This is a genomic window from Sphingopyxis sp. 113P3 (assembly GCF_001278035.1).
Classification (GTDB): Bacteria; Pseudomonadota; Alphaproteobacteria; order Sphingomonadales; family Sphingomonadaceae; genus Sphingopyxis.
Map to the genome: position 1 here is coordinate 3,306,929 of NZ_CP009452.1, position 905,472 is coordinate 4,212,400.

Annotated in this window: 858 protein-coding genes, 7 tRNA genes, 7 pseudogenes, 1 riboswitch and 1 other annotated feature (2 of these 874 only partly in view); of the genes and pseudogenes, 436 read left to right on the forward strand and 436 right to left on the reverse strand. The window is 64.5% G+C overall.

Annotated elements, in window-relative coordinates; translation table 11 throughout:
* Nucleotides 1-1,183, forward strand: partial view of a TonB-dependent receptor plug domain-containing protein gene (locus tag LH20_RS16010; RefSeq protein WP_053555087.1) — the 3' portion only. 917 nt of this gene lie to the left of the window's left edge; only the last 1,183 of its 2,100 coding nucleotides appear in the window; its start codon lies beyond the left edge, outside the window; the stop codon is at nt 1,181-1,183.
* A 148-nt stretch (nt 1,184-1,331) separates the two neighbouring features.
* Nucleotides 1,332-2,372, forward strand: coding sequence for a rod shape-determining protein (locus LH20_RS16015; RefSeq protein ID WP_053555088.1), 1,041 nt, complete (start codon nt 1,332-1,334; stop codon nt 2,370-2,372).
* Nucleotides 2,373-2,382: 10 nt separating this feature from the next.
* Here LH20_RS16015 and LH20_RS16020 read toward each other — a convergent pair whose 3' ends face one another.
* From LH20_RS16020 to LH20_RS16030, 3 genes are read right to left on the reverse strand one after another with little or no spacing between them, the layout of a single operon-like run.
* Entirely contained in the window at nt 2,383-3,408 is a 1,026-nt protein-coding gene (locus tag LH20_RS16020) for an adenosine deaminase (RefSeq protein WP_053555089.1), read from the reverse strand.
* A complete protein-coding gene (locus LH20_RS16025; RefSeq protein WP_053555090.1) occupies nt 3,401-3,979 on the reverse strand; it encodes a phosphoribosyltransferase in 579 nt (192 codons plus the stop codon). Before LH20_RS16025 ends, LH20_RS16020 begins: the two co-directional genes overlap by 8 nt.
* Before the next feature lie 46 nt (nt 3,980-4,025).
* Complete coding sequence (locus LH20_RS16030; protein WP_083455458.1) at nt 4,026-5,024, reverse strand: NAD(P)H-quinone oxidoreductase; 999 nt, start codon at nt 5,022-5,024, stop codon at nt 4,026-4,028.
* A gap of 117 nt (nt 5,025-5,141) precedes the next feature.
* Between LH20_RS16030 and LH20_RS16035 the strand changes: the two genes are divergently transcribed.
* Complete coding sequence (locus LH20_RS16035) at nt 5,142-5,339, forward strand: DUF1192 domain-containing protein (RefSeq protein ID WP_053555092.1); 198 nt, start codon at nt 5,142-5,144, stop codon at nt 5,337-5,339.
* Here the strand turns inward: LH20_RS16035 and LH20_RS16040 are convergent, their stop codons facing one another.
* Nucleotides 5,340-5,882 (reverse strand): cytochrome b, encoded by a 543-nt coding sequence (locus tag LH20_RS16040; RefSeq protein ID WP_053555093.1) that lies wholly within the window; start codon nt 5,880-5,882, stop codon nt 5,340-5,342.
* 258 nt (nt 5,883-6,140) lie between these two features.
* On the opposite strand from LH20_RS16040, the gene clpA reads away from it, so the two are divergent.
* The 9 genes from clpA (at nt 6,141) to argJ (ending at nt 19,224) form a co-directional block, all read left to right on the forward strand.
* Nucleotides 6,141-8,477 (forward strand): ATP-dependent Clp protease ATP-binding subunit ClpA, encoded by a 2,337-nt coding sequence (clpA, locus tag LH20_RS16045; protein WP_053555094.1) that lies wholly within the window; start codon nt 6,141-6,143, stop codon nt 8,475-8,477.
* Nucleotides 8,478-8,728: 251 nt separating this feature from the next.
* Nucleotides 8,729-9,568 carry a type I methionyl aminopeptidase gene (gene map, locus LH20_RS16050; RefSeq protein ID WP_053555095.1) on the forward strand — a complete coding sequence of 280 codons (840 nt, stop codon included), beginning with the start codon at nt 8,729-8,731 and terminating at the stop codon, nt 9,566-9,568.
* Nucleotides 9,569-9,696: 128 nt separating this feature from the next.
* On the forward strand, nt 9,697-11,883 hold the full coding sequence (locus LH20_RS16055; protein WP_053555096.1) for a PQQ-dependent dehydrogenase, methanol/ethanol family: 2,187 nt from the start codon (nt 9,697-9,699) through the stop codon (nt 11,881-11,883).
* A gap of 356 nt (nt 11,884-12,239) precedes the next feature.
* Nucleotides 12,240-12,578 carry a P-II family nitrogen regulator gene (locus tag LH20_RS16060; RefSeq protein ID WP_053555097.1) on the forward strand — a complete coding sequence of 113 codons (339 nt, stop codon included), beginning with the start codon at nt 12,240-12,242 and terminating at the stop codon, nt 12,576-12,578.
* Between the two features lie 72 nt (nt 12,579-12,650).
* Complete coding sequence (gene glnA, locus LH20_RS16065; protein ID WP_053555098.1) at nt 12,651-14,063, forward strand: type I glutamate--ammonia ligase; 1,413 nt, start codon at nt 12,651-12,653, stop codon at nt 14,061-14,063.
* A gap of 158 nt (nt 14,064-14,221) precedes the next feature.
* On the forward strand, nt 14,222-14,833 hold the full coding sequence (locus LH20_RS16070) for a flavodoxin family protein (protein ID WP_053555099.1): 612 nt from the start codon (nt 14,222-14,224) through the stop codon (nt 14,831-14,833).
* Between the two features lie 54 nt (nt 14,834-14,887).
* The gene (locus LH20_RS16075; protein ID WP_053555100.1) at nt 14,888-16,192 is read left to right on the forward strand and encodes a M20/M25/M40 family metallo-hydrolase; all 1,305 of its coding nucleotides are present in this window, start codon (nt 14,888-14,890) and stop codon (nt 16,190-16,192) included.
* A gap of 251 nt (nt 16,193-16,443) precedes the next feature.
* Nucleotides 16,444-17,877 carry an aldehyde dehydrogenase family protein gene (locus tag LH20_RS16080; protein WP_053555101.1) on the forward strand — a complete coding sequence of 478 codons (1,434 nt, stop codon included), beginning with the start codon at nt 16,444-16,446 and terminating at the stop codon, nt 17,875-17,877.
* A gap of 120 nt (nt 17,878-17,997) precedes the next feature.
* A complete protein-coding gene (gene argJ / locus LH20_RS16085; RefSeq protein ID WP_053555102.1) occupies nt 17,998-19,224 on the forward strand; it encodes a bifunctional glutamate N-acetyltransferase/amino-acid acetyltransferase ArgJ in 1,227 nt (408 codons plus the stop codon).
* Nucleotides 19,225-19,577: 353 nt separating this feature from the next.
* Here the strand turns inward: argJ and trxA are convergent, their stop codons facing one another.
* From trxA to LH20_RS16120, 7 genes are all read right to left on the reverse strand, one after another.
* Complete coding sequence (trxA, locus tag LH20_RS16090; RefSeq protein ID WP_053555103.1) at nt 19,578-19,898, reverse strand: thioredoxin TrxA; 321 nt, start codon at nt 19,896-19,898, stop codon at nt 19,578-19,580.
* Nucleotides 19,899-19,932: 34 nt separating this feature from the next.
* The gene (gene addA, locus LH20_RS16095; RefSeq protein WP_053555104.1) at nt 19,933-23,406 is read right to left on the reverse strand and encodes a double-strand break repair helicase AddA; all 3,474 of its coding nucleotides are present in this window, start codon (nt 23,404-23,406) and stop codon (nt 19,933-19,935) included.
* A complete protein-coding gene (gene addB, locus LH20_RS16100) occupies nt 23,403-26,381 on the reverse strand; it encodes a double-strand break repair protein AddB (RefSeq protein ID WP_053555105.1) in 2,979 nt (992 codons plus the stop codon). The genes addA and addB overlap by 4 nt, the downstream gene beginning before the upstream one ends.
* Nucleotides 26,382-26,469: 88 nt before the next feature.
* On the reverse strand, nt 26,470-27,189 hold the full coding sequence (locus LH20_RS16105) for a nucleotidyltransferase family protein (RefSeq protein ID WP_235527003.1): 720 nt from the start codon (nt 27,187-27,189) through the stop codon (nt 26,470-26,472).
* Nucleotides 27,186-28,175, reverse strand: coding sequence for an aminoglycoside phosphotransferase family protein (locus LH20_RS16110; RefSeq protein WP_053556329.1), 990 nt, complete (start codon nt 28,173-28,175; stop codon nt 27,186-27,188). The genes LH20_RS16105 and LH20_RS16110 overlap by 4 nt, the downstream gene beginning before the upstream one ends.
* Entirely contained in the window at nt 28,175-28,624 is a 450-nt protein-coding gene (gene tsaE / locus LH20_RS16115) for a tRNA (adenosine(37)-N6)-threonylcarbamoyltransferase complex ATPase subunit type 1 TsaE (protein ID WP_053555107.1), read from the reverse strand. Before tsaE ends, LH20_RS16110 begins: the two co-directional genes overlap by 1 nt.
* Nucleotides 28,621-30,978 carry a PAS domain-containing sensor histidine kinase gene (locus tag LH20_RS16120; RefSeq protein WP_053555108.1) on the reverse strand — a complete coding sequence of 786 codons (2,358 nt, stop codon included), beginning with the start codon at nt 30,976-30,978 and terminating at the stop codon, nt 28,621-28,623. Before LH20_RS16120 ends, tsaE begins: the two co-directional genes overlap by 4 nt.
* A gap of 337 nt (nt 30,979-31,315) precedes the next feature.
* Between LH20_RS16120 and LH20_RS16125 the strand changes: the two genes are divergently transcribed.
* The 4 genes from LH20_RS16125 to LH20_RS16140 all read left to right on the forward strand — a co-directional run bounded on the left by LH20_RS16125 (nt 31,316) and on the right by LH20_RS16140 (nt 36,976).
* Complete coding sequence (locus LH20_RS16125; protein ID WP_053555109.1) at nt 31,316-33,286, forward strand: TonB-dependent receptor plug domain-containing protein; 1,971 nt, start codon at nt 31,316-31,318, stop codon at nt 33,284-33,286.
* Nucleotides 33,178-34,476: a TonB-dependent receptor domain-containing protein gene (locus tag LH20_RS16130; RefSeq protein ID WP_083455459.1), complete on the forward strand. Its 1,299-nt coding sequence runs from the start codon at nt 33,178-33,180 to the stop codon at nt 34,474-34,476. The genes LH20_RS16125 and LH20_RS16130 overlap by 109 nt, the downstream gene beginning before the upstream one ends.
* A gap of 73 nt (nt 34,477-34,549) precedes the next feature.
* Nucleotides 34,550-35,335: a hypothetical protein gene (locus tag LH20_RS16135; RefSeq protein WP_053555111.1), complete on the forward strand. Its 786-nt coding sequence runs from the start codon at nt 34,550-34,552 to the stop codon at nt 35,333-35,335.
* A gap of 15 nt (nt 35,336-35,350) precedes the next feature.
* Nucleotides 35,351-36,976, forward strand: a complete 1,626-nt coding sequence (locus tag LH20_RS16140) for a tetratricopeptide repeat-containing sulfotransferase family protein (protein WP_053555112.1) — start codon at nt 35,351-35,353, stop codon at nt 36,974-36,976.
* A gap of 27 nt (nt 36,977-37,003) precedes the next feature.
* Here the strand turns inward: LH20_RS16140 and ahcY are convergent, their stop codons facing one another.
* The 5 genes from ahcY to purC all read right to left on the reverse strand — a co-directional run bounded on the left by ahcY (nt 37,004) and on the right by purC (nt 44,201).
* Complete coding sequence (gene ahcY / locus LH20_RS16145; RefSeq protein ID WP_053555113.1) at nt 37,004-38,410, reverse strand: adenosylhomocysteinase; 1,407 nt, start codon at nt 38,408-38,410, stop codon at nt 37,004-37,006.
* Nucleotides 38,411-38,547: 137 nt separating this feature from the next.
* Nucleotides 38,548-39,675, reverse strand: a complete 1,128-nt coding sequence (locus LH20_RS16150; RefSeq protein WP_053555114.1) for an ISAs1 family transposase — start codon at nt 39,673-39,675, stop codon at nt 38,548-38,550.
* Between the two features lie 107 nt (nt 39,676-39,782).
* A complete protein-coding gene (locus LH20_RS16155) occupies nt 39,783-40,346 on the reverse strand; it encodes a YqgE/AlgH family protein (protein WP_053555115.1) in 564 nt (187 codons plus the stop codon).
* A 69-nt stretch (nt 40,347-40,415) separates the two neighbouring features.
* On the reverse strand, nt 40,416-43,307 hold the full coding sequence (locus LH20_RS16160; protein ID WP_053555116.1) for a M16 family metallopeptidase: 2,892 nt from the start codon (nt 43,305-43,307) through the stop codon (nt 40,416-40,418).
* Between the two features lie 114 nt (nt 43,308-43,421).
* On the reverse strand, nt 43,422-44,201 hold the full coding sequence (gene purC / locus LH20_RS16165) for a phosphoribosylaminoimidazolesuccinocarboxamide synthase (RefSeq protein ID WP_053555117.1): 780 nt from the start codon (nt 44,199-44,201) through the stop codon (nt 43,422-43,424).
* 231 nt (nt 44,202-44,432) lie between these two features.
* Between purC and LH20_RS16170 the strand changes: the two genes are divergently transcribed.
* From LH20_RS16170 to LH20_RS16190, 5 genes are all read left to right on the forward strand, one after another.
* On the forward strand, nt 44,433-45,356 hold the full coding sequence (locus tag LH20_RS16170; protein ID WP_053555118.1) for a crotonase/enoyl-CoA hydratase family protein: 924 nt from the start codon (nt 44,433-44,435) through the stop codon (nt 45,354-45,356).
* A gap of 80 nt (nt 45,357-45,436) precedes the next feature.
* Nucleotides 45,437-45,916, forward strand: coding sequence for a peroxiredoxin (locus tag LH20_RS16175; protein WP_053555119.1), 480 nt, complete (start codon nt 45,437-45,439; stop codon nt 45,914-45,916).
* 186 nt (nt 45,917-46,102) lie between these two features.
* The gene (locus LH20_RS16180; protein WP_053556330.1) at nt 46,103-47,587 is read left to right on the forward strand and encodes an AMP nucleosidase; all 1,485 of its coding nucleotides are present in this window, start codon (nt 46,103-46,105) and stop codon (nt 47,585-47,587) included.
* Nucleotides 47,584-48,357 (forward strand): SDR family NAD(P)-dependent oxidoreductase, encoded by a 774-nt coding sequence (locus LH20_RS16185; RefSeq protein WP_053555120.1) that lies wholly within the window; start codon nt 47,584-47,586, stop codon nt 48,355-48,357. Before LH20_RS16180 ends, LH20_RS16185 begins: the two co-directional genes overlap by 4 nt.
* A gap of 186 nt (nt 48,358-48,543) precedes the next feature.
* Nucleotides 48,544-49,419: an OmpA family protein gene (locus LH20_RS16190; RefSeq protein WP_053555121.1), complete on the forward strand. Its 876-nt coding sequence runs from the start codon at nt 48,544-48,546 to the stop codon at nt 49,417-49,419.
* A 66-nt stretch (nt 49,420-49,485) separates the two neighbouring features.
* Here LH20_RS16190 and LH20_RS16195 read toward each other — a convergent pair whose 3' ends face one another.
* Nucleotides 49,486-49,968 (reverse strand): SRPBCC family protein, encoded by a 483-nt coding sequence (locus LH20_RS16195; RefSeq protein WP_053555122.1) that lies wholly within the window; start codon nt 49,966-49,968, stop codon nt 49,486-49,488.
* Nucleotides 49,969-50,016: 48 nt separating this feature from the next.
* On the opposite strand from LH20_RS16195, the gene LH20_RS16200 reads away from it, so the two are divergent.
* The gene (locus LH20_RS16200; RefSeq protein WP_053556331.1) at nt 50,017-50,343 is read left to right on the forward strand and encodes an ArsR/SmtB family transcription factor; all 327 of its coding nucleotides are present in this window, start codon (nt 50,017-50,019) and stop codon (nt 50,341-50,343) included.
* Between the two features lie 84 nt (nt 50,344-50,427).
* Here LH20_RS16200 and LH20_RS16205 read toward each other — a convergent pair whose 3' ends face one another.
* The 3 genes from LH20_RS16205 to LH20_RS16215 all read right to left on the reverse strand — a co-directional run bounded on the left by LH20_RS16205 (nt 50,428) and on the right by LH20_RS16215 (nt 53,800).
* Nucleotides 50,428-52,272 carry a M2 family metallopeptidase gene (locus LH20_RS16205; RefSeq protein WP_053555123.1) on the reverse strand — a complete coding sequence of 615 codons (1,845 nt, stop codon included), beginning with the start codon at nt 52,270-52,272 and terminating at the stop codon, nt 50,428-50,430.
* Nucleotides 52,273-52,346: 74 nt separating this feature from the next.
* A complete protein-coding gene (locus tag LH20_RS16210; protein WP_053555124.1) occupies nt 52,347-53,102 on the reverse strand; it encodes an alpha/beta fold hydrolase in 756 nt (251 codons plus the stop codon).
* Between the two features lie 44 nt (nt 53,103-53,146).
* A complete protein-coding gene (locus tag LH20_RS16215) occupies nt 53,147-53,800 on the reverse strand; it encodes a 2-hydroxychromene-2-carboxylate isomerase (RefSeq protein ID WP_053555125.1) in 654 nt (217 codons plus the stop codon).
* Nucleotides 53,801-53,932: 132 nt separating this feature from the next.
* Here LH20_RS16215 and LH20_RS16220 point away from each other — a divergent pair, with 132 nt between their 5' ends.
* The 3 genes from LH20_RS16220 to LH20_RS16230 are packed head-to-tail and all read left to right on the forward strand — an operon-like array spanning nt 53,933 to nt 57,106.
* Nucleotides 53,933-54,388 (forward strand): MarR family winged helix-turn-helix transcriptional regulator, encoded by a 456-nt coding sequence (locus tag LH20_RS16220; RefSeq protein WP_053555126.1) that lies wholly within the window; start codon nt 53,933-53,935, stop codon nt 54,386-54,388.
* Nucleotides 54,385-55,503: an HlyD family secretion protein gene (locus LH20_RS16225; RefSeq protein ID WP_053555127.1), complete on the forward strand. Its 1,119-nt coding sequence runs from the start codon at nt 54,385-54,387 to the stop codon at nt 55,501-55,503. Before LH20_RS16220 ends, LH20_RS16225 begins: the two co-directional genes overlap by 4 nt.
* Before the next feature lie 13 nt (nt 55,504-55,516).
* Entirely contained in the window at nt 55,517-57,106 is a 1,590-nt protein-coding gene (locus LH20_RS16230; RefSeq protein ID WP_053555128.1) for a DHA2 family efflux MFS transporter permease subunit, read from the forward strand.
* A gap of 295 nt (nt 57,107-57,401) precedes the next feature.
* Here LH20_RS16230 and LH20_RS16235 read toward each other — a convergent pair whose 3' ends face one another.
* From LH20_RS16235 to LH20_RS16260, 5 genes are all read right to left on the reverse strand, one after another.
* Entirely contained in the window at nt 57,402-58,070 is a 669-nt protein-coding gene (locus LH20_RS16235; RefSeq protein WP_053555129.1) for a DUF2238 domain-containing protein, read from the reverse strand.
* Between the two features lie 105 nt (nt 58,071-58,175).
* Nucleotides 58,176-59,201 carry an aspartate-semialdehyde dehydrogenase gene (locus LH20_RS16240; protein ID WP_053555130.1) on the reverse strand — a complete coding sequence of 342 codons (1,026 nt, stop codon included), beginning with the start codon at nt 59,199-59,201 and terminating at the stop codon, nt 58,176-58,178.
* A gap of 110 nt (nt 59,202-59,311) precedes the next feature.
* Nucleotides 59,312-59,689, reverse strand: coding sequence for a 50S ribosomal protein L19 (gene rplS, locus LH20_RS16245; RefSeq protein ID WP_053555131.1), 378 nt, complete (start codon nt 59,687-59,689; stop codon nt 59,312-59,314).
* A complete protein-coding gene (gene trmD / locus LH20_RS16250; RefSeq protein WP_053555132.1) occupies nt 59,686-60,432 on the reverse strand; it encodes a tRNA (guanosine(37)-N1)-methyltransferase TrmD in 747 nt (248 codons plus the stop codon). The genes rplS and trmD overlap by 4 nt, the downstream gene beginning before the upstream one ends.
* 373 nt (nt 60,433-60,805) lie before the next feature.
* The gene (locus tag LH20_RS16260) at nt 60,806-61,729 is read right to left on the reverse strand and encodes a LysR substrate-binding domain-containing protein (RefSeq protein ID WP_053555134.1); all 924 of its coding nucleotides are present in this window, start codon (nt 61,727-61,729) and stop codon (nt 60,806-60,808) included.
* A 103-nt stretch (nt 61,730-61,832) separates the two neighbouring features.
* On the opposite strand from LH20_RS16260, the gene LH20_RS23570 reads away from it, so the two are divergent.
* Complete coding sequence (locus tag LH20_RS23570) at nt 61,833-61,994, forward strand: hypothetical protein (RefSeq protein ID WP_158501156.1); 162 nt, start codon at nt 61,833-61,835, stop codon at nt 61,992-61,994.
* Between the two features lie 99 nt (nt 61,995-62,093).
* Here LH20_RS23570 and rimM read toward each other — a convergent pair whose 3' ends face one another.
* From rimM to ffh, 3 genes are read right to left on the reverse strand one after another with little or no spacing between them, the layout of a single operon-like run.
* Nucleotides 62,094-62,603: a ribosome maturation factor RimM gene (gene rimM / locus LH20_RS16265; RefSeq protein WP_053555135.1), complete on the reverse strand. Its 510-nt coding sequence runs from the start codon at nt 62,601-62,603 to the stop codon at nt 62,094-62,096.
* A 3-nt stretch (nt 62,604-62,606) separates the two neighbouring features.
* Nucleotides 62,607-63,203 carry a 30S ribosomal protein S16 gene (gene rpsP, locus LH20_RS16270; protein ID WP_053555136.1) on the reverse strand — a complete coding sequence of 199 codons (597 nt, stop codon included), beginning with the start codon at nt 63,201-63,203 and terminating at the stop codon, nt 62,607-62,609.
* Nucleotides 63,204-63,239: 36 nt separating this feature from the next.
* A complete protein-coding gene (ffh, locus tag LH20_RS16275; RefSeq protein ID WP_053555137.1) occupies nt 63,240-64,691 on the reverse strand; it encodes a signal recognition particle protein in 1,452 nt (483 codons plus the stop codon).
* 272 nt (nt 64,692-64,963) lie between these two features.
* Between ffh and LH20_RS16280 the strand changes: the two genes are divergently transcribed.
* The 5 genes from LH20_RS16280 to LH20_RS16300 all read left to right on the forward strand — a co-directional run bounded on the left by LH20_RS16280 (nt 64,964) and on the right by LH20_RS16300 (nt 70,351).
* The gene (locus LH20_RS16280) at nt 64,964-66,601 is read left to right on the forward strand and encodes a putative bifunctional diguanylate cyclase/phosphodiesterase (RefSeq protein WP_053555138.1); all 1,638 of its coding nucleotides are present in this window, start codon (nt 64,964-64,966) and stop codon (nt 66,599-66,601) included.
* A 90-nt stretch (nt 66,602-66,691) separates the two neighbouring features.
* The gene (dapF, locus tag LH20_RS16285; protein WP_053555139.1) at nt 66,692-67,498 is read left to right on the forward strand and encodes a diaminopimelate epimerase; all 807 of its coding nucleotides are present in this window, start codon (nt 66,692-66,694) and stop codon (nt 67,496-67,498) included.
* Complete coding sequence (locus tag LH20_RS16290; protein WP_053555140.1) at nt 67,495-68,760, forward strand: MiaB/RimO family radical SAM methylthiotransferase; 1,266 nt, start codon at nt 67,495-67,497, stop codon at nt 68,758-68,760. Before dapF ends, LH20_RS16290 begins: the two co-directional genes overlap by 4 nt.
* Nucleotides 68,757-69,683 carry a signal recognition particle-docking protein FtsY gene (ftsY, locus tag LH20_RS16295; protein WP_053555141.1) on the forward strand — a complete coding sequence of 309 codons (927 nt, stop codon included), beginning with the start codon at nt 68,757-68,759 and terminating at the stop codon, nt 69,681-69,683. The genes LH20_RS16290 and ftsY overlap by 4 nt, the downstream gene beginning before the upstream one ends.
* A complete protein-coding gene (locus LH20_RS16300) occupies nt 69,680-70,351 on the forward strand; it encodes an inner membrane-spanning protein YciB (RefSeq protein ID WP_079638261.1) in 672 nt (223 codons plus the stop codon). Before ftsY ends, LH20_RS16300 begins: the two co-directional genes overlap by 4 nt.
* 25 nt (nt 70,352-70,376) lie before the next feature.
* Here LH20_RS16300 and LH20_RS16305 read toward each other — a convergent pair whose 3' ends face one another.
* The 5 genes from LH20_RS16305 to LH20_RS24255 all read right to left on the reverse strand — a co-directional run bounded on the left by LH20_RS16305 (nt 70,377) and on the right by LH20_RS24255 (nt 75,970).
* Complete coding sequence (locus LH20_RS16305) at nt 70,377-70,934, reverse strand: gamma carbonic anhydrase family protein (RefSeq protein ID WP_053555142.1); 558 nt, start codon at nt 70,932-70,934, stop codon at nt 70,377-70,379.
* A complete protein-coding gene (locus LH20_RS16310; RefSeq protein ID WP_053555143.1) occupies nt 70,931-73,174 on the reverse strand; it encodes a spermidine synthase in 2,244 nt (747 codons plus the stop codon). The genes LH20_RS16305 and LH20_RS16310 overlap by 4 nt, the downstream gene beginning before the upstream one ends.
* A complete protein-coding gene (locus LH20_RS16315) occupies nt 73,171-73,350 on the reverse strand; it encodes a hypothetical protein (RefSeq protein WP_053555144.1) in 180 nt (59 codons plus the stop codon). Before LH20_RS16315 ends, LH20_RS16310 begins: the two co-directional genes overlap by 4 nt.
* Nucleotides 73,347-74,345, reverse strand: coding sequence for a porphobilinogen synthase (hemB, locus tag LH20_RS16320; protein WP_053555145.1), 999 nt, complete (start codon nt 74,343-74,345; stop codon nt 73,347-73,349). The genes LH20_RS16315 and hemB overlap by 4 nt, the downstream gene beginning before the upstream one ends.
* A gap of 83 nt (nt 74,346-74,428) precedes the next feature.
* On the reverse strand, nt 74,429-75,970 hold the full coding sequence (locus LH20_RS24255; RefSeq protein ID WP_053556333.1) for a peptidoglycan DD-metalloendopeptidase family protein: 1,542 nt from the start codon (nt 75,968-75,970) through the stop codon (nt 74,429-74,431).
* Between the two features lie 285 nt (nt 75,971-76,255).
* Between LH20_RS24255 and LH20_RS16330 the strand changes: the two genes are divergently transcribed.
* From LH20_RS16330 to LH20_RS16365, 8 genes and pseudogenes are all read left to right on the forward strand, one after another.
* Nucleotides 76,256-79,015, forward strand: coding sequence for a helicase-related protein (locus tag LH20_RS16330; protein WP_053555146.1), 2,760 nt, complete (start codon nt 76,256-76,258; stop codon nt 79,013-79,015).
* Nucleotides 79,015-79,374: an RNA-binding S4 domain-containing protein gene (locus LH20_RS16335; RefSeq protein WP_053555147.1), complete on the forward strand. Its 360-nt coding sequence runs from the start codon at nt 79,015-79,017 to the stop codon at nt 79,372-79,374. The genes LH20_RS16330 and LH20_RS16335 overlap by 1 nt, the downstream gene beginning before the upstream one ends.
* 113 nt (nt 79,375-79,487) lie before the next feature.
* Entirely contained in the window at nt 79,488-79,826 is a 339-nt protein-coding gene (fdxA, locus tag LH20_RS16340) for a ferredoxin FdxA (RefSeq protein WP_053555148.1), read from the forward strand.
* A gap of 178 nt (nt 79,827-80,004) precedes the next feature.
* Nucleotides 80,005-80,655, forward strand: a complete 651-nt coding sequence (clpP, locus tag LH20_RS16345) for an ATP-dependent Clp endopeptidase proteolytic subunit ClpP (RefSeq protein WP_053555149.1) — start codon at nt 80,005-80,007, stop codon at nt 80,653-80,655.
* A 184-nt stretch (nt 80,656-80,839) separates the two neighbouring features.
* Nucleotides 80,840-82,108 (forward strand): ATP-dependent Clp protease ATP-binding subunit ClpX, encoded by a 1,269-nt coding sequence (gene clpX / locus LH20_RS16350; RefSeq protein WP_053555150.1) that lies wholly within the window; start codon nt 80,840-80,842, stop codon nt 82,106-82,108.
* A gap of 318 nt (nt 82,109-82,426) precedes the next feature.
* Nucleotides 82,427-82,807: pseudogene (locus tag LH20_RS16355) on the forward strand (TonB-dependent receptor plug domain-containing protein); the annotation flags it as partial.
* A gap of 87 nt (nt 82,808-82,894) precedes the next feature.
* Complete coding sequence (locus tag LH20_RS16360) at nt 82,895-84,199, forward strand: IS701 family transposase (RefSeq protein WP_053552719.1); 1,305 nt, start codon at nt 82,895-82,897, stop codon at nt 84,197-84,199.
* Nucleotides 84,200-84,290: 91 nt separating this feature from the next.
* The gene (locus LH20_RS16365; RefSeq protein ID WP_053555152.1) at nt 84,291-86,408 is read left to right on the forward strand and encodes a TonB-dependent receptor; all 2,118 of its coding nucleotides are present in this window, start codon (nt 84,291-84,293) and stop codon (nt 86,406-86,408) included.
* A 109-nt stretch (nt 86,409-86,517) separates the two neighbouring features.
* Here LH20_RS16365 and LH20_RS16370 read toward each other — a convergent pair whose 3' ends face one another.
* The 4 genes from LH20_RS16370 to LH20_RS16385 all read right to left on the reverse strand — a co-directional run bounded on the left by LH20_RS16370 (nt 86,518) and on the right by LH20_RS16385 (nt 90,603).
* Complete coding sequence (locus tag LH20_RS16370) at nt 86,518-88,332, reverse strand: ABCB family ABC transporter ATP-binding protein/permease (protein WP_053555153.1); 1,815 nt, start codon at nt 88,330-88,332, stop codon at nt 86,518-86,520.
* Between the two features lie 404 nt (nt 88,333-88,736).
* Nucleotides 88,737-89,330: an LptA/OstA family protein gene (locus tag LH20_RS16375; RefSeq protein WP_083455461.1), complete on the reverse strand. Its 594-nt coding sequence runs from the start codon at nt 89,328-89,330 to the stop codon at nt 88,737-88,739.
* The gene (gene lptC / locus LH20_RS16380; RefSeq protein ID WP_053555154.1) at nt 89,327-89,965 is read right to left on the reverse strand and encodes an LPS export ABC transporter periplasmic protein LptC; all 639 of its coding nucleotides are present in this window, start codon (nt 89,963-89,965) and stop codon (nt 89,327-89,329) included. The genes LH20_RS16375 and lptC overlap by 4 nt, the downstream gene beginning before the upstream one ends.
* Before the next feature lie 20 nt (nt 89,966-89,985).
* Complete coding sequence (locus LH20_RS16385; RefSeq protein WP_053555155.1) at nt 89,986-90,603, reverse strand: ribonuclease D; 618 nt, start codon at nt 90,601-90,603, stop codon at nt 89,986-89,988.
* A gap of 261 nt (nt 90,604-90,864) precedes the next feature.
* Here LH20_RS16385 and LH20_RS24260 point away from each other — a divergent pair, with 261 nt between their 5' ends.
* A complete protein-coding gene (locus LH20_RS24260; RefSeq protein WP_053555156.1) occupies nt 90,865-91,620 on the forward strand; it encodes a cold-shock protein in 756 nt (251 codons plus the stop codon).
* Nucleotides 91,621-91,713: 93 nt separating this feature from the next.
* On the opposite strand, the gene LH20_RS16395 is transcribed toward LH20_RS24260, so the two are convergent.
* The 10 genes from LH20_RS16395 to LH20_RS23575 all read right to left on the reverse strand — a co-directional run bounded on the left by LH20_RS16395 (nt 91,714) and on the right by LH20_RS23575 (nt 95,394).
* Entirely contained in the window at nt 91,714-92,121 is a 408-nt protein-coding gene (locus LH20_RS16395; protein WP_053555157.1) for a SufE family protein, read from the reverse strand.
* A 144-nt stretch (nt 92,122-92,265) separates the two neighbouring features.
* Entirely contained in the window at nt 92,266-92,520 is a 255-nt protein-coding gene (locus LH20_RS16400) for a hypothetical protein (protein WP_053555158.1), read from the reverse strand.
* A gap of 23 nt (nt 92,521-92,543) precedes the next feature.
* Nucleotides 92,544-92,807, reverse strand: coding sequence for a hypothetical protein (locus LH20_RS16405; RefSeq protein ID WP_053555159.1), 264 nt, complete (start codon nt 92,805-92,807; stop codon nt 92,544-92,546).
* A 34-nt stretch (nt 92,808-92,841) separates the two neighbouring features.
* The gene (locus tag LH20_RS16410; RefSeq protein WP_235527209.1) at nt 92,842-93,039 is read right to left on the reverse strand and encodes a hypothetical protein; all 198 of its coding nucleotides are present in this window, start codon (nt 93,037-93,039) and stop codon (nt 92,842-92,844) included.
* 86 nt (nt 93,040-93,125) lie between these two features.
* Nucleotides 93,126-93,446 carry a hypothetical protein gene (locus LH20_RS16415; protein WP_053555161.1) on the reverse strand — a complete coding sequence of 107 codons (321 nt, stop codon included), beginning with the start codon at nt 93,444-93,446 and terminating at the stop codon, nt 93,126-93,128.
* Between the two features lie 23 nt (nt 93,447-93,469).
* On the reverse strand, nt 93,470-93,769 hold the full coding sequence (locus LH20_RS16420) for a hypothetical protein (RefSeq protein ID WP_053555162.1): 300 nt from the start codon (nt 93,767-93,769) through the stop codon (nt 93,470-93,472).
* 30 nt (nt 93,770-93,799) lie between these two features.
* A complete protein-coding gene (gene pspC / locus LH20_RS16425) occupies nt 93,800-94,180 on the reverse strand; it encodes an envelope stress response membrane protein PspC (protein ID WP_053555163.1) in 381 nt (126 codons plus the stop codon).
* 1 nt (nt 94,181) lies between these two features.
* On the reverse strand, nt 94,182-94,457 hold the full coding sequence (gene pspB / locus LH20_RS16430; RefSeq protein WP_053555164.1) for an envelope stress response membrane protein PspB: 276 nt from the start codon (nt 94,455-94,457) through the stop codon (nt 94,182-94,184).
* Nucleotides 94,458-94,469: 12 nt separating this feature from the next.
* Nucleotides 94,470-95,132, reverse strand: coding sequence for a phage shock protein PspA (pspA, locus tag LH20_RS16435; protein ID WP_053555165.1), 663 nt, complete (start codon nt 95,130-95,132; stop codon nt 94,470-94,472).
* Between the two features lie 91 nt (nt 95,133-95,223).
* Entirely contained in the window at nt 95,224-95,394 is a 171-nt protein-coding gene (locus LH20_RS23575; protein ID WP_158501157.1) for a hypothetical protein, read from the reverse strand.
* A 176-nt stretch (nt 95,395-95,570) separates the two neighbouring features.
* Here LH20_RS23575 and pspF point away from each other — a divergent pair, with 176 nt between their 5' ends.
* On the forward strand, nt 95,571-96,593 hold the full coding sequence (gene pspF, locus LH20_RS16440) for a phage shock protein operon transcriptional activator (RefSeq protein WP_053555166.1): 1,023 nt from the start codon (nt 95,571-95,573) through the stop codon (nt 96,591-96,593).
* A gap of 89 nt (nt 96,594-96,682) precedes the next feature.
* Here the strand turns inward: pspF and LH20_RS16445 are convergent, their stop codons facing one another.
* A complete protein-coding gene (locus LH20_RS16445) occupies nt 96,683-97,204 on the reverse strand; it encodes a hypothetical protein (protein WP_053555167.1) in 522 nt (173 codons plus the stop codon).
* 228 nt (nt 97,205-97,432) lie between these two features.
* Here LH20_RS16445 and rplU point away from each other — a divergent pair, with 228 nt between their 5' ends.
* The 3 genes from rplU (at nt 97,433) to LH20_RS16460 (ending at nt 99,097) form a co-directional block, all read left to right on the forward strand.
* A complete protein-coding gene (gene rplU, locus LH20_RS16450) occupies nt 97,433-97,927 on the forward strand; it encodes a 50S ribosomal protein L21 (RefSeq protein WP_053555168.1) in 495 nt (164 codons plus the stop codon).
* Nucleotides 97,928-97,972: 45 nt separating this feature from the next.
* The gene (rpmA, locus tag LH20_RS16455) at nt 97,973-98,242 is read left to right on the forward strand and encodes a 50S ribosomal protein L27 (protein WP_053555169.1); all 270 of its coding nucleotides are present in this window, start codon (nt 97,973-97,975) and stop codon (nt 98,240-98,242) included.
* Between the two features lie 240 nt (nt 98,243-98,482).
* On the forward strand, nt 98,483-99,097 hold the full coding sequence (locus LH20_RS16460) for a GNAT family N-acetyltransferase (protein ID WP_053555170.1): 615 nt from the start codon (nt 98,483-98,485) through the stop codon (nt 99,095-99,097).
* A gap of 41 nt (nt 99,098-99,138) precedes the next feature.
* Here the strand turns inward: LH20_RS16460 and LH20_RS16465 are convergent, their stop codons facing one another.
* Nucleotides 99,139-99,729 (reverse strand): DUF937 domain-containing protein, encoded by a 591-nt coding sequence (locus LH20_RS16465; RefSeq protein ID WP_053555171.1) that lies wholly within the window; start codon nt 99,727-99,729, stop codon nt 99,139-99,141.
* 157 nt (nt 99,730-99,886) lie between these two features.
* Between LH20_RS16465 and LH20_RS16470 the strand changes: the two genes are divergently transcribed.
* Nucleotides 99,887-100,279, forward strand: coding sequence for a DUF3597 domain-containing protein (locus LH20_RS16470; protein WP_053555172.1), 393 nt, complete (start codon nt 99,887-99,889; stop codon nt 100,277-100,279).
* Nucleotides 100,280-100,494: 215 nt separating this feature from the next.
* Nucleotides 100,495-102,339 (forward strand): DUF885 domain-containing protein, encoded by a 1,845-nt coding sequence (locus tag LH20_RS16475; RefSeq protein ID WP_053555173.1) that lies wholly within the window; start codon nt 100,495-100,497, stop codon nt 102,337-102,339.
* A gap of 40 nt (nt 102,340-102,379) precedes the next feature.
* Here the strand turns inward: LH20_RS16475 and LH20_RS16480 are convergent, their stop codons facing one another.
* Entirely contained in the window at nt 102,380-102,832 is a 453-nt protein-coding gene (locus tag LH20_RS16480) for a hypothetical protein (RefSeq protein WP_053555174.1), read from the reverse strand.
* 48 nt (nt 102,833-102,880) lie between these two features.
* Complete coding sequence (locus LH20_RS16485; RefSeq protein WP_053555175.1) at nt 102,881-104,482, reverse strand: phosphoenolpyruvate carboxykinase; 1,602 nt, start codon at nt 104,480-104,482, stop codon at nt 102,881-102,883.
* Nucleotides 104,483-104,763: 281 nt separating this feature from the next.
* Between LH20_RS16485 and LH20_RS16490 the strand changes: the two genes are divergently transcribed.
* The 8 genes from LH20_RS16490 (at nt 104,764) to LH20_RS16525 (ending at nt 110,807) form a co-directional block, all read left to right on the forward strand.
* A complete protein-coding gene (locus tag LH20_RS16490) occupies nt 104,764-105,474 on the forward strand; it encodes a response regulator transcription factor (protein ID WP_053556335.1) in 711 nt (236 codons plus the stop codon).
* Nucleotides 105,440-107,056 carry a sensor histidine kinase gene (locus tag LH20_RS16495; protein WP_053555176.1) on the forward strand — a complete coding sequence of 539 codons (1,617 nt, stop codon included), beginning with the start codon at nt 105,440-105,442 and terminating at the stop codon, nt 107,054-107,056. The genes LH20_RS16490 and LH20_RS16495 overlap by 35 nt, the downstream gene beginning before the upstream one ends.
* Nucleotides 107,057-107,101: 45 nt before the next feature.
* On the forward strand, nt 107,102-107,545 hold the full coding sequence (locus tag LH20_RS16500) for an HPr kinase/phosphorylase (protein ID WP_053556336.1): 444 nt from the start codon (nt 107,102-107,104) through the stop codon (nt 107,543-107,545).
* Nucleotides 107,542-108,480, forward strand: a complete 939-nt coding sequence (rapZ, locus tag LH20_RS16505; protein WP_053555177.1) for an RNase adapter RapZ — start codon at nt 107,542-107,544, stop codon at nt 108,478-108,480. Before LH20_RS16500 ends, rapZ begins: the two co-directional genes overlap by 4 nt.
* Before the next feature lie 14 nt (nt 108,481-108,494).
* On the forward strand, nt 108,495-108,923 hold the full coding sequence (locus LH20_RS16510; RefSeq protein ID WP_053555178.1) for a PTS sugar transporter subunit IIA: 429 nt from the start codon (nt 108,495-108,497) through the stop codon (nt 108,921-108,923).
* A complete protein-coding gene (locus LH20_RS16515; RefSeq protein WP_053555179.1) occupies nt 108,920-109,198 on the forward strand; it encodes an HPr family phosphocarrier protein in 279 nt (92 codons plus the stop codon). The genes LH20_RS16510 and LH20_RS16515 overlap by 4 nt, the downstream gene beginning before the upstream one ends.
* 3 nt (nt 109,199-109,201) lie before the next feature.
* The gene (locus LH20_RS16520; RefSeq protein ID WP_053555180.1) at nt 109,202-110,020 is read left to right on the forward strand and encodes a TrmH family RNA methyltransferase; all 819 of its coding nucleotides are present in this window, start codon (nt 109,202-109,204) and stop codon (nt 110,018-110,020) included.
* Between the two features lie 61 nt (nt 110,021-110,081).
* Nucleotides 110,082-110,807, forward strand: a complete 726-nt coding sequence (locus tag LH20_RS16525) for an META domain-containing protein (protein WP_235527004.1) — start codon at nt 110,082-110,084, stop codon at nt 110,805-110,807.
* Between the two features lie 7 nt (nt 110,808-110,814).
* On the opposite strand, the gene LH20_RS16530 is transcribed toward LH20_RS16525, so the two are convergent.
* Entirely contained in the window at nt 110,815-112,167 is a 1,353-nt protein-coding gene (locus tag LH20_RS16530; RefSeq protein WP_053556337.1) for a DNA recombination protein RmuC, read from the reverse strand.
* Nucleotides 112,168-112,363: 196 nt separating this feature from the next.
* Here LH20_RS16530 and LH20_RS16535 point away from each other — a divergent pair, with 196 nt between their 5' ends.
* The 5 genes from LH20_RS16535 (at nt 112,364) to LH20_RS16555 (ending at nt 121,539) form a co-directional block, all read left to right on the forward strand.
* Complete coding sequence (locus tag LH20_RS16535) at nt 112,364-114,568, forward strand: TonB-dependent receptor (RefSeq protein WP_200905388.1); 2,205 nt, start codon at nt 112,364-112,366, stop codon at nt 114,566-114,568.
* A gap of 3 nt (nt 114,569-114,571) precedes the next feature.
* The gene (locus LH20_RS16540; RefSeq protein WP_053556338.1) at nt 114,572-115,666 is read left to right on the forward strand and encodes a PepSY-associated TM helix domain-containing protein; all 1,095 of its coding nucleotides are present in this window, start codon (nt 114,572-114,574) and stop codon (nt 115,664-115,666) included.
* A gap of 399 nt (nt 115,667-116,065) precedes the next feature.
* The gene (locus LH20_RS16545) at nt 116,066-118,234 is read left to right on the forward strand and encodes a primosomal protein N' (RefSeq protein WP_053555183.1); all 2,169 of its coding nucleotides are present in this window, start codon (nt 116,066-116,068) and stop codon (nt 118,232-118,234) included.
* Nucleotides 118,235-118,304: 70 nt separating this feature from the next.
* Nucleotides 118,305-119,885, forward strand: coding sequence for a tetratricopeptide repeat protein (locus tag LH20_RS16550; RefSeq protein WP_144423598.1), 1,581 nt, complete (start codon nt 118,305-118,307; stop codon nt 119,883-119,885).
* A 55-nt stretch (nt 119,886-119,940) separates the two neighbouring features.
* On the forward strand, nt 119,941-121,539 hold the full coding sequence (locus tag LH20_RS16555) for an alpha/beta hydrolase-fold protein (RefSeq protein WP_053555185.1): 1,599 nt from the start codon (nt 119,941-119,943) through the stop codon (nt 121,537-121,539).
* A gap of 114 nt (nt 121,540-121,653) precedes the next feature.
* Here the strand turns inward: LH20_RS16555 and LH20_RS16560 are convergent, their stop codons facing one another.
* The 3 genes from LH20_RS16560 to LH20_RS16570 are packed head-to-tail and all read right to left on the reverse strand — an operon-like array spanning nt 121,654 to nt 123,910.
* Complete coding sequence (locus tag LH20_RS16560; RefSeq protein ID WP_053555186.1) at nt 121,654-122,412, reverse strand: isocitrate lyase/PEP mutase family protein; 759 nt, start codon at nt 122,410-122,412, stop codon at nt 121,654-121,656.
* The gene (gene ada, locus LH20_RS16565; protein WP_053555187.1) at nt 122,409-123,443 is read right to left on the reverse strand and encodes a bifunctional DNA-binding transcriptional regulator/O6-methylguanine-DNA methyltransferase Ada; all 1,035 of its coding nucleotides are present in this window, start codon (nt 123,441-123,443) and stop codon (nt 122,409-122,411) included. The genes LH20_RS16560 and ada overlap by 4 nt, the downstream gene beginning before the upstream one ends.
* Nucleotides 123,440-123,910 (reverse strand): DUF1203 domain-containing protein, encoded by a 471-nt coding sequence (locus LH20_RS16570; RefSeq protein ID WP_053555188.1) that lies wholly within the window; start codon nt 123,908-123,910, stop codon nt 123,440-123,442. Before LH20_RS16570 ends, ada begins: the two co-directional genes overlap by 4 nt.
* A gap of 102 nt (nt 123,911-124,012) precedes the next feature.
* On the opposite strand from LH20_RS16570, the gene LH20_RS16575 reads away from it, so the two are divergent.
* The gene (locus LH20_RS16575) at nt 124,013-125,563 is read left to right on the forward strand and encodes a S1C family serine protease (RefSeq protein WP_053555189.1); all 1,551 of its coding nucleotides are present in this window, start codon (nt 124,013-124,015) and stop codon (nt 125,561-125,563) included.
* 9 nt (nt 125,564-125,572) lie between these two features.
* Here the strand turns inward: LH20_RS16575 and LH20_RS16580 are convergent, their stop codons facing one another.
* Nucleotides 125,573-126,250 (reverse strand): dienelactone hydrolase family protein, encoded by a 678-nt coding sequence (locus LH20_RS16580; protein ID WP_053555190.1) that lies wholly within the window; start codon nt 126,248-126,250, stop codon nt 125,573-125,575.
* Between the two features lie 276 nt (nt 126,251-126,526).
* Between LH20_RS16580 and LH20_RS16585 the strand changes: the two genes are divergently transcribed.
* The 5 genes from LH20_RS16585 to LH20_RS16605 are packed head-to-tail and all read left to right on the forward strand — an operon-like array spanning nt 126,527 to nt 131,427.
* Complete coding sequence (locus LH20_RS16585) at nt 126,527-127,093, forward strand: F0F1 ATP synthase subunit delta (RefSeq protein ID WP_053556339.1); 567 nt, start codon at nt 126,527-126,529, stop codon at nt 127,091-127,093.
* A gap of 3 nt (nt 127,094-127,096) precedes the next feature.
* On the forward strand, nt 127,097-128,626 hold the full coding sequence (gene atpA / locus LH20_RS16590; RefSeq protein ID WP_053555191.1) for a F0F1 ATP synthase subunit alpha: 1,530 nt from the start codon (nt 127,097-127,099) through the stop codon (nt 128,624-128,626).
* 59 nt (nt 128,627-128,685) lie between these two features.
* Nucleotides 128,686-129,561, forward strand: coding sequence for a F0F1 ATP synthase subunit gamma (locus tag LH20_RS16595; RefSeq protein WP_053555192.1), 876 nt, complete (start codon nt 128,686-128,688; stop codon nt 129,559-129,561).
* Between the two features lie 24 nt (nt 129,562-129,585).
* Complete coding sequence (gene atpD, locus LH20_RS16600; RefSeq protein ID WP_083455462.1) at nt 129,586-131,127, forward strand: F0F1 ATP synthase subunit beta; 1,542 nt, start codon at nt 129,586-129,588, stop codon at nt 131,125-131,127.
* A 42-nt stretch (nt 131,128-131,169) separates the two neighbouring features.
* Entirely contained in the window at nt 131,170-131,427 is a 258-nt protein-coding gene (locus LH20_RS16605) for an ATP synthase F1 subunit epsilon (RefSeq protein WP_053555193.1), read from the forward strand.
* Between the two features lie 125 nt (nt 131,428-131,552).
* On the opposite strand, the gene LH20_RS16610 is transcribed toward LH20_RS16605, so the two are convergent.
* A complete protein-coding gene (locus LH20_RS16610; RefSeq protein WP_235527005.1) occupies nt 131,553-132,035 on the reverse strand; it encodes a DUF6265 family protein in 483 nt (160 codons plus the stop codon).
* A gap of 147 nt (nt 132,036-132,182) precedes the next feature.
* Between LH20_RS16610 and LH20_RS16615 the strand changes: the two genes are divergently transcribed.
* Nucleotides 132,183-133,667 (forward strand): CpaF family protein, encoded by a 1,485-nt coding sequence (locus tag LH20_RS16615; RefSeq protein ID WP_053555194.1) that lies wholly within the window; start codon nt 132,183-132,185, stop codon nt 133,665-133,667.
* Between the two features lie 36 nt (nt 133,668-133,703).
* On the opposite strand, the gene LH20_RS16620 is transcribed toward LH20_RS16615, so the two are convergent.
* Nucleotides 133,704-133,892, reverse strand: a complete 189-nt coding sequence (locus tag LH20_RS16620; protein WP_053555195.1) for a hypothetical protein — start codon at nt 133,890-133,892, stop codon at nt 133,704-133,706.
* A 79-nt stretch (nt 133,893-133,971) separates the two neighbouring features.
* On the opposite strand from LH20_RS16620, the gene LH20_RS16625 reads away from it, so the two are divergent.
* Nucleotides 133,972-134,799, forward strand: a complete 828-nt coding sequence (locus tag LH20_RS16625; protein WP_053555196.1) for a class I SAM-dependent methyltransferase — start codon at nt 133,972-133,974, stop codon at nt 134,797-134,799.
* On the forward strand, nt 134,796-135,563 hold the full coding sequence (aat, locus tag LH20_RS16630; protein WP_053555197.1) for a leucyl/phenylalanyl-tRNA--protein transferase: 768 nt from the start codon (nt 134,796-134,798) through the stop codon (nt 135,561-135,563). The genes LH20_RS16625 and aat overlap by 4 nt, the downstream gene beginning before the upstream one ends.
* A 44-nt stretch (nt 135,564-135,607) precedes the next feature.
* Here aat and LH20_RS24265 read toward each other — a convergent pair.
* The 4 genes and pseudogenes from LH20_RS24265 to LH20_RS16650 form a co-directional block, all read right to left on the reverse strand.
* Nucleotides 135,608-136,009, reverse strand: a pseudogene (locus LH20_RS24265) (DUF2155 domain-containing protein); the annotation flags it as partial.
* An 8-nt stretch (nt 136,010-136,017) separates the two neighbouring features.
* A complete protein-coding gene (locus LH20_RS16640; RefSeq protein WP_053555199.1) occupies nt 136,018-136,404 on the reverse strand; it encodes an NADH:ubiquinone oxidoreductase subunit NDUFA12 in 387 nt (128 codons plus the stop codon).
* Between the two features lie 76 nt (nt 136,405-136,480).
* On the reverse strand, nt 136,481-136,942 hold the full coding sequence (locus LH20_RS16645; protein ID WP_053555200.1) for a DUF192 domain-containing protein: 462 nt from the start codon (nt 136,940-136,942) through the stop codon (nt 136,481-136,483).
* 33 nt (nt 136,943-136,975) lie between these two features.
* Nucleotides 136,976-137,548, reverse strand: a complete 573-nt coding sequence (locus tag LH20_RS16650) for a RecX family transcriptional regulator (RefSeq protein WP_053555201.1) — start codon at nt 137,546-137,548, stop codon at nt 136,976-136,978.
* A gap of 178 nt (nt 137,549-137,726) precedes the next feature.
* On the opposite strand from LH20_RS16650, the gene LH20_RS16655 reads away from it, so the two are divergent.
* The 3 genes from LH20_RS16655 to LH20_RS16665 all read left to right on the forward strand — a co-directional run bounded on the left by LH20_RS16655 (nt 137,727) and on the right by LH20_RS16665 (nt 142,796).
* Nucleotides 137,727-139,478, forward strand: a complete 1,752-nt coding sequence (locus LH20_RS16655; protein WP_053555202.1) for a fatty acyl-AMP ligase — start codon at nt 137,727-137,729, stop codon at nt 139,476-139,478.
* A gap of 198 nt (nt 139,479-139,676) precedes the next feature.
* Nucleotides 139,677-142,043, forward strand: coding sequence for a putative bifunctional diguanylate cyclase/phosphodiesterase (locus tag LH20_RS16660; protein WP_053555203.1), 2,367 nt, complete (start codon nt 139,677-139,679; stop codon nt 142,041-142,043).
* 177 nt (nt 142,044-142,220) lie between these two features.
* The gene (locus LH20_RS16665) at nt 142,221-142,796 is read left to right on the forward strand and encodes a CHAP domain-containing protein (protein ID WP_053555204.1); all 576 of its coding nucleotides are present in this window, start codon (nt 142,221-142,223) and stop codon (nt 142,794-142,796) included.
* Between the two features lie 43 nt (nt 142,797-142,839).
* Here the strand turns inward: LH20_RS16665 and LH20_RS16670 are convergent, their stop codons facing one another.
* Together LH20_RS16670 and LH20_RS16675 are read right to left on the reverse strand one after the other, a co-directional pair.
* Entirely contained in the window at nt 142,840-143,103 is a 264-nt protein-coding gene (locus tag LH20_RS16670; RefSeq protein ID WP_053555205.1) for a DUF3297 family protein, read from the reverse strand.
* A 98-nt stretch (nt 143,104-143,201) separates the two neighbouring features.
* Complete coding sequence (locus tag LH20_RS16675; protein ID WP_053555206.1) at nt 143,202-143,648, reverse strand: hemerythrin domain-containing protein; 447 nt, start codon at nt 143,646-143,648, stop codon at nt 143,202-143,204.
* Nucleotides 143,649-143,783: 135 nt separating this feature from the next.
* Between LH20_RS16675 and ku the strand changes: the two genes are divergently transcribed.
* From ku to LH20_RS16690, 3 genes are all read left to right on the forward strand, one after another.
* Complete coding sequence (ku, locus tag LH20_RS16680; protein WP_053555207.1) at nt 143,784-144,659, forward strand: non-homologous end joining protein Ku; 876 nt, start codon at nt 143,784-143,786, stop codon at nt 144,657-144,659.
* 1 nt (nt 144,660) lies between these two features.
* Nucleotides 144,661-147,174, forward strand: a complete 2,514-nt coding sequence (gene ligD / locus LH20_RS16685) for a DNA ligase D (protein WP_053555208.1) — start codon at nt 144,661-144,663, stop codon at nt 147,172-147,174.
* A 219-nt stretch (nt 147,175-147,393) separates the two neighbouring features.
* The gene (locus LH20_RS16690) at nt 147,394-150,414 is read left to right on the forward strand and encodes a TonB-dependent receptor (RefSeq protein WP_053555209.1); all 3,021 of its coding nucleotides are present in this window, start codon (nt 147,394-147,396) and stop codon (nt 150,412-150,414) included.
* 32 nt (nt 150,415-150,446) lie between these two features.
* Here the strand turns inward: LH20_RS16690 and LH20_RS16695 are convergent, their stop codons facing one another.
* Nucleotides 150,447-151,370 carry a tetratricopeptide repeat protein gene (locus tag LH20_RS16695; RefSeq protein ID WP_053556342.1) on the reverse strand — a complete coding sequence of 308 codons (924 nt, stop codon included), beginning with the start codon at nt 151,368-151,370 and terminating at the stop codon, nt 150,447-150,449.
* Between the two features lie 170 nt (nt 151,371-151,540).
* Here LH20_RS16695 and gdhA point away from each other — a divergent pair, with 170 nt between their 5' ends.
* The 5 genes from gdhA to LH20_RS16720 are packed head-to-tail and all read left to right on the forward strand — an operon-like array spanning nt 151,541 to nt 162,583.
* Nucleotides 151,541-152,896, forward strand: coding sequence for an NADP-specific glutamate dehydrogenase (gene gdhA, locus LH20_RS16700; RefSeq protein WP_053555210.1), 1,356 nt, complete (start codon nt 151,541-151,543; stop codon nt 152,894-152,896).
* A 52-nt stretch (nt 152,897-152,948) separates the two neighbouring features.
* Entirely contained in the window at nt 152,949-154,388 is a 1,440-nt protein-coding gene (locus tag LH20_RS16705) for a multiheme c-type cytochrome (protein WP_053555211.1), read from the forward strand.
* A 5-nt stretch (nt 154,389-154,393) separates the two neighbouring features.
* Complete coding sequence (locus tag LH20_RS16710) at nt 154,394-156,373, forward strand: heme-binding protein (protein ID WP_053556343.1); 1,980 nt, start codon at nt 154,394-154,396, stop codon at nt 156,371-156,373.
* 3 nt (nt 156,374-156,376) lie between these two features.
* Complete coding sequence (locus LH20_RS16715) at nt 156,377-158,293, forward strand: hypothetical protein (protein WP_144423599.1); 1,917 nt, start codon at nt 156,377-156,379, stop codon at nt 158,291-158,293.
* Nucleotides 158,294-158,296: 3 nt separating this feature from the next.
* Nucleotides 158,297-162,583 carry a hypothetical protein gene (locus LH20_RS16720; protein WP_053555212.1) on the forward strand — a complete coding sequence of 1,429 codons (4,287 nt, stop codon included), beginning with the start codon at nt 158,297-158,299 and terminating at the stop codon, nt 162,581-162,583.
* A 96-nt stretch (nt 162,584-162,679) separates the two neighbouring features.
* Here the strand turns inward: LH20_RS16720 and LH20_RS16725 are convergent, their stop codons facing one another.
* Complete coding sequence (locus tag LH20_RS16725) at nt 162,680-164,773, reverse strand: RelA/SpoT family protein (protein WP_053555213.1); 2,094 nt, start codon at nt 164,771-164,773, stop codon at nt 162,680-162,682.
* 176 nt (nt 164,774-164,949) lie between these two features.
* Here LH20_RS16725 and LH20_RS16730 point away from each other — a divergent pair, with 176 nt between their 5' ends.
* The 3 genes from LH20_RS16730 (at nt 164,950) to LH20_RS16740 (ending at nt 167,458) form a co-directional block, all read left to right on the forward strand.
* Entirely contained in the window at nt 164,950-165,468 is a 519-nt protein-coding gene (locus LH20_RS16730; protein ID WP_053555214.1) for a winged helix-turn-helix transcriptional regulator, read from the forward strand.
* Nucleotides 165,469-165,530: 62 nt separating this feature from the next.
* The gene (locus tag LH20_RS16735; protein WP_053555215.1) at nt 165,531-166,655 is read left to right on the forward strand and encodes a sensor histidine kinase; all 1,125 of its coding nucleotides are present in this window, start codon (nt 165,531-165,533) and stop codon (nt 166,653-166,655) included.
* A complete protein-coding gene (locus tag LH20_RS16740) occupies nt 166,652-167,458 on the forward strand; it encodes a LytR/AlgR family response regulator transcription factor (RefSeq protein ID WP_053555216.1) in 807 nt (268 codons plus the stop codon). The genes LH20_RS16735 and LH20_RS16740 overlap by 4 nt, the downstream gene beginning before the upstream one ends.
* 87 nt (nt 167,459-167,545) lie before the next feature.
* Here the strand turns inward: LH20_RS16740 and ribA are convergent, their stop codons facing one another.
* The 4 genes from ribA to LH20_RS16760 form a co-directional block, all read right to left on the reverse strand.
* On the reverse strand, nt 167,546-168,610 hold the full coding sequence (gene ribA / locus LH20_RS16745; protein ID WP_053555217.1) for a GTP cyclohydrolase II: 1,065 nt from the start codon (nt 168,608-168,610) through the stop codon (nt 167,546-167,548).
* Complete coding sequence (locus tag LH20_RS16750; protein WP_053555218.1) at nt 168,607-169,395, reverse strand: exodeoxyribonuclease III; 789 nt, start codon at nt 169,393-169,395, stop codon at nt 168,607-168,609. Before LH20_RS16750 ends, ribA begins: the two co-directional genes overlap by 4 nt.
* Before the next feature lie 360 nt (nt 169,396-169,755).
* On the reverse strand, nt 169,756-170,409 hold the full coding sequence (locus LH20_RS16755; protein ID WP_053555219.1) for a LolA family protein: 654 nt from the start codon (nt 170,407-170,409) through the stop codon (nt 169,756-169,758).
* A gap of 119 nt (nt 170,410-170,528) precedes the next feature.
* Entirely contained in the window at nt 170,529-172,841 is a 2,313-nt protein-coding gene (locus LH20_RS16760) for an FtsK/SpoIIIE family DNA translocase (RefSeq protein ID WP_053555220.1), read from the reverse strand.
* 123 nt (nt 172,842-172,964) lie between these two features.
* Between LH20_RS16760 and LH20_RS16765 the strand changes: the two genes are divergently transcribed.
* The gene (locus LH20_RS16765; protein WP_053555221.1) at nt 172,965-174,194 is read left to right on the forward strand and encodes an FAD-dependent monooxygenase; all 1,230 of its coding nucleotides are present in this window, start codon (nt 172,965-172,967) and stop codon (nt 174,192-174,194) included.
* A 34-nt stretch (nt 174,195-174,228) separates the two neighbouring features.
* On the opposite strand, the gene LH20_RS16770 is transcribed toward LH20_RS16765, so the two are convergent.
* Both LH20_RS16770 and LH20_RS16775 read right to left on the reverse strand, forming a co-directional pair.
* Entirely contained in the window at nt 174,229-174,879 is a 651-nt protein-coding gene (locus tag LH20_RS16770) for an LON peptidase substrate-binding domain-containing protein (RefSeq protein WP_053555222.1), read from the reverse strand.
* Nucleotides 174,879-175,790 carry a tetratricopeptide repeat protein gene (locus LH20_RS16775; protein WP_053555223.1) on the reverse strand — a complete coding sequence of 304 codons (912 nt, stop codon included), beginning with the start codon at nt 175,788-175,790 and terminating at the stop codon, nt 174,879-174,881. The genes LH20_RS16770 and LH20_RS16775 overlap by 1 nt, the downstream gene beginning before the upstream one ends.
* 175 nt (nt 175,791-175,965) lie before the next feature.
* Between LH20_RS16775 and LH20_RS16780 the strand changes: the two genes are divergently transcribed.
* Nucleotides 175,966-176,040 (forward strand) — tRNA-Gly (locus tag LH20_RS16780).
* A 152-nt stretch (nt 176,041-176,192) separates the two neighbouring features.
* On the opposite strand, the gene LH20_RS16785 is transcribed toward LH20_RS16780, so the two are convergent.
* Nucleotides 176,193-176,561, reverse strand: coding sequence for a hypothetical protein (locus tag LH20_RS16785; RefSeq protein ID WP_053555224.1), 369 nt, complete (start codon nt 176,559-176,561; stop codon nt 176,193-176,195).
* Nucleotides 176,562-176,762: 201 nt separating this feature from the next.
* Between LH20_RS16785 and LH20_RS16790 the strand changes: the two genes are divergently transcribed.
* The gene (locus tag LH20_RS16790) at nt 176,763-177,863 is read left to right on the forward strand and encodes a DNA-methyltransferase (protein WP_083455465.1); all 1,101 of its coding nucleotides are present in this window, start codon (nt 176,763-176,765) and stop codon (nt 177,861-177,863) included.
* A gap of 62 nt (nt 177,864-177,925) precedes the next feature.
* Here the strand turns inward: LH20_RS16790 and LH20_RS23045 are convergent.
* From LH20_RS23045 to LH20_RS16870, 14 genes are all read right to left on the reverse strand, one after another.
* A protein-coding gene (locus tag LH20_RS23045) for an IS5 family transposase (protein WP_144423492.1) occupies nt 177,926-178,695 on the reverse strand; the annotation gives its coding sequence in 2 pieces (ribosomal slippage) (nt 177,926-178,380 and nt 178,380-178,695; 771 coding nt in all).
* Between the two features lie 52 nt (nt 178,696-178,747).
* The gene (locus tag LH20_RS16805; RefSeq protein WP_053555225.1) at nt 178,748-179,296 is read right to left on the reverse strand and encodes a hypothetical protein; all 549 of its coding nucleotides are present in this window, start codon (nt 179,294-179,296) and stop codon (nt 178,748-178,750) included.
* Nucleotides 179,297-179,359: 63 nt separating this feature from the next.
* Complete coding sequence (locus LH20_RS16810; RefSeq protein WP_053555226.1) at nt 179,360-179,704, reverse strand: hypothetical protein; 345 nt, start codon at nt 179,702-179,704, stop codon at nt 179,360-179,362.
* 130 nt (nt 179,705-179,834) lie between these two features.
* Nucleotides 179,835-180,149 (reverse strand): hypothetical protein, encoded by a 315-nt coding sequence (locus LH20_RS16815; protein ID WP_053555227.1) that lies wholly within the window; start codon nt 180,147-180,149, stop codon nt 179,835-179,837.
* On the reverse strand, nt 180,146-180,973 hold the full coding sequence (locus LH20_RS16820; RefSeq protein ID WP_053555228.1) for a hypothetical protein: 828 nt from the start codon (nt 180,971-180,973) through the stop codon (nt 180,146-180,148). The genes LH20_RS16815 and LH20_RS16820 overlap by 4 nt, the downstream gene beginning before the upstream one ends.
* A gap of 14 nt (nt 180,974-180,987) precedes the next feature.
* Nucleotides 180,988-182,337, reverse strand: a complete 1,350-nt coding sequence (locus tag LH20_RS16825) for an AAA family ATPase (protein WP_053555229.1) — start codon at nt 182,335-182,337, stop codon at nt 180,988-180,990.
* The gene (locus tag LH20_RS16830; protein WP_053555230.1) at nt 182,334-182,534 is read right to left on the reverse strand and encodes a hypothetical protein; all 201 of its coding nucleotides are present in this window, start codon (nt 182,532-182,534) and stop codon (nt 182,334-182,336) included. Before LH20_RS16830 ends, LH20_RS16825 begins: the two co-directional genes overlap by 4 nt.
* The gene (locus LH20_RS16835; RefSeq protein ID WP_144423600.1) at nt 182,527-182,979 is read right to left on the reverse strand and encodes a hypothetical protein; all 453 of its coding nucleotides are present in this window, start codon (nt 182,977-182,979) and stop codon (nt 182,527-182,529) included. Before LH20_RS16835 ends, LH20_RS16830 begins: the two co-directional genes overlap by 8 nt.
* 509 nt (nt 182,980-183,488) lie before the next feature.
* Nucleotides 183,489-185,159, reverse strand: a complete 1,671-nt coding sequence (locus LH20_RS16840) for a DUF5906 domain-containing protein (RefSeq protein WP_053555232.1) — start codon at nt 185,157-185,159, stop codon at nt 183,489-183,491.
* Nucleotides 185,160-185,553: 394 nt separating this feature from the next.
* Nucleotides 185,554-185,814, reverse strand: coding sequence for a helix-turn-helix transcriptional regulator (locus LH20_RS16850; RefSeq protein ID WP_083455466.1), 261 nt, complete (start codon nt 185,812-185,814; stop codon nt 185,554-185,556).
* A 62-nt stretch (nt 185,815-185,876) separates the two neighbouring features.
* Nucleotides 185,877-186,560, reverse strand: a complete 684-nt coding sequence (locus tag LH20_RS16855; protein ID WP_053555234.1) for a hypothetical protein — start codon at nt 186,558-186,560, stop codon at nt 185,877-185,879.
* Nucleotides 186,557-187,837, reverse strand: coding sequence for a tyrosine-type recombinase/integrase (locus LH20_RS16860; protein ID WP_053555235.1), 1,281 nt, complete (start codon nt 187,835-187,837; stop codon nt 186,557-186,559). The genes LH20_RS16855 and LH20_RS16860 overlap by 4 nt, the downstream gene beginning before the upstream one ends.
* A 254-nt stretch (nt 187,838-188,091) precedes the next feature.
* Nucleotides 188,092-189,297 carry an ISL3 family transposase gene (locus LH20_RS16865; protein ID WP_083455467.1) on the reverse strand — a complete coding sequence of 402 codons (1,206 nt, stop codon included), beginning with the start codon at nt 189,295-189,297 and terminating at the stop codon, nt 188,092-188,094.
* Between the two features lie 40 nt (nt 189,298-189,337).
* The gene (locus LH20_RS16870; RefSeq protein WP_083455468.1) at nt 189,338-190,456 is read right to left on the reverse strand and encodes an ISL3 family transposase; all 1,119 of its coding nucleotides are present in this window, start codon (nt 190,454-190,456) and stop codon (nt 189,338-189,340) included.
* A 527-nt stretch (nt 190,457-190,983) separates the two neighbouring features.
* Here LH20_RS16870 and LH20_RS16875 point away from each other — a divergent pair.
* Nucleotides 190,984-191,328: a DUF2958 domain-containing protein gene (locus LH20_RS16875; protein ID WP_016745822.1), complete on the forward strand. Its 345-nt coding sequence runs from the start codon at nt 190,984-190,986 to the stop codon at nt 191,326-191,328.
* 457 nt (nt 191,329-191,785) lie between these two features.
* Entirely contained in the window at nt 191,786-193,075 is a 1,290-nt protein-coding gene (locus LH20_RS16880; protein WP_016745823.1) for a hypothetical protein, read from the forward strand.
* Here LH20_RS16880 and LH20_RS16885 read toward each other — a convergent pair.
* From LH20_RS16885 to LH20_RS23050, 4 genes are all read right to left on the reverse strand, one after another.
* On the reverse strand, nt 193,066-195,621 hold the full coding sequence (locus LH20_RS16885) for a S8 family peptidase (protein ID WP_012049855.1): 2,556 nt from the start codon (nt 195,619-195,621) through the stop codon (nt 193,066-193,068). The two genes, LH20_RS16880 and LH20_RS16885, sit on opposite strands and share 10 nt — an antisense overlap.
* A 68-nt stretch (nt 195,622-195,689) precedes the next feature.
* Entirely contained in the window at nt 195,690-196,682 is a 993-nt protein-coding gene (locus LH20_RS16890; protein ID WP_012049856.1) for an AAA family ATPase, read from the reverse strand.
* Nucleotides 196,683-197,043: 361 nt separating this feature from the next.
* Nucleotides 197,044-198,348, reverse strand: a complete 1,305-nt coding sequence (locus tag LH20_RS16895; RefSeq protein ID WP_053552719.1) for an IS701 family transposase — start codon at nt 198,346-198,348, stop codon at nt 197,044-197,046.
* Between the two features lie 87 nt (nt 198,349-198,435).
* A protein-coding gene (locus tag LH20_RS23050) for an IS5 family transposase (protein ID WP_144423601.1) occupies nt 198,436-199,205 on the reverse strand; the annotation gives its coding sequence in 2 pieces (ribosomal slippage) (nt 198,436-198,890 and nt 198,890-199,205; 771 coding nt in all).
* Between the two features lie 612 nt (nt 199,206-199,817).
* On the opposite strand from LH20_RS23050, the pseudogene LH20_RS16910 reads away from it, so the two are divergent.
* Nucleotides 199,818-200,993, forward strand: a pseudogene (locus tag LH20_RS16910) (ParB/RepB/Spo0J family partition protein); the annotation flags it as partial.
* 135 nt (nt 200,994-201,128) lie between these two features.
* Here the strand turns inward: LH20_RS16910 and LH20_RS16915 are convergent.
* The 5 genes from LH20_RS16915 to LH20_RS16935 are packed head-to-tail and all read right to left on the reverse strand — an operon-like array spanning nt 201,129 to nt 205,272.
* A complete protein-coding gene (locus LH20_RS16915; protein WP_053555237.1) occupies nt 201,129-202,076 on the reverse strand; it encodes a LysR family transcriptional regulator in 948 nt (315 codons plus the stop codon).
* A gap of 55 nt (nt 202,077-202,131) precedes the next feature.
* Nucleotides 202,132-202,461 (reverse strand): carboxymuconolactone decarboxylase family protein, encoded by a 330-nt coding sequence (locus LH20_RS16920; protein WP_235527007.1) that lies wholly within the window; start codon nt 202,459-202,461, stop codon nt 202,132-202,134.
* 41 nt (nt 202,462-202,502) lie between these two features.
* A complete protein-coding gene (locus LH20_RS16925; protein WP_053555239.1) occupies nt 202,503-203,768 on the reverse strand; it encodes a TolC family outer membrane protein in 1,266 nt (421 codons plus the stop codon).
* Complete coding sequence (locus tag LH20_RS16930) at nt 203,765-203,968, reverse strand: YgaP family membrane protein (RefSeq protein WP_012049905.1); 204 nt, start codon at nt 203,966-203,968, stop codon at nt 203,765-203,767. The genes LH20_RS16925 and LH20_RS16930 overlap by 4 nt, the downstream gene beginning before the upstream one ends.
* A gap of 26 nt (nt 203,969-203,994) precedes the next feature.
* Nucleotides 203,995-205,272 carry an NAD(P)/FAD-dependent oxidoreductase gene (locus LH20_RS16935; RefSeq protein ID WP_053555240.1) on the reverse strand — a complete coding sequence of 426 codons (1,278 nt, stop codon included), beginning with the start codon at nt 205,270-205,272 and terminating at the stop codon, nt 203,995-203,997.
* An 82-nt stretch (nt 205,273-205,354) separates the two neighbouring features.
* On the opposite strand from LH20_RS16935, the gene LH20_RS16940 reads away from it, so the two are divergent.
* From LH20_RS16940 to LH20_RS16970, 7 genes are all read left to right on the forward strand, one after another.
* Complete coding sequence (locus LH20_RS16940) at nt 205,355-205,693, forward strand: rhodanese-like domain-containing protein (RefSeq protein ID WP_007405942.1); 339 nt, start codon at nt 205,355-205,357, stop codon at nt 205,691-205,693.
* Nucleotides 205,694-205,717: 24 nt separating this feature from the next.
* Entirely contained in the window at nt 205,718-206,782 is a 1,065-nt protein-coding gene (locus LH20_RS16945; protein ID WP_053556346.1) for an efflux RND transporter periplasmic adaptor subunit, read from the forward strand.
* Nucleotides 206,779-209,997 (forward strand): efflux RND transporter permease subunit, encoded by a 3,219-nt coding sequence (locus LH20_RS16950; protein WP_053555241.1) that lies wholly within the window; start codon nt 206,779-206,781, stop codon nt 209,995-209,997. Before LH20_RS16945 ends, LH20_RS16950 begins: the two co-directional genes overlap by 4 nt.
* On the forward strand, nt 209,994-210,317 hold the full coding sequence (locus tag LH20_RS16955; RefSeq protein ID WP_012049910.1) for an ArsR/SmtB family transcription factor: 324 nt from the start codon (nt 209,994-209,996) through the stop codon (nt 210,315-210,317). The genes LH20_RS16950 and LH20_RS16955 overlap by 4 nt, the downstream gene beginning before the upstream one ends.
* A 9-nt stretch (nt 210,318-210,326) precedes the next feature.
* Nucleotides 210,327-210,938 carry a Tll0287-like domain-containing protein gene (locus tag LH20_RS16960; RefSeq protein WP_053555242.1) on the forward strand — a complete coding sequence of 204 codons (612 nt, stop codon included), beginning with the start codon at nt 210,327-210,329 and terminating at the stop codon, nt 210,936-210,938.
* Nucleotides 210,935-211,699, forward strand: a complete 765-nt coding sequence (locus tag LH20_RS16965; RefSeq protein ID WP_053555243.1) for a hypothetical protein — start codon at nt 210,935-210,937, stop codon at nt 211,697-211,699. Before LH20_RS16960 ends, LH20_RS16965 begins: the two co-directional genes overlap by 4 nt.
* Nucleotides 211,700-211,962: 263 nt before the next feature.
* Entirely contained in the window at nt 211,963-212,994 is a 1,032-nt protein-coding gene (locus tag LH20_RS16970; RefSeq protein ID WP_053555244.1) for an IS110 family transposase, read from the forward strand.
* A 176-nt stretch (nt 212,995-213,170) separates the two neighbouring features.
* Here the strand turns inward: LH20_RS16970 and LH20_RS16975 are convergent, their stop codons facing one another.
* Together LH20_RS16975 and LH20_RS16980 are read right to left on the reverse strand one after the other, a co-directional pair.
* Complete coding sequence (locus LH20_RS16975; protein WP_053555245.1) at nt 213,171-213,425, reverse strand: hypothetical protein; 255 nt, start codon at nt 213,423-213,425, stop codon at nt 213,171-213,173.
* Nucleotides 213,426-213,476: 51 nt separating this feature from the next.
* Nucleotides 213,477-213,896, reverse strand: coding sequence for a ferritin-like domain-containing protein (locus LH20_RS16980; protein WP_053555246.1), 420 nt, complete (start codon nt 213,894-213,896; stop codon nt 213,477-213,479).
* Between the two features lie 154 nt (nt 213,897-214,050).
* On the opposite strand from LH20_RS16980, the gene LH20_RS16985 reads away from it, so the two are divergent.
* Entirely contained in the window at nt 214,051-215,571 is a 1,521-nt protein-coding gene (locus LH20_RS16985) for a catalase (RefSeq protein WP_053555247.1), read from the forward strand.
* A gap of 71 nt (nt 215,572-215,642) precedes the next feature.
* Here LH20_RS16985 and LH20_RS16990 read toward each other — a convergent pair whose 3' ends face one another.
* The 6 genes from LH20_RS16990 to LH20_RS17010 form a co-directional block, all read right to left on the reverse strand.
* Nucleotides 215,643-215,831: a YgaP family membrane protein gene (locus tag LH20_RS16990; RefSeq protein WP_007406004.1), complete on the reverse strand. Its 189-nt coding sequence runs from the start codon at nt 215,829-215,831 to the stop codon at nt 215,643-215,645.
* 78 nt (nt 215,832-215,909) lie between these two features.
* The gene (locus tag LH20_RS16995; protein WP_050794208.1) at nt 215,910-216,389 is read right to left on the reverse strand and encodes a Dps family protein; all 480 of its coding nucleotides are present in this window, start codon (nt 216,387-216,389) and stop codon (nt 215,910-215,912) included.
* A 20-nt stretch (nt 216,390-216,409) separates the two neighbouring features.
* The gene (locus tag LH20_RS17000) at nt 216,410-217,198 is read right to left on the reverse strand and encodes a TlpA disulfide reductase family protein (RefSeq protein ID WP_007405971.1); all 789 of its coding nucleotides are present in this window, start codon (nt 217,196-217,198) and stop codon (nt 216,410-216,412) included.
* 11 nt (nt 217,199-217,209) lie between these two features.
* Nucleotides 217,210-217,320 (reverse strand): cytochrome bd-I oxidase subunit CydX, encoded by a 111-nt coding sequence (cydX, locus tag LH20_RS23065; RefSeq protein ID WP_012049918.1) that lies wholly within the window; start codon nt 217,318-217,320, stop codon nt 217,210-217,212.
* Nucleotides 217,321-217,334: 14 nt separating this feature from the next.
* Nucleotides 217,335-218,483: a cytochrome d ubiquinol oxidase subunit II gene (gene cydB / locus LH20_RS17005; RefSeq protein ID WP_053555248.1), complete on the reverse strand. Its 1,149-nt coding sequence runs from the start codon at nt 218,481-218,483 to the stop codon at nt 217,335-217,337.
* 12 nt (nt 218,484-218,495) lie between these two features.
* Nucleotides 218,496-220,082, reverse strand: a complete 1,587-nt coding sequence (locus LH20_RS17010; RefSeq protein WP_007405998.1) for a cytochrome ubiquinol oxidase subunit I — start codon at nt 220,080-220,082, stop codon at nt 218,496-218,498.
* Nucleotides 220,083-220,173: 91 nt separating this feature from the next.
* Here LH20_RS17010 and cydD point away from each other — a divergent pair, with 91 nt between their 5' ends.
* Nucleotides 220,174-221,754 (forward strand): thiol reductant ABC exporter subunit CydD, encoded by a 1,581-nt coding sequence (gene cydD / locus LH20_RS17015; protein WP_053555249.1) that lies wholly within the window; start codon nt 220,174-220,176, stop codon nt 221,752-221,754.
* Nucleotides 221,751-223,385, forward strand: a complete 1,635-nt coding sequence (locus tag LH20_RS17020; RefSeq protein WP_053555250.1) for an amino acid ABC transporter ATP-binding/permease protein — start codon at nt 221,751-221,753, stop codon at nt 223,383-223,385. The genes cydD and LH20_RS17020 overlap by 4 nt, the downstream gene beginning before the upstream one ends.
* On the opposite strand, the gene LH20_RS17025 is transcribed toward LH20_RS17020, so the two are convergent.
* From LH20_RS17025 to LH20_RS17040, 4 genes are all read right to left on the reverse strand, one after another.
* A complete protein-coding gene (locus tag LH20_RS17025) occupies nt 223,370-225,118 on the reverse strand; it encodes a chloride channel protein (RefSeq protein ID WP_053555251.1) in 1,749 nt (582 codons plus the stop codon). The genes LH20_RS17020 and LH20_RS17025 overlap by 16 nt on opposite strands.
* A gap of 3 nt (nt 225,119-225,121) precedes the next feature.
* Nucleotides 225,122-225,316, reverse strand: coding sequence for a hypothetical protein (locus LH20_RS17030; protein ID WP_053555252.1), 195 nt, complete (start codon nt 225,314-225,316; stop codon nt 225,122-225,124).
* A gap of 78 nt (nt 225,317-225,394) precedes the next feature.
* A complete protein-coding gene (locus LH20_RS17035) occupies nt 225,395-225,769 on the reverse strand; it encodes an ArsR/SmtB family transcription factor (RefSeq protein WP_012049924.1) in 375 nt (124 codons plus the stop codon).
* On the reverse strand, nt 225,766-226,431 hold the full coding sequence (locus LH20_RS17040; RefSeq protein ID WP_012049925.1) for a peroxiredoxin: 666 nt from the start codon (nt 226,429-226,431) through the stop codon (nt 225,766-225,768). Before LH20_RS17040 ends, LH20_RS17035 begins: the two co-directional genes overlap by 4 nt.
* Before the next feature lie 106 nt (nt 226,432-226,537).
* On the opposite strand from LH20_RS17040, the gene trxC reads away from it, so the two are divergent.
* The 6 genes from trxC to LH20_RS17070 all read left to right on the forward strand — a co-directional run bounded on the left by trxC (nt 226,538) and on the right by LH20_RS17070 (nt 230,795).
* Nucleotides 226,538-226,981 (forward strand): thioredoxin TrxC, encoded by a 444-nt coding sequence (gene trxC / locus LH20_RS17045; RefSeq protein ID WP_012049926.1) that lies wholly within the window; start codon nt 226,538-226,540, stop codon nt 226,979-226,981.
* 209 nt (nt 226,982-227,190) lie between these two features.
* A complete protein-coding gene (locus LH20_RS17050) occupies nt 227,191-227,835 on the forward strand; it encodes a peroxiredoxin (RefSeq protein ID WP_012049927.1) in 645 nt (214 codons plus the stop codon).
* An 80-nt stretch (nt 227,836-227,915) separates the two neighbouring features.
* A complete protein-coding gene (locus LH20_RS17055; protein ID WP_053555253.1) occupies nt 227,916-228,836 on the forward strand; it encodes an MBL fold metallo-hydrolase in 921 nt (306 codons plus the stop codon).
* Nucleotides 228,837-228,840: 4 nt separating this feature from the next.
* Entirely contained in the window at nt 228,841-229,629 is a 789-nt protein-coding gene (locus LH20_RS17060) for a sulfite exporter TauE/SafE family protein (RefSeq protein ID WP_053555254.1), read from the forward strand.
* Nucleotides 229,630-229,658: 29 nt separating this feature from the next.
* Nucleotides 229,659-230,519 carry a class I SAM-dependent methyltransferase gene (locus tag LH20_RS17065; protein ID WP_053555255.1) on the forward strand — a complete coding sequence of 287 codons (861 nt, stop codon included), beginning with the start codon at nt 229,659-229,661 and terminating at the stop codon, nt 230,517-230,519.
* A gap of 27 nt (nt 230,520-230,546) precedes the next feature.
* On the forward strand, nt 230,547-230,795 hold the full coding sequence (locus tag LH20_RS17070; protein ID WP_053555256.1) for a hypothetical protein: 249 nt from the start codon (nt 230,547-230,549) through the stop codon (nt 230,793-230,795).
* Here LH20_RS17070 and LH20_RS24060 read toward each other — a convergent pair.
* The 4 genes from LH20_RS24060 to LH20_RS17090 form a co-directional block, all read right to left on the reverse strand.
* Nucleotides 230,789-231,442, reverse strand: a complete 654-nt coding sequence (locus LH20_RS24060; protein WP_152523616.1) for an energy transducer TonB family protein — start codon at nt 231,440-231,442, stop codon at nt 230,789-230,791. The two genes, LH20_RS17070 and LH20_RS24060, sit on opposite strands and share 7 nt — an antisense overlap.
* Nucleotides 231,443-231,510: 68 nt before the next feature.
* Nucleotides 231,511-233,736, reverse strand: a complete 2,226-nt coding sequence (locus LH20_RS17080) for a TonB-dependent receptor (protein ID WP_053555257.1) — start codon at nt 233,734-233,736, stop codon at nt 231,511-231,513.
* A 65-nt stretch (nt 233,737-233,801) separates the two neighbouring features.
* Nucleotides 233,802-234,200, reverse strand: a complete 399-nt coding sequence (locus LH20_RS17085; RefSeq protein ID WP_235527008.1) for a hypothetical protein — start codon at nt 234,198-234,200, stop codon at nt 233,802-233,804.
* 145 nt (nt 234,201-234,345) lie between these two features.
* Nucleotides 234,346-235,542, reverse strand: coding sequence for a tyrosine-type recombinase/integrase (locus LH20_RS17090; protein ID WP_235527009.1), 1,197 nt, complete (start codon nt 235,540-235,542; stop codon nt 234,346-234,348).
* 219 nt (nt 235,543-235,761) lie between these two features.
* Here LH20_RS17090 and LH20_RS17095 point away from each other — a divergent pair, with 219 nt between their 5' ends.
* Nucleotides 235,762-236,703, forward strand: coding sequence for an IS110 family transposase (locus LH20_RS17095; protein ID WP_053552601.1), 942 nt, complete (start codon nt 235,762-235,764; stop codon nt 236,701-236,703).
* A gap of 259 nt (nt 236,704-236,962) precedes the next feature.
* On the opposite strand, the gene LH20_RS17100 is transcribed toward LH20_RS17095, so the two are convergent.
* Together LH20_RS17100 and LH20_RS17105 are read right to left on the reverse strand one after the other, a co-directional pair.
* Entirely contained in the window at nt 236,963-237,988 is a 1,026-nt protein-coding gene (locus LH20_RS17100; protein WP_053554139.1) for an IS110 family transposase, read from the reverse strand.
* A 119-nt stretch (nt 237,989-238,107) separates the two neighbouring features.
* Nucleotides 238,108-239,253, reverse strand: a complete 1,146-nt coding sequence (locus LH20_RS17105; RefSeq protein WP_200905389.1) for an integrase core domain-containing protein — start codon at nt 239,251-239,253, stop codon at nt 238,108-238,110.
* A gap of 181 nt (nt 239,254-239,434) precedes the next feature.
* Here LH20_RS17105 and LH20_RS17110 point away from each other — a divergent pair, with 181 nt between their 5' ends.
* Nucleotides 239,435-240,460, forward strand: coding sequence for an IS110 family transposase (locus tag LH20_RS17110; protein WP_053553431.1), 1,026 nt, complete (start codon nt 239,435-239,437; stop codon nt 240,458-240,460).
* A gap of 260 nt (nt 240,461-240,720) precedes the next feature.
* On the opposite strand, the gene LH20_RS17115 is transcribed toward LH20_RS17110, so the two are convergent.
* The 4 genes from LH20_RS17115 to istA (LH20_RS17135) form a co-directional block, all read right to left on the reverse strand.
* Nucleotides 240,721-241,662 (reverse strand): IS110 family transposase, encoded by a 942-nt coding sequence (locus LH20_RS17115; RefSeq protein WP_053552601.1) that lies wholly within the window; start codon nt 241,660-241,662, stop codon nt 240,721-240,723.
* A 469-nt stretch (nt 241,663-242,131) separates the two neighbouring features.
* Nucleotides 242,132-243,985: a HipA domain-containing protein gene (locus LH20_RS17120; protein WP_053555259.1), complete on the reverse strand. Its 1,854-nt coding sequence runs from the start codon at nt 243,983-243,985 to the stop codon at nt 242,132-242,134.
* A gap of 787 nt (nt 243,986-244,772) precedes the next feature.
* Nucleotides 244,773-245,513 (reverse strand): IS21-like element helper ATPase IstB, encoded by a 741-nt coding sequence (gene istB, locus LH20_RS17130; RefSeq protein WP_053552564.1) that lies wholly within the window; start codon nt 245,511-245,513, stop codon nt 244,773-244,775.
* A gap of 10 nt (nt 245,514-245,523) precedes the next feature.
* Nucleotides 245,524-247,047: an IS21 family transposase gene (istA, locus tag LH20_RS17135; RefSeq protein WP_083455470.1), complete on the reverse strand. Its 1,524-nt coding sequence runs from the start codon at nt 247,045-247,047 to the stop codon at nt 245,524-245,526.
* Nucleotides 247,048-247,597: 550 nt separating this feature from the next.
* Here istA (LH20_RS17135) and LH20_RS17140 point away from each other — a divergent pair.
* Nucleotides 247,598-247,870: a hypothetical protein gene (locus tag LH20_RS17140; RefSeq protein ID WP_053555262.1), complete on the forward strand. Its 273-nt coding sequence runs from the start codon at nt 247,598-247,600 to the stop codon at nt 247,868-247,870.
* Nucleotides 247,871-248,283: 413 nt separating this feature from the next.
* Here LH20_RS17140 and LH20_RS17145 read toward each other — a convergent pair whose 3' ends face one another.
* The 3 genes from LH20_RS17145 to LH20_RS17155 all read right to left on the reverse strand — a co-directional run bounded on the left by LH20_RS17145 (nt 248,284) and on the right by LH20_RS17155 (nt 251,260).
* On the reverse strand, nt 248,284-249,012 hold the full coding sequence (locus tag LH20_RS17145; protein WP_235527010.1) for a hypothetical protein: 729 nt from the start codon (nt 249,010-249,012) through the stop codon (nt 248,284-248,286).
* Nucleotides 249,013-249,025: 13 nt separating this feature from the next.
* Entirely contained in the window at nt 249,026-250,237 is a 1,212-nt protein-coding gene (locus LH20_RS17150) for a toxic anion resistance protein (protein ID WP_053555263.1), read from the reverse strand.
* Nucleotides 250,238-250,300: 63 nt separating this feature from the next.
* Complete coding sequence (locus LH20_RS17155; protein ID WP_053555264.1) at nt 250,301-251,260, reverse strand: bile acid:sodium symporter family protein; 960 nt, start codon at nt 251,258-251,260, stop codon at nt 250,301-250,303.
* Here LH20_RS17155 and LH20_RS17160 point away from each other — a divergent pair.
* From LH20_RS17160 to LH20_RS17215, 11 genes are all read left to right on the forward strand, one after another.
* Entirely contained in the window at nt 251,247-252,014 is a 768-nt protein-coding gene (locus LH20_RS17160) for a 5'-methylthioadenosine/S-adenosylhomocysteine nucleosidase family protein (RefSeq protein ID WP_083455606.1), read from the forward strand. The genes LH20_RS17155 and LH20_RS17160 overlap by 14 nt on opposite strands.
* Nucleotides 252,011-252,631: a D-Ala-D-Ala carboxypeptidase family metallohydrolase gene (locus LH20_RS17165; protein ID WP_053555265.1), complete on the forward strand. Its 621-nt coding sequence runs from the start codon at nt 252,011-252,013 to the stop codon at nt 252,629-252,631. Before LH20_RS17160 ends, LH20_RS17165 begins: the two co-directional genes overlap by 4 nt.
* A 99-nt stretch (nt 252,632-252,730) precedes the next feature.
* Nucleotides 252,731-254,563: a translational GTPase TypA gene (gene typA, locus LH20_RS17170; RefSeq protein WP_053555266.1), complete on the forward strand. Its 1,833-nt coding sequence runs from the start codon at nt 252,731-252,733 to the stop codon at nt 254,561-254,563.
* A gap of 108 nt (nt 254,564-254,671) precedes the next feature.
* Entirely contained in the window at nt 254,672-255,220 is a 549-nt protein-coding gene (locus LH20_RS17175; protein ID WP_053555267.1) for a pseudouridine synthase, read from the forward strand.
* Between the two features lie 374 nt (nt 255,221-255,594).
* Nucleotides 255,595-256,500, forward strand: a complete 906-nt coding sequence (locus LH20_RS17180) for a HEPN domain-containing protein (protein ID WP_053555268.1) — start codon at nt 255,595-255,597, stop codon at nt 256,498-256,500.
* Between the two features lie 364 nt (nt 256,501-256,864).
* The gene (locus tag LH20_RS17185) at nt 256,865-257,272 is read left to right on the forward strand and encodes an MbcA/ParS/Xre antitoxin family protein (RefSeq protein ID WP_235527011.1); all 408 of its coding nucleotides are present in this window, start codon (nt 256,865-256,867) and stop codon (nt 257,270-257,272) included.
* The gene (locus LH20_RS23790; protein WP_083455471.1) at nt 257,272-257,604 is read left to right on the forward strand and encodes a hypothetical protein; all 333 of its coding nucleotides are present in this window, start codon (nt 257,272-257,274) and stop codon (nt 257,602-257,604) included. The genes LH20_RS17185 and LH20_RS23790 overlap by 1 nt, the downstream gene beginning before the upstream one ends.
* Nucleotides 257,595-257,668 (forward strand) — tRNA-Gly (locus tag LH20_RS17195). Before LH20_RS23790 ends, LH20_RS17195 begins: the two co-directional genes overlap by 10 nt.
* 323 nt (nt 257,669-257,991) lie before the next feature.
* Nucleotides 257,992-258,855: a type IV toxin-antitoxin system AbiEi family antitoxin domain-containing protein gene (locus LH20_RS17200; protein WP_235527012.1), complete on the forward strand. Its 864-nt coding sequence runs from the start codon at nt 257,992-257,994 to the stop codon at nt 258,853-258,855.
* The gene (locus tag LH20_RS17205; protein ID WP_053555271.1) at nt 258,848-259,270 is read left to right on the forward strand and encodes a nucleotidyl transferase AbiEii/AbiGii toxin family protein; all 423 of its coding nucleotides are present in this window, start codon (nt 258,848-258,850) and stop codon (nt 259,268-259,270) included. Before LH20_RS17200 ends, LH20_RS17205 begins: the two co-directional genes overlap by 8 nt.
* Nucleotides 259,271-259,309: 39 nt before the next feature.
* Nucleotides 259,310-260,678, forward strand: a protein-coding gene (locus LH20_RS17215; RefSeq protein ID WP_148650901.1) for an IS3 family transposase whose coding sequence is annotated in 2 segments (ribosomal slippage) — nt 259,310-259,657 and nt 259,659-260,678 — 1,368 coding nt in all. Because the reading frame shifts where the segments join, the coding sequence is not laid out codon by codon here.
* A gap of 539 nt (nt 260,679-261,217) precedes the next feature.
* Here LH20_RS17215 and LH20_RS17220 read toward each other — a convergent pair.
* Entirely contained in the window at nt 261,218-261,997 is a 780-nt protein-coding gene (locus tag LH20_RS17220) for a transglutaminase-like domain-containing protein (protein WP_053556350.1), read from the reverse strand.
* Nucleotides 261,998-262,141: 144 nt separating this feature from the next.
* Here LH20_RS17220 and LH20_RS17225 point away from each other — a divergent pair, with 144 nt between their 5' ends.
* On the forward strand, nt 262,142-263,395 hold the full coding sequence (locus LH20_RS17225) for an MFS transporter (RefSeq protein ID WP_053556351.1): 1,254 nt from the start codon (nt 262,142-262,144) through the stop codon (nt 263,393-263,395).
* On the opposite strand, the gene LH20_RS17230 is transcribed toward LH20_RS17225, so the two are convergent.
* Entirely contained in the window at nt 263,368-264,129 is a 762-nt protein-coding gene (locus LH20_RS17230; protein ID WP_053555272.1) for a competence/damage-inducible protein A, read from the reverse strand. The genes LH20_RS17225 and LH20_RS17230 overlap by 28 nt on opposite strands.
* Before the next feature lie 95 nt (nt 264,130-264,224).
* Between LH20_RS17230 and LH20_RS17235 the strand changes: the two genes are divergently transcribed.
* Nucleotides 264,225-264,860, forward strand: a complete 636-nt coding sequence (locus tag LH20_RS17235) for a glutathione S-transferase family protein (RefSeq protein WP_053555273.1) — start codon at nt 264,225-264,227, stop codon at nt 264,858-264,860.
* A gap of 52 nt (nt 264,861-264,912) precedes the next feature.
* Here the strand turns inward: LH20_RS17235 and LH20_RS17240 are convergent, their stop codons facing one another.
* Both LH20_RS17240 and LH20_RS17245 read right to left on the reverse strand, forming a co-directional pair.
* Nucleotides 264,913-265,803 (reverse strand): DUF2785 domain-containing protein, encoded by an 891-nt coding sequence (locus tag LH20_RS17240; protein ID WP_053555274.1) that lies wholly within the window; start codon nt 265,801-265,803, stop codon nt 264,913-264,915.
* Between the two features lie 74 nt (nt 265,804-265,877).
* Nucleotides 265,878-266,606 carry a Bax inhibitor-1/YccA family protein gene (locus LH20_RS17245; protein WP_053555275.1) on the reverse strand — a complete coding sequence of 243 codons (729 nt, stop codon included), beginning with the start codon at nt 266,604-266,606 and terminating at the stop codon, nt 265,878-265,880.
* Nucleotides 266,607-266,755: 149 nt separating this feature from the next.
* Between LH20_RS17245 and thpR the strand changes: the two genes are divergently transcribed.
* Entirely contained in the window at nt 266,756-267,367 is a 612-nt protein-coding gene (gene thpR, locus LH20_RS17250; protein WP_083455607.1) for an RNA 2',3'-cyclic phosphodiesterase, read from the forward strand.
* Here thpR and LH20_RS17255 read toward each other — a convergent pair.
* Nucleotides 267,280-267,762, reverse strand: a complete 483-nt coding sequence (locus tag LH20_RS17255) for a low molecular weight protein-tyrosine-phosphatase (protein WP_053555277.1) — start codon at nt 267,760-267,762, stop codon at nt 267,280-267,282. The genes thpR and LH20_RS17255 overlap by 88 nt on opposite strands.
* A 107-nt stretch (nt 267,763-267,869) precedes the next feature.
* Between LH20_RS17255 and LH20_RS17260 the strand changes: the two genes are divergently transcribed.
* On the forward strand, nt 267,870-269,477 hold the full coding sequence (locus LH20_RS17260) for a spinster family MFS transporter (RefSeq protein WP_053555278.1): 1,608 nt from the start codon (nt 267,870-267,872) through the stop codon (nt 269,475-269,477).
* A 41-nt stretch (nt 269,478-269,518) separates the two neighbouring features.
* On the opposite strand, the gene LH20_RS17265 is transcribed toward LH20_RS17260, so the two are convergent.
* From LH20_RS17265 to LH20_RS17290, 6 genes are all read right to left on the reverse strand, one after another.
* A complete protein-coding gene (locus tag LH20_RS17265) occupies nt 269,519-270,082 on the reverse strand; it encodes a superoxide dismutase family protein (protein ID WP_053556352.1) in 564 nt (187 codons plus the stop codon).
* A 68-nt stretch (nt 270,083-270,150) separates the two neighbouring features.
* Nucleotides 270,151-271,461, reverse strand: a complete 1,311-nt coding sequence (locus LH20_RS17270) for a UDP-glucose dehydrogenase family protein (protein WP_053555279.1) — start codon at nt 271,459-271,461, stop codon at nt 270,151-270,153.
* A gap of 121 nt (nt 271,462-271,582) precedes the next feature.
* Nucleotides 271,583-272,008 carry an ExbD/TolR family protein gene (locus LH20_RS17275; RefSeq protein WP_053555280.1) on the reverse strand — a complete coding sequence of 142 codons (426 nt, stop codon included), beginning with the start codon at nt 272,006-272,008 and terminating at the stop codon, nt 271,583-271,585.
* Between the two features lie 32 nt (nt 272,009-272,040).
* Complete coding sequence (locus LH20_RS17280) at nt 272,041-272,559, reverse strand: ExbD/TolR family protein (protein WP_053555281.1); 519 nt, start codon at nt 272,557-272,559, stop codon at nt 272,041-272,043.
* Nucleotides 272,560-272,677: 118 nt separating this feature from the next.
* Nucleotides 272,678-273,484, reverse strand: a complete 807-nt coding sequence (locus LH20_RS17285; RefSeq protein ID WP_235527013.1) for a MotA/TolQ/ExbB proton channel family protein — start codon at nt 273,482-273,484, stop codon at nt 272,678-272,680.
* Between the two features lie 59 nt (nt 273,485-273,543).
* On the reverse strand, nt 273,544-274,197 hold the full coding sequence (locus LH20_RS17290; RefSeq protein WP_053555282.1) for an energy transducer TonB: 654 nt from the start codon (nt 274,195-274,197) through the stop codon (nt 273,544-273,546).
* 265 nt (nt 274,198-274,462) lie between these two features.
* Here LH20_RS17290 and LH20_RS17295 point away from each other — a divergent pair, with 265 nt between their 5' ends.
* The gene (locus tag LH20_RS17295; protein WP_053555283.1) at nt 274,463-275,350 is read left to right on the forward strand and encodes a hypothetical protein; all 888 of its coding nucleotides are present in this window, start codon (nt 274,463-274,465) and stop codon (nt 275,348-275,350) included.
* Between the two features lie 110 nt (nt 275,351-275,460).
* Nucleotides 275,461-276,789, forward strand: a complete 1,329-nt coding sequence (locus tag LH20_RS17300) for a homoserine dehydrogenase (RefSeq protein WP_053555284.1) — start codon at nt 275,461-275,463, stop codon at nt 276,787-276,789.
* 200 nt (nt 276,790-276,989) lie between these two features.
* On the opposite strand, the gene LH20_RS17305 is transcribed toward LH20_RS17300, so the two are convergent.
* A complete protein-coding gene (locus LH20_RS17305) occupies nt 276,990-277,427 on the reverse strand; it encodes a hypothetical protein (RefSeq protein ID WP_053555285.1) in 438 nt (145 codons plus the stop codon).
* Nucleotides 277,428-277,510: 83 nt separating this feature from the next.
* Between LH20_RS17305 and glpX the strand changes: the two genes are divergently transcribed.
* Entirely contained in the window at nt 277,511-278,482 is a 972-nt protein-coding gene (gene glpX / locus LH20_RS17310; RefSeq protein WP_053555286.1) for a class II fructose-bisphosphatase, read from the forward strand.
* A gap of 36 nt (nt 278,483-278,518) precedes the next feature.
* On the opposite strand, the gene LH20_RS17315 is transcribed toward glpX, so the two are convergent.
* Nucleotides 278,519-279,007 carry a flavodoxin family protein gene (locus LH20_RS17315; protein ID WP_053555287.1) on the reverse strand — a complete coding sequence of 163 codons (489 nt, stop codon included), beginning with the start codon at nt 279,005-279,007 and terminating at the stop codon, nt 278,519-278,521.
* Between the two features lie 74 nt (nt 279,008-279,081).
* Between LH20_RS17315 and LH20_RS17320 the strand changes: the two genes are divergently transcribed.
* The 5 genes from LH20_RS17320 to LH20_RS17340 all read left to right on the forward strand — a co-directional run bounded on the left by LH20_RS17320 (nt 279,082) and on the right by LH20_RS17340 (nt 285,088).
* Nucleotides 279,082-281,049: an alkyl/aryl-sulfatase gene (locus tag LH20_RS17320; RefSeq protein ID WP_053555288.1), complete on the forward strand. Its 1,968-nt coding sequence runs from the start codon at nt 279,082-279,084 to the stop codon at nt 281,047-281,049.
* A 25-nt stretch (nt 281,050-281,074) separates the two neighbouring features.
* Nucleotides 281,075-281,605, forward strand: a complete 531-nt coding sequence (locus LH20_RS17325; RefSeq protein WP_053555289.1) for a PH domain-containing protein — start codon at nt 281,075-281,077, stop codon at nt 281,603-281,605.
* Nucleotides 281,602-283,143 (forward strand): PH domain-containing protein, encoded by a 1,542-nt coding sequence (locus LH20_RS17330; RefSeq protein ID WP_053555290.1) that lies wholly within the window; start codon nt 281,602-281,604, stop codon nt 283,141-283,143. Before LH20_RS17325 ends, LH20_RS17330 begins: the two co-directional genes overlap by 4 nt.
* Entirely contained in the window at nt 283,140-284,921 is a 1,782-nt protein-coding gene (gene recJ, locus LH20_RS17335; RefSeq protein ID WP_053555291.1) for a single-stranded-DNA-specific exonuclease RecJ, read from the forward strand. The genes LH20_RS17330 and recJ overlap by 4 nt, the downstream gene beginning before the upstream one ends.
* A 91-nt stretch (nt 284,922-285,012) precedes the next feature.
* A tRNA-Glu gene (locus LH20_RS17340) sits at nt 285,013-285,088 on the forward strand.
* Between the two features lie 273 nt (nt 285,089-285,361).
* Here the strand turns inward: LH20_RS17340 and LH20_RS17345 are convergent.
* The 27 genes from LH20_RS17345 to LH20_RS17465 form a co-directional block, all read right to left on the reverse strand.
* Entirely contained in the window at nt 285,362-285,778 is a 417-nt protein-coding gene (locus LH20_RS17345; RefSeq protein WP_053555292.1) for a hypothetical protein, read from the reverse strand.
* 19 nt (nt 285,779-285,797) lie between these two features.
* The gene (locus LH20_RS17350) at nt 285,798-286,955 is read right to left on the reverse strand and encodes a tyrosine-type recombinase/integrase (RefSeq protein WP_083455473.1); all 1,158 of its coding nucleotides are present in this window, start codon (nt 286,953-286,955) and stop codon (nt 285,798-285,800) included.
* The gene (locus LH20_RS17355; protein ID WP_053555293.1) at nt 286,943-287,176 is read right to left on the reverse strand and encodes a hypothetical protein; all 234 of its coding nucleotides are present in this window, start codon (nt 287,174-287,176) and stop codon (nt 286,943-286,945) included. The genes LH20_RS17350 and LH20_RS17355 overlap by 13 nt, the downstream gene beginning before the upstream one ends.
* Nucleotides 287,169-287,648 (reverse strand): hypothetical protein, encoded by a 480-nt coding sequence (locus LH20_RS17360; protein ID WP_053555294.1) that lies wholly within the window; start codon nt 287,646-287,648, stop codon nt 287,169-287,171. The genes LH20_RS17355 and LH20_RS17360 overlap by 8 nt, the downstream gene beginning before the upstream one ends.
* On the reverse strand, nt 287,641-288,024 hold the full coding sequence (locus LH20_RS17365) for a hypothetical protein (RefSeq protein WP_235527014.1): 384 nt from the start codon (nt 288,022-288,024) through the stop codon (nt 287,641-287,643). The genes LH20_RS17360 and LH20_RS17365 overlap by 8 nt, the downstream gene beginning before the upstream one ends.
* A 41-nt stretch (nt 288,025-288,065) precedes the next feature.
* A complete protein-coding gene (locus LH20_RS17370; protein ID WP_053555296.1) occupies nt 288,066-288,608 on the reverse strand; it encodes a hypothetical protein in 543 nt (180 codons plus the stop codon).
* On the reverse strand, nt 288,608-289,108 hold the full coding sequence (locus LH20_RS17375; protein ID WP_053555297.1) for a hypothetical protein: 501 nt from the start codon (nt 289,106-289,108) through the stop codon (nt 288,608-288,610). The genes LH20_RS17370 and LH20_RS17375 overlap by 1 nt, the downstream gene beginning before the upstream one ends.
* Nucleotides 289,105-289,890 (reverse strand): hypothetical protein, encoded by a 786-nt coding sequence (locus LH20_RS17380; RefSeq protein ID WP_053555298.1) that lies wholly within the window; start codon nt 289,888-289,890, stop codon nt 289,105-289,107. Before LH20_RS17380 ends, LH20_RS17375 begins: the two co-directional genes overlap by 4 nt.
* Nucleotides 289,887-290,102, reverse strand: coding sequence for a hypothetical protein (locus LH20_RS17385; RefSeq protein ID WP_053555299.1), 216 nt, complete (start codon nt 290,100-290,102; stop codon nt 289,887-289,889). Before LH20_RS17385 ends, LH20_RS17380 begins: the two co-directional genes overlap by 4 nt.
* Nucleotides 290,099-290,620, reverse strand: a complete 522-nt coding sequence (locus LH20_RS17390; protein WP_053555300.1) for a DUF1643 domain-containing protein — start codon at nt 290,618-290,620, stop codon at nt 290,099-290,101. Before LH20_RS17390 ends, LH20_RS17385 begins: the two co-directional genes overlap by 4 nt.
* Nucleotides 290,613-291,308, reverse strand: a complete 696-nt coding sequence (locus tag LH20_RS17395) for a hypothetical protein (protein WP_158501159.1) — start codon at nt 291,306-291,308, stop codon at nt 290,613-290,615. The genes LH20_RS17390 and LH20_RS17395 overlap by 8 nt, the downstream gene beginning before the upstream one ends.
* A 17-nt stretch (nt 291,309-291,325) precedes the next feature.
* The gene (locus tag LH20_RS17400; protein WP_053555302.1) at nt 291,326-291,916 is read right to left on the reverse strand and encodes a hypothetical protein; all 591 of its coding nucleotides are present in this window, start codon (nt 291,914-291,916) and stop codon (nt 291,326-291,328) included.
* Nucleotides 291,909-292,049 (reverse strand): hypothetical protein, encoded by a 141-nt coding sequence (locus LH20_RS23585; RefSeq protein ID WP_158501160.1) that lies wholly within the window; start codon nt 292,047-292,049, stop codon nt 291,909-291,911. The genes LH20_RS17400 and LH20_RS23585 overlap by 8 nt, the downstream gene beginning before the upstream one ends.
* Entirely contained in the window at nt 292,046-292,474 is a 429-nt protein-coding gene (locus LH20_RS17405; RefSeq protein WP_053555303.1) for a hypothetical protein, read from the reverse strand. Before LH20_RS17405 ends, LH20_RS23585 begins: the two co-directional genes overlap by 4 nt.
* Nucleotides 292,471-293,010: a hypothetical protein gene (locus LH20_RS17410; RefSeq protein ID WP_053555304.1), complete on the reverse strand. Its 540-nt coding sequence runs from the start codon at nt 293,008-293,010 to the stop codon at nt 292,471-292,473. The genes LH20_RS17405 and LH20_RS17410 overlap by 4 nt, the downstream gene beginning before the upstream one ends.
* The gene (locus LH20_RS17415; protein WP_053555305.1) at nt 293,007-293,450 is read right to left on the reverse strand and encodes a hypothetical protein; all 444 of its coding nucleotides are present in this window, start codon (nt 293,448-293,450) and stop codon (nt 293,007-293,009) included. Before LH20_RS17415 ends, LH20_RS17410 begins: the two co-directional genes overlap by 4 nt.
* The gene (locus LH20_RS17420) at nt 293,447-294,331 is read right to left on the reverse strand and encodes a hypothetical protein (RefSeq protein ID WP_053555306.1); all 885 of its coding nucleotides are present in this window, start codon (nt 294,329-294,331) and stop codon (nt 293,447-293,449) included. Before LH20_RS17420 ends, LH20_RS17415 begins: the two co-directional genes overlap by 4 nt.
* Complete coding sequence (locus LH20_RS17425; protein ID WP_053555307.1) at nt 294,331-294,762, reverse strand: DUF7694 domain-containing protein; 432 nt, start codon at nt 294,760-294,762, stop codon at nt 294,331-294,333. Before LH20_RS17425 ends, LH20_RS17420 begins: the two co-directional genes overlap by 1 nt.
* A complete protein-coding gene (locus tag LH20_RS17430) occupies nt 294,759-295,019 on the reverse strand; it encodes a hypothetical protein (RefSeq protein WP_053555308.1) in 261 nt (86 codons plus the stop codon). Before LH20_RS17430 ends, LH20_RS17425 begins: the two co-directional genes overlap by 4 nt.
* Nucleotides 295,019-295,351: an IST1 family protein gene (locus LH20_RS17435; RefSeq protein WP_144423608.1), complete on the reverse strand. Its 333-nt coding sequence runs from the start codon at nt 295,349-295,351 to the stop codon at nt 295,019-295,021. Before LH20_RS17435 ends, LH20_RS17430 begins: the two co-directional genes overlap by 1 nt.
* A 2-nt stretch (nt 295,352-295,353) precedes the next feature.
* Nucleotides 295,354-295,662, reverse strand: coding sequence for a hypothetical protein (locus LH20_RS17440; protein ID WP_053555310.1), 309 nt, complete (start codon nt 295,660-295,662; stop codon nt 295,354-295,356).
* A complete protein-coding gene (locus LH20_RS17445; RefSeq protein WP_053555311.1) occupies nt 295,659-295,928 on the reverse strand; it encodes a hypothetical protein in 270 nt (89 codons plus the stop codon). The genes LH20_RS17440 and LH20_RS17445 overlap by 4 nt, the downstream gene beginning before the upstream one ends.
* On the reverse strand, nt 295,925-296,254 hold the full coding sequence (locus tag LH20_RS17450; protein WP_053555312.1) for a hypothetical protein: 330 nt from the start codon (nt 296,252-296,254) through the stop codon (nt 295,925-295,927). Before LH20_RS17450 ends, LH20_RS17445 begins: the two co-directional genes overlap by 4 nt.
* Nucleotides 296,251-296,376, reverse strand: a complete 126-nt coding sequence (locus LH20_RS24220; protein WP_268796081.1) for a hypothetical protein — start codon at nt 296,374-296,376, stop codon at nt 296,251-296,253. Before LH20_RS24220 ends, LH20_RS17450 begins: the two co-directional genes overlap by 4 nt.
* A gap of 107 nt (nt 296,377-296,483) precedes the next feature.
* Nucleotides 296,484-296,882 (reverse strand): HIRAN domain-containing protein, encoded by a 399-nt coding sequence (locus LH20_RS17455; protein ID WP_053555313.1) that lies wholly within the window; start codon nt 296,880-296,882, stop codon nt 296,484-296,486.
* Between the two features lie 9 nt (nt 296,883-296,891).
* The gene (locus LH20_RS17460) at nt 296,892-297,101 is read right to left on the reverse strand and encodes a hypothetical protein (protein ID WP_053555314.1); all 210 of its coding nucleotides are present in this window, start codon (nt 297,099-297,101) and stop codon (nt 296,892-296,894) included.
* Nucleotides 297,101-297,808: an XRE family transcriptional regulator gene (locus LH20_RS17465; protein ID WP_053555315.1), complete on the reverse strand. Its 708-nt coding sequence runs from the start codon at nt 297,806-297,808 to the stop codon at nt 297,101-297,103. Before LH20_RS17465 ends, LH20_RS17460 begins: the two co-directional genes overlap by 1 nt.
* Nucleotides 297,809-297,904: 96 nt before the next feature.
* On the opposite strand from LH20_RS17465, the gene LH20_RS17470 reads away from it, so the two are divergent.
* From LH20_RS17470 to LH20_RS23600, 36 genes are all read left to right on the forward strand, one after another.
* Nucleotides 297,905-298,120, forward strand: a complete 216-nt coding sequence (locus LH20_RS17470; RefSeq protein ID WP_235527015.1) for a helix-turn-helix transcriptional regulator — start codon at nt 297,905-297,907, stop codon at nt 298,118-298,120.
* A gap of 18 nt (nt 298,121-298,138) precedes the next feature.
* Nucleotides 298,139-298,210 (forward strand) — tRNA-Met (locus LH20_RS17475).
* Between the two features lie 152 nt (nt 298,211-298,362).
* Nucleotides 298,363-298,827, forward strand: a complete 465-nt coding sequence (locus LH20_RS17480; protein ID WP_053555317.1) for a hypothetical protein — start codon at nt 298,363-298,365, stop codon at nt 298,825-298,827.
* A gap of 68 nt (nt 298,828-298,895) precedes the next feature.
* The gene (locus LH20_RS17485) at nt 298,896-299,165 is read left to right on the forward strand and encodes a DUF2312 domain-containing protein (RefSeq protein WP_053555318.1); all 270 of its coding nucleotides are present in this window, start codon (nt 298,896-298,898) and stop codon (nt 299,163-299,165) included.
* Between the two features lie 2 nt (nt 299,166-299,167).
* The gene (locus LH20_RS17490; protein WP_053555319.1) at nt 299,168-299,824 is read left to right on the forward strand and encodes a hypothetical protein; all 657 of its coding nucleotides are present in this window, start codon (nt 299,168-299,170) and stop codon (nt 299,822-299,824) included.
* The gene (locus LH20_RS17495; protein WP_053555320.1) at nt 299,821-300,351 is read left to right on the forward strand and encodes a hypothetical protein; all 531 of its coding nucleotides are present in this window, start codon (nt 299,821-299,823) and stop codon (nt 300,349-300,351) included. The genes LH20_RS17490 and LH20_RS17495 overlap by 4 nt, the downstream gene beginning before the upstream one ends.
* Nucleotides 300,352-300,502: 151 nt before the next feature.
* Nucleotides 300,503-302,332, forward strand: a complete 1,830-nt coding sequence (locus LH20_RS17500; protein WP_053555321.1) for a DNA cytosine methyltransferase — start codon at nt 300,503-300,505, stop codon at nt 302,330-302,332.
* On the forward strand, nt 302,329-302,496 hold the full coding sequence (locus tag LH20_RS23590; RefSeq protein WP_158501161.1) for a hypothetical protein: 168 nt from the start codon (nt 302,329-302,331) through the stop codon (nt 302,494-302,496). Before LH20_RS17500 ends, LH20_RS23590 begins: the two co-directional genes overlap by 4 nt.
* Nucleotides 302,493-303,605: a hypothetical protein gene (locus tag LH20_RS17505; RefSeq protein ID WP_053555322.1), complete on the forward strand. Its 1,113-nt coding sequence runs from the start codon at nt 302,493-302,495 to the stop codon at nt 303,603-303,605. Before LH20_RS23590 ends, LH20_RS17505 begins: the two co-directional genes overlap by 4 nt.
* Nucleotides 303,598-303,858, forward strand: coding sequence for a hypothetical protein (locus tag LH20_RS17510; RefSeq protein WP_053555323.1), 261 nt, complete (start codon nt 303,598-303,600; stop codon nt 303,856-303,858). Before LH20_RS17505 ends, LH20_RS17510 begins: the two co-directional genes overlap by 8 nt.
* Nucleotides 303,855-304,310, forward strand: coding sequence for a hypothetical protein (locus tag LH20_RS17515; protein ID WP_053555324.1), 456 nt, complete (start codon nt 303,855-303,857; stop codon nt 304,308-304,310). Before LH20_RS17510 ends, LH20_RS17515 begins: the two co-directional genes overlap by 4 nt.
* Nucleotides 304,303-305,118 carry a terminase small subunit gene (locus LH20_RS17520; RefSeq protein WP_235527016.1) on the forward strand — a complete coding sequence of 272 codons (816 nt, stop codon included), beginning with the start codon at nt 304,303-304,305 and terminating at the stop codon, nt 305,116-305,118. Before LH20_RS17515 ends, LH20_RS17520 begins: the two co-directional genes overlap by 8 nt.
* The gene (locus LH20_RS17525) at nt 305,105-306,613 is read left to right on the forward strand and encodes a hypothetical protein (protein WP_053555325.1); all 1,509 of its coding nucleotides are present in this window, start codon (nt 305,105-305,107) and stop codon (nt 306,611-306,613) included. Before LH20_RS17520 ends, LH20_RS17525 begins: the two co-directional genes overlap by 14 nt.
* Nucleotides 306,597-306,785: a hypothetical protein gene (locus LH20_RS17530; RefSeq protein ID WP_053555326.1), complete on the forward strand. Its 189-nt coding sequence runs from the start codon at nt 306,597-306,599 to the stop codon at nt 306,783-306,785. The genes LH20_RS17525 and LH20_RS17530 overlap by 17 nt, the downstream gene beginning before the upstream one ends.
* 61 nt (nt 306,786-306,846) lie before the next feature.
* Nucleotides 306,847-307,032 (forward strand): hypothetical protein, encoded by a 186-nt coding sequence (locus LH20_RS17535; RefSeq protein WP_053555327.1) that lies wholly within the window; start codon nt 306,847-306,849, stop codon nt 307,030-307,032.
* A gap of 4 nt (nt 307,033-307,036) precedes the next feature.
* On the forward strand, nt 307,037-308,662 hold the full coding sequence (locus LH20_RS17540) for a portal protein (protein WP_235527017.1): 1,626 nt from the start codon (nt 307,037-307,039) through the stop codon (nt 308,660-308,662).
* Nucleotides 308,662-308,970, forward strand: a complete 309-nt coding sequence (locus LH20_RS17545) for a hypothetical protein (protein ID WP_053555329.1) — start codon at nt 308,662-308,664, stop codon at nt 308,968-308,970. The genes LH20_RS17540 and LH20_RS17545 overlap by 1 nt, the downstream gene beginning before the upstream one ends.
* The gene (locus tag LH20_RS17550) at nt 308,939-309,826 is read left to right on the forward strand and encodes a hypothetical protein (protein WP_144423611.1); all 888 of its coding nucleotides are present in this window, start codon (nt 308,939-308,941) and stop codon (nt 309,824-309,826) included. Before LH20_RS17545 ends, LH20_RS17550 begins: the two co-directional genes overlap by 32 nt.
* A 15-nt stretch (nt 309,827-309,841) precedes the next feature.
* Entirely contained in the window at nt 309,842-310,858 is a 1,017-nt protein-coding gene (locus LH20_RS17555; RefSeq protein WP_053555331.1) for a major capsid protein, read from the forward strand.
* 61 nt (nt 310,859-310,919) lie between these two features.
* On the forward strand, nt 310,920-311,366 hold the full coding sequence (locus LH20_RS17560; RefSeq protein WP_053555332.1) for a Bbp16 family capsid cement protein: 447 nt from the start codon (nt 310,920-310,922) through the stop codon (nt 311,364-311,366).
* Between the two features lies 1 nt (nt 311,367).
* Nucleotides 311,368-311,847 (forward strand): hypothetical protein, encoded by a 480-nt coding sequence (locus LH20_RS17565; protein ID WP_053555333.1) that lies wholly within the window; start codon nt 311,368-311,370, stop codon nt 311,845-311,847.
* A 104-nt stretch (nt 311,848-311,951) separates the two neighbouring features.
* Nucleotides 311,952-312,584, forward strand: a complete 633-nt coding sequence (locus LH20_RS17570; RefSeq protein WP_053555334.1) for a hypothetical protein — start codon at nt 311,952-311,954, stop codon at nt 312,582-312,584.
* Nucleotides 312,584-313,615, forward strand: a complete 1,032-nt coding sequence (locus LH20_RS23795) for a hypothetical protein (RefSeq protein WP_200905392.1) — start codon at nt 312,584-312,586, stop codon at nt 313,613-313,615. Before LH20_RS17570 ends, LH20_RS23795 begins: the two co-directional genes overlap by 1 nt.
* Nucleotides 313,615-315,432: a hypothetical protein gene (locus LH20_RS17580; protein WP_053555335.1), complete on the forward strand. Its 1,818-nt coding sequence runs from the start codon at nt 313,615-313,617 to the stop codon at nt 315,430-315,432. The genes LH20_RS23795 and LH20_RS17580 overlap by 1 nt, the downstream gene beginning before the upstream one ends.
* A complete protein-coding gene (locus LH20_RS17585) occupies nt 315,425-315,889 on the forward strand; it encodes a hypothetical protein (RefSeq protein ID WP_053555336.1) in 465 nt (154 codons plus the stop codon). The genes LH20_RS17580 and LH20_RS17585 overlap by 8 nt, the downstream gene beginning before the upstream one ends.
* The gene (locus LH20_RS17590) at nt 315,882-316,376 is read left to right on the forward strand and encodes a hypothetical protein (protein ID WP_053555337.1); all 495 of its coding nucleotides are present in this window, start codon (nt 315,882-315,884) and stop codon (nt 316,374-316,376) included. The genes LH20_RS17585 and LH20_RS17590 overlap by 8 nt, the downstream gene beginning before the upstream one ends.
* On the forward strand, nt 316,376-318,463 hold the full coding sequence (locus LH20_RS17595) for a transglycosylase SLT domain-containing protein (protein ID WP_053555338.1): 2,088 nt from the start codon (nt 316,376-316,378) through the stop codon (nt 318,461-318,463). Before LH20_RS17590 ends, LH20_RS17595 begins: the two co-directional genes overlap by 1 nt.
* Before the next feature lie 3 nt (nt 318,464-318,466).
* Complete coding sequence (locus LH20_RS17600; protein ID WP_053555339.1) at nt 318,467-325,147, forward strand: MuF-C-terminal domain-containing protein; 6,681 nt, start codon at nt 318,467-318,469, stop codon at nt 325,145-325,147.
* Between the two features lie 92 nt (nt 325,148-325,239).
* On the forward strand, nt 325,240-325,464 hold the full coding sequence (locus tag LH20_RS24065) for a hypothetical protein (protein WP_053555340.1): 225 nt from the start codon (nt 325,240-325,242) through the stop codon (nt 325,462-325,464).
* Between the two features lie 193 nt (nt 325,465-325,657).
* The gene (locus LH20_RS17610) at nt 325,658-328,273 is read left to right on the forward strand and encodes a hypothetical protein (RefSeq protein ID WP_144423612.1); all 2,616 of its coding nucleotides are present in this window, start codon (nt 325,658-325,660) and stop codon (nt 328,271-328,273) included.
* A gap of 30 nt (nt 328,274-328,303) precedes the next feature.
* Nucleotides 328,304-328,663: a hypothetical protein gene (locus LH20_RS17615; protein ID WP_053555342.1), complete on the forward strand. Its 360-nt coding sequence runs from the start codon at nt 328,304-328,306 to the stop codon at nt 328,661-328,663.
* Entirely contained in the window at nt 328,660-329,199 is a 540-nt protein-coding gene (locus tag LH20_RS17620) for a glycoside hydrolase family 108 protein (protein WP_053555343.1), read from the forward strand. The genes LH20_RS17615 and LH20_RS17620 overlap by 4 nt, the downstream gene beginning before the upstream one ends.
* The gene (locus tag LH20_RS17625) at nt 329,196-329,408 is read left to right on the forward strand and encodes a hypothetical protein (protein ID WP_053555344.1); all 213 of its coding nucleotides are present in this window, start codon (nt 329,196-329,198) and stop codon (nt 329,406-329,408) included. The genes LH20_RS17620 and LH20_RS17625 overlap by 4 nt, the downstream gene beginning before the upstream one ends.
* On the forward strand, nt 329,408-329,782 hold the full coding sequence (locus tag LH20_RS17630; protein ID WP_053555345.1) for a hypothetical protein: 375 nt from the start codon (nt 329,408-329,410) through the stop codon (nt 329,780-329,782). Before LH20_RS17625 ends, LH20_RS17630 begins: the two co-directional genes overlap by 1 nt.
* On the forward strand, nt 329,779-330,111 hold the full coding sequence (locus LH20_RS17635) for a hypothetical protein (protein WP_053555346.1): 333 nt from the start codon (nt 329,779-329,781) through the stop codon (nt 330,109-330,111). The genes LH20_RS17630 and LH20_RS17635 overlap by 4 nt, the downstream gene beginning before the upstream one ends.
* The gene (locus tag LH20_RS23600; protein ID WP_158501163.1) at nt 330,089-330,247 is read left to right on the forward strand and encodes a hypothetical protein; all 159 of its coding nucleotides are present in this window, start codon (nt 330,089-330,091) and stop codon (nt 330,245-330,247) included. Before LH20_RS17635 ends, LH20_RS23600 begins: the two co-directional genes overlap by 23 nt.
* 27 nt (nt 330,248-330,274) lie before the next feature.
* On the opposite strand, the gene LH20_RS17640 is transcribed toward LH20_RS23600, so the two are convergent.
* Together LH20_RS17640 and LH20_RS17645 are read right to left on the reverse strand one after the other, a co-directional pair.
* Nucleotides 330,275-330,478, reverse strand: coding sequence for a hypothetical protein (locus LH20_RS17640; RefSeq protein WP_053555347.1), 204 nt, complete (start codon nt 330,476-330,478; stop codon nt 330,275-330,277).
* 439 nt (nt 330,479-330,917) lie between these two features.
* The gene (locus LH20_RS17645; RefSeq protein WP_053555348.1) at nt 330,918-331,124 is read right to left on the reverse strand and encodes a hypothetical protein; all 207 of its coding nucleotides are present in this window, start codon (nt 331,122-331,124) and stop codon (nt 330,918-330,920) included.
* Between the two features lie 91 nt (nt 331,125-331,215).
* On the opposite strand from LH20_RS17645, the gene LH20_RS23425 reads away from it, so the two are divergent.
* Nucleotides 331,216-331,350, forward strand: a tRNA-OTHER gene (locus LH20_RS23425).
* A 17-nt stretch (nt 331,351-331,367) separates the two neighbouring features.
* Nucleotides 331,368-331,443: transfer RNA gene (locus LH20_RS17650), tRNA-Glu, on the forward strand.
* Between the two features lie 67 nt (nt 331,444-331,510).
* On the opposite strand, the gene LH20_RS17655 is transcribed toward LH20_RS17650, so the two are convergent.
* Nucleotides 331,511-332,716: an ISL3 family transposase gene (locus LH20_RS17655; RefSeq protein WP_083455476.1), complete on the reverse strand. Its 1,206-nt coding sequence runs from the start codon at nt 332,714-332,716 to the stop codon at nt 331,511-331,513.
* Nucleotides 332,717-333,528: 812 nt separating this feature from the next.
* Between LH20_RS17655 and LH20_RS23080 the strand changes: the two genes are divergently transcribed.
* Nucleotides 333,529-334,286, forward strand: a protein-coding gene (locus LH20_RS23080; RefSeq protein ID WP_144423485.1) for an IS5 family transposase whose coding sequence is annotated in 2 segments (ribosomal slippage) — nt 333,529-333,862 and nt 333,862-334,286 — 759 coding nt in all. Because the reading frame shifts where the segments join, the coding sequence is not laid out codon by codon here.
* 637 nt (nt 334,287-334,923) lie between these two features.
* Here LH20_RS23080 and LH20_RS17675 read toward each other — a convergent pair.
* The gene (locus LH20_RS17675; RefSeq protein WP_158501164.1) at nt 334,924-336,453 is read right to left on the reverse strand and encodes a class I SAM-dependent methyltransferase; all 1,530 of its coding nucleotides are present in this window, start codon (nt 336,451-336,453) and stop codon (nt 334,924-334,926) included.
* An 89-nt stretch (nt 336,454-336,542) separates the two neighbouring features.
* Entirely contained in the window at nt 336,543-342,716 is a 6,174-nt protein-coding gene (locus LH20_RS17680) for an autotransporter domain-containing protein (RefSeq protein WP_053555351.1), read from the reverse strand.
* A 323-nt stretch (nt 342,717-343,039) separates the two neighbouring features.
* On the opposite strand from LH20_RS17680, the gene LH20_RS17685 reads away from it, so the two are divergent.
* Complete coding sequence (locus tag LH20_RS17685) at nt 343,040-343,522, forward strand: AfsR/SARP family transcriptional regulator (protein ID WP_053555352.1); 483 nt, start codon at nt 343,040-343,042, stop codon at nt 343,520-343,522.
* Nucleotides 343,523-343,858: 336 nt separating this feature from the next.
* Here the strand turns inward: LH20_RS17685 and LH20_RS17690 are convergent, their stop codons facing one another.
* Nucleotides 343,859-345,232: a M20/M25/M40 family metallo-hydrolase gene (locus tag LH20_RS17690; RefSeq protein ID WP_053556356.1), complete on the reverse strand. Its 1,374-nt coding sequence runs from the start codon at nt 345,230-345,232 to the stop codon at nt 343,859-343,861.
* A 59-nt stretch (nt 345,233-345,291) separates the two neighbouring features.
* A complete protein-coding gene (locus LH20_RS17695) occupies nt 345,292-345,882 on the reverse strand; it encodes a TetR/AcrR family transcriptional regulator (RefSeq protein WP_053555353.1) in 591 nt (196 codons plus the stop codon).
* Between the two features lie 77 nt (nt 345,883-345,959).
* Here LH20_RS17695 and bdcA point away from each other — a divergent pair, with 77 nt between their 5' ends.
* The gene (gene bdcA, locus LH20_RS17700) at nt 345,960-346,673 is read left to right on the forward strand and encodes an SDR family oxidoreductase (protein WP_053555354.1); all 714 of its coding nucleotides are present in this window, start codon (nt 345,960-345,962) and stop codon (nt 346,671-346,673) included.
* A gap of 109 nt (nt 346,674-346,782) precedes the next feature.
* Here the strand turns inward: bdcA and nth are convergent, their stop codons facing one another.
* Both nth and dapB read right to left on the reverse strand, forming a co-directional pair.
* Nucleotides 346,783-347,436 carry an endonuclease III gene (gene nth, locus LH20_RS17705; RefSeq protein WP_053555355.1) on the reverse strand — a complete coding sequence of 218 codons (654 nt, stop codon included), beginning with the start codon at nt 347,434-347,436 and terminating at the stop codon, nt 346,783-346,785.
* 5 nt (nt 347,437-347,441) lie between these two features.
* On the reverse strand, nt 347,442-348,170 hold the full coding sequence (dapB, locus tag LH20_RS17710; protein ID WP_053555356.1) for a 4-hydroxy-tetrahydrodipicolinate reductase: 729 nt from the start codon (nt 348,168-348,170) through the stop codon (nt 347,442-347,444).
* Between the two features lie 146 nt (nt 348,171-348,316).
* Between dapB and LH20_RS17715 the strand changes: the two genes are divergently transcribed.
* On the forward strand, nt 348,317-349,030 hold the full coding sequence (locus LH20_RS17715) for an NAD-dependent deacylase (protein ID WP_053555357.1): 714 nt from the start codon (nt 348,317-348,319) through the stop codon (nt 349,028-349,030).
* A gap of 78 nt (nt 349,031-349,108) precedes the next feature.
* On the opposite strand, the gene tadA is transcribed toward LH20_RS17715, so the two are convergent.
* On the reverse strand, nt 349,109-349,564 hold the full coding sequence (gene tadA / locus LH20_RS17720) for a tRNA adenosine(34) deaminase TadA (protein ID WP_053555358.1): 456 nt from the start codon (nt 349,562-349,564) through the stop codon (nt 349,109-349,111).
* A 140-nt stretch (nt 349,565-349,704) separates the two neighbouring features.
* On the opposite strand from tadA, the gene rpmB reads away from it, so the two are divergent.
* On the forward strand, nt 349,705-349,998 hold the full coding sequence (gene rpmB / locus LH20_RS17725; protein WP_053556357.1) for a 50S ribosomal protein L28: 294 nt from the start codon (nt 349,705-349,707) through the stop codon (nt 349,996-349,998).
* Nucleotides 349,999-350,034: 36 nt separating this feature from the next.
* Here the strand turns inward: rpmB and LH20_RS17730 are convergent, their stop codons facing one another.
* A complete protein-coding gene (locus LH20_RS17730; protein WP_053555359.1) occupies nt 350,035-351,021 on the reverse strand; it encodes an esterase-like activity of phytase family protein in 987 nt (328 codons plus the stop codon).
* Nucleotides 351,022-351,214: 193 nt separating this feature from the next.
* On the opposite strand from LH20_RS17730, the gene LH20_RS17735 reads away from it, so the two are divergent.
* The 8 genes from LH20_RS17735 to LH20_RS23085 all read left to right on the forward strand — a co-directional run bounded on the left by LH20_RS17735 (nt 351,215) and on the right by LH20_RS23085 (nt 358,508).
* Complete coding sequence (locus LH20_RS17735; RefSeq protein ID WP_053555360.1) at nt 351,215-351,601, forward strand: glycine zipper 2TM domain-containing protein; 387 nt, start codon at nt 351,215-351,217, stop codon at nt 351,599-351,601.
* Nucleotides 351,602-351,789: 188 nt separating this feature from the next.
* Nucleotides 351,790-352,884, forward strand: coding sequence for a Ppx/GppA phosphatase family protein (locus tag LH20_RS17740; protein WP_053555361.1), 1,095 nt, complete (start codon nt 351,790-351,792; stop codon nt 352,882-352,884).
* Nucleotides 352,881-353,609 (forward strand): RlmE family RNA methyltransferase, encoded by a 729-nt coding sequence (locus LH20_RS17745; protein ID WP_053555362.1) that lies wholly within the window; start codon nt 352,881-352,883, stop codon nt 353,607-353,609. Before LH20_RS17740 ends, LH20_RS17745 begins: the two co-directional genes overlap by 4 nt.
* Nucleotides 353,610-353,648: 39 nt before the next feature.
* Nucleotides 353,649-355,115 carry a S41 family peptidase gene (locus tag LH20_RS17750; RefSeq protein ID WP_053555363.1) on the forward strand — a complete coding sequence of 489 codons (1,467 nt, stop codon included), beginning with the start codon at nt 353,649-353,651 and terminating at the stop codon, nt 355,113-355,115.
* A 208-nt stretch (nt 355,116-355,323) separates the two neighbouring features.
* Nucleotides 355,324-355,995, forward strand: coding sequence for an OmpW/AlkL family protein (locus LH20_RS17755; RefSeq protein ID WP_053555364.1), 672 nt, complete (start codon nt 355,324-355,326; stop codon nt 355,993-355,995).
* A 283-nt stretch (nt 355,996-356,278) separates the two neighbouring features.
* Nucleotides 356,279-356,473 (forward strand): hypothetical protein, encoded by a 195-nt coding sequence (locus tag LH20_RS23380; RefSeq protein ID WP_053555365.1) that lies wholly within the window; start codon nt 356,279-356,281, stop codon nt 356,471-356,473.
* Between the two features lie 16 nt (nt 356,474-356,489).
* Nucleotides 356,490-357,236 (forward strand): sensor histidine kinase, encoded by a 747-nt coding sequence (locus tag LH20_RS17765; RefSeq protein WP_053555366.1) that lies wholly within the window; start codon nt 356,490-356,492, stop codon nt 357,234-357,236.
* Between the two features lie 314 nt (nt 357,237-357,550).
* A protein-coding gene (locus LH20_RS23085; RefSeq protein WP_425441547.1) for an IS630 family transposase occupies nt 357,551-358,508 on the forward strand; the annotation gives its coding sequence in 2 pieces (ribosomal slippage) (nt 357,551-357,879 and nt 357,878-358,508; 960 coding nt in all).
* Between the two features lie 136 nt (nt 358,509-358,644).
* Here the strand turns inward: LH20_RS23085 and LH20_RS17780 are convergent.
* Together LH20_RS17780 and LH20_RS17785 are read right to left on the reverse strand one after the other, a co-directional pair.
* Entirely contained in the window at nt 358,645-360,015 is a 1,371-nt protein-coding gene (locus LH20_RS17780; protein ID WP_053555367.1) for an IS1182 family transposase, read from the reverse strand.
* A 183-nt stretch (nt 360,016-360,198) separates the two neighbouring features.
* Nucleotides 360,199-360,272: transfer RNA gene (locus tag LH20_RS17785), tRNA-Gln, on the reverse strand.
* Between the two features lie 155 nt (nt 360,273-360,427).
* Between LH20_RS17785 and LH20_RS17790 the strand changes: the two genes are divergently transcribed.
* Nucleotides 360,428-361,720: an FAD-dependent oxidoreductase gene (locus LH20_RS17790; protein ID WP_053555368.1), complete on the forward strand. Its 1,293-nt coding sequence runs from the start codon at nt 360,428-360,430 to the stop codon at nt 361,718-361,720.
* Between the two features lie 62 nt (nt 361,721-361,782).
* On the forward strand, nt 361,783-362,169 hold the full coding sequence (locus tag LH20_RS17795; protein WP_235527018.1) for a DoxX family protein: 387 nt from the start codon (nt 361,783-361,785) through the stop codon (nt 362,167-362,169).
* Between the two features lie 8 nt (nt 362,170-362,177).
* Here LH20_RS17795 and LH20_RS17800 read toward each other — a convergent pair whose 3' ends face one another.
* Nucleotides 362,178-363,449: a dipeptidase gene (locus LH20_RS17800; protein WP_053555369.1), complete on the reverse strand. Its 1,272-nt coding sequence runs from the start codon at nt 363,447-363,449 to the stop codon at nt 362,178-362,180.
* 139 nt (nt 363,450-363,588) lie between these two features.
* Here LH20_RS17800 and LH20_RS17805 point away from each other — a divergent pair, with 139 nt between their 5' ends.
* Nucleotides 363,589-364,761, forward strand: a complete 1,173-nt coding sequence (locus LH20_RS17805; RefSeq protein ID WP_053556359.1) for an acyl-CoA dehydrogenase family protein — start codon at nt 363,589-363,591, stop codon at nt 364,759-364,761.
* A 162-nt stretch (nt 364,762-364,923) separates the two neighbouring features.
* Entirely contained in the window at nt 364,924-366,126 is a 1,203-nt protein-coding gene (locus LH20_RS17810; protein WP_053555370.1) for a M20 metallopeptidase family protein, read from the forward strand.
* 14 nt (nt 366,127-366,140) lie between these two features.
* Here LH20_RS17810 and nadB read toward each other — a convergent pair whose 3' ends face one another.
* Nucleotides 366,141-367,727, reverse strand: coding sequence for an L-aspartate oxidase (gene nadB / locus LH20_RS17815; RefSeq protein ID WP_053555371.1), 1,587 nt, complete (start codon nt 367,725-367,727; stop codon nt 366,141-366,143).
* 98 nt (nt 367,728-367,825) lie between these two features.
* Nucleotides 367,826-368,749 carry an ABC transporter ATP-binding protein gene (locus LH20_RS17820; RefSeq protein ID WP_053555372.1) on the reverse strand — a complete coding sequence of 308 codons (924 nt, stop codon included), beginning with the start codon at nt 368,747-368,749 and terminating at the stop codon, nt 367,826-367,828.
* 94 nt (nt 368,750-368,843) lie between these two features.
* Here LH20_RS17820 and LH20_RS17825 point away from each other — a divergent pair, with 94 nt between their 5' ends.
* The 10 genes from LH20_RS17825 to LH20_RS17870 all read left to right on the forward strand — a co-directional run bounded on the left by LH20_RS17825 (nt 368,844) and on the right by LH20_RS17870 (nt 376,469).
* Entirely contained in the window at nt 368,844-369,053 is a 210-nt protein-coding gene (locus LH20_RS17825; RefSeq protein WP_053555373.1) for a zinc-finger domain-containing protein, read from the forward strand.
* Between the two features lie 66 nt (nt 369,054-369,119).
* Nucleotides 369,120-370,562, forward strand: coding sequence for a metalloprotease TldD (gene tldD, locus LH20_RS17830; RefSeq protein WP_053555374.1), 1,443 nt, complete (start codon nt 369,120-369,122; stop codon nt 370,560-370,562).
* 129 nt (nt 370,563-370,691) lie between these two features.
* Nucleotides 370,692-371,903 carry a hypothetical protein gene (locus LH20_RS17835; RefSeq protein WP_053555375.1) on the forward strand — a complete coding sequence of 404 codons (1,212 nt, stop codon included), beginning with the start codon at nt 370,692-370,694 and terminating at the stop codon, nt 371,901-371,903.
* Nucleotides 371,904-372,068: 165 nt separating this feature from the next.
* A complete protein-coding gene (locus tag LH20_RS17840; protein ID WP_053555376.1) occupies nt 372,069-372,473 on the forward strand; it encodes a hypothetical protein in 405 nt (134 codons plus the stop codon).
* 4 nt (nt 372,474-372,477) lie between these two features.
* Nucleotides 372,478-373,053, forward strand: coding sequence for a DUF924 family protein (locus tag LH20_RS17845; RefSeq protein WP_053555377.1), 576 nt, complete (start codon nt 372,478-372,480; stop codon nt 373,051-373,053).
* 44 nt (nt 373,054-373,097) lie between these two features.
* The gene (locus tag LH20_RS17850) at nt 373,098-373,661 is read left to right on the forward strand and encodes a pyridoxamine 5'-phosphate oxidase family protein (protein WP_053555378.1); all 564 of its coding nucleotides are present in this window, start codon (nt 373,098-373,100) and stop codon (nt 373,659-373,661) included.
* On the forward strand, nt 373,661-373,873 hold the full coding sequence (locus LH20_RS17855; protein ID WP_053555379.1) for a putative signal transducing protein: 213 nt from the start codon (nt 373,661-373,663) through the stop codon (nt 373,871-373,873). The genes LH20_RS17850 and LH20_RS17855 overlap by 1 nt, the downstream gene beginning before the upstream one ends.
* 67 nt (nt 373,874-373,940) lie before the next feature.
* The gene (locus LH20_RS17860; RefSeq protein WP_053555380.1) at nt 373,941-374,639 is read left to right on the forward strand and encodes an endonuclease/exonuclease/phosphatase family protein; all 699 of its coding nucleotides are present in this window, start codon (nt 373,941-373,943) and stop codon (nt 374,637-374,639) included.
* A 166-nt stretch (nt 374,640-374,805) separates the two neighbouring features.
* Nucleotides 374,806-375,144 carry a P-II family nitrogen regulator gene (locus LH20_RS17865; protein ID WP_003043080.1) on the forward strand — a complete coding sequence of 113 codons (339 nt, stop codon included), beginning with the start codon at nt 374,806-374,808 and terminating at the stop codon, nt 375,142-375,144.
* A gap of 14 nt (nt 375,145-375,158) precedes the next feature.
* Complete coding sequence (locus LH20_RS17870) at nt 375,159-376,469, forward strand: ammonium transporter (RefSeq protein WP_053556360.1); 1,311 nt, start codon at nt 375,159-375,161, stop codon at nt 376,467-376,469.
* Nucleotides 376,470-377,015: 546 nt separating this feature from the next.
* Here LH20_RS17870 and LH20_RS17875 read toward each other — a convergent pair.
* Entirely contained in the window at nt 377,016-377,390 is a 375-nt protein-coding gene (locus tag LH20_RS17875; protein ID WP_053555381.1) for a VOC family protein, read from the reverse strand.
* A 155-nt stretch (nt 377,391-377,545) separates the two neighbouring features.
* Between LH20_RS17875 and LH20_RS23605 the strand changes: the two genes are divergently transcribed.
* Nucleotides 377,546-378,073: a winged helix-turn-helix transcriptional regulator gene (locus LH20_RS23605; protein WP_053555382.1), complete on the forward strand. Its 528-nt coding sequence runs from the start codon at nt 377,546-377,548 to the stop codon at nt 378,071-378,073.
* Between the two features lie 29 nt (nt 378,074-378,102).
* Here the strand turns inward: LH20_RS23605 and LH20_RS17885 are convergent, their stop codons facing one another.
* The 6 genes from LH20_RS17885 to ybaL form a co-directional block, all read right to left on the reverse strand.
* Entirely contained in the window at nt 378,103-379,689 is a 1,587-nt protein-coding gene (locus LH20_RS17885) for a GMC family oxidoreductase (RefSeq protein ID WP_053555383.1), read from the reverse strand.
* A 223-nt stretch (nt 379,690-379,912) separates the two neighbouring features.
* Nucleotides 379,913-380,818, reverse strand: coding sequence for a sterol desaturase family protein (locus LH20_RS17890; protein ID WP_053556361.1), 906 nt, complete (start codon nt 380,816-380,818; stop codon nt 379,913-379,915).
* A gap of 1 nt (nt 380,819) precedes the next feature.
* Nucleotides 380,820-381,227, reverse strand: a complete 408-nt coding sequence (locus tag LH20_RS17895) for a hypothetical protein (protein ID WP_053555384.1) — start codon at nt 381,225-381,227, stop codon at nt 380,820-380,822.
* Nucleotides 381,224-381,658, reverse strand: coding sequence for a TIGR01244 family sulfur transferase (locus LH20_RS17900; protein WP_053555385.1), 435 nt, complete (start codon nt 381,656-381,658; stop codon nt 381,224-381,226). Before LH20_RS17900 ends, LH20_RS17895 begins: the two co-directional genes overlap by 4 nt.
* A 92-nt stretch (nt 381,659-381,750) precedes the next feature.
* On the reverse strand, nt 381,751-383,523 hold the full coding sequence (recQ, locus tag LH20_RS17905; protein WP_053555386.1) for a DNA helicase RecQ: 1,773 nt from the start codon (nt 383,521-383,523) through the stop codon (nt 381,751-381,753).
* Between the two features lie 133 nt (nt 383,524-383,656).
* Nucleotides 383,657-385,300, reverse strand: coding sequence for a YbaL family putative K(+) efflux transporter (ybaL, locus tag LH20_RS17910; protein ID WP_053555387.1), 1,644 nt, complete (start codon nt 385,298-385,300; stop codon nt 383,657-383,659).
* Between the two features lie 122 nt (nt 385,301-385,422).
* On the opposite strand from ybaL, the gene LH20_RS17915 reads away from it, so the two are divergent.
* A complete protein-coding gene (locus LH20_RS17915; RefSeq protein ID WP_053555388.1) occupies nt 385,423-386,463 on the forward strand; it encodes a phytase in 1,041 nt (346 codons plus the stop codon).
* 15 nt (nt 386,464-386,478) lie between these two features.
* Here LH20_RS17915 and LH20_RS17920 read toward each other — a convergent pair whose 3' ends face one another.
* The 3 genes from LH20_RS17920 to LH20_RS17930 all read right to left on the reverse strand — a co-directional run bounded on the left by LH20_RS17920 (nt 386,479) and on the right by LH20_RS17930 (nt 388,304).
* Nucleotides 386,479-386,937, reverse strand: a complete 459-nt coding sequence (locus tag LH20_RS17920) for a Dps family protein (RefSeq protein WP_053555389.1) — start codon at nt 386,935-386,937, stop codon at nt 386,479-386,481.
* Nucleotides 386,938-387,039: 102 nt separating this feature from the next.
* On the reverse strand, nt 387,040-387,603 hold the full coding sequence (locus tag LH20_RS17925) for a TMEM165/GDT1 family protein (RefSeq protein WP_053555390.1): 564 nt from the start codon (nt 387,601-387,603) through the stop codon (nt 387,040-387,042).
* A 56-nt stretch (nt 387,604-387,659) separates the two neighbouring features.
* Nucleotides 387,660-388,304: a GGDEF domain-containing protein gene (locus LH20_RS17930; protein ID WP_053555391.1), complete on the reverse strand. Its 645-nt coding sequence runs from the start codon at nt 388,302-388,304 to the stop codon at nt 387,660-387,662.
* A 187-nt stretch (nt 388,305-388,491) separates the two neighbouring features.
* On the opposite strand from LH20_RS17930, the gene purE reads away from it, so the two are divergent.
* The 9 genes from purE to LH20_RS17975 all read left to right on the forward strand — a co-directional run bounded on the left by purE (nt 388,492) and on the right by LH20_RS17975 (nt 397,748).
* On the forward strand, nt 388,492-388,989 hold the full coding sequence (gene purE, locus LH20_RS17935; protein ID WP_053555392.1) for a 5-(carboxyamino)imidazole ribonucleotide mutase: 498 nt from the start codon (nt 388,492-388,494) through the stop codon (nt 388,987-388,989).
* A 6-nt stretch (nt 388,990-388,995) separates the two neighbouring features.
* Nucleotides 388,996-390,078 (forward strand): 5-(carboxyamino)imidazole ribonucleotide synthase, encoded by a 1,083-nt coding sequence (locus tag LH20_RS17940; RefSeq protein WP_083455479.1) that lies wholly within the window; start codon nt 388,996-388,998, stop codon nt 390,076-390,078.
* A complete protein-coding gene (locus tag LH20_RS17945) occupies nt 390,075-390,584 on the forward strand; it encodes a dihydrofolate reductase (RefSeq protein ID WP_053555393.1) in 510 nt (169 codons plus the stop codon). The genes LH20_RS17940 and LH20_RS17945 overlap by 4 nt, the downstream gene beginning before the upstream one ends.
* On the forward strand, nt 390,584-391,777 hold the full coding sequence (locus tag LH20_RS17950) for a dipeptidase (protein ID WP_053555394.1): 1,194 nt from the start codon (nt 390,584-390,586) through the stop codon (nt 391,775-391,777). Before LH20_RS17945 ends, LH20_RS17950 begins: the two co-directional genes overlap by 1 nt.
* Nucleotides 391,774-392,709: a bifunctional riboflavin kinase/FAD synthetase gene (locus tag LH20_RS17955; RefSeq protein ID WP_053555395.1), complete on the forward strand. Its 936-nt coding sequence runs from the start codon at nt 391,774-391,776 to the stop codon at nt 392,707-392,709. The genes LH20_RS17950 and LH20_RS17955 overlap by 4 nt, the downstream gene beginning before the upstream one ends.
* A gap of 41 nt (nt 392,710-392,750) precedes the next feature.
* The gene (locus tag LH20_RS17960; protein WP_053555396.1) at nt 392,751-393,797 is read left to right on the forward strand and encodes a glycerophosphodiester phosphodiesterase family protein; all 1,047 of its coding nucleotides are present in this window, start codon (nt 392,751-392,753) and stop codon (nt 393,795-393,797) included.
* Nucleotides 393,798-393,917: 120 nt separating this feature from the next.
* Nucleotides 393,918-396,773: an isoleucine--tRNA ligase gene (gene ileS, locus LH20_RS17965; RefSeq protein ID WP_053555397.1), complete on the forward strand. Its 2,856-nt coding sequence runs from the start codon at nt 393,918-393,920 to the stop codon at nt 396,771-396,773.
* Nucleotides 396,770-397,303 carry a signal peptidase II gene (lspA, locus tag LH20_RS17970; RefSeq protein WP_053555398.1) on the forward strand — a complete coding sequence of 178 codons (534 nt, stop codon included), beginning with the start codon at nt 396,770-396,772 and terminating at the stop codon, nt 397,301-397,303. The genes ileS and lspA overlap by 4 nt, the downstream gene beginning before the upstream one ends.
* A gap of 25 nt (nt 397,304-397,328) precedes the next feature.
* Nucleotides 397,329-397,748 carry a DUF3035 domain-containing protein gene (locus tag LH20_RS17975; protein ID WP_053555399.1) on the forward strand — a complete coding sequence of 140 codons (420 nt, stop codon included), beginning with the start codon at nt 397,329-397,331 and terminating at the stop codon, nt 397,746-397,748.
* 476 nt (nt 397,749-398,224) lie between these two features.
* Here LH20_RS17975 and dxs read toward each other — a convergent pair whose 3' ends face one another.
* The gene (gene dxs, locus LH20_RS17980; protein ID WP_053556363.1) at nt 398,225-400,153 is read right to left on the reverse strand and encodes a 1-deoxy-D-xylulose-5-phosphate synthase; all 1,929 of its coding nucleotides are present in this window, start codon (nt 400,151-400,153) and stop codon (nt 398,225-398,227) included.
* Nucleotides 400,154-400,229: 76 nt separating this feature from the next.
* Nucleotides 400,230-400,475, reverse strand: coding sequence for a hypothetical protein (locus tag LH20_RS17985; RefSeq protein WP_053555400.1), 246 nt, complete (start codon nt 400,473-400,475; stop codon nt 400,230-400,232).
* Nucleotides 400,476-400,644: 169 nt separating this feature from the next.
* Between LH20_RS17985 and LH20_RS17990 the strand changes: the two genes are divergently transcribed.
* On the forward strand, nt 400,645-401,676 hold the full coding sequence (locus LH20_RS17990) for a MipA/OmpV family protein (RefSeq protein WP_053555401.1): 1,032 nt from the start codon (nt 400,645-400,647) through the stop codon (nt 401,674-401,676).
* Nucleotides 401,677-401,782: 106 nt separating this feature from the next.
* A complete protein-coding gene (locus tag LH20_RS17995; protein WP_053555402.1) occupies nt 401,783-402,235 on the forward strand; it encodes a DMT family transporter in 453 nt (150 codons plus the stop codon).
* Between the two features lie 27 nt (nt 402,236-402,262).
* Here LH20_RS17995 and LH20_RS18000 read toward each other — a convergent pair whose 3' ends face one another.
* Nucleotides 402,263-402,649: a winged helix-turn-helix transcriptional regulator gene (locus LH20_RS18000; protein ID WP_053555403.1), complete on the reverse strand. Its 387-nt coding sequence runs from the start codon at nt 402,647-402,649 to the stop codon at nt 402,263-402,265.
* 103 nt (nt 402,650-402,752) lie between these two features.
* On the opposite strand from LH20_RS18000, the gene LH20_RS18005 reads away from it, so the two are divergent.
* Together LH20_RS18005 and thiC are read left to right on the forward strand one after the other, a co-directional pair.
* Nucleotides 402,753-403,352, forward strand: coding sequence for a flavodoxin family protein (locus tag LH20_RS18005; protein ID WP_053555404.1), 600 nt, complete (start codon nt 402,753-402,755; stop codon nt 403,350-403,352).
* A 141-nt stretch (nt 403,353-403,493) separates the two neighbouring features.
* Nucleotides 403,494-403,604, forward strand: a riboswitch (TPP riboswitch).
* Between the two features lie 41 nt (nt 403,605-403,645).
* Entirely contained in the window at nt 403,646-405,532 is a 1,887-nt protein-coding gene (gene thiC / locus LH20_RS18010; RefSeq protein ID WP_053555405.1) for a phosphomethylpyrimidine synthase ThiC, read from the forward strand.
* A 163-nt stretch (nt 405,533-405,695) separates the two neighbouring features.
* On the opposite strand, the gene LH20_RS18015 is transcribed toward thiC, so the two are convergent.
* The gene (locus LH20_RS18015; RefSeq protein WP_053555406.1) at nt 405,696-405,938 is read right to left on the reverse strand and encodes a DUF2061 domain-containing protein; all 243 of its coding nucleotides are present in this window, start codon (nt 405,936-405,938) and stop codon (nt 405,696-405,698) included.
* A 226-nt stretch (nt 405,939-406,164) separates the two neighbouring features.
* Between LH20_RS18015 and arr the strand changes: the two genes are divergently transcribed.
* Nucleotides 406,165-406,599 carry an NAD(+)--rifampin ADP-ribosyltransferase gene (gene arr, locus LH20_RS18020; protein WP_053555407.1) on the forward strand — a complete coding sequence of 145 codons (435 nt, stop codon included), beginning with the start codon at nt 406,165-406,167 and terminating at the stop codon, nt 406,597-406,599.
* A 53-nt stretch (nt 406,600-406,652) separates the two neighbouring features.
* On the opposite strand, the gene LH20_RS18025 is transcribed toward arr, so the two are convergent.
* Complete coding sequence (locus tag LH20_RS18025; protein WP_083455482.1) at nt 406,653-407,522, reverse strand: arylamine N-acetyltransferase family protein; 870 nt, start codon at nt 407,520-407,522, stop codon at nt 406,653-406,655.
* 191 nt (nt 407,523-407,713) lie between these two features.
* Here LH20_RS18025 and LH20_RS18030 point away from each other — a divergent pair, with 191 nt between their 5' ends.
* The 3 genes from LH20_RS18030 to LH20_RS18040 are packed head-to-tail and all read left to right on the forward strand — an operon-like array spanning nt 407,714 to nt 409,062.
* Nucleotides 407,714-408,163: a glycine zipper 2TM domain-containing protein gene (locus tag LH20_RS18030; RefSeq protein WP_053555408.1), complete on the forward strand. Its 450-nt coding sequence runs from the start codon at nt 407,714-407,716 to the stop codon at nt 408,161-408,163.
* A gap of 54 nt (nt 408,164-408,217) precedes the next feature.
* The gene (locus LH20_RS18035; RefSeq protein WP_144423613.1) at nt 408,218-408,724 is read left to right on the forward strand and encodes a hypothetical protein; all 507 of its coding nucleotides are present in this window, start codon (nt 408,218-408,220) and stop codon (nt 408,722-408,724) included.
* Nucleotides 408,724-409,062 carry an antibiotic biosynthesis monooxygenase family protein gene (locus tag LH20_RS18040; RefSeq protein ID WP_053555410.1) on the forward strand — a complete coding sequence of 113 codons (339 nt, stop codon included), beginning with the start codon at nt 408,724-408,726 and terminating at the stop codon, nt 409,060-409,062. Before LH20_RS18035 ends, LH20_RS18040 begins: the two co-directional genes overlap by 1 nt.
* Here the strand turns inward: LH20_RS18040 and LH20_RS18045 are convergent.
* The 7 genes from LH20_RS18045 to ung all read right to left on the reverse strand — a co-directional run bounded on the left by LH20_RS18045 (nt 409,056) and on the right by ung (nt 412,978).
* Nucleotides 409,056-409,601, reverse strand: coding sequence for a hypothetical protein (locus LH20_RS18045; protein WP_200905393.1), 546 nt, complete (start codon nt 409,599-409,601; stop codon nt 409,056-409,058). The two genes, LH20_RS18040 and LH20_RS18045, sit on opposite strands and share 7 nt — an antisense overlap.
* Before the next feature lie 152 nt (nt 409,602-409,753).
* Entirely contained in the window at nt 409,754-410,182 is a 429-nt protein-coding gene (locus LH20_RS18050; protein WP_053555411.1) for an OsmC family protein, read from the reverse strand.
* Nucleotides 410,183-410,208: 26 nt separating this feature from the next.
* Nucleotides 410,209-410,550, reverse strand: a complete 342-nt coding sequence (locus LH20_RS18055; RefSeq protein ID WP_053555412.1) for a DUF962 domain-containing protein — start codon at nt 410,548-410,550, stop codon at nt 410,209-410,211.
* 162 nt (nt 410,551-410,712) lie between these two features.
* On the reverse strand, nt 410,713-410,895 hold the full coding sequence (locus tag LH20_RS18060) for a hypothetical protein (protein ID WP_053555413.1): 183 nt from the start codon (nt 410,893-410,895) through the stop codon (nt 410,713-410,715).
* A 156-nt stretch (nt 410,896-411,051) separates the two neighbouring features.
* Nucleotides 411,052-411,513 carry a YaiI/YqxD family protein gene (locus tag LH20_RS18065; protein WP_053555414.1) on the reverse strand — a complete coding sequence of 154 codons (462 nt, stop codon included), beginning with the start codon at nt 411,511-411,513 and terminating at the stop codon, nt 411,052-411,054.
* Nucleotides 411,510-412,268, reverse strand: coding sequence for a sulfite exporter TauE/SafE family protein (locus tag LH20_RS18070; protein ID WP_053555415.1), 759 nt, complete (start codon nt 412,266-412,268; stop codon nt 411,510-411,512). The genes LH20_RS18065 and LH20_RS18070 overlap by 4 nt, the downstream gene beginning before the upstream one ends.
* Nucleotides 412,265-412,978: a uracil-DNA glycosylase gene (ung, locus tag LH20_RS18075; protein WP_053555416.1), complete on the reverse strand. Its 714-nt coding sequence runs from the start codon at nt 412,976-412,978 to the stop codon at nt 412,265-412,267. The genes LH20_RS18070 and ung overlap by 4 nt, the downstream gene beginning before the upstream one ends.
* 152 nt (nt 412,979-413,130) lie before the next feature.
* Between ung and LH20_RS18080 the strand changes: the two genes are divergently transcribed.
* The 5 genes from LH20_RS18080 to LH20_RS18100 all read left to right on the forward strand — a co-directional run bounded on the left by LH20_RS18080 (nt 413,131) and on the right by LH20_RS18100 (nt 423,786).
* Complete coding sequence (locus tag LH20_RS18080; protein WP_053555417.1) at nt 413,131-413,463, forward strand: phosphoribosyl-ATP diphosphatase; 333 nt, start codon at nt 413,131-413,133, stop codon at nt 413,461-413,463.
* Between the two features lie 8 nt (nt 413,464-413,471).
* Complete coding sequence (locus LH20_RS18085; protein ID WP_053555418.1) at nt 413,472-413,849, forward strand: histidine triad nucleotide-binding protein; 378 nt, start codon at nt 413,472-413,474, stop codon at nt 413,847-413,849.
* A gap of 135 nt (nt 413,850-413,984) precedes the next feature.
* Nucleotides 413,985-419,822 (forward strand): alpha-2-macroglobulin family protein, encoded by a 5,838-nt coding sequence (locus LH20_RS18090; protein WP_053555419.1) that lies wholly within the window; start codon nt 413,985-413,987, stop codon nt 419,820-419,822.
* A gap of 94 nt (nt 419,823-419,916) precedes the next feature.
* Entirely contained in the window at nt 419,917-422,067 is a 2,151-nt protein-coding gene (pbpC, locus tag LH20_RS18095; RefSeq protein WP_053555420.1) for a penicillin-binding protein 1C, read from the forward strand.
* A gap of 129 nt (nt 422,068-422,196) precedes the next feature.
* Nucleotides 422,197-423,786 carry an amino acid permease gene (locus LH20_RS18100; protein ID WP_053555421.1) on the forward strand — a complete coding sequence of 530 codons (1,590 nt, stop codon included), beginning with the start codon at nt 422,197-422,199 and terminating at the stop codon, nt 423,784-423,786.
* A 41-nt stretch (nt 423,787-423,827) separates the two neighbouring features.
* Here LH20_RS18100 and LH20_RS18105 read toward each other — a convergent pair whose 3' ends face one another.
* Together LH20_RS18105 and LH20_RS18110 are read right to left on the reverse strand one after the other, a co-directional pair.
* Nucleotides 423,828-425,021, reverse strand: coding sequence for a multidrug effflux MFS transporter (locus LH20_RS18105; RefSeq protein WP_235527019.1), 1,194 nt, complete (start codon nt 425,019-425,021; stop codon nt 423,828-423,830).
* A gap of 137 nt (nt 425,022-425,158) precedes the next feature.
* On the reverse strand, nt 425,159-428,044 hold the full coding sequence (locus tag LH20_RS18110; RefSeq protein ID WP_053555423.1) for a M16 family metallopeptidase: 2,886 nt from the start codon (nt 428,042-428,044) through the stop codon (nt 425,159-425,161).
* Between LH20_RS18110 and LH20_RS18115 the strand changes: the two genes are divergently transcribed.
* The gene (locus LH20_RS18115; protein ID WP_053555424.1) at nt 428,043-428,273 is read left to right on the forward strand and encodes a hypothetical protein; all 231 of its coding nucleotides are present in this window, start codon (nt 428,043-428,045) and stop codon (nt 428,271-428,273) included. The genes LH20_RS18110 and LH20_RS18115 overlap by 2 nt on opposite strands.
* Here LH20_RS18115 and LH20_RS18120 read toward each other — a convergent pair.
* The 3 genes from LH20_RS18120 to LH20_RS18130 all read right to left on the reverse strand — a co-directional run bounded on the left by LH20_RS18120 (nt 428,264) and on the right by LH20_RS18130 (nt 433,716).
* A complete protein-coding gene (locus LH20_RS18120; protein ID WP_053555425.1) occupies nt 428,264-428,566 on the reverse strand; it encodes a hypothetical protein in 303 nt (100 codons plus the stop codon). The genes LH20_RS18115 and LH20_RS18120 overlap by 10 nt on opposite strands.
* Nucleotides 428,567-428,591: 25 nt before the next feature.
* Entirely contained in the window at nt 428,592-431,477 is a 2,886-nt protein-coding gene (locus tag LH20_RS18125) for a M16 family metallopeptidase (RefSeq protein ID WP_053555426.1), read from the reverse strand.
* A gap of 85 nt (nt 431,478-431,562) precedes the next feature.
* Nucleotides 431,563-433,716: an acylase gene (locus tag LH20_RS18130; RefSeq protein WP_053555427.1), complete on the reverse strand. Its 2,154-nt coding sequence runs from the start codon at nt 433,714-433,716 to the stop codon at nt 431,563-431,565.
* A gap of 131 nt (nt 433,717-433,847) precedes the next feature.
* Here LH20_RS18130 and clpB point away from each other — a divergent pair, with 131 nt between their 5' ends.
* Nucleotides 433,848-436,427 carry an ATP-dependent chaperone ClpB gene (clpB, locus tag LH20_RS18135; RefSeq protein ID WP_053555428.1) on the forward strand — a complete coding sequence of 860 codons (2,580 nt, stop codon included), beginning with the start codon at nt 433,848-433,850 and terminating at the stop codon, nt 436,425-436,427.
* Between the two features lie 52 nt (nt 436,428-436,479).
* Here clpB and LH20_RS18140 read toward each other — a convergent pair whose 3' ends face one another.
* The 5 genes from LH20_RS18140 to xseA form a co-directional block, all read right to left on the reverse strand.
* Nucleotides 436,480-436,761 (reverse strand): hypothetical protein, encoded by a 282-nt coding sequence (locus LH20_RS18140; protein WP_053555429.1) that lies wholly within the window; start codon nt 436,759-436,761, stop codon nt 436,480-436,482.
* A gap of 81 nt (nt 436,762-436,842) precedes the next feature.
* Entirely contained in the window at nt 436,843-439,899 is a 3,057-nt protein-coding gene (locus LH20_RS18145; protein ID WP_158501165.1) for a TonB-dependent receptor plug domain-containing protein, read from the reverse strand.
* Between the two features lie 321 nt (nt 439,900-440,220).
* A complete protein-coding gene (locus LH20_RS18150) occupies nt 440,221-441,147 on the reverse strand; it encodes a M23 family metallopeptidase (RefSeq protein ID WP_053555431.1) in 927 nt (308 codons plus the stop codon).
* On the reverse strand, nt 441,144-441,353 hold the full coding sequence (locus tag LH20_RS18155) for a DUF2093 domain-containing protein (RefSeq protein ID WP_053555432.1): 210 nt from the start codon (nt 441,351-441,353) through the stop codon (nt 441,144-441,146). The genes LH20_RS18150 and LH20_RS18155 overlap by 4 nt, the downstream gene beginning before the upstream one ends.
* A gap of 79 nt (nt 441,354-441,432) precedes the next feature.
* The gene (gene xseA, locus LH20_RS18160) at nt 441,433-442,869 is read right to left on the reverse strand and encodes an exodeoxyribonuclease VII large subunit (protein ID WP_053555433.1); all 1,437 of its coding nucleotides are present in this window, start codon (nt 442,867-442,869) and stop codon (nt 441,433-441,435) included.
* Between xseA and purD the strand changes: the two genes are divergently transcribed.
* Entirely contained in the window at nt 442,868-444,145 is a 1,278-nt protein-coding gene (gene purD / locus LH20_RS18165) for a phosphoribosylamine--glycine ligase (protein ID WP_053555434.1), read from the forward strand. The two genes, xseA and purD, sit on opposite strands and share 2 nt — an antisense overlap.
* 105 nt (nt 444,146-444,250) lie before the next feature.
* Nucleotides 444,251-444,796, forward strand: a complete 546-nt coding sequence (locus tag LH20_RS18170) for a hypothetical protein (protein ID WP_053555435.1) — start codon at nt 444,251-444,253, stop codon at nt 444,794-444,796.
* Between the two features lie 75 nt (nt 444,797-444,871).
* Here the strand turns inward: LH20_RS18170 and LH20_RS18175 are convergent, their stop codons facing one another.
* The gene (locus LH20_RS18175) at nt 444,872-446,197 is read right to left on the reverse strand and encodes a hemolysin family protein (protein ID WP_053555436.1); all 1,326 of its coding nucleotides are present in this window, start codon (nt 446,195-446,197) and stop codon (nt 444,872-444,874) included.
* A 214-nt stretch (nt 446,198-446,411) separates the two neighbouring features.
* Between LH20_RS18175 and LH20_RS18180 the strand changes: the two genes are divergently transcribed.
* Nucleotides 446,412-447,101, forward strand: coding sequence for an OmpA family protein (locus tag LH20_RS18180; protein ID WP_053555437.1), 690 nt, complete (start codon nt 446,412-446,414; stop codon nt 447,099-447,101).
* Between the two features lie 31 nt (nt 447,102-447,132).
* Here the strand turns inward: LH20_RS18180 and LH20_RS18185 are convergent, their stop codons facing one another.
* Genes LH20_RS18185 through LH20_RS18210 form a run of 6 tightly spaced genes read right to left on the reverse strand, consistent with a single transcriptional unit; the run spans nt 447,133 to nt 451,235 of the window.
* Entirely contained in the window at nt 447,133-447,762 is a 630-nt protein-coding gene (locus tag LH20_RS18185; RefSeq protein ID WP_053555438.1) for a MarC family protein, read from the reverse strand.
* A complete protein-coding gene (locus LH20_RS18190; protein ID WP_053555439.1) occupies nt 447,759-448,427 on the reverse strand; it encodes a hypothetical protein in 669 nt (222 codons plus the stop codon). The genes LH20_RS18185 and LH20_RS18190 overlap by 4 nt, the downstream gene beginning before the upstream one ends.
* Complete coding sequence (folD, locus tag LH20_RS18195; RefSeq protein ID WP_053555440.1) at nt 448,427-449,320, reverse strand: bifunctional methylenetetrahydrofolate dehydrogenase/methenyltetrahydrofolate cyclohydrolase FolD; 894 nt, start codon at nt 449,318-449,320, stop codon at nt 448,427-448,429. Before folD ends, LH20_RS18190 begins: the two co-directional genes overlap by 1 nt.
* Complete coding sequence (locus LH20_RS18200; protein ID WP_053555441.1) at nt 449,320-449,628, reverse strand: YggT family protein; 309 nt, start codon at nt 449,626-449,628, stop codon at nt 449,320-449,322. The genes folD and LH20_RS18200 overlap by 1 nt, the downstream gene beginning before the upstream one ends.
* A gap of 36 nt (nt 449,629-449,664) precedes the next feature.
* Nucleotides 449,665-450,573, reverse strand: coding sequence for an acetylglutamate kinase (argB, locus tag LH20_RS18205; RefSeq protein ID WP_053555442.1), 909 nt, complete (start codon nt 450,571-450,573; stop codon nt 449,665-449,667).
* Nucleotides 450,570-451,235, reverse strand: a complete 666-nt coding sequence (locus LH20_RS18210) for a queuosine precursor transporter (RefSeq protein WP_053555443.1) — start codon at nt 451,233-451,235, stop codon at nt 450,570-450,572. Before LH20_RS18210 ends, argB begins: the two co-directional genes overlap by 4 nt.
* A 478-nt stretch (nt 451,236-451,713) precedes the next feature.
* Here LH20_RS18210 and LH20_RS18215 point away from each other — a divergent pair, with 478 nt between their 5' ends.
* Complete coding sequence (locus tag LH20_RS18215) at nt 451,714-452,955, forward strand: NupC/NupG family nucleoside CNT transporter (RefSeq protein WP_053555444.1); 1,242 nt, start codon at nt 451,714-451,716, stop codon at nt 452,953-452,955.
* Here the strand turns inward: LH20_RS18215 and LH20_RS18220 are convergent.
* The 3 genes from LH20_RS18220 to gntA are packed head-to-tail and all read right to left on the reverse strand — an operon-like array spanning nt 452,941 to nt 455,097.
* Nucleotides 452,941-453,831 (reverse strand): ATP-grasp fold amidoligase family protein, encoded by an 891-nt coding sequence (locus LH20_RS18220; RefSeq protein ID WP_083455483.1) that lies wholly within the window; start codon nt 453,829-453,831, stop codon nt 452,941-452,943. The two genes, LH20_RS18215 and LH20_RS18220, sit on opposite strands and share 15 nt — an antisense overlap.
* Entirely contained in the window at nt 453,828-454,409 is a 582-nt protein-coding gene (locus tag LH20_RS18225) for a DUF1989 domain-containing protein (RefSeq protein ID WP_053556366.1), read from the reverse strand. Before LH20_RS18225 ends, LH20_RS18220 begins: the two co-directional genes overlap by 4 nt.
* Nucleotides 454,402-455,097: a guanitoxin biosynthesis heme-dependent pre-guanitoxin N-hydroxylase GntA gene (gene gntA / locus LH20_RS18230; protein WP_053555445.1), complete on the reverse strand. Its 696-nt coding sequence runs from the start codon at nt 455,095-455,097 to the stop codon at nt 454,402-454,404. The genes LH20_RS18225 and gntA overlap by 8 nt, the downstream gene beginning before the upstream one ends.
* A gap of 186 nt (nt 455,098-455,283) precedes the next feature.
* Between gntA and LH20_RS18235 the strand changes: the two genes are divergently transcribed.
* Nucleotides 455,284-455,859, forward strand: coding sequence for a beta/gamma crystallin-related protein (locus tag LH20_RS18235; protein WP_053555446.1), 576 nt, complete (start codon nt 455,284-455,286; stop codon nt 455,857-455,859).
* A gap of 14 nt (nt 455,860-455,873) precedes the next feature.
* On the forward strand, nt 455,874-456,182 hold the full coding sequence (locus LH20_RS18240; protein ID WP_053555447.1) for an MliC family protein: 309 nt from the start codon (nt 455,874-455,876) through the stop codon (nt 456,180-456,182).
* 5 nt (nt 456,183-456,187) lie between these two features.
* On the opposite strand, the gene LH20_RS18245 is transcribed toward LH20_RS18240, so the two are convergent.
* The 7 genes from LH20_RS18245 to gluQRS all read right to left on the reverse strand — a co-directional run bounded on the left by LH20_RS18245 (nt 456,188) and on the right by gluQRS (nt 462,379).
* Complete coding sequence (locus tag LH20_RS18245; protein ID WP_053555448.1) at nt 456,188-457,330, reverse strand: epoxide hydrolase family protein; 1,143 nt, start codon at nt 457,328-457,330, stop codon at nt 456,188-456,190.
* A 16-nt stretch (nt 457,331-457,346) separates the two neighbouring features.
* Nucleotides 457,347-458,213, reverse strand: a complete 867-nt coding sequence (locus LH20_RS18250; RefSeq protein ID WP_053555449.1) for a 3-hydroxyacyl-CoA dehydrogenase NAD-binding domain-containing protein — start codon at nt 458,211-458,213, stop codon at nt 457,347-457,349.
* A 55-nt stretch (nt 458,214-458,268) separates the two neighbouring features.
* The gene (gene egtD / locus LH20_RS18255) at nt 458,269-459,255 is read right to left on the reverse strand and encodes an L-histidine N(alpha)-methyltransferase (RefSeq protein ID WP_053555450.1); all 987 of its coding nucleotides are present in this window, start codon (nt 459,253-459,255) and stop codon (nt 458,269-458,271) included.
* 1 nt (nt 459,256) lies between these two features.
* Entirely contained in the window at nt 459,257-460,561 is a 1,305-nt protein-coding gene (gene egtB / locus LH20_RS18260) for an ergothioneine biosynthesis protein EgtB (RefSeq protein WP_053555451.1), read from the reverse strand.
* A 130-nt stretch (nt 460,562-460,691) separates the two neighbouring features.
* The gene (locus LH20_RS18265; protein ID WP_053555452.1) at nt 460,692-461,273 is read right to left on the reverse strand and encodes a cob(I)yrinic acid a,c-diamide adenosyltransferase; all 582 of its coding nucleotides are present in this window, start codon (nt 461,271-461,273) and stop codon (nt 460,692-460,694) included.
* Between the two features lie 20 nt (nt 461,274-461,293).
* A complete protein-coding gene (locus LH20_RS18270; RefSeq protein ID WP_053555453.1) occupies nt 461,294-461,518 on the reverse strand; it encodes an HIG1 domain-containing protein in 225 nt (74 codons plus the stop codon).
* A 9-nt stretch (nt 461,519-461,527) separates the two neighbouring features.
* A complete protein-coding gene (gene gluQRS, locus LH20_RS18275; protein ID WP_053555454.1) occupies nt 461,528-462,379 on the reverse strand; it encodes a tRNA glutamyl-Q(34) synthetase GluQRS in 852 nt (283 codons plus the stop codon).
* Nucleotides 462,380-462,549: 170 nt separating this feature from the next.
* On the opposite strand from gluQRS, the gene LH20_RS18280 reads away from it, so the two are divergent.
* The gene (locus tag LH20_RS18280; RefSeq protein ID WP_053555455.1) at nt 462,550-463,116 is read left to right on the forward strand and encodes an HNH endonuclease; all 567 of its coding nucleotides are present in this window, start codon (nt 462,550-462,552) and stop codon (nt 463,114-463,116) included.
* A 114-nt stretch (nt 463,117-463,230) separates the two neighbouring features.
* A complete protein-coding gene (ppc, locus tag LH20_RS18285) occupies nt 463,231-465,909 on the forward strand; it encodes a phosphoenolpyruvate carboxylase (protein ID WP_053555456.1) in 2,679 nt (892 codons plus the stop codon).
* A 65-nt stretch (nt 465,910-465,974) separates the two neighbouring features.
* Here the strand turns inward: ppc and LH20_RS18290 are convergent, their stop codons facing one another.
* The 4 genes from LH20_RS18290 to LH20_RS18305 form a co-directional block, all read right to left on the reverse strand.
* Nucleotides 465,975-466,493 carry a hypothetical protein gene (locus LH20_RS18290; RefSeq protein ID WP_053555457.1) on the reverse strand — a complete coding sequence of 173 codons (519 nt, stop codon included), beginning with the start codon at nt 466,491-466,493 and terminating at the stop codon, nt 465,975-465,977.
* Nucleotides 466,494-466,582: 89 nt separating this feature from the next.
* Nucleotides 466,583-467,386, reverse strand: coding sequence for an SDR family oxidoreductase (locus tag LH20_RS18295; RefSeq protein ID WP_053555458.1), 804 nt, complete (start codon nt 467,384-467,386; stop codon nt 466,583-466,585).
* Between the two features lie 35 nt (nt 467,387-467,421).
* On the reverse strand, nt 467,422-468,540 hold the full coding sequence (locus LH20_RS18300; RefSeq protein ID WP_053555459.1) for an acyl-CoA dehydrogenase family protein: 1,119 nt from the start codon (nt 468,538-468,540) through the stop codon (nt 467,422-467,424).
* Nucleotides 468,541-468,543: 3 nt separating this feature from the next.
* Nucleotides 468,544-469,725 carry an acyl-CoA dehydrogenase family protein gene (locus tag LH20_RS18305; RefSeq protein ID WP_053555460.1) on the reverse strand — a complete coding sequence of 394 codons (1,182 nt, stop codon included), beginning with the start codon at nt 469,723-469,725 and terminating at the stop codon, nt 468,544-468,546.
* Nucleotides 469,726-469,897: 172 nt separating this feature from the next.
* On the opposite strand from LH20_RS18305, the gene LH20_RS18310 reads away from it, so the two are divergent.
* From LH20_RS18310 to LH20_RS18360, 11 genes are all read left to right on the forward strand, one after another.
* On the forward strand, nt 469,898-470,755 hold the full coding sequence (locus tag LH20_RS18310) for an SDR family NAD(P)-dependent oxidoreductase (RefSeq protein WP_053556367.1): 858 nt from the start codon (nt 469,898-469,900) through the stop codon (nt 470,753-470,755).
* Nucleotides 470,752-472,170 carry an MFS transporter gene (locus LH20_RS18315; RefSeq protein ID WP_053555461.1) on the forward strand — a complete coding sequence of 473 codons (1,419 nt, stop codon included), beginning with the start codon at nt 470,752-470,754 and terminating at the stop codon, nt 472,168-472,170. Before LH20_RS18310 ends, LH20_RS18315 begins: the two co-directional genes overlap by 4 nt.
* Complete coding sequence (locus LH20_RS18320; RefSeq protein WP_053555462.1) at nt 472,167-473,621, forward strand: MFS transporter; 1,455 nt, start codon at nt 472,167-472,169, stop codon at nt 473,619-473,621. Before LH20_RS18315 ends, LH20_RS18320 begins: the two co-directional genes overlap by 4 nt.
* 113 nt (nt 473,622-473,734) lie before the next feature.
* Nucleotides 473,735-475,024, forward strand: coding sequence for an acyl-CoA dehydrogenase family protein (locus LH20_RS18325; RefSeq protein WP_053555463.1), 1,290 nt, complete (start codon nt 473,735-473,737; stop codon nt 475,022-475,024).
* A 107-nt stretch (nt 475,025-475,131) separates the two neighbouring features.
* Entirely contained in the window at nt 475,132-476,223 is a 1,092-nt protein-coding gene (locus LH20_RS18330; protein ID WP_053555464.1) for a Zn-dependent alcohol dehydrogenase, read from the forward strand.
* Nucleotides 476,220-477,293: a phosphotransferase family protein gene (locus LH20_RS18335; protein WP_053555465.1), complete on the forward strand. Its 1,074-nt coding sequence runs from the start codon at nt 476,220-476,222 to the stop codon at nt 477,291-477,293. Before LH20_RS18330 ends, LH20_RS18335 begins: the two co-directional genes overlap by 4 nt.
* A complete protein-coding gene (locus LH20_RS18340; RefSeq protein WP_053555466.1) occupies nt 477,290-478,063 on the forward strand; it encodes an SDR family NAD(P)-dependent oxidoreductase in 774 nt (257 codons plus the stop codon). Before LH20_RS18335 ends, LH20_RS18340 begins: the two co-directional genes overlap by 4 nt.
* A gap of 2 nt (nt 478,064-478,065) precedes the next feature.
* Nucleotides 478,066-478,869 carry an SDR family NAD(P)-dependent oxidoreductase gene (locus tag LH20_RS18345; RefSeq protein WP_053555467.1) on the forward strand — a complete coding sequence of 268 codons (804 nt, stop codon included), beginning with the start codon at nt 478,066-478,068 and terminating at the stop codon, nt 478,867-478,869.
* Between the two features lie 11 nt (nt 478,870-478,880).
* Entirely contained in the window at nt 478,881-479,828 is a 948-nt protein-coding gene (locus LH20_RS18350) for an aldo/keto reductase family protein (protein ID WP_053555468.1), read from the forward strand.
* A complete protein-coding gene (locus LH20_RS18355; protein WP_235527020.1) occupies nt 479,825-481,027 on the forward strand; it encodes a serine hydrolase domain-containing protein in 1,203 nt (400 codons plus the stop codon). The genes LH20_RS18350 and LH20_RS18355 overlap by 4 nt, the downstream gene beginning before the upstream one ends.
* A 37-nt stretch (nt 481,028-481,064) precedes the next feature.
* A complete protein-coding gene (locus LH20_RS18360; RefSeq protein ID WP_053555470.1) occupies nt 481,065-483,098 on the forward strand; it encodes a 3-hydroxyacyl-CoA dehydrogenase NAD-binding domain-containing protein in 2,034 nt (677 codons plus the stop codon).
* A 105-nt stretch (nt 483,099-483,203) separates the two neighbouring features.
* Here the strand turns inward: LH20_RS18360 and mmsB are convergent, their stop codons facing one another.
* From mmsB to LH20_RS18405, 9 genes are all read right to left on the reverse strand, one after another.
* On the reverse strand, nt 483,204-484,079 hold the full coding sequence (mmsB, locus tag LH20_RS18365; RefSeq protein ID WP_053555471.1) for a 3-hydroxyisobutyrate dehydrogenase: 876 nt from the start codon (nt 484,077-484,079) through the stop codon (nt 483,204-483,206).
* On the reverse strand, nt 484,076-484,333 hold the full coding sequence (locus LH20_RS18370; RefSeq protein WP_053555472.1) for a hypothetical protein: 258 nt from the start codon (nt 484,331-484,333) through the stop codon (nt 484,076-484,078). The genes mmsB and LH20_RS18370 overlap by 4 nt, the downstream gene beginning before the upstream one ends.
* Nucleotides 484,330-485,112: an enoyl-CoA hydratase-related protein gene (locus LH20_RS18375; RefSeq protein WP_053556368.1), complete on the reverse strand. Its 783-nt coding sequence runs from the start codon at nt 485,110-485,112 to the stop codon at nt 484,330-484,332. The genes LH20_RS18370 and LH20_RS18375 overlap by 4 nt, the downstream gene beginning before the upstream one ends.
* 17 nt (nt 485,113-485,129) lie before the next feature.
* Nucleotides 485,130-486,176 (reverse strand): enoyl-CoA hydratase/isomerase family protein, encoded by a 1,047-nt coding sequence (locus LH20_RS18380; protein WP_053555473.1) that lies wholly within the window; start codon nt 486,174-486,176, stop codon nt 485,130-485,132.
* The gene (locus LH20_RS18385; RefSeq protein WP_053555474.1) at nt 486,173-487,318 is read right to left on the reverse strand and encodes an acyl-CoA dehydrogenase family protein; all 1,146 of its coding nucleotides are present in this window, start codon (nt 487,316-487,318) and stop codon (nt 486,173-486,175) included. Before LH20_RS18385 ends, LH20_RS18380 begins: the two co-directional genes overlap by 4 nt.
* Nucleotides 487,315-487,716 (reverse strand): RidA family protein, encoded by a 402-nt coding sequence (locus tag LH20_RS18390; RefSeq protein ID WP_235527021.1) that lies wholly within the window; start codon nt 487,714-487,716, stop codon nt 487,315-487,317. Before LH20_RS18390 ends, LH20_RS18385 begins: the two co-directional genes overlap by 4 nt.
* Nucleotides 487,709-488,014 (reverse strand): I78 family peptidase inhibitor, encoded by a 306-nt coding sequence (locus LH20_RS18395; protein WP_053555476.1) that lies wholly within the window; start codon nt 488,012-488,014, stop codon nt 487,709-487,711. The genes LH20_RS18390 and LH20_RS18395 overlap by 8 nt, the downstream gene beginning before the upstream one ends.
* A gap of 29 nt (nt 488,015-488,043) precedes the next feature.
* Nucleotides 488,044-488,583, reverse strand: coding sequence for a hypothetical protein (locus LH20_RS18400; protein ID WP_053555477.1), 540 nt, complete (start codon nt 488,581-488,583; stop codon nt 488,044-488,046).
* 65 nt (nt 488,584-488,648) lie between these two features.
* A complete protein-coding gene (locus LH20_RS18405; RefSeq protein ID WP_053555478.1) occupies nt 488,649-490,142 on the reverse strand; it encodes a CoA-acylating methylmalonate-semialdehyde dehydrogenase in 1,494 nt (497 codons plus the stop codon).
* Nucleotides 490,143-490,240: 98 nt separating this feature from the next.
* On the opposite strand from LH20_RS18405, the gene LH20_RS18410 reads away from it, so the two are divergent.
* On the forward strand, nt 490,241-491,125 hold the full coding sequence (locus tag LH20_RS18410) for a LysR family transcriptional regulator (RefSeq protein ID WP_053556369.1): 885 nt from the start codon (nt 490,241-490,243) through the stop codon (nt 491,123-491,125).
* Nucleotides 491,126-491,134: 9 nt separating this feature from the next.
* Here LH20_RS18410 and LH20_RS18415 read toward each other — a convergent pair whose 3' ends face one another.
* Together LH20_RS18415 and LH20_RS18420 are read right to left on the reverse strand one after the other, a co-directional pair.
* The gene (locus LH20_RS18415) at nt 491,135-492,451 is read right to left on the reverse strand and encodes an MFS transporter (protein ID WP_053555479.1); all 1,317 of its coding nucleotides are present in this window, start codon (nt 492,449-492,451) and stop codon (nt 491,135-491,137) included.
* A 30-nt stretch (nt 492,452-492,481) separates the two neighbouring features.
* A complete protein-coding gene (locus LH20_RS18420; protein ID WP_053555480.1) occupies nt 492,482-493,270 on the reverse strand; it encodes a 2-keto-4-pentenoate hydratase in 789 nt (262 codons plus the stop codon).
* Nucleotides 493,271-493,440: 170 nt separating this feature from the next.
* Here LH20_RS18420 and LH20_RS18425 point away from each other — a divergent pair, with 170 nt between their 5' ends.
* A complete protein-coding gene (locus tag LH20_RS18425; RefSeq protein WP_053555481.1) occupies nt 493,441-494,499 on the forward strand; it encodes a LacI family DNA-binding transcriptional regulator in 1,059 nt (352 codons plus the stop codon).
* 21 nt (nt 494,500-494,520) lie between these two features.
* Here LH20_RS18425 and LH20_RS18430 read toward each other — a convergent pair whose 3' ends face one another.
* Together LH20_RS18430 and LH20_RS18435 are read right to left on the reverse strand one after the other, a co-directional pair.
* A complete protein-coding gene (locus LH20_RS18430) occupies nt 494,521-496,116 on the reverse strand; it encodes a family 43 glycosylhydrolase (protein WP_053555482.1) in 1,596 nt (531 codons plus the stop codon).
* Between the two features lie 94 nt (nt 496,117-496,210).
* The gene (locus LH20_RS18435) at nt 496,211-498,991 is read right to left on the reverse strand and encodes a TonB-dependent receptor (protein ID WP_053556370.1); all 2,781 of its coding nucleotides are present in this window, start codon (nt 498,989-498,991) and stop codon (nt 496,211-496,213) included.
* A gap of 275 nt (nt 498,992-499,266) precedes the next feature.
* Here LH20_RS18435 and LH20_RS18440 point away from each other — a divergent pair, with 275 nt between their 5' ends.
* From LH20_RS18440 to LH20_RS18450, 3 genes are read left to right on the forward strand one after another with little or no spacing between them, the layout of a single operon-like run.
* Entirely contained in the window at nt 499,267-500,646 is a 1,380-nt protein-coding gene (locus LH20_RS18440) for a pectate lyase family protein (protein WP_053555483.1), read from the forward strand.
* Nucleotides 500,643-501,062: a cupin domain-containing protein gene (locus LH20_RS18445; RefSeq protein WP_053555484.1), complete on the forward strand. Its 420-nt coding sequence runs from the start codon at nt 500,643-500,645 to the stop codon at nt 501,060-501,062. Before LH20_RS18440 ends, LH20_RS18445 begins: the two co-directional genes overlap by 4 nt.
* Nucleotides 501,059-502,039 (forward strand): alpha/beta hydrolase, encoded by a 981-nt coding sequence (locus LH20_RS18450; protein ID WP_053555485.1) that lies wholly within the window; start codon nt 501,059-501,061, stop codon nt 502,037-502,039. Before LH20_RS18445 ends, LH20_RS18450 begins: the two co-directional genes overlap by 4 nt.
* 45 nt (nt 502,040-502,084) lie before the next feature.
* Here LH20_RS18450 and LH20_RS18455 read toward each other — a convergent pair whose 3' ends face one another.
* The 4 genes from LH20_RS18455 to kduI form a co-directional block, all read right to left on the reverse strand.
* Nucleotides 502,085-503,596, reverse strand: a complete 1,512-nt coding sequence (locus tag LH20_RS18455; protein ID WP_053555486.1) for a carboxylesterase/lipase family protein — start codon at nt 503,594-503,596, stop codon at nt 502,085-502,087.
* The gene (locus LH20_RS18460) at nt 503,583-504,590 is read right to left on the reverse strand and encodes a sugar kinase (protein ID WP_053555487.1); all 1,008 of its coding nucleotides are present in this window, start codon (nt 504,588-504,590) and stop codon (nt 503,583-503,585) included. The genes LH20_RS18455 and LH20_RS18460 overlap by 14 nt, the downstream gene beginning before the upstream one ends.
* A 101-nt stretch (nt 504,591-504,691) precedes the next feature.
* Entirely contained in the window at nt 504,692-505,447 is a 756-nt protein-coding gene (kduD, locus tag LH20_RS18465; RefSeq protein ID WP_053555488.1) for a 2-dehydro-3-deoxy-D-gluconate 5-dehydrogenase KduD, read from the reverse strand.
* Nucleotides 505,447-506,283, reverse strand: a complete 837-nt coding sequence (kduI, locus tag LH20_RS18470) for a 5-dehydro-4-deoxy-D-glucuronate isomerase (RefSeq protein WP_053555489.1) — start codon at nt 506,281-506,283, stop codon at nt 505,447-505,449. The genes kduD and kduI overlap by 1 nt, the downstream gene beginning before the upstream one ends.
* A gap of 215 nt (nt 506,284-506,498) precedes the next feature.
* Here kduI and LH20_RS18475 point away from each other — a divergent pair, with 215 nt between their 5' ends.
* The 6 genes from LH20_RS18475 (at nt 506,499) to LH20_RS18500 (ending at nt 517,894) form a co-directional block, all read left to right on the forward strand.
* Nucleotides 506,499-507,677, forward strand: a complete 1,179-nt coding sequence (locus LH20_RS18475; protein WP_053556371.1) for an efflux RND transporter periplasmic adaptor subunit — start codon at nt 506,499-506,501, stop codon at nt 507,675-507,677.
* A 5-nt stretch (nt 507,678-507,682) separates the two neighbouring features.
* Nucleotides 507,683-510,874, forward strand: coding sequence for an efflux RND transporter permease subunit (locus LH20_RS18480; RefSeq protein WP_053555490.1), 3,192 nt, complete (start codon nt 507,683-507,685; stop codon nt 510,872-510,874).
* Nucleotides 510,871-512,265 (forward strand): efflux transporter outer membrane subunit, encoded by a 1,395-nt coding sequence (locus tag LH20_RS18485; RefSeq protein ID WP_053555491.1) that lies wholly within the window; start codon nt 510,871-510,873, stop codon nt 512,263-512,265. The genes LH20_RS18480 and LH20_RS18485 overlap by 4 nt, the downstream gene beginning before the upstream one ends.
* 139 nt (nt 512,266-512,404) lie before the next feature.
* Complete coding sequence (locus LH20_RS23610; protein ID WP_053555492.1) at nt 512,405-513,187, forward strand: ImuA family protein; 783 nt, start codon at nt 512,405-512,407, stop codon at nt 513,185-513,187.
* Complete coding sequence (locus LH20_RS18495; protein ID WP_083455611.1) at nt 513,087-514,628, forward strand: Y-family DNA polymerase; 1,542 nt, start codon at nt 513,087-513,089, stop codon at nt 514,626-514,628. The genes LH20_RS23610 and LH20_RS18495 overlap by 101 nt, the downstream gene beginning before the upstream one ends.
* Nucleotides 514,625-517,894 (forward strand): error-prone DNA polymerase, encoded by a 3,270-nt coding sequence (locus tag LH20_RS18500; RefSeq protein ID WP_053555494.1) that lies wholly within the window; start codon nt 514,625-514,627, stop codon nt 517,892-517,894. The genes LH20_RS18495 and LH20_RS18500 overlap by 4 nt, the downstream gene beginning before the upstream one ends.
* Nucleotides 517,895-518,016: 122 nt before the next feature.
* Here the strand turns inward: LH20_RS18500 and LH20_RS18505 are convergent, their stop codons facing one another.
* Both LH20_RS18505 and LH20_RS18510 read right to left on the reverse strand, forming a co-directional pair.
* On the reverse strand, nt 518,017-518,859 hold the full coding sequence (locus tag LH20_RS18505) for a flagellin N-terminal helical domain-containing protein (protein ID WP_053555495.1): 843 nt from the start codon (nt 518,857-518,859) through the stop codon (nt 518,017-518,019).
* 228 nt (nt 518,860-519,087) lie between these two features.
* Nucleotides 519,088-519,960 (reverse strand): flagellin N-terminal helical domain-containing protein, encoded by an 873-nt coding sequence (locus LH20_RS18510; protein ID WP_053555496.1) that lies wholly within the window; start codon nt 519,958-519,960, stop codon nt 519,088-519,090.
* A gap of 250 nt (nt 519,961-520,210) precedes the next feature.
* On the opposite strand from LH20_RS18510, the gene fliE reads away from it, so the two are divergent.
* From fliE to LH20_RS18595, 17 genes are read left to right on the forward strand one after another with little or no spacing between them, the layout of a single operon-like run.
* Nucleotides 520,211-520,555: a flagellar hook-basal body complex protein FliE gene (gene fliE, locus LH20_RS18515; protein ID WP_053555497.1), complete on the forward strand. Its 345-nt coding sequence runs from the start codon at nt 520,211-520,213 to the stop codon at nt 520,553-520,555.
* Between the two features lie 3 nt (nt 520,556-520,558).
* Entirely contained in the window at nt 520,559-522,205 is a 1,647-nt protein-coding gene (gene fliF / locus LH20_RS18520) for a flagellar basal-body MS-ring/collar protein FliF (protein ID WP_053555498.1), read from the forward strand.
* Nucleotides 522,198-523,229 (forward strand): flagellar motor switch protein FliG, encoded by a 1,032-nt coding sequence (fliG, locus tag LH20_RS18525; protein WP_053555499.1) that lies wholly within the window; start codon nt 522,198-522,200, stop codon nt 523,227-523,229. Before fliF ends, fliG begins: the two co-directional genes overlap by 8 nt.
* Nucleotides 523,222-523,833 carry a FliH/SctL family protein gene (locus LH20_RS18530; RefSeq protein ID WP_053555500.1) on the forward strand — a complete coding sequence of 204 codons (612 nt, stop codon included), beginning with the start codon at nt 523,222-523,224 and terminating at the stop codon, nt 523,831-523,833. Before fliG ends, LH20_RS18530 begins: the two co-directional genes overlap by 8 nt.
* On the forward strand, nt 523,830-525,161 hold the full coding sequence (locus LH20_RS18535) for a FliI/YscN family ATPase (protein WP_053555501.1): 1,332 nt from the start codon (nt 523,830-523,832) through the stop codon (nt 525,159-525,161). Before LH20_RS18530 ends, LH20_RS18535 begins: the two co-directional genes overlap by 4 nt.
* Nucleotides 525,158-525,604: a hypothetical protein gene (locus LH20_RS18540; RefSeq protein WP_053555502.1), complete on the forward strand. Its 447-nt coding sequence runs from the start codon at nt 525,158-525,160 to the stop codon at nt 525,602-525,604. The genes LH20_RS18535 and LH20_RS18540 overlap by 4 nt, the downstream gene beginning before the upstream one ends.
* Nucleotides 525,604-526,695, forward strand: coding sequence for a flagellar hook-length control protein FliK (locus tag LH20_RS18545; RefSeq protein ID WP_158501166.1), 1,092 nt, complete (start codon nt 525,604-525,606; stop codon nt 526,693-526,695). Before LH20_RS18540 ends, LH20_RS18545 begins: the two co-directional genes overlap by 1 nt.
* 17 nt (nt 526,696-526,712) lie before the next feature.
* Complete coding sequence (locus LH20_RS18550) at nt 526,713-527,321, forward strand: flagellar basal body-associated FliL family protein (RefSeq protein WP_053555504.1); 609 nt, start codon at nt 526,713-526,715, stop codon at nt 527,319-527,321.
* Entirely contained in the window at nt 527,318-528,220 is a 903-nt protein-coding gene (locus tag LH20_RS18555; protein ID WP_053555505.1) for a flagellar motor switch protein FliM, read from the forward strand. Before LH20_RS18550 ends, LH20_RS18555 begins: the two co-directional genes overlap by 4 nt.
* Complete coding sequence (gene fliN, locus LH20_RS18560; RefSeq protein WP_053555506.1) at nt 528,213-528,548, forward strand: flagellar motor switch protein FliN; 336 nt, start codon at nt 528,213-528,215, stop codon at nt 528,546-528,548. The genes LH20_RS18555 and fliN overlap by 8 nt, the downstream gene beginning before the upstream one ends.
* A complete protein-coding gene (locus LH20_RS18565; RefSeq protein ID WP_053555507.1) occupies nt 528,548-528,823 on the forward strand; it encodes a flagellar biosynthetic protein FliO in 276 nt (91 codons plus the stop codon). The genes fliN and LH20_RS18565 overlap by 1 nt, the downstream gene beginning before the upstream one ends.
* Complete coding sequence (fliP, locus tag LH20_RS18570; RefSeq protein WP_053555508.1) at nt 528,813-529,586, forward strand: flagellar type III secretion system pore protein FliP; 774 nt, start codon at nt 528,813-528,815, stop codon at nt 529,584-529,586. Before LH20_RS18565 ends, fliP begins: the two co-directional genes overlap by 11 nt.
* A gap of 5 nt (nt 529,587-529,591) precedes the next feature.
* Nucleotides 529,592-529,861, forward strand: coding sequence for a flagellar biosynthetic protein FliQ (locus tag LH20_RS18575; RefSeq protein WP_053555509.1), 270 nt, complete (start codon nt 529,592-529,594; stop codon nt 529,859-529,861).
* Between the two features lie 10 nt (nt 529,862-529,871).
* Nucleotides 529,872-530,651: a flagellar biosynthetic protein FliR gene (gene fliR, locus LH20_RS18580; protein ID WP_053555510.1), complete on the forward strand. Its 780-nt coding sequence runs from the start codon at nt 529,872-529,874 to the stop codon at nt 530,649-530,651.
* Nucleotides 530,652-530,655: 4 nt separating this feature from the next.
* Nucleotides 530,656-531,801, forward strand: a complete 1,146-nt coding sequence (flhB, locus tag LH20_RS18585; protein WP_053555511.1) for a flagellar type III secretion system protein FlhB — start codon at nt 530,656-530,658, stop codon at nt 531,799-531,801.
* Between the two features lie 42 nt (nt 531,802-531,843).
* Entirely contained in the window at nt 531,844-533,220 is a 1,377-nt protein-coding gene (gene fliD / locus LH20_RS18590) for a flagellar filament capping protein FliD (protein WP_053555512.1), read from the forward strand.
* A gap of 12 nt (nt 533,221-533,232) precedes the next feature.
* Nucleotides 533,233-533,622 carry a flagellar export chaperone FliS gene (locus tag LH20_RS18595; RefSeq protein ID WP_053555513.1) on the forward strand — a complete coding sequence of 130 codons (390 nt, stop codon included), beginning with the start codon at nt 533,233-533,235 and terminating at the stop codon, nt 533,620-533,622.
* A gap of 145 nt (nt 533,623-533,767) precedes the next feature.
* On the opposite strand, the gene LH20_RS18600 is transcribed toward LH20_RS18595, so the two are convergent.
* The 14 genes from LH20_RS18600 to LH20_RS18665 all read right to left on the reverse strand — a co-directional run bounded on the left by LH20_RS18600 (nt 533,768) and on the right by LH20_RS18665 (nt 544,543).
* The gene (locus LH20_RS18600) at nt 533,768-534,814 is read right to left on the reverse strand and encodes a sigma-54 interaction domain-containing protein (RefSeq protein WP_235527023.1); all 1,047 of its coding nucleotides are present in this window, start codon (nt 534,812-534,814) and stop codon (nt 533,768-533,770) included.
* 176 nt (nt 534,815-534,990) lie between these two features.
* Nucleotides 534,991-535,848 carry a flagellar motor protein MotB gene (locus LH20_RS18605; RefSeq protein ID WP_053555515.1) on the reverse strand — a complete coding sequence of 286 codons (858 nt, stop codon included), beginning with the start codon at nt 535,846-535,848 and terminating at the stop codon, nt 534,991-534,993.
* Complete coding sequence (gene motA / locus LH20_RS18610; RefSeq protein ID WP_053555516.1) at nt 535,848-536,711, reverse strand: flagellar motor stator protein MotA; 864 nt, start codon at nt 536,709-536,711, stop codon at nt 535,848-535,850. Before motA ends, LH20_RS18605 begins: the two co-directional genes overlap by 1 nt.
* A gap of 90 nt (nt 536,712-536,801) precedes the next feature.
* Nucleotides 536,802-537,632, reverse strand: coding sequence for a flagellin N-terminal helical domain-containing protein (locus LH20_RS18615; protein WP_053555517.1), 831 nt, complete (start codon nt 537,630-537,632; stop codon nt 536,802-536,804).
* 16 nt (nt 537,633-537,648) lie between these two features.
* Nucleotides 537,649-538,980: a flagellar hook-associated protein FlgK gene (flgK, locus tag LH20_RS18620; RefSeq protein WP_053555518.1), complete on the reverse strand. Its 1,332-nt coding sequence runs from the start codon at nt 538,978-538,980 to the stop codon at nt 537,649-537,651.
* Entirely contained in the window at nt 538,977-539,312 is a 336-nt protein-coding gene (locus LH20_RS18625; RefSeq protein ID WP_083455613.1) for a rod-binding protein, read from the reverse strand. Before LH20_RS18625 ends, flgK begins: the two co-directional genes overlap by 4 nt.
* Nucleotides 539,312-540,424 (reverse strand): flagellar basal body P-ring protein FlgI, encoded by a 1,113-nt coding sequence (locus tag LH20_RS18630; RefSeq protein WP_053556373.1) that lies wholly within the window; start codon nt 540,422-540,424, stop codon nt 539,312-539,314. Before LH20_RS18630 ends, LH20_RS18625 begins: the two co-directional genes overlap by 1 nt.
* A gap of 20 nt (nt 540,425-540,444) precedes the next feature.
* Nucleotides 540,445-541,104 carry a flagellar basal body L-ring protein FlgH gene (locus LH20_RS18635; protein WP_053555519.1) on the reverse strand — a complete coding sequence of 220 codons (660 nt, stop codon included), beginning with the start codon at nt 541,102-541,104 and terminating at the stop codon, nt 540,445-540,447.
* Entirely contained in the window at nt 541,085-541,873 is a 789-nt protein-coding gene (gene flgG / locus LH20_RS18640) for a flagellar basal-body rod protein FlgG (protein WP_053555520.1), read from the reverse strand. Before flgG ends, LH20_RS18635 begins: the two co-directional genes overlap by 20 nt.
* 11 nt (nt 541,874-541,884) lie before the next feature.
* Nucleotides 541,885-542,628 carry a flagellar basal body rod protein FlgF gene (locus LH20_RS18645; protein WP_053555521.1) on the reverse strand — a complete coding sequence of 248 codons (744 nt, stop codon included), beginning with the start codon at nt 542,626-542,628 and terminating at the stop codon, nt 541,885-541,887.
* A gap of 32 nt (nt 542,629-542,660) precedes the next feature.
* Complete coding sequence (locus LH20_RS18650; protein WP_053555522.1) at nt 542,661-543,488, reverse strand: flagellar hook-basal body complex protein; 828 nt, start codon at nt 543,486-543,488, stop codon at nt 542,661-542,663.
* Nucleotides 543,489-543,492: 4 nt separating this feature from the next.
* Nucleotides 543,493-543,798, reverse strand: coding sequence for a flagellar hook assembly protein FlgD (locus LH20_RS18655; protein WP_053555523.1), 306 nt, complete (start codon nt 543,796-543,798; stop codon nt 543,493-543,495).
* A gap of 2 nt (nt 543,799-543,800) precedes the next feature.
* Nucleotides 543,801-544,202: a flagellar basal body rod protein FlgC gene (flgC, locus tag LH20_RS18660; protein ID WP_053555524.1), complete on the reverse strand. Its 402-nt coding sequence runs from the start codon at nt 544,200-544,202 to the stop codon at nt 543,801-543,803.
* A 2-nt stretch (nt 544,203-544,204) separates the two neighbouring features.
* Complete coding sequence (locus LH20_RS18665) at nt 544,205-544,543, reverse strand: flagellar basal body rod protein FlgB (RefSeq protein ID WP_053555525.1); 339 nt, start codon at nt 544,541-544,543, stop codon at nt 544,205-544,207.
* Between the two features lie 284 nt (nt 544,544-544,827).
* Between LH20_RS18665 and LH20_RS18670 the strand changes: the two genes are divergently transcribed.
* From LH20_RS18670 to LH20_RS18695, 6 genes are all read left to right on the forward strand, one after another.
* Nucleotides 544,828-545,331: a flagella basal body P-ring formation protein FlgA gene (locus tag LH20_RS18670; RefSeq protein WP_053555526.1), complete on the forward strand. Its 504-nt coding sequence runs from the start codon at nt 544,828-544,830 to the stop codon at nt 545,329-545,331.
* Nucleotides 545,332-545,593: 262 nt separating this feature from the next.
* Nucleotides 545,594-545,899, forward strand: coding sequence for a flagellar biosynthesis anti-sigma factor FlgM (gene flgM, locus LH20_RS18675; protein WP_053555527.1), 306 nt, complete (start codon nt 545,594-545,596; stop codon nt 545,897-545,899).
* Nucleotides 545,899-546,198 (forward strand): hypothetical protein, encoded by a 300-nt coding sequence (locus LH20_RS18680; RefSeq protein ID WP_235527024.1) that lies wholly within the window; start codon nt 545,899-545,901, stop codon nt 546,196-546,198. The genes flgM and LH20_RS18680 overlap by 1 nt, the downstream gene beginning before the upstream one ends.
* 72 nt (nt 546,199-546,270) lie before the next feature.
* Nucleotides 546,271-547,104 carry a transglycosylase SLT domain-containing protein gene (locus LH20_RS18685; RefSeq protein ID WP_053556374.1) on the forward strand — a complete coding sequence of 278 codons (834 nt, stop codon included), beginning with the start codon at nt 546,271-546,273 and terminating at the stop codon, nt 547,102-547,104.
* On the forward strand, nt 547,101-549,224 hold the full coding sequence (flhA, locus tag LH20_RS18690) for a flagellar biosynthesis protein FlhA (RefSeq protein WP_053555529.1): 2,124 nt from the start codon (nt 547,101-547,103) through the stop codon (nt 549,222-549,224). The genes LH20_RS18685 and flhA overlap by 4 nt, the downstream gene beginning before the upstream one ends.
* Nucleotides 549,214-549,972: a sigma-70 family RNA polymerase sigma factor gene (locus LH20_RS18695; RefSeq protein WP_053555530.1), complete on the forward strand. Its 759-nt coding sequence runs from the start codon at nt 549,214-549,216 to the stop codon at nt 549,970-549,972. The genes flhA and LH20_RS18695 overlap by 11 nt, the downstream gene beginning before the upstream one ends.
* Before the next feature lie 10 nt (nt 549,973-549,982).
* On the opposite strand, the gene LH20_RS18700 is transcribed toward LH20_RS18695, so the two are convergent.
* Nucleotides 549,983-550,465 carry a winged helix DNA-binding protein gene (locus LH20_RS18700; protein ID WP_053555531.1) on the reverse strand — a complete coding sequence of 161 codons (483 nt, stop codon included), beginning with the start codon at nt 550,463-550,465 and terminating at the stop codon, nt 549,983-549,985.
* 475 nt (nt 550,466-550,940) lie between these two features.
* Between LH20_RS18700 and mobA the strand changes: the two genes are divergently transcribed.
* Nucleotides 550,941-551,471, forward strand: a complete 531-nt coding sequence (gene mobA, locus LH20_RS18705) for a molybdenum cofactor guanylyltransferase (protein ID WP_053556375.1) — start codon at nt 550,941-550,943, stop codon at nt 551,469-551,471.
* 6 nt (nt 551,472-551,477) lie between these two features.
* On the opposite strand, the gene LH20_RS18710 is transcribed toward mobA, so the two are convergent.
* Nucleotides 551,478-552,116 carry a TetR/AcrR family transcriptional regulator C-terminal domain-containing protein gene (locus tag LH20_RS18710; RefSeq protein WP_235527026.1) on the reverse strand — a complete coding sequence of 213 codons (639 nt, stop codon included), beginning with the start codon at nt 552,114-552,116 and terminating at the stop codon, nt 551,478-551,480.
* A 65-nt stretch (nt 552,117-552,181) separates the two neighbouring features.
* Between LH20_RS18710 and LH20_RS18715 the strand changes: the two genes are divergently transcribed.
* Genes LH20_RS18715 through LH20_RS18725 form a run of 3 tightly spaced genes read left to right on the forward strand, consistent with a single transcriptional unit; the run spans nt 552,182 to nt 556,323 of the window.
* A complete protein-coding gene (locus LH20_RS18715) occupies nt 552,182-553,603 on the forward strand; it encodes an efflux transporter outer membrane subunit (RefSeq protein WP_053555533.1) in 1,422 nt (473 codons plus the stop codon).
* Between the two features lie 2 nt (nt 553,604-553,605).
* Complete coding sequence (locus LH20_RS18720; protein ID WP_053555534.1) at nt 553,606-554,772, forward strand: HlyD family secretion protein; 1,167 nt, start codon at nt 553,606-553,608, stop codon at nt 554,770-554,772.
* A gap of 6 nt (nt 554,773-554,778) precedes the next feature.
* Entirely contained in the window at nt 554,779-556,323 is a 1,545-nt protein-coding gene (locus LH20_RS18725) for a DHA2 family efflux MFS transporter permease subunit (protein ID WP_053555535.1), read from the forward strand.
* A 38-nt stretch (nt 556,324-556,361) separates the two neighbouring features.
* Here the strand turns inward: LH20_RS18725 and LH20_RS18730 are convergent, their stop codons facing one another.
* Nucleotides 556,362-558,821, reverse strand: coding sequence for a TonB-dependent receptor (locus LH20_RS18730; RefSeq protein ID WP_053556376.1), 2,460 nt, complete (start codon nt 558,819-558,821; stop codon nt 556,362-556,364).
* A gap of 122 nt (nt 558,822-558,943) precedes the next feature.
* Here LH20_RS18730 and LH20_RS18735 point away from each other — a divergent pair, with 122 nt between their 5' ends.
* Both LH20_RS18735 and LH20_RS18740 read left to right on the forward strand, forming a co-directional pair.
* A complete protein-coding gene (locus LH20_RS18735; protein WP_053555536.1) occupies nt 558,944-559,591 on the forward strand; it encodes a TetR family transcriptional regulator in 648 nt (215 codons plus the stop codon).
* A gap of 31 nt (nt 559,592-559,622) precedes the next feature.
* The gene (locus LH20_RS18740) at nt 559,623-560,720 is read left to right on the forward strand and encodes an acyl-CoA dehydrogenase family protein (protein WP_053555537.1); all 1,098 of its coding nucleotides are present in this window, start codon (nt 559,623-559,625) and stop codon (nt 560,718-560,720) included.
* A gap of 137 nt (nt 560,721-560,857) precedes the next feature.
* Here LH20_RS18740 and LH20_RS18745 read toward each other — a convergent pair whose 3' ends face one another.
* Complete coding sequence (locus tag LH20_RS18745) at nt 560,858-562,087, reverse strand: acyl-CoA dehydrogenase family protein (RefSeq protein ID WP_053556377.1); 1,230 nt, start codon at nt 562,085-562,087, stop codon at nt 560,858-560,860.
* A 77-nt stretch (nt 562,088-562,164) separates the two neighbouring features.
* Between LH20_RS18745 and LH20_RS18750 the strand changes: the two genes are divergently transcribed.
* A complete protein-coding gene (locus LH20_RS18750) occupies nt 562,165-563,022 on the forward strand; it encodes an oxygenase MpaB family protein (protein WP_235527027.1) in 858 nt (285 codons plus the stop codon).
* A gap of 59 nt (nt 563,023-563,081) precedes the next feature.
* Nucleotides 563,082-563,465: an OsmC family protein gene (locus tag LH20_RS18755; RefSeq protein ID WP_053555538.1), complete on the forward strand. Its 384-nt coding sequence runs from the start codon at nt 563,082-563,084 to the stop codon at nt 563,463-563,465.
* A gap of 122 nt (nt 563,466-563,587) precedes the next feature.
* On the opposite strand, the gene LH20_RS18760 is transcribed toward LH20_RS18755, so the two are convergent.
* The 3 genes from LH20_RS18760 to LH20_RS18770 form a co-directional block, all read right to left on the reverse strand.
* Nucleotides 563,588-563,848: a hypothetical protein gene (locus tag LH20_RS18760; RefSeq protein ID WP_053555539.1), complete on the reverse strand. Its 261-nt coding sequence runs from the start codon at nt 563,846-563,848 to the stop codon at nt 563,588-563,590.
* 154 nt (nt 563,849-564,002) lie between these two features.
* A complete protein-coding gene (locus LH20_RS18765) occupies nt 564,003-564,563 on the reverse strand; it encodes a hypothetical protein (RefSeq protein WP_053555540.1) in 561 nt (186 codons plus the stop codon).
* 223 nt (nt 564,564-564,786) lie between these two features.
* Nucleotides 564,787-565,125, reverse strand: coding sequence for a hypothetical protein (locus LH20_RS18770; protein WP_053555541.1), 339 nt, complete (start codon nt 565,123-565,125; stop codon nt 564,787-564,789).
* Between the two features lie 484 nt (nt 565,126-565,609).
* Between LH20_RS18770 and LH20_RS18780 the strand changes: the two genes are divergently transcribed.
* From LH20_RS18780 to mnhG, 7 genes are all read left to right on the forward strand, one after another.
* Nucleotides 565,610-566,473, forward strand: coding sequence for a universal stress protein (locus tag LH20_RS18780; RefSeq protein ID WP_158501167.1), 864 nt, complete (start codon nt 565,610-565,612; stop codon nt 566,471-566,473).
* A gap of 109 nt (nt 566,474-566,582) precedes the next feature.
* Entirely contained in the window at nt 566,583-569,510 is a 2,928-nt protein-coding gene (locus LH20_RS18785; RefSeq protein ID WP_053555544.1) for a monovalent cation/H+ antiporter subunit A, read from the forward strand.
* A complete protein-coding gene (locus LH20_RS18790; protein WP_053555545.1) occupies nt 569,510-569,851 on the forward strand; it encodes a Na+/H+ antiporter subunit C in 342 nt (113 codons plus the stop codon). Before LH20_RS18785 ends, LH20_RS18790 begins: the two co-directional genes overlap by 1 nt.
* Nucleotides 569,848-571,446 carry a monovalent cation/H+ antiporter subunit D gene (locus tag LH20_RS18795; RefSeq protein ID WP_053555546.1) on the forward strand — a complete coding sequence of 533 codons (1,599 nt, stop codon included), beginning with the start codon at nt 569,848-569,850 and terminating at the stop codon, nt 571,444-571,446. Before LH20_RS18790 ends, LH20_RS18795 begins: the two co-directional genes overlap by 4 nt.
* Nucleotides 571,443-571,925, forward strand: a complete 483-nt coding sequence (locus LH20_RS18800; protein WP_053555547.1) for a Na+/H+ antiporter subunit E — start codon at nt 571,443-571,445, stop codon at nt 571,923-571,925. The genes LH20_RS18795 and LH20_RS18800 overlap by 4 nt, the downstream gene beginning before the upstream one ends.
* On the forward strand, nt 571,922-572,203 hold the full coding sequence (locus LH20_RS18805) for a K+/H+ antiporter subunit F (RefSeq protein WP_053555548.1): 282 nt from the start codon (nt 571,922-571,924) through the stop codon (nt 572,201-572,203). Before LH20_RS18800 ends, LH20_RS18805 begins: the two co-directional genes overlap by 4 nt.
* On the forward strand, nt 572,200-572,565 hold the full coding sequence (gene mnhG / locus LH20_RS18810; protein ID WP_053555549.1) for a monovalent cation/H(+) antiporter subunit G: 366 nt from the start codon (nt 572,200-572,202) through the stop codon (nt 572,563-572,565). The genes LH20_RS18805 and mnhG overlap by 4 nt, the downstream gene beginning before the upstream one ends.
* Nucleotides 572,566-572,743: 178 nt before the next feature.
* Here the strand turns inward: mnhG and LH20_RS24430 are convergent, their stop codons facing one another.
* The 6 genes and pseudogenes from LH20_RS24430 to LH20_RS24070 form a co-directional block, all read right to left on the reverse strand.
* Nucleotides 572,744-572,950 carry a transposase gene (locus LH20_RS24430; protein ID WP_442800466.1) on the reverse strand — a complete coding sequence of 69 codons (207 nt, stop codon included), beginning with the start codon at nt 572,948-572,950 and terminating at the stop codon, nt 572,744-572,746.
* 35 nt (nt 572,951-572,985) lie between these two features.
* Nucleotides 572,986-573,726, reverse strand: a complete 741-nt coding sequence (istB, locus tag LH20_RS18815; RefSeq protein ID WP_053552564.1) for an IS21-like element helper ATPase IstB — start codon at nt 573,724-573,726, stop codon at nt 572,986-572,988.
* Nucleotides 573,727-573,736: 10 nt separating this feature from the next.
* Nucleotides 573,737-575,260 (reverse strand): IS21 family transposase, encoded by a 1,524-nt coding sequence (gene istA, locus LH20_RS18820; RefSeq protein ID WP_083455489.1) that lies wholly within the window; start codon nt 575,258-575,260, stop codon nt 573,737-573,739.
* Between the two features lie 245 nt (nt 575,261-575,505).
* Nucleotides 575,506-576,234: an HpcH/HpaI aldolase family protein gene (locus tag LH20_RS18825; protein WP_235527028.1), complete on the reverse strand. Its 729-nt coding sequence runs from the start codon at nt 576,232-576,234 to the stop codon at nt 575,506-575,508.
* Nucleotides 576,235-576,357: 123 nt separating this feature from the next.
* Complete coding sequence (locus LH20_RS18830; protein ID WP_053555552.1) at nt 576,358-577,557, reverse strand: AMP-binding protein; 1,200 nt, start codon at nt 577,555-577,557, stop codon at nt 576,358-576,360.
* Nucleotides 577,558-577,705: 148 nt separating this feature from the next.
* A pseudogene (locus LH20_RS24070) lies at nt 577,706-577,849 on the reverse strand (AMP-binding protein); the annotation flags it as partial.
* Between the two features lie 109 nt (nt 577,850-577,958).
* On the opposite strand from LH20_RS24070, the gene tnpA reads away from it, so the two are divergent.
* From tnpA to LH20_RS18855, 4 genes are all read left to right on the forward strand, one after another.
* The gene (gene tnpA / locus LH20_RS18840; RefSeq protein ID WP_053553102.1) at nt 577,959-578,375 is read left to right on the forward strand and encodes an IS66-like element accessory protein TnpA; all 417 of its coding nucleotides are present in this window, start codon (nt 577,959-577,961) and stop codon (nt 578,373-578,375) included.
* On the forward strand, nt 578,372-578,719 hold the full coding sequence (gene tnpB / locus LH20_RS18845; protein ID WP_053553103.1) for an IS66 family insertion sequence element accessory protein TnpB: 348 nt from the start codon (nt 578,372-578,374) through the stop codon (nt 578,717-578,719). The genes tnpA and tnpB overlap by 4 nt, the downstream gene beginning before the upstream one ends.
* Nucleotides 578,720-578,782: 63 nt before the next feature.
* Complete coding sequence (gene tnpC, locus LH20_RS18850) at nt 578,783-580,411, forward strand: IS66 family transposase (RefSeq protein WP_053555554.1); 1,629 nt, start codon at nt 578,783-578,785, stop codon at nt 580,409-580,411.
* On the forward strand, nt 580,411-580,704 hold the full coding sequence (locus tag LH20_RS18855) for a hypothetical protein (protein ID WP_053553105.1): 294 nt from the start codon (nt 580,411-580,413) through the stop codon (nt 580,702-580,704). The genes tnpC and LH20_RS18855 overlap by 1 nt, the downstream gene beginning before the upstream one ends.
* 827 nt (nt 580,705-581,531) lie before the next feature.
* Here LH20_RS18855 and LH20_RS18860 read toward each other — a convergent pair.
* The 4 genes from LH20_RS18860 to LH20_RS18875 are packed head-to-tail and all read right to left on the reverse strand — an operon-like array spanning nt 581,532 to nt 585,988.
* Nucleotides 581,532-582,854, reverse strand: coding sequence for an MFS transporter (locus LH20_RS18860; RefSeq protein ID WP_053555555.1), 1,323 nt, complete (start codon nt 582,852-582,854; stop codon nt 581,532-581,534).
* Nucleotides 582,855-582,911: 57 nt separating this feature from the next.
* Nucleotides 582,912-583,691, reverse strand: coding sequence for an IclR family transcriptional regulator (locus tag LH20_RS18865; protein WP_200905395.1), 780 nt, complete (start codon nt 583,689-583,691; stop codon nt 582,912-582,914).
* A gap of 39 nt (nt 583,692-583,730) precedes the next feature.
* On the reverse strand, nt 583,731-584,495 hold the full coding sequence (locus LH20_RS18870) for an SDR family NAD(P)-dependent oxidoreductase (RefSeq protein WP_053555557.1): 765 nt from the start codon (nt 584,493-584,495) through the stop codon (nt 583,731-583,733).
* An 11-nt stretch (nt 584,496-584,506) separates the two neighbouring features.
* Complete coding sequence (locus tag LH20_RS18875) at nt 584,507-585,988, reverse strand: aldehyde dehydrogenase (protein WP_053555558.1); 1,482 nt, start codon at nt 585,986-585,988, stop codon at nt 584,507-584,509.
* 79 nt (nt 585,989-586,067) lie between these two features.
* Between LH20_RS18875 and LH20_RS18880 the strand changes: the two genes are divergently transcribed.
* Complete coding sequence (locus LH20_RS18880) at nt 586,068-587,270, forward strand: CaiB/BaiF CoA transferase family protein (RefSeq protein WP_158501168.1); 1,203 nt, start codon at nt 586,068-586,070, stop codon at nt 587,268-587,270.
* Between the two features lie 70 nt (nt 587,271-587,340).
* On the opposite strand, the gene LH20_RS18885 is transcribed toward LH20_RS18880, so the two are convergent.
* Both LH20_RS18885 and LH20_RS18890 read right to left on the reverse strand, forming a co-directional pair.
* On the reverse strand, nt 587,341-589,065 hold the full coding sequence (locus LH20_RS18885) for a carboxylesterase/lipase family protein (protein ID WP_158501169.1): 1,725 nt from the start codon (nt 589,063-589,065) through the stop codon (nt 587,341-587,343).
* Nucleotides 589,066-589,131: 66 nt separating this feature from the next.
* A complete protein-coding gene (locus tag LH20_RS18890) occupies nt 589,132-591,393 on the reverse strand; it encodes a TonB-dependent receptor (protein WP_053555561.1) in 2,262 nt (753 codons plus the stop codon).
* A 356-nt stretch (nt 591,394-591,749) separates the two neighbouring features.
* On the opposite strand from LH20_RS18890, the gene LH20_RS23090 reads away from it, so the two are divergent.
* Nucleotides 591,750-592,519 (forward strand): IS5 family transposase gene (locus tag LH20_RS23090; RefSeq protein ID WP_144423492.1). Its coding sequence is split into 2 segments (ribosomal slippage): nt 591,750-592,065 and nt 592,065-592,519, totalling 771 coding nucleotides; the frame shifts between segments, so codons are not numbered across the junction.
* 175 nt (nt 592,520-592,694) lie between these two features.
* On the opposite strand, the gene LH20_RS18905 is transcribed toward LH20_RS23090, so the two are convergent.
* Together LH20_RS18905 and LH20_RS18910 are read right to left on the reverse strand one after the other, a co-directional pair.
* Nucleotides 592,695-593,909: an IS701 family transposase gene (locus LH20_RS18905; RefSeq protein ID WP_200905396.1), complete on the reverse strand. Its 1,215-nt coding sequence runs from the start codon at nt 593,907-593,909 to the stop codon at nt 592,695-592,697.
* 64 nt (nt 593,910-593,973) lie between these two features.
* The gene (locus tag LH20_RS18910) at nt 593,974-594,882 is read right to left on the reverse strand and encodes an endonuclease/exonuclease/phosphatase (protein WP_053555562.1); all 909 of its coding nucleotides are present in this window, start codon (nt 594,880-594,882) and stop codon (nt 593,974-593,976) included.
* 635 nt (nt 594,883-595,517) lie between these two features.
* Between LH20_RS18910 and LH20_RS24435 the strand changes: the two genes are divergently transcribed.
* From LH20_RS24435 to LH20_RS18935, 5 genes are all read left to right on the forward strand, one after another.
* Nucleotides 595,518-595,616: an excalibur calcium-binding domain-containing protein gene (locus LH20_RS24435; RefSeq protein WP_083455615.1), complete on the forward strand. Its 99-nt coding sequence runs from the start codon at nt 595,518-595,520 to the stop codon at nt 595,614-595,616.
* A 466-nt stretch (nt 595,617-596,082) separates the two neighbouring features.
* On the forward strand, nt 596,083-596,961 hold the full coding sequence (locus LH20_RS18915) for an acyl-CoA thioesterase (protein WP_053555563.1): 879 nt from the start codon (nt 596,083-596,085) through the stop codon (nt 596,959-596,961).
* 526 nt (nt 596,962-597,487) lie between these two features.
* Nucleotides 597,488-598,780 carry an aromatic ring-hydroxylating oxygenase subunit alpha gene (locus tag LH20_RS18925; RefSeq protein ID WP_053555565.1) on the forward strand — a complete coding sequence of 431 codons (1,293 nt, stop codon included), beginning with the start codon at nt 597,488-597,490 and terminating at the stop codon, nt 598,778-598,780.
* Nucleotides 598,773-599,258, forward strand: coding sequence for an aromatic-ring-hydroxylating dioxygenase subunit beta (locus LH20_RS18930; protein WP_053555566.1), 486 nt, complete (start codon nt 598,773-598,775; stop codon nt 599,256-599,258). Before LH20_RS18925 ends, LH20_RS18930 begins: the two co-directional genes overlap by 8 nt.
* A 17-nt stretch (nt 599,259-599,275) precedes the next feature.
* Complete coding sequence (locus tag LH20_RS18935; RefSeq protein ID WP_053555567.1) at nt 599,276-600,307, forward strand: alcohol dehydrogenase catalytic domain-containing protein; 1,032 nt, start codon at nt 599,276-599,278, stop codon at nt 600,305-600,307.
* A gap of 17 nt (nt 600,308-600,324) precedes the next feature.
* Here LH20_RS18935 and LH20_RS18940 read toward each other — a convergent pair whose 3' ends face one another.
* Nucleotides 600,325-601,260, reverse strand: coding sequence for a LysR family transcriptional regulator (locus LH20_RS18940; RefSeq protein ID WP_083455494.1), 936 nt, complete (start codon nt 601,258-601,260; stop codon nt 600,325-600,327).
* 392 nt (nt 601,261-601,652) lie between these two features.
* Between LH20_RS18940 and LH20_RS18945 the strand changes: the two genes are divergently transcribed.
* Nucleotides 601,653-603,884, forward strand: coding sequence for a TonB-dependent receptor (locus tag LH20_RS18945; RefSeq protein WP_053555569.1), 2,232 nt, complete (start codon nt 601,653-601,655; stop codon nt 603,882-603,884).
* Nucleotides 603,885-603,981: 97 nt separating this feature from the next.
* On the opposite strand, the gene LH20_RS18950 is transcribed toward LH20_RS18945, so the two are convergent.
* From LH20_RS18950 to LH20_RS18965, 4 genes are all read right to left on the reverse strand, one after another.
* Nucleotides 603,982-605,406, reverse strand: a complete 1,425-nt coding sequence (locus tag LH20_RS18950) for an amidase (protein ID WP_158501170.1) — start codon at nt 605,404-605,406, stop codon at nt 603,982-603,984.
* 225 nt (nt 605,407-605,631) lie between these two features.
* Nucleotides 605,632-607,185, reverse strand: coding sequence for an AMP-binding protein (locus LH20_RS18955; RefSeq protein ID WP_053555571.1), 1,554 nt, complete (start codon nt 607,183-607,185; stop codon nt 605,632-605,634).
* Between the two features lie 160 nt (nt 607,186-607,345).
* Nucleotides 607,346-608,653: a spinster family MFS transporter gene (locus LH20_RS18960; protein WP_053555572.1), complete on the reverse strand. Its 1,308-nt coding sequence runs from the start codon at nt 608,651-608,653 to the stop codon at nt 607,346-607,348.
* A gap of 68 nt (nt 608,654-608,721) precedes the next feature.
* On the reverse strand, nt 608,722-610,902 hold the full coding sequence (locus LH20_RS18965; protein ID WP_053555573.1) for a TonB-dependent receptor: 2,181 nt from the start codon (nt 610,900-610,902) through the stop codon (nt 608,722-608,724).
* 407 nt (nt 610,903-611,309) lie between these two features.
* Between LH20_RS18965 and LH20_RS18970 the strand changes: the two genes are divergently transcribed.
* The 4 genes from LH20_RS18970 to prpB all read left to right on the forward strand — a co-directional run bounded on the left by LH20_RS18970 (nt 611,310) and on the right by prpB (nt 614,858).
* Complete coding sequence (locus LH20_RS18970) at nt 611,310-611,912, forward strand: VOC family protein (RefSeq protein WP_235527030.1); 603 nt, start codon at nt 611,310-611,312, stop codon at nt 611,910-611,912.
* 98 nt (nt 611,913-612,010) lie between these two features.
* Nucleotides 612,011-612,883, forward strand: a complete 873-nt coding sequence (locus LH20_RS18975) for an IclR family transcriptional regulator (protein ID WP_053555574.1) — start codon at nt 612,011-612,013, stop codon at nt 612,881-612,883.
* Nucleotides 612,884-612,990: 107 nt separating this feature from the next.
* On the forward strand, nt 612,991-613,956 hold the full coding sequence (locus LH20_RS18980; RefSeq protein ID WP_321164219.1) for an MDR family oxidoreductase: 966 nt from the start codon (nt 612,991-612,993) through the stop codon (nt 613,954-613,956).
* Nucleotides 613,956-614,858 (forward strand): methylisocitrate lyase, encoded by a 903-nt coding sequence (gene prpB, locus LH20_RS18985; RefSeq protein WP_053555576.1) that lies wholly within the window; start codon nt 613,956-613,958, stop codon nt 614,856-614,858. The genes LH20_RS18980 and prpB overlap by 1 nt, the downstream gene beginning before the upstream one ends.
* On the opposite strand, the gene LH20_RS18990 is transcribed toward prpB, so the two are convergent.
* Complete coding sequence (locus LH20_RS18990; protein WP_053555577.1) at nt 614,810-615,709, reverse strand: enoyl-CoA hydratase/isomerase family protein; 900 nt, start codon at nt 615,707-615,709, stop codon at nt 614,810-614,812. The two genes, prpB and LH20_RS18990, sit on opposite strands and share 49 nt — an antisense overlap.
* A gap of 109 nt (nt 615,710-615,818) precedes the next feature.
* On the opposite strand from LH20_RS18990, the gene LH20_RS18995 reads away from it, so the two are divergent.
* From LH20_RS18995 to LH20_RS19050, 12 genes are all read left to right on the forward strand, one after another.
* The gene (locus LH20_RS18995) at nt 615,819-616,997 is read left to right on the forward strand and encodes an alpha/beta hydrolase (protein WP_144423615.1); all 1,179 of its coding nucleotides are present in this window, start codon (nt 615,819-615,821) and stop codon (nt 616,995-616,997) included.
* Nucleotides 616,994-617,536, forward strand: coding sequence for a VOC family protein (locus LH20_RS19000; RefSeq protein WP_053555579.1), 543 nt, complete (start codon nt 616,994-616,996; stop codon nt 617,534-617,536). Before LH20_RS18995 ends, LH20_RS19000 begins: the two co-directional genes overlap by 4 nt.
* 4 nt (nt 617,537-617,540) lie before the next feature.
* Nucleotides 617,541-618,716, forward strand: coding sequence for a 2-methylaconitate cis-trans isomerase PrpF family protein (locus LH20_RS19005; protein ID WP_053555580.1), 1,176 nt, complete (start codon nt 617,541-617,543; stop codon nt 618,714-618,716).
* Nucleotides 618,713-619,945 (forward strand): CaiB/BaiF CoA transferase family protein, encoded by a 1,233-nt coding sequence (locus LH20_RS19010; RefSeq protein ID WP_053555581.1) that lies wholly within the window; start codon nt 618,713-618,715, stop codon nt 619,943-619,945. The genes LH20_RS19005 and LH20_RS19010 overlap by 4 nt, the downstream gene beginning before the upstream one ends.
* A 37-nt stretch (nt 619,946-619,982) precedes the next feature.
* Complete coding sequence (locus LH20_RS19015) at nt 619,983-621,104, forward strand: alpha/beta hydrolase family protein (RefSeq protein ID WP_053555582.1); 1,122 nt, start codon at nt 619,983-619,985, stop codon at nt 621,102-621,104.
* Nucleotides 621,105-621,169: 65 nt separating this feature from the next.
* Nucleotides 621,170-622,120 carry an alcohol dehydrogenase catalytic domain-containing protein gene (locus LH20_RS19020; protein WP_144423616.1) on the forward strand — a complete coding sequence of 317 codons (951 nt, stop codon included), beginning with the start codon at nt 621,170-621,172 and terminating at the stop codon, nt 622,118-622,120.
* A complete protein-coding gene (locus LH20_RS19025; RefSeq protein WP_053555584.1) occupies nt 622,120-623,466 on the forward strand; it encodes an MFS transporter in 1,347 nt (448 codons plus the stop codon). The genes LH20_RS19020 and LH20_RS19025 overlap by 1 nt, the downstream gene beginning before the upstream one ends.
* A gap of 250 nt (nt 623,467-623,716) precedes the next feature.
* Nucleotides 623,717-625,879 (forward strand): TonB-dependent receptor, encoded by a 2,163-nt coding sequence (locus LH20_RS19030; RefSeq protein ID WP_053555585.1) that lies wholly within the window; start codon nt 623,717-623,719, stop codon nt 625,877-625,879.
* On the forward strand, nt 625,879-626,664 hold the full coding sequence (locus tag LH20_RS19035; RefSeq protein ID WP_053555586.1) for an enoyl-CoA hydratase-related protein: 786 nt from the start codon (nt 625,879-625,881) through the stop codon (nt 626,662-626,664). Before LH20_RS19030 ends, LH20_RS19035 begins: the two co-directional genes overlap by 1 nt.
* A gap of 13 nt (nt 626,665-626,677) precedes the next feature.
* Nucleotides 626,678-628,246 (forward strand): class I adenylate-forming enzyme family protein, encoded by a 1,569-nt coding sequence (locus LH20_RS19040; RefSeq protein WP_200905397.1) that lies wholly within the window; start codon nt 626,678-626,680, stop codon nt 628,244-628,246.
* A 16-nt stretch (nt 628,247-628,262) separates the two neighbouring features.
* A complete protein-coding gene (locus tag LH20_RS19045; protein ID WP_053555587.1) occupies nt 628,263-629,582 on the forward strand; it encodes an MFS transporter in 1,320 nt (439 codons plus the stop codon).
* A 34-nt stretch (nt 629,583-629,616) separates the two neighbouring features.
* Entirely contained in the window at nt 629,617-630,924 is a 1,308-nt protein-coding gene (locus LH20_RS19050; protein ID WP_053555588.1) for an MFS transporter, read from the forward strand.
* Here LH20_RS19050 and LH20_RS19055 read toward each other — a convergent pair.
* Nucleotides 630,918-631,706 carry an aldolase/citrate lyase family protein gene (locus LH20_RS19055; RefSeq protein WP_053555589.1) on the reverse strand — a complete coding sequence of 263 codons (789 nt, stop codon included), beginning with the start codon at nt 631,704-631,706 and terminating at the stop codon, nt 630,918-630,920. The two genes, LH20_RS19050 and LH20_RS19055, sit on opposite strands and share 7 nt — an antisense overlap.
* Before the next feature lie 238 nt (nt 631,707-631,944).
* Here LH20_RS19055 and LH20_RS19060 point away from each other — a divergent pair, with 238 nt between their 5' ends.
* Genes LH20_RS19060 through LH20_RS19085 form a run of 6 tightly spaced genes read left to right on the forward strand, consistent with a single transcriptional unit; the run spans nt 631,945 to nt 637,296 of the window.
* Complete coding sequence (locus LH20_RS19060) at nt 631,945-633,513, forward strand: class I adenylate-forming enzyme family protein (RefSeq protein ID WP_053555590.1); 1,569 nt, start codon at nt 631,945-631,947, stop codon at nt 633,511-633,513.
* The gene (locus LH20_RS19065; RefSeq protein ID WP_053555591.1) at nt 633,513-634,808 is read left to right on the forward strand and encodes an aromatic ring-hydroxylating oxygenase subunit alpha; all 1,296 of its coding nucleotides are present in this window, start codon (nt 633,513-633,515) and stop codon (nt 634,806-634,808) included. The genes LH20_RS19060 and LH20_RS19065 overlap by 1 nt, the downstream gene beginning before the upstream one ends.
* On the forward strand, nt 634,805-635,308 hold the full coding sequence (locus LH20_RS19070; protein WP_053555592.1) for an aromatic-ring-hydroxylating dioxygenase subunit beta: 504 nt from the start codon (nt 634,805-634,807) through the stop codon (nt 635,306-635,308). The genes LH20_RS19065 and LH20_RS19070 overlap by 4 nt, the downstream gene beginning before the upstream one ends.
* A gap of 4 nt (nt 635,309-635,312) precedes the next feature.
* Nucleotides 635,313-636,494: a thiolase family protein gene (locus tag LH20_RS19075; RefSeq protein ID WP_053555593.1), complete on the forward strand. Its 1,182-nt coding sequence runs from the start codon at nt 635,313-635,315 to the stop codon at nt 636,492-636,494.
* Nucleotides 636,491-636,895 carry a Zn-ribbon domain-containing OB-fold protein gene (locus LH20_RS19080; RefSeq protein WP_053555594.1) on the forward strand — a complete coding sequence of 135 codons (405 nt, stop codon included), beginning with the start codon at nt 636,491-636,493 and terminating at the stop codon, nt 636,893-636,895. The genes LH20_RS19075 and LH20_RS19080 overlap by 4 nt, the downstream gene beginning before the upstream one ends.
* Entirely contained in the window at nt 636,892-637,296 is a 405-nt protein-coding gene (locus tag LH20_RS19085) for a VOC family protein (RefSeq protein WP_053555595.1), read from the forward strand. Before LH20_RS19080 ends, LH20_RS19085 begins: the two co-directional genes overlap by 4 nt.
* Here the strand turns inward: LH20_RS19085 and LH20_RS19090 are convergent.
* Genes LH20_RS19090 through LH20_RS19100 form a run of 3 tightly spaced genes read right to left on the reverse strand, consistent with a single transcriptional unit; the run spans nt 637,256 to nt 640,296 of the window.
* On the reverse strand, nt 637,256-638,368 hold the full coding sequence (locus tag LH20_RS19090; protein ID WP_158501172.1) for a phosphotransferase family protein: 1,113 nt from the start codon (nt 638,366-638,368) through the stop codon (nt 637,256-637,258). The genes LH20_RS19085 and LH20_RS19090 overlap by 41 nt on opposite strands.
* A gap of 13 nt (nt 638,369-638,381) precedes the next feature.
* A complete protein-coding gene (locus LH20_RS19095) occupies nt 638,382-639,332 on the reverse strand; it encodes a quinone oxidoreductase family protein (RefSeq protein WP_053555597.1) in 951 nt (316 codons plus the stop codon).
* A 34-nt stretch (nt 639,333-639,366) separates the two neighbouring features.
* Nucleotides 639,367-640,296: an NAD-dependent epimerase/dehydratase family protein gene (locus LH20_RS19100; protein WP_200905398.1), complete on the reverse strand. Its 930-nt coding sequence runs from the start codon at nt 640,294-640,296 to the stop codon at nt 639,367-639,369.
* An 83-nt stretch (nt 640,297-640,379) separates the two neighbouring features.
* On the opposite strand from LH20_RS19100, the gene LH20_RS19105 reads away from it, so the two are divergent.
* From LH20_RS19105 to LH20_RS19125, 5 genes are all read left to right on the forward strand, one after another.
* Nucleotides 640,380-641,723: a spinster family MFS transporter gene (locus LH20_RS19105; protein WP_053555599.1), complete on the forward strand. Its 1,344-nt coding sequence runs from the start codon at nt 640,380-640,382 to the stop codon at nt 641,721-641,723.
* Nucleotides 641,724-641,820: 97 nt separating this feature from the next.
* Nucleotides 641,821-643,476: an AMP-binding protein gene (locus LH20_RS19110; RefSeq protein ID WP_053555600.1), complete on the forward strand. Its 1,656-nt coding sequence runs from the start codon at nt 641,821-641,823 to the stop codon at nt 643,474-643,476.
* Complete coding sequence (locus LH20_RS19115) at nt 643,473-645,653, forward strand: acyl-CoA dehydrogenase family protein (RefSeq protein ID WP_053555601.1); 2,181 nt, start codon at nt 643,473-643,475, stop codon at nt 645,651-645,653. Before LH20_RS19110 ends, LH20_RS19115 begins: the two co-directional genes overlap by 4 nt.
* 2 nt (nt 645,654-645,655) lie before the next feature.
* Nucleotides 645,656-646,441 carry an enoyl-CoA hydratase/isomerase family protein gene (locus LH20_RS19120; RefSeq protein ID WP_053555602.1) on the forward strand — a complete coding sequence of 262 codons (786 nt, stop codon included), beginning with the start codon at nt 645,656-645,658 and terminating at the stop codon, nt 646,439-646,441.
* A 233-nt stretch (nt 646,442-646,674) separates the two neighbouring features.
* Nucleotides 646,675-648,636, forward strand: a complete 1,962-nt coding sequence (locus LH20_RS19125) for a flavin-containing monooxygenase (protein WP_053555603.1) — start codon at nt 646,675-646,677, stop codon at nt 648,634-648,636.
* On the opposite strand, the gene LH20_RS19130 is transcribed toward LH20_RS19125, so the two are convergent.
* The gene (locus tag LH20_RS19130) at nt 648,609-649,373 is read right to left on the reverse strand and encodes an IclR family transcriptional regulator (protein WP_053555604.1); all 765 of its coding nucleotides are present in this window, start codon (nt 649,371-649,373) and stop codon (nt 648,609-648,611) included. The two genes, LH20_RS19125 and LH20_RS19130, sit on opposite strands and share 28 nt — an antisense overlap.
* 251 nt (nt 649,374-649,624) lie before the next feature.
* Here LH20_RS19130 and LH20_RS19135 point away from each other — a divergent pair, with 251 nt between their 5' ends.
* The 3 genes from LH20_RS19135 to LH20_RS19145 all read left to right on the forward strand — a co-directional run bounded on the left by LH20_RS19135 (nt 649,625) and on the right by LH20_RS19145 (nt 652,722).
* Nucleotides 649,625-650,398 (forward strand): alpha/beta hydrolase, encoded by a 774-nt coding sequence (locus tag LH20_RS19135; protein WP_053555605.1) that lies wholly within the window; start codon nt 649,625-649,627, stop codon nt 650,396-650,398.
* A 38-nt stretch (nt 650,399-650,436) separates the two neighbouring features.
* Complete coding sequence (locus LH20_RS19140) at nt 650,437-651,255, forward strand: SDR family NAD(P)-dependent oxidoreductase (RefSeq protein ID WP_053555606.1); 819 nt, start codon at nt 650,437-650,439, stop codon at nt 651,253-651,255.
* A 96-nt stretch (nt 651,256-651,351) separates the two neighbouring features.
* Entirely contained in the window at nt 651,352-652,722 is a 1,371-nt protein-coding gene (locus LH20_RS19145) for an IS1182 family transposase (RefSeq protein WP_053555607.1), read from the forward strand.
* Between the two features lie 148 nt (nt 652,723-652,870).
* Here LH20_RS19145 and LH20_RS19150 read toward each other — a convergent pair whose 3' ends face one another.
* On the reverse strand, nt 652,871-655,255 hold the full coding sequence (locus tag LH20_RS19150; RefSeq protein WP_053555608.1) for a TonB-dependent receptor: 2,385 nt from the start codon (nt 655,253-655,255) through the stop codon (nt 652,871-652,873).
* Nucleotides 655,256-655,469: 214 nt separating this feature from the next.
* On the opposite strand from LH20_RS19150, the gene LH20_RS19155 reads away from it, so the two are divergent.
* A complete protein-coding gene (locus LH20_RS19155; RefSeq protein WP_053555609.1) occupies nt 655,470-656,729 on the forward strand; it encodes a Rieske 2Fe-2S domain-containing protein in 1,260 nt (419 codons plus the stop codon).
* 94 nt (nt 656,730-656,823) lie between these two features.
* On the opposite strand, the gene LH20_RS19160 is transcribed toward LH20_RS19155, so the two are convergent.
* Genes LH20_RS19160 through LH20_RS19175 form a run of 4 tightly spaced genes read right to left on the reverse strand, consistent with a single transcriptional unit; the run spans nt 656,824 to nt 659,438 of the window.
* Nucleotides 656,824-657,276, reverse strand: a complete 453-nt coding sequence (locus tag LH20_RS19160) for a MaoC family dehydratase (protein WP_053555610.1) — start codon at nt 657,274-657,276, stop codon at nt 656,824-656,826.
* Between the two features lie 3 nt (nt 657,277-657,279).
* Nucleotides 657,280-658,200 (reverse strand): SDR family NAD(P)-dependent oxidoreductase, encoded by a 921-nt coding sequence (locus tag LH20_RS19165; protein WP_053555611.1) that lies wholly within the window; start codon nt 658,198-658,200, stop codon nt 657,280-657,282.
* Between the two features lie 6 nt (nt 658,201-658,206).
* Nucleotides 658,207-658,626, reverse strand: coding sequence for a Zn-ribbon domain-containing OB-fold protein (locus LH20_RS19170; RefSeq protein WP_053555612.1), 420 nt, complete (start codon nt 658,624-658,626; stop codon nt 658,207-658,209).
* Nucleotides 658,626-659,438: an enoyl-CoA hydratase/isomerase family protein gene (locus tag LH20_RS19175; RefSeq protein ID WP_053555613.1), complete on the reverse strand. Its 813-nt coding sequence runs from the start codon at nt 659,436-659,438 to the stop codon at nt 658,626-658,628. Before LH20_RS19175 ends, LH20_RS19170 begins: the two co-directional genes overlap by 1 nt.
* 253 nt (nt 659,439-659,691) lie before the next feature.
* Here LH20_RS19175 and LH20_RS19180 point away from each other — a divergent pair, with 253 nt between their 5' ends.
* From LH20_RS19180 to LH20_RS19190, 3 genes are all read left to right on the forward strand, one after another.
* Nucleotides 659,692-660,720, forward strand: coding sequence for a thiolase C-terminal domain-containing protein (locus tag LH20_RS19180; RefSeq protein WP_200905399.1), 1,029 nt, complete (start codon nt 659,692-659,694; stop codon nt 660,718-660,720).
* A gap of 252 nt (nt 660,721-660,972) precedes the next feature.
* A complete protein-coding gene (locus LH20_RS19185) occupies nt 660,973-661,758 on the forward strand; it encodes a helix-turn-helix transcriptional regulator (protein ID WP_235527032.1) in 786 nt (261 codons plus the stop codon).
* A 37-nt stretch (nt 661,759-661,795) separates the two neighbouring features.
* Complete coding sequence (locus LH20_RS19190; protein ID WP_053555616.1) at nt 661,796-662,779, forward strand: LysR family transcriptional regulator; 984 nt, start codon at nt 661,796-661,798, stop codon at nt 662,777-662,779.
* On the opposite strand, the gene LH20_RS19195 is transcribed toward LH20_RS19190, so the two are convergent.
* The 8 genes from LH20_RS19195 to LH20_RS19230 all read right to left on the reverse strand — a co-directional run bounded on the left by LH20_RS19195 (nt 662,745) and on the right by LH20_RS19230 (nt 671,718).
* The gene (locus tag LH20_RS19195) at nt 662,745-664,355 is read right to left on the reverse strand and encodes a bifunctional 3-(3-hydroxy-phenyl)propionate/3-hydroxycinnamic acid hydroxylase (protein WP_200905400.1); all 1,611 of its coding nucleotides are present in this window, start codon (nt 664,353-664,355) and stop codon (nt 662,745-662,747) included. The two genes, LH20_RS19190 and LH20_RS19195, sit on opposite strands and share 35 nt — an antisense overlap.
* Nucleotides 664,356-664,386: 31 nt before the next feature.
* Nucleotides 664,387-665,847 (reverse strand): aldehyde dehydrogenase family protein, encoded by a 1,461-nt coding sequence (locus tag LH20_RS19200; protein ID WP_053555618.1) that lies wholly within the window; start codon nt 665,845-665,847, stop codon nt 664,387-664,389.
* A gap of 25 nt (nt 665,848-665,872) precedes the next feature.
* On the reverse strand, nt 665,873-666,757 hold the full coding sequence (locus LH20_RS19205; RefSeq protein ID WP_053555619.1) for an alpha/beta fold hydrolase: 885 nt from the start codon (nt 666,755-666,757) through the stop codon (nt 665,873-665,875).
* Entirely contained in the window at nt 666,754-667,686 is a 933-nt protein-coding gene (locus LH20_RS19210; RefSeq protein WP_053555620.1) for a hypothetical protein, read from the reverse strand. Before LH20_RS19210 ends, LH20_RS19205 begins: the two co-directional genes overlap by 4 nt.
* A gap of 114 nt (nt 667,687-667,800) precedes the next feature.
* A complete protein-coding gene (locus LH20_RS19215) occupies nt 667,801-668,586 on the reverse strand; it encodes an HpcH/HpaI aldolase/citrate lyase family protein (protein WP_083455617.1) in 786 nt (261 codons plus the stop codon).
* Nucleotides 668,586-669,437 (reverse strand): FAS1-like dehydratase domain-containing protein, encoded by an 852-nt coding sequence (locus LH20_RS19220; RefSeq protein WP_053555621.1) that lies wholly within the window; start codon nt 669,435-669,437, stop codon nt 668,586-668,588. Before LH20_RS19220 ends, LH20_RS19215 begins: the two co-directional genes overlap by 1 nt.
* The gene (locus LH20_RS19225) at nt 669,434-670,546 is read right to left on the reverse strand and encodes a CaiB/BaiF CoA transferase family protein (protein ID WP_053555622.1); all 1,113 of its coding nucleotides are present in this window, start codon (nt 670,544-670,546) and stop codon (nt 669,434-669,436) included. Before LH20_RS19225 ends, LH20_RS19220 begins: the two co-directional genes overlap by 4 nt.
* The gene (locus LH20_RS19230; protein ID WP_053555623.1) at nt 670,546-671,718 is read right to left on the reverse strand and encodes an acyl-CoA dehydrogenase family protein; all 1,173 of its coding nucleotides are present in this window, start codon (nt 671,716-671,718) and stop codon (nt 670,546-670,548) included. Before LH20_RS19230 ends, LH20_RS19225 begins: the two co-directional genes overlap by 1 nt.
* Before the next feature lie 131 nt (nt 671,719-671,849).
* Here LH20_RS19230 and LH20_RS19235 point away from each other — a divergent pair, with 131 nt between their 5' ends.
* A complete protein-coding gene (locus LH20_RS19235; protein ID WP_053556382.1) occupies nt 671,850-672,779 on the forward strand; it encodes a LysR family transcriptional regulator in 930 nt (309 codons plus the stop codon).
* 21 nt (nt 672,780-672,800) lie between these two features.
* On the opposite strand, the gene LH20_RS19240 is transcribed toward LH20_RS19235, so the two are convergent.
* Nucleotides 672,801-674,402: a flavin-containing monooxygenase gene (locus LH20_RS19240; RefSeq protein WP_053555624.1), complete on the reverse strand. Its 1,602-nt coding sequence runs from the start codon at nt 674,400-674,402 to the stop codon at nt 672,801-672,803.
* A gap of 294 nt (nt 674,403-674,696) precedes the next feature.
* Here LH20_RS19240 and LH20_RS19245 point away from each other — a divergent pair, with 294 nt between their 5' ends.
* The 3 genes from LH20_RS19245 to LH20_RS19255 all read left to right on the forward strand — a co-directional run bounded on the left by LH20_RS19245 (nt 674,697) and on the right by LH20_RS19255 (nt 678,655).
* A complete protein-coding gene (locus tag LH20_RS19245; RefSeq protein ID WP_053555625.1) occupies nt 674,697-675,917 on the forward strand; it encodes an MFS transporter in 1,221 nt (406 codons plus the stop codon).
* Between the two features lie 144 nt (nt 675,918-676,061).
* Nucleotides 676,062-677,669: an FAD-dependent monooxygenase gene (locus LH20_RS19250; RefSeq protein ID WP_053555626.1), complete on the forward strand. Its 1,608-nt coding sequence runs from the start codon at nt 676,062-676,064 to the stop codon at nt 677,667-677,669.
* Nucleotides 677,670-677,695: 26 nt separating this feature from the next.
* A complete protein-coding gene (locus tag LH20_RS19255) occupies nt 677,696-678,655 on the forward strand; it encodes an NAD(P)H-dependent flavin oxidoreductase (RefSeq protein WP_053555627.1) in 960 nt (319 codons plus the stop codon).
* A gap of 5 nt (nt 678,656-678,660) precedes the next feature.
* Here the strand turns inward: LH20_RS19255 and LH20_RS19260 are convergent, their stop codons facing one another.
* From LH20_RS19260 to LH20_RS19270, 3 genes are all read right to left on the reverse strand, one after another.
* Nucleotides 678,661-679,389, reverse strand: coding sequence for an SDR family oxidoreductase (locus tag LH20_RS19260; protein ID WP_053555628.1), 729 nt, complete (start codon nt 679,387-679,389; stop codon nt 678,661-678,663).
* A gap of 4 nt (nt 679,390-679,393) precedes the next feature.
* Nucleotides 679,394-680,695 (reverse strand): cytochrome P450, encoded by a 1,302-nt coding sequence (locus tag LH20_RS19265; protein WP_083455618.1) that lies wholly within the window; start codon nt 680,693-680,695, stop codon nt 679,394-679,396.
* A 191-nt stretch (nt 680,696-680,886) separates the two neighbouring features.
* Nucleotides 680,887-681,837, reverse strand: coding sequence for a LysR family transcriptional regulator (locus LH20_RS19270; RefSeq protein ID WP_053555630.1), 951 nt, complete (start codon nt 681,835-681,837; stop codon nt 680,887-680,889).
* A 183-nt stretch (nt 681,838-682,020) separates the two neighbouring features.
* On the opposite strand from LH20_RS19270, the gene hpaH reads away from it, so the two are divergent.
* Both hpaH and LH20_RS19280 read left to right on the forward strand, forming a co-directional pair.
* A complete protein-coding gene (gene hpaH, locus LH20_RS19275; protein WP_053555631.1) occupies nt 682,021-682,854 on the forward strand; it encodes a 2-oxo-hept-4-ene-1,7-dioate hydratase in 834 nt (277 codons plus the stop codon).
* Complete coding sequence (locus tag LH20_RS19280; protein WP_053555632.1) at nt 682,854-684,023, forward strand: acyl-CoA dehydrogenase family protein; 1,170 nt, start codon at nt 682,854-682,856, stop codon at nt 684,021-684,023. Before hpaH ends, LH20_RS19280 begins: the two co-directional genes overlap by 1 nt.
* A 60-nt stretch (nt 684,024-684,083) precedes the next feature.
* On the opposite strand, the gene LH20_RS19285 is transcribed toward LH20_RS19280, so the two are convergent.
* The 4 genes from LH20_RS19285 to LH20_RS19300 form a co-directional block, all read right to left on the reverse strand.
* The gene (locus tag LH20_RS19285) at nt 684,084-685,562 is read right to left on the reverse strand and encodes an aldehyde dehydrogenase family protein (RefSeq protein WP_053555633.1); all 1,479 of its coding nucleotides are present in this window, start codon (nt 685,560-685,562) and stop codon (nt 684,084-684,086) included.
* A 9-nt stretch (nt 685,563-685,571) separates the two neighbouring features.
* The gene (locus LH20_RS19290; RefSeq protein ID WP_053555634.1) at nt 685,572-687,167 is read right to left on the reverse strand and encodes a GMC family oxidoreductase; all 1,596 of its coding nucleotides are present in this window, start codon (nt 687,165-687,167) and stop codon (nt 685,572-685,574) included.
* Nucleotides 687,154-688,278: a CaiB/BaiF CoA transferase family protein gene (locus LH20_RS19295; RefSeq protein ID WP_053555635.1), complete on the reverse strand. Its 1,125-nt coding sequence runs from the start codon at nt 688,276-688,278 to the stop codon at nt 687,154-687,156. The genes LH20_RS19290 and LH20_RS19295 overlap by 14 nt, the downstream gene beginning before the upstream one ends.
* Before the next feature lie 515 nt (nt 688,279-688,793).
* Nucleotides 688,794-689,831 carry an IS110 family transposase gene (locus LH20_RS19300; protein WP_053553249.1) on the reverse strand — a complete coding sequence of 346 codons (1,038 nt, stop codon included), beginning with the start codon at nt 689,829-689,831 and terminating at the stop codon, nt 688,794-688,796.
* Nucleotides 689,832-689,851: 20 nt separating this feature from the next.
* Here LH20_RS19300 and LH20_RS19305 point away from each other — a divergent pair, with 20 nt between their 5' ends.
* Together LH20_RS19305 and LH20_RS19310 are read left to right on the forward strand one after the other, a co-directional pair.
* Entirely contained in the window at nt 689,852-691,336 is a 1,485-nt protein-coding gene (locus LH20_RS19305) for a recombinase family protein (protein WP_235527034.1), read from the forward strand.
* Nucleotides 691,337-691,589: 253 nt separating this feature from the next.
* A complete protein-coding gene (locus LH20_RS19310; protein ID WP_053552601.1) occupies nt 691,590-692,531 on the forward strand; it encodes an IS110 family transposase in 942 nt (313 codons plus the stop codon).
* Between the two features lie 259 nt (nt 692,532-692,790).
* Here the strand turns inward: LH20_RS19310 and LH20_RS19315 are convergent, their stop codons facing one another.
* Nucleotides 692,791-693,816, reverse strand: coding sequence for an IS110 family transposase (locus LH20_RS19315; RefSeq protein ID WP_053554139.1), 1,026 nt, complete (start codon nt 693,814-693,816; stop codon nt 692,791-692,793).
* Between the two features lie 181 nt (nt 693,817-693,997).
* Between LH20_RS19315 and LH20_RS23805 the strand changes: the two genes are divergently transcribed.
* The 4 genes from LH20_RS23805 to LH20_RS19335 all read left to right on the forward strand — a co-directional run bounded on the left by LH20_RS23805 (nt 693,998) and on the right by LH20_RS19335 (nt 697,606).
* Nucleotides 693,998-694,123 carry a helix-turn-helix domain-containing protein gene (locus tag LH20_RS23805; RefSeq protein ID WP_200905401.1) on the forward strand — a complete coding sequence of 42 codons (126 nt, stop codon included), beginning with the start codon at nt 693,998-694,000 and terminating at the stop codon, nt 694,121-694,123.
* An 11-nt stretch (nt 694,124-694,134) separates the two neighbouring features.
* Nucleotides 694,135-695,378, forward strand: a protein-coding gene (locus LH20_RS19325) for an IS3 family transposase (RefSeq protein ID WP_235527035.1) whose coding sequence is annotated in 2 segments (ribosomal slippage) — nt 694,135-694,476 and nt 694,479-695,378 — 1,242 coding nt in all. Because the reading frame shifts where the segments join, the coding sequence is not laid out codon by codon here.
* A gap of 12 nt (nt 695,379-695,390) precedes the next feature.
* Entirely contained in the window at nt 695,391-696,461 is a 1,071-nt protein-coding gene (locus LH20_RS19330; protein ID WP_268796119.1) for an integrase core domain-containing protein, read from the forward strand.
* A 119-nt stretch (nt 696,462-696,580) separates the two neighbouring features.
* A complete protein-coding gene (locus LH20_RS19335) occupies nt 696,581-697,606 on the forward strand; it encodes an IS110 family transposase (RefSeq protein ID WP_053554139.1) in 1,026 nt (341 codons plus the stop codon).
* A 259-nt stretch (nt 697,607-697,865) separates the two neighbouring features.
* Here LH20_RS19335 and LH20_RS19340 read toward each other — a convergent pair whose 3' ends face one another.
* Nucleotides 697,866-698,807, reverse strand: coding sequence for an IS110 family transposase (locus LH20_RS19340; RefSeq protein WP_053552601.1), 942 nt, complete (start codon nt 698,805-698,807; stop codon nt 697,866-697,868).
* Nucleotides 698,808-699,083: 276 nt separating this feature from the next.
* Between LH20_RS19340 and LH20_RS19345 the strand changes: the two genes are divergently transcribed.
* Complete coding sequence (locus LH20_RS19345; protein WP_083455375.1) at nt 699,084-700,289, forward strand: ISL3 family transposase; 1,206 nt, start codon at nt 699,084-699,086, stop codon at nt 700,287-700,289.
* Between the two features lie 324 nt (nt 700,290-700,613).
* Nucleotides 700,614-701,951, forward strand: coding sequence for a tyrosine-type recombinase/integrase (locus LH20_RS19350; RefSeq protein ID WP_053555637.1), 1,338 nt, complete (start codon nt 700,614-700,616; stop codon nt 701,949-701,951).
* Nucleotides 701,952-702,034: 83 nt separating this feature from the next.
* On the opposite strand, the gene LH20_RS24440 is transcribed toward LH20_RS19350, so the two are convergent.
* Nucleotides 702,035-702,298 carry a helix-turn-helix domain-containing protein gene (locus tag LH20_RS24440; RefSeq protein WP_053555638.1) on the reverse strand — a complete coding sequence of 88 codons (264 nt, stop codon included), beginning with the start codon at nt 702,296-702,298 and terminating at the stop codon, nt 702,035-702,037.
* 58 nt (nt 702,299-702,356) lie between these two features.
* On the opposite strand from LH20_RS24440, the pseudogene LH20_RS19365 reads away from it, so the two are divergent.
* Nucleotides 702,357-703,585, forward strand: a pseudogene (locus LH20_RS19365) (IS3 family transposase).
* Nucleotides 702,638-702,752: a sequence feature (AL1L pseudoknot), on the forward strand. (Overlaps the previous pseudogene by 115 nt.)
* A 1-nt stretch (nt 703,586) precedes the next feature.
* Here the strand turns inward: LH20_RS19365 and LH20_RS19370 are convergent.
* A complete protein-coding gene (locus tag LH20_RS19370; RefSeq protein WP_053555640.1) occupies nt 703,587-704,114 on the reverse strand; it encodes an AraC family ligand binding domain-containing protein in 528 nt (175 codons plus the stop codon).
* 91 nt (nt 704,115-704,205) lie between these two features.
* Between LH20_RS19370 and LH20_RS19375 the strand changes: the two genes are divergently transcribed.
* The 3 genes from LH20_RS19375 (at nt 704,206) to hutC (ending at nt 706,780) form a co-directional block, all read left to right on the forward strand.
* Nucleotides 704,206-704,934, forward strand: coding sequence for a class I SAM-dependent methyltransferase (locus LH20_RS19375; protein ID WP_053555641.1), 729 nt, complete (start codon nt 704,206-704,208; stop codon nt 704,932-704,934).
* A gap of 1 nt (nt 704,935) precedes the next feature.
* Nucleotides 704,936-705,790, forward strand: coding sequence for an alpha/beta fold hydrolase (locus LH20_RS19380; protein ID WP_053555642.1), 855 nt, complete (start codon nt 704,936-704,938; stop codon nt 705,788-705,790).
* Nucleotides 705,791-706,009: 219 nt separating this feature from the next.
* Nucleotides 706,010-706,780, forward strand: coding sequence for a histidine utilization repressor (gene hutC, locus LH20_RS19385; RefSeq protein ID WP_235527037.1), 771 nt, complete (start codon nt 706,010-706,012; stop codon nt 706,778-706,780).
* A gap of 4 nt (nt 706,781-706,784) precedes the next feature.
* Here the strand turns inward: hutC and LH20_RS19390 are convergent, their stop codons facing one another.
* The 7 genes from LH20_RS19390 to LH20_RS19420 all read right to left on the reverse strand — a co-directional run bounded on the left by LH20_RS19390 (nt 706,785) and on the right by LH20_RS19420 (nt 716,468).
* Nucleotides 706,785-707,519, reverse strand: a complete 735-nt coding sequence (locus LH20_RS19390; protein WP_053555643.1) for a PepSY domain-containing protein — start codon at nt 707,517-707,519, stop codon at nt 706,785-706,787.
* Entirely contained in the window at nt 707,516-708,220 is a 705-nt protein-coding gene (locus tag LH20_RS19395; RefSeq protein WP_053555644.1) for a PepSY domain-containing protein, read from the reverse strand. Before LH20_RS19395 ends, LH20_RS19390 begins: the two co-directional genes overlap by 4 nt.
* Before the next feature lie 11 nt (nt 708,221-708,231).
* Complete coding sequence (locus LH20_RS19400; RefSeq protein WP_053555645.1) at nt 708,232-710,937, reverse strand: TonB-dependent receptor domain-containing protein; 2,706 nt, start codon at nt 710,935-710,937, stop codon at nt 708,232-708,234.
* Nucleotides 710,938-711,222: 285 nt separating this feature from the next.
* The gene (locus LH20_RS19405) at nt 711,223-711,975 is read right to left on the reverse strand and encodes an amino acid ABC transporter ATP-binding protein (RefSeq protein WP_053555646.1); all 753 of its coding nucleotides are present in this window, start codon (nt 711,973-711,975) and stop codon (nt 711,223-711,225) included.
* Entirely contained in the window at nt 711,972-713,219 is a 1,248-nt protein-coding gene (gene metC / locus LH20_RS19410) for a cystathionine beta-lyase (RefSeq protein WP_053555647.1), read from the reverse strand. The genes LH20_RS19405 and metC (LH20_RS19410) overlap by 4 nt, the downstream gene beginning before the upstream one ends.
* Nucleotides 713,209-715,401 carry an ABC transporter permease subunit gene (locus tag LH20_RS19415; protein WP_223181174.1) on the reverse strand — a complete coding sequence of 731 codons (2,193 nt, stop codon included), beginning with the start codon at nt 715,399-715,401 and terminating at the stop codon, nt 713,209-713,211. The genes metC (LH20_RS19410) and LH20_RS19415 overlap by 11 nt, the downstream gene beginning before the upstream one ends.
* The gene (locus LH20_RS19420) at nt 715,398-716,468 is read right to left on the reverse strand and encodes an amino acid ABC transporter substrate-binding protein (RefSeq protein WP_003046368.1); all 1,071 of its coding nucleotides are present in this window, start codon (nt 716,466-716,468) and stop codon (nt 715,398-715,400) included. The genes LH20_RS19415 and LH20_RS19420 overlap by 4 nt, the downstream gene beginning before the upstream one ends.
* A gap of 55 nt (nt 716,469-716,523) precedes the next feature.
* Here LH20_RS19420 and LH20_RS19425 point away from each other — a divergent pair, with 55 nt between their 5' ends.
* Entirely contained in the window at nt 716,524-717,429 is a 906-nt protein-coding gene (locus tag LH20_RS19425) for a LysR substrate-binding domain-containing protein (RefSeq protein WP_053555648.1), read from the forward strand.
* Between the two features lie 36 nt (nt 717,430-717,465).
* Here the strand turns inward: LH20_RS19425 and LH20_RS19430 are convergent, their stop codons facing one another.
* The 10 genes from LH20_RS19430 to LH20_RS19470 all read right to left on the reverse strand — a co-directional run bounded on the left by LH20_RS19430 (nt 717,466) and on the right by LH20_RS19470 (nt 726,011).
* Nucleotides 717,466-719,937: a TonB-dependent receptor plug domain-containing protein gene (locus tag LH20_RS19430; protein ID WP_003046379.1), complete on the reverse strand. Its 2,472-nt coding sequence runs from the start codon at nt 719,935-719,937 to the stop codon at nt 717,466-717,468.
* A 75-nt stretch (nt 719,938-720,012) separates the two neighbouring features.
* Nucleotides 720,013-720,171 carry a hypothetical protein gene (locus LH20_RS23395; RefSeq protein WP_231292907.1) on the reverse strand — a complete coding sequence of 53 codons (159 nt, stop codon included), beginning with the start codon at nt 720,169-720,171 and terminating at the stop codon, nt 720,013-720,015.
* A 7-nt stretch (nt 720,172-720,178) separates the two neighbouring features.
* A complete protein-coding gene (locus LH20_RS19435; protein WP_003046382.1) occupies nt 720,179-720,526 on the reverse strand; it encodes a hypothetical protein in 348 nt (115 codons plus the stop codon).
* Nucleotides 720,527-720,552: 26 nt separating this feature from the next.
* Entirely contained in the window at nt 720,553-721,077 is a 525-nt protein-coding gene (locus LH20_RS19440; RefSeq protein WP_003046385.1) for a DUF411 domain-containing protein, read from the reverse strand.
* Between the two features lies 1 nt (nt 721,078).
* Nucleotides 721,079-721,468: a DUF305 domain-containing protein gene (locus LH20_RS19445; protein ID WP_223181178.1), complete on the reverse strand. Its 390-nt coding sequence runs from the start codon at nt 721,466-721,468 to the stop codon at nt 721,079-721,081.
* 92 nt (nt 721,469-721,560) lie between these two features.
* Nucleotides 721,561-722,772: a copper resistance protein B gene (locus tag LH20_RS19450; RefSeq protein WP_003046391.1), complete on the reverse strand. Its 1,212-nt coding sequence runs from the start codon at nt 722,770-722,772 to the stop codon at nt 721,561-721,563.
* The gene (locus LH20_RS19455; protein WP_442800439.1) at nt 722,769-724,604 is read right to left on the reverse strand and encodes a copper resistance system multicopper oxidase; all 1,836 of its coding nucleotides are present in this window, start codon (nt 724,602-724,604) and stop codon (nt 722,769-722,771) included. Before LH20_RS19455 ends, LH20_RS19450 begins: the two co-directional genes overlap by 4 nt.
* A gap of 119 nt (nt 724,605-724,723) precedes the next feature.
* Nucleotides 724,724-725,308: an RNA polymerase sigma factor gene (locus LH20_RS19460; RefSeq protein WP_053555650.1), complete on the reverse strand. Its 585-nt coding sequence runs from the start codon at nt 725,306-725,308 to the stop codon at nt 724,724-724,726.
* Nucleotides 725,305-725,742: a periplasmic heavy metal sensor gene (locus LH20_RS19465; protein ID WP_053555651.1), complete on the reverse strand. Its 438-nt coding sequence runs from the start codon at nt 725,740-725,742 to the stop codon at nt 725,305-725,307. Before LH20_RS19465 ends, LH20_RS19460 begins: the two co-directional genes overlap by 4 nt.
* A 2-nt stretch (nt 725,743-725,744) precedes the next feature.
* Nucleotides 725,745-726,011, reverse strand: coding sequence for a hypothetical protein (locus LH20_RS19470; RefSeq protein ID WP_003046403.1), 267 nt, complete (start codon nt 726,009-726,011; stop codon nt 725,745-725,747).
* A 143-nt stretch (nt 726,012-726,154) separates the two neighbouring features.
* Here LH20_RS19470 and copC point away from each other — a divergent pair, with 143 nt between their 5' ends.
* The 7 genes from copC (at nt 726,155) to LH20_RS19505 (ending at nt 732,945) form a co-directional block, all read left to right on the forward strand.
* Nucleotides 726,155-726,538, forward strand: a complete 384-nt coding sequence (gene copC / locus LH20_RS19475; protein WP_011542702.1) for a copper homeostasis periplasmic binding protein CopC — start codon at nt 726,155-726,157, stop codon at nt 726,536-726,538.
* Nucleotides 726,539-726,544: 6 nt separating this feature from the next.
* Nucleotides 726,545-727,513 carry a copper homeostasis membrane protein CopD gene (gene copD / locus LH20_RS19480; protein ID WP_053555652.1) on the forward strand — a complete coding sequence of 323 codons (969 nt, stop codon included), beginning with the start codon at nt 726,545-726,547 and terminating at the stop codon, nt 727,511-727,513.
* Nucleotides 727,510-728,235: a helix-turn-helix domain-containing protein gene (locus tag LH20_RS19485; protein ID WP_235527039.1), complete on the forward strand. Its 726-nt coding sequence runs from the start codon at nt 727,510-727,512 to the stop codon at nt 728,233-728,235. Before copD ends, LH20_RS19485 begins: the two co-directional genes overlap by 4 nt.
* A gap of 137 nt (nt 728,236-728,372) precedes the next feature.
* Complete coding sequence (locus LH20_RS19490; protein ID WP_053555653.1) at nt 728,373-729,050, forward strand: class I SAM-dependent methyltransferase; 678 nt, start codon at nt 728,373-728,375, stop codon at nt 729,048-729,050.
* Between the two features lie 166 nt (nt 729,051-729,216).
* Nucleotides 729,217-731,538, forward strand: coding sequence for a heavy metal translocating P-type ATPase (locus LH20_RS19495; RefSeq protein WP_053555654.1), 2,322 nt, complete (start codon nt 729,217-729,219; stop codon nt 731,536-731,538).
* A 43-nt stretch (nt 731,539-731,581) separates the two neighbouring features.
* Nucleotides 731,582-732,058 carry a YybH family protein gene (locus LH20_RS19500; protein ID WP_053555655.1) on the forward strand — a complete coding sequence of 159 codons (477 nt, stop codon included), beginning with the start codon at nt 731,582-731,584 and terminating at the stop codon, nt 732,056-732,058.
* 257 nt (nt 732,059-732,315) lie between these two features.
* Nucleotides 732,316-732,945: a c-type cytochrome gene (locus LH20_RS19505; protein WP_053555656.1), complete on the forward strand. Its 630-nt coding sequence runs from the start codon at nt 732,316-732,318 to the stop codon at nt 732,943-732,945.
* Nucleotides 732,946-733,133: 188 nt separating this feature from the next.
* Here LH20_RS19505 and LH20_RS19510 read toward each other — a convergent pair whose 3' ends face one another.
* A complete protein-coding gene (locus tag LH20_RS19510; RefSeq protein WP_053555657.1) occupies nt 733,134-735,209 on the reverse strand; it encodes a TonB-dependent receptor in 2,076 nt (691 codons plus the stop codon).
* A 313-nt stretch (nt 735,210-735,522) separates the two neighbouring features.
* On the opposite strand from LH20_RS19510, the gene LH20_RS19515 reads away from it, so the two are divergent.
* The 6 genes from LH20_RS19515 (at nt 735,523) to LH20_RS19540 (ending at nt 742,230) form a co-directional block, all read left to right on the forward strand.
* A complete protein-coding gene (locus tag LH20_RS19515) occupies nt 735,523-735,882 on the forward strand; it encodes a hypothetical protein (protein WP_053556385.1) in 360 nt (119 codons plus the stop codon).
* 63 nt (nt 735,883-735,945) lie between these two features.
* A complete protein-coding gene (locus LH20_RS19520; protein WP_053555658.1) occupies nt 735,946-736,212 on the forward strand; it encodes a hypothetical protein in 267 nt (88 codons plus the stop codon).
* Nucleotides 736,213-736,275: 63 nt separating this feature from the next.
* On the forward strand, nt 736,276-737,502 hold the full coding sequence (locus LH20_RS19525; protein WP_053555659.1) for a TolC family protein: 1,227 nt from the start codon (nt 736,276-736,278) through the stop codon (nt 737,500-737,502).
* Nucleotides 737,499-738,731, forward strand: coding sequence for an efflux RND transporter periplasmic adaptor subunit (locus LH20_RS19530; RefSeq protein WP_053555660.1), 1,233 nt, complete (start codon nt 737,499-737,501; stop codon nt 738,729-738,731). The genes LH20_RS19525 and LH20_RS19530 overlap by 4 nt, the downstream gene beginning before the upstream one ends.
* Complete coding sequence (locus tag LH20_RS19535) at nt 738,728-741,862, forward strand: efflux RND transporter permease subunit (protein ID WP_053555661.1); 3,135 nt, start codon at nt 738,728-738,730, stop codon at nt 741,860-741,862. The genes LH20_RS19530 and LH20_RS19535 overlap by 4 nt, the downstream gene beginning before the upstream one ends.
* Nucleotides 741,859-742,230 carry a copper-binding protein gene (locus tag LH20_RS19540; protein WP_053555662.1) on the forward strand — a complete coding sequence of 124 codons (372 nt, stop codon included), beginning with the start codon at nt 741,859-741,861 and terminating at the stop codon, nt 742,228-742,230. Before LH20_RS19535 ends, LH20_RS19540 begins: the two co-directional genes overlap by 4 nt.
* Before the next feature lie 25 nt (nt 742,231-742,255).
* Here LH20_RS19540 and LH20_RS19545 read toward each other — a convergent pair whose 3' ends face one another.
* The 4 genes from LH20_RS19545 to LH20_RS19560 all read right to left on the reverse strand — a co-directional run bounded on the left by LH20_RS19545 (nt 742,256) and on the right by LH20_RS19560 (nt 747,595).
* The gene (locus LH20_RS19545; RefSeq protein ID WP_053556386.1) at nt 742,256-743,053 is read right to left on the reverse strand and encodes a sulfite exporter TauE/SafE family protein; all 798 of its coding nucleotides are present in this window, start codon (nt 743,051-743,053) and stop codon (nt 742,256-742,258) included.
* The gene (locus tag LH20_RS19550; protein WP_053555663.1) at nt 743,050-744,630 is read right to left on the reverse strand and encodes a bifunctional protein tyrosine phosphatase family protein/NAD(P)/FAD-dependent oxidoreductase; all 1,581 of its coding nucleotides are present in this window, start codon (nt 744,628-744,630) and stop codon (nt 743,050-743,052) included. Before LH20_RS19550 ends, LH20_RS19545 begins: the two co-directional genes overlap by 4 nt.
* A 31-nt stretch (nt 744,631-744,661) precedes the next feature.
* Nucleotides 744,662-745,540, reverse strand: a complete 879-nt coding sequence (locus LH20_RS19555; RefSeq protein WP_083455621.1) for an MBL fold metallo-hydrolase — start codon at nt 745,538-745,540, stop codon at nt 744,662-744,664.
* A gap of 255 nt (nt 745,541-745,795) precedes the next feature.
* On the reverse strand, nt 745,796-747,595 hold the full coding sequence (locus LH20_RS19560; RefSeq protein WP_200905403.1) for an amidohydrolase family protein: 1,800 nt from the start codon (nt 747,593-747,595) through the stop codon (nt 745,796-745,798).
* Nucleotides 747,596-747,798: 203 nt separating this feature from the next.
* On the opposite strand from LH20_RS19560, the gene LH20_RS19565 reads away from it, so the two are divergent.
* The 5 genes from LH20_RS19565 (at nt 747,799) to LH20_RS19585 (ending at nt 755,625) form a co-directional block, all read left to right on the forward strand.
* Nucleotides 747,799-749,085, forward strand: a complete 1,287-nt coding sequence (locus tag LH20_RS19565) for a dicarboxylate/amino acid:cation symporter (RefSeq protein WP_053555666.1) — start codon at nt 747,799-747,801, stop codon at nt 749,083-749,085.
* A gap of 2 nt (nt 749,086-749,087) precedes the next feature.
* A complete protein-coding gene (locus LH20_RS19570) occupies nt 749,088-749,549 on the forward strand; it encodes a RidA family protein (protein WP_053555667.1) in 462 nt (153 codons plus the stop codon).
* Between the two features lie 178 nt (nt 749,550-749,727).
* On the forward strand, nt 749,728-752,823 hold the full coding sequence (locus LH20_RS19575) for a TonB-dependent receptor plug domain-containing protein (protein WP_053555668.1): 3,096 nt from the start codon (nt 749,728-749,730) through the stop codon (nt 752,821-752,823).
* A gap of 137 nt (nt 752,824-752,960) precedes the next feature.
* Complete coding sequence (locus LH20_RS19580; RefSeq protein ID WP_053555669.1) at nt 752,961-754,376, forward strand: amidohydrolase; 1,416 nt, start codon at nt 752,961-752,963, stop codon at nt 754,374-754,376.
* Between the two features lies 1 nt (nt 754,377).
* A complete protein-coding gene (locus LH20_RS19585; RefSeq protein ID WP_083455507.1) occupies nt 754,378-755,625 on the forward strand; it encodes an amidohydrolase family protein in 1,248 nt (415 codons plus the stop codon).
* Between the two features lie 22 nt (nt 755,626-755,647).
* Here LH20_RS19585 and LH20_RS19590 read toward each other — a convergent pair whose 3' ends face one another.
* Together LH20_RS19590 and LH20_RS19595 are read right to left on the reverse strand one after the other, a co-directional pair.
* Nucleotides 755,648-756,127: an Lrp/AsnC family transcriptional regulator gene (locus LH20_RS19590; RefSeq protein WP_037512420.1), complete on the reverse strand. Its 480-nt coding sequence runs from the start codon at nt 756,125-756,127 to the stop codon at nt 755,648-755,650.
* A 12-nt stretch (nt 756,128-756,139) separates the two neighbouring features.
* Nucleotides 756,140-757,465: a dicarboxylate/amino acid:cation symporter gene (locus LH20_RS19595; RefSeq protein ID WP_083455508.1), complete on the reverse strand. Its 1,326-nt coding sequence runs from the start codon at nt 757,463-757,465 to the stop codon at nt 756,140-756,142.
* A 314-nt stretch (nt 757,466-757,779) separates the two neighbouring features.
* On the opposite strand from LH20_RS19595, the gene LH20_RS19600 reads away from it, so the two are divergent.
* From LH20_RS19600 to LH20_RS19615, 4 genes are all read left to right on the forward strand, one after another.
* Complete coding sequence (locus LH20_RS19600) at nt 757,780-758,469, forward strand: RNA polymerase sigma factor (RefSeq protein ID WP_053555670.1); 690 nt, start codon at nt 757,780-757,782, stop codon at nt 758,467-758,469.
* Nucleotides 758,470-758,483: 14 nt separating this feature from the next.
* Nucleotides 758,484-759,689, forward strand: coding sequence for a cystathionine beta-lyase (metC, locus tag LH20_RS19605; protein WP_083455509.1), 1,206 nt, complete (start codon nt 758,484-758,486; stop codon nt 759,687-759,689).
* Nucleotides 759,690-759,762: 73 nt separating this feature from the next.
* Nucleotides 759,763-762,237 (forward strand): TonB-dependent receptor plug domain-containing protein, encoded by a 2,475-nt coding sequence (locus LH20_RS19610; protein WP_053555671.1) that lies wholly within the window; start codon nt 759,763-759,765, stop codon nt 762,235-762,237.
* Nucleotides 762,238-762,264: 27 nt separating this feature from the next.
* Entirely contained in the window at nt 762,265-763,755 is a 1,491-nt protein-coding gene (locus tag LH20_RS19615; protein ID WP_053555672.1) for an FG-GAP repeat domain-containing protein, read from the forward strand.
* Between the two features lie 255 nt (nt 763,756-764,010).
* Here the strand turns inward: LH20_RS19615 and LH20_RS19620 are convergent, their stop codons facing one another.
* From LH20_RS19620 to LH20_RS19675, 12 genes are all read right to left on the reverse strand, one after another.
* Nucleotides 764,011-764,316, reverse strand: a complete 306-nt coding sequence (locus LH20_RS19620) for a hypothetical protein (RefSeq protein ID WP_137890099.1) — start codon at nt 764,314-764,316, stop codon at nt 764,011-764,013.
* Between the two features lie 162 nt (nt 764,317-764,478).
* The gene (locus LH20_RS19625) at nt 764,479-765,123 is read right to left on the reverse strand and encodes a DsbA family protein (protein ID WP_053555674.1); all 645 of its coding nucleotides are present in this window, start codon (nt 765,121-765,123) and stop codon (nt 764,479-764,481) included.
* Complete coding sequence (locus LH20_RS19630; RefSeq protein ID WP_200905404.1) at nt 765,120-765,554, reverse strand: disulfide bond formation protein B; 435 nt, start codon at nt 765,552-765,554, stop codon at nt 765,120-765,122. Before LH20_RS19630 ends, LH20_RS19625 begins: the two co-directional genes overlap by 4 nt.
* Complete coding sequence (locus tag LH20_RS19635; RefSeq protein WP_053555675.1) at nt 765,551-766,036, reverse strand: SRPBCC family protein; 486 nt, start codon at nt 766,034-766,036, stop codon at nt 765,551-765,553. Before LH20_RS19635 ends, LH20_RS19630 begins: the two co-directional genes overlap by 4 nt.
* A 13-nt stretch (nt 766,037-766,049) precedes the next feature.
* Complete coding sequence (locus LH20_RS19640) at nt 766,050-769,229, reverse strand: efflux RND transporter permease subunit (RefSeq protein ID WP_053555676.1); 3,180 nt, start codon at nt 769,227-769,229, stop codon at nt 766,050-766,052.
* 44 nt (nt 769,230-769,273) lie between these two features.
* Nucleotides 769,274-771,814 (reverse strand): heavy metal translocating P-type ATPase, encoded by a 2,541-nt coding sequence (locus LH20_RS19645; protein WP_053555677.1) that lies wholly within the window; start codon nt 771,812-771,814, stop codon nt 769,274-769,276.
* 190 nt (nt 771,815-772,004) lie between these two features.
* On the reverse strand, nt 772,005-772,475 hold the full coding sequence (locus LH20_RS19650; protein ID WP_053555678.1) for an SRPBCC family protein: 471 nt from the start codon (nt 772,473-772,475) through the stop codon (nt 772,005-772,007).
* An 81-nt stretch (nt 772,476-772,556) separates the two neighbouring features.
* On the reverse strand, nt 772,557-772,901 hold the full coding sequence (locus LH20_RS19655; protein ID WP_053555679.1) for a DUF190 domain-containing protein: 345 nt from the start codon (nt 772,899-772,901) through the stop codon (nt 772,557-772,559).
* A 9-nt stretch (nt 772,902-772,910) separates the two neighbouring features.
* On the reverse strand, nt 772,911-776,153 hold the full coding sequence (locus LH20_RS19660; RefSeq protein ID WP_053555680.1) for an efflux RND transporter permease subunit: 3,243 nt from the start codon (nt 776,151-776,153) through the stop codon (nt 772,911-772,913).
* Between the two features lie 3 nt (nt 776,154-776,156).
* Nucleotides 776,157-777,326 carry an efflux RND transporter periplasmic adaptor subunit gene (locus tag LH20_RS19665; RefSeq protein ID WP_053555681.1) on the reverse strand — a complete coding sequence of 390 codons (1,170 nt, stop codon included), beginning with the start codon at nt 777,324-777,326 and terminating at the stop codon, nt 776,157-776,159.
* A 109-nt stretch (nt 777,327-777,435) separates the two neighbouring features.
* Nucleotides 777,436-778,743 carry a TolC family protein gene (locus tag LH20_RS19670; RefSeq protein ID WP_144423619.1) on the reverse strand — a complete coding sequence of 436 codons (1,308 nt, stop codon included), beginning with the start codon at nt 778,741-778,743 and terminating at the stop codon, nt 777,436-777,438.
* 65 nt (nt 778,744-778,808) lie between these two features.
* Nucleotides 778,809-779,171 carry a hypothetical protein gene (locus tag LH20_RS19675; protein ID WP_053555682.1) on the reverse strand — a complete coding sequence of 121 codons (363 nt, stop codon included), beginning with the start codon at nt 779,169-779,171 and terminating at the stop codon, nt 778,809-778,811.
* Nucleotides 779,172-779,589: 418 nt separating this feature from the next.
* Between LH20_RS19675 and LH20_RS19680 the strand changes: the two genes are divergently transcribed.
* From LH20_RS19680 to LH20_RS19705, 6 genes are all read left to right on the forward strand, one after another.
* On the forward strand, nt 779,590-779,991 hold the full coding sequence (locus LH20_RS19680; RefSeq protein WP_053556391.1) for a DUF3703 domain-containing protein: 402 nt from the start codon (nt 779,590-779,592) through the stop codon (nt 779,989-779,991).
* A gap of 49 nt (nt 779,992-780,040) precedes the next feature.
* Nucleotides 780,041-780,379 carry a hypothetical protein gene (locus tag LH20_RS19685; protein ID WP_053555683.1) on the forward strand — a complete coding sequence of 113 codons (339 nt, stop codon included), beginning with the start codon at nt 780,041-780,043 and terminating at the stop codon, nt 780,377-780,379.
* A 64-nt stretch (nt 780,380-780,443) separates the two neighbouring features.
* Nucleotides 780,444-781,679: a TolC family protein gene (locus LH20_RS19690; protein WP_053555684.1), complete on the forward strand. Its 1,236-nt coding sequence runs from the start codon at nt 780,444-780,446 to the stop codon at nt 781,677-781,679.
* Nucleotides 781,676-782,938, forward strand: a complete 1,263-nt coding sequence (locus LH20_RS19695; protein ID WP_053555685.1) for an efflux RND transporter periplasmic adaptor subunit — start codon at nt 781,676-781,678, stop codon at nt 782,936-782,938. Before LH20_RS19690 ends, LH20_RS19695 begins: the two co-directional genes overlap by 4 nt.
* Nucleotides 782,939-782,955: 17 nt before the next feature.
* Nucleotides 782,956-786,117 (forward strand): efflux RND transporter permease subunit, encoded by a 3,162-nt coding sequence (locus LH20_RS19700; RefSeq protein WP_053556392.1) that lies wholly within the window; start codon nt 782,956-782,958, stop codon nt 786,115-786,117.
* A gap of 117 nt (nt 786,118-786,234) precedes the next feature.
* Nucleotides 786,235-786,840 (forward strand): cation transporter, encoded by a 606-nt coding sequence (locus LH20_RS19705; RefSeq protein ID WP_053555686.1) that lies wholly within the window; start codon nt 786,235-786,237, stop codon nt 786,838-786,840.
* Between the two features lie 52 nt (nt 786,841-786,892).
* Here LH20_RS19705 and LH20_RS19710 read toward each other — a convergent pair whose 3' ends face one another.
* Nucleotides 786,893-787,315, reverse strand: a complete 423-nt coding sequence (locus LH20_RS19710) for a MerR family transcriptional regulator (RefSeq protein WP_053555687.1) — start codon at nt 787,313-787,315, stop codon at nt 786,893-786,895.
* A 55-nt stretch (nt 787,316-787,370) separates the two neighbouring features.
* Here LH20_RS19710 and LH20_RS19715 point away from each other — a divergent pair, with 55 nt between their 5' ends.
* The 7 genes from LH20_RS19715 (at nt 787,371) to arsH (ending at nt 793,243) form a co-directional block, all read left to right on the forward strand.
* Nucleotides 787,371-788,006 (forward strand): cation diffusion facilitator family transporter, encoded by a 636-nt coding sequence (locus LH20_RS19715; RefSeq protein ID WP_053555688.1) that lies wholly within the window; start codon nt 787,371-787,373, stop codon nt 788,004-788,006.
* Nucleotides 788,007-788,010: 4 nt separating this feature from the next.
* Nucleotides 788,011-789,963 (forward strand): cytochrome c/FTR1 family iron permease, encoded by a 1,953-nt coding sequence (locus tag LH20_RS19720; RefSeq protein WP_053555689.1) that lies wholly within the window; start codon nt 788,011-788,013, stop codon nt 789,961-789,963.
* Between the two features lie 133 nt (nt 789,964-790,096).
* A complete protein-coding gene (locus LH20_RS19725) occupies nt 790,097-790,426 on the forward strand; it encodes an ArsR/SmtB family transcription factor (RefSeq protein WP_053555690.1) in 330 nt (109 codons plus the stop codon).
* Between the two features lie 31 nt (nt 790,427-790,457).
* Nucleotides 790,458-790,979 (forward strand): arsenate reductase ArsC, encoded by a 522-nt coding sequence (locus LH20_RS19730; RefSeq protein WP_053555691.1) that lies wholly within the window; start codon nt 790,458-790,460, stop codon nt 790,977-790,979.
* A complete protein-coding gene (gene arsC / locus LH20_RS19735) occupies nt 790,976-791,407 on the forward strand; it encodes an arsenate reductase (glutaredoxin) (RefSeq protein ID WP_053555692.1) in 432 nt (143 codons plus the stop codon). The genes LH20_RS19730 and arsC overlap by 4 nt, the downstream gene beginning before the upstream one ends.
* A 7-nt stretch (nt 791,408-791,414) precedes the next feature.
* The gene (gene arsB / locus LH20_RS19740) at nt 791,415-792,482 is read left to right on the forward strand and encodes an ACR3 family arsenite efflux transporter (RefSeq protein WP_053556393.1); all 1,068 of its coding nucleotides are present in this window, start codon (nt 791,415-791,417) and stop codon (nt 792,480-792,482) included.
* Between the two features lie 5 nt (nt 792,483-792,487).
* On the forward strand, nt 792,488-793,243 hold the full coding sequence (arsH, locus tag LH20_RS19745; protein WP_053555693.1) for an arsenical resistance protein ArsH: 756 nt from the start codon (nt 792,488-792,490) through the stop codon (nt 793,241-793,243).
* A gap of 27 nt (nt 793,244-793,270) precedes the next feature.
* On the opposite strand, the gene LH20_RS19750 is transcribed toward arsH, so the two are convergent.
* Genes LH20_RS19750 through trbB (LH20_RS19800) form a run of 11 tightly spaced genes read right to left on the reverse strand, consistent with a single transcriptional unit; the run spans nt 793,271 to nt 802,499 of the window.
* Complete coding sequence (locus tag LH20_RS19750; protein WP_053555694.1) at nt 793,271-793,492, reverse strand: DUF2274 domain-containing protein; 222 nt, start codon at nt 793,490-793,492, stop codon at nt 793,271-793,273.
* Nucleotides 793,489-794,718, reverse strand: coding sequence for a TrbI/VirB10 family protein (locus tag LH20_RS19755; RefSeq protein WP_053555695.1), 1,230 nt, complete (start codon nt 794,716-794,718; stop codon nt 793,489-793,491). Before LH20_RS19755 ends, LH20_RS19750 begins: the two co-directional genes overlap by 4 nt.
* On the reverse strand, nt 794,715-795,530 hold the full coding sequence (gene trbG / locus LH20_RS19760) for a P-type conjugative transfer protein TrbG (RefSeq protein WP_442800467.1): 816 nt from the start codon (nt 795,528-795,530) through the stop codon (nt 794,715-794,717). Before trbG (LH20_RS19760) ends, LH20_RS19755 begins: the two co-directional genes overlap by 4 nt.
* A gap of 17 nt (nt 795,531-795,547) precedes the next feature.
* Entirely contained in the window at nt 795,548-796,231 is a 684-nt protein-coding gene (gene trbF, locus LH20_RS19765) for a conjugal transfer protein TrbF (RefSeq protein WP_053556394.1), read from the reverse strand.
* 4 nt (nt 796,232-796,235) lie between these two features.
* Nucleotides 796,236-797,516 (reverse strand): P-type conjugative transfer protein TrbL, encoded by a 1,281-nt coding sequence (gene trbL / locus LH20_RS19770; protein WP_053555696.1) that lies wholly within the window; start codon nt 797,514-797,516, stop codon nt 796,236-796,238.
* The gene (gene trbK-alt / locus LH20_RS24275; protein WP_082737024.1) at nt 797,513-797,836 is read right to left on the reverse strand and encodes a putative entry exclusion protein TrbK-alt; all 324 of its coding nucleotides are present in this window, start codon (nt 797,834-797,836) and stop codon (nt 797,513-797,515) included. The genes trbL (LH20_RS19770) and trbK-alt (LH20_RS24275) overlap by 4 nt, the downstream gene beginning before the upstream one ends.
* Nucleotides 797,766-798,482 (reverse strand): P-type conjugative transfer protein TrbJ, encoded by a 717-nt coding sequence (trbJ, locus tag LH20_RS19780; RefSeq protein ID WP_053556395.1) that lies wholly within the window; start codon nt 798,480-798,482, stop codon nt 797,766-797,768. Before trbJ (LH20_RS19780) ends, trbK-alt (LH20_RS24275) begins: the two co-directional genes overlap by 71 nt.
* A 6-nt stretch (nt 798,483-798,488) precedes the next feature.
* Nucleotides 798,489-800,924 (reverse strand): conjugal transfer protein TrbE, encoded by a 2,436-nt coding sequence (trbE, locus tag LH20_RS19785; protein WP_053555698.1) that lies wholly within the window; start codon nt 800,922-800,924, stop codon nt 798,489-798,491.
* Nucleotides 800,921-801,190 carry a VirB3 family type IV secretion system protein gene (locus tag LH20_RS19790; RefSeq protein ID WP_053555699.1) on the reverse strand — a complete coding sequence of 90 codons (270 nt, stop codon included), beginning with the start codon at nt 801,188-801,190 and terminating at the stop codon, nt 800,921-800,923. The genes trbE (LH20_RS19785) and LH20_RS19790 overlap by 4 nt, the downstream gene beginning before the upstream one ends.
* On the reverse strand, nt 801,190-801,522 hold the full coding sequence (locus LH20_RS19795) for a TrbC/VirB2 family protein (protein WP_053555700.1): 333 nt from the start codon (nt 801,520-801,522) through the stop codon (nt 801,190-801,192). Before LH20_RS19795 ends, LH20_RS19790 begins: the two co-directional genes overlap by 1 nt.
* On the reverse strand, nt 801,519-802,499 hold the full coding sequence (gene trbB, locus LH20_RS19800; RefSeq protein ID WP_053555701.1) for a P-type conjugative transfer ATPase TrbB: 981 nt from the start codon (nt 802,497-802,499) through the stop codon (nt 801,519-801,521). Before trbB (LH20_RS19800) ends, LH20_RS19795 begins: the two co-directional genes overlap by 4 nt.
* 220 nt (nt 802,500-802,719) lie before the next feature.
* Between trbB (LH20_RS19800) and LH20_RS19805 the strand changes: the two genes are divergently transcribed.
* From LH20_RS19805 to LH20_RS23620, 4 genes are all read left to right on the forward strand, one after another.
* Nucleotides 802,720-803,238 carry a LuxR C-terminal-related transcriptional regulator gene (locus LH20_RS19805; protein ID WP_053555702.1) on the forward strand — a complete coding sequence of 173 codons (519 nt, stop codon included), beginning with the start codon at nt 802,720-802,722 and terminating at the stop codon, nt 803,236-803,238.
* A 61-nt stretch (nt 803,239-803,299) separates the two neighbouring features.
* Entirely contained in the window at nt 803,300-803,632 is a 333-nt protein-coding gene (locus LH20_RS19810) for a hypothetical protein (RefSeq protein ID WP_053555703.1), read from the forward strand.
* Between the two features lie 41 nt (nt 803,633-803,673).
* Nucleotides 803,674-804,147, forward strand: a complete 474-nt coding sequence (locus LH20_RS23615; RefSeq protein ID WP_053555704.1) for a hypothetical protein — start codon at nt 803,674-803,676, stop codon at nt 804,145-804,147.
* A gap of 137 nt (nt 804,148-804,284) precedes the next feature.
* A complete protein-coding gene (locus LH20_RS23620; RefSeq protein ID WP_235527042.1) occupies nt 804,285-805,085 on the forward strand; it encodes a JAB domain-containing protein in 801 nt (266 codons plus the stop codon).
* On the opposite strand, the gene LH20_RS19825 is transcribed toward LH20_RS23620, so the two are convergent.
* From LH20_RS19825 to LH20_RS23810, 13 genes and pseudogenes are all read right to left on the reverse strand, one after another.
* Nucleotides 805,061-805,501: a ribbon-helix-helix protein, CopG family gene (locus LH20_RS19825; protein WP_053555705.1), complete on the reverse strand. Its 441-nt coding sequence runs from the start codon at nt 805,499-805,501 to the stop codon at nt 805,061-805,063. The genes LH20_RS23620 and LH20_RS19825 overlap by 25 nt on opposite strands.
* Complete coding sequence (locus LH20_RS19830) at nt 805,498-807,546, reverse strand: conjugal transfer protein TraG (protein WP_053555706.1); 2,049 nt, start codon at nt 807,544-807,546, stop codon at nt 805,498-805,500. Before LH20_RS19830 ends, LH20_RS19825 begins: the two co-directional genes overlap by 4 nt.
* Before the next feature lie 28 nt (nt 807,547-807,574).
* Nucleotides 807,575-809,320 carry a relaxase/mobilization nuclease domain-containing protein gene (locus LH20_RS19835; protein ID WP_053555707.1) on the reverse strand — a complete coding sequence of 582 codons (1,746 nt, stop codon included), beginning with the start codon at nt 809,318-809,320 and terminating at the stop codon, nt 807,575-807,577.
* 231 nt (nt 809,321-809,551) lie between these two features.
* The gene (locus tag LH20_RS19840; protein ID WP_083455511.1) at nt 809,552-810,301 is read right to left on the reverse strand and encodes a lytic transglycosylase domain-containing protein; all 750 of its coding nucleotides are present in this window, start codon (nt 810,299-810,301) and stop codon (nt 809,552-809,554) included.
* 3 nt (nt 810,302-810,304) lie between these two features.
* Complete coding sequence (locus LH20_RS19845; RefSeq protein ID WP_053555708.1) at nt 810,305-810,637, reverse strand: DUF736 domain-containing protein; 333 nt, start codon at nt 810,635-810,637, stop codon at nt 810,305-810,307.
* A gap of 5 nt (nt 810,638-810,642) precedes the next feature.
* Entirely contained in the window at nt 810,643-811,212 is a 570-nt protein-coding gene (locus LH20_RS19850; protein ID WP_053555709.1) for a S26 family signal peptidase, read from the reverse strand.
* Nucleotides 811,209-811,715: a DUF2840 domain-containing protein gene (locus tag LH20_RS19855; RefSeq protein WP_053555710.1), complete on the reverse strand. Its 507-nt coding sequence runs from the start codon at nt 811,713-811,715 to the stop codon at nt 811,209-811,211. Before LH20_RS19855 ends, LH20_RS19850 begins: the two co-directional genes overlap by 4 nt.
* Nucleotides 811,715-811,966 (reverse strand): helix-turn-helix transcriptional regulator, encoded by a 252-nt coding sequence (locus LH20_RS19860; protein ID WP_053555711.1) that lies wholly within the window; start codon nt 811,964-811,966, stop codon nt 811,715-811,717. Before LH20_RS19860 ends, LH20_RS19855 begins: the two co-directional genes overlap by 1 nt.
* Nucleotides 811,967-812,063: 97 nt before the next feature.
* Nucleotides 812,064-812,642, reverse strand: a complete 579-nt coding sequence (locus tag LH20_RS24075) for a DUF2285 domain-containing protein (RefSeq protein ID WP_235527043.1) — start codon at nt 812,640-812,642, stop codon at nt 812,064-812,066.
* Nucleotides 812,643-812,688: 46 nt separating this feature from the next.
* A pseudogene (locus LH20_RS24280) lies at nt 812,689-813,021 on the reverse strand (transcriptional regulator domain-containing protein); the annotation flags it as partial.
* Nucleotides 812,988-813,305 carry a DUF736 domain-containing protein gene (locus LH20_RS19870; RefSeq protein WP_053555712.1) on the reverse strand — a complete coding sequence of 106 codons (318 nt, stop codon included), beginning with the start codon at nt 813,303-813,305 and terminating at the stop codon, nt 812,988-812,990. The gene LH20_RS19870 and the pseudogene LH20_RS24280, both read right to left, overlap by 34 nt.
* A 321-nt stretch (nt 813,306-813,626) precedes the next feature.
* A complete protein-coding gene (locus LH20_RS19875) occupies nt 813,627-814,067 on the reverse strand; it encodes a hypothetical protein (protein WP_053555713.1) in 441 nt (146 codons plus the stop codon).
* Nucleotides 814,068-814,190: 123 nt separating this feature from the next.
* On the reverse strand, nt 814,191-814,355 hold the full coding sequence (locus tag LH20_RS23810) for a hypothetical protein (RefSeq protein WP_172709593.1): 165 nt from the start codon (nt 814,353-814,355) through the stop codon (nt 814,191-814,193).
* 339 nt (nt 814,356-814,694) lie between these two features.
* Between LH20_RS23810 and LH20_RS19880 the strand changes: the two genes are divergently transcribed.
* Complete coding sequence (locus LH20_RS19880; protein WP_053555714.1) at nt 814,695-815,045, forward strand: helix-turn-helix domain-containing protein; 351 nt, start codon at nt 814,695-814,697, stop codon at nt 815,043-815,045.
* On the forward strand, nt 815,035-816,309 hold the full coding sequence (locus LH20_RS19885) for a type II toxin-antitoxin system HipA family toxin (RefSeq protein WP_053555715.1): 1,275 nt from the start codon (nt 815,035-815,037) through the stop codon (nt 816,307-816,309). Before LH20_RS19880 ends, LH20_RS19885 begins: the two co-directional genes overlap by 11 nt.
* A 73-nt stretch (nt 816,310-816,382) precedes the next feature.
* Here the strand turns inward: LH20_RS19885 and LH20_RS19890 are convergent, their stop codons facing one another.
* Nucleotides 816,383-816,703 carry a DUF736 domain-containing protein gene (locus LH20_RS19890; protein WP_053555716.1) on the reverse strand — a complete coding sequence of 107 codons (321 nt, stop codon included), beginning with the start codon at nt 816,701-816,703 and terminating at the stop codon, nt 816,383-816,385.
* A gap of 346 nt (nt 816,704-817,049) precedes the next feature.
* Between LH20_RS19890 and LH20_RS19895 the strand changes: the two genes are divergently transcribed.
* From LH20_RS19895 to dmeF, 3 genes are all read left to right on the forward strand, one after another.
* Nucleotides 817,050-817,301 (forward strand): DUF7662 domain-containing protein, encoded by a 252-nt coding sequence (locus tag LH20_RS19895; protein WP_053555717.1) that lies wholly within the window; start codon nt 817,050-817,052, stop codon nt 817,299-817,301.
* A gap of 119 nt (nt 817,302-817,420) precedes the next feature.
* Nucleotides 817,421-817,693 carry a metal/formaldehyde-sensitive transcriptional repressor gene (locus tag LH20_RS19900; RefSeq protein ID WP_053555718.1) on the forward strand — a complete coding sequence of 91 codons (273 nt, stop codon included), beginning with the start codon at nt 817,421-817,423 and terminating at the stop codon, nt 817,691-817,693.
* Nucleotides 817,694-817,703: 10 nt separating this feature from the next.
* Complete coding sequence (gene dmeF / locus LH20_RS19905; RefSeq protein WP_053555719.1) at nt 817,704-818,681, forward strand: CDF family Co(II)/Ni(II) efflux transporter DmeF; 978 nt, start codon at nt 817,704-817,706, stop codon at nt 818,679-818,681.
* Between the two features lie 125 nt (nt 818,682-818,806).
* Here the strand turns inward: dmeF and LH20_RS19910 are convergent, their stop codons facing one another.
* Entirely contained in the window at nt 818,807-819,070 is a 264-nt protein-coding gene (locus LH20_RS19910; protein ID WP_053555720.1) for a hypothetical protein, read from the reverse strand.
* Nucleotides 819,071-819,316: 246 nt separating this feature from the next.
* Nucleotides 819,317-819,961, reverse strand: a complete 645-nt coding sequence (locus LH20_RS19915) for an alpha/beta hydrolase (RefSeq protein WP_235527215.1) — start codon at nt 819,959-819,961, stop codon at nt 819,317-819,319.
* Nucleotides 819,962-820,070: 109 nt separating this feature from the next.
* Between LH20_RS19915 and LH20_RS19920 the strand changes: the two genes are divergently transcribed.
* From LH20_RS19920 to LH20_RS19930, 3 genes are all read left to right on the forward strand, one after another.
* Entirely contained in the window at nt 820,071-820,400 is a 330-nt protein-coding gene (locus tag LH20_RS19920; protein WP_053555721.1) for a hypothetical protein, read from the forward strand.
* A gap of 95 nt (nt 820,401-820,495) precedes the next feature.
* Nucleotides 820,496-821,404 carry a site-specific integrase gene (locus LH20_RS19925; protein WP_053555722.1) on the forward strand — a complete coding sequence of 303 codons (909 nt, stop codon included), beginning with the start codon at nt 820,496-820,498 and terminating at the stop codon, nt 821,402-821,404.
* Between the two features lie 5 nt (nt 821,405-821,409).
* Nucleotides 821,410-822,600, forward strand: coding sequence for an IS91 family transposase (locus tag LH20_RS19930; protein WP_053555723.1), 1,191 nt, complete (start codon nt 821,410-821,412; stop codon nt 822,598-822,600).
* Nucleotides 822,601-822,992: 392 nt separating this feature from the next.
* Here the strand turns inward: LH20_RS19930 and dcd are convergent, their stop codons facing one another.
* The 6 genes from dcd to LH20_RS19960 form a co-directional block, all read right to left on the reverse strand.
* Nucleotides 822,993-823,619: a dCTP deaminase gene (gene dcd / locus LH20_RS19935; protein WP_053555724.1), complete on the reverse strand. Its 627-nt coding sequence runs from the start codon at nt 823,617-823,619 to the stop codon at nt 822,993-822,995.
* Nucleotides 823,612-824,763, reverse strand: a complete 1,152-nt coding sequence (locus LH20_RS19940; RefSeq protein WP_144423620.1) for a hypothetical protein — start codon at nt 824,761-824,763, stop codon at nt 823,612-823,614. The genes dcd and LH20_RS19940 overlap by 8 nt, the downstream gene beginning before the upstream one ends.
* Nucleotides 824,764-824,794: 31 nt before the next feature.
* Nucleotides 824,795-825,253, reverse strand: coding sequence for a hypothetical protein (locus tag LH20_RS19945; protein ID WP_053555726.1), 459 nt, complete (start codon nt 825,251-825,253; stop codon nt 824,795-824,797).
* Nucleotides 825,254-825,334: 81 nt separating this feature from the next.
* Nucleotides 825,335-825,685: a hypothetical protein gene (locus LH20_RS19950; protein WP_053555727.1), complete on the reverse strand. Its 351-nt coding sequence runs from the start codon at nt 825,683-825,685 to the stop codon at nt 825,335-825,337.
* A gap of 3 nt (nt 825,686-825,688) precedes the next feature.
* Nucleotides 825,689-826,612, reverse strand: coding sequence for an ImmA/IrrE family metallo-endopeptidase (locus LH20_RS19955; protein WP_053555728.1), 924 nt, complete (start codon nt 826,610-826,612; stop codon nt 825,689-825,691).
* Nucleotides 826,612-826,974 carry a helix-turn-helix domain-containing protein gene (locus LH20_RS19960; protein WP_053555729.1) on the reverse strand — a complete coding sequence of 121 codons (363 nt, stop codon included), beginning with the start codon at nt 826,972-826,974 and terminating at the stop codon, nt 826,612-826,614. Before LH20_RS19960 ends, LH20_RS19955 begins: the two co-directional genes overlap by 1 nt.
* 152 nt (nt 826,975-827,126) lie before the next feature.
* Between LH20_RS19960 and LH20_RS19965 the strand changes: the two genes are divergently transcribed.
* From LH20_RS19965 to LH20_RS19980, 4 genes are read left to right on the forward strand one after another with little or no spacing between them, the layout of a single operon-like run.
* Nucleotides 827,127-827,540, forward strand: a complete 414-nt coding sequence (locus LH20_RS19965) for a multiubiquitin domain-containing protein (protein ID WP_053555730.1) — start codon at nt 827,127-827,129, stop codon at nt 827,538-827,540.
* Between the two features lie 5 nt (nt 827,541-827,545).
* Nucleotides 827,546-827,929, forward strand: a complete 384-nt coding sequence (locus LH20_RS19970; protein ID WP_053555731.1) for an E2/UBC family protein — start codon at nt 827,546-827,548, stop codon at nt 827,927-827,929.
* A 14-nt stretch (nt 827,930-827,943) separates the two neighbouring features.
* Entirely contained in the window at nt 827,944-829,320 is a 1,377-nt protein-coding gene (locus LH20_RS19975) for a ThiF family adenylyltransferase (RefSeq protein WP_053555732.1), read from the forward strand.
* Nucleotides 829,317-829,703 (forward strand): DUF6527 family protein, encoded by a 387-nt coding sequence (locus tag LH20_RS19980; RefSeq protein ID WP_053555733.1) that lies wholly within the window; start codon nt 829,317-829,319, stop codon nt 829,701-829,703. Before LH20_RS19975 ends, LH20_RS19980 begins: the two co-directional genes overlap by 4 nt.
* Before the next feature lie 134 nt (nt 829,704-829,837).
* Here the strand turns inward: LH20_RS19980 and LH20_RS19985 are convergent, their stop codons facing one another.
* The 5 genes and pseudogenes from LH20_RS19985 to LH20_RS20005 form a co-directional block, all read right to left on the reverse strand.
* Nucleotides 829,838-831,283, reverse strand: coding sequence for an efflux transporter outer membrane subunit (locus LH20_RS19985; protein ID WP_053555734.1), 1,446 nt, complete (start codon nt 831,281-831,283; stop codon nt 829,838-829,840).
* A pseudogene (locus tag LH20_RS24445) lies at nt 831,280-834,458 on the reverse strand (efflux RND transporter permease subunit). Before LH20_RS24445 ends, LH20_RS19985 begins: the two are co-directional and overlap by 4 nt.
* Entirely contained in the window at nt 834,455-835,621 is a 1,167-nt protein-coding gene (locus tag LH20_RS19995; RefSeq protein WP_053555735.1) for an efflux RND transporter periplasmic adaptor subunit, read from the reverse strand. The pseudogene LH20_RS24445 and the gene LH20_RS19995 overlap by 4 nt, the downstream one beginning before the upstream one ends.
* A gap of 271 nt (nt 835,622-835,892) precedes the next feature.
* Nucleotides 835,893-836,387, reverse strand: coding sequence for a Cu(I)-responsive transcriptional regulator (gene cueR / locus LH20_RS20000; protein ID WP_053555736.1), 495 nt, complete (start codon nt 836,385-836,387; stop codon nt 835,893-835,895).
* Nucleotides 836,384-838,918 carry a heavy metal translocating P-type ATPase gene (locus LH20_RS20005; protein WP_053555737.1) on the reverse strand — a complete coding sequence of 845 codons (2,535 nt, stop codon included), beginning with the start codon at nt 838,916-838,918 and terminating at the stop codon, nt 836,384-836,386. The genes cueR and LH20_RS20005 overlap by 4 nt, the downstream gene beginning before the upstream one ends.
* Nucleotides 838,919-839,066: 148 nt before the next feature.
* Between LH20_RS20005 and LH20_RS20010 the strand changes: the two genes are divergently transcribed.
* From LH20_RS20010 to LH20_RS23815, 3 genes are all read left to right on the forward strand, one after another.
* Entirely contained in the window at nt 839,067-839,267 is a 201-nt protein-coding gene (locus LH20_RS20010) for a heavy-metal-associated domain-containing protein (protein ID WP_053555738.1), read from the forward strand.
* 122 nt (nt 839,268-839,389) lie between these two features.
* Complete coding sequence (locus LH20_RS20015; protein ID WP_235527044.1) at nt 839,390-839,614, forward strand: EexN family lipoprotein; 225 nt, start codon at nt 839,390-839,392, stop codon at nt 839,612-839,614.
* Nucleotides 839,615-839,683: 69 nt separating this feature from the next.
* Nucleotides 839,684-839,851, forward strand: a complete 168-nt coding sequence (locus LH20_RS23815; RefSeq protein WP_172709592.1) for a DUF6771 family protein — start codon at nt 839,684-839,686, stop codon at nt 839,849-839,851.
* A 9-nt stretch (nt 839,852-839,860) separates the two neighbouring features.
* Here LH20_RS23815 and LH20_RS20020 read toward each other — a convergent pair whose 3' ends face one another.
* Both LH20_RS20020 and LH20_RS20025 read right to left on the reverse strand, forming a co-directional pair.
* Nucleotides 839,861-840,787, reverse strand: a complete 927-nt coding sequence (locus LH20_RS20020; protein ID WP_053555740.1) for a HEPN domain-containing protein — start codon at nt 840,785-840,787, stop codon at nt 839,861-839,863.
* A 63-nt stretch (nt 840,788-840,850) separates the two neighbouring features.
* Nucleotides 840,851-841,792, reverse strand: coding sequence for a DUF2493 domain-containing protein (locus tag LH20_RS20025; protein WP_053555741.1), 942 nt, complete (start codon nt 841,790-841,792; stop codon nt 840,851-840,853).
* A 392-nt stretch (nt 841,793-842,184) separates the two neighbouring features.
* Between LH20_RS20025 and LH20_RS20030 the strand changes: the two genes are divergently transcribed.
* Together LH20_RS20030 and LH20_RS20035 are read left to right on the forward strand one after the other, a co-directional pair.
* A complete protein-coding gene (locus LH20_RS20030; RefSeq protein WP_144423622.1) occupies nt 842,185-842,568 on the forward strand; it encodes an antitoxin Xre-like helix-turn-helix domain-containing protein in 384 nt (127 codons plus the stop codon).
* A 4-nt stretch (nt 842,569-842,572) separates the two neighbouring features.
* On the forward strand, nt 842,573-843,262 hold the full coding sequence (locus LH20_RS20035; RefSeq protein WP_053555743.1) for an RES family NAD+ phosphorylase: 690 nt from the start codon (nt 842,573-842,575) through the stop codon (nt 843,260-843,262).
* Nucleotides 843,263-843,311: 49 nt separating this feature from the next.
* On the opposite strand, the gene LH20_RS20040 is transcribed toward LH20_RS20035, so the two are convergent.
* From LH20_RS20040 to LH20_RS20065, 6 genes are all read right to left on the reverse strand, one after another.
* Entirely contained in the window at nt 843,312-844,349 is a 1,038-nt protein-coding gene (locus LH20_RS20040; protein WP_053555744.1) for a DUF7146 domain-containing protein, read from the reverse strand.
* Between the two features lie 11 nt (nt 844,350-844,360).
* Complete coding sequence (locus LH20_RS24225) at nt 844,361-844,495, reverse strand: hypothetical protein (protein ID WP_268796083.1); 135 nt, start codon at nt 844,493-844,495, stop codon at nt 844,361-844,363.
* Nucleotides 844,496-844,602: 107 nt separating this feature from the next.
* The gene (locus LH20_RS20050) at nt 844,603-845,568 is read right to left on the reverse strand and encodes a M28 family peptidase (protein ID WP_053555746.1); all 966 of its coding nucleotides are present in this window, start codon (nt 845,566-845,568) and stop codon (nt 844,603-844,605) included.
* A 4-nt stretch (nt 845,569-845,572) separates the two neighbouring features.
* Nucleotides 845,573-847,171 (reverse strand): hypothetical protein, encoded by a 1,599-nt coding sequence (locus LH20_RS20055; protein WP_053555747.1) that lies wholly within the window; start codon nt 847,169-847,171, stop codon nt 845,573-845,575.
* A gap of 215 nt (nt 847,172-847,386) precedes the next feature.
* Complete coding sequence (locus tag LH20_RS20060; RefSeq protein WP_053555748.1) at nt 847,387-849,441, reverse strand: ParB/RepB/Spo0J family partition protein; 2,055 nt, start codon at nt 849,439-849,441, stop codon at nt 847,387-847,389.
* 101 nt (nt 849,442-849,542) lie between these two features.
* On the reverse strand, nt 849,543-849,965 hold the full coding sequence (locus LH20_RS20065) for a DUF2958 domain-containing protein (RefSeq protein WP_053555749.1): 423 nt from the start codon (nt 849,963-849,965) through the stop codon (nt 849,543-849,545).
* A gap of 336 nt (nt 849,966-850,301) precedes the next feature.
* On the opposite strand from LH20_RS20065, the gene LH20_RS20070 reads away from it, so the two are divergent.
* Both LH20_RS20070 and LH20_RS20075 read left to right on the forward strand, forming a co-directional pair.
* Nucleotides 850,302-851,429, forward strand: a complete 1,128-nt coding sequence (locus tag LH20_RS20070) for an ISAs1 family transposase (protein WP_053553474.1) — start codon at nt 850,302-850,304, stop codon at nt 851,427-851,429.
* Between the two features lie 233 nt (nt 851,430-851,662).
* Nucleotides 851,663-852,415: a LuxR family transcriptional regulator gene (locus LH20_RS20075; protein ID WP_235527045.1), complete on the forward strand. Its 753-nt coding sequence runs from the start codon at nt 851,663-851,665 to the stop codon at nt 852,413-852,415.
* A gap of 81 nt (nt 852,416-852,496) precedes the next feature.
* On the opposite strand, the gene LH20_RS20080 is transcribed toward LH20_RS20075, so the two are convergent.
* Nucleotides 852,497-852,721, reverse strand: coding sequence for a GDCCVxC domain-containing (seleno)protein (locus tag LH20_RS20080; RefSeq protein ID WP_053555751.1), 225 nt, complete (start codon nt 852,719-852,721; stop codon nt 852,497-852,499).
* A complete protein-coding gene (locus LH20_RS20085) occupies nt 852,714-853,106 on the reverse strand; it encodes a mercuric transporter MerT family protein (protein WP_082660505.1) in 393 nt (130 codons plus the stop codon). The genes LH20_RS20080 and LH20_RS20085 overlap by 8 nt, the downstream gene beginning before the upstream one ends.
* Nucleotides 853,107-853,141: 35 nt before the next feature.
* Here LH20_RS20085 and LH20_RS20090 point away from each other — a divergent pair, with 35 nt between their 5' ends.
* From LH20_RS20090 to LH20_RS20125, 8 genes are all read left to right on the forward strand, one after another.
* On the forward strand, nt 853,142-853,558 hold the full coding sequence (locus LH20_RS20090) for a MerR family transcriptional regulator (RefSeq protein WP_053555753.1): 417 nt from the start codon (nt 853,142-853,144) through the stop codon (nt 853,556-853,558).
* Between the two features lie 146 nt (nt 853,559-853,704).
* The gene (locus tag LH20_RS20095) at nt 853,705-854,331 is read left to right on the forward strand and encodes an acyl-homoserine-lactone synthase (RefSeq protein ID WP_053556400.1); all 627 of its coding nucleotides are present in this window, start codon (nt 853,705-853,707) and stop codon (nt 854,329-854,331) included.
* Nucleotides 854,328-855,194, forward strand: a complete 867-nt coding sequence (locus LH20_RS20100) for a phytanoyl-CoA dioxygenase family protein (RefSeq protein WP_053555754.1) — start codon at nt 854,328-854,330, stop codon at nt 855,192-855,194. The genes LH20_RS20095 and LH20_RS20100 overlap by 4 nt, the downstream gene beginning before the upstream one ends.
* Entirely contained in the window at nt 855,191-855,787 is a 597-nt protein-coding gene (locus LH20_RS20105) for a GntR family transcriptional regulator (protein WP_053555755.1), read from the forward strand. The genes LH20_RS20100 and LH20_RS20105 overlap by 4 nt, the downstream gene beginning before the upstream one ends.
* Before the next feature lie 65 nt (nt 855,788-855,852).
* Nucleotides 855,853-856,647: an RNA polymerase sigma factor gene (locus tag LH20_RS24085; RefSeq protein WP_083455513.1), complete on the forward strand. Its 795-nt coding sequence runs from the start codon at nt 855,853-855,855 to the stop codon at nt 856,645-856,647.
* Nucleotides 856,644-857,645 (forward strand): FecR family protein, encoded by a 1,002-nt coding sequence (locus LH20_RS20115; RefSeq protein ID WP_053555756.1) that lies wholly within the window; start codon nt 856,644-856,646, stop codon nt 857,643-857,645. The genes LH20_RS24085 and LH20_RS20115 overlap by 4 nt, the downstream gene beginning before the upstream one ends.
* Before the next feature lie 101 nt (nt 857,646-857,746).
* Nucleotides 857,747-860,272 carry a TonB-dependent receptor gene (locus LH20_RS20120; protein ID WP_053556402.1) on the forward strand — a complete coding sequence of 842 codons (2,526 nt, stop codon included), beginning with the start codon at nt 857,747-857,749 and terminating at the stop codon, nt 860,270-860,272.
* Between the two features lie 10 nt (nt 860,273-860,282).
* The gene (locus LH20_RS20125; protein ID WP_053555757.1) at nt 860,283-862,469 is read left to right on the forward strand and encodes a prolyl oligopeptidase family serine peptidase; all 2,187 of its coding nucleotides are present in this window, start codon (nt 860,283-860,285) and stop codon (nt 862,467-862,469) included.
* Here the strand turns inward: LH20_RS20125 and LH20_RS20130 are convergent.
* Nucleotides 862,459-863,595, reverse strand: a complete 1,137-nt coding sequence (locus tag LH20_RS20130; RefSeq protein ID WP_158501177.1) for an asparagine synthase-related protein — start codon at nt 863,593-863,595, stop codon at nt 862,459-862,461. The genes LH20_RS20125 and LH20_RS20130 overlap by 11 nt on opposite strands.
* Nucleotides 863,596-863,649: 54 nt before the next feature.
* Between LH20_RS20130 and LH20_RS23625 the strand changes: the two genes are divergently transcribed.
* On the forward strand, nt 863,650-863,964 hold the full coding sequence (locus tag LH20_RS23625; RefSeq protein WP_158501178.1) for a hypothetical protein: 315 nt from the start codon (nt 863,650-863,652) through the stop codon (nt 863,962-863,964).
* A 63-nt stretch (nt 863,965-864,027) separates the two neighbouring features.
* Nucleotides 864,028-864,192 carry a hypothetical protein gene (locus LH20_RS23630; protein WP_158501179.1) on the forward strand — a complete coding sequence of 55 codons (165 nt, stop codon included), beginning with the start codon at nt 864,028-864,030 and terminating at the stop codon, nt 864,190-864,192.
* Here the strand turns inward: LH20_RS23630 and LH20_RS20135 are convergent.
* The 3 genes from LH20_RS20135 to LH20_RS20140 all read right to left on the reverse strand — a co-directional run bounded on the left by LH20_RS20135 (nt 864,189) and on the right by LH20_RS20140 (nt 866,408).
* Nucleotides 864,189-864,830, reverse strand: coding sequence for a lasso peptide biosynthesis B2 protein (locus LH20_RS20135; RefSeq protein WP_053555759.1), 642 nt, complete (start codon nt 864,828-864,830; stop codon nt 864,189-864,191). The two genes, LH20_RS23630 and LH20_RS20135, sit on opposite strands and share 4 nt — an antisense overlap.
* 65 nt (nt 864,831-864,895) lie before the next feature.
* The gene (locus tag LH20_RS23405; RefSeq protein ID WP_137893519.1) at nt 864,896-865,039 is read right to left on the reverse strand and encodes a benenodin family lasso peptide; all 144 of its coding nucleotides are present in this window, start codon (nt 865,037-865,039) and stop codon (nt 864,896-864,898) included.
* Nucleotides 865,040-865,607: 568 nt separating this feature from the next.
* A complete protein-coding gene (locus LH20_RS20140) occupies nt 865,608-866,408 on the reverse strand; it encodes a hypothetical protein (RefSeq protein WP_053555760.1) in 801 nt (266 codons plus the stop codon).
* 350 nt (nt 866,409-866,758) lie between these two features.
* Here LH20_RS20140 and LH20_RS20145 point away from each other — a divergent pair, with 350 nt between their 5' ends.
* The 12 genes from LH20_RS20145 to LH20_RS20200 all read left to right on the forward strand — a co-directional run bounded on the left by LH20_RS20145 (nt 866,759) and on the right by LH20_RS20200 (nt 879,884).
* On the forward strand, nt 866,759-867,643 hold the full coding sequence (locus LH20_RS20145; RefSeq protein WP_053555761.1) for a tetratricopeptide repeat protein: 885 nt from the start codon (nt 866,759-866,761) through the stop codon (nt 867,641-867,643).
* A 107-nt stretch (nt 867,644-867,750) separates the two neighbouring features.
* Complete coding sequence (locus LH20_RS20150; RefSeq protein WP_053555762.1) at nt 867,751-868,212, forward strand: hypothetical protein; 462 nt, start codon at nt 867,751-867,753, stop codon at nt 868,210-868,212.
* Between the two features lie 57 nt (nt 868,213-868,269).
* Nucleotides 868,270-869,538, forward strand: coding sequence for a TolC family protein (locus tag LH20_RS20155; RefSeq protein WP_053555763.1), 1,269 nt, complete (start codon nt 868,270-868,272; stop codon nt 869,536-869,538).
* Nucleotides 869,535-870,707: an efflux RND transporter periplasmic adaptor subunit gene (locus LH20_RS20160; RefSeq protein WP_053555764.1), complete on the forward strand. Its 1,173-nt coding sequence runs from the start codon at nt 869,535-869,537 to the stop codon at nt 870,705-870,707. Before LH20_RS20155 ends, LH20_RS20160 begins: the two co-directional genes overlap by 4 nt.
* A gap of 5 nt (nt 870,708-870,712) precedes the next feature.
* Nucleotides 870,713-873,949, forward strand: coding sequence for an efflux RND transporter permease subunit (locus LH20_RS20165; RefSeq protein WP_053555765.1), 3,237 nt, complete (start codon nt 870,713-870,715; stop codon nt 873,947-873,949).
* Nucleotides 873,950-874,046: 97 nt separating this feature from the next.
* Nucleotides 874,047-874,547 (forward strand): SRPBCC family protein, encoded by a 501-nt coding sequence (locus LH20_RS20170; RefSeq protein ID WP_053555766.1) that lies wholly within the window; start codon nt 874,047-874,049, stop codon nt 874,545-874,547.
* On the forward strand, nt 874,540-875,148 hold the full coding sequence (locus LH20_RS20175) for a cation transporter (RefSeq protein WP_053555767.1): 609 nt from the start codon (nt 874,540-874,542) through the stop codon (nt 875,146-875,148). Before LH20_RS20170 ends, LH20_RS20175 begins: the two co-directional genes overlap by 8 nt.
* 109 nt (nt 875,149-875,257) lie before the next feature.
* The gene (locus tag LH20_RS20180; RefSeq protein ID WP_053555768.1) at nt 875,258-875,500 is read left to right on the forward strand and encodes a TFIIB-type zinc ribbon-containing protein; all 243 of its coding nucleotides are present in this window, start codon (nt 875,258-875,260) and stop codon (nt 875,498-875,500) included.
* A 145-nt stretch (nt 875,501-875,645) separates the two neighbouring features.
* Nucleotides 875,646-876,014, forward strand: coding sequence for a hypothetical protein (locus LH20_RS20185; protein WP_235527046.1), 369 nt, complete (start codon nt 875,646-875,648; stop codon nt 876,012-876,014).
* 54 nt (nt 876,015-876,068) lie between these two features.
* Nucleotides 876,069-878,600 (forward strand): heavy metal translocating P-type ATPase, encoded by a 2,532-nt coding sequence (locus LH20_RS20190; protein ID WP_053555769.1) that lies wholly within the window; start codon nt 876,069-876,071, stop codon nt 878,598-878,600.
* A 20-nt stretch (nt 878,601-878,620) separates the two neighbouring features.
* A complete protein-coding gene (locus tag LH20_RS20195) occupies nt 878,621-879,544 on the forward strand; it encodes a LysR family transcriptional regulator (RefSeq protein ID WP_083455517.1) in 924 nt (307 codons plus the stop codon).
* Between the two features lie 31 nt (nt 879,545-879,575).
* On the forward strand, nt 879,576-879,884 hold the full coding sequence (locus LH20_RS20200; protein ID WP_053556405.1) for a hypothetical protein: 309 nt from the start codon (nt 879,576-879,578) through the stop codon (nt 879,882-879,884).
* A gap of 15 nt (nt 879,885-879,899) precedes the next feature.
* Here LH20_RS20200 and LH20_RS20205 read toward each other — a convergent pair whose 3' ends face one another.
* From LH20_RS20205 to LH20_RS20310, 22 genes are all read right to left on the reverse strand, one after another.
* Nucleotides 879,900-880,124 carry a DUF2274 domain-containing protein gene (locus LH20_RS20205; RefSeq protein ID WP_053555770.1) on the reverse strand — a complete coding sequence of 75 codons (225 nt, stop codon included), beginning with the start codon at nt 880,122-880,124 and terminating at the stop codon, nt 879,900-879,902.
* Nucleotides 880,121-881,329, reverse strand: a complete 1,209-nt coding sequence (locus tag LH20_RS20210) for a TrbI/VirB10 family protein (RefSeq protein ID WP_053556406.1) — start codon at nt 881,327-881,329, stop codon at nt 880,121-880,123. The genes LH20_RS20205 and LH20_RS20210 overlap by 4 nt, the downstream gene beginning before the upstream one ends.
* Nucleotides 881,330-881,343: 14 nt before the next feature.
* Nucleotides 881,344-882,360 carry a P-type conjugative transfer protein TrbG gene (trbG, locus tag LH20_RS20215; protein ID WP_053555771.1) on the reverse strand — a complete coding sequence of 339 codons (1,017 nt, stop codon included), beginning with the start codon at nt 882,358-882,360 and terminating at the stop codon, nt 881,344-881,346.
* On the reverse strand, nt 882,357-883,040 hold the full coding sequence (gene trbF / locus LH20_RS20220) for a conjugal transfer protein TrbF (protein WP_053555772.1): 684 nt from the start codon (nt 883,038-883,040) through the stop codon (nt 882,357-882,359). The genes trbG (LH20_RS20215) and trbF (LH20_RS20220) overlap by 4 nt, the downstream gene beginning before the upstream one ends.
* 6 nt (nt 883,041-883,046) lie before the next feature.
* Nucleotides 883,047-884,354: a P-type conjugative transfer protein TrbL gene (trbL, locus tag LH20_RS20225; protein WP_053555773.1), complete on the reverse strand. Its 1,308-nt coding sequence runs from the start codon at nt 884,352-884,354 to the stop codon at nt 883,047-883,049.
* A gap of 1 nt (nt 884,355) precedes the next feature.
* Entirely contained in the window at nt 884,356-884,658 is a 303-nt protein-coding gene (trbK-alt, locus tag LH20_RS20230) for a putative entry exclusion protein TrbK-alt (RefSeq protein ID WP_053555774.1), read from the reverse strand.
* Nucleotides 884,659-884,663: 5 nt separating this feature from the next.
* Nucleotides 884,664-885,422, reverse strand: a complete 759-nt coding sequence (gene trbJ / locus LH20_RS20235; protein WP_053555775.1) for a P-type conjugative transfer protein TrbJ — start codon at nt 885,420-885,422, stop codon at nt 884,664-884,666.
* Nucleotides 885,419-887,854 (reverse strand): conjugal transfer protein TrbE, encoded by a 2,436-nt coding sequence (gene trbE, locus LH20_RS20240; RefSeq protein ID WP_053555776.1) that lies wholly within the window; start codon nt 887,852-887,854, stop codon nt 885,419-885,421. The genes trbJ (LH20_RS20235) and trbE (LH20_RS20240) overlap by 4 nt, the downstream gene beginning before the upstream one ends.
* A complete protein-coding gene (locus tag LH20_RS20245; protein ID WP_053555777.1) occupies nt 887,851-888,132 on the reverse strand; it encodes a VirB3 family type IV secretion system protein in 282 nt (93 codons plus the stop codon). The genes trbE (LH20_RS20240) and LH20_RS20245 overlap by 4 nt, the downstream gene beginning before the upstream one ends.
* Nucleotides 888,129-888,464, reverse strand: a complete 336-nt coding sequence (locus LH20_RS20250) for a TrbC/VirB2 family protein (RefSeq protein WP_053555778.1) — start codon at nt 888,462-888,464, stop codon at nt 888,129-888,131. Before LH20_RS20250 ends, LH20_RS20245 begins: the two co-directional genes overlap by 4 nt.
* Nucleotides 888,461-889,447: a P-type conjugative transfer ATPase TrbB gene (gene trbB / locus LH20_RS20255; RefSeq protein WP_053555779.1), complete on the reverse strand. Its 987-nt coding sequence runs from the start codon at nt 889,445-889,447 to the stop codon at nt 888,461-888,463. Before trbB (LH20_RS20255) ends, LH20_RS20250 begins: the two co-directional genes overlap by 4 nt.
* 171 nt (nt 889,448-889,618) lie before the next feature.
* Nucleotides 889,619-890,044: a CopG family transcriptional regulator gene (locus tag LH20_RS20260; RefSeq protein ID WP_053555780.1), complete on the reverse strand. Its 426-nt coding sequence runs from the start codon at nt 890,042-890,044 to the stop codon at nt 889,619-889,621.
* Nucleotides 890,045-890,053: 9 nt separating this feature from the next.
* Complete coding sequence (locus LH20_RS20265) at nt 890,054-892,027, reverse strand: conjugal transfer protein TraG (protein ID WP_053555781.1); 1,974 nt, start codon at nt 892,025-892,027, stop codon at nt 890,054-890,056.
* A 19-nt stretch (nt 892,028-892,046) separates the two neighbouring features.
* Complete coding sequence (locus tag LH20_RS20270; protein WP_053555782.1) at nt 892,047-893,804, reverse strand: relaxase/mobilization nuclease domain-containing protein; 1,758 nt, start codon at nt 893,802-893,804, stop codon at nt 892,047-892,049.
* 237 nt (nt 893,805-894,041) lie between these two features.
* Nucleotides 894,042-894,953 (reverse strand): lytic transglycosylase domain-containing protein, encoded by a 912-nt coding sequence (locus tag LH20_RS20275; RefSeq protein ID WP_053555783.1) that lies wholly within the window; start codon nt 894,951-894,953, stop codon nt 894,042-894,044.
* A 4-nt stretch (nt 894,954-894,957) separates the two neighbouring features.
* On the reverse strand, nt 894,958-895,293 hold the full coding sequence (locus tag LH20_RS20280; RefSeq protein ID WP_053555784.1) for a DUF736 domain-containing protein: 336 nt from the start codon (nt 895,291-895,293) through the stop codon (nt 894,958-894,960).
* 41 nt (nt 895,294-895,334) lie between these two features.
* A complete protein-coding gene (locus LH20_RS20285; RefSeq protein ID WP_053555785.1) occupies nt 895,335-895,874 on the reverse strand; it encodes a S26 family signal peptidase in 540 nt (179 codons plus the stop codon).
* A complete protein-coding gene (locus LH20_RS20290; protein ID WP_053555786.1) occupies nt 895,871-896,377 on the reverse strand; it encodes a DUF2840 domain-containing protein in 507 nt (168 codons plus the stop codon). Before LH20_RS20290 ends, LH20_RS20285 begins: the two co-directional genes overlap by 4 nt.
* Nucleotides 896,374-896,640, reverse strand: coding sequence for a helix-turn-helix transcriptional regulator (locus tag LH20_RS20295; RefSeq protein WP_053555787.1), 267 nt, complete (start codon nt 896,638-896,640; stop codon nt 896,374-896,376). The genes LH20_RS20290 and LH20_RS20295 overlap by 4 nt, the downstream gene beginning before the upstream one ends.
* Nucleotides 896,641-896,768: 128 nt before the next feature.
* The gene (locus LH20_RS20300; RefSeq protein WP_442800468.1) at nt 896,769-897,437 is read right to left on the reverse strand and encodes a DUF2285 domain-containing protein; all 669 of its coding nucleotides are present in this window, start codon (nt 897,435-897,437) and stop codon (nt 896,769-896,771) included.
* A complete protein-coding gene (locus LH20_RS20305; RefSeq protein WP_053556408.1) occupies nt 897,331-897,552 on the reverse strand; it encodes a transcriptional regulator domain-containing protein in 222 nt (73 codons plus the stop codon). Before LH20_RS20305 ends, LH20_RS20300 begins: the two co-directional genes overlap by 107 nt.
* A gap of 146 nt (nt 897,553-897,698) precedes the next feature.
* Nucleotides 897,699-897,971, reverse strand: a complete 273-nt coding sequence (locus LH20_RS20310; protein WP_053555788.1) for a DNA -binding domain-containing protein — start codon at nt 897,969-897,971, stop codon at nt 897,699-897,701.
* Between the two features lie 170 nt (nt 897,972-898,141).
* On the opposite strand from LH20_RS20310, the gene LH20_RS20315 reads away from it, so the two are divergent.
* A complete protein-coding gene (locus LH20_RS20315) occupies nt 898,142-898,369 on the forward strand; it encodes a helix-turn-helix domain-containing protein (protein ID WP_053555789.1) in 228 nt (75 codons plus the stop codon).
* A gap of 158 nt (nt 898,370-898,527) precedes the next feature.
* Here LH20_RS20315 and LH20_RS20320 read toward each other — a convergent pair whose 3' ends face one another.
* Entirely contained in the window at nt 898,528-899,370 is an 843-nt protein-coding gene (locus LH20_RS20320) for a DUF932 domain-containing protein (protein ID WP_053555790.1), read from the reverse strand.
* Nucleotides 899,371-899,635: 265 nt separating this feature from the next.
* Between LH20_RS20320 and LH20_RS20325 the strand changes: the two genes are divergently transcribed.
* Nucleotides 899,636-899,965 (forward strand): hypothetical protein, encoded by a 330-nt coding sequence (locus LH20_RS20325; RefSeq protein WP_053555791.1) that lies wholly within the window; start codon nt 899,636-899,638, stop codon nt 899,963-899,965.
* 59 nt (nt 899,966-900,024) lie between these two features.
* Here LH20_RS20325 and LH20_RS20330 read toward each other — a convergent pair whose 3' ends face one another.
* The 4 genes from LH20_RS20330 to LH20_RS20345 form a co-directional block, all read right to left on the reverse strand.
* A complete protein-coding gene (locus LH20_RS20330) occupies nt 900,025-900,465 on the reverse strand; it encodes a DUF736 domain-containing protein (RefSeq protein ID WP_442800440.1) in 441 nt (146 codons plus the stop codon).
* Between the two features lie 207 nt (nt 900,466-900,672).
* Nucleotides 900,673-902,970 (reverse strand): AAA family ATPase, encoded by a 2,298-nt coding sequence (locus LH20_RS20335; protein WP_053556410.1) that lies wholly within the window; start codon nt 902,968-902,970, stop codon nt 900,673-900,675.
* A gap of 77 nt (nt 902,971-903,047) precedes the next feature.
* The gene (locus LH20_RS20340; RefSeq protein WP_053556411.1) at nt 903,048-903,791 is read right to left on the reverse strand and encodes a DUF3223 domain-containing protein; all 744 of its coding nucleotides are present in this window, start codon (nt 903,789-903,791) and stop codon (nt 903,048-903,050) included.
* Between the two features lie 159 nt (nt 903,792-903,950).
* Nucleotides 903,951-905,472, reverse strand: the 3' portion of a protein-coding gene (locus LH20_RS20345) for a ParB/RepB/Spo0J family partition protein (protein WP_053555792.1). 524 nt of this gene lie beyond the right edge of the window; only the last 1,522 of its 2,046 coding nucleotides appear in the window; the start codon falls outside the window, past its right edge; the stop codon is at nt 903,951-903,953.

Consider the following 905,472-nt stretch of genomic DNA (forward strand, 5'->3'; position numbering starts at 1 on the left):
GCCGGTGTCCCAGGAGGTGGTCCTACGCCCCACCGACGGCTCGCCCGCGAGCGGCGATCGCTTCACCCAGACAGGCGACGTCGGCGAAACAATCGCCCGGGGAGAATATGACTGGAAGATGCTCGGCGGCGACTGGCAGCTATCGGGCGAGGCGGCCTTCAACACACTGCGGAGCGTTGCACGGCTCTACACGCTTGACCCGGCCAACGACGATTTCGCCGAACTGCCCTTCCCGCAAGGCACGGGCGGGGTGAGCGAAGACCGCTATGAGGCTCTCCTCAGCTTCGGCCGCAAACTCACGGACAAGCTATCCTTCCAGCTCGTCGCGGGGGCCGAGCACTCGACCTTGACCCAGGACGGTGCAAACGGGCTCGAACGCAGCTTCTTCCGGCCCAAGGGATCGCTGACCCTTGCCTGGATCCCCACCGCGGGTCTCGATCTGTCGCTCAAGGCACAGCGACAGATCGAGCAGCTCGATTTCTACGACTTTCTGGCGCGCGCTTTCCTCAATGACGACAACAACAACGTCGGAAACGCCGACCTGCGCCCGCAGCAGAACTGGCGCTTCGAGTTCGAGGCGAACAAATCGCTCGGCCGGTGGGGGTCGACCAAGCTTCAACTCGTCTATGTCGATGCGGAGGATTTCGTCGATGTCGTTCCGGTCGACGGGGGCGAGTCGGTCGGCAATATCGCCAAGGCATGGGCGGCAGCGGTCGCGTGGTCGGCGACGATCAATCTCGACCCTGCAGGACTGAAGGGCGTGAAGATCGACCTGAGCGTCGACATCGAGAAATCGGGGCTGCGCGACCCCTTTACCGGCGAGACGCGCCAATGGAGCGGGTTTCAGGATCGCTCGGCGGAGTTCTCGCTTCGCCATGACATTCCCGCGAGCAACTGGGCCTGGGGTGCCACGGCCGTCTACGGTCGCTACCAGCCCAATTACCGGCGCAATGAGGTCAACCGCACGTGGGAGGGCCCGGTGTTCGCTTCGCTGTTCGTCGAGAACAAGGATGTCATGGGAATGACCGTGCGCGCCGAGCTCTCCAATGCGATCGACGCGCGGTCCCGGCGCGAGAGGACGGTATACGAAGGTCTGCGGGGGGAAAGTCCGATTGCCTTCCACGAAAGCCGCGACCGACTGATCGGGCCGATCTTCAAATTCTCGGTGCGCGGGAAATTCTAGCGGTGATCGGCCCGCCCTGAGAAACCAACGTCCTGCCCCCTCGCGCAGTTGACGCGCGGTTGGGCGCAGTCACAAGCGGACTCGAGGCGGTCGCCCGGATCAAATGGCCCGGAACGCCCAATTTTCCAGACAGGGCGTTTATTCGGATATGAGTTTCTTCCATCGCTTCGGGGCGGCGTCGCACGGCATGGCCATCGACCTCGGCACGGTCAACACGGTCGTTTATGTCCGGGACAAGGGGATTGTGCTCAACGAGCCTTCGGTCGTCGCGCTCGAAACGCGCGACGGGGTGCGGCGGGTCAAGGTCGTCGGCAATGAAGCCAAGCTCATGATGGGCAAGACTCCGGCCAATATCCAGGCGATCCGCCCGCTGCGCGACGGCGTCATCGCCGATATCGATGTCGCCGAACAGATGATCAAGCATTTCATCACCAAGGTGATGGACGGGCAGAGCCGCTTTCGGCAGCGTAGCCAGGTTGTGATCTGCGTGCCCTCGGGATCGACGATGGTCGAGCGCCGCGCGATCCGGGACGCAGCTTCCAATGCGGGCGCGCTCACTGTCCAGCTTATCGAGGAATCGCTCGCCGCCGCGATCGGCGCCGGGCTGCAAGTCGCGGAGCCGATGGGCGAGATGGTCGTCGACATCGGCGGCGGGACGACCGAGGTCGCGGTGCTCTCGCTGGGCGGCATCGCCTACAGCAATTCGGTACGGGTCGGGGGCGACAAGATGGATGACATGATTTCCTCCTACATTCGCCGCAAACATAATCTGATGGTCGGCGAGATGACCGCCGAGCGGGTCAAGCTCACCATCGGCTGCGCCGTAGCGCCCGAGGGCAGCGGGCTGGTCATGGGCGTGAAGGGCCGCGACCTTGTGAACGGTCGTCCCGCCGAGGTCCGGGTGTCCGAGGCCGAAGTGGCCGAAGCTCTTGCCGAGCCGGTGGGCCAGATCGTCAGCGCCGTGCGTGCGGCGCTCGAACAGACCCCGCCTGAACTCGCAGCCGACATCATCGACGCCGGCATCACGCTGACGGGCGGGGGCGCACTGCTCCGCCGGATTGACGAGGCGATCGCCAAGGCGACGGGTCTCGACGTCCGGGTTGCCGACGATGCGCTGATGTGCGTGGCAAAGGGCGCAGGGCATGCCCTTGAGAACAGCACCTATCGCAATGTTCTGATCGCAGCCTGACCTTCAAAGCCTAGGTGTACGCATCGATTGCGGCGAGGTGGCGAGCACGCTCATCCTCCTCGAGAAACGATCCTGAAAAGCTGTTGCGCGCCAGCGTGACAAGTTCGGCGCGTGACAGGTCGAGCGCATCGGCGACAGCCTGATAATTGGCGTTCACATACCCCCCGAAATAGGAAGGATCGTCCGAATTGACCGTCGCGGCGAGTCCGGCTTCAAGCATCCGCCGGAGCGGGTGCGCCGCCATGTCATCGACGACGCGGAGCTTGAGATTTGAAAGCGGGCAGACGGTGAGGCACACCCCTGCGTCGGCGAGGCGGCGAACAAGCGCGGGATCCTCGAGGCTACGGTTGCCATGGTCGATCCGGTCGACCTTGAGAAAGTCGAGTGCTTCTTCCACATAGGCAGGTGGACCTTCTTCGCCGGCATGCGCGACAAGCTTCAATCCCAAAGAGCGCGCGAGGGCGAAGACCCGCGCGAACTTCGAGGGCGGATGGCCGACCTCCGACGAATCGAGCCCGACGCCGTCGATGCGCGCGATAAAGGGCAGCGCAGCATCGAGCGTCGCCTCGGCGTCCGCCTCGCTGAGATGACGAAGAAAGCAGAGGATCAGTTTCGAGGTCAGACCGTGCTGCTCGCGCGCCTCATCGAGCGCGCGGGCAATGCCTGCGATCACGGTCTCGAAGGCGACCCCGCGCTCGGTATGCCCCTGCGGATCGAAAAAAATCTCGACGTGGCGGACATTGTCTGCACGCGCGCGGGCGAGATACGCGGCCGTGAGTTCGTAGAAATCCTCTTCGGTGACGAGAACGCTCATTCCCTGGTAATAGATGTCGAGAAAATCCTGGAGGTTCGAAAAGGCATAGGCCTCGCGTACTTCCTCGACGCTCGCGAAGGGAATGGCGACGCCGTTGCGCTGCGCGAGCCTGAACATGAGCGCGGGTTCGAGCGAGCCTTCGATATGGAGATGCAGCTCCGCCTTAGGGAGCTCTGCGATGAACGCCGCCCGCTCGGCGGCCGAGGCAAAGCCGTCAGCCATGGGATGCCTTCTCCTCACGAAGAATAATCGCTGCCTCAGGCTTGTGGCGGCGGATTTCGTCGACCGACAGGCCGTGGAATTCGTGCGGAAAGATCAGCCAGCGGTCGGTCTCGTGAACGAAAAAGTCGGGAGCGAGGTCGGTGACGTTGCGGCGCGGCTTGTACCAGACGGTCGCAATGCGGATGTCGCGCGGCATATTATGGCGGCAGCGCGCCCGTAGTTCGCCCAGAAAGGCTCGGATGCTCCGCCCCGAATCGAACACGTCGTCGATGATGAGAAGGCGGTCGTCGGGGTTGAGCGTGTCGATCAGATAACCGAGCGCAAACACCTTCACTTCAGAGTCCTGCCGGTCGATATCATGGTAGGAAGAGGTACGGATCGCGATATGGTCGCAAGGCCGCCCGTGATAGTCGAGCAGTTCCTGGACCGCGATTCCGACCGGCGCGCCGCCGCGCCAGATGCCGACAAGATGGGTCGGCGCAAAGCCGCTTTCGAGGATCTGCATGCCGAGGCGCAGCGAATCGGCGAGCAGGCTGTTCGCGTCGATGTAGATTTTCCTGTCGTCGCTCATGACCCGCGGTTTAGGCCTGCCCCGCTCCGCTCGCAAGCTGAGCCCGTCAAACGGTCAGCACGATCTTTCCGACATGCGCGCCGGCCTGCATCCGCATATGGGCAGCGGCAGCTTCGGCGAGCGGGAAAACCTCGTCCATCGCGGGCTTCCACGCGCCTTCGCAGAGCAGCGGCCAGACGGCGCGGTGGATCTCGTCGGCGAGCGCAGCCTTGAACTCGGCGCTGCGCGCGCGCAGCGTCGAACCGGTCAGCGTCAGACGCCGCCGCATCACGTCCGACATGTCGATTTCCGCCTTCGCGCCGCGCTGAAAGGCGATGCTGACGTGGCGGCCATCCTCTGCGAGCGCTGCAAGGTTGCGCGGCACATAATCGCCGCCGACCATGTCGAGCACAGCATCGACCCCGCGTCCGCGGGTAAAGGCCTTCGCCGCGGCGACATAATCCTCGTTCGAATAATCGACGGCGAGGTCGGCGCCGAGCGCGCGCGCCGCCTCGCACTTTTCCGCACTGCCGCAGGTCACGACAGTTCGGATGTCGAACAGGCGGCAGAGCCCGATCGCGGTGGTGCCGATGCCGCTGGTACCGCCATGGACGAGCACCGTGTCCCCTTCCTTCACCCAGGCGCGCTCGAAGAGGTTGTGCCAGACCGTAAACATCGTCTCGGGCAGCGCCGCAGCCTCGGCCATCGAAAAGCCCTTGGGCACCGGCAGGCAGCTTCCTGCCGGCGCGACGCAATATTCGGCATAGCCGCCGCCAGCGACGAGCGCGCACACGGCTTGCCCCATGAGTTCCGGGTCGCCCCCCGGGCCGATCGCGGCGACGGTGCCTGCAACCTCAAGCCCTGGCAGGTCGGACGCGCCCGGCGGCGGCGGATAATATCCCATGCGCTGCAGCACGTCGGGGCGATTGACCCCGGCGGCCGAAACGCGAATCAGCACCTCGCCGGGACCGGGGCGCGGCACGGCGCGCGTCTCGGACAAGAGAACCTCTGGCCCGCCCGGTTCGCTGATGGCGACGGCGGTCATCCGTTCGGGCAGGCTGGTCACCCTATTTCCCCCACTTTGCATATATTTCTCGATTGGCGCGCCTTATTGACAGGCGAGGCGCGCGGGTCAACAGTCGCGCGCTTTCGAAATGCAGGGACCAGCGAGAAAGGACACGCCATGGACGATGACGACCTTCCCCGCCGCCAGGGCGACGCGCTCGCGGCCCTGACCCGCCAGCCGCTGGACCCGCTGTCCCTCGACGAACTCGACGAGCGTATTGCCGTGCTCCAGGCGGAAATCGAGCGCGTCCGGGCGCACAAGGCCGCCGCGGGAAGTTTCAAGGCGAGCGCGGAGGCGCTGTTCAGGAAGGGGTAGTTACCCCGCCGGACGCATCCGCACGAGAAGCTTGTCCTTGAGGACATAGTGGTGGAAGAGCGCGGCGGCGGCATGGAGGCCGATCAGCCAATATCCGATCGTGCCACCCAATTCGTGGAGCGCCTCGATCGTCTCGGCGAGACCCTCGTTCGGGGCGATGAGCGGCGGCAGCTCAATACCGAAAAACGGGATGGGTTTTCCATCGGCGCTCAGGATGAGCCAGCCGGCGAGCGGCATGCCGATCATGAGCAGATAAAGAGCAGAATGGGTCAGACCCGCGGTCCACCGCCGCCAGGCAGGTTCCGCCAGGGGTGCCGGTGCCGGCCAGACCAGCCGCGCCCCTATCCGGATCCACACGAGCGCGAAGACCAGGAGGCCGAGCATGAAATGCCATTGCTTGAACTCCTCGCGGATGTCGCTGCCTTTTGGCCAGAACTCCCTGAACTCGATCGCCGCATAGACGGCGGTTATGACGAGCAGCATCAGCCAGTGAAGCAGGATCGATGCCTGGGCATAATGTCCGGAGTGGTTGGCAGCTTTCATGGAATTTTCTCCCTCGCGCCACGCACCACAATATTGCCCTTCGGGCATTGATCCTGATCAACGCTGGCGGCGATCGAGGCGCCGGACCTCCGCCTTCGCCCAGCGGTCAATTTCCCAACGAAGCGTTAACCATAGTGCAAGCCTGATATCCTATTTTAGCTCCTGCCTCCGCTTTTCCCTTGCGGCGGGGCGGCGGCATCGCCACCTTAGCGTCCTAGGGGCGGCCTCTCCCCGGCTCGTCCCGCAAGGAGAACGACCATGCCGTCCTTTTCGGAGTCCCTCGAAAAGACCCTGCACAACGCGCTGAAAGCCGCGTCCGAGCGTCACCACGAATATGCGACGCTCGAGCATCTGCTCTATGCGCTGATCGACGATGATCACGCAGCAGAGGTCATGCGCGCCTGCGGTGTCACGCTCGACGATCTCCAGTCGGCGGTGGTCCATTATCTCGACACCGAACTCGATAGCCTGAAGGTGGAAGGACACAGCGACCCCAGCCCCACCAGCGGTTTCCAGCGCGTCGTCCAGCGTGCCATTCTGCACGTCCAGTCCTCGGGCAAGGATGAGGTGACGGGCGCCAACGTCCTCGTTGCGCTTTTTTCCGAACGCGAAAGCTATGCGGTCTATTTCCTCCAGCAGCAGGATCTGACCCGCCTCGACGCCGTCTCCTATCTCAGCCACGGCGTCGGCAAGGGCGGCAAGCCCGCCGCGCAGGCGGAACCTGAAGAAAAGGAAGAAGCGAAAGACAAGGAGGGTGCGAAGAACAAGAAGGAAACCGCGCTCGACCAGTTCACCGTCAACCTCAACGAGAAGGCGAAGGGCGGCAAGGTCGATCCGCTGATCGGCCGCAGCGCCGAGGTCGACCGCACGATCCAGATCCTCTGCCGCCGCAGCAAGAACAACCCGCTTTATGTGGGCGACCCGGGCGTTGGCAAGACCGCGATCGCCGAGGGACTCGCGCGCAAGATCGTCGAGGGCGACGTGCCCGAGGTTCTGAAGGAAGCGGTAATCTATTCGCTCGATATGGGCGCGCTCCTCGCCGGTACGCGTTACCGCGGCGATTTCGAGGAGCGGCTGAAACAGGTCGTGTCCGAACTCGAAGGTCTGCCGCACGCGATCCTCTTCATCGACGAGATCCACACGGTCATTGGTGCCGGGGCCACCAGCGGCGGCGCGATGGACGCCTCGAACCTGTTGAAACCCGCGCTATCGGGGGGCGTCATCCGCTGCATCGGGTCGACGACCTACAAGGAGTTTCGCAATCACTTCGAGAAGGACCGCGCGCTGCTGCGCCGTTTCCAGAAGATCGACGTCATCGAACCGAGCCTTGAAGACACGAAGAAGATTCTCGCCGGGCTGCGCGAAGCGTTCGAGAGGCATCACAACGTCAAATATACGAACGACGCCATCAACGCCGCGGTCGACCTCTCGGCGCGCTACATCAACGACCGAAAGCTCCCCGACAAGGCGATCGACGTGATCGACGAAGTCGGCGCGATGCAGATGCTGGTGCCGCCTTCGAAGCGGCGCAAGACGATCACGGCCAAGGAGATTGAGGCCGTGATCGCGACCATGGCGCGCATCCCGCCCAAATCGGTGTCGAGCGACGACAAGCGGGTGCTCGAAACGCTCGAAACCGACCTCAAGCGCGTAGTGTTCGGCCAGAATGTCGCAATCGAGGTCCTGTCTTCGGCGATCAAGCTGAGCCGCGCAGGCCTGCGCGATCCCGAAAAGCCGATCGGCAACTATCTCTTCTCGGGTCCCACCGGCGTCGGCAAGACCGAGGTTGCAAAGCAGCTGGCGCACCTGCTCGGCATTCCGCTCCAGCGCTTTGACATGTCGGAATATATGGAGCGGCACAGCGTGTCGCGTCTGATCGGCGCGCCTCCGGGCTATGTCGGCTACGACCAGGGCGGACTCCTGACTGATGCGATCGACCAGAATCCGCATTGCGTACTGCTGCTCGACGAGATCGAGAAGGCACACCCCGACCTGTTCAATATCCTCTTGCAGGTGATGGATCACGGCCGGCTGACCGACCATCACGGCAAGACGGTCGATTTTCGCAACGTCATCCTCATCATGACGACCAACGCGGGCGCGAGCGACATGGCGCGCGAGTCGATCGGGTTTGGCCAGGCGACGCGCGAGGATGCGCAGGAGGAAGCGGTGAAGAACCTCTTCACCCCGGAGTTCCGCAACCGCCTCGATGCGATCGTGCCGTTCGGCTATCTGCCGCCCGAGGTCGTTGCGCGTGTGGTCGACAAGTTCATCCTCGAACTTGAGCTCCAGCTCGCCGATCGCAACGTCCACATCCAGCTCGACGAGGCGGCGCGCGGGTGGCTGACCACGAAAGGCTATGACAAGCTCTATGGTGCGCGCCCGATGGGCCGCCTGATCCAGGAAAAGATCAAGCAGCCGCTCGCCGAGGAACTGCTCTTCGGCAAGCTCGTCCACGGCGGCGAGGTCAAGGTGAAGATGAAGGAGGGCGAGGACGCCAAGGTCGGCAACCCCCTCACCTTCGAAATTACCCCCGCGCCGCCCAAGGGCGGCAAGGGCAAGGCGAAGGGCAAGGCCGAAAAAGTAGCAGAATGACGGAGAGCCATTGGCGCGTCAGATGGGGCTGCTGAGAACATCATGGTCGATGAGCGGGATATTCTGCACGCCTTGGCGTCTGTCCAATGAGATGCCGATATGGAGGTTGCTCGCACGCGTATGGAGCGCTGAAAGTCGGAGCCTGAGACGCGCGCCAGGTGGATGGCCCGCCAAACCCCTCCCCTTCCGGGGGAGGGGCTTCGGCGCTTGCAGAGCTAGCTTTTTGACCCTCTGGCGCCTATATCATCCCCATGTACGATTATGTATCTGTAACGACCGCCGATGCTGCGGCCCCGACCCCCGTGCGCGACGGCACGATCAAGCTGCACGATGAGGCGGGTTTTGCCGGTATGCGCAAGGCGGGCCGGCTGTCCGCCGAGATTCTCGACGCGCTCGTCCCCTTCATACGGCCCGGCGTGACGACCGCGGCGATCGACGAGCTTGTCCGCACAATGATGCTGGCGGGCGGCGGGATCCCCGCCACGCTCGGCTATCGCGGCTTTACCCACAGCTGTTGCACCAGCATCAACCATGTTGTCTGTCACGGAATTCCTGACGACAAGCCGCTGCGCGAGGGCGACATCATCAATGTCGACGTCACCAGCATCGTTGACGGATGGCACGGCGACACCAGCCGCATGTATCTCGTCGGCGAGGTGCCAATCAAGGCGCGGCGACTCGTCGAAGTGACCTATGAATGCCTGATGCTGGGCATCGAGCAGGCAAAGCCCGGCAACAGGATGGGCGATGTCGCACATGCGATCCAGAGCCATGCCGAGCGTCACCGCTATTCGGTGGTCCGCGATTTTTGCGGCCACGGGCTCGGCCAGATGTTCCACGACGCGCCCGAGGTCGTCCACGCCGGGCGCCCCGGCACGGGCCCTGAACTGAGGCCCGGCATGTTCTTCACCATCGAGCCGATGATCAATACCGGCAAATATGCGGTGAAGATGCTGCCCGACGGATGGACTGCGGTCACGCGTGACCGCTCGCTCTCCGCGCAGTTCGAGCACAGCATCGGCATCACCGAAGACGGGTGCGAGATTTTCACCGCAAGTCCGCAGGGGCTGAACGCGCCGCCCTGGCAATAATGGGGGGCCCACGGGGTCGGATACCGGGTTCACCCCTCGCCTTCTGCTTTTCCCCCTTGCACCCCGCCCCCTTCCGGCGCAGACTTGACGTAAACGTCAAGTATAGGCGTCGAATGGGAGAGCATTAAATGGCGAAGAAGGTCTTTTCGGCAGCGCTGCTGGGCGGCGCGATGCTGGCGCTGGCGGCGTGCAACGCGTCGAAGAACGACAGTATCTCGGGCGGCGGTTCGCTCGATGAGGCCGAAAAGGCGAGCGAAACCTTGCTCAAGACCGGCGGCACCGGCGACGATTGGGGCGGCATCGGCTATAGCTATGATGAACAGCGCTTCAGCCCGCTGACCGACATCAACGACAAGAATGTCGGCGACCTCGGAATCGCCTGGTACGCCGATCTCGAGGATGCGCGCGGGCAGGAGGCGACCCCCGTCGTCGTCGATGGCGTGCTCTACGTCAGCCACGCCTGGTCAAAGGTCGATGCGTGGGACGCCGCGACCGGCAGGAAGCTGTGGAGCTTTGACCCCGAGGTCCCTGGCGAGCGCGCAGTCAGTGCGTGCTGCGACGTCGTCAATCGCGGCGTCGCTGTGTGGGGCGACAAGGTCTTTGTCGGAACGCTCGATGGCCGCCTCATCGCCCTCGACCGCAAGACGGGTCAGCAAATCTGGTCGACGCAGACCTTTGACAAGCGCAAGCCCTATACGATCACCGGGGCCCCGCGCGTCGTGAAGGACATGGTGCTGATCGGCAATGGCGGCGCCGAATTCGGGGTACGCGGCTATGTCACCGCCTATGACGCCGATACGGGCAAGCAGCGCTGGCGCTTCTACACCGTGCCCAATCCCGACAAGCGCGCCGACAACGCCGCGAGCGACGCCATCTTTGCTTCGAAAGCCAATGCCACCTGGTCCGACGAGGGGGAGTGGAAAGTCTCGGGCGGCGGCGGCACGGTCTGGGACGCGATTGTCTATGACAAGGATCTCGACCAGATCTATCTGGGCGTCGGTAACGGCAACCCCTGGAACCACGGAACGCGCTCCAACGGCGAGGGCGATAACTGGTTCCTGTCCTCGGTCGTCGCTCTCGACGCTGTGACCGGTGCCTATAAATGGCATTATCAGGAAACCCCGGCCGAAACGTGGGACTATACCGCGACCCAGCCGATCATCCTTGCCGAGCAGATGATCGACGGCAGGCCGGTGAAGGTCTTGTACCATGCACCCAAGAACGGCTTCTTCTTCACGATCGACCGCGCGACGGGCACGCTGATCGACGCCAAGCCCTTCGTCGACGGGATCAACTGGGCAACGGGCTATGACCTTGCGACGGGCCGTCCGATCGAAAATCCCGAATCGCGCTTCTACAAGACGGGCAAGCCCTTCATCGCCGTTCCGGGCGCGCTCGGCGCGCACAATTGGCATCCGATGAGCTTCAATCCGAAGACGGGCCTTGTCTATATCCCGGCGCAGCAGATCCCGCAGGGCTATCTTCAGGACATGGACGAGCTCGACAAGCGAAAGGTGCTCGGATTCAACGTCGGCACCTCGCTCAACAAGACGATGCTGCCTGACGACGTCGCCGCTTTCAAGGCCGCGGTCGCCGCAACGACAGGACGCCTCGTCGCCTTCGACCCGCGCACCGGAAAGGTCGCCTGGGGCGTCGACTATCCAGCCGCCTGGAACGGCGGCACGATGACAACGGCAGGCAACCTCGTCTTCCAGGGCACGAGCACCGGCCGCTTTCGCGCCTATTCGGCCGACAGCGGCAAGCAGCTCCTCGACCTCGACATGCAGTCGGGCATCGTCAGCGCGCCGTCGACCTTCCGCGTGGGCGGCGTTCAGCATATCGCCTTCCAGACCGGCAAGGGCGGCGCCTTTCCGCTCGTCGCAGGCGTAGCGGGCGGGGTAACGCGCAAGGTGCCGAACCTGCCGCGCCTCGTCGTGCTCAAGCTCGGCGGTACCGTGCAGCTCCCCGCGCCCCCGGCGACCACGACGCTCGCGTGGAACCCGCCGCCGCAATTCGGCAGTGCGGCCCAGGTCGCGGCGGGCAAGGCACACTATGGTCGCTATTGCCAAGTCTGCCATGGAGACAGCGCGATCGGCAATGGCTTCACGCCAGACCTTCGCGTCTCCGGCACCCTCTCCAGCGCCGATGCGTGGAAGAGCGTGATCCTCGACGGCGCGCTCCAGGATCGGGGCATGGTCAGCTTCGCCCGTGTCCTCACCGCCGCCGATGCCGAGGCGATCCGTTCCTACGTCATCGACCGCTCGAACTGGACCAAGGCCAATCTGCCAGACGCATCGGCGCCGGTCGGGCGGTAAGCGGCGGGCGTATCGCGCTCTGACTTGCGCCGCAAAAGCGGCGCCGGTGATCCCTTGGTGACGAGACGTTCCTTCTCTCGTGCGGCACGACATTCGGGCAACCCCGATCGACCGCCCGGCGCCCGCAATGCCGCTTTTTTAGGCACCGCCGACGCCTGAGTGCCCACCCCTTGGGCAATGCCGCGATCGATCGCCGGAAATCTCCGCAAAAGGCCGCGATTCGCCAATTGGCACGGCTCTTGATTGGTGCAAGATGGCGGGACACCGCACCGACTCGACCGGCCAAACCGGACCAGGCGCGCCTGATCCGGCATTGACTGCGAGCCGTGGCGGATAGTCCAAAGGGGATCATAAGCGTGAAGAAGATCGAGGCGATAATCAAACCGTTCAAGCTGGACGAGGTGAAGGAAGCGCTGCACGAAGTCGGGGTCAGTGGCATCACCGTTACCGAGGCCAAGGGCTTCGGGCGCCAGAAGGGTCACACCGAACTTTATCGCGGCGCTGAATATGTCGTCGATTTCCTGCCCAAGGTGAAGCTTGAGGTTGTCGTCGACGACAATATGGCGGAGCGCGTTGTCGAGGCGATCGCGGCCGCCGCGCAGACCGGCCGCATTGGCGATGGCAAGATATTCGTGATCCCCATCGAGACCGCGCTTCGTATCCGCACCGGCGAGCGCAACGAGGACGCCCTCTAGGGTCCGCCTCCGCCCATCCAGTTCAACACCCCCGGACGACCGGGACATCATCGCAAGAAGGACGTTCAGACCATGGCCACCAAGCCCAAGGATATCATTGCGCGGATCAAGGAAAACGACATCGAGTGGGTCGACCTGCGTTTCACCGACCCCAAGGGCAAATGGCAGCATCTCACGATGTGCGCCGGCGTGATCGATGAGGATGCACTCGAAGATGGGCTCATGTTCGACGGTTCGTCGATCGCCGGCTGGAAGGCGATCAACGAAAGCGACATGATCCTGAAGCCCGACCTCGAGGCGGTTTATGACGACCCCTTCTCGGCGACCCCGATGCTCGTCATCTTCTGCGACATCGTCGAGCCCTCGACCGGCGAAGGCTATGCGCGCGACCCGCGCACGACCGCGAAGCGCGCCGAGGCGTATCTCGGCTCAACGGGCATCGGCGACACCGTCTATGTCGGTCCCGAGGCGGAATTCTTCATGTTTGACGATGTGCGGTTCGAAACCGGCTACAACAAGTCGGGTTTCGAGATCGACGATGTCGAGCTGCCGACCAACACCGGCCGCAGCTATGAAGGCGGCAATCTTGCGCACCGTCCGCGCGCCAAGGGCGGCTATTTCCCCGTCGCGCCGGTCGACAGCGCGGTCGACATCCGCGCCGAGATGGTCTCGACGATGCTCGAACTCGGCCTGCCGTGCGACAAGCATCATCACGAAGTCGCCGCAGCGCAGCACGAACTCGGCCTGACCTTCGGGACGCTGACCCAGACCGCCGACCGCATGCAGATCTACAAATATGTCGTGCACCAGGTCGCGCACGCCTACGGCAAGACGGCGACCTTCATGCCCAAGCCGATCAAGGACGACAACGGCAGCGGCATGCACACGCACTTCTCGATCTGGGAAAAGGGCAAGCCGCTTTTTGCCGGAAACGGCTATGCGGGCCTCAGCGACATGTGCCTTTACTTCATCGGCGGCGTCATCAAGCACGCCAAGGCCCTCAACGCCTTCACCAACCCGACGACGAACAGCTACAAGCGTCTTGTTCCGGGCTTTGAGGCGCCGGTGCTGCTTGCCTATTCGAGCCGCAACCGTTCGGCATCGTGCCGCATCCCCTATGGCGCGGGCGCCAAGGCGAAGCGCGTCGAGTTCCGCTTCCCCGACGCGATGGCGAACCCCTATTTGTGCTATGCGGCGCTGCTGATGGCGGGTCTCGACGGCATTCAGAACAAGATCCATCCCGGCGAGGCAATGGACAAGAATCTCTATGACCTGCCGCCCGAGGAACTGAAGGAAGTGCCGACCGTGTGCGGCAGCTTGCGCGAAGCGCTGGAATCGCTGACGGCCGACCACGACTTCCTGCTGAAGGGCGACGTGTTCTCGAAGGATCAGATCGAGGCCTATATCGAACTGAAGTGGGACGAGGTCTATCGCTTCGAGCAGACCCCGAGCCCGGTCGAATTCGACATGTACTACAGCGCCTGATCCTTCGCGATTGGCGGGGTAAGACGGGGGGCGTCCGGCTCGAGGGGAGCCGGGCGCCCCTTTTTGCTGGAGAAAGGAGCCCCCGATGGCGGGCCGGGAACTTCCTGCCTCCGCCACCCATTTCATCTTCGCGAGGGGAAAGCCGCGAAGGAAAGATCATGGTCGCCCCTCTCACCGCCACTGCCATCAACTGTTCGCTCTCGACCGGCGGCCGCGAAAGTTCGACCGATGCAATGCTGGCGGTACTCACCGAGCATTTCGAGGCGGAGGGGGTGAGCGTCGAAGGCCCGATCCCGATCGCAGCGCACGACGTCAAATGGGGCGTCACATCGGATGAAGGCGAAGGCGACGACTGGCCGCAAATCCGCGAGCGCATCCTCGCGGCTGACATCCTCATATTCGGCACTCCGATCTGGATGGGACAAGCCTCGAGCGTCGCGAAGCTGGTCATGGAGCGGATGGACGCCTTCCTCTCCGAAACCGACGACAAGGGCCGCATGCCGAGCTATTCGAAAGTCGCAGTCGCTGCGATCGTCGGCAATGAGGATGGGGCCCACAATGTCTCCTCGCAGATCTTCCAGGCGTTGAACGACGTCGGCTGGACGATCCCCGCGGTCGCCGCCTGTTACTGGGTCGGCGAAGCGATGGGATCGGTCGACTTCAAGGATCTGAAGGAGCGCCCCGCGAAGGTCAGCGAGACCGCGAAGATGGTCGCGGCCAACGCCGCGCATCTGGCGCGGATCCTGAAAGCCTCGCCCTATCCGGGGTGACGCCTTGCTCGCAGCACATGCAGCGGCCACAAGGGGGCAAGGGAGACTCCTTGAATGAAATCGCTTGCTGCGCTTATTGCCCCTTCGCTCCTCTTGGCCGCACCCGCGAGCGCACAGCTATCGCTCGCGGAGCAAAGGATCGCAGCGACGGTTGAAGCCGAACAACACCGCTCGATCGCGCTGCTCGAGCGGCTGGTCAACCAGAACAGCGGCTCGCTCAATCTTGAGGGCGTTGAAAAGGTCGGCGCGATGATGCGCGCCGAGCTTGAGGCACTCGGCTTTGCGGTGACGTGGAAGCCGATGCTCGAGACGGGGCGCGCGGGTCACCTGATCGCGGTCCACAAGGGTCGCCCGGACACAAAGCGACTGCTGCTGATCGGGCATCTCGACACGGTGTTCGAACCCGATTCGCCCTTTCAGACCTTCAGCCGCAAGGGCGACATCGCCACGGGACCCGGGGTGGGCGACGACAAGGGCGGCATGGTGGTCATGCTCGCCGCGCTGCGTGCCATGCAGGCGGCGGGAACGCTGAAGGGCGCCAGTATCGAGATTCACCTGACCGGCGACGAGGAGGATGCGGGCGACCCGATCTCGAGGTCTCGCGCCGACCTCATCGCCGCGGGCAAGCGAAGTGACGTCGCGCTTGATTTCGAAGGACTGGTGCGCGACCGCGGCGCCGACATGGGATCAGTCGCGCGCCGTTCCTCCGAAAGCTGGACGGTGACGACGACGGGCAAGGCAAACCACAGCTCGGGCATCTTCAGCACCGAATCAGGCGACGGCGCCATCTATGAACTTGCGCGCATCATCCACCGCTTTCGCACCGAGCTTCCTGAGCCCAACCTGACCTTCAGCGTCGGATTGATTGCCGGCGGACAGGAAGCGTCACTGGACGACGGCGGCATCCGGGCGAGCGCGAGCGGCAAGACCAATATCATCGCAGCGACCGCGGTGGCGCGCGGCGACCTTCGCACGCTGTCGGCCGAGCAGGCAGCGCGGGTGAAAGCGAAGATGGCGGCGATTGTTGCCGAACATGCGCCAGGAACCGGCGCGAGACTTGCCTTCGATCCGGGCGGCTACCCCGCGATGGCGCCGACCGAGGGGAACCTGGCGCTTCTCGCCAGGCTCAACGGGGTCAACCGCGATCTTGGTCTTGCCGAAATGGCCGCACTCGATCCGCTAAAACGCGGTGCAGGCGATATCAGCTTCGTTGCCGCCGACGTCGACAGCCTTGCAGGCCTCGGCCCCTACAGCACCGGCGACCATGCACCAGGCGAGACGCTTGAGCTTCCCTCGATTGCCCGCCAGGCCACGCGTGCTGCGATCCTGATGTCGCGCCTCGCGGCGGAAAGGCGCTAAAGGCTGGCAGCCTCCGCTCCTTTCGCGACCCGATCGGCATTTGGGCCACAGGACAAAATGACAGTTGATCCTCACAGCGGTCCGGGGTTCTCGTGCGCTCCCGAAAGCGATAGGCGTCGCCATGACAGGCCCTTGCCCTGCGTCTCGGCCAATGGCCAGGCATGACGAAATCAGGCAGGGCGCTTGATTCATTCGCGCCAGCGCTTAGGTAGCAAAGCGAGACGTATTTTCACGCCGATGGGAGACAGAGGATGAGCACCGAACAGCATTTCAAGCAGAATTTCATCGGCGGCCAATGGGTCGACAGCAAGGGCGGCAAGGAACATCAGGTCATCAACCCGGCGACCGAAGAGCCCGCCTCCACTATCGTCCTAGGCACCGCAGCCGATGTTGACGATGCGGTCGCCGCAGCGAAGGAGGCGTTCAAGAGCTGGTCGCAGACGACGCGCGAAGAGCGGCTGGCCATCCTCAACCGGATCGTGGAAGAATATAAGAAGCGCGGCGCCGATCTCGCCAAATCGATGGCGGCGGAAATGGGCGCACCGGTCAGCTTCGCGGCCACAGCGCAGGTCGGCGCAGGTATCGGGGGCTTTCTGGGCACGATCGCTGCACTCCAGGATTTCAGCTTCAGCGAGCAGCATGGCGCGAACAAGGTCGTCTACGAACCGATCGGCGTCGTTGGCATGATCACGCCATGGAACTGGCCGCTCAACCAGATCGCGCTCAAGGTCGCCCCCGCGCTTGCTGCGGGCAACACGATGGTCCTGAAGCCATCCGAGGAATGCCCGGGAAATGCGACGATCTTCGCCGAGATTCTCGAAGCCGCTGGCGTGCCGCCGGGGGTTTTCAACCTCGTTCAAGGCGATGGCCCGACAGTCGGCAATGCGATCGCGGCGCATCCGGGGATCGAGATGGTGAGCTTCACCGGATCGACCCGCGCGGGCATTCTCGTCGCAAAGGCGGCCGCCGACACGGTCAAGCGCGTCCATCAGGAGCTCGGCGGCAAGTCGCCGAACATCGTCCTGCCCGATGCCGATCTTGAAGCCGTGCTGCCCCCGACGGTCCAGGGCGTTCTCGTCAACACCGGGCAGAGCTGCATCGCCCCGACCCGCATCCTCGTCCACAAGGACCGCGAGAGCGAGGCGGTCGGCGTGATCAAGGCGATGTTCGACGGCACGCAGGTCGGCGATCCGATGACCGAAGGCGCCCATATCGGCCCGGTCGTCAACAAGGCGCAGTTTGACAAGATTCAGGGCCTGATCCAGTCGGCGATCGACGAAGGCGCGAAGCTGGAAACGGGCGGCACCGGTCTGCCCTCCAACGTCAATCGCGGCTTTTATGTGAAGCCGACGGTCTTCTCGGGCGTCACGCCGAATATGCGAATCGCCAAGGAGGAAATCTTTGGTCCCGTCGCAACGGTGATCGCCTATGATGACCTCGACGAGGCCGTCGAAATCGCCAACGACACCGAATATGGCCTGTCTGCCGTCGTATCGGGCGATCCCGCCAAGGCAGCCGAGGTTGCGCCGAAACTGCGCGCCGGCATGGTCGCGGTGAACGCCTGGGGCCCCGGGCCAGGAGCCCCCTTCGGCGGCTACAAGGCGTCGGGCAACGGCCGTGAAGGCGGATTGTTCGGACTCAAGGATTTCATGGAAGTCAAAGCGATCAGCGGCATCCCGGCCTGATCGCCGGAAAATCTCGTCCTCCCGGTCCAGTCCGGGGGGACGGGTCGAGGGACGCAAGCACTTCCCTCCCCGCGTGCGGGAGGGGTTTTGCGTTGGACAATCTGCGGCTAAACGCCCGCCATGACCAACCGCTCGCCGCTCGCCCCTGCATCCTTCCCCGCGCTTCCCGAGATTGCCGGGGTTACGCTCCGCGTGGCGCGTGCGCGCTACAAGGACTGGGACCGCTGCGACCTCACCTATGTCGAACTCGCCCCCGGCACCACGGTCGCGGGCGTGTTCACGCGTAACGTCTGTTGCTCGTCCGAAGTCGAACTGGGCCGCGAGCAGGTGAAGGACGGCAGCGGCCGTGCGCTGATTGTCAACGCCGGCAACAGCAACGCCTTTACCGGCTATCGCGGGCGCGAGGCGGTCGAGCAGATCATGGCGCAGGTCGCCGCGCACCTGGGCTGCGAAGCGCGCGAAGTCTTCGTCAGTTCAACGGGCGTGATCGGCGTACCGCTGCCCAAGGACAAGGCCCGCGAGGGCGTTGCCGCGGCGCTGACCGCCGCGCCCTGTTCGTGGGAAGTCGCGGCAGAAACGATCGGCACCACTGACACCTTTGCCAAGGGCGCGGCGTCAAGTGCCATCGTCGGCGACCGGACGGTCCACGTCGCCGGGATCGTCAAGGGATCGGGGATGATCGCGCCCGACATGGCGACGATGCTCGGCTATATCTTCACCGACGCCGCAGTCGCGCCCGCGCTGTTGCAGGCGATGCTGACCAAGGCGACCGGCGGCAGCTTCAACAGCATCACCGTCGACAGCGACACGTCGACCAGTGACACGGTGCTGTTGTTTGCAACGGGACAGGCGGGAAACCCCACCCTCGCCTCGTGGGACGATGGCGGCGCTGACGCGCTTTACGCTGCGATCCGCGAGGTTGCCCTCGACCTTGCCCATCAGGTCGTGCGCGATGGCGAGGGGGCGTCGAAGTTCATCGAGGTCGAAGTGACGGGCGCGGTCAGCGACGACAGCGCCAAACGCGTTGCGCTCGCCATCGCCAACTCGCCGCTCGTCAAGACCGCGGTCGCGGGCGAGGACGCCAATTGGGGCCGCGTCGTGATGGCCGTGGGCAAGGCGGGCGAGCCCGCGGACCGGGACCGGCTCGCGATCCGTTTCGGCGATCATTGGGTCGCAAAGGAGGGCTTGCCCGTGGATGGCTATGACGAGGCGCCGGTTGCGGCGCATCTCAAGGGCCAGGATATCCGTATCGGCGCCGACCTGGGGCTGGGCGAGGGACGCGCGACCGTTTGGACGTGCGACCTCACGCACGGATATATCAGCATCAACGCGGACTATCGCAGCTGAGCCTGATTTGCCAGGGCGCCGCGGCGTGCAAACCTGCGCGCCGACCAGAGGAGGCTGTCATGGCAAGCCACGAAGACTTCGCCGATCTGCCCTGCTTTCGAGATCAGCTCGAAACGGTGTAAAGGCTATCCATCCGAAACGTGGGTCAAGCGTGGGCTCCGCCCGTCCACGGCGAGAAGGGACTGATCGAAAAATTTGGTCGCATGGATCCGTGCCCCTGTGGCTCGGGGCAATGGTTTCCGCAATTGCTGCCTTAAATCGGGTCGGTTTCGACGGATCAGAGCGGCATGACTATGGGCGCGAGTAAGGCAGACGTGCCCCGGCGTCGGCGATCCGGCGCCGGGGATTTCGCTTTACAGTGCGCCTTCCAGCCAGCCCTTGAGGGCGCTTTTCGGGGCAGCGCCGACCTTGGTCTCGGCGATCTCGCCATTCTTGAAAAGGATCATCGTCGGGATGCCGCGCACGCCATATTTGGCGGGGGCATTGGGGTGATCGTCGATGTTGAGCTTGGCGATCACGACCTTGCCGTCCAGTTCATCCGAGATTTCCTCAAGGGCAGGGCCGATCATCTTGCACGGACCGCACCATTCGGCCCAGAAATCGACGAGAACCGGCGTTTCGCTGTCCAGCACATCGGCCTGAAAGCTGTCGTCGGTGATCGCTTTGGTACCCATCATCTTACTCCTGAATTCCCTCTTGGCATCCAAGCTAGGCAGTCGGTGGTCCCGGCTCAAGCCCCGCGGGGGACAAATTCGACTTGGCGGCCGGCAAGGCGGGCTTGTGCGCGTCGAGGATCGCGTCGCCGAGATCGATCAGCTTGGGCGCCGCGGTATAGAGCAACGCCGCCCCAACCCGCCGCCCGGGGAAGATGACGCGAAGCGCATCGCGGTAGGCCGCCATCTGGCGAAGGTAGGCGGGCGCGACATCGGCCGCGCTTTCGGGCACCTGCCGCCCGGTCTTGTAATCGATCACGGTCACCGTCTCTTCGGTGACGAGGAGCCGGTCGACGATCCCGGTGACGACCAGCCCGCCATCGACCACGGCCGACAGGGGGACTTCGGCAAGGCTCCCGGGCCCGAACAGCGCGGCGTGTGCAGGATCGCCCAGCACCGCAAGCACCTCATCGGCCATCGCTTCCCGCTCCGCGGCGCCAAGCTCCGGCGCCTGCCGAGCGAGCCAGCGCAGCGCCGCGGCGCGGCGCTTGGCTTGGACAATCGGGGGCAGCCGTTCGAACAAGGCGTGGAAGAGCAGCCCTCGCGTCACGGCATCGGCGCGCACCGTCCCCTGCGGCGGCAGCGCGACATCGTCTTCGCCAAGGGCCGAAGGTGCGAGCGGGCGGGGCGGGCGCGCCTCCTCGGGCGCCGGGGCGTGCGCCCATGCAGGGAAGATGAGCGGCGGCAAAGCCGCCTTTGCAGCCTTCTCGCGCCGCGCCCATTTACCCGGGTTGGCACGGTGGACACGGCGCTTGCCCCAGTGCTGTCCTGCCTCTTCCCAATCGCATCCCATGTTTATGAGAATATTCTCAAGGGCGGCGTGCCAGCTCGTCTCCGGCACGCTATGGTCGGGCTTCTTCGTGACCCCCGCGACGACCAATATTTCCTCAGCGCGCGTCATGGCCACGTAGAAAAGACGCCAATGTTCCTCGGCCGCGGCCTCCGCTTCCTTCTGATAGGCCTCGGCGAGCGCGCCATGCCGCTCGTCGGCAGGGAGCGCGAAGACGGGCAGCTTTTCCCATCCGGCGACGTCGACGTGGAACGGCCGGTGGCCGATCGCCGCGTCGTCGGTCGCATCGGCGAGGATAACGATGGGGGCCTGCAGCCCCTTCGAACCGTGCACCGTCATCACGCGCACGACGTCGCTGCGCGCCTCGGTCTGGCGCTTGATGTCGGCGCCGCTCCCCGACACCGCGGTCAGAAAGCCGAGCAAGGAAATAGTCTCGCGCGTCTCGAACTTGAGCGCCTGGTTCAAAAGCTCGTCGATCGGATCACGCGCCTCGCGCCCCAGCCGCCCATAAAGCTTGCGCCGTCCGTCGATCGGCCCCGACAGCACCGTTTCCAGAAAGCGGAAGGGCGTCGTGAAATCGGCCATGCGCAGGAGGTGGCGCAGCGCTTCCATCGTGGCGGCGGGAACGTCGCCCTCGACCTTTCGCAGATGCTCCCAGATCGCCGCGCGGCCGCGGTTGCGGGTCCGCTGGTAAAGCTCGTCCTGCGTCCAGCCGATCAAGGGCGAAACAAGCAGCGCGGCGAGGTTGAGATCGTCGAGCGGCTGCACCGCAAAGCGCATCGCCGCCATCAGATCCTGCACTGCAAGGGGCTGGGTGAGCGCGAAGCGATCGACGCCCGCCACGGGTACGTGAAGCGCCTGCAGCCGCGCGACAATTCGCGCCGCAAGATCGCGCCGCCGCCGCACGAGGATCATGACGTCGCCCGGCACGACCGGCCGGCCGTCCTTGCCGTGCTGGATCCACCCCTGGACCTCGTCGGCGATCGCCCGCGCAAGCCGCATCGAGGCAGGATCCGACGCGGGAGCGGTGCCTTCGCCGCTCTCGTCCTCGCCAGGCTCCTCCGCGTCGGCGCCGAGCGCCTTGCCGACAGCGAGCGGCGCCCAAAGCTCCACCTGCCCTGCCTGGGCCTCGCGATTGGGGCGGTGAGGCGGCTCCTCGCCGACGAGGCCCATCATTTTCGCGCCCCCTGCCGCGAGCCAGGCATCGGCGACCGCGAGCACGGCGGGGGTCGAGCGATAGTTGGAGACAAGATCGACTTGCCGGAACGCCTGCCCTGCCCGCTCTCCGAGCGCGTGAAACAGGGTGCGCGCCTTCTCAAAGGCGCTTGGGTCAGTGCCCTGAAAGCCGAAGATCGCCTGCTTGCGGTCGCCGACGGTGAACAGCGTGCGGACGCGCTCTTCCTTCGCGCCGCTCCCGGCGAAAAATTCCTCGGCGAGCGACAGGACAATCCCCCACTGGCGCATATTGGTGTCCTGCGCCTCGTCGACCAATATGTGATCGGTGCGCTGATCGAGCTTGAAGCGCACCCATTCGCCAAATTCGCTGACGCGCAGCAACGCGCCGGCCAGACTGATCAGATCGTCGAAATCGGCAAGCCCCGCCTCGCGCTTGGCGCGCGCATAGGCTCCGGCGAAACGGCTCCCGAGCCTCCACGCCGTCGCAAGCTCGTCAGCAACGCGCATTGCCGTGGCCGTGCCGAGCAGCCCCTTTCCTCCCTCAACGATGCGCAGTGCCGCATCGAGGCAATCCTTCATCTTGCCCTTGTCGCCCACGAAGTCGACGCGCAGTTCGCCCTTGCCGGTCAGGAAGCAGGATATAAGCTCGCCGAGCATCGCGGCGCGGGTGTCAGCGTCGCCCATCAGCCAGCTGCGCATCAGGTCGGCGCAGGCGAGCCCCTTGCTGCTTCCCCAGGCCGCGCCGCTCGAAGCGACGGCCTGGATATCCGCATCCGAGATCAGGTTTCCTGCCAGCTGTTCGCGAAGCCACGCATCAGGATCGCCCGTCGGAAGAGCAAAGGCCGCTCGGAGGTCGTGCGCCGCTGGGGGCGTGAGCGTCCGCGGCCCGCCAAAGGCCGCGGCGCAGCGCGAAAGAAAGGCCAGCGCCGCATCGGGGCCCAGCCGCCGCGACAGCATCGCCGCTGCGTGCCGAAGCGCGGCCCCATCCTCGTCGCCCTCGAGGAGCTCGGCGAGGACCTGCCGCTTCAGCGTCCCTGCCTCATCCTCCTCGATCGCGCGGAAGCCGGGAAGCAATCTGGCCTCGAGCGGAAAGCTCGCGAGGAGGGTCTGGCAGAAGCTGTGAATTGTCTGCACCCGGATCGCGCCGGCAGGACTGTCGATCACCGTCGCGAACAGCGACCGCGCGCGCTCGATCAGCCCCGGCTGGCTCCAGTCGAGCCCCAGCGCATGAAGATCGAGCCGCAGGTCACCGTCTTCCATGCGTACCCACGTCGCGAGCCGTTCGTGGATACGGTGCGCCATTTCAGCGGCGCCGGCCTTGGTGAAGGTGATGCACAGGATCGCCTCGGGCGAGACACCCTCGAGCATCAGCCGCAGGACGCGCGCCGAGAGCACCTGGGTCTTGCCCGTACCTGCCGACGCGCCGAGCCAGACATGGCTTTCGGGGTCGGCGGCCGCGCCCTGCCGCGGGTCGAGTCTTGCGAGGCCGATGGGCTTGCTCATAGCTCGCTCTCCCCGCGCCCGAACCATTCATCGCGGCGCATCAGCTGGTCATAATCGCCATAACCCGCTGTCTCGCCCGGCATGAAAGGCGCATCGCCGAGCAGGAAGCGACCGGCAAGCTCGGCCAGAGCGTCGGCCGCGTGGCGGACCGCGTCCTCGGCGCTTTTCAGACCGCTGCGCGGTCCATAGCTACAGGAAATTTTCCCCGCGCCTTCGGCGCGTCGATCGGGGCGCAAGCTCCAATATTCAAGCGCCGCCACTCGCGCTGCGGGCACGCCCTCAAACCCGCCCCGTTCGGCGATCAGACCGAGCAGACCCAGCTGATTATCGAGCTTCTCGAACGCGGCCTTGGCGCTCGGCGCGCCGCCGGACTTATAGTCGACAATGGCAAGCTGCCCTTCAGCGTCGCGGTCGATGCGATCGGCCTTCCCGTGGAGCACGATGCCATCCGCCGCGACCTCGCCGCGCGCTTCGACCCCGACGGGCACCCGCCCGTCGGGGTCCGTGATCCGGGCAGCTGCCCAGCGCAGCGCCGGCTCGATCCGCGGCAGCCAGAAAGCCCGATCGAGCGCGTCGAGCGCCGGGTCGGCGGCGAGCGCGGCGAGTTCGGCCTCGAACCCCTCCGCCGTCGCACCGCCGCGCACCCAATCTTCGAAAAACTTGTGCACGCGCGTCCCGCGCCAGCGCGGGTCGGGCGCGGCGCTCAACGGATCGAGCACGGACAGGCCGAGCATCGCATTCGCATAGTAAGCGAAAGGATCGCGCGCGAGCCGGTCCACCGCGGTGACACTGATCCGGCGCGGTCGATCGGCTGCAGCCGGCCGCGGGGCGGGACGCGGTACCGGCTGCGGATCGCCGGGCGGCGTGTCGAGCTCGGCTGCGAGCCGGGTGAGCGGCACTCCGCCGGGTCTGGGTTCGGGGATTTCGCCCGCGAGTGCGAGCAGTCGCAACCAGAAGCGCGAGGCGACCGCTGGATCGCCGCCGCTGCGCTCGGCCCGGGTCACCACGATATTGCCTGCGCCAAGGGCGCCCGCGAAATCATGGGCCGCCATCCCCTGTTGCCGCTCGGGAGCCGGGAGGCCAAGCAGGCGGCGAATACCCGGCGCGAGCCATGGGTCGGGCTGGGTCGCCGCGGGCCAGCGCCCTTCGTCGAGCCCGCCGAGAATCATGAGATCCGCGCGCTGCAGCCGCGCTTCGAGCAGTCCCCAGATAAATAGCCGCGGATGCCCGCCATAGGGGGGCCGCACGCTGGTCTGCCCGAGCAATTGCCCGAGCATCGCCGGGAAATCACCCGGGTCGACGAACGCGGGCCCGTCGCCGCGCGCGAGCGCCCACTCGTCGAACAGCCCTGCGAGCATCCGCCCTGCGGGGCCCGTCCAGACAGCATCTCCGGCGAGCGTTTCAAGCGCGATCTGGAGCGCAGCGAGCAGCGTTGCGGGCGGCGTCGGCCCCGACGCGAAGGGCGCGAGCGCGGCCCCCAGCGCCGCCCCGACCTTCTCCCACCAGGGTTGGAGCTGCACCGCGTGCCCGTGGCCGCGCGCCGCGGGGTCGGCAAAGCGCTCTGCGATACGCTGGCTCACGCCGGCCCAGCCCGGCTGCAGCCCGGGCTCGCGCAGCGTGAGATCGAGCCGCCGGACCTGATCAAGCCATTCGCTCCGCCCCTCGCTCGCTTTCACCAGCGGGTGACCAAGCAGCGAGACGAGGGCGACAGGATCGAATGCCGCCGCGAGGTCGGCGAGCAGCAAGAGCAGCGCCCCAGGCGGGGTGCGCGACAAGGGCTGGCCCGCGCTATCGTCGACCGCGATGCCCCAGCGGGCGAGCGCCGATGCAACGCGCTCGGCGAGGCCACGGTCGGGAGTGACCAGCGCCGCGGTGCGCCCCGGCGTTTCCAGCGCCTCGCGCATCAGCAGGGCGATACCCTGCGCCTCCTGCCCGTCATCGGCAAATACGGCGCCTGAAATCCCGACGATAGCGTCCGACAGGTCTCCCGCGGCCTGCCACTGCGCCGTGTAATCGGCGGGCGCGAAGAGTAGCGAGACAAAGGGCGAGCGGGCGGACGGGCCATCGAACGGCGAGCTGGCCTCCCACAGCATGACCTCCTCGCGGCTTGCCCCCATACGGTCGAGAAGAAGTTTGAGATGATATTGGGGGTGGGTCTCGAGCGGCCGCGCCTTTCCGCCGGGATCTGCCCGCGTCGGTCCGAGCGCCTCCCACTCCTCCGCCGCCATCCCCTGGTCGAGGCCCGGCAGGATGACCATGCCGCGATCGAGCTCGGAGACCGTCCGCAGGAGGCGCGCGATGGCAGGCGCCGCGGTCGTGATTCCCGCCGCGACCGTAAAGCGGGCAGGCGGTGCGGCGCGCCACTCGGCCGCGACCCTGTCGAGCAGCCGGTTGCGGCGATCGGCCCGGTCGATGCTGCCCGTTCGCGCGAGCACCGCGGGCCAATGGTCGACAAGCAAGCGAAGCCGCTCGAGCGAGGTCTGCCAATGTTCGGCCAATGCACCAAGGTCGAGATCGACCAGGGCAGCGGGTGAGACCTCCTCATAGCAAAGCTGGTCGATGACCCGCGCAAGACCATCGGCGAGCTGGAAAGCGGCAGCGCCCGTGATCGCGCTTTCGCCGGAGGGCGTGTGGCGCTCGATCAGCTCTGCAAGCAGCAAGCGGCGGCGCAGCGGGTCGATCGCCGGCGGGATCGGATCTTCGTCCATCCCGTCGAGCGCGAGCCCGACCGACTCGTCGAGATCTGCATCGCCTATCACCGCGAGCCGCGGCATCAGGAGCCCCTGCCCGCCCGCGCGGACAAACGCCGCCTGCACGGCGCTGCGCGCGCGGTTGCTCGGCAGGAGGATCAGCCCGTCGGCGAGCCCCAGCGCTCCGTCGGCGAAGCGCGCGAGCAGCCCGGCGGCGAGCGCATCGGCGAAGGCACGGTGGACCGGGATGGAATAGATTGTGGGTTTAGATTTTGCCAACGTCATCGCGAGCGCAGCGAAGCAATCCGCAGCGGTTTACGCAAGCGTTGCTTTGCAGCCGAGCCGCGCCGCGCACAATGGCGAAGACGGGATATCACACCTCGCTCAGCGCCGCTTCGGTCGGCCCGATGCTCGCAGGCGTGCCAACGTCGAACCATTGCCCCATGTGCGAAACGCCGAAAAGGCGCCCCGCCGCAATCGCGCGGTCCCACAGAATATTGGTCGAAAAGGGACCCTCGGGCGCGCCGTCCAGCAGCCGGGGCGAAATCAGCTGGATGCCGGTATAGACGAAGGGCGCGACGCGTCCGGCCTTCCGGCGCGTCAGCCGTCCGGCACCGTCCATGTGAAAATCGCCCTTGCCGCTGTGCCCGCTCGCGCTCGCCTGGCGGATCAGCAGCAACAGCGCGTCCATCCTCGCGCCATCCCAATGATGCGCAAGGTGGCGGATGCTATCCACCGGCCCGTCGGTCCAGATATTGTCGCTGTTGACGATCAGGATGGGATCCCCGCTGAGCAATGGCCGTGCCTTCACCAGTCCGCCGCCCGTCTCGAGGAGCTGACTGCGCTCGTCAGAGATGGCGATGGTGAACGGCCGCTTTTGGGCGGCCAGATGCGCCTCGAGTGCGTCGGCGAGATAGTGGACATTGACGACGACGTGAGGAATTCCCGCGGCCTCGATCCGGTCGAGGCTGTGGTCGATCAACGCTTTGCCCGCGACGCGTACCAGGGGTTTTGGCCGCGTCGCCGTCAGCGGCCGCATCCGCTTGCCGAGCCCCGCCGCCATCACCATCGCGCTTTCGATCTTCACGCTCACGCTTGGGGCTCCAGCCACGCACTTGCCCGCTTTTCAAGCGGTATATTGGCGTCGAACCATTGCCGCACGGGAGCAAGGGCCGGGGCCGCGAGGTCGCGCTCGAGCAACGCCCACATGCGCGGCTGAAACTGGCGGTAGCCAGCTTTGCCGTCACGCTTCCACAGGCGGACAAAAACGCCAAGGATGCGCGTGTTGCGCTGCGCGGCAAGCGCCCAATATGCGCGCCGATAAGCCTCGCCCCCTCCCGCTGCCGCGACATAGCGATCGAGCATGGCCGCCTCGACGGCCGGCGACACATCGCGCCGCGCATCCTCGAGCACCGAGGCGAGATCGTAAGCGGGGTGGCCAAGCAGCGCGTCCTGAAAATCGAGCAGTCCAAAATGCGCGATCCCGTCGCGGCCCTCGATCAGCATGATATTCTCGGCGTGAAAATCGCGCAGGACCGTAACGCGGGGAAGGCCATCCCTTTCGAGCGGCGCCAGCACGGCCTTCCACGCGGCGCGAAAACCGTCACGATCCACCTCGAGATCGAGCGCAGGGCAGTACCAGTCGGTGAACAGCATGACCTCGTCGAGCCACTGCTCAAGCCCGTGCACCGGCAATCCGTCCATCGGCGGGCACGCGTGGAGGTGGACGAGCAGATCGGTCACTCCGGCGTAATATTCCGCTTCCCCGCCGATCTCGTGATCGACGGTTTCGCGCAGACGCACGTCGCCGAAATCCTCGATCAACAACAAGCCCTTGTCGAGATCGCGCGCGAGGATCGTCGGCGCGCTCAGACCAAGACCGCACAGATATTCGGCGACCGCGATGAATGGCCGGGGGTCCTCGTGCGGCGGCGGCGCGTCCATCAGCACCGCCTGCCGGTCCTTGTCGACGACCCTGAAATAACGGCGGAAAGAGGCATCGCCGGCGAGCGGCAGAATCCGGGCATCGCCCCAGCCATGCGCGGCCAGAAAGGCGGGCGCATGGGCGGGCGGAATCATCAAAGCGGCCATCGCGCCTCCCAAGCGGGCGGTACATCGGCTGTCAAGACGCGCGCGTCGCCGCTGCCTGAAATCGTCAGCACGAGCGCGCCCGGCCACCCCGCCGCTCCCAGTCGTTCGGGCCATTCGATCAGAAGCGCACCGTCGTAGAGATATTCGTCGAGCCCGAGCTCGATGAGCTCGCTCGCTTCCTCGATCCGGTAGAGGTCGACGTGCGCGATCGCGAGGTCGACCTCGGGCGGGGCATAGGGCTGAACGATGGCGAAGGTGGGGCTCGGCGCCTCACCCGCCAACCCTCGCGCCTTCAGCATCGCGCGCGCGAGCGTCGTCTTGCCCGCGCCGAGATCGCCCGACAGCAGCACGACATCGCCAGGAATCAGCGCCGCGCCGATCGCCTCGCCAAGGCGCTCGGCGTCGGACAGATCATAGCGGCACGAAAAATCGCTCATGCCCCGCGCGGCAGGCTGACGCGCACAAGCGTCCCCTGGCCCTTTTCGCTCAGAACTTCCATGGTGCCGCCGTGCGCGGCGACGAGCTGGCGCGCGAGCGCAAGGCCGATGCCGCCGCTCGGTGTTCCCGCCCGCTCGCCGCGCGTCACCGCCGCGACCGCCTCGGGCAGGCCCGGGCCATTGTCGGACACAACGATGTCGACCCCGCGTGGATCCCCCTCGGCATGGAGCAGCACGCGCCCGCCCGTCCGGCGCGTGGGCGCGGTGAAGCGCACGGCATTGTCGAGCAGTCCGGCGACAAGCCGCGAGAGGCGCGGGGCATCACCCTCGATCGTACCGAGTTCTGCGGAGATATTTTCGACCAGCTCGATGCCCTCGGCGTCGGCGAACGGCTTCACGTCGGCGAGTGCCTGAATGAGGAGCCCCCGCACGTCGACCGGCGCGCGCTCGATCGCGAGGGTTCCTGCCTCGCCCTGCGCGAGGTCGAGCACATTATCGATCTGGCGCCCGAGCACGGCAACCGAATCCATGATCGCGTCGACATAGCTTTGTTGCTGTGGGTCAAGCTTGCCGGCATAGCCTGCCTGCAACATCTCGCCATAACCGCCGATCGAGGTCAGCGGCGTGCGCAGTTCATAGCTCATGCGCGACAAAAAGGCGGTCTTGACCTTGTCGGCAGCTTCCAGTGCCTCGTTGCGTTCGCGCAGCGCGCTTTCGATCCGCCGGCTGTCCGTGACATCGAGCATGATGAGAAGCGCATTGCCGTCGGGCAGCGGGATCGAGGCAAAGTCGAAATGACGTCCGTCGCCGAAGCGGATTTGCCCAGCGCGCTGCGTGCGTTCGAGCGTTGCGGCGCGGATCACTTCCTGGACGATGCTGATCTGGTTGGGTTTCGCCAGCCGGTCGGCAAGCCCGCTCATCAGCACATCGACGCGCGGATGCGCCGCGAGCGTCGCCTCGTCGACGCCCCACAGCCGGCGGAAGCGCTGGTTCCAAAGGTGGAGGCGGCCATCGGGGGCAAAGACGGCGATTGCCTCGAAAAGATTGTCGAAGGTCGCGGTGCGGACGCGAAGCAGCGTATCGCGCGCACCGGCAAGCTGCACCTGTTCGGTGCGATCCTCGGCAATGAGCAGAAGCCCGCCGTCGGGGGTCGGCTGCGCGACCACACGCAAATGTGTCCCGTCGCGCAGCAACCACTCTTCCTCGCTCGCCTCGGCGCGCGCAAACCAGCCGACATGGCCTTCGCGCCATTCGGGATAGTCACGCACTTCGGGGACGCGCCCCTTGTCGCGCCAGGCATCGAGCAGCCGCGCAAAGGGCGTCGCCTCGGCGACCGCATCGGCATCGACGTCGAACAGCCTGCGGAAGGGCTGATTGGCAAAGACGAGCCCCTGATCGGGACCGAACTGCGCGACCGCTGCGGACAAACGGTCGAGCAGCTCGCGCTGCGCGTCTGCAAAGCGGCGGTGCGCGCCGCGCTCGCTTTCAAGCTCCTGCACGTCGATCGCATAGCCCGCCACTCCGATCGGAGGACCGCCCTCGGGCGCGAGAGGTACGTCGACGACACGCATGATCCGCCGCTCGCCCTCGATCGTAACCGGCACCGTGCGCGTCTGCGCCGTGCCGGCGGCCCGCGCCTGGTCCGCGGCATCGGCCGCGGAGACCCCGGCGACGGGCTCGCATAGCTCGACGCCGCCCTCGATCACGGCGGCCGCGCTCCCCGCCTCGACCGCGCGCACATAGGCGCGGTTGACCAGCGCGAGGCGCAAATCGGTATCGCGGAACCACATCGGAAAGGGCGCTGCCTCGATCAGCCCCGACAGCGCTTCGAAAGCCGCCATCGCTTCGTTTCTCTCGCGGCGCATGTCGGCGAGCGCCTGCTCCCCCTCGGTCGCATCGCTCAGCCACAGGAGAACGCAGCCCGGCCCGCCGATCGCGACAGGGGCTGCCGAGCCCTGGATGACGAGCGTGCGGCTGCCGCCCTGCGGCCGGAGGCTCAGCGTGAAGACGCGCGCGCCGCGCTGCGCGCCGAGAATTGCCTGGCGCAGCGCCTCGAGTCCGTCTCGATCAAGGCCCTGCTCGATTCCCGAAAGCTCGTCGAAGTTGCGCGGGTCGCGGTCGAGACCCAGCCAGCGCCCGAGCCGCTCGCTCGCCTCGACCCGCCAGTCGGCGCGCACGACGACGGGCAGATAGGGCGAGGCTTCGACGAGGCTCGCCAGCCGCTCGGTCTGCGCGGCGACGAAGGCCGAGCGGCGCTGCATCGCAATACCGCGGCCGACGGCCCACAGCCCCGCGAGCAACCACAATGCCGCGAACAGGCCCAGCGCGAACACCGCCCCCGGGGTCTGCGTCATCGGCGCCGCGCCCGGGCCGGGGGGAAGACAGGCTGTCGTGCAATGGACATGTGCTCGCCCTATCGACTGTCTGAGGGCGATTCAATCATTCGCCGCAGCGAGCCAGAAGCGACCGGTCGCAACCGGGCGCCGCTTGGCCGACTGCGGCAGTTCTGCCACAGGCGCCGGGGAAAGGGCGAACCGCAGCCTTATCGCGCTTGACTTGCCGCAAAAGCTTTGGAACGCTCGCGCTTATGGCAAATTCCAGGGCGCAAAAGACGCCCGGCGGATTTGACGATTTGGTAAGGCCGAATTGGCAAGAATGCGGCCTTGAAGAAAAAACCGGGGAAACATCAATATGAATAACGTGAAGAGCGCCGCGCCGCGTTTGCGGCGGAATCTGGGTTTGGCAAGCGTGTCGGCGATGGCCGTGATGCTCGCGACGCCGGCCTTTGCACAGTCCGAGGACGCCGCGCCTGCTCCGGCCAGTCCCGAGGATTCGATCGTCGTAACGGGCTCGCGCATCTCCACCGTGACGCCGTTCAACAGCCCCGACCCGATCACCGTCATCGATCCGGGCCTCGCGCAGAAGGAAGGCAAGTTCGACCTTGCCTCGACGCTGCAAAGCTCGCCGGTCGCCGCTGGGTCCACGCAGATCACCGCTGCGATCTCCTCGAACTTCGTCACCAATGGCGGCCCCGGCGCGCAGACGATCGACCTTCGCGGTCTCGGTGCCAACCGCACCCTCGTACTCCTCAACGGCCGCCGCGCCGGCCCCGCGGGCACCCGCGGCGGCGTGTCGTCGTTCGACCTCAACGTCCTTCCCGCCTCGATCGCGGGTAGCGTCGAAATCCTGAAGACTGGCGCTTCGTCGGTTTATGGCTCGGATGCTGTTGCGGGCGTGGTCAACATCAAGACCAAGACCGACGTCGACGGGCTGGAGCTCAACCTCAACACCTCGGTTCCGTTTGACGGCGGCGGCGAAGAATATCGCCTCAATGCCGTATGGGGCAAAAAGTTCAGCCGCGGCCACATCCTGGCGGCGGTCGACTATACCCATGTCAAGGAACTCAGCCGGGGCGACCGCAGCTATCTTGCCTGCCCCGAAGCCTATACCTTCCGCGAAGACGGGAGCCGCGCCGATCTGATCGATCCGCGCACCGGCAAGTATAAGTGCGAGGACCTGCCGTGGGGGCATGTCTGGACCTATAATCTGATCGACAACATGCAGCTCGATGGCCCCGGCGGCCCCAATACCGGGCTCAACGTCTCGCCCAACGGGCAGACCGTCCTGATGCAATATCAGTATCCAGGCGAAAGACTCGGCATTCCCGCCTTTGGCGCGCCATCATATGGATATGCCGGCTACCTCGATGAGGATGGCAACTTCATTCCGGGCATGTCTGACTTTGGCGCGCCTGCAGGCTGGTTCCCTGTAGGATATAACACTGCCACACAGTCGGTGCTCAATGCCTATCACCCGTTCGTCGAAGAGCAGACGATCATCCCGAAGACATCGCTGATCACGGGCTACCTTGAAGGCTCCTATGAGCTGAGCGACGAGGTCGAGGCATTCGGCGAATTCCTGTTCAATCGCCGCAAGACCTATCAGAACGGCTGGCGCCAGTTCTGGAACTTCGGTTTTACCGGTGACCCTTATGGCACGGGCAACCTCTATGGCACGGGCACAATCTGGGCCCCGGGCTGGCAAGGCGTGAACTATGTCAGCCCGACCGCCATCACCAACCATGCCGACAGCAGCCAGAAGGTCGATTATTATCGCGGTGTCTTCGGCCTGCGCGGCCAGGCACCCGAGGGCGAAGGCTTCTTCGGAGGCTGGCGCTGGGAAATCTACGGCCAGTACAGCAAGAGCATCGGCCGCTACCGCAGCGAACAGATTCTGCAGGACGTCTACGACGCCGGCTATTTCCAGTCGAGCTCATGCGTCGGACAGGTCCTGCCCGTCTCGGGCAAGCAGTGCATGGACCTGCCGTGGATGGACCCTTACTTCCTGCGCGGGGAACTGACGCCCGAACAGGTCGCCTATATTTTCGACTGGGAAGAGGGCAAGACCGTCTACACCCAGCTCACGGGTGAAGCGACGGTCTCGGGCAAGCTCTTCGAATTGCCTGCCGGTCCCGTCTCGGTCGCGCTCGGTATCACGGCACGGCAGGACAAGATCAACGACGTGCCGGGTGAGATAACCCGCGCCGGCAACGCGTGGGGTTCCTCGGCATCGGGCATCACCGCCGGCAAGAGCGTGACCACCGAAGCCTTCGGCGAAATCAACGTCCCGCTTCTGCGAACAAGCCCTTCTTTGAAGAGCTGACGCTGTCGGCCGCAGCCCGCGTCACCAGCGTCAAATCGACGCGCGCATCGGACGGCGTGTCGGCGAGCGACAATGGCAACTGGACCTACAAGCTGGGTGCCAACTGGGCGCTCAACGACTGGCTGCGCTTCCGCGGCAGCTACGGCACCTCGTTCCGTGCTCCGGCCCTGTTCGAGCAGTTCCTCGCCAATGAAACCAGCTTCCCGAACGCGCGGAACATCGACCCGTGCGTCAACTGGCAGCTCGGGCTCGACCGGGGCACGACCACGCAGCGCGTGGCGGACAACTGCGCCTCGCAGGGAATCCCCGGCAACTATGCCGGCGGCGCGATCACGGCGACCTCCTATGCGCAGGGTGGTCTCGGCCAGCTGCGCTCGGAAACCTCGCGCGCATGGGTCGTGGGCGGCATCCTCACGCCCAAGTTCGACTTCCTGCCCGACACGACCATCAACCTTGCGGTCGATTATTTCGATATCAGGGTGAAGGGCGAGATCACGCAGCTTGGAGCGTCCAACATCGTCTTTGGCTGCTATGATTCGGACAATTTCCCGAACGAGCCCTTGTGCGACCTGTTCACGCGCGGCCAGGCGGCCGATCCGCTGGCGATTGCCGAAGTCTATGACCAGTTCGTCAACATCGCGAGCCAGCGTAACAGCGGCGTCGATGTCGAACTCAATCTGCGTCACGATCTTGGCAAGCTTGGTCGGCTCTCTTTCACGGCGGGGATGACCTGGCAGACCAAGGATTCGTTCCGTCTGCTGCCGAACTCGCCCGCAACCTCGGATAATGGCGAAGCGGGTTCCCCGCAGTGGGTCGGCGATTTCCGCGCTTCGTGGGAGACCAACGGCGGCTTCACGCTCTTCTATGGCATGAACGTCATTGGCGGCACGTCGGATGTCGCGGACTTTTTGGACCGCAACGGCGACCTGTGCATCAATTCGGCACTGCGCGGCCGCTATTGTCCGAAGCTCACGGCGCCGGCGACCTTCTACCACAACGTCTCGGTCTCGCAGGAGATCGCCGAGCGGTTCGAGGTCACCTTCGGTATCGCCAATCTGTTCGACACCCGCCCGCCGCGCGTGTCGGTGCTGAACGGCGGACAGATTGCAACGCTCGGTCCCGTGATCGTCGCGTCGCAATATCCGTTCACGGGGCGCCGCGCCTTCCTGAACATCAAGAGCAAATTCTGATCGATTTGACAGATGAGGCGGCGGGGCGGCATGGCAACATGCCGCCCCGTTTCATTTAAGGAGCATCGCGGTCATGCCGACCGTCCTCGTGAAGGCTGACACGCTCGACGAAGCCAATCGCCGCTTCGCGCAAGCGCCGCTACGTCAGCCCATATTCCTCAACAGCGTTCCCAAGAGCGGCAGCCACCTGCTGCGCAACATCATGCGCATGTTCGTTCCCGTCGAGCAGCAATATGGGCGCGACTTCATCCAATGGGCCAATCTGCAGCAGCACCGCAGCGCGTTCGACCCCGCGCGTCCCATGCTGAGCTGGGGCCACCTCTTTCTCGCCGACGCGTCGGCGATCGAGACGGCAAGCGCCCGGCGGATCCTTCTTTATCGCGACCCATATGACTGGGTGATCGCGCGAGCGCGCTTCTTCGTCTCCGAACAATTTGCGAGCAATATGGATCATCTGAAATCGGGGGCGCTGACCGCCGATGAATTGCTGACGATGATGATCTTCGGTCTGCCCGGGAAGGCGCCCTCGCTGCGCGACATTTACGAGATGAACGCCGCTGCATGGCTTGGCGCCCGGGTCCACGCGGTGAAATTCGAAGATATGGTGCGGCATATCGCCGCGCTCGATTCGCCCGAAGCCGATCAATTCTTTGCCTCCTTGTTCGATGCGTGCGGTATCGAGCGGCCGAGCGACTGGAAGGAGCGCGTGCGCCTCGGCGCCGACCGCAAGCAAAGCGGCACGGCGCGGGAAAATCTGACCGGCGTGACGTTCGAATTCCCTGACGCGCTTGGCCCGCGCCATCGGGCGCTGGTCGACTATCACGTCCCAGGGCTTCGCGCCCTGCTGGGCTATGCGTAGATCGGGAGCGATGCAGTGAGTGCGACCAACGGGCGCGGAACGGTGACCACCTACCCGGCGCTAACCCAAGCCGACGAGCTCGCTGCGGCCGGAAAGCTGGATGCGGCCGCGCAGCGTATCATCGAACATCTGCGCCGGCATCCGGACGAGCCCCAGGGCCTTGCCAAGCTGGGCGAGTTCGCGATGCTCCTCGGCGGGCTCGTTCAAGCGGAGCAATTTCTTCGCCGCGCGATCCTGCGCGGAGCCAACCAGTTCGAGGTGCGCCGCAACCTCGCCTCGGTCCTCAACCAGCAGGAGCGGCTCGACGAAGCGCGCGCGATGTTCGAGGCGCTGGCCAGCGAAGGCGACGATCCAACGATCTCCGCCTTGCATGGACTGACCCTCGACAAGCTCGGCCGCAACGACGAGGCACGCGAAATCCTTGAAAACCTGGTCACCCTCTATCCTGACCGCCCCCATTTCTGGATTTCCTACGGGCACAATCTGCGCGCCGCAGGACGCGTCGACGATGCGATCGCAGCTTATCGCAAGGCCACCGAGATCGATTATGAATGCGGCGAAGCCTGGTGGGGGCTTGCGAGCATCAAGAGCCGCGTCTTCACTGAGGCCGACATCGAGATGATGCAAAAGGGCCTGAAGGTCGCGATCGACGAACGCAACAGCTCGCCCCTCCATTTTGCGCTTGCCCGCGCCTTTCACGACCGGAAGCGCCACGCCGAAGCGTTCGAACATTATCGCGAGGCCAACCGCCAGCGCGCCGAAAGCATCGGCTATGATGCAAAGGAGCTGACCGAAGAAATCGCCGAGCTCGAACGCGTTGTGACGCGCGATTTCATCGCCGCGCTGCCCGACGTGCCGGCGGGCGACAGCGTGCCGGTTTTCATCGTCAGCCTTCCGCGATCAGGCTCGACCTTGCTCGAACAGATGCTTGGCAGTCACGCCGACATCGAACCCGTGGGCGAACTTCCCTATGCGCCTGCAATCCTGCGCAGCGTCATGGAAATGGCGACGCGGCGCGGTCCCGTCACCGTACCGCAGCTGATCGCGGCGCTGGACCCCAGTCGGGCGGCAGCGATGGGGGAGGATTATCTCCACCGCGCCGCGTTTCATCGCAAGACCGGCAAACGCTATTTCATCGACAAGCTCCCGCACAACTGGAGCAACATCATGTTCCTGCGCAAGATATTGCCGCAGGCAAAATTCCTCGACATCCGCCGCCCGGCGATGGACTGCTGCTTTTCCAACTTCACCCAGAGCTTCTCGCGCGCGCACGCCTCCTCCTTCGCGCTCGGCGACATCGGCCAATGCTATGTCGATTATGTGCGGCTGATGACGCACCTCGGCCGCGTTGCGCCGGGGCTCGTCCACCATATCGATTACGCCGCGCTCGTCGCAGATCCCGAAGCGCAGCTGCGGCCAGCGCTCGCGCATCTGGGGCTTGAATGGGATCCCGCGATCCTCGAGTTCCACAAGCTCGACCGCGTCGTGCGCACGCCATCGAGCGAGCAGGTACGCCGCCCGCTCAACCGCGACGGGATGGAGGTCTGGCGTCCTTATGCCGAATGGCTGGGACCGCTCCGCGATGCGCTGGGAGATCTGGCCGAACAGGAAGGGCGCCGGAAAACCCCGGCGCCCTCTTAACCCGTCGGTTTCGCGCGAAGCGCTCTATCAATAGCGGTAATGATCGGGCTTGAAGGGCCCCTCGACCGGCACGCCAATATAGTCGGCCTGCTTTTGTGTGAGCTTGCTCAGCTTCACCCCGAGCTTTTCAAGGTGGAGCGCCGCGACCTTTTCATCGAGATGCTTGGGCAGGACATAGACTTCGTTCTTGTACTGGTCGCCCTTGGTGAACAGCTCGATCTGCGCGAGCACCTGATTGGTGAAGCTCGACGACATGACGAACGACGGGTGGCCGGTGGCGCATCCGAGATTCACGAGGCGCCCCTTGGCAAGCACGATGATCTGCTTGCCGTCGGGGAATTCGACGAGGTCGGTGCCCGGCTTGACCTCAGTCCACTTGTAGTTGGCGAGCGCTGCAATCTGGATCTCGCTGTCGAAATGGCCGATGTTGCACACGATGCTCATCGGTTTCATCGCCGCCATATGCTCGGCGGTGATGACGTCGGCATTGCCGGTCGCTGTGACGAATATGTCGGCGCGCTCGACGGCTTCGTCCATCGTCACCACCTCATAACCCTCCATCGCCGCCTGCAGGGCGCAGATCGGGTCGATTTCGGTGACGAGCACGCGCGCGCCGCCGTTGCGCAGCGAGGCGGCCGAACCCTTGCCCACATCGCCAAATCCCGCGACCGCGGCGACCTTGCCCGCCAGCATCACGTCGGTGGCACGGCGGATCGCGTCGACCAGCGATTCCTTGCAGCCGTAAAGATTGTCGAACTTGGACTTGGTGACGCTGTCGTTGACGTTGATCGCCGGGAAGGGCAGCTCGCCCTTCTTCGCAATCTCGTAGAGACGGTGAACGCCAGTCGTGGTCTCTTCCGAAACACCCTTCAGCGCCTTCACGGTCCTGGTCAGATAGCCGGGGTTCGCCGCGACAAATGCCTTGAGCGCACGCTGGAACTCGACCTCTTCCTCATTCTCCGGCGCGGGGAGCGTCGCGCCCGCCTCGATCTTCGCGCCCCAAAGCGCGAACATGGTGGCGTCGCCGCCATCGTCGAGGATGATGTTCGCGGTTTCGTCGCCCCAGTCGAAGATGCGGCCGACATAATCCCAATAGTCGGCGAGGCTTTCGCCCTTTACCGCGAACACCGGCGTTCCGCCCGCAGCGATCGCAGCGGCGGCATGGTCCTGCGTCGAAAAGATATTGCACGTGGCCCAGCGTACCTCGGCGCCGAGCGCCTTCAGCGTCTCGATGAGCACCGCTGTCTGGATCGTCATATGAAGCGACCCGGTAATCCGCGCGCCCTTCAGCGGCTGCGCCGCGCCATATTCGGCGCGCAGCGCCATCAGGCCGGGCATTTCGGTTTCGGCGATCGCGATTTCCTTGCGTCCAAAGTCGGCAAGGCCGATGTCGGCAATCACATAGTCACGGGTGTCGGCGGCGAGAGTAGCCACGTCGTTTCTCCTGTCAGGCGGGCGCGGACGCGCGGACGCGGCGGCGCAATTATGTTGCGCGCCCTAACCCAAAGCGCTCCTGCGATCAAATATAAACTTTTCTTTATATCGCAAGAGCCGCGCGCCTTGCCGCAGGGCTATCGCATTTGACCGAGGATGGTTTTGGCGAAGGCGTTGGACCATCCGGAGCGTTTGCGTTTTCTCCTGATGGAGATATCGGGTCTGGCGGTTCGCAGGACATTGAGGGCGAGCTTGCGCAAGGTTGCGAGATTTTCGGGGGCATGGTCCTTTCGGCTGCGGGCGCGATCTTCATCGAATGTCATGTCGAGCACCCAGTGGAGACCATTTTCGATCGACCAGTGGGATCTGGCGGCGGCAAGATATTCTTCCGGGCTCAGCGTCCGGGATGAGAGATGATAATGGCGGGTCGTTGTGGTCTTTCCATTGCGGGTGACCGTGGCCTCGATCATGCCGAGACAGGCAAGAGCGGGCATGTCCACCGGTTCGGTGCAGGCGCGCTTGGGACCGTGCAGCCAGCCAAGGTCATGGCTGACAAAAGCCCGCCGCTCTTCGAGACGTCCATGATCGGCATCGCTTGTCTCAGTCGTGGCGAGACCGGCAAGGATATCCGGTGCAGCGAAGTAGCTGGCCACCGCCTCATGCAGGGCCGGTCTGTTCGCCTTGAGACGTAAGAGATAATCGCCGCCACGATCGAGGACCAGCTGCGCAGTCTCGGTCTGGCAGTGCAGGGCATCGGCGGTGACAAGCTGGCCCGTGAGGTCCAGGCATTCGAGGAGCGCTCTTGCGGCAAGGATTTCGCTGTCGCCTTCCCCCGGACGGAAGCTTTCCTGGCCGATGACGGTGCGTGTCGACGAGGCAAAGGCCGTCACCACCGCCAGCGGCGATCGGCCGGCTGCCGTGTCGAACGAGCGCCGCAATGTCTTGCCGTCGATGGCGACAACACCGGCACCCGCTTCGCCAAGAGCGGTCAGAAATTGCTCGAAGCAGCGTGCAAAGGCTGCCGGATCCAGCAGCCGGAAAATCCGGGAGAAGGTGTCATGGCTGGGAACCCCATTCTCAAGGCGCAGAAACTCCCGGAACAGATCCTCGCGATCCACCGCGAAATCCGCAAAATCCGAACAACTCTCCGCCCCGCAGATCGACGCCGTCAGCGCCATCGTCAGCACTTCCAGCAGATCGTGACGGCGCGCGTTGCCCGTTCGCGGATCGCGAAGATCATCAAACGCCGCGGCAAACCAGGACATGGATATCCTCCTTACTATGAAGGACACCCAAAGAGGCCATATCAACTCATCGCGCTACTATATTTTTCAAATGCGATTCCCCTGGCCTTGCCGGCCCCGACGCGGCGTTACGCCTCCCCGCCTTCCGTGGTCAGCAGGCGGGCATCGACCCCCGCCTCTGCAAAAGCTTCCTGCCAACGCCGGTCAGGCGGCGTGTCAAAGAGGAGTGCATCGCTCCCCGGCGTGACGTGCCAGCCGTGACGTACCAGTTCCTCCTCGAGCTGGCCGGGCGACCATCCCGCATAACCCAGCGCGACGAGCCAGCGCGCGGGTCCGCGCCCGTCGCCAATCGCGCGCAAGATGTCGTGCGAGCTTGAAATCATCCAGCGGTCCGAGACCTGCACCGCGCCTTCGCCGCCCCAGTCGCGGCTGTGCAGCACAAAGCCGCGCGACGGCTCGACCGGCCCGCCCAGAAACACCGGCGCGTCGAGCGGATCCTCATGCGCGATCTCGAGCTGGTCGAGCACCGCACCGACCGTCATTCCGCCGATCGGGTCGGCGACGCCGATGCCCATTGCTCCTTCTTCGTCATGACTGATCATAGCAATCACCGAATGCTCGAAGCGGGGATCGCCGATGCCCGGCAGCGCGAGGAGCAGCTGGCCGGTGAACCAGGTCGGGGCAGTATCCATTCGCCCATCATGAACGTGCGCAGGGACCGGGTCCAGCGTCTTTGAGACCGATTGAAGCGGCCCGGGCCGTCAGGTCCCCGCCTTGTCGCTCACCGCCTTGATCACCAGCGCCGTCTCGTCGACCAGATAGCGCCGGGCGAGCGCCTGAAGCTCCGCGGCGCTCGCAGCCTCGATCTCGGCGATCGCCTGGCGGCTGCGCTCGAGCCGTTCGGGCTGGCTCGTCGCTTCGGCGACATAATTCAGCCAGTAGCTGTTCTCGCGCCGTGCCTTGGTCATCGCCTCGACGAGCGGCCGCCGCGCGCGGTCGAGAAGGTCGGCATCGACGGGCGATTCGCGCAGTTCCCTGGCGATCGCAAAGATCGCAGCGCGGGTCGTCGCGAGATCCTTATAATCGACATTGCTCGACGCGAAGAGATGGCCGTAGCCGGGAAATTCATCGGACAGCGAAGCACCCGCGCCGGGGCTGTAGGTCTCGCCGAGCCGTTCGCGAAGCTCTTCGGTAAGCTTGAGCTGCATCACCCGCGCGAGCAGGTTGAGCCGCATCGCCTCGGCAAGGTCGCTGTCGTCGCGTGCAGTCCAATAGACACGCAGCTCAGCCTGGTCGGCGGGTCCCTTGTGAATCAGCGTGCGCTCGCTGCGATCGGCCGCGAAGTGCCGCTCGCGCGCGCTCTCGCGCGGATCGAACGCCGCGCGGCGTTCGGGAAGCGCACCGAAGGTCGCCGCAATTGCTTCGATTGCCGCCTCCTCCTCGATGTCGCCGACGACGCCGATCTCGACCGCGCCGTGCGCCAGGCTATCGGCAATGACGGGCTTCAGCTGCGCCCAGTCCCGCGCCATCAGCACATCGAGTGGCGGTGTTTGGGCGCGCGGATCGCCGTCTGCCAGAATCCCCCCGACATCGCGTCCCATCACCGCGGCAGGCGTCGCATCGTTCGCGGCATATTGCTGCGGCAGTACCCGGCGGATCAGCGCGAGGCCGTCGGCCCGGTAGCCAGGGTGGGTGACATAAGCCGCCATCAACTGTGCCTGCGCGCGAAAATCGGTGGGCGAGGTCAGCGCCTTGCCGCCGAACGCGTCGATGTCCGCCCCGAAACTCGGCGCGACGGTCTTTCCCGCAAAGATCTTGCGCAGCTCATCAAAACTGTGCGCTTCGAGCCCGCCGATGCTGAGCGATCCCGCGAGCGCCACTTTCGTCGGGTCGTCCCGCGTCGCGAGCAGTGTCCCGCCGTCGACGCGTAGTGACATCCACACCTTGTCCTTCTGGAAGTCGGTCGTCTTGATGTTCAGCATCACATTATTGGCGAAGCGAATCCGGCGGATGCCGAGATCATCGATCCGCTCATCCGACACGATCCGGCCCGGTGTTCCGAAATCGGTATAGGCGAAGACAAGGCTCTCGGCGGCCGCCGGCGCAGAAACAGCGACATCTTGGGAAGCCTTGAGTTCGGCAAGGATCGCATCCGGCCCGCCCTCGATCGGCGCTTTGCTCGTCACACGCACGAGCGGAGCGCTGAGCCCCTCGACGCGCTTGCGGAATGCGGCGGTGACTGCAGCGGCGTCGAGTGAGGGCACGGCTGCCTCGAACAATGCCTGCGTGGCTTCGGGGCGCACGACGACGAAATCCCCGTCCGCCGCGGCGACAAGAAGGTCCGCCAAACTCTCGCTGCGCCGGGTATCTACCCCCGCGACAGCGTTGCGCAGCGAAGTGCGCCGGATCGCAATCTGTTCGTCGACCTCGGCCTGGGAAAAACCATGTTCGACGGCGCGGCGATATTCCTGCTCGATGAGCGCGAGAGCTTCCTTCCACGCGCCTTGCTTGGCAACCGCACCAACGGTCACGAGGTCGAAGCGTTTCCATCCCTCAGTATCGCTGAAATAGCCGCTGAGAATCGGCGAATCCTCGCGCAGCGCAATCTTGGCGAGACGACGGCTGACAATCGCCTCGCCGATATCCTCGGCAAATTTGCGCGTACGCTTCGCCTTGCTGTCAGGTTCGTCGACCCAGGGCTTGAACGCCCCGATCGTCACCGCATCCGCAATCGCCGGGTCGACGAAATCGTCGGCGGCCGAGGGACGCGCAAAATCGATGGTCCCGATATCGGGATCCGGGCCGGCGGGGCCGCGCCCCTGCCAGTCAGCAAAGCGCGCCTTGATCTTCGCCTCCACCGCGGCGGGGTCGAAATCGCCGACCATGACGAGCGTTGCGCGCTCGGGCCGATAATAGCGATCGTAAAGATCGCGAAGGCGCTCGGCGGGCGCCGTCCGGATCACGTCTTCGGTGCCAATCGGAATGCGCTGCGCAACTGTCATTGCTGGCATGGCGAAAGCGAACTGGTCGACCAGGCTTCTTAGCTGATAGGTGTCGCGCGCGCGGCGTTCAGACAGGATGACGCCGCGTTCGCGGTTGACCGCCTCGGGATCAATCGTCAGCTCACTCGCGGTCTCGCGCATGAGCATCAGCCCGGTGTCGATGAGATCATCCGAGGCGCCCGGCAGGTCGAGCTTGTAGATCGTCTGGTCAAAGCCGGTGGAAGCATTGGTGTCGGCGCCGAACGCTAGTCCCTTGCGCTCGAGCAGCTTGATCATCTCGCCTTCGGGCACATGGGTCGAGCCATTGAAGGCCATATGCTCGATGAAATGGGCGAGTCCGCGCTGGTCGTCGGCTTCCGCAAAACTGCCAACGTTGAAACGCATCCGAATGATAACGCTGTTCTTGGGCGTGCCATTCTTGAGCAGCGCATATTTCATTCCGTTGGGCAGAACGCCGAAGATGATGTTGGGGTCAACCGCCAAGTCGCTTGCGGCAAAGTTCCAGGCCCGAGCGGCATCGGTCTGGGGATTGACTGGAGCCGTGGCAGCAGCGGAATCGCGGGCGAGGACAGTTGCCGAGTCGCCCGCGGCCGCGATCAGAAGGATCGGGAGCAGCGCGGCCGCAGTGCGGCGCAGGAAAAAAGACGTCATGCGGAAGGATCTGGCGACGTCAGCACTTGGGGTCAAGCCGGTCGGCTGCCACTTTCGACGGACGACTTACCCGATCGATCGGTGCCGACGCTTGAGGCCCGCCCACCCGCGGCGTCAGCTTCCCTTTTTCTTGCGGTGCGTCTCGAGGTCGAGCACGGCATTGTCGCCGCCCTCGGGCAGCAGGCCGAGCCGGCGCGCAACCTCCTGATAGGCTTCGACTTCGCCGCCAAGGTCACGGCGGAAGCGATCCTTGTCGAGCTTTTCGTTCGTGGTCATGTCCCACAGGCGGCAGCCGTCGGGGCTGATTTCGTCGGCGAGGATAATGCGGCTATAATCCCCATCCCACAGGCGCCCGAATTCGAGCTTGAAGTCGATGAGGCGAATGCCGACCGCGGCGAACATGCCGCTCATGAAGTCATTGATGCGGATCGCCATGTCCTGAATGTCGTGAAGCTCGTCCTGGCTGCACCAGTTGAAGCAGGCGATATGCTCCTCGGCGACCAGCGGATCGCCGAGCGCGTCGTCCTTGTAACAATATTCGATCAGCGTGCGGGGAAGCTGGGTCCCCTCTTCGATCCCGAGCCGTTTCGACAATGTGCCAGCGGCAACATTGCGCACGATCACCTCGATCGGCACGATTTCGACCTGGCGGATCAATTGTTCGCGCATGTTGAGGCGGCGGATGAAGTGCGTCGGCACGCCGATGTTGCCGAGAAGCGTGAAGACATGCTCCGAAATCCGGTTGTTGAGCACGCCCTTGCCATTGATTGTCCCGCGCTTCTGCGCGTTGAACGCGGTCGCATCATCCTTGAAATACTGGATCAGCGTGCCCGGTTCAGGACCTTCGTAGAGGATCTTGGCTTTGCCTTCGTAGATCTGGCGGCGACGGGCCATGGCTTGGAACTTTCTGTCGGAACCAAATGAATGACCCCGGCGGAAGCGACTCAGGATGAACCGCGGCGCCGGGGCGATGCGGGGCGCTATAGCGGCAAAGTCACGGCACGTCATCCCCGGCGTCGTCAACGATCCGAACCATCGCGGCGGCGTGCCCTTACGTTTACGTCAACTAGAGCTTGCCTTCGTCTTTCGCCGCTTGCAACCTTGTGCGCAGTCAAGGAGAGAAGAATGAGCTACGACCAGATTCGCCTCGATCGCCACGAGGGCATCGCAGTGCTGACGCTGCACCGGCCGGACCGGATGAACGCCTTTACCACCCAGATGATGCAGGAAATCGTCGCCGCGCTCGACGAGTGCGACGCCGACGACGCGGTGCGCGCGGTGATTTTCACCGGTTCGGGCGAAAAGGCCTATTGCGCGGGCGCTGACCTCGGCGAAGGCGCCGCCACCTTCGATTACGACAAGCGCACCGACAAGGCGGCAACCCTGCCCGACGGCATACCGGCGAGCCCCGTTGCCGAGGATGGCACGATCGACTGGTCGCATCCGCTGATCCGCGATTCGGGCGGGCGCGTATCGATGCGGATCTTCGATGCGAAAAAGCCGGTGCTCGGCGCGATCAACGGGGCAGCGGTCGGCATCGGTGCAACGATGACCCTGTCGATGGACGCGCGGCTCGCCAGCGATACCGCGCGCTACGGCTTTGTTTTCGCGCGCCGCGGCATCGTCCCTGAAGCCGCCTCGAGCTGGTTCCTGCCGCGCCTCGTCGGCATCCAGACCGCGGTTGACTGGTGCTTCTCGGGCCGCCTGATCCCGGCTGCAGAGGCGCATGAGAAAGGCCTTGTCCAGTCAGTCCACGCGCCCGGCGAACTCATCGACGCTGCGATCGCAAAAGCCCATGAAATGACCGCAGACAGCGCCCCCGTCTCGGTCGCGCTCACCCGCCACATGTTGTGGCGCATGCTTGGTGCCCCACACCCGATGAGCGCTCACCGCTGGGACAGCCGCGCCATCTTCGCCCGTGGTCGCAGCCCGGATGCCGCGGAAGGCGTTACCAGCTTTCTTGAAAAGCGCGCGCCCCGCTTCACCGCGAGCGTCGCCAAGGATTACCCCTGGTTCGAAGAGTTCGAGGAGGCACCGCCCTATCGCTAATTAACCCGGCCCGCTTGACTCCGCACCGCCGCGCCCCAATCTCTCGGCCTCCCATATTCCCTCGATGAAAGGATGCCGAGATGACGATCGCGACCGGAGACAAGCTCCCCGAAGCCACGCTGGTGAAGGTGACCGAAAATGGTCCCGAGCAGGTGAACGCTGCGGAGTATTTCAAGGGCCGCAAGGTCGCGCTCTTTTCGGTACCGGGTGCCTTTACGCCCACCTGTTCGGCCAAACATCTGCCGGGCTTTGTCGAGAAGGCCGAGGAATTGAAGGCAAAGGGCATCGACGAAATCGCCTGCACCGCGGTCAACGACGCCTTCGTCCTTGGCGCATGGGGCAAGGCCGGCGGAGCCGACCAGATCACCATGCTCGCCGACGGCAACGGCGATTTCGCCAAGGCAGTAGGCCTCACGATGGACGGCAAGGCGTTCGGCATGGGGACCCGCGGCCAGCGCTATTCGATGGTCGTCAACGACGGTGTGGTCGAGCAGCTCAATGTCGAAGCGCCGGGCGAATTCAAGGTGTCGAGCGCGGACCACATGCTCGAGCAGCTCTAAGGCCTGATCTCCTGTGCGCAGGGCACGGGGGATTAGCCTCAAGTTTTGGGACGGGGCTTGCGGCGCAGCGCCGCAAGCCCCTTTCCGCCGGGCCCCCTGCGTCCCTTTCCCCCGGTCTTTGCGATGCCGGGAGGATCCTTTCCCCGCCCCTTCCCTTTTGTCACAATTTCGTGCAACAGCGTCGCGATGACATCCTCATCGCAAACCCCTGAAACCGCCGATCCCACCGCCCGTGTCGAGGAAATTCTCAACGAGCTCGAGAGCCGCTTCAAGGCGTCGGTCTCCGCACTCAAATCGGCGATCGCTGCCTATGTTCGCGATGGGACGCTCCCCCCAGCCGACGCTGCCTCGACGGGCCTGTTCGACTATCCGGCGCTGCGCCTGACCACGACGGGAGAGCAGCGTGCCGGACAAAAGGCCCATAACCTTGCCTTCGGTCAGTTCGAGCGTGCCGGCACCTATGTCACCACGGTGACGCGGCCCGACCTCTTTGCCGACTATCTGCGCGACCAGCTCACCCTGCTCGCGCGCCACTACGACCTCACCCTTGAAGTCACGCGCACCGGCCAGCAGATCCCCTTTCCCTACGTGCTCGATGCGAGCGACGGGTCGGACATGGGGAGCGTCACGCCGCTTGAGCTCGCGCGCCACTTCCCGACGACCGAACTTGCCGACATCGGCGACGAACTCGCTGACGGCCTGTTTGGCCAGGACCCCGCTGCGGACCAGCCGCTTGCACTCTTCGATGCGCTGCGCACCGACTTCAGCCTCGCGCGCCTCCGCCACTATACCGGTACCGCGCCCGAGCATTTCCAGCGCTATATCCTCTTCACCAACTATCACCGCTATGTCGACGAGTTCGTCGCATGGGCCGGAGCGCAGGTCGGACAGGGGCGCTACACCGCGCTCGCGGGAGCGGCGGGGCTCTATGTCGACCAGCCGGGCGTCAACGCGAGCGCGCTCGTCGCCGACAGTGCATGGCGGCGGCACCAGATGCCGGCCTATCACCTCATCGCGCCGGACGGCGGCGGCATCACGCTCGTCAACATCGGCGTCGGCCCGTCGAACGCCAAGACAATCTGCGACCATCTCGCTGTCCTTCGGCCCGAAGCATGGCTGATGATCGGCCACTGCGGCGGACTGCGCCCCAGCCAGCGCATTGGCGACTATGTTCTCGCCCACGCCTATCTGCGCGACGACCATATCCTCGACAGCGTTCTTCCCCCTGAAATCCCCATCCCCCCGATCGCCGAGGTGCAGCAAGCGCTTGCAAGCGCGGCAGGCGTGGTGTCGGGCGCGAGCGGCGCCGACCTCAAGAAGCGCATGCGCACCGGGACCGTTGTCACGACCGACGACCGCAATTGGGAACTGCGCTACACCGACAGCGCATTGCGCTTCTCGCAATCGCGCGCGATCGGCATCGACATGGAATCGGCGACGATCGCCGCGCAGGGCTACCGCTTCCGCGTCCCTTACGGCACCTTGCTGTGCGTCAGCGACAAGCCGCTTCACGGCGAACTCAAACTCCCCGGTCAGGCTAACCGCTTCTACGAGGAAGCGATCGCAGCGCATTTGCAGATCGGCATCCGCGCATGCGAAATGATGCGCGACGAAGGCGCGAAGCTCCACAGCCGCAAACTGCGTGCCTTCAACGAGCCGCCGTTCCGGTGACGAACGCGCCCGCCCTTTCGCGCTCGGTCGCAGGGCGTGTCGCGATCGTCACGGGCGCTGCGGGCGGGATGGGCCGCGCGACCGCGCTGCTGCTCGCGAGCGAGGGCGCAATGGTCGCGGTCACAGACCTCGATCTCGCCGCGTGCGAAGCCGTCGCAGCCGAGGCCGGACCCGATGCGCGCGCCTTCGCACTTGACGTCGCGGACGGCGCTGCGATCCAGCGCGTCGTCGGCGAGGTGGCGGCGCATTTCGGCCGCATTGACATCTTGATCAACAATGCCGGGGTCTCGAGCTTTGCCTCGCTCGAGGCTGGCGAGGAATATGAGGCGGTCTGGCACCGCGCGATCGCGGTGATGCTCACCGCGCATCAGCGCATGGTTCGGGCCGCGCTGCCGTTCCTGCGGCAAAGCGACGCCGCGCGCATCGTCAATATCGCCTCGACCGAGGGGCTCGGTGCAACGCCCGGAGACACGCCTTATGTTGCCGCGAAAACCGGCGTCACGGGGCTGACCCGCGGGCTCGCGGTCGACCTCGGCAGGGAGGGGATCACGGTCAACTGCATCTGCCCCGGTCCGATCCGCACCGGCATGACCGACGCCGTTCCAGAGGCAGACAAGGCGGTCTTCGCGAGGCGCCGCACGGCGCTTCGCCGCTATGGCGAGCCCGAAGAAGTGGCCCATGTGACGCTCAGCCTTGTGCTTCCCGCCTCCAGTTACATCACAGGTGCAATCATACCGGTCGACGGTGGACTGACGGCGCGTAACGCCTGAATATTGCCCGATTAATCTGCTGAATCCCCCGGATTCGCGCGATTTTCTGCCATTGGCGTCGATTAGCCAAGCCGTGCAAGGCGGTCGACGATCTGCGCAACCTCCACCCCTTCTGCGCGTAATTCTGTGCCGGAAGGGGCCATGTCGACTGCGGGACCCTGCCTAACGCATTTGAAGGAGTAGTGTATGGGAGCGGTTTCCAAGAGTTCAAGGCTGATGCTGCTGGCGATGCTGGCAGGGACGGCCTCGATGAGCCTCGCGGCGCAGGAGCAGGATGCGCCCGCCAGCGACAATGTGATCGTCAACGGACAGCTCATGCCCGATCTGTCACAAATGGCCAAAGGCCCCGAGATCGAAGGGATCATCTCGGCGCGCAGCGACGGCGCGATGCAGGTTACGGGCGCTGATGGGACAAATACGACAATCGCGCTTGCCGAGGGCACGAAAATCAAGAGTAGCGGCGGTTTCCTTGGCCTCGACAGCGACAAGCTTGCCGCCGATGCGCTGCTCAACGGTTTGCCGGTAAGCGTCGAAACGCTCCAGTGGGAAGGTGGGCTCGTGGCGAGCAAGATCGCTCTTAAGAGCAAGGATCTTCGCACCGCGTCAATGATCCACACTGGGACCAATCAGCGTTTCACCGCCCAGGAGGCCGCGACCGAGGCGCTGCGCGGCCGGGTGGGCGACATTGACCAGTATAATGTGAAGGGCACGACAAATGTGAACTTCGACACCGGGAAGGCTCTCCTCTCGGAACAGGCCAAGGCCGACCTTTGCGCTGCCGCGAGCCAGGCCGAGGCGATGGACAATGCGCTGCTGCTCGTTGTCGGCTACACCGACTCGACAGGGAGCCAGGAATTCAACCAGGTGCTCAGCGAAAAGCGGGCGGCGCGCGTCGTCAATCACCTCCAGCAGGCCTGCGGCTGGAAACCCTACCGGATGCTGACCCCGACCGGCATGGCCGAGGCCGATCCGGCGGCGGATAACAGCACGCCTGAAGGAAAGGCGCAGAACCGCCGCGTCGCGGTAAATATTCTCGTCAGCAAGGCTGTGGACGGCATTTAAAGCCGCCAATATCCAAATATTCCCCAGTTAACCTTGGCCCTTCCCGCCCATCGCGGGGAGGGCCATTTATATGTACATGCCCTCGCGCAAATTGATGCCATGCTCAATCCACACCTTGAGCGCACAGAGCATTTGCGACCAGCCTTGGCAATTGCCGTATGAGGCGCTGAGCGCCCCTTGGTTCTCGCGCCAGCCTTCCTCCGTGATCTCGACGAGGGTACGGCCATCGTCGAGCCCCTTGAAGCGCATCGTGACGCGCGTGCGGTAATTGGCCTCGACAAGCTCGCCGCCTTCGACATTGGGCGCTTCGCCTTCGTTCGCCTGCCATTCGAGAATGATTTTCTCGTCGGGAACGACCTCGATCACATGGACGGGGAAGGCACCGGGGTAGTCATGAAAGTCCCACTCGACCGTGGCGCCGGTCTCCAGCCGCCCTTTTGCGCCGCCGGTCGTGAAATAGTGCGAAAGCTGGCCGGGATCGGCCACCGCCTCGAACACCTCGTGCACCGGCTTCGCGATCCGGGCCGCAACTCGGAATTTCAGCTCCATCATCACTCTCCACTTGAGTCGGCTTCGATTATGTTATATATTTATAACATGTCAATCCATGATGACTATGACCGCGTCTTCAAGGCGCTCGCCCACGCGGTGCGGCGCCAGATTCTCGACGACCTCAAGGATCAGCCGCTCACCACCGGCACCTTGTGCGCGCATTTTCCGGACATCGACCGCTGCACCGTCATGCAGCATGTCAAGGTGCTCGAAGAGGCAGGACTCGTGATCGCCGAGCGCCGCGGCCGCGAGCGCTGGAACCACCTCAACGCGATGCCGATCCACGACATCCACGATCGCTGGATCGGCCCCCACGCCGCCGCGGCTGCATCGCGCCTGGCGCGGTTCAAGCGGGCAGTGGAAGCCAGGTAACGCGGAAGATGGCCCCTCGCCATTGCCAAGAAAAAGGGGCCGGAGAGTCGCCCCTCCAGCCCCATTCTTGACGGGCTTTCCCGATTACCAGCCGGACGGCTTGCCCTTATTCTGTTCGTCGAGCCACGTCTTGAGCGGTGCGAAATAGGCGGCCATCGCCTTGCCCGACATCTCGCGGCTTCCGGTAAATGCCTCGAGCGCGTCGGGCCAGGGCTTCGACGCGCCCATCTCGAGCATGGCATTGAGCTTCGCGCCCACTTTCTTGTTGCCGTAGAAGGAGCAGCGGTGGAGCGGCCCCTTCCACCCTGCTTGCTTGCATGCCGCCTCATAAAATTGGAACTGCAGGATGCGCGCGAGAAAATAGCGGGAATAAGGGGTATTGCCAGGGATATGATATTTGGCGCCCGGGTCGAAGGCGTCGGCCGGCCGCTCGCCGGGCGGGATGATGCCCTGGTACTGCTGGCGCAGGTCGGTCCAGGCCTTGTTGTAATCGGCCGGCTGGATCGTCCCGTCGAACACGCCCCAACGCCAACGGTCGACGAGCAAGCCAAAGGGCAGGAAGGCAACCTTGTCCATCGCCTGCCGCAGCAAAAGGCCAATATCCTTGTCGGCGCCCGGCACCTGCGCCTTGTCGAGCAGGCCGATGTCGACCAGATATTGCGGGGTGATCGACAGCGCGACGAAATCTCCGATCGCCTCGTGGAAGCCATCATTGGCGCCGTTCAAATAGAGGAACGGCTGCTTGTTGTACGCGCGCTGGTAATAATTGTGTCCAAGCTCGTGGTGGATTGTGACGAAATCGTCCGAATTCACCTTGGTGCACATCTTGATGCGGACGTCGTCCTTGTTGTCGATGTTCCAGGCCGAGGCGTGGCACACGACCTCGCGGTCGGCGGGCTTGACGAAAAGGCTGCGCTTCCAGAAGGTCTCGGGCAGCGGCGCGAAACCGAGCGAGGAATAAAAATTCTCGCCGGCCTTCACCATGTCGAGCGGCGTCTTGCCCTGGGCTTTCAGCAGATCGCCGATGTCATAGCCAAGGTCCCCGGAGCCCGCAGGCGCAACGAGCGGATAAATATTGCCCCATTCCTGCGCCCACATGTTGCCGAGCAGGTCAGCGCGGATCGGGCCCGTCTTGGGCTGTACCGCGTCGCCATATTTCTCGTTCAGTTTCCAGCGGACATAGGTGTGGAGCGCCAGGTAGAGCGGCTTCACTTCCTCCCAGAGCCGCTCGGTCGTCCTCGCAAATTCCTCCGGAGGCATGTCATAGCCCGAGCGCCACATCGCGCCGACGTCGCTGAAGCCCAGTTCCTTGGCGCCCTCGTTGGCGATGCCGACCATCTTGGCGTAATCGCGCTTCATCGGCGCACCGACATTGTCATGCCAGCTCGTCCACATCTCCGCGAACTGGGCGGGTGTGTGCTCGAGATTGCCCATCTCGGCCTCGATGTCGGAGCCCGCGATCGGCTTGCCGTCGAGCGTGCCCTTGCCCTTGCCATATTGCGACGAAAGATCGGTGGCGATCCGATTCAGTTCAGCCGCGGCCCCTTCCGTCGTGGGAGCTGGCAGCACGATGCCATTGCGCAATATGTCGAGCTTGCGCTTCGTATCCGCGCTCAGCCCCGGCACATCCCGGTACCTGGCGGCTTCGAGCGCATATTTCACCGCCTTCTCGGTCCCGATGGCGTTGATCCGCGCAGCCATTGCATCGGTGTCTTCGGTGATGAAATTATAATTGACCCAGTTCACCTGGCTCGCCTCGACCGTATAGTCGAACAGGTCCTTTTCGGCCGCGGCGATGAAGGCCTCGGCGTCGGCGGCCGTGGGAGCAGCCGCGGCTGCCGTCTCGGCGGGGGCGGTCTGGGCCATCACCGGGCTCGCGGCAAAGGCGAGCGATATCGCAAGCGACAGGGTCGAAATCATGGCTTTCATGGGGTGCGTCCTCTGGATGATCGTGGCGCTCTCTGGCGCGATGGCCACCAGTCTGGACCGCACGGCCAGTCCGGTCAAGCGGTGGCCAGGAAGTCCGCGATCGCCTCGCCGAGCGCGGGCTCGGTCACGCTCGACATGTGCGTGCCGGGGATCGTCGCGAGCCTGGCATCGGCCAGCGCCGCGACCAGCTCCTCGGCCGAGCCATTGTCATCGTCCTTGTCGCCGCAAACGACGAGCACCGGCATCGTCAGCGCCGCGAGCGCATCGGGGGCGGTGTCGGTAAAGCTGCCGAGCAGATGCCCGGCGGCGATGCGGTCGACCTTCATCGTCTTCATGAACTGGATCGAGAGCCAGGTATCGTCCCCGCGCTTTGCGCTTTCATATTCGGCGATGACGCGTTTGAAGAACGCCCCGCGACGCTGCCACCCGGCGAGCCCGGCAAGTCCCATGCCGCCGAGAATCAGCCGCCTGGGCGCCATCCCGGCAAGGACGGCGCGCACGCTGGTCCGGGCGCCGAGCGAAAAGCCTCCGAGGTCGAAATCGGAAAGACCAAGATGGGAGACCAGGTCTTCAAGGTCGTTGACGAGCACGTCGGGCGGATAATGCCCGACATCGTGCGGCGCGGCGCTTGACCCATGGACGCGAAGGTCGGGCATGATCACCCGAAAGCCCTCGGCCGCAATGCGTTCGGCGGTTCCGAACTTGATCCAGTTGACCTCCGCGCTCGAAAAAAGGCCGTGGAGCAGCACCACCGGCGCGCCCTCACCGGTCTCGCGCCACGCCAGCTGCACGCCGTCGCGCGCCTCGAAAAATTGTGCTGCTATCGTCATGGAGCGTTACTAGGCGCCGACACGGAGGCGGTGCAAGGCGCGAGTCAGCCTGGGCGAGCCTGCAGCCCCTTCTGCTCCATGCGCCAGCGCGCCATTTCGATCCGATCCTGCCCGAAGAAGGGCTCACCGTCGAAAACGAGCGTCGGCACCCCCCAGTGGCCCGCAATTTCAAGCGCGACCTGGTTGGCGGCGATTTCCGTATCGAGCGCCTCAGCGTCGTGTTCCGCCTCTGCATCGAGTTCGGCAAGGTCGAGCCCTGCACGTTTCGCGGCGCCGGCGAGATGGTCGCCAAGATGCCAGTCTTGCACTCCGCCCCAGATGAGCTGCGCCGCCTCATCACAAAAGGCGAGACTCTTGCCGCGGCGCGAAGCTGCCTGGCCAAGGCGAGTGAGGCGGTAGATATAGGGCTGCTCGGCAGCAATTTCCCGCGTCTTCACATTCTGGACAATCGGGTCCGGCCGCGGCGGCCCGAAGGGGATGCCGTGGAACTGCGCGACGCGGATCATGTCGCGCATCGTGTAGCTCAGCCAGTTGGGATGATTGCGCTCGAAAAAATCCGGCTGGCGGATCGCGAGCGGATAGACAGGGCGCAGGTTGATATCGAGCGCATGGCTCGCGGCGAGCGCGCGGTATCGACCGATCGCGAGATAGGAATAGGGCGATCGGAAAGACCAGAAGAGGTCGGCGGTGAGAGTCATAAAGGCCATCCTGCCCATATTGCGGCGGGGTGCAAGAGGCGTTGGTCCGCGCGCGCGGACCGTGGGGGCAAGCTTTATCTCAGAGCAGAGCTTGGTATTGATTATATAGCAATTGCTATTATATGCCACGCCATGAACGAGACCATCGGATTCCTGATGAACGATACCGCGCGGCTGTTCCGCCGCGCATTCAACGCGCGCACCAAAAGTAGCGGAGTGACCGCGCTTCAGTGGCGGCTCATCAGCTATCTGAAGCGGCACGAGGGCATCCGGCAGGGCCCGCTCGCCGAATTGATCGAAGTCGAGCCGATCACCCTCTCGCGCATGGTCGATCGGCTGGCCGAGGCGGGGCTGGTCGAGCGCCGCGCTGATCCCGCCGACCGCCGCGCGTGGCAGCTCCACCTGACGCCCCGCGCGCGCGACCTTCTCGAGGTCATGCGACAGACGACCGACCGGCTGAACGAAGAAGCCACGGAAGGACTGAGCGATGCCGAGCGGACGCAGCTGATCGCGCTTGTCGGGCGCATCCGGTGCAATCTGTCACGTCGCGACGCGACCAACGAGACTGAAGCAAAGGCCCCAGCATGACCGAGCTCTCCCCTCCCCGTCCCAAGGCCGAAGAAGCCAAGCCGCCACGCGCTGTCCCCAAGGCAGACCCGGTGCCGCCCGCGCCCGCCGCATCTGCGCGCCCCCAAGACGACGCCAAACCCAGCTGGCGCACCCGCGCCCTCATGTTCGGCGTTCCAGCAGCGCTCGCGGTCGCCGGCGGCGTCTGGTGGCTTACGAGCGGCGGGTCGGTTTCGACCGACAACGCCTATGTCCAGATGGACAAGGTTTCGGTCGCGGCCGAAGTCGGCGGACTGATCACCGAGGTCGCCGTGCGCGAGGGTCAGGAAGTTAAGGCAGGAGACCTGCTCTTCCGCATCGACGGGCAGCCCTATAAATTGACGGTCGCGCAGGCGGGCGCGGCAATCGACGCTGCCAAGGTCGATGTCGGCAATCTCTCGGCCAGCCTCGCCGCAACACAGGTCAGCATCAAGGCGGCCCAGGAAGACATTGCCTTTGCAGAGGCGAATTTCCAGCGGCAGGCTGCGCTCATGGACAAGGGATTCACGACAAAGGCCGCCTATGACGCCGCGAAACACGCGGTCGAACAGGCGCGAGCGCGCCTCGCGCAGGCCAGAGCCGACGCGGCCGAAGCCCGCGCAAAGCTCGCGACAGGCGCGAGCGGCACCAATCCGCAGGTCGCGGCCGCGCGCGTCCAGCGCGCGCAGGCCGAGGTCGATCTGGGCCGCACGGAGGTCCGCGCGCCGAGCGCGGGCCGGGTTGCCGAATCGGACCGGTTGCAGGTCGGCCAGATGATGGTCGCGGGGTTGCCCGCGGTCACCTTGGTCGACACAGCGCACCCATGGGTCGAGGCCAATTTCAAGGAAACCGACCTTGCTGACATGTGCGTCGGCCAGCCGGCCGAAATGCGCTTCGACGCCTATCCGGGGCTCGTCGTGCGCGGCCACGTCCAGACGATCGGCGCCGGAACCGGGAGCGAATTTTCGGTGCTGCCCGCCCAGAATGCGACGGGCAACTGGGTCAAGGTAACCCAGCGCGTCCCCGTTCGCATCGCGTTCGACGAAGTACCAAGGCGTGCGATGATTGCCGGCCTGTCGACCGAGGTAAAGGTGATCACGTCGGGCGGCTGCAAGTAGACGGCGGCCGACCATGGCCAGCCGCGCCTTTTCCCGCCACAGCGCGCCCGCCGCGACCCGCGTCCAAGCCGATCGGCCGCTCCACGAGCAGGTCCGTTACCGCGGCCTGCTGACCGTTGCGGTCATGGGCGCCTCGGTCATGCAGATCCTCGACACGACGATCGCCAATGTCGCCATTCCGCATATGCAGTCGAGTCTCGGCGCAACAAGCGAGACGGTGAACTGGGTTCTGACGAGCTATATCATTGCCTCGGCCGTCGCGATGCCGATCACCGGCTGGCTTGCCGACCGCATTGGGCGCCGCACCCTCTTCCTTGCCTCGGTCATCGGTTTCATCATCACGTCGATGGCCTGCGGCGCAGCCCAGAACCTCGAGGAAATGGTGGCCTTCCGCTTCCTCCAGGGAGTCAGCGCCGCCTTCATTGGCCCGCTGTCGCAATCGGTGATGCTCGATATCAATCCGCCCGAGCGCCATGCCCGCGCGATGTCGATCTGGGGCATGGGGATCATGGTTGGTCCGATCATGGGGCCGATCCTGGGCGGCTGGCTGACCGAATCGGCTAGCTGGCGCTGGGTCTTTTACGTCAATCTGCCGGTGGGGCTCGCGACGCTTGCGCTCATGTGGGCGCTGCTGCCCGCGACGCCGCGTCTCGGCCGCAAGTTCGACCTGTTCGGTTTTTCGATGCTCGCCCTCGGGCTCGCTGCGCTGCAGCTGATGCTCGACCGCGGGGCGCAGAAAGACTGGTTCGACAGCGCCGAGATATGGATCGAAACCGGGTTCGCCGCCGCCTGTTTGTGGATGTTCTTCGTTCACCTCCTGACCGGGCGCAACACGCTGTTCGACCGCAAGATGCTCGCCGACCGCAACCTGCTCACCGCGCTCGGCTTCATGGTGGTGATCGGCATCGTCATGTTCTCATCGATGGCACTGCTCCCGCCGATGCTCCAGCGGTTGTTCGGCTGGCCGGTGATCGACACCGGCTGGGTGCTCGCGGTGCGCGGCATCGGTATCTTTGTCAGCATGTCGATTGCCGGGCAGTTGCTGGGGCGGATCGACGCACGCTGGCTGGTCGGCTCGGGGCTGCTGATCGCCGCCTACTCGCTTTACCAGATGAGCCAATGGTCGTTGATGATGGGCGCCTGGCCGGTCGTGATCAGCGGTCTGGTTCAGGGGCTCGGCATGGGGCTGATCTTCATCCCGCTCAACACAATGGCCTTTGCAACACTGAGAGCCGCATACCGCACCGATGGTGCAAGCTTGCTCAACCTCGTGCGCAGTGTCGGCGCGTCGGTGGGGATTTCGGTGGTAACAACGCTGCTCGGCGCGAACACCCAGCGCAGCCATGAGGATTTGGCCGCGCATATCACGAGCAGCGCAGTCCCGCTGATCGACCCCTCGACTTCCGACCGCCTGGGCGCACTCGGCGCGAGCGCGATGGCCATGGTGAACGCGGAGATCAACCGGCAGGCGGCGATGGTCGCCTATATCGACGACTTCTGGGCCATGATGTGGGTGACATTGCTCTCGGTGCCGCTCGTCATGCTGCTGCGCCCGCCTGCGCGCGGCGCCCCGAAGGCGTCGGCAGCGGATCTGGGGCATTAACCGCGGCACCTTGCTGCCACCTCCCCATCGCTACGCGCGACAGAGGATAGGAACGCTTCGGCTTCGAATGCGATTGCATTTCTGGCGCGCCGGCTAGCAAAAATAAATCCGCGCAAGATTTGCGAAAGCGACCAACGTGAAAAGGCCCCCGATCCAACGCAGCGCTATTACGCCTCTGTCACTCATCCGCGACTGTCCCAGGCCCAGGACGAGGATCATTCCGCGGGGAAAATTGCGATAAGCGCAAACCAGAGGATCGCGCCCGCGTAAAAAACCTTATCGGGAAGCGGAAGCATCACTCAGACCTCGCCGGTCTTGAGGCGAGGCCTTCTCCTCCATGGCGCCGGAGGGCGCGCGGGAGAGCCCCGATCAGAAGAGCCCCGAGCGCAGCGAGGGCCATATCCTTTTGCGCGTCCCAGATGTCGCCCTGCTGGCCGTTGTAGCGATCCGCCGTCTCACCCGCCGCGACGATCGTCAGCAGCCATTCGAAAATCTCGTACAGACACGACAGCGAAAGTACCCAGCCGGCCGCCGCGAGCACCGCGCCGCGCCGCGACAGGCCCCCGTAGCGCCGCGCGATCTCCGTCACTGGGCTCATCGAGAGAAGGCCGAAGCTGAAATGGACGAAGCGGTCGTAATGATTGCGTGTCCAGCCGAACGTCTCCGATAATCCGCGACCGGTCAACGCGCGCGACCATTCGTCATAGGGGACATTGCTGTAGACATAACGCCCGCCAAGCGTGTGCAGCGCAAAAAACAGGATGATGCATGCAAACGCCGGCGTTGAGAGCGGCCACCGCCTGAGCAGCCAGGGCGCAGCGATAAGCAGCAGCGCGGTCGGAAGGTGCTGAAGCGGCGCGATGGCGGGATAGGGCTGATCGAACTGGGCTAGAAGGAGAAGCGCAAGGAGCAGGCCGAGAAAAAGGCCCTGGCTGGGCGGAATGGGACGGAGACGCGAAAACACCTCCGTGTTTAACCGTTCGCATCGAGCGAAGTCGAGGTGGCTTGAAAGCCGCGACGACGCACGTCTCGACCTCGCTCGGCACGAACGGACCCTGTGTCCGCAGGCTTACCCCTTCTTGAGATGCCGGCGGCCGAGGAGTTCGGCGATCTGCACGGCATTGAGCGCCGCACCCTTGCGGAGATTGTCGCTGACGCACCAGAGGTTGAGGCCGTTTTCGATCGTCGGGTCTTCACGGACGCGGCTGATGAAGGTCGCAAAGTCGCCGACACATTCGACGGGAGTGGTGTAACCGCCATCCTCGCGCTTGTCGTGAAGCACGACGCCGGGAGCCTCGCGCAGGATGCGCTGCGCCTCCTCAGCCGACAGCTCGTCCTCGAGTTCGATATTGATCGCCTCGGAGTGACCGACGAACACCGGTACACGCACGCAGGTCGCGGTGACCTTGATCTTGGGGTCGAGGATCTTCTTCGTTTCGACGACCATCTTCCACTCTTCCTTCGTCGAGCCGTCGTCGAGGAACTTGTCGATGTGGGGGATGACGTTGAAGGCGATCTGCTTGGTGAACTTCTGCACGTCCTTTTCATCGCCGACGAAGATCTGGCGCGTCTGGTTCCAAAGTTCGTCCATGCCGGCCTTGCCCGCGCCCGACACCGACTGATAGGTCGCAACGACGACGCGCTTGATCGTCGCGGCGTCGTGGAGCGGCTTCAGCGCGACGACCATCTGCGCGGTCGAGCAATTGGGGTTCGCGATAATGTTGCGCGCCTTGTAGCCGTCGATCGCATCGGGATTCACCTCGGGCACGATCAGCGGCACATCGGGGTCCATCCGGTAAAGCGACGAATTGTCGATGACGACGCAGCCCGCCGCCGCTGCCTTGGGCGCATGGATGGCGGTCGCGTCGCTGCCGATGGCGAAGATCGCCATGTCCCAGCCGCTCCAATCGAAGTTCTCGATATTCTGGCATTTCACGGTACGACCGGTGTCGCCGATCTCGACCGCTTCGCCCTGGCTGCGCGACGAGGCGACAGCGGCGAGTTCGGCGATCGGAAATTCACGCTCGGCGAGGATGGCGAGGACTTCGCGTCCGACGTTGCCCGTCGCACCCGCGACGACGATCCGGTAACCCATGAATTTGTCCTTTGATGCTGATGTCTGAAATGAAAAACGACCGGTTTCGCGCTTTGGCGGAACCGGTCGTTTTGGAAAGCTGTTTCGGCTTTGTAGGGAGAAAGCTCTCCTTAGCCTTCGCCGGCTTCCGACCGGTAATCGCGGCGCTCCGCAATACGCGCCGATTTACCGGTGCGGCCCCGCAGATAGTAGAGCTTCGCACGGCGGACGGCGCCCTTGCGGACGACGGTAATGCTGTCGATGTTCGGCGAGTAGAGCGGGAAAACACGCTCGACGCCCTCACCGAACGACAGTTTGCGCACGGTGAAATTCGAGCCCATTCCCTTGTTCGAGCGAGCGATGCACACGCCCTCGAAATTCTGAACGCGGGTGCGTTCGCCTTCAACGACGCGCACGCCGACACGCAGCGTGTCGCCGGGACGGAAGGTCGGAATGTCTTTGCCAGCCTTGGCGATTTCTTCGGCTTCGATCGTCTGGATGAGGTTCATGGCCCCTGGTCCTTCTTCTGTTGCCGCGCGCCAGAGGCAGGTCGGTCCCGAGCGCCCTCATGGCGCTCCCAAAGGTCCGGCCTGCGTAACCGTGTGTCCTCTTCCGCCCTTTGTTTCCGCCAGGCGGCGATCTTCGCATGATCCCCCGATCGCAGCACTTCGGGGATCGTGCGCCCTTCCCATGTGACAGGTCGGGTATAATGCGGATACTCGATCAAACCATTCTCGAACGATTCGTCGTCTCCGCTAGAAGCCGCGCCCATTACGCCGGGAAGCAGCCGAATGCAAGCGTCGAGAAGCAACAGCGCCGCCATCTCTCCGCCCGATAGAACGAGGTCGCCCATCGACAATTGTTCGATCGGCCGCGCCTCGAAAATGCGTTCGTCGAATCCTTCGAAGCGGCCGCAGAGAATGATCGCGCCGGGACCCTCCGCAAGCCCGCGCACCCGCGCCTGGGTGATGGGCGCCCCGCGCGGCGTCATCGCAAGCAAGGGCAGCCCCGGATAGGCGGCGACCGCATGATCGATGGCCCGGCCCAGCACATCGGCCTTCAGTACCATCCCCGCGCCCCCGCCAGCGGGCGTGTCGTCAACGGTGCGGTGCCGGTCGATCGCAAAATCGCGGATCTGCACCGGCGCACAGGCCCATGTCCCGCTCTCCAGCGCGCGTCCCGCCATGCTGTGTCCCAGCGGCCCCGGGAACATGTCGGGATAAAGCGTGAGGGGGACAGCGGTGAAGGTCATCGGTGCCTGCTCCCAACACTGAGCGAAGCAACAAAGGCGGCCGCGCCAAACGATAACAGCGCGGCCGCAAGTCCTATCATCGAGGCCATCATCACCATGCTGCAAGCGTCGACCCCGCATCTCTCTGGCGCCGTCAAGCCCGTGATGAGGGAATGAAGGAAAGCAAAGACAAGGAGTGCAGCCAGGGGTCCTGGAACAAATGAGGCAGACAGAAACACAATGCGCCTTCTAGACCAGCGCGGACGGAATCTGGCGAGACCATAGCCCAATATTCCGGACGAGATCGTGGATCCCAGCAGCAGCAGGATGAAAACCCGGCCATCTGACATCGCTTGCAGTCCTTTCTTGGCTCCGCTGCCGACGCGTCGTCGCCTCATGGCAGCGGCCGCCATAGCGCCTCGGGCAGGATGTGGCGATCCTTCTCGATCTCGGCGTGCAGCCATTCGCGGAAGCGTTCGATCTTCCTCACCCCGACCCGGTTTTCGCGATGAACAAGCCACATGCCCGATGCCTCCGAGACGTAGAGCGTATCGAAGGGCTGGACGAGGCGCCCGCTCGCCAGTTCGGCCCGCCAATAGAGCGGCGTCATCATCGCGACGCCGAAACCCGCCTGCACGGCGCTCGCTTCCTGCAACTGACTGTCGAGCTCGATCCCGCGCCGCGACGGAGCCGGCGGCGTTGCGACGCCAGCGGCGGCGAACCAGTCCGCCCACCAGCTGTCGTTTGGAGCGAGCCGCTGGACGCGCAGGAGGTCAGCGGGCTCGCGGATTCCGTGCTCCTCGATGAAGGCGGGCGAAGCGATAGGCGCCAGATACTGGCGCATCAGGAAATCGGCGCGCAGCCCCGGCCAATGCCCCCGCCCGATGCGGATTGCGACATCGACATTCGACGCATCGAAATCCACAAGCACGTTGCTCATCGCCATGCGCACCGCAAGATCGGGATATTGAAGCTGGAAACTGCCGATCCGCGCGCTGAGCCACGTCCCCCCGAAACTGGTGGCGGCATTGATGGTCAGCACCTCAGCCTCATCGCTGTCGAGCGATGCGAAAGCATCGTCCATCGAGGCGAACGCGGCGCGGATTGCGGGAAGCAGTCGCTCTCCCGTTTCAGAAAGCCGCACGCGGCCTTTCTCCCGAACGAACAGCGCATGTCCGAGCCGGTTTTCCAATTGGCGAACCTGATAGCTGACCGCGGCCTGCGTCATCCCGAGCTCCTCGGCAGCGCGCGAGAAATTCTCCAGCCTTCCAGCGGCTTCGAAGGCTCTGATGGCGGCAAGGGGCGGTAGTCTGGACACGAGCTCCCTATAAGCTGCGCTTATGATCTTCGGCAAAGCTTTTGTTGGCCCGATCGCCGCGCGAGGCGCATTGAGGGGGCACCCCACGAGCAGGAGGCGATCGATGATGGACGAAATGTGGATGCGCGGCTGGACCGAGAATCACGGGCGCTTCAGCGCCGATCTCGATCGCGGCATTTCCCAGGTTGCGCAGGCGTGGCGGAACTGGCGTGCACGCGGCGCGCGTCCTGCCGCCCCCTCCAAGCCCCGTGCCGGGGCGCACTGAGACGGACGGAAATCGTGTCGACCGTGCCGCTGCGCGCAAGCTGCGCGCCGGCCGCTCACCCTTGCGGCGCGATTTCCGTCCAACCTCTGCCGGATGACTTTATTCGGCGAAAGCCGCCGTCACGATGATCCCCCCATCGCTCCATTCGGGCACCGCTTGCGGGGTCATCGGCACCATGAAGCGCGTCGCCCGCCGGCCCGGTTCGGAGGGTCGCTCGATCTCGAGAATGTCTCCCGCACCGAAATTCTCGACGGCAACGACGGTGCCGAGCGCCTCGCCTTCGGTGGAGGTGCAGGAAAGGCCGATAAGATCGTGATGATAATATTCGCCAGGGCCAAGCGGCGGGAGCGCCGAGCGGGGCACGGTGAGCAGCGTCCCGCGCAGCGCCTCGGCCGCCGCGCGGTCAGTCACTTCGGCGAAGCGCGCGACGGCGCCCTGGTTCGCGGGGCGAACCGATAGCAGCGTCAGCTTGCGGGTGCCGGCGTCGAAGGTGGAAAAGGCGCGCAAGGCGTCCGCGCCTTCCCCGAACAATTTGAGGCGGACCTCGCCCCGCACCCCGTGCGCGCCAGCAATGGCGGCAAGGGTGACAGGGCGGTCGGCGTGCGCCAAGGCTTAGCCTTCGGCCTTTTCTTCGCCAGCCTCTTCGGCCACCGGGCCGCCTTCGGCGACTTCTTCGGCGATCGCAGCGGCGTCCTCGGCGGTCGCTTCGGCCGGAACCTCTTCTGCCACGGCGTCGGCGACGGCTTCGGCAGTCTCTTCGCTCTTCACCGAGCCGGTCGCGTCGGACTCGGCAGCTTCGGGAGCTGCCGGCTCTTCGGCGGGAGCTTCTTCAGCCGGAGCAGCGGCAGCTTCCTTCGCGGCCTCTTCGGCCTCGGCCAGCTTTGCAGCCTTTTCTTCGGCGCGTTCCTTGGCCTTCTCGCCCGGCTCGCCCTTCTTGGGATTGCTGCGCGCGGCGCGTTCCTTGAGGCCCGCGGCATCGAGGAAGCGGGCAACACGGTCGGTCGGCTGGGCGCCGACCGAGAGCCAGTGTGCGGCACGCTCGGTGTCAAGCTTGACGCGCTCCGGATTGTCCTTGGCGAGCAGCGGGTTGTAGCTGCCGATGCGCTCGATGAAGCGGCCGTCGCGCGGGCTGCGCGAGTCGGCGACGACAATCTTGTAATAGGGGCGCTTTTTCGAACCGCCGCGCGAAAGGCGAATTGAGGTAGCCATGATAATATCCTTCTAGTCTGAACTGGTTGTCTTGGGTTATTTCTTCTTATTCAACATATTAGCGAGATCGGGCGGTATCGCTCCACCGCCGAGCCCGGGAAGACCGCCCATGCCGCCGCCCCCAAGGCCGGGCACGCCGGGAATTCCGCCGCCCTTGCCGAACAGCGCGCCGAGCCCCTTCAGTCCGCCCATCTTGCGGATGCGCTTCATCGCGGTCGACATTTCCTGGTGCATTTTCAGCACCTTGTTTACCTGCTGCACACTGGTTCCCGAGCCATTGGCGATGCGGATCTTGCGCTTGGCGTTGATGATTTCGGGCCTCGCGCGCTCCTTCGGGGTCATCGAGCTCATGATCGCATCGAAGTGGACGAGCATCTTGTCGTCGGCACCGCTCTGCGCCATCGCGGCCTGCGCCTTCTTCAGGCCGGGAATCATGCCGGCGAGCGCACCAATTCCGCCCATGCGGCGCATCTGGTTCAATTGCGTGCGAAGATCGTCGAGGTCGAACTGACCTTTCGCCATCTTCTTCGCCATCGCCTCGGCCTCTTCGGCCTGGATCGTCTCGGCAGCGCGCTCCACGAGGCTGACAACGTCCCCCATACCGAGGATGCGGCCTGCGATGCGCGAGGGCTGGAAAAGTTCAAGACCGTCGAGTTTCTCACCGGTACCGGCAAATTTGATCGGTCTTCCCGTAACGGCGCGCATCGACAGCGCGGCACCGCCGCGCGCATCGCCGTCCATGCGGGTAAGCACCACGCCGGTGAGCGGGACCTGGTCGGTGAAGCGCTGCGCGACCTGAACCGCGTCCTGGCCTGTCAGGCTATCGACGACGAGCAAGGTCTCGGCGGGATTCGCTGCGCGCGACACCGCCTGCATCTCGTCCATCAGCTGCTGGTCGACGTGGAGGCGGCCCGCGGTGTCGAGCATCAGCACGTCAAAGCCCTGAAGCTTCGCGGCCTGCATTGCGCGCTGCGCGATTTCGACCGGCTGCTGTCCGGCAATGATCGGGAGCGTCGCGACATCGATCTGCTGACCGAGAACCGCAAGTTGCTCCTGCGCGGCAGGGCGATGGACGTCGAGCGACGCCATCAGCACCTTCTTGCGCTCCTTATCCTTCAGGCGCTTCGCGATCTTCGCGGTGGTGGTCGTCTTACCCGAACCCTGAAGACCGACCATCATGATGACCGCGGGCGGCGTGACGTTGAGATCAAGCTCGGCGGTTTCGGAGCCGAGCATCTCGGTCAGCGCGTCGCTGACGATCTTGACCACCTGCTGACCCGGCGTGACCGAGCGCAGGACATTCTGCCCGACCGCAAGTTCGGTCACCTGATCGACGAAACTGCGTACGACGGGCAGCGCCACATCGGCTTCGAGAAGCGCGATTCGAACTTCGCGCATCGCGGCGCGCACATCGGCCTCAGTCAGCGCGCCGCGGCCGCGGAGCTTCCCGAAAACATCGCCAAGCCGATTGCTCAGACTGTCGAACATGTGGCCCAAAATCCCTTCTGACAGGCCGCAACGCAAAAGACGCCGGTGAGCGAAACCTCGCCAACCAGCGGCTATCCGTGGACAGATTTTCCGTCGCGGATGTCGATATGCCCGCCCGCAAGATGCGGCCGAACGGGGCGCCCTTACGGGAAAGCGGGCAAGAAGGCAAGTCTGCGCAATCCCGCATGTCGCAAGGTCATGGGCACCGGTTCTCACTTAACGCAAATTTCACGCCTTCGGGTGCAAGGAGGGACGACTGTGGGGACATAGCAATGAGAGCCGAAACGATCGTGCCGAAGGAATGGGATCGCAGCGAGGGGGCCAAACGCGACATCGTTGCAGGCGGCATCGTCATCGCCGCCATTCTTCTGTTCGTCGGCACGGGCAGCAGTGTGATGCAATCGGTGGTGCGCACGCTCGCGGGAGTGAGTGGCGGCACCGATCGGGTGCTCGCGGCAACCCTGATCCTCAATATCGCGCTGATCCTGTTTGGCTGGCGGCGTTACGACGACCTCAACCGCGAGATTCGTGAGCGCACCCTTGCCGAGAAGCGGGCGCGTTTCCTTGCCGATACCGACCCCCTCACAGGCTATCTCAACCGGCGTGCCCTGCTCGCCGCCGGCCCCTCGCTGGTCGCAGCAGCGGCGGCCGAAAAGCGCCATGTCGCATTGCTGCTCCTCGACCTTGATCATTTCAAGACGGTGAACGACATCCATGGTCATGTCGCAGGCGATCATGTGCTGCAGGTTGCAGCTGAGCGGATCACTGCTATCCTGCCCCCGAACGCAACCAAGGCGCGGCTTGGCGGCGACGAGTTCGTCGCGATGATCGCGTTCGAACCCGCCGCGCGGCACCAGATCGACGCATTGGCCGCAGCGCTTGTTGCCGCGCTCGAAGAGCCGGTCGAATATGAAGGCCAGCAGATCCGGATCGGCAGTTCGCTCGGCATCGCTCTTGCAACGGGGCAAAATGCGACAATGGAAATGCTCGTGCGCCAGGCCGACATCGCCATGTATCACGGCAAGGAGAAGGGCCGGAACCGCCATATCTGGTTCGAACCCGGCATGGAAATGGCCATGCAGGCCCGCAATCAGATTGAGACAGGCATCCGCAACGGCATGCCGCGCGGCGAATTTGTTCCGCATTTCGAACCGCAGGTCGACATCGCGAGCGGACGGCTCGTCGGCTTCGAGATGCTGATGCGATGGGATTCGCCCGAGCACGGCATGATCCCGCCCGAACGCTTCATCCCGGTTGCCGAAGAAAGCGGGTTGATCGGCGAGTTGTCGCTGCGCGTCATTCGCGACGCCATGGAGATTGCCAGGGGCTGGGACCCATCGATCTTCCTGGCGGTCAACATCTCGCCCCAGCAACTGAAAGACCCCTGGTTCAGCCAGAAGCTGACCAAGCTCCTGGTCGAAACGGGATTTCCTGCAAGCCAGCTCGAAGTCGAGATCACCGAAAGCTCCTTGTTTGAAAATCTCCCGCTGGTGCGTTCGATTGTCACCAGCCTCAAGAATCAGGGCGTTTCGCTTGCGCTTGACGATTTTGGTACCGGCTATAGTTCGCTTTCGCACCTGCGCGCATTGCCGTTCGACCGGATCAAGATCGACAAGAGCTTCGTCGCGGCGATGCGCGGAAGCGCCGATGCGCAGGCGATTGTCGTTGCAATCGTACGGCTTGGCGAAAGCCTTGGCATGCCGATCACAGCCGAGGGGGTCGAGGATGCCGCAACCGCGACCGAGCTCACACGGCTCGGCTGCGCGAAGGGTCAAGGCTGGCATTATGGCCGCGCGATGTCGGCTGCGGATACCGCCCATATGCTCGCCGAGCGCGGTCTCCTGCGGACACCGCTGACGGCCCCGAAGGCTCCCGGAGACGAAAGCGCCGAGTTGCGCAAATCGGCATAGGCGCGTCGCGCCCGGTGTCGGAAAAGAAGAGCTGGCGAGCCAGCCCCGCCTCGCTAGACTTCCCGCCTGCGCGCCCTTACATGCGCGAACATGGCGGATCGCTTCACCAAGATGCATGGCCTCGGCAACGACTTTGTCGTCATTGATGCGCGGACACGCGCCGTCGAGATGACGGCAGCGCGCGCGCATGCGATCGCCGACCGGCGGCACGGCATCGGCTGCGACCAGCTGATCCTGCTCGAGCCATCCGAGAAGGTCGATCTCAAGATGCGTATCTTCAACGCCGACGGCGGCGAGGTAGAGGCCTGCGGCAACGCGACGCGCTGCGTCGCGACGCTGATCGGAAAGGCTGCCGTGATCGAGACGCTGGGCGGCATGCTGCGTGTCAGCCCGGCCGATGGCGGCGCCGAGGTGACGCTGGGCAAACCCGCCTTCGATTGGGAGCAGATCCCGCTCGCAATGCCGATGGATACGCGTGACATGCCCGTTGCTTGGGACGAGCTTGAGCATGGCGCGGCGGTCAATGTCGGCAATCCGCACGTGATCTTCTTTGTCCCGGAAGCCGATGCGGTTCCGCTCGCCGACCTTGGACCCAGGATCGAGACGGATCCGCTTTTTCCCGAACGCGTCAATGTCAATGTCGCGAGCCTCGATGGCGAAAATCAGCTGCAGCTGCGCGTCTGGGAGCGCGGGGTGGGGCTGACCCAGGCATGCGGGACCGGCGCCTGCGCCACCGCGGTCGCGGCGATCCGCGCAGGCCTCGTCCAGTCCCCGGTCACCATTTCGCTGCCCGGCGGCGACCTCGTGATCCGCTGGGCCGAAGGTGAGCCGATCGTGATGAGCGGCGCCGCGACGCGCGTGTTCGAGGGCGAAACCGACTGGGCGCGCTTCGGATGAGCGCTCCAGGAGGCGTCGAAGTCGTCAATTTCGGGTGCCGGCTCAACATCGCCGAGGGTGAGGCGGTGCGTGCCGCGGCGACGCGCGCCGGTGCGGGCAACATGATTGTCTTCAACAGCTGCGCTGTGACCGATGAAGCGCTGCGACAGGCACGGCAGGCCGTGCGCCGCGCCCTGCGCGAGCGGCCAGGCGCGAGCGTCGTGGTCACCGGGTGCGCCGCCGAGCTCGAGGGGCAGCGCTTTGCGGACATGGGCGCAAGGGTGGTTGCCAACGACGCCAAGAACCTCGCCGCGAGCTATCGTGCCGCCAGCGCGCCCCAACCGGGCGTGAAAGCCGACACTCTTCATCAGCCTCTTGCCCTCGACCAGACAAAGAACGGGTACACCCCAGCCCTCTCTGGCGCCGATCACGCCCGCGCCTTCCTGGGCGTGCAGACCGGCTGCTCGCACAGCTGTACCTTTTGCGCCACCGTGCTCGCCCGCGGCACCGCGCGCTCCTCGTCGGTCGAAGCCGTAGTCGATGCCGCCCGCACTGCGCTCGAGCGCGGCCAGCGCGAGATCGTGCTGACGGGGGTGGATCTTGCAAGCTATGGCGACGATATTGGCACCAGCCTCGCTGCGCTGGTCGCGGCACTGCTGGAGCTGCCCGTCGAGCGCCTGCGCCTCTCGTCGCTTGATCCTCACCGCCTCGACGACGCTCTTTTCGCGCTGATCACCGAGGAAAGGCGGGTGATGCCTCACGTCCATCTGTCGCTGCAGGCCGGCGACGATATGGTGCTCACGCGAATGAAGCGCCGCCACCGCCGCGCCGATGCAGTGCGTCTGGTCGAACGCCTCAAGACCGCGCGGCCCGACATTGCGATTGGCGCCGACCTGATCGCCGGATTTCCCACCGAGGATGACGAGATGTTCGCCAACAGCCTGGCCCTGATCGACGAGGCCGACATCGTCTTTGGCCATATTTTTCCTTACAGCCCGCGTGCCGGAACCCCCGCCGCGCGCATGCCGCAAGTTCCCCGCGCCGTGGCGCGCGAGCGCGCAGCGATCCTGCGCGAAGCCAATGCGCGGCGGCGTCATGCGTGGATGGATGCTCAAAAAGGCCTCCGGGCATCGATGCTCGTCGAGCGCGATGGTCTAACCGGACATGGCGAGACATTCGCCGCGCTCGCCCTCGTCGCCCCTGCGGCGCCGGGAAGCATCGTTCCGGTGCGCCTCTCCGCGCGAGACGGCGAGCGGATGATCGCCGAAAGGATCGCGGCATGAGCGGCGCAAGCTGGAGCGAGCGGCTATTCGGCGGTCTCAAGCGGACGTCGGAGCGGCTCGGCGAGAATCTCGCTGGTCTCACCGGCAAGTCGCGGCTCGACGACGAGGATCTCGACCGGATCGAGGAGGCGTTGATCACCGCCGACCTTGGGCCCGGGATGGCGGCGCGTATCCGCGACCGCCTTGCCGAGCGGCGCGACGCGGGCGAGGGCGATGTCGAACAATTGAGGAAGATCGTCGCCGGTGAGATTGCTGCCGTGCTCCGCCCGGTCGCCGAACCGCTGGAGATCGACGCCTTTCCGCGCCCGCAGGTCATATTGGTGATCGGCGTCAACGGCTCGGGCAAGACCACGACGATCGCCAAGCTTGCGCATCTCTTTCAGGAGCAGGATTATGGGGTCATGCTCGTCGCGGGCGACACCTTCCGCGCCGCCGCGATCGGGCAGCTGAGAGTCTGGGCCGAGCGGCTTGGGGTGCCGATCATGGCGGGAGCTGAGGGCGGTGACGCCGCGGGCATCGTTTTCGACGCCGTCAAGCAGGCAACAGCGACCGGCATCGACGTGCTCATCGTCGATACCGCGGGAAGGCTTCAGAACAAGCGCGAGCTCATGGACGAGCTTGCCAAGATCAAGCGCGTCTTGGGCCGCCTCAATCCGGCGGCGCCGCACGACGTCGTTCTGGTGCTCGACGCGACGACGGGACAGAATGCGCTTTCGCAGATCGACGTGTTCCGCGAGGTGGCAGGCGTAACGGGTCTTGTGATGACCAAGCTCGATGGCACGGCGCGCGGCGGCGTGCTCGTCGCCGCGGCCGAGCGCCACGGCCTGCCGATCCACGCGATCGGGATCGGCGAGACGATTGACGACCTCCGGCCCTTCGATGCCGATGAGATCGCGGGCATTATTGCAGGAAATATCCGATGAGCGAGACTTTCGACCAACTGCCCGCCGGCCCGGAGACGGTGCCCGCACCGCCGCCTGCCAAGCATGGCTGGCTCAACTTCGCGATCGATTTCGGGCCGCTGCTCATCTTCTTCATCACCTATAAATTCACCTCGGGCGGCGAGGGCGCCTTCGCGGCGACGGCGGGCGCGATCAAGGGCACGCTCGCCTTCATGGTCGCGATCGTCATCGCGATGGCGGTGTCGAAATGGAAACTCGGCAAAATTTCGCCGATGCTGTGGATGTCAGGCATCCTCGTTCTCGGCTTCGGGGCGCTGACCGTCTGGTTTCACGACGAGCGCTTCATCGTGATGAAGCCGACGATCATCTACGCCGGTTTCGCCGCCTTGCTCCTCGGCGGATGGTTCTTCAAGAAGCCGATGCTCAAATATCTGCTGCAGTCGGCGCTCGAGGGCGTGACCGAAAAGGGTTGGCTTGCGCTTTCGCGAAACTGGGGCCTCTTCTTTGCAGCGCTCGGCATCGCCAATCACGTCATGTACGAATTGATCCAGGCGGGCGAGATGAGCTTCGACCTCTGGCTGACGATCAAGGTCTGGGGCGTCACCGCGCTATCCTTCCTCTTCACGCTGACCCAATTACCGGTGATGATGAAGAACGGCCTTGCGGTGTCCGAAAGCGAAGCAAAATAACTCTCGCCGCTGGAAGGGCGGCGTTTCAACGCTCTTCGATCGCGGCCTTGTGCATCCGTCCGTTAAGCACATAATGCGCAACGCCGGCTTGCATCCCTGCGGCCTGCGCGTCGTCGATCTCGCGTACCCGGCGCGCGGGCGCTCCTGCCCATAGCTCGCGCGAGGGGATTTCCTTATGCTCGGTCAAGAGCGCGCCCGCTGCAAGCATCGCGTCACTTCCGATGCGGCAGCCGTTCATCACCGTCGCCTTCAATCCGACGAATGCTCGGTCGGCGAGTGTGCAGCCGTGCACCATCGCGAGATGACCGATGAGCACATCTTCGCCGATGATCGTCGGATAGCCGTCCGGGCGATGGGGCATCGGGCCGTCGCAGTGGACAATGCTGCCATCCTGGATATTGCTCCGCGCTCCCACGCGGATGTGGCTGACATCGGCGCGCAGCACGCAATTGTACCAGATGCTGACATCTGGCCCGATTTCTACATCGCCAATGATGCGGCACCCGGGGGCAATGAAGGCGCTGGGATCGATCCGCGGCGTCTTGCCATTCACGCTGATGATAGAAATGTCGCTGCGGGTCATTCGCGGCCTCCGATAAGATGTTTCCAGAGCAGGACGGGCAGCGTCGAGGCATAATCGTCGGTCCAGCGATCGAAATGCGCCCGCCCCTCCAGAGGCACCCAGGCGCCGTCTTCCTGCGCTTCGTCGCGCGGTCTGAGACCGCCGGTCAACTGATCCATACGCTCTTTCCTCGCGGTGAGCGCGACCCAGTTCGAAGCAGTGAGCGCGCTGTAGCTATCGTCGTGCCCCGCCGGGTCCATGCGAATCGCCGCCGCCCACCCACGCGCCTTTGCCTCCGTCGCGAGCACGGGTTCAAGATCAAAGAAGCGGTTCGAGATATGAATGACGAGAATGCCGTCGGGTTTGAGCGCGCGGGCGTAGATGCCGATCGCTTCCTTCGTCAGCAGGTGAAGCGGGATCGCATCGGACGAGAAGGCGTCGATCACGAGGATATCGAAGCGTCCGGAGGGTTGCTTGGCAATTTCCAGGCGCGCATCACCGATGATGATCGGCGTGTCTCCCGCACAGCGGGACAGGAAGGTGAATTTGGCGGGATCGCGGGCGATGCTGACCATCACCGGGTCGATCTCGAAAATCGTCCAGCGCTGCCCCGCCCGGCGATAGCAGGATAAGGTTCCCGCGCCGAGACCGACGATGCCGACCGACGCATTGGGTCCGGCGAGCCGGGCAGCGGCCCCCAGCGCCAAGCCGACCCCTGATTGGGGGCCGTAGTAGGTTGTCGGTTCGAGCCGATGCTCCGGGTCGGTGCGCTGGAGTCCGTGGAGGGTCGTGCCATGCGCAAGGCGGCGCTGCTGGTGCACGCGATCGTCGGTAACGGTGTACACACCAAAATAGCTGCGCACGCGCATGCCATGCCGGCCTTTTTCCAGCGTGTCGAAGCCGCCGATCCCGAGCATGAGCAGGATCAGGACCGGAATATAAGCCCAGCGCCATGCGATCACGAGCAGGCCGATCGCCAGGAGCAGCCCCGCCCACACCCAGCTCATTCCGCCAAGGGTGCCGTCCCAGGCAGACGCGAGCTGCCAGGAGGCGAAGACGGCAAGAAGCAGGAGCGCTGCGACATAGGGGGTGGGCCGCGCAATCTTCAGCCAATGATCCCACGGCAGCAGTGCAGGCAGCGGAAGCAATGCGGCGGCGGCGAGGACCAGAACCGGATGCTCGTACACCCAGTTGAAGAGCAGCGGCGCAGCGAGCGCGGCAAAGGCACCGCCGAGCACGCCGCCGGCCGACATGACCAGATAGAAGAGCGTCAGATGCTCGGGCGCGGGGCGCAGATGGTGGAGATAGCCATGCAGTGCAGTCGCGACGACGAAGAGCATGACAAGGCTCATCAGCGCGAGCAGCATCGTCCCGCCGCCGGTGCTGAGGAGCGCCTGTCCGCCCGTAATCAGAAGAAGCGCCGGGGCAATTGTCGCGAAGATCTGTTTGACCCCGTCGAGAGTGGAAAAGGCGATGACGAAGCTCAGAAGGTAAAGGCCTAGCGGGAGAACCCAGAGCAGCGGCATCGCGACGATATCCGTCGTGAGGTGCGTCGTCGTCGACAGCATCAGCCCCGAGGGAACCGCAGCGATCAGCAGCCAATGGATCTGCCGCCTGAGTGCAGGGCGCGGTTCGCGAGGCGCTTCCACGCCATGAAAGGTGGCTGCAGCGCCGCGCCAGCGTGCCGCGGCACTCCCGGCGACAAGCAGGAAAAGCAACGCATATCCGGCCGCCCAGCCGAGGCTTTGCGCGTCGAGCGGCATCGCCGGCTCCACCAGCGCGGGATAGGAAATCAGACCGGCAAAGCTGCCGAGGTTGGAGGCGGCGTAGAGAATGTAGGGATCGCCCGAGCGGCTATCGAGTGCGAACCAGCGTTGCATCAACGGCGCCTGCGCCGCGACAACGAAGAAGACGGGGCCGATCGACGCGGTGAGCAGCAACGGCACCCAAAGCACCTCCTGCCCCGGCGCGGGCGGTGCGATCTGGGCGATTCCGATCGGCAACCAGAGGGATGCAACGAGCAGCAGCGCAATGTGAATCGCGGCTTGCCGCCGCACCGCGAAGCGCCCAAGCCAGTGCGCATAGGCATAGCCGCCGAGCAGCAGCGCCTGATAGACCAGCATTGCGCTGTTCCACACCATCGGCGCGCCGCCGAGCCGCGGCAGTACCATGCGCGCCACCATCGGCTGGACGAGAAAAAGCAGAAAGCTGCCGACGAGAATCGTCAGCACGAACAGCCAACGGTGCGGCGAAGCGGTCACGCCGCCTCCCGCGCGGCGCGGTGTCGAAAATAATGGACATGCGCACGCGAGCGATGCGTGCGGGCTCGCTTGAGCCCCAAGGTCGCGGTGCCGCCAGGGTCGATGCAGATTTGCTGGATGGGCGCGATGCCTTTGCGACGCGCCGCCCGCATGGTCAGCCCCTGGATCTCGATCATGCGCCGAGCAGCCGCGCCGCGTGGAGCGCGTGATAGCTGAGCACAGCCGAAGCGCCGGCGCGGCGGAACGCAAGCAGGGTTTCAAGAACGAGCGCGTCGCGTTCCCCGGCTCCCGCGGCCACCGCGGCCTCGATCATCGCATATTCGCCCGATACCTGGTAGGCGTAGACCGGAACCGCGAAATGCTCCTTCACCAGCCGGACGATGTCGAGATAGGGAAGCCCCGGCTTGACCATCACGCTGTCAGCGCCCTCGGCGAGGTCCTGGGCCACTTCACGCAGCGCCTCCTCGGCATTGGCAGGGTCCATCTGATAGGTCTTCTTGTCGCCCTTCAAGAGCCCGCGCGAGCCGACGGCGTCGCGAAACGGACCATAGAAGGCCGAGGCATATTTGGCGGCGTAGCTCATGATCTGGATATTGCCGAAGCCCTCCGCTTCGAGCGCTCTGCGGATCGCGCCGACGCGGCCGTCCATCATGTCGCTGGGTGCGATGATGTCGGCGCCTGCGCGCGCCTGGTTGAGGGCCTGCCCAACCAGCACTTCGACCGTCGGGTCGTTGACCACATAGCCCGCGTCATCGAGCAGCCCGTCCTGTCCGTGGCTGGTATAGGGGTCGAGCGCGACGTCGGTAAGGACGCCGATCGCGTCGCCCAGCGCATCCTTGATCGCCGCGGTCGCGCGGCACATCAGATTGTCGGGGTTCAGCGCCTCGGCGCCGTTCTCGCTGCGGCGATCCGCCTCGGTATAGGGAAAAAGTGCAAGACAGGGGATGCCGGCATCTACCGCATCCCGCGCGCGCTCGACGAGCAGATCGACCGACCAGCGCGACACGCCGGGAAGGCTCGCGACCGGCTCTTCGGTGCGCTCACCTGCGCAGACAAAGAGCGGCCAGATGAGATTGGCGGGCGAAAGCTGCGTCTCGCGCACCATGGCGCGGCTCCAGCCCGTGCGGCGGATGCGGCGAAGGCGCAGGTCGGGGAATGCGGCGTGAGTCATCGCGCGTGCATAGCCGCGCTTTGCCGGCAGTGAAAAGGGATATTGGTCGCCGGATCCTCCGCGCTTGCGGGGGCGATGATCGACTAAATCCCCCCGCCGGCCCGTTTCGACGCCACGTCGGCGAGGCTCCCGAGCTTGGGCCCTTCGATCTGCCTCGGCGCGATCGGCGTCAGCGCCGCGCCAGGGGCTACGTCGGTGAGCTGGCGGATGCGCGCGCGGAAATCGGCGAGCTCCTTGCCTTCGAGCTGCGCCCTGGTGACGAAGCTTACCGATGCGGGATTCACCGCATGACCGTTGCGGTAGAGCTCATAGTGAAGGTGCGGCCCCGTCGACAGGCCAGTACTGCCAATATAACCGATCACCTGTCCGCGGCGGACATGTTGGCCCGCGCGCACCGCGATACGGCTCATGTGGCCATAGCCGGTGCCAAGGCCGCCGCCGTGATTGAGCTTCACATAATTGCCGTAACCCCGGTTACGGCCCGCCGTGGTGACGACGCCGTCACTCACGGCATAGATGGGCGCGCCGTATCCGCCGCCGAAATCGATGCCGCTGTGCATGCGGCGGTATCCGAGGATCGGGTGCCGGCGCATGCCGAACGTCGAGGTTACGCGGCCGTGCGTCGGGCGCACCATGCCGCCACGCTGCTGCCCGACGCCCGAGGCCTCGAACCACTGCCTTCGCCCGTCCTTGGTCCATTCGAGCATCGACAATTTCGGCTTCCCGCCGCGCACAAGACCTGCGTAAAGCAGCTTGCCGCTCTCGCTCTCCCCGGTCTCGGCACGCCGATGCTCGACAATGATGTCATATTCGTCGGAGGCGCGGATCGCCGTAACCGGCATCTCGCGGCTGATGACGCGCAAATAGGATTGAATAGCCTCGGGCGGCGCGCCCGCGGCGCGAGCCGAACGATAGAGGCTGTCCCCCACCCGGCCGCGGATGCGCAGCGGCGTCGCGTCGACCGCGATCGGAATGCGGCGCATCACCAGCCGGTCGCCCTCCCGTTCCATCTCGATCCGCAAATCGAAGCGCGCGCGCATCGCAAGGGCCTCGACAGGGCGGGGCATGGTCCGCATCGCGCGGCGGCCGAGGATCAGGTCAATGCGTGTTCCAGGCGCGATATCGGCGAGCGGTACCGCACTCGACACCTGGTTTGCCAGCACCTGCGCCTCGGTCCTGCCGACGCCTGAACGTTCAAGCAGACGGGCAAAGCTGTCTCCTCTGCCCAGCGTGGCGGTAAGCTCGATTTGCGGCCGTTCGGGGGTCTGGGCAAGCGGACGTACCGCATCGGTCGCGGCCATGTGGCGGCCGGTGTCGGCGCCAAGCGCGAGCGGGACGATCATCTGCGCGCGCGCTTCGTTGAAATCGGCGGCATCGAGGACAGGCGCTCCGCCGACGCCGAGCGGCTGAATCCCTGGAAAGGTCGCGATCGCGCTGCCACACAGCAGCGCCAGCGTGGCGAGCCCTCGCCACCATTCAGCCGATCCGATATCGGCGCCGAGGTCCGGGACGAGATCGAGCTGGGCGAGGCGCTCGCGCCACGTCAGCGGCGGCTCGGCGGCGCCATGTCCCTTTTGCAGGGGGATCGCCTGCGACAACGCGAGCGCGGCAGCGTTGCCGGACATCCCCGCGATGGGTTCATGGCGCTGAAACAAGATATTACCCCCGCTCGACGGCGCTGCCCTTTCGCAGCGGCCATCGATGAAAATTCTGCGCCGGTTTTTGTAAATAAAGGCCGTTAAAGTCAATTTAACGGGGGTTATGGCGCCTGCCGCTGCGGCGAACCGTGGCGCGGGCACGTTGATGCGCAGGAGCGCGACTTCTGGGCTCATGTTCGGAAAAAGGCTGCCCTCCGTGCGATCGACGGTTGCGCCGCCGGGCCGCCCATGCCAGCATCACGCGACAAGAATATGCCATCTCCCTCGTCCCATCCGGTCAAGGCCGTCCTTGGCCCCACCAACACCGGCAAAACCCATTTGGCGGTCGAGCGCCTGACCGCCCATGCGAGCGGCATGATGGGCTTCCCGTTGCGCCTGCTTGCACGCGAGGTTTATGACCGCGTTGTCGCGATCAAGGGCGCTGGCCAGGTCGGACTTGTCACGGGGGAAGAGCGAATCATACCGCCCGACGCGCGCTATCTGCTCGGGACGATGGAAGCGCTGCCTGTCGAACGCGACGTCGCCTTCGTCGGCATCGACGAGGCGCAACTGGGCGCCGACCCCGAGCGCGGACATGTTTTCACCGACCGGATGCTGCGGGCTCGAGGGCGCGAGGAAACGATGATCCTGGGATCGGCGAGCATTACCGGGCTCGTTCGCGATCTGGTGCCCGAGGCCGAGATCATCACCCGCCCCCGCTTCTCGACGCTCAGCTACGCCGGGCCGATGAAGCTTTCGCGGCTACCCAAGCGATCGGCGATCGTCGCCTTTTCTGCCGATGAAGTCTATGCGATCGCCGAGATGCTGCGCCGCTTTGCAGGGGGCGCGGCGGTGGTGATGGGCGCGCTCAGTCCCCGAACGCGCAACGCCCAGGTCGCAATGTTCGAGGCGGGCGAGGTCGACTATCTCGTCGCGACCGATGCGATCGGCATGGGCCTCAACCTCGATGTCACTCACGTCGCCTTTGCGAGCCTGCAGAAATTCGACGGCCGCCGCGTCCGCCGGCTGACGATCGCCGAGATGGCCCAGATCGCGGGCCGCGCGGGGCGGCACCAGCAGGACGGGAGCTTCGGCACCATCGGCCTGCCGCAGGGCGGCATGATGCCCGAGGAAATCGCCGCGATCGAGGGACATCATTTCCCACCGCTGGCGAGCCTGTTCTGGCGCGAGCCCAGCCCTCGCTTCGACTCGCTCGACCGGCTGATAGCGGACCTCGGCCGCCCGCCAGCCCATCCGGCGCTGCGCGCGGCACCCGAGGCGGTCGACCTTGCGGTGCTGAAGCACCTTGCGGGCGACATCGAAGTTATCGCGCGCGCCAACGATACGGAGGCAGTCGCACGGCTATGGGATGCATGCGGCCTCCCCGATTTTGAACAGTTGGGCCCGGAGCACCACAGCCGCACGGTGTTGAAGCTCTGGCAGTGGCGGACAAGCGGCAACGGGATGATTAACCCCGACTGGTTCGCGCGGCGGCTGGCACGGCTCGACGATGTGGAGGGTGATATCGATCAGCTTGCGAGCCGCATTGCCGCAGTACGCACGCTCTGCTTCATCGCGCAGCGCGGCGACTGGATCGCGGACGCGGCAGGCTGGACAGCGCAGACGCAGGATCTCGAGACGCGCCTGTCCGACGCGCTGCATGCCGCGCTGGCGCAGCGCTTTGTCGACCGCCGGCTTGCGCTTCTCATTCGCGATGCCGGGCAGCGTCACACCGCGCTGCCGGTCGCGGTTGGCGCCGACGGCACAGTTGCAGTCGACGGGGAGCCGATCGGGACCCTCGCCGGATTCCAGTTCAAGGTCGATGCGCAGGCGCGGGCGAGCGATCACCGGTTGCTGCTCGCGGCCGCGGAGAAACATCTGCGGGGCGAACTCGCGCGGCGCGCGGCCGCGCTTGCCGAAGGCGATGGGAGCGCGCTGACGCTGATCAGCGAAGCGGGCGCCCCGCCACGGATTGCGTGGCATGGCGACGTCATCGCGACGCTCGCCAAGGGCACAACGCTCGTTCAGCCCGCGATTCTCCTGGAACCGGCGCTACGCCGGCTCGAGCCGCCCCAGGTGCAGGCGATCGCCGAGCGACTGCAGACCTTCGTCGCTGAACAGCTCGCGCGCCACGCGGCACCGCTCGCCGCCATGGGCGCGGCGGCGAGCGACCTGTTCACGCCGCCGCGCGTCCGCGCCTTGCTGGCGGCCATGGCTGACGGCAGCGGACTCGTCGAACGCGCCGTCGTCGATGAACAGCTCACCGCGATGAGCGCCGAGGAGCGGCCTCAACTTCGCAAGCTCGGCCTGACCATCGGCTCGCTCGACATCTTTCATCCGCAGCTCCTGAAACCCGAAGCGGTGCGTTGGCGCGCCGCGCTTGCGGCCGCGCAGCATGGCAGCGCGATGCCCGAACTTCCTCCCCATGGCGCAGTCATCCAGAAGCACGGCAGCCCCGAGGGCTTGCGCCTCGCCGGCTTTCGGCGCTGCGCGACGGGATGGCTGCGCATCGACATGGCCGAAAAGCTCGCGCGCCAGGCCCATGCCGCGCGGATGCAGGCCGCCGCGCCGCCGACCGCGCCCATTGCCGGCGGCGAGCCGCACCACGACAACGACGCGCCCGAGGAAAGCGAAGCCCAGGCCGAAGCGCTACCGGGCTTCGCGATCGACCCCGCGCTCGCCACCTCGCTTGGTCTTGATGCCGACGCGCGGCGTGCGCTGCTCGGCAGCTTCGGATTCCGCAGCGTCGGCGATCCTGCGCTCGAGCGCTGGCGCTGGCTCGGGCGGCGCAGCGGCGAAAAGCGGCGCAGTCCCCGTCATCGTCGCAAGGGCGCCGAGCCGCGCCCGGGCGCGCCCAAAACGCAGGTGCCGCGCTCCGAGAAGGCTCCCCGCGCGAAAAAAGGCAAAAGCGGCAAGGCTCCCCACACGGGCTCGCGGGCCGCGCGCGGCGACCGCACAGCGCGGCGGGGCCCCTCGCCCCACAGTCCCTTCGCGGGACTGGCAGACCTGCTTGCAGGCGCCCGGGAGGATTGATGGCGAGCCCTGGCGCGGCAGGAAGCATAAGGCTCGACAAGCTGCTGTGGTATTTGCGCTTTGCGCGCTCGCGCAGCCTTGCCCAGGCTCTGATAGCAGCGGGACATATCCGCCTTGATGGCCGGCGCGTCACGCGCGCGTCGTGCGCTGTGCACGCAGGCCAGACGCTCGTCCTTCCGGTTGGTGAACGGATCGAGGTGCTGCGCCTCCTCTCGCTTCCCGGACGGCGGGGCCCCGCGAGCGAAGCGCAGGCGCATTATCTGCGACTTGGCCCCGAGGCCCCTTCGCCCCCCAGCGCGGCTATCAGCGGCGAAGGAAAAGCTGTTAGCCGCGACGCCTCCGACGAGCCTATGGAGTGAAAGTGATTCGCAACTGCCCGAAAGCGTTGACGCGCCGCCGCCACGCGGCATAGAGGCGGGGAATCAGTACAGTCGAACGGCGCCGGCGCGCCGCGATAAGGGAGCCGTTACCCATGACCTACGTCGTCACCGACGCCTGCATCCGCTGCAAATATATGGACTGCGTCGAGGTCTGTCCGGTCGACTGTTTCTATGAGGGCGAGAATATGCTCGTCATCAACCCCAACGAGTGCATCGACTGCGGCGTCTGCGAACCCGAATGCCCGGCCGAGGCAATCTTGCCCGACACCGAAAGCGGGCTCGAGAAATGGCTCGAGGTCAACAGCAAGTTCAGCGCCGAATGGCCGAACATCACGACCAAGAAGGACAGCCCCGCCGACGCCGATGAATATAAGGGCGTCGATGGGAAATTTGAAAAATTCTTCTCTCCCGAGCCTGGCGAGGGCGATTGATTCTCAGCCGATGTGAAAAGGTGGATCGGGGCGGGTGCTTCCCGCCCTTTTCTGTTTGGGGCAGCCGCGGCGATTTTGCCCCCTTGAAACGCTGGGCATTGCCGCCGATGTAAAGCGTGGAAGGGCCACCCGCCGGTTTTGGACCGGACAGCCCGGCAAATATAAGGACAGAATTCCAATGATCGATCCGCTCGCCGCCCTTGTTCCCGTTGTCGTCGAACAGACGAGCCGCGGCGAACGCAGCTTTGACATCTTTTCCCGTCTGCTGCGCGAGAGGATCGTCTTCGTGACCGGCGAGGTGGAAGACCAGATGGCCTCGCTGATCGTCGCCCAGCTTTTGTTCCTCGAATCGGAAAATCCGAAAAAGGACATTTATATGTACATCAACTCGCCGGGCGGCGTCGTCACGGCGGGCATGGCGATCCACGATACGATGCAATATATCCGCCCGCGCGTCGGTACGGTATGTATCGGCCAAGCAGCGTCGATGGGCAGCTTCCTGCTTGCAGCCGGCGAGCCCGGCATGCGCGTTGCGCTGGCGAACGCGCGTGTGATGGTGCACCAGCCCTCGGGCGGCGCGCGCGGCATGGCATCGGACATCGAGATTCAGGCCAAGGAAATTCTGCGCATTCGCAAGCGGATGAACGATCTCTATGTGAAATATACCGGCAAGTCTCTGAAAGAGATCGAGAAAGCGATGGATCGCGACACTTTCCTCGAGGCTGACGAGGCCAAGGAATTCGGCATCGTCGACCAGGTATTCGACCGCCGTCCCGGCATGCCCGACGCGGAGACTCCGAGCGAGCTGAGCGAAGGCCCCACGCCCTGATCGGTGGACGCGACAAGATTGCGGTAACCGCGTTTCTTGACGCGTCTTTCGCCGCCCTGCCCCATGATGGGATCCGGGTCGGAACATTGTCTGCAAGTCAGCCAATTGCCATATTGTAATTGGATGGACGGGGGCTAGGATATAGGCGCTGGCGCTCATTTCGGCGTCGGCCAAAGGAAGTTTTATGACGAAATTGAGCGGCTCGGACAGCAAGAGCACTCTCTACTGCTCCTTCTGCGGCAAGTCGCAGCACGAAGTCCGCAAGCTGATTGCCGGGCCGACCGTGTTCATCTGCGACGAATGCGTCGAGCTGTGCAACGACATCATCCGCGAAGAGATCAAGGGCGCAGTCGCCGCGCGCAAGGATGGCGCGGTGCCGACGCCGCTGGAAATCTGCCAGCATCTCGACGCCTATGTGATCGGACAGAACACGGCCAAGCGCGTCCTGTCGGTCGCGGTGCACAACCATTACAAGCGGCTCGCCAACTCGGGGCGCGGCGATGATGTCGAGCTTGCCAAATCCAACATTCTGCTCGTCGGCCCGACGGGCAGCGGCAAGACGCTGCTCGCGCAGACGCTCGCGCGCTTTCTCGACGTGCCCTTCACCATGGCCGACGCGACGACGCTCACCGAAGCGGGCTATGTCGGCGAAGATGTCGAGAATATCATCCTCAAGCTGCTCCAGGCCTCTGACTATAATGTCGAAAAGGCGCAGCGCGGCATCGTCTATATCGACGAGATCGACAAGATCAGCCGCAAGGCCGAAAATCCCTCGATAACCCGCGACGTGTCGGGCGAGGGCGTGCAGCAGGCGCTTTTGAAGCTGATGGAAGGCACGACCGCGAGCGTTCCCCCGCAGGGCGGCCGCAAGCATCCGCAACAGGAATTTCTGCAGGTCGACACGACGAACATCCTCTTCATCGCGGGCGGCGCCTTTGCCGGCCTCGAAAAGATCATCGGCGACCGCCTGCAGGGCAAGTCGATCGGCTTCGGCGCGCATGTCGCGGGGCCTGATGAGCGCCGCGCGGGCGAAGTGCTGAAGCAGATCGAGCCTGAGGATCTTCTCAAATTCGGTCTGATCCCCGAATTCGTCGGGCGCTTGCCCGTCATCGCGACGCTCGAGGATCTCGACGTTGACGCGCTGGTCAAGATTCTGGGCGAGCCCAAGAATGCGCTGGTGAAGCAGTACAAGAAGCTTTTCGACCTCGAGGAGGTCGCGCTGACCTTTACCGACGACGCGCTGGTCGCGGTCGCCAAGAAGGCGATCGAACGCAAAACGGGTGCGCGCGGTCTTCGCTCGATCGTCGAGGCGATCCTGCTCGACACCATGTTCGATCTTCCCGACCTCACCGACGTGGTCGAGATCGTCGTCGACAAGGATGTCGTCGAGGGCCGCAAGCAGCCGGTGCGCGTCTATGCCGACAAGGCGAAGGAAGCCGGCGACGCCGCCTGAACGGGACGGCGCGCTGAGGAAGAGCTGCCTCACCCGCTTATCTGACCCTCGAACGAGGGAATGGGGGGTTAGGCCGAGTCGCCCTGGCGCAATGTTGCATTGCAGCAACAGTTGCCGAAAAAACGCCCCCTTCGACGGATAGCTTCCCCGTCATTGTAACGGAAAAACCGCGCTTTTCTGCCGCGTCCTGTTCGCGGGAGGCCAGCGGCGGGGTTGCACTGTCACAATCATGCCATAGAGGGGCGTCAGGGGCCCGGCCAGGTTATCGCGTGCCTGTTGCACGCTACAGCCAGCCATCCACCAAGGGGACATTCTGACATGAAATTTCGTCATTCGCTCGCCGCTAGCTGCGCGCTGCTTCCCGTCGCGTTGCTTTCCTCGCCCGCCTTTGCACAGTCGACGGGTTCGCAGGACTTCGAAAACGAGATCGTCGTCACCGGTTCGCGTGCGAACCAGGGCGTGGCGGGCGTTGTCGCGCCCGACACGACCAAGGCGAAGGCCGTTCTGACGCAGGAATTCATCGCGCATCAGGCGCCGGGCCAGACCGTCAACGACATCATCAATCAGCTTCCTGGCGTCAGCTTCCAGAACAACGACCCGTTTGGATCGGCCGGCGGCAAGATGACGATCCGCGGCTTCGACAATACCCGCATCAACCAGACGTTCGACGGTATTCCGCTCAACGACTCGGGTAACTATCACTACTTTGGCAGAAATGTGATTTTTGGGATTCCCAAAAGGAGATTTCCCTGATTCATGGGGAGCCAGCTTTTATGGAGGCTGGCGATGTCAGAGGATTGGCGCAATGATCTTGAGGTTTGGCTGACGCCATTTTTGTCGGCGTTGCGGCACAAGGCGCGGAAGCGTGTGTGCCCGGCCTATATCGCGGGATTGATCGGCCCCGGTGACCGCAAGAGCGTGCAGCCGATGGCGGCTCGTGATGGTGAGTTTGGCTACGACCAACTGCATCATTTCGTCGCGGACGGGGTGTGGGATAGTGCGCCGCTCGAGGCTGTTCTTCTGAAGGAAGCCGATCGTCTGGTTGGAGACGAAGCGGGATATCTGGTCATTGACGATACTGCCTTGCCGAAGAAGGGCCGTCATTCGGTCGGCGTGGCTGCGCAATACGCCTCCTCCCTTGGCAAGACCTCGAACTGCCAATCCCTCGTTTCGGTGACGCTAGCGTCCGGGGAGGTTCCGGTGATGGTGGGCCTGCGGCTCTTTTTGCCTGAAAGCTGGACGGACGACGCCCCCCGCATGGAGCGCGCCCGTGTCCCCCAGGAGCGACAAGTCGCTCGCACAAAGCCGGAGATCGCTATCGAGGAGATCGATCGGGTCATTGCCTCGGGCACTCGGTTCGGCTGCGTTCTAGCCGACGCCGGCTACGGGGCGAGCGGCCCCTTCCGCCAGGCTCTGAGCGAGCGTGGTTTGCGGTGGGCGGTGGGCATGTCACGGCGTCAGAATGTCTATCCGGCAGACACCGGGCTGATCTTTCCCGAGGCAGCAACAGGCAGGCGCCGCAAATATCACGTCCCCGACCGCACCGCCGTTTCTGCCGAAAAGATGCTGGGAGAAGAAAAATGGAAGAAAATCAGCTGGCGACGCGGGACCAAAGGCAAGCTGACCTGTAAATTTGCGGCATGCCGCGTCCGGGTGGCCGATGGCCACAGGCACCGCATGAGTGACGGGCGGGTCCAGGCCATGCCCAGCGAGGAGGAAGTCTGGCTGGTGGGGGAACGGCGCGAAAGCGGAGAGCAAAAATACTATCTCTCGAACTTGCCAGCCGACACGCCGATCAAGGCGCTCGCCGGTGCCATCAAGGCGCGGTGGATCTGCGAGCAGGCGCATCAGCAGCTGAAGGAGGAACTCGGTCTCGACCACTTTGAGGGCCGATCATGGACCGGACTACACCGACACGCGCTGATGACGATGATCGCCTATGCCTTTCTTCAGTCCCGCCGTCTAAGCGCAGCGGGGCGGAAAAAAAAGAAACTCGGGACCGCCGCCGCAACCGACCATGCCTGCCGTCAGGCAGGCGATAATCAACCTCTTCGCAAGACCGCCACCGACGATCTGCCCTCACTGCAATAAACTGGTTACAGCGACCGATCCGAATAATCTGCCAAAGTAGTGCTATGCGCTCTACTCGAACCAGCAGCTCGACCCCGAGCTGATCGAACAGGTGAACGTCAACCTGGGTTCGACCGACGTCGACAGCCCGACCGCCGCGGCTTCGGGTTCCACCGTCAACTACCGCACCCGCAACCCGGGCGAGGAGTTTGGCGTCAAGCTGGTCGGTTCGGCCGGCGACTTCAGCTTCTTCCGCGTCTTCGGAATGGTGGACACCGGCGTCTTCACCCCCTGGGGTACGCGCGCCTTTTTCTCCGCCAGCAGCGCGACCAACGATACGGTATTCGGCAATGTCGATCTGCCCGGTGTCCCGTCGCACAAGGGGCAGATTAACAAGCAGCAGTATAATGCCAAAATCTATCAGCCGATCGGCGACAATGGCGACTTCGTCGCGATCTCGGGCCATTACAACCAGAACCGCAACAACTTCTTCGGTTCGGTCGCGCTGCGCAATGACCGCGACGTTCCGGCTGGCTTCCCGCAGACGAAAGACGAACGCGATTACGGGATCGCGCGCTGCCAGATCAACACGGTAGCGACTCCGGGCGTTCGTGACACGGCTAACAGCTGCGGTTCGACCTTCGACGAACGCTTCAACCCGTCGAACACCGGCAACATCCGCATCAACTCGCGCTTCACCCTGTCGGACGGCCTCGTGCTGACGATTGACCCGAGCTATCAATATGTGAAGGCGAACGGTGGCGGCACCGCGACCGGAAACGAAGGTTTCCGCGACGTCGATCCTGGAGCGGGCGTCTCGCTGCAGACCGGCTACATGTCGGGCTCGCCCTATTATGGCCGCGATCTCAATGGCGATGGCGACATTCTCGACACCGTCCGCGTCCTGGCGCCCAGCCAAACGCAGACCGACCGCATTGGCGTCATCGCCGGCCTCCGTTACGAGCTCGATGACAGCAATACCTTCCGCGTCTTCTATAGCTTCGATCGCGCCAGCCACCGCCAGACCGGTCAGACGGGCTTCCTCAAGCTCGATGGCTCGCCGATCGACGTCTTCCCGGTCAACGATCCGCTGACCGATGTCGACGGCCATGTCCTGCAAAAGCGCGACCGCAAGTCGATCGCCATGCTGAACATGTTCGGCGGTGAATATCGCGGCGAGTTCGGCGCGCTGACCATTCAGGTCGGCGGTGCATACAAGATGTTCAAGCGCGACCTGACAAATTATTGCGCCACCTCAAGCGTGACCGGCTTTGTCGAATGCTTCGGCACCAACACCGACGGCCTCGAAGCCTGGCTCGCAGCCAACCCGACCCAGACGGTCGCGGGTGTGACCTTTGATACGCAGGGCCCGCAGCGCCGCGTTCGCAAATACAACAAGTTCACGCCGAACGTCGGCCTGACCTATGACCTGACCGATGCTTTCAGCATCTTTGCCAACTATTCGAAGGGCGTTCAGGTCCCCGGCACCGACAACCTCTACAACGCCTTCTACTTCCCGGCGAACACGCCGTCGGCGAATCCGGCCCCGGAAACGACCGACAATTTCGACGCGGGTGTGCGCTACAGCAGCAGTCAGGTGCAGGCGCAGGTCGGGCTGTGGTACACGATCTTCAACGATCGTCTCGCCTCGTCGTTCGACCCTGAGACTGAGCGCAACGTCTATCGCAACCTCGGTCGCGTGGACAAATACGGCATCGACGGCAGCATCTCCTATCGTCCGATCCCCGAGTTCTCGATCTATGCTTTCGGTTCGTACCTGAAGTCGAAGATCAAGGACGACGTGCTGAACGGCATCGACGGCAACGGCGACCCGATCTATGCGCCGACCGCCGGCAAGCGTGAATCGGGTGCGCCGGTGTACACCTTCGGTGGCCGCGTCCAGGGCGAGCTGGGCCCGATCCAGCTCGGCGCGCAAGTCAAGCGGACCGGTCCGCGCTATGTGAACGACCAGAATCTCCCGCTGACGGTCGGCGGAGTTGAGGTCTATGGCGCGAAGACGCCAGCTTATACGCTGGTCGATCTTGATGCTCGCGTCGGGCTCGAATGGGCGGGTCTCGGCGACAAGACCTACTTCCAGTTCAACGTCTCCAACCTGTTCGACAAGCTCTATGTCGGCGGTTTCGACGGCCAGCTGGCGACCAACTCGGCGCCCTTCGTGCAGATCGGCGCGCCGCGCACCTTCATCGGCTCGATCATCGTGGGCTTCTAAGCCGCGGCATCACCGAAAAGATCAGGGCGCGGGAGGCAACTCCCGCGCCCTTTTTCTTGCGCGACACGGTTCGGCGGGATTGCGTTGCTTCGCTCCCCGCGACTTCCCCCTACACCGTCCCCTCTTCCTTCTCCGCCTGCTGACGCGCCCACATGTCGGCATAGAGGCCGCGCATCGCGAGCAGTTGCTCGTGCGTCCCGGTCTCCGCAACGCGGCCCCTTTCCAGCACGATGATGCGGTCGGCGTTGACCACCGTCGACAGGCGATGCGCGATCACCAGCGTCGTGCGCCGCTCCGCGATGCGGTCGAGCGTCGCCTGGATCGCCGCCTCGGTGCGGCTGTCGAGCGCGCTCGTTGCTTCATCGAGGATCAGGATCGGCGGGTTTTTGAGCAGCGTACGCGCAATCGCAACGCGCTGCTTCTCACCGCCCGACAGCTTGAGCCCGCGCTCGCCGACCTCGGTCTCATAGCCTTGCGGCAGGAGCGCGATGAAGCCGTCGATAGCAGCACCCTTTGCCGCCGCCGCGATCTCGTCGGCGCTCGCATCGGCGCGGCCATAGGCGATGTTATAGCCGATTGAATCGTTGAACAGCACCGTATCCTGCGGAACGATTCCGATCCCCGCTCGCAAACTGGCCTGCGTCACCGCCTTGATGTCCTGCCCGTCGACCAGGATCCGCCCGCCCTGCGGGTCATAAAAGCGAAAGAGCAACCGCGCGATCGTCGACTTGCCTGCCCCCGAGGGTCCGACGATTGCCAGCGTCTCGCCCGCGCCCACCGCAAAGCTCACGCCGTTCAGGATCGTCCGGTCGCTCTCATAGCCAAAGACCACATTCTCGAATGTCACCGCGCCGCCATTGACGGCCAGCGGCGGAGCGTCCTCGGCATCACGGATTTCGGGCGGGGTGTCGATCAGGCGGAACATCGCCTCCATATCGATCAGCCCCTGGCGGATGATCCGGTACACCATGCCGAGCATATCGAGCGGGCGGAAAAGCTGGGCGAGCAGCGTGTTCACCAGCACGACGTCACCGACCGCGAACTGCCCCGTCGACCAGCCCCACACTGTATAGGCCATAGCCCCCGCCATCGCGGCGTTGGTGATCAGGCTCTGCCCGATGTTGAGCCAGGCAAGACTGTTCTCGCTCTTTATGGCGGCGCGTGCATATTGGTCGGCCACGTCGCGATAACGCGCCGCCTCGCGTTCCTCGGCACCGAAATATTTGACTGTCTCATAGTTGAGCAGGCTATCGACGCTGCGCCCGACGGTGAGTGTGTCGAGGTCGTTCATCCGGGTGCGTAGCGCGTTGCGCCAGTCGGTTACCCGCCGCGTGAAGCCGATATAGACGACGACCATCAGCGCGGTGGCGCCCGCCAGCCCCAGGCTGAACTTGCTCCAGAAGATGACCAATACCGCGACCAGTTCGATCAGCGTCGGTGCGATGTTGAACAGGAGAAAATAGAGCATCGTGTCGATGCTCTTGGTCCCCCGCTCGATCACCTTCGTGACCTCGCCCGTCCGGCGCGCGAGGTGAAAGCGCAGGCTCAGGGCATGGAGGTGCGTGAAGGTCGCGATCGCCAACTCGCGCGTCGCGTCCTGTCCGACACGCTCGAATACCACGTTGCGCAGGTTATCGAACAACACCCCGGCAAAGCGCGCGCCGGCATAGGCAAGCACGAGGCCGATCGCGAGCGCGACACCTTCCTCCATTCCGGGCGCCATGCGGTCGATCGCAGCGCCGTAGAGAAAGCCCATTGAAAGCTGCACGCCCTTCGAGGCGAGCACGATCGTTGCGGCGAGGACGATGCGGATCTTGTGCTCGCGGTGCCCGGCCGGCCACAAATAGGGCAGGAAGCGCTTCAGCGTCGCGAGAACTGGCGGTTCGCGTGCCGCATCGGCGGAAGTGGAGGTGTCGGGCGGCATGAAGACGCCATGTAGGCGCTGCAGTGCCGAACGCCAACCCGGCACCGATAAACGGGGACCGCGCTTCGCTCTTGGGGAAGCGCAAACGCCCAAGGCGATGCGGGGACGCCGGCCGCCGGTCGCCTACCGCCCCTCCCGTTTACCCGCGTGGCGCAGGATGCGATCGATCAGCCGCCGCGCCTCCGCATCGGGCCCGGCAATGGCAGGCGATTCGGGAACGGAAGTCTGGCGACGGCCGAAGCTCGGACGGCGGGGCGGGAAAACGGGAGCGAACAAGCGCATGGGGGGCATACCTCTCCAGGCGGCGTCGCCCCCGGCCGCCGCGGTCGATCTGGTCCCTGCCCCGATCTTTGCCGCGCATGGTTTCGCCGCGGTAAAACGCGATGGTTACCGCTCTGTTGGCGTTATTGAGTCGTGCGCTGCGGTACGGTGAACGTACCGGTCACCCGCCCGCCGGTGCCACCTTGCACGGGGTTGCCGTCGGGCCCACGGGCGGCGCCGCGCCCGTCGACGGTTGCCCGCCCCGAATTGAGGTCGATCACCATCCGTCCGCCCGACAGGCGGTTCGCTCCCTGGCGCAGCTCGACGTTGCCGACCATGGTTATCAGCCGCCGCTCCAGATCATAAATCGCGACATTGCCCTTCGCAGTCTCGTCACCCTTGGTCACGGTTACCCCGCCCGAGGCGTCGAGCCGATTGACGTCGGTGCCGCCCGAACGGGTGTAGGCCACGGTCATCCGCTGCGCGGTCAGGGTCATCCCGGCCTGCGTCACCCGAACATTGCCCGAGATGACGACGCGGTCGGACCGGTCCTGCACCTCGATAACATTGGCGGCAAAATCCACGGGCGCATTACTGTTGTGATTGGCGAGCGCCTGGGCATGGGCCGGCGCGCCGCCGCCCGTGGCGAGGATCGCGAGGCTGGTCGCCGCGAAGCTGGCGCCGGCAAGCGCCAGGCTCTTCCAGCCAAAGGCGCGCGGCGCGGTTGGGCGGTTCATTTGATCACTCCCTGGTTGATCCGCAGCCGCGCATTGCCCGACAGGCGCACAATCCGCGTATCGAGGTCGGCATAAAGCTGGTTGGCCGAAAATTGCCCGATGTTCAACGTGCCTTGGACCCCGCTATTGCCCGCGAGGCTGCGATTCTTGAGGTCGAACGCCACACCGTCGGCAACGATGCGATAGCCGTCGGCGCTTTTCACAAGTACTTCGCCCGGGACGAGGACCTTTTCGGTGTCCATGTTGTAGAGGCTCTGCTTGGCAGCGATCGTCGCCGGGCCATCCTCGAGCCGGATCGCACCCGACAGGTCGGTCATCCGCACGATTGGCTCGGCGCTCGATTTCTGCACCGCGCTTCCCGCGATCAGCGCGAAGGGCTGCCCCTTGCCGTCCTGGCCCCGGTATTCGGCGCGGGTGACGCGCATCCGCTCCTTCGCGACCTCGACCTTGTCCTTCGCGAGCAGAAAGCTCACCTCGCTGCGCTGCGTAAAAGGTGAAAAGACGAGCACCGCGGCCACCACCCCGATGACGAGCGGCAAGCCCACGCGCAGAATACGCACGACCCTGTCGTGGCTCGACCCCTTGGCCGCCCACAATTGCCGCATCGTCCGGTCGAGTTCAGCGCGTTCGGACATCGTCGCTTTCCGCTTCGCTCCTAGCTGTGCGAGAAAATATCGACCTCGGGCCAGCCCGCAAGGTCGAGCGCGGCGCGCGTCGGGAGGAAATCGAAGCAGGCTTGTGCCAGATGCGTGCGGCCTTCGCGCGCGAGCCGGGCATCAAGCACCTCCTTCATCGCGTGGAGGAAGCGCACGTCGCTCGCGGCATAGTCGCGCTGCGCCTCGCTCAGGATCGCAGCGCCCCAGTCGCTCGACTGCTGCTGCTTCGATACTTCCTGACCGAGCAGTTCGCGTACGAGTTCCTTGAGCCCGTGGCGGTCGGTATAGGTGCGCACCAGCTTCGAGGCGATCTTCGTGCAATAAACGGGTGCGGTGACGACCCCGAGCGCATGCTGGAGCGCAGCGATGTCGAATCGCGCGAAATGAAAAAGCTTCAGACGGTCGGGATCGGTCAGGATCGCTTTGAGCACGGGGGCGTCGTAGGCGCTGCCGGGACCGAAGCGGACGAGATGCTCGTCGCCCGTCCCGTCACTGATCTGGACGAGACACAGCCGGTCGCGCAGCGGGTTCAAACCCATTGTCTCGGTGTCGATCGCGACGGGGCCCGGCCCCAATACGCCTTCGGGCAGGTCTTCTTCGTGAAAATATACGCTCATCGCCTCGCCTTAGAGCCTGTTGCCCCGCCGCTCAATGACTGGTTTTCCCCAATAGCAAGCGACGGCTTCGCACGACGTCCAAGCGTGGCAAAGACGCCACAGTATCCTTGAATTTTCTGTTCGCAGAAGCCGCTTTTATAGGTTATATATTGCGCCCTTCGTGGCACGGGGCGAGTCTGTGCCTGTGGTGAACTGCGTCCCCGTCCGGCGCAAGGAGCCGGTTCAATAGGGCGTGGACGAACCGAAAGCGACTACTAAGCAATGAGTTTCAACAAGGATCGCCGTGGCCATCGGGGACGCGGTAAGCGCGATGATTTCGGAAATTTCGACAGCTTCGAACCGTCGCCTTACGGCGGCGACAGCTTTGGCGGCCCGCGTGGCGGTTATGGCGAGCGCAGCGGTGGTTATAACGATCGCGGAGGCTTTGGCGGTGATCGCGGCGGCTTTGGCGGCGGCGATCGCGGCGGCTTCGGCGGCGGGCGCGGCGGCGGCATGCCGGCGCAGGTTGTCGGCGAGGGCCAGGGCACGGTCAAATTCTTCAACCCGTCGAAGGGCTTCGGCTTCGTCGCCCGCGACGATGGCGGCGAAGACGTGTTCGTGCACATCAGCGCGGTCGAGCAGGCCGGCCTTCAGGGTCTCGCCTCGGGGCAACCGCTCGCCTTCACCCTCGTCGAACGCAACGGCAAGGTGTCGGCGATCGACCTCAAGATCGAGGGCGAACCGCTACCGGTCGAGGAATTCTCGCCGCGCCAGCGCGAGGATCGCCCCGGCGGCGCGCGCGGCCGGCGCCAGCTGACCGGCGAGCGCACCTCGGGCACGGTCAAATTCTTCAACACGACGAAGGGCTTCGGCTTCATTGCGCGCGACGATGGACAGGCGGACGCCTTTGTCCACATCAGCGCGGTGCAGCGCGCTGGCATGGCAGGCCTTGAAGAGGGCGACCGCGTTGCCTTTGACATCGAGGTCGACGACCGCGGCAAGTTCGCGGCGGTGAACCTCCAGCCCGCGAGCGACTGAGCTCGCGCGGAACAAGCGGCACGATGAAGGGCGGTCCTGAAGGATCGCCCTTTTTCGTCGAGGCGAGTGTGCCGGCTCCGGAGTTTTGAAAGGTCAGTCTGCGAGGCGGCGAGCCGTGTCCTGGACGAGCGCGATCATGTTGGGCACACCTTGGGTGCGGTTCGACGAAAGCTGGCGCGTCAGCTCGAAGGGGGCGAGCGCGGCGGCGATATCCATGCCAGCGACCTCGGCGGCGGGCTTGTCCTGCACGGCGGCGAGGACCAGCGCGACAATGCCCTTGGTGATCGCGGCATTGCTGTCGGCGAGGAAGTGGAGCCGGCCGTCGTCGCGCGGCACGGGATAAACCCACACGCTGGCCGAGCAGCCGCGCACAAGCGTCGCTTCGGTCTTGAGCGCATCGGGCATCGGTTCGAGCTCGCGCCCCAGTTCGATCAGGAGCCGGTAGCGATCGTCGCCGTCGAGGAAATCATATTCGTCGAAAATGTCGGTGAGGCTGCGCATGGGCGCGGCAGTGGCAGATTTGACGCCCGGTGGGAAGAGAGCCCGTGTATTGCCGTGCCGGCCGCGTGAAGGCGAGAGGGGCGGGTCCCGAAGACCGCCTGCGGCCCTGTCGCCTTCTCCAGCTGCGGACGATCCGCCGAGCGCCTAGAGATCAACGCCAGCGGCGATGGCCTCGAGCTTGCGCAGCCGCTCCTTGAGGTCGGCGATCTCGATTCGCGACCCGGTGTGCTGGGTGCTCGCCTCGTGCGCCGGAGCATGGCCTGCGGCGAGCTCTTCGCGCTTGAGCTGGATCCAGTCGCGCCAGCCGCGCAGCGCGACGAGACTGATGATGGTCAGCGCGCTCAGCGCAATGGCGGCGGTGATGAGATTGGTGCTGATGTCGGACGTAATGGCGGCCATGCTTCGGCTCCTTCTTCGTCGCGTTACGGGAGGGACCGGTCGCGCAGCCTCTCGATCTCTTCGTCGAGGGCGGCGGCACGGTTGTGATCGGTGGCGATGCGTTCGAGCACCTGGATGCGCTCCTTGAGCGCGCGGATTTCGGCCTGCAGGGCCTTGGTCTCGGCATTGTCCTGGCCGGAGATATATTCGCCGCCACGATGGTAGCGCCGTACGCCATATTTCGCACGGATGATGCTGCCGATCGTCACGATGAGGACGATGCCGATGACCATTTCAAAGGGGTTCATGGGGAAGGATCCTTTCGCCTGAGTCTCGTTGTTTTCAGTTGAGCGGCGCGCCGCGCAGCTTTTCGATTTCGTCGGCCACCGCCATGCCCTTGTCGGTCACGATGCGCTCGAGGACGCGGACACGCTCCTCGAGCCGCTGCGTCTGAGCCGCATATTGCGCCGCCTTTTCCGCGGTTTCATGGGTGATCGCCGCCAGCTGCCGTTCCTTGAACTTCAGGTGTCTCCTGTACATGTCGGCGGCGATGCCGAAGATCACCGGGATGCCGACGACGATGAAGAAAAAGCCAAGGACAAAGGGGCCGTTCATCGTCTATCTCCTCAGTTCGCCGGGCGCCGCAGCGCCTCGATCTCGCTGGCCACACGGTGACTCTCATCGGTGACGATGCGCTCGACCACGGCCAGCCGGTCCTTGACCGAGCCGAGCTCGGCGCGAAGCTGGGCATTTTCCTGGCTGAGCAGCTTGACGCGCTCGACCGTCTCGTCGCTTGTCTTGGGGTAGACCGCCTGCCCCCAGGCGCCATCGAGCGGATAGCCGTTCTTGATGCGAAGCCAGGTGGTGAAGACCCAGCCACCGATCGCCACCACCGTGATGATGGTCACGATCGGGGCGATGGCGCCGATGACCGTCAATGCGTTCATGTCCAATCCTCTCTAAGCAAGTCTTAGCGCAGCCGTTCGATCTGGTCGGCGAGCTGGGCCGCGCCGCCGTTCGTTTCGGTTGCGATCCGCTCGAGCACCGAAATCCGGTCTTCGAGCCGCGTTATCTGGTCGGCGAGCTTGGCATTATCGCTTTCAAGAAGCGTGATTTTTCGATCAGTGTCGGGGGCGGTTCGATGAACCGTGCCGCCCCATTCATTCTCGACCGGATAGCCGTGTTTCGCGCGCATCCACGTCGTCGCCATCCATCCGACCATCGACATGGCGACGATTGCGAGGATGAAGGCGGGGCCACCGATGCTCATGTCTCTTCTCCCTGCTGCCTGCGTTTGCGCTCAGCGCAGCGCATCGATCTCGTCGGCGAGGCGGCGGTTGTGGCTGGTGTAGTATAGTTCGATGTCGGCAAGCCGGCGGTCGATGTCGCGGAAGCGTGAGCGGATGTCGCGTGTCGAGGCGCTGGGGTTCGAGCGCACGCCCTGCCAGAATTTCGCTTCTTCGTTCGAGCCATAGAGAGCGAAGGGTTTGGGCGTTCCCATCCAGGCGACCATCCAATAGGCGATGAGCGTCCAGGGGAAGCCACCCATCAGCGTCAGGAGCACCGCGCCGACGCGAACCCAGAGGACGTCGACGCCGCTATAGTCCGCGATCCCTGCGCACACGCCGCTCCATTTGGCGTTCTGCTTGTCGAGATAGAATTTTGTGCGGCTGGCAGACATCTCAGTTCCTCCTGCTTGTATTTTCGAGCTGCGCCAGGTCCTCATCGCTGCGCACCGCAGGGCGGAAGTCGGGATGGTCGGCGCTGATGATGCGTTCGACGGTATGAAGGCGATTCTCGAGCCTCCGGGCCGTGTCGTAGAGTTCGTCGAGCAGTTGCTCGTCCTCACCGGTCAGCGTCTTGGCCTGTTTCCACTTGGTGATGTAGTGGAGGATCAGCCAAGGCAGACCGAGGAAGAGCGTGCCGATGACGATCGGGACGATGATGATGTCTTCCATCGGTCGGAATCCTTACTTCTTGCCCTGCGCCGCTTTGAGCGCGGCGAGCTCGTCGGCGACCTTGTCCGCTGCCTGCAGTTCGGCGATTTCTTCATCGAGCGACTTCTTGTAGCCCATGCCCAGTGCCTCTGCACGGCCTTCGGCCTCGTCGACGCGGCGTTCGAGCAATTCGAAGCGCGAGAAGGCATCCTCGACGCGGTCGCCATTGGTCATTTCGCGCAGCTTGTAGCGGTTCTCCGCGCTTTCGAGGCGGTTCACGACGCTCGCCTGGCGCGCCCGCGCCTCCGAAAGCTTCTTCTGAAGCTTGGCAATGTCGGCCTCATAACCCTTCAGCGACTCATCGAGGACCGCAATCTCGGCCTTCAACCGCTCGGCCATGTCGCCGGCCTTCTGCTTCTCGATCAGCGCCGCGGTCGCGAGGTCTTCGCGGTCCTTCGACAGCGCGAGCTCCGCCTTTTCCTTCCAGCTGTCCTGGAGGTTCTCGAGCTTGGCGATATGACGGCGCATCTCCTTCTGGTCCGCGATCGTGCGCGCGGCCGAGGCGCGAACTTCGACCAGCGTCTCGTTCATCTCGAAGATGATCTGGCGGATCATCTTTTCGGGATCCTCCGCGCGGTCGAGCAGATCGGTGACGTTGGCGGCAATGATATCGCGGGTCCGTGAGAAAATACCCATTTTACTAACTCCTGTCGAAATTCTTGAGACCTTGAAGAATGCTGGTGCCGGGGCGGGGCAAGGGGGGAGAGTGCCCCGGCACCAGAGCCGGTCAGGCCAAAGGACTGACCGCCGGGGACGCTGCAGCGGTCACCGCCAGGACGCCGACGGGATGTCCGGCGCTGAAGGCGATTTGCGGCTGGTCGATCACGCCGACGAGGATGGCCAACGCTCCGACCGCGCTGAGCGCGAAAGTAGCGGCTTGGGCAAACGTCGTTTTCATGGGTCAACCTTCCTGTTCTCGCTGCTCCGGCACACCATCGTGCCAGTTCGTCAAAAGCTATGCAGGGGCTGTGCCAATTGGCCACAAGCGCGGAAAAGCCGCTCATTATGCCCCAATGTCGGCGCCCGCGTCGATTTGCCTTGCCAATGAGCGGGAAATTTTGCCAATGATTGGGAATGGAGCGGGAAACGCAGTTTATCGGCCAGTCGGCGGCCTTTCAGGACGCGGTCGAGCGCGCAAGCCAGGCCGCCGCGCTGGACCGCCCGGTGCTCGTCATCGGCGAGCGCGGTACCGGCAAGGAACTGATCGCCGAACGCCTCCACCGCCTGTCGGCGCGCTGGGACAAGCCCTATCTGATCATGAACTGCGCCGCGATGCCCGAGACGCTGATCGAATCGGAACTGTTCGGGCACGAGGCGGGTGCTTTCACGGGCGCAACGCGCAGCCGCGCCGGGCGCTTCGAGGAGGCGGACGGCGGGACATTGTTCCTCGACGAGCTTGCGACCATGTCGATGGCAGCGCAGGAGCGGCTGCTGCGCGCGGTCGAATATGGCGAGGTGACGCGCGTCGGTTCGTCGCGGCCGATCCGCGTTGATGTACGCATTGTCGCGGCGACCAATGAGCATCTTCCCGCGCTGGTCGAGGAAAACCGCTTCCGCGCAGATCTGCTCGACCGGCTGTCGTTCGAGGTCATCACATTGCCCCCCTTGCGCGCCCGGGAGGGCGATATCGAGGTGCTTGCGACCTATTTTGGGCAGCGCATGGCCGCGGTGCTCGGGTGGGAGGAATGGCCCGGCTTCGGCCCGCGGGCTCTCGCGCAGATGGAGGGTCACGACTGGCCGGGCAATGTCCGCGAGCTTCGAAACGTGATCGAACGCGCCATCTATCGCTGGCCCGATCCTGCAAGGCCCGTCGACGCGCTCAGTTTCGACCCCTTCGCAAGCCCCTGGCAGCCGGTTCACCGCCCCAGGGGAAAAGATGGCGCGGCGCCCGCGTCCGCCCCCTCACCCGCAGCCCCCGCCGCACCGCCCACCGGGTCCGTCAGCGACCTTCGCGCAGCGGTCGACAGCTATGAGCGGCAGATCCTCGCCGATACGATGGCGCGCTGCCGCTACAATCAGAAGGTAGCGGCCGAGGCGCTAGGGCTCAGTTACGACCAGATCCGCCACGCCCTGAAGAAGCATGGTCTCAATCAGTAGCGCGCCGCGGCACCCATGGCGGCGGGGCACGATCCGGGGCAAGCCCATCCACGGCTCCGCCCAGCCGCTTGCTGCGGCGCGCGATGCGCCTATTGCTCGGGCAGCTGGGCCTCAAGCGCCTCGATCACCGCGTCCTGCGCCGAAACCATGTCGGTAAGCCGCTCGCGTAGCGCATAGATATCGGGCAGGCCGTCAATCGCCTCCTCGACGCTGCGGTCGATATAGAGACGGTCGATCTCGGCAAGCGCGCCGGTGAGCGGGGCGCGCGCTGCAATAAGGCGAGAGACCGCCTGCTGTGCGACCACCCACGCCTCGCTCGAGACCCCCGAACCGGCGGCCGCGGAGACGAGGGGCGCAGCGACGCCGCGCTCCGCGGCAAACGCCCGCTGCGCCTCGACGGCATCCGATTCCCAGCGAGCGAGCCGTCCTGCAAGATCGTTGGGCAGCGGCCCCGGAGGCGCCACGACGACCGCGGGCGGCGCGACATCGAATCGCCCTTCGACCGGCCGCTTGGCGAGCGAGGGCGCCTGACTTTCCTGCGCGGTGGCGCAGGCCGACAGCGACAGCGAGGCGGCGATCGCCGCGGGAAGCAGATGGGGGATGCGCGTCATTGCCGCTCCTGATATGGGCCGCGGGCGCGGGCGGCAAGCCGAATCGCGGGACGGACGCGCAGCGCGGGAAAAGGGACGGTCGAAACCCCGAAAAACGCGGAAATATGCGGTTGACAGCAAGGGGCTTGGCCGTTAGTGGCGCTGACTTTCCCGCATGCCGGAAAAATCGCCTGCTTCGGCGGGCAACTGGCAGCGCGGGTGTTTTAGTTTCTGATTGGATGGAAGACCATGTTCGCAATCGTGCGCACGGGCGGCAAGCAGTATCGCGTCGCCGCTGGAGACAAGATCGCCGTCGAGAAGATCGAAGGTGAAGCCGGTGACACCGTGTCGCTGGGCGACGTCCTGCTGGCCGGCGACGGCGGCGAAGTGAAGGACGCCAAGGGCCTGACCGTCTCGGCTGAGATCATCGCGCAGACGCGCGGCGAAAAGGTCATCGTGTTCAAGAAGCGCCGTCGGCACAATTACCGCCGGCGCAACGGTCACCGCCAGTCGCTGACTCTGCTCCGCATCCTCGCCGTGGGCGACGCCAAGAAGGCGGCTCCGAAGAAGGAAGCGGCGCCCAAGAAGGAAGAGGCCGCCCCGGCAACCGAAGCCAAGGCTGCGCCTGCGAAGGAAGCCGCGCCGAAGAAGGCGGCGGCTCCCAAGAAGGAAGCCGCGACCGAGAAAGCCGCGCCGGCCAAGAAACCCGCTGCCAAGAAGGCAGCCCCCAAGAAGGAAGCCTGAGCGCGGTCCCCGCGGCTCGGCCCCAGAGATTAAGGAGCATCAGTCATGGCACATAAGAAAGCAGGCGGTTCCTCGCGCAACGGTCGCGACTCAGCCGGCCGTCGCCTTGGCGTGAAGAAGTTCGGCGGTCAGGAAGTGATCGGCGGCAACATTATCGTGCGTCAGCGCGGCACCAAGGTCTATCCGGGCGTCAACGTCGGGATGGGCAAGGACCACACGCTGTTTGCCACCGCTGACGGCCGCGTCCGATTCCACGACGGCAAGCTTGGCCGCAAATATGTGTCGGTCGACTGTATGGCAGACGCCGCCGAATAAGGGACGACTTTCACCGAGGTCGTCCACCAGGGACGACCCGGAGCCGCCCTTTCCGCCGCCAAGCGGAAACCAGGTTCGAAAAGAGGGAGACGGGTCGCCCCCGGCCTCCCTTTTTTCTTGCCCGCTAGCCGCCGCTCGGCGCGGGACGCAAAAAAGGAACCGATCATCTCCCTCGCATATCGGCTGTCGTCAAAGCGTCACCATCCGACGCCAGAGCGACCGCCAATGGGAGTGACGAACATGTTTGCACGCACCGACAGGCTCCTGCTGCGGCCCGGCTGGCACGAGGATGCCCCTGCGCTTGCGCGCGCGATCGGCGAAGAGGCGATCGTGCGGAACCTCGCGCGCGCGCCCTGGCCCTATCACGAGAAGGATGCCCGCGCCTTTCTGGCGGGCTGGACCGACGGCCACCCGAGCCGCTTCCTGATGCTCCAGCGCACCGCAAGTGCGCCGCGCCTGATCGGCGGTGTCGGGTTGGACCGGACCGAAAGCGGCGAGTTCGAACTCGGCTATTGGGTCGCGCGTCCCTATTGGGGCCTTGGCTATGCGACCGAAGCGGGGCGGCACATGATCGACCTCGCGCACACGCTCGGCATAGGCCGGCTCGTCGCCTCCCACTTTGCGGACAATCCTGCCTCGGGCGCGGTGCTGCGCAAGCTCGGCTTCCGGCCAAGCGGGCGTTGCCCGCTGCGCACGAGCCTTGCCCGCAGCGAGGCCGCTCCGACGATCGAATATGTCCGGGACATCGCGGCGCCGGGCACCGATGGCGACGGTGACGAAGAGGCCGTTGCCATGCCGCGCGGCGCGCGGTGGCCCGATAGGCTTCGCAGCGATTGGCGACTGGAGGCGGCCTAACCCCCTCTTCCCTTCCGGCGGAAGAGGGCGCGCCCCGCGCCCTAGCCGCGCATCTTCCCCGCCATGCCCAAGATGTCGTCGAGGGGATTGCCATCGCCGTTCATGTCGATGAGCTTTCCGAGGCCTCCGAGGCTGCCCGCGAGCCCGCCTGCCGCGGGCGCGCTGCTGCCTCCTCCAACGAGTCCCCCGAGGACATTGCCGAGCATGCCGCCCAGTCCGCCGCCGGGAGATTGTCCGCCCTGCTTCGCCATATAGCCGGCGACCATCATCGCGAGCATCGGGAGCATCTTCTTGAGAAGGCCGGCGTCGAGGCCGGTCTTTGCCGCTGCGTCACCCGCGACGGTGCGACTGACGTCCTTGGACCCGAAGATCTGGCCAAGCACCTCATTGCCCTGCCCGACCGGGGTCGGCTGCGATCCGAGCACCGAGTCGAGCAGCCCCCCACCGCCGAGCTGGCCGATCAGGCCGCCAAGCCCTTCAAGCCCCCCGCCCTGCGCTTGCTTCTTGAACCCGCCGAGGATTGCGGGAAGGAGTGCATCGGCACCCTGCTGCGCGACGCCGGGCGAGACGCCGAGCTCCTTCGCCATCGATTCAAGGCCGCCGGCCTGCTCAAAAATGTCGGTGAGGTTCATGAATTTTCTCCGTCTGGGGCGCGGATCGAAATGCGCCGACAAGGGTTGGTATAGCAGTGCACGGACGGGCGGGGAGCCGTTCATTCTCCTTTTGTCTGTCGGTGCCGATCTGCACGCAAGCGGCCTTTGCGGTCGCATGAGGAGAGGGAGTTCCACCATGAGCATTTTCGGCAAGATCAAGGACGCAATTTTCGGCAAGAAGGCTGCGGCCGCCGAGCCCGCGGCTGCTCCCGATGCGGCGGCCGCCCCCGCTGCCCCGCAGCCCGTTCCCGCCGCACCCGCCCCGATCAGCGAGATCGACGTCGAAGCGATCCTGACCGCACAGAACGCCTATGCGACCCAGCCGCTCAACTGGCGCACGTCGATCGTCGATCTGATGAAATTGCTCGAGATCGACTCGAGCCTGCAGAACCGCAAGGAATTGGCGCAGGAGCTCGGCTACACCGGCGAACTCAACGGCAGCGCCGAGATGAATATCTGGCTGCACAAGGCGGTGATGCGCGAGCTCGCGGCCAATGGCGGCAAGGTGCCGGCCGATTTGATTGATTGACCATCCCCCCTCCTCTTCAGAGGAGGGGGCAGCGAGACCAGCCGGCTTGCCGGCCTGGTCGCAGCGGGGGTGCTGCTGCTGCCCTGCGCGCTGCCGCGCGCCACCACCCCGGCCTCTCCTGACGAGGAGGGGCTTTATGCGTTTCAACGCCATTGACCGCGCCGACTTGCTCCCTAGACAGGTTTCAGAAGAAACAAGGTCGCAGGGAGCCGCCAGTGCAACATCCGCTTTCCACCCCCGTCAGCCGCCGCCAGACGCTCGCTGCGCTCGGCGCCGGGGCCGCGACGCTCACCGTCGCCCGCCCCGCCGCTGCGCTGCAGGAGGCGCCGAAGAGCGATGCCGAGCAGCTTCTCGATTCGGTCGCGGACAATCTCCTTGCTCACGCGCCCGAGGGCGCGACCGCGCTGGGCATCGACACCGGCGAGCGTGCCCCGATGCGCGGACAATTGTCCGACCGCTCGCCCGCGGGGGTGGCGGCGCTCGCTGCGACGCTGAAGGCCGATCTGGCGCGCGTACGCGCCGCCGATACGAGCGGGCTCGACCATAAGGCGCGCACCAGCCTCGCGGTGGTCGACAGCGCTTACAGTGTTGCGCTCGAAGGCTTTGCGCTTCCCTATGGCGATGTCGCGGTCGGGGGCTGGCGCAACACGCCCTATGTCGTGATCCAGAATGTCGGCGCCTATCTCGACATCCCCCGCTTTCTGGGCAGCGACCATCCGCTCAGAAACGCTGCCGACGCCGAGGCCTATCTTGCGCGGCTCAACGCCTACCCCGCCGCGCTTGACGGCGAGACCGAGCGGCTGAAGGCGGCCGGCGCGCAGGGGCTGATCGCGCCTGCCTTCCTTATCGACGCCGCGCTGACGCAGATGGACGCGAGTCTTGCCGACGCGCAGGCGGGGGGCGAACTGGTCGGCAGCCTTGCCAAGCGCACAGCGGCGCTGAAAATCGCGGGCGACTGGGGCTCGCGCGCCGAGCGTATCGTCAAGGGCGCAGTCGTACCTGCGCTCGAGCGGCAAATTGCCGAGATGCGCTCTCAGCGACCGAAGGCAACCATGGATGCGGGGCTCTGGGCGCGGCCCGGCGGCGAGGAATGGTATGCGTGGGGGCTGCGTGCCTCGACCACCACCCGCATGACCCCCGATGAGGTGCACCAGATGGGTCTCGATCAGCTTGCCGAACTTCATGGGCGGATGGACCCGATCCTCAGGAAGCTCGGCTATAGCGACGGCCCGGTCGGCGCGCGGATGAACGCGCTGGCGCAGGATCCCCGCTATAAATTCCCTGAAGGCGACAAGGGGCGGGAGGAGATCAAGGCCTATATCCAGACCTGGCTCGGCAAGATCCGCGCCGAACTGCCGCGTGCCTTCCGGACCTTGGTGAAAGGAAATGTCGAGGTGAAGCGGCTGCCTCTCGCCGAGGAGCCCGGCGCGCCCGCCGCCTATGGCGGCGCGGGATCGATCGACGGCAGCATTCCTGGCAAATTCTGGATCAATCTGCGCACGACCGACCTTCACAGCAAATATTCACTGCCGGATCTTGCGATGCATGAGGCGATTCCGGGGCATGTCTGGCAGGGCGAATATGCCAATCAGATGCCGTTGATCCGCTCGATGCTCGCGTTCAACGCCTATTCCGAAGGCTGGGCGCTCTACGCCGAACAGCTCGCCGACGAGCTTGGGCTCTACGATGATTTCGAGGTCGGGCGGCTCGGCTATCTCCAGTCGCTGGCGTTCCGGGCATGCCGCCTCGTCGTCGACACGGGGCTCCACGCAAAACGCTGGACACGCGAGGAAGGCGTCCGCTTCTTCGTCGAGCGCAACGGATCGAACCCGCTCGAAGTTGCAAGCGAGGTCGACCGCTATTGCAGCTGGGCGGGCCAGGCGTGCGGATACAAGGTCGGCCACAGCGAAATCGTCCGCCAGCGCGGGCGCGCGCAGACAGCACTCGGCACGAAATATGATCTGCGCGATTTCAACAATGTCGTCGTCGAGGGCGGCAACGTCCCGCTCGACGTGCTGGCAAAGAATGTCGATGAATATATCGCGGGCGGGAGGAGCTGATCGTCCCGTCGGCGCGAGTGCCGCCGCGCGATGCTGAGGTTCAAACCGAGGGCAGCGGCGCCAGATCGGGCTCAATGAACCCGCGCCGCGCCTCAACCGAAAACAGGCGTTCGGGGCTGTAGAAACGCAGCGGCCAGTCGCGCTGCCCCACGTCTGACAGCAGCAGCGCGTTGACGCGCGCGGACAGTCCGGTTTCGGCGGTCCGGGACAGGAAGAGCCGCACCCCCGTGACAAAGGCGCGGGTGATGCTGTCGTGATAGCCATTATGATCGTCGTTCACGCCGCCGAGGCTCTCGTTGAAGCGGCAGATCAGCCCCGCGATCTCGGCATCGACATCGATGTCGGGCCGCTCTGTCAGCAGCCACAGGCAGGCGGCGAGATGCGCCTCGTGGGTCCACGCCTCGCGCGGGAGCGCGCAGGCGAGCAGCCCCTCGCCGAGCATGCGAATGTCATGGTCGCGCTCGAACAGGCGCGGCGAAAATCGGGTCGTCATCGTCCGGCTCCTTCCGAGTGATGGACCACCCGGAAGAACCGGGCGGGATCAGGCTGCGACGGCGGCCCGCGGTGCGGCCTGGCGGACGCCCTCGTCGACATGGTCCGCAAATTGCGCGAAATTGTCGATGAATTGCTGCACCAGCGCCTCGGCCGTGCGGTCATAGGCCGCCTTGTCGGTCCAGGCCTCGCGTGGATCGAGCAGCGCGGAATCGACGCCCGGTACCGCGACGGGCACGAGGAAGCCAAAATTCGGGTCCTTGCGGAATTCGGCGTCGTTGAGGCTGCCGTCGAGCGCCGCGTTGAGCAGCGCACGCGTCGCCTTGATTGGCATGCGCGCAATGCCGTCCATCGTCGCCATGCCCCCGGTCCAGCCCGTGTTGACAAGCCAGCACTGGACGCCGCCTTTTGCAATGCGCTCCTTCAGCAGATTTCCGTAGACCGAAGGATGGCGCGGCATGAAGGGGGCGCCGAAACAGGTCGAGAAGGTCGCCTCGGGCTCGGTCACGCCGATCTCGGTGCCGGCAACGCGCGCAGTATAGCCTGAGAGGAAGTGATACATCGCCTGGTCGGGGGTGAGCTTTGCGATCGGCGGCAGCACGCCGTAGGCATCGGCGGTGAGCATGATGATGTTCTGCGGCACCGGCCCCATATTTTCCGCCGACGCATTCGGGATGAAATCGATGGGGTAGGAGCCGCGGCTGTTCTCGGCCAGGCTCGCATCATCGAAATCGAGTTCGCGCGTCTCGGGGTCGATCACGACGTTCTCGAGCACGGTGCCGAAACGCTTGGTGGTCGCGAAGATTTCAGGCTCTGCCTCCGGGGAGAGGCGGATCATCTTGGCGTAGCAGCCGCCTTCAAAATTGAAGACGGCCGTGTCCGACCAGCCATGCTCGTCGTCGCCGATCAGCGTGCGCGAAGCGTCGGCCGACAGCGTCGTCTTGCCCGTCCCGCTCAGGCCGAAGAATACGGCCGTATCGCCCTTCGGACCGATGTTCGCCGAGCAGTGCATCGGCATCACGCCCTTCACAGGCAGCAGATAATTGAGGATGCCGAACACCGACTTCTTCATCTCGCCGGCGTACGCCGTTCCGCCAATCAGCACGAGCTTCTCGGTGAAATTGACCGCGACGACGGTTTCCGTCCGCGTGCCATGCTTCGCAGGGTCAGCACGGAAGCTCGGCAGGTCGATAATCGTATATTCAGCCGCAAACGCCGCGAGCTCAGCTGCGGTCGGTCGGCAAAGCAGGGTGCGGATGAACTGGCTGTGCCAGGCAAGCTCGGTAATGACCTGCACGCCCACGCGATGCTCGGGCTGCGAGCCGCCGAACAGCTGCTGGCGATAGAGGCGCGGACGGTCGGCAAGATAGGCGAGGAAATCGGCCTTGAGAGCGGCAAAATGGTCGGGGGTCATCGCAACATTGGTCTTGCCCCACCAGATGGTGTCGCGCGTCTCTTCGTCCTGAACAATGAACTTGTCCTTGGCGCTGCGACCCGTGTGCTTGCCGGTCGCGACAACGAGCGGACCGTCCTTGGCGAGGAGCCCTTCGCCATGACGCACTGCTTCCTCGACAAGCTGCGCTGTGCCCCAGTTTTCGGCCACGTCCGCGCGCGTCTCGACGGCTTCGCTACCGATCACCACCTTGGTCATGTCCTGGCCTTTCCCTTCTTCGCCGGACCCTTGCATACCTATGCAACGCCCGCCGCGCAAAAGGGCAGGCCCGCATCGTGATGGGTGCCGACGGTGACGCCGATTCCGAAAATTCCCGGTCGCGTTAGCGGTGATGGCCCATGAGGTCAAAGATTAAAGCAGGACCCGTGCCGGAGGCACGACGAGTGCGCCGTAAGGGAACCGGTAAGGCGCGGGCGCAGTTGTCGGTGGGTGCGGGATCGGCTAATCGAGCACGCGGGTCCCGCCCCAATGGAAAGAGCATGACGGCAACCATCGCGCTGGTCGACGACGACCGCAACATTCTTCAGTCCCTGTCGATCGCGTTGCAGGCCGAAGGCTTTGTGACGCGCGTCTATTCGGACGGCGAGGCGGCGCTGAAGCCGCTGATCGACAACCCGCCCGACCTTGCGGTGTTCGACATCAAGATGCCGCGGATGGACGGACTCGAACTTTTACGCCGCCTGCGCGAGAAGAGTCAGCTTCCCGTTATCTTCCTCACCAGCAAGGATGATGAGATAGATGAGGCGCTCGGGCTTGCGATGGGGGCAGACGATTATATCGCCAAGCCCTTTTCCCAGCGCCTCGTGATCGCACGCATTCGGGCCATCCTTCGCCGCGTCGAGCTCAACCGAAGCGCGCCGAGCGAAGAGGACGAGCCCGTCGCCGAGCCGATTACGCGCGGGCGGCTGACGATGGACCCGGCGCGGCACAAGGTGGCGTGGGACGGCAAGGATGTAACGCTCACCGTCACCGAATTCCTGATCCTCGAAACGCTTGCCAGCCGTCCCGGAATCGTACGCAGTCGCAACCAGCTGATGGACGCGGCCTATCAGGACGATGTCTATATCGACGATCGCACCATCGACAGCCATATCAAGCGTCTGCGCCGCAAATTTCGCGAGGTCGACCCCGATTTCGATGCGATCGCGACCCTTTATGGTGCCGGATACCGTTTTGCTGACGAGGGCTGACAACCGCGATGCCGCGGCCGAGGACCTGCCGCTCGTCTGGTCGGCGCGCTGGTCGCTGACGACGCGCATCCTGGTGGTCAACATCCTCGCGGTCGCGCTGCTCGCCGGCGGTTTCTTCTATCTCGACACCTATCGCAGCCGCCTCGTCGACACGCGGATAGCCGTGATGGAGGATCAGCTCGCGCTGCTCGACAGCGCCCTCGAGGCCGCGCGTCCCGACCAGCGCGAGAGACTGATCGGCGAATTCACGCGCGCGACGGAATCGCGGCTGCGCTTTTATGCGCCAGATGGGCGCAAGCTTTACGACAGCTTCGCGCATGGCCCGCCGACCTATGCGCTGCGCGACCCCGACCTGCAGCCCTGGAAGCGCGATGCGGCGCGCGCGATGGACCGCGGCATAGACTGGATCGTGGGCGCCCCCGCATATCCCGAGTTCGAGGAGCCCGCGATCGATCGCGGCGCCGCCTGGCCTGAAGTCAAGGAAACGCAGCGAAGCGGCGAGGGCACGAGCCGCTTCCGCTACGCCCCCGAGCGCACTCCATTGCTCAGCGCGACGCGCGTGGTCGATCTTGAGACCCCCGAAGTGATGCTGATGACGGTCAATGCCCGCGACATCACGCGAACGGTGCGCGCCGAGCGTTTCCGCCTCGCGGTGGTGCTCGCGATGGTGCTGATCGCCTCGGTGCTTCTATCGCTGTTTCTTGCCCGCACGATCGTCCGCCCGCTGCGCCGCCTCGCGCGCGCCGCGGTGCGGGTCCGTCTCGGCCGCGCGCGCGAAGTGGTCGTCCCGCGTCTCCCGAGCCGCCGCGACGAGATCGGCACGCTGGCCCGCGCGCTCAGCGACATGACGCAGGCGCTGCGCGAACGTATCGACGCGGGCGAGCATTTTGCCGCCGACGTGACGCATGAGCTGAAGAACCCGATCGCCTCGGTGCGTTCGGCGATCGAGGGTCTTGGCCGGGTCAAGACCGACGAGCAGCGCGCGCAACTGCTCGCAATCGCGGACGAGGATGTGCGCCGGCTTGACCGTCTGGTCAGCGATATAAGCGACGCGAGCCGGATCGACGCACAGCTCTCGCGCACCCTTTTTGAACCAATCGACGTCGGGCTGATGATCGAATCGATGTTGGCGGCGCGCGCCGCACGCGCGGAGCAGGGAGGGCCCCCTCAGCCGCGCATCGCGTTCGCCCGACCGCGCAAGGGCACCGCGACCGTGATGGGCGACGGCCACCGGCTCGAGCGTGCGATCGACAATATTATCGACAATGCGATCAGCTTCTCCCCCCCGGGCGGCCTCGTCTGCGTGCGCGCGACGCGGCTGGGACAAGAGGTGCATATCGGCGTCGATGATGACGGCCCAGGCATCGAGCCCGCACAGCGCGAGGCGATTTTCCGCCGGTTTCACAGCGAACGCCCCAATGGCGAAGCCTTCGGCCGTCACAGCGGGCTTGGCCTCGCAATCGCCCGAACAATCGTCGAGGGACATGGCGGAACGATCACCGCGGGCGACCGCGATGACGGCAAGCCCGGGGCGAGCCTGCTCATCACCCTTCCCGCGGCGGAAGAAGGCGGGGCGGCCTAGCCATCCGCCTTGCGGCGCCGCGCGCGCGCCGGTAAGCCTCGCTGCATGCTTTCGAGCCGGACCGCCCCTGTCATCACCAATATCCACGCAAGCTGCGTTGCGGCTGGCAGCCGGGGAATTCTGCTGCTCGGCCCCTCAGGGCGCGGCAAGTCCGATCTCGCGCTGCGGCTGATCGATCGCGGAGCGCGGCTGGTCGCCGACGACCGCTGCGACGTCTGGTTCGACCGCGGCCGGCTCTGGTGCCGCCCGCCTGCCGAACTCGCCGGCAAGATGGAAGTGCGCGGCCTCGGCATCGTCGAGCAGCCCTGGACAGCGCCGGTGCCGCTGGCGCTCGCGGTGCGGCTCGCCGAACGCTATGAACGCATGCCCGCGGCTAACGAGATCGAGACTGTGGCGGGCAATCCTCTGCCCGCGGTGACGCTCTCGGCCTTTGAAGCTTCGGCACCGGTCAAGGTCCTCCTCGCGCTCGACCGGCTGGAGGCGGCATGACCGGTACCGTTCCTGCCGCCGAGCCGCGCCTCCTTCTCGTTACCGGCCTGTCGGGCGCAGGCAAGTCGACCGTTCTCAGGGTGCTTGAGGATCTGGGGTGGGAGGTTGTCGACAATCTGCCGCTGTCGCTGCTCGAGCCGTTGATCGAAGCTCCCGTCAAACCCAGCGAGGCAGCGCGGCCGATCGCGGTTGGTATCGACAGCCGGAGCCGCGGCTTCAAGCCTGCGCGACTCGTCAAACGGATCAAGGAATTGCGCGAGGCGGGCGGGCGCGACATCCAGACGCTGTTTCTCGACTGCGCCGGCGCCGAACTCGAACGCCGCTTCTCCGAGACGCGGCGCCGCCATCCGCTCGCCGAAGACCGTCCCGCTGCCGACGGCATCGCGCGCGAGCGCGAGATGATGGAATCCCTCCGCCGCTGGGCCGAGCATGTCGTCGACACGACCAATTACAGCAGCAATGATCTGCAGCAGGAAATCCGCCAGCGCTTCGCCGATACAGGCGGCGACGAGCCGTCGCTGACCGTGATGAGCTTCGGTTTCGCCCGCGGACTTCCGCGCAATGCCGACCTAGTGTTCGACATGCGCTATCTGCGCAATCCGCACTGGGATCCGAAGTTGCGGCCCGGCACCGGTCTCGATGCCGACGTCTCCGCCTATGTCGCTGCCGACCCCGCCTATGAGACCACGGTTGCCCAGATCGAGACCTTGTTGCTCACCTTGCTGCCGCGCTATCGTGCCGAAGGGAAAAGCTATGTCACGATTGCTTTTGGCTGCACCGGCGGGCGGCACCGGTCCGTGCATGTCGCCGAGCGCGTCGCCGGGACGCTGCGCGCTGCCGGCCACGCTCCAAATCTCCTCCATCGCAACCTTGACTCGGCCCCGCAAGATGGGCTTGAGGGCAAGCCCCCGCCCGCGTCCGGCGGTAAAGCATAAGGGTCCCCGACTGCATGCCCAGCGATAAAGCATTGCCGCTCATCGGAATGGTTCTCGTCACGCACGGCCGCCTCGCCGAAGAGATGGTCACCGCGATGGAGCATGTCGTCGGTCCGCAGCGCGCTGTGGCGACCGTGTGCATCGGCCCCAACGACAATATGGAGATGCGCCGCCAGGAGATTGCCGAGGCGATCCGCGCGGTCGACGGCGGCCGCGGCGTCATCATGCTGACCGACCTGTTCGGCGGCACCCCGTCCAACCTCGCGATCAGTCTGCTCGAGGCCGGACGGACCGAAGTGATCGCGGGTGTCAACCTGCCGATGTTGATCCGGCTCGAGAGTGCGCGCAAGACAATGGATCTGCGCCCTGCGGTCATCGCGGCGCGCGAGGCCGGACAGAAATATATATCGGTCGCGTCGGAAATGCTGGGAGTGGGCCTTTGAGCGAATTGTCGGAGACCGTCGAAATCACCAATCAGCGCGGTCTTCATGCGCGCGCCAGCGCCAAATTCGTCACCTTCGTCAGCCGCTTGCCCGAAAGCGTGACCGTGGAGGTCGAAAAGGGCGGCAACCGCGTCAACGGCACCTCGATCATGGGGCTCATGATGCTGGGCGCGGCAAAAGGCGATTCCATCACCATCCACACGAAAGGGGATGGCGCCGACGCGGCGCTGCTCAAGCTCGTCGGGCTGGTCAAGGACAGCTTCGGCGAGGATTGACCCATGGCGACCGGTCGCCGTTCCCGGATCGAAAGCCTTTCGAACCCGCTCGTCAAGCGGATGCGGCTGCTGCGCGAGAAGCGCCACCGCCGCGCTGAGGGACTGTTCCTCGCCGAAGGGCTGCGCATTGCGACCGAGGCGCGCGAGGCGGGGGTGCTGCCGCAGTGGCTGTTCCTTGCGGACGAGGGCGCGGGGGGGCATCCGCTCGCCAAAGCGCTTGTCGAGGCCACCTTGGAAGGCGGCGGAGAGGTGATCGACACGACGCCGGCCATTCTCTCCAAATTGTCGGGCAAGGACAATCCGCAGACGGTCGTGGGCATTTACGCGGAGCCGAAAACGCACCTCGCCGATCTTGACCGGGCCGCAGCGCCGATCTGGCTCGTTGCTGAACGGCTGCGGGATCCGGGTAATCTCGGCACGATGCTGCGCACCGGCGATGCGGTCGGCGCCGGCGGGCTGATCCTGCTCGACGAATCGACCGATCCTTATGCGGTCGAGGCGGTGCGCGCGAGCATGGGGGCGATCTTCACCCAGCGGCTCGTGCAGACGCACTGGGACGAATTTCTCGCCTGGCTGCGCGCGGGTCCCGGCGAACTGGTCGCGACATGGCTGGGCGAGGACACCAAGGATTATCAGGCGGTGCGCTATGCAGAACCGACCTTCATCCTGATCGGCAATGAGTCCCAGGGGCTGCCCGAAGCTTATGCTGCCGCGGCCGACGTGCGCGTGAAGATGCCGATGATGGGCAAGGCCGACAGCCTCAACGCCGCGGTCGCAGGCGCGGTGATGGCCTATGAGGTTCTGAACCAGCGGCGACGATGACATTCAGGATTGGGACATTCGGCGCCTTCCAGGAACCTCGCTCGGCTGAAGCTGTTTCAGGGTGACGAAAAAGAAAGGCCGTTCGATGATACGTTTCCTGTCCCTGCTCGCCCTGCCCCTCGGGCTCGCGGCATGCACCGCGATTCCGCCCCAGTCGCCGGGCGCCCGGCCCGAGGCCTATATGGCGCTCGGCACCGAGCCCGGATGGACGCTCGAGATCACGCCGGGCCTCCTCAACTATACCGGCGACTATGGCGACACCAGGATATTGGAGCCGAATCCCGGCGCACGGCCGAGCTTCAATGGCGAACGCTATGCCGGCAAGCGCCTCGCGGTCGACATCACCCATGTCGAATGCAGCGACGGAATGAGCGACCGCCGCTACCGCGACACGGTAACAGTCACCGCCGACGCGAAGACGGTAAAAGGCTGCGGCGGCGGCATCCTTGCGCCCGAGACGCTCGCGGGAACCAACTGGTCCTTCGTCTCGATCGGCGGAGTTTCCGTGGCGGGCGACCGGGTGGCCACGCTCGCCTTCGAGGAGACGAAGCTCAGCGGCAGCGCGGGCTGCAACCGCTTTTCAGGAAGCTATACGAGCGACGGCACGACGCTGCGCGCCGGTCCGCTGATGGCGACCAAGATGGCCTGTCCCGGCGCAGCGATGACGCAGGAGAGCAGCTTCCTTGCGCTGCTGGCAGGACCGGTGCGGCTCGAGTTTCCCTCCGACGGGACGCTGATCCTGACCGGCACCGATGGACAGAGTGCGGTGCTCAAGCGGGCGATTTGACGAAGCTCTACTCGCCGTCGTTGACCGCGCTCGGTGCTGCCGAAAGCTTGGCGAGCGGCCGCGCCGCCTGTTCGGCGACGGGCAGCGCCGCAATCTCCTTGCCGCCGGTTTCGATATCGAGCGCCTCGAAGCGCTTTGCCTGTGTGAGTACCTGCGATTCGAAGCTGCCGACGAAGGCATTATAAGCGCCCGTCGCCTGATCGAGATTCTTGCCGACGCGCGCGATATGGGCGCCCATTGTTGCCATCCGCGCGTAAAGCTCCTTGCCGAGCGCCGCGATCTCGCGCGCCTGTCCCGCGAGCTTTTCCTGCCGCCATACCGCTGCCACGGTGCGCGCAATCGCGATGAGGTTGGTCGGCGTTGCGAGCAGGACCTTGCGCTCGAACGCATAGTCCCAGAGGTCGGCATCATGGTCGAGCGCCGCGGCAAGGAAATGCTCGCCGGGTACGAACATCACCACATAATCGGGGGTGTCGTCGAACTGGTTCCAATAGGCCTTGGCACCCAGCGTGTTGACATGCGCCTTCATCGCGGCGGCATGGGCGGCAAGATGCGCCGCCTTTTCGCTCTCGTCGACCGCGCCGAACGCATCCTGATACGCGTTGAGCGATACCTTCGCGTCGATGACAAGGCTCTGCCCGCCGGGCACCTTGACCACGACATCGGGACGCAGCCGGCCGCCATCGCCGCCGGTCACGCTGACCTCGGTCTGGAAATCGGCATGTTCGGACAGGCCGCAGCTTTCGAGCACATTGCGCAGCTGCTGCTCGCCCCAGCGCCCGCGCGCCTTGGGAGCGTTACGCAGCGCGTTGACGAGCTTCGCCGCCTCGCTCGATACGCGTTCAGTGCCCTCGCGCATCGCCGCGATCTGCCCCTGAAGCAAACCAAAGGCATCGCGCCGGTCTGCCTCGACCTTGTTCACGGTCTCCTCATAGCGCGCAAGCCGCTCGTGAACCGGCTGGAGCAGCGACTTCAGCGTCTGGCCCGCGCTTTCCTCGCTCTGCCGGAAGCGCTGGTCAGCGCGTTCGAGAAACGCCTTTTGGGCCTCGCTTAGCATCACCTGCCCGACTTCGCGAAACTGCGCGGTCAGCGCCGCTTGCGCATCCTTGAGCTGGGCGATCTGCGCCTCATGTGCAGCATCGCGTGCCTTCTGCTCAGCGAGAAGCGCCGAAAGCTGGATGTCTGCAGCCTTGCGCGCCTCGGCCTCTGCCGCAAGGTCGGTGACCGCGGCCTTGAAGCGCTCGGCAAGTCCGTCACGCTCGGCCTTGAGCCCTCCCGACTGGCGCGCCGCGAAGAGCCATCCAATGAGTGTGCCGACCGCGAGAGCGACGAGGGAAGCGAGCAGCGAGACAAGGGTCATGCGAAGGAACATAGAATGAACGCCGTGGGCTTGGCTAGGATTAATTGGAAAAAGCCAGGGCAGCGACCTTCGCGCCTATCGCCCCTTGGCCTCAAGACGCAGGGGCGAGCGCCGCTGCGATGCACCCCGCGCCCACGCGAAAACTCTTGCATATGCAAATCGCTCGCATTAGCGGCCACGCGGACAGGAGATGATAATGAATCGCAAATTGGCCCTTGCGGCGCTCGCGTGCACCGCGCTGTCCTCCCCCGCCTATGCGCAGGAGGGCGCGGCTGCTGTAGCGGGCAGCGACGCAGACAGCATCGTCGTTACCGCGGCGCGCTCGATCCTGCCGGCCAATGCGCTCCCGCTCACCGTCGATGTCATCGACAAGGAGGCGCTCGACCAGCAGATCGCCATCTCGGGGTCGGTTACCGATGCGGTCGCGACGCTGGTCCCCAGCTTTTCCCCGACCCGGCAGAAATTGTCGGGCGCGGGCGAGACGCTGCGCGGGCGCTCGCCGCTCTATGCGATCAACGGCATCCCGCAGTCGACCCCGCTGCGCGACGGGAGCCGCGACGGCTTTACGATCGACGGCTTCTTTATCGACCGGGTCGAGGTCATCTTCGGGTCGAATGCGCTGCAGGGAATCGGCGGGACCGGCGGCATCGTCAATCAGGTCACCGTCGGCGCCCCGACCGAGGAAGGCGTATCGGGCCGCGCCCTCCTGCAGGGAACGGCGGACAATGAGTTTTCGGATGCCGGCATGGGCGGCAAGATTGCCGGCCTCGTCCAGTACAAGGCGGGTCGCTTCGACGCCTCGGCCGGCGCGGCTTACGAACTGCGCGGGCTGTTTCGCGACGGCGAAGGCCGTCCGGTCGGCATCAACCTGACGCAGGGCGAGACGATGGATTCAAAAGCGCTCTCGCTCTTCGGGCGCTTCGGTTATGCCGTGACCGATACGATGCGGCTCGATCTCATTGCGAGCCGTTTCGAGCTCGAAGGCGACGGCGATTACGCTCCTGTTGCAGGCAACAAGCTTGGCGGACTGCCGACGAGCGCGCAGCCCGGCGTCCCGCCCGGCATCCCGGCGACCAATCGCACCGAAAGCGTCGCGCTGTCACTGACAGATACCGACCTTGCAGGGGGCAATTTCGTCAGCCAGATCTTCTGGAATCGCAGCCGCGACACCTTTGGCGGAGAGCCCGAGCCGATCGCGAGTTTTCAGGACCCCTCGATCGCGCCGGTCGGCACACTTTTCGACCAGTCGCAGAACCGCAGCCGCAAGATTGGCGGCAAGCTGAGCTACGAGCGCGCGGTGCCGGGCCTTGAGGCGCTGACGCTGATCGCGGGTTTCGACGCCCTGTGGGACACGACCGAGCAAAGACTGATCGCGACTGGCCGCACCTGGGTTCCGCCGAGCGAATTTCGAAGCTTTGCGCCCTTCGGTCAGGCCAATCTCAAGCTGCTGGACGGCGCGCTGCGGCTCGCCGGCGGGGCGCGCTATGAGAATGTGAAGATCAAGATCGGCGATTATCACACGCTCGCCGCCAACACCTTTGTCGCCTGCCCGGCGCCGCCTGCGGTGCCGAGCGGACCGTGCGGTCTTCCGACCTATGGCGGCGTGGATGTCGCGGGCGGCAGCCCGAGCTTTGACGACGTACTGCTCAACGGCGGCGTCATCGTCGAGCCGCTCGCGGGCATCCGCGCGTACGCGAGCTACGCCGAGGGCTATACGGTCCCCGACATCGGCCGCATCACCCGGGCGGTGAAGGTCGACGGGGTCGATATCGACAATTATCTCGACATTGCGCCGATCGTTTCGAACAATCGCGAGATCGGGGTCGAGGTGAAGCGCGGGCCGCTCGACGCCAGCGCGACCTATTTCTGGTCGACCAGCACCAAGGGGCAGCTGCTGATCGCCCGGCCCGACGGCATTTTCGACGTCGTTCGCCAGCGCGTCGAGATCGAGGGGCTTGAGCTCAACCTTGCGGTCAAGCTGCCGATCGACGGGCTCACCGTCTCGGGAGGCTATGCCCATATCCAGGGCCGCTTCGATGAGGATCAGGACGGCGCAGTCGATACCGACCTCGACGGCGCGAACATCTCGCCCGACCGGCTGAACCTCGCCGCAGCCTATGCGAAGGGGCCGCTGTCGGCGCGTGTCCAGACCCAATTCTATCTCTCGCGCAGCTTTGGAGGACCAAAGCGCGACCCGCGCAATGACTTCGAGGGCTATACGCTCACCGACGCCTTCGTTCGCTATCAGACGCGTTTCGGCGGCATCAGCCTCGCGGTGCAGAATCTGTTCGACAAGCAATATATCAGCTACGCGAGCGATACCCAGCGCCCCACCGACAATTTCTTCAATTTTGCAGGGCGCGGGCGCACCTTCACCCTCGGTTGGGATACCCGCTTCTAGATGATGAAGCTGCTCGACACGCTGCACCGCTGGACAGGGGGGCTGATTGGCCTCGTGCTGGCGCTGCTCGGCCTGTCGGGCACAATCCTGCTTCACAAGGATGCGTGGATCGGTGTCGCGCATGCTGGCGATCCGCTGCGCAGCGACCTTGCCAGCGTTACCGCGGCGACCGAGGCGATCATGGCGCTGCCCGGGGCGCCGCAGGGCATTATCTATGCCCGCGACGGTTTCGGGCTCCACCAGGGGCGCTTCAGCTTCGGCGAAGGCGCAGGTTTCTACGCCGATCAGTCGGGCGAGGTCATCGCGCGATGGGCGAGCCAGTGGGAGCGGCCCGAACTGTGGATTTTCGATTTCCATCACCATCTCTTCGCGGGCGACAGAGGCGAATGGGTGATCGGAACGGCTGGTCTGTGCGGTCTCTTCTTCGTGGTCTCGGGGCTGATCCTCTGGTGGCGCACGCGCAAGACCTTCCGCTTTCGGCTGTGGCCCAAGCGGATGAGCCGCGCAGCGATCGTCACCCACCACCGCGACCTCGGCGCTGTCTTCGCGCCGCTCCTCCTGCTCTCGATCATCACCGGCACGATGATGATCTTCCGCCCCTTCGCGATGGCGATGGTCGCGCCCTTCGGCTCCGTCGCCGAAACGGTAAAATCGATGGAGGTGCCCCAATATGAAAGCGGGCCGCTCGCCGCGAAGCCCGATTATGCTTCGATGCTTGCAGAGGCGCAGCGGCGCTTTCCGAGCGCCGAGTTTCGCATCCTCAGCCTGCCCCGCAAGGCGGGCGAACCGATCAGCCTGCGGATGCGGCAGCCTGCCGAATGGCTGCCCAACGGACGCACGACCTTGTGGTTTGACGCGGCGACCGGCCAGGTCCTCGGAGCCCGCGACGCGCTGGCCATGGCGCCCGGCGCGCAAGCATTCAACAAGGCCTATCCGCTCCACGCCGGCAAGGTTGGCGGACTTTTCTGGCGGCTGGTGCTCACAGTCTCGGGCCTCTCGCTGACGATGCTTGGCAGCTTCGCGGTCTGGAGCTTCTGGTTCAGGCGGCCGAAACCCGCGAAGCGGATGGTGGAAACGGCGGCGCTCGCGTCGACATAGCGGCCTTGGGCTGTGAGGCCGCCAACTATCCCTGGGAGTTCAAGCGCCGAGCGGCTGCAAGGCCGCTGTAAAATTTTCGGCGCCCAGCCGCGAGCGGGACGACGGGCCTGGCCTCGATAGCTGCCATCCGGCTTGGTCGCGTAAGCCAGACGATGAGCGGCAGGCTCAGGGAATCCGGCAAAGGACGCCAGCCCGCACAGCCCCTTCGCCACCCTTCCAGGTGCTCCGACAGCAAGAAGGGCAAAATCCGTCAAAACCGCGAACATAGGACAATATCCGAAATTTTCTCGCGCGGGCGTCGCAGCGTTTGGGCCGGTCAGGTCTCGACCCGTGCAACCTCTCGCCGTTTCCCCTCACGGCTTTCCTATTTTCCCCGCGGGCCTATATCCTCCCCAGCCCATGACCCGCGCCCGCGTTCTCCTTCTCACCGCCGCCCTCGGGCCGCTTGACTATCGCGTCCCCGAAGGGAGCGATGTGCCGCTCGGCAGCGTCGTCGTCGCGCCGCTCGGGCCGCGGCGGATGGGAGGCGTGGTCTGGGAAGATGAAAGCTTCGGCGCGCCCGAACCGGTCGGCGACAATCGTCTGCGCAACCTCTACGAGATTGTGTCCGTCCCCCCGGTGCCCGCGCCCCTGCGGCGGCTCGTTGAATGGACGAGCGACTATTATCTCGCCCCGCCCGGGTCGGTCCTGCGCATGGTCTTGCCCGGCGCCGCCTTTGCCGACGCGCGGCGCCCGATCGTCGAGTATCGCGCGACCGGCGAGCTGCCTGCGCGCATGACGCCGCAGCGCACTGTTGCGCTCGAAAAGATCGGCACGCGGCAAGGGCTCGTGCGCGAACTCGCAGCGCTTGCCGACGTCAGCGAGGCCGTGATCCGCGGGCTGGTACAGGCGGGCGCGCTCGAAGCGGTTAGCGTGTCAGCCGACGCGCCCTATCCCGAGCCCGACCCCGGCTTTGGGCCGCCCGACCTTTCCGCCGAACAGGCCGCGGCTGCGGGCCAGCTTCGCGACGCCGTGGCCGCTGCGGCCTTCGAGACCCTGCTTCTCGATGGGGTCACCGGGTCTGGCAAGACCGAGGTCTATATGGAAGCGATCGCCGCCGCGGTCGAAGCGGGCAAGCAGGCGCTCGTCCTTCTCCCCGAGATTGCCCTGACCGAGCCGATGCTGACGCGATTTGCCGCGCGATTCGGCTGCGAGCCTGTCGCCTGGCACTCCGGACTGCGCTCGACCGAACGCCGCCGCGCGTGGCACGCCATATCTCGCGGCGAGGCGAAAATCGTGGTCGGGGCCCGCTCGGCACTCTTCCTTCCCTACGCCCGCCTCGGCCTGATCGTCGTCGACGAGGCGCATGAGACGAGCTTCAAGCAGGAGGATGGCGTTCATTATCATGCGCGCGACGTCGCCGTGATGCGCGGACATTTTGAGGCGCTGCCGGTGATCCTTGCGAGCGCCACCCCCGCGCTCGAGAGCCTCGCGCAGGTCGAGGCGGGGCGCTATCGCCACATCATCCTGCCCGCGCGCTACGGCGGCGCGACGCTGCCCGACCTTGCGGCCATCGACATGCGGCAAGACCCGCCCGACCGCGGCAACTGGCTCGCTCCGCCGCTCGTCGAGGCTCTCGCCGACCGGCTCCACAAGGGCGAACAAAGCCTCCTGTTTCTCAATCGCCGCGGCTTTGCGCCGCTCACACTTTGCCGGACCTGCGGGCACCGCATCCAGTGCCCGAACTGCACCGCCTGGATGGTCGAGCATCGCCTCGTTCACCGCCTCGCCTGCCACCACTGCGGACATGTGATGCCGCCCCCGCGGCTGTGTCCCGAGTGTGAGGACGAGGACAGTCTGGTCGCCTGCGGCCCCGGGGTCGAGCGCGTCGCCGACGAGGTGGCGCTGCGCTTTCCCGAGGCGCGCACCGCGATCGTCACGTCGGACACGCTCTGGTCGCCCGCCAAGGCTGCAGAGTTTGTGGCCAATGTCGAGGGCGGACTGGTCGACATCATCATCGGCACGCAGCTTGTCACCAAGGGCTATCATTTCCCCAATCTGACGCTCGTCGGGGTGGTCGATGCCGACCTGGGGCTCGACGGCGGCGACCTTCGCGCCTCCGAGCGAACCTTTCAGCAGATCGCGCAGGTCGCGGGGCGCGCTGGGCGCGGGGTCAAGCCCGGCGAGGTGCTGATCCAGACCCGCGTGCCCGACGCGCCCGTCATGGCAGCGCTCGTCGCCAACGATCGCGAAGGTTTCTATGCCGCCGAGGCAGCCTCCCGCCGGCAGGCAGGAGCGCCGCCCTATGGCCGTTTTGCTGCGCTCGTCATCTCTTCGGAAGATATCGATGTCGCGCGCGGCGTCGCGCAGCGTCTCGGGCAGAAAGCGCCGGTCGCCGACGGTCTCGCCATCTATGGCCCAGCCCCCGCCCCGCTCGCCATGCTCCGCGGGCGCCACCGCTTCCGCCTCCTGCTCCACGCCCCGCGCAGCTTCGACCTGCAAGGGGCGATCCGCGACTGGGTAGCGCGCATCGACTGGCCCGCAAAGGCGCGGCTGGCAATCGACGTCGACCCTTACAGCTTCGTTTGAACCCAAGGGCTTGAAGGCGCCGAGGCGCCCGCTATGCTGGGCCTTTGAGAAACCATAAGGGGTAAAAAGGGTGACGGGGACAGCGTGGATGCGGGGAGCTGCGCGGCTTCTCGGCGCGGTGGCGGCGATGCTGGCGATGCTTGCGAGCCCGGCGACGCGAGCAGAATGGTGGGAAGCGACGACCTCCCACTTTGTCGTCTACTCAGAAAGCAGTCAGCGCGATGCCGAGAAGTTCGCGGTTCTGCTCGAACGCTTCGACAATGCGCTGCGCACCCTCCAGGGCATGCCGGTTCCCGGCCCCGAAATCGGCGTGGCAAACCGGGTGAAGGTGTACCGAACCGGTGACACCGACAATATTGCGGTCTTTGCCCGGGCGCCAGGATCGGGCATCGCTGGCTTCTATATCCCGCGCGCAGGCAATCCGGTTGCCTTCGTCCCCGCCCGCGAACGCATCGCGACGAGCAAGGGTATCGAACAGGGACCCCGCCTCGACATCAAGACGGTGCTGCTCCACGAATATACGCACCATTTCATGCTCTCGAATTTCAGCACCGCCTATCCGCAGTGGTACACGGAGGGCGTCGCCGAACTCTACAGCACGATCCGCTTCATGGACGACGGCAGCTTTCACGTCGGCGACGTCCCGCAGGCTCGCGGCGCCGCGCTCGACTATCTGCCCGACGTCCCGCTCACCCGTCTGTTCGACACCAAGGCGACGCTGAGCGGCATGCAGCAGTACCAGTCCTACACCTTCGGCTGGCTCCTCTCGCACTATCTGAACTTTGCGCCCGAGCGGAAGGGACAGCTTGTCGCTTATCTCAAGGCGCTCAACGGCGGCGAGGACAGCCTGACTGCCGCGAAGCGCATCTTCGGCGACCTTGAGGCGCTGCAAAAAGAGGTGCGCCGTTACAAGCGCGGCCCCTTCCTCGGCTATGATGTGAAGCCAGGCGATTACGTCGAACCCAAGGTGGCGATCCGCCGGCTGACCTCGGCCGAAGAAGCACTGATCCGTCATCATATGCGCTCGCAGCGCGGGGTCGACCGCAAGGAAGCGCGCGACGTCGCGGGCGACATGGGGGGCAAGGACGCGCTCTATTCCGACAGTCTGCCGGCGCAGCTCTGGGTCGGCGAGGCGCAGATCGACGCGCGCAACTGGGACGCTGCCGAGGCAGCGGCAGACCGGGCGCTCAAGATCGACCCTGAATCGTCGGCCGCTCATCTCCTCAAGGCCGAGGTCTTCATGGGCAGAGGCAAGACCGACAAGAAGGCTTATGCCGAGGCGCGGCCCTATTACATCAAGGCACGTCACCTTGACCAACTCGATCCGCGCCCGGCGATCGGCTATTTTATGTCGTTCCGCCAAGCCGGAGAGCCGATCCCCGCACCGGCCATCACGGCGCTCGAACAAGTCTATCCGGAGGCATCTTTCGATCCGCAATATCGCCTGCTCATGACCCGCCAACTCCTCGACGACGGTAAGGGCGACCTCGCGCGCACGGTCATCGCGCCGATCGCCTTTCGGGGTCATGAAGGTGAAAAAGAGAATTTGCCGCTCGAAGTGGTGAAGGCCATCGACGACGGAAAGCTCGATGACGCGCGGGCCAAGATGGCCCAGATCTTCAAGAAAGCGGAAGACGAGGACGAAAAGTAGGGCTCGCCTGGCAGACCAAGCTTTACAGCGCTCGCGCGGCGGTTAGACCTCGGGCATGATCCGCTTTGTCTCGCGCCGCGCGCTTTCGCTCCTTGCCCCCGTCATCGCCCTGACACTTGCCGCGCCGGGTCCTGCGCAAGCCGACCCTGCCCCCCTTGCGGTGCCTGTCGTGACAGCGTGGGATCTCGGCAGCGATGCAGGCGGCCGGCTGCTCGTCTTTGCGCAGCGGATCGAGCCCGGTGCCAAGCCGCAGGAAAAGGTCGATACCTCGCCTTTCGATCCGACTGGCACCGCGGTCGCCGCGCTCGAGGTCCGGCGACTGGCCCCTGGTGCGGCCGCCCTCGTCGGCACCGAAGTCGACGCCTTTCCCACCGCCTGGTCGAAGCTTCCGCCTGGAACCTACCGGTTGCAGGCGGTGCTAGACCGCAACCACGACTATAATTACGCGGGGCGCGGTCCCGGCGACCTTGTCTCGGCCGTGGTCGAGACGGCGCTTCCAGGCCCAGTTCCGGTGCTGACGCTTGTCACCGAAATCCCCGAGCGCGATTTTGCCGCACGGCTCGCATCATTGCCGCCCGAAACGCGCGCCGAGGTCGAGGTCGGATTGAAGAGCGTCGAGGCTCTCGACATTCCCTCGAAGCTGATGACCGATTTTTCGGGCCGTGCGACGTCGATCAAGGGCTGGGTTGCCCTTCCCCCCGGCTATGGGGAGGGACAGGCGCGCTATCCCACCGCCTATTCGGATGGCGGCTTCGGTAGCACCCTCGACAGCGCGAAAATGAACGCCGCGGGCGTCGCGGCGGCGATGGCGAAGGGTGAGATGCCCCCGATGATCTGGGTCATCCTCGACCATCATATTGCAACCGGCACGCATGAGTTCGCCGATTCTGCAAACAACGGCCCGTGGGGCGCCGCGCTGACGAGCGAGGCGATTCCTGCGCTCGAGGCGAAATACCGGATGGACGCGCGCGCGTCTGGCCGGTTCCTCAATGGCCATAGCTCGGGCGGCTGGTCGACGCTCTGGCTGCAGGTCGCCTATCCCCAGGTCTTCGGCGGCACCTGGCCGACCGCGCCTGACGCCAGCGACATCCACGACTTTACCAACATCGACATCTACGCCGCGAATGCCAACGCCTATGTCGGCGCTAAGGGCAAGGATTTTCCCCTGATCCGCGACAAGGGCAAGGTGATCGCGACGCTCAAGCAGTTTGCCCAGCTCGAAGCCGTGCTCGGCGCGTACGGCGGCCAGTTCGCAAGCTTTGACTGGGTTTTCTCGCCGCGCTGCCCCGACGGACGCCCCTGCCCGCTGTTCGACCGCGCGACCGGCGTGATCGATCCTGCCGTCGCGGCTTATTGGCGCGAGAATTATGACATCGCGCATATCGTCGAACGCGATTGGGCGCAGCTCCAGCCCGACCTCGACGGGAAAATCCACCTGATCGTGGGCGACGCCGACACCTTCTATCTCGACGGCCCCGCCCGCCGCCTCAAGGCCGTGCTCGACCGGCTCGGCGCGAAATCATCGTTCCGCTTCGTCCCAGGCCGCACCCATTTCGACCTCTATACCGAGGGCGAGGACCGGATGGCGCTTTTGAAGACTATCGCGAAGGAAATGTATGCAGTGGCACGGCCTGCGGGGGCAAGAGCGAATTGACCCCGACAGGTTCGTATGGAACTTGCCAACATTCCCTTCACCGTTTCGGAGAATGAAAAGGGGCCCTTCGCCACGCTCAGAGCAAGCGGCGTTTGCGGCGCGCACACGCCATGATCAATAATCCGGCTCGCCGCCGCCCAGTACCATTTCCGCCTGCCCGGCCAGCCATGTCATTGCCGCCGCCCAGGGCTGATGCCCGTGGCTGATCCGCGCAACGCCGAGCCCGGCAAGTTCCTTGTGCGTCGGGCCGGCCTTGCTGCGCAGGATGTTCACCGGAAGCGGTGAGCCTTCGCAGATCGCGCCGATGCACTTCGCATCGGCGAGGAAGGGGACGAATAGACCGCTCGCCCCGGCATCGGCATAGGCGCGTGCGCGCTCGAGCGTCGCGGCAATCAGCGCCTCCCCCTCCTTCGCCGCATCAGCCCCGCGGAACATGTCGCAGCGCGCATTGACGAACAGACCGGTATCGGCCGCCGCCCGGTAGCGCGCGGCCGCCTCGCCGAGCGGGAGCAGCTCGTTCGTGCCAGGCAGCCGGTCTTCCATGTTGATCCCCGCCGCGCCCGCAGCGCGCGCACGGCCGATCGAGACGCCGACCGCGGCCGGGTCGGCGCCGTAGCCCGACTCCATGTCGATGGTGACGGGCAGGTCGGTAACCGACAATATGCGCGCGAGATTCTCGAACACATCCTCGATCGGGAAGTCCTCCCCGTCCGCGCGCCCCTGCGCGCCCGCGACGCCAAAGCTGCCGGTCGCAATGGCTTTCGCGCCCGCGGCCGCAACCGCCTTTGCGCTTCCCGCGTCCCAGATGTTGACAAGAATCAGCGGGTCGCCGGGCACGTGCAGCGCGCGGAATTGAGCAATGCTGTCGGTCATTTCACTTCCCTTCTCAAAAGCTCTTCCTTGATTTCGAGCCCATAGGCGTAGCCGCCTAGCGACCCATCGCTGCGCACGACGCGGTGACAGGGGATGAGCACTGCAACATTGTTCGCGCCATTGGCGCTCCCCGCCGCGCGCACGGCACCGGGCTTGCCGACCGCCGCGGCGATCTCGGCATAGCTGCGCGTCTCGCCCGCCGGGATCTTCCGAAGCTCGCGCCATACCGCTTCCTGAAAGGCGGTGCCCTTTACGTCGATGGGGATATGATCGAAGCCTTGCGCGGGGGTTTCGACCGCATCGACGACTTCTTTCAGTAGCGCCTCGAATTCAGCGCCCCCCTCGACCAGCGTTGCCGCGGGAAAGCGGTGCTCGAGCGCGTCGCGCCCCTCGGCGAACGACAGGCGGCACACACCCTTGTCGGTTGCAGCAACGAGCATGTCGCCAAGGCTCGTCGGCACGACCGCCCAATGGATCGTCGTGTCCTTGCCGCCGTTCACCCAGGCCGATGCCGTCATTCCCATCCGTCCTTCCATCTGTCCGTAAAAGCGCGACGGACCCGAAAAGCCCGCGTCATAGATGGCGTCGGTCACCCGAGCCGTGTCGCTGAGCGCCGCGCGTGCGCGCTCCTCGCGCAGCGCCCGGGCGTAGGCCGCGGGCGACAGGCCTGTCTGGCGGGTAAAGACACGCTGGAAATGCGTCGCCGAATAGCCGGTGCGCTGCGCAAGATCGGCGAGCGCAAGCGGCTCCTCGCTGTCCTTGATCGCTTCGATCGCTGCGAGCACAGCTGCCTCGTCCCGCCCGACATCGTCGGGCAGGCAGCGCTTGCAGGGGCGAAGCCCCGCGCCGCGCGCGCTGGCGCCGTCGGCGAAGAACCGGACATTTGCCCGCAAGGGCTGACGCGCGCCGCAGCTTGGCCGGCAATAGATGCCGGTGGTGAGGACCCCGACGATGAAGCGCCCGTCATAGGCCTTGTCCCGGCGCCGCATGGCGGCCCAGCACTCGTCCTCGGTCATCGCGGCGAAGCTCATGGCTCGTCCCTTTCGATCCGCGCGGCGAAGCAGCCATAGGCGGCGTTATGCGCATCGATATAGGCGGTGGCGGGGTCGGCGAACAGGACGCGGATTGCGTCATCGGCATCGCCCGGCGGGGCGAGCCGCGCTGTCCGCAGCATCCCCTCGCGGTCGAAGGCGCGGAGCGAAAGCGTTCGGCCTTCGAAGACCGGCGGCGGCGCATCGCGCCAGCGCGTCGCCGCCGCACCCTGCCGCACATAAATGGCATAGGCGCTGCGATAGGGCGTTGCGACATCGTGGTGGACATGGTGGAGCAGAAGCAGCGCCTCGCCCGCACGGGCATCCTCGAGGCTGACCCGGCAGGGAAAGCCTCGATCGCTGTCCGCGATGACCCGGCGCGCGCCGCGTGCCGCAAGGTCGGCGCCATTCATGGCGAACAGCGGTGCAAAGCGTTCAGGGGCGAGACCGGTAATGATGTAGGTCATGGCATTCTCCTCTCGTTGTGCTGGTGCCTGTCTGCCATGATGGACCGTCTCCGCGCGTCCCGATGCTTGCGTTCAAAGCGCGCGTCTCTAATCTGCCCCGCCATGACCCGCCTCATCGCGCTCTTCCTCGCCCTTTTCGCCCTCACCCTGCCGGCGCGTGCTGCCGACGACATCAGCGCGGTTTCGCGCAGCGTCGTACGCGTCGTCACCGTGGCTATGGTTGACGGAGAGGTGGTCGGCTTTGGTCATGGGAGCGGCATCGCCATCACCCCGACGCGGATCCTGACCAATGCGCATGTCGTCGAATCGGCCGCCAAATATCCCCAGAATGTCGCGCTCGGCATCGTCCCGTCGGAGGGGCAAAAAAGCTATGCCGGCAAGCTCATCGCCATCGATACCAAACGCGACCTCGCGCTGATCCAGATGACCGAGGGGCGCGTGCCCTCGGCTGCGATCTACACCGGCCCGCTCGATTCGGGCACCGACGTCGTCGCCCTGGGTTATCCTGGCAATGTCGACCTTGCGACCGCGCGCAGCGCCGCCGACTATATAACACCCCGCACCCCGGTGCGCAGCGAGGGGAATCTGTCGAATACCCAGAGCGTCGACGGCATCGCAACGCTCGTCCACACGGCGAAAATCTCGCGCGGCAATTCAGGCGGACCGCTTGTCGACCAGTGCGGCCGCGTCGTGGGCATCAACACCTTCATCACCCGGGCCGACGACGGCGATTCGCCCTTCGCTTTTGCGATATCGGTGCGCGAGATCGCGCGCTTCCTCGCCGACGCGCAGCAGGATTATGCGAGCGTGGGCACCTCCTGTCTTTCGTTGGCCGAAGCCTCCGAGCGCGATCGCGCCGCCATGGAAGCGGAGGCCCGCGCAGCGGCGGAAGCCAATGCCGCGAAGGCGGCGGCAGCCCAGCTTGAGCGCCAACTCCGCCTGCAGCGTGCGAACGAAGACGCGCTCGCCGCGCGCGAAAATCGTATCGCCCTTGCCGGCGTACTATTCGTCCTCGGCGCGCTCGGCGCGGGCGCCGGGCTGCTCCTGTACAGCCAGCAGAAACGGCGCGAGGCAAAGATTGCGGGCGGCGGCGGCGCAGCGCTGATCGTCCTTGCGGCAATCCTGTTCGTAACCCGCCCTGACGCCCACGCGGATATTCCGGACGATCGAGCGGCAGACGAGACGCTAACGGCTGCAGCGCCCGCGCTCGCGGAGGGCAGTTTTCTCTGCACGATCGAACCCAACCGCAGCCGGATCACCGTGTCATCGACCGACGACGTGCCGGTCAGGCTCGGCGAGAGCGGCTGCGTCAACGAGCGGACCCAATATACCCAAGGTGCCGACGGGCGCTGGCAGCGCATCCTCGTCCCGAATGAAGAAGCGACGGTCACCATCGCCTCGATCGACACCGCCGGGCAGGACTATCGCGTCGAGCGCTATCTGCTCGACGCCGAAACCATGGCCAAGGCACGCGAAATTCGCTCGGGTGCGACGATCAAGGGCTGCACCGCCGACCCGGACGCGCTCGCCGCCTTCGCCACCCAGCAGGAAGCGATCAAGAGTACGCTGCCCCCGACCCCGAACGAGCGGCTGGTCTATGGCTGCCAGAGACTTGCTGGACCCGCGGCCAAGCAGGCAGCGGCCGGAAAATAGCTCGCGTCTCTAACCTCCGCACGCCTTGAACAGCATGAGCGTGCGCTCGCGCGCCAGCTCTGCGCTCGGCTCGTGATAATCCTTGCGGCGGTCGCTGTTGAAGCCGTGCCCTGCTTCATAGACGAAAACCTGCGCGGTCGGGTGGTCCCTTGCGATCAGGGCCTCGACCCCCTCCATGGGGATTCCTGCATCGTACCGGCCGAAATGCGCGATCGCTGCACATCGCGGCGCCTCGCTGGCAAATTGCGTCGGCACGAGGCTGCCATAATAGGCCGATGCGGCAGCGAGGTCGGGGCTGATCTGTGCCATCCTCCACGCGACCGACCCGCCATAGCAATAGCCGGTGATGAAGACCGGGCCTTTCCCTTTGAGCGCGTCGATGCAGCTTTGGGCATCCTTCAGGCTCTGCTCGAAGGGATGAAGCTGACGCGCAAGTTCCACCGCTCTTTCAAACTGCGGCCCCGAATAGTCGCTTTCGAACCCCGGATGCTCGCGGTCGAAGAGCGCGGGGGAGAGGACCTCATAGCCGTCGGCGGCATATTCGTCGCACAGCTCGCGAATATGGTCGGTGACCCCGAAGATTTCCTGGATCAGCACCAGGCCTGCGCGGCGGTCGCCTTCGGGCCGGGCGTGATAGACGGCAATATCCGCCCCATCGTCCATCGTCATGCGGATAGTCTCGCCCATCACTCTTTCCTCTTCGCGCTGTTCCTCGGGAGCCAAGGCTGTTCTTTCTCCGCCTTTGTGGAGAAAGCTGTGCCCTTCGACAAGCGCGCAGGGCGCAGCCGCACAGGCCGGAAAGAAGCGGGCCGGGAAAGCCGGTGTGATTCCTTCCTCCCCCACCTTGCATTGCAACAAAATCGTTGCTACGCGCGCCGCGACTGTGCAGCGGGGGGCCTCTTCGGAGACCATGTAAATCCGCGCAGCCATCCCCCTCGGGATCGTAGAGAAGGACTTTTGCGCGTGGAGAATTCCGGCGGCATTCAGGGCAACATCACGGCGGGCCTTACGGGTCGCTATGCCAGCGCGCTGTTCGATCTGGCGCGCGAATCCAACGCCATCGACAGCGTTCAGAAGAGCCTCGCGGCGCTGCGCCAGGGCCTCGCCGATTCGGCCGATCTTGCCGCGCTTGCTGCAAGCCCGGTCGTCAGCCGCAGCGACGCCGCGAAGGCCGTCGCCGCTGTCGCAAAGGCGATGCAGCTCGATTCGCTGACGACCAATTTCCTCGGCGTGCTCGCGCAGAATCGCCGCCTCGCCGATCTTTCCGGCATGATCGACGCCTTCGACGCGATCGTTGCAGCGCACCGCGGTGAGGTGACGGCCAAGGTCACCAGTGCGCATCCGCTGAGCGCAGAGCAAGTCAAGGCGCTCGCCGCCAATCTCAAGACCCGTGTCGGCCGCGATGTCAGCATCGCAACGACCGTCGACCCCGCCATTCTCGGCGGTCTCGTCGTCCAGCTGGGCAGCCAGCTGATCGACGGCAGCATCCGTACCCGTCTCAATAGCTTCGCGACTGCGATGAAAGGCTGAATAATGGAAATCCGCGCCGCTGAAATCAGCAAGGTCATCAAGGACCAGATCGCCAATTTCGGGACCGACGCCACGGTCAGCGAAATCGGTTCGGTGCTCTCGGTCGGCGACGGCATCGCCCGCGTCCACGGCCTCGACAATGTCCAGGCCGGTGAAATGGTCGAGTTCGCCAATGGTGTGAAGGGCATGGCCCTGAACCTTGAAGCCGACAACGTCGGCATCGTGATCTTCGGCTCGGACGCCGAGATCAAGGAAGGCGACACCGTCAAGCGCACCGGCACCATCGTCGACGTTCCCGTCGGCAAGGGCCTGCTCGGCCGCGTCGTCGATGGCCTTGGCAATCCGATCGACGGCAAGGGCCCGATCGTCGCCGAAAAGCGCATGCGCGTCGAAGTGAAGGCTCCCGGCATCATCCCGCGTACGTCGGTCCACGAACCCGTCCAGACCGGCCTCAAGGCCCTCGACGCCCTCGTCCCCGTCGGTCGCGGCCAGCGTGAGCTGATCATCGGCGACCGCCAGACCGGCAAGACCGCCGTTGCGATCGACACCTTCATCAACCAGAAGGAAGCCAACAAGGGCGACGATGAGAGCAAGAAGCTCTACTGCATCTACGTCGCCGTCGGCCAGAAGCGCTCGACCGTCGCGCAGATCGTCCGCCAGCTCGAAGAGAATGGTGCGATGGAATATTCGATCGTGGTCGCCGCGACCGCGTCGGAACCCGCACCCCTCCAGTTCCTCGCGCCTTACACCGGCTGCACGATGGGCGAATATTTCCGCGACAACGGCATGCATGCCGTGATCGTCTATGACGACCTGTCGAAGCAGGCGGTTGCCTATCGCCAGATGTCGCTTCTGCTCCGCCGTCCGCCGGGCCGCGAAGCCTATCCCGGCGACGTCTTCTATCTCCACAGCCGCCTCCTTGAGCGCGCTGCGAAGATGAACGCGGACAATGGCTCGGGTTCGCTGACCGCGCTGCCGATCATCGAGACGCAGGCGGGCGACGTTTCGGCCTATATTCCGACCAACGTGATTTCGATCACCGACGGCCAGATCTTCCTTGAGACCAACCTCTTCAACGCGGGCATCCGCCCGGCGATCAACGTCGGCTTGTCGGTGAGCCGCGTCGGCTCGGCCGCGCAGACCAAGGCCATGAAGAAGGTGTCGGGCTCGATCAAGCTCGAGCTCGCCCAATATCGCGAAATGGAAGCCTTCGCGCAGTTCGGGTCTGATCTCGACGCGTCGACGCAGAAGCTGCTCAATCGCGGCGCGCGTCTGACGCAGCTGCTGAAGCAGCCGCAGTTTCAGCCGATGCCGTTCGAGGAGCAGACCGCGTCGATCTTCGCCGGCACCAATGGCTATCTCGACAATGTCGCCACCGGCGACGTGTCGCGCTATGAACAGGCAATGCTCGCCTATCTGCGCAGCGACCATCCGCAGGTGCTGAAGGCCATCCGCGACAGCAAGGATCTTGGCGACGATGCCAAGAAGGGTCTCGTCGAAGCGCTCGACGCGTTCGCCAAGATTTTCGCGTAAGCCAAGTGTGACCGTGAGCCCGGCCGGTTGCGCCGGGCTGACGAACAAGAGGGGCCGTAATGGCATCGCTTAAGGAACTCAAAGGGCGCATCGTCTCGGTCAAGTCGACCCAGAAGATCACCAAGGCCAAGAAAATGGTCGCCGCAGCAAAGCTGCGCAAGGCGCAGGCCGCGGCCGAGGCCGCGCGCCCCTATGCCGAGCGCCTCGAAGGCGTTGTCGCGAGCCTCGCATCGAAGGTCGGCGCGTCGGATTCGGCGCCGAAGCTGCTCGCGGGCACCGGCAAGAGCGACACCCACCTGCTCGTCGTGCTCAACAGCGACCGCGGCCTGGCCGGCGCGTTCAACTCGAACATCGTCAAGGCCGCGCGCGACAAGGCCCTCGAACTGCAGGCCGAGGGCAAGAAGGTGCTGTTCTACCTCGTCGGCCGCAAGGGCCGCCCGGTGATCGCGCGCCTTTTCCCCGGCCAGATCATTGAGCAATATGAGACGACGGGCATCCGCGACATCGGCTTTGAACAGGCGAGCGAAATCTCGGCGAAGGTGATGGAGCTTTATGAAGCCGGTGCCTTCGACGTGGCGCACCTTTTCTATTCGAAGTTCCGCTCCGCGCTGCTTCAGGTCGCCACCGGGCAGCAGATGATCCCGGTCCCGCCGCCCGCCGAAGCGCCGGTGGCAAGCGGCGCTGCGGTCGAATATGAGCCCGACGAGGAAGCGATCCTCGCCGACCTCCTGCCGCGCAACGTCACGATCCAGATCTTCAAGGGCCTCCTTGAAAACGCTGCCTCCGAGCAGGGGGCGTCGATGACCGCTATGGACAATGCGACGCGCAACGCAGGCGAACTGATCAACAAGCTGACGATCGTTTACAACCGCACCCGTCAGGCGGCGATCACCACCGAACTCATCGAAATCATCGCGGGCGCCGAAGCGCTCTAACCGATCAACCCAAGGAAGAAGACCATGGCAACCGCACCTGCCCCCGAGAAGAAGGCTCCCGCCAAGAAGGCGGCCGCGCCCAAGGCCGCCGCGCCGAAGAAGGCCGCAGCAGCGAAGACGGCTGCGCCCGCCGGCACTGCGACGGGCCGCGTCGCGCAGGTTATCGGCGCCGTCGTCGACGTTCAGTTCACCGGTCCGCTGCCGGCCATTTTGAACGCGCTCGAAACCGACAACAACGGCAGCCGCCTTGTCCTTGAAGTCGCGCAGCACCTCGGCGAGAACACCGTTCGCACCATTGCGATGGACGCCACCGACGGCCTGACCCGCGGGCAGCCGGTGATCGACACCGGCGCGCAGATTTCGGTCCCCGTCGGTCCGCAGACGCTTGGTCGCATCCTCAACGTCATTGGCGACCCGATCGACGAGCGCGGCCCCGTCACCAGCGACATGAAGGCGCCGATCCACGCCAAGGCCCCCGAGTTCGTCGACCAGTCGACCGAAGCCTCGATCCTCGTTACGGGCATCAAGGTGATCGACCTGATCGCTCCCTATGCCAAGGGCGGCAAGATCGGCCTCTTCGGCGGTGCCGGCGTCGGCAAGACCGTTCTCATCCAGGAGCTGATCAACAATATCGCCAAGGGTCACGGCGGCGTTTCGGTGTTCGCGGGCGTCGGTGAACGCACCCGTGAAGGCAACGACCTCTACCATGAGTTCCTCGACGCCGGCGTTATTGCCAAGGACGCCGACGGCAATCCGACCCCCGACGGGTCGAAGGTGGCGCTGGTGTTCGGCCAGATGAACGAACCCCCGGGTGCGCGCGCCCGCGTCGCATTGTCGGGCCTCACCATGGCGGAATATTTCCGCGACCAGGAAGGGCAGGACGTGCTCTTCTTCGTCGACAACATCTTCCGCTTCACCCAGGCGGGTTCGGAAGTGTCGGCGCTGCTCGGCCGTATCCCCTCGGCGGTGGGCTATCAGCCGACCCTGTCGACCGACATGGGCGCGCTGCAGGAGCGCATTACCTCGACCACCAAGGGCTCGATCACCTCGGTGCAGGCCATTTACGTTCCCGCGGACGACTTGACCGACCCCGCGCCTGCAACCTCCTTCGCGCACCTCGACGCGACGACGACGCTGAGCCGTGCGATTTCGGAGCTTGGCATCTATCCGGCCGTCGACCCGCTCGACTCGACCTCGCGCGTGCTGACGCCCGCCGTCGTCGGCCAGGAGCATTATGAGACCGCCCGCCGCGTTCAGGAAACGCTGCAGAAGTACAAGTCGCTCCAGGACATCATCGCGATCCTCGGCATGGACGAGCTTTCGGAAGAAGATAAGCTTGTCGTCGCCCGCGCGCGCAAGATCCAGCGCTTCCTGTCGCAGCCGTTCCACGTTGCCGAAGTCTTCACCGGCATCCCCGGCAAGTTCGTTGCGATCGAGGACACGGTGAAGTCGTTCAAGGCGGTTGTCGACGGCGAATATGACCATCTGCCCGAAGCAGCCTTCTACATGGTCGGCGGGATCGACGAAGCGGTCGCCAAGGCTGCAAAGCTCGCCGAAGAAGCGTAATCATTGCCCCCTCCCCCCTCGGGAGGGGTCGAAGGACAGATCATGGCCCTGAAGTTCGAACTCGTCACCCCCGCCCGCCTCGAGCGGTCGAGCAACGTCTATATGGTTACCGTGCCGGGCAGCGAGGGCGATTTCTCGGTGCTCGAAGGCCACGCGCCCTTCATGGCGACACTGCGCAACGGCCCGCTGACCATCTATGCCACCAATGGCGCCGAGCCCGAGACGATCGAGGTCGAAGGTGGCTTCGCCGAAGTCAACGAGACCGGGCTGACTGTGCTCGCCGAGCATATCGCGGCCTGACGCCGCTCGGCATTATCAGAATTAAAGGGGACTTCTTGGGTCCCCTTTTCTTTGGCCGAGTGAAAAATCCGCGTTCCGTCGTCGTCCCTGGGGCACACTTGCGGATTGATCGGATGCCTGCCGCACTAGCGGGGCCTAGCCTGCGCCGGGGTCGCGCCGCCCATCGGGCCATAGTCCCATTCCTCCGCCTGGCTGCCGTCCATTCGCGAGATGCGCGCCTTTAACCGGTCGCCCTCGCGCCAATAGCGGATGCGCTGCGGATAATCATGCGCGGGGTTTGCAAACTCGATCATCGTACTCCCCGCGTCGACCGTGGGGAATTCCACCGCCGGACGCCCGAAAGGCTGGGCAAGGAAGACGAGGGTGCCATCATCCCTCCGGATGATCCGCATATGTTCGAAGACCACCGCCTTATCGCCCTTGCCGATGCGCGCCGCGCCGATCATGAGACCGCCGCGGGGCGGGGTCCAATATTCGTCCGCCCATTGCCCTTCGGGGCGGTTTTGCTCCCACGCCCCCGTCATCCAGCGCGGCGATTCGGGCGAATCGGCGGCGGCAAGAGGTGACGCAGAAAGCAAGCCCGCGAGCCCCAAGATGATGATTCGCATCCTTATTCCCCTTCTTCGCCCGCTGTGTCCCCGAACGGCATTAGGAGAATATCAAAGTTTCCCTCTTATTCACCCTGGCCGATGAGGGTTCGCTTGCGAAAACCGCGGCTATCCCCGCTTGAGACCAAAGCGAAGCAAGGTGAAACGATGAGTGCATTCGGACGCCGACCGGGAACAGCAGGCCGCCCCGCCTTTGGCGTAGCCAAGCCGATGCAGGGGGGTGCCGTCGGCGGTGGCCAGTTCCCCGCGCTCGACACCGCGCCGATCGCCGAGCCCCTGTCGAGTCCGCTCAGCCCCGAACTCGAGGCGATGGACCGGCTGAACCAGCGCTCGAGCGCCGAGGCGATGGAGCCCGAAAAGCTGCAGGGCTTCGAAGCGTCGGTTCACAAGATCAAGGAGCAGGTGCTTCCGCGCCTGCTTGAACGCGTGGATCCTGAAGCGGCGGCGACGCTGAGCAAGGATGAGCTCACCGAGGAATTCCGCCCGATCATCCTCGAAGTGCTCGCTGAGCTTCGCATCACGCTCAACCGGCGCGAGCAGTTCGCCCTCGAAAAGGTGCTCGTCGACGAGCTGCTCGGCTTCGGCCCGCTGGAAGAATTGCTCGCCGATCCGGACATCAGCGACATCATGGTCAACGGACCTTACCAGACCTATGTCGAGCGCAAGGGTCAGCTCGTTCTTGCACCTATCCAGTTCCGCGACGAGCAGCATCTCTTCCAGATCGCGCAGCGCATCTGCAACCAGGTCGGCCGCCGCGTCGACCAGACCACCCCGCTCGCCGACGCGCGCCTCAAGGACGGCAGCCGTGTCAACGTCATCGTCCCGCCGCTCAGCTTGCGCGGCACGGCCATCTCGATCCGTAAATTCTCGGCCAAACCGATTACGCTCGACATGCTATGCCAATGGGGCGCGATGAGCCAGAAGATGTGCACCGCGCTGAAGATTGCAGGCGCCAGCCGTTTCAACATCGTGATCTCGGGCGGCACGGGCTCGGGCAAGACGACGATGCTCAATGCCCTTTCCAAGATGATCGACCCCGGCGAACGCGTCCTGACGATAGAGGACGCCGCCGAACTTCGCCTGCAGCAGCCGCACTGGCTGCCGCTCGAAACGCGCCCCGCGAACCTCGAGGGCAATGGCGCGATCCACATGGGCGACCTTGTCAAGAACGCGCTGCGTATGCGCCCCGACCGCATCATCATGGGCGAGGTTCGCGGCGCCGAGTGTTTCGACCTCCTCGCCGCGATGAACACCGGTCACGACGGGTCGATGTGTACGCTCCACTCGAACAGCCCGCGCGAATGCCTCGGCCGTATGGAAAATATGGTGCTGATGGGCGACATCAAGATTCCAAAGGAAGCGATCTCGAAGCAGATCGCCGATTCGGTCGACCTGATCATCCAGATCAAGCGTCTGCGCGATGGCTCGCGCCGCGTCACCAACGTGACCGAGGTGATCGGCATGGAAGGCGATGTCATCGTCACCCAGGAATTGTTCAAGTTCGAGTATCTGGACGAAGACAAGGACGGGAAGATCGTCGGCGAATATCGCTCGATGGGCCTGCGTCCCTATACGCTGGAAAAGGCGCGCCAGTTCGGCTTTGACCAGCCATTCCTCGAGGCGTGCCTCTGACCTGGCAAGGACCGGGCATGCACGCAGGCCGGCGGGTTATCCCTGGTGCAGCCACACCGCAGCGCTCAAGAGCGCGACCGCGACCGAAGCGAGCGCGATTCCGCGCCACGGCATGAAGCCGACATTGTCGACGTCGCGGCGATTGCGGCGGCGCCAATCTGCGATTTCAGCAAAACCGAACAGCGCAGCAGCGCCGATGCTGACCGACAGCATGGACACTTGCATTGACCCCGCTCCCTTCGCACTATGGCCGCTCCCAAGCGGAGCCGGCCCGGCCGGTCCACCCCAGCCGAGAGGTGCGGATATGCGTCATTTACCTTCTGTTGCAAGTGCCCTTCTGATCGCCGCCTGCGCCGCCTTTGCGGGGTTCGCGGGAAGCGCGGCGGCGCAGGAAGCGACTGAAAAGGGCGAAGATGCGATCGCGGCGGCTGTCGCGGCGCCGAGCCGCACGCCCGCAAACACCGCGCGCGATGCCTACCGCCACCCTGCCGAAACGCTTGGCTTTTTCGGTGTGAAACCGGGCGACACGATCGTCGAACTGTGGCCAGGCGGCGGCTGGTATACCGAAATACTCGCTCCATTCGTCAACGCTGGCGGCGGCCGGCTCTATGCCGCAGCTCCCGCAGGGCGGCTCAAGACAATCGAGACGTGGCAGGCCGAAAAACCCGAGATCTATGGCGCAATCCAGCCAGCCGAATTTCCGCACCTCGAGGGCGCCAAGGTTCCCGACGAAAGCGCCGACGCCGTGCTGACCTTCCGCAATGTCCACAACTGGCGCTTTTCGGGAAGCGACAAGGCCGCCGAGGCGTTCCGGCAGATCTTTGCAATGCTGAAGCCCGGCGGCACGCTTGGCATCGTCGAGCATCGCCTGCCCGAGACGATGGATTCAGCGCTCGAGGAAAAAAGCGGCTATATGAAACGCTCCTCGATTATAGGCTTCGCCGAAGCGGCGGGCTTCAAGCTCGCGGGCGAGAGCGAGGTCAATGCCAACCCTAAGGATACGCATGATTATCCGGGCGGGGTCTGGACGCTGCCTCCGACGCTGAACCAGAAGGAGGACGGACGCGACACCTATCTCGCGATTGGCGAATCCGACCGCATGACCCTCAAGTTCGTGAAGCCTGCAAACTGACACGGCACCAGGAGACGATCGACCCCGCGCTGCTGCTCAGTGCCTATGCGCAGGGGCTGTTCCCGATGGCGGACGGGGCCGACGACCCGTCGGTGCATTGGGTCGAGCCGCGTATGCGCGCGATCCTGCCGCTCGACGGCTTTCGCCTGTCGCGCAGCCTCAGGAAGGTGATCTGCGCCGACCGTTTCCGTGTCACTACCGACAGGGTCTTCAGCGAAATGCTCGCGCTCTGCGCCGAGCCCGCACCTGACCGGCCGACGACGTGGATCAATCCGGTGATCAAGGCGAGCTACGAGCGATTGTTCCGCCTCGGTCATGCGCATAGCGTCGAGTGCTGGCTGGATGGCGAACTTGCAGGCGGGCTCTATGGCGTCTCCCTGGGGCGCGCCTTTTTCGGCGAATCGATGGTCAGCCGGGCCCGCGATGCTTCGAAGGTCGCGCTCGCGCATCTTGTCGCCCGGCTGCGCGCCGGCGGCTGGCAATTGCTCGACTGCCAGTTCATCACCCCGCATCTTGCAAGTCTCGGCGCGATCGAAATCCCGCAGGCCGACTATCTCGCGCGGCTCTATTCGGTGCTGTCGGGCGCGGACGGAGCAGGAGCGGCCGGCGCAGCTGCCTCCGGGGCTGAGCTTCCCTCACCGCCATTCGTCGCGGGCGACTGGGGAGCGCTCGACGCCTTGGGCGCGGCCGGCGATGCGGCTTTGGATGCCGAGCGTGCGACAGGCTCGCCGCCGGGATATGTCATCGCGCAGCTTTTGACATAAACGTCGAATATGGGGTGCTGGATGATGTTGCGTTCCGGCCGCTCCCTGAAGATCCAGCCCGAAAAGACACGATACCATTTGTCGTCGCGCTGATCCTGCACGCTCAGCTGCACGAAGGCGCCGGTTTCCGGCGGGTCTTCCCAAGGGGCAGTCTGTTCGCAGGCCCGCAGACGCACGATCGCGCGGCCGACGCGCGCCGTATCGCCAGGTTTCATCTCAAGCTCGCGCACCAGCCCGTTTCGCTTGTTGAGCAGGCCCAGCACCGCGGTGCGCTCGGCCATCGGGGTCGCGCCTTCGATGCCGCCGACTTCCTGCGGCACCTCTTCGGAGCGCACAATCTCGCCGGTCTTGGCCTCGCTGCCACGCTTGTCGCTCGTGCGGTCGCACCCCGCGAGCGCCGGAATCGTCAGCGCCAGCAAGAGCGCGGGAACGAGCGGGCGCGGCATCGCGGCTCTCACTCGGCGCCGGGCCGCCAGGCCTCATAATCGCCGGTCGCGGCTGCGCGGCGTCCCCCGCGCTCGAGCGCACCCTGGGGACGATAGGCGCCGGGGCTTCCGGTCAGGTTTGGCGTCGGCTCCTTCTGCCACGCGCGCGGCGCGGGCAACACTTCAGCCGGCAGTTCGTCGAACGTGCGATGCAGCCAGCCGTGCCATTCGGGCGGCACGCGGCTCGCGTCGTTGGACCCCTTGTAGATGACCCAGCGCCGCTTGCCGTCGCGCGAGCGGTAATAACGGTTGCCGAGCGCGTCCTCGCCAACTTTCTCGCCGGTACGCCAGCTATTCCATAATGTGCCGACGGTCGCGCCGTCCCACCAGGTGAAAATCTTGCCCAAGATGCTCATGGCTGCGGCGTTTACAGGCAAGGCCGTGCGCTTCGCAAGCGCGAAAGGGTGCGAAGGGGACGTTTATGCGCCGACCTCAGCGATCCTTCCAGCTGACCCTTGCCTCCTCGTCGAGGCCGAGTTTCGCCGCGGTTCCCCCCGCAAGCTCGAGCACGGCCGCGACCTCCCCTCCGCTCACAACCGGGTCGAGCGATTCGGGAATCGTATTTTCGGCGATCCGGTCGATGCTGCCGTCAGAGCGGATGAAGATCATGTCGAGCGGGATCAGCGTGTTCTTCATCCAGAAGCTCGCGATGCGAGGCCTCGGGAAGGGAAAGATCATGCCTCCGTCGGCGGGAAGGCTGGTGCGGAACATCAGCCCGCGCGCCTGCTCCTCGCTGGTGCGCGCGACCTCGACGTTGAACCTGTGGGTCTTGCCGTCCGCCTCGATCGTCAGCGGGATCGTCGCCGCGCTTTCGGACTGGGCGTCGCTGTCGCGGGCGCACGCCGCCATCGGCATCGCCATCGTCAGGGCTAGAGCGGTCAAGATCACGCGCATCGGCACATCCTTTTGCCAGCAGGGGCGCAAGTCCTAATCGAGCGCCGCGGCCTCGTCCAGCGCTGCCAGCGCCGCCTCGTCGCCCGGACCGATCGCGAGGATACGCCGCGCGAGGCTGGGCGAATGACCGGCGCGGACAAAAGCCGCGACCTGGCGCTCGCGCAGCGCGGGGTCGGTCGCGCTGGCGGCGGCATAGGGCCCCAGCCTTCGCCGCCGCGCAAAGCCCAGCGCCGCCGTGAGCGCCGCCTTTCTTGCGTTTTCGATCGCCTCCCCGGCGTCGCCCTCGCCGATCCCGTCGATCCGCAGCTGCGCCCTCACCCGCCGCTCGCCGAGACCGCGCCGCGTCATCGCCGCGCCGCGCATTGCAGCATATTGCTGATCGTCGACGAAGCCCAGCCGCTCCATCTTCGCGACCGCAGCCTCGCATGACGTCATGGCGTCTGCTCCGTCGCGCCAGTCGGATTCGCGTATCTTTCGAGCGAGATAGCGCGCAAGCTTTGCCCGGCTGGTTGCGAATCGCGCGACATAGGCGAGCGCGAGTTCGTCGAGCCGGGCGGCGTCGAGGGGTTTTGGGTGTCGGACGGATCGAGCGTGGCCATGGCCCATGCCATGTTTATGCCACAGTCAAGCCCGATTGAGAACGACCAGCGCCGCCATATCGGATCATCATGGTCCGAAAAGGGCCGATTTGTTCCACTTGCAAGGGATCGCCGAGCGCGTCATGGGTCCGAAAGATGAGATGCTTGTTGCCCCGCGCCCCGCTTCCCGGGACTGTGCACCCCCTATGACCGAAAAAAACAATGTCGCCGCGGACGAACTCGTCCCTACGCCCACCGAATGCGCACAGCCGCGCCGTTTCTCGGACTTTTCGACCGTGGGCGAAGCACTTGATTACGCTGCCGCGGGCACGCGCGGACTGAATTTTCATGATCCGCGCGGCAAGCTCGTTCGCGCTTACAGCTATCGCGAGCTCAGGGAGGATGCGAAGCGCGCCGCCTATCGGCTCATTGCCGCGGGCATCAAGCCGGGCGACCGCATCGCGCTGATCGCGGAAACCGGCCCCGAATTCGCTGCGCTCTTCTTTGGCACAATCTACGCAGGAGCATGGCCGGTCCCGCTGCCGCTGCCGACCAGCTTTGGCGGCCGCGAATCCTATGTCGGCCAGCTCACCGTGCAGCTTTCAAGCTGCGACCCGGCGATGCTCTTCTTCCCGCCCGAGATTGCGGCGATGGCGACCGAGGCGGCCGAGGCGAAGGGGGTCACCCCCGTCGACTGGAGCGAGTTCGAGAACCGCGCTGCCCCGATCGCGGATCTGCCGCAGCAGAATCCCGATGCAACCTGCTATCTTCAGTACAGCAGCGGCTCGACGCGCTTTCCGCACGGCGTTGCAGTCACCCATGCCGCGCTCCTCAACAATCTGTCGGCGCACGCGCACGGCATGAAGTTGCAGGACAGCGACCGATGCGTGTCATGGCTCCCCTGGTATCATGATATGGGCCTCGTCGGCTGCTTCCTGTCGCCGGTCGCCAATCAGGTGTCGGTCGACTATCTCAAGACCGAAGACTTCGCGCGGCGGCCGCTCGCCTGGCTCGATCTGATCAGCCGGAACCAGGGCACGACCCTCAGCTATTCGCCGACCTTCGGCTATGACATCTGCGCGCGGCGCATTTCCAGCCAGACCAATGTCGCCGAGCGTTTCGACCTTTCGCGCTGGCGCGTCGCCGGCAATGGCGCCGACATGATCCGCCCCGACGTGATGCAGAGCTTCGTCGACGCCTTTGGCGAAGCGGGCTTCAAGGCGAGTGCCTTCCTCCCGAGCTATGGCCTCGCCGAGGCAACACTCGCGGTCAGCATCATGCCGCCGGGTGAAGGCATTGTGGTGGAACTGGTCGAGGAGACCGAGCTTTCGGGCGGCACCGGCGACGCCGGGCGGCCGACCCGCTACCGCGCGATCGTCAACTGCGGCAAGGCCGTCAAGGATATGGTGATCGAGGTACGCGACGAGGCCGGAAACGTTCTTCCGGACCAGACGGTCGGCAAGATCTGGTGCACAGGCCCGTCGCTGATGACGGGCTATTACCGCGACCCCGAGGCGACCGCCGCCTGCATGTCGGACGGATGGCTCGACACAGGCGACATGGGCTATCTGTCGGACGGCTATGTCTATGTCGTGGGCCGCGCCAAGGACATGATCATCATCAACGGCAAGAATCACTGGCCGCAGGATATCGAGTGGGCGGTCGAGCAGCTTCCCGGCTTCAAGTCGGGTGACATTGCCGCCTTCGCGATTACCGCGCCGGGAGGCGAGGAGACCCCCGCGGTACTCGTCCAGTGCCGCACCAGCGACGAGGCCGAGCGCCTCGCGCTGCGCGAGACGATTCGCGAGCGCGTCCGGGCGATCACCGGCATGAACTGCCTTGTCGAACTCATCCCGCCGCGCACGCTGCCGCGCACGAGTTCGGGCAAGCTCAGCCGGTCGAAGGCGCGGGCGCAATATCTGGCCGGCGAAATCCAGCCCTTCGCGATCGCGGCGTAGACGCCACCTCCCGATCATTCGATCGGCAGGGGGCGGCCTCGCCTCCTGGCCATAGGCATACCCCCTCCGCCGATGGCCGAGCTCCGCCCGGCAGGAGGTTTGCCTCCATCGGCGCGCCCTCGCCTTTTCGTCCCGCAGCGGCACAAATGGCCCCCGAAGAGCGCGGCCGCGGTTACCATCGGGTAACCCTGCGCCGCTATGACGGGCTTTGTGAAGAGCCTGCTAACCGACCATGTACCGGCCGACGATGTTTCCGCCCGCGCCCTGATGGGACTGGGACCGAGAAGCGAGGATAGCGGTGACCTGCGTCAGCTTCAGCTTGCCCCGCTCCGCGGCAAGGGGAAGCTGCGGCTATGGATGGGTATCGGCATGGCGCTCGTCGCGGCCTTCACCATGGTGACCCGCCTGCCCTGGGGACTTGCGGGCGGCTGGCTGACGACCGCGCTGCTGTTCAGCCTCTGGTCCAGTCGCTCCTTTGCCGTTCTGCCGCTCGGAGATCCAAAACTTTCGAGCGCCTCGATCTTCCGGCTCTGCCACCGCCACGCCCTCTATTCGGCGCTCCTCTGGTCGGCTCCCTTCTGGTTCGAGGGTGTATCGCCAACGCTCGGGCATGTCCTGTCGCTCTGGCCGATCGCATTGCTGATGATGCTGACTCTCGCGATGGTCGCGCACAGCCTTCCGCTCGCCTGCGCGCTCTTCATCCTGCCCGTGAGCGTGTCGGCCGGGGCGGCGCTGGTCCTCGCCGGAGCGCCGCAACTCGCCGTGATCGCGCTCGTGGCGGGGCTCCTTCTTTGCGGCTTCTGCATTCGTTTCGCGCAAAATCATATCCGCTTTCGCCGGGCAGAAGAAACGCTGCACGAGAAGACCGAGACGGTCAGTCTGCTGCTGCGCGAGTTCGAGGAAACATCGGCCGACTGGCTGTGGCAGACCGACAACAGCCGCCGCCTCGTTCACGTCTCCCCGCGCCTCGCCTTTGCATTCGGTGCATCGCCCGACGCTCTTGAAGGCATGCCGCTGCTTCAGGCGCTTGCGGGCGATGCCTGGGAAACCGGCGACTTTCCCAAGAGCCTTCACGATCTCGCCGAGCGCATGAAAAGGCGCGAAAGCTTTTCCAACCTGATCGTCCCGGTGACGATCGGCGGCAAGTCGCACTGGTGGGAACTCTCCGCGTCGCCGAGGCTCGATGATCAGGGCAAGTTTCTCGGTTTCCGCGGGGTCGGTTCCGACGTTACCGAACAGCGCGCATCGGCCGAGCAGATCGCCCGCATGGCGCGTTTCGACAACCTCACGGGCCTTCCCAACCGGCTGAGCCTGCACGAAGACCTCGGCCGCGCGCTCGCGCATGCCCAGGGCATGAAAGCGCGCTGCGCGCTCATGATGATCGACCTCGACCGCTTCAAGGCTGTCAATGATACGCTCGGCCACCCGACCGGCGATCAGCTGCTCGCGCAGGTCGCGACCCGGCTCAAGAGCCTGATGGGCAGTGACATGACCTGCGGCCGGCTCGGCGGAGACGAGTTTGCGGTGGTGCTCCACGACGTCAGCTCCGCATCGGAGGCCGAAGCGATCGCGCACCGGATCATCGCGGTTCTGAGCCGTCCCTATGTCGTCGACAATCATCAGCTCTTCGTCGGCGCGAGCATCGGTTATGCGATGGGGCCGCAGGACGGCGCGACGGTCGAAACCCTCACTCGCAACGCCGATCTTGCGCTCTACAAGTCGAAGGACAAGGGCGGCAATGTCGTCGCCCCCTATGTGGCTTCGCTCCACGCGCAGGCGGAGGAGCGGCGCGTGATGGAGCAGGAACTGCGCGGTGCGCTCGAGCGCCGCGAGTTCGAGCTTTACTATCAGCCGGTGGTCACTGCGGAAGATGGCACGCTCAACGGCTTCGAGGCGCTCATCCGCTGGAACAACCAGACGCTCGGAAATGTCTCGCCTGCCCGCTTCATCCCGCTCGCCGAGGACAGCCGGCTGATCGCGCCGATCGGTGAATGGGTGCTGCGAAATGCCTGCGCCGAAGCGATGCGCTGGCCCTCGAACCTCAAGGTCGCGATCAACGTTTCGGCCGAACAGCTCACCGACCCCAAATTTGCCTCGCTCGTCGTCTCCGCGCTCGCCCAGAGCGGTCTCCCGCCCCAAAGGCTCGAGATCGAGGTGACCGAAAGCGTGTTCCTGCGCGACGGCGGGGGTGCGGCCCAATTGCTCGACCAGCTCATCGCGCTCGGCATCCGTCTCAGCCTCGACGATTTCGGTACCGGCTATTCGTCGCTCGGCTATCTTCGCAAGACGCAGTTCTCGACAATCAAGGTCGATCGGACCTTCGTTGTCGGCGCCGCCAAGGGGCACACCGAGTCGATCGCGATCATCCGCGCCGTCGTCGCGCTCGCGGACAGCCTCGGCATGGCGACCACCGCAGAAGGCGCCGAGACCGAGCGCGAGGTCGAAACGATCCGCAGCCTGGGCTGCAGCAATATCCAGGGCTATTATTACGGACGCCCGATGCCCGCGAGCGACGTGCTTACCCTCTTCCGGCCCCCCGAATCGCGCTCCATCGCCGCGGCCTGAAAAGGCGCAGCCAAGCGACAGGCTGCAGGCCCCGCGCGGCGGATGGAGAGCTTACCGAAAGGTTCCGCAGCTTGCCGCAGCCACACCGCATTTCATCGCTGCACACTGGTCCCAATGCACGGCTTCGCGCACACCGGCCTCAACGCTTGAAGACAAGCCAATGGGGGGTCGCATTTCATGATCGTTCGCCGCTTTTTCGGTGCCGCCGCTGCATCGGTGATGGTACTCACCGGTCTGATGACGAGCGTTCCGAGCGCGGCGCGCGAATATCTGCAGTGCGTTGCCTTCGCCCGCGCCGAATCGGGCGTCGAAATTCGCGGCAATGCGAAAACCTGGTGGGCGCAAGCTGCTGGCGATTATGATCGCGGCCAGGAACCCCGCAAGGGCGCCGTCATGGCGTTCGCCGGCACGCGCAGCATGCCCATGGGACATGTCGCGGTGGTCGAGAAGGTCTTGAACGAGCGCGAAATCCTCATCAGCCATGCAAATTGGTCGCCGATCAACGGCCGGCGCGGCCAGATCGAGCGCAATGTCCGCGTCGTCGACGTCAGCGATGCGGGCGACTGGAGCATGGTACGCGTCTGGTACGCGCCGATCGGGGACCTTGGCCTGCGCGCCAACCCGGTGCAGGGTTTCATCTATCCCAGCGGCCGTTCGGGTGAAGACGGCAGCTTTAGCGCTCCGGTGTGGGCGAAGAATGACTGGAAGCCTGGCAACGGGCTCGACCTGGTCGCCGCTTCGCTGAGCAACTGATACGGTATCACCTTGCAGGCGACTGCCTGCGACAGAGGGCTCTTCAGCCCTCGTCGCCCTTTTCCGCAGCCCCGTCCTCGAACCAGGCTTCGACCTCGCCCGAGAGCTTGATCGTCATCGGCTGACCGAAACGATCCTTCGACTTGCCCGCAGCGACGCGAATCCATCCTTCCGAGATCGAATATTCCTCGACGTCGGTGCGTTCCTTGCCCTTGAATCGGATGCCGATGCCACGCTGGAGCACCTCCATGTCGAAATGGGGCGACCTGGGATTGGTCGACAGGCGGTCGGGCGGGGTATCGGTCATCTCAAAAAATCTCCGGCTTGCCCGGCGCGGCTAGGCGAGCGGAGAGTGCAAATCAAGGGGGCCTTGCGCCGCGGCGGGAAGCGCACACCGCGGCGTCTTCATCGCGACGCCGAAAGCGTCGCGCCGGCGAGCTGGTCGACCACCGGATAAAGCTCGCGATTCTCGCGTTCGATGCGCGCGGTGATCGCTTCCAATATCGCGGTGCTTTCCGCGCAGAACCGGTCCCATTCGGCCGCGACCCGAGAAGGCGGCCAGCGCCGCTCGTAATCGTCGTAATCGTCCGCGGCATGGCCCATCGCGCCTGCAAATTCGCGCGCAAGATCGGCTGCTGCCGCCTCGCCAGTCGCCCGCAGCCGCGGATAGAGTGCCCAGTCTTCGCATTTCAGATGCCGCCGCAACGTGCCGCGCAGCTCTTCGCGTACCGGCTCGATCACAGCCGATGGCGGTGCAGCGGATGCACCCAGAAGTTCGGTGAGCGCGCGCGCGAGCCGCAAGAGCTCGGCATGCTCGGCGCGCAATCGGCGGAGCTCGTGGACGAACGACATAGATTTTCCCGCGATGCGAAGAGCTCCCATCCTCGCATGCCCGCATGAAAAGAGCGTTAAGTCGGCGCAGCGCATGAGCTGCGGAACCCGCGGGCGCGCCGATCATTTGAGATGCAAGCAGCGAAAGGACTCTCGATGGCCGCACGCGCCTATTGGAAGGGGCAAATCCGGCTCGCGCTGGTGTCGATCCCCGTCGAAATCTACCCCGCGACCAAGTCGGGCGCGGGCATCAGCTTCCGCCAGATTCACGAACCGAGCGGCAAACCGATCCGCTATGAGAAAATCGTGCCCGGCATTGGCGCGATCGACACCGATGACATCATCAAGGGCTATGAGACCTCGAAGGGAAATTATGTCCTTCTTGAGGATGAGGAGATCGAGGCGGTCAAGCTCGAGAGCAAGCGCACCCTCGAACTCGTCCAGTTCGTCGACGCGAGCGACATCGACATCCTCTATTACGCCAAACCCTATTATGTGGTGCCCGCCGATGAATTGGCCGAAGAAGCCTATATCGTCCTTCGCGAGGCGCTGCGGCGCACGAAGAAGGTGGGGCTCGGCCAGCTCTCGGTGCGCGGGCAGGAACAGCTTGTAGGCCTGCGCCCCTGCGGGCGCGGGCTGGTGCTCGAGGTGCTGCGCTACGCGGACGAGGTGAACAAGGCCGCCAATTATTTTCGCGACGTCGGCAATGGAAAGCCTGACGCAGACCTCCTCGACCTTGCCGAAACGCTGATCGACAAGAAGAGCGGCAAGTTCGATGCATCGGATTATCACAATCATTATGTCGACGCGCTGAAACGCGTGATCGCCAAGAAGGCGAAGGCCAAGGGCAAGAAAGTTCTGGAGGACGTCGAGGAACCGGCGGGCATCGACCGCGGGTCGAATGTCATCGACCTGATGGCCGCCCTCAAGGCCTCGGTCGAGGGCAAGAAGAAAGCGCCCGAAAAGGACGCCGGGAAGGAACCGGCGAAGAAGGCGCCCGCGCGAAAGGCCCCCGCAAGGAAGCGGGCGTAAGATGGCACGCGCAGACCCCCTCGCCCCTTACAACGCCAAGCGCGACTTCGCGCTGACCCCCGAACCTGCGGGGAAGATCGAAAAAGGTGCAGGTCACCGCTTCATCGTCCAGAAGCATGATGCGACGCGCCTCCATTATGACTTTCGCCTCGAAGCCGACGGCGTGCTCAAGAGCTGGGCGGTGACCAAGGGGCCGAGCGCCAACCCCGACGACAAGCGCCTTGCCGTGCGTACCGAGGATCATCCGATGGCCTATGCCGAATTCGAGGGCGTGATTCCGAAGGGCGAATATGGCGGCGGCACGGTGATGCTGTGGGACAGTGGCAGCTGGGCGCCGGTCGAGGGAAAAAGCGCGAAGGACATCGAAAAGGGCCACCTCCACTTCATCCTCGACGGGCAGCGGATGAAGGGCGAGTGGCTGCTCGTCCGCATGAAACCGCGTCCGGGCGAGAAGCGTGAGAATTGGCTCCTTCGCAAGGTAAAGGATGCCGAGGCCGGCGGGAGCGACGATCTGACCGGCCGCCACCTCACCAGCGTGCTCACGGGACGCACGATGGCCGAGATCGCGGGCGACGAGGGCGGCGAGCAATCGCTCGAAGGCGCAAAGGGCGCGGCCTTCACGAAGAAGATGAAGGCGGCCGCGGCGCATAACAGGAAGGTCGCCAGGCCAAGGGCGAACGCCAGGCGCGCGAGGCCCCCCGGATTTCGTCCGCTGCAGCTTGCAACGCTGGTCGATGCAGTGCCGGCGGGAAACGGCTGGATGCACGAGATCAAATTCGATGGCTATAGAGCCGAGATCGCAGCGGCCGGCCGCGACGTGCACGTCTACACGCGAAGCGGGCTCGACTGGACCGAAAAATTCGCGCCGCTCGTGCGTCACATTGCCGCGCTCGACCTGCCGCCGTGCCTGATCGACGGCGAGATCGTTGCCTATGGCAAGGATGGCAACCCCGACTTCTCATCGCTGCAGGCCGTGCTGAAGCGCGGTCACGGGGCGCAGGACGAGCAGACCGAGCTGCGATTCTTCGCGTTCGATCTGCTCGAAGAAGGCGGAAAGTCGCTCGCGAACCTTGGCAATCTGGAACGCAAGGAACGGCTGGAAGCGCTGCTGCGCGATGCGAGCCCCCCAATCGCGGTCGCGGACCATGTGATCGGCGCGGGCGAAACCCTTTACGGCGCAATGTGCAAGGCAGGACAGGAAGGCATTATTTCAAAGCGCGCCGACGCGGCCTATTCCGGCCGCCGCACGAAAAACTGGGTCAAGGTGAAATGCACCCGGCGGCAGGAATTCATCATCGTCGGCTGGAAGCCCTCGTCGACGAAGCAGCGCCCCTTCTCCTCGCTGCTGCTCGCGCAGTGCGAGGGCGACGAACTTGTCTACAAGGGCAATGTCGGAACGGGCTTCGACACGAAGGTCATGGCCGAGCTTGCGAAGCAGTTTGCGCGGCGCGAGCGCAAGAGCGCGCCGCTCGAGGTTGACAAGGCTGCGGCGCGCCATGTCCGATGGCTGAGGCCCGACCTCGTCGCCGAAATCGCCTTTGCTGAATTCACCGCAAGCGGATCGGTGCGCCATGCAAGTTTTCTGGGCTTGCGCCACGACAAGGAGGCAAAGGACGTGACCCCCGAAACGCCGCAGCCCGCTCCCGCGCCCGACAGCGACATCGTGATCACCAACCGCGAGCGGGTGATCTTTCCCGAGGCCAAGGCGACCAAGGGAGATCTCGCCGACTATTATGCAGCCGTCGCGCCCGTCATGCTCCCGCACATGGCTCGGCGTCCCGTCAGCCTCGTACGCTGTCCGCAGGGGCGGGCGAAAAAATGCTTCTTCCAAAAGCATGACGCGGGAAGCTTCGGCGGCCATGTCCATCATGTCCCGATCCGCGAGAAGGACGGAGGACACGAGGATTATCTTTACGTCGAGGATGCGGAAGGCATCCTCGCCTGCGTCCAGATGGGAACGATCGAGTTTCACGGCTGGGACAGCCACGTCGACGCGCTCGAGACACCCGATCGCATGGTCTTTGACCTCGATCCCGATGAGGGGCTCGGCTTTGCCGAGGTCAAGAAGGCGGCGGTCGACCTTCGCCGCCAGCTCGCCGACATCGGCCTTGTCAGCTTCGCCATGCTCTCGGGCGGAAAGGGCATCCACGTCGTGGTGCCGCTCGAGCCTGGGCATAGCTGGGAGAAGCACAAGGATTTCTCGAAGCGTTTCGCCGAAGCGCTGAGCCTCGCCGAGCCCGATCGCTATGTCGCCACGATGAGCAAGGCAAAGCGCAAGGGAAAGATCTTCATCGATTATCTGCGCAACCAGCGCGGCAGCACTGCGATCATGCCCTACTCGGCGCGCGCGCGCGAAGGCGCGCCCGTCGCCGCCCCGATCGGGTGGGACGCGCTTGCGGGCATCGAAAGCCCGGCCCGCTGGACCATCGGCGACGCCGAGGAGCTTCTGACCCGCGCCGCGAGCGCCGAGCTCAAGGGCTGGGGCTTTGCCCAGCAGAAGCTGCCCGATTTCTGACAGCTCCCCGGGCCGGCCTCCCCCGGCGCCGCCCTCGATTTCAAGCCCGTACCGCTAAATGTTCAAACCCCCGGGCTGCTCGCGCTCGAATTGGTATGACACAATGTCCTACCACTTATCGCCTGCTATAATATTTCTTGGTATGCATCATTGGTTGACATTTAATGCAGACCAATCCAGCGTCTCTGCCATAACCAGAAGTGGTGAGGGAGAGAGTCGATGAAACGGGTGGGGACAGGGGTAGCCGCAAGGCGTTCGCACGTGCTTGGAACGCTGCTCGCGAGCACGGCACTGGTCATGACGGCAGCGCCGCTCAAGGCGCAGGAGGCAGCGGCCGACGAGAGCGAAGGCGACGCGATCATCGTCACCGGGATCCGCAGCTCGCTTCAGAACGCCCTCGTCGAAAAGCGCGACGCAAACAATCTGGTCGAGGTGATCCAGGCTGAGGATATCGGCAAGCTGCCCGACCAGAATCTCGCCGAAGTGCTCGAAAACGTCACCGGGGTTCAGATCACCCGCCAGGCGGGCGTCGGCAATGCGGTGCAGATCCGCGGCACCGACGCCAACCGCGTCGAGATCAACGGCGTGTCGACCGTCGGGTCGGGCGCGGGGCGGTCGGGGATCAGCTTCGAGGATCTGCCTGCATCGCTGATCGCTTCGGTCGAGGTGGTCAAGGTGCCGACCGCGCAGACGATCGAAGGATCGGTGGGCGGCACGATCAACCTTCGCACGATCCGCCCGCTCGACTTGCAGGGACCGCTGATCGCGGCGCGCGCGCAAATGGAGAACAGCGACCTTGCAAAATCCACCCTGCCGCGGCTCTCCGCGACCGTCGGCAACAATTGGGAGACCGGAATAGGCGAGATCGGCATCGTCTTGAGCGGCAGCTACGCGCGCCAGGACGTCGCCGCGTTCAAGCCGCGCGTCGACCGCGACGCAGTCGTTCTCCCGGGATCGGGGCCGAGCGCGGAGGCCTTTCCTTTCCTGCGTATCCAGTTCCTTCAGCAGGGGCTCGAGAATTACGAATATGAAACCTACAACGGCACCGCTGCGCTCGAGTGGAAGCCGGACGACAATCTGAAGCTTTATTTCGACGCAACGCTCAACAACCAGAGGCGCGCGCAGGAAAGCCACCGGGTCCAGATTTCGGGCACCGCGACCCCCTCGGTCGTCGATGCGATGAACAACACCGCCTTCGAGACGGTCGACTTCGGCAGCCTCAACGGCCCCGACGGCCCGGTCAATCTCGGCACGGTCGAGGCCGCGGTCGCGGGCACGATCGGCATCGGGGGCTCGACGGGCACCTTGATCGATCCCAACATGCGCATGTCGAGCGACACAGGGGCGCGCGTGACCAAGAGCCGCGTTTTCGATCTGGGCACCCAGTGGGACGCGACCGACAAGCTCAGCGTGCGCGCCGAGGTCTCGCTGTCGACCTCGAAGTCGCGATTCCCGAACTTCTCGACCACGCTCGATTTCATCAACCCGAACGGCCCCCAGCCCGTCATCGGGCAAAGCCTCGACAACGGCGTACCGCTGGCATTCGACCTGCGGGGCGGCACGCTGCAATTCGGCATCGATCAGTCGAGCCCCTTCGCGCCGACGACCGCGCAGTTGCTCGACCCCGCCAATTACCGGTTGCAGCAGGTGGCGCAGGGGGCAAATACCACCGACAATCAGGAGCGCGCCGGCCGGCTCGACGTCCATTATGACACGAGCGACCTCAACCCCTTCGTGACCTCGATCGACATCGGCTATCGATGGAACCGCACCTCGGCCGAGAATGTTGAATTCTCCCGCAACGTCAGTCTCACGCACACCACCAATGCGTGGAACCGGCCATCGGGCGATCTGTTCTCGGACATCCTCATTCCCGGGCCCAGCAATTTCAACGCGGCCGACGGGCGCGATCTTTATTTCGGCGACTTTCTCCTCATCGATGGCGGGCTCGCATTCCGCGACCCGGGGCGGGTGCTCGACGCACTCAACGAAGCGATCGCGGCGAGCAATGCAGCGGCCACCCAGGGCCCGCCGGTCGCGACGCTCGAAACGCCGACCGAATCCTTTTCCGGCTTCTTCAAGATCAAGGAAACAACGAGCGCAGCCTATTTCCAGGCCAATATGGAAGGCGACATCGCGGGCATGCCGCTGCGCGGCAATGTCGGCGTCCGGTGGCTGCGCACCAGCCTCGCCTCGATCGGCAACAATATCGCAAACGGCGAGGTCACCGGGCAAATCGTCGCGAAGAGCCACTACACTTTCCTGCTCCCGCGGCTCAGCCTCGTCCTTGAGCCCGCTGACAAGTTCCTCGTGCGCGCCGGCATCTCGCGCGACATCCGGCGCCCGAACTTCGACACGCTGTCGACCTCCTATTCGTTCGGCACCGGCCCCAACACGCCGGTTGCGGTCGGCAATCCGGACCTCGTTCCCGAAGCGGTTTGGTCGTTTGACTTGTCGGGCGAATATTATTTCGCCCCCTCAAGCCTGATCAGCGTCGGCCTCTTTCACAAGAGCCGCACCAATCTGTTCGCGCAGCGGCACGAGGACCCGGCTCCCAATCTCGACGCCGATGGCAATCTCAACATCTCGATCGATCCCTCCTGCCCCGGCGGCGGCATCTACAACCCGATTGCCAACCGCAACATCAACAATCCCATTCAGGGTGTCGGCATCTGCGTCCCGCGCAGCTCGACCTTCAATGTTCCCGGCACCACGACGCAGACCGGCATCGAAATCGCCCTTCAGCATGACCTGTCGGCGTGGGAGGATGTGCTGGGCTTCGCCTCGGGCTTCGGCTTCATCGGCAACTTCACCTATCAGAAGACCGGCGGCTCGGCGCGCGAGTATCGCGAGGCGGACGGCCCGCGCACCGTCTTCACCCAGCTCGGGCACCCCGGCGCGCAGGACCTGATCAGCCTCGCGAACCTGTCGAAATATGCGTATAACGCGACGCTCTTCTACGACAAATACGGCCTCAACGCCCGGCTGCGCTATACGTGGCGATCGAGCTATGTCTCGACCGACCCCTTCTTCTTCGGCCTGCCGCTGATCAATGGCGCCCGCGGCCAGCTCAACGCCAGCATCAATTACGACATCAACGACCACATCAATGTCGGGGTCGAGGGGATCAACCTCCTGCGCGGCGACCAGAACCAATATTGCGTCAACAACAAGGCGCTGCTCTGCTTCCAGGGCCTCACCGACCGCCGCATCACGGCAGGGGTGAGCGTCAAGTTCTAGAAGGGGCGCGGGGGTGCGGGGGCGCAGCGCGCCTACGCCCCCGGCACCCCGAGCAAACCGGCCTGCGCCTTGAGCCGCGCAGCCGCGTCCGGATTGGCGGCGACCGCGTCCTTGAGCGCCTGCGCAGCCTTGGCGGTCTCGCCCAGCGTCATGCGGCTGCGCATCAGCATGATCCAGCGGTCGACATCGCCAGGGTTCGCCTTCAGCTTCGCCTCGAGCCCGTCGACCATGCCCGCGATCATCGCATCCTGCTGGCCCTTGGGAAGCTGCGCGGCGGCCTCCATTTCGGCGCGGCTCGGGCCGGGGATCGCGCGCGCAGCGACGGGAAGCTCGTCAGGCGTCAAGGGCCGCGCCTGCGTCCGTGCGAGCCGGTCTGCGACCTCGATCTTGTGGATTGCTCCGACCTGCTCGATCGTGCGGCGAAGATCCGCCTCCCACGGCGCGCCCTGCGGCGTGTCGGCAAGCAGCGCGAACCAGTCGTCGATTGCGCCCTTGTGATCGCCCGCAATATCCTTTTTCACCGCCATGAAATAGCGCGCGCGCGGATCCTTCGCATCGAGCGCGATGGCCTTGTCGAAGGCCTCGCGCGCCGCGGCCGGCAAGGGGTCCCGCTCGCTCGCCATCACCCGCGCCTCGCCGAGCGCCGACCAGATGGGCGCGCTTTCCGGGGCGAGCGCCACCGCCTTTTCATAGGCCGCGACCGCCCCTTTAAAATCGCCCATATCGAAGCGCGCCGCGCCCAGCATCGTCCACGCCTCGATGCTCCGGGGCTCGCGCCGGGTGCGGTCCTCCAGCGCGCCGATTGCATCGGCGGGCGCTGCGCCGCCAGCCTCGGCACGGGGCGGCGGCGCGCCTGCATCGCGCCACATCGCATAGCCGACGGCCGCCGCGAGCAGCACGAAGGCAGCGATCAATATCGCGCGGTTGGCACCCGACAGGCCCTTGGTCTCACTCATTTTTGCCCCTTCCGCATCGCGCATGAAAAAGCTGCCGGCAGCGCTGCTGCCATCTTGCCATTGCGCGGTGATGGTGTAGCCTTTATCGGGCAAGGTCGGTCAACGACAATTTCGTAAAACAATGGGGTCGCACCAATTTTCCCGGTTTGAGCAAGAAGGGGGAGGGGTGCATGGCAGTTTCGGATCACGTCGATTTTCCGACGTTCATGGAGGGCGTGAAGAAGCGCAATCCGGGGCAGAGCGAGTTCGTCCAGGCGGTGCAGGAAGTCGCCGAGGATATTTTCGACTTCATCGCCGACAAGGAAGAATATCATTCGCAGCAGATATTGCGCCGCATCGCCGAACCCGACCGGGTCGTGTCGTTTCGCGTCTGCTGGGAAGACGACAATGGCAATATCCGTGTCCAGCGTGGCTGGCGTGTCCAGAACAACAATGCGATCGGCCCCTATAAGGGGGGTATCCGCTTCCACCCGAGCGTCACCGAAAGCGTGCTCAAGTTCCTCGCGTTCGAGCAAACCTTCAAGAATGCGCTGACCGGACTGCCCATGGGGGGCGGCAAGGGCGGGTCGAACTTCAACCCCAAGGGCAAGAGCGTTCGCGAGATCATGCGCTTCTGCCAGAGCTTCATGACCGAGCTTTATCGCCACATCGGCGCCGACATCGACGTGCCCGCGGGGGATATCGGGGTCGGCGGACGCGAGATCGGCTTCATGTTCGGCCAGTATAAGCGGATCACCAACGAATTTACCGGGGTACTCACCGGCAAGGGGCTCGAATGGGGCGGTTCGCTGATCCGGACCGAGGCGACGGGCTATGGCGCGGTTTATTTCCTCGCCAACATGCTGGCGGCCAAGGACCAGGACCTCGTTGGCAAGAGTGCCGTCATTTCAGGTTCGGGCAATGTCGCGACGCACGCGGCCGAGAAGGTCGTCCAATTGGGCGGCAAGGTGCTCACCCTCTCCGATTCGGGCGGCTTCATCCATGATCCTGACGGTATCACGCAGGAGAAGATCGACTGGGTGAAGGCGCACAAGACCCACCGTCGCGGCCGGATCGAGGAATATGTCAGCGAGTTCAGATCGGCGACATTCGTGCCCGGAAAGACGCCGTGGGGCGTGCCTTGCGACGTTGCCCTGCCCTGCGCGACGCAGAACGAGCTCAATGGCGAGGACGCCAAAACGCTCGTCCAGAACGGCTGCATCGCCGTCAGCGAGGGCGCGAACATGCCAACCGACCTTGCAGGCGTTCACATTTTCCGCGATGCGAAGCTCATGTACGCGCCGGGCAAGGCGGCGAATGCGGGGGGCGTTGCGGTGTCGGGTCTTGAAATGAGCCAGAACAGCGCGCGGCGCAGCTGGAGCGAAGACGAGCTGCAACAGATGCTGAAAGACATCATGGCCGGCATTCATTCGCGCTGTCTGACCTATGGCGACCAGGGCAATGGCTATGTCGATTATGTAAAGGGCGCCAATATCGCAGGCTTCAAGAAGGTGGCCGACGCGATGCTGGCGTTCGGGGTGGTGTAAGAGGCCGCTCGAGGGCAAAAGCGCCGGGCGAGAAAAAAGGGGACGGTTGCGGATGACGACGCACGCTGGACAGGGGCGCGGCGATCGGCCTTGGGCGGCATTGGCGGGCTTTGCGCTGATGCTCGCGGCCCTGGCGCTCGCGGCTCTCATCGCGGCGCCGCCGGCGCGCTCGCAGGGAGATGGCGGCGGGCGTTTCCTTGGCGTTGCCTCGTGCGCGGGCTCGACCTGTCACGGCCGGATGGAGGGCGACGGTACCGTCGTGCGCCAGGACGAGTTGATGAAATGGCAGGAGCCCTCGACCCCGGGGGGCGCACACAGCCGCGCCTGGGCTGTGCTCTCGAACAGCCGCAGCCAGTTCATCGCGCGCAATCTCGGCATCGGCGACCCGAGCCGCGCTGCGATGTGCCTGGGCTGCCACAGCGATGCCGCGGCAAGCCGCGGCACTGCGCCGCTTGCCGATGGGGTGAGCTGCGAGACGTGCCATGGCCCCGCGGGCAGCTGGATCGCCACCCACTATGCCGGGGTGGGACCCAACCCCGATCCCGGTGCGGAAATGCGCGAGAAGCATCTTGCGAACCTTCGTGCAGGCCTTCGCAAGCTCGAGGACCCCGTGGTGCGCGCGGGCGTCTGCGTCGACTGCCATTTCGGATCGGCGGGCGAGGGACAGTTTGTCACCCACCGTATCATGGCGGCGGGGCATCCGCGCATTTCGTTCGAGCTCGATCTCTTCTCGGCGCTCCAGGCGCACCATGATGAGGACAGCGACTATGGCTGGCGCAAATTCGGGGCGCAAGGCGGGCACACGGACCATGTCCAGATGTGGGCGGTGGGACAGGCGACCGCGCTTGAACGCAGCCTCACCCTCTTCCAGTCGAAGCGCGGAACCGAGGGTGTCTTCCCCGAATTCTACTTTCTCGACTGCCATAGCTGTCACCGCCGCATCTACGACCAGGCAAAGCCCGTGAAGACGAGCCTCGCCAACCCGGGGCGCCCCGGCCTTCCCGAGGGCATGCCGCCCTATAATGACGAGAATCTGATCATGCTGTCGGCGGCAGCGCGCCTCGCGGCGCCCGGACTTGCCGAGCAGCTCGGCGCGCGCAGCGCCGCCTTCCACCGCGCGCTTGCCACCGACCGGCCGAGCGCTGTCGCCGCGGCCGGTGCCCTTGCGCAGACGGTCGCAGCGCTCAAGGCAGCCTTTGCGTCGCGCAGCTTTTCGGGCACCGACGCCTTCGCGCTCGTCGATGCCATCGCGGCAAAGACGATAAACGACCGCTTCACCGACTATGCAGGTTCATCGCAAGCGGTGATGGGGGTCGACACCCTGCTTGGGTCGATGGTGTCGTCGGGACGGGTGACGGTGGGCGCTGCGGCGGGAATCCGGGCCGATCTCGACCGCGCCTATGCGGCGGTCAAGGACCCTAACGCCTACAAGCCCAATGATTTCCAGGCCGCACTCGGCCGCGCGGTGCGCGCGATCCAGGCCCTGCGGTGACGCTCATGCCCACGCGCTCTTCCCTCTTTCGCTCGACCGCTTTTGCCGCGCTTGGCGCGCTTCTCCTCGCCTCGTGCGGAGGCGGGGGCGGCGGCGGCAGTACCCCGACGCCGAGTCCCGCGCCGACGCCCACCCCGGCGCCCTCCGGCGGGCTCTATACGCCGCCTGCTGCCGCAGCGCTGAGCGTCGCCGAGGTGCAACAGATCCTCGCAAATGCCATCGCCGAGGCCCAGGCGCGAAGCCTCCCCTCGATGATCGCGGTCACCGACCGCGTAGGGAATGTCCTTGCCGTTTTCCGCATGAATGGTGCGCGCGCGACCGCAACCACCTCGGCGGCCCCTAATGGCGCGAATATCGACGCGCAGAACGTGACTTTCCCTGCCGAGGCGGGTGCGATCGCAAAGGCGATAACGGGCGCCTATCTGTCGAGCGGCGGCAACGCCTTTTCGACGCGGACCGCGAGCCAGATCGTTCAGGAGCATTTTCCGCCTGCGCCCACGACGGTCGGCCTTGAAAGCGGGCCGCTGTTCGGGGTGCAGTTCAGCCAGCTTCCGTGCAGTGATTTCTCGTCGCGTTTCGGCGCCGCGGGCGCTGCCGCGCTGATCGGCCCGAAGCGCTCGCCGCTCGGTCTCGCCGCGGACCCCGGGGGGCTGCCGCTCTACAAGAACGGCGTGCTTGTCGGCGGCATCGGCGTGATGGGCGACGGCGATTACGGGAGCGATCCCAATATCCTCGACATCGACAATGATGCCGAGGAGTTTATCGCGCTCGCCGGCACGCGCGGCTTCGAGGCGCCGGCGAGCATTACGGCCGACAAGATCACTGTCGACGGGACGAGCCTGCGCTTTTCGGATGCGACCTATGCGGGGCTGATGACGGGCGGCGGCGCGAGCTTTGCGAGCCTCAACGGGAGCGCGGGAAGCCTGATCGCGGTTACCGGCTATGCCAACGCCGCGGTGATCGCGGGGACCGCCTATGGTAGCGAGGCGTCGGGCGTGCGCCCCTCGATGCCAGGCGAATTTTCGAACCGCGACGCGTTCGTCCTGACCAATGGCAGCGGCGCCAACCGCTTCCCGATCCGCAGCGGCACCGACGGCGCGTCGAACAGCGCGCCGCTGACCGCTGCCGAGGTGCGCGCGCTGCTCGAGGAAGCCTTTGCGGTGATGAGCCGCGCCCGCGCGCAGATCCGCCGCCCGCTCGACAGCCGCGCGCAGGTCACGATCAGCATCGTCGACACCCACGGCGAGATTCTCGGCATCGTCAGGTCGCCCGATGCGCCGATATTCGGCGCCGACGTCAGCCTGCAAAAGGCGCGAACCGCGACCTTCTTCTCGGCGGCGCAGGCGGGCGCCGAGCTTTCGGCGAACGCCAGCGCCGATGTGCGCCAGTTCGTCCCCGCGCTGCGCAGCTTCCTCAGCGATCCATCGGCGCTGACGGGCAAGGTTGCTTTCGCCGACCGCTCGGGCGGCAATTTGTCGCGCCCCTATTTTCCCGATGGCGAAGTCGGGCGCCCGCACGGCCCGCTGTCGCGCCCGATTGCGCAGTTCAACCCCTTCTCGACTGGGCTGCAGTCGGCGCTGATCATCGGCAATCTCGGCCAGCATCTCGCCTATGTGTCGGGCGCCAGCGCGACGGACACGCCGCAGCGCTGCACGACGCTTCCCGACGTCGCGCCGGGACACAACCGGTTGCAGAACGGCATCCAGATCTTCCCCGGGTCGGTCCCCATCTACCGCGGCAACCGCCTCGTCGGGGGCATCGGCGTCTCGGGCGACGGCATCGACCAGGACGACATGATCAGCTTCCTTGGCGCTCATAACGGCGGGGGAAGGACGGGCGGCATCGGCAACGCGCCGGTGGATCTGCGCGCGGACCGCATCGTCGTCAGGCTCCAGGATGGGGCGACGGTTCGGCTGCGTTACATCAGCTGTCCCTTCGCGCCCTTCCTCGACACGGGCCAGCAAAATGTCTGCGATGGGCTCTAGGCGATGATGGGGGGGAGCAGCCTTTGGCCACTAATCGCGAGCCTTGCGGCACAGGGCGCTCCGGGCGAGGCACCCGCGCCTGCGCCGCTTCCCGCTGCCGAGCAGCCGGCCGCTGGCGAACCTTCGCTCGACGAGCTTGCTCCCCCGCCTCCGCCGGCCGACTGGCAGGAGGCGATCGGCGATGACCTCGCCACCCAGATCCTCGATGGCCGCCGCCGGCCGGGCTATAACCCCATTCTTCCCGACCGGCTGACACAGGACAATGAAGGGGCGCTTCGCCCGCCCCCGCCCGAAGCCTTTCCCGGAATCGAGGACCAGCTCCCCATCCCTGACCGCTGGCGGCTGATCGAGACGCTGGGCGTGGTCAAGGAACGCTGGTTCGACCCTTATCACCAGAACACATTGAAGGGCGATCGGCCCATCGACCGCAGCAAGGTGAAGTGGCTGCCGATCAAGGGCGACGACTGGTTCTTCGTCGCCAATCTCATATCGGACAGCGTGTTCGAACCACGGACCTTTCCGATCCCCAACGGTGTCCAGACGACGGCGCGCCCCGGCAGCCTCGACGTGTTCGGAAAGAACCGCAGCTTCGTCGCGGCGCAGACCTTCATCGGCGGCTTCGCGCTGATCAAGGGCTCGACCGCCTTCAAGCCCCCCGACGTCGAATATCGCCTGACGCTGGCCTATAATATCAACTATGTCGACGTGCCCGAACGGCGCGTGCTCGACGTGCGTCCATCGAAGAAGAGCCACCGCTTCGACCATTTCGTCGGGGTGCAGGAAGCCTTTATCGACAAGCATCTGGGCAACGACAGCGACCGCTACGACTTCCACTCGATCCGCGTCGGCATCCAGCCCTTTCAGAGCGATTTTCGCGGGTTCCTGTTCAACGACAGTCAGCTCGGGATCCGCTATTTCGGCAATCGCGACAACAATCGCTTCCAGTATAATCTGGCGGCCTTCTGGCGGCTCGAAAAGGATACCAACAGCGGCCTCAACGATATCGCCCAGACGCCGCGTGACGATTTCATCCTGACCGCCAATGTCTATCGGCAGGACTTTCCTTTCGTCGGCTTGACCAGCCAGCTCAGCGCCACGTGGAACATCAACCGCGAAAAGAACGACGTCCAGATCGACCATAATGGTTTTCCCGTGCGCCCGGCGCTCCTCGGCGATTTGCGTGGGCGCAATTATGATGTCGTCTATCTTGGCTACAGCGCCGACGGCCGGATCGGCCGGCTCAATTTGACCACCAGCCTCTATGCTGCACTCGGAAAGGACCGGAACAGCTTCTTCACGAGCGAGCCGGCGAAGATCCGCGCCGGGTTCGGGGCAGCCGAGCTCAGCTACGACCGGGACTGGATGCGCTTTCGCCTGTCGGGACTTTACGCAACCGGCGACGGCGATCCCTACAATCGTACCGAGGGCGGGTTCGACGCGATCTTCGAAAATCCGATCTTCGCAGGCGCCGACACCAGCTACTGGATCCGCCAGACCATCCCCTTTGCAGGCGGCGGGCGCGTGATTTCGATCAACGGCCGCAACGGCATATTGAACTCGCTGCGCTCCTCGAAGGAAGAAGGCCAGTCGAACTTCAACAATCCGGGCACGATCCTCGTCGGCGCCGGCGGCGATTTCGACCTGTCGCCGCAAGTGCGTGTCAGCGCCAACCTCAATCATCTCTGGTTCGAAAATACATCGAGCCTCCAGGTGCTGCGCAGCGAGGGCTCGATCCCCAGGGATATCGGCTGGGACCTGTCGCTCGCCGGCATCTGGCGGCCCAAGGCCACGCAGAACATCGTCGGGCGGCTGAGCGCGGCCGTCCTCGTCCCCGGCGCGGGGTTCAAGGATCTGTTCGATAACAAGCAGCGGGACGACATTTACGTGTCGATCCTCGCCAACATGATTTTGAGTTTCTAGGCCATGCACCGCAAGCTCTTCGCCATTGCCGCCTTCCTGCTGATGTCGCTGGCCTTTGCCGCGCAGATGGTCAGCGCATCCGAAGAGGAAAAGCCGGTCAAGGTCGAGTATCGCTTTACGCCGCCTGCACCGCGCGAGCAGAGCGAGGCCGAGATGATGGCGAAGTCGGAAGGCTGTTACAGCTGTCATGTCCGGACCGATCGGCCCACGATGCACGCGACCCCCGCGGTCCGGCTCGGCTGCACCGACTGCCATGGCGGGGATGCGCGCGAATTTGGCGACCCGAAGCTCGGTTATGAGGATCCCTCGAACAAGGCGGTGATGAAGCGCGCGCATCCGCAGCCAACGCTCCCCGGCGCGTGGGGGGAGACGTCGGCGAACCCGAAGCGGAGCTATACGCTGCTCAACAAGGAAGCGCCCGAATATATCCGCTTCGTCAATCCGAGCGACTACCGGGTCGCGCGCGAGGCCTGCGGCGCGTGTCACCTCGAGATCATCGAGGCCGCCGAGCGCTCCTTGATGTCGACCGCGGCGATGTTCTGGGCGGGCGGCGCCTATAATAATGGCATCGTTCCCTTCAAGAAGTCGATCTTCGGCGAAGCCTATACGCGGACCGGCGAGCCGGCGTGCGTCCTCTCCCCCTCGTCCTTGCTGAGCGCAGAAGAGTATAAAGAGGCGTGCAAGCCGAGTTTTGCGTCAGAAAAGATCCTCTCCGACAGCGAGACGAAGCGCGGCGCGCTCGCGCGGCTCTATCCGCTGCCGCGCTGGAGCGTGATGCCGCCGAGCGACGTGTTTCGCGTCTTCGAACGCGGCGGACGCAACATCAACACGCAGTTCCCCGAGATTGGCCTGCCCAATCCGACCGGAAGCATCCAGCGGCTCGAGGAGCCCGGACGCCCCGACCTCAAGCAGTCGAACCGCGGTCCGGGCACCGGGCTGCGCATCGCGATCGCGGTGCTCAACATCCACAAGACGCGCCTCAACGACCCCTATATGTGGTTCATGGGGACCAACGACCAGCCCGGCGACTATCGCCAGTCGGGCTGCGCGGGCTGCCATGTCATCTACGCCAACGACCGCGAGCCGCGGCACAGCCTGACCTATGCCGCCTTTGGCCGCGACGGCGAGACCGCAACGGTCGATCCGACCATCGCAGGCAAGACATGGAAGCCGGACGACGGCGGCCACGGCGGCGGCCACGCTAAAGCGGCCGCGCATGCGCCCGGCGCAGAAGGGCACGGCGCCCTCATTGATCCTGCGGATGCCGCGGCCGGGGCGCCGGTGAAGCCGCGCGGCGAATCGGGGCATCCGATCACCCACGCCTTCACCCGCGCGATTCCGACCGCCCAGTGCATGAACTGCCACATGCACCAGCCGAACATCTTCTTAAACTCCTACCTCGGATACACGATGTGGGATTATGAATCGGACGCGCCGCAGCTCTGGCCGGGACCCGAGAACAGCGCGCCGCGCCCGGCTGGGATGAGCGAGGCGGAGTATCGCAAGACCTACAAGCAGCAGCGCTATCCGTCCGCGGCCGAAGTGCACCGGACGCTGGAGCGCAATCCCGAAGGCGCAAGCCCGCGCGGCCTGTGGTCCGACGTCGAGTTCCTTCGCGACGTCTATGACGTCAACGCGAGCAACAAGGACACGCAGTTCGCGGACTATCACGGCCACGGCTGGAACTTCCGCGGCGTCTTCAAGCGCGACCGCAGCGGCAACCTGCTCGATGCCGAGGGGAATATGGCGACCTACGGCACCGACAGCGCGCATATCATCGACCCCAGGGACCCCGAGAAATGGCGCAAGAGCTGCGCGCATTACGGGGACGCGAAGCAGCGCGATCTCTGCCTTGCGAGCGCCGATCCGGAAAGGCCGGGCATCGAGGGCAAGTTCGTTCCGCCGGGTCTCAATCCCGGCAAGGCCGTCCATATGATGGACATCCACGCCGAAAAAGGGATGCAGTGCGCCGACTGCCACTTCGCGCAGGACAGCCACGGCAATGGCTATATTCAGGGCGAGGTCGCAAACGCGATCGAGATCGGCTGCAAGGACTGCCACGGCACCGCGGATGCGCTGCCCAACCTCTTGACCTCGAACGTCGCGGCGCGCCCGCAGGGAACCAACCTTGCCTTGCTGCGCAACCCCGACGGGCGGCGGCGCTTCGAGTTCCAATATGGCGATGACGGCGAGGTTACCGGGCTCATTCAACGTTCGATCGTCGACCCCAAGCTCGAATGGCAGGTCAGCCTCGTCAAGCAGGCGGTGACGCCGGGGCCGCATTTCAATGCCAAGGCGGCGCGCGCAAAGCTGATGTCGCGCTCGGGCGCCGAGGACGGCAGTTTTGCCTGGGGACCGGGCATCGCGCGCGAGGACCGCGCCCACGGCGACGAGCGCATGGCCTGCTTCACCTGCCACCTGTCATGGACCACGAGCTGCGGCGGCTGCCATTTGCCCATCGAGGCGAACTGGAAGACCAAGATGCACCATTTCGAGGGGGAGGAGACGCGCAATTTCGCAACCTACAACCCGCAGGTGGCGCGCGACGAAATGTTCCAGCTCGGCCGGCACATGCTCACCAAGCCCGGCGAGCCCGACGCCGATGGCAATCCGCGCGGCATCATCGCGCCGATCCGCTCGTCTTCGGCGCTTGTCCTGTCGTCGACGAACATCAACCGCGAGCGCATCTATGTGCAGCAGGCGCCCATTTCCGCTGCGGGCTTTTCAAGCCAGGCTTTCGCGCCGCACTTCCCGCACACGGTGCGGCGGAGCGAAACCAAGCAATGTACCGACTGCCACCTGTCGGCGGCCGACGACAATAATGCGATCATGTCCCAGCTCCTCCTTCTGGGCACCAATTTCGTCAACTTCGTCGGCCTCAACGTCTGGTCGGGGCTCGAGGATGGCTTCCAGGCGACGCGCGTCACCGAATGGGACGAGCCGCAGGCCGTTATCGGCAGCTATCTCCAGCGCTATGCCTATCCCGATTACTGGAAATTGCATGTCGAGCAGAATGGCCGTGAGCTCAAGAACTGGGTGCGCGGCAAGACCTTCGACAAGAAGGGGTCGGGCGAAAGCCGGTCGCTCGAGGAGTTTCACAATTTCGTCCAGGGGACGAGCGGGCGGGTGAACTGCCTCCAGCAGCGCGGGGAATATATGTTCGTCGCCGAGGGCAAGGGCGGCTTTCGCGTCTACGACGTCGCCTCGATCGGCAACAAGGGCTTCTCCGAACGCATCGTTCGCGCCCCATTCTCGCCGCTGGGGCACGACACGCATGTCAGGACGAAGAATGCAACCTGCATGGCGATCGGCACAAATCAGCCGATCAGCATGGCGCGCAACGAGTTCATCCGGAAGAATTTCCCGGAAAATGAGGAGCAGGCGCTGCATCCCATCTATCGCTATGCGGTGATCACCGACAGCGTCGAAGGGCTGATCCTCGTCGATGTCGACACGCTCGCTGACGGCGAATTCCGCAACAACCGCCTCACCCGCGCGCTGACCTGGAACCCCGACAATATGCTCGCCGGCGCGCGGCACATCACGCTCGCGGGCAACTATGCCTATATCACCGCCGAGACCGGGCTCGTCGTGGTCGATCTCTCGGTCCCGCTTGAACCGAAGATCACCGCGCGGCTGCCGCTCACCGACGCGCGGGCGAGCGCGGTGCAGTTCCGCTATCTCTGGGTCACCGATGCCGAGGGCGTGAAGCTGTTCGACATCACCCATATGGACCAGCCGGTGCCGGTGCCCTCGGGGACGGTGCGGCTCGCGGATGCACGCAAACTCTATCTTGCGCGCACCTTCCTGTATGTTGCGGCGAAAGCCGACGGGCTGGTCATCGTCGACGTCACGCGCCCCGCCGCGCCCATCGCGGGGCCCCCGCTGACCTTCGGCGGCACGATGACCGATGCCGAGGATGTGATCGTCGCGACCACCAATGCCTCGCTCTTCGCCTATGTCGCCGACGGGCGGAACGGCATCAAGGTGCTCCAGCTCACCAGCCCCGACAATCCGGGTCTCTACGGTTTCTCGCCCAAGCCCGCGCCAGAGCTGATCGCCTGGGCGAAAACGCCCGCGCCGGCGCTGTCGCTCTCGAAGGGGCTCGACCGCGACCGCGCGGTCGACGAGACAGGCGGGCAGCTCGCGATCTTCGGCCGCATCGGCTCGCGGCCCTTCACCCGGCCCGAGATGGAGAAGCTGTTCCTCAACAGCAAGGGCCTGGTCTACAAGGTCAGCGATGCGGTCGATCAAGGCGGCTGGCGACCCCCGCTCAAATATCCCGATTGACCCTTGTCCTCATCGGCGAAGCGCCGCACCGCGCTCGCCGAGCGCGGCCGCGCCCCGGGCTCGCAGACGTGATGATCGATGAAGGCAGCGGAAGGGTCAGAGCCGTTCCGCCTGCACGACCTGATCCGAGGCGCGCAGCGCCGAGAGGATGCGCATGACATGGTGAACGTCGCGGACCTCGACGACAATGTCATAGGTATGAAAATCGCCTTCGCGATTCGAGAGGCGCAAATTGGTGATATTCGCCGAGTTGGCGGCAAGAATGCCCGACATTTCCGCGAGCGTTCCCGGCTCGTTGAGGATGACGACGCACAGCCGCGCATTGCCGCCCTCGCTGTCTTCCTGCCAGCGCAGGTCGATCCAGTCGGCGTCGATCCCGTCGGCAAGGCTCGGGCAGTCGATGACATGCACCTCGATCCCCTCGTCCGGACGCGCGAGACCGACGATGCGGTCGCCGGGCACCGGGTGGCAGCAATCGGCGAGCTTGTAGGCGACGCCGGGGGTCAGACCCTCGATCGACACCGCCGCCCCCTGCTTGAGCTTGCCGGGCTTGGACTTCATCTCGGCGGTAATGCCGGGCATCAGCGCCTCGAGCACCGCATTGTCGCTGAGCTGCCGCTTGCCGATGGCGACATAGAGCGCGGTGTCGTCCTCAAGCTTCAGCCGTTCGATCGCGGCCGCGCGCGCCTTGTCGCCGATCTTGCCGGGAAGGCGGCGGGCGATCTCGTCGTACATCTTGCGCCCGAGGGCGGCGAGCTCGACCTTTTCCTTTGAGCGCACATGGCGCCGGATCGCGGCGCGCGCCTTGCCGGTGACCGCAAAGCCGAGCCAGGCGGGCTGGGGCACCTGCTTGTCCGACGAGAGGATCTCGACCGTGTCGCCGTTGGCGAGCTGCGTGCGGAGCGGCACGAGCCTTCCGTTGACCTTGGCGCCGACGGTGCGATCGCCAAGGCCGGTGTGCACGGCATAGGCAAAGTCGACGGGCGTTGCGCCCTTGGGAAGCTGGTGCAGCACGCCCTTCGGGGTGAAGGCGAAGATCCGGTCCTGGTACATCGCGATGCGCGTGTTTTCCAAAACCTCGTCGGGATCGTGCGTCTGTTCGAGAATTTCGAGCAGGTCGCGTATCCACCCCGCCTGTCCATCGGGCGCCGCGCCCCCCTGCTTGTACGCCCAATGCGCCGCCAGCCCGAACTCGGACTGCTGGTGCATGTCGACGCTGCGGATCTGGATCTCGATCCGCATATTCTGCTGATGCATGATCGTCGTGTGGAGCGACTTGTAGCCGTTGCGCTTCGGCGTCGAGATATAATCCTTGAAGCGCCCGGGGACCATCTTCCACTTGCGATGAATGAGGCCGAGCGCCGCATAGCAATCGGCATCGGTTGGGGTCACGATGCGAAAGGCGATAATGTCGGTGACCTGCTCGAAGCTGACGTGGCGCTCCTGCATCTTGCGCCAGATCGAATAGGGGTGCTTCTCGCGCCCCGAAACGTCGGCGTCGATGCCGTTCTTCGCGAGCAGCTCCTTGAATTCGCGGCTGATCGCCGCGACCTTGTCCTTGCCGCCCGCGGTCAGCTTGGCAAGGCGGCCGGTGATCGTCGCATAGGCTTCGGGCTCGAGCTCGCGAAAGGCGAGAAGCTGCATCTCGCGCATATATTCGTACATGCCGATCCGCTCGGCGAGCGGGGCATAGATATCCATCGTTTCCTTGGCGATGCGGCGGCGCTTTTCCGGATTCTTGATGAAATGCAGCGTGCGCATATTGTGCAGCCGGTCGGCGAGCTTGACCAGCAACACGCGAATGTCGTCCGACATGGCGAGCAGGAATTTGCGCAGATTTTCCGCCGCCCGCTCATTCTCGGTCTGCGCCTCGATCTTGCTGAGCTTGGTCACCCCGTCGACAAGGCGCCCGACGTCGCCGCCGAAGAGCCGCTCGATCTCCTCGGGCGTTGTCAGCGTATCCTCGAGCGTATCGTGAAGCAGCGCTGTCACGATCGTTTCGCTGTCGAGGTGAAGGTCGGTCAAAATTCCCGCAACTTCGACAGGATGGCTGAAATAGGGGTCACCCGAGGCACGCTTCTGGCTGCCGTGCTTCTGGACGGTGAAGACATAGGCACGGTTGAGCAACGCCTCGTCGACGTCGGGATCATAAGCGCGAACGCGCTCGACAAGTTCATACTGCCTGAGCATCGTCTCCAATGTCGTCGCTCGCGCTCCAAATGCAATGCGAAACTTATGAGGATCGTCCACCCCGATGGGCCGCTATTCCGGGCGAAGGTCGCAGGCCGAGGAGGACGCCCGCGCGCCGTAGCGGCCGATGACAAAATTTTTGGCGTTGACGCCGATAATGGGTTAGGGCTTGGCCCATGGCAAAATTACGCGAACCGTTGAATGATCTCGATGGCGGCAAATGTGCACTGCCGCTCGCGCTCGAGGCGATGGGCGAGCGTTGGTCATTCATGATCCTTCGCGCCGCCTTCAATGGCGTCCATCATTTCGAGGAGTTCCAGCAGGAACTCGGCATTGCGCGCAACATCCTCTCGAATCGGCTGTCGCGGCTGGTCGACCATGGCATCATGGCGCGCGAGGTAATGGCCGAGGATCGGCGCAAGGTGCACTATCAGCTTACCGAAAAGGGCATCGAGCTGCTGCCGGCGATGATCGCGCTGCGCCAGTGGGGCGAAAAATGGGGCGCGGGCGTGCCGTCCACACCGGTTCTTGTCGACGTACGCGACGAGCAGCCGATCGGCCCCGTCACGATCACCGCGCACGACGGGCGCCCGCTTGGCTACAAGGAACTTGTCTGGAAGCACCGCTCGGAACTGCAGCCCCTCGGTCAGGCGCGGGTGCGCACCGACCGCATGACGCCGGTCGCGGCGGAATGATCGCGGCCATCGTCCGGCGGTCCGCGCCGGGCCGCTGAAGCAGGGTAACGCGAGCCGTCTCCATGCCATTCTTCGGATTGACCTCGCCGGGCCCTTTTTTCGGCAACAAGGTCCGCGCCTTCTGGAACCTGCAGATTCTGGGCTGGATCGCCTGGCTCTGCCTGCGCGGCGTCTCGGGGCTCACCGGGGGTCAGTCCCTCTCCTTCCTCGTCCCCGTGATTGTGTCCGCGATCACGGGCTTTTCGCTGACGCTGCTCCTGTCGGTCTGTTATCGCGCCCTGTTCAACCGCCCGCCGATTTTGATGTGGAGCGCAAGCTTCGGATTGATGGCGGTCGCAGCGGCGCTCTGGGCCTTTATCGATGCCTGGGTGCTGCAGGTCGTCAATCCCAAGAGCGAGTCGGGCCTGACGGGGCTCTTGCTCGCCCTCGTCTATGTCGATGCGACATCGCTTGCTGCCTGGTCGGCGCTCTATTTTGCGATCAACTATTTCCTCCAGCTCGAGGAACAGAATGACCGCGTGCTCCGTCTCGAGACGCAGGCGGCTTCAGCCCAGCTTGCGATGCTGCGCTATCAGCTCAACCCGCATTTCCTGTTCAACACGCTCAACAGCATCTCGACGCTCGTGCTCCTGAAACAGGCGGAGCCTGCGAACGCGATGCTCTCGCGCCTTTCCGCCTTCTTGCGCTATACGCTCGCCAACGAGCCGACCGCGCAGGTGACGCTGGCGCAGGAGATCGAGACGCTGAAGCTTTATCTCGACATCGAGAAGATGCGTTTCGAGGACCGGCTGCGCCCGCATTTTGAGATCGATCCCGCGGTCGCGCGCGCGCGATTGCCCTCGCTTTTGCTCCAGCCGCTCATCGAAAATGCGATCAAATATGCCGTAACGCCGCAGGAAGAAGGCGCCGATATCACCATTTCGGCGCAGCTTGCCGGTGAAAACGTCCGGATTACCGTGTCCGACACGGGCGCGGGATTGTCAGCGGGGGGTGGGGACCCCACCACAGGCTATGCAACGGAATCGACGGGTGTGGGTTTAGCCAATATCAGGGACCGACTCGCGCAGGCTTTTGGTGACCAGCAGCGGTTCGAGGCGCAATCCGGCGCCGATGGCGGCTTCACCGTCCGTATCGAGTTTCCGTTTCAGCCCGATGGACAAGCGACGATTGGAACCGGACAGACATGACGATTAGAACCATCCTCGTGGATGATGAAAAATTGGCGACCCAGGGCCTGCAGCTGCGGCTCGAAGCGCATCCGGATGTCGAGGTGGTCGACACCGCCCAGAATGGCCGCGAGGCCATCCGCAAGATCAAGACACATAAACCCGACCTCGTATTCCTCGACATTCAGATGCCGGGGTTTGACGGTTTTTCCGTGATCCAGGGCCTGATGGAGGTCGAGCCTCCGCTCGTTGTGTTCGTGACCGCCTATTCGGACCATGCGATCCGTGCCTTCGAGGCGCAGGCGGTCGATTATCTGGTGAAGCCCGTCGAGCCCGAACGGCTTGCCGATGCCCTCGACCGCGTGCGCCAGCGGCTTGCCGAAAAGCGCGGCGTGGCCGAAGTCGAGCGGCTGAAGAGCGTTCTCGCCGAGGTTGCACCCGAGGCAGCGGAAGAATTCGAAGGCGAAGCAGCACCCGATGCGCACGCCGCCGACCGCTATGAGAAGATGATCAACATCAAGGATCGCGGGCAGATTTTTCGCGTCGATGTCGACAGCATCGAACGGATCGACGCTGCCGGCGACTATATGTGCATCTATACCGCGGACAACAGCCTCATCCTTCGCGAGACGATGAAGGATCTCGAAAAGAGGCTCGACCCGCGTAACTTCCAGCGCGTTCACCGCTCGACGATCGTCAATCTGAGCCAGGTCAAGCAGGTCAAGCCGCACACCAATGGCGAATGCTTCCTCATCCTGGGGTCGGGCGCGCAGGTGAAGGTCAGCCGCAGCTATCGCGACGTGGTTGCACGGTTCGTCCACTAAGCCGGCAAGCCGAGCCCCGTTTCTCCCGCCAGGGTGCGCCGTAGCGGGCAGCGGGGCGCTTGCTCGCGATCGCGCGCGCGCCATTTTCTAGAGTTGATGCCCCGTCCGATCGCGCTTCGTCGCGAGATATTGCTCGTTATGCGGATTTGTCGGCAGGGCGAGCGGAATCCGCTCGACGACCGCGATGCCTTCTCGCTCGAGCCGCGCGACCTTTTCCGGGTTATTCGTCATCAAGCGGATGCGCGGAATGTTGAGGAGTTCGAGCATCCGCGCCGCGATCGCGAAATCGCGCGCCTCCACGGGAAAGCCGAGGCGAAGATTGGCGTCGACCGTATCATGCCCCTGGTCCTGCAGGGCGTAGGCGCGCAGCTTGTTGACGAGACCAATCCCCCGCCCTTCCTGCCTCAGATAGAGGAGCACGCCCCAGGGCGCATCGGCCATCGCGTGGAGCGCGGCGTGAAGCTGGGGTCCGCAATCGCATTTGAGACTGCCAAGGACGTCGCCGGTGAGGCACTCGCTGTGGAGCCGCACAACGGGAGGCTGGCCATCGCGCTGGCCGATCACGAGCGCGACATGATCCGAAGCTTCTTCCGGACTGCGGAAGGCGACAATCTCGCCCGCCTCGCTCGCTTCGACGGGCAGCCGTGCGCGCGCCGCAATCTCGAGCCGCGCGGGATCGAGCAGCGCCGCCACATCCTCTGATGTACACTCGGTTTCGGCCGCGCCCACCGCTTCGCGGACGAAGAAGGCAGGAAGAAGTCCCGCATGGCGCGCCATCGTCATCGCGGCCGCGGCGGCGGCCTCGCCGCCGGTCGCCATGGTGCGGAACGGACCCTTGAAGGGATGCGCAAGATCGAGCGCCGGGTCGGCGATCGCGAGCGCTTCGGCGACGCTCGTCGCCGCGCCTGCGAGCCGCACCGGCCCGGGCGTTGCCGCCGCGCGCTGGTTGGTGAGCTTCAGGGTCACGGCGCGCTCGCCCGAAAGCAGCACGTCGCTGCTGGCGAACTGTGCAAGCGCTGCATCGCGCGCGCTCTCGACCGCCAGCAAATCGAGCGTGCCGTCCTCGGCCGCGACGCGCAGCGGCCAGCCGCGGCGCAGCGCGTCGATCGCGCGCGCCGCCCGGCGGGCGCCCTCGCCGGCCGCATCGCTCAAAAGGAAAACTCCGTCACCAGCGGAATATGGTCCGAGGGTCGCTCCCAGCTTCGCGCAGGCTGGACAACGCGGTGCGCGATGGCCTCGTCCTTGAGGGCAGGCGTCACCCACATATGATCAAGGCGGCGACCGCGGTTCGACGCCTCCCAATCTTTCGCCCGGTAGCTCCACCAGGTAAAAAGCGGGGCCGGCGGCGCAATGAAGTGGCGCCCGAGATCGACCCAGTCGGCGGCTGCCTGGAGGCGGGCCAGCGTCTCGACCTCGATCGGCGTATGGCTGACGACGTCGAGCAGCGCCTTGTGGTTCCACACATCGCTTTCGAGCGGCGCGACGTTGAAATCGCCGGTGAGCACGGTCGGCGCCCCCGCAAGCGTCCCCGCCCACTCGGTCATGCGGCCGAAAAAGTCGAGTTTCTGCCCGAATTTGGGATTGAGATTGCGGTCGGGAATGTCGCCGCCCGCGGGAATATAGACATTGTCGAGCCGCACGCCCGACGGGAGCGTCACCCCGATATGGCGCGCCTCGCCATTCGCCTGCCAGTCATATTGGCGCACATCGGCAAGGGGCACCCGGCTGACGATTGCGACGCCGTGGTGCATGCGCTGGCCGTTGGTGACGATGTGGGTGTAGCCGAGCGCCTCGAACATCGCCTTGGGAAACAGGCCGCATTCGACCTTGGTTTCCTGAAGGCAGAGGATGTCGGGAGTTTCCTCGCGCAGGAATTTCTCGACGATGCCGAGACGGGCGCGGACGCTGTTGATGTTCCAGGACGCGATACTTGTCATGCCGTCGGCTCTATCGGCGCGGATCGGCCTTCGCAATGGCGCTGCAGCGCGAGGGAGACGAATCATAAACCCCCGTCCCAGGGGCGGTGGAACGGGGGTTCAAGGTCAGCGTTCGTCACGCTCTTGAATGAAGACACCTGGCCGTCCGGGTGGGGCAACAGGGGGAAACCCAAAGCCGGGGGCCGTGTCGGCGCCTTCGAGAGTTTCGATAGCGCGCCTTGCCTGTCGCCAAGCTGAACGAGAGCCGCCCGAAGGCTGTGTGGCGACCGTTCGTCGGCTTCAGCCTACCATTCGTCGAACGCCGGCCCCCTCTTTTTTCGGGGGACCGGCGTCGGTGCAAAGCTCGCAGAGCCGAAGCGGTTAGCGCCCGCGGGTCTTCGGCCGCGGGTCGGTCCAGCGGAAGGTGGAATCGGCAACCGCGACGTTGAACTTCTGATTGCTGAGATCGATCCGGGTGCGGTTGTTCTGCGAGTCGAGCGCGACCCAGCCGCGCAAGCGCAGCCCGCCTGGCGCGCTTCCATCGCGCAGGAACACCATCGTGATCGTTCCATATTCGGGGCGCTTGGGGTCCTTGACCTCGACGCTGATCACCCCGTCACTCCCGGTGGGCAGGACCTTGGCATATTTGCTGAGATCGCGATCGGGATCGAGCAGCGCGCCAAGCGGCGAATTCTTCACCGGCCAGCTTTGCACCTGCTTCACCTCATAATCGATCATCGTCAGCCGGCTGCCGTCGCCGACGATGAGCAAGGGCACGCCCTTTTGATATTGGAAGCGGATCTTGCCCGGACGCTTCAAAGTCAACGTACCGCTGAGCCGCTGGCCCTTGCGGTCTGTCTGGACGAAATCGGCGGTCATCGAACTGGTGTTCTTGAGGTGCGCCTGCACCGCGGAAAGCGCGCTCGGCGTCTCAGCAAGAACGGGGGCGGCAAAGACGAGCCCCGCGGCGGCGGCGGGCGCAAGCGTCCAGGCGGCGATGCGGGTCAGGCTCTTGCGGGTAGGGGTCAGGTTCATAGGACTCTCATTTTCATGGCTCTGTTGCGCCGGAGATGCGCTCGCGGCATTGAATGCGCGCTGAACCCGGCGTTGGGAGAGGTTCAAGCCGCGAAACCGCTCTTGGTTCCCCTTCCCCGTCAGCGCGGCTGCCCATATTGGTCGGTCAGCACGTCGCGCCGCCCGACATGATTGGGCGGGCTCACGAGACCCTCGTCTTCCATCCGCTCGATGAGCCGCGCCGCGCTGTTGTAGCCGATGCGCAACTGGCGCTGGAGCCAGCTCGTCGAGGCCTTCTGACTGTCGACGACGATCTGGCATGCCTTTGCATACATGCGGTCCTCGGCGCTATCGCCGCCGGCAGGCGCGCCCTCCATCGCGAAACCGCCGTCCTCGGGATCCTCGGTCACGCTTTCGACATAGTCGGGCTGGCCCTGTCCGCGCCAGTGATCGGCGACCGCGCGCACCTCGTCGTCGGAGACAAAGGGGCCGTGGATGCGCGTGATCTGCTTGCCGCCGGGCACATAAAGCATGTCGCCCTTGCCGAGCAGCTGTTCGGCGCCCGCTTCGCCGAGGATGGTGCGGCTGTCGATCTTCGAGGTAACGTTGAAGCTGATGCGGGTCGGCAGGTTCGCCTTGATGACGCCGGTGATGACGTCGACCGACGGACGCTGCGTTGCGAGAATGAGGTGGATGCCCGCGGCGCGCGCCTTCTGCGCAAGCCGCTGGATCAGGAATTCGACCTCCTTGCCTGCGGTCATCATGAGGTCGGCAAGCTCGTCGACGACGACAACAATCTGCGGCAGCGGCTGATAGTCGAGCGTCTCTTCCTCATAGACCGGCTGGCCGGTGTCGGGGTCATAGCCGGTCTGGACGCGGCGTCCGAGCGACTTACCCTTGGCGAGCGCGGCGCGCACCTTGTCGTTGTAGCCTGCAAGGTTGCGCACCGACAGCGACGACATCATCCGGTAGCGGTCCTCCATCTGCTCGACCGCCCATTTGAGCGCACGGATCGCCTTCTTGGGCTCGGTGACCACGGGGGCGAGGAGATGCGGGATGCCGTCATAGACGCTGAGTTCCAGCATCTTGGGGTCGATCATGATCATCTTCACCTGGTCGGGGCCGAGGCGATAGAGAAGCGAGAGGATCATCGCGTTGAGACCGACCGACTTGCCCGATCCGGTCGTACCCGCGATCAAGAGGTGCGGCATTGGTGCAAGATCGGCGATCACGGGATCGCCGCTGATATTCTTGCCAAGGATGATCGGAAGCGCCCCCGTCTGATCCTGGAAGAGCTGGCTGCCGATCATTTCCTGGAGCACGACCGCCTCGCGGTGCGCGTTGGGCAATTCGATACCGATGACGGTGCGGCCCGGGATCGGCGCGATGCGCGCCGACAGCGCCGACATGTTGCGCGCGATGTCGTCGGCAAGGTTCGACACGCGGCTCGCCTTCGTACCCGGCGCGGGTTCAAGCTCGTACATGGTGACGACCGGTCCCGGGCGAACCGCGGTGATGACGCCCTTGACCTGGAAATCCTCGAGCACCGATTCGAGCAGCCGCGCATTGCGTTCAAGGCCCGCCTTGTCGATCTGCCCCGAGGGACCCTCGGGAGGCGCGGCGAGGAGGTCGATCGACGGCAGGTGATAGTGGGTGAAAAGTTCGGTCTGGGGCTTGGCCTTGGGCTTGGAGGGCTGCGAGCGCTGCACGGGCTCTGCGATCTCGGGCGGCGCGCGGTCGCTCGGCTCGGCGCGCGGACGCGGACGCACGACGCGGTCCATGAGGTTTGTTGCGCGTTCGGCAGGCGAGGCAGCGGCCGCCGGCGCGGCGGTGCGGCTGCTTTCGGCCGCGGGAAGGCGGAAACGGCTCGCCCATCCCTTTTCGAGCCGCAAGGCGCGCGAGGCAAGCCATAGCCCGGCGACGAGGAGCAGCAATATAGTGGCAATCCGAAGGAGCGCGGCGGCAGGCTCGCCCGCGCGATCGAACAGCGGTGACACCGCGTTTCCAAGAACAAGCGGTACAATGCCGCCCCAGCCCGCGGGCAGCGGCGCGTCGCTGTCGGGTGCCCAAAGCTGCGCGCCCAGCCCGACGAGCGAAATGGCAACGAGCATGAAGACCAGCTGGCGCTTCCAATAGGGCTGGGGCGTCTGGGCCCAAAGCCGCCATGCCATGATCCCCAAAAGCGGCAACAGCAGCACGACAGGAACGCCGCCGACGAACAGCAGGAGATCGGCAAACCAGGCCCCCGCGCTTCCCATCCAGTTCGACGGATTGCCGCCCGCCGCCGTGTGAATCGCGGCATCGGTGCTGTCGTGGGTGATGAGCGCGAGAGTGAGAAAGAGAGTGAACAGAGCGAGCGCCGCCGCCGCCCCGATGACCATCGAGCGAGCGATGCTCGCGCGGAAAACGGTGCGCCAATCGGCCTTTGCGGTCGCGGCCTTGCGGCTTGCCATGCGAAATCGGTCCCCAATGCAGTTGGTCCCGGCGATATGCGCATGCGCCGGACTCGGCGTCAAGCGCGGCTCGGCCCGCCTGCCCGCTTCCCAAGGGCGTCCTGGCGGGCTAGGGCGGCATGCATGACCGAAGCGCAGCGCAGCGATGTCCTGATCTCGGGCGGCGGCCTTGTCGGCCAAACGCTCGCCCTTGCGCTTGCGCATCACGGTCTCTCCTCGCAGGTCGTCGATCCTGCCGACCCGGTCGCCACCATCGCTCCCGGCTTTGACGGCCGTGCCTCGGCGATCGCGAGCGCGACATGGCAGATGTTTCAGGTACTGGGGCTCGCCGACCGGCTTCAGGGTCATGGCTGCGCAATCCGCGCGATCAAGGTCAGCGACGGCGGGCAGGCGGGCGAGCTTGATTTCGTGACCCAGAGCGACGACCCGGCGCTGGGCGTGATGATCGAGAATCGCCAGCTCCGCTTAGCGCTCGCCGCCGCGATTGCCGATGCGCCGCTCGTCCGGCTCAACATGCCGGCGAATGTCACGGCGCGCACGGTCGATGCCCACGGCGTCACACTGACGCTCGCGGACGGCAAGCGGCTCGCCGCACCGCTCCTCATCGTTGCCGAGGGGCGCCGCTCGCCGACACGCGACGAGGCCGGGTTCAGCATCGCGAGCTGGTCCTATCATCATCACGCGATGATCGGCGCGGTCGCGCACGCCCGCCCGCACGATCATGTCGCGCATGAAATCTTCTTCCCCTCAGGCCCCTTTGCCCTGCTCCCGCTCGTCGATGATGCCGAGGGACGGCACCGCTCGGCCTTTGTCTGGACGGTTTCGGAGAAAGACGGACCCGCCTTTGCCAAGCTCGGCGACAGGGGGTTCATCGCCGAGCTCGAAAAGCGCGCCGGCGGCCTGCTTGGCCAGATGGAGCTGGTGGCGCCGCGGATGACCTACCCGCTCGGTTTTCACCACAGCGCAAAGATTGTGACCGACCGGATCGCGCTCGTCGGCGACGCGGCGCACGGCATCCATCCGATTGCGGGGCAAGGGCTCAACCTTGGCCTTCGCGACGTCGCAGCGCTTGCCGAGGTGCTCGTCGACGGCGCGCGGCTCGGGCTCGACCTCGGCGACGCGGCTCTCCTCGCGCGCTACCAGCGCTGGCGCGGGCTCGACAATCTGATGGTCAGTCTTGCGACCGACGGTCTGACCCGCCTCTTCGGTATCCCCGGGCGTGCCGCCTCGGCGGTCCGCCGCGCGGGGCTTGGTGCGGTGCAGCGGCTGCCCACACTCAAGCGCTTCTTCATGGACGAAGCGCGCGGCGAATCAGGCGACCTTCCCCGATTGCTCGCGGGGGCGGAAATTTAGGGTAGGGGACGGGGTCGCGGGCAATGCCGCCCCACTATTGAAGCGTCGCGCGCCCGTCGTCGCCGTCGAAACGGCCGAAAAACTGCATGAGCTGGATAACGAGCTCGGCCCGCGCCTCGATCGGTGTCGCTTCGAGCAGCGCCTGTTTCGCCGCCGCATCGAAAGGGGCGACCTGAGCGATGCCGTTGACCAGCGTCGCATCGTCGAGCTGGCCGACCGAATCCCAGTCGACAACATAGCCCTGCCGCGCCGCAAAGCGCTTCGCTTCGCGTTCGAGGCTGGCGCGTTCGATGCTCGACAGGACGGCATCGGTTTCAACCTCGGTTTCAATCTCGGCCTCGACCTGGCGAAAGGGCGTGGTGACGTCGAGCTCGCGGCGCACGCGGAACCGCGCGACGCCCTCGAGAATCAGGTTGAAACGCCCCTCTTCGAGCGCCTCGACATCGACGATGCGTCCGACGCACCCGACCTCGTAGAGGGCGGGCGGCTCGCGGCTTTCCTCGCCCGCGATCTGCCGCGGCTGGATCATTCCGATCTGACGGTCGCGTGCCAGCACTTCCTGCACCATCGCCTTGTAGCGCGGCTCGAAGATATGGAGCGGCAGGTGCAGCCCCGGAAACAGCACTGCACCGGGCAGCGGAAAGATCGCAATCCGCTGGATGGTCAGGGGCGCCGCCTCGCTCATCAGCCGAACAGGATGAGCGACAAGCGGCGGCGCTGCGCCGCAACCCAGGGGTCTTCAAGCCCCACGGCCTCAAACAGTTCAAGGAGCTTCGCACGCGCGGCGCCTTCCTGCCACTCGCGGTCGGCTTCGACGATGCGAAGCAGATTGTCAGCGGCTGCGTCGCGCTGCCCGGCGCCAATCTGGGCGACGGCAAGGTCAAAGCGCGCCTGGTGATCCTCGCCATTCGCCGCCACCGCGGCTTCGAGCGCCGCGAGCTCGCTTGCATCGGGCGCATCGGCAGCGAGCGCGACTGCACTTTTCGCCTGCGCGATCGCGGGGTCGCCAGCGACCTCATCGGGCACGGCGTCGAGGGCGGCCTGCGCGGCCTCGATCTCGCCCGCTGCGAGCAGCGCGCGGATGAGGCCCCCATGCGCTGCGGCATTGTCGGGTGCCATGTCGAGGATTTGCGTAAAGATGCTCGCCGCGCGCGGTCCGTCGCCCTCGGCGAGCACATTTTCGCCCATTTCGATCAAGGGCGCGATCTCGACCGCGCGGGCGCTCGCATCGCTCTCGATGGGAAGCTGCGCGAGAAGCTGGTCGAGCACGGACTTCAGCTGGCTTTCGGTCCGGGCATTAGTGAGATTTGCGACCGGCTGGCCCTGGAATATGGCATAGACGGTCGGAATCGACTGGACCTGAAACTGGCCTGCGATGAAGCGATTCGCATCGACATCGACCTTTGCCAGCACGACGCCCTTGTCGGCATAGTCGGCGGCGACCTTTTCGAGAACGGGAGCGAGCTGTTTGCACGGGCCGCACCATTCCGCCCAGAAATCGAGGATGACGAGCTTCGTCATCGACGGCTCGACGACGTCGCGGCGGAACGCTTCGACCGCTTCCTTTTCCTGCGGGTTCAGACCCAGAGTGGCCACGATGTGATTGCTCCCTTGCTATGCGGTTCGCTCGCTTATGTGGGAATTACGCCGCCAATGCCAACCCTTCGCGCCTTCGAGACACGAAAAGCGCAATGAGGGCTTGCCGACTCCAAAAGCCGGTGCTAATCGCGCGCCTCACCCGCTGGCACCTACCCGGTCGCCAGCCGCCAGAGCGGGCGTAGCTCAGGGGTAGAGCACAACCTTGCCAAGGTTGGGGTCGAGGGTTCGAATCCCTTCGCCCGCTCCAGTTTTCCAACGACTTAGCAGCGATTTGAGCCCTCCGGGCTCCCCTCGGGGGAGCGCTCCGGGGAGCAGATTTGCGCGGCAATTTCCCCGACGTAGGGCAAGAAAAAGACCGCCCGGTTGCCCAGGCGGCCGTTATCGAGCGGGTCGGGCCGGTCAGTTGGGACGGCTGTCGGGCTTGCGCGCGCCGCGCACGTAAAGCTCCCGCATCACCTCGTCGGTCTCGCGTACCGTGCAATTCCAGTCGCTGAACGCATCCTCGACCCGGTCGAGAAAGTCGCGGGTGTCCTGTGGCAGGCGCTCCCCGTGCTTGTCGTTTGCATGGACCGCCAGGTAGCCGATCATCGGCACGATCTGGTCCCACGCCCGCACAGGGTTGACGGCCTTGAGCGCGTACAGGGCACAGTCGAGCAAGCGGGCGACCTCGGGTGCGCAGTGCGCCTCATCAGTTTCGAGCTGCTGGATGGCGGCTGGGATTTCACGGAACAGGGCGGCCCAATCGGTCATGTGGATTTCGTCAGTCATGCGGTTCTCCTTTGCACCGGCCGTCTGTGCCGGGGAGCTGGACGTTGGCACGTCCCCGCAGCCGAATGTTGTGGGCTTATCCAGCGCACTCGCGCCATGAGTTGACAGGCGGCTGCGTATAGAACAAAACAGGAACATAAATTCCTTGACAGATTGACGTCGGGACGTCAAAGATGCGGAAACACAGTCGAGGGAGCCGACATGTCCGCAGCACCGGGGAAGATCAGGGACGCCATCATTGGCTACATGGAGGCGCTTGGGGGCGACGCTTCGATCAAACAGATCAGTGAAGCCATCAGCGTTCACCTGGGCCCGGTGCGTCCGTCGTCGGTTCGCTCCTATCTGAACCTGAACGTCGGCCGGGTGTTCGAGCGAACCGCGCGCGGCCGCTATCGGCTCGTGGGCGACGCAGAGAACGTCCACCGGGTCGGGCTTGAACCGGCCGTCGAGCATGAGAAGGCCGTGCTGTACCATGCCGACTGTTTCGATTGGCTGGCTGCCCGAGAGGAGGCGTCCATTCACGCGGTCGTCACGGACCCGCCCTACGGGCTGACGGAGTATAGCCCAAGGGAGCTGAGCAAGCTCCGAAATGGGCAGGGGGGTGTTTGGCGCATTCCCCCGTCGTTCGACGGCCACCGTCGCTCCCCGCTCCCCCGGTTCACCATCATGTCGGACGAAGACCGCAAGGAGCTCCACGCCTTCTTTCGTCGGTTCGGTGCCCTCGTCGCTCGCGCGATCGTGCCAGGCGGCAACGTGCTCGTCGCGACCAACCCGCTCTTGCAGCACGTCGTGGCCTCAGCAATGACGGAGGGCGGCCTTGAGCTGCGCGGCAGCATCGCCCGGCTCACCATGACCATGCGTGGCGGTGATCGCCCGAAGAACGCGCACGAGGAGTTTGCTGAGGTGAGCGTTATGCCGCGCTCGCAATGGGAGCCTTGGGTGGTGCTGCGCCGCCCCCTTGAAGGGCGGGTCCAGGACAATCTTCGCAAATGGAAGACGGGCGGCTTTCGGCGACCGTCGGACGACCGGCCCTTTGGCGACGTTATCAAGTCGAGCCCCACCTCGGCAGCGGAGCGCGCCATCGCGCCCCACCCGTCGCTCAAGCCGCAGGACTTCATGCGGCAAGTCGTGCGCGGCTCGCTCCCCCTTGGTGAGGGAGTAGTCGTGGACCCGTTCGCCGGATCAGGATCGACCCTCGCCGCCGCGAATGCGGTGGGCTATGCAAGTATCGGTGTTGAGGCAGACCCAAAGTTTGTCAGGCTGGCGGCAGAGGCCATCCCGAAGCTGGGCTCACTGCGCTAGATAGACCCAACTGTCCCGCAGCTTCTGCACTCCCTCGCGATGGAGGGTGGCTGTGCGAGTTCCTAGGCCGTGGACTCATAAGCGTTGATCCAGAGGCGTGCTGAGAAGAGCTTGATGGCGGCGAGGAAGTTGTCGGCTCGCTTGTCGTATCGGGTGGCCAAGCCTCTGGCGTGTTTGAGTTTTCCGAAGAAGCGTTCGATCAGGTTGCGATATCGGTAGAGGAAGGTGCTGAACACAAAGCCCTGCCTGCGATTGCGCTTGGCGGGAATGTTGGCGAAGCCGCCTTGTGCTGTGATCCGCGCGCGGATGGCGTCGCTGTCATAGGCCTTGTCGGCGAGGAAGGTGCTGCCTTCCGGCACGGCGCCGAGCAGCGGATCAGCTTGTTTGCAATCGCTCGCCTGTCCTTCGGACAAGTGCAGCTGGATCGGCAGGCCTCGTCCATCAACCAGTGCGTGGATCTTGGTCGTCAAACCGCCGCGGGAACGTCCCATGCAGCGATTTGGGTCCCCCTTTTTAAGGTCGCACCGTGCTGGTGGACCCGGATGGAGGAACTGTCGATCATCACCAACTCGCCGTCGAAGGCATGGGAAACTGCCGTCAGCAGCCGATCCCACACACCGGCTTTGCGCCAGCGCACGAAGCGATTGTAGCAGGTGGTGTGTGGACCATAGCGTTCCGGAATATCCGCCCAGGGGCTGCCTGTGCGGAACCGCCACAATATCCCGTTGATCACCCGGCGATCATCCACACGTGGCACGCCCCGCGGCTTGTTCGGAAGCAGCGGCTCGATCACAGACCATTCGAAATCTGTCAGCTCAAAACGGCGACGCATCTCCAAGACTCCTTTCCCGAGCCTTGAATCAATCACTGCCGCCTCGCGCAACTCAGTTTATGAGTTTACCGCCTAGCTCACCGCGCGCGTTCCGCCGGAAGTCGTCAACAGTGACGTGCGCCAGATAGACCTCGCTGAACCGGGTAGCCCGGCGCTCTGCCGCTGGCTCGGTCACCTGGTCGATCTCGTATACGAAGACGCAAAGCCACTGATCGCGCGCGCCGTGCGTGTCGACCGCGCCGCCGCGCTTCCGGGTGGTCTTGATCTCAACCCCATGCTCCCCGGCCTGAATGCTGTCGAGCTGGTAGCGCCCTCGCACGATCAAGTCTGGATGGCCGTTATGGAAGTTGTTCTGGCAGAGCGAACGGGAGTGTCGTGCCATGCTTGCGGTCATCATGTCGGAGATGGTGCCTGACATATTCGCAGGCCGAAGCACTTCCTCTAGTCGAGGCAGACCGCGATCATGGAACAGCGTGTTCACATCAAAGAAGAAGTCGTACACGTCCTGCATCGCAAGCGCGAAGTCATCCAGCCGTAGTTGATACGGAAGCTGGATATTCGGATTGAACCACTCGCGATTAACAGTTTCCCTGACCGGCACTCAGCCCCTCCGCCCCTTTGCTCGGACGGTGACACTGCAACATTGGCGAGAGAGTGTCGAGAGTTACAGCGCGTAGGGGCTCACATTCAGGTGCCGACAGACGTTGCACATGCGATGGCCCGGCCCCTCGCTCTTGAAGGGCTGGCGGCACCGTAAGCACGGCCGCTCTTGGGCCGCTGACCTGACTTGTTTGACGCCCGTTCCCGGCTCGTCCGCCGCGACAATGCCGTTCTCCCGGCGCGGGCCTAGGTCGAACTCGATGTCGCCCTTGCGGATGCGGTAATTCAGCTCCCCGGCGAGAAAGCCCAGGGAGCGGGCCTCTCCCCATGTCATGCCAACCCGGAGCTGGGCCCAGCGGGAGCCGGGGCGGGCGGTGTAATTCAGCGCGGCAATTTTGCGGTCGTTCACCGCTTCTTGCTCCCCCTGGGCGGTTTGCAGTCTGGCCTGCCAGGGGAGCGGGGCGGCTGGGCCGGGTACGGGCTCTGTTGCGCCGGGCGATGGGGATGTGGCGAGTGGCGGGGGCCGCCAGGTGGGCGCATCACTGTTCGTCCCCCTCATCGTCGGGGTCCGGCTCGTCGCGCTGCCACTCAAGATCGCCGCCGTGCAGCGCAAGGGCCTCGTCCCGCGCGTCATGGTAGCGAAGGTTCATGGTCGGCTCGCCATTGAACACATCGAGGTCCGACTGCCGGGGCTCCCGACCGTTCCGCAGGTCCGCAAGGGCGCGGTCCAGCGCCTCGGTGCGCGCTTCCCGAACGAGCCGGGCAGCCAGCTCGTCGGCCGTCTCCTGCTTGGACTGGCTGCCGTACCGCTCCACCCAGCCATCGGCCAACATTGCCGAGATGGGGTCGCTCACCGACCCGCCTCCCCGAGTGACTTGAGGCTCTTGGCCGCCTTGGCGGCCGGGGCGTCCCGCATCGCCAGAATATCGCCGTAACGCTTCACCAGGGCAGAGCTCGACGCGGTAAGGCGCTGCAAGGCCGCGTCGGTGGCGGCGAGCTGGGCATTGTCCACCGGGGCGAATTGCGCGGCTGCACGGGCCCGGAGGGTGGCATGGGTTTCGGGGGTGAGCCCAGAGAGGAACGGCTGAGCATGGATGACCGCTGCCACGGTCGCCACGTCGCCCCCGTCCACTGCTTGCGCGACGAACTGCATCCGCTGCTCGGGCTTCTTCATCGCCTTGATGTGCGCGCGAACCTCGGCTGCCAGGGCGAGCCCTTCGGCCGTCTTGCGCGTCGGGTGGTCAAGCGCGGTCGCCACGCGGGTTTCCAGCGTCTGCCGGTAGCCGTTCAGCTCCTTCACGCGGCGGTCGATGGCCGGGCTAACGCGGGCGAACGCCTGCTCGGCGGCCGCGATGAACTCGGTCGCATCCACAACGCGCGTCGGCTTGCCCTTCACCATCCGCACATCACCGCTAATCTCGGTACGGCCACCGCGCTCGACGGGGTGCTGGCGACGGCGGGCCGGGGCGGCGATGGCCTGCAAGTCGCGTTCGGCGTCGTTCATCCGGCCGAACAGGTCGTAGCAGAGGCGCAGCCCCTCCCGCGCCGCCGACAGGACGGTGACGCCCAGGGTGTCGGGCTGGTTGAGCGCGGCCCCGATGCCCAAGAGGCTGTCGGGGTGCAGGGACATGGGCACGTCCCCACGAACGGGCACGGAATCATCGAACGGGGTGGGCATGGTTGGCTCCTTTCTCAGTAGTTGCCCGCCGAGACCCGGCCGGTTCCCCAGCGGACGTTGGCGTGCATGACGGCGTAGCGAGCAGCGTCGGCGGCATGGTCGGGGCCGTCGGTCATCACGTCCTCGGGCCGGGACGAGTCACGTTCGAGGAAGGGGACGGTCTGCCAGAAGTACCGGCACCGGGCGGTGATCCACATGCCCGGAAGGCCGTTCCGCTCCTTTGCGTTGTAGAGGCGCTCGCGCATTGCGGCCCAGCCAGCCACGCGCTCCTTGCGCGGGCGTTGTAGGGCAATGCCGTGGCGTTGCAGGACGTTGAGCAGCGTGTCTTCGAGCCCGTAGGCGTCGTCGCCAACGCCATGCGGATGCACACCCCACCGGCCGCACATTTCCTTGATCGCTTCGGCCAGCTTGCCGGGCGGCCAGTTGAGCCCAAGGTTGGGATCGTTGGGGTGAACGGTGGCAAGCTCGTCGAGCAAGATCAGGCTGTCTTTTGGGAACGGGCCCACGTCGCCCGGAGCCTTGAGGCAGACATAGGTGACGGACGGCGCAGAGCTGCCCCAATCCATCGCGAGGAACGGCCGCCATGCCTTGCGAACGACGGGATACGGCCATGCCACTGGGAGCCGGTGAATGCGCTCGTCCAGCGCCCCGCCGAAATAGGCCCCGCGCGCAATGTTCCAGTCGCCGTTCACCCAGGCGCGGAACAGCTCTTCGTCGTTACCGCAGGCGGCCTTCAACCGGCGCTCGTAATCCTCATGGTCGAGGTGCGGATTGTCGGTGAGCGTCGAGGGGCAATTCACCCAGGTCTCGCCATCGACCTGATACGGGTGCCAGGCGAGCGACTTGGCGATGAAATTCTGGTGAATGAGCGCGTGAAGCGGCCCACCGGGGTTGGCAGTACGAACCTCTCGCAAGGGGATGCCTTCGGGCGCGCGCAGGTTGGACTTGAGAAGGTCAACCCAGCGGCGATCACGCACCAGGCCGAACTCGTCGATCACGAGCAACGTGAACGAGCGGCCCTGGAATTTCTTGTAGGCGTTGGGCCCGTCGAGCTGCCCGCACTCCACGATGGCCCCATTGGGCAGCCGGAAGGTGTGTTCGGCGCGGTTGTGGCGGACGCCCTTGCCGTAGGCGGTCGAGAGGAGCTGATCGAGCTGTTCTTCAAGCTCGGTCACGGCCTTGTGCGTCTCGCGAACGACAAGGGGCCGGGCCTGTGCGCCGTATTTCTCAACGTGGCGCAGGATCAGCAGCAGGGCAGCGGTGGACTTGCCGCCACCACGGCCACCGGCCAGCAGCAGGTTCCATTTCTCAGGGACCGCAAGGACGGTGGACTGGTAGGGTGTGGGCGAGATGGCCTCGATCATCGCGGCGGGCTCCACGGCCGGGCGCGGGTCGGGCTGCCGTCAGCGTTCCGGCCGCCAGTATAGGTGGCAGGCTTCACCTGGCGTCGGCCGTACACGGGCGCACCGCCAGCGGTCACACCGACCTGCACGTGCTCGAACTCGCCCATGTCGCCAGGCTCGAACATATAGGGCATGGGGTCGGGGATGGGCTCAGCCATCGGCGCTCTCCGGGGCGGGCAGGCGGCCTGGCTCCTGCACGACGCGGATGGCGCGCAGATAGGCTTCGGGCGTCTGGCTATCGGGCAGGTTGATGGTGATGTTCGGCCGGGCTTCGGGCGTGTCGCCCTCACGCCAGCCCAGCCGGGCCTTGGTAAGGTAGATCATCGCTACGATGTTGCCGTTCCGGGCAGCGTTCAGCAGGTGGTGGGTGAGCTCGTCGCCCAGGGCAGCGAGCCCTCGGCCGAACGCTTCATCCACCTCGGCATTGGCCTTGCGGATCACGTCGAGCGTCTTGACGTGAATGCCGAGCTGTTTGGCTATGGTGCGCTGGTCCTGCCCTTCGGCAGCCATGGCCTCGATCGCCGCCAACCCAGCAGGCGTGATCGTGACCGGGGCGGTCTTGCCGCGACCAGCGCGGGTTATGAGTGCGGTTTTGCTGCTCATGCCCCGGAGCATACCCTTAGGTAGGGCGGGGGCTTGGGGGCTTACCCTCTGGAAATGCTGGCATTTGCGGCGCGGCTTGCCATGCAGGGGGAGCACTCGGGGAGCTGCGAGGTGCCCAGGGGGTGAGCGGGGAATCTTGGACTTGAGAAGGGCTCTCTTTTTAGCGTCGGAAGAGGTGGTTGCGTTAGCCCAGAGCCCAGGGGGCGGGGCCTCTCTCTAAGTCGCCAGCCTCGACCCGGCTCAGAGCCGACTTGCCAACCCGACTTACCCTAAGCCTCACTACTCCCTAGTAATTCTTATTCTCTAAGTCGGGTAAGTCGGTAAGTCGGGTAAGAACTAGGTTTGCTGGCAGCGGCAGCCGTCGCTAGAAGCGCTCCCCACTGGGCTCCCCCCGGTTTACCCGCCTCCCCGACTTAAACCTGCCTAACCCTCAGTATACATGGGCGATTTCGTAAGGCGGGCCCCGCCTCGACCCGCCTCACGTGAGCCGGGTAGCAGCGCCTTCCGCCTCAGAACGGCAAGTCGTCGTCCGGCTCGGGCGGCTGGCCCTCGAAGCCCCAGGTCGTGATGCCAGCAGGCCATTCCACCTTGCGCCCCAGGTGCGCCTCCCAGCGGCGGCGGCATTCGTCCAGCGGCGGAAGCCAGTAACCGCGCCACTGGCGGCGGGCATGGCCTTCGCCCAGGTAGGCACGGACGCTCGACGCCCCTGCACCGGCAAGCACACATAGGGCCTCGCCCAGCCCGCGCTCGTGCTCCTCACCAAGGCGGCCTGCCTCCTGCAATGCCCGCGTGGCGACGAACACGAAGCCGCGCTTCTCGTCGGCCCCGTACAGGCCCGGCACCTCGCCATCGCGCAACATGTTGTGCACCAACCGCGTGGCGGGAGACAGGCTCATATCCTTCTGTGCTTGCAGCGCGGCCGTCTTCGGCCGGTCCCGCACGTCCCACGCGCCGCTTTCCAGCATCTTGCGCCAATAGGCACCGCGCAGCCACTGGAACAGCGCGGCTCGGCCGCCTTCGCGCCACTCGTCCACGATGGCCCCGAAGTAGGCGGCGCTCTGGTTGTGCTCCCCTGCGTCCACGGTCAGCACAAGGTAGCGCCGGTCGTCGCCCTCGGCCCGGATCACGTGCTCGTCGTTGCTGGCGATGATGAGGCGAAAGAGCTTCTTCGCCATGAAGCCGTCCACGCCCTTGGGATGCACGAATATCTCATCGCCAGTGATGAGTGTCTTGAGCGTGGCGGCATGCTGCCGGTTGCCGGCAAAGAAGGCCTCATCCGCGAAGATGATGCTCTTGTCCTGCAGGTGTTTGTTGAAGCTGCCGGTCAGGTGGTCGGGCTTGTCGAGGGTTAGCGTGTGCGGGGCGAACAGCTCCATAAACAGCTTGGCCCAGAGCGTCTTGCCAGAGCCTTGCGGCCCCCGGAGCACAACGGCCACCTCGGAAGTGCGGTGCGGGTTTTGCAGAGCATCGGCCATCCAGCCGAGCAGGTACCAGTACGTTTCGTGGTCGCCCCCGCACACGTTCTCCCGCATGTGCGCGAGGAACCGCTGGCACCACACGGGCTCGCCCTCACTGTCGTCGGTCACGTCATCGCGGCAGGGCCAGCCGCGCCAGAGGTTGAGCACTCCGGGCGGCGGGTCGGTGTCGCCGGGCAGGAACTCCACTCGGTCATAGCGCGGGGTGTTCGGGTGGGTCAGCCAGGCGGTGGCGAGCGGGGCGCGGACGAGCTGCCCCGTCTTCGGGTCCACGGCGGGCATGAAGCGGTCGATATGCGAATTCTTGAAGTCGCCTATGGCCTGGTGAACGAGCTCCCCGCCCGCCGACCAATGCACCACCACCGGCTTGTTGCCGTAGTGGCGGACGAAGGCGTGGTCGTTCAGCTCTTCGGGCATCGCGCCGTGGGCCCACGTCTCTCGATGCCAGGCAGCCAGCCGGACAAGGCGCGTCACCTCCCGGTCGCGGGCCTCTCCGGGCTCAAGGGTAACGCACAGGCCGGGGAAGGCGCGGTCGGTGAGGATCGGTCGCAGCTCCTCACCGGACAGGTGCGCGATGTAGGGTATGAGCGCGTCGGGCTCGTTCGAGCCGTGGCAGATGCGGGACTGCACGGCGGGGTGCAGGTCGGCCAGCCAGGTGAGCGCAGGGGCCGGGGCCGCCTCAGCGGCGGGAGATGAAGCGGGCATATCGGTTTCCGTTCGTGGGGGAGCTGGTCACGAGGAGAGGCGGCATAGGTGGAGGGCGGCGCTGCATTCTGGGTCGAGGGGCGCGGGCGGGGACAGCCTAGGCGGGCCCATGAGCGGATTGACCAAGCCCCGGCCGTCGGCAGTCGGGAGCCAACCGAACGCGGCAAGGACTGGCCGCCAACCTGCCCGGTGCCGGGCGGCGGTGGCGAGCATGCCGTTCACGTCCGTTCGCTTGAGCCCCTGCCGCTTGATGTCGTCCAGTGCTGCCCAGGTGGGCGCGCTGATGGCGCGCACGGCGGCGACGAACTTGATGAGAGCGGCGGGTGGTTCGCTGGGCGATATAGACAACGGGACCCGGTGGAGCTGGCCCGCGTCATGTCGCTGTGGCGCGGGCCTATCCATTTGCCCGATCCGGCCGGGCGCTCACCGCGTCCCGCCCCTGCTGCGACCGCCGTTCCGCTCCCTCGCCCTCGGCACGGGCGCGAAGCCGGTCGTCCATCCACGCGGTCACCTCGCTCTCCACGAAGGCGACCTTCTGCGTGCCCAGGGGGACCGGCTTGGGAAACGCCCCGGCCTTGATCTTGCGGTATATCTCAGTCTTGGACAGGGCCACGCGGCCCCGCACCTGCTCCATTGTCATGAATCGCTCGGCCATCGCAGCCCTCCAGCTTGGTACTGGTGGGCATCATGGCCAGTCGCGAGAGACGGAGTTGGGGGCTAACTCTTGCGCGCTGCATTCGCCCGGTGCCGCAGCACTTGCTTGTGCAAGTCGCTCAGGTTCTCAGGCGTGTAATGCAGGTCCAGCCGTTCAGCGATCAGCCAGAGCAACCGGGCGGGTGGATTGCTGTAGCGCAGGTCGTAGGGCCGGTCCTTGTCGAAGAAGTCGCGCCCGAAGCGGGGGCTGAACCGTTGTCCATGCTTGTCCCCGACCTTGGCTTTCCACCACCGTTCGAGCGCGACCACGACGGGATAGAGCGGAGGGACGGGCGGCGGTTGCGGCAGCCAGGGCTTTGTGTCCGTGCGTTGATGGGTCTGCCGGTTCCGGCCGGGATTGCCGTCCGCGCGGCCATAGAAGGCATCGAAGAAGGCCGCCCAATCGGTCGGCTCGGCATCGCCATAGTCGAAGCCGGGCTCGGGCTCGTCGGGGTCGAGATTGCGCTCCAAGTCGCGGTTGGGCGGCGCGACGTTGCGGGCCTCCCAGTCGTCGCGGGCTACTTCATACCACTCGGCCACGTCCGCCATGAGCGCGGCCAAGGCGTCGAGGTGCGGGCCCAGGTCAATGCCCGGCCGGGGGCTCTTGCCGCCAAGGACCGGCTGCCGCGCCGCCTCCACGATGTGCGCTGCCAGCGGCCGGAATGCTTCCGGCTGATACATCGGCTCGGGCTGTGGCTCGTCGCTCATTTCAACACGCCCATGATGTGCGCCCCGTAGGCTTCGAGCGCCGCCCGCTTCTCGTCCAGATAATCATGCTTGTTGTAGGTGCGTTGCAATCCCGGCTTGGCGTGGCCCAGCACCGCGTCGCGCACTTCCTGATTGAAGCCCAGCCGCGCCAGCCGGGTTTCGCAGGTGCGCCGGAAGTCGTGGACGACGAACGGGGGTAACGTCGCCTCGGGGTCCTTCCGGGCCTTCCGCAGGTGCTTCAAGGCGAGCTCATCCAGCCGGGTCTTCGCCTTCGACCAGCCCGACACCGGCCGCTTGCCCGCCGTGGTCGAGAACAGGAACAGCTCGCCATCGGGCGTGGCATCGTCGTCATCGTCGCTCACCCAGGTCGGCAGGCCAGCGGCGAAGTCCCACGCGGGCCCGGTGAGGGGGACGATATGGCCGCGACGGCTCTTGAACCGCTCCATTGGGATAGCCAGCCACCGCTCTGTCGCGTCGAGCTCGCGCCGCTGGGCATCGCCCCAATCGCTCTTGCGCTGTCCGGTGAGGATGAGGAGCTGGAACAGCCGCCCGAAGGGATAGGCCATCTCGTCGGCGGCCGCCCATACGGCGCGCAGCTCCTCGTCGGTCAGGGCCCGCTCACTCACCTGCAATGTCAGGTCGCGGCGCTTCATGCCCGCCATGGGAGAGGCGGCGACGAGCGACTTTTCGGCCGCGTAATTCATCAGCCGGGACATCATCTTGCGGACCTCGCGCGCAGTGCCGTGGCGGTCGGTCGCAACAAGGTCGTCCAGCAGCTTGTGAATGTCGGCCTGGCTCACGTCAGCGATCGGACGGTTGCCCAAGGTGGGCCAGACGTAATCGCGCAGCACCTGCTCCATCCGGGGCCACGTCTCCACCTGCTTCTTCGCCAGCTCCACCATGCGCTTCGACACGGCTTCGACGCTGTTGGTGTGGCGCAGCAGGTTGGCCTCCCGGCGCTCCGGGCGCGGGTCCTTGCCTTCCAGCGCCTGCCGGATGATGCGCCCGGCTTCCTCGCGCGCCGCTGCCACGCCAATCGCCGGGTACTGCCCAATGGTGATGCGTTTCTGGCTACCCTTGAGCGGGCGGCCGGTCGGGCTCACCCCGCGCTCCCCTGGCACCTTGTAGATGACCGACCACGACTTCACGCCCGTCTCGCCGATGCGGAGTACGAGCCCACGCTGGACCGCGTCACCAATCTCGCGACGGCCGCCGCGCGGTGCAGACAGCCGCGCCACGCCCTCCTCGGTGAATGCCTTTTTGACCCCTCGTGCCATAGTCGTCTCCTAGCCGGGGGAGCATCGGGGGAGCAGAATTGGACAGGTTTCCCCGGAACCGGCTGGAACGACTAGTGCCTCTAAAATGCAGCATGAGCAAGCACTTGGCTTCTCACAAAGTTTCCGCATGGAACTCGTCGGGGCCCTTGGGCATGGCCTTGCCAAGGTTGGGGTCGAGGGTTCGAATCCCTTCGCCCGCTCCAGTTTTCGGCTTGGGCTCTGGCTCTTCCCCGTGAACGGGGGATGAGGGTGGATCAGACCCGATTGATGACGCCATTCCAACCGCAAAGAGCGAGCACGCGCAAGCGGTAGTTGTGAAAGTTGCGGAAGCCGAACGCGCGGCGCGAGATCATCTCCATCTTTGTGTGAAAGCCCTCGGTGATTCCATTGTTCCTGGAAAAGCGCCACATGCGGGCGACGGGCTCGAGCCAGCTGGTCAGGGTATCGGCGAGGGACTTGAGGGGGCTGGCGGCGAACTGATCGATCAGCCTGAGCAGGTCGGGGATAAGCTGGCTGGCCTTTTTGGCATTGAGGGATTTTTGCGTCAGCAGGAGGGCCATGTCCTGCTTGGCAGTGTAGAGGGCTTCGAGCACCGGATTGGCTTTCAGGTAGACGGCCAGCCTTTTGCGCTGTTCTTCGCTTAGCTTCCATCGATGGCGCCGCATCAAACTGAGCAGCCCGCGATTCTTTCGGCCCTCGGGATCGAAGCGCTTCCATCCTTCGAGGAAATGCTGGTTGAGCAGCCGAATGACATGGAAGCGATCGGCGACGATCTTCGCGTTCGGAAAATATTTGCGGGCGATTGCGCGATAGGTTTCCGACAGGTCCATCACGATGACCTTGACCTTGTCGCGCCCTGGCAACCTTCGCAAATAGCTTCGTAAACTGTCTTCCGAGCGTCCCGGGACGACATCGTGGACCTTGTGATTCTTCAGATCGACAAATGTCGTCGCATAGCCTCTCTTGCGCGAGAAAAAATGCTCGTCGATCCCCAGGACCTGCGGGCAGGGCCGACCGGACAGCTCCGAGACGCGCTGTTCGATGAAATGATGATACCAGCGCTCGATGGTTGCACTGCCGATCGCATGGGTGCTCGTCAACTGGCTTTGGCTGATGCCTCCGTGGTGACCGTCGAAGACCTCAAGACGGTACGTCTCCGTCGCGCGATAGCGCGGACGGATGCCCGAAAAGCGATGACGGAAATAGCGGCCGCAACCGGCACAATGATATTTGGGCACCGCAAGGTGCACGATCAGGATCTGGTTGCCTTGACGCGTGTGCTTGAGATCGCGCTCATAAGTCGCCTTGATCCGCAGCCCCCCGTGGCCGCAATAAAGGCAAACAGGCCGCTTCGTTGGCCGCGCCCACACACGAATGTCGCGTCGCCGCTCGACACGGACAATCTCAACATCCGACAGCCCTAATATGCCGTCGATTCCCTGATCAGCCTTCTTCTTCATCAGACTTGTCCTTCCTATGACAAGTCTAACCCAATTTCCCTCATCCCCCGTTCACGAGGAAGAGCCGAAAGCCCTCGGTGATTCCATTGTTCCTGGAAAAGCGCCACATGCGGGCGACGGGCTCGAGCCAGCTGGTCAGGGTATCGGCGAGGGACTTGAGGGGGCTGGCGGCGAACTGATCGATCATCCTGAGCAGGTCGGGGATAAGCTGGCTGGCCTTTTTGGCATTGAGGGATTTTTGCGTCAGCAGGAGGGCCATGTCCTGCTTGGCAGTGTAGAGGGCTTCGAGCACCGGATTGGCTTTCAGGTAGACGGCCAGCCTTTTGCGCTGTTCTTCGCTTAGCTTCCATCGATGGCGCCGCATCAAACTGAGCAGCCCGCGATTCTTTCGGCCCTCGGGATCGAAGCGCTTCCATCCTTCGAGGAAATGCTGGTTGAGCAGCCGAATGACATGGAAGCGATCGGCGACGATCTTCGCGTTCGGAAAATATTTGCGGGCGATTGCGCGATAGGTTTCCGACAGGTCCATCACGATGACCTTGACCTTGTCGCGCCCTGGCAACCTTCGCAAATAGCTTCGTAAACTGTCTTCCGAGCGTCCCGGGACGACATCGTAGACCTTGTGATTCTTCAGATCGACAAATGTCGTCGCATAGCCTCTCTTGCGCGAGAAAAAATGCTCGTCGATCCCCAGGACCTGCGGGCAGGGCCGACCGGACAGCTCCGAGACGCGCTGTTCGATGAAATGATGATACCAGCGCTCGATGGTTGCACTGCCGATCGCATGGGTGCTCGTCAACTGGCTTTGGCTGATGCCTCCGTGGTGACCGTCGAAGACCTCAAGACGGTACGTCTCCGTCGCGCGATAGCGCGGACGGATGCCCGAAAAGCGATGACGGAAATAGCGGCCGCAACCGGCACAATGATATTTGGGCACCGCAAGGTGCACGATCAGGATCTGGTTGCCTTGACGCGTGTGCTTGAGCTCGCGCTCATAAGTCGCCTTGATCCGCAGCCCCCCGTGGCCGCAATAAAGGCAAACAGGCCGCTTCGTTGGCCGCGCCCACACACGAATGTCGCGTCGCCGCTCGACACGGACAATCTCAACATCCGACAGCCCTAATATGCCGTCGATTCCCTGATCAGCCTTCTTCTTCATCAGACTTGTCCTTCCTATGACAAGTCTAACCCAATTTCCCTCATCCCCCGTTCACGAGGAAGAGCCGACAGCGCCCTCTGTAAAGCCCGTTGTCTCCATAATGTCTCCAGAAAATCGCCAAGAATGGGCCGCCCCTGGCGTTGGCTGGCGCAGGTTGCGCCCGATCTTTTGCGCCCCCGCGCGGCCATTTCGCCCCTTCCACGCGACCCGGTGGCTGGAGACAATGGCTCCGCCGGCTGGAGACAATCGGGCCGAAGCTGGAGACAGCGCGCTTATCCGCGATCATGCGCTCGGACCCAGGAAGCCTCGCGGCTGTTGTCGCCGCCGCTTCACGCGCACCTCGGACCAAGCCGATCGACGCTCCCATTCGGCCTCCCCGGCGAGGCAGTTACGGACGCCTGACCGGCGCCGCGTCGGGGTCAAGCCCGGCCCGCACCAGACCGAGTAGGGCCTGACCCCGCCGCTCGCTTGCGCCGGTCGAACGCCTCCACGCCCTCGATCGGAGGGCTTCCCGAATGGAGACAGTCATGCAGCTCATCACCGACACCATCCGCGCGCAGCTCATCGCCAACGGCCGCTTGAGCATCGAGCATCCCGAGTTCGATCCCAAGCCCGTCGTCAAGCTGTTCACACCCGACGCTGGCGCCACCTGGCTCATCAGCGAGTGCGATCCCCAGGAGCCCGACATCCTTTACGGCCTCTGCGATCCCGGCCTCGGCGAACCCGAACTGGGCACGGTCAGCCTTGCGGAGATCGAGGCGCTGCGCGGCCCGCTGGGGCTCCCGGTCGAACGCGACCTCTATTTCGAGGCGAAGTATCCGCTGAGTCGATACGCCCGCATGGCTATCGCGGCCGGCGTCGTCATCACCTAGCGACTGCTCATGTGCCCCGCCCGCGCGGGCGGGGCGCTCAATCCGGCAGAAACGGAACGACCACTGGCGCACCGTGAGTTTGCCGCTCGCCGCATTGAGCATGAGGATCAGCACGGCCGGATAGAGCGCGGGCCAAGTCGAATAGCTGATGATCCACGCCGCTGCGCTCGGCAACAGCCAGCCGGTCAGCGTTGTGATGCTGGCATAACGTGACGCTTGCCTCCATTGCGGCTATTGCGGTGATGCCACTCCGGGGGAAGTTGTGCGGAAGTCGAAAGGATATCGAGTCGATGTGGAGTTTGACTGTCCTGTAGTGGATGCAACTCGGCTGGAGCAGGTTCTACGGCATCATTTTGGGGCCACTGAAGTGCGGGTTGCCGTGCGTGCGGTAACGTCCGACAAATTACTTTCCGGGCCGCCCCGATGGGAACCCAATCCAGGGACTGGGGCGCACACCATGCTTGAAATCGTCCGGGAGCGCGGCGTGGTGCGCTGGCGTGACATCAAGCATGTGCGCAATTCGCGCGCCGCGCTCGAACTGCTGCTGATGGACGGGCACCTTGTGCGCGTCAGTCACGGCCTGTTTCGAGATGGGAGCCGACCGCTCGATGCGGAGATCGCGGTGAAGCAACGCGAACCCTATTTTCGGGGACAGCTCGGGACGCGGCAACAAACCATTTATGATGCTCTAGCAAAGCCAGCCACGGCCGCAGAACTTCGCCAGCGAGAGGGTGTCAGCCGTCAAGCGGTGGACCAGATTCTCAAGAAGCTGATGAAATCCGGCCTTATCCGCCGTCTGCCTACACCCGGTGAGTCCTCCGAATGGGTCTATGCACAAAGCGGGAAAAGGACGCTCGACGTCCTGGTGGATCGCGAACCTAAGATCGGCTCGCTCGAAAAGGCGACGTTGAGGCTCATTCCGCCAGTCGGCGGCGCGCGCCGAGCAGCACTCGTCGAGCGGCTCGGCCAGTCGACCCACAGCGCACTCAAGCGTCTTGTCGCCAAGGGGCTTGTCGAGAAGGCTGGGACTCCCAAACGCCAGCTTATCCGGCTCACTCAGAAGGGATTGACGCACAGCGCCTATGATCTCGAAGGTGAGCACCTACCAGGCAACGACGTCTCCGCAGCGCTGAAACCCGAACAGGTGCGTCTCCTACTCGCTCTCGATGCGCTCGGACCAGCCCGCGCACTCGACATCAGCGCCGCAGCGGGTGTCCGGTCAAAGCGGGCTCCAAGCGCGGGTCAGTATCTCCAGCGATTGCGGATGTCGGGTTACATCGTTCAGGAAAGGCCGATGCCGGGACGCGCGCCGATCTACCGGCTCACCAAACAAGGCACGACCGCAATCGCGGCCGCGAAGCTCGCCGGCAAGGCGATGAGTCCCAACAAAGCGCGCCGTGCAGTCGAACGCGATGCTGCGGATCGCGCCCAGCAGGCTGCGTCCAGGCACTATTCATCGCCGGGCCAGGGGCGCACGCCGGAAATCCTCGCGCTCCTCGAATCCGGCCCGCTTACCAGTCGCGAGATTCAGGATCAGCTCAGCAATCCGTTCAAATTCTACCGATCCGTTGGTCTCGCGGCTTCCGATTTACAGAAGCGCGGATGGGTTCGCTGCATTGGGTCGGGCGATCACGCAGCGAAGCGCTGGGAGTTGACGAGCGCTGGCCTGGACTGGCTGGAGGCCCGACGGGCTCAGCACGAGGTGCAGCAAATCGACCTGGCTCCGAGCGAGGCTCATCACCCTTGATCCGGCCCGGCTGCCACCGCCACTTCGGCGGCAATCCGCGCCTCGATCGCCGCCGCGATCTCGGCATAAAGGTCGACGTCCTGATCCGGCGCCGAGATGGAGATCGCGAGCGCATAGCGGCCCTTGTCGTTCATGCGGTTCTGTCCGATGTGCGATTTCCACCAGCCGCCAACCGGATAGATCGCGATCTGGTCGTGCGCGGCAAGGTCGATTGCCGGACCTCGCCACAGGTCGCAATGAAGCGACCCAGCCTGAACGGCCTGCGGCCCGAGCAACCAATAGTCGGTCTCCTGACCGGCCTTTTCCGCCTTCTCCTCGGTCTTGCTCAATCGTGTCCGAAAATCATTGGCCGTCTCGCGCCGTTTCTTCAAGGCGAAGCGCAGGCCGTAGGAGCGATAGGTGTCGGGTCGGGTGCTGGCCCGGCCTGAAAGGTTGGGCTCGATGAAATAGGAGAGCGTCACCTTCATCATCACCGAAGCGTTTTCCAGCGCTTCTAGCGCTGCCTTCGGCCAAGGGAGGGCGTAGAAATGCACCTCGTTGAATACGGCCGAGCGCCCGTCGGCTGAAGCGGCATAAGGTTGAATCTCGGCCTCGGCGAGCAAGGTCACATCATTGCGCGCCGACGCGGCCGCGCGAACCAGGTTGGGCACGCCAAAGCCCATGCTGCGTAGGATTTGCTGCTTCGTGCCCTTGCTGCCCGTCTTCCAGCTACGGCCGGTGCCGATCAGCAGCTTACGAATTGGCCCAGGCCATTCGGCGGAATGGACGGTGAGAGCGCGGTAGGTTTCCGGCCACCGGCCGGGTAGATCGGCCTTGAGTCGCCCAATGAAATTGCCGGCCACGCCCGTCGCGGCGCTGGTCGCCCAGAAGGGCACCAGCGGCTCCGTAGCCACATCCCTGCCTGCCGAGAGCAGCGAGACCGCCGGGTGCCAGCCGCAAAACTGGGCATTGTCCATCATCATGTTGCCGGCCTCGAACAGCACGTCGGGCTTGATCGGCGTCAGGTCAGCCGGAAGGGTCTGCGATCCCCGGCTGAATGGGCTGCGCTCGTTCGGCGCGACCAGCGGAATCAACTCGGGTTCGTCTTGCGCCTGGTCAGCCTTCGCCGTGTATCCGCCGATAGTGAGCGCATTCCAGCTCTGCGCGGGGTCTTCGAGTGCATGATGCTGCTCGACCACGGCCTTGAGCCCGCCGTCCATATTGCCGGTGGCGATCAGCACGAGACGCTTGGGGTGATCCTTGGCGGCGAGCCCCGCCTGCTGCTCACCCGGCATTGAGCCGGCGCAAATCTGATCGACCGCGCCGCTCCAGCTTGATGGCGCCTCCGAAGAAAGATCGGGCGAGGAGGTGGCGATGCAGAAGCTGCGCGGGATATTGGCCCGTTCGATTTCGGCCACGGCCACGGCTGCTTGCGTGATAATGCCATAGCGCGCCGGCTCGGTCGCCGGAAAGCCGCCGGGCGGAAGGAACTTCACGGATTCGACGGCATGGCCGAGCACGACCTGGCGTTGGTCGCTCATAGGCCCAAGCAGGTCGCCATGCAGGACAAGGCTCGCCATGCCCGTTCCATGCCCGCCGGCGCCGGCGTGATCGTCGGTGCCCCAGGCATCGTTCACAGTCCACGCACCGGCCAGCGCGGGAGCGATCAGCGGGTGCGCTGCCGCAACGCCCGTGTCGATCACGCAAACCACCGGCGCATCCGCTGGCGGAGGCGTCACCCGCCCGCAATATTCGGCCACAAGCGCGTGCTGCCCCAAGCTCTTGTCGCCTTGGTCAAGGAACGGCTCGATGCTCTGGCTGGCGCGCCGCACTTCGCTGATCGCGCCGTTGAGGCGGCCGACGAGCCCAAGGGTCGCCTCGGCTGTTCCGAGCACGAATATGACCGAGGTTTCAGGAAATTGCAGCCGGTCGGGATACACGTCGAGCCCCGCCTGCTGCGCGGCCGCCACCACCGCCTCCACGATCGCATCGGGGCGACGCAGCCAAAGCTCCCACCACTGCGGCGCTGGCGATGCCAAGTCCGGCGTGCCGACGACGAGCGTGCGCGCCGCACCGGCGCGGATCGCCTCGATCACCTCGAATTTGTCGATGTCGGGACGCTCGTGATTGCCGAGATCTTCGGAGCCATAGGCCGCGATCCGGCCGGTCAGGAATGCGCGAGCGTCATCGGGAACGAACACTACCGCCCGCTCTGTGCGATCCTCGCTACGCTCGGAACGGAGGACGACGATCTCCTGCGCCGGGAAATCCAGCGCCGGTATCTTCGTGGCCTTGGCGCGCTCGCTCGGCACCATCGTCTCGACCTCGACGAGAACGCCGCGTTTCAGCCCGTCGACCGGGATGCGGACGTCCTCTTGGGGCGGCGGGAGGTTGCCTAGAGCTTCCCCCAGCTGTCCGAGCAGGGCTGCGGCATGGGCATGGTAGTCTTCACGCCGCTCGCGTCGTTCGCGCCGAAGTCGGGGATAGACATACTGCGCTGCCTCGCGCCATCGCGTGATCGAGATATGCGGCTGGCGTGGCGCCGCACCGGCTTCATTTTCGGGCATACCCCCCTCAAGTCATTCCCACCGCTTCCCCACGCGGTCTCTTCTCGCCGACGGACGATGCCGGCGCTTCAATGTCCAAAGCTCTGTCGAAAGATTTGGCGGTCTTGGAGCGCGATGCGCAAATGGTCGGCCGAGATCGACTTCGCCCCTTCGAGGATAGCGTCCTTCACGACGGCATCGGCCGCGCGCACCAGCTCCCCCTGGCTCAAGCCTTCCGTGATGGGAGCGATCGACGCCCAAGCCTTGGCGGTCAGGCGGTAGCGTCCCAGCCGGCGTGAGAGGATCGCGCGCGCGGACTCGGGATCGGGCAGCCGATATTCGATGACTTCATCAAACCTGCGTGCCAGCGCCTTGTCGAGTATCTCGACATGGTTGGTCGCCGCGATGACGATACTGTCGGTTGAGTTAGGCTCCTCCATGAAGGAGAGCACCGAGTTAAGAACCCGTCGAATCTCGCCGACGTCATTGGGATCGCCACGACGCGAACCGATCGCGTCGAACTCGTCGAGCAAATAGACGCCGCGGGTCTGCGCAATCTGATCAAACAGCAAGCGCAGCTTGCCGGCCGTCTCCCCAAAGAAGCGGCTGAACAACGAGTCCAGCCGTGCCGTGAACAGCGGCAAGCGCAGCTCTCCCGCGAGTGCCGAGGCCGTCATGGTCTTGCCCGTGCCCGGAGGCCCGACAAGCAGCAGGTGCGTCGCCGGAACCTGCCCATGATCGCGCAAGGTCGCCCGCTCGCTTTGCTGCCGGACAACGCGCTGCAACCGCGAGCGAATGGCCTCGCCAAGCACCATGTTGTCGAGCTTGGTCTTCGGATAGCTGCTCTCGACCAGCCCTTGCAACTCGCCGCGCGGCCGCGCCAGAGGGATTGGCGCTTGGCCGGTAGGCGCGTTGCCAAGCCGTTCGCGCGCCTTTTGGACGAGGCGCTTCAACTGGTTCGCCTCTTCGGCATTGCCTTGGCGCGCTTGCTGTGCCGCAACCTGGAGCGCTATCGACAGAAATTGCTCTTCGTCCCCAGCAACGTGCGAATTGAGCAGCGCGACGATCTGCTTGGTTGACATCAGCGCTCCTCCTTTCCTGCAAACTGACGGGTATAGGCACCGAGCCGTCATGACAACCGCGCAAACGGTGCGGCGCTCTCATAGTGTAACAAGTCACCGAATATCCGGGAGAAATTTGTTCAGCTCAGGCCGCGATATTGAGCGAACTGGTAGCATGGGCTCGCAAAGCGCCGGTGGAGACGGGACGCTGTAGAACCGCCTGGCAGATGAACGTAGGCGCGCAGCGGTGATCCTTGGCTTTTCCTCCCCGATCATCCATATGGAGCCGGTATCCCCCGGTGGTCCCTGCCTCGCATACCGCCGGGGCACTTAATTCTAGCACTACTTTGGCAGATTATTCGGATCGGTCGCTGTAACCAGTTTATTGCAGTGAGGGCAGATCGTCGGTGGCGGTCTTGCGAAGAGGTTGATTATCGCCTGCCTGACGGCAGGCATGGTCGGTTGCGGCGGCGGTCCCGAGTTTCTTTTTTTTCCGCCCCGCTGCGCTTAGACGGCGGGACTGAAGAAAGGCATAGGCGATCATCGTCATCAGCGCGTGTCGGTGTAGTCCGGTCCATGATCGGCCCTCAAAGTGGTCGAGACCGAGTTCCTCCTTCAGCTGCTGATGCGCCTGCTCGCAGATCCACCGCGCCTTGATGGCACCGGCGAGCGCCTTGATCGGCGTGTCGGCTGGCAAGTTCGAGAGATAGTATTTTTGCTCTCCGCTTTCGCGCCGTTCCCCCACCAGCCAGACTTCCTCCTCGCTGGGCATGGCCTGGACCCGCCCGTCACTCATGCGGTGCCTGTGGCCATCGGCCACCCGGACGCGGCATGCCGCAAATTTACAGGTCAGCTTGCCTTTGGTCCCGCGTCGCCAGCTGATTTTCTTCCATTTTTCTTCTCCCAGCATCTTTTCGGCAGAAACGGCGGTGCGGTCGGGGACGTGATATTTGCGGCGCCTGCCTGTTGCTGCCTCGGGAAAGATCAGCCCGGTGTCTGCCGGATAGACATTCTGACGCCGTGACATGCCCACCGCCCACCGCAAACCACGCTCGCTCAGAGCCTGGCGGAAGGGGCCGCTCGCCCCGTAGCCGGCGTCGGCTAGAACGCAGCCGAACCGAGTGCCCGAGGCAATGACCCGATCGATCTCCTCGATAGCGATCTCCGGCTTTGTGCGAGCGACTTGTCGCTCCTGGGGGACACGGGCGCGCTCCATGCGGGGGGCGTCGTCCGTCCAGCTTTCAGGCAAAAAGAGCCGCAGGCCCACCATCACCGGAACCTCCCCGGACGCTAGCGTCACCGAAACGAGGGATTGGCAGTTCGAGGTCTTGCCAAGGGAGGAGGCGTATTGCGCAGCCACGCCGACCGAATGACGGCCCTTCTTCGGCAAGGCAGTATCGTCAATGACCAGATATCCCGCTTCGTCTCCAACCAGACGATCGGCTTCCTTCAGAAGAACAGCCTCGAGCGGCGCACTATCCCACACCCCGTCCGCGACGAAATGATGCAGTTGGTCGTAGCCAAACTCACCATCACGAGCCGCCATCGGCTGCACGCTCTTGCGGTCACCGGGGCCGATCAATCCCGCGATATAGGCCGGGCACACACGCTTCCGCGCCTTGTGCCGCAACGCCGACAAAAATGGCGTCAGCCAAACCTCAAGATCATTGCGCCAATCCTCTGACATCGCCAGCCTCCATAAAAGCTGGCTCCCCATGAATCAGGGAAATCTCCTTTTGGGAATCCCAAAAATCACATTTCTGCCAAAGTAGTGCTAGGCCGTAGACTCATAAGCGTTGATCCAGAGGCGTGCTGAGAAGAGCTTGATGGCAGCGAGGAAGTTGTCGGCACGCTTGTCGTATCGTGTGGCCAAGCCTCTGGCGTGTTTGAGTTTTCCGAAGAAGCGTTCGATCAGGTTGCGATATCGGTAGAGGAATGGGCTGAAGGCGAAGCCCTGTCTGCGGTTTCGCTTGGCGGGGATGTTGGCGAAGCCTCCTTGTGCCGTGATTTGCGCGCGAATGGCGTCGCTGTCATAGGCCTTGTCGGCGAGGAAGGTGCTGCCTTCCGGCACGGCGCCGAGCAGCGGATCGGCCTCTCTGCAATCGCTCGCCTGCCCTTCGGACAAGTGCAGCTGGATCGGCAGACCCCGTCCATCGACCAGAGCGTGGATCTTGCTCGTCAAGCCGCCGCGGGAACGTCCCATGCAGCGATTTGGGTCCCCCTTTTTAGGGTCGCACCATGCTGATGGACCCGGATGGAGGAACTGTCGATCATCACCAGTTCGCCGTCGAAAGCCTGCGAGACCGCCGCCAAAAGCCGATCCCACACACCCGCTTTGCGCCAGCGGACGAAGCGGTTGTAGCAGGTGGTGTGCGGACCATAGCGCTCGGGAATGTCAGCCCAGGGGCTGCCGGTGCGAAACCGCCACAATATCCCGTTGATCACCCGGCGATAATCCACCCGCGGTACGCCGCGTGGCTTGTTGGGAAGCAGCGGCTCGATCACCGACCACTCGAAATCGGTCAGCTCAAAACGACGACGCATCTGCAAGGCTCCTTTCCCGAGCCTTGAATCAATCACTGCCGCCTCGCGCAACTCAGTTTATGAGTTTACCGCCTAGCCACAGCCGATAGTCTTCTTAACGCGCTTCCAGCGTGCGGAATATGCTGTTGTTGTCCTCATCCTATACGGTTTGAGGGGGAAAGCCTTCCCCTGCTGACAAGCCCCTGCGGGTCTCGCCAGACCCCTTCGAGCGGGGACACCCCGCAACGCCCCGATAGTGAGCGCGGGGATCTAGGGAGCGCACTCTGGCGGCTGGCGCCGCGCAGGGGTCGCGCGTCATTTTCCCCAGCGCAGCACTCTCGCTCTGGCCGGAGGGCACGGCGACGGCTGGCCCACAGGCCCACAGGCCCGCGCGCACGCCGCCGCGCCGGCCGTCCGCCGCAAGGGTGCGTCGTTTGTGGCGCCGCGAGCGGCGCGGTGCTTGGGGCTCCGCCCCCGGCGCACTTCGGAACGTCTTCCGCCCAGCTTCCTCCGCTGCGCTCCGTGCAGCAGGTTCCCCGCGAAGCCGTCCCTCCGTTTGCACCCCCGGTCTCGCCGACGGGCAGGGTTTCAGCGCGGCGCTTCCCGCTGCGCGGAAACCCAAGGAGTAGGAAGATGACCAAGACCGTTCAAATCGAAACCACCGCTGCCGAGCCTGTGTCGGGCATCGAGATTTTCGTGCCGCTGAACAAGCTCAAGAAGTCCCCCAAGAACGCCCGCAAGGTGCCGCATGGCGAGGCCGCCATCGAGGCGCTGGCCGCTTCCATCGAGCATAAGGGTCTGATCCAGAACCTTGTGATCGAGCCGGAAATGAAGGACGAGAAGCCGACCGGCGCCTATTTCGTCACCGCTGGCGAAGGTCGCAGGCTGGCCTATCTGTTGCGCGCCAAGCGCAGGCAGATCAGGAAGAACCACCCGGTTCGCTGCCGTCTCGACACCGAGAACGACCCGTCCGAGATCAGTCTGGACGAGAATGTGACCCGGACCCCGATGCACCCCGCCGATCAGTTCGAGCGGTTCCGCGAGCTTGCGGACGGCAACGGATGGGGCGCGGAGGAAATCGGCGCGCGGTTCGGCGTGTCGGGCGGCGTGGTGAAGCAGCGGCTTCGCCTTGGCGCTGTCAGTCCGAAGCTGTTGCAGGTCTATCGCGAGGACGGGCTGACCTTGGATCAGCTTATGGCATTCGCCATCACCGAAGACCACGCCCGGCAAGAGCAGGTGTTCGAGAACCTGCATCACAACCGGGAGCCGTGGATCATTCGGCGCGACATGACCGCCAACAACGTGCCCGCCGATGATCGCCGTGCGGTGTTCGTCGGGGCCGATGCCTATATCGAGGCGGGCGGCAACATCATCCGCGACCTGTTCAGTGAGGATCGAGGCGGTTTCTTCGAGGATGCGGGCTTGCTCGACATGCTTGCCGTCGAGAAGCTGCGCGAGATCGCGGACGGGGTGCAGGCCGAGGGGTGGAAGTGGGTTGAGGCCCATATCGACTATCCCCATGCTCACGGTATGCGGCGCTTCTATCCGCAGGCCGTGGACCTGTCCGACGAGGACGAGGCCCGGCTTGAGGCCCTGTCCACCGAGCATGACGAGCTTGCCGAAGGCTATTCGTCCTATGACGAAATGCCCGAGGACGTGGCGAAGAAGCTGGAAGCGGTGTCCGATGAGATCGACGCCATTTCGGCCAAGCGTTACGCCTACGATGCCAACGTGATCGCGCATGGCGGAGCGTTCGTGGTGCTTCATCGAGATGCGCCGCGAAATACTGCATCCCGCGCGGCGCGGCCGGTGTCGGCGCGGCGGCAGGCGGGCCGGCGACGATCGCCCCCCGTTCGACGGGCACGATCACCGGGCGCAGCACGAAGCCCGCCCCGAACCCGATGATGAGCGTGACCAGCACGATGATGAGTGTCTTTCCTTGCGTCATGACGGCTCCTTTCCCGGTTGCTGAAACAGTGGTTGCGGCCCAGGCACGGACGGCATCGAATAGCGGGCGGTGACGAACTCAAGAAAACGGCGCAGCACCGGATTTTCATTGTCCTCGCGCCAATAGCCCGAGAAGCCGATCCGCGTGTGCCCGTTGGTCTCGTGGACCTCGCGGAAGACCACGCCGGGGACGTGGATGCCGAGCGCCGATTCCGCGACGATCGAGATGTGCCCGCCGAGCGCGATGACGCTCAGCACGGTATCCCGCCTGATGTCGTCCATGTCGATCTCCGGCGAGTAGCCCGGCATCCCGAGCTTGCCCAGGAGCATGTTGCGCGTCTCGGGACCGGGATCTTGCTCGGTGAGCAAGAACCGCTCGCCGGTCAGGTCCGTCCAGTGGATGCGTTCGCGCGTCGCGAGCGCGTGCGTTTCCGGCATCGCCACCAGGATGCGCTCGCTCCAGAAGGAGCGGCTCATCAGCCCTGGATGCGGCGCCTCGCCGATCATGATGGCGATGTTGAGCAGCCCGTTCTCGATCCCGGCCAGCAGCATCTCGCGGTCGCGCTCGAACCCGCGCAGCTTCACCTCGGGATGGCGCGCGCCGAACTCGCTCAGGGTCGCGCGCAGGTTGCCGGCCGAGAAGGACGTATAGAAGCCCACCGCCAGCTTGCCGGCATGGCCGTTGGTCGTGGCGCTGACCCAGGCGTCCAGCTCGTCCCACTCCTTCATGATCCGCTTGGCGACCCGCAGATAGGTCGCCCCGTCTGCCGTCAGGGTGGCGCCGCGCGTCTTGCGGTCGAACAGCGCCATCCCCAGCCGCTTCTCGGTTTCGAGGATGTAGCGGCTCAGCGTCGGCTGCTTGATGTTGAGGTTGCGCGCCGCTCGACTGAAGCTACCCGCCTCAGCCGCCGCAATCAGGTAGCGGAGTTGGCGCAGCTCGATCATAGACGGCATCCGCTGCTAGACATCGTAAGCGGGCTGTAGGTTCCATCTATCGATCTCAGGTTCGATCCCCATCGAATTGGTCGAAGGCTTCGACGGTCTGCGCGGCATACATGAGGCTGGGACCGGCGCCCATGTAGAGGGCCATCCCCATCGTCTCCATGACCTCGTTGCGGGTTGCGCCTTTCTTGACGGCCGCTTTGGCATGGAAGGCCACGCAGCCATCGCAGCGGATCGCCACCGAGATGGCAAGCGCGATCAGCTCCTTGGTCTTCACATCGAGCGCGCCGGCGTTGGTCGCCGCCTCTGCCAGCGCGGAAAAGGCCGTCATCACTTCGGGGGTGCCGAGCCGCACTTCCTTGATGGCGCCGTTCAGTTCGGCGGCCATCTGGGGCCAATCCTTGTGCATAGTGTCTCCCGTGTGAAAATTCAGCGCCCGAGGAGGGCGAGCAGCCGGTAGGCTGCAACGATGCGATCGCCTTGCGCCCGTGCCTCGCTCACGGCGGCCGCGGTGGCTTCGCGTTCGGCATCGAGCAGATCGAGTTGAGGCTTCATGCCAACGCGGACCTCGTGGCGAACGCTGTCCCGTGCCTGCGCAGCGGCAAGGGCTTGTTGCCTAGCGGCGGTTTCGACCCGCACCGCGGATCGAACGCCCTGAAAGGCGCTGATAGTCTGTTCATCGACGGCGGACCGCGCCGCGCGCACGCGGGCATCGGCAGCTCTAACTGCGCTGTCGGTTTCGGTGATCTTGGCCGAGACGCGCCCACCGGAGAATAATTGCCAGCGCGCGCGCACGCCGATCGTGGCGCCGTCGGCACGATAGTCGGGGAAGAACTGGTCGCGGATCGTGGAGCCTTCCGCGAATGCCCCGACCGTGGGCAAGCGTTCCGCTCGCGCGCCCCTCGCGCCAGCGCGGGCGGCCTCCAATGCGGCTTCCGCCTGGGCGAGAGCAGGGTTGTGTGCCCGCGCAATGTCTAGCGCTTCATCGAGCGATCCCGGCATGGCCGGGTTTGCCGGAAGGGGCTGCAAATCCTGCGGCGCAAGGCCGGTCAGATTGGTGAACCGCGCATCGGCCGAGACGGCAACGCCGCGCGCCGCTTCAAGCGCGGCCTGGGCTTCGGCAAGACGGGCCGCGGCCTGGGCGACATCGGTGCTGGGGCTTTCCCCGGCCTTGAAGCGAAGTCGAGCCTGGCGCTGGATCTCCTCCATCTGGCCGACCATCTGTTCGTAGAGCGCGACCATGCGGTGCGTGGTCAGCACGTCGCCATAGGCCTGGACCGTCGCGACGACGATTTGGCTGCGCGTCATGCTTTCGCCCGCGTGCGCGGCCTCGCTCCCGGCTTTCGCCTGCGCGATCCCGGCGCTGATCCTGCCGCCCATGAACAAAGGTTGCTCGATGGTGAGCTGCGCGGCGCGGGGAGTGACGTTCGCAGCCGGAAGCCCGAAATAGCCCTGCGGATCGAGGCGGCCATAGCCGATCGTCCCGCTCAGCGTGGCGCTGGGGAGGCCCTGGCCTCTGGCTTCCTTGATCCGGGCATCGGCGGCATCGGCGTCCGCGCGCGCCGCTTCGATTTCGGGCGCATGGATCATAGCGGCCGCGATCGCCTCTTCCAGCGTCGTCGCCTGCGCCGGCATGGCGACGCTCGCGAGCAGGCAGGCCAAGAGGGGGAGGGGGATCGACCGCTTGCGGATCATTTGAAGGCGGTCCCCGGACGGACGCCCAGCGCCTTGAATACCATCGCGGCGGGGCAGAAGCCGGTGAAGCTGGCCTGGATCATGTTGAGGCCGGCGAAAGCCGTCAGCGCTATCCACCACGGATGCACGGTGAGCGACAGGACCACGCCCAGCAACACGACACATCCGGCGAACGCCATCACGGCACGATCGAGAGTCATCTTTGCACTCCTTCGCTAAATGACGATCAGAAACGCAGCTTGCGGATGCCCATGACGTGCATCGCCAGCTTCTCGTAGAAAGGCTCGCTCTCGCCCTTGCGGACTTTGCGCAGGAAATATTTCTCGAAGCCGATCTTAGCCAAATGGACCCACTTGCCGCTGGATGCCCAATTGACGTTGCGCGGCGGAATCTGGGGCTGGGCGACGAAAGCCACGCCGCCATCGCCGAAGTCGGCAAGGCAAACCGCGTTCCATGTCGCTTCGGCGGTCGGCTCCCTGCCTTCGAGGATCAAAGCAAGGTTGGCGGCGATCGCCGTCACCATGGATTCGATCATGAAGCCGGTCTTGGGCACGCCCACCGGCACCGGGGTCGGTCCGGTCGGCGGAATGGCGACGCAAACACCGAGCGCGAAGATTTCCGGAAAGGCCGGATTGCGCTGGTGCTTGTCGATGATGATGAAGCCGCGGGGATTGGTCAGCCCCTCGATATTGCTGACCGCCGGAACACCGCGGAAGGCCGGGAGCATCATCGAATAGCCGAACGGCAGGTCATACGCCTTCTTGACCGAGCCGTCATCGTTCACTTCCTCGACGTGCATGACGCCGGCGTCGACCTTGGCGACGCGCGCATTGGTGATCCATTTGATATGACGGTCGCGCAGCTCGCTCTCGAGCAGCGACTTGGTGTCGCCGACGCCATCGAGGCCGAGATGTCCGATATAGGGTTCGGCGGTGACGAAGGTCATCGGCACCTTGTCGCGGATCTTGCGGCGGCGCAGTTCGGTGTCGAGGATCAGCGCGAATTCATAGGCGGGGCCGTAGCAGGACGCGCCCTGGACCGCGCCGACGACGATCGGGCCGGGATTTTCAACGAAGGCGTCGAAGGCATCGGCCGCGTCGGCGGCATGGGCGGTCTGGCAGACCGAGACGGTATGGCCTTGTGGTCCCAGGCCTTCGATCTCGTCGAACGCCAGATCGGGGCCGGTCGCGATTACAAGATAATCGTAAGTGATTGATGTTCCGTCATTGAGTTCGAGTCGCTTTTCGCTCGCATGGAGTCGCTTGGCGCCGACCGAGGTAAAGCCGATCTTCTTTTTCGCGAACACCGGGGGAAGGTGGACCTGGATCGCTTCCGGCTCGCGCCAGCGCACCGCGACCCACGGGTTGGAGGGGATGAAGCTATAGGTATCCGTGTCGGATACGGTCATCACGTCCGCGCGGCCTTTGACGGCGGCCTTGATCTCATAGGAGGCGATCGTGCCTCCCAGACCTGCGCCCAATACCACAATCAACGGCTTGTCCATCTGCGATCCTTCCTCATTCAATGACATTGACTAATATAATCATTACACGTTATATGCAATCTACAAACTGAAAGAGGCAACCATGTTCGGATTCAAGAAACGTGATGCTCACCGCGAGATCGGCCCCGCCGAGCTGGACGCCATGCTGAAGGACGGCAAAGCGCTGCTGATCGACGTGCGCGAGGCCGGCGAGTTTGCGACCGGCCACATCGCAGGCGCAGTAAACATGCCGCTGTCGGGCTTTTCACCTCGTAACATCCCTGATCCCGAAGGCCGGACGGTCGTGCTGCAATGCGCGGGCGGGCGGCGTTCCGGACAAGCGCTTGACCAGTGCGTGCAGGCCCAGAGCGCGATCGACACGCATCTCGCTGGCGGCATCGGCGCATGGAAAGACGCCGGTTTGCCGGTGGTTGGCGGCTAAGCGCGGAAGAGGGGAATGAGCGGCATGATGAGCGGCAGGGGCAAGTGGCTCTGGTTGGCAAGCGCCGCGCTGGCGCTGTCGGCGTGCGGTAGCAAGCCGGAGCAGGAACAGGCGTCGGCGACATTGCCCGCAGGCGACATGGTGCGACTCGTCCCCAAGGAGATCGCGGACATGAAGGCGGTTGGCGCGGAGATCGCCACCCGCGACCAGGCCGAAGTCCTCGCCCGCATCCCCGGCATATTGACCTCCCTTTCGGTGCGCGCCGGAGACACGGTGCAGAAGGGCCAGCGCATCGGCATGATCGTCGACTCGCGGCTTGGCTACCAGACGAGCGCCTACGGTGCGCAGGCCGCCGCTGCTCAGGCCGAAGCCGCGCGAGCCAATGCGGACCTCGCGCGCATCCGCGACCTCTACAACAACGGCGTTTATGCCAAAGCGCGTCTGGATCAGGCCGTCGCCGCCGCACGCGCGGCCGACGCGCAGGTTGCCGCCGCGCGCGCGCAGCAGGGCGCGAGCGCCAGCGTCGCGGGGCAAGGGGCGGTGATCGCCCCGGCAAGCGGGAGGGTCTTGCGCGCGGATATTCCCGCAGGCGCGCCGGTCGCGCCGGGCATGTCGATCGCGACCGTCACCGCAGGCCCCCCGGTCCTGCGCCTGATGCTGCCGGAATCGGTCGCGGGGCAGGTTCGCCCCGGCGCGCGCGTGATCGTCAACGACACAGCCTTGGATAGTGCAGGGGTGCCTTCTGGGTCGCACCAGGGCAGCGTGACGCAGGTCTATCCTGCGATCACCGGGGGCCAGGTTCGCGTCGATGCGACGCTGCCTGGCCTCTCAACCCAATTTGTCGGCCGCCGCGTGAGCGCGTCGGTCGAGATCGGCACGCGCAAGGCGCTGGTGGTGCCGCGCACGTTCGTCACGACAAGCTACGGGATAGATCAGGTCCAGGTGGTGAGCGAAGGCAAGCGGCTCAGCATGGTGCCGGTGCAGATCGCGCCGACCGCTGACCCCGCCATGGTCGAGATTTTGAGCGGCGTGTCTGCCGGCGACACGCTGTTTGCCCCCGGTAAGCCTGCCAAGGCTGCGCGCCCATGAATCTCGGCATTTCCGGTCGCCTCACCAGGGCCACCATTGCCTCGCCCTTGACGCCGCTGTTCCTTCTCGCGGCGATCGCCGTTGGTCTGCTGGCCCTTCTTTCCATCCCCCGGGAAGAGGAGCCGCAGATCAGCGTGCCGATGGTGGACATTCAGGTGATGGCCCCCGGCCTCTCCGCCGCCGACGCGACCGAGCTGGTGGGTATCCCGCTCGAGACGATCGTCAAGAGCGTCGACGGCGTGGAGCATGTCTATACGCAGGCGCAGGACGACGGCGTGATGGTGACGGCGCGCTTCCTCGTCGGATCGAACCCCGAAGACGCAGCGATCCGCATCGAGGAGAAGCTGCGCGCCAATTGGGACAGGAAACCCGTCGGCATCCCCGATCCCAAGGTGACGGTGCGCGGTATCAACGATGTTCCCACGGTAGTCTTGACCCTCACGCCCAAGCCGGGAGCCGCAGGCCAGTGGAACGACGCGAGCCTCTACGAGCTGGCCTCGAAGCTGCGCACCGAGATCGCCAAAGTCGATAATGTCGGCATCAGCTTCCTCGTTGGCGGACGCCCCGAGGAAATCCGCATCGCACCCGATCCTGCGAAGCTGCGCCAATATGGCGTGCCGCTAGGCAGCGTGATCGAGGCGGCGAGCCAGGCCAATCGCAGCTTCCCGCTGGGCAATATCCGCGAGGACGGCAAGGCGGTGGGCGTGACCGCGGGCCGCACGCTGTCGTCGGCGCAGGAAGTGGGATTGCTTACCGTGCGGTCCGGCGCTGGCGCCCCTGTCTATCTGCGCGACGTTGCCAGCGTCACGCAGGGGCCGCGCGAGGATCAGGCCCGCGCGTGGCGCTGGTCGAAGTCGGACAATGGGGCCGAGAACGGCAAATGGCATTCTGCGCCTGCCGTCAGCATCGCTTTCGCCAAGCGGGCCGGGGCCAATGCCGTTGTCGTTTCCGACGCCATCCTTGAGCGCGTCGACAGCCTGAAAGGCAAGCTGATCCCCGATGACGTCACGGTCGCGGTCACGCGCAACTATGGCGAGACGGCGAACGAGAAGGCAAACGAGCTGCTGTTCCATCTGGCGCTGGCGACCGTTTCGATCGTGGTGCTGATCGGCTTCGCGATCGGGTGGCGCGAGGCCGGTGTGACCGCCGTGGTCATCCCGACGGCGATCCTGCTCACCATGTTCGCGTCGAACTTGATGGGCTACACGATCAACCGCGTCAGCCTGTTCGCGCTCATCTTCTCCATCGGCATCCTCGTGGACGACGCGATCGTCATGATCGAGAATATCGCCCGCCATTGGGCGATGGACGATGACCGCAGCCGCGCCCAGGCGGCGATCGAGGCGGTGGCCGAAGTCGGCAATCCGACCGTGGTCGCCACCTTGACCGTGGTCGCGGCGCTGCTTCCGATGCTGTTCGTGTCGGGATTGATGGGGCCGTATATGGCGCCGATCCCGGTCAACGCTTCGGCCGCGATGATCTTCTCGTTCTTCGTCGCGGTCGTGATCGCGCCGTGGCTGATGATCCGCTTTGCCCGCAAGACGCTGGCAGCGGGCCACGGCCACGATGAAAGCGGCGGCAAGCTGGGGCAGCTCTATGCCCGCGTCGCGCATCGCGTGATCGACACACGCACGTCCGCGCGCAACTTCCTGATCGGCGTCGGTGTGGCGACGCTGGTCGCCTGTTCGATGTTCTACTTCAAGGCTGTGACCGTGAAGCTGCTTCCCTTCGACAACAAGTCGGAGGTTCAGGTGGTGGTCGACATGCCGGAAGGCACCGCGCTCGAAAATACGGGCCGCGTGCTGGAAGACGTTGCCGGCATCGTGCGCGGCCTGCCCGAAGCAACGTCTATGGAGGCCTATGTCGGCACATCGGCGCCGTTCAACTTCAACGGCCTTGTCCGGCACTATTTCCTGCGCTCGCAGCCCGAACAGGGCGACGTCATGGTGACGCTGCTGCCCAAGGGCGAGCGCAGCCGGTCGAGCCACCAGATCGCGCTTGACCTGCGCCAGCGGTTGAAGGCGCTGAAGCTCCCTGAAACCGCGTCGATCAAGGTGGTCGAGACGCCTCCGGGGCCGCCCGTGCTCGCGACCTTGCTCGCCGAGGTCTATGGCCCCGATGCGGCCACGCGCGAAAAAACGGCGACGGAGCTTGAGAAAATTTTCAAATCCGTCCCCTTCATCGTCGACGTCGACAACAGTTTTGGAACGCCGCGGCCCAAGTTGCGTCTCGACATCCAGCGCGACCGCATCGACTATTATGGCCTCTCGCAGCGCCAGATCGCCGACAGCATCGGAATGCTCATGGGGAGCCAGACGGTCGGCTATGCGCCGCGCGGCGATGGCCGCACGCCGCTTCCGATCACCATCGCGCTCGAACAGAAGGACCGGAGCTGGACGCAGGCCTTGTCGAGCACACCCGTCGCGCAAACGCCGGGCGGCCAGCTCATCGACCTGGGCGCGGTCGTCGATGCTCGCACCGAGACGGGAAGCCCCGCCATCTTCCGCCGCGATGGTCGCTATGCCGACATGGTGACGGCCGAGCTTGCCGGGGCCTATGAAGCGCCGATCTACGGCATGTTGGCCGTCGATCGCGCCGTGGACGACCATGATTGGGCGGCCCAGGGGCTGGTGAAGCCGCAAATCCGCCTCAATGGGCAACCCGAGGATGAAAGCGTGCCGTCGATGCTCTGGGACGGCGAATGGGAGATCACCTGGGTCACATTCCGCGACATGGGCGGGGCCTTCATGGTCGCCTTGCTGGGGATCTACATACTCGTCGTCGCGCAGTTCAGGAGCTTCCGCCTGCCGCTGGTCATCCTGACTCCGGTGCCGCTGACCCTTGTCGGCATCGTCATCGGGCATATGCTGTTCCGCGCGCCGTTCACCGCGACGTCGATGATCGGCTTCATCGCGCTCGCCGGCATCATCGTGCGAAACTCTATCCTGCTGGTCGACTTCATCAGGCATTCGGCAACGCCCGACAAATCCCTGCGCGATGTCCTGCTCGAAGCGGGAACGATCCGGTTCAAGCCGATCGTCCTCACCGCCGCCGCGGCAATGATCGGCGCGGCCGTCATCCTGACCGACCCGATCTTTCAGGGGCTCGCTATTTCGCTGCTGTTCGGCCTTGCGTCCTCGACGCTGCTGACCGTGCTGGTTATTCCGGCCATTTACATTGTGCTCCGAGATGATGGGAAGCCTGCAACCAGATGATGCCGCTCGATACGCCCTTCGCGCTCCTCGCTCAGCACGCCGCCCAAGCGGCGAGCGTGCTGAAGCTGCTCGCCAATGAACAGCGCTTGCTGATTCTGTGCCGGTTGACGCAGGGTGAATTTGCCGTTGGGCAGATGGTGGAGCTGTGCGAGCAATCGCAGTCCAGCGTTTCGCAGCACCTTGGAAAGCTGCGTGAAGGTGGCCTAGTCAAGACCCGCCGAGACGGCACGACCATCTACTACAGCCTTGCCGACGAGGACGTTCGCAAGCTGATCGACATGCTGTGCGACCGCTTCGGGCCGGCTGCTGGGCAGTCCTGAGAAATCCCGATGCGCCGCGTGGTCCTTCCGTTGCTCTCTGGTCTGGCGTTATCGGCCTGTGCGCCGCACGAGCTGGGTGACGATCGGGCAAGGATGGCCGAGGAAGCGCAAGCACGATCCGAGATCCTGGCCGATCGTTTCCAGAAGGAATTGCTGAGCGCGCTTACGGCCGCGATGGCGGCCGAGGGGCCGCAAGGTGCTATCGGCGTCTGTTCGAGCATCGCCCCGGCACTTGCGGCGCAGCTCTTGGAGGAAAGTGGAGCGAGTGTGCGACGCACCGCGCTCAAGACCCGCAACCCCGCCGCCAAGGCCGATGCGACGGAGCAGCGCGTCATGGCGAGCTGGACCGCCGCGCCGATCGACGATGAAGGTCGACCCAAGCGCTGGACGGCACGGGAGGGCGGCGAATATCGTTATATGCGCGCCATACCCACCATGCCGATGTGCCTTGCCTGTCATGGCGAAAACATCGCGCCCGAAGTGACGGCGGCGATCCGCGCGCATTATCCCGAAGATCAGGCGACGGGCTTTGCACCGGGCCAGCTTCGCGGAGCCTTTTCGATTCGGTGGGAGGATGCCGCCCTGGCGCGCGCGATCAGGAACGGGGGTGGAGGCCAATGAGGTCAGGCGCTCTTGTCCGTCTGTCGGCGCTTATCCTTGCCGGCCTTCCCGTGACGGCCGCGGCCGAACCGACCGATCTTGTCATTCGCGTCATCAGCGAAGGCGGCAAATTCGTCGGCACGTCGATGGGCGGGGCCGAGATCATCCTCCGCGACGTGCGAAGCGGCGAAGTGCTCGCACACGGCCGCACGGCGGGATCGACCGGCGACACGGCCCGGATCATGACGGGAGGCCCGCGCGGCACGCCGCTTGCCGACGAGGCATCGGCCGCCTTCAGGACGCGGATCGACATCGACGAACCGAGGTTGGTCGAAGTCGAGGCTTATGGCCCGCTCGCACAGCCACAGGCAGCGGTGCGCGTCACCGCCCAGCGCTGGATCGTGCCGGGACGACCCGCGACGCAGGGCGATGGCTGGGTTCTCGAACTGCCCGGCCTCGTGGTCGATCTTGTCGAACCGGCTGCGCACCAGCGCGGCGGCGTAGGCGCGGGCGTGCGGCTCGCGGCCAACGTCGCCTTGATGTGCGGTTGTCCGATCGAGCCTGGCGGTATCTGGGATGCGGCGCGCTATGACGTGCGGGCCACGATCCTACGCGACGGTCGGCCCGCCGGCGAGGTCCGCCTGTCCTATGGCGGCCGAACCGGCTATTTCACCGGCGCATTCCCTGCTGACATGGCTGGCGCCTATGCCGTTACCGTGACGGCCATCGACACCAAGACCGGCGCGACCGGCGTCGACGCGAGCAGTATCCTCGTTCCCTGATCCCGCCGATCCGACGCCACCACCGGCCAGTGAGGCTCACTTCCAGTCGGTAAGTGCTTCGAGCCTGTCAAAGTCGATCCCGCCATGCCAGTCCCCTCGGGTCTGACGCCAGCAGCAGTATCCAAGGAAAAACTCTTCGCGCGTCTCGAATAGAAAATGTGCCCAACTGATACTCAGAACGTCGTCTGATGGGGTGGACGCCCCCCGACGGCATCTATGTGCCAAGGTAGGTGTTGCAGAACACCTATGAGAAGGAGGCGTCCATGGCAGAGGTTATCACGATCGGGTTGGATATCGCAAAGAATGTCTTTCAGGCTCACGGCGCGGATGCTGGGGGCCACCAGGTTTTTAGCCGACGGATTGCACGCGGAAAGGTGCTGGAGTTTTTCGCTGGACAGCCAAAGTGCCTTGTGGCGCTGGAGGCCTGCGGCGGGGCACATCATTGGGCCCGCGAGTTGATACGCATGGGCCACGAAGTGAGGCTGATCCCACCGGCCTATGTGAAGCCTTTCGTAAAGCGCCAGAAGAACGATGCAGCCGATGCTGAGGCGATCTGCGAGGCAGTGCAGCGGCCAAGCATGCGGTTTGTAGCGGTGAAGAGTGAGGAGCAGCAGGCCTCAGCGCTGGTATTCCGCACACGGGATCTGCTGGTTCGTCAGCGTACGCAAACTATCAACGCGATCCGCGGGCACATGACAGAATACGGGTGGGTGGCTCCGAAAGGGCCTTCCTGGGTGACAGTGCTTGGCGAGCTGATTGATGACGAGGGCGGGGCATCACTGCCGGATGCGGCGCGGGAGATGTTCCGGATTATGCTCGACCTGCTCGAGAAACTCGATGATCAGATCGCTGACCTCGACAAGGAAATTACTCGGCGCGCCCGTGAAGATGAAGTTGCGCGCCGACTGATGACCATTCCAGGCATCGGACCGATTGCGGCGACTGCGATCGCGGCATTGGCACCAGCAGCACAAACGTTCAAACGTGGTCGTGACTTTGCTGCCTGGCTTGGGCTCACACCTCTGCAGAAATCAACGGGTGGAAAGACGAAGCTGGGTCGAACATCCAAGATGGGCGAACGTACGCTGCGGCGATTGCTGATCATCGGCAGCAGTTCGGTGATCCTGCATGCGAGCAGGCGCGGGGCGCCCGAAGGATCATGGCTCGACGGGATGCTGGCGCGCAAACCGCGCATGTTGGTCACAGTCGCACAGGCGAACAAGACGGCGCGCATCGTCTGGGCGCTGCTCATGAAGAACGAGGATTACAGGGCTCCGGTGGCGGCAGCGGCATAAGCCAGGCAGCCATCAGAGGTCGTCGGAGGACGACAAGCGGTCGAAGGAGGGTATGGCGCAACAGTCGGCAAGACGGGGTCGGAAAACCAGGAAATGTTCTTGTGCCTTGAGCACGCTCGTCTGATCTGGATCCGATCCGCGAACTCCCATACGGGCCCGCAGCTAATGTCGCTGCACTACGAGGCCGGACAGATGGCAGCATCCGATCTACGCGCAATCATACCCAAATTACCGCTTGCGTTCGTCGGGGCGTCCACAGATGACATTTCGCCAAACGCACCGCCAAGGGCCAGGTCGCCCCAATGCGCCAGTTCCGGATATAGGACACGGAGCTTCGCGATTTCGGCGCGGGTTTCGTCGGAATACTCGCCGGGGTCTGTTTCATGCCCGGGCCGCACAAAGATCGACGCATCAAAAACAAACTTGGTCATACTTCATTCCTTCAGGCCCTCGCTTTCGACGCTACGAGGAGCTTCCTTGTATCACACGCGGCCTCGATCTTGTTCGCGTTCCAGGCATCGCTTGAACGCCGGAAGGTGGCGCTCGCGCGAGGCGGCTTGCAGATTTTCCATGACCTGTCGCGCGGCAGGATCGTCGATCATTGGAATCAGCCGATCGTAGAGCGCTATATTTTCGATCTCGCCTTCGACGGCGCTTTCGCAAGCCTCTTTCAACGTCGCCGGCGCCGATACCTTTCCGGTCCACGGATTTGGCGGAACGGTCAGCCCAAGGCGCCGGAGCTGGCGTTCGAGCGCCGAAGCGTGGCGTTGTTCGGCCTCGATTATGTTGGAGAAGGGCCGGACCGGGCCGAACTTGGCGATCACGGCCGCATAGGTCGCCTCCGCCTTCCGCTCGTCGTCGAGCGCGTCGAGCAGGATCTTCGCCAGCTCTATCGAAGCCATCGCCTTGTCCTTACGCCGTTGGAGATTCGGACGGCAGTCTAGCATGCTTACAGAATTACCCTATCTTTGTATTGAGGCTTAGCCAGTTCAGCGTATGATTGGCTGTTCGCAGGGAGTCGGCGGACTGCCGCCCTGCCGGAGAGGGAGAGCAGCCATGCCAGATACCAATAATGCTACCGGATCGACGATGAGCACTGGCGCGCCGGCGCCGAGCGACCGCAATTCGCTAACCATCGGGGCCGATGGCCCTATCCTGCTGCACGATGTTCATTTCCTCGAGCAGATGGCGCACTTCAATCGCGAGAAGGTTCCCGAGCGCCAGCCCCACGCGAAGGGATCGGGCGCTTTCGGTGTGTTCGAGACGACCGAGGACGTTTCCGCCTACACGCGCGCGGCCTTGTTCCAGAAGGGCGCTTCGACCGAAATGCTCGCGCGTTTTTCGACCGTCGCGGGCGAGGCGGGCAGTCCCGACACCTGGCGCGACGTGCGCGGCTTCAGCCTCAAATTCTACACCAGCGAGGGCAATTACGATCTCGTCGGCAACAACACGCCGGTCTTCTTCATTCGCGACACGATGAAGTTTCCGCATTTCATTCGCAGCCAGAAGCGGCTCCCCGATTGCGGCCTTCGCGACAATCATATGCAATGGGACTTCTGGACGCTGAACCCGGAATCGGCCCATCAAGTCACTTATCTCATGGGCGATCGCGGCTTGCCGCGGACTTGGCGCAACATGAACGGCTACGGCTCGCACACCTATATGTGGATCAACACCCAGGGCGAGAAATTCTGGGTCAAATATCACTTCCACAGCAATCAGGGCACGGCCGAGTTCACCAATGCCGAAGCGGCGGCGATGGCGGGAGCCGATGCCGATTATCACCGCCGCGACTTGTTCGAGGCGATCGCGCGCGGCGACCATCCGAGCTGGACGCTGTTCGTGCAGATCATGCCCTATGTGGAAGCGAAGACCTACCGTATCAATCCGTTCGATCTCACCAAGACCTGGCCGCACAAGGACTATCCGCTCATCAAGGTCGGCACGATGACCCTGAACCGGAATCCCGAAAATTTCTTCGCGCAGATCGAGCAGGCGGCCTTCTCGCCGGGGAACACGGTGCCGGGCATTGGCCTCTCGCCCGACAAGATGCTGCTGGGCCGCGCGTTCGCCTACAATGACGCGCAGCGCAACCGGATCGGGACGAACTTCCACCAGCTCCCCGTCAACCAGCCCAAGGTGCCGGTGAACAGCTATATGTTCGACGGACAGATGGCCTATCAGCACAGCGGCAATGCCCCGGTCTATGCGCCCAATAGCGGCGGACGGAGCTGGGCCGACGAAACCGGGCCGGTGGCCGATGGCTGGGAAACCGATGGCGACATGGTGCGGCAGGCCTACACGCTTCGGGCCGATGATGACGATTTCACGCAGCCCGGCATCTTAGTGCGTGAAGTCTTCAATGACGCGCAGCGCGATCGGCTCGTGGATACGGTCGCCGGCAGCTTGCTTGGCGGTGTCCGCTCGCCGGTGCTGGAACGCGCCATCGACTATTGGAAAAGCGTCGACGCCGATGTGGGCCGCCGCATCGAGGAATGCGTGCGCGCTGGCGCGGCTCCTGCGCCAGCTCAGGGAATGGGCGAAGGCTCCGAGCAACACGCCGCCCCGGTTTCCTGATCCAGCGACCGCCCTGGCCGCTCGCATCGCGGCGGCCAGGGCTTCATTTCAATGCAATCCGACCGATTTCGTCAGCGTCTCGGGCAAGTGTTGATGCCGAGCAACGAATAGATGGGGCACATACCGACAAGCCCGGTCAGCAACGGAACGACGCCGATCCACCCCCACGCAGAGCGCGGACCGACGAAGACCAGTGCGATCAGAACAAGGCCGACGATCACCCTCAACAGTCGGTCTATGGTGCCTTCATTTCGGAACATTCCAATTCCTCCTTATCATTGCGGGTGATCCGGCGCGGCCGCGATTGGGCGCGGTCATGCCCTGTCGCCCATTCCGCCTCAGTCTTCGAGTAGGGCGCGTAGCATCCAGGCGGTTTGCTCATGCTGCGCGATTCTCTGGGTAAGTAGATCCGCGGTCGGCTCGTCACTCGCCTTCTCGACCAGTGGGAACAGCGCGCGCGCCGTGCGGGCCGCCGCTTCGTGGCCCTTGGCGAGAATGTCCACCATGTCGAGCGCCTTGGGCGGCGATTCGGGCGCGTCAGGCAGGGAGCTGAGCTTGGCGAACTGCGCATAGGAACCCGGTGCGGGCTGACCCAGCGAGCGGATACGTTCAGCGATCGGGTCGATCGCGTTCCACAGCTCGGTATATTGCGTCATGAACATCGTGTGGAGGCTGTTGAACATCGTCCCCGTCACGTTCCAGTGGAAATTGTGCGAGGTCAGATAGAGGGTGTAGGTGTCCGCCAGAAGGCGGCTCAGGCCTTCGGAGATCGCAACCCGATCTTCCTCGCCGATCCCGATATTCACTTGTCTGGTCATGGGTTTCTCCTTGGTCAAAATTAATCCAGTTCCCGCAATCCCGCGAGCAGCGCGGCGCGGGAGATTTCGCCGACATGCGCCGAGCGGATGACGCCCTTGCTGTCGATGAACAGCGTCGCGGGAAGACCCGCGGACCCGATCGCGGCGGCGGTGCTTTGATCGCGATCCAGGAGGATATGCGTCGAGGTCAGGCGTTGGCCGTCCAGCCAAGTCCGCACCTTCGCCGCGTCCTCGCCCTGGTTGGCGAGCAGGATCGGCACGGGCGAGCGCGCGGCCTCTTCGATCAGCATCGGCATCTCGCGCCGGCAGGGCGGGCACCAGCTCGCCCAGAGATTGATGACGAACGGCTTGCCCTTCCGATCGTCGAGCGCGCTTGCTTCACCTGCAAGCGAGTGGAGGACCAGGCCTTGCGGCAATGGAAGCTGTGCCGAGGCGAGGAACAGCGCCGTGGCGGTGAGCGCGGCGGCGGCGCTGCCGGCGAAGGCCGCGCCCATCGGTAGCCGCGCGGGCGACCGACGCAGCGAAAGCACCAGCGAGATCGCGGCGGCCAGCAGGCCGATCAGCGGCGAGAAGCCGCCTTGCCAGACATAGAGAATGCTTAAAGGTTCAAGCGCGAAGGCGGACCAGTTTTCCGCGACGAATCCCAAGCGCGCGGCGATGAGGCCGACGAGGAGAGCGCGCCATGCGGCTTTGTCACTGTCCTTGCCGTGGCGACGGGCAATCCAGTTCGCGGCCGCCATGAAGACGATGATTCCGAGGACCGCGAACAGCCGCTCCAACGCCAGCGCGAGAGGGCCGACGCTAATCATCAGATCGGCCTTCAGGCGGCCGCGTCGTCATCGGGGTCGGAATGAAATTCGTGCCACATGCCGTTGAGGATGCCGAAACCGACGGCGAGGCCGACACCCAATACCCAACTGAAATACCACATCGAAGTCGTTCCTTTCAGTAATAGTCGGGGTTGGTGTCGACGTCCCGCAGCGTGATGCGGCCGAACAGCACCTTATAGACCCAGGCCGTGTAGATGAGCACGATCGGCAGGAAGACGACCGTCACCGCCAGCATGATGAACAGCGTCACATGGCTGGACGAGGCGTTCCACACCGTCAGGCTCGAGGCCGGATCGATCGAGCTGGGCAGGATGAAGGGGAACATCGAGAGGCCCACCGTCGAGATGATACCCACGGCGCCGATCGACGAGCCGCCGAACGCCAGCGCCTCGCGGCCCTTGCGGATGCCGATCCATGCCAGCAGCGGCCCCACGAAGCCGATAATGGGCGCGATCAGCATCCACGGATATGCCCGGTAATTGTCGAGCCAGGCCCCCGGTGCCGCGACCGTTCCCGACAGCAGCGGGTTAGAGGGGCCGAACGGATCGGCGCCGTGCGTCAGGCGAAAGCCATAGCCCATGGTGGCGATCATCACTCCGCCGAGCGCGAACAGCAGGATCGAGGCGATCGCCGCGACCTGTCCGAAGGTGCGGGCGCGATCGTGGACCGCGCCGCGCTCGATCTTGATCGCGAGCCAGCTCGCGCCGTGCAGCACGATCATCGCGACCGAGAGCAGGCCGGCGACCAGCGAAAAGGGGTGGAACAAGCCGAGCAGGCTCCCCTCATAGAAGGAGCGCAGATCGGTATCGAGGCGGAAGGGAATGCCGGTCAGCACATTGCCGACCGCGACGCCGAACACCAGCGCGGGCACGAACCCGCCGATGAACAGCGCCCAATCCCAGCGCGAGCGCCATGCGGCATCGGGTTTCTTCGAGCGATATTTGAACCCCACGGGCCGCAGGATGAGCGCCGCGAGGACGAGGAACATCGCGAGGTAGAAGCCCGAGAAGCTGACCGCATAGACGAACGGCCATGCCGCGAAGATCGCGCCGCCTCCGAGGATGAACCAGACCTGGTTCCCCTCCCACGTCGCGCCGATCGAGTTGATGACCATTCGGCGTTCGGCATCGGTCTTCGCGACGAACGGCAAAAGGGCGGCAGTGCCAAGATCGAAGCCGTCCGTCAGGGTGAAGCCGATCAGGAGGACGCCCATCAGGAGCCACCAGATCAGCCGGAGCGTTTCATAGTCGATGGGAGGTGCCATGACCTGTTCTCCTTATTCGGCAGGAATGGGAGCGTAGCCGTTCGGCGACGCTAGTGCCGGCGCAGGCGCGCGATGCTCGTCAGGCCCCTTGCGGATAGCCGCCAGCATCAGGCGCACTTCGATCACCGCGAGAGCGCCGTAGAGCAGCGTGAAGCCGACGATCGTCGTCCAGAGCTGCGCGACGGTCAGGCTCGAGGCGGCAAGGAATGTTGGCAGCACGCCTTCGATCGCCCAGGGCTGGCGGCCGATTTCAGCGAGCAGCCAGCCAAATTCAATCGCGATCCACGGCAAGGGAATGATCCAGACCGCTGCGCGCATGAAGGTGCGGCAAAAGCCGTTGTCGCAGCCGAAACGCCGCACCGACGCCATCCAGAAGGCGGCAGCGAAGAAGGCGATGAAGAAGAAGCCGAGGCCCGCCATGACGCGGAAGACCCAGAACATGACGGGCACGTTCGGCACAGTCGACCATGCCGCCTTCTCGATGTCCTGGGGCGTCGCCTGGCGCGGATCTGCAACGAAGCGCTTGAGCAGCATCGCATAGCCGAGATCGGCCTTGGCTTCCTCGAACTCAGCGCGGGCGGCCATGTCGTTCTGATTGACCTTCAGCCGCTCAACCGCGTCATAGGCCTTGATCCCATGTTCGATGCGATCCTGCGCCTTGGCGACCAGCTCGAAAATGCCCGAGACTTCGCCGGTCAGGCTGCGCGTGGAGATCAGGCCCAGCACATAGGGGATCTTCACTTCATAGCGGGTTTCGCGCCCTTCCAGGCTTGGGATGCCGAAGATAGCGATACCCGCAGGAGCCGGCTCGGTGTGCCACATGGCTTCGAGCGAGGCGAGTTTCATCTTCTGGTTGTCGGTCAGCGCATAACCGCTCTCGTCGCCCAGCACGACGACCGATAGCGAGGAGGCTAGGCCGAAGGCCGCCGCTACGGTGAAGCTGCGCTTTGCGACGGCAACCCACTTGCCCTTGAGCAGATACCAGGCCGAGATGCCGAGCACGAAGACCGAGGCGCAGACATAGCCGGCGCTTACCGTATGCACGAATTTCGCCTGCGCGACGGGGTTGAACAGCACCGCCATGAAGTCCGAAACTTCCATCCGCATCGTCGCGGGATTGAAGCGGGCGCCGGTCGGATGTTGCATCCAGCCATTGGCGATCAGAATCCACAGCGCCGAGAGGTTCGATCCCAATGCGACCATGAAGGTGGTGAAGAGGTGGGCCTGCTTGGACAATTTGTCCCACCCGAAGAACATGAGGCCGACGAAGGTCGCCTCGAGGAAGAAGGCCATCAACCCTTCGATGGCGAGCGGCGCGCCGAAGATGTCGCCGACATAGTGGGAATAGTATGACCAGTTGGTGCCGAACTGGAATTCCATGGTGATGCCGGTGGCGACGCCGAGCACGAAGTTGATACCGAACAGCTTTCCCCAGAAGCGCGTGACGGTGCGCCAGATCTCGCGGCCCGTCATCACATAGATGCTCTCCATGATGACGAGCATGAAGGAGAGGCCGAGGGTCAAGGGGACGAAAAGAAAGTGGTAGAGTGCCGTCAGCGCGAATTGCAGCCGGGAGAGTTCGATCACGGCCATGTCCATGGCAAGACTCCTTGCATTCCGGCCCGGCTTGTCATGCTTGCCTTGAGTCGGTTGAAAAGATTATGATTAGCCATTACTCGTAACTGAGTATATGAGCAACCGATTTGATCGACGGGGCGCGGCCCTTTTCTGGACCGCCGATAGCGGCGCGGCAATCCTTGTGGCGGGCGCGCTTGCTGCCGGCGTGGCGGCGGCGGCGCGTGGAGATCATGACGCTTTGCTGCTCGACGTCAGCGGATTGATTGTGGCCGCTGTGCTGCGCGCGGCGATACAGATCGGTGCGACCGACGCCGGCGAGGCCGCGGCGGTCCGTGCCAAGACAAGCTGGCGGAATCGGGTCTATCCCCGCATCCTCGTCGCGGCGCCGGGAGATCGCCGGATGCTGGGTGAGGCGGTGGCCGATGCTGTCGACCGGATCGAAGACCTGGGCGGCTTCCATGCCCGCTTCCAGCCTCTCCGCCGCGCGGCGGTCCTGTCGCCCCTCGTCATTGCGGTTGCCGCCGCCTTCGGAAGCTGGGTGGCCGGTGCGATCATGCTTGCGACGCTCGTGCCGTTCGCGCTTGGCATGGCGCTCGCCGGCACCGCCGCCGCGCGCGCCGCTGCCCGCCAGCTCGACGCATTGAGCCGCCTGTCCGGCCTGTTCGTCGACCGCGTGCGTGCGCTCCCCGTGATCGTCGGTTTCGGCGCGCAGGACCGCATCGGCCGCCATCTTGCCGACGCCACCGGCGAGGTCGCGACCCGCACGGTCGACGTGCTGAAGATCGCTTTCGTCTCGAGCGCCATCATCGAATTCTTTGCCGCGCTCTCGGTGGCGCTGGTCGCGCTCTATTGCGGCTTCAACCTGCTGGGCATCCTCCCTTTCCCCGCGCCTGAGACGCTGACCCTGGGCCAAGCCCTGTTCGTTCTCATCCTCGCGCCCGAATTCTACCTCCCCATGCGCCGCCTCGCAGCCGCCTATCATGACAAGCAGGTCGGAAAGGCCGCGGTCGAACGCCTGGAAAAGATCGCTCCCCCGTCCCCGGCTTCCTCCCCTCGCGCGATCGAGGCTCCGCCCGCGCTGCGCTTCGACGGCGTGGTCATCGACTATGGCGAGACGGCTATCGGTCCGTTCACGCTGGACGTCGCGGCAGGCACCACTTTCGCGCTGCGCGGAGCTACCGGCATCGGCAAGTCCAGCCTGCTGCACGCGCTGCTAGGGCTTGCGCCCATCGGCAGGGGACGGATTCTCATCGACGGCCGAGACGCGGCAACCGTCGCGCTTCCCGGCCATATAGGCTGGGCGGGACAATCGGTCGCGTTCATCCCCGGAACGCTCGCCGACAACATCCGCCTTGCGCGCCCGGAAGCCGACGACTCCGAAGTTGAAGCTGCTGCCCGTTCTGCCGGGCTTGGACCGATGATCGAGGCGCGCGGGCAAGGCATGTCCCTGCCGCTCGACCACCGTGGATCGGGTCTGTCGGGAGGCGAGCGCCGCCGCGTCGGCGTCGCAAGAGTGCTTCTGAAAGACGCGCCGCTCTGGCTGCTCGACGAACCGACGGCGGATCTCGATGCGAGGTCGGCGGCTGACATTGCCGGGATATTGGCTTCGGCCGCCACGGGCCGCACGGTCCTCATGGTGACGCACAGCGCCGAGCTGGCCGCGATCGCCGATAGCGAAATGGTGCTGGCATGAGCCGCGCGGATATGGACCGGCTACTGGCCGAAGCCATCGCCCCCGAGCGCCGCGCTTTCCGCATCGCCGGCGCGCTCGCCGCCGCCGCGACGATCGCCGCGGTCCTGCTGCTGGGCCTGTCGGGATGGTTCATCACCGGCGCCGCGCTTGCCGGCCTTGGCGGGGTGCTGGCTGCGCAGGGCTTCAACTATCTCGTGCCGAGCGCGATGATCCGGCTGCTCGCGATCGTCCGGACGACGGCGCGCTATGGCGAACGCCTTTATGGCCATCGCGCAGCCTTGATGGCGCTCGCCACGGTCCGCGCGCGCCTGTTCGACCGCATCCTGTCGGTACGCGATGTGCGGGCCGTATCAGCGGGCGATACCGTGACCCGGCTCGTGCAGGACATCGGCGCGCTCGAAGACAGCCTGGTCCGCAGGCCCGCGCTTCCCGCCGCCCTTGCCGGCGCGGTGATCGGCCTCGTCCTCGCATGGCTTGCCAGTCCCTGGGCCAGCCTTGCCTTGCTGGCGCTGATCGCCGGCCTCGCCTTGTGGGCGAATCTGGCGACGCCCCGTTTGCTCACGATCGCCGCCACTGACATTGCGGCGGCGCTGGCGCGATTGAAGGCTGGCATGGTCGATTATGCGTCGGCCTCGCCCGAAATCCTGGCCTATGACCTGGCCCCGGCGATCGAGCGGAGCCTTGCCGTCGAGACGGCCGAACTGGACCGGGCACGGCGCCGTTTCGCGCGCGGCGAAGCGGTCATCGACGCCGGGCTGACCCTTTGCGGGGGTATCGCGATGGGCGCGGTCCTCGCGATCTCCAACGCCCCTTTGCCCATGACGGTGCTCGCCGTGCTGGCATCGGCGGGCGCGATCGAGGCCTTGTCAGGCTATATTCGGGGTGTGTCGCGGGGCGCGCTGGTGACGGCCGCCCTCGCGCGATTGGAGGACATGGCGGGGCCGCATAGTGCTCCCATCCCGGCGAAGAGTGCATCCGGGCCGATCGGGCAGAGCATCGCCCTGGATCGAGGTGGTGTGCATGTGCGGCTCGAATCTGGCGAGCGCCTGGGGATTGCTGGACAATCCGGCAGCGGCAAGACCAGCCTGCTCGAAACGCTGGCAGGCATTCGTCCGCCGGATCGGAATTCAGGCATTTGCCTTGATGGTCAGCCTATCGAGGCGCTGCCGCCTGAGACGGTGCGAGCGGCCTTCGCGCTCTCGCCGCAGGATGCGCAGCTCCTGTCGGGAACAGTGCGTGACAATCTGCGTGTCGCCCGCTCTGGCCTCAGCGATGAACAGCTTTGGGCAGCGCTGGAAGTGGCCTGCCTCGCGGTTGACGTCCGCACCATGCCGCACGGGCTTGACCAATGGGTCGGCGATGGCGGCGCGCGCCTGTCGGGCGGGCAACGCAAACGATTGTCGATCGCGCGCGCGGTCCTCGCGGCGAAGCCGTGGCTGTTACTCGACGAGCCGAGCGAAGGCCTCGACATGGTGACGGAAGCGCGGCTTGCACGCCGGCTCGACACCTGGCTTCGCGATACCGGAACCGGCCTTGTCGTCGTGAGCCACAGGGGAGCGTTGCTGGCGCTTGCCGGCAAGGATGACGGGTCGATCCTTGAGATCGGCGGCTCAAGTCAATCCTCGCCGTAGAGTTCGCGCTGCGCCCGATCCAGCTCGTCGGCATAGCGTTTGCGGACATAGCGTTCAGTCAGCATTCCCACGATCCGGCCCTGAGCATCGACCACGGCAAGATCGTCGGCCGCGCTGCTGTCGAACAGCTCCATGATCGGCACGATCGACATATCCGGCGAAAGCGTGACATCCTTGAGGATTGCGAAGTCGGACACCGGCCTTTCGGTCTGCGCCGGATCGGCGAAGGCCGCCGCCGTGGGAACGAGGCCCGCATAGTGACCCTGTTCGTCCTGAAGCAGCACGCGGCTTGTCGAACCGAGCGGGAAATGCTCGCGAAATGCCTTGACCGGCATCGCCGGCGACGCGGTGGCGGGCGCGGTCCGCATCATGCGCCGCGCGGTGAGCGTTCGCATCCAGCCAATATCGCGCGCGCTGCGAACCACCTCGCCACGCAGATGCAGGCGCCAGGTGGAGAAGGAATAGCCGAACCGCTCGCGGACTAGCGTGCTCGAACAGAGCGCGGCCGTCAGCACGACCGCCGTGATCTCGAAATCATGCGTGGCTTCGAGAACGAGGAAGGACATGGTCATCGGGCCACCGACGACCGCGGCCGCCAGCGCGGCCATGCCGACCAGCGAAGCATCCATCGGCGACAGGGGAATGCCATCGGGGACGAACGCCCACAGGCGCGCGAATATCTGTCCCAGCACCGCGCCGAGAAATAGCGAGGCGAAGAACAGACCGCCCCTAAAGCCGAAGCCGAGGGAGACGATCGACGCGAGCGACTTGAGCGCGAAGATCAGGATCAAGGCGCCCAGCGCGATATTGCCGGCGATGGTCAGGTGCAACGCGCCGTGACCTGCCGACAAGACATGCGGTGTCGTGAGCGCGAGCGGGATCAGGATAGCGCCGCCCAGAGCGGGCCGCAGCCATTCGGGAATCGCGGTGCGCCGAACCCCCGCTTCCGCGAGCGAGACGAGCCGCATGATGGCGATGCCGAGCAGGGCCGCGATCAGCCCCAGCCCTGCGTAGAGGATATAGTTCGCGGCCGAGAGATGCTGGCTGCTTTGCGCCGCGATCAGATAGGGGGTTGCGCCCAGCGTCCTGGCGGTGATGACCGCGGAAATCGTCGCAGCCACGACAGGGGCGATGCTTGCCGGGGTATAGGCGCCGATAACGATCTCGAAAGCATAGAAGGCGCCGGTCAGCGGCGCGCCGAAGGCGGCCCCGATCGCTGCGCCCGATCCGGCGCCGACCAGCACACGCAGATCGCCGCGCCTCAGATTGAGCCATTGTCCGATCAGCGAGGCGATGCCGCCCCCGGCCTGCGCATAGGCGGCTTCGAGGCCGACCGATGCACCAAAGCCGTTCGAGATCAGCGTTTGTCCGCAGACCATCGTGGTATCGCGCAGGGGAATCCGCCCGCCATGAAGCGCGTTGGCTTCCACGACGTCGATCGAGGTGCGTTTCTTGCGGCGTGTGAACAGCACTAGCGCACCCAGCACCAGGCCGCCGATCGGCAGCGCCAGCAAGCGAGCGGGCGAAATCGAGACGAGGCCGCTCAACCGGAGGTCCGTGCCGAGGCCGTAGAGCAGCGATTGCATGATCCAGGCGGCTTTGCCCAGAAGCGAGGCCAACAAGCCGGCAAGGATACCGACGCCGACCGAAAGCAGGATCAGGCTGGCTTCGCTGGACCGGAACAGCCGCCGCGCCGCCGATACGAGGGCGGTCGCCCGTATCAGACCAGCCACGGATCAGGGCGTCCAGCTTGGAGCGTCGCTCGCCGGGAAAGACTCTATGCCCGCTTCCTCGACCGGATCGAGCGGTGCGGCTTCCTTGGGCTTGCCGCTCTTCCCGGTGTTGCCCGCACCGGGCTTCTTGCGGCCCGCTTTGGGCGGTTTCTCTTTTGGATCGTCAGGCTTTGCGCCCTTGCCGGAATCCTGCGTCATCCTGCGTCTCCTATGATGGCCGGTGTCCGGGGACGAAGCGGCCGATCCGATGTCCCCCAGCCTATCAATGACGCGCGATCACAAGATCCGGGCGAAGGTTGCAGCCGATCCCCGTGCGCGCGACCCCGCGCCTTTCACGCCGGGCTGCACGTCCTTCGCGGAAATGCCCGACAAGGCGCAGAGCAGCTTTGCCGTGCTTTCCAGCGCATCCGGCGCGAGGCTGTAGAAGACCAGCTTAGCATCGCGGCGCGTCTGCACCAGCTCCGCTTTGCGCAGGATGGCAAGCTGTTGCGACAGGCCCGGTTGGCCGATGCCGGTCATGGTTTCGAGTTCACCGACTGACTTCTCGCCATTCTCGAGCAGCGTCCGCATGAGCTTTAGCCGCACGTCATGTCCGAGCGCCTTCAGAATGTCGGTGATCGCATCGAGTTCGCTATCGGTGAATGTCGTCACTTGCCTGCCTTTTTGTGCTTGTCGGGCCGCGTCCGGTGGAACCAGCAGGCATCGCCTGCCGCATCGAGCGCGGAATCCTGATCCTGATAGGGCGGGAGCAGCACGTCATCGCCAGGGCGCCAGCCTTCGGGCGTGACCACATTGTCGCTGTCGACCATTTGTAGCGCGGCGACGACGCGCAGCAGCTCCTCTACCGAGCGGCCAATAGTGGCGGGATAGCAGAGCTTGGCGCGAACGATGCCGTCGGGGTCGATGAAGAAGGTCGCACGGAGCGTCGCCGCGTCGGGCGCATCGTCGGCGATCATTCCGTAAGCACGGCCGATGACCATCGAGGGATCTTCGACTATCGGAAAACCAACCGTGACACCGAAATGCTCATGGATCGCCCGTATCCATCCGAGGTGCGAATAGAGGCTGTCGACCGAGATCGCGACAAGCGCGCAGTTGAGCGCTTTGAACCGCTCCCCGGCGCGCGAGAGCGCGACGAATTCACTGGTGCAGACGGGCGTGAAGTCCGCAGGGTGGGAGAACAGCAACACCCAGCGGCCGCGATAGTCGGACAGGCTCATTTCGCCCAGGGTCGTGCGCGCCTGAAAATTGGGCGCGGCATCGCCGATCTGGACCGGCGAACAGACGCCACTCTCATTTGCGCTGGGATTCAAATTTCCTACTCCTGAAGGGAGGCAAGTCTTGAACCCCCTTTCTTACACGGTTACATCATGCGGGTAAACGATTAAGCAGCGATAGCGTTCCATAGGAGATGTCCGCATGTCCGAGTCCCAGCTTGTGGTTTGCCCGGTCTGTGCGAGCATCAACCGGGTTCCGGCTGCGAAGATCGGCGCTGCGCCCAATTGCGGGCGATGCTCGATGCCGCTGTTCCAGGGCCAGCCTGTCGATGTCGACGCCACCGCCTTCGACCGCCATGTGGGGCGCGGAAGTCTGCCTGTTCTCGTGGATTTCTGGGCAAGCTGGTGCGGGCCGTGCCGCGCGATGGCCCCGGCGTTCAAGGCGGCCGCCGCCGAACTGGAACCGCATGTCCGTCTGCTGAAGGTCGATACCGAGGCCGAGCAGGGCATATCGGGGCGCTACCGCATCCAGTCGATCCCGACGCTGATACTCTTCAAGGGCGGCCGCGAGATCGCACGTCAGGCCGGGGCGATGGACCGCGCGCGACTCGTCGCATGGGTAAGACAGGCTCTCGCCGCCGCCTGATTCGGGCCGCGATCACCCTATAAATTAGATTAAATGATGCTTTGAAGCGTTTGCGCGCCCGCTTTTGCGCGCCGCGAATCCGGCCTTTGCCGCCGCTTTCGGAAAAGATTGAAAAATCCGATCAGAGGAATTAGGTTTATCGTGTTCTCACGATTAATAGAAATGTGTATCTAATGTCTGTCACCCGCTCACTCACAGGAGACGATAAAATGACAGACGTGGCCGCCCCCTCCATGCCCCGGATCAACGAACCGGCGCCGGCCTTCAAGGCAAAGACCACCCACGGCGAACGCTCGCTCGACGATTACAAGGGCAAGTGGCTGGTCCTCTTCTCCCACCCCGCGGACTTCACCCCGGTCTGCACGACCGAGTTCATGGGCTTCGCAAAGGCGGCCGATCGCTTCAAGGCGCTCAATTGCGAGCTGCTGGGCCTCTCCATCGACTCCGTGCATTCGCACATCGCCTGGATGCGCAGCATCGAGGAGAAGTTCGGCGTCGAGATCACCTTCCCGATCATCGACGACCTGTCGATGAACGTCGCCAGGGCCTTCGGCATGATCCATCCCGGCGCGTCGGACACCTCCGCCGTGCGGGCGACCTTCCTGATCGACCCCGAAGGCGTCATCCGGGCAATGGTCTATTACCCGATGTCGAACGGCCGCTCGGTCGACGAGTTCGTCCGCCTGCTGACCGCGCTTCAGACGTCCGACGCGAACAAGGTCGCGACGCCCGAAAACTGGCAGCCCGGTGAACCCGTGATCGTGCCGCCGCCCGCGACCGCCGAGGCCGCCAAGGCGCGCAAGGACGAGGGCTACGACTACACCGACTGGTATTTCAGCAAGAAGACACTCTGAGCCGGTCGGGCCGGCTTCGCGCGCCCCTCCCCCTTAGCGCGAAGCCGGCACACCCGCTTATCGAATGAAAGGACAAGGCCATGACCGATCCGCAAATCCGTGAAGCCGCCCGCATTGTCGAGGCCGCGAGCAATGCGCGGCCCGCGGTCATCCGCAGCTTCTTCGACGAGAACACGTTCACCGTGACCCACGTCATCTCCGATCCCGCGACCGCCAAGGCTGCGATCATCGACAGCGTGCTCGATTTCGAGCCGGCTTCGGGGCGCACGTCCTTCGCGTCGGCTGACAAGGTGATCGACTATATCCATAGCGAAGGTCTTGAGGTCGAATGGCTGCTCGAGACGCACGCTCATGCCGACCATCTCTCAGCCGCGCCCTATCTTCAGGAGAAGTTGGGAGGCACGCTCGCGATCGGCCGTCATATCCTCACAGTGCAGGAGGTGTTCGGCAAGATCTTCAACGAGGGCACGCGTTTCGCCCGCGACGGCTCGCAGTTCGACCGCCTGTTCGATGACGGCGACCGCTTCAAGGTCGGGTCGATCGAGGCGATCGCGTTGCATGTTCCCGGCCACACCCCCGCCGACATGACCTATGTGATCGGCGATGCGGCGTTCATCGGCGACACGCTGTTCATGCCCGACTATGGCACGGCCCGCGCGGACTTCCCCGGTGGAGACGCCCGCACGCTTTTCCGGTCCATCCGGCGCCTGCTCTCGCTGCCCGATCAGACGGGCTTGCATCTCTGCCACGACTACAAGGCCCCTGGGCGCGACACCTATGCCTGGGAGACGTCGGTGGGAGAGGAGCGCGAACATAATGTCCATGTCCGCGATGGAGTGAGCGAGGACCAGTTCGTGGCCATGCGCGAGACGCGGGACGCGACGCTCGGAATGCCCCGGCTGATCCTGCCGTCCATTCAGGTCAACATGCGCGGCGGTCACATGCCGGAGCCGGAAGACAACGGCACCAGCTATCTGAAGCTCCCGGTCAACACGCTGTAAGGCCATGACGCTCGAACCTGTCCAATATCTGCTCGGAGCCGGATCGGGTTCGCTCGTCGGCTTCACGCTCGGCCTCGTGGGGGGCGGCGGGTCGATCCTCGCCGTCCCCCTCATGGTCTATCTCGTCGGCGTCGCCTCGCCCCATGTCGCGATCGGCACCAGCGCGCTCGCGGTTGCCGCCAATGCCGGCGCCAATCTCGTTCCCCATGCCCGTCAGCGCACGATCAAGTGGCGCTGCGCGGGCATGTTCGCCGCCGCCGGCGTCGCGGGGGCCTATGCCGGATCGACGCTCGGCAAGGCCTTCGACGGCCAGAAGCTGCTGTTCCTGTTCGCGCTGTTGATGATCCTGGTCGGCGCACTCATGCTGAAGAAGCGCGGCGATCCCGGCAATCCCGATGTCCAGTGCCGCCGTGAGAACGCGCCCAAGGTGATTGGCTATGGCAGCGCCACCGGCCTGTTCTCCGGTTTCTTCGGCATCGGCGGGGGCTTCCTGATCGTTCCGGGGCTGATGGCTTCGACGGGGATGCCGATGCGCAATGCCGTCGGATCGTCGTTGGTCGCGGTAACGGCCTTCGGTCTTACGGCCGCGCTCAACTATGCCTTTTCCGGGCTGGTCGATTGGGGACTTGCCGCGGTGTTCATCGGCGGCGGCATCGTCGGCGGTATCACCGGCGCAGCACTTTCGCACCGGCTGTCGGGTCACAAGGGCGCGCTCAATACGATCTTCGCCCTGCTGATCTTCGTGGTCGCCGCCTACATGCTGTGGCGCAGCGCGGCCGCAATCTGGAATTGATTTTTCGCAACTATGATGGGAGGACTTTGATGGACGATGCTGGCGAGAATCTGGACAGCCTTGCCGCGCATGATTGGGCAGGCCAGGCAGGCACGCGCTGGCTCGCCCAGCTCGACCGTTTCGAGAGCATGATCGAGCCGATCGGCAAGGCGCTGCTCGCCCAGGCCGCCTATACCGCCAGCGAAACGGTGGTCGACGTTGGGTGCGGCGGAGGCTGGACGACCCGGCAGATCGCCGCGGCCGTCGGGAATACCGGATTTGCGCTGGGCCTCGACATATCGGCCGATCTCGTGGCGGCCGCGAGCGAACGGGCAACGCGCGCAGGCCTCGCCAATATCCGCTTCGAGCAAGGCGATGCGGCGATAGCCATGCCGGAGGAAGCGCCGTTCGATCGGCTGTTCTCGCGCTTCGGCTCGATGTTCTTCGCCCAGCCATACCCTGCCTTCGCCAATCTGCGCCGGATGCTCCGCGAAGGCGGGCGGCTCGACATTGCGGTCTGGGCGCCGGTCGCCGAGAATCCCTGGCAGCGCAGCATCATGGGAGTCTTCAGCGAGCAAATCGACTTGCCGACGCCTCAGCCGCGTGCGCCGGGGCCATTCGCGCTGGCCGAACAGGACTATGCGATCGACCTTCTGCAAAGCGCGGGATTCTCCGACATCAAGTTCGATGTCTGGACCGGCGATCAGCGCATTGGCGGACCCGGCAGCGATGCCGAGAGCGCCGCGCGTTTCGTGCTGGACGGAATGCACATCGGCGATCTCGTTCGGCCGAGCGGCGCAGAGGTGCGTGAGGCCATTCAGCGGGATCTTGCCGCGCTGTTCGAGCGCAACCGCGACGATGACGGCGTTCGCATGGGCGCCAAGGCCTGGCTGGTAAGCGCCAGCGCGTGATCGGCATATCTGGGGGAGGACGACATAATGGATAGAAAGAAACTGTCGCTGCGACTGAAAGCGGGCGACGCGGGCAATGAGGCAATCCTGACCGATGAAATCATGACCGCGCAGGCGCTTCTCGAAGAACATGGGCCGCGAGCCGGACAAGTGCTTGTCGACGAAGCACAGGCCGCCATCAAGGCCGGGGACGACAGCCGCGTATCCTATCTGGAAAGGGTGCGTGTCGCCACGTTGACGATCGAGGACGTGCCGCCCGCTCAGCGCCCTCAATGAAAGCTGAAGGGGATCGTGAAGACGAGCTGGTCCCCTTCCACCGTCGCGGGAGGCGGTGGAAAGGGACCAGCATTGCGGACCGTCCGGAGCGCTAAACGATCCAGCGCCGCGTTTCCGCTGGATGCCGCAAGCTCGACGGAAATCAGTTCGCCGGCACGACCGACGGCAAAGCGCACCATGGCGACGCCGGACAGGTTTAGCCCCCTGGGCTTGCGCGCTGAAATTCGTGCCCAGAGCTGACCCTGATAGGACGCGAGCACGCTTTCGGCCTTGCTGTCAGGGGCCGGCGCAGGATCGACGGCAAAATTGGTCCGCGAAGGCCCGTCGATTGAAGGCATCAAGGGCGTCGGTGGCGACGTCGATGACAGCGGGGCACCCACCGGCGAAGGCGCTGGGGCGGCCGCCTGCTTCCTCGTTTGCGCTGAAGCGATTGCCATTCCAGATTGCGGATCGGGCGGCCGCTTGATCTCACGCGGCCGAGAAGGCGGCACAGTGGGAGGCGGCGGCGTTGGCGTGAACAGTGTGAAGCTGCTCACTTCCCGGCGCGACACCGACGACACCAAGCCTGAAAGATTGGCGTCCAGAGCTACCAGCAAAGCCAGGCAGCACGTTGCAGCAGCCAGACCCGCGCCCAAACGCTGCGACAAGGCGGGGGACAGGCCATCGCCTGTCCCCCGCCCCTGCACCAAGGATTTTCGTTCCGAACGCATTGTCGTCAGAACGAGATCGTGACGCCTGCGTTGACCGACCGCCCCCGGCCCGGGACCGGGCGAAGAACGCCGGTCGCCTTCAGATCCCCGAGCGACATCCCGCCGAGCGGAGCATAATAGGCCGCGTCGAACAGATTGTCCGCGCCGAGCGTCAATCGCACATTGTCGATGCGATAGGCCAACTGGACGTCAAGCAGCGCATAGCTTCCCGTTCGCGGTTCATTGCGGGTCGGATCGACACGATCCTTCTCGCCGACGACGGTCAGGTCAATCCGGGTTTCCAGTCCGCCGATCCTATGTTCCAGCCCCAGCGCCGCGTTGAACGGCATCTGGTGATAGAGCGGTCCATGGTCCGCCAGGTTCTCGCCATGCAACCAGCTCGCGCGCGCGGTCAGTCGTGCGCTTCCTGCCGATGAGGACGACCAGAGCGGGACGGCGGCCGACAGGTCGATGCCATAAATCTCCGCCTTCTGGTTGGCGAATTGCAATTGATCGAAAGCGGTCGGTCTGCCCGCCGTGTCGGTAAAGTCCGCCAGCTTCACGGCGTCGATATAGTCGTCAACATGAGTGAAATAAGGCGCGATCTTCAGCGACCAGCCATCCTTGCCGCCGCCATGAACCGACAGAGCGGCGCTCAGCGTATCCGCCTTTTCCGGGCGAAGCGCGAGGTTGCCGACATAGCCATTCCCGTCCCCGAACCACCCGATCATCCGGCTCGCCATGCCGCCGCGGCCCCAGCTATACCGTTCGTAGATATTCGGCGAACGCACCTTCCGGGCATAGCCGAACTCGATTTCCGCATGAGGCGACAGCGCATATCGAGCAAGCAACGTGCCGCTCCAATTGCTATCGTGCCGCTTGCGGTCGGCTGCATTGAACGCGGCGGCCGCCATCACGTCGGCCATCTGCATCATTCCGGTGCCGTAGGGCGCGACCGTCCCCGTATTCATCCAGACCTGATCGTTGCGGATGCCGGCGACCAGCGTGAACCCGCGATCCCAGCTCTTTTCCCATTCGAGGAATGTGCCGAGACGATCGCGCTTCCCCCCGTTGACGTTGATGAAAGCATTCGGCCCCATCATCATGTTTCCCGCGACGGGCGGCCAGAAATCGTTGAGCCACTGGTGTTGGAATTCATTGCCGAGACGCAGCGTTCCGGCACCGCCCAGCAGGATTTCGGCCTGGACCGCGTATCCGGCGCTATGGACTTCGGTGTTCATCGGCATTCCGCCAGTAGCCGTCCCACCCTTATCGGCGAGAAAGTTCATGGCATGGTCGGTGTCGCGCCAACTCGCCCGCACATCGAGATTGCCCCAATCGAAGACGCCTGCATAGTGCCCGTTCAGGAACCAGGACTTGTTGGACGTCATGTCCATATATTGGTTGGGAAACCCCTCGTAGGGCGCGAAATGATAGCCGCCCTTCAGCTCGACCAAGCCGCTGCCGACCTGCGCGACCAGGCTCAGGCTGTGATCGGTCTTTGCATATTCGCTCGATCGCACGATGCCCAGCGATCCACCGCCCTTGAAATTGTCGGCCTGGGTATAGGAGCCATTATAGGTCAGGCTCATCTTGTCGCTCGCGGCCGTCATTGAAAGCGAACCGCCGAAGCCATCGCCATTGCTGCGATAGAAGGCCGAGATTTCACCTGTCAGCAGCGTATCGCCCTGTTTCGCGAAGCGGGGCGGAGCGCTCTCGACGCGGATGATCCCGCCGATGCTGTCGCCGCCATAGCTGACCGGCGAGACGCCCGTAATGACGTCGATCGCACCCACGGTCTGCGGATCGGTATAGGACAGGGGCGGATTCATATCGTTCGGGCAGGCCGAGGCGATCGCCACGCCGTCGACGAGCACGGTCAGGCGCTGCGCCTCCAAGCCGCGGATCACCGGCAGGGTCGAAAAGCCCCCGGCGCCGAAGCCGCTGACACCTGGCACGCTTTGAAGAATGGCGGCAGTATCACTCGAGCCGGCCTGAAGGTTGCGGAGGCGAGATGAGGAGATCCTTTCGCCCGATCCCGTCGACGGCGCTTCGCTGGCCGAGTCCACATCGACCTCCGGCAGCACAATGCCATCCTGTGCAAAGGCCGGCGAGAGCGGGCAGCAGGCCAGCGCTGCGACGAAGGCGGGGGCAGCAATATCGCGTGCCAGGCGGGTCTTGAAAGCGGTAGCGCCGGCAGAAGCACGCGCCACAGGTGCCGCGCGCCGCGCGGCAAAATGCAAATTCGTCATGTCGGAATCCTGATTCACATGGGACGCCCGATTGGGCGCCGTTCAACGCGGAAATGTTGAGTGAATCAGGCGGAGGGTGGCCCAATCGCGGGCGGGCGAAGATAGATACCGCGCCAGAGGACTATACGCGGCGGAAGGCGGAAACCCGTCGCGATGATGAAAGCGATCGCGATCGCCAGCAGAAGCGCGTCGGTCGCCGCGAGTGTGGGCGAGGACAGTCCGGAGAAGGCGCAGGGCGCTTCCGCCTTTTTGTGCTCCCCATGGTCATGTTCGCCGGTCTTGCCCGGCAGCTCCAAGACGATCGTCTGCGGCCCTTGACCCGAGCAGAGCTGGACGAGGATCACACCATTCGAGGCGACCGGCATGAAACCCGCGGGCACCAGGGCTTTTACGATCAGCGTGGCGCCCAGAAGCAACGCGCACAGCCAATGATGCCGGCCAAGGAAATTGCGGGTCTCAGTCACGTCGCGTCGTCTATGCTGATATTGCCACTATGTCGAGAATACGACACGCTGAAAAGTTTAACGGCCATGTTCGTCGGATTGCAGCGGCTGTCATTTGATGGCATCGACACATGCCCTTTGCCCGGGTCGAGCGGCTCACCGAAGTTCATGCCGCAAGCTGGAGTTGTGTCGATTTAGCCGCGCCCTCCGCAAGCAGCCGTTCGATCTCGTCGGACGTTCGCCGCACGGCGAGCTTGAGCGCCTCGTCGATGTGGATGTAGTCTTGGGTGACGTTCTGCGAGGCATGGCCAAGCATGGCGCGGATCGTCAGCTCCGAGAAACCGAGATCGCCCGCCACGCTGCCGAAGGTGTGGCGCAGCGTGTGCGGCGTAATGCCCTCTATCCCCGCCAGCTTGGCAACGCGCTGGAGGCAGGCGCTGACTGCGGTGAATGGCCCCCGCCCGACTTCCGAGGGGAAAGCGTGCGGATTGCCCACGATCACCGGCTGGCTCTCGACGGCCTTGACGGCCGCAGGGCCGATCGCACGAATCTGCGCGCCGCCCTTGGTGTCGGGGAATGCCACATAGCCGCCGGCTCCATTGACCCAGGCTCGGTGCATCGCTTGGCCTTCCTCACGGCGGTATCCGGTCAGCAAGAGCGTGCGCAGCACGCCGAGGGCGACAGGGTTTTCGCCATTGCGCTCCGCATAGGCCATCGCCTTGCCCATCAACACTATCTCGGCGACGTTCAGGCGCCGGGTCTTCTTCTTACCGGCCAGCTTCTTCGCTCCCTGCGTCGGGTGAGCGTCCAGCAGGCCCTTATGCTTTGCATGCCCGATGATGGCCTGGAGCGTGCCGACGCAGCGCGCCGCCACACCGGCGCCGCCGGTCGCCATGCCGCCCCGGCCGCCGCTGCGCGGCTTCGCCGTCTTCCCGTCCTTCACATCGGTCTGCATCTGCTCGACATCAGCGATCGTCAGATGCTTGACGATCCGCTTGCCCAGGAGCGGCTTGATATGCGTCTTGATGCGGCTCTCATCCATGTCGAGCGACGATTTCTTGATCGGCAGGTTCTTGCGGCCGAGGATGTTGCCCGCCCGAGCCTCGGTCAGATACCAGTCGCACATCTCCTCGACCGTCATTCCCTTGCGCGCCTGGCGAACCTCATCGGCGGGGTCTTCGCCGCCGATCACGGCCGCCAGCTTGAGCTTGGCCTGGTCGCGTGCCTGATCGACCGTCAGCACGCCATAGCGCGCGATATTGATGCGGCGCTTGATGCCCTCGGCGTTGCGATACTGGACGATGAACGTCTTGAGGCCGGACGGCAGCACGCGCACGCCGAAGCCTGTCCAGCCCGGACACATGGGTAACGTCGTCTTGTCTTATGACTTTTCTGGCGGTTGTGGGCATTAAGGGCTGCCCGATCCGGGGTGGCCACCCCGGATCGGGCGGAAGGGGATGGATCGAAGTTGTCTCGGTCGTGGAGGACCGTCGATTAGTGTGATCACCCCTTTCTTTTCCACCAGACCTGGACGGAAACCAGGGCTTCGGGCCCGGATGACAAGAGTAGGACAGCGGAAAAGATGGACAATCCCATACCCCAAACCATCGGCATCGACATCTCAAAAGCGACCCTTGATGTATATGCCCATCCTGCAGGCTGCGAGCGGCAATTCACCAATACCGCCAAAGGCCACAGGGAGCTGATAGATTGGCTCGGGCAATGGCAGATCGATCGGATCGCCTATGAGGCTACTGGCGCATACCACCGACAGCTCGAGCAGGCTTTATCGGACCTGCCATGCGTCAAGCTCAACCCGGCTCGCGCACGGCGGTTCGCCCAAGCGATAGGCACTCTCGCCAAGACGGATAAGATTGATGCGGTGATTCTGGCCCGTATGGCGACGACGCTCCAGCCTCCCGTACGCCCGGCAAATACGCCCAAGCAAGCCAAGCTCGCCGAATTGATCAGCGCTCGCGATGGCTTGGTCCGTGATAAGATCGCGCTTCAAAATCAAGCGAAGAACCTGACGCTACCTCTCCTCAAGCGTCAGCACAAAAAGCGCCTGGATCAGATTGAGCAGCATATCAAACAGGTCGATGTCGAGCTTGCGACGATCATTGCTGCTGACGCAGAGTTGGCGCGGCGGCACGAAATCATCTCCAGTATTGCCGGGGTAGGCACACGTACCGCCGACCAGTTGGTCGCAACCATGCCAGAGCTAGGAGCACTGGATCCTAAACAAGTCGCTTCCCTTGCAGGCCTGGCTCCCGTCGCCCGTCAATCGGGGCAATGGAAAGGGCGCAGTTTTATTCAAGGGGGACGGGCCAATGTAAGACGTGCGCTTTACATGCCGGCCCTCGTTGCCGCCCGCTACAATCCAGATCTCAAAGCAAAATATCAAAGCCTCATCGCGTCCGGAAAACCGGCAAAGGTCGCTGTGGTCACACTTATGCGCAAGCTCATCGTCATGGTCAACGCGCTGATTAAAGCCGACCGCCTATGGGTTGAAAAACGGGCTTGATCACAACGGAAACTAATTGCGGACACCTTTCGCGGTCTCTTTTTCCATTTTCGAAGCCTAATGCCTGCCTTGCCGGTTGCAGGGTCGTCTTCGCGGTCGACATGAGTCGCCGCATGATGGAGCTTCGCGGGGTGAGCCTTCCAATGTTACACGCGCACTCGGCTGAGCCAGCGGTGCATCCCATGTCTCGGAATGGCTCTGCCCACGCCCCGGCAGGGAGGCGCCCAGGCGACCCAAGGAGCGAGCGCCCGGGACGACTTTACTGCGCGGCTGGTGCACTCCTTTCGAAAAGCGTTCCTGACTTGAGCATCGCATGCATGGTGACGGCGAGCTTGCGCGCCAGCGCGACGGCGGCTCGCTTGAAGCCGATCCGTTCCTTGAGCTGAAGTCCCCAAGTTCGCAGCCGGTTGTCGGCGGTGCTTCGCGTCAGCATCACGGTTGCCGCCTCATAGAGCAGCCCGCGCACATAGCTGTCGCCCCGCCGCGAGATGTGCCCGTCATAGTCGACCTCGCCCGACTGGTAGCGCCGCGTCGTCAGCCCCAGCCAGGCGCCGACGGATCGTGATTTCCTGAAGTTCCCGGGGTCCTCGATCGCCGTGGCAAACGCCGTCGCAGTCACGGCGCCCACCCCTGGAATCGACATCAGGATCTGGCACGCCTCGCTCTTGCGCGCGGCCGTGACGAGCTGCTCGCCCAGCTCTGCTGCGCGCTGGCGGGCCGCACGCCAGACCTCGAGCAGCGGCCGCACGATCGACGCTACCTCCTGTTGATCGATGAGACGCTCCTGGACATGTCTCTCGAACCGGCTGCCCTTGCCGGCTGGGACAACGAGACCGAAGGTCTTCATCAGCCCGCGGATCTGGTTGGAGAGTTCGGTCGTGATCCTGAGCAGTCGCATGCGCGCGGCGATCAGCGTTCGCGTTTGCATACTGTCAAAGCCCTTTACGCGCACTTCGCGGAAAAAGCCCACTTCGGCGAGCTGCGCCAGGCCATCGGCGTCGTTGGCGTCGGTCTTGTTGGCTGCCATATCCAGTGCCGCCTTGGCATGACGCGCATCGACGCAGATCGCCGGCAGACCCTCCTGCCTCAGCGCATGATAGAACCACACCGACAAAGGTCCGGTCTCGAACACGACCCGCTTTGCGCCAGGCGCATGCTTGCGGATCAACTCGGCGATCAGCTTCGGGTCTGAAGGGCACTTTCCGCGCCAGATCCGCTCCCCCGCCCGGCGAATGGAAACGGCAGTGTCTTTCATCGAAACGTCAAGGCCAATATACTCGTCCATGGCTGTTCTCCGTTGATGTTGGGCCCGGCGTCTGATCGTGAGCCCGTACTTCCATCATACTGGGGAACAGCCACTCCTGGCATCACCGCGCGAACCACTAAACCCGCAATTACACCATGTTACAACCTCGCGCCGAACGGGTTGTCGAGGGTTTGCAGGGTTTTCTGCTCCAAGTCGATATATCCCAAGTCGTAATGCATGAAGCTGACGAGCCAGATGCCCTCGTCGATTTCCTTGATGCCGAGGCGCTGTCCGGCGAGGACGGTCGATATGTTGATCTTCTTTCTGTGCATGCAGATGCGTCCACAGGAGGTGACGATGACATCCTTGTCGTGGAGCGGATAGGTCAGCTCTGGGAGGCCGTGATAATCGCGCGCTGAGGGCTGATAGGTATCGGCAGGGACCTTCATTCCGAGCGCCTCGTGCGGTCGCTCTTTGTTGAACTCGGCAGTGAAGGCGTCGAACTTCGCCTGCTGCTGGAGGAAGTTGGCTCCTGCCGGTCTGGTTGCCTCCTTTTTCAACGTCAGGTGCATTCGCTCATGACGGCCATTTTGCTGTGGTCGCCCCGGCTTGATGCGTTCGATCTCAATACCGAGCCTGAGCCACCAGACGGCGAGTCTGGAGAGGTTGTAGAGCCCGTTGGGGCTGGCGAAGGGCACGCCGTTGTCGGAACGGATGGCGCCTGGCAGGCCACGCTCCTTGAACAGCTGCTCGAAGGCCGGAAAGGCCAGGTCTTCGCGGACCGATTCGAGTGCCTCGCACAAGAGCAGATAGCGTGAGGCATGGTCGGTGACGGTGAGGGGATAGCAATATCGGCCATTGCCGAGCTTGAACTCGCCCTTGAAGTCAACGCACCAAAGATCGTTGGGCTTGGCGCCTTGGGAGAGCGGCGTTCCGGTTGCGCGCTTGCGCCTTCGCATCCGCTGGACGAGGCCGTGCCGATCGAGCACCGCATGGATCGTGCTCTTCGCGGGTATGCGCACGTCGCCGGCGAGGCGCCTGACCAGCAGCTCACGGATCTTACGCGCACCCCAATGGGGTTTATCCTGCTTGGCCCGGACGATCATTCGTTCAACTGGCTCTGGCAGCTGGTTGGCGTAACGGACGGGCCGTCTCGATCGATCGGTCAGCGCATCCAGGCCATGGTGCTGATAGCGATTGAATATCTTGTAGCCCGTCTTGCGAGAAATGCCGAACTCGCGACACAGCTCGCTCATCGGTTCACCGTCCAGCAGGCGGACAACGAAGCGCATACGCTCTTCCATTACCGAACACTCCTTCCACGGCATCGACACCTCCCGCATGCGATCGCATGCGGGAGGTGTAACATGGTGTAATTGCGGGTTTAGTGGTTCGCGCGGTGATGCCAGGAGTGGCTGTTCCCCAGTATGATGGAAGTACGGGCTCACGATCAGACGCCGGGCCCAACATCAACGGAGAACAGCCATGGACGAGTATATTGGCCTTGACGTTTCGATGAAAGACACTGCCGTTTCCATTCGCCGGGCGGGGGAGCGGATCTGGCGCGGAAAGTGTCCTTCAGACCCGAAGCTGATCGCCGAGTTGATCCGCAAGCATGCGCCTGGCGCAAAGCGGGTCGTGTTCGAGACCGGACCTTTGTCGGTGTGGTTCTATCATGCGCTGAGGCAGGAGGGTCTGCCGGCGATCTGCGTCGATGCGCGTCATGCGAAGGCAGCACTGGATATGGCAGCCAACAAGACCGACGCCAACGACGCCGATGGCCTGGCGCAGCTCGCCGAAGTGGGCTTCTTCCGCGAAGTGCGCGTAAAGGGCTTTGACAGTATGCAAACGCGGACGCTGATCGCCGCGCGCATGCGACTGCTCAGGATCACGACCGAACTCTCCAACCAGATCCGCGGGCTGATGAAGACCTTCGGTCTCGTTGTCCCAGCCGGCAAGGGCAGCCGGTTCGAGAGACATGTCCAGGAGCGTCTCATCGACCAGCAGGAAGTAGCGTCGATCGTGCGGCCGCTGCTCGAGGTCTGGCGTGCGGCCCGCCAGCGCGCAGCAGAGCTGGGCGAGCAGCTCGTTACGGCCGCGCGCAAGAGCGAGGCGTGCCAGATCCTGATGTCGATTCCAGGGGTGGGCGCCGTGACTGCGACGGCGTTTGCCACGGCGATCGAGGACCCCGGGAACTTCAGGAAATCACGATCCGTCGGCGCCTGGCTAGGGCTGACGACGCGGCGCTACCAGTCGGGCGAGGTCGACTATGACGGGCACATCTCGAGGCGGGGCGACAGCTATATGCGCGGGCTGCTCTATGAGGCGGCAACCGTGATGCTGACGCGCAGCACCGCCGACAACCGGCTGCGAACTTGGGGACTTCAGCTCAAGGAACGGATCGGCTTCAAGCGAGCCGCCGTCGCGCTGGCGCGCAAGCTCGCCGTCACCATGCATGCGATGCTCAAGTCAGGAACGCTTTTTGAAAGGAGTGCACCAGCCGCGCAGTAAAGTCGTCCCGGGCGCTCGCCCCTTCGACTGCCTGGGTCGCCTCCCTGCCGGGGCGTGGGCAGAGCCATTCCGACACATAGGATGCACCGCTGGCTCAGCCGAGTGCGCCTGTTACATTGGAAGGCTCACCCCGCGAAGCTCCATCATGCGGCGACTCATGTCGACCGCGAAGACGACCCTGCAACCGGCAAGGCAGGCATTAGGCTTCGAAACTGGAAAAAGAGACCGCGAAAGGTGTCCGCAATTAGTTTCCGTTGTGATCAAGCCCGTTTTTCAACCCATAGGCGGTCGGCTTTAATCAGCGCGTTGACCATGACGATGAGCTTGCGCATAAGTGTGACCACAGCGACCTTTGCCGGTTTTCCGGACGCGATGAGGCTTTGATATTTTGCTTTGAGATCTGGATTGTAGCGGGCGGCAACGAGGGCCGGCATGTAAAGCGCACGTCTTACATTGGCCCGTCCCCCTTGAATAAAACTGCGCCCTTTCCATTGCCCCGATTGACGGGCGACGGGAGCCAGGCCTGCAAGGGAAGCGACTTGTTTAGGATCCAGTGCTCCTAGCTCTGGCATGGTTGCGACCAACTGGTCGGCGGTACGTGTGCCTACCCCGGCAATACTGGAGATGATTTCGTGCCGCCGCGCCAACTCTGCGTCAGCAGCAATGATCGTCGCAAGCTCGACATCGACCTGTTTGATATGCTGCTCAATCTGATCCAGGCGCTTTTTGTGCTGACGCTTGAGGAGAGGTAGCGTCAGGTTCTTCGCTTGATTTTGAAGCGCGATCTTATCACGGACCAAGCCATCGCGAGCGCTGATCAATTCGGCGAGCTTGGCTTGCTTGGGCGTATTTGCCGGGCGTACGGGAGGCTGGAGCGTCGTCGCCATACGGGCCAGAATCACCGCATCAATCTTATCCGTCTTGGCGAGAGTGCCTATCGCTTGGGCGAACCGCCGTGCGCGAGCCGGGTTGAGCTTGACGCATGGCAGGTCCGATAAAGCCTGCTCGAGCTGTCGGTGGTATGCGCCAGTAGCCTCATAGGCGATCCGATCGATCTGCCATTGCCCGAGCCAATCTATCAGCTCCCTGTGGCCTTTGGCGGTATTGGTGAATTGCCGCTCGCAGCCTGCAGGATGGGCATATACATCAAGGGTCGCTTTTGAGATGTCGATGCCGATGGTTTGGGGTATGGGATTGTCCATCTTTTCCGCTGTCCTACTCTTGTCATCCGGGCCCGAAGCCCTGGTTTCCGTCCAGGTCTGGTGGAAAAGAAAGGGGTGATCACACTAATCGACGGTCCTCCACGACCGAGACAACTTCGATCCATCCCCTTCCGCCCGATCCGGGGTGGCCACCCCGGATCGGGCAGCCCTTAATGCCCACAACCGCCAGAAAAGTCATAAGACAAGACGACCCATGTCTCCGGTACGGAGTGTCACCCATGTCTCGGGCCGCTCACACAGAAAATCAACGGCTTACCGCCTTGCGCGGCCCTGTTCTGGCAAGGTCGACTTCCAAAACAAGGCCGGCCAAGGGCGCGGCGGGAGAAGGACAATGCCCGCAGTTGGGGCATATTCCTATTACCAATCGTCGCGTCGTGACCCGGTTTGAACGCACTGTGCGACCGTTGCCGCCGATGGGACGAATGCAGTTTCCGCCCCTCGCCATGAGTTAACCCCAATCGTCGGCGAGCGCATTGCAGCGCTCGCCCGCAATGGCCAATACCTGGTCCTGGATTATAGCAGCGGCCTCGGCTTCGGCCGCAAAAGCGGGTAGGCGGACGGTTTCCACGGCTTGTGCGAGGCTGTCCGTCAATCGAGTAATCGCCGCCTCCGCATCGCTTTGGGGCAGACCGATCGTTCGCGCCAGCATCATGAAATCTCGGCGCGTCAGCCGATCATCCTTGCCGTTGAGCTTAAGCGCCATGCGATCGCCGCCAAGGCCCGGAAATACCCGCGTCGTGACTGCATCATAAAGCGGGGCGAAACGAACCGAGGTGAAGGTCTTGGCATCCGGTTCAGCGATTTTGAGCAGCGCGAGGTTTTTGAGGTGCATATCGCCATCGGCGATCAGCCAGGCGAAAACCGCGCGGCGAAAGAGAATGTCGAGATCGGCCGCAGGGTCGGTCGACAGCGGCCGCAGTCCGCGCGCCATCCGCTCTATCGTCCCATCATATTTCGCCGAGGCGGGAAGATCCAGGACCGAACAGAAATCCTCCAGCGCGATCCGCCTTTGATCGTCCGGTCCCTGGCGGATATCGAACCGCTCTACGACGAGGGCTGGGGCCATGCCATCGGGCATCGCCGTCAGGGCGAGGTCCGGCGCTGTAAAGCCGGCGGCTCGGCCAAGTTCAAGGCAGAGCCATTCCACGATCGGCAGCATCTCGAAGCCGGCGGTGCCTGCCGGCTTGAGGATATGGGTGAATGGCAGATCGATGGCCGGGACGAGCGCGCCATCGGACGCCAGATGCATCGGCGCCTTGATCTGGACACCCGACAGGCGCGGCGTTTCCGCGCGAGCGAATATGCGCGCGAGGTTCTGCTCGAAACTCTCCTCGATCGCGCCGCGCGCCGGGCCATCGTAGCGACCGGTGAAGCGGCCTGCGTCGATAAAGCCGTCGAGCATCGTCGTGAGGACGTCCGCCGGCAGCTCCGCCATCTCTTCGCGAGCCTCGACCACGGTGATGTTCGACATATAACGCCGCCCACGCTTCAACGCCTCACGCTCGTCGCGCTCGTGAAGCACCTGGGCGAGCCAGCCTTCGGGCAAGAGGGAGTCGATAAACGCGGGAAGTTTCCCGGGCGTTGTCTGCCGGACGAGCACCGGCCCCGGTTGCCGGGCGGGCTTCCAGCGCCACTCCAAGCCGTCATGAGTGAGGCGGCCGAGCGGCTCGCCGTGCCAAGCGACCATCAGATCCAGCGCCGCCTTGTTGACGGGCGCTTTGGCTGTGCCGGGCCGCGCCAGAAGGAAGCGCTCGGCGCCTTCGCCTTCACGATACCAGCCATTTTCGCGCGCTAGCGCCCAGACTGCATCGGCAGCATCCTTGGGCGTGCCATACTCCTCAACGAGGCGCGCGGCCATCTGTTCGCGCATCTCAGCGGTAAGGGCGCTGGCATGCTCGCTGCGCAGGCGAAAGGCTTCCAGAAAACGCTGCCGGGGTGAGGATACGTCGATGCGTAGCTCGCCCAGATCGTCGCCAATCACGGCTGAAGCGGTCGAAGGTTGCGGCGGCGCTTCGTTCTGAACAATCTCCAAGCTGCGCAGCCTCGTGCGCTGGTTGCGCTTGCCGCTGATAAAGAGCCGGCCATCGCGCGTCGGTGCAAGCAGCACGGCGCTTGCCGAGGACAAATAGGCATGGGGATAGAGATAATGAGCGATGCGGATTGCATGGTTCATGATCGTGGCGTCGGCATCGACATCTTGATCGACATATATGCCTCGCACGAGCTGCACGAGGTCGCCGGCTTGCACGCGCTGGTGCGCGCGCTTGGCATCGATCGTCTCGCCAACCAGATGGATCGTCATGGAATTATCTCGCATTTTACATGCGCGATAATTCCACATAGCGATGCGAGGCACAAGAATTATCTCTCATCTCACATGCGCGATAATTCCAAATGTCATTGGAGAACGAGCGAGGCCAAGCCGCCCCAGGCGGGCTCCTCGAAATCCGCCGCGGCCACTTCTGTGGGGGTAAACAATAGCTCGTGAGGCTCGGCGACCGCGCAATCTGGTGGGCGGAAATAGCCGGCCATTATAGTGATAGAAGAAATCTGGAGGCCTTTTCCCTTAAGCGGGGGCTCCTAATGCTGGATCGGAAACATTCGCAAATTTTTTTCGGAAGGGGGCCGTCTTCACCAATAATAGGTGAAAACGATCCCGACTTTCGCCAAATGGTTAATAAAATTTAGCAGTTACCGGGGACACCATCGGCACACTCACCAACCGATTCTACGTCCCGACCAGCGCCTTCAACTGTATTGCAGGCAGACACGAGAAGCAGCGAACCACTCATGGCGAATATTGTCAGAAACTTTTTCATTTTCTCTCTCCCAATGGGGAAGGCAACGACCCTCCCTTTAGGCATTTCGACAACGAGCGATCCGACCAATTGTTCCGTCGCCGCGTGCCTCGGTCCGCTCCCAATGATGATGAATCGCGCGATACACGCGGTCAGCCGCTGATTCGCCATGCGGATTCCGACGATCGCGCGCATGTATTCCGATCTGATGCCGCGCAGCGTTCCGATTTGATCGCGCGCAGTTGGAGCACCTGATCGTCGGGTAAAGATGTCATGTTGCTAGTGGCCGGGTCAAGCTGCTGCGACGGCGAGTTGCCTGCGCATGGATTCTCCGGTGAGTTCGAGGCGGTGAGCGTTGTGAACGAGGCGGTCCAGGATGGCGTCGGCGTAGGTTGGATCGCCGATCAGGTCGAACCAGCTGGCCACCGGGAGCTGACTGGTCACGAGCGTTGACCGGCGGCCGTATCGGTCTTCGAGGATCTCGAGCAGATGGTGGCGGGCATTGCCGTCGAGCGGTTGCAGGCCCCAGTCGTCGAGGATGAGCAGGTCGACGCGGGCGAGGCTCTTCATGCGGCTGGCGATCCGGCCATCGCCTTTGGCGAGCGACAGGTCGTCGATCAGGCGGGGCAGCCGGGTGTAGAGCACGGAGCGATTGTCGCGGCACGCCTTGTGGCCCATGGCGCAGGCGAGCCAGCTTTTGCCGACGCCTGCAGGCCCGATGATGGCGCAGTTCTCGTGGGCGGTGATCCAGTCGCCCCTGAGCAGCCTCTCGAACAGCCGGCGATCGAGCCCGCGCTGCGCACGGTAATCGACGTCTTCGGGAACAGCATGATGGCGCAGCTTCGCGTGGCGCAGGCGAAGGGCGAGACGCCGATCGTTGCGGTATGTTGCTTCATGATCGAGTAGCAGCCCGAGCCATTCGGCATGGCTGAGGCTCGTCGCATCGCCATTATGTTCGAGCTCGCAAAACGCGTGCGCCATGCCGGAAAGGCCGAGTTGGTTCAGCTGATCAAGTGTCGGATGTTTGAGCATTGTCGTCCTCTCAGTGGTAATAGCCAGAGCCCCGGATGTTGGTGTGCAGGATCGGCGCGCGCTCCGGGGACTGGCGCACGGGAACCTGGTCGAGCCCCTTTTCGAGGATCGATTTGACCGAAGGATAATTGCGCGCCTGGATCTCCAGCGCGCGCAGCGCGGCCGCCTCGAGGCGCTCAGGCCCGAAGCGCCGGGCAAGGCCAATACTCCCGACGCACGAGCGATAGCCCTGCTCGGGGTGCGGGCGATCCTCGATGATCTTCTCGATCAGAAGCGACAGCATCGGCCCGATCCGCGCCGCCTCCTCGCGGATTTTCGCCGGCGTCAACTCGCCGTATCGCCGGTGGCTCGAGGGCATGTGGTCGGCAACCGTCGTATGCCGCCCGTTGCCCGAAGCGCGCATATGGACGGCGATGCGCTCGCCACCGAGGAAGATCTCGACCGTGCGCGCGGTGACGCGGACGTCGACCTCGCGCCGCGCGAAGCGATACGGCACCGAGTAATGATGGCGCTCGATGGCAATGTGATAATCGAGCCCGACCCGGCAGCGCTTCCATTGCGCACAGACCCATGGCTCGGCCGGGAGCGGCTTCAGGTTCGGCGCATCGATTTCCTCGAACAGCTCCCGGCGTGTCTTGCCGAACTGGCGCAGTACCCGCTTGTCGTTGAGCTCAGCCAGGCATTCGGCGATCGCCGCATTCACCTCGGCCAGACTGTAGAAAATCCGGTTGCGCAGCCGGCCCAGAAGCCAGCGTTCGACGATCCTGACGCAGGCCTCCACTTTCGCCTTATCCCGCGGTTTTCTCGGCCGCGCCGGGAGCACCGCCGTGCCGTAATGGCGTGCCATATCGGTATAGCCACGGTTGACCATCGGATCGAAGTGACAGGCCTTGATCACCGCGACTTTCGCATTGTCGGGGACCAGCAGTTGCGGCACGCCGCCGAAGAAAGCGAAGGCGGCATTGTGCGCCTCGATCCAGTCGGCAAACTGCTCGCTCCATGAGGCGCAGGCAAAGGACAGGCTCGAACCGCCGAGCACCGCGACGAACAAATGGGCCGCACGCTCCTCGCCGGTTCGGCGGTTCACCACCACCGGCACCTTGTCTCCTGCATAATCGACGAACATCTTTTCGCCGCCCGCATGGGCTTGCCGCATCACAAGCGGCAACCGGCCCTCCCAGCGCCGGAACAGATCGCACCACCGGCTGTACCGGTAACCGTCCGGGTTCGCCGCGATATACTCCTCCCACAGAATCTGCAGCGTCACGTGCTTGCGCTTCAGCTCGCGCGCCACCACAGACCAGTCCGGCTCCGGCTGCTTGCGCCGACCAGGCTTCACACCGCAGACGCCATAGAGCCGCGCCTCAAGATCCGCGTCGGTCATCGCTTCCGGAACCGGCCATGCCAGCCCCGAGCGCGCGAACCGCTTCAACGTATCGCGAACCGTCGTCGGACTAACCCCGACCCGCTCACTGACTAACCGCGTCGACAGCCCTGCCAGGCTCAGACGCAAAATCTCGCGCACATGGCGCATCGCAATCCTCCTCGTCGGCATCCATTCCTCCAGTCGCTAAACAACCGGAAAAATGGTCCTACGATCAGGATTCTCCATCTCGAAAACTGCGCGCGATCACATCGGAACGCTGCGCGGATAATTCTCGGAACGCCGCGCGCCATCATCTCGGAACGCTGCGCGCGATCAAATCGGAACGCTGCGCGCGATCACATCGGAATCCGCAATTCGCCACGACCGGGCCTCATCAGGACTGGATCGGGGGGGTGCCCTTCCGCCCCTCGCCCTCCAACCTCTAGCGCCCTGCCCCGCCCCAAATATCTACGGATTTCAAGGTCGGGTTGGCGGGCGAGGATCGAAAGTCGGCCTGCGGCGGGGCGATGGGATGGTGGCGAACACTGCCGATTAGGTTCCCGGACTTTTTCATGCTATGCTCGCAAGACGACTACGGGCCTACCCTAGATCGGCTTATCGTGGTTCCGGCCTGTGCCGTAGTCGACCCGTTACATGCCAGCCGATCGATTGATGCCGAGAGCCCGGTGGCGCTAGCTCTTGTCAGAATGGAGCTATAATGCGTACCTATCATTTGTTGCTGCTCGACGATGCGTCGGGCCCCCCTCGCCGCGTGGAATTCAAGGCGGCCAGCCCGGATCAAGCTTTTCAGGTCGCCCGAAACGAGCGCGATGGCATCCATGTCGAACTTTGGGAATCCGACCGTTTGCTGGTGCGGATGAGCAAGGACGGGGCAGTCTGGAAGCTGCTGCCGACACCTGGCTTTGTCGCATCATCCAGCGGCGTCTCCGAGACGCGGGGCGGCGGGGACGCCGCCCCCGCGGCGATGTAATTCAGGGTCAAGCCCCCGCGCTCGCGAGAATAAGGCCGCAAGGCAATTCGCGCGGCCGGGGGGCGCCCTCGCCTAGGCTCTGCCCCTCCTCCCTTTTTTTTCGGCAAGGTCGCCCAAGGCGACGGCATCAGGCTTAAAGTGAAGCAGCCGCAGTAAAGAGCCTGCGGCCGGAATGGCACCTTGCAAGGGCGCCGCCCTAGGCCGCTTAGGGAGGTGCAGCGCCGCTTCTGGCGAAGTTTCGCCTTTGAAGCGCTCGCCCTGGAGGCGCTGCTTGCGGCGCTGTGGCTGCTCTCGGCCACCCCGCTTATCGCGCCTTTCGCGGATCGTGCGCAATGGAAGCGTGCGTTTCCCTTGCCCCTCGTCCTGCTCGGGTTCGCGGCGCAGCGCTGGCGCCAGGCTTCAGGGAGAAGGGATCAGGCGATCTTGCCCGGTCCGTCTTCGGCCTCCAGTCCCTCATATTTGAGCTGGAGATAGCGTTCGCGCGTCGCAAGCTTGTCGAGTTCACCCGCGGCAAGATTGCGCGCCGCCTCGCCGATCTCGCGTTCGAGCATCTTTAGCCCTCCCACCAGCGTCTCGTCGGGCGTGCGTCCGGCGTGCGCCTCGCCGCGCAGGCCGGCGGGGATGCGCTGATAGCCCGCGACGAGTTCGGGCAAATCCTCGCCCACCAGCTTGCGGATGTTCGCCGCGGCGGGTTCGGAAGGGTCGAGCGTCTGGAGCTGCGGCGCGAGCAGGTCAAGCTGAACGCCAATTCCGTCGACGAGCTGGCGCGCCGGGGCGGGGAGCGCCGGACGCTGCGCCTCGAGCCAGATTTCGGTGCGCCCCGCGAGCTGCTTGAGATCGGTTTTGGGCAGATCCTGCTGGCGCGGCTCGGGAAAGGGCGGCCATTTGCCGAAGAGCACCGCAACGCCGATCAGCAGCAGCGTCACCGCCATGATGCCGGTGAACCCGAGGGGCCGGATCAGCGCACCGAAAAGCGCGGCCGCGATCAGGACCGCGCCAGAGCCTATCGCGATACGGCCGATCTTCTTGAAGAGATGCTGACGGCGAAGCGCCAGGCTCTTGGTGCCGACCGGGCGGCGCCTCTCGCGCGAGCGCTCGATCGCGGCCTGTCCCGCAAGGATGGTACGGTCGACCTCGCTCATCGTCATTGCGCCCTCAGGCTTCGAGCGCGGCGAGCGGGCTGTCCGCACCGCCGACACTCGCCTGCGCCTGGCTCGCGCCCTCGGCGCGCGCGATATAGCCCTTCGACTTGGCGACTTCGCCCTCGAGCGCGTTCACGGTGGTCTTCATCGTGTCGAGCGCCTTCAGCTTGAAGGTATCGATCGCATCCATCGTGTCGTAGATGTTCTGAAAGGCGCGGCTCAGCGTTTCCATCGGAATGGTACTCGACGCCGCCTGCTCGTGGATGCGCGCGGTATTGTCCTTGAGCATCTTCGACGTGCCATCGATGATATTCGCGGTCGTGGTGTTGAGCGCGGTGATCTGTTCGAGCACCAGCTTCTGGTTTGTCATCGCCTGCGCGACAGTGATCGCCGTCTTGAGCGCGCCGACGGTGGTGGTCGAGGCGCGGTCGACGCCCTTCACCAGTTCGACATTGTTCTTCTTGACGAGGTCGAGCGCGAGATAGCCCTGCACCGTCACCGCCATCTGCGTCAAAAGGTCCTGCGTGCGCTGGCGCGCGTAGAAAAGCGCATTTTCGCGAAGGATCTTCGCCTTTGCAGGGTCGGTTCCGTCGAGCTCGGCGGCCTTTGCCTCGAGCCGCTGGTCAAGCGTGTTGGCGATGTGGATCATCTGCTCGAGCTTGCCCATCGACTCCCACATCTTGCGGCGCTCGACGTCGATCGCGGCATTGTCCATCAACAGCTCGTCCTTGCCGTTGGCGAGCGCGGTCAGGATCCCCGAGATATGCGTTTGGGCGCTGCGGTACTGGGCGAAATAATTGGTGATCTTGCTCCCGAAAATCTTGTCGAGAAAGCCGCGCTTCGTCAGCAATCTACCGTTCGCCGAGGGGTCGAGCCGTTCGACCGTGGTGCGCAGCTCGATCAGATTCTGGCCGATGTCGGTGTCGCGGTCCATCGCCTTGATCGGGCGGTCGAGAAAGCGGTTCGAGTGGTTCGCCGCCTCGAGCATTTCCTTGCGGCCCATATTGGTAATCTGGTCGATCCGCTTGCCGAATTCGGGAGAATTCTCGTCCTGCGCGACGAGATCGTCGATGAAACTGTCGACGCGTTCTTCCAGCTTCGACTTCTGTTCGGTCGAGAGCGGCACAAGCCCCGCCGCCTTTTCAGGCGCCAGCGGAGGCAGCGGTTCGGGCGGGGTCAGTTTCAGCTCGTCGGTCGCGGTCGCCGTTGCGGTGTTCTCGCTCATTCCTTTTCCTTCCACCCCGATGCCGTCTGCCTATATGGCATGCGGACCTGTGTTATTCAAGCACTACACCTTCTCCGCGCGGTTGAGCCAGGGCGCAATCCACGCGGAGAGGATCAGCTGCGCCATATGATAGACGAGGATCGGCACCAGCACCATGCCGGCGGTTGCCGAGGGGAAGAGCGTCGCTGCGAGCGGAGCGCCGACCGCAATGCTCTTTTGCGCTCCGGCAAAAAGCAGCGTGATGCGGTCGCTCCTCGTCAGTCCGAGGAAGCGGCCGAGCTGCCACGCGCCGTTGAACGACAAGGCGAGCAGCGCCGCGACGGCCCCAAAGGCAATGCCGATCTCACGCGCGTCGAGGAGGCTCCAGATGCCCCCGACGACCGCAGCGGAGAAAGCCACATAGACCGCGATGGCGATTGAGCTGCGGTCCATGAAGGTCGCCGCACCGCGGTGCGCGAGCACCCACGGGCGCAGCCAGCGCTGGGCTGCCTGGCCCGCGAGGAAGGGGAGGAGAAGGATAAGCGCGATACGCAGCACCGCCGCGCCGTGGATCTGGGCAGCGCTGCCGGCGAGAGCGGCGAACAAGAGCGGGGCGGCGATCACCCCGGTGAGGTTGAGCAGCGCGGCTGCGACGACGCTCGCCGCGACATTGCCGCCCGCAAGGCTGCTCGCGGCCGTCGCTGACTGGACCGTCGAGGGCAGGACCCCGAGAAACAGAAAGCCGAGCGCAAGCGTCGCGGGCACCAGCGGCGCGGTCGCGGCCTGTGCAAGAAGGCCGAGGAGCGGCATCGCCGCGAAGCAGAAAGCAAGGTTGGCGCCCTGCAGCTTCCAGTTGCGGATGCCGTGCAGCACCTCGTCGCGCGGCAGGCGCACGCCGTTGAGAAAGAAAAGCAGCACAATGGCCGCCGTCGACACGCCTTCAGCGAGCGGAACCGCCTCGCCGCGAACGGGCAGCAGGCTCGCAAGGCAAATCGTTGCGAGCAGCACGGGCACGAAGCGGTCGGGGAAGATGCGCGATAGCATGGGCGCGAGCGATGGCGCGATGCACGGCACTTGGCAAGCGCAGCCGGACGGCCGCACGCGAATCCTTGCAGCTTGGACCGCGCTGCCGCTAGGTGGGGCGATGCACATCCTTCTCCTCGCAGCGCTGAGCGAAGAAGCCGATGCGTGTTTCCCCCGCGAAGGGACGCGCGATGGCGATATGTTTGCCGTCCGCCGTCTCGCTGCGCACGGCCACCGGCTGACCATTGCCACCACCGGGCTTGGCAAGGTCAACGCCGCGCTCGCGGCGGGCGCGCTCGGCGCAGAGGCGGACCTGCTGCTGATAATCGGCACCTGCGGCGCGCTTGGGGCTAAGGCGGGACGCGCCTATTGGATCGCCGAGGCCGTTCAGCACGATTATGGCGCGGCGCATCCGCGTGCGTTCCGCCGATACCGCGCCGGAGAGTGGCCGATCGGCGAGCCGGGAGAGACGCATTTTTCGGCGATGGCCGACCCGGGACTTGGCCTCGCTCACGCGCGGATCGCGAGCGGCGACAGCTTCATCGCCTGCCCCGATGCCGCCGCTTCCCTCGGGGCAACCCTCAGGGCATCGCTCGTCGACATGGAGGTCGGCGCCGTCGCGCAGGCGGCAGCCCGGCTTGGCCTCCCCTGGGCCGCGATCAAGGCGGTCACCGACGAGGCGAATGAAGGCAGCGGCGCCGACTTTCACGCCAATCTGGCCCTCGCGGCAGGTCTTGCTGCGCGAGAGGCCGAGCGGCTTGTCGCGATGCTGTGAAAGGCAAGGTGGCGCTCGCACTGATCGCGCTGGCGATCGTGATAGCGCTCGGTCTTCCCATTCGAGAGCGGACCGAGCGGGCCGAGGCCGACCTGTTTGAAACATGGCGCGGCGGCCCGGCCCAGGCCAAGGTTGCGGCGATCGAAGCCTATTTCGCTCGCGATAAAGTCGGCGACGTGCTGCCCCTCGCCGACATCCTGCGCAGCGACGCGCGCTGGCGAACCTGCCCATCGGCCGCGCCCTTCGCGGTTCCGCCGTCAGCGCACTGGCCCGCGATGGCGAAAACCCTCCGCTATTTGCGCGAGCATCTCGTTCCCGCCTTCGGGCCGGTGCGCGTTGTTTCGGGCTACCGAGAGCCTGCCGCCAACCTCTGTTTCAAGGGCGCGAAAGCAAGCCGCCACCTGCGCTTCGCCGCGCTCGACCTCATTCCGGTGCGGCCGATGCCGCGCTCCGAGCTGATCGAAAATCTCTGCGCCCTCCATGCGCGGACGGGGCAACGCCATGCCGTCGGTCTCGGTATCTACAGCGCAGCGCGCTTTTACATCGACACCGCCGGTTACCGCCGATGGGACGGGGATTATCGCGCCGCGTCCTCGCCATGCGGAGCCTCCCGCTGATCCCCGGCAATTTTGTTGCGCCGCAGCAGCGCTTCTGTTAGGGGCGCGGCGTTTCGCGGCGCTCCGGGCGCTGCCCCTTTCCATCAAGGCTTATCCCGCATGTCTTTGCGCAATATCGCCATCATCGCGCACGTCGATCATGGCAAAACCACTCTCGTGGACCAGCTTTTCCGCCAGTCGGGGACGTTTCGTGACAATCAGCGCGTCGAGGAACGCGCGATGGATTCGAACGACCTCGAAAAGGAACGCGGGATCACCATCCTCGCCAAATGCACCTCGGTCGAATGGGGTGAAGGCGAGAATGCGACGCGGATCAACATCGTCGACACTCCGGGTCACGCCGATTTTGGCGGCGAGGTCGAGCGGATCCTCAGCATGGTCGACGGGGTCATCCTGCTCGTCGATGCTGCCGAAGGACCGATGCCGCAGACCAAGTTCGTGACCGGCAAGGCGCTCGCGCTCGGCCTCAAGCCCATCGTGGTCGTCAACAAGATCGACCGCAGCGACGCGCGCGCCGCCGAAGTCCTTGACGAGGTATTCGAGCTCTTCCTGACGCTCGAGGCCAATGACGAGCAGCTCGATTTCCCGATCCTCTATGCCTCGGGCCGCGGCGGCTATGCCTCGCCCGACCCCGAAGCGCGCGAGGGCACGCTTGAGCCCCTGTTCCAGACGATCGTGAACCACGTTCCCGCGCCGGGGCTCGATGAAGATGGTCCCTTCACCTTTCTCGCGACATTGCTCGACCGCGACAATTTCATCGGGCGCATCCTCACCGGGCGCGTCCAGTCGGGCACGGTCAAGGTCAACCAGCCGATCCATGCCTTGGACGCCGACGGCAAGGTCATCGAAACCGGCCGCGCGTCGAAGCTCCTCGCCTTCCGCGGGCTCGACCGCGTTCCCGTCGAAGAGGCGCGCGCGGGCGATATCGTCGCGATCGCGGGGCTGACCAACGCGACCGTCGCGAACACCATCGCCGACACGAGCGTGACGACGCCGATCGCCGCGCAGCCGATCGATCCCCCGACGCTGTCGATGCGCTTTGCGGTCAACGACAGCCCGATGGCGGGCCGCGAGGGCAGCAAGGTGACGAGCCGCATGATCCGCGATCGCCTGCTCCGCGAAGCCGAAACCAACGTCGCGATCCGCATCACCGAGAGCGCCGACAAGGACAGTTTCGAAGTCGCGGGCCGCGGCGAGCTTCAGCTCGGCGTTCTGATTGAAACGATGCGCCGCGAAGGCTTTGAGCTCGGCATCAGCCGGCCGCGCGTTCTCTACCAGACCGATGAGAACGGCCAGCGCACCGAGCCTTATGAAACCGTCGTCATCGATGTCGACGACGAGCATTCGGGCACGGTCGTCGAGAAGATGCAGATCCGCAAGGCAGAGCTTACCGACATGCGCCCCTCGGGCGGCGGCAAGACGCGTATCACCTTCAGCGGCCCGAGCCGCGGCCTCATCGGCTATCACGGCGAGTTTCTGTCGGACACCCGCGGCACCGGCATCATGAACCGGTTGTTCGAGAAATACGGCCCCTACAAGGGCGCAATCGAGGGCCGCAAGAACGGCGTCCTCATCTCGAATGGCGCGGGCGAGGCGGTCGCCTACGCACTCGGGCCCCTCGAGGAGCGAGGCATTCTCTTCGTCTCGCCGGGCGAGGCGCTCTATGAAGGGATGATCATCGGCGAGAATGCAAAGCCCGAGGACCTCGAGGTCAACCCGATGAAGTCGAAGCAGCTCACCAACTTCCGCTCGACGGGCAAGGACGATGCGATCCGTCTGACGCCCCCGCGGCGGATGACGCTCGAGCAGGCGATCGCCTATATCGACGAGGATGAAATGGTCGAGGTGACCCCGGCGAATATCCGTTTGCGCAAAGCAATCCTCGATCCGCACGAGCGCAAGAAAGCGAGCCGCAAGAAGGAAGCGGCATAAGGTTCTGACCGGCGGCCGAGCGGCCGCCGGTTTTCTTTTGGGCTCTTTCTTGACGCGCTCCCTTCGCCCTTCGGTATTTTCGCCTTTCCGCAACGAGAGGGGCCGCCCGTGAGCCGTCTCATCCTCTTCAACAAGCCCTACGGCGTCCTGTCCCAGTTCACGGACCGCGGCAGCGAGACTACGCGCGCAACGCTGTCCGACTATATTGACGTCGCGGGCGTCTATCCCGCCGGGCGGCTCGATCGCGACAGCGAGGGGCTCTTGATCCTGACCGACGACGGCGCGCTCCAGGCCCGCATTTCGTCTCCGCGGCACAAGATGCCAAAGACCTATCTTGCGCAGGTCGAGGGCGAGCCCGATGATACCGCGCTCGCTGCGCTTCGCGCAGGGATTATGCTCAACGACGGTCCGACCCGTCCCGCGGCTGTCCGGCGCATCGATCCGCCGCCGCTTTGGGACCGCGACCCGCCGGTGCGATATCGCAAGAGCGTAGCCGATTCATGGATCGAGCTCACCATCACCGAAGGCAGAAACCGCCAGATACGCCGCATGACCGCCGCCGTGGGATTTCCAACACTGCGGCTGGTACGGTGGCGTATAGGGGGATGGGAGATTGGTGATCTCACGCTAGGAGAATGGCGCGAGGTCACGCGCTAGTTGCCTCTTCCAGACGAGTTCGCATCTAGCGAATCCCCTTCGGCCGAGAGAAGTAAGGATAAAGGGATTTCGCCTCACTCGGCGACGCGCTCGGAGCTACCCAGTGCTGCGGGATGATCGCGGCAAATTGTCTCGACCAGGCCTTCAAGGGCAGCAACGCGCTCGCCGATCCAACTCAACTCCTCGTCACTGATTTTGAATTGAGGCGATAATGCCGAGCGCTCAACTATGCCGAGTGGGCGTTGGGCAGGCCCCGCTCCCTCTAACTTTGCGGTGATCGGCTCGGCATGGTTTTGACCTCCGATCTTGGCCCATCGATGTGGTTTTGACGCGTTGGGCCTTGCCACGGGCCGTGAATGTGCGAGACTCCTCGAATGAAGATTGACGTCGATCATCTGCCCGCGGTGCATCAGGAGGAACTCGCCCTGGCAACGCGGATTTTGATGGACGAATTTGCCGTTGCGACCTCGCGCTCTACGCAGCCGTGGAAGAAGAACGGCAAGATCCGAAAGATCGTTTTGTTCGGCAGCTATGCGCGGGGCGACTGGGTCGACGAGCCCGAGAAGGGCTATCAGTCGGACTATGACCTGCTGATCATCGTCAGCCACGAAGACCTCACCGAGATCGCGGATTATTGGTATGTCGCGGAGGACAAGATCCTGCGCGATACCGCAATCGCGCGACCGGTGAACATCATCGTCCACACCCTCGAAGAGGTGAACCGCGGACTGAAGCGCGGCGAATATTTTTGGGTCGACATCGCGCGTGACGGGGTCGTTCTGTACGATCTTCCCGGCAGTGAGCTGGCCACCCCGATGCCGCTGACGGCGGCCGACGCTTATGAAATGGCGAGCGGATATTTTGCGGACTGGCTGGCAAAGGTTGATAGTGCGATCAAGCTGGCGAACTTTGCTATCCAGGAGGACGAAAGCAATGATGCCGCTTTCCTGCTCCACCAAGCGGGCGAGCGAGCCTACACCTGCTATCTGCTGGTTCGCAGCCAGTACGTTCCGCGTTCGCATAATTTGAAGTTCTTGCGTTCGCTGGCCGAGGACCGGGAGCCACGGCTTGTAGAGGCCTGGCCGAGGTCGACGAAGCTCGACCGCCGGCGCTTCGAGTTAACGAAACGCGCCTATGTCGAGGCTCGTTACTCGGCTGCATATGCCATCGAAAACGAGGATCTGCAGGCGATCAAGGCAGCAGTGACAAGCTTGCGCGACATAGTCGAGACAGTGTCGCGCGAATGGCTCGACGGACTCCGCCAGAAAGCGGACCTCTAATCACTGCGGCGCCGGCTACAGCCGCCGAGAAACACCAGCCGCCGATCTTTCGGTTGAAACCGCCGAGTCGCCTCACATCATACGGCTGGAGCTTGGCGAGCGTGGCGGTCTTGAGCACGACAACGTCTACTCGGCATACTTGAACGCTTGGCATACGCGAGGCGCAACAGTTCGACGCTACGGCGGCTGAACTTGTTCTCGCGCGGTCATGCCCTAGCCAGTGTGGGCGCGATCTGTGATACTGCGAGCGCAGGAAATTGAGGCGGCCTGCCGAAATTCATGCACCGTCGCGCAAGCGTTGGGCGTCACATTGACAATTGCCGTGAACTAAACCCATTCACGACAATTTTTGCGGGAGGCATTAATGGAACTCGTTCCGATTGAGCCTGCCCCGCCGCCACCAGCGGCGAACTTTTCGGACGCGGAGGTGCAGGCCATGCAGCGGGTCGTAACCCGTCTCTTCGATAATTGGGGCATCACCGATGCCCAGGCTGCCTGCCTGCTCGGCGACATGCCGATCCGCACCTATCAGCGGTGGAAGCAAGGTGTATTTGGCCGTTGGAATGTCGATCTGGCCGCGCGCCTGTCGAACCTGATCGGAATCCACATGGCGCTTCGCCTGCTCTACACCGAGAGGAAGCGGGGTTATCGCTGGATTAAGGCACCCAACCGTGCCTTTGGCGGACGTTCGGCGCTCGAGGTCATGCTAGGTGGCCAGCTTACCGATCTGATGCGCGTCCGGCGTTATCTCGACAGCTATCGCGGCGCTTAGTGATTTTCTATGCCCGATGTACCGCTGGCTCCAGTTGGCTGACCGTCGGCAGTCCGGCTGATCGAAACAAATATCCGCCCATCGACCTGTTTGAGGATCTCGTTGACCCCGAAGACTGGGCGTTGCTGGCGGCGGCCGAGGCCAGGGCCAATCCGCGGGTTGCCGAAACCATCGAGAATTTCGAAGAATTTATCGGCCGAACCCTTGTCGGCATCAATCCCATTGACCGAGACAGCGGATGGCGGCAAAGGCGATGTCTTCGATCGGCTCCTGCGAGAACCATTTTCGAAATGGCGTTGAAAATCAGGCAAGTCGTTGAAATGCGGGTGTAGCTCAATGGTAGAGCAGAAGCTTCCCAAGCTTACGACGAGGGTTCGATTCCCTTCACCCGCTCCATCTTGCTGCCCGCGCGCAGTCGCCGATGGTTGAAGCGATTAGGAGCGAACAGCCACTCTGCCAACGGAAGCTATCTCCGATTCACATTCTGAAGCAGACGGCATCCTGCCGGCCAAAGCCGGCTGCGAATTTGGCTACAGAGGTGGGTGCGATGGGTTTCAATAGAGCCCTTCGCCGATCTTCTCACTTCGCTTTTGGGCAAAGGTTTACCTCAGTGGTGTTTATCCTATGTCCTTAGGACATATGGTATAGGGTAGGAGGTAAAAATAGAAGCGGTTCGACCCTTCCAATTACGCAAGCGGATGACCAATCTTGCCGAATCGTTGGCGCGTCGTTTGGACGCTCAGGATAGGCCGATCCTCTCGAACTACGAGATTTTCGCTATCCTGACACAAATTTACAAGGACGGCGACGCGCGTTATCTGCGGGGCGACCAGCCAAACCACGATATTTTCCGCCGTACCCGCGCGTTGCTCGTGGCCGAGGGAATCATCCGAAGCGATAATGACTATCATCCGCTCTACCGCGTGATGAGCAAGTCCGACGCCGCAGCCGAGGATATCGCCTGCTCGGTCGATCCCTATTGCTATATCTCACATATGTCGGCGATGCAGCGCTACGGTCTCACCAATCGTCGCCCCGAAGCCCTGTTCCTGACCGAGCCCACCGCGGCGCTGAAGCGGCAGCTCGTCAAGGCGGAGGCGCCAAGCGGAAATATCCGGTTCGACAATGATCTCGATCGGTTCAATGGCCCCGCAGAGCGGCCCACGGCGGTGCGCCATCCGGCGAGCGTTCGCGGCCGTCGCCTCGAGATACTTTCGACCAAGCATGTGGGGGAGCATGTTGCGATCAAGGGCACCCTCGCGCGGATCGCGACGATCGGCCAGACCTTCCTCGATATGTTGGACGAGCCTGCGCGCTGCGGGGGCATGGCGCATATTTTGGAGATCTGGTCAGAGCATGTCCGCACCTATCTGGACGATGTCCTGACAACGATCGACCGAGCGCCTAAGCCGATCCTCAAGGTCCGCGCCGGTTATATCCTCGACGAACGTTTGGGCGTTACCGATTCCCGCATCGCGGCGTGGTCGGCGCTTGCGCAGCGCGGGTCGAGCCGCGTGCTCGTCGCCGGCGAACCCTTCGCCAGCGAGTTTTCAGAGAAGTGGATGCTGTCGCTCAATGTCTGATCCGGTCGAAATCGAAAGCTGTACCGTCGACATCGACCAATGGATCGAAAAGGCGAAAGCTGACCCTGAAGCCTATCTCGAGCGGCAGGTCACTGAGATATTCCTCGCCGCGCTCGGGATGACGACGCCCTTCGCGCACGAAATCTTTCTCAAGGGCGGCATCCTTATGGGAGTCGTCTATGAGAGCCCGCGCCAGACGGGCGATGTCGATCTCACCGCGATCAGCGCTCCGACGAGCGAAACCGTCGACGCGCTCAAGGCCGCGCTGAGCGAAGCTCTCCCCCGCGCCGCCGTGCGCCTCGGCTATCCTGACATCCTGTGCGCGGTGCAAAGCTCGCGCTTTATGCCGTCGGAACAGATGTTCGAGAATGTCCGCCGTCAGCACCAATGGCACAGATTTGAGGTTGTGATTTAAGGAGGATTTGGGCTTCGTCGTAGTGACGAAGGAACGAAGATGAAGCCCAAATCCTCCTATTCAAAATCGCCGTCGAAGGCCCCTGCGGAGCAGGTGGTGAAGGATATCCGGCGGCAGACCCGGCGGCACTTCTCTGCCGAGGACAAGATCCGCATCGTGCTTGAAGGCCTTCGCGGCGAGGACAGCATTGCCGAGCTGTGCCGCAAGGAAGGCATCGCGCAAAGCCTGTACTACACCTGGTCGAAGGAGTTCATGGAAGCGGGCAAGCGCCGCCTGGCGGGCGACACTGCCCGTGCCGCGACCACCGGCGAGGTGCAGGATCTGCGCCGCGAAGCGCGTGCCCTGAAGGAATGCGTGGCCGACCTGACACTCGAAAACCGTCTGCTGAAAAAAGCATGATCGCGGATGGGGGCGACGACGAATGAGGTATCCCGCATCCGAAAAGCTCGAGATCATCCGGATCGTCGAGCAGTCGCACCTGCCCGCCAAACGCACGCTGGACAAGCTCGGCATCGCCCGCCGGACGTTCTACCGTTGGTATGACCGTTATCTTGGGGGCGGGCCGGAAGCGTTACAGGATCGGCCATCGGCGCCGAGCCGCGTGTGGAACCGCATCGGTGACGACATCCAGAACCAGATCATCGAAATGGCGCTGGAAGCCGACGCGACCAATCTCAGCCCCCGCGAACTGGCGGTGCGCTTCACCGACGAGAAGCGCTACTTCGTATCGGAATCCACGGTTTACCGCCTGCTCAAGGCGCACGATCTGATCACCAGTCCGGCCTATGTCGTGATAAAGGCCGCCGATCAGTTCCACACCAAGACTACCCGCCCGAACGAGATGTGGCAGACCGACTTCACCTACTTCAAGATCATCGGGTGGGGCTGGATGTACCTCTCGACCGTGCTCGACGACTTCTCGCGCTATATCATTGCCTGGAAGTTGTGCACCAACATGCGTGCCGAGGATGTAACCGAAACGCTGGACCTCGCCTTGGCGGCTTCCGGCTGTGACAGCGCCACGGTGCTGCACAAGCCCCGGCTGCTCAGCGATAACGGCCCCAGCTACATCGCCGGCGAACTGGCCGAATATATCGAGGCCAACAAAATGAGCCATGTCCGCGGCGCTCCCATGCACCCGCAAACCCAGGGCAAGATCGAGCGCTGGCACCAGACCCTGAAAAACCGCATCCTGCTGGAGAACTACTTCCTGCCCGGCGACCTCGAAGCCCAGATCGAGGCCTTCGTCGAACATTACAATCACCAGCGCTATCACGAGAGCCTAAATAACGTGACGCCCGCCGACGCCTACTTCGGCAGGGCCCCGGCCATCATCGAACGACGAGAAAGGATCAAGCGACAGACCATCGAATATCGGCGCTTGCAGCACCGCAAGCTCGCCGCCTAACATCAACCCCCAGACGAGGCCCGCACTCCGCTAATCTACGCCGCGAGTTGTGCCGAATGTTCTGACGACGAACAAATAGATTATTTTAGTTAAGCCCAAAAGTTGCATGTTTCAGGGTGAGACGCCCCGCCCAGTATATATGAATTTGCAGGGGCGCGGAACGCGGCTCTTGGCCATATCTCTTTAAAATTGTGTCATTTTTAAAAAGCGCACCTTGGACGCTGCGGGAGATTTCCGGCGCCGTGCGCACGCTGTTGGCAGCGGGGTAGGGTTGCATTTGATGAAACCGGTTCTCGCCAAAGCCAACGAGGGTTTACAGCGCGCTCAAGACCAGTTTGCCGACGCCTTTCCCAGGGAAGGATCGCTGTACTCCTTCTCCCCATGCCCCGCGTCCGCGAGGCAAATCCTGGCGCTAGGACCGGACGGCGTAGACCTTCGCGCGGGGGGAGCACGGGCTGGACGGCATTAAGAGGACAAAAAGGCGCGGGGGGAGCGGGTCCGGCCAGCCGCTCCCCCGCTTCCGACGCTTTCGGCTGCGCCTAGGCGGTCTTCACGCTCACCCGCTGGTCGACAAGCTGCGCCTCGCCATAGGCGGTGAGAAAGGAGATGTCGGCGGCATCGCGGCCGGCCGCGATCTTGATGAGATCTCCCGCGCCTGCCATTCCGGTCGCATCGATCAGATGCCAGTCACCGCCGACAAACACCTCGGCGACCGCATGGAAATCCTGCGGCTCGACATGGGGCGCATAGGCGCTGACGACGCGCGCTGGGAAATCGGCGGCACGGGCGAGGGCGACGAGGACATGCGCATAATCCCGGCACACGCCGCGCCGCGCGAGGAAGCTGTCGATCGCGGTCGTTCCAGTATCGCTCGTGCCCGCAGCATAAGTGAAGCTCCGCGCGATCCAATCGCGCATCGCCGCGATCTTTGCGCCGCCCGCGATGTGGCCGAACTCGGCCTCGACAAAGGGGACGAGCTGGTTCGAGGGGCAATAGCGCGATTCGTTGAGATATTGCACCACGCCCGGGGGCAGGCGGTGAAGCGGCACCTGCGCAAGCGGTTCGAGCGGCCGGTCGCGGCGCTCGACTTCGACGATTGCGGAATAACGCGCCTGCAGCCGCCCGCCGCAGCGAACCCAGATCCGCTCGCCAATCCCGTCGGGGGCGGCGATACGGGCAAAATGTTCAGGCGTGCCCGCGTCGAAACGCGAGCGCGCGACATGCTGCTCGCCCGGTAGCGCTGAGGCCTCGACCTGAAGCATCAGATAGATGGGCTGGGGGAGACGATAATCGAGGAGGACGGAGATCTGGAACTTCATCGAGAGATAACGCACGGAGGGTCATTCGGTGGCGCGCCCCAAGCGAATATGGCGGGCCGCACGCAAATGCAAGGATGCGCAAAGCGCCTTGAGACGATATGGGGGCGCCCGCGCGCCCAGCGCCGTCCATTCCAAAGGTTCAGCATGACCGCCTCGCGCACTATCCCCTTCATTGTCGCCACCATCTTCATGGACGCGGTGGGTTTCGGCATCATCATGCCGGTGCTGCCGCAGCTGGTGATGGAGGTCGGGCGCATCGACCTGCCGGACGCGATCGAGGTCGGCGCGTGGATCGGCCTCGTCATGGCGGTTGCGACCTTTTTCGGCTCGCCGCTGCTTGGCAATCTCTCGGACCGCTTCGGGCGGCGGCGCGTGCTCCTGCTCGCGCTCGCCGGGCTCGCCGCCGACTATATTCTGCTGACTGTCGTCGACACCCTGCCCTGGCTGTTCATCGCCCGCGCCTTGTCGGGCTTCTTCGGGGGGAGCTACGCGACCGCGCAGGCCGCGATTGCCGACGTCACGCGCCCTGAAGAACGTGCGCGCAACTTCGGGTTCGTGGGCGCGGCCTTCGGGATCGGCTTCGTTGCGGGGCCGGTCATCGGCGGTTTCCTCGGGGAAATTGGGCCGCGCACGCCGTTCGTGGCCGCAGCGGTGCTTGCGGCGGCGAACATGCTCTATGGCCTCTTCATCTTTCCCGAAACGCTGCCAGCCGAGCGGCGCCGCGCCTTCGACTGGCGGCGCGCCAATCCGCTCGGCGCCTGGCGGGCGATGCGCGCGCTCGCCGGCATGGAGAGCGCCGCGCTGGTCCTGCTGCTCTGGCAGATTGCGAGCCTCGTATATCCGATGACGTGGAGCTTTTACTGCATCGCGCAGCTCGGCTGGACCCCGGGGATGATCGGCGCCAGCCTCGCCGCGGTCGGGGTGATGATCGCGATCGGCCAGACCTTCGTCGTCGGTCCCGCGGTCGCACGCTTCGGCGAGCGCGATGCGGCCACCTTCGGTCTGCTCGTCGCGGTCGCGATCTTTGTCGGCTTCGCCTTCGTCAGAACGACGTGGGGCGCCTTCCTGCTACTCGTCCCGACCGCGCTGCAAGCGCCGGTGCAGCCGGCGCTGATGGCGATGATGTCGCGCCGCGCATCGGCCGATACGCAAGGCGAGGTCCAGGGGATTTCGGCGATGGTCATGGGCTTCGGCCAACTCGTGGCGCCCCTCCTCCTCACCGGGACGATGGCATGGTTCACGGGACGAAGCGCGCCCGTCCATTTCCCCGGCGCGGCCTTTCTGGTGGCGGCCTTCTTCGGACTGCTCGCGGCCGCAATGCTGCGCCGCCTGCCGCGCGCCGCGCGAACCGAAGATTCAGAGATGCCGGCTCAGATACCTCCGTCGGTCACCGTATAGCCGGCGGCCTCTATGCCCGCAGTCACCGCCGCAACGCAGGCGGCGACGGCATCGGCGTCGGTCGAGCGGATCACGAAATTGGCGCCGGTTCGCCCTTCGCGGAAGAAAGGATAGCTGCCGATCGCGACGCCCGCATGAGCGATCTCGGCCGCACGCAAAATGTCGGCAACTTCGCTTTCGGGCGCCCAGGCGCCGATCGTGCGGGCAACGAGCGGGGCGCCGCCCTCGAGCTCGCCGGTGAGCGCGTCGAGCATGCCCGCGGTGATATGGGGAACCCCCGCCATCACGAAGAGATTGCCGATGCGGATGCCCGGCGCGCCCGACATGCGGTTCGGGATCAGCTCGGCGCCGGCTGGAACACGCGCCATGCGCAGCCGCGCCTCGGTGAGTTCGCCCCCGCGCGCCGAATAATAGCGCTCGAGGATCGCGCGGGCCTGCGGGTGGATCACCACCTCCACGCCCAAGGCCTTTGCCACCGCATCGACGGTGATGTCGTCGTGGGTCGGACCAATGCCCCCGGTTGTGAAAACATAATCATAGCGTGCGCGCAGCGCCGTCAGCGCGTCGACAATCTCTTCCTCGACGTCGGGAACGATCCGCACTTCGCGCAGGCGAATCCCCTGCACGTCGAGCCAGGTCGCGATCTGCGCGACATTCTTGTCCTGGGTGCGGCCCGAGAGAATCTCGTTACCGATCACCAGCACGGCGGCGGTCCAGATGCGTTCGTCGCTCATCCCTTTGCCTTAACCCGCTGCCGTGACAAAACAAGCCCACTGGAAGCCTGAGCATGTTCCTGATATGTTCCAGCCGAATCGACGGGAGATGATGGATGGCCGACAATCTCATATTCTACACCAACCCCATGTCGCGCGGGCAGATCGTGCGCTGGATGCTCGAAGAGGTGGGCGCCCCCTACGAAACGCGCTTGCTTGATTTTGGTACGACGATGAAAGCGGACGATTATCTGGCCATCAATCCGATGGGTAAGGTGCCCGCGGTCATCCATGCGGGCAAGGTGGTAACCGAATGCGCCGCGATCTGCGCCTATCTCGCCGACGCCTTCCCTGCCGCGGCCCTCGCCCCCTCCCCCGCCGATCGGGCCGATTATTATCGCTGGCTCTTTTTCACCGCCGGCCCCGTCGAGCAGGCGATCACCGCCAAGTTTTTCGGGATCGAGCCCGACGCCGACCAGCAACGCTCTGCGGGGTTCGGGACGCTCGAGCTCGCGCTCGGCGCGCTCGAGCGCGCGGTTGCGGGCAAGACCTATGTCGCCGGCGAGCGCTTCACCGCCGCCGACGTCTATGTCGGGAGCCAGATCGACTGGGGTATGGAGTTCGGCACCATCCCTGCGCGTCCCGCATTCGAGGCCTATGTCGCACCGCTGCGCGAGCGCGCGGCTTACAAGCGGGCCAAAGAGATCGACAACGGCCTCATTGCCGAGATGCAGGCGGCGAACCCCGCGTAGGAGGCGTCTCGCCATTCAGGATCAGCCCTTCATCGCCGCTGAGGCCGCGCCCTCAGGGCAGCGCGCGAAGGAGGCCAGCGGCGAGCGGCGCGAGCCGCGCAATTTGCGGGTCCTGCGATTCGGCTGCACTGACGTAGACCGCCTGGGCAAAGGCGGTGCTGTTGTGGACCGCGGCGAGCTTGGCATCGCTGTCAAGGGGCGGCTGAAGACGCTTGGCTCCGCCAGCGGCGAGCGCCTCGAACCAGGCGCTCCACGCCGATAGGTCGATGTCGGCGCGGCGGGCAAGGAAGAGTAGGGGCCGCGCAAGCCGGCCGGGCTCGCCATAATGATAAAAGACGGGTTCGCCGGGCACCACCTGCGACGCGATTGCACTGAGGAGCAAATCGGCATCAGCGCGCGTGAGCCGCGGGTTGAGCGCGAGCTGCAGCATGAGGTCGGCGCCGTGCGCAACGCCATGCCGCCACCCCTCGCCTTCTTCAAAGCCGCGATAATCGGTCACGCCGCTCAAATAGGCGCTCCCCGCTTCGGCGAGCACGTGAAGCTCCGCGTCGGTAAGCCAGGGAGCGATCCGGTCGGTGCGCGCGATCTCGGACAGCGCCAGCGCCGCAAATGGCCGGCGGAAGCCCAGCTCATCCTCCTGCGCCGCCAACGCGGCCGTCAGCTGCCGCAGCGCCTGGCGCATTTGGGGGGCGGTCAGCTGCCTTGCCCGCAGGCCCTCGGACCAGAGCATGTAGGCGAAATCGTCGCGCACCGCAGGATCGGGGTCGCCGAGACAATTGGCGAGGGCATCGAGATCAGCCTCGCCCGCCTTGGGAAAAAATGTGGCCGCATAGCTTTTAAGATCGCCATCGGCAGGCGGCGCGATCGAACAGACCGCCTCATTTGCGGCCGCCGCCGAGGGCGAGGCGATGACCAGCGCGGCCAGCAGACTCAATTGTTTCACCTGCCCCCTCCCTCAATGAAAAAAGCCCGGCGAGTGTTTCGCCGGGCTTTCGTGCCGTGTCTCTGCCGGTGCGCTTATTCGCGGCTGCCGAGCAGGTTGAGCAAAAAGGTGAACATGTTGACGAAGTCGAGGTAGAGGCTCAGCGCTCCCATTACCACCGACTTGCCCACGAAATCGGTGCCGCGGACATAGAAATACATGCTCTTGATCTTCTGCGTGTCATAGGCGGTGAGGCCCGCGAAAACGAGCACGCCGATGACGCTGATCGCAAGGCTGAGCGCCCCCGACTGGAAGATGAACGCGTTGAGCAGCATGGCAACGAGAATGCCGAACACGCCCATGATCAGGAAGGTGCCGAAGCCCGACAAATCCCTCTTGGTCGTATAGCCATAAAGGCTAAGGCCGAGGAATGCGGCGGCAGTCGCGAAGAAAGTCTGCGCGATCGACGTCTGGGTGAAGGCGAGGAAGATCGTCGACATCGACAGACCCATCACCGCAGCATAGACCCAGAAGATCGCCTGCGCCGCGGTCGTCGACAGCTTGTTGATGCCAAAGCTCAGCACCATCACGAAGGCCAGCGGTGCAAGCATCACCACCCACATCAGCGGGCTGCCGATCATCGAGGCCGTGAAGCCCGAATTATAGGCCAGCATTGCGACGATGCCCGTCAGCAACACCCCTGAACCCATATAGTTGTAAACCGACAACATGTACGACCGCAGACCGGCATCAACGGCTCCGTCTGCCGTACGGACGGCGCCAAAACCGGACGCCGCCACATTGGGGTCGTTCCAATTCGCCATTATCAAATCTCCATCACTGGCCAGACCATACCGGCCGTACGGGCAATATCGGCATTTTATCCGCGGCTTTCAAGCGAAACCGGTAAAAACGGGAAATGGGGCCGAGCAAGCGTGACCCAGCGCGGCGGGGCGCCTATGTTCGCCGCGCCATGCCCAAGCACCGCCTGTTCGTCGCCCTCCGCCCGCCGCGCGCCATTCGCGCCGAGCTCCTTGGCGCGATGCATGGACTGGCGGCGGCGCGCTGGCAGAGCGACGAACAGCTCCATCTCACGCTGCGCTTCATCGGCGAGGTCGACCGCCACCGCGCAGAAGATATCGCCGCAGCGCTCGGCGTCCTCCACGCCCCCGCGGTCACGGCGCGCATTTCCGGGGTCGGGATATTCGAGCGGCAGGGCCGCCCGCACACGCTCTGGGCGGGGGTCGAACCGCACGCACCGCTCGCTGCGCTCCACCGCAAGGTCGACCAATGCCTCATGCGCGTCGGTATTGCCCCCGAGACGCGCGCCTTCACGCCGCACATCACGCTCGCGCGGCTCAACCGCTCGGCAGGGCCAGTCGCGCCCTTTCTCGCGCTTCACGGCGATCTTGCAAGCGCGCCCTTTCTCTTCGGCCATGTCATTCTCTTCGAAAGCGAGCTCGCGCGCGGAGGCTCGCGCTATCACCCAGTCGCGCGCTACCCGCTTGAGAATTTGGACACGAGCGCCGAGGCGACTGCGCTGACGTCGGCCCAGGTCGCCGCGAAGCCCCCCTCGTCGCCATAATAGGGATCGGCGACGCTTTCACCCGCGCGCCCCGGCACAAGATCGAGCATCAGCATGAGCTGCGCCGTCGCATCGGAAGGCCGGATCGCTTGCGCATCGCGCAAATTCTGGGTGTCGGCAGCAAGGATGAGGTCAAAGCGCCGAAAATCCGCCACGACAAGCTGGCGTGCGCAAAGAGCGCCGATGTCGGTTCCGCGCCGCCGCGCCTCGGCCTGGGCGCGGGGATCGGGGGCCTTGCCAACATGCCAGTCGCCGGTGCCAGCCGAATCGAGCCTCCCTGCAATCCCCGCTTCGGCGAATGCCGCACGCGCGGCGCCCTCTGCGAGCGGAGAGCGACAGATATTGCCAAGACACAGGAACAGGATGGCCGGGACATCGGATCGGTCGTGATTCATGGGTCCTATCGCTCTAAAAAAAGTTGAACCGACTTTCAACTTGCGCTGCTTCGCGGCTCTGCTAGCCATGTCGGCCAACGATAATGGGCGAGGGAGCGCGGTGCCAGATGGCTGACACGATAAATGAGGCAAGGGCGGGAGCCGAAAGCGCAGAGGCAGAGCCGCGCGCAACGGGCTACAGCTGGTATGTCCTCGGCGTCCTCGTCATCGTCTACATCCTCAATTTCATCGACCGCCAGATCATCAGCATCCTTGCCGTCGACATCAAGGCCGACCTCGGGCTCAAGGATGGCGACATGGGCTTCCTCGGCGGCGCCGCCTTTGCGGTCTTCTATGCCTTGTTCGGCATCCCGCTCGGGCGCCTTGCCGACAATTGGAGCCGCGTCCGGCTGCTGTCGATCGGTCTGACCTTGTGGTCGGCCATGACCGCCCTGTCGGGCTTTGCCTATGACAAGATCAGCCTCACCTTCGCACGCATGGGGGTCGGGGTCGGCGAGGCGACCGCAAGTCCCACCGCCTATTCGCTGATCTCGGACTATTTCCCGAAGCGGCAAAAGGCCACCGCCCTCGCCATCTATTCCTCCGGGCTCTATCTCGGCGGCGGTGTGTCGCTGTTCATCGGCGCGCTGATCGTCGAGGCGTGGAACAAGGCGTGGCCGGCGGGCGGGCCGATGGGACTTGTCGGCTGGCAGGCCGCCTTCCTGGCGGTCGGCATTCCCGGCCTCATTCTCGCGCTGTGGGTCGCGAGCCTGCGCGAACCCGTCCGCGGCGCAATGGACGGCGCTCCCAGCGAGGGTTCACCGACGCCATTTCGCGAATTCGGCAAGGATCTCTCGATGATCGTCCCGCCGCTGACGCTGTGGGGCGCGGCAAAGCGGGGACCGAGGGCGCTCGCGGTCAACATCGGCTTTGCAGCAGCCGTCGCCGCCTTCGCCTTGTGGATGATCCGCCTGACGGGCAATGTCCCGCAATGGAGTGCGGTCGCGCTTGGCTATTATGCGGTTTTTTCGTGGGCGAGCGCGCTTCGTGCCAATGACCCTGCGACCTTCCGCCTGATCTGGGGTACGCCGGCGTTCATCTGCACCACGCTCGGCTACGGCCTCGTCAGTCTCGCCGCTTATGCGCTGGCTTTCTGGTCGGCGCCCTACGCCGAAATCGTGCTCGGTCTTCCCAAGCAGGAGCTCGCCATCATCCTCGGAGGCAATGGCGCGCTCAGCGGCTTCGTGGGCGTGATCCTTGGCGGATGGGCGGCCGATCAGCTGCGCAAACGCAATCCGGCTGGCCGCATCTGGATGATCATCTTTGGCGTCGTCGCGCCGATCATTCCGATCTGGATCGGCTACACGACCGCAGACCCGACGCTCTTCTATGTCATGAATTTCCTTGCAGGACTTTTCGGTGCCGCAGCGCTCGGCGCTGCGGCGGCGACGACGCAGGATCTCGTGCTGCCCCGGATGCGCGGAACGGCAACCGCCGCCTTCTTCCTCGGCACGACGCTCGTGGGCCTCTCCTTCGGCCCCTATATGGTCGGGCAGATTTCAGATCTCGCGGGCACCCTTGTCGACGGCAAGCTCATCGGCGACCTGCGCACCGGCATTTTGTCGCTGATCGGCGTTGCGCCGATCGCGCTGGGCCTTCTTCTTTATGCCTATCGCGCCGTGCCGCAGGCCGAGGCGACGATCGCCGACCGAGCGGCGCAGGCGGCCGATGCCTGAACCCACGCCGGTCGCAGTGCCGAGGCGTCGCGACCAGCCCGTCAGTTCGCCTGCGGGGTGACGATCACGCCGCAGGCGATGCGATCGCCGCTGTTGCCACTCGGGTCGCTCCGGTAATCGTCGGGCCCCGCATGAATGACGAAGGCCGCGCCGTCGGCGTCAAGAAGCGCATTCTCCCCCGCTAGGCGCGTGCCGACAAGGTGGAGCGACGCGCGGCCGATCGTGTCGGGCTCGATCACCAGATTGGGAAGGTCGCCGTGATGCGCGCCCATCGGGTTGTCGCGGCCATGCTGCGCACCCGTCGGGTTCCAGTGCGGTCCCGCGCTGGTGAACCCCGGCGGCGTGCACTGCCCCACCGCGTGAAGGTGCATCCCATAGGTGCCCGCTTCGAACCCGCGCGCGATGACCTCGATCCGAAGACCGCTGTCGTCCCTGAAGATGTCGACGCGGCCGCGATCCGCGCCGCGGGCGTCATGGAGCTGTGCGGTCGCGTCGGGCACCGGCAGCTTTTCCGTGTCGCCTCCCGTCGTCGCGCACGCTCCAAGTCCCAGCGCCGCGAGCGTGACCGCGGCGATGCCCGCCAGCCGTTTTGAACCGATCGTCATCATCGAGCTCCCCATTTTATGCTGGGCTCGCTGCCTCTCGCCGCGAATCCACGAAGGGGATGATGCCCCTAATCGCTGCGGGTTCCAATAGCTATGTGTCTGAAACCGTGGCGTGCGACTTCATCGCGGCGGTAGATGTTGCGCAGGTCGACGAGAAGCCTGTCGGTCATCGTGGCGCCGAGGCGCGCGAGGTCGAGAGCCCTGAAGGCGTCCCATTCGGTGACGATGGCGACCGCGTCGGCGCCTTCGGCCGCAGCATAGGCGCTGTCCTTCATCTCGACCTCGGGCATCATCGGCGCTGCGATCGCCATGCCCTCAGGATCATAGGCAGTGACGCGTGCGCCGGCGTCGAGCAGGGTCTGGACGATCGCAAGGCTCGGCGAATCGCGCATGTCGTCGGTGTTCGGCTTGAAGGTAAGGCCGAGGAGCGCGACCGTCTTGCCGCGCGCATTGCCGCCCATCGCGGCGATGATCTTGCGTCCCATGGCGCGCTTGCGAAGATCATTGGCCTGCACGGTCGCCTCGACGAGCCGCAGCGGCACGTCATTGTCCTGCGCGGTCTTGAGCAGCGCGAGCGTGTCCTTGGGAAAGCAGCTGCCGCCATAGCCGGGACCGGCGTGAAGGAATTTGGCGCCGATCCGGTTGTCGAGCCCGATGCCGCGCGCCACGTCCTGGACGTCCGCGCCCACCGCTTCGCACAGGTCCGCAACCTCGTTGATGAAGGTGATCTTGGTCGCGAGAAACGCATTGGCCGCATATTTGATCATCTCCGCGGTGCGGCGGCGGGTGACGAGGATCGGTGCTTCGTTGAGGAAGAGCGGGCGATAGATTTCGCGCAGCACGGCCTCCCCGCGCGCATCCTCGGCCCCGATGACGATCCGGTCGGGGCGTTTGAAATCACCGATCGCGGCGCCTTCGCGCAGAAACTCGGGGTTCGAGGCGACGCTGTGCGTCCGCCCCGGCGCCTGACCCCGCAGAATGCGCTCGACCTCGTCCCCCGTGCCAACGGGCACGGTCGACTTGGTGACGATCACGCAGTCGTGGTTGAGCGTCGCGGCGAGCTCCTCGGCAGCGCCGAAGACGTAGGACAGATCGGCATGGCCATCGCCGCGGCGCGAGGGCGTGCCGACCGCGATGAAGACGGCGTCGGCCTCTGCCACCGCCGGCGCAAGGTCCGTGGTGAAGGAGAGCCGTCCTGCCGCGACGTTCGCCGCGACGAGCGCGTCGAGCCCCGGCTCGTAGATCGGCATCCGTCCCGCATCGAGCGCCTCGATCTTCCCCGCGTCCTTGTCGACACAGACGACATCGTGCCCGAAATCGGAGAAGCAGGCCCCCGACACCAGGCCCACGTAACCGGTTCCGATCATGGCGATTTTCATGGCGCACCTTCTGCTTGCGCCGCGCACGGCGGCGATGCGTCCTTAAGGACAAAAGACCCAATGGAAAAGGGCCGCGAATTGCTTCGCGGCCCTTTCCGACAATCGCGTTAAGGATCGATGATCAGAAAACGCGGGCGTATTGTTCGTTCCCGACGAAGCCGAGCTTGCCGACCCCGCTGCGCTTGATCACCGCCATGACATTGTCGACGATGTAATAGCGAGCAAAGGGATCGGGCTGCACCTGCAATTCGGGTTCGACCGGCAGTGCCTTGGTCTCTTCCAGATATTGCGCAAGCTGCGCCAGGTCGATTGCGGTGCCGTTCCAGCTGATCGTGCCGGCGGCGTCGATCATCACCTTGTTCTTTTGCGGATCGACATTGTTCTGATTATCCGACGGAACGGGCAGATCGATCTTCACCGCGTGAGTCTGGACCGGAATGGTAATGATGAACATGATGAGGAGCACGAGCATGACGTCGATCAACGGCGTCGTGTTCATGTCCATCATCGGTTCATTTTCGTCCCGATCGCCAACGGCCATGGCCATAGGATTATTCCTTCAATCTAGCGGGCGATGCCCTAGAGGCGGCCCAGCGTGCCCGAACCAGGCGCAGGCTCCGAAATGAACCCGATCTTCTGGAAGCCGGCATATTGCATCGTATAGATCACCCCGCCGATGCACTGGTACGGCGTGTTGATGTCGCCGCGGATGTGCACTTCGGGGAAATTATCTTCGGTGATATTCTGCGGACCGCCGATCTGCGCGAGAAGATCCTCAAGTTTCTTCTGGCCCTTTTCGAGCAGCTGCCGCGAATCGACCGGCGTCTGGCCCCAAAAGACTTCGCACGCCGTGCTATCAGCATTGGGTTCGCCGTCCCCGTCCGTGTCCGCCGAACGCACCGAGAGGTTCACATTCTCCGGCTTGGTCGTCGTCGGCTCGAAGACCACTGCAGGCAGCTTGAGGTTCACCGTCTCCAGCACCACGGGAACCGTGATGAGGAAGATGATGAGCAGCACCAGCATAATGTCCACGAGCGGAGTCGTGTTGATGTCGGACATCGGGGCATCTTCGCCCTTGTCGCCTACACTCATCGCCATAGGATTAGCATCCTGTCACAAAATTTTCATCATGGCCCGGCGGGGCGCCAACGGGCAGCCGCGCCGTCCTGGAAATCCGCCCCGGCCGACTTAGGCCGGAGCGGCTTTCCCGGAAAAATCAGGCCTTCTTCGGCGCCGCGGCCGGAGCAGCCGGCTTCGCAGCGGCAGCGGCCGGTTTCACCTGGCCGTTCGACATGATCGAGCCGAGAACGTCGTTCGAGAAGGTCGAGAGGCGGCGGGCGATCGACTTGTTGCGGCTCTGGAGCCAGTTGAACGCGAGCACCGCGGGAACCGCCACGATCAGACCGATGGCGGTCATGATGAGCGCTTCACCGACCGGACCGGCGACGGTGTCGATCGAGGCCTGACCCGACGCACCGATCTTCACGAGAGCGCGAAGAATACCGATAACCGTACCGAACAGACCTACGAACGGAGCGGTCGAACCCACGGTCGCGAGGAAGGCGAGGCCCGAATTCAGCTTCGAGTTGATGTGGTTCTGCGAACGCTCGAGCGTGCCGTGCATCCAGTCATGCGCTTCGACGGGGTCGGTCAGCTTGTTATGCTCTTCGCTTGCGCGAAGACCGTCTTCGACGACCTGGCGATAGGCACTGTTCTTCTCCAGCTTCGCAGCGCCATCAGCAAGGCTGGGCGCGCGCCAGAAATTGGCGTCGACCGCCTTGGCCTGGCTCATGACCTTGTTCTGCTCGAACAGCTTGGTGAACAGGATGTAGAGCGTTCCGACAAACATGATCAGCAGCACCAGGAAGGTGATCTGCGAGACAATGCCGCCTTCGCACAGCGCGGGGATGAGGCCGTAGGGGTTTTCGCCTTCGGTCTTCACACACATCGAAGCGGGCATGAGGGACAGCCCCGCATCGTGGCTGCCCGCCGCAGCAGCGGCATTTGCGATCAGATTAAACATATAGGTTATTCCCTCTCAAAAAAGTCAAAGTCTTGAAATGGCAGGGCCCGCAAAGAACCCTAGTTGTTGAGTTTCCAGGTGAACCGGCTCGACCAGGTACCCGTCGTGGGGTTGCCATCGCTATCGAGCGGCGGCGAGAAACGTGCGCGGCGCATCATCAGACGGCACGCCGCTTCGTCGAGGTCGGAATGTCCGCTGGAAGACGTGACGTCACAGCCCGTCGGACGGCCATTGGCGCCGACCGTCAGGCGAAAACCGGTGGTTCCCGCGCGTTCCTCGCGCTTTGCGCGCGCCGGATAGTCGTCGTCGGTCACCCAGCGACCGGGCGAGCCCTTGGGCTTCGCAGGCGCTGATTTATTGACGGCGGGAGGCGCCGGCGGAGCCGGCGGAATGTAGACGGGCGGCGGCGGCGCCGGGGGGGGCGTCGGAACCGACTGCACCGTATTGGTCGTCACCGGGGGGGGAATCGGCGAGGGCGGCGTCACCACAGGCGGCGGAGGCGGCAGCTTGTTATCCGGCGGCGGCGGCGGCGGCGGCTCCTCCGGCGGCGGCGGCTCTTCGACGTCTACGACGTCCAATTTTTCGGCAATTTTCTTGACGATACTGATATTCAGACCGTTAACCAGACCATAGCCCAGCACAGCAGTAAACAGACCGACCAAGACAATCGCCACTACCCTGTTTTTAGGGTCGACATTATCACCATAAGCCATTCAGGGACGACGCTCCTTGCTAGATCATCCTGACACCAATCCATACCGCGCGGTTCGGTTGCCAAAACATGCCCGGATGATTTCCGATGCGTTCCGCGAGACCCGGCGGTCAGCTTCCGGCTGTTATATTGTTCCGGGCGCTTCGCCGCACGTCCTATCGCGGTGGCGGCAAGTTCGCAAACCCTTTATCAGCGGTTAATGTGCCCTGTCCCATGATGGGGTTTCGGCGCTCAACGGCGCCTTTGCAATGACGGAAAGTGACCCGATGACACGCCTGATCCTCCCCGCCGCGCTCGCAAGTCTTAGTGTCCTAACCATCGGGAATTCGGCGGTTTCAGCCATGCAGGCCGCCGCGCCGGCCAGCGCGGCGTCCGCGAGCCCCTATACTTACGCCGACCTTGCCGACCTCGCATCGATCGCCCCCATCGTCCTGCACGCGCACATCGCCGACAGTACGGTCCTGAAGCCCGAACGGGCGCCGGGACTCGCAGCCGGCCGTGCGCGATTCTATGTCGAAGCCGAGGTTGTGAGCCTGATTCGCGGCTCTGGACCGCTTGCCAAACGTATCTCCTATCTCGTCGATCTGCCGCTCGGGGCCAACGGGAAGCCAGTGAAGCTCAAGCGCAAGCAACCCGTCCTGCTCTTCGCTCGCCCTGTCGCAGCCGGCGCGGCGGGTGCCACAAGCACGAGCAGCGTACAGCTCGTCGCCCCCGATTCCCAGATCGCCTGGGATCCCGCGACGGAGGCGCAGCTTCGCGCGATCCTGACCGAGCTCGTAAAACCCGGAGCACCGCCCAAGGTGACCGGCATCGCCAGCGGCTTCCACGTTCCCGGGACGCTTCCCGGTGAGGGGGAGACCCAATTGTTCCTCGAAACCGCAACCGGCGAGCCGGTTTCGCTCGTGATTACCACCCGCGCGGATGGGTCGCGGACCTGGGCCGCGGCCTTTGGTGAAATCGTCGAGGGCGCCGGGGTGCCCAGACGCAATACGCTTGCCTGGTATCGCCTCGCCTGCGGCCTGCCGCGCAGCCTGCCGCTCTCCAAGCTCGCCGGCACGCCCGCCGAGGACCGACGAAAGGCGGCTGCCGATTATGCGGTCGTACTCGGCGCGCTCGGCGACTGCACCCGGACGCGCACGCCCCCCAAGGGATAAAGCCTGGCTTGGCCCCGCCGAAGCCCCGCCGGGCTTGTATCCGTCCAAAAAGCCGATAGGTGCGCTCGCACCCGCGGGCGACGCCCGCATTGCCGAACCGGAGTGCCAGCATGTCGCCATCGCCCGCCCCCACCGCTTCCCGCCCGCCGCTGCGTGTCGCGCTCGCCGGGATCGGCGTCGTCGGCGGCGGCGTGGTACGGCTGCTTGAGGCGAATCGCGAGCTGATCGCGCGCCGCGCCGGCCGGCCGATCGAAATAGTTGCCCTCTCCGCGCGTGACCGTCACAAGGATCGCGGCGTCGATCTGTCGGCCTATCGCTGGGAAGACGACATGGGCGCGCTGGTCGCGGCCGAGGATGTCGATGTCGTCGTCGAGATGGTCGGCGGCGCCGACGGCCCCGCACTGACCCTTGCGCGGCAGGCGCTTGGCGCAGGCAAGGCGCTGGTCACGGCGAACAAGGCGATGATCGCACATCATGGACTCGATCTCGCCCGTCTCGCCGAGGAAAAGGACACGCCGCTCAAATATGAAGCCGCGGTCGCCGGCGGCATCCCGGTCATCAAGGCGATCCGCGAGGGCGCCTCGGCGAACGAGATCGCACGCGTCTATGGGATCCTCAACGGCACCTGCAATTATATCCTCACACTGATGGAGCGGGAGGGAGCAGGTTTCGCCGACGCACTCGCCGCCGCGCAGGCCGAGGGCTATGCCGAGGCCGACCCGACTTTCGACGTCGACGGCATCGACGCTGCACACAAGCTGTCGATTCTCGCCGCGCTCTGCTTCGGTACCCAGCTCGACATCGGCGCCGTCGCCGCGACGGGCATCCGCGGCCTCATCGCCGCTGACATCCGCGAAGCCGAGGCCTTGGGTCACCGCGTCCGCCTGATCGGCATGGCCGAACGCGATCCTGCGAACGGGGGCGCTCTCTATCAGCATGTCCAACCCTGCCTCGTTCCCGCCGACCATCCGCTCGCTTACGTGCCGGGCGCGCTCAACGCCGTCGTCGCCGAGGGCAATTTCGTCGGCCGCCTCTTTTTCGAGGGCGCAGGTGCGGGCGCGGGACCGACGGCCTCGGCCATCGTCGCCGACATCATCGACATCGCCCGCGACGAATATGGCCCCGCCTTTGCGATGCCGGTCGACGCGCTCGACCAGGCTCCTGCTGCGGATGCGGGGGCGCGCGTCGGCAAACATTATGTCCGCCTGATCGTCGAAGACCGCATCGGCGTACTCGCCGAAATCGCGACAGCGATGCGCGACGCCGGCGTGTCGATCGAAAGCTTCATCCAGCGCGGCGACGAGGCGGGCGGCGGCGTCTTGATCGCGCTCGTCACCCACGAAGGTCCCGCGCGCGCGATCCACGCGGCGCTCGCCGCGCTCGCCGCGTCGGACCATGTCGTGGGCGAGCCGATGCATATGCCAATCCTCGCGCTCTGAGGAGCTTGTTGTCGTCCCCGCCCCTGCTACCCCTTGACCGGGGAACGAGGGCGGAAGTCGCATTATCGCCATGCGGACAAGGCCTACCGCTTTCTCATTTCGCTTATCGGCTGCTGGGCAGGAATGCGCCTGTGCCTTGCTGGGGCCAGCATGGGGAAACGCGGCACCCTCAACCCCTTTTGGCTTACGCCGAAGTCGGCCTAGGGCTCCCCCTCCCCGGGCGGCGCAGACCCTTGCGTTTCGGGGTCGGTGCGGCGCTTCGCCAGTTCATAAAGGGCATTATATTCAGGGCCGGGCGGATAGCGCCCGCCAATGGGGATCCAGTTATAAGGCAGCCTGTCGAGGCTCATCGCCTTCGCTTCGGCGCGCGGCAGTTTGGGCGGGGCTTCGCGGCCCTTGTTGGCGATCGCCCGCAACTCGGGGGGCAGCCGATAGCGCTCGGTGTCGCTGCCGCAAACGACAATCTCATCACCCTCGGCGGGCTTGCAGCGCCGGATCGGGTCGACGAGTGCCTGCGTATTGGCGATTGCGGTATCGGCGTTGGCTACCGGCTCCTCACCCGTCTGAGCGCCTCCCCACGGCGCCGTCACGCTCGCGACGCACAGCGCAGCCAAAGCCGTGCCCAATCGGCGATGCATTCTCGACAAGCGCGGCGGGGGGCCATATGGCGCGCACCATGCCCGAAGGGCGCGGCAAGACAACAGGGAATTGGAGATCAGCGATGACGAAAAGCGGCAGCAACCTCGACCGGGTGCTCGTGCTCGAAATGGTGCGCGTCACCGAAGCCGCGGCGATCGCTGCTGCTAAACTGATCGGACGCGGGGACGAGAAAGCGGCCGACGCCGCTGCCGTCGAGGCGATGCGCGCTGCCTTCAACGACCTTTACATGGATGGAACCGTCGTCATCGGCGAGGGCGAGCGCGACGAGGCGCCGATGCTCTACATTGGCGAGAAGGTCGGCAATGCGCCCGGCAAAGGCCCCAAGATCGACATTGCGCTCGATCCGCTCGAAGGCACGACGATCACCGCCAAGGCCGGCCCGAACGCGCTCGCAGTGCTCGCGATCGCCGAGGAGGGCTGCCTGCTCAACGCGCCCGATGTCTATATGGACAAGCTGGCGGTCGGGCCGGGCTATTCGCCCGACATCGTGAATTTCGACAAGAGCGTGCGCGAGAATGTCGAGGCGGTCGCGCGGGAGAAAGGCGTGTCGCCGCAGGATATCATCGTCTGCGTGCTCGATCGCCCGCGCCACGAGGGCATCATCGCCGAGCTGCGCGCAATCGGGTGCGGCGTCGCGCTGATTCCCGACGGCGACGTTGCGGGCGTGATCGCGACGACCAACCCTGAAACCAATATTGACATCTATATGGGATCAGGCGGCGCACCCGAAGGTGTGCTCGCCGCGGCAGCGCTGCGCTGCGTCGGCGGCCAGTTCAAGGGCCGCCTGATCTTCCGCAACGATGATGAACGGCTGCGCGCGAAGAAATGGGGCATCGAGGATCTCGACCGCGTCTATGACCTTGAGGACCTCGCCAAAGGCGACGTCATCTTCGCCGCGACCGGGGTCACTGACGGATCGTTGCTGCGCGGGGTCAAGCATCGCCGCGGCGGCATCCTCACCACCGAAAGCGTGGTCATGCGCGCCTCGTCGGGGACCGTGCGCTGGGTCAGGGGCGAGCACCGGGTCGGCTGAGCCCTACCCCGCGCAAGAGGCGTCTGAGCGCGCCGCTTAAAAAATTCCCGCATCGAGCCCCTCGGCCAGCGCCGCGCCCAGCGCGCGCGCTTCGGCGAGGCGGCCTGGGGAAATCGTCTTGGCGGCGAGGATCGCCTCGGGTGTCTGCGCGGCGGTGTTCACGATTACAGGCTCGGCGACGCGCCTCAGCCGCCAGCCCGTCGCGATGCGGTCGAGCTGGCGCTGAGCGCTCTCCCCGTCCGACCCCGCGCATATGATCGTCGCATAGGGGCGGCCCTCGATCCGGCCAAGACAGGGATAATAGCAGCGGTCGAACATCTCCTTCATCGCGCCTGACAGCGCGGCAAGATTTTCAGGGCCGACGAAGAGATAGCCCGCGGCCGCGAACAGGTCGGCGGGTTCGGCGGCGCCCGCCGCCATCAACACGCCCGCATCGCCCGCGCCTTCCGCCGCCGCACGGGCGAGCGCTTCGCTGCCCCCGGTACGGCTGTGCCAAATGATAAGAAGTTTGCAGTCTGCCGCCATCTCAATCCCTATGCTGCCCGCTTGCCAAGCCCCGGCGCGGGGCGCAAGCCGTTCGGTAAGAGGGAGGGAATGCGATGAAAAAGGCGTGGATGGCGATGGCGCTTCCGGTGCTGCTGGCGGCTCCTGACGTCAGGGCGCAAGATGCGGCGTCCGCTGCGACGCGCTCGGCGCAGGCCGAGCTTGCCAAGCGGCTGCCGCTGGACGACCCTCAGGATTTCAAGAACGCTGAGCGCGGCAAGCTCGCCGAGATCGCGGGCGGGCTCATCACCGGCAAGGATGGCAAGATCATCTGGGACCGCCGGGCCTATGCTTTCTTGGACGCCGAAGAAGCCCCCGATACGGTCAATCCGTCGCTGTGGCGGCAGGCGCGGCTCAACGCGGTCCATGGACTCTTTGAGGTGGTGCCAGGCAAGATCTGGCAGGTCCGCGGCTATGATATTTCGGTGATGACGATAATCCGCGGCAAAAGCGGCTGGATCATCGTCGACCCCCTCTTGTCCGAAGAGACCGCGGCAGCAGGTTGGAAGCTCTTCGCCGACACGGTCGAGGCGAAGTCGGGCAAGCGGCCGATCAAGGCGGTGATCTTCAGCCACAGCCACAGCGACCATTTCGGAGGCGTCGGCGGCATAGTCTCCAAGGAAGAGGTCGCGAGGGAGAAGATCCGCATCATCGCCCCGCACGGTTTTTCAGATGAAGCCACCGCGGAGAATGTCCTCGCCGGCGGCGCGATGGGGCGGCGGGCGCTGTACATGTTCGGTGCGATCCTCGCCCCGGGGCCGACGGGGCAGGTTGACACTGGGCTCGGCCCGAAGCTCTCGTCGGGAACGATCGGCTATATGGAGCCGACCGAAACGGTGCCAGCCACGGGCGCGAGCCTGACTATCGACGCGCTCGCCTTTGAATTTCTCGACGCGGGCGGGACCGAAGCGCCCGCCGAATTCGTCTTCTACATCCCCGCCTACAAGGCGCTGCACACGACCGAAGTGGTCACCCATAATCTGCACAATATCCTGACCTTGCGCGGCGCGCAGGTGCGCGATGCGCTCCACTGGTCGAAGGTCATCGACGCGATGCTGCTGAAATGGGGCGGATCGGCCGAGGTTGCTATGGCATCGCATCATTGGCCGACCTGGGGTGCGAGCGCGGTAAGCCGCCTCCTCTCAAACCAGCGCGGCGCCTATCGCTATGTCCATGATCGCACCCTGTTTCTCGCCAACCAGGGGGCCACGCTGCATGAGCTTGCTGACCAGACGGCCGAAGCTCCGGTGCAGGGCGCGGATTTCTCGACCCGTAGCTATTACGGCACGCTCAATCACGGCATGAAGGCAACCTATCAGCGCTATTTCGGCTGGTGGGATGGCAACCCGGCCAATTTCAACCCGCTCCCGCCTGAACAATCGGCACCCAAATATGTCGCGCTTGCAGGCGGCGCCGACAAGCTGCTCGCCGCGGGCGAGGCGGCGATCGCTTCGGGAGATTATCGCTGGGCAGCCGAGCTTTTGAACAAGCTCGTTTTCGCCGAGCCTGCCAATTTTGCGGCGCGCAGTGCGCTCGCCTCGGCCTATGATCAGCTCGGCTATCAGGCAGAATCGGGAGCGTGGCGCAACTATTATCTCGCCGCCGCCGCCAGTCTGCGCGGCGCCGAGATCGCCGCCTCGGCGAGCAACGGTCAGAGCCGCAGCTTCGTGAGCGCGATCCCCACCTCGGTCTTCTTCGATGCGCTTGCAACGCGCTTCGACGCCGCGAGCGGCTCGGGTCTGAAGGGCGTGTTCCAGTTCCTGCTCCCAGATAGCAAGGAGGCGGTCGCCGTGGTCGTGGAGGGCGGGGTCGAATTCCCGCGCTACGGCGTCACCGATGCAGCGCCGACCGCGACGATCACGATCGATCGAAGGACGCTCGACGACGTCATGATGGGGCTGGCGCAATTTCCCGCGCTGATGCAGTCGGGCGCTATTCGCATCGAAGGCGACCGCACAGCATTCCTCTCATGGTTCGCGCTCCACCCGCGCGCCGACCCACGCTTCAATATAGTTGTGCCCTAGGGGTCAGCCGGACTATCGAGGAGGAATGACCGACACCGTTGCCGCTCGCCCCGTCGATCCCTTCGATGCGCATGCACTGAACGCGGCCCAGGGGCTCGATCCGGTCGATCCTGCCTTCCGCCACGTGCTGCGTATTTCAGCGCTGCTCAACATGCTGCCGATCGCGATTGGCGCAACCTTGCTCGACATGTTCGTGGTGCGCGAGGTAGGCGGACCCTACGGATTGCTGAGCGTGCTCGCCTGGCTGTTTGCGCTGTTCGCCATCATCGCTTTCCCAGCCCGGCGCGCGCAGCGCTGGGGTTTCAAGATCGGCGAGGGACAACTGCGCGTCGCACGCGGCTGGCTCTTTCGTACCGACACGATCGTTCCCTTCGTGCGCGTCCAGCACATCGACGTCGGCCAGGGGCCCATCGAGCGCTGGTTCGGCCTGTCGCACCTCGTCGTCCATACCTCGGGCACGCACAACAGCACAGTGACGTTGCCCGGCCTGCGCGCTGACCTCGCCGCTGCAATGCGCGAGGAGATCCGCCGCCACATCCAGACCGACTTCGCATGACAGGGAGCGCCGACGCTCGTCCTGCCGACGCCGCGCCCCAGATCGCTGAGTGGCAGCGACTGCATCCCGCGACGCTTGCGCTCGCGGTCGTCAGGCTCGGCCCGCGCACGCTCAATTTCCTTCCCGCGCTCGCGGCGATCGGTATTGCTGGAAAATGGGTTTATGTGCTCCCGGCATTCGGCGCCTTCCTGCTGATCTCGCTCGTCACGGCTTGGATCGCATGGGCGCGCTTCCGCTTTCTCGTGGGCGCGAACGAGATTGTGATCGAAAGCGGCATATTGTCGCGCCAACACCGCACCATCCCGTTCGACCGCATCCAGGACGTGAGCATCGAACAGGGGCTGATCGCGCGCGCGCTCGGCATTGCGAAGGTCGGGTTCGAGACCGGTGCGGGCGGCGACAAGAAGGATGAGGCGCGGCTTGACGCGATCGGGCTCGACGCGGCGCAGGCGCTCCGAACGACGATCCGCGCACATCGCGGCGACGCAGTCCCCGCCGCTGCAGAGCCGCTCGGCCGCGAAGACGATGCGAAGACCAAAACGCCTGCGACCGAGGACCGGGTTCTTTTTGTCATGTCGCCGGGCCGGCTGCTTATCGCCGGGCTGTTCAACTTCTCACTCGCCGCGCTCGCCGTGGTCGCCGCCGGCATGCAGCTTTTCGATGACCTGCTGCCCTTCGACTTCAACATCTTCAATCCGCTCGACTGGTTCGACCTCGCCGAGCGCTACGGGTTTGAGCAATGGATCGTCGCGCATCGTTGGGTTGCCGGCGTCGGCGCACTTCTTTCGCTGCTCTTCATCGGCTTTGCGAGCGGGGTGCTGACGATGGTGCTTGCCAATTGGGATTTTCGTCTGACCCGCGAACCCCGCGCTCTGCGCCGCACGCGCGGACTGACGACGCGTACCGACGTTGCCCTGCCGGTGCGCCGGGTGCAGGCGGCGATACTCGTCACCGGATGGCTGAAAAAGCGGTTCGACTGGCACGAACTGCGCCTCCAGAGCCTTGCAAGCGACGGCGAGAAGGAGAAGGACCATCAGGTCGTACCCTTCGGCCACCTCTTCGAGATCGACCCGGTGCTCGCCGAAATCGCAATCCATCGCCCCGACGCCAGCCAGCCTTGGGAGCATAGCCACCGGATTATCGCCGTCGGCGGCCTCTTTGGCGCCCTTTGCGCCGCGGCTGGGGGGGCAATCGCGATGATGCTCGGCCAACCGCTCGGCGGACTCGGCATCGCTGCCGCCGCACTGATCGCCGCCGCCTCGCTCTTCAGCGCGCGCTTTCACAGCTGGACGGACCTGCCTGGCATGGTCGCGATCCGCCGCGGCTGGCTCAAGCCCAAGACGACCTTGCTGCCTCATGCTTCGGTTCAGAGCATCGACCTTAAGACCGACTTCATTCTCCGTCCCCTCGGGCTTGCGACACTCGTTTTCGGGGTCCCCGGGGGCAGTTCGCTCGGCAGTCATGAGATCCCCGCGATCCCGCTCGCCACCGCGCAAGCGCTGCGCGCCCGCATTCTTGCCGCTGGGACCCGCGCATGAACGAGACCGCAAGCAGCCTTGCTCTCGGCATCGACCGCTCGATCCTCGGTCAGCCGTGGCAGTGGCGCCGCGCGAGCGCCGATATGGGGAGCGAGGGTCTTGCCCCCGATGACCTCGTCACCCAATTGCTGCTCGCGCGAGGGGTTGCCCGCGACGATGTCGAGCGCCAGCGGCTTCCGACCCTGCGCAGCTTCATGCCCGACCCGTCCCTGTTCCGCGATATGGAGGCGGCGGCGGCCCGCCTGGCCGATGCGGTCGAAACACGCGAGGCGGTGACGATCTTTGGCGACTATGATGTCGACGGGGCGACCTCGGCGGCGCTCCTGGTGCGGCTGCTCCGCGCGCTCGACGTTCCGGTCGGCGCCTATATCCCCGACCGGCTGATGGAGGGCTACGGACCCTCGGGCGCAGCGCTGGTCCGTATCGGCGAGGCGGGGTCGCGGCTCGTTGTCACCGTCGATTGCGGGGCGCAGGCCTTCGACGCCATCGCTGAGGCCAAGGCCGCCGGCGTCGAGGTGATTGTCGTCGACCATCACCAGTGCGCGACCTCGCTGCCCGACGCCTTCGCGGTCGTGAATCCCAACCGGCTCGATGAAGCGGAAGAAGCCGCGGCCCACGGCAATCTGGCCGCGGTCGGGGTCGCCTTCCTGCTCGGCGCGGCGCTGCTGCGTACGCTGCGCGCACGCGGATTTTTCGGCCAGCGGCCCGAGCCCGCTCTCATCGAGCTGCTCGACCTTGTCGCGCTGGGCACGGTCGCTGATGTCGCCCGGTTGACCGGCTTCAATCGCGCGCTGGTGACGCAGGGCCTGAAGGTGATGGCGCGGCGCGGCAATATCGGCCTTGCAGCGCTGATGGACGCTGCGCGACTCACCAAGCCGCCGAGCGCGAGCGATATGGGCTTTGCCCTTGGGCCGCGGATCAATGCAGGTGGCCGCGTCGGCAAGTCCGACCTCGGCGTCCGGCTCCTCACCACGACCGACCCGAACGAGGCGGCCGAGATTGCGCAGGAGCTGAATCGGCTCAACGAAGAGCGTCGCGCGATCGAGGCCGCGGTGCTCGACGAGGCGATAGCGGCTAGCACCGCGTGCGCCAATGCGCCGGTCGCGATCGTCGCGGGCGCGGGCTGGCACCCCGGCGTCATCGGAATCGTCGCCGGGCGCCTGAAGGAAAAACTCTACCGTCCCGCGATCGTCATTGCGCTCGGCGAGGATGGCATCGGCAAGGGCTCGGGCCGCTCGATCTCGGGCGTCGACCTCGGCGCTGCGATCCTCGCTGCAAAGGAGACGGGACTGCTGGTCGCGGGCGGCGGCCATGCGATGGCGGCGGGGCTGACGGTGGCCCCCGGCAAGCTCGACGCACTCGGCGCCTTTCTCAACGAGCGTCTTGCTGCCGATGTCGAACGCGCGAGCGGCGGCAAATCGCTGCTGATCGATGCGGTGCTCGCCCCTAGAGGCATCAGCCCGCTGTGGTGCGACGCGATCGAGAGCGCGGGTCCCTATGGTGCCGGTTGGCCCGCGCCGCGCGTCGCGACCGGACCGGTGCGGATCGTCGAATCGGGCATCGTTGGCACCGACCATGTGCGGCTCATTGTGTCGGGCGACGACGGCGCGCGCTTCAAGGCGATCGCGTTTCGCAGTGCCCAGACCGAACTTGGCCAGGCGCTGCTCCACGCGCGCGGTGGGCGCAAATTGTGGCTCGCGGGGCGCGCCAAGCGGGATGATTGGGGGAGCCGCCCGGCGGCCGAGCTCCACCTTGAGGACGCGGCCTGGGCCGATTGAAACGCCTCGCTACAATATTTTTGCCTCAAGGGCAGACCCCGCGCTTGACCACGGGTGCGCGCCCGTCTAAGGCGCCGCTTCACCGATCGACGGCCCCTTCGTCTAGCGGTCTAGGACGCGGCCCTTTCACGGCTGAAACACGGGTTCGAGTCCCGTAGGGGTCACCATCGACGGTATTCTGCGGCTCTCCGCAACTCGGGAATTAACCTATTCGGGAAGTTCCCCCAGCGGTTCCCCCACCCGTTCCCCCAGTCGCTATTCTAGGCATCCTTTTTCACCCGGCGAGCATGGTGAGAATTCCCTCTTCATCGAACTCGGGTTGTGCTAACACAGCGGGGCGCGACGGCGAGTTAGGACAGGGAGAACCCGGTCGGCTCGCCGCCACTGCTGCCAGCATGGCGCTGGTAGAGGGATGGGGTGCATGATCCCGCGATCCCGCATCATTCCCCCTTCAGGTTCGCAAGGACGGCGCGCCCTTTGCCGGTCAAACGCGACGCCGCGACAAGGCCGAGGTCGAACAGTCGGTAGCGCGTTCGCCGGTCCCAGCGCACCCCTGCGAATAGACCCCAGCCATTGCCCGCACCGACATGAGCGAGTGCCCGCCTCTGCGCCTCTGTCAGCCCCTTGGCAATCGTCTCAGCCTCCGAGGGCGGCCCATCATCCAGCGTCCGCACCCGATGTGCGTGGAGAAATCGCATATCAAGAAAGTGGGCAAGGCGCTCGCCGTCTGTGCCGTAGTGCATCATCTCATCGACGCGGATCGTCTCGTTCGTGCCCTCATGCTCCCCGGTGCCGCGCAGGACATAACCTTGGGGTCGAGACGTGCCGCAGCGGAATTCAAGTATTTGATAGCCCATCCTCATTCCTCCGCGACGATCACCGCCCCATCTTCGAGAACGGCACGGCCGTCATCTTCTCGGCCGCGCCCTGCGCGATCGTGAACGCGCGGGCACGCTTGCCATAGTGGCGCACCGTCTCGGGCGTCATGCCCAGGATCGCGCCGACGTCGGTGTCGCTGAGGCCGGTCTCGAGCAGATAGCAGCATGCGTTCTTGCGCAGTCCGTGGAAGGTGTAGAGCGCCTGCCCCTTCGCGTCGACGTGGCCCAGGCTCTTCATCAAGACGCGGATGCGCTCCTGGATCGCTTCCTCGCGGCCGAACGGCCGGCCGAAGCGGTCATAGAGCACGGTCACTGCCTTCTTTGGCAGCTTGTCGATTTCCTCGCGCCACCATGGGTGCACCGGTACCGCGACGTCGACGTCCGTCTTGAACTGCGACAGCTGCATGATGCCGTTCTTCAGCCAGCTGTGATGGATGCGGATAACGTCGCTAATGCGCTGGCCGCTGCAAAGGCCGGTGACGATCGCCAGCCATAGCATCGGCGACGCCTCGGTCCGGGCCTGCTCGAGCACCTCGGCCGGCCAGGGTTCATGCTCGCCGATCGGCAGCGGCGTGATAGCGGTCGCGGGATTGTCGCCGCGCCAGTCGCGCTCGACCGCGAAGGCGAGCATGAGCTTCAGGACGTTGAGCCAATTGTTCGCCTTGCCGGGCTTGTCGGCGAGGGTGTCGCGGAGCTCGTGGATATGGACCGGCCGGATCCCCTTGACGTCCAGGTCGCGCACGGGGGTGCGCTTCTTCGTCTTCGGGTTCTCATAGACGAAGTCCGGATCCTCAAACATCGCGACGTAGCGCAGATAATTGTCGATCGTGTTTGGCGAGTAGGGCTTGATCCCCTTCTCTGGTTGTCCATCGCGCTGCTTGCGCTTGCGCTTCTTCTTCGTCCAGCCGGACGCGAGCGCGGTGCGGAACGCCTGCGCCAGCGCCCAGAAGCTGCCGGGCTCGGGTGCGTTGCGTGCCTCGGGCGCCGCGGCATATTCCGCGTTGACGCGCGCGAGCTCGCCCGCGAATCGCGGATCGGTCGGCGCCGGCAATTTGACGTAGATATCCTTCCGCTTCCCCGCCTCGTCATAGTAGCGGAAGCGACGATAGAAGTTGCCCTTCTTCTGGCAGACGCCGGGGATTCTCACCTGTCCCATCCCGATGAGGTGTCACCGAAACCGCTGCGCCCGTCAATATAGTGGTCGAGCAGCCGGATATCCCATAGTTTCACATTGCCGTTCTGGTCGCTGTGAGCGGGCAGTAGGCGCTTCGCGACCTCTTCGCGGAACTTGGTCCGGCCGCGGCCGAGATAGGCCGCAGCGGTTTCCTCGTCGACCAGGCGGGGCATAACGGGGGCGATGATGGTGTGTTTACCCATCGGCCGGACGCTCCTTCGCACGGTTGCGGCGCGCGCGGTCCCATTCCTTCGACACCATCCCCATCCGTGCGGCATCCTCGGGCCAAATACCCGCGTTACAATGGGGGCAGGTCGGCACATGCTTTCGGCTGCGCCACAATTTATCGATGGTCTTCGCTGCAATCGAGATGATCGAAAAGGCGCGAGCTTCCTTTGCCTCGTTGAGCATCCGCTCTGCGTGCTTCGCGGCGGCATCGAATTGCTCCACGATCTGCTTGAAGGCATCGAAAGCTTCCACATCCGTTTCGCAATCACTGCACCAGATGCGCCGCTCTTGGCCGTCATAGACCAGCTGGCGGTGACGGCACGCCGAAACCGGCCGACGCGTCATACCTCGCGCGACGCGAAGATCGCCGATGTCTACGACCTTGGGGCCAAACAGATACTCTTGCGGCACGATCGGCGGCGTGCGGGGCGGCCCGTCATCAATCATCGCAGGTATCCAGCGAGGCCCGCATGTCGTCGAGCAAATAGTCGGGCGCGAGAAACCCCGCGGCGATGAGCGCTTCGACCTTAGCGATCGCGTCGCTCATCTCCGGGAATTCGAAGGTCTTGCCGGCGTCGGGGTGGTCGATCGTCTCGTACCTCTCGTCCAACCAGGCCAACCAATCAGGATTGGCGCGCCCGAGGCGCGTCTTCGGATCGACGTCGATGACCTTCTCGCCGACGAACGGCCGGGTCGGCCGGTGGCGATTCGCAGCCACGTTCACAGAAACAAAGCCATCGACGTGATCGTAAATGTAGAAGTCCGACGTCTGGATCTGCCAGAAGCGGTCACCCCTATCGAAATAGTAATCGGTCGCCGTCACGCCCTCCGGCAGGGCGATCGGCGTGCTCCATCGAACATAGCTCATTGATCCCACCCCATGACGCGATTAATCTCGGCGACGTCGATGTCGCCGGCCGCGGCGCTCTGAGCGGCGCGAACTGTGCGCTCCCACAAGCGACAGAAGCGATTGATGATCGGCCGGGGCCAATTCGCCTTGACCCCTATGCGACGGACGCGGGCGACGGCGTCGCGCATATGCTTCGGCGCTAGGCGCCAGTGCTTGCCGCAGACGACGCGCGACGAATAGCTATCGCCGAGCTCGAGCTTGTACGTCCGCCGGCACCCCTCGATCGCGCACGGGATGCGCTCGACGTGCTTCTCGCACCGGTAGTGGCGCGCCGCTGCATCGATGCGGCCGTCATAGACGGCTGTGAGGCCCTGGTCGGTGCCGCAACAGCCGCAGGTCGGGACCTTCTCGATACCGTACAGACTGGCGTCGAGCTCGTGATCCGGATGCTCGGCGCGCAACCGAATCCACTCGCGGACGCGCTCGAGCGTGTCCACCGGGCCGGGGAATTTCAAGTCGGGGTGCGTGACGCGCCAGAGGGAGCGGGTGTCGACCATTACGCGCTCCCGTTCGGCTTCTCATAGGCGCGCAAGTGCTCGGCCAGCGGCCCGCCCTTCGTTTCGTCGGTGTCACCGAAATAATCGGCAAGGCGCCGATCGAGGCGCTCGGCCTCTTCGCGGAACCGTTCCGCTGCGGCGGGCGTGCGGAGTGACCCGTACCAACAATGCTCCGGGTTGAAAGGCCGGCCCACAAGGCCCGAGATGACGTTGTAAAGGTCAGCCTCGTTGTAGAGGTAGCGGACATGCAGGAAGCGGCCGTAGCGGTGCGCGGCGTCGCTCCGTATCCAGCAATGGTATCCCTTGTCCAGAGCGCGCGAGACCTCGATGCCGATGTCGGTGAAGCATATTGTCGGCTCGCCCATTGCGTCTCCGAGCCAGAGAACCCAGTGCTTGTGCGGCTGCCGGTCCATCTGGTGCCATTTGAAGCCGATCGACGCGAGCCAATCGTCGGTGATGGGGAGCGAGATCGGCAGGCTGGGGGTGACAGCTTTTGTCATGCCGCCTCCTCATTGTCGGAGATGGCGGCCATGAAAGTATCGATCGAATCGGCGAGCGGCCGGACCTTCTTCGCCAAGTCAGCGAGGCCGTTATAGGTCTGCGCTACGCCGAGCCTGTGAACCATGGCGACGGCGCGCGCAAAGTTATCTGCGCCGAACATGCGGGTGACTTCACTCGGCTCCAGCCCGCACGCGTCATAGATTGCCTGAAGTTTCTGCTCAGCTTCCTTGGCGCGCTCTTCGCCGCGACGGGTGCGCCACGCGACCTCGTTCTCGATCTGCCTTTTCGTTGCCTCAGCGTCGCGTGCGATCGCCTTCTCGATCGCTTCGTGCTCGATCTTACGGTCGAGCTCACTGGCGCGCCGGAGCAGCGCGGCCAGGAATTCTCGCGTTATGGGTTCCGCTTCGGTGAGCGGCGCGGGCTTGATGACGCGCAACCCGTTCGGATGGAGCTCGAAGTGCCCCCAAAGTTCTGGCAATTCCCCTTCCCGGATAATGCCTGGCGACGTGACCATCCACCATTGCGAACAATACCGGGCGATTGCCTCGGCCTTTGCCGGCGCTCGCATCTCTTTGACCCAATCGTTGCGCGCGACCTTGATCTCGAACCCCGAAAGGCTGAGCCCCCGCGAAGGCCAAAGGCCCATGGCGACAGCGTCGGCCCACCGGCGCGCACGTCCGCCAGTCGCGTCGCCTACCTCGAAGAAGAGGGCATATTCGGGCGCGCAAAACTTCTTCTTGAGCGCGGCGCGGATATCGGAAGCCCTGAGCTTATCAATCATGACGCGATGCTCCTGACGATCTCGAGGGGCGCCCGCTCGCATGCGAGCCACAGCGCGCGGCGGGCGCGTTCCCGGTCCCGCTCGGCAATCGCCTCGCGCTGCCGGTCTCGGGTATAGTCGGGGGCACGATCGTGCCTGGCGCGCACTGGCGCGGTGCCGTGGCAGACGAACGGCGGCGTCCCGATGATGCTGCTCCGGTGGCCGCGCTTCATTGCGCATCTCCTTCGGGGGCGAGGGCGGCGGGCGGCCATGGCTGCAATTCGCTGGTGTAAGGCAGCATCAGTGGATGGCAGGGCTGTAAATCCTTGGCGGGCGAGCCGATGGACATGGGGTGGCAGTGCATCTTGCGGGCGATGGCATCGACCTCGCGCCACCGCTCGCGCAGACGCTTCGGCAACTTGGATCGCGGCCCCCATGCGAAGATGACCTGTTGGGCATCGAGAAATATTTCGCACAGCCGATAATCGTTATCGGGGCCGACCGGATCGCTCGCCGTCGCAAGCTCGCGAACATCGGTCGCGCGGTATGCGAATAGATTGCCGACGATGAGATTGCCCCACGCCTTGCGGTCGCGAAACCCGATCAACTTTCGGATCGTGGCATCGTCATTGGTCGCATCGGCGGTCGACGGATTGACCATAATGACTGCCGTGTTGAAGTCGCCGAACACATCGGGCCGGTCAAGGCGATAGCGGTAGGTTCCGCACGGTGAGATGATTGCGTCACCCACGGCTCGCCTCCCCCTTATCAGTGGAGAGGGCGAGGGCTGCGCGCATTTGGCGCTCGCGTTCGTGGACCTTCGCGAACACAGCCTTAAGCTCGGGGATCGCATCGACGATTTGATCGACCTTGTTGGCGGCCTGCTCGATGGCTTCCAAATGTCCGGTATTGGAGCGAAGGGCGTCGTCGTGTTCGGTGCGCAGCCGCGACAGTTTGCAAACCAGCCCGAAAAGCTCGGCCATCTCGACCGACATTTTTGAGGGATCGACGTCCACGCTGCTTGCCGTGCTGCTCTCCCCATCCTGCGAGGGGTTGAGGGAGGCGATGATCTGACGCGCGGTGTCCATTGACGCCTTGTGCTGATACTGGTCAGCAGGCCATCCTATATTCTCGCCCTTGTATTTGCGGAGCATTCGGGCTTTCTCGGCGTCGAACACAGCCCATGCGCTCGGAGCGATGATGCGCGCGACGCGTTCAACCGTATCTTCGTCCGCCCCCTCCCCGTTGAATGCTGCGCGTGTGTTCCATGCCATGATGGCATTCTTGGCGGCGGTGAGCGCCTGATGTGCATCGTGGGCGCGGAAATTCTCTGCGCCGTTGCCTGCCTCCGAACTGGACTTCATCAGTCCTTTCGCCAGCATCAAGTTGTGGTTGATCCATTTTAACGCACGGTCGGCTTCCGCCTGCGTCACCTGCACAGGCCCAGCAGCGTCGGTCATTGCCCCGCCTCCCCAGTTGCCAGCGCGGCATTGATCGCGACCGTCGCGAGATCCGTGAGCCATGCGCGACGCATATTTTCGTCCATGTCCTCGCTGACGAGCGGCGTCATCGCCTCGATCGCGCGACCGATCGCCTCGGCCGATAAGGCATAGCTGCGGGCGCATGCCGCCTGGACGCGGGCCTTCCGGCGAGCATCGGGCCAATCCTGCCATTTCTCCGCGACGACGGTCGGATCCTCGGTCGCGATAAAGTTTGCCGCGAAGAGGGCGCGGGGAAGTCCGCCCTCGGGGGCAGGAGCGGGCGGCCAGGGCCCGCGGTCCCAGACCTTGCCGTAATCGACCACGACGCTCCTCACGACGCTCTCGGCGCCGACGAAGGCGGGATAGAACTGGAGGCCGCTCATCACCGACAGGAAGACGCGGCCGGTGCGATTGACCTCGTCGAGCTCTTCGGGGCGCAGCTGCCAACAGCTGACATTGCACGGGCCGCCCGGCTGGCGGAAGGTGTGCAGGTCCCGCACGTCATCGCGCTCGGGCGGCGCCGTGAAAGTGAAGTTGCTGCCAGGAAATTTGATCGCGTCAGCCATCGACGAAGATCCCCTTCACCATGGCGAGCAGTCCGGTCAGCACCGACAGCCACATTATGAGGCGCAAAATCCAGCGCTCCCAAGGGCGGAATTCGCCCTCGCCGAATCCGGGTTTGTCAGAATGCATGCTCATCTTTGGTCAGCCTCCGGGTGCGTGATGCTCCGGACCCACTCGGCGAACTCACCGGTGTCCCGGCAGGCGCGCTCGTAGATCTGGTCGAAATTCTGGTGATGGATCGCGATCGTCGACGATTGCCGCTCGCCCTGCGCCCTCAGGTCCTCGATCTCTTTGCGCAGCGCCGCGAGCTCGTCGGTGTCATCATCCCAATGCTTTTCCAGGATGGCGGCGACCTTGTCGGCGATGGCGTGCTGCTCCTTGAGATAGAAGGCGAGAATCAGCATGGGGAACCGTAGCGAGATGCTCGTGCCGGTTTCTGTCTTGCGCGGCGGATCCTGATAATGGACCGCGAGGGTTTCAGACCGGAGATCCTCGCGCGACAAGTTGCGCAGATAGCTCGTCGACGAGACGGTGAAGCGCTGGTGCGGTGTGTCTGTCATTGGGGGGCGCTCCCACAGCGGACGCGGAGGCCGTGCAGTGGACACGTCACGATGCCCTCGGCGTCGGGTTCGAACGAAGACAGGTCGACCTTGCGGTGCGGGCAGAGCAGGCGCCCATCGGCAAGACGCCGCGGCTCAGCGACCTCACCAAAGCGTCGATCGAAGGCGTCCAGCCATAAGGGCCGGCCCGGTGGCGAGTACGCCCATCCTGGCACTCTGCAGCGTCGCTTCGCGAGATAGGGCTTCTTCGGCACATCCCGTCCGCGATAATTCAGGGGAGCAGCCGAAACGGTCGCCTCAGCCGTGCCCGGCGAATACCAACGTCGGATCTGCTTCGTCTGCCGGGCAGTGAGAAATCGCAGGTCGACATGGAAATGAAGCGGGTCGAAGCCTATCTCTTCGCGATCGTGGTGCAGCGGTCCGAGCGTCGGCCATTGACCCTCGCGGTTGCAGTAAATGAAGTCGATGACCGGGACCATGTAATAGCGGCCGGGAACAGGGGGCTGGCGGAGCTCGGATAGGAGTGGGATGGTCATGCGGCCCTCGATTGGTAGGGAAAGGCGACGCCCTCGAGCAGCGGGCCGAGCGGGGTGGCCGGATCATATTGGCGCAGATACTTGGCGCGCTCCTGAAGCCAGGCCTGGTACGGCCAATAGCGGCGCTCGCCGAAGGGATAGCCGCGCTTCAGCGCGCTCACGCGCATGGAATAGGTCGCGTCGGCCGGCAGCGCGGCATGGATCTCGGCGATCTTCGCCCGCGCGCGCGCCGGATAGTCCATGTCGATCGCGCCGCCCGCGGGCTTGCCCTCCTTCAACGCCTGGTTGTCGGCGTGGAGCAGCGCGTTGGCGCGGCGGCTCGCGCGGTAGGTCGCGGCGAGGGCGCGGATGATCTCGGCGTCGCGGTGGCGTCCCTCGGCGATGAGCCGCGCGCGGAGCTCCTCGGCCTCGCGCAGCTTCTGGTCGGCGCGATCCGTCATAGCGGCACGCGAAAACCAGCCGCGTTGCGGTGGCCGCCGCCCCCATATTTCTTGGCGATGACAGAAACGTCGGGCCGATCGTCGCGGCTGCGCAGTGACCAGTGGCGATACCCGCCGCTATCCGAGTAGACCGCCCCTATCCCCTTCTCCGTCTTGTCGATCAGCGCATTGCCAACGTCGCTTGCGAGGAAAGAAGGGCAGTTCACGCGCGCGTGCAGCACGTCATCGATGAAGCCGATCTCGAACTTGCCAGCGATCTCCGCGACAATGCTCTCGTGATAGGCGAGCATCGCCCGGCCTTCTTCCGCCAGGGTCTCGAAATTCTGCGTGAGTAGCGCGGCCCAGCTGACCAGGTCGTTGGGAACCGTGCGCAGGCGCGCGGCAATTGCCTTGCTCTCGGGCATCGCGAAGCGCCACAGGTCGCGGTCTTCGATGGCGCGGATCAGCGGCAGGGGTTCCTGATCCGGGTGGGCAAAGTTCCAGGCGAGCATGGCGCCGGAGCGTTCCATGTCGAACAGGGCGATGATCGGCAGATAGTTCGCCTGCGCCATGCCCGTGAACATCGACGCGACGCTCGCGAGCGTGAACTGCGACGGATGGCCGACAAAGCGGAAAGGCTCCAAGTCCTCCGCCGCCGTCTTATGGTGGTCGAGGATGATGATGCTGTCGGCGCGCCGCGCCATTTCCCGCAGCACGGGCTCCTTATAGCTGAAGTCGACGATCAGAACCTTCAGCCCACTCACGTCGGGCGGCTCGACGCCATAGTTCGCGGGCACATATTCGGCGTCGGGCCAGCGAAGCGAGGCCGCTAGCGCTGCGCCCATGCCGTCGTTGCAGGGGTGGTGGAATATTACCATGTCGGGAGTCCAGGCGCGGGCCATCATGCAGCCTCCTGCTTTGCGCCCCACATGAAAGCGGGGGGTTCGGGAAGGATCCAGAGATGCCGAAGGTTCGCGACGTTGATGACCTTCGTCTCGGGCGGGTAGAGTTCGACGGCGCACGCGTCCGCGTAGCCGCACTGGTTCTTGATGCGCTGCAAGTCGTCCCATGGGATGCCGTCGACCCAGCGGTCGAGCGAGGCCTTGGCCGCGACGACGTTGACGCTGAGGCGGATCATGCCGCGGTCGAGATACTGCTGAACAAGATAGCGGCGATCGCGCCAGACGCGCTGGATGCCTGGCGGGGTCCAGACATCGGGCCAATCTTCGCGCGCGATCTCGACCAGCCGCCCAACCGGATACTGCTGATTGCGCGCATGCATGTCGGCGAGCGCGGCGCGCCGCTCGGCGCGATTGTTGAAGCCGCCCCTCATTCTGGCACCTGGTCATAGGTGGCGGCGAAGATCTCGGGCTTGCACGGGTAGAGCTCGCCCTTCACGCCGCAGATAACCCAGTCGGCCGGGCTTACGGTCATGATGCCTTCGAGCGTCCGGATATGCAGGGACTGGAACTCGGTCACCCACATCGCGCCGTCCTCGTCGCCGGCGAAGAGGGCATTGCCGCTTGCTGGATCTATGCGCAGAAACTGCACCGCCTCGATCCGCACGGGCTTCTTCGTGAAGAAGGGCACTAGACCAGCCCCCCTTGGAGCTTCGCGATTTCCCTCTCGGCGTGGACCTTGCCGAAGCGGATCCCGAGCGCGAAGTTGGTCTCGACCATCACCGACGTCTGGTCATAGAATTCCCGGGTTTCGGGGCAGTCGCCCATGGCGATCAGATGCCCGGCCTGCATGCCGGCGAACATGACGCCGGCGACCATCGCCATGTTGAAGGCTTCGCGCGGATCCTCGAATTCGGGGAACCGGGCCATGACGGTCTCACGGAACTGGTCGCAGAATTCGAGCACGGCGCGCATCTGGTCAGCGTCGCTTCGCCGCGTTCCTTCTTGTGGTGTGGTTCCCAAGGTCATTCTCCTGAAGGCCCGCCGCCGCCCGCGTGGATGGGTGCGGACGGCGGCGGCAGTGGTCCCGGTTCGGAATCTGCAAACGAAGCCGGGTTGTCGGAATTCGGGCGGTGGCAGCCGGTGCCGATGCGCGCGGCGCAGACGGCTTGCGCTGCGGAAACGCCGCCGCCGATCGGGGTCTCGATCGAGGCAATGACGTCCCGCTCCACGAGCGGCAGGATCGACGCGATGACCGATATGTCGCGCGCGTCGTAGGACGTGCCGGCGCGGTGGAGCAGGTCGAGCGCATAGAGGCGGTTGGCGGTGTTCATGGCTCAATCACCGGATTGCCGCCGACGTCGAACGTGTGACCGCTATCCACATGGATCGTGGCGCCCGATCCGAGCCGCATCCGCCAGCCGTGGGGGTGCGCCTCGATCGACAGCACCTCTTCGCCGACGAGCTCGACGAGCTCGAGCGGCTGCTCGACGGCCGGGGTGATTTCCGCAGCGAGCTCGGCCTCGACCGATTCGAGACAAGCCCCCATCGTACGCAGGCGGGCGGGGGCAAAGCCCTCGAAGATGCCGAGACCCGTCATGCCGCGCACCGCGCTTTGGCGATAGCGGCCGCCACCTGGCGAAGGTCGCCCATCGTGCATTCCAAAGGCACAACGACATCGTCGCGCACATTCGAATTGGTCAGGCAGAGATTGGTCGGAATCATGCTCTCGGCAGCGCGGAGAAGGTCAGGGGCTGCCGAGATTACGCTCGCATTGGCGGCGACCTCTTGCGGGTCACGCATATTGCTCACGACGGCCGCGATCGCCCGGCTATCCTCTTCGTTCTTCACGAGCACGATATTGTGATCGCCAAACATGTCGGCGGGCTCGGCGAGCCAGGGGCCCGGTGTGTGCAGAGCACTCACAGCAGCGCCGCCCGCACGAGCGGCAGGCCGAACGCGACGAGTGCGAATGCGATCGCGAGGCGAGCGAGCGTGACGTCGAGCGTCACCTCCGCGGTGTCGGGGTGCTCCTTGACGGACAGCATGGGCAGATCTCCGGTAGCGGGCACGTTATGTGCCCCATTGCCGGGGATGATGTGCCCCTATTGGGCATATGTCAATCTAGAAAATGCCCTATGCGGGCATATCTGCCCTAAGCGCCCCAGTCGTCGGGATATTCCGGGTCTGGTTCGAATTCATCCGCGACGGTCTGGTCGGCCGGATCAGGCGGGAGCACTGGCTCCTCGCCGTCAAATGCGATTCGGATGAAGCCGCCGCGCGCGGAACGCCCCTGGAAGATCGCCGACACGGCGCCGCGCCTGAGCCGCATGCCCACGTAAACCGCGCGATTGGCGGGGATATAACCCATCATCATATCGCGACTGTTGAGGACCTCGATCGCATGCTCGTCATGCGTGTTCGACGGGTCGGGGCGGAGCGTCACCGGATCGCCTGGCTCGCAGAGCTCGAGCGCGAATTGCCGCGTCGGCAGCTTGGGGTTCTTGTTCGGGAACGGGGTCCCGACGATGGGCAGCGTGATTTGGGCAGGCACGCCCTAAGATTATGCCCTAATGACGAGGAGGGCAATCAGCCCGACAATCCAGGCGCCCATGAGCCAGCCGAAGCGCTTTTCGCGCGCGTCGTATGCCGAGACGCTCCAGGAGCCGGGCAGTCCCTTGGGTCGCTGTGCCGCCCCGTTGCCCATGCCCATGATCGGCAGTGCCGCTGCCAGGTAGACGACGAAGATGATCCCCCAGGTCGTATCGGACATCAGTGCCTCCTCGCGGACCAGATGGCCCGGCCAATGATCCGGATTGAACTGCGCGGGAATTTGCGCACCGGATCGGGATGGTTGCGGTTATCGGATATCACCTGGACCATGCCTTCGCCAGCCGGGGCGAGGCGCTTGATTGCGCCGGCGCCTTCGATCGTGAGCGCATAGATGCCGTCGAAGCGCGTGAGCTCATTCTCGGCGAGGTTGATCATCACGTCGTCATGGCTGCCGATCGTCGGCTCCATGCTGTCGCCCACGCCCTTGCCGATCAGGAGCAGATGCGGCGGGGTAGTCGTGATTTCGCGAAGCTTCGTCGCGTCGAAGTCATAGGGCTGCTCTTCGATCCAGTCTTCGAGCGTCGTCCCGTCACCCATGGCGAGCTCGAGGTTGACGCGGCGCAGCTGCACCGGGCCCGCATCGGCATAGGCGCTGCGCGTCGGCATCTGGTCTGGCGCCCGCCCCATGTCGAGCGGCAGTTGCGTGCGCCGCCCTGACGGCGGCGTGAATGGCCGCGACGCCTTGATCACGTCATCGGGCGCGCATCCCAGCGCTTCGGCAATGCGTTCGATCCAATCCTGATTGAGCCGACGCGCGCCGCGCTCGAGCTTGCCCAGATTGTTGACCGTGGTGCCGATCTCGTCGGCAAGCCGATCCTGCGTCCAGCCCTTGGCTTTTCGAAGGTCCGCTATGTTGTTGTTCGCCATGCGTTGCTTGTGCCCCGTGTGGGCACCTTCCGTATAGAGGACAGGTTGGGCACTTTTGCTATTGCAAGAGGTGCCCACATTGGGCATGTTATGGGCATGACGTTGCTCGACCACATCAAGGCCCGCGGGCTCACCATGCCAGAAGCTGCGGCGGAGCTCGGCGAGTCCCACCAGACGATTCGCAAGATCGCCTATGGGCAGCGCCAGCCCAGCCTCCCGCTGGCCGTCAAGATCGCCGCCTGGTCGGACGGCGCGGTCTCCGAGGCCGAGCTCCTCCTCCCCGACAGCGCCGTCCGCGAGGATGCTGCCTGATGTCGGTTGTTCAGTTTTCGCAGGGTGGCGCAGCGGTAGCGTACCGGGTTCATACCCCGGTGGTCGCGGGTTCGAATCCCGCCCCTGCAACCCTTTCCCGGAGTGCATTCCCCCCCCGCCACTCCGGGCGCGCGCGGCGGGTCCTATCCCCCCCACTCCCTCGGGCCCGCCGCGCGTTCGTTTATCATCATCCTGTTCCATGGCTAACGCGATGCCGCGGGGCGGCTCGCCTTCCAATGGAAATGACGCCCGACTTTTCCAGCGAGGCTGTAAGAGCCCTTGTCCGCGATATCCTGCGGAGCTTCGTCGGTCATGGCCGCACGATGACCTGGGCCGCGCTGGCTGACGCCACCTTCGACGGCCGCGGCAGCGTCGAGACCTGGGAGCGGCGTCTGCGCTCCTATGTCGAGGCTGATGGCCCGCTGATGCCGCTCAACGTCGCGATGCGCGTGTTTGCCGCGCTGCCGCCCGCCGCATTCCAGCGCATAGCGCGGCGCATGGGTTTCGTCACGGCGCCGCTTCGCGTCGAGGCGAACGCCACGATCCGCCATGCCGTCGCGGCGTGCGCGCGCTTCGCGGCCAATGGCGCCGAGGCGCTCGAGGACGGACCGCTCAATCACGTCAAGCTGGCCCGCCTTTCGAACGACGCTTTCGCGCTCGGCCCGATCATCAATTCCATCGCGGGGAACGGCTCGAGCCTGCGCTGACAGGCCCATTTCCCCGCGATGGTTCACGACTGCTCCCGTTCGAGGGGGGCGACACAGGAGCAAAAGCTATGAGCGAAGCCACGGTTTCGGACGATCAACTGCGCCTTTTTATCGAGCGGATCGAACGGCTCGATGAAGAGAGGAAGGGTATCTCCGAGGATATTCGCGACGTCTACAACGAGGCGAAGTCGCAAGGGTACGACGCGAAGATCATGCGCCAGGTCATCCGCCTGCGCAAAATGCCCACCCACGATCGCCAGGAAATGGAGGCGGTGCTCGAGACTTACCTCTCGGCGCTGGGCATGCAGCTGCGCCTGCCGTTCGACAAGGCAGCCTGACCATGACGGGCCAAAACCGCTCGGCAGCTGTCATGCAACAGCGCCACGAGCCGCATGATAGTCTAGACGATTTCCCGACGCCGCCGTGGGCGACGCGGGCGCTGTGCGAGTTCCTCTTACTCTCTGGCGAGCCGATAGACCATTGCGTCGTTCGCGAACCGGCAGCGAACCGCGGTTACATGGTCCGAGCGCTCGATGATTATTTCGCGGCCATAGAGGCCAGTGATATTCACGACTATGGGGCGGGCTTCCCGACCGACGATTACCTCTTCGGCTTCGACCCGCCGACAGTTGATTGGACAATCACCAATCCGCCCTTCCGTCTCGCTGAACAATTCATTGAGCGCGCAACCCGCACCAGTCGGCATGGCTTTGCGATGCTGGTTCGCACATCGTTTGTTGAAGGCGTGGGGCGCTATGAGCGTCTGTTTTCCACAAATCCCCCGAGCATTGTCGCGCAGTTTGTCGAGCGGGTTCCTATGGTCAAAGGCCGTTGCGACCCGGGCGCGTCAACCGCGACAAGCTATTGCTGGCTCATTTGGATCGACGGTGAGGACGGCACCCGATTTGAGTGGATAGCGCCATGCCGGAAGCGGCTCGAGCGCCCTTCGGACTATTTGGAGCAGCCCCCTGCCTCTGACGTATCGGAGGCGGCATGAACCTCCCTGTTCCCACCTGCGCCGACTGCGGTGTCGCTCGCTTCTCGACCAAGCCGAAGAAATCGCCCTACTGTCGGCGGTGCATCGGGCGCCATAACGGCCGCTCGCCGGCGCGGCGCGCAAAGTGTAGCGCGGCGATGAAGGCATATCTCGCGGATCCAAACACGCTTGCCGCCCACGCGAAGCGGACCGGCGATGGCGTGCGCCGCGCGATGATCGAGAGGCCAGAATTCGCAGCGAAGCGCCGCGAGCTCGGCCGCCGTATCGGGATGACGCGCCTGGGGGTCGAGAGCCGGCCGGCCGGGAGCCCTTCCCGAATTCTCGCGGGGCGCCGCTCTGGGGCAACGAAACTCGCCTGGTGCCCTGTCGAGTACCGCGACGATTATCGCCGCCTGGTGAAGAGCCAGGGCCTAAGGGCGGCGGAAGCACGCAAGGTTATCGAGGATCAGATCGCGGCCGATGCAGCGCGCTTCGCAGCGACTGGCGTCTTGCCGCAGTCTCTCCGCATCGAAGGGGCGTCGGCATGAAGGGCTCGGCAATCACGACGCGGACGGAGCGCGACTATGTCCGGCGTCACCTCGGCGTTCGGCAGCACCATTTCTTTCGCATGGCGGACGGCCGGGAGATCCCCTGCGCCGGGCCCGGTCTCTGCCGTGAATGCAATCGGGCGGAGGCGGCATGAAACTACACCCTCTTTTCATTGACGGTTTCGCGGGCGGAGGCGGTGCCAGCACCGGCATCGGCCAAGCGCTCGGTCGGGATGTCGACATCGCGATCAATCACAGCCCGACCGCGATCGCGATCCACAAGGCAAATCATCCCGATACCGAGCATCATTGCACTGATATCCGCTCGCCCTTCCTGCCGCGCACCGCGACCCGCGGCCGCCCGGTCGGCGGCGCGTGGTTCTCGCCCGATTGCAAGGAATACAGCAAGGCGAAGGGCGGGCCGGTCAAGGATCGCTCCATCCGGGCGCTCTGCTGGGAGGTCATTCACTGGCTCGAAGAGACCCTTCCCGCGGTCGGATATCTCGAGAACGTCGAAGAGTTCGAATATGCCGCTCCGCTCGACGGAAACGGCGTGCCCATGCCCGACAAGAAGGGCCGAGAGTTCAAGCGCTTCGTCCGATCGATCCGCAGGCTCGGTTATCGGGTGCAATGGCGCGTGCTGAGGGCGTGCGACTATGGCGCCCCGACCTCACGCAAGCGCCTCTACATGATCTTCCGGCGCGACGGTAACGCGATCGTCTGGCCGAAACCGACGCATGCCGCACCGACCGATCGCCGCGTCATCGCGGGCATGTTGCTGCCGTATCGCACCGCGGCCGAGTGCATCGATTGGACGATCGATTGCCCCTCAATCTTTGAGCGCGACCGCGAGCTTGCCGAAGCGACCAAGCGCCGCATCGCGCACGGCGTCATGCGCTATGTCGTGCTGGCCGAGCGCCCCTATATCGTGGGCCGCGACGGCACTCGATGGAAGCCGACCGGTGCGCCTCATATCACTAAGTTCCGCGGCGGCGCGGTCGGCAGTGACATGACCCAGCCGATGCCGACAGTCACCGCGAACGGCGTCCCGGCTCGACCTGCCGGCGCGACGCCGCTCGGGTTGGTCGACACTGTGATCGCGCCGCTAATTTCCTATGGGCAGCAAGGCGGCCTCAATCGCCCGATTGACAAGCCGATGCACGCTGTCACGGCGTCGAAAAAGGACACAAACGGCGTCGTAGGCGCCACGCTCGTGAAGATGGGCAATGGCGAGCGCGATGGACAGGCCCCGCGCGCCCTCGACCCTCGCAAGCCCTACGGGACGGTCACTGCCAAGGGGTCACAGGCCGCTGCGGTCACCGCGTTCCTGTCGAGCTTCTACGGCAGCGACAAGGCCGCGGCTGGGGGCGATCCGGAATTGCCGCTGCGCACCGCGCGCGCGGGCGGACAGCATCACGCCGTCGTCGCCGCCCATATCGAGCAGGCGAATACTGGCATGGTCGGTCACACGCCCCGTAAGCCTCTCTCGACGATCGTCGGCAAGGGATGCACCCAGCGCATCGTTGAAACGACAATGATCGAAGAGGGCGCGTTGCCGCCCGAAATGATGGCGCGCGCAGTTCGCACGGCCGCCTTTCTGGTCAAGTACTACGGCACGGACGGCGAGAATGAGACGGCGCAGATCCAGCCAGTCGACCGCCCGCTCGACGTCGTCACCGTCAAGGCGCGCTTTGCCGTCGTCACGGTCACGATCGACGCCACGACCTATGTCATCGTCGATATCGGCCTGCGCATGCTGAAACCCCGCGAGCTCGCCCGCGCGCAGGGCTTCCCGGACGATTATGTTCTTGATCCCGTCGTCCGCAAATTCGTGCGCGGCAAGTGGGTCGAGAAGCGCCTCACAATTGCCGAGCAGATCAGTGCGATCGGCAACAGCGTTTGTCCGCCCGTCGCCCGGGCGCTCGTGTCCGCGAACCAGCCGGACCTCTGCAACTGGCAGCCGGAGGCGCTGGCAGCATGATCTGGTCCCGCATCTTCAAGGCTCACCAACGCGCCGCTCCCCCGATCGCCGTCGACCGCGACGCGAGCGGCCGGTTCGTGTCTGAGCATCGCCAGAAGGTGCGGGCCAAGTGCCGCGAGATCTGCGGCGCGATCCACCGCGACGTGCCGAAGGAGCTCCGATGAGCAACCACCTCATCACCGAAAGCTACAAGCGAAAGCTGGGCACGGTCACGCGCCTGGCGATGATGGCGTATCTCGCGGACAAGGCGAGCGACTGCGGCGGCGGCATCTTTGCGTCGAAACAGACCATGGCCGACGAGCTCGATCTTACGAAGAAGACGGTCATCACGACGATCCAGGGCCTTATTGCCGATGGCCTGCTCAAGGTGGTTGGCTCGCGGCCGTGCGACAATGGTTATACCGTCGAATATGCGATCAATGTCGATGCGCTGCTAGCACTGCCGCTCGTCGGATGCTGGGTGCGGAAGGCTCGTTACACCGGTGTAAAATCTTCACCGGTGAAGAAGCGGGACCGGTCACCCACGGTAACGGGGACCGGTGTAAATGTTACACCCAAACCCCCCAATGAACCTTCTCCCCTATCATCAGCTGACGCTGATGATCCGCCCCAGGGTGAAAAATCCGACAATCAGGAAAAGGAGCGGCCGGCGCCGAAGCGGAAGCCGCGTAAGCGGACGGAGGGGCATAGCCTTCCCCCTGACTGGGTGGCACCTGCACCGGAAGACCTGCCGCCCGTGGCGCGCCGCCTGGTCGCGCAGTGGCCCGATGGCGCCTACGAAGCCGTCTGCGAGGCGTTCAAGCTGCACTGGCTCACCGAAACCCGCGCGATCGGCCGCAAGTCGGATTGGACGGCGGCGCTAGGGAAGTGGGTCAACACCGATCATCCTCGTGTAATGCATGCAAAAATGCGCGGCGTGAGCTTCGCGCCGCCGCCCGCGGCTCGCCCAGCGATCGCCTCGGCGCTGCCGCCCGCGCAGGTGCGCGCCAAGGCCCGCGAGGATGAGCGGAGCGCGAAGGTCCACGCCAAGCTTGAGAAGGAGCTCGGGCTCACGACCTATAGCAGCTGGGTGCGCGGCGCCGCGATCCTGTTCGGCGACGGCGAGGTCACTGCGGTCTTTCCCTCCGCCTTTGCCGCGGGCTGGGCCGAGAATAATCTCGCGCTGCAAATTGGCGCAGCGGTCGCGTCGGTCGGCGGCGAGGTCTTCGGCCGCGTCATCTTCCAGGCCGAGGCGGCAGCGCCAAAGCCGCGCGCGGAGCGGGTCGATGGATGAGGTCCGCATCCCGCTCGTCATCCCGCTGCACGCAATCCGGCGCTACCGCGAGCGCGTCGCCAAGATCCCGGCGCGCGAGGTCATCGAGCGTCTCAGCGGGCCCGCGTTCGATGCATGCGACCGCCTGGGCGGAGGGGCGGTCATCCTGCCGAGCGGGCACCGCGTTATCTGCGGCGACGGCGCCGTCATCACGGTCCTGCCGCTCGGGTACAAATTCAACCATTTTCGATTTTCCGGGAAGCATCGTCGATGAAGAAAGCTGAAGTTGCCGCGCTGATTTGCGACCTGCCGATGAAGGACCGGAGGATCTATGGCGCGCTGGTTAAGGCCGCGGAGGCGGGCCAGCCGGCGCCGATCGCCGATGACCTGGTCGACATATCAGGTTACTCGTCAGTGAGCAGTACGGTCGACGCCGTAAAGCGGCTCGAGCAGCGCGGCCTTATCGAGGTGCGTCGCTATCAGCGCAGCCGGCAAATCATGATCGTCGAAACTGGATTGTGGACAGCGCTGCCGCTCAACACCGCGCCGCACTGGCGCGATCGACCGCGCGATATCCCGACGCCGGCGCCCGCGACCGTGAAGGCGCGCGATGCCGATGTCAGCGCCGAGATCCTGAAATGGGCGAGCAGCCGCGGCGTCGGCCTCTCCGAGGCCCTCGCCGACCTGGTCTTTGTCGGTTGGAAGGTGGAGATGGAGCGTGGCTAAGAAGCCTGCCCCGCCGAAGAAGGCGGTGAAACCCGCCGCGAGGAAGCGCGCCGCGACGCCCGCGCGCGATCCGGTCACCGGTCTCACCCACAAGCGCAAGCTGTTTGCCGATGAGTATCTCGTCGACCTCAACGGCCTGCGAGCGTATCGCGCCGCGGGCTTCAAGGGCAGCGACAATGTCTGTGCGGTCGAAGCGCACAAGCTCCTAAGCGATCCTAAGGTTGCGGCCTATGTCGAAGCGCGCATGTCCGAGCGTTCGCAGCGCACCGAGATCACGCAAGACATGGTGCTCGAGCGCTGGTGGCAGATCGCAACGGCAGACCCCAACGACGTGATACAGTTTCGGCGGATTTGCTGCCGGTACTGCTATGGCAAGAACTTCGAATATCAGTGGATCGACGAAGCCGAATTCACCCAGGCCCTCATGATCGCCCGCATGGCGAACGAAGCCGAGAAGTCGAAGAAGAAGCCCGGCGCGCTGCAACCCATGCCCTCCGATGCAGGCGGCTTCGGATTCGTGCGCTCGGATCCGCCGCATCCCAAGTGCCCGAAGTGCCGAGGCGAAGGGCAGGCCGATGTCTTCGCTCACGATACGCGCCACCTCAAGGGCAATGCGCGGCTGCTCTATGCCGGGGTGAAGGTCACGCAATCAGGCTTCGAGATGAAGGTGCATGACCAGATGGCGGCGCTCGACAAGGTTGCGCGTCACCTTGGCATGTACAAGGACAAGCTCGAGCATGATGTCACCGACGAGCTCGTCGAGGCGCTTCAGGCCGGGAATAGGCGGGTAGCGGATGGCGCGGGCTAAGACCCAGCTGGCGCTGGCTCAGCGCATTGGCGAGTTCAGGTGGGATCCGGAAGGTTATGTTCTCTTTGCCTTCCCCTGGGGGCAGAAGGGCACCGACCTTGAGCGGCACAGCGGCCCGCGCCAGTGGCAGCTGGATGAGCTCCGCGCGATCGGCGAGCACCTGCAGAATCCCGAGACGCGCTATATGCCGTATCGCAGCGCCAAGGCGTCGGGGCACGGCATCGGCAAGTCCGCGCTGATCGGGATGATCTCGAAGTGGGCGCTCGATACCTGCGTCGACACCCGCATCGTCATCACCGCGAACACCGAAACGCAGCTGCTCACGAAGACATCGCCCGAGATCGGCAAGTGGGCGCGGCTCGCCATCACCCGAGACTGGTTCAAGCATAACGCGACGAGCCTGGTTTCGACGCTTCCCGGCCGGGACAAGTCCTGGCGCCTCGATCTCGTGACCTGGTCGGTTACCAATACCGAGGCGTTCGCCGGCCTGCACAACGAAGGCAAGCGGATCGTCGTCATCTATGACGAAGCTTCAGGCATCGCGGACAAGGTCTGGGAGGTGACGCTCGGCGCGCTCACCGACGAGAACACCGAGATCATCTGGATCGCCTTCGGCAACCCGACGCTCAACACCGGCGAATTCCGCCAGTGCTTCGGCAAGAACCGCAATCTCTGGCACACAGCGCAGATTGATAGCCGGACAGTCGAAGGCACGAACAAGGCTTTCCTCGACCTGCTCGTCAAAACCTATGGTGAAGACAGCGATATAGTAAAGGTGCGCGTCCGCGGCATGTTCCCCTCAGCAAGCTCAATGCAATTCATCGGCACCGACGTCGTCGAGGCCGCCCAGGAGCGCGAGGTGCAAAGCCTCGGCTCCGATCCGGTCATCTTCGGCGTCGACTGCGCCCGCTTCGGCGATGACAAGTCGGTGCTGGCGATCCGCTGCGGCCGGGACGCGAAGTCCCGGCCGTGGAAGGAATGGACCAAACAGGACAGCATGCTCCTCGCCGGCGACATCGCGCTCGAGGCGATGCGGTGGAAGCCCGACGCGATCTTCGTCGACGCCGGCAACATCGGCGCGGCCGTGATCGACCGCCTGCGGCAACTCGAAGTCCCGAATGTCTTTGAAGTCTGGTTCGGCGGTGAGGGCGGCATGGCCTATCTGGACGCTGGCGTCACTGTGCATTGCGGCAACAAGCGCACGCAGATGTGGACGCAGATGCGCTCTTGGCTGAAGGGCGGCGCCATCCCTGACAGCCAGCAATTGCAAGATGACCTGGTGGGCCCGACCTATGCCTTCGGCGCCGACGAGACGAGCATCGTGCTCGAGAAGAAGAAGGACATGAAGAAGCGCGGCCTCGCAAGCCCCGACGAAGGCGACGCGCTTGCCTGCACCTTTGCCTTCCCGGTGCTGCCGCGCGCCGTGCCCAACTACCTCAACCCCGAGAATTACGGACAGCCGGCCGGAGGTGACCGATATGACGAACTTGCATGACCATGGCCCCGCGTCGTTCGAGGATTGGTGCAAGCTGAGCGGTCTCGATCGCCATTATGTGCGCCGCAACTATTCGGCGCTCCGCCAGCGCTATGAGGCGGATCCGCTGACCCCGATGCCGTCGCTGCCGCCCCCGGCCGTGAAGCAGCGCGATCGATACGACGAGCTCTAGGCCCGATTCAAAGCCATAGGGGCGCCCCGTAACGCTCTCCCCACGAAGGAGAGCCGCAGGCATGTGCACCCCCAAAGCCCCTGATTTGCCGATCCAGCCCGAACGGCAAGCGATGAAGCTGCCCGACGAGGGCCTCGATCTCTCGAAGGACAGCTCGAAGCGCCGCCGCGCGATCATGGCGGGCCTTATCACCTCGCCGCAGGGCGCGCTCGGCAGCCCCAACACCTCTCAGGCGACGCTCGGCTAAGTCGGTGTCGATCCGCCAGGACTGCGAAACCCGTCTGTCGGGGATGAAGACGATCCGGCAGGATTATGAGGACGAGGTGCGCAATATCGCGCGCTTCGCTCAGCCTTCCCGCTCGCGTTTCCTGGCAACGGAAAAGAACAAGGGTGGCCGGCGCCGCCTTGCAAACAATCGCCTGCTCGACCCGCACGGCATCCTCGCGGCGCGCACGCTCACCAATGGCATGACGTCGGGCCTGTCGTCGGCTTCAACGCCCTGGTTCACGCTCGCGGTCGCGGATGAGCTCATGGAGGCGGAAGGCGTCCGCGACTGGCTCAGCGACGTCCAGACGCGCATGTATTCGTTTCTGGCCGCCACCAATTTCTACAGCGCGGCGAAGACCGGATATGGCGAAACCGGCCTGTTCGGGACCGAGGCGACCGTCATGGTCGAGCATCCCCGCTTCGGCGCGGTGTGTCACAGCCTGACCTTTGGCGAATATTGGATCGCGCTCTCCGACGCGATGCGCCCCGACACGCTCTATCGCCTCTGCCCGATGACGGTGCGCCAGGCGGTCATGTCGTTCGGCGATGCGGTGCAGCCCTGGATTCGCAGCGCCTATGACCGCAGCGATTATGAAAAGGACGTCGAGGTCTATCAGGCGATCGAGCCCGATCCCGGTGGCCGCTTCAACTATCGCAGCGTCTATTGGGATGCGTCGGACGGCCGCGATGTGGTGCTGCGCACCCGAGGCTATACCGAGCAGCCCTTCTGGGCGCCGCGTTGGGACGTCGCGGGCGGCGACGTCTACGGCACGGCGCCGGGCATGGAGGCGCTTCCCGCGCTCCGCGAGCTCCAACTGCAAACGAAGCGCCGCAATGAGGCGATCGACCTCATGGTCCACCCGGAGAAGATCGTCCCGCCGCAGGTACGCCTGACGGGCCAGCCGCGCTCGATCGTCACGGGCAACGGCGTCCAGCGCGAAAATATCGTTGTGCCGTATGCAATGCCCTACCAGGCGGTAGAGGCGATCCGCCAGGAAATCGAGAAGTGCAAAGAGCAGATTGACGCGCTCTTTTATGCGGACCTGTTCAACGCGATCACGAACATGCGCGGCATTCAACCTCGCAACATGGAAGAGATCGCCAAGCGCAACGAAGAGAAGCTCACGCAGCTGGGCCCGGTCATCGAGCGCGTCAGCACGGAAAAGCTGATGGTCGTTATCGACCGCACCTTCAGCCTGATGGAGCGCGGCCGCCTGCTCCCGCCCGCGCCTCCCGCGCTCCGCGAGACTGATCTCAAGGTCGAATTCGTCTCGATCCTCACCCAGATGCAGCGCCTGGTCGGCATCGGCCAGATCGAGCGCAGCGTCTCCTTCGTCGGCAACCTCGCTGCCGCCTTCCCTGAGGCTGTCGACAAGATCAACATCGACGAGACGATCGATGAGTATGCGCAGCGAGCCGGCACGCCGTCGAAGATCATCCGCTCGACGGCCGAGGCCGGCAAGCTCCGGCAAGCCCGTCAGGCAGAGATCCAGCAGAGGAAGATGCTCGAGACGGTGCCCGCGGTCCAGCAGGGCGCCGATGCGGCGCGCCTCCTCAGTGAAACCGACGTCGGCGGCGAGCCGCTGCTCGATACCTTGCTAGGCGCGTGATGGAAGAGAAAGACCTCGCCGCGCTCTTCGCCAACCCGTTGTTTCGCGATTTCCTCTTTGTGGCGATTCAACGTGCTGGCATTTTGCAGCCAGCCAATGGGCATGACCTGCGTGATCTCGCTTTCGCCGAGGGACGTCGAAGCCTGGGGCTGGAACTCCTGCAATTGGTCGATGCCGGCCAACCGAAGGCTCTGCGATCGCCTGACGCGCTCGCGACCCTCCATGCAGTCATCCTGACAGCCCTTAACCCCCCTTCGAAACCCGAGGAGAAGAAACGTGCGGACCGCTACGACGATATTCCCGACTAAATCGACCGCCCTTCGCGGCGCGCTCCTGGCTTCGGCCGCCTTCATGTCGCCCGTGGAGCGCGCCATGGGCCGCTTCATGCGCGCGCCTGACGATCACGGCGGGGGCGACGGTGGCTCTGGCGGTGACAGCGGCGCAGGCGACAGCGGTGCTGGCACCGGAGACCAGGGCACTGGCGATCAGGGCGCCGGCGACGGAGGCGACGCGGGCGGTGATAGCGGCTCGGGCGACGGTGAAGGCGACGACGGCTCGGGCGGTACCGCGCTCGGCGACGGCGGCGACGACGATGCGGGCGATGGCGACGGTGAAGGTGACGGATCCGGCGAAGGCGACGATGGCGGCAGCGAGGGCGCGCCCGACGTCTATGACCTTTCCGTCGAAGGCGTCGAGCTCGATGGCGAGATGGTCAAGGAAGCCGAGCCGATCCTGCGCGAGCTCAACCTGACCAACGACCAGGCCAAGAAGTTCGTGCCGATCGCGGCGAAGATGATGGACCGCGCCGTCGAGGCGACGGTCAACGACATCGTCGCGAAGGGCAACGCGCAGCGCAAGGAGTGGCTCGATGCCGCGAAGGCGGCCGACGATATCGGCGGCGCCAAGTGGGACGACACGATGCACCTCGCCGCCAAGGGGCTCGATGCGCTCGGGTTCGTCAAGGCGGACAAGGCCAACAATGTCGAGGCTCACCCGTTCCGGCTCGCGCTGGAATCGACGGGCTTCGGCAATCACCCCGACATGATCCGCATGGCCGCCAAGCTCGGCGAGCTCGTGTCGGAAGATGGCGATTTCGTGCGGGCGGATGCTTCGGCGCCCGGCGCGAATGACGATGTGGCGAAGCGTCTCTATCCTAACGACTAAAAGGGGGAATTTCCCATGGCTATTATCGGCAACACCTATCTCAGCCTCATCGATGTGATGAAACAGGAAGGCAACGAGCTCGGCGATATCGTCGAGGCGCTGCACACGCTCAATCCCATCATGAAGGATGCGAACGTCATCACCTGCAATATGGGCACGAAGCATCGGTCGAACATTCGCACCGGCCTGCCCAGTGTGAGCTGGGGCGCGCTCTACGAGGGCATCGCACAGTCGAAGTCGACCACTACCCAGGTCGATGACGTGACCGGCTTCGTCGAAGGTCTCTCGACCGTCGACAGCCGCCTGCTCAAGATCGCCGGCGCAAATGCCGCCAAGGTCCGCATGTCCGAATCGACGGCGTTCCTCGAAGCGATGGCGCAGGAGTTCGAAAAGACCTTCTGGTACTCGAACATCGGCGCAAGCCCGCGCAAGTTCCACGGCTTCTTTGCCCGCTACAACACGCTCGCTAACCCGAACGTGGTCGACGGCGGCGGGGCAGGCTCGGACAACACGTCGATCGCCATGGTCACCTGGGGCGACCAGGCGACGTCGATCATCACCCCCGAGGGCGTGGCCGCGGGCGTCGATCGCGAGGACAAGGGCGAGCACCGCGTCCTCGATGCGAGCGGCAATCCTTACTACGCGAAGGATGAGCTCTTCACCCAGCACGGCGGTGTCACCGTCAAGGATTGGCGCTATAGCGGCCGCGTCTGCAACATCGACGTGTCCGATGTCATCGCCGGTACCAAGGCCGTGAACCCGCTGCTCCGCAAGCTTTTCTATAAGCTTCAGGGCCGCCGCAACTACGGCATGGAGAACCAGGGCGGGATTATCGGTGCCACCCGCACCGTGATCTACATGAACCGCACCCTGCTCGAGGCGCTCGACGCCGAAGGAACGAACGCGGGTTCGTCGGACAACTTCGTCCGGCTGAAGCCGAAGGAGATCCAGGGCGAAGAGGTGATGACCTGGCGCGGCATCCCGATCCGCGACACGGACCACATCCTCAATACCGAGGCCAAGGTCGCCTAAGCATCCGGGGCGGCGTCTCTCCGGCGCCGCCTCCGGTCATTTAAAGGTCAGGAGAAGACAGATGAGCATTTTCGACATCACCAACCTGTTCTGCGAAGACCAGGCCATCACCGGCGACGCGGCTTCGACGAACATCATCGACCTGGGCGCCACCGGCACCCCGTTCGGTGCATCCGCCGCGCTCGTGCGCGACCTTGGCAAGGGCTGCCATGTGCCGCTCTCGATCAATGTCACCGAGACGTTCAACACGCTCACCTCGCTGACGATCGCGCTGCAAGTCGATGACAACAGCAGCTTCTCGTCGCCGAAGACGGTCGCGTCCAAAAACTACCTGCTCGCCGAGCTCACGGCCGGCAAGCAGCTGTCGTTCCCGGACTATATCCCGGAAGGCGCCAACGAGCGCTATATGCGGCTCCACTATGACGTAACCGGCACCGATCCGACCACCGGCAAGATCACGGCCGGCGTCGTCGCCGCGCGTCACAGCAACTTTGTCGGGGGTCAGTAAGATGTCGGACGAATATAAGACCTATCGCGCCAACGCCGAAGGCTTCGACGGCGACAAGATCCGCGTCGAGGGCGAGGTGTTCACCACGAACATCACGCAGGGCAGCTGGATGGACCTGCTCGATGACAAGGGCAACGTCGTCGAGCGGCCGAAGGCGCCTGCACCGGCCGGCAAAAAGGACAAGGCGGCAAGTGCTGCCGGAACCGACACCGCCGCGATCGACGCGATCAAAGCCGAGTATGAAGCCCAGACCAAGCGGCTCGAGGAGCGCATTGCCGAGCTCGAGGCGAAGGCTGGTGCTCTCGAGCAGCCCAATCCGGGTCCGCTCGATAGCAGCATTGAAGAGCTCACCGCCTATCTCGAAACCCTCAGCGACGTCGGCACGGTCGAAGCGCTGATCAAGGCCGAGGAAGGCGGGAAGTCGCGCAAGGGTGCGCTCGAAGCACTCTCAGCGCGCAGGGACGCTCTCCAGGGCGCCTGACAGATACGCCTGCGGGCGGAAGGGGGAAGGGCCGGCCGAGCGATCGACCGGCCCTTTTTTGGTGCCCGATTCAAGCGAAATCCCCCTCGCCCTACCCCCACGTCATGACCACCGTCGCGCTTTATAACCAGGCCCTGGCCGAACTGGCCGCGCCCTCGATCGCGTCGCTCAATGAGCCCTCGAACGAAGCGCAGGCCTGCAATGCCGTCGCGCATGCGATCATGAATGAATTGCTGGACTGGACGGACTGGCACTGGACTGAAACCTACCAGGTGCTCGCCCAGGTGACGAACGATCGGCCGGCCGAGTGGCTCTTTGCCTATGCGCTTCCCGCCGATTGTGCCGCCCCGCTCGCGGTGCGCGGTGTCGAGCCTGCCGCGACAAGCCTCCCGCTCGGCGGCCCCCGCACCTTTCCTGCCCAGGCGGCGATGCCGCTCGCGTTCATCGTGTCGAACGGCAAGGTCTACACCAACGTCGAGACTGCGACGCTGGTCTATAACCGCACCGCGGATTTCCAGCTGCCGCCGCTCGTCGCCCGCGCCTACGTCCTCGAGCTCGCCGCACGGGTCTGCTACGCGATCAAGAAGGATCGCAAGCTGAAGGATGAGCTCCGGCGCGAGGCGGCCTTCGCGAAAGCCGAGGCGATCGCTGACGAGCGCAACAAGTCGCCGCGCCAGGAGCCGCGCTGGATCAGCGACGCAGAATATGCGCGCGCGGGCATCATGGAAGAATTCTGATGTTCCGCGCTGGGCAGCCGAATTTCAGCCGCGGCGTCCTGTCCGAGCATCTGCACGGCCGCTTCGACGTCGACGCCTATAGCGCGGGCCTCAAACAAGGCACGAACGTCATCATCCTCAAATATGGCGGGGTGACAAAGCGGCCCGGAACCCGTCTGGTTGCGGAGGTGATGGACGGCAGCGAGCCGACGCGCATCATCCCCTTCCAATTCAGCCTCACCCAGACCTATGCGCTAGAGATGGGCCAGGGATATATGGCGCCCTGCGCCTACGGCGGCCGCGTGCTCGAAGAAGAGCTCGCGATCACGAACATCACCAACGCCGCGAACGCGCAAATCACCGCGGCCTTCCATGAATATGAAGTCGGGCAGCAAGTCTATCTCGCCGGCATCGCCGGCACCCTGGGCGATTTCCTCAACAATCGGTTCTGGTCGGTTGCATCCGTCGTGGACACCGACAATTTCACGATCGACGCGGACACGACGGAGCTCAGTGCCTTCGATACAGCTGAAGGTGGCATCACGCGGTCCGAGGCGCCAGATCCTCCGCCTGCGCCGCCCGTCGTTCCCCCGCCCGTCGAGCCTCCGCCTCTTCCCGATGTCGGTGGCGGCGGTGGTGGCGGTTTCTGCGTCACGGACGATACGCCGTTCCTGCTCGCCAATGCGGACCGGACCGGACCAGGCGCGGAGATACCGGCCGGGCTTGTCACCGCCGACGACTGGGTCTGGACGCGGCACGAGGTCACCGGGGAGTGGGGGGCCTTTCCGGTCGCCCGCGTCGAGTTCGCCGACATGCCGGTGCTGCGCTGCCACATGGACGGCTGGCGGCAGCCGATCCACGCCACCGCGGAGCATCCCTTCGAGGCAGAACTTGGCGCGGGCCCGTCCAGCTGGATCTATGCGCGCGATATCGGCGAGCCGGCCGGCATTGCGCGCGTTGCCAGGATCGAGGTGGCGGATGCGCACACCTACGTGTCTGCCGGCGTGCTCAGTCACAACAAGCGCTCCGAGCCTGATGAGGATCGTCTGTAATGGGAGTGGCGCGCGTCTATAAGGTCGGTTCGCCCTATAATGGGGTCGAGCTCAATGATCTCGATTTCGAGCAGACCGCTGATACCATGTATCTGGCGCACATCGATCATGCGCCGACGAAGCTGGTTCGTGCCGGACACACCGACTGGCAGTTTGTCACGCTTACCTTCGGGCCGACGCTAGCGGCACCGGGGAGCGTGAACGCGACGGCGACGACGCCCAACACCGATTCGGAGAACGACGGGGCTGCCTATTTCCCGCAGACCGACAGCTATGTCGTGACGGCCGTCAATGACGACACCTCGCAGGAGAGCCGCGCTTCCGCCGAGGATAGCGCCGTCAACGATCTCTCGCTCAAGAAGAATTATAACACGGTCACCTGGGCCGCGGTGACGGGCGCCACGCGCTATAATGTCTACAAGGCCCACAATAGTCAGTTTTTCGGTTACATCGGCACCACGGAAGACCTGACCTTTAGAGACGACAATATCGCGCCCGCGCTCGATCGGGCTCCACCCCAGGCGTTCAATCCGTTCGCCGCTCCGGGAGACTATCCCTCAACGGTGACGCTGTTCGAGCAGCGTCTCCTCTATGGCCGCACGAAGAATGCTCCGAATGCGGTCTTCGGCTCGCGCAGCGGCGGCAGTCAGTTCGAGAATTTCGACCGCTCACAGCCGCTTCGCGCCGATGACAGCCTGTCCTTCGCGATCGTGGCCGGCCGGGTCAACGCGGTGCAGCAACTCGCATCGACGACAACCCTGCTCGCATTGACGTCGGACGCGATCTTCTCGGTCGATGGCGACGGCAACGGGGGCGTGCTCACCGCGACCAGCCAGGCACCGCGGCGCCAGATCGGCCGGGGCGCGTCGCGCCTGCCGCCGCTCGTGGTCGATAACGTCGTCTTCTATGCGCCGAGCGTCGGCCGGAGCGTGCGCACGATCGGCTTCAGCTTCGAGATTGACGGGCTCAAGAGTGACGACATCACGATCTTCAGCCCCGATTTCTTCCCGAAGGATATGTCCATCGTCTCCTGGTGCTACTCCCAGGAGCCGCGGTCGCTGATCTGGGCCGTCCGCAGCGACGGCAAGCTCCTGTGCTTCACCTGGGAGCAGGAGCAGAATGTCTGGGGCTGGACGATCTGCGAAACCGATGGGGAGGTGCAGTCGGTTTGCTCCATCTCCGAGGATGGCGAGGACCGTGTCTATCTGATCGTCAAGCGGACGATCGGCGAGACCGACCGCTTCTTCGTGGAGCGCATGGCCTCGCACGATTGGGCGGATCTCAAGGAATGCTGTTTCCTCGATTGCGCCGTCACCGGCGTGTTCGAGGAAGCGCGCAGCACCTTCACCGGGCTTTGGCACCTCGAGGGGCGCACCGACGTCGCGGCCCTGGTCGACGGTGTCCCGGTCACGGGTCTGACGGTCGAGAATGGCAGCGTGACGCTTCCCAGCGACGTACCCCAGGGCAAATATGTCACCTTCGGGCTTCCCTATGAGGTGCATATCGAGACGCTGCCGGTGCGCGCGAACGTGCCGGGTCAGGGCTGGAACGTCGCGCGCCGACAACAGGCCGGCGAGATCGCGCTCACCCTTCACCGCACCTCCGGCATTTATGCAGGCTCGAGCGCGTCAGACACCATCTATGTGAAGCAGCGCATCGGCGAGGCGTGGGGAACGCCCGACAATCTGATGACAGGCGATTATTCCATCAACTCGGGGAACGTCGAGCAGGGCAAGGTCTGCGTTCATGTAAAGCAGACGACGCCGCTGCCGCTAACCCTGCTGGGCGCGTTCGTCGATCCGATCATCAATGATTAGCCGGATCCGGCTCGAGCTCGCCCGCACCCGGCACGTCGGATCCGTGGCCCGGCGCATGCGCGAGATTGACGCGCGCGAGTGTGCCGCCTTCGGTCATACGCCGAAGGCCGCGCTGCGCGAGGCGATCCTCAACAGTGACAAGGCCTGGACGGCGCTGGTCGACGGGCGGCCCGAGGCGATCTTCGGTGTCGTGGTCAACAGCGCGCTTACGGGCGTGGGCGCGCCGTGGTTCCTCGGCACCGATGTCGTCTGGCAGCACGGCCGCGCGCTCATTGGCATGGGTCCGGCGATCATCGCGCGGCTTCACGATTCAAGCGAAACGCTCGCCGGATATGTCTCTTGCGAGAATGCCGCGGCGATAAGGATGCTGCGGCGATGGGGTTTCAGCGTGGAAGACGATCGCCGCCGCTTCGGCGGGGTTCCGTTCCACCGATTCGAGAAGGTGCTTCATGTGTGAGCCTGCAACTCTGGCCCTCGCCGCGGCAGCGGTCACCGCAGCGGGACAGGGATATGCCGCCCTGCAAAGTGCCGCGGCATCGCGATACGAAGCGCGGGTCGCGGACCGCAATGCCAAGCTCGAGAACGAAGCGGCATTCCGCGCGAGCGAAAACACGAAGACCGAAGCGCTTGCCCACTATCGCCGGGTTGCCCAGCTGAAGGGCGAGCAGCGCGTCGCGCAGGCGGCGAACGGGGTCAGCCTCGATTTCGGCAGCGCGGCCGATGTGGCGGCCGATACCGATCTCCTGGCACGCGAGGATGCAAAACGCATCTATGACCAGGGCGCGGAGGCAGTGCGCGGCTTCGATATCTCCGCGGCGAATTACCGCTCGAGCGCGAAGGCGTCACGGTTCGCGGCGAAGGGCGCGATCGTCAAGGGCGCGTTCGACATGGCGTCCACCGCGCTCAACGCCGCATCGCAGTATAGCAAGATGAAGGCCAGCTGATGCCGCGCGTCCAAGTCTATCAGGCGGACCAGGTCGCGCCGGCGCAGGTCACCCGTGAGCGGTTTCGTCCCGCCGACATGGCGCAGGGCGGGCTCGCGATCGCACAGGGTGTCACCAATCTGGGGCGCAGCCTTTCGGAATATGCGGATGCGCAGGAGGAGATTAACCTCCGCTTCGACGACACCGAAAGCCGAAAAGCGGCGCAGCGGTACCAGACCGGGGCGGCGAAGATCCTTTCGGAATTCCAACTCGAAACCGGCTCCAACGCTTATACGAAGCGCAGCGCCACCGAAGAAGCGCTCGCCAAGCTGCGCGAGGAGGCGCTCTCCGGCACCACGAACGATCGCATGCGCCGCATGGCGCTCGACCGGATCGAGGGGCTTTTCGGCGCCGACAACATCAAGGTCGGAGAGCATGCGACGCGCCAGCTGCGCACCGAGCAGGAGGGAACGCTCAAGAGCCAGGTAGTGCTTTCGGGCGAGGACGCGGCCGCGAACTGGGACCGGCCCGATCTCATGGGCGCCCATCTCGACACCATGAAAGCCGCGGTCGACGATCTCGGCGCGCTCAATGGCTGGTCTGCCGACCAGGTCCGCCTCGAAAAGGCGAACGCGGTGAGCGCGGTCCACAAGGACGTCATCAACCGCATGCTCGCCGACGACGATATCGACGCGGCGCATATCTACCTCGAGGCCAATGCCGACGAGATGAACGCCAACGACGAACTGGCGATCCGCGGGGCACTGAAGGAGCCGCTCCTCACGCGCCAGGCGCAAGGGGATTTCGACCGCGCCATCACCACGATGCCCGTCGCGGAGGGCGCGAGCACGAAGGATGCCGCGCCGACCGGTACCAGCCTCGAGGCGATGGTCGCCGTGACGGCACAAAGCGAATCGGGAAACCGCGAGCGCGACGCGGCCGGCCGCCTCATCACCTCGCCGGCCGGTGCGCAGGGCAAGATGCAGGTCATGCCCGGTACCAACGTCGATCCGGGTTTCGGGGTCAAACCGGCGCGAGATAACAGCGATGCGGAGCGCACGCGCGTCGGGCGCGACTATCTCGCCGCCATGCTGAAGCGCTACGGCGGAGATCCCGCGAAGGCATGGGCCGCTTACAACGCCGGTCCCGGCCGGGTCGACGAAGCGATCGCCGCTGGCGGTGACTGGCTCTCGCGCCTGCCGGCCGAGACACAGGCCTATGTAAAGAAGAATGTCGCGGCGATCGGCGGTGGCGGGCCGCAACAGTCGGCGCGGATCTGGGACAAGTCAGCGGTCTACAGCCAGATTGACGCGCTCGCGGACAAGGAAGGCTGGTCGCCCGAGCGGCGCGAGCGGTCGAAGCAATGGGCCGACAAAGAGATCGCCCGCGACGAGCAGCTGAAGGCGCGCGACGAGGACCAGGCCGAGCGCGAAGCGTCGGAATGGGTGCTCAAAAATCCGAATTTCACCGACCTCTCGCAGATGCCCGCGAATATCCGCGATCGCCTCAGCCCCGAGGCGCAGCTTCGCTACATGGGTGCGGCCAAGGCCAACGCCAAACCGAAGGAGGTTCCAGCGAACGGCGCCGACGCGCTCGCGCTCACCCTGCTCTCGATCTATGAGCCCGAGCAATTCAAATCGACGCCGCTCGGCCAGTACGCCGGCAAGGTCACGCGCTCCGAGCTCGAGGAGCTCGCGAAGAAGCAGGCGACGATGCGGACGGAGGCGCCGAAGGACAAGCACCTGCGCAGCGGCATCACCGGCGCGATCGAGTGGGGCCAGAAATACGGCGGGTTCGACAAGTTCAGCGACGAGCAGCGCGTCGCGATCTATGGCGTCATGGAGAGCGAAGCGCGCCAGCTGCTGCAAGGCGGTGCGAAGGCGCTGACCGAGGACGACTATGTCCGGCTCTTCAAGCGCGCGACGCGCGAGGTTCCCACAACCACCTGGTACGGCGGCAAGTCCACCCGTCCGCTCTATGACATGGGCGCCTCGAACATCCCCGACGCGACGCGCAAGAAGATCGAAGACACCTATCGAAAAACCTTCGGCAAGGATCCGACCGACGAGCAGGTCGCGGATTACTGGCGCCGCTATTACGCGAAGTAGAACATGGCCCCACCTCTTCCCGGTCTCGATTATTACGACCAGCGCTTTCGCAGCCGGCCGGCCAATGAGCCTGTCGCGCGCATTGATCCGATCGAAGCGGAGATGCGCCGCGAGCGCGATCGCCAGACGCGTCTGGATCTCCTGCTTTCTGCCAGCCCCGACACAGTAGGCCGCGCGACCACGATCGCGAAGGAGATCGGCGTCCCGCCGATGCACGTCGAAGATCGGCTTGCGGAGGCCGAGAAGGGGCGCCATGTGCGCCGGTTCATGTCGGTGGCGGAGCGCTATCCTGCGATCGGCAAATGGGCGGTGACGCAGCCGCGCGGCGCTGCCGCGGCGTCTGACGACTGGGATAGCCTGTCGCTGCTCGGAAAGACCTGGCGCAGCACTCGTGAGGTCGCGACCGGCATTTTCCCGTCGCTGTCGTCTGGCCTCTTCACGATGGCTGAGAATGTCGAAGGTGCGATCGGCGCGGTGTCGGACACGCTTGACGCGATCGACCCTATGCCGGCCGTCGCGGGCATCTTCAGCGATCTCATCGGGACCTATACCGGTTATAATCCGCGTTGGGACAAGAGCTTTGCAGCCAACCAGCGCATTCAGCGCGAGGCGCGGGCGAAGCGGCAGGCCGAGCTCGCGCGGGAAGCCGAAGACTGGCGTCCGAAGTCGACCAGCTGGATCGCTCGCGAGCTCCTGGCCGGCACCGAATCTATCCCGATGTCCGCCGCGGCGCTCATCACCCGCGATCCGAAGCAGGCGGCCGGCGTCTTCGGGACGCTCACCGGCGCCGGCGAGTATCAGAAGGCGCGCGATGCGGGCCTCGATCTGGGCTCTTCGCTTGCCTACGGCGCCCGGCAGGGCGCGGTCGAGGCGCTGACCGAGCATATCCCGGCCGCAAAGCTGCTGGGCGATATCGCAGCGCGCTCGCCGCTGGGGAAGATGCTCCTCAACCAGCTGGTGCGCGAAGTGCCAGGCGAGCAAGTCGCGACGCTGCTCCAGGATTTCGACCAGTGGGTCACGCTCAACCCCGACAAGACACTTGGCGAATTCATTGCCGAGCGGCCCGATGCCGCGCGGCAGACACTCCTCGGAACAATCGGCGCGGTCGGCACAACGACGGCGGTGGTGCGCGCGACGCAGAAGGTAGCGGAAGGATCCGCGATGATCGCGGCGCGCCGCGGCGAGGCTGACCGCGCGCTGCGCGAGGGCGACATTCTTGCGAAGGCGGGCGCTGCGGCGGAAAAGTCGAAACTGCGCGAGCGCGATCCTGAAGCCTTCGCTGCGCTGATGCGCGAGCTCGCGGAGGATAGCGGCGCCACCGACGTCTATATTCCGGCCGAAGCGATCCAGCAGTATATGCAATCGGACGGGTTTGATCCCGACAGCTGGGCCGAATTCGAGGAGGAATCGCTCGAGGCGATGGCGACGGGCGGCGATGTCGTCATGCCGGTCGAGCGCGTGCTGACGGCGTTCCCAGGCACGCCGGCATGGGAGGCGCTGCGCGATCATATGCGCCTCAGCCCTGGCGGCATGTCGCGCTTCGAGGCGGAGAGCTTCAACCTCGAGGTCGCCGAGCTCCGCCAGACGATGGAAGAGCAGGCCGCGGCGGTCGAGGAATATGACCGCGAGATGATGGAGGCGCGTGAGGCGCTGCTCACCGACGTCACCGAAAAGCTACAGACGGCCGGATATACGCCTTCGGTGGCGCGGACGCAGGCGGAGCTCCTCGCGGCGCGCTATGAGACGCGCGCGATGCGCAAGGGGCAGCGGCTCACCGGCCGGGAATTCGCGGACGTCGATGTCGTCCAGATCCTGCCCGAGAAGCTGGCGCTGCGGCAGAAGAATGACGGGCTCGACCGGGTCATTGACGCAATGCGGCGCGGGACCGAGGGGGCAAAGCGCGGCCCGTCGCTCCTGGAATTCATCTCGAAGCGAGGCGGCATCGACGATGTCGGCGGGGATATCGCGTCCATGGGCGGCGACAAGTGGCACCGCAGCGCGCCCTTCCGCAAGCGGCTGACGCGCAGCGTCGACAAGGGCCAGGCAAGCATGCTGAGTGCGGCTGCCAGCGACACGGCGCCCGAGGACGTCTTCCGCGCCGCGATCAGTGCCGGCTATTTCCCGGAGCTCGCGGGGCGCGAAGAGGGCACCTATGATGATGCGCTCGACAATCGGATGCTCCTGGATGCGATCGGCGAGGAGCTCCGCGGCAATGCGCGCTATGCCGAAGAAGTCGACACGACGCTGACAGACGCGGCGCAGGAGCTCGCCACCCTGCTCGCCAATGAGGGTCTCGATCCGGCGTCGGCGACAAGGAAGCAGATCCGCGACGCGATCGCAGCCTATTCGGCGCGAAACGCGAACGAAGGGCGCGGCTATTTGCAGGCGGGCCTTCGTGACGATATCCAGGCGGCATGGAGCGGCACCAAGACGCGCGGCTTCATCGACCTGGGGCCGGTGCCGCAAGCGCTGGTGGATTTCGGTCTCCCGGCCGGGAAGCTGCAAATCGGCCGCGGCAAGATCAACGCGATCGCCAACAAGCATGACCTCGAGGTCGGCGATGTCGCGAGCCTTGCGGCGATGCTCGAGCAGCCCTGGGCGATCTACCCCACGACGCTCAAGGATTCGAACCGCGTTGTCGTCGCGCTCCCCGTGCGCGACCGCAATGGCGATCCGATCCTGTGCGTCATCGAGCCGAACGGCAAGGTGGCGACGGTCACCAGCGTCTATGGGAAGAAGGGTCGCGGCAGCGTCACGGGCGATGACACGATCCGAGCCGCGATCGCCAACGCGCGCGCGAAGGGTCTCGAGGTGTTCGAGGGTGCTCCTCCGGCGCGTGATCCCGAACCAGTATCGGGCATTATGCCGGAGAAGCGACGTCGACCTATACTGTCGCTGCCCCAAAATGGCAAACCGACCAGCCTCGAGCAGAGCGGTGACGAGAAGGCGCCGCGCGGGCGCATCGTGTTTCCTAGCGAGGAGTTCACGGGCGCTGCGCTGATCGAGCTTTTCAAGTCCCGCAACCTCTCCACCTTCCTCCATGAAACCGGGCACCTGTGGCTCGAGGAGCTCCGCTACGATGCCCTCTCCGAGGACGCGACCAACCGTCTCAAGGACGATTGGGCGACGGTGCAGGACTGGTTCGCCGCCAACGGCCATCCGATTGAGAATGGCGTGATCCCGGTCGAGGCGCACGAAATGTGGGCGCGGGGCGTCGAGCAGTATCTCATGGAGGGCAAGGCGCCGGTCCCTGCCCTGCGCAGCATCTTCGAGCAGTTCCGCGCCTGGCTGACCAGCATCTATCGCAGCGTGAAGGCCCTGCGCTCGCCGCTGACGCCGGAGATCCGCCGCGTCATGGACCGGCTTATCGCGACCGACGACGATATCGCGCTCGCCAGCCGCGAGCAGTCGGTGCAGCCGCTGCTGACCGATGGCACCGACATGACAAAGGCGGAATGGGAGGCCTATCAGCGTCTCACCGCCGACGCGCGAATCGAAGCCCGCGGGCAGTTGCTCGACAAAACTGTGCGCGACGTGCGCGCGCGCAACACAAAGAAGTACCGCGAGATGGCGGCGGAGCTTCGCGAAGAGATCGAGGCCAGCGTCGACGAGCGGCCCGCGTTCCGTGCTATTGCCGCGATGCGCGCGCAGCCCATTGATCGGCGCTGGGTGGTCAACATGATGGGCGAAGAGGCCGCGGCGTACATGCCGCGCGGAGTGCCGCCGCTCATGCGCAACGGCGGCGTGCATCCCGACACGATCGCAGAGCAGTCGGGGTTCGCAACCGCCTACGAAATGATCGAGGCGCTGACCGAGCTCGAGATCGCGCATCGCACCGCCCGCGAAGAGGGAGACCAGCGCGGGCTGCGAGAGCGGATCATCGAGGAAGAGCTCGATATCATGATGCGCGACCGGTACGGCGAGCCCCTCACCGATGGCAGCATTGAACGTGAAGCGATCGCCGCGGTGCATAATGACCTGCAAGGTGAGGTCATAGCGGCGGAAGTGCGCGTGCTCGGCCGGAAGGCGGGCGAGCCCCCGACGCCCTACTCGGCGGCGCAGGAGTGGGCGCGGCAGAAGATCCGGAGCGGCAAGGTCAGCGTCGAAGCCATGCCGGGCGCGCTACAACGCTATGCCAGGGCGTCGAAGCGCGCGGCCCGGGAGGCCGAGGCGGCCTATCTCGAGCGCAATATCGAAGGCGCATTCCGCGCGAAACAGCAACAGATGCTCAACAATGCGCTCTATTCCGAGGCGAAGAAAGCGCACGAAGAGGTCGAGGCGGCGCGCCAGCGGCTCAACAAGATCGCGTCGAAGCGCGTCATGAAGTCTGTCGACCAGGAATATCTGGAACAAGCGCAGGCGCTCCTCGAGGCGGTCGACATCAAGCGCCGCACGCAGAAGGGCATCACTCGCCAGGGCAAGTGGGAAGAGTGGTCTCAGCAGCGCCAGGCTGAAGGATATGACATCGTTGTGCCCTCATCCTTCGAGGCGACGATCGGCAAGGAAAACTGGACCCGGCTCACGGTCGAGCATTTCCTCGGGCTCGATGAAGCGGTGCGCCAGATTATCCACCTCGGCCGCCTGAAGCGCGAATTGCAGGACGGGCAGGACAAGCGCGAATTCGAGCTCACCGTCACCCAGGCGGTGCAGGCCGTGGCCAAGCTGCCGCAGCGCCCGCCGAGCGATCTCATGGAGCCCTCGCGCTGGGACGCGATCAAGTCGAAGGTCGCGGCTGCCGATGCGGCGCTGCTCAAGATGGAAACCGTCTTCGACTGGCTCGACAGCGGCGACAGCAACGGCATCTTTAACCGGATTGTCTTCCGGCCGCTCGTCGATGCACAGGAGAATGAGCGGATCCGGATGAACGATATTCTCGGCCAGCTGCGCGCCGCGCTCGAAAAGGTGCCGGCCGACACGCTCAAGCGCTGGTCGGACAAGATCACGGCGCCCGAGCTCATCAACCGCGAGACCGGCAATCCCTTCGTCATGACGCGCGAGATGGTCATCGCGATCGCGCTCAACACTGGCAACAGCGGCAACTATGAAAAGCTGCTCGGCGGCTATGGCTGGTCGGCGACGGGCGTCGAGGCGATGCTCGCCCGCGTGATGACCCAGGAGGAATGGGCCTATGTCCAGGAGGTCTGGGACATCATCAACAGCCTTTGGCCCGACATCGAGGCGATGGAAAAGCGCGTCAACGATATCGCCCCGGAGAAGGTCGAGGCCCGGCCGGTGCAGACAAAATGGGGCGTGCTGAAGGGCGGCTATTATCCCGTCGTCTACGATCCGCGGCGCAACTACGAATCGGAAAGCTATGCCGCCAAAGGCGACAGCCTTTTCGAGGGCATCTATACGCGCGCCACAACGCCCAAGGGGTTCACGAAAGAGCGCACCAACGTCGAGCGGCCGATCCATCTGAGCCTGGGCGTCATCCATCGCCATGTGGGCGAGGTCATCCATGACCTGACGCACCGCGAGGCGATCATGCAGGCGGACAAGTTCTTGCAGGCACGCCCGGTGATGAAGGCGGTGGACGATAGTCTCGGGCCCGAGGTGCGCAAACAGTTCCGCCCCTGGCTTCAGCGTATCGCCAATGAATGGGCCTATGACCGCGCGGGGCAGGCTGGGGTGGAGGGCTTCGTAAAGAAGGCGCGCCTCAACGCGACGATCGTTGGCATGGGGTTCCGCGCCACGACGATCCTGCTCCAAGCTGCGGGCTATTCGAACAGCTTTGAGACGGTGGGCCTGCGCTGGGTGTCTCGGCGCCTCAAGGACGTCGGCAATCCCGAGGCGTGGAATTTTGTGCTCGAGAAGTCGAAGGAAGTCCGGGCCCGCATGGACACGCTCGATCGCGATATCCGCGACAATGTCCGCAAGGCCGCGGGTCAGCGCAATTTGAGCGCGATCAAGAAATTCGCGTTCCACGGCATCGGCTATATGGACCGCGTCGTCGTCATCCCGACCTGGCTGGGCGCCTATGACAAGGCGATCGCGGAGGGCATGTCGGAGGATGACGCGGTCTACGCCGCCGACAAGGCGGTCCGGCAGTCCCAGGGCGCCGGCGCCGCCAAGGATCTCGCCGCGATCCAGTCCGGGCGGGGTACGTTCGGAGAGGCGGCGAAGCTGCTCACCATGTTCTACAGCTACATGTCGGCCTTCTATCAGCGCCAGCGCAGCTTTGCGCGCGACGTGCGCGCGGCGAAGCTCTCCGATGGACCAGGTCTGCTCGCGCGTGCTTGGTGGCTCTTCATCGTCCCTCCCCTGCTTTCCGAGCTCCTCGCCGGCCGGACGCCGGATGATGACGATGATGAAAGCTGGGCGGAGTGGGCGCTCTCGAATATCATCTTCCAGATCTTCGGGCCTGTCCCGGTGCTGCGCGATATCGGTCCGACGCTCTGGGCGAAGGCAACCGACCGGCCCACATTCGGGTACCGGTTCACGCCGGCGCAGGGCGGTGTCGAGAGCATCATCAATGTCGGCTCGGACCTGGGAAAGATCTGGCGCGGCGAAGAGACGAAGCGCGCGACGCGCAACGCGATCGAAACGACGGGCTATTTCACCGGGCTTACCACGGGGCAGATGGCGGTTGCGGCGCAGTTCCTGGTCGATGTGGGCTCGGGCGATGCGAATCCGGACGGCATCGGCGAGTGGTGGCGCGGGCTCACGACAGGCAAGACAGACTAGAGAAAGAGGCGGCGCCCCTTTCAGCATTGCCATCCCCGCATTAATAGGGACGCTCTAGGTGGTCTATCGAGGCCTTGATCAAGGGGAGAGCTATGCGCGCTTTTACATTGGCTGGGACGCTGCTTCTGGCTTCATGCGCAACGACTGGCGGAAACGTCACGGGAAACGCAGTCGGCGTGACCGTCAATAATGTCTGGAACCGCAACCAGGCCTTCCCGAAGGCCGATGAGCATTGCCGGAAATACGGCAAAGTGGCGCGGCCCACGGGAAACGATAGCGAATATGCGTTCACCTTCGATTGCGTGACGCCTGACTGACGAACGGCATCCGGAGTAGCCGCTCCGATTCAAGCGCTCGCCCGCGCGCCCTACCCCATCCGCACGGCAACAAGCGGGTGGAAAAATGCCTGTCAACAAAACTGACAATTTCAGCGGGCCCTATCTAACTAACGGCGCAACCGTAACTTTTCCCTTCACCTTCGTCGCGCCCAGCGCGGCGGAGGTGGCCGTAATGCTCCGGTCCAGCGATGGTGCCGAAGAAATGGCCGATGGCTTTGATGTCAGCTTGGGCGGTGAATCGGGTGGGAGTGTAACATTCGGGGCCCCGCCAGCGTCGGGGTTCGAGCTGTTCGTGCTGCTCAACCCCGCATTCACCCAGAATATTCAGTTCGATAATGGTTCTGCTTGGCTCGCGGAGCCTGTCAACGAAGCCGCGGACCGCTCGGCGCTGCGGGACCTGGCGCTAAAGCGTGACCTCGATCGAGGGCTGCGCGTTCCCTTCGGCGAAACTCCACCCCCCATGGATAGTCTGCTCGACGCAGACGGCAAGGTGCTCGCCATTGTCGACGGGCGGCTTGTTCCGATCCTGAATGACGCCGCGGGCTCGGAGCAGGTGGCCGCGAGCGTGAAATCAGCGAAAGCCGCCATGGCAAAGACGCTAGCCGCGCAGACCGCTACCGAGCAGGCTCGATCCGAGACCGAGGCCGCGCGCGATGAAACCGTGGACTTGGTCGCTGAGGCCGCTGCGATAACGCAGGCTGTCTCCGACGCGCTCGCGATGGGCACCATTAGCGATCTCGTGGGCGATCGCATTTATACCTCTCGCGCCGCCCTCAATGCCGATCTTGCCCCGGACGACGAAGAATATGCGCTGGTCGTTGGCGACCCGACGCCCGCCAATAACGATCTCTATAAGAAGGATGGCGCGACGACTACCGGGTCCTGGGACGGACCGCTCGGCATCTTCGCCGGTGCGTCGGCAGAGGCACAAGCGATCGCGGACAGCCTGAGCGGCCTGACCACGCTCGTTGCTTCTACAAACCTCCTCGATCCGACGACTATTCGCTACGGCAAGTACGTAAACACGTCCTCCGGCAATATCGCGTCCGATGCGAATTGGGCCTGCACCGCTTTCATCCCTTGCGAAGAAGGTGATGTTTTCACGGTCGGCGGCGACGGCAATCGCGAGAGCGGCATCGGCTTCTTCAGCGCGGCGAGCGATAGCGGCGCGTCGGTCGGCGCGTCGACTGGCTCGCTTACCGTTCGCACCGTTACGGCGCCGGCCGGCGCGCATTTCGTTGTGTTTACGGTCAAGTCGGCGGCGCGGCCGATCCCTGCGAATCTCCGGATCAACCGGGGCGACAAGCTCTTGCCGTTCGAAAAATATTTCACCCCCTATTATGCCGTAGATTCGCACGCCGTCGAACCGCTGACCGGGGGTAAGTCGCGCCTGGTGCTTGGAGGGACCGGCGACAAGCTCAGCTATGTGGAGAGCAACCGGTCCGGCAACCTGATCCGCAACTGCTTCGTGCCGTTCCCCACGCTCGATCTCCTTAACCCGCCCGACCGCCTCAACCTTCGCGAGCAGTGGATTAATGGCACCCTCGCGCACAACGGGGCCGATGACATTGCGCCCGATCGCATCTGGGGTGACGACATCGGCGCGAACCACGGGTTCAAGTTCAATCAGTCTACATGCGTCGGCCACGGCAAGACCGTGGACGATGAGGGTTCGATCTGGTCGAGCGGCGGCAATGAATCGGTCCTGGTCAAGGTCGTTGACGCGAACACTCTCCTGCTCGCCCGGCGCACTGCGAACCTGGGCCCCGCGGTTGGCGCGTTCACTCATGTCAGCGGGGCGACGAATACCAGTTCGTTCACAACGACGGCCAATGGCGGTAGCATCCAATGGTATCCGCCGCACACCAACTATAGCATCCGCGTCCTTGTCGATGGCATCGAGGTCGAAGAGACCGAGGGGCAATGGTACTATTCCGATAACGTCCAGATCATCGAGACACACGACATCCTCGCGCGGTCTGAGATTATCGAATGGTGGATCGCGAACGGCGGGGCATCGGCCGGACTGACGCCGGATGGCGACCCGTCCTACACGGTGACAACAACCTATCATTTCGACCGCGACGGACAAATGTCGGTCCTGTGGAACTGGGTCTTCCTCAAAGAGACGCCGGTGGATTATCTTCGCGGGATCCAGCTTCAGGGAAACAATACCCCCGTCACCAACTATATTCCCAGTGCGGTGCCATCCACCTACGAGGGCAACCCGGTCGACTTCTCGCTAGGCGAGTCAGCCTTCCTCACCGATGGGCATTCGACGCTATCGATCGGCGCCGATGACCTGGCGGCAGACGGTGAATATGCCGATCGCGTGATCGTGCATTGGACAGACCGCGCGATTGCAGCGGGCATCCTGCCGGTGGGTGACGCCGCCCCTGACCTTCGCCGCGTCCGCGTGACCGACACCGCCCTCGAGATCTCCAATGCGCGCAAGCTTTACTGGCGCGTGCTCGATGTCGGCACGCATAACGCGCAGCCGGGCGACAGTTACTCGGCGATTGCCTACCGTCACGTCATGCCGCGGTGGGCGGAGCGCGTCAGCTTCTATGTCGTCCGCACGCAGGGCCGCGCTTTCATCTTCGCGGACTGGGTCGACATCGTTGGCCTCGATCGTCTGCCAATTCCGGCCGACCTTTCGGGCCGCACCTTCTCGGTAGTCTACAGCAAAAACGCGACGGTAAAGGCCGGGGTTCTCGCTGGTAGTCTGCCGGTGATGGTCGATGCGGCTGACGTGAACGCGTACGTCGTACTCGAGGTGTCGGCGTGATCCATGAACTCGCAACCGAAGGCCTCGCACATGCCTGACGCCCCGATCATGATGCCAATGCAGACTGACGCCGCGGCGCAACAGATGCTTATCGAACAGGTGCGACGGCTGTCGGACAGTGTCGATCGCTTCAACGCCACGATGTCCAACGTCCAGCAGCAACTCGCGCGCATGGAAGCGGAGAACCGGCACACGATCGAGCGCCGCGACCGAAACGAGGCGCGGCTGACAAAGGTCGAAGACCGCGTCGACTCCCTCGAGACGTGGCGCAGCGAGCAGCGGGGTGAGCGCTCGACCTGGGGCCGCATCCTCAATCACCCGATCAGTATGGCGATACTCGGCTCGATCTTCGGGGCATTGGTCGCAATCAAAGGGGTATTGATGAAATGACGACCGACGACATCATCGAGGCAGTGCTCCGCGCCGAAGGGCGCTACGTCAACAATCCCGACGATCGGGGCGGCGAGACCAACTGGGGCATCACCAAGACCACGGCCCGCGCGCACGGCTATAACGGACCGATGCGCGACCTGCCCCGCGCCACGGCGAAGCAGATCTATCTCAACACCTATGTCGTGAAGCCGGGCTTCGACAAGATCGCGGTCCTCTCGCCGTCCATCGCCGCCGAGCTCGTCGACACCGGCGTCAACATGGGGCCGGCCGTCGCGACGCGTTTCCTACAGCGCGCTCTCAACGCCCTCAATCGCCGCGGCGCGGACTATGCTGACATTGCCGTCGACGGGGCGGCCGGTCCGGGCACGCGGAGCGCGCTCACCGCGTACCTGGCGAAGCGCGGCAAGGAAGGTGAGCGTCGCTTGCTGGCACTGCTCAACGCTCTCCAGGGCGCGCGCTACGTCGAGCTCTGCGAGGGGAGGCAGGCAAACGAAACCTTCATGTTCGGGTGGCTGGACCGGGTGGCGATATGACCTGGCTCAATCGCAACATCCAACGCTTCCTTATCGCGCTGCTTGTCCTGGCGCTCTTCGGGGGCGCAGTGGTGGTGATGACCTTCGTCGCGATCCCGGCTGACAATCGCGACAGCATCATCCAACTGATCGGCGGCGTGAATACGCTCGCGGGGCTCGTTGTGGGCTATTACTTCGGCAAGGCCTCGGCGGAAGGGGGTGAGGGTTAATGCGCGACCGCACCGACGCCGACGATATTGTGCAGGGTGCCTATAACCGCGCACTGCTCGACCTGATCCTGCCTCCGATGCGTCGCACCGCCAAAGACGTCGGCTATGCGATCACCGTTCACGGTTCGCTCAACCGCGACATAGACATGGTCGCCGTCCCTTGGGTCGAGCATGGCGTCGCGGACCCCGATGAGCTGGTCCGCCGGCTGGTCGGCGCGATCAGTGGCGTAACCGGGCGATGCTACGCGCGGGACGAATGGACTGAAAAGCCGCAAGGCCGCGTCGCCAAGACGCTGATGGTCTGGTGCGGCGAGAACACCGGAATGCTCGACCTGAGCGTCATGCCGACAATTCCCGGAAAGGGTGAGGGATGATATCCCTCCTGCTCCCCCTCGCAACCCGCCTCGTCGGCGAACGCTTCGCGAAGCTCGCGGCGTGGGGGATTGTCGCGCTGATCGCCGCTGCCCTCATCGGGGGCGTGGTCTGGTGGTTCAACGATACGGTGGAAGATGCGCGCAGCGATGGCGTGAAGGCGGGTGTCACCGCCGAGCGCGCCGAAGCCCAAGGAAAGGCCCTTGAGAATGTCCAGACTGCCAACGAAACGCGCGCCGCTGTTCGCGATCAGCGTAGCCGTGCTGCTTATGACGAGTGCGTGCGGTCAGCGCGAAACCCTGCGAACTGTGAGCGATTTCTGCCTGAATGATCGCGAGGTCAAATATTCGGTCGCGGCCGAGCCCGGGCAGGATGACCCGGGCAATGCGTTCGACACCGACGAGACGGTGAAGGATCTGATCGAGCACAATGCCGTCTGGCGGCGGCTCTGCGAAGCGGTGAAGTAGGGGCGAGCCGAAGCCCGCCCCCGTAGGTTAGAACAGGGATCCTTGGCGGAACTGGCCTCCGCCGCGCTTGCCGGTATTGACCTCCGACACTCGCCCCTGATTGATGCCGAGGTCAGCCGCGATGTCATGCTGAAAGTGGCCCATCTTGAGCCTTTCCAGAATGATACGGATAACTTCGTCAGTCAGTTTTGCGCGGGGGCGCTTGCCCCCATTCTCGTCATTGACCGCCACTCTTTTTCTCCTTGGAGATGGCGCGATCTGAGACTTGACGAGGAAACACCGCCGTGTAACACGGCAGCTGTCAGGTTTCTCCAGTCCCGCGTCCCAGACCAGTTTTGCGGGACTTCCCTGATCGAAAGCCCGGCGTTGCAGCGCTGGGCTTTCTCATTTCAGGAAACATCCCCACCTTGCTAAGTGGGCATCCCTGATTCGGGCAAGATGGAAACGCCGGATCGATGACTCGACTCGTCGATATATTGATTCGGTTTGTCGCTGGCATCGGGCGCCTCGTCGCCCTGGGTGGCTGGCGGACGCGACCCTCGATCGAGGCCCAACGCCGCGCCCTGAGGCGCCCGCTTCTCAAGGCAGGAGCCGACCAGCCGGGTTCGATCTTATGGAAAGAGAGCGGTGCTGGCGATTCGAGACGTGTTCAATTTGAATGTAACTGGCGCTACTCGGCGGCGCGCTCACGCTCTTCCATGACAAGCAGCGGCCCTTCGAGGAGCCGCTCGCCCTCCCACCAGGCGAGGCCATTCCGCACCGCGCTATTCGCCGCGGCGCGATAGGATTTGAACCAGCGGCTCTGGCGCGGGCCGCAGCGCCAGCGATAGTCTCGCGGCTCCGGTTTGTTCCAGGCATATCGATCGTGCTTCACCATCCGATCATCCGTTCCGAATCGTCCATGACCTCGATGTAGAACATTAGGGGAACAAAAGACAAGCTTGCGTCGTGCCCATCCTGTCCCTATGGGTTCCCCCAGTCGACGAGAAGCGGCGGAAACCTGTGGGCTCAAAACCGTGCCCCGTGGGGGAACAGTCTTTGATTTTATTGAAGATTGTGATTTCACGGCTGAAACACGGGTTCGAGTCCCGTAGGGGTCACCATTCTCGATCGTCGATACGGCCCCTTCGTCTAGCGGTCTAGGACGCGGCCCTCTCACGGCTGAAACACGGGTTCGAGTCCCGTAGGGGTCACCATTATGCCGCGCTCGATATCAAGCAGTCGGGTTTCGGCTCTTCCCCGTGAACGGGGGATGAGGGTGGATCAGACCCGATTGATGACGCCATTCCAACCGCAAAGAGCGAGCACGCGCAAGCGGTAGTTGTGAAAGTTGCGGAAGCCGAACGCGCGGCGCGAGATCATCTCCATCTTTGTGTGAAAGCCCTCGGTGATTCCATTGTTCCTGGAAAAGCGCCACATGCGGGCGACGGGCTCGAGCCAGCTGGTCAGGGTATCGGCGAGGGACTTGAGGGGGCTGGCGGCGAACTGATCGATCATCCTGAGCAGGTCGGGGATAAGCTGGCTGGCCTTTTTGGCATTGAGGGATTTTTGCGTCAGCAGGAGGGCCATGTCCTGCTTGGCAGTGTAGAGGGCTTCGAGCACCGGATTGGCTTTCAGGTAGACGGCCAGCCTTTTGCGCTGTTCTTCGCTTAGCTTCCATCGATGGCGCCGCATCAAACTGAGCAGCCCGCGATTCTTTCGGCCCTCGGGATCGAAGCGCTTCCATCCTTCGAGGAAATGCTGGTTGAGCAGCCGAATGACATGGAAGCGATCGGCGACGATCTTCGCGTTCGGAAAATATTTGCGGGCGATTGCGCGATAGGTTTCCGACAGGTCCATCACGATGACCTTGACCTTGTCGCGCCCTGGCAACCTTCGCAAATAGCTTCGTAAACTGTCTTCCGAGCGTCCCGGGACGACATCGTAGACCTTGTGATTCTTCAGATCGACAAATGTCGTCGCATAGCCTCTCTTGCGCGAGAAAAAATGCTCGTCGATCCCCAGGACCTGCGGGCAGGTCCGACCGGACAGCTCCGAGACGCGCTGTTCGATGAAATGATGATACCAGCGCTCGATGGTTGCACTGCCGATCGCATGGGTGCTCGTCAACTGGCTTTGGCTGATGCCTCCGTGGTGACCGTCGAAGACCTCAAGACGGTACGTCTCCGTCGCGCGATAGCGCGGACGGATGCCCGAAAAGCGATGACGGAAATAGCGGCCGCAACCGGCACAATGATATTTGGGCACCGCAAGGTGCACGATCAGGATCTGGTTGCCTTGACGCGTGTGCTTGAGCTCGCGCTCATAAGTCGCCTTGATCCGCAGCCCCCCGTGGCCGCAATAAAGGCAAACAGGCCGCTTCGTTGGCCGCGCCCACACACGAATGTCGCGTCGCCGCTCGACACGGACAATCTCAACATCCGACAGCCCTAATATGCCGTCGATTCCCTGATCAGCCTTCTTCTTCATCAGACTTGTCCTTCCTATGACAAGTCTAACCCAATTTCCCTCATCCCCCGTTCACGAGGAAGAGCCAAGACTAGTTGGGCTGTGCTGCCTAACATTGGCGATTTTCCACCTTAAAATAGTTGGTCCGGGCTTTGGTGTTGTCCATCAGCGCCACTGCATACCGTGGCATTCCTCGGCGATTATAGAGGAGGTCGATGCGACGTCTTCACGACTGTTTGCGTGGGATTCCAGCTGCAAGTCGAGATACAAGCGACCGCCTGTTGTCGGCTGGACTGAGCGGGTCGACCGACTTTGCCCCCACAGGGCTGGCTATCTTGGGAAAGTGTGAAACGGACGGATTACGGCTTGCGGGCGCGAGGCCAGTCATACCTTGCTGATACATCTGCGCGTGCGAGACGACGGCAGAAAAAGCCAAGGTTTGGAGCATTGTACGGTGAGGATGAGACGCGCGCGACCCGATGGAGCCCTCAGCATCGAAACCGCAAAGCAAAATCGCATCGCATGAATTTGCGTTTTGCCTAGAGTCTCGCATCACCGTCAGGGAAGGGCCAAAAAAGTCGATGGTCTGCATCCCTCAGCATGCGCTCATTATCGACAGCCTTGAGACAGTTAGGGAGATTGCATCGCATTTCCCTTAACCAGTCCTCAAAATTATCTTCACCCGCGAGGTCGAGGCCTTCAAGAAACGACGCGGCGTTTGTCACGCTACTGTCTCGAATATCGGTCTCTAGGGTCCAAACTCAATCAGCCTCTTGAAAATCGGCGTGTACATTGATTCAGGGAGTCTCCACTGAAGCAGGAGGCTGTTGGAGATGTCGCGTTCGTTGTTCTGGCTGTCGGATGAAGCATGGCGGGCGATCGAGCCCCACCTGCCGAAGAACCAGCCCGGAGCGCGGCGGGTCGATGATCGCAGGGTGATCTCGGGCATCATCCACATGCTCAAGTGTGGTGGCCGCTGGGCGGACTGCCCGTCCGAATACGGCCCTTCGACGACGGTCTACAATCGCTGGAACCGGTGGAGCCGCCGCGGCATCTGGACGCGCATCCTGGCGGCGCTGACCGAGCAAGGCTGGATCGCGGAGACCGGCCAGATCGACAGCAGCTACATCAAGGCTCACCGCTCTGCCGGTGGCGCAAAAGGGGGGCGCGGGCCAATGCCATTGGCATCTCGCGTGGAGGCAGGACAACGAAGATCCACGCGCTTGTCGATGTTCTCGGAAGACCACTGCGCCTCGTCCTGACGCCCGGCAACACATCTGATGTGAAAGGCGCAGACCTACTGATCGGTGAAACTATCGGCATGAAGCGGGTGATCGCCGACCGTGGCTACGACGCGAACCGCATCAGGGCCGCCTTACGAGAGCAGGGCACGATCCCGGTGATCCCCGGACGGCGCAACCGCAAGCGCCCGATCCAGTATGACGAACGCCGCTACAAGGACCGCTGGCGGGTCGAGGCCATGTTCTGCCGCCTCAAGGACTTCCGCCGCATCGCTACTCGTTACGACAAGCTCGCCCGCAACTTCCTATCCGCCGTAAGCCTCGCCGCTGCCGTCGCCTTCTGGCTGTGATTGAGTCTCGACCCTAGAGCGGTGAGATTGAGCCTAATCGTTCGGAAATCAGCGTAGAAGAGCTCAACGTTGTACGGCGTCGTCAGCTTGCGAAGTCGGTGTAATTCGCGCCGGAGTCCGGCCTGCGCACGCGTATCAAGCGAGCCCCATAGTTTCTCTTGAACCCAGGACCGCCACCGTTCGCCCGTAGGCGCGGTAGCGAGTAGCGCAAGCAGTGCAATCGCCTTCTTGCTCCCGATTTCGATACGCTGACCATCAGGCGCGATTAACTGAAACGCGCCGAGAAATGTCAGCCGGTAGAAATGTGCTCGTGGATGCCGTCTTACCGCCTGAACCTGCCGGTCGGGCGATGGATAAACATCGTCGAAAAAGCGAAACCGCTTCCGCACCGCTATGGGATGCGACATGAACCAATCCCCTACGCCAAGTATGAGCATGGCCCCTTGTCGACAAGGAATCCCGCTCAAATCTTCACCCATGTGATCGCGCCCTGTCGCGAGATAGGAGCATCGCCCTTCCGCGTTATCCAATTTACCTTGTCTTCATTCTCTGCTTTCTTCCACCCTAAAAAAACTTTACTCTTCAATAAAATAAGCTTTCGGTTAATCTACGGATTGATTAGGGCCCGTTTTACCGGCTATTCGGGCATTGCTCCCACACGTCGGAGCAGCGGCAATATCCGCCCCGATACATCTTTTCGAAGTTTGCGAATTTCCTCAATATTTTCCTCAGCAGTCTCCAAGGCTCGCCCGTCACTGATGAGGCGTTCACCTTGAGAAGACAGCCAGTCCCAGACGGTGGCCTCAACGTCACTGATACTTTCAGAGAGGGCGAGCAGGATCAACTGCTGCACACGCGAGACCGTGACAGCAGCGCCGATGCGCGGGGCCGCGAGACTATTGGCGCCGGAGCTATATTTTGATCGCCGGCATAGTTCTCGATTGAGCGCGATCGACGCGACCAAGTCATCGTCGGGCGTCGCCGACTGGGCGGCAGGCGCGATATCTCCCCTGCCCGTCAGGACGAACAGGGCTTCGGCGAGCTGCGTTCGCGTGACACCGTCGCGTGCGACCGCGGCGGCAAGTGTCCCGAACGGAGTGATCGCTCCCTTCGCGGCCATCAGAGCTTTCCAGACAGGCTTGTAGACTTCCTCGCGCAGCGTTGCCGATCCCGCCGCGGTGGCGAGGGATAGCGGCAACTCATTCGTGTCGGCGAGTGCGAGAAAACTATATTCCTCCATCCCGTCCCCAATTTCACCCGTAGTCATCTGCCGCTTGCCCTTGACAAAGATATCTCGTCGAAATTGGCGGTTGACGAGATAGTCGCGCGTTGTCTCGTAGAGTGCGGGATCCGAGATGCCCGCCAGAAGTTCCTGGCAGTGCGCCGGCACACCAAGCCCCGGCATATTATCTATCAGGCTAGCCGATGCAGCGAAGTCGAGCTTGGCTTCCGCAAGACGCTCGGAGACCTCCGAAAAGGATTCGGGCAGCCAATGTCGGTTGAAATACTCATGGCTGACATAGTTGCGATCGAGCTTCTCGAGCCCACCGATCATGTTTCCGATCGCAGGATATTGCGCAAAATAGCCGGCATTGGTCTCGACAATACGTCTCACGAACTGGAGCGATTCCTCGACTCGCGCGAGAAGGCCGCCGGTTGCGGCCTTTGATGCGTGAAGGTTGAGCAGGTGGCGCAGCGGCTCAATCGGCGCCCAGCCCGGCTTGCAATTATAGCTGATGTAGAGAATGCCGCCGGGCTTCAAATTGGTCCGTGCGATCTCGACGATGGCGTCGCGCGCCTCACCGCTCACCCACGACCAGATGCCGTGCAGCGCGATGATATCGAATTGCGGGAGATCGCGGCGGGCGAACTCCTCGAAGCTGTCGTCGAAGATGCTGAGTGATTTTCCGCCAGCGCGCGCGACCTGCCGTGCGTACGCCGCATGCGAGGGGTTGAAATCGGTGCCGAAGAACGAGCCCGACGAGGTCGCGGCGTTGATGTTCAGCGACAAGCCCTGCCCGAACCCGAGTTCGAGATAGTTCGGCCGCTCCCCCACATCGTGCGAGATGCCGCGCGAGAGAAGCGCGAGCTTGAGTCGGACCGGAGCGAGCTCGGGAAAATATCCATAGATATAGTCGACTTCCGAGACGTAGCCCGCGTTCCACATATCCATTCTCCCAAAAAGGCCAAAAAAGGGGGGCGTGCGCGAGGCACGCCCCCCCCACGTGGATTTCCCCAGTGGACGCCTAGGTCAGTTTAGAACTGGAAAGTCACACCGCCGCGAAGGCCTGTAACCTTATTGTCTCCGCCGAAGATTTGGCTGCCGGTGAAGAACAGATTGAGCCGGTCGGCTACCGTCGCCTCGAAACCGGCTTCGACCGTGCCGTAACTGTCGGGCTGGGCACCTCGAAGGACGAACTTGTCGCCGCCGCCGATGTAGCTCACCGTCACATCGTTCGGCAGATCGCCTTGGAAGGTGTACGACGCCTTGGCGAAGGGACGAAGCGTAACGCTGTCCGAGACTTCAGTTTCGGTGCTGAGCTTCACGCCAAGCACCGGCGAGAAGACCGTCTTCGCCCGGCCTTCGACATCCAGACTGAAGGCGCCTGCACCGCTTTCGGTGAAGCCTTCCAGCGAGGTACGGCGCAGAACCAGCTTGCCATAAGGTGTGACCGTCACATTGCCGGTGCGATAGTCATAGCCGACCTCGACGCTTGCATCGAGTTGCTTGGCGTTTATCGAGGCTTCCGCGGTCCGGGCCAAGAGGCTCATCGTGCGGGTTGCGTCGTAGTTGGTCCAGCCAAAGGCCAGCTTTGCGTTAGCATAGATCGGCCCGAAGCCCTGCGTGACATAGGCACCGACAGTCCAGGTTCGGCCGTCGACCGCTTCCGGCGTGCCGCGCGCGGCAATGTCGTGCTCGGCATAAGCGCCGCCGAATCCGAAGGCGCCACTCGGCGCGTAGGCGAAGTCGAGACCGCCCGCGAGACCGTAGCTGTTCGCGCGGATGTTCGAAGCACCATAGGGATCGCCGTCACCAAACTTCGCCCAGTTGCCCACCGGGTTTAGCCAAAGTTGTGTCGCAAAGTCGCCCCCGACCGAACGACGGTTCGCGAGCATGTCCAGCGTCTGTCCGAAGACACCATTCTGATCGACGGCCGCGAGTGAACCATAGATCTCGCCCGAAGACAGTTCGTTGAAAAGCGCGGCCGCCTGATCCGACGACAGGCGGAAGTCAAGCGCGGTCGCGACATTGGCGATGTCCTGTGCATAGCCAAGTTCGGTCACCGACGCGAAACCTGCGCCGCCCGCCGCATCGTTCCGGATGCGGCCGATCGCCGAGTTCAGTGCCGTGTCTAGGCCGACCGCCGCAGCGACGGAGTTCAAGTTGGTCGCGCCGCCCGCATAGCTGCTGCGCTTCACCTCGAGGCGCACTTCCTTCGTGGTCGTGTCATGCACCAGCGAGAAGCCTACATAGGGCGAGGTCAGCGTCGGCATTGCCGCCGCCGAGACGGCTCCCGTACCGGTGTAGGTAAACAACGTGTAGCCGTCGCCATTGGCGTAGAGGCTGTCACGATAGACGTTCACCGCGACGTTGCCGGCCAGGTTCAAGTTACCGGTGATGTCGACGCGCGAGTTATCGGCATCATAGCCGAGCGCCTGCGGCGTAGTAAAGTAGCCGACATAGACGCCGCCTGCCACCGGACCGAGCGGCTCGGGAAGGCTCGCCCCACCCGAAACCTCGCTTCGCTGTACACGAATCAGCGTCGGCGTGACGCCAACTATGATTGTGCCCTCCGCGCTCTGATTGAAGTCGCCGACCTGACGGAGGGTGATGCCGTCGATCAGTTCGGTCTGGCCAACCAGGCTGTTGCCGAACAGGTTCTGGCCCGGCGTGATGCGGCGACCGACGACGAGCGTCGCGGCGTTGTTTATGTTGCCGCGCACACCGAATTCAGCGCCGTCGGACTGGCTCGTCGTTAGCTGAATCTCGCCCGCATTGATGTTGAAGTTGCCGACATCGAGCGTGTAGGCAGGCTCATCGCCCGGGAGCCCGGGGTCATAGGGCGCGCCGTTGATCACGAACGTGCCCGCGCCTTCTTTGTTCAACGTCTCGACGCCGACGACGCGAACCTGATAGTTCGAGCCACCGAAATGGGTCTGTGCGTCCTTGCCGAGTGAGAGCAGCGGATTGGGCCTGTCATCGCCGAGCGGCCAGCTCTGGTTCGGGTAGAGGATCGCATCGGCGCCAAGGAAGCCCGAGCCGACCAGATTGACCGTGGTATTGGTTGTCCTGTTACCGTCTGCATCGCGCTCGCCGGTGATGCTGCCAAGCGTCGCCGAGCCCGAATTGAGGTTGATCGTCGCCTTCACATCGCTGGTCAGCGTCGCCCCCTCGCCGGTTGGATCATTGTCGAGACCGCCGATGACCGCAAAGCCCCCTGCAACGCCATTCTGGTTCACCGTATAGGTCTGAGCAAGAAGCGCGGCTGCCGGCGTGTAGCTGGTGTCGGTCGAAGTATCGGTGCGAACCTCGGTGACCGATGCCGTGTCAATATTTCGGCCGAGGACGGTGGTGCCGGCGACCGTTCCATCGTTCGTCACCGTGCCTTCGCCGGCGTCGACGAAGATATCGCCCCCGATCGTGGCACCCTCAGCGTTCGTTACGCTGGCCGTGCCGAGCGCCACGACCGGAGTGAAGGTCTCGGTGACCGACTGCAACGAGGCCTTGCCAAAGTTGGTCGTCGCGCTGGTCGCGTTTGAACCGATAACGATCGCGCTCGCGCTGGCCACGTCGCCAATCTGACCCGTATTGCTGACCGTCGCCGAGGTTGCGCTAGCGGCGCGTGCATCATCGCCGATCAAGCCCGCGTTGGTAATCGTGGCCGGACCGCCGACGATCGTGGTCGTCGTCGAGCTCGTGAGGTTCACCGTGCCCTTGCCGTCGTCGCTCGTCGTGTTGGTATCGACGGAGTTGAACACATAGCTTTCAGCACCGACGTCGCTGGTCACGATCGATCCATTAGTGATCGTGACCGAAGCGCCGCTGACGCCTGCCGCATAGACGTTATCGGTGGCAGCGGCCGCTTTGTCCTTGAGCGCCTGCGCGGAGTCGACCAGCACTGTCGCCTTGCCGCCGATCGTGGTCGTTTGGGTTGAGACGCTTTCCTCGAAGGTCCGGCCCGAGAGGCCTCCGACGAGCGTGCCGAAATCATCCGACGACGATTTGGTGTTGCCTGTCCATTCGCGCGCCGCCTCGGACTTGGTGACGCTGCTTGCGGCAAGCGCGCTCACATAGTCTTCCGAGACGCCCGTCAAGGTGACGGTCGCATCGCCGCGGCCCGCATTTACAGATGTACCGCCTTTGACGGTGCCCTCGATCGTCGCCGAAGCATCGCCTTGAGCTGCCGCGGCGCCATAGGTTGCACTCGAATTTTCCGAAGCCGTCGCCACTCCAGTGGTCGCATCGCGGACATACAACCGCGCGGTCGAAGTCTCGCTGTCGATGCCATTGTTGGCACTGACCGAGAGATTGCCGCCGACGATCGCCTTGGCTCCAACTTCGGCCGAGGCCGACCCTACGCCATTGACGGTAACCGACCCGCCAACGGTATCCTGGCTTGCCGTTGCCTTACCGTCGATCACAACCGAGCTCGCACCGTCTGAGACGACTAAGGTGCCACTGGTTTTCGTGGTGAGTTCGTCCGTGACGTAACTTCCCTTCGTGATTGTCTGGGCGATGTTGCCCGACTCGTCCGAGGTCTGGGCCGCTGCGCCCAAGGCGTTGCTGGCCACATTGTCTGCAACCGAGCCGCTGACGACCACCGTCGAGGAGTTTACACCCTGCGAAGTGACACTGGCGCTGCCGCCTGCGTTACTGCGCGCGACCTGCCCCGCGATGATAACCTTGCTGTCACCCCCGGCGACCATAGCCGACGACGATTCGGAGCTAAATTTGCCCGTATAAGCGCCCGAGCCGTCGACATCGAGAACGGTCGTCGCGGCGCTACTGCTCTCAAATGACGTGTTAGCCACCCCTGAATTGCCCGCCACCGAGCTGACGTTGCCGAAGATCGCTCCGGTCGCGTTCACGGTGCTCGCCAGATCGGCAACCTGCGTCACGTTTCCTATCGCGGCGGGGAAGAAGTTCGTCGTGCCATTTGCCCCGGCATAGGTGCCAGTGACGTTCCCGCCTGTCGCGGTGTATACATCGCTTTGTGTCCGCTCCTCGGTGAAACTGGTTCCACCCTTGCCGTCGAGCACAGTCGTCGAGGCATACGTGCTGCCGCTTGACGATGCGCTGCCACCGCTCGCGGCATAGGTCGAGCCGCGGACCTCACCTTGGTTGAGGATCGTGATATCGCCGCCTGCGGTCAGATTTACATCCCCCGCGCTGTTGAAGCCGACGATCCCACCGGCTGCGTTGGTGAATTCGACCTTGCCCGTTGAGGACGTATTGGTCGATTCGTCAGCATAGCTGTACTTGGTGGTCGTCGTCCCGGCGGTGGCGTCGACAACCGGAGCGGCGGTCAGGATGGTGCGGCCATAAGTCGTGTCGTTGCCCGACGAAGCCCCATTCACGCCTCCTCCGATCGTACCGGCATTGGTGACGGAGACATCCTCGGTCGCACTCGCATTGACCAAGCCTTCGACCTTGCCGCGCGCTTCATTGATGACGCTGGCATTGCCCTTCGAGCGTGAAAAAGTCTCCTCATAGACATCGCTAAGAACAAGTGCGCCGGTGCTGTCGAACACGAGCGCCTGCTCGGTAACGCTGGCCGTGCCGTTCCCTGCCGTAGCGTTGAGATTGCCGCCGACCGAACCGCTATTCTCCGCCGAGGCATCGTTGGTCGCGAATGCAAGCACGGTGCCGCCCGCCGACCCGGTTTCGGCAATCACCACCGAAGCGTTGCCTGCGGATGGCGCATTCGTCGACCTTGTGGTGAGGCCGAGCTGAACGCCCTTACCGTCATAAGATTGCGTCTGATCAAAAGTCGACTGGGAGCCGTTGCCGGCCCGAGCCGCCACGGCGCCAGCGACTGCGCCGGCATTGTTCACCGACGCATCGCTGGTCGCCGTGGCGGACACACTCCCTCCAACGGAAGCCTCCTCGGCAATTTCGATCCCAGCCTTGCCGGCCGCACTTGCCGAGCTGTTCGAGTCCACAATCGTGAGCAGATTGCCGGTGGCGTTCCGCGTCGTCGTCGTGCTACCGGCATTCGTCGAGGAACCCGCCCCTGCGGTCGCATTCAGCGCGCCCTTGACCTCGCCAGCGTTGACGATCGACGCATCGCGCGTCGCTTGGGCATTGGCCGCCCCGCCGACAGCTCCGGTCACAGTGACGCTGATCGTTGAATCGCCCGTGACCGCAGCGCTGCTGTAGGTATCGACGCGTACCAGATCGACGGTGTCCTTGCTGTCGCGCGTCACGACAGTCTTGTTCGCCGCGTTGGTGTTATACGCCGGAGTTGCATTCACAGCACCTTCGACGCTTCCGGCGACTGCGATATCGACGGTACCGTTGGCGACGCCCGTGACGGAATCGAGCTTGCTGGTCGCAGCCGTGTCAATCTTGACGGTGCCGGCCTCGTAGACAAGGCTCCCTTCGCTGGTCACAACCGATTTGCTGGCGACCGGAGCGGAGGAGGTGTTGACCACGGTGACGGTCGAGCCGCCTGAATAGCCCACGAGGTCTCCCGCCGTACCCTTCGCCTCGATGTTGACGTTACCGACCTGCGCAATGAAGGTCGCATCGCCTTTTACCTTGCCGTCAGCACTCCCGACGTCGCCGAAGGCGGCACTGACCTCGCCGCTCTTGTAGACTTCAGTCGTCGTGTCGCCGGCCGTGGTCGACGTGACGCTGGCGACCGATTGAAGGAGGACATCACCCGAGCGAATGGCGCCCGAGGAGGTCAGCGCAAGATTACCGGGGCCCTGGATGTTGATTCCATTGTGAATCGTCCCGCTATTGTCGAGCGAGACGGTCCCGCCGAACCCATTCGCCGAGAAGCCGCCTGTGATGAGACCGCTGTTCGTGGCGGTCAGCTTGTTATCGGCCTTCGCGGACGAACCGCCGAGAGCAACGCCGACGATATCGGTCACGGCGCCGGCCTTGTCGACATCGCCGATGCTGCCGGCGTTACCGAAGACTATCTTGCCATCGCCCTGTCCTGCCGCGGGAGCGAGCCCGATCGTCCCGGGACCCGTCACCTCACCCTTGGACGTCACGGTGATCGTGATGTCGCGATCAGGCGCCGCCTTGGCAGCATCGATTTTCGCCTGGACGCTCGCGGCCGTTTCCGCGGCGCTCACCTCCACCGTCTGCTCGGCGTTCGCACTGTCCGCGATCAGCGCTGAAATCGGGAAGGCGGCTGAAACCAGCAGCGCACTCTTGGCGAAGCGGCGCAAGGAAGAAGTGGAGTTGGTCGTCATGTTTTATCCTCTGCTTTAAATAAGTATGGCGAATGGGCGCACCGCGCCCGATGCATGAGCGTGGCCATCAAAACTGTGAAAATCTTAGAAGTCGAAGTATTCCCCCTGATACAGACCAGTCGCCTGATCGATCAAAGAGGCAAATGCCAATTGCTGCGTTCGCTCAGCGTGATTATCGCGTTTCTTATGCGTTTCTTTATCGTTATTAATTCGTCGCGACCCTGTTCGGCATTGCCCCCGCCTTTCGCGCCGTCCTAATCCGCCCTCGGGGAATCGTGTCATTACTTGCGCGGGAGAAGGGAAAGAGGGTGGAGGTAAACGGTATGGCCCTTTATCGGCTCCGGCTATTGGGAGCGTTTCAATTGGTTGCGCCGAACGGACAGCGTCTTGACGTCACCAGCAAAAAGGCGATTGCCCTGCTCGGTCTTCTGGCCAGCGCCAATTCGGGTGAGCGATGGCGCGCGTGGATACAGGATAAGCTTTGGGGCTCGCGCGAGCTACGCCAGGCGCAAGCAAGCTTGCGCCGTGAACTCCATGGCCTGCGCAAGCTGACCGCGGGATCGCCCTTCCCGCTCGTTGAGGCGACCTCGCGAACCGTTCGGCTCAATCTGAACGTCGTCGATGTCGATATTCGCAGCGAAGACGCCCTGTTGCGATCTTCGGGCGAGTTTCTCGAGGGCATTGATATCGCGGGGGAGGAATCTTTCGAGGAGTGGCTCCGGGAAATGCGCAACAATCTTGCGGACCTGTCGGGACCAATGCCTCTGGCCGGCAAGCAATATCATTCCTCAGTTGGTCTCGATTGAATGCATCAGCCTGCTCACTGGTGGAACGCGTCCACGAAATCACGATAGCTGCGCGCGCTGCCCTTGCAAGACTTTACCCCGGTTGGAAAGGCGGCGGCGCAGTTGGGGCCGGGACGAGGAGAAAAATGTCCCGGCCCCGCTTGTTTACACTGACGACCTACGGTTTTTCCTCCACCTTCAATCAGAGTCCGGATCCGATGATTGGGAATATCGGATGAAGCATGAGAGGAACGATGAGCAGATTTCGGTTTACCGAGGAAAGCGAAGGTGGATCGAAAGCTTCCCGAAGCTGGCTGCAAGCCAAATTTGGGTCCGGTCCCGCGCACGCGCGGCCCCCTATTTAGACAGGTCGCGCAGCAAGCTATCCCAATGCGCAAGCGCCGGGGCGATCGCAGCGACGGGGACGCGTTCGTTGAGGCCGTGCGCGAAACTGTCGCTCGCCTTGGAAAAGAGGCCCGCGACCCCGTAGCTGGGCACGCCCGCGGCGCGGAAATGGAGACTATCCGTTGCCCCCGCGCTCATCGCCGGAATGATCGGCAGGCCCGGCGCGCGCGCATGCACGGCCTTCGTCACCGCCGCCATGACGTCGGCGCGGAGCGGCGAGGCGTCGCTCGCGGTCGCCTCGGGGTCAGTCTTCACTGCAACGGCAGGATCTGCGATCACTTTTTCGAGCTCGGCGCGCACCGTCTCGACGCTCACGCCAGGAAAGATGCGGCAGTTGATGTTTGCGGTGGCGCGTTGGGGGAGCGCATTTTCAGCGTGGCCGCCCTTGACCATCGTCGGCACGCAGGTGGTCCCGATCTGCCCGACATACTCGGGCTCAGAGCGAATCGCCGCAATTGCCTTTGCATCGGCGGGGTCTCCCGCAAAGGCCTTGAGCGCACCGCCGATTTCCCCGCCGACCTGATCGGCAACGATCGGCATGCCGACCCTCGTCAGCTCATTTTGTTGCGGGGCAAACCGGTAGGCCCCGACCTTCGCCAGCGCGTTTGCCAGCTGAACGATCGCATTGGTGTCCGACGGGCGCGAACTGTGGCCGCCGGGGTTTGTCACTTCGAGCGTGAAATCGGCATAGGTCTTCTCGCCCGCCTGGAGCGCGTAATATTTGGGCATGCCGTCCTCGCCGATGAGCCCGCCGCCGCCATCGCCGTTCAGCGCAAACTCAGCGCCCTTATATCTGTCGGCGAGTGCCTGCGTCGTCACCATCGCGGTTTCCTCGTCGCCCGAGAGCAAGAGGATGATCGATCGTTCGGGCGTGAAGCCCTCCTTCTTGAGCTGCGCGAGGGTCGCAACCATCATCGCGACGTCGAACTTGTTGTCTTCTGATCCGCGGCCAAAAATATAGCCATTCTCCTCCACCGGCACGAAGGGATCACGCGTCCAGTCCTTCGCATCGGCCTCGACCACGTCCATATGACCAAGCAGCAGGATCGGCTTTTCGCTGCTGGCCCCCTTCAGCGTCGCTGCAAAGCTCGCGGTCTCGCCGATCGGCGTGATCTCGATATCGGCATCGGTGAAACCGGCCGCCTTGAGCACCCCGGCATAATAGGCCGCAAGCTCGGGCACCTTGCCGCGACCTTCGACGGTCGGAATCGCAATGCTGTCGATCAGGATCTTCTTCGCCGCATCCAGGTCGGCAGGCTTGGCGTGGACCGGCGCCGCAGCAAGAATCGCAGCGGCGAGAGCGAAGGGAGCGGTGAAGTGGCGCATGAGGGGACTATGACGCGTGCCGGCCGCTTCGCAGGAGGGGATCGTGGGCGGCTTGCGCCTCATGCAGCCAGCGCCTGCGCCAGAGTGCCGCCGGCAAGCCGCGCGGTGGCGAGAAGGCGGGGCAGATCGTGACCGTTGCGCGCTTTTGCCGAAAGCCCCGACATGGTGGTGGATACATAATCGGCCACCGAAGCTGCGCCCTCGGGATGCCGCGCCGCGATATAATCGCGGATCCTGTCCTCTGCCGCGCGGTTCAACGCGCACGCCGCTTCGCGGGCCTCGGCATCATTGCAGCGCGTGCCTTCAATAACGAGGCAGCCGGTCGCCCCAGGATCGGCAGCGTAGCGCCGCGCCGCCTCCTCGAGCAGGGCTGCGAGCGCGTCGGCCACCGGCACGTCCTCCCGCAGGATCTGGTCGAGCGGGATGGCACCCGTGCCCGCCCAATGATCGAGCACGCGTGCATAGAGACCGGCCTTGCTACCGAAGGCTGCGTAGAAACTTGGCGGATTGATCCCCAGCGCATCGGTGAGGTCCGACACGCTGACCGCGTCGTAGCCTCGCGCGTGAAATAGCCGCTCGGCTACCGCCACAGCGGCATCAGGGTCGAAGCGCCGCGGCCGCCCACGCGTGGAAGATTTATTTGTAGTCATCGTTACAAAAAGCCTTGACGAAAGGATGTTTGGTTTTATGTAGTGCCTCCTACATTATTTAGCAAGGAGTTCTCCCCATGTCCGCGTTCCATGAAAAATCGGTTCTGATACTGGGCGGCAGCCGCGGCATCGGCGCCGCGATCGTTCGCCGCTTTGCGGCCGAAGGCGCAAAGGTCGTCTTCACCTACAATGGCTCGCGCGAGGCTGCTGAGGAGCTCGCGGCCGAGACCGGCGCCGCCGCCGTGCCGACCGACAGCGCCGACCGGGACGCAGTGATTGCGCGGGTGCGTGAGCGCGGTCCGCTCGATATCCTCGTCGTCAATTCCGGCATCGCACTCTTCGGCGACGCTCTCGATCTCGACCCCGACGAGGTAGACCGGCTGATCCGCATCAACGTGACCGCTCCCTATCATGCCGCGGTCGAAGCCGCGCGGCACATGCCCAAAGGGGGGCGCATCATCGTGATCGGTTCGGTCAATGGCGACCGCATGCCCGTCCCGGGCATGGCCTCCTACGCGCTCAGCAAGTCGGCGCTGCAGGGCATGGCGCGCGGGCTTGCGCGCGACTTCGGACCGCGCGGGATCACGATCAATGTCGTGCAGCCGGGCCCGATCGACACAGATGCCAATCCTGAAGACGGTCCGATGCGCGATATGTTGCACGGCTTCATGGCGATCAAGCGCCACGGACGTCCCGAAGAAGTAGCCGGAATGGTGGCCTGGCTCGCCGGTCCCGAGGCAAGTTTCGTCACCGGCGCGATGCACACGATCGATGGCGCATTCGGCGCTTGAGGTGGCGGAAGGGGCGGCCCCCTCGCGGCCGCCCTTCATCGACAGGCTTTTGCACGTTAGGAGCTGGGCATAGATCCGCGCATCCCAGGCGTGCTTCGTCCCTGGGAGATTATATTCTTTTTCCCTGTGGCGCCGGCGTCTTGGGCTTGTAGCGGCAGAGGTCTGCAACCGGGCAGCGCCAACATTCGGGGGTGCGCGCCTTGCAGATGTATCGGCCATGAAGAATCAGCCAGTGGTGCGCGCCGGTTCGAAAGGGACCAGGCACCTTCTTTTCCAGCTGCTTTTCGACGGCGAGCACCGTTTTTCCAGGCGCAAGGCCGGTGCGGTTGCCGACGCGGAAAATATGGGTGTCGACCGCGAATGTCTCGGCCCCGAAAGCCGAGTTCATGACGACATTGGCGGTCTTGCGACCGACGCCCGGCAATGCGACCAGCGCGTCGCGGTCGGCGGGAACCTCGCCGGCAAATTCGCGCACGAGAATCTCCGACAGCGCAATGACATTCTTCGCCTTTGCGTTGAAGAGCCCGATAGTCTTGATGTGCTCCTTCAGTCCCTCTTCGCCGAGGTCGAGCATCTGCTGCGGCGTCTTCACCAGCTCGAACAGCTTGCGCGTCGCCTTGTTCACCCCGACGTCGGTCGCCTGCGCGGACAGCACGACGGCGACGAGCAGCTGATAAATATTACCATAGTCAAGCTCGGTCTGGGGGTCGGGATCGAGATCGGCAAGGCGGCGGAAGAACTCGAAAACCTCCGTCCTGGTCATCGTCTTCACGATAGCCCCAGCACCTGCGGCATGGTGTAACGCCCCGGCTTCTGATGGATCAGCCACAATGCTGCCTTCACTGCACCGCGCGCAAAGATCATGCGGTTTTCAGCGCGGTGCGACAGGGTGATCATCTCTTCAGGGCCCGCAAAGATCACGTCATGGTCTCCCGCGACGGTACCGCCGCGCAGGCTGGCAAAGCCAATCTTGCCATGGCCGCGCGAGCCGGTGACACCGTCGCGGCCGCGCTCGGAGCATTTGGAAAGCTCGACGCCGCGGCCCCTGGCCGCCGCCTCGCCCAAGAGCAGCGCGGTGCCGCTCGGCGCATCGACCTTGTTGCGGTGGTGCATCTCCAGAACCTCGATGTCCCATTCGGGGTCGAGCCGCGATGCCGCCTCGCGCACCAGATGGGCAAGCAGGGTGACCCCGAGCGAGGTGTTTCCCGTCTGGAGAACGGCTATGTCCTTTCCCGCATCGTCGATCAGATAATGGTGGCGCTCTTCGAGACCCGTCGTGCCGATGACGATCGGCTTTTTCACCGCGACGCAGGCATCGAGCGTCGCCTCCAGCGCCCCCGGCGATGAAAAATCAACGAGCACGTCAGCCGCCGCCGCCAACTTGGCGACATTACCGCCCTTGTCGACGCCGCAGCTCCGCTGCCCCGCCTCCGATATCGCAGCGGCAAGCGCAACGCCCATCCGGCCCTCGCTCCCGATGATACCGATGCTGGTCATAATGCGTCCCCTCTCTTTCCTCCCCTTTAGCCCCCCGCCTCGGGCGAAGTCGAGACGCACGCCAGAAATGATCATCGCCAGGGAGCGAGAATGACGGCCTTCAGCGTCTCTCGACTTATCGAGACGCGAGCGGATATGGGGGCCGCATGTCTTCGACTCGGAACATCGTCATTCTGACCGGCGCGGGCGTGTCGGCCGAAAGCGGCATCAATACCTTTCGTGACGCGGGCGGCCTTTGGGAGGAGCATCGCGTCGAAGATGTCGCGACCCCTGAGGCCTTCGTGCGCGACCCCGACCTCGTCCATCGCTTCTACGACGCACGCCGCGCTGCGATCCAGGAAAAAGCCCCGAATGCCGCGCACGAGGCGCTCGCCCGGCTCGATGCCGCATGGGCGGGAGAACTGCTGATCGTGACCCAGAATGTCGACGATCTGCATGAGCGCGCGGGCGCGAAGCGGCTCATCCACATGCACGGTGAGCATCTCAACGCCTGGTGCACCGCGTGCGACCAACGAAGCCCTTGGACCGGCCCGCTGATCAACCGCCCCGGCTGTCCCGCATGCGGCATGGCGGGATATCTGCGCCCCGACGTCGTCTGGTTCGGCGAGATGCCTTACCGGATGGACGAGATATATCGCGCAATCAACCGCGCCGATCTCTTCGTCTCGATCGGCACATCGGGCGCCGTCTATCCCGCAGCGGGCTTCGTACGCGAGGCCCGGGCCAATGGCGCGCGGACGCTCGAGCTCAACCTCGAGCCGAGCGAGGGGAGCTATTGGTTCGACGAGGCCCGCCACGGACCTGCCACCGCGCTCGTGCCGGCATGGGTGGACGAAGTGCTCGGCGGCGAAGGGGTGTGACATTTCAGGAAATCCTGGCAAAAACAGGCCCCTCGTTCCCTGATCCAGGTTCCATTTCCGGCTAGACCGAGCGGGCCCCTACCGCCGCTGTGCGAAGAAATCGCGCAGCAGCGCTGCCGCCTCGCCCGCACCAATTCCGTCGTAGATCTCGGGGCGGTGGTGGATCGTCGGCTGCGCGAAGAGCCGCGGGCCGTGGACGACCCCGCCGCCCTTCGGATCGTCAGCCCCATAATAGAGCCGGCCGATGCGGGCGTGGGCGATCGCGCCGGCGCACATTGCGCAAGGCTCGAGCGTCACATAGAGGTCGCACCCGTCGAGGCGCTCATTGCCGAGTTTTGCCGCAGCGGCGCGAATCGCAACGATCTCGGCATGTGCGGTCGGATCATGCGATTCGCGGGGACGGTTGTGACCTTCGGCAATGATTGCGCCGTCCTTGACCACGACCGCGCCCACCGGCACTTCGCCCCAGTCGGCGGCGATCTGTGCAAGATCGAGCGCGCGGCGCATCGGTTCGGGCATGGGAAAAGGGGACATTTCCCACCGCTAATCGCTTGACGAATCTCCGGCAAGCCGATAAGCGCGCGCCTTTCCCGGCCCATCCGGTCCTGCCCTTCCCCGTTTTTCGGGAAGCGCCCGGACGCCGACCCGAATTTTTTTTGACGAGGAAGAGCATCATGTCGCGCATTTGCGAACTGACCGGCAAGGGCCGCCAGGTTGGCCACAATGTCAGCCACGCCAACAACAAGACCAAGCGCACCTTCCTGCCCAACCTGCAGAATGTGACCCTGCTTTCGGACGCTCTCGGCCGCGGCGTGAAGCTTCGCGTGTCGACCCACGGCCTGCGCTCGGTCGAGCACAACGGCGGCCTCGACAACTGGCTGCTCAAGACCAGCGACGACCAGCTGTCGACAAACGCCCGCAAGGTGAAGAAGGAAGTGGCGAAGAAGCTGGCCGAAACCGCCGCCTGAGCCTCATCCAGCCGCTAAAGCAATCAGGCCGCCGGACTACCGCGCGGCCTTTTTGCTGTCGGGCAGACCGACGAGTTCGAACTCTAGCAGCAGGCTCCGCTGCCAGCTGTTGAAATTGTCGTCCGAGACCAGCCAGAGCCAGGTGCGGCCGTCGCGAACCTCGACCGCTGCGCCTTCGAAATTATCGGCCAGCGGCTTCGGGACCCGCCCGATTTCGCGCGAACGCACGAGCGTGTCGGGGCCGATGTTCGCGGGATCGAGAATGCCGATAATCGTCGTGAACACGGGATCGACGCCCAGCCTGCGATGGACGAGGAGGATTCGTCCATCGGGAAGGGCGGCAGCGTCGCTGACCGAGCCCTTGCCTTCGGCATCGTAGAAAAAGCGGACGGGCGGCGGGCCCTCCATCGCCGGATCGCCGGCGAAGACAAGCGCCTCGGATCCGCGCATATCCTTATCCGGCGCCTCGCGAAACAGGATCGTCCGGCCGTCGGCAAGACGGGCCATGGCTTCGCCTCCTGCATAACCCGACCAGCGCCGCATCGCCGCCGGAGCCGCGCGCGCCTCGACCCGGGACAGCTCTCGATCGAAGCGCCAGATCTCGTTCGTGCCCTCGAACGCCACGAGGCTTTTGCCGGTCGCAGGGTCATAGATCATCGCCTCGGCGTCAATCATCGACTTCTTGCGGCGCCGGCCGTCGGGGGTGGGCAGCGCAGCGATATGGAACGCCGCAACGCCGCCATCGGAGTGCAGAGTGAGCCGCGACCAATAACCCGTGTCGGCGACGAACTGGAACCGGCCCGCCGCCATCACCGCCACCGCCGACAGGCCGCCAAAGCGGCTGTGCGGGCTCGTGAGATGCCAACCGCGCACGAAACGGAGCATCCCCGTCCTTTCCTCTGGAAAGCCGAGCGGACGCACCGTCACCTCCTGCCTGTAGTCGTTCACCGGAAAGCGCATCGCTGTACCCGGCATGGGACCAAGAAGGGCGAAGATCAGAACGGCGGGGAGAAGGCGGCGCATCGGCGCCGACGTAGAGTGGCCTGCCGCCAATGAAAAGAGCGCATGCCCCCTTCGCGAAACTGAACCTCAGGCAACCGAAGCTGAACGAACGCCGACAGCGATGTTCAGGCCCGGCTCAATGCGAAGCGCGCAGAACAGTCTCATCGATTCACCGCCCCCAGGAAGGGCCCACGAAGGAAGAAGGAGAAAAACGATGAAAAAGATGATGACGATCTCCATCGCCGCCCTGATGTCGACCGCGACGCTGGGAATGGCGACCCCCGCCGCTGCGCAGACCGGATATTACGACCGCAAAGGCTATTCGAACTATTATGCGGGCTACGACCGCAACGATCGTCGCTATGACCGTCGTTACGATCGCCGCGCGGACCGCCGCTATTACAACAATCGCAACGATCGCCGGAACTATCGCCAGTGCGACAATGGCACCGGCGGCACGATCATCGGCGCGGTGGCAGGCGGTCTTGCCGGCCATGAAATCGCGGGCCGCGGCGACAAGACCGTCGGCACGATCATCGGCGGCGCGATCGGCGCCCTTGCTGGCCGCGCGATCGACAAGGGGAATGACGGCTGCCGCTAAGGGCTGACCCGACCCCCAAGAACTACTCCATCCCTGCCCCCCGCCCGCTTTAGCGCGGCGGGGGGTTTTCTTTGCGCGCCCAGCCTCCCGGCGATGCAACTTGCCATCGTCGCCCGCCCCGCCTAATCTCGCTGCCAAGTGCACGTCCGCGACCATGCGGGCGCGTGAGTAGACAGGTCAAAATAGCCATGCGGCAAATGGCAGCGCCAACAGGGCGACCGCCGCGCACCGGTGCAGCGGTGACGAAGAACCGAAAGACGGGCGCCCCCGGGCTCCGCCCCACCGCCTTCACGCGACCAAAAAGCTATGCGGCAATCGATCTCGGCACCAACAACTGCCGACTCTTGATTGCGCGGCCGCAGAATGGCGAGCTTGTCGTGATCGACGCCTTTTCGCGCATCGTTCGCCTTGGCGAGGGACTGCACTCAAGTGGGCGGATCAGCGAGGCCGCGATCGACCGCGCGGTCAGCGCGCTGGCCATTTGCGCCGACAAGCTCCGCCGCCGTCACGTCACGCTGTCGCGCGCCGTGGCGACCGAGGCATGCCGCCGCGCCGCCAATTGCGACGAGCTGGCAAACCGGGTGCGGCGCGAAACGGGCATCGTGCTCGACGTGATCTCGGCGGCCGAAGAGGCGCGACTTGCAGCGCTCGGCTGTCACAATCTGATGGAGCCCGGCGACGGCCCCGCGCTCATTTTCGACATCGGCGGCGGATCGACCGAATTGATGCATGTGGACTCGGACGGCCAGGAGATCGCGATCCGCGACTGGATCAGCGTGCCTTGGGGCGTCGTGTCCCTCACCGAACATGTTCCGCCGGCCGAGGACAGTCTCGAAGCCCGGCAGGCAAGTTATGCCCAGATGCGCGCGGTGACGCGCGATGCCTTTGCCGCCTTCGCCGAGCGCGCGTCGCGCTTCGCCGGTGAGCCGCTGCGCCTGCTCGGGACCAGCGGCACGGTAACGACGCTCGCCAGCGTTTTTCTCGATCTCCCGCGCTACGACCGGCGCGCGGTCGACGGGCTGGTCGTCCCCGCCGATGCGATGCGGGCCATCAGCCGCCGGCTCGCGGAAGCAAGCCTTAGCGACCGCGCGGAGATCGGCTGCATCGGCCGAGAGCGCGCCGACCTCGTCGTGGCGGGCTGCGCGATTCTCGAAAGCATCATCGACCTCTGGCCCGCGGCGCGGGTCGGGGTGGCCGACCGCGGCATTCGCGAGGGCATCTTGCGTACGCTGGCCGGACAGGGGCGCACGGTTCCGGTGATCCGCCGCGAGTATCGCAAATGAGCCGCAAGGGGGGCAGTGGGGGCCGAAGTGGACGCGGCGGGCTACACGAGCGGGTAAAGACCGCGCGGCGGCGCACCGCGTCGTCGACGCGCTGGCTGCAGCGGCAGCTCAATGATCCCTATGTCCGCCGCGCGCAGGCCGAAGGTTATCGCTCGCGCGCGGCCTACAAGCTGATCGAACTCGACGAGAAATTCGGCTTCCTCAAAAAATCGCGCGCGGTCGTGGACCTCGGAATCACGCCCGGCGGATGGTCGCAGGTTGTGCGCAAGGCAAACCCGCGCGCGCGGGTGGCGGGGATCGACCTTCTGGCCTGCGAGCCGATCGAGGGCGTTGCGATCCTCGAAATGGATTTCATGGATGACGCCGCCCCTGCTGCGCTGATCGACGCGCTCGGCAGCGCGCCCGACCTTGTCATTTCGGACATGGCCGCGAACACGGTTGGACATCCGCAAACGGACCATCTGCGCACCATTGCGCTTGCCGAGACCGCCGCCGATTTCGCGGTCCAGAACCTGCTGCCTGGGGGCGCTTTTGTCGCCAAGGTCTTTGCAGGCGGCGCCGACCGCACTCTTCTGACACTGCTCAAGCGCCATTTTACGACCGTCAAGCACGCCAAACCGCCTGCGAGCCGCAAGGGATCGCCCGAACTTTATGTGATTGCCCAAGGTTTCAAGGGGCGCAGCGACGCAGCCAAAGGAGCCGAGGCAGAGGAAAGCGCCCGTTAACTCGAGGAGGAGCGGCGGGCCGGACTGGGGAGAGAATGAATGAGTGGGTCGGGCAAATCCGTTGCCGCCGTGACGATCGCGGCGCTGATGCTGGCATCGTGCGGCGGCGGAGGCGGGGGAGGCAGCAGCGCACCGCCGGTCACCGTCACCCCGACGCCTTCGCCGACCCCGACGCCAACGCCGACCGCCGGCTGCAGCCTCTCGTCGCGCCAGGCCTTTGCCAAGGCGGTGATCGACGAATGGTATCTGTTCCCCAGCGATGTCGCCGCCAACGTCAACCCCGCGAGCTATGGCGACGTGCAGACCTATATCGATGCGCTGCTCGCCCCCGCGCGGGCGCAGGGCAAGGACCGTTATTTCACCTACATCACCTCGATCGCCGAGGAGGATGCCTATTATGCCAGCGGGTCGAGCGCCGGCTTCGGTGTCCGTCTCGCCTACAACCCGTTCACCCAGCGCATCGTCATTGCCGAAGCCTATGAGGGCGCGCCGGCACTCGCAGCTGGAATCGACCGTGGCACGGAAATCTCGGCGATCGGGACGAGCAGCAGCAATCTTCGCACGACTGCGAGTATCGTCGCGGCCGAAGGTACGGCGGGGCTGATCAACGCACTCGGCCCTGACGAGGCCGGGGTGACGCGTGTGCTGAGGATCACCGATGCCTCGGGGACACGCAACGTCACGGTCACCAAGGCCGAATACGACATCGACCCTGTCTCGGACCGCTATGGCGCAAAGATCATAACCGAGGGCGGACGGCGCTACGGTTATGTCAATCTGCGTACCTTCATCACTTCGGCGAACGCCCAGCTTCGCGCTGCTTTCCAGAATTTCCGCGACCAAGGCGTGACCGATATCATCATTGACCTGCGCTACAATGGCGGCGGACTCGTCTCGGTCGCCGAGCTGTTTGGCGATCTTCTGGGGCGCAATCGCAACGCGAGCGACCTGTTCGACGAGATCAAGTTTAGACCCGAAAAATCAGCCGAGAACAGCCAGCATTTCTTTACCGCACAGCCCCAATCGGTCGCACCGACACGGCTCGCCTTCATCGGCACAGCCTCAACGGCGTCGGCGAGCGAATTGGTGATCAACGGCATGCTCCCCTATCTCGGCACCAACATGACGCTGGTGGGCAGCGACACCTTTGGCAAGCCGGTTGGCCAGATTGCCCTCGACAAGGCATCGTGCGACGACCGCATGCGGGTGATCGCCTTCGCGCTGACCAATGCCGATGGCCAGGGCGATTACTATAACGGCCTCGCCTCCAAGATCCCGAACAGCTGCGCCGCCGACGACGATCTCGGCTTCCCGCTCGGGGACCCGCGCGAAGCCTCGGTGCGCGCGGCAATCGACTTCCTGTCGGGGCAAAGTTGCACTACGCGCATCGCGGACACACGCTCGGCTTCGGCGAGCCGCATGACCGGCAGCCCAGCGCCGGGTCCGGAGATGCTCGTGCCCGCGCAGCCCACGACCGCCCAGCGCGAACTGCCCGGACTGTTCTGACGGAGCGGGACGAGAGCAAGACTCGTCGCGCGCGGCAGGCGCTTTTCCTGAAGACCCTTACGCGAGCGACGCGATTGCCTCGGAGCGCACGTATCGCTTGTGCCTGGGCGCACCGCTCGTTGACAAAGGTCAAAGAAAAAATTGTGCCCGATCAATGCCCTCGTCGGATCCTGCCTCCATGGAATCTCCGTTAACAGAGGAGAACCCCATGAAAGCCATCCACCTCCCCCTCGCAGCCTTAGTTGCTGCGATGATGGTGCCCGGCAGCGCGACGGCGAAAGCCGGCGATGTGCAGGTGAAGATCTTCGCAACCTACGTCGCGCCCGACGGCAAGATTACCGCAATCAAGACCGACGAGATTGGCCTTCCCGCCGGAACCCAGTCCAAGGCCGACGACAATGTCACGCCGACGGTCGCGATCGAATATTTCCTGTCAGATGCCGTCTCGCTCGAAACCATCGCCGGGGTGACCGTGCACGACGTGGACGGCCGCGGTGCGCTCGGCGGCGCGACGCTCGTGTCCGACGCGAGCATCGTTCCTGCGACGCTCACCTTCAAATATCATCTCGGCAAGGAAGGGGGCATCCGGCCCTATGTCGGCGCAGGACCGAGCTATTTTATCTTCATCGACGAGAAACCCGGTGCCACGACGCGGGCCCTCGGTGCGACGCGGCAGAAGATGGGCGACAAATTGGGCGCAGCCTTACAAGCCGGGGTCGATATTCCGCTCAACGATCGCGGATTTGCGATCTCGCTCGACACGAAACGCTATTTCCTGCGTCCGACGGCCACCTGGTACGCGGGCAGAACGGAGGTGCTCAAGACGCGTCACAAGCTTGACCCCTGGGTCGTGAGCGTCGGCGCCGCCTTCCGCTTCTGACGTCGGCATTCCCCGCGCCGGATTGCGGCCTGAAGTCCCGCCGGCGCTACGCCCTGCAGAATGGGCGGTGCCGAACGCGATGCCGCCTTTCGCTCCGGCCACTGCCATCGGCGTCGCCCTTCTCCACTGCGGAGGGGGGCGATAGGGGGCATGGTTTCGAAGCGCCGGAAGCCCCTGATTATTGCCATTGCAACAGACGGTGGCGGTATCGACGCCCGCTTGACACGACTCTGTCCATTGTATTCATACAGACCAATTTTCGATCTTGTCTCAGGGGTGAGATATGACACGGATCGACTTCGTCAAACGCGCGATCCTCAAGGGATCGCGCCCCCTTCCAGCGACGCTCGGCTGGGTTTTCACCGCACTAGCAATTCCCACGCTGCTTCGCGTCGCGATGAACCCCATCTTCGATGCGCGCCTTCCCTACCTCGTTTATTTCCCGGCGGTGCTGCTGGCAGCAGTTTTTCTCGGTTAACGTCCAGGAACCATCGTTGATCGGGTCTGCGATCCTCGCGAATGTCGCGTCTGGAGTTTGGCTCGCGACCAACTGGAGCGGCCCGCAGACGCTACTGAGCGCGGCACTGTTCGGTCTCGCTTCCGCGCTGATAATATTGGTTGCGCAAACGCTGCGCCGTTCGGTTGTCGAACTGGAAGCCACGATCGAGCGCGAACGCAATCTTGCTGCCGAGCTTGGGCATCGGGCGAAAAACCATCTTGCTCTTATCGAGGCACTGGCGCGGCAATGTGAGAAGCAGGGGGAAAGCGCCGATACGTTTTTCGAGCGCCTGCTTCCGCGCATCCAGGCGCTTGCCCGCGCGCAGGATCTGCTCACGCGCACCGGCTGGGGTCCCTGCCCGCTGGCATGGTTGGTCGAGGAGGCGCTTCTGCCCTTTTCCGATCATGGCGGCATCACACTTGAAGGACCCGACGTCTCCATCGCGCCAAGCCATTGCACGCCAATGATTATCGCCGTTCACGAACTTGGAACCAATGCTGCGAAATATGGGGCGCTGTCGCAGCCATCGGGACAGGTTGCCATCCATTGGGAAGATCCCGCTGACGGATCCGGGATCCGCTTCCACTGGAACGAGCACGGCGGTCCCGAAGTGGCAGAACCCCAAAGGCGCGGCCTCGGAACAAGGCTACTCGCGCGTCTGCCGGTCTTTGCGGATTTTGCCCATGAGTTTCCCCCGGGCGGCGTTCGCTGCCGATTCCGCCTGAAGCCGGAAATTGCATGACCTCAACCGCTGTCCGGTCACGCTCGCCCTACCCGCCTTGCATGGTCAATGCGCCGCCACGGCTGCGCCTATTGGGATGCCCTTCACGTGAAATCAAAGCTACAGCTTTATCTGCTGATCAGATCGTAGCGTCGGAATCGATCAACTCGTGCAGTGGCCACTTCGAGCAAGCGGCATAGCCCGGAAAGGCGCGAAACAGATCGTCGGTTAGCCCCGTCGTTTTATGTTTGGAAATTAGAGCATCGTGCCAGAAATAGGAATCGGGGGATTCCCAAAAGGTCTGAGTTGTGATTCACCGGGTTCGGAGGTGGATCATGGGGAAATCTTATTCGAGGGATCTGCGCGATCGCGTGGAGGGGTATATAAGATCGGGTCACTCGCGGCGTGATGCTGCCCGGCGCTTTGGGGTGAGCCCGAGCTTTGCCGTGAAGCTGTCGAAGCGTGTCGCGTTGACGGGTTCGACAGCACCGGCGCGACAAGGCCGGCCGGCCGGAGGCGGTAAATTGGCGGCCCATATGGAGGTGCTGATTGGCTGGGTGGAGGCGCGGCCAGACATCACGATGCCCGAACTGGCGACGCGGCTGAAGGCGGCGACAGGGGTTGTTGCCCATCCCGCATCCTTGTCGCGTGCGCTCTTGTCTGCTGGATTTACCTATAAAAAAAACACTTCTGGCGTGGGAGTGCGCACGCGCTGACATTGCACTGCGTCGTCGCAGCTGGCGCCGACATCGCCAGCCGCGGATGCGCCAGGAGCCGCATCGGTTGATCTTCGTCGACGAGACGGCAACCACGACCAAGATGACGCGCCTGCGCGGGCGAGCGCGCTACGGCTCGCGCCTCAAGGCGAAAGCGCCGTTCGGGCACTGGAAAACCCAGACCTTCATCGCCGGGCTCCGCCACGATCGCCTGGTCGCTCCCTGGGTCATCGACAGGCCGATGAACCGCGACATCTTCGAGACATGGGTCGAAACGCAGCTCGCGCCCACGCTCGACCCTGGTGACGTCGTGATCCTCGACAATCTCTCGAGCCACAAAAGCGAGAAGGCCGCGACAATCCTCAAAGAACGCGGCGCATGGTTCCTGTTCCTGCCGCCCTACAGCCCCGATCTCAATCCGATCGAAATGGCCTTTTCCAAGCTCAAGGCTCACCTGCGCCGCAGCGAAGCGCGCAGCTTCGACGCCCTCTGGCGCGCCCTCGGCAATATCTGCGACCTCTATTCATCCGAAGAATGTTGGAATTACCTCAAAGCCGCCGGCTATGCGTCCGATTAAACGCACGATGCTCTAGAAGGGCCTCAAGGCCCTCAGACTGCTGACAAACCCCGTCGTTTTGCGGCGGGGTTTGTTGTTTGTGCTGTAGCATTGTTCGATTTGGGCTTTGGGTGCGGCGACAGATCTTCGTTTCGTGTCAGGCGAGTGCCGGGAGGCTTTCTCGGGTCATTGCCAGGGCGATTTTCTTGATATTCTGGGCTGCTGCGGCGATGAGACACTGGAACGCGACGCGTTTTCGTCCTCGGAAGCGAGCGTAGCGGTGTCCGTGGAGTTGCTTGGCGTCGGCGAACGAGCGTTCGACTGTTTCCTTTCGTCTTTTGTAGATGGCTTTGCCTTGCGGTGTGAGCCGTAAAGCGTCGACCCGGTCCCGAGAGTCCTGCCAGACGTGTCGTGTGATAACCCGCTGAGGCTTTTGCGCCGTTGTGCAGGAAGACAGCAAGGCGCAGTCGCGGCAGACGTTCGGATCGGACTTGTATTGGCGATAGCCGTTGCGATCGGTGGTTGAATAGCCGAGCAACTGGCCTTCAGGGCAGCGGTAACCGTCGCTCTGCCCTTCCCAGACAAAGCGGCTTTTACGCATCATGCCTGGCCTTGGCCGGCTGGGATTGCGATATCCGGTCACCCCCATGATCTGACGATCTTCAAGGCCTTTGGCGATACCGGCGGTTGCATAGCCGGCATCCAGGCCAACGGCGGCAACATCGAACTGGAAACGTTCGCACTGACGATCCAGCCGTCCCAGATAGACCACGGAATCATGGACATTGGCTGGTGTTGTGTATGTGTCCGTGATGATCCCAAGGCGACCATCAACGGTGCGATGATCGAGGTAAAAGAACCCCTTGGGCTTGCCGTCGCGCACCATGTAGCCGCTTTCGGGGTCAGTCCTGGATACCTTGGTGCTCTTTTCTACCGGCTGCCGTTCGCGAGCCTTGAGAGGCTTGAGGTCATGTTCAGCGCGGTCGTCTTCGATCGCGCGATCGAGCGCATCCCAGTAATCGCTGCGCGACTTGGCGACCACCTTCAGATCATATTTGTTCTTATTGGCGTTGGCCTTCAAATGGGTGCTGTCCGTGTACAGCACGGTCCCGTCAACGAGGCCATGTTCTATGGCCTGCAACACGATCTGATCGAAGATGTCCTGCGCGATCGTGGTGTTATCGTACCGACGCCGACGGTTCTGCGAGAGCGTAGATGCATCAAACACGCCATCGGTCAGCTTCAGTCCAAGAAACCACCGATAAGCAACATTGACTTGGATCTCCCGAACCAACTGACGTTCGGATCGAATGCCGAAAAGATATCCGAGGAACAGCGCCTTGAACATCAAGGTTGGATCCAGTGGCGGGCGACCGTTATCCGCGCTGTAAAGCGGCGCCGTCAGCGGATGAATGAAGGAAAAGTCGATCACCGCTTCGATCTTGCGAAGCAGGTGATCCTGCGGGACCAGCTCTTCAAGCGTAACCATCTCAAGAGCGGTCTGGATAGGGCCAGGCGTTCTCAGCATGATCCATAGAATCACAAGCCCCGGCTCGCGCCAGGGCTTTGTCAGCAGTCTGAGGGCCTCAAGGCCCTCATTTTATCGGTCCCTTATCGCCGGGCTGTCGCTAGTTAGAACATTCCATCAGCGTTCCAGGACATTGGCGCCACAGCCAATTTTCAGAAATACTATTGATAAAGGAGGGAAATCTGGATGCCCCGCGAGGATTCGAACCTCGATAGACGGAATCAGAATCCGTAGTCTTACCATTAGACGACGGGGCAATGAGGCGGGCGCAATATGATTGCGCGGCGCGCCTGTCAAGGCCGCTGCGACTTCATGCACAAGCCCGCTTGCCCTTGCGCATTTCGCCGCTAGCATCGGTGCCAACGAAGAGGGTGGCGGTATCTCGCGCCGGACACCCCGAAGGAGTGGGCTGATGCGTCATGTCGCGATCGTCGGGTCGGGCCCGGCGGGCTATTACACCGCCGAAACGCTGCAGAAGGCCGACGATATAGCGATCGACGTCATCGACCGTCTGCCCGTTCCCTATGGTTTGATTCGTACAGGCGTTGCGCCCGACCACCAGTCGATCAAGGCGGTGTCACGCCGCTATGAGGGCGTTGCCCTCACCGACAATGTCCGCTTCGTGGGACATGTTTCCGTCGGCGGCGATGTGACGATCGACGAACTCACCGGGCTCTACGACGCCGTGGTCCTCGCAACCGGCGCGCCGAACGACCGCCCTCTTGAAATTCCAGGCGCCGGCCTCAAGGGCGTGATCGGCAGCGCCGCATTCGTCGGCTGGTACAACGGACACCCCGATTTCGCCGATCTCGACCCGCCGCTCGAAGCACCCGGCGTCGCGGTGATCGGCAATGGCAATGTCGCCCTCGATGTGGCGCGCATCCTTGCCAAGACGCCAGGCGAGTTCGCCGGCAGCGACATCGTCGCCCATGCGCGCGACGCGCTGGCGCACAGCGGGGTGCGCCACATCCAGATCCTCGGGCGCCGCGGTCCCCACCAGATTGCGATGACGCCCAAGGAGCTCGGCGAACTCGGGCACCTTGAACGCGCGAGCCCTCGCGTCGACCCTGCCGATCTTCCGCCTGAAGGCGACGACGCAATGCTTGAGCCCGGCATGCGCAAGTCGGTCACGCACCTTCGGAGCTTCGCCGCCAATCCGGTCGCCAAGCCGGTGACGATCGACTTCGATTTCTTTGCCATGCCCGTCGCAATCGAGGGAGAGGGCCGCGTCCAGCGCGTCATCGTCGAAAGAACCAGGCTCGATGCGGATCTGCGCAGCCACGGCACCGGCGAAACCTATGCGATCGAGGCGGGGCTGGTGGTGAGCTGTATCGGCTATCAGACCCCTCCGATCCCCGGCGTACCCTATGAGCATGGCCGCGGCCGCTTCGCCAATGACGAGGGCCGCATCCTCCCCGGTCTTTATTGTGTCGGCTGGGCCCGGCGCGGACCCACGGGTACGATCGGCACCAACAAACCCGACGGGGCGCGAATCGCCGAAATGCTGCTCGCGGATATCGGCCGCGGCGCGGGAAAGGCCGGACGCCCCGGCCTCGACACCTTGCTCGCGAGCCGCGGCATAAGTCCGGTGACCTTCCGCGACTGGCGCCGCATCGAGGAGGCCGAAGTCAAAGCGGCGATCGACGGCGCCCCGCGCGAGAAGTTCACCAGCATCGACGCGATGCTCGCCGCGATCGGCCGCTAAGCAGGTCTAGGGTGCTTGGGCGAGCAGCGGATCAGCGGTCAGCCACTCCACTGCGAAAGGGTTTGCGCTGGCTGCTCGCGCTCGCCTTTGGCTATGCGGGCTATCGCCACCTCGCGACGCCAGCGCCCTTCCTCGCGATCACGCCGCCGTGGGTACCCGAGCCCGCATTGGTCGTCGCCGCAACAGGCATCGCGGAAATATGCGGCGCGATCGGGCTTTTGGCCCCCGCGACCCGCATGATCGCGGGCTGGGCGCTTGCGCTCTATGCGCTTTGCGTGTGGCCGGCAAATTTCTACCACGCTTTTGCCCATGTCACGGTCGGCAGCACGACGCTCGGTTGGGGCTATCACGCCCCGCGCCTTGCCGCGCAGCCACTGATCGTCTGGTGGGCGCTCTGGGCGAGCGGCGCGGTAGACTGGCCATTCAGGACGAAAGCGCGGGGCCGCTAGCCGCCGCTCTAATTCGCGACAGGCGTTTCGAGGGGCGGCTCGCTCTTCTGGCTCGCCGCATAGGTCTCGACGTTCTTCAGCACCCGCAGCATGTTCCCGCTCGCGATCTTCTCGAGCTCGACCTGCGTGTAGCCGCGCCGCGCGAGTTCGGTGAACAGCGCGGGATAGCCCGCGACATCGTCCATTCCCACCGGCGCCGAATCCATCCCGTCATAATCGCCGCCGAGCCCGATATGGTCGACCCCGATCGCAGCCTTGATATGATCGATATGGTCAGCGACCTTGGCAATCTGCGTCTTCGGGACGGGATGCGCGGCATCCCATGCCTTGAGCGCCGCCGCCGCGCCATCGGGATTGCCGAGATACTGCCCGTCGAGCCGTGCCTTTTCGGCGGCGCGATCAAGCCCGTGCGCGCGCACCGCGGGATCGAGGAAGCCGGGAAGGAAGACGACCATAACGATACCGCCATTTGCCTTGACCAGCGGCAGCACCTCGTCGGGGACGTTTCGCGGATGATCGTTGACCGACCGCGCGCCCGAGTGGCTGAACATGGCGGGCGCCTTCGATGCGGCGAGAGCATCCTTCATCGTCGCGGGACTCGTGTGGCTCAGATCGACGATCATCCCGAGGCGATTCATCTCGCTCACCACCTGGCGACCGAAATCGGTAAGGCCGTCGTGCCGGGGGGCGTCGGTCGCGCTGTCGGCCCACGGGGTGTTTCGCCCGTGCGTCAGCGTCAGGTAGCGCGCGCCAAGGGCGTACATCTGGCGCAGGACGGCGAGCGAGGAGCCGATCGACTGCCCGCCCTCCATTCCCAGCATTCCCGCGATCTTGCCCGTCTTCATCGTCTTTTCGAGCTCGGCTGCGCTGGTCGTGAACGCCATATCCCTGGGGTAGCGCGCGATCAGACGCTTCATGACGTCGATCTGCTCGATGGTCTGGCGTACCGCCTCGTCCTCATTGTCGTTCGAAGGAACATAGACCGACCAGAACTGCGCCCCGACATGGCCCTTGCGCAGCCGGCTGAGGTCCGTGTGCATCGCGTTCCGCGGCGGGTCACGGTCGGGCTCGGCCGTGCCAGTGGTGTCGACGAAGTCGAAGCTGTTGATGACGTTGCCGAGCCGCCCGCGCAGTGCCCAGGGGACGTCGTTGTGTCCGTCGAATACCGGCGCGCGCTTCAGCGCGGCCTCGGCGGCCGCTTCGGGCGACTGCTGTGCGGCCGCGGGGATGGAGAGAAGGGCGAGCGCCGCAATGCCGGCAAGCAGGGAGGGTTTCATCATGGGGGGCGACATTAAGCGCCGCGGCACGGAAATCGAGCCGAAATTTCGGCCGCTCCCTTCTGCACGAGGGCGGGGGGAGATGAAGCGCTTCGCGCGACCCGAACTTGACGCTTACGTCAATCAAGACCAGCATCGCGCCATGACGGCTTTCGACGACTGGCGCGCCCGCTCGCCCTACTATGACGACACGCACGACGCGCTTGCACAGAGCGTGCGCCGATTCGTGGAGCGCGAGATCGCGCCCCACATCGACCGCTGGGAAGCAGAGGGCGAGCTTCCCCGCGAGCTGCACAAGAAGGCGGCGGAGGCCGGGATTCTTGGCCTTCGCTATCCCGAAGAATTTGGCGGCCATTCAGAAGGCTTCGACAATTTCCACAGCCTCGTCGTCACCGAGGAACTCGCCGCGGTCGGCGCGGGCGGGCTCGGCGCCTCACTAATGACCCACGGCATCGGCCTGCCCCCAATCCTCGCGCTGGGCTCCGAGGAACTGAAGCGGCGCGTCGCGCCGGCGGTGCTCGCGGGCGACAAGATCATCGCGCTCGGCATCACCGAAGCGAGCGGCGGCAGCGACGTTGCCAACCTCAAGACCACCGCGGTCAAGGAGGGCGACCATTATATCGTCAACGGCGGAAAGATGTTCATCACCAGCGGCATGCGCGCCGACTGGCTGACCTGCGCGGTGCGCACCGGGGGGCCGGGCGCTGCGGGCATCTCCCTGCTGCTCATCGACATGGACGCTCCGGGCGTCGAGCGCGCGCGGCTCGACAAGATGGGCTGGCGCTGCAGTGACACCGCCGCGATCCATTTCAGCGACGTGCGCGTTCCGGCCGAGAATCTGATTGGCCCAGAGAACGGCGGCTTCATGGGCATCATGCGCAATTTCAACAGCGAGCGGCTCGGCATGGCGATGGGCTGCTGCGCCTATGCCCGCGTGGCGCTCGCCGAAGCCGCGGAATGGGCAAAGCAGCGCGAGACCTTCGGCAAGCCGCTTGTCGGACATCAGTCGATCCGCATCAAGCTCGCCGACATGGAGCGCCAGATCGAGGCGACGCAGGCGTGGGTCGACCTCTGCGCCTGGCAGGTAAAAGAGGGAAAGGACCGCCCGGCTGATTTTGCGATGCTGAAGGTGCAGGCGACCCGCATGCTCGAAGCGGTCGCGCGCGAGGCGGCGCAGATACTCGGCGGGGCAAGCTACATCACCGGCAGCAAGGTCGAACGCATCTACCGCGAGGTCCGCGTGAATGCCATTGGGGGAGGCAGCGAGGAAATCATGCTCGACCTGGCAGGGCGGCAGCTGTTCGGGGGGCGCTAGCCCTCTTTGCCCTTGGATCAGAGCGACTAGGGTTATGCCTTCATTCGCCTGTGCGAGCGCTTCGGTCTGGTCTGGGACGTGCGAACGCCCACGACGACGGGGGTGCGCCCAGGTCTCACCGAGGTCCTCGACAGGAGGCCGGCTTCGCGGCACACTCGCCCGATGGACACTCTCACACATAGCTGGCCCGCCGAGGCCGACACGCTCCTTCCCGACCTTCTCGACCTGCGCCGCGCGATTCACCGCGAGCCCGAACTCGGCCTTCAAAACCCGAAAACGCTCGCGAAGATCAAGGAGGCGCTCGCAGGATTGCCCCTCGAATTTCGCGAAGGGCCCTCGACCACGGGGCTCATCGCGATCCTGCGAGGACCAGCGAACGGGCGCACCGTTCTGCTGCGCGGTGACATGGATGCGCTGCCGCTTGTCGAGGATACCGGGCTCGACTTCTCCTCCGAGACGGCAGGGGCAATGCATGCCTGCGGGCACGACACGCATGTCGCGATGCTCGTCGGCGCGGCGAAGCTGCTGAGCGCGGCGCGCGACCGACTTCCCGGCACGGTGATGTTCATGTTCCAGCCCGGCGAGGAAGGACATCACGGCGCCCGCTTCATGCTGGAGGACGGGCTGATCGATCCGCTGCCCGACGCCGCCTTCGCGCTCCATATCATGCCCAACGCGCCGCACGGCATCTTCGCGGGCCGCGCCGGGCCGCTGCTCGCCTCATCCGACGTTCTATCGATCAGCGTCAAGGGTTCGGGCGGCCATGCCTCGATGCCGCACGACAGCATCGATCCGATCCCTGTCGCCTGCGCGATCGTCACCGCGATCCAGACGATGGTGACGCGCCGCATCTCGGTTTTCGACCCTGCGGTGATCACCATCGCGAAGATCGCAGCGGGAACGACCAACAACATCATCCCCGAAACCGCCGAGATGCTCGGCACGATCCGCACCCTCTCGCCGCATCGCCGCGCGATGGTGGCCGCGGAGTTGAGGCGCCTCGCCCCAGCCATCGCCGAGGCGCACGGCTGCACCGCGGAGGTGACGATCGAGGAGGGCTTTCCCGTCACCATCTGCGACAGCCGCGCTGTCGCCTTCGGCCAGTCGGTGGTCGAAGAAACATTCGGCGAAGCGGCGTGGCTGACGATGGACAATCCGGTGATGGGCGCCGAGGATTTCTCCTACGTCCTCGAAAAGGTTCCCGGAGCAATGTTCTGGCTCGGTGCGAGCGAGCAGGGCAGCGACTGGCGGCAGTGCTGCGGGCTCCACTCGAACCGCATGGTTCTCGATGAAAAGGTCATGGCCCGCGGCGCGGCACTTCATGCCGCGCTGGCAGAACGCTTCTTGAACGAAGGCTTTGCCTAACCTCTACGCGCGCCTCACGGCACGAGAACCGTATCGACCGCCTCCGCCGCCAGCTGAGGATAGTCGAGCGTGTAATGGAGCCCCCGGCTTTCCTTGCGATGGAGCGCGCTTCGTACAATGAGGTCGGCGCATTGGAGCAGGTTGCGCAGTTCGATGAGGTCGGTCGTGACGCGGAAATGACCGTAATATTCTCCAACCTCGCCGGAGAGCATGTTGATGCGGTGCTGCGCGCGCTCGAGCCGTTTCGTGGTGCGCACGATACCCACATAGTTCCACATGAAGCGGCGGATCTCGGTCCAGTTCTGCTTGATGACCACCTCTTCGTCCGAGTGGGTGACCCGGCTTTCGTCCCACGGACGAATTGCGGGCGGCGTGCCAAGCTCGTCCCAATTCGCGATGATATGCTTCGCGGCGGCCTCGCCGAAGACGAAGCATTCGAGCAGGCTGTTCGAGGCGAGGCGGTTCGCGCCGTGGAGACCGCTCTCGGTTACCTCACCCGCGGCATAAAGGCCTGGAAGGTCGGTGCGCCCATCGAGGTCGATCAGCACTCCGCCGCAGGTATAATGCTGTGCGGGCACCACCGGTATCGGCTGCCTTGTCATGTCGATACCGAGCGTCAGCAGCTTTTCATGAATGTTCGGGAAATGTCCGGCGACGAAATCCGGATCCTTGTCGCTGATGTCGAGATGGACATAGTCGAGCCCGAAGCGCTTGATCTGGTCATCGTTCGCACGCGCCACAATGTCGCGCGGCGCGAGTTCGGCGCGCGGGTCGTAGTCGGGCATGTACCGATGCCCGGTGACCGGATGCTTGAGAATCCCTCCCTCGCCGCGCACCGCCTCGGTGATCAGGAAATTCTTGACCTCCAGATTATAGAGGCAGGTGGGGTGAAACTGCATCATTTCCATGTTGGAAACGCGGCACCCTGCGCGCCACGCCATGGCAATGCCGTCGCCCGTCGCGCCCCTCGGGGCGGTGGAAAACTGATAGACGCGCCCGGCCCCGCCGCTTGCAAGGATCGTCGCGCGCCCGACATGCGCGTGGACCTTCCCTGTCGTCTCGTCGAGAGCATAGACGCCCCAGACGCGCCCCGAACCCGAATAGCGTTCCTCGTGCCGGCCGGTGATGAGGTCGATGCAGGCCTGCCCCGGCATGAGGGTGATGTTCGGATGCGCCTGGGCGGTCTGGAGCAGCGCTGCCTGCACCGCCCAGCCCGTCGCGTCGTCGACATGGACGATCCGGCGGTGCGAGTGACCACCCTCGCGCGTCAGGTGAAGCGCGCCCTCCTCCTTGTTGAAGGCGACTCCCATTTCGATCAGCCGCAGAATCGCGTTCGGAGCATTTTCAACCACGAACTCGACCGTCTCGCGCCGGTTGAGCCCGGCGCCCGCGACCATCGTATCCTCGATATGATTTTCGAACGTATCGCCCGCGTCGAGCACGGCCGCTATTCCGCCCTGCGCCCACGCGGTCGACCCGCCGGTGAGCTCGCCCTTCGCGAGCACGAGCACGCGGCAATGATCCGCGAGCGCGATAGCGGCGGTGAGGCCCGCGGCGCCGGAGCCGATGACGATGACGTCGTGGGGAGGATTTTCAGCCATTGGATATCCGATCGTGTCGAGCGAAGCCGGGGCACCCCGCGACCTTGCGCCAGCCCGAGGGGTCTCGTGCTTCGCCCGGTACGCCGGGGCTGGAAAACCTACCCATTTGCCGCGCGCGTCAGATTGAGGAACACGTCTTCCAGATCAGCCTCGCGCGTCGAGACGTCGACGATGCCATGGCCCATCGCATTTACCGCGGAGAGCACCTCGCCCGCGTTCATCCGGTCCTTGTTGTAACTGATCGCAAGGCCGCGCTCGCCCTCGCGCTCGACCTTGTCGAAAGCGGGATGCGTCGGCAGCACGGTCACGTCCTGGTCGAGCGTCACGACCACGATTTTCTCGCGCGCCATGTCGACCAGCTCACGCGTCGGCTTGTTCGCGATCAGGCGGCCGTGGTTGATGATGGCTATGCGGTCGCACAGTTCCTCGGCCTCCTCGAGATAATGCGTCGTCAGCACCACCGTGACGCCGCGATCGTTGAGGCTTTGGACATATTCCCAGAGCTGCTGGCGCAGTTCGATGTCGACCCCTGCGGTCGGCTCGTCGAGGACGATGATCGGCGGCGAATGGACCATTGCCTTGGCAACAAGCAGGCGGCGTTTCATGCCTCCCGAGAGCGTACGCGCATAGGCGTCGCGCTTGTCCAGGAGATGTACGGCTGCGAGCAGATCTTCTGAAATCCGCCGGTCCTTGGGGACGCCGTAGAGCCCGGCTTGATTCTCCAGCGTTTCGAACGGCGTGAAAAAGGGGTCGAAGACGATCTCCTGGGGCACGATGCCAATCGAATATTTGGCATTGCGGGGGTCGGCGTCGATATCGAACCCCCAGATGCTTGCCGACCCGCTCGTCTTGTTGACGAGGCCCGCAAGGATATTGATCAACGTCGACTTGCCTGCCCCGTTCGGGCCCAGCAGTCCGAAGATCTCCCCGCGCGGCACGTCGAAACTGACATTGTCGAGGGCTTGCTTGCCGCCGGCGTAGATTTTCGAGACGGCGTCGATGCGGATGGCGGCTTCACTCATGGCGGCCTCCATAGCGGGGGCGCGGCAGGTGCGAAAGAGGCTGACGCGCGCAGCCGATTGCCGAGGCGCAAGACGCTTGCTATGGGCGCCCTCCATGACAAACGCTGCACCTGACCTGGCCCCCGAAACGCTCCGCGTTCAACAGACGCGCATCGCCTGCGACGGCACGGGCGACGGCCTTGCGAGCGCAGCGCTCGGCCATCCGCGCGTGTGGCTCGAGATCGACCCCGACGAAGGCTATGTCGATTGCGGCTATTGCGACCGCCGTTTCATCCTTGCAGGCGGAGTTGCCGACAAGGGTTGAGCCGAAGCTCGCGCTTAAATCCGCATCAGCCTTTGCGCACCAGCTGCACGCGCCTATATCAGCGGCATGACAAGCCCCACCGACCCTCGCCGCTTCCTCTACCGCGCCGACGCGCTCGACCCTCAATTGGCACAGCGCCTGGCGCGAGAAGCGCTCGCCAAGGCCGATGACGGAGAGCTTTATCTCCAATATCGCGCGACCGAGAGTTTCGGTTTCGACGACGGACGGCTGAAGACCGCCGACTATTCGACCGATGCTGGCTTTGGTTTGCGCGCGGTGTCGGGGGAAATGACGGGGTTCGCGCACGCGAGCGACATCAGCGCGAGCGCGATCCGCCGCGCCGCGGAGACGCTGGCGCTGCTCGACCCTGCGAAGCAGGCGCCCGCCGCCCCTCCCCAGCGCACCAATCGCCACCTCTATGACGAGGCGAACCCGCTCGACCTCATCCCTTTCGCCCAGAAAGTTGCGCTCTGCCAGGAGGTCGACGCCGCCGCCCGTGCGCGCGACCCTCGCGTTGCGCAGGTGTCGGTCACGCTGGCTGGAAGCTGGTCGGTCGTCGAGATCGTCCGGGCCGATGGTTTTCTCGCGACCGACGTGCGCCCGCTCGTCCGGCTCAACGTCTCGATTGTGGTCGAGGAGAATGGACGCCGCGAATCGGGTTATTTCGGCCTCGGCGGCCGCTATATGTACGACCATCTCTTTGAGCCTCGGCAATGGAACCGTGCGATCGACGAGGCGCTGGCGCAGGCACTCGTCAATCTGCGCGCGGTCGACGCCCCGGCGGGCGAAATGACCGTGCTGCTCGGCCCCGGCTGGCCCGGCGTGTTGCTGCATGAGGCGGTCGGTCACGGGCTGGAGGGCGATTTCAATCGCAAGGGTACGAGCGCCTTTTCCGGGCGGATCGGCCAGCGCGTCGCAGCACCAGGCGTCACCGTGATCGACGACGGGAGCCTTGCAAGCCCCGTCGGGGGCGGGCGCCGCGGCTCGCTCAGAATCGACGACGAGGGTACGCCAACGCAGGAAAATATCCTCATCGAGGACGGCATTCTCAAGGGATATATGCAGGACCGGCTCAACGCGCGGCTGATGGGCGTTGCGCCGACCGGCAACGGCCGCCGCGAGAGTTTTGCGCACGCCCCGATGCCGCGGATGACCAACACCTTCATGCGTGGTGGCAACGACGATCCCGCCGAGCTCCTGTCGCGGGTAAAGAGCGGCATCTTCGCCAAGAGCTTTGGCGGCGGGCAGGTCGACATCGTTTCGGGCAAATTCGTCTTCAGCTGCACCGAGGCCTACAAGATCGAAAACGGCAAGCTTGGCGACTCGATCAAGGGCGCCACGCTGATTGGCGATGGCCCGAGCGTGCTCACCAAGGTCACGGGCATCGGCAACGACATGGCGCTCGATGAAGGCATCGGCGTCTGCGGCAAGGGCGGCCAGAGCGTCCCAGCGGGCGTCGGTCAGCCGAGCTTGCTGGTGAGCGGGCTGACGGTGGGCGGCACGGCCTGAGGAATCGCCGAGCGCCGGTCCGCTGTGATTTCGGTCACTTGGCGCGTGGGGTACGTCAGCGTATAGCGCTGGAAAGACAAGATTCGGGTCGCACCGTCAGCCGGCTTTCCGGCAACAGGGAGGATTTATATGCGCTCGACTCTGCGTCTGCTTTCCGTGACTGCTCTCGCCGCCGCGCTCGCCGCCGTTCCCGGCTCAGCGCAGAAAACATCGGGGCCCAAGGAGCGCTACGAAATGGACGTGGCGACCATGTCCGGCTTTGCCGCGATGGGCGGCGGCAAGGGCGGTGTCGGCGGCGCGATGAGCATGATGTTCGGCGGTGGCCCCGACAAGGCGGTCGCGCACCAGCTTCTGCTTCGCCTCGGATCCGACCAGACGCCGGGCGCACCGCCCCCGAAGGGCGATCATTATTTCGAACCGCAGGCGAAGCTTGGAAAATCCGTGCCGCTCATCAGCCCCGAGCGGCGCGATGGCAGCTACACCACCGAATTCGAGCGTCCCAAGGGCCGCCTCCTCCTTTATTGGGGTTGCGGGGCCAAGGCGGGGCCGGGTCAGCCGGTTGTGATCGATTTCGCCAAGGTTGCGGCGGGACAGATACCTCCCGGCCTTTTCTCCTCCGCCGTGCCCGTCATCCGCGAGGTCTCGCAATCGAACAGTCGTTCCTACGTCGACTGGCCAAACACCAAGAACGCCAAGCAGCCGCCGAGAGACAGCTCATTGCTCGGGGCGCACCGCATTGCGAGCAACATCGGCTCGGACATCAATTTCACCCTCGCGCAGGATTATATGGCCCCGCTCCAGGCTTCGACCGCAGCGCAGGGTGACGGTTCCGTCATGATCCGCTGGAATCCGGTGCAGAATGCCACCGGCTATGTCGCCTGGACGATCGGCGGCATGGACCGCGGCGGCAGCGGCGGGGACATTATCTGGTGGACGAGCAGCGCGTCGCGCGAGTTCGGCGGCGGCCTTTGGGATTGGCTGCCCCCTGCGACGGTCGCGAAGCTCATTCCCCAGAAGATCGTGATGCCGCCGAGCCAGACGAGCTGCCAGATCCCGGCGGAGGTCAAGAAGGCGTCGGGCGAGATGATGATCGGGAACCTCAACGCTTTCGGACCCGAGGCGAACTTTGCTTATCCCCCCAAACCCGCGGGGAATGTGCCCTGGAATATCGACTGGACCGCAAAGGTGCGTTTCCGCTCGCACACCATGCTCATGGTTGGAGCCGATTTCGGGGGAATGGGCGGCATGGACGATACGGGAGGTTCCTCACCCGCCGAAAAGCCGAAGAAGAAGAAGTGCAAGGGCCCGCTCGGTATCCCGCTGCCCGATGGTGCGTGCTGAGGAGGCCCCCGGGCTCATCGAGGACGGGCGCCGAGTGCTCTTCCCTTGTTGAAGGAGTGGCACGGGGCCTGGCTGCGCGACATCATGAAATCAGTCAGCGACCGTTCACCCGCCTTGTGCTATCGGTGATCTCAGGGTGAGACCTGAATCAACTGGAGTCGAACCATGCGTGCGCTGATTGCCACTATCCTTTCCGCCGCGATGCTCGCGGGCGCGCCCGTTGCTGCGAAGGACAAGCCGACGGGCGAGGAAAAGCTCGCCAAGATGCTCGAAGGCCGCGTCGCCGGCCAGCCGCAGGATTGCATCAGCCTTTCCTCGGCGACGAGTTCGCAGATCGTTGACAAAACCGCGATCGTCTACCGGATCGGTAGCACCCTTTGGGTCAATCGTCCGCGCGGCGGAGCCGAATCGCTCGACGACGACAATATTCTCGTGACCAAATTGACCGGTACGCGGCTGTGCTCGATCGATACGATCCAGCTCCACGACCGCGACAGCCATATGTACGCGGGGTTCGTCGCCCTCGGTGATTTTGTTCCCTATCGCAAGATCGGCACGGCTGCGAAATAGCCGCGTGACGAATGACCCGACCGAAGCGGCTGCGCCGCCCGCCGACTGGGCGGCGCGCCTCCTCGCCTTCTGGTTCGACGACCATGGCATGGATGACTGGTACGGCGGCGGACCGGATTTCGACGCTGCGGTTCGCGAACTCGCCGCCGACTGGCGCGAGGCGCTGCGCGCGTTCCCTCCCGATGCATTCCTGACCGATCCCGACACGGCGCTTGCAGCCGTGATCCTGTTCGACCAGGTACCGCGCAACATATATCGGGGCAGCGCGGAGGCCTTTGCAACCGACAGCCTTGCCCGCGCGATCTCGCGCGGCATCACCGAAAGAGGGTGGGATCAGCATTGGCCCGACGAACGGCGGCAATTCGCCTACCTTCCCCTTCAGCACAGCGAAGACATCGGCGACCAGCGCGAATCGCTGCGCCTGTTTCACCAACTTGCGGACCCCATCTTCCACCAATATGCCCAGAAGCATTTCGAGATGATCGATCGCTTCGGCCGCTTCCCCCATCGCAACGCCGCGCTCGGCCGGGCAACCCGGCCGGAGGAAGAGGCGGCGATCGCCGAGGGCAGCCAATGGTGACGGATCGCGTGACAATCCTCCCTGTCGCCCGCTAGGCTGATCTTATGGCCGAATTCACCGACGCGCTGACCGACAAGCATGTCGCCTTCATCGAGCGCCAGCCGATGTTCTTCGTCGCGACCGCGGCGGCGGAGGGACGGATCAACCTTTCGCCCAAGGGTTATACCGGCAGCTTTCGCATCCTCTCCTCATCCCGTGTCGCTTTTCTCGACCTCGGCGGTTCAGGAAACGAGACGCACGCGCACCTCGCCGCTGACGGGCGCATTACCCTGATGTTCTGCGCTTTCGATCGTCCGGCCTGGATCCTGCGTATCTATGGCCGCGGGCACCCGGTGCTCCCGCAGGATGAAGGCTGGGCCGCACTCGCTGCTCATTTCACCTTGTTGCCCGGAACACGGCAGATCTTCGATATAGCGGTTGAGAGCGTTCAGACGAGTTGCGGTTGGGGCGTGCCAGTCATGGAACTCCAGCAGGAGCGCGACACGCTCCAGAAATATCATCGCCAGGCTGACCCGGCCGAATGGCTGGAGAAATTCGAGGGGCGAACGCGAAGCATCGATGGGCTGCCGACGCGCGCCACCGACCGCTATATCGCGGGCGACGCCTGATGCCGCTTGTCGAGCTTGTCCGCCTGCCGAACGGCGCCGAGGCCGAACTGCTGCGCGGGCGGCTCGAATCGGCAGGCGTGCCGGCGGTCTGTTTCGACGCCGGCATGAACATCGCCGACAGCGTGGGCCTGATGATCCCGGTCCGGGTCATGGTCTTCGACGAGGATCTCGACAACGCGCGGGCGCTGATGCTGGAGTTCGGTGCCTCCTAGGTGCAACCCGACCCTGCTCTTGTTCGTCCTCTTCCCACAACATCAAGAAAGCCGCCTTAGCCTCCCGATGATCAAGGTCGCCTCCTATAATATGCGCAAGGGTATCGGGCTCGACCGGCGCCGCGACCCCGCGCGCGTGCTATCTGTCCTTCGCGAACTCGATGCAGACGTCATCGCGCTGCAGGAGGCTGACCGCCGCTTCGGCACGCGCGCGAGCGCCATCCCCCCGCACATGTTCGAAGAGAATAGCGACTATGTGCCGGTCGACCTGCTGGGCGGCCGCCCCTATGCAATCGGCTGGCACGGCAACGCATTTCTTGTCCGCAAAGGCGTCGAGGTGGAGGAAAGCCACGCGCTCCACCTGCCGACGCTCGAGCCGCGCGGCGCGATCGCGGCGACGCTGCGCATCGGCGAGGCACGGCTGCGCGTGGTCGGCATGCACCTCGACATTTCGGGGCTCCGCCGCCGGCAGCAGGCGCGCGCCATCCTTGCCCATGTCTCGGAGGGCGAGGCGCTCCCCACCATCCTGATGGGGGATTGCAATGAGTGGCGCAATCGCGGGGGCTGCCTTGCCGATTTCGCCGAGCATCATCGGCTCGTCGACACCGGGCACAGCTTTCACAGCCGCCGCCCCGTCGCAAAACTCGACCGTATCTTTGCCTCGCCCGATCTTGAAGCGGTGGAGGCCGGGGTACACCAGAGCGCGCTTGCCGCGCGCGCCTCGGACCATCTGCCGATATGGGCACGGTTCCGGCGCGCCGGCTAGGGCATGCCTAAAATTTAGGCATATTCGCTGCGTCTCTGCCCAATTCGCGAAGCTTTCGTACTTCGCCTGGCAGAATTTCCTCATAAAATATCGCTGACGACCGCCCTCGCGCAATTTGGCACGGCTGTTGCAGCGCGACATGGTGCCATTAGCAAAAGGGGGCATCATGAAGCTGATCCTGGCTATCATCAAACCGTTCAAGCTCGACGAAGTGCGCGAAGCACTGACCGGGCTGGGCATCGCCGGCATGACCGTGACCGAGGTCAAGGGCTTTGGCCGGCAGAAGGGACAGACCGAAATCTACCGCGGCGCCGAATATGCGACCAACATGGTGCCGAAGGTGAAGATCGAACTCGTCTGCGACGACGCGCTTGCGCCGCGGGTCGTCGAAACACTCCAGCAAAGCGCCGGCACCGGGTCGATCGGAGACGGCAAGATCTTCGTCCTCGACGTGGGTCAGGCCGTGCGCATCCGCACCGGCGAGACCGGCGAGGCTGCTCTCTAATGAAGGGGGATTATATGACGTTCGCAAACAAGCTGGCGGCGAGCGCCGGGGCCGCGGGGCTCGCGCTGTTCGCCGCACTGCCCGCCTGGGCGCAGGAAGCGGCGGAGACGCCAACAATCGACACCGGCGATACCGCCTGGATGCTCACCTCGACCGTGCTCGTGCTCGCGATGATCGTGCCGGGCCTTGCGCTTTTCTATGGCGGCCTTCTTCGCACCAAGAACATGCTCTCGATGCTCACCCATGTTCTTGCGGTGACCTGCGTCGCGATGCTCGTCTGGGTCAGCTGGGGCTATTCGATCGCCTTTACCGAGGCAGGGCCCTTCTTTGGCAATCTTTCGAACCTCTTCTTGCAGAATGTTACCGCGGACAGCATTTCGGGAACTATCCCCGAATATGTCTTCATCAGCTTCCAGATGACCTTCGCGGCCATCACCTGCGCGCTTGTCGTCGGGTCGCTGGCGGAACGCGTGAAGTTTGCGGGGCTGATGGCCTTCGCCGTGATCTGGCTGACGATCGTCTATTTCCCGCTCGCCCACATGGTATGGTCGGCCGGCGGCTTCTTCTTCGAGAAGGGCGCGCTGGACTTTGCCGGCGGCACCGTCGTCCACATCAACGCGGGCGTGTCGGGCCTCGTCGGCTGCCTCATTCTGGGTAAGCGCATCGGCTACCTCAAGGAGGTGCTGGCGCCCCACTCGCTGACGATGACCTTCATCGGTACCGGCCTTCTGTGGGTGGGCTGGTTCGGCTTCAACGCGGGTTCGGCGCTGGGTGCCGGCAGCGGCGCCGGCTTGGCGATGATCAACACGCTCACCGCCACCGCCGCCGCGGCTGTTGCCTGGATGGTTGCGGAGAAGGTTGCGGGTCACAAGCCCAGCCTGCTCGGCGGCTGCTCGGGCGTCATCGCGGGCCTCGTTGCCATCACGCCCGCCGCGGGCTTCGCCGGACCGTTCGGGGCGATCGTCCTCGGCGCTGTCGCCTCGGTCATCGCCTATCTCTTCGTGACGGTCGCCAAGCCGAAACTCGGCTTCGACGATACGGCTGATGTTTTCGGTATCCACGGCGTTGCCGGCATCATCGGCTCGATCGGCGTCGCCTTCACCAACGCGCCGGGTTTTGGCGGACCTGGAGAAGCCGACTATGCGATCGGCGCGCAGCTCGGCACCCAGCTCTTTGCGACCGGCGTTGCCGTCCTCTGGGCAGCGGTCGGCTCGGGCATCGCCTTCTCGGTCGCCAAGCTCGTCACTGGGCTGCGCGTCTCCGAAGAGGTCGAACGCGAAGGCCTCGACCTCGGCGAGCATGGCGAGCGCGCCTATAATTACTGACGAATCAGGACACCCGCCGCCGGTTCTCCTCTTTCAAGGGCGGCGGGGTCCAACGGGGTTCCTCCTGCGAACCACTTGTGGCCGGGACCGACCAGTCCCGGCCTCTTTTTGTGCAATTCATGCAGCAAGATCCTTGCACAAAATGTGCGCAGCAGTGCCGCAAATTTAGGCCTTCCCAAGGTGACATTAATATGGCATTCATTGGGTCAACAGTTTCAGGAGAGGAGAGCCTGAAAGGCTGGGCCGGGACGAAAGTCCCGGCCCTCTTTTTTGTCCTCTCTGCGTGGCACGCAATCAACGCCTTGAAAATCCGCCAGTTTTTCAGAGGAAACGCTCCAGTCAAGGCAGTCTGCGTGCGCGCGAATCGGCACCTGCCCGCCCCGGGAAAAAAATTGTCGCCAGCTTGGGAACCAATGCGTCTTCAGCCGCGTTTCATGAACCTACTGGATCGAAAGAAAAGGTAGAATCTGGTTCGCGTCCTCGGACGGAACCTAGGGAAGCCCCGCCACAGAAATGTGACGGGGCTTACTCTTTTTTCGGCAACGCTCAGCTTGACATTTCCGATTGCGAGAACATGAAGGCATTCCCGTCCGGGTCATAGAAAGTGATCAGCCGCACGAGCCCCGGGACGTGCTGGATGTCACCGTCCTGCCGAACGCCCTCGGCGTCGAGATGCGCCTTTGCCGCTTCTATGTCGGCGACCTCGAACACGTTGGTCGCCCCGCCGCCCTGCATCACCGTTTCCAGTTGGCTCAGTCCGATATTGACCCCTGCCATCGGCGTTGAAAGCTCGCACCAGCCGATCTCGTCGACGCGATAAAGCAAGGCGCACCCCATGACCCGCTCGTACCAGGCGATCGAGGCGGTCATGTCGGTGACCCCCATCGAACAGGTCAGTTCGGATCCGATCTTGAGCGTCATGACACTGCCTCTCCCTTTCCATCGAAACCCGAGGTCTGCGGCCGCCCGCCGCGCCGACGGCGGCACCTTGGCGCCCTGTGCGGCCAACAAGAAGCCGAATCCCCCCCTTGCTCCTTTGGTTCGGTTTGTATAGTAACTTGCCAATGCCGTCAATTATGCCCGATCCGCTGCTTGCGGAGCTGTCCGGCCACCGCTGGCTGGTGCCGCTGCTCGCTGATCTTGGGGGCCATAAAGGCGCACGCTTCGTCGAACTGATCCACCGCCTTGGCCTGCCGCGCGACAGCCTGACGCGCACGCTGGAGGCGGCGACGAGGAACGGATGGGTGCAGCGGAACCCGGGTCATGGGCACCCGCTTCGACCCGAATATATATTGACCAAGGCTGGCGCCGACGCGGCAAGGCGCGCCGCGACGATCGCGGGGGCGCAGACAGAGCTCGGCCTGCCTCCGGGCGCCGCGACCCGCTGGGGCCTCCCGATCGTTGCGGGGATTCGGGTGGGTCATGACCGCTTCAATGCTCTCTCCCGCCTCCTCGCCCCTGCCAGCCCCCGCGCGCTTTCGCAGGGGCTGAAAGCGCTCGGCCGCCACGGGCTGATAACGCGCGATGTGATTGACCGGCGGCCACCGGTGAGCCGCTATGGACTCACGCGGCGCGGGGAATTGCTGGCGGAGGCCTGTCTTTAATCCCCGCCTGCTGAAGCCGGGGATAGGCGTCAGCCCAGCGCGGCCGCCACGAAATCCGCCGCACGCTCGCCGATCATGATGCTCGGCGCGTTGGTGTTGCCCGACACGAGCCGGGGCATGATGCTCGCATCGGCGACCCAGAGCGCGTCGATACCCTTAAGCTTCAGCGCCGGGTCGACCACCGCATCGCCGTCGCTTCCCATCCGGCACGTCCCGACCGGGTGATAGACGGTATCGGCGCGGCTGCGGATCAGCGCGTCGAGCGCGTCGTCATCGTCGAGGTTCACGGGATGCCGGTCCGCGCCCGCATAGTCGGAGAGCGGCGGCGATCCCACGATGCGGTGCATCATCCGCACGCCTGCGCGCAAGGTCGCGATGTCGCGCTCGTCGGTCAGGAAGCCGGGATCGATCCGCGGCGCCGCTGCGGCGTCGCCCGAGGCGAGCGTGACGCTACCCCGGCTTTCGGGCCTGAGCACGCAGGCATGGCACGAAAAGCCGTGCCCCTTCACCTTAGTGCGCCCATGATCCTCGAGCATCGCGGGGACAAAATGATATTGAATGTCGGGTGCGGGCAAATCGGGGCGCGATTTCCAGAAGCCGCCCGCTTCGGCAAAGCAGGTCGTCATGATGCCGGTGCGCCTCGTCCGATGCTCGAAAATCGCCTTCACCATCCGCCATGTACCGCCGAGGCTGTTGCCGAACGGCTCTCTCGAACGCGTCTCCCAGCTCGACACATAGTCAATATGGTCCTGCAGATTTGCGCCGACCCCGGCGCAATCGGCGATCACGTCGATACCATGGTCCTGAAGATGCGCGGCCGGTCCGATGCCCGACAGCATCAGGATCTGCGGGCTGCCGAATGCTCCGGCCGACAGGATGACGCCGCCCGCTGCGCGCAACGTTTCGCGTTCTGCTCCCTGCCGGATGACTACGCCGGTCGCACGGCCATTCTCGATCAGGATCCTTTCAACGAGTGCTCCGGTGCGGATCGCAAAATTGGCACGCCCGCGCAGTGGCTCGACATAGGCCCGCGCCGCCGACCAGCGCTCACCGGCCTTCTGCGTCACCTGATAGAGGCCAAAACCTTCGTTATTCGGCAAGTTGAAATCAGCGGTGCGCGGCAGTTGCAGCGCCGCGGCGCTTTCGACGAAGCGCCGGCTCGTCACATTGGGCCAGCGCTGGTCCATCACGTTCAGCGGCCCATCTGCGCCGTGAAAATCGTCGGCGCCGCGCTCATTGCCCTCGCTCCGTTTGAAATAGGGAAGCACGTCCGCGTAGGTCCAACCCGTCGCGCCCAGTTCGGCCCACTTGTCGTAATCGAACTGGTGGCCGCGGATATAAACCATCGCGTTGATCGCGCTCGACCCGCCAAGACCTCGTCCGCGCGGCTGGTAGCCGGTGCGTCCGCCGAGCCCCGCCTGCGGCACCGTCTCATATTGATAGTTCGACGCCTTGGGAATGAAGGGCATGAACCCCGGCGTCTTGATCCGGATCAGGTCGTTCGTCCCGCCCGCCTCAACGAGGCACACGCGCCGCGTTCCGTCCTCGGCAAGGCGACCCGCCGCCGCACTCCCCGCGCTGCCGCCGCCGATGACGATGATGTCGAACTGATCCATTCAGGCCCTCCCTCGAGCCGCCTTTCGGGCGGTCAACCGGATGCTTACATGAATGTCATTAGTCCAGGTGGCAAGCCCCTAGCCAATCTTGCCGCCCCCTCTCTTGGGAAAAGGAAAGGGCGCCCCGCATGGCACAGCCGCCCTTAAATCCGGCGACCGTCACGGCGAATTCTTCGGTATGTTGGCGACGGGCTTCATCCGTCCCGCCCGCATTCGGCAGCGGTTACTCTGCGGCTTCTTCAACCCGTCTGCCGGCCATCCAGCGCGCCTTGATCATGTCGCTGGTCATCCGGCTGCCGTCGTGGCTCCAGCCCGGTTCGCGCCACATATAGCTAAGCTTGTGCTGCCAGGGCGCGTTCCAGACATCCTTCGCGATCCCCACCCATTCGTGAAACGCCGCCCAGAGAATGTTGAAGCTCCCCAATTGCTTGACGATGCCGTAGCGCACCGGCTCGTCGTCGCGCTCGGGGACGAAGCTGCCGAGCAGCTTGTCCCAGATGATGAAGACCCCGGCATAATTGGCGTCGAGATAACGCGGGTTCACACCATGATGGACGCGGTGGTGCGACGGGGTATTCATCACCGCCTCGAACCATTTGGGCATCCGCCCAATCGCCTCGGTATGGATCCAGAACTGGTAGATCAGGTTGAGCCCCGCGCAGAAGAAGACCATGGCGGGCGGAAAGCCGATGAGGAACAAGGGCATACGGAAAAGGAAGCTCAGGCTGAAAAAACCTGTCCACGTCTGCCGGAGCGCGGTCGAGAGATTATAGTGCTGCGAGCTGTGATGGATGACATGGCTGGCCCAGAACCAGCGCACGCGGTGCGCGCTCCGGTGGAAGACATAATAGGCCAGATCGTCGAGGACGAAGCAGAGGATCCATGCCCACCACCAAGTCTGAAGCTCCATCCCGATGTCGAACAGGCGGAACTGATAGGCCCATAGCGCCGCGCCGACCACCGCCGCGCCGACCAATGCCCCCGCGACCTGGCTCACCGTACCGAGCATCAGCGAGGTCAGCGTGTCGCGCGCCTCGTAGCGCCTCTTGTCGCGGCGAAGCGAGACAATCATCTCGACGATCAGCAGCAGGATGAAGGCGGGGACTGCATAGACGACGGGATCGGGCAAATTATCCACGCACCACCTCCCGCATGCGCGACGCCCATACACCTGCTTCTTTCCCGAGCTGCAGCGTCACGGCGCCAAAGGTCCGTTCACGCGTGGTGAGCGTCAGGAAATCCTTGTCGAGCCGTCCTATCACGCTCGCATCGACCGGGCGCGCCGCGAAATGGTTGCCATGCGCACGGATCAGCAGCATTCGGCCCTCGGCATTCCGAACGATCGCGGCAAAGCCAGCGCGATCGCGCGCGACCTCGACGCCGCCAAACCCTGCCTCGGCTTCGTCCGCGAGGCGGATCGCATGTGCCGCATCCTCTATGCGCGGGTCGGCGCCCAGCCCCATCGCCCTCACCAGCCAGGCGATGAAGAGCACCGCCGCGAGCGATGCGCCGAGCTGAATCCAGACAGCCGCGGTCACTTTTCCCCCGCGAGCGCATCCATCATCGGTCGCAGCCCCGAAAGATCGTAACCCGCCTTCGCCGCAGCCGCACACAGTGCATCGACGTCATCGCCGGCGCGGGCACGCGCGAGCGCCCAGAGATGCGTCGAGCGCGTTCCCGAGCGGCAATAGGCGAGCACCGGCCCCGTCGCATCGGCCAGCAGCGTGTCGAGCGCGTCAAGCTGCGCATGGCTGAACCCCGCGTGGCCCACCGGTATCGCCGCATAGGCAAGTCCTTCGGCCGCGGCGGCCGACGCTATGTCCCCCCCCTGCGGAGCCGACGGATCTTCGCCATCGGGGCGATTGTTGATGATCATCGCGAACCCGGCGGCCTTCGCCTCCGCGATATCCTCAAGGGCAATCTGCGGTGCGACGCTATAGCCGGGGCTCAGGGGACGAAAATCGCTCATGCCCGCGATGTATAGGCCAGCCGCATTTGCTGACAAGCATGAAGCTACCCTTTCCCCGGAGGACCTCCCACCCGGATCGAGCGCCGGCAATATTAGAACTGCCGGATCACCGCGAGAAACGCATCGCCCCACGACTCCAGCTTGCGCGCGCCGACGCCCGGAATCCGCGCAAGTTCAGCGCGCGTCGACGGACGCGCGCTCGCCATCGCGCGCAGCGCCGCATCGTGGAAGACCACATAGGGGGGCACCCCGGCCTCCGCCGCCAGCTCGCGCCGCGCCGTGCGCAGCGCCTCGAAGAGCGGATCGCCGATGGGATTCGCCGCCTGCTCGCCGCGCGCCGCGCGTTTCCCCCGCCTTGCGGGCGGCTCCGCGATCATGACCGGCACCTCGCCCTTCATCACCGCACGTCCCGCCGGGCCGAACATGAGCCCGCCATGTTCGGTGGTCGCCAGCGCCTCGCGCGCCATCAGCGTGCGCACCAGCGGCTTGATCAACCGCGCCTCCTCACCCTCAACGAGGCCAAAGACCGACAATTTGTCGTGGCCGCGGCTCACGATCCGATCGTCGCCGCGACCCGTCAGCACCGCCTCGATGTGCGCCGCGCCATAGGACTGTCCGGTGCGATAGATCGCCGAAAGCAGCTTCTGCGCGAGCACGGTCGCGTCGACCTGTTTCGGGGGGTCAAGGCAATTGTCGCAATTGCCGCAATATTCGGGCGGGGCCTCGCCGAAATGGCGCAGCAGCAGCGCGCGGCGGCATTCGGCGGTTTCGACAAGCGCCGCGAGTGCATTGAGGCGCGCGCGCTCGCCAGCGAGGCGCGCCTCGGGAAGCTCGCCCAGCCGCATGCGCGCGCGCGCAAAATCCTCGGCCCCCCACAGCATCAGAGCCTCGGCAGGATCGCCGTCGCGTCCGGCCCGCCCGGTTTCCTGATAGTAGCTTTCGATCGACTTTGGCAGCCCGGCATGCGCGACAAAGCGCACGTCGGGCTTGTCGATCCCCATGCCGAAGGCCACCGTCGCCGTGACGATCCCATCCTCCGAGGCGACGAAATCATGCTGGACCTGTGCGCGCCGCTCGGCATCGAGCCCCGCGTGATAGGCGGCAACGGAACGTCCCGTCGCAGCGGCGAGCTTCGCAGCCATCCGCTCGGTGCCGTCCCGCGTCGGGCAATAGACGATTCCCGGCCCCGGGTTGGCGGCGATGAACTCGGCCAGCTGCCTGGCGGCGCCTATGCGCGGACCGACCCGGTAACGGATGTTCGGCCGGTCGAAACCTGCAAGCACCAGGCCGTCGGCCGGGATGCCGAGCTGGACCAGAATATCCTCGCGCGTGTGCTTGTCGGCGGTAGCCGTCAGCGCAAGCCGCGGAACGCCCGGAAAGGTATCGAGCAGGGGCCGCAGAAGGCGGTAATCGGGCCGGAAATCATGTCCCCATTCCGACACGCAATGCGCCTCGTCGATCGCGAACAATGCGGGCGCTCGCGCTTCCATCAGCGCGCGGAAGCCTTCACCCGTTGCACGCTCCGGCGCGATATACAAAAGGTCGAGCTGACCATCGCGGTACGCCTGGCGCGTATCGGCGAAATCGGCATCGACGCTCGTCAGGGAGGCTGCCCGAATTCCTGCCGCGCGCGCACCGCGAAGCTGGTCGTGCATCAGCGCGATGAGCGGCGAGACCACCACCACGCAGCCGGCAAGCGCAACGGCAGGAAGCTGGTAGGTCAGTGACTTGCCCGCCCCCGTCGGCATCACGGCCAGCGTATGCTCGCCCGCCATGACCCGCGCGACAACCTCGGCCTGTCTGCCGCGGAAATCGTCGAAACCGAAGGTGGATTTGAGGAGGGGAAGGAGGATGTCGGCGCTCATGGCGGGTGGGCGATAGGGCGGATGGCGATGCGGGGAAAGCCCTCTCCTGTCTACTTTGCGCGCACGTGAGCCGGAACCGCACCAGTGGGAGGGCATAACTCATCGCAGCGCGGCTTTCGCCCGAACGGCGCGCTCAGACCCGCGCCAGCAGCGCCCGCTCCGCCATCCGGGCAGCCGTTTCGCGTTCGGCCATCACGACATGGTCGGCGCCGTGACGGGCAATGTCGGTCACCTCCTCGTCCGAGTGCGCGCGCGCGACGATTACCAGCCTGGGATTGATCGCCCGCGCCCGCCGCACGATCGCCCCCGCCTCGACCCCTTCGGGAATCGCAATGAGAAGGGTCGAGGCGCTGTCGAGCCCCGCCTGGCGCAGCACGCTTTCGCTCGCGGCATTGCCGATGATCACTTTCGCCCCCGCCTCGCCCGCGGCTGCGGCACGATCCTTCTGGTCTTCGATCACCGTCAGGGCCTCACCCTTGCCGCACAGCAGATCGCCGATATGGCTGCCGACGCGGCCATAGCCTACCAGCACGGTACGCGCAGGAGCGGGCGCAGGGCGGGGCGCGGGCGCGGGCGCCGCCTCGCCTTCGGGCGCCTCGTCGGTGCGTATTCGCCGCACCGCAATCGTGAAGAAAAGCGGGTTCAAGAGGATCGAGAGGATCGACCCGGCGAGGATCAGGTCGCGTGCTTCTTCGGGCATCACCTTCAATCCGACGCCGAGCCCGGCGAGGATGAAGGAGAATTCACCAATCTGCGCGAGGCTTGCCGCGATCGTCATCGCAGTCTGCGAGCCGTGGCCAAAGGCGCGCACGATCGCATAGGCAGCGAGCGCCTTGCCGACGACGATGATTGCTACGGTTGCGACCAACGGGCCGGGATGTTCGGTAAGGACTTTGGGATCGAACAGCATGCCGACCGACACGAAAAAGAGCACCGCGAACGCGTCGCGCAGCGGCAGCGTTTCTTCAGCCGCACGGCGGCTCAATTGCGTCTCGCCGAGGATCATGCCGGCGAAGAAGGCACCGAGCGCGAAGCTTACATCGAACACCAGCGCCGCGCCGAAAGCGACGCCCAGCGCGATGGCGAGGACCGCGAGCCGAAAGAGTTCGCGCGACCCGCTATGCGCAACCCAATGCAGCACCGCGGGCAGGATCCGCCGCGCGACAATCAGCATGAAGGCAACAAAACCGATTACCTTGAGCGCGACGATTCCCGCCGACTGGAGGAGTCCTGCTCCATTCGCTTCATCGCCGCGCCCGCCGAACATCGCTGGCAGGAGGACGAGCGCGAGCACCATCGCCAGATCTTCGACGATCAGCCAGCCGACAGCGATGCGCCCCTTTTCCGTTTCCACCATGTCGCGCGCCTGCAGCGCCCGCAGCAGTACCACCGTGCTCGCGACCGATAGCGCAAGGCCGAATATGGCACTCCCCGCCAAGGACCAGCCGAGCGACAGGCCGAGCGCGATGCCGAGCCCGCTCGCCACCGCGATCTGTGCGATCGCGCCCGGCACCGCAATATTCCGCACCGCGAGCAGGTCCTTGAGCGAGAAATGCAGCCCCACCCCGAACATCAGCAAGATCACGCCAATCTCGGCGAGCTGGAGCGCGAGCCCGGTGTCGGCGACGATCCCCGGCGTGAAGGGTCCCACGAGAACACCGGCCAGCAGATAGCCCGCAATGGGCGAAATCTTCAGCCGGTGCGCAAGCGCACCCATCAGAAAGGCTACGCCGAGCCCGGCGACCACGGTTCCGATCAGGCTGGTGTCATGCGGCATAAGCCTGCGTAAAAGGCAGGGGCGCGCATGGTCAAGTAACTCAATTGTTTTTGTTGCGATTACCGGGTCAGGAACCGGTCGGGGCAGCGCTCGTTATCCTTCCAAGATCGGAAGGTCGCCCCATGCCCTACCCCTCGCTTCTCGCTGCACTGCTGATCGTCGCCGAGCCGCTGCCGCTTCCCGAAATTCCGGCGCGCATCGAAACTGCGCCTGCGACGACGAGTGGGGACGACCGCGCCGACGACCCGGCGATCTGGCGCAACCCTGAAGACCCGGCGAGAAGCCTGATTCTTTCGACGGACAAGAAGGCAGGGATCGCGATCCATGACCTTGCCGGACGCCTGTTGAGCTTTCAGCCGCTCGGCGATCTCAACAATGTCGACCTGCGCCCCGACGTGACGATCGCCGGTCAAAGAGCGACGCTCGTCGCCGCGTCGGACCGCAGCGACCGGGATCGTCCACGCCTCCGCCTCTTCCGCCTGGACCCGAATGCCCCGCGCCTCATCGAAATCGGCAGCATCGATCCGCCCGAGGGAGAGGCCTACGGTCTCTGTCTCCACCGCCGCGCTGGCGGCATTGATGCCTTCATGGTCTATGAAGAGGGAGTCGTCGAGCAGATTGCGCTCGACCTCTCGGGCCCCGCACCAGCGGGCCGCATCCTGCGCCAACACGACCTCGGCAGCCGCGCCGAAGGGTGCGCTGCCGATGATCGCACTGGCAAGCTCTATGTCGCCGAGGACAAGGTGGCGATCTGGCGTATCGACACCGATCCCGCGCACGCGATGGCACCGCAACGTTTTGCCGCTGTCGACGGGGTCAAACTTCACGACGATGTCGAGGGCCTCGCGGTCCTGCCGCGCGGCAAGGAGGGCGGCCTCCTTTTCGCCGCAAGCCAGGACGACGACAGTTTTGCCGTCTTCCGACTGCCGGATGGTGCCTATGCGGGCGGTTTCCGTATTCGGGGCGGCACAATCGACGGGACCGAGGACACCGACGGCATCGCGCTTGACCCGGGCAATTTCGGCTCGGACTGGCCCGGCGGCATATTCGCCGCACAGGACGGAAAGAACCGCGACGCAGCGGGCGAGCGCGCGCCCCAGAATTTCAAGCTGGTGCCGCTCGGCGACATATTGCGCGCGCTTGGCGAGGATTTGAGCCGGTGAGCCCGGCCGCCCGGCCTAGCCACCGAGCGTCGCCTTCAGGAACCAGATCCGCTGCTGCGTCTCGTCGGCCCAAGTGTCGACGAGGCCGCTCGTTGCGATATCGCCTTCGGCTTCGGCCGCAGCCTTGGTTTCCTTGATCTGCGCAAGAAGGGCTTCGTTGTCCGCGGCGAGCTGCGCGATCATCGCGTCAGCATCGACCTTGGCCTTGTCATCGTCCTTGATCGACTGGCGGCGGCCAATCTCGCCGATCGAGCGCAGGGTTGCCGCGCCATTCTTGCGTACACGCTCGGCAATGAGGTCCGTGGTCGCCAGAATCTGCGCCGCCTGCTCATCGAACAAGAGGTGGAGCTCGCGAAAACGTGGCCCCTCGACGTGCCAATGATAATTCTTGGTCTTGAGGTAAAGCGCGAAGCTGTCGGCGAGGAGCGCATTGAGCGCATCGGCGACCGCGGGCTGATTTTTCTTATCCGGCATGGGAAGCTCCTTTCGTTCGTTCGATATAGGCTTTCACCTTGCCAAACGCCCATGATCAGTCTTGGTCGCCATGATTGAAAAAATCGATCAAACCATCGCTTATTATAGACCGAACGCATTCATTCCGGCGCGCAGCCCCCAGAGAATGAGCAGCGCGGCGCTTGCCCAGCGCACAATCTGCGCCGCTGGGCGCTCGGCAAGTGCCGGGCCGAAGGCGAGGAAGGGCACGGCTGCAAATATCCATCCGGCAAGGCCGCCCGCCGCCGCCCACAGCCCCGCCCCGCTGGTCGCGGCGAGCGCGCCGATGAGAAAATGGCTGCGGTCGCCGACCTGGACGAGCAGCAATCGCACCGCAAGCAAGGGCGTGCGGGCCGCCATCACCTGCTCGTCAGCCAGGGCCAGCCGCCCGCGCCAGAGCAGCGCGCCCGCGGCGGTTAGAAGCGCGAATGCCACAAGCAACGCGATCACGCCCTGTCCGATCATCCGGTTGGCGAGCGATCCGGCGAGCGCTGCGACCAGCGCGTTGGCGACAAAACTGCCGATTGCGATACCGATCACGGCGCGCCGGTCGCTGCGCGCGTCAAGCAGCCGCGCAAGAAAGCGGCCGCTGCGCCCGTCGGCGTTGGCGAGCAGCACCGCCACCAGCGTCACCATGATCGCGTCCATCTATTGCCTCCATCCCGCGTCCGGGTCGTGTCCGACCCGCGGGGGTGCGCCTGGACCTAGCGATGCCCTGCGGGGCGCTCCTGCCCCAGTTTGCAAAGATACATGTCGCGGTCGGCGGCCGCGAGAATATCCGATTCGCTCATATTTGGCTGCAGCATTGCAACCCCGAAGCAGGCCGAGAGCGAAATCCCGCGTCCGTCGTAGATCGCCGGAGTAGCGCTCAGCAGGTGCGACAGCCGTTCTACTTGCGCCCGGGCGCCAGCCTCGCTCGACTGATCGAGAATCAGTCCGAATTCGTCGCCGCCAATGCGCGCCGCGACATCAACCGAACGAATCGCACCGAGAAGCCTGTTCGCAATTTCGAGCAGCGCGAAGTCGCCTGCGGCATGGCCAAAGCTGTCGTTGATGAATTTCAATTGATTGACGTCGGCGAAAACGATTGCCGCGGTCTCTGCACGGCGCTCGAAGCGGGCGATGCGCTGATGGATCGCGGTCAGAAAGTAGCGGCGGTTGAACAGCGGGGTCAGCGTGTCGCGTTCGGACACGCGTTCGAGCTCGGCGACAGCGATTTTCAGGATACGGTTCTCGCGGCGAAGCGCATCACGTTCACGGCGCAGCTCGCGAAGCTGGTCCTCGACGGAGTCGACGGGTGCGAAGCCGATCTGGTCGACCGCGATCCGCGCTCCCCCCATGCTGTCCATTCGACGCCCCCGATGCGTGCCCAAAGTGCCGCCGACCGGATGCCGACGATCTTGTGTAGCCCGCGACGATAGCCGCGACTTCATACTAATCGGTAAACGCGGGAGGAATCGGATGGCGTTGCCCCGCCGTCCGCGACTCGCTAGGGGGTGGGGCGGCGACGGAATCGCCGGGGCAGGAGGGTTTTGAATGGACGACACGGCGCCACGCGTCGGCGTGATCATGGGCAGCCAGTCGGACTGGCCGACCATGGCGCACGCGGTCCAGATCCTCGAACAGTTCGGTATTGCGCACGAGGTACGGATCGTCTCCGCTCACCGCACCCCCGACCGGCTGGTCGACTATGCAAAGGCGGCCGCGGATCGCGGGCTCCAGGCGATCATCGCCGGCGCGGGCGGCGCGGCGCACCTGCCGGGCATGGTCGCATCGATGACGCGCGTGCCGGTGCTCGGCGTCCCCGTCCAGTCGGCCGCCCTGAGCGGCATGGACAGTCTGCTCTCGATCGTCCAGATGCCCGGCGGCATTCCCGTGGCGACCTTTGCGATCGGCAAGGCGGGCGCGACCAACGCGGGCCTTTTCGCAGCAGCGCTTCTCGCGAACGCGGATCCCGATCTTGCGCAAAGACTCGACGCGTGGCGCGCGGCGCAGACCGAAGGCGTCGCTCCCATCCCGGTTCGTGAGGGCTGATCGCAGGTGCTGCCACCCGGTTCGACGATCGGCATCCTCGGCGGAGGCCAGCTCGGCCGCATGCTCGCACTTGCTGCGGCGCCGCTCGGCTACAAGACACATGTCTACGCTCCCGACCGGGAAAGCGTCGCGGCCGAGGTCGCAGCCCAGCACACCCAGGCGGCGTGGGACGATGAGCCGCGCCTCGCCGCCTTCGCGGCCGCTTGCGACGCGGTGACGATCGAGTTCGAGAATGTTCCCGTCGACACGGTACGCTTCCTTTCCGGCCATGTCGCAGTCCGTCCCGGCGCGGCCGCGCTAGAGATCGCGCAGGATCGGCTCGCCGAAAAGCGCTTCGTCGCAGGGCTTGGAGGCCGCACTGCGCCCTTCGCCGCGGTCCCCGACCGCAGCGCGCTCGATGAAGCGCTGATTGAGATCGGCACTCCTGCAATCCTCAAGACCGTCCGCATGGGCTATGACGGCAAGGGCCAGGCGCGTATCGCCGCCCCCGCCGACGCCGATGCGGCGTGGGAAGCGATCGGCCGCCATCCCGCAATCCTCGAAGGCCTTGTCACTTTCGCGCACGAATTTTCAGTCCTTCTCGCGCGCGGAATCGACGGGGAAACGCGCTTCTGGGATTCGCCCGTCAACGTCCATGAAGGCGGCATCCTCGCCTCCTCGAGCCTGCCGCCTCCGCGCGCCGTTTTCGACCAGCAAGATGCCGCGCGCACCCTCATGACCCGTATCGCCGAAGCACTCGATTATGTGGGCGTCCTAACCGGCGAATTTTTCGCCACCGACGAGGGTCCCGTCTTCAACGAAATGGCGCCGCGCGTCCACAACAGCGGCCACTGGACGATCGAGGGCGCGGCCGCGAGCCAGTTTGCGAACCACATCCGCGCGGTCGCGGGCCTCCCGCTCGGCGATACCGCGACGCTTGCCCTCCCCGTCACGATGCGCAATCTGATCGGCCGCGCCATCGACGGCGTTCCCGCGCTGCTCGCTGACGGCGCCGCACGCGTTCATCACTATGGCAAGACCGAGGTTCGCGATGGCCGCAAGCTCGGCCACGTCACCTGGGTCGGAACCGCTCCCGAAGGGCCTTTATGAACCATCCCGAGATTACGCTGATCCTCGCCCGGGCCGCCAATGGCGTGATCGGCGCTGATGGCAAAATGCCCTGGCACCTCCCTGCCGACCTTCGCCGCTTCAAACAGCTCACCATGGGCCGCCCGATGATCATGGGGCGCAAGACGTTCGACAGCCTGCCTGCAGTGCTCGAGGGCCGCCGGCACATCGTTCTCACCCGCGACCCCGAATGGCAGGATGACCATGCCGAGGTTGCCCATAGTGTCGAGGAGGCGCTCCGCCTCGCCAATGCGCCGCAAGTGATGGTGATTGGCGGCGCCGAAATCTACCGCCTCTTCCTGCCGCTAGCCGACCGCATCGAGCTCACAGAGGTTGCGCTCGAGCCCCGGGGCGACGCCGTTATCGACGTCCCTGATCCGGCAGAATGGCGCGAGGTTTCGCGCGAGGAGCATCCTGCCGATGACGCCGGACGCCCCGCATATGCGTTCGTCACGCTGGCGCGCGCAAGCGGGGGAAGGCTCCGCTGATGCGCCGGTGGGTAATCGCCATCCTCGCGCTGCTCGCCATCGCGGCCGCCGCCTTCTTCCTCCTCGCTCCCGGCATGGTGGAGCGCAGCATGAACAAGGTGGAGGAAGGGTCGCTGCCGCAGATCAGCGATCGCGCGCTTGTGCTCCACCGCAGCTTGACGATTGTCGACCTGCACAGCGACACCTTGATGTGGAAACGCGGCCTCCTGGCGCGCTCCGCCCGGGGCCATGTCGACCTTCCGCGGCTCGAGGATGGCCATGTTGCCCTCCAGATCTTCTCGAGCGTCACCAAGACTCCGAAGAACCAGAATTACGACGCCAACAGCGCGGACGGGGACAATATCACCGGGCTCGTGATCGCCCAGCTGCAACCCCTGCGGACCTGGAACTCGCTGCTCGAACGTTCGCTATGGCATGCCGAGAAGCTCGGCCGCGCCGCCGCAAAATCAGGCGGCCAGCTCCGCGTCGTCGCAAATCCCGTCGATTTGAGCGCGCTGCTCGCCGCGCGGCGAGGGGGAAGGGCAGCCCCGGTCGGCGCGTTGCTCAGCATCGAAGGGCTGCAGAATCTCGAGGGGGACATCGCCAATCTGGACAAGCTTTACGCTGCGGGTTTTCGAATGGCGGGGCTCACCCATTTTTTCGACAATGATCTCGCCGGCTCCATGCATGGGCTCCAGAAAGGCGGACTCACCCCGCTCGGCCGCCGCGTGATACGCGCGATGGAGGCAAAGGGGATGATCGTCGACCTTGCCCACCTCAGCCACGCGGGGGTCGCAGAGGTGCTGAAGATGGCGCGCCGGCCCGTGGTCTCAAGCCATGGCGGCGTGCAGGCCACGTGCAACGTCAACCGCAACCTTACCGACGCCGAGATTCGGGGGGTCGCCGCGACCGGCGGCCTCATCGGCATCGGCTATTGGGACGCCGCGGTGTGCGACACGTCGCCTGCCGGGATCGCAAAGGCGATGAAACATGTCCGCGATCTCGTCGGCATCGAGCATGTCGCGCTCGGCAGCGATTATGATGGCGCGACCACCGTCCGCTTCGACACGTCCAGGCTGGTGCAGGTGACGCAGGCGCTCATCGACGCGGGCTTTACCGACAATGAAATTCGCGCCGCAATGGGCGGCAACGCGATCCGCGTCCTGCAGGCAGGGATCGTGCCGATGGATAGCCGAGGCGCGGCGGCGCAATGAGCGCGACCCGTCTCGACGGCCATGACCGGATCGCCAGGCCCTTGCGCGGCGGCGTCATCGCGCTCGGTAATTTCGATGGCTTCCATGCCGGGCATCAGGCGGTGGTCGGCCGCGCGGTCCATCACGCGCAGGATGACGGGCGCCCGTGCATTGTCGCGACCTTTGACCCGCATCCGGTACGCTTCTTCAAGCCCGGCGCTCCCCCATTCCGTCTGACGACGCTCGACCAGCGGCAGGAGCTCTTTGGCGCAGCCGGCGCCGATGCGATGCTGGTCCTGCCTTTCGACGCGGCGATGGCAGGCACGACGGCCGAAGATTTCATCACCGAGATCCTCCTCGATCGCTACGGCGCCGCAGGGGTAGTCACCGGCGCCGATTTCGTCTTCGGCAAAGGGCGCGGCGGCGATGTCGTGACGCTGGCCGACCATGCCCGCCGCCTCGGCTTCTTCACCGAAATGGTAGCTCCAGTCGACGAGGGCGGGGAGACCATTTCGTCGAGCCGCATTCGCGAGGCGCTTAAGGCGGGCGACTGCGCCGCTGCACAGCGTCTCCTCACCCGCCCCTTCACCGTGCGGGGAATTGTCCAGCACGGCGACAAGAACGGCCGCCTGCTCGGTTTTCCGACCGCGAACATCGACATGGGCAATTATCTTCGTCCTCGCTACGGCATCTATGCGGTCACCGGGCGCCTTCCCGACGGCCGCCTTCTCAAAGGCGCAGCGAACCTCGGCATCCGCCCGAGCTTCGATCCACCCAAGGAATTGCTCGAACCCCATTTTTTCGATTTTTCGGGCGACCTTTACGGGCAGGCGGTCGACGTTGCTTTCCACGCTTTCATTCGCGGCGAGGAAAAATTCGACAATATGGACGCGCTCACCGCGCAGATCGCGGCCGATTGCGATGCTGCACGGGCTTTGCTGGCGGAGATCTGACGCATCTCTTGGGCGAAGGGATGCAAACCGGGGGGGACGGCATGAGCGAAACCACGAGCGACGACTGGGCGGCCGGCCTTGAAGGCCCGACGAAAAAGCCTCTCACGCGCACCACCAAAATCCTGCTCTGGCTCTTCGGCCTCCTCGTCGCATGGCTCACGCTCTCGAACGCGAGCTGGCTCGCCCCCGATCCCGCCGGAAAGCGCACCCTCATTGCGCATCGCGGCGTGTCGCAGCTCTTCGATCATGCCGGCGTCACCGACACGACCTGTACTGCAGCGCGCATCCATCCGCCCGAGCATCCCTATATCGAAAACAGCCTGCGGTCGCTGCGCGCAGCGGTCGGCCGCGATGCGGGGATGATCCAGTTCGACGTGGCCGCGACGAAGGATGGGCAGCTCGCCCTTTTTCACGACTGGACGCTCGATTGCCGCACCGATGGCAAGGGGCCGATTCGCGACCGGACAATGGCTGAACTCAAGACGCTCGACATCGGCTATGGCTACACCGCCGATGGCGGCAAGACCTTTCCGCTGCGCGGTACCGGTGTCGGCCTGATGCCGAGCCTCGACGAGGTCCTCGCCGACCTTGGCCACCTTCCCATGGTGATCAATTTCAAGTCACGCGATCCGAGGGAAGCCGAACTCGCGCTCGCCGCCTTCGCGCGTGCCGGCGTCGATGCGAACCAGCCGCGCTTCGCCTTCTTTGGCAACGCGCGCGTGCTCGGGCCGATCCGTGCAAAAGCCCCGAAGGCGTGGACAATGGACCGGGCAGGCGCCGAGCGCTGCACCAGCGATTATATCAAGTTCGGCTGGTCGGGCTGGTTCCCGGTCAGCTGCGCGGGCGGCACCATCGTCGTGCCGCTCGACCGCCAATGGGCATTTTGGGGATGGCCTGACCGCCTGCAGGCGCGCGCCGCCGAACATGGCGCCCGTCTTCTCCTCGTCGGTCCCAGCGGCGACAATCATTCGGGCGTGGGCCTGTCGCGGGTGGGGCAGCTCACCCGCATTCCAGCAAGCTTTACCGGTTATGTCTGGATCGACGACATCTACAACCTCGGCCCCGCCCTTCGCCCGCGACAGAAATAGAGGTCGGCCCCGCGGGAGGCTCAACGTCGAACCGGATGGCTCGGGCAGGCGGCGAGGCCGCGATCACGCTGCTCCCAATTTCTTTGCTCGCACGCGAAACTGCGCTAAGCGCCGCGCACCATGACTGACAGCGCACCCGCCCAAGAGACGCGAGATTATCGCGACACCGTCTTCCTGCCCAAGACCGACTTTCCGATGAAGGCCGGACTTCCGCAGAAGGAGCCGGCGATTCTCGCCAAATGGCTCGAGCAGAATCTCGAAGGACAGATCCGCGAAAGCCGCAAGGACCGCGCGCAGTTCATCCTCCACGACGGCCCGCCCTATGCGAACGGCGACATGCACATCGGCCATGCGCTCAACCACATCCTCAAGGACATGGTCGTCCGCACCCAGACGCTGAAGGGCAAGGACGCACCCTATGTCCCCGGCTGGGACTGCCACGGTCTGCCGATCGAGTGGAAGGTCGAGGAGCAATATCGCAAGAAGAAGCTCAACAAGGACGAAGTGCCGGTGGAGGAATTCCGCGCCGAGTGCCGCGCCTATGCGCAGCACTGGGTCGGCGTCCAGCGCGAGCAGTTGAAGCGCCTCGGCATCGGTGGCGACTGGGACCATCCCTATCTCACGATGGATTTCGACGCCGAGGCGACGATCGTCCGCGAACTCCTCAAATTCGCCGAAAGCGGCCAGCTCTACCGCGGCGCAAAGCCCGTGATGTGGTCTCCGGTCGAAAAAACCGCGCTCGCCGAGGCTGAAGTCGAATATGAAGACATCACCTCAACCCAGATCGACGTCGCGTTCGAAATCGTCGAGAGCCCGATCCCCGAACTGGTCGGCGCGCAGGCCGTCATCTGGACCACGACGCCCTGGACGATCCCCGTCAACCAGGCTTTGGCCTATGGGCCCGACGTTCTCTACGGTCTCTATGAGCATCGGGACGGGCGAAAATATCTGCTGTCGGCCGAATTGAAGAGCGAGGTGAGCGGCCGCTGGCTCGAAGATGCAGGTGAAATCGCCAGCTGGTACGGCCGCGACCTTGCGGGCACCATCGCTCGCCACCCGATGCACGCGCTCGGCGGTTTCTTCGCGCGTCCGCGCCCGTTCCTCGCGGGCGATTTCGTGACCACCGACAGCGGCACGGGTCTTGTCCATATGTCGCCCGACCATGGCGAAGATGACTTCGACCTTTGCAAGGCGAACGGGCTCGATCCCGTGTTCGCGGTCGAGGGCGACGGCAAATATCGCGCCGACTGGGAGTGGCTCGGCGGACAGGGCAGCGTGATCAACCCGAAATTCAATGCCCCCGATGGCCCGATCTGCAGTGACCTGCGCGAGACCGGTGCGCTCCTCGCGGCGTCGGCGGACTACAGGCACAGCTATCCGCACAGCTGGCGTTCCAAGGCCAAGGTCATCTATCGCTGCACACCGCAATGGTTCGTGCCGATGGACAAGCGTGTCGACCACGACACACCGCGCTGCGCTGCCGAGGCGGAAATCCGGGCCCATCAGGGCGATGGCGAGACGCTGCGCGAAACGGCGATGCGCGCGATCGCCGATACGCGCTTCGTGCCCGCCAAGGGGCGCAACCGCATCGGCTCGATGGTCGAAACGCGTCCCGACTGGGTCTTGAGCCGCCAGCGCGCCTGGGGCGTGCCGATCACCCTGTTCGTCAACCGCAAGACGGGCCAGTATCTGAATGATCCCGCGGTCAATGACCGCATTGTGGCCGCGATCCGCGCGGGCGGGGTCGACGCATGGAACGACGCACGCGCGCAGGAGTATCTCGGCGAATCATATGTTGCGGCCGACTTTGAGCGCATCACCGACATTCTCGACGTCTGGTTCGATTCAGGTTCGACCCACGCGTTCGTGCTCGAAAGCGGCAAATGGCCCGCGCTCGTCCGCCGCGATGGTTCGACGCACCCTGCCGACCTCTATCTTGAAGGGTCGGACCAGCATCGCGGCTGGTTCCAGTCGTCGCTGCTCGAAAGCTGCGGCACGCGCGGCCGTGCGCCCTACAAGGCGGTGCTGACCCATGGCTTCACCATGGACGCCAAGGGCATGAAAATGTCGAAGTCGCTCGGCAATACGATCAGCCCGATCGACCTGATGCGCGACTATGGCGCCGATATCCTCCGCCTGTGGGCGCTTTCGGTCGATTTCACCGAAGACCACCGCATCGGCAAGGAAATCCTCGCAGGCGTCGCCGACCAGTACAGGAAACTCAGGAACACGTTCCGCTACCTTCTGGGTGCGCTCGACGGCTTTGCCGAGGCCGAGCGCGTCACCGACGTCGCCGCGATGCCCGAGCTTGAGCGCTACATGCTCGCACTTCTCGCCGATCTCGACGCGAAACTGGCGCAGGCGGCCGATGATTTCGACTTCAACGCCTACACGCGTCTCCTCGCCGATTTCTGCAACGAGGATCTGTCCGCCTTCTATTTCGACATCCGCAAGGACCGTCTCTACTGCGACGTCAACCCCGCGACGGGCGCGCAAACCTTGGAGCGCGCAGCCTATCGGACCGTCCTCGACATCCTCTTCCATGCCCTCGTTCGCTATGCAGCACCGGTGCTGGTCTTCACCAGCGAAGAGGTATGGGGTACGCGCTACCCGGACGCGGGCAGCGTCCATCTTCTCGAATGGCCCGAGCTTCCCGCGCTCGCCGGCGCAACTGGGGCCTTGATCGAAAAGTGGACCCAGGTGCGCAGCGTCCGCGCCCTCGTGACGGAGCGGATCGAACCGCTCCGCCGCGAGAAAATCATCCGCTCCAGCCTCGAAGCCGAAGTCTGGCTGCCCGAAGATGCCGGCGACGTCGACCTTGAAGAGGTGTTCATCACCTCGACCGTCCACAAGGGCGACTGGGACGTGCAGCGCACCGGAAATCACAAATGCGGCCGCTGCTGGCGCCACCTTCCCGAGGTCGAGGGCGACGGTGCCTTGTGCAATCGCTGCGACACGGTATTGGACGGACAATGACCGGCAAACGCTCCCCGCACCTGCGCTTCGGCCTCATTGTCGCCGTGCTCGCCTTTCTCGCCGACCAGATCAGCAAATGGATCGTGATTGTCCCGCTCTCGCTCGAGCCCAAGCGCGTGATGGAGCTGCTGCCTTTCTTCAATCTGACCTGGGCGGAAAATTGCGGCATCTCACTGTCGATGTTCTCGCGCTGCGATGACACCCAGCGCTGGACCCTCGTCGCGGTGACCGCGCTCGTCGCGATCGCGGTCGCGGTGTGGATGACCCGCGAGAAGGCGCGCGGCGACGTGTTCGCGCTCGCGCTGATCCTCGGCGGCGCACTCGGCAATATTCTCGACCGCATCCGCCACGGCTTCGTGGTCGACTTCGCCGACCTTCATTTCGGCACCTTCCGTCCCTTCCTCATTTTCAACGTCGCCGATGCGTGCATCACGATCGGCGTGCTTTTGCTGGTTGCGCGGGCGCTGCTCTTGCGCGAAAAGGCGCCAGCGGCGCCCGCTTCGCCCAGCGATGCGGCCGCCACCGACTAACGGGGCGCATCAGGAGAGTTTTTACGTGAACCGGACCACCGCTATCCTATCCGCTGCCCTCGCCGCGACGACACTGTCGGCCTGCGGATCGAACAGCCTCTTCAGCCGCGACCGTCCCGACGAATTCGCGGTATCGCGCCAGGCGCCGCTCGTCGTGCCGCCTGACTTCGCGCTCGTTCCGCCCGCGCCTGGCGCGGCACGCCCTGGCAATGATTCGACGGCCGAGCAGACGCTCCGCGCGCTCTTTGGCGGTGCGTCGCCGCGTAGCGCGACCGAAACCTCGATCATCGGTGCCGCGGACGGCGGGCGCGCCGCCCCCGGCATCCGCAGCGAGGTGGGCAGCCCCGAAACCCAGGTCGTCGACAAGGGCCTCGCCACGCGCGACATCATCGCCGCTCCCGAAGGCGATGGCCGCGACGCCTCGGCGGCGATCCCGGGGACCTGAGCGCCGAGCAGAATATCGCGCAGAGATGCGGAAAAGGGCGGCTTCGGCCCCGCTTTTCATGGTTCGGGGTTCCCCCCGCAACAGAGCCAAGCAACAGAACATCCCCATTGCGGCTCTATGGCTTTGTGCGAGGCCTTCTCTTCTGACCGTCCCGCGGCAAAGCGCGCGCACTTCTCATCCTCCGCTGGGTCAAACATTCTCCACAATCGGGCGCTCTTCCGATAGCGAGCGCGCGAAGCTGCGAACCGTCGTCGGGGTGCGGCGTCAAGCGGGGTTTCCCATAGGGCGCCAGCTCGTCCCACCGCAATTTGCTATCTCCGCCCCTGCATCCTCAGAAAGCAATGCGACAAATTCCGCGCGCGTCGGGTTCGGGCGCCGCGCTTCGAGCGCCGATGCGTCACGCCTCCACTCTCGGGCGAACCGGAGCCAGATCAGCGTATAGAGGACAATGCAAGCGGCGGCGAACCACCAACCACTCACGCCCGGGCGCCCGCCTCTTCGACCCCCGTGCTGTTGTGCCGCAGCGCCTTCAGCACCGTGTCGACGATCTGGGGCGCGTTGAGGCCCGCGGCCGCATATTGCGCCTCGGGCTTGTCCTGGTCCTGGAAGATGTCGGGCAGCCGCATCGTGCGCAGTTTCAGCCCTGCATCGATCAGCCCCTCGTCACTCGCCAGCGTCAGGACATGCGCACCGAGCCCACCGATGCTGCCTTCCTCGATGGTCACACAAACCTCGTGGTTGGCCAGCGCCTTGCGGATCAGCTCCTCGTCGAGCGGCTTGGCGAAGCGCAGGTCGATCACGCTCGTCGACAGGCCGCGCGCTTCGAGCGTGTCGGCGGCCTTCAGTGCCTCGGCAAGCCGCGTACCAAGCGACAGGATGGCAACCGTCTTGCCGTGCCGCACCACGCGGCCCTTCCCTATCTCGAGCTTTTGCGGCACGTCCGGTAGCGGCACGCCAATGCCCCCGCCGCGCGGATAGCGGAAGGCGATCGGCCCGTCGTCATATTCGGCCGCCGTATAGGTCATGTGCACAAGCTCGGCCTCGTCGGCGGCCGCCATCACCACCATATTGGGCAGCGTTGCGAGATACGTGATGTCGAAGGAGCCGGCATGCGTCGCCCCGTCGGCTCCGACCAGGCCCGCACGGTCGATCGCAAAGCGCACGGGGAGATTCTGGATCGCCACATCGTGCACGACCTGATCATAGGCGCGCTGAAGGAAGGTCGAATAGATCGCCGCGAACGGCCGCATCCCCTGCGCCGCGAGCCCCGCGGCAAACGTCACCGCATGCTGCTCGGCGATCCCGACATCGAATGTCCGCTCAGGATGCGCCTTTGCAAACTTGTCGACCCCGGTCCCCGAAGGCATCGCCGCGGTGATCGCGACGATCCGCTCATCGGTTTGGGCAAGCTTCGCGAGCGTCTCGCCGAACACATTCTGATAGGCCGGCGGCCCCGGCGGTGCCTTGGCCTGCTCGCCGGTGATCACATCGAATTTCTGGACGCCGTGATATTTGTCGGCGGCGGCTTCGGCGGGAGCATAGCCCTTGCCCTTCTTGGTCACCGCATGGATCAGCACCGGGCCGTGTTCGCTGTCGCGCACATTTTCGAGCACCGGGATCAGATGATCGAGATTATGCCCGTCAATTGGCCCCACATAATAAAATCCCAGTTCCTCGAACAACGTCCCGCCCATCGCCATGCCGCGCGCGAACTCGTCTGTTCTGCGCGCCGCCTTGTGCAGGGGTTCGGGGAGTTTTCGCGCAAAGCGCCGCGCGATCTCGCGCAGTTCGAGGAACGGGCGAGACGACACAAGCCGCGCCAGATAGGCTGAAAGGCCGCCCACCGGTGGAGCGATTGACATGTCATTGTCATTCAGGATGACGATCAGCCGGTTGCCCGCCTGCTGGGCGTTGTTCATCGCCTCATAGGCCATGCCCGCCGACATCGACCCGTCGCCAATCACCGCGATCGCCCGGCCGGGTTCGTCCTTCAGCTTGCTTGCGATCGCAAAACCCAGCGCGGCGCTGATCGAGGTCGACGAATGCGCAGCTCCGAACGGATCATATTCGCTTTCGCTGCGCTTGGTGAAGCCAGAAAGCCCGCCGCCCTGCCGCAACGTGCGAATGCGGTCGCGGCGTCCGGTGATGATCTTGTGCGGATAGCATTGGTGCCCGACGTCCCACACGAGCTTGTCGCGCGGCGTGTCGAACACATAATGGATGGCAACTGTCAGCTCGACGACGCCCAGCCCCGACCCCAGATGCCCCCCGGTCGTGCCGACCGCGCTGATCATCTCGGCGCGCAGCTCGTCGGCGAAGGGGCGGAGCTGTTCGGGTTTCAGTTTGCGGAGGTCTGCGGGGACATCCACCGTGTCGAGCAGCGGCGTATGCGGAACGTCGGTCATCCGCAGCGTCATACCGGTAACGGCAGATACTGTCGAACGAAAAGCCTTCCCGGCCACTTCGCTCCAGAGCAGAGGATCAGTCCTCGCCCTCGTCCCGCCCCGTCGCCTCCTCGCCCCGTTTTGCCGCTTCAACCTGCGCATAAAGCCCGCGCACCATCAGATCGGTAAACACCAGCATGACCCCGACCATACCGACGAGTAATGCCACCGCGGCCACAGGAAAGGGGCCCAGCGTCAGGATCGCGCCGCGCCGCATCGCGAGCGCCAGCAGCGCAGCGGCGGCCATCAGCGCATAGCCGGCAAGGCGCGGCGTGCGGTTCATGCGGAACCGAATGCCGTGTCGCGGCATAGAGAGGCGAAGAGTCTGTATTGGTGCACGAAAGCCACGATGGCGGGAAAAGTACGCGCCCGCAAGGCGCGGCCTTTGCATCGGCCGGACGATCTCTTACACCCCTGTACAAAGGGGCAATAACATAGGACCGCAATTGCCGATGGACACCCCCGTCTCCCACCCCGACCGCCGCCCCTCGCCTGCTCTTCTCACCGTCCTAGTCTGCGCCGCATCCCTCGCCGCCGCGGCCCCGGCGCATGCGAGGGACGGCGCCCCCGATGCGGATCTGGCAGCGCCAGACGCCGCTGGAACTGCGCCCGCGCTGGTGCCCGTGATCCCTGCGCCCGCCACCCATTTTCAGGATAGCGAAGTCGATCAGGATATATTGCTGCCCCCCGCGCGGCCGCAGGATGACGACCCGGACCGCAAATGGTCGCGCGACTATCTCGCCATCGCCGCCGGCGTCGTCACCGCACCGAGCTACATGGGGTCGGACCAGCGCGTCGTGATTCCGGGATTTTACCTGCGCGGCCGCCTGTCGGGCTTTTCCTTTTCGACCCGGGGCACCAATTTGCAGGTCGATCTGATCCGCCAGCGACGCGGCCAGCGCGTCGACTGGAAACTTGGCCCGATCATCAACCTCAGGAGCGACCGTACCGGGCGTATCAAGGACCCGCAGGTGGAGGCGCTCGGCGAGCGCAAACTGGCGGTAGAGGCAGGCATTTCGGCGGGGGTCACCTATTCGGGCCTGATCACCAGCAAATATGATCAGGTCGGCTTTCGGGTTGTCGCACTAAAGGATATTTCCGGCCGCCACGGCAGCTGGGTTGCTTCGCCGACGATCGAATATGGCACCCCCATTTCGAAGCGCGCCTATGTCGGCCTGTCGGCGTCGGTGAACGTCTATGGCAAGGGCTTCGGGGATTATTATTTCGACATTGACCAGGCGGGCAGCGACGCTAGCGGGCTGCCGGTCTATGACGGCGCTGGTCGCAAGGCGACCGCCGGCAAATATACGATCGGCGCGGCGGGCGCCTATTCGCTTTCGGGTGACCTGCGCAAGGGCCTCGTCCTCATCGGCGGCGTCCAATATGGGCGCGTGACAAGCCGCTACGCCGCCTCACCGATCGTCCGGATCGCAGGTGACGCCGACCAGTGGATTGGAGGCGCGGGCATCGCCTATCAATTCTAGCGAGCGCGTGCGGGGGCTGTACAGCTTTTCGCAAGCCCCAGCGATCAGAAGCTTCTTGCGGCGACCCGCGCAAGCGGGGACAAGCGCGTGCCCGCAGGAGAGCGCCATGACCGCCAACAACGCCCCGACCTTTGCCTTCATCATGTTCCTGACCGGGGTCGGCATCCCAGTGCTCGCCGCCTTGAACGGCGGGCTCGGCGCCCGGCTCGGCAGTCCGATGGCGGCCTCCGTCATCCTCTTCGGTCTCGCGCTCACCATCGCGCTCGCGGGCACCGCGGCAACGGAATCGCTCGGCGCGGTGCGATTGTCAGCTGGCGTTCCGCCGCAATATTATTTCGGCGGGCTGTTCGTCGCTTTCTATGTGATCGCGGTGACCTTCATCGCGCCGCGATTCGGGGTCGGCAATGCGATCTTCTTCGTCCTCGTCGGCCAGATCGTCAGCGCCGCGGCGATCGACCATTTTGGCCTTTTCGGCTCGCTGCGATACCCGATCGACGCAAAGCGCACGGCGGGAATCGCGCTGATGATCGCGGGCGTCTATCTGGCGCGCCGGATCTGACGCCTCGGCCGTGGCGGGGCCGGAGCGCTAGGCGGCGTTCTCGCGAGCCGCGAACGCCGCGCGCGCAGCGAGCACCGCCGAAAATTCGCGATCGATCCATCCGAACAGCGGCGCGAGCGCCCGTTGCAGCGAGGCGCCAAGCGGGGTCAGATAATATTCGACGTGCGGCGGGACCGTCTGGAAATCACGCCGTTCGACCAGCCCGTTCGCTTCCAGCGCGCGCAAGGTCTGGGTCAGCATCTTCTGGCTGATCCCGCCCACGCGCCGTTTCAGTTCGCCATTGCGATGCGTGCCCTGGCCAACGACGAGCATGATGAGAAGGCTCCAGCGATCACCGATCAGATCGAGCATATCGCGCGACGGGCAGTTTTGCGCGAGCGGATCGGGCTTGTCGATGCAGCGGAGAGCAGTCATCTGGGTAGTTACCTCAAGGTGCGTACTTCACTATTGGTTCCTACCCTATCATCTTCCCTCGCGCAAGCCGCCCGGCCCCTCCGGCGGCATCAGGAGGACAGATATGACGCAGGTTGCCATCATCTATCATTCGGGTTTCGGCCACACCGAAGTGCTCGCCGGCGATGTCGCGCGCGGCGTGGAGGCGACGGGAGCAACCGCCGTGATGTTGCGCATCGAGCCCGGCCAGACCGATTTCGGCGAACTTTTCGCGGCGGCGAACCAGGCCGACGCGCTGATCTTCGGATCGCCCACCTATGTCGGCAATGTGTCGGCGCCGATGAAGGCCTTCATGAATGAGAGCACGCGGATATTCATGACGCGCGACTGGCAGGACAAGCTCGCCGCCGCTTTCACCGTCTCGGGCTCGCCGTCGGGCGACAAGCTCAACACGCTGATCAGCCTCGCGATCTTTGCCGCGCAGCACGGCATGGTCTGGATCGGGACCGGGCAACTTCCGGGCAATAATGACGACACAAGCGCGGCGACCGACAGCGAAAACCGTATCGGCAGCTTCATCGGCGCCATGGCCCAGGCGGCGAACGACAGCGCGAAGGTCACGCCCAAGGCGGGCGACCGCGCCACCGCTTACTCGCTGGGCCAGCGCGTTGCGATTGCCGCTGCGCGCTGGCGCGCCGGATTTCCCGCACGCGTCGCGGCCTGACGCGTCGAGGACAGCCGCCCGCCGGGCGGACTCCCCCGTCGCGGACGAACCGGTCCCGGCGGGCGGCTGTCGGCACACTTCGGCCCGAAAAGCGAGCCCTCGGCCACACGCATGGACAGTGTATCGCGGCCGTCCTATAACGCCCCATCCCCGGGGAGCCTGTGTGCAGAAACAGGTTGAGAGCGGAACAAGCCGCGACCCGTTGAACCTGATCCGGGTAATACCGGCGGAGGGAGGGTCGGTGTTCCGAACACGGAATCCCCATTCTCGCTCCGAAGCGCTTGGAGAGAGACATGGCCGACATCGATTCCCGCATTGAAGCTGCTGATCCGATCGGCGTCACCACCGGCCCGATTCGGGGCAGCCGCAAGATCCATGTCGCCTCGCCCACTGGAAGCGGCATCCGGGTCGCGATGCGCGAGATTCTCCTCGAACCCTCGTCAGGCGAGTCCCCGGTGCGCGTCTATGACACGAGCGGCCCCTATACCGACCCGAATGCAAGCATCGACATCGGCAAGGGGCTCCCTGAACTGCGCGCGGCGTGGATCCGGGCGCGCGGCGACGTCGAGGAAGTCGCCCAGCGCGAGGTGCGGCCCGAGGACAACGGCCAGCTTGGCCCCGACCGTTCGGGCGGCGTCCCCGCCTTCCCCAATGTCCGCAAGAAAGTTCTTCGCGCGAGGCCCGGCGCCAACGTCAGCCAGATGCACTATGCCCGCCGCGGCATCATCACGCCCGAGATGGAATATGTCGCAACGCGCGAGAATCTCGGCCGCGAACGCCTCGCGGAATATATTCGCGACGGCCAGGACTGGGGCGCGAGCATCCCCGACTATGTCACCCCCGAGTTCGTGCGAGAGGAAGTTGCGCGCGGCCGCGCGATCATTCCGTCGAACATCAACCACCCCGAAAGCGAGCCGATGGCGATCGGCCGAAATTTCCTCGTGAAGATCAACGCGAATATCGGCAACAGCGCGGTCGCCTCCGACGTCGCCTCCGAAGTCGACAAGATGGTCTGGTCGATCCGTTGGGGCGCCGACACCGTCATGGACCTCTCGACGGGGCGCAACATCCACGACACGCGCGAATGGATCATCCGCAACTCGCCCGTCCCGATCGGCACCGTCCCCATCTATCAGGCGCTCGAAAAGGTCGGCGGCATCGCCGAGGAACTGACGTGGGAAATCTTCCGCGACACGCTCATTGAACAGGCCGAACAGGGCGTCGACTATTTTACCATCCATGCGGGCGTGCGCCTGCCCTACGTCCCGCTTGCCGCAAAGCGCGTCACCGGCATCGTCAGCCGCGGCGGCAGCATCATGGCGAAATGGTGTCTTGCGCACCACAAGGAAAGCTTCCTCTACGAACGCTTCGACGAGATCACCGAGATCATGAAGGCCTATGACATCGCCTATTCGCTGGGCGACGGCCTGCGCCCCGGAAGTATCGCCGACGCGAACGACGAGGCACAGTTCGCCGAGCTCTACACGCTGGGCGAACTCACCAAGCGCGCGTGGGATCAGGATGTCCAGGTCATGATCGAGGGGCCGGGCCATGTCCCGATGCACAAGATCAAGGAGAATATGGACAAGCAGCTCGAAGCGTGCGGCGAGGCACCCTTCTATACGCTTGGCCCCCTCACCACCGACATCGCGCCGGGTTATGACCATATCACCAGCGGCATCGGCGCCGCGATGATCGGCTGGTACGGGACGGCGATGCTCTGTTATGTCACGCCCAAGGAGCATTTGGGGCTGCCCGACCGCGACGATGTGAAGGTCGGTGTCGTCACCTACAAGCTTGCCGCCCATGCCGCCGACCTCGCCAAGGGTCACCCCGCCGCCAAGGTCCGTGACGACGCGCTATCGAAAGCGCGCTTCGAATTCCGCTGGCGCGACCAGTTCAATCTCAGCCTCGATCCCGACACCGCCGAGCAATATCATGACCAGACCCTCCCCGCGGAGGGTGCCAAGACCGCCCACTTCTGCAGCATGTGCGGGCCCAAATTCTGTTCGATGAAGATCAGCCAGGAAGTCCGCGAGTTTGCCAGGCTGCAGAATCAGGACAGCGCAGGCTTCATCGCGGCAGAAGAGGCCGAAAAAGGCATGGCGCAAATGAGCGAGGTCTATGAGGAGACGGGCCGCGAGCTGTACTTGGGTGCGGGTGGACGTGAACACGACTGACGGCGGGCGGGGGACGTAACCAGGAATTGTTCAGGCGGCGTAATCAGCCCTGAGCTGCCGTTATTACTCAACGCGGAATATGGCCGCCCCCCGACCGCTACGGATCACAGCTTCGAGATCTGCGGGCAGCTGCCGCAGTGCAGTGGGCCTCAGGGCGACAAGTTTAATGGGCCGCACCGAACGGCTCATGCCGATGCTCCAGCAGCCGCCTGAACGAGAACTCCCCGCGCCATGCGCGCTCGTGGAAGAAAAACACGACCGCATTGACCATGGGTTCGATCAGCGCGATTCCGCTGGCAACCGCAAAGGACCCGGTCAGCAGGTATGCCACCGTGAACCCCACCGAGAGGTGAAGTATGAGGAAGCTGAGCGTCTTGGCGACATCTCGGGAATCGACGCGTGACATGAGCGGGATTTTATTGCGAATGCATCGCAACACCACTCGGAAGAGCCGCTTTGTGTGATCGATGGCGGCGATAAAAGGTGTCGTGCATATTGCGCGCAGCCAGCCTCACACGCCGAAAGCGCGCCAAAGCGCCCCGCCCTTTCTTAAATTCCGAGCGAAAGGCTATGACGCAAGGCGCTAAGGGTAGGCGGACGAATAAACGCCCCCACTGAAAGCGAGGATCCGAATGACAGACCCCCACACCCCCGCCCCCACCGGCCCCGACGCCGGCGCGATCTTCTATCACGGCACACGCGCTGATCTGTCAGTCGGCGACCTGCTCACCCCGGGGCGGGCGAGCAATTATGTCGAAGGCGCGCCGCTCTCGTGGATCTATTTTTCCGCCGCGCTCGAATCGGCGATCTGGGGCTGCGAGCTCGCGTCAGGCGACGGCCGCGAGCGCATCTATATCGTCGAGCCGACCGGCGACTGGTTCGACGATCCCAATCTCACCGACAAGAAATTCCCTGGCAACCCCACCCGCAGCTATCGTAGCCGCGCACCGCTGCGCATCGTGGGAGAGGTCGAAAGCTGGACTTCGCACCCGCCCGAGGCGCTTGCGGCGATGAAGGAGGGTCTCGCCCGGCTGCGCGCCGAGGGGAAGGACGTCATCATCGACTGACCCACTTGAGCGTCCCTGTTCGCCCGGACAACTGCCCTGACGCCGCCAATTTGCTATACCTCCACCTCGGCCGCCGCCGCGCGCTCGATCGCACCGCGCCAATGCGGGCGTGCGGGCAGACCGAACAGCTCGCCGAGCGCGGCCTCAATCGCGTCGGCGGCGAGATACCGCCGATCGGTCGCGCCGTCGGCGCGGCGGATCGTCAGCCGGTTGTCGCGCAGCGCATAGCGCGCATCGGCCGTCGTGCGCGCCGCGATCAGCTGATGACGAAAATGCGAGTCGGGGTGGGTCGAGGTGTACCAGTTGGCGACCGTGTAATCGATGACGGGCGGCACAGCGTCGTCGATGACGTATACCGGCAGCCAGTCGCCGCCCGCCTTGAGGCGCACGCTCCATTGGTCGCCGCGCCGCACGATGCGATAGCTCTCGTGCGGCGTCGGCTGCGGCGCCTCGCTGTCCATGGCAAGCGGCGAGGGGGGCACCGCCGACCCGAAGCCGACGTCAGCAAGCCACGGCCGTCCGCCGATCCGCACGCGCAGCACCATATGGCTGCGCGGTGCCGGCGGGGCGCCGGGAGGCTGCATCCAGCGAACCCGGCCGAGCAGTCCCTCTGCGTCGAAGCCGATCGCGCGGAGCACGCGGAGGAACAGGCCGTTCTGCTCGAAGCAATAGCCGCCGCGCCCACCATCGATGAGCTTCGCCTCGATCGCGTCAGGGTGGATGTCGACCGCGCCGTCGACCAGCGCGTCGAACGTCTCGAAGGGGATAGCGGCAAGATGCGCCGCCTGGAGCGCGCGCAGCACCTCGAGCGTCGGGGCGATCGGACCGGCATAGCCGATGCGCGCGAAATAGCGGCGCAGGAAAGGGTCGGTTGTGGACACTGGAACGACGTCGCTCTCGCGCGTCAGAGGGCGGTACAGCATGGGCAGGCTCCGTCTTGCGAATCATTGCCCGCCCTTATGAAAGCTCAACGGCGGTTGAGGTCAAGCGCGTCGCTCGCGAACGTGCGACGCGGAACTCCCGGCCGTCTGGCGGGTCTATTCACCGGGGTCCATTGCCGGCCTGCCCGTCCCCTTGGGCTTTGCACACCGGCCAAGACAGGAGAGACCTTTCCATGAAACTGCTCCCCCTCATCCCGCTCGCCGCCGCGACAGCGCTCGCCGGCGGCTGCGCCTCGACAGGCGGATATGGATATGACGATGGCGGCTATGGCTATTACGATAGCGCCTATTACGACCGCTACGGGCGATATGATTACAACAACCCCGACCCGCGCTACGGCGGCTATTATGCCGATAACTACTATCGCAGCGACCGCCGCTACCGCGAGCGCCGACTGAACAATGATGACCGTGTCTATCGCGGGCGCGACGGCCGCTACTATTGCCGCCGTTCCGACGGCACCACCGGTCTGATCGTCGGCGCCATCGCCGGCGGGGCGCTCGGCAACGTCATCGCGCCAGGCGATTCGAAAACGCTGGGAACCGTGCTCGGCGCGATCGGCGGCGCGGTCGCCGGACGCGCGATCGATCGGGGCGGCAACAAGGACGTTCGCTGCCGCTAAGCCTTCCGGCGGCGGTGTCGCCATGGCATACTCGCCAAAAGGGAGATGATCGCCATGACCCACCGCCGCCTGTTGATCCTTGCCGCTCTGACCGCCCTGACGCTCGCCGCATGCGGAGAGAACCCGAAAACTGCCGAAGCATCCGAAGCTCCTTCGGCCAAGATCGCAGCGCCTCCCTCTGCCCCAAAAGCCGACACGGGCCTTGAAGCCTATGTCGACCATTATCCGTTCGACGTCGTGAACGGCGTCACCTGGAACGACCATCCGGTGGTCAAAGCCGGACTTGCGAAGACCGTCACCAATGCCGAGATACGCCGCACGATCGAAACGCTTGCGGGACCCACAGCGCCGATAGAAAGCTATGAAGGCAAGCTCATGTCGTGGGCATGTGAGACGCACAATTGCGGGCCGCATCAGTGGTCGGTGCTCATCGACCCGTCGAGCGGCGCGACCGACGTCTGCTATTACAATGAGAGCATCAACCGGTCCCGCGCGCACTGGTTCTTCGCCGGGGGAACCGAGCAATGGCGCGACGGTACCTGCCAGTTGAAGGAGGATTGATGTTCGTCGCAGCCTATTGGTGGAAGGTCCATCCGGGCAAAGAGGAGCAGTTTCGCGCCGCCTGGCGCCGCGGGACTGAGCTTATCCGCGCGAAATATGGCTCGCTCGGCTCGCGCCTCCACCGCGAAGAGGGGCCCGCGGAAACAGCGCGTTTCATCGGCATTGCCGAATGGCCGGACCGCGCCACGTGGAAAGCGGCGTATGATGCCAAGATGGTCTATGACGAACCCGCCACGCGCGCTGCCTTTGTCGATGCGATCGCCGAGGCCGGCGATGCGCCGCTACTGCTGCTCAAGGTCACCGACGATCTCACCGATCCCGCGGCAGAGGATCAATAGATCGCGCGTTCGCGCCGCACAGCCGCCTTGCCGTCCTTCCAGTCGATCTCGGCGGCGGGTTCATCGGATTTTCCGGCAGCAAACAGCTCATAGATGACGGTGCCATCCTCCTGCTTGCTTTCGATGACCCGCACCGGCTCGAACGCATCGGGCGCAGCGCGCGCTGCGGCGATGACGGGTGCCGGCGCCTCCGCCCAGGGGATGTCGCGCTGCACCTCGACGACGGTGAAGCGCCCCTTCTCCTCGAGGAGGTCAAGCTCAACTTCGCTGCCGTCAGGTCGCGTACCTTCGACATCATAGAAGATCATTCCATCGCGCTGTTTGCGCTTGGCGCCCGTGATGGTCATGCCCGGCACGCGGCCCAGCACCGCGTCGCGTACGCCGGCGGGCAGATCCGCTGCCGCGACCGCGTCAATCTGGGCCTCGGGACCTGAGGGAAGCACCGAACTCGCCTCGTCCTGGGTCCTCGATTGGTCGGTGGGCGTGCCGCACGCGGTCGTCAAGAAGATCGCCAGCGTCGCTGCCAATTGCCTGCGCATCGTCGATCTCCTGCCACTGAGGTAACCGATGTCATCCTAGGCGAAACGCGCTGCCGAGTCCAATTTCCCGAACAGCGATATCGCGGCCTCAGGCGCCGCGCAGGTCGCCGCGCGCGCGGATGGACTGGGTAGCGCTACCGCGCATCGTGGTCCTAGTTGGCAAGACTATGCGCAAGAGTGATCTCGCAATCGAGAAGTTTCGAGATCGGGCAGTTCGCCTCCGCGTCCGCAGCAAGGCGGGCGAACTCCTCAGCCGCGATACCCGGGATGGTCGCGGTCAGCGTCAGCGCCGATTTCGTCACCTTGAAGCCATCTCCATCGCGCTCGAGTGTCACGTCCGCGCGCGTGTCCAGCTGGCCATCCGAATGGCCGGCGCGCGCCAGCGCAAAGGACAGGGCCATGGTGAAACAGGCAGCGTGCGCCGCCGCGATCAGTTCCTCGGGATTGGTGCCAGGCCCATCCTCGAAGCGAGACGCAAAGCCATAGGGTTCGCCGTCGAGCGCACCGCGCTTCGTCCAGATATGCCCCTTGCCATCCTTGCCGAAGCCTTCGTAGCGGGCGCTTGCGCTGTTCACGGTCATTCCTCATCTCCTCCGGTTCGGCGGCGTCAGCGCGAAACCCGCGCCACTCCCGCACGATCGAGTTCGGGGCCCAGCCGCCCCGTCAGCCACAGCCCCCACATGCGGAAATCGGCAGCGAGGCTCCAGAACGGATAGGTAAAGGTCGCAGGCCGGTTCTTTTCGACGGCGAAATGCGCAATCCAGGCAAAGAAATAGCCCGCGACCGGGAGGGCCGCAAACCACCACCAGCGTGCCGTCACGAGGGCCGCCAGCGCAATCGCCACGACGAGGCTCGTCCCCGCGTAATGCAGCGCCCGTGTCGAGGGCTTGCTATGCTCCCGCAGGTAGAAAGGCCAGAAATCGGCGAAGCTCGTGTAGGTTCGCGCCATGAGGCAAGCATGCGTCCGCGAGGGGGCGGGGTCAAGGATATTGGGAGAACGCGAGTTCGAAGATCTAAGGCTTTCGGGCAGCAAAAACCCTCCCGCCAGCATAAAGCGACGGGAGGGCTGCCGCAGGGCCGCCATCCCGGCCCCTGACATATGGGTCATGCTTTAGCGCGCGGCTTCGCGAACCTTTTGCACGGCTGGGAGCAGCAAGCCGATCAGAATTTGCACCGGATTGGAAACAATTGTGAGCCCGCCCTGCGTCGGCTGGGCCGACTGCGCCATCGCGGGGGTCGCGCTGAGCGCAATCGTCAGGGCCATCACGGGGGCAATCAACATCTTCTTGGTCATAATCCTGTCCTTTCAAAAGCGGGGGGTAATCAACTCTCAAACTGTCTCGGGATCGTCCCGATGCCCCGCTTATGCCGCGGACAGTCCAACGCGGCCGTGATCGGCATCACTAACCCAAAGAAATTTCACAAGGCTTTGAATTTGCAGGGAAGAAATTCAAGATTGGCGCTTGAGGCGTACGAGCGCGGCGTCGAGTTGCTGCAAGAATCGCGAACGATCGGCCTTGGAGAAGGGTGGCGGGCCGCCGATGCCCTCCCCCATTCCGGCGCGCAGGTCGGCCATGATGGCGCGCGTCGCGATCGCGGGGCCGATCGACGCGGCGGTGAAGGCCTTGCCCGTTGGGGCAAGGACAACTGCCCCCGCCTTGAGCGCACGGTCGGCGAGCAATATGTCGGCAGTGATCACGACACTGCGCGGCGTCGCAGCCTCGGCGATCCAATCGTCGGCCGCATCGAAGCCATCGGAGACGAGGACCCGCTCGACGAGTGGATGCTCGGGCACCCGCAGCCGGCTGTTGCTGACGATCTTCACGGGAACGTCGTGCCGCCAGGCAACGCGATACACCTCTTCCTTTACCGGGCAGGCATCGGCGTCGACCAGGATCACCGGAGCGTTCATCCTGCAAGCCCTTCCCAGAAAAGCTTGGCACCGAGCAGCACCATGAGCAGATAGATGAGGGTATAGAAGCGCGCGCCGTCGATCCGCTTCAGCCAGCGCACCGTGAGCAAGGTCGAGACGATAGCGAGCGGCATGAGCAGAAGCGCCGCCACGACCACGTCGCGCCGGAACGCGCCAAGTGCAAGATAGGCCGGAACCTTCATCCAGTTGATGATTGCGAAAAGGACCGAACTCGTGCCGACGAACATCAGATGCGGGAGCTGGCGCGGGGTTACCCACATCTGGAACGGCGGCCCGCCCGCGTGCGCGATCTGGCTGGTAAAGCCCGTGGCTACGCCGAAGAGGCTGCCGACCCAGCCGGGCGAACGCGACGCGGCAACGATCCGCCCGCCGCGCTCGACCCACAGACGGTAGACTCCGAAAGCGAGCGTGATCGCACCGAGCGCGGCCATCAACCTGGCCTCATTGACCTGATCGGCGAAATACCAGGCGGCAGCGATCCCGCTCGCTGCACCGGGGAGCATCCACGCGACGATCCAGCCATCCCATGTCCTGCGAAACGCCCAGACGCTGACGATGTCCTGTACGATCAGGATGGGAAGCAACAGCGCCGCTGCGATCGTCGGCGCCAGCACGAGCGCGACGAGCGGGGTTGCGAGCGCGCCGATTCCCGAGAGCCCGCCCTTGGCCATACCAAGCAGGATCACTGCGATGACCAGCACCGCAAGCGTCACCGGATCGGCCAGCAAATTCATCCCGCGTCGATGTCCGCCGGTTCGGGCAACTGCCAGTCGATCGTGCCGCGCCCCCGTGCCTCGAGAAACGCATTGGCCTGACTGAACGGCCTGGAGCCAAAGAAGCCATTGTGCGCCGACAGCGGCGAAGGGTGCGGCGCGCGCAGGATCAGGTGCGCGCCCCCCGGACCGAGGCCCGGAAGGTTCGCTGCCTTGCGCTGTGCGTGGCTGCCCCAGAGGATGAAAACCTTGGGGGCGGGATCGGCCGCAACGGCCGCGACCGCGGCATCTGTAAAGCGCTCCCACCCTTTGCCTTGGTGCGACGCGGCGAGACCCGCCTCCACCGTCAGGCAATTGTTGAGAAGCAGGACGCCCTGTTCAGCCCAATGTCCAAGATATCCGTGGCGCGCTGGCTGGATACCGAGGTCGGCCTTCAATTCCTTGTAGATGTTGACGAGGCTCGGGGGTACGCGGACTCCCGGTTGCACCGAAAAGCAGAGCCCATGCGCCTGGCCCGGCCCATGATAAGGGTCTTGCCCCAGAATGACGACACGTACGTCCTGTGGCGGCGTCGCGTCGAGCGCAGCGAACCAGTGCGAGGGGCGCGGGTAGATCGTCTTGCCTTTCGCGCGCTCGCCCGCGAGAAACTCTTTGAGCGCCACCATATAGGGTTGATCGAACTCGCCGCCGATCCGCGCGAGCCAGTCGGGATGAAGCTTTACGTCGGCCATGCGCGCCTTCGACCAGAGCCGTGCGGCCTTGTCCAGTGGCTTGTCCGCGGCTAGGTCGCGACGGACTCCCTTCCGCTCATCGAGAGCCGTCGAAGGGGGAACCGGACCACCTTGCGGCAGGCTCGGGGTGATCGGTGAAGGAAGGACCAAGGATGGCGGACGACATCGGCGCGGCTTTGATGCAGCTTGAGGCGGTCGTGAAGGACCGGCTCGCCGCGGGCGAAGCTGGCGCCTCTTACGTGGCGAGCCTCGCTGCGAAAGGTCGCGGCAAGATTGCGCAGAAAGTCGGCGAAGAGGCGACCGAGACGATCATCGCCGCGCTGACGGAGGGGGATGCGGCTCTGACCGGCGAAGCCGCCGACCTCATCTTTCACTTGACCGTGCTGCTTGCCGAGCGCGACCTCGGCTGGGACGCCGTCGCTGCCGAGCTTGTGCGCCGCCACGGCACCTCGGGGCTCGCCGAAAAGGCCAGTCGCCAGCAATAGGAGCGAATATGCCGATCGACGCCACCCTTCCCTATGACGACAGCAACATCTTCGCGCGTATCCTGCGCGGCGAGCTGCCGTGCCAGAAAGTCTATGAGGACGAGCATGCGCTCGCCTTTCATGACATCAATCCGCAGGCACCGCTGCACATCCTTGTTATCCCCAAGGGTGCCTATGTCAGCTGGGACGATTTTTCCGAGCGCGGCAGCGCCGAAGAGATCGCGGGCTTCGTACGCGCGGTCGGCAAGGTCGCGCGCGACCAGGGACTCGTCGCGCCAGGCTATCGCCTGCTCGCCAATGTCGGCTTCGACAGCCATCAGGAGGTCCCGCACCTCCACGTCCATATTTTCGCCGGGCGCCCGCTCGGACCGATGCTCGCGCGCTGAGACGCGCACATTGTGACCGCCGTCACACCCTTTTTGCCAGGTACCATTAGGCTTGCTCGCGCGCCGTGACGGGTGGACTCCAATCCCTGTTTCCAGCAGGATAGCAGCGCGCGCAAGACAGGGAAGGGCGGCGGCATGAACGAGGGGTGGCGCGGGTTCGCAAAGCGGCTGGCGAGCAAGACGCGTCTGGCGCTGATTCTTCCTCTCGCAGCGCTCGCGACAGCCGCGGGCGGCGATACCGTTCCGCAGGTCACGCTCGCGACGCCCGGAAGTTCGGGCACAGGCGACGGCACGATCACGCGCTTTACCTTGCGCTTTTCGGAGGACATGGTGGCGCTCGGCGATCCGCGCGCCAAGGCGCCCGCCACCGACGACTGCAAGCTTCCCGCAACCGGCCGCTGGGTCGACACGCGCACCTGGGTGCTCGAATTCGGGGCACCGCTACCGGGGGGCAAGCGCTGCCACGTCTCGCTCCGCCCCGGCCTCGTCACCGCGCGCGGGGTTTCGGTGGCCGGCAATGACCGCTTCGCGCTCGACACGGGCGGCCCGTCCGCGCGCGCTGTGCTCGCGGGCGGCACCTATGAGGGGATCGAGGAGGACCAGATATTTCTCGTTGCGACCAATGTCGCTGCCGACCGCGCCTCGGTCGGCCGCTTTGCCTATTGCGCGGTTGACGGCATCGGCGAAAAGATTCCGGTCGACGTGCTGAAGCGCGAGACCGCAAGCGAGATCCTGACCGGGCTCGGCGCCAACGACTGGCAGACGCGCTCCTTTGCCTATGACGCCGGGCTCCCCGAGCGCCTCCCCGCCGCAGGTGCAGACCGCGACGCCGCGCTCGATCGCATCGTGCCGGTCAAGTGCCGACGCCCGCTGCCGCCCGGACGCGAGATGGCGCTCGTCTGGGACGCGCGCATCAGCCAGGCTGGCGCTCCCGCGCGCACCGCCGGGCGCGACCAGCGCTTCGATTACAAGGTGCGTCCCGCCTTCACCGCCAAGATGGTGTGCAGCCGCGTCAATCCGCAGGCGGGATGCAACCCGATCAAGGACATCACGCTCAAATTTGCCGCACCCGTCGCGCGCGCCACAGCGCTCGCCGCGACGCTCGCGACCACCGATGGCAAGCGTCTCGCGGCCAAAGCCTCTGACAGCGAGAAGAGTGACCCCTGGCTCACCGAGGTGCATTTCGCAGGTCCGCTGCCGCAGAATGTGGACGCGGCGCTCGCTCTGCCCGAGGGCGTGACCGACCAGAGCGGCCGCGCCCTCCAGAATCAGGCGAATTTCCCGCTGAAATTCCACATCGACCGCGCCCCGCCGCTGGTCAAATTCGCCGCGCCCTTCGGCATTTTGGAGGCAAGTGAGGGCGGCGTGCTGCCCGTCACCGTGCGCGGGGTCGAGGCGTCGCTCGTGCAGAAGAATCTCCAGATGCCCGCAACCACGCTCCGCGTCGGCGACGACGATGCGGCGATCGCCCGCTGGCTGCGGCGCGTCGATGACGCTGACGACACCGATTATCGCCAGGAGCGCGACGCGACCGGGGCGGAGGTCACCGTCAACTACACCGGCACAAAATCGGTGTTCGAAGGCGCGCCCGACGGCGGCGCCCGCCGCGAGCTTACATTGACCCCGCCGGGCGGCGGCCGGGCATTCGAGGTCATCGGCATTCCCCTCGCCGAAAAGGGCTTTCACGTTGTCGAGATTGCGAGCCCCGAGCTCGGCGCGGCCCTGCTCGGCCGCCGTGCGACGCGCTATGTCGCGACCGCCGCCCTCGTCACCAATATGGCGGTGCATTTCAAATGGGGCCGCGAAAGCTCGCTCGCCTGGGTGACGTCGCTCGACAGCGGGCGGCCGGTCCCCGGCGCCGAGATCCGCGTCACCGACAGCTGCACCGGCCGCCTCCTCGCACGCGGTACCGCCGACAAGGCGGGCCGCCTCGCCTTCCCGACCGGCCTTCCTGAACCCCAGACCTATTCAGGCTGCGAGGCGGATCCCGATCCCGCCGGCAGCGAGGGCCACGCGCTGATGGTCACCGCGCGCGCGGGCGGCGATTTCAGCTTCACCCTCACCGATTGGGGTAACGGCATCCGGCCCTATGATTTCGACCTGCCCTATGGCTGGTCCGAACGCGGCGACATTCTCCACACCATCCTCGACCGCGCGCTCGTGAAAGCGGGCGAGACGGTCAACATGAAGCACATCCTCCGCCGTCCCGTCGGCACAGGCTTCCGCATCCCCGAAGCGATGACGGGAAAGCTCCGCCTCGTGCATCGCGGCTCGGACACCGAGTTCGAAATGCCGTTCGCGATTGATGCAAGCGGGAGCGGCGAAAATGTCTGGAACGTCCCCAAATCAGCTCCGATGGGCGATTACGACCTGGTCTTCGTCACCAAGGATGCCAAGGGCGAGGAAAAGACGATATGGACCGACCAGTCGATCCGTGTCGACGAATATCGCCTTCCCACGATGAAGGCCGAGGTGACGGGACCCAAGACCCCGCCGGTACGGCCCACCGCGGTGCCGCTGTCGCTGTTCGTCGGCTACCTGTCGGGCGGCCCCGCCCCGAACCTGCCGATCGAGCTGCGCACCAATTTCCGCCCGAGCTGGTCGCCGCCAGAGGATTATCGCGACTGGGATTTCGACGGCCAGCCGGTCAAGGAGGGCGTCGTCCAGCTCGACGACGATGGCGAGGCGCCGCGCGCCGAAATGCCGCTCGCGCGCTCCGTGCCGCTGACGCTCGATACCAACGGCACCGCGACCACCAGCGTCGCTGTCGACCAGCCCATCAGCGAACCGACGGTCATGGCGGTCGAGATGGACTATGCCGATGCCAATGGTGAGACGTTGACGTCCAGCCGCCGTATAACGCTCTACCCTTCTGCGGTTCGCCTCGGGCTCAAGACCGACGGCTGGCTTATGCGCGACCAGGATCTGCGCCTCAAGTTCATCGCCCTCGATCTTGAAGGCAAACCGATCCGCGGCCAGCGCATCGAGGTCGCGCTCTACAGTCGCGAGATCATCACCGCGCGGCGCCGGCTGATCGGCGGCTTTTACGCCTATGACAACCAGATGCGCACGATCCGCCTCGGCGCGCGTTGCAGCGCGGCGACCGACAAGCTCGGGCGCGCAAGCTGCGCGATGGCACCCGGCGTCTCGGGCGAAGTTACCGTCGTCGCGACGACGACCGATGCCGACGGAAATGAAGCGCGCGCGGTGCGCTCTGTCTGGCTCGCAGGGGACGATGACTGGTGGTTCGGCGGCGACAATGGCGACCGCATGGACGTGATCGCCGAACAGCCGCGCTACAAAGCGGGCGACACCGCGACCTTCCAGGTCCGCATGCCCTTCCGCGAGGCCACCGCGCTCGTCACGGTCGAGCGAGAAGGCGTGTTGTCGAGCTTCGTCACGCCCTTGAAGGGCACCGACCCGGTCGTGAAGGTCAAGCTTCCTGCGACCTATGCTCCCGACGTCTATGTCTCGGTCATGGCGGTGCGCGGGCGCGTCACCGGCGGGGAAAGCTGGTTCCGCAAGATGAAGCGCGCGGTGGGATTCGAGGTCGAAAAAAGCGAGGGTGCGCCTCCCACCGCCCTGGTCGATCTTGCCAAGCCGAGCTACCGTCTCGGCATCGCCAAGATCAAGGTCGGCTGGGAGGGCCATCAGCTCGGCGTGAAGGTCAAGGCCGACAAGCAAAGCTATGCCGTGCGCGACACCGCCAGAGCGAGCATCGAGGTCAAGACCCCGGGCGGCAAGCCCGCCGCCGGCGCCGACGTCGCCTTCGTCGCGGTCGACGAGGCGCTGCTCCAGCTTGCCCCCAACGAGAGCTGGAAATTGCTCGACGCGATGATGGGCGACCGCACGCTCGACGTGCTCACCTCGACCGCACAAATGCAGGTGGTGGGAAAACGCCATTATGGCCGCAAGGCGCTCGAGCCCGGTGGCGGCGGGGGCGGCGACCTCAGCGGACTGACGCGCGAGGATTTCCGCCCGGTGCTATTGTGGCAGGGCCATGTCGCGCTCGACGCCAAGGGGCGCGCGACGGTCGACGTTCCGCTTTCCGACAATCTCTCGGCCTTCCGCCTCGTCGCGATCGCAACCGACGGATCGCAGAGCTTCGGCACCGGCGAGACGAACATCCGCACCGTGCAGGATCTCGCCGTCTTCGCCGGGCTGCCCGAACTCGTCCGTACCGGCGACAGTTATGACGCGCGCTTCACGCTGCGCAACGGCACCGATCAACCGATGACCGTCACCGCAACTCCGTCGCTGACACCCGCGGTCGCGACCGGCGCGCCGCTCACCGTCACCATTCCGGCGGGCGGCGCGGTGCCGATCAGCTGGACGATGACCGCGCCCGATATGGCGGGCACGTTGCAATGGACAATCGAGGCCGTCGCGAAGAACGGCAGGCAGCGCGACCGGCTGGTCTTCGACCAGATCATCGAGCCCGCCGTTCCCATCGAGACCTGGGCCGCCAGCCTGATGCACGTCGGCGCCGACACGAGCCTGCCCGTCGCAGCGCCCGCGGGCGCGCTCCCCGGCGGCTATGTCGACGTCGCGCTCTCAGATACGCTCGCGCCGCCGCTCGCGGGGGTGCGCGACTATATGGCGCTCTATCCCTACGACTGTTTCGAACAGCAGACCTCGCGCGCGGTCGCGCTCGGCGATTTCGGTCGCTGGCAGGCGCTCGCCGGGGCGATCCCCGTCTATCTCGATGACGACGGGCTGCTGCGCTACTGGCCCAGCGAGCGGATAGAGGGTTCGCCGGAGCTGACCGCCTATGTCCTCGCGGTGACCGCCGCCAACGGCTTTGCGATCCCCGAAGCCTCGAAGGCCAGGATGATCGCGGCTCTCGAAGCCGTGGTCGAGGGGCGTCTCGATCGCAGGGGCTATGGCCCTTACGACATTCGCCCGGTGCGGATCGCCGCGCTCGCGGCGCTCGCGCGCAACAAGGCGTCGAGCCCCAGCCTCGTCGCGGCGATCGACCTCGCCCCTGCCGACATGGCGACGGGGACGCTCGCCGACTGGCTGGTTGCAATCGAGCGGACGCCGGGGGTGCGAAACGCCGCCGGCCTGCGCGCCGCCGCCGAAGCCGAACTCCGCAAGCGGCTCGTCTACGAAGGAACCCGCCTCGACCTCGTCGACGATGCGCGCGCGCCGTGGTGGATGATGACCAGTGGCGATGAAATGGCCCTCAAGGCGCTCGAAGCCGTGCTCGGCCGCAAGGGCTGGGAGGACGATGCCGGCAAGCTGATGGTCGGCGTCGCCCAACGCCAGCGCCGCGGCCATTGGGACACCACCCCCGCCAATGCGTGGGGTGCCACCGTCGTCCGCCGCTTTGCCGAGCTCTATCCGGCGAGTGCGATCACCGGCACCACGAATATCGCGCTCGCAGGCAAAAGCGCCGCGGCAAGCTGGCCGCGAGCCTCCGATGCCGAGCCGCTGCGCGTTCCGCTCGCCGCAGGCGCAATGAGCCTCCGACACCGGGGCGGCGGCTCGCCCTGGGCCACCGTCAGCGTCAAGGCGGCGGTGCCGCTCACCGAGCCGCTCAACGCGGGCTACCGGATCAAGCGCTCGGTCAGCATCGTCAAGGCGGCGAACCCGAAGCAATTGACGCGCGGCGATGTCCTCAAGGTGCGGATCGAGGTGATCGCCGCCGCGAGCCGGACCTGGGTGATCGTCAACGATCCGATCCCTCCCGGCGCCACCATCGTCGGCAATCTCGGCGGCCAGTCCGAGATGCTCGCCGAGCAGGCCGACGGGACGGGGTGGCAGCCGAGCTATGTCGAGCGCCGCAAGGACAGCTGGCGGGGCTATTTTGGATGGATGCCCGCCGGCACGCACGCGGTTGAATATGTCGTCCGTCTCAATGGCTCGGGCCGCTTCTCCCTGCCTCCGACCCGCGTTGAAGCCATGTACTCACCCGCGATACGAGGCCAGTGGCCGAATGCGCCGCTGACCGTGGCGGGCTCAGCGGAATGAGGCCGGGGACCGTGCTGGCGGTCCGACTGTTCGCGGTATCCCGGCTTCACCGCATGCGAATGACATAGAGGGTCGGCAACGAAGCGATCATGTCATGACCGAGCTGCAACCCCGCAAACGCCGCCTATTCGACGCGCTGGCATGGCTGGCTCTCGCGCTGCTCATCATCACGACGGCCGCGCATCTCCTCACCCGTCCGCCCGCGATGCCCGCCTATGCCGACGTCCGCGCAGCGTGGAAGCCCAGCGAGGCGTGGCTTTACGACCGCGACGGGCGGCTGCTCGATACCGAGCGGGTCGATTTCCAGCGCCGCCGCCTCGCCTGGGTGCCGCTCGACGACATCAGCCCCGCTGTGCGGAGCGCGGTGGTGCGGGCGGAGGATCGCCGCTTCTGGGCGCACGGCGGAGTCGACTGGCTTGCGATTGGCGCGGCAGTACGCGCGCGCCTGACGATGGGGGGGACCGGCGGCCGCTCGCGCGGCGCGTCGACACTCCCGATGCAGCTCGCCGCATTCCTCGCCCCCGAGCTCGCGCAGCCCGGCCAGCGCGGCTGGCTCGCCAAGCTGCGCCAGATGCGCGCGGGACGCGCCCTTGCGGCACGCTGGACCCGCGAGGAGATGCTCGAGGCCTATTTCAACCTCGTCCCGCTGCGCGGCGAAGCGCAGGGGATCGGCGCGGGCGCGAACAGCCTGTTCGGCAAGCGCCCAGCCGAAATGACCCGCACCGACGCTGCGCTTTTCGCGGGGCTTCTGCCCAACCCCGCGGCGGGCGCGAAAATGCTCGGTGAACGCGCGTGCCGGATCGCCGAGGTGCCGGACTGCGGCCCCATCCGCGCCGCCGCTGCCACCCTCGTGTCGGGTGAGCGTGCCGCGCGGCTCGACCCGGCGCTCGCGCCGCACCTCGCGGTCCGGTTGCTCGACCGGCCGGGTAAACGCGTAACGACGACGATCGATCGCCGCATCCAGACCGCCGCCATCATTGCGCTTCGCCGCCAGCTCGCCGGGCTTGGCGCCGACCGGGTACGCGACGGCGCCGTCGTCGTGCTCGACAATGCGACCGGCGACGTCCTCGCCTATGTGGGCGGCGTCGGGCTCCAGTCGACCGCGGCGCAGGTCGACGGCGCCAACGCCCGCCGGCAGGCTGGCTCGACGCTAAAGCCGCATCTTTACGCGCAGGTGATCGAAAGGGGCTGGCTCACCGCCGCCTCGATCCTCGATGACAGCCCGGTGCAACTTGACACCGCCTCGGGCCTTTATGTCCCCAAGAATTACGACCACAGTTTCAAGGGGCCTGTCAGCGTCCGTCAGGCGCTCGCGAGCTCGCTCAACGTCCCTGCAGTTCGCGCTCTCCTCATCGATGATGTGCAGCAGTTCCGCGACCGTCTCTGGGCGCTGGGCTACAACGGCCTCGTCGAAGACGGCGATTATTACGGCTTCAGCCTGGCTCTCGGATCGGCGGAAGTTTCGCTGGTCGAGCAGGCGAATGCATTCAGAACATTCGCAAACGACGGAAAATGGTCGCCGGTGAACTTCCTCGCTGCACGTGAGCTTCGCGACAATCCACGTCAGATCGTCAGCGCCGCTGCTGCCTTCATCGTCGGCGACATCCTCGCTGACGCCACCGCCCGCGCCGACGCCTTCGGGGCCGACAGCGCGCTTCGCCTCCCTTTCTGGGCCGCCGCGAAGACCGGAACGTCCAAGGGAATGCGCGACAATTGGTGCATCGGCTGGTCCGACCGCTACACGGTCGCGGTCTGGGTGGGCAATCTTGAAGGTGACTCGATGCGTGCGGTTTCGGGAACCTCAGGCGCCGCGCCAGTGTGGCGTGACGTCATGATGGCGCTTCATGCCGATCGTCCCGGCAGATCCCCTGTGATGCCCGACGGCGTCGAGGTGCGGCAGATCGCACTTCCCGGGACGCGCGAGCCGCCGCGGCGCGAATATTTCCTCCGCGGTACCGCGCAGAGCGATATGGCGGCCGCCCCGGCGGCCGCACGCCGTCCGCGCATCACCAGCCCGGTCAGCGGCAGCGTCTATGCGATCGACCCCGATATCCCCGGGAATCGTCAGCGGCTCGCGGTCGTGGTCAGCGGCGCCGCAGCCGGTCACCGGCTGATGCTAGACAAACGCCTCGCCGGCGACGCCGAGGCGGGACTCCAGATCGCACCGCGGCCGGGCAGTCACATCCTCACCCTCGTCGATCCGGGCGGCCGGACGATCGACAGGGTGCGCTTTACGGTACGGTAAGCGCGTCCTACTCCCAGAGAAAAGCCGCTTTGACCCGGCGAAATTAAGTTGCGCTGCCCAAAGGAGCGGCTAGTCTGCCCCGCCAGGAGAGGGCGCCCGCAAAGGCCGCCCGACAAGGGGATATTTTCTATGATATTTGGTCGCGTCAAACCACTGGACGCCATCTTGGCCACGGCCGAGAAGAAATCGCTGCATCGCTCGCTCGGCGCAGTCCAGCTGACCCTTCTCGGGGTCGGCGCAATCATCGGCACCGGGATTTTCGTCCTGACCGCCGCCGCGGCGCAAAAGGCCGGGCCGGGGATGATGTGGAGCTTCGTTATCGCGGGCGCGGTCTGCGCCGTCGCGGCGCTCTGCTATTCCGAGCTCGCCTCGATGGTCCCGGTGTCGGGATCGGCCTATACCTACACCTATTCGGTGGTCGGCGAATTGCTCGCCTGGATGGTCGGCTGGGCGCTGATCCTCGAATATGCGGTTGCGGCGAGCGCCGTATCGGTTGGCTGGTCCGGCTATTTCATGGGACTGGTCAAGAGTTTGACAGGTTTTGAGCTACCAACGATGCTGCAGGCGGGGCCAACCTGGTCGATGAACGGCTTCATCCCGTCGGCCGACTTCAGCACCGGGTTCATCAATGTTCCCGCGATCTTCGTCGCACTCGCCGTAACCTGGCTGCTGATGATCGGCACCAAGGAAAGCGCGACCGTCAACGCCGTGCTGGTGGCGATCAAGGTCGCAGCGCTCACCATGTTCGTCATTCTTGCGATGCCGGTCCTCGACCGCGAGCATTTTGCGCCCTTCGCGCCGAACGGCTGGTTCGGCCCCGCGGGCACCTCGGGCCTCGGAATCGTCGGCGCCGCGGCGTCGATCTTCTTCGCCTATGTCGGTTTCGACGCGGTCTCGACCGCAGCCGAGGAAACCAAGAACCCGCAGCGCAACGTGCCGATCGGCCTCATCGGCAGCCTTGCGATCTGCACGATCTTCTACCTGCTGGTCGCAGCTGCGGCGATCGGCGCGATGGGCGCACAGCCCACTGCGCTCGGCGTGCAGCCCGGCACCGCCGAGTTCGCTCGCGAATGCGCAGCGCTCGCTGCCCAGGGCAACGAACCATTGGTCTGTTCGAACGAAGCGCTCGCGCACGTGCTCCGCTCAATCAACTATACGCGCGCGGGCGACCTCATCGGTCTTGCGGCCAACCTCGCGCTACCGTCGGTTATCCTGATGATGCTCTTCGGCCAGACGCGCATCTTCTTCGTGATGGCACGCGACGGGCTGCTTCCCGAAAAGCTCGCAAGCGTTCACCCCAAGTGGAAGACGCCGCACGTCGTCACCTTGATCACAGGCATCTTTGTCGCGATCGCCGCGGCGCTGCTGCCGGTAGGCCAGCTTGCCGACATCTCCAACTCGGGAACGCTCTTCGCCTTCCTGATGGTGTCGATCGCGGTGCTCGCGCTGCGCGTGAAGGACCCGTCGCGGCATCGTCCCTTCCGGACCCCCTTCGTGTGGGTGGTGGCGCCCGTCGCGGCCTTCGGCTGCGTATTCCTTTTCTGGAACCTGCCCATCGACGCGAAGCTGGTGCTTCCCATCTGGGGTGTCGTCGGCCTCGTCATCTATTTCCTCTACGGCTATCGCCGCAGCCATGTCGGACGCGGCATCGTCGAGGTACATGAGGACGATCCCGACGCGCCGCCGCCGCCGGTCCCGCCGGTGCCGTCGATCGGTTAATCTGGGAAAAGGGGGCCCCCGAGCCCCCTTTTCTTTATCCCTCAGAAGGGACTCCGGGGCGCCGTCCCCGGCCGCGTGAACAGCTTGCCGCGTTCGGCCCAGAAGACGAGCGCGAGTCCGATGACTCCGGCGATGAGGAAAGCGTAGGCGAGCGGCAGCGTCGACCCGTCATATTGCTGGCCGATCAAGGCGCCGACGACGGCTGCGACCAGCGTCTTTGCAAAGCTCTGATAGGAGGAGGCAACCCCTGCCATATGCCCGAAATCCTCCATCGCGATCGATCCGAAATTACTGCCGATAAAGCCGATCAACCCGACGTTGACCATCATCAATGCCGTGAACATCCACAGCGTCTCGGCGCCGCTCAACGCAACGGCGATCTGCACAATCGAGGTAAGCATGAAAGCGAAGGTCGCGCTCTGGGATACGCGCCTCGCGCCAAAGCGTTCGACGATCGCAGCGTTCGAGAAGTTGGCGATCGCGATTCCTGCCGCGACGCAGGCAAAAACCAGCGGGAACCAGTTTGCCGCACCGAACACCTCGGCGATGATCTGTTCGCTGCTGTTAAGATAGCCGTAGAGCGCGGCCTGCATCATTGCCGAGGCGAACATATATCCTGCCGCCCGGCGGTGCCGCGTTACCGTCGCCCAGCCTGCGATCATCGTACGCGCATCGAGCGGCCGAACGTCGGCGGGATCGAGCGTCTCGGGAAGCCGCCGCAACCATAAGAGCATGACCACCCCCATCACCGCGAGCACGATGAAGATCGCGCGCCAGTTGGCAAAGGCGGTGACCCCCGCACCCATCGTCGGCGCGATGGCGGGAACGATCATGAAGACAAGGAAGATCATCGACAGCCGCTTCGCCATCGCGTCGCCCGAAAACAGGTCGCGGATTACCGCAACGACGACGACACCGAGCGCGGCGCTAATCATCCCGTGGCCAAAACGCAGCGCAAGGAGGAGCGGAAAACTGTTCGCCAGCCCGCAGCCGATCGAGAAAGCGACATAGGCAAAAAGCGCCGGCACGAGCACGCCCTTGCGCCCGAACCGGTCGGAGAGCGGACCATAGAAGAGCGAGCCGACGCCGATGCCGAGCAAATAAGTCGAAATCACATATTGCCGGTCGTTGGCGACGGTGACGCCGAGCGCATCGCCGATCGACGGCAGCGCGGGGAGCATCGAGTCGATCGCGAGCGCGTTCAGCGCCATCACCATCGCCATCATGAAAACCATCTCGCGGTTGCCCGGCAAGGGGCGGCGCTGGTCGTTGGAAATTTGAGGAGAGTTGTGCATTGCAACACATATGGACGGAGCGGCCCCGTTTGACCAGTGCGCGCTCCGTACCGTTTGCCGGGCATAGCTATGCGCTGCTATTCCTGCGGGGCGGCAACCTCTTCGATCGGCAGCCCGAGCTTGGCGAGTTGCGGCCTCACGGTCTTGGCGTCGCCGACGACGACGATGACAAGGCGGCCCGGCTGCAATTCCTTGGCCGCAGCGTCGTTCAATGTCGCCGCGTTCAGCGCTCCATAGGTCGCCGGCAGCGTTTCGAAATAATCATCGGGCCGTCCGAAGCGGACGATTTCGTCGATCCCGCCCGCGATTTGAGCGCGCGTCTCGAACCGGTTGGGCAGGCCGCGAATATTGCCCTCCTTGATCCGATTGACCTCAACCGCGGTGGCCCCGCGCGCCGCCGGATATTCGCGCATCTCGCGCAGCATCTCGGCGATCGCGTCGCCCGTGCGATCGCTCTGCACCGGTGCGCGGACGATGTGCGGCATCGGCCCCTCGGTTTCCTGGATCGTGCTCCGCACGCCATAGGACCAGCCCTTGGTCTCGCGCAGGTTCATGTTGAGGCGCGACAGGAATCCGTTGCCGAGAATCTCGTTCGAAGCCTGAAGTACCTCATTTTTATCCTTGCCGGTTTCGGCAAGCACCTGCCCCGCTGCGATCACCGACTGCGGCGCTCCGGGCCGGTCAATGAGGACGATACGCTGGCGCGGCGCGGGGATCGCGACGCTCCAGTCCTTTTGTGCCGGTGACGATGCCGGGGGGACCCAGCGCCCGAATGCCCAGTCGAGCGCCGCGACGACGGCCGCCTTGTCGACGTCACCGACGACGATGATGCGCGCCCTGTCCGGGCGAAAGGAGGCGGCATGGGCGGCGGCGAGATCAGCGGGGGTCAGGCGCGCGACAACGTCGCGGCTCCCGGTACCGGTCAGCGGCGCGCCATAGGGATGGCCCGGGCCATAGAGGAGAGGCGGCAGCGCGCGCATCGCGAGCACCATCGGATTATTCTCCTCCTGCGCAATTCCCGCGAGCCGCTGCGCGCGCACGCGCTCGACCTCGGCGGGGGCAAAGGCCGGTGCGCGAACGATATCGGCCATCAGCGCGAGCGACGGTTTGAGGTTGCTCGTGAGCGTATCGAGCGACACGGTCGTCGAGTCGAGACCCGCGCTCACGTTGATGCTCGCACCGAGCCGTTCCTGCTCCTCGGCGATCGCAATTGCATCACGGCTTTTCGTGCCTTCCTCGAGCATTGCAGCCATGAAGCTTTGCGTACCGCGCGCGTCCGGCGCGTCGGCGGCGAAGCCCGCGTCGAAGTTCAGCGTCACGGTCACCTTGGGGACCGCGGTGCGCCTTGCAAAATAAACGGGGATACCGTTGGCGAGCGCCGCGCGCTCGATCGCAGGAAAATCGAAACTACCAACGGGATCGACTGGCGGGAAGCTGCGCTTCGCGGCTGTCTCCGGCGTCTCGCTCGCGGCCGAGAGCGCTGCCTCATTGGCCTCGCCGCCGCGGTAATAGCCGATGCGAGGGCTCCCGGTCCTCTCCCATCCGCCGCGACTTTCGCCGCCCTCGGTGCGCCCACCCGGATCGACGCGGATCGCGGCGACCGGCCGGGTCAGCCAACGCTGCATCGCGGCCTGCACCGCGGCTGGCGTCAGCGCGGTCAGCGCCGCCAGATCCTGCTTGTACTTCTCCGGATCACCCGAGAAGACCAGGCCCTCGGCAAGCGTCGACCCCTTGCCGTTGAACCCGCCGACTTGTTCAAGCTGGCCAACCTGCGCGGAAACAAGGCTTGCAACTGCCCGGTCGAGTTCGGCCTGCGTGGGTCCCTTGGCAATGAAGTCGGCGAGGATCGCATCGAAGCGAGCCTCCGCCTCGGCAACCTCGACCCCGGGCTTTACGTCAATGTAGCTTTGTACCATCGACGCATGCTCAAAAGGCAGCAGATAGGCCGTGACGGCAACCGCGAGCTGTTCCTTGCGCACCAGCAGGTTATCGAGCCGCGAGCTCGCGAGCCCGCCGAGAATGTACATGCCCGTCGCAAGAGCCGGATAGCTCGGATCATTGAGCCCCGGCACCGCCCAGTTGCGATAAAGACGCGTCGTTGCAACCTGATCGGTTATCGTCTTCGCAAAGGGCTTGTCGAGCGTCGGAACCGGCGCCTCAACGGAGGCGATCGGCGGCCCTGCAGGAATGTCGCCGAACCAGCGTTCGACCTTGGGCTTCGCTGTCGCAGCGTCGATATCGCCCGCTAGCACCAGCACCGCATTATTTGGCCCATAATTGTCGGTGAACCATTTCTTGACGTCATCGAGGCTCGCAGAATTGAGATCGTCCATCGAGCCTATGGTCGAGTGACGATAGGGGTGACCGACCGGGAACAGCGCATCTTGCGTCTCATATTCGACGATCGCATAGGGTTGGTTGTCGCCCTGCCTTTTCTCGTTCTGAACAACGCCGCGTTGCTGGTCGAGCTTCTCCTGAGTCACCGCGCCGAGGAGATGCCCCATGCGATCGCTTTCCATGAATAGCGCGAGGTCGAGCGCTCCAGTGGGCACCGTCTCGACATAATTGGTGCGATCAAGCCACGTCGATCCGTTGGTCGGGGTCGACCCGGCTGCCTCGAGCGGTTCGTCGAAATTGGGAACATTTTCGCTACCGCCGAACATCAGATGCTCGAACAGATGCGCGAAGCCCGTCTTGCCCTTGGGCTCATGCTTCGATCCGACGCGGTAGTAGGTGGTAACTCCTACGATCGGCGCCTTGCGGTCGGTGTGGACTAGAACGGTCAGTCCGTTGTCGAGCGTGAACTGCTCATAGGGTATGTCGATCGCGGCAACCGTGTCGGCGATCGCCCGGGCCTCGGCCGAAGCGGTGACAGCCGGCTTTTCGGCGGCGGCCGGTAGCGGTGCCCCGGCCAGCATGAGAGCGAGCACGGCCAGCGAAGCCGACAGCTTGGATTTCTTCATGATTTTCCCCGTTTTTCAAGCAATGGATGATTATCCGACGCCTGCATCCGAACGCCAAATGCTTTTCGACGAGCGGCGGAGTGCAAAAGGCAATGGGGATGAAATCTGCACGCGAATGGGTGGGAAAGGAAAGGCCAGTCAAAGCCCTGCCCTCTCCAACGAAAAGGGCCGCCCGTCGCTTTCGCGACGGACGGCCCCGACCTTTTTGGCTGCGGGGCGTCAGGCCTGACGCGTTCCCGTCATGGCCATCGATCCGAAGGGTCCGGCCTTGATGGTGCCGGTCAGCGCGTCGCCGTCTACCGTCGCTTCGCATTCGAGCGTCATCGGCATCGGCACCTTCATGTTCATCGTCCAGGTCAGCTTGTTGCCATCAACCTTGCCATTCTCGACGTCGAGCGATCCCATCGCTCCCGCGTTCTGGCCGGAAAAGCTGTCGCCATCGCTCTTCACCGTGAAAACCGACTTCTGATCGCCCATCGGCGATTTCGTGATGCACTCGTAGCTACCATCGACTTGGGCCATCGAATCTCTCCTACTGAAACTGATGTTAATTAGCGGGTGTCGCTATTTCCACCGGCAGACCCAATCCGTCAAGCTGCGGCTTCACCGTGTCGGCGTCCCCGACGACCACATAGACGAGGTCGTCAACGCTGAGCGCCTTTCGCGCTGCCGCGTCGATCTCGGCGGTCGTCATCGCTTCATAGGTCGCAGGCAGCTTTTCATAATAATCGTCGGGGCGGCCGAACTTGACGATCGAGCGCAGGCCGCCGAGCACGTCGCCCGACGTCTCGAAGCTTCCCGGCAGCTCGCGCACGCTGCCGTTGATCGTGCGCTCGAGCTCCTCCGCCGTCGTCCCCTTGCCGCCGAGATAGGTGGTGAGGTCGCTGCGCAGTTCCTTGATCGAATCGCCCGTCCGATCGGCCTGCACCGGCGCGATCGCGACCCAGCTCAGCTGTTCCTTGTCGGCTGAGATGCGCGAGCGCACGCCATAGGACCACCCCTTGGTCTCGCGCAGGTTCATGTTGAAGCGCGACAGAAAATTGCCCCCGAAGATATCGTTGGCAGAGCGCAGGATTTCGAGTGAATCGCTGCCCTTTGCGTCGAGGACCTTGCCCGCCATGATCACCGACTGCGGCGATTTGGGCCGATCAACGAGAAGGATGCGTGGGCGAGGGCTGGGAATTGCGACCTCGAAATGCTTTTCCGGCTTCGGTGTCGAGGGCGCCTTCCATGCGCCGAGCGCCGCGTCGAGTTCCTTCTTCACTTCGGCCAGCGTCGTGTCGCCGACGACGAAGATGCGCGCATTGTCGGGACGGATCCAGCTGGCGTGAAATGCTGCGAGCTGCTCGCGCGTCGCGGCCCTCACCGCGTCCGCGTTGCCGAGCCCCGAGGGCGGAATGCCATAGGGATGCTTGTCACCATAAAGCGCCGGGGCGAGAACCCGTGCCGCGATAGCGCTCGGGTTGTTGAGTTCGGCTTTCAGGCGGTTGAGCTGCTGCGCCCGCACCCGCTCGAGTTCCTTCGCATCGAAGGCCGGGTGGCGGATATAGTCAGCGAGCAGGCCGAGCGAGGCGCGAAGATTGGGTTTGAGCGCGAACAGGCTGAAGATCGTCTCGTCGGCGTTCGCAGCCCCGCCAATCTGCGCGCCGAGCCGCTCTTTCGCCTCGGCAAAGGCAATTGAATCAAGGCTCGTCGTGCCCTCGTCCATCAGGCTGAGCATCAACGACTGGGTGCCGAGCGCATCATGGGGATCGGCGGCATAGCCCGCGTCGAAGCTCACCGCGACCTGCACCGTCGGCACGGTGTCACGCCGCGCGAACACGACCTCGATTCCGTTCTTGAGCCTCGTCCGCTCGATCGCAGGGAAATCAAGTGCCGTAAGGTCGGCAACCGCGGGCAGCTGCGACCGGTCGGCGATCGAGCTCGCCGCCCCGATTCCGGTGTCGGGACCGATGTCACCGAGTGCGGGGTTCCAATAGCGGTCGGGCTGGACGGCTTTGGCGACCTTACCCGCGGTGACCGCACCGCCGCGCGCCTCGCCGCCCTCGGTGCGCTCGCCGGGCGTGTAGGTCAGCGAGAATGCGGGGCGCGACAGCCATTTGTTCGCGACAGCCCTCACCTGCTCGGGCGTCGCCCGGGCCATCCGGTCAAGCTCGGTCTTATAATAGGCGGGATCGTTCGAATAAAGGGCGCCCTCGGCAAGCGTCACCGCCTTGCCGCCGAAGCCGCCGACCGATTCAAGCCCCGAGATCGTGCCGCCAAGCGTGCTCGCCGCCGCACGCTGCAGTTCGTCGGCGGTCGGGCCCGTCGCAAGGAAGTCTGCAATTTGCTCATCGAGTCGCTTGGCGACCAGCGCGGGCTCAATGCCCTCCTTGACGTCTGCCTGCACGATCAGGATGCCGGCATCTTCGAATGGCTGGGCAAAGGCGGCGACACTGACCGCGACCGGATCCTTGCGCACCATGGCATTGTCGAGCCGCGAGCTCGACAGGCCCCCAAGGACGCTCATCGCCATCTGCAGCGGCACCGCCTCAGGATCGTTGAGCCCCGGGATCGCCCACATGCGGTAGATCCGCGTCGTCGGTATCAGGTCCTTGACCTCCTTCGCCAGCGGGGCGGGAAGTGTCGGAACCGTCACTTTCGGCATCTGGACCGCGGGGCCGCGCGGAATGTCGCCGAACCACTCGGTGACCTTCTTCTTTGCGGTCGCCGTGTCGATGTCGCCTGCAAGGACGAGCACGGCATTATTGGGCCCGTAATTGTCGGTGAACCACTTCTTCACATCGTCGAGACTCGCCGAGTTGAGGTCGTCCATCGATCCGATGGTGCTGTGGTGGTAGGGGTGGCCCGCGGGGAAGAGATTCTCGAAGATCTCGTATCGCAGGAGCCCATAGGGGTTATTGTCGCCCTGGCGCTTCTCGTTCTGGACAACCCCGCGCTGATTATCGAGTTTCTCCTGCGTCACGGCGCCGAGCAGATGCCCCATGCGGTCGCTTTCGAGGAAGAGCGCCCGGTCGAGCGCGCCGGTCGGGACGGTCTCGAAATAATTGGTGCGATCCATATTGGTCGTGCCGTTGCTGTCGGTCGCGCCGACCTGTTGCAGCGGCTCGAAGAAATCGCCGGGCGCATTCTCGGAACCGTTGAACATCAGATGTTCGAACAGGTGCGCAAAGCCGGTCTTGCCGGCAGGCTCATTCTTCGACCCCACGCGGTACCAGACGGACACTGCGACGACGGGAGCCTTGCGGTCCTCATGCACGATGACGCGCAGACCATTGTCGAGGGTAAAGGCCTCGTAGGGGATGTCCACCGCCTTCACCAGCTCGGCAATCGGGGCGGGGTCGGCCGCCTTCGCCTTTGCAAGCGCGGGTCCTGCGGCGACGAGCGCGGTTGAGGCCGCAAGAGCGAGGACGAAACGAGGGGAACGGAACATGGGTGATCCTCTTGAAAAGACGCGCAGCAAGGCGCGGATGCCGGACGGCACTGTATGAGCGGTTTAGGACGGCAAAGCGCGGCGTTCAAGGTCGATAGAAGCGCGCTCCGCTGGCCTTCAGCGCTGCCGGATCGAATAGCACCGGCTTCAGCCTGTGCGCCACGAACAGCGGCGCCTGATCGTTGTAATGGGGGCTGTCGGGCCGTGTCGTCGCGGCGCCGAAGGGTTGGATCGATTCCGAGCGAACCCGGCCGGATCGGTCCCAGGTTACAAAGAGAATGAAGCTGTCGCCGTGGCGTACCTTCAGCCGACCGTCGGGCTCGACGTCCCACAATGTCGAAGCGCGAACCGTGTCGTTGCCTCCGTCGAGCGGCAGGTCGACCCGGCGTGGCCCCTCGCCATGGCGCAGGCGGAGCACGGTACCGAGTTTGGGGTCAAGCCCTGCGAAATGTTCCTGAAGGTGCGCGACGGCCTCTTTGAGGACCGAGCGCGGATCGGGCTGAGCGCGGCGCTGATAATGCGCCCCGCCCGCGGGACGCAGCACCATCAGCGCAAGTGCGTCGCCATGCCCCCTGCCGTCGAGGTTCCAGTCCCATTTGCGCAGCAGCGCCTGCGCCTCGGCGAGCGCAGGGTCGCGCTTCGTGTCGAGCGCAAGCAGCTTGTCGATCCACGCCTTCGCATAGCCTGTCCTCGCATAGGCGGTATCATATTTGATCGCCTTGAGCCGCGCTTCGTCGATCTGCCCCGAAGCCTCGAACAGCTCGATCAGCCGTGCGGCGCGATTGGTCATATCATCCTCGACGCCGAGCAGCGGCGAGAAGGCAGCCGCATCGAGCTCGTCGCCCGGCCCTGCCGCGACCCAGGGGGTGTTGTTCGCGTTGATCACATAGCCTGACGCCGGATTGACCAGAGCTGGCACGCGGTCGAAGGGCAGCGTCCTCGTCCAGACGGTGGATGAGGTATCGCCTGGCAATATCCCGCGCCAGTTGAACCCCGGCGCGCGATCGGGGAACATTGCATTGTAGAAAAGGCCGATATTCCCCTTGGCGTCAGCATAGACGAAGTTGGTCGCAGGAACACCCTGACCCGCCATCGCGGCGCGCCACTCGGCAAAATTCCGCGCCTTGTTGAGCCGATAATATTGGGTGACCATATTCGCCTGGTCCTGTCCCGCGTAACGGATTGCAAAAGCGCCCTGTTCATTCCTGATCACCGGCCCTTGCACCGATCGCCATATGGTTCGCGGCACCGGCAGGACGAAGGGCCCGAATTTTACTTTGAGCCAGACGCGCTTCTTTTCGAGCGGGCGCCATTCGCCGTCGAACCGGTATTCCTCGCCGCTCTCGTCGAGGACCAGCTTATAGACGTCGATCAGGTCGGGCCGGTTCACCGTATTGGTCCAGCCGAGATATTTATTGTGCCCGAGGAAAGGATAAGGGGAGCCCGGGAAATTCGCACCGGCGAAATCCCAGCCCTCTTCGCTGTGCACGACCAGCTCATACCATGCGACCCCGCCGGTCCACGGCTGATGCGAATTGGAGACGAGACGCGTTGCCCCGTCGGTTGACCGCGAGGGCGCGACGGCCATGGCGTTCGACCCGTTCGATCCTGGCTCGCGCCCCAAGGGCGTGTCGGATCGCGGGACGATCTTGCCCGTGACGTCGATCGCCGGCCCACCCTCACGTCCCAGGGGCTGCCCCTCGGTCAGCTGGCCGAGCACCGAATCGAGCCCGAAGAAAAAGGGCGAGCGCAGCACGAAACCCGCAACGACGTCCTCGCCGGTGACGGGAAACAGGCCCGAGAGTCGAACCTCGTCCGGATGCTTGTCGGCATAATGGTTGAGCCCCGCAGCATAGGCAGTGAACAGCCGCTTCACATCATCGGGAAGGCGCGGCCAGTCGCGCGCGCTCGTCTCGCGCACGCCGAGCAGGGCTGCGACATAGTCGATCTTCGCGCCGTCAGCGCCGAGAAGCGCGCCGGTGCGCCCGCGCGTCATCGCGAGCACTTCCTGGAGCGTCGAAAAATCATCCTCGGCATGCGCATAAGCGACGCCATAGGCGGCGTCGGCATCGGTTTTGCCAAAGATGTGGGGGACCCCGAAGCCGTCGCGGGCGATCCGCACCTCGCCTGGGCTGAAGGAAGGCGCAGCAGGCGCCTCTGCCGTCAGAGGCTCCCAGACGGCGAGCCCGACCATCACCGCCGCAACCAGCAGGAGCAGTCCGACGAAAAATTTGCGCATTCGCTTTCCCATTTCCTGCACTATGCCTTGCGAGAGGCCTCATGGCGGAAAATTTGCGAGACGGAAAGCCATGCTCTTGTGTTGCATAATGGCAACACTATCTCTCTCGTCGAGAAAGGGGCTTAGTCCAGATGAACCTCGAAAAATTCACCGATCGCGCCAAGGGCTTTCTGCAGGCGGCGCAAACCATCGCGATCCGCATGAACCACCAGCGGATCAGTCCGGAGCATATTGCGAAAGCGCTGCTTGAGGACAAGGAGGGCATGGCCGCGGGGCTGATCCAGCGCGCTGGCGGCGATGCCGCACGCGCCGTGCAGGGCATCGACGCGCTGCTCGCCAAGGTGCCTGCCGTATCGGGCTCGGGCGCGCAAGCGACCCCAGGACTCGACAATGACGCGGTGCGGCTGCTCGATCAGGCCGAACAGGTCGCCAGCAAGGCGGGCGATGGCTATGTCACCGTCGAGCGACTGTTGCTCGCGATGGTGCTTGCAGCGGGTACGCCGGTCGGCACGGCCTTCGCCGACGCCGGGGTTCATGCCGACGCTCTCAACAGCGCCATCAACGCGCTTCGCGGCGGTCGCACTGCCGACAGCCCGAGCGCCGAGGACAGCTACGAAGCGCTCAAGAAATTTGCGCGCGATCTCACCGAGGTGGCGCGCACGGGCAAGCTCGACCCCGTGATCGGGCGCGACGAGGAGATTCGCCGCACGGTCCAGATCCTCGCGCGCCGGACCAAGAACAACCCGGTGCTGATCGGCGAACCCGGCGTGGGCAAGACCGCGATCGCCGAAGGACTGGCGCTGCGCATCGCCAATGGCGACGTCCCCGATAGCCTCAAGGACCGCCGCCTTCTCGCGCTCGACATGGGCGCGCTGATCGCGGGCGCCAAATATCGCGGCGAGTTCGAGGAGCGGCTGAAAGGCGTGCTCGACGACGTCAAGGCCGCCGAGGGCGAGATCATCCTGTTCATCGACGAGATGCACACGCTAGTCGGTGCGGGGAAGAGCGAGGGCGCGATGGATGCCTCGAACCTCTTGAAGCCCGCGCTTGCGCGCGGCGAGCTGCATTGCATCGGCGCGACCACCCTCGACGAGTATCGCAAATATGTCGAGAAGGACCCCGCGCTCCAGCGGCGCTTCCAGCCGGTCTTCGTGGGTGAGCCGACGGTCGAGGATTCGATCTCGATCCTGCGCGGACTGAAGGAGAAATATGAACTGCACCACGGCGTGCGCATCACCGACGGCGCGATCGTCGCCGCGGCGACGCTGTCGCACCGCTATATCTCCGACCGCTTCCTCCCCGACAAGGCGATCGACCTGATGGACGAGGCGGCGAGCCGCATCCGCATGGAGGTCGAGTCGAAGCCCGAGGAGATCGAGACCCTCGACCGCCGCATCATTCAGATGAAGATCGAAGAGGCTGCGCTGACGAAGGAAACCGATGCCGCGTCGAAGGACCGGCTCGAGAAGCTCCGCGCCGAGCTGGCGAACCTTGAGCAGCAGTCGGCCGAGCTCACCCAGAAATGGCAGGCGGAAAAGGAGAAGATCCACGCCGAGGCGAAGATCAAGGAAGAGCTCGACGCTGCGCGCAGCCAGCTTGAACTGGCCCAGCGCGCGGGCGACCTCGCCAAGGCGGGCGAGCTCAGCTACGGGACCATTCCCGCCCTCGAAAAGCAGCTCGAGGAGGCACAGGCCGTCTCGGGCAACGCGATGCTGCGCGAAGAAGTCACCGCCGACGATATCGCTGCAGTGGTCAGCCGCTGGACCGGTATCCCGGTCGACCGGATGCTCGAGGGCGAGCGCGAAAAGCTGCTCGGCATGGAAGAACAGCTCGGCAAGCGGGTGATCGGGCAGGACGAGGCCGTGCGTGCGGTCTCGACCGCTGTCCGCCGCGCGCGCGCCGGACTACAGGACCCGAACCGCCCCCTGGGCTCGTTCCTCTTCCTCGGGCCCACGGGCGTCGGCAAGACCGAGCTCACCAAGGCGCTTGCGCGCTTCCTGTTCGACGATGACAATGCGATGGTCCGCATCGACATGTCCGAGTTCATGGAAAAGCACAGCGTCGCGCGGCTGATCGGCGCGCCGCCGGGCTACGTCGGCTATGAAGAGGGCGGCGTGCTCACCGAAGCCGTCCGCCGCCGGCCCTACCAGGTCGTTCTCTTCGACGAGGTCGAAAAGGCCCATGGCGATGTGTTCAACATCCTGCTCCAGGTGCTCGACGACGGGCGGCTGACCGACGGGCAGGGGCGCGCGGTGGATTTTACCAACACGCTGATCATCCTGACGTCAAACCTCGGCAGCCAGGCAATCGCGGCGCTTCCCGACGACGCGCCAGTCGAACAGGCCGAGCCCGCCGTGATGGAGGTTGTCCGCGGCCATTTCCGGCCCGAGTTCCTCAACCGGCTCGACGAGATCGTGCTGTTCCACCGTCTCGGCCAGCAGCATATGGGCGGGATCGTCGATATCCAGGTCGCGCGGGTGCAGAAGCTGCTCGCCGATCGGAAGGTGACGCTCGACCTCAGCGACGCGGCCCGGACCTGGCTCGGCCGCGTCGGATATGATCCGGTCTACGGCGCAAGGCCGCTCAAACGCGCGGTGCAGAAATATCTGCAGGATCCGCTCGCCGACCTGATCCTGAAAGGGGAGGTGAAGGATGGATCGACCATCAAGGTCGACGAGGGCGACGGTGCGCTCGTCCTGACGCCCGCCTGATCTCGAAAGGAAGCAATGTCCCGGCCTTGGCGCCGGGACATTCCGCTAGAGCTCAGCGGTTCCCTTCGACGAGGGAACGCGAACGCTCCATCGCGCGCGTCCGGTCGAGGTCAGCTTTGCCTTGCTCTTCGAGCTGATCCCATTCCGCCCTGGTATGGCAGATGCGGCGCGACATGATCGAGCCGGTCGCGACCTCGCGCTTGCAGATTTTCTTCTCTGCATCAGGCTTGTCAGCCGTCGCTTTCCCGGGTGCCGCCGCCTGCGAGGCTGCCGGTGCCACCGCCAAGAGAGCGGCGAGAGAGAGAATACGTAACACTCCGATCGTTCCTTTCATCGGGTGAGGCCCCCTTTCTGGATGGCCCAAAGAAAATGGGCGGCTCCGAAGGAACCGCCCACTTTTCTAAAGGCCTTGGACTTAGAAGTCGACCTTCGCGCCGAGGCGGAAGTAACGACCCATGATGTTCGGACCAGCCCAGGCCGGGTTGAAGCCGAACAGACCATAGGCCGAGTCCGGATCGAACGGCGGCTTGGTGTCGAGGAGGTTGAGGATGTTCGCGTAAATCGTGAACTTGTCCCCAATCTTCTGCGAAACCGTCATGTCGAGGTTCCAGATGTCCTTGGTCTTACAGTTGACCGGAGTTCCGTCGACATAGGCATGGGTCGAAACACCATTTTCCGCATTGAACGCGCAATCGCCCTTGATGCCGCCAAAGTCGATCGACGCTGTGTCATAGCCCTTGGTGTAATAGGCCGTCAGGCTGACCGCGGTATCGCCGAACTCCAGCGTGTTCTGCCACGTCGCGCGCCACTTGGGCGAACCCGAGCAGGACGTGATGTTGCAGGGGCTGAGCGTGCCGTCGTAGCGCAGCACGTCACCCGCGTCGGTCTTCAGCTCATACTTCAGCATGTACGAAGCGTCGAAGTCCGTGCGCCAGGTCAGCGAGTTGCCGATCGGCAGGCTGGCGCGGGCACCGAAGTCGATGCCGCTGACCGTCTGCTGGTCCTGGTTGGTGAATGACGACTGGATGAAGCCGATAACCGGAAGCGCATTCGGGAATGCCGGATCCGGCTGACCCGGGATCACGGTGATGCCCGGAATGTTCACGACGCCATTGTTGGCATAGTAAGCCGCTTCAGCAGCGCTGGTGTCGGTAACGCCGGTGATCAGGTCCTTGACCTTGATATGCCAGAAGTCGACCGTCAGGCTGACGTTGCGAACCGGCTCGAAAATGACGCCGGCGGTAAAGGCCGTCGACTTTTCGGGATCGAGATCCGGGTTGCCAACCTGCGTGAGACCGAGGCTGTAGTTGCCCGTCGCATAGGCGTTGTTCCCGTGCGCCGCGCAGAATGCAGCATAGGTCGTGCAGTTGACGGTACGCGTCACATACCCCGTGGTCGGTAGGCCGAAGCTTTCATTGAAGCTCGGGATGCGGAAGCCCTTCGAGAAGGTGCCACGGATCGCAACCTGCGGGATCGGCGTGAACTTTGCGCTCAACTTCGGCGAGAAGTTCGACTGGCCCGTCGAATAATCGTCGTAGCGGCCCGAGAAGCCGAGTTCGAGCTGGTCGATGATCGGCGCGCTCACTTCGAAGAACGCCGACTTCACGTTGCGGCTGCCCACAGTACCAACCGAGTTGATGCTGTAATAACGATCATACTGGTTGCCCAGCGTGCCAGGGTTGGCGCTGGGAGCGTCGATCGATTCGTCGCGGTACGACACGCCGACCGCCGCTTGCAGCGGACCACCCGGAAGCTCGAACAGATCCTTGGCGAGGGTCGCCTGAACCTGCCAGAGCTGCGACACCGAAGTCGTCGTCTGGCGCGGAGCAATATAATCCCACGTGTCCTGCGAATTGGCTTCGAGGTCATTGAAGTTGAACTCACCACGAGCAACGAGATCCATGATGCGCTGCGGAATCAGGTAATTTTCCTGGGTGCGCTTCAGGCGGACTTCCGACGCCGTAAAGTTAGCAGAATAGCGCCAGTCGTCGCCGAAGCTGCCATCGATGCCCAGCACCCCGCGCAGCGCGCGCGAGTTGGTGTCGACAGTGCGGCCGCGGGTCGAACGCACGAGCATCTGCGCGCGCGCGCCCTCAGCGGCGAACGGGTTGTACGGGTTGAGTACCCCATTGGTGGCGTCGCAACCGGTGTTCAGCCCGTCGATCGTGCCAACGCCGCTGGCGCAGACGTACACAGGGAGAAGCACGTTGTAGGCCGCAGCCTGGTTGTTCGGCGGGGTAGGCGTGCCGTTGAAGCCCAGCGGCGTGAAGGACGCGTGGCTCTTGGTCTGATAATAGTTTGCGATCGCGTAAACCTGCGCATTGTCGCCGACATTGGCCGTAAAGCGCGCGGTCAGACCCTTACGTTCGATCTCCGGCTGCAGCATGATGTACTGGTTCTGGAAATCGACTTCGCACGTCGTCAGCGGCGAAGTGTTCGACATTTCCGGCGTGATGGTGATCGCATCGAACCCGCGGCAACCCGCAGCCGGGTTCAGGAACTGGAACCGGTTGCGCGGATCGGCCGGATTAGCGGCACCGACGCCAGCACGGCGCACCAGCGCGACGCCCGGGATGGAGATCAGCCCGTTATAGGCAGCAGCCCAGTTGGCGGTTGTATAACCAAGATCATAGGTCGGGTTGTCCGGATCCGAACCCGGATCGGGAACGGCGACAAAGCCCGGACGACCAGAGGCGATGAACCCGTCAAGAATTTCCTGGGTCACGCCGTTCCAGTTAAGGTTGCTCAGGCAGCTTCCGCTTGCGCCGCACATGCGCGACCAGTCGGCCGAGTTGAACGGGTAGCCGCGGTCGCGCGCATAGAGCGCGTCCTGCTTCTGATATTCACCGCTGACGTAGAAGTTGAAGCCCTGGTCGTCGAGATCGCCATAGCCCCAGGTCGCATCAATACGCTGCTCACCGGCGTCACCACGCTGCGACACCCCGAGCGAACCACCGAGGTGGAGGCCCTGGATTTCCTTCTTGGTGATGACGTTGATCACGCCCGCGATCGCGTCGGCACCATAGGTCGACGACGCACCGTCACGCAGAACCTCGATTCGGTCGACGACGGCATTGGGGATGGTATTGAGGTCGACGAAGTTGCGCTGGCCGTCGTCCGCGAGCGGATAGGGGGCCATGCGCAGGCCGTCCGAGATCGACAGGGTCGCCTGCACGGTCAAGCCGCGCAGCGCCGGCGCGTTCGCACCCGAAGCGAAGTTGAAGCCGGTGTTCCAGCCCTGGGTGATCGTGCCCGCGCCGTTCGCCGACAGACGCTGAACGGCGTCGGCGACGGTGTTGATGCCGCGCTCCTGGAGCGTTTCCGAGCTCAGCACGGTGACCGGAGACGGCGTTTCCGTGTCCGTGCGGCGGAGGATCGAACCGGTGACGACGATCGCGTTGTCCTCGGACGCGCCTTCATCGGCCGGCGCATCCTGCGCGGAAGCGGGAGCCGAAACCAGCGCGACGCCCAATACGACAGGCGCGACGCTCAATTTCAGCTTCGAGAAATGGGTTTTCTTCACAGTGCAGTCCCTTGCTACTGGTGGCTATGATACCCGGATGGATTGCGCGCGCAGACCCCTGGCCCCAGCGCGCGATACACCCCGATAGGCCGCGGGATGACCTCACATTCAGCTTGAGTAAAGGAAATTCCCCGCCGTTTTTGCGGTTTCGCAGGCCATTGTGACGTATTTGCAACAACACAGAGAAACCGCGAAATACAATGTGCTGCGGCTGCCCATTCGCGACATTTTGTTTCAGCAGTTACCAGTTTTATTGCGGTGCACAAAAAGTCAGCGCGGCATCGGTCCTGCAAGTGTGCCCGGGTCGAGACGCGCGTCGCGCCATTTCAATCCCCAGTGAAGATGCGGGCCGGTTGCCCGCCCCGTCTGCCCCACCGTCCCGAGCCGCTGGCCCTGCACCACCCGGTCTCCGACCTTTACCTCGAGGCTCTGGCAGTGGAGGAAGGCGCTGTTCAGCCCCATCCCATGGTCGACGATCAGGAGATTGCCCTCGAGCGTGAAGGGCGTCGTCGCGGCGAGAACGACCACCCCGTCCGCGGGGGCATGGAAGGGCGTGCCCGCGGGGACCGCGATATCGGTGCCGCTGTGATAGGCGCCGGGCTTGCCCTGGTAGACGCGCTGCGACCCAAAGAAGCCCGAAAGGCGCCCGGTCGCTGGCCAGCGAAACGACTGGCGCCAGCCGCCAACCTCGTGGTCGACGCGGCGCGCCTCGGCAATCTGTTCAAGTTCGGCGGGGCGGCGGCGCGCGAACTCGGCGTCGCTCGAAGCGCTTCCGCGCCACGGCGCATTGATATGCTCGATTCGCCAGCTTCCCGGCGCGACGGTCAAGAGGCGCTCGACCCGCCGCCCATCGGCAAGCGTCGCGACGAGATGCTGCGGCGTCACCGCGTCACGGTCGAAGGCGATCAGAAAGCGCCCGTCGGCCGCGATCGCAACCGGCTTGCCATCCAGCGTCAGCCCCTGCGTCGTGTCAGGCGCCTCTCCAAGCAGCGTGCCCCCTTGAACCGGCGTTCCGCGCAAGATGGTGAAGTCGGCGCGTGGGGGCGCCGGGCGGGGAGCGGGACTGGGAGAGGGAATGGGCGCAGCGCTCGGCGCAGGCGGCGGAGCGAGCGGCGGGGGGGCAGGCGGGACGCAGCTCGCGACCAGCAGCAGCAACGGCCATGCCGCGGGCGAGCGCGGCGCAAGCCCCAGTCTCATGCCTTGCCGGAGTCGAGCGCGGCCTGAACCGAGATAGCAGCGGTGGCATAGGCTTCTTGCCGCGCGACCGACCAATAGCGCAGCTCGTCGAGCCCGATCGGCACGCCGGTAACCGCGCAAAGCACATGGTCGCCCGGCGACAGGACGCGGAACCCATTGGGTCCATAGTGCAGGCGGGCAAGTCGGTTGCGGCTGGCGATCAGCATGGGGTCATATCCATCGGGAGGAGAGGTTTCAGACGAGTGACTATAGCAGTATCGCACCGCGCGGCCACCCCTGCTGCGGTCAGAAGAGCTCGCCCTGCTCTCGCCGGGGCGGCGGCGCGGCGCGGCGCAGCGCTTTGGGAGCGGGCGCCGGGCTCGCTGCGGAAGTGGGGTCACTTCCGGCGTCAACCGCCACCGGCACCTCGCCGTCGGCAAACTGAAGCCGCAGATTTCCCGCAGCGCGCGCCCCCGCGGCATGGGTGACGATAGCGCCCCGCGAGTCGCGCACCATCGCATAGCCGCGCGACAGGAGCGCGCGCGGGTCGAGCGAGGCGAGCAGCCGCGCGAGGCCCTGAAGCCGGGCGCGGTCGCGGTCCCACGCGCGCGCGAGCAGCGCCGGTCGCAGCGCCGCCGACCGACTCGCCAGCCGCTCGGCGGTGACCGCGAGGCGGTGCCGCTGACAGCGATCGAGCTTGTCCCCGGCATCGTCGAGCCGCTGCCGCTGGGGCGCATAGAGCGCATCGCGCCGCGGGAGGTGCCGAGCAAGCGCCGCCAGCCGCTCGCCGCGGAGCGCATGCGTTCGATTCGCCGCGCCAATCATGCGTCCGCGCCATGTCGCAAGCTGCGCCATCAGCTCGGCGCGTACCGGCACAGCCATCTCGGCCGCCGCAGTGGGCGTCGGTGCGCGCACATCGGCAGCATGGTCGGCGAGCGTCACGTCGGTCTCGTGCCCCACCGCGCTGATCGTGGGGATGCGGCAATCGGCGATCGCGCGCACGACCACCTCTTCGTTGAACGCCCACAGATCCTCGATCGAGCCGCCCCCGCGCGCAACGATGACCAGGTCGGGGCGCGGCACCGGCCCGCCGGGGGCGAGCGCGTCAAACCCGCGCACCGCATTCGCGACCTGGGCCGCCGCACCCTCGCCCTGCACCAGGACTGGCCAGACGATGACCCGCGTCGGGCAGCGGTCGGCCAGCCGGTGGAGGATGTCGCGGATCACCGCGCCCGTGGGCGAGGTCACCACGCCGATCGTGCGCGGCAGATAGGGGAGACGCTGTTTGCGCTCGCGGTCGAACAGCCCTTCGGCCCCCAGCCGAGCCTTCAATTTCTCGAAGAGCAGCATCAGCGCGCCTTCGCCCGCGACTTCGAGGCTCTCGACGACGAGCTGATATTTTGAACGGCCCGGATAGGTGGTGAGCTTGCCGGTCGCGATCACTTCGATCCCGTCTTCGGGCCGGAAGGCGAGTCGCGCGGCCTGCCCCTTCCACATCACCATGTCGATCAGCGCATTATCGTCCTTGAGCCCGGCATAAAAATGCCCCGACGCCGCGCGCTTCGCCCCCGAGAGCTCGCCGCGCACCCGAACGCGCGCAAAACCATCCTCGACCGTGCGCTTGATCGCAGCTGACAATTGGCTGACCGAAAGCGCCGGAGCATTGTCGCCCGTCGCCGCCTCGGCTAACAGCCGCGCCGCGGGGTCGTTGTCGGACGCCGGATCGGGAAAAGGAATGGACATGAACATCCTGCTGGTGGGCTCGGGAGGCCGCGAACATGCGCTGAGCTGGCAGTTGGCGCAATCGCCGTCTTGTCGCAAGCTCTATGCCGCCCCCGGCAACCCGGGGATCGAAACCTTCGCCGAATGCGCGCCGCTCGCCGCCGACGATCTCGACGGGCTGATCGCCTTCGTCCGCGCGCACGCCATCGACTTCGTCGTCGTCGGCCCCGAGGCGCCGCTCGTCGCCGGACTTGCGGACCGCCTGCGCGACATGGGCGTCGCAGTCTTTGGACCATCCGCCGCCGCGGCGCGGCTCGAGGGTTCGAAAGGTTTTACCAAGGATCTGTGCGCGCGCGCCGGCATCCCGACCGCCGCCTATGTCCGCTGCACCTCTGCCGAGGAAGCGCACGCGGTGCTCGAAGGCTTTGCCGTCCCGGTTGTAATCAAGGCCGACGGTCTCGCCGCGGGAAAGGGTGTGATCATCGCAGAAACGCGCGAGGCGGCCGCCGCTGCGATCGATGACATGTTCGCCGGCGCCTTCGGGGGTGCGGGCGCCGAGGTGGTCATCGAGGAATTCATGGCCGGCGAGGAGGCGAGCTTCTTCGCCCTCTCCGACGGGGACCATGTGATGGCGTTCGGCAGCGCCCAGGACCACAAGCGCGTTGGCGACGGCGATACCGGCCCGAACACGGGCGGCATGGGCGCCTACAGCCCCGCCCCCGTGCTGACCGCAGACCTCGAAACGGAAGTGATGGACCGGATCATCCGTCCGACCGTCAGTGCGCTCGCGGCCGAGGGCACCCCTTATGTCGGCGTCCTTTTCGCCGGGCTGATGCTCACCGACACGGGACCAAAGCTGATCGAATATAATTGCCGCTTCGGCGACCCCGAATGCCAGGTGCTGATGATGCGCTTCACCGGCGATTTCGCGGCGCTGCTCCACGCCGCCGCGACGGGGGACCTCGCAAGCGCGACCCCGCCCGCCTTTTCACACGACTATGCGCTGACCGTGGTGATGGCCGCCAGCGGCTATCCCGGGACTCCGGAAAAAGGCGGCGTGATCCGGGGCATCGCCCAGGCCGAAACGGGCGGCGTGCGCGTCTTCCACGCCGGAACGGCGCGCGCGGACGGCGCAATCGTCGCCGCCGGCGGGCGCGTCCTCAACGTCACCGCTACGGGCAAGACGGTGAGCGAGGCGCAGGCGCGCGCCTATGCCGCGGTCGACCGGATCGATTTTGCGAGCGGCTTCTGTCGGCGCGATATTGGCTGGCGCGAAGTCGCGCGCGAGGCAAGGTAGCAAGACTGGACGCAGCAGGACCGGTCCGATATCCCGGTCCTTCGCTGCCATGAGACACTGGGCTCCCGCCAGCGCGGGAACACAGGAACAAGGAGCAGAAATCCCATGACTTGGCTTCAGGAAAACTGGATCGCCGCGCTCGTCGTACTGATAGTCGTCATCGCGCTAGTCTGGTGGCTCGCCGCTCGGCGCAAACCGCATGATGTCGCTCCCCCGGCGGCCGAGCCCGCCAGGCCCGCCAAGCCGCTCGAACCGGTGAAACCCGAGATCATTGCCGCCGAGCCCGCGTTCAAGAAGACCCCGCCCCCCGCGCCAACCCCAAGTCCTGCGCCAGCAGCGGCCGCAGCGCCGGAGCCTGTCCCGGAAACGGTCGCCGCGGCTGCCGCCCCGACGGCGGGCCAGGCGGACAATCTCCAATTGCTCAAAGGCGTCGGCCCCAAACTCGTGGCGCTGCTCAACAGCCTCGGCGTTACCCGCTTCGAGCAGATTGCGGCCTGGACTGACGCCGACATCGCCGCGATCGACCCCAAGCTCGGCAATTTCGCAGGCCGCATCACCCGCGACAATTGGGTTGATCAGGCTGGCTATCTTGCGCGGGGCGACAAGGCTGGCTTCGAGGCGAAATATGGCGCCCTCGGCGGGGATCTCTGACAGCCCGTCAGGGCTCGTCACGCTCTGAGCGGGAAGATTCCGACCGACGCGGGCGTCATTTTAAGGAGCGCTGGCCTAGGCTTCGGCCAGCCCTTCCTGGGGTCCGCGGATCGCGCTCACCAGCAGCTTGTCGATCTTGCGCCCGTCCATGTCGACGATCTCGAAGCGCCAGCCGCGGTCGGTGAAGCTCTCGCCCTCGGTTGGCAGATGCTTCAGGATGGCGAGCGCATGTCCCGCCGCGGTCGCATAGTCGCGGTCGTCGGCAAGATCGATTCCCAGCCGATCGGCCATCTGGTCCGCGGGCATCGAGCCCGCGATGAGCAGGCTGCCATCGTCGCGCTCCGTGACGAAGGGTTCGCTGCCGATGTCCTGGTCGGATGCAAATTCGCCCGCAATCGCGGAAAGCAGGTCAGCAGGGGTCACCAGCCCTTCAAAGTGACCATATTCGTCGTGGACAAGCAGCATCGGCACTTCCGCGACGCGCAGACTTTCAAGCGCGTCCATCGCGTCGATCTGGTCGTGGATCACGGCCGCGCGGCGAGTCAGCGTTTCGAGGTCGAGTTTCTGCCCTCGGAACAGCGCGCCGGCAATGTCGCGCGCCTGGACAACGCCGACGATATTGTCGACCGATCCGCGTGCGACGGGCAGCCGTGTGTGCGGCGTTTCAAGCAGCTTGGCGCGCACCGCATCCGCATCCGAGGCGATGTCGATCCAGTCGACATCGATCCGCGGCGTCATCACCTCGCGCACCGGTCGGTCTGCAAGGCGCACGACGCCCGAGATGATGGCGCGTTCGCTTTCCTCGATGACCCCGGATTTCGAAGCTTCAGCGACAATCAGGTGCAGCTCCTCGGCGGTCACCCGATCTTCCGATTCGCGTTTGAGGCCGAGGATGCGAAATACCAGGCTCGAGCTCGTGTCGAGGAGCCAGACGAGCGGCGCGGCGATACGCGAGAGCCACAGCATCGGTACGGCCATCACCACCGCGATGCTTTCGGGCGCCCGCAGCGCAAACTGCTTGGGCACCAGCTCGCCCGCGATCAGCGAGAAATAGGTGGTGATCGCTATGACAGCCGCGAAACCGGCGTTGCGCGCGGTCTCCGCGTCGAGACCGAGCGCGCCTTGCAACCGCTCGGCGACCGGCTGTCCGAGACTGGCGCCCGAATAGGCGCCGGCGAGAATGCCGATCAGCGTGATGCCGACCTGGACCGTCGAGAGAAAGCGCCCGGGATCGGCGGCAAGCTGGCGCGCGATGCGGGCGCCGCGGCTTCCCCGCTTTTCCGCTGCCTGCAAGCGTGGGCCGCGGGCGGAAACGATCGCGAGTTCGGACAAGGCGAAGACGCCGTTGAGGAGGATCAGCACGGCGATGATCGCCACGTCGCTCCAGGGAAAGGGGGTCATGGGATGGTGAACGGGCGCGATCGCGCCTGGCCCCTGCAATCGTCGGTCATCGCGTCCCTATAGGACAAAGCCGCCGCTTTGCACAATGGCACCGGCCGGTGCCTACTCAGCCATGGTTCAGCAAGTGTCTGGAACCACTTGCCGGGCCATCTGTTATCGGGATGGTAGGGCGGCGGCCAGGATGGCGCGCGGCCTGAGAATAGGGAGCGAAACAATGAAGACCAAGATGATCAAGCTCACCGCCCTCGCCGGCATCGGGATGCTCACGCTCAGCGGCTGCGTGACCGATCCCGTCACCGGGGAGAAGAAGATTTCCAAGGCCGCGATCGGCGGCGTCGGTGGCGCGCTCGGCGGTTATCTGCTCGGCGATCTCATCGGCGGGAAGAACAGCCGGACCGAGGAAATTGTCGGTGCGGGTATCGGCGCGGTCGCAGGCGCGGGCGTCGGCTATTATATGGACCAGCAGGAAAAGAAGCTGCGCGAACGCACGGCTGGCACCGGCATTGACGTCGAGCGCCAGGGCGACCAGCTCGTCCTCAACATGCCCGGCGACGTCACGTTCGACCTCAACAGCGCCGTGGTCAAAAGCCAGTTCCGCAGCGCGCTCGACAGCGTCGCCTCGACGCTCGGCGAATATCCAAGCACCTATATCGACATTTACGGTCACACCGATTCGTCGGGCAGCGATAGCTATAATCAGGGCCTCTCCGAACGCCGCGCCGCTTCGGTGGCCGACTATCTCGCGACCCGCGGCGTCCAACGCGCCCGCATGGCAACGATGGGCTATGGCGAATCGCAGCTCAAATGCACGCCCGAAACCACCGAGGCTGACCGTCAGTGCAACCGCCGCGTCGAAATTCGTATCGCGCCGGTCACCCAGAACGACGTCAACGCAGCTCGGTAATCGTCAAGGCCCCTCCCCCGCTGGGGAGGGGTCACCCGAGGCTCGGGAAGCTCGCCTTGAGCCCGTCGATCACGAACTGGGCGGCGAGCGCGGCAAGCAGCACACCGAGCAGCCGGGTGATCACCGCCTCACCCTTGCCGCCAATCAGCCGCATCAGCGGCCCTGCGGTCAGCAACGCCGCGAGCGTGATGGCGAGAACGAGCAGCAATGCGCCGAAGATGACGAGCGCACGGTCGAGCCCGTTGTTCTGGGCGACGAGCAGCATGACGGACGCGATCGAGCCCGGGCCCGCGAGCATTGGCATTGCCATCGGAAAGACCGAAACATCCTCGACCTCAGGGGTCGAACGTAGCTTCTCCGCGCGCTGTTCGCGCCGCTCGGTGCGCTTCTCGAACACCATATCGATCGCAATGATGAAGAGCATGATGCCCCCCGCGATGCGGAAGCTATCGAGATCTATGTGGAGGAAGCTCAGCAGCGCTTCGCCGAACATCGCAAAGAAGATGAGGATTGCACCCGCAATCAGCGTAGCCCGGATCGCCATCGAGCGTCGCTGCGCCGCGTTTGCTCCGGCGGTCAGGCTGGCATAGATCGGCGCGCAGCCCGGCGGATCGATCACCACGAACAGCGTGACGAAAGCCGAGATGAAAAGATCGATCACGGCTTGGTCGGCGCCGCGACCTGATCGTCGATTACCGGCGCCATCGCGCTGCCATCCCACATTTGGACCGTTACGCGGCGCGACCCGTCCGGGCGAACGGTCGAGGTCCACGCGAGCGTCTGGTCGGACGACAGACCAACGGCCGTATCACCGCCTGTCTCTGCCGGCTGCGCAGCCGTGGGCCGCGACCCGCAAACGGCCTGCTTCGACTCGATGAAATCCGGTGCCTCACGCGGCGTTTCGAGTGCGTCGCCATGATCGAGCACCCAGCGAAGGTCCCCGCGCATCGGATCGCGTCGCCAGACTGTTGTGAAATAGCCCTGCGCGGGCCCGTTCTGCCACGCGCCGGTGGTTGCGCCGGCATTGCCATCACAGCTCACATATACCGCATGCGCCTGCCACCTCACCGAAGTAGCGGGATCCTTCTTCGAACGGAGCCACTCGCGCGCATTCACTCGCTCCGGGACGAACATGACTGCGTCCGCCGCCGATGTCTCGCGAAAGGCGGTCCACTGCCCCTTGTCCTGCGCGAGCCGTGCAAAGGCGATTTCAGCCGCGATGTAGGCGCTGGGGTTGGCGCCGAGCGGACGGTTGTAAATATCGCCGCCGGGCGCGCAGCCCCCAAGCAGCGCGGAACAGGCGGCGACCAGCGCCAGCGCGCGCATCAGAAGCCCTCCGGGTCGGAAAGCCCGGCGCGGCGATGCGCGGCAACGAGCGTGTTGCGAAGCAGGCAGGCAATGGTCATCGGCCCCACGCCGCCGGGCACCGGGGTAATCGCCGCCGCAGCCGCTGCCGCTTCCTCATAGGCAACATCGCCGACCAGGCGTCCCTTGGCCGCGCCCTCGGCGGGCGGCAGGCGGTTGATGCCGACATCGATGACCACTGCGCCGGGCTTGATCCAATCGCCGCGCACCATTTCGGGCCGCCCGACAGCAGCGACGACGATGTCGGCGCGCCGAACCAGATCGGGCAGGTCCTTCGTGCGGCTGTGCGCCATCGTGACGGTGCAATTGGCGCCGAGCAGCAAGGCCGCCATCGGCTTGCCGACGAGGATCGATCGGCCGATCACCACCGCGTCCTTCCCCGACAGGTCGCCCAGCCGGTCCTGCAGCAGAAGCAAACAGCCATAGGGCGTGCAGGGGACCATCCCCGGAATGCCGAGCGCGAGCCGCCCCGCACTCACGGGGGTCAGCCCGTCGACATCCTTGTCGGGGTCGATCGTCGCAACCGCCGCCTGCTCGTCGAGATGGTGAGGGAGCGGCAGCTGCAACAAGATCCCATCGACCGTCTCGTCGGCATTGAGCTGCGCCAGCAGCCCCTCGACCTCGGCCTGCGCCGCGTCGGCGGGGAGCCGATGTTCAAAGCTCGCCATGCCGGCCGCGAGGGTCGCCTTCCCCTTCGAGGCCACATAGACCGCGCTCGCCGGATCATCGCCGACAAGCACCACGGCAAGGCCGGGCACGCGGCCCGTCGCTGCCTCGAACGCGGGAACCGCGTCGGCAATTCGCAGGCGCAGGGCCGCCGCAAACGCCTTGCCGTCGATGATGTCGGACGTCATCAGATCACCCCGGCGTTGATGCCGAGCGTGTAAAGATAGTTCATCACTGGACCACGCAGGATGATGAGCAGGATCAGCACCACCATTGGCGTCAGGTCGATGCCGCCAAAATCGGGCATGATACGACGAAACGGGCGATAGAGCGGTTCGGTGATCCTCTCGAGCACGTACCAGAGTTGGCGCACAAACTCATTGTGAGTGTTGATCACGTTGAAGGCGAGCAGCCACGACATCACCGCCTGAATGATGATGATCCACCACAGGATGTTGAGGAGGATCGACAGAATCTGAAGGAGCATCAGGTACATTAAGGTCTCCGGCCGGGTTCGTCGGGGTGCGCCACCCTAGCGATGAATGAGCGTTCCCGCACCCCGTGCAGTGAAAATTTCAAGCAGCATCGCGTGCGGGATCCGCCCGTCAAGGATGACCGCCGCCTCGACCCCGGTGTCGACCGCAGACAGACAGGTATCGACCTTTGGAATCATGCCGCCGGTGATCGTCCCGTCCTTCTTCAGCGCGTCGATCCCCATGCGGTCGAGATCGGTGAGCAGCGTCCCCGACTTGTCGAGCACCCCGGCGACATCGGTAAGCAGGAAGAAGCGCTTGGCGCCAAGCGCGCCGGCAATCGCCCCCGCCATGGTATCGGCGTTGATATTATAGGTTGCGCCATCGGCTCCGAGCGCGACCGGCGCGACGACCGGGATGAAATGGTCGCTGGCAAGATTGGTCAGGATCGTCGGATCGACGCTCACCGGTTCGCCGACGAAGCCGAGGTCGACATGGCGCTCGATCCCCGAATTGGGGTCAGGCTCGCTCCGCCGGACTTTCTCGGCGAGGACCAGATTCGCATCCTTGCCCGAAATGCCAACGGCGCGCCCGCCGAGCCCCGCGATCCATCCGACGATCTCCTTGTTGATCTTGCCGGCAAGAACCATTTCGGCGACCTCGGCCGTCGCGGCATCGGTGACGCGAAGCCCGCCGACGAAGGTCGACTCGATCCCGAGTTGCTTGAGCATCGCGCCGATCTGCGGCCCGCCGCCGTGAACAACCACCGGGTTGATCCCGACGGCCTTGAGCAGCACGACGTCCTCGGCGAAATCGCGCTGCGCCTCCGGATCGCCCATCGCATGGCCGCCATATTTGATCACGAAGGTCTCGCCGGCATAGCGCTGCAGATAGGGCAGCGCCTCGACGAGCGTTTCGGCCTTGGCGAGAAGATCGGGCATTTTCGAGGGATCGGCGGGAGACGTCATGCCCGGGCCTCCCCTGCGGGCGTGCTCGCCCCGTCGAGCCGCCGTCCAATCGCAACCACCGCCATGACAAGCAGCGGCACCATCACCGCCGAGAGCACGACCTTGGCAACCATCTGTCCCAGCATCAACTCGCCGATCGGGCGAACGCCATAGAAGCTGACCGTGATGAAAATCAGCGTGTCGACGATCTGGCTGAGCGCCGCCGCGATGAAACCGCGCAATGGCAGCAGGCGGCCGTTGTTCGCGGTCATGCGCGAGAAGAGCCAGACGTTGAGGCTGACCGACACACCATAGGCGAGGATCCCCGCGGCCATCATGCGCCAGCCCTGTCCGACGATGATCGGGAACGCCTCCTTGGCAGGCTCGTACATTCCGGGATCGGTCGGCAGCCTCAGGACGAACAGCGCGAGAAGGATTGCGAGAATCAGCGGGATGAAGCCAAGCCGCACCAACCGGTCTGCGACGACACGCCCATGGAGTTCGGCGATGCCACTCGAAATCGCGATCAACGTCAGAAAGGGAAAGATACCCGCCTCGACCGCCAGCGGTCCGAGTGCGACCTGCTTGGCGCCCAGAAAGCCGCCGAGCGGGACCATGCCGCCATAGAGGATCGCAAAGAGCAACAGCGAGGGCGCGAGCGTGCGCGGGGACGAGCTTTCCATCGGCGCCGCTTAATCGCTTTTGTGCGGCGTGGGAAGATGCGCTCCACCGGGCGGATTATGTTTGCGGGAGGAAGGCGTCGGGCGCCCCTCGCAGCGCCATCCGGTGGGCGGCGGGTTGAAGAAATGGCTGGCGCGCAAAATCAGGATGACGCGGCGCTCTCTTTCGAAAGCTCGGCACTTCGGCAGGGCGACTGCGCAAGGGCCTAAGGTGAGCGGATCCATCGTAGAACCGGTGCCTGCGGCTGAGGGCCCCTCGGCCGCCGGCTGGCCCAGTCCCAGCGGGCCTGCGCGAGCAAGATCGCCACGACCGTGCCCGCCCCCCCCAGCGCCCCTCCCCAGGCAATGTGATGGGAAAGCAATGGGCCGCCCGCCAGGCACCCACCCCCGGTGTTGCGATGGAAGGAGTGCAGCTACCCTTGCCCCGGCGCCAAAGCCCGCTAGACAGGCCCGGTAAACTTGCGGGGGACGCGACGAGAATATGGAACGCCTGATTGGTCTGCTGGGGATCGCTGCATTGCTGGCGATCGCCATCGCTTTTTCGTCGAACCGCCGCTGGATCCGGCTGCGCGTCGTCATTCCCGCCTTTCTGCTGCAAGCAGGCTTCGCGCTGCTCGTGATCGGAACGCCATGGGGCCGCGCGGTCGTTCAAGCGATGTCGAACGGCGTCTCGAACCTGCTCGGCTATGCGAAGGCAGGAACCGATTTCATCTTCGGCCCCCTCGCCTCGCCCGAAATGGGCGCAAACAGCTTCGCGATCGCGGCGCTGCCGGTCATCATCTTTTTCGCTTCGCTGATCTCGATCCTTTATTATCTCGGCATCATGCAGCTGGTGATCAAATGGGTCGGCGGCGCGATCCAGAAGGTCACCGGCATCACCAAGGTCGAAAGTCTTGGTGCCGCGGCGAACATCTTCGTCGGTCAGTCCGAATCGCCGCTCGTCATCCGTCCCTATCTTGCGAGCCTGACACCCTCGCAGCTTTTCACCGTGATGACGGTCGGGATGGCGGGGGTCGCAGGAACCATTCTCGGCGCCTATGCAAGCATGATCGGCGAGCAGCTCCTTCCCTATCTGCTGGCGGCGAGCTTCATGTCGGCCCCGGGCGGCATCCTGATGGCGAAGATCATGATGCCCGACGATCCCAAGGACCTCGGCATCGAGCCCGTGATCTTGCCCGAGGCGAGCCATGATGAAGAAACGCCCGCGAACATCATCATGGCCGCGGCGCAGGGGGCCCAGGCCGGCGTCAAGCTGGCTGTCGCGGTCGGCGCGATGGTGCTTGCCTTTGTCGCTCTCGTCGCGCTTGCCAACGGTTTGCTCGGCGGAATCGGGGGGTGGTTCGGATATCCCGATCTGTCGTTCCAGGCGATCATCGGCGCCATCTTTCGCCCGGTGATGTGGCTGATGGGTGTGCCATGGGACGAAAGCGCCGTCGTGGGCGGGCTGTTCGGGACCAAGGTCGTGCTCAACGAGTTCGTGGCCTTCATCGACCTCGGCAAGGTCCAGGGCGACCTTTCGGCCATCTCGGTTGCCATTGCGACCTTTGCGCTGTGCGGCTTTGCCAATTTCAGCTCGATCGCAATCCAGATGGCCGTGACCGGAGGGCTTGCGCCCAACCAGCGCCCAATGATCGCGCGGCTGGGTCTCAAGGCGCTGCTCGCGGGGAGTCTATCGAACCTGATGTCGGCTGCGCTCGCCGGGTTGATGCTAGGGCTGGTCTAGCGGATCGGCGCGGCGCGCGGCGCGATCGAGCCAGTCACCCGCCGCCGATGCGCCCGCCCCCCGACCTTCGCGCGCCGCGCGCCACAGCTCGCCAAGCCAGAGGTCGATTGCGTCGGGTCGGAAGGGGTCGAGCCCCGACCCCGGGTAGAAGCTGATCTCGCCGAAGCGGGGCGCTCCGGCGACCTCGTAGAAATCGACGCGAATGAAATCGAAACCTTCGCCGAGCAATGCCGCCGCTGCGATCATGCGCGCGAGGCTCCGGGGCGGCGCCGGATCGGGCAGGCCGTCGGGCGCCGCAAGCCGCCTCCAGTCAGGAGTGAACAGCGCCCAGCTGTGCCCCGTCTCGCGATTGCGATGCACCTGAACCGCGGCGGGATAGCCCCCGAAAACGTAGATCTTGTAATCGATCGGTAGCCGGCGATCCTCGCCGACAAAGGGTTCGACGAGCAGGCCGCGCGGAATTTCACGGTAGAGCCATTCTCCCAACCAGCCGCCATAGCCATGGCGCATCCAGCGCGTGGCAGCGCGCCGGATTTCCGACCAGTCGGCCGAGACGTCGCGTACATAGCGGTTCTGGTTGCACCCGTGGCGCGCCTTGAGCACGAAGGGGGGCTGCCACAGCGGTCGGTCGGGCAAGACCGTACCGTGCCATAGCGTCGGTGTTATCCAGTCGGGGCCGAGCAGTTCGGCGACATGAAACTTGACTGCGACCTTGTCCTGAAGCCGGGGCTGACGCGGGTCATGATCGAAGAGCTTGCGCCACTGCACCCACTCGGTGAAGCGCCGCGGGCTCGCAAGATTGAGCCGCCGCCGGTGCCGTGCAGCATAAAGAATGTGCGCGCGCAGCCGGTCCACGGCAGACGCGCCCGCGCTCATTCCTCGATCCGGTAGGCGATCGGCTTGAAGCTACCGTTGTTCGATTGGGGCGCCGAGCAGGCAGTGAGCCCGATAATCAAATCGGCATGGGCAAGAAAGGTGATGCTGTCGCCCGCCTTGCTGAGCGGCGGGTCGACGCGCAACGCACCGGTCACGCCGTCGACGGGCACATTCATGAAACAGTTGAAGGCGACGGGGATCGCATCGGGCTCGATGCCATAGGGCGCAAGCGCCTCTGCAAGATTGCCGAAGCAGCCGCGGTGGGGGTTCGTATCGCCGTAGATGATGCGAAATGTATCGCGCGAGCAGGGCGTGAGCAGGAAATCGTGACGTCCAACGTCATCCGCGACGATTTCGAGCAATATGTTGCTCCGGTTCGAATAGAGCTTGTCACCCGTCGAGAGATAAATACGGCTCGCATAGTCAAGCGTGCGGCCCGACGAGATGACTTCGGCCACGTCGGCGCGGTTGAAAGCGAGAAGGTCGGCAACCTGCTCGCCGCGCGGATCGGTCACCACGAGCCGCTGCCCGCGATCGAGCGTGAAGGCCGTTCCCGAACGAGGTGCGATCTCAGGCAGCGCGCGATCTCCGCATCGGGGGCAGGAAGGGACAGAACCAGTCGCCGTCCACCTCGCGCCCGCTGAACTGCGCGGCCGCGCTCGCATCGCCGAAATCGGCGAGCATCGGGTTGGGTGTTCCGGCGAGCGCGGTATCGCGCGCCATGATCGCCGAGCGCATCTTGTCATAAAGCCCGTCGCGCCGGAGCGCGGCGAACTGCGCTTGCAGATTGAAGACCAGCGCGGGCTGGTCGAAGCGGCGCGCAGGGCGGCTCGCTGCCGGATGAAGCCCAACGATGAAATAGCCATGCCCCCCAAGGCTGAGGGCAAACCAGGGGCTGGCAGGATGCTCGCTGACCTCAGGATCGACAGGCGCGCCGCGGGCGGCGTCGCGGTCGGCCAGCGCCTGAAGCCGCGCCCACATTTGCGCCTCGAAGGTAGTCTCGTCGCGGGGAGCGGGTCCGCCGAACAAGACCGCAAGCGAGTGGAACCGCCGGCCGCTACCGCGCCAGAAAGCTTCCGCCGTCTCCTCAAGGGCGTCGAGAATTTTCTCGTCATCGCGCCCGCACGCAAGCGGCCCGGCTTCGACGATCGAGAGCCCCCCGGCGGCGAGCGCCGATTTGGCTCCCACGCAGGGAAACATCTGGTCGGCGATGCGCTCGGCAAAAGCCGCGCGGGCGGGAGACTGGGAGGAAGGGAGGTTGGACATGATGGGTGACAAACGGCGCCCGCGCGCGTTGGTTGCACGCCCGGCCGCAGCGGATCGCCTGCAAGCGCCCGTGAGGCCGCAATTGCCAAGCGGGGGAATAAGGCGTAATTTCAACATGGGCGGGGCGATATTCTTTGCACAGGGGAGAATGTTGCCGTGGTTAAAACTTTCTTTCGTTGGCCGCTCATGATCGGTCTCGTCGTTGCGAGCGGCGCCGGTCCCTCGATATCGGCAGCGCAAACCTCCGATGACCGGATGTACCGTCCCGCCGAGGCGACCATCTATCGCGACGCCGCCTATCGCGGCCCTGCCGTCTTCATTGGCGAAGCGAAGCCCGACCTCGGCCTCGCCTGGCCCGTCAATTCGATCCGGGTCGCGCAAGGGCACTGGGAGCTGTGCGAAAAGACGCGCTACCGCGGAACCTGCCGCACGGTCGATCGCGATACGCCGATGCTTGGCAACATCTTGCGCGGCATCACCGTCCAGTCGATGCGGCCCGTCGGCAGCGGAGCCCAGCCCCATCCTCCCGCCAACGACCAGAGCGTGCGCGGCAATTTCGCCGAGTTCCACACCCAGCCAACCACGGGCGGTACCCGCGTGCCTGCCTGCACGAGCGGTTCGGCGGGTGCGAACTGCGCTGCCCGCACGGCGGACAGCTGGTGCCGCTCCATCGGTTGGAACGGCTCGGCGCGCGAACACATGGAAACGGTGGGCGGGCGGGTCTACCTCGCTGATGTGCTGTGCGTCCGGTCGGGCTATTGAAGAGGAGAGGGTCGATGATGAGGGTGATGATCACCGCCACGGCGCTGGCGATCGCGGGGTGCTCCTCGATGCCGCGCAACACCGGCACCAGCTATGAGTGCGATCGCGGCACAAGCCTGAAGGTCGATTATGTCCGCGACGGTGCGGTTGTCCGGGTCAACGGGCGTCAGACGCTGGTGCTGCGCGCCACTCCGGCCAACCGAGGGGAAATTTACGAGAACCGAACCGGCGCCCGCCTTCACCGTGATGGCAATCAGGTGACGTGGAACACCGCGGCGCGCTCGGCGCCTGAGACCTGCCGGGCGGTGATAACGCCGCTCTGAAGGGGTCAAAGTTCCATCAAGTCGAAGGCATTTCGCAGCTCGGCTGCAAACAGTTCAGGCTGTTCCCAGGCGGCGAAATGCCCGCCACGATCGAGTTCGTTCCAGTAGACGATGTTGCGGTAGCGCCCTTCGGCCCAGCGGCGCGACAGGCGCATGATCTCGTTCGGGAACAGGCTGCAAGCCGTCGGGACGTGGATTTCGCCCGTCGCGAAGCTGCGGAAGCTGTGCCAGTAGAGCCGCGCCGACGACGCGGCGCTGGCGGTCAGCCAATAGAGGCTGACGGTATCGAGCATCGCGTCCTTCGACAGCGCCTTTTCCGGATGGCCCCCGATCGACTGTCCGCCCGGCTGGTGGCCACAGTCGGTCCAGCCATGATATTTCTCGACGATCCACGCCATCTGCCCCACGGGCGAATCGGTAAGCGCATAACCGATCGTCTGGGGGCGCGTTGCCTGCTGCGTCGAATAGCCGCTGTCCTTTGCCTGATACCATTGGAAGCGCGTGAGATAGGCCTTCTCGGCCTCGCTGAGATCGGCCATCATCTCGGGCGGCGGCGCGCCGACAACCATGTTGACGTGAAGCCCTGCGCAATGGTCGCCGTGCGCGACCCCGATCGCGCAGGTCACCGCGCTGCCCCAGTCGCCGCCTTGCGCGAAATAGCGGTCATAGCCGAGCGCGCCCATCAGTGCGTTCCACGCCGCCGCGATATGCTCGACGCTCCACTTGGCGATGTCGGGCTTGCCCGAGAAGCCGTAGCCCGGAAGCGAAGGGATCACGAGATGGAAATCCGCCGACAAGGGCGCAATGACGTCGAGAAATTCGAGCACCGACCCTGGCCAGCCGTGTGTCAGAATGAGCGGCCGGGCATCGGGATTGGCCGAGCGGATATGAAGAAAATGGATATCGAGACCGTCGACGGTCGCGAGAAAATTGGGCAGCCCATTCAGCCGCGCCTCGATACGGCGCCAGTCATACTCGTCGCGCCAGTACGCCGCCAGTTCCTGCGCATAGGCGAGCGGCACGCCCTGGTCCCAATCATCGACCGTTTCCTTTTCGGGCCAGCGCGTCGCAGCAAGCCTGGCCTTGAGGTCGTCGAGAGCTGCCTGCTCAACCGCGAGTGTGAACGGACGGATATTGGCAACCTGCATTTGCCCCCCTTTGAGCTTACCGCGTCGGCACAGGCTCCGATCCCGTCCAGTCGTAAAAGCCGCGCCCGGCCTTTTTCCCAACCCAGCCCGCCTCCACATATTGGACGAGCAGCGGCGCGGGACGGAATTTCGGATCGCCCGTACCGCTGTGGAGCACGCGGATAATCTCGAGGCAAGTATCAAGACCGATAAAGTCGGCGAGCGTGATGGGGCCCATCGGATGGTTGAGCCCGAGGCGGCACCCAGTGTCGATGTCCTTCATCGTCGCGACGCCCTCGCCCAGGGCGAACACCGCTTCGTTGATAAGCGGCATCAGGACCCGGTTGACGATGAAACCGGGCGCGTCGTTCGCGTGAACGATCTCCTTCCCGAGCCCCCGCCCATAGGCTTCGACCTGCGCCAGCGTGTCATCGCTCGTTGCGAGGCCGCGGATCAGTTCGATCAGCCCCATTACCGGCACCGGGTTGAAGAAATGGACGCCGATGAAGCGGGCCGGATCGGGCGCCGCCTGCGCGAGGCGGGTGATCGGGATCGAACTGGTGTTCGAGGCAAGAATCGCGCTCTTCGACAGATGCGCACCAACGCTCGCGAAGATCGCGCGCTTGATTTCTTCGCGCTCGGTCGCCGCCTCGATCACGAGGTCGGCGGGCGCAAAATCAGCATGGTCGGCAACGGGAGTGATTCGAGCGAGAAGCGCGTCGGCATCGGCCTGCCCCATCTTCTCCTTGGCAACAAGGCGGCCAAGCGCCCTGGCAATCCCTTCCTTGCCTGCCTCGGCGCGGGCGATGTCGATGTCGGAGAGGAGAACATCGTGCCCGGCCCCTGCCGAGACCTGCGCGATCCCCGCGCCCATTTGCCCTGCCCCGATCACGCCGACGATCATATCTAGCCCTTTCGCTGAACCCGTGGCTGCGCACCTACGCCCTCGGCTCCTTTCGTCAAGGGGCGGAGCGGAAAGCGGTGGCCTCGGCGAGGATCAGCGCAAAGGCAGGATCGGCATCGTCCCAGGTCGCAAGCGGCGTCCAGCCGCCGGCGCGCAGCAGAAGGTTCGCGTCGCGCGGCCCGTATTTATGGCTGTTTTCGCTGTGGATCGTCTCCCCGCTCGCCATGTGATAAGCGCGTCCACCGACGCGAAAATCCATGTCGCATGCGGCCACGAGGTGCATCTCGATCCGGGCATGCACATCGTTCCAGACGGCGCGATGGGTGAAGTTTTCAAGCGGGATCGTGCCGTCGAGCTCGCGGTTGATCCGTTCGAGCAGATTGAGGTTGAAGGCCGCGGTTACCCCGGCGGGATCGTCATAGGCGCGCTGGAGAATGTCCACATCCTTGATACGGTCGATCCCGATCAGAAGCAGCGACGCCTCGCCAAGCGCGCTGCGCCAGCTGCGGAGCAGGTCGACTGCCGTTCGCGCAACCATGTTGCCGATGGTTGAGCCGGGAAAGAAGCCGAGCTTGGGCAGCCCGCAGATTTCGCGCGGCAGGTCGACCGGCTGGGTGAAATCGGCCTCGACCGGATAAATGGCGAGGCGGGGGAATCGGGCCGCGAGCGCGCGGGCGCTTCCGCGCAGGAAATCGCCCGAAATATCGACCGGCACATAGGCGGCAGGGTCGATCGCCTCGAGGAGGAGCGGCGTCTTGGTCGAACTTCCGGATCCCAGTTCGACGACGGCGCGGCCGGGGCCGACGGCATCTGCGATCGCAGCGGCGTGGCGTTTGAGCAGATCAGTCTCGCTGCGTGTCGGATAATATTCCGGAAGCGCAGTGATGTCCTCGAACAGCGCCGAGCCGACCGCGTCGTAGAACCAGCGCGCCGGAATCGCCTTTTGCGCCTGCGAGAGTCCGGCATGAACATCGGCGCGAAAGGCCATGTCGATTCCGGCATCGTCAGCGTCGACCTGTCGCAAGTGTCGCACTACGCCCATATCAAAGATCCTTGGCAAGTCGCACGCCGGTGAATTGCCAGCGCTGGTGGGGGTAAAAGAAGTTGCGGTAGCTGGCGCGCAAATGGCCGCGCGGCGTCGCGCAGCTGCCCCCGCGCAGGACGAACTGCCCGCTCATGAACTTTCCATTATATTCGCCGACCGCGCCGGGGGCTGCACGGAAACCCGGATAGGGTCGATAGGCGCTGCCGGTCCATTCCCACACGCCGCCGAACATCTGCTCGAGGGCGCCGTCTCCACGTGCCGGCGCGGGCTGCACGGGCCCGGCGTCATCGAGTTGCTGCCCGCCGAGGGGGTCGCGCGCCGCCGCGGCCGCCTCCCACTCGAACTCGGTCGGCAGCCGCGCGCCGGCCCAGCTTGCAAAGGCGTCAGCCTCGTAAAAGCTGACATGTGTGACGGGCGCGGCGGGGGCGATCGGCTGCCAGCCCGCGAGGGCGAACGCGCACCCATCGCGCCAGTAGAGCGGTGCCTCCACGCCCTCGGCTTCCACCCACGCCCAGCCGTCGCTGAGCCAGAGCGAGGGGGTGCGATAACCCCCGTCGTCCATAAACGCCTGCCACTCGCTGTTGGTCACCGGCCGGCTCGCGAGGGCGTGCGGGGTCAAAAGGACGGAAAACTGCGGGGCCTCGCAGTCGAAGGCGAAACCTTCGCCTGCGTGGCCGACCGACACGATCCCGTCCGCCCCTTCGATCCAGCGCATGGCGCCTGCTGTCTCAGGGAGCGAGCCGCCAGCCTCCGGGACGGGCGCAGCGCCCTCGAAGCTGGCCTCCTCCCAGACAGCGGGGCCGAGCGGGTTCTGCGCGAACAGATGCTTGATGTCGGTGAGGAGCAGTTCCTGATGCTGCTGTTCGTGATGGATGCCGAGTTCGACGAGCGCGCGCGCCGCGTCGGGCAGGTCGGCAAACGCTCGCAGCACGGCCGCATCGACATGTGCGCGCCAGGTGCGAACGTCCTCGAGCGCAGGGCGGGTCAGAAGCCCGCGCTGCGGACGCGCGTGGCGCGGTCCTTCCGCCTCATAATAGCTGTTGAAAAGATAGGGATAGCGGGGATCGAACAGCTGGTAGTCGGGGACATGATCGCGCAGCACGAAGGTTTCGAAAAACCAGTTCGTGTGCGCAAGATGCCATTTGGCGGGCGATGCATCCGCCATCGATTGCGCGCTTGCGTCGGCGTCAGACAGCGACGCCGCGAGGTCCAGCGACAGGCGCCGCGTGGCGGCGAAACGACCAGCCAGGTCGGCGTGCGACAGCGCGTCGGTCGTGGGCGAAGCGTCGGTGCGGCGGGCCATAAGCAGACAATCCCCCGAAGTGCGATTCGGTTTCGCAAGACGAGGCAATATGGTTACGGCGCCGACGAATGTCTAGAACATATGGGGAACAGATTCCCGATGAAGACCTGAAGGAAAAGAAGACAATCCCTTAGCGCGTGCCGCCGGGCTTCCAGAGGATGTCGCCGTCCGCCGCGGCATTGATGTGGCGCGTCATCACGAACAAATGGTCCGACAAACGATTGAGGTAGGCGAGCGCAAGCGGGTTGAGCGCACGCGTTGCCGCAGCAGCCACGGCGGCGCGCTCGGCGCGTCGGGCGATCGCCCGCGCGAGGTGAAGGCGGGCCGCCGCCTCGCTCCCGCCCGGGAGAATGAAACTGCGGAGCGGATCCAGCGCTGCATTCATGGCGTCGATTTCCGCTTCGAGCCGCGCGACCTGCCCCGCCACGATGCGCAGCGCCATGTCGTGCGGGCCGAAACCATGCTCGGCATCGGCCGGGGTCGCAAGATCGGCGCCGAGGTCGAACAGTTCGTTCTGGATGCGGGTCAGCATCGCGGCCTCAGCGCTGTCTTGGGCGAGCGCGGCGGCCGCGAGGCCGACCGCGCTGTTCGCCTCATCGACGTCGCCGATCGCCGCCATCAGCGGCGCCGATTTCGCGATGCGCGAGCCGTCGACGAGGCCGGTGGTGCCATCGTCCCCTGTGCGGGTGTAGATCTTGTTGAGCTTGACCATCGGCCGGGGCCGCGCGGCTGTCAGCTGCCAGCGGCGAGGAAGCCGATCAGCACGAGCAGGATGATCGTGATTGCCTGCCACTTCACGCGCGCCATCATCATCCGGTTCTGCATCACCTGATTGTCGTGCGACGTGCCGTCCATCGCCGCGCGGTGCCCCTGCGCGAAATGGAAGAGGCCGCGCGCCAGCGCGAAAAGGACGAGGCCGGCGGCAACGACGACGGCGAGGACAAGGAGGACGGTCATGGTCCCTATTTAGGGCATCCGCAGCGAATATCCAGACGGAAGCCGTCCGGCGCGCAAATCTGCGGCGAGCTTCTTGCCGTCGACCCCGCGCGCGCGGAGCGCCGCGAGCGACGCCGCCGCGTCGCGCTTGGCAAGGCGCTGCCCGGCGGTGTCACAGACGAGCGCGTGGTGGCGATAAAGGGGGGTGGAAAGCCCCAGCAGCGCCTGGAGCAGGCGGTGTACGTCGGTCGAGGCGATGAGATCGGCGCCGCGCACGACATGAGTGACCCCCATCGCGGCGTCGTCGAGCGTGCTCGCAAGATGATAGCTGGCGGGCGCATCCTTGCGCGCAAGAACGATGTCGCCGTGTGCCGCGGGGTCGGCGGCACGCAGCCCCTGCCCTTCTTCCTCCCACCAGAGCTTGCCCGCGAGCGCTGCGGCGCGGCGCATGTCGAGCCGCCAGCAATGAGGCTCCTGCGCCATCCGCCGCTCGCGGTCGCCCGGCAAGAGATGGCGGCACGTGCCAGGATAAAGGGCGCCGGCCGGGCCATGCGGCGCCGCGAGGCTCGCCGCGATGTCAGCGCGGGTGCAGAAACAGGGGTAGACAAGGCCGCGCGCAGCAAGATCGGCGAGCGCCGCGTCATAAGCGCCGAGGCGCTCGGACTGACGCACCGGCGCGCCGTCCCAGCCCAGCCCGAGCCAGGCGAGGTCGGCGAGCGCCGCATCAACATAGATCTCGCGTGACCGGCTGCCATCAATATCGTCGATGCGAAGGCGGAACGCGCCGCCCGCGCCGCGCGCCGCGTCATGCGCTGCGAGCGCGCTATAGGCGTGACCGAGATGGAGTTCGCCCGTTGGACTGGGCGCGAACCTGGTCAGCATGGGTGCCCGGTGAGATCCAGATACTGTGGTTGCCACAGATAATAGCTTCCATATGTTGCGACAGATGCCCCCTTGACGTCAGAATCATATGCGTGATGTAATGACAGGGTCACTTGGGAACGGCAGTGGCGCGCCATCCCGCGCAGGAAAGGGGGCAGCGTTTTAAAGCTATGTTCCATCCCGATCTCGCCCGCCACCCCGATAGCTGTCCCGCACTCGTGCTCAACGCGGACTATACGCCGCTGAGCTATTACCCTTTGAGCCTGTGGCCGTGGCAGACCGCGGTCAAGGCGGTATTCCTCGACCGCGTCACGATCGTCGAGAATTACGCGCGCGAAATTCATTCGCCGACCCGGACGATGCCGATTCCCAGCGTGATTGCGCTGCGCCAATATGTGAAGCCGTCCCAATATCCCGCCTTCACCCGCTTCAACCTCTTTCTGCGTGACCGTTTCGCGTGCCAATATTGCGGGTCGGGCAAGGATCTTACCTTCGATCATGTCGTGCCGCGGCGGCTCGGCGGACGGACAAGCTGGGAAAATGTCACCACCGCGTGCGCGCCGTGCAACCTCAAGAAGGGTGGGCGCACGCCGAAGCAGGCGCATATGCCGATCCACCGCCAGCCATGGCGGCCGACGAGTTGGCAGCTGCAGGACAATGGCCGCGCCTTTCCACCAAACTATCTTCACGAAAGCTGGATCGACTGGCTCTATTGGGACGTCGAACTCGAAGGCTGAGACGGCCGGGCGCAACTCCATTAGCCTGGAAGCACAGGCGGCGTACGGATATTGCTTTGCGCATAGCTATGCGCTGCTTGACGTAACGTCTGGTGCAGTGCAGCAACCTCGCCCATGGGCCCGCCGATCCAGATCTCGCAAAATCCCGACATCCGCTATCTCGGGCGGATATTGGGCGACGTCATTCGCGCCTATGGCGGCGATAAGCTCTTCCGGCAGACCGAATATATCCGCTCGGCGAGTGTCGACCGGCACCGCGGTATCGCCGGAGCCGAGGCGATCGACCCGGGGCTCGAGGCGCTGAGCCTCGACGACACGATCGCCTTCGTGCGCGGCTTCATGCTGTTTTCCATGCTTGCCAACCTCGCCGAGGACCGTCAGGGCGTCGCGATCGAGCCCGAGGCGACGATGGCAGCGGCTCTCGCCAAGCTGGCTGCCGACGGCGTGGACACCGCCGCGGTCGCAGCCCTGCTCGATGCGGCGCTGATCGCACCGGTGCTGACCGCGCACCCGACCGAGGTGCGCCGCAAGTCGATGCTCGACCACAAGAACCGTATCGCCGAACTGATGCGGCTGCGCGACGCGGGTGCGGAGGAAACATCCGAGGGCGACGTGGTCGAAGATGCGATCCGCCGGCAGATCGTGCTCCTGTGGCAGACGCGCCCGCTGCGGACCGAAAAATTGTTCGTCGCCGACGAGATCGACAATGCGCTCACCTATTTGCGCGATGTTTTCCTCCCCGTCGTGCCCAAGCTCTACGCTCGCTGGGAAAAGCAGCTGGGCCGCCGTCCTGCGAGTTTCCTGCGCGTTGGTAGCTGGATCGGGGGCGATCGCGACGGCAACCCCTCCGTCACCGCCGAAACGCTGCGCATGGCAACCACGCGCAATGCCGCCGCCGTGCTCAGCCATTATCTCGATGCCGTGCACGCGCTCGGGGCCGAATTGTCGGTGTCCTCGGCGCTCGCCTCCGTCCCGCCAGCGGTCGAGACGCTAGCCGAGGCGAGCGGGGACGCCGCGCTCAGCCGCCGCGACGAACCTTATCGCCGCGCGCTGTCGGGCATCTATGCGCGGCTTTCGGCAACCCATGCCGAGATCGTCGGCAAGTCTCCGCCGCGTCCTTCGGCGCTCGCGGGCGAACCCTATGCGACGCCGGGCGATTTCCGGCGCGATCTCGTCACCATCGCCGGCGGCCTGTCGGCGAGCGGCGAGGGCCAGCTCGGCGGCATCGGCGCGCTCGGGCGGCTGATCCGCGCGGTCGAAGTCTTCGGTTTTCACCTTGCGACCCTCGACATGCGGCAGAACAGCGCGGTGCATGAACGCGTCCTCGCCGAGCTGTTGAGCGTGTCGGGCGTGTGCGCCGATTACAGGGCGCTCAGCGAGGAGGAGCGCGTCGCATTGCTCACGGCAGAACTCGCAAGCGACCGCCCGCTCGCAGCGCCCTGGCACGAATGGAGCGAGGAGACCGCGGGCGAGCTTGCGATCGTCCACGCGGCGGCCGACGTACGGCGCCGGCTCGGGACGGACACGATCTGCCAGTGGATCATCTCGATGGCGCAGGACCTCTCCGACCTTCTCGAGGTGCATGTACTCGCGCGCGAGGGCGGGCTGTGGCGAAGCGGTGCTGAGGCGGGCGCAACGAACCTGATGGTAGTGCCGCTGTTCGAGACGATCGACGACCTCAGCCGTGCCCCCGACATCATGACGCGCTATTTCGCGATGCCCGAGCTCGGCCCGCAGGTTCGCGTGCGCGGCTACCAGGAAGTGATGATCGGCTATTCCGATTCGAACAAGGATGGCGGCTATCTGACGTCTACCTGGGGGCTTCACCAGGCATCGCAAGCGCTCACTCCCGTGTTCGAGAAGGCGGGAAGCGCGATGCAGCTGTTCCACGGCCGCGGGGGCGCGGTCGGACGCGGCGGCGGTAGCGCTTTCGCCGCGATCCGCGCCCAGCCTGCAGCAACCGTGCAAGGGCGGATCCGCATCACCGAACAGGGCGAAGTGATCGCAGCGAAATATGGCAGCGCCGACAGCGCGGCAACCAATCTGGAAGCAATGGTTTCGGCGAGTCTGCTCGCGAGCCTCGAGGCCGACGCCATCCGCGAGGACGATCACCCGCGCTACGCCGCAGCGATGACCGCGCTCTCGGACACGGCCTTCGCGGCCTACCGCGGGCTTGTCTACGAGACGCCGGGATTCAAGGATTTCTTCCGCGCGATGACCCCGATCGCTGAAATCGCAACGCTGAAAATCGGCTCGCGCCCGTCGAGCCGCACGAAGAGCAGCGCGATCGAGGATCTGCGCGCGATTCCCTGGGTGTTCAGCTGGGCCCAGTCGCGCGCGATGCTGCCTGGCTGGTACGGGACAGGCGAAGCTTTCGCGGCGTTCAAGGATCCGGTCCTGCTTGCCGACATGGCGCAAAGCTGGCCCTTTTTCGCCGCGCTTCTCGGCAATATGGAGATGGTGCTCGCGAAATCGGACATGGGGATCGCAGCGCGCTATGCCGCGCTCGCGGGCGCAGTCGACGGGCATGAGGCGATATTCACCCGCATCCGTGATGGCTGGAACCGGGCCCACGACGGGCTGCTCGCGATCACCGGACAGACGCGGCTCCTCGAGAAGAGCCCGGCGCTCGAGGCCTCGATCCGGCTGCGACTACCCTATATCGAGCCGCTCAATCTTTTGCAGATCGAGTTGATGAAGCGTCACCGCGCCGGCGAGACCGATCCGCGCATCGCCGAGGGGATACAACTCACGATCAACGCAATCGCGACGGCGCTGCGCAATAGCGGCTGATCCGTCCCGATCGAGGCAAGGCATGGCCCGGTCGATGGCGCCTACGCCTTCGCTATCGCGGAGGGTTATTTCGAGATGATCCGCACCTCGCCCTTGCTCGCGGCACCGTCGGGATTGAACGCGATGGTGAAATCGTCACCGTCCTTGTCGGTACCGGCTAGCGTGTCGCCGTCGCGCGTCACCTTGACGCCCTTCTTGGCGAATTCGGCCGCCATCCAGTCGGCTGCCTTGGCTGGAGCGGCAGGCGAGGTAAAACCGAGGTTCACTGTCGCCTTGTCGGCTCGGTTCCGGTCGCTCGCGTTGACGTTGACCTTGGTCACCTTGCTGCCCGGGTAGAGTTTGACCCCATCGATGTCGAAATCACCCTCGATGTCGAGGTCAACAAAGTCGGGGATGTCGATGTTGATCGCGCTACCATCCTCGCCGCCAATCTTGAGCTTGCCCCCGTCCCGGCCCGCCTTGATCTGCACGCCCCCGCCCTCGCCGTCGGCGTTGATCGAGATTTCGGTCTCGGTCGTCTTTTCGTCCTTCTGCCCGCAGGCAGCGAGGAGCAGTATCGCGGGAATCAGAAAAGCGAGGCGCATGGCGGATCTCCTTGGTGCATTATCCATATAATACACCGAGGGGGGCCGAGCATCAACCAACATTTGTCTGTGTCGGAAGGGGAGGCCGCTCAGGCGTCAATGCTTGTCTTGAGGTCGCCGTGCACAAGACCGCCGTCGACGGTGATCGTGTCGCCGACAACATAGTCGCCTGCCTTCGACGCAAGAAAGATCGCGGCGCCGGCCATATCCTCGGGGACGCCGATGCGTTTTACGGGGATGCTCTTGGAAACCGCGTCACCATGGTCGCGCGCTGCCTTGTTCATGTCCGACTGGAAGGCGCCCGGCGCGATCGCGCTCACCACGATATGGTCCTGCACCAGACGGGCCGCCAGGCGCTTGGTGAGGTAGAGGATCGCCGCCTTCGAGGCATGATAGCTGTAGGTTTCCCAGGGGTTGAGGCGCATGCCGTCGATCGAGCCGATGTTGATGACCTTTGCCGGGCGATCCTGCGTGCCTGCAGCCTTGAGCAAGGCGTGTAGCGCCTGCGTCAGGAAGAAGGGCGATTTGACGTTGATGTCCATCACCTTGTCCCAGCCGCTTTCGGGGAAGCCCTCGAACGGCTCGCCCCACGCAGCGCCGGCGTTGTTGACAAGAATGTCGAGCCGCTCTTCGCGGCCGCCAATCTCCGCGGCGAGCGCGCGGCAGCCCTCGACACTCGAAAGATCGAACGGCAGGCCGATGACCTTGCCAGGGTAGCGTGTGTCGAAATCGGCGACCGCCGCCTCGACCTGCGCGGTCTTGCGCGCCGAAATATAGACACGCGCGCAGCCCGCAGCGAGGAAACCCTCGACGATCATCGCGCCGATCCCGCGCGATCCGCCGGTGACCAGCGCGACGCGGCCGTCGAGGCCGAACATGTCCTGAAGGTTCATGGGACTATCTCTCTTCCACTCTAAAATTGGCTCACCTAGTAGCCGTTCATCCGCGCAACCTGATCGATGTGATAATGCACATCGCCCATATATTCGGCGAGCGCGCGGTCGCGTTTCATGTAAAGGCCGATATCATATTCGTCGGTCATCCCGATGCCCCCGTGCATCTGGACCCCCTCGCGCACCGCAAGGCCCGCGGCCCGTCCCGCTTTCGCCTTGGCGACAGAAACCATCAGCTTTGCGCCGGCGCTGCCCTCGTCGAGCAGCTGCTGCGCCTTCATCACGCTCGCGCGCGCGACCTCCATCTCGCCATAAAGATGTGCCGCGCGGTGCTGGAGCGCCTGGAACTCACCGATCAGGCGCCCGAACTGTTTGCGTTCCTTAAGATAGGTGATGGTCATATCCATCGCGCCCTGCCCCACGCCCACCATCTCCGCCGCAGCGCCGGTGCGCGTCGCAGCGAGCAGCGCTTCGAGAATCGCATCTCCCGCGTCGACTTCTCCGATCACCGCGTCCGCGTCGACCTCGACGCCATCGAGCGTGACGTGGCTTGCGAGGCTCGAATCGACCAGGCGTCGCGGATCTGCAGTCAGGCCCTTCGCATCCTTGGGCACCGCGAACAGCGTGATCCCTCCATCGGTCTTCGCCGCAACGATGCTCATGTCGGCGACATGGCCGTGAAGAACGAAGCTCTTCCTGCCGTCGAGGCGGAAGCCGTTGCCGCTGCGTGTCGCGGTCGCCGCAATGCGGTCGGGACGATGCTTCGCGCCCTCATCGATCGCGAGCGCGACGATCGCCTCGCCCGCTGCAATCGCGGGTAGCCAGCGGGCGGCCTGCGTGCCGCCCGCCTTCGCGAGCGCCGCGACCGCACCGACACTGGTCGACAGAAAGGGTGAAGGGGTCAGGTTACGGCCGATTTCCTCGAGCACGATACCCGCCTCCAGATGCCCCATGCCGAGACCGCCATGCTCCTCGGGAACGAGCATCCCGGGCAGCCCCATTTCGAGAAACTGCGCCCAAAGGTCGCGCGAGAAGCCGGTGGCATCGGCGCTGTCACGCAGCTGGCGGAGGTGGGAAACGGGGGCCTTTTCGGCCACGAAGGGCGCGATGCTGTCCTTGAGCATCGCCTGGTCGTCATTGTGGTAGAGCGGCATGGATCAGGCTCCGGGAAGGTCGAGGATACGCTTGGCGATGACGTTGAGCATGACTTCGCTCGTCCCGCCTTCGATCGAATTGGCCTTGGTGCGAAGCCAGGTGCGTGCACGCGCACCGCCCTTGCTTTCCTCGCTGTCCCATTCGAGCGCGTCGCTGCCCCCGCCCGACATGACGAGTTCATGGCGCCGCTTGTTGAGCTCGGTTCCGACATATTTCATCATGTTTGACGAGGCAGGATGTGCGCGGCCCGTCTTCCACATGTCCATGAAACGCTCGCCCATCGCGCGGTAGGCAAAGACGTCGACGTCGAACGCCGCCATTTCGGCGCGCAGGATCGGATCGTCGAGTTCGCCATGGTCATTCTTGCCGAGCGACTTGGCAAAAAGCGCTCCGATACTGACCATATCGCCCCCGGCGCCGCCACCCGAGATCATCTCGCGCTCGTGACCGAGCAGATATTTTGCCACATCCCAGCCGCGGTTGATTTCGCCCACGAACTGCGTCTTGGGCACCTTCACATCATCGAAAAAGGTTTCGCAGAAAGGTGAGTTGCCCGAAATCAGCAGGATCGGCTTGGTGGTGACGCCCGGGCTCTCCATGTCGAATAGCATGAAGGTGATGCCCTGATATTTGTTCGTCTTGTCGGTGCGGACGAGGCAGAAGATCCAGTCGGCCTTGTCGGCATAGCTCGTCCAGATCTTCGAACCGTTGACGACCCAGTGATCGCCCTTGTCCTCGCCGAAGGTCTGCAAGCTGACGAGGTCGCTGCCCGAGCCGGGTTCGGAATAGCCCTGACACCAGCGGATTTCGCCGCGCGCGATCTGATTGAGATAGTGGACCTTCTGCTCCTCGGTCCCGAATTTGAGCAGCGCGGGGCCGAGCATCCAGATGCCGAAGCTCTGAAGCGGCGGGCGAGCGTTGATCCTCGCCATTTCCTGTTTGAGGATCTTCGTCTCTTCGGGCGAGAGACCTGCGCCGCCATAGGCCTTGGGCCAGTCGGGAACGGTGTAGCCCTTGGCAACACAGCGATCGAGCCACAGTTTCTGCGCCTCATTCTTGAACTTGAACTTGCGGCCACCCCAGCAAATGTCGTCCTCGTCGCGAACGGGCTCGCGCATTTCGGGGGGGCAATTGGTTTCCAGCCACGCACGCACGTCGGCGCGAAAGGCGTCCAGATCGCTCATCTTCAGGCTCCTCTTCTGGCGCGCAAACTAAGGGGAGTCGCCAAGTTTACGCAAGCGTCAACTTGGGCAAGGCAAGGTGCCGTTACGGCGCCGTAGCGTCGGATGGGTCGGCGTTGACGGGACCACTGGCGCCCCTAAGCTAGGTCGCAAAAGAAAACGGGAGAGCAGGATGATGCGATTCGCAGGCAAGGTCGCCGTGGTCACGGGCGCCGCATCGGGCATCGGCAAGGCCGCGGTCCTGAAACTCGCCGGCGAAGGCGCGCATGTGTTCGCCGCCGATATCGACGAAGCAGGCGGGCGGGCGCTTGCCGAGACCTCGAACGGCAAGATCGACTTCGTCCGCTGCGACGTCACGCAGCCGGCCGACATCGAGGCGCTGATGAATGCAGCCGCGGCGAAGGGGGGCGGCATCGAAATCGTCTTCAACAATGCCGGCGCGGGCGGCGACCGCGCTCCGATCGACGAGATCACGCCCGAAGGCTGGGACCGGACCATGGACCTGCTTTTGAAATCGGTCGCGATGGGCATCCGCTACGCAAGCGTGCACATGAAGGGCCGCAGCGGCGCATCGATCATCAACACGGCGAGCGTCGCGGCACTGGGCGCGGGCTATTCCCCCACCGCCTACGCCGTGGCCAAGGCGGGCGTGCTGCACCTCACCAAGGTCGCAGCGACAGATCTTGCCCGATATGGCATTCGCGTGAACGCGATCTGCCCCGGCTTCATCAACACGAACATCTTTACCTCTTCGCTCGAAGTCCCCGAAGCGAGCAAGGGTGCGGCCAAGGCCATCATCGCCGACATGAGCGCCCATGCACAGCCGGTCGCGCGCGGCGGCCAGCCGGAGGATATCGCAAACGCCGTCGCCTATCTGGCGAGCGAGGAATCCGCGTTCATGACCGGCACCCATCTTCTGGTCGACGGGGGGCTGACGATCGGCCAGCGCCACGCCTGGGACCCTGAAACGCCGGGACTGTTCGACGCGCTGACGCAGATGGAGGAAGCGGCCAAGGCCGGGGCGGGCGCGTGAGCGCTGCCACGGGGCCGGCGCAGCTGCCGCTGCGCCTCAAGATGTTCCACGGCCTCGGCAGCATTGCCTATGGCGTGAAGGACAACGGCTTCTCTACCTTTCTGCTGCTTTTCTACAATCAGGTGCTGGGGATGGATGCGAAGCTGGTCAGCTTTGCCCTGATGCTCGCGCTTGTCCTCGACGCCTTCGTTGACCCTGTCATCGGCTATCTCTCCGATCAGACACACACCCGCTGGGGCCGCCGCCTGCCCTGGCTGTACCTCGCCCCGATCCCTCTCGCCTTCGCCTGGTTCGCGCTGTGGACGCCGGACACCGATGCCGCGCCCGGCTTCTGGCACCTCGTCATCGTCGCGGTCATCGTGCGCAGCCTCGTTTCCTGCTGCGAAGTGCCCTCGGTCGCGCTGCTCCCCGAGCTGACACGCGACTATGACGAACGCACGACATTGATGCGCTATCGCTACCTCTTTGGCTGGGCGGGCGGACTGCTGATGCTCTTTCTCGCCTACGACGTGTTTCTCGCCAAGTCGCTTCTCGCGGCCGAGGGCTATTATCAATATGGCGTGTTCGGAGGGCTGCTGATGGCGGCGACCGTGCTGATCTCGGCTGCAGGGCAACATCGCTGGGCGGCGCGCTGGCCCGCGCGCAAGCCGTCGGTCTTCAGCATCGGGACCGCCTTTCGCGAGATACGCGAGTCGCTCAGCCATCCGGCCTTTCTCGTGCTGCTCGCCGCGGGCGCAATCGCCTATACGAGCCAGGGGATCACCTTCTCTATCTCCAACTATCTCTACCTCTTCATCTGGCGCTTCTCGCCCGAGGCCTTCATGATCTACCCTTGGGTGCTGTTCGCGAGCGTTGTGGGCACCTTCCTGCTCGTCGGACCTGCGCACCGCCGTTTTGGCAAGCGGACCACGGCGATCGCCGGCGGGCTGATCGGCATGAGCTTCTGGGTCACGCCCTTCGTGCTGCGCCATCTGGGCCTGTGGCCGGCCGAGGGCAGCGCGGCGTCGACCACCGGCCTCTTCATCTTCTTCTTCCTTGCCAACCTGTTCAGCGTGTCGGTGATGATCTCGGGCGGTTCCATGATTGCCGATATTGTCGAGGCGTCCGAAGTGCAGACGGGGCGGCGTAGCGAGGGGACTTTCTTCGCGGGCAATTTCTTCATGCAGAAATGCGCGACGGGGCTTGGCATCTTCGCCACCGGACTGCTCGTCGACCTTGCCGGGATTCCGGAGAAGGCCGATCCGGCCAGGGTGCCGGAAGCCGTTATCGACAATTTCTCCTTCTATTACTGCGTGCTGGTAATCCTGTGCGCGATTCTGTCGGCGCTCATTTTCCGCCATTATCCGATCAACCGCGAGGATCATGAGGCTCGCGTCGCCGCACTTGCCGCCGCCGAGGCCGGTGCGGAGCGATGACGCCCAGCCCTCTCACCGCCCAGGTTCCGACCCGGATCAAGGCCGCGCATGGCCTGGGCAGCGTCACGCTCGGGATCAAGGAGTCGGGGCTCACCACCTTTTTCATGATCTATTACAACCAGGTGCTCGGGTTCGACCCGCGCCTGGTGTCGCTGATCCTGATCGGCGCGATGGTGATCGATGCGATGGTCGATCCGCTGATCGGCCGCCTCTCCGATGCGACGCGCACGCGCCTCGGGCGGCGGCTGCCCTGGCTCTATGGCGCGGCCCTGCCGATGGCGATCGCCTGGGCGCTTTTGTGGATGTCCCCCGACATCGCGGCGCATTCGGCGCTGGGGCTGTTCCTCAATGTCGTCGCAGTCCGCGTGCTGGTGTCGGCATGCGAGATTCCATCGGTCTCGCTCGTCGCCGAACTGACGCGCGACTATGACGAGCGCACCGCGCTGATGCGCTATCGCTTCCTGTTCGGCTGGCTCGGCGGATTGCTCGCAGTCACGCTGGCCTATGGTTATTTCCTGAGGTCGGATGATCCGGCGACCAACGGCTTGCTCGACCCTTCGGGCTACGCCGCCTTCGGCCTCTTCGGCGCAGCGCTGATCTTCTTGTCGACGCTCGGCTCCGCTCTCGGGCAGCAACGCCGCATCCTCGCCCTGCCCCCACCGCCCGCCGCCGCGCATCCCAGCAAGTCGATGTTCACCGACATCATCCTCGCCTTTCGCAACCCGGCCTTTGTCGCGCTCGTCAGCGGCGCTTTGTTCATCACCACCGGCTATGCGACGACGATCGCCTCGACCAACTATATGATGCTCTATGTGTGGCAGATGAGCGACGCGCAGCTCGCCTGGTATCCGGCGGGTCTCGCGATCGCTGTTTTCGGCGCGTTCGCGGCGGTCGGTCGTGCCCACCGCCGCTTCGGGAAGCGCGACACCGCGGTCGGTGCTGCGCTGGCGAGCGGCGCGATCGCCTTCCTTCCCTATGCCGCGCGCAACCTCGGCTGGTGGCCCGAACTCGGCGGCTGGCCTTCGATGGGGCTGCTGCTTTCGCTCCAGACCGCATCGCTCTTCGGGCTGATCGTTGCGACCATTTCGGCCTCGTCCATGGTGGCCGAGATCGTCGAGGCGCACGAGGTCGACCATGGCACGCGGATCGAGGGTGTCTTTTTCGCAGGCTATCTGATGGTGCAGAAATTCGGCCAGGCGCTCGGCATCTTTCTCGTCGGCCAGCTCGTCGCTTATGCCGGCCTCAGCGAGCAGATCCGTCCGGAAGACTGGCCCGCGAGCACCGCTGCGACAATGGCGTGGATATTTGCCGGCCTGATGATTTTGATCGGGATCATGGCGGCGCTCGGACTGCGGCGCTATGCCATCGATCGGGCAAGCCATGAGGCTCGGCTTGCAACCCTTGCCGCGGCCCCGCAACGGTCCACGGATGCCGGGGAGCCGCTGCCGTAACGGAAGATTGCGCCGCGACGTGGCGGCTGGCAATTTTCTGTGCGGCGGGTCTTGGCAAAGGGGGGCGAATCGGTCCAAAGGCTTTCGTGAACGTAAAGGGAAAGGAAGCACCGATGGATTTCGACCTCACCGAGCGGCAGAAGCATTGGCAGGGCCGCGTGCGCGAATTCGTCGAGCGCAAGATCCGCCCCGCCGTCGCCACCTACAAGGAGCAGGACCGCACCGGCGACCGCTGGAAGGTCATCCAGGTCGTCGAGGACCTCAAGGCCGAGGCGAAGGCCGCAGGCATCTGGAACCTGTTCATGCCGCCGCGCAGCGCTGCGCACCATCATGTCGATGAAAGCTTCGAGTTCGACGGCCCGGGGCTCACCAACCTTGAATATGCGCTGTGCGCCGAGGAGATGGGACGCGTGGGCTTTGCCAGCGAGGTGTTCAACTGCTCCGCGCCCGACACCGGAAATATGGAGGTGTTCCACCGTTACGGCACGCGCGCGCAAAAGGAGCGTTGGCTGAAGCCGCTCATGAACGGCGAGATCCGTTCCGCCTTCCTGATGACCGAACCCGCGGTTGCCTCGTCCGATGCGACCAATATCGAGACGCGCATCGAGCGCGACGGGGACGACTATGTGATCAACGGCCGCAAATGGTGGTCGTCGGGCGTCGGCGATCCGCGCTGCAAGGTCGCGATCGTGATGGGCAAGACCGATTTCGGCGCCAAACGCCACCAGCAGCAGTCGATGCTTGCGGTGCCGATGGACACGCCCGGGATCACGGTGCTGCGCCACCTTCCCGTCTTCGGCTATGACGACGCGCCGCACGGTCATATGGAGGTCGAACTCAAGGACGTGCGCGTCAACGCCGAAGAGGCGATGCTGCTGGGCGAAGGCCGCGGCTTTGAAATTGCGCAGGGCCGCCTCGGACCGGGCCGCATCCATCACTGCATGCGCACGATCGGCGTCGCCGAGGAAGCGCTCGAGAAAATGTGCAAGCGGCTCCAATCGCGCGTCGCCTTCGGCAAGACAATCGCAGAACACAGTATCTGGGAACAGCGGATCGCACGCGCCCGCATCGACATCGAGATGACGCGCCTCCTCTGTCTCAAGGCGGCCGACATGATGGACAAGATCGGCAACAAGGCCGCCGCGGCCGAGATCGCGATGATCAAGGTGCAGGCGCCCAATATGGCGCTCAAGATCATCGACGATGCAATCCAGGCTCACGGCGGCGGCGGCGTCTCCGACGATTTCGGCCTTGCCAACGCCTATGCCCATCAGCGCACCCTGCGGCTTGCCGACGGACCCGACGAGGTGCACGCGCGCGCCATCGCACGGATCGAGCTCGCCAAGCATGCGCCCACGAGCGACCCGGGCTTTTCGTCGGGGGACATCGGGGTTTCGCGCTAGCCCCTCCGCCTCGCGGATGGGCCGAGGGAGGACCCGGCCGGTTCGCATTTCCAATCCCCTCCCCTGGCCCCTTCTGCCAGCGGGAGGGGGACGAACGGAGATTTCAGATGACCAAAGCCGCCGTCCTGATCGAACCTGGCAAGCCGCTCGCCATCGAAGAGGTCGTCGTCGACAAGCCCGGGCCGCATGAGGTGCGCATCCGCACCGCCGCGTGCGGGCTCTGCCATTCGGACCTGCATTTCATCGAGGGCGCCTACCCGCACCCCCTTCCCGCCATCCCCGGCCACGAGGCCGCAGGCATTGTCGAGGCGGTCGGCAGCGAGGTGCGCACCGTGAAACCGGGCGATGCGGTGATCACGTGCCTTTCTGCCTTCTGCGGCCACTGCGAGTTCTGCGTCTCCGGGCGCATGTCGCTGTGCATGGGCGGCGATACCCGGCGGCCGGCGGGTTCGGCGCCACGGATCACCCGGCCGGACGGATCGCCCGTCAACCAGATGCTGAACCTCAGCGCCTTTTCGGAGGTGATGCTCGTTCACGAACATGCCTGCGTCGCGATTGACCCCGACATGCCGCTCGACCGCGCCGCGGTGATCGGCTGCGCGGTGACCACCGGCGCGGGAACGATTTTCAACGCCTGCAAGGTGACGCCGGGCGAAACGGTCGCGGTCGTCGGCTGCGGCGGCGTGGGGCTCGCGACAATCAACGCGGCGAAGATCGCCGGCGCGGGGCGCATCATCGCCGCCGATCCGGTGCCTGAGAAGCGTGCCCTCGCGCAAAAGCTGGGCGCGACCGACGTCGTCGACGCCCTCGCCGACGATGCCGCGAAGCAGATCGTCGAAATTTCGAAGGGCGGTGTCGACCATGCGATCGAGGCGGTCGGACGCCCCGCCTCGGCGAACCTTGCCGTCGCGGCGCTTCGCCGCGGCGGCACCGCGACGATCCTTGGCATGATGCCGCTTTCGGAAAAGGTCGGGCTCGGCGCCATGGACCTGCTCTCGGGCAAGAAATTGCAGGGCGCGATCATGGGCGGCAACCGATTCCCGGTGGATATTCCGCGGCTCGTCGATTTCTACCTGCGCGGGCTGCTCGACCTCGACAGCATCGTCGCGGAAACCATCCCGCTGTCACAGATCAACGAAGGGTTCGACAAGATGAAGAAGGGCGACGCCGCGCGATCGGTGATCGTATTCGACCAATGACGACAGGGCTCGACGCGCAGAAGGCTTTCAGCGGCACCGTCGCGCCCGAGGGCGCAGACGTCCTCGACGAGGCGAAGCTGACCGCCTGGATGGAAGCCAATGTCGAGGGCTTTGAAGGTCCGCTGACCCAGAGCAAGTTCGCCGGCGGCCAGTCGAACCCGACATACAAGATTTCGGCGCCATCCGGCCATTATGTCCTGCGCCGCAAGCCCTTTGGCCCGCTCCTTCCTTCAGCCCATGCAGTCGACCGGGAATATAAGGTCCAGTCGGGATTGCATAAGATGGGTTTCCCCGTCGCGCGCCAATATGGCCTGTGCACCGACGAGAATGTGATCGGCAGCTGGTTCTATGTGATGGCGATGGTCGATGGCCACACGATCTGGGATGGCGCGATGCCGGGGTCGACCCCCGAAAACCGCCGCGCGACCTATCTGGCGATGATCGACACGCTCGCCGCGCTCCACAATATCGATGTCGAGGCGGCGGGCCTTGCCGACTACGGCAAGCCCGGCAATTATTTCGGCCGCCAGGTCGACCGCTGGACCAAGCAGTATCGGCTCTCCGAAACCGAAACGATGGACGAGATGGAGCAGCTGATTGCATGGTTGCCCGCGACGCTCCCGGAACAGACACGCACCAGCGTCGTTCACGGCGACTATCGCATCGACAATATGATCTGGGCCAAGGACCGGCCCGAGGTACTCGCGGTGCTCGACTGGGAACTGTCGACGCTGGGCGATCCGCTCGCCGATTTCACCTATGTCGCCATGGCGTGGGTGACCGAAAATGGCGGGCGGTCGGGCGTCATGGACATCGACCGCAAGGCGCTCGGCATCCCCGAGCTCGACGAGGTCGTCGAGCGCTACTGCGAGGCGACGGGCCGCGACGGCGTGCCCGATATGAACTGGTACTTCGCCTATAATTTCTTCCGCCTCGCCGGTATCATGCAGGGGATCAAGAAGCGCGTCATCGACGGCACCGCTTCCTCGGCCCACGCGAAGGCGATGTCCGAGCGCGTCCTGCCCCTCGCCGAGAAGGCGTGGGATTTTGCCCGAAAGGCCGGCGCATGAGCCTGTTCGACATGACGGGCGAGGTCGCCCTGATCACCGGGTCATCACGCGGGATCGGAAAGGCGATCGCCGAAGCGATGGCCGAGCATGGCGCGAAGGTCGTGATCTCGAGCCGCAAGCAGGATGCCTGCGACGTGGTCGCGGCGGAACTGAACGCAAGGCACGGGCCGGGCACAGCGATCGCGGTCGCGGCGAATATCTCGTCGAAGGAGGCGCTTCAGCATCTGGTCGATGAAACGCTCGCCGCCTTCGGCGCGGTCACCGCGCTCGTATGCAACGCGGCGTCGAACCCCTATTATGGTCCTTCGGCAGGGATCAGCGACGAGCAGTTTCGCAAGATTCTCGATAACAATATCATCGCCAATCACTGGCTGATCCACATGTGTGCGCCCGCGATGCTCGCCGCGGGCAAGGGATCGATCACGATCATCAGCTCGATCGGCGGCCTCAAGGGCTCGTCGATCCTGGGGGCCTATGCGATCTCGAAGGCCGCCGACATGCAGATGGCACGCAACCTCGCTGACGAATTCGGGCCGCAGGGGGTCCGCGTCAACTGCATCGCGCCGGGCCTCATCAGGACCGATTTCGCGCGCGCGCTCTGGGAGAATCCCGACACGCTGGAGGTGTCGACGCGCCGCGCCTCGCTGCGCCGCATCGGCGAGCCCCATGAGATCGCGGGCGCTGCGGTGTTTCTCGCAAGCCCGGCGGGCGGCTTCACCACCGGCCAGACGATCGTCATCGACGGCGGCAACACTTCGAGCGGAGGATGAGCATGGGCGCATTGGACGGCAAGATCGCGATCATCACCGGAGCGGGCTCCGGCATCGGCCGCGCGAGCGCGCTGCGCTTTGCCGCCGAGGGCGCAAAGCTGGTCATTGGCGACAGGACGGCGGGCGTGCACGACACCGCGCAGGCTGTGAAGGAAGCCGGCGGCGAGGCGGTCGCGCTCGAAATCGACGCCGGGATCGAGGCCGATGTGGCAAAACTCGTCGCAACCGCGATCGAGACCTATGGCGGGCTCGATATCGCCTTTGCCAACGCGGGGATCATCGGCGACATGGGGGGCATTTTCGACATCACGCCCGAGGGATGGGCGGAAACCCTGCGCGTCAACCTGATCGGCCCCGCCTTGATGGTGAAGCATGCAGGCAAGGCGATGGTCGATCAGGGCCGCGGCGGCGCGATTGTGTTGACCGCGAGCGTCGCGGGCATCAATTCGGGGGCCGGCCCCGCCGCCTATTCGGCATCGAAGGCGGGCGTCATCAACCTCGCGAAGACCGCGGCGCAGCAGATGACGAGTGCGAATGTTCGCGTCAATGCAATCTGCCCGGGGCTGACCGAGACCGGCATGACCAAGCCGACCTTCGACTATGCGAAGGAAAAGGGGGTGACCCACAAGATCGGCCAGCTCAATCCGCTGAAGCGTGCCGGCCAGCCCGAGGAACTCGCCAATGTCGCTCTCTTCCTCGCAAGCGACCAGGCGAGCTATGTCAACGGTCAGGCAATCGCGGTAGACGGCGGTCTCACCAGTTCGCATCCCGTGACGCGGCAGTTGCTGGGCCAGACCTCGCACTAGGAGCAGATGCGATGCAGTACCGGCAACTTGGCGACAGCGGCATCCGCGTTTCGGCTATCTGCCTCGGCAGCTGGCTGACCTATGGCGCGGGGGTCGACGACAGCGCGGGGCAGGCCTGCATCGACGCGGCCTTCGAGGCCGGAATCAACTTCATCGACACGGCGAACGTCTATGGCATCGGCGCAGCAGAGGAATTTCTCGGCCGGGCGCTACAGGGACGGCAGCGCGACTCCTACGTTCTTGCGACCAAGCTCTTTTTCCCCATGTCCAAGACCGACAGGGGCTTGTCGGCGGCGCAAGTTGCAAAGCAGATCGACGCGAGCCTGACACGGCTCCGGACCGACTATGTCGATCTCTACCAATGCCACCGCTATGACCCCGACACCCCGCTCGAAGAGACGATGGCGGCGCTGAGCACAGTGGTGCGGAGCGGCAAGGCACGCGCGATAGGCTTTTCCGAATGGGCCCCCGACCAGATCGAAGCCGCGCTCGCGCTTGCACCCCCGCACGTCAAATTCGTGTCGAGCCAGCCGCAGTACAGCCTCCTCTATCGCCGGATCGAGAAAAAGGTCATCCCGATCAGCATCGCCAGCGGCATCGGTCAGATCGTCTGGTCACCCCTCGCGCAAGGCGTGCTCAGCGGCAAATATCGCCCGGGCGCCGCGCTTCCCGAGGGGACCCGCGCGACGAGCGAAGATGCGCATTTCATGCGGCAGTTCCTGACGGATCCGGTGCTCGAGGCGGTGCAGAAGCTCGCCCCGCTCGCCGAGCGCGCGGGATGCACGATGGCACAGCTCGCGATCGCCTGGGTGCTCGCGCAGCCCGGTATCACCAGCGCAATCGTCGGCGCGAGCCGGCCCGATCAGCTCCGCGAGACCGCCGCAGCCGCAGACCTTGCCATTGATCCGGCGCTGCTCGCAGAAGCCGCCGCCATCCTCGAAGGAGTGCGAATTACGTGAGCCACGGCATGGACAAGACGCGCCTCGATCGCATCCCGGCATTTCTCGCGGCCAAATATGTCGACACCGGACGGTTGCCTCATGCCGCGACGCTCGTGTCGCGCCGCGGCGAGATCGCGCACCGCTCATGTATCGGTGAAGCACGGCCCGGCGAGGCGCTTCAGGAGGATGCGATCTTCCGCATCGCCAGCATGACCAAGCCGATTACCAGCATCGCGTTCATGATGCTGCTCGAGGAAGGCAAGGTCGCCTTGTCCGATCCACTTGTGAAATTCTGCCCCGAGTTCAAGGATACCGGTGTTTTCGTCGCGGGCGGAGGCAACGCTCCTTTCCTGACCCGGCCGCCGGCACGCCCGATCCTGATGATCGACCTGCTTCGGCACACCGCGGGGCTGACCTACAGCTTCCAGGAGCGCACCCCGGTCGATGCCGCCTATCGCACGACGAAGATCGACGATTTCGACGCCGATTACACGATGGACAGCTTCATTGCGAGCCTGGCCCAGATCCCGCTCCAGTTCGACCCCGGCGCGCACTGGAATTATTCGATGGCGACCGACGTGCTCGGTGCAGTGATAGAGCGGATCGAGGGCAAGCCCTTCGCGCAGGTCATGAAGGAGCGCATCTTCGACCCGCTTGGCATGGTCGACACGGGCTTCAAGGTACCCGCGGACAAGCAGCACCGCCTCACCGACGCCTACGCCTTTCACCCGAAGGAGAAGATGCGGCAGTTCGACGCGGGCGACCGCAGCCGCTGGGCGAAGGATCGCAGCTTCCACTCAGGGGGAGGCGGGCTCGCCTCGACGCTGGATGATTATCATCGTTTCTGCCTGATGCTGCTCGGCGGCGGCAAGCTCGGCGATGTGCGGATCATCAGCCGCAAGACGCTCGACCTGATGACCTCGAACCACCTGGTGGGGGGCGGCGACCTCACCGAGCACAGCGTCGGCATCTTTTCCGAAGACGAGAATGCGGGGGTCGGCTTCGGCCTCGGTTTCGCCGTCACGCTCGATCCGGCGCGCGCGGGTATTCCGGGGTCGGCGGGCGATTTTTACTGGGGCGGCATGTTCTCGACCGGCTTCTTCGTCGACCCGGTCGAGCAGATCTGCATGGTCTTCATGACCCAGCTCATGCCCTCTTCCACCTATCCCGTGCGGCGCGAGGTCAAGACTCTCGTCCACGCCGCGATCGACGACTGAGCCTTTTTTCGATTTTTACAGACCAAGGAGTTCTCCCATGTCCGATGAAACCCCCGTCAGCGTTACCATGGAAAAGGACGGCGAAGTTGCCGTCGTCATCGTCAACAATCCGCCCGTCAACGCGCTGTCGTGGCATGTGAGGGAAGGGCTGAAGACCCAATTCGAGGCCGCGCTCGCCGATGACAGCGTCAAGGCCATCGTGCTGCGCTGCGACGGCGGCACCTTCATCGCCGGCGCCGACATCAGCGAATTCGGAAAAGCCCCGCGCGGCCCTGATTTCAATGCCGTCCTCAACATGGTTGAAGCTGCCACCAAGCCGGTGGTCGCGGCGATCCACGGCACAGCACTCGGCGGCGGGCTCGAGACCGCGCTCGTCTGTCATTATCGCGTCGCCGTTCCCTCTGCCAAGCTCGGCGTGCCCGAGGTCAAGCTCGGCCTGCTGCCCGGCGCCGGGGGCACCCAGCGCCTGCCCCGCGTCGTGGGCGTCGAGGCTGCCGCGACCATGACCTCGCTCGGTGAGCCGCTTCCAGCCGCGAAGGCGAAGGAACTCGGGCTCGTCGACGAACTCGCGGGCGAGGATAGCCTCGCCGCCGATGCCATCGCTTTTGCACGCGCCAAGATCGCGGATGGCCCGCGCCCGACCCGCGAACGCGCGGTGTTCGGCGACGTCGGCGTGATCGAGGAGCTCAAGACCAAGAATGCGAAGCGCTGGCGCGGCTTCGAGGCACCCTACGCCAACCTCGCCTGTGTCGAGGCCGCGACGCGTCTGCCTTTCGAGGAAGGACTCGCCTTCGAACGCCAGGAATTCATGAAGCTGATGATGGGCAGCCAGTCGGCGGCGCAGCGCCACATCTTCTTCGCCGAGCGCCAGGCCGCGAAGATCGACGGCCTGCCCAAGGATATCAAGCTGCGCGAGGTGAAGAAGGTCGGGATCATCGGCGCCGGCACGATGGGCGGGGGCATCATGATGAACTTCCTGCAAAAGGGCTTTGCCTGCACCATCGTCGAGATGCAGCAGGAGGCGCTCGACCGCGGGCTCGGTGTCGTGCGCAAGAATTATGATGCCAGCGCAGCGAAGGGCCGCTTCAAGCCCGAGCAGGTCGATCAGATGATGGGGCTCATCACCCCGTCGCTCGACCTCGAAGCGCTCGCCGACTGCGACCTCATCATCGAGGCCGTCTACGAGAATATGGACGTGAAGAAGGAGATTTTCGGCAAGCTCGACACGATCGCCAAGCCTGGCGCAATTCTCGCGTCGAACACCTCCTATCTCGATGTCAACGAGATTGCGGCATCGACGAGCCGCCCGGGCGACGTGCTCGGTATGCACTTCTTCTCGCCCGCGAATGTCATGAAGCTGCTCGAGGTCGTGCGGGGGGACAAGACCGCCGACGACGTGCTCGCGACCGCGATGGCGATAGGAAAGAAGATCGGCAAGGTCGCCGTCGTCGCCGGCGTCTGTCACGGCTTCATCGGCAACCGCATGCTCGCGCCGCGCCAGATCGAGGCGCAGAAGCTGCTGCTCGAGGGTGCGACCCCCGCGCAGGTCGACAAGGTCCATGTCGATTTCGGCATGCCGATGGGCCCCTTCCAGATGAGCGACCTTGCCGGCGTCGACATCGGCTGGCACCGCGACCCCAACCGTATCGAGAGCATCCGCGATGCGCTGTGCGCCGAGGGCCGCTGGGGGCAGAAGAAGCAGGCCGGCTTCTACGATTATGACGACAAGCGCAATCCGTCGGAAAGTGCGCGTGTCGCAGAGATCATCGACGAGTTCCGCAAGAAGGCGGGAATCGAGAAGCGCGAGATCAGCGAGCAGGAAATCATTGAGCGCACCCTATATCCGATGGTCAACGAAGGCGCGCTGATCCTCGCTGAAGGCAAGGCGCAGCGCGCAAGCGACATCGATGTCGTCTGGATCTACGGCTACGGCTGGCCTGTCTATCGTGGCGGTCCGATGTTCTGGGCGGGGCTCGAAGGCACCGACAAGATTGCCGCCGCCCTCGAGAAGCACGGCTTTGAAGTCGCGCCGCTGCTCAAGGAAAAGGCAGAGGCGAAAAGCGGCTTTTAAAGCCGGCTCACCTCAATTGGACATCGCCGCCTGACCCCCCGCGTCAGGCGGCGTTTCCCTACCGCTTGGATACGCTTCCGCGCCTTGGGGCCGAGCGCCTTGCAATCAGCCCTGCAAGGTCCGGATGATCGCCGAGAAGTCGTGACCGCCCTCATCGGCCGCGACGAACGCCTCATAGAGCTCGCGCGCCTTCGTTCCCATCGGCACATCGGCATCGACGCTTGCCGCCGCTTCCATTGCGAGGCGCAGGTCCTTGAGCATCAGCGCCGCTGCGAAGCCACCCTTGTAATCATTGTCCGCGGGCGTGGACGGGCCGACGCCGGGCAGCGGTGCATAGCTCGTCAGCGACCAGCATTGCCCCGACGATACGCTGGCGATGTCGAAGAATTTCTGCGGGTCGAGCCCCAGCTTCTGCGCCAGCGCCAAGGTTTCGCACGTTGCGATCATCGAAGCGCCGAGCAGCATATTGTTGCAGATCTTCGCGGCCTGCCCCGCGCCCGCGTCGCCGGCGTGGATCACCGCCTTGCCCATCTTCGCGAGGATCGGCTGGCTCCGCGCGAAGCCCTCGTCGGTGCCGCCGACCATGAACGTCAGCGTGCCCGCATTCGCCGCGGCAATGCCGCCGGAGACCGGTGCATCGACCGCGACGAGTCCCCTGGCGGTCGCGGCTTCGATATTCGCGCGCGCGGTCGCGACGTCGATCGTCGAACAGTCGAGCAGCAACGTCCCCGGCGCGGCGCTGGGGAAGACGTCGCTTTCATAGACGCCCGCGACATGCTTGCCGGCGGGGAGCATCGTCACGACGGCTTCGGCGCCGGTGACGGCCTCCGCCGCCGAGGCGACGCGCGTGCAGCCCGCTTCGACCGCGCGCGCAAGCGCCTCTTCGCTGAGGTCGAAGGCGCGGACCTCGTAGCCCGCCTTGGCCAGATTCGCGGCCATCCCGCCGCCCATGTTTCCGAGGCCGATGAAAGCAATCTTCATAATGCACCTATCTCTGAAAGAAATCCGAATCCACCGACCAGGACCATGAGGGGGCCAAAGATGGTCATCATCACGAGCTGGAAGCGTTGCAGGGCGCGGTCAAACCGCGTCAATGGCAACGGCTCCTCGCCCGTCGCCGCGAGAATGCCCGCTTCGAGCAAGCTGATGCCGTCCTCGCTGGGATGGCGCCATCCAAGGACAGCAAGGCAGCAGAAAAACGCACCCATGCCCAGAATGACGAGAGCGAAGATCACCGCCCCTTCCACACGCCTTCGCGCTTCTCGATGAAGGCGGCCATGCCCTCGGCCTTGTCCTCGGTCGCAGCGAGAATCTGGAACAGCCGGCGCTCGTAGATCAGCCCTTGGTCGAGCGTCGTTTCGAAGGCGGCGTTGACCATGTCCTTGTTCACCATCGCAGCCATTGGCGGCATCGATGCGATCAGCGTCGCGGTCTTCACTGCCTCATCGACGAGCGTTTCGTGCGGCACGACGCGCGCAACAAGGCCCGAACGCTCGGCCTCCTCCGCGTCCATCATCCGGCCCGTAAGGCACATTTCCATCGCCTTTGCCTTGCCAATTGCACGGGTCAGTCGCTGCGACCCGCCCATGCCAGGCGCAACGCCAAGCTTGATTTCGGGCTGGCCGAACTTCGCCTTCTCCGACGCGATGATGAAGTCGGCCATCATCGCAAGCTCGCAGCCGCCGCCGAGCGCGAAGCCGTTGACCGCCGCAATCCACGGCTTTCTCACCTTCTTCACGAAATCGCTGGTCCATTTCGAGAAGAAGTCCTCAAGATAGAAATCGGCCGCCGGCTTGTCGGCCATCTCCTTGATGTCGGCACCCGCTGCGAACGCCTTGTCGCCCGATCCGGTGAGCACAGCGCAGCGCTGGCCCGGGTCAGCCTCGAACGCCGCGAAGGCGGCGATCAGCTCGTCGAGCACGCCCGAATTGAGCGCGTTCAGCGCCTGCGGACGGTTCAATGTGACCAGCGTGACCGCGCCGCGCTGTTCCACAACAATGGTTTCGTAGCTCATCTTATTCTCCATCGTTTTCACGCGAGCGGCGTCCATGTCTCTTCAGCCGGCAGCGGCGCAAAGATCGCGTCAATCCATTCGTCGCTCACGGCTTCGGCACTCGGCGGGTTCCATTTCGGGCTGTTGTCCTTGTCGACGATCAGCGCGCGGACGCCCTCGAGGAAGTCGTGCATCTGCACCACGCGGCTGCCGATCGCATATTCCTGCACCATCTCGGCGGCGAAGTCGGGCATCGCCGCGCCTTCGCGAAGCTGGCGGAGCGCGACCTTGCAGGTCTGGGGCGACTTGGTGTTCAGCGCGTCGAGTTCCTTAGCGGCCCACTCGCTTCCGTCCTTTTCCAACGCCGCGAGAATGTCCTCATAGCGATCGCTCGCGAACAGGCGATTGATCTTGTCGATCCGGCCCGTAATCGCGGCAGTCGGCGCGGTAACCGACAGCTCGCCCAATATGCCCCCAATGCGGTCAGGATTCGCTGCTATGCGCTCTTTCGCCTCGGCGACCCGCTCGGAAGGCAGATAGTGGGTCGCAAGACCGAGCGCGAGGCACTCAGCGCCGTCGAGCCGCGCGCCGGTGAGCGCGAGAAAGACGCCGACGCGACCTTCGAGCCGCGGCAGATACCAACCGCCGCCCACATCGGGGAACAGACCGATCCCGGTCTCGGGCATCGCAAAGCGGGTATGCTCGGTCGCGACGCGATATTTCGCCGGCTGCGAAATGCCCACACCGCCGCCCATGGTGATCCCGTCCATGAAAGCGACCACGGGCTTGGGATAGGTGAAGAGCAGATGGTTGAGGCGATATTCGGTGTGAAAGAAGGCGCGCGCCTCCTTGCCGTCCTTCGCGCCGCTCTCGGCGAGCATGCGGATGTCGCCGCCGGCGCAAAAACCCCGGCCCTCGCTGTGGTCGATGATGACCGCCTCGATGGCGGGATCATCGCGCCATGCCACAAGCGCCTCGATCATGGCCTCGCACATCGGCAGGTTGAGGGCGTGGATCGCCTTCGGCCGGTTGAGAGACAGGCGGCCGATGCGGCCCTCCACGGAAATCAGAACATCTTCGGTCATTGGCGCAGCAGGTCCCTTCCCACAATCATCCGCATCACCTGATTGGTCCCCTCGAGGATCGAGTGAACGCGCAGGTCACGCCAGAAGCGCTCGATCGGATAATCCTTCAAATAGCCATAGCCGCCGAAAAGCTGGAGGGCGCGGTCGACCACCGCGCTGCCATTGTCGGTCGCAAGCCGCTTCGCCATGGCCGAGAAACGGGACTTGTCGGGGGCATTCGCGGTGACCTTGGCCGCGGCGAGATAAAGCAAGGCGCGCGCGGCCTCGAGGTCGGTCGCCATGTCGGCGAGCATGAACTGGGTATTTTGGAAATCGGAAATCGGCTGCCCGAACTGCTGACGATCCTTGGTATAGCCAATCGCTTCGTCGAGGCAGCGCTGCGCCCCGCCGAGCGAGCAGGCCCCGATATTGAGCCGGCCCCCGTCGAGCCCCGCCATTGCGAAGCGGAATCCGTCGCCCTCGGCCCCGACGCGATTCTCGACAGGGACCTTCACATTATCGAGGATGACCTGCGCCGTGGGGGAGGCGTTCCAGCCAAGCTTGCGCTCCTTCGCACCGAAGCTGACGCCTTCCATGTCCTTTTCAATGACGAGGCACGAAATGCCCTTGGGCCCTGGCTGCCCGGTGCGCACCATTGTCACATAGATGTCGTTCACCCCCGCGCCCGAGATGAACTGCTTGGTGCCATTGACGACATAGTGATCGCCTTCAAGCTTCGCCGTCGTCTTGAGCGCTGCCGCGTCCGAGCCCGAGCCCGGTTCGGTGAGGCAATAGCTTGCCATCTTGTCCATGGTGACAAGATCGGGGAGGAATTTCGCCTTCACCGCATCGCCGCCAAATCGGTCGATCATCCAGCTCGCCATATTGTGAATGGAGACGAAAGCACTTGTCGCGGGGCAACCATAGGCCATGGCTTCCATGATCAGCGCCGCTTCGAGCCGGCCGAGGCCGATGCCGCCCGATTCCTCGCTGACATAAATCGCCGCGAAGCCTAGCTCCGCCGCCTGCTTGATCACGTCGCGCGGGAAATGTCCCTTTTCGTCCCACTCCGCAGCGTGCGGTGTGATCGCGTCGGCGGTGAATTTGCGGGCCATATCCTGAATGGCAAGCTGGTCATCGGTGAGTTGAAACTGGTCGGTCATGCTCTTTTCTCAATAACGGCCTCGGCCTCGATTTCGACTTTCCATTCGGGACGAAGCAGCGCCGACACGACGACCATCGTCGCGGCGGGGCGGATGTCGCCGAACATTGCGCCATGGGCGCGGCCGACAAGGTCGGCATCGGCGGGGTCGGTAATATACATACGGGTGCGCACGACATCGGCAGGATGGCTGCCGAGCGCGGCGAGTGCTTCGCTGATGATCGTCAGGCAGCGCGCAGCCTGCACGCCGGCATCGCCCACGGTCGAGGAGCCGTCGGGCTCGATCGGCGCGCAGCCCGCGACGTCGATGCGGTTGCCCACCCGAACCGCCCGGCTGTAGCCGTAGACAGGTTCATAAGGGGAGGCGGAACTGTGCGTTTGGCGCGAGCTCTCAACCACAGCTGATCTGCGTGATCTTGTAGGCGTCATCGTACATGACGTTCACCCGGTCCTGGCGATAGTCCATCGTCATCGCGGAGCGCGGCGGGGCCCAGCGCAGCGTACGTGCACCCGCGGCCTTTAGGATCGCGCCGCCCACTTCGGCCGCCGCTGTCTGGCCGACATAGGACTGCACCGCGTCGGCGTTACAGGTCATTTCGGCGGGCGGCGGAGGCGGCGTTGATCCGGTTGTGGCCTCGCCCGCGGCGCACGCGGCAAGCGGCAGGGCGGCGGCGATTGCGATCCAGCGACTGTTCATCCGATCAACTCCCTCTCATCCATCACCGCTTAGGCGGCGCAGCGCGTATAGCGCATCGGTTCGGCTGCGGCACCCTCGCCATAATCGCGGCGGAACAGCAGCTTGCCGCCGTCCTCGACCGCAAGCAGCATCAGTCGGTCCCATTCCTCGCCTTCGCCGCTGAATTTGTAATCGGCGATAATGCGATTCGCGCTGCGATCGCGCACCCGGGCAAGCTCGCCAGCGGATTCGAAGAAGCGCAGCGTTTTGCCGTCGATTACCAGCGCAGTGAGGTCGCTCCCGCGGGGGGCCGTGCAATCGGCTCCCTTGAGCGCCCAGCGCCCCTGGATCGCCGCCGGAATTGCCTTCTCGCCGCTGCCGATGCCTGGATCGGGCGCGGCGGGAGGCGCCACCGACGGGTCAGGCGTGTAGGCGATGTCCGCGCCCGCCGCTGCCGGCGGGGGCTCCGCCGGTTCAGCGGCGGGCGCCGGCGCCGATCCTTCGGCGGTCTGCGCGGGCTGTTTCTCATCCTGGCCGCCGCTGCACGCGGCGAGCATCAGTAGCGAGGCCGGCATCATCCAACGCATCATCCTTCTTCTCCTTCGGACAGAAGAATGCCTCTGCGACGGCGCGGTTTCATCGCCTGCCCGACCTCTCAGCCCATGGTCGGGATGACGAATGCGTTCGACCCGTCGCCGCCCCCGTCGGGCCAACGCGCGGTGACCGTCTTGATCCTGGTCCAGAATTTGACGCCTTCCATACCGTGCTGGTTGGTGTCGCCGAAGGCCGAGCGCTTCCAGCCGCCGAAGGTGTGATAGGCAACGGGCACCGGGATAGGCACGTTGATGCCGACCATCCCGACATTGACCCGCTGGGCGAATTCACGTGCCGCGTGGCCATTACGCGTGAAGATGGCGACGCCGTTGCCATATTGGTGCCTTGACGGCAGCTCGAGCGCGGTTTCGAAATCAGCGGCGCGGACGATCTGAAGGACGGGGCCGAAAATTTCTTCCTTGTAGCTTTCCATGTCGGGGGTGACATGGTCGAAGAGCGTCGGCCCTACGAAGAAGCCGTCCTCATGCCCCTGAAGCGTGAAACCGCGACCATCGATGACCAGCTCGGCCCCCTCCTCGGCGCATTTCTGGATCCAGCCTTCGACCTTCGCCTTGTGGGCGGCCGAAACAACGGGGCCGTAATGGGCCTCGGCATCGGTGGACACGCCAACGCGCAGCGCCTCGATCGCGGGCACCAGCTTTTCGCGAAGCCGGTTCGCGGTGTCCTCGCCGACCGGCACGACGACCGGCAGCGCCATGCAGCGCTCGCCGGCTGAGCCGAAGGCGGCGCCGGTGAGGTCGTTCACCACCTGGTCGAGGTCGGCGTCGGGCATGACGATACCGTGGTTCTTTGCCCCGCCCATTGCCTGCACGCGCTTGCCGTTCGTGACACCGCGATTGTAGACATAATGGGCGATGTCAGACGAACCGACGAAGCTGACTGCGCCGATATCGGGATGGTCGAGAATCGCATCGACCATTTCCTTGTCGCCGTGCACCACCTGCAAGATGCCCTCGGGCAGCCCCGCCTCGAGCATCAGTTCGCCGAGCCGCACCGGCACGCTCGGATCGCGCTCGCTGGGCTTCAGGATGAAGGCGTTGCCCGTCGCGATCGCTGGGCCGAACATCCACATCGGGATCATCGCGGGGAAGTTGAAAGGGGTTATGCCCGCGCCGATCCCGATCGGCTGGCGCATTGAGTAGACGTCGATGCCGGGGCCGGCACCCTGCGTATATTCACCCTTCAGCACGTGCGGGATGCCGCAGCAGAATTCGATGACATCGAGCCCGCGCTGCACGTCGCCGCGCGCGTCGGCGACAACCTTGCCATGCTCGCTCGCCAGCAGTTCGGCGAGTTCTTCGATATGGGCCTCGACGAGGCGCTTGTAGTCGAACATGACGCGCGCACGGCGCTGCGGATTGACCGCAGCCCAGGCCGGCTGCGCCGCTTTCGCCGCCGCGACTGCCCGGTCGAGGAGCGCCGCGTCGCCGAGCGCCACCGCGGCCTGCACGCCGCCATTGTTCGGATCGAAAACATCGCCCTTGCGCGAGCTGCCGCCGGCACCGCCGACGATATGATGGTCGATCTGTCGCATAATCAAGTCTCCCGAATGTCCTTGCGGTCCGCAACAGACGAAGACCGGGCCGATTGCAAGGGATAGACTTGCAGCATGATGCTGCATATTCGCAGGCCATGGATTGGGACAAGCTGCAATATTTCCTGTCGGTCGCGCATCATGGCACATTGGCGCGCGCCGCGCAGGCCCTGCACGTCGACCCGACGACGGTCAGCCGGCGGGTGAGCAGCCTCGAGGCCGATCTCCAGCAGACCCTGTTCGAACGCGCACCCGCGGGCTTTGCCTTGACCGCGGCAGGCCGTGCCCTTTTGCCGCACGCCGAGGCGATGGCAGCTGCGGCGGCGCGCATTCACCGCGCCGAGGGGCGCTCCGACCTGTCGGGGCAGCTTCGCATCAGCGTCTCCGAAGGCTTCGGAAGCAGCTTTATCGCGCCGCGGCTTGCGGCTTTCGTTGCCGCGCATCCCGAGATCGAGATCGATCTTGTCGCCTCATCGGGCTTTCTCAATCCCTCGCGGCGCGAAGCCGACATGGCGGTGCTGCTCGCGCGGCCGCGCAAAGGGCCGCTCCTGACGCGCAAGCTCGCCGATTACAGCCTTGGCCTCTACGCCCCGGCGGACCGGCCGGACTGGAAGGATGCGGTCGAACGGGCGCCGCTTTCGCGCGCGGGGATCGCCGTGATCGGCTATATGCCCGACATTCTCTATGCGCCCGAACTCGACTATCTGGGCGAGATCGAGCCCGGGCTGCGCGCCACAGTACGCTCTTCCTCGATCCTCGCGCAACGACGCATGATCGCGAGCGGCGCGGGGGTCGGGGTGCTGCCCTGCTTCCTCGCTGCCGAGGACCCCGCGCTGGTGCGCGTGCGCCGCGATCAGACAATCGGGCGCAGCTTCTGGCTCGCACTTCACCGCGACGTCGCGCCGCAGCCGCGGATCCGCGCCTTCATCGACTGGCTCGATGCCCGGGTGCGCGAAGGGCGCGACGTGCTGGTCCCGTCGTAACCCTCGCCATCACGGCGCCGACATTTCGCTCCCAACCGTCACTTGCGCCAGCCGCGGGCTGAGCAGGTGGATCGCGCCGACGGCGAGGAAGTAGACCACGGTGCAGGCCGCAAAAATGATGGTGTAATTGCCGCCCGTCGCGTCAAGAACGAGGCCGGTCGATTTCGCCATGATCATCCCGCCGACCCCGCCCGCGAAGCCGCCGAGACCGATCACCGATCCCACCGCGCGTTTTGGGAACATGTCGGGCGGGATGGTCAGGATGGTCGATGAAAATGCCTGATGCCCCGCAAGCGCGATGCCGATCAGAACCACCGCGAGCCACATATTGTCGAGCCCGGAGACGAAGAGCAAAGGCAGCACGCAGCAACCGGCGCCGAGCATCGTAGCCTTGCGGGCGAAGTTGACGCTGCGCCCGGAATGAATCAGCTTCGAAGACACCCAGCCGCCAATGATGCTGCCGGCGTCGGACAGAAGGTACATGATGATCATGGGCAGCAGCACGATCTTCAGATCGACGTCATAGGTATCGGCGAAATATTTGGGCAGCCAGAAGAGCATCAGGAACCAGACCGGGTCGGTCAGAAATTTGCCGATCGCAAAGGCCCAGGCCTCGCGCTTGGTGACGACGCGGCCCCAGCCGATCTTTTCCACCTGCTCTGGCGGATCGTGCTCGATCCAGGCAAGCTCGCCCTCGCTCACACGGCCGGTGTCGCGCGGATTGCTGTACTTCCAGAGCCACAGGACGAGGAGGACAACGCCGACGAGTCCCGAGTAGATGAAGGTTTCGCGCCAGTCGAACCCCATCCCCACCATCATCAGCGAGATAGCCGGCGCCGTCAGGATCACGCCAATCGTCGTCGCGCTGTTGACCCAGCCGATCGCATAGGCACGCTCCTTTTGCGGGAACCATTCGCTCGACGCACGAACGACAGCCGGGAAATGCCCGGCCTCGCCGACGCCGAGCATGGCGCGCGCGAACATGAACGAGACGACCGAACCTGCAAAACCGTGGGCGACATGGCCGATCGTCCAGATGGTGATCGCGATCGCGTAGCCGATGCGGGGGCCGAAACGGTCGATCAGCCAGCCCATGAACAGATAGCCAAGGGCGTAGGCGGCCTGGAACGCGGTAACGATGTTGCCGTAGTCGTTCTCCGTCCAGCCGCGATCGTCACCCAGCATCGGCGCGAGGAGGCCGAGCATCGTCCGGTCGATATAGTTGACCGTCGTCGCTGCAAACAGAAGCGCAATGATCGTCCAGCGATAGCGGCCCGCTCGGGGCACCGGCGGCGGATCCGCTGCGTCTGCGAGGCCCTGCGCCATATGTCTCTCCCGTCTTTTCTCTTGATCTGTCTAAAGGCTTTCGATCGTGCAGCCGACGCAAATCTGTCCGTCGAACAGCGCCTCGGCCCGCTGGCCCGGCCGAATCTCGTGGACGCCGGTGATTGCACCGGTCGACACCCATGTGCCGGGTGCGATCGCGATGCCGCGTGCGCGCAATGTGCGGATCAGAAAGAGCGCCGCGCCGAACGGACCGTCGAGCATCGTTTCCATTGTTGCCGCGCCGACGCGTTCCGCGTCGATGCGAAATTCGACCGGCATCGCCAAGAGATCGCGCTCACGCCAGCCTGCAATCGCCGGGCCGAGCACCAGTCCCTTGTTATTGCCATAGTCGGACGCCGTCACCGCGGGCCCATGATCGTTGATCTCGCGAAAGGGCGAGCTTGCAATCTCGATCCCGGTGCGAAGCTCGATAACCAGATCCTTGACCGATTCGAGGTCCCATACGCCGTCGCCGACTTCACCGAGGCAGAGCAGCACTTCCGCCTCGGCCGCCGCGAACCCCTTCTCATAGACGGGCATCGCCGGGCATTCCCCGGCGCTTCCATCGACGATCTCGTCGGCGAAGATGGGACCCGTCAGCCGGTTGTCGCCATAGCGCTCGGCCAGCGGGGCCGCTATCCGCCCGACCTTCCAGCCGCCGATGCGGCGCCCGTCGAGCGCGATCGCTGCGTCCTGGATTGCATAGGCCTCCGCCATCGTCTCGGGCACAACCCCGGGATAAAGGGTAAGCGGTGTCTTTTTGGTGCGCGCGGCGACGAACGCCTTGGCCACATTTTCCTGTTCGTTGGTCGCCCGCATTGTCGTGATTTCCCTTTTCGGTGAAGAGGATCTAAAAGACACCGGTGTCAAAAGCAAGCGAATAGCCATGGCTCCCCGGTTGATTTTGCGCCCGCGAACGCTCACTAGGATTTCGACCGGGCAGGTACTTTCAGGGGGTTTGGCGGCTCGGCGAAGAGAAAGCGGACGATATGGCGGCGCGCACGGGCGGACAGGGCGGCAAACAACCAACCATCAATGATGTGGCGGCGCTCGCGGGGGTTTCCAAAAAGACCGTCAGCCGCGTCATCAACCGCTCCGAATTCATCAGTGAAAAGACGCGGATCGCGGTTCAGAAAGCGATCGAGACGCTGGGCTTCGTTCCCAATCCGCAGGCGCGCGCGCTCGCCTTTCGACGCAATTTCCTGATCGCGCTGCTGCACGACAATCCCAACGCGCAGACCGTGCTGAACTTCCAGCAGGGTGTGCTCGATGCGATCAAGGACAGCGACCTCGCGCTGCTCGTGCGGCCGGTTGATCGCGGGTCCGACAAGATGCTCGACGATGTGCGCACCTTCCTTGAAAAGCAGCGGCCGATCGGCGCGATGCTGCTGCCGCCGATTTCGGAGAACGATGAGCTTGCGAGGCTCTGCGAGGATCTTGGCGTACGCTATGTTCGCGTCGGGTCGGCGCTGCTCGACGATGCGAAGCATTGCGTGTCGTCGAATGACCGGGAAGTGGTCGGCGAAGCGGTGCGACGCCTCATCGCTCTCGGCCATCGGCGAATCGGATTCGTGCGCGGTCCGGCGGGCTTCCGCTCTGCCGCCGAGCGCGAAAAGGGGTTTCGCGAGGCGCTGGCCGACGCGGGGCTGAGCCTTGCCGACGAGCATTATGCGCCGGGCAATTACCGCTACACCGCCGGGATCGAGGCGGGCGAAAAACTGCTCTCGCTCGCCGAGCCGCCGACCGCCATCTTCTGTTCGAACGACGAAATGGCAGCGGGGGTGATGAGCGTCGCGCACGGCAAGGGCATTGCGGTGCCCGGCGAGCTGTCGATCATCGGCTTCGATGATTCACCGACGGCGACGCATATCTGGCCGACGCTGAGCACCGTACGCTGGCCGATCCGCGACATGGGGGTGCGCGCCGCGCGCACGCTGGTTGCCGATTTTCTGGGTCCGAATGCACGCATCCCCGAAGGCGAAAGCCCGGTTCTCGCCTCGACCTTCGTCGAGCGCCAGTCGGTAGCGCCGCCCGCCGGAAAAGCCTAGCGGGCGCCGCGCAGCACCCCGTCAGCCGAGCGCGCGGAAGGTGAAGTTTGAAAAGTGCGCCTCGCCCTCGCCCGCCGAATAGAGGCCGGGCCGGAGCATCAGGAAGCCGCCGCGGACATTGTGGTGGTAGCCTGACACCTCCATGCCGCGGTCGAAGCGTAGCCAGGTTTTTCCGCCATCGCCGCTGGTGTCGTAGGTCACGATATGGCGGTCGTTGGTGACGCGCATCCGCATCCGCCGCCCGTGCGGATTGGCGGGGCGGCCGCGTTCGATGCCATATTGATGGGTGACGAAGCGCTCGGCATCGAAGCCGAGCCCGCAATAGAGACGATCATCGTAGAAGAGGATCAGTCCCGCGGTACCGCCCGCCGCAATCTCGATGTCGCATTCGAAGCGGTAAGCCTGGTCGCCCGCGATCAGGAGCAGCGGCGATGAATCGACCGGCGCAGAACCGCGCCCCTTGAGGATGAGGGCGCCGCTCTCGACCCGGGCACGGCTACGCTCGTCGGGGGCGGGGCGGAAGAAATTCCACTTGGCACCGAGATCGAGCGAGGCGAAATCGTCGGAAAGAGCCATGCCGTGCGGCCCCCGGGCGCCGCCTGCAGGCTTGGCGAGCGGCCGCGACAGGTCGCCGCCGGTCATTCGGAACCAGCCGTCGGCCGTCCATTCGACCGGATCGAGCAGGGTCTGCCGGCCAAGTGTCCAGAAGCCCGCCTCATAGCCATGATAGACGCTCCACCAGTCGCCCGCCGGGCCTTCGACGAGCGTCGCATGGCCGCGCGACCACCATGTCTCGCCGGGCGACTGCGTACGGACGATCGGATTGTGAGGACAGTTCTCCCACGGCCCGTGAATCGAACGCGAGCGCGCCGCGATCACCATATGTCCCGTAGGCGGCCCCGCGGTCCCGCCCACTGCGGTGATCATGTAGAACCAGTCTCCGTGCCGCAGGATTTTCGGCCCTTCGGGCGAGAATCCCTCGACCACCCAGTCGGCGGGATAATGCCAGGGGTCATAGACATGCTCGGGCTCGCCCATGCGGCGAAGCCCATCGTCCGACAGGCGCACCCGGTCGCCGCCCGACAGAAAGAGCCAGCGCGACCCGTCCTCGCCGACCGCATGGCCGGGGTCGATGTGGTTCGGCAGATCAAGGTCGACGGGCTCGCTCCACGGCCCCTCGATGCGCTCGGACCAGATGACCCAGCTTGTGTTCGGATCCTTGGTCGGGATGTAGAGATAATAGCGCCCGCCGTGCTTGCAGAGTTCGGGTGCCCAGACCGATCCGATATTGCGAGTGAGCGCGGGTCCGAGCGGACGCCAGTTCACGAGGTCGCGCGAATGCCAGATGACGAGCCCCGGATAGGAATCGAAGGTCGAGAAGGTCATGTAATAATCGCGCCCGTCCTTCAGAATCGAAGGGTCGGGATGATCGCCGGTCATGACCGGATTGAGAAAACGCCCATCGCCAAGATCGGCCTTGCGCTGGCCGTCGAGCCCGCGCGCCCATCGCGCCGGCGCGGTCGGAGGACAGGATGACGGGTGCACCTTTTCTGCCGCATGCCCGGCCCCGGGCACGAACGGCGAGCCGAGGAGACCCGCTCCCGCCAGCTTGATCATGTCGCGGCGACCCGTCACATTTCCTCCGAGAAAAAAGGGCCCGGCCCTGCACATGACAAGACCGGGCCTCGAGGGGGGATAATCTTCGAAATAATCAGATCTTGAACCGCGCCCCGAACAGGAAAGTGCGGCCATAGTGATTATTCTCGTAATTGCGGTTCGCGAAGATGTCGTTGAAGCGATAGCGATAATCGTCGGTCAAATTGGTGCCCTCGATCGACAGTTCGATCTGCTCGGTCAGCGCGTAGCGGATCGAAGCGTCGAGGTTGAACGAGCTGCCATAGCCTTCGAAGATATTGTTGTTGCCGCTCGTGCTGTCGTTGTAGCCCGAACGCCACGCGGCCGAGGTGCGCACCGAAAGCTTGCCATCATCATAATAGACGGTCGCGTTCCACGCCCGCTTGGCAAGGCCAAGCAGAGGCTGAGTGTAGGTGCCGTTGGGCTGGGCCTCCAGCCTGTTCGTGACGGGATTATAAGCCAGCGGCCCCGAGATGCTGTAGTCGACATCGCTCTTCACGAAGGTCGCGTTCCCGAGCACGCCGAAGTGACGAAGCGAGTCCGAAAAGACCGAGAAGGGCAGCTGCAGCGAGAATTCGACGCCCTTCAGGTTCGCGCCCGGGCCGTTGCCGGTAGTGCGAAACTCGAACTGGCGGTTTGGATCGCTTCCGCCGACCACCGCGTCATAGGCGGGGGTGCCCGGCGTGAGGAGCGAGAGCGGCAGTCCGCTCGAGGCATAGGTGCCCTGCAGCGAGGTCGAAATCGGGAAGCTTTCGATATCCTTGGCGAACAGAGCGACCGAGGCGATCGCCCCCGGCGCGAAATACCATTCGGCCGCAAGGTCGAACGTCGTGGCGCGATAGGGGTCGAGGAAGGGATTGCCCGAGGTGATGCGAAAGTTGAACTGATCGACCGAGCCTCCCGGAGTCAAGCTGCCGAGCGTCGGCCGCGTGATGACCTTTGCAATCGCGCCGCGCAGGATGATGTTGTCGGTCGGGTGGAGGTTGAGGTTGAACGACGGCAGCCAGTCGTCATAGGTCCGATCGACCGTGACGAAGGTGCCGCTGGTGAAGCCGGACGAGCTCTGCTCGGTCTTTGCATAGCGTACCCCGGCGTTGCCGGTGAGCCGCATACCGAGAAGCTCGGTCTCGAACTCGGCCATGAACCAGCCGCCATAGGTTTTCTCGGTGACCGCGCGCTGCTCGCCCTCCTGAAGCACCGCGGGGCGGCCATAGAGGTCGATGAGTTCCGTCCCGGCGGCGAGGTCGGGGACGATCCAGGCGTTGGTGTTGCCCGAAGGCTGACCCGCTTTGCCGAGTTCGAATAGCTCGGCAATGTCGGGCGTGACGGGAAGCCCGCCGGTTCCTGGCGCGCAGGTAAAGGCCGCGCAATAGGTGCTGTCGCGGCGATAACCGACCGTGTCGAAGTCGAACTGACGATAAAAACCGCCGCCGAGCATCTTGAAACGATCCGCAACGTCCCACTCGAAATCGGCGGCGAAGGTCTTGAACTTGTTGGTGAGGAAGGATGGGCGATCGCGGAATTCGGCGAGCTCGAACGCGGCGGGATCGTCGATCCCCGCCCCAAAGCTCAGCAGCGGGAACTTGTTGTTCGTATAATCATAATGATAGCCGGTTGCGTCGGTGTCGTCGAACGCGAGCGTCGTCTCGATCGGAATGTCAGCCTTCGACTTCGAAAAGCCGCCGAGCAAATTGAGCTTGAACGTGTCGGTCAGCCGCTGCTCAAGTCGCGCCGAGAGCTGATAGAATTTGGTCTCGCTCTCGCGCGAATAGCGTTCGGTACGGACATAGACATTGTCGAGATCGGCCGAGACGAGATTGTTGTTCGCATCGATCACATAATTGGAGACATCGATGCCGCGCTCGTTGCTGCGCAGCAGCACCTCTCCCCAATATTCGTCCCGCGTTTCCTTGAAGGTCGAATAGAGGCCGTCGACCGAGATTTTGGTGTTCTCGCTCGGTTCGAACTGAATCGATGCCGTTGCACCGAGGCGCTCGCGGTCGTGGCTGACGAGGCCGTAGCGCGGAATGCGCGGATGGAAGGCCTCGGCGACCTCGACGCACGCGTCGGAGGGATTGGCGACAAAGTTCGACCCCGTCATACAGGTGACGCCATCGACACTGCGGAAGGGCGATTGCGCCCAGCGGACGCTGTTGTTGCCAAGTTCGAGCGTCGTATAGTCCGACCAGGCGATCGAGGCCGAGATGCCAAAGGTCCTGTCGGCGTTGGTCCAGCCGATCAGCCCAGCGAGACGCGGGTCGACATCCTTCGACAGATCATTGTAGCGTGCCTGCGCCGAAGCAACGAGGGTTAGTCCCTCCTTGCCGCCAAGCGGATTGCCGGTGTTGAGATCGACGACGGCACCGAGCGATCCTTCGTCGAGCGAGGCCGAGGCGGTCTTGTGGACCACGAGCGAGGTGAAGAGTTCCGAGGCGAAGACGTTGAAGTCGAAGGCGCGGTCGCGGTTCGCTGACGCGCCGTCAGTCGACGTCGCGATCGTCTCCATGCCGTTCAGGCGAACACGCGTGAACTGCGCGCCGAGACCGCGCACCGTAATCGCACGGCCTTCGCCAGCATCGCGCTGGATCGAGATGCCCGGGATGCGCTGGAGCGATTCGGCAAGATTCTGGTCGGGGAATTTCGCAATGTCCTCAGCGACGATCACATCGACTGCCCCGGTCGAATTGCGCTTCTGGTCGAGCGCCTTGTCGAGCGATGCCCGGAAACCCGTGACGACGATTTCGTCTGCGGGCACGGCGTCCTGCGCGAAGGCGGGTGCAATTGCCAAGGCGGCGAGCGAAGCGCCGCAGGCCAGTCGGGTCAGGGTGCGCACGCCCCGCATTGCGTTCACTGTCATCGTCATTCCTCCCAATCGCAGTGCACTCCCTCGCTTGGCAAGGCAATGACACCGGTTACTTTGCTGGACGATACCCATCGGCCCGATGGCCGTCCGTAACTGCTCAGAGAGTTCGCGAAATCGCGCCGCCCGCACGGATGCGGCCGGCCCGGGGCGCCCTCTCCCCTTCTCTTTCATTTTTATCGCCGGTTTAGGTAACCGGTGTCAAAAATGATTGAAGGATATCGCGGCCTATGTCAAGACCCCTTCGCGATGCGTGATGAGGGAGAGACTCGATGCTGAAAAAGCTGTTGTTCGCCGCGCTCATGATAGCGCCGATCTTGTCCGCCAGTCCCGCCCCTGCGGCCGATCCGGCGGGAGGGGCCTTCCCCGGCGCGGTCGGACCAGCAGCGGCAACACCCGGCGGACGCGGCGGCAGAATCATTCGCGTCACAACGCTCGCGCCCGACGGGCCCGGCTCGTTCAAGGCGGCTCTCGAGGCGAAGGGCCCGCGCATCGTCGTCTTCGAAGTCGGCGGCGTGATCGACATGGGGCGCAACACGCTGACGATCACCGAGCCTTATCTGACCATCGCCGGCCAGACTGCCCCGGGGCCCGGCATCACGCTGATCCGCACCGGCATAGATGTGAAGACCCACGATGTGATCATACGCCATTTGCGTGTCTACACGGGCGTCGACGCCCAGCCCAAGCGAAGCGGGTGGGAGGCTGACGCCCTATCGACGGTCGGCGCGTACAATGTTGTGGTCGATCACTGCACCTTCCTGTGGGCAATCGACGAGAACATGTCCGCCTCGGGTCCGCGCTTCGAGGGCACCACGCTCGCCGAATGGCGTAAGAATACGAGCCACAACATCACCTTCTCGAACAATCTCGCCGCCGAGGGTCTCGCTAACGCGAGCCACCCCAAGGGGGAGCACAGCAAGGGCTCGCTAGTCCACGACAACACCACCGGCATCGTCTTCTATCGCAATATCTGGGCGCATAATGTGGAGCGCGCGCCGCTGGTGAAGGGCGGGGCGCAGGTGCTCATGATCAACAATCTGATCTACAATCCGGGGCACCGCGCCGTGCATTATAATCTGATGAACCTCGAATGGGTGGGTCACGATTATGTGACAGGAGAGATTAGCGCGATCGGGAACGTCATGCGCGGCGGCAACGATACCGACGAGGGATTGCCCTTCCTGATGCTCGGCGGAGATGGCGACCTGCAATTCTACGGCGAGGACAATATTGCGGTCGACCGCCACGGCAACCCGCTTCCCGAATTCGGCCGTTATGGCGAAACGCGCGCCGAGCTCGTTCGCGCCAAGGCCCCACTCGCACCGGTCGCGGGCTACGACATATTGCCGGCACGGGGCGTCGAAACCTCGTTGCTCGCGGCCGCAGGCGCGCGGCCCTGGGCGCGCGACGCCGAGGAGATCCGCATCCTCTTCTTTATCGCCGAAGGACGCGGCGACATCATCGACGACGAGAAGGAGGTCAGTGCCTATCCGAAGGTCCAGCCCCCTGTGCGCGCCCCCTTCCTCGAGGCCGAGTGGGATCTGGCGACGATGGAACCGAAATCGGGCCGCTACCCCGGGCAGACAGCGCCAATGCCGCAGGAACATCTGTCGGCGCGCGATCTCGACTCGCGCGGGGGCGTGAAATGAGCGCGCTGCTCGCCCTGTTGCTCACAGGCGGCGGCGCAGCGCCGGCGCCTGCTCCTGCAATGGTCGTAATCGACGAGGCTGCGACGGTGCGCGAGGAAGCACCGCCGCATGGCGCGATGGGGATGTCGACCGCATGGCGGATCAGCGACGCCGTCCCGGCCCCGCGCAGCTTCGAATTCAGGAAGCGCGCGCTGCACGTCGGCGCGGCGATCGGCGTGCACCTCATTGCCCACGACGAGATCTATTATGTCGTCTCGGGCACGGGAATCGTCCATTCGGATGGCGAGGAGAAGGCGCTGAGGCCCGGCATGGCTGCATGGCTCTCCAAGGGCGCGAAGGTCGGCATCCGGCAGACGGGAAGCGAACCGCTGGTGGTGATCGTCGCCTATCCGAACCCGCCGGAAGCCGGACAATGACGCTCGGTCGCCGGAGCCTGCTCGCTGCGGGGCTTGCGCTCCCCGTCGCATCGGTGGCTGCCGCGGGTACGAAGGAGGTCTGGACGCGGCCCGCTGGCCTCGCGCCCGATGCCAGTATCGCCCTCTGGCCCGGCCGCCATCTCGCTTGGCCCACGCGACTTACCGAGCGCGTCGTGCAGCGCAGCGAGGAGACACAGGCAAGCGACCGGATGATCGAGCATGTCGTCCGGCCCAGGCTCGACATCTTCCGTCCGGCAAAGCCCAACGGCGCGGGGGTGATCCTCGCCCCCGGGGGCGGCTATCGCTATGTCGTGATCGACAAGGAGGGCTATGAGCTTGCGCGCTGGCTCGCGGCGCGAGGCGTCACCGCCTACGTGCTCTTCTATCGTCTTCCAGGCGACGGCTGGGAAAATGGCGCCGACGTCCCGCTCGCCGACGCGCAGCGCGCGATGCGGCTGGTGCGCAGCCGCGCAGGCGCGGACGGGATCGATCCCGCACGCGTTGCTTTCGGCGGCTTTTCGGCGGGCGGCCATGTCGCAACCAGCCTGCTCACACGCTTCGATACTCCCGTCTATGCAGCGATTGACGCCGCCGACGCGCTACCGGCACGTCCCGACCTGCTCGCCGGCATCTATCCCGTGGTATCGATGGACCCCGCGATCGCCCATCCGGGCAGCCGCGAGAAACTGCTCGGCGCGAGCCCCGATGCGGCGCGGGAGACGCTCTACTCGCCCGAGCGTAACGCGCGTCCCGACCAGCCGCCCCTGTGGCTGGTCCACGCCGAGGATGATCAAATCGTCAAGGTCGAGAACAGCCTGCGGCTGCGCGATGCGGCGCGCAAGGTCGGGGCTCCGTGCGAAACCCATATCTTCGAGCGGGGCGGGCATGGCTTCGGGCTGATGAAGGCGGCGGGACTGCCGGTGGCCACCTGGCCCGAGCTGCTGTGGAACTGGCTGGAAAGCCACCAGATTGTCTGACACTACGGCAGAATTCGCTGGGAAGCGAAGCAAGGCCAGACGCTGTCACGTCCCGGGCTGGACATAGGGTACCCGCGCGAAGAGCTCGCGTTCGAAGCGGCGCGGATCGCTTTCCAAACGGCTTTGCGCGTCGAAAATCATCGTCTGCCGCTTTGGTAGGTCATAGGCCGGCCAGCCCGGATCGCCGGTGCGCGCGAAGCGGACGAAAGCCTCCATCACGATATCGCTCATCGCCTGCTGCCCGGGCGTCGGGTGAGGGATGGTCCCAAAGCTGAGGCCGATATCGTCGGTGTGCTTGGCCGCTTCGAAATCAAGCTGGTAGACGAACGCGGGCGCCCCGGCCCGTGCGCGAGCCTCGGCCTCCTCGACCTGCCCGCGCCAGCTTCGCGCCGCGGTGACGATACGGTGGAAAAGTTCGAGCGGCGGCGCGTCCGGATAGCGAGCGCGAAACTGTTCCACCACCCATTCGGGGTGAATATCCACGCGCATCTCGGGCGCGATCCGCGCAGCGAGGTTTCCGAAATCCAGTCCCGCAAGGGGCTTGCTGTCCGGCGCATAGAAAGCGCGGGTTTCCATCACCGCATTGCCGAGCATCATCGGAATGCCGAGCGATTGGGGCGCGGCATCGGGCCAGAAAGGATGGCGCTTCAAATGCACCATATCGAGCACCGGTCCCATATAGACCCCGCCGCCGAGGATCGGGTCGGTCGCCGCGAGCGCCGCGACCAGCTGCTCGACCGGCGCTGTCACGGGGTCGACGTTCGGGCCCAGCTCGCCGAGAAAAGCCTTGGCGCGCCGTGTGGCGTTCAAGGGCCCCGAGGCGGTAACCTGCTGCCCGCTCATCGTGATCGCCTTGTGGAAAAGCCCTTTCGCCTCGGGCATCGCCATCAGCGTCGCGATCTTGGCGCCCCCGCCCGACTGGCCAAAGAGGGTGACATTGGCGGGGTCGCCGCCAAAGGCGGCGATGTTGCGCTGGATCCACTGCAACGCCACGATCAGGTCGAGCTGTCCCGCATTGCCGCTGTCGGGAAAACGCGAGTCGAGGCGCGCAAGATAGAGATAACCAAGCGCGTTGAGCCGGTGATTGACAGTGACCACCACCACCTCTCCCCGCGCCGCGAGACGGGCGCCGTCGTTGATGGGGTCGGTGACGCTCCCGGCCGAATAGGCGCCGCCGTGAAAATAGACCATGACGGGGCGCTTCGCGTCGGCGCGCATCGACGGCGTCCAGACGTTGAGGAACAGGCAATCCTCGGACTGCGGCTGGTAGCGGTTCCCGCGCTGGGGACAGGCGGGGCCAAAGCCGCCCCCGTGCTGCTCGGCGCGCAGGACTGGAACCGGCGCCCGAAAGCGTCCGGCGCGCGCGTAGCGGATGCCAGGATAGAAGCAAAGGCGGGCGCCCTTTTCGCCCGTACCGAGGCTTCGATAAGCCCCATCGGGTGCGCTGACGACGTCCGGTCCCGATCCTGCCCTCGCCGTTTGCGATGCGGCAGCTATCAGCAGGCCCGCCGCGCTGCCGAGCAGCGCGCGGCGGCTGACGCCTTCAGCGGCGGACATCGAGCCCCCCGCGGTGGAAGGCGTCGATGTCGGCCGGCCCGAAGCGGCTTGCATCGCCCGGGAGCGAGTGCTTGAGGCAGGTAAGCGCGAGGCCGGTTTCGGCCATCATCTTTGCATCGCCCCCGCTCAGGTGCGCGTGGAGCACCCCCGCGGCAAAGGCGTCGCCGGCGCCGATACGATCGACGATACCGGTGACGTCGACCTCGCCGGTCTGGTGCGCGCCGCTGCGCAGGTCGACACGCGCCGCGATGCGGTGGTGGTCGGCGGTGAGCGTGTGGCGCGCCGTCGAGGCGATGATCCGGAGTTCGGGAAAGGCGGCGAAGCCTGCCTCGGCCGCCTCGCGCCGCCGGTCCTCGCCGTTGCCGCTAAAGGACCGACCGAGCACCAGCGCGAGGTCGCGATGGTTGCCGAAGAGGATGTCGGCGATGCCGATGAGCTCGGACAGGATAGCGCGCGGGTCGCTGTCCCACGCGTCCCACAGCATCGCGCGGTAATTGCCATCGAAGCTGACAGGCACGCCGTGCCGCTTTGCCGCGCGCGCTGCCGCCAGCGCCGCCTCGGCCGACCGAGGGCCGAGCGCCGGGGTGATGCCCGAGAGGTGAAGCAGGCGCGCGCCGCCCAGCAGTTGATCGAAGTCATAATCCGCCGCGCTGCTCGCAGCGAAGCTCGACCCGGCGCGGTCGTAGACAATTTCCGATGCGCGCAGGCCCGCGCCGACGCTCAGGAAATAAAGCCCCATGCGCCCTGGATGAATGGTGACGGCGGTGCAATCGACATGCGCGCCGCGCACCGCCGCCACGGCACCGCGACCCAGCGCATTTGCAGGAATTTTGCTGATCATCGCGCAATCGTGGCCAAGATGCGCAAGCCCGATGGCGACATTCGCCTCGGCGCCGCCCACATGCAGCGCAAGCGATGGCGACTGCATGAGCAGTTCATTGCCAGGCGCGGTCAGGCGGATCAGCAGTTCGCCGAAGAAAACCAGCTTTGCCATATCCACTCCGCTCGCCCTTGGCTCATCGAAGGATCGTTCTTCCTGTCGGTGCCGCGAAGGGGAGTGGGCTTGGTCACGCACCATGGACGGCCCGTCGGCGCTTATCGGGCGAGCCAGCCGCCGTCGACGGCAAGGATATGACCCTGGACATAATCTGAGGCGGACGCTGCCAGGAAAACCGCAGCGCCGCCGATGTCGGCAGCGTCGCCCCAGCGCCCCGCGGGGATGCGCTCGAGGATCTGACGGTTGCGCGTCTCGTCGGCCTGCAATGCGGCCGTGTTGTTGGTCGCAATATAGCCTGGCGCGATCGCGTTGACCTGAATGCCCTTCGCTGCCCATTCGTTGGCGAGCAGCTTGGTGAGCCCGCCCACCCCCGATTTGGACGCCGTATAACTCGGCACGCGGATGCCGCCCTGGAAGGTCAGCATCGAGGCGATGTTGATGATCTTGCCGCTGCCGCGCGCGATCATGTGCCGGCCCACCGCCTGGCAAAGGAAGAAGACTGTCTTCAAATTGGTGTCCATCACCGCGTCCCAGTCGGCCTCGGTGAAGTCGACCGCATCGGCGCGGCGGATGATGCCGGCATTGTTGACGAGGATGTCGATGCGGCCGAATGCGCCGAGCACCGCGTCGACGAGCGGCTGCACCGCAGCGAGGCCCGAGAGGTCGGCCGCAAAATTGTCTGCCTTGCGGCCAAGCGCGCGAACCTTGTCGACCGTCTCGATTGCCGGCGTACGGCCCGCGGCCGCGATATCGGCCCCCGCCCCGGCGAGGGCGAGCGCGATCCCCTGCCCGATCCCCGTGTTCGCACCGGTGACCAGCGCGACCTTTCCCTCCAGGTTGAACATGCCGACCATCACTTCAGCTGACAGATGTCGAGAACATTCATGTCGGTATAGTCGAGATTCTCGCCGCCCATCGCCCAGATGAAGGCATATTTCTTCGTCCCTGAACCCATGTGGATCGACCAGGGTGGGCTGATGACCGCCTCTTCGTTCGCGATCACGATGTGCCGCATGCTCTCGGGCTCGCCCATATAATGGAAGATGCGGTCATTCTCTTCGGGAAGGTCGAAGTAGAGATAGATCTCGCTGCGCCGATCATGAAGGTGCGGCGGCATGGTGTTCCACACGCTGCCCTCTTCGAGCACGGTGAGGCCGAGCAGCAACTGCGCGCTTTCGCACACCCCCGGAATGACGAGCTGATAGATGGTCCGCTGGTTCGAGTTGGCAAGGTCGCCGCGCGCGAGCGGGTTGGCTTCATCGAGCGTGATATGCCGCAGCGGGCAGACCTTGTGCGCCGGAAGCGAGGCGAGATAGAAGCGCGCGCCCTCCCCCTCGAACGTCACCTCCTTCGACCCCATCGGGATGTAGAGACATTCCTTGTTGTTCATCTCGAAGCGCTGGCCATCGACGCTGATTGCGCCCCGGGTGCCGATATTGACCGCGGCCATCTCGCGCCGCTCGAGGAAAGGATGGCCCGCTGCCGACGCCGGCTCGCTCTGCACGGGAAGCGTCAAGGCCCCGCCCATGGGCACCGCTCCCCCGATGACGAAGCGCTCGTTGTGCGAATAGTTGAGGTTGATCCTCCCCTCCTCGAACATGCCCGTCACGAGATAGCGCGCGCGAAGCTGATCGTTCGACACATCCTCCATCATTTCGGGATGGGTGGCGTGATAGGTCTTGGCGAACATGATCGGCATCCTTGAGCTGAATAATAGGGCTGGCTTTCTGGCTAGCTCCAATGGTAACCGGTGTCAACGTCTGCGGCGGCCGGGCGGCAGGCCCCCCGGAAAATTGTCGTAATTTGTCGCAAATGGCCTAATCCGCTTGCCAGCGCAGGCTCGATGCGGTGAATAGGATGAAAGCCCCCGCCCTTCCCCCGCGGATCGACACGAGACAACCGATGATGCCTAAACAGAGGCCGCTGCTCCTGACCGGAGCCCTGTGCGCCGCGATATTGTCGCTGGGAGCCTGCGCGGACGGGGACGAGCAAGGCGGCCGCGATCGCGGCGCACCCGAGGTCGGCTACGTCATCGCCGCGACCTCCGCGGTTCCGGTTACCACCGAACTTGGCGGGCGCACGGTCGCCTTCGAGACGAGCGAAGTACGCCCCCAGGTGAGCGGACTGATCCGCCGGCGCCTGTTCACCGAGGGCGGGTCCGTGCGGGCGGGCCAGCCTCTCTTCCAGATCGACCCCAGTCTCTACCGTGCAGCGGTCGACCAGGCCGAAGCCAATCTGGCGAGCGCGCGGGCGAGTGCTGCGGCGGCTGAAGAGAAAGCGAAGCGTTTCGAGCCGCTCGCCAAGATGCAGGCCATCGCCGAGCAGGATTATACCGACGCGCTCGCCGCGGCGCGGGTCGCGCGCGCGAGCGTCGCCCAAAATGCCGCAGCGCTCGAAACCGCGCGGATCAATCTGCGCTATACGACGATCGCCGCTCCGATCAGCGGTCGCATCGGCCGCAGCCTTGCGACACCCGGCGCTCTGGTAAGCGCAAGCCAGACCCAGCCGCTCGCGGTGATCCAGCAGCTCGACCCTATCTATGTCGACATGCAGCAGTCGAGCGCCGAACTCACCGCACTTCGGCAGTCGCTCGCGAGCGGCGGCACGCAGCCGGGGAGCACGGCCGTACGCCTGAAACTCGAGGACGGCAGCGATTATGGATTCGCGGGCACCGTCCAATTCTCCGAAATGACGGTCAACGAAGCGACCGGGACGGTGACGCTGCGCGCGCGCTTTCCCAACCCGAAGGGACTGCTCCTGCCCGGCATGTTCGTGACAGCGCTGTTCAACCAGGCGATCGAGCCCAATGCGGTCCTTGTCCCGCAGCAGGCCGTCCAGCGCGATTTCGACGGCAGCGCGTTTGTTTATCTTGTGGGCAAGGACAACAAGGTCGTGCGGCGCAAGGTCGACACCAAGCGGACGGCGGGCACGAATTGGGTCATTTCGGCAGGGATCAAGGCCGGCGACCGGATTATCACCCAAGGCATCGGCAATCTCCGGTCGGGGATGCCCGTTCGACCGGTCCCGGCCTCCAGCGTGCAGCGGATCGGGGCCGCCGGCCGCGAGGCCGCCCAGGGTAAATAGCCCGCATGTCGCGCATTTTCATCGACCGCCCGATCTTCGCCTGGGTGCTGGCGATCATCGTGATGCTCGGCGGGCTGGGCGCGCTTTTCTCGCTGCCGATCGAACAATATCCCGATATCGCCCCGACGCAGGTCAATATTCGCGCGAGCTACCCCGGCGCATCGGCCGAAACGATCGAGAACAGTGTCACGCAGGTGCTTGAACAGCAGCTGACGGGAATCGACGGCCTTCTTTATTTCAGCTCGCAGTCGAGCTCGCGCGGGCAGGCGAGCATTACCGCGATCTTTGCCAAGGGAACCGATCCCGATATCGCCCAGGTCCAGGTCCAGAACCAGATCAGTTCGGCGCTCTCACGCCTGCCCGAGCAGGTCCAGAGCCGGGGGGTGAGGGTCACCAAGTCCAATTCGGACACGCTCTTGATGGTGGCGGTGTTCGACACCACCGACACGCGCTCGAACCAGGATGTATCGGACTATCTGACCTCGAACATTCAGGACCCGCTATCGCGCGTCGACGGCGTCGGCGACGTCAATGTCTTCGGTGCGCCGCACGCGATGCGTATCTGGCTCAATCCGCAGCGGCTGGCAGCCATGTCCCTGATGCCCGGCGATGTGGTCAACGCCATCAACGCCCAGAACAGCGAGGTCGCTGCCGGCGACGTCGGCGGGCTGCCCGCGCCCAAGGGCCAGATGCTCAACGCAACGGTGACCGCGCAGTCGAAGCTGCAAACCCCCGAGGAGTTCGAGAATATCGTTCTCAAGACACTGCCCGACGGGTCGACTGTGCGGATCAAGGATGTCGCGCGGGTCGAACTGGGTGCTGAGAACTACAGCGTCATCACCCGCGTCAACGGCCATCCCGGAGCCGGCATGGCGATCTCGCTATCGCCCGGGTCCGACGCGCTCAAGACCGCCGAACTCGTCAAGGCGCGGATGGAAGCGCTCGCGGCCGACATGCCCGAAGGGCTCGACTATGCCTATGCGAATGATTCGACCGACTTCATCAAGCTTTCGGTCAGCGAGGTGCAGAAGGCCTTGTTCGAGGCGATTCTGCTCGTCGTCATCGTCATGTTCATCTTTCTGCAGAGCTGGCGCGCGACACTGATCCCCGCCATCGCGGTGCCGGTCGTCCTGCTCGGCACCTTCGCCATCTTCTATATCGCGGGTTTCAGCATCAACACGCTGACGCTGTTCGGGCTTGTGCTCGCGATTGGCTTGCTGGTCGACGATGCGATCGTGGTGGTCGAGAATGTCGAGCGGTTGATGGAAGAACATCCTGACATGACCGCGCGCGAGGCAACGATCCGGTCGATGCAGGAACTGCAGATCGCACTGGTTGCCATTGGCCTGGTGCTGTCGGCAGTGTTCCTGCCGATGGCCTTTTTCGGCGGCTCCACCGGAGTCATCTATCGCCAATTCTCGATCACGATTGTCTCCGCGATGGGTCTGTCGGTACTGGTCGCGCTCGTACTGAGCCCCGCGCTCACGTCGACGCTGCTCAAGCCCAGGACGCAAGCTGTGCAAGGCGCGCGCCGACGCTTTCCGCGCTTTCAGGAGATGCTCGAGCGCGCGAAGCATGGCTTCAACACGCGCTTCGACCGGGCGAGCGACAGCTATGCGCAAAGCGTGGCCAAGGTCGTCGCGCGCAAATGGCTGTTCCTTGCGATCTATGCCCTCGCCCTTGCGCTGCTCGTGCTGCTCTTCCTGCGCCTGCCCGGAGGCTTCCTGCCCAACGAAGACCAAGGGCGCGTGGCCGTTCAATTCCGCCTGCCAGCCGGCGCGACGCAGGAACGTACGCTCGAAGTGCGCGATGCGGTCGAAAAATATCTGCTGACCCAGGAAAAGGCGAACACGCAAGCCCTGTTTCTGATCGCCGGCGGCGGAGGCGGCGGGGCGTCAGGACAAAACACCGGTCAAGGCTTCGTAAACCTGGTCGACTGGGACCACCGGCCGGGCCCCGAGAACACCGCCGACGCCATCGCGCAGCGCGCGCGCGCAGCGCTTTCGGGGCTGCGCGACGCACAGATTTTCGCGCTGGTGCCGGGCGCGGTGCGCGGTCTTGGCGACACGTCGGGCTTCACGATGGAATTTCAGAACCGCGGTGGGCTAAGCCGCGAGGAATTTGCTGCGGCGCGCGATAAGTTGCTTGCGATGGCGAACGCCAATCCCAGGCTTCAATCGGTACGGCTGAGCGACCTGCCCGACGTCGCAACGCTGAAGGTCGACATCGATACCCAGCGGCTGACCGCCTATGGGCTCAGCAACAATGACGTGAACAACACGCTGTCGACCGCATGGGGCGGGCGCTACGTCAACGACTTTATCGACAAGGGGCGGGTCAAGCGCGTTTATGTGCAGGGCGACGCCCCATATCGGGCGAGACCCGAGGATCTTGCCCAATGGTATGTGCGCTCGTCGGATGGCGGGATGTCCCCTTTTTCCGCCTTCTCGCGTATCGGCTGGTCGACGACGCCGAGCAGCACCTCGCGCTTTCAGGGCGTTCCCGCCTATGAAATCTCGGGCCAGCCGGCTCCGGGCACCAGTTCGGGCGAGGCGATGGATCTCATGGAGCAAATGGCCGCGCAGATTCCGGGCACGAGCGTCGCCTGGGCCGGTTCTTCCTATCAGGAACGTCTGTCCTCGGGGCAGGCTCCGCTCCTTTACGGATTGTCGCTGCTCGTCGTCTTCCTTTGCCTTGCCGCGCTTTATGAAAGCTGGTCGATCCCCGTCGCGGTGCTGCTCGTCATTCCGCTGGGGCTGGTCGGTGCCGTGCTTGCGGTCAGTCTGCGCGGGCTCGAAAACGACGTCTATCTGCAGATCGGCCTTTTGACCACGATGGGCCTCGCGGCGAAGAATGCAATCTTGATGATCGAATTCGCCGAGCAGCAGGAGCGACAAGGCAAGCGCGTGATCGAGGCGGCGATTGCCGCGGCCAAGATCCGCCTGCGCCCCATCCTGATGACGAGCTTCGCCTTCATCTTCGGCGTATTGCCACTCGCCCTCGCGACCGGCGCCGGCGCGAACAGCCGCGTCGCGATCGGTACCTCGGTAATCGGCGGAATGCTGACCGCGACGCTGCTCGCCATCTTCTTTATCCCGCTCTTTTTCGTCCTCGTGCGGCGCGGGGTGCGCGGCGGGATCGCGGCGCTTCGCGAGCATTTTGGCAGCAGCTCCGGCTCGCAAGAGATGCCGGCATGACGCGCACATCTCTCGCGCTGATCACCGCGCCGCTCCTCCTTGCGGGCTGCTCGCTCGCACCCAAGACGGTCCTTCCTGCGCCCCCGGTGCCGCAAAGCTGGCCGGTCGGGGACGCTTATCTGCTGCAGAGCGAGGCGGCGCTGCCCGTCCTCACCTATACGCAGGTTTTCACCGACCCCAGGCTGCAGGCGCTTATCGAGCAGTCGCTTGCGAACAACCGCGACCTGCGCGCCGCTTTTGCCAACGTCGCCGCGGCGCGCGCGCAGGTCCGGGTAATGCGGTCGGCGCAATTTCCTGCGGTCGGTGTCTCCGCTGGGGCAGGCTATTCGGATCGGGGCGATGGTGCGGGAAGCGCGGACTTTTCTCTGCAGGGCGGGGTTACCGGATTCGAGCTTGACCTCTTCGGACGCCTCGCAAGCGCAACCGAAGCCGAGCGGAACCGCGCGCTCGCGACCGAGGCGGCAGCGCGCACCGTGCGGGTCGCGCTGATGGCCGATCTCGCTTTTGCCTGGGCCCAATATGGCGCCGACAAGGACCTGCTCGCGATCGCCCGCGATACCGCAGCCAATGCACGCGAAAATGTTCGGCTTACCAGGGCGCGCCTCGATGGGGGCGTTGCGCCGCGCACCGACCTTCGCCAGGCCGAGCAAATTCTGGCCACCGCCGAGGACGCGATTGCCGCACAAACGAGCGCCCTTGCGCAGGACGAGAATCTCCTTCGTCTGCTCGTCGGCAGCGACGTCGATCGTGCGCTGCTGCCTGCAAGCCTCGCCGAAGCCACTGGGGCAATCGCGCCCTTGCCCGCGGGAGTAAGCTCCCTGGTCCTCTTGCGCCGCCCCGACGTGATCGAGGCGGAATTTCAACTCCGCGCCGCAAATGCCGACATCGGCGCTGCGCGGGCTCGGCTCTTTCCCACCATCTCGCTGACCGGGCTGCTCGGCTTTGCAAGCGACGCGCTCTCGAGCCTGTTCGACGGCGGCGCCTTCGCCTGGTCCGCGGGAGGCGATGTGAATGCGTCGATCTTCGATTTTGGCGGACGCCGGGCCGGAGTCGCGGCGAGCGAAGCGCAGCGCGACGCGGCGCTCGCGCGTTATGAAGGCACTATCCAGACCGCCTTCCGCGAAGTCGCCGACGCGCTCGCAGTGCAGGGAACGATTGCCGAACGGGTGCGCGCCGCGACGGCGAACAGCGCGGCAGCGGCCGACACCGCTACGCTGGCCGACGCGCGCTACAGGGGGGGTGTCGACAGCTTCCTCGCAAGCCTCGATGCTCAGCGCAGCCTCTACAACGCGCGTCGGAGCGAGATCGGTACCCAATTGCTCCTTGCGCAGACCCGCGTCGCGCTCTTCCGCGCTTTGGGGGGGGACAGCATGGCGGGCAGCGCGCGCTAAGCGACACCAGCAGCGAAGAATTTGCATCACCTGAACGCGATCCGGGCGGCGGGAAGAAGGAACCTCGCTGCTTGGCTCAATGCTGTGCCTTGACAAGCGCCCCATCTCGGACGCTAATAGAACATATAGAGAACGTGTCATGCACGAGTCGTCTTCCCCTCTCGCCGGGCTGCGTCGCCGCGTCGCCCGGATTGCGACGTCCGGCGGGTCGTTGGACGCGCGCGCAGACGGCTGGCTGGCGAGTGGAGACGCGGGGTTCGACGCCGCGCTGGGGGGCGGGCTCGCCGCCGGACGGGTGCACGAGATATTCGCCGACCCGCTGGACGCCGCCACCGCTGCCGCCTTCGTGATGCTGCTCGCGCTGCGCGGGGGAGACGGGCCGCTCCTGTGGCTGCGCACCTCCGACGCCACGCGGCAGGGTGGCTATCTTTACGCGCCCGGTATCGCAGAGCTTGGCGGCGATCCCGACCGGCTGCTGCTCGTCGAGACAACGGATGCGAAGGCGCTCCTCACTGCCGCAAACGACGCCCTGCGATGTCCAGGATCAGCCGCGGTCGTCGTCGAAAGCCGGGGGCGTCTGCCCGCTCTCGATCTGACCGCCGGGCGGCGGCTCGCGCTCGGCGCGCGGGACGCCGGGACCGTTCTGTTGCTGCTGCGCCTAGGGGCCGAACCGACACCGAGCGTCGCCGAGACGCGCTGGCGCATCGCCGCGGCGCCCTCGCATGAACTGGAGGCGAATGCACCCGGCGCGCCCGCCTTCGACCTTGAATTGCTGCGCTGGCGCGCCGGACCTGCGGGCGCGCGCTGGCGGCTGGAGTGGAATCGTGACGACCAAGCCTTCTGCGACGCGGCGCTATCTGGCGGCGTTCTTCCCTTGGCTTCCCGCCGAACGTTGGAACCGCGCGGCGCCGAGGCCGCCTGAAGCGCCGCTCGTCTTTACAGAAAGGCAGCGGGGTGCGCTGCGCCTTGCGAGCGTCGATACGCGCGCCGCGGCGCTCGGCCTCGCTCCTGGCATGGCGCTCGCCGACGCGCGGGCGCGGGTCCAATCGCTCCTCGTGATACCCCACGACCCGGCGCTTGATCACGACTGGCTCGACCGGCTCGCGCTGGGCTGCGCACGCTACACGCCGCTCGTCGCGCTCGATCCCCCCGACGGGCTGATTCTCGACATTGCAGGCAGCGCGCATCTGTTCGGCGGCGAGGCTGCGCTGGCGGCCGATGTCGAAGCGCGCCTCGAGCGTACGGGCATGACCGTGCGCACAGCGCTCGGCCCCACTGCCGATGCGGCGCGCGCACTTGCGCGCTACCCGGCCCCGCCCGCTCCGGACGAAGCGGCGGCGATCCGCCGCCTCCCGGTCGGCGCCCTCGAACTCGACCCCGACGCGACGCGCGCACTTGTTCGCGCGGGCCTCAAGACAATCGGCGACCTCGCGAACCGGCCCATGGCGAGCCTCGCCGCCCGCTTCGGCGCCGAGGCTGCGACGGCGCTGCGCCGCCTGCTCGGCGAGGCTCCGAGCCCTCTCGTCCCGCGGCTGACGCCGCCGCCCGTCGCGAGCGAGCGACGCTTTGCCGAACCCGTCGCAAGCACGCCGCACGCGCTTTGCGTGCTCGCCGAACTGGTGGACGAGGCGGTCGAAGCGCTCGCCGAACGCGGCATGGGCGGCCGCAGTTTTTGCGCGACCTTCTTTCGCAGCGATGGACTGGCGCGAGCGATCGCGGTCGAGACCGGCACACCAACGCGCGACGCTGCGCTGGTGATGCGCCTGTTCTCCGAACGCCTCGAAGCCTTGCGCGATCCGATCGACCCCGGCTTCGGCTTCGACATGATCCGCCACTCCGTACCGCGGATCGAGCCGCTCGGCGCAAGCCAGCTCCGGCTCGAAGGCGGCGCGGCGCGCGCGCGCGCGATGGACGAGTTCGCCGACCGGCTCGCAACGCGGCTCGGCCGCGGACGGGTGCGACGATACCGCCCCGCCGACTCGCATATTCCCGAGCAAGCGCAGCTCGAATTTCCCGCCATCGACGCGCCGCCGCCGGAAGCCTGGCCCGAGCCCTCCCCCGGCGAACCGCCGCTGCGTCCCTTCTGGCTCTTCGACCCCCCGCAGCCGATCGAAGTGATCGCCGAGGTGCCAGACGGCCCGCCACAGCGTTTTCGCTGGCGCCGCGCACTGCATGCGGTTCGCCGCTACGAAGGGCCCGAGCGCATTGCCGCGGAATGGTGGCGCCGCCGCGACAATGAGGGGCTGACGCGCGACTATTACCGAATTGAGGACGACCGCGGCCGCCGCTACTGGCTGTTCCGCCACGGACTCTATGAGGAAAAGCCGGATCCGCGCTGGTATATCCACGGGCTGTTTGCATGAGCAGCCTCTCCGCCCCGCCCGCTTTTGCCGAACTGGTCGCTGCCACCAACTACAGTTTCCTTCGCGGCGCCTCGCACCCGGCCGAAATGGTCGCCGAAGCGATAGCGCTCGGCATGAGCGGCATCGGCATCGCCGATCGCAACAGCGTGGCCGGAGTCGTGCGGGCGTGGGCCTTTGTGAAGGAGCTGCAGGTCAAAAATCCTGCGATGGTCGAGGGTTTCCGGCTTGTCGTCGGTGCGCGTCTCGCCTTTGCCGACGGCACCCCCGATATCGTCGCCTATCCCGTCAGCCGGCATGGCTGGGGACGGCTGACGCGGCTCTTGTCGACGGGCAATTTGCGCGCGCAAAAAGGCGATTGCATCCTCAACTTCGATGATCTGCTCGCCAGCTGCGACGACCTGCTGCTGATCGCGATGGACGGTGACGCAGCATTGCTCCGAACGCTAAAACTGGCGCGGCCGAAGTCGGTATGGCTCGCGGTATCCATGCCGCGCACCGGATGCGACGCGCGGCAGCTGGCCGAGCGCGAGCGCCTGTCGGCAGCGACCGGCGTCCCGCTCCTTGCGACCAACGATGCGCTTTATGCCACGGCGGCGCAGCGCCCGCTTCACGACATCATCACTTGCATCCGCGAGGGGGTGACGATCCAGAAGGCGGGCCGCCGACTGCGCGCCAATGGCGAACGCTATCTGAAAGCGCCGGAGGAGATGAAGCGATTGTTCAGCCGCCATCTCAAGGCGGCTGAAGAAAGCGCGAAGCTGCTCGCACGCATCCACTTCCGCCTTGACGATCTGCGCTACGAATATCCGCACGAACCGGTGCCCGCGGGCTGGAAACCCTTCAACTATCTCCATCATCTGGTGAAGACCGCGGCCGAGAAACGCTATGGGGTGCCGTTACCGCCCAAGGTCCGCAGGCTGATCGGGAACGAGCTGCGGTTGATCCGGCGCCGGCGCTATGTCTTTTATTTTCTGACGGTCTACGATCTCGTCCGTTTCGCGCGGACGCAAGATCCACCGATTCTCTGTCAGGGCCGCGGGTCCGCCGCCAACTCGATTGTCTGCTTTTTGCTCGGCGTCACCTCGGTCGATCCAATGCAGCACGAACTCCTCTTCTCGCGCTTCATCTCGGCCGAGCGCGACGAGCCGCCCGACATCGATATCGATTTTGAGCATGAGCGGCGCGAGGAGGTGATCCAGCATATCTACGAGCGATATGGCCGCGAGCGCGCCGGGATTGCCGCAACCGTCATCCACTACCGTCCGCGCAGCACCATCCGTGAGGTTGGCAAGGCGCTTGGCTTCAGCGAGGATGTGACCGCACGGCTCGCCGACACGAGCTGGGGAAGCTGGGGAAATCAGGTGCCGGTCGAGCGCTTCGTCGAGGCCGGACTCGACCCTGACAATGGCGAGATCGAGCGGCTGCACCGCTTCGTTGGCGAGTTGCTGAAGGCGCCGCGCCACCTGTCACAGCATGTCGGCGGCTTCGTGCTGACCGAAGGCCGCCTCGACGAACTTGTGCCGATCCACAATGCCGCGATGGAAGGCCGCACCTTTATCGAATGGGACAAGGACGACATCGACGCGCTCGGACTGATGAAGGTCGACGTGCTCGCGCTCGGCATGTTGACCTGCATCCGCAAATGCTTCGAGCTGATGCGCGATCATGGTCTCGGCCACAGGACGCTCGAACTCGACATCGATGCCAATGACCCAGCGGTTTACGACATGCTCTCGAAGGGGGACAGCATCGGCGTGTTCCAGGTCGAAAGCCGCGCGCAGATCAACATGTTGCCACGGCTGAAGCCGAGGGAATTCTACGATCTCGTCGTGCAGGTGGCGATCGTGCGCCCCGGCCCGATCGAAGGCGATATGGTTCACCCCTATCTGAAACGGCGGAACGGGGAAGAGGCGGTGCAATTCCCCTCCCCGGCGCCGCCGCACGATCCCAACGAGCTTTACGACGTTCTGAAGAAAACCTTCGGCGTCCCCCTATTCCAGGAACAGGCGATGAAGCTGGCAATGGTTGCGGCCGGTTTTACCGCCGAGGAGGCCAATGGATTGCGCCGCGCGATGGCGACGTTCCGCAACGTGGGGACGATCGAGAATTTCTGCGACAAGATGATCGGCGGCATGGTTCGCCGAGGCTATACGAAGGATTTCGCCGAACGCTGCTTCAAGCAGATCGAGGGCTTCGGAAGCTATGGCTTTCCCGAAAGCCATGCTCAGTCTTTCGCGCGGCTCGTCTATGTCTCCTCATGGATCAAGCATTATCACCCCGCCGTTTTCACATGCGGCCTGCTCAATTCACAGCCGATGGGCTTCTACGCCCCCGCGCAGCTCGTTCGCGATGCGCGCGAGCACGGAGTGGAGGTGCGCGGCGTCGATGTGAATGCGAGCGCGTGGGACAACAGCCTCGAGCGGCGCTCGGACGGCGCCCTCGCGCTGCGGCTGGGGTTCCGGCAGGTTGACGGGTTTCGCGAGGACTGGGCGAGGCAGATTGTCGATGCACGCACTCGCCGCTTTGCCAGTATCGAGGAGTTGGCCCGCCGCGCCGCGCTGCCGGGCCGCGCGCTGCGATTGCTTGCTGAAGCCGATGCCTGCCGATCGATGGGCGCCGAGCGGCGTCCCGCGCTATGGGAGGCGCGGCGGGTGCGGCAGGGGGTCTTGCCGCTCTTCGGCGCTGCAGGCGCGGACGAGCTTGGCGCGGAAGCCGATGCAAAGCTTCCTCCGACTTCGCTCGTCGATCATGTGCTGACCGATTACCAGACGACGCGGCTTTCGCTGAAGGGACATCCGATGGCCTTCTTGCGCCGCACCTTCGCGGCGGAAGGCGTGCTGAGCTGCCGCGAAGCCGCCGCCGCAAAGAACGGAACGACTGTCAGTACGGCAGGCGTCGTACTGATCCGCCAACGCCCTGGAAAGGGTAATGCGATCTTCATCACGCTCGAGGACGAAAGCGGGATCGTCAATGTTCTTTTGTGGGCGCGGCACTTCGAACGCTATCGGCGTGCCGTCATGGCGTCGCGGCTGATGCTGGTCGAAGGCGAGGTGCAGCGGAGCAAGGAAGGCGTCGTCCATCTGATGGCAGCGCGGATCGTGGACCGGACGGCCATGCTTGATACGTTGGGCAACCACGCCTGGTCGGATGCCGAGGCCTGGCGCACCGAAGAGGTCTCAGATACGCAGCCCGCTCGGAACTATGCGGCGAAGCACGGTCACCCGCGCAACGTCCGCATCCTGCCGAGGTCGCGGGATTTTCATTGAAACCATTTTCTGTTGCCGCCGCAGTCGCACCGGCTCAAGAAAAATGCCCCGGCCGTGGGAGCCGGGGCATCTTTTTGGGGCTATCAAAGGGACCAGCCAGATATAGCCCGATGATATGCGCCTTAGCGGAGCAGGTTCATCACGCCCTGCTGGCTCTGGTTCGCCTGCGCGAGCATCGCCGTCGAGGCTTGGGCAAGGATGCTGGCGGCAGCGAGGTTGGTCGATTCGGCCGAGAAGTCGGCGTCCTCGATGCGCGACTTGGCGTCGGCGAGGTTGGTGACGGTCGACGTCAGATTGTCGACGGTCGCCTCCAGACGGTTCTGCTGCGCACCCAGGTTCGCGCGTTCGTTTGCAACCGTCTGAATGGCCGTGTCGAGCGTTGCGAGCGCCGCCGAGGCCGACGACGCAGTCGACAGGTCGATCGGGTCGGTGCCATCATGGACGCCGAGGGCCTCTGCGGTCAGCGCCTTGATCGAGATGTCGACCGTCTCGCCGTCGTTGAGGCCGGTCTGGATCGAGATTGTCACCGGATCGGCCGGGTCCGTATCGCCTTTCAGAAGGTCGGTGCCGTTGAAGGTCGTACGGCTGGCGATGTCGTCGATCTGCGACACCAGCGCGGTGACTTCGGTCTGGATCGCAGCGCGGTCGTCGTCACCGAGCGTACCGTTCGCCGCCTGCACCGCCAGTTCGCGCATGCGAACGAGGATGTTCGAGATGTTGCCCATCGCGCCTTCGGCGGTCTGCGCGAGCGAAATGCCGTCGTTCGCGTTGCGAACGGCCTGGTTGAGGCCGCGGACATTGGCATCCATGCGGGTCGCGATGGCGAGGCCGGCGGCATCGTCCTTCGCGCTGTTGATCCGCTTGCCGCTCGACAGGCGCTCCATCGCCTGCGACTGCATGCGGTTCGCAACGCGCGAATTATTCTGGGCGCGCAGCGCGCTCACATTCGTGTTGATGACAGTCATGGTCTTCCTTTCCAGCCCCCCAAAGGGCCATTCCCGTAGTGTGAGGGCTCACTGAGCTTCACGAAGATAATGACGGCGGGCAGGGACAAAGCTTAAGCGCGAGCGTCAAAAAAATGGCGATGCGTAACAAACGGCCATCTCCCAATGGAAGATGCCCCGGCCGTGGGGCCGGGGCATCCTGTCGGGCTGTCAAAGGGACCAACCAGATACAGCCCGATAATATGCGCCTTAGCGGAGCAGGTTCATCACGCCCTGCTGGCTCTGGTTCGCCTGCGCGAGCATCGCCGTCGACGCTTGGGCAAGGATGCTGGCGGCAGCGAGGTTGGTCGATTCGGCCGAGAAGTCGGCGTCCTCGATGCGCGACTTGGCGTCGGCGAGGTTGGTGACGGTCGACGTCAGATTGTCGACGGTCGCCTCCAGGCGGTTCTGCTGCGCACCCAGGTTCGCGCGCTGCGTCGCAACGGTCTGGATCGCGCCGTCGAGAATGGCAAGCGCCGCCGAAGCATCGGCCGCAGTCGCGAGGCTGATGTCGGACACCGCCGAACCGGCGACAAGAGTCGGCGCCGTGTCGGGATCGCTGTCGGCGTCCTCCACCGCACCAATGGCACTGGCCTGAAGGTCGGCGATCGCGATCGTCACCTTCTCACCGCTGTTGATGCCGGTCTGGATGTCGATCGACGCCCCGCCGGCCAGCAGGTCGGTACCATTGAACGTGGTGCGGGTCGCAATATCGCCGATCTGCGACACCAGCGCGGTGACTTCGGTCTGGATCGCAGCGCGGTCGTCGTCACCGAGCGTACCGTTCGCCGCCTGCACCGCCAGTTCGCGCATGCGAACGAGGATGTTCGAGATGTTGCCCATCGCGCCTTCGGCGGTCTGCGCGAGCGAAATGCCGTCGTTCGCGTTGCGAACGGCCTGGTTGAGGCCGCGGACATTGGCATCCATGCGGGTCGCGATGGCGAGGCCGGCGGCATCGTCCTTCGCGCTGTTGATCCGCTTGCCGCTCGACAGGCGCTCCATCGCCTGCGACTGCATGCGGTTCGCAACGCGCGAATTATTCTGGGCGCGCAGCGCGCTCACATTCGTGTTGATGACAGTCATGGTCTTCCTTTCCAGCCCCCCAAAGGGCCATTCCCGTAGTGTGAGGGCTCACTGAGCGTTCACGAGAGCCTGTAACGGCGCGGCGCGCGGACGTTTAAGCCCGGTGTGTCAAAAAATTGCCGAGCGACCGTTCTTCCTCATTCCCGATCCAATCATCCTGTTGAAATACAGGGATAAACTTTTTTGGCACACGCTTTGCATACTTCTTTGGGCGCGTGGCGACCCGCCGCGCCCAGGACGGATGAGAGAGATGAGCACGATCGACCAGAGCCGACTGCTGCAGATGCGCAGTTCGATCCTCAGCCAGAACCAGGCGCTGCAACGCGCCGCGGGCCGCGGCGCTGCGGCCGGCGGCATCGATGGCAGCGGGGAAACGCCCGATTTCGGTTCGGCGATCTCGGCCGCGCTGCAGCAGGTCAACGCGCAGCAGGCACGCGCAAGCGACCTTAGCGAGGCTTATGAGCGCGGCGACACCCATGACATCGTCAGCGTGATGATCGAGCGCCAGAAGGCTTCGCTCGGTTTCGAGACGACGCTTCAGGTGCGCAACAAGCTGCTCTCCGCCTACCGCGACATCATGAACATGCCGGTGTAAACGATGGCCGATACCCAGATCCTCGCGCCCGTTCCCAACGCCGGCCGCTTTCCGGTCCCCGCCCTTGCGGACCGCATCGAACCGCTTCGCCAGTTCGTCAGCCAACCTGCCGTCCAGCGCGCGCTCCCCGCCATTGCGATGAGCGCAGCAATCGGGATGGCCGCGCTCGCCTATTTCACGATGCAGGCCGCTCCGCAGACGCAGCTGTTCGCGGGGCTGGACGATGCCGACAAGGCGGCGGTCGCCGAGGCGCTGCAGTCGCAAGGTATTGGTCATACGATCGACCCTGTTACCGGCGCGCTCACCGTTGATGCCGACAAGCTCTATCAGGCGCGCATCGCGCTCGCAGGCCAGGGCCTCCCCAAGGCGCAGCCGAGCGGCGACAGTCTGATCGCGGCGCTGCCGATGGGATCGAGCCGTGCGATCGAGGGAGAGACGCTGCGCGCCGCGCGCGAGGCCGACCTTGCGCGCACGATCGAGGCAATTGATGCGGTGAAGAGCGCGCGCATCCATATCGCCGCCCCCGAGCCCAGCCTGTTCGTCCGCGAGGACAAGCCCGCAACGGCTTCCGTCATGCTGACGCTGCAGAACGGTCGCTCGCTATCCGACGGGCAGGTTCAAGCCATCCGCTTCCTCGTCGCTTCCTCGGTGCCTGGCATGAATGCCGATCGGGTATCGGTAATCGACCAGCGCGGCGCCTTGCTGTCCGATGCTGCCACGTCGAGCGACATGCAGGCCTTCCAGCTCCAGACGCAGATGGAGGACCGCTTCCGCCGCGCCCTCGATACCCTGCTCGGCCCGATCTTCGGCGCCGGCAATTATACCGTCGAGGTCCACGCTGACGTCGACATGTCCGAAAGCCAGGCCACGCGTGAAAGCTTCCCCGAGAATGACCGGGCGCTGACGAGCGAACAGATAACCAAATCGGTCAGCGGGCAAGGGACCGCACCCGCGGTCGGCATTCCCGGCGCCTTGTCGAACCAGCCGCCGCCGGCAACCAGCCTGTCGCAAACGCCCACCCCCGCCAGTACTGCCGCAGGTCCAGGCACGGAAAGCAACGAACGCGCCGCGCGATCTTATGAGGTCGGACGGGAGATTTCGGTGACCCATCAGCCGCAGGGGCGCCTGCGCCGCGTGTCGGTTGCGGTCGCTCTCAATCAGGGCGCGAAGGCGCTGGGGCAGGCCGACCTTGCCAAGATCGACAATCTGGTAAAGGGCGCGATCGGCTTCGACGCAGCCCGGGGCGATCAGGTCGCGATCGGCCAGCGTCCCTTCGCCAAGATTGAAGACACAAGCCCCGCTTTCTGGGATCAGGGCTGGTTCCTGCCGCTGGTGAAGCAGCTCGGCGCGATCCTTGCTGCGGTCCTCGCCTTCCTATTTGTCGGCCGGCCGCTGATCAAGTCTGCAAAGGAGCGGGCCGCAACACGCGCCGAGCGCGACGCCGCGCTCGAAGAATCTCTCCTCGCGGCGACCGACGCACCGCCCGCGCTCGCGGGCCGCCGGGCGGGACGCGAAATCACGCTCGAAATGATCGAAGCCGCGCCGAGCTACGAGGCGCGCGCCAATCTGGTCCGCGAATTCGTCCGCCAGGATTCGGCCCGCGCTGCGCTCGTGGTGCGCCAACTGATGCAGGAGGGCGCCCGTGGCTGAGCTCGATCCCGCCCTCGGCGTTGCTCCGGCCCAGCCAGTGGACGGCTCGGCGGCTGCTGCCATCCTCCTCATGCTGCTCGACGAAAGCGAGGCGGCCGCAATCCTCAAGCACCTTGGTCCTGACGAGGTCCGCCAGCTCGCCAAGGCGATGTTCGACACTGCGAGTGCGACCGAGAGCGAGATCGACCAAGCGCTCGACCGCTTTGTCACCCGCAGCCGCTCGGTGAGCGCGCTCGCGGTCGGTGCCGATACGCGAATCCGCACGGTGATCAATCAGGCGGTCGGCAATGTCCGCGCGGACAATATTCTTGCCGCGGTTGCCCCGCAGTCGAGCGCGGCATCACTCGAGATGCTGCGCTGGATGGATGTCGATGCGATCAGCGCGCTGCTCGCAAGCGAGCATCCGCAGGTCGGCGCGCTCATCCTCTCGGTGCTCGTTCCCGACGTCGCCGCGCGTGCAATCGAAACGCTCGACGAAGGCCTGCAAGCCGATCTCGTGTTGCGAGCCGCGATGCTGAATGCTGTCCCTGCTGCCGCGATCGAAGACCTTGAAGCCGTCCTCGCCGCCGCCAATGTTGGCGGACAGCGCGTCGCGAAGCAGCCGATCGGCGGCCCAAGCGACGTGGCCAAGATCATGAAAGTGATGCCGCGCCATCTGTCCGAACGGACTATCCGGGCGCTCAAGAAGCACGACCGCCAGCTCGCCCAGACGATCGAGGAAGAGATGTTCGTCTTCGACAATCTGCGCGACCTCGACATGCGCAGCCTCGGCACGGTGCTGCGCGCGGTCGACGCCGCACAGCTGGCGCTGGCGCTCAAGGGCGCCGACGATGCGATGGCCGACCTGTGCCTCTCGACGATGTCGAAGCGTGCCTCGGAGACGATCCGCGACGAGATGGCCGAAATGACGATGGTCAAGCGTGCCGATGTCGACGAGGCGCAGAAGAGCATCATGCAAGTCGTTCGGCAGATGGCAGCGGCGGGTGAAATCGTCATCGGCGGCGGAGCTGACGACTATGTCTGACCGCAGCGCCGAAACCGGCTTTGCCCCGATCGCGCTCACCGCTGCCATGGCGCGCACCACCGGCTTCCGACCGCGCTTGTTCGAGCCCGTTGCGCCGGCTGTCGAGGTTCGGCCCGAGGTCTGCGAGCCCGCCGAAAGCGAACCCGCACAAGACCCTTTCGCGCTCGGCCTGGCCGAGGGCCAGCGCCTCGCCGAAGCCGCCTTCGCCGCCGAGCGCCACCAACTGCTAGCGCTCGTTGCCGCCGCCGAGGCGCTGCAGGACGAACCGAGCGAGGAGCTCGCGCAGATGATCGCCGAGACCGTGGAACGGCTCGTCCGCCAGATCGTCGCCGCCGCGCCGATCGACGCTGCCTGGCTCGCGGCGCAGGCGGAAACCGCGGCATCGATGATCGCTGAATGCGACAAGGCACGCACCTTGTGGGTTCATCCCGCCGACGCGGCCCTGCTTGTCGACTGCCCTCTGACGCTCCCCGTCGAGGCCGATGCTTCCATGATGCGGGGCACCGTCCGCATCGAGACGTCCGCGGGGTGGATCGAGCATGGCAGGTCGGTCTATCTCGACGAGCTACGCGCTGCCCTTGGCCGCGAGGAAGAGCGCGCGTGACGCGGCGTCTCGCCATGACCGCGCAGCAGCTGCTCGCGCCGATCGATCTCGCCAAGGCGAGTCCGCGCCGTATCGGCACGCTCGTCGCTCACGAGGGGATCATGCTTGAAGTCTCGGGCTTTCCGCAGCCGCTCGGCAGCAATGTCCGCATCAAGTCGGCGAGCGGAGATTATGTGAATGGCGAGGTCGTCGGCTTTCGAGGCCACCGCAGCCTGGTTCTCCCCTTCGACACCAACCAGCCGCTCGTCACCGGCGCACCGGTCGAACCGCATGGGGCATCGAGCATGGTGCCCGTCGGCAAGGCTCTTCTGGGCCGCATCATGGACGCGCAGGGCAATCCGCTCGACGGCCGTCCGCCGGTCAAATCGCAATTCCAGTGGCCGCTCGCCGGACGCAAGGTCAATCCGCTGCGCCGCGGCCGGGTGACAAGGCCGCTCAACATGGGGGTGCGCGCCATCAACGGGCTGCTCACCGTCGGGGAAGGCCAGCGCGTCGCGATCGTCGCCGGATCAGGCGTGGGCAAATCGGTGCTGATGGGTCAGATGATCGCGGGTACCGAATGCGACGTCATCGTTGTCGGGCTCATCGGCGAGCGTAGTCGCGAGGTCAGCGATTTCGTCGAGACCAAGCTGCCGCCCGCTGTGCGCAAGAAATCGGTCGTCGTCGCCGTCCCGGCTGATCATCCGCCGCTGCTTCGTCTTCGCGCCGCGATGCGCGCGACCGCGATCGCCGAGGCCTTTCGCCACGAAGGAAAGAAGGTTTTGCTGCTGATCGACAGCCTGACCCGCGTTGCGCATGCGCAGCGCGAAATCGGGCTGACGCTCGGCGAGCCGCCGACGATGAAGGGCTATCCGCCGTCGGTGTTCGCGCTCATCCCCTCGCTCTGCGAGCGTGCAGGCATCGACCGCGAAACGGGCGGCTCAGTCACGGCGCTTTACACCGTGCTGGCCGACGGCGGCGACATCGAGGATCCGGTGGTCGACTCCGCGCGCGCGATCGTCGACGGGCATATCATCCTGTCGCGCACCCTCGCCGAGCAGGGGGTCTATCCCGCGATCGACGTCGCACGCTCGCTCTCTCGCACCATGGCGGATTCGGTCGACGCGGCGCATCTCGCAGCCGCCGCGCGCTTTCGCCAGCTTTGGTCGGCTTATGAAGAAAATCGCGACCTGATGCTGATGGGGGCATATGTCGCCGGCGGCGATCCCGTGCTCGACGAAGCCATCGCCCGCCATGCCGACCAGCTCGCCTTTGTCACCCAGCCTGCCGGAACGCAGGTCGATTTCGCCACGTCTCGCCAATCTCTCATCGAAGGATATCCTGCATGACTACCCGCACCGCACGCCGCAAACGTATCATTCGCGTGCGTTCCGTCGAGCATCAGATGGCAGAGGCCAATCTGGCGCGGGCCAATGGCGAGCTTGCCAATCTGGTCGAGCTTGCGAAGCGGCTCGAAACGCTGCGCGTGGACCTCGCGATGGCCAAGGGCGAGGTCGCCGGCCGCGCGCTCAATTCGATCGGCGAGCTCGCGATGCGGCTCGACATGGCCAAGGAAAATCTCACCGCGCCGCTGAGCCACGCAAGCGCGCGCCGCGACCAGCTGGGCGCGCTTGCTCGCCGCGCGATGGCGAAGGAGGAATCCGCGGTGCGCCTCTATGAGCGCGGCCGCAAGTCGGCCGAACAGGAATTGGAGCGCCGCAGCGACGCCGATCGTCCGCACCGGCCCCGCGGCGGCATGCAGCTGCGCCTGATCGAAGGTGGCATCGCATGATGAGCGCGCTGCCCCAGGCGCCCGCGCAGGCAGGGATTTCCGCGATTCTCGCCACTGTGGGTGGCGGGCGGCCGGGCGAGTCCGGTAGCGGCTTCAACCAGCTGTTCGCGGGGCTTCCCGCCGAGCAGCCAATCGACGCCGCACCCACGCTGCCAAATGGCGAACTGCCGCTCGAGATCGCGGGCGATCCCGGGCAGGCGAAAGACGCGCTTGCGTCGCAGCTCGCCCTCTTGTCAGAACCGGCGGCCGCTGCCGCGCCAGGCAAGCCGCATTCGGCCCCTGGCGCGAGCGCGGCGGCGGCGCTGCTTTCCGTCCTCGATCAGGGCCTTTCTGTCGCCCAGTCGCCCGCCGCCGCGTCGGGAACGATCGCGGGAGCAAGGGCAACCCCCCTCATCGACGTCGCCAACGGAGCTGCGGTGGAGGAGGACACGTCTGCTTCGCCCGATGCGTCCCCTGATGTGCCGGCACTGCTCGCTGCAATCCTGCCCTCTGACGCCGCACCGGCCGCACCGCAGGCGGCCGAGCCCGTCCTGCAGATTGCCACCGCGGCTAAGAGCGCCACGTCGATTGTCCCCGATACCGGCGCGTCGATGGCTGTCATCTTCGCGCAGCCTGCGACGCACGCGGCCCCCGCGGTCCTTCCGGCCGCCAGCGCAGCGCCCATCGCTGAGCGCGTGCTCGATCTCGCTTCGGACGATGCGTGGATAGCACAGCTCGCCTCGGACATTGCGGCGACGAAGTCCCAGACCGGCGACATCAGCTTTCGCCTGATGCCGCGTCACCTCGGCCGGCTCGATGTCGCAATGACCAGCGATGATGCCGGCGTCTCCGTAAAGCTCGACACCCAGCATGAGGCGACCGCGACGATTGTTCACGCGGCGCAGGGCAAGCTTGTCGACGACCTGCGCCAGCAAGGCGTCCGCGTCGTCGGCGCCGAGGTGACCTGCACGCCGGGTGAGACCGGTCGCCAGTCGCAGGGTCAGGGCCGCGCGCCCGCAAACGACCCCGCGCACCTCATCGAAACCGCCGGCGAGCACGCCGAACCGCATCGCGAAGACCGCACCGCCTCGCGCCGCGGCCGCTTCGCCTGAACTGAAAGGGTCGAGCCATGACGAAGGACAAAGCCGAAAGCCCGAAGAAGGGCGGCAAGATGAAAAAGCTGCTCCTGCTCACGCTGGGTAGCACGATGCTGATCGGCGCGGGGGCCGGCGCAGGCATCTATATGGGCGGCGGTTTTGCCGCCGAAGCCTCAAAGCCGGAGGACCTTTATCCCAAGCTCGTTCTGCGCAGCAAAAGCGGCGAGGCGGCACCCGCCAGCGAAGCGGGCAAGGAGGAGGCACCGCTGAAGGTTGGCACGGTGTCGGTGCCCAACGACCGCTTCAAGGTCGATCCGCGCAAATATGAAATCACCTACATCCCGGTCGATCAGGCCTTCACCACGAACCTCGCCGACGGGTCAGGCTTCTTGCAGGTCGGAATCAGCCTCGCGACCTTCTATGACGGCAAGCTCGTCTCCAATGTCCGGCGCCAGATGGTGCCGATCCGTTCGGCGGTGCTGATGGTACTCGCCGAGCAGGACCCGGCGCTGCTTTCCACCTCGCATGGCAAGCAGCAGCTCCAGCGGCGTCTGACCGGCGCGATCAACGCAGTGCTGCGCGAGAAGGAAGGCTTCGGCGGCGTCGACAACGTCTATTTCACGAGCCTGGTGATCCAGTGACCGCGCGCGCCAAGCCTGCCCGTCATGACGCCAAGGCGTCACTACTGCTGCGCAAGGCGGAGGATGATTATGCCTTTCCCGCGCTCGACGGCATCGCAAATCGCCTGACGCGATCGCTGCGTGATCTCGTGCGCGCGCTCGGCGCACCGGCCGTGCAGGTCGAGCGCGGGACCGCGGAGCAGATGCGCTTTGAGGACTGGTGCGCGTCTGCTGCGCCGGCAATCTTCTGGCGCTATCACGCCCCGCCGCTCAAGGGTCCGGTGCTCATCGCCGCCGACCGTTCGTTGCTCCTGCAGCTCGTCGACGTCTTCTATGGCGGAAAGGGCCAGCTTGTGAGCGCGCGCGAGGAGTTGACCGACGCCGAGGAGCGATTTGCCGCCCGCCTCGGCCGCGACCTCGGCGAACAGCTCGCCGCCGCCTGGGCCGATGTCATGGCGATCGAGCCGCAGCTCGACTGCGTCACCTGGGATTCAGCGAAACTCCAGGCGGTCCGCGCCGACGATGAGCTTCACGTCCAGCGCTTTACCCTGCGCGGTGCACCTTTCGAGGGGCGGACGATATTGTGCGCCTATCCGCTCGCAGCCCTGCGCGGGATCAGCGGTGCCGAACCGATGCCCGCCACTGCCGACGAGCCTGCAGGCGACCCTGCGTGGACGATGGCCCTCTCGCGCGCGCTCAAGGACGTGCGCCTGCCGGTACGCTCGGTTCTCGCCCGCCCCGAGGTCCCGCTCACAAAACTTCTGTCTTTAGAGGTCGGCGATATCATTCCGTTAACCATACCGCGTCATGTCCCGATAACCGTCTCCGGCCGCAATTTTGCTTCCGGCAGTATCGGTGAAGCGAATGGAAACGCGGCCATCTTGATTGATCGCATCGAAAAAGGACCGGATCATGAGTGACATCAGCGAAGCCCCGAAAGCTGCGCGCGACCGCCGCGAGGGCAAGAGCATCGCCGCCGCGCCCAATTTCGACCTGCTCGCGGGCGTCTCGCTGCGCGTCTCGGTCGAGGTCGGGTCGACGTCGATGGCGCTCGCCGACCTGCTGACGCTCGGCGAAGGCAGCGTGGTCGAACTCGACCGCTCGGCGAACGACCTGCTCGACATCTATGCCAATGGCACGCTGATCGCGCGGGGCGAGATCGTCAATGTCGACGGCCGCTACGGCATCCAGGTCGCTGAAGTCGTCGCGCCCGACCGCGCTCTGGCAGGCTTCGAGCGGAGGGCCTGATGCTCGAATATATCCTGCGCCTCCTGATCCTGCTGCCGATCGTCGGCGGCATGGCCTGGGGCAGCCTGTGGCTTTGGAAGCGCGTCCAGATGGGCGGGCCGCTCGGCCTGCAAAAGCAGGAACGCCCGGTTGAAATGGTTGGCGTGCTGCCGCTTGGCCCCGGAACCAAGCTTGCCGTCGTCGAATTTGCGGGTCAGCAGATCCTGCTCTCGGTCTCGCGCAACGGCGTGACCCGCCTTGCCGATAATAGCCAGGGCGATTTTCATGTCGACTGACATTCGCCACCGCTGGCTGGGTGCCGCCGCCCTTGCGGGCGGCCTCGCGCTCGCCGCGTTCGCGCCCGCGGCGCATGCGCAGGCAGCCGATGGCCTGTCACGCGCGGTGAGCGAGATCGGCGGCGATGGCCGTCCGCTGTCGCTATCGCTCCAGATTCTGGTCCTCATGAGCTTGCTGACGGTTCTGCCGTCGCTGCTCCTCATGATGACCAGCTTCACGCGCATCATCATCGTGCTCTCGATCTTGCGCCACGCACTGGGGCTTCAGCAGACCCCGCCGAATCAGGTGCTCGTGGGCCTCAGCCTCTTCCTGTCGCTGTTTGTAATGCAGCCGGTGATTAGCGAGGTGAACCGCGTTGCGATCGAACCCTATGGCCAGGAACAGATTGATATCGGGGAAGCGATGGTCCGCTCGGGCGACGCGCTGCATGGCTTCATGATGACACAAACGCGCAAGACCGATCTGATGATGTTCGCGAAGATCGCGAAGGCACCGGCCTACGCAAGGCCCAGGGACGTCCCCTTCTCGATCCTTCTGCCCGCATTCGTCACCAGCGAGCTTAAGACCGCCTTCCAGATCGGATTTCTGATTTTCCTGCCTTTTCTCGTGATCGACCTGATCGTCGCATCGGCGCTCATGTCGCTCGGCATGATGATGCTGTCGCCCACGGTGATCTCGATGCCCTTCAAGCTGCTCCTCTTCGTCCTCGTCGACGGCTGGGCGCTGACGATGGGCTCGCTCGCCTCCTCCTTCGGAACCTAGCGCCTATGGAAGCCGATTATTTCATAGGCGTCGCCCAGCAGTCGCTGTGGATTCTCGCGCTCGCCTCGGCGCCAATCCTGATCCCGGTGCTCGTGGTCGGCGTGCTGCTCGGCATGGTGCAGGCGGCGACATCGATCAATGAACAGACTTTGAGTTTCGTGCCCAAGCTGATCGTCACCGCGATATGCCTCGCGATCTTCGGCGGCAGCATTCTCGTGCTGCTCACCGATTTCACCCGCGATCTGTTTGCGCAGATTCCGGCGCTGGTGCGCTGACCATCCGCGCATGAACCCCACCGACATCCCCAATGTGGAAGCGATGCTCCAGCTCTGGATGCTGGGGATGATCCGCCCGGGCGCCGCCTTTGTCGCAGCACCGGTGTTCGGCGCGGCCAATGTGCCCGTGCAGCTGCGTCTCGTCATCGCGCTCGCGGTCGGTGTGCCTGCGGTGGCCGCCTCGGGCCTGGTGCTGCCCGCAGACGGGCTGGTGTCGTGGCCCGGCTTCATCCTCATAATCGGTGAGGTCGTCGTCGGGCTCGCGATCGGTTTCGTGCTTCAGATGGGTCTCGCCGCTGCGCTGCTCGGCGGGGAGGCGATCAGCAACGCGATGGGCCTCGGCTTTGCGTCGATGATCGATCCGCTAAGTGGCACCGCGAGTTCGGCGATCGGCCAGTTTCTCTCGATGCTCGCGACGGCGCTCTTCCTCGCCGCCGACGGGCATCTCGTCCTCATCGACATCATCGTCGACAGCTACAGCGCGCTCCCCCCCGGAAACGCCTTCCCTTCGTTCGGCGCGATCGGCGGCATCATCCGCTTTGGCAGCCTGATGTTCGCAGCCGGGCTCACGATCGCGCTGCCGGTTGGCTTTGTCCTCCTTCTCGTCCAGCTGATCATGGGCGTCATCGGTCGGTCGGCACCCGCCATGAACCTGTTCGCGGTCGGCCTGCCCGCGACACTGCTCGCCGGTGTCGTGCTGCTCGGCATGGCGACCCCGGTGATGGCCGAAACGCTCGCGCGGTTTCTCTCGGATGCGCTCGATATGGCGCGGCTGGTAGCGACAGGCTGATCCGATGGCGGGCACCAGCGACAAGGACCAGAAGACCGAAAAGCCGACGCCCAAGAAGCGCGCCGATGCGGCCCGCGAGGGCGATGTGCTGATGTCGCGCGAACTCGCCACGGCATTGATGATGCTCGCGGGAGCCGGCTGGCTGTTCGCTGCGGGCGGCTGGCTGGTCCAGTCGGCGGGGGACCTTTTGAGGCGCGGCTTGACCCTCGGCCCCGACGATGTTGCCCATTTCGCGCCAGGCGAAGCGCTGCTGCGCAACGGCGCCGAGATTCTGCTGCCGCTCGCCAGCCTGTTCGCACTGGCGCTCCTCGCCGGCATCGCGGGGCCCGCGATGCTCGGCTCGCTTGGCTGGCGCGGCAAGGCGCTCGCCTTCAAGGGCAACCGCATCAACCCGTTGAACGGGATCAAGCGCATTTTCGGAATGCAGGGCCTGATCGAGCTGCTGAAGTCGATCGCCAAGGTGCTCCTTTTGGGGAGCATCGGTTATTGGCTCGTCGCGCGCAGCCTGCCTGCGGTAATGACAATGGCCTCGGCGGACCTCAATGCGGGAATCGGGCTTGCTGGCCGCGCGATCGGCCAGGCGATGCTCGCGCTCGCAGGCGGTCTGGTGGTCATCGCGCTGATCGACGTGCCTGCGCAATTGTTTCAGCGCAACAAGCGGCTGATGATGACCAAGCAGGAAGTGAAGGAGGAAATGCGCCAGTCCGAAGGCGCCCCCGAACTCAAGCAGGCGCAGCGCCAGCGCGCCCAGGAGATCCTCAGCGGCTCGGCGCGCAAGGCGGTGTCGGAAGCCACCGTAATCTTGACCAACCCGACCCATTTCTCGGTCGCCTTGCGCTATCGTCCCGGAATCGACGCCGCGCCGGTCGTCGTCGCGCGCGGCCGCGGCGACGTCGCGCTCGCGATCCGCGAGCTTGCCCGCAGCGCCGATGTACCGCTGCTCGAATATCCGCAGCTCACCCGCGCCATCTATTTTACAGCGCGCGCAGGACGAATGATCCCGCAGGAGCTGTTCGTCGCCGTCGCGACCGTGCTTGCCTTTGTCTTCCAGCTCGAACGCGCGGCGGCCGAAGGCCGCGCACAGCCGGTAGTCGACGTGCCGGCGTCGCACCGCTTCGACCCCGACGGCCGCCGCGAGAATCCGGCTTAATGTCGTCCCCGTGCCGCCGTTAAGAGGTCAAAGGATAGTGCGATGACCACGAATATTATCAACAGTCTCGGCATGGGATCGGGGATCAACATCCCGCAGCTCGTCGCCGACCTCGCCAACGCCTCGCGGGCGCCGAAGGTCGAGCGGCTGAGCCAGCTCAGCCAGCAGAACCAGGCCCGTATCAGCGCGGTCGCGCAGGCCAAGTCGGACCTCGACGGTTTCGCCGATTCGCTGAGTTTGATGGTCAGCGACGGCACACTGCGCAGTACCCCGACCGTTTCGGACGACAGCGTGCTCTCTGCCACGGCGCGCGCCGGTCTGGCGGCCGACAGCTATTCGGCGACGATCGAAGTGACACAGCTCGCGCGTGCCCAGACCGCCTACTCTGGCGTGGTCGCCGATCGCACTTCGGCAATCGGGCAGGGCACGATGACGCTGAGCATCGGCGGCGCAGACCACGCGATCACCATCGACGCCTCGAACGACAGCCTCGACGGGCTGGCAGCTGCAATCAATGCCAGCGATGCGGGCGTCAGCGCCTCGATCATCGCCGACGAGGGGGGTTATCGCCTTATCGTCAAGGGTGCGACCGGCGAAGCGAACGCCTTCACCCTGACCGCCGACGCGGGTGCCGATCCTGGTCTCGCCGCCTTCGGCTATGGCGCGGGCGGGAGCATGACGCTCGGCCAGGCGGCCAGCGATGCCCAGTTCACGATCGATGGCGTCGCCTTCAGCCGCGCGACCAATATTATCGACGATGTGGTTCCCGGCATGTCGCTGACACTCAAGAAGGCAGCGCCCGGCCAGCCGATCGACATTGGCGCGAGCCGGCCGCTCGACATGATCAAGCAGACCGTCGGCGATTTCGTGGCAGTCTATAATCAGGTCAAGCAGAGCCTGGCAGCAGCAGCCGACATGTCAGGCGCCACGCGTTCGCTCCGCCAGCTCGAAAGCCAGCTCGCCGACCTCGTGGGCAAAATGCTGACCAGCGATCCCGCGATCAACAAGCTGACCGACATCGGCATTTCCACCACCAAGGAGGGGCTCCTCTCGCTCGACAGCGCCAAGCTCGAAAAGGCGCTCGCGACCAATGCGGGCGCGGTCGAGGCCTTGTTCAATCCGCGGCGCGATGCGACGCACAGCGAAACCACCGATCCGGGCATTGCCGCGGCGCTGGACGCGATCCGCGACGCGGCGGTCGCCGCCGACGGCGTAATTGACCGTGTCTCGAAATCGCTGAGCGCGAAGAGCGAAACGCTCGCAGAACAGCTTGAGAAGGTGGAGCAGCGCGAGGACGCCTATCGCGCGCGGCTCGAGAAGCAATATGGGACGCTCGATGCCCGCCTCGCCGCCTTCAAGGCGACGCAATCCTATCTCGAACAGCAGATCGAGATGTGGACCAACCAGAAGAACAGATAAGAGCCTCCCTCCGTGCCACCGACCGCCTCGTCTGTCCGCGCAACCGGCCTTTATCGCCGGTTGCAGCACGAAAGCCGCGCCGCCGCCGCCGACCCTGTCGAGCTGGTCCAGATGCTCTATGACGAACTGGAGATTGCAGTGGGCGTCCTCGCCGCGATGGTACGGCAGGGGCAGCGGGTGTCGGCAACCGAGCCCGCGCACCGCGCGCGCGCGATCCTCATCGGCCTCGACGCCGGGCTTGACCGCGAGGCGGGCGCTGATGTCGCCGAGGCGCTCTCGCGCGTGTACCGGAGCATGCGGCGCAAGCTTGATGATGCGGTCGCCGCGAATAGCGCCGAAGGGTTCGGGGAGCTGCTTGACGGGATCGTCACGATCAGTTCGGCGTGGCGGCAGCTGCGATAGAGCCGGGCGCTGGCGACGAAATTCGGGGCCTCGGCAAAAAGCGGTGCGCCCGGCCGTCCAGAGTGGGGACGGACGGCCGGGCGGCTGCAGGGGATTTGGACCAGTGCGACCCCCTTGTTAAACGGACTGAATCGGGCGCGGCGGGTCAGGCCGCCTGCTGCTGAACCCCATATTTGCGCATCTTTTCGATCAGCGTCGTGCGCTTGAGGGTCAGCAGACGCGCGGCCTCCGAGATGATACCATCGGCAAGGTCCAGCGCGACGTGGATCTGCTCGAGCTCGATCGTTTCGATTTCGCGCTTGAGGTCGATGGGACGCCCGGGCGCGGGCGTCTTTGCGACAGCGTGCAGCGGCAGCTCGTCATTGCTGTGCTGCGCTGGTGCAACTGGCCTGGGCGCGGTGGGATTGAGGAGCAGCGCGACATCGTCCGCGCCGAGATTTTCGCCCCCATGAAGCACACTCGCGCGCTCGACGAAGTTGCGAAGTTCGCGGACATTGCCCGGCCAGTCGTGACGCATCAGCAGCGCGAGCGCCGCCTCGTCAAAGCGGCATTTAGCCTCCGCATGCATCCCGCTTTGAAAGTGGCGGATCAGCGCCGGAATATCCTCGACGCGGTCGGCAAGGCTGGGAACCTGCAGCACGACGACCCCCAGACGGAAGAACAGATCTTCGCGAAACTTGCCCTCGGCGATTGCAGCGCCGAGGTCCTGGTGTGTCGCCGAAATGACGCGGACATCGACGCGGCGCGCCTCGCTGCTGCCGACGCGGACGATCGTCCGGTCCTCGAGTACGCGAAGCAGCTTGACCTGCATGTCGAAGCGCATGTCGCCGATTTCGTCGAGGAAGAGCGTGCCGCCCTCGCTCGCTTCGAAATGGCCGATGCGGCGCGCGGTAGCGCCGGTAAAGCTGCCCTTCTCATGGCCGAAAAGTTCGGATTCGATAAGGTCGGCAGGGATCGCGCCACAGTTGATCGCCGAGAAGGGCTGGCCGGCGCGGGCACCCTCCTCGTGGATCGCGCGGGCCACGAGCTCCTTGCCCGACCCCGAGGGACCGCAAAGCATCACCGAGGCGTTCGACCGTGCCACCCGGAGGATCATTTCGCGAAGCCGACGGATCGCCGGGCTGTCACCGATGATCGCCGTTTCAAGCCTTGCAAGACCGTTGTCGTTCTGCCCCACCTTGGTCATCTTCATCTCCATCGCGCCCTTTCGAGGCGCCCCCTTCGACGGACGAAGAAATTGAAGAAAATGGTAAACAAGCCGTTTACCAGAACCAGCCAACTCTTTCTAAAACAAGGATTATTGCCATTTTGGCAGCAAGAGGGGCGCAATTGCGTCGTTACGATTTTGGCAATGACGCCAACTTGGCGCTAATTCTCGCCCCCTGCCCAGCCGAGGGTGATCGAGATGCGGCGGTTGCGCGGGTCGAAATGATTTGAGGGCACATAGGGTTCCCGGTCGGCGACCCCCTCGATGCGCGAAAACCGGTTGGAGGCGATACCGCGGTATTCAAGATATTGGCGCGCCACTTCGGCGCGCTCGACCGACAGGCGCCAGTTGTTCGTCCCCGCCTTCGCCGACCAGGGTGCAGCGTCGGTGTGGCCGCGAATCATGAGCTGGTTCGGAATCCCGGCAACCAGCTGCGCGATCTGGGCAAAGAGACGCGAGGCATCAGGCGTGAGCTCGTTGGTGCCGAGCACGAACATCGAAAAATCGGCGTCGTCGACAATGTCGATGCGCATCCCTTCGCGCGTCTCGGTGAAGCGGATATTCCGCGCCAGGCGGCGAAGTTCCGCCTTCGCCTCAACCTCGCGCATCAGATCCTTGGCGATCTGCTGAAACTTGGCGCGCTCGTTCTGACGCCCCATGGCCTCGCGCGGGCCGCCCGTCGCATCGCGCGGGATTGTCATCGCCTTGGTGCCCGTCTGCCCCGCCTCGTGCGGATATTTGTCGACATCGACGAGCGACGACCCGCCGAAAAGCCCTGTCGAGCCCGCGGTGTCCTGCTTGGTCTGGACGATCGTTGGCGCAAAATAGTCCGCAAGCGCCTTTCGCTGCTTCTCCGTCGTCGCGCCGAGCAACCACATCAGCAGGAAGAAGGCCATCATTGCAGTGACGAAGTCGGCATAAGCGACTTTCCACGCCCCGCCATGATGCGCGGCGTGACCCGACTCGACCACCTTCTTGACGATGATCGGACGCAGCGGGGTATTTGGGCGCGCGGCCATTAGCGACCGCGCATTCCGTCGAAGACCTCGGCAAAGCTCGGCTGGTTGCTGTGGTCGACCCCCGAGCGTGCGGCCTCGATCACGAGAGGCTGCGGATGGCCGTGGAGCGATGCGATGATGAGCTGTTTCACCGTGTGATAGATTGCAGCATCGCTTTCGATCACCGTGCGCGCGCGGGCCGCAAACGGACCCACCAGGCCATAGGCGAGCAGCACGCCCAGGAAGGTGCCCACGAGCGCCGAACCGATCATCGCCCCCAGAATCTCGGGGGGTTTGTCGATCGAGCCCATCGTCTTGACCACCCCGAGGACCGCCGCGATGATTCCGAGCGCAGGGAGCGCGTCGGCGAGGCTCTGAAGCCCGTCGGCGGGCTTGATCGCGTGGTGGTGGTGGTTCTTCACCGCATTGTCCATCACCTCCTCGACCGCATGAGGGTCGAGCGTGCCGGAGGAGACAACAACCAGGCGCAGCGTGTCGCAGATCAGATGGACGAGCGTCTGGTCCTTGAGCAGCTTGGGATATTGCTGGAAGAGCGGGGAGTTTGCCGGATCTTCGATATGCGGCTCTACCGCGACCGGCCCCTCGGTTCGCATCATCTTCATGAGCGTGGAAACAAGCAGAATGCAGTCGAGATAGTCGGACTTCTTGTAGGTCGGCCCCTTGAAGACCTTGCCGAGCCCGCCGCCAAGTGCCTTGAGGTCGCGGCCCGAATTGCCAATGATCAGCGAGCCGATCGCGGCGCCGCCGATGATCAACATCTCGTGCGGGAGCGCGTGCAGAACGGGTTCCAGATTACCCCCGGTCAGCGCGAAACCCCCGAAGACCAGCAGGATCAGAACGACGATGCCGATGACGGGAAACATGCAGGCTTCACTCCGGTCGGGGTCGGAACCCCAAAAAAACAGGCAGGCGTTTCGATGAGTAACGACAGCGCGCGCGAAAACTTGAGGGCATCAGCCCAAAATATCGAACAAGGTCTGGCGGTTGATCCGTGCAAAGGAGGCCTGGGCCGCCTCGAGCGTCAGATTCGTCGCGTGGAGCTGGGCAATCGCGACCGAGAGGTCGGTATCCTCGATCGTCGAGCGCTCGTCGGCAAGCACGATGTCGCGCGCTGCGAGCCCGTCGCCGATCCGTTCGAGCCGCCCGCCGGCAAGACCGACCGCCGCGCGCTGATCCGCCACATGCGTGATGCTGGCCGCCAGCGTACCGAGCGCGGCGTTGATCGCGCCCATATCCCCCGAAGCGATCGCCGCCGCGGCATCGCGCAGCCCGGTCGAGAGCGGGTTGTCGCCGACAACGAACGCCTCCGCGGCCGAGGGTACCGGCGCGAAGCTGATGTCGGCGTCGAAGCGCACGACCTTCGCAGCGCCCGGGGCAAACAGCGCCTCGCCGTTCGCATCGCGGCTTGCAGCGAGTCCGTCGATCTCGTCGGCAATTCCCGCAAGCTCGGACGCGACGCTGGCGCGGTCCGCAGAGTTCATCGTCCCGCTCGCGGCCGAGAGGGCGAGTTCACGCGCGCGCACGAGCAGATTGCTGACCGAACCCAGCGCAGCATCGGCCTGCGACACCTGCGCGCTCGCGCTTGCAACATTGGCGGCCCAGGTCGTCGCGCTCGCCTGCGCGATCCCGATCGTGGCGATGCGGCGTGCCGCGACGGGATCGTCCGAGGCGCGCTGCAGGCGCTTGCCACTCGACACCTGGATCTGAAGATCGTTGATCCTGTCGGCAAGTTGCGACTGGCGTGCAATTTCGCGCGTCATGCGATTGCCCGTGGCGTTGATCATGGGAGTCGCCTTTCCTTTAGATCGCGTTGAGCAGGGTTTGCATGGTCTCGCGCGCGACCTGGATCGTGCGTGCCGCGGCTGAATAAGCCTGCTGGAAGCGCAGCAGGTCGCCCGCTTCGCGATCGAGATCGATCTCGCTGACGGCCGAGCGAGCGGCGTTTGCAGCATCGGCGCGGGTTGCAGCGGCGGCATCCTGCGCACGCGCCGAGGCCGTTGCCTGTGCCTGCGTGGCGAGGAACCCCGACCATCTGGCCTCGGGGTCGTTCGCTCCCCGCATGGCGCCGAGCGCAAGCATATTACCATTGCTGCCCGCCGCGTCCGCGGCGGCGACCTGATCAGGGGACAGCGCCGTGATGGCGAGGGTCGCGGCCGTGGCGCCGGTGAAGAGCGGCTCGCCGGAATTGCCGTTGGCGTCGATCCCTGCCTGATGCGCGGCGTTGAGCTGCCCCGCAAAATCGACTGCCATCGAGTCGAGTGCGACGCGCTGGTCGGCGACATGATTCGCCGCCTCGCTAAGCCCCGCAAGCGACCCCGTGGCAGTGTCGAGGGTCGCGCCGCCCTCAACGCTGAACGAGAGCCGGCCGTCAGCGCCGGTGGTCACCGCAATCCGGTGCACCTCGCCGCCTCCAACCAAGAGTTCGCCGCTCCCGGAGACGCGCAGCGTCGCCGCGCCGCGGTCGTCGAAACTCACAGAAACCCCGGCGTGGGCCGAGAGGGTGTCGAGCAGCCGGTCGCGTTCGTCGAGCAGGCTCGCCTCACCGGTCGAGCCGGGGCGCGCCTTGCGTAGACCGATATTGATCGCCTCCAGCGCGTCCAGATTGGCATTGAAGGTCTCGACTTCGCTTGCCGCGGCCCCGGCAATGCCGTCTGCCATATTGGAAAGCTGGCCCGCCGCCGTGCGAAAACCCGACGCGATATCGTCGGCGGCCTGCAGGAACTGGCTGCGCAGCGTCCGGTTCGCGGGGTCGGCTGTCAGCTGGTCGGCCGTCGTAAAAAGGCTGGTCAGCCCCGAGGCGATGCCGTTGGTATCATCGCTGAGCGCACTTTCGACCCGGTCCATCCAGGCGAGCCGCGCTGCTGTTCGCTCCGCACCGCCTGAAGAGATTCGCGCATCCTCGATCAGCCAGGCGTCGACCGAGCGACTGATGCCGTTGATGTCGACACCGCCGGGGCGAATGTTCCCTCTGACGAAAGGGGTGTCGCCGCCGGCCACCTGCGCCGCGCGCAATTGCAGCGTGCGCCGCGCATAGCCCGGCGATTGCGCATTGGCGATATTGTCGCCGATCGTCGCAAGCGCGGCCGAATAGGCGCGCAGCCCGCTGGCGCCGATGCCGAGCAGGTCGCTCATTGCACGCTCCCGCCTCGACCGGATGCGCTGCTCGGCGCGACCCGGGCGCGGAACTGCGCCTCGACCATCGAAGCGATTCCGAACTGGCGCATCGACGCGATCGAATCGGCGGTGCGCGCATCGGCCATTTCCCGAAAATTCTCGGTCGCGCTCGACCCGAAGATATCATCTCCAAGCTTCGCCTGGCGCATCGACGCCATCAGCTGGCGGAGAATTACCGCTTCGAAGGCTTCGGCTGCCTTGCGCAGGCCATCCCCGCCGCCACCGGCAAGCTGGGGCGTGGCCGCGGCCGGAACGGCAGATAGCACGGGCTTTGAAATGGAGGTCGTCATCATATGATCACCAGTTCGGCTGTGAGCGCGCCCGCTTGGGACAGCGCTTCGAGAATGGCAACGAGGTCGCCCGGCGGAACGCCCATGCGATTGATCGCATCAACGAGCTCGGCAAGCGAGGCGGTGGGCTTCATCAGGAAGGCGGGGCGGTATTCCTCCGACGCCTGGATGTCGCTCGAGGGCTCGATCGCCGTCTGGCCGCGGCTGAAGGGGGCAGGCTGCACCACCGTCGGCGATTCCTTGATCGACACGGTGAGCTTGCCCTGCGTGACGGCAGCCGTGCCGACGCGGACCGCGCCGTTGATCACGACGGTACCGGTCCGCGCGTTCACAATCACGCGCGCAGGCGGGTCGGCACGCACAACGTCGAGATTCTCGACGAGCGAGACGAGCCGCATGCGGTCGTCCCCGCTGCCGCCGGCGCGGATCGATATGCTCGCGCCGTCGACCATCGTCGCAGCGCCTGGTCCGAGCGCGCCATTGATCGCGTCGGTGACGCGCTTCGCATTGGTTGCGTCGAACTGATGAAGGTTGAAGATCAGCCGGTCGCCATAGGCAAAGCCGGTATCGACCGCGCGCTCGATCGTCGCGCCGTTCGCGATGCGGCCGCTCGAGGGCACGTTGACCGTCAGTTTCGACCCGTCGGACGCGTCGACGCCGAGTCCCCCGATGACGAGGTTGCCCTGTGCCATCGCATAAATCTGTCCGTCGGCACCATAGAGCGGCGCGAGAACGAGCGTCCCGCCGCGCAGGCTCTTTGCCTTGCCGATCGCCGAGACAGTGACGTCGAGCCGTTGACCGGGCTTTGCGAACGCGGGCAGCTCGGCGGTAATCATGACCGCGGCTGCGTTCTTGAGCGCAGGATTGACCCCTGGCGGCAGCGTAAGACCGAAGCGCGAAACTGCGCCCTTCATTCCGAGCGTCGAATAATCGAGGCTGTCGTCGCCCGTGCCCGCAAGCCCGACGACGATGCCGTACCCGGTAAGCTGGTTCGAACGCATGCCCTGGAACTGGCCCATATCCTTGATCCGCGCCGCCGAGGCGGGGGCGGTCAGGCCGAGGCCCGCGACGAGGAGGGCAAGAAGGAAGAGAAGGATGGAACGCTGGGTCACAATATCGGTCCTCGAAAGCGTCAGAAGGGGCTGATGATGGAGAAGAAGCGCTGCAGCCATCCCTGGCGGCTGGCACGAGCGATCTCACCCTTGCCGACGTACCGGATGTTGGCATCGGCGACGCGCGTCGAAGCGACCCGATTATCGGGGCCGATATCGATCGCGCGGATCAGTCCCGAGATCTGGACACGTTCATCGCCGCGGTTGAGAGTGAGCAGCTTCTCGCCCTTCACCAGCATCGTGCCATTCGGATAGACTTCGGCTATCGTCACGCTGATCTCGCCAGCAAGCTGGTTCGACTGCGAGGCTTCGCCCTTCCCCTTGAATTGGTTGCTGCCACCCATGCCGATGTCGCTGGGCGAGAAAAGCGAGAGGGGGCCTGTGCTCGGCGGGGTGAGACCAAGGCTGCCCCCGCGCTGCGTACCAGCCGCATTGCTTTTCGATGCAACGGTGCGCTCGACGAGCTGGATGGTGACAATGTCGCCGACCCGCCCGGCGCGGCCGCCCGAGGTGAGCGCGACATAGCCCCCCTGGAAGATCGCCCCGTTCGGCGGCGGCGGCGCCGCTGGAGCTGGCGCGGTCGCTGCGAAGGCGTCCTCGGGGATCTTGTCCTTGGCGCCTGCACCATGCGGCGCGGCGGCGAGCGCGAGGATCAGCGCGCTAGAGAGTCTGCGTCGCATTTTTCATCATCTCGTCAGTGGCCTGGATCATCTTCGAATTGACCTCATAGGCGCGCTGGGTCTCGATCATGTCGACGAGCTCCTCGACGACGTTGACATTCGATCCCTCGAGCATCCCGCCGCGCAGGAAGCCGCGCCCTTCCTCGCCGGCGGCGCCGACCTGCGGCGCACCCGAGGCGGCGGTCTCGACGAGCAGATTGTCGCCGATCGCCTGCATGCCCGAAGGATTGGCAAAGCGTGCAAGCTCGATACGGCCAAGTTCGACCGCGTCGCCCTGACCCGGCACCATCGCCGAAACGGTACCGTCGGTGCCGACCGAAATTGCGGTTGCATCCTCGGGAACCTGGATCTGCGGGATCAGCGGCTTGCCGTCCGACGTCACGATCGTCCCGTCGGGCGCGCGGTTGAAGTTGCCCGCCCGGGTGTAACCGATACGCCCGTCGGGCATCTGGACCTGAAAGAAGCCCGCGCCGTCGATCGCCATGTCGAGCGCATTTCCGGTCGTGGCGAAGCTGCCCTGCGTGTCGACGCGCGACGTGCCGGCGAGTTCGACGCCCGTGCCGAGGTTGAGGCCCGTTGCATAGCGGTTGTCGGCCGCCGAGGTCGCGCCTGGCTGGGTCATCATCTGATACGACAGGGTTTCGAAATTGGCGCGATCGCGCTTGAAGCCAGTCGTATTCACGTTGGCGAGGTTGTTCGCGATCACCTGCATCCGGAAGCTCTGGGCATCCAGTCCGGTTCGCGCGACATGTAGGGCACCGAAGCTCATTCATTGTCTCCTTAACGGGGAAGCTGCATCAGATTGGCGGTCGCGCTATCCATGTCGCGCGCGTCACTGATCAGCTTGAGCTGTGAATCCCAGCTCTTGCTCGCCTCGATCATCTCGACGAGCGCAGTCGTCGCGGTGACGTTCGAGCCTTCAAGCGAGCCCGTGACGAGCCGCGCTTCGGGATCGTCGGGCAGGATGCCGCCGTTCCGCACGCGAAACAGCCCGTCGAGGCCCTTGACGATGTCCGAGCCTGCGGGGCTCGCGATACGCAGCCGGTCGACCTGCTGCGGATTTTCAGGATCGCCGCCCGCGGGCACGACCCAGACGCGCCCCTCTTCGTCGATCTTGACCGCATCGGCGGCGGGAATCGTGATCGGCCCCTGCGCCCCCTGAACCGGGTGGCCGTCGCCGGTGGCGAGAAGGCCCGACGCCCCGATCATCAGATCGCCGCGCCGCGTATAGCTCTCTTCGCCGTTCGGCGCCTGGACGACCAGCATCGCGTCGCCGCGCAGCGCGACGTCGAGATCGCGCCCGGTCGCGGCGATCGTGCCGGCACGCATGTCGGCGCCGACCACTTCTTCCGACGACACCGCGCGCCCGCCGATCCCGCTGCCCTGCAACCAGATCGTCTGCGCCTCCGCGATTTCGCCGCGAAAGCCCGGCGTGTTGACGTTGGCAAGATTGTTGGCGATCGCCGTCTGCCGGGCCATGCTGCCCCGCATCGCGGTAAGGCTGGTATAGATGACGCGGTCCATGATCGGGCTCCGGGCAGACGGCTAGATGCCGGTCAATTCATGTTGATGACGGTCTTGGTCAGCGCCGAGGCGCCTTCGATCGCCTTCGCGTTGGCCTGGAAATTGCGCTGCGCGGCGATCAGCATCACCAGCTCCTCGGTGATATCGACGTTCGACCGCTCGATGGCGCCCGAGCGCACCGCGCCCATCGAGCCGCTGCCCGGCGAATCGATCACCGGCTGGCCGCTTTCGCCCGTCGACTGCCAGTGCGCGTCGCCAATGGGACGCAGCCCTTCGGTGGCCGGAAAGGACGCCATTGCGACCTTGCCCAGCGTCTGTTCCGATCCGTCGGCGAAGGTCGCGGTGACGAGGCCGTCGGTCCCAACCGAAACGTTGACCAGCGCGGCATCGGGATTGTCGGGCGATGCCTTCGGAATCACCAGGTCATAGGCAGCGCCGAGGGTGCGGTCGGTAACATTGCCGTCGGCGTCAACCGGCAGCAGCTGCAGCGTCGATCCGATCGTGTCGACGACGCGCCCATCCTCGAGCGGCGTAAAGGCGCCGTTGCGCGAATAGGTGACCGCGTTCGAGGGGGGTGCACCCTTGACGACGAAAAAGCCCTCACCCACGATCGCCATGTCGAGGGTCTTCTCGCTCGTTTCGTACGAGCCCTGCGTGAACTGCTGGGTAATGCCGTTGAGGCGCGTGCCCTGTCCCGCGACGGTCCGGGTCGACTGGTTCGGCGAGGAGGCAAAAATGTCGCCGAACTGGGCAGCGCTGCGCTTGAAACCGATCGAGCCGGCATTGGCGATATTGTTCGAGATGACCGACATTTCGGTCTGGGCGCCCTTGAGGCCCGAAAGCGACGTATAGAATGACATGGTCTTATCCTTCCTGGGTGGATGCGGGGGCCGGCGCGGCCGGGGTATTTGCGCGAATTTCCTCGAGCAGCGCGGTCTGCGCCCGAAGCTGGTCGGAAATCTGCTGAAGCGTCGCATTGGTCTCCGAAATGCCCGCGAGGCTGGAGAATTGCGCCATCTGCGCGACCATCTGCTGGTTATCGACCGGGTTGAACGGGTCCTGCTGCGAAAGCTGCGCGGTCATCAGGCGCAGGAAATCGCTCTGCCCCATCTGCTGCACGCTCGTGGTCGTCGGTGCGGGCGAGCCGCCGGTTATCGCGTTTATTGCCATGATTATTGCCCCAACCGCAGCGTTTCGTTGATCAGGCTCTTTGCGGTGTCGAGGACCTGAACATTGTTCTGATACTGGCGCGAGGTTTCGACCATCTCGACCAGCTCGGCAGCGCTATCGACCGCGGCTTCCCAGACGTTTCCCTCGGCATCGGCAAGCGGATTGTCGGGATCGTGCCGCTTCGATGGCGCCATCTTCGACGTCACCACCTGGTCGACCGCAACGGTTGCGCGGCCAGCCCCGTCCATCACGGTGCGAAACACGGGCTTCATCGAGCGATAGGCGCCTGCCTCGCTGCCCGCGACGGTACCGGCGTTGGCCAGGTTCGAGGCGGTGGTGTTGAGGCGGACGAGCTGCGCGGACATGGCGCGGCCGCTGATGTCGAAGATCGAGAGGTTCGCCATCGTCACTCTCCCTTGAGCGCGCGCGTCAATGTGCCGATGCGTCCCTGCAGAAAGGCGAGGCTGGAGCGATAGGCGAGCGCATTTTCAGCAAAGGCTGTCTGTTCGGTCGCCATTTCGACCGTATTGCCGTCGAGCGATGACTGGACCGGGACGCGATACTGGATCGCGGCCTCGGTCGATGCCCCATCCTGCGCAAGATCGAGCGCTTTCGCAAAATCGAGGTCGCGGGCCTTGTAATTGGGCGTGGCGGCATTGGCGATGTTCGAGGCGAGCATCATCATGCGCTGGTTGCGCAGCTGGAGCGCCGTCGCATGCAGGCCGAAGAGCTTTTCGGATGCCATTGTCCATTCCTTCCTTTCGCCGCTGCTTGCGGCCGGCGGCTGCCGGCGCGAGGCACGCGGAAAAATCACGGGGGACGTTATGCAATCGCCATGCCAAATTGGCTTAGCGACGGATTTCTTTGCCTTTCCGGCCGGCGCGAGGGGGTCCTTGCAACGCCCCCACACGCCCTCGTCAAAAGATTGACAATGCCCGTTCCGCGACCTCGTCCGCCCCGCCGGAAACCGGGATTGGCACGCATCCTGCAACCCTCTCGGCGACCATTTGGGCCACAGGAGATGAAACCATGACAATCCGGCTCTTTGCCGGCCTTGCCGCTATTGCGCTCTGCATTCCTGCCGCGCATGCCCAGCAAGCCATGGAGGACTGGCAGGCGATCGACGCGCAAACCGCGACGGTTGCCGCTGCGATGGGACGCACGGCCGCCCCGATCGACCGCCGCATCAAACTTCAGCGTTGCCCCGAAAAAGCCTCGATCACTGCGATCGACGCGCAGACGCTCGCTGTCCGCTGCGCCTCGCTCGGCTGGCGCGTGCGCGTTGCGATGATGGGCGGCGCGGGTGGCGCGCCCGGGTTCGCCCCCGCAAGCTATGCGAAACCCGCCGCCCCGGTGATCCGCCGCGGCGACAATGTCCGCGTCTCGATCGAGAGTGAAAATTTCGCCATCCACTATAGCGCCGTTGCGGCGGAAGACGGCCGCGTTGGCGAGACGATCGCGCTAAGGGGCGATGGCAATCGCAGCCTGAGCGCGACGGTCACTGGTCCTGGCCGCGCCTTGCTCCAGGATTGAGACCGTATCGCGTTCCCCGCAATAGCGCCGTGCGATCTTGCTCAACTGCCAAGGCTGCAGCCTTTGCTTGGAGAGAAAATGGGCCGCTCGCGGCGCTCCTCTCCCCGGGAAGAGCCGGCAGGTGTGACTGTCGGCTTTCCGACGCCTCCATTTTGCCGCCAAAATTTTCAGCGCCGACCGCTTAATCGCCGCGCTGGACCGCCGTTAAACCCCATCATAGGCGTCCGTCGCTTTTCGGACGGCGCAAGGATGGAGGCCCAGCATGGCGGGTGACAGCAAGATCGGACCGCAGGTTGCAGGCGTGATGCGCCCCGCGGCCGTGCGCAAGATCGGCGCCGGATCGGCGGGCGCCGCGCGCACTGCCCCCGTGATGCCGCCAGCCAGCGAAACCGAACCCGTCGGCCGATTGGTCGGCCTGACCCGCGCAATCATCGAGGAGGGTCCGCCGCTCGACACGGCGCGCGTCGCGAGCCTGCGTACCGCGATCGCGTCGGGAAGCTACCGCGTCGACGCTGATGCCACGGCGCGCGCGATGCTCGACTTTTACCGGGGAAGCCCCGCATGCTGATGCACATCGACGAAATGCACGTGCGGCTCGGCGCGCTCGTCGGCGCGCTCGATGGGCAGGACCCCGGGGCGATCATCGCCGCATCCGAAGCGCTCGCAACCGCTGTCATTCTGTTCCGCAGCGCACCCATCCCGGCGGGCAGCGAAGGGGAGGCACGCGTGCTGATTGCAGACGTGCTGAAGCAACTCGAAGCCGCGGCGATCCGCGTCAACCTTCTCAAGGACTGGACCCGTCAGCGGATTGACAGAAACCATGCGCTGCGCGGGTCGGCACCCCGCGGCATGGCACTAAGATACTGAAAACCAGCTATTAAATTAATCATTCAAGAAGTGGCACGATAATTGCTTTTGGTTTCGCGAACCAGCGGAACCATGCAAATGATGTCGATCAATCCTCTCGTGCCCCAGGCCTCCGGCGCCAACAGCGTGTTGGCGGCGGTGCAGGATGCGTCGTCGCGTACGGGCATCGACTTTGACTATCTGATCGATGTCGCGCGCGTCGAAAGCCGCTTCAACCCAACGGCGCAGGCACCAACCTCGTCCGCGCGCGGCCTGTTTCAGTTCACCCGTCAGACCTGGCTTGCGACGCTGCAGCGTCACGGCACGGCGCACGGACTTGGCTGGGCCGCCGACGCGATCGGCCGCGACGCATCGGGCCGGTTATCGGTCGCAGACCCGGCGCTGCGCGCACAGATTCTCGCGCTTCGCGACGATCCCGGCGCGGCCTCGAGCATGGCGGCGGCGCTGACCGCCGATAATCGGGCCGCGCTCGAAAGTCGCTTCGGCCGCGCGATGGAACCGGTCGATCTTTACCTCGCGCATTTTCTCGGCAGCAGCGGTGCGACCCGCTTCCTCTCGGCATGGGAGGCAAACCCCGATCAGCCCGGCGCTGCGATGCTGCCCGAGGCGGCGGCGGCGAACCGCTCGATATTCTACGCCGCCGACGGCAGCATGCGCAGCCTCGGCGAAATCCGCGCGCGCTTTGCCGCGAAGCTTTCCGAGGACGGTGACACAATCGACCTCGCTCCCTACCAGCCCGCCGCCCCAAGCCGCTGGCACGCCCAGACGGCGAGCGCCGCCGCTGCGGGTGGCGGCGCTCGCCCACCGCTCCAGATGATGGAAATACAGCCGATGCCAAAGAAACTGTCGATGGGCTTTGCCGCCCAGGCCTATCAGCGGCTCGCGTCGCTGGGAGGCGCGGCATGACGCCCTCGCTCGCCCTCCGTCAGATTGGCCGCGTCGCCGGGGCCGCCGCACTGCCCGTGGGGATGCTGATCCTGGTCGCGCTGATGGTGATCCCGGTTTCGCCGACGATTCTCGATATCAGCTTCATCGGCAACATCATGATCAGCCTCGCGATCCTCATGGTCGCCCTCTCGGCGTCGAAACCGCTCGACTTTTCGGCCTTTCCGACCGTGCTTCTCCTCGCGACGCTTTTCCGCCTTGCGCTCAATGTCGCCTCGACGCGCGTCGTCCTCGTCCACGGTCACGAGGGCACCGCGTCCGCGGGCCATGTCATCGAGGCGTTCGGCCAGGTGCTGATCGGCGGCGACTATGTCGTGGGTCTGTTCGTCTTTGTCGTGCTGATGATCATCAACCTCGTCGTTATCACCAAGGGCGCCGGGCGCGTGTCCGAAGTGTCGGCGCGTTTCACGCTCGATGCGCTGCCGGGGAAGCAGATGGCGATCGACGCCGACCTCAACGCCGGCCTGCTGACCCCTGAGGAAGCAAAGGCGCGGCGCCAGGAAGTCGCCACCGAGGCCGACTTCTATGGCTCGATGGACGGTGCCTCGAAATTCGTGAAGGGCGACGCGGTCGCTGGCCTCTTGATTCTGTTCGTCAACATCGTGGGCGGGCTGATTCTCGGGATGGCGAGCCACGGCCTCTCCTTCTCCCAGGCCGGGAGCACCTACGTGACGCTCGCGATCGGCGACGCGCTCGTCGCGCAGATCCCCGCGCTGCTGCTGTCGATCGCCGCGGCTGCGATCGTCACCCGGGTCAATTCTCCGCTCGATCTCTCGGGCCAGATCGGCAGCCAGTTCGCCTCCCCCCAGGTGTGGATGGCGGTGGGCGGCATTCTCTTTATCCTTGGCCTTGTCCCGGCGATGCCGCAGATGCTGATCCTGCCCGCGGCTGCGCTCGCGCTCGCGCTGGGTTGGCAGATGCGGCGGGCGGCCGCCGTCGCGGACGCTGCTCCGCCGCCCGCCCTTCCCGCAGCCGATCCGCACCATATCGAATGGGCCGACGTCAGCGAGGCGAGCCCGTGCCAGCTCGAAATCGGCTATGCACTCGTCGCGCTGGTCGACGAACGCAAAGGCGCGCCGCTGATGGGACGCATCACCGGCATTCGCAAGCAACTGTCGAAGGAACTCGGTTTCGTCATCCCTGCGGTCAAGGTCGCGGACGATCTGTCGCTGCCCGGCAATGCCTATCGTATCTCGGTCGCCGGAGTGATCGTCGGTGAGGACGAAATATTCCCGAACGAACTGCTCGCACTCGACTCCGGCGATCTCGTCACCCAGGTCAGCGGACGTCCGTGCAAGGACCCGACCTTCGGTCTTGACGCGTTGTGGATTCCCAAGAGCAGCCAGAATGACGCGATCGCCGCAGGCTACACCGTCGTCGATCCCGCGACCGTGGTGGCCACACATCTCAACAACAGCATCATCGCCTCGGCGTCCGAACTGTTCGGGCTCGACGATGCGCAGGCGCTGATCGATCATTTGAAGCTCCACTATCCGCAGCTCGCGCAGAATCTCAGCCCGCAAAGCTATGCGCTGCCGCGCGTCGCGGGACTTTGCCGGGCCCTGCTCGAGGAGCGGGTGCCGTTGCGCGATTTCCGCAAGATCGCCGAGGCGATGGTGACGCTTGCAGGGCAACAGCTCGGCGACGTCGAACTGGTCGAGGCGGTGCGCCAGCGCATCGGTGCGCTGATCATCCAGACAATCGTGCCCGCGCGCATGCCGCTTCCCGTCGTCACCTTCAACCCCGAGGTCGAGATGCTGCTCAACCAGGCGGTGCGCGCCAATCCGGGCGCCGAGTGGCCGTTCGAACATGGCATGGCCATGAAGATTCTTGGCGAGATCGGGCAGGCAGTCGAACCCTTGCTGCTCTCGACGCGCAGCTTTGCGCTCGTCGCCTCACCGATCTGCCGCTCGGCCCTGTCGCGGCTCGTGCGCGCGACTTTCCCCGATGTCGCGGTGATCTCCTACCTCGAGATTCCGGCGAACAAGGCCACCGAAATCGTCGCGACGATCGGCGCCGAGCCCGCGCGCCTGGGCCATGACGACGCCGATGAGATGAAGGATGAACCTCATGAGATTTGAGCCCTCCGAACAATTCGGCGCGGGGGCTGCCGCCCTTCACGCCGCGCAGGCCCTGAAGACGCACGGCTATGGTGAGAGCGTCGAGTCGCTGGTCGAGGAATATGCGCCGCTGGTGCGCAAGATCGCGTGGCAGATTTTCTCGCGCGTGGCGCGCACGAACGAGCTCGACGACCTGATCCAGATCGGCCTGATCGCGCTGATCGAGGCGAGCCGTCATTATGAAGAACGCGGATACGCCTTTGCCACCTATGCCTCGACTCGGATTCGCGGCGCGATGATCGACCAGCTACGGCGCGAAGCCGACGTGGGTCGCTCGGCGATTGCGGCAGGCAAGCGGCTGCAATCGGTGCGCCGCATGCTTGAGCAGCAGCTGATGCGCGCGCCGACCACCGCCGAAATGGCGGAAGCCTTCGCCATGTCGGCAGAGGAATATTTCGCTTTCGAACGGAACGCGACCCACGGCCGCTCGACCTCGCTCGACGACTTGACGGAGGGCGGTGCCTTTCTGATCGCCGACGAAGCGAATGCGAGCGAGACCTGCGAGCAGGAGAGCACGCTCGCAGCGCTGCGAGCGTGCATCACCGCGCTTCCCGAACGCGAGCAGCTTGTACTTCAGCTCTATTTCTTCGAGGAGCTCAATCTGCAGGAGATCGGCGTCACCCTCGACGTCAGTGCGGCGCGCGTGTGCCAGATCAAGCGCGACGCCATGACGCGCATCGAAGCCATGATGCGCGCGATGACCGAATGAAGATGTGCGGTTATGCCGCGCGACGCTGCCGATCGAGCCAGGCGTTGGTTACAGCATCAAAAAAGGCCGTCATCCGCGAGACGCCCTCGTCGGTCAGCCGCACGATCGAGCGTCGGCGATCCCTCTCGTCAAGCGTACGCTGGACATAGCCTTGTTGCTCGAGAGCCGCGATCATGCGGAGACCTGAGGACAGGGGAACCTCGGCGCCCGTCGCGAGGTCGCTTGCGCTGAGCTGGCGCCCGTGGACGCGCGCGAGCATGAGGTCGAGCATCATGTCCCAGTTCGCCCCCGCCATTTGAGCCCCAGGAAAATGGCCTCGGCGCAGTCGCCGCATCTCTATGTTGAACGCGATCCGTTCGACCATGTCGGGGGGTGTGGGGATAGCCCCGGAATCGCGCTCGGCCGGCGCCGCGGTGCGGCTGACAAGCAACTGCTGGATTTGGTCGATCCGCGACTTGATCTCGGAAATCTCGAGATTCGAAAATTGCTGCATATAAGACCCCTCAGGCGCGTTGGATTCCGCTCCAGCGCCGCCCCCATTGCCCCACCGAACGCGATCCATAGAGGATAACGCGCCCAATTGTGAAAGAAATATGCATCAAGATGAATGCATAACTTCAATCCAATATTTTTCACCCTCAGTCCTGAGAAGCATCTCACGATCGTGAGATCTGCCGGTCGGTGATCGATAGGCGCAGAAATGCTATGGCCGAAACGCGGCCAGGCCGCGATCGCGAGGCGCCCTCCTTTCGTTCGATCGGCGCGGCGTGAACGCGCCAGAGACTATTGTGAGGATCGCCCGGGCCTGCGGCACCGGCTATCGGGACCAAGGCAGGTGCAAACATGATTCGGATGCGAAGAATGCCAATTGCAAGGCTAATGGTCAGCGCGCAATCGCGGCAGCAAGGCAGGACCGGGCAAACGACTTTGCGCGGCGAGGCCCTGTCTTTCGCAATGGCCCGGCTCGCGTGACGCGCCTTGCCGCGATCCTCGCCGGCGGACAATCGCGCCGCTTTGGCAGCGACAAGGCGCTCGCGGTCTGGGAGGGACAGCCGCTGATCGTCCATGCCGCGGCCGTCCTCGCGCGGCATAGCGACGAGGTGATCGTCTGCGGCCGCAGCCACAGTCCCTTGACGCTGCCCCATCTGCGCGACCGTCCGGCGCCGGGACTGGGCCCGCTCGGCGGCCTCTGCGCTGCGCTTCACTACGCTGCCGAGGCCGGACATGACGCCGTGCTGTCGCTGGGCTGTGACATGCCGCGACTTGATGCCAGGCTGCTCGATCGTCTCTGTCGTCCAGGTCCTGGCCGCTACTTGGTCGAAGCGCCCATCATCGGCTGCTGGCCCGCGGCGCTCGCTGGGCCCCTGGCGGACTATCTGCTCGAGGGCCGCGATCGGGCCGTGTGGCGCTGGGCAGCCCAGGCAGGAATGGAAGGCATCGAAGCAGGCGTGCCGCTCGCCAACCTCAACACGCCGGCCGACCTTTCAGCGCTGCGGTGAAGCTGATCAGCGTTCCGGTCCCCAGGCGCGATAGAAGGTGTCGAGCGCCGCGTCGATCTCGGCCTCGATCCGGTCGCTGCCGATGCGGCGCGCCTCGGCGAGGTTGAGCAGCGTAAACTGGAAGAGTCCCGACTGGCAAAGCCCGGCGAGGTGATAGACCGCTTGCAGTGGATCCCCGCGACGCAGCTCGCCGCGGTCCATTTTCGCGGTGATCCACACAGCGAGCCGCGCCTTTCCGCGTCGGGGGCCCCGATCATAGAAGGTCTGGGCCAAATGGGGGAAGCGGCGCGCCTCGCCAATGACAAGCTGGTAGAGCGCGAGCAGCGGGTCGGAGGTCAGCGTCGTGACGAGCACCCTGCAAAAGCGGCGAAGAACGGGAAGCACATCTTCGTCGACCGGCAATTCGACCTGAAGCGCCGCGCCATAATATTGGACGATATCATCGACAACCGCCTCGAACAGCGCCTCCTTTGAGGGGAAGTAGGTCCACAATGTTGTCTTCGACCCACCGACCTTTCCCGCGATCGACGACATGGTGGTCCCCGCGTAGCCGTTCGCAAAGAATGCCTCGCGGGCCGCATCGACAAAGGCCTTGCGCCGCGCCGCGGTCGCATCGTCGCTTGAAACCGTACTGACTGGTATCATTTTGATTGACAACCCCACTCCTGCCGTTAATGGGCGCATGATACCAGCTAGTATCGTTGGATGCCATGCCTCGTTTCATTTTGACGACAACCGCGCTTTTCGGCCTGCTGGCAGGCTGCTCAGCGCCCGACCTCGGCCCCAGGCCGGTACCGGCGGCGCCCGAGTCGCTCGCATCCGATGCGTCCTTTGCCGATGCAGCGGGCGTGTGGCCCGTCGAGGACTGGTGGCAAGAATGGGGCGATAGCCAGCTCGACACGCTGATCGCCGAAGGGCTCGCGGGTTCGCCCGACATCGCAGCAGCAGCCGCGCGCGTTCGCGCCGCCGATGCGCTCGCGCAGCAGGCGGGCGCCGCGCTCATGCCGCGCCTCGGCGCCGAAGCGAGCGCCGGGGGCGTCCAGCAGAGCAAGACGATGGGTATTCCGCCGCAGTTTGTCCCCGACGGCATTCAGGATACTGGTCACGTCGCTGCGACCTTTTCCTTTGATCTCGACCTTTGGGGCCGGAACCGGGCCGCGCTTGCCGCCGCAACCTCCGAGGCCGAAGCGGCGCGCGTCGATGCGGCGCAGGCACGCCTGATCCTGACGACCGGCGTCGCCGCGGCCTACGCCGATCTTGCAGGACAATATGCAGCGCTCGACGTCGCGCGCGAGGCGCTGCGCGTGCGCAGTGCGAGCGCGCAGCTGTCCGCCAACCGCACGCGCGCAGGGCTCGACAATCAGGCAAGCGCCAGCCAGGCCGACAGCCGCGTCGCTTCGGCGCGCGCCGACATTGCTGCGCTGGAGGAAGCGATCGCGCTGACCCGCAACCGGATCGCCGCGCTCGTTGGCGCTGGACCCGACCGCGGCCGGACGATCGACCGCCCGAAGCTCGCCGCCCCCACGGTCGACTTGCCCGCAGGGGCCGGGATCGAGCTGATCGGGCGGCGTCCCGATATCGTCGCGGCGCGGCTCCGCGCCGAAGCCGCGGCGAAGCGTATCGATGTTGCACGCGCCGATTTCTACCCGAATATCAGCCTTTCGGCGCTCGTCGGCTTTCAATCGCTCGGGCTCGGCAACCTGTTCGCCGCGGGATCCAAATATGGCAGCGGCGGTGCCGCGATCACGCTGCCGATCTTCGAGGGCGGGCGTATCGAGGGTCGCTACCGCGGTGCGCGCGCCGACTATGACGCCGCCGTTGCACGTTATGACGGCACGCTTGTCGCGGCACTGCGCGACGTTGCCGACATCGTCGCGAGCCGGGCCGCGACAGCGCAGCAGCTTGCCGACCGCCGGGCCGCGCTCGCGGCCGCCGCGACCGCCGCCAATCTCGCCGGACTTCGCTATCGCGCGGGTCTCGACAATCAGCTCGTCCAGCTGACCGCTGAGGATAGCATGGTTGCGCTGAGCCGTTCGGTCGCCGACCTCGAAGCGCGCCAGCGGACACTCGACATCGCCCTCATCCGCGCCCTTGGCGGCGGCTACCGGGCCCCGACCGCTACAGGAGAATGACGATGGCCGACGACACGGCTACGGACGCAGCCGCTCCCCTCCCTGAAGTCAGTGAACATGACGAGGCGAAGGAAGCGAGGCTGGCGAAGCGCAAGAAGCTGCTCCGCATCCTCGCCATCGCCGTCGTCACGATCGCGGCGCTATGGGGTCTGTGGTACTTTCTGACCCAGGCCGGCCGCGTCTCTACGGACAACGCCTATGTCGGCGCCGACAGCGCGACGGTGACGGCCCTCGTCTCCGGACCGGTCAAAGAGGTCCGCGTCAGCGGCACCCAGACGGTACGTAAGGGCGACATCCTCGTCATTCTCGACGACGCGGACCAGCGCATCGCGCTAGCCGATGCCGAAGCCACGCTGCGACAAGCGCGCCAGCGTTACGGTCAAGCCGACGCGACGGCTGACGCTGCGCGTTCGCGGGTCGCAGCGCGCGGCGCGGAAATCGCACAGGCGCGGGCACGGCTGCGCGACGCCGAGGCGACCGTCGAGCGTGCTCGCGCTGAACTGGCGCGGCGCGAGAGCATAGCCGGGACCGGAGCGGTATCGAGCGAAGAACTGACCGCGGCGCGTGCGGCTCTAAAGCAGGCTCAGGCGGCCCGCGACCTCGCAGCCGCGGGCGTCACCTCGGCGCAGGCGACGCGCGGTTCCGCCGCGGGCGACCTCGGTGCAGCGGAGGCGGTCGTGCGCGGCACGACGATCGACACCGCCCCGGACGTCGCGGCGGCACAGGCGCGCGTTGAAAAGGCTCAGCTCGACCTTGCGCGGACCGTGATCCGGGCGCCGGTGGATGGCATCGTCACGAACAAGCAAGTGCAGGTCGGCCAGCGGATCGCCGCGGGTGCGCCGATCATGGTGATCGTGCCGATCGACGCCGCCTATGTCGACGCCAATTACAAGGAAAGCCAGTTCAAGAAGATCCGGCTCGGCCAACCGGTCGAACTGACCTCTGATTATTATGGCGGCGACGTTGTCTATCACGGCAAGGTCGTTGGGATCGCCGGCGGAACCGGCGCAGCCTTCTCCCTTATCCCGGCCCAGAATGCGACGGGAAACTGGGTGAAGGTGGTGCAACGTCTGCCGGTGCGCATTGCGCTCGATCCCAAGGAACTGAAGGCGCATCCGCTGCGCGTCGGCCTGTCGATGGAAGCAACCATCGACACGCGCGGCCGGTAACACACAATGGCCAGCACCGCCGCCCCGACCCTCCCGGCGGAGCCGCAACCGCTCTCGGGCGTACGGCTGATCGCCGCGGCCGTCGCGCTTGCGCTCGCCAATTTCGTCGTGGTGCTCGACACGACCATTGCCAATGTATCGGTGCCGCACATCGCGGGGGGTCTTGCGGTGTCGCCGACGCAGGGAACCTGGGTGATAACGAGCTATGCCGTCGCCGATGCCATCAGTGTCCCGCTTACCGGCTGGCTCGCCGCGCGCTTTGGCACGGTTCGCTGGTTCCTGATCTCGATCGCAGGCTTCGGCCTCTTCTCCTTCCTCTGCGGCGTGTCGCGCACGCTCGATGCGCTGATTCTGTTCCGCGTCCTCCAGGGCCTGTCAGGCGGACCGCTGATGCCGCTATCGCAAATCCTGCTTCTGCGTATCTTTCCCAAAGAGAAGGCCGGGGTCGGCCTTGCCATCTGGGCCATGACCACGACCACGGCGCCGATTCTCGGGCCGATCCTGGGCGGCGTGATCAGCGACAATTGGAGCTGGCCGTGGATCTTCTTCATCAACCTCCCCGTCGTCGCAGTCTGTGCCTTCGGTGTTGGCAGCATGCTCGGCGGGTTCGAGACCAAGCGGGTCAAGGCGCGCATCGATACCATTGGGCTCATCCTCCTCGTCCTCTCGGTCGGTGCCTTTCAGATCATGCTCGACACCGGGCGCGAGCATGACTGGTTTGGCTCGACCTGGATCGTCGGCCTCGCGATCGTGGCCGCGATCAGCTTCATCGCCTTTGTCATCTGGGAACTGACCGACGCCAATCCGGTCGTCGATCTGCGCGTCTTCCGCTTCCGCGGTTTCAGCTTCGCGACGATCGCCATATCACTCGGTTTCGGCGCTTTTTTTGCGCAGGTCGTGCTGACCCCTTTGTGGCTGCAGCAGGTCGCAGGCTATACCGCGACCGACACCGGCTTCGTCGTCGCCTGGCTCGGGGTATTTGCCGTGCTTCTGTCACCTGTTGCGGCGGGGTCGATCGGCAGGATCGACATTCGCATAACGATCAGTGCCGGCATATTGTGGATGGCTTTCATCTCGACCCTGCGCGCGGGTTGGACCGCCGATGTCGATTACTGGACGCTCGCCTGGCCGCACATATTGCAAGGGATTGGGATGCCCTTTTTCTTCGTTGGGCTGACCGCGCTTGCGCTATCGAGCGTGCCGATGAAGGACCAGACCAGTGCGGCGGGGCTGATGAGCTTTCTGCGCACCCTGAGCGGCGCGATCGGCACCGCTATCGCGACCACCGCTTGGGACGATTCGACCGCCAGCGCGCGTGCGCAGCTCGTTGCCACCATGAACGATGCCGGCGGCGCGATGGACCAGCTCCAGCAGGCGGGGCTGACGCTCGAACAGGCACGCGCCGCAGTCACCCGCATGGTCGAGGTCCAGGCCTCGACGCTGGGGGTCCTTCATCTCTTCCTCGCCGCAGGAGTGGTCTTCCTCATCGCCGCGGCCGCCGTATGGTGTGCGCCGCGTCCCAAGCAGATATCGATGGGTGCTGCACATTAAGGCTTGGAAGCGGACGGATACTGCCCGCCCCGAAGCGTTCAGAAGTTGAATTTCGCCGTCACGCCGTAACTCGGGCTGCGGCCCGGGAAGCGTACGGCCGTGTTCGCATTGGTCGCCGCCGACATCCAGTAATAGGTGTCGGTGATATTCTTGCCCCAGATCGACACGTCCCATTTTCGGTCCTGGCTGTAGAGGCCGAGGCTGGCGTTGAGAATGCCATAGCCCTTGATCTGGAGGGGTTCGAAATCCTCGATCGTGCTGCCCGTCCTCGACTGGTAGCGGCCGTTGAGGATCGCGCGGATCCCGAGCCTGTCGCCGACCGGTGCGTCATAGGTGAGCGTCGCCGCACCTGAGAATTTGGGGCTGTAAGGGAAGGCGAAACCGCCGAAGTCGAACGGCTGGCCAGCCGCGTTGATCCCGACATAGCCCTGGATTTCGGTCTTGAGCCAGGTCGCTGCCACGCTGAGGTTCAGGCTGTCGGTCACATCGATGCTGAGATCGCCGTCGAGGCCATAGGCGCGCGACTTTGGGATGTTATCGAGCCGAAGCAGCGTCGTGTAGATCGGGTCGGCGAAATAGACTGCAAGCTGCTTGTCGCGATAATCATAATAGAAGGCCGCGAGATTGAGGTGCATGCGCCGGTCGGCAAGGCCAAGCTTGGTGCCGACTTCATAGGCCGTGAGCTGTTCCTGACGCGCCGGGCGGTTCTGCGTCGCGATATTGGCCGCGTTGACCGGGGTCGAGCCCGATTTGTAGCCCCGCGATACCGAGGCGTAGAGCAGCGCATCGTCCCCCGCATCCCAGGTCAGCGCGCCGCGCCACGCGACATTATCCTCTTTCAGCGTCGAGGTGACCGCGCCGAAACGACCGGTGTCGACATCGAAGGTGTTGCACTGGTTCGCAGCAATGGGTGGCGTGAAGACGCCGTAGACCTGGAAGAAGAAAGCGCGGTTGAACAGGTTGACGTTGGGCAGCATCGAATCGCCAATCGAGCGCGAGCATCCTTCATATTCCTGCCGGTCCTTCGTGTAGCGAATGCCCGTGGTGAGCTTCAGCGTTTCGCTGAGCTGCCAGTCGGCGCTTGCGAACAGGCTCCACGTTTCGGTGTCGAACGCCGCCTGATCGCGATAGGTGCGGAAGGATTGCGCAACGTCGAGAGCAGTGTAGCCGGGCGCGTTGAACGGTGTGTTCAAGAGGTCGAGCTGGAGAATCAACGCGCGGATCGCGCCGACATTGGCATTCTGGCCGAGAAGCGTCTGGTTGGTGTCGGAGAGCGTGTCATTGGCGTAATAGCCGCCGATCACCCAGTCGGCGGGACCCGTCGATCCCTGGAAGCGGAGTTCCTGGGAGATACTCTCGATGCGGCCTTCGGCGTGCTGGATGAGGATCTCGTAGGGGGCGCCGCTCCAGTCATATTTGGCGTTGCGCTTCACGCGGTTGTAGCCGGTGAGCGAAATGAAACTCAGATCGTCGGTGAGATCGAACTGGATGAGCCCGCGCAATCCGACGAAATCGCTGTCCTCCTTCAAGGGGCCGTCGATGCCGGGGCCGATGCCGATATCCCCGCCCCGCACCGAGCGCGGCGCCCAGTCGGCACTGTTCGAATCCCAGCGGGCTGCGTTGTCCGCGACAAATTGCGGCAGGCCGGGTGCATTGAAGAGGCTGAAAATGGTACCGCTGGCGGGGTTGGTGTTGGGCGTGAAGCCCACCGCCTGCCCCGCGAGGGTGTCGGACTTGTTGACCCACACATTCGCCCCGATCTCGATCTTCATGCCGTCGGTGGGTTCGGCGGTGACCGTCAGCCGCCCGCCATAGCGATGCACCTCGCCCAGCTTTTCGTCCCGCGAAATGCTGTGCTGCCACCCCTCCCAACTGTCCTCGGTGCGGAATGCGAAGCGCGCCGCGACCGCGTCGCCGAGCGGGATGTTGAGGAAGGCTTCGCTGTTGAGCGTTTGCTGGCTGCCGCCCTCGACCGTGACGCCGCCGGAAAACTCGCCGAACTTTGGCTTGGCTGTAATGAAGTTCACGAGGCCGCCGGTGGTGTTGCGTCCATAGAGCGTGCCTTGCGGTCCTTTGAGCACCTCGACGCGTTCAAGGTCGTAGACCGGGCCGCTGTTCATGAAGGGATAGGCGAGTGCGACTTCGTCCTGATAGGTTCCAACAGTCGACGTCGCCGACAGGTTGATCGTGTTGAAGCCGATCCCGCGCAGCGTATAGATGGGAATCCCCTGATAACCGCGCGAGACGTTGAGGCTGGGCACCACGGCCTGAAGATCCTCGGTCGAGGTCACGCGCAGATTTTCGAGCGTGTCGCCTGAGAAGGCCTGGATCGCGAGGCCAATGTCGTTGATCGCCTCGGCGCGGCGCTGCGCGGTCACGACGATCACTCCGTCGTCCGCGGTCACCGCCTCGTTTCTTTCCGCATCCTGCGCCTGGGCGGGCGCCGTCGCAAGCGCTGCAATCCCGATTCCCGCCAACAGAAGCGACCGTCCCGTCATGCCCATCAAACCCTCCCATTTACGATTCTTATCAGACGTGATAGTTATCATTGCTGATAGATATTGCAACAGCAATTGCAATTTCGGGCGAGGGATGGTCTTTCGAGCCCCAAGGAGCTGAGATGGCAAGCGCAAGCGAGAAAACCGAAAGCCGGACGCGCGGATCGATCCGAGAAGCCCTGCTCGATGCGGCGAGCGCCCTGATGCGCGAGCAGGACAAGATCGACGTCGGCATCGTCGACATCGCGGCGCGCGCGGGCGTGAATCACGGGATGATCCGCTATTATTTCGGCGACAAGGAAGGGATGCTCGCCGCCCTGCTCGACCGCGACGTCATGCGGGCGATCCGCCAGCTCGACGCCCTGTTCCGGCTGAACGTGACCGCGACCGAACGCATGCGCATTCACCTCGAGGGCATCCTCGATACCTATTACCGCATTCCCTACCTGAACCGACTGATCCAATATATGGTCCGTGACGCCGAGCCCGAACGGGTGCGGCACATTGGCGACGAGCTGCTAAAGAAGATCGCAGGCGCACAGGCACGCATCATCGAGGAGGGCATCGCCGCCGGCGAGTTTCGCAAGGTCGACCCCAAACTCTTCTACTTCAATACGATCGGTGCGGCCGACGGCCTCTACTCGAACCGGCTGACGCTGCAGGTGGTGTTCGAGGGCAAGCCCCACGCCGACGATGACTTGCACGCCCGCTACCGGAAACACACCGTCGAGACGCTGCTGGCCGGACTGGTGAAGGATTATCAGGCTTGATAATTTATCCCTCTGTCCGCATAGGCGGGGGATGGATCTGGAATTTAGTGAGGAAGAGCGACTGCTGCGCGATTCGCTCGCGCGCTTTCTGACGCAGCGGTTTCCCTTCGAGAAGCGGCGGGGCTTGCGCGGCGCCGAGGCGCAGCTCGCTGCGTGGCGCGAAATCGACGCAGCCATCGGGGTCGGGGCCGCCCCGCTTCCCGAACATGTCGGCGGCTTCGGCGGCGGACGCGTCGCAGCGATGATCGTCGCCGAGGAACTGGGCGCGGCGCTTGCCGTCACACCCTTCATCGACTGCCATGTCCTGTCGGCGACGCTGCTGCTTGCGCTGGGCGAGGATGCGCGCGCGAGAGCGATCGCGCGCGGCGACGCGCTGGTGATCACCGCAATCGAAGAACCGCAAACCCGCGGCGACATTGCCGCAACCCGTGCGCGCGCCATGGCTGCGCCGGGCGGCTGGGCGCTCATCGGCCGGAAGATCGCGGTCCCCTTCGCCGCCGAGGCGAGCGACATCTTGCTTCCCGCACGCGACGAGGGCGGGCAGCTGCGCATCTTTCAGCTTCGCCCGGCGTCCCTGTGCGACAAGCTCCACGCGTATCGGGCGATCGACGATGCACCCGCCGCCGACCTGCTCCTCGACGGGGTGCGGGTCGATACGGCGAGCGAGATCGGACGCGGGCGCGACGCCGAGGCGGCGCTACATGCCGCGGTCGAGGCCGCGGTTGCCGCGCTGTGCGCCGAGGCCGCGGGGCTCGCGCGGGTTCTCCTCGACGATACGCTTGCCTATACCCGCCAGCGCCGACAGTTCGGACAGCCACTCTCGAGCTTCCAGGCGCTCCAGCACCGCATGGTTGACATGCTGCTGCTGCGCGAGGAGATCTCGGCAGCCGCGCTGCTTGCGGCCCTGAAGCCTCGCGACGCGCGCGCGAGTGCCGGGGCCAAGGCGACCGTGAATGAAGCGATCCGCAAGATCGCACAGGAAGCGGTACAGCTGCATGGCGCGATGGGGATGACCGAAGAGCTGCGCGTCGGCCATTATTTCAAGCGCGCGACCGCCATCGAACAGCGGCTGGGGACGAGCGATGCGCATGTCGCACGCTATGCAGCGGCGATGCAGCGCGCGGGCTGACGTCCGACGCGGGCGCGAGGAGCGGCGCAGGATGGAGGGCAGTGCGCCATGGTTGCGACAATCCGAAGAGACCGCAACTTTCTCTCGAGAGGGCAAGTCCTCAAATTTCACAGTCTCGCTCGTCGAGAGAGGCGCCGTCAGAGGCCGAGCACGGCCTTTGCAAGAATGTTGCGCTGAATTTCATTCGATCCGGCGTAGATCGACCCCGCGCGCTCGTTGAAATAGCGCAGCGGCGCAATGGCCTGCCAGGGCGCGCCGGTCAGATGGCCGTCCGCGGGCGGGACATGCGAGGGCACAGCGGCGCCCGGATGGCCCGCATGCGGCTGAAAGGCCGTACCCGCAGGACCCGCAGCCTCATAGTCCAGCTCGGTGATATGCTGCGCGAGTTCGGTCGCCATGATCTTCAGCAGCGACGCCATCACTCCGACGCTTTTCCCTTGTCCCGCCGAGGACAGAAGGCGCAGCTCGATCATCTCCAATATATCGACGCGGATGCGCGCGCGGGCAATCTTGTGTGCAAAGACAGGATCGTCGCCCAGCATCCCTTCGCCTGCGGGGGTTTGGGCGGCGCGGCGTGCGAGCGCGTCGACCCGCATTGCGAGCCCCGGCGCATGCGCCGACCCGCCGCGTTCGAACTCGAGCAGATATTTGGCAACGGTCCAGCCACGATCCACCGCGCCAATCACATTGGCCTTCGATGACCGGGCGTTATCGAAAAAGACCTCGGCCTGGATCGTTTCTCCCGAGATCATCGTCAGCGGGCGAACCGTGACCCCGGGCTGATCCATTGGGACGAGCAGAAAAGTTATCCCCTGCTGCGGCCGCTCGCCTTTCGAGGTTCGGACGAGGCAGAAGATCCAGTTGGCCTCCTCTGCGTGCGTGGTCCAGATTTTCGATCCGTTGAGGACGAAATCGTCTCCGTCGGCGACTGCGCTCATCTGAAGGGCCGCAAGATCGGACCCCGCGCCCGGCTCTGAATAGCCCTGGCAGAAGAAGATTTCGCCCGACAGGATGCGCGGCAGGAACCGGTTCTTCTGCTCCTCGGTCCCAAAGGCCGCGATGACATGGGCGACCATGTGGATCCCCATCGGCGAGAGCGGGGGCGCGCCGGAGCGGGCGCGTTCGCGCGCCCATAGGTAGAATTGAGCCGCGCTCCAGTCGCGCCCGCCATGCTCGGGTAGCCAGTGCGGCGCTGCGAGACCATGCGCATGGAGTTTCGACTGCCAGGCCATCGACACGCCATGATCGGCATAGACGCTGGTCATACCCGCCGCGCCGGCGCGCAGCTCCGCCGTCAGTTCGCGCTCGAGCAAGGCCCGCATCTCGCGCGCGAATTCGGCTTCGGCATCGCTCCACTCGAGGTTCATCATTCCACCCGTTGCCATTAATTATCACATCTGATAACGATTATATCCCGAAGGTCAATCGCCACGCGGATGCGCCAATGAAGCCGATGCTCCGTCCTCCCGCCGCGATGGCGATCGATTTCACCAGTCCCGTGGGGGAACCCGCGCTTCTCGCGCCCAATTCGGTCCAGTGGCGAGTGTTCAAAAATCCCGTCGCGCTTGCCATCGGGGGGGTTGCGGCCGTGCTGCTCGAATTTGCCGACGCCCGCATCCGGTCGGGAGTCTGGGACCATTCGACTTACAAGACCGACCCGATCGGCCGCTCGCAGCGCACGGCGATGGCGGCGATGGCCGGCGTCTACGGCCCCGCCAGCACCGCACGGCGGGTGATCGGCGGGGTGGGACGCATGCACGCCAAAGTGTGGGGAACCACCCCGGGGGGCGAGACTTATTCCGCACTCGACCCCGTGTTGCTCAACTGGGTTTATGCAACCGCCCAATATGGCTTTCTCAATGCCTATCACCGCTTCGTGGCGCCGCTCTCGGCCGCCGATCAGGCGCGCTTCTGGCGCGAGGGCGAGCCCGTCGCCCTGCTCTATGGCGTGACCCGAACCCCGAAGTCAGAGGCCGATTTCATGGCGATGATGGGAGAATTGCTGCCATGTTTCGAGCCGCATCCGATCCTCACCGAATTTCTCGATATCATCGAGTCGGGCCGCGCCGCGCCCTCGGTGCCGTCATTTCTGCACAAGTCGCTTGCGCGCGCTGCCGTTTCGCTATTGCCCCCCGCAGTGCGCGCGCGGCTCGAGCTCGGGCGGCGCTACGATCTTGGCCGGCGCGACCGACTGATGGTCGCCGCGATGGCAAAACTTGCCGATCGCATCAAGGATCGCGGATCCCCGGCGTGGCAGGCAGCCGAGCGACTCGGCCTTGCCGGCGACACGGCCTGGCGCTGAGGCTTGCCCCCACCGAGGGAGCGTGAGAGATTCGGCTGGGTCGCAGCAGGAGACAAGGCATGGGCAAGGGAACCGCACGCATCGGCAAGGACCGCTATCGTACCGAGATCGAGGTCGGCGGCCACAAGCTAATATCCGACGAGCCCCCCGGCCTGGGCGGGGGCGCGGCCGGCCCCGCCCCCTATGACCTGCTCCTCGCCAGCCTCGGCGCATGCACCGCGATCACGCTGCGCATGTACGCGGACCGCAAGCAATGGCCCCTCGAATCGGTCGAGGTTGGCCTTCGCCTTTCGGGCGGACCCGGTGCGATGCACATCGACCGCACGCTCGCCATTGCAGGCCTCGACGATGTGCAAAAATCCCGTCTCGCCGACATCGCCGAGCGCACCCCGGTCACCCTGACACTGAAAGGCGGACTGCCCATCACGACGAGGCTCGCCTGATCCGTACCAGTCGAGCCGTCTGCCCGCAGTCAGACGCTCGGCATCGCATGGATGGGAACAGGCGCATCTTTGTCCGTCCGCGCGGGCTGCTGCAGCGGACGGGCGACTTGCAACGCTGCCGGTCAGACGGGCGCCGAAACCCGGTGAGATGTTGTCGTCCTCGCGTCGCTCGCGGCCGCAGGTTGGGCTGACGAGCTTGCTGCAATGAGCCACGCCATGACCGCGAAGGCCAGGCATGCAGAAACAAGCCAGCCGCGCCAGTTGCGCTCGGTGAATGCGAACAGGAGGCTGTAAAGGCCTACGATCCCCGCGACGAGGACAAGTCCCAATATCTCTTCAAGCGTATAGGCCCAGCTCAGCGACAGGCCTGCCAGATTGGACATTTTCGAATTCCATCCTTTCATGATGCGGCGCGCAATATTGTTCCCACGAGCCAGCACGTGGCTGCGAAAATCACGCAAAAGGCGATGATGAGAAGCAGCCGGCTGCGACATCGAGGATTGAAGGGCCGGGCTTCCGGCCGCTGCGGCATGCGGCTCATGGGCCCGCCTCCTGCCTCTCTGGGGTCTTTGTGCGAGCACAGCGTTCATGGAGGGCGCTCACAAGCGCGAGCATCTCGCGCCGGACGGTGACGGGCGCCCCAATCCTGGGATCACACCACAGATCACAATAAAGATCTGCATAGGCTTCGAGAGTCTCGAACGCCCTGCTTGCGTCCCGATCGAGAGGTTCTTCCATTGCCTCGGCAGTCTTGCGAGCGGGTTCGATCGCGAGCGGCTGCCCCTTCCCATTTTGAATGACGGCGCGTCGCTGCGCCTCCACCGCGAGCCGACCAGGAGGGGTCGCAAAGAGATTATCGAGCGCAGCCTCGATCGCGCACGGCGCCGCCGGCCCAGCGGTCCGCCGCAGGGCGAGTGCCAGCAGTTGATCCTCGACAAGGACAGAATGTTCCAGCCGTTCGATTTCGGTCATCCCGCAATCCGAAGGGGACCGAACGCGCGAGGCACCCAGGGGATCAGCGAGCATCGCGCTTGCACGCGATGCAGCCTTTCGGATCAAATGGCCAAACAGCGACTGCTGCGCCAAAAATATGTTCACGCAATGTCTCCTTGTCCGGTGGCGGCCGGTCTCTTGAAAGGCGGCCGAACCCCCTACGAAAAGGGGCGAAGCTTTTGAGGTCCGAGCCCGGTGCTGCGGGGTGGGTTCTTCGATCGGATCGGCGCCGCCTTCGGCCCCAAGCCAGGTCGGACCCTCTTTCGGCTGGCCCTTCAGGACGCGGCGCCGAAGCGACGTGGTCCACCTCCGATGAGCGGCTTGGGCGTCAGGCCGGCTCGAGCACCGAGGCGGCGCTCCGCCAATAGGCATCGACACAGCGCGAGAGAAAACCGACGGGCGGTTCACCGACAATGTCCTTGAGCAGCGGCACAAGATTGTCGCCGAAGGCGATAAAGGCCTTGCGCGGCAGCGCCTCGACCTCGCTGGAGGGGGCTGGCGAGCCTTCGTAGGCGGCGATCATCATTTGCAGCAATGTCGATGCGATTTGCGCGGCATCGTCGGGGGAGACCATCCCGGCCAATGCCGGGGCAGCCGCGTTGACGAAATGCGCGCGGCGCGTTTGCAAAATGCCGAAGGCTTCAGCCTCGGATACCAAATGGCTCATGGGAACTCCGGGCGCACAGGCGCCATTTCCGACCCGCAGGGCTGCGGGCCTCAGTCTATCGATTGTGCGAAAGGCCGGGAGAGCTGCCCGGCGAGAGCCTCGGGGTCAGCGTCGCCCTGCGGGTCAGGCAGGGCGCCGCCGCGCCGAGGCCGAACCACGCGTGAGCAGGCTGCCAGCATGAGCCAGGAAACGAAGTGCCGAAAAACACGTCATGGATCATCCCATAGCATGCGCCGGCGAAACGGCCAAATTGCAGCGGATATCGCATAGCGGCGCGGCAAGCTGCGTTTGACTTCTCTCCAGCCAGACCCCAACGTGCCGGCATGCAAGCCCCCTCTCCCCAGCTCTGCATGGCTCCCGGCCCGGGATTTTCAGGGGGGCGCTATCGATTATGCCGCAGGCCGGCCCATTTCCTTCATGAACAGACGGGGAACCTCGCCGCGTCGCGAGGAATAGGCGGCCATATGGACGACAAAGGATGGACATGAGCGATCAGCCCCCGGCACAGCCGAAAGTCATTCTTCTCGCCACCGACCTTGGTTGCCAAAGCGACCGAGCGCTCGACCGCGCGGTCGCGCTGGCGGGCGAATGGAACGCCCGTTTGATCGCGGCGACCATCGTCGAGCCGGACGCCGCGCAGATGCTCGAGCCAAAGGGACGAAGACGCATCACGACGCCGCTCGAGCGCGCGCGCCGGACGCTGGAGTCGCACCTGGCAGCGAGCGGCGGCTCGGCGGAGATCCTCGTAACGACCGGCGATCCAGCCGCCGAACTTCAGTCGATCGCGATGAAGGAAAGCTGCGACCTGGTCGTTGTGGGTGGCGGCCGGAATGACATGCTCGGCGGTCTCCTGCTCGGGGGGACCGCAAAGCGGTTGATCCGGACTCTTTCGGTTCCCCTTCTGGTCGTGCACGATCGTCCCGCCGGTCCTTACGGCAACATCGTCGTTGCAACCGATCGTTCGCCGGGAGCGCGAGAGGCGCTGCTTGCCTCGGCAAGCTTTTTCCCCCGCGCGCGCCTTACGCTGTTCCATGCCCACGATGTTCCGTCTGCGGCAGCCCCCGCGCACTCCGAAACCGATTATGATCTGCGCTCGCACATGCTCGCCGAGGTCCTCGCAGACCCGCGCGTAAGCGACGATCTTGCAACGCGCCTTGATCTCGTGGTCGAGACCGGCGCTGTCGAACGCCTGATCAGTGAATTTGCCGAAGACCATTTCGCGGACCTCACGGTCGTTGGAAGCCATGGCCACGGCATCCTCTTTGAAGCAATCATCGGCAGCACCGAAAGGAAGTTGCTCGAAACCCATTCGGGCGACCTTCTGATCGTCGGCAGCGCTGACAAATAGAAAAGCCGGGACCGCGCGCGCACGCCGGCGACGCGCGGTCTTGCCTTGGCGCGGTGCGGCTCTCTAAGACGAAAAATATCTCGCTAGCCTCAGGAGCCTGTCACCCCCGATGAATGACCCGCGCTACCTTTTGGCGGTGGTGAGCCTTCCCTTTCTCGGCAGCATCATTGCGGCCGCCCTGCCGCAGGCGGGGCGGAACTGGGCTTCGGCCCTCGCCGGCACAATCGCCCTCGCCGGAGTCGGGCTGCTTGCCACCTTTTATCCCGCTATTGCGGGAGGCGAGATCGTGCGTCTCGAAGCCGCCTGGCTTCCTTCGCTCGGCCTCCAATTCACGTTGCGGCTCGACGGTTTTACGTGGCTTTTCGCCTTGCTCGTACTCAGCATGGGCGCGCTGGTGATCCTCTATGCCCGTTACTACATGTCGCCGAAGGATCCCGTTCCGCGCTTCTTCGCCTTTCTCCAGGCTTTCATGGGCGCGATGCTCGGCATCGTCCTCTCGGGCAATCTGATCCAGCTGGCTTTTTTCTGGGAGCTGACCAGCCTCTTTTCCTTCTTGCTCATTGGATATTGGCATCACAATCAGGCCGCTCGCGATGGCGCTCGAATGGCCCTGATCGTGACCAGCCTCGGCGGTGTCTGCATGCTCATCGGTTTCCTGCTGCTCGGCCGGATCACGGGCAGCTATGACGTCGACACCGTGCTTGCGGCGGGATCGACCATCCGGGCGCACGGCGCCTATCTGCCGGTGCTGATCCTTATTCTGCTCGGGGCGTTCACGAAGAGCGCGCAGGTTCCGTTCCACTTCTGGCTGCCGCACGCGATGGCCGCACCGACGCCGGTCTCGGCCTATCTTCACTCGGCGACGATGGTGAAAGCGGGCATTTTTCTTCTCATCCTCCTGTGGCCCGTTCTTTCGGGAACCGAAAGCTGGTATCTGATCGTCACGACGGCAGGCCTTGCAACCTTGCTCGTGGGGGCATGGTCCGCGATCTTTCAGCAGGACCTCAAAGGCCTCCTCGCCTATTCGACGATCAGCCATCTCGGGCTCATCACCCTTCTACTGGGATTGGGCAGTCCGCTCGCCGCGGTCGCTGCCATTTTCCACACGCTCAACCATGCGACCTTCAAGGCTTCGCTCTTCATGGCAGCCGGCATCATCGACCATGAAACCGGGACACGCGACCTCAGGCGCCTCAGCGGTCTCGCCCGCTTCATGCCGATCACGGCCACGCTCGCGATGGTCGCCGCAGCTGCCATGGCGGGTGTCCCGCTGCTCAACGGATTCCTGTCGAAGGAAATGTTCCTCGCCGAAGCTCTCGAGGCGCACAGCGGGACGATACTCGATGCCGCCCTTCCCATTTTGGCTACCCTCGCAAGCGCGTTCAGCGTCTTTTATTCGATCCGCTTCATTCACCAGGCATTCTTCGGGCCGCCGCCCGTGGACCTTCCCCATTCCCCCCACGAGGCGCCCCACTGGATGCGCTTTCCGATCGAGATACTCGTGCTTGCCTGCCTGCTCGTGGGCATCCTGCCAGGCCTCACGATCGGGCCCCTCCTCGCACACGCGGTTGGTGCCGTCTTGGGCGAACACGCGCCGGCCTATAGCCTCGCGGTCTGGCACGGGTTCAACCCGCCGCTGCTCATGAGTCTCATCGCCCTGGTCGGGGGAGCGCTTGCTTATGGGCGCTACGGCGCGCGCCTTAATGCTGTGGAGCGCTCCCCCCTAATCGGCCGACTGAAAGCCCGGCGCACCTTCGAAGCGGCGCTGGCGGCCATCATCGAGTGGGCACGCGCGCTTCAGGATTTGCTCGGCACGACAAAATTGCAGGTCCAGTTGCGCCTTCTGATCGGAACGGCCGTTCTTGTCGGAACCTTGCCGTTTCTTTTCCTCGGCTACCGCCCGGGCTCGCAACCGGTGGCCCTGATCGATCCGGTTTTTGCCCTGCTGTGGATCATCGGCTGCCTCTGCGCCGTCGGCGCAGCATGGCAAGCGAAATTCCACCGTCTCGTCGCGCTGTCGCTGATCGGCGGGGCGGGCCTCGCCACCTGCATCAGCTTCATCTGGCTTTCCGCGCCCGACCTTGGTCTTACGCAATTGCTTGTGGAGATCATCACCCTCGTGCTCCTCTTGCTCGGTCTTCGATGGCTGCCGCTACGCCAGCCCGATATCTGGCCCGAGGCGCGCACCCCCTGGAGCGTACATCTGCGCCGCAGCCGCGACCTGCTGCTCGCGGTCTCGGGCGGCATCGGAATGGCTGCACTCTCCTATGCGATGATGACGCGGCCGAGCGCCCCGAGCATTTCGCGCTTTTTTGTCGAGAACGCGTACCCGGGCGGCGGCGGAGCCAATGTGGTCAACGTCATTCTCGTGGATTTTCGCGGCTTCGACACGCTTGGCGAAATCACCGTGCTCGCCATTGTCGCGCTCACGGTGTTCACACTTCTCAGGCGTTTCAGGCCGGCGCCGGAGAGCGTCGAGCTGCCGCATCAGCAGCAGCGCCAGAACGACTTCGACCGCGACGATGAGGAGCGCTCGCATGGCGACACGCTTGCGCACTACCTCCTCGTTCCGAGAATCATCATGCAGTGGCTGTTCCCCGTGATCCTGACCTTTGCCATCTACCTGCTGATGCGCGGGCACGACCTGCCGGGCGGCGGCTTTGCAGGCGGGGTGACCGCCTCGATCGCCATTCTCCTCCTCTATATGGCAGGCGGGACGCGATGGGTCGAAGCCCACCTCGACATCCGCCCGCTTCGCTGGATCAGCTTCGGCTTGCTGCTCGCGGTCGGAACCGGCATCGCGGCATGGATCGGCGGCCACCCCTTCCTCACCAGCCATTTCGGCTACCTCAGCATCCCACTGATCGGCGACATCCCGATCGCCAGCGCTCTGCTTTTCGACATCGGCGTTTTCGCCGTCGTCGTCGGCACGACCGTCCTGATCCTGATCGCGCTCGCGCACCAGTCGATCCGGTCTCCCCTCAAGAGGAAGGTCGTGGCCGGGACGCAGCCCTCACCTGCGGAAGGGACGGCCTGATGGAAGTCGTCCTCTCGCTTGCCATCGGCATCCTCACCGCGTCGGGGCTCTGGCTCTTGTTCCGCCCGCGCACCTTCCAGGTGATCCTCGGACTCTCCCTGCTCTCCTATGCCGTCAATCTCTTCATAATAGCGGCTGGACGCCTGCGCACCGACGCCCCGCCGATCGTGGGCAAAGGCACAGCGGATCCCGCGGCCTATGCCGATCCCGTGCCCCAGGCGCTGGTGCTGACCGCGATCGTCATCTCGTTCGCCACAACCGCGCTGCTTCTCGTCGTGCTGATGGCCTCGCGCGGTTTGACGGGCACTGACCATGTCGATGGGGAGGATGGGGAGGCGTGACGGGCTGGCTTGCACATCTGGTCGTCGTCCCCATCCTGCTACCGCTGGTGGCGAGCGCGCTCATGCTCTCGATGGACGAACGCCGCCGAACCGCCAAACGGGTCTTGAGCCTCGGTGTCTCCGCACTTTTGGTCGGGGTTGCCGCCCTTCTTTTATGGTCTGTGCGCGAAAGCGGACCTGTGGCCTACCGGATCGGTGATTGGCCGTCCCCTTTCGCGATCACGCTGGTCGCGGATCGCCTGTCGACGATGATGTTGCTGCTGACCAGCATCCTCGGCTTCACATCCCTCTTCTATGCCACCGCGCGCTGGGATCGATCGGGGCCGCGCTTCCACGCGCTGTTCCTGTTGCTCCTGATGGGAATCAACGGCGCGTTCCTCACCGGCGACATCTTCAATCTTTTCGTCTTTTTCGAAGTCCTGCTCGCTGCCTCCTATGGTCTCATCCTGCATGGATCGGGCACCGAGCGGACCAGCGCCAGTCTCCATTATATCGCGATCAACATCGCCGCCTCGCTGCTGTTCCTCGTTGGCGTTGCGCTCCTTTATTCGGTCAACGGTACCCTCAACATGGCTGACCTTGCGGTCAGCCTCAGTTCGGCGGCCGAGGAGAATCTGGCCCTGTTGGAAGCTGGCGCCGCGATCCTCGGCGTGGCCTTTCTCGTCAAAGCGGGCATCTGGCCGCTCTGCTTCTGGCTGCCGCGGACCTATGCGGCCGCCTCGCCTCCGGTCGCCGCCGTGTTCGCCATCATGACCAAGGTTGGCATCTACATCATCCTGCGCCTGTCCTTCCTGCTCTTCGGGAAGGATTCGGGAGGCGCTGCAGGCTTTGCAAACGACGCACTGCTCTACGCAGGGCTCGCGACCATGGTATTCGGCATCGTCGGCATCCTCGCCGCGCGTCACTTGACCCGCATTGCGGGCCATTATGTTCTCGTGTCGTCGGGCATCCTGCTATCCGCGATCGGTATTGGCGGCGAAGCGCTTACAGCCGCGCTGCTCTTCTATCTCGTCAGTTCGACGCTCGCGGTCAGCGCACTCTACCTCCTTATCGAACCGGTGGAGCGCCACGCCGACGAAGCGGATATAATCGAGGGCATCTCCGAGCCCGTCTTCGACGACGAATATGTCGGTGCCATCGAGGAGGAGGAAACCGAAGAGGGCGTCGTCATACCAGGAACGATCGCGATTTTGGGTGGCGGGTTCATTTTCTGCGCCTTGCTTCTTGCCGGGCTCCCCCCCTTGTCGGGGTTCATCGCCAAATTCGCGCTCATCGATGCCCTGTTCCGTCATGTCACCATCGCTCTTTCGCATTGGGCATTGATTGCCCTCATCATCCTGTCAGGACTGGCGACGACGATTGCCATGACGCGTGCCGGGATTGATCGCCTCTGGACGCCCGGCGAGGATTCGCCGGCACGCCTCAGTCTTGTCGAGGTGACGCCGATCGGTCTCCTTCTCACAGTGTGCCTGACGTTGATGCTCGCGGCCGGCCCCGTCATGGATTTCATGCAGGCTACCGCCGGCGCGCTTCATGACCCCGGCAGCTATATCGAGGCAGCGGGACCTGCCATAGAGGGGGGCGGCGTAAGATGAGCCGTCTCTTTCCATATCCTGTGCTGACCCTGGCGCTCTTTGTCATGTGGATCCTGCTCACCGGCTTTTCGCCGGGCCATGTGCTCCTCGGCGGCCTGGTCGCGGCGTTCGTCTCGCGCACGATGCTCTCGCTCAAGCCCGAACCCACCGGTTTTCGGCCGACTTCGGCGGTCTTCCGTCTTGCAGGCCTGGTCCTGGCGGACATCGTGCGGTCCAACTTTGCAGTTGCCCGGATCATATTGTTCAAGCCCCCCGAGCGCCACTCGGGCTTTCTTCACCTGCCGGTGGAACTTCGCAATCCTTATGCGCTTGCCGTACTGGCGATCATCATCACGGCGACACCCGGCACGCTGTGGGTACAGCATGACGCGCGGCGGCACGTCATTCTCATCCATGTTCTTGATCTGATCGACGAGGAGACATGGATAAGGTTCATCAAGGATCGTTACGAGCGGCTGCTTCTGGAGATTTTCGAATGAGCACGCTGTTTCTCGCGCTTGTCATCACCGCCTCGCAGATCCTCCTAGGTCTTTCGATGCTGTGCGCCACCTATCGCATGGCGCGCGGACCGCGAGCACAAGACCGTGTGCTCGGCCTCGACGCGCTTTATCTGGGGGCGATGCTGCTTCTCGTTACCTACGGGATCCAGACCGGGAGAAGCCTTTATTTCGAAGCCGCGCTGGCCATTGGCCTCTTGGGATTTGCAGGGACGGTCGCGCTCGCCAAGTTTCTGATGCGGGGAGAAGTGATCGAATGATTCAGGGACCGGACCTTCCGACCTGGGCAGCGGTGATCGTTGGGCTCCTCCTGCTGACAGGAGCTGCGACGACACTCATCGGAACCTTGGGCTTGCTGCAGCTGAAGAGCTTTTACGAACGAGTGCACGCTCCGACACTCGGAACCACGCTCGGCGCCGCCCTCATCCTCGCCGCATCGATGATCAGTTTCTCGGTCCTCCAATCGCGCCCGATCATTCATGAAATCCTGATCGGTGTCTTCGTCACGCTGACAACGCCTGTGACGCTCATGCTTCTGGCACGAGCCGCGATCTACCGCGATCGAAGCGAGGGAGCCTCGCGCGTCCCGGTGGACGGATCAAGCAGGGCGCCCCGCGAGTAACAGCATGTGTTAGCGGGTGCGCGCGACGCCGCATCATGGAGCCTCTCACCCCGCCTTTCTGGTGGCGCCGTCGTCTTTGAGAGGACCTGCGTCTGGCGCCGATAAGCGCCTCGCGCGGTGATGCAAGGAGTGGCGGTTCCCCAGTCTGGCCAAAGAGACCGACAAGGGTGTCTGCAATTTAACGACCTATTTTCGGCTTCCAGTTATGAATCGTCGCGTTCGACACCCCATTCGGCCGGGCCGAATCGGCGGTCGTCGCGCCCGTCTGGGCCTCCTTCAGCACGCTGATGGTCTGCGCTTGCGGATTCCGACGATCGCGCGCATGTATTCCGATCTGATGCCGCGCAGCGTTCCGATTTGATCGCGCGCAGTTGGAGCACCTGATCGTCGGGTAAAGATGTCATGTTGCTAGTGGCCGGGTCAAGCTGCTGCGACGGCGAGTTGCCTGCGCATGGATTCTCCGGTGAGTTCGAGGCGGTGAGCGTTGTGAACGAGGCGGTCCAGGATGGCGTCGGCGTAGGTTGGATCGCCGATCAGGTCGAACCAGCTGGCCACCGGGAGCTGACTGGTCACGAGCGTTGACCGGCGGCCGTATCGGTCTTCGAGGATCTCGAGCAGATGGTGGCGGGCATTGCCGTCGAGCGGTTGCAGGCCCCAGTCGTCGAGGATGAGCAGGTCGACGCGGGCGAGGCTCTTCATGCGGCTGGCGATCCGGCCATCGCCTTTGGCGAGCGACAGGTCGTCGATCAGGCGGGGCAGCCGGGTGTAGAGCACGGAGCGATTGTCGCGGCACGCCTTGTGGCCCATGGCGCAGGCGAGCCAGCTTTTGCCGACGCCTGCAGGCCCGATGATGGCGCAGTTCTCGTGGGCGGTGATCCAGTCGCCCCTGAGCAGCCTCTCGAACAGCCGGCGATCGAGCCCGCGCTGCGCACGGTAATCGACGTCTTCGGGAACAGCATGATGGCGCAGCTTCGCGTGGCGCAGGCGAAGGGCGAGACGCCGATCGTTGCGGTATGTTGCTTCATGATCGAGTAGCAGCCCGAGCCATTCGGCATGGCTGAGGCTCGTCGCATCGCCATTATGTTCGAGCTCGCAAAACGCGTGCGCCATGCCGGAAAGGCCGAGTTGGTTCAGCTGATCAAGTGTCGGATGTTTGAGCATTGTCGTCCTCTCAGTGGTAATAGCCAGAGCCCCGGATGTTGGTGTGCAGGATCGGCGCGCGCTCCGGGGACTGGCGCACGGGAACCTGGTCGAGCCCCTTTTCGAGGATCGATTTGACCGAAGGATAATTGCGCGCCTGGATCTCCAGCGCGCGCAGCGCGGCCGCCTCGAGGCGCTCAGGCCCGAAGCGCCGGGCAAGGCCAATAATCCCGACGCACGAGCGATAGCCCTGCTCGGGGTGCGGGCGATCCTCGATGATCTTCTCGATCAGAAGCGACAGCATCGGCCCGATCCGCGCCGCCTCCTCGCGGATTTTCGCCGGCGTCAACTCGCCGTATCGCCGGTGGCTCGAGGGCATGTGGTCGGCAACCGTCGTATGCCGCCCGTTGCCCGAAGCGCGCATATGGACGGCGATGCGCTCGCCACCGAGGAAGATCTCGACCGTGCGCGCGGTGACGCGGACGTCGACCTCGCGCCGCGCGAAGCGATACGGCACCGAGTAATGATGGCGCTCGATGGCAATGTGATAATCGAGCCCGACCCGGCAGCGCTTCCATTGCGCACAGACCCATGGCTCGGCCGGGAGCGGCTTCAGGTTCGGCGCATCGATTTCCTCGAACAGCTCCCGGCGTGTCTTGCCGAACTGGCGCAGTACCCGCTTGTCGTTGAGCTCAGCCAGGCATTCGGCGATCGCCGCATTCACCTCGGCCAGACTGTAGAAAATCCGGTTGCGCAGCCGGCCCAGAAGCCAGCGTTCGACGATCCTGACGCAGGCCTCCACTTTCGCCTTATCCCGCGGTTTTCTCGGCCGCGCCGGGAGCACCGCCGTGCCGTAATGGCGTGCCATATCGGTATAGCCACGGTTGACCATCGGATCGAAGTGACAGGCCTTGATCACCGCGACTTTCGCATTGTCGGGGACCAGCAGTTGCGGCACGCCGCCGAAGAAAGCGAAGGCGGCATTGTGCGCCTCGATCCAGTCGGCAAACTGCTCGCTCCATGAGGCGCAGGCAAAGGACAGGCTCGAACCGCCGAGCACCGCGACGAACAAATGGGCCGCACGCTCCTCGCCGGTTCGGCGGTTCACCACCACCGGCACCTTGTCTCCTGCATAATCGACGAACATCTTTTCGCCGCCCGCATGGGCTTGCCGCATCACAAGCGGCAACCGGCCCTCCCAGCGCCGGAACAGATCGCACCACCCGCTGTACCGGTAACCGTCCGGGTTCGCCGCGATATACTCCTCCCACAGAATCTGCAGCGTCACGTGCTTGCGCTTCAGCTCGCGCGCCACCACAGACCAGTCCGGCTCCGGCTGCTTGCGCCGACCAGGCTTCACACCGCAGACGCCATAGAGCCGCGCCTCAAGATCCGCGTCGGTCATCGCTTCCGGAACCGGCCATGCCAGCCCCGAGCGCGCGAACCGCTTCAACGTATCGCGAACCGTCGTCGGACTAACCCCGACCCGCTCACTGACTACCCGCGTCGACAGCCCTGCCAGGCTCAGACGCAAAATCTCGCGCACATGGCGCATCGCAATCCTCCTCGTCGGCATCCATTCCTCCAGTCGCTAAACAACCGGAAAAATGGTCCTACGATCAGGATTCTCCATCTCGAAAACTGCGCGCGATCACATCGGAACGCTGCGCGGATAATTCTCGGAACGCCGCGCGCCATCATCTCGGAACGCTGCGCGCGATCAAATCGGAACGCTGCGCGCGATCACATCGGAATCCGCACCCCCGCCTTCATAGGCTCCTCCGAGGGACGGCGCGCCCTTCAGTAGGCTGAATGCGCCACCGGCCCGGGGGCTGCGCCGAACCGACGGATATCCGTCAGGCCGTTGGTCAGCATATGCCCAAAGTCGCTTCCGACTGTTAGAAAATTAAAGCCGAGTTCCTTCATCTGCCCGGCATAGTCGACGCTGTGGTTGTGGATGCCGGCGATCTGGCCCCGCGCCTTAGCCGCTGCCACGATGTTCTCATAAGTCCGAAGTATTTCTGCTTCGGTCCGATCGAGGATCGCGGGCAGTCCCATCGACAGTCCAAGATCACTTGGGCCAACATAGATGCCGCTTATTCCCGGCGTATCCATTATCGCTTCTGCGTTGTCGACCGCATCGCGCGTTTCGATCTGCGGGAGGAGAACAATGTGCTGGTTCGCTTCGCCTTGCGGATTGGCGCTGGTCGGCGGGAACGGCGCTCCCCGAACCGGGCCGCATGACCGCTCGCCTAAGGGCGGATATAGAGCATGGCGCACCAGACGCCTGGCATCCTCGGCCGAGTTGATCATGGGGCAAATGATGCCGTCGGCACCCGCATCGAGCATGCGCCCGACCACTCCCGGCTCATTTGTGGGAACGCGTACGAAGGAGGCGACCGACACTCCCTGCAAGACGGCGAGCGCGGTCACGGCCTCGGAATAGCCCCACCAGCCATGTTGCATGTCGATGGTGATGCTGTCCCAGCCGAGCCTGGAATAGGCCTCGATCGCTACGGGCGATGGCATCATGGACCAGCCGTTGAGGCATGGTTCATGGCCATTGCGCAATTTGTGCATAGAAGGCATTCGCTGGCTCCTGATTGTCTCGTGAATGGGGCACGCGATGAGAGATCCGACGTCCGCATCCTCTCAAGTCGGCACGGCAGCCGCGCTACGGTCGGTCGAACGCTCATGAAGCCGCGTGCGGATTGCCTTCTTGTCGATCTTGCCTACGCTCGTAAGCGGAAGATCCTCAACGATCTCGATATAATCGAGCCTGGCGTAGCGACTGATCTCTCCGCGCTCGATCGCAGCATCAAGACGTCGCATAATCCGCGCCTCATCGGGCTTGGCTCCCTTTCGCGGGACCAGGAATGCAACGGGGCGCTCCTGCCATTGCGGATGGGGCACCCCCACGACAGCGACCTGTGAAACGTCGGGGTCGGCCGAGATCAACACCTCCAGCGTCTGCGAACAGATCCATTCACCCCCACTCTTGATCACGTCCTTGATGCGGTCGCGAATTTGCAGCGAGCCGTCTTCGTGCCAAGTCGCGACATCCTGGGTATGGAGCCATCCCCCGCGCCACAATTGCTCGGAAGCGGTCTCATCGCCGATATAGGCCGGGGTCAGCCAAGGCGATCGGACAACAAGTTCGCCCTTACTATTATCGTCCCGGGGGACCGGTTGCATCGTCTCATCGACGACGGATACGGTCACCAGGGGGATGGGATAGCCGCTTCGCGCTGCGCTATGATCGCTTTCGCCGAGTGAGGATGTCCGCATCAGGCTTACGACCGGCCCGGTTTCGGACATTCCGTACCCGGCGACGAGCTGAAGTCCCAAGGCCCGAGAGTCCTGAAGGAGATCCGGCGACAATGCCGATCCGCCAATCAACATCTTCCAGCCATCGAGAGCACTCCCCCGACAATTGGCCGCGTCAATGACCATGCGCAGCACTGTGGGCACACAGTGCGAGAGGCTCACGCCATGCTGCTCGTACAGATCGACAATCCGCGAAGGCTCGTAGCGACCTGGATAGATTTGGGTCAACCCGAGCATTGTCGCGACATAGGGTAGTCCCCAGGCATGGACATGAAACATTGGAGTAAGCGGCATGTAAACGTCGCGATACCCCACCTGACCGTCAGCTCCGAGCGCAGCCGCGACCGAAAGGCTATGAAGAACGATTTGACGATGTGTGAAGTGTACGCCTTTGGGGAGCCCGGTCGTACCGGTGGTATAAAAAGTCGTCGCGATACGGTTCTCGTCGAGCGCCTCGTCGAACGGAAACCGTGCATCCGAACTGGCTAGCAGATCCTCGTAGAAGCCGTCGCTCCAGCTGGGCAAGTGATCGCAGCAAGTTTCTCCGATCAGGAAAAAGTGACGAGCGTGGGGAAGTTCGTGTCGGATAGCCTCGACAATGGGTGCGAAGTCTATGGTGAAGGATCAGGACACAAGCGCGGCTTTGCTGGAGCGTATACCGGATTTGATCGGGCGACAGCCGGATATTCACCGTTTGCAGTATCGCACCCATCATGGGTATCGCAAAATAGCCCGCGAGATAGCGGTCACTATCCCAATCCAGAATGGCAACCGTGTCACCAAGTCCGACACCATAATTGTGCAAGAGAGAAGCCAATCGGCCGACATATTCCCGCAGGCCGGCATAAGAGAGTGTAACCGACCGATTGAGGCCGCCTGCCGAGGATTGATGTGAGTGGGTAAGTGACGTCCATAAGGACGTCGTTATGGACGTCCTGTTCGAGAGCGAGGGACGGACGGTGGAGATTCTGGGCCGGGAACGGCGGCGGCGATGGAGTGAAGCGGAGAAGCTGGAGATTCTGGCGGCGGTGGAGGCGCGCGGCGAGACGCTCGCGCGCGTTGCCCGGCGCTACGATGTGTCGCGGAGCCAGATTTATACCTGGCGCCATCAGTTCAGGAAGAGCGGGCGGCTACCGGCGCCGGTTGGAAGCGCATTCTTGCAGGTCGACATCGATGCGCCGATGCTGAACGCGGGGCCCGCCTCTCCGCCCGCACGCGAAGCCTCGGCGGCGTCGCCCTCGATTGTCGAGCTGGGGCTGACACAGGGGCGGTGTCTTCGTTTCGACAGTGGCATTGAGAGCACGGTCCTGATCCGGCTCATCCGATCGGTGGAAGCTGCATGATCGGGCCAGGAACTGGTGTGAGGGTGTACCTCGCCTGCGGCGTCACTGATATGCGCAAAGGGATTTCGGGCCTCGCCCTGCTGGCCCAGACGGTGCTGCGCCAGCAAGCCGCGAGCGGTGCCGTATTCGCCTTTCGGGGCCGGCGCGGCGACAGGCTGAAGCTGCTTTACTGGGACGGCCAGGGGTTTTGCCTTTATTACAAGATTCTCGAGCGCGGCCGTTTTCCCTGGCCGTCGGCAGCCGACGGAACGGCCCGGCTGACCTCGGCCCAGCTCGCGATGCTGTGGGAAGGGATCGATTGGAGGCGCCCCGACTGGGGCGCGCCGCCAGCACGCGCAGGGTGACTTTTCTTTTTGGAAAGTGGCGGTTTTTCTGGACTTTCAGGCCATTTCTCCGTAGCAAAGGCCATGCTGAACGCGGCCCCCGATCTTCCCGAAGATCCCGCCCTCCTCAAGGCGATGATCGCTGCGTTGCAGGCCGAGAACGCGAAGCTGACGACCACGCTGCGCGCCCATGACCTGGTCGTCCAGGCCCTCCGCTTGCAGATCGCCAGGCTGAAGAAGCAAGCCTTCGGCAAGTCCTCCGAGAAGATCGAGCGCGAGATCGCACAACTTGAGCTCGCGCTCGAAGACGTGCTCGTCTCCGTCGCACAGCAGGCCCCCGTAGCAAGCGATCAGGACGATCCCGACCCTGATCTCGCGACCGCTCCCTCCGACACGGACCCCACGCCGCGCCCATCGCGGCGACCCCGCGTCTCGGCAGACACGCCGCGCGAGCGCCGCGAGCTTGATTTCGGCAACACCTGCCCCGATTGCGGCGGTGAGCTGCGCCTGGTCGGCGAGGACGTGAGCGAGATCCTCGAGATGATCACGGCAAAGCTCAAGGTCATCGAGGTCGCCCGCCCGAAGAAGTCCTGCCGCTGCTGTGAGAAGATGGTTCAGGCACCGGCCCCGAGCCGGCCGATCCCCGGCAGCATCGCCGGGGCAAGTCTGCTTGCCTACGTGCTCGTCTCCAAGTTCGACGATCATTTGCCGCTATACCGGCAAAACGAGATCCTCAACCGTATGGGCGCCGATATCCCGCGCAGCACACTTGCCGACTGGTGCGGCCGATCGATGCGGGTCTTGCAGCCCGTGATTGACGCGATCGAGGCCACGGTCCTTGGCAGCGACATTCTGCACGCCGACGACACACCGATCCGCGTACTGGCGCCCGAACGCCGCGCCAAGGGCATCGGCAAAGGGGTGATGCAAGGCCGGATGTGGGCATATGTGAGGGATCAGCGCCCCTGGGCGGGCACCGCGCCGCCCGGGGTCGTCTATCGCTATGCCCCCAACTGGAAAGCCGAGCATGTCCAGAACCATCTTCGCCATGCGCGCGGCATTCTCCAGGCTGACGCCTACAAGGGCTATTCGAAGCTTTACCAACCCGACACGGATGGAGAGCCCCGCTTTCGCGAGGCCGCCTGCTTTGCCCATTGGCGACGGGATTTCCACGACATCTGGAAGTCACAAAGATCTCCGATCGCTCACGAAGCGCTCGAGCGGATCGGACAGCTCTACGACATTGAGCGCGACATCGCGGGCAAGCCCGCCGATGTTCGGCGTGCCGTGCGACAGGAGCTGAGCAGGCCCAGGCTCGAGGCTTTGCATGCCTGGGCCCAGATGCAGCTCACCCGGATTCCGGCCAAGGGGGATCTGGCCAAGGCATTTCGCTATGCTCTCGGCCGCTGGCACGCGTTCAGCCTTTTTCTCGATGATGGCCGCGTCGCCATCGACAACAATGCGGCCGAACGCGCCGTCAGGCCGATCTGTCTGGGCAAGAAGAACTGGCTGTTCGCCGGCTCCGAGGCCGGCGCTGAGACGCTGGCCCGCGCCATGACACTCATCGAAAGCGCCAAGATGAACGGCCTCGATTCCCAAGCCTACATCACCGATCTGCTCGATCGCATCCACGACCACAAGATCAACAGGATCGACGAGCTTCTCCCCTGGAACTGGTCGCCGCTCGTCACTCGCCAGGCGATCGCCGCCTGATGGGCACAATCACCTACGTCCGCACCCTCGACTATGTCGCCACCATGCTCGAGGAAGACGCAGAGCTGCTGGAAGCTATCGTCTCGAACGATGACAACCTGAGCTACGGCAACATCATCAGCGTCTACACCGGCCCGGACGCGGCGATCGCCGCGCTCACCGATCATGGTGTCGAAGAACTGGCCGACATGATCCGCGACGCACGCCGCACGACCAAATCATGGCACCAGTTCCTCGATAACGTCGTCGTCGATCCCAAACTCGCCGCACGCCTCAAGCGTCAGCCGCGGTAGATATCGGACGGTTACAAGAGAGTGGCGCTTGATCGCGATAGACAATCTGCCGCTTTGAGGCGCCTACCAAAGAGGCTTCGAGCAACCTTCCAATCGTCAGCGACTGAACATGCCCCGCAATCGTGCCGGGGCGCCACGTTTGGGATTCAACCAAATCCTTATTCACGAATGATGCTCCTGCGCCGGCGGTCAAGACAGCGCGCAGAGCACCGCCGCGAAAGATGAGACGCATCGATGTGCTGAAGCACCTTCGTCCTTTCGTCGTTTCTGCGCGTTGCAGCCGCCCCTGTCGTCACCATTGTGTAGCGCGACGACAGAGAGGGAAATGCCACCTTTGTTACCTTCATGCCCCACTCTTGGTCGGCCGCGCTTTGTGGACATCTATTTCGGCCGCCTCAGTGTCCCGTGCGCGCACCGGAGTGAGGGAACGGCCATCCGGCAAGCGATTTATCCACGACGTTAAGGATGTTTCGACATGCCGGAACGCTGATGCACGTCTGCGAGGTGGCCGAGGGTCCTAACGGGGTCTGGCCGATTTCCGGCTGCATTATGCCGGTTCGGGCCTCCTGCTGATTGTAATCGCGGCAGGCGCGGGTCACGCCAACTCCTTCCTCCCGCGTCTTCACGAACTCGGCAATGGAACAAGAGTGCTCCGTTGAGTCTCCGCGTAAGACATGATGCCCAAAATTTCGTGCTTGGAACTACGTCTCGCAACGTTCGAACGCACTGATATGGTCTAGCGCGCGGCCGGGACCAGTGCGTTGCTTCGCAGGCGGATTGATGCAGAACTGTCCAAGTTTTGGTGCTCGCCCGGCAGGGCGTCCAGGTTAACGAGGCCCGGTGACCTGGTTGTTCAATGACCGAGGCAAGAGGAAAATCATGGTTGCCGCCACCAGGCCGCCCAAACCCATGGTGAGAGAAACGACCAGCAAACTGCTGCCGCTACTAAAGAGTGCGCCAGCAACGACCGGCCCGAGCGCAGATCCGCCGCGGCCGATCCCGATGACCAATCCCGTTCCACTCGCCCGGAGCGCCGCCGGGTAGGCCTGGGCGAAGATCGGGTACATGCCGACTACCCCTGCGTTGATGAAGAAGGCCGCGATAGCGGCGGATATCGCGAGGCGGGTCAGGTCTGCTCCAACAATACCGAAAAGGCCGATGGCAGCGAAACCTGCCAGCATCGATCCACCGACCAGCGGCCGCAACGGGACCCTTTGGCTTGCAAGTCCGATGGCAAGCGCCCCCGCAAGATTGCCGACATTCGCTGCGACAAGCACGCCTCCCGCCTGAGACGGGTCGAACCCCATATCGACCACAATCTTCGGGATCCATTTCTGGATGTAATAGAAGAAGAGGATTTGTGCGAAATAGGCGATCGTTAGCAGGGTCGTCACGCGCCCATAATCGCTCGAAAAGAGCGAGGCCACCGTCGGATTAATCTCGCGTTCGGGAGGGGGTGGTAGTGCACCCGCCTCGGGACGCCCAAGCCGTCGCATCGTCATATTGACCCGATCAAGCGCCCTGGTGGGGCGCCGCGCGATCAGAGATTCAATCGATTCGGGCAGGAAGAGAATCGCCAGAGGAATCATCGCGGTGGTTGCGATGGCGCCAAGCATGAAGACCGAACGCCAGTCGCCTGTCGCCGCCAAGAGATGGGATGCCAGCAGGCCGCCGAGGATCGCCCCGGTGGAGTATCCCGCAATATTGAGCGCCATGGCAAGCCCGCGGCGCCGATCGTTCGAGAACTCGGCAACCATCGCACTGGTCGAAGACAGCATCCCGCCGATACCGATGCCGGTCAGGAAGCGGATGGTGGAGAGCATCGTCACGCCGGCGGCGAGCGTCGCGGCAAACATGCCGATCGCCATTACGACAAGACAGAGAAGAATCGTTGGTCGACGTCCGATACGGTCGGCGAGATTGCCGATTAACACGGAACCCGCGGCCATGCCGAACAACTCCATCGACAACACCACGCCAAGCATCGCCTTGTCGACACCCCATTCCTCTGCGATGCCGGGCGCCGCGAAACTGATCGCGAGGACGTCGAAACCATCGAGCGCATTGAGCGCGATGCAAATTGCGACGATTCCGATCTGGAGCGCCCGCATCGGCGTCCGGGCGATGATTTCACGCGGGTCTTCGTTCATATCATGGCCTCCCGTCCAAAGCGGCCCGACCGCCTTCTCCCGCCTCTCGATCGGCCCCTATTCCAGTTTTGATAGATGCGACTTGACGATCGCCGCCATGTCGGCGCGGCGCTCGAGGCAGCGCGACACTGGACCGACAACGACAACCGACAAGCGCCGCTCGATGCAGGGAAGCGGCAGAGCCACGCCCGCCAGGTCGGGCGTATATTCGGTGTTACTCTGATGCCAGCCCATATCGGCCGCCTCGGCCAGTCGGGCCTCGACCTCCGCTGCACCGACCGGCGTTGTCGACGAATAGGCGATGAAATTGATCCTTCGATAAAGCCGCTCGCGCTCGTCGGGGTTCATTTGCGCCAGCAAGGCACGTCCCGCCGACGTTGCGTGGATCGGCACCCGGTCACCGACCTTGGCGAAATAGCGAACCGGCTGGGTGGATTCAGCGACATCAACAAAGGTCGCGTGAATGCCGGCCGGCGCAGCAATTGCCGCAGTCTCGCCCGTCGCCGCCATCAGATCGCGGGCTAGCCGCTGAAAACGCGCGGGCAAGGGTTCCGCGGCCGCCACGGCTTCGGCGAGCACCAGCCAGCGCGGGCTCGGATAATAGCCGCCCCGTCCCCGTGGCTCATAGAGATACCCTTTCGATGCCAACGTGCCGACGAGCTTGAAGGTGCTCGATCGCGGCCACCCCAGTTCCTCGGCCATTTCCGCGGGCGTTGCGGGTTTCAACCGCTTTGCGAAATATTCGAGAATTTCGAGCGTGTTCGCGGCCTGCCGCACGATCATGGTCTGGTTCGCCTGTAATGGATTGCTCCTCCCCATATGGCCGAAACGGGGCATCGCGCAATGCATCCGGCCCGACAGAAACAAGCATCGCGATCAGCGCGCCGTGAAGCCGCCGTCGACGGGAAGCGCGACGCCGGTGACGAAGCTCGCCTCGTCCGACACCAGCCACAGCGCCGCGTCGGCGACCTCGCCCGCCTGGACGAGGCGGCCCATCGGAACGTTCGCCATCAGCTTCGCTTCGTTCGCCGCCGCCTCGGCGGGGTCGCCGCTGCGACCGGTGAAGCCGACCTTCATCGGCGTGTCGGCAAGGCCCGGACAGACGACGTTGACACGGATGTTGTCGGCAGCGAGGGCGAGCGCGAGGCTCTTGGTCAGTCCGACAACGCCCCACTTCGCGGCCGAGTAGATCGGGCTCATCATCGACCCGACAAGGCCCGAGACCGAGGCGGTGAACAGGATCGAGCCGCCGCCCCGCGCGCGCATGTAGGGCGCGGCTTTGCCCGCACCGAGCGCCGCGGAGGTGACGTTGAGCGCGATCGCTTTATCATAGGCGATTAGGTCGAGATCCTCGACCGATGCGGGACCCGGCATGCCCGCATGCGCCCAGAGGATGTCAAGCCCACCGAGCGCTGCAGCCGCCTGATCGATGCTGTCCTTCGCACCGCTGGGGTCCACGAGATCGGCGACGATCGGGACCACCTTGTCGGCTCCAAAATCGGCAACAAGCGCATCGAGCGCATCGGCATTGATATCGATCGCCGCGACGCGCGCGCCTTCTCGTACGAAGCGTTCAACTCCTGCGCGACCCATGCCCGACGCGGCGGCGGTGACAGCAACAAGCTTGCTTTTGAGACGCATGGATTCTCTCCTCAGGACGCAAAGGGGTCGGGGAACCGACCCGTCGTCGATACGATGGTGGTTTTGGTTTCGAGAAAGGGATCGAGCCCTTCGATGCCGTTCTCACGGCCCCAGCCGCTGGCCTTGACGCCGCCATAGGGGGTCGACCAGCGGATGTATCGATAGGTGTTAACCCACACCATGCCCGCCTCGATCCTCGCCGCGACGCGGTGCGCGCGGCCGGTGTCGCCCGACCAGAGGCCGGCGGCGAGACCATAAGGCGTCGAATTGGCGATCGCTATCGCCTCTTCCTCATCGTCGAATGGAATCAGCGACGCGACCGGGCCGAAGATTTCCTCTTGCGCGATCCGCATTCCGCCTGACACGCCCGCAAAGACGGTCGGTTCGACGAAATAGCCGCCCGCCAAGCCGTCGCGGTCGATGCGACTACCGCCAGCCACCAGTTCGGCGCCTTCCTCGCGGCCGATGGCCACATAGGACAGCGTCTTTTCAAGCTGCTGCTGATGCGCCTGCGGCCCCATATGGGTAGCCGGATCGAGCGGCATTCCGACACGGACGCGGCCCGCACGCTCGCGGAACGCTTCGACGACGCGGTCGTAGATCGACCGTTCGACAAGCACCCGGCTGCCAAGAGCACAGGTCTGTCCGCAGAGCGCCCATGCCGATCCCGTCGCGGCATTCAGGGCATTTTCGAGATCAGCGTCGGCGAAGATGATGTGCGGCGCCTTGCCACCGAGTTCGAAGGTACAGCGCGTCAAGGTATCTGCGCCCGCTTTCAGAATCGCCTTCGCCGTCGAGCCTTCGCCCGTGAAACTGACTTTTGCGACATCGGGATGCTCGACCAGCCGGGCGCCCGCCGTCGGTCCGTCGCCGGGCACAACGTTGAGCACGCCGGGCGGGAAGCCCGCTTCCTCGAACAGATGCGCGAGCGCCAGTGACGAGGCGGGGGTGGATTCTGCGGGCTTGAGAACGACGGTGCACCCCGCCGCCAATGCCGGCCCCAGCTTCCAGGCGGCACCCATCAGCGGGACATTCCACGGCATGATCGCGCCGACCACGCCGACCGGGTGGCGCGTGGTAAAGGCGTGGACGCTGTCGTCCATTGGAATCGTCCGGCCGCCGAGTTTGTCGGCAAGGGAGGCGAACCAATGATAATATTGAGCATGCATGCCGATATCGGCGCGCGATTCCCGAATGGCGCGGCCGTTGTCTGTCACTTCGATCCGCGCGAGTTCGTCGACCCGCGTGGCGTAAATGTCGGCAAACTTGCGCAAGAGGGCGGCCCGTTCCCACGGCGGCATCTTGCGCCACGGTCCCTCGAACGCCGCCTTTGCCGCAGCAACTGCACGATCGATGTCGGCGGGCCCGCCATAGGCGACGTCGCCCCATGGTTGGCCGATCGACGGATCGATGCTGGGGCGCATGCCTCCATCGATGGGATCCACCCATTCCCCCCCGATGTACAAACGATCGAATCTGAACGGACTGGCCATCACAATCTCCACATTCTCTGTGTATGGACATTATTGTCTCAATATGGAAACAGGAGTCAAGTGCCAGGAGATGGAATCCATGCAAACATTGTTAAGCGGAGTGCGCATCATCGAAATCGGCGCCGTTGTGTTGGGCCCTTATGCCGGCCAGATTCTGGCTGATCTGGGCGCCGAAGTGATCAAGGTTGAACCGCCCGAAGGCGATATCGCGCGCGATGCCCACCCCCAAGGCCCCGGAGGGGGCGCCCTGTTCGTCAACAACAACCGCAACAAGCGGATGCTAGCGCTAGACCTCAAGCGCTCCGAGGGTCGTTCCGCCTTGGCACGGCTGATTGCAAGCAGCGACGTACTGTTCCACAATATGCGGGTCGATGCAGCGGACCGGCTGGGCATCGGTTTTGAGGCAGTCGCGACGATCAATCCGGACATCATCCATTGTACCGCCATCGGATTTGGTCAGAACGGTCCGTATCGCGACAGACCGGCCTTCGACGACATCATCCAGGCGGCGAGCGGCCTGGCAGGGCTGGCGATGCACCATGGCGGCGATCCCCAATTCGTTCCAACCATCATCGCCGACAAGGTCGCGGCGCTTCACGCAGTCTACGGCATTCTCGCTGCACTGACGGCGCGCGCACGCGGGCAAGCGGGCCCGTTCCGGGTCGAGGTGCCGATGTTCGAGGCGATGACAGCCTTCCTGCTCAACGAACATCTGGCCGGCGCCACGTTTGCCGAGGATGGGGCGGTGGGATATCCGCGCATATTGTCGGCCAACCGCCGGCCGTTCAGAACTGCTGACGGCTGGATCGCTGTGCTCCCCTACACTACCGACCAATGGCGCCGGTTCCTGGCCGAAATCGGGCGAGAGGATATCGCCGAGGAAGCGTGGTTTCGCGACGGGCGGACACGTCAATCGCGTATTGACCAACTCTATGCGCTGCTCGCGGACACCTTGACCGCCCGGTCGACCGAAGCCTGGCTGGCAGCGCTGACCGCGCGCGACATCCCCTGTTCGGCCATTGCGACGCCCGAAGCCCTGCTGGACGACCCGCATCTCGACGCGATCGGCTTCTTCGGCGTTCCGGACTCATATCCGCCAGGCATCGCGCGGACGCTGCCGCAACCGGTCGGCTTTGCCGGGCGCGGCCAGGCGCCGGACCGCGCGCCCGGGGCAATCGGCGCGGACAGCGAGGCGATCTTGCGCGATTGCGGAATCGACGTGGATGAAATCGCCGCACTGCGCGATGCGGGCGTTGTCGTTCAATCGACCTGCGCCCATTGAACTATCCGGCGGGCTGTCCGCACCTTGAGGCCTTTAGGTGCCGGAAAGCGCGCCGCACCAAGAACTCGCGTCAATCCGACTTGGCACCCGCCTCGCCAATCCAGCTGCCGAGAGACGGACGACTATAGGATCCAAGCCGCTCGATCGCGAGCCGATCCTCGCGAGCAGGGTCGCTGACCAGTTTGCTGTCATAATCCAGGACCATCGTCTCCCGGTCCCTGATTGTGAACGGCCTCCAGTCCGGAAGGCCCGGCGAGCCCGGCTTGCCGGTGCGGGCGAACGTCGCCCATGAGGTACTGACCGTTCGTCCAAGCTCGTAGAAGCGCGGGTCGGGGTCCGGTCCGCTCAGACCGGGGGCACGATCGATCGTGTTGAAGACAAATGGTACGTCCACGACATGAGCGGCTCCATAGCGACCGCTCGGCTCTGCCCAGTTGAACAGGTATGTGAAAACGGGCGCCGTGCCCTGCGCCTGCTTGCGTTCGGCCTGAAGAATCGCGTTGGCATGGAAAGAGGTATCCGTCTTGATCGCGAAGTAGATATCGGCCGGCGAAGCATCCGGTCGCCGCGACCGATATGACTGAACAAGCGCTTCGATCTTTTCCCGCGCGATCTGCAAGATTCCGAGTTCGCGGCGGAGGCCCGCTTCGTCCAATGCCAGCGCATCGGGATTGCCGCGGAACCAGGGCGTGCTCCACAGCTCGATCCGGTTTTCGTCGCGGGTCGTGCCGATCATCATGGGAATACCGGCCGAAATCGAAGGCGCAACCGGGTCGAAGGGGTGATGCGGGAGCACGTCGCCATCGACGACCGGTCTGAAATCGTGACCGGCAGCCGTGGCATGCAGATAGGCCTTCAAAAGCTCCTGCGACGGCACCTCGGCGAGGCGGCCAACCCGCTTTGGATCAAGACCGAGCTTGCGAATCACCGCGTGCGCGGCGAGCGCGGCATTTTCCATCGTTTGCGCGCGGATCATGGAGCCGCTCTGCACAATGGCCTTGTGAAACAGGCCCTGTGCGGCGGGCATCGCCAGCAGGGCGCTGACCTTTGCGCCACCGCCCGACTGCCCGAATATGGTGACATTGTCCGGATCGCCACCAAATTGGGCGATATTGTCGCGCACCCATTGCAGCGCCAGCACGATATCCAGCATGCCGGCATTGCCGCTACCGGCATAGGCGTCTCCGCCGATCTTATCGAGCGCCAGATAGCCGAAAATATTCAGGCGATGGTTGAAATGGACGACAACCACATCCTGTTCGCGGGCGAGGTGGCTGCCATCGTGCCAGTCGGCGTTACCAAGGCCTTGAGAAAAGGCTCCCCCATGGCACCAGAACATCACAGGGCGCCTGCGACGATCGGTCGTCGAAGAGGTCCATATGTTAAGGAACAGGCAATCCTCGCTCATCGGATTGAAAATATCCTGATTTCCGAGGATGAAATTATTGGCCGGATCATTGGCTTCCGCGCGTTGCTCCGGGGTGATTTGGGGAACAAGTTGCATGGCCATCGGGCCATAGGTCAGGGCATCGCGAACCCCCGTCCAGGGAGCGGCCTTTTGCGGCGGCAGGAAGCGACGGACGCCGCTGACCGGCGCCCCATAGGGAATGCCCTTGAAGACGAAGACCTCACCCGACCGGGCGCCGCGCACCTTTCCGGCCGCAGTTTCGACAACCGGCGCATGGGTCGCGGCGGCAAAGGCACGCGGCGCGGCGAGCGCCGCGCCCCCCATCGCCAGGCCGTGCAAGGCGGACCGACGCGAACAGATGGACTTGGATCCGACCCCAAAGGACATGATCATTTCTCCCGATAAATTCGTCCCCGAGCCGCGCCGGCCGCTCGGGGACGATGATAATGCCAATCAGAACTTGTAGCTGAGCGTCGCGCCATATGTTCTTGGCGGAGCATAGGATGCGAGTGCGGCGTTGGAGTTGAGAAATGTCGACAGGATCACTGAGTTGTTGGTCAAGTTGTTTCCCCACACCGACGCGGTCAGTCCGGGAAAGCTGGACGGCGAGAAGGAGGCGCGCAGACCCAGTGTCGCATAGGAGGGTTGGGAGAAGACGTTACCGACGTCGAAATAGATCCTCTCCGATGCATAACCATTCGCCGTCAACGAGAACAGGCCGGCCGGCAGTTCCTTGCTATAGGTCGCTGACAGACTGAGCGTCGCCTTGGGCGCACGCGGCACCTGCTTGCCGTTGGCCGACATGATCGGTGTCTGGACGAGCCCAAGATCGCCCGGCGCCGGCACGTTCCAAGTCGCATTGGGATAATCGGAGAAAGTGGCGTCCAGCAGAGACACGCTGCCTTGGACCCGCAGCTCGTCGGTCACCCTTATATCGACATCGATTTCCGCGCCGTAGATGGACGTGCTCGCCGCGTTTGAAAGGGTGCCCGTCGGTGTCGTCGGATCCGGAGGACAGTTCCCCGTCAGGCAGACGTCGCGGAAGGACAGGATCTGGATGTCCTTCAGCTTGTAAGCATAGAGCGCCGCATTGACGCGCAGCCACGGCGTCGGCTCCGCCTTGACGCCGACCTCATAGGCGATGAGCTTTTCCGGCTCCACCGACACGGGCGTGGCGCATCCACCGGGAAGAGCGGCGCAGGAGGTCGGCGACTGCCCGAAGGGTATGCTGAAATTGTCGAAATTCCCGCTCCTGAACCCCGTGCTATGCGTGAAATAGACATTGGCATCGGGCGCGATTTCGTAGCGAAGCGATACCTTGTAATCGACGTTGGAAAAGTTGCGGCTTGCCCACTCATACATTTCGCCGCCCGCCGGCACGGTGCCGGGAACGATCGACCCGATAACGCCGCGCTTCTCGCTGCTGTAGCGCAGCCCCCCCACAATGCTCAGCTGGTCGGTGAGTTCATAGGTGGCTTCCCCGAAAAAGGCATAGGCCTTCGCTGTCTGGCCACCAAAGACGGTGATGGCGAAATTGCTGGTCGGGGTGTTCGGAATGATATTGCTCGGATCCGCGGCGGACCGATTTTGATAATAGTTCGCCCCCAGAACGAAGCTGAAGTTACCGAATTTCCGCGACGCGAAATCCAATTCGGCCTGTTTGGAGCTATCGTTTCCGGAGATCGCGTAGTGGATTCCCGTGAAAGGCGCGGGATAGGCAAAGCCCGTCGCCGTGGTCACGCTATATCCATAGGAGCGCTTCCATGCGCCGATCAGAGTGAAGTCGCCCAGCGATGTCTCCTGATCGAACTGGAGGCTGACAAGCTTTGCGTTCTGCCTAGACAGCAACGGAACGTTCGATGCGACTTCATAGGGCTTGGTCGGAAAAATTGCGCCCGGGACGCCCTTGGCAACTGTGAGGCCGTCAAGCGGCGAAAACAACAGGGTCGAAGGATCGGCTTGCCTGATATAGGCTGCCGAGAACAGAAGCCTGGTGCCCTCGGTGGGCGTGAGCAGGATCTTGCCGCGGACCGTATAATTATGCGTGTCCTGCAAAGGCACGTTCGGCGTCAGGTTATTATTATAATTGTCGGCGGTTTCCCTGTAGCCGCTGACGCTGATGGCAAGCTTGTCGACCACAACGGGCGCCGTGACGAATCCCTTGAGCGTGAGGGTGTCGAAATTGCCGTAACCGATGCTGAAATCGCCTTCCGCTTCAGTCAGATTGGGTTCCTTGGTAAAGACCTGGATGGCGCCGCCCGTCGCGTTGCGGCCGAACAAGGTTCCTTGCGGACCCTTCAGCACGTCTACCCGGCTTACGTCAGGCAACTGCATGAGCGACCCGGCAGAGCCCCCGATATAGACATTGTCGATGTAGGTGGCGACGTTCGGTTCGACGCCGCCAGTCGTGGTGAACGTCGAAATGCCGCGAATGGCAGGAAGGATGACGCCGCCGACGCGATCCATTTTAAGTCCGGGCACCACCGCGGTAAGCTCAACGATGTTCGTGACGCCCGATTTTTCGAGGTCGCTGGACGACAACGCCGTGATACTGATCGGAACGTCGAGAATATTTTCCGACCGCTTCTGCGCCATGACGACGATCTCTTCGAAGCCGGATCCCGAAACGGTTTCGTCCGTGGAAGGCGCGACGTCGGAAACCGGAACCGGCTGGCCGACTTGCGCGTGAACGGGCGCCGTCAAAGCAAGAGCCATAACCCCAGCCGATCCACTGAATAATAGATTTCTCGATACAATCCTCTTCATTTACCCTCTCCCCTGAATCATGATTTGATCCAAATATTATTAAATATTTATCTGAAAATGCACAATTTAATCTGGTTTTATTCGCCTGTAATTGGCGCCAGATATTCATAAAGAACAGAGATTCACGATATTGGTATTCAAACGGCCTTCCCGCGTCCGGAAAAGCGATTCCCAACTACCGGCAAGACTCCCGTATGATCGATGAGACTACCGTATGACCGATGGGATTCTAGGCGGTAAACTCATAAACTGAGTTGCGCGAGGCGGCAGTGATTGATTCAAGGCTCGGGAAAGGAGTCTTGGAGATGCGTCGCCGTTTTGAGCTGACAGATTTCGAATGGTCTGTGATCGAGCCGCTGCTTCCGAACAAGCCGCGGGGCGTGCCACGTGTGGATGATCGCCGGGTGATCAACGGGATATTGTGGCGGTTCCGCACAGGCAGCCCCTGGGCGGATATTCCGGAACGCTATGGTCCACACACCACCTGCTACAATCGCTTCGTGCGCTGGCGCAAAGCCGGTGTGTGGGATCGGCTGCTGACGGCAGTTTCCCATGCCTTCGACGGCGAGTTGGTGATGATCGACAGTTCCTCCATCCGGGTCCACCAGCACGGTGCGACCTTAAAAAGGGGGACCCAAATCGCTGCATGGGACGTTCCCGCGGCGGTTTGACGACCAAGATCCACGCACTGGTTGATGGACGAGGCCTGCCGATCCAGCTGCACTTGTCCGAAGGACAGGCGAGCGATTGCAAACAAGCTGATCCGCTGCTCGGCGCCGTGCCGGAAGGCAGCACCTTCCTCGCCGACAAGGCCTATGACAGCGACGCCATCCGCGCGCGGATCACAGCACAAGGCGGCTTCGCCAACATTCCCGCCAAGCGCAATCGCAGGCAGGGCTTTGTGTTCAGCACCTTCCTCTACCGATATCGCAACCTGATCGAACGCTTCTTCGGAAAACTCAAACACGCCAGAGGCTTGGCCACCCGATACGACAAGCGAGCCGACAACTTCCTCGCCGCCATCAAGCTCTTCTCAGCACGCCTCTGGATCAACGCTTATGAGTCCACGGCCTAGTACTACAGTTGCGTATTGAGCCGTCGTCGTCGATGATAGTGGGCCGCGACGCACTGGTGGGTTCGTCGCCCTTGGGACCAGGCCCATATGAAGACAGGGTGGTATTGAGCGACGAATATGAGCTTTGCGAAGAGCCGACGGATTTCGGGTGTTGTTAGCAAGTTCTGTGTGGGTGTCACGCCGCTTGCGGTGTCGGACTCCTTTTGTACCGTTTGCCTGGGTCGCCGAGTTCGGGCTCGGCCTGGGTCCAGGCGGCGCGGCGCTGATCGGCAGCGAGCTTGGCGAGGAAGGCGACGGCGGCCATGACCAGCGTGATGTGCCGGTGCCACCCGTGCCAGGATCGGGCTTCGCAATGATCGAGACCGAGGTCATCCTTGGCGCGCAGGAAGCATTCCTCGATAGTCCATCTCAGGCCTGCTGCTCCGGCCAGTTCCGCGAGTGAAGCTCCTTCGCGTGCATGGACGAAATAGTAGGCAATCTCGTCTGGGCTCCTGAGGCTGCGGCGGAAAAGCAGCCAGCGCTCGAAACCGTGTTGCGTTGCCCCGTTGAGGGGGAGGCGCGCCCAGTGATAGAGGCGCGGCCCTTTGGCCCCTTCGCCCGCCGACAGCGCATACCAGTCGCCACTTTCGAGCTCGCCTGCCAGATAGGCCGGATCGGTCTGGACGAGGCCTTCTTCCGTGAAAAAGCGCAGATGCTGGTTGGAGCGCACCGCCAGGACATAGGGCTGCCTGCGATCCTCGAGCATGCGGCGCAGCTGATAGTCCGAACCATAGAGCGCGTCGGCCAGGACCCAAGCGCAAGAAATGCCGGCGTCGAGCGCGGCCGCGATCATCTCGCGCGCCATGGCCGGCTTGGTGGCGAAAGCGACCTCCTCGGGCACGCTCGCCTTCCGGCGGCGCTCGCCATCCTCGGCCCAAGCCTTGGGCAGATAAAGCCGGCGGTCGATCAGGGCTTGGCCGTATCGGCTGGCATAGCCCAGAAACACACCAACCTGGCTATTCTCAATCCGCCCCGCCGTGCCCGAATATTGCCGCGCCACCCCGACCGAATGCGTGCCCTTCTTCACGAAGCCGGTCTCATCGACGACAAGCACGCCGCCCGGATCGCCAAGCGCAGCCATGACATATTCCTGAACGCGGTCACGCAAAGCATCCGCAGACCAGGCGCTCCGGCCGAGCAGGGACTGGATCCGATAAGGCCGATCCAGCCCCGCCTCTTCTGCCAGCATCCATCCCGTCTTGCGCTCGGCGCCGGAAAGCAGCCCATCGATGAACGCCCCTCCCGAGGCCCGCGTCTCCGCCCGGCCCAGGGACGGGGCAAGATGCGCCTTCAACGCATCAAGTCCTGCCCGCCAATCAACAAGCGTCCCCGCCCAACCCGCAACCGCCATAAACCCAATCCCCCGCTGACCATCCGCACAGAATCAGATTTTTGGAGGAAATGCAACTGTAGTACTAGATCGCGAAACGAACCGAGACCGGACAATGATCCGAGGGGTGACGATCCTCGGGCAGGCCATAGGTGTATTCCTCGAACGACCCCGGCACCATCATCGTGGTCGCGCTGTCGCCGGTCACGATATGATCGATGAACTCACGGTAACGGGATTTGCAGGTGGCCACCGTATCGCCCGCCGCGACCGTCAGATCGGCGCCTGTCGGTTCGCCATCGTCGATCTCACCCAAAAACACGTCGCCGCGTGACGCGATGCGGCGGTTCCAGTCGCCGAGCACCGCAAATGCTTCGCCGGCTTGGGCGCGTGCATCGATCCAGCTTTCGAGCACAGGCAGCTGGTTGAACAGCACCGTGCAATCATCGTCACTCGGCGCGCGGCCGGAGTTGCAGCCGGACTTCAGGTGAACAGCGAGCAGGCGAAGCGGTCTGGCGCCATTGATGGTGATGTCGACACCCCAGCGCAGATCGGGATTGCCGAGACCGAGCGCCGACAGATCGCGATTGCGCGACCAACTCACGCCCTTGCGGATGGCGAAGCCCACCGCCTGATGACGGATTGACTGGCCCGGCTTGCCGTAGCACGCGCCGGAACGCCCGCTCACCCGCCGCGCCGACATGACGACGTCGTAGCGGCTGGGCTCGAACACACGCTCGGCGGCCGCCTTGCTTTCCACCGCCTCGATCGCGATCACATCAGCGTTCAGCAGATCGGCCTGGTGGCGAAGCTCGGCATAGTCGGCCTCGCTACGCGGGCGGCAGCCTGTGCCGTCATTCTCGGCGAGATGCTCGAGGTTCCAGGTTGCGACCTTGAGCGGATTACTGGCTTGAGCCGGCGCTTCACTTCGCGGGGTCTGCGCGCAGCCTGCAAGTGCGCTTGCCGCGATGAGGATCGGGATGCGGGATGTCATGGGGCGGGCCTTAGCGCAAAGTCATTGTGGTCGGAACGCCTCCAAGCCGCTCTCCGCGTCGTATCTCGATCGCAGCATGGGTCGCCGAGCCTTTGCGCCAAAATGGCTGAAATGCGACGCGACGACGAGTTGACGAACCCGGCCCAAGCGCCTCATCCTGGTTCCGGGGGGAAAAAGGGCTGGCGCGCAGAGAGAACAATGGCGGCTGTCTGGTCGTTGGACTGGTCTGCCTGTTTATCATCGGCAAGTGCGTCGGGGATTCTCCGTCGCCCGTTACGCCCGCGACGGCGTTTGCCGAGCAACCGAGTTCGGACTCCGTCGCTGCGCCGACACGGATAAAATATGTGGTCGGCGCATCGGTGAATTGCCGCGCTGAGGCCGGCACGTCTGCGCGGGTTGAGGCAAAGCTTACTTATGGCGACGCGGTCATCGCCGGGGAAACCTCCGGCGACTGGACGTTTGTCACGACGGATCAGGCGACTCGTTGCTGGGCGGCCTCTCGCTATCTCGCCGACACCAGGCCCGCGCCTCGTGCCACGTCTCGGGCGTATTTTTCAGCACCAGCGCCCGCGGCGCGAAGCCGGGCACGATCAAGCGGCCACGGCAGCTGCGGCAGCAAGCGCGTCTGCGGGCAGATGAACTCATGCGAAGAAGCTTATTTCTATCTAAACCAGTGCGGTCTCCACCGGCTCGACCGCGACGATGACGGGATCCCCTGCGAGAGCATCTGCTGACTTCGGCCGCCGCCCTTCACCCCAAACAAAGCGCCCGGCCGCAGCGGCGGACCCAAGCGCCCCGCCGCAGCGGCGGACACTGCGGCTGATCTTCATCGCGGGACTGGCGGGGGCTGTGCTACTCGTCCTGCTGCTCGGCGCGGCGTGACAAGAGCAGCCGGGTGCTCGCCGTCTGTCTAGAGTCCTGACAATCCGCCCCGTGTCCGGACGACGAGGCGTCAGCCTGCAATCAGAACTCAATCACCAAGTTCATTTGTCCTTGCGCTTCTTGCGCTCGATCATCTGCCTATGAACGGCCTGAGCGCTGTATCACCTGCTACGAAATTGTCTTTGTCTATCGCTGGTAGAGACGGTCGAGGCTAACCCACTTCAAAGGCCACCGATAGTTTGAGCTGCCTCGCGTTCGCACGGACCGGTGCGGATAGGTTCACCCGCCCATGCGGCCCTTACTCGGGCGGACAAGGATATGGACTTCAGCATGCTGGACATAGTCGATGTAGAGCGCATTGATGATATGCGCTTCCAAGCAAAGACACCTGAGGGCTGGAGCGGCTGGATCTACGGTGGCCAGCTCGTCGCCCAGGCTATCTCCGCCGCTTATCAGACAGTCGGCGAAGGACGCATCTGCCACTCTTTGCACTGCAATTTCTTTCGCATGGGCGATCCGGCGATTCCGCTTACCTTCGAGATTGATGCGCTGCACGATAGCCGCAGCCTGAGCACCCGCCGCGTGACCGTCGTTCAGCATGACCGGCCCATCATGCATATGTCGTGCTCATTCGCTACGGCCGCAGATGGCCTCAAGCATCAGATTGAAGTGCCGCCGCATCTGCACTGGAGCGAGATGCTGGACGAAGCCTATTCGGTCGACGTAGCGCGCGCATCGGGCCGGGGCTGGCAGACCACCGCCCTTCGCAGACCGGTCGAGGTGAGAACCATCGAAGGTGTCTTGGTGCCCGATGGCCAACAGCCTCCGCACAATCAGCTATGGTTCAAGTCCATCGGGACCTTGACAACGCCCGCGATACATCAGGCGGTCCTTGCATATGCCTCGGACATGGGACTCATCAACACCGCGCTACGCCCACATCCGGTCAATCGGCGAACGCCCGGGGTGCAGGCCATTAGCCTTGATCATTCGATCTGGTTCCACGGCCCGCTCGATTTCAATCAATGGCACCTTTACGTTCAGGACAGTCCCATCGCAGAAAATGGCAGAGTCTTTGCCAAAGGTGCCATCTACTCCGAAGCTGGCGTACTGGTAGCATCTACATCACAGGAAGGGCTGGTGCGCTTCGCTGCCAAGCGAGCCGACACGGTAACCGCCGGCTGCAACAAAAAGTAGAGATCGGCAATTTCACGACAGCGGGCCAGAGCCCCGGAGCGCCGGGCAACACCCCAGCTAGCCGGCAAGCAGTCACTGAACAGCCTGACCGATCATTTGTGAAGCGGGCCTGTCGCGGAATATCGGACGCGGCATGCCCCCAGCCCTGCCGTCATCCCGAAATCAGCAACAAGAAGCATGGCCGCTGGCTCGCGAGCGCGATCGCCCGTCAAATGGCACTCCACCGGATAATACCGGCACGCCTAGGTTGCCGGCCGTTGCTCGAAGACACTTGCGGTGAGCCCTCTGCGGTATCGATTCTACCGGCTGACGGATCAGCGTGGGGCTGCGCGCCGATGGCCGCCCTGAAGTGGAACAACTTGAAGCACTTCAGCGACGTGGCGTCGGCATCACGCCAATGGGACCGCGACGACATCGACACGCGAAGGTCGCCCGCATCCATAGAAGATTTCTATTGCCGTCAACGGACAGCGTGCTGGAGACGAATAACGCGCCTGCCTAGATTACGCCTCGACTGGAGATGGCCATGGATGCACCTTTTACGGCGGCCTCGGCAGCGGACAATCTTGTCCTTGAAAGCCTGGAAGAGTTCAAGGTAGCCACGAAATGTTACCGCGACCCCGAAATCTTCAGGCAGGAGATGGACCTGATCTTTTCCAAGGGCTGGGTCTTTCTCGCACATGAAAGCGAGGTGTCTTCGCCGGGTGATTTCAAGTCGTGCTGGGTCGGCAAACAGTCGGTCATTCTCACCCGCGACCCCGATTGTCGGCTTCACGCATTCATCAATGCCTGTCCCCACCGAGGCGCGACATTATGCCGCGCCGAACGGGGTAACGTCGCCGCGTTCGTCTGCCCCTATCATGCCTGGAGCTTCAAGATTTCCGGCGAACTTGTCGGCATCGCCGACCGAAGCCGCTATCCTGCGGACTTCCCGGTCGTCGACAAGGGGCTCAAGCCGATTGCGCGATTGGCCGAATATCACGGCCTCATATTCGGGTCGCTGGATGCCGACGCGCCCGAATTCGCCGACTATATCGGACCTGCGGCGAAACATGTCGAACTTTGGCGCGCGCGCGCGCTCGGAGGCAAATACCGCGCGGGAACGCCACACCGCTATCTTTACCGGGGCAATTGGAAGTTCCAGTGCGAGAATGTCCTGGACGGGTATCACGCCAATCCGGTGCACGGCTCTGCATATCGAACGATCCGACAGTTCCCGGAACGCTTTCCCGGTGCGGACAGCAGCCGCGCGATTACCGGCGTCCGCAAGACAGGCGAAGCGCGTGGCTACCCAAATGGGCATGGCATGCTGGGCGCCGGCGCAGCGCTCGAAACGGGCAACATTCCGGACGATGTTCGCCAGCGCTACCAGGATCAGCTGATCGACCGGCACGGTGCTCAGGTGGCGCAGGAAATCGTCAACAATCGTCACCTCCTCATCTTTCCGAATGTCTGCGTCATGGATAACAACTTACGTGTCATCCAGCCGATCGCGCACGATCTGACGGAGGTCTATTCCTATCCGATGTTCATCGAGGACGCGGAGCCGGAGATCAACGCGGCGCGTCTCGGCGACGTCCAGGCGCGGGTCGGCACGGCGGGGATCGTCAATCTCGACGATATCGAGATCTTCAATGCAAATCAGACCGCCATCGGCGCGCCGGGGCTCGAATATGTCACCCTCAGCCGCGGGTTGGGCAAGGAGGAGGTTCATCCCGATGGAGAACGGGTCGGTCACCATAGCGACGAAACCCCGCAGCGCGCCTTCTGGCGTTTCTGGCAACAACGCATGTCGGCAGGAAGCGCTGCTCGTGCATGACGATCTGCAGGCATTCGTCCATCACGAGGCGCGGTTGATCGATGATTGGCATCTCGACGAGTGGTTGAAGCTTTTCGCGCCGGACGGCGTCTACTGGCTCCCGATCGAGGAGGACAGCGATCCCACGCGTGTCGCCTCGATCGCGTATGACGACATCCATGGTCTCGCGATCCGTGTCGAGCAACTGATGCGTCAGAACCGGATCTCGCAGCAGCCTCGCTCCGAAATATTGCACTTCATCACCAACTTCACCGTCGACGAAGCGGCGCAGGCCAGCGCGGTCCTCTCGTACAATCTGCTGATCACCGAACTTCGAAGCGGCGACTGGCGCCAGAAAGGGCTGGGCGATGTCCGAACCCATCCGGGTCGGGTGCGGATGGAGCTGATCCGAATGGGTGAGGACTGGAAGATTCGCGAAAAGCGGCTCGTGCTGCTCGCGCGACAGCAACCGGTCGAAGGCCTGTCCTACATCCTCTAGCTGGAGCGTCCGGCGACATGCTTGCCTTGGCCAAGATCGCACCGGTGACGGGCGGCATCGACTTTGTCGAACGCGAACCCCGGCAACCCGGACCCGACGAAGCGCTGATCGAGATTCGCGCCGCCGGCCTGTGCGGCAGCGATATCCAGATCTGGAAGTGGCCGCCGCATCTGGCGAAGCGCGTTCCCGTCCCGTGCGTACTGGGTCACGAGGGCGCAGGCCGCGTCGCCGCGATCGGCGAACGGGTGGCCAATGTCCGCGTCGGAGACAATGTCAGCCTGGAGAGCCATCTGTTCTGCGGCAAATGCTATCAGTGCCTGACCGACCGGGCGCACATCTGTGTCGAGAAAGCATCCCCGGGGGTCGATTTCGATGGCGTCTTCGCCAGTTATGTGACTGTCCCGGCTTCGATCCTATGGGTCAACGACCCGGATTTTCCGGCCGAGCTCGGCGCGATCATGGAGCCGTTCGGCATCGGCGTTCATGCCGCCCTGGAGGGAACGGGCGTTTGCGGCCTTACCGTCGCGATCAATGGATGCGGGCCGATCGGCATGATGAACGTCGCGGTCGCCCGCGCACTCGGCGCGCTCAAGGTGATCGCGATCGAACCGAACCCGCTGCGCCGCGACACGGCACTACGAATGGGCGCCGACCTGGTGATCGACCCTCTCGAGGATGACGCGCCACGCCGCGTGATCGATGCGACGCGCGGACGCGGCGCCGATGTCGTGATCGAGTATTCCGGTCAGCTCGCCGGCTTGCACAACTGCATCGAAATGCTCACGATCGGCGGCGATCTGCGGCTTTGCGCGACACCGACGCGAACGGTCGAATATGACTTCACCGTCTGGAAGAAGAAGCGTCCGACGATCCACAACATCAACGGACGCAGGATATGGTCGACTTGGGTGCGCGCGTCCGACCTGCTGCGAGAGGAGCGAGTCGACCTGAAGCCGATCCTCAGTCACGTGATGCCGCTTTCCGAGGGACTGAAGGCCTTTGATTATGTATTCGCGGGCGAGGCGCTGAAGCCGATCCTGATCCCCTGACGCGACGGGCAGGAAGCTCAGTCGATCAGCCAGAGACCCTCGGCGCGCAGATCGTCGAAAATCCGCTTGAGGAGCGTTTCGACAACGTTCGACTGCCGTGACCTGGAGCGCTTGGCCGACCGCGCGAGCGAGAGGCTTCGGTTAAGATCGATGCCGTCGATCCGCGCCGCCGAGAGCGTACCGGCTGCCAGTTCCTCCCGGACACCGACAAGGGGAAGTAGCGAATAGCCTTCGCCGTTCACCAGCATCGACTTGATCGTCGGCAGCGCGTCGATCTCCGTGCGGATGGATCGGCGGATCGCTTCTCCGTGACGTTGCTGGTTGATCCGGCGCAGCAGCCCCTTGCCGACCGGAAGCATCAGCAAATCGATCTGACGCAGCCGCTCGACGGGCACGGATTGCAGGGCGACGCCCCGTGAATCGGCCGCGCCGAAATCCCCTGGCGGCCCGATCAGCAAGAGAGGCTCGTCCGCAAGATGCTCGACAGGGAAGCCGCACAGCTCCTCAGCATAATATATGAGGGCGATGTCGAGTGCGTCGTCCACGATCAGCCGCGCCAGATCGCTCGCGAGGCCCTGGCGGATGCGGAGCCGAATATTGGGCAGTTCCTCCCGGACGGCGGCGATGACACGAGGCCCGATCAGCGGCCCTAACGAAACGGGGATACCGAGCGAGATCTCACCGGCAGGTCCTCTCGACGAGGTGCGAATCTCCTCCCGCGCTTGGCCGATATCGTCCAGAATACGTTGCGCATGATCCACGAACAGGAGGCCGGCCGGCGTTGCCGAAACACCGCGCGAGCTGCGTCGGAAAAGCTTCGTTCCAAGCTCGTCCTCCAGGCGCAGCAACTGGTGACTGAGCGAAGGCTGGGCGATGCCCAGTTCGTCTGCGGCGCGCGTGATGGAGCGACAGCGCAGGATCGTCATAAACGCACGAAGCTGCCCCTCATCCATAGCGCTCGGGGTATAGAGCGGGACCGCCGTTCCGCAAGCGCTGACAGGCCATAAGCAACCGACCGCATGCTGTAACGCGCCCGATGCAATCGATCGAACACGCGGACGGCCGCTGGCACCGGAGGCGTTTCATCGCAGCCGACCGGTGCGATGCGCACGCGAGAGCCGACAAAGCAGAGCCAGCCTCAGGAGAGGCGCGACGGTCAGCCCAGAGAAAATATCTATGGCGGCAAGTCGAAAGTGAGAATTGTTCGATCGGGCACCCCCATCGACAGTCGATGCCGGATCTCCAGGATGGCGCATCTGCACTCAGGCTCTCGCCCGCCTGGGACCGACAACAAATAAGAGCGCACAGGCAACCGCCCGATGCGCCGTCCAGACGGGAGGATAGCATGCGTATTTTCAACTCGATTTCACATGCGGCGATGGCCTGCGCGCTTTTCGTGCCCGCAACGGCTGCCGCGCAAGGCGCCGACGCCCCGCTCGCCGACGCTGCGGAAGCGACAGCAGCGGCTCCAGATACTGCGCAGCAAACGCCCCCGCCGGTCGCGCAAGGCGTCGAGGATATTGTCGTCACCGCGCAACGACGCGAAGAGCGACTTCAGGACGTTCCGATCCCGGTGTCGGCTGTATCGGGCGACAGCCTCGCCAAGGCAGGCATCAGCGACATGCGCCAACTGACCCAGACGATGCCGGGTCTGGTCTTTTCACGCGCCAACTCGAGCTTTCAGCCGTACATTCGCGGCGTCGGCACCAGAAATGCGAATGTCGGCGACGAATCGAACATCGCGGTCTATGTCGACGGGGTCTATCAGCCGACGATGTCCGCGCTTGGGTTCGACCTGGTCAATATTGACCGCGTCGAGGTTTTGCGTGGCCCCCAGGGCACCTTGTTCGGCCGCAACTCGACGGGCGGCTTGATCAACGTCATCACAAAGGATCCCACCGAGGAATTTTCGGGCAAGGTCACCGCCAGTGCGGGCTCCTATGGGGAATTGTCCGGATCGCTTTATCTGTCCTCGCGCATCCTGGAGGGCATGAGCGCGGATTTCTCTTACATGCGCTATACCGACGATGGCTATATCAAGGATCTTCTGAACGGCGGCCGCACGGGCGCGCGCAACAGCGAATTGATGCGCGGTCGTGTGAAGATCACACCGAACGACCGGTTTTCGGCCACCATTACCGCGACCAAGACCTGGTTTCACGACGGGTCCGGCGTCAGCAATCAGCCGCTATTCGGCAATACCTCCGCCAACCGTTTCACGCCCCGGCCGCTCTATGGCACGAAGCCCTGGGAGACCGCGATAGACCGCCCGCTGCTCGTCAAGGGGCGGCAATGGTCGATCGACGTGCAATTGAAGAACGAGTTCGACGGATTCAATATCGAAACCACCAGCGCCTACCAGAACAGCGCCGCGCTCTCGCAGACGGACAATGACGGCAGCGCCCTCGCCATTCGCGGTGCCGACGTCTATCAGGATCTCGAATATATCTCGAACGAATTCCGTATCCTGTCCACCACCCAAAGCGCCTTTTCATGGATTGGCGGGGCATATCTCTTCAGCGGCACCGGTGAGTTCGATCCTCTGATATCGATCGTCAACAGCGTTGCGGGCGGTCTCTTCCACACCAAGCAGACCGTGAGTTCATATGCGTTGTTCGGCGAAGCCACGCTTGCGCTCGGCGACCTTCGCCTGATCGGCGGCTTGCGCTATACCGACGAGAGCCGCGACTATTTCGCCCAAAGCTCGACGAACCCTCAGCTGGTACCGCTGCAAAAGGGATCGAATGACAAATTCACCTTCAGGGCGACGGGGCAATATAATTTCTCGGACAACGCGAATATGTATCTCACATTTTCGCGTGGCTTTAAGAGCGGCGTCTTCAACGGCTTCGCCACGTCCGTTCCCGCGGCGCAGATCACCCGGCCCGAAACGCTGGACGCCTATGAATTTGGCATAAAGTCGGACCCGTTGCCATGGCTGCGCGCCAATCTTTCGGTGTTCCACTACGATTATAAGGACATTCAGCAGTCCGCCCGCGACCCGTCGACATCGCTGGTCGTCCTGTTCAACGCGGCCAGGTCGAAGATGAATGGCGGCGAAATCGAACTGACGATTCAGCCCAGCCGCGACTTCAACCTGCGTCTCTATGGTACCTATGTGGACGCGAAGTACGACAGCTTCCCCGGCGCGCAGGTATTCCAGCCCATTTACGATTGTCCGGTCGCCGGCCAGACGCCCTGCGGCAACAGCACGCTCGCGCCCTACGACGCCTCCGGCAAGGACATGATCCGCGCACCGAAATTCACCCTGGGCGCGAGCGGAAGCTATCAGATACCGGTCGATTTCGGCATGTTCTCGATCGCCGGCAATGTCTATTACAGCGACAAATATTACTGGGATTTCGAGAATAGGATCCCGCAACCCGCCTATACTTTGGTCAATGGAGAGATCGGCTTCGCCACGTCCGAAGGCTCGGACGCGCTCCGGATCAGCGTGTGGGGAAAGAATCTTCTGAACACGGTGGTCTATCAGCAGGTATTGAACTCGGCGGACGGCGACGTGGTCGCGTTCGACCGGCCCAGGACGTTCGGAATCACGGTGAGCAAGGGCTTCTAAAAGGGGGCAGGCTTCGCACAGCAGCGGAGCCGGTCAGCCGCCGGGGGAGGTCAGCCCCCCGGCGGCCAAGTTCTGTTGCCGGTAGCGGCTGACGGAACTAGCCGCGCGGCGCGGCCGCCCCGCTTGATCCGAACACCGCCTCGCAGACGCGCGCCAAAGCCAGAACGGTTTCGTCCGAATGCGGGGGGCCAGCGATCGTAAGTCCGATCGGAAGACCGGCTCGCGACATGCCGCAGGGAATGTTGATCGCTGGGCCGCCATAATAGTTGAACGCCGCACCATTTGACAAATCGGCATTCCGCGTCGGCCGGCCATCATTCTCCGCTTCCAGGAGATCGGCGATTTGAGGCGGCTGAACGCGCATCGTCGGCATGACGACCAGGTCGCATCGATCGAACGGTGCGACATCCGCGCGAAGGCGGCGCAACATCTCAAGCGAGCCGATATAATCGAATGCCGAACGGTCGACTGTCGCCTCCTTGAGACGGGCCCGGCCATCGGGCGTGTAGAGCGGCGCGGCGTCGCGCATCAGCCGCGCATGAAAAGCGTCACGTTCCACGATCAGGCTGCAGCCGCTGGTGCTGGGAAGCCGTACATCCTTGACGCCCGCGACGAGACTCGCGATGCGGTCGAGCGCCAGGTCCACACAGGTCCCGATTTCCCGGTCTATACCGGTGAAAGGCTTTCCGATGGGCCTGCCGATCCGAAGCAAACGTACACGCTCGTGCAGCTGGTCAAGCGATGGGCAAGAATCGCGGCCGGTCTGGCCCGGCTCCGCCTGCCCCGACATTACCTTAAACAGCAGCGCCGCGTCGGCGACGCTGCGCGCGATCGGTCCACAATGATCAAGCGAACGCACGACGGGCACGACCCCTTCGATCGAGACCAGCCCATGGGTGGGCTTGAAACCGACCACGCCACACCAAGCCGCGGGATTGCGAACCGATCCGCCGGTATCCGTGCCGATCGATCCCGCGCACAACCGTGCGGCCACCGCCGCGCCTGAACCTCCCGAACTGCCGCCTGCGCTAAGCGCTGTATTCCACGGATTGCGAACCGGCCCGAACCCGGTCGACGCGCTTGTCGGCCCCAGCGCGAATTCATGCATCCCCGCCTTTGCAAGAATGACGGCGCCGGCGGCCCGCAATCTCCGTACCAGCGTCGCGTCGCGCTCGGGTACGCGATCCGCAAATACGCGGCTTCCCGCAGTGGTGCGCAGGCCCGCCGTATCGATATTGTCCTTCAGAGAGATGGGGACGCCGTGCAGGGGCCCTCGCACCCTTCCCGATCGTCGCTCGCGGTCAAGCGCCTCCGCCTGCGCCATCGCCCCGTCACCATCGATCGTGACATAAGCGTTGATTTCGGCATTCAGCGCATTGGAGCGCTGCAAATAGGCGTCGACCAGATCGACGCAGTCGAACGCTCCTTCGGCAAAGCAGCGGCTGAGGTCGCTCAAACCGATAGTAGTCAGTTCGTCGTTTCCAGCAGCGCCTCCCACAGCGCCGAGGCCCCCGTCTCGCATCAGATTCGACAATCGCCAACCCTCTTTACGCAATCGAAGGCGCCGCCGGCCGCCGTCCGCTGTGCGGAGGATGCGGCGGCCCGCAAATTGCTCGCTCGTACCGCCGCTCAGGAGCGGCCGCTTCAGCTTTATTGCCGCGCTTTGGGCGTTTCAGCGATATCAATAGCTGCTGGCATCCAGCGGGATCGTCATTGGCCCGCCAGCGCTGCCGCACCTGTCGCGCTGTTATGACGGCCGATCAACGCCCTCGGCGTCGCCCGTTCTCCCGGAGATCAGATCCCGCAGTTGGGTCTTCAATATCTTTCCGTAGCTGTTCTTGGGCAGTGCGGCGACGAAATGGTAGCGCTTGGGCCGTTTGAACCGCGCAATATGGTCGAGGCACCACCGGTCGAGCATCGCGGCCGAGATCTCCTCGCTCGCTACCACGAACGCAACCACTTCCTCCCCCCAATCGGGGTGAGGATCTCCGATCACTGATGCCTCGACGACCGCTCGATGCCGCAGCAGAACTTCCTCGACTTCGCGCGGATAGATATTGGAACCGCCGCTGATGATCACGTCTTTCGAGCGATCGCGCAAAGTCAGAAAGCCGTCGCTATCGAAGGAGCCGATATCGCCCGTTGCCAGCCAACCATTTTGAAGAGCGCGGGCAGTCGCCTCGGGATTATTCCAATATCCCTTCATGACGGTCGCGCCGCGCACCATGACCTCACCGGCCTCCCCCGCCGGAAGTTCGCGCCCGTCGCCGTCCGCAACGACGACCTGGACAGCCGACTGTGGATAGCCGACGCTGGCCAATCGTTCGCGAAACCGCGGATGTCCGATGTCGGCATGAAGGCGCTTGGGCAACACGGTGATCGTCATCGGCGTTTCGCCTTGCCCGTAGATTTGCGTGAAGCGCGGACCGAACACGGCAAGCGCCGCTTCAATGTCGCTCAGATACATCGGCCCGCCACCGTAGATAATGGTCTTGAGATTTTTCGGATCGATGCTCCCGGCTCGCGGCGCACGCGACAGCCGCCCCACCATGGTTGGGGCAGCAAAAAAAGAGATGGGGTTGTCACCCTTCAGAAGCCCGAAGATTTCATCGGGTTCGAAGCCGCTCGATTCGGTCAGCTGCTGGCAGCCAAAGCCCATGACCGACGGCAGGATATAAAGCCCCGAACCATGTGACATGGGCGCGGCATGCAACAGTCGATCGCCGGGATCGACCCTGTCCACATCAGCGGCATAGGCGCCGCACATGGCAAGCAGATTGCCATGGGTCAGTATCGCCCCTTTGGGTCGTCCGGTGGTGCCGCTCGTGTAGAAGATCCAGGCAGGATCAGCGACCGCGCAGTGAGTGATCGCTTCGCTATCGAAGCGACAAAGCGCGTTCCAATCCGCACTTGCGATGACGAGCAGTCGCTTTTCGGGTAAGCGCGCAATGCTCTGAGCACCGACGACTTCCAGGGTCGGCGACGTGATAAGCAGCGCTGCGCCGCTATCCTCGACGATGAAGGCGATCTCGCGGGCATGAAGCTTGAAATTCACCGGCACCACGACCAACCCTGCCCACCAGCACCCGAACAGAGCCAGGACATATTCATGCCGGTTCTCGGAGAGGATCGCGACGCGATCGCCCGGTGTCAGGCCGAAGCGGCGGCAAAGTCCAGCACCGAGACTGGCGGCGGCGCCGGCAAGCCAACGATAGTCCGACAGGACGCCGCTTCCCATTCCGAGCGCGGGCGCGTCCGCCATGACCCTGCCCGCCCGGGCCAGCAGTGACGCAATATTCATCGAACGAGACTCCATGACAGGGATAGCGCGGATGGCACCATGTGCTGCATCAGGCACCACCGGTCAGGTCGATTTCGGTCCAGCCGCCCTTCGTATGGCGCCGACAGCTCACCCTCATTCGCAAGCTCCCGAACTTGCACCGCGTGCGACAGCACCCCAATCAACTGCCGTCCACCTCTCGTTCCCGTTCGGCGATATCGAACGGCAATCGGCTCGCCGCCATAGCGAAATGAGCGGCCGACCAGATCTTGATCAGGGTCAGCGCCGACAGCGCCCAGCCGAGCGCCGCGCCGGCCCCGAGATGCGCAAGGCGATCACTGAGCAGTCCCGTCAGGAAGGGGCCGAGCGATATTCCGACACCGGTTGCGAAGAGCAGGAAGATCGCCGACCCCATCGCGTGATGCCGCGCGGGCATCACGGCCTGGATCGCGCTGAAAGTCGGCGGCGCATAGTAAAGTTGGAACAATTCGGGGATCAGGAGTGCGATCATCATCACCCCGAAGCTTGAGGCGTGCCAGGCCGCCAGGTGCAACGGAACCGATATTATGAGCGCGCAACATATCAGCCAAAGGCCCCATCGGGGGTCGCGTTGGCGCAGTCGATCGGTCAGATAGCCGCTTAGCAGCACGCCGCACGCGCCGGCCACGCCGACCAACAAGCCGTAGGGCACGCCGACCTGCGTTGCCGACAGACCGAAACTACGCATCGCGAATGCCGGAGTGAAGGTCATTGTCGCCCCGCTCGCGCAGCCGAACAACGCCCCAGCCGCGACCAGATGCCGAAAGGTAGAGCAGCCAAAGAGATCGCCGAGCGCCGTGCTTCGCCGTTCAGAAGGCCGTTTCGAACAATCGGATGGGGGCTCGCGCAGCAGCAGGAAGACTGCGATCGCGACCGGAATTCCCGGAAGTCCCAAGACAAGCATCGCGACACGCCAGTTGGCCAAGTCGTTGATCCAGCCTCCCAGGGCCAGTCCGATAAGGACACCGATCGGCGCGCCCATCGAAAAGATTGCCAGCGCCTTGGCGCGCGCTTCGGGAAAATAGGCGCCGATCAACGCATGCGCGGACGGTACAACCCCGGCTTCACCGATTGCGACACCCGTACGTGCGAGCGCGAGCTGCCAGAAGTTGGTCGCGAGCCCACCTGCAGCCGTCAGCATGCTCCACAATATGACACAGCATCCGATGATCCGTCTGCGACCGAACCGATTGGCGGCGATGGACAGGGGAATGCCGGCGACCGCGTAGATCAGCGTGAACGCGACGCCGGTCATCAACCCAATCTGCGTGTCGGAGAGATCCAGATCCGACTTGATCGCCTCGATCAAGATGAACGGCAGTTTCCGATCAACAAAGCTGAGCACATAAACGCAGGTAAGCAGCGCCAAGCCGACCGAGCCGGGGTAGCGATGAAATATCCCCTTCTCGTCCCGGGCGCCGCGTGGCTCGCGTATCCGTAAACCGGTCATAGGAGCATGTGGCCCCAACGCCACCGGCCGGAAATTGAAAGACGCACGGCTCGCATGCTCGTGTCGAATCAAAATTGCTGTCGAATACTGACGCCGTAGGTACGCGGCGGCTCGTAAGTCACATTGTCCATCGTGGTCGACGGCAGCAATTGCTGCGGCACGACAGCATTTGCGAGGTTACGACCCCAAATGGTGAAGCGCGTGTTCCCTCCGGGAAGCTCGTAATATATCGATGCGTTCACCATCGTATAGGCAGGCACCGTCAGGCGATTGTTGAAATCCCAATAATATTTCGCCGTATGATATATATTGCCCGAGGCACCGACTTCACTCCCATCACCGAATTGTCGATGATAATCTGCTCCCAGGGTGAAGGTCGTGCGCGGCGCGCGGATCATGTGAGTGCCGCGGAGATCGACGATCGTTTGCGAATTTCCGCCCTGGGGCAAGGGGTTGTTGACGACGGCACCGGGAAAGCGATCATATTTGGCGTCAAGATAGGTACCGCTCATGCGGAGATCGAGATTGCGCGTCGGCTGCAGCGCCAATTCCGCTTCCGCGCCCTTGATGGTCGAATCCGCAGCATTGAGCAGAAGTACGGAATTGGCCCGACTGTCGCGCGCCGAAAGCTGGATATCCTTATACTTATAGTAGAAAACGCTCGCATTGAGCCTCAGCCATTGCAGCGGATCGCTCTTGAGACCGAATTCGAATGCATCGATCGTTTCGGGATCGACCGGGCTCGACTGGGTAACCGAAGAGGCGTTATACACGCCGCTCTTGAATCCGCGGCTGTAAGTGAAGAATATCATCGATTCGTCATTTATCTTGTATCGCAGCGATGCACGCGGCGAGATATCATCGAAGTCCTTTTGCAATCTGCCACTTGCCTGCACCATCCCGCTAACTGCAGATGTCTGCAGGAAATCGTGGCGCCTTCTCTCGAAAGAGATGCGTACACCCCCAATCAGCGAGAGCTTTTCGGTCAGCTCATATGTGCCGTCGGCGAAAAATGCGATGGATTCGGCCAAGCCTTCGGTCCGCAACGCCGCTCGAGGGGTGCCCGTACCGTCCGGCGCCGTGCAGCAGAACACAATCGGCCGATATCCCGACGTGCTGTGGAAGGCAAATAGCCCTCCGACCCATTGCAACGGTCCCTCATGATTCGAATTTAAGCGCAATTCCTGCGTAAAGGTCTCGACCTCGCTGTCCAGATCAAGATAGCTGATGCGGATCTGCGATCCGTCGTTATCGTTCACATAATGCGAGCGGGATCTCTGATAGCTCGTAACCGAATTCAATTGAGCCGGGCCCATGTCAAATGACGCCTGAATGCTGGCGTCCAAGATTCGCTTCTTGTTCACCGTATCTTCGTTGACGGCGACTTGATACTCACCGGGAATTAGGATTCCGGGGAACTGCGCCCTTGCGCTGAAATTACCGTCAAGCGGCGAATTGGCCATGGAGGTGGGATCATTGCTGTACGAATATCCACCGGAAACCAGCAACCTTACCGAATCATTGGGTTCGAACAACAGCTTGCCGCGGATGGCCCGCGCATCCCTGGGGTTTTCCCAGCGTTTGCGGAAAATGTTGTAAACATAACCGCGATCGCTGCGGTAAAGTCCCCGCAAGTCGATCGCGAGGCTGTCGGTCAATCCCGTCGTCGCGCGCATTTTGCCGACAACCTCATCGAACCGACCGTAGCTTAGTTCGGCGTCGAGCGAAGGCGTGAAGCTCGGGTCGAGCGTGACAATGTTGATCAGACCGCCGGTCGCGTTGCGACCGAACAATGTGCCCTGAGGACCGCGCAAGACCTCTACGCGCTGGATGCCGAGAAACTCGAAGTTGGCAGCCGTCTGGTCGGGCTGATAAACCCCGTCGACATAGAGGGCGACATTCGATTCATCGCCTTGGGTCACGCCGCGCGTACCGACACCGCGAATGACGGCCTGATAGCTTGAGCCCGCGCTGGTCATCACCAGATTGGGTATGGCCTGAGTAAGCTGCTGCGTATTTGTAATGCCCGACTGTTCCAGCGCATCGCCGCTCAAGGCGGTCATCGCGATCGGCACATCCTGAAGCCGCTCTTCTCGCCGCTGCGCGGTAACGACAATGTCCTCGAGGCCTGCGCCGTCCGGCGAGGCGCGCTCTGACGAGATCTCGACCGTATCGGGCTGATCCTGCGCGGCTGCCGGCACGGTCGCGCCGGTCATCAACGCGCCCACAAAAGCGATATGGTCGATCATAACCCCTCCTCTGATATTATATATAGCGTAATTGAATTATGATTATTGAAGCCTATACAGAAAACTTGGCGCCATCAAGAGCGTTATCGGCGAGGATGAAATTCGAGCTCATGGATCGCAATTTCGGTCCGACACGTCCCTCATGTAGGGTCGCGCCGGTGGCTCTCAGCGACGATGGAACCTCGCGCGCACCTTTGATTGCTAGCAGTAGCCCCTAGCTTACGCCCGGATAGGCGCTGGGAGGCGCGCCCAGGCAGGGCAAGGCTCGTCATCGGGGCGCTCGGCACCTCTGATGATCGGCGTGACGGCGGTAGCCGCGATCCTTGCGCGCGCATTTATTATGATATAGTGATTTGACTTATTAACTACATAATCTCAAACCGCCGTGCGAAGAAAGGAGCACCGTTTTGGAGACGAAGGCCGGGTTCAACTCTGGGTCGCGCGCGCCGCGCATGCTGCACCATAGCGCGTACGTGACCCACGACGTGGGCGCGACCGTCGATTTTTATACGCGTGTCTTGCGCATGAAGCTTGTCAGCTCCGTGATCGATGACGCGATCCCCTCGACGGGCGATCCCTTCCCTTACATCCATTTGTTCTTCGAGCTTCAGGATGGATCGACGATTGCCTTCTTCGAATCGCTCGATCTCCCTCCGGCATCGCCGGCATCGCATCCGGCCTATGAGATTTTCAATCATCTGGCGCTCGACGCCGGATCGGTCGAAGCAGTCGACGAATGGGCCCGCCATTTGACTGCCGAAGGCATCGATTTCATAGGCCCTGTCGAGCACGGCATCATCTACAGCATCTATTTCAGGGATCCGAACGGTCTCCGCCTCGAATTGACCGCCGACGTGGTGGGGGACTGGAAGTCCCACGACCAACAGGCCGTCGAGGATGTTGCCATATGGCAACGGCTCAAGGAGCAGGGCAGGTCCGAAGGCGGGCAAGAAAGCGTGGTCGCATGGATCAAGCAACGTCGCCTCGCCCGCCCCGGCGGCGGGCATTGAGGATCGTTTCCCACCCGGAAACGCATTCCCGTCCAGATACCTTGGCATCCTTCGCATACTTGCATTAGATGCTGCACAGTCAGCATAGGACAGTTCTTTTGGCTCGATCGCCCTCCCCGCTTTCCATCCAAGGTGACGCCGTATCGGAGTCCCAGGACGACGCCAATTATGGCAAGTTCGGCATTCAGTCGATCGAAGTCGGCATGCGGCTCATGGCCCTATTGATCGAGCATGCCTTCGACAGCCCTCCGCCGATGCTCAAGACTCTGGCCGAACGCGCCGGCATGCCGCCCGCGAAGGCACATCGCTATATGGTCAGCCTGGTCCGCTCGCAGCTGGTCGAGCGCGACGAGATCAGCGGCCGCTATCGCCTCGGCCCGATGGCGCGGTTGATCGGTCTGCGCGCAATTCAGTCGCTTGATGTCATTCGCCTCTCCAGCCCACGGCTGCCATTGATATGCTCCGAACTCGGATTTTCCGTCGCGATCGCGATCTGGGCCTATGAGGGCCCGACGATCGTCGCGGTCGAGGAAGCGCGTCGACCGATCACCATCGGAACGCGCGTGGGCGAAGTTATGCCGATCCTCAATTCGGCCACCGGACTGGTCTTCGGAGCGTGGATGCCGCGCACGCTGACACAGACCCATATCCGCCGCGATGCGACCTCGGCATTGCGCGTGAGCGGGCAATCGCCAACGTCGCAAGTGGCCATCGACAAAATGTTCGAACAGGTGCGCGAGGCGGGTCTCGGCGTCACTGAAGGTGGACTCAATCCGACGGTCAATGCGCTGTCCGCTCCGATCTTCGACCATCGTGGCGTGCTCGTTGCTGCCCTGTCCACCTTGGGTCCGGCCAATGAGCTCGACGTTTCGACAACGAGCCCGATTGCGGCCGCGCTCCGGCGGTTCGCGGCCGGGCTGTCGGCCGAATTGGGGTATACGCCGGAGATCGGACAGCCCCACGTCGGCTGAAGCAGCGCCTAAAATTATAAATATTGCAAAGCAGACATACTATTTATAATCGGGAACGGGGATACACCGTTGCCGAGGATGCCATGACGAACATTTTTCGTGCCATCGTGATCGAGGAGGTCGACGGCAAGCAGGCCGCCGCGCTTCGCGAGCTGACCTCCAGTGATCTGCCCGACAATGACGTTCTGGTCGAAGTCGAATTCTCAAGCCTCAACTACAAGGACGGGCTGGCCGTACAGGGCAAGAGGATCGCACGGCGCCTGCCCATGATCGCCGGGATCGATCTTGCGGGCACGGTAGTGGAGTCGCGGTCGGCCGACTGGAAACCGGGCGATCGGGTGACCGTCAACGGCTGGGGCATGTCGGAGACCGAGCAGGGAGGCTTCACCCGCTATCAGCGCGTGAAGCCTGAATGGCTGGTGCGCGTTCCAGAGGCCTTTTCGCTGGAGCAGGCGGCGGCGATCGGTACGGCCGGCTATACCGCCGCGCTATGCGTGGACGCGCTCGAAAACTGGGGCGTGCGGAAGAGCGAGCGGGAAACGCTGGTCACCGGCGCGGCCGGGGGCGTGGGTTCGATAGCAATCGCGTTGCTGGCGAAAGCCGGCCATCGCGTCACCGCTTCGACCGGCCGGGCGGAGACCCACGCATATCTACAGGCCTTGGGCACGAGCGGCTTCGTGACCCGCGAGGAGCTGGAGGAAAAGGGACCGCCCTTGCAGAAGGAGCGATGGGCCGGCGCGGTCGATTCGGTCGGCAGCACAACGCTCGCCACGGTCCTTTCGCAGACCGTCTATGGCGGTGCCGTCGCGGCCTGTGGCCTCGCCGGGGGCGCGGATCTGCCGGGAACCGTCCTGCCGCATATTCTGCGCGGCGTGGCATTGCTTGGCATCGATTCGGTAATGGCGCCGGCGGAGAGGCGGCACCGCGCATGGAACCGCCTCGCTCGAGATCTTGACACTGGTCTGCTTGCAAGCATGACCACGATCGAGGCCATGAGCCGGCTGCCGGAACTCTCCGCGCAGATCCTGGCCGGCCGGACCCGCGGCCGCGTCGTCATCGACGTGAAGCGCTGATGGTGACGCTTGTCGCCGCCGCCCGCGACCACCAGTCGGCGGGTTCAAGGCTACGATCGCGCCTTGCGCGTCCCGACATCCTTCGAATGCCCGGCGTCTATAACGGCCTGTCCGCACTGCAGGCCGGGCGTGCCGGTTTCGAGGCGCTGTACCTGTCGGGCGCGGCAGTTTCGGCGGCGATGGGACTACCGGATCTCGGCATCACCACCATCGACGATCTCTGCTTCCACATCCGGCAGTGCGCCCATGCCAGCGATCTCCCGATCCTGGTCGATGGCGACACCGGTTTTGGCGAAGCGCTCAACGTTATGCATATGGTCCGGCGCTTCGAGGAAGCCGGTGCTGGCGGCGTGCAGATCGAAGACCAGCTCCTGCCCAAGAAATGCGGACATCTGAGCGACAAGCGGCTGGCCGATGCGCATGAAATGGCCGCCAAGGTCGCGGCAGCGGCAAAGGCACGCCGGGACATGGTGATCGTCGCGCGAACCGATGCCGTGGCGAGCGAGGGTCTCGACGCTGCGATCGACCGCGCGAAACTGTATCTCGCCGCCGGCGCGGACGCCATCTTCCCGGAGGCACTGCACGACGCCGACATGTTCCGGCGTTTCGCCGCGCGCGTGGACGCACCGTTGCTCGCCAACATGACTGAGTTCGGCAAGACGCCGTTCTTTACCGCCGACGAATTCGCCGCCATGGGCTATCGCATGGTCATCTGGCCGGTGAGCGCGCTTCGCGTCGCAGCACGTGCGCAGGAATCGCTCTATGAGACGATCGCCGCAGCGGGCAGCGCGCAGCCTCGGCTCGGCGAGATGCAGACGCGCGCCGAACTCTATGCAACGTTAGGCTATAGCGATTACGAGGCGTTGGACTCGTCGATCGAGCGCTCGGTGCTTCCGGGCTGAACCGCAGGAAGCCAGGGCGTCGTATATTGCCCGGCACGCGCCGATTTCAGCCCCTCCACCCCTTCCTCACGCAGAATGTCCTCGAAGAAGCGCCCATCGGGAGCCCTCGCCATCGCGCTCATCGTCTTGGTGATCGCGTCATGCGCCCGGCCGGCGAAACGGCCTGCCGCGCGTCCGCTGCTTTCGAGAACCGTTTCGATGCAGGCCTTGTTGAGGTGGATTGCCTCGCGCGGCATCCGCGCCAGTCTTTCGGCCAAATCCACTGCGCGTGCCAATAACTGCGACGCCGGCTCAACCGACAGAACGAGACCGATCCGTTCCGCGCGCCAGGCATCGATCATCTCCCCGGTGAAGATGAGATATTTGGTCCAGGCCGCGCCGATCACGGGCACGAGATCGGAAGCGCCCGGATGCCCGATCCGGCCCTCGATAAGGCCGAACCGCGCGTTGTCTGCGGCCAAGACGAAATCACACTGCGCGACGAATCCCATCGCTGTGCCAAGGCAAAGGCCGTGGACAGCGACGATCACCGGCTTGCGAACGCGCCGCACGATTTCGTTGAAGCGAATGATTTCCTCATTGAATATCTGATTTTCCCGAGCGGTATCCGGCGTTGTTTTTCCGCCGATCCGGCTGAGATCGCCACCGGCGCAGAATGCCCGGCCGTTGGCGCGGATCAGAACGCTACCGATAGAGTCGTCCTCGCTGGCAAGAGTGAGCGCGCGGGCGATCTCGTCACGGCTGGAGCCAAGTCCGATACCGAGGGCGTTCAGCTTCTCTGGCCGGTTCAGGATCACATGCGCGACGTCGTTCGCCACCTCGTACAGAATATGGTCGTAGCTGCTGGCCATCTCATCTCTCTTTCCAATCGGACGCAAATGGCAACTTGACATCAGTCGCCTCGCTGCGCAATCTCTGATAAGAATATCTGATTTCACAATACGTAATTGGAGGGATTTTGTGCCGCTAGAAGAATTGCTTCAGGCCATCCCGATCGAAGCTGGAACCACGCAGTCGGGCCTCGAGCTGCATTCAGGGATCGCACGGCTCTACCCCCGCGTTTACGGCAATCTGGTCCGTGTCGCCGGACAGCGATCCGCCGTTGGCATCATCATCGTCCACCCGATGTCGAATTTTCACGGGCATCACCTGCTTCAGCCGATCGCGGCATCGGGGACACCCATTCTCGGTTTGAACACCCGCTATGCCGGTAACGACGCCGTCGTAATCCTCGAAAACTGTCTGCTCGACATCGATGCGGCAATACGTTGGGTACGTGAACGGCACGGCTGGGAGAAGGTCGTGCTTTGTGGCTTCTCCGGGGGCGGTCCGCTGGTGTCGCTGTATCAACGCCAGGCGGAGCATCCCACAATCACCGCCACGCCTGCGGGCGACCCGCCCGATCTAACCCGCCGCAGCCTCGCACCGGCCGACGCGCTGCTGCTGATCGCGGCCAGTCCGTCCCGAAGCCAGCTGTACCAGGAGTTCATCGATCCCTCGGTGATCGACGAACGCGACCCCGACCGACGCGACCCCGAATTCGATCTCTACGCAGCTGGCCGGGAACCGCCTTACGACCGTGGATGGCTCGCAGAATATCGACTGCGGCAGCGCGCGCGCGTGCAGCGCATCGAGAATTTCGTCGTCGCCGAACTGAAGCGTCTCGGCGAGGCCGGTATCCGTGACCGGGCGTTCATCACGCACCGCACGGTCGCCGATCCACGTTTCCTTGACCTGACCATAGATCCCGACGACCGTTCCGTCGGCACCATCTGGGGCGATCCCCGGGCCGCCAACGAAGCGCCGGGACCCATGGGACGCTTCTCCACGTTACGCAGTTGGCTAAGCACCTGGAGCCCTACATACTCGAACGGCGACAGCCTGAAGAACCTGCCGCATGTCTCGGTGCCCGTCGGAATTATGCCCATGACGGCGGATCAGGGCACGATGATGGTGCACGGCTATGCGATCCGCGACGCGGTGCCGCCGCATCTCGTCGACTTCTTCCCGCTCAAGGGCATGACCCATTATTTTCATGGTCAGCCCCACGCCTTTCCGCTGGCGGTTGAAGCAATCGGATCTTGGATGCGGCGCTGGGACCTGGCGCCGCGACATGACGCGGCGGAGGTGATGGCATGAACGCGCCCGCCAACCCTGTCCAGTCGCTCCATCACTTCGCCTATCGCTGTCGCAATGCGGAAGAGACGCGGCACTTCTACGAGGATCTGCTGGGCATGCCGCTGGTGCACACCGTTTATCACGATCACGTACCCTCGACCGGCGAATATCACCCCTATTTCCATATCTTTTTCCAGATGCAGGACGGCGGCTGCCTCGCCTTTTTCGATCTGCTGGACGACGAGGGCTGCACGCCTGATCCGGCAACGCCACCCTGGGTCAATCATCTCGCATTGAATGTCGCGACGCGGGCAGAGCTGATCGCCGCCAAAGAGAGGCTGGAAGCGAACGGGATCGACGTGCTCGGCATCGTCGATCACAAGATTTTCGATTCGATCTACTTTTTCGATCCGAACGGCATCCGCCTCGAGCTTACCTTTCAGACGGCAGGCCCGGAGAAGATGGCCAAGCTCGCCGCGGAGGCGCATGCGGGGCTGGCGCAGCGAGACCAGAAATTCGAGGAGCGCCGCGCGAAGCTTTCGGTCGGCACGGCAGCCTGAGGTCATGGCGAGCGGCTTGCGATCGGTTCCTGCGGTGTTCATGCGCGGCGGCACGAGCAAAGGGCTTTTCTTCCACGCACGCGACATTCCCGTGGAGATCGCCGGGCGCAACGCGGTCTTCCTGGGCGCGCTGGGCAGTCCGGATCGCTATGGGCGCCAGCTTGACGGAATGGGCGGCGGGCTTTCCTCCCTGTCGAAGGCGGTCGTTATCGGCCCTTCGACGCGCAAAGATGCCGATATCGACTATCTGTTCGCCCAGGTGGCGGTGGAAAGCGAGTTCGTCGACTATGGCGGCACGTGCGGCAATCTGGCCTCCGCCGCCGCGCAGTTCGCCATTGAGGAAGGCCTGGTTGTCGGCAGCGGCGAGTACGCCGAGGTCCGCATCCATGCCGTGAATACAGGGCAGATCATCGTCGCACGCGTCCCGCTTCGCGCCGGCCACGCCCGCTACGACGGTGATCTGACCATTCCGGGCGTGAGCGGCAGCGGCGCGCCAATCCGCCTCGCCTTCCTTGATCCGGACGGCAGTCGCACGGGCCGGCTGCTACCATCCGGCCATGCCGTCGACATGTTACGCATCGCTCCGGGCGGTACGATCGCCGCATCCCTGATCGATGCGGCCAACCCCTGCGTGTTCGTGGCTGCCCAGGATCTCGGTTTGACCGGCGCTGAACTCCCGGGAGAGCTGGATGCCGATCTGCGCACCAAGCAGCGGCTGGAATCGATCCGCGCCGCCGCAGGCGTACGCATGGGGCTTGGAAGAACTTCGGATGAGATCAGCCGCGCTTCGCAATCCAGTCCCAAGATAGCGGTCGTCGCACCGCCCGTGGACATGCCGACCCTGGACAGGGGCAAGTTGAACGCGGAGGCGATGGACCTCGCGGTACGCATGATTTCCATGGGGCAGGCGCACCGTGCGATCCCCCTGACCGGGGCATTGTGTACGGCGGTCGCCGCTGTCATCCCCGCCACCATAGTCAGCGCCGCGATGTTTCCGGCAGCCCGTCAACGCGGTGAGTTGCGCATAGGGACGCCATCGGGCGTGGTTTCGGTGGCGGCGAACATGACGACACATGACGGTGAAATGAGAACCGAAAGCGCCGTCGCCTACCGCACAGCACGCCGGCTGATGGAGGGCCTCGTGCTGGTACCCGACAACGATCCTGGGAGAGAAATATGACTTCGGCACCGCCACTCGATGGCCTTCGCATCATCGATCTGAGTTCGGTCGTAATGGGGCCTTTCGCGACCCAGATCCTCGGAGACCTGGGCGCCGACGTCATCAAGGTCGAGCCGCCCCAAGGGGACACCACGCGTCATGTCACGCCGATGCGCGGCGAAAATATGGGCTGGGTGTTCCTTCACGCCAATCGCAACAAACGCAGCATCGTGCTCGATCTCAAGGATCCCGCAGGAAAGGAGGCTTTCCTAAAGCTGGTCGAAGGCGCTGATGCTCTGGTCACCAATGTGCGCACGCGCGCGCTCGATCGGCTCGGCTTCGGTTGGGATACGTTGAATGCGCGCAATCCCAGGCTGATCCTCGTCAACCTGGTCGGCTATGGCGGCGGCGGCCCTTATGACGGGCGACCGACGTACGAGGATCTGATCCAGGGGGTCACCGCCCTTCCGTCGATGCTGGTCCAGGCAGGCTCTGAAGAACCGCATTATGTGCCGATGGCGATGAACGATCGCGCGGTCGGTGTTTCCAGCGCCGTCGCTCTGCTCGCCGCCGTGATCCATCGCGAGAAGGTGGGACGCGGCCAGCAGATAGAAGTGCCGATGTTCGAAACGATGGCGCAATGGGTTCTTGGCGACCATATGGGCGGCAAGACCTTCGAGCCGCCGCTCGGTCCCGCCGGCTATAAGCGGACGCTGACCAAGGAACGCCGCCCATACAGGACCAAGGACGGCCGCATCTGCTGCATTATCTACACCGACAAGCACTGGCGCAATTTCATGGAACTGGTCGGGAAAGGCGAAATCTTCCGCACCGATCCGCGCTTCGCCAATATCGGCACCCGCACCGATCACGCACACGAACTCTATGCCTATGTCTCCGAGGCGATGCTCGACCGCACGAACGCCGAATGGCTCGAAGCCCTGCTCGATGCGGATATTCCCGTCACTCCGTTGCACGACCTCGACACGCTGATGGAAGACGAACATCTGACGGCCGTCAGCTACCTGCCTGTCGTCGACCACCCGACCGAAGGTGCGATCCGCCAGATACGAATTCCCAGCACCTGGAGTGAATCACAGCCGTCCATCCGTCGTCCCCCGCCGCGACTCGGCGAGCACAGCGTCGAGTTGCTTCGCGAGGCGGGCGTCAGCGAAGCCAGCATCGCGGACATGATGGAGCGCGGCGTCACGCTGCAGTCGGACGCAGCAAACGCCGAAGCGGCAGCGTGACCGGGGTGGCCGGCGCCCAGCATATGGGCCGGGGGGCGTGATCGAACGGCGCCACGTGGCGTTGCCGATCCGTATCGGCGCTACGTTCGAGACCCAGTCGGGGCTGCAACTGAACGCACCGCGCATCTACGGCATGTTCGCAAAACCCGATGGCGCACGAACCGCTGCTATTCTGGTCCATCCCTCCAGCAACATGATGAGCCACTATCTGATCGATCCGCTCAATGCGCGCGGATTGGCGGTGCTCGCCCTCAATACGCGTTATGCAGGCGGTGATCAGGTGCTGATCATGGAACACGCCATTCAGGATGTTGGGGCGGGTGTCCGCTATCTGCGTGAACAGGGCTTCGATCGCGTCGTCCTGCTCGGAAATTCCGGCGGGGCGTCGCTGACCGCGTTTTATCAGGCGCAGGCCGAGCGCATCACGATCACGCATACGCCCGCCGGCGATCCGGTCGATCTCGTTCCTGCCGAGTTACCGCCCGCGGACGGCCTCGTGCTCCTCGCCGGTCACCCCGGCAGGTCGACCTTGATGACGACCTATATCGATGCCGCAGTGGTCGACGAGCGCGACCCGGATCGCAGCGACAGCACCCTCGACATCTACGCCTGCGGCAACGCCCCACCCTTCCCACGCGAGTTTGTGGCGAGAGTTCGCGCAGCACAGCGGGCGCGAAGCGAGCGGATCACCGAATGGGCGCTCGAACGATTGCGGGTCTTGCGCGCGCGGCCCGGCGGCGCCCGCGACGAGGCGTTCGTCGTTCACCGCACCTATGCGGATCCGCGCTTCGTCGACCGGACGCTCGATGCCAATGATCGCGCGCCTGGCGGCAACCGGGGCGACACGCCCCAGCAGGCGAATCTATCCGCTAACAATCTCGCGCGGTTCACCACACTGACATCGTGGCTCAGCCAATGGTCGCTGCTCTCCAATGCCGACGGGCCGGACAACCTCGCCCGCACGACGGTCCCGGTGCTGCAGCTCGAATATACCGCCGACGCCGGCATCTTCCCCAGCGACGTGGCGCGCTGGAGCGCCGCCGGTGGCGATCGAGTCGAGAATCACCGCGTCGTCGGCGCTTCACACTATCTCTACTGCTTGCCCGATCAGCTAGCGCAGGTTGCCGACCTCACGGCGTCATGGTGCCTCGCGCGGTGATGATGGGTGCCGTCCTGTGCCGCCGCCAAGCTGGCGCCGCGGAGGCGATATTGGAGGATGTCGAGATGGCGCGTCCAGCCGCGACGGCACCGCGCGACCTGCTGGTACGGATCGAGGCGGCATCGCTCAATCCGATCGATCGCAAGCGCCGCGCGGCACGGCCCCTGCTCGACCCGACCGGCGCGGTGCTGGGCTGGTCGGCAGTCGGGGTGGTGGAGGAAACCGGCACCGGCGTGCGCCGCTTCGTACCGGGACAGCGGATCTGGTATGCCGGTGCCAGCGAGCGCCCGGGCTCGTTTGCAGAGTTTCAGCTGGTCGATGAGCGAATTGCGGGTCGTGCGCCAACCGGTCTGGCTGCCGAACAGGCGGCGGCGATGCCGCTGGCCGGATTAACCGCTGCCGAGGCATTGTACGACCATCTCTCGATCGACCGGGCAGGCCCCGGCCATGTGATCCTGATCAACGGCGGTGGCGGCGCGGTCGCTTCGCTCGCAGTCCAACTGGCGCGCCGCAATCCCGCCGTCGAAATCATTGCCACCGCCGGCAGCCCGCAATCGCGCGAATGGCTCTTGCACGTCGGGGCGGATCACGTCGTCGGCCATCGGATTTGCCTATGGCAACAAGTGCGGCAACTGGGTTGCCCGGCACCCCGCTCGATCATCAGCATGTACACGAACAAACGATCATGGGAGAGCTACATCGCGATGCTGCAGCCGTTCGGCCATATCTGCCTGGCCGATCATCCAGGCACGCTCGACATCGGCGCGGCTCGGGCCAAGAGCCTGACGCTGCACTGGCAGGCGATGTTCACGCGGCCGGCTCATCTCGGCGAGGCGAGCTGCCGCCAGGGCGAGCTCCTCGCCGAACTCGCACGCCTGTGCGATGAGCGCGCGATCACGCCTTTTCCCGTGCGGCCGGCGGCACCGCTGAGCGCCGCGTCGGTTGCCGCTGCCATGGATCAGCAGCAAAATGGCGGACCGCGACCCGTGTTCGTCCCCCAATCGAGGATGAATTGATGGTTGCAATCGTGTCACCCGGGACAGCGGGCGCGCCATCCGGCACTGCAGCATCCCCGCTGCGAAGCGCGGCGCTCGTCGCGGTGCTGCTCGTCTACTGCGTATTCGCGGTGATCGACCGCAACCTGATCGCGATGCTGATCGATCCGATCCGCGAATCGCTGGACCTCACCGACACGCAGATGGGCCTCTTGATGGGCGTCGCCTATGCCGCTGCCTATGGCCTTGGCGGCCTGCCGATGGGCTATCTGGTCGATCGCTACCCGCGCAAGTGGATCCTGTTCTGCACGGTCATCCTGTGGGGTTTTGCCGAGGCGGCATGCGGTCTGGCGACGGGGTTCGTCTGGCTGTTCCTTGCCCGCGCCGCCGTGGGCCTGTTCGAATCGCCGCTGCATCCCAGCGCTCACTCGATCATCGCCGACACGGTTCCGCGGCGCCGGCTGGCCACGGTGATGTCGATCTATTCGATGGGCAATCTGCTCGGCACCGGACTCGCGCTGGTGATCGGCGGGTGGATCGTCAATTCGCTTCTGCATCTCGATCATGTCAATGTGCCGCTGCTTGGGGACATCAAGCCGTGGCAGTTCGCGTTCATCGTGACGGGACTGCCTGGCATCCTCCTGGCACTGCTGATTGTGCCGTTCGCCGAGCCGCCGCGGCATGGCGCGCATGGGCACGAGCGGGTGTCCTGGTCCGAATTGTTCGGCTTCATCCGCGCGCACTGGCAGGTGGTGCTGACGCTGAGCATCGTGTTCGGCGGGATGAATATCGTGACGGGCGGCATCATCAAATGGTCACCGGCCTATATGTCGCGCTTCTTCAAGCTGAACCCGGCCGAATACGGGCTGGCGCTCGGCCTGGTCGAGAGCATCCCCGCGATCGGCGGGCTCCTGCTGGCCGGCTGGACCATCGACCGCTGGTATGCAAGCGGCCGCAAGGACGCGCATCTCACCTATTATATGTGGGTGCTGATTCTGACCGGGCCGCTCGTCTTCTTCGGCCTGATGTCCGACAGCGTGGCGCTCTTTCTCGCTGCGGTGGGTCTGGCCAAAGGCCTTACGGTCAACTTCCTTGGGATCGCCGCGGCGCAGGTCCAGACGATCTCGCCTCCCAACATGCGCGGGCGACTTTCGGGCCTGTTCTTCCTGATGGTCGTCGCGCTGCTCGGATCGACTTTCGGCGCGCTCCTGCCCGCGGTGATCTCGGAGCATGTGCTGCAGGACTCGGTTCGCATCGGCCACGCGATCGCGATCACCCTGGCGATCTTCGCGCCGCTGTCCGTCGTCGCGATCCTCTGGGGCCGGAAATACGTTCGCATCACCGTCGAGAAGGCAGAAAAGCTGTGAGCGGGCTCGAACTGGTTTCGATCGGGTTTCATGCTGGCGCATCACGTATCGCGTATCGAGCCGGCACGCGATGCGCAGGCGCAATTTGCAGTCTGCCAAAGTCAAAACCGCTTGCAGTTAGCCCCTGTGCTCTATTGCCGTCGCGGTTGGGCAAGGGATGTATGAACGTGCCAGATTCTCCATTGAGCATCCGGATTCAAGATAGAGCATCGCGGCAGGAAGCCGCAAGATAGATAGTGGGAGGGGAATTATGTCCATTCGAAGCCTCGTCAGCGGCATTGCGATTTCCGCCGCTTTGATTGTGTCCGAAAGCGCCTATGCCCAGGATGCAGGTCCGTCGGCCGAGGTCGGAGGTGAGACGGCTGTTGAAGACATCATCGTTACTGCGCAACGACGCGAGGAAAGACTCCAGGACGTTCCGATCTCGATCACGGCGGTCACTGGTGACAGCCTGTTGAAGGCAGGCGTCACCGACACGCGTCAACTCACCCAGACTGTTCCGGGCGTCGTTTTCTCGCGCGTCAACTCAAGCTTTCAGCCTTATATTCGTGGCGTCGGAACGCGCAATGCCAATATCGGGGATGAATCGAACGTCTCGCTCTACATCGATGGAATCTATCAGCCTGTGATGTCGTCGCTTGGTTTCGATCTGATCGCCATCAAGCGCGTTGAAGTGCTTCGCGGTCCGCAAGGCACCTTGTTCGGCCGCAACTCGACAGGCGGCCTCATCAACGTGATCACGCCCGACCCCAGCTTCACACCGGAGGGCCGTTTCGTGCTTCGTGGCGGCAACTATGGTGAGAAATCCGTCCAAGGTTATTTCACCACCGGCCTGACTGACACTCTCGCGATCGATATTTCAGGCAGCGTCTACCGCGACACGGGATTCGTCAAGGATCTAGTCCGCGGCGGACATACCGGCGACCGGTCGTCCGACGTGATCCGCGGGAAGCTGATGTTCCAACCAAGCCCCGATTTCAAGGCCATCCTTTCGGGCAGCCATACGCGCTATGCCGATAGCTCGTCCGTGTCCGTGCAGCCCCTGAACGGCAACACCAGCGCACGCAACACCCCGCCGATGACGATCATCGCCAGCAACCCCTGGGAAAGCGCGCTGACCAACGAAAGCGGTTCGAAAGCGAGTACCGATCAGGTTGCGTTCCAAACCGAGTGGAATCTCGGTGGCGTGACCCTGGCGACGACATCGGCCTATATCACCAGCACCGCCCAGTCGTTGACGGACAGCGACGCAACGCCAAAGGCGATCCAGCGCGTCGAGGCCAATCAGGCTTCGGAATACTGGTCCAATGAGGTGCGTCTGCTGTCGAATGGCAGCGGTGCCTTTTCGTGGATCGTCGGCGGCTTTCTGTTCTCGGGCAAGGGGGAGTTCAACCCGCTCATTATCTTTGGCGCCAATGATGCCACGGCGACCGCGACGCATACCCAGCAGGAAGTCGATTCCTACGCTGTATTCGGCGAAGGCACGATCCGTCTGGGCGATCGCCTCTCCTTCATCGGCGGCGTTCGTTATACGGACGAGAAGCGCAACTATGAGGCCGATCGGGCTGGCACCTTCCTGGTTCCGCTCCAGGAAGCATCGTTCGACAAGATCACCTTTCGTGCCTCGGCACAGTATAAGTTCACTGATCGCGTCAACATGTATGCCAGCTACAGCCGTGGCTTCAAAAGCGGGGTATACAATGGCTTCGCCACCTCGCTTTCGGCTGCCGCGCCTGTCCGTCCCGAACAACTTGACGCCTATGAGATTGGCTTCAAATCCGACATCGCCGACTGGCTCCGTATGAACGGCGCGATATTCCACTACGACTATACGGACATTCAGCAGTCCGCCCGCGATCCCGCAACCAACCTCGTGGTGTTGCTGAACGCGGCAACTGCAAAGGTGGATGGTGCAGAGATCGAAGCAACGATGAAATTCGGGCGCAATTTGAACGTCCGCGGCTATGCCACCTATCTGAAAGCGCGCTACGATGCATTTCCCGGCGCGCAGATCTACACGCCGCGAACGGATGGGCTTGGCGGTAACGACGTCACGGTGCCTTACGATGCATCCGGCAAGAACATGATCCGCGCGCCTCGCACGACCTTCGGCGTCAGCTTCGACTATACCGCCGAGACGGAGGCTGGAGATATCGGCTTCGCTGGTAATGTTTTCCATTCCGCGAAATATTTCTGGGACTTCCAGAACCGGCTGACCCAGCCCGCCTACACGCTGGTCAACGGCGAGATATCGTTTTCGCCAGCCGGTGAACCCGGAATTCGCCTGAGCATATGGGGACGCAACCTCACCAATGAGATTGTCTACTCCCAGATGACGTCGACAACGACTGCCGATGTAGTGGGCTTTGAACGGCCCCGCAGTTATGGCGGTTCAGTGTCGTTCACCTTCTAGTGTCGGACGAACGCCCAGTTCTGACGTTGACCGACCAGCTCGCGGCCGATCAGGCCGACGAGTTGGTCGTCTCTGACATCAACACGACTCGGCTGATCATCTTTAATCGGCCGGCGGCGCGCAACGCGCTTACCAATGCCATGAAGGCAGCGATCGTGGCCCATCTCGCCGATGCAGCCAACGATGATTCGATCAGGACCGTTGTCGTCACCGGGGCGCACGGCGCCTTCTCTGCCGGCGCCGATATCAAGGAACTTCGAGCGGGAGCACCCCGCATCCGCCACAACCCGGCCGAGGCGCTCCGCGCATTTCCCAAGCCGGTGATCGCCGCGGTCGATGGCCCGTGCGCAACCGGTGCGCTGGAAGTCGCTCTGTCCTGCAGCTTCATCCTTGCATCGCGCAGGGCGCGGTTCGCCGACACCCATGCCAAGGTCGGCCTGATCGCGGGCTGGGGAATGAGCGCCCTGCTGCCGCGCGCCATCGGCCGGCGCCGTGCCAGCCAGATCATGTCGACCGGTGAGTTCATCGACGCGACGACCGCGTATGAATGGGGGCTCGTCAACGAAGTTGTCGACGGCGACGTGACGGCGCGCGCGGTCGAGATCGCGGGTCAGATGGCCGCCAATCCGCGCGCTTCCGTCGAGGCGCAGATCCGCGCGATGATCGACGGCGAAGGGGCCTCGCTCGGCGACGCACTGGCAATCGAGGAACGAATGAAGGAAATGTGGCGAGCGGGCAAGCCGGACCTCTTTGCATCCGATGCAGCCACGAAGGCGCCCCGGTGACGAAAGAACAGATGTGACACCCCTTTCCAGTCAGCAATTTGCCCCAGCACCCGCAACGACGCAGGTCGGCGGCCCCGCAATATTGAGCGCGGACCTTCCGACGTTCAGCGATCTGCTTTCGGCAGCCGCCGGAACCTTTCCTGATCAAGAGGCGTTCGTGCATGGCGGCGAGCGGCTCAACTATGACGAGTGGCTCGACCAGTCGCTCCGGGTTGCTGCCGTCTTCGCTGATCGCGGCGCAAAGCCGGGCGACATCATCCTCATCGGCATCGAGAGCTCGATCGACTTCGCGGTCTGTTTCGCCGCCGCCCAGTTGCTCGGTGCAATCGCAAGTGGCGTCAACACGCGACTTGGCCGACGCGAGATCGACAGCATTGTCGAGCGCTCCGAGGCGGCGCTCATCATACTCGAAGACGGCGCGGCGGTACCGGCCGCGAGCCCACAGGTCGTCCGTCGGTCCGAACTCGCCGCCTTGCGGCGTAGGCCGGTCAAGGCCACGCCCCATGTCGGCGATCCTCACGATCTCGCGGTGATCATCTGGACCAGCGGCACGACTGGACTGCCGAAGGGCGCGTGCTTCACGCACGACAATCTGCGCAACGCCGTACGCACGGCAGGCCCGGTCGCCGGACCGTTCGCGCGCAAGCTGAGTTCGGTCCCGTTCGCTCATGCCGGTTTCATGTCCAAGGGCTGGGAGCAGGTGGCGTTCGGCATGACACTGGTCATTTCCTCCACTCCATGGACCGCCGACGCGATGCTGCGGTTGCTGGTCGAAGAGCGGATCAGCATCGCCGGCGCGGTCCCGACACAATGGATCAAGCTGCTCGCGCATCCCGGACTGGCTGCCGCCGATCTCTCGCACGTTCAGGTCGGCATCACCGCCACCGCGCCGGCCTCGCCCGAACTGATCGAGCAGGTCTCGCACGCATTGGATGCCCCGCTGATCGTGCGCTATTCGATGACTGAATGTCCGTCGATGACCGGCACGCGGGTCGGCGACAGCGCCGAAGTACAGTATCGTACCGTCGGACGCGCGCAAGACGGCGTCGAACTCAAGATGCTCGACGACGATCGTAACGAAGTACCGCATGGCGAGGTCGGACGGATCGCGGTGCGCTCGCCGGCGGTCACTATCGGCTATTGGCAAGATCCGGAGCGTACCGCCGAAGCGCTCACGCCCGATGGCTGGCTGATCACCAGTGACTATGGCCGTTTCGACGACAATGGCAATGTGATCCTCGCCGGCCGATCCAACGAGATGTACATCCGCGGCGGCTACAATGTGTATCCGATCGAGGTGGAACGTGTGATCGGCGAGCTGCCAAGCGTGGCCGCCGTAGCAGTGGTGGGTACAGCGGCACCAGCGATCGGAGAAGTCGGCATCGCTTTCGTCGTTCCGGTCGATCCGCAGCACCCGCCCACCCTCACCGATGTGCGGGCCAAGGTTCTGGCCGAGCTTGCCGATTACAAGGCTCCCGACCAACTGGTGCTGCTCGACGCCCTGCCACTCACGCCAATGATGAAAGTGGACAAGCACGCGCTCAAACAGCGCGCCGCCGCACTGAAATCGACACGTGGCTGAACCGGCCCCTTCCCGCATGCGCAAACAAGATAATCGAGTTCAGATCGGCGCGTGGTGGATGCTGGCGGTGCTTCTCACCCTTTACACGTTGTCTTTCGTCGATCGTATCGTCATCTCGATGCTGGTCGATCCGATCAAGCAGACGCTTGGCCTTTCCGACGTCGATATGGGCATCGTCATCGGCCCTGGATTCGGCGTCGCCTACTGCATTTTCGGCTATATTTTCGGCCTGGCCGCCGACCGCCTGTCTCGGCGCCATGTGATCTATGGCGGAGTGACATTGTGGTCGCTCTCGGCCGGGCTCAGCGGGCTCGCCGGCAATTTCATCGGACTTCTCGGCTTTCGCGCAGGCGTGGGCGCGGGCGAAGCCGCACTCACCCCGGCCGCCTACTCGCTCATCACCGATCGCTTTCCACACCGGCGGCTCACCACCGCCATGGCGATCTATCAGATGGGCGCCAAGCTCGGGGCGTCTGTGGCATTCGCCGTGGGCGGCATCAGCATCGCCTTCGCGACAACGTTGCAGCACCAGAACTGGCCGGTCATTGGGACGATGGAGCCCTGGCAGATTGCGCTGGGGCTGACCGGCCTTCCGGGCGCAGCCCTGGCACTGCTCGTCTACACCTTCCACGAGCCCGTGCGTGACGCTACGATCAAGGAAAAAGCCGACAGAGCGCCCTTGCTGCAATTCATGCGCGCGGAACGGCAGGCGTTGCTGCCAATGGCGATCGGCTTCGCATCGATCGCCATCACCATGTATAGTCTGACATCGTGGACGCCGACTTATATGAGTCGGCAGTTCGACTGGCACCCCGCGCAATATGGGCCTGCGCTCAGCGTGATCAGCCTGCTGGGCGCCGGTTCGATGATCGTCAAAGGGATGATCGTCGACTGGCTCTATGGCCGCGGCATCCGCGACGCCCACCTGCGCTTCTTCACCTGGCTGCTCGCAGCGACAACACCTTTGGGAGCCGTCGCATTTTTCATCAGAGATCCATGGGTGTTCCTGGTGGTGTATGCGATCATGCAAGTGGTCGCGCTGCAATTCGTGGTGTTCATGGGCGCCACGCTTCAGTTGCTCGTGCCGCCGGAGCTTCGCGGGCAGATCACCGGACTGTTCCTCGGCTTCTTCACCTTGCTCGGGCTCGGCGCCGGTCCGACCTTCACGGCATTGCTGACCGACTATCTGTTTCGCGACGAGGCGAAGCTGGGCTACTCGCTGGCGGTGACCACCTGCCTGACGATCCCGCTGGCATGGCTCTCATTACGCGCCGCACTGGCGCCCGTTAACGCCGCCTTCGACCGACGCGACGCCGCCGCAGGCAGCGTCACCTGATGCACGCTGAACCTGCCCGATCGCATTTGATCGCATGACCAATACCCTTCCTTCGGCGAAGGCCGCATGGACCAGTGTCGCGGTCTTGTTCGTCTATTCGGTGTTCGCGATGGTCGATCGCCAGATCATGACGATGCTGGTCGATCCCATCCGCCGGGATCTCGGTATCAGCGATGTCGAGGCGAGCCTGCTGCTCGGTCTGTCCTTTGCGCTTTTCTACACCACGGTCGGGGTTGCCATGGGCTGGGTAGCCGATCACGTCTCGCGACGCGCATTGATCGGGGTCAGCGTCGCGCTGTGGGGCTTGGCCTCAGCGGCCTGCGGTCTTGCGTCGAACTTTACCGAGTTGTTCATCGCGCGCATGCTGGTCGGCGTGGGAGAGGCGGCGCTTGGACCCGCCGCCTATTCGATGATCGCAGACTCCTTTCCCCGCCACAGACTGTCGCTTGCCATGTCGGTGTTCATCATGGGCGGTCTCGTCGGCGGTGCGATCGCACTTCTCGCCGGCGGCTTCGTCATCAGCTGGAGCACCACGCATGCCAGCATCACACTGCCGCTATTAGGCAATCTGCATAGCTGGCGATTGGTCTTCTTCGTGACCGGCGTGCCAGGCCCTCTGCTCGCGCTCCTCGTTCTGCTGCTGCGCGAACCGGCGCGCGTCGGCAAGCCGATCACAGATGACGGCACGCCAGCCGGCCTCGCGCCGTTTCTGCAGGCCAACTGGCGGTTGCTCGCCCTGCTGTGCGTTGGCTTCGGCGCGATGAGCATGATCGTCAACTCGACCTTCGCTTGGACTCCCACCATTCTCGGACGCAGCTTCGGAGCCTCGCCCCTCGACATCGGCGTGGTGATGTCGCTGCTGGTGCTCTTCGCAGGGCTGCCTGGCCAGCTGGCGACCGGCTGGTGGGTCGACCGGCGCCACGAATGTGGCGACTTCTCCGCAAATCTTCGCCTCTTTCCGCTCACGCTGCCATTCGCCGCCGCTTGCGGCATTCTGGCATTGCTGTCGGAACGTCTGCCGGTGTTCGGGATGGCGATGATCCCGTACTATTTCTTCGCGATGACCTTTCTCGGCGTCGCCGCCGCAGCGCTTCAGATGATCACACCGAGCGAGTTGCGAGGAAGGGTCTCCGGCCTGTTCATTATGATCATCACGCTGATCGGGTTTGGCCTCGGCCCCACGCTGGTGGCGGCGATCTCGACCGCCCTCGATCCGGCCGGACTAGCGATCGGCAAGGCGCTTGCCGTCGTGATTGGCGCCGCCGCCGGCGTCGCCACACTATCGCTGACGCTCGCGCTGAAACGCTTTCGCGAAGCGTTACACGCCGAGCAGCCTCAATAAGTCCCGGCCGGCTGGGGCGGTGCGCCCGCCCCTCGTCCGAACTCCGCTGCCAGCGCGTCGGTCGCACGTACCATCAAGCCCATGTCGGTGCCGACTGCAACGAACACGCAACCAAGTTCAAGATAGCGCTGCGCCGTCGCGACATCCGCACTCAGAATACCCGGCGCCTTCCCCGCCGTGAGGATCGCCGAGATCGCATCCTCGATCCGTCCCGCCACCTCGGCATGAGCCGGCTGGCCGCGATGGCCCAGCGAAGCGGACAGATCACTTGGGCCGATGAATACACCATCCACCCCTTCGACCGAGGCGATCGCGGCGACCGCGTCGATCGCCTCGCGCGTTTCGACCTGCACCAGAAGACAGATCTCGTCATCCGCGGTGGCGAGATAGCTGCGATCCCGCCCCCAGCGCGAGGCGCGGCTCGTCGCGACACCTCTGACACCCGCCGGCGGGTAGCGACAGGCGCGCACAAGCTCCGCCGCCTCGTCGGCACTATTGACCATCGGGACCAGCAGCGTCTGGAAGCCCAGATCAAGGTACTGCTTGATCAGCCACGGCGCACCGACCGGAGGGCGGCCGATGGCATGCGCCTTCGTACCGCTGACCGCCTGGAGTTGCGTCAACAGCACAGGAATGTCCGTGGGGCTGTGCTCGCCATCGAAAAGCAGCCAATCAAAGCCGGCGCTCGCGCAGATCTCTGCCGTGTAGGAACTGCCGAGGCCCTGCCATAAGCCGATCTGCGGGCGTTGCTCGCGGAGCGCCCTTTTGAAGATATTGCTCATCGGGCCTTCATCTCCCCCAGTAGAAACGCGCGCCAGCGGATAAAGCTATTCGAAGCGATAGCGAAATCCCATCGCTCGATCCGCGTCTTGCGAAATAGCCAGCCCCTTACCCCTTTCGGGGACAAGCCCATTGGAAAAGCCAATGACTTGCAAAGCATCTGCACGCTAGCAGAATTGCGCGCGAGGCCCCTACTCGGATATCGACAAATCACATGTATTGAAACGAAAGAGGGCCGTAATGTTTCTCCGAGACTTCGTGCGACGCTGTGCCGAGAAGTTTCCCGAAGACATCGCTTACGTCGATGCCGCTCGCCGCAGCAATTGGGCCGAGATGCATCGCCGGTCGAACCGGCTCGCCCGCGCGTTGCAAGGCCTCGGCATCGGCAAGGGCGTGAGTACCGCGATCCTGTCGCATAATCGCATCGAGGTCGCCGAACATTGGTTCGCCTGCATGAAAACCGGCTCCGTTCGCGCGGGACTGAATTGGCGCTATTCGTCGCGGGAGATGATGCACGTCATCCGCGACTGCGATGCGCGCGCGATTTTCATCGAGGCCCAATGCGTCGGCAGCCTGTCGGAGCATTTTGAAGAACTGGCCGCCGAAGGACGTATCCTGATCGGTTTCGGCGGCGCCCATGACCTGCCGGTCGATTACGAGAAGTTGATCGCCGGAACCACGGGTGCGCCGGACCTGCCCCCGCTCGAGGAAGATGCGGTCGGCGCGATCGGCTATACCTCCGGCACCACCGGCAATCCCAAAGGCGTGCTGCTCAGCCACCGCAACCTGCTGACCTCGCTGGTGTTCAACAACATGGTGAATGGTTACACCAAGCAGGATCGCCGCATCTATGTGACGAATCCCGCCGGCATCAACATCAACACGATGTGCATGAACATCATCACCGGCATGACCACGGTGCTCGAAAACTTCCAGGCCGAACGCTTCCTCGACCTCATAGAGGAGCATCGCATCACGACGGTTACGGTCGTGCCGACGATGCTGCGGCGCATCGTCGATGACGTGAAGGCCGGGCACTGGGACATCTCCTCCTTGCGCCAGGTCTGCTACGGCACCATGCCCGCGACGCCCGCATTGATCCGTGAAGCCTACTCGACCCTGAACTGTCAGTTCCTCAACCGCTATGGCGTATCGGAGTCGACCGGCTCGGTTGCGCTGCTGGACGATGTCGGGCATCGTCAGGCGCTCGATGGCGACATCGCCCTGCTTCGCTCGGTCGGCAAGGCGATGCCGCATGCCGACATCCAGATCCGCGATGAAGACGGCAACGAAGTCCCCCGCGGCGAACTCGGTCTGGTGTGGATTGGCGGCGACACGGTCATGCAGGGCTATCTCAACCTGCCCGAGCTCAACGCGAAGACGGTGTTTGGAAAATGGCTCAAGACCGGCGATTTCGGTCGGATGGATGAGCGCGGCTATGTGTTCCTCGGTGACCGTCAGCACAATATGATCGTGACGGGTGGCTTCAACGTCTATCCGAACGCCGTCGAAAACGCGCTGGCGGAGTTCAAGGGCGTGGGCGAGGTCGCGGTCTTCGGCATGCCGCATCCGCAATGGGGCGAGGCCGTGGTTGCGGCCGTGACCGTCTCCGGGGAGGCGGACGTGACCCCGGAGGCACTCGATCGCCACTGCCGCGAGAATGTGTCGAAGTTCGAGGTGCCCAAGCACATCGCCATCCTTCCCTCGCTACCGCGCGGCAATACCGACAAAGTCGACAAACGCGCGATTCAGGCGATGTTTGCGGAGCCGGGCAAATTGCCCTGGGCGATCGAGAAGGAGACCGCGTGATGGCCACAGCACCCGTTATCCCAGCCAGGATCGATTACCGTCATCTTGTCCAGGACGGGCGGCTTCATGGCTCGCTCTACACCGATCCGGCCATCTTCGCGCAGGAGATGGAAACAATCTTCCACCGCGGCTGGAGCTTCGTCGCCCACGATAGTGAGATTCCAAATCGGGGCGACTTCGTCGTTCGCCGTGTCGGCACGCAGTCGCTCATCGCACTGCGCGGTAAGGACGGCGAGGTGAGTGTCTTCTACAATCGCTGTCCGCATCGCGGCGCGACGCTTTGCCAGACTCCCTCGGGAAATCGCCCGCGCATCACCTGCCCCTATCATGCATGGACTTTCGCGCTGGACGGCCGTTTGATCGGCCTGCCCGACGAGGGCGCTTATCCGCCTGATTTCAGCAAGGCCGACGCGGGACTGACGCCCGTCGCGCGAATGGACAGCTATGGCGGATTCATATTCGTGAACCTGGTTCCCAACCAGCTGACGCTGCGCGAACATCTTGGTCACGCGACCGAACTCATCGATGCGCTGCTCGGTCTCTCGCCCACCGGGCGGATTCAGCTGACCGCCGGCTGGATGAAGCACAAGATGCGGTCGAACTGGAAGATGATCGTCGAGAATCAGGTCGACGGCTATCACGCGCCGATGGTGCACGGTTCGCTGATCGCGGCCAATCGTACCTTTGCGACGGTCCGTGACCGCAAGCCCACCTCGCCCACGCGCGTCCGCGATTTCGGCATGGGCCATACCGATATCGATCACGCCAGCGACTATCGTGCCGCGGGAGATCGCTTGTTCCGTTGGACCGGCGGAATCGAGCCCGAGCGCCTGCCGGTTTATGTCAAGGCGATGAACGACGCCTATGGACCTGAGGACGCGCGTCGCCGCCTGATCGAAGGGCCGCCGCATTCAATGCTGTTCCCGAATATATCCCTCGCGGAGATGAACATCATGGTGATCGAGCCGATCGGTCCCGATGCGTCGATTCAATATACAACCCCTGTGTTCCTGGAAGGTGCCGACGACCTCAACGCGCGAACATTGCGTCGCTGCGAAGGAGCGATGGGTCCCGCCGGGTTCTTGATCGCCGACGATGCCGAGATTGGCGAACTCACTCAAATGGGCGTCGCCAACCTGGAGCCCGAATGGATCATCCTGTCGCGGGGCTTGGGCAAGGAGGAAGTCCTGCCCAATGGCGTGAAGCTGGCGGGATTGATGGATGAAACGAGCCAGCGCGGCTTTTGGAGCCATTATCGGGAGGTTATGGCTGCATCGCAGGAGATCGTGCATTGACCGGTACCCTCCTTGATACCGCTCCGGCGGTCGATGTCGATCCAAAGGCGGTCGAACAGTTCCTCTATCACGAAGCCCGGCTGCAGGATGAGCACCGCTACGACGACTGGGAAGCGCTTTGGGCAGCCGAAGACATTCTCTATTGGGTTCCGACGCGCGAAGGGGCGGACCCGACGCGCGAGGTATCGTACATTTATGACAACCGCTCGCGTCTTGCGAGCCGGATCCGTCAGCTCAACACGGGTGTGAGACATTCGCAGGCGCCGCAGTCTCGGCTGCGGCGTTTGATCTCCAACATCGAGATCGGTGCGAGCGACGGCGGTGTCGCCGTCGAATCCAATTTCATGCTGGTCGAATCGCGCCGCGCGCTAATGACGATCTGGGCGGGGCGAACCGCGCATCTGCTCCAGCGATCGAACGGCAGCTTCAAGATCAAGCGCAAGGTCGTAACCCTGGTCAATTGCGAGGAAGCCATCGGCAATCTCGCATTCCTCGTTTAGCCGCGTGAAACCCCAGCTCGACGCGGCAATCGTCGGCCTGGGCCTGACAGGCTTGACGCGAACGGAGTCCCGTTCGGCAGCCGAGCTTGCGCGCCTCGCGGTGATCGCGGCGGCCGACGATGCGGGCATCGGAATTTCCGGCATCGATGGCCTGATCCTTTGCCGCTCCGGCGGCGCGAGCGACGCGGTGCTCGGACTCGATCTGCAGCGCGCGCTCGGCCTGCGCGAACTCAAGCTCAACCGCATCGTCCTGTGCGAAGGCGCAAGCGCGCTTGCCGCGATCCAGACGGCAGCGCTGGCGGTTTCCGCGGGGATGGCAACCAACGTCGCCTGCGTCTTCGCCGACGCACCCGTGACACCGGGTACCCGGATAAGCACCGCATTCGGCCGGCAGAAAACCGGCATGGGAATGGAGGGGCTTCGCTACACTGCCGGCTTGTTCGGCGGCGCCGCGGTCCATGCGCTCAGCGCGCAGCGCTATCTGGCGCTCCACGGCTTGAGCGAGGATGTGCTCGCCGATGTGGCGATAACGACGCGCGCCTGGGCGAGCCTGAACCCCCACGCCTCCTATCGCAAGCCGTTGAGCCGCAGTGATTATTTCTCGGCCCGCTATATCGCCGACCCATTGCGACTCTTCGATTGCGCGGCCCCGGTCAATGGCGCGATTGCAGTGGTCGTGACCACGGGGGCCCGTGCCGCTGACGGCGCCCAGCCTGCCGTGCGGATTCTCGCTTATGCCGAAGGGCATCCCGGCGCTCCCGACCGGCAAGGCTTCGACCGGGCGCTGACCCATGGTGGCGCGCTCGCCGCCAAGACAATGTTCGAAAGGACCGGGCTGACGCCCGCAGACATCGATATCTGCGAGTTCTACGATGCCTTCAGTATCATGCCGCTGCTCGCGCTGGAGAGCTATGGCTTCTATCCGCCGGGTCACGCTTGCAATGCCTATGCACAAGGAGCAGCGGCGCCCGGCGGAACGGCCATGCCGATCAACACGGGCGGGGGGCATCTTTCGGGCTACTATCTCCAAGGCATGACACCCGTGGCCGAAGCCGTGTTTCAGGCGCGTCGTGCCGCGGGCGATCGCCAGTGCGCGCGCGCGCGGACCATCCTTGTGACCAACGAAGGCGGCAGGCTCGACTATCATGCCGGAATGATTTTCGGCTCGGCGGGGCAATGGCTATGACATCAACGCCCGTTCCTGGGGCCGACCCCGCATCGGCTCACTTCTTCCATTCGCTGGACGAAGGGCGGCTCGATCTGCTGGTGTGCCGACAATGCGGAACGGCCCATCTCGCGATATCGGTGTGCGATGTATGCGGAAGCATCGATTTCTCGTCCGAACCCGCGAGCGGCATCGGCATCATCTACAGCTTCACGCGCGTGCATATCGCCCACCATCCCGCCTTTGCCGATCAGTTGCCCTTTTGCGGCGGCATCGTCGAGCTGGCGGAAGGCCCGCGCCTGTTTGCGCCCCTGCTCGGCGAAGAGCCAATTTCGGTGGGAGCACCTGCAATATTCGAATGGCAGCAGATCGACGGCCGGGGCTTCGCCGCGTTTCGCGTGTCGGCTGCAGCACCGCAATGAAGATCGACAGGATCGATCACATCGTCCTCACGGTCGCTTCGATCGAGAGCACGTGCGATTTCTATCAGCACGTGCTCGGCTTCGAACGGCATTCGCCTGCCGGCAAGCCGATCTCGCTCCACTTCGGCCGCCAGAAGATCAATTTGCACCAGGCCGACCGCACCTTCGATCCCAAGGCAAGGCACCCGACTGCCGGCGCAGCCGATTTCTGCCTGATTGCGCTCGAACCGATCGAAGCGGTTGTGGTTCATCTCGAGCGGCACGGCGTCGCGATCGAAAAGGGCCCCGTTGCGCGCACCGGCGCGGTCGGCCCGATGGATTCGGTCTATTTTCGCGATCCCGATGGCAACCTGGTCGAAGTCAGCCACTACCGAACGGCGGAGGACCAGACCGTCCGCTGAACCCCGTCGGCAGGCCGCGGTGCGCAACGAAATCCGGCGACAGCGGCGGCACGGCCAGTCCGAGCCGCTCGGCAATGATCTGTGTCGCGGTATTTGCATGCGCCATTCGCGTGGTCGGCGGCAGACGCCCGCTCTCAACGCCGATGTCCGTCGCACGTATCAAGGTCGTGGCGATGAAGAAGGCGCCAAGCACCATATAATAGTCGAGGTCGTGCAATTCCCGGCCGCTTTTCCGGCAATAATGTTCGACCACGTCCCTCTCATCGGGCCAGCCGGCGGAGCGTTCGACGCCGATCATCTCGGCGTGAAAGCTGTCCATCATAATCCAATACCCAACATCCAACGCCGGCGGGCCTATGAATGCCCCTTCCCAGTCCAGCACAGCTGCGATCGATTGGTCTGCGGCAAACAGGATGTTACCGGGCCGGGCATCGCCCCATAGCAGCACGTCGCCATCGTCGCGCAGCGACCCTCGCGCCTGCAACAGATAGTCGAGCGCTTGATCCGTAAGCGGGAATGGCCGCCCGCGCGCCGCCCAACCGTACCAACTCGCCAGCTGTCGGAGGTGTCTGTCGATCCCTACATCCTGCATCTCGCTCCCCGTCAGGAAGCCATGCGACCGGCGCCAGTCGACCGCATGTATTCCGACCACAGCGTCGAGTCCGTTGAAGGCCAGGGTTCGTCGCTGGTCGGGAGTAAGCTCGGTCAGCAGGCCGCGCATGTGCATCGATGGCCGGCCCAGCGGTGAGCGTCCCTCGACATGCCGCATGAGCAGAAACGGCGCGCCTAGCACTGCACCACTCGGCTCGACGCCCATCATTGGCGCGACCGGCACATCGCTGTGCTTCGCCACGGCATCGATCACGCGATATTCGCGAACGATATCCGGCTTGAGGAAGAGCTGCTTGCCGCGTTGCTCGAAACGGATGACATACGCGGTCTCCGCCGCGTCCGCCGACGTCCGGGCTATGAGCTTGAGCAATTCGCTCGACTGGCCACCCATGAGCGGATCGAGCGATAGAATCTCGCTTTGGAAGCCGAACAGGGGTTGTTCACGGAGCCAGGCGGCCAATCGCGCCCTTTGCTCAGTCGAGATGTTCATCGCAAACCTTGATGACGATCTTGGCATGCGGGCTGCCGCACTGCGCCTCCCATGCGGCTCCAACGTCCTCCAAGTCGTAGGTTAGGGTGTCGATGGTCCAATTGCCGGTCTTGGCGTAGGCAAGCAGCCGCTCGAACGCCGCCTGCCGCTCCGCCGCAGGCCGGATCAGTTCGCCGGTATCGACGCCGTGATGATGGCGGCGGCGCAACTCGGTGAGCGTGAGGGTCATCGTCCGTCCTGCGCGTGTGCCGATGCTCATCAGCCGTCCGCCCTCGGCGACTGAGCGCATCGCCGCCTCGGCGGGCGCGCCGAACAGGGGATCTAGTACCACGTCGTATCCGCGCTCGCCCTTTTCCGCCGCCAGCGCGGAATCGTCATCCCCCTGTCCAAGCTGCACGACGGCATCGAGAACTCCATGATCCTTCATCCGTTCGAGCGCGGGCAACGAGCGCGCTGCCCCGACCACCGCGCCCGCGCCAAGTTGCCGCGCAACCAACGCACCGATCTGCCCGACCGGTCCTGTCGCGCCGAGGATCAGCACCCGCTCACCCGGCCGGATCTTCGCTTCTTCCAGCGGAATCAGCGCACCGAGCCCCGCGAGCGCCAAGGCGATCACCTGTTGCGGATCGGCATCGTCGGGGATCGGCCAGATCTCCGCCTCCGGCACGACCGTGATTTCGGACATCGCGCCCTGCTGCGGGATTGAATGGCCGAAATAGACCCGCCGACCATCATCGAGCAAACCTATTCCCTCCCCGCCGATAATGTAGGGAAATACAGGATTCTTGTAGATCCCCCGAACGCGCAGCACGTCGGTTGGCTGAAGCCCCGCCCACTGAACCTTGATCCGCAAGGCTCCGTCGGTCTCGACCGGTTCCGGAACATCGGTAAAATAGGGCTTGGTATTGAGCGCATCCACCACCGCGGCTCGCATGTCGATCTCCTCCAGATTTGGGCGGACCGCCGCTTCACCCGGCGCGATAGGCGGGATGCGGCACGTCCGACAGCATATCGAGATGGCAGGGCGCCCAGCCGAGCTCGCGGCGCGTTCGCGGTGCGCGCGATCGGCTGCACGTGCTCATGATGATGAGAGCCAGGAATTTGCCCCAGATCGCCTCCGCTTCCTCGAAACCGACGCTACGAACCCCGCAACCAAGCTCCCGGGCCACACGCTCCGCCAGCACGCGATGCGGGACCTCGCCGGCAACGGCGTGATAGAGCGCCCCGCTCACGCCGCGATCGAGCGCCAGAGCGTAGACCCCGGCCAGATCCTCGACATGCACGTTGGAATACAGGTTCAGGCCGCGCCCGAGATAGCAGACATCGCCGGTCTTGTGCGCCGAGTCGTAGAATGCCTCGATCAGGCCGCAGCCGCCATTGCCCCAGATCATTGGCGGGCGCACGACCATCGCTCTCACATCACGGCCGGCGGCTTCCCGCACCAGCCGCTCGGTCTCGACGCGTCGTCCGAGCCATTTGGACGGCACGAATTGGTCGTCCTCGGCGAAACTGTCCTCGCTCCAGTCGCCGTCCGTTTTCTGGCTGAGCACCCCGGTGCCCGATGTGAAGAGCAACGACTTGCCGCTGCCCGCGAGGCACGCCGTCAGCGCGGACATGGCCTGATGCTCGGGCTCGAGCAGCAGCTGAGCTGCATAGACGATAGCGTCGGCATCGGTCAGCGCTTCGTCCAGCGTCTCCGGGCGATCGAGGTCGGCGAGAATCGGCCGAGCCCCCAATTCTTCGATGCTCCCCGCTTTGGAAGGCGCGCGCGCCGTTCCCGATACGTCATGCCCGTCCTGCACCAAGCGACGGACGATATGCGATCCGACATAGCCGGTTGCGCCGATCACCAGAACCTTCATGGCTATGCTGGTGTCGTTGATCGGCCCCTTGCTCAAGACCCTGCGAAGGGACTGTTGATTGCGCGCTGGCTAGGCGACAGGTCCTCCGTTCGCATATATCGAGATTGAGGAAGGCCGCGATGTCGGACCGCGCCATCGACGAGTCCATTCCTGCCGATCCAGGGCTGCCCAGCCCGGCCCATTCCCGCTATGCGATCGGGCTGTTGATGGTTGTCTACATGCTCAGCTTCCTGGACCGGCAGGTATTGTCGATCCTCGCCGAGCCCATAAAGCGCGATCTCGGACTCGCCGACTGGCAGGTCGGCGCCGTGAGCGGGCTCGCCTTCGCGCTTTTCTACACGCTGGTCGGCATTCCCGTCGCGCGCCTGTCCGAGCGCGGGCACCGGCCATATATCATCGCCACAGCCATCAGCATCTGGAGTGCGTTTACGATCCTTTGCGGTTTCGCGCGTAGCTTCACACATCTCGCCTTGGCGCGTTTCGGGGTCGGCACCGGCGAGGCGGGTTGCACGCCGCCAGCCCTTTCACTGATCGCCGATTATGTCCCGCGCGAGCGGCGCTCGTCCGCGGTCGCGGTCTATATGGCGGGCGCGCCGGCCGGCGCGCTGCTCGGCATGGTGGTGGGAGGCCTCGTTGCCAGCCATTGGGGATGGCGTACGGCGTTCGTCGTTGCCGGTGCGCCCGGTCTCCTCGTTGCGCTTCTAGTCGCATTTACCCTGCTCGAACCGCGTCTTAAGCAGCGTATGACATCCATCTCGTCACCCCAGCCGGACAAGGAGAGTTTCGCGGCGACGCTGAAGGTTCTCGCCAGCAAACCGACCTATCGGCTGATCGTCTCCGCCGTCACGATGAAGGCGTTCATCCAGTATAGCGTGCACGCATTCCTGGGCTCGTTCTTCTTTCGCAATCATGCCGCCGCGCTGGCCGACGCCGCGAACACCTACGGTCTTAAGCCGGTCGGGTTCCTGGGAATTGCCTTGGGCCTCATCCTGGGGCTGTCAGGCGTGGCAGGGTCGGTCCTGGGCGGCAAGTTTGCCGATCATTTCGCCCGCCGCGACATTCGCGCGCATATGACGATCCCGGCGATCGGCATGCTCGTCGGCACCCCCTTCTACATCGCCGCGTTCATGGTGGATTCGCTGCCGCTCGCGCTGGCGCTGCTGCTGGTCCCCGGAACGCTCAACGCCATGTACTACGGACCGGCCTATGCGATCGTCCAGGGACTGGTACAGCCCTCGATGCGGGCAACGGCGACTGCGGTGCTGCTGTTCGTGATCAGCCTGGTCGGTCTGGGACTTGGTCCGCTGATCATCGGTATTGTCAGCGATGTGCTGGTCGGACAGGGTCTCGGCGAAGCGGAGGGCATCCGATGGGCGCTCATGCTCTGCGTTCTCGTCGCTGTTCCGGCTGCCATGTGCTTCCTTGCCGCACGCAAGTCGCTGCAGGCGGACCTTGTCAGCTGAGGCAATCAAATGCGCGTGCCGTCGATATTCGCATCCGCCGGGCGACGCGACGATCCGAACCATCGGCAATAGACGGCGCCACGGGAGGAGATAGGTCATGAATCTCAAAGAAGCTTTCGCCGCGCTGGACGCAGCGCCGCATTGGCGGCGACGTGCACCTTATTTGGATGAATGGCGGCGACTGGGCTATCACAGCGGCAAATTGACCGGCGAACTTATCGCGGAACGCGTGCGCGAACGACCGGACGTTCCCATCATCTTCGGATCGCGCGAAAGGCCGTCCCGGACGACCGCAGCGGAGCTGCTACAGCAAAGCTACGGCGTGGCGGCCGCCCTCCACCGCCTCGGCCTACGCGAGGGCGATGTCCTGGTGTCGCAAATGCCGAATTGGCGCGAGGGATCACTGACGCTCCTCGCGGCCCTTCACCTCGGGCTTGTGTTCGTACCGATGGTCCACATCTACGGGCCCGCCGAGATGGCGTTCATCATCAACACGGTCGGTGCAAAGGCCCTCGTGGTGCCCGATCGATGGAAAAAGATCGACTATGGCGCACGCATCGCTGCGCTTGGCGACGTGCCCACGCTCGAGCAGGTGATCGTCGCGGGATCGGAACCGATGCCCGGCGACATCACGCGTTGGGACGACCTGGACCGCACCGATGCCGATCTGCCGTCGCTCAGGGCGAAGCCCGACGACCCGTGGCTGATCATGTTCACTTCCGGCACCACGTCCGTCCCCAAGGGCGTCGTCCATACCCATCATAGCTTTGCCGCCGAAGTCCCGTTGTTTCCCACAGAGCCCTCGCCGACCGGCAGCATGAAGCTGCTGCCGTTGCCTGCTGGCCACAGCGCCGGGGTGATCGCAGCACTGCGGCCGCTGCTGGCCGGCGATGCTTGCCTGATGATGGATGCGTGGGACGAGCAGCTGGCGATCGAGTTGATCAAGCGCCACCGCCCCGACCGCGCGGGCGGGGTGCCCGTCATCATCTCGTTTCTGCTCGATCATGCCGACGAACTGTTCCCGCATGGCCTGGTACAGATGTCGGTTGGGGCGGCGAGCGTTCCCTCGGCACTGATGGAGCGTGCTGAGAAGCTCGGCTGCCCCGCTACGCGCACCTATGGCTCGACCGAGCATCCGACCATCTCCGGTGCGTTTCCAGAAGATCCTTTCGAAAAGCGCGCAACGACCGATGGCGGATTGCTGCCAGGCGTTCGGGTGCGCCTGGTCGACGATGACGGCCGCACCGTCGGAACGGACGTTCCGGGCGAGATCGTCAGCATCGGGCCGGAACTGTTCAAAGGCTATCTCGATCCGGCGCACAATGAAGCTGCGTTTGCGCAGGACGGCTGGTTCCATACCGGCGACATCGGCCAGCTGGACGCGGAGGGTTATCTGCGCATCGTCGATCGAAAGAAGGACATCATCATCCGCGGTGGCGAGAATATCTCGTCCAAGGAAGTGGAGGACACGCTTGTGCTCCATCCCGGCATCGCCGAAGCGGCCGTGGTTGCCTGGCCAGACCCGCGCATGGGTGAGCGCGTCGGCGCCTTCGTCCGGCTGAAGGAATCGGCCACACTCACCATCGACGACGTTGCCGCGCATTTCCGAGCGGCCGGCATTGCGCGCCAGAAGACGCCCGAGCGCCTTGTGATCGTCGACGATTTTCCGCGCACCCCAGCAGGAAAAATCTTGAAAACCGAACTGCGCGAGCGAGTGCGATCGCTCGCCGCACAGGAAAAGGATCCGGCATGAATCTCGAGTTGACCGAGGATCAGGAAATGCTCAGGGACGCGCTCTCGCGCGCCTTTGCCAAGTCTTCGCCGCCGTCCCGCATCCGCGAGGCCGAGAGATCCGGCCATGATCCCGATACCTGGCGAGCGTTCGTCGAAATGGGCCTACCCCTGCTCCGGGTACCGGAAATGCAAGGCGGCGCCGGCGCAGGCCTGATGGACGCCGTGGTGGTCGCCGAAATCTTCGGTGAGTTCGTGCCGGTGATCCCCGCGCTCGACATTATCGTCACCGCGCGCTTGCTGGCTGTGCTTGGAGAAGAAGTCTCGGAGGTTGCCGAAGGGCAGATCGTCGCGCTTGCCCTGCAACCCGCCGACGGGGGTGAGCAGTTGATCGATGCCGCGGGCGCGGCCGATCGGATCTTATTTCGCAGCGATGACGAGATACGCGCGCTCGCCGGTCCCTTTGGCATCCCCGAAGCCAATATCGGATCGAGCGCCGCGCGACGGGTCGCGCTCGGCGGCAACGTGGGCGAGGTGATCGCATCCGGACCCGAGGCGATTGCTGCTTATGATGCAGCAATCGAAGAGTGGAAGCTGCTCAACGCCGCGGCCAGCGCCGCTGCGGCGCGCAAGGCAATCCTGATGGCGGCTGATTACGCTAAGGAACGGCATGCGTTCGGCCGGCCCATCGGCAGCTATCAAGGGCTCGCCCATCCGCTTGCAGAAGCTTATTGCGAAGTCGAGGGCGCAGCGCTCCTCATATGGAGGACCGTGGAAGCGCTCGCGGCGGGTCAGCCCAAGGCAGGCGCCTTGATACGAATGAGCGCCTGGTGGGCCGCCGAGTCATGCCGCCCCGCGGTGATCAAGGCGATGCGGGTATTCGGTGGCTACGGCATGACCATGGAATATGACGCCCAAATCTATTTCCGCCGCGTCACGCAATGGTCGCTGCTGGCCGGAAATCCGGATGACGATCTGCCGGTAATCGCCGACCGCCTCTGGTCCGGCGCGACACCCGCTTTGCCCGCCGCGGGGAATACCGCCATCACATTCGAGTATCCGCAACAGGCGCTCCAAGTCGCCGAGACCGTGCGACAAATCTTTCGTGAGCATGCGACGCCCGAACGGCGCGAAGCGCACTTCAACTCCGATGACTTCTTCGACCCGGAGCTGTACCGCAAGCTCGCTGCGGTCAATCTTCTGTACCCGGACTGGCCCGTCGAACATGGCGGCAGCGCGTGCGATCGCTTTTCGGTCGCCGCGATCAAGAAGGTCTTTACCGAATATGATTGGGGTCATGTCGTCATCTCGGTGTCCGACATGCTTGGAAAGATGGTGCTGCACTTCGGGTCCGATCAGGCGAAGGCCGAAATTCTGCCCAAACTTGCCGCTGCCGAAGCCTATGGATCGCTCGGCTATTCCGAGCCCTCATGCGGATCAGACATTTTCGCGGCGCGAACCAAGGCGGTCCGAGACGGCGACGACTGGATCATCGACGGACAGAAGATGTTCACGTCGCAAGGCCATATTGCGCAATATGCTCTGATGCTGACACGTACCGGCGAGGACAAGCATGGCGGCGTGACGCTGTTCGCGCTTCCGCTGGACGCACCCGGCTATCGCTGCGATGAAATCAAAACGATCGGCGACGAGCGTACCAACACGACCTTCTACGAGAGCGTGCGTGTCTCCGACGCCTATCGCTTGGGCGAGGTTAACGGTGGCGTGAAGGTGCTGGCAGCGGCGCTCACGATGGAACAGGGCTCTGGCGATCATTATGTCGGTGCGATTAAGCACATGCTGGTCAGCGCGGTGGAATGGGCGCGCTCCAAATCCCGAGACGGCAAGCCGATGATCGAGGATCGCAGCGTTCGTGCGACGCTCGCGCGCTCGGCGACCCGGCTCGAAGTCGTCGACGTCCTCAGTCGCCGTACGGCTTGGGGTTTCGGCGTGGGTAAACCGCGCAAGCACTACGGCCCGAGCGCAAAGCTGTTCGGCAGCGAAAGCTGGGTCGTCTGCGGATCGGAACTGATGGCCCTCGCGGCGCCCGACACATTGCTACAAGGCTACACATCGCCTGGCCGCATCGAGAAAGAATATCGCCGTGCGGTTCCCAGCACCATCTACGCGGGCACTAGCGAGGTTCAGCGCAGCCTGGTCGCGGAGGCAGGCCTGGGTCTGCCACGTACGAGGAGCTAGGCATGGCGGACCCAAACACGAAACTGGAGCGCGACGGCGCGATCCTCACCTTCACCTTCGATCGGCCTGACAAGTACAATGCCTTCACGCGGACGATGCTGGCAGCGTTGCAGGACGCATTCGGTGTCTTTGCCGCTGACGATGACCTTCGCGTACTGCTTATCCGGGGTGCGGGCCGTTATTTCTCGTCGGGCATGGATGTGACAGCGCTCGGCGGAGGCCCGACGGACGAGGGTCCCTCAGGGTTCAGGCGCCGCTATCGCGAGACCGCCTGGCATCAGCTCTACGACGAATTCGAAGCGCTCGAAAAACCGATCGTTGTCGCGCACCAAGGACCATGTCTCGGTGCCGCGCTCGAAATGTCGTTGTCCTGCGACTTTCGCTTGGCGAGCGACGCGGCACATTATGCGCTGCCGGAACTCAACATGGGCATGATCCCGGGGTCGGGCGGCACAAGCCGATTGGTTCGGACCATCGGCGGCCACTGGGCTCGCTGGCTGATTATGGCCAATCGTCCGATCAGCGCCGACCGGGCGCTCACCGCAGGTCTCGTTCACGAGATATATCCGGCAGCCGAATTCGACGCGAAGGTTGATGAATTCTGTCGTGCCCTGGCCGCTCAGCCCGCCGAAGCGCTCGCCGCGGCAAAGCTTGCAATCGAACTCGCTGTCGATCTCGATCGCACCCAGGCGCGCAACGTCGAGCGCCTCGCAAATAGCAGCTTGGCCGGTCGGGAGGAGCAGGTCCGGGTCTTCGCCGCGCTGCGCGAGCGTTTCAAGCCTCAATAACCAAACGCCAAGACACTGGCGCGAGCGCAAGTATCATCGCCCTATTTTCGGGCAATTGGCTTATGCGTTCATGATTGCGTCCAGATTTAAAATTCCGTCTATATGTAAAATATTTCGCTAGATTATATTTTGATCTACCAGCTCGCTTCTGTTGACAGCCCTACATCGATCATAGAACTTTGCGCCACACTAACTACGTGACCAAAGAAAGATGAGACATGGGAAGTGTGGAGATGGATCGCGACTTTATTCGAAACGCAGTCGAGGAGGCTGATCTCAACGCATTGCGCATCGCGCTGCTGCAAGCAACGGGAGATCCCGAGTACGCCGCCATCCCCGTCGAGCGGGTCGAAGTCCGCGCGGGCGCCGGTACCAGTTTTGTGGTCGCGGAATCGCATCGCCAACGCCTGATCGACAAAGCTGTCGAGTTCCTGTCGGACAAGCCGCACGAACACCAGCTCACCGTACCGAACGACACCCAATTGCGTGCGTTCATGGAATTGGTCGCGGGCGGGGAGCCCATCAGCGACGAGGACTTCGACATTCGTCGGCCGGTGCCGGCCTTCGACGACTATCCGCGCGCTGCCAACTGGCGGCGGCGAGCACCGTCACTTCCCGGCTCCTTCCAGGTGGCGATCGTCGGCGCGGGCTTCAGCGGCCTGGGGATGGCCGTCCAGCTCGAGCGGCTCGGCATCCCCTATGTGATCTATGAGCGCCGGTCCGAAATCGGCGGCACCTGGAGCATCAACACCTATCCCGATGCCCGGGTCGATACGCCCAGCGCGATGTATGAATTCAGCTTCGAGAAGCGCTATCCGTGGACCGAGCATTTTGCGCGGCAAGCCGAGGTGCGCGCCTATCTCGAGCATATCGCACACAAATTCGGTATCTTCGGGAAAATCCGGTTCAATCACGACGTCAAGGGCGGCTTCTTTGACGAACGTGTCTCGCTCTGGCGACTCGACGTCATCGATGACCGCGGCCGGCACACACCAGTTGCCGCAAATTTCGTGGTCAGCGCGTCCGGGCTGTTCTCGACGCCCCGTCAGCTCAGTGTCGAGGGCGTCGATACTTTCGAGGGCGAGATCGTACACAGCACCGAGTGGGGCGAGCGGCACAGCGCGGCCGGCAAGTCGGTGGCAGTGGTCGGCAACGGCTCGACCGGCGTGCAATTGCTCGACCGGATCTCGGACGAGGCGGCAAATACCTATGTCTTCCAGCGGACGCCGCAATGGATCTCGCCGCGCGAGCGTTATGGCGAGCCGATGAGCCCGGGTGAAAGCTGGCTCCGTAAGACCATGCCCTATTATTGGAACTGGACGCGCTACACGGGCACGCTGCCTGTGCTGAACCTATACCAGTTTCTCGTCCCCGACGAGGAGTGGCGTGCGAAGGGCGGCATCGTCAATCGGCCGAACGACGCGCTACGGGAGGCGCTGACCCAGTATATCGTCCAGCAGGTCGACGGCCGCCAGGATCTGATCGAAAAGCTCGTGCCCGGCTATGCGCCCTTCTCGCGTCGGCTTATCGTCGACAACAACTGGTATCGCTCGTTGCTCAAGGACAATGTCGAGCTCGTCACGACACCGATCTCGCGGCTGACCCCGACCAGTATCGTGACGCAGGACGGAGAGGAGCGGCCGGTCGACATGATCGTGACCGCGATCGGCTTCAGCGTCGAGAAATATGTCTGGCCCTCAGACTATATCGGCCGCGCTGGCGTGTCGCTTCAGGATAGGTGGGGCAAGGACGGCGCGCGCGCTTATCTCGGCATGATGATCGACGGATTTCCAAATTTCTTCGTGCTATACGGTCCCAACGCGCAGAGCGTCAGCGGCGGCGGCGGCACCATTCCAACACAGATCGAGATGTGGACCAAATATGTCGCGCAGTTGATCGTCGATACGATCGAGAGCGGGCATGCGGCGGTTGAAGTCACCAGCGACGCGTTCGAGTCCTATTATGAGCACCTGGACGAAGCCGCCAGCAAGCTGATCTGGCTGACCGACATCGGATCGATGGAGCGAAACTATTACGTCCGGAACGGCCGCCTTCAGGTCAACATGCCATTCCATTATCAGACATGGCACCATATGCTCGCCAAGCCTGATCTGGGCGACATGGCGCTGACCGGAAAGCTGCTCGAGGCCGACCTCGGCGCACAGCCTCAGGAACCGATCAAGCTATCGGCGTAGCGGCGCATCTGCCCATGCAGTTCCTCAACGCGCGGCTCGATAAATTCGGGCTGGCCGGCCAGGCCGAGCACAAGCTGGATGCCAGCGGTCGGCCGCGGCAGCGCCAGCGCGATCGAGAACAGGCGGTCACTGAGGCCACAGGCATAGCCCTGTGCCCGCGCCGCAGCGACCGACGCGTCGAGCTCTGCGCGAGCTTCGTCATTCATATGGCGCGCCTCGGGCGTGCGCGCGATCCAGCGTTCGATGTCGCGGTCGTCATGCGCGGCCAGAAAGGCGGCCCCCAGCGTGGAGCGTGTGATCGAGACGCGGCTGCCCTTGCGCACCAGGCCTGCCAGCGCTGGCGGCGTGGTGACGTCGACGAGCTGCAACAATCCCATCTGCGGCGCCGCGAGCGTGACGATCTGCCCGGTGCGCGCGCCGATCGCGGTGACGAGGTCGTGCAGCGCATCCCCGCCGAAGAAATTCTCCGCAAGCCAATTGGCGAAGGGCAACAACCGCGGCGAAGGCCGATAGAGCTTCCCCTCCGGATCGATCAGCAGATAGGCGGAATCGACCATCGACTTGAGCAGCTGATCAGCGCTGGACGGATGAAGGTCGAGCGCATGCGCGATATCGGTGGCGCGCAGAGGGCGCCGGACGGCCGCGAAATGCTCGAGGACATCGAGCGCGCGAATCGCCGATTTCGAAAGATTTCGGCGTTCGCCAGGGTTCCTGATTTCGCTGCTGGTGTGCCGCACACTACCTTCCTGGGCTCTGTCGTCGGCGGGCTGCTCTCCTGCTCGCTGCATCTGTCGCTGTCCCCTCCGGCGGGTGTTGAGTGCCTGAAACGCACTTGTCATTCCACATCGTCTCTAACGTCAGCGAGCCAGTAATGTCGCGCAAAATGAATCACGATGCAAAGGGTCGCCCCACCACGTCATGTCCACTCGATCCACCGCCGCTAAGGCCGGGCCGGGCCGCACCGGCGACACTGCTCGAGCGACGTGCAATGGCCCTGCCCGGCAATGGCTATCCGCCCTGCCCTGAAGTCGTCACCCAGCAGATCGAACTCGGCCCGCTGCACTGCCTGTCCTGCGCCGCGCCGAACGCCCATGGCGTGCTGTTTCATATTCATGGCGGCGGGTTCCGTGGCGGAAATCCTTCTCGCTCCCGTCCATTTGCCGAGACTGTCGCAGCGCGGCTCGGCTGCACCGTCATCCTTCCAAGCTATCCGCTGGCGCCTGAAAATCCTTTTCCAGCAGCGCTGATTAAGCTGCGTGCTGCAGTTGCTGCGATTGAAACCAATCAACCGCTCGTGATCGGTGGTGACTCGGCGGGCGGCAATCTGGCGCTTGGATTATGGCATCTCGGTGCAGCTGCGGATGCGCTTTGGCTGCTTTCGCCCTGGCTCGATCTGCGGATCGCTGCAGGATCCTATGATCGTGCCGCCGCTACCGATCAGCTCTTTTCGCGCGAGATGGCGTTGGATGCGCGGGAAATGTACCTTCAGGGCCATTCCCCGGGCGATCCCCTCGCCTCGCCGCTACTCGGCTCGCTCGAAGGGCTGCCGGAAACCTTCGTGCTTGCCGGCGGCGGCGAGGTGCTGCTCGACGACACCCTGAAGCTGTTTTCCTTGTTGGGAGCGGCCGGGGTCGATGTGGAATGCCGCATAGTTCCAGACATGCAACACGTCGCGCCAACCTTCGGCCCGGATTTGCCGGGTAGCGCAGCGGGCCTCGATGCGGGCGTCCGCTTCCTCGAACGTCAATTCGCGCGTCGATAGCCGATCGGACGACAATCAACGGCACAAGGGAGAGAAAGATGGCCGCAATCGACCTTCTGGGGCTCAAGGGCCAGACCGCCATCGTTTGGGGAGGCGGTCAAGGCATGGGCGAAAGCTCGGCCTATTATCTGGGCCGAGCCGGATGCCGTGTCGCGGTAGTCGACATGAATGCCGCGCGCGCCGAAGAGGCCGCAGCGCGGCTCAATGCACAAGGCTGCGACGTAATCCCGCTGGTCGGCGACATCACCGACGGGAGCGATGTCGAACGTGCGACGGCGGAGGCCGAACTCGCCTTCGGACCGATCGACATCATGGTCACCATCGTCGGCGCGTCGAGCTGGAAATCCCTGCTCGAAGTGACGGAAACGGATTGGAATCGCGAGTTCGATCTCAACCTCAAATCGGTGCTCTACAGCGCGCGTGCGGCTGCCCGGCGGATGCTCGCGACCGGCCGCAAGGGGACCATCATCGCGGTCAATTCGGTAAGCGGCCTGACCTCGGCGCCGTTCCATGCCCCCTATGGCGCCGCCAAGGCCGGGCTCATGAACCTGGTACGATCGATGGCGGTGGAATGGGGTCCAGATATACGCATCAATGCGATCGCGCCCGGAACGATCATCACACAACGCTTGCCCAAACAGGCGTCCGAGGACGACCCGGCGAGTCCGTTCCGTCGACGGCTGCCGATGCAGCGCCGCGGCACAACCGACGAGATCGGCAAGGCCGTATTGTTCATGGCATCGGACCTCGCCAGCTATGTGACCGGACAGACCCTTGCGGTTGATGGCGGCTGGACGGCCGCCTGGATGTTCGATGTGCCGACCGAAGCGTCCCGGCCGGGTAAACTTTCCGACTGACGAATAGCGGAGCAAGAAAAGGGGCGGTCCAGCGACCGCCCCTCAGACTGCTGACAAAGCCCTGGCGCGAGCCGGGGCTTTGTGATTCTATGGGACATGCTGAGAACGCCTAGCCCTATCCAGACCGCTCTTGAGATGGTTACGCTTGAAGAGCTGGTCCCGCAGGATCACCTGCTTCGCAAGATCGAAGCGGTGATCGACTTTTCCTTCATTCATCCTTTGACGGCGCCACTTTACAGCGCGGATAACGGTCGCCCGCCGCTGGATCCGACCTTGATGTTCAAGGCGCTGTTCCTCGGATATCTTTTCGGCATTCGATCCGAACGTCAGTTGGTTCGGGAGATCCAAGTCAATGTTGCTTATCGGTGGTTTCTTGGACTGAAGCTGACCGATGGCGTGTTTGATGCATCTACGCTCTCGCAGAACCGTCGGCGTCGGTACGATAACACCACGATCGCGCAGGACATCTTCGATCAGATCGTGTTGCAGGCCATAGAACATGGCCTCGTTGACGGGACCGTGCTGTACACGGACAGCACCCATTTGAAGGCCAACGCCAATAAGAACAAATATGATCTGAAGGTGGTCGCCAAGTCGCGCAGCGATTACTGGGATGCGCTCGATCGCGCGATCGAAGACGACCGCGCTGAACATGACCTCAAGCCTCTCAAGGCTCGCGAACGGCAGCCGGTAGAAAAGAGCACCAAGGTATCCAGGACTGACCCCGAAAGCGGCTACATGGTGCGCGACGGCAAGCCCAAGGGGTTCTTTTACCTCGATCATCGCACCGTTGATGGTCGCCTTGGGATCATCACGGACACATACACAACACCAGCCAATGTCCATGATTCCGTGGTCTATCTGGGACGGCTGGATCGTCAGTGCGAACGTTTCCAGTTCGATGTTGCCGCCGTTGGCCTGGATGCCGGCTATGCAACCGCCGGTATCGCCAAAGGCCTTGAAGATCGTCAGATCATGGGGGTGACCGGATATCGCAATCCCAGCCGGCCAAGGCCAGGCATGATGCGTAAAAGCCGCTTTGTCTGGGAAGGGCAGAGCGACGGTTACCGCTGCCCTGAAGGCCAGTTGCTCGGCTATTCAACCACCGATCGCAATGGCTATCGCCAATACAAGTCCGATCCGAACGTCTGCCGCGACTGCGCCTTGCTGTCTTCCTGCACAACGGCGCAAAAGCCTCAGCGGGTTATCACACGACACGTCTGGCAGGACTCTCGGGACCGGGTCGACGCTTTACGGCTCACACCGCAAGGCAAAGCCATCTACAAAAGACGAAAGGAAACAGTCGAACGCTCGTTCGCCGACGCCAAGCAACTCCACGGACACCGCTACGCTCGCTTCCGAGGACGAAAACGCGTCGCGTTCCAGTGTCTCATCGCCGCAGCAGCCCAGAATATCAAGAAAATCGCCCTGGCAATGACCCGAGAAAGCCTCCCGGCACTCGCCTGACACGAAACGAAGATCTGTCGCCGCACCCAAAGCCCAAATCGAACGATGCTACAGCACAAACAACAAACCCCGCCGCAAAACGACGGGGTTTGTCAGCAGTCTGTGGGGCGGTCCAGCGACCGCCCCGTTTATTCAAATTTCGGCTGCCTTAGCGACCGAACGGTATACGCAATTCCAGGCCGTACATACGCGGCGGACCGGGCCATGCGCTGAGCAACCCGATCACGTTCACGAGCGCATATTTGCCGGCATAATATTTTTCGTCGGTCAAGTTGGTGACGAATGCGCCGATGTCGAAGGGGGCGCCGAACGGTTTCCGCCAATCCGCGCGCAGATTGACCAGACCATAGCCGTCCACCACACCGACCTGGTTGAGGCACCAGCGCTCGATACCGTTCGGGCCGCAGTTTTTGGAGTTGGAGTCGGTGGTCTGGAAGCTGCTCTGATAGGAGTAGGTGGCCGAGATCGAAGCTTCTCCGTTCTCCGGCGCCATCGGCACGTTAAGTCGGGCGCTCGCGGTGAACATATGCTCAGGGGTGTAGGAGAACAGAGCGCTCGAATTGTCTACGGTGACCGGCCCGCCCGGGGTGTTGAAGACGTTGCTATAGTCGTCATATACCGCCTTGGTGAGCGCGTAGGACGCCGACAGCGTTACGATGCGGCCGATGTCGACGTTGAGGTCTGTCTCGAGGCCATAGACGTGCGCCTTCGCCGCATTGCGATCCTGCGCCGCGGTGACGCCGTTCAGGACGAGCGTAATGTTACGCTGAAGATCCTTGTACCACCCATAATAGCCGGCGACATTGAACCGGATCGAGGCGTCGCCGAGATCGAATTCGTTTTTCGACCCGATCTCGATATCGTCGACCAGCTCAGGTCGAACGTCGGGTGAAGTCGCCGAACGCGCGGCGCCGGCGCGATAGCCCCGACGGTGCGCCACATAGACGAGGTTGTCCGGCGTGAACTGATAGTTGAGACTGATGTCCCAGGTCGGCTCGGTGAATGTGGCTTTGGTCTTGAAGGAGCACAGCGAACGATCGGTCAGATTGGGGATCACCATCGGCACGCCGCTCGCCAGACACACATTGGGCTCGGTGACCGTCGCCGACAGCGCACGCTGCTGGCGGACGTGCGAATCGATATAGCGCGTGTCCTTGGTGATGCGTGCGCCAAATGATACGCTCAAGCCATCTGCGATGGACGGCAGCTTGACGTTGGCGTGCGCGAAGGTCGAGATGCTGTCGTTGCGGCCGGTCAGATCGGTAAAGTTCAGCGGCAGGGCATTGAACGTCTGCGCGTTGGTGAAATCGTCGCCTTTCTCGGTGGAGTAGAATGCACCGAAAACGTAGTCGACATTGCCATTCTCACCTTGAACCTGGAGTTCGTTGCTGAACTGATAGCCGTCATATCTACCGAACGTATAGAATATTCCCAAACCCGAGCCATCGGCAAACGTACTGAAGTTGTTCTTGATGTCGCGATAGGCAATGATGTTCTTGATTCTTGCCGAACCGAACAGCGAAAGGTCGTCGCCGAGTTCGATCGTAGTGGTGTTCTGGATCGACAGGACCTTGTCGCGGTTGCGCGCCTTGTGCAGCTCACGATACTCATAGAAACCCAGCGCATTGCTGGCCGCCAGCTCGGCTTGAACCGCCGGCACTAAGGCGGCCACCGGGAAAGTGCCGGGATTGAAGCCAATCAGCTTCGGCTGGAAGCCCAGGACATCGCTGCGGAAATAGGTTCCGATGAAGTCGGAGGTGATATCTTCGGTCGGCGTCAAGCGCAGCGAGGCGCGAAGCGACGTGTTGTCTTCGTCCCAGCTCCGCTCGCCCGGCCGCAGCGCATTGCGGAACCAGCCGTCCATCTTGTGATATTTGCCGGCGACACGAAGCTGCACCGCATCGCTGATCGGCAGGTTGAGCATGCCCTCGGCATCGCGCATGCCAAAATTGCCGGCCGAAAGCTGGCCGTATCCTTCGAAATCGCGCGTCGGCGCGTTGGGCGTGAGCAGGATCGCGCCGCCCGTCGTATTGCGACCAAATAGCGTGCCTTGCGGACCCTTGAGCACCTGAACCGACTGGAGATCGAACACCGATTGCGACGACCCTGCAGAACGTGCCGTACCGACTTCGGCGAAATAGACGACGATCGCGGGATCGGCGGTGATACGGGTCGCGTTCGCTCGCTGGCCGCGGATCTGATAGGCGGGTCGGGTGCTTCCCAGCGAGCTCGGCGTGACGGTCAGACCCGGTGCGACGCGAGGCAGATCGGTCAGCGACTGCACATTCTCGGTCCGCAACTCGTCGCTTGATACGGCGGCGACCGAAAGCGGAACGGCTTGCAGGCTTTCTTCCTTGCGTCGCGCGGTGACGAGAATCTCACCGTCATCGTGGTTCGCTTCGGCATTCTGCGCTGCCGGTCCCGATGCCGGCTCGGCTTGTGCCAACGCGATGGACGGCCATGCAACGGCGCCGATCGCGGCCGAAGCGCCAAGCGCAGTCAACAGGGTCCGCGTTGCGGAAATTCGGTTCATTCCCCCATCCCCTCCAGAAGATTGCGTCGTCTACAGCGACCGGGTTGGACGACCGCTGGCATGCATCGGAAGCAGTCGTCCGCTCGCGCGCTTGTTCGTCCAGGCGAGACTAAATCCAAGGGGATTCGGGACAATCCCCGCCACAGGGGACAGACAGAGGAGGAAATAGGGAACATCATCCGGATAAACGAAGCCCCTAAAAGGAGGACCGGCAATGCTGAACGTGGAGCAAAATGCCAATCTTACTCGCGTGGAGGGTGAGGCGCCGATGGGAGCGTTGCTGCGCAGTTGGGCTTGGTTTCCATTCGCAATCTCCACGCAGCTCGTCGTTGGCGACGCCCCTTTGAGGGTTCGCCTTCTGGGAACCGACTATGTCGCTTTCCGAACGACGGAAGGCCAGATCGGCTTTATCGATGAAGCCTGTCCGCATCGCGGCGTGTCGATGGCGCTCGCGCGCCACGAAGGATGCATGCTGCGCTGCATCTTTCACGGCTGGGCAATGGATGCAACGGGCAAGGTCGTCGAAGCACCGACACATCATGGCGACCAAACCGCGTTTCTGAAGGGGATTCGCACGCGTCATTATCCCGTTCGGGAGCACGGCGGTCTGGTTTGGGTCTGGCTTGGCGATCTTCCCGCAGCCGACTTTCCGAATCTACCCTTCTTCGAGCTGCCCGAAGATCGTGTCTGGATGACGGTGACCAAGGTTGACTGCAATTGGCTGCAGGGTGTGGAGGGCGCGCTCGACTCCGCGCATGTCGGCACATTGCATCAGAGCTGGGTGCCGCGGCTCGCTGCGAGCACCTCACCTGCCGGTGGTACGATCGGCTTGGCGTTGAAAGCGGTCGCTCCTCGGTACGAGATAGAGCGAACGCCTTTCGGGCTCAGCGCGACCGCATTGCGTGTTTTGGCCGATGATTCCACCTATGTCCGCACCACGCAGTTCGTCGCGCCTTTCATAAATCTGGTGCCTGGATCCGGACGAAATGAGGGATCGATCTTCATCGGCGTGCCGATCGACGACACGCATCATCTGCTCTTCTTCGGCTATTTTTCCGAGTCGTTCGCGATCGGCGAGGACACCCCGCGCGTGCAGGCCCTGATCGGCAACGGGCGGGTCGAGCGCCATGATTTTGCCCCGTTCAACGGCTCGCGGGAAGACAATTGGGGACAGGATCGCGTCGCGATGTCTGCAGGGCACTTCACCGGGTTCACCGATAATCTGCTCGAGGAAGATATCGTCGTGCAGGTCAGCATGGGCGCCATCGCCGACCGTACGCGCGAACATCCTTCGTCAAGCGATGTCGCGATCGTGCAGATGCGAATGATGCTTTTGCGCGCCCTGCGCAATCATCAGGAAGGCGCCCCTCCTCTCGCTCCCCACCACGGTCCATGGAGCGGCAGCGATGCGCGGCCGGTGGATCGTGTGGTGCCAGCCGGGCAAGACTGGCGCTCCGTTCCCGAATCCGCCTGAACCCGGCGGCGGCACATCGACACGGGCATCGCGTGCGACACCCGTCGAGATCTGTGCAATGCCCGGCGATCCGAGGATGGATCCAGCCTCCAATTCAAACTGCGTGGCGGAACACCATCTGTGCGATGCAGGCCGGCTTTTCGGCCCCTTCCCGCTCGACCACATATTCGATGATGGTCTGAAACATCGGGCCAACCGGCTCGAAGCTCAGGATCTTGGCGGCCACCCGCAGGCGCGATCCGACTGGAACCGGACTGGGAAAGCGTACCTTCTCATAGCCGTAGTTCAGTCCCATCTTGAATCCGTCAAACTTGAACATGCCTTGATTCAAGGCTGCGATCATCGATAGCGTGAGCAGGCCATGGGCGATGGTCGTGCCGAAGGGCCCGGTCTTGGCCCTCTCGACATCGACATGGATCCACTGATGGTCGCCGCTGGCACGCGCGAATTCATTTACGCGCTCCTGCGTAATCTCAAGCCATTCGCCGGGCCCCAGGGTCCGGCCGACAAGACCGGGCAGCGTTTCGCGGCTCAACAAGGTCGTCATGGTTCAACCTCCCAGGCGCAGGCCGGCTGTCCGCGTGCCGAACAGATCCGTGCCGATGATCCGGCCAAGTTCTTCCGTCTTCCACCGCTTTTCGCCGCTCGACAGTCCCGCGCCCTCATGCCAGCCCTTGAGCACCGACAGACGGTCGCGAACCGCCCGGATACACTGGCCGCTGACCATCTGCGCCTCATCGCTGGCGAGCCACGCCACAACCGGCGATCCCAATGACGGGTCCATCGGGTCGAAGATCTCGGCGTCGAATTCGTCCGGCTCCTTGGGCGCGCCCATGCCGATTGTCGATGAGATGCGCGTCAGCCCCCCCGGCGAGATGAGGTTCGCGGTCACGCCGATCGATGCGAGTTCCAAAGAGAGAGTGAGCGTAAGTCCGGCGATGCCGGCCTTCGCAGCGGCATAGTTGGTCTGACCGAAATTGCCGAGCAGGCCGGCGCCCGAGGTGGTGTTGATGATCCGGCCGGGATAGCGGCCGTTGCCCGCCTTGGCGGCAGCACGCCAATGTTGCGCGGCCGCACGGCAGACCAGCCAGGTGCCGCGAAGATGGACCTTCATCACCAGGTCGAAATCCTCGACGGACATGTTCCAGATGGCCTTGTCACGGACGATACCGGCGTTGTTGACGACGATGTCGATCCGGCCCCACTCGTCGATGCCGCGCTTCACCATCGCCGCGGCCGCGGCCTCGTCGCTGACATCGCCATAGTCGGCAACGGCTTCGCCGCCGCGCGATTTGATCAAGTCGACCACCACATCGGCATCGCGTCCCTGCCCCTCGCCATTCGCGTTACCGCCAAGGTCGTTGATGATCAGCTTTGCGCCTTGCCGCGCCAGTTCGAGCGCGTGGCCGCGTCCGATACCGTGCCCGGCCCCGGTGACCAGCGCCACCTTGCCTTCAAGAATTCCCGTCATGTGCTTCTAGCTCCTTGCCGGACTGAATACCGGAATGGTGACTTCGTCGGAGATCGCCTCGAACCCGAGTTCGACCGGCATGCCGATCTCGAGCTCCTTGGGCGATGCGCCGGTGATGATCGTGGTGACGCGCACGCCCTCCTCCAGATCAACCTGGGCCGCGACATAGGGCAGCTTGGCGTTGAACGGTGGAAGGTCGTTCACGAACACTGTCGACCAGGTGTAGAGCGTGCCCCCACCCTTGGCGGGGACGAGCGTGACCATCTCGCTCCAGCAATGCGGACACATCGGCCTCGGATAGTAATGGACTTGCTCGCAGGACTCGCATCGCCCCAGCATCAGCGTGCCTTCGCGCAATGCATCCCAGAACGGTTTGGTCTCTGCTTCGATCGTCGGCAGGTCGAAGCGCGGCCCGCTGCTCGCCATCAATATCCCCTGAAGTTGACGGGGCGCTTCTCCACGAAGGCAGCAACCCCTTCCTTGACGTCATCGGTCTTGCCATTGATCTCCTGTGCCATCGCTTCGGCGAGGAAGGCGGCCTGGCGATCGCTGTCGAGCGAGGCGTTCAACAGACGCTTCGACAGGCCGATCGCCGTCGTCGCGCCTCCCGCTAGGCGTCCAACCAGTTCGTCAGCCTCGACAGCCAGTTTTTCCGCGGCGCAAACACGATTGACCATACCGAGCGCGAGCGCATCGCGCGCCGTCAAGCGGTCCCCGAGAAAGGCAAGTTCCTTGGCCTTCTGCAAGCCAACGCGCCGCGGCAGGAGATAAGCCCCCGCCGCATCCAGCGCGAGGCCCCGCAGCACGAACGGCTGCGAGAACCAAGCCTCTTCAGCGGCGGCGACCAGGTCGCAGGCGAGTGCGAGATGGGCGCCCATGCCGGCCGCCGGGCCCTGCACCGCCGCAACGACCGGCTTGCCGCAGTCGAGCACCGCCGCAATGAGCCGCTGCGCTCCCCCGAGCATCGTCCGCATCGTCATCCCGACCGGCCGTGGGGTCGCCATCGCGCTCGACATGCGGCCGACATCGGCGCCCGAACAGAAGTGCTTGCCGGTCGATTGCAGCAGCACGGCGCGAATCTCGACATCCGTATCGGCCTCGGCAAGCAGCGCGATCAGCCGTTCGCGACCCTCTGCGGCGATCGCGTTCGCGCGGTCGGGCCGATTGAGCGTGATGCGCAGGACGCCGTTGGCGACCTCGCCCAACACCATGTCGGTCGCACTCTCTTCCAACGCCATTCCTCCGCGCTTCTCAAGCCGTTGTCCAAACATGGCCTAGCGAGGGTCCACCGCGCTCGACGAGTCCCCATTACGGTGACAGTCAGTAGGGTATGAATGGCCTATGAATGCCATGATCAATCGAAGGGGACATTGCATGGGTCGGCGAGTTGCAATTGCGGGCGTAGGATTGTCGGGACAGCCCGGATCGCCCGAGGCGACACCATATGCGCTGCACGCCCAGGCCTCGCGCGCGGCGATTGAGGAGGCTGGCTTGAAACCATCGGACATCGACGGGTTTGCCTCGGCGGGCCTCGGCGCGCTGCAACCGCTCGAAGTCGCCGAATATATGGGGCTGAGACCGCGCTGGATCGACTCGACGGGCGTCGGCGGCGCGACCTGGGAAGTCATGGCCGCCCACGCCGCCGACGCAATCGCCGAGGGACATGCCGACGTCATTCTGCTGGCCTATGGATCGACCGCACGAACCGATCTCAAGCGGAAGCTACGCACCGCAAGCCTGTCGTGGGGCACGCGCGGACCAAGTCAGTTCGAAGCGCCTTTCGGGCATACGCTGATTTCCAAATATGCGATGGCCGCGCGGCGTCACATGTACGAATATGGCACCACGCTGGAGCAGATGGCGGAGATCGCGGTTTCGGCCCGCTATAATGCGAGCCTCACCCCCTTCGCTGCCTATCGCGAGCCGATCGAGATCGCCGAGGTGCTCGACGGCCCCATGATCGCCGATCCCTTTACCAAGCTGCAATGCTGCATCCGCTCCGATGGCGGCGCCGCGGTCGTCATGGTGGCGGAGGACCGTATTGCCGACCTCGCGGTCAAGCCGGTTTGGGTTCTCGGCAGCGCGGAGGCCGGCTCGCACGTTTCGATGAGCCAGTGGGACGACTTTACCACGTCGCCGGCGGCAATGACCGGCCCGGTCGCCTTCGCACGCGCCGGCATTCGTCCGGACGAGATCGATGTTGCCCAGATCTACGACGCCTTCACCTACATGGCGCTGATCACGCTCGAGGATCTCGGCTTCTGTGCAAAAGGCGAAGGTGGCGCCTTTGTCGAAGGCGGTCGTCTTCGCGTGGACGGCGCGCTACCGGTCAACACCGACGGCGGCGGCCTTTCCGCGTGCCACCCGGGCATGCGGGGACTCTTCCTGCTGGTCGAGGCCGCGCGCCAGCTGCGCGGCGGCTGCGGCGCGCGCCAGGTGCAAGACGCGAAGCTCGCCTGCGTCAGCGGAACCGGCGGATGGTTCTGCTCGAGTGGCACGATGATTCTCGGCGCCGACTGAGTACGAATTTGCCGTAGCGGACTCCAGCCATAGCAAATTCCAATAGCAGGCAGCATGCCAAGCCGCGCGCGCGCGCGGCTGCAACTTGCCATGATAACGGCGACGTCGAAACTGGCTGGGCAGCCGTTGTCGATACGCCGAAAGGATGCGCGCGGCAGGTCCGGTACGCGCACTCGACAAGGCGCGTCGATGTGGACGATACTGTCTCCGGCCATGAACAAGCCCGACAACGGGCCGACAGGAGAGGCAGCCTTGAACGCAATCGCTATCATGCAGACACCCCGGACTCAGACGCTTGCCGGAGTCGTCAATGCGCTCGGGACGGACGAATTCGAAGGCGAGACGCTACGTTTCCTGAACACGATGTCGGGCGCAGAGCATTATTGCGTCTATCGTCTTCGCGACGGACGACCGCAGTTTCTGGGCGGCGCGAGTGTCAGAGGCACGCACGCCATGCGCCATCGCAGTGCCGAAAAGCGCTGGCCGGAAAGATCTTTCATTGAGTTGCACCAAGCCGACGAAGTTGCACGCTCATCTGACAACGCCTTGATGTTTCGCGACGATATCGAACAGGTCGCTGATCCGACGCTGCATTCGGCGCTTGAGCATTTTCGTATCGTCGATCGGGTGATGGTATGCGGGCGTGCCGTTGACGACCTCTACGCGCTCTCGGTGATGCGGTCGCGCGAATCGGGGCAGTTCGCCGAGCAGGAACTGCACGGTCTTGCCGAACATGCCGACATGCTCGTCGCAGCTTGCGCGAAACACGCGGCACTGCACTGGGATTGTGCCAAAACCATCGCCCATTTTGCTTCTGTCGAGGTCATCGAAGCCAATCTTCGAGCCAGCGATTGGGGTCTGTCGGAACGCGAGTTGCAAGTGAGCGCCCGCATATTGTTCGGCATCTCCGCCTATGGGATCTCCATCGATCTCGGACTGGGCGAGGAAACGATCGCGACGTACCGCAAGCGGCTATATGCGCGGCTGCGGATCGGCGGGCGGCACGAGTTGATGCAGCGTTATCTGACACTGCTGTAGCGGCGATAGCCGCGGGAGAGCGACGAGGAAACGGACCATGGACGAGGGGCAGCTGCGCGCCTTTCTGACGATCGGCGAATTCCATTCGATCACGAAGGCAGCCGACGAACTCGGACTCGCCCAGCCTTCGCTGAGCCAGCAGCTGCTGCGCCTGGAGGATGAGCTCGGCGCGAAATTGTTCGATCGAACATCACGCGGCGTGTCGATGACGCCGGAAGGCGAAGTGTTCAAAACGCATGCCGAAGCCATCCTGCTGTCTACCCGCCTCGCGCGCGAAGAGGTTCGCCGGTCAGCCACCGGCCTGGTCGGCGAAGTTTCGATCGGGATGCCGATCTCGCTTGGGGAGCTGATCGCCCCCGATATCGTTCGCGCCGTGCAGCATGAACTGCCCGGCGTGAAGCTGCGCTTGCGCCTGGCCTTCGCAAGCGACCTCACGCGCTGGCTCGAAAAAGGCATGCTCGATGCGAGCCTGGTCTATTATTCGGACGATCTTTCCTATCTTCGGGTCGAGCATATCGCGGACGAGATGTTGTTCATCATCGGTCCGCCCGACGCGTTCGGCTCGGTAGATCATCGCGGTATCGCCCTCGAACCAATCCATGCCGAGAGTCTGCGTCACGTCGATCTGCTGCTGCCGCCCATGTCGAAGGGACTCAAGCGCCGGTTCAACCAGCAGCAGCATGGCGAGGCAATCCGGCTCTCGGTGCGCAGCGAAATCGATTCGCTGCCGATTCTCAAAGCACTGCTCCTGGACGGTGCCGGTTATTCCCTGCTGCCCTATCTGGCCGTCCGTGACGAGCTGCGCAGCGGGCAACTTTCGGCGGCGCCGGTCAGCGGCATGGATCTCAACTTGCCCTTCGCTCTGGTTCGGGCCGGACGGCGCCCTCCCGCCGCCTTGCCGGCAGTGGAAGCGATCGTTCGCAGCAAGCTCGAGGAGCTGCGGCGGAATGGCGAATGGCTGGTCGATCAGCCCTTACGTCCACCTGTCACATCTCCAGACGTTGCTGAAACTTTAGCGTGACCGCATCGAGGTCGTCATCGCCCCCGACTGCCGCGACATAGCGATCCGGCCGAAGGATCACGAACCGGATCGATGGCCTGAGCCGACGCCAGTCGCGAAACGCTCCCATCAGGTCCTCGATCACGACGGATTCGCTCGGTCCGTGCTCGGCGCGCGAAGGCCGGACCTCGACCAGAGCGGCGCCCAATGCCCGCCAAAACGCCTGCGCGGGCTCCGACATCGCCGCCGCCGGGTCGCGACCGATACCGATAACGGCGAACCACGGGCCGATTGCATCGTCCAGCCTGACCTGGCGCCGATCGCTCGTCTCGACCAATGGCTGCATGAACATCCGGCCGACAACGGCTTCGCCCGCGCCACTGCCGGGATCGAGGACGAGACCTTCGGTATATCGCGGCATCGGTTTGAACTTCATCTGCAGCACATAATCTCGCAGCTGCGGGAGGTGCTGCACGAGCCGGAAGAACAGGTCGCGTGCGACCTCCAGGATCCGTGAACCGGGCGCATAGAGACGGCCGAACATCGTCGCGATATTGACCATCTTGCGGGCATGGTCGCGACGCTCGGCTTCATAGCTGTCCAGCAGGCCCGGCCCCGCGGTACCACGGATCACCGCGGCCAGCTTCCAAGCGAGATTGGTGGCATCGCGCAGTCCGGAATTCATACCCTGGCCGAAGAACGGCGGCTGAAGGTGTGCTGCGTCTCCGGCGAGGAAGACGCGGCCAACCTGAAAACGATCGGCAATGCGCGAATGATGGCGATAAACGCGCGCGCGCAGCACGGTGGCGCGCCGCGCGCCCGGCCCGTAAAACAGCTGGAGGCGCCGTTCAAGATTGACGGGCTCGACGGCCTCCTCGTCGCTCTCGGTCTCCGGAAGACGGAACTCGAAGCGTCGATGCCCATAGGGCAGCGCGATCGACATGCGCGGACGATGGCGGTGCGTGAACACGCTCGAATAGGGTGAGTCGAGATCGTCGTTGCGCATGTCGACCACCAGCCAGCGCGCTGCGTCCGTCGTTCCTTCAAGCTTTACGCCGGTCAGCCCGCGTACCGCGCTGCGGCCGCCGTCCGCGCCGACGAGATAATTGCTGCGCACGGCATAGAAGGAACCATCGGCGCGATCGATAGTCGCGGTGACGCCAGCGTCGCCCTGGGCCAGATCGCGCAGCGTCTCGCCGGTGCGCAGCGAGACATTTCCATATCGATCCAGGCCACGCCGCAAGGTGCGCTCGGCAAGCGGTTGAATGAACAGGTTGCGTCGGCTCCAGCCATAGGGCTGCTCCTGCGGATGGACGTGCGCGAAACACCATCCGCCCGCCGTGTGGTAACGCGCCGGCACATTGCGGATCATGTCGGCGAGCAGCGGCTCGGCGAGTCCGACCGTCTGGAACGAGCGGAGCGCCTCGTCATCCATGCCGACGGCGCGCGGATAGTCCAGAATGTCGGACGAGCTATCGAGAATCAGCGTTCTGATTCCATGCAGCCCGAGGTGATTTGCCAGCGTGACCCCGCACGGGCCGGCTCCCACGACGACAATGTCGAATTGCTCTTCTGCAGGTTCAGCATCGGCCGGCACGCTGGACTCCATCGCTCGGATGCAACCGCGATCAGCCGTGACGATGAATGATCGTCTTCATCGTCGACAGCTCGTGCATCGCGGCGAGGCCCTTCTCGCGACCATGGCCCGAGCGCTTCACGCCCCCAAAGGGCAACTCGATTCCCCCGCCCGCCGCAAAGCCGTTGATATATACTTGTCCGGCCCGGATCTTCCGCGCGAGCCGCATGGCGCGGCCGCCATCGGAGGTCCAGACGCCGGCCAGAAGGCCGAACTCGCTGTCATTCGCCAGACGCAACGCGTCCGCCTCGTCCTCGAACGGCATCACGCAGAGCACCGGTCCGAACACCTCCTCGCGCGCCAACGCATTGTCGGGAGGAACGGGACCGTAGAGGCGAGGCGGAATGTAGAAGCCCCCGGCCGGCACCGCAGCGTCGACCGTCCCTTCAGCGAGCAAGGCGATGCCGTCCGCCTTTGCCTGTTCGCAATAGCGCTCCACCCGCTGCTGCTGTCGCGCGTTGATGACTGGCCCCAGATCCAGGTTCATCTCCGGCGTGCCGGCACGCAGCTTTCCAAAGCCGTCCGCGATCGCAGCCACGAGCCGATCGAAATGCGCGCGCTCGACCAGCACGCGCGAGCCGGCCGAGCAGGTCTGACCGGCATTGTTGACGATGCCGTTGACGATCGCCGGGATCGCCAGCGAAAGATCCGCGTCGCCGAACAGTAGATGCGGCGATTTGCCACCCAGCTCCAATGTGCAGCCGATCGCGCGCCGTGCCGCGGCGACCTGGATCAGTTCCCCGACGCCGGGGCTGCCGGTAAAGGCGATATAGTCGATGTCGCCATGAGCGCTGAGCGCTGCGCCGGTGACAGAACCCCGGCCGGGCAGCACGGCCAGCGCACCGGCCGGAAAGCCGGCCTCGGCCGCAAGCTGCGCCATGCGCAGCACCGAAAGACACGCATCCTCGGCCGGCTTCACCACTGCCGCGTTGCCGACCGCAAGCGAGGGCGCGACATTGCGCCCGAACATCTGCGCAGGATAGTTCCAAGGAATAATATGCGCGACCACGCCGTGCGGCTCGCGCTCCGTGGCAACGAAGAACTCGTTGAAATAAGGTATGGTCTCGCCGTGCAATTTGTCTGCTGCACCGGCGTAGAATTCGAAATAGCGCGCGGCGGCGGCGATGTCTGCGCGCGCCTGACCAAGCGGCTTGCCTGTATCGCGCGCTTCGAGCGCGACGAGCTCCTCGGCATGATCCAGAATCCCGCGCGACAACCGCGCGAGCAGCCGCCCCCGCTCATATCCCGGCAGTCGGCCCCATTCGCCCGATTCCAGCGCCTGTCGTCCCGCAGCGACCGCGGCATCGATCTCCACCTCGCCCGCCTCGGCGATTTCGGTGAACGCAATGCCGTCGGAAGGGGCGAGGACCGGCACGCTGCTGCCGCTCGCCACTGGAACGACCTCGTTTGCGATGAAGGCGCCCCGCACCAACCCCTCTGGGTTGCTCGACATAGTATGAAACTCCAATTTGCCGTGGTCAGCCGGGGATCGGTTCGCCGCGAAGAAACGCCAGGTTGGCCCGATTGAAAATCTCCGGTGCCTCGTAATGCGCCCAGTGCTTGACCTTTTCGATCGTCAGCGTGCGCACGTCGGCAGCGAGCTCGGCGATGCGCCGTCCGGTCGTGGTATAGTCCGCATTGTCGTCGGGCGCGATGATGATGAAGATCGGCGCCTTAACGCCGCGCCATTCCTCTTCCGTCACGAGATTTCTGCGCCGCACCTCCTCGTTCTGCAGCACGAGGATATGCCCCATCGCCATCTTCATGTCGGGTTCGAGATAGATCGCCTGACGGAGCTGAATCAGGTCGGGGATCCGATCCTCCTCCTTATAGAGGATCGAGTTGAAGACCGGCTTGATGTTCTCCCAGCTCGGATCGTCGACGGCCGCGTTGCGGACCGATTTGGTCCGGGACATCGTCGCATTGTTGATGATCAGGCCCGACGGCGCGAGCAGGGTGAGCTTTTCGACACGCTCCGGATGGTCGACCACCAGGCGGCTCGTAACCCAGGCGCCCAGCGACACGCCGATGAACGAGGCCTTTTCGATCTCCAACGCCTTCATGAATGCGAGCACGTGATTGACGTAGAAGCCTATCTCATAGGGTTCGTTGGGCCGGTCACTGAAGCCGCTGCCCGCCAGATCGATTGCAAGACAGCGGAATTCCCGCGCGTGGCTTTCGAGCGTGGCGCAGAAGCATTCCCAACTGCTGCCGGTGCCGTGAATCATGATCACGGGCGGCGCGTCCTTGGGTCCAGCATCGACATATCGGGTGCGGATGCCACCAGCATCGACATAGCTCTGACAAAAGTCGAGCTTCATCAGATGGCCCCAAATGCTGCGGTGGCGATAGTCGTCGGTCATGCAAATTCCCCATCGAAAGCGGTGATGCAGCCCATCCCTGTGATCCAGGTGGGCACAGGTCCGTAGTCGGCTGTGTGCGCCGGCCCGCCCCACGCGCCCAGCGCGGCGATCCATGCACGGATTTCCTGTCCCCCCACGCCTCCGTCGGCGAGCACCGCGGCATTGTCGAGCGCCAGCACCGGAGCGAGATCGCCCGAGCGCATGCACGACAGCAGCCAGCGGTCCCACACCTCGTTGATCGGGCCGGTCCCGCCGCTTTCGCGACGCTTGCGCGAGGATTCCTCACGCTGCGCATTGAACTGCTCGACGCGGGGGCGCCCGTTGATCAGATAGTCGCGCATCTCCGGCGCGACCGTCGGATCGGACGGCGAAATGGAAGGCGGCGAGTGCGACAGTCCGCCCGAACCGACCACGAGCGCGCGTCCCTGTGCGGGGAACGAGCGGATGGCGTTGCCCACCGCCCGCCCGAACGCGTAGCATCGCGCCAAAGTGGGCAGTGGCGCGCCCCCCGAGCTGATCATGATCGGCACCACAGGCGTCTGCAGTTCGGGCGTCAGCGCAGCGATGGGCTGGCTGATGCCATGGTCGATGCCCATCCTGTACGACAATGCGGGATCGAAGCCGGCCGAGAGAACTTGTTTGGCGATATGGGCAGCGAAATCGGGTCTGATCGGCAATTCGCCCTTGGGCGATCCAAAGTCGCCAAATCCGATCACTTTCTCGAGTCCGATGCAGAAGGCCGGCATGAGGTCGAAGAAAAAGTTTCGGACATGATCCGGACCGAACACCACGAGCACGTCGGGCTTGACGCGCGCGACGAGGTCGCGGGCGCGAAACACCGCATCGACATAGGGCTTTGGCGCGCCCTCCAGTGCTTCAAGATTCCAGGACGGCGAGTGCGACATACTCACCATCCCCACCAGTTCCATGCCCTCGTTCCCTTCTGCGTTTAGCGACGACCTTCAGCACACCGCACCGATCCTGCTAGGGCAGGCTGTGGCTATCCGTTAGCGCCGAGTTGAAGGGCTAAGTATTGCGATCGCCTATGGCTGCGAGGCGCGCGCCAGGATAATGCGAGCGCGACTGCGGACAGGCTCATCGACCATCGCGCCATCCACCCTGACAGCGCCCTCGCCGCTGAACAGCACGCGTCGCGCCCACTCGATTTGCTCGGGCGCGGGACGAAACGCCGCGCATATGTCCTCGACCTGGCGCGGGTGGATTGCGAGCTTTCCGCCGAAGCCGAGCATCGCTGCGCGGCGTGCGTCGTTTTCGACCGCCGCCCGATCGTTCAACTCTGTTGTCACCCCGTCAAGCGGGGGCAACAAACCGCCCAGCCGCGAGGCAAAGACGATTTCGGCGCGCGCCGCCGCAAGCGCCTCGGGCACATGGTCGCAGCCGAGATTCGCGGCATAATCGACCGAACCAAACGCCAGCCGGGCGACATGGCCCGACGTGGCGAGCGCACGTGCGCCAGCGACGCCGGCGACGGTTTCGATCAGCGCGATGACCGGCCGTTGCGCCGCGAGACGCGCGACGTCCTCGATCCGCTCGGACTTGGGCAGCATGATTGCTGCCATGTTCAGGTCCGCCGCGACCGCGACATCGGCTTCATGCCAGGGCGTCCCCGACGCATTGACTCGGACCACGATCGGAAGCTCGGTGAACGCCGCCGTCAGCGCTGCCCGCGCCGCGTCCTTGGCGGCCGCTGGGACCGCATCCTCGAGATCGAGGATGACGGCATCAGCGCCGCTCGCCCCGGCTTTGGCGAAACGTTCGGGTCGGTCTCCCGGGACAAACAAAGGGACTCGAAAGGAAAGCGGATCCATCACCAGCGCGCCATCGCCCGCATTGCCACTGGTCCGCCGATCGAAGCGGTCCACAATTCCAGCTCATCGGCCGCGACCCGGCCAGCATTCAAGCCGAGCGGCTGCCCATCAAACGCCGGCGATACGCCACGGAAGGCAAAGCGGGCAGGCGGCGAGCCGCCATGACAGCGCGCCGCCAGATGGATCAGCAAGCTCGCCTGAAGCGGCCCGTGCACGACGAGACCGGGATAGCCCTCTTCGGTCATGGCGTAGGGCCTGTCGTAGTGGATGCGATGGCCGTTGAACGTCAGCGCCGAATAGCGAAACAGCAGCACTGGACATATGTCGACCTTCTCAACGGTGACCCCTGCTGGCGCTGGCTCGGGTGCCGGCGCCACTTGTGACGTGCCTGATTCGGCGCGGTAGACGAGGGTCTGCCGCTCGGTGACGGCGACGCCGCTGGCTGCCGAGATCTCGTGATCGACCGTGACGAAGCACAGGGTGCCGCTTCGTCCGGTCTTCGCCGCCACGTCCGCCACGCGCGATTGCCGGCGGATGGTATCTCCCACCCGGAGTTCGCGTTCGAAGGCAATCTCGCTTCCGGCCCACATCCGCCGCGGCAGCGGCACCGGAGGCAGGAATCCGCCCCGCGACGGGTGCCCGTCATCGCCGAGCGCCGCCATCGGCACGGCGGGCTGACACAGGCAGAAGTGTATCAGCCTGGGCGCGGTATCGCCTGACTGCACGTCATGCCCGGGCAGGCCAAGCGTCGCATTGAACTTCTCCACGAGGGATGGCGTCAGGATATCCTCCGCGATATCCTCCCGGCCAATCCATTGCCGCAAATGCGGCATATCTAGCTGATCGTTCATCCTCCGCTCCTGCTATTCGCCCCGAGCGCCGGCACCGGGCCGTAGGCCCGCTGTTCGCCCATCACGACGGGTGCCGGCGCCGGATAGGCGACGGTACCCGCCGGTGTTTCCACCGCGATACGGCGCAGATGCGGATGTGCGGACAGCGCCGCCATATCGTTGACGCTGGCAAACGCCACGTCGGCCGCCTCCAGGCGTTCCCGCGCCTCGATTTCGTCGAGTTCGGCGAACTTCGCCGCGACCAGGGAATCGGTATCCGCGCGATTGCGCACCCGTTCGATATTCGTCGCGAAGCGCGAGTCGCCGGCAAGCGCCGCATCGCCCAGAAAATGTGCCGCGAAACCCTTCCATTCGCGCTCGCTCTGGATCGAAATCAGGATCGACTTGCCATCGCGCGTGACAAACACGCCGTAAGGCGCGATCGATGGATGCGCGAGGCCGATGCGCTGCGGCGACTTGCCCCCTTCATGGTGCAGCAATGGTACCGTCAGCCAGTCGGCCATAACGTCGAACATCGAAATACGGATGTCGGCGCCCATGCCGCTGACCGCACGGCCGATAAGTGCTTCGAGAATGGCGGCGTGCGCGGTCGCGCCGGTCGCGATATCGACGATCGAGGTGCCGACCCGAGCCGGCGCTTCCGGCCCGCCAGTCACCGAAGCGAGCCCCGATTCCGCCTGGATCAGCAGATCATATGCCTTACGCGCTGCGAGCGGCCCGGCATCGCCATAGCCGCTGATCGAGCAGACGATCAGCCGCGGATGCCGCGCAATGAGGTCGTCCGGGCCGAACCCCAGCCGGGCGAGCGCGCCCGGCTTCAAATTCTGCACCAGCACGTCGGCCTGGCCGACCAGCGCGGCAAAGCGCGCCTGCCCTTCCGCACTGGCGAGGTCGAGCACCAGCGACTCCTTGCCGCGATTGAGCCAGACGAAATAGCTGCTCTGCCCCGCTGCGACGGTATCATAACCGCGTGCGAAGTCGCCTTCCGGCCGCTCGATCTTGATCACGCGCGCGCCCGCATCGGCGAGACGCGAGGTGCAGAATGGCGCCGCCACCGCCTGTTCGACGGCGACGACGGTTATGCCCTCCAGCGGCAAATGCCGCGCCATCAGTAGGATCTCGGCAGGCCAAGCACATGCTCGGACAGATAGCTCAGGATCATGTTGGTCGAGATCGGAGCGACCTGATAGAGACGGGTCTCGCGAAACTTCCGCTCCACGTCATACTCCTCGGCAAAGCCGAAGCCGCCATGCGTCTGGACCGCCGCTTCGGCTGCCGCCCAGGATGCATCCGCCGCCAGCATCTTGGCCATATTGGCCTGCTCGCCGCATTGTTCGCCCGCTTCGAACAGCTCCGCCGCATGTGAGACCATCAGTTCGGCCGCCCGCATCTGCGCATAGGCTTTGGCGATCGGAAACTGGACGCCCTGATTCTGTCCGATCGCGCGGCCGAACAGGTGCCGTTCATTGGCATAGCGGCGCGATCGTTCGATGAACCATTTGGCATCGCCGACGCACTCCGCACCGATCAGGATGCGCTCGGCGTTCATGCCCGACAGGATGTAGCGGAACCCCTTCCCCTCCTCGCCGATCATATTCTCGGCCGGCACCTCGACATCGTCGAAGAAGACTTCCGTGGTCGCGTGATTCATCATCGTGCGGATCGGCCGGATCGTCAGGCCGCCAGCTGCACGCGCCTCGTTCATGTCAAGAATGAAGATCGACAAGCCATCGATACCGCGCGCCACTTCGTCACGCGGCGTGGTGCGCGCCAGCAACAGCATCAGGTCCGAATATTCCGCGCGCGACGTCCAGATCTTCTGCCCGTTAACGATATAGTGCTCGCCCTTGCGCATGGCGACTGTCTTCAACGCCCCCGTGTCCGTCCCGCTCGTCGGTTCGGTGACGCCAAAGGCCTGCAGCCGCAATTCGCCGCTGGCGATCCGCGGCAGATATTTCTGCTTCTGCGCGTCATTTCCGTGCCGTAGCAGCGCACCCATGATGTACATTTGCGCGTGGCACGCAGAACCGTTGCATCCGGCCCGCTGAACCTCCTCCAGGATCGCTGCGGCAGCGGACAGCGGAAGGCCTGAACCGCCAAATTCCTCCGGAATGAGGGCCGCAAGATAGCCGGCTTCGCTGAGCGCATTCACGAACTCGGCAGGATAAGCCATCTCCCGGTCCAGCTTGCGCCAATATTCGTCCGGGAATGCTTCGCACAGACGCGTGACACCTTCACGCATTTCCGGAAAATTGGTTCCTTGAAGGCTTGCCAGCGCCATGCTCGATTTCCTTGGCTGCTCAGCGCTCAGCGCCGATATTGATCCGAGCATAGTCAGATGAGACATAGCCGACGAATGCTCATTAGATGGATGAGCTATGCAAAAATTTTATAGCTCATTATGGTGCCACGATGGATATCGCCCAGCTCAAGACGCTGATTCACGTCGCCGAACTCGGTAGCCTCAGCCGGGCCGCCGAGCGATTGGGTATCGCCCAGCCGGCACTGAGCCGCCAGATCCGCCTGTTCGAAGCGGAATTGGGGGCTCCGCTGTTCGTCCGGCACGGTCGGGGCATGGTTCTGACCGAGCTCGGTCACAGCGTGCTTGTGCCGGCAGTCGAAATTCTTGCGCAGCTGGATGCCATCCGCCAGATCGTCGCCGAGGGCACCACATCCTTTTTAGGGCGTGTCCGCGTCGGTGTGACGCCAACCGTCGCCGAGGTCGCTACGGTACCGCTCGTACAGGCCATCCGCGAGGCACATCCGCGGCTATCGCTCTGCTTCACGACGGGATTTTCGGGTCACCTCATGGAATGGCTCAAACGCGGCGAGCTCGATTGCTGCGTCGCCTATGACGCGCAAAGCAGTACGCTCGTGCGGACGAAGCCCGTTCTTGAGGAAACGCTGTTGCTGGTCGGTGGACGCGACCGCGGCCTTGCCATGGAGCGTGCGATATCGTTCGCATCGCTTGCCGGCGAACACCTTGTTCTACCCAGCCCGGCCCACGGCTTGCGCACCATTCTCAACGCCTGTGCCAGCCGGGCCGGGATTCAACTCACGCCCTCGCTCGAGGCGGATTCGCTCGCGGCGATGATCGATCTGGTGCGGGGCGGCTTCGGACTGACGATTCTGCCGCTCGCACCGATCCATGCGCGACTTCGCGCCGGCGAGCTGACCGCCGCGCCGTTGAGCGACCCGGTGCCGAGCCGGCGCGTCCTGATTGCTTATCCTACCGACCGCCCGATCATGCCTGCCGCCCGTTTCGTCGGAGAGGTCTTCGCGCGGATCGCCGCCGAGCTGGTCGACTCGGGCATCTGGGCGGGAACGATAATCGATACATGAAATCCGCCGGCTCGCGGTCGATCAGCGAACGTCGAATCCGACATATCCATCCGCAGCAACGGCATTGCACTTTGCCTCATAGGCGGGAAAGCCGAAGAGGGGCATGAAGACGCGCGCCTTGCCGGGCACGTTTGCGCCAAGATACCAGGAATCGCAGCTGGTATAGAGCGTGCCGGCGGCCACCGCATTGACGTGATCGACCCAATCGTCCTGCGCTTGTTGTTGCGGTTCGATTGCCCGTGCGCCGCGCCGATCGAGATGGACGATCAGATCCGTCACCCACTCGACATGCTGCTCGGCAGCGATCACGACATTGGCGAGCACCGAGGGACTGCCGGGCCCAACAAGCACGAACATGTTCGGGAAGCCCACCGTACTGACACCGAGATAGGTTCTTGGCCCCGCCGTCCAAGCCTCGCGCAGCGACAGACCATCGCGGCCACGGATGTCGATCGCCAGCAGCGCTCCGGTCATCGCATCGAATCCGGTGGCGAAGACGAGGCTGTCGAGTCGATACTCGGTGTCGCCCGCCACCAGTCCATGGACGGTCAAATGCGAGATCGGATCCGACTTCACGTCCACGAGATGAACATTGGGCAGATTGAAAGTCGCATAATAGTTTGTATCGATGCACATCCGCTTGCACCCCAGTGGCTGCTTTGGGCAGAGCAACTCTGCGGTCGCCGGATCCTTGACGATATCGCGGATCTGCTCTCGCACGAAATCGGCGACGATTGCGTTGGCCTCGAGATTGGTGCGAAGATCGTGATAGGTCGCCTGGATCCCCATGCCGCCCTCCGCCCAGCGCGCGAGGAACGCGTCGCGCCGCTCCTCCGGCGTGGCCTCGAACACGGATTTAGGATTGTGCTGCAGCCGGTCGGCGCCGCGGGCACCGATCATCTTGCGATTGCGACGCCGAAAATCTGCATAATTCGATTTGACCCGCGCGACCTCGGCCGGATCAAGCGGGGCGTTGCGCGCGGGAACGGTATATGTCGCGGTGCGCTGGAACACGGTCAGATCGGCGGCCTGCTGGGCAATCATTGGAATGGCTTGCACGCCGGAGGAACCCGTACCGACGATTCCCACCCGCTCGCCAGTGAAGTCCACGCCTTCATGAGGCCAGTTGCCGGTATGAAGCACACGCCCCTCAAACCGTTCCATTCCCGCAATCTGGGGCCGCATTGCATTGGAGAGGCAACCTACCGCGAGCACAAGGTAGCGCGTGGTGCAGGCGGAGCCTTCGTCGGTAACCACCGACCAGCATTCGCTCTGCGCGTCATATATCGCTGAGACGACTGAAACTCCGAAGCGATAGCTGCGGCGGAGATCGAAGCGCTCGGCGACATGGCGCAAATAGGCGAGAATTTCGGACTGACCGGCGAACTTCTCTTTCCACTCCCATTCCTGCTGCAGCTCTTCGGAAAAGCTGTATGAATATTCCATGCTCTCAATGTCGCAACGCGCGCCCGGGTAACGGTTCCAGTACCAGGTACCGCCTACATCGTCGCCGCGTTCGAAGGCTTGCACGCACAGCCCCTGGCCGCGAAGTTTGTGCACGGCATAAAGGCCGGCGAAGCCGGCACCGACCACGACGACATCATGAACATCTTTGCTACTCATATCATCCCGTTCTGACCAATCCGAACTGCAGCTCCCGCTCGCAGCGAATATTTTAGGAGCCGCACTCCGGTCACGGCATCCCAATTGCGCGTGATCCGCGATAGCTTCCGGCGATTGCGAGCCAGCGCCCCTGCGAAGGGGAATTGCTGGCGCGGCATCCGCCCTGCACAGGCCAACGGACGTGGCCGAGACAGCCCCCTTTTCCAGAATTCATTCCCGACCGGCGTCGACCGGCGTATCTCCAATCGTTCCCGCCGACAGCCGTCGCCGCCGTCCGCTCGAAACGAGGGCCGCATGATCGGCAAGCCGGCCAGCGCCTCCCCGCTCTCGTCGCGTGCGTTTCGTGAAATCTGGGCGGCAAACATGATCTCCAATCTCGGGGGTCTGGTGCAATTGGTGGGCGCTGCCTGGCTGATGAGTGCGCTCACCACGTCGGAACAGATGGTGACCTTGGTGCAGGCCAGCACGGCCTTGCCGCTCATGATAGTCGCGCCCTGGGCCGGCGTGGTCGCGGACCGCTTCGATCGGCGGAAGCTGATGCTGGTATCCCAGAGCTTCATCATGATCGCTTCGTTCATTCTCGCCGCGATCGCCTGGCTCGGCGGGCTGAATCCATGGTCGTTGCTCGGTCTCACCTTTCTGATCGGCTGTGGCACGGCACTGAAGACACCCGCCTGGCAGGCCGGTGTCAGCGAGATGGTCCCGCGCGCGGCCTTGGCGAACGCGATCGCTCTCAATAGCGTCGGCTTCAATCTCGCCCGCAGCGCGGGTCCGGCGTTGGGGGGCTTTATCGTGGCCGCGGGCGGCGCAGCCGCAGCCTTCATCGCCAACGCCGTGAGCAACATCGCAATGCTGCTCGCGCTCTCGCGCTGGCGGCGCGAGCATGCTCCTGCAACGCGCGCGCCGGAACCTATGCTGCGGGCGTTGCGGACGGGCATCCGCCATGTGGCGGCAAGCCCAGTTCTGCGCGCCGTCTTGCCGCGCGCGGCCTTGTTCGGCCTTACGTCAAGCGCCGTGCAGGCACTGCTGCCGCTAGTCGCCCGTCACCAGATGAAGGGAGACGCGCTTACCTATGGCTTGTTGCTCGGTGCCTTCGGCCTTGGCGCGGTCGCCGGTGGCATGTCGATCCGGGGGTTGCGCAGCAGATGGACGGCCGAGCAACTGTCGCGACGGTTCGCGCTGCTATTCGCGCTCGGCACGCTGGGCGTAGCCACCAGCCGACTATTTCCGCTCACGGCCGCCGCCCTCGCCCTCAACGGCGCCGGCTGGGTCGTCGCATTCTCGATGATGAACCTCACCGTCCAGCTCAATTCGCCGGACTGGGCGCTCGCGCGGATCCTCGCGATCTACCAGATGGCCGCTTTCGGCGGCGTCGCCATCGGCAGCTGGGCAATCGGCATATTGGCGGACCGCTTTGGCGTAAGCGAGGCGTTGCTGATCTCCGCGCTACTCCAAGTCGCCGTGATCATATTGACGGCGCGACTCCAGCTGCGCGAGGCCGACGAACATGGTTGAGCGCATAGGATTGCTGGACGGTTCGACGCATATCGGCGGTAATCGATTGGCGCGCTGTCCCCCTCGCCGGGGCATTGCGACCGGCCGAGCTCACCGCCAACGCGGCATATGTGCGTGCCACGCATATTGAAGGAAAGCGCTAGCATGTCGATCGACGCCCCAGTGCTGATCATCGGCGGCGGCCCCGTCGGGCTCGCCACCGCGCTCGATCTCGGACGGCGGGGCGTCCGGAGCATCGTCGTCGAACGGGATCGCGGCACCGGGGTCGAGCTCCTTGCCAAAGCGGGCACGCTCAACGAGCGAACCATGGAAATCTGCCGACTATGGGGTGTCGCCGATGCGGTTGCGCGGTGCGGTTTTCCGGACGACGTCAATCTGGACACGCTGTACTGCACCACGCTCGACGGACTGCTTATCGGTGTCGACCCCCGTCCTGCGACAAGCGATCGCGTGCAACCAGCGGGCGCCGTTGAGATGCTGCGCAAATGCCCGCAATTCCTGTTCGATCCGATCCTCGCCGAAGCCGCGGCGGCAACAGGGCACGTCGAACTGCTCTATGGTCATCAATTCGATCGGCTGGAACAGGACGCCGAGGGCGTCAATGCCGAGGTGACCAATATCGCCGACCAGACCGCCCGTACCCTGCGGGGCCGCTATCTCGTCGGGTGCGATGGCGCGGGGAGTCGCGTCCGGCGCGGTCTGGGGATCGGCTTTCCGGGTCGAATGCTCTCATATTCCGTCAGCGCCATGCTTCGCGCAGACCTCGGCGACAGCCGGTTCGGGATCCGCAACCGCTACATGTTCATCGACGAGGACGGTACTTGGGCCAACCTGACTTCGGTCGACGGGCGCCAGCTCTGGCGCTTTACACTCGTCGGCAGCGAGGCGAAGCTGGATCCGACGATCCACGATATCGCGACCGATATTCGTCGCGCCTTCGGTCCGGCCATCCCGTTCGAGGTGCTGCGGGTGCTCCCCTGGCGCCGCAGCCAGTGCACGGCCGATAGGTATCGCGTCGGCAATGTGTTTCTCGCCGGCGATGCGGCGCACACGACATCCCCAACTGGAGGACATGGGCTCAACACCGGGATTGGCGATGCGTTCGCGCTCGGCTGGATGCTGCATGCCGTGCTGAGCGGCCGGGGCGGCGCCGGCCTGCTCGACGCCTATGAAGCCGAACGCCGTCCGGTCGCGATCCGCAACAGCTCGATCTCTACCGAGAATTTCACGAGCTGGATCGCGGCCGCCGATTTCAGCGGCGTCCTCTTGCCCGGGCCGGAGGGCGATCAATCACGCGCCCGGATCGGCACCGAACTGAGTGCGGCGCTGCAGCAGGAATGGACCTCGACCGGCGTGGCGCTGGGCTACCGCTATGAGGGTTCGCCCCTGATCGTGCCCGACGACACGCCCGAGCCCCCGGATCCCGCGCAGACCTATCATCAGACTGCCCGTCCCGGCCACCGCGCGCCACATGCCTGGCTCGGTGACGGACGGTCGACCATCGACCTGTTCGGCAACGGTTATGTCCTGCTCCGGTTCGAGGCAGCGATCGACGCCGGCGCTATCGTCGTTGCCGCGCGCGACCGCGGGATCGATCTGCAGGTCGTCGATATCGACGTGCCGGAGATCGCGCAGCTTTATGAATGCGCGCTCGCGCTGGTGCGCCCTGATGCGCATGTCTGCTGGCGGAGCAACGCCGCTCCTGACGGCGCGGAAGCGGCGCGCGTGATCACAGTTGTCGCGGGCTTCTGAATGAAGCCGCTCGCGCGCGCGCGCAGATGACGGTCCCGCCCGATCTCGGCCGCTCGATCCGCTTGCCAGCGGTTTGCGCGCCGATGATCGGCGTCTCAAGCCCCGCGCTGGTGACCGCAGCGTGCAAGGCAGGCATCATGGCCGGGCTGCCGCGGCACAATGCGGCAAGCCTCGAACAGTTCGAGGCGTGGCTGCGCGGCATTCGCCTGGCACTTGACCGGTACCGCGACGAAGCGCCCGGAGCGCGTGTGGGACCACTCGCGGTCAATCTCTCCGGAGCCACGCCGCCGGACGAGATAAAACGCGAGCTCGCCCTGTGTCGCCGGTACGGCGTCGACATCGTCATCTCGGCCCGCGGCGATCCCACCGAACTGGCCAAGCAGGTGCACGATGGAGGCGGGCGAATCTTCCACGATGTCACCAGCCATCGATTCGCGGAAAAAGCGATCGAGGCGCGGGTCGACGGGATCACCTGCATCGCGGCCGGCGGCGGTGGCCATGCCGGGATTATCAGTCCGTTCGCCCTGGTCCCGCAGATCAGGGATGTTTTCGATGGGACGATACTCCTCGGCGGCGCGATCTCGACGGGCGGCGGAATCCGTGCCGCCGAGGCACTGGGCGCCGATCTCGCCTATCTCGGCACCCGCTTCATCGCCACGACCGAGGCCAATGCCGATGAGCGTTACAAGGCGATGATCGTGGACGGCCGCGCGGACGACGTGATATTTTCAACCGCGATCAACGGCGTGGGAGCCAATTGGCTTGCGGCGTCATTGCGTGACGCGGGACTTGACCCCGCCAGTCTGCCGCGCTCGCCGGGGCGAGGCGACTACAGCCATCTTCCGCCCGACAAGCGCCCATGGCGTGACCTCTGGAGTGCAGGCCATGGCATCGCGTCAATCACCGCAATCGAGTCGGTCGCTAAAGCCGTCGACCGTCTGGTCGCCGAATATGAAGCAGCCTGCGCACTGCCGGCATTCGCCTGAGCCGATCAATGTCGCTGATCGGCGGAATAGAGCCGGAGATGGGCCAAATTGGCGTGCTCCGGGCGTTCGAGCATAAAGCGTACCGCCTCTGCCAGATCGGTCGGATCGAGCTTGCGGACCGCAGCGTTCGCGCTGGCAGCCCGTCCCTGACCCGGCATCCGGTCGAACAGATAGGTGTCGGTCGTTCCTGGCGCGACGATTCCGACTCGAACACCTGTGCCCGCCAATTCAATGCGCAGCGCATCGCTGAAGGCCTCCACAGCGCGTTTCGTGCCGCCGTAGGCGCCACAGCCCGCTGTCGTTAAAGTGGAACTGATGCTCGAGATGTTGATAATGTGCCCGTCGCCCTGCCCTATCATAGCGCGCGAGAACAAATAGCTGTTGCGGACCACCGCACCGAAGTTGATCGCGATCATGCGATCGAGTTCGTCCAAATCGACACTGGCGACCGGCCCGTGACGGAAGATGCCGGCATTGTTGACCAGCACATCGATCCGGCCAAAGCGATCCAGCGCATTTGCGAGCAAGCGCTCGCCGGTCGCCCGCTCGGCGACATCGCCCGGCACGATCACAACCTCGTCGCTGAACTCGGCGCGAATGCCGTCGAGCTCCTCATCGGCCAGTGCGTTCAGGACGAGCTTCGTGCCACATCGCGCCAGTTCGCGCGCTATCGCCCGGCCGATTCCGCTCGATCCGCCCGTGATCGCGACCACCTTTCCGTGCAGTGCCGGCATCGCTTCAGCCCGCGAGCTTGTAGCGCACCGGCAGCCGCTTGATGCCGCCGACCGAAATGGAGTCGATCCGCTTCGGTTCGCCCGCCAGCTCGACATGCTCGACGCGATTGAAGAGCTCGTCGAAGAATACCCCCATTTCCAACTTCGCCAGATGCTGGCCCAGACAGACATGCGCGCCAAAGCCGAATGCCATTTGCGGGTTGGGCTGGCGGTCAACGCGGAATTCGAACGGCGCTTCGAAGATGTCCTCGTCGCGATTGGCCGAGGGGTAGGACAACATCAGCCAATCACCCGCGCGAATCTGCTGACCGCGCAGCTCATAGTCGGCCAATGCCGTGCGCATGAAGTGATTGACCGGGGAGGTCCAGCGGATCGCTTCGTTGACCAGCGATGGGATGAGGCTGCGGTCGGCCTTGACCTTGGCGAACTCCTCGGGGCGCTCGGCCAGCGCCCAGACCGCGCCGGCGGTCGAGGAGGCGGTCGTGTCGTGCCCTGCCGTTGCGATCGTCAGATAATAGCTCACCGCGTCCGCTTCGGTGATCAACTCGCCATTGATCGTCGAATTGGCGATGACCGAGGCGACGTCGCTCGTCGGGTTGGCGCGGCGGTTGGCCACGATGGCCGCGAAATAGTCGTACATCTCGTGAAGAATGTCGTGGTTCGCGGTCGCGCCGATCGAATTGCCGGTCTGCTCGCCGGCCAGTTCTTCGTCACGCGGGTTGAAGAAGCGCTGGGTCATTGCAAGCAACATGTCTTCGTCGGACCGCGGCAAGCCGAGCAGGCTCAGGATCACGCGCAGCGGGAACCTGTGCGAGACGGCATTGAGAAAGTCGATCTCGTCCCGCCCCTCCATGGCGTCGATCGCCTCGCGTGCGAGGCCGCGGATATCCTCTTCGAGGACCTTCACGCCTTTTGGTGCAAATTGCGCCGCGGTCACCAGCCTGTAACGCATGTGCACGGGCGCATCCATGGTCAGCAACGAGCGATTAACCGCGCGGCCGCCTTCAGCTTCGATCGCCTCCGCACGTTGCGCGAAGTTGCGGTCGATCAGCGTCTTACGCGCGCCATTATTTGCGAATATGCCGGGCTGTCGGCCAATTTCTTGAATATCATTGTATTTGGTGACCATCCAGAACGGGTCATAGCCTTCCGCCGCGGCGACGCTCAGGGGCATTTCCCGGCGGAGCCAGGTCAGGTCCTGCTGCAATTGATCCCATTGACCATAGGCTTTGGGATCGACCAGACGGCCGGCGATATCGCCGGGCATATGAACTGCGGAAATGTCAGCCGATACCTTTGTGGTCATTTCAGATACCTCCGATTCAATGGTCGCGCCCGCGCATGAGGCGGTCGACAGCGCAGTGAATTTGCCGCCCGCCACCGTCGGACCGACCGCTGCCGCTTCTGCGACGCGTCCATCGTCGTCTGCACCAAGGGCTTCGCCGCGTCCTTCGCTAATGATCGAGAGCAGAGATAGTTGAAACCTATGGGTGCCGATCAATTGTCGCTGACCAGCGTCGCAAGCCACCGGCCGTCGGCGACCATTTCGCGCAGTAACTGAGTTGCCAGATCCTCTACCTCGATCGATGCGCGGGTGAGCCTTTGAGCGGGATTGCGGACGAACGATACACTGCGGGACAGGTCGATCCCTGCAATAAGGGCCGCGGAAAGCTCGCCGCTAGTAAGTTCCGCACGGATCGCCGCATGCGAGAGCAATGTATAGCCGAAGCCTGCCGCCACAAGCGTCTTCGTATGCGCCAATGAGTCAATCTCGGTCGTCACAGCCAGCGACAGATTCTCCATGTGCAGCCGCCGTTCGATCAGCTTGCGCAGGCCATGCGAAACCGACGGGAGGATGAAATCCTGACCACGAAGCACGCCCTGCTCCACCGGTTCGATGGCGATTCCGAACTCGTCAGCCTTTCCGAAAGCGCCCGCCGGCCCGACGAGAAGCAGCGTCTCGCGCGCGATTACCTTGCTCGCCAGATGATGCAGGCCTTCTGCATCGTAGAGGACGCCGAGCTCAATCCGCCCTTCCTCCAGCCAGCGCCGGATCGTGCCGCTCATCGCTTCGCGGACATGGATGTTGACGAGCGGCAGCGCCGCACGCGACGCGATCAGCAATTGCACGCCCAAGATCAGGCTGGCCGTGCCTGGTAAGCCGATCGCGACCTGTCCTTGCGGCACGCGTTCGGCGCCTTGGACCTCCTCGCGCGCGCGGTTCATCGCCTGGAGGATGGTGGCGGCATGCTCCTGCAGCATACGGCCGGCGTCGGTGGCCGCGACGCCGCGTGACGTTCGCCGGAACAGCTTGGTGCCGAACTCGTCTTCCAACCGCAACAACTGCTGGCTGAGCGACGGCTGCGCGATGCCCAACCGGTCGGCTGCCTCCGTGATCGAAGCGCACCGGCTGATCATCATGAAGTTGCGGAGCTGAACCTCGTCCATCGTACCTCGCTGTCGGCAAAATCGCCGTAGGCCTTCATGTCCACGCCACAGCGCCACAGGCAGAGGCTATGGCGCATAGCGTCACCCTGCGATAGCGACGGCAATCTCGCCAGTCTACTCATCCATCAATTGGCGCATTGAAGGAAGCCGCGTGACGTCGGGGGAGCGAGAGGCATTGTCAACATGAACGACCAGCCCACACTAGAAGCCGCAACAATCGCTGACCTCGCACGACGGCTCGACCGTTCCGAGCGCGAGCGCGAACAGATTCCGCAATTCTCACTCGAACATCCCGGCATGACCGTCGCTGATGCCTATGCAGTCCAGCGTGCATGGGTCGCCTTGAAGGTCGCCGACGGGCGCAAGATCGTCGGGCACAAGATCGGCCTGACGAGTCGAGCGATGCAGCGCACGTCGAACATTCCCGAGCCGGACTATGGCGCGTTGCTGGACGATATGGTCTTCCAGCCGGGCGGCGACATCGACATCTCGCGATTCATCCTTCCTCGCGTCGAGCTTGAACTCGCCTTCATTCTCAAGTCGCCATTGGAAGGGCCAAACTGCACGATCTTCGACGTGCTGAATGCGACTGATCATGCCGTTCCCGCGATCGAGATTATCGACCAGCGCATTCAGCCCATCGATCCCGCGACGGGCCGGACCCGCAAGGTGTTCGATACGATTTCGGACAATGCCGCCAATGCCGGCGTCGTGCTGGGCGGGCTTCCGGTCCGGCCGCATGACGTCGATCTGCGATGGGTCGCTGCGCTGTGCTACCGCAATGGCGTGATCGAAGAATCTGGCGTTGCCGCGGCGGTGCTCAATCACCCGGCTGCCGGACCCGCATGGCTCGCGAACAAGCTCTATCCCTATGGCGAGCGGCTGGAACCGGGGGAGATTATTCTAGGCGGGTCGTTTACCGCACCGGTGGCGGCCAGCCATGGCGATACCTTTCATTTCGACTATGGCCCGCTCGGCTCGATCGCTTTCCGCACTATCGATTCCAGGAAGCAATGATGACCATCGACGTATCAAACGAAGGCGAACTGCCGTTCGAGCTTGAGATGTTGCGCGACACGGTACGCCACTTCGTTAGGAGCGAAGTTGCGCCGGTAGAGGCCAAGTTGTCGCTCGATCAGGCGAAGCTCGATCCAGATCAGCAGGCGGCGCTACAGGCACGGGCACGCGAGCTCGGTCTGTGGGCGCTGGCGACGCCCAAACGGCTGGGCGGGGCCGGTCTCGACGTGCTCGCCCAGACGATCGTGGCCGAGGAAGCGGCGAAATGCCGCTTGGGCGCGTTCTTCCCCGCCGCTGGCGCGATTGGCGGAGACCCGCCGTCAGTGCTATTTCATGGTACCGCGGAGCAATTCGAAACTTATGGCCGGCCCATCGTCGAAGGACGCATGCCCAAGGCGTTCACGGCGATCAGCGAAGCGTCGGGCGGATCGGATCCTGCGCGGGCAATCCAGTTACGAGCCGAGCGTGACGGCGACTATTATGTTCTGAACGGAACCAAGACCTGGATCACCCACGCCGATCGTGCGCATTGGGGCGTGGTCTATGCGCGGACCGGCGAGCCGGGCCGGCGGGACGGAATCAGCTGCTTCATCGTCGAGATCGGCACGCCGGGCTTCACGCGCTCGCGGATTCCCGTGATGATTGCGAACAGCCCAAACGAACTGCATTTCGACAATGCCCGCGTGCCGGTTGCCAATCGCATCGGTGAGGAAGGTGGCGGCTTCGCGCTCGCCGACGATTTTCTGACCCGTGGGCGGATCACTTATGGCGCCGGGCCGCTCGGGATAGCCGAGGAAGCGCTGCGGCTCACGATCGAATGGGCGAAGGAACGCCGTGTGTTCGGCGGACTGCTCGCCGAGAAGCAGGGTCCGCAATGGATGCTGGCCGATTGCCGGCTAGCGCTCGATGCCGCGCGTCTGCTCATCCACCGGGCGGCGAGAAAAGTTGACCGCGGCGAGCCCGCGCGCGCCGAGGCAGCGATGGCGAAATGGAGCGCGACCGAGGCAGCCTTCAAGACGCTCGATACATGCATCCAGCTGTTCGGCGGGATGGGTGTCTCTTGTGAACTACCGCTCGAGCGGTGGTTTCGCGAGCTCCGTATCAAGCGGCTGGGCGAAGGGGCGACCGAGATCCAGCGCATGATCGTCGCCCGTTCGCTGTTTTCCTGAGCCCATCGGAATTCGCAGGGGTAGGAGGGCTAGAGGGTGCCAGATCGAGGGCAAATCACTTCAGGCGAGGTGATAGGAAATGGTCTTGATATAGGTGAATTCATGCAGGCCGACCTCACCGAATTCGCGGCCATAGCCAGAGCGCTTTATACCGCCGAACGGATGATGTGCGCTCATCTTGCCCGACCCCCCATTTAAATTGACTTTGCCTGTGCGCAGTTGCGATGCCAATTCGAGAGCACGTCCGACATCGGCAGAATAGATCGCGCCCGACAGGCCGAAGTCGCTATGGTTCGCAATGGCGACGGCTTCTTCATCGCTTTCGAATCCAATGACCACGCCCAGTGGCCCGAAGACCTCTTCCTGCGCGACCCGCCAACCATTGTCGACATCGTCGAAGAGCGTCGGCTCGTAGAAAAAGCCGTGCTCTAAACCCGTTGGTATTCGGCCGCCCGTCACGAGCGTTGCGCCATCATCAATCGCCGAATCGACCAGACGCTGAACGCGATCGCGGGCATTGGCGCGGATCAATGGCCCCATACGAGTTGCCGGATCCGCCGGATCGCCGATCTGGACGGCGCGGAACAGCTCGGCCAGCCGTTGGACGAACTGCGGCCGCACCGCACTGTGCACGACCAGACGAGTCAGCGCAGCACAGGCTTGGCCGGCATGAAAGGTAAGGCTTGCGAGCGCGGCCTGAGCCGCAGCTTCGAGATTCGCGTCCGCACGTACGATCATCGCCGACTTGCCACCGAGTTCCATGATGCAACGCTTCAATGTCGGCGCCGCCTGCGACTGGATTGCCGCGCCGACGCGATCGGAGCCGGTGAAGGTGATAAGGTCGACGCGCGGATCGGTGGTCAGCGTCTCGCCGGCGGCTAGGTCGCCATTCACGACATTGAACACCCCTGACGGCAAACCGGCGGCTTCAGCAGCCTCGGCAAGAATCAGCGCGGAAAACGGCGTCAGCGGCGAAGGCTTGAGAATGACAGTGTTTCCCATCAACAGCGCCGGCACCGCCTTGCCCAAGTTCAACGTGAACGGCACGTTGAACGGCGTGATCGCCAGGCACACGCCAACCGGCTCGCGCACCATCAACCCGCCGCCCACCATTGTCGTGCCGTCAGGCAACGCGACGGGTTCCAGCGGCAGAGGTTGCGGCGCCTGTCTTCGTGCGAGCTCGATATAGTGGCGCGCATGCTCCAGCCCGGTTGCGAACTGCATGGAGCGCGCAAAGGGGTGAATCGATCCCGTTTCCCTTGCAATCAACGTGCGCAGATCGTCGGCACGCGCTTCGATCCATTCGCACATCAACTCGAGAAAGGCCGCCCGCTCGGTCGTTTTCATGCGAGGCCAAGGGCCAAGGTCGAACGCGGTCCGGGCGGCCGCAAGCGCAGCTTCGATCTCCGCCGGGCCAGCCAGCCCAGCATGGCCAATAACGTCTTCTGTCGCGGGATTTATGACGGCTTCGGAAGCCCCGCCGGTCGGCACGATCCACTCGCCTCCGATGTAAAGCTTTCCTTGCAATGGCGTGTGCATCTCAGCCTCCTAGGCGTGCCGAAGGATGAAGTCGGCACAACGTTCGGCGATCATGATCGTGGGTGCGTTGGTGTTCCCGCTGATCAGGCTCGGCATGATCGAGGCATCGGCGACGCGCAGCCGCGGAACGCCATGAACGCGAAGCCGCGCGTCCACCACGGCGGTGGGGTCGCTGGCAGGCCCCATCTTGCAGGTTCCGCAAGGATGGTAGACCGTCTTCAGCACGCTGCGGATATGCGCTTCGATCACGGTATCATCTACTTGATCATCGGGACCTTGGCCCGGCGCCAGTTCGCATTCGAGCAAACCGGCAAGCGACGGCGAATGCAGAATGCGGCGCGCGAGCCGTACGCCGCGCACCAGCGTCGCCATGTCATCGCTATGGCCCAGCACATTTGCCTCGATGCGCACCGGAGTGGCCGCATCTCGCCCGGCGATATGCACCGTGCCGCGCGCCTTGGGACGCAAATTGCAGGGACTGATCGATATGCCATGCCCTGGCAGCGCCGGCCGGTCGGCATCGCCGGTGAGGGCGGCAACCGTGGTGAACTGGATGTCGGGCCGGCCTGAGCCATCGGTCGATGCGAACCCGCCGGATTCGACAATATTGGATGTCAGCAGGCCCGACTTGAACAGCAGCCACTGCACGCCGTGACGAGCGGCCTTCAATCCCTTGTCCGCGCCGAAAAGGCTGATCGGGTCCCGGGTTCGGCCATAAACGCCAGCTTGATAATGATCCTGGAAGTTCGCGCCGACGCCGTCCAGTGCACGCAGGATCGGAATGCCGTGCCGGGCCAGCAACGCTTCGGGCCCGATACCCGAAAGCTGCAGAACCTTGGGTGAACCGAAGGCGCCGGCGGCGACGATCACCTCCTCACGGACCATCGCTTCGCGGGCCACGTCATTTTCGATTCGATAGCGTACCCCAACCGCCGCGCCGTTCGCCGTCAGAACCGTTTCGACATGGGCATTGCAGCGCAGCGTCAGCAATGCGTTGCCGCGCACGCGCGACAGAAACGCAACTGTCGCCGATTGGCGCCGGCCGTCCGCCGAGGTCGTCTGATAGAACCCGACGCCCTCTTGTGTCGGACCGTTGAAGTCATCGTTATATGGCAGGCCCGCTTCTTGCCCGGCGCGCACGAAGGCATAGCTCAGCGGGTGATGGTAACCGGCATCGCAGACTTTCAGCGGGCCGTCGACACCGTGAAACGGCTCGGAATATTTCTGATTGGCTTCACTGCGTTTGAATACCGGGAGTACGTCGCTCCAGCTCCAGCCCTCGCAGCCTGCCGCTTCCCAATCGTCGTAATCTTGAGCCTGCCCTCTGATATAGACCATACCGTTGATCGACGAACCGCCGCCCAACAGCTTGCCCTGCTTCATGTAGACGCGTCGTCCGCCGACGCCCGGCTCGGGCTCGGTACGGAAGTGCCAGGCCAGCTTTTTATCAATTTTTTGAAGCCCGCCGGGTATGGGGATGAAGAAGTCCCGATCGGACGGTCCAGATTCCAACAGCAGCACGCTCTTGCCGGCCTCGACGAGCCGGCTTGCGATGACGCACCCGGCCGAGCCTGCGCCGATTACGACATAGTCATAGCTGTCCATGATCGTCCGCTAGGAGCCCGGCCCGGGTCAAAGCAACGTCCCGCTTGGGGGACGTGCCCCATCGCGCGACGATCTCCTCGATATCGCCCTCGCCATGCGACGTTGAATACGCCGGCTCTGCAAAGCGCGGTGCAGCCGCCGGGAGCGCTGCGCGAAACGTTTGACGCGCGATATTGTGCGGATGCGTCCGCGCTTCCGCAAAACTCAGCACCGGCGCCACGCAAGCGTCAGTGATCTCGAAGACGGCGGCCCATTGATCGCGGGTTCGGGTGGCGAAGCGCGCCCTAAAGGTCGCTTCCATTTCCGCCCAGTGCGCCCGGTCGCGCTGGTCGAACCGCGTCCGCTCGATCTCAAGTCCATCGAGCAGAAGGCCAAAAAACTGCGGCTCCAGTGCCGCGACTGAGATGAATTTCCCGTCTGAACAGGCATAGCAACGGTAGAATGGCGCGCCACCATCGAGAGTGTTTGCCGCCCGCTCATCGCGCCACCCCCCCGAATTCATGAGACCGTGGATGGCGGTCGACAACGCTGCAACGCTATCGACCATTGCAGCGTCGATCACCTGCCCTTTCCCCGTTTCACGCGCATGGAGCACCGCCGTCAGCAATCCGATCACGGCAAAGGTCGACCCACCTCCATAATCCCCTAACAGATTCAACGGCGGCGGCGGCGGCTGATCGGCCGGGCCGATTGCGTTCAGTACCCCGGTGATGGAGAGATAGTTGAGATCGTGACCCGCGCGCGGGGCGAGCGGTCCGTCCTGGCCCCAGCCGGTCAAACGCACATAAGCCAAACGCGGATTTGTACGAAGGCATATGTCGGGTCCAAGCCCCAAGCGTTCCATCACACCAGGCCGAAAACCCTCAAGAACGCCGTCAGCTGTTGCAATCAGATCGAGTGCCGCCTTGTGTCCATCCGAGGATTTGAGGTCGACGCGTACCACTGTACGATTGGCGAGCATGTCGGCCGCTCCGGCACGATCGCTGGCCCCGGCGCGTGCGACACGCACGACTTCCGCTCCGAGATCGGCGAGCATCTTTGCGGCGAAGGGAGTCGGCCCCATTCCGTCGAACTCCACCACTCGCAAGCTAGAGAGAAGACCTGCCGCCATTCGTCCATCCAATTTGGCTCGTTGCTTTTATGCGCCAGACCGACCGCTGCCATGGCGAACGCAAATACCAACCGCACCGGAGTCGGTCGCCGCAAAGGCAATGGATGCATCGCGGCGCGACACAAGACACGTCCCTTTTCCGGTACTGTCGCGGATCAGTTGGGTTGGAATAGCTGCGTTGAAATGGTTCGTGATGTCTCGTCCGGCGCCAGCATCACCATCGCTTTGGTACGACACCCCTGCCAGCTGGCGCTTCTAAGAGCCTTCTCTGATTGGGGCCTCTTGGGTCAAGCTGCTTCCTCGACTGCGTGATCCTTCCCACGGATCACTCGCTTCTCTCCGCGGTCGGCGCGTGGCCGCCGCATAATGGGGTCATGGAGAACAAGGCGTCTCAATCTGATTTTCGACCTTCAGACAAAGCTGAGGTTCTGGACTCTAAGCGAGATCGTCTTGCCCTTCGTCCCCATGGGAACGACACTACCCGCTTTGTCAGGCGGGGTTCGGTTTACGCCTCCTCATGCTGCCAGCGATGCTGGCGCCTTGCCCCAGCGGAACTCGCTTTGATCGCTCCACATGCGGTGCATGATGACAGCAAGCTTGCGGGCGACGGCAACGCGGGCCTTCGCCATGCCGCGCCGCTTCGCGATGTTCATGCCCCATGCCTTTAGGGCCGACCACTTCTTGCACCGGGTCAGCAGCGTATGGGCAGCCTCGTACAGCAAGGTGCGGGCAAGCTCATCGCCGCATCGGCTGACGCGCCCCTGGATGTCGGTTTCGCCCGACTGATAACGCCTCGGGGTGAGACCGAGATGGGCGCCCACATCGCGTGATCGCCGGAAGCGCTCTGGCTGATCCACGGTCGCGCGGAATGCCAGTGCCGTTAGTGGACCGACACCCGGTATCGTCATCAGCTGACGGCAGATCGGTTCGACCCGAACCGATTCCAGCACGCGACGGGTCAGTCGCTCGAGTTCGCGGTACATGGTCGCGATGATCGCCAGCAGGGGTTCGGTTATGTCGGTCAATGTGGGATCCGCCTCGGCCAGCTCGCGGACCCGGGCCGAGAACCGCTTGCGCCCCGGCGATCCCACCTTGAGCCCGCTTTCGCGCAAGACAGCCCGCACGGCATTTTCCATGTCCCGCAGCTTGCACAGCACCGTCCGGCGCGCCACCAGCAGCGAACGCGCCATCCTGGATGGCGCGCTCTTGACGTGGACCTGGCGATACCAGCCCGTCCGGATGATTTGTGCCAAGCCGCGCGCGTCATTGCGGTCGGTCTTGTTCGGCATCGCGCTCATCGCGCCTTTCGCGTGACGCGTTTCGATGCACAAGGCCGGCAAGCCAGCCCGCGTCAGCCCCTGGTGCAGCCAGGCAGACTGCGAACAGGCTTCGAGCCCTATTCGCTCCATCGGTAGACCGACGGCATCGAACGCCGATATCAGGCTTCCTGGATCGCTGGGCGCGCGCAGCTCGCGGACGATCGCGCCCGTCTCATCGACAATGCAGATGGCCGTCTCTTCCAACGATACATCCAGTCCGGCATAATAGCTCATGGTTGCTTCTCCTTATGGTTGTGGCCGCTCACACGGACCACGTTCTACCATTTGCGAGGAGCAGCCACCCCACCGACTCGGCGGAGCCCCAATCACCCCATCTGATTGAGGCCGGGACATCGAAACCGGCGCCGTTCGACCTCGTTGTGGTCCACAGCTTCTCCCGTTTCTTTCGCGATCATTTCGAGCTGGAGTTCTATGTCCGCAAACTCGCGAAGAATGGCGTGAAGCTCGTCTCCATCACACAAGAAATGGGCGACGATCCGATGCACGTCATGATGCGCCAGATCATGGCGCTGTTCGACGAGTATCAGTCGAAAGAGACCGCCAAACATGTGCTGCGCGCGATGCGAGAGAATGCGCGGCAAGGCTTCTGGAACGGATCGTTGCCGCCAATCGGCTACCGCGTCGTTGCTGCCGAACAGCGCGGTGCCAAAATCAAGAAGCGGTTGGAGATCGACCCCTTCCATGCCGAGACGGTGCGGACCATCTTCCGGCTTGCTCTGGAAGGCGACGGCGGTTCGGGATCGATGGGGGTCAAGGCCATCGCGGCTTGGCTCAACGAGAGGTCGATTCGCACTCGCGATGGCGGGCGCTGGGGTCTCGGTGCCGTCCACCAGATACTCACCCGCACGACCTACACCGGGCGCCACGAGTTCAACCGCCGGGGCAAGGACAGGAAGCTCAATCCGAAGTCTGAGGCCGTCGTGGTCGAAGTGCCGCCGATCATCGATCAGGAGACGTTTGACGCGGTGCAGGCGCACTTGCAGGCCCGCAACCCCAAGAAGGTGCCGCCTCGCGTCGTGAGCGGCCCTACGCTGCTTACAGGGCTGATCCACTGTGCGAAGTGCGGCGGCGCCATGACCATTCGTACCGGCAAGGGCGGGCGGTATCGCTATTACGCCTGTTCGACCAAGGCGCGGCAAGGTCCGACGGCCTGCACGGGCATTACGGTGCCGATGGAAAAACTGGACGATCTCGTCGCAAAGAATCTGGAAGACGAGCTTCTCCAACCCGACCGGCTCGAAGCCATCCTGTCTGCCGTTCTGGATCGGCGGCAGGAACAGACGACGCGCAAGCGCGCCCATGTCGCCGAACTCAACAAGCGAGCCACCGAAGCCGAATTGAGATTGAAGCGGCTTTATGACGCCATCGAGAACGGGATTGCCGACGTGGACGACCCTGACCTCAAGGAGCGCATAGCAAGCCTTAAGGCGACGCGCGATCAGGCAAGGGCCGACGCCGAGCGCGTGAAGGCTTCGCTCAGCGCTGAGGGCCGGAAGGCGGTCGCGCCCGACATGCTGGTGAACTTCGCCAGCACCGCGCGCAAGAAGATGCGAAATGCCAATGGCGGCTATCGCCGCGACCATCTCCGCGCGCTGGCGCAAAGAGTGGAAGTCGCGGCCGATGAGGTTCGGATTCTCGGCTCGAAAAGCAATCTGCTGCAAACGCTGGTCGCGGGAGCCGCCGAAACAAAGCCGGGCGCAGTGCCCAGCTTTGTTTGAGCGGCCCGAGACATGGGTGACACTCCGTACCGGAGACATGGGTCGTCTTGTCTTATGACTTTTCTGGCGGTTGTGGGCATTAAGGGCTGCCCGATCCGGGGTGGCCACCCCGGATCGGGCGGAAGGGGATGGATCGAAGTTGTCTCGGTCGTGGAGGACCGTCGATTAGTGTGATCACCCCTTTCTTTTCCACCAGACCTGGACGGAAACCAGGGCTTCGGGCCCGGATGACAAGAGTAGGACAGCGGAAAAGATGGACAATCCCATACCCCAAACCATCGGCATCGACATCTCAAAAGCGACCCTTGATGTATATGCCCATCCTGCAGGCTGCGAGCGGCAATTCACCAATACCGCCAAAGGCCACAGGGAGCTGATAGATTGGCTCGGGCAATGGCAGATCGATCGGATCGCCTATGAGGCTACTGGCGCATACCACCGACAGCTCGAGCAGGCTTTATCGGACCTGCCATGCGTCAAGCTCAACCCGGCTCGCGCACGGCGGTTCGCCCAAGCGATAGGCACTCTCGCCAAGACGGATAAGATTGATGCGGTGATTCTGGCCCGTATGGCGACGACGCTCCAGCCTCCCGTACGCCCGGCAAATACGCCCAAGCAAGCCAAGCTCGCCGAATTGATCAGCGCTCGCGATGGCTTGGTCCGTGATAAGATCGCGCTTCAAAATCAAGCGAAGAACCTGACGCTACCTCTCCTCAAGCGTCAGCACAAAAAGCGCCTGGATCAGATTGAGCAGCATATCAAACAGGTCGATGTCGAGCTTGCGACGATCATTGCTGCTGACGCAGAGTTGGCGCGGCGGCACGAAATCATCTCCAGTATTGCCGGGGTAGGCACACGTACCGCCGACCAGTTGGTCGCAACCATGCCAGAGCTAGGAGCACTGGATCCTAAACAAGTCGCTTCCCTTGCAGGCCTGGCTCCCGTCGCCCGTCAATCGGGGCAATGGAAAGGGCGCAGTTTTATTCAAGGGGGACGGGCCAATGTAAGACGTGCGCTTTACATGCCGGCCCTCGTTGCCGCCCGCTACAATCCAGATCTCAAAGCAAAATATCAAAGCCTCATCGCGTCCGGAAAACCGGCAAAGGTCGCTGTGGTCACACTTATGCGCAAGCTCATCGTCATGGTCAACGCGCTGATTAAAGCCGACCGCCTATGGGTTGAAAAACGGGCTTGATCACAACGGAAACTAATTGCGGACACCTTTCGCGGTCTCTTTTTCCATTTTCGAAGCCTAGGTGCCGCCTTGCCGGTTGCAGGGTCGTCTTCGCGGTCGACATGAGTCGCCGCATGATGGAGCTTCGCGGGGTGAGCCTTCCAATGTTACACGCGCACTCGGCTGAGCCAGCGGTGCATCCCATGTCTCGGAATGGCTCTGCCCACGCCCCGGCAGGGAGGCGCCCAGGCGACCCAAGGAGCGAGCGCCCGGGACGACTTTACTGCGCGGCTGGTGCACTCCTTTCGAAAAGCGTTCCTGACTTGAGCATCGCATGCATGGTGACGGCGAGCTTGCGCGCCAGTGCGACGGCGGCTCGCTTGAAGCCGATCCGTTCCTTGAGCTGAAGTCCCCAAGTTCGCAGCCGGTTGTCGGCGGTGCTTCGCGTCAGCATCACGGTTGCCGCCTCATAGAGCAGCCCGCGCACATAGCTGTCGCCCCGCCGCGAGATGTGCCCGTCATAGTCGACCTCGCCCGACTGGTAGCGCCGCGTCGTCAGCCCCAGCCAGGCGCCGACGGATCGTGATTTCCTGAAGTTCCCGGGGTCCTCGATCGCCGTGGCAAACGCCGTCGCAGTCACGGCGCCCACCCCTGGAATCGACATCAGTATCTGGCACGCCTCGCTCTTGCGCGCGGCCGTGACGAGCTGCTCGCCCAGCTCTGCTGCGCGCTGGCGGGCCGCACGCCAGACCTCGAGCAGCGGCCGCACGATCGACGCTACCTCCTGTTGATCGATGAGACGCTCCTGGACATGTCTCTCGAACCGGCTGCCCTTGCCGGCTGGGACAACGAGACCGAAGGTCTTCATCAGCCCGCGGATCTGGTTGGAGAGTTCGGTCGTGATCCTGAGCAGTCGCATGCGCGCGGCGATCAGCGTCCGCGTTTGCATACTGTCAAAGCCCTTTACGCGCACTTCGCGGAAGAAGCCCACTTCGGCGAGCTGCGCCAGGCCATCGGCGTCGTTGGCGTCGGTCTTGTTGGCTGCCATATCCAGTGCCGCCTTGGCATGACGCGCATCGACGCAGATCGCCGGCAGACCCTCCTGCCTCAGCGCATGATAGAACCACACCGACAAAGGTCCGGTCTCGAACACGACCCGCTTTGCGCCAGGCGCATGCTTGCGGATCAACTCGGCGATCAGCTTCGGGTCTGAAGGGCACTTTCCGCGCCAGATCCGCTCCCCCGCCCGGCGAATGGAAACGGCAGTGTCTTTCATCGAAACGTCAAGGCCAATATACTCGTCCATGGCTGTTCTCCGTTGATGTTGGGCCCGGCGTCTGATCGTGAGCCCGTACTTCCATCATACTGGGGAACAGCCACTCCTGGCATCACCGCGCGAACCACTAAACCCGCAATTACACCATGTTACACCTCCCGCATGCGATCGCATGCGGGAGGTGTCGATGCCGTGGAAGGAGTGTTCGGTAATGGAAGAGCGTATGCGCTTCGTTGTCCGCCTGCTGGACGGTGAACCGATGAGCGAGCTGTGTCGCGAGTTCGGCATTTCTGAAGCGGCCCCCAAAATGACCGGACAGTTCCTCACACTTATGTAAGAGTGAGGCATATGACCGACAGTAATCCCAGGAGCTATGTGCATGCGGAGGTTCTCGGAGGGGTTCAGCGCCGTAGGCGGTGGACCCCGGAAGAGAAGCTCCGCATGGTCGAAGAGACCTTCCTGCCCGGCAACAGCGTGTCGCGTGTGGCGCGCATGCACGGGGTGGCGCCGAACCAGCTGTTTGGCTGGCGCCGGCAGGCGGCAAGCGGCGCCCTGACCGCCACCCGTGCCGGCGGCCAGGTGGTTCCGGCCAGCGAGTATCGTGCACTCGAGAACCAGGTTCGCGAGCTGCAGCGCATGCTCGGCAAGAAGACCATGGAGAACGAAATCCTGCGCGAGGCGATCTCGCGGGTGGCAGCTCCCAAAAAAACGCCGTTGCGCACGCTCTCGTTGCCGGAGGGCGACCTGTGAGCGCGGTGGCAAATGCATTGGGCGTGTCTCGGCAGCATCTCTCGTCAGCCAGACGCAAGGCCGCTGCCCGAAGCCGCGGCAGACCTCCGCTTCCCGAGGAAGAGCTCGTCGCGCGTATTCAGGCCCTGATCGCTGAGCTGCCGACCTATGGCTACCGCCGGATCCACGCGCTCCTGCGGCGGCAGGCGCGCAATGGCGGGCCATCTGCGCCCAATGCCAAGCGGGTCTACCGGGTGATGAAGGTGCATGGCCTGCTGCTCCAGCGCCATAGCGGCAAGGCGGACGAGCGTCGCCACGATGGGCGCGTCGCCGTCGATACTCGCAACACCCGCTGGTGCTCCGACGGCTTCGAAATCGGCTGCGACAACGGCGAGAAGGTGCGGGTCGCCTTCTCTCTGGACTGCTGCGATCGCGAGGCGATGGGCTTTGTTGCCACCACTGCCGGCATATCTGCCGAGGATGTGCGCGACCTCATGACCGCCACCGTCGAGCACCGCTTCGGCCGTGTGAACAGGCTGCCCTCTACCATCGAGTGGCTGACCGACAACGGTAGCTGCTACACCGCCAGAGAGACCCGCCGCTTCGCCCGCGAGATCAACCTCAGGCCGCGCACAACCCCCATCGAAAGCCCACAATCCAACGGCATGGCCGAGGCGTTCGTGCGCACCATGAAGCGAGACTATGTCCGCGTCGCCGAAAAGCCCAACGCCAGAGCCGTGATCAACCAGCTGCCCAGCTGGTTCCACCACTACAACACCGTCCATCCGCATCGCGCACTTGGCTACCTCGCCCCGCGCGAATACATCGTCCAATCAACCAGTGAGGAACTGTCCGGAAATTAAGGGGCAACGACAATTTCTCGCAAGACGGGCTACAAGATATTCAATCGCTATCAGCACCATGGCCTGGATGCGCTGACCGATCGATCGAGACGGCCCGTCCGTTACGCCAACCAACTGCCAGAGCCAGTTGAACGAATGATCGTCCGGGCCAAGCAGGATAAACCTCACTGGGGTGCGCGTAAGATCCGTGAGCTGCTGGTCAGGCGCCTCGCCGGCGACGTGCGCATACCCGCGAAGAGCACGATCCATGCGGTGCTCGATCGGCACGGCCTCGTCCAGCGGATGCGAAGGCGCAAGCGCGCAACCGGAACGCCGCTTTCCCCAGGCACCAAGCCCAACGATCTTTGGTGCGTTGACTTCAAGGGCGAGTTCAAGCTCGGCAATGGCCGATATTGCTATCCCCTCACAGTCACCGACCACGCCTCACGCTATCTGCTCTTGTGCGAGGCACTCGAATCGGTCCGCGAAGACCTGGCCTTTCCGGCCTTCGAGCAGCTGTTCAGGGAGCGCGGCCTGCCCGGCGCCATCCGCTCCGACAATGGCGTGCCCTTCGCCAGCCCCAACGGGCTCTACAACCTCTCCAGACTCGCCGTCTGGTGGCTCAGGCTCGGTATAGAGATCGAACGCATCAAGCCGGGGCAGCCACAGCAAAATGGCCGTCATGAGCGAATGCACCTGACGTTGAAAAAGGAGGCAACCAGACCGGCAGGAGCCAACTTCCTCCAGCAGCAGGCGAAGTTCGATGCCTTCACCGCTGAGTTCAACAAAGAGCGACCGCACGAGGCGCTCGGAATGAAGGTCCCAGCCGATACCTATCAGCCCTCAGCGCGCGATTATCACGGCCTTCCAGAGCTCACCTATCCGCTCCACGACAAGGATGTCATCGTCACATCCTGTGGACGCATCTGCATGCACAGAAAGAAGATCAACATATCGACCGTCCTCGCCGGACAGCGCCTCGGCATCAAGGAAATCGACGAGGGCATCTGGCTCGTCAGCTTCATGCATTACGACTTGGGATATATCGACTTGGAGCAGAAAACCCTGCAAACCCTCGACAACCCGTTCGGCGCGAGGTTGTAACATGGTGTAATTGCGGGTTTAGTGGTTCGCGCGGTGATGCCAGGAGTGGCTGTTCCCCAGTATGATGGAAGTACGGGCTCACGATCAGACGCCGGGCCCAACATCAACGGAGAACAGCCATGGACGAGTATATTGGCCTTGACGTTTCGATGAAAGACACTGCCGTTTCCATTCGCCGGGCGGGGGAGCGGATCTGGCGCGGAAAGTGCCCTTCAGACCCGAAGCTGATCGCCGAGTTGATCCGCAAGCATGCGCCTGGCGCAAAGCGGGTCGTGTTCGAGACCGGACCTTTGTCGGTGTGGTTCTATCATGCGCTGAGGCAGGAGGGTCTGCCGGCGATCTGCGTCGATGCGCGTCATGCCAAGGCGGCACTGGATATGGCAGCCAACAAGACCGACGCCAACGACGCCGATGGCCTGGCGCAGCTCGCCGAAGTGGGCTTCTTCCGCGAAGTGCGCGTAAAGGGCTTTGACAGTATGCAAACGCGGACGCTGATCGCCGCGCGCATGCGACTGCTCAGGATCACGACCGAACTCTCCAACCAGATCCGCGGGCTGATGAAGACCTTCGGTCTCGTTGTCCCAGCCGGCAAGGGCAGCCGGTTCGAGAGACATGTCCAGGAGCGTCTCATCGATCAACAGGAGGTAGCGTCGATCGTGCGGCCGCTGCTCGAGGTCTGGCGTGCGGCCCGCCAGCGCGCAGCAGAGCTGGGCGAGCAGCTCGTCACGGCCGCGCGCAAGAGCGAGGCGTGCCAGATCCTGATGTCGATTCCAGGGGTGGGCGCCGTGACTGCGACGGCGTTTGCCACGGCGATCGAGGACCCCGGGAACTTCAGGAAATCACGATCCGTCGGCGCCTGGCTGGGGCTGACGACGCGGCGCTACCAGTCGGGCGAGGTCGACTATGACGGGCACATCTCGCGGCGGGGCGACAGCTATGTGCGCGGGCTGCTCTATGAGGCGGCAACCGTGATGCTGACGCGAAGCACCGCCGACAACCGGCTGCGAACTTGGGGACTTCAGCTCAAGGAACGGATCGGCTTCAAGCGAGCCGCCGTCGCACTGGCGCGCAAGCTCGCCGTCACCATGCATGCGATGCTCAAGTCAGGAACGCTTTTCGAAAGGAGTGCACCAGCCGCGCAGTAAAGTCGTCCCGGGCGCTCGCTCCTTGGGTCGCCTGGGCGCCTCCCTGCCGGGGCGTGGGCAGAGCCATTCCGAGACATGGGATGCACCGCTGGCTCAGCCGAGTGCGCGTGTAACATTGGAAGGCTCACCCCGCGAAGCTCCATCATGCGGCGACTCATGTCGACCGCGAAGACGACCCTGCAACCGGCAAGGCAGGCATTAGGCTTCGAAAATGGAAAAAGAGACCGCGAAAGGTGTCCGCAATTAGTTTCCGTTGTGATCAAGCCCGTTTTTCAACCCATAGGCGGTCGGCTTTAATCAGCGCGTTGACCATGACGATGAGCTTGCGCATAAGTGTGACCACAGCGACCTTTGCCGGTTTTCCGGACGCGATGAGGCTTTGATATTTTGCTTTGAGATCTGGATTGTAGCGGGCGGCAACGAGGGCCGGCATGTAAAGCGCACGTCTTACATTGGCCCGTCCCCCTTGAATAAAACTGCGCCCTTTCCATTGCCCCGATTGACGGGCGACGGGAGCCAGGCCTGCAAGGGAAGCGACTTGTTTAGGATCCAGTGCTCCTAGCTCTGGCATGGTTGCGACCAACTGGTCGGCGGTACGTGTGCCTACCCCGGCAATACTGGAGATGATTTCGTGCCGCCGCGCCAACTCTGCGTCAGCAGCAATGATCGTCGCAAGCTCGACATCGACCTGTTTGATATGCTGCTCAATCTGATCCAGGCGCTTTTTGTGCTGACGCTTGAGGAGAGGTAGCGTCAGGTTCTTCGCTTGATTTTGAAGCGCGATCTTATCACGGACCAAGCCATCGCGAGCGCTGATCAATTCGGCGAGCTTGGCTTGCTTGGGCGTATTTGCCGGGCGTACGGGAGGCTGGAGCGTCGTCGCCATACGGGCCAGAATCACCGCATCAATCTTATCCGTCTTGGCGAGAGTGCCTATCGCTTGGGCGAACCGCCGTGCGCGAGCCGGGTTGAGCTTGACGCATGGCAGGTCCGATAAAGCCTGCTCGAGCTGTCGGTGGTATGCGCCAGTAGCCTCATAGGCGATCCGATCGATCTGCCATTGCCCGAGCCAATCTATCAGCTCCCTGTGGCCTTTGGCGGTATTGGTGAATTGCCGCTCGCAGCCTGCAGGATGGGCATATACATCAAGGGTCGCTTTTGAGATGTCGATGCCGATGGTTTGGGGTATGGGATTGTCCATCTTTTCCGCTGTCCTACTCTTGTCATCCGGGCCCGAAGCCCTGGTTTCCGTCCAGGTCTGGTGGAAAAGAAAGGGGTGATCACACTAATCGACGGTCCTCCACGACCGAGACAACTTCGATCCATCCCCTTCCGCCCGATCCGGGGTGGCCACCCCGGATCGGGCAGCCCTTAATGCCCACAACCGCCAGAAAAGTCATAAGACAAGACGGGCTCTTCCTCGTGAACGGGGGATGAGGGAAATTGGGTTAGACTTGTCATAGGAAGGACAAGTCTGATGAAGAAGAAGGCTGATCAGGGAATCGACGGCATATTAGGGCTGTCGGATGTTGAGATTGTCCGTGTCGAGCGGCGACGCGACATTCGTGTGTGGGCGCGGCCAACGAAGCGGCCTGTTTGCCTTTATTGCGGCCACGGGGGGCTGCGGATCAAGGCGACTTATGAGCGCGAGCTCAAGCACACGCGTCAAGGCAACCAGATCCTGATCGTGCACCTTGCGGTGCCCAAATATCATTGTGCCGGTTGCGGCCGCTATTTCCGTCATCGCTTTTCGGGCATCCGTCCGCGCTATCGCGCGACGGAGACGTACCGTCTTGAGGTCTTCGACGGTCACCACGGAGGCATCAGCCAAAGCCAGTTGACGAGCACCCATGCGATCGGCAGTGCAACCATCGAGCGCTGGTATCATCATTTCATCGAACAGCGCGTCTCGGAGCTGTCCGGTCGGCCCTGCCCGCAGGTCCTGGGGATCGACGAGCATTTTTTCTCGCGCAAGAGAGGCTATGCGACGACATTTGTCGATCTGAAGAATCACAAGGTCTACGATGTCGTCCCGGGACGCTCGGAAGACAGTTTACGAAGCTATTTGCGAAGGTTGCCAGGGCGCGACAAGGTCAAGGTCATCGTGATGGACCTGTCGGAAACCTATCGCGCAATCGCCCGCAAATATTTTCCGAACGCGAAGATCGTCGCCGATCGCTTCCATGTCATTCGGCTGCTCAACCAGCATTTCCTCGAAGGATGGAAGCGCTTCGATCCCGAGGGCCGAAAGAATCGCGGGCTGCTCAGTTTGATGCGGCGCCATCGATGGAAGCTAAGCGAAGAACAGCGCAAAAGGCTGGCCGTCTACCTGAAAGCCAATCCGGTGCTCGAAGCCCTCTACACTGCCAAGCAGGACATGGCCCTCCTGCTGACGCAAAAATCCCTCAATGCCAAAAAGGCCAGCCAGCTTATCCCCGACCTGCTCAGGCTGATCGATCAGTTCGCCGCCAGCCCCCTCAAGTCCCTCGCCGATACCCTGACCAGCTGGCTCGAGCCCGTCGCCCGCATGTGGCGCTTTTCCAGGAACAATGGAATCACCGAGGGCTTTCACACAAAGATGGAGATGATCTCGCGCCGCGCGTTCGGCTTCCGCAACTTTCACAACTACCGCTTGCGCGTGCTCGCTCTTTGCGGTTGGAATGGCGTCATCAATCGGGTCTGATCCACCCTCATCCCCCGTTCACGGGGAAGAGCCATTAGACGACCCATGTCTCCGGTACGAAACGTTACCCATGTGTCCGGGCTGGACAGTTCCGAAGTGGTGCACCCGACAGGATTCGAACCTGTGACCTTCGCCTTCGGAGGGGGTACTAGCATGTTTGCGCCAGCCTACGCCAGAGCAAGTTTTTCTAGCCTAAGCCACTATAATAAAACGCTATTCTTGATTTGTCGATCTGCGCTGCCGTAACCTTGAATTCGCCCTGATTTCCTTCCGCGTGCTTACGTGGTGCTTACGCGAAAACCGGGCCAAACGGGAGTAGGCTCGATGGTCAAACTGACCAAGCGCGTTGTCGATGCAGCTGTAGCAGAGACGAAAGATTATGTCCTCTGGGACGATGAACTAATTGGCTTCGGGCTCCGGATATTCCCCACCGGCAAGCGCAGCTACCTCATTCAGTATCGCGCCGGAGGCCGCTCGCGTCGTTACACGATCGGCATCCATGGAGTCTGGACCCCGGAAACTGCCAGGCGGGAGGCCAAGTCCCAGCTCGGTAGGGTTGCTCAAGGCGAGGACCCTGCCGAAGAACGGGCCGAACTCAACAAAGCGATGTCGATGAAGGAGCTATGCGAGCTCTACATGCAGGATCTCAGGGATGGACTCATTCTGGGCAAAGGGGGCCGCCCGAAGAAGCAATCGACCGTCGACATCGATCTGGGCCGGATCGAACGGCACGTCATCCCGCTCCTCGGATCCCGCCGGGTCAAAGACCTCACTAAGGCGATCCTCACGAAAGCCATGCGCGATATCATGGCGGGGAAGACCAAAGCCTTCATCAAGACCAAAAAGCTCCGCGGCCGCGCCAATGTGCGGGGTGGGCCAGGCACGGCGGCTCGGACGCTGGGGTTGATTGGCGGAATACTGACCTATGCCGTCGATCTCGGCATCATCGACAGCAATCCCGCGCATGGCATCAAGCGTCCCAAAGACAATGTCCGTTCGCGGCGTCTCAACGACGGCGAGTATCGAATTCTTGGCCGCATGCTCAAGGCCGCTGCGCAAATCGAGAAGTTCGGCCCGACGATCGATATCATCCGGCAAATCGCACTTACAGGTTGCCGACGCGGTGAGATTATCAATCTCAAATGGTGCGATGTCGATATCGACGGAAGTTGCCTTCGCCTCTCCGAGAGCAAGGAAGGAAAGTCGGTCCGCCCTGTCGGCTTGCCGGTTGTAGAGTTCCTCGAGCAGCATCAAGGCGAAGACAATGGCACATATGTGTTTCCTGGCCCGCGCGGTGAGGACACGGCATTTGGCGGCTTTCCAAACCATTGGGACGAGATATTCCTGGGCTCGCCCCTCGAAGGCGTCACTGCGCATGTTCTGCGCCACAGCTTCGCCAGCATCGGTAATGACCTGGGCTTCACCGAGGTCACCATCGCCGCCCTTATGGGTCATGCGAAGGGGTCGGTAACGAGCAAATATATCCATGTCCTGGACGCGGCGTTGATTATGGCGGCCGACACACTGGCCGGCTACATTGCCGCCCTGCTCGACGGAAGAATCTTCAAGCAGCGTGCGTATTCGCTCGATCGCGCATCGCGGAAGGCGGCTCTCTCCGAGTTCCTCGATCGACAGGAGGCACCAATTCGCAAGGCAGCCTAGCTGGGACAGGGTTACGCGATTTTGGAGGGAAGCTTGAATTCAGATCGCAAGCCGCAGTTAGCGGCGCGCCGAAATTCGACCATCTACCTCCGCTTGGACTGGCTTTGGAAATACTTCCCCGGGGTGACGCCGGTCGCCTGACGGAACATACGGATGAAATTGCTGGCCGAGCCAAATGACAAATCCAGGGCGATATTGGTTATGGGCTCTCCTTCGGCCAAGCGAACCAGGGCGGCCCGAAGTCGCGCCTGTCTTCTGTAATCTGTAAAAGTCATATTCGCTTCACGCTCGAATGCGCGAGCCAGGGTCCTGCTGCTCGCGCCCAATTCGCTCGCCCACTCCGACAATGGTTTGAAGCGCCCCGGGTTTCCCGGAGGCTCCTACTTGTGAGAAGAAGGAGCCACGATGAGCAAGACGACGAACAAGTTTTCACCTGAGGTCCGCGAACGCGCTGTCCGGATGGTTGACGAGCACCGCGCCGATTACGGATCGGAATGGGCGGCGATGACCTCGATTGCAGGCAAGATCGGCTGCACGGCAGAGACGCTGCGCCGCTGGTGCCGCGAGGAGGCGAGCCGACGAGCGGGGCCAGCGGCGCAAACCGCCAGCGACAAGGATCGGTTGAAGCAGCTTGAGCGCGAAGTGAAAGAGCTTCGCCGGGCCAACGAGATCCTGCGCAAGGCGTCGGCATATTTTGCGCAGGCGGAGCTCGACCGCCCCGGCAAATGGTGATGTCGTTCATCGACAGTCACCGTGAGGAACTGGGTATCGAGCCGATCTGCCGCGAGTTGGCAATCGCCCCATCCTCCTACCACGAACATGCGGCCCGGCTTGCTGACCCTGCCAAACGGTCAGCGCGAGCCCGGCGCGATGACGAGATCAAGCAGCAGATCAAGCGTGTCCACGACGACAGCTCCGGCCTCTATGGCACGCGCAAGGTCTGGCACCAGATGCGCAGAGAGGGAGCGACAGTAGCCAAATGCACGATCGAGCGGCTGATGCGCGCCATGGGCTTGGCAGGGGTAAGGCGCGGAAAGACTTGCGTGACGACCGTCAGCAATCCCAAAGCTCCATGTCCGCTCGACAAGGTGAACCGGGAGTTCCGCGTCAGCCGGCCGAACGCGTTGTGGGTGGTCGACTTCACATATGTCCATAGCTGGGCGGGCTTTGTGTATGTCGCCTTTGTGATCGACGCATACGCACGACGGATCGTTGGCTGGAAAGTCAGCACCGCACCCACCGCCAGCTTTGTCCTGGATGCTCTGGAACAAGCGATCCACGCCTGACGGCCCAGTCCGGAAGATGGGCTGATCCATCACAGCGATCGCGGCGTTCAATACCTGGCTATGAATTACACCCAGCGCCTGGCGGAAGCAAAGCTGGTGCCTTCTGTCGGCAGCGTCGGCGATTCCTATGACAACGCCTTGGCCGAAACCATCAATGGCCTCTACAAAGCCGAGGTCATATGGCGCCAACGGTCATGGCCGAGCGCATCGGCGGTCGAGATGGCGACCTTGAACTGGGTCGAATGGTTCAACAACCATCGCCTCTTCGGCCCCATCGGATACATCCCGCCCGCCGAAGCTGAGGCCAATTACTATGCAACCGTTGAGACCCTCGATATGGTCGCATGACTCAAACGAAACAGCCTCCAGAAAACCCGGGGCGCTTCAGTTTGTCATTCCCCGGCTCCCGCGAGAGAGCGGTCTCGATTTTTCTGAGACGCGAGGACCGCAGTTGAGGGACGAATAGGGATGGCGCGATTTCGACGGACACTTCCTGGGAGAACAAGATCGCCAAACTGACGCGCCGGGAGCGCGGCGCTGCCTTTTCGAGGGCAAAGATGCACTCGCGCAGGAGGCCACTCACCGCAACGACACCGGGAGCCTCGGGCAGCCGGCGGAGCACGCTGCCGCGACAGTAAACGCTGAGCATTTCGAAGCCAGCTGAAGTTTGCACGCGGTGATTTTCATTGGAAGGGAGCCAGCAGGCTTGCTGGGGCGGCACCACCCAGCATCCAGCCGCCGTTTCGAGGATCATCACACCGCGGCTAGGATAGATGAGCTGTGCGGCAGGATGGGCATGCCACGTGCCCCTGAACCCCGCCGGAAAAACCGAACGGTCCACTGAGAGGGCCTCGGCCCCGGCTTCGGCAATTGTCACAATATGTCCGATCCAGAATATTCTTTGTCGTGATAGCGTATATCCGACGCAACGCGGATTGCCTACCAGACGCCATCAGGTGGAGTTGCAGATGTCGTTGAAGATGGTCGAACAGCGGGAGCCGGAAGAAATGCCTCGCCCGCACGGGGAGTATCGCAAAGAATTCCTATCGCGTGTGCTCGCCTTCAAGCCGTCGTCGATACTGGATGTAGGGTGCGGCAATGGTGCTTCGCTGCAGCTATTCGGCGAAGCCGATGTCGCCCACTGCGTCGGCATAGACCCGGAGGGAGAGGCCGTAGAGGAAGGCCGCGCACTAGGCCTGGAAATACACCTCGGCCGAGCAGAGACACTTCCATTCCCGGATCAAAGCTTTGATGTGGTGACTTTGGAATACGCCGCGCATCATCTGGAAAACCTTCATAGGGGGCTTCAGGAGGCAATCCGGGTCGCACGTTTGGGTGTCGTGGTGCTGGATTGCTGGTATGATGCGGCCATTCCATCGCAGCTGGCAGCACAGCTATATGACGAATGGATAAAGGTAATAGACCGTCGGGCCGGTCTTGTGCACAATCCCTGCCCCCAGCCAGCTGATCTCGCCGCCCCATTTCTGACCGCCGGCTTTAGGATCGACTATTCTTGTAGGCTTTTTCTCGTGCCCCTCTCCGTTTCCCAAATCGAATTATCGGCCAGACAGAGGCTTCACGAGATCCCGGAGCCTTGCGGATTGCGCGACGATCTGGAGAGGCTGCTTGATATAGCCCGATTAAATGGTCTTTCGGATGACGGCGCGATCATCCTCTCGGCAGCTCGTGGCGGTTAGCATGCGGACCGACATAATCGACATAACCTATTCCGGACCTGACGGCTGGCCGCTCTTTGCTGCGCTTGTAGATCCCTATCGCAGGCTGCCGACCGCCAACGTCGTTGTGCTCATGCATGGCGGCGGCCCTGATCACCAGAGTTTGATACCCTTGGCGCGCCAGCTGTGCGACCGGCATGCGGTACTGCTGCCCGATGTCCGTGGCTATGGCCGGTCCCTTTGCAGTGAGGAAGCGAAACACACCTGGGCGTCCTACGCAGCCGACGTGATCGCGCTTCTCGATCACCTGAAGGCAGATTCCGCCATTGTCGGCGGTGCGGGGCTCGGCGCCACGATCACTTTGCGAACCGCACTCGCCCATCGGGAGAGAGTGAGAGCGGCCATTTTGATCAGCGTTGAAGACATCGAAGACGACGAGGCCAAAGTAGCTGAAACGGCATTTATGAGAGAGTTCGCGGCGCGCGTCCGCGAGGAAGGGCTTTATGCGGCCTGGGCGCCAATACTGCCCAATTTGGCGCCAGTCATTCGCGAGATGGTTCACGACGCGATTCCGCGAAGCAATGCTGCCAGCATTGCGGCTGCCGCGGCAATAGGTGATGACCGCGCCTTCCGCAGCGTTAGCGAACTCGCAGCTATAGCAATGCCGACGCTGATCATTCCAGGAATGGACGAGAGGCATCCACAAGCGTTAGCGGAGCAGCTCGCTGACCTGCTGCCGCACGGCAAGCTGGCTGCGGCAGCAATCTCGGATGCGATCGTGACAGCCGAGGATTTCGCTCGATGCCTGGCGCCTGCCATCCGCGAATTCCTGAACGAGCTTCCGCCGCTGCCCACAGCATCAGCAGGCCCTGATTGACCGCCGAGCTTCACTCAAGGTAGCCGAGCTTTTGGCCGGCATGGGCAAGCCCTATAGTCATTTGGCGAGATGACTTGCGTCACAAATCGGTGGCATCAGGCACCAGTCGCCCCGAGGCCGCAAATCGTTTCTTGCAGTCATACGACTTTGGAAGGAGCCTAACGGAAATTCACGTCGGAACGCTTGGAATCTGAATGGTTTCACCTGTATAGACGGGTGATGGATCTTATGCCTCGACTGAACTCGAACAGCGCCCAGCGGTCTGCCGACGGCGCTTCCCCGGATGCCCCACCGCGCTACGCAGCGATCAAGCAAAGCATCCATGATGCTATCCGCGAAGGCCGTTTGAAACCGGGCGACCGCGTGCCGTCGGAAGCCGATCTGGTCGGGCAATTCGACGTCTCGCGCATGACGGCGAACCGAGCGCTTCGCGAGTTGCAATCGGCAGGTATCATCGTCCGCCGCGCAGGCAGCGGCTCGTTCATCGCCGAGCCAAAGCCGATCGGCCATATGATCGAGATCCGGAATATCGCCGAGGAAATTCGCGGACGCGGTCATGACTACCGGGCGAGAGTCATCCAGAATGTCGAGGAGAAGGCCAGCGCCGAAACCGCCGCGCTGCTGGAGGTGCCGGTGGGCACGAAAATCTTCCATTCGATCATCGTTCACCACGAGGCCGAGTTCCCGATCCAGCTCGAAGAGCGGTTCGTACTTGCGTCCGCCGCGCCGGATTATGGCACTCTAGATTTTACGCAGCTCACGCCCAACGAATATTTGACGCGCACCGCGCCGTTCGAGCGGGTCGAACACCGCGTCCGCGCGGAAATGCCCGACGCGCGCACGCGCGGCATGCTTGGTCTCAACGAGGGGGAACCGGTTCTGCGCATGACGCGGCGGACCTGGAGCAACGGTCGGCTGGTGTCGCACGCCTGGCTCTCCCATCCCGGCACGCGCTTCGAGCTTTCCGCCGCCTTTTCGGTCGACGACTGACGCGTCAGGCCGTGCTGCGGGTAACGACGGGCTTGCGGCGACGGCGCAGCCAGCGAAAATCGGCGCGGCTGAAGCTTTTGAAGAGCAGATAGAAACCGGTCCCCGAAAGCCACAGCGCCCCGAAAGCGACAAAGATGATCAACGGGTGGTTGAAGCTCTTCCGGTTCACATAATCCATGTTGTGGAGCATCCAGAAGAAATCCCAGGTCCGCCAGGTATCGCCGCGCATCACGAGGAAGCGCGCCGTGTCGAGCGAGACATAGGCGCTGCTATTCTCGGCGTCGGCAAAGTCGACGCGCCACATCGCACCTTCATGGTCGCGTGATTCCAGGTTTGGCTTCGCAATCACGCTCACCTTGCGGATTGGTGCCTCGTTCATCATCGACGCGACTTCGCGGGCCATCCCCTCGTCGACGCGAATATCCTCACCGCTCGTAGCATCGACCAGCCGCACGCCCTTGGTGGTGCGGAGTTCGTAGATCGGTCGGACGCCAAGATCGCGCAAAACCACCCCGGTGACGGGCTCACCGCGCGGCAAGCCGGCGACGTCAAAATACTCTCCCGCGGGCAAGGCATGTGCATGCGACATGCCGCCGCCGTGACCGCCGACCTTGTCCTTGTCGAGCAGCGCCATCACCGAACCGCTGAGCGCCCAGAGCAGGAACTGGAGACCCAGGATGAGCCCCACCCATTTGTGGATGCGCCGAAAAAAGAGCGGCGTCAGCCGGATGCGTTTCATGCCTGCTTCCTCTTGCGGCGTTTGAAGGACCAGATCAGCAGCCACGCACCGGAAAGCGCCATCGCGAAGACGCTCCAGGTCGCGACGCGCAGCAGCGGGTTGTTGACGTCGGTCCGCTCATCATAGTCCATGATGTGGAGCATCCACGCGAAGTCGAACACGCGCCACAATGCGTGGCGGCGTGAAATGAGTTCACCGGTCGTCGGCGAAAGATAGAGCGTCGGGCGGTTCCAGCCTTCGAACTCGACCTGCCAATAGGGTGGCTTGCGCGCCTGCATTTCCTGAGGTGCCTCGGTCAAAAGTCGCACTGAGACGATCTTGCCGTCACCGGTGTAGATGCGCCGTGCCTGTTCGCGGACCTGGGACTCGGTCAGGGCAGGCAGCGGCGCACCCGAACGCGCGTCGAACAGGCGCGCGCCTTCAGGGGTCTCGGCGCGCCAGACCGGTTGGCCGAAAAAGCGCTGGAGACGGATTTCGGACACCCCCGGCGCGGCCGCGACGACCTTCGACGGCGCTGCGAGGCCGTCGAGGTCGAAGGGCTGGGCCACCGGGGAGCGCACCAGATGATCGCCGTGGATGGTGTCGATATGAACGACCACCATGTAGAAGCCGGTCAACGTCCAGAGCAAAGCCTGGATGCCCACGACCAGCGCCAGCCATTTATGCGTTCGCCGAACGAGCAGCGGCCAACGGATTGCCATCTCCCAATTCCTCAGAAGGCGGTGCGGAAACCGACATAGAAGCGCCGGCCGAGCAGGTCGTAGGTCATCGTGTCGGTGTTCGCATCGGTGAAGCTCTGGATATAGGGGGCCTTGCGATCGAAGAGGTTGTCGACACCAAGCTGGAAGCGCGTCTTCTCGTCAATCTCATAGGCGACCTGAAGGTTGTGATAGAAGACATTCGGCGTGCTGTAGCCGATCTCTCCGGGAGCCGCATTAAAGTCTGTCGCCTTGCCGATCCACTGCGTCGACCAAGTCGCGCTGACACCATCTTTTTCAGCGGTTAGCACGCCATAGCCGCGCCACTTCGGATAACCGCCGTTGCCGCCGCCGATGAAACCATCGAAATCGATCGGTGCGCCACCCGGGAAGGGAAGGACGACATATTTGTTGAGATAGGTCAGGTTGACGTCGAGCGAGACGTTCACGCTGCCGATATTGTTGTTGTAAACGAGGCCGAGGTCGAGGCCGTTCATTTCTTCACGACCGGTGTTGATCGGCTGCGCCGAAAGGAAGGTAACTTCCCCGGTCAGCGGGCTGCGCGTAAAATCTTCGCAGAAGGGATGCGAGAGATTTTGACTCGCATAGCAGATGCTGAGCTTGGTCGACCCGGGAATGGCGCGGATGGCATCCTTGATCTTGATATCGAACCAGTCCGCCGTGAGCGACAGGCCGGGCACGAGCCCCTTGGGCGTGATCACCGTGCCGACCGTCCAGGTCGTAGAGCTTTCGGGTTTCAGATTCTCATTGCCGCCGACCGTCGTCAGGATCGTTGTACCGAGCTGAACATAATTGGCCGGAACGCCCGACGCCTGACAATTGGCGATCAGTGTCGCATTGCCGCTGGTCGAATAGCGCGAGCAGGGGTCGGTGGTCGTCAGATTGCCCTCGGAGACGCCGCCGAACAATTCGGGGACGTTCGGAATGCGAAAGCCGGTGCCGTAGGTGCCGCGCAGGCGGAAGCTGTCATTGATGACCCAGTCGACGCTCCCCTTGTAGTTCCAGTCGCTGCCGAACAGGTCGTAGTTCGAGTAGCGAACCGCGCCGTCGAGGGTAAGCGACTGGAAGAAGGGTGTGTCGGCCAGAACGGGCACCGACAGTTCGAGATAGGCTTCCTTCGCCGTGCTCGTTCCGGAGATCGGATCCTGCTGGTTGGTGTTGGCAATACCGAGCACCGTCAGCGGATCGGGATCGCGCCAACCCTTTTCCTTGCGATAGACGACACCCGCCGCGAAGGAGACGGGGCCTGCGGGCAGCTTGAAGAGATCGCCGTTGATATCGGCGGTGACCGTCGCAAGCTCGTTGCCGCCGCGGTCGCGCGACGTGAACAGGATATAGTCGAGAACCTCCGGGGTCAGGTCGCCGAACCCGAGATAGTCGGCGCAGGGGATCGTGGCACCGGCAGCAAGACTGCACTTGGTCGTATCGAGGGAATTCGCCACTCGCTCGAGATTGGCGATGTTGGTCGAACCATCGACCGCGGTGTTGCGGCCGAAGGCGCCCGCGATTTCCCATCCCCAATCGTTCGAGAGCTTGCCGCGGAGGCCAAACGTACCCTGCCAGGTATCGGTTTCCTGGAAGAATTGGCGCGGGCCGGGCTCGGCGAGGCGGCGCTGGATGAGGACGATATTCTGCCCCGTCGGATTGGTGGGATTGCTCGCCGCGATCGAGAGGTTGCGCAGCGTTCCGGGCGTCGCGATCTGATTCGACTTGCGGAAGGTGTAAAGGAATTCGCCGAACGCCTCGATATTGTCAGTGATGTCATAGTCGGCGAAAAACGCCGTGCTCACGCGCTCGACCGGGCTCACCGCGTTGAGGAACGGGTTCGAGTTGAAGTTGTGCTTGGCAGCGCTGTACGGCTCGAAGAAGTTGCCGTTACCGCCCAGCACCTGATTGAAGTTGATCTGCTGGCCGTTCGGCAGCACCGCGCGGCCGCCGATCGTCGAGGCGCTGTTGACGCACGACAGCTGGCCCGGCGTCGTTTCGGCGAGCGAGCAGGGCGCGCGTGTCGCCATGTTGACCGCCTTTGTCTTCTGATAGGTGACCGCCGCCATGAAGCCGCCGCGATCGTTGCGAATTCCCCAGAGGAGGTCGGCGGTGAAATCGGACCCGTCACCCTTTTCGGTGATGCCCTGCCGGACGCTGAGCCCAAGGCCTTCATAATCGGTCCGGGTGACGAGATTGACGACGCCCGCCATCGCATCAGCGCCGTAGATCGCCGAGGCGCCGTCCTTCAGCACATCGGTTCGAGCGAGTGCGGCGACGGGGATCATGTTGAGGTCGGGCGACGAGTTCGCCCCCGTTCCGCCCGCAACCAGGCGGCGGCCGTTGAGCAGCACAAGGGTGCGCTTGATGCCGAGGCCGCGAAGGTTGACCTGCGCGGTGCCATAGCCGTTGTTCGCCCAATAAGCCGAGGTCTGGTTGCCCGCGAAACCGGCGTTGGCCGGCAGGCGCTGCAGTACGGTCTCGATATTGACGACGCCGGTATTTTCGATCTGCTCGGCCGACACGACGGTCGCCGGGCCGACGCCCGCGAGGTCCTGGCGGCGGATGCGCGAGCCGGTCACGACGATGTCCGATCCGTTCGGAGCATCCTCGGCGGCGGGTGACTGCGTCGCGGCACCGCTCTGCGCGAGCGCCGGTGTTGCAAAGGTCGCGACCGCTGCGGCGCTGGCGAGCAAAATTGTCCTGGTCATCATAGCGAAACCCCCTGATGGTTGGCTGATTCCCCTCAGAGAGCATCAAATGTATATACAGGTCAATAGGAATTTATTGAATCATATCAATTAGTTATGAAGGAAATTCCGGGCGCACGACACCTATTAGATACGCACCCCAAAGCTCTACCCCTCATCAATTTTGAAATTTTTTTGCTGGCCCGAGCCTTTTCGCGCAAGGAGCCGGCTGGCCCCTCCCTCGGCTTGCTCATGAAATGACATGATTAAGTGGGTCGGCACAGCTTGGGGACGACCGACTTGAGCCGCTCAATGCGTAAGTATCTGTTCGAGAAAGGTCCGTGCGCGCTCGCTTTTCGGCGCGGCGAAAAAATCGGCCGGCCTTGCGTCTTCGATGATCTGGCCCTGATCCATGAAAAGAATGCGATCGGCCGCCTCGCGCGCGAATCCCATTTCATGCGTCACGCACACCATCGTCCGTCCTTCGCCGGCAAGGGCCGTCATCACATCGAGTACCTCTTTGATCATCTCGGGATCGAGCGCCGATGTCGGCTCGTCGAAGAGAAGAATCCTGGGTTCCATCGCCAGAGCGCGAGCTATTGCGGCCCGCTGTTGCTGCCCTCCCGAGAGCTGCCCCGGATATTTGCCCGCCTGGTCGCCAATCCTCACCTTGTCCAAATAGGATATGGCGCGCGCCTCCGCCTCCGGAAGAGACAAGCCGCCGAGGAGGACGGGCGCGAGGGTGCAATTCTCCAGCACCGTCTTGTGCGGGAACAGATTGAACTGTTGAAAGACCATGCCGACGGCGCGGAGCGCCGCAACGGCCTCCCGCGACGCGTCGGTAATCTTGGCCCCCTCGATCAGGACGGCGCCGGAGTCGGGCACCTCGAGCCTGTTCATGCAGCGAATGAGCGTCGACTTGCCGGAGCCCGAAGGCCCGCAAATCACGATCCGCTCGCGCGGGGCGATTTCGAGGTCGATCGAGCGGAGGGCATGATAGGCGCCATAATATTTGTCGACCTGCCGCAAGCTGACGGCCGCGTGGCCCGAGGCGTCGGTCATGACGCCTGCCCCCGGCCGCGGAGCGCTCGTACCCGCGCGAAGGCTGCGGCGAGGTCGGCGATCAGATCCTGCGGCGCTTCGAGGCCGGCGTGAATGCGGATCAGCGCCCCATCTGCCTCGCCATTGGGAAAATCGCGGATCGGAGCGGGCCACGCCGGAACCGCGAGACTTTCGAAGCCGCCCCAGCTCGAACCGAGCTGGAATAGCGAGAATTCGTTGAAAAAGGCGCTGGTTTCGGGCGGGGTCAGGCCATCGAGCTGAACACCGAACAATCCGGAAGCACCGGTGAAATCCCGCTTCCAGATTGCATGGCCGGGGTCGGCGGGATGAGCCGGATAGCGGACCGCAACCACTTCGGGTTGCTGGGCGAACCATTCGATCAGCGTCGCTGCGGTGCGCTGGTGGCGTTCAAGGCGCGCATCGAGCGTCCTGATGCCCCGGTGGACCAGATAGCAATTGTCGGGACTCGCGCAGTTGCCCCAGCGCGCCGCCGCGTCCTTGAGCTGGCGGTAGACGGCATCGCTGGCCGCCGTCATCGTGCCGAGCAGACAGTCGGAGTGCCCCGAGAGATATTTGGTTGCCGAAGCAAGCGAGATGTCGACGCCATGGGCCAAGGGCTTGAAGAAGAGCGGCGTGGCCCAGGTGTTGTCGAGAGCGGTCAATATGCCCCGGCTGCGCGCAACCGCCGTGATCGCGGGGACGTCGATCATATCGAATGTCTGCGAGCCCGGGGTCTCCATATAGATGAGCCGGGTGTTGCTGCGGCACAGCCCGGCAATCTCCGCTCCGATATCGGGCCGGAAATATTCCACCTCGACCCCGAAACGCGCGAGAACGTCGGTCAGAAACTTGCGGGTCGGCCCATAGACGCAGTCCGCGACGAGCAGATGGTCGCCCCCGGCCACGAAAGCCGTGAGGGCTAGCGCGATTGCGCTGGTTCCGGACGAGGTGATGACGGTCGCGCAGCCGCCTTCAAGTTCGCTGACAGCCTCGGCGAGCGCAAAGGTCGTTCGCGTTCCGTACAGGCCATAGATGACCTCATCGTAGAGACCCTGGTGCCGGTCCATATAGGCCTCGACGCTGTCGTAGATAATGGTGGAGGCCCGGTCGACGGGCGGATTGATGAGGCCCCGCTGATCGCACGGACGGGGACCGCCGTGCACGGCACGCGTCGGATCCTGCCAGGCGCGCCCTTTCGGGCTTGCCGGCTCCCCGGGCCATTTTCTGTCGTGATTATCCTGCATAGTTTAGTTTCCGTTCGATCTTCATGCTGAGCCGGGACAGGGAGAAACAGAGGAGGAAAAAGATTGTCCCGGTAAAAAGATAGGCTTCGGCGAAATAGGGTCGCCATTGCGCCTCGACGTAGGAGAGGCGGGTCGTCTGCAACAAATCGAAGACGCCGACGATGAGGACGAGCGTCGTGTTCTTGACCTCGCTGATCGAAGTGTTGACCAGCCCCGGCACGCTGACTTTCAGCGCCTGCGGCAACAGGATATGGCGCCGCGCCTGCCATTTGGTGAGGCCAAGAGCATGCGCGGCCTCGGCTTGCCCGACGGGAACCGCCAGCAGGCCGCCCCGGATGACCTCGGCCATATAGGCGGCAGTGAAGAATATGAGCGCGAGCTGGACGCGCGGCAGGCTGTCGATCGAGAGATAGGAGGGCACGAACAGCGGGAACAGGACCGCAGCGAGGAAGAGCACTCCGATCAGCGGCGTTCCGCGAACCAGCTCGATGAAGGCGACGCTCGGCCAGCGAATGCCGCGCCGCGCCGACCTGCGGCCGAACGCGAGGAGTATAGCCAATGGAAAAGCGCCGACCACCGCAAGGCTCGCGAGCAGCAATGTGACCGGCAGGCCGCTCCACTTCTCCATCGGGACATAGGAAAGGCCCGCGAATCCTCCTCGTAGCAGAAGTACCGCCACGGCGATTGCGCCGAGCCAGACAAGCCCGAGGCGGCTGCGCCAGAATCGCGGGACGAAGGAGAAGGCAAGGCATGAAAGCAGCGCGGCCGCCGCTGCTGCGGACCGCCACTGCTCGGCTTCGGGATAGGTGCCAAACAATATCAGCCGCGCATTTTCGCGGAGGAATGGCCAGCAAGCACCGCTGGCCAAACGGCAATCGGCCGCGCCCCCGGCGAAGGTCGCGTCGAACAGCAGCCACGAGAGCCCCTTGCCGGCGAAAGCCGCGGTCATGGCGAGGATCGCGATGGTGAGTATCGACTGGCGTCCTCCTCTGAACAGATTGCGCCGTATCCACGACGGCCAGGCGGTCGCCGAGCGCAGCGGAAAGGGTTCGAGGGGCGCCGACTGGATGCTCCGGCCGGGCTGCCCGGCGACGCTCCAGCCCAACTGGCGGGCATAGAGGCCGGTGACGAACGACAAGGATAGCGAAAGCAGCAGGAAGGTCGCGACGATCAGGCCGACGCCCTCGATCGCCTGCCCTGTCTGACTGATGACGGTATCGACCACCGAGACAAATTCGGGATATCCGATCGCGACCCCCAGGGAGCTGTTCTTGATCGTGTTGAGATGCCAGCTCGTCATCGGCGGTATGGCGATGCGCAGCGCTTGCGGCATCACGATCCGTCCCATTGTTTGCGCGGGCGACAGGCCGAGCGCTTTGGCGGCCTCGCTCTGCCCTGCGGGAACGGCGAGGATCGCGCCGCGGAATATCTCGGCCAGATAGGCCGAGGCATAGACCGAAAGGCTGGCGACCAGCGTCAGAAACTCCGTGGAGAGCGACAATCCGCCGACGGTTCCGAAGCGCCCCGCCCGCGGCAGATCGATCCCGCCCCACAGCAAGAGCGGCACCAGGGAGATGCCGGCGAAGGCCAGCGCAGTGCGCGTGCGAACGGCTCCTCGCCGCACGGCACCCAGCAGGATCGCACAGGCGACGATCGCGATGAGAAAGACCGGCCGTCCCGGATCGGCCAAGGAGAGCGCGGGGAGGTGCAATCCCCGATTATCGAGGTCGAACGGTCCGACGGCGCCCGGGCCGGGTCCGGGCAGACCGAACAGCAGCGCGGCGTACCAGACGAACATCTGGAGCAGCAGCGGAATATTGCGAACCAGCTCGATATAAAGGCCGGAGAGCCTCGCAAGCAGCCAGTTGGACGACAGGCGCGCCATGCAGACCGCGAGGCCGAGCAAGGTCGAGAAGATGATGCCGAGCGCCGATATCAGGAGCGTGTTGAGAAGACCCACCGCCAGCGCCGCGGCATAGGAATCGCCCGGCGCGTAAGCAATCAGCGTTTCGCCAATCGCGAAACCCGCCCGGTCGAACAGGAAACCGAACCCCGTCCGGATGTTTCGGTCCGCGAGATTGTCCGCCAATGTCGCAAACAGGCCGTAGGCGACCACAAGCCCGCCCGCGATCAGCAGCCAGGGTAACGCAGCGATGGCAAGCCGCCTGTGTTTATGAGTCATCGCATCGGCAACGGGTAGATCAGCCCGCCGTCCCGATAGAGCTTATTCTGTCCGCGTTCGACGCCGAGCGGCGTAATGTGCCGGTCGAAGATTTCGCCATAATTGCCGGTCGCCTCGATTGCCCGGTACGCCCAGTCATCGTCAAGGCCGAGCGACTTGCCGAATCCGGGCAAGCCGCCGAGCATCTTGCGCACTTCAGGGTCGCGCGAGGCCATCCGCATGCGCGCGGCATTCGCGCGGGTGACCCCCATTTCCTCGGCAGCGAAGAGCGCGTTCAGCACCCATTTGTTGATCTCGTACCATTGCTCGTCGTCGCTGCGCACGACTGGGCCGACCGGTTCTTTGGTGAGCCGCTCGGGCAGCACCACATAATCGTCGGGATGCGCGGTGTCGGCCAGGCGGATCACCGTCAGCGTGAAGGCATCGGTGGTCATTGCGTCGCACCGCCCGGCAAAGAAGGCGAGCTTGGCTTCCTCGGGATTCTCGAACACGACGGACTGGAAACGCAGCCCCTTGCGCTCGAAATATTCGGCGGTGTTGAGTTCGGAGGTCGTCCCCTTGGTGATGCAGATCGATGCGCCATCGAGATCCGTCGGAAGCCGCACACCCGATCGCCGGGGCACCAGGAAGCTCTGCCCGTCATAATACATGGTGCCGACGAAATTCACCCCGAGGTCGGTGTCGCGCGTCAGCGTCCATGTCGTCGTCCGCGACAGGACGTCGGCCTCGCCCGTCTGCACGATCGTGAAGCGCTTATTCGAGGCGACCGGCATGAACCGGACCTTGCGGGCATCGCCGAGGACCGCAGCGGCGAGCGCCCGGCAGTAATCGACGAAGAAGCCCTGCCAGCGTCCGCGTTTGTCGAGATAGGACATGCCGAGCTGCCCCGTATGAATTGCGCAATTGAGCGTTCCGCGCGCGCGAATCCGCGCAAGCGTCGATCCCTTCGCCGCGGCGATTTCATGCCCACCGGTGCCGGCGGGCTCGCGGCCGCAGCCGCCGAGTAACAGGGCGCCTGCGGCGAGCAGCGCCGGTAACCAGCGGCGCGATGCGTGCGACCTATTCATAAACGAGGCTTTCAATGCTAGCGCCATAAGAAATAGCTATAGGGAGCGATGTCCGATGAACCTGCGTCACCTCGAAGCCTTCAGGGCCGTGATGCTCTCGGGATCGGTCACCCAGGCCGCGCAGTCGCTCAACCTGTCGCAACCCGCGGTGAGCAAGATGCTTGCCGAGCTCGAGCATCAGCTGGGCTTTCAGCTCTTCCTGCGTTCGCGCGGCAGCGCGCTCACCGTGACGCCCGAAGCCGACGCCTTTTTCTACGAAGTCGAGCGGAGCTTCTCGGGCATTGCGGCCCTGAAGCGGGTAGCGGAAGACATCCGCAACATGGCGACCGGCACGCTCCGGATCGCCGCCCTTCCGGCGCTCGCGGTCAGTTTCCTGCCGCGTGTGATCGCGGCCTTTCGCGAGACACATCCCGGCGTCACCGTTCAGCTCCAGACCCGCAGTTCCTCGACGGTGCGGCAATGGATGGCGAACCAGCAGTTCGACATCGGGCTCGCGACGCCGGCGCGCGAATTGCCCGGCATAAGGATGGAGCGCTTCCTGCGCTGCCCCGGCGCCTGCGTTCTCCCTGCCGGCCACCGCTTGGCCGTCAAGGACGTCATCCGGCCGGCCGATCTCGAGGGCGAGCCCTTCATTTCGCTCGCGCTCGAGGACGGCGTGCGTCACCGCATCGACCGCATTTTCGAGGACGCGGGCGTCCACCGCGAGATGGTCATCGAAACCCAATATGCGATGACCATCTGCGCGCTTGTCATGCAGGGGGTCGGATGTTCGATTCTCAACCCCGTGACCGCAGCGGATTATGCCGAGCGGGGCCTTACGATCCGTGATTTCGCGCCGGAGGTCCATTTCGAATATATGCTCTTCACGCCGAAGTTGAGGCCGATGTCCCAAGTCGCTGCGGCCTTTATCGCGGTGCTCGAATCCCACCGCGACGCGATGTTCGGCTCCGACGCCAGCTGAAGACACAAGACGCCGCACGGCCCTCACGGCCACCGATCAGAAGGAGGCGGTCGCGCGGACGTACCAGAAGCCCCCGTTGAACCCCGTCGGCGCGAAGCGGAGATATCGGATCCCGTTGTTGATCTGGGATTGCCGCGCCTCGACGTCGGGGTAATTGTCGAAGATATTCTCGCCGCCGACCGCGAGCTTGAGCATGTCGCTAACCTTGTAGGACAGCTCGAGATCGACCAGCAGTTCGGCGCCGCCCGTCTGGTCGGCAGCCGGTGCGGCGCCATAGTCGGTCCATTTGCCATAATAGTTCGCGCGCGCGACGAAGCCGAAGCGCTCGCCCGCATAAGTGAAGGACGCATTGCCCTTCCACTTCGGAACGAAGCCCTCGAGTTCGAGCAGCCGCTCGCGGTCCGCAGTGATCACCGGCGAGGCCTTGATGACATCGGTTTTGGTATAGTTGCCGTTGAGGCCGAGCGTGGCCTTGCCGTCGCCGAGGTCGAAGCCCACGGTGAGCACCGCATCGACGCCCTGGGTGCGGCTGTCGAAGGAATTGGTGAAGAAGCTCACCTGCTGGAAGGAATCCCCACCGGGAATGCCAAGCGCCGCGAGCTGCGCACGCTGCGCCGGGGTGAGATTGAAATTGCCCGATACGGCGATCCGGTCTTCGACCTTGATGTTGAAATAGTCGAGCGTGAAGGTGATGCGATTGGAGGGCTTCACCACGATGCCGCCGGCGACGTTGAACGAATTCTCGGGCCGAAGCGGCGTCGCGCCGAAGAATTGCGCCACCGGATTGTTGGGCGCGATAATGCCTGCGGTCAGCGGCGCCCCGGTTATCGAGTCGATGTTGGTCTGGACCTGCGAGGCGTTCGACTGGCCCGGCGTCGGCGCCCGAAAGCCGGTGTTGACCGATCCGCGCACCGCGAAGACGTCCGAGAAATCATATCGCCCGTTGATCTTCCAGGTGAATTTCGAGCCGAAGTCCGAGTAATTCTCGTAGCGGCCGGCAAGGCCGAACTGGAGCGCGTCGGTGAGATTGCCTTCGAGCGACGTATAGGCGGCCCAGTTGCTGCGCGCGAACTCGCCCGCCTGGATGGGACTGAAGCCCGGGAAGCCGTTCGAGCCGACCGGCAGTCCGACGCGGTTTCCGGTATCGGGATCGATGACCGACGCGAAAGGACCAACCTGCCATGATGCGATGTCGCCGGCCGTGATCTCATATGTCTCGCGCCGATACTCGAGACCGCCTGCAAGCGTCAGCGGATCGGAGGTGCCGATCGCGATGGGGTAAGTGAGATCGAGATTGAAAGCGAGTTCGCGCTGCTCGAGCTGCCCCGGCTTGAAGGAGGTCGGCGACGCGAGGCCAAGCGACGGATTGACCGTATTTTCGATCCGGTAGGAAGCATGGTTCTGACCATAGGAAGCGCTGAGGTCATAGGTCAGGCCCGAGGAGAATTCGCCCTTGAGGCCGGCCGCCAGCGCCGCATCGGTCACCGTGGCACCGAAATCCGGGGTGAAACCGCCGGGAAAGAGCTGGCGGAAGCTGAACCGCTGTCCTCCGGGCGTATTGGTGAGCGGAATCGAGGTGGAAATGAAGCTGGCATCGGGGTTGCGGTAAAAGAAGGCCGTCGTGCCGCGGCTCCAGCTATAGTTGCCGAAGGTGTAGAATTCCATCTCGTCCGACAGTTCGATGCCGGCATTGACGAAGATGCGCGCCGCCTCGGATTCGGGATTTCCCCAGCGCTGCGCCGGGACCGGGACATCCTGAACGCCGGCATCGATGAGCGCCTGCGCGTCGGGACGCTGAATGCCGCGCGACGTCGTGCTGGCGTTCACATATTCGCCGCTGATGTTGACGAAACCGGCGTCGGTGAAGGGAAGCCCGACATTGCCCTGGACGAGGAAATCCTCGCCGTCGCCCTTATAGAATTGGCCATAGCGGGCGATCAGCAATCCGCCTTCGCGGTCGCGGCGCAGACCGAAATTGAGGACGCCGGCGATCGCATCCGATCCATAGAGCGCCGACGCGCCGTCACGCAGAACCTCGAGCTGGCCGATCGCGATCGACGGGATCGCCGAAAGATCGGGTCCCTGCGATCCCCGGATATAGGGAACATTGGTGAACTGGACCGTCGCGCCGCGATGGCGCCGCTTGCCATTCACGAGCACCAGCGTCTGGTCCGGCGGCAGGCCGCGCAGCGAGAAGGGCCGGGTAAAAACGGCGCCGTCGTTGCTGACGAGGCGCTGGACATTGAGCGACGGGACCTCGGTGCGCAGGAGATCATTCATGTCGGCCGTGCCCTTTTCGAGCAGTTCGGCACCGGTGATGATGTCGATCGGCTGAGCGGAATCGGCCGCCTTGAGATCGTTCCGCCGCGTACCCGTCACGACGATTTCGCCCTGCGACGCGCCTGGCCCCGGCGCCTCTTTGGCGTTATCCTGCGCGAAGGCGGCGGCGGCCGACATGCCTGCCAGGACGGCGATAATCGAGCCACTCGTGCGAAGCAATTTTCTCATGGTCCCCTCCCATTTGCGAAAGCTCTCGGCTTCGCCACCGAGCTATCTTCGCGGCCTTGGCATGACCAGAAATAATCACCACTCATCGCTATAAACGAGATGGTTATTCCATATGGTTATATCTCTCGCTGCGGCATCGAGCAGCGCCCGACCGCGCGGCATGCCGGGCGCGGCGATGCCGGACACTTCGCGCAGCTTGTCCTCGACCGCCCGGGCGACATGCCGCGTCGGCACATGCTCCTTATTTTTTGTCCATATCGTGCCCGGCATGAGGATCGGGTTCGGGTTCGACAGGTTTCGGCGCTTCCGGCGCGGCCTTTGCCCGCGGCGGCACAGCGGCCTTCGCGGCGGGTTCTTGCTTGGGGCGGGATTTCTCCGGAGGCATCGCTTCTTCGGTCGGCGCCGCCGGGGCAGACGCGGCGGGCGGCTCGTCCGCTACGGGCATGGTCTCGACCATTGCGGGCGGCTCACCGGCAGTGACCTCACTCTGTTCCGGTGTGACGTCGCTCTGCTGCGCGGGCTCAGTGCCGCATCCTGCCAGAGCAAATATCAGCGCGGCGGCGCTCGCTAGGGGAATGAATCTCGTCATATCTGTCTCCTCTTCGTGTCGGCAGGTCATGCGCGGAATTCAGAAACCTTGCCGTCGCTGCCGAATGCCATCACTTCGAATGCGTCCGCGCTTCCGTCCGGCATTTCCATTCCCGGAGAACCGCGCGGCATGCCGGGCACGGCGATTCCGCGAATGTCGCGTGGCTTGTCGTGGAGGAGTCTCGCAACATGCCGCATCGGCACATGACCCTCGATCGCATAGCCGCCGATCACGGCCGTGTGGCACGACGCCAGCTGGCCAGGCACACCATATCGCGTCTTTACGGCGGCCATGTCAGCGCGGTTCTCGACAGTCACATCATAACCGGCCTTGCGTGCGATATCCGCCCAAGCTTCGCAGCAGCCGCATTCGGGATCGCGATAAACGAGCATTCGCTTGGGGCTGGACGTCTCGGCGCCCGGCGCGGGCGCCGCGCCATTCTTATCGCTGGTCGCCGCCGGGCCCGAGGCAGAATTGCATGCCGCAAGCGCCATCCCCGATCCGACCGCAATCAGGCCGAAAAGATGACGGCGCGTCATCAGATTTTTCATGTCATTTCCTCGCGAGAATGGATTTCATCTGTTCGATTTCGGCCGCCTGCCCCGCGATGATGCCGCGGCAGAGTTCGCGTATCTCGGCATCTTTGAGAGAAGCCTGTTCACACATGAGGATCGCGCCCGAGTGATGCGGGATCATCGAACGCAAGAAGGCCGTGTCGCCGATCGTCGTCTGTGTCCGGATGAGCCCGAAGCTCCCGAAGAAGGCAACTGCCGATCCCAGCAGCAGGAACGTATTGAGACGTTTCGACGGGAACATGCCCGGCATTGCGACGATCATCAGCACGACCATCGGCGAGACCATCATCAGCGTCATGTAGAGCATGTTGAGATTATTGTAGAAGCTCGAGAGGCGGTCGATCATGACGAACATCACCAGATACATGATGACGCCGCTGACGATCGTCTGCAGCGCGAGGCTGCGATAGGCTGGTTTCACGGCATTTCTCCTCGACGTGTCGCCACCCCGCGAAACTTCTAGAACCAGGCCCGCACCCCCATCACGAAGCTGACGCCGCTCGCATCCTCGCCCGCGGCGCGGGCAAAACGCGCGGTATCGCCGACCTTGCGCGCCCATTCGACGCCGACATAAGGCGCGAATTCCTTCACGACCTCGTAACGCAGGCGAAGCCCGAGCTCGAAATCCGAAAGCCCCGAACCAACGCCGGTCTCGGGGACATCCTGGAGCGCAAAATTGACCTCCGCCATCGGCTGGAGGATCAGTTTCTGGGTGATGCGCTGGTCGTAATAGCCTTCGAGCCGGGCGAGCAGATCACCCTTGTTCGAAAGAAACAGCGCGCCCTCGACTTCGAACCAATAGGGGGCGAGCCCCTCGAAGCCGATCGTCGCATAGGTGCGGTCGGGGCCGGGCCCAAGATCCTGCCTGATACCCGCCTGCGCGTTGAAATAGGGTCCGATCGCCCGGCTGTAGAGCGCCTGTACCTCGGCGCTCTCGATGCCTTCGCCGAACACGCCCTCGCCTTCGCTCTTGATCGTCAGCCGGTTAATGTCGCCGCCGTACCAAGCCTCACCGTCCCAGCGGAACCCGTCGCGGCCCTTGCGCGCCTGATATTCGGCAAGGTTGAAGCTGATGAAAGCGATGGTCTGCGCACCATTCTCTTTCATCATGTCGTGGCGCGAATGCTCCATTTCGGCTTGGGGATAAATGCGATCGGCATACCAGTCGCCGGGAGGCGCAGGCGCGGTAGCATCGCCCGGCGGCAAATCGGTGCCGCTAGCGCTGCTCGTGGTCGCCATGCCTTCCATTCCCGCCATCGCGTCCGCAGATCCGCCCTTCGGGGTGCAATGGCCCATTTTGGCATGTTCGGGCGGGCAATCGGGATCGGACGGCTGCGGTGCGCCATGATCCATCGCACCCATGTCCGAAGCGCCCTTGCCTGGAGCTTCCGCCTCAGGCGTACAATGACCCATCGCCGCATGTTCGGGCGGGCAGCTTGAAGCCTCGGGTTCCATGTCCATGCCCTGCATGTTCCCATGGTCCATCTGCTCCATCGACCCTTCGGCGGGCGCTTCGGGCGCGGACTGCGCTACGGGTGCTGGCGTTGGCGAGGGAGCGGGTGTCGGCGCGGGCGCCGCACCATGCATCGAATGATCCATCGACTGCGCCGCGGCGGGCACAGCAAAGGCCAGCGGGGCGATACCCGCGAGGAGAAGCGCGACCCGGGTCATTCGCCGTCTCCCTTCGGACGGACGCTGACGACGCGCATCATCCCCGCGTGCATGTGATAGAGAAGGTGGCAATGGAACGCCCAGTCGCCGAGCGCGTCGGCGGTGAAATCGAAGCTCGCGATGCCGCCCGGCTGGACAAGCACCGTATGCTTGCGCGGCGACCGGTCGCCCTTGCCCGTCACCAGTTCGAAAAAATGGCCGTGGAGGTGGATGGGGTGGCTCATCATCGAATCGTTGATGAGGTTGATCCGCACGCGCTCTCCCTCGATGAAGGGGATGGGCTCGTGATAGTCGGACATCTTGATGCCGTCGAACGACCACATGAAGCGTTCCATATTGCCGGTCAGATGGATGTCGAGCGAGCGCGAGGCGGCGCGGGTATCGGGGTTGCGCTCGAGCGCGACAAGGTCATGGTAGGTCAGCACCTTGTGCCCGACATTCTCCAGTCCCTGCCCCGGCTCGCCCATGCGATCCATCGGCATCGGCGAGATCGTCTGAACGCTGGGATCGCGCTTGACCTGCGGCGCGACACTGAAGTCGCGCATGCTGTGCTGCATGCCTCCGCCAGATCCATGATCCATGCCCGCCATCGCGCCGCTTTCCCCCGCTGGCGTACAATGGCCCATCTTGGCATGTTCGGGAGGACAAGAAGGGTCGCTCGCCGGCATGGGCATGGCGCCCATATCGCCGCCCGAATGGTCCATACCCGCCATCGCGCCGCCCGACATGTCGCCCATGCCCATGTCCTTCATGGTCGCGAGCGGCCGTTCGCGGAGCGGCGGCACCTCGGCGACCATGCCAGCGCGCGGTGCGAGCGTCGCGCGTCCCATGCCCGAGCGGTCATTGGCCTCGGCAACGAGCGTATAAGCACGGTCCTCGACCGGGGTCACGATGACGTCATAGGTTTCGGCAACCGCGATCTGGAATTCGTCGATCTCGGTCGGCACGACATTGAGCCCGTCAGCCTGGACGACAGTCATCCTGAGGCCCGGGATGCGGACGTTGAAGATCGTCATCGCCGACGCATTGACGATACGCAGGCGTACCCGCTCGCCCGGGCTGAAGAGCGCGGTCCAGTTGTCGCGCGGACCATGGCCGTTGACGAGGAAGGTGTAGGTCGAACCATTGACGTCGGCGACGTCGGTCGGGTCCATCCGCATCTTGCCCCAATCGATCCGCTCCTTGAGCGGTTGATCCTTGCCGGCGAGCAGGCCCGCCAGCGTCTGGCGCTGCATGTTGAAATGGCCGGGATTGACCTTGAGCTTGCGGAAGATCGCCTCGGGCGACAATTGACTGTGGTCGGACAGGACGACGACATGCTCGCGATCGTAGCCGATCGGGTCGGCGCCCGCGGGATCGATGACGATCGGGCCATAATGGCCGAGCTGTTCCTGAAGCCCCGAATGGCTGTGATACCAATAAGTCCCCGATTGAACGACCGGGAATTCATAGACAAACTTCGAGCGCGGCTTGATGCCGGGGAAGCTGACGCCGGGCACGCCGTCCATCTGGAACGGCAGGATCAGCCCGTGCCAGTGGATCGAGCTGTCCTCGTCGAGATCGTTGACGACGGTCAGGCGCGCTGTCTGCCCTTCCTTTAGACGGACGAGCGGCGCGGGCACGGTGCCGTTGATCCCGATCGCGCGGCTGACCTTGCCGTCGATCCGCATCGTCTGCCGGGCGATGCGCAGCGTTATGTCATTGCCGGATACGGTCGGAAGCGGCGCGGTGATGCCGGACGACACCGACTGGGCCCAGGCCGGGAACCATGCGGCCATCGCCGCAGCAGCCCCTCCACCCAAAGCTCCACTGACGAACCGACGCCTTTCCATCTGCATATTCTTTCCGACCGTTACTGACTGTTCCTAAAGCTATACGCAGGCGGCACGGCTGCCCCTCAATAAAAATGCCGGACGATGAGGAGATGCCGCCTGAACGAGCGGTCGAACCCTCAACCCTCGGCGCTCGCAGATGTTCCCGCGAGCAATTCCCGGAGCCTGGTCCGCGCTCGATAGAGGCGCGTTTCGACTGTTTTCTCGCTGACGCGCAAAATGACCGCTGTTTCGGCCTGGCTGACCTCGTCGACACCGCGGAGGAGCAACACTTCGCGCAAATTCTGCGGCAGCTGATCGATCGCCCCGCGAACCTTGGCGAGCTCTCGCCTGTCGGTCGCCGCGGAATCGGGCCCAGGACCATCGCTTGCTACGTGATGCGCATTTTCGAGCGGGAGCGCGCGGGAGAAAAAGGCGCCCACCTTTCGCCGTCGTGCCCAGTCGCGACATTTGTTGAGCGCGATACGGGCGATCCATGTGCGGAAGGGGCGTTCGCCATCATAGCGATCGAGCGCCGAAAAGCCGGAGACGAACGTCTCTTGCGTCAGATCCATCGCCTCGTCGGCATCGCCGATCTGCTTTACGATGAGCCGGTAGACGCCCGTTTTGTAACGGCGCAGCAACTCGCGATAGGCGTCTTCGCGGTGCGCGCGCGCAAAGGCCGCCAGATCCTGGTCGCTACATTGCGATAGATCGGCGCTCACCGCGCATCGGCGGTCAGCGCCTTGACCACGCTCTTGTCGAACATTTCCGCTTGATCGGGGTTGAGAACCCCGCGCATCACGAAGAGATGCTGGAGCGTTTCCTTCTGCAATGTCCCCATCACCTCATGCGTCTCGTCGATCGCCTCGGTGACGCGCGGTCCATAGCCATGCTCGGCTTCGATCGCCTGCGCGAGCCGGACATTGGCGGCGCGCATCTCGAGTTCGAGCGCCTGGCGGCGACCGGCGAAGTCGGCTTCGATCCGCTCGAGTTTCTTTTCCTGCTCCGGGGTCAGGTCGAGTTGGCCGTGGAGAAGCGCATGAAGTTCGGTTTCGCTGGCTTTGGGCGCATCGGCCACCAGACGGCCGATGAACACGCCGGCAATCGCCGCGGCGAAGGCAATGAGCCCCAAGAGAAGAAGACGGCGCGACGGCATCGCTACTGTACATCCAGCAAGGTGGAAGGCACCAATGCGCTAGGCGGGCCGAATGGGGTCAGGGGGCTTGCCGCGACCGCCGGCTGGGAAATCGCACTCCCCGCAAAGACACCGCCGCCGAGCGAGACAAAGGCCGCGAGCGCCATCAGGCGGCGCATCGCTACCGCTTCGCGCCGGCGGATCGCCAATGCGCCCATGATGCGATCATCGAGCGCATCGAGCGCTGCGGGCAGATCGATCCTGTTCAAAATGCGAAGCTCCTTATCCATCGATCGTCTCTTCAAACCTTTCCATCATTGTACATACGCGCCGAAGCGCCTCACCCCTCACACCAGAATATTATTCCGGAATATTTGAGGGCCATGCCGATATCCTGCGTATTAGCAGGACAGACACGCATTTGGAGGTGTTCATGTTCAAGTCTCTTCTCCCCTCTGCAGCGGCGGCTTTCGCTCTGCTTCTCATGCCGGCCACGGCAAGCGCGCACACCAAGCTCGTCAGCTCGACGCCCGCCGCCAATTCGACCGTTTCGAAGGTCACGTCGGTCAATCTTCAGTTCAACGAAAAGATCGTCGCCTCGACCCTCAAGACCGAGCTGGTCATGACCGGCATGCCCGGCATGGCCAATCATGCCCCGATGAAGGTGCCTTACTCGTCGATGATGGGCAAAGAGGGCAAGTCGGCGATGCTGATGCTCAAGCGGCCGCTGACAGCCGGAACCTACAAGGTCACATGGTCGGCGGCGGGCGCTGATACCCACCGCATGGGCAGCGAATTCAGCTTCACCGTAAAGTAAAAGACGGTGGGGGACCCCGTTCTGATCGGCATCAGGTTCGCACTTTATGCGGACCTGATGCTCATCGCCGGCCTTGCTGCGTTCCCGCTTTTTGCGCTGACACGGAGCGAACGCCTTGCGCCGCAGTCGATGATGGCCTCGATCTGGCGCGCAGAGCGATGGCTCTGCGCCATCGGGCTGCTCGTCTCCAGCCTCGGAATGGGCGTGCTCGCGGCCTCGATGCAGGGCGTGGGCATCCTCTCCCTGGAGTTCCAACCCTTTTGGGATCTGGTTCGCGAAACCGAGGTCGGCATGGCCTGGATCTACCGGAGCGCCGCGCTGCTCGTTGCGTTGGCGGCGGCAGTCTGGATGACGCGCCGGCCGACAATCGCAGCCGCCATACTCACTCTTGCCGGCTCGGTCGCCGTCGCGACATTGGTCTGGTCGGGCCATGCGGGCGCGACCGAGGGCGCGGCGGGCACCCTGCATCGGGCCAGCGACATATTGCACCTGATCGCAGCGGCGGTCTGGATCGGCGCAATCGGCGCCTTTCTTATGCTGATCTCGCCCCAGCGCCTCCGCGAATGGCCGGGGGGACTCCAAATTGCGTCGCGGAGTCTCGATCAATTCTCGCGCGTCGGTACGATCTGCGTCCTCGTCATCGCCGCCACCGGCCTCGTCAACAGCCAGATGATCGTCGGCGCCGAGAATCTCGGCCGCTCCCTCGGCTCGCCCTATGGACAATTGCTCCTCGCCAAGCTTGCGCTGTTCGGACTGATGTTAGCGCTCGCGGCGGCGAACCGCTGGCAGCTGACCCCGGCGCTCGCGGCCGCCGTCCCGGAGACCAATACCGACAATGTCGCCGCCGACCCCGACCTCGCGATCGCAGCCATGCGCAGAAGCTTGGTCATCGAAGCGTCGGCCGCGCTCGCCATACTCGCGCTGGTCGCCTGGTTCGGCACGCTCGAACCCTTCGTCGCCGTCGATCCGGTTTGACCGCCAGCACCGTCTCATGGTCCGGTTCGATCATGCTCGGGGCCGGCTGGGCGTTGATTGACGCACGCATCGGGAGCAGCCGTCCTCATAGCCATGTGGCGCATCAGATCAGCCTCGCCGTCGAACGAGACCTCGAAATTTCCGGTGATGCCGACATGATAGTCCCTGCCGGACACGCCATTGCCATCGCATCGCATGTCCGGCACCGCCTGGGACCGCCGGGTGCCCTCGTGCGATCATTTTATCTCGACCCGCTTTTTCGTGCCGACGCGCGGCTGTCCGCCGGATCGGCGCCCGTCCTGTTGACACCAGTAGAGACGGCCGGACTATGCGATATCGCTAGCGGCGCGGACGCGAAGCGCTGGGCGTCCGACTATCTCGACCGGTCGCAGGTGCGTCCGGTGGATGCACGCCTGTCCGAGGCGCTCGCGGCCCCTAGTGATTTGTCGACCGCGCGCGCATTGGCCGACGTCGCCTGCCTCTCGCCCTCGCGCCTTCGCGAAATCGTCTGCCGCGACTTCGGCGTGCCTCCGGCCAAATTGCTGCAGTGGCTCCAGCTTCAACGCGCCGTGCGGGCGCTGGTCGGCGGCGGAGGTCTCGCCGACGCCGCGGCGGCGGGAGGCTTCGCCGATCAGTCGCACTTCACGCGCCGCTGCGCTCAATGGCTAGGCGTGACGCCTTCGGCTGGCCTTAGCGCCTTCGCGTTCGAAATCGTGTCCTGAGCCGGATGCGCCTCGCACCGCGTCGCTCCGGCGAAACATTCAAGACCGCCGCGCCTGCTTGCCCCTAAGCGTCTCCTCGAGACCGGCGAGTGCGGTCGCAATCCGGCGGCAAGCCAAAGCGTCGAAAGGAGACGGCCATGCCCGACCCGAAACCCGTAGCAAGATCCTACACGCCAGCGGCAGGATATCACTTCCTGACGCCCTTTTATGATTTCGGCGTCGCGGTGACGACGCGCGAGCGCGTGTGGCGCGACCGTCTCGTTCGCCATATGGCGCTCGGCGAGGGTGACGTCATTCTCGATATCGGCTCGGGTACGGGAAATCTCGCGCTGGCGATCGCTCGCCATAGCCGGGACGTCCGCTATCTTGGTTTCGACCCCGACGAGGCCGCGATGCGAATTGCCCGAACGAAGACCGCGCAGATTGTTCCACCGCCGGAGTTTCGAGTTGGCTTTTTCGCGGCTTCGGCGATCGATGACTGGCCCTCGCCTTCCAAGATTGCGATCTGCCTCGTCCTTCATCAGGTCGGGCTTGAGGAAAAGGCACGTCTGCTACGCGAGGCCCGGCAGGTGCTCGCGCCGGGCGGCAAACTCTATGTCGCCGACTATGGAGAACAGCGCAGCCGCCTCATGCGGTTGCTGTTCCGCCTGACGATCCAGCAGCTCGACGGCGTCCAGGACACCCAACCCAACGCCGATGGATTGCTCCCGGTGCTGATGAGAGAGGCAGGCTTTTGCGATGTTCGCGAACTTGAGACGTTCCGCACGCCAACCGGTGCGATCGCGATCATCGAGGCCCGAAAGCCCGGGACCTGACGGCACAGGGCAAAGAAAATCCAAGGGATAATCGCCTTTCTTGCGTATCGATAGAAGCGGCTCCATTCTGGAACCGCCAGGAACGACGCCAGCGGCGAACTCGACCGGTGGCGTTTGGACCGCCCCGCCGCGAGGCGGGCATCCGACACATACGGGAGCGGCGGCGATGCACGATCATCAGAGCGCAGAAAAAGGCAGCGGGAGCACGACCGATCCCGTCTGCGGCATGACGGTCGATCCGGCCACCACACCTCACACCGCGACGCATAGCGGCAAGCATCACTATTTCTGCAGCGCAGGCTGCCTCGCCAAATTCGAGGCCGATCCCGATCTTTATGCCGCAAAAAGCGAGCCGGCCGCAGCCGATGCACCCGAAGGCGCCATCTGGACCTGCCCGATGCATCCCGAAATCCAGCGCGCCGGCCCCGGAAGCTGCCCGATCTGCGGCATGGCACTCGAGCCCGTCATGCCGACAGCATCGGACGGCCCCAGCGAAGAATATCGCGATATGCGGCGGCGCTTCTGGATCGGGCTCCTTCTCGCCCTCCCGGTGGTTGCGCTCGAAATGGGCGGCCATCTGACGGGCCTCCACCAATATGTCGGCCGCCAGACGAACAACTGGATCCAGATGCTGCTCGCGACCCCCGTCGTGCTATGGGCTGGCTGGCCCTTCTTCGAGCGCGCCTGGCTCTCGATCCGCAACAAGAGCCTCAACATGTTCACCCTCATAGCGATGGGGACGGGCGTTGCCTGGGGCTACAGCATGATGGCGACGATTCTCCCGCAAATCTTCCCGGCAGCCTTCCGCGCCGCCGATGGTTCGGTCGCGGTCTATTTCGAGGCCGCCGCAGTCATCACGGTCCTGGTGCTACTCGGGCAGGTGCTCGAACTCAGGGCCCGCGAAACGACGAGCGGCGCGATCCGCGCGCTCCTTGACCTGACACCGAAGCTCGCCCGGCGCGTCCGCAGCGATGGAAGCGACGAGGAGGTAGCGCTCGAGGAAGTCGCGGTCGGCGACATGCTGCGCATCCGTCCGGGCGAAAAAGTCCCCGTCGATGGCATCGTCGTAGAAGGCCGCGGCACAGTCGACGAATCGATGGTTACGGGCGAATCGATGCCGGTCACCAAGGCGGCCGGCGCGGCGCTGATCGGCGGGACGATCAACCAGACGGGCGGCCTGCTCATGCGCAGCGAGAAGGTCGGGCGCGACACGATGCTCGCGCGGATCGTACAAATGGTCGCCGACGCGCAGCGCAGCCGGGCGCCGATCCAGCGTCTCGCCGATACCGTTTCGGGCTGGTTCGTGCCCGGCGTCATCGTCGTCGCCATCGTCGCTTTCATTGTCTGGTCGCTTCTCGGCCCCGCGCCCGCCATGGCCTACGGCCTTATCGCCGCCGTCTCGGTGCTCATCATCGCCTGCCCCTGCGCGCTCGGCCTCGCGACGCCGATGTCGATCATGGTCGGCGTGGGGCGTGGCGCCGAAGCCGGCGTGCTGATCAAAAATGCCGAGGCGCTTGAACGGATGGAGAAGGTCGACACCCTCGTCGTCGACAAGACCGGGACGCTGACCGAAGGCAGGCCCTCGGTCGTCGCCATCGAAGTCGCCGAAGGCTTCGAAGAGCAGGATCTGCTCCGGATTGCCGCGAGCCTCGAGCGCAGCAGCGAACATCCATTGGCGGCCGCGATCGTCAAGGCCGCCGAGGACCGGGGCCTCGCGCTGGTCGAGCCATCGGGGGTCGACCAGCCGGTCGGCAAGGGTATCGTCGGGGTCGTCGACGACAAGGCGATAGTCCTCGGCAATGCGAGCTTTCTTGAAGAATATGACGTCGATCTGGGCGCGCTCACCGAGGCAGCCGACCGCCTTCGCACAGACGGCGCGACGGCGATCTACATCGCGGTCAATGGCAAGGCGGCCGGGGTCATCGCCATCGCCGACCCCGTCAAGGAAACGACGGGCGACGCGCTCGCGGCGCTGCGCGAGGCCGGAATCAAGGTCATCATGCTCACCGGCGACAATCGCGTCACCGCCGAGGCGATCGCGCGGCGCCTCGGCATCGACGACGTTGAGGCCGACGTCCTCCCCGACCAGAAGAGTGCGGTCGTGCAGCGGCTGCGCGAAGAGGGCCGGATCGTCGCGATGGCCGGCGACGGGGTCAACGACGCCCCCGCGCTCGCCGCCGCTGACGTCGGCATCGCGATGGGCTCGGGAACCGATGTCGCCATCGAAAGCGCGGGTGTGACGCTGCTGCGCGGCGACCTTCTGGGCATCGTGCGGGCGCGGCATCTCAGCCATGCGACGATGGCGAACATCCGCCAGAATCTCTTCTTCGCTTTCGCCTATAATGTCGCCGGGATTCCGGTCGCTGCGGGCGTGCTCTATCCGGTCTTCGGACTATTGCTCTCGCCGGTCATTGCCGCCGCTGCGATGGCACTCTCGTCCGTCAGCGTCATCGCCAATTCGTTGCGGCTGCGCTTTGCCAGAATCTGATCGAAACCACCGGAGAAGTTCGGACGCAATAAGGGGAAATGATATGAGACGACTGACGATTACAGCAATCACATTGGCCATGCTGGTGGCCGTCCCGGCTCAGGCGACCGAGCCTGTGGATTATCAGGGCGCGGCGGCAGCGCTCGCGCAGTATAAATCAGCGATGGAAAAGCGGGACCTGACCGGCGTCGAGGCACTCTTTTCGCCAGACGCCCAGATATTCGAGTCGGGCGGCGTCGAAGGGAATTTCGCCCACTATCGCGACCATCACCTCGGTCCCGAACTCAAGGAGTTCAGATCCTTTGCCTTCCGCAACTACAAGATATCGGTTCGGGGCGAAGGCGATGTAGCGATCGCGACCGAGACCTATAGCTTCTCGATCGTACTCGCGAGCGGCGAAACAATCGAGCGGGACGGCGTCGCAACGAGCGTCCTTAAATGGGAAAACGGAAAGTGGCAGATCGTCAATCTGCACAGTTCCTCACGCAAGCCCAAGGTGCGGCCGGCGGGCGGCGCCTGATCGCGTGAAGAAAGGGCTCGCCCCCGAGGCTCGCGGGCCCGGGCGGGCCCTGAGGCCTCGCCGAGCCCGCGCCTGAACGAAACGCATAAGTCCGATCGAGTAAGGGGCGCCCGGAATTACCTCGACGCGGCAAGTACGCAAACCACCTGTCTCCTTTGCGACAAGGGAAAACCTGTTGCGGTGCGTATCATCTGTTGAACAGCCTTTGCATCGCGTTCGGCTTCACAGCTCGACGCTTGTTTTGAGGGAGATAGACGATGGAGCGTTTTCGAAACTTCGATTTCCGGAAGCACATGCCTAGCTTGGCGTTCACGCTCCTGGCCGTTGCCGTCATAGCTGGCGCTGGAGCAATCACCGTCTATCTCGGCCTGTACAATATAGCGGCCGATGCACCTCATAGCCGACTGACTTACAGCGTCATCGAAACATTCAGGGAGCAATCCATCGCAGCCCGGTCCGGATCGATCGCGGTGCCGGCGGATTTGGCGGCTCCGGCGCGGATCGCATCGGGCGCCGGACTATACACGGAGATGTGCAGCGGCTGCCATCTGGCGCCCGGAATGGAAAAAACCGAAATGAGTCAGGGGCTGTATCCGCAAGCGCCCATCTTGTTCAAAGGTTCGGATCGTTCTGCCTCGGAGCAATTCTGGATCATCAAGCATGGAATCAAGATGACCGCCATGCCGGCGTGGGGAAAAACGCACGATGATCGTCTTATCTGGGATATGGTCGCGTTCATCCGGCAACTTCCAAGCCTGTCGCCGGCTCAGTATCAGGCAATGACGCAGAATGTGCCAATGGACCATGACGCGATGATGAAGGGCATGACAGAGGCCAAGGCCGCGAGTCAGGAAACAAGCGAGGCGGGCGAACACGCAGGGCACTGACCTCATCGACAATTGCATATCGCCGACCCTTGTCGGCGTGAGTCAACCCGTTCACGCGACGGCGCCCTGTGGAACGAGAACGTATCATGACCTGCGTTCAGGCGAGGTATTCCTCCCGGGCGCGCTAGCGCCCGGGAGGACCGACGACCGTAGGGGAGCCGCCGGGGAACCTCGCGAGACGAGGAACCTCAGAAGAAATAGCGCAGCTGCAGCCCGTACTGACGCGGCTCGCCGTAGATGTAGAGCGGAAGGGTCGGATTCGAGACACCGGTGGCGTCCGTCCCGATCGTACTATAGCTCACATATCGCTCGTCGGTCAGATTTCGGCCATAAAGTGCAATTTCCCACGCTTCGCTAGCTGGCTGCCAAGCGATACGGCCGTTGACGAGAGTCGTGGCGTTTCCGGAAAAGAGCGGATTGTTGCTGGGCTTGAAAAAGACGCTGTCGCGCCAAGAGATGTCGGTCCGCAATGTCAGCATTCCGCCGCCCAGGGACGCCTTATATTCTCCGCCGAGAGTGATGTTCCACTTGGGCGCGTTGGGCAGCCGCTTGCCTTTGAGGCTTGCACCGGCATCGTCAAAATAGACATCGTAGCGAGCATCGAGATAAGCGATCGTCGATGTGAGCGTCAGACGATCGAACGGCCGCGCCATCAGTTCCGCCTCGACCCCCTTGATCGTCGCCTTGCCGGCGTTGGTGGTACTGGCAACGCCATTGTTATACTCAACCACCTGAAGATTGGTGTAATCATAGTAGAAGGCCGAAACATTTGCTCGAAGCCGACGATCGAGGAGCGTCGATTTCAGGCCGACTTCGTAGCTCCAAATATATTCCGGGAGGAAGGGCCGCCCGTCGCCCAGCTGGAATCCGCCCGATTTGAACCCGCGGGTTGCCGACGCATAAACCATGACGTCGTCGGCAACGTCGTAATCGATCCCGATTTTCGGAGTCCAGGCGGTCCAGGATGATCTGGGCTGGCCGGCATCGACCTGGTTTCCGTTCAGCAAGACCCGATATGCGAAATCCTTCTTCTCGTAGGAATAACGGAGCCCCCCGGTCAAACGGAGGCGCTCGATGAGTTCGTAGCTCGCTTGACCGAAAAGCGCGAAAGCGTTCGTCGTATTGTTTTCCGGGATCGCGAGCCGACGGCCCGGTTCGATGATCCGTATTTCGTCATTGCCCTTTTCGTTGAGATAGAAGGCTCCGACGATCCAGCGCAGCTTGTCTGCATCATTGTTGAGCAGTTGGAACTCCTGCGTGAAGCTGCGAGAGCGTTCGAAAAACTCGATATCGCGGAGGAAGCGGTCGGTCGAGTCGACATCGAGCGCCTGGACGACCTTGCTCTTGCGCAGCGCAGTGATCGAGCGGATCGTGACCGGACCACCATCCCAGTTCATCGTCGAGGACACGCCCCAAGCATCGACGTCGTAACGCGGCAGGCGGTCGAGCGCGGCTTCTTTGTCATTGGCCGGGATCGTCGCCCCCGCATCGATGAAGCCTTGCGGATAAAAGGGCCGGACAGACCGTGCGCCAGTCTCGCGATCGCGGCTGGCATCCGCCCGCAGCACGATCTCAAGACGGTCGCTAGCGTCGATCGCAAGCGTCAGTCGTCCGGCGAGATTGTCTTCATTCTGGTATCGCCGTCCCGAAACGATGTCGCGGTAGATGCCGTCACGCTGGTTGGCAAGCAAGGTGAGACGGCCTCGGACGCCCGCTCCGAGCGGCCCCGAAATCGTGCCACTAAGCGAGCGCTTCTCATAATTTCCGACTGTGAGCCCCAGCGCGCCGGTCAAATCCTCCGTTGGCATCTTGGAGATGATGTTGAGCGTGCCGCCGGCGGAGTTGCGACCGAAGAGAACGCCCTGCGGACCGCGCAGAACCTCGATGCGTTCAACGTCGAACAAATCCTGATAGCTCGTCGTCGGACGCGAGATGTAGACACCGTCGTAATGGACCGTCGTGCTGGGATCGGTCGCAACGCCGAACGCGGAGGTGCCGATTCCACGAATATTGATGATCGCCATGGAATCGTTGGTGATCGACACGCCCGGCACGAAAAATTGCAGGTCTTCGACGTTGGATATGCCCGTTGCCGTAAGCGCCTCGCCGGTCATCGCTGTGACCGAGACGGGAACAGACTGCAAATTTTCCTCGCGCTTCTCGGCCGTTACGATGATCTCCGCGAGGCCTTCCGACTGGGCTTCCTGAGCCTGCACAGGCATTGCGAACGCCATCGCAATCGCCGCGAGCGAAGTTCGCTGCATTGTGCGCTTCTTTAACGAGCAACAGTATAGATTGTTCACTACGCTTCCCCTGTTTCGAAGAACTGCGCCGTCGCGCAGCTCAAATGAGTTTCGGGGAAGTCGAGGACAAAAACATGCATGCCCGGAAACCGCTGTTTACGGCTTCCGGGTTCAAACACCCAACATCCCCTACTGAGATTGATTACGCACCAGAACGCCCCATCCCTCAAAAAATGGTACAGAGAACGTTTGACCGATGGAATTGGGCTCTCCGATTTGTCCGGCTTGCCAGAATGAAGTTGACACGGAATGCGCCAAGGATCATGCTTTCGTCATGAAGCGCCGCTTCTCGCTCCTGCTCCTTCTCGGAGCCTTGCTGGGTCTCTTGGCCCAGGAAGCGGCGTTCGCTTCAGCGATGCCGATGCCCGACACGGCCATCACCGCGTCCGCAATGAGCGACGAATGCGCGGAGATGATGGGCATCGACAAGTCGCAGGACAAGAGGCCCTGCCAAGGTCTCACGCTCGACTGCATTGCCAAGATGGGCTGCGCGCTTCCGCCCGCCGTCGTATCGCCGGCTATGCCGCTCGAAACGAAAGCGCATGTCCCAGGCTTGCTCGATCCGCTTCCTGTCCGGCGGCTCGCTGGCAGAACATTCGGCCCCGAACCCGATCCACCTCTATCCCTCGGCTGAATTGCAAAAGGCGAACCGCGCTTCCGGCGCGCCTTTCCTAGCTTTTCAACCGAGGAATTCGACATGAAACCTATTTTTGCTCTTGCCGCACTCGCGGCCGCAACGCTTGCCGCTCCCGTTTTCGCACAGGAAGCGCCGGGGGGCCATTATGAATGGCAGACCCGCCAGGTGCCGGGGCCGAACAAGTCCAATACCACCTCGCGGGTCCGCGTCTGGGTGAAGGACAAGTCCGCCCAGATGGCCAACTGCGACTGCGACATGATGAAGGCCGATCCGGCCGATTGCATGAAAAAAATGACCGGCGGCCACATGGCGCACCCCGCGGCGTAATATCTCCATCCCCGGCGCCTATGCGCCGGGGATGGCCTCGCCCGATCCAAAAAGGGGGAAATCATGCGCCTTTTCTTTGCGGCAGCCGTGCTTGCGCTGCCCACGGCCCTGCACGCCGAACCGATGTCGCTCGATGATGCGCTTCGGCTGGCGGAAACGCGAGCGCCCGAATTACAAGCCCGAGAAGCCGGGCTCGATGCCGCGCGGTCGGCGGCAATCGCCGCCGACCGGCTTCCCGACCCGAAGCTCAATCTCGCCATCCAGGATTTCCCGGTAACCGGTCCCGATGCGGGCCGGTTCAATCGCGACGATTTCACGATGCAGGTCATCGGCGTCAGCCAGGATTTCCCGAACCCCGCCAAGCGACGCGCACGCGCGACGCGCGCGCAGGCCGATATCGGAATCGCCCGCGCCGACGAGGCAGTTACCGCGCAGGACGTCCGGCTCGCGACTGCGCTTGCCTGGGTCGATCTCTTCTATGCCAAGAAGCGGCTGAAGGAACTCGACCTGCTCGACGCCGGTCTCGGGGATTTGCAAGCAACGGTGACGGCGCGACTAGCGAGCGGCGCGGCGCGCCCGGCGCAAGCGCTGGAGCCCGATCAGCTTCGCGCCGCGATCAACGACCGCCGCAGCGCGCTCGCCGCCGAGATCGCCCGCGCCCGCGCACAGCTCGCGCGTTTCACCGGCGACCCCGTCGCCGACACGGCGGGTGACCCGCCGCCGCCGACGGTCGACGAGGCGACGCTCCGCGCCGGCATCGACGCCTTGCCGCGGCTGCGCGCGCTCGATGCCCGCACGTTGGCGGCCGACGCCGAAACGGGTCTTGCGCGCGCCGACAAGCGCCCCGACTGGAGCGTCAATGCGGCCTATGGACGTCGCGAGCCCAATTATGGCGACCTCGTCACGCTCGGCGTCACCATCGACCTGCCCTTCTTCTCGAAGAAGCGGCAGGACCCGAAAATCGCGGCGCGAGCCAGCGAAGCGACGCGTGCGCGCCTCGACCGCGAGGCCGCGAAGCGCGACATCACGGCGGCGCTCGATGCCGATCTCGCCGACCATCGCATGCATCATGAGCAGCTTGGCAATGCACGGTCGCGGCTGGTCCCGCTCGCCAAGAAGCGCGCTGAACTCGACCTCGCCAGTTACGCCGCCGGGAAGCTCGACCTCGGGACAGCGCTGCTGTCGACGCTCGCGCTGGTGGAGGCCGAAGTCGATGCGCTGGCGCGCGAAGCCGAGGTCGCGCGCGACGCGATCCGGATCAATTACATTTATGGGGAGACAGGGCGATGACCGATGCGACGTCAGCGGCGCGGTGGCGCGCCGCTATCCTGGCCGCGGTGCTGATCGCGGGCGGCGGCGGCTATTGGCTGGGACAGCGCGGGGACAGCCATGCGCCGGGGGGAACCCCCGCCGACAGCCGCAAGATCCTCTATTATTACGACCCGATGTTTCCGAACCAGAAGTTCGACAAGCCCGGCAAGTCGCCCTTCATGGATATGCAGCTCGAGCCTAAATATGCCGATGAGGCTGGCGGTTCTGGCACCGGCCCCGGCATCACGGTCGATCCGGCCGCGAGGCAGAGCCTCGGAATACGCGTCGTCGCGGCCGAAATGGGCAGTCTGGCGGCGACCTTCGACGTCAATGGCAGTGTGGATTTCAACCAGCGCGACGTCGCCATCGTCCAGGCGCGCTCGGGCGGCTTCGTCGAGCGCGTCTATCGCCTCGCGCCCGGCGACGTCATCGGCGCCGGCACGCCGATCGCCGACCTGCAATTGCCCGAATGGGGCGGCGCCCAGACCGAATATCTGAGCGTCAAGAAACTCGGACGCCCCGACCTCACTTCAGCGGCACGCCAGCGGCTGCGGCTGATGGGCATGCCCGAAGGGGTGATTGCCGAGGTCGACCGGACCGGACGAACCGGCGGCAGGCTGACGGTACGCGCGCCGATCGGCGGCGTCGTCCAGACACTTAATGCGCGCGCGGGCGTCACGCTCGCCACGGGGCAGACGCTCGCCGAAATTTCGGGGCTCGGCACGGTATGGCTCAACGCGGCGCTACCCGAAGCGCAGGCCGGGTTGGTCAACATCGGCCAGCGGGCGACGGCGACCCTTACCGCCTTTCCCGGCGAGAGCTTCGCCGGCAGGGTCGTGGCGATCCTGCCGACGACGACCGCCGACAGTCGGACTCTGACGGTGCGCATTGAACTCGCCAATCGCGGCGGGCGTCTCCGCCCCGGAATGTTCGCGGCGGTAGCGCTCGGCGGCGATGCCAAACCGGCGCTGCTGGTGCCGAGCGAAGCGGTGATCCGCACCGGCACGCGCAGCATCGTGATGCTCGAGAAGGGCGACGGTCGCTATCATCCTGCCGAAGTGGTCGCTGGGCGCGAAGGCGGCGGCAAGACCGAGATATTGCGGGGGCTCGCACCCGGCGAGAAGGTCGTCGCGTCGGGTCAGTTCCTGCTCGATTCCGAAGCGAGCCTGACCGGTCTCACCGTGCGCCCGCTGGAGCCTGCGCAATGATCGCGAAGATCATTCGCGCCTCGGTCGCGGCGCGCGGCCTTGTCGTCGCGGCGGCACTGATCCTGACGCTGCTCGGGATCGCTGCGGTCCGCACGACGCCGGTCGATGCCCTGCCTGATCTCTCGGACGTTCAAGTCATCATCCGCACCACTTATGCGGGCCAGGCACCGCGGATCGTCGAGGATCAGGTCACCTATCCGATCACGACGACGATGCTCTCCGTGCCCGGAGCGCGCGTCGTGCGCGGCTATAGCTTCGTCGGCGACAGCTTCGTCTATGTGCTATTCGACGACGGCACCGATCCCTATTGGGCGCGCAGCCGCGTCCTCGAATATCTGAGCCAGGTGCAAAGCCGCCTCCCCGAGGGCGCACGCGCGAGCCTCGGCCCCGACGCAACCGGGGTCGGCTGGATCTATGAATATGCGCTGGTCGACAAGAGCGGCCGCCACGATCTCGCCGAACTGCGCAGCCTGCAGGACTGGTTCCTCCGCTTCGAACTCAAATCGGTCCCCGGCGTCGCCGAGGTCGCGAGCATCGGCGGCATGGTGCGCCAATATCAGATCATCGTCGATCCGCAGAAGCTCGCCGCCTTCGGGGTGACCGCGCCGGAGGTGGCAGACGCCCTCAAGCGCGCCAACCAGGAAAGCGGCGGCGGCAGCCTCGAACTCGCCGAAGCCGAATATATCGTCCGCGCGAGCGGCTATCTGAAGTCGCTCGACGACTTTCGCGCGGTTCCTCTCCGCACTGCAAGCGGCGGCATTCCGGTTACGGTGGGCGACGTCGCAACGGTCCAGATCGGCCCTGACGCAAGGCGCGGCATTGCCGAACTCAACGGCGAGGGTGAGGTCGCGGGCGGCGTCATCGTCATGCGAGAGGGCAAGAATGCCCGCGAGGTTATCGACGGCGTCCGCACCAAGCTCGCCGAGCTCAAGCGCAGTCTGCCACCCGGCGTCGAGATCGTCACCACCTATGACCGTTCGGGGCTGATCGACCGCGCGGTCGACAATCTCACCTCGAAGCTCGTCGAGGAGTTCATCATTGTCGGGCTCGTCTGCGCGCTCTTCCTCTGGCACGCGCGCTCGGCGCTGGTGGCCATCCTGACGCTGCCGCTCGGCATCCTCATCGCCTTCATCGTCATGCGGCTGCAGGGGCTTAACGCCAATATATTGTCCTTGGGCGGCATCGCGATCGCGGTCGGCGCGATGGTCGACGCGGCGGTGGTGATGATCGAAAATGCCCACAAGCATCTCGAAAATTGGGAGCGCGATGATCCGGGCAAGGAATTGAAGGCCGCCGAGCGCTGGCGCGTGATCACCGACGCCGCCGCCGAAGTTGGGCCGGCGCTCTTCCTCAGCCTTCTCATCATCACCTTCTCTTTCATCCCGATCTTCACGCTCGAGGGCCAGGAAGGGCGGCTCTTCGCGCCGCTCGCCTTCACCAAAACCTATGCGATGGCCGCGGCGTCGATACTCTCGATCACGCTGGTTCCGGTACTCATGGGCTGGCTGATCCGCGGCCGGATTCCCGCCGAACAGGCCAATCCGATCAATCGCTGGCTGACCCGCGCCTATCGGCCGGCACTCGACTGGGTGCTGGCCCGCCCCAAAAAGGCGCTCGCGATCGCCGGCCTCGTCTTCGCCACCAGCCTGTGGCCGATGACCCAGATCGGCGGCGAGTTCATGCCGCAGATGCGCGAAGGCGACCTCCTCTACATGCCCTCGGCGCTTCCCGGCATTTCAGCGGCGCGCGCGTCGAGCCTGCTCCAGCAAACCGATCGGCTGATCAAGACGGTGCCCGAGGTCGAGAGCGTGTTCGGCAAGGCAGGGCGCGCCGACACCGCGACCGACCCGGCGCCCCTAGAGATGTTCGAAACGACGATCCGCTTCAAACCGAAAGAGCAATGGCGTCCCGGCATGACCGAGGAAAAGCTGGTCGAGGAACTCGATGCGCGGGTCCGCGTTCCGGGGCTCGCCAATTTCTGGATTCCCCCGATCCGCAACCGCATCGATATGCTCGCGACCGGGATCAAGAGCCCGGTAGGTATCAAGGTCGCGGGATCGGATCTGGCGGCGATCGACCAGACCGCCAAACGCATCGAAACGGTCGTCAAGACCGTGCCCGGCGTCGCCTCGGCGCTGGCCGAACGGCTGACCGGCGGGCGCTATATCGACGTCGACATCGATCGCGCCGCGGCGGCGCGCTACGGCCTCAATGTCGCCGACGTGCAGTCCATCGTCTCCGGCGCGATCGGCGGCGAGACGATCGGCCAGACGGTCGAGGGGCTCGCGCGCTACCCGATCAGCGTCCGCTATCCTCGCGAGCTGCGCGACAGTATCGGCGAACTCGCTAGCCTGCCGATCCTGACGCCGTCGCGCCAGCAAATCACGCTCGGCACCGTCACCAGCGTGAAGGTGAGCGACGGCCCGCCGATGCTGCGCAGCGAGAATGGACGTCCGGTGACCTGGATCTATGTCGACAGCCGCGGCCGCGACCTGCAGGGGCTGGTGCAGGACATTCAGCAGGTGATCGCGCGCGACGTCAAGCTGCCCCCCAGCGTGAGCGTCTCCTACACCGGACAGTTCGAGTTCCTCGTCCGCGCGACCGAACGGATGAAGATCGTGGTGCCGGTCACGCTCGCGATCATCTTAGTCCTGCTCTATCTCACCTTCCGCCGCTGGGACGAGGCTTTACTCATTATGGCAAGCTTGCCCTTCGCGCTCACCGGCGGCCTGTGGCTGCTCTATCTGCTCGGCTATAACCAGTCGGTCGCGAGCGCGGTCGGGTTCATCGCGCTCGCCGGCGTCGCCGCCGAGTTCGGGGTCGTGATGCTTATCTATCTCAAGCAGGCGCTCGCCGCCCGCGACGACGGCGACATCAAGGCCGCGGTCCGTGACGGTGCGCTGCTGCGCGTGCGGCCCAAGGCGATGACCGTCGCAGTCATCCTCGCCGGCTTGTTCCCGATCCTCGTCGGGACCGGGACGGGTTCGGAGGTGATGAGCCGGATCGCAGCGCCGATGGTCGGCGGCATGCTCACCGCGCCGCTCTTGTCGATGTTCATCATTCCCGCCGCCTATCTGCTCATGCGGAGACGCGCGGCAAATCCCATTCAACCCGAAGGAGAAGCGACATGAAGAAATCTGTCACATTCGCGCTGGGCCTCGCGCTCACCGCAGGACTTGCCGCTTGCGGCCAGCAAGGCGAAACCTCGAAACCGGCCGAAGACGCGGCCGCGCCCGCGAAGGATGTCGGCGCCATGGCGATGCTGGCCGAAACCAGGCACGGCAAGGGCACGGGAAGCGTGACCGCAATCGACACCGCGGCCGGGGAGGTCACCCTCGATCATGGCGCGATCGCCGAACTCGATTGGTCGGCGATGACGATGGGCTTCGCCGCGCCGCAGAAGCTGCTGGAAGGTCTGGCGGTCGGAGACCGGGTGAGTTTCGAGCTCGACTGGAACGGCAAGGCGGGAACGATCACGCGGATTGAAAAGATGAAATAGAAGGTGGCGGCGGGCGGCAGGAACCTCAACCGCCCGCGGTCGCGAAAAGAGCGCTCGCGCTCCTGACGAGCATATAGGCTGCGACCGTGAAGATAAGGCCGGCGAAGATCGCGGTCAGCGCCCCCCGGCTCGATAATTGACGCGCGGCGCGTGTCCCGGCGATACCGCCGGCGAGTCCCCCGGCGATGAAGACTGCGGCCAGCGGCCAGTCGATCAATCCCGACGCCGCATAGCTCAGCGCCGTGGTCAGCCCGAAGGCGGTGACCGCGACGAGGCTGGTGCCGACCGCGTTGAGGATCGGCATCTTCGTAGAGGCGATCAGCCCAGGCACGATCAGGAACCCGCCGCCGATACCGAAAAATCCCGAAAAGCCCCCGGTGCCGAGACCATAGCCGAGCACTTTCGGCGCATTATGGCGATTGCAGGCGGCCCCCTCAATGCCGGGATTGTCTCGCCCGCGCAGCATCAGCACGCCTACGACGAGCATCAGCAACGCGAAGAGGAAGAGCAGTTTCTGCCCGTCGATCGCCTTGCCGATGGTCGAGCCTGCGAGCGCGCCGACGATGCCGCTCCCCGCATAGAGAAAGCCGCAGCGCCATTTGACCGTCCCGGCGCGTGCATGCTGCGCGAGCCCCGAGGCCGCGTTGGCGGCAACCGCGAGCGCGCTCGTCCCGATCGCTACATGCGGGCTCGCGACCCCGACGAGATAGACCATCAGCGGCACTGCGAGAATCGAGCCGCCACCGCCGACAAGGCCGAGGGTGAAGCCGACGATGCCGCCCGACAGGCCGCCGAGCAGATATTGAAGCGTGTCGAGCGTCACGCCCCCGAACCGATCGGCGCCGGCGCCGCGAGCCACTCGCGGCCGCGCAGCATGCCGTGCCAGTAGACCGGCGGTAGAATCTTTTCCTTGAGCAGCCAGGAGATGCGCGACGGCCGCGTGCCCTCGATCATCCATTTGGGAAAGGTCGGGAGCAATTTCCCGCCATAGCCGAATTCGGCGAGGACGATCTTCCCTGCTTCGACCGTGAGTGGGCAGCTCCCATAACCGTCATAAGCTGCCACTGGCGGAGCGCCATCGAGCGCGGCGAGCGCGTTGAGCGCCACGACAGGCGCCTGTTTGCGCGCGGCGGCCGCGGTCTTGGCGTTGGTGGTTGCAGCGACATCCCCGAGCGCGAAGACATTGGCGTACACACTATGGCGGAGCGTCGCCTCGTCGACCGCGACGAAGCCGGAGGGCGCCGCGAGCGGGCTCGATGCGATAAATTCGGGGGCGACCTGCGGCGGGACGACATGGATCATGTCGAAGCGTTCCTCGACCCGGCGGACGGCGTCGCCGCGACGCTGCTCGAAGAGCGCGACTTTTGCCGGCCCGTCGATCGACACGAGACGCGATTCTAGCTGCAGATCGACGGCGTAGCGCGCGATATAGGCTTCGAGCGCAGGCACATAGGCAGCGACCCCGAACAGCGACGGCGTCGCCGTATGGAATTGCACCTCGGCCTGCCCGAGCAACCCGGCGCGCTCCCAGCGGTGGCACGAGAGATACATCGCCTTCTGCGGGGCGCCCGCGCATTTGATCGGCATCGGCGGCTGGGTGAACAGTGCACGGCCGCCGCGAAAACGGCGCACCAGACGGTCGGTATAGGGCGCAAGATCGTATCGATAGTTGGACGTTACGCCGTCCGCGCCGAGCGCTCCGGCGAGCCCTGGGATCGCGTCCCAGTCGAGCTTGAGCCCCGGACAGACGATGAGCGCGCGATAGCCGAGCACGCGCCCATCGGCGAGCGTCACCCGGTCGCTCGCGGGATCGAAGGATGCCGCCGCGCCGCGGACCCATTCGGCGCCTGCTGGGATCAGCCCCGCTTCGTCGCGCCGGGTTGCCTCGGCCGCAAAAATGCCGCCGCCGACCATCGTGAACCCGGGCTGGTAATAATGATCCGCGCATGGCTCGACGATCGCGATCGACACCCCGGGACGGCGGCGCAGGATGCTCGCTGCGGTCGCGATCCCCGCGCTGCCGCCACCGATCACGATGATATCATAATGCGCGACACTACCATCGGCGCCGCGCGCCGACGCCATACCGGCAAGCTGCTCGGAGCGCGCGCCTGAGCGGCAATAGGCCAGAACCGGCGCCGGGAGGTCGGCGAGCGCTCGGGCCATTGTGGCGACATCGCCTTCATCGATCCCGCCCGACATGACGGGAATATGCACGAAGCGAAGGCCGTGCGCCTCTGCAGCAGCGGCGATCGTCGCTGCCGTCGGCTGCCCTGCTTCCTCGCCATCGGGGCGATTGCAGACGATCGAGCGGAACCCCGACGCGGCGAGCGCGACGACATCGGCCGGGTCGATCTGCGGCGACACGCTGAGTGCTGGGGTCAGGCTCCTGATGGTCATTGTTTCTCCATTCGGGGAAAGGTGTCGGCGCTCACAGCCGATCGATCGGTATCTTGAGATAGGCGACGCCATTGTCCTCCGCGGGCGGCAAGCGCCCCGCCCGCATATTGACCTGTATCGAAGGCAGCAGCAGCCGAGGCATCGCGAGTTCGGTATCGCGCGCGCGGCGGCGAGCGACGAACTCGTCTTCGGAGATACCGTCGCGCGCGTGGACGTTTGCGGCACGCTGCTCGGCGACGGTCGTTTGCCAGCGGTGCTCCTGCCGCTCCGCGGTCAGATAGTCGTGGCACATGAAGAGCGGCGTATCGCCGGGGAGTTCAAGGATGCGGCGGAGCGACCGGAACAGAAAAACAGCATCGCCGCCCGGAAAATCAGCGCGCGCCGAGCCGTAATCGGGCATGAACATCGTGTCGCCGACGAACACCACATCGCCGATCACATAAGCAACACAAGCTGGCGTATGACCGGGAACATGGAGCACGGTAACTGGCAGTTCGCCAATTGCGAAACGGTCGCCATCGGACCAGAGACGATCGAAATCCGAGCCATCACGGCGAAATTCGGGTCCGGCGTTGAAGATGTCGCCGAACACAGCCTGAACGTCCCGGATATGCTCGCCGATCGCGATCGCGCCGCCGAGCCTTTCCTTGATCCAAGCTGCTGCCGAGAGATGATCGGCATGCGCGTGGGTCTCCAAAAGCCAGTCGATCGCGATGCCCTCGGCGCGGACATACTCCATGATCGCTTCGGCCGAGGCGGTCGAGGTACGCCCGGCAGCTGCGTCATAGTCTAGCACACTGTCGATTACCGCGCCGCGCTTCGTGCGCCGATCATGGACCAAATAGCTGATCGTCGAGGTCTCGGGATCGAAGAAGCCGCGCACCGCCGCCGTATCTTTCGCTATCGACATAAGCTGATGCCGTGCAGCCGCGAGCGGGACATCCGCTGCTAAAGTCCATGCAGCCCGGTCCTCCTCCATGATCAGCGAATACTCCTTCCAGGAACAGCGGACGCGCGATTCTGAGCAAATGCATCCGCTCTCAATAGAAAGAGACGCAACGAAACGAGTTTACCCCACTCCTATATTGCCCAACCGAGTCTGACACGGATGGAGCAAGGATCGCTCGCTTTGCGGCAGACCGCCGTAAGCGGCGCCGCGCGGGAATCAGTAAAAGCGAAGATTGTCGATTTCGCCCCATGAACTTGCGCCCGCCTCGCGCTGGACGACGACACCGACCTGCACGAGATCGTCGCCGCGCCAGGACGGCGCATCGCCGCGGCCGGGGCGCGTCGCCACGAGCGCGGAGAAGGGCACGCGCAGCTCGGACCAGCCTTCCTTCGCTTCGATCGGCGCGGTGAATTCGCCTGCGAGCGTGTTGACCACGAGGAGATAGCGGCCGGCGCCGCGCATATCGAGCCGGACGCCTGCGAACTTGCGCGCATCGACCGGACGGACCGAACCACGGCTCAAGGGCACGAGGATGCCGCCCTCGGGCTTGTCCTTGAGCGACATCTGCACCGCGAAGGCAAGCGCCGAGCCGTCGCCGCCCGCGTGGGTCACGCGGTTGGTGACCACCGAGGAACGCTCGACGCCGCCATCCATGTCGGTGAGGCGGAGCGTGTCGAGCGAGCTCCGTCCATCGGCGCGTTCGAAATCGTCGATCAGCGCCTCAGCGGGCAACGCCGGGAGCGTCGTGGCGAGGTTGCCCGCGGGCAGCTTCACCCCGGCGCCATGGACGAGCTTGCCGTCGACGAAAACACGGTCGATCTTCTCGACATCGCCGATCGCTTCCCACGGCTTGCCGTCGATGAGCACAAGATCGGCGCGCTTGCCCTTCTCGATCGTGCCGCGGTCGGCCGAAAGTCCGAGCGCGAGCGCGCTATTCGACGTGCCCGCGAGCAGCGCCGCCTTCGGCGTGAGGCCAGCCGCAACGAGCAATTCCATTTCCTGGAGCGTCGAGACGCCGTGCTTCGCACCGCCGATCCCCGCGTCGGTCCCGACCGCGATCGTGACGCCGGCCGCGTGGAGATTGCGGACATTCTCTTCGGCGAAGCCATATTTGCGAATGCGCAGGCGCGTCGCGGCATCGTCCTTGCGCCCGGGGCCGATCTCGTCGGGCTTCAGCTGATAGATGGCGAGCGTCGGGGCGTAGAAGGTGCCCGCCTTCTTGATCCGGGCGATCGCGTCGGCATCGAGCACGCCGTCCTGGATGCTGTGCGCGATCACGTCGATGCCGGCGTCGGCGGCGAGCTTGCCGCGTTCGACGGTCACCGTATGAGTGAGCACGCGCTGGCCATGCTTGTGCGCCTCGTCGGCGAGTGCGGCGAGGGTCTCGACGTTCATCGAGGTTTCCTCGGGCAGCTGGCCGTAGCGCCAGCCGTCGGCGAAAGCCTTGATATAGTCGGGGCGATAGGGCTGGAGCGCCTGCACCTCGCGCCGCGCGCTCTCGGCGGTCGCGACCCATTTGGTGGTATTGGTGTCACCCCAGTCGGCGCCGTGGCCGCCCGGCGTGCTCATGCGCGCGACGAAGTTGACGTGCGGCGCGTAGATGTCGGCGAGCCAGGCGCGGCGCGGCGCGAAGGCTTCGGGCTGCTGGTGGAAGTCGTTCACGGTCGTCACGCCGCTCGAGAGGTAAGCGTTGGCGATTTGCGGCAGCGCGGCGGGCGAGCCCGACGGCGACCAGTGCGTATGGACGTCGATGAAGCCCGGGAGCAGCGCCTTGCCGTCGGCACGCACTATCTTCGCGCCCTTGGGAGCCTTGACGTCAGCTCCGACCGCATCGATCCGGCCACCCCGCACGACGACGGTGCCGCGATAGGGATCCTTGCCCGTGGCATCGAAGATCGTCGCGCCGGTGATCGCGACCAGCTCGCCGCCCGGTTCGGCGAGTACCGACTGGCTCGCCCAGCCAAGCCCGGCGGCGAGCGCCGTTCCCGCTACGATCATCTTCCGAAAACTGGCCACGCGCGTCTCCTCGATTGTCTGATTGTCGCCCTGCCCTGCTTTGACGCAGCGGCGGTAGATATCCCCACCAGCCTGTTCGGTCCGCGCCCGCCATGTCGCAACAATATGCGCTTGTCGACCGCATTGCTGCTGCGGAACCGCGCCGCACTTGCGTCTCTGCTTCCTGTACGCCCCGGCCGGGGCGAAGCCGGAACGGGACAGTCATGAACAGAGCTTTCGCCTTCATCCTCATCTTCGCCATGGTCGCCGGGATTGCGGCGGGCTGGTTCGTGAATTCGCATTACCCGGCCGCAAGAGCCGCCGAAATCGCCGACAATCTCTCGATCCTTACCGACCTCTTTCTGCGGCTCATCAAGATGATCATCGCGCCGCTCGTCTTCGCGACCCTCGTTGCTGGGATCGCGCATATGGAAGACGCCGCCGCGATCGGCCGCGTCGGCGCGAAGACGATGGGCTGGTTCATCGGGGCCTCGATCGTGTCGCTCTCGATCGGGCTCGTCATGGTCCACCTGCTCCAGCCGGGCGCGAGCCTCGCGCTCGACCTGCCGACGACCGGCGCTGAAGGCCTCGTCGCGACCGGCGACTTCTCGCTCAAGCAATTCGTCACCCACCTCATCCCGCAATCGATCGTCCAGGCGATGGCCGAGAACGAGATCCTCCAGATCGTCGTCTTCTCGGTCCTCGTCGGCTCGGCGGTGGCCGCCATCGACGACAAGGCTCCCGCCGTGCTCGCCCTCGTCGAGCAGGTCGCCGCGATCATGCTCAAGGTAACCGGCTTCGTGATGAAGACCGCCCCGGTCGCAATCTTCGCCGCGCTCGCCTCGACCGTCGCGACGCAGGGCCCCGGCGTCCTCGTGACCTATGCGGGCTTCGTCTCGGGCTTCTATCTCTCGCTCGGCGCGCTCTGGCTTGTGCTTTTCCTCGCCGCGCTCGCGATCATCGGCACGCGCGCCTTCGGACTGTTCCGCGGCATCCGCACTCCGGTGCTCCTCGCCTTTTCGACCGCCAGCTCGGAAGCCGCCTATCCGAAGACGATGGAGGAGCTCGAGAAGCAGGGCGTCAACCGCCGCATCGTCTCCTTCGTCCTGCCGCTGGGCTACAGCTTCAATCTCGACGGCTCGATGATGTATTGCACCTTCGCCGTGCTCTTCATCGCGCAGGCCTATGGCATCGACATGACCATCGGCCAGCAGATCACCATGCTGCTCCTGCTCATGGTGACGTCGAAAGGCATGGCGGGCGTCCCGCGTGCCTCGCTCGTCGTGATCTCGGCGACACTCGCCTACTTCAAACTGCCCGAGGCCGGGCTGCTCCTGATCCTCGCGGTCGACCATCTGCTCGACATGGGCCGCTCGGCGACCAACGTCGTCGGCAATTCGGTCGCTGCCGCGGTCATCGACCACTGGGAAGGCCGCAGAATGGCGCGCGAAGCGGCTGCCGGCGAGCCCGTACCCACCGAACAACTACCCTCTCTCGCAACCAAGGAGTGAATATGTCTCGTATCGAAAGCCGTCTCGCCAGCCTCGGGATCGAACTGCCTGAGGTCTGTCCGCCGGTCGCCAACTATGTGTCGTCGACGCGCTCGGGCAACATCGTGCAGATCTCGGGCCAACTCTCGACCCATGCCAGCGGCGGGATCAAGGGCACCATCGGCGCCGACTGCAGCCTCGCCGACGGCATCATCGCCGCGCGGCTCTGCGCGATCAATCTCATCGCGCAATTCAAGGCGGCCACCAACGGCGATCTCGACCGCGTTGCCCGCGTTCTCCGGCTCGGCGGTTACGTCCAGGCAGGTCCCGAATTCTACGAGATCCCGGCCGTAATGAATGGCTGCTCGGACCTCATCGTCGACGTGTTCGGCGAAGCCGGAAAACATGCCCGCTCGGCGATCGGCGTCTACCGCCTGCCGTTCAACTTCGCGGTAGAAGTTGATGCGGTGATCGAACTGGCCTGAACGGCGACAGGAGGCGGAAACTGGAAAATTTCGCTGTAGTGCAAAAGGTTGTAATTTTCTGCGCCAATGTTGATGGGGATACGTCGATGACTTGCGTCATAGCGAGACGAGATGGGGAGAAATCCATCCGCCGCACGGAGGACGACGCGCCGATCGGGTCGAAACAAGGGGACATGGCATGACGAACCGCACATATTCGAACTACCGCAAGCATATTCTCGCCGCAGCATCGCTGATCGGAATGATCGCCGCACAAAACGCGGCCGCCCAGGAACAGGCGGCGGAGACCCAGGCCGCGACCGAGCCGCAATCGGCTCCCCGCGGCGAAGAAATCGTCGTGACCGGCAGTCGCATCGCTGGCACCAAGATCACCGAAGCCTTGCCCGTGACCGTGGTCGGCGAGGACGAGATTGCGGCGACCGCTGCGGTGTCGGGCGACGAACTGTTGCGGTCGATCCCGCAAATGAGCGACCAGTCGTTCAACAGCAGCAATGGTCAGACGAGCAGCAATTTCGCGCGCGGCGACGTCGGGTCCATCGATCTGCGCGGACTGGGAGTCGGCAACACGCTGGTCCTGCTCAACGGGCGCCGGCTTGTGCAGCACCCAAGCAGCCAGGCGAGCACGTCGCTGGCGCCGGTCATCACCTATAATAGCAACTCAATCCCGGTCTTCGGTATCCAGCGCGTCGAAGTGCTCCGCGACGGCGCGGCAGCCCTCTATGGCACCGACGCCGTGGCGGGCGTGGTCAACACCATCCTTCGCGACAATGTGAACGGCGGCGGTTTGTCGGTCCAATATGGCGGAGCAGAGGGAACGGGGCTGCGCGAATTCAACGGCTCAGGTTATCTCGGCACCGACTTCGCCGAGAATCGCGGCAATATTTCGCTGCTGTTCAACTACACCAACCGCACGGCGCTGTCCTCACAGGACCAGGATTATACCGCGACATCCGATCACCGCTTCTTCGACGATTTCGCGGGGACAGTGTTCGCTGGCTCGAACAGCTTGGACGACACCAGCACTTTGTCCCAGTGGGGCAATTTCACCACCGGCGTTCGCGTACGCCGCGGAACGACCAATATCACGACCACGGGCGGGGTGTTTTCGATCCAGCCGACAGCAAATGGCGGCTGCTCGGCCGATCTGGGGGGCGGGATCTGTATCGATGATGCGACGCGTGCCACGACCGGCGCTGATCGCAACACAAGGTGGGACGCCCAAGCCAATTATCCGCTTTCGATTATTCCCCGGCTGGATCGTGTCAACGTGTTCGCGAACGGCCACTATGACCTCAGCGACAATCTGACCGTCTTCGGCGAAGCCGGCTATTATTATGCCAAGACGCGGAGCATCCAGGACAGCGTCTTCTCGATCGGTTCGATCCAGATGACGGTGCCGGCGTCCAACTACTGGAACCCCTTTGGCCCCGTAACCTTCGCCAATGGCACGTTAAACCCGAACCGCCTCGCGGGGATCGACGCGCCCGCCGCCGGCCTGCCGGTGACGATCACAAGCTATCGTTTTGTGGACATGGGACCAACCGTCGTCGATGTCACCAACCGCCAGTTCCGGGCATTGCTGGGGCTTCGCGGCGAGGCGCTCGGTTTCAACTGGGAGACGGCGGCGCTCTATTCGCAAGCAACGGTCCGCGATGTTCAGGATGGGATCAGCGCCACGCTTCTCCAGCAAAGCCTCGCGCTCTCGACGCCCGATGCCTATAATCCGTTCAATGGCGGCAGCGCGACCAATCCGACCGGTCCCGACACGACACCTAGCAATCAGGCCGCTCTCGACGCTATCGCGATCAAGACTGTTCGCGCGGGCAAATCTACGCTGGCGCAGTGGGATTTTCGGGCATCGAAGGCCGATCTTCTGACGTTGCCCGCCGGCAACGTCGGCATGGCGCTTGGCTTTGAGCTGCGTCGCGATTCCTATCTCGACGACCGCGACGAGCGCGTCGACGGAACAATCACCTGGACAGACACGGTCACCGGTATTGTCCAGCCATCCGACTTGTTCGGCGTCAGCCCGACCCCCGACACCAAGGGCTCGCGCACGGTTTTCGCTGCCTACTCCGAACTGGCCGTGCCACTGATCGCGCCCGAAATGAATGTTCCGCTCATTCGCAGCCTCGAGCTACAGCTGGCGGGCCGCTACGAGCATTATTCGGATTTCGGCAGCATCGCGAAACCCAAGGTGGCCGCCGCTTGGGACCTCTTCGATGGCTGGCGAATCCGCGGCTCGTGGGCGCAAGGCTTCCGCGCGCCGAACCTCGAGCAGACCAAGGCAACGATCATCACACGCGGCAATACGCGGACCGATTATATCCGCTGCGAGGCCGATTTGCGCGCGGGCCGCATCACCAGCTTCGACGCTTGCGCCCAAGGTTTTGTTACCACCGGACGGCGCGCGGGCAACCCCGACCTGAAGCCGGAAACCTCGACCACCTGGACGATCGGTACTGTGCTCCAGCCGCCGGCCTTCAATACCGGCCGACTCCGCACCACCTTCACGGTGGACTATTGGCAGGTCAAGCAGAAGGGCATCGTCGGCGTATTCGGCGAAGGCAACGCGCTCATCAGCGATTATCTCCTCCGCCTTCAGGGGTCAAGCGATCCCACCGTGGTCCGCCTGGCGCCGACGGCCGACGATATCGCATTGTTCGCCGGGACTGGCATCGCACCGGTCGGTCGGGTGCAATATGTCGACGACCAGTATCGCAACCTGGAACCACAGACGGTGCGCGGGATCGATTTCGGGCTCAACGTCGGGCTTCGCGACACGGGAATCGGCGATTTCACCATGTCCGCCAACGCGGCCTATCTGCTCAAATATTTCCGCGACGTGTCCCCTGACATCCGGGTCCTGCTCGATGCGCGCGCGGCGGGCGACATCAACATCGACACGGTCATTCCGGAAGGCGGTAATCAGGTTCGCCGCGACGCTTTCCCAAAATGGCGCGGCTCGGCCTCGCTTACTTGGAAGCTTGGGCAATTCACGGCTGGCGGCTTTGTAAGCTACACCGGCAGCGTCATCGACAACGACATTTCGATCGGCGGAGAAAACCTGATCGTAAAGGCGTACACCACCGCGAGCCTGTATGTGCAGTATGACCTTAAAGGCGGGTTCACCGATGGAACCCAACTGCGTGTCGGAGTTCGCAACATTACCAATGCGCAACCGCCGATTGATTCGAGCGGCTTCGGCTACATGGGTTCGCTTCATTCGCCGATCCCGCGCTACTGGTACGTCAACGTCCGCAAGACTTTCTGACGCACCTCCCGTCCGGCCGTCGCGCACCCCCGGCGCGGCGGCCGGATTGCTGCCCATTCCATCCCTTCGCACAAGGTGATCCCGGCGTGACACGACATTTCTCCGACACCATCTCCCCGGCCCGCACCCCCCGCGCGGTGCGCGCCGCGCTTCTCGGCACCACGCTCGCGCTCCTCGCGGGCTGCGCCGCCGATGCCTCCTCGGCGCGCCCCGCCAACACGCCACCGCCGCCCGCGGAACCGGCGGCAGCGCCGGCGCCCGCACCGTTCGCGAGCACCTACCAACCGCGTCCCGCCGCCGACACGGCGATCGTCGGCGCCTCGATCCTGACCGGCACCGGCACCCGGATCGACAATGGCACGGTGCTGATGGCCGCAGGCAAGATCATCGCGGTCGGCGCCGATGTCGCTGTTCCCTTAGGCGCGCGCGTCATCGACGGGCGCGGCAAGTGGGTCACCCCCGGCATCATCGACGCCCATTCGCACCTCGGGGTCTTTCCGGCGCCCGGCGTCCAGGGCCATGCCGACGGCAACGAGAATATCGACCCCTATACCGCGCATGTCTGGGCCGAGCATTCGATCTGGCCGCAGGATCCCGTATTTACCAAGGCCCGCGCCGGCGGGGTCACCAGCCTGCTCATCCTGCCGGGTTCGGCCAACCTCTTCGGCGGCCGCGGCGTGAGCGTGAAGAATGTACCCGCGGTGACCGTCCAGCAGATGAAATTCCCGGGCGCGCCCTACACGCTGAAAATGGCTTGCGGCGAGAATCCGAAAGGTCGCTACGGCAGCCGCGGCCGCGCCCCCGCCACGCGCATGGGCGAAGTCGCGGGCTTCCGCCGCGCCTGGATCGACGCCGCCGAATATGGCCGCAAGGTCGATGCCTATGAAAAGAAGCGCGCGCGCGGCGAAGGCGGCGAGGCGCCCAAGCGCGACCTCGGGCTCGAAACGCTTGCGGGCGTGCTGAAGGGCGACATCCTCGTTCAGAACCATTGCTACCGCGCCGACGAAATGGCGGTGATGCTCGATGTTGGCCACGAGTTCGGTTACAAGACGCGCGCCTTTCACCATGCGGTCGAGGCTTACAAGATCGCCGACCTGCTCGTCGCCGACGATGTCTGCGTCGCGACCTGGGCGACGCGCTGGGGCTTCAAGATGGAAGCCTATGACGCGATCGAGGAAAATGCCGCGATCCTGAGCAAGGCGGGCGTCTGCGTTGCGATCCACTCGGACGAGCAGCGACTGATCCAGCGCCTCAACGTCGAAAGTGCGGTCGCGATCGCCGCCGGGCGCCGCGCGGGGATCGACATTCCGCAGGAGGAGGCGATCAAGTGGATCACCCTCAACCCCGCGAAGATCATGGGCATTGCCGACAAGACCGGCTCGCTCGAGCCGGGCAAGATGGCCGACGTCGTGCTGTGGAGCAAGAATCCGTTCAGCGTCTACGCCATCGCCGAGAAGGTCTTCATCGACGGCGCGCTCGTTCTCGACACGAGCGATCCCGCCACGCGCTACCGAAGCGATTTTGAAATCGGCCAACCGGTCGGGGAGGAATGAGATGCAACGACGGCTCCCAGTTTTCACAGGCATCGCCCTGGCCCTCGCTGCGACCGCCTCACCGGTCGCAGCGCAGACCTTCGCGATCACCAACGCGCATCTTCTGACGCCCGGCCCCGTCGGCGAGGTCCAGAATGGCACGGTCCTCGTGCGCGATGGGCGCATCGCTGCCGCCGGCGCAAATGTCGCCGTCCCGTCAGGCGTGCGCACGATCGACGCCAAGGGCGCGACGGTCACTCCGGGGCTCATCGCGGTGAACACCGCGCTCGGCCTCCTCGAGGTCAGCTCGGTCGACGGTTCGGTCGACAACAAGACGCATAATTCGGGGATTAGCGCCTCGTTCGACGTCCAGTACGGGCTTAACCCGGCGTCGACGCTCATACCTATCGCGCGGCTCGGCGGCGTCACCCATGCGGTCGTGATGCCCGACTATGACGACAGCGAGAAGGAACGCGAACTGCCCTTCGCGGGCAAGGCCGCGCTGATCTCGCTCGGTGAGGGCGCGGCTATCCTCCATCGACCCGGGGTCGGCATGATGCTCGAACTCGGCGAGGACGGCGCCGCGCGCATCGGCGGCTCGCGCGCTGCGGAATTCGTGCAGCTTCGCCAGATTTTCGATCTCGCGCGTCAGGCGCCGCGCGACGAATATCCGTTCGAGCTCTCGCAGGCCGATGTCGCGGCGCTGAAGCCCGTGCTCGCTGGCACGATGCCGCTTATCGTCGTCGTCCACCGCGCCGCCGACATACAGCAGGTGCTGAAGCTGGCGCGCGACTACAAGCTCAAGATCATCCTGTCCGGCGCCGAGGAAGCCTGGCGCGTCGCCGACGAAATCGCGGCGGCGAAGGTCCCCGTGCTCATCAATCCGACCTCGAACATCCCCGCGAACTTCGACATGCTCGGTGCCTCGCTCCAGAACGCGTCGATCCTGAAGGCAGCGGGGGTCGAGATTGCGATCGGCGGCAACGACGCCGGCCACCGCGTCCGCGAGATGCGCTATAATGCCGGCCTCGCCGTATCGCGCGGGCTGCCCTATGCCGCAGGCATCGAGGCGCTCACGCTCGCACCCGCCCGCATCTTCGGCGTCGCCGACCAGATGGGTTCGATCGCACCCGGCAAGGCAGCAGACATCGTGATCTGGGACGGCGATCCGCTCGAGCCGCTCACCCAGCCGACCGCGATCTTCATCGCGGGCAAGGAACAGCCGCTGACGTCGCGCGCGACCGAACTCGGCAAGCGCTACGCGCGCTGACGCGCCGCGCCCGTACTGAAGGTCAGGACGGGCGCGCCGTGAGCGGCAGCGCGGTGGTGAACTTGATTTCTTCCATCGAGAAGGCCGAACTTACATCGGTGAGCCGGATCGAACGGATGATGCGCCGATAGACCGCGTCATAGGCGGCCATGTTCTCGACCCTGAGCTTGAGCAGATAGTCGACGTCGCCGGTCATGCGGTAGAATTCGACGACCTCCGGAATATCGCGGATTGCCGAATTGAGCATCTCGAGCCAGGCTTCGCTATGCTCGGAAGCGCGCAGGCTCACGAAGACCGTAAGGTCGAGACCGAGCGCACTGGCGTCGAGGATCGTGACGCGCCGCGAGATCACTCCGCTTTCCTCGAGCCGCTTGATCCGCCGCCAGCAAGCATTCTGCGACATATTGGCCTTGGCGGCGACGGCCGCGACCGAGAGCGTCGCATCCTCCTGAAGAAATCCCAGAATCCGGACGTCGGCATCGTCGAGTGAAACGCGGGTCATGGTTTTCCTCCTTCAAACGTCTTGCGCGCCAACGAAGGAAGGCGCGGGTCGCGACGAGGCGTCATCCTCGCCGCCTCCATATCCATCGGCGGCCTCACTGACGGCATCCGACGCAGGCCCCATCCGTGCGATCGCCGTCGTCGCAGCGACATCCATGGTCACATTGCCAACCGTCCGCACGAGATCGGGGATCATCTCGACCGCGATCAGCAGGGCGAGCGGCTCGATCGGAATACCCATCGCGACGCAGATTGGCGCGATCGAGGTCAGAAAGCTCACTTGTCCAGGCAGACTCACCGACCCGATCGTCGTGATCGCTGCCACCGCGGCGCCCGCCGCGATCGTGGACGGCGCGAGCGATATGCCAAGCCAGTGCGCGACATAGATGGCGACTGCGAGGTTCATCGCCGGGCTCGTAACGCGGAAGATCGCGACCGCGACCGGCAGCGATACGCGCGACACCGAGCGGTCGATCCCGAGATCGGTCGATGCCTTCAGCATCGGCGGCAAGGAGGCGAGCGACGACTGGGTGCTGAGCGCGACCGCCTGCGCGGGTGCGACCGCCTTCGCGAAGGCGAGAAGACGCACGCGGCCACCGAATACCGCGACCGGATAGGCGAGCGCCCAGGCGGCAAGCCCGGCGCTCGACACGATCACGACATAATGGGCGAGCGCGCCGATCGCCGAGGTGCCGGCGCGCGCGCCAACCCCGAAGGCCAGCGCGAGCACGCCGATCGGCGCGAGCGCGAGCACCCAGCCGACGATGAGCAGCACCGCGCTCGCGATCGTGTCGAAGAAGGCGGTCACCGGCTCGCGCTGCACCGCGGGCAGCCGCGCCAGCGCGACCGCAAAGACCGCGGTGAAGAGGATGAGCGGAAGAAGCGCGTCGTTCGCGGCCGCGGCAAACGGATTGGTCGGTACGATCGAGCGGAGGAAGGCGGCAATCCCGACCGTTGGCGCCTCGACATGGGCCGATGTCGTAAGGCTCCCCGTGAGCGAGCGCGCGGCGTCGGCCGGCATCGGGAAGATACCGAGCAGCGCGGGAATGAGGAGCGCCGCCATCGCGGTCGAAATCCATAGCAGCGCAACGAAGGTGACGACCGAGCGCATCGCGACGCGATCGCCGCGCGCGCTATCGACCGTCTTTGCGATCCCGGTGATCAGGAGCGAGACGACGAGCGGGATGATCGTCATTCTGAGTCCGTCGAGCCAGATACCGCCGATGCTGTCCGCAATCGTTACCGCATCGATGAGACCAGCGAGCCCGAGCCGCGTCCATCCCACGCCCAGCGCCAGTCCAGCGACCAGCGCCGACAAAATAAGCCAGGTTCTCGCCATGCGATCACTCCTCCTACCTCCGATGCGGGAGGCCCCTTTGCTTTGACGCGCTACGAACCGAACACCCCATCGCCCAAAGCGCGATTCCGCGAGGAAGTTTTGCGGTCCCTCGCCAAATGTTGCAGTTCCGAGGCGACTCCGGGGCAGATGATTCGACCGGACCGACGTTGTTCATGTAGGATTTCGATCATTTGATCGACCGAATACCGAACTATCAGTTCAAACATCCCAACATTCGCCAAATTCCTGCCAAAGTCGGTGATGAATTCACCCTAGCACTCATGTCATAAAATGTCGCCACAAGGGGACGCACGATGACATTCAGTGCCTATGGGGCCGAGTATGAGACTGAAAACGTCACGGCCGGCGATGGCTGGCAGACGTTCGAACTTATCGCTCCACCTCCGGAAAAGCCGCCGGCCACTCCCGCTTTGCCGTCCGACAACGCCGCGCCCGATCTTGTCGAAGCTTTCTGGCCGCACCTCCCGCTACTCAGGAAATATCTCCGCCGCCGCGTCCCGGTCGCCGACCTCGACGACATTCTCCAGGACGTTCTCCTCAGCATCATTCGCCGCGCCGACGCCGCCGCGGTCGCCCATCCCAAATGTTATCTCTTCCAGGCCGCGCAGGCCGCGCTCATCGATCGCCATCGCCGCCAGACGACGCGCCGCAGCGACTGCCATTGCCAGCTCGACGAACCTGACCATCCGGTCGACGAGATGTCGCCGCTGCGCATCCTGCTTGCCAAGGATGAGGTCCGCGCTGTCGAGACCATGCTCAGCCAGCTTCCCGAGCGGACGCAGGAAATCCTCGTCGCGATCCGTGTCGAAGGGTCGAGCCTGAAGAGCCTCGCGAACCGCTACAACATCTCGACGAGCGCCATCGAAAAACATGTGACCAAGGCCGCCAAGGCGCTCTCGGTCGTCCGCCGCAGCGATCTCGTCGCGGCACATCGCAACGGCGTGTCGCCGCAGCGGCAGAAACTCCTCTCCAATTCCATCTGAGAAAGAAAATATAGATGACGCTTTGCAGTATGGTTCACGAGCAGACGCGGCTCATCCACGGCGATACCCCGTGCGACGCGCTCCAGCGGACCCCCGGTCCGCCAATCCAGCGCGGCTCGACCGTTCTCCTGCCCAGCTGTGAGGCGCTCTACGACGGCGGCAAGGTCACCTACGGCCGCGTCGGCCTCTCGACCCAGCGCACGCTGCGCGATGCCCTGCGCGATCTCGAGAATGCCGATGAAGCCTTCATCTATCCCTCGGGCCTCACCGCGATCACCGGCACGCTGCTCGCGCTGCTCTCCGTCGGCGACGAAGTTCTCGCCTGCGACACCGTCTATAATCCGACCCGGCGTTTCCTTGCCGGCACGCTCGCGCGCTACGGCGTCACCGCGCGCTACTTCGATCCCGCCGACGATGCCGAAGCCATCCGCGCGATGATAACGCCGAAGACCCGTGTGATCTTTCTCGAATCCCCCGGTTCGCTGAGCTTCGAAATGCAGGACATCCCGGCGATCGCCGCAATGGCGAAGGAAGCCGGGATCATGACCGTGATCGACAATACCTGGTCGGCCGGCGTCCTCTTCAAGCCGCTCGATCACGGCGTCGACGTGAGCATCCAGTCGCTCACCAAATATGTCTGCGGCCATTCGGACGTGTTCATGGGGCTCGCCGCGGCGAAGGGCCATGCCGCCGAACTGCTCGCGGCGTCGAGCTACGAGACCGGCTGGGCGGTATCGCCCGACGACGCCTATATGGCGATCCGCGGTCTGCGGACACTCCATACCCGTCTCGCACAACATGGCGCCGCCGCGCTTCAGGTCGCCAAATGGCTCGAGGCGCAGCCCGAAGTCCATTCGGTGATGTGCCCCGCGCTGCCGAGCGATCCGGGTCATGCGATCTGGAAGCGCGATTTCACGGGCATCTGCGGCCTGATCGGCGCGGTACTCCAGCCCGCACCCGAAACGGCTGTCGCCGCGATGGTTGAGCAGCTCAAGCTTTTCGGTCTCGGTTTCAGCTGGGGCGGCTATGAGAGCCTCGCCATTCCCGTCGACCCGCAGCTCAAGGCCCGGACCCACAAGCTCAGCTATCCCGGCCCCTTGCTAAGATTGCACATCGGGCTCGAAAGGGTGGATGACCTCATCGCGGATTTGCGGCAAGGGCTCGGCACCCTTTCGCAGGACACCGCAGCGCCACCGCGTAAGTTGAGGGCCGCAGGATAAGCGCCGAACAAGCGGAAAACAAAAAATCGCAGGTTCACCGGGGGAACGATTTTCCGTATTCAGGAGCAAGACCATGCAAAAATATACGAGACTGCTGGTGGGGGCGTCCTGCGTCGCCGCCGCCATCTCCATGCCTGCCTTCGCGCAGGATGCCCCGGCCGACAACGCCGGTGAAACGGCCTCCCAGTCCGAAATCATCGTCACCGGCACCCGTGGCCAAGCTCGTACCGTCATTTCGAGCCCGACCCCGATCGACGTGATCGGCGGCGAAGAGCTTGAAAAGCTCGGCGGCGGCATGCAGCTGCGCGACGCGCTGACGCAGCTCGTGCCGTCGTTCCAGTCGACGACCGTGGGCAGCTCGTCGTTCAACAGCCTGACGCGCCCCGCGGGACTTCGCGGCCTTTCGGGCGTCCATGTCCTCGTGCTGGTCAACGGCAAGCGCCGTCACAACAGCTCGATCATCGACTTCAACTCGGGCGCGACGTCGCAGGGCGGCAACCCGGTCGATCTCGACCTCATCCCGTCGAGCGCAATCGAGCGCATCGAAGTCCTGCGCGATGGCGCCTCGGCGCAATATGGCTCGGATGCGATCGCGGGCGTGATCAACGTCATCCTGAAAACCAACGACTCGGGCGGCAAGGCGACGTTCGAAGCCGGCCAGCGCTATGGCCGAGACGGCAGCGGCAGCGACGGAGAGACCATCTCGGGCAGCGTCTCGCACGGCTTCGCGCTCGGCGACGGCGGTTCGTTCACACTGTCGGTCGAAGGCAAGAAGGCCAACGCCGCCGTGCGCAACACCGACGTAACCGGGGCGCTTTATTTCCCGCTCGCCGGCGGTGTACCCGATCCGCGCGAGCTCACCGCCAATCGCCGCACCTATCAAGGTGGCCTCCCCGACGTGAAGGACGTCAAGGTCGCGCAAACGCTCGTCCTGCCGCTCGGCAACGTCACCTTCTACTCGGATGGCACCTTCGGCTATCGCGACGCGCGCGTCGGCCAGGCCGGCCGCCGCCCGAACAGCAACCAGAACATCATCCAGATCTATCCCGACGGCTTCACGCCTTACTACACGCTGCAGGAAACCGACTTCCAATTCACCGGCGGCCTTCGCGGCGAGACTGCGGGCTGGAACATCGATCTCAGCAGCACTTATGGCCGCAACTATGCCAAGAATGGCGCCGAAAATACGCTCAACGCGTCGATCGGTCCGTCGAGCCCGACCGAGTTCAAGACCTTCAGTTCGGCGTTCGACCAGTGGACCAACAACCTCGATCTCACCCGCCGTATCGAGCTCGGCGGCGAGACGGCGCTTCAGGTCTCGATGGGTGCCGAATATCGCTACGAGAATTACGTCACCAAGCCGCTCGACGTCGACAGCTACCGTGCCGGGGGTTATTTCTACCCGACCGGCCCACTCGCCGGGCGCCCGGCACAGGTCGGGGCGCAGGGTGCGATCGTCGTTACCCCCGAAGATGCCGCGGACGTGAACCGCAACATCTGGGCGGGCTATGTCGATCTCGCGCTCGACGTCAGCCCGCGCTTCCTCGTCACCGCGGCGGGGCGCTTCGAGCATTTCGACGACAGCTCGGGCAGCGTCTTCAGCGGCAAGGTGAGCGCACGCTATGAGCTGACCGACTGGCTCGCACTGCGAGGTGCGTTCAGCAACGGCTTCCGCGCGCCCTCGCTGGCGCAGCAGGACTTCGCGCAGACCTCGACGTCGATCAACCTTGTCGGCGGCGTCTATATCCCGGTGCTCACCAAGATCGTGAAAACGAACTCGGCGGTCGCGCAGGCGCTCGGCGCGCAGCCACTCAAGCCTGAAAAGTCGAAGAACTACAGCCTCGGCTTCACGCTGACACCGGCGGCGGGCCTCTCGCTCTCGGTCGACGCCTACCAGATCGATCTCGACGACCGCATCACCCTGACCGGCCTGTTGTCGGGCACGGGGATCCGGAACATCCTGATCGCCAACGGCTTCTCGGGTGACCAGTCGGTGCGCTTCTTCACCAATGCCGTGGACACGCGCACGCGCGGCGTCGATGTCGTGGGCACCTATGCGTTCGACGTCGGCAGTGCCGGACGCCTGCGCACGAGCGTCGGCTTCAACTATAATGACACCGACATCAGGAAGATCGCAGCCAACCCGAGCGAACTCGCGGGCCTCGGCCTGACCCTGTTCGACCGGCGCACCCAGGGCTGGTTCACCTCGACTCCCAAGACCAAGCTGATCCTCGGCGCCAACTTCGAATCCGGTCCCTTCACGATTAACGTCAAGGAAACGCGCTACGACAAATTCAAGTCGCTCGATAATCTCGTCGGCGGCCTTCCCGTCAACGACCAGAGCTTCGGCGCCAAGTGGATCACCGATCTCGAGGTCTCCTACGGCGTGACCGAGAAGTTTCGGGTCGCCGCGGGCGCCTATAACATCTTCGATGTCTATCCCGACCGCACGACCGTCGCCAACACCATCGGGCTCGCGCCCTATGGCGCCGGGCCGTTCGGCCAATATGGCGGCTACTATTATGGCCGGATCGCGCTCGATTTCTGATCCCCACCGTCCTCAGGAGTCCGCATCATGCGCGATGAACTGATGCGGATCCTGTCCTGGGCCGCCCTTTCGACCGGCATTGCCGGCGGCGGGGCGGCCGGGACGACCGTTCCCGCCTTCGCGCCCGTCCAGACCGCCGATTTCACCATTCCCGGCTCGCTCTCCAACAGCTGGGCAGATTTCGACCGTGATGGCGATCTCGACCTCGCCGTGTCGATCAAGACCGGCGAAATTCGCCTCTACCGCAACGACCGCGGCCATTTCACCAGCATCGGTGCCGCGATGGGCCTGCCCGTCTCCGGCGCCGAGATGCGCGGGCTGTCATGGGGCGACTATGACGGCGATGGTTGGTTCGATCTCTATGCCGGCGCCACCAAGGCGACCGAAGCCAACCTTCTGTTCCGCAATGAGAGCGGCCGCCGTTTCATCCGCCAGGACCTCACACCCGTCGTTCCCGGACGCTCGGCGCGGCAATCGAGCTGGGTCGATTACGACAATGACGGCGACCTGGACCTTTTCACTGCCGACCGCGCTGGCCCCAATGCGCTGTTTCGCCAGGATGCGGGCCGTTTCGTGCGCGTCGACGCCGAACAGGCAGGCGACGACGCGCGGCCGACCGTAGGTGCCTGCTGGTTCGATTACGACCGCGATGGCGATCTCGATCTCTTCCTCGCCAACCAGTCGGGCGCAACCGACGCACTGTGGCGCAACGACGGCGGTCGCTTCGTCGACGTAGCTCCCGCGCTCGGCATAGACCGCCCCGGCCGTCCGGCCGAAGATGGCAGCGTCGGTTGCGCGATCGGCGACTATGACAATGACGGCGAACTCGACCTGTTCGTCGCGAGCTACGGCGTCAACATCCTCTACCGCAACAAGGGCGACGGCAGCTTCGAGAATGTCGCGCCCGAGCTCGGCCTCGCGGAGGACAATCATGCCGTCGGCGCCGCTTGGGGTGATTTCGACAATGACGGCTGGCTCGACCTCTTCGTCGCCGCTTATACCGGAAAGTCGGGTGCGCAGCAGCCCGCAAACCGCCTCTATCGCAACCTCGGAGGCAAGGGCTTTGAGAACATCCTGCCCGCCGGTTCGGCGCTCAACGTCGCCGATCATGGCATCCAGTGGATCGACTATGACCGCGACGGCGCTCTCGATCTCTCGGTCACACGCGGATACACCGCGACCGGCGGCCATTTCCTCTTCCATAACGATCCGGGCAAGCAGGCGGCGCGGCGCGGCCTTTCGGTGCGCGTCCTCGACAAGGCGGGGCGTTTCACTCGCATGGGCGCCGAAGTCCGGCTCTACGACGCCGCCGGCCAGATCGTCGCGACGCGTCTGGTCTCGACCGGCGAAGGCTATAATTCGCAAGGCACCCAGCCGGTCCACTTCGGCCTCGCCTCCATGACGCCGGTGACCGTCGAAGTCACCTTCATGAACAGGGCGAGCCGCCGGACGCAGCGGATCGAGCATGTTCGCCCGGAGCGCTATGCCGGGACCGAACTCGTGATCCGTGAGCGGTAGCCCCGGCGGGCGATGCGGCTCCAATCCGGTTACCCGAATGATATCCATGAAACTGTGACCGCGTATGAACGGCCCTGCGCTGGCAAACGGCTCGAAGGTCAGCACGGCCTGCTTGTTGGCGCAGCCTTACGCCGGCCTTTGAAGCGGCTCTGCTATCGTCGCCGACGATGCCCTCCCTGGCTTTGCGCACCAAGGCAAGGTTGTTGTCGATCAGAGAGGTCGCTCTACCTGACGCGGAGACGGCATTCGCCGCGCCTAGCCTCGCCAGTGACGGCCCCGGTGATGATGATGCTGTCGCCTCTTCTGGTAGCGCCGTTCGTATTGATCGCGCCGCTCGAACCGATGAGCGTTGCCGCGATAATAGGGATCGTAGGAACGATAGCCCCGGTCGTGGCCATAAGTGGGGGCGCTGTGCCGAATGGGCCGGTAATCGCGGTCATGTCCGCGCGGAGCATCATGGCTGCCACTCCAGCCGCCACGATCACCATGATGTTGAGCCATTGCGGTGCCCGGGATCGCAAATGCGAGCAGCGCCGCCGCGAACTGCACAAATTTTCGCATGTCTGTCTCTCCTTTTACGAACCTGCAAACTCCCCCTTCGTCATTGAACGCACTGTGAATATCGCACCCGAACACGAGCCGGTGGATCACTCGGGCCAGTGCTGCGGCAGGACGAGATGCTGGAGCGGCTCGCTACCCCGTCAAGGGACACCCCGCTCCGGCTCATTGCCCCATCGCCGCGACCGCGGCCTGAACCTTGGCCTCGACCTGTTCGGGGCTCGGCTGGACGAGCATCTCGCCATTGACGAAGAAGGTCGGGGTGCCCTTGACGCCGACCGCACGCGCGTCGGCAATGTCCTGCTCCATCCAGGCCATTGCATCGGTGGTCGGCATCGCGCGCGCCTTCGCGACATTGAGGCCGGCCTTCTCGGCCGCGGCCCAGGCACCGTCCATCTTGCCGTCGTGCCAGTCGGGCTGCGCCTCGAGCAGCGCCGCCGTTACGGGCTGGAGCTTGCCCTGCACGCGCGCGGCTTCGAGGATCACGATCGCCTCGGCCGAGCCGGGATGGAGCGGCAGGTAGCGCATCACGAGACGCACATCCTTGGGATATTTGGCGACGATGCCCTTCACCGTCGGATAGAAGGCGCGGCAGGCCTCGCACGAGGGGTCGAAGAATTCGACGATGGTCACCGGCGCATTCTTTGGACCGATGATTGGAGAGTGCGGACGAATGAGGCTGTCGACCGGCCCCGCCACGACCTTCTTCGTGGGTTCGCCCTCGGCGGTTCCGCTGTAGAGCATCGCGCCGCCGGTGAAGGCGAGTGCCGAGAGGACAAGCGTGGCAACGACACCGATACGTCTGTTCATGATTTCAGTCTCCTTTGGAAGTTGAGCAAGAGGATAAGGATGAGCGCAAACGCGGCCAGCGACAGGAGGGGCAGCGGCACGCCTCCGATTGCCATGCTCTCTCCAGAGCATGACGGGCCGCCGGTACAGGGGACGATCTGGGCCGGAATGACGCCGACGTAGAGCAGGCTGTGATAGAAAGCGACGAGACCGCCGCCGAAAGCCAGCGCCAGCCCATAAGGAACGACGGCGCGGTCCGACATGAACGCCGCGATGCCGAGAATGATCGCGAGCGGAAACATGAAAGCGCGCTGGAACCAGCAGAGATCGCACGGCGCCTGGCCCATGACCTCACCGACGAAGAGGACAGCTAGGCTCGACAGGAGGGCAATTGCCCAGACCGCGCCGAGCGGACGCCATTTGTGCGGCGCGAGCATCGGAAAGCTCGTCATCGCCGACCACCTTTGAACTTCGACTTGGGCCGCCGCGGCGGCGATTGCGGCTTGCTGTACTTGGACTTGAGGTAGCTGAGCAGGATGCCGTCGATCGATGCGAGCATCCTTTGAAAGCTCGTCTGGATGCCGGGAAGCCGGAGCCAGGCAAAAGGTCCGCGGCAGCGATAGCGATGGAGGAATTTGGTCCCTTCCGGCGTCCGGGTCAGGATATAGCTCTCCTCGAACTGGAGGATGAAGCTCGGCTTTACGTCGAGAATCAGTTCCTCGCCGGAGCGCGCGGAAAGGACCGTCGCGGAGACTTCGAGAAACTTGGGCTTGTTGGGATCCATTCGCATCGAATAGCGGATCGCGATCGGGTCCTCGGCAAGCCGCTCGATCCGGACATAGGGATTCCAGATCCGGTGGTTCTCGAAATCGCCGAGGACCGCCCATATCTGTTCCGGACTATAGGGGAGGTCATGCTCCCGCTCGAACTCCATCAACTTCACTCCTCTATCGATCGGCCGCCGGGCTTTGCCCCGCGCCGATGTCGGTGACGCCCGCAGGCGATGGGTCGGCGTGCGCGCCGCCGGTCGTGAACCAGCGGCGCAGGCGCGGGGCCATCCGGCGCTCGAAGCCCGCCGCAAGGCTGAAGGACGCCGGTACGATCAGCAGCGTCAGCATCGTCGAAAGGATGAGACCGCCGATCACCGTGACCGCCATCGGCGCGCGCCATGCACCGTCGCCGGTGAGCGACAGCGCGGTCGGGATCATGCCCGCGACCATCGCGACCGTGGTCATCAGGATCGGCTGCGCGCGCTTGTGCCCCGCGTCGACGATCGCCTCGTCGCGCGGCACGCCGGACGCCATTTCCTCGATCGCAAAATCGACGAGCAGAATGCTGTTCTTGCCGACGATACCGAGCAGCATCAGCACCCCGATGAAGACGGGGAGCGACAGCGGATAGCCGGTCAAGAGCAACGCGATCGCACCGCCGAGCGGGGCGAGCAGCAGCGAACCCATGTTGACGAAGGGCGGGATGATCTTGCGATAGAGCAGGATCAGAACGGCGAGCACGAGGAAGATGCCCGACACCACCGCGATTGCGAAGTTACGCAGCATCTCGGCCTGCCATTTGGCGCTGCCGAGCACGAGCCGCGTGACGCCGGCGGGAAGCTGCTTGAGCGCGGGCAGCGCCTCGACTTTTTCCATCGCCTGACCCGTCACCAGACCCGGGGCGAGGTCGGCCCCGATGGTGAGCTGGCGCACCTGATTGGTGCGATTGATCTGGGTCGGGCCGGCGCCAAAGCCGATCTCAGCGACGACCGAGAGCGGCACCGTTCCGCCGTTGCGGGTCGGGACCGGCATATTGCGGAGCGTATCGAGCCGCTCGCGCGCGGTTTCCGCGAGCGCGACGCGAACCGGGATTTGCCGATCGGATAGCGAGAATTTCGCGCTGTTCTGGTCAATCTCACCAAGCGTCGCGACGCGGATCGACTGGCTGAGGGCCTGTGTCGTCACCCCGAGCTGCGCGGCGAGCGCAAAGCGCGGGCGAATGACGATCTCGGGGCGCTGAAGATTGCCCTCGACGCGCGGCGAGCGGATTTCCTTCACCTTGGCCATTTCGGCAAGCAGCCGGTTGCCGACATCTTCAAGCTTCTTCGGGTCGTCGCTGCCGAGTGTGATCGAGATGTCGCGGCTGCTGCCGCCACCGCCGCCATGCTGCGACTGGAAGTTGATGCGCGCATCGGGAACCGCAGCCAGCCGCGGCGCGCGGTCCTTTTCGAACTCGGTCGAGGTGAGTTCGCGGTCCTTGCGCAATTTCAGATAGACCGTCGCCGTGCCGACATCGATCCGCGACAAGGCGGATTCGACGAGCGGGTCGCGCTTCATGAGATCGGTCACCTCGTCGGCCACTGCCTCGGTTTGTTCGAGCGTTGCACCCGGAGCGAGCTGGATTGCGACGCGGCTCGTGTCGGAATCGATCGACGGCTGGAAGGTCATCGGGAGCAGCGAGAAGCTGAAGATGGTCGCGAAGAGCGCGAGTACCCCGATACCGACGACCCAGAGCCGGTGATCCTTGATGTAGGCGAGCCATTTCCAGCGATCGCCTCGGGCGCGGGCCGCATCGGCGGCCCTGGCATCGAGGCTCCAGCGCAGCACGCGCATATAGGTGTCGATCAGCGGGCCTTCGCCATGCTTCTGCGGACCCTGCGCGGAGAGAAAATAAGCGGCGAGCATCGGCGTGATCATGCGCGCGACCGCGAGGCTCATCAGCACCGCCGCGACGACGGTCAGCCCGAAATTCTTGAAATATTGTCCGGCGACCCCCGGCATCAGCCCGACGGGCAGGAAGACCGCGACGATCGTCATGGTGGTCGCGAGCACGGCCAGGCCAATCTCGTCGGCGGCGTCGATCGAGGCCTGGTAAGCGGATTTGCCCATCCGCATGTGGCGGACGATATTCTCGATCTCGACGATCGCGTCGTCGACGAGGACGCCGGCGACAAGGCTGAGCGCGAGCAGGGTCATCATGTTGAGCGAGAAGCCCATCAGGTCCATGAAGAGGAAGGTCGGGACCGCCGAGAGCGGGATTGCGAGCGCCGAGATAAGGGTCGCGCGCCAGTCGCGCAGGAACAGGAAGACGACGATGACCGCGAGGATCGCGCCCTCGACCATCGCGTTGATCGCCGAATGATATTGGCCCTTGGTATATTCGATATCGCTGAACAGCTCGGTGAACTTGATCTTGGGGTTTTCCTTCTCGAGCTTGCGCAACTCCTCGACCGCCGCGTCATAGACGGTGACGTCGGAGGCGCCCTTCGCGCGCTCGAACCCGAAGGTCAGCACCTGCCGTCCGTCCTGCTTCGAGACCGAGCGCTGCTCGGCGTAGAGGTCCTTGACCTCGGCGATGTCCGCGAGGCGCACGGTGCGGTTGGTGCCGACCGAGATCAGGGTTTCGCCGAGCGCGTTCGCGCTACTGGCATTGCCGAGGATGCGCACCGCCTGTTCCGATCCAGCGACCTCCATCCGGCCGCCCGCGGCGTTGACGTTGAGCTGGACGAGCTGGGTGTTCACCGCGGCGGCAGTCAGGCCGTAAGCGCGCATGCGTTCGGGGTTGAGGATGACGCGGATTTCGCGGCTGACGCCGCCCCGTCGATAGGCGTCGCCCATGCCGGGGACGGCAATCAGCCGCTTGGCGACGACATTATCGACATACCAGCTCAATTCCTCGAGCGTCATGTCGGTGGCCGAAGCCGACCAATAAGCCAGCGTATTGCCCGAGGTCGACAGGCGGATGACCTGCGGTTCGAGGATGCCGTTCGGCAGGTTGCTCCTTATCTGGGTGATCTTGTCGCGGATATCGGTGACCGCCCGGTCGATCGGCGTCCCGATCGCGAACTGGACGAAGGTCTGCGACTGGCCCTCGGTGACGGTCGAGTTGAGCTCGTCGATCCCCTCGATCGTGCGCACCGCCGCTTCGACGCGCTGGGTGACCTGCGTTTCGAGTTCGGTGGGTGCGGCGCCCGGCTGCGCGATGATGACGATCGCGCCCGGAAAATCGATGTCGGGATCGCTTTGGACCCCCATCATGAGGAAGGAGACGATCCCCGCGACCGTCAGGCCGAAGAACATGACGAGCGGCGGGATCGGGTTCCGGATGGACCAGGCCGAGATATTCTTGAAGTTCATCCGCTCTCCCCTTTCCGGTCTCGCCTCGCCGCCGCGTTGGCCTCTCAGGCCGCGCTGCGGTCGCGATAGGCGAGGAGCCGTAGCGCGTTGGCGACCACGACCAGTGTCGAGCCCTCATGCGCGGCCACCGCGGGGCCGATGCCCAGCCCGAGGATGGTTGCCGGCACGAGCACGACCACGACGCCGAGGCTCACTACGAGATTCTGGCGGATGATCCGCCGCGTCTGCCGGCTGAGCCCGATGGCGAAGGGCAGATGGGCAAGATCGTCGGCCATGAGCGCGACATCGGCGGTTTCGAGGGCGACGTCCGACCCAGCGGCGCCCATGGCGATGCCGACGGTTGCGCTCGCCATCGCGGGCGCGTCATTGACCCCGTCGCCCACCATGGCCACCGGCTGCTCGGCCTTGAGATCGCGAATGGCGTCGACCTTCTGATCGGGCATCAGGTCGCCCCAGGCCTCGTCGATCCCGACTTCGGCGGCGATCGACTCGGCGACCTTCTGGTGATCGCCCGAGATCATGATCATACGTCTGATCCCGAGCTCGCGGAGCCTAGCGATCGCCGTGCGCGCCGCTTCGCGCGGCGTGTCCATCAGACCGATCGCGCCCAGATCGCGGTCGCCCATACGGACCACCATCGTCGTGCGGCCCTGTTCGCGAAGGCCGGCAATCGCCGTCGCCACTTCGTCGCCGATCGGCGCGATGCCGTCGGTCCCGAACATCTCCACCTTTCCGATCTGGACAGTCTCGCCTTCGACCTTCGCGGTAACGCCGCGCCCCGTGAGGCTGTTGAGGTCGTCCGCCACCGGCACGCGCGCCGAGGTCAGCATGGCCTCGCCATCGCGCGCGATCGCGGCGGCAAGCGGATGGTCGCTGAGCCGCTCGACCGCGACGGCGATGCGAAGCAACTCTTCCTTGGGCACGCCGGTAGCGGGCACGACATCGGTGATGCGCGGCTTGCCCTCGGTCAATGTACCCGTCTTGTCGAAGGCGAGCGCGGTCAGCGATCCCAGATTCTCGAGAGGCCCGCCGCCTTTCACGAGCACCCCGCCGCGCGCGGCGCGCGCGACGCCCGAAAGCACAGCGCTCGGCGTCGCGATCGCGAGCGCGCATGGGCTTGCCGCGACGAGGACCGCCATTGCGCGGTAGAAGCTGTCGCGGAAAGGCTCATCGACGACGACCCAGGCGAAGAGCAGGACGAACACGAGGGCGAGCACGCTCGGCACGAAAATGCGCTCGAACTTGTCGGTGAAGCGCTGGGTCGGCGACTTCTGCGTTTCCGCCTCGCTCACCATCTTGACGACCTTGGCGAGCGTGGTGTCGGCGGCAAGCCGCGTGACCGCGATCTCGATCGCGCCATAGCCGTTGATGGTGCCCGCAAAGACACGATATTTCGCATCGAGCCCATCGGGCTTGGCGGCGGCCAGCACCCGGTCCGCCACCGGTTCCTTGTCGACGGGCACGCTTTCGCCGGTGACGGGCGCCTGATTGACCGCGGTGCGGCCCACTGTCACGAATCCGTCGGCCGGGAGCCGCTCGTTGGGCTTGACGACGACGGTGTCGCCGATCTGCAGCAGTTCGACCGACACTTCGCGCGTGCTGCCGTCGGCGCTCTTTACGATCGCGGTCTGCGGCGCGAGTTCGGCGAGCGCCTCGATAGCGCGCTTGGCTCGTCCCATGGCATAATGTTCGAGGGCGTGACCAAGGCTGAAGAGGAAGAGCAGCAGCGCGCCTTCGGCCCATGCCCCTAGCGCCGCCGCGCCCGCTGCGGCAACGAGCATGAGCGTGTCGATCTCGAAGCGCTTGAGCCTCAGATTTTCGATCGCTTCGCGGACGGTGAACCAGCAGCCGAAGCCATAGGCCGCGAGATAGAAGCCGAAGCTGACCCATTCGGGAGCGACGCCCGATTTCTCGATGGCGAAGCCGATGCCGAGGACGAGGCCGCAGAGGAGCGCAAAGATCAGCTCGGTGCGCTCACCGAATATTCCGCCATGATCATGACCATGATCATGATCATCCGATCCCTTGTGGCCATGTTTATGGTCCGGCCCATGGGCATGATCGGGGCCGTGATCATGGCCATCGTCACCATGGATGTGGCCTTCTTGGGCCGGGACAGCCGCGGCGACGGCGGCCGATTTCCGGGTAACGCCCATATCCAAAAGTATCTTTCTGATCGTCTCGATGGAGGTTTCCGAGCGCTCGAACTCGGCGCGCAACGTCCCCGCCGCGCCGACTTCGGCCTCGATCACGCCGGGAATTTCGCGAAGGCGCAGCCCGATCGTCCGCGCACGCCGGGCGTGGCCGACACCTTCGAGATCGTTCCAGAAGAGATGCTGATATCGACCGGTGAGTACGGCGCCGGCGCTGCGCGCCAGCTGGCGCACCCGTTCGAGCGGGAGTATGTCCGGCCGATAGTGAATGCAGAGCTGCGGCGGCGAACCGTCGCTTGAGCGAACAACATGGACCTTGTCGACGCCGTCACGTCCTTCGAGTTCGCTCGTGAGGCGCGCGACGCAGCGGTCGGCGGTATCGGCGACCTCGGGAAGGAGAAGCGGAATATCGAGCCGCAACTGGTCACTCATGATGCCATCCTTTTCTCTTGGCGATCGGCATTGCGATCGGGGCGCATGTTAAACGCACGGCAGGATGAGGTGCGGGAGCCTCTGCGGGATGCGACCCGGCTCCCGCACCTCCCTTACCGCCGGAGATCCCTGCCCGTGGTGAGGGGGGCGAATGAGAGGGGCCTCCGACGGCCAGGTTTCGAAACTAAAATCATGCGCGCCGTCCGCTCGGCCGCGCGTAGCGGGACTGGACGGTGGTGCGGCGGAAATGCTTTTCGAGCGCTGCGTTCGAGCGGCGCAGGAAAACCGAGCAGGCACGGCGCAGAAAGGGATAGCCGAGCCAGGAGAAGAACCCGCGGCAGTCGAGCCGGTGGGTCACCTCGACACCCTGACCGAGCTTTTCGAGCCGGTAGCTTTCCTCGATGACGAGCAGACCGCGCAGGCCCGTCCGCCATGAAAAACCCGAGAGCCAGTCGAGACCGGTGATCCGGCCCTCGGCCGACAGCTCGGGGCCTCGCGGCCCGCGCGGGGAGTAGACATAGTCCAGTCGCTCTTCATCACCGGGGCGATCGGTGAAGCGGAGCGTCGGATGCCAGTCACCGTACCGCTCGATGTCGACGATCAGCCGCCATACCCGCCCGATCGGGACCGGCAGGCGGAGCGAGGAGCCTACCGAAAACATCGGCCGCCCCCTCGCTCCGGCAAGCTGGTCCGCGACGCAGGCCGGGGACCTGCGCCGCGGTGGAAACCGGCAATTTGCCGGTCAGCTCTGGACATCGGGAGGCTCCGCGGCGGATTTCCCGCCGAGGATGTCGACCGCTTCGAGCGTGATTAGCCCGACGTCCGGTATTTCGGTCAGCTGCGCCGCAAAGTCGCGGAGCCGCTGCTCCTCGTCGATGATCTCGATCACGACCGCCCGGTCATTCTCCAGCGCATGCTTGCGATGGAGATGCGCCGAGCGTCCGAAACCGAGGACCGCTTCGAGGACGGTCACCCCCGCCAGCTTTTGCTGGCGGGCGAGTTCGGCAATGAACTCGAAGACACGTTGATCGCCGAAGAAGGCAGACTCGTCGGTATAGACGCGCAAGAGCTTGGACGCTTTTTGCATGATCCTCTCCTATTCAGTGACCGGCGTGCCGGCCGGTTCGGATTTGCGTTTCATGAAACCGGGCTGCCAGTTCGACCCGAGTAAGACCTTGGCGATCGCGGGCAGGACGAGAAGCGTCAGGATAGTCGCCGCGATGAGGCCGCCGATGACGGTGGTCGCGAGCGGCTTCTGCACTTCGGCGCCGGTTCCGGTCGCGATCGCCATCGGCACGAAGCCGATCGCGGGCACGAAACCGGTCATGATCACCGCGCGCATCTTCTCGGTCATGCCCTCACGGATTGCCTCCGTGAGCGGGACGTCATTCTCGAGCCGTTCTCGGATCGCCGTCATCACGACGAGACCGTTGAGCACCGCAACACCTGCGAGACAGATGAAGCCCACCGCCGCAGACACGGAGAAGTTGATCCCGGTAAGCGCCAGCGTGAATACCCCGCCCGCGAGACCCAGAGGGACCGCGAGGAACACGGCGGTTGCGCGGCCGAAGGTGCCGAGCGCCATGTAGAGCAGGATGAAAATGCCCGCGAAGCAGAGCGGCACCACGATGGAGAGCCGCTTCGATGCGGCCTGCAGGCTTTCGAACTGCCCGCCCCATTCGAGATAGTAGCCCGCCGGGAGCTTCACATTAGCGATCTTCGCCTGCGCTTCTGCCACGAAGGACCCCGCGTCGCGGCCTTCGAGGTTCACCTGCACGACGACGCGCCGCTTGCCATTCTCGCGGCTGATCTGGTTGAGCCCTTCGGTCAGCCGGATCTGCGCCACCTGCGCGAGCGGTATCTGCCCGCGATTGCCGCCTTCCGAGGGAAGGAGGACAGGAAGCGCGCGGATGTCGTCGAGATTGACGCGGGTGGCATCGGGCACGCGCACGGTGATGTCGAACCGGCGGTCGCCTTCATAAAGCAGGCCGGATTCGCGGCCGCCGAGTGCGGCCGACACCGTGTCGGCGACTTCCTGCACCGACAGGCCGTAGCGCGCGATCGCATTGCGATCGAGCTTCACGTCGAGCGTCGGAGCGCCACCGACCTGGTCGGCCTTGACGCTACCCGCACCCGGAATGCCCTGGAGCACGCGCACCATCTCGTTCGCGGCGAGCGACATCTTGTCGAGGTCGTCCCCGTAGAGTTTGATGGCGACGTCTCCGCGCACACCCGCGATCAGTTCGTTGAAACGAAGCTGGATCGGCTGACTAACCTCGTAAAGCTGGCCGAGCTGGCCCCCGGCGGCCTTCTCGATGCGCTCAACGACATCGGCCTTCGAATTGACGTCCGCCGGCCACTGGTCCTGCGGTTTCAGGATCACGAAGCCGTCCGAGATGTTTGGCGGCATCGGGTCGGTCGCCACCTCGGCTGTACCCGTTTTCGAGAACATCAGCTCGACTTCGGGCAGGCTTGAGATCGCCGTCTCGACGTTGCGCTGCATAGCCAATGACTGTTCGAGGCTCACTGAAGGCACGCGCGTCGAGGCGAGCGCCATATTCTTCTCGTCGAGCTGCGGAATGAATTCCGAGCCCAGCAGTCCGAAGGCCGGGATGGCAAGGACGAAGAAGGCAAAGCCGCCGGCGATGAAAGCCCAAGGCTTTGCGAGCGCCTTATCGAGCAGCGGGAGATAGCGCTCCTTCGACTTGCGGATTGCCCAGACTTCCTTCTCGGCAACCTTGCCGCGGATCATCAGCGCGACGAGCGCCGGGACCAGCGTGATGGCAAGGATGAAGGCGGCGACGAGCGCGAGCATGATGGTGATGGCCATCGGCGAGAAGGTCTTGCCCTCGACGCCCGTGAACATCAGCAGCGGCGCGAAGGCGAGCAGGATGATCGCCTGCCCGAAGACGGTCGGCTTGATCATCTCCTGGCTGGCACGCATCGTCTCCTCGAGGCGCTCGCGAAGGTTGAGCAATCTCCCTTCATGTTCCTGCCGGTGCGCCAGTCTGGCGAGGCAGTTTTCGATGATGATCACCGCCCCGTCGACGATCAGACCGAAGTCGAGCGCGCCGAGGCTCATCAGGTTGCCCGGAACCCGGAAGGCGTTCATTCCCATCGCCATCATCAGGAAGGAGAAGGGGATAACGAGCACCGCGATGATCGCGGCACGCCAGTTGCCGAGCAGGAAGAAGAGCGCGGCCGCCACGAGCAGCGCGCCTTCGGTCAGGTTCTTTTCAACCGTCCCGACGGTGGCGTTCACCAGCTTGGCGCGGTCGAGCACCACCTTCACTTCGACGCCGGGCGGCAGGGTTTTCGACACCTGCGCAATCTTCGCCGATACATCCTCCGCAACAGTGCGGCTGTTCTGCCCGATCAGCATGAGCACTGTGCCGATGACCGCCTCCTTGCCGTTCATGCTGCCCGCACCGGTTCTGAGGTCGCCGCCGATTTTCACATTGGCGAGCTGTCCGACCGTGACGGGCACGCCGCCGCGCGTCGCGACGACGGCGTTGCGGATTTCGTCGACCGAGCGCACGCGCGCATCGACGCGCACGAGATAGGCTTCGCCTGCCCGATTGTAGTAGTTGGCACCGACCGCGAGGTTGGCGCGTTCCAGGGCTTCGCCAAGTTCGCTATAGGAAATACCGTAGCTGGTGAGGCGGGTCGGATCGGGCTCGACCACGAAGGTCTTGGCATAGCCGCCGATCGAATCGACGCCGGCGACGCCGCCGACAGACTTGAGCTGCGGGCTGACGATCCAGTCCTGAACCGTGCGAAGATAGCCCGATTTGGCGATCTCGTCGGTGAGGATATCGCCCTCGGGGGTCAGGTAGCTGCCGTCCGGCTGCCAGCCGGGTTGGCCCGCGACCTTCTTGGCGCCCTTCCCGTCGGGGTTCTTGTAGCCCACGGTGTACATGACGACCTCGCCGAGACCCGTCGTCACGGGACCGATCTGCGGCTGGGCCCCATCGGGAAGATTCTCGCCCGCCTGGAGAAGCCGTTCGCCCACCTGCTGGCGCGCGAAATAGAGGTCGGTTTCATCAGTGAAGATTGCCGTCACCTGGCTGAATCCGTTGCGCGAGATCGAGCGTGTCGTCTCGAGCCCCGGAATGCCGGCGAGCGAGATTTCGATCGGGTAGGTTACGAGCTTCTCGATTTCGACCGGCGAAAGACGCGGATCGATCGTGTTGATTTGCACCTGCTTGTTGGTGATGTCGGGAACCGCGTCGATCGGCAGCTTGGTCAGCTGCCATACGCCGAGCCCGGCTATCACGAGGAAGAGAAAGAGTACCGCCCAGCGCGCGCGGACGGATAGCGCCATCAGTTTCGCGATCACGGTTTATTCCTCCTCGCCCGCGCCCTTGCCGAGTTCGGCCTTGAGCAGGAATGCGTTCTTGGTCGCGACGATCTGGCCCGGCTTCAGCCCGGAGAGGATTTCGACACGGCCCGCGCTGCGCTGGCCGACGGTGACCTGCTGCGCGCGGAAGCCGTCCTTCGTGCGGACGAACACAACGTCGCGCCCTTCGAGCGTCTGGAGCGCTTCGTCGGCGATCACGATCCGTGCCGGCCCACCGGTTTCGGCGCCGCGGCCCGGAAGCAGACGCACCCGGACTGCAAGGCCCGGCTGCAGCGCTCCGGGCACATCGAGCACGGCAGTCGCCGATCGCGTGTCGCCGGAAAGTCCGGGGGTAACAGCCCGCACACGGGCATCGATCGTCCGCCCGTCGGGAAGTTCGATGATCGCGCGGTCTCCGGGCGAGAGCCGCTGTGCATCGGCCGGACCGACTGCGGCCTCGATCTGCACCTTGCTGGGATCGGCAACGCGGAACAATTCGGTTTCGGGCTGGACGAAGGCGCCCAGACTGGCGTTCTCCGCCGTAATCCGCCCTGATATCGGGCTGGCCACGATTACGCTGCTGCCATCGCGCGTAACCTGCGCGGCGCTCGCTGCGGCACGCGCGCGTTGCGCCTCCGCTGCGGCGGCCGCCGCTTCGGCTTGCGCCTGCTCGTAATCGACCCGCGCCGACACCTTTTGATCGAACAGCGTCTTCTCGCGATGGAGATTCTTCTGCGCAAGGGTCGAGCGCGCATCGGCGGCAATCCGTTCGGCCGCGATCTGGGCCGCGTCGCGGCTCTGCACGATCGCGATCGTCTCGCCGGCGCTGACCGGATCGCCTAACCGCTTGAAGAGGCGTGTGACCGCACCGCCCGCGCGGGCGGTGACGATCGCCTCGCCGCTCGGTGCGGCGGTAACGGTCGCTTGCGAGATGATTTCCGAACCGAGTCCGCCGGCGCCGATCGTCTCGACGCCGATCTCGGCGGCCTTGATCGCATCGGGCGCGATGGCGAGGCTGCTCGGAAGGGCTTCGCTCGCCGCTTCCTTTTCGCCTTCGGCCGCCGGTGCGGCGGCCGGGTCGGCGGTGCAACGTGCAACGCCGAAGCCCGTGACGGCGGCGAGTATCATGGCGCCCGCGACAGTGCCGAGGAGACGCTTGTCCTTGGTGATCATATTCTATCTCCGCTGTTGATGCGGTTCGCGCGCCGACCGGCGGCGCACCCCTGTTGACTTGGAAGAACGGCAGCGAATGCGCCCCCGTCCACTGGAAGGCTCGGCGCGCTCATGGCTGATGATCCGCATCGCCGTCGGCGGCGGCCTGGCGCGAGAGGATGGCGCGGGCTTCGGCCCGGGCCTGGCGCGCCGCGATCAGCTCGGCCTGCGTTGCCGCATAAGCCTGCTGCGCGTCGATATATTCGACGAGCGATGACTTGCCGGCGCGGTAGCTGAGTTCGGCGAGCCGGACACTTTCGCGCGCCTGCTCGATGCCGCTGCCCTCAAGCGCCGCGAGGCGAGCTTGGGCGGCGTCGAGTTCGGCCTGGGCGTTGGCGATTTTCGCCTCGGCGTTGACGACCGCATTCTCCCGCCGCGCGATGGCGGCAGCAACGTCGGACTTGGCGGCCGAGATGTTGCCGCGGTTGCGATCGAAGATCGGGAGCGGCACCGAGACATTCGCAATGAGCGCGCGATCACCTGTATCGCGAAGCTGCCGCACCCCGAAGCCAACCGATGGGTCGAGGCGACCGTCGGCGTGCTGCCCCTGGAGGCGAGCTTCGGCGATGAGGCGGTCGGTCTCGGCAAGCCGCACGTCGAGCGTGGCCAGCGAGTCAACCGAGGCAGGCATCACCCACAGGTCGCCTTCGACCAGTTCGGCCGGAGCAACCGAGCTGCCGAGAAGCGCTGCCAGCGAACGGCGCGCCGTCCGTTCCTCGGCCTCGGCGGTGCGCAGTTCGGCGGTTGCCTGGACCAGCGCCGCGTTGGCACGGAAGGCCCGCAGCGGCGGCTCGTTCCCGGTGTCGACCATTGCCTGCGCCACGCGGACGAGTTCGCGAGCGCGCGCTTCATTCTCGCGCGCGAGCGCCAGACTGTCGCGGGCCGCGAGCGCGGTCGCGAACTGGTTACGAACCTCGAGCGCGAGATCTGCGCGGGCAATCTCAAGCCGATATTGCGCGGCCAGAAACTCGGCGTCGGCGAGCGTCATGCGCGCGCGGCGGCGCCCGCCGATATCGAGACGCTGATTGACCGAGACCGTCGTTTCGAGACCATTCAGACCCGAGTAGGGGCCAGTGCCTGCAAAATTCTCGACATCGACGTTAAGGATGGGGTTGAAGCGATAGCCCGCCTGACGCTGGCGACCGCGCGCGGCCTCCACTTCGGCTTCGGCGGCAACCACGCGCGGCGAGCGCGCGTCGGCCTCCTCCATCGCCTGGGCGAGGGACAATCGAGCGGGAAGCGGGCCGGTACGCACGGCCTCGCCTGCGGAAGAAGGCGGTCCCACCAGCTCCGTCGCTGCCGACTGGGCAGCGGCGGGCGCGGAATTTGCGCCTGCAACGAGCGCCACGATACTCGAGGCGACAACTATGGATTTCATGAAAAGGAGACTCCTGACGTTTCCAGGGAGAAGCGCACGCGAAGGGCGCGCGCAGACCTAGAGCGTCAGGCGATTGGAGGGCGGAACGTCCCGATGTAGGCGACGGGCGGCAAGGCGGCCGTCAGGATGCGCGTATGCGCTTCAGGGGCAGGCGTTTCGGTCGCTGCCGAAAGCGTTTCCGCCGGGACGCCCGAATGGTGGCCATGGCAACCATGAGCGGCGGCAGGCACCTGCTGCTTTTCGCCGGGCGACGATTTTTTCTTGTCGGGCTCGGCGCTTTCGGTAGCCGGCGCACTCACGCAGCCCGCTTCGATCGCCGCGACAAAAAGGCTCGCCTCGGCCCGATCCTCGGTCGCATGCGCGAGCGATCCTGCAACCGTTCCGGATGCAAGGAGAAAGGTCAGCAAGAGGAGGATTACCCGTCGCATTGGAACCGGCCCCTAGCATCGAAATAGCGCGATGAAAAGTAGAAGATTTTCAATCAACTTCGGCGGCACTATTCGAACCCCCGAAAGGATGCTGTAATGTTATCTCATGATTGCAACCAAGGCGTGTATCCGTCTTAGAAATACTTATTACACCGCCTAGAGGAACAGGATATCCGTCGAACAACCGGGCGTTAAGCACAATAGTGCTACGATTGTCTTTCAATCTTAGTTCCGGCCTTACGCTATTGCTTCTATCCTTTTTTGTACTGGCCCGCGCACGGGCGGCGGGATTCGTGCCGGACAGGTCGGTAAATCGGAAATCTCGCATTGAGGCGGCGAACGGCAACATGAGGGCTTGACCCTGTATCTACTACAGGGTGCAAAAGCCTTCCCTGGACAAAAATGGGGACCCTGCATGATGACATCGACTGAAAAACCGCTGACCCGGGCCATCGTCGCGCCGCTCCTGCGCGACCAATGTCGCCTGTTCCGCGAATCAAGACGATTCGGCGATGAAGCCGCCGCGTGGCGGGCGCTGGAATGGGAGCATATCTTGAGCCAGCCCTATATGGGCCCGCATCTGGCCTCGCACTGGCACATGTTCCGCTATGCGATCGAACTCGGCGATAGCCGCGAAGCCGCCGGTCAGGCGATGCGGTTCCTGCTCGTCCCGCTCGGCTCGCTGACCGGCCGGCTCCCGGCCGGGAACAATGGACGCGCGCACGTGAGCGCCTTCGATCCGATGCCGCTGCCGGAGGGCCTGGCGGTACTGATCGAGGCGGCCCGGTCGGCGACCGAACGCGACGCCCGAAAGGGCTGATCCGGTTTTGGACTTCCGGAACAAGCCATTCGCTGTTAGGGGCGCGCGCATGTCCGGCGCTCCCCTTCGGCTGTTCCTTGTGTTAATCCTGCTTCTCAGCGGGCTCCACAATGCTGCACCGGCGATGGCGGGCATGACGCACCATGCGACGGATTCGCATCTGTCCCACCATGCGGAACCGGGCCATGCGTCGGGCAAGGACACGCAAAAAGGTCAGCAGGATGCCGACCTCCACGGCAGCCACCATAATTGCCCGGTCGCATCCGACCAGGCCCTTGCGGGCCATGACGATCTATCCTGCTTTTCCGGCGGCCTGCACTTCGCGCTGCCCGCCACGCGCCTCGCTTCGCGCGCCCTCGCGCCTCCCCTGAACCCGCCCCTCGCCTGAACGACGCCTGCCGCGCAGCCCTTCCCGGCCTGCGCTCAGCCGAACCGTTCAGGAGTGATCATTCATGCATATTCATATGCGCGCCGCCCTGTTGGCCGGGGCTGCGCTGCTGGCGGGGTCCGTATGGGCTCAGCCGCTAACGCTCGACCAGGCGGTCGAGCGGGCCATCGCTGCATCGCCAGAGCTCAGAGCGGGTGAAGCGGGGGTCGACGCCGCGCGTGCCGACCAGCTGCAAGCCCGCGTTCGTCCCAATCCGACCGTCTCGGTCGATATGGACAATGGCGTCGGCACGGGCAGCTATGGCCTGTTCCGACAGTCAGAACTGACCGTCACCTATTCGCAGCCGCTCGAGCGCGGCGGAAAGCGGGAGGCGCGGATGGCGCTTGCCGAGCGCGGGGTCGTTCTGGCCGAGGCGCAGTGGCGGCTCGTCCGGCTCGACATCGCCCAGGACGTGCAGCGCGCCTATATCGACGTCCAGATCGCCGAGCAGATGGTCTGGATCGCCGAGGATCGCGTCAAGCTCGAGAAGGAAATACGCAGCGAGGCGATCCGCCGCGTGCGGGGTTACAAGGATCCGCTGTTCGTCGAGACGCGCGCCGATGCTCGTATCCTCGAAGCGGAACTGGCGCTCAAGGAGGCCCAGGCGAAGCGTCAGTCGGCGCGCGCGCTGCTGGCCTCCTTCTGGGGCGGCACGCCCGATAGCCTCGTCATTGCCGAGGGGATCGAGAAGCCCGATCCGCGCGATCCACCGCTCGCCGAGGCCGATGCGGCCGTCTTCGACGCGGCCGTCGACCGCGCCCGGGCACAGGTTGTCGTCGAGCAAAGCCGCACGCACCAGGACTATACGGTGTCGGGCGGCACTCGCTTCCTTCGCGAGACCAATGATGTCGCCGTTCTCGGCGGAATCTCGATCCCGCTCGGACGCTTCGATCGCAACCAGGGCAATATCGCCCGGGCCCAGGCCGAACGGCGGCAGCTCGAATTCCAGTCCGAAGCGAGCCGCCTCGAACGGCTGCGGCGCCTCGCGTCGCTGCGCGCCGATGCCGACGCCGCACGGGTGCGGGCCGAGGGCATCATGAACGACGTCTATCCCAAGGCGGTGAAGACGCTCGGTCAGGTGCGCGAAGGCTATGCCCGCGGCGGCTTCCTGTTCGCCGATGTGCAGGATGCCGCCGACGTCATCATCCAGATTCAGGGTCAGTGGGCCGAGGCCATGACGCGCTACCGCGATTTGCTCGCGGAAATCGATCGCCTGACCGGCCGCTTCGATGCGGCTCCCCTTGCGGAGAATATTCCATGAAGAAATTTCCATTTCCCGCCGCTGCGGCGGCGCTGTTCCTTGCCGTCCCCCTCGCTGCCTGCGGCGGCGGAGCCGAAGGCGAAGACAAGCATGCAGAAGGCGAGAGCCATAACGAGGGCGAAGGCGAAGAAGACGCCGAGGGCCCGAATGGCGGTAAATTGCTCAAGAATGGCGATTTCGCTGTCGAAGTCACGATTTTCGAGAATGGCACCGAGCCGCAGTTCCGAGTTTTTGCCACCCGAGACGGGAAGCCGGTCAATCCCAAGGAAGTCCAGCTCGCGATCTCGCTCACGCGGCTTGGTGGCGACGTCGATCGCTTCACCTTCCGCCCGCAAGGCAAGTTCCTCGCAGGGCAAGGCGTCGTCACCGAACCGCACAGCTTCGATGTCAAAGTCGTCGCGGTGACTGGCGGCAAACGCCACGTCTGGCAATATGCCAATCCCGAGGGACGCACGCGGATCGCGGCCGACGCCGCCAAGGCCGGCGGGATCGAGACCGCTATCGTCGGACCGGCGACGGTCGGCGAGATGCGCGAACTCTATGGCACCGTCCAATTGTCGCCAACGGCCCGTTCCGAAATTCGCGGTCAATTCCCGGGCCGCGTCGTCTCGGTGACCAAGGCGGTGGGCGATACGGTTCGCCGCGGCGAACTTCTCGCGCGGATTGAATCGAGCGAGAGCCTCCAGGTCTATCCCGTGCATGCGACGGTCGGCGGGATCGTTGCCGAGCGCAACGCCAACCCCGGCGATGTCACCGACGGGCGGGCGCTCTATGTCATCACCGATCCGGCGCAGACGACGGTCGTCTTCAACATCTTCCCGCGGGACCTCGCGATCATCCGGCCGGGCATGCGGGTGACGGTCGAGACGCAGGACGGCGCCGCGATTGCGACCGCACCGCTCGGACAGTTCCTGCCTGACGGCAATGTCGAGGCGGGCACCGCGCTGATCCGCGCAACCATTCCCAATCGCTCGGGAACGCTGCGCCCCGGAATGGCCTTGCGCGGCCGCGTGATGGTCAATCCCGTCACCGTGCCGCTGGCTGTGCGTACCGAGGCGATCCAGCCCTTCCGCGACTTCAAGGTGGTCTATGCCAATTTCGGGCGGGATTATGAGGTCCGGATGCTGAAACTCGGCCGTTCGTCGCCCGAATGGACCGAGGTCCTGTCGGGCATCAAGCCCGGCACCGCCTATGTCACCAAGGGCAGTTTCCTCGTTCGCGCCGACATCGAAAAGTCCGGCGCGGGCCACGACCATTGATCGGGGAGCAGGACAATATGCTAGCCAGAACCATAGGCTTTTCGATCCGGCAACGATGGCTCGTCCTCGCGGTCGTCGCGCTTCTGTGCGTGATCGGCGCGTGGAGCGCGACCAAGTTGCCCATCGACGCCGTTCCCGACATCACCAACGTCCAGGTCCAGATCAACACCAAGGCCGAAGGCTATTCGCCGCTCGAAGCCGAGCAGCGTATCACCTACCCGATCGAGACCGCGATCGCGGGCATCCCCAACCTCAACTATACAAGGTCGATTTCACGCTACGGCCTGAGTCAGGTCACCGTTGTCTTCGAGGACGGGACCGACATCTATTTCGCGCGCCAGCAGGTGGGCGAGCGGCTCCAGGCTGCGAGGGGCCAGCTTCCGCCGGGGATGGAACCCGAAATGGGTCCGATTTCCACCGGCCTCGGCGAGATCTTCATGTTCTCGATCGAAGCCGAACCGGGCGCACGAAAGCCGGACGGCACGCCCTACACGGCAGAAGACCTTCGAACGATGTCAGACTGGGTCATCCGGCCGCAGATGCGCACGATCCCGGGGGTCGCCGAAATCAACACGATCGGCGGCTATGCCCGCCAATATCATGTGACCCCCAACCCGGCCTCGCTCGCCGCGCTCAATCTCTCGCTCAACGATGTCGTCACCGCGCTGGAGGCCAATAATGCCAATCGCGGCGCCGGTTATGTCGAGCGCAGCGGCGAGCAAATCCTGATCCGCGTTCCTGGTCAGGCGAACAATGAGCGCGACCTGTCGCAGATCATCGTCACCACCCGGGGCGGCGTTCCGATCCGGATCGCCGACGTCGCCGATGTTGCGATCGGTTCGGGACTACGCACGGGCGCGGCAACCGAGAATGGCAAGGAGGTCGTCCTCGCAACGGTCTCGATGCTGATCGGCGAAAATCCGCGCGTGGTGGCGCAGGCCTCGGCCGAACGCCTCGTCGAAGCCTCGCGTGCCTTGCCGAGGGGCGTGGTCGCGAAGCCGCTCTATGATCGCACCGCGCTCGTCGAACGGACCATTTCGACGGTGCAGAAGAACCTCGCCGAGGGCGCGCTGCTCGTCATCGTGATCCTCTTCCTGCTGCTCGGCAATTTCCGGGCGGCGCTGATCACGGCGGCGGTCATTCCGGTCGCGATGCTGATGACGCTGACGGGCATGCTCCAAACGCGGACATCGGCGAACCTCATGAGCCTCGGCGCGCTCGACTTCGGCCTCATCGTCGACGGGGCCGTCATCATCGTCGAAAATTGCCTCCGCAGGCTCGGCGAGGCACAGCACAGGCTCGGACGCCTGCTCGATCGCGACGAACGCTTCGGTCTCGTCGCCTCGGCGAGCGCAGAGGTGATCAAGCCGAGCATCTTCGGCATCATCATCATCACTGCCGTCTATCTGCCGATCTTCGCGCTCGAAGGCGTCGAAGGAAAGACCTTCCACCCGATGGCGATCACCGTCGTCCTCGCGCTTACCGCTGCTCTGCTCCTGTCGCTCACCCTGGTTCCGGCCGCGGTGGCGCTGTTCGTGACCGGCAAGGTCGAGGAAAAGGAAAATTGGCTGATGCGCGGTCTCGGCAAGGGCTATCGCCCGATGCTCGACCGCGTCCTCAAGTGGCCGAAGGCTGCGCTGGCTGGTGCTTTGGCGCTTGTCGCGCTGAGCGGCGTGGCGGCGACCAGTCTCGGGTCCGAGTTCATCCCGGACCTCGACGAAGGCGATATCGCGATGCACGCGATGCGTATTCCCGGAACGAGCCTCACCCAGTCAATCGCGATGCAGGAGGCGCTGGAGAAGAGAATCAGACAGTTCCCCGAAGTCGAGCGGGTGTTCGCGAAGATCGGCACGCCCGAAGTCGCGACCGATCCGATGCCGCCGTCGGTCGCCGACAATTTCATCATGCTCAAGGACCGGAAGGAGTGGCCCAATCCGAGAAAGACCCGCGACCAGCTCGTCGCCGAACTCAATAAGGCGGTGAACGAGGTGCCGGGGAACAATTATGAGTTCACCCAGCCGGTGAAGATGCGGATGAATGAACTGATCGCCGGCGTTCGCGCCGACGTCGCGATCAAGCTGTTCGGCGACGATCTCGACCAACTGCTCGAATCGGGGCAGGCGATCGAGGAAGTGGCCGGCGGGATCGCGGGCGCACAGGACGTGAAGCTCGAACAGGTCACCGGCCTGCCGATGCTCTCGGTCACGCCCGATCGCGACAAGCTTGCGCGCTATGGCGTGAGCATGGAGACAGTCCAGGACGCGGTTTCGACCGCGACCGGCGGGCGGCAGGCGGGCGAGCTCTTCGAGGGCGACCGGCGCTTCGACGTCATCGTCCGACTTCCCGAGGCCATTCGCACCGACCTCGCGTCGCTTGGCAATCTCCCCGTTGCGCTTCCCGCGGGTGGCTTCGTGCCGCTTTCGGAGCTGGCGGAGATTTCGCTCGCGGCGGGGCCGAACCAGATCAGCCGCGAAAATGGCAAGCGCCGCGCGGTGATCACGGCAAATGTTCGCGGGCGCGACCTTGGCTCGTTCATCGACGAGCTGACCCAGAAGGTCGAAGCCGATGTCGTTCTGCCCGATGGCTATTATATCGAATATGGCGGGACGTTCGAGCAGCTGCAGTCGGCGACCGAGCGCCTCCAGATCGTGGTGCCGCTCGTTCTGCTGCTGATCTTCGGACTGCTTTTTATGCTGTTCGGATCGGTTCGCGATGCGGCCATCGTCTTCTCGGGCGTGCCGCTGGCGCTGACGGGAGGCGTCGCAGCGCTGGCGCTTCGCGACATTCCGCTCTCCATCTCGGCGGGGGTCGGCTTCATTGCGCTCTCCGGGGTCGCGGTGCTGAACGGTGTGGTGATGCTGTCCTTCATCAAGGATTTGCGCGAACGTGGCCGACCGCTTGTCCAGGCGATCCGCGAAGGCGCGCTCACCCGCTTGAGGCCGGTCATGATGACCGCGCTCGTCGCCTCGCTCGGCTTCGTGCCAATGGCACTCAACGTCGGTGCGGGTTCGGAAGTGCAGCGCCCGCTCGCAACGGTGGTGATCGGTGGCATCATCTCGTCGACGATCCTCACTCTGCTCGTCCTGCCGGCGCTGTACCTCTTGGTCCATTGCCGCAGCGCGAAGATCGAAGAAGAGGAAGTCGCCGGGCCGCGGCGCGAGTCCGGCCTCGCAACCTGAAGCCAGGCCTTGGCGGTTTGCTGCATCGCATGGGCGGCAAGCGGCCAGTCGCGAACAGAGGCGGAACCCTAAAGGGTTCCGCCTCCTTTTGGGGATGGTGGGTATGAGGAGCGTTAAATGATAGACAAGTCAGCGGGCACCGACCGCGAAAAGCGGACCCTCCAAATTGTTCTTTTCCTGAACGCGGCGATCGCCATCGCCTTTCTCATAACCGGCGCGCTGGGAGATTCGAGCGCCCTCATCGCCAATGGTCTCGACAATTTGTCGGACGCAGCGGTCTATGCCCTGAGCCTTGTCGCGCTAAGCCATGGCATCAAATGGAAGACCCGCGCGGCTACAGCGTCGGGCGTCATGCTATTGATCTTCGCGGCCGGCGTCCTGTTCGATGTCGGGCGGCGCTACTTTCAGGGTAGCGAACCGATCGGCGCGACGATGATGATTATGTCGGCGGTCGCTGCCGTGGTGAACTATGCCTGTCTGAAGCTGCTTCAGCGCATTCACAATCCCGATGTCAACCTTCGCGCGGCAACGACCTTCAGCTTCAATGACTTCGTTTCGAACGGCGGCATCCTGATCGCCGGCGTCCTCGTCTGGTGGCTCGGCACGAACTGGCCCGACTTGCTCGTCGGGTTCGCCACTGCGCTGATTGCCATTAAGGGCGGCATCGAAATTCTGCGCGATGCCCGGAAGGAGACTCGCGGCGCGGCGGGCGACGACCCCTGAATTTGAAAGATAACAAGATGAAGACCGAATGATGGAGTCCACGGGACTACCGCTAGACCGCGGACGGCAGCGTCGCCTCGATCGCCTCAATCACTCGGCAATCGGCTATGCGGCCGCCCTCACAGAGCTGAACGATCCGGGCGAGTTCTGCGCGAAGGCGCGCCATGCGTTCCAGACGCTCGTCGACGTCGAGCAAATGCCGCGCCGCCAGAGCCCGAACCTCGGCGCAGTCCTGCTCGGGCCCTGCCGCAAGTGCGGTAAGTGAACGAATTTCGTCGATCGAAAATCCCAGCCCCCTCGCGCTCCGGATAAACGCGAGGCGCCGGACATCCTCGGGACCATAGCTGCGACGGCCGGAAGCAGTGCGCGCGGCATGAGGCAAGAGGCCGATGTCCTCGTAATAGCGGATCGTATTGACCTTCGTGCCCGTCCGGCTCGCCAGCGCTCCGATGGGAAGTCCTACGTCGCGGCCCATATGCACCTCAGAAATGTCTTGATTCTACAGTTACTGGAGAATGTAGGACAACGCGATGAGCGAAAGCAACGACAGTAACTGCGGCTGCACCGGTGACACCGTGCGTGCCGAGCGTGATCCCGCCTATCGACGGGCGCTCTGGATCGTGGTCATACTCAACCTCGGTTTCGGCGTATGCGAAATCATCGGCGGCTTCATCGCCAACAGTCAGGCCCTCAAAGCGGATTCGCTCGACTTTATTGGCGACGGTTCGATCACTTTGGTGGGACTACTGGCGCTCGGCTGGTCTGCTGCAAGCCGGGCACGGATCGCGCTGACCCAGGGACTGTTCCTCGGTGCGCTCGGGCTGGGGGTGATCGCCTTTGCCGTGGCACGGGCCTTAAATGCCGAGCCACCCGAAGCCGAACTCATGGGCGGCATCGGCGTGGTCGCCTTGGCCGTGAACGTGACCGCGGCGCTGGTTCTCTCGCGATTTCGGGACGGCGATGCCAATGTGCGGGCCATCTGGCTGTTCAGCCGAAACGATGCGATCGCGAATATCGCGGTCATCGTCGCGGCCATATTGGTCGGCTGGACGGGCAGCGCCTGGCCCGATCTTCTGGTGGCGGGCGTCATCGCCCTTCTCTTCCTGCATTCGGCAACGGAGATCGTACGCAACGCACGCGCCGAACTGCGCCCGTCGCGGGCATAGCAAGATGAGCGCATACTCCACGCTTCGGCGCGCCACGGCCATGTTGCTCGCCATGCTGTTGCTGCTTCCGGCTATCGCACGCGCCGACACGGCCTCGGTGCAGACGATCTGGCGCCTGCTCGATTATGTCGCCGTGGACTATTCCGGCGCGGTGCGTGACGGCCGTGTCGTCAGCCAGGCCGAATATACCGAAATGCTGGAGTTCACCGATTCGGCCGCCGCGAAGATTGCGGCGCTTCCACCCAAAGGCGCGCGCGCGCGGTTGCTGGCTGGTGCGAAGCGGTTGAAAGCCGCCGTTGTCGCCAAGGAAAGCCCGCAGGAGGTTGCGCGGCAGGCCCGATCGGTCGCGGCGGCGTTGCTCAACGCCTATCCGGTGCCGCTTGCGCCGGCGCAAAGTCCCGATCTTGCAAGGGGCGCCGCTCTCTATGCGCAGAATTGCGCATCATGCCACGGCATGTCGGGCGATGGCCGCGGCCCCGACGCAGCCAGGCTCGATCCACCGCCGATCGCCTTTTCCGATGCGGTACGCGCCCGCGAACGAAGCCTTTTTGGACTCTACCAGGTGATCGAGCAAGGTCTGGACGGAACGGGGATGCAGAGCTTCGCCGACCTTCCTGCCGCCGATCGCTGGGCCCTCGCCTTCTACAGCGGCCGCTTCGCTTTCCGTGATACGACGCAGGGCGAGCGGATCTGGCAATCCGACGCGTCCGTCCGCCGCCTGGTGCCTGACATGCCTACCCTGACGGCAATGACGCCGGCGGCGCTCGGTGCGAAGATCGGACAACCGGAGGCCGACGCCGTGATGGCCTATCTCAGGGCCAATCCTCAGGCCGTCGCGGGGCCGGGAACTGGATCGCTGGCGCTGGCGCGGGAGCGGCTCGAACAGAGCTTCACCGCATATGCTGCCGGGAAGAGGCAGCAAGCCGGGGAACTTGCGCTGTCCGCCTATCTTGACGGGTTCGAACCCCTCGAGCCGCTCCTCGCCTCGCGCGACGGCGCCCTCATGGCCCGGATCGAGACGGCAATGGGCGCGGTGCGCGCGGCTATCCAGAAGGGCGCACCCGTCGCGGAAGTCCGCCGCGAGATTTCAGGGCTCGATACGCTCTTCACCGAGGCCGAGCAGGTGCTTGCCCCCGAACAGGCGAGCAGCGCATCGGCCTTTGCCGGGGCCCTGACGATCCTGCTGCGCGAGGGCCTGGAAGCAATTCTTGTCGTCGTCGCGATCATCGCTTTCCTGCGAAAGGCCGAGCGCCCGGAAGCCCTGCGCTATGTGCATGCTGGCTGGGTTGCCGCCCTTGCCGCGGGTGGCCTCACTTGGGCGCTCGCGACCTATGCCATCGGCGTCAGCGGGGCGAGTCGCGAATTGACCGAGGGCTTCGGATCCTTGCTCGCGGCCGTCATTCTGCTGTCGGTCGGTATCTGGATGCACGGAAAATCCCAAGCCGATCAATGGCAGCGCTATATTCACGCAAAGCTGAGCGCGGCGCTCTCGAAACGCTCGTCCTGGTTCCTGTTCGGGCTCGCCTTCCTCGCCGTCTATCGCGAGGTGTTCGAGACCATCCTGTTTTATGCCGCGCTGACGTCGCAAGGCAGCGGCGGAGCTGTTTTCGGCGGCTTTTTGACCGGGATCATCCTGTTGACCGCCATAGCCTGGGCGATGCTCCGTTACAGCCAGCGGCTGCCGATCGGCAAATTCTTCACGTACAGCTCGGCGCTCATGGCGGTGCTTGCCACCGTATTGGCGGGCAAGGGCACGGCGGCGCTGCAGGAGGCGGGTATGCTCTCGATAATGCCCGTGGTCGGCTGGCCGCGGATCACGATCCTGGGTATCTATCCGACGCTGCAAGTCATCCTGATGCAAGCCGCCGCGCTGCTCATCATAATCCTCGGCTTCTGGTATAATCGACGGGCCATCGGAGCCGGGCGGCCTGACAGAGCTGGCAATCAGTCTGTGTAGGGGGACGACCCCCAATCGGTTGCCATCCCGCCGGCATCCGCGCCGTAAGCCCATTGCGCGCGTCGACGAACTGATCCATCGTGTATTTCCGATATGAATTGACAGGTCTGCATACATCGGATAATCCCGATGTATGCAGACCGATGCTGCCTTGTCCATCCTTGCCGCTCTGGCGCACCCTACGCGCCTCGATGCATTTCGCTTGATCGTTCAGCATGAGCCCGCAGGGCTATCGACGGGACAGCTCGTCGAAGCGTCGGGGCTCAGCCAGAGTAGCTTTTCGACGCATCTCGCGGTTCTGGTGAAGGCAGGCTTGGTAATACCGGAAAGGCGCGGCCGGCAAATCATCCAACGAGCGGACATCGACGCACTTCGCGGTCTGATGCTCTTCCTCGCAAAGGACTGTTGTCAGGGACGCGCTGAACTGTGCGAACCGCTGCTCGCCGACCTTGCCTGCTGCTGATCGGCATATGCAGCCCCTGAGAGAGAAGTCGATGACCGACAATATCTATAATGTGTTGTTCCTTTGTACCGGCAACAGCGCCCGCTCGATTCTAGCCGAAGCTCTGCTCAACCGCATGGGCGAGGGGCGGTTCCGTGCCTATAGCGCCGGGAGCTTTCCCAAAGGCACGGTCCATGCACAGGCGCTCGCGCTTCTCGATGAGCTCGGGTTCGAGACCGACGGTCTGCGCTCGAAAAGCTGGGACGAATTCTCGGGACCAAACGCTACCAGCTTCGATTTCATCTTTACCGTCTGCGACAATGCTGCCGGGGAGACATGCCCGATCTGGCCCGGGCGGCCGATGAGCGCTCATTGGGGGATTGAAGATCCGGCCGCGATCGAAGGCCCCGGTCAGCGCGAGGCGTTCGAGCGCGCGCTCCATTATCTGTCGAACCGAATCTCGCTGTTCCTCGCGCTGCCGCACGATAGCATCGACGAAATGGCAATGGAACGGAAGCTCAAGGAAATCGGCCGCGCCGAAGGTGCGACCGGCCAAGCGGAGTCGGCCCAATGACCACCGATATCGTCATCTACCATAATCCCGAATGCGGAACCTCGCGCAACGCTCTCGCGATGATCCGCAATGCCGGGATCGAGCCGCATGTCGTCGAATATCTGAAGACACCGCCGTCGCGTGCGCTGCTCGAACAGTTGATCGCGCGGGCCGGCGTTACCCCGCGGGAATTGCTTCGCGAGAAGGGCACACCCTTCGCCGAACTCGGGCTCGGCGACGAGAGCCTCGAAGACAGCGCGCTCATCGATGCGATGATGGCGCATCCTGTCCTCATCAACCGGCCGCTCGTCGTGTCGCCGCTCGGCGTGAAGCTCTGCCGCCCGTCCGAGGCAGTCCTCGACATTCTTCCGGCCGGTCAGTTCGGCGCCTTCGCCAAGGAAGATGGTGAGCAGGTGGTCGATGCCGACGGTCATCGCGTCCGCACCTGAGCCAGCCATGACCGCATCCGCCGAACGCGAACGCCTGACGTTCCTCGATCGCTACCTGACGCTGTGGATCTTCCTTGCGATGATGGTCGGCGTATTGCTCGGATCAGCTTTCGAGGGGTTGCCCGCCGCCATCGATGCCATGTCGGTCGGCACGACGAACATCCCGATCGCGATCGGCCTCATCCTGATGATGTATCCGCCGCTCGCGCGCGTGCGCTACGACGAACTGCCACGCGTTTTCGAAGACAAGCGCGTCCTGGCCATCTCGCTGATCCAGAACTGGATCATCGGCCCGGTTCTGATGTTCGCGCTCGCGGTCATCTTCCTCTCGGACCGGCCCGAATATATGACCGGGCTGATCCTCATCGGCCTCGCACGCTGCATCGCGATGGTGATCGTCTGGAACCAGCTTGCGAAAGGCGACAATCAATATGTCGCGGCACTCGTCGCCTTCAACTCGATCTTCCAGATCCTCTTCTTCAGCGTCTACGCCTGGTTCTTCCTGACGGTCCTGCCGCCGCTCTTCGGACTCGAAGGCAGCGTCATCGACGTCAGCTTCCGGACGATCGCCGAGGCGGTCCTCATCTATCTCGGCATCCCCTTCCTAGCAGGCTATCTGACGCGCCGCGTCCTCGCCCGCGCCAAGGGAGAAGAATGGTACGAAACGCGATTCCTGCCGAAAATCGGCCCGGTCACGCTGGTCGCGCTCCTCTTCACCATTGTCGCGATGTTCAGCCTCAAGGGCAGCGAGATACTCACCATCCCCGGCGACGTCATCCGGATCGCGATCCCGCTCACCATCTATTTCGTGGTGCAATTCCTCATCAGCTTCTGGATGGGTAAGCTGATCGAAGCGGACTATCCGCGCACGACCGCGGTCGCCTTCACCGCCGCGGGCAATAATTTCGAGCTGGCGATCGCTGTCGCAATCGCCGCCTTCGGCCTCGCCTCGCCCATCGCTTTCGCAGCGGTCATCGGCCCGCTTGTCGAGGTGCCCGTCCTCATCCTCCTCGTCAGCGTTGCGTTCCGCCTCGGACGTCGCTGGTTCCCGGCGAGCGTTCCTTCACAAGCCTGAGTATCATGACAGAACAGACCCACAGCCGCCTGCGTGCGCTCTCCGACGCAGACCATTTTCCCGCATTGAGCCCCGAATATCTCCACGCACAGCCGGCGTTTGGTCTGGGGCCGCTCGATCCCGCGCCGCGCATCCTTCTTCTGTACGGATCGCTGCGCGAGCGTTCCTACTCGCGCCTCGTCGTCGAGGAAACGGCGCGTCTGCTCCAGCTTTTCGGCTGCGAGACCCGCATCTTCGACCCTTCCGACCTGCCGATGCCCGACCTCATCGCCGACGACGATCATCCGGCGGTCGAGGAACTGCGGCAGCATTCCATCTGGTCCGACGGCCAGGTCTGGTGCAGCCCCGAACGCCATGGCCAGATTACCGGCATCATGAAGGCGCAGGTCGATCACCTTCCCCTCGCCTACAAAGGGCTCCGTCCGACACAGGGCCGCACGCTCGCCGTGATGCAGGTCTCGGCGGGATCGCAGTCGTTCAACAGCGTCAACACGCTGCGCATCCTCGGCCGCTGGATGCGGATGATCACCATCCCCAACCAGTCGAGCGTCGCGAAGGCCTATCAGGAGTTCGACGAGGCAGGACGCATGCTGCCGTCGAGCTATTATGACCGCATCGTCGATGTCGCCGAAGAGCTGGTGCGCTTTACCGTGCTCACGCGCGGCCACGCCGAACAGCTCGTCGACCGCTATTCGGAGCGCAAGGATCGCAACGCCCCTATCCCGACACCCGCACAGCTGGCCAAGTTGCCGGGGGCGTGATGTCTTGTGGCCGCGAACTGGTGCCGATCAGGATCGACGCCGCAGCTTGCCGAACTCGCGGTCACCGCTCATGAAGCGCTCGATCATCGGAGCAATCAGCCGCTCCACCGGCAAAGGCTCGGTGAGCCCGTTGGCCCTGGCATGAACGCGGGCATAGTCAGCAAGATCGCGCATAACGCCGCCCGACAGTTCAACCGTGACCTTGACCGGCCGATCCTCGGCGATGGGTCCGAGCCGCAGCTTGCTCATCGGGATTCACCGCTGAAAAGCGGCTCCAGCACCAGGTCACGAGTGACGATAACCCGAAACGCGAAACCGGGACGGATGGTAATAGTGGGCGGTATGGCGAGTTGCCGTTCGACGATTTGCCGCCCGGTCTGGCCGATCGAATCCTGCGATCCCGACCGGATCGCACGAACGAGCCGGTCGTCGTCGTTCGCTCCGAGTTCGGCGCCGACGCCGAGCAGGGCCGATACGAGCGCCGCCTTGAACATATGGCCCCAATGATAGTCGGTGCGATCCGCCAGCCCCGCCATTCCGGCGGCGTCGGCCCCGGGAAGCCGGCCAAGTGCGATCGAGCGGCCGCCGGGAAGGGTCAATCGATCCCAAGCCAGTAACACGCGATTTTGCCCTGCCACGATCTCGCTGTCATATTCTCCGATCAGGCGCGAGCCCTGGGGGATCAGGAGAATGCGTCCCGTCGGACTGTCATAGATATTCTGTGTTACCTGCGCTGTGATCTGGCCCGGAAGATCGGAACGGATGCCGGTGATCAGCGCCGCCGGAATGATATTCCCGGCCTGCACGACATAGGGCGAAGCGAGCGGGACGATGCGTTCGCCGCTGCCTGTCCGGCGCGGACCATCTCCCCTCAGAAAGGGACGAGCCGGGGCTTCTGCGCCCGGCGGGATGATCGCCTGCGCCGCGGGCGGCGCAGGTTGTTCCGCGGCATTGGCCGAGGCGCTGCTTCCCCCGCTTGCCAGGAAAAGATTGCTTGAACGCGCCGCGTCGCTTTCCTGGATCCGCCGCTCGCGCGCCTGATCTGCCGCCCGCTGTCGTGGATCGGTCGGCGGTGGAACAGGCGCCATGGGCGGCGGCGTTATCATCTCACCCTCCCTCTGCGCCGAGACGATCGGCCGGCCGAGGTCACCGGGAAGCGGCGGCCCGAGTTTCGGAACCGCGCCATAATCCGCGGGCGCGCCCGTAATGACCTCCGAGCGGTTGGGGCGATCGGTTTCATAGAGATTCTTGCCGGCCTGGGGCGCAGGCGATCGCAGCGCCCAGAGCAGAGCACCTGCGATCGCCAAGCCTGCCGCGCCGCCGATGACCGCGAGCGCCCGGCGCGAGAGGCGCATTACAGGCGGCATCTCGCCCTCAAGCCGAAACCCGATGGGGCTGGACGGCGCGACGGGGCATTCCGCCGCTAGGGCTTCGGGAGGCGGTTCTGCCTTCCCTTCCCGTTCCGGCACGCTCATGACCGCCCCCGACGGCGCTTGTCGTCGCGCTCGATCCGTATCTTTTTCGCGCCACGCCCGCTGCCGAGCCGCAGTTCGGCGCGTTCGAACAGGCGGTCGACGATCAGGAACCGGCCTCGCACGCGGTAATTGACGAGCTCCGCACCATCCTTGTCGCCGAGCACGAAGAGCGGGGGCATATCGCCCTCGGCAATGCCGTCGCCAAACTCGACGAACAATTGGCGGCCGTCGTCGAAGACGCGCTGCGGGCGCCAGGGCACCTTGTCGCCGCTGATCCGATAACCAAAATTGAGCGCCGCAAAGTCGATGCCGCCCGCAACGGGTGCAGTGCGCTCCCGCTCGGTTTCGGCCGCTCGCAATGCGATTAGCTCATCGGCCGGGTAGGACCAGCTGACTGCCGCCATATAGGTCGAAGGCGTTGCGCGCAGTTCGAGATGATAGGTGCGGCGGTTGGTGTTGATGACGAGGTTCGTCATGATGTCGGGGCGGGTCGGCTTGACGAGAATATGAACGCGCCGCGACACACCGGCGCCGCTCAGCGTGTCGCCGATGATCCAGCGGACCGTATCGCCGGCGGCGACCGGTCCGGGTCCGACGAGCTCTTCACCTTCCTGCAGCGCGATGTCGGTGACCTGCCCCGGGGCTGTATAGATCTGGAACAGCGCGCCATCGGCCCAGGCATATTTCTGGATCGCGTTAAGAAAAGTAGCGCGGTCCGGCTGAACGCGCGCCGCGTCATTGGCCCGGCCGACTTGCATCTTGACGTCGGAGGGGGCCGCGAGGGCAGGAAACGCGAACGCGGCTGCGGTCACGAAAGCGAGAAAACGCGTCACTGGCTGAGCTCCTTCGACCAATTTATGGCGGTGACAAAAATGCCGAGCGGGTTGCGCCGCAAAGCATCGGGGGTACGGGGCGGCTGAACCGTCACGGTGACGATCGCCGACCAGCGCGACGTCTCCAGAAGGCTGCCGTCCTGATAGCGGCGCTCGGTCCAGGCGATACGAAAGCTGTCCTTGGAGGCGCGGATCACGCTCGACACATCGACCGCGACCTGTCGTTTGCCGATCTCCGCGAAGGGATCGTTCAGCCTCGCATATTCATTTAGCGCCTGCGCGCCGCTCGCCGTGGTGAAATCATAGGCGCTGAGCCAGTCCTTGCGCAGCACGATCGGGTCGGCCGGAATCGACCGGACATGCTCGATGAAGCGTGCGAGATGGAAGGCGATTTGCGGATCGGTCGGCGACCAGTCGGCGTCTGCGGGCGCGACGGCCCTTGCCTCGCCGAGCTTGTCGACCTCGACCACCCAGGGCGTGATCGTGCCGCGCAGCGACTGCCAGACCAGAGCCGAGGCGAGGCCGCCTGACAGAAGCAGGGTGCCGAAAAAGGCGAGCCGCCAATTCTTCGCCTGGACGCGCGACGAGCCGATGCGATCGTCCCAGATCTGCCCCGCGCGCTGATGCGGCGTGACCGGGACGGGCGAGATCCCATAATGATTGGAGGGCCTGCGGAAAATCATATCAATCCCTTTCGCTGATGTCAGGTGCGGAGCCAGCGCCGTGGCTATCGCCGCCCTTCAGGGTCTGCGCGCCGACCATCGCGCCCTGCGCGACCGCCTGCCGCTGCCGCATCGCGGTCGCCCACGCGGGCGGCGTGCCGGCAGCAGGTGCCGACCCGGCCTTCGCCGCCTGACCCGCGCGGCCGGCCGCAAATTGCTCGCGGGTCCGCTCGGCGGCACGCCGAAGCGGGGACGCCGCAGCGCTCGCCGCCGAGCGCGCGACACTGGCGAGACCCGCACCGACCGCCTGCGCCCCGCTCTTCCCGGCCGCGCCTGCGGCGTAGGAGCCCGATGCGCTGCCCGCAGTGCGGGTAGCGCCAGCCGCAGCGCCGCGCGCAAAGGTGGCGGCGGCACCGGTGGCCAGCGTCGCACCCGCCGCGCCTGCGGCGAGCGTGGCGCCGGCGGCGACGGCCGTGCCGGCCGCAGCGCCTGCGCCGAGCTGGGGACCGCCCGCGACGATGCCATTGGCGATCGAAGGACCGAAGATACCGAGACCCAGCAATGTGAGCGCGCCAAGCGCGATCGCCATCACCTGCTCGATGTCGGACTCGGCGCCAATCTGGGCACCCATGAAGCGATCGAAGAGGGTCGTGCCGATCCCGGTGATGACGGCGAGCACCAGCACCTTGATGCCCGAGGAAACGATATGGCCAAGGACGCGCTCCGCCATGAAGGCGGTGCGGCCGAAAAAGGCGAAGGGGATCAGAACGAAGCCCGCGAGCGTGACGAGCTTGAACTCGAGAATCGTCACGAAGACCTGCACCGCGAGGATGAAGAAAGCGAGGACGACGATCACCCAGGCGATCAGCAGGATCAATATCTGCACGAAGTTGGTGAAGAGCCCGATAGGCCCCAATAGGTCCTTGCTCGCATCAAGAAGCGGCTCCGCGGCATCGAGGCCCGTCGCCGCAATGACGCCCGGGCGCATGAAGTCGCCGATCGCCATGGTGCCGCCGCTCGCCTTCAGCCCAAGGCCAGCAAAGCTTTCGAGCATGATCGTCGCCAGGCTCTGGAAATTACCGATGATGAACGCGAAGACGCCAATATAGAGCGTCTTCTTGACGAGCCGCTGCATGACATCCTCGTCGGCGCCCCACGCCCAGAACAGCGCCGCGATCGTCACGTCGATGACGATGAGCGTCGTCGACAGGAAGCCGACTTCGCCGCCGAGCAGTCCGAAGCCGCTGTCGATATAGGTCGAAAAGACCGACAGAAATTGGTCGATCACGCCCGTGTCGTTCATCGCTCGTTCCTCCGCTCACCGAAAAACCGGCGACGCTTCGCTTCCCATACCGCTTCGCAATCGGGGTCGGCCGTCGTGATGGTCCGGCAGCGGCGAAGCCCATCGTCCGGCGCCGGGTGTGCGTCCGCCCCGGAGACCTGGGGGGCGGACGCACGAGGCGCGGGCGGCAGGGTCACGGCGACGAGCGCGAGCGTCATGGCGATTCCGCCCAGCACTGCCGCGCCGGCGATCCTGGCCGCCCGGCCCATCTCAATTGCCTTTGCGGAAGCGGCGGAAGCGCTCGCGTCCTTCGGCTTCGGCAGCCGCCGCGCGGGCGGCATCGAGCATCTGCGCCCGCCCCTGCGCGGCGATCGCAGCGGCAAGATCGCCGAGTTGCTGCGACTGGAGCGCGAGCAGCTGATTGCCCGCCTGTGCCGCCTGGAGGGCGCCGGTCGCGGACTGGCTCGCGGTCACCAGCGTCGTAATCGAGCGGCGCGCATCGCCCATATTGCCGACGACGCCCGCCTGGACCTTCATCGCATCCTGGAAAGCACCGACGCTGTCGTTCCAGCGCGCTTCGGCATTGGCGACCATTTCCGCCTGCGTGCCCGTCAGCGCGCCGCCCTTGTAGCGCGCGTCGAACGCCTTCTGGATGTCGCCGACATCGAAAGCGACCCGCTGCGCTTCGCCGAGCAGGGCGCGGGTCCGGTCGACCTGACCTTGCAGCTCCTCGAGCGTCGAAACGGGCAGGCCCGACAGGTTGCGTGCCTCGTTCGCCAGCGACGTCGCCTGATTCTGCAGCTGCTTGATCTGATTGTTGATCTGTTCGAGCGTGCGCGCGGCGGTCAGGATGTTCTGGGCGTAGTTGCGGGGATCGTGGACGATCCCGCCCACCTGGGCCGCGGCCGGGGCGGACACGGCCGCAGCCGTGATGCCGAACCCGGTGACGAGCAGCGCGGCGGCACAATGGAAAATCGGCGTCTTCATGGTCATTCACTCCTTCAGGGTGGAAGATTCGAGATTGGCGAGGAGATCGGCCGCCCAGTCGAGGCGGCGCTCACGCAGCCAGGCGGCGGCAAAGCCATCACCGCCATGTTCGGCGACGAGTTCGCCGATGCGGATCTGGTCGGTCTTGGAAGACGCGGCGGTGAAGGCGAGCGCGACCTCGCCGAGGCCCAGTTCGAACAGCCGGTTCCCGCGCCGCGACTGGCAATAATAGTCGCGCTTCGGGGTCGCGCGGCTCAATATCTCGATCTGCCGGTCGTTGAGGCCGAAGCGCTCATAGACCCGCGCGATCTGCGGCTCGGCGGCGCGTTCATTGGGGAGGAAGATGCGCGTCGGACAGCTCTCGATGATCGCGGGCGCGATGCTCGAGCTCTCGATATCGGCGAGGCTCTGCGTCGCGAAGATGACGCTCGCATTCTTCTTGCGCAGCGTTTTCAGCCATTCGCGCAGCTGCGCGGCGAAGGCCGGGCTGTCGAGGATAAGCCAGCCCTCGTCGATGATGATCAGGGTCGGCGAGCCATCGAGCCGCTGCCCGATGCGGTGAAAGAGATAGGCGAGCACCGCGGGAGCGGAAGCGGCGCCGACGAGCCCCTCGGTCTCGAGCGCCTGCACACGCGCGTCGCCGAGGCGTTCGACCTCCGCATCGAGGAGCCGTCCCCAGGGTCCGCCGACCAGATAGGGCGCCAGTGCCTGCTTCAATTCCTGCGACTGGAGGAGGACCGCAAGCCCGGTCAGCGTCCGCTCCACGACCGGCGCGGTGGCCAGCGACGTCAGCGCCGACCAGAGATGCTCCTTCGCGGCCGGATCGACCGCCACGCCTTCGCCCGCGAGGAGCGCAGCCAGCCATTCAGCGGCCCACGCGCGTTCGCCCGCCTCATCGATGCGCGCGAGCGGCTGCAGCGCGACGCCGCCGCCGTCATCCTGCAAGGCACCGCCCAGATCCTGCCAGTCGCCGCCCATGGCGAGCGTCGCGGCGCGGATCGAGCCGCCGAAATCGAAGGCGAAGATCTGGCCATGCTCATAGCGCCGGAACTGCAACGCCATCAGCGCGAGGAGCACCGACTTGCCGGCGCCTGTCGGGCCGACGACGAGGCCGTGGCCGACGTCGCCGACATGAAGAGTGAGGCGGAACGGAGTCGAGCCTTCGGTCTTGCCATAGAGCAAGGGGGCATCACCGAAATGCTCGTCCCGTTCCGCCCCCGCCCACACCGCTGACAAGGGTATGAGGTGGGCGAGATTGAGCGTTGAAATGGGTGGCTGGCGGACATTGGCATAAACATGCCCGGGCAGGCTCCCGAGCCAGGCGTCGACCCCGTTCATGCCCTCGACGGTACAGGTGAAATCGCGGCCCTGGATGACCTTCTCGGCGAGCCGCAGCTTTTCGGCCGCGATGGCGGGATCCTTGTCCCACACCGTCAGCGTCGCGGTCACATAGGCGATGCCCGCATGATCGGCGCCGAGTTCCTGCAAAGCCATGTCGGCGTCGGCCGCCTTGTTCGAGGCGTCCGAGTCCATGAGCACCGAGGCCTCGTTGGTCATCACTTCCTTGAGGATCGCGGCGACCGATTTGCGCTTGGCGAACCATTGCCGCCGGATTTTGGTCAGCAGCTTCGTCGCGTCGGTCTTGTCGAGCATGATCGCGCGCGTCGACCAGCGATAGGCGAAAGCGAGCCGGTTGAGCTCGTCGAGCAGGCCCGGCCAGGTCGCGGTCGGAAAGCCGGTGATCGTCAGCGTGCGGAGATGATGCTCGCCGAGCCGCGGCGCGAGCCCGCCGACGAGCGGCTGGTCGGTCAGCAGCGCGTCGAGGTAGACGGGTGTTTCGGGGACGCGGACGCGCTGCCGATTGGTCGAGACGCAGCTGTGGAGATAGGTGAGTGTCTCGCCGTCGCCCAGCCATTCGGCCTCGGGAACGAAGCCTTCGATCAGATGGAGGAGCCGCCCGCTGCGGTCGACAAAGCCTTTCAGCAGTTCTTTGGGATCGACTCCCGCCTCCGAGCGCCCCTCATAAAGCCAGGCTTCCGCACGCGCGACCTCTTCCGCGGGCGGCATCCAGAGCAGGGTCAGATAATAGAAGCTTTCGAAATGCGTGCCTTCCTCGCGGAACTGCTCGCGGCGCTCGACATCGACCAGCGCCGAGACGGCGTCGGGGAAATCGGAGACCGGATAGGATATCGCGGGAACACGCTGCGCCTCAACGAAGACCGCCCACCCCGAGCCCAGCCGCCGCAGCGCATTGTTGAGCCGCGCGGTCACCGAGACGAGTTCGGCCGGGGTCGCGCTGTCGAGGTCGGGACCGCGAAAGCGCGCAGTGCGCTGGAAGGAGCCATCCTTGTTGAGGACGACGCCCTCGGCGACGAGTGCCACCCAGGGAAGATAGTCGGCGAGGGAAGCGGATTTGGTGCGATATTCGGCGAGGTTCATCATGGGCGCATCCAGACAGGAAATTTGAGGTGGCGGCGGGCGACGTCGACGAACTGCGGGTCGTGCCGCGCCGCCCAAACCGAAAGGGCATGGCCGATCGCCCAGAGGGCAAGGCCGGCGATCCAGAGCCGAAGGCCAAGCCCGATCGCGCCGGCGAGGGTGCCGTTGACGATCGCAAGGCTGCGCGGCGCGCCGCCGAGCAGGATCGGCTCGGCGAGCGCGCGGTGGACCGGCGCGAAGAAACCCGGAATGTCGGCCTCCTGTGCCATCAGACGAGCGCCCCGCCGCCGAAGGAGAAGAAGGAGAGGAAAAAGCTCGACGCCGCGAAGGCGATCGACAGGCCGAAGACGATCTGGACCAGCCGGCGGAATCCGCCCGAGGTATCGCCGAAGGCAAGGCTCAGGCCGGTGACGATGATGATGATCACCGCGACGATCTTGGCGACCGGACCCTCGATGCTCTCGAGGATCGACTGGAGCGGCGCTTCCCAGGGCATTGACGAGCCGCCCGCATGGGCCGGAACAGCGGCGATCATCGCGACGACGATCGCGGTCGAAGTGAGCATGGCGCGTCGGGCGCCATGCCGGGCGGCACGGATCATGAGCTTTCTCCTTCTTGTTGGTGCGGGACAAGGCGATATGCGCCGGTGGCGGGATCGAGCCCTTCGACCCGCGCCAGTTCGGACAGGCGCCGGCCGGTCCCGTCGCGGACGAGGACGGCAACAAGGTCGATGGTTTCGGCAAGCAGCGCGCGCGGCGCGGTGACGACCGCCTCCTGGATGAGTTGCTCCATGCGGCGGAGCGCCCCGAGCGCGCTTCCGGCGTGGATCGTACCGATCCCGCCCGGATGCCCCGTCCCCCAGGCCTTCAGCAGATCGAGCGCTTCGGGGCCGCGCACCTCGCCGATCGGAATGCGATCGGGCCGGAGGCGGAGTGACGAGCGCACGAGGTCGGTGAGCGATGCAATCCCGTCCTTGGTGCGCATGGCGACGACATTGCGCGCGGCGCACTGCAACTCGCGAATATCCTCGATGAGGATGATCCGGTCATCGGTGCCGGCGATCTCGGCGAGCAGCGCGTTGGCGAGCGTCGTCTTGCCGGTTCCGGTGCCGCCGGCGACGAGAATGTTCATCCGCCCGGCGACCGCATGCCGCAGCGCGGCGGCGGCAGCTGGCGCCATGATGCGCGCGCCCACATAGTCGTCGAGCGTGAAAACGGCTGCCGCCGGCTTGCGGATCGCGAAGGCCGGAGCGATCACGACGGGCGGCAGCAATCCTTCGAACCGTTCGCCGCCGCCAGGCAGTTCGGCCGATACGCGGGGACTCCTGCCATGAACTTCGGCGCCGACATGATGCGCGACGAGACGGATGATGCGTTCGCCATCCGCCGCGCTCAGACATGTACCGCTGTCCGCGATGCCCTCGCCGAGCCGGTCGACCCAGAGGCGGCCGTCCGGATTGAGCATGATCTCGACGACTTGCGGGTCGGCAAGCCAACCGGCGATCGCCGCTCCGAATGCGGTCTGCAACATGCGCGCGCTGCGATTTCGCGCTTCGAGCCGGATCGGTTCTGCTGCCATGGGAGGACCCCGTTTCGCGGCGCCGGACCGGAGTGTCCGTGCGACGGGGCCGAGTAAGAGACGCAGGGATTGCCCCAATTCAACAAGCTTTTGAGCGCGTCGCAGCGTGGCGTTGAAAGACAGGCTATGGCGTAGGCGCCGTCATCGCGAACGAGCGGCCGCGCCCCCGCGAATCACCCCCGGGGCTTGTGCCGGAGGCAATTTTGACAAGAGTGTGAACATGAGTGATTCGAGGTCGCACACATTTGAGGACGCCGAACGCTGGGCGCGCCTCACCGACAAGCAGCGGGCCTGTCTCGATCTCCTGATCGAGCGACAGACCTCGAAGCAGATCGCGCGGCAGCTCGGAATCGCCAAGCCCACGGTCGATCTCCGGCTGACCAAGGCGCGCGACATATTGGGGACGGCGAACCGCGACGAGACCGCGATCGTCTATGCCCGTCTCAAACAGACCTATGACCGGATCACATGCGATCCGATCGACCTTCCGCCGCCACCCACGCTCGTGCCATCCCACTTCCCGGACGGAGGCCCGGCCGACGCGATGGCGCTGAACGACAGTGTCCTGGCGGCGGACGGGCCGATGGAGGCCAGCCCGCCGTTCAGGGATTTCTGGAGGCATGACCATGCCCGGACAAGGCGAGCGCTGATCATGGCGGCCATGCTGGTCGCACTGGTCCTGCTCATCTTATCGGGGCTCGCCATCGCCCAGGCGCTGACGACGCTGATCTCCGGCTGATCCCTTTCACTTGTGCCCAAGCAATCGCCGGATCGCCCCGCTTTCCGGAAAAGGAGAAGTCATGTCCAAGGAAATCAGTTTTGCAGCAGCTCGTCTCGAGCGCGACGTCGCGGCTGCGGAAGGCAGGGTCGACGATGCCCTCATCGCGGTATCCTCGCTGACGACAAGTGTCGTGACCGCACGCCGCGATATCATCGGCGTGCCGGCCACCAGCGGCCATGCGACGATCCGGCGGCTCGCTAAGGCGCAGATGGCGCTGGTCGATGTGAGCGGCGACATTCTTCGCGTCCATGGCGATCTCGTGCAAATCGGACGCGAGACGGCGGGCTATGACCTCCATGAATGCCCGGCGATCGCCGGTGCGGTTTCCGAGCATCTTCCGGCGGCCGCCTGACTCCGATTGACCGGGAGCAGCCAGCATGAAAGGTTCGGGCGATGCGCATGGCATTTTTCCTCGCTTTCTTGCTGGTTGCTCTTGGCTATGCCGCCTGGCGCGGGGGCGGACCCGAACGCGCGATGGCCGCGATCGCGCTGACCATGGTGGGAGCGGACAAGATGCTCCACGCTTTCGTACCGGTCGAATTCGCATCGCTGGACACGGGGCATCTTGCGATCGACCTGTTCGGCGCGACCGCGACCACCCTGCTCGCGCTTTTTGCGCATCGCTTCTGGCCCATGTGCGTCGCGGTGCTCCATATACTCCCGCTCCTCGCGCACACGAGCCGGTTCCTCGATGTGGAGATTCATCCCGCAGCCTATCTGACGATGCAGGTCGCGAGTTCCTGGCTGGTTCCGCCGATCCTCATCCTCGCAACCTGGCGGCACCAGCGACGTCTGGCGCGCGGCGACAGCGAGCCGTCCTGGTACATCTCGTCGCGTCGGTCGATCCCGAGAACAGCCAATCGATAGCCGAAACGCTACTTGCCGAGTTTCATAGTCTCGATCGCATCTGGTCGCGGTCACCCGAGGCGCTCGCGCGGGTACTCGGCGAAAAGAGTCCGGTCATAGGCCTTTTGCTTGCCGCGCGCGAGGCCGGCCTCGAAGCCATGCGCGCCGAATTGCTCGGTCGCGTGATTGAACCCTCCAGCCCGAAATTGATCGAATATCTCAAGGCCTCGATGGGGGCGCTGCCCGAGGAAATTCTTCGCGTGCTGTTTCTGGACGCGTCGCGCCGGCTCGTCGCCGACGAGCAAATGCAGCATGGCTCGGTTCGGCAGCTGGCATTCTATCCGCGCACCATTTTCCGGCGCGCGTTCGAACTGGACGCGGCGGCTATCCTGCTGGTTCACAATCATCCAAGCGGTGATCCGACTCCGAGCGACAGCGATATTCGCGTGACCGAACAGCTGCGCGACATCGGCCGGGCGCTCGACATCGAACTCATCGACCATATTATCGTCACCCGGCGCGAGCACCGGAAGCTGCCTGCCGGCAAAGCCCGTCCGAAGGGGAGCCCGGGACCGCCATTGACCCTCGGGGACAGCCATCGCGACGAGACGAAGAAAGAGGTTGCCAGCCTCGCACTCGCCAATGCGCGGCGGACCTTGCGCCGGCGGTTGCTGCGCAAGCAGCTTCTGGGCAATGACGAGTTGTTCGGCGAGCCGGCGTGGGACATGCTCATCGACCTCTTCATTCATGAAGGCGAGGCGAAACCGGTGTCGACGAGTAGCCTCGGCATCGCTTCGGGGCTTGGGATGAGCAGCGCGCTGAGATTGGTCCAGCGGCTCTGCGAGGCCGAGCTTCTGGTCCGCACGTCCGATCCCGCCGACGGACGGCGAAATTTCATCCGTCTGGCGCCCGAAGTCGCGCACCGGCTCACCGCCTATTTCGCGGCCGGCGAGGAATGAGTGCCGGACGGCCTGCCCGGCGACACTTCCTCCTGAAATTTCGGCCCGAGTTCCATCCGGCGCGCAAGCGTGTCGACGAAAGCCTCCCACCGCTTCTTGCCGGTGGCCTGGGCCGCCTGCAGCGCCGCATCGGGGAGCGGCGGATTGTTCGTCAGCCAGGATCTGATGAACAGCGCGGCGGTCTCGTTCGACAGCTCGATATGCCATTCGAGCCGCTCGATCTGCCGCGACAGGCGGTCGAGGCGCCGGGCGAGCACCGCCTCGAGCCGCTCCTCCTGATCGGGTGTGAGCAAGGATGCGAGCGCGGCTTCGACGATATCGGTTCGCGTCATGCGCCGGCTGCGCGCCCGTTCGTCGAGCTCGCGGCAAAGCGCGGCATCGAGGCGGAAGGTCCGTTTGACCGCGGGCCTTTTCACAGGTCGATTCCATCGCCCGGATCGAGCGATGCGATACGGGCATTGCGCTGCATCGCCCGGTCCATGGCGCGCCGGTCGCGCGCCGCGTTGCTCCCTTTGCCGCCGCGGTCGAAATCGAACTCGTTGACCTCGGGCACGGGTTCGGATGCCACATTCTCATGGTCGGCGAGGCCCGGCTCCCGCCGGATCTCCGAATTGGCCCCCTCTTCCGCGGTTGCGCCCGCCTCGGCTGGCGCCCCCGTCTTCGCGTCGCCGTCCTCGGCTGGCGGTGCCCGGCGTCCGTCAGGCCCGGGTCCGGGAAGCAGAAGGACGGGCGCCGGTTCCCCGGACCGCGGCGTCCAGTCGTCGTCAGCCCGTTTCGGCGTCCGGGCAGGCGGTGGCGGCGCGAGAATGCGGCTCATGAACCGGGGGTCGACATAATAGCGTGCCTTCGAAGCACGGATCGGCAGCACCCCGGCGGCCATGACGATCTGTTCGCCGGGCGGCAGCTGCATCACTTCGCCCGGCGTCAGCAGCGCGCGGGCGGTTTCGGTGCGCGAGACCATGAGATGACCGAGCCAGGGCGAAAGGCGGTGACCGGCATAATTTTTCATCGCTCGCATTTCGGTCGCGGTCCCGAGCGCATCGGAAATGCGCTTGGCGGTGCGCTCGTCGTTGGTCGCGAAGCTCACCCGGACATGGCAATTGTCGAGGATCGCATTATTCTGCCCATAGGCCTTTTCGATCTGGTTGAGCGACTGGGCGATCAGGAAGGCCTTGATCCCGTATCCCGCCATGAAGGCGAGCGCGCTTTCGAAGAAATCGAGGCGGCCCAGCGCCGGAAATTCATCGAGCATCAGGAGCAGGCGCCGCGGCCGCGCGCCGGGATTGAGTTCCTCGGTGAGCCGCCGCCCGATCTGGTTGAGGATGAGGCGGATCAGCGGCTTGGTGCGGCTGATGTCGCCGGGCGGCACGACGAGATAGAGCGAGGTCGGACGATCCCCCGCCATCAGATCGGCAATCCGCCATTCGGAGCGGCCCGTCACCGCCGCGATGACGGGATCGCGATAGAGGCCGAGGAAGGACATGGCGGTCGAAAGCACGCCCGAGCGTTCATTGTCCGATTTGTTGAGCAGCTCCTGCGCGGCCGCGGCGACGACGGGATGCACGCCCTTGTCCCCCAGATGCCGGGTCGTCTGCATGCGGCGCAGCGTCGAGACGATCGGTCGCCGCGGATCGGAGAGAAAGGCTGCCACGCCGGCGAGCGACTTGTCTTCCTCGGCGTATAGCACATGCAGGATAGCGCCGACGAGCAGGGCATGGCTCGTCTTCTCCCAATGGTTGCGCTTCTCGAGGCTCCCCTCGGGGTCGACGAGCACGTCGGCGACATTCTGGACATCGCGCACTTCCCATTCGCCGCGGCGCACTTCGAGCAGGGGGTTATAGGCTGAAGATCTGGCGTTGGTCGGATCGAACAGCAGCACGCGGCCGTGCAGCGCGCGAAAGCCCGCGGTGAGCTGCCAATTCTCGCCCTTGATGTCATGGACGATGCAACTTCCCGGCCAGGTGAGCAAAGTGGGCACGACGAGCCCCACGCCCTTGCCCGACCGTGTCGGTGCGAAACAGAGAATATGTTCGGCGCCGTCATGCCTCAGATAGTCGCTTCCGAACCGGCCCAGCACGACCCCTTCGCCCCCGAGCATCCCGGCAGCACGAATCTCGCGCCGGCCCGCCCATCGCGCCGAACCATAGGTCTCGGCCTTCTGCCGTTCGCGGGCGCGCCATACCGACATGGCAATCGCGACGATGATGGCGGCGAACCCGCCCGACGCTGCAATCAGCGCCCCCTTGTAGAAGATCGGCGGCGCATAGGCGTCGAAGGCGAACCACCACCAGAAGAAGGCCGGCGGCGGATAGACGGGATAATCGCCAAGGCGGAACCAGGGTTTGCCGAGTTCGGGCTGGAAGGCGAGCGCCGCCGCCGTCCATTGCGTCGCGCCCCAGACCGCCAGGAGGACGATCAGAAACACGGCCGCAATCTGGCCCCAGAGAATCCTGTCGTTCACGCTCGCCTCCCATGATGGATGTCCGGCCTCACAGCCCGATGCCCCTGCCGCGCCCGAGCGCCCAGTCGACCGTTCCGCCCGGCGTCATCGTCCCGGTGACATGCTGGCCAAGATGCTTGTCGAGCGCCGGGCGCCAGGGAACGAGCTGGAAACCGAGCCCGTCGTCGATCATCGCGAAGCGGCCCGAAGACAAAGTGACGCGTTCGCGGTAGATGCCGCTTACATGGTCATCCGCTCCCGAGGGCCTGTGCGCGAGGCCGGTGCGCTCGGCGATCGCGCGGGACGCCGCGTCGAGATCGCTGGAGTTCAAGGTATCGATGAGACCCTGCGCGAGAATGACGCGCTGCCCCTGGCGGCTCGCCAGTCCCTGCTCGGCGAGGTGGCGCGACCGCGCATCCATCGCATCGCGGATTTCGCGCCCGAAGCCTTGATGGCTCGCCGCCGGCTCGCGGGCGACGAGTTGACGGTCAAGCCAGGTCGCGCCGGGCGCCGTCACCTGTGCATCGAGCGGCAGGTCCGATCGCGTCACGAGCGACTGCCGCATCTGCCCCTTCGCGTCGGCCCAGGATCGAAGCTCGACGATGGCCCCGGGCCGCGCGTCGCCGGTCATCTCGATGTCGCTGAACCGCAGATGATGCGTGCGCCCGTCGGCGCCGTCGACAATCGCATAGGCGCTGCCGGCGAGTTCATCGTGAAGCCCGCGATCGACGAGGCGGCCGATGACCTGATCGGTGGGCACATCGCCGTGGAGAGCGAGCACCGACGGGTCGAAGCGGCCGCCATCGCGGGTCAATGCCTGGTGCATGGTCTTGATGATGTCGCCGCGAACCGAGAGGTCGCGCAGCACGGCTTCGGTATCGCCGCGCATGACCCAGATGCCGGACTCGATCTGCTCGGCAAGACCGAGCGCCTCGAGCTTCGCCGCCCGGCCAAGCAACTGCCGATGATGATGCCCATCGGCCCGCCCATCCGGCCGAAGATTGATCTCGCCTGCCCCCTCGGCGGCCATCCGCTCGAGCGTCCGGTCGAGGCTCGTCCAGCGCTCGGCCTCGACCTCGCGCGCGAGCGCATCGGCGATGTCGCGCGCGCTGCGCGGTCCGAGTTCGAGCGTGGCGAGATCCTCGGCGCGCCAGCGCAGTCCTTCGCTCATATAGCCGCGGTCGACGACGAGATCCTGGCCGTCGTCCGCGACGCCGCGCACGAGGATATGGATGTGCGGATTGTCGGTGTTCCAGTGATCGACGGCGATCCAGTCGAGCCCTGTCTCGAGATCCTTTGCCATGTCGGCCATGAGGTCGCGGGTGAAGCGCCTGAGGTCGCCGATCTCCCCGGCATCTTCCGGACTGACGATGAAACGGAAATGATGACGATCATCCTCGCAGCGCGATGCAAAGTCGGCGCGGTCGGCGCGGTCCTCCTCCGCGTCGAACATGGAGGCGTCGCGCCCGTCGCGGGTGACGCCGTCGCGTTCGAGATATTGGATATGGCGCGCGAGCGGCGCCGAGCGGAAGCGCTGGCCCTTGTGGCGCACGATCCGCGCCTTGATGACGACGCGGCGGCCGTCGGCACGAAAGCGTGCCCGCGCGAGCGCGCGGCGGCCGCGGCCATGATGCCCGGTGCTACCGCCGGGCCCCGGCGGACGGCGCGCGAAACCCTTGCGCGCCATGGAGCGACGCACCTGCCCGGCAAGGCTCCGCCCCCGGCGCGATGCCCCGGCCCCGCGGTCCCGCCCCCTTCCCGGCCGGATTTTGAACTCACCGTCGTCACCGCTCACGGCGGGCCTGCCATATCATAAAGCACTGAATTTTCTTCGGAATGTCCGACATCATATGGCCAGGCAATTGCGAGCCATATGAATTTTCCGCTGATTTGCGCCCCTCTTCGACCAAGTGGCTGGCAGCCCTTTTATCTCGCCATACTTCCTTTCCATCCCAGCCAATCCCGCCCTTCCTTGTCGGAACAACCCTAAAAGGCGCAGACGAACGCGGCGGAGCGAGCGAGGCCATCATCGACGGTCCTGACCGGAAAGCGGGACGAAGAGCGGGTGCCGCCCGGCGCCGGTGGCTGGCGCGGCGGTCGTCGGACTATCGGGCAGACTGTTCGAGTCCGGGACGGCCGGCGCGCGATCTTCGACGACAGAGGCGTTATCGCCCCGCGCGGCAAAGAGCGTCGATCGCTGCCAGCCCGGCGCGGCCGAAGGCGGCGCGGCGGCGCGCGAAGCAATGCCGGATGCGCCAAGCTCGGGCGCGATCCGCGCGACATAGGCGCGCGTTTCGGCAGGCAGTCCGCGCCGTCCGGACGCAAAAGCGTCGGCGCGGCCCGGCCCCGCATTATAGGCGGCGAGCATCAGCGGCACATCGCGGTAGCGATCCCACATCGCGCGCAGATAGGCCGCGCCCGCAAGGATGTTCGAACGCACATCGAACGGGTCGGCGCCCAGTCCGTGGCGCGCCGACAACATCGCCCAGGTTGCGGGCATGATCTGCATGAGCCCCATCGCGCCGGCGTGCGAGACGGCGCGCGCGTTGCCCCGGCTTTCGGCATGCATGACGCGCCAGATCCAGCGTTCGGGGATGCCGAAACGCTGCGACGCCTCGGCGACCGATGCCGCATAAGGATGGACATCGGCGCGGGCCGGCGGCGCGGCGACGGCAACGGATGCGCCGCCGAGCGACGCCCCGAGTGCGCAGCCGATTGCCGCGCAGCGCAGCGCGAGCGCAATGGCGGTGCAGGACGATCGCGGCCGGTACGCCATGGCCTAGCTCCGCTCGCGCGCCGACGGGCGCGACCAGAGCAGATGATGTTCCCTATCCTTTTGCGACGCGCGGAGCAGGTTCGCGCGCAGCGGAACCGCGAAGGCGGGGTCGTCGATCTGCACGGCGATGAACGCTCCGGCGCGCTCGCCGGTGCGGTTCCAGCCCGCACCGATTTCGATTCCGCTTGCAGCGTCGCCGAGGAGCAGCCGCCATTCGGGGGCATTTTCAGCCGCCGACGGCTGCGCCCGAACGATGGTGATCACGGCATCGCAGGTGAGGGTGCGCAGACGGCCGGCATAGCCGTCGCCGCACATTTCGAAAGTTCCGATGAGCATCGATATCACTCCATTTCGCTACGGGGAAAAGCAAGATCGCGGCCCGAAGGGCGCCAGCGCAGCGGCGCGCCCGAGGCGTCGCGGGTCAGGATCGGGTGCGCCGGTCCGAGCAGGCCGGTGGTCGGAAGCGGCCCGAAGTACCGCCCGTCGAGACTGTCCGGCGCCGCATTGATCAGGAAGATTTCGCGGGGCCGGACGATGCGGCAGCCGAGCCAGACCGGCAGCGGCCGGCCGGCCCGGTCGCGCGCCAGCGCGTGGGCGACGGCCCGGCCATCGACGGTCACGAAGACGCCCGAGCGACAGACGCGCGCGCCGGGGAGCGCGGCAACGCGCTTGAGAAGCGGCACGCCGCGAGGCAGGTATTTGCGCCGCGCCATATAGACGGCGAGATCAGCTGGCGGTTCGATCGCGACCCAATCGCCGACCACGGGCGCGGCGCCGGGATCGATGCGATACAGACCGACCGGCGCGCTTTGGCTCGCATTCCATAGCAGGCGCGGCGCTGGCACGAACCAGGCCGAAAGACCGAGCAATGTCACGGCCGCAGCGGCAATATGAAGGTAGCGGCGGTTCATAATTCGATGGCCCGGCGGCGCAGCCATGCCGCATGGCGCTCGGCGCTATAGGGACGAAAAGGCATCCCGGCTGCGAGACGGTCGGCGACATGACGCCAATGATCGGGCGATGCATCGCACGGATCGACCCCGGCGGCCTCGACCGCATCGACCGCTTCGAGCACCCGCGACACCTTCGGCCAGCTCTCGATATGGAGCAGAATTTCGCCGCCCGGCCGGATGAACGGCAGCGCCGTATAGGGTTCGCCGACAGCGACCGCGGTGACGATCTGGATGCTCGAGTGGATGGTCCCGAAGTCGTTCGAGGACCAGCGCAAATAGGCGAAGGTCGCTCCCGGACGAAACATGACGATGCGCTTGCGGCGACTGACGATCCGCTCGGCGGCGACGCGGCCAAAGCGGATCCATTGTTCGGCGCGGCCTTCGATCCAGGTCAGTTCGACCTCGGTCAGCGGCGAGTGCGTGTGGGCCGTGCTCGCCGCCGCGATGCCATCGCGCGGCATCAGCGGCGCACCGGCCGCGCCGGATGGACGGTTCCCTTGCCCGGATCGGAGGTCGACGAGCGGCGACCGATCTCGGCCCAGGCGTCGAGATCCTCGATCCCATAGACGACCCGTCCGCCAAGCTTGCGATAGGCCGGCCCGGTCCCATAGCAGCGATGCTTCTCGAGCGTCCGGGCCGACAGCCCGAGATGCAGGGCGGCATCGGGCGTTCGGAGATAGCGCGGGCCAAGGGCGGGCAAAGGGGGATTCATTCGCGTGCTCCTTCCAGCCGCCGGGCCGAAAAAGCCGGTGCGGCGGGTCGTGGAGCGTGGTGGCGCGAAGAGGCGCGGAGGCCGGAGCGGCTAAAATTCAGGGCAATTTTTGTCGCCCCACAGGGCCGGCGAGCAGCGCCCGATAGCCGCCCTGCATCAAGGCGCGTGCTTCCTCGATCAGCCGCTGCGTCCGCCTTCGTTCGGACGAGGATTTCCATTCCGCGCCGCGGCCGACCGACAGGCGGGGATAGATGATGAAGCGCGCGACATCATGAGAGGTGACGCCGGGGGCGCCCGGTCCCTGCAGGAGATCGAGAATGGAAAGCATCATGCCAAGGCGGCGCGCCTGATAGGCGGTCGGCAAGAAACCGGGCGGCGCCGGACCGGGCGCATCGCCGAGCCATCGATCGAACCGCGCAGCCGCCTCGTGGCGCAGGCCGACCAGCGAATCGCGCAGGATCAGGTTCGCAAGCGGGACGCCGGGCTCGTCGGTGCGGAGCCACAGGCGGTGCCAGGCCCGGTCGTCGGCGAAGACGAAGTGCCGGCCATCTTCCAGGCGGCGATCGACGACGACAAGATGGGACGGCGGAATCGCAAAGGCTTCGGCCGCCGGGCATCCCGGCGGCGCCACGTCGAGGATGTTGGTGTAACCGCAGATCGCCGCCGACCAGAGCACAGGGCTTTCGCGCGCAGAGCGGTTCGGCGGGCATGGGAAAGCAAAGACCCCAGCGCCGGGCCATCGCCTCCCGCGCGGCGACATCGCCGCGGCGCCCGCCGGTCATAACGCAGTCATAGTCGCGGACATAAGCAGGATTGCGGCGCAGAAATTCTTGCGCGAAGCCCGGAAAATCGAGCGGCGCCTGCGGCGTCACCTGTAATTGGGCCGTGTCTGCCACCGTCACCTCCTTCCGGATGACGGCAGCATCGCGATCGGATGATATCGGCCTATTCCAACATCGCGGGAGACCGATCCCCAGAAATGGGTATCCCGCCCGGCTGCTGCCGGGCGGGATGCGGGGGCTCAATCGCCGCCGCGGCGGGCCTGGCGGCTCCACACCAGGTCATGTTCCTCGCCTTCGCCGGCGAAGAGCTGGGCGAAGATGGGGGCGGCAAACGTCGGATCGTCGAGCTTGACCGACAGATAGGGCCGCTTGTCCTGCATCTTCTTTTCCCAGGCGGCGCCGACTTCGGCCTCGCCGATGAAGACGCGGTGGCTGGGGGCGTTGCCGCTCGGATTGTCTTCGGGAACGATGCGAACCGATTTCGCCTGCACCGAGAGAGTGACGATCTGTCCCCGATACTCGCCGGAAACCTTCTTGAACGTGCCGATCCTGGCCATGATGCTTGTCCTTTCCTTGGCTCGGGCCGCACCAGCGCGGCCTCGATGCGCATCGGTGGTCAGCAAGGGGCCGGTGCCGCAGCCGTCAGGCCCGCAGCGCAGCGGAGGGCGGCCGTGGTCCGTCTTTCTTGTCTCGCGAGGAACGGCGGCACGCCGGGGGAAGAAAGTCGGTCAGGGCCGTTGCGGCGTTCCGGACCAGCGCAGCGGCTTGCTGACAGATGGCGCATTCCGAGAGGCCGTGCTGGTGCGGCCAGCAACCGGGAAGCGCAGAATGGCCAGGCCCTCCGCGACGAAGAAACACCGGCGGGTCCGGATATTGCGCTATCGAACGGTCGGCTCATCTCGCATCGCGCCCATCGACGACCGGTCCGCCGCCAGCGACCGCCAACTCGCGCAGGCCGCCGCAACCCCGACAAGAATCGCGAGACAAGTTCGCCAACCGCCGTCGATACCGAGAAGGTCCGCCAGCGCCGTTCCCGCTCCCAAGCCCGCAGCACCCGCCGGGCCCATGAAAAGCAATCCGATCAGGAGCCGGATACTTGCCGAGGTGGTTCGAGCGAACAGCCACCGCCCCGCCAGATGGAACCCGATGCCGGTAAGCAGTCCCATCGCAAGTGCTGCGGCCCATCCATTGCCTTGATCGCGAAGGAGGAGGAAGGCGCAAAGGCCGAGGCAGACGGGCAAGGCCAAGGACGCCAGCCGGAACAGCAGCCCGGTCAGATAGAGTGCGGCGATACCGCCGAGGATGATCATCAGCGTCATGGGCGTCGCCCCGCCGGGCGCGCCGACCGCGACGTCGACGGCGTGATATGCCCGCCTGTCCCCACAGCAATCGAGCCAGGACAGAGCCGCGAGCGGCGCTGCCCCGGACCGGGATGGATGCGATCAGCGGCCGAAGGGGTCATATTCGCACACGATCATGTCGGGATCGCCGTCGAACTCGTCGAGCGGCATCACCGAATAGCCTTTGACGGTTTCGATGAGGACGATGATGGTCATCATCGTGCGGGCAAGGTTCCAGCCGAGCGATTGGGCAGTGGAAAGCGGCATGGGTCAAGCTCCTGTCGTTGGGAGCGGGCCATTCCCGCTCGACAGTCGCCCCGCCGGTCGGGGACAGGCCGCAATCACCGCGAGCGAAGCTGCGGCCGCACGCGGAGCGTAGCGGACCCTTTACGGGTTGATTGAAGGAGGCCTGGCTTCGCACCCAGGGATCAGCGGCATTCGAGCGGGATGGCCCGCACCCGCGGCGGGGCCATCCCACACCTGCGAACCCATGCTGGAAATTGACAAATGACTTACAAGAAAGTCATAATATGGATTATGGCTTATGTATAAGGCAAAACTTGACTTTCGCGACGATTACGACTAAGGAAAACGAAAGGATGGTCGATGGCCGACGAGACGACAAAAAAGATCCCACGCAGCTATTCGCGCTACACCCGCGAGGCTGTGCGCCTGCTGGGCGGGCTCATTCGCGCCCGGCGGATCGAACGGCGGCTGAGCGTCGAAGACCTCGCGACGCGCAGCGGCGTGTCGCGCGACATGATGCGCCGTATCGAGCAGGGCGACCCGCGCTGCGCCATCGGCCTCGTCTTCGAGGCGGCCGCGATCGTCGGGGTCGCGCTGTTCGACAGCGACCGGGACCGTCTCGCTGGACATCTCGTCGAGCAGGAAACGAAGCTGCGCCTGCTTCCCAAGGCCGTTCACAAGCCGCGATCCGAGGTGAAGGATGACTTCTGACGTCGCGCCTGCCGGCGAAGCCTTCGTCTGGATATGGCTGCCCGGGGCAACCGAGCCGGTCGTCGCGGGCAGGCTCGCGCGCGCGAGCGATAGCCGGCTCACCTTCAACTATGGCCAAAGCTATCTGGCCCGCGCGGATGCCATCGCGATCTACGAACCCGAATTGCCGCTGCGCGCCGGCCTGATCGAGCCGGCCAGCAAGATGCAGCTGCCAAGCGCGATACGCGATGGCTCGCCCGACGCGTGGGGCCGCCGCGTCATCATCAACCGGATCGGCGGGCGCGACGAGGGTGACCTGGCTCCAGCCGAGCTTGACGAGCTGACCTATCTTCTCGAATCCGGCTCCGACCGGATCGGCATGCTCGATTTCCAGGCGTCGGCCACCGAATATGTACCGCGCCAGCGGCAGAATGCGACGCTCGCCGAATTGATGGAGTCGGCCGAGCGCGTCGAGCGGGGCGTGCCGCTCACACCCGAGCTCGACCAGGCGCTACAACATGGCACATCGCTTGGCGGCGCGCGTCCCAAGGCGCTGATCGACGATGGCGCGCGAAAATATATCGCCAAATTTTCGGCGGCAGCCGACATCTATAATGTCGTGAAAGCCGAATATGTCGCGATGCGCCTCGCCGCGCACGCGGGCCTCAATGTCGCGCCGGTCAAGCTTGCGCGCGCGCTCGGCAAGGATGTGTTGCTCGTCGAGCGCTTCGACCGCGCACCCAAGGAGGACGATTGGACCCGGCGCGGCGTGGTGTCGGCGCTCACCCTCCTTGCCCTCGACGAGACCGAGGCGCGCTATGCGAGCTATGAGGATCTCGCGACCGTGATACGTCACCGGTTCGTCGATCCCGCAGCGACGCTCGCCGAACTTTACGCGCGCATCATATTCAACATTCTGTCCGGAAACACCGACGATCATGCGCGCAACCATGCCGCCTTCTGGGACGGCGGGACGCTGGAGCTTACGCCCGCCTATGACATCTGCCCGCAAGGCCGCACCGGCGGCGAGGCGACGCAGGCGATGCTCATCCTCGGCAACCGGCGGTTCAGCCAATTGTCGCTGTGTCTCGAGGCCGCGCCCGTCTTTCACCTCGACGATGCGCGCGCGCGCGCCATCATCACGGGCCAGCAGGCCGCGATCGAGGCCCATTGGGACGCCGTGTGCGACGAAGCGGCGCTCGGCGGCGCCGAGCGCGCGTTCCTTTGGCGGCGGCAGTTCCTCAACCCGTTCGCCTTCGAGGGTTTTGCAGCCGTCCCGAACTGACCGAGATCCCTGCGCACAAGAGCATTGGCGCAAGCCGACCGGCCCCGCTCGAAAGCGGGACCGGCACGGGCTGTCACGACGGCGGGTTCCAGATGATGACCTTCTTCATCGGATCGTCGCCCGGCGCATTAGCGATATTGCCGTAGATGGTGCCGAACTCGGGTGCCGAAAGCGATACCGACACATATTCGGCGCCGGTGTTCTGCGAGAAGCGTTTCCAGCCGGCACCGAGCTCGAAGCCGTTCTTGCGGCTGACGATGCGGTAATCGGGCTCGCTGTCCTTGGCTTTGCGACCATTCGGGACGATCGCGATCGGCGCGGTGACGTTGAGGGTGGCGAGCGTGCCTTCGAAGCTGCCGTCCGCCTTGACGGTGAGATTTGCGATGGTGGCCATGATAAAGTCTCCTGGATTGATCGGGACCATCCCGATGGCGCTTGCACGAGGGGCCGGGAGCCGCCGTCACCGGAACATCGTGACGGGGAACCCCGAACGGGGTTGACGGCCGGAGGCGATCCGAGGCCCATAGAAAAGCGCCCTAGAGGGGTGGACGATCGACCGGGAGGCTTGCTGCCGCCGTCATTCATCGGCTATTGGACAAGGGCACTTGTGGCATCGTGCGCCACCTGTCTTTCCGCCACGACGATCCGCTGCAAGGTCGGTAGCGCCTTGAAAGCGGCAGGCGCGTTTAAGGGGTCAGAGCTTGTCCTGACTCATTGTTGCCGGGATTGGGGATGCCGCCATGGGCAAATATGATGCGCTTGGGACCTTTTTGCGAAGGTGGAAAGTCCGCAACGACGCCCCTGGTGTCCAACTGAGCTTTGCCCAGATCGAGAGCATCGTCCGCGGCTTGTTGCCGCGCGCTGCGGCCGACCCGCAATGGTGGTGCATGAACGAGCAGGCCGAGCCTCCCCACCGACGGGCTTGGCGCGAAGCGGGCTTCGATGCGATCGCCGACATGGCGGCCGAGCGTGTCTATTTCCAGCGGCGATAAGGCCCAGTCCGGAGCCTGACCTCGAACGATACCACATCCGGCTAGGCTCTGGCCTTCGCCTAAGCCCGTCGAAGCTGACATCTTGCCCTCGGTGCAATTATACCCTACCCCGCTATGCTATGGGCCATCTGAAAGATAATAGCGAGCTTATCGCGAGGGTCAGGCGCATTGCCGGACAAGTGACCTCTGTCGAGAAGGCGCTGGTATCCGACGCGCCATGCGCGACGGTTCTCCATCGCGTCGCCGCTGTTCGCGGCGCGGTGAATGGGCTGCTGGACGAAATCATCGCCCAGCACCTGACCGCGCACGTCGCGGCCCAAGGGCTTTCCGATGACGAGCGCGCGGCGGGCGCTGACGACCTGCTTGCCGTCATCCGTCGATATTCCAAATAGGCGAGACCGCATGACCGCTTCGACAAACGCCGAATATCCGGCACATGATCACGTCTTCTTGGGCGCAGCCCATGATCGAAACGCCCAGCGAACGCTCTGGGTAGTCGGTCTTACGGCCGTGATGATGGTCGCCGAAATCATTGCCGGTTACGTCACCGGCTCGATGGCCCTTCTCGCCGATGGCTTCCACATGGCGACCCATGCCGGTGCTCTCGGCCTTGCGGCGGCCGCCTATAGCTATGCCAAAAAACACCGCAATAATCCCAAATTCAGTTTCGGCACCGGCAAGGTTGGCGACCTGACCGGCTTCGCATCGGCGCTGATCCTCGGCATTTTCGCGCTCGGTATCGCGAGCGAATCCGTCACCCGATTGATCGACCCGGTGCGCGTCGATTTCGGCAATGCCGCGCTGGTTGCGGTACTGGGCCTCCTGGTCAACATCGTGAGCGCGCTGCTGCTGATGGGAGGTTCCGATCATCATCATCATCATCACCACCACCACCATCATCACGAACATGCGCACGCTGAGGGCGATCATCATCCCGATCATCACCACAGTCACGGCCACGATAATAATCTCCGCTCGGCCTATATGCATGTCCTTGCCGACGCACTGACGTCGGTTCTCGCGATCGCGGCCCTTCTCGCAGGGCGCTATCTTGGTCTCCATTGGATGGACCCTGCGATGGGGATCGTCGGCGCTGTCGTGATCGCTCGCTGGTCCTGGTCCTTGATGCGCGACACGGCCGCCGTTCTGCTCGATCGAACCAATGAGCGAATGGATAAGGCGATCCGCTACCGGGTGGGAAAATTCGGAGATGTTTGTCTGACGGACCTTCATGTATGGCGTGTGGGGCCGGAGGCCTATGCGTCGATCGTTGAAGTCGAGGGCGCGATCGATTCAGCCGCTCTGCGGCGCGAACTGATCCATATCCGCGGGATCGCCCATCTCACGATCGGGGTGCATGAACCCCGGCAAAGCGCATGAGGTCGTCGGCAGGACAGTCGAAGGAAGCGCGATCCCTGGCGCTTCGCTTGTCAACTCTGGGGCGCGCAGTTACACGCGGACGCATGCCGAAGCCGCGTTCCTCTCTGCCGGACCGTTTTATCCTGTCACTCTGCGCTTTGCTCATGGCGCTCTATGCGGCCACGATTCCTGCCAAGGCAGCGAATTAACTTCAGCATGCGCCGTCCTTCATGATGGCGCACGATGATAAGGACGCCGCCGACGTCTCCGTCGATGTCATTCATGACAGTGTCGATCATCATGCCGTTCATCATGACGATGCGCCCGATGGCGACGAGGAACCGGGCGACCCCGCCTCGGGCGGCCACCATCATCATGGCGACAACGGCCCCAATCTGCTCGTTCCCCATGCGGCAATGGCGCCGACGAATAGGTCGCCGCCGGAATCGCAGCGGCTCTCGCTGTTCTCTCCTTGTTCTCCCTCGCCGCTTTCCCGAGTTACCTTTCCGACGCATGGCCGAACGCGAGCTATAGCCCGGCTGGAAAGCGTCGCCTGCATTAAGCTCATCGAAGACTACCTCATCCGGACGCCCCCTAAAGGTAGCGTTGGCCGAACTGAGACGGCCCGGTTTGAGTCTCGGACCGCGAAAAGCGGACTAGCGAGCGAAGGCCTCCGCCACGAAATCGCGGCCGAGGCGAAGTCCGACTGGATCGACGGTATGCGCCACGCCGTAGGAGACGTGCGTCGTGACGTCGACGCCGAGACGCTTGAGCTCGCTCTCCGACATGTGCAGCGCGGCGATCGGAACCACGGGATCGGCTGTGCCATGCACCAATAGAACGGGCGGCTTTGGGAGTTCTCCGTGGCTCAACCCGAGCGTCCCTGCCAACATGCCGGAATAGCCCACGACGGCAGCCACCGCCCGCGGTCGCCGCAGCGCGACATGCAGTGCCATCATCGTCCCTTGGCTGAAGCCGACGATGGCGAGGTCGGCCTCGCTCAGGCCATATTGCGCGAGCTTGCGGTCGATGAAGGCGTCGATCGCCGGTGCGGCCGAGGCGGCGCCCGCAGCGAGGACGGACGGCGCGAAGCCGGAAAGCCCCCACCATTGATAGCCCGCCCCCATCGTGCCGCAGCGCTGCGGCGCGTGCGGGGCAAGAAACAAGGTGTCGGGCAGAGCCTCTTGCCACTGCGGCGCCAGCGAGATCATGTCCGTCCCGCTCGACCCGAAGCCGTGCAGCAGCAGGACGAGCTTCTTCGGGGCGCCCCCCGACCGGGGCTGCAAACTTGCTCCATTCACGATCTTCAAAGCTCTGCCTCTTTCATGTCTGCCCAAAGCTATTTGGGCATGGGCAGCCAACCCGGCAACCACGCCACCCGAAAGCGAGCTTTTATGATATTGTCCCGGAATGAAGACTGGCCTGGAACGAGTCGCCCGTGCGCTTTGCGAGCTGGATGCCAACCCACCCGACGCGACGATGGACGGCAAGCCGCTTTGGCAGGATTATCTACCCGAGGCTTGGGCTGCAATCATGGCGGTGCGCGAACCAGACCCCGCTATGATCGGCGCTGGCACCCGTAGAGCGGCCGAGGGCATGGGCGATGACATCGGCGGGATTTATCGCGCCATGATCGATGCCGCGATGGAGGGACAACCCAACGCGCCGCCGAGCGGAGCGGAGCGTAGCGGCGCCGTCACTTGCGGCCGGTGCACGAACCGCTCCGCGGATTGGCGTTAGCCTCGATGTAAAGCGCCCCAGCGAGCGTCACGCCTGATTGAACGCGGGCTGCCGCAGGCAGACCCTTTCGGCTCCTTCAACAGAGGAGTCGAACGATGAACGAGCTTATCCAGATTGGCCCGATCAGCCCGCTGCGCCAGCGGCTGATCGACGATATGACCATGCGCCGCTTCTCGAAGGAGACGCAACGCAACTATCTTCGCGACGTCGGGCGGTTCGCGACCTGGCTCGGGCGCTCGCCGCATACCGCGAGCGCCGAGGATATCCGGCAGTTCCAGATCGAGCAGCAACAGGCGGGCGTCCCCGCACCAACGATGAACAGCATCGTCGGCGCGCTGAGGTTCTTCTTCACGCATACCCTCGATCGCCCCGATATCGCGCGTAAGCTGATCCGCACCAGGCAGGTTCGCAAGATCCCGGTCGTTCTGACCATGGCCGAGGTGAAGCGGCTGCTCGATGCCACGCGCTGCCTCAAGCATCAGGCTGCGCTGTCGGTCGCCTATGGCGCGGGGCTGCGCGTCGCCGAGGTATCGGCGCTGAAGGTCACCGATATCGACAGCAAGCGGATGCTGCTGCGGATCGAGCGCGGCAAGGGCGAGCGGTACCGCAACGCGATGCTGCCCGAAGGCCTGCTCCTGCTGCTGCGCGACTGGTGGCGCGCCGGACGACAGCAGGGCGTGCTGTTTCCCGAAGGCTGGCTCTTCCCCGGACAGAGCGCCTCGGTCCCGATCAGCACCCGCCAGCTCTACCGGGTTGTCGTCGAAGCCGCGGAGGCCGCCGATATCGACAAGCGCGTCGGACCGCACACCTTGCGCCACAGCTTCGCCACCCACCTGCTCGAGGATGGCGTCGATATCCGCGTCATCCAGGCGCTGCTCGGTCACGCCAAGCTAAACACCACCGCCTTCTACACGCAGGTTGCCACCAAGACCGTTCGCTCGATCGTCAGCCCGCTCGACAGGCTCGCGCTCGCATCGCCGAGCGAAGAGGCGCCCGACGGCTGAGGCCGATGCGCGCCTCACTCGAGGTTGCCGACATCTTCCGCGATGCTGGACCTGCCTATCGCGCTGCCCATGCCGGGCATCTGAGCCTGCACCAGCTCAAGATCATGTCGGCGATCGAACATTGCCGCACCGCCGCGCTCGGCGGGCACGTCGAAGCCTGTCCCGACTGCGGGCACTGGCGGATCGCCTATAACAGCTGCCGCAACCGCCACTGCCCTAAGTGCCAGGGCGTCGCGGCGCGCAGCTGGCTCGAGGCCCGCGAGGCTGATCTGCTCCCGGTCGGCTATTTCCATGTCGTGTTCACCCTGCCTGCCGAGGTCGCCGCGATCGCCTATTACAACAAGGCGCTCGTCTATGACCTGCTGTTCAAGGCGGCGGCCGATACGATGCTGACCATCGCCGCCGACCCGAAGCACCTCGGCGCCCGGATCGGCATCACCGCCGTCCTCCATACCTGGGGCTCAGCGCTCACCCATCATCCCCACATCCACATGATCGTGCCGGGCGGCGGCATCTCGCGCGATGGGACACGCTGGATATCAGCACGCCCGGCCTTCCTGCTGCCGGTCCGCGTGCTCGGCGCCCTGTTCCGCCGGCTGTTCCTGACCCGCCTTCGCGCGCTGCACGATGCCGGCAAGCTCGCCTTCTTTGGCAGCATTACGCATCTCGCCGAACGACGCGCATTCCTGCGGCACCTCTCGCCGGTCCGCAAAAAGCGCTGGGTCGTTTATGCCAAGGCCCCGTTCGCCGGGCCCGAGGCCGTGCTCGCTTACCTCGCGCGCTACACCCATCGGGTCGCCATCTCGAACAGCCGGCTCCTCCGGTTCGACGAGGCCGGGGTCACTTTCCGCTACAAGGACTACCGCAAGGCCGGTGCCGGACGGCAGCAGGTCATGACCCTCGGCGCGGACGAGTTCATCCGCCGCTTCCTCCTCCACGCCCTGCCGCGCGGGTTCCACCGCATCCGTCACTATGGCCTGCTCGCCAGCGCACACCGCAAGGATCATCTCGAACGCGCCCGCCGCCTGCTCAACGTCGCACCTTCGCCGACCGAGGAACCGACCGACGATGCAGAGCCCCGACCGACCTGTCCGTGCTGCGGCGGTACGATGATCATCATCGAGGTCTTCGAGCGCCGCTATCAGCCTCGCGCGCCGCCCCAGCCGGCGGCCTCATCCGAGACACCTGCGCCGTGATCCGGCACGGCCTCGCGCAGACACGATCCAGGGCAGACCCGCGCCTGGAAGTGGATCCGCTCGCGCCGGCGCTGCCCAAAAGCAGACGCCGGAACCGCAAAATCGGCCCGTCCGCTTTTCCACGTCCGCTTTTGCGACCCATATCCAGACGGTCCGCTATCGTGCACGTCCGCTTTTCGGCAGCACCTGGCTTCCCCACAATCAGACCAAAACAGCTTTCCCCATAGCTTAGCTCATGACCACCGCGGTTCGGGCATCGAAGACTTTCCGACGCCTAGCGGCGTCCGAAACTCTCAACGGTTGGAGACAGTCTGATTCTCGGAGTAAAGCTTGAATAGCGGACGCTAACTAACGAATTGAACCCAACGCACACCAACGCATACTCGCCCACCCTAGGCCCCGTCGGGCCGGGAGTCGACGAGCCGCATGAAGGTCTCATCCGCTTTCGGCGGGGACAGCATCGGCTTCCTGCGGCCGGAGAAGCGGTCAGGCTCGCGCTCTTCACCCGCCTGAGTGCGGTGCAGGAATATCTGGCAGATCGGCATGCCGGGATAGATTTCCAAAGGGACCTCGCCGACATTGGCAAGCTCGAGGGTCAGGCAACCGGAAAACTGCGGATGGATGCCAGCCGCCGTTTCGATCACCAGACCGTGGCGGCCCAGCGAGGATTTTCCGGTGACATAGCCCGACAGGCTCGCAGGCAAGCGCAGCCATTCGAGCGTCACTCCCAGCACGAAACGTCCGGGGTGCAGAACATAGTTCGACCCGAAGGGCACAAAATGTTGCTTGGTTCGCGACGTTTCCGATGGTTCGTCAGAGTCGCGCGGAATGCGGCCGACGAGTGAGACTGACGGCGTGCGGGTTTGCTTGAACGAACGAAACCACCGGCCGAGGCGCAAATCAATCGAGGTTTCACCCTTGCGAAGGAGCTCGTCGCGCTCAGGCCAGGGCACGACGGTCAGCCGCTCCTCTTTGGTCTGATGTTCAAGAGCCCCGACGATCTCGGCAGCGCTAAGCATGGGCTTCGACCCTCAGCTTGAATTCGGACACTTCGACCGACTTGAGCATCAGCTCGTTCAGGATCTTGTATTCGGCAATGTCCTGATCGAGCGACAGACCGCCACGCTCGCGCAGCAGGAGCCAGCCCGCGGTCACGATTTCAGGCAAGGTTGCACCCTCGCCATCCGGAACATGCTGTCGCAGCGATGCCAGCACGCGATCGGTTGCATCGGCCGTCGGCGGAGTGATGCCGTGATCTGCCAGAATATTGAACGTGATCGCGCGCAGGGCCGGATAGATTTTTGCAACCGCCGCATCGGCAAGCCTGATCACCGCACCGTCGGCGAACTTCAGCGGGATCGAGTCCCCCCAAGCCTCGAAAAGATCGGCTTCCGGAGCGATCCCTAGCTTTTCCGCCGCCTCGATGAGATAGCGCACCCGATCGAGACTCGACGGATAATAAGCGGAACGCATGCCCCATCCCGGTGCGAGAAAGTATTCATAGGCGTAGAGAAAGGACCGGCCGAAAATGAACAGGCCGAATAGGTCGCAGAAGATTTCTTCGAGCTGCTTGATAGCTGACCGCAGCACCGCGTCGCGCAGCTTCGCGAGCGCGACGCCGTCAACGCCGAGCTCGTTGGAAACTAAACTTGTTTCGGCAGGCATATCGTCGAGCGTCTGGGCGATCGCAGCCACTAGATCCGCCATGAGCTGGTCCTTGAGCTGCTTGCTCCGCCACGCCGAGTGACCGATCTCATGGCCAGCGAGAGGAACGATCAGGACATTGTCCGATTCCGGTGCCGGACCACCGACGAGCGCGAAGCCGGGCAGCCAGTCGAGGGTCATAGGGTAAGTGAAGGGGACGAACTTCCATTCGGATGACATGATCAAGCGTGCGTCAGGGCTGACCGCCGTTTCGACGAGGCGCTTGAGCGGAAAGTGCATCTCGAACGCGTTGCGCACGTTCGTAGAGCGCAAAATGAAGCCGAGGATATCGGTGTATCGCGATACCATGAGGCTGGTTTGCGCACATGCCTCGTTGACGCTAGCCTCGCTCGCTTCAGGCGTCAACCGCTCCAGCACTTCGCGAAGCTCGAGCGAATATCCCTTGATGAAAGTTAGGGCATCCTTGCCGTCCAAATGGGCGAAATCGGATGTACCCAACTCCGCGATCTGATCGATGAAGGCCCTCAGTCTACGACGGGCGGATGCCAGCCGAAGTGTCTTCGCTGAGGGGAGACCGCTCGTGGATGTCAAAGCCATCTTCTCCCGCCAGTTCCTGGATCAGCTCTTGATGCAGCGCTATGCAGACCGGCAGGAGCGATGCGGCTGCATCGACTTGGCCTTGGGCGACCGCGCTCAGCTGCTGGCTGACCGTCTTCATATATTCCTGGATATTCTCGACTTCGCCGTCGGGTGCGCTCGAGGCCATGCGGTACAGTCGCTCGAACGACTCATAATAGCCGGGTTCGACGAAGCGGAACTGGAGGGTGCAGGCGCTCGGCTCCGAATTCTGTCGGAGTGCGGTCGCGAGGTTGGTGAAGACGTCGGGGTTGCTGTCCAGCCCGGCATTCATCCGCTCAAGCTCGACGATCGATCGCAGGGCCAGATTGGAGAGACTATATTTCGAAAAGGATACAAGGCTTTGCTGCATGACCGAGGAGCCCCTTTCTCCAGTTGGTCGGCCTACCATGCTCTGATCTCGCACGACCGTTCTTACAGCATAGTAAATGACTCAAACTGAGTCAAATTGACTTAGATCCATACTGACGGCTAGCCAGCGTTCGGCAAGTTCCGCGCGGAATATTATTGCCGCGGCGCGGCTTGGTTTCAGATCACGCGCGATCGCATGCGCCTTGAACGCTGCCTTGGTTTCGGGATCGGACTGATGCGCGACGATTTTCTTCTTTCCTTGGCCGCCAAGGTCGCGGTCGTGGAGCGGTCGAAGCGCGGCAAGCCGCTCGCGTCTGAGTTCCCGGACAATCAACAGATTGGCAAGCGCCGTAACATCGAGCCGAAGTTCAGCGGCATATTGCTGGAACGCGCTCGCCTCATCGTCCGAAAGATAGCCGAGAATCTGTGCCATGGCCTAGAAGAGCGAGAGGCTGTGCTGGGCCGGGAGATAGACCCGGCGCTGAAGCGTGGCAACGGAGTGCAGAAGCACGAGCGTCTGGTGGCGGCTTCGAAAGGATTCCGCGATGAATTCCTGACGTTCGCCATTGGCGTCGAGAAAGCTCACCGTCCGCGGGCGTGTCATCCGGCGATCGGGGATCAGCCGGGCGAAGGCTTCCCGCGAGCGGATTTCCCGCGGCCAGGCCATCGCGGGAAAGCGCGCTTCGAACGACGGCGACGCGACGACGCGACGCAGGCTGCTGACCGATTGCCCGAAGGCTTCCTCGATCGGCGGATTGAAGATCAGGACCGCGCAGACGCGGTCGCTCGCCATCACATATCGCCGGGCCGTGGCATAGACCGAGGCGCCATAACGCTTCGCAAGCTGCAGCGGCGCCGCCATGCCGAACGTCAGGTCGCCTGCTTCCTCGGCGAAGATGTCCATCTGGAACAGGACTTCGGAGGCGAAGACATTGGCCTCGCGTTCGAACTGCGCCTTGATGAACGGATCGAGCGTCATCCGGCAATCTTCGAACAGGCCGAAGATGCTCTGCCATTCGAGCAGGGCGTGGCCGCCCTCGTGGAGTTTCAGGAAGGGAAGCTTGGCGTCCGGCGTTTCGGGGTCGATAAAGGCGATTCGCGACCGTGGGTCGAAAACACCCCATGCTTTCGACAGCGCAGTGAGCAGCGCCTTGCCGGCATTTTCCGCCTTGCGGCGAAGTTTCGCGAGATAGCCCTCGTCGATCGCCAGCGGGACCATTTCGATCCGGGCTGCGGCCATGATGTCGTCGACGGGCGTGGGAAAGATGCCGAGAGCGCCGCCGTCCCGCAAGGCGCGGTCGGCGGCGGCCCGGATGGCGACGAGCTGTTCGTGCGAAACGCTACAGTCGTCTGCCAGCATTATTTCTTCTGACGTCGCAGAAAGCCGAGGAAAGCCAGAAGCTGGTCTTCCTCGTCGGAGGTCAATTCACCCAGTACGGACGTGGCCATTCTGTTGAGCGGTTCTTCCGCCTCGGTCAGGAACCCTGCCCGCTTCATGATTTCGTGATAATCGAGCTTATAGGCATTCGAAAGCCGGTGCAGCATCATCGCCGACGGCTTGTCGATATTCCCATTCTCCAACTGGCTGAGATAGCCGTTCGAGACGGTGCCGTCCGTCAAGCGCTCGACTTCCCGGAGCGAGAGGCCGCGCGATTGGCGCACTTTCTTCAGAAACCCCCCGAGATCAGTTCCCTCCTCATCGATTGTCCTTTCATCGGTCATAAATCACCCATCCTAGTTTTTGGGGACCAAGAAACTAGGCGCAGGTGCTAAATTTGTCAAGCACATCTTAGCCCCCTTGACAACTTAGCACTGCTTCGCCAATTTAGCACCACAGCCGCCGCTGTTGGCCGGCTGAGTAGAAGGATCTGTTTATGGATACCCACAACCACCCCCGCGATCGCAAGGACGACGATCCCGAGATCGTGATCATCAACAACCGCACCGGCGCGGATGTCGACGTCGAGATCAAGCACGAGAAGGGTCACGACATCGTCATCGTCGATATCGTCGATGTCGAGGAATGCGGCCGCGCCAACCAGCCGCCGCCGCACGCGCACCGCTACAAGGTGAAGATCGACCACATCTACCACGTGTTCGATCGCCGCTTCGTCACCGGCCGCGAAATCCTCGTCGCGGGCGGCAAGACGCCGATCGAGAAGTACGAACTCGAGAAGCGTCTCCACGGCGGCCACTATGTCTCGATCGGCGTCGACGAAAAGGTCGACCTCGGCGAGTGCGGCATCGAGGTCTTCGAGACCTTCCCGCTCGACGAGACCGAGGGCTGATCGCAATGCGCCGGGAGTTCAACCTCGGTCCTGACGACATCCGGGTGCTCGAAACACTCGGATGTCCTTGGGAAACCATCGCCCAGGGCGGGGCGCGGTGGCTGCTCCTCCGGCAGCACCCCATCCCCGAAGGCTATAACGTCGCGCAGGCGGACGTCGCGATCCGTCTCGATGCTTATCCCGCCGGCATGATCGACATGGTCTATTTCAGCCCGCCGCTGAGCCGCGCCGACGGCAAGGTCATCAACAACCTCAGCGCGCTTTCGATCGACAACCGCTCGTTCCAGCAATGGTCGCGTCACTACCCGTGGCGGCAGGGGGTCGACTCGCTCTGCACCCACCTCCGCCGCGTTCGCGCCTGGCTGAAGAACGAATTCAAGAAGCGTTAGGAAGGATAAGGGTCATGCACATCTTGCGCCTGAACCAGTCGCAGCACGCGACGCTCGCAAGCCACCTCTTCGACGGCACCGGCCTCGAAGCGATCGCCGTCGGTCTGTGCGGCCGCTCCATGATCGAGGGCCGCAGCGTCTTCGTCGTTCACCGGATTGTTGAAATCCCGTCGGACGAATGCCTGCGGGCGCCGGACCGCATCACCTGGCCGACGTGCCGCCTCAAGGCGCTGCTCGCCGAGGCGCGAGCAAACAATCTGGCGATCCTCAAGATCCACTCGCATCAGGGCGGTTACCGGCAGTTCTCCTCGCAGGACGATGCCTCGGACCTCGACCTCTTCAACGCCGTGGGCCTCAAGGTTGTCGGCGAACATGTGAGCGCGATCATGCTGCCCGATGGGTCAATCTTCGGCCGCCGCGTCGGCATCGGCGGACCGCGCGGCATGCTCGACCGCGTGTCGGTCGTCGGCGACGATATCCTCATCTGGCCGGGCCGCCCGAGCCTGACGCGCGCCGACTTCGACGTTCGTCACCGGCAGATGTTCGGCGATCACACGACCGAAAGCCTCGGCTCGCTGAGCGTCGGGGTCGTCGGCGTGTCCGGCAGCGGCAGCCCGACGGTCGAGATGCTCGTCCGTCTCGGCGTCCGCCGGGTCGTGCTGATCGAGCCCGACCATGTCGAGGCCAAGAATCTCAACCGCATCTACGGCGCGACCCGCCGTCACGCGGCCGCCGAGGTCAACAAGGCGCGGATGATGAAGAACCATATCGACCGCATCGGCCTCGGCACGAAAGTGGAAATCGTCGAAGGATTCGCCGACAGCCCCGAGGCGATCGCCCGCCTCGCGACGTGCGATGTCCTGTTCGGCTGCATGGATTCGATCGAGGGCCGCGACACGCTGAACCGCATCGCGACCTTCTATACGCTGCCCTATTTCGATCTCGGCGTGCGCATCGATGCCGATGGCAGCGGCGGGGTGAACGCGGTGTCGGGGGTTGTGCACTATATTCAGCCGGGCGGCTCGAGCCTGCGCTCGCGCGGCGTCTATTCGGAGGCCGAACTGCACGCCGATGTGCTGCGCCGCACCGATCCCGATTTCTACGAGGATCAGGTCCGCCGCGGCTATGTGCGCGGCATCGTCGTCGATCGCCCCGCGGTGATCAGCATCAACACCATGGTCGCATCTATGGCCGTGAACGAGCTGCTCGCCCGCCTCCATCCGTTCCGCACTCGTCCGAACGGCGATTTCGCCATCCAGCGCATCTCGATGTCGCACGGCCGCATCATCCTGCGCCCCGACGGCGAACCCGACGCCAATCTCGCCAGCCACGTCGGGCGGGGAACGACCAACCCGCCGCTGCTGCTGCCCCGCCTCGGCCGCCCGTCGTGATACCCGGACGCAAACTGCTCTGCCGGCTCCTCGCAGCATTCGGCGCGGTCCGCTGGAAGATCGGCGGCTGGCGCCGCCCCGCGATCGTGAAACGGGAGGTCGGCGACGTGCCGTCCCGGCTCGCGCGCAACATCCTCTATGTCCGCCGCGGCGCCGATGGTCCGGCCTTCGGTTACCTCGCCTGCCCTTGCGGCTGCGGCGAAACGCTGCACCTTCGTTTTCTCGGCAAGCGCTTTCCGCGTTGGACGCTGGAGACTGACGGAAAAGGACGCGTGTCGCTTCGCCCGTCGGTGTGGCGAACGACTGGGTGTGCGAGCCACTTCTTCGTAACCGCCGGGCAAGTTCGCTGGTGTGCGCCGGGATCCTACCGGGCGTTCGACTAAAAACGGGCGCGTTGCTGACGGGGCTTCGAAATGCTCGAACGGCAGGTTTTGGGCAGCGACTTCGCGGCTTGCTACGAGCTGGATCAGGTGCAAACCGGCCGCATTCCTATTATAATATTTACCTATTATAATATTTAATGGCCGAATGTACGCCCTCCGGTACAATTTGGACTGCCCACCCCTTCACAAACCTCCCAGCCCCCGCCGAGAGCGCGGTGGATTTCGACCACAGACAGGAGATGGTCTGTGCGCGCCGCGACGAGCGTGGCTTCGGCTTCGTAGAGGCTGCGTTCGGCATCGAGAACGTCCAGATATTGGCCTTCACCCTCGCGAAAGCGAACCGCCGCCATCCGCGCCGCCTCGCGGCTGGCGCCGACCTGCTGGTCGCGCATCGCAAGACCGGTCCGGATTGCACCATAGGCCGTCAGCGCGTCCTCGACATCGCGAAGGGCGATCAGGACGGTCCGGTGGTAATCGATCAGCGCCGCATCGGTGCGAGCATCGGCGACGCGGACTTGCGCGCGCAGACGCGGCATGTCGAACACACCCCAATCGAGGCTGGGGCCGCCAGCAAAAGCGACCGCACCGCCCGTGAACAGCGATTCAAACCCGCCAGCGAGGAGCCCAATGAAGCCGGACAGGCGTACCGTCGGAAACAGGTCGGCCTCGGCGACGCCACGCCGTGCGGTGGCGGCGGCGAGTGTGCGCTCGGCGGCGGCGATATCCGGCCGCCGCCGCAACAGATCGGCGGGGGCACCGACGCCGATCTGCGCAATATGCGGCAGGCTGGTTGTTGCAACGGCGGGACCGACAAAGTTTTGCGGCGTCTGGCCGAGTAGCACGGCAAGGGCGTGGCGCGCAGTGCCGATGCGTTGTTCGATCCCGGGCAGCGTCGCCTCGACCGCGGACAGCGCGGCCTCTGCGCGAACGACGTCAAAGCGTGCGCCAGCGCCAGCGCGTTCCAGCTTGCGCGTGACGTCGAGCGAGCGTCGCTGGGTTTCGATCTGGCGGTGCGCGATGGCAAGCGCGGCCTCGCTTCCGCGCAATTCGAAATAATGGCCGGCGACATCGGCGGTGACCGCTGCGCGGGCGGCGCGTAGCAGCGCTTCGGCGCCGCCGACCTCGGCCTCGGCGGCTTCGACCCCGCGGCGGACACGACCGAACAGGTCGACCTCCCAGCTAGCTTCTGCCCCGAGGCGCAATGCATCCCCTTCACGCGGCTGACCGCCCGGACGCTCAGCATCGGCCAGACGGCGACGCTGATAGGAGGCATCGACACCGCCGCCGGGAAGCCGTCCCGCACGCGATACGCCGGCGAGTGCGCGCGCCTCGTCGAGCCGCGCGACGGCGAGCCGCGCGTCGAGGTTCGCGGCGAGCGCCTCGGCGATCAAACTATCGAGCGCCGGATCGCCAAACTGGTGCCACCAGGCGGCCTCGGCAGACGTGCCGCCTATGCCCACCGGCTGTGCGGCATAGGCGCCGGGTGCCTCGATCGACGGCGGAACATAATTGGAGCCAGCGGTGGCGCACCCGGCAAGGCCAAGAAGAACGGCGGGCGAAAGTTTGGCGATCAATGTCATGGGGTCAATTCCTGCGGCTTGGTGTCCGGGTTTGAAGAGCGCCGCGCCGCGCGCCGGAGAACGACCTTGCGGATCACGACGTAGAAGAGCGGAGTCAGGAAGAGGCCGAAGAGTGTCACCCCGAGCATGCCGGCGAACACCGCAATGCCCATGGCCTGCCGCATTTCAGCGCCCGCCCCCGTGGCGATCGCCAGCGGAACCGCGCCGACAATGAAGGCGATCGACGTCATCAGGATCGGACGCAGCCTCAATCGGCAGGCCTCGAGCGCCGCGGCGAGCGGATCGAGACCTTCATGTTCCTGCGCGCGCGCAAACTCGACGATCAGGATCGCATTTTTCGCGGCCAGCCCCACCAGCACCACAAAGGCGATCTGCGTGAAGATGTTGATGTCGCCGCCGGTCAGCCAGACCCCGACAAGCGCGCTGAGCAGACACATGGGCACGATGAGCAGGACCGCAAGCGGCAGCGTCCAGCTGTTATATTGCGCCGCGAGGATCAGGAAGGCGAGCAGCACCGCGATCGGGAAGACGTAGAGGGCGGCGTTGCCCGCGGTCTTTTCCTGATAAGTGAGGTCGGTCCACTCGAATGTCATGCCCTCTGGCAGTTCGGCGCGCGCGATCCGTTCCATTGCTGCAACCGCCTGCCCCGAGCTGAAGCCCGGCGCGGGGCCGCCGCTAATATCGGCCGATGGAAAGCCGTTATAGTGGATGATGCGGTCCGGTCCGGCGCCCGGAGAGGTGGAGACCAGCGTCGCGAGCGGGACCATATCGCCCTGCGCGTTGCGGAGCTGAAGCCGCCCGACTGCATCGGGCTGGGCCCGCGCGTCGGCTTCGGCCTGTGCATAGACCTGATAGGTTCGGCCGAAGCGGTTGAAGTCGTTGACGTAGAGCGAGCCGAGATAGACCTGCATCGTCTCGAACACATCGGTCATCGCGACGCCTTGGGCCGCGGCCTTGGTCCGGTCGACATCGACCGAAAGTTCGGGCGAGGCAACATTATAGCTGGTCATCAGCCCGGCGAGCGCGGGTTCCTTGGCGGCGGCAGCCATCACCTTGGCGTTGGCTGCCGCTAGCGCCTCGTAGCCCGCGCCGGAACGATCCTCGATCTGCATCTTGAACCCGCCGGTGGCGCCGAGGCCGGGAACCGGCGGCGGCGGGAATATGCCGACGAAGCCGTCGGGGACTGCCGCATATTTGCCCTGCAGCCGCCCGGCGATTGCGCCGGCCGCCATGTCCGGCGACGTGCGCTCGGAAAAAGGATCGAGCATCACGAACATGACGGCGGCGTTGGGCACGTTGACGAAGCCGTTGATCGACAGGCCCGGAAAAGCGACGACGCTTTCGACGCCGGACTCGGCCAGTGCGATCTTCGAGACCTGTTCGGCCACCGCCTGGGTACGATCGAGCGACGCGCCGTTCGGCAACTGCACGATGCCGACGAGATAATATTTGTCCTGCGCGGGCACGAAACCGGCGGGCAGCTTGTCAAAGGCGAACCAGGTCAGGCCGAGCAACCCGGCATAGGTCAGTCCCGCGACCGCACCCCGCCGGATGACGCGCTGCACGCCACCGACATAGGCGAGCGAGCCGCGATCGAAGGCGCGATTGAACGGCCGGAACAGCCAACCAAAGCCTTTGTCGATCGCACGTTGGAGGCTGTCGCGCGGCGCATCATGACGCTTGAGCAGTATCGCGGCGAGTGCGGGCGACAGCGTCAGCGAGTTCACCGCCGACAAGATGGTCGAGATCGCGACGGTGAGCGCGAACTGGCGATAAAATTCGCCCTGCAACCCGCCCAGAAAGGCTGTGGGAATGAAGACCGCGGCGAGAACCGAGGTGATCGCGATGATCGGGCCGGTGACCTCCGCCATCGCTTTACGCGCGGCCTCGCGCGGAGATTCGCCAAGCCCGATATGACGCTCGACATTCTCGACAACGACAATCGCGTCATCGACGACGATGCCGATCGAGAGCACCAGCCCGAACAGCGATAGCGTGTTCAGCGAAAACCGAACACATACATGACCGCCAATGTCCCGACCAACGAGACGGGCACCGCGACAAGCGGAATGATCGACGCGCGCCAGGTCTGGAGGAAGAGGATCACAACGAGGACGACGAGCAGGGTCGCCTCGATCAGCGTGACGATCACGCTTTCGATCGAAGCCTTGACAAAGATCGTCGGATCATAAGCGATGCGATGAACCAGCCCGTCGGGAAACTCGCCCGAGAGGCGGTCCATCGTCGCCCGGACCTCGGCCGCGGTGTCGAGCGCGTTGGCGCCGGGGCTTTGCAATATCTGCAGCGCGATCGCGGGTTCGCCGTCGAGCAGCGAACGCAGCGCATAATCATTGGCGCCCATTTCGATCCGGGCGACCTCACCGAGCCGGGTGAGCTGGCCGTCGGCACCAGTCTTGACGACAATCGCAGCAAATTCTTCCTCGGTCGCAAGGCGGCCCTTCACGTCGAGCGCGACCTGTTGCGCGGCGGCGGGGTTCGGCTGCCGCCCGACGCTGCCCGCGGCGACTTCGACATTCTGCGCGCGGATCGCGGCGACGATATCGCTCGCGGTCAACCCGCGCGAAGCGATCCGCGCCGGGTCGAGCCAGACGCGCATCGAATATTCACCGGCACCCCACACGACCACGTCGGCGATGCCGGGGATGCGCGCGATTTCGTCGCGGACCTGAAGCAGCGCATAGTTGGAGATGAAGAGCGGGTCATAGCGCTTCGATGGCGACAGAAGATGCACCACCATCAGCGCGTCGGGTGCAACCTTCTGTGTGGTGACGCCGAGCCGCTGCACCGTCTCGGGCAGTCGTGGCAGTGCGCGCGATACGCGGTTCTGGACCTGAACCTGCGCGATGTCGGGATCGATCCCTTGCGCGAAGGTGACCGTGAGCGTCATCCGGCCGTCGGTGGCGGCCTGGCTCGACATATAGAGCATGCCCTCGACGCCGTTGACCGCCTGTTCGATCGGACTGGCGACGGTTTCGGCGATAACCTCGGGCGAGGCGCCCGGATAGGCCGCGGCAACGGTCACCGTCGGCGGCGCGACCGCCGGATATTCGCTGAGCGGTAGCCGGAGGAGCGCGAGCAGCCCGGCAATCAGCAGGAGCACCGACAGCACGATCGCGAAGATCGGCCGGTCGATGAAGAAGCGGGGGAAGTTCATCGTGCCGGCTCCCGCTGGACGCTGGTTTTCTGCATGCCATTGCCGCGCGGCATCGAGACGATCCTGGGTTTGACCGCCATGCCGGGGCCAGCCAGCCCCTTGACGACGACGCGGTCGCCGGGCCGCAAGCCCGTCTCGACGACGCGCAGGCCATCGACGATGGGGCCGAGCGTCACGGGCCGATATTCGGTCATATTCTTTGCGCCCAGCACGAGGACAAAGCGCCGCCCCTGTTCGACACCGATCGCGATGTCGCTGACGAGGATCGCGGACCGGGCCTTGTCGGTCGCGACATCGACTTCGGCGAACAGGCCGGGCGCCAGACGGCCACCCGGATTGGGCAGGACCGCGCGCGCGCGGATCGTCCCCGTCGCACGGTCGAGACGGTTGCCGATGAAGTCCAGCCGCGCCATTCGGGTGCTGCCGTCTTCGAGGCGGACGCCGACCTTGGCCTCGGCGCCCTGACCGCGGCGGTCGGCGAGCGAGCGAAGATAGGTCGCCTCGTCGACGTCGAATTCGACGTGGAGCGGATCGACCGAGACGATGGTGGTGAGCGGCGTCGCCGTCTCGCCGCCGGCAACCAGATTGCCGCGGGTGACGAGAATCTGGCCGACCCGGCCCGCGATGGGCGCTTCGACGCCGGCATAGCGAAGGTCGAGCGCCGCGAGCCGTTCGGCCGCACGCGCCGACGCAACCTGCGCTTCACGTTCACGCAAGGTCGCGGTCGTCACGTCCGAACGCTCGCGCCCGGCGACACCTTCGGCGACGAGCCGTCGGGCGCGCACATCCTCGGCCTGCGCGAGTCCCAGCCGCGCCTCGGCTTCACGCGTCGCCGCGCGGGCTGCGGCGTGCCGCGCCGCGAAGGGCGCATTATCGAGGCGAAAAAGAATCTGCCCGCGCCGGACAATCTGCCCCTCGGGAACGCTGACGTCGGCAATATAGCCCGAGACGCGCGGTTTGAGTTCGACCGTCTCGACCGCAGTCAGGCGTCCGTTATAGGTGGAGCGCGGCACATGGTCCTGCACGACGACTGATGCCGCCAGAACCATCGGCGGCCCCGGCGCAGCGGCCTGCTCGCCGCCTTCCGGCCCGCGCACCCAAAGCACCACGAGCCCCGTCGCCAATATCGCGCCCAGCGCCGCGGCGACCCTCGATTTTCGCATCTCAACCTCCGAATCCGTGCTCGCCGATCCGGATGGATGGCGAGCTCATATTTCGGGGGTGCGGTTTTCCATCGTTGGAGGGTCAAGAGATTTTCTTCGTCGGCGTCGAATGCGCATGAACCCGTAGAAGACACCGCGCCTGTTGGTAGGCGGAGCTCTGCTGCAACAGTAATCCGGCGTGCGGCGACCGCGTTGGCCAAGGCTATGTCCCGCGAAGAATCAGGAAAAGCTCCTCCGCATACGGAAGGGCCAAATGATCCCGAGGCCAGGGCTAGTGCGTGCGGTTCGACGAACCCGCGGCATGGCGCCGGGCGGATTGTCCGCCGGACCTGCCGAAGCGCCGGGGTTCGCGCGGTTGGAGGCGCGGCATCGCATCCCCCTCTTCCGCCAGCCCCTCGATGATCGGGCAATCGGGCCTGTCGTCACCGTGGCAATGATTGGCCAGCGTCTCAAGCGTCCGCACCATGGCTTCGATCTCGGCCATTTTTTCCTTGAGCCGCTCGATATGTTCGAGCGCGAAAGCCTTGACGTCGGCGCTGGCGCGGCTTCGGTCGGACCAGAGACCCAGCAGCTCGCCGATTTGCTCCACGGTAAAGCCGAGATCGCGCGCGCGCCGAATGAAGCGCAGGCGGTGCACGTCGGCGTCGTCATAGTCGCGGTAACCCGAGTCCTGACGCGCAGCCTTGGGGATGAGACCCGTCTGTTCGTAATAGCGGATCATCTTTGGAGAGACGCCCGATATTTTCGCGGCGCGGCCGATGTTCATGCCGCCTCTCCTTCTTTTCCCTTGTCGGCGGCGATCACCGGCCGGAAGGTCTTCAACCTGAGTGCGTTGCTTAGCACGAAGACGCTCGACAGCGCCATCGCGCCGGCGGCGAACACCGGCGACAGCAACGTATCGTTCAGCGGATAGAGCGCCCCCGCGGCGACGGGAATCAGCGCCGCATTATAGCCGAATGCCCAGAAGAGATTCTGCTGGATGTTGCGGATCGTCGCCTTCGACAGCGCAATCGCGTTAACCACCCCGCGCAGGTCACCCGACATCAACACGACGTCAGCGGATTCGATCGCGACATCGGTGCCGGTGCCGATCGCCAAGCCGACATCGGCCTCGGCAAGCGCGGGGGCGTCGTTGATGCCGTCGCCGACGAACGCAACCTTGCGGCCGCCAGCACGCAGCCGGTTCATCGCATCGACCTTGCCGTCGGGAAGCACTTCGCCGACGACTTCGTCGATCCCCAGCGTGCGCGCGACGGCATCGGCCGTCGCCTGATTGTCGCCGGTGATCATCGCTACCTTGAGCCCGAGGGCGTGGAGTGCCCGGATCGCCTCGGGCGTCGTGTCCTTGACCGGATCGGCGACCGCGATCACCGCCGCGAGCTTGCCGTCGATCGCGGCATAGAGCGGCGACCGGCCCATCGCCCCGAGTTCACTGGCCTTGGCGGCAAAGGCTGAGACATCGTGCCCCAACCTGATCATGAAGCGGTCGGCACCGACCTGGACCTCACGGCCGCCGACCTTTGCCGATACGCCGTAACCGGGGATGGCTTCGAACGCCGCAGGCGATGGAACGTCAAGCCCCCGCGCGTTCGCGGCCGCCACGATGGCTTCGGCGATCGGATGCTCGGACTGGCTTTCGACGCTGGCGACCAGCGCCAGCACTTCATCGCGCCCGAAGCCCGCGGCCGGCTCAAGGTCGGTCAGTTCGGGGTGACCTTTGGTCAGCGTGCCGGTCTTGTCGAGCGCGATGACCGTCACGTCGCGCAGCGTCTGGAGCGCCTCGCCCTTGCGGAACAACACCCCCAGTTCGGCGGCGCGGCCGGTGCCGACCATGATCGAGGTCGGGGTCGCGAGCCCCATCGCGCATGGGCAGGCGATAATCAGCACCGCGACCGCATTCACCAAGGCGAAGGTCAGCGCCGGATCGGGGCCGAAGATGAGCCAGACGAGGAAGGTCAGTCCCGCGATCCCCATCACCGCGGGGACGAACCAGGCGGTGACCTTGTCGACCATTGCCTGGATCGGCAGCTTCGATCCCTGCGCCTGCTCGACCATGCGAATGATCTGCGCCAGCACCGTATCCCCGCCGACTTTGGTCGCACGGAAGGTGAAAGCGCCGGTCTTGTTGATCGTGCCGCCGACGACGCCCGCGCCCGCAGACTTGGCGACTGGAACCGGCTCACCGGTGATCATCGACTCGTCGACCCAGGAGCTCCCCTCGACAACCTCGCCATCGACCGGCACGCGTTCGCCCGGACGGACCTGGACGATATCGCCGGTCCGGACATCGGCGAGCGCGACTTCGAGCGCGGCACCATCGCGCACGACGCGCGCGGTCTTCGCCTGAAGCCCGACCAGCCGCTTGATCGCCTCCGACGTCCGTCCCTTCGCCTTGGCCTCGAGATAGCGGCCAAGCAGGATCAGCGCGACGATCACCGCCGCCGCTTCATAATAGATGTTGGCGGTGCCGGACGGCAGGACGCCGGGAGCAAAGGTCGCGACGAGCGAATAGCCCCAGGCGGCGCTCGTCCCCAAGGTGACGAGCGAGTTCATATCGGGGTTGCCGCGCAGGATCGCCGGGATACCCTTCTGGAAAAAGCGCAGCCCGGGCCCGAAGAGCACCAGTGTGGTGAGGACGAACTGGATCAGCCAGCTCGTCTGCATCCCGATCGTACCCATGACGAAATCATGGACAGCGGGAATGAGGTGCGAGCCCATCTCGAGGATGAACACCGGCAGTGCCAACACCGCCGCGAGAAACAGCGAACGGCGCAGGCTATCCAGTTCCTGCTCGCGCGCCGAAGCTTCCTGATCGGGCGATGCGCTGTCGCCCTCGACCCGGCGCGGTTCATAACCGGCGGCGCTGATCGCGGCCTCCAGATCTTCCAGCGACGCGATGCTGGCGCGATAGCGGATGCTGGCCTTTTCGGTCGCCAGATTGACGGTGGCGCTGCTGACGCCCGGCACTTTGGACAGTGCCTTTTCGACATGCCCCACGCACGAGGCGCAGGTCATCCCCGCGACGCCGATTTCCACATCGGCCTCGGGCACCTCGTAACCGGCGCGCTCGACCGCTTGCACGACGGCGCCGGGATCGGACGCCCCTGCGAATGTCACGTCGGCGCGGTTGGTCGCCAGATTGACGGCGACCCCGGTTACGCCCGGCAGCTTGCCGATCGCCTTTTCGACATGGCCGACACATGAGGCACAGGTCATGCCCGCGACGGCGAGACTCAGCCGTTCCGGCTCGGCAACAGGGCGGCCGCTTTTCCGCGGCAATTCGATAACATCGGACATGACAATTTCTCCGGATTTGCTCATTTGACCGGATTGTGCAGTTTCCAACGATGGGAAGGTCAAGGGGAGAAAAAAGGGCGCGCCGGGACTTGACCTTGCTACGATGGCAAGCCCCATCTTCGGACTTCAATCGAAGTTTGGAGATACTATGACGATCCGTTTCAATATCCCCGGGATGACCTGCGGCGGCTGCGCGCGCTCGATCACCAAGGCGATCCAGGGCATCGATACCGCAGCCAAGGTCGAAGCCGACATTCCCGAAAGGCGGGTCAGCGTCGAGACCAGCACGGATAGCGCATCGCTCATCGCGGCGATCCGCGAAGCCGGCTATGAAGCGCAGGCGGCATAGGAAGGGCGGGCCAAGAGACTGATCGACCTGGGGAAATAGAACCAGATCTGGTTCCAGTTCGCCTTTCGCCCAAGGTCTTGGCGGGTATATTCTCCTTCCCATTTTCTGGCTGGAGAATGAATTTGCGACATTCCGCTATCCTGTCACTCGGGTTGATCCTGTCCGCCTGCGGTCAAAGCGAGCCGCGCAGCACCCAGTATTTCGAGGCGAATATCGACGAGGCGCGAAAGGTGGTCGCCGACTGCCGGGCCGGCTCGACGCGCGGCGACGAATGCACGAACGCGGACGTCGCGGTGCAGACGGTCGAAGGCCGCGAGCGCTTCAAGCGGTTCGTAGGCAAGGATTAAGACAGGACACGATCGCCGCACCTAACCGTTGGCGATTGCGTGTCGGGCGCGCTTCGATATAGCGCCGGGATGACCGATGAACTGACCAGCATCGTCCTGCGCGCCGTCGAACGGGCTCCGCAATGGGTCCGCCGCGCCCTGGAATCGAAAGATCATGTCGCCCGCATTCAGGCCGAGGAATCGCTCGCCGCTATGATCGCCGACGCGCTGCGAAAGGCGGAAAGCACCCCTGACTAGCCCCGGCGATCACGCCGGGCGGCACTGCTCCTCAAGCTCGGCGATGCGCTCCGAGCAAATCGCGTGGACTGCGCGCCCCAGTTCCTCGACGCAGCCGCCGAGCCAAAGAAGCTCCTCCTCGGTGATGCGGTAATGCTTCGAGTAGCGCGCCTTAACATAGGCTTCCTTGAGCTTCTCGAAGCGCGCACGATCGGCGCGGGTCTCGCGCGGCCAGACGTTCACCAGCCGCATATCGATACGCTCGGCCTGCGTTCGTAAGAAACCAAGATTGTGAACGTACGGCGTGTAGAAAGTGCAGACTAGCAGAGCCCCATGATAGAGGCTCTCGGTGGCTTGGTGCAGCAAAAACGCTGCTTTTTTGTAACTCCGTCGGCCGACGTAAAACCTGTATCCTTCTAAAAACTCCGCCGCGCCCGGAATCCACTCTTCGAAATATTCCTTTGCCATCGCCAGCGCCTGCTCGGGCGTCTTCGGCTTCGGCTTGTGCAATTCCTTGTCGTCATATGCGTAGAGCGCGATTCCGTCCTTCGCGACGTCCATGAAGAAATAGCGCCCATGCGCGAGCCCGTCATTCACCTCCTGCAGCGTATGAACGATGAAGTTCACCGGCGTGTGCAGCGTTTTGTCGATCGCAAGCTCGCGGATGAGCCGGTCCTCGAGCTTCAGCCAGAAATCGACCCGCTCGGTCAGGCGCTTGTCGTTGACGATGATGAGGAGGTCGAAATCCGACCGATAGCCCTTGGCGGTATGCGGCTCGTCGACCCAGCCGCCGCGGGCATAGCTGCCGTAGAGGATCAGCTTGTCGATCCGGCCCTTCTTCTTCCAGCTCATCGTCGCCAGCGCGATCGCATCCTCGAATTCTTCGAAGATGATCGCCTTCACGCGCTCGAGCTCGCGCTGCTTGTTCGGCGGTAGATGATCGAGATCGGTTCGCATGGCTATTCTCACCCTGTAATTCCGCTCGCCCGATGGCAAGCGCTGTTGCAGTCAAATTTGCCGTCAACTTGCGGGCGGCACGCGAAAATCCCAGACGGGGATGCCGAACGCCCGCGCCTTGTCGACGAGATTGTCCTGGATGCCGGTGCCCGAGAAGACGACCAGCCCGGCGGGCATCGCGTCGATCATCCGGTCGTTGCGCTTGAACGGGGCCGCCTTCTTGTGGCGGTTCCAGTCGGGCCGGAAAGCGACCTGCGGCACGCGGCGGGTATCCGCCCAGCAGGCGGCGGCGCGCTCGGCCCCGGTGGGCGTTGCGCCATGCATCAGCACCATGTCGGGGTGGCGGGCATGGATACGATCGAGCGCGGCCCAGATATGCTGATGATCATTGCAGGCGGGACCGCCGCTGAAGGCGACGCGCGTGCCTTCGGGGATCAGCGCCGCGGCCTTTTCGCGGAGCCGCTTGTCGAGGAAATCGCGGCTGTCGATCATCGACGCAGTCAGCGTCTTATGCTGCGCGCGCGATCCGGTGCGCGGCATCCAGGCTTTGCGGACATGAAGGCGGAACTGCTCGGCGGCGCATTCGCGGAAGAACTCCATGGTGTCGCGGCGCTCGATCAGCGTGATGCCTTCGGCGATCTTGCGCTCGAGTTCGACCGAGCGGATTTCGCTGCCGTCCTGCTCGCGCTGCTGCTCGCGCTGCGCTTGCTCGTTGCGATCGAGATCGCGTTCGATCCGCTCGCCGGCACGGTGAAAGATATTGACGATGTTCCAGAGCAGGTCTTCAAGATCCGGCTCGATGCGCGTGTCGACGAGGCAGCCGGCCATCGCGTCGAAGATGTCGGCTACGGCGCCGCCGGCGAGGCGGTCGTCGGGAAGCGGCCTGCCATCGGGCTCGTCCTCATAGGGACGGTGACCGTAAAGCTGCATTTCCTGAAGAAGATAAGCGCTGGCGCCGGGTTCATGCGGCTCGCCGCGTTCGGGAAGGTCGGACAGGTCGGTCATGGCGTCTCTCGCATCTGGTGGCCGCGCCTCTCGCGGCCTTCGCGGCGACGCCTCCGCGGCGGCGGGTGCGGGTCCGCACCGCACGGGCGGAGCCCGGGCGGCCGAAGCGCAGCGAAGGATGGCGGGCGAAGGCTATTTTGCCTCGCGATGCAAAGGGGCAGAGCCCCGGCGGAAAATAGCCGCACGCCAGGCCATTGCGAGGCCCGCGCGCGCTGCCGCAGTCGCCCTCCAGCGAAGGCCGGAGGCGCGGGCTCTGCCGGGATGGGGCGAAGACCAACCTGTTCGCCCGGAGGATGGTGGCCCCGGTCAAGGGCGCGAGCCAGTGTATCTTTTCGGATGAAATATTGACTTTTGTTCAATAAAGGAACATATGGACCATGAAGGAGCCCGACATGGCAACGGCATTGGCAAAGACGATCGACCGGAAGGATCTTACCGGCCCGGCGCTGCGCACCTTTTTCAACATCGCCGAGGCGTGGAAGCTCAGCGAAAGCGAGCAGATGGCGGTCCTGGGGCTCGACAGCCGTTCGACGCTGCATAATTGGAAACGCGGCGAGGTCGCGGCGCTTTCGAAGGATGCGCTCGAGCGGATTTCCTATGTCATGGGCATCTACAAGGGCTTGCAGATCCTCGTGCCGCAGACCGCGGACGAATGGGTCCGCAAGCCGAACAAGGCGAAGAGCTTCGCTGGCAAGTCCGCCCTCGACCGGATGGTGTCCGGCAATGTCTCGGACCTTTATGTCGTGCGGCAATATATCGACGGGCAGCGCGGCTAAGCCCATGCCGCTCGACATTCCGGTGGCGGCGACGAGCTGGACGCCCTGCTACCGCATCATCCCCAGCCGCTTCCCGCCGATCGGCCTGTTCGAGAAGGTCGCCGATCCGGACGATCTCGAGGCGGTCTTCCAGATCGAGGCGATGACCAACGATCGCCTCCGCGACGAAGTCGGCGTGCTCGCGCTCGTGCCGCCCGAGGACCGTGTTTCGGGTCCCGGCACGACACCGATCATGGCGGCCTTCACCCATCTCAATCCCGAGGGCAGCCGTTTTACCGACGGCAGCTTCGGCGTCTTCTACGCCGGCCACACGCTCGACACCGCGATCGCCGAAACGCGGCATCACCGCACCAGATTCCTCACCGCGACCGACGAGCCTGCCCAGGAGATCGACATGCGCGTCTATGCCATCGACCTTGAGGCCAGTCTCCACGACATTCGCGGTCTCGCGGACAGCCATGCGCATCTCTACGATCCGGACAGCTATATCCATGCGCAAGGGCTCGGGGCGGAGCTCCGCGATGCGGGTTCGGACGGTATCCGCTACCAGAGCGTCCGCCATCCCGGCGGCGAATGCGCCGCCGCCTTCCGGCCGCGCCTCCTGTCCAATTGCCGGCAGGAACGGCATCTCTGCTATATGTGGGACGGCACGGCCATCACGACCATCTATGAAAAGAAGAGCCTCGATAGCTGAAAGAGCGCGATCGCGTCCTAGCCCCGAGCCGAACCCATTTCGTCAGCGATCATCGTCCAAGAAATCTCGCCGCGTCGACCGGCGTCAACTGCGGCCGCAAGTTTTCCGCCAGCCGCGCCGAGCCGAAGCGGCGAAGATCGGTGTTGAGATCGTCACGCTGCGGCTCGAGCGGGTGGACCGCGATGCCGAGCGGCAAGGCGCGTTCGTTCAGCGCCGCCCAGGCGGCGCGCCCGGCGGGATCATCCTCGCGCGCGACATAGAGCCGCCGCAGGCCTGCCGGAAACAGAAGTGCCGCAAGATGGGCGGCGGAGAGACCGGCCACGAGCGGCAATGCTGGAGCGACCTCGCGCAGTGACAACATGGTCTCGATGCCCTCGCCGAAGGCCATGACGTCTCCCGCCAGCCCGAAGCGCACGCCATGCCCCAGGAGATGTCCCATCGCGCGGCGCGGATAGGCCACCGGCGCCTTGGCCGGCCGTGCCGGATCGAGCCAGGTGCGATGGACGCCGGTGAGCGAGCCGCCCAAATCGGTCACCGCCGCGATCATCGCCGGGAATGCCGGCTTGACCGAAGGGGCATCCTCGTCGGACCGGCGATAATAACAATGCGGATGATATCGCAGCGCCGGCAAATCCCCGCCACGCCGAAGCGCGCGGTCCGCGAGGTAGGTTCGCACCAGCGTCCCGGCGATGGGATTGGATGCCGCCCAAAGCCGCGCGGCCGCCTCCCTGCTTCCCGGGCTCGCCCGCCGCGGACGCGGGTTGCGCTTCACCGGATCAGGCGGAGGCAGGCTCAGGAAGCGCCGCGCCTCGGCAAGCGTGTCGCCGAGGCTCATATGCGCGCAGCTCGCGGCGATGATGTCGAGCAGATCGCCATGATCGCCGGTCGCCGCATCGGTCCATTTTCCGGCGCGCGGCTTGCTCTCGCTGCCGCTGAGGCGGACGTAGAGACTTCGCCCCGGTGCATTATGCACATCGCCGACCAGCCAATAATGGCCTTCGCGGCGACCGTTCGAGAGATAGTGGCGGCACACCGCCTCGGCATTCTCACCGAGACGGCGCGCAAGTTCACGGGCTGGGCTTTCCATGCGGGGCTCCTTCAGGCGGCCTTGCGATCCGAGACCCGCTCAATCGGAAACCGATCGACGAGCCGCGCGAACACATCGGCGCCAGCAGCCCCTGCCGGCACGTAGAGCTTCAATTTCTGTGCGCCGATGACCAAAATCAAGCCCATCGCCCCGATCAGGCGACGGCGATACCATCGAAATGGCGCAATTCGGTGGGCGCGCGTCGATAGGGCGCACGATTTGCCCGTCGGCGGCAGGGGCCGCAGGTTAGGCATCAGGACGCCATCAGCGGACGATAACCTCCATCCTCGTCCATCTCCTCGGCCCACAGCGCCATCTGGAAATCATCGTAGGAGACGCCGCATTGCTCAAGCATCCAGGCCGCAAGGTCCGGATGATCGGCAACCGCTTCGGCGAAACTGTCGCAGCGACCGCGACCCCGGTCGAACCACCAGCGATCATCGTCCTCCCGGACGGCAGGATCGCGTTCGATCACCAGCCGCGACGCATCGAGCTCGAGCATCGCGGCGAGCAGCTTCTCGCAATGAACGACATCGAGCGTCTCACGCGGTCCGTGCTGGCGTTCATAGCCGACCGACAGGTTGGTGCATTCGGGGATGATGCCCGCATATTCATTGGTGTCGGTATAGACCCCCGTGTCGTCGGGCGCGTAACGGAAGCCCGCGTTCTGCTGGTTGAGTGCCGACGCGAGGCTCGTCGCAAAGGCGTCGGAGCAGGTCCGGCCATAGCTTTGATGGGTGATGACATCGCCGAGCCCGGCGCGGTCGAAGGCGATCGCCGCATCGATATTCGCGAGCAGTTCGGGCGTATGGCGCTCGATCCAGCGCGACCCGAGACAGCCCTGCTCCTCGCCGCGATGGAAGAGGTAGAGGCCAGGACACGCGGCCGCGATCATGCCGAGCATGATCCACAGCCCCGCGCCGTCGTCGGCGCCGAGCGACATGCCAGCCTTGCCGTCGCAGAGATGCGCGACGCCATGCGCGTCGATGCCCACCGCCTGCGCTCCGCCCACCGCTGCGACCGTGTCGACATGGCAGCTCCACAGGGTGCGGGGACGACCCCCAATGGTGATCATCCGGTTGCCGAAGGCATCGGAACGCATGCCGGGAATCCGGTCGAGATATTCGCGGCAGAAGGCGCGTTCGGTGGCGCTGTCATGGGGCCGCGCCCAGGACAGGATTTCGAGCAGGCCGGCCCGGCCCGTCAGTTCATAGTTCATGGGATCAGGCTCCTGTATGCGAGGGGGTAGCGGCAGGGGCTGAGGCGCCTGCAGCGGCAGGGACGAGGCTATCGGCTAGCCCCGGTGCTTCGAGAGAATTGCGGTGCGCGCGCCCACAATTGCAGGGTTCGAAAGGCTGGCGACGCAAGGTTTCGAGGCGAAGGCGCTCCGCTTCCTCCCGCTCGCGCCTCAGCCGCTCGTCGCGGGCACGCTCCCCGGCCGCCTGCCATTTGGCGACCTCGATCGCGATCGCGGCCATTTCATATCGAAACCAGTCATGGGCGAGGACATGGGCGTTGGCGAGCGACGGGTCGTCATCGTCGAAGGGCTCGGGAAGATGATCGGCGCAGAGCCATTCGCCATGATATTCGGTGAGATCGTCGGCGTGGAACCATTGGCCGGAGGCGTCGCACCGGCGGCAGCAGCTTTCGATCCACCATTCGCCGCGATCGTCGAGATAGACCGCGCCAAATGCTTCCACATCGTCTTCGAGAACATCATGCTCGTCGCCATCGGCGAGAACCGTGATGAAGGTTTCGGCGTCGCTGTACGAGCGCCCGTTGTGATCACAGAAGACGGAGTGATCGGTGAAGCAGCTGTAGCACCACTCTTCCGATGAGCCGTCGCGGTAATAGACCTCGTCGTGCGCGGTCGTTTCGCGGTCGCACCGCGGGCAGTACCAGCATCGATTTCCGAGCCCATTGGTGTTCTCGGACGGGATGCTGCCGCGTCCGATGATGAGATATTCGCCATCGTCAGCGAGGTCATCGCCCGCATCGATATAGGGAACGACGAAGCTGTCGCCGTCGACGATCCGCCGGATGCGCGCGCCGTTCAGCCCGCCCTTGGCGTAGCCGGCATTTTCGAGAAGCAACCTGAGGCGCGACACATCGCCATAGAGGCTGGTGTAGATCTTGCGCTCGGGCCACACCACGCTGCGCGCCCGGGCATCGTCACGAGGTCCGATATAGGCGATGGCCGTATCGGGACCGGCATAGACGCGCGTCGGGTGACAGAAGCTGTCGAACTCGCTTGCGTCATGCGCCATGCAGCTACCAGGACCGCCGACATAGACATCTTCGATCTCATCGGCATCCTGGGTGATCTTGAGCGCATCTTCCTCGAGCTGCACCGAGAGCCGGGCGCACCAGCCCTCGATCGCATTGTTGTCGAGATGAGCCGAGAAGAAGCGATGGAGGTAGCGGCCGGGTGACATCACGAGCTGGCGGTCGATCTGGCCCTTGGCGGCATTTTCGGTGAAGGCGATCTTGCCGGCCTGCTCGGTCGAGACATGGCAGAAATGCTCGTCGTGCTTTTCCCGGTACCAGGGCTCGTCGTGCCAGGGCGTCGGCGCATAGCTGCCGTCGGCGAAGCGCAGCTTCTCGCGGACCGGCCAGTCGACATCGCCGATATCGGCGCCGGCAAGCGCGATACGAAGCTGCACATCGGGCGCGCGGAGGAGCAGTTGCTTCCGCGCTGCTTCGGCTTCCTCGAAGGAGGGCCAGAGATATTGCTGGTCGCCGTTGGGCGCGAAAATGAATTCGATCGTGATCGGCCGCCACTCGGCTTCCGAGTGCGGACACAAGATTTGGAACTGTGCCATGGACATGACTCCACGCAGCCGCGCGCGTCCCCCGGAGCGGAGGCGCGGGCTGGATTGTTGGGAAATGGCGCAGGGTCGGCGAGGGTCCGGCATCAGCGCCCTGGCTGGGGGCGATGGTCGGTCTCGGGTCGCTTCAAGCCGCCCAAGGGCGACTTTCCAAACGCCGCTGCGCCGTATCGAAAGGTCCGGCGGGGTTCATGGCCCCGCCAGCCGTATCACTCGGCCGCGACGGGAAGCTCGATGTCACCGGCCTCGGCCGCGTCGTCGGGCTCGTCATCGAGCCCCGGCGTGCGCATCGGCGCCGGAAGCCAGCGCGTCTCCTCGACCAGCCGCTCGGCCTCGCGCGCCATGTCGGCCTTCTTCAAATGGTCGATCATCCTGGCGAAGGCCTCGCCGCGCGCCTCGGCGACATCGGCAAGGATCCGCGGCTTGGTGACGCTGCGGAAATAATCATCGGCGGTCGGCCGCCAGCCCGCGCCATGAACATCGAGCCCCACAGCGCGCGCCAGGATATGGCTGTGCGCGATCCGGCGCTCGACGCCGTGCGCCGAAATCCGGCCATTGTCATATTTGGGCACGATCTCGGCCTGCGCGTTGACGCAGAGCGACGCGCAATGCGCGAACAGCTTCGTCTGCTCCTCGCCATCGAGCGTGAGCAAATAGTCCCACACCTCTTTGTCCGACTGCGGGAGCCGCTCTTTCCATTCGGCCGCGCGCGCATCGATCGCCTGTGCCGGACCGCAATCGCGAAGATTGGTCGGCGCGTTCGTGAAATAGACGCGGTTCGGCGACACCTGAACGCAGCTTTCCCTGCTGCTCGAATAGAAGCAGCCGAGCACCAGGGCATGGAGAACCGAAGCGAAGGCGGTCGCCGGATCCTGCGCGAAGGCGTCCTGAAGCGCGAGCGTGCGCCACGCCGTCAGATCCGACACGAGCCGATCGGGAAGGGGCCGGAGTGTCTCCACCTCCTCGTCCTCCCCGGCGTCCGCCGACACCGCGGCTTCGCCGCCCGCGTCCGGGCCGGCGGACCGGGCATCGCCGTCCGCGGCCGAATGCGCTTCGTCTTCGGACGCTTCCGCCTTCGGCTCGTCCTCGGGCTTCACGAATCCACGCTCGACCCGCACCGAACCATCGCGATCGATCGAGACGAAGGCACCGGCGATCGCCATTTCGGCCGGGTCGAACAGCTCCGGCCGGTCCGCGAGCGTACCGAGCTCGGTCTCGACTGCATCGAGACGCGCGTGGACCTCGGCCGGAACCTCCGGGGCATCGGCCCATTCACCCTCGAGTTCCTCGGCTTCGGCCTCGAGCGTGGCGACGCGCGCCAGCTCGTCCTCGCTCATCGGGGTCACCTCGCGGTCGATTTCGCGGAGGCCGCGCGTGGCGTCCCACGGCAGGTCGATCGAGGTCGTCACCCATTTCCAGCCCTCGGCAAGGACGCGCTCGCCTTCCGCCTTCAGCTTCTCGTCGACCAGCCGATCGAGAAGCGCCGGATCGGTGAGCCAGCCGCCGCCGTCGGCTTCGAACAGGTCGCGCACGACGCCGCCACCGGCTTCGACATAGGCGCCCAGACCGACGAAGCATGTCCGTTTGTCGGCGGCGCGCACGCTGTTCTCGGTCAGCTTCTGCCGAATATAGGCCGCCGATTTGTTGAAGCTGTGTTCGAGCTGGTCCCACAGCTCTTCCTGGCGCGCATGGTCGTCCGACACGGTGAACGCCATCAGCTGGTCGAGCGTCATCGCATCGTCGGCGTAGAGGGTGTGAAGCTTCGGCGAGACACCCGCGAGCTTGAGCCGCTGGCGCACCGCGGCCGGCGTGGTGTGGAAGTGCGCGGCGATTTCCTCGATGCCGGTGTCCTTCTCGACCATCGCCAGCATCGCACGAAACTCGTCGAGCGGATGAAGCTGCTCGCGAAAGCTGTTTTCGGCGAGACTGTCCTCCTCGGCGAGGATATCATTGTCGGCAGCGCGCACGACGCAGGGGATCGGCGCATCCTTCGCGAGCCTTTTGCGCTTCACCAACAGTTCCAGCGCGCGGTGGCGGCGCCCGCCGGCCGGTATCTCATACCGGCCGGTTTCCTGGCCGTCGGCACCCAGCAGCGGCCGGACGTTGAGGCTCTGGAGCAGCCCGCGCCGGTCGATGTCGTCGGCCAGCGCGTCGATCGACACGCCGGCCTTCACACGCCGGACATTGGACTGCGACAGGACCAGCCGGTCGAGCGGGATGTCGCGCGACGGGCTGAGGGTGATTTTGGCGGCAGTTCTGGCCATGGCCATTCTCCATGACGGGCCGCCGCGAGACACTCTCCCGGCTTTCAAGCCCGTCACGAAAACCCGGCCCTCCTCTCCCTTTGGGGCCGCCGCAGGCGGACCTATCCGCACCCGGAAATCCGGCAGCCACGCCCGCTCATCCGCGCTGCCGCTTCGCGCAAACGCCGCTCGCCGAGCAGGATCGAGCCCGCGCTGCGAGCCGCCGCGGCATAGACCGAGAGCGGATGATGCGGCGTGAAGCCGAGATCACGCTCGATACCAAGGCCGAACGGCAGCCGGACCGCTTCGAGTTCGGCCAGCGCGAAGCTGCCGAGCTCGGGGCATCCGAAGCCAAGGTCGGCAAGGCCGAACAATATGCCGTCCTCGTCCATCTCGGTCGCGAGCCAGGTCGCCGATCCCACCGGGTTGAAGAAGCGCACGACGGGCGCCGGATCGGGCTCGCGCCCGCCGCGCGCGACGGCTGCACGACGGGCCGCGTCGTTGGCGCGCAGGTGCGCCGCGAGATCGGGGGTCAGGAGTTTCATGTCGCCGCCCTGCCCGCCAGGGTTGGGGCGTACATGCCGGCCGGGCGGACGCCGGGCCGCGCGAGCGCCCGGGGCAGGAAGAAGGGATGATATGTCATGCAAGGTCTCCGCGGCGGACCGGAGGCAGGGCCACTCCCGCCTCCTTCGATCCGCTCACCAGGACCCGTGCCTTCCTCTCGCTCTCTTTCCGGCGCCCCGCGGCACCGTCCGGCGACCGGAATATAGATGCAGATCTGGGGCCAATTTTCCGGGCAGGGGAATCGCATTTGAAAAATATAGTAGCGCGATGAGTTGATATGGATTCTTTGGGTGTCCTTCATAGTAAGGAGGATATCCATGTCCTGGTTTGCCGCGGCGTTTGATGATCTTCGCGATCCGCGAACGGGCAACGCGCGCCGTCACGATCTGCTGGAAGTGCTGACGATGGCGCTGACGGCGTCGATTTGCGGGGCGGAGAGTTGTTCGGATTTTGCGGATTTCGCGGTGGATCGCGAGGATCTGTTCCGGGAGTTTCTGCGCCTTGAGAATGGGGTTCCCAGCCATGACACCTTCTCCCGGATTTTCCGGCTGCTGGATCCGGCAGCCTTTGCACGCTGCTTCGAGCAGTTTCTGACCGCTCTTGGCGAAGCGGGTGCCGGTGTTGTCGCCATCGACGGCAAGACACTGCGGCGCTCGTTCGACACGGCAGCCGGCCGATCGCCGCTGGCGGTGGTGACGGCCTTTGCCTCGTCGACACGCACCGTCATCGGCCAGGAAAGCTTCCGTCCGGGGGAAGGCGACAGCGAAATCCTTGCCGCAAGAGCGCTCCTCGAATGCCTGGACCTCACAGGCCAGCTTGTCACCGCCGATGCCCTGCACTGCCAGACCGAGACTGCGCAGCTGATCCTCGATCGTGGCGGCGATTATCTCTTACGTCTCAAGGCGAACAGACCGGCCCTGCATGAGGCGGTGGCCAGCTACTTCGCTGCACCGGATATCCTTGCCGGTCTCGCCACGACTGAGACAAGCGATGCCGATCATGGACGTCTCGAAGAGCGGCGGGCTTTTGTCAGCCATGACCTTGGCTGGCTGCACGGTCCCAAGCGCGCCTGCACCGAACCGGTGGACATGCCCGCTCTTGCCTGTCTCGGCATGATCGAGGCCACGGTCACCCGCAATGGAAAGACCACAACGACCCGCCATTATCATCTCTCATCCCGGACGCTGAGCCCGGAAGAATATCTTGCCGCCGCCAGATCCCACTGGTCGATCGAAAATGGTCTCCACTGGGTGCTCGACATGACATTCGATGAAGATCGCGCCCGCAGCCGAAAGGACCATGCCCCCGAAAATCTCGCAACCTTGCGCAAGCTCGCCCTCAATGTCCTGCGAACCGCCAGACCCGATATCTCCATCAGGAGAAAACGGAAACGCTCCGGATGGTCCAACGCCTTCGCCAAAACCATCCTCGGTCAAATGCGATAGCCCTGATTTTCCGGGGCCCGCGCCTTTCCCGTTTCCGGCCAATCGATTAGGACCGGGAGGCGATCGCCGTCGCGCAGCAGGGGCCAGGGCAAAAGCCCGCCTCGCCGAGGGCCGGGACCAGTCGCATAATGTCCCATCTGTCGTCCGTGCCGGAGAGGAACCGGGACCGGCGACCCAGGGAGCGGCTCGCGGGATCGACGGGTTGGGAACGTGCCGGCGACCGGACGGTCACAGTGAAGCATTTTTGTTTGATGGAGGAACTCGCCCTCGAAATTTCCACGGCGACGAATGAGGACGGGCTCTTCGAAGCCCTCGCGCGCGCATCGATGCGCCTCGGCTTCGACCATTTCGCGCTCGCCTATGACCGGCGCGGCAATGCCGAGCCGGCATCCCTGCTGGTTCACAATTACCCCGATGCCTGGGCCAAGGTCTATGTCGGTTTCGATCTTGGCGGTGCCGATCCGGTGCGCCGCGCCGGCGAACGGTCGATGACCGGCTTCCGCTGGGACGAGATCGAAAGCTACATCCCGCTGACCCGCAGCGACCGGCAAATGCTCCATGTCGGCCGCGAATATGGTCTCGCCGACGGCTATACGGTGCCGCGCCACCTCCCTGGCGAGGCCAGCGGCGCCTGCTCTTTCGTCCTGCGCCCGCAAAGCGAGCTTCAGGACGATATGCTCCGCATTGCCGAAATCATCGGCGCGCTCGCGATCGTCTCGGCACGCCAGCTCGTCGGCGCCGTGCCGCTAAAAAGCAAAGCGACGCTGAGCGAACGGCAGCGCGAGTGCGTATTATGGACCGCACGCGGCAAGACCGCGGCCGAAGTGGCGGTCATTCTCGGGATCGGCGAAGTGACGGTCGTCCAGCATCTCAAGACCGCGCGCGACCGCTATGACGTGCATTGCGGCCAGATGCTGACCCTCTGCGCGCTGTTCGATGGCCTCATCGGATTCGGGGACGTCTATGACTGGTGGCACGCGCGCTGACCGCGTCAACGACGACTTGTCCGGAAATTCAGCAAGGAGGCAGGCACGCCCGGAATGACAGCCGAGGCAAGGGCGTGCCGCTCAGTCGCAGCACGCGCCCTTGCCTCCGATCTGGATCGGAGGGCAGGGCGTGGTTCCATAGGAGCAGAACACGCAGCAGTCGCCGGGCTCGGGCCTCAGCACGGCACCGCAGCCCTTGCAGTCATAGAAGAACTGACAGGCGTCGGTCGGCATCGTTTCCGTCTCGCGATGGCCGCACTGCGGACAGGTGATCGTCGAACGAAGGTCGGGGCCGGCATCAGACATAATGGTAGCCCGCCCACAGCAGCGCCGCGCCAAGCAGGAGGCCGGCAAGCGTCAGGATGCGCACCCAGCGGGGCGTGCAGGCACCGCCGGGGCCACAGCGCGCGGCCGCGCGCTGCTGGCGGAACAGCAGGAAGGCGCCGAGAATGAGGCATGCCGCCCCGATCAGAAGAAGCGGCGTGCGATAGGGCATGGCGACCATCGCGATGCCGCCGAGCCATGCGGCTCCGATCCCCGCAGAGGCCAGCAGGAAGGGCAGCGCGCAACAGGATGCAACGCCGAAAGCCGCGGCGATGCCGGCTAAGGTGAACGCGCCGGCGTCGATACCCTTGGGGCGATTCTGCATTGGGATCGGTTCCTTGTGCGGTGTGAGGGGACGCCGTAGCATCTGTAGCAGCTACAGACTCAAGAGGTATTTTTGCGATGGCCGCAACCAGAGCGATGCAGATCGGCGAACTCTCGCGCCGCACAGGCTGCAACATCGAAACGATCCGCTATTATGAGCGGATCGGCGTCCTCGACGTTCCGCTCCGGCGCGGTCGCTACCGCAACTATGGCGAGGAGGATGTAGGGCGCCTCGGCTTCGTGCGCCGGGCCCGAGAGCTCGGTTTCACCCTCGACGAGGTGCGGGCGCTGCTCCAACTCGCGACTGGAGGCCAGGCTGCCTGCGCCGAGGTGCGCGACGTCGCCTCGTCGCACCTTGCGGATGTGCGCGCGAAGATCGCCGATCTCAAGCGGATGGAGCGTGTGCTCGCCGCTTCGGTACGGGCTTGCGAGGCCGGCGACGATCCCGCCTGTCCGCTGCTCCAGACGCTTCGGGCCGGTACACCGCACGGCTGATCGTCCGGATGACACCCGCGTGACGACGAGCGACAGGCTCAACTATCAAGAGCTTCTGGAATCGCGCGGATCATCCTCATATCTGGGGATACGCGCAGTCCACGGAAAATGATTTGATTCCCGGCACCAACAGCCGAGGAATCATCATGATCGACACGACCCCGCGGGCGCCCGCCGCGCCCGGGAACGCGGCGCTGCGCGCCATGTTCGCCGCGCGCAAGAGCGTCTTCATCGACCTGCTCAAATGGGACCTGCCAGTACTCGCCGGCCAATATGAGCTCGACCATTTCGACACGCCGGCGGCGCGCTATCTCATCCTGCTCGACGCCGATGGCCGCCACCGCGCCTCGGCGCGGCTGCTCCCGACCGAGGGCGCACATCTCCTTGGCGATCATTTTGCGCATCTGTGCGCCGGCGACGTGCCGCGCGGCCCCACCGTGTGCGAGATCAGCCGCTTCTGCCTCGACCGGGACCAGGACGCAGCATCGCGCCGCGCCGCGCGCGACCAGCTGGTGACCGCCCTTGCAGAGCATGCGCTGCGCGAAGGCATCACCGATTATACCGGCGTCGCCGACCTATGCTGGTTCGATCAGGTCCGGGAGTTCGGCTGGAGATGCGACGCGCTCGGGCCGAAGGCCGCGGATCCGGGTGGGAGATTGATGGCATTGCACATCCATATCGACGCGCATGTGCTCGACGACCTCAAGCGCGGCGGCGTCTATGCGCCGCTCTCGTTCCGCCTCGCCGACGACGATGGGGAGGCGGAAGCATGACCGGTCTTGCGTCCGATGATCTTGCCCGGGAACTGCGCGAGACGGGATACTGCATCGTCCCCGACCTGATGCCGCCGGATGCGATTGGGGCGCTCGACGCCGATCTCGATCCGGTCTTCGCCGCGACACCGTTCGGGCGCGGGGATTTCTACGGTCATCGCACCAAAAGATTCGGCGCGCTGATGAAGCGCTCGGCCTGGGCGCAGGCATTGGCGCTCGAACCCACAATTCTCGCGGCGGTCGAATCCATTCTCGGCGATGCCTGCGAGAGCATCCAGCTCAATGTCGCGCAGGCGATCGAAATCCATCCGGGCGAGATCCGGCAGTTTCCGCACCGCGACCATGACATGTGGGCGGGAGAAAAAGGCGCGCATGAGTATCTGGTCAACATCATCTGGCCGCTCACCCCCTTCACCGCCGACAATGGCGCGACGCACATCTATCCGCACAGTCATGGCGCGGACGGCATGGCAAAGACGGATCCCGGCGAGCCGATCGTCGCGGCGTGCGACCCGGGCGCCGCGATCTGTTTTCTGGGCTCGACCGCACATGGCGCCGGCGCCAATATCACCGACCAGGTGCGGCGCGGCGTCGTGATCGGCTACAGTCTCGGCTGGCTCAAACCCTATGAGAATTTGTGGCTCGCCTATCCGCCCGAGGTCGCACGCGGGTTCCCGCCCGAGCTCGCCGCGCTCGCGGGCTATCGCCAGCACCGTCCCAATCTCGGCAATTATGAAGGCCAATGTCCTTCGATCCTGCTCGGAGGCGAAGTCCCGGAACATGTCGGCGCCGTCGATGGGCTGCGTCCCGACCAGATGGAGATGCTCGCAGGCTTTGCGGCGGCCGAGCGGAACAGCGCATGAGTCCCGCGCATGTCGTCGAGCCGACTTATGAAGCGATCAAGCGCCGGTTGATGGCGGGCGGCTGGACGCCCGGCAGCCGCTTGGAATCGGCGAAGATCGCCGATCAGCTCGGCGTCAGCGTGACGCCGGTGCGCGACTGCCTCTACCGCCTGGCGGGCGAGCGCATGGTCGATTTCACCCATGGCGACGGATTTCACGCGCATAGCCTTTCCGAGACCGAATATCGCGACATGCTCGAACTCCACCTCATCCTGCTGCTCGCGGCGCTTGCGACGACCCCGCGCGGGCGCGCGGCGCCGGATCCGCGGGATGGCGACTATCCCGACCGAACCGCCGGGCTGTTCATCGAAATGGCAGCGCGGTCGGGCAATGGCGAACTGGTCGCGAGCATCACCGCGCTCGGCGACCGCCTCCATCTGGCGCGGCACCTCGACGAACAGCTTGTCGGCGAAACAGTCGCCGAACTGGATGCGCTCGCGGCCGCGCTGACAAGCGGCCCGCCGCATGAGACGCGCAACCTTCTGTTCCGCTATCACGAACGCCGCGCCGGCGAAGCGGCCAGCTATGCCCGGCTACTCGGAGGCGCGTCATAGAGCCGGACCCGGCGCCCAGCGCCTGATTCTACCCATAATCCTTGTCTTTGCGCGGCCATGCTGACATGATTCGGGGTGCGGGATCGATCTGGCAACGCCCGCGCGATAATATCGCCAGCCATTATGAACGCCCGTCCTTGCCGGACAGGCGGCCGATCCGGACCAGGTCGCCCTCGCGCGGCCCAACGACGGCACAGCGTTGGGAGATCGACAGCCCGGCAAGCGCCGGACTGCTGTCTCGTGCCGGTCGGCTGTGCCCCTTGTCTTCCTTTTCCTCCAAGAAATTGTCGCAGCAGCGCCACCCCTTTTCGGTGTCGTCGGCCTGTCACGCGCATCCCGACGACCGGCCCATCATGGCACCGGCGGAAGCTTGCGACCTTGATGACGCCTTTCGGGCGCATGGACATTGGCTCTTTCATTTTCTTCGCCGAAAGGCGGGGCCTGAAGAAGCGCCGGATCTCGTGCAGGAAGTTTTCGCGCGCGCGGCGGGCAGCGAGCAGCGCCACAGCCTCGCCAATCCCGGCGGCTTCCTTCGCCGCATAGCGCAGAATCTGCTGATCGACCGCGCCCGGAGGCAGCGGCGCAATCCCGCGCTCTTCTTTTCCTTTCAGGAGGAAAGCGACGCCGCCAGCCCGCCGCAGCAGGAATGGAATATGGAAGCCGACGACCTTCTCCGGCTGTATGAAGAGGCGGTCGACGCCATGCCGCCAAAGACACGCCGGGTGTTTCTGATGCACCGGGTCGACGAACTCAGCTATCGTGAGATACATGAATGCCTCGGCATCAGCATCGCGACGGTGGAATATCATATGATGAGGGCGCTCGGCTTTATCGCAAAGGTGGTGGACGGCGGCCGATGAGTGAGGCGTCTGACGACTATCCGGTCGACACGGTCGCGCACGCCTGGCTCGTGAAGATGCGCGGCGAGAACCCCGATGCGCACCGCGGCGAGTTCGACGCCTGGCTTTCGGCCTCGCCAGACCACAAGGCGGCCTATGAACGGATCACGAAGAAGCTCGCCGCCTCGGCGATCCTGAAATCCTCGCCGCGTCACGGCACTGCGCAAACCGAACAGCGCAGCGGCCGACGTCGGGCCGGGCGACGCTGGCTGTCGGCGGGAGCCGTGATCGCCGCCGCCGCGGTGGTATTACTGGCTTTCGGCGCCGGCGGGGCTCCGCTTTCCGGTCCGCTCGGAGACGGTGCGCTAACGGCGCGCGCGGCCGAGCCGCTGGTAACCCGCCGCGGGGAGATCCGCAGCTTCCGCTTTGCCGATGGTTCCACCGCAGTCCTCGACACCGATAGCCGGCTCGAAGTCTCATTTGCGCAAGCAGCCCGTCGTCTCCGGCTTGCCAAAGGGCGCGTCCGGCTTTCGGTGACCAAGAATGAACGGCCGCTTCGCGTCGAGGCCGGCGACGGCATCGTCACGGCCGAGGATGCGGCATTCGATATCGGTTTCGAGGAAAATGGCGCGCTCAGCGTGACGATGCTGCGCGGCGAGGCCGATATTCGCTTTGGCGGCGCCCCTGAACGCGCCCAGACCCTGCCATCGGGACGGTTCGTGACCTATGATCCTGGCGGCAAGGAGCAGCCACCGGCCGCATCGCCGAGACAGCAAGACAGCCGCGAATGGCCGTCGGGCTGGGCGAACTATCGCTCGGTCCGGCTCGATCAGCTCATTGCCGAAACCAATCGCTACGCCGCGAAGCCGATCGTCATCGACGACGCAAGAACCGCGGGCCTCGAGGCGTCGGGCCGGTTCAGGATCAGCCAGCCCGAGACAGTGGCCGAGCGGCTCGCCCAATTGTTCGATCTGGAGATCACCAAGCGTGCCGACGGCACCCACCTCCGCCAACGATAATTAATTCACTGCTCCACTAAGGCGGTCGACCAACTGGCGTCATCGCTCCCCCACAGGCCGTGTGCCCAAGCATCCGGTCACAACCCAGGGGGAGTATGATGATGTCCGGAAAGTCTCGTTTTTGCCTGTCGCTGATGGTCGGTATAGCCTGTCTGCATCCCATCGCCGCCGCGGCTCAGATGCAGGATCGCCAGAGCTTCGACCTGCCGACGCAGGATCTCGGCGATGCTTTGCGAAAAGTGGCCGAGCAAGCCGGGATCGAACTTTACGCGTCGAGTGCCGATCTCGCGGGCCGTAGGACCGGGCCGCTCAAGGGCGACATCACCCCGCGCGAAGCCATCGAGACCCTGCTGCGCGGGACCGGGCTGACCCCGCGCTTCGAGCGCGGTTCGGTCATCATTTTGGGGAGAGCGCAGTCCGCGAGCAGTCCGGCGCAAGAAGACATCGTCGTGACCGGCAGCCGGGTCTCCGGCGCCCCGTCCGCAGCCCCGGTGATCCGCGTGACGAGCGAAGATATCCGCAACGGCGGTCAAGCCGATCTCGGCGAGGTCGCGCGCAGTCTCCCGCAGAATTTCGGCGGCGGGCAGAACCCCGGCATCGGTTCGGGCCAAGGCACCCAGAACCAGAATGTCAACGTTAACGGGGCGTCGACCTTCAACCTGAGAGGCATCGGACCCAGCGCAACGCTGACGCTGCTCAACGGCAACCGGTTTGCCTACAGCGGCACGCAAAGCGTGATCGATATCAGCGCGATACCTGCTGCGGCGGTCGAACGGATCGAGATCGTCGCCGACGGTGCTTCGGCCATCTATGGCGCCGATGCCGTCGCGGGGGTCGTCAACATCCTCCTCCGCAAGGACTATGAGGGCGTCACCACGAGCGCTCGGCTCGGCGGCTCCACCGACGGCGGCAATTTCCAGCAGCAATATAATCTGCTCGGCGGTGCCAAATGGTCAGGCGGCGGATTCATGGCGACCTACGACTATTTCGACAACAGCGCGATTCTCGCGCGCGACCGCAGCTACACCGCGACCAGCAACCCCGCCTCGACCCTTTATCCCAGTCTGAAGCGGCACAGCCTGCTATTGAGCGGGCACCAGGAATTGACGCCCAGCCTTCGGCTGAAAGCTGATGTCATCTACAAACGCGGCGACATGCAATCGGTGCGCGGGCTGCTCGCCGACCGGCCGATTACGACTCGGGGTCTCGTTGTCGACAATGAATTCGAGACCTTCGGCATGGCGCCGACGCTGGAAGCCGAAATCGGCGGTGCGTGGACTGCTAGGCTCACCGGCTTTTACGGCACCGACAAGACCTATGGCGTCACCCAGAACTTCACCAACGACGTCGAAGCTCGATCGATCCGGATTTTCGACAATCGGAGCGTCAGTGTCGAAGCGGGCATCGAGGGTCCGCTGTTCACCCTTCCCGGGGGTGACGTGCGGCTCGCGGCAGGCGGCGGCTGGCGAAGCAACCGCATCGTGGCACTGGTTGCAGGGCGCAACTTCGCACCGACGCGCGAAAACCGCTTCGCTTACGGCGAACTTTTCGTGCCGCTCGCCGGCCCTGCGCAGGACCTCGCTTTCGCGCATCGCGCGTCGATTACCGCCGCACTCCGCTGGGAGGATTACTCCGACTCAGGCAGCATCGTCACGCCAAAGCTCGGTTTTGTTTATGCACCAGCGCCTGAGCTCAGCCTCGGCGTTTCATGGGGGCGCTCCTTCAAGATGCCGACGCTCAATCAGCAATATAGCGGCTATACGCCCGTGCTGTTGCCAGTGACGGGATATGGCACGCTTTTTCCGCCCGGCGCGACCTATCTCTATATCGGCGGGCCGAACCCCGACGTCGGCCCCGAGCGCTCGGAGAATATGACGCTGAGCGCGACCTTCCAGCCTTCGCCGCGGCTGCAGATCGTGACGAGCCTGTTCCGGATCGATTATCGCGACCGTGTCGCCCCGCCCTTCGGTTCACCGCTGGGGATATTGACCAATCCCCTCTTCACGAGCCTGGTGACCTTCAATCCTTCCGCAGCCCAGCTCGACGCGGCGATCGTCCGTGCATCGGACCCGCTCGGGAACGCAACCGGCGGGCCCTATAATCCCGCCAACGTCATCGCGCTCATCGATGGTCGCGACCGCAATATCGCATCGCAACGCTATGAGGGGGCCGACCTCTCGCTTCGCTACCGCGCGCCTGTGGGCGGCGGGCGGACGCTGACCGTCACGGTCAATGCGACCTGGCTCGACAGCCGGCAGCAATTGCTGCCCGGCCTTCCGGTCACCGACCTCGCGGGCACGATCTTCAATTCGCCGCACTTTCGCGCACGCGGAGGCGCGACCTTCGGCGACGAACGCTTCACGATCGCGTCCTTCGTGAATTTTACCGGCGGGGTAACAGACCGCCGGCGCGCGGTGCCGGCAAAGGTTTCGCCTGTGGCCACCGTCGATCTCGCGGGCCGCATCAAGATCAGCGGCCTCGCCGAGCTATCCGTAAACGCGCTCAATATCTTCAACGCGAAGCCTGACAGGACGGCGGTAGCATCGCCCAGCGACACGCCCTTTGATTCCACCAACTATTCGGCGATCGGCCGCTTTTTCGGGCTCACGATCAGCCGTGACTGGTGAGGAGGGCGGCATGATGTATGCCTTCAAAACCGGTTTGTCCGTTGCGACGACCCTTGCCGCCGCAGCGCTCTCCCCTGCTGTAGCGGCAGGGGAGAGCATCGGGCGTCCATGGACACTCGAGGATATTCTCCTAGTTCCGGAAGTGAACGAGATCGCGCTTTCGCGCGACGGGCGCCTCGCGATTTATGCTGCGGAAATTGCAGATGAGAAGGCTGGAAGACCGCAGGCCGTGATCCGGCTTGTCGATATTGCCAGCGGAGCGCAGCGTGACCTGCGACACGCAAACATCGCGAAATTATTCCAACGCATTCCGGGAACGAACGATTGGAGCGGTCTTCTCGACATCGGCGGAGGGCTGCAACTGTACCGGATCGACAACGCGGGATCGATCGCACCCCTGATCGTCAATCCGGCGACCGTAGCAGTCGGCCGCGCGGACCTGTCGCTGCCCGTGGGCGGTGGGGCCGTTCCACATCATGTGGGCGTATTGGCCTATGCCTGGTCGCCTGATGGGCAATGGCTCTGGTATTCATTCCTCAAGGCCAGACCGACATCGCCGCGCGTCCGGTTCGATGAAGAAGTCAGCGCGATGAGCAATCGGCGGCGATCGACGACCGAGGCCGAAGTCGAATTCTATTTGCGCGGCCCGGATGGGCAAAGCGTCAAGGTCATGACGCGGCCCTCAAGCGACCGCATGGCAATGTACGCTGGCGCCAATATCCTCTGGCGCGGCGACGAGATTCAGTTTCGGGTCGAGAAGCCTGGTGGCACCGGCGGGGGCGAATTCGAAGTCCGCGCATGGGATCGTCGTACCGGAAAGATGCGCATCCTCGCGAACGAACGGGATCTGCAAACCCTCTGGCTTCTCAAAGGCCCGCGTGGCGGCGAACTTGTCACATCGGGAATCGGAGACCAGCCCGAACTGACCGAAACGCGCCCCGGCGGAAAACGCCATAGCTACGGCCGGGTTGGCTTCACGATCGGCGATCTCCGGTCCGCCGGCATCAAGATCAGCCGGGATGAGCAACATGTCGTCCTCGGGACGCGAAGCTTCGGCAATCCGCGATACGGCCTTGCGATGCTCGACAAGCAAGGTGTTCGGGAGATTACGGGTCAAGGGAGCCTGACGCGATGCGGGTTCGACGATGATTTGACGCTGGCGCTTTGCGTCCAGGAAAGCATGACGCGACCGCCTGCGCTCGTCCGGGTCAATCTCGCCAATGGAAAGATCGCACCCGTCGCGTCGATATCGCCACGGCATGACGAGATCGCGCCGCTGTCCGTGCAGCCACGCACTTGGGTCAACCGGCATGGCTACAAGGCGACGGGCTATGTCATCCTCCCGCGCGCGTATCGCGAGGGGCAGCGCTACCCGGCGATCATCGTGACGCATGGCAGCGACGCCGATGACCGCTTCTTCAACCACGGAAATCAGTGGAATTATCCGGTTCAGCTGTTCGCGGAGCGCGGCTATGTCGTCCTGCTCATCAACGACCCCAAGCCGCAGCAGGCCGAAGCGTTGCTGGCGGCCTATAAAGCCTGGATCCGCGGGAGTGGGCCGCCTGAACCCGAAACATTGCAGCGCCTCATCTGGATCAACGGCGTTCACAGTTTCGAGGATGCGGTGACCGAGTTGGCCGTCGAAGGGCTTGTCGATCCGGACCGGGTCGGCATCGCGGGCTACAGCCGCGGATCGCAGATGGTCAATGTCGCCGTCACTCAGTCGACGATGTTTCGGGCGGCGTCGAGCGGCGACGGCGGCTTCCTGGAGCCAGCGGGTTACGCGTCGTCGGGGGACAGCTATAACCCTGTGTATGGCGGCCCGCCGCTCAGTGACCATATCGTTCAATATCGCCGCTTTGCGCCATCATTGAATGCCGCCAAGATCTGCACGCCCGTGTTGCAACAAGTGGCCTCGGCATCCCCATCGCAGGCCCAACTATTCGAAGCGTTGCGCCGCGAGCGTGTGCCGACGCAGATCAGCTACTATCCCGGAGCGAGCGCGGCCTCGGACGAGACGCATCTGTTTCATATACCGTCGAACCGACTTCTGGCGATGCGCGAGAATATGGTCTGGTTCGACTATTGGCTGCTCGGCACCCGCGACAGCGACGTCCCTTTTCCGGAGCGACTGGCCGAATGGGACCGAATGGCGAAGGAGGCCCTTCGCACCTGCCGCCCGCCACCTAAATCTTAGAAGTGCTCCACCAACGCGCCCAACTCTCGGCAGCACCTAGTGCCAGAATATGCTGAATGCGTTCGATGCCGCGCCAGCTGGGGTCCTCGGGTGCGTCGAGTAGCGTCATATCGAGAACCCCAGCGTCAGCGAGGAGACCGCCACGCAGATGCTCGTGGAGTGCGCTTCGGTGCCGACGATAAATTGCAAGGTCGAAGCCCCCGGGACCGCCCTTCTGGGTCCGTCGCGTTATGATTTCGGGAAGCCATCCCTCGAAGGCTTTCCGGGCGACCGCGCGGTTGAGGCCACCCGATATCCACATCCAGGTCGGAATGGAAAGGCAAAGCTCGACGATGGGCTGCGATAGCAGCGGCGCGATATGCGGGGGCGAAACGGCGCGGGGATAGAGTTCCACGCCTTGCTGCGTGCGCATCAGATAAGCAGTGTGAACCGTTTTTCCCGGCAAGACGTCGTCCGGCGCCGCGAGCCAGGGATGCATGGCACCGTTTGTCTCGATCCGCGCGACGACATCTGCGCAGAGGCCGGAGGCACTATATTGCACCCCGTGCCGGCCTCCATCGCGGCGATACCGGCGCCACGCATGGCGCAGGACCGTAATCTTGTCGGCGCCAGTCAGGACGCAGATATCGCGAAGCGTATCAGACAGCGCCGAACTCGGCCCCTCCGCTAGAAACCGATCGAGAAAAGGCACCGCGCTGCGGATGCTGCACAGGATGCCGTCGCCGCCATTTCCGGAAAAATGCGCGTCAATCGAAAGCTCCTGTTGCAACCGACGATGAATCGCGTCGTTCGTTTGCGCGCCCAGCGGGACGACCGGCCAAGGATGATGCGGTCTGGCGGTGCGGGTGATATCGACGTCCTCGATCTCGCGCGACGCTTCGCGAAGATCGAGCCCCAAGAAGTCAGCGAGCGCGGCGGCGTAGCGACGTTCGTCGCCGTCGAAATCAGGTCCGAATAGTGTCAGGCAAGTAAGGCGGCTCGCCGTCGGCGCGGCGGTCGCAGCGACGATCGACGAGTCTAGGCCACCCGATGATCCGAGCAGGATTGACGAAAAGCAGCTTGCCCAGGTTCCTACGCAGTCCGTTATAGTCTCGCGAAGCCGAACCGCCGCTTCGGGAAAATTCATCTCGGGCGGCGGATCAATATGATCCCATGGCGACCACCAAGGTTTGATCGATACATGGCTCCGATCAATGACGAGGCATTCCCCGGCGATGAGTTCGTCGATGCCCTTGAGGCAGGTTCTTCGCCCCCGCGCATCGCCGCTGGCAATGACGCGTGCGATCTCTTCGAAATCAACCTGGCCGGACGCGGGCGACGCGAGGTCGGCGATGTCACCCGCAAGAATGACACGATCCGTCTCACGCAGGAAATAGCATGGAAGCGCGCCGGACGGATCTCGCAGGACGTTCACAGTGCCCGCCTCATCGATGCGAACCATCACATAACCGCCCCAGTAGGCAGTAAGCAGCAGCCGCGCCTTGTCGGCCGCTAGCCGCCGGCCGTCGCCGGGACTAAGGCTGACAATCCGCCTGCTTGGCGGACCTCGCGAAAATAGATGACCGATGATGATGGTTTGCGGATCGATCTGGATTATTGGCTCGTCAGACCAAAGGCGGACGCCAGCAAATGCAAAGGTTGGGGGTCGCGTCGCCCTGCTTCGAGCCAAAAGCTCGCGTTCAGGCTGCAGCGCTATTTCAATTTGGAAGCCGCCGGCCATTAGACGGCGAATATCGGCTGATAATGAAGAACGATATCGAGCGGGTCGGTAAGCACTGTTTCGCCAGCCTGCACCCAGCAATGCGCTGCGAACGGCATGGTCACACCAAACACGAGTGAAACCGCACAGCCGCGCCGCATCAGCATTCGCTTCATGGCGATGCCGCGGGTGAGGCACTGGTCGATTGCCGGTGCGTAGCGGCGAGCTCGCAGAAAGGCCGCCGCGATCTCTCCGCAGACCTTATCATTCCCCGAAGATGTGCTGAATCGCTCGTCGCAAAATGTGCCGACGATGTCCGCAAGGCTGCGGAGGCGCAAATCCCGGCGAACGCGCCTTTGCGCCCAGAGGCTGGCAACTGTCGTACCGAGCGGCGCGTCGGCGATCGGTGCATCGATCAGGCTCGTCGTTACGGTTGGAAGATCGCGGCCTTCTCGCATCGCCCTCCCGGAAACCTCGGCAAGAATATCGCTGGCGAGCAGGTGCTCACGATCAGCTGCGCTCGCCCTTCCCGACACAAAGTTGCCGAAACGGTTAGCGGCGACGCCCGAGAGCAGGAAATAGCGATCCGCGGCGAGGTCGAAGAAGACATACTCCGCGTCGAATCGACAACAATGGAGGCCGGAACGAAGCGCGAGAGCCATTTGAGATGCCCAGGTCGATTGACGCGCATACGGCGTGCCGCCTGGAAGCGGCACGCCGCTTGCTGTCAGTCGTCGGTCGTGATGCCGCCGACGAACAGATAGTGCTGGTTCGTGTCCTCGTCCCGCGGACCCACGGGTTCGATGCCGCGGGTTTCGACGCTGATCGCGCCGAGTTCGATCAGCTCGTCGCTGTTCTGCAGATTCTTCATCACTTTCTTCCTTCCCAAAATCGCGACCGAATGAGTCGCAAGAGGGAAGTTATGGCTCGATGAAGTCAGCTTCCATTTTATTATCTGTTTATAATCGACCTGGTTCCCAGTTCGAAAAGGAGTGACCGCGCAAAGGAAACGCGCGTCGGGAGCGCATACCGTCACCTTTAGCTTTCGCCTGGACATGCGTGACGGAACCCGGTCACACGCCCGTATTGTGAAGGCGCAAAGATGTTCTGACCGAAACCGGAATTGTCGCAACGGAAACTGGCCCCAAATCTGGATGCATTTTTCCGCGCGCAACATCGACACCGAACCGTGGCTGACGAACCGCGAGCGTCCAGCGAGCGCCAGGCCAATGAAACGCACCCTGCAACAAGGCGGCCATTTCGTCCGATTGAGTGCGGGCGGAAAGCCGGGGCATGTCGGCTTTCAACGCCCGCAATTTCGAAATGCCACCGGTTCAGAGTGCGGCGGGGCCCGATACATCAGGTGCCGCGCCCTCAGGAGCCGGCCGCCAAGCCGGCGGGAAAGAGCGCGCCTACAGCCCCGCTCCTTTCCGGTAAGCCTAATCGAAGATGACGACCTTGCGCGCGGCGGGATCAAATGTCTCGATCACGACCGCTTCATCCTCGACGGCCGGCGGCGAGCATTCGAGAATCTTCACCTTGGCCGAAAGCACTGCGGCGTAGGCTGCGGGGCAGCAAAGGATGAACTCCGTGCCGTTTCCATAAATGCTGCCCCAGTCGACGTACATGGTGCTCCAACCATGCCGCCGTTCCCATTCGATCTGTCCGGGTTCACCTCGTTCGGACCGCCCGGGATAGGGTTCCGTTGACAATATATGGACTCGCGCGTCGGGATCGAACCAGCAATGATCATGATCCGCGACGGGCGGACGACTGTCATACTCTTGCGTCGGATAGCATCTGCGGGCGCTTGAGGGTTTGAGACCGGTCGCGGCCATGAACTGCAGCGCACGGGCAATCCGGCCGATATACCATTGGGTTTCATTGGCGTGGCGCTGCTGGCCCGTCCGTTCGAGAAAGACCGAGTCTTCGACCTTGCAGGCGCCCAGATAGCCCGTCAGATGGTGACGCCGCACCAGCTCGGTCAGTGGCACACGCAATTTGAGATCGATTTGCGCCGTGCCCATTTCTCTTGTTTCATAGCCCCACCAGTTCTGACGAACCGTGACATTGTGGAGCATGGATCGGCTAGGAAGTTTCCGCTTCGCATCGACATAGCCTTGGAACCCGCCGGCACATGCCGCGAGGTCGAGCGCATCGTGCCGAGGGACCGATTGCTCCGCTTGGATTTGCTTGGCGAGCGATTTCAGCCCGGCGAGGGTGGAATATTGAAACATCATCGCAGGTCTCCGTGGGCTTCGGACCGGCGTCGCCTGCTACCGCCCCCAAAGCCACGAAATGCGATGGGTCAGTGATCAAAACAGTGCCATTGTGGCTTCGCAAATGCAGGCGGCAGGCCCCTGTTGAAGGCCTACGAGAAATCTGGCGTAGCGCTGACGACAAGTCAATCGGCAAGAAGGCGGGCAGCGAGCTTGAGCCCTCTTGCGTCGAGCGGGCCTCCCCTGCACGTCTCGGAAGTCGCAACGCGCCGAGAGACGGAGAGTATGGGATGAAGAGATTTCTGCGGCGGCTGTTTAGAACGGAAACCCAAAGCGAGCTGCCCACGCGCCCAAAGACAACAGGTCTTCGCATGCAAAAGTTCGGGCACGACCTCGTTCGGATCGAGTCGATCGGGTTTTTCGGTCATCATGCCGCGTCCCCCAATGGAGATTTTCACCTGGTTTGGGCGGATCGAAATCGTGAAGGTACGGTCGGCGGATACCGCCACGAAGGCCATGGTTCCTGGTCCCTGCTTCACGGCGATGAAACTGTCGCAACGGGACGGCTCGAGCGTCCCGCGGATGGAAAGACCGCGAACAATGGCAGCTTCATCATCCACGACCGCTTGTTCGGCGATGGCCTCAAGGGTCGGTTCGTAGCCTTCGGGGCCGACGGCGCAAAGCTGGTCGAAAAGGAACTGAACGCCAATCTGATAAGCAATGGCCTGTCGGACGATGGACGCATCGCTATTTGCCAGACCGCCAATGCCCCCGGGAGCGACGACAGTTGCCGCTACATTCTTTTCGATCTCGAACTAGGCGACGAAATCGCCCGCTGGGAGGTCGAGACGGGTTGGGCGGACGGTTATGAGTTCGATACCACCGGCCGCCACGTCTATTTGCTACGAAACAACGGCGGCCGTGTCGGCTATGACTTCGACGGGGCTATGCTCGACCGCAAGGGCTGGCAGACCGAGCGCATCGGCGCTGGCGATCTTTATGTCATTCGCATGGTCCTCGCGTCAGAAGAGCCAATGGATCGCGGGATGCGAGAGGCACTTTTGGCCGGCTTGCATGTCGCGGCGCAAGGTTCTGAGCGCACGCTGCAAGCGCATGCTTTGCGGCTCCTCGGCGAACTGCACGAAAAGGAAGGCGCGATCCAGGAGGCGGTGGACGCTTATGAGAAGGCGTTGAGCATCGATGCCCGAATCGGCGTTGCTCGAAAGCTCGAAAAGCTTCGAAAATCTCTGCCATAATATCGAAAATGGCGCCCCACGCTGGATAAACATAACGAATATGTGTCGCCGGTCATACTACCCTAGCACCGTCTAAACGTGCTCACGGCCGCTCGGCACTGCCGAGAATGGCCGCAAGCGCTACTCCAAAGGAACTGCCAGAACACACCAAGCCCAACCCGTGCGCGATCACGGCCGACGATGCAACGGTTCTCAAGGCGGCGCTGCTGTGCTACGAGATGCGAATGGCTCGTATTTTGGCTGCGATCTTGATGTGCCTTGTCGCGCTGTCGGTGACGGCGGGCACGATCGCGCATGCCGCGGAGCCAGTTGTTGTTGTCTGCGTCGACTCGGACATTGCATCAGACCCGGCCCATGACAGCGGCGGCAGCGAGCAGGTCCCTTCCGACGATAACAAGGCCACGCCGCACCAGCACGGCGGATGCCACGGGCATCACCAGGTTGCCGAGCCGGTGAACGGCCAGCTCAGCGCCAACTGGTCGCTGCACGCGTCGCTTCCTTCTGCCGCGAAGGCCACGGGCCTCGTGTCTTCCGGCACCGACCCGGCGCTCCGCCCTCCCAGGGCCTGACGACTCCACCCTAGCCCCGTCAACGGGGCCGTCTGGAATCGTCAGGAGTTTTCAATCATGCACCGATTGCTCGCGGCCTTGCTGGCCGCGACGGCTTGCGCGAGCGTCGCGCAGGCCCAAGAGCCGCCGCCCGCGGAAGCTGGCCAGTCCTTCACACTAGACCGGGCGCTGGAATTGGCCGGCGCGGTGTCGCCGTCGCTCGAAGCGGCATCGGCCGATATGCGGGCGGCGGAAGCCGGACGCCGTGTCGCGGCCTTGCGCCCTAATCCGAGCGTCACCGTCGAAGCCGAGAACGTGGCCGGCTCCGGTCCCTATCGCGGCATCGACAGGCTGGAGACGACCAGCTCGCTGACGCTGCCGATCGAGCTTGGCGGCAAGCGATCCGCGCGGATCGCGGTCGCCGATGCGCGCACCGACCGCGCCGCCATCCAGGCGGCGATCACGCAGGCCGATCTGAGGCTCAGCGTCATTCGTGCCTATGCCGAAGCGGCTGCCGCCGAGCGGCGGCTGGTGACCGCGCGCGATCAGGTGCGTATCGCCAGCGAAGCGTTGCGCGCCGCGCAGGTCCGCGTTCAGGCGGGCCGGGCCTCTCCGATCGAGGTCCAGCGCGCCGATGTCGCCCGGGTCAACGCCGAGGCGGCGCTGGTACGCGAAGAGCGCGCCGTCGAGGTTGCGCGCTACAGCCTGTCGCGGATTGTCGGACAGCCGATCACCGGCCAATTGGATGCCGGCTGGTTCACAGGAGTGGCCGCCGGCTACGGCCCGCTCCGCCCGATCGAGAGCAGCGGCACATTGGCGCTGGCGGCGGCAGAAGCCGACCTTGCCATCGCAACCGCCGGGGTCCGGCTCGCCCGTTCGCAGCGCATGCCCGATCTGACGCTCGGCGCCGGCGCACGCCGGTTCGAGGATACGAACGACACGGCGGCGATCTTCAGCCTGTCGATCCCGCTCCCGCTGTTCAACAATGGGCGCGCGGCGCTGTCACAGGCTTCGGCCGAACGGCAGCGGGCAGAGGCGCAACGCCGGGTCACCGCGCTCGACGTCGATCAGGCCATCGCCCGCGCACAAGCGGACGCTGCCAATGCCGCGACCAGCGCCGCGACCGCGAGCGGTCCTGCGCTGGCGGCGGCCGAGGAAGCCGCCCGCATCGCCCGCATCGGCTACCGGGAAGGCAAGTTCGGCCAGCTCGACCTGCTCGACGCCGAACGCACGCTTGCCGAGACGCGCGCAGCCGCAATCGACGCGCTGCTCTCCTACCACATCGCCCAGGCGCAGCTCGAGCGGCTGACCGCACGCGCGCCGACTACCCAGGGGGAAAACCCATGAAGACCCGTTTTGCAGCGGTCCTGCCGCTCACCCTCGCCGCCGCCCTCGCTGTCGCGGGATGCTCCGGCGGCGACCCCGCGCCGGAGAACGCCGATGCCGGGAACACCGCGCAAGCCGGCAAGGAAGGCGGTCACGCGGAAGAAGAAGGCGAGATCGAGTTGACGCCGCAGCAGATACGCGCGGCAGGCATCGAGCTGGTCCGTGCGGTGCGCAGCGGTGGTGGCGCGCTCACGCTGCCGGCGACGATCGAAGGCGATCCGCAAGGCATGCAGGTGGTGTCGGCCGCGATCGGCGGGCGCGTGGTGTCGCTCACCCGCAATCTCGGTCAATCGGTCGGCCGGGGGCAAACGCTCGCGGTGATCGAAAGCCGTGAGGCGGCGTCGCTTAACGCCGAGATCGAGGCAGCACGCGCCAGGCTCGGACTTGCTGAATCCAATCTTCGCCGCGAACAGCGCCTGTTCAACGAGCGCGTCTCGCCCGAGCAGGATCTGATCGCCGCACGAACGGCGGCGACCGAGGCGCGGATCGCGTTGCGCCTCGCGCAGCAGCAGGTCGCCGCGGCCGGTGGCCAAGGCGGCGCGCTCAACCGCGTCAGCATTGCATCGCCGCTGTCCGGCCAGGTGGTCGCGCGCAGCGTGACGCTCGGCCAGACGGTCGCGGCCGACGCGGAGTTGTTCCGGGTCGCCGATCTTTCGCGCGTGGCGGTCACGCTCGCCCTCTCGCCGGCTGATGCCGGCAGGGTGCGGCCGGGATCGGACATCGAGGTCGTCGCGGGGGAACGCAGGTCGGTGGCGAGGGTCGATTTTGTCTCGCCGATCCTCGACGAGGCGACGCGGCTCGCGACGGTGATCGCGGTGATCGACAACCGCTTGGGCCAATGGCGGGTCGGCGAGCCGGTGACCGCGTCGATCCGGCTGGCCGGCGGCGATGCCGGCGCCGGTTCGGTGCTGGTCCCGCAAAGCGCGGTGCAGACCGTCGAAGGCCGACAGATGGTGTTCGTGCGCACCGAGCACGGCTTCCGGGCAACCCCGGTCACGCTCGGCGCGCCCAGCGGCGACAATGTGGCCGTGACCTCGGGCCTTCGCGGCGACGAACAGCTCGCCGGCGCCAACAGCTTCACCCTCAAGGCCGAACTCGGCAAGGGCGAAGCCGAGCATGGAGGCCATTGACCGCCATGATCGACCGCATCGTCACATTCTCCGTCGAGCGCCGCTGGTTCATCCTGCTGCTGACGCTCATCGCCGCGGTGATCGGCGGCTGGGCCATCAGTCGCCTGCCGATCGACGCCGTTCCCGACATCACCAACAATCAGGTGCAGGTGAACATCACCGCGCCGGCGCTCTCGCCCGAGCTGGTCGAGAAGCAGGTCGCCTTCCCGATCGAGAACGCGCTCGCGGGCGTTCCCGGCCTTGAATACACGCGGTCGCTGAGCCGCAACGGCTTTGCGCAGGTCACGGCGGTCTTCTCGGATTCGACCGACATCTACTTCGCCCGCCAGCAGGTTGCCGAGCGGCTGCGGGTCGCCGAGGAAAGCCTGCCCGAGGGTGCGGTCCCGACCATGGGGCCGATCGCGACCGGCCTCGGCGAAGTCTATATGTGGACGGTCCATCTCGAACATCGCCGGGAGGACCGGCACCGGCCCGGCGAGCCGGGCATCCAGCCCGACGGCAGCTACATCACGCCCGAAGGCGAGCGGCTCGTCACCGAAGCCGACAAGGCGACCTATCTGCGCACCGCGCAGGACTGGATCGTCGCTCCGCTGCTCAGGAACACGCCCGGCCTCGCCGGCGTGGACTCGATCGGCGGCTATGTGAAGCAGTTCCAGGTCGTGCCGGACGTGCAGCGCCTCGCCGCCATCGGCATGAACCTGTCCGACCTCGCCCGCGCGCTCGAAGAGAACAATGTCGGCGTGGGCGCCGGCGTCGTGAACCGCGGCGGCGAAGGTCTGGCAGTCCGCTCGGACGCACGCATCCGCAATGTCGGAGAGCTGGCGAGCACCGTGATCGCGACGCGCGAAGGCGTGCCGATCCGGCTCGATCAGGTCGCACAGGTCCGCCTGGGACAGGCGATCCGCTACGGCTCGGCGTCTGAGAATGGGGAGGAGGTGGTTGTCGGCACGGCGATCATGCGGATCGGCGAGAACAGCCGCACCGTCGCCTCGGCGGTCGCGGAGCGCCTCACCGAGATCAACGCGTCGCTGCCGACCGATGTCGTGGTGCAGCCGGTGCTCGACCGCACGGCGCTGGTCAATTCCACCATCAAAACCGTGGCGAAGAACCTCACCGAAGGCGCGCTGCTGGTCATCGTCGTGCTGTTCCTGCTGCTCGGCAACTTCCGCGCGGCGCTGATCGCGGCGCTGGTGATCCCGGTCACGATGCTGATGACCAGCTTCGGCATGCTGCGCGGCGGCGTCTCGGCCAACCTCATGAGCCTCGGCGCGCTCGACTTCGGCCTGATCGTCGACGGCGCGGTCATCATCGTCGAGAATGCGCTGCGGCGCATCGCCGAGCGGCAACATCATCATGGCCGCACGCTTGACCTGGACGAGCGGCTGTCGGTGGTCGCCACGGCCGCCCGCGAGATGATCCGCCCCTCCGTCTTCGGGCAGGCGATCATCATCCTCGTCTATGTGCCGCTGCTGACGCTCACCGGCGTCGAGGGCAAGACGTTCACGCCGATGGCGCTCACCGTCATCATCGCGCTCGTCTGCGCCTTCGTGCTCTCGCTCACCTTCGTGCCGGCGATGCTCGCGATCTGGCTCTCAAAGCCGGTCGAGGAGAAGGAAGGCCGCATCATGTCCTGGCTCAAGCGCCGGTACGAGCCGGGTCTTGATCGGGCGATGAAGCGGCCGACCCTCACCATGGGGGTCGGGGTCGGCGCATTCCTCGCCGCGATCCTCACCTTCTCGTTTCTCGGCCAGGAGTTCCTGCCTCAGCTCGACGAAGGCGACCTCACCGCCCAGGTGCTGCGTATCCCCGGCACCTCGGTCGATCAGAGCCAGGCGATGCAGTCACGCATCGAACGGCAGATCGGGCGGCTGCCGGAGGTGCGGTTCGTCTTCTCCAAGACCGGCACCGCGGAACTCGCGTCCGATCCGATGCCGCCCAACATCTCCGACACCTTCATCATCATGAGGCCGCGCGATGAATGGCCCAACCCGAACCTCTCCAAGGCCGAGTTGGTGGCGAAGGTCGAGCGGGTGCTGGAAGGGCTGCCCGGCGGCGCGTTCGAGATCAGCCAGCCGATCCAGATGCGGTTCAACGAGCTCATCGCGGGCGTGCGGGGCGACATCGCGATCAAGGTGTTCGGCGACGACACCGACGCGATGACCGCGACCGCCAACCGCATCGCGGCGATCCTGCGCCAGACGCGGGGCGCGACCGATGTCCGGGTCGAGCAGACCGAGGGCCTGCCGATGCTCGACATCCGCCCGCGCCGCGACATCATGTCGAGGCTCGGCATCACCGCACAGACCGTGCAGGACACGATATCGGCGGCGATCGGCGGCCGCGACGCCGGGATGATCTTCGAAGGGGACCGGCGGTTCGCCGTGACCATCCGCCTGTCGGATGCGGCGCGCGCCGATCTGCAAACGCTCGGCCAGGTGCCGGTGCCCTTGCCGAACGGTGGGTTCGTCCCGCTGCAAAGCGTCGCCGAGATCGGCGTCACCGACGGTCCCAACCAGATCAGCCGCGAGAACGGCAAGCGCCGCGTGGTCGTCCAGGCGAACGTGCGCGGGCGCGACGTGGCGGGCGTCGTCGCCGACGCCCAGGCCGCGATCGACGCCCAAGTCCGGTTGCCGGCAGGGCAATATCTCGATTGGGGCGGCCAGTTCGAGAACCTCCAGTCGGCCAGTCAAAGGCTGATGCTGGTGGTCCCGGCCTGCTTCGCGCTCATCATCCTGCTGCTGTACGGGGCATTGGGCAGCGTGCGCGACGCGGCGATCGTGTTCACCGGCGTGCCGCTGGCGCTGGTCGGGGGCGTGCTTGCGCTGTTCCTGCGAGGGATGCCGTTCTCGATCTCGGCGGCGGTCGGGTTCATCGCCCTGTCCGGCATCGCGGTGCTGAACGGCCTGGTCATGGTCTCCTCGATCCAGGACCTGATGGCGCGAGGCATGGACCGGGCACGGGCCGCGCGCGAGGGCGCGATGATGCGGCTGCGGCCGGTCGTCATGACCGCGCTGGTGGCGAGCCTCGGGTTCGTGCCGATGGCGATCGCCACCGGATCGGGCGCGGAGGTGCAGAAGCCGCTCGCGACCGTGGTGATCGGGGGCCTCGTCTCGGCGACGCTGCTGACACTGTTCGTGCTGCCGACGCTCTATGCCCGCTATGGGCGCAAGGAGACGGACGTACCGCCACGGGAGGAGCGGCATGACACGCCGCCTTCCGATCCCGTCGAGGCTCCGCTGTGAGGCTCGACGATCATCGCACCAGCACGCCTAGCGTGCGGGCTGAGTGGCAGACGGCTTTGCCGTCCGCCCCTTGGGCCACCGAAGCGGCGCGCCGGCCATGAAGGAGACCACCTCCTTCGCCCTGACCATCACGCCGATCCGGGCGTGGACCCATATCGCCGATCTCGCTGCGTTCGCACTGTGGCATCCAAGCTATCGCTTTCGCGGCGTTGCTGCCCCTGACGCCGAGGTCGGTCTGACCTTCGGCATGCTCAAGGGAGAACTGCCGCTAAGAACCGAAGCCACGATCGTCGCCTACGAACGGGCACAACGGTTCGCCTGGCGGATCGGCCTCGGCGGGTTGTTCACGCTGAGCGAGGAATATGCGCTCGAAGAGGCCGGCCCGCAGACGCAGGTTCGCCATACGGTCAGGATGGAAGGCGCGCTGAGCCCGCTTGGTTATCTCGTGCGGCGAGGCCTGCGCAGATCGATGCGCGCGCAGGATGCGGCGCTGCTCCGCTACCTCACCAGGGAAGCGCGCGGCAGCAGCCTCACCATCAACCGCCAGCGCCGGCGTGCCCGCAAGGCCCAGCTCACCCGAAAGGCCGCCAATGACTGACCCTGCATCCGCGGGCGCGCCCGCCGAGCGCCGCACGCTCTGGATCGTGCTGATGCTCAACGTCGGGATCGCCTTGGCCTTCCTGATCGCTGGGATCAGTGGCGATTCCAGCGCGCTGCTCGCCAACGGTCTCGACAATCTCTCGGACGCGGCGGTCTACGCACTGAGCCTGATCGCGCTCAGCCGAGGCGCGAAATGGAAGACCCGCGCGGCCGCCGTGTCGGGGGTCATGCTCCTGATCTTCGCCGGCGGCATCATGCTCGATGTCGGACGACGTTACCTGCAAGGCAGCGAGCCGATCGGCATCACCATGATGGCGATGTCTGCGGTCGCGGCTGTGGTCAACTTCATCTGCCTCAAGCTCTTGCAACGGCTGCGCGAGCCCGACGTCAACCTGCGCGCCGCGACGACCTTCAGCTTCAACGATTTCATCTCGAACGGCGGAATCCTGATCGCCGGCCTGCTGGTCTGGTGGCTCGGCTCCAACTGGCCCGATCTGCTGGTCGGGCTGCTTGCCGCGGCCATCGCCGTCAAGGGTGGCGTCGAGATCCTGCGCGATGCGCGAGAGGAAGCGCGCCGGGACAGGGAGGCAAAGGAATGAGGCCTCCCACCATTCACTCCCCCCAAGCCGAAGAAGAAAGGATGCCATCATGGTAGAAGGCCGCACTTCAACGAGTCTGTTGTGTCCAGCCTGTCGCGTCGATCTCGTCATGAGCGAGCGCCAGGGCATCGAGATCGACTACTGCCCGCAATGCCGCGGCGTCTGGCTCGATCGCGGCGAACTCGACAAGATCATCGAGCGGAGCGCCGGCGACGAAGCGGCCCGCCGGTCGAGCGGCGGCCGGCTCGGCATGTTCGACGAGCATCGCGGGCGCGGCGATCATGACAGGAAGCACGGCTACGAGCGCGGCCATCATCGCCGCAAGAGCTTCCTGAGCGAACTGTTCGACTGAGATGCTGTGGATTGGCCGCCGCACCACGGGCCCTTCGGGTGAAGGTGTGAGAACGGCCCGCGCCATGGGCGCCGCCCCCTTGAGCGCCCATGGCGAACGATTCCGGCGAGGATGGAGAGCAAGGACGCCGACGCGCGGTCGTCCTGTGCTCCTCGCGCTAGCTGGGCTCGCGCTTGCGCCCGGCCTGTCCGGCTGCTCGCCCGCTTCCAACGACAAGGATGCGGGCGAGCGGCATGACCGTCGCTCCGTCTCCAATCTCGTTGGCGAACATATCTATGCCTGCGCCGATGGATCGCGCGTGGACGCCGATTTCCTCGCCGACGGCCTGACCCTCGATCTCACGATTCTGCCGGATGGTCGTTCGGTGCGGCTGGTCGCGCCGGCCACCGGCCTCACCTTCGTGGGCGACAAGCTCAACGTGTCGCTCTCCGGCGGTGATCGGATGACGCTGTTGCGCCCCGATGCGCCGCCCCTGACCTGCACGCGGCTCAGGTCCAATACCGCACCGCCCTGACAGCGAGCCGCACGGTCCTCACCACAGAAGCGCGCCTCGCGAAGGAACCACGTCATGATCGAAAAGCTCCGCCTCGAAATCCCCATACTTCTCCCCGACGTCACCGATGCGGCCGATGCCTGCGTCGGCAGGCTCGTCGCGGCGCTTAAGGACCGGCCCGGTGTCGAGCAGGCGCATGTGGTCGCGGCCGACGCCGCCAGCCCTGCGACGCTGTGCGTCCATTTCGACCCGCAAGTGGTGACGCTCGCACGCATCCGCGAACTCGCCCATGCCTCGGGAGCGGAAATCGCGGACCGCTACGGGCATATCCTTTGGGAGGTCGATGGCATCGGTCACGCACGCCGCGCGCGCACGGTCACCGAAAGCCTTCGCGCCCTGTCCGGTGTGATCGAAGCGGACGCCTCGGCCGCCGGCATGGTGCGCATCGAATATGATCGCGATCAGCTCTCCCGAGACGACATCAGCGCTGAACTGACGAAGCTCGGCGCAACGCCCAGACCTGTGCCGGCGGCGGCAGATGCTCATGCCCGCCATGTCGATGGCCCTGCGCAACCGAAGCGGGAGCATGGCCCCGACGACGGTCACGATTACGCGCATGGCGGTCTGCTCGGGGCCAATACCGAACTGATCTTTGCGCTCGCCTGCGGCGCGACCCTGGGGATCGGATTCGCAATCGAGAAGCTGGTGGCGGGCGCGCCGGCCTGGCTGCCGTTTACGCTCTACGTGGCCACCTATCTGTTCGGCGGCTTCTACACGCTGCGCGAGGCGATCGACAATCTCCGGCTGAAACGCTTCGAGATCGACACGCTGATGCTGGTGGCGGCCGCCGGCGCGGCGGCGCTCGGCGCCTGGGCCGAGGGCGCGCTGCTGCTGTTCCTGTTCAGCCTCGGCCATGCGCTCGAACATTATGCCATGGGCCGCGCCAAGCGCGCGATCGAGGCGCTGGCCGAACTGGCGCCGCGCACCGCTACCGTGCGCCGCTCCGACGGCGGCACGAGCGATGTTCCGGTCGAGGATTTGAAGGTCGGCGAAATCGTCGTCGTGAAGCCCGACGAGCGTGTGGCCGCGGATGGATTTGTCGTGAAAGGCATCACCGCCATCAACCAGGCGCCGGTGACGGGCGAGAGTATGCCGGTGGACAAGCGTCCCGTGCTGGATGATGCGGCCGCCCGCGCCGATCCCGACCGGATCGACGCGGCAAGCAGGGTGTTCGCCGGCACCATCAATGGCAGCGGTCTCGCCGAGATCGAGGTCACGCGCCTGTCCACCGAAAGCACGCTCGCCAAGGTGGTCAAGCTGGTCAGCGAGGCCGAAACGCAGAAGTCTCCGACGCAGCGGTTCACCGACAGGTTCGAGCGCTTCTTTGTGCCTGCGGTGCTGGCGCTGGCCTTCATCCTGCTGTTCGCCTGGGTCGTGGTCGATGAGCCGTTCCGCGACAGCTTCTATCGCGCAATGGCGGTGCTGGTTGCGGCAAGCCCCTGCGCGCTCGCCATCGCCACGCCCAGCGCCGTTCTCTCCGGAGTCGCGCGAGCGGCTCGGGGCGGCGTGCTGATCAAAGGCGGCGCGCCGCTCGAACTGCTCGGTTCGCTCGACGCGATCGCCTTCGACAAGACCGGCACGCTCACCAAGGGCGAGCCGCGCATCCATCAGGTCGTCACCGCGCCCGGCGTATCCAGGGAGGATATGATGGCGGTGGCCGTGGCGGTTGAATCGCTGAGCGATCACCCGCTTGCGCAAGCCATCGCGCGCGACGGGCGCGATCATATCGGCGAGCGTCAGGTTCCGCAGGCGGAGAGTCTGAAGAGCCTTACGGGCCGCGGCGTCTCGGCCGTCATCGGTGAGGACGAGGTTCTCATCGGCAAGGCCGAGATGTTTGGCGCCGACGGCATCGCTCCGCTCTCGCAGGGGATGCACGACATGCTCCCGCTGCTGCGCGAGACCGGCCAGACAATCATGATCGTCCGTCGCGGCGAGCGGGATCTAGGCGTGATCGGATTGCTCGACACGCCCCGTGAGGAAGCACGCGAGGCGCTCGAACGGCTGCGCGCGATCGGCATCCGGCGGATGATCATGATCTCCGGGGATCACCAGCTTGCTGCCGAAGCCATCGCTCGGGACGTGGGACTTGACGAGGCTTGGGGCGATCTCCTGCCCGAAAACAAGGTGGACGCGATCAAGAAGCTCCGCGCCGAAGCTAAGGTCGCGATGGTAGGCGACGGTGTGAACGACGCGCCCGCCATGGCGACGGCGACCGTGGGCATTGCGATGGGTGCGGCGGGATCGGACGTGGCGCTCGAAACCGCCGACGTTGCCCTTATGGCCGATAATCTCGACCATCTCCCTTTCGCGGTCGGCCTGAGCCGCCGGACGCGATCCGTGATCCGGCAGAATGTATTCGTCAGCCTTGGCGTGGTCGCGCTTCTCGTGCCGGCGACGATCCTCGGGCTCGGCATCGGACCTGCTGTTGCAGTCCACGAAGGCTCGACACTGCTGGTCGTGTTCAACGCGCTGCGACTGTTGGCCTATGCCGACCCCCAACAGAGGCGTGCTCGGTCGCCCGCGTCCCCGAGCAGCGCTGCGCGCTAGCGGATGTGAGACGCGAGCCGATGGCCTTCGACATCCGTCAACTGCGTTACGCCATTGCGGCGGCAGACCACGGCAGCTTCTACCGCGCTGCTCGTGCCCTCGACATTGAGCAGTCCACTCTCAGTCGCAATATTCTGAAGCTGGAGCGTGCCGTCGGCATGCCGATATTCGAGCGCTCCCGCGCTGGTGTTACCCCGACGCTGGCGGGCAGTGCCTTCCTGCGCGGATCGAGATCGATCGTCACCAATGCGGACAAGCTCGTCGCGATGATGCGCGCTGCCGGTCAGGGCCGTGCTGGAGGCCTTCGATTGGGGCATAACAGTTCGGTTTCGGCAGGCCATCTGCGCGCGACCATGATGAGTTGGAGCCAGGCGCATCCCGCTGTGGAAGTCGAGTGCGTCGAGGCTGACCGCAGCGTTTTGCTCGCAGGACTGGATACCGGCGAGATCGATATAGCCATCCTGATGGGCGCACTGGCCCACGAGGGTTTTCGATCCGAGCCGTTTTGGAGCGAACGAGTCCTGGTCGCGCTCCCGACGGCAAATCCACTGGCGGAATGCGAAATCGTGCATTGGACGGACCTGCGCAACGAACGCTTCCTGTTGCCCGCAGCCGATCCGGGCTCTGAAATTCGCGATCTACTGCTCGGAAGGTTGCCCGCGTCAGCGTCGAAGCCGGACATTCGAATGCACCAATCGAGCCGGGAAACGATCCTGAGCGTTTTGGGCGGTGGCCGCGGCGTCACCATTGTGTGCGAGGGCGCCACCGGCGCGGTTTATCCCGATGTTGTGTATCGTCCGATCCATGGGGAACAAGGCCCGGCGTTGATCGGATATTCGGGCTACTGGCGGGATGACAACTGCAATCCTGCGCTTCGGCGTTTCCTTGAATTCATCAAGACACGGTATGCTCTGTCTTTTGATTTTACCAAGGAATCTCAGTAAAATGGCTAGGCAGGTTTATGGAGTGACCACCATGTTTTCGGTTAGGACAATCGTCATCGTTCTGGTTACATTGCTCATCGGATTTGCGGGAGGTTTTATCTTGCGGCCCGTGATCGCGCCGATGCAACAGGCGGACGTCGACACGTTCACGTCGCCGGTAGCTCCAGCGTCCAGCCAGGCGCGCGGTACTCAGTATTTCATGTCGCATATAGACGAGGCGCGCCAAGTCGTGGCCGGCTGCCGCGACGGCACTGTGCGAGGCGGAGAATGCGCCAATGCCGAGGAGGCGATCATCAAGGTGGATGCGGAGGAGCGTCGGAGGCGCTTTCTCGGCAACTGAGCGCGCACAAGGTGGTCAGTTTTTCGCGTTGTGCCGTCCGCGTGCAAAACCCCGGTCGCTCGCCATGAACCGCGCGAGCATCGGCGCAATGAGCTTCTCGGGCGGCACGGCCTGAGCGCCGGTCTCTGCCGCGAGTGCGGCGGCGTAGGCAGTAAGATCGCGGTGAACGACGGCGGGTAGCTCGACAGTCACTTTGACAGGTCGGTCATCAGCGATCGCTCCGAGCTTCAACTTGGTCATCGCGTTTCACCTATTGGTTCGAGGACGAGGTCGCGGGTGACGATCACGCGCAGCGGATGGCCAGGCCGGATGGTGAGCGTCGGCTGCACGTTAAGCTGCCGACGCACGACCTGCTGGCCCGTCTGATTGATGGTCCCCTGCGTGCCCCAGCGCAGCGCTCGGCTCAGAGAGTCGTCGCCGCTGGTTGTGAGTTCGGACCCCACACCGAGAAGCGTCGAGATAGCAGCGGCCTTCAGCAGGTTGCCCCAATGCTGATTGACCTGATCCTGGAGGCCCGCGAACCCCGCGCCATCGGCGCCGGGCTGGCGCTCGAGAACGATCGAGCGGCCGTCCGGCATGATGAGCCGGTCCCAGGCTAACAGCACCCGCGTCTGCCCGGCTGCGATCTCGCTGTCATATTCGCCGATCAGCCGCGCGCCCTGCGGGATGAGCAGGATGCGGCCGGTCGGGCTGTCATAAACGTTCTGCGTGACCTGCGCGGTGATCTGGCCGGGAAGATCGGAGCGGATGCCGGTAATGAGGGCTGCGGGCACAATGCTTCCGGCCTGCACGATATTGGGCGATGCTGGCGCGCTTAGCCGCTCGACGCTCACCGTGCGCTGGTTCGACGCCTGCGCCATGAACGCCCGCTTCCCGGCCTGATCGCCCTCGGCGGCGGCCGCCTGCTGCTGCGCCGGCTGCGGCGCAGCCTGCCCCGGCAGGGCCACCGACGGGAGACCCGCCGTCCCGCTGTTGCCCGCATTGCCGCCGAGGAACACGCTGCTCATGCGAGCGGAGTCGCGCTCCTGCTGCGCGCGCTGCCGGGCAGCTTCCTCTGCTTGCGCGCGCGGGTCAGGCTGACCCGGCTGCGCGCCGACCGGCAGCACCGGCACATTCTCGCCGCGCTGCTGGGCGGACACGATCGGCCGGCCGAGATCGCCCGGAAGCGGCGGGCCGAGACGCGGCGCCTGCGCATAGTCCCGCGGACCCGACGTGATGGTCTCGGCCGTGGCGCGGCTCTCGGTATTGTAGAGTTCTTCCGCCTGCCGCTCGCTGGCCGGTTTGAGGGCGTAGATCAGCGAGCCGCCGATGCCGAGCCCGGCGACGACGCCCATGACGGTCAGCGCCTTGCGCGACAGCCGCATCACGCGCGGCGGGTCGCCCCTGAGCTGGAATGGCCTCGGATCGGCAGGAGCCGGCGACGGAGCCGGATCAGCGGCAGGCATGTCGGTGCGATCGTTCACGGCCGCCGCTCCCGTCCATCATTGCGCGCGATGCGGACGCGCTGCTCACTGCGCCGATCGCCCAGCCGCAGCTCTGCGGCGGCGAACAGGCGATCGACCACCATGTAGCGGCCCTGCACGCGGTAATTGACCAGCTCGGCGTCGCCGGCCGCACCGGCTACAAACAGCGGCGGCATCTCGCCCTGCGAGATCCCGGCCGGAAACTCGATGAAGACCTGTCGGCCATCGTCGAACGCGCGGACCGGACGCCACGGCGCTCGCTCGCCGTCGATCCGATAGCGGAAATTGAGCGCGGACACGTCCACGCCGCTCGCCACCGGCGCAGCGGTGGCTGCCGCCGCATTGGCGCTCCGCAGCGCGATGAGCTGATCCTGCGGGTAGGTCCAGGACACCGACGCCATGTAGGTCGAAGGCGTCGCGCGCAGTTCGAGGTGATAGGTGCGGCGGTCGGTGTTGATGACGAGGTTGGTTGCGATGTCGGGCCGCGTGGGCTTCGCGAGGATATGAACGCGCGCGGTCGGGCCGCTGCCGCTGATCGTGTCGCCGATAATCCAGCGCACAGTATCCCCGGCCGCGACCGGCCCCGGCCCGACGAGCTGCTCGCCTTCCTGCAAGGCAATGTCCGTCACCTGCCCGGGCGCGGTATAGACCTGATAGAGCGCACCATCGGTCCACGGATATTGCTGGATGGCGTTGAGGAACCCGTCGCGCACCGGCTGCACACGGGCGGCGGCGTTGGCGGCGCCGACGCGGCGGCGCGGATCGGCAGGCTCGGGCGGCGATGCGGATTCGCCGACCGGCTTCAACTGGCCGGGCAGCGGCAGCGGCTCGGGGATCGTTACCACCTCGACCGCGCGTGGCGCTTCGGGCGCGGGCGTCGCTGCGATCTCGCGTGGCGGATCGTCGTAGGCGATTGCGGGCGGCCGGGCGGACGTGGTGGCGCAGCCGGCGAGCGCGGCTGCGGAGGCGATCAGCGCCGCCGATGCGACGCGGGGAAACGGTGGGCGCGTCATTGCGACAGCTCCTTTGACCAGTTGAGGGCATTGACGAAGATGCCGAGCGGGTTCTTGCGCAGGGCGTCGGGCGTTCGCGGCGGCTGCACGACGACGGTGAGGATCGCCGACCAGCGTTCGGTGGCGGCAAGGCTGCCGTCCTGATAGCGGCGCTCGGTCCAGGCGACGCGGAAGCTGTCGGGCGACGCGCGGATCACGCTGGACACGTCCACCGCGACCTGCACGCGGCCGACATTGGCGAACGGGTCGTTGGCGCGGGCGTAATCGTTGAGCGCCAGCGCGCCGCGGTCGGTCGTGAAATCGTAGGCGCGGAGCCAGTTCTGGCGGACGATGACCGGATCGGCCGGGATGCTGCGCACCTGCTCGATGAACCGCGCTAGGTGGAACGCCACCTGCGGATCGGTCGGACGGTAGCCGGCCTCGGCCGGCGCGACCGCCTGCGCTTCGCCGAGCCGATCGACCTGCACGACCCACGGCACGATATGGCCGCGCGCGGACTGCCAGATCAGCCCGCCGGCCAGGCCGCCCGAAAGAGCGAGCGAGCCAAAGAAGGCGAGCCGCCAGTTCTTCGCCTGCACGCGGGCAGAGCCGATGCGGTCGTCCCAGGCTTGGGCGGCGCGCTGGTAGGGCGTCGTGGGTTCGGGCGTCTGCCCGTAGCGGATGGTGGGGCGTCGGAACATTGGCGGCTAATCCTTCTGGCTGAGATCGACGGATGCGCCGCTGCCGCCACCGTCACCGGAGCGCAGCGTGTGGGCGGCGACGGTCGCGCCGTGAGTCATGGTCTGGCGGCGCTTCATCGCGGCCGCCCAGGCGGGCGGACCGTCCGGCGACGGCGTTGGTGTTGACGGGTCGCCGGAGATCGTCCCGCCGGTGGCGGTCACGGCGGCGCGGCCGCCCGAGCGATAGCTGTCCTTGAGCGAGGCGGCCGCCCGGCGGAGCGGCGACATGGCTGCGCCTACGGCAGCCTTGCCGACGCCGCCGGCCCCACCCGCGACGGCGGCCGCGCCGGTCTTCCCGGCCGAGCCGAGCGCATAGGCGCTGCTGGCGGCCCCGGATGTGAAGGCCGCGCCGCGCGCCGCGCCGCCGATCGCACCAGCGACCGCACCGGCGCCAAGACGGGCGGCGGCCGCACCGCCGGCCAGCGCGCCGCCCGCGGCGAGCGCCGTGCCGGCCGCGGCACCCGCGCCGAGCGCAGGGCCGCCCGAGACGATGCCGTTGGCGATCGACGGGCCGAAGATGCCAAGCCCGAGCAGGCAGAGCGAGGCGAGCGCGACAGCCATCGCGTCTTCGATCGTCGGCTGCGCGCCACCGAAGCCGGCGCGGAACTCGTCGAACAGGGTCGAGCCGATGCCGACGATCACGGCGAGCACCAGCACCTTGACGCCGGACGAGATCACCAGCCCCAGCACGCGCTCGGCCATGAAGGCGGTCTTGCCGAACAGGCCGAACGGGATGAGCACGAACCCGGCGAGCGTCGCCAGCTTGAACTCGATCAGCGTGATGAAAAGCTGGATCGCCAGTATGAAGAAGGCGAGGATGACCAGCGCCCAGGCGAACAGCAGCACAGCGATCTGGATGAAGTTCTCGAAGAACGACACCCAGCCCATCAGATCGGAAATGGATTCGAGGATCGGCTGGCCAGCTTCCAACCCGACCTGCGCTACGCGGCCCGGCTGGAGCAGCTCGGCGGCGGTGAAGCCGGTGCCCGAGGCTTTCAGGCCGAGGCCGGAGAAGCTCTCGAAGACGATGCGGGCGAGGCTGTTCCAGTTGCCGATGATGTAGGCGAAGACGCCGACGAACAGTGTCTTTTTGATGAGGCGGGCAAGAATGTCGTCATCGGCGCCCCAGCTCCAGAACAGCGCCGCAAGCGTCACGTCGATGACGATCAGAGTGGTGGCGATGAACGCCACCTCCCCGCCGAGCAGGCCGAACCCGCTGTCGATGTAGCGGGTGAAGACATCCAAGAAACGATCGACGACGCCGGTGCCGCCCATGTCAATTCTCCTGCGGGGTGGCCGCATCGGCGATGCGGGCGGCGGGACGCGCGCCGGGCGCGAGGAAGCGGCGGCGGTTCTCGGCCCAGGCGCGGAGGCAATCGGGATCGCTCGCGCCGGCCGGTCCAAGCGATTGACACCGGCGCAGCTCGATCAGCAGCGGGTCCGTCGCCGGGGTTTCGGCGACGGTCGCCGGCGCCTCGCGCGCGGGTTCGGGCGGCCGGCTCATCTCGATCGCGGTCATAGTGATCGCGATGGCGACGAACACGATCGCGCCGATCCGGGCCAGGAGCTTGCTGTCCACGGGCGTCAATCGTGGAACATGCGCGCGTTGCCCGGCTGGTAGCCGGTGCGCGGGCTGAGGAACCGGCGGAGCTGCTCGCGGGCCTGCGCCTGCGCGGCCGCCCGCTGCGCCATGTCGAGCGACTGCGCCCGGCCCTGCGCCGCGACGAGCGCGGTCAAATCGGCTAGCTGCTGCGATTGCAGGGCGATGAGCTGGTTGCCGGCCTGGGCGGCTTGCAGCGCGCCATCGGCTGACTGGCTGGCGTTGACGAGCCGGTCGAGCGTGGTGCGCGAGCCGTCGATGTTGCCGACCACGCCGGCCTGCACTTTCAGCGCGTCCTCGAACGCGCCGACGCTCGCCTCCCAGCGGCTGCGGGCATCGGCGACGAGCGACTGATCCGAGCCGGACAGGTTGGTGCCCCGATAGCGTTGCGAGAACGCCTGGTCGATGGAGCGCACGTCGTAGGCGATGCGCTGCGCCTCGGAGAGAAGCTGCTGCGTGCGCTGGAACTGGCTCTGAAGCTGCTGAAGCTGACTGAACGGCAGCGAAGTCAGGTTACGCGCTTCGTTGAGAAGACTCGTCGCCTGGTTCTGGATTTGCTGAATCTGATTGTTGATCTGCTGGAGCGACCGGGCGGCCGTCAGCACGTTCTGCGCATAGTTGGTGGGATCATAGACGATCCCGCCGAACTGCGCGTAGGCCGGGGTCGCGGCAGTGATGCCGATGACGCCCGACGTGGCGAGGACGCCGGCCACGATGGCTCGGCGCAGGATTCTGGTCTTCATAGCGGTAACTCCTGCTGGCTGGGGGGAAGAAGCTCGATCGCCCAGGCGCAGCCGCGATGGCGCAGCCACTCAGCCGCGAAGGCGGAGGCGTCGTGGGTTTCGGTGATCTCGGCGATGCGGAGCTGGTCGGTCTTCGACGACGCGGCGGCGAACGCCAGCGCGACTTCGCCCAGCCCCAGCTCGAACAGGCGGTTTCCCCGCCGCGACTGGCAGTAATAGTCGCGCTTGGGAGTCGCCCGGCTGAGGATTTCGATCTGACGGTCGTTGAGGCCGAACCGTTCGTAGATCGCAGCGATCTGCGGTTCGGCGGCGCGCTCGTTCGGCAGGAAGATGCGCGTCGGGCAGCTTTCGATGATGGCCGGCGCGATGCTCGACGTCTCGATGTCGGCGAGGCTCTGCGTGGCGAACACCACGCTCGCGTTCTTCTTCCGCAAGGTCTTGAGCCACTCGCGGAGCTGCGCCGCGAAGGCCGGGCTGTCGAGCACCAGCCAGCCCTCGTCTATGATGATGAGCGTGGGCGAGCCGTCCAGCCGGCCCTCGATCCGGTGGAACAGGTAGGAGAGCACCGCGGCGGCCGAGCCGGCGCCGACCAGGCCCTCCGTCTCGAACGCCTGCACCGAGGCTTCACCAAGGCGCTCCGCCTCGGCGTCGAGCAGCCGGCCCCACGGACCGCCGATGCAGTAGGAAGCCAGCGCCTGCTTGAGCTGCTGGCTTTGCAAAAGGACGGAAAGGCCGGTGATGGTGCGTTCGCCGATCGGCGCGGATGCCAGCGAGCCGAGCGCGGACCAGATATGCTCCTTGGCCTGCGGATCGACCGCGACGCCTTCGGAGGCGAGGATCGCCGCCAGCCATTCGGCGGCCCAGGCACGTTCGGCCGGATCGTCGATATGCGCGAGCGGCTGGAGCTGCACGCCGTCACCGGCCTCGTCGGCCAACATCCCGCCGAGATCCTGCCAGTCGCCACCCATGCCGATGGCGGCGGCGCGGATGCTGCCGCCGAAGTCGAAGGCAAAGACCTGGGCGTTCTCGTAGCGGCGGAACTGCATCGCCATCAGCGCGAGCAGCACCGATTTGCCGGCGCCGGTCGGGCCGACGATCAGCGTGTGTCCGACATCGCCGACGTGAAGGGAAAACCGGAACGGGGTCGAGCCTTCGGTCTTGCCGTAGAGCAAGGGGGGCGCACCGAAATGCTCGTCCCGTTCCGGCCCCGCCCATACCGCTGACAGGGGGATCAGGTGGGCGAGATTGATGGTGGAAATCGGAGGTTGGCGGACGTTGGCGTAGGTATGGCCGGGCAGGCTCCCCAGCCACGCCTCGATCGCGTTCATCCCCTCGGGGATCACGGTGAAGTCGCGGCCCTGGATGACCTTCTCGACCAGCCGCAGCTTCTCGGCGGCGATGGCGGGATCGCGGTCCCACACCGTCACCGTCGCGGTGACATAGGCCATGCCGGCATAGTCGGCGCCCAGCTCCTGCAGGGCGGTGTCGGCGTCGGCGGCCTTGTTCGAGGCGTCGCTGTCGAGCAGCGTGGATGCCTCATTGGTCATCACCTCTTTCAAGATGGCCGCGACCGACTTGCGCTTGGCGAACCATTGCCGCCTGATCTTGGTCAGCAGCTTGGTCGCGTCGGTCTTGTCGAGCATGATCGCGCGGGTGGACCAGCGATACTCGAAGGCGAGCCGGTTCAGCTCGTCGAGCAGGCCGGGAAACGTCACGCTCGGGAATCCCGTGATCGTCAGCGTGCGGAGATGATGGTCGCCCAGGCGCGGCTCAAGTCCGCCGGTCAGCGGCTCATCGGCCAGCAGCGCGTCGAGGTGCATCGGTGTTTCGGGCACGCGCACGCGCTGGCGCCGGGTCGAGATCGTGCTGTGCAGGTAGGTCAGCGTCTCGGCGTCATCGAGCCAGCGGACCTCGGGCACGAAGCCTTCCACCAGGTTGAGAACGCGGTCGCTGCGATCGGTGAAGCTCTTGAGCAGCTCCCACGGATCGACGCCGGACGTTGACCGGCCTTCGTAGAGCCAGCCCTCGGCGCGCGCGGCTTCCTCGGCCGGCGGCATCCATAAGAGCGTCAGATAATAGCGGCTCTCGAAATGCGCGCCCTCCTCGCGAAACTGTTCGCGCCGCTCCATATCGACCAGCGCCGATACCGCATCGGGGAACTCGGCGTCGGGGTAGTCGAGCGCGGGCGTGCGCTGCGCCTCGACGAATATCGCCCAACCGGAGCCGAGACGGCGCAGCGAATTGTTGAGCCGCGCCGTCGTCGCCACCAGCTCGGCCGGCGTGGCGCTATCGAGATCGGGGCCGCGGAAACGGGCGGTGCGCTGGAACGACCCGTCCTTGTTGAGAACGAGGCCTTCGCCGACCAGAGCGGCCCAGGGAAGGAAGTCGGCGAGGTGCGCCGCCTTGTGGCGGTATTCGCGCAAGCTCATCATGGCTGCATCCATGTCGGGAAACGGAGGTGGCGACGGGCGACATCGACGAACTGCGGGTCGCGCCGCGCCGCCCAGACCGAGATCGCATGGCCGATGGCCCAGATGACCAGGCCGGCGATCCAGAGGCGCAGGCCGAGACCGATCGCGCCCGCCAGCGTGCCGTTGACGATAGCGAGCGACCGCGGTGCGCCGCCGAGCAGGATCGGCTCGGTCAGCGCCCGGTGGACCGGCGCGAAATAGCCGGGGATCGGCTCGACAGGATCGCCCGCGCCGGTCACGCGATCAGCGCTCCGCCGCCGAAGCTGAAGAAGCTGAGGAAGAACGAACTGGCCGCAAACGCGATGCTGAGGCCGAACACGATCTGGATCAGGCGGCGGAAGCCGCCCGACGTATCGCCGAACGCCAGGGTCAGGCCGGTCACGATAATGATGATGACCGCGACGATCTTCGCCACCGGCCCCTCGATCGATTCGAGGATGGATTGCAGCGGCGCTTCCCACGGCATCGACGATCCGCCCGCATGGGCCGGGGCCGAGACGGTGAGCGCGGTCACGCTGGCGGTGGCGGCGAGCATGGCGCGGCGTGCGCCACGCCGAAGGGCATGGATCATGGCAGGTCTCCCGGTTGGGTGGTGGAAAGCGGAGTGAGTCGGTAATCGCCGGTGGCCGGGTCGAGCCCGCTGACGCGGGCCAGCTCGGTCAGCCGGCGCCCGTGGGCGTCCCGGACCAGCACGGCGATCAGGTCGATGGTCTCGGCGATCAGCGCGCGCGGGACCGTGACGACGGCCTCCTGGATGAGCTGCTCCATGCGGCGGAGCGCGCCGAGCGAGGTGCCGGCGTGAATCGTGCCGACGCCGCCGGGATGGCCGGTGCCCCAGGCTTTGATGAGGTCGAGCGCTTCCGCTCCGCGCACCTCGCCGATGGGGATGCGATCCGGCCGCAGGCGCAGCGACGAGCGGACCAGCTCGGACAGCGACACCACGCCGTCCTTGGTCCGCATGGCGACGAGGTTGGGCGCGGCGCATTGCAGCTCGCGCGTGTCTTCGATTAGGACGATGCGATCGGTGGTCTTCGCCACCTCGGCGAGCAGCGCGTTGACCAGCGTAGTCTTGCCCGCGCCCGTGCCGCCTGCGACGAGGATATTGGCGCGGGTTTGGACGCCGTGGCGCAGCGCCTCGGCATCGACCGCCGACATGATCCCAGCGGCCGCATAGTCGTCGAGCGTGAACACAGCGACGGCGGGTTTGCGGATCGCGAAGGCCGGCGCGGCGACGACGGGCGGCAACAGCCCCTCGAACCGCTCGCCGCCTTCGGGCAGCTCGGCGGAGACGCGCGGTGATCGTGCATGGACCTCGACGCCGACATGGTGCGCGACCAGGCGGACGATACGTTCGCCGTCCGCCGCACTCAGCAGCTCGCCGGTGTCGCTGATCCCCTCGCCGAGCCGGTCCAGCCATAGCCGGCCGTCCGGATTGAGCATCACTTCGATGACGGCGGGGTCGTCCAGCCAGGCCGCGATCGAAGGCCCGAGCGCGGTGCGCAGCATCCGCGCGCCGCGCGTCTTGGCCTCGGAACGGATGGGATGGACGGTCAAGGATCGGCCCCTCAAATGAGCCGGGCGAACCGCCGCCCGGCTGTCGGGGCACATCAAGAGAGGCAGAAACGGGCCGTGAGCAACAGTAAGCTGGCGGCGTAGTAGAGGCGGCGGCAGATACTTACGGAGTGCGGATCGGCCTTCCGCCTCAGCGCCTAGTCGCGGCGCTACTTACTCCGAATCACTTGCCGCTTTTGGCCATACGTCTTCGGGAATCTCGTCGAGCAAGCTCTTGCCGCTGGCGAAGCGACGACCGAGCGTCTCGATAAAGCCTTCGTAGCGCTTGCGACCTTTGACCTGCGCCGCGGCTTGGTCTTCGTCGGGCAACGGCGGCGTCACCGACAGCCAAAATCGGACGAACAGCGCCAGTGCTTCGGTCGAGAGGCCCGTGTTGCGCTCCAACCGCTGCACCTGTCGCGACAGCCGATCTAGCCTACGGGCGAATGCCGCCTCCATTCGGTCGGCGCCGTCAGGCGACAGATAGGACGCGACCGCCGCCTCCACGATCGCCGAGCGCGAGATGCGCCGCCGGATCGCCAACTCGTCAACCTGCTTGGCGAGCGCGGGCGGGAAATAGACGTTGAGCCGGGTTCGCATCGATACCTCCTACAGTTCGATGCCGTCGCCGGGGTCGAGCGACGCCTGCCGCGCGAGGCCCTGCATCCGGCGACGCACGGCCGCCTGCCGGGCCGCGTCGTCCTGCTCGTCATCGACGATCGCAAACTCCTGCGCCGGCGGCGGCGATGTCTCGGGCGCGATGGCGACATGCTCGGGCAGTTCGGGCTCGCGGCGCAGGCCGCCATTGGCCGCGTCCTCCTGCGCCCGCACGATCCGCGCCACGTCGGCCGGGTCGGCGGCGGCGGCGCGGCCGGTCCAGTCATCGGGACGTGCCGCGCTTGCGATCGGCTTGGGCGTATCCATGATCCGCTCGGACAAGCGGCGGTCCTGAAAGTAGCGCGCCTTCTTCGCCCGGATCGGGTGGACGCCTGCTACCATCACGATCTCATCGTCTGGCGGGAGCTGCATGACCTCGCCGGGGGTGAGGAGCTGGCGGGCGGTCTCGGATCGCGACACCATCAGATGCCCGAGCCACGGCGACAGGCGGTGCCCCGCATAGTTCTTCATCGCCCGCATTTCGGTCGCGGTGCCGAGCGCATCCGAGACGCGCTTGGCTGTTCGCTCGTCGTTGGTGGCGAAGCTCACACGGACATGGCAGTTGTCGAGGATCGCGTTGTTCGGCCCGTATGCCTTCTCGATCTGATTGAGCGATTGCGCGATCAGGAACGCCTTGAGGCGATAACCCGCCATGAACGCCAGTGCGGACTCGAAGAAGTCGAGCCGGCCGAGCGCGGGAAACTCGTCGAGCATCAAGAGCACGCGATGGCGGTTGCCCTTCGGGGTCAACTCCTCGGTCAACCGGCGCCCGATCTGGTTGAGGATGAGGCGGATGAGCGGCTTGGTGCGCGAGATGTCGCTGGGCGGCACGACCAGATAGAGCGTCGCCGGCCGCTCGCCCTCCACCAGATCCGATATGCGCCATTGGCACGCCCGCGTGACCTGCGCGACGATAGGATCGCGGTAGAGCCCGAGGAACGACATGGCGGTGCTGAGCACGCCCGATCGCTCGTTGTCCGACTTGTTCAGCAGCTCGCGTGCTGCGCTGGCGACGACGGGATGCACGCCGGCTTCGCCCAGGTGCGGCGTCGCCATCATCGCCGCAAGTGTCTGCTCGATCGTGCGCGACGGATCGGTGAGGAACGAGGCCACCCCGGCGAGGGTTTTGTCCGGCTCGGCGTAGAGGACGTGCAGGATCGCGCCGACCAGCAGCGAGTGCGATGTTTTCTCCCAATGGTTCCGGCGCTCGAGACTGCCTTCGGGATCGACCAGCACGTCGGCGACGTTCTGCACGTCGCGCACCTCCCACTGGCCGCGCCGCACTTCGAGTAACGGGTTGTAGGCGGCCGACGCGGCGTTGGTCGGATCGAACAGCAGCACTCGGCCATGCCGCGAGCGGAAGCCGGCGGTGAGCTGCCAGTTCTCGCCCTTGATGTCGTGGACGATCGCGGAGCCCGGCCAGGTCAGCAGCGACGGTATGACCAGTCCGACGCCCTTGCCCGAACGGGTCGGCGCAAAGCACAGCACATGCTCGGGGCCATCGTGGCGCAGATAGTCACGGCCAAGCCTTCCCAGCACAACGCCATCGGCGCCGAGCAGCCCGGCGGCGCGGACTTCCTTCTCGCTCGCCCAGCGCGCCGAGCCGTAGGTCTCGGCGTTCTTCAGCTCGCGGGCGCGCCAAACCGACATGGCGATGGCGACGGCGATCGACACGAACCCGCCCGACGCGGCGATGAACGCGCCGATCTTGAAGATGTCGGGCGCATAGGCGTCGAAGCTGAACCACCACCAGAAGAAGGCCGGCGGCGGATAGATGCGCCAGCCAAAGGCAATGAACCACGGTGGCCCAAGCTCGGGCTGATAGGCGAGCGCGGCGGCGGTCCACTGCGTCGCGCCCCATACGCCGGCGAGCACGATCATGAACACGGTGATGACTTGGCCCCATAGGATTTTCGTCGCGGACATGCTTGTCTCCCTGCGCTGGCTAGAGGCCGAGGCCGCGCTTGCGGCCCATCATCAGGTCGAGCCCGCCGCCGTCGCGGATGACGCCGGAGACTTGGCGTCCGAGCTGCTGTTCGAGGGCGCTGGCCCAGGGCACGAGGCGGAAGCCGAGGCCGTCGTCGATCATGGCGAAACGGCCGGACGCTAGTCCGAGGCGCTGGCGCACGACACCGGCGATCTTCTCGCCGGCCTGCGTCGGCCGATAGGTCAGCCCGGTCTCGCCCGCGATCCTTGCGCCAACTGAGTCCAGCTCGCGCCGCCGCAGCGTATCGATCAGACCGCGCTCGAATACCGTCCGTTCGCCGAACCGGCGCGCGAGCCCTCCCTTGACGAGGTGGTCGGCGCGGGTGTCCATCGCCCGGCGCACCTCGGCGCCGAACCCGCCGTCCGCGACCCCGGCGCCGCGCTCGATCAGGCGGTGGTCCAGCCAGGTCGCGCCGGGCGCCTTGATCTGCGCGGCGAGATCGAGGTCCGACCGCGTTGCCAGGATGAGCGTCGGCCGCTCCTCGCCCGGCTTGCCGATCGCGCGCAACTCGACGATGCCGCCGAGCTTGGGGCTGTGCTCCAGCGCCTCGATACCGGGTAAGCGGACATGATGCGTGCGCCCGTCCATGCCGTCGATCACGGCATAGGCGGTGCCGGTCAGCTCATCGTGCAAACCCTTGTCGATGAGCCGGCCGACGATCGGCTTCTCCGGCGCACCGCTCACCACGACATAGCTGTCGAGCGGCCGATCTTGCCCCTGATCCTTGAGCGCCTGGCCGATGGTGCGGATGATGTCGCCGCGCGCGGCCAGCTCGCGCAACTTCGCCTGCGCGCCCTCGGCGACCGCCCATTGGCCCGGCTCGCCCTCGGCGGCGAGCCCCATCGTCTCAAGGTGTTGCAAACGGCCGACCATCAGCCGGCGCAGGCGCGGGTCGTCGGGGCCGGGCCGCTCGGGACGCAAGTCGATGACGCTCAGCTCATCGGCGGTGCGCTGGATCTCGCTATCGAGCCGGGTCCAGCGCTCCGCCGTCACCTCGCGGTCAAGCGCGCGCTGGATTTCATGCTCAGGCTTCGGCCCCAGCTCGGCGAAGGCAAGCTCCTCGGCGCGCGAGCGCAGGCCGTGGCTGATATAGTCGCGCGCCATGACGAGATCGGCGCCCTGGTCTGTGACGCCGCGCACGAGCAGATGGACGTGCGGGTTGTCCGTGTTCCAGTGATCGACCGCGACCCAATCGAGCCGCGTCCCCAGGTCCGCTTCCATCTGGCGCACGAGGTCGCGGGTATATTCGCGCAGGTCGGTCAGCTCGCCCGCATCCTCGGGCGATACGATGATGCGGAAATGATGCCGGTCGTCCTTGCACCGATCGGCGAAGGCACGGTCATCGGCCCGGTCGGACTCGGCGTCGAACATGCGCGTCGGCGAGCCGTCACGGGTAACGCCTTCGCGTTTCAGATAGGCGATGTGCGCGGACAGCGGCGCCATGCGCCGGCCGCCGAAGCGGTGGCGCACCGGCAGCGCCTTCACCAGCACGCGCCGGCCGGAGCCGAAAAGGCGACTGCGCGCGAAGGCCGTGCGTCCCTTCCCGAAGCTCGACTGGCCGCGCCGACGCGAACCGCCCCAGCCCGAACGCTGACTGCCGCCGCTCATTGCGGCGATGCGCAGCACCTCGGCGACCAGCCCGCGCGCATTGCGGCCCTGCGCCTTGCTGCGCTTGGCCTTGCCCGGCCGGACGCGGAACTCTTGGCTATCGCTCATGGCCGGCCGTTTCTCGCCGAAAACCAGCCGTGGTGCCGTTCGGTGCGTTGAAATGCCTAGCTTTTTCCTTCCGAGCGGCACGCTCGCCGACCGACGCCCCCATGTGAAGCCACGGAAAAGCCTTGGCTTTTCGGCGAAACGGGGTGCGACTTGTATCTTGCCCTCGCCTGTCCCTGCCGTTCTCTTCCACTCCAGCCATAATCCTGCTCGCGCCGGATGATAGGGATGAGGCCGGAATCATTGCGGTCGGCCCGCGCGGGCGCGGGGGACGAACAGCGTGTCCGCCGGCTTGTTGGAAGGGGGAGCGGCGGAGCGAATGTCGCCAGATCTCAGCCGATCGTTCGGCAGCTCGGACGCAGCTTCTTCCCTGTTCGACTGCGCGCCGACAGCTTCCGAAGCGGCGCTCGCGGTGCGGACGAACAGTGCGGCGCGGCGCCAGGCGAACGGATCGGGCGACGCGCTCACCGTCACTTCCGCCGTGCCAGCCGTGCTGACAACGGCCGTGAGCCGGGCGAGGTAGCCGACCGTCTCGGGCGGCAGCGGACGGCCGCGCGACAGGTAATCGTCGTACCGGCCCGGACCCGCATTATAGGCCGCCAGCATCGCGCTCGCACTGCCGTAGCGGTCGTGCATCTCGCGCAGATAGGCCGCGCCCGCCATGATATTGTCGCGCAGGTCGAACGGGTCAGCGCCGAGACCATATCGGGCGCGAAGCTCGGCCCAGGTCGCGGGCATGATCTGCATCAATCCCGTCGCCCCGGCGCGCGATACAGCGCGGGAGTTGCCGCCGCTCTCGACGCGCATCACCGCCCATATCCAGCTCTCGGGGATTCCAAACCGCCGCGCGGCTTCGGCGACATGACCTGCGTAAGGATGAGCCGCCGCGGATCGCTCGGCCGGCAAATCCTGCGCCAACGCCGCGACCGGCGCAGCGCCACCGGACAGCAGCACGACGACGAGCGCCACGGCCGATCCGACTCCGCTCCGCCGCCAGCCTGCCAGCGTGCTCGCTGCGCTCAAGGGTGCGCGCGGTGCGCCGGCCGTTGGCCGCCCTTGACCTTCGCTGCGCACCCCGGCCGGGCTGCGACTGAGCGGGACGAAGGGATGAGACGGCTTTCCCGCGAACAAAGGGATGATGGGGACGCGCACGGGCTCAGTCCTGCTCGCGAGACTTCGGTTGGCGGCTCCAGCGCAGCGACCATGCCGACTTGTCGCCCGTGTTCTGGAACAGCGCGGCGCGGATCGGCTGAGGAAAGACGGGATCATCAATACGCAGCGAGACGTAATCGCCTGCGCGTTCGCCAGTCTCGTTCCAGCCGGCGCCGATCTCCGGGCCTTCGCCACCGTCGCCGCGATGGACCCGCCAGTCCGGCGCCTTGTCGGCGTCGCTCGGCTCGGCCGGCACGATTGAGATGCGGATGTCGAGCGTCGCCGTCTCAATGATGCCTTCGTAGCCGTTGGTGGTGCGAAAGAAGCTGCCGATCTGCATGGAAAATCTCCTTTGGGTTGGCAGGGAAAAGCGGGTCAGCGCTAGGCGAGCGGCGCGTTCGGCGTGTCACGGGTGAGGATCGGAATCGCGCGACCGAGTACGGCGGAGACGCGGAGTGGGCCGAAATAGCGGCCGTCCAGGCTGTCGGGATGTGCCGGGTTGAGCAGCAGCAGTTCGCCGGTCGCCAGCGTGCGGCAGCCCTGCCAGACGGGCAACGGACGGCCGAGCCGATCGCGCGTCAGTGCGACGGCGACAGGCCGGGCATCGACGCTCACGATGCCGCCGATCCGACACACGCGCTGCCCGGCCTTGGCGGAGACGTGCTTCAAGAGCGGTACGTCCTCGCCCAAATAGCCACGCTCAGCCATCCATTGGCCGAGAGGCTCGGGCGGCATGACGGCGACCAGCGCGCCGACTGGTGGATCGCGTTCGGGCTCTATCCGGTAGAGGCCGAGCGGCGTGCTCGCGCTGGCGTTCCAGACAAGGCGCGGCAGCGGATCGAACACCGCGACGGCGGTAAACGCTACAGCGAAGACCGAAGCGGCGATTGCTGTCGCACGGACATAGAAGCGGCGCCTCATCCCTCAATCTCCCGGCGTTTGAGCCAGGCGCGATGGCGCTCCAGCGTGTAAGGGCGCGGCTGATGGCCGGCGGCAATGCGGTTGTGGACGTGCCGCCAGTGATCGGGCGCGGCGTCACATGGATCGACGCCCGCAGCCTCGGTGGCGTCGATTGCGGCGAGCACCTGCTGGACCTTGGGCCAGCTCTCGATCTTGAGCAGGATGTCGCCGCCAGGCCGCACGAACGGCAGCGTGGTGAACGGCTCGCCCGAAGCGACCGCCCGCACTATATCGATGCGCGAGCTGACCGTGCCGTAGTCGTTTGCCGCCCAGCGAACGAACGCGAAGATCGCGCCCGGACGGAAGCGGACGATGCGGCGACGGCGGTCGACGATCTCGTCCACGGCGACGCGGCCGAACCTGATCCAGTGCTCGAGCCGCCTCTCTATCCACGTCAGCTCGACGCGCGTCATGCCGTCATCGGACGGCTGGCGATGGCGCATGGGGGACGGCGGGACGGTCATCGCCGGCTCCGGGCAATTGCCGAGTCCGCGCGCGGCATGAGGTCGTCCTGTCCCGGATCGGAGGTCGAATGCTTGATGCCGATGTCGGCCCAGGCGCGCAGGTCATCGACTGAATAGACGACCCTCCCGCCGATCCGGCGGTAAGCGGGGCCGGTCCCGAAATAGCGGTGCTTTTCGAGGGTGCGGCCGGAGAGGCCGAGGAAGCGCGCGGCTTCCGGCGTGCGCAGGAAGCGGGGCGGCAGGGTGTTGGGCGTATCGGACAAGTGACAGCTCCTGCGGGCGGTGGCGGCAGGAGACGAAAATGGCGAAGCGGGCTTGGCCGGGTGGAGTATGAAGATGTGCGGCTACACGGATGCGACCACCCCAAGGCGGTCGCTACGGCCGGGTCAGGTCAGCGGATTCGGAGAAGCTTGCGGTAGTCACCGTTCATGAGCGAAGTGGCGTCGCGCACCAGGCGCATCACGAAGGATCGCGCGGCGGAGATCTTCCACTCGGTTGCAGGAAGCCGCGCCGCATCTTCGCGACCCAGCTCAGCGGCGATTTGGCGATATGTCGCGCCGCGTTGGCGCAGGTCCAGCGCGCGGAGCATGAGGTCGAGCCGTGCCAGCCGGTAAGCGGTGAGCGGCCAGCCGCGAGGCAACGGCCCCGCCGCGCGGCCGAGCAAGCGACGGTGGAAGCGCAGCAGGCTGGCGATGCGGGTGAGGAAATCCTTGTCGAGCGGGATGACGGCTGCGAGCGGCCGGCCGGGCGTCGGGTCGCGCAACCACAGCCGATGCTCGCCAGCCGCATCCGCGACGATGACATGGCGTCCATCGATCCCGGCCATGTCGGCGAGCAGCGCGCCGAGCGCTCGCGGATCGACCGGAGCGGCGGTCTCGAATCCGGCCGGTGCGGCATCGAGAATGACCGTGACGGCGGTCAGCTCCGGGCGCCAAACGACAGGCTCTGACAGATCATCCGGCGCCGTCGCGAAAGGACAACCCCCAACGTCGCGCGAATGCCGCCTCGGCGGCGTTCCTCGCGACGGCGCCGCTCGCGATGCGCTGCTGCATCTGCGTATATTCGGCGCGATAGGTGCGGTTTCGTCGAAGAAACTCGGCGGCTATGTCGGCGCGCCCGAGCGCGTCGGACAGACCGCCGGCGCGTCGCTGGCGACGCCCAGGCGGCGTCGGCATTTCATCCTCCCAACCGCGCTCCGCGCGGATTTCGGTGGATGGAGCATCAGCGGCGTCGCTTCGCCGCGATAGCGCGAACATTGCAGGCAGCCATGTCGGCTACGCGGCTGATTCAGCAATGAATTGCTGCCGAATCTGCTGAAATCCTAACCTTTTAACGGCTGTTCGCAGCCGAGCAGATGCGCGTAGCCGATCTCCGTCATCCACCTTGCGCGCGCAAGATGGCTCTCATGCATCGCCTTCGCCCGATCGGGTTCGGCAGTCACGTCGATGCCGAACACCGACGCAGCCGCCTGACGCCAATCCGCCCCTTCGGCATCGGCATCGAGGAGGCGCAGATAGTCGGCAAGGTGGCTTTCGTCGTATGGTGTGAGTTGCGCCGCCTCCGGCACGCGGTCCTCGAATTGACATCTGCTCATGGCGTGCCCGTCATGTCCCCCGGTTAACCAACCTAGACCAAATCCGTCCTTCGGTTATGCGCAAGTCCCGCATCGTTCAGTGCACCTATCGCCGCGATGGTGAGCGCCCGTAAGATGATACACCTTATATGAGATAAACCGCATAGGGTGTATCGTCCAGTTTGCCGCGCATGGACATGCGCCGCCTCGTGGGATTGAACTTTGCCAGGCTGAGAAAGGATAAGGGCTTTACCCAGGAGCGCTTTGCGGAGACGTCGGGCTTTACGCAGCAATATGTCAGCGATCTGGAGCGGGGCCGACGTAACCCGACCGTTGTCACCTTGTTTCACCTGGCCTCGGCGCTTGGCGTCACGCCCGCCGATCTTGTGGCCGAAGTCGACCCGTCCGAAACTGACTAGCTTCGCAGAACTCGAGCGCGAGCCGGGCGCCAGCCCGGCGAGCGCGATTGCGGCCGCGCGAACCTTGGGACGCGCGGCCGCTGCCGATCTGGCGCAGCAGATCGGCGCAAAACGGCGAAGCCGCAGGGCCGGAGCTCCGGCCCTGCGGTGGCGGATGGTCAGGCGGCCTTGAGGCGCTGCATCCCCTCGGCCAGCGTCCAGAGAGCGCGGTTGAGCGTCACGTTCTGGTCGATGCCGTTGATGGCGCGAGTCTGTGCGCGGCGGATGCGACCCTCGGCGTTGCGCTTGCGGCCCTGCAAACCGCCCCGAACGACATTCTCCTGAATGACGTTGAACGTGGTCCACAGGCTGTCGCCAACGTCCTCGCGGCGGCGCGGCTCGATGATCTGTTCGGGCCGCAACGGGCTTTCGTCCTCGCCATAGCGGGCGACCAAGCTCACCTCGCCGAGCAACCGGCGCTCGTCCTCGGACAGCCGAACCGCCTTCATCGTTTCGCTGGCGTCGATCAGCCGGGGGAAATCCTCGGCAACGGTATAAACGCCCTCGATGATGTCGTCCTGAATGTTGCCCTTGTGCGGCACGCGGACTTCCTCGAAGCGCTCGCCTGCGATCATGCTGTTGGTGCAGACGAAGCGCAGCATGCCAGCGAACATCTGATAGGCGCTGGTCCCGTCGTGGCTGTTGACGATGATGACCTCGGCGGCCTCGGGCTTGCCGATGCCCTCGTCCCGGCGCAGACGCAGCATGTGCTTGGCGTGGCCGTGGCGGCCGCCGTCGCGCGGCACCGACTGAACGGCGAAGAACGGGAACCATCCTTCCCGGCGCAGCCCCTCGACGATGTCGATGGTCGGCACATAGACGTAGCGGTCCGAACGGCTGTCGTGCGCCTCGCGGGCGAAGATCGACGGGACGTGCCGATAGAGCGCCTCATTGTCGAGCGGCTCCCGCCCGCTGATCTGATGGGCATTACGGCCGAACCGGGTGGCAAGCTGATAGTGCATTCTGACCTCCTTGGGCTTGGGTTTCCGCGCAGCGGAGCGCCGCGCTGAAACCCTGCCCGTCGGCGAGACCGGGGGTGCAACCGGAGTGGGCGGCTTCGCGGGGAACCGGCTGCACGGAACGCGCTCGCGCGTGGAGGAAGCCGGGCGGAAGCCGCTCCGAAGGGCGCTGGGGGCAGCGCCCCAAGCACTGCGCCGGCCACGGCGCCAGCAAACAGCTCTTGCCATTTGTTCTTGTTTTGATCCAAACCGGCCGCAAGGAGTCGGTATGAGCATTACGATCACAGGACAGCCCGGCCAGCGCATCGCGGTCGCTGGCGACATCACCAAGACGCTGCGAGTTCCATATGACGGGGCGGAGGGGCGCTTCCTTCTGGCGGCGAGTGATGGTTCGCTGATCGAAGGCCGCCTCGAAGCCGAGGAAGAGCGCTTCGATTTCCGGGTCGTGGTGGACGGAGCGGGCATCTCGCGGATCGGTCCAGGCGAGCTGACGCTGGATTGGGCGGTCGAATGGGTGACGATCGCACCCTATGAAGCCAGCGCTCTGCCGGAGCGCGGCCCGATGCCACTGCCGCTGTTCGATTCGCGGTCCGGCTAGTTGGCCCATTAACGCGAGACGCCCCCCCGCTCCGGTGGAGCGGGGGGCGCCGCCTCGGATCAGCGTGACCAGATGAGCGCGTATTCGCCGGCGTTGTCGGTCTCGGACAGCGTGGCATAGACGGGAGCCGGAAAACTCGGATCGTCCAGCTTGACCGAGATGTAGTCGCGGCCTTCGCGGCTGGTCTTCTTCCAAGCCGCGCCGATGTCCATCGATCCGGCGCTGATACGGAAGTCCGGGGACTTTTCGCCGTCCTTCTCGACCGGGCGGAGGGCGGCCTTGGTGCTAAGAGTGAGCGTCTTGATGACGCCGGTGAACTCGCCCTTGCTGTTGGCGGTGAAGGTGCCGATGGTAGCCATGTCGTATTCTCCATTTGCTTGGGCCACGCCCATCGCGGCCTCGATGGCGATCGACGGATCGGTGGCGAGCGGCGGCGCACCGTTCACGGCCGGAACGAAGTGCAGGACGGCGCCACGCGGCTTTTTTGAATCGCGATGCAAAGCCGAAGGCGGCGGAAAAAAGCCGAGCGGCGCCGTTGCGCCAAGACGATCGAGGCGAAGACGTCCTCCGATCAGATCAGGCCATTACGAGGCTGTGCGGTGCGATCGGCGAATGTCGGGGCGGGACATGGCATTTACGGCGCCATAGTAACGCCGATCGAGAGCATCAGCGTGCGTTAGCCGATCCCGCGCCTAGCCGGGTGATCATCACTGCCGGGGACGTGAAGCAAAGGCGAGCGTTCGCCTTGTGAAATCGGCCAGCTCACGATCATTGATCGCCTCGGTTTGGTAGGCCGGGTTCTCATCATGGTGATAGCGGTTGCCGAAATCGAGAAGCGCCCGCAGCTCAGCGGTATCGTTCGGCCCCAAGATCTCCTCCGCCGTTCCGAGCCGTTGGCGACAAATGTCTGCGAACTGGCCGAGCTTACCACCGGGCCTGAACTGCGCGGGAAAGGCAACGCGGACAAAGGTTTCGAGCATCGGGCGAAGCGACTCTGCAATCTTACGCTCGACGGCCGGGTCCGCCGCCTGGAGGTAGGCGAGCGCATCGGCGTGTCTCTTGTCGTGCAGCGTAATCATGTCGCCGGTGACATCCCAGGCCACCAGCGTCGAGCCCTGCTGCGCGCGCACGACCTGGAGCGAGGCGCGCGGGAGCGCGCCGCACTTTTCCCAGACATTCAGGATGAACGGCTTCGAGTGCGAGAGGACGATGACCTGCCCCACGGCGCCCGCGAGACGGTGAATCTCCTGCACAGTGTGCAGAGTGCGGTGCTCATCAAGGCTGCTCATAGGATCATCGATCACGACAATCTTCTGCGCGAGCGCCTGGTCGCGTTCGAGCGTGGCGAAGAAGAAGGCGAGCGCCAAGGTGTTGCGGTCGCCCGCGCTCAGCGCAGTCCGGAAGCTCGGCCCCTCGGCTGCGTTGAGCCCGACGGCGATATTGTTGATGAGCACATTGTAGCTGGCGGCCGATCCGCCACGATTGTTCACGGGTGCGACGTTGCCCAGTCGAAAGCCGGCGTTGAAGCGACGCAGGTAGTCGTTCACCGCGTCTTGGTAGGCCGGAAAGACGTTCTGACGATATTGGTTGAGCGCCTCGCGGGCCTGGTCCCGCGCGGTCTCGGTCCGTCCCTTCTCATCGCGCTCGTCAACATAGGCGGTGCAGAGCGCGGCGATCTCCGGCTGATGCCGGGCCTCGACGGCGCGAAGCCGCGTTAGATCGGCAGCCAGCGCGGCGACGTTGGCCGCCCGCGCTTCCTCCTTGACGAGCGCCAGAGCCTCGTTCGCGTGCACCAAGGTTGCGGCAACCCGATCAAGGCCAGCCCGGTGGGCCTCATAGGTCGCGACGGCGGCGCGCACGTCGTCGCCCAGCGTCAAAGACTCCAGCGGCGCGGCCTGTTTGGCTTTCAAGCGCTCCATGATGCCGTCGCGGGCGGCTTTCCAGGCGCGAGCAATTTCCGCGGTGTCGATCTGAATGGCGGGGACTTCGGTGAAAGCCTGCCAAAATTCGCGGCGCTCAATAGCTTCGCGCACCGTGCGCTCGAAGGCCGCAGGCACGTCGCCGGCATGGGTGGTCGTGAGGGTTTGGACTGCGTTGGCGATGTCGCGCTTCAAGTCGTTGTAGGCATCTCCGAAATAGGCGCGGTAGTGCCCGATTACAGGAGAGCCGGCGAGATCCTGGGCGCAGAACGGGCAGATCGCCGCGCCTGCCGCTGCGGCATGGTCGGCGTGCGTCAGCCCTTCGCCAATCCAACGCTCCCCGCCACGGGCGAGCAGCGCGATGTGCGCCCGCACACGCTCGGCTGCCGCCTCTTCCAGACCCGGCAAATCGCGATGGAGAAGTTCGTCCAAGGCGTCGAGGTCGAAGGCCGGCAGGGAGAGCGCTGGGAATATCGCCGCCGCCGCAACCGCCTCCGATGACCGGGCGGCGGCCAGTCGCTTTTCCGCGTCGGCCAATTCCCGATCGAGGTCGGGGATCGGTTGCAGCGCGCAGAACGCATCTGCGTCGAGCCCACCGCGCCGAGCGGCCGGGATCGCATCGGCTTTGGCGCGGAGGTCGCGGTTGTGCTGCTCGATCCGATCGACATGCGTTTGCACGGCGGCGTTCAACGCAACACCCTGGCTCCCAACGATCAGCTCATGCAGGTTCTGGCGATTACCGGGGATAACCTCGATGCCCGAACACACGTTCTGGGCCACGAACTCATCGTCGAAGACGGCGACATTGGGCTCGGTTCGGGACCATGCTCCATTCTGGAAGACGGCGGGCGCACCGGCAGCCAGGCCGATGACCACATGCGGGGGATTCGCGGCGCCGAGACGATGACGATCGCTGATCGGCGCGGCGGCCCCCGTCGCCAGGGACCGCAGAATGGCGGTCAGCGTCGTCTTCCCGCGCCCATTCTCGCCATAGACAACCGTGAGCTTCGCGAACGGAATCTGAGCGCCAGCGTTCACCGAATCGAACTGGCCAATATTCCGCAGTAATTGAATTGCCTGAACCACGCTGAATCCCCCCGGTCCGCCAATATACATGGGACGGCACAACCATAGCGGTTCCGCCCCGAGGGGTCAGCGGTGATTCACTTCAAGACCACCGGCCTGCGAACCTTGGGCCTGCGCTGAGACGCCGACATCGCCAGATTTCGGGTCCGGGCCACGATTCTCAGAATGGCGGCGCCGTGATGGAATTGCCGGAACGCGTCGGCAACGGCCGGATCAACAAAAGTGGTCGTAGTTTGACTGTCTGCCGGGGCGGTGACGGTGCCGAGGGGCACTTCGTGTTGCCATCCTCGCGCGGCGCGGAAGCTCAGGACCAATTGCCCGAAGGTCGGATAGGCGTGGTCGATATGGGCCGCGTCGATCGCAATGAGCTCGTCAGTCAGCTCGCAGGGGACTCGACCGAGTTCGTCTCCGTAGGTCTTGAAGTGCCGAACTTTGGCGGCTTTCAAATCCGCCGCTACCGCCGCCCGGCAGGCGTCATAGAACTCCTGGGCGTTTGATTTTGGGACTCCACGAACAGCCGCCAAATAGCTGAAATCCGTTTCACTCCCGTCAACGCGCCGCACCCAAAAGCCGGGTGTCGAGTAGCCGTCGCCGGTGTTCCGGCGCCGGAAGAAGGAATCCACCCCTTCGCCGATCTTCGAGGGACCGTCCACGATCACGCCGTCATAGCGTTCGAGAAGGGCAATCAGGTCGTCATGGTCGGCACGGTCTTCGACCACCTCCTCATCGGAATGGCGGGCGAGCATGCCCTTAAAGTGAGCCAGGGCGGCGCTCTGGGTCTTCCATGCCCTGCCGTTCGACAGACTGATCGCCTTTGCCACTGGTGCGCGTATCCCCATTTCAGCCTGCCAACTGGCTATCGGCGAGGATGGTTCGACGCAAGGCGACACACAACTATGTCGGCCGCGCGCGTGCGCGCGGCCGAATTGCTGGGGTGAGAGCAAGGCCGGGACCGCTCGCGCAGCCCCGGCCCGGTCCCGCTACTCGGCGGCGACCGCGTAGCCCGCTTCGCCGTCCTCCACGTCAGACGGCTGCTCTACGGCCTCGATGGTCGCGGGCTGCTTCCCCTCTGGCGTCGGCGTCCGCAGCACGGCAGGTAGCCAGCCAGTCCCGGCCAGAAGCTGCTCCGCGGCCAGCGCCATGTCCGGCTTCTTCATGTCCGCGATACGACGGGCGGCATCCTCCGAAACACCTTCCGACACGGCTTCCACGATGTGCGCCTTGGTGACGCGGCCAAGATAGCTGTCCACAGTGGGCGTCCAGTCCTTCGCCACGTCCAGCGCCAGCGCGGTCGCAAGTCGGTCAGCAGTTTGCAGAGAGCGGGCCTTGCGATCCCACGGCAAACGCAGCGCATTGACGGTGCGGGACACGCAATGCGCCAGCAGCGCCAGCCGCTTCGCGTCGTCCAAGGCGACGATGAAGCCCCACAGGTCGGCCACGTCACGCGGCATCCGCTCGGCCCACGCTTCATGCGCCTCGCTTGCCCGCGCAGCCAACGGCGTGTCCTCGATCCCGTCCGCATGACTGCCAAGCGGCGTCACGGTCGGACGGATTTCGAGGCAACCGGCCTCGGTGTAGCTGTAGAACAGTTGCGCCGTGAGCGTGTGGGTCAAGACGATCAGCGCCATGTCGGGCCGCTCACCAAGCGCCACGCGAAGCGCCAGCGTTCGGTAGGCGGACAGGTCGCGGATGAGGCTGTCGGAAATCGGCTTGCCCGGTTCCTCGTCCTCCTCCTCGATCTCCTGCGCGTCGTCGTAGCCGTCCTCCATCTGCTCGTTCGGTTCGTCATCCGGGGTGGCCGTGTCGCCTTCGGTTTCCGGCTCCGGCTGCGGGTCGGCCAGCGCCTCGTCCTCGAGCCGGACGAAACCACGCTCGATCCTCACCGCGCCGTCATGGTTGAGCACGATGAACGCGCCCCCATGCGCCACTACCTGCGGGTCGTAGGCGTAACGCTTGGCCGAAATGGCGTCGATCGCGTCGGACACCGCCTCCAGCTTCGCCGCCACGTCCTCGGGCATCTCGTCATAGGACGAATAGCCCTCGGCAAGCTCGTCATGCTCGGTGGACAGCGCCTCCAGCCGCGCCTCGTCCTCGTCAGACAGCGGAATCGACTGCGGATAGAAGCGCCGCATCCCGTGGGCGTGGGGATAGTCGATGAGCGCTTCGGTCCATTTCCAGCCTTCGGCCTCGACCTTGCCTGCGATCTCGCGCAGCTTCTCGACGGCGAGAATGTCGAGCAAGCCCGCATCCTCGAAGAACCCGCCCCGGTCCTCGCTGAACAGGTCGCGGATGATGTTGCCGCCCGCCTCGACATAGGCGTCGGCCCCGACGAACACGGCGCGCCGGTCGGTGGCGGGCACGTTGCTCGCGGTCATGTCGCGCCGAATGATCCACGGCTCACGGTTGTGATGCAGGTTGGCGAAAACCTGCTCCTGCCGGGCATGATCCTCGGTGATCGCAAAGGCCATAAGCTGGTCCAGCGTAAGCCCGTCCTCCCGATAG

Excerpts from the sequence above, each read along its gene's own strand:
- LH20_RS18750 (WP_235527027.1), top strand. The coding sequence starts at position 562,165 with ATGAAGCCGATGCTCCGTCCTCCCGCCGCGATGGCGATCGATTTCACC.
- LH20_RS17755 (WP_053555364.1), top strand. The coding sequence starts at position 355,324 with ATGAAAGCCATCCACCTCCCCCTCGCAGCCTTAGTTGCTGCGATGATG.
- ffh (WP_053555137.1), bottom strand. The coding sequence starts at position 64,691 with ATGTTCGACAGTCTGAGCAATCGGCTTGGCGATGTTTTCGGGAAGCTC.
- LH20_RS19645 (WP_053555677.1), bottom strand. The coding sequence starts at position 771,814 with ATGAGTGACCAGTTGCGGCTCGATATTCCGCTTCTCCTTCCCGAGGTC.
- LH20_RS17990 (WP_053555401.1), top strand. The coding sequence starts at position 400,645 with ATGGACACCCCCGTCTCCCACCCCGACCGCCGCCCCTCGCCTGCTCTT.
- LH20_RS16520 (WP_053555180.1), top strand. The coding sequence starts at position 109,202 with ATGGCGACCGGTCGCCGTTCCCGGATCGAAAGCCTTTCGAACCCGCTC.
- LH20_RS17360 (WP_053555294.1), bottom strand. The coding sequence starts at position 287,648 with ATGATTGATGACGGGCCGCCCCGCACGCCGCCGATCGTGCCGCAAGAG.
- LH20_RS18540 (WP_053555502.1), top strand. The coding sequence starts at position 525,158 with ATGACTACCCGCACCGCACGCCGCAAACGTATCATTCGCGTGCGTTCC.
- LH20_RS18635 (WP_053555519.1), bottom strand. The coding sequence starts at position 541,104 with ATGCGACGCAGACTCTCTAGCGCGCTGATCCTCGCGCTCGCCGCCGCG.
- LH20_RS17930 (WP_053555391.1), bottom strand. The coding sequence starts at position 388,304 with ATGGACAGCATGGGGGGAGCGCGGATCGCGGTCGACCAGATCGGCTTC.
- LH20_RS17595 (WP_053555338.1), top strand. The coding sequence starts at position 316,376 with ATGCCGCGCGTCCAAGTCTATCAGGCGGACCAGGTCGCGCCGGCGCAG.
- LH20_RS19895 (WP_053555717.1), top strand. The coding sequence starts at position 817,050 with ATGGGCAAATATGATGCGCTTGGGACCTTTTTGCGAAGGTGGAAAGTC.
- LH20_RS19700 (WP_053556392.1), top strand. The coding sequence starts at position 782,956 with ATGCTAGCCAGAACCATAGGCTTTTCGATCCGGCAACGATGGCTCGTC.
- clpA (WP_053555094.1), top strand. The coding sequence starts at position 6,141 with ATGCCGTCCTTTTCGGAGTCCCTCGAAAAGACCCTGCACAACGCGCTG.
- LH20_RS19695 (WP_053555685.1), top strand. The coding sequence starts at position 781,676 with ATGAAGAAATTTCCATTTCCCGCCGCTGCGGCGGCGCTGTTCCTTGCC.
- LH20_RS17405 (WP_053555303.1), bottom strand. The coding sequence starts at position 292,474 with ATGACAGACACACCGCACCAGCGCTTCACCGTCTCGTCGACGAGCTAT.
- LH20_RS18890 (WP_053555561.1), bottom strand. The coding sequence starts at position 591,393 with ATGGCTCTTGCTTTGACGGCGCCCGTTCACGCGCAAGTCGGCCAGCCG.
- LH20_RS16180 (WP_053556330.1), top strand. The coding sequence starts at position 46,103 with ATGACATCCTCATCGCAAACCCCTGAAACCGCCGATCCCACCGCCCGT.
- LH20_RS18050 (WP_053555411.1), bottom strand. The coding sequence starts at position 410,182 with ATGACCGTGAACAGCGCAAGCGCCCGCTACGAAGGCTTCGGCAAGGAT.
- LH20_RS16305 (WP_053555142.1), bottom strand. The coding sequence starts at position 70,934 with ATGACCCGCAGCGACATTTCTATCATCAGCGTGAATGGCAAGACGCCG.
- LH20_RS16885 (WP_012049855.1), bottom strand. The coding sequence starts at position 195,621 with ATGCCCGAAAATGAAGCCGGTGCGGCGCCACGCCAGCCGCATATCTCG.
- LH20_RS19245 (WP_053555625.1), top strand. The coding sequence starts at position 674,697 with ATGATCGGCAAGCCGGCCAGCGCCTCCCCGCTCTCGTCGCGTGCGTTT.
- LH20_RS20190 (WP_053555769.1), top strand. The coding sequence starts at position 876,069 with ATGATCGAAAAGCTCCGCCTCGAAATCCCCATACTTCTCCCCGACGTC.
- LH20_RS17500 (WP_053555321.1), top strand. The coding sequence starts at position 300,503 with ATGAAACTACACCCTCTTTTCATTGACGGTTTCGCGGGCGGAGGCGGT.
- LH20_RS19945 (WP_053555726.1), bottom strand. The coding sequence starts at position 825,253 with ATGCAGCAAAGCCTTGTATCCTTTTCGAAATATAGTCTCTCCAATCTG.
- LH20_RS17840 (WP_053555376.1), top strand. The coding sequence starts at position 372,069 with ATGCGTGCGCTGATTGCCACTATCCTTTCCGCCGCGATGCTCGCGGGC.
- trbJ (WP_053555775.1), bottom strand. The coding sequence starts at position 885,422 with ATGAAGACCAGAATCCTGCGCCGAGCCATCGTGGCCGGCGTCCTCGCC.
- LH20_RS17600 (WP_053555339.1), top strand. The coding sequence starts at position 318,467 with ATGGCCCCACCTCTTCCCGGTCTCGATTATTACGACCAGCGCTTTCGC.
- LH20_RS18235 (WP_053555446.1), top strand. The coding sequence starts at position 455,284 with ATGATCGGTCTCGTCGTTGCGAGCGGCGCCGGTCCCTCGATATCGGCA.
- LH20_RS16540 (WP_053556338.1), top strand. The coding sequence starts at position 114,572 with ATGAAGCTGCTCGACACGCTGCACCGCTGGACAGGGGGGCTGATTGGC.
- LH20_RS16535 (WP_200905388.1), top strand. The coding sequence starts at position 112,364 with ATGAATCGCAAATTGGCCCTTGCGGCGCTCGCGTGCACCGCGCTGTCC.
- LH20_RS17820 (WP_053555372.1), bottom strand. The coding sequence starts at position 368,749 with ATGAGTGAAGCCGCCATCCGCATCGACGCCGTCTCGAAAATCTACGCC.
- LH20_RS18335 (WP_053555465.1), top strand. The coding sequence starts at position 476,220 with ATGACGACAGGGCTCGACGCGCAGAAGGCTTTCAGCGGCACCGTCGCG.
- dapB (WP_053555356.1), bottom strand. The coding sequence starts at position 348,170 with ATGACCAGCATCGGTATCATCGGGAGCGAGGGCCGGATGGGCGTTGCG.
- LH20_RS19395 (WP_053555644.1), bottom strand. The coding sequence starts at position 708,220 with ATGGCAATCCGTTGGCCGCTGCTCGTTCGGCGAACGCATAAATGGCTG.
- LH20_RS17095 (WP_053552601.1), top strand. The coding sequence starts at position 235,762 with ATGGACAATCCCATACCCCAAACCATCGGCATCGACATCTCAAAAGCG.
- LH20_RS19465 (WP_053555651.1), bottom strand. The coding sequence starts at position 725,742 with ATGCCGTCGCGCCGTCTTCTTCTCTTGGGGCTCATTGCCTTCGCCGCG.
- LH20_RS16855 (WP_053555234.1), bottom strand. The coding sequence starts at position 186,560 with ATGAGCGACGAGCCACAGCCCGAGCCGATGTATCAGCCGGAAGCATTC.
- LH20_RS19615 (WP_053555672.1), top strand. The coding sequence starts at position 762,265 with ATGCGCGATGAACTGATGCGGATCCTGTCCTGGGCCGCCCTTTCGACC.
- LH20_RS17180 (WP_053555268.1), top strand. The coding sequence starts at position 255,595 with ATGAAGATTGACGTCGATCATCTGCCCGCGGTGCATCAGGAGGAACTC.
- LH20_RS18565 (WP_053555507.1), top strand. The coding sequence starts at position 528,548 with ATGCTCGAATATATCCTGCGCCTCCTGATCCTGCTGCCGATCGTCGGC.
- LH20_RS18625 (WP_083455613.1), bottom strand. The coding sequence starts at position 539,312 with ATGACGACCTCCATTTCAAAGCCCGTGCTATCTGCCGTTCCGGCCGCG.
- LH20_RS19665 (WP_053555681.1), bottom strand. The coding sequence starts at position 777,326 with ATGATCACCAAGGACAAGCGTCTCCTCGGCACTGTCGCGGGCGCCATG.
- LH20_RS18055 (WP_053555412.1), bottom strand. The coding sequence starts at position 410,550 with ATGGCGCGAACCTACACGAGCTTCGCCGATTTCTGGCCTTTCTACCTG.
- purE (WP_053555392.1), top strand. The coding sequence starts at position 388,492 with ATGGACGACACGGCGCCACGCGTCGGCGTGATCATGGGCAGCCAGTCG.
- LH20_RS19715 (WP_053555688.1), top strand. The coding sequence starts at position 787,371 with ATGAGCGAAAGCAACGACAGTAACTGCGGCTGCACCGGTGACACCGTG.
- LH20_RS19655 (WP_053555679.1), bottom strand. The coding sequence starts at position 772,901 with ATGCAAAAAGCGTCCAAGCTCTTGCGCGTCTATACCGACGAGTCTGCC.
- LH20_RS16655 (WP_053555202.1), top strand. The coding sequence starts at position 137,727 with ATGACCGAAAAAAACAATGTCGCCGCGGACGAACTCGTCCCTACGCCC.
- LH20_RS20130 (WP_158501177.1), bottom strand. The coding sequence starts at position 863,595 with ATGAATTTTCCCGAAGCGGCGGTTCGGCTTCGCGAGACTATAACGGAC.
- LH20_RS16820 (WP_053555228.1), bottom strand. The coding sequence starts at position 180,973 with ATGCCCACCCCGTTCGATGATTCCGTGCCCGTTCGTGGGGACGTGCCC.
- LH20_RS20285 (WP_053555785.1), bottom strand. The coding sequence starts at position 895,874 with ATGAGGCGCCGCTTCTATGTCCGTGCGACAGCAATCGCCGCTTCGGTC.
- LH20_RS20020 (WP_053555740.1), bottom strand. The coding sequence starts at position 840,787 with ATGCGAACCGATCTCGATCATCTACCGCCGAACAAGCAGCGCGAGCTC.
- LH20_RS18310 (WP_053556367.1), top strand. The coding sequence starts at position 469,898 with ATGCGATTCGCAGGCAAGGTCGCCGTGGTCACGGGCGCCGCATCGGGC.
- LH20_RS18420 (WP_053555480.1), bottom strand. The coding sequence starts at position 493,270 with ATGCGGGCGACCAACGAACAGGAAAATGTGGCCAAGGCGTTCGTCGCC.
- glpX (WP_053555286.1), top strand. The coding sequence starts at position 277,511 with ATGACGAAAAGCGGCAGCAACCTCGACCGGGTGCTCGTGCTCGAAATG.
- ybaL (WP_053555387.1), bottom strand. The coding sequence starts at position 385,300 with ATGCCGCATGACACCAGCCTGATCGGAACCGTGGTCGCCGGGCTCGGC.
- xseA (WP_053555433.1), bottom strand. The coding sequence starts at position 442,869 with ATGTCCATTCCTTTTCCCGATCCGGCGTCCGACAACGACCCCGCGGCG.
- LH20_RS17255 (WP_053555277.1), bottom strand. The coding sequence starts at position 267,762 with ATGAATCACGACCGATCCGATGTCCCGGCCATCCTGTTCCTGTGTCTT.
- LH20_RS19045 (WP_053555587.1), top strand. The coding sequence starts at position 628,263 with ATGCGCAAACAAGATAATCGAGTTCAGATCGGCGCGTGGTGGATGCTG.
- recJ (WP_053555291.1), top strand. The coding sequence starts at position 283,140 with ATGAACGAGACCGCAAGCAGCCTTGCTCTCGGCATCGACCGCTCGATC.
- tsaE (WP_053555107.1), bottom strand. The coding sequence starts at position 28,624 with ATGAGCGATTTTTCGTGCCGCTATGATCTGTCCGACGCCGAGCGCCTT.
- LH20_RS16710 (WP_053556343.1), top strand. The coding sequence starts at position 154,394 with ATGCCCACGCGCTCTTCCCTCTTTCGCTCGACCGCTTTTGCCGCGCTT.
- LH20_RS17995 (WP_053555402.1), top strand. The coding sequence starts at position 401,783 with ATGACCGCCAACAACGCCCCGACCTTTGCCTTCATCATGTTCCTGACC.
- LH20_RS16740 (WP_053555216.1), top strand. The coding sequence starts at position 166,652 with ATGACGATTAGAACCATCCTCGTGGATGATGAAAAATTGGCGACCCAG.
- LH20_RS19150 (WP_053555608.1), bottom strand. The coding sequence starts at position 655,255 with ATGAACCGAATTTCCGCAACGCGGACCCTGTTGACTGCGCTTGGCGCT.
- LH20_RS19265 (WP_083455618.1), bottom strand. The coding sequence starts at position 680,695 with ATGACCACAAAGGTATCGGCTGACATTTCCGCAGTTCATATGCCCGGC.
- LH20_RS17865 (WP_003043080.1), top strand. The coding sequence starts at position 374,806 with ATGAAGCTGATCCTGGCTATCATCAAACCGTTCAAGCTCGACGAAGTG.
- atpD (WP_083455462.1), top strand. The coding sequence starts at position 129,586 with ATGGCAACCGCACCTGCCCCCGAGAAGAAGGCTCCCGCCAAGAAGGCG.
- LH20_RS18340 (WP_053555466.1), top strand. The coding sequence starts at position 477,290 with ATGAGCCTGTTCGACATGACGGGCGAGGTCGCCCTGATCACCGGGTCA.
- LH20_RS23405 (WP_137893519.1), bottom strand. The coding sequence starts at position 865,039 with ATGAAGAATCTGCAGAACAGCGACGAGCTGATCGAACTCGGCGCGATC.
- LH20_RS18700 (WP_053555531.1), bottom strand. The coding sequence starts at position 550,465 with ATGCAGCAATTTTCGAATCTCGAGATTTCCGAGATCAAGTCGCGGATC.
- LH20_RS17105 (WP_200905389.1), bottom strand. The coding sequence starts at position 239,253 with ATGGAAGAGCGTATGCGCTTCGTTGTCCGCCTGCTGGACGGTGAACCG.
- LH20_RS23380 (WP_053555365.1), top strand. The coding sequence starts at position 356,279 with ATGACACGGATCGACTTCGTCAAACGCGCGATCCTCAAGGGATCGCGC.
- LH20_RS19805 (WP_053555702.1), top strand. The coding sequence starts at position 802,720 with ATGAGTGATTCGAGGTCGCACACATTTGAGGACGCCGAACGCTGGGCG.
- LH20_RS20310 (WP_053555788.1), bottom strand. The coding sequence starts at position 897,971 with ATGAGCAGATGTCAATTCGAGGACCGCGTGCCGGAGGCGGCGCAACTC.
- LH20_RS18125 (WP_053555426.1), bottom strand. The coding sequence starts at position 431,477 with ATGTTCCGTTCCCCTCGTTTCGTCCTCGCTCTTGCGGCCTCAACCGCG.
- LH20_RS17420 (WP_053555306.1), bottom strand. The coding sequence starts at position 294,331 with ATGGCCCGCGCCTGGACTCCCGACATGGTAATATTCCACCACCCCTGC.
- LH20_RS17470 (WP_235527015.1), top strand. The coding sequence starts at position 297,905 with ATGACGTTGCTCGACCACATCAAGGCCCGCGGGCTCACCATGCCAGAA.
- LH20_RS16555 (WP_053555185.1), top strand. The coding sequence starts at position 119,941 with ATGATCCGCTTTGTCTCGCGCCGCGCGCTTTCGCTCCTTGCCCCCGTC.
- LH20_RS23805 (WP_200905401.1), top strand. The coding sequence starts at position 693,998 with ATGGAAGAGCGTATGCGCTTCGTTGTCCGCCTGCTGGACGGTGAACCG.
- LH20_RS17235 (WP_053555273.1), top strand. The coding sequence starts at position 264,225 with ATGGCCGACAATCTCATATTCTACACCAACCCCATGTCGCGCGGGCAG.
- LH20_RS19200 (WP_053555618.1), bottom strand. The coding sequence starts at position 665,847 with ATGTCGAGCAACCCAGAGGGGTTGGTGCGGGGCGCCTTCATCGCAAAC.
- LH20_RS16410 (WP_235527209.1), bottom strand. The coding sequence starts at position 93,039 with ATGTACAGGAGACACCTGAAGTTCAAGGAACGGCAGCTGGCGGCGATC.
- LH20_RS17030 (WP_053555252.1), bottom strand. The coding sequence starts at position 225,316 with ATGACGCAGGATTCCGGCAAGGGCGCAAAGCCTGACGATCCAAAAGAG.
- LH20_RS19210 (WP_053555620.1), bottom strand. The coding sequence starts at position 667,686 with ATGGAACTGGTGGGGATGGTGAGTATGTCGCACTCGCCGTCCTGGAAT.
- LH20_RS19575 (WP_053555668.1), top strand. The coding sequence starts at position 749,728 with ATGACGAACCGCACATATTCGAACTACCGCAAGCATATTCTCGCCGCA.
- glnA (WP_053555098.1), top strand. The coding sequence starts at position 12,651 with ATGGCCACCAAGCCCAAGGATATCATTGCGCGGATCAAGGAAAACGAC.
- LH20_RS20175 (WP_053555767.1), top strand. The coding sequence starts at position 874,540 with ATGACTGACCCTGCATCCGCGGGCGCGCCCGCCGAGCGCCGCACGCTC.
- clpX (WP_053555150.1), top strand. The coding sequence starts at position 80,840 with ATGACGAAATTGAGCGGCTCGGACAGCAAGAGCACTCTCTACTGCTCC.
- LH20_RS17635 (WP_053555346.1), top strand. The coding sequence starts at position 329,779 with ATGATATCCCTCCTGCTCCCCCTCGCAACCCGCCTCGTCGGCGAACGC.
- addA (WP_053555104.1), bottom strand. The coding sequence starts at position 23,406 with ATGAGCAAGCCCATCGGCCTCGCAAGACTCGACCCGCGGCAGGGCGCG.
- LH20_RS18375 (WP_053556368.1), bottom strand. The coding sequence starts at position 485,112 with ATGAGCTACGAAACCATTGTTGTGGAACAGCGCGGCGCGGTCACGCTG.
- LH20_RS18950 (WP_158501170.1), bottom strand. The coding sequence starts at position 605,406 with ATGCGAGACGGGGGCCTCGGCGCTGTGGGAGGCGCTGCTGGAAACGAC.
- LH20_RS17080 (WP_053555257.1), bottom strand. The coding sequence starts at position 233,736 with ATGACGAATTTGCATTTTGCCGCGCGGCGCGCGGCACCTGTGGCGCGT.
- LH20_RS18680 (WP_235527024.1), top strand. The coding sequence starts at position 545,899 with ATGCACATCGACGAAATGCACGTGCGGCTCGGCGCGCTCGTCGGCGCG.
- LH20_RS19610 (WP_053555671.1), top strand. The coding sequence starts at position 759,763 with ATGCAAAAATATACGAGACTGCTGGTGGGGGCGTCCTGCGTCGCCGCC.
- LH20_RS16975 (WP_053555245.1), bottom strand. The coding sequence starts at position 213,425 with ATGACCAAGTTTGTTTTTGATGCGTCGATCTTTGTGCGGCCCGGGCAT.
- LH20_RS19030 (WP_053555585.1), top strand. The coding sequence starts at position 623,717 with ATGTCCATTCGAAGCCTCGTCAGCGGCATTGCGATTTCCGCCGCTTTG.
- LH20_RS18120 (WP_053555425.1), bottom strand. The coding sequence starts at position 428,566 with ATGGCCCAAGTCGATGGTAGCTACGAGTGCATCACGAAATCGCCGATG.
- LH20_RS18110 (WP_053555423.1), bottom strand. The coding sequence starts at position 428,044 with ATGAAGAAATCCAAGCTGTCGGCTTCGCTGGCCGTGCTCGCTCTCATG.
- LH20_RS18865 (WP_200905395.1), bottom strand. The coding sequence starts at position 583,691 with ATGCCCCGTTTCGGCCATATGGGGAGGAGCAATCCATTACAGGCGAAC.
- metC (WP_053555647.1), bottom strand. The coding sequence starts at position 713,219 with ATGCAGGATAATCACGACAGAAAATGGCCCGGGGAGCCGGCAAGCCCG.
- LH20_RS20150 (WP_053555762.1), top strand. The coding sequence starts at position 867,751 with ATGGCCGCAAGCGCTACTCCAAAGGAACTGCCAGAACACACCAAGCCC.
- LH20_RS16460 (WP_053555170.1), top strand. The coding sequence starts at position 98,483 with ATGTTTGCACGCACCGACAGGCTCCTGCTGCGGCCCGGCTGGCACGAG.
- LH20_RS18575 (WP_053555509.1), top strand. The coding sequence starts at position 529,592 with ATGGAAGCCGATTATTTCATAGGCGTCGCCCAGCAGTCGCTGTGGATT.
- LH20_RS16950 (WP_053555241.1), top strand. The coding sequence starts at position 206,779 with ATGAATCTCGGCATTTCCGGTCGCCTCACCAGGGCCACCATTGCCTCG.
- istA (WP_083455489.1), bottom strand. The coding sequence starts at position 575,260 with ATGCGCCATGTGCGCGAGATTTTGCGTCTGAGCCTGGCAGGGCTGTCG.
- LH20_RS18455 (WP_053555486.1), bottom strand. The coding sequence starts at position 503,596 with ATGTCCGCCGCTGAAGGCGTCAGCCGCCGCGCGCTGCTCGGCAGCGCG.
- LH20_RS18685 (WP_053556374.1), top strand. The coding sequence starts at position 546,271 with ATGCAAATGATGTCGATCAATCCTCTCGTGCCCCAGGCCTCCGGCGCC.
- LH20_RS16865 (WP_083455467.1), bottom strand. The coding sequence starts at position 189,297 with ATGAAGAAGAAGGCTGATCAGGGAATCGACGGCATATTAGGGCTGTCG.
- LH20_RS16930 (WP_012049905.1), bottom strand. The coding sequence starts at position 203,968 with ATGACTCTCGATCGTGCCGTGATGGCGTTCGCCGGATGTGTCGTGTTG.
- LH20_RS18860 (WP_053555555.1), bottom strand. The coding sequence starts at position 582,854 with ATGAACGAAGACCCGCGTGAAATCATCGCCCGGACGCCGATGCGGGCG.
- LH20_RS18945 (WP_053555569.1), top strand. The coding sequence starts at position 601,653 with ATGCGTATTTTCAACTCGATTTCACATGCGGCGATGGCCTGCGCGCTT.
- cydB (WP_053555248.1), bottom strand. The coding sequence starts at position 218,483 with ATGGCACCTCCCATCGACTATGAAACGCTCCGGCTGATCTGGTGGCTC.
- LH20_RS17090 (WP_235527009.1), bottom strand. The coding sequence starts at position 235,542 with ATGTGTCCGGGCTGGACAGGCTTCGGCGTGCGCGTGCTGCCGTCCGGC.
- LH20_RS16755 (WP_053555219.1), bottom strand. The coding sequence starts at position 170,409 with ATGAACCTGACCCCTACCCGCAAGAGCCTGACCCGCATCGCCGCCTGG.
- LH20_RS16175 (WP_053555119.1), top strand. The coding sequence starts at position 45,437 with ATGACGATCGCGACCGGAGACAAGCTCCCCGAAGCCACGCTGGTGAAG.
- nadB (WP_053555371.1), bottom strand. The coding sequence starts at position 367,727 with ATGGCTGAAAATCCTCCCCACGACGTCATCGTCATCGGCTCCGGCGCC.
- trbE (WP_053555698.1), bottom strand. The coding sequence starts at position 800,924 with ATGATGAACCTCGCCGAATATCGCACCAAATCCGCTTCCCTCGCCGAC.
- LH20_RS16720 (WP_053555212.1), top strand. The coding sequence starts at position 158,297 with ATGCACCGCAAGCTCTTCGCCATTGCCGCCTTCCTGCTGATGTCGCTG.
- LH20_RS18665 (WP_053555525.1), bottom strand. The coding sequence starts at position 544,543 with ATGGCATCCGAAAAGCTCTTCGGCCTGCATGCGACGGCGCTCCAGCTG.
- LH20_RS18240 (WP_053555447.1), top strand. The coding sequence starts at position 455,874 with ATGATGAGGGTGATGATCACCGCCACGGCGCTGGCGATCGCGGGGTGC.
- LH20_RS17870 (WP_053556360.1), top strand. The coding sequence starts at position 375,159 with ATGACGTTCGCAAACAAGCTGGCGGCGAGCGCCGGGGCCGCGGGGCTC.
- LH20_RS16625 (WP_053555196.1), top strand. The coding sequence starts at position 133,972 with ATGCGTCATTTACCTTCTGTTGCAAGTGCCCTTCTGATCGCCGCCTGC.
- trmD (WP_053555132.1), bottom strand. The coding sequence starts at position 60,432 with ATGACCTTCACCGCTGTCCCCCTCACGCTTTATCCCGACATGTTCCCG.
- LH20_RS17835 (WP_053555375.1), top strand. The coding sequence starts at position 370,692 with ATGCGCTCGACTCTGCGTCTGCTTTCCGTGACTGCTCTCGCCGCCGCG.
- LH20_RS19270 (WP_053555630.1), bottom strand. The coding sequence starts at position 681,837 with ATGGACGAGGTTCAGCTCCGCAACTTCATGATGATCAGCCGGTGCGCT.
- LH20_RS18990 (WP_053555577.1), bottom strand. The coding sequence starts at position 615,709 with ATGGCCAGCAGCTACGACCATATTCTGTACGAGGTGGCGAACGACGTC.
- LH20_RS17205 (WP_053555271.1), top strand. The coding sequence starts at position 258,848 with ATGTCTGATCCGGTCGAAATCGAAAGCTGTACCGTCGACATCGACCAA.
- LH20_RS19140 (WP_053555606.1), top strand. The coding sequence starts at position 650,437 with ATGGCCGCAATCGACCTTCTGGGGCTCAAGGGCCAGACCGCCATCGTT.
- LH20_RS16920 (WP_235527007.1), bottom strand. The coding sequence starts at position 202,461 with ATGGCCGCCGAACTGAACGGCGCCATCAAGGAAGTGCGGCTCGGCACC.
- LH20_RS20200 (WP_053556405.1), top strand. The coding sequence starts at position 879,576 with ATGTTTTCGGTTAGGACAATCGTCATCGTTCTGGTTACATTGCTCATC.
- LH20_RS16675 (WP_053555206.1), bottom strand. The coding sequence starts at position 143,648 with ATGTCGTTCGTCCACGAGCTCCGCCGATTGCGCGCCGAGCATGCCGAG.
- LH20_RS19565 (WP_053555666.1), top strand. The coding sequence starts at position 747,799 with ATGAACAGAGCTTTCGCCTTCATCCTCATCTTCGCCATGGTCGCCGGG.
- LH20_RS18755 (WP_053555538.1), top strand. The coding sequence starts at position 563,082 with ATGGGCAAGGGAACCGCACGCATCGGCAAGGACCGCTATCGTACCGAG.
- LH20_RS19260 (WP_053555628.1), bottom strand. The coding sequence starts at position 679,389 with ATGCCGGCACTGCACGGAAAGGTGGTCGCGATCACGGGCGGATCGAGC.
- LH20_RS18800 (WP_053555547.1), top strand. The coding sequence starts at position 571,443 with ATGAGCCGTCTCTTTCCATATCCTGTGCTGACCCTGGCGCTCTTTGTC.
- LH20_RS19960 (WP_053555729.1), bottom strand. The coding sequence starts at position 826,974 with ATGACCGATGAAAGGACAATCGATGAGGAGGGAACTGATCTCGGGGGG.
- LH20_RS18870 (WP_053555557.1), bottom strand. The coding sequence starts at position 584,495 with ATGCGTCTCAAAAGCAAGCTTGTTGCTGTCACCGCCGCCGCGTCGGGC.
- LH20_RS18035 (WP_144423613.1), top strand. The coding sequence starts at position 408,218 with ATGACCCACCGCCGCCTGTTGATCCTTGCCGCTCTGACCGCCCTGACG.
- LH20_RS17300 (WP_053555284.1), top strand. The coding sequence starts at position 275,461 with ATGTCGCCATCGCCCGCCCCCACCGCTTCCCGCCCGCCGCTGCGTGTC.
- LH20_RS18530 (WP_053555500.1), top strand. The coding sequence starts at position 523,222 with ATGTCTGACCGCAGCGCCGAAACCGGCTTTGCCCCGATCGCGCTCACC.
- LH20_RS17855 (WP_053555379.1), top strand. The coding sequence starts at position 373,661 with ATGCCGCTTGTCGAGCTTGTCCGCCTGCCGAACGGCGCCGAGGCCGAA.
- LH20_RS19925 (WP_053555722.1), top strand. The coding sequence starts at position 820,496 with ATGAACGAGCTTATCCAGATTGGCCCGATCAGCCCGCTGCGCCAGCGG.
- LH20_RS23570 (WP_158501156.1), top strand. The coding sequence starts at position 61,833 with ATGATGGACGAAATGTGGATGCGCGGCTGGACCGAGAATCACGGGCGC.
- LH20_RS17320 (WP_053555288.1), top strand. The coding sequence starts at position 279,082 with ATGAAAAAGGCGTGGATGGCGATGGCGCTTCCGGTGCTGCTGGCGGCT.
- tldD (WP_053555374.1), top strand. The coding sequence starts at position 369,120 with ATGACAAGCCCCACCGACCCTCGCCGCTTCCTCTACCGCGCCGACGCG.
- LH20_RS17385 (WP_053555299.1), bottom strand. The coding sequence starts at position 290,102 with ATGAAGCGCGGCCACCGGAGCAGCATCATCGGGACGCCGCCGTTCGTC.
- LH20_RS19145 (WP_053555607.1), top strand. The coding sequence starts at position 651,352 with ATGCTGAGAACGCCTAGCCCTATCCAGACCGCTCTTGAGATGGTTACG.
- LH20_RS18220 (WP_083455483.1), bottom strand. The coding sequence starts at position 453,831 with ATGAGCGCGGGCGCGTCTGCCGTGGACCGGCTGCGCGCGCACATTCTT.
- LH20_RS16995 (WP_050794208.1), bottom strand. The coding sequence starts at position 216,389 with ATGACCAGACAAGTGAATATCGGGATCGGCGAGGAAGATCGGGTTGCG.
- LH20_RS17290 (WP_053555282.1), bottom strand. The coding sequence starts at position 274,197 with ATGGCTTATGGTGATAATGTCGACCCTAAAAACAGGGTAGTGGCGATT.
- trbE (WP_053555776.1), bottom strand. The coding sequence starts at position 887,854 with ATGATGAGCTTGCGCGAATACCGCCACAAGGCGGCGCACCTCGCCGAC.
- LH20_RS20205 (WP_053555770.1), bottom strand. The coding sequence starts at position 880,124 with ATGACCAAGTTGAAGCTCGGAGCGATCGCTGATGACCGACCTGTCAAA.
- LH20_RS16560 (WP_053555186.1), bottom strand. The coding sequence starts at position 122,412 with ATGACCGACAGCATTGCTCAATTCCGCGCGCTGCACGTGCCCGGCGAC.
- LH20_RS18170 (WP_053555435.1), top strand. The coding sequence starts at position 444,251 with ATGACTTGGCTTCAGGAAAACTGGATCGCCGCGCTCGTCGTACTGATA.
- LH20_RS17315 (WP_053555287.1), bottom strand. The coding sequence starts at position 279,007 with ATGGCGGCAGACTGCAAACTTCTTATCATTTGGCACAGCCGTACCGGG.
- lptC (WP_053555154.1), bottom strand. The coding sequence starts at position 89,965 with ATGTCCGAACGCGCTGAACTCGACCGGACGATGCGGCAATTGTGGGCG.
- LH20_RS17985 (WP_053555400.1), bottom strand. The coding sequence starts at position 400,475 with ATGAACCGCACGCCGCGCCTTGCCGGCTATGCGCTGATGGCCGCCGCT.
- LH20_RS18695 (WP_053555530.1), top strand. The coding sequence starts at position 549,214 with ATGAGATTTGAGCCCTCCGAACAATTCGGCGCGGGGGCTGCCGCCCTT.
- LH20_RS17465 (WP_053555315.1), bottom strand. The coding sequence starts at position 297,808 with ATGGCGAACAACAACATAGCGGACCTTCGAAAAGCCAAGGGCTGGACG.
- LH20_RS23795 (WP_200905392.1), top strand. The coding sequence starts at position 312,584 with ATGTTCCGCGCTGGGCAGCCGAATTTCAGCCGCGGCGTCCTGTCCGAG.
- trbF (WP_053555772.1), bottom strand. The coding sequence starts at position 883,040 with ATGTTCCGACGCCCCACCATCCGCTACGGGCAGACGCCCGAACCCACG.
- LH20_RS19890 (WP_053555716.1), bottom strand. The coding sequence starts at position 816,703 with ATGGCCACCATCGCAAATCTCACCGTCAAGGCGGACGGCAGCTTCGAA.
- rpmA (WP_053555169.1), top strand. The coding sequence starts at position 97,973 with ATGGCACATAAGAAAGCAGGCGGTTCCTCGCGCAACGGTCGCGACTCA.
- LH20_RS18905 (WP_200905396.1), bottom strand. The coding sequence starts at position 593,909 with ATGGCGGTTGCGGGTTGGGCGGGGACGCTTGTTGATTGGCGGGCAGGA.
- LH20_RS19380 (WP_053555642.1), top strand. The coding sequence starts at position 704,936 with ATGCGGACCGACATAATCGACATAACCTATTCCGGACCTGACGGCTGG.
- LH20_RS18655 (WP_053555523.1), bottom strand. The coding sequence starts at position 543,798 with ATGGCAATAAACGCGATAACCGGCGGCTCGCCCGCACCGACGACCACG.
- LH20_RS20115 (WP_053555756.1), top strand. The coding sequence starts at position 856,644 with ATGAGTGAGGCGTCTGACGACTATCCGGTCGACACGGTCGCGCACGCC.
- typA (WP_053555266.1), top strand. The coding sequence starts at position 252,731 with ATGTCTTTGCGCAATATCGCCATCATCGCGCACGTCGATCATGGCAAA.
- LH20_RS18670 (WP_053555526.1), top strand. The coding sequence starts at position 544,828 with ATGACAATCCGGCTCTTTGCCGGCCTTGCCGCTATTGCGCTCTGCATT.
- LH20_RS16160 (WP_053555116.1), bottom strand. The coding sequence starts at position 43,307 with ATGACGTCTTTTTTCCTGCGCCGCACTGCGGCCGCGCTGCTCCCGATC.
- map (WP_053555095.1), top strand. The coding sequence starts at position 8,729 with ATGTACGATTATGTATCTGTAACGACCGCCGATGCTGCGGCCCCGACC.
- mnhG (WP_053555549.1), top strand. The coding sequence starts at position 572,200 with ATGATTCAGGGACCGGACCTTCCGACCTGGGCAGCGGTGATCGTTGGG.
- LH20_RS17100 (WP_053554139.1), bottom strand. The coding sequence starts at position 237,988 with ATGGACGAGTATATTGGCCTTGACGTTTCGATGAAAGACACTGCCGTT.
- LH20_RS20025 (WP_053555741.1), bottom strand. The coding sequence starts at position 841,792 with ATGACCGACCTGTCCGACCTTCCCGAACGCGGCGAGCCGCATGAACCC.
- LH20_RS17140 (WP_053555262.1), top strand. The coding sequence starts at position 247,598 with ATGCGTACCTATCATTTGTTGCTGCTCGACGATGCGTCGGGCCCCCCT.
- dapF (WP_053555139.1), top strand. The coding sequence starts at position 66,692 with ATGGCGGATCGCTTCACCAAGATGCATGGCCTCGGCAACGACTTTGTC.
- trbL (WP_053555696.1), bottom strand. The coding sequence starts at position 797,516 with ATGAACGACACGGGCGTGATCGACCAATTTCTGTCGGTCTTTTCGACC.
- LH20_RS19535 (WP_053555661.1), top strand. The coding sequence starts at position 738,728 with ATGATCGCGAAGATCATTCGCGCCTCGGTCGCGGCGCGCGGCCTTGTC.
- LH20_RS16385 (WP_053555155.1), bottom strand. The coding sequence starts at position 90,603 with ATGAGCGTATATTTTCACGAAGAAGACCTGCCCGAAGGCGTATTGGGG.
- LH20_RS16315 (WP_053555144.1), bottom strand. The coding sequence starts at position 73,350 with ATGATCGAGATCCAGGGGCTGACCATGCGGGCGGCGCGTCGCAAAGGC.
- LH20_RS20120 (WP_053556402.1), top strand. The coding sequence starts at position 857,747 with ATGTCCGGAAAGTCTCGTTTTTGCCTGTCGCTGATGGTCGGTATAGCC.
- LH20_RS19225 (WP_053555622.1), bottom strand. The coding sequence starts at position 670,546 with ATGGCGCGGCATTTGCCGCTGGAGGGCATAACCGTCGTCGCCGTCGAA.
- LH20_RS17305 (WP_053555285.1), bottom strand. The coding sequence starts at position 277,427 with ATGCATCGCCGATTGGGCACGGCTTTGGCTGCGCTGTGCGTCGCGAGC.
- LH20_RS17570 (WP_053555334.1), top strand. The coding sequence starts at position 311,952 with ATGACCACCGTCGCGCTTTATAACCAGGCCCTGGCCGAACTGGCCGCG.
- LH20_RS16860 (WP_053555235.1), bottom strand. The coding sequence starts at position 187,837 with ATGGCACGAGGGGTCAAAAAGGCATTCACCGAGGAGGGCGTGGCGCGG.
- LH20_RS18710 (WP_235527026.1), bottom strand. The coding sequence starts at position 552,116 with ATGATACCAGTCAGTACGGTTTCAAGCGACGATGCGACCGCGGCGCGG.
- LH20_RS19880 (WP_053555714.1), top strand. The coding sequence starts at position 814,695 with ATGGCCGACGAGACGACAAAAAAGATCCCACGCAGCTATTCGCGCTAC.
- LH20_RS18435 (WP_053556370.1), bottom strand. The coding sequence starts at position 498,991 with ATGACAGTGAACGCAATGCGGGGCGTGCGCACCCTGACCCGACTGGCC.
- LH20_RS18725 (WP_053555535.1), top strand. The coding sequence starts at position 554,779 with ATGGCCAGCACCGCCGCCCCGACCCTCCCGGCGGAGCCGCAACCGCTC.
- LH20_RS16580 (WP_053555190.1), bottom strand. The coding sequence starts at position 126,250 with ATGGGCGAGACTATCCGCATGACGATGGACGATGGGGCGGATATTGCC.
- LH20_RS17610 (WP_144423612.1), top strand. The coding sequence starts at position 325,658 with ATGCTCCGGTCCAGCGATGGTGCCGAAGAAATGGCCGATGGCTTTGAT.
- LH20_RS23625 (WP_158501178.1), top strand. The coding sequence starts at position 863,650 with ATGGCTCCGATCAATGACGAGGCATTCCCCGGCGATGAGTTCGTCGAT.
- LH20_RS20060 (WP_053555748.1), bottom strand. The coding sequence starts at position 849,441 with ATGGCCAGAACTGCCGCCAAAATCACCCTCAGCCCGTCGCGCGACATC.
- LH20_RS16830 (WP_053555230.1), bottom strand. The coding sequence starts at position 182,534 with ATGGCTGAGCCCATCCCCGACCCCATGCCCTATATGTTCGAGCCTGGC.
- LH20_RS18485 (WP_053555491.1), top strand. The coding sequence starts at position 510,871 with ATGACGCGCACATCTCTCGCGCTGATCACCGCGCCGCTCCTCCTTGCG.
- LH20_RS19285 (WP_053555633.1), bottom strand. The coding sequence starts at position 685,562 with ATGCACACGCCATTGCAAGGAAAGCTTTACATCGGAGGCGAGTGGATC.
- clpB (WP_053555428.1), top strand. The coding sequence starts at position 433,848 with ATGAACCTCGAAAAATTCACCGATCGCGCCAAGGGCTTTCTGCAGGCG.
- LH20_RS18060 (WP_053555413.1), bottom strand. The coding sequence starts at position 410,895 with ATGACCAAGAAGATGTTGATTGCCCCCGTGATGGCCCTGACGATTGCG.
- fdxA (WP_053555148.1), top strand. The coding sequence starts at position 79,488 with ATGACCTACGTCGTCACCGACGCCTGCATCCGCTGCAAATATATGGAC.
- istA (WP_083455470.1), bottom strand. The coding sequence starts at position 247,047 with ATGCGCCATGTGCGCGAGATTTTGCGTCTGAGCCTGGCAGGGCTGTCG.
- LH20_RS19635 (WP_053555675.1), bottom strand. The coding sequence starts at position 766,036 with ATGGAGTTCGAGCGGGAGCATGACCTCCCCTATAGTCCGGAACAGATA.
- LH20_RS17220 (WP_053556350.1), bottom strand. The coding sequence starts at position 261,997 with ATGAAGTTCCAGATCTCCGTCCTCCTCGATTATCGTCTCCCCCAGCCC.
- LH20_RS17160 (WP_083455606.1), top strand. The coding sequence starts at position 251,247 with ATGCGCGATAGCATGGGCGCGAGCGATGGCGCGATGCACGGCACTTGG.
- LH20_RS16620 (WP_053555195.1), bottom strand. The coding sequence starts at position 133,892 with ATGCAAGTGTCCATGCTGTCGGTCAGCATCGGCGCTGCTGCGCTGTTC.
- LH20_RS18510 (WP_053555496.1), bottom strand. The coding sequence starts at position 519,960 with ATGACTGTCATCAACACGAATGTGAGCGCGCTGCGCGCCCAGAATAAT.
- LH20_RS18115 (WP_053555424.1), top strand. The coding sequence starts at position 428,043 with ATGATTTTCCCCGTTTTTCAAGCAATGGATGATTATCCGACGCCTGCA.
- pspC (WP_053555163.1), bottom strand. The coding sequence starts at position 94,180 with ATGTCTGCCAGCCGCACAAAATTCTATCTCGACAAGCAGAACGCCAAA.
- LH20_RS16020 (WP_053555089.1), bottom strand. The coding sequence starts at position 3,408 with ATGGCTGACGGCTTTGCCTCGGCCGCCGAGCGGGCGGCGTTCATCGCA.
- LH20_RS16360 (WP_053552719.1), top strand. The coding sequence starts at position 82,895 with ATGTCAGAGGATTGGCGCAATGATCTTGAGGTTTGGCTGACGCCATTT.
- LH20_RS16735 (WP_053555215.1), top strand. The coding sequence starts at position 165,531 with ATGCCATTCTTCGGATTGACCTCGCCGGGCCCTTTTTTCGGCAACAAG.
- LH20_RS19420 (WP_003046368.1), bottom strand. The coding sequence starts at position 716,468 with ATGAATAGGTCGCACGCATCGCGCCGCTGGTTACCGGCGCTGCTCGCC.
- LH20_RS17410 (WP_053555304.1), bottom strand. The coding sequence starts at position 293,010 with ATGACCATCCCACTCCTATCCGAGCTCCGCCAGCCCCCTGTTCCCGGC.
- LH20_RS19170 (WP_053555612.1), bottom strand. The coding sequence starts at position 658,626 with ATGGCGAGCAGCGGGCCGCGCTTCGACCTGCCGACGATCGAAGCAGAG.
- LH20_RS19455 (WP_442800439.1), bottom strand. The coding sequence starts at position 724,604 with ATGGAAAGGCGTCGGTTCGTCAGTGGAGCTTTGGGTGGAGGGGCTGCT.
- LH20_RS19975 (WP_053555732.1), top strand. The coding sequence starts at position 827,944 with ATGCACATCTTGCGCCTGAACCAGTCGCAGCACGCGACGCTCGCAAGC.
- LH20_RS24255 (WP_053556333.1), bottom strand. The coding sequence starts at position 75,970 with ATGTCCGGCAACGCTGCCGCGCTCGCGTTGTCGCAGGCGATCCCCCTG.
- LH20_RS16445 (WP_053555167.1), bottom strand. The coding sequence starts at position 97,204 with ATGACGCGCATCCCCCATCTGCTTCCCGCGGCGATCGCCGCCTCGCTG.
- LH20_RS16400 (WP_053555158.1), bottom strand. The coding sequence starts at position 92,520 with ATGGCCGCCATTACGTCCGACATCAGCACCAATCTCATCACCGCCGCC.
- LH20_RS16730 (WP_053555214.1), top strand. The coding sequence starts at position 164,950 with ATGGCAAAATTACGCGAACCGTTGAATGATCTCGATGGCGGCAAATGT.
- LH20_RS17350 (WP_083455473.1), bottom strand. The coding sequence starts at position 286,955 with ATGGGACAGGTGAGAATCCCCGGCGTCTGCCAGAAGAAGGGCAACTTC.
- LH20_RS17400 (WP_053555302.1), bottom strand. The coding sequence starts at position 291,916 with ATGGCTGACGCGATCAAATTTCCTGGCAGCAACTTCACTTTCACGGCG.
- fliN (WP_053555506.1), top strand. The coding sequence starts at position 528,213 with ATGAGTGACATCAGCGAAGCCCCGAAAGCTGCGCGCGACCGCCGCGAG.
- LH20_RS20095 (WP_053556400.1), top strand. The coding sequence starts at position 853,705 with ATGATCGACACGACCCCGCGGGCGCCCGCCGCGCCCGGGAACGCGGCG.
- LH20_RS19590 (WP_037512420.1), bottom strand. The coding sequence starts at position 756,127 with ATGACCCGCGTTTCACTCGACGATGCCGACGTCCGGATTCTGGGATTT.
- LH20_RS18545 (WP_158501166.1), top strand. The coding sequence starts at position 525,604 with ATGAGCGCGCTGCCCCAGGCGCCCGCGCAGGCAGGGATTTCCGCGATT.
- LH20_RS19155 (WP_053555609.1), top strand. The coding sequence starts at position 655,470 with ATGCTGAACGTGGAGCAAAATGCCAATCTTACTCGCGTGGAGGGTGAG.
- LH20_RS19440 (WP_003046385.1), bottom strand. The coding sequence starts at position 721,077 with ATGAAAAATCTGATGACGCGCCGTCATCTTTTCGGCCTGATTGCGGTC.
- LH20_RS20265 (WP_053555781.1), bottom strand. The coding sequence starts at position 892,027 with ATGTCCGCGACGAAAATCCTATGGGGCCAAGTCATCACCGTGTTCATG.
- LH20_RS17510 (WP_053555323.1), top strand. The coding sequence starts at position 303,598 with ATGGATGAGGTCCGCATCCCGCTCGTCATCCCGCTGCACGCAATCCGG.
- LH20_RS19840 (WP_083455511.1), bottom strand. The coding sequence starts at position 810,301 with ATGGCGTACCGGCCGCGATCGTCCTGCACCGCCATTGCGCTCGCGCTG.
- LH20_RS16825 (WP_053555229.1), bottom strand. The coding sequence starts at position 182,337 with ATGATCGAGGCCATCTCGCCCACACCCTACCAGTCCACCGTCCTTGCG.
- LH20_RS18210 (WP_053555443.1), bottom strand. The coding sequence starts at position 451,235 with ATGGAAAGCTCGTCCCCGCGCACGCTCGCGCCCTCGCTGTTGCTCTTT.
- LH20_RS19630 (WP_200905404.1), bottom strand. The coding sequence starts at position 765,554 with ATGACGAGCTTTCCGATGCTCGCGCCGCACAAATGGCGTCCGCTCGGC.
- LH20_RS20085 (WP_082660505.1), bottom strand. The coding sequence starts at position 853,106 with ATGCTACGGCGTCCCCTCACACCGCACAAGGAACCGATCCCAATGCAG.
- LH20_RS16935 (WP_053555240.1), bottom strand. The coding sequence starts at position 205,272 with ATGGACAAGCCGTTGATTGTGGTATTGGGCGCAGGTCTGGGAGGCACG.
- prpB (WP_053555576.1), top strand. The coding sequence starts at position 613,956 with ATGGTGACGCTTGTCGCCGCCGCCCGCGACCACCAGTCGGCGGGTTCA.
- fliD (WP_053555512.1), top strand. The coding sequence starts at position 531,844 with ATGACCACGAATATTATCAACAGTCTCGGCATGGGATCGGGGATCAAC.
- LH20_RS18910 (WP_053555562.1), bottom strand. The coding sequence starts at position 594,882 with ATGACATCCCGCATCCCGATCCTCATCGCGGCAAGCGCACTTGCAGGC.
- ung (WP_053555416.1), bottom strand. The coding sequence starts at position 412,978 with ATGGCCGACGTAAAGCTTCATCCCGACTGGCTCGCGCGGATCGGCGGC.
- LH20_RS18440 (WP_053555483.1), top strand. The coding sequence starts at position 499,267 with ATGCTGAAAAAGCTGTTGTTCGCCGCGCTCATGATAGCGCCGATCTTG.
- LH20_RS16570 (WP_053555188.1), bottom strand. The coding sequence starts at position 123,910 with ATGACCTACATCATTACCGGTCTCGCCCCTGAACGCTTTGCACCGCTG.
- LH20_RS19115 (WP_053555601.1), top strand. The coding sequence starts at position 643,473 with ATGAATCTCGAGTTGACCGAGGATCAGGAAATGCTCAGGGACGCGCTC.
- egtB (WP_053555451.1), bottom strand. The coding sequence starts at position 460,561 with ATGGCCCGCCGCACCGACGCTTCGCCCACGACCGACGCGCTGTCGCAC.
- LH20_RS20055 (WP_053555747.1), bottom strand. The coding sequence starts at position 847,171 with ATGGCACAGTTCCAAATCTTGTGTCCGCACTCGGAAGCCGAGTGGCGG.
- LH20_RS19175 (WP_053555613.1), bottom strand. The coding sequence starts at position 659,438 with ATGGCGTTGGAAGAGAGTGCGACCGACATGGTGTTGGGCGAGGTCGCC.
- LH20_RS17275 (WP_053555280.1), bottom strand. The coding sequence starts at position 272,008 with ATGGCCATGGCCGTTGGCGATCGGGACGAAAATGAACCGATGATGGAC.
- LH20_RS17495 (WP_053555320.1), top strand. The coding sequence starts at position 299,821 with ATGAACCTCCCTGTTCCCACCTGCGCCGACTGCGGTGTCGCTCGCTTC.
- LH20_RS18300 (WP_053555459.1), bottom strand. The coding sequence starts at position 468,540 with ATGCCGCTCTACCACAATGACGACCAGGCGATGCTCAAGGACAGCATC.
- purC (WP_053555117.1), bottom strand. The coding sequence starts at position 44,201 with ATGGCCCGTCGCCGCCAGATCTACGAAGGCAAAGCCAAGATCCTCTAC.
- LH20_RS16330 (WP_053555146.1), top strand. The coding sequence starts at position 76,256 with ATGCCATCTCCCTCGTCCCATCCGGTCAAGGCCGTCCTTGGCCCCACC.
- LH20_RS18400 (WP_053555477.1), bottom strand. The coding sequence starts at position 488,583 with ATGATGCGTTGGATGATGCCGGCCTCGCTACTGATGCTCGCCGCGTGC.
- LH20_RS18295 (WP_053555458.1), bottom strand. The coding sequence starts at position 467,386 with ATGAACCTTCAGGACATGTTCGGCCTCGACGGCCGCGTCGCGCTGGTC.
- LH20_RS17585 (WP_053555336.1), top strand. The coding sequence starts at position 315,425 with ATGATTAGCCGGATCCGGCTCGAGCTCGCCCGCACCCGGCACGTCGGA.
- LH20_RS18100 (WP_053555421.1), top strand. The coding sequence starts at position 422,197 with ATGATATTTGGTCGCGTCAAACCACTGGACGCCATCTTGGCCACGGCC.
- pspB (WP_053555164.1), bottom strand. The coding sequence starts at position 94,457 with ATGGAAGACATCATCATCGTCCCGATCGTCATCGGCACGCTCTTCCTC.
- LH20_RS19995 (WP_053555735.1), bottom strand. The coding sequence starts at position 835,621 with ATGCGAAAATCGAGGGTCGCCGCGGCGCTGGGCGCGATATTGGCGACG.
- LH20_RS20170 (WP_053555766.1), top strand. The coding sequence starts at position 874,047 with ATGAAGGAGACCACCTCCTTCGCCCTGACCATCACGCCGATCCGGGCG.
- LH20_RS19855 (WP_053555710.1), bottom strand. The coding sequence starts at position 811,715 with ATGCCGCGCGATGGCATCGCGGCGGCGAGCACGGCCCACACGCACTCG.
- LH20_RS19340 (WP_053552601.1), bottom strand. The coding sequence starts at position 698,807 with ATGGACAATCCCATACCCCAAACCATCGGCATCGACATCTCAAAAGCG.
- LH20_RS16645 (WP_053555200.1), bottom strand. The coding sequence starts at position 136,942 with ATGCGCGTGATCTTGACCGCTCTAGCCCTGACGATGGCGATGCCGATG.
- LH20_RS17120 (WP_053555259.1), bottom strand. The coding sequence starts at position 243,985 with ATGACGATCCATCTGGTTGGCGAGACGATCGATGCCAAGCGCGCGCAC.
- LH20_RS18140 (WP_053555429.1), bottom strand. The coding sequence starts at position 436,761 with ATGAAAGGAACGATCGGAGTGTTACGTATTCTCTCTCTCGCCGCTCTC.
- LH20_RS17800 (WP_053555369.1), bottom strand. The coding sequence starts at position 363,449 with ATGATGAAACCCTCCCTGCTTGCCGGCATTGCGGCGCTCGCCCTTCTC.
- LH20_RS16495 (WP_053555176.1), top strand. The coding sequence starts at position 105,440 with ATGGTGCCGGATACCGTTTTGCTGACGAGGGCTGACAACCGCGATGCC.
- LH20_RS17580 (WP_053555335.1), top strand. The coding sequence starts at position 313,615 with ATGGGAGTGGCGCGCGTCTATAAGGTCGGTTCGCCCTATAATGGGGTC.
- LH20_RS18325 (WP_053555463.1), top strand. The coding sequence starts at position 473,735 with ATGGATTTCGACCTCACCGAGCGGCAGAAGCATTGGCAGGGCCGCGTG.
- LH20_RS20050 (WP_053555746.1), bottom strand. The coding sequence starts at position 845,568 with ATGAACTATGAACTGACGGGCCGGGCCGGCCTGCTCGAAATCCTGTCC.
- LH20_RS18360 (WP_053555470.1), top strand. The coding sequence starts at position 481,065 with ATGTCCGATGAAACCCCCGTCAGCGTTACCATGGAAAAGGACGGCGAA.
- LH20_RS19300 (WP_053553249.1), bottom strand. The coding sequence starts at position 689,831 with ATGAGCTATTATGCCGGACTGGATGTATCGTTGGAAGAGACGGCCATC.
- LH20_RS17265 (WP_053556352.1), bottom strand. The coding sequence starts at position 270,082 with ATGACGATCGGTTCAAAACGGCTGGCGGGCATCGCCGCGGTCACGCTC.
- LH20_RS17655 (WP_083455476.1), bottom strand. The coding sequence starts at position 332,716 with ATGAAGAAGAAGGCTGATCAGGGAATCGACGGCATATTAGGGCTGTCG.
- hpaH (WP_053555631.1), top strand. The coding sequence starts at position 682,021 with ATGAACGACCAGCCCACACTAGAAGCCGCAACAATCGCTGACCTCGCA.
- LH20_RS19445 (WP_223181178.1), bottom strand. The coding sequence starts at position 721,468 with ATGTATCTGGTGATGTTCGTCATGATCGACCGCCTCTCGAGCTTCTAC.
- LH20_RS17625 (WP_053555344.1), top strand. The coding sequence starts at position 329,196 with ATGACCTGGCTCAATCGCAACATCCAACGCTTCCTTATCGCGCTGCTT.
- LH20_RS16170 (WP_053555118.1), top strand. The coding sequence starts at position 44,433 with ATGAGCTACGACCAGATTCGCCTCGATCGCCACGAGGGCATCGCAGTG.
- LH20_RS20325 (WP_053555791.1), top strand. The coding sequence starts at position 899,636 with ATGAGCATTACGATCACAGGACAGCCCGGCCAGCGCATCGCGGTCGCT.
- LH20_RS19625 (WP_053555674.1), bottom strand. The coding sequence starts at position 765,123 with ATGAACAGACGTATCGGTGTCGTTGCCACGCTTGTCCTCTCGGCACTC.
- argJ (WP_053555102.1), top strand. The coding sequence starts at position 17,998 with ATGACCAACCGCTCGCCGCTCGCCCCTGCATCCTTCCCCGCGCTTCCC.
- LH20_RS16895 (WP_053552719.1), bottom strand. The coding sequence starts at position 198,348 with ATGTCAGAGGATTGGCGCAATGATCTTGAGGTTTGGCTGACGCCATTT.
- LH20_RS16890 (WP_012049856.1), bottom strand. The coding sequence starts at position 196,682 with ATGTCAACCAAGCAGATCGTCGCGCTGCTCAATTCGCACGTTGCTGGG.
- fliF (WP_053555498.1), top strand. The coding sequence starts at position 520,559 with ATGGCCGATACCCAGATCCTCGCGCCCGTTCCCAACGCCGGCCGCTTT.
- LH20_RS17680 (WP_053555351.1), bottom strand. The coding sequence starts at position 342,716 with ATGACGACCAACTCCACTTCTTCCTTGCGCCGCTTCGCCAAGAGTGCG.
- LH20_RS16510 (WP_053555178.1), top strand. The coding sequence starts at position 108,495 with ATGCCCAGCGATAAAGCATTGCCGCTCATCGGAATGGTTCTCGTCACG.
- LH20_RS20160 (WP_053555764.1), top strand. The coding sequence starts at position 869,535 with ATGAAGACCCGTTTTGCAGCGGTCCTGCCGCTCACCCTCGCCGCCGCC.
- LH20_RS16605 (WP_053555193.1), top strand. The coding sequence starts at position 131,170 with ATGGCCCTGAAGTTCGAACTCGTCACCCCCGCCCGCCTCGAGCGGTCG.
- LH20_RS16850 (WP_083455466.1), bottom strand. The coding sequence starts at position 185,814 with ATGGCCGAGCGATTCATGACAATGGAGCAGGTGCGGGGCCGCGTGGCC.
- LH20_RS18740 (WP_053555537.1), top strand. The coding sequence starts at position 559,623 with ATGGATCTGGAATTTAGTGAGGAAGAGCGACTGCTGCGCGATTCGCTC.
- LH20_RS16980 (WP_053555246.1), bottom strand. The coding sequence starts at position 213,896 with ATGGCTTCGATAGAGCTGGCGAAGATCCTGCTCGACGCGCTCGACGAC.
- flgG (WP_053555520.1), bottom strand. The coding sequence starts at position 541,873 with ATGAGCTTCGGTGCCCTACATGTCGCGCGAACCGGACTGGATGCCCAG.
- dmeF (WP_053555719.1), top strand. The coding sequence starts at position 817,704 with ATGACCGCTTCGACAAACGCCGAATATCCGGCACATGATCACGTCTTC.
- LH20_RS16395 (WP_053555157.1), bottom strand. The coding sequence starts at position 92,121 with ATGCGCAGCCTCACCGACATTTTCGACGAATATGATTTCCTCGACGGC.
- LH20_RS19955 (WP_053555728.1), bottom strand. The coding sequence starts at position 826,612 with ATGCTGGCAGACGACTGTAGCGTTTCGCACGAACAGCTCGTCGCCATC.
- LH20_RS16665 (WP_053555204.1), top strand. The coding sequence starts at position 142,221 with ATGATCGTTCGCCGCTTTTTCGGTGCCGCCGCTGCATCGGTGATGGTA.
- LH20_RS19640 (WP_053555676.1), bottom strand. The coding sequence starts at position 769,229 with ATGAACTTCAAGAATATCTCGGCCTGGTCCATCCGGAACCCGATCCCG.
- LH20_RS19120 (WP_053555602.1), top strand. The coding sequence starts at position 645,656 with ATGGCGGACCCAAACACGAAACTGGAGCGCGACGGCGCGATCCTCACC.
- LH20_RS18350 (WP_053555468.1), top strand. The coding sequence starts at position 478,881 with ATGCAGTACCGGCAACTTGGCGACAGCGGCATCCGCGTTTCGGCTATC.
- LH20_RS18925 (WP_053555565.1), top strand. The coding sequence starts at position 597,488 with ATGGATGCACCTTTTACGGCGGCCTCGGCAGCGGACAATCTTGTCCTT.
- LH20_RS18065 (WP_053555414.1), bottom strand. The coding sequence starts at position 411,513 with ATGAACGCTCCGGTGATCCTGGTCGACGCCGATGCCTGCCCGGTAAAG.
- LH20_RS19920 (WP_053555721.1), top strand. The coding sequence starts at position 820,071 with ATGAAGACTGGCCTGGAACGAGTCGCCCGTGCGCTTTGCGAGCTGGAT.
- LH20_RS16025 (WP_053555090.1), bottom strand. The coding sequence starts at position 3,979 with ATGAGCGACGACAGGAAAATCTACATCGACGCGAACAGCCTGCTCGCC.
- LH20_RS18715 (WP_053555533.1), top strand. The coding sequence starts at position 552,182 with ATGCCTCGTTTCATTTTGACGACAACCGCGCTTTTCGGCCTGCTGGCA.
- arsB (WP_053556393.1), top strand. The coding sequence starts at position 791,415 with ATGACCGCATCCGCCGAACGCGAACGCCTGACGTTCCTCGATCGCTAC.
- LH20_RS16640 (WP_053555199.1), bottom strand. The coding sequence starts at position 136,404 with ATGAGCATCTTGGGCAAGATTTTCACCTGGTGGGACGGCGCGACCGTC.
- flhA (WP_053555529.1), top strand. The coding sequence starts at position 547,101 with ATGACGCCCTCGCTCGCCCTCCGTCAGATTGGCCGCGTCGCCGGGGCC.
- purD (WP_053555434.1), top strand. The coding sequence starts at position 442,868 with ATGAACATCCTGCTGGTGGGCTCGGGAGGCCGCGAACATGCGCTGAGC.
- istB (WP_053552564.1), bottom strand. The coding sequence starts at position 573,726 with ATGCTCAAACATCCGACACTTGATCAGCTGAACCAACTCGGCCTTTCC.
- LH20_RS17345 (WP_053555292.1), bottom strand. The coding sequence starts at position 285,778 with ATGGGCTATCAAATACTTGAATTCCGCTGCGGCACGTCTCGACCCCAA.
- LH20_RS23630 (WP_158501179.1), top strand. The coding sequence starts at position 864,028 with ATGACCGATGATGATGGTTTGCGGATCGATCTGGATTATTGGCTCGTC.
- LH20_RS17280 (WP_053555281.1), bottom strand. The coding sequence starts at position 272,559 with ATGGCGATGAGTGTAGGCGACAAGGGCGAAGATGCCCCGATGTCCGAC.
- LH20_RS18445 (WP_053555484.1), top strand. The coding sequence starts at position 500,643 with ATGAGCGCGCTGCTCGCCCTGTTGCTCACAGGCGGCGGCGCAGCGCCG.
- LH20_RS16690 (WP_053555209.1), top strand. The coding sequence starts at position 147,394 with ATGAAACGGGTGGGGACAGGGGTAGCCGCAAGGCGTTCGCACGTGCTT.
- LH20_RS19595 (WP_083455508.1), bottom strand. The coding sequence starts at position 757,465 with ATGGCGAGAACCTGGCTTATTTTGTCGGCGCTGGTCGCTGGACTGGCG.
- LH20_RS19255 (WP_053555627.1), top strand. The coding sequence starts at position 677,696 with ATGACGGTCCCGCCCGATCTCGGCCGCTCGATCCGCTTGCCAGCGGTT.
- LH20_RS17370 (WP_053555296.1), bottom strand. The coding sequence starts at position 288,608 with ATGGTCGACACCCGCTCCCTCTGGCGCGTCACGCACCCCGACTTGAAA.
- LH20_RS19720 (WP_053555689.1), top strand. The coding sequence starts at position 788,011 with ATGAGCGCATACTCCACGCTTCGGCGCGCCACGGCCATGTTGCTCGCC.
- LH20_RS19160 (WP_053555610.1), bottom strand. The coding sequence starts at position 657,276 with ATGACGACCTTGTTGAGCCGCGAAACGCTGCCCGGTCTTGTCGGCCGG.
- LH20_RS19490 (WP_053555653.1), top strand. The coding sequence starts at position 728,373 with ATGCCCGACCCGAAACCCGTAGCAAGATCCTACACGCCAGCGGCAGGA.
- LH20_RS19710 (WP_053555687.1), bottom strand. The coding sequence starts at position 787,315 with ATGGGCCGCGACGTAGGACTTCCCATCGGAGCGCTGGCGAGCCGGACG.
- LH20_RS23585 (WP_158501160.1), bottom strand. The coding sequence starts at position 292,049 with ATGAGCATGCATTCTGACAAACCCGGATTCGGCGAGGGCGAATTCCGC.
- LH20_RS19390 (WP_053555643.1), bottom strand. The coding sequence starts at position 707,519 with ATGAAACGCATCCGGCTGACGCCGCTCTTTTTTCGGCGCATCCACAAA.
- LH20_RS18960 (WP_053555572.1), bottom strand. The coding sequence starts at position 608,653 with ATGACCGGTTTACGGATACGCGAGCCACGCGGCGCCCGGGACGAGAAG.
- LH20_RS20140 (WP_053555760.1), bottom strand. The coding sequence starts at position 866,408 with ATGATGTTTCAATATTCCACCCTCGCCGGGCTGAAATCGCTCGCCAAG.
- LH20_RS16545 (WP_053555183.1), top strand. The coding sequence starts at position 116,066 with ATGACCCGCGCCCGCGTTCTCCTTCTCACCGCCGCCCTCGGGCCGCTT.
- LH20_RS20305 (WP_053556408.1), bottom strand. The coding sequence starts at position 897,552 with ATGCCGACGCCGCCTGGGCGTCGCCAGCGACGCGCCGGCGGTCTGTCC.
- LH20_RS24260 (WP_053555156.1), top strand. The coding sequence starts at position 90,865 with ATGAGTTTCAACAAGGATCGCCGTGGCCATCGGGGACGCGGTAAGCGC.
- LH20_RS19450 (WP_003046391.1), bottom strand. The coding sequence starts at position 722,772 with ATGACCCGGGTCGCGCTTCTCCTCGCGGGTATCGCCCCGCTGGCCTTT.
- LH20_RS16015 (WP_053555088.1), top strand. The coding sequence starts at position 1,332 with ATGAGTTTCTTCCATCGCTTCGGGGCGGCGTCGCACGGCATGGCCATC.
- LH20_RS19885 (WP_053555715.1), top strand. The coding sequence starts at position 815,035 with ATGACTTCTGACGTCGCGCCTGCCGGCGAAGCCTTCGTCTGGATATGG.
- LH20_RS19000 (WP_053555579.1), top strand. The coding sequence starts at position 616,994 with ATGAACGCGCCCGCCAACCCTGTCCAGTCGCTCCATCACTTCGCCTAT.
- LH20_RS19315 (WP_053554139.1), bottom strand. The coding sequence starts at position 693,816 with ATGGACGAGTATATTGGCCTTGACGTTTCGATGAAAGACACTGCCGTT.
- LH20_RS16135 (WP_053555111.1), top strand. The coding sequence starts at position 34,550 with ATGCCGACCGTCCTCGTGAAGGCTGACACGCTCGACGAAGCCAATCGC.
- kduD (WP_053555488.1), bottom strand. The coding sequence starts at position 505,447 with ATGGTCGGCATGTTCAACCTGGAGGGAAAGGTCGCGCTGGTCACCGGT.
- LH20_RS16660 (WP_053555203.1), top strand. The coding sequence starts at position 139,677 with ATGACGGGCTTTGTGAAGAGCCTGCTAACCGACCATGTACCGGCCGAC.
- LH20_RS19585 (WP_083455507.1), top strand. The coding sequence starts at position 754,378 with ATGCAACGACGGCTCCCAGTTTTCACAGGCATCGCCCTGGCCCTCGCT.
- LH20_RS17245 (WP_053555275.1), bottom strand. The coding sequence starts at position 266,606 with ATGGCGAATTGGAACGACCCCAATGTGGCGGCGTCCGGTTTTGGCGCC.
- LH20_RS19530 (WP_053555660.1), top strand. The coding sequence starts at position 737,499 with ATGACCGATGCGACGTCAGCGGCGCGGTGGCGCGCCGCTATCCTGGCC.
- LH20_RS20290 (WP_053555786.1), bottom strand. The coding sequence starts at position 896,377 with ATGACCGTCCCGCCGTCCCCCATGCGCCATCGCCAGCCGTCCGATGAC.
- LH20_RS17000 (WP_007405971.1), bottom strand. The coding sequence starts at position 217,198 with ATGATTAGCGTCGGCCCTCTCGCGCTGGCGTTGGAGCGGCTGTTCGCG.
- LH20_RS17480 (WP_053555317.1), top strand. The coding sequence starts at position 298,363 with ATGACGCCCGACTTTTCCAGCGAGGCTGTAAGAGCCCTTGTCCGCGAT.
- LH20_RS16110 (WP_053556329.1), bottom strand. The coding sequence starts at position 28,175 with ATGATTCCGCCCGCCCATGCGCCCGCCTTTCTGGCCGCGCATGGCTGG.
- LH20_RS18505 (WP_053555495.1), bottom strand. The coding sequence starts at position 518,859 with ATGACTGTCATCAACACGAATGTGAGCGCGCTGCGCGCCCAGAATAAT.
- LH20_RS18200 (WP_053555441.1), bottom strand. The coding sequence starts at position 449,628 with ATGTACCTGATGCTCCTTCAGATTCTGTCGATCCTCCTCAACATCCTG.
- LH20_RS19025 (WP_053555584.1), top strand. The coding sequence starts at position 622,120 with ATGGTTGCAATCGTGTCACCCGGGACAGCGGGCGCGCCATCCGGCACT.
- LH20_RS19910 (WP_053555720.1), bottom strand. The coding sequence starts at position 819,070 with ATGGGGAACGAGCAGATTGGGGCCGTTGTCGCCATGATGATGGTGGCC.
- LH20_RS18475 (WP_053556371.1), top strand. The coding sequence starts at position 506,499 with ATGCCTAAACAGAGGCCGCTGCTCCTGACCGGAGCCCTGTGCGCCGCG.
- LH20_RS16335 (WP_053555147.1), top strand. The coding sequence starts at position 79,015 with ATGGCGAGCCCTGGCGCGGCAGGAAGCATAAGGCTCGACAAGCTGCTG.
- LH20_RS18015 (WP_053555406.1), bottom strand. The coding sequence starts at position 405,938 with ATGTCACGCGTCGATTCCCGAGATGTCGCCAAGACGCTCAGCTTCCTC.
- LH20_RS24220 (WP_268796081.1), bottom strand. The coding sequence starts at position 296,376 with ATGCTGTCCGTCAAGGAGCACCCCGACACCGCGGAGGTGACGCTCGAC.
- LH20_RS18790 (WP_053555545.1), top strand. The coding sequence starts at position 569,510 with ATGGAAGTCGTCCTCTCGCTTGCCATCGGCATCCTCACCGCGTCGGGG.
- LH20_RS18005 (WP_053555404.1), top strand. The coding sequence starts at position 402,753 with ATGACGCAGGTTGCCATCATCTATCATTCGGGTTTCGGCCACACCGAA.
- LH20_RS17505 (WP_053555322.1), top strand. The coding sequence starts at position 302,493 with ATGAGCAACCACCTCATCACCGAAAGCTACAAGCGAAAGCTGGGCACG.
- motA (WP_053555516.1), bottom strand. The coding sequence starts at position 536,711 with ATGTTTCCCGTCATCGGCATCGTCGTTCTGATCCTGCTGGTCTTCGGG.
- LH20_RS19470 (WP_003046403.1), bottom strand. The coding sequence starts at position 726,011 with ATGGATAAGGAGCTTCGCATTTTGAACAGGATCGATCTGCCCGCAGCG.
- LH20_RS19725 (WP_053555690.1), top strand. The coding sequence starts at position 790,097 with ATGCAGACCGATGCTGCCTTGTCCATCCTTGCCGCTCTGGCGCACCCT.
- LH20_RS19135 (WP_053555605.1), top strand. The coding sequence starts at position 649,625 with ATGGCCCTGCCCGGCAATGGCTATCCGCCCTGCCCTGAAGTCGTCACC.
- thpR (WP_083455607.1), top strand. The coding sequence starts at position 266,756 with ATGCCCAAGCACCGCCTGTTCGTCGCCCTCCGCCCGCCGCGCGCCATT.
- LH20_RS18955 (WP_053555571.1), bottom strand. The coding sequence starts at position 607,185 with ATGAATATTGCGTCACTGCTGGCCCGGGCGGGCAGGGTCATGGCGGAC.
- LH20_RS17750 (WP_053555363.1), top strand. The coding sequence starts at position 353,649 with ATGAGTGGGTCGGGCAAATCCGTTGCCGCCGTGACGATCGCGGCGCTG.
- LH20_RS17525 (WP_053555325.1), top strand. The coding sequence starts at position 305,105 with ATGGCGCGGGCTAAGACCCAGCTGGCGCTGGCTCAGCGCATTGGCGAG.
- LH20_RS17565 (WP_053555333.1), top strand. The coding sequence starts at position 311,368 with ATGTCGGACGAATATAAGACCTATCGCGCCAACGCCGAAGGCTTCGAC.
- LH20_RS19060 (WP_053555590.1), top strand. The coding sequence starts at position 631,945 with ATGTTTCTCCGAGACTTCGTGCGACGCTGTGCCGAGAAGTTTCCCGAA.
- ppc (WP_053555456.1), top strand. The coding sequence starts at position 463,231 with ATGGGCCCGCCGATCCAGATCTCGCAAAATCCCGACATCCGCTATCTC.
- LH20_RS18025 (WP_083455482.1), bottom strand. The coding sequence starts at position 407,522 with ATGCTGTACCGCCCTCTGACGCGCGAGAGCGACGTCGTTCCAGTGTCC.
- LH20_RS17620 (WP_053555343.1), top strand. The coding sequence starts at position 328,660 with ATGACGACCGACGACATCATCGAGGCAGTGCTCCGCGCCGAAGGGCGC.
- LH20_RS17355 (WP_053555293.1), bottom strand. The coding sequence starts at position 287,176 with ATGGGTAAACACACCATCATCGCCCCCGTTATGCCCCGCCTGGTCGAC.
- LH20_RS17545 (WP_053555329.1), top strand. The coding sequence starts at position 308,662 with ATGGAAGAGAAAGACCTCGCCGCGCTCTTCGCCAACCCGTTGTTTCGC.
- LH20_RS18600 (WP_235527023.1), bottom strand. The coding sequence starts at position 534,814 with ATGAAGATGACCAAGGTGGGGCAGAACGACAACGGTCTTGCAAGGCTT.
- LH20_RS19430 (WP_003046379.1), bottom strand. The coding sequence starts at position 719,937 with ATGAGAAAATTGCTTCGCACGAGTGGCTCGATTATCGCCGTCCTGGCA.
- LH20_RS18450 (WP_053555485.1), top strand. The coding sequence starts at position 501,059 with ATGACGCTCGGTCGCCGGAGCCTGCTCGCTGCGGGGCTTGCGCTCCCC.
- LH20_RS18880 (WP_158501168.1), top strand. The coding sequence starts at position 586,068 with ATGCAAACATTGTTAAGCGGAGTGCGCATCATCGAAATCGGCGCCGTT.
- LH20_RS16990 (WP_007406004.1), bottom strand. The coding sequence starts at position 215,831 with ATGTTCCGAAATGAAGGCACCATAGACCGACTGTTGAGGGTGATCGTC.
- LH20_RS17020 (WP_053555250.1), top strand. The coding sequence starts at position 221,751 with ATGAGCCGCGCGGATATGGACCGGCTACTGGCCGAAGCCATCGCCCCC.
- LH20_RS17145 (WP_235527010.1), bottom strand. The coding sequence starts at position 249,012 with ATGAGCGAGGTCGACCGTACCATCCTTGCGGGACAGGCCGCGATCGAG.
- flhB (WP_053555511.1), top strand. The coding sequence starts at position 530,656 with ATGGCGGGCACCAGCGACAAGGACCAGAAGACCGAAAAGCCGACGCCC.
- LH20_RS17295 (WP_053555283.1), top strand. The coding sequence starts at position 274,463 with ATGACACGCCTGATCCTCCCCGCCGCGCTCGCAAGTCTTAGTGTCCTA.
- flgM (WP_053555527.1), top strand. The coding sequence starts at position 545,594 with ATGGCGGGTGACAGCAAGATCGGACCGCAGGTTGCAGGCGTGATGCGC.
- LH20_RS20320 (WP_053555790.1), bottom strand. The coding sequence starts at position 899,370 with ATGCACTATCAGCTTGCCACCCGGTTCGGCCGTAATGCCCATCAGATC.
- LH20_RS19930 (WP_053555723.1), top strand. The coding sequence starts at position 821,410 with ATGCGCGCCTCACTCGAGGTTGCCGACATCTTCCGCGATGCTGGACCT.
- LH20_RS19280 (WP_053555632.1), top strand. The coding sequence starts at position 682,854 with ATGACCATCGACGTATCAAACGAAGGCGAACTGCCGTTCGAGCTTGAG.
- lspA (WP_053555398.1), top strand. The coding sequence starts at position 396,770 with ATGACCGGCAAACGCTCCCCGCACCTGCGCTTCGGCCTCATTGTCGCC.
- istB (WP_053552564.1), bottom strand. The coding sequence starts at position 245,513 with ATGCTCAAACATCCGACACTTGATCAGCTGAACCAACTCGGCCTTTCC.
- LH20_RS18770 (WP_053555541.1), bottom strand. The coding sequence starts at position 565,125 with ATGAGCCATTTGGTATCCGAGGCTGAAGCCTTCGGCATTTTGCAAACG.
- trbL (WP_053555773.1), bottom strand. The coding sequence starts at position 884,354 with ATGGGCGGCACCGGCGTCGTCGATCGTTTCTTGGATGTCTTCACCCGC.
- LH20_RS18045 (WP_200905393.1), bottom strand. The coding sequence starts at position 409,601 with ATGCGCAGGCAATTGGCAGCGACGCTGGCGATCTTCTTGACGACCGCG.
- LH20_RS17730 (WP_053555359.1), bottom strand. The coding sequence starts at position 351,021 with ATGCGCCGCCTTCTCCCCGCCGTTCTGATCTTCGCCCTTCTTGGTCCC.
- LH20_RS18105 (WP_235527019.1), bottom strand. The coding sequence starts at position 425,021 with ATGGTTTTCATGATGGCGATGGTGATGGCGCTGAACGCGCTCGCGATC.
- LH20_RS16125 (WP_053555109.1), top strand. The coding sequence starts at position 31,316 with ATGAATAACGTGAAGAGCGCCGCGCCGCGTTTGCGGCGGAATCTGGGT.
- LH20_RS19230 (WP_053555623.1), bottom strand. The coding sequence starts at position 671,718 with ATGGCGCTGGCAAGCCTTCAAGGAACCAATTTTCCGGAAATGCGTGAA.
- LH20_RS16970 (WP_053555244.1), top strand. The coding sequence starts at position 211,963 with ATGGCAGAGGTTATCACGATCGGGTTGGATATCGCAAAGAATGTCTTT.
- LH20_RS19400 (WP_053555645.1), bottom strand. The coding sequence starts at position 710,937 with ATGATGACCAGGACAATTTTGCTCGCCAGCGCCGCAGCGGTCGCGACC.
- LH20_RS20005 (WP_053555737.1), bottom strand. The coding sequence starts at position 838,918 with ATGTCCGATGTTATCGAATTGCCGCGGAAAAGCGGCCGCCCTGTTGCC.
- LH20_RS19095 (WP_053555597.1), bottom strand. The coding sequence starts at position 639,332 with ATGCGAGCCGCGGTGGTGGATGCGCTCAATACCAAGCCCTATTTTACC.
- LH20_RS16575 (WP_053555189.1), top strand. The coding sequence starts at position 124,013 with ATGACCCGCCTCATCGCGCTCTTCCTCGCCCTTTTCGCCCTCACCCTG.
- LH20_RS19810 (WP_053555703.1), top strand. The coding sequence starts at position 803,300 with ATGTCCAAGGAAATCAGTTTTGCAGCAGCTCGTCTCGAGCGCGACGTC.
- LH20_RS18085 (WP_053555418.1), top strand. The coding sequence starts at position 413,472 with ATGCCGATCGACGCCACCCTTCCCTATGACGACAGCAACATCTTCGCG.
- LH20_RS19310 (WP_053552601.1), top strand. The coding sequence starts at position 691,590 with ATGGACAATCCCATACCCCAAACCATCGGCATCGACATCTCAAAAGCG.
- LH20_RS19125 (WP_053555603.1), top strand. The coding sequence starts at position 646,675 with ATGGATCGCGACTTTATTCGAAACGCAGTCGAGGAGGCTGATCTCAAC.
- pbpC (WP_053555420.1), top strand. The coding sequence starts at position 419,917 with ATGACCGAGCTGCAACCCCGCAAACGCCGCCTATTCGACGCGCTGGCA.
- pspF (WP_053555166.1), top strand. The coding sequence starts at position 95,571 with ATGGAGCGGGAAACGCAGTTTATCGGCCAGTCGGCGGCCTTTCAGGAC.
- LH20_RS18425 (WP_053555481.1), top strand. The coding sequence starts at position 493,441 with ATGGCGGCGCGCACGGGCGGACAGGGCGGCAAACAACCAACCATCAAT.
- LH20_RS17615 (WP_053555342.1), top strand. The coding sequence starts at position 328,304 with ATGCCTGACGCCCCGATCATGATGCCAATGCAGACTGACGCCGCGGCG.
- atpA (WP_053555191.1), top strand. The coding sequence starts at position 127,097 with ATGGAAATCCGCGCCGCTGAAATCAGCAAGGTCATCAAGGACCAGATC.
- LH20_RS19165 (WP_053555611.1), bottom strand. The coding sequence starts at position 658,200 with ATGACGGGAATTCTTGAAGGCAAGGTGGCGCTGGTCACCGGGGCCGGG.
- LH20_RS17150 (WP_053555263.1), bottom strand. The coding sequence starts at position 250,237 with ATGAGCGAGAACACCGCAACGGCGACCGCGACCGACGAGCTGAAACTG.
- LH20_RS20105 (WP_053555755.1), top strand. The coding sequence starts at position 855,191 with ATGAGTCCCGCGCATGTCGTCGAGCCGACTTATGAAGCGATCAAGCGC.
- LH20_RS18730 (WP_053556376.1), bottom strand. The coding sequence starts at position 558,821 with ATGACGGGACGGTCGCTTCTGTTGGCGGGAATCGGGATTGCAGCGCTT.
- egtD (WP_053555450.1), bottom strand. The coding sequence starts at position 459,255 with ATGGGCGTAGTGCGACACTTGCGACAGGTCGACGCTGACGATGCCGGA.
- LH20_RS17850 (WP_053555378.1), top strand. The coding sequence starts at position 373,098 with ATGGCCGAATTCACCGACGCGCTGACCGACAAGCATGTCGCCTTCATC.
- cydX (WP_012049918.1), bottom strand. The coding sequence starts at position 217,320 with ATGTGGTATTTCAGTTGGGTATTGGGTGTCGGCCTCGCCGTCGGTTTC.
- LH20_RS16925 (WP_053555239.1), bottom strand. The coding sequence starts at position 203,768 with ATGATCCGCAAGCGGTCGATCCCCCTCCCCCTCTTGGCCTGCCTGCTC.
- folD (WP_053555440.1), bottom strand. The coding sequence starts at position 449,320 with ATGACGTCCGACATCATCGACGGCAAGGCGTTTGCGGCGGCCCTGCGC.
- LH20_RS18735 (WP_053555536.1), top strand. The coding sequence starts at position 558,944 with ATGGCAAGCGCAAGCGAGAAAACCGAAAGCCGGACGCGCGGATCGATC.
- LH20_RS19080 (WP_053555594.1), top strand. The coding sequence starts at position 636,491 with ATGACATCAACGCCCGTTCCTGGGGCCGACCCCGCATCGGCTCACTTC.
- LH20_RS20165 (WP_053555765.1), top strand. The coding sequence starts at position 870,713 with ATGATCGACCGCATCGTCACATTCTCCGTCGAGCGCCGCTGGTTCATC.
- LH20_RS19050 (WP_053555588.1), top strand. The coding sequence starts at position 629,617 with ATGACCAATACCCTTCCTTCGGCGAAGGCCGCATGGACCAGTGTCGCG.
- cueR (WP_053555736.1), bottom strand. The coding sequence starts at position 836,387 with ATGAACATCGGCCGCGCCGCGAAAATATCGGGCGTCTCTCCAAAGATG.
- fliR (WP_053555510.1), top strand. The coding sequence starts at position 529,872 with ATGAACCCCACCGACATCCCCAATGTGGAAGCGATGCTCCAGCTCTGG.
- LH20_RS16195 (WP_053555122.1), bottom strand. The coding sequence starts at position 49,968 with ATGGAGCTGAAATTCCGAGTTGCGGCCCGGATCGCGAAGCCGGTGCAC.
- LH20_RS19010 (WP_053555581.1), top strand. The coding sequence starts at position 618,713 with ATGACTTCGGCACCGCCACTCGATGGCCTTCGCATCATCGATCTGAGT.
- LH20_RS16670 (WP_053555205.1), bottom strand. The coding sequence starts at position 143,103 with ATGACCGATACCCCGCCCGACCGCCTGTCGACCAATCCCAGGTCGCCC.
- LH20_RS19750 (WP_053555694.1), bottom strand. The coding sequence starts at position 793,492 with ATGAGCAAGCTGCGGCTCGGACCCATCGCCGAGGATCGGCCGGTCAAG.
- LH20_RS16695 (WP_053556342.1), bottom strand. The coding sequence starts at position 151,370 with ATGAGTGAGACCAAGGGCCTGTCGGGTGCCAACCGCGCGATATTGATC.
- LH20_RS16120 (WP_053555108.1), bottom strand. The coding sequence starts at position 30,978 with ATGACGCAGACCCCGGGGGCGGTGTTCGCGCTGGGCCTGTTCGCGGCA.
- LH20_RS20090 (WP_053555753.1), top strand. The coding sequence starts at position 853,142 with ATGGCCGCAACCAGAGCGATGCAGATCGGCGAACTCTCGCGCCGCACA.
- LH20_RS16880 (WP_016745823.1), top strand. The coding sequence starts at position 191,786 with ATGCTTGAAATCGTCCGGGAGCGCGGCGTGGTGCGCTGGCGTGACATC.
- LH20_RS19950 (WP_053555727.1), bottom strand. The coding sequence starts at position 825,685 with ATGGCACAGATTCTCGGCTATCTTTCGGACGATGAGGCGAGCGCGTTC.
- LH20_RS19235 (WP_053556382.1), top strand. The coding sequence starts at position 671,850 with ATGGATATCGCCCAGCTCAAGACGCTGATTCACGTCGCCGAACTCGGT.
- LH20_RS17735 (WP_053555360.1), top strand. The coding sequence starts at position 351,215 with ATGAAAAAGATGATGACGATCTCCATCGCCGCCCTGATGTCGACCGCG.
- LH20_RS16080 (WP_053555101.1), top strand. The coding sequence starts at position 16,444 with ATGAGCACCGAACAGCATTTCAAGCAGAATTTCATCGGCGGCCAATGG.
- LH20_RS17825 (WP_053555373.1), top strand. The coding sequence starts at position 368,844 with ATGACAAACGCTGCACCTGACCTGGCCCCCGAAACGCTCCGCGTTCAA.
- LH20_RS20270 (WP_053555782.1), bottom strand. The coding sequence starts at position 893,804 with ATGAGCGATAGCCAAGAGTTCCGCGTCCGGCCGGGCAAGGCCAAGCGC.
- LH20_RS16200 (WP_053556331.1), top strand. The coding sequence starts at position 50,017 with ATGTCAATCCATGATGACTATGACCGCGTCTTCAAGGCGCTCGCCCAC.
- LH20_RS18190 (WP_053555439.1), bottom strand. The coding sequence starts at position 448,427 with ATGCGCGCGCTGGCGCTGGTCGCCGCCTGTTCCGCGCTGCTTGGGGGC.
- LH20_RS19020 (WP_144423616.1), top strand. The coding sequence starts at position 621,170 with ATGGCGCGTCCAGCCGCGACGGCACCGCGCGACCTGCTGGTACGGATC.
- LH20_RS19425 (WP_053555648.1), top strand. The coding sequence starts at position 716,524 with ATGAACCTGCGTCACCTCGAAGCCTTCAGGGCCGTGATGCTCTCGGGA.
- LH20_RS16415 (WP_053555161.1), bottom strand. The coding sequence starts at position 93,446 with ATGAACGCATTGACGGTCATCGGCGCCATCGCCCCGATCGTGACCATC.
- hemB (WP_053555145.1), bottom strand. The coding sequence starts at position 74,345 with ATGACTCACGCCGCATTCCCCGACCTGCGCCTTCGCCGCATCCGCCGC.
- LH20_RS16420 (WP_053555162.1), bottom strand. The coding sequence starts at position 93,769 with ATGAGCATCGGTGGCCCCGCCTTCATCCTCGCAATCGTCGCCATGTCG.
- LH20_RS20080 (WP_053555751.1), bottom strand. The coding sequence starts at position 852,721 with ATGTCTGATGCCGGCCCCGACCTTCGTTCGACGATCACCTGTCCGCAG.
- arsC (WP_053555692.1), top strand. The coding sequence starts at position 790,976 with ATGACCACCGATATCGTCATCTACCATAATCCCGAATGCGGAACCTCG.
- LH20_RS16485 (WP_053555175.1), bottom strand. The coding sequence starts at position 104,482 with ATGACCAAGGTGGTGATCGGTAGCGAAGCCGTCGAGACGCGCGCGGAC.
- LH20_RS18855 (WP_053553105.1), top strand. The coding sequence starts at position 580,411 with ATGGGCACAATCACCTACGTCCGCACCCTCGACTATGTCGCCACCATG.
- LH20_RS20260 (WP_053555780.1), bottom strand. The coding sequence starts at position 890,044 with ATGCGAACCCGGCTCAACGTCTATTTCCCGCCCGCGCTCGCCAAGCAG.
- LH20_RS19375 (WP_053555641.1), top strand. The coding sequence starts at position 704,206 with ATGTCGTTGAAGATGGTCGAACAGCGGGAGCCGGAAGAAATGCCTCGC.
- LH20_RS16035 (WP_053555092.1), top strand. The coding sequence starts at position 5,142 with ATGGACGATGACGACCTTCCCCGCCGCCAGGGCGACGCGCTCGCGGCC.
- LH20_RS17900 (WP_053555385.1), bottom strand. The coding sequence starts at position 381,658 with ATGAGCGATTTTCGTCCCCTGAGCCCCGGCTATAGCGTCGCACCGCAG.
- LH20_RS16985 (WP_053555247.1), top strand. The coding sequence starts at position 214,051 with ATGCCAGATACCAATAATGCTACCGGATCGACGATGAGCACTGGCGCG.
- LH20_RS19845 (WP_053555708.1), bottom strand. The coding sequence starts at position 810,637 with ATGCTCATCGGAACTTTCGAAATGTGCGGCGACGGCTATGCCGGCCGT.
- LH20_RS16370 (WP_053555153.1), bottom strand. The coding sequence starts at position 88,332 with ATGCCGCCCGACACCTCCACTTCCGCCGATGCGGCACGCGAACCGCCA.
- dxs (WP_053556363.1), bottom strand. The coding sequence starts at position 400,153 with ATGACCGACGTTCCGCATACGCCGCTGCTCGACACGGTGGATGTCCCC.
- thiC (WP_053555405.1), top strand. The coding sequence starts at position 403,646 with ATGGCCGACATCGATTCCCGCATTGAAGCTGCTGATCCGATCGGCGTC.
- ada (WP_053555187.1), bottom strand. The coding sequence starts at position 123,443 with ATGAGCTTCGCCGCGATGACCGAGGACGAGTGCTGGGCCGCCATGCGG.
- LH20_RS17230 (WP_053555272.1), bottom strand. The coding sequence starts at position 264,129 with ATGAGCGACGAACGCATCTGGACCGCCGCCGTGCTGGTGATCGGTAAC.
- LH20_RS17445 (WP_053555311.1), bottom strand. The coding sequence starts at position 295,928 with ATGACGGGTCTCGGCATCTTCGAGGGCTTTGCCCCCGCCCGCCTGCGT.
- LH20_RS18280 (WP_053555455.1), top strand. The coding sequence starts at position 462,550 with ATGTTCCATCCCGATCTCGCCCGCCACCCCGATAGCTGTCCCGCACTC.
- tnpC (WP_053555554.1), top strand. The coding sequence starts at position 578,783 with ATGCTGAACGCGGCCCCCGATCTTCCCGAAGATCCCGCCCTCCTCAAG.
- LH20_RS17010 (WP_007405998.1), bottom strand. The coding sequence starts at position 220,082 with ATGGACATGGCCGTGATCGAACTCTCCCGGCTGCAATTCGCGCTGACG.
- LH20_RS19085 (WP_053555595.1), top strand. The coding sequence starts at position 636,892 with ATGAAGATCGACAGGATCGATCACATCGTCCTCACGGTCGCTTCGATC.
- LH20_RS18875 (WP_053555558.1), bottom strand. The coding sequence starts at position 585,988 with ATGGCCAGTCCGTTCAGATTCGATCGTTTGTACATCGGGGGGGAATGG.
- LH20_RS17790 (WP_053555368.1), top strand. The coding sequence starts at position 360,428 with ATGCGTCATGTCGCGATCGTCGGGTCGGGCCCGGCGGGCTATTACACC.
- LH20_RS18460 (WP_053555487.1), bottom strand. The coding sequence starts at position 504,590 with ATGGCAAAGCTGGTTTTCTTCGGCGAACTGCTGATCCGCCTGACCGCG.
- LH20_RS18090 (WP_053555419.1), top strand. The coding sequence starts at position 413,985 with ATGAACGAGGGGTGGCGCGGGTTCGCAAAGCGGCTGGCGAGCAAGACG.
- LH20_RS18615 (WP_053555517.1), bottom strand. The coding sequence starts at position 537,632 with ATGATCAACGCCACGGGCAATCGCATGACGCGCGAAATTGCACGCCAG.
- LH20_RS20315 (WP_053555789.1), top strand. The coding sequence starts at position 898,142 with ATGGACATGCGCCGCCTCGTGGGATTGAACTTTGCCAGGCTGAGAAAG.
- LH20_RS20065 (WP_053555749.1), bottom strand. The coding sequence starts at position 849,965 with ATGAAACTCCTGACCCCCGATCTCGCGGCGCACCTGCGCGCCAACGAC.
- LH20_RS18175 (WP_053555436.1), bottom strand. The coding sequence starts at position 446,197 with ATGACCCCCTTTCCCTGGAGCGACGTGGCGATCATCGCCGTGCTGATC.
- LH20_RS19435 (WP_003046382.1), bottom strand. The coding sequence starts at position 720,526 with ATGACGAGATTCATTCCCCTAGCGAGCGCCGCCGCGCTGATATTTGCT.
- LH20_RS16705 (WP_053555211.1), top strand. The coding sequence starts at position 152,949 with ATGACGACGCACGCTGGACAGGGGCGCGGCGATCGGCCTTGGGCGGCA.
- LH20_RS18070 (WP_053555415.1), bottom strand. The coding sequence starts at position 412,268 with ATGAATTTGCTGGCCGATCCGGTGACGCTTGCGGTGCTGGTCATCGCA.
- LH20_RS17690 (WP_053556356.1), bottom strand. The coding sequence starts at position 345,232 with ATGCGCCACTTCACCGCTCCCTTCGCTCTCGCCGCTGCGATTCTTGCT.
- trbB (WP_053555701.1), bottom strand. The coding sequence starts at position 802,499 with ATGGCAGCAGAACCGATCCGGCTCGAAGCGCGAAATCGCAGCGCGCGC.
- LH20_RS20195 (WP_083455517.1), top strand. The coding sequence starts at position 878,621 with ATGGCCTTCGACATCCGTCAACTGCGTTACGCCATTGCGGCGGCAGAC.
- LH20_RS16610 (WP_235527005.1), bottom strand. The coding sequence starts at position 132,035 with ATGCGAATCATCATCTTGGGGCTCGCGGGCTTGCTTTCTGCGTCACCT.
- LH20_RS17740 (WP_053555361.1), top strand. The coding sequence starts at position 351,790 with ATGCGGCAAATGGCAGCGCCAACAGGGCGACCGCCGCGCACCGGTGCA.
- LH20_RS23610 (WP_053555492.1), top strand. The coding sequence starts at position 512,405 with ATGCACGAGTCGTCTTCCCCTCTCGCCGGGCTGCGTCGCCGCGTCGCC.
- LH20_RS17330 (WP_053555290.1), top strand. The coding sequence starts at position 281,602 with ATGACAGGGAGCGCCGACGCTCGTCCTGCCGACGCCGCGCCCCAGATC.
- LH20_RS23590 (WP_158501161.1), top strand. The coding sequence starts at position 302,329 with ATGATCTGGTCCCGCATCTTCAAGGCTCACCAACGCGCCGCTCCCCCG.
- LH20_RS16595 (WP_053555192.1), top strand. The coding sequence starts at position 128,686 with ATGGCATCGCTTAAGGAACTCAAAGGGCGCATCGTCTCGGTCAAGTCG.
- LH20_RS17715 (WP_053555357.1), top strand. The coding sequence starts at position 348,317 with ATGTCTTCGACTCGGAACATCGTCATTCTGACCGGCGCGGGCGTGTCG.
- LH20_RS19335 (WP_053554139.1), top strand. The coding sequence starts at position 696,581 with ATGGACGAGTATATTGGCCTTGACGTTTCGATGAAAGACACTGCCGTT.
- LH20_RS20180 (WP_053555768.1), top strand. The coding sequence starts at position 875,258 with ATGAGCGAGCGCCAGGGCATCGAGATCGACTACTGCCCGCAATGCCGC.
- LH20_RS18320 (WP_053555462.1), top strand. The coding sequence starts at position 472,167 with ATGACGCCCAGCCCTCTCACCGCCCAGGTTCCGACCCGGATCAAGGCC.
- argB (WP_053555442.1), bottom strand. The coding sequence starts at position 450,573 with ATGACGTCTCCCGCCGATCCCTCGAAAATGCCCGATCTTCTCGCCAAG.
- LH20_RS20030 (WP_144423622.1), top strand. The coding sequence starts at position 842,185 with ATGGCAACGGCATTGGCAAAGACGATCGACCGGAAGGATCTTACCGGC.
- LH20_RS16240 (WP_053555130.1), bottom strand. The coding sequence starts at position 59,201 with ATGGGTTACCGGATCGTCGTCGCGGGTGCGACGGGCAACGTCGGACGC.
- LH20_RS18305 (WP_053555460.1), bottom strand. The coding sequence starts at position 469,725 with ATGAGCGATCTGGACGCCTTTCGCGCCGACGTGCGTGCGTGGCTGGAA.
- LH20_RS18155 (WP_053555432.1), bottom strand. The coding sequence starts at position 441,353 with ATGCTGATCGCCAGCCGCAACCGACTTGCCCGCCTGCACTATGGACCC.
- rapZ (WP_053555177.1), top strand. The coding sequence starts at position 107,542 with ATGACCGGTACCGTTCCTGCCGCCGAGCCGCGCCTCCTTCTCGTTACC.
- gntA (WP_053555445.1), bottom strand. The coding sequence starts at position 455,097 with ATGTCCAACCTCCCTTCCTCCCAGTCTCCCGCCCGCGCGGCTTTTGCC.
- addB (WP_053555105.1), bottom strand. The coding sequence starts at position 26,381 with ATGACGTTGGCAAAATCTAAACCCACAATCTATTCCATCCCGGTCCAC.
- tadA (WP_053555358.1), bottom strand. The coding sequence starts at position 349,564 with ATGTCCCCTTTTCCCATGCCCGAACCGATGCGCCGCGCGCTCGATCTT.
- LH20_RS17115 (WP_053552601.1), bottom strand. The coding sequence starts at position 241,662 with ATGGACAATCCCATACCCCAAACCATCGGCATCGACATCTCAAAAGCG.
- LH20_RS24085 (WP_083455513.1), top strand. The coding sequence starts at position 855,853 with ATGATTCGGGGTGCGGGATCGATCTGGCAACGCCCGCGCGATAATATC.
- LH20_RS16965 (WP_053555243.1), top strand. The coding sequence starts at position 210,935 with ATGAGGTCAGGCGCTCTTGTCCGTCTGTCGGCGCTTATCCTTGCCGGC.
- LH20_RS18645 (WP_053555521.1), bottom strand. The coding sequence starts at position 542,628 with ATGGACCGCGTCATCTATACCAGCCTTACCGCGATGCGGGGCAGCATG.
- LH20_RS19875 (WP_053555713.1), bottom strand. The coding sequence starts at position 814,067 with ATGACGCTGATGATCATCCTCGGCGGTATCGCCGCACTCTATCTGACC.
- bdcA (WP_053555354.1), top strand. The coding sequence starts at position 345,960 with ATGTCCGCGTTCCATGAAAAATCGGTTCTGATACTGGGCGGCAGCCGC.
- LH20_RS17060 (WP_053555254.1), top strand. The coding sequence starts at position 228,841 with ATGACGCTCGAACCTGTCCAATATCTGCTCGGAGCCGGATCGGGTTCG.
- LH20_RS18650 (WP_053555522.1), bottom strand. The coding sequence starts at position 543,488 with ATGTCATTCTATACGTCGCTTTCGGGCCTCAAGGGCGCCCAGACCGAA.
- LH20_RS18760 (WP_053555539.1), bottom strand. The coding sequence starts at position 563,848 with ATGTCCAATCTGGCAGGCCTGTCGCTGAGCTGGGCCTATACGCTTGAA.
- LH20_RS16615 (WP_053555194.1), top strand. The coding sequence starts at position 132,183 with ATGAGTGCATTCGGACGCCGACCGGGAACAGCAGGCCGCCCCGCCTTT.
- LH20_RS16075 (WP_053555100.1), top strand. The coding sequence starts at position 14,888 with ATGAAATCGCTTGCTGCGCTTATTGCCCCTTCGCTCCTCTTGGCCGCA.
- LH20_RS17460 (WP_053555314.1), bottom strand. The coding sequence starts at position 297,101 with ATGTCCGATACGACCTGGGGGATCATCTTCGTCGTCTACCTGGCAGCG.
- LH20_RS18785 (WP_053555544.1), top strand. The coding sequence starts at position 566,583 with ATGAATGACCCGCGCTACCTTTTGGCGGTGGTGAGCCTTCCCTTTCTC.
- trxC (WP_012049926.1), top strand. The coding sequence starts at position 226,538 with ATGTCCGAGTCCCAGCTTGTGGTTTGCCCGGTCTGTGCGAGCATCAAC.
- LH20_RS18000 (WP_053555403.1), bottom strand. The coding sequence starts at position 402,649 with ATGACTGCTCTCCGCTGCATCGACAAGCCCGATCCGCTCGCGCAAAAC.
- recQ (WP_053555386.1), bottom strand. The coding sequence starts at position 383,523 with ATGAGCGCCGACATCCTCCTTCCCCTCCTCAAATCCACCTTCGGTTTC.
- LH20_RS17515 (WP_053555324.1), top strand. The coding sequence starts at position 303,855 with ATGAAGAAAGCTGAAGTTGCCGCGCTGATTTGCGACCTGCCGATGAAG.
- LH20_RS16470 (WP_053555172.1), top strand. The coding sequence starts at position 99,887 with ATGAGCATTTTCGGCAAGATCAAGGACGCAATTTTCGGCAAGAAGGCT.
- tnpA (WP_053553102.1), top strand. The coding sequence starts at position 577,959 with ATGGACGTCCTGTTCGAGAGCGAGGGACGGACGGTGGAGATTCTGGGC.
- LH20_RS23605 (WP_053555382.1), top strand. The coding sequence starts at position 377,546 with ATGCCCGATCCGCTGCTTGCGGAGCTGTCCGGCCACCGCTGGCTGGTG.
- LH20_RS17925 (WP_053555390.1), bottom strand. The coding sequence starts at position 387,603 with ATGGACGCGATCATGGTGACGCTGGTGGCGGTGCTGCTCGCCAACGCC.
- LH20_RS17490 (WP_053555319.1), top strand. The coding sequence starts at position 299,168 with ATGACGGGCCAAAACCGCTCGGCAGCTGTCATGCAACAGCGCCACGAG.
- LH20_RS16375 (WP_083455461.1), bottom strand. The coding sequence starts at position 89,330 with ATGAACCGCCCAACCGCGCCGCGCGCCTTTGGCTGGAAGAGCCTGGCG.
- LH20_RS18720 (WP_053555534.1), top strand. The coding sequence starts at position 553,606 with ATGGCCGACGACACGGCTACGGACGCAGCCGCTCCCCTCCCTGAAGTC.
- tnpB (WP_053553103.1), top strand. The coding sequence starts at position 578,372 with ATGATCGGGCCAGGAACTGGTGTGAGGGTGTACCTCGCCTGCGGCGTC.
- LH20_RS16760 (WP_053555220.1), bottom strand. The coding sequence starts at position 172,841 with ATGGCAAGCCGCAAGGCCGCGACCGCAAAGGCCGATTGGCGCACCGTT.
- LH20_RS16750 (WP_053555218.1), bottom strand. The coding sequence starts at position 169,395 with ATGACAAGTATCGCGTCCTGGAACATCAACAGCGTCCGCGCCCGTCTC.
- LH20_RS16945 (WP_053556346.1), top strand. The coding sequence starts at position 205,718 with ATGATGAGCGGCAGGGGCAAGTGGCTCTGGTTGGCAAGCGCCGCGCTG.
- LH20_RS16300 (WP_079638261.1), top strand. The coding sequence starts at position 69,680 with ATGAGCGAGACTTTCGACCAACTGCCCGCCGGCCCGGAGACGGTGCCC.
- LH20_RS18500 (WP_053555494.1), top strand. The coding sequence starts at position 514,625 with ATGAGCAGCCTCTCCGCCCCGCCCGCTTTTGCCGAACTGGTCGCTGCC.
- LH20_RS18550 (WP_053555504.1), top strand. The coding sequence starts at position 526,713 with ATGACGAAGGACAAAGCCGAAAGCCCGAAGAAGGGCGGCAAGATGAAA.
- LH20_RS16875 (WP_016745822.1), top strand. The coding sequence starts at position 190,984 with ATGCAGCTCATCACCGACACCATCCGCGCGCAGCTCATCGCCAACGGC.
- LH20_RS16915 (WP_053555237.1), bottom strand. The coding sequence starts at position 202,076 with ATGATCGAGCTGCGCCAACTCCGCTACCTGATTGCGGCGGCTGAGGCG.
- LH20_RS19970 (WP_053555731.1), top strand. The coding sequence starts at position 827,546 with ATGCGCCGGGAGTTCAACCTCGGTCCTGACGACATCCGGGTGCTCGAA.
- LH20_RS16040 (WP_053555093.1), bottom strand. The coding sequence starts at position 5,882 with ATGAAAGCTGCCAACCACTCCGGACATTATGCCCAGGCATCGATCCTG.
- LH20_RS20040 (WP_053555744.1), bottom strand. The coding sequence starts at position 844,349 with ATGGAAAGCCCAGCCCGTGAACTTGCGCGCCGTCTCGGTGAGAATGCC.
- trbJ (WP_053556395.1), bottom strand. The coding sequence starts at position 798,482 with ATGAAGACGCCGATTTTCCATTGTGCCGCCGCGCTGCTCGTCACCGGG.
- LH20_RS18030 (WP_053555408.1), top strand. The coding sequence starts at position 407,714 with ATGAAACTGCTCCCCCTCATCCCGCTCGCCGCCGCGACAGCGCTCGCC.
- LH20_RS16650 (WP_053555201.1), bottom strand. The coding sequence starts at position 137,548 with ATGGGCCATGGCCACGCTCGATCCGTCCGACACCCAAAACCCCTCGAC.
- LH20_RS16055 (WP_053555096.1), top strand. The coding sequence starts at position 9,697 with ATGGCGAAGAAGGTCTTTTCGGCAGCGCTGCTGGGCGGCGCGATGCTG.
- LH20_RS18330 (WP_053555464.1), top strand. The coding sequence starts at position 475,132 with ATGACCAAAGCCGCCGTCCTGATCGAACCTGGCAAGCCGCTCGCCATC.
- LH20_RS18080 (WP_053555417.1), top strand. The coding sequence starts at position 413,131 with ATGGCGGACGACATCGGCGCGGCTTTGATGCAGCTTGAGGCGGTCGTG.
- LH20_RS24065 (WP_053555340.1), top strand. The coding sequence starts at position 325,240 with ATGCGCGCTTTTACATTGGCTGGGACGCTGCTTCTGGCTTCATGCGCA.
- mmsB (WP_053555471.1), bottom strand. The coding sequence starts at position 484,079 with ATGAAGATTGCTTTCATCGGCCTCGGAAACATGGGCGGCGGGATGGCC.
- LH20_RS16490 (WP_053556335.1), top strand. The coding sequence starts at position 104,764 with ATGACGGCAACCATCGCGCTGGTCGACGACGACCGCAACATTCTTCAG.
- LH20_RS20035 (WP_053555743.1), top strand. The coding sequence starts at position 842,573 with ATGCCGCTCGACATTCCGGTGGCGGCGACGAGCTGGACGCCCTGCTAC.
- gluQRS (WP_053555454.1), bottom strand. The coding sequence starts at position 462,379 with ATGCTGACCAGGTTCGCGCCCAGTCCAACGGGCGAACTCCATCTCGGT.
- gdhA (WP_053555210.1), top strand. The coding sequence starts at position 151,541 with ATGGCAGTTTCGGATCACGTCGATTTTCCGACGTTCATGGAGGGCGTG.
- ftsY (WP_053555141.1), top strand. The coding sequence starts at position 68,757 with ATGAGCGGCGCAAGCTGGAGCGAGCGGCTATTCGGCGGTCTCAAGCGG.
- LH20_RS19570 (WP_053555667.1), top strand. The coding sequence starts at position 749,088 with ATGTCTCGTATCGAAAGCCGTCTCGCCAGCCTCGGGATCGAACTGCCT.
- LH20_RS16960 (WP_053555242.1), top strand. The coding sequence starts at position 210,327 with ATGCGCCGCGTGGTCCTTCCGTTGCTCTCTGGTCTGGCGTTATCGGCC.
- LH20_RS19900 (WP_053555718.1), top strand. The coding sequence starts at position 817,421 with ATGGGCCATCTGAAAGATAATAGCGAGCTTATCGCGAGGGTCAGGCGC.
- LH20_RS19860 (WP_053555711.1), bottom strand. The coding sequence starts at position 811,966 with ATGAATCCCCCTTTGCCCGCCCTTGGCCCGCGCTATCTCCGAACGCCC.
- LH20_RS19240 (WP_053555624.1), bottom strand. The coding sequence starts at position 674,402 with ATGAGTAGCAAAGATGTTCATGATGTCGTCGTGGTCGGTGCCGGCTTC.
- ku (WP_053555207.1), top strand. The coding sequence starts at position 143,784 with ATGGCCGCACGCGCCTATTGGAAGGGGCAAATCCGGCTCGCGCTGGTG.
- LH20_RS19065 (WP_053555591.1), top strand. The coding sequence starts at position 633,513 with ATGGCCACAGCACCCGTTATCCCAGCCAGGATCGATTACCGTCATCTT.
- LH20_RS17955 (WP_053555395.1), top strand. The coding sequence starts at position 391,774 with ATGAGCGCGACCCGTCTCGACGGCCATGACCGGATCGCCAGGCCCTTG.
- LH20_RS18180 (WP_053555437.1), top strand. The coding sequence starts at position 446,412 with ATGAAGACCAAGATGATCAAGCTCACCGCCCTCGCCGGCATCGGGATG.
- LH20_RS17885 (WP_053555383.1), bottom strand. The coding sequence starts at position 379,689 with ATGGATCAGTTCGACATCATCGTCATCGGCGGCGGCAGCGCGGGGAGT.
- arsH (WP_053555693.1), top strand. The coding sequence starts at position 792,488 with ATGACAGAACAGACCCACAGCCGCCTGCGTGCGCTCTCCGACGCAGAC.
- LH20_RS17810 (WP_053555370.1), top strand. The coding sequence starts at position 364,924 with ATGGACACTCTCACACATAGCTGGCCCGCCGAGGCCGACACGCTCCTT.
- LH20_RS20100 (WP_053555754.1), top strand. The coding sequence starts at position 854,328 with ATGACCGGTCTTGCGTCCGATGATCTTGCCCGGGAACTGCGCGAGACG.
- LH20_RS18215 (WP_053555444.1), top strand. The coding sequence starts at position 451,714 with ATGGAACGCCTGATTGGTCTGCTGGGGATCGCTGCATTGCTGGCGATC.
- LH20_RS19405 (WP_053555646.1), bottom strand. The coding sequence starts at position 711,975 with ATGACCGACGCCTCGGGCCACGCGGCCGTCAGCTTGCGGCAGGTCGAC.
- LH20_RS16190 (WP_053555121.1), top strand. The coding sequence starts at position 48,544 with ATGGGAGCGGTTTCCAAGAGTTCAAGGCTGATGCTGCTGGCGATGCTG.
- LH20_RS23620 (WP_235527042.1), top strand. The coding sequence starts at position 804,285 with ATGCGCGCCGAATTGCTCGGTCGCGTGATTGAACCCTCCAGCCCGAAA.
- LH20_RS19215 (WP_083455617.1), bottom strand. The coding sequence starts at position 668,586 with ATGGATCCGCTTTCCTTTCGAGTCCCTTTGTTTGTCCCGGGAGACCGA.
- LH20_RS17055 (WP_053555253.1), top strand. The coding sequence starts at position 227,916 with ATGACCGATCCGCAAATCCGTGAAGCCGCCCGCATTGTCGAGGCCGCG.
- LH20_RS17260 (WP_053555278.1), top strand. The coding sequence starts at position 267,870 with ATGGCTGACACGATAAATGAGGCAAGGGCGGGAGCCGAAAGCGCAGAG.
- LH20_RS17065 (WP_053555255.1), top strand. The coding sequence starts at position 229,659 with ATGGACGATGCTGGCGAGAATCTGGACAGCCTTGCCGCGCATGATTGG.
- LH20_RS19555 (WP_083455621.1), bottom strand. The coding sequence starts at position 745,540 with ATGTCGATAGCGAAAGATACGGCGGCGGTGCGCGGCTTCTTCGATCCC.
- LH20_RS17675 (WP_158501164.1), bottom strand. The coding sequence starts at position 336,453 with ATGTGGAACGCGGGCTACGTCTCGGAAGTCGACTATATCTATGGATAT.
- LH20_RS17185 (WP_235527011.1), top strand. The coding sequence starts at position 256,865 with ATGGAACTCGTTCCGATTGAGCCTGCCCCGCCGCCACCAGCGGCGAAC.
- LH20_RS19510 (WP_053555657.1), bottom strand. The coding sequence starts at position 735,209 with ATGCAGCGAACTTCGCTCGCGGCGATTGCGATGGCGTTCGCAATGCCT.
- LH20_RS18040 (WP_053555410.1), top strand. The coding sequence starts at position 408,724 with ATGTTCGTCGCAGCCTATTGGTGGAAGGTCCATCCGGGCAAAGAGGAG.
- LH20_RS19220 (WP_053555621.1), bottom strand. The coding sequence starts at position 669,437 with ATGAACGATCAGCTAGATATGCCGCATTTGCGGCAATGGATTGGCCGG.
- LH20_RS16870 (WP_083455468.1), bottom strand. The coding sequence starts at position 190,456 with ATGAAGAAGAAGGCTGATCAGGGAATCGACGGCATATTAGGGCTGTCG.
- LH20_RS19525 (WP_053555659.1), top strand. The coding sequence starts at position 736,276 with ATGCGCCTTTTCTTTGCGGCAGCCGTGCTTGCGCTGCCCACGGCCCTG.
- LH20_RS16765 (WP_053555221.1), top strand. The coding sequence starts at position 172,965 with ATGACCGAAGCGCAGCGCAGCGATGTCCTGATCTCGGGCGGCGGCCTT.
- ileS (WP_053555397.1), top strand. The coding sequence starts at position 393,918 with ATGACTGACAGCGCACCCGCCCAAGAGACGCGAGATTATCGCGACACC.
- copC (WP_011542702.1), top strand. The coding sequence starts at position 726,155 with ATGTTCAAGTCTCTTCTCCCCTCTGCAGCGGCGGCTTTCGCTCTGCTT.
- LH20_RS18245 (WP_053555448.1), bottom strand. The coding sequence starts at position 457,330 with ATGCAGGTTGCCAATATCCGTCCGTTCACACTCGCGGTTGAGCAGGCA.
- LH20_RS16155 (WP_053555115.1), bottom strand. The coding sequence starts at position 40,346 with ATGGATACTGCCCCGACCTGGTTCACCGGCCAGCTGCTCCTCGCGCTG.
- flgK (WP_053555518.1), bottom strand. The coding sequence starts at position 538,980 with ATGAGCGACCTGCTCGGCATCGGCGCCAGCGGGCTGCGCGCCTATTCG.
- LH20_RS16465 (WP_053555171.1), bottom strand. The coding sequence starts at position 99,729 with ATGAACCTCACCGACATTTTTGAGCAGGCCGGCGGCCTTGAATCGATG.
- LH20_RS16220 (WP_053555126.1), top strand. The coding sequence starts at position 53,933 with ATGAACGAGACCATCGGATTCCTGATGAACGATACCGCGCGGCTGTTC.
- LH20_RS19870 (WP_053555712.1), bottom strand. The coding sequence starts at position 813,305 with ATGGCCAGGATCGGCACGTTCAAGAAGGTTTCCGGCGAGTATCGGGGA.
- LH20_RS18345 (WP_053555467.1), top strand. The coding sequence starts at position 478,066 with ATGGGCGCATTGGACGGCAAGATCGCGATCATCACCGGAGCGGGCTCC.
- LH20_RS17590 (WP_053555337.1), top strand. The coding sequence starts at position 315,882 with ATGTGTGAGCCTGCAACTCTGGCCCTCGCCGCGGCAGCGGTCACCGCA.
- LH20_RS17645 (WP_053555348.1), bottom strand. The coding sequence starts at position 331,124 with ATGGTGAAGCACGATCGATATGCCTGGAACAAACCGGAGCCGCGAGAC.
- LH20_RS19110 (WP_053555600.1), top strand. The coding sequence starts at position 641,821 with ATGAATCTCAAAGAAGCTTTCGCCGCGCTGGACGCAGCGCCGCATTGG.
- LH20_RS19685 (WP_053555683.1), top strand. The coding sequence starts at position 780,041 with ATGTCCGGCGCTCCCCTTCGGCTGTTCCTTGTGTTAATCCTGCTTCTC.
- LH20_RS19505 (WP_053555656.1), top strand. The coding sequence starts at position 732,316 with ATGGAGCGTTTTCGAAACTTCGATTTCCGGAAGCACATGCCTAGCTTG.
- LH20_RS16280 (WP_053555138.1), top strand. The coding sequence starts at position 64,964 with ATGAGAGCCGAAACGATCGTGCCGAAGGAATGGGATCGCAGCGAGGGG.
- LH20_RS17530 (WP_053555326.1), top strand. The coding sequence starts at position 306,597 with ATGACGAACTTGCATGACCATGGCCCCGCGTCGTTCGAGGATTGGTGC.
- LH20_RS16405 (WP_053555159.1), bottom strand. The coding sequence starts at position 92,807 with ATGAACCCCTTTGAAATGGTCATCGGCATCGTCCTCATCGTGACGATC.
- nth (WP_053555355.1), bottom strand. The coding sequence starts at position 347,436 with ATGACCAGGACGGAGGTTTTCGAGTTCTTCCGCCGCCTTGCCGATCTC.
- LH20_RS16070 (WP_053555099.1), top strand. The coding sequence starts at position 14,222 with ATGGTCGCCCCTCTCACCGCCACTGCCATCAACTGTTCGCTCTCGACC.
- LH20_RS19205 (WP_053555619.1), bottom strand. The coding sequence starts at position 666,757 with ATGACCGACGACTATCGCCACCGCAGCATTTGGGGCCATCTGATGAAG.
- LH20_RS18745 (WP_053556377.1), bottom strand. The coding sequence starts at position 562,087 with ATGAACCTCGAGTGGAGCGATGCCGAAGCCGAATTCGCGCGCGAGATG.
- LH20_RS19350 (WP_053555637.1), top strand. The coding sequence starts at position 700,614 with ATGGTCAAACTGACCAAGCGCGTTGTCGATGCAGCTGTAGCAGAGACG.
- LH20_RS19055 (WP_053555589.1), bottom strand. The coding sequence starts at position 631,706 with ATGAGCAATATCTTCAAAAGGGCGCTCCGCGAGCAACGCCCGCAGATC.
- LH20_RS18130 (WP_053555427.1), bottom strand. The coding sequence starts at position 433,716 with ATGCGCAAATTTTTCGTCGGACTGCTCCTGCTGGTTGCGGCGGTGATG.
- rpmB (WP_053556357.1), top strand. The coding sequence starts at position 349,705 with ATGTCGCGCATTTGCGAACTGACCGGCAAGGGCCGCCAGGTTGGCCAC.
- LH20_RS19495 (WP_053555654.1), top strand. The coding sequence starts at position 729,217 with ATGCACGATCATCAGAGCGCAGAAAAAGGCAGCGGGAGCACGACCGAT.
- trxA (WP_053555103.1), bottom strand. The coding sequence starts at position 19,898 with ATGGGTACCAAAGCGATCACCGACGACAGCTTTCAGGCCGATGTGCTG.
- LH20_RS17440 (WP_053555310.1), bottom strand. The coding sequence starts at position 295,662 with ATGAACACCGCCAACCGCCTCTATGCGCTCGACCTGCTCCACCGCGCC.
- kduI (WP_053555489.1), bottom strand. The coding sequence starts at position 506,283 with ATGTTCGCCAAGACCTATCACGCCACCCATCCCGAAATGATGGAGGAT.
- LH20_RS23575 (WP_158501157.1), bottom strand. The coding sequence starts at position 95,394 with ATGAAAACGACGTTTGCCCAAGCCGCTACTTTCGCGCTCAGCGCGGTC.
- LH20_RS18480 (WP_053555490.1), top strand. The coding sequence starts at position 507,683 with ATGTCGCGCATTTTCATCGACCGCCCGATCTTCGCCTGGGTGCTGGCG.
- LH20_RS17270 (WP_053555279.1), bottom strand. The coding sequence starts at position 271,461 with ATGAAAATCGCCATGATCGGAACCGGTTACGTGGGCCTGGTGTCGGGG.
- LH20_RS17425 (WP_053555307.1), bottom strand. The coding sequence starts at position 294,762 with ATGAGGGGCGGCTTCAACAATCGCGCCGAGCGGCGCGCCGCGCTCGCC.
- LH20_RS20145 (WP_053555761.1), top strand. The coding sequence starts at position 866,759 with ATGCAAAAGTTCGGGCACGACCTCGTTCGGATCGAGTCGATCGGGTTT.
- pspA (WP_053555165.1), bottom strand. The coding sequence starts at position 95,132 with ATGGGTATTTTCTCACGGACCCGCGATATCATTGCCGCCAACGTCACC.
- LH20_RS16230 (WP_053555128.1), top strand. The coding sequence starts at position 55,517 with ATGGCCAGCCGCGCCTTTTCCCGCCACAGCGCGCCCGCCGCGACCCGC.
- LH20_RS16955 (WP_012049910.1), top strand. The coding sequence starts at position 209,994 with ATGATGCCGCTCGATACGCCCTTCGCGCTCCTCGCTCAGCACGCCGCC.
- LH20_RS17155 (WP_053555264.1), bottom strand. The coding sequence starts at position 251,260 with ATGCTATCGCGCATCTTCCCCGACCGCTTCGTGCCCGTGCTGCTCGCA.
- LH20_RS16225 (WP_053555127.1), top strand. The coding sequence starts at position 54,385 with ATGACCGAGCTCTCCCCTCCCCGTCCCAAGGCCGAAGAAGCCAAGCCG.
- dcd (WP_053555724.1), bottom strand. The coding sequence starts at position 823,619 with ATGCTTAGCGCTGCCGAGATCGTCGGGGCTCTTGAACATCAGACCAAA.
- LH20_RS20135 (WP_053555759.1), bottom strand. The coding sequence starts at position 864,830 with ATGGCTCTCGCGCTTCGTTCCGGCCTCCATTGTTGTCGATTCGACGCG.
- LH20_RS20155 (WP_053555763.1), top strand. The coding sequence starts at position 868,270 with ATGCACCGATTGCTCGCGGCCTTGCTGGCCGCGACGGCTTGCGCGAGC.
- LH20_RS19755 (WP_053555695.1), bottom strand. The coding sequence starts at position 794,718 with ATGAGCGTGCCGGAACGGGAAGGGAAGGCAGAACCGCCTCCCGAAGCC.
- LH20_RS17285 (WP_235527013.1), bottom strand. The coding sequence starts at position 273,484 with ATGTTTAATCTGATCGCAAATGCCGCTGCTGCGGCGGGCAGCCACGAT.
- LH20_RS20070 (WP_053553474.1), top strand. The coding sequence starts at position 850,302 with ATGTCCTGGTTTGCCGCGGCGTTTGATGATCTTCGCGATCCGCGAACG.
- LH20_RS17780 (WP_053555367.1), bottom strand. The coding sequence starts at position 360,015 with ATGCTGAGAACGCCTGGCCCTATCCAGACCGCTCTTGAGATGGTTACG.
- trbK-alt (WP_082737024.1), bottom strand. The coding sequence starts at position 797,836 with ATGCCGCCCGCGCGGCGGCTGCCGAAGCCGAAGGACGCGAGCGCTTCC.
- LH20_RS19705 (WP_053555686.1), top strand. The coding sequence starts at position 786,235 with ATGATAGACAAGTCAGCGGGCACCGACCGCGAAAAGCGGACCCTCCAA.
- LH20_RS18965 (WP_053555573.1), bottom strand. The coding sequence starts at position 610,902 with ATGATCGACCATATCGCTTTTGTGGGCGCGTTGATGACCGGCGCGACC.
- LH20_RS19690 (WP_053555684.1), top strand. The coding sequence starts at position 780,444 with ATGCATATTCATATGCGCGCCGCCCTGTTGGCCGGGGCTGCGCTGCTG.
- LH20_RS16715 (WP_144423599.1), top strand. The coding sequence starts at position 156,377 with ATGATGGGGGGGAGCAGCCTTTGGCCACTAATCGCGAGCCTTGCGGCA.
- LH20_RS19985 (WP_053555734.1), bottom strand. The coding sequence starts at position 831,283 with ATGACATTGATCGCCAAACTTTCGCCCGCCGTTCTTCTTGGCCTTGCC.
- LH20_RS17685 (WP_053555352.1), top strand. The coding sequence starts at position 343,040 with ATGGCCCTTTATCGGCTCCGGCTATTGGGAGCGTTTCAATTGGTTGCG.
- LH20_RS19345 (WP_083455375.1), top strand. The coding sequence starts at position 699,084 with ATGAAGAAGAAGGCTGATCAGGGAATCGACGGCATATTAGGGCTGTCG.
- LH20_RS24435 (WP_083455615.1), top strand. The coding sequence starts at position 595,518 with ATGAACTCATGCGAAGAAGCTTATTTCTATCTAAACCAGTGCGGTCTC.
- fliP (WP_053555508.1), top strand. The coding sequence starts at position 528,813 with ATGTCGACTGACATTCGCCACCGCTGGCTGGGTGCCGCCGCCCTTGCG.
- LH20_RS19295 (WP_053555635.1), bottom strand. The coding sequence starts at position 688,278 with ATGGCGGCAGGTCTTCTCTCTAGCTTGCGAGTGGTGGAGTTCGACGGA.
- LH20_RS19790 (WP_053555699.1), bottom strand. The coding sequence starts at position 801,190 with ATGGCACAGGAGGCCGACATTCCGGGTTTCTTCGCGCCGGTCCACCGC.
- LH20_RS18415 (WP_053555479.1), bottom strand. The coding sequence starts at position 492,451 with ATGGCGCAGGGCCTCGCAGACGCAGCGGATCCGCCGCCGGTGCCCCGA.
- LH20_RS16150 (WP_053555114.1), bottom strand. The coding sequence starts at position 39,675 with ATGTCCTGGTTTGCCGCGGCGTTTGATGATCTTCGCGATCCGCGAACG.
- LH20_RS18265 (WP_053555452.1), bottom strand. The coding sequence starts at position 461,273 with ATGGTCAAGCTCAACAAGATCTACACCCGCACAGGGGACGATGGCACC.
- rpsP (WP_053555136.1), bottom strand. The coding sequence starts at position 63,203 with ATGGCTACCTCAATTCGCCTTTCGCGCGGCGGTTCGAAAAAGCGCCCC.
- fliE (WP_053555497.1), top strand. The coding sequence starts at position 520,211 with ATGAGCACGATCGACCAGAGCCGACTGCTGCAGATGCGCAGTTCGATC.
- LH20_RS19650 (WP_053555678.1), bottom strand. The coding sequence starts at position 772,475 with ATGTTTTCGGTAGGCTCCTCGCTCCGCCTGCCGGTCCCGATCGGGCGG.
- LH20_RS19620 (WP_137890099.1), bottom strand. The coding sequence starts at position 764,316 with ATGCGAAAATTTGTGCAGTTCGCGGCGGCGCTGCTCGCATTTGCGATC.
- LH20_RS18430 (WP_053555482.1), bottom strand. The coding sequence starts at position 496,116 with ATGATCAAGCTGGCGGGAGCGGGTCTCCTCGGCTCGCCGTTCGTGCCC.
- LH20_RS19005 (WP_053555580.1), top strand. The coding sequence starts at position 617,541 with ATGGCGAGCGGCTTGCGATCGGTTCCTGCGGTGTTCATGCGCGGCGGC.
- LH20_RS19600 (WP_053555670.1), top strand. The coding sequence starts at position 757,780 with ATGACATTCAGTGCCTATGGGGCCGAGTATGAGACTGAAAACGTCACG.
- LH20_RS17920 (WP_053555389.1), bottom strand. The coding sequence starts at position 386,937 with ATGCCGGATAAGAAAAATCAGCCCGCGGTCGCCGATGCGCTCAATGCG.
- LH20_RS20280 (WP_053555784.1), bottom strand. The coding sequence starts at position 895,293 with ATGCAGATCGGCAGCTTCTTTCGCACCACCAACGGCTACGAAGGCATC.
- LH20_RS19515 (WP_053556385.1), top strand. The coding sequence starts at position 735,523 with ATGAAGCGCCGCTTCTCGCTCCTGCTCCTTCTCGGAGCCTTGCTGGGT.
- LH20_RS18805 (WP_053555548.1), top strand. The coding sequence starts at position 571,922 with ATGAGCACGCTGTTTCTCGCGCTTGTCATCACCGCCTCGCAGATCCTC.
- LH20_RS17325 (WP_053555289.1), top strand. The coding sequence starts at position 281,075 with ATGACCGACACCGTTGCCGCTCGCCCCGTCGATCCCTTCGATGCGCAT.
- LH20_RS16210 (WP_053555124.1), bottom strand. The coding sequence starts at position 53,102 with ATGACGATAGCAGCACAATTTTTCGAGGCGCGCGACGGCGTGCAGCTG.
- LH20_RS18270 (WP_053555453.1), bottom strand. The coding sequence starts at position 461,518 with ATGACCGTCCTCCTTGTCCTCGCCGTCGTCGTTGCCGCCGGCCTCGTC.
- rplS (WP_053555131.1), bottom strand. The coding sequence starts at position 59,689 with ATGAACCTCATCCAGACGATCGAAGCCGAAGAAATCGCCAAGGCTGGC.
- LH20_RS18885 (WP_158501169.1), bottom strand. The coding sequence starts at position 589,065 with ATGTCCTTTGGGGTCGGATCCAAGTCCATCTGTTCGCGTCGGTCCGCC.
- LH20_RS17380 (WP_053555298.1), bottom strand. The coding sequence starts at position 289,890 with ATGATTGATAAGCTCAGGGCTTCCGATATCCGCGCCGCGCTCAAGAAG.
- metC (WP_083455509.1), top strand. The coding sequence starts at position 758,484 with ATGACGCTTTGCAGTATGGTTCACGAGCAGACGCGGCTCATCCACGGC.
- rplU (WP_053555168.1), top strand. The coding sequence starts at position 97,433 with ATGTTCGCAATCGTGCGCACGGGCGGCAAGCAGTATCGCGTCGCCGCT.
- LH20_RS16500 (WP_053556336.1), top strand. The coding sequence starts at position 107,102 with ATGCTTTCGAGCCGGACCGCCCCTGTCATCACCAATATCCACGCAAGC.
- LH20_RS19850 (WP_053555709.1), bottom strand. The coding sequence starts at position 811,212 with ATGAACCGCCGCTACCTTCATATTGCCGCTGCGGCCGTGACATTGCTC.
- LH20_RS23815 (WP_172709592.1), top strand. The coding sequence starts at position 839,684 with ATGACCGATGAACTGACCAGCATCGTCCTGCGCGCCGTCGAACGGGCT.
- LH20_RS18395 (WP_053555476.1), bottom strand. The coding sequence starts at position 488,014 with ATGAACAGTCGCTGGATCGCAATCGCCGCCGCCCTGCCGCTTGCCGCG.
- LH20_RS19730 (WP_053555691.1), top strand. The coding sequence starts at position 790,458 with ATGACCGACAATATCTATAATGTGTTGTTCCTTTGTACCGGCAACAGC.
- LH20_RS19105 (WP_053555599.1), top strand. The coding sequence starts at position 640,380 with ATGTCGGACCGCGCCATCGACGAGTCCATTCCTGCCGATCCAGGGCTG.
- LH20_RS23615 (WP_053555704.1), top strand. The coding sequence starts at position 803,674 with ATGCGCATGGCATTTTTCCTCGCTTTCTTGCTGGTTGCTCTTGGCTAT.
- LH20_RS18940 (WP_083455494.1), bottom strand. The coding sequence starts at position 601,260 with ATGGATGAGGGGCAGCTTCGTGCGTTTATGACGATCCTGCGCTGTCGC.
- LH20_RS19415 (WP_223181174.1), bottom strand. The coding sequence starts at position 715,401 with ATGACTCATAAACACAGGCGGCTTGCCATCGCTGCGTTACCCTGGCTG.
- LH20_RS19250 (WP_053555626.1), top strand. The coding sequence starts at position 676,062 with ATGTCGATCGACGCCCCAGTGCTGATCATCGGCGGCGGCCCCGTCGGG.
- LH20_RS16290 (WP_053555140.1), top strand. The coding sequence starts at position 67,495 with ATGAGCGCTCCAGGAGGCGTCGAAGTCGTCAATTTCGGGTGCCGGCTC.
- LH20_RS17915 (WP_053555388.1), top strand. The coding sequence starts at position 385,423 with ATGCCCTACCCCTCGCTTCTCGCTGCACTGCTGATCGTCGCCGAGCCG.
- LH20_RS17960 (WP_053555396.1), top strand. The coding sequence starts at position 392,751 with ATGAGCGAAACCACGAGCGACGACTGGGCGGCCGGCCTTGAAGGCCCG.
- LH20_RS18780 (WP_158501167.1), top strand. The coding sequence starts at position 565,610 with ATGAGCGATCAGCCCCCGGCACAGCCGAAAGTCATTCTTCTCGCCACC.
- LH20_RS17535 (WP_053555327.1), top strand. The coding sequence starts at position 306,847 with ATGTGCACCCCCAAAGCCCCTGATTTGCCGATCCAGCCCGAACGGCAA.
- LH20_RS17070 (WP_053555256.1), top strand. The coding sequence starts at position 230,547 with ATGGATAGAAAGAAACTGTCGCTGCGACTGAAAGCGGGCGACGCGGGC.
- LH20_RS19965 (WP_053555730.1), top strand. The coding sequence starts at position 827,127 with ATGGATACCCACAACCACCCCCGCGATCGCAAGGACGACGATCCCGAG.
- LH20_RS17560 (WP_053555332.1), top strand. The coding sequence starts at position 310,920 with ATGAGCATTTTCGACATCACCAACCTGTTCTGCGAAGACCAGGCCATC.
- LH20_RS17110 (WP_053553431.1), top strand. The coding sequence starts at position 239,435 with ATGGACGAGTATATTGGCCTTGACGTTTCGATGAAAGACACTGCCGTT.
- LH20_RS19500 (WP_053555655.1), top strand. The coding sequence starts at position 731,582 with ATGAGACGACTGACGATTACAGCAATCACATTGGCCATGCTGGTGGCC.
- LH20_RS19680 (WP_053556391.1), top strand. The coding sequence starts at position 779,590 with ATGACATCGACTGAAAAACCGCTGACCCGGGCCATCGTCGCGCCGCTC.
- LH20_RS16480 (WP_053555174.1), bottom strand. The coding sequence starts at position 102,832 with ATGACGACCCGATTTTCGCCGCGCCTGTTCGAGCGCGACCATGACATT.
- LH20_RS19540 (WP_053555662.1), top strand. The coding sequence starts at position 741,859 with ATGAAGAAATCTGTCACATTCGCGCTGGGCCTCGCGCTCACCGCAGGA.
- LH20_RS17555 (WP_053555331.1), top strand. The coding sequence starts at position 309,842 with ATGGCTATTATCGGCAACACCTATCTCAGCCTCATCGATGTGATGAAA.
- LH20_RS16785 (WP_053555224.1), bottom strand. The coding sequence starts at position 176,561 with ATGACTGACGAAATCCACATGACCGATTGGGCCGCCCTGTTCCGTGAA.
- LH20_RS17875 (WP_053555381.1), bottom strand. The coding sequence starts at position 377,390 with ATGACGCTCAAGATCGGATCCGAACTGACCTGTTCGATGGGGGTCACC.
- clpP (WP_053555149.1), top strand. The coding sequence starts at position 80,005 with ATGATCGATCCGCTCGCCGCCCTTGTTCCCGTTGTCGTCGAACAGACG.
- LH20_RS19795 (WP_053555700.1), bottom strand. The coding sequence starts at position 801,522 with ATGATCCGTGCCGCCCGGCATGGCGCCCGACGCGCCATGCTCACTTCG.
- LH20_RS16205 (WP_053555123.1), bottom strand. The coding sequence starts at position 52,272 with ATGAAAGCCATGATTTCGACCCTGTCGCTTGCGATATCGCTCGCCTTT.
- LH20_RS20010 (WP_053555738.1), top strand. The coding sequence starts at position 839,067 with ATGACGATCCGTTTCAATATCCCCGGGATGACCTGCGGCGGCTGCGCG.
- LH20_RS16940 (WP_007405942.1), top strand. The coding sequence starts at position 205,355 with ATGTTCGGATTCAAGAAACGTGATGCTCACCGCGAGATCGGCCCCGCC.
- LH20_RS18935 (WP_053555567.1), top strand. The coding sequence starts at position 599,276 with ATGCTTGCCTTGGCCAAGATCGCACCGGTGACGGGCGGCATCGACTTT.
- LH20_RS17050 (WP_012049927.1), top strand. The coding sequence starts at position 227,191 with ATGACAGACGTGGCCGCCCCCTCCATGCCCCGGATCAACGAACCGGCG.
- LH20_RS18825 (WP_235527028.1), bottom strand. The coding sequence starts at position 576,234 with ATGCCATCGCCCGTAGCGATCGAGGCCTATTCCAGGCTCGGCTGGGAC.
- LH20_RS19675 (WP_053555682.1), bottom strand. The coding sequence starts at position 779,171 with ATGCGACGGGTAATCCTCCTCTTGCTGACCTTTCTCCTTGCATCCGGA.
- LH20_RS17630 (WP_053555345.1), top strand. The coding sequence starts at position 329,408 with ATGCGCGACCGCACCGACGCCGACGATATTGTGCAGGGTGCCTATAAC.
- LH20_RS16840 (WP_053555232.1), bottom strand. The coding sequence starts at position 185,159 with ATGCCCGCTTCATCTCCCGCCGCTGAGGCGGCCCCGGCCCCTGCGCTC.
- LH20_RS17695 (WP_053555353.1), bottom strand. The coding sequence starts at position 345,882 with ATGACTACAAATAAATCTTCCACGCGTGGGCGGCCGCGGCGCTTCGAC.
- LH20_RS18290 (WP_053555457.1), bottom strand. The coding sequence starts at position 466,493 with ATGCGCCTCGCTTTTCTGATTCCCGCGATACTGCTCCTCGCTGCCTGC.
- LH20_RS16215 (WP_053555125.1), bottom strand. The coding sequence starts at position 53,800 with ATGACTCTCACCGCCGACCTCTTCTGGTCTTTCCGATCGCCCTATTCC.
- LH20_RS19290 (WP_053555634.1), bottom strand. The coding sequence starts at position 687,167 with ATGGACAGCTATGACTATGTCGTAATCGGCGCAGGCTCGGCCGGGTGC.
- LH20_RS17415 (WP_053555305.1), bottom strand. The coding sequence starts at position 293,450 with ATGACGGATCGCGCCGACCAGAAGCTGCGCGAGGCCGAGGAGCTCCGC.
- LH20_RS20210 (WP_053556406.1), bottom strand. The coding sequence starts at position 881,329 with ATGCCTGCCGCTGATCCGGCTCCGTCGCCGGCTCCTGCCGATCCGAGG.
- LH20_RS19670 (WP_144423619.1), bottom strand. The coding sequence starts at position 778,743 with ATGAAATCCATAGTTGTCGCCTCGAGTATCGTGGCGCTCGTTGCAGGC.
- LH20_RS16770 (WP_053555222.1), bottom strand. The coding sequence starts at position 174,879 with ATGAGCGAGGCGGCGCCCCTGACCATCCAGCGGATTGCGATCTTTCCG.
- LH20_RS17485 (WP_053555318.1), top strand. The coding sequence starts at position 298,896 with ATGAGCGAAGCCACGGTTTCGGACGATCAACTGCGCCTTTTTATCGAG.
- LH20_RS16835 (WP_144423600.1), bottom strand. The coding sequence starts at position 182,979 with ATGAGCAGCAAAACCGCACTCATAACCCGCGCTGGTCGCGGCAAGACC.
- flgC (WP_053555524.1), bottom strand. The coding sequence starts at position 544,202 with ATGGCGAACCTCTCGATCTTCGACATCAGCGGCCGCGCCATGTCCGCG.
- LH20_RS18410 (WP_053556369.1), top strand. The coding sequence starts at position 490,241 with ATGGATTGGGACAAGCTGCAATATTTCCTGTCGGTCGCGCATCATGGC.
- LH20_RS23810 (WP_172709593.1), bottom strand. The coding sequence starts at position 814,355 with ATGCCGCTTTCCACTGCCCAATCGCTCGGCTGGAACCTTGCCCGCACG.
- LH20_RS19520 (WP_053555658.1), top strand. The coding sequence starts at position 735,946 with ATGAAACCTATTTTTGCTCTTGCCGCACTCGCGGCCGCAACGCTTGCC.
- LH20_RS18385 (WP_053555474.1), bottom strand. The coding sequence starts at position 487,318 with ATGACCGACCAGTTTCAACTCACCGATGACCAGCTTGCCATTCAGGAT.
- LH20_RS17860 (WP_053555380.1), top strand. The coding sequence starts at position 373,941 with ATGATCAAGGTCGCCTCCTATAATATGCGCAAGGGTATCGGGCTCGAC.
- LH20_RS18405 (WP_053555478.1), bottom strand. The coding sequence starts at position 490,142 with ATGCGACAGATCGACCATCATATCGTCGGCGGTGCCGGCGGCAGCTCG.
- LH20_RS17805 (WP_053556359.1), top strand. The coding sequence starts at position 363,589 with ATGACGGCTTTCGACGACTGGCGCGCCCGCTCGCCCTACTATGACGAC.
- LH20_RS17745 (WP_053555362.1), top strand. The coding sequence starts at position 352,881 with ATGAGCCGCAAGGGGGGCAGTGGGGGCCGAAGTGGACGCGGCGGGCTA.
- LH20_RS18605 (WP_053555515.1), bottom strand. The coding sequence starts at position 535,848 with ATGGCCGCGCGCCCAAATACCCCGCTGCGTCCGATCATCGTCAAGAAG.
- arr (WP_053555407.1), top strand. The coding sequence starts at position 406,165 with ATGACAGACCCCCACACCCCCGCCCCCACCGGCCCCGACGCCGGCGCG.
- LH20_RS20250 (WP_053555778.1), bottom strand. The coding sequence starts at position 888,464 with ATGATCCATGCCCTTCGGCGTGGCGCACGCCGCGCCATGCTCGCCGCC.
- LH20_RS17375 (WP_053555297.1), bottom strand. The coding sequence starts at position 289,108 with ATGACAAAAGCTGTCACCCCCAGCCTGCCGATCTCGCTCCCCATCACC.
- LH20_RS20125 (WP_053555757.1), top strand. The coding sequence starts at position 860,283 with ATGATGTATGCCTTCAAAACCGGTTTGTCCGTTGCGACGACCCTTGCC.
- LH20_RS19550 (WP_053555663.1), bottom strand. The coding sequence starts at position 744,630 with ATGACCATCAGGAGCCTGACCCCAGCACTCAGCGTGTCGCCGCAGATC.
- LH20_RS17225 (WP_053556351.1), top strand. The coding sequence starts at position 262,142 with ATGACCGCCTCGCGCACTATCCCCTTCATTGTCGCCACCATCTTCATG.
- LH20_RS17950 (WP_053555394.1), top strand. The coding sequence starts at position 390,584 with ATGCGCCGGTGGGTAATCGCCATCCTCGCGCTGCTCGCCATCGCGGCC.
- cydD (WP_053555249.1), top strand. The coding sequence starts at position 220,174 with ATGAGCAACCGATTTGATCGACGGGGCGCGGCCCTTTTCTGGACCGCC.
- LH20_RS18915 (WP_053555563.1), top strand. The coding sequence starts at position 596,083 with ATGGACTTCAGCATGCTGGACATAGTCGATGTAGAGCGCATTGATGAT.
- LH20_RS17945 (WP_053555393.1), top strand. The coding sequence starts at position 390,075 with ATGAACCATCCCGAGATTACGCTGATCCTCGCCCGGGCCGCCAATGGC.
- LH20_RS18250 (WP_053555449.1), bottom strand. The coding sequence starts at position 458,213 with ATGATCGTCGGCGTGATCGGGGCAGGGCAAATGGGCGCGGGGATCGCG.
- LH20_RS18380 (WP_053555473.1), bottom strand. The coding sequence starts at position 486,176 with ATGACCGAAGATGTTCTGATTTCCGTGGAGGGCCGCATCGGCCGCCTG.
- trbG (WP_053555771.1), bottom strand. The coding sequence starts at position 882,360 with ATGACGCGCCCACCGTTTCCCCGCGTCGCATCGGCGGCGCTGATCGCC.
- LH20_RS19190 (WP_053555616.1), top strand. The coding sequence starts at position 661,796 with ATGGACGAGGGGCAGCTGCGCGCCTTTCTGACGATCGGCGAATTCCAT.
- LH20_RS16790 (WP_083455465.1), top strand. The coding sequence starts at position 176,763 with ATGTCCGCAGCACCGGGGAAGATCAGGGACGCCATCATTGGCTACATG.
- LH20_RS16530 (WP_053556337.1), bottom strand. The coding sequence starts at position 112,167 with ATGACCCTTGTCTCGCTGCTCGCTTCCCTCGTCGCTCTCGCGGTCGGC.
- LH20_RS18150 (WP_053555431.1), bottom strand. The coding sequence starts at position 441,147 with ATGAGACTGGGGCTTGCGCCGCGCTCGCCCGCGGCATGGCCGTTGCTG.
- LH20_RS24225 (WP_268796083.1), bottom strand. The coding sequence starts at position 844,495 with ATGGGCTTGATTTTGGTCATCGGCGCACAGAAATTGAAGCTCTACGTG.
- LH20_RS16725 (WP_053555213.1), bottom strand. The coding sequence starts at position 164,773 with ATGCTCAGGCAGTATGAACTTGTCGAGCGCGTTCGCGCTTATGATCCC.
- ligD (WP_053555208.1), top strand. The coding sequence starts at position 144,661 with ATGGCACGCGCAGACCCCCTCGCCCCTTACAACGCCAAGCGCGACTTC.
- hutC (WP_235527037.1), top strand. The coding sequence starts at position 706,010 with ATGGATCTTATGCCTCGACTGAACTCGAACAGCGCCCAGCGGTCTGCC.